This window comes from Janibacter terrae (genome assembly GCF_039636765.1).
Taxonomy (GTDB): domain Bacteria; phylum Actinomycetota; class Actinomycetes; order Actinomycetales; family Dermatophilaceae; genus Janibacter; species Janibacter terrae.
In genome coordinates, this window is sequence record NZ_CP144167.1 from 2,085,892 (window position 1) to 2,977,974 (window position 892,083).

Annotated in this window: 928 protein-coding genes, 13 tRNA genes, 3 rRNA genes, 2 other RNA genes, 5 pseudogenes and 4 riboswitches (2 of these 955 cut by a window edge); of the genes and pseudogenes, 463 read left to right on the forward strand and 488 right to left on the reverse strand. The window is 71.8% G+C overall.

Annotated features, from left to right (window positions below):
* A protein-coding gene (locus V3C34_RS10125; RefSeq protein WP_346006972.1) for a SigB/SigF/SigG family RNA polymerase sigma factor crosses the window boundary here: on the forward strand, positions 1-570 show its 3' portion. The gene continues 222 nt to the left of window position 1, outside the view; only the last 570 of its 792 coding nucleotides appear in the window; the start codon falls outside the window, past its left edge; it ends in the stop codon at positions 568-570.
* A 147-nt stretch (positions 571-717) separates the two neighbouring features.
* Here the strand turns inward: V3C34_RS10125 and V3C34_RS10130 are convergent, their stop codons facing one another.
* From V3C34_RS10130 to V3C34_RS10140, 3 genes are all read right to left on the reverse strand, one after another.
* Complete coding sequence (locus tag V3C34_RS10130) at positions 718-1,224, reverse strand: hypothetical protein (RefSeq protein WP_346006974.1); 507 nt, start codon at positions 1,222-1,224, stop codon at positions 718-720.
* Between the two features lie 336 nt (positions 1,225-1,560).
* A complete protein-coding gene (locus tag V3C34_RS10135) occupies positions 1,561-2,208 on the reverse strand; it encodes a response regulator (protein WP_422388937.1) in 648 nt (215 codons plus the stop codon).
* A 68-nt stretch (positions 2,209-2,276) separates the two neighbouring features.
* The gene (locus V3C34_RS10140) at positions 2,277-3,950 is read right to left on the reverse strand and encodes a GAF domain-containing sensor histidine kinase (protein ID WP_346006976.1); all 1,674 of its coding nucleotides are present in this window, start codon (positions 3,948-3,950) and stop codon (positions 2,277-2,279) included.
* 171 nt (positions 3,951-4,121) lie between these two features.
* On the opposite strand from V3C34_RS10140, the gene V3C34_RS10145 reads away from it, so the two are divergent.
* Complete coding sequence (locus tag V3C34_RS10145; protein ID WP_346006978.1) at positions 4,122-4,721, forward strand: hypothetical protein; 600 nt, start codon at positions 4,122-4,124, stop codon at positions 4,719-4,721.
* 67 nt (positions 4,722-4,788) lie between these two features.
* On the opposite strand, the gene V3C34_RS10150 is transcribed toward V3C34_RS10145, so the two are convergent.
* Positions 4,789-5,640 (reverse strand): helix-turn-helix transcriptional regulator, encoded by an 852-nt coding sequence (locus V3C34_RS10150; protein ID WP_346006980.1) that lies wholly within the window; start codon positions 5,638-5,640, stop codon positions 4,789-4,791.
* 236 nt (positions 5,641-5,876) lie between these two features.
* Between V3C34_RS10150 and V3C34_RS10155 the strand changes: the two genes are divergently transcribed.
* The 5 genes from V3C34_RS10155 to V3C34_RS10175 all read left to right on the forward strand — a co-directional run bounded on the left by V3C34_RS10155 (position 5,877) and on the right by V3C34_RS10175 (position 8,902).
* Positions 5,877-6,269 (forward strand): MmcQ/YjbR family DNA-binding protein, encoded by a 393-nt coding sequence (locus V3C34_RS10155; RefSeq protein ID WP_346006982.1) that lies wholly within the window; start codon positions 5,877-5,879, stop codon positions 6,267-6,269.
* Between the two features lie 16 nt (positions 6,270-6,285).
* Positions 6,286-7,308 (forward strand): chorismate-binding protein, encoded by a 1,023-nt coding sequence (locus V3C34_RS10160; protein WP_345912855.1) that lies wholly within the window; start codon positions 6,286-6,288, stop codon positions 7,306-7,308.
* On the forward strand, positions 7,305-8,153 hold the full coding sequence (locus tag V3C34_RS10165; protein WP_068421740.1) for an aminotransferase class IV: 849 nt from the start codon (positions 7,305-7,307) through the stop codon (positions 8,151-8,153). The genes V3C34_RS10160 and V3C34_RS10165 overlap by 4 nt, the downstream gene beginning before the upstream one ends.
* 26 nt (positions 8,154-8,179) lie before the next feature.
* A complete protein-coding gene (locus tag V3C34_RS10170) occupies positions 8,180-8,725 on the forward strand; it encodes a PGPGW domain-containing protein (protein WP_338538183.1) in 546 nt (181 codons plus the stop codon).
* A 100-nt stretch (positions 8,726-8,825) separates the two neighbouring features.
* Positions 8,826-8,902 (forward strand) — tRNA-Val (locus tag V3C34_RS10175).
* Positions 8,903-8,954: 52 nt separating this feature from the next.
* On the opposite strand, the gene V3C34_RS10180 is transcribed toward V3C34_RS10175, so the two are convergent.
* Positions 8,955-9,134: a hypothetical protein gene (locus V3C34_RS10180; RefSeq protein WP_346006984.1), complete on the reverse strand. Its 180-nt coding sequence runs from the start codon at positions 9,132-9,134 to the stop codon at positions 8,955-8,957.
* A gap of 73 nt (positions 9,135-9,207) precedes the next feature.
* Between V3C34_RS10180 and V3C34_RS10185 the strand changes: the two genes are divergently transcribed.
* Positions 9,208-10,320, forward strand: a complete 1,113-nt coding sequence (locus V3C34_RS10185) for a class I SAM-dependent methyltransferase (protein ID WP_346006985.1) — start codon at positions 9,208-9,210, stop codon at positions 10,318-10,320.
* Here the strand turns inward: V3C34_RS10185 and V3C34_RS10190 are convergent.
* Positions 10,313-11,428, reverse strand: a complete 1,116-nt coding sequence (locus V3C34_RS10190) for a cysteine desulfurase family protein (protein ID WP_346006987.1) — start codon at positions 11,426-11,428, stop codon at positions 10,313-10,315. The two genes, V3C34_RS10185 and V3C34_RS10190, sit on opposite strands and share 8 nt — an antisense overlap.
* A gap of 30 nt (positions 11,429-11,458) precedes the next feature.
* Here V3C34_RS10190 and V3C34_RS10195 point away from each other — a divergent pair, with 30 nt between their 5' ends.
* The 3 genes from V3C34_RS10195 (at position 11,459) to V3C34_RS10205 (ending at position 14,319) form a co-directional block, all read left to right on the forward strand.
* Entirely contained in the window at positions 11,459-12,298 is an 840-nt protein-coding gene (locus V3C34_RS10195; RefSeq protein ID WP_346006989.1) for a PhzF family phenazine biosynthesis protein, read from the forward strand.
* A 30-nt stretch (positions 12,299-12,328) separates the two neighbouring features.
* Positions 12,329-12,562, forward strand: a complete 234-nt coding sequence (locus V3C34_RS10200; RefSeq protein ID WP_345912859.1) for a superinfection immunity protein — start codon at positions 12,329-12,331, stop codon at positions 12,560-12,562.
* 71 nt (positions 12,563-12,633) lie between these two features.
* Complete coding sequence (locus V3C34_RS10205; RefSeq protein WP_346006991.1) at positions 12,634-14,319, forward strand: ABC-F family ATP-binding cassette domain-containing protein; 1,686 nt, start codon at positions 12,634-12,636, stop codon at positions 14,317-14,319.
* Between the two features lie 28 nt (positions 14,320-14,347).
* On the opposite strand, the gene V3C34_RS10210 is transcribed toward V3C34_RS10205, so the two are convergent.
* The 4 genes from V3C34_RS10210 to V3C34_RS10225 form a co-directional block, all read right to left on the reverse strand.
* Positions 14,348-16,282: an acyl-CoA dehydrogenase gene (locus tag V3C34_RS10210; protein ID WP_346006993.1), complete on the reverse strand. Its 1,935-nt coding sequence runs from the start codon at positions 16,280-16,282 to the stop codon at positions 14,348-14,350.
* Between the two features lie 95 nt (positions 16,283-16,377).
* The gene (locus tag V3C34_RS10215; RefSeq protein ID WP_338538163.1) at positions 16,378-17,805 is read right to left on the reverse strand and encodes an MFS transporter; all 1,428 of its coding nucleotides are present in this window, start codon (positions 17,803-17,805) and stop codon (positions 16,378-16,380) included.
* Positions 17,802-19,175 carry a M20/M25/M40 family metallo-hydrolase gene (locus tag V3C34_RS10220; RefSeq protein ID WP_346006995.1) on the reverse strand — a complete coding sequence of 458 codons (1,374 nt, stop codon included), beginning with the start codon at positions 19,173-19,175 and terminating at the stop codon, positions 17,802-17,804. The genes V3C34_RS10215 and V3C34_RS10220 overlap by 4 nt, the downstream gene beginning before the upstream one ends.
* Before the next feature lie 22 nt (positions 19,176-19,197).
* On the reverse strand, positions 19,198-19,872 hold the full coding sequence (locus tag V3C34_RS10225) for a TetR/AcrR family transcriptional regulator (RefSeq protein WP_346006996.1): 675 nt from the start codon (positions 19,870-19,872) through the stop codon (positions 19,198-19,200).
* Positions 19,873-19,954: 82 nt separating this feature from the next.
* Between V3C34_RS10225 and V3C34_RS10230 the strand changes: the two genes are divergently transcribed.
* From V3C34_RS10230 to V3C34_RS10245, 4 genes are all read left to right on the forward strand, one after another.
* Positions 19,955-21,244: an acetyl-CoA C-acetyltransferase gene (locus V3C34_RS10230; RefSeq protein ID WP_428832165.1), complete on the forward strand. Its 1,290-nt coding sequence runs from the start codon at positions 19,955-19,957 to the stop codon at positions 21,242-21,244.
* Positions 21,245-21,276: 32 nt separating this feature from the next.
* The gene (locus V3C34_RS10235; RefSeq protein ID WP_346007000.1) at positions 21,277-22,614 is read left to right on the forward strand and encodes a 3-oxoacyl-ACP reductase; all 1,338 of its coding nucleotides are present in this window, start codon (positions 21,277-21,279) and stop codon (positions 22,612-22,614) included.
* Positions 22,614-23,459 (forward strand): MaoC/PaaZ C-terminal domain-containing protein, encoded by an 846-nt coding sequence (locus tag V3C34_RS10240; RefSeq protein WP_346007001.1) that lies wholly within the window; start codon positions 22,614-22,616, stop codon positions 23,457-23,459. Before V3C34_RS10235 ends, V3C34_RS10240 begins: the two co-directional genes overlap by 1 nt.
* A gap of 139 nt (positions 23,460-23,598) precedes the next feature.
* Complete coding sequence (locus tag V3C34_RS10245; RefSeq protein ID WP_068324474.1) at positions 23,599-23,964, forward strand: VOC family protein; 366 nt, start codon at positions 23,599-23,601, stop codon at positions 23,962-23,964.
* Here V3C34_RS10245 and V3C34_RS10250 read toward each other — a convergent pair.
* Positions 23,937-24,695 carry an MOSC domain-containing protein gene (locus tag V3C34_RS10250; RefSeq protein WP_346007003.1) on the reverse strand — a complete coding sequence of 253 codons (759 nt, stop codon included), beginning with the start codon at positions 24,693-24,695 and terminating at the stop codon, positions 23,937-23,939. The genes V3C34_RS10245 and V3C34_RS10250 overlap by 28 nt on opposite strands.
* Before the next feature lie 33 nt (positions 24,696-24,728).
* Positions 24,729-24,899: a hypothetical protein gene (locus tag V3C34_RS10255; protein ID WP_211596765.1), complete on the reverse strand. Its 171-nt coding sequence runs from the start codon at positions 24,897-24,899 to the stop codon at positions 24,729-24,731.
* 290 nt (positions 24,900-25,189) lie between these two features.
* Here V3C34_RS10255 and V3C34_RS10260 point away from each other — a divergent pair, with 290 nt between their 5' ends.
* Entirely contained in the window at positions 25,190-26,227 is a 1,038-nt protein-coding gene (locus V3C34_RS10260) for an IS481 family transposase (protein ID WP_068321680.1), read from the forward strand.
* 32 nt (positions 26,228-26,259) lie between these two features.
* Here the strand turns inward: V3C34_RS10260 and V3C34_RS10265 are convergent, their stop codons facing one another.
* Positions 26,260-27,366, reverse strand: coding sequence for a sterol desaturase family protein (locus tag V3C34_RS10265; RefSeq protein WP_346007006.1), 1,107 nt, complete (start codon positions 27,364-27,366; stop codon positions 26,260-26,262).
* 149 nt (positions 27,367-27,515) lie between these two features.
* On the opposite strand from V3C34_RS10265, the gene thrS reads away from it, so the two are divergent.
* The 3 genes from thrS to V3C34_RS10280 are packed head-to-tail and all read left to right on the forward strand — an operon-like array spanning position 27,516 to position 30,623.
* Complete coding sequence (gene thrS / locus V3C34_RS10270; protein ID WP_346007007.1) at positions 27,516-29,561, forward strand: threonine--tRNA ligase; 2,046 nt, start codon at positions 27,516-27,518, stop codon at positions 29,559-29,561.
* Between the two features lie 29 nt (positions 29,562-29,590).
* A complete protein-coding gene (locus tag V3C34_RS10275; RefSeq protein WP_346007009.1) occupies positions 29,591-30,052 on the forward strand; it encodes a GNAT family N-acetyltransferase in 462 nt (153 codons plus the stop codon).
* A gap of 13 nt (positions 30,053-30,065) precedes the next feature.
* Entirely contained in the window at positions 30,066-30,623 is a 558-nt protein-coding gene (locus V3C34_RS10280) for an HIT family protein (RefSeq protein ID WP_068324459.1), read from the forward strand.
* Here V3C34_RS10280 and V3C34_RS10285 read toward each other — a convergent pair.
* Together V3C34_RS10285 and V3C34_RS10290 are read right to left on the reverse strand one after the other, a co-directional pair.
* Positions 30,544-31,422: a hypothetical protein gene (locus tag V3C34_RS10285; RefSeq protein WP_174522855.1), complete on the reverse strand. Its 879-nt coding sequence runs from the start codon at positions 31,420-31,422 to the stop codon at positions 30,544-30,546. The two genes, V3C34_RS10280 and V3C34_RS10285, sit on opposite strands and share 80 nt — an antisense overlap.
* Positions 31,419-31,880: a hypothetical protein gene (locus V3C34_RS10290; RefSeq protein ID WP_346007012.1), complete on the reverse strand. Its 462-nt coding sequence runs from the start codon at positions 31,878-31,880 to the stop codon at positions 31,419-31,421. The genes V3C34_RS10285 and V3C34_RS10290 overlap by 4 nt, the downstream gene beginning before the upstream one ends.
* Positions 31,881-31,944: 64 nt before the next feature.
* Here V3C34_RS10290 and pgsA (V3C34_RS10295) point away from each other — a divergent pair, with 64 nt between their 5' ends.
* Genes pgsA (V3C34_RS10295) through V3C34_RS10315 form a run of 5 tightly spaced genes read left to right on the forward strand, consistent with a single transcriptional unit; the run spans position 31,945 to position 35,730 of the window.
* Positions 31,945-32,583, forward strand: a complete 639-nt coding sequence (pgsA, locus tag V3C34_RS10295; RefSeq protein WP_068324453.1) for a phosphatidylinositol phosphate synthase — start codon at positions 31,945-31,947, stop codon at positions 32,581-32,583.
* Positions 32,580-33,515 carry a phosphatidylinositol mannoside acyltransferase gene (locus V3C34_RS10300; RefSeq protein ID WP_068324450.1) on the forward strand — a complete coding sequence of 312 codons (936 nt, stop codon included), beginning with the start codon at positions 32,580-32,582 and terminating at the stop codon, positions 33,513-33,515. The genes pgsA (V3C34_RS10295) and V3C34_RS10300 overlap by 4 nt, the downstream gene beginning before the upstream one ends.
* Positions 33,512-34,687, forward strand: a complete 1,176-nt coding sequence (locus V3C34_RS10305) for a glycosyltransferase family 4 protein (protein ID WP_346007015.1) — start codon at positions 33,512-33,514, stop codon at positions 34,685-34,687. The genes V3C34_RS10300 and V3C34_RS10305 overlap by 4 nt, the downstream gene beginning before the upstream one ends.
* Positions 34,684-35,256, forward strand: a complete 573-nt coding sequence (locus V3C34_RS10310; protein WP_346007017.1) for a hypothetical protein — start codon at positions 34,684-34,686, stop codon at positions 35,254-35,256. Before V3C34_RS10305 ends, V3C34_RS10310 begins: the two co-directional genes overlap by 4 nt.
* 45 nt (positions 35,257-35,301) lie before the next feature.
* On the forward strand, positions 35,302-35,730 hold the full coding sequence (locus tag V3C34_RS10315; RefSeq protein ID WP_068324441.1) for a hypothetical protein: 429 nt from the start codon (positions 35,302-35,304) through the stop codon (positions 35,728-35,730).
* A gap of 4 nt (positions 35,731-35,734) precedes the next feature.
* Here the strand turns inward: V3C34_RS10315 and V3C34_RS10320 are convergent, their stop codons facing one another.
* Complete coding sequence (locus V3C34_RS10320) at positions 35,735-37,066, reverse strand: aminotransferase class I/II-fold pyridoxal phosphate-dependent enzyme (protein WP_068324438.1); 1,332 nt, start codon at positions 37,064-37,066, stop codon at positions 35,735-35,737.
* A 126-nt stretch (positions 37,067-37,192) separates the two neighbouring features.
* On the opposite strand from V3C34_RS10320, the gene pdxS reads away from it, so the two are divergent.
* Complete coding sequence (pdxS, locus tag V3C34_RS10325) at positions 37,193-38,089, forward strand: pyridoxal 5'-phosphate synthase lyase subunit PdxS (protein WP_346007019.1); 897 nt, start codon at positions 37,193-37,195, stop codon at positions 38,087-38,089.
* Between the two features lie 75 nt (positions 38,090-38,164).
* On the opposite strand, the gene V3C34_RS10330 is transcribed toward pdxS, so the two are convergent.
* Entirely contained in the window at positions 38,165-38,497 is a 333-nt protein-coding gene (locus V3C34_RS10330) for a hypothetical protein (protein WP_338538150.1), read from the reverse strand.
* A gap of 83 nt (positions 38,498-38,580) precedes the next feature.
* Here V3C34_RS10330 and pdxT point away from each other — a divergent pair, with 83 nt between their 5' ends.
* The 10 genes from pdxT to V3C34_RS10380 all read left to right on the forward strand — a co-directional run bounded on the left by pdxT (position 38,581) and on the right by V3C34_RS10380 (position 48,670).
* Positions 38,581-39,192 carry a pyridoxal 5'-phosphate synthase glutaminase subunit PdxT gene (gene pdxT, locus V3C34_RS10335; protein ID WP_346007021.1) on the forward strand — a complete coding sequence of 204 codons (612 nt, stop codon included), beginning with the start codon at positions 38,581-38,583 and terminating at the stop codon, positions 39,190-39,192.
* A 44-nt stretch (positions 39,193-39,236) separates the two neighbouring features.
* Positions 39,237-39,998, forward strand: a complete 762-nt coding sequence (locus tag V3C34_RS10340) for a YebC/PmpR family DNA-binding transcriptional regulator (protein WP_068324426.1) — start codon at positions 39,237-39,239, stop codon at positions 39,996-39,998.
* A gap of 86 nt (positions 39,999-40,084) precedes the next feature.
* Positions 40,085-40,621: a crossover junction endodeoxyribonuclease RuvC gene (gene ruvC, locus V3C34_RS10345; RefSeq protein ID WP_068325396.1), complete on the forward strand. Its 537-nt coding sequence runs from the start codon at positions 40,085-40,087 to the stop codon at positions 40,619-40,621.
* Complete coding sequence (gene ruvA / locus V3C34_RS10350; RefSeq protein ID WP_338538148.1) at positions 40,618-41,211, forward strand: Holliday junction branch migration protein RuvA; 594 nt, start codon at positions 40,618-40,620, stop codon at positions 41,209-41,211. The genes ruvC and ruvA overlap by 4 nt, the downstream gene beginning before the upstream one ends.
* Positions 41,208-42,329, forward strand: a complete 1,122-nt coding sequence (gene ruvB / locus V3C34_RS10355; protein ID WP_068421658.1) for a Holliday junction branch migration DNA helicase RuvB — start codon at positions 41,208-41,210, stop codon at positions 42,327-42,329. The genes ruvA and ruvB overlap by 4 nt, the downstream gene beginning before the upstream one ends.
* 141 nt (positions 42,330-42,470) lie before the next feature.
* Entirely contained in the window at positions 42,471-42,788 is a 318-nt protein-coding gene (yajC, locus tag V3C34_RS10360; protein ID WP_068421656.1) for a preprotein translocase subunit YajC, read from the forward strand.
* A 1-nt stretch (position 42,789) separates the two neighbouring features.
* Positions 42,790-44,631: a protein translocase subunit SecD gene (gene secD / locus V3C34_RS10365; RefSeq protein WP_346007025.1), complete on the forward strand. Its 1,842-nt coding sequence runs from the start codon at positions 42,790-42,792 to the stop codon at positions 44,629-44,631.
* Positions 44,628-45,845, forward strand: coding sequence for a protein translocase subunit SecF (secF, locus tag V3C34_RS10370; RefSeq protein WP_245634687.1), 1,218 nt, complete (start codon positions 44,628-44,630; stop codon positions 45,843-45,845). Before secD ends, secF begins: the two co-directional genes overlap by 4 nt.
* 11 nt (positions 45,846-45,856) lie before the next feature.
* Complete coding sequence (locus tag V3C34_RS10375; protein WP_428832223.1) at positions 45,857-46,372, forward strand: adenine phosphoribosyltransferase; 516 nt, start codon at positions 45,857-45,859, stop codon at positions 46,370-46,372.
* Between the two features lie 9 nt (positions 46,373-46,381).
* On the forward strand, positions 46,382-48,670 hold the full coding sequence (locus V3C34_RS10380; RefSeq protein ID WP_346007028.1) for a bifunctional (p)ppGpp synthetase/guanosine-3',5'-bis(diphosphate) 3'-pyrophosphohydrolase: 2,289 nt from the start codon (positions 46,382-46,384) through the stop codon (positions 48,668-48,670).
* An 8-nt stretch (positions 48,671-48,678) separates the two neighbouring features.
* On the opposite strand, the gene V3C34_RS10385 is transcribed toward V3C34_RS10380, so the two are convergent.
* The gene (locus V3C34_RS10385; RefSeq protein WP_346007030.1) at positions 48,679-50,052 is read right to left on the reverse strand and encodes a DUF349 domain-containing protein; all 1,374 of its coding nucleotides are present in this window, start codon (positions 50,050-50,052) and stop codon (positions 48,679-48,681) included.
* Between the two features lie 56 nt (positions 50,053-50,108).
* On the opposite strand from V3C34_RS10385, the gene V3C34_RS10390 reads away from it, so the two are divergent.
* Positions 50,109-50,813 carry an MBL fold metallo-hydrolase gene (locus tag V3C34_RS10390; protein WP_068324399.1) on the forward strand — a complete coding sequence of 235 codons (705 nt, stop codon included), beginning with the start codon at positions 50,109-50,111 and terminating at the stop codon, positions 50,811-50,813.
* Positions 50,810-52,171: a histidine--tRNA ligase gene (gene hisS, locus V3C34_RS10395; protein ID WP_068421632.1), complete on the forward strand. Its 1,362-nt coding sequence runs from the start codon at positions 50,810-50,812 to the stop codon at positions 52,169-52,171. Before V3C34_RS10390 ends, hisS begins: the two co-directional genes overlap by 4 nt.
* Positions 52,172-52,259: 88 nt before the next feature.
* Here hisS and V3C34_RS10400 read toward each other — a convergent pair whose 3' ends face one another.
* The gene (locus V3C34_RS10400) at positions 52,260-52,874 is read right to left on the reverse strand and encodes a hypothetical protein (protein ID WP_346007033.1); all 615 of its coding nucleotides are present in this window, start codon (positions 52,872-52,874) and stop codon (positions 52,260-52,262) included.
* Positions 52,875-53,003: 129 nt separating this feature from the next.
* On the opposite strand from V3C34_RS10400, the gene V3C34_RS10405 reads away from it, so the two are divergent.
* From V3C34_RS10405 to V3C34_RS10445, 9 genes are all read left to right on the forward strand, one after another.
* Positions 53,004-53,915, forward strand: coding sequence for a site-specific tyrosine recombinase XerD (locus tag V3C34_RS10405; protein ID WP_068324390.1), 912 nt, complete (start codon positions 53,004-53,006; stop codon positions 53,913-53,915).
* 73 nt (positions 53,916-53,988) lie between these two features.
* Positions 53,989-54,864 carry a ParA family protein gene (locus tag V3C34_RS10410; protein WP_245634684.1) on the forward strand — a complete coding sequence of 292 codons (876 nt, stop codon included), beginning with the start codon at positions 53,989-53,991 and terminating at the stop codon, positions 54,862-54,864.
* 5 nt (positions 54,865-54,869) lie between these two features.
* Entirely contained in the window at positions 54,870-55,748 is an 879-nt protein-coding gene (locus V3C34_RS10415; protein ID WP_255218262.1) for a segregation and condensation protein A, read from the forward strand.
* Positions 55,741-56,364: an SMC-Scp complex subunit ScpB gene (scpB, locus tag V3C34_RS10420; protein ID WP_346007036.1), complete on the forward strand. Its 624-nt coding sequence runs from the start codon at positions 55,741-55,743 to the stop codon at positions 56,362-56,364. Before V3C34_RS10415 ends, scpB begins: the two co-directional genes overlap by 8 nt.
* Positions 56,361-57,272 carry a pseudouridine synthase gene (locus V3C34_RS10425; RefSeq protein ID WP_068421621.1) on the forward strand — a complete coding sequence of 304 codons (912 nt, stop codon included), beginning with the start codon at positions 56,361-56,363 and terminating at the stop codon, positions 57,270-57,272. The genes scpB and V3C34_RS10425 overlap by 4 nt, the downstream gene beginning before the upstream one ends.
* On the forward strand, positions 57,269-58,396 hold the full coding sequence (locus V3C34_RS10430; RefSeq protein WP_082807494.1) for a prephenate dehydrogenase: 1,128 nt from the start codon (positions 57,269-57,271) through the stop codon (positions 58,394-58,396). The genes V3C34_RS10425 and V3C34_RS10430 overlap by 4 nt, the downstream gene beginning before the upstream one ends.
* A gap of 22 nt (positions 58,397-58,418) precedes the next feature.
* Positions 58,419-59,117, forward strand: coding sequence for a (d)CMP kinase (cmk, locus tag V3C34_RS10435; RefSeq protein WP_068324382.1), 699 nt, complete (start codon positions 58,419-58,421; stop codon positions 59,115-59,117).
* Between the two features lie 36 nt (positions 59,118-59,153).
* Entirely contained in the window at positions 59,154-60,674 is a 1,521-nt protein-coding gene (der, locus tag V3C34_RS10440) for a ribosome biogenesis GTPase Der (RefSeq protein WP_371836281.1), read from the forward strand.
* A 77-nt stretch (positions 60,675-60,751) separates the two neighbouring features.
* Positions 60,752-60,828: transfer RNA gene (locus V3C34_RS10445), tRNA-Pro, on the forward strand.
* Between the two features lie 246 nt (positions 60,829-61,074).
* On the opposite strand, the gene V3C34_RS10450 is transcribed toward V3C34_RS10445, so the two are convergent.
* From V3C34_RS10450 to V3C34_RS10465, 4 genes are all read right to left on the reverse strand, one after another.
* Positions 61,075-61,911, reverse strand: a complete 837-nt coding sequence (locus V3C34_RS10450; protein ID WP_346007039.1) for a hypothetical protein — start codon at positions 61,909-61,911, stop codon at positions 61,075-61,077.
* On the reverse strand, positions 61,908-62,807 hold the full coding sequence (locus V3C34_RS10455) for an ABC transporter ATP-binding protein (protein WP_346007041.1): 900 nt from the start codon (positions 62,805-62,807) through the stop codon (positions 61,908-61,910). Before V3C34_RS10455 ends, V3C34_RS10450 begins: the two co-directional genes overlap by 4 nt.
* 38 nt (positions 62,808-62,845) lie before the next feature.
* Positions 62,846-63,751, reverse strand: a complete 906-nt coding sequence (locus tag V3C34_RS10460; protein WP_346007043.1) for an MMPL family transporter — start codon at positions 63,749-63,751, stop codon at positions 62,846-62,848.
* 219 nt (positions 63,752-63,970) lie between these two features.
* Positions 63,971-65,011 (reverse strand): MMPL family transporter, encoded by a 1,041-nt coding sequence (locus tag V3C34_RS10465; RefSeq protein ID WP_346007045.1) that lies wholly within the window; start codon positions 65,009-65,011, stop codon positions 63,971-63,973.
* 331 nt (positions 65,012-65,342) lie between these two features.
* Between V3C34_RS10465 and V3C34_RS10470 the strand changes: the two genes are divergently transcribed.
* The 3 genes from V3C34_RS10470 to V3C34_RS10480 all read left to right on the forward strand — a co-directional run bounded on the left by V3C34_RS10470 (position 65,343) and on the right by V3C34_RS10480 (position 68,018).
* A complete protein-coding gene (locus tag V3C34_RS10470) occupies positions 65,343-66,092 on the forward strand; it encodes a BldC family transcriptional regulator (RefSeq protein WP_346007046.1) in 750 nt (249 codons plus the stop codon).
* Positions 66,093-66,291: 199 nt separating this feature from the next.
* Entirely contained in the window at positions 66,292-67,011 is a 720-nt protein-coding gene (locus V3C34_RS10475) for a DUF4389 domain-containing protein (protein ID WP_346007048.1), read from the forward strand.
* 32 nt (positions 67,012-67,043) lie between these two features.
* Complete coding sequence (locus V3C34_RS10480) at positions 67,044-68,018, forward strand: NAD(P)-dependent alcohol dehydrogenase (protein WP_346007050.1); 975 nt, start codon at positions 67,044-67,046, stop codon at positions 68,016-68,018.
* 294 nt (positions 68,019-68,312) lie between these two features.
* Here the strand turns inward: V3C34_RS10480 and V3C34_RS17745 are convergent.
* Positions 68,313-68,557, reverse strand: a pseudogene (locus V3C34_RS17745) (DUF5996 family protein); the annotation flags it as partial.
* A gap of 38 nt (positions 68,558-68,595) precedes the next feature.
* Between V3C34_RS17745 and V3C34_RS10485 the strand changes: the two are divergent.
* Entirely contained in the window at positions 68,596-68,946 is a 351-nt protein-coding gene (locus tag V3C34_RS10485; RefSeq protein WP_346007052.1) for a HAMP domain-containing sensor histidine kinase, read from the forward strand.
* A gap of 32 nt (positions 68,947-68,978) precedes the next feature.
* Here V3C34_RS10485 and V3C34_RS10490 read toward each other — a convergent pair whose 3' ends face one another.
* Complete coding sequence (locus V3C34_RS10490) at positions 68,979-69,227, reverse strand: hypothetical protein (protein WP_346007054.1); 249 nt, start codon at positions 69,225-69,227, stop codon at positions 68,979-68,981.
* 125 nt (positions 69,228-69,352) lie between these two features.
* Between V3C34_RS10490 and V3C34_RS10495 the strand changes: the two genes are divergently transcribed.
* Complete coding sequence (locus V3C34_RS10495; protein WP_346007055.1) at positions 69,353-69,706, forward strand: helix-turn-helix transcriptional regulator; 354 nt, start codon at positions 69,353-69,355, stop codon at positions 69,704-69,706.
* 1 nt (position 69,707) lies between these two features.
* Here V3C34_RS10495 and V3C34_RS10500 read toward each other — a convergent pair whose 3' ends face one another.
* A complete protein-coding gene (locus tag V3C34_RS10500; RefSeq protein ID WP_346007056.1) occupies positions 69,708-70,295 on the reverse strand; it encodes a ClpP family protease in 588 nt (195 codons plus the stop codon).
* Positions 70,292-70,921, reverse strand: a complete 630-nt coding sequence (locus V3C34_RS10505; RefSeq protein ID WP_346007058.1) for an ATP-dependent Clp protease proteolytic subunit — start codon at positions 70,919-70,921, stop codon at positions 70,292-70,294. Before V3C34_RS10505 ends, V3C34_RS10500 begins: the two co-directional genes overlap by 4 nt.
* A 90-nt stretch (positions 70,922-71,011) precedes the next feature.
* Between V3C34_RS10505 and V3C34_RS10510 the strand changes: the two genes are divergently transcribed.
* Both V3C34_RS10510 and V3C34_RS10515 read left to right on the forward strand, forming a co-directional pair.
* A complete protein-coding gene (locus tag V3C34_RS10510) occupies positions 71,012-72,412 on the forward strand; it encodes a magnesium chelatase (protein WP_346007059.1) in 1,401 nt (466 codons plus the stop codon).
* On the forward strand, positions 72,402-74,414 hold the full coding sequence (locus V3C34_RS10515; RefSeq protein WP_346007061.1) for a VWA domain-containing protein: 2,013 nt from the start codon (positions 72,402-72,404) through the stop codon (positions 74,412-74,414). The genes V3C34_RS10510 and V3C34_RS10515 overlap by 11 nt, the downstream gene beginning before the upstream one ends.
* A 94-nt stretch (positions 74,415-74,508) precedes the next feature.
* Here the strand turns inward: V3C34_RS10515 and V3C34_RS10520 are convergent, their stop codons facing one another.
* From V3C34_RS10520 to V3C34_RS10535, 4 genes are read right to left on the reverse strand one after another with little or no spacing between them, the layout of a single operon-like run.
* Positions 74,509-74,658 carry a hypothetical protein gene (locus tag V3C34_RS10520; RefSeq protein WP_346007063.1) on the reverse strand — a complete coding sequence of 50 codons (150 nt, stop codon included), beginning with the start codon at positions 74,656-74,658 and terminating at the stop codon, positions 74,509-74,511.
* A 37-nt stretch (positions 74,659-74,695) separates the two neighbouring features.
* The gene (locus V3C34_RS10525; protein ID WP_346007064.1) at positions 74,696-75,580 is read right to left on the reverse strand and encodes a biotin-dependent carboxyltransferase family protein; all 885 of its coding nucleotides are present in this window, start codon (positions 75,578-75,580) and stop codon (positions 74,696-74,698) included.
* Positions 75,577-76,182, reverse strand: a complete 606-nt coding sequence (locus V3C34_RS10530; protein ID WP_346008559.1) for an allophanate hydrolase subunit 1 — start codon at positions 76,180-76,182, stop codon at positions 75,577-75,579. Before V3C34_RS10530 ends, V3C34_RS10525 begins: the two co-directional genes overlap by 4 nt.
* 5 nt (positions 76,183-76,187) lie before the next feature.
* Positions 76,188-76,955, reverse strand: a complete 768-nt coding sequence (locus V3C34_RS10535) for a 5-oxoprolinase subunit PxpA (RefSeq protein ID WP_346007066.1) — start codon at positions 76,953-76,955, stop codon at positions 76,188-76,190.
* Between the two features lie 241 nt (positions 76,956-77,196).
* On the opposite strand from V3C34_RS10535, the gene V3C34_RS10540 reads away from it, so the two are divergent.
* Together V3C34_RS10540 and V3C34_RS10545 are read left to right on the forward strand one after the other, a co-directional pair.
* Entirely contained in the window at positions 77,197-77,886 is a 690-nt protein-coding gene (locus V3C34_RS10540; protein ID WP_346007067.1) for a GntR family transcriptional regulator, read from the forward strand.
* A gap of 55 nt (positions 77,887-77,941) precedes the next feature.
* Entirely contained in the window at positions 77,942-78,844 is a 903-nt protein-coding gene (locus V3C34_RS10545; protein WP_346007069.1) for an SDR family oxidoreductase, read from the forward strand.
* Positions 78,845-78,851: 7 nt separating this feature from the next.
* Here the strand turns inward: V3C34_RS10545 and nhaA are convergent, their stop codons facing one another.
* The 4 genes from nhaA to V3C34_RS10565 all read right to left on the reverse strand — a co-directional run bounded on the left by nhaA (position 78,852) and on the right by V3C34_RS10565 (position 82,475).
* Positions 78,852-80,132: a Na+/H+ antiporter NhaA gene (gene nhaA / locus V3C34_RS10550; RefSeq protein ID WP_346007070.1), complete on the reverse strand. Its 1,281-nt coding sequence runs from the start codon at positions 80,130-80,132 to the stop codon at positions 78,852-78,854.
* 62 nt (positions 80,133-80,194) lie between these two features.
* Positions 80,195-80,365 (reverse strand): hypothetical protein, encoded by a 171-nt coding sequence (locus V3C34_RS10555; RefSeq protein WP_170307468.1) that lies wholly within the window; start codon positions 80,363-80,365, stop codon positions 80,195-80,197.
* Between the two features lie 76 nt (positions 80,366-80,441).
* Positions 80,442-81,860 (reverse strand): MFS transporter, encoded by a 1,419-nt coding sequence (locus V3C34_RS10560; RefSeq protein ID WP_346007073.1) that lies wholly within the window; start codon positions 81,858-81,860, stop codon positions 80,442-80,444.
* 123 nt (positions 81,861-81,983) lie between these two features.
* Positions 81,984-82,475: a DUF6328 family protein gene (locus tag V3C34_RS10565; RefSeq protein WP_346007074.1), complete on the reverse strand. Its 492-nt coding sequence runs from the start codon at positions 82,473-82,475 to the stop codon at positions 81,984-81,986.
* A 90-nt stretch (positions 82,476-82,565) separates the two neighbouring features.
* Between V3C34_RS10565 and V3C34_RS10570 the strand changes: the two genes are divergently transcribed.
* Complete coding sequence (locus V3C34_RS10570) at positions 82,566-83,120, forward strand: type 1 glutamine amidotransferase domain-containing protein (protein WP_346007076.1); 555 nt, start codon at positions 82,566-82,568, stop codon at positions 83,118-83,120.
* Between the two features lie 4 nt (positions 83,121-83,124).
* Here the strand turns inward: V3C34_RS10570 and V3C34_RS10575 are convergent, their stop codons facing one another.
* A complete protein-coding gene (locus V3C34_RS10575) occupies positions 83,125-83,754 on the reverse strand; it encodes an isochorismatase family cysteine hydrolase (RefSeq protein ID WP_346007078.1) in 630 nt (209 codons plus the stop codon).
* Between the two features lie 105 nt (positions 83,755-83,859).
* Between V3C34_RS10575 and V3C34_RS10580 the strand changes: the two genes are divergently transcribed.
* Positions 83,860-84,129, forward strand: coding sequence for a DUF7218 family protein (locus V3C34_RS10580; protein ID WP_068324342.1), 270 nt, complete (start codon positions 83,860-83,862; stop codon positions 84,127-84,129).
* A 73-nt stretch (positions 84,130-84,202) separates the two neighbouring features.
* Here V3C34_RS10580 and V3C34_RS10585 read toward each other — a convergent pair whose 3' ends face one another.
* The 4 genes from V3C34_RS10585 to V3C34_RS10600 form a co-directional block, all read right to left on the reverse strand.
* Complete coding sequence (locus tag V3C34_RS10585; RefSeq protein ID WP_068324338.1) at positions 84,203-84,592, reverse strand: ectoine synthase; 390 nt, start codon at positions 84,590-84,592, stop codon at positions 84,203-84,205.
* A 43-nt stretch (positions 84,593-84,635) separates the two neighbouring features.
* Positions 84,636-85,916 (reverse strand): diaminobutyrate--2-oxoglutarate transaminase, encoded by a 1,281-nt coding sequence (gene ectB / locus V3C34_RS10590; RefSeq protein WP_346007079.1) that lies wholly within the window; start codon positions 85,914-85,916, stop codon positions 84,636-84,638.
* A 53-nt stretch (positions 85,917-85,969) separates the two neighbouring features.
* Entirely contained in the window at positions 85,970-86,476 is a 507-nt protein-coding gene (gene ectA / locus V3C34_RS10595; protein ID WP_346007081.1) for a diaminobutyrate acetyltransferase, read from the reverse strand.
* 105 nt (positions 86,477-86,581) lie between these two features.
* Positions 86,582-87,706, reverse strand: a complete 1,125-nt coding sequence (locus tag V3C34_RS10600) for a MalY/PatB family protein (protein WP_346007083.1) — start codon at positions 87,704-87,706, stop codon at positions 86,582-86,584.
* A 70-nt stretch (positions 87,707-87,776) separates the two neighbouring features.
* Here V3C34_RS10600 and V3C34_RS10605 point away from each other — a divergent pair, with 70 nt between their 5' ends.
* From V3C34_RS10605 to gcvP, 9 genes are all read left to right on the forward strand, one after another.
* Positions 87,777-88,775, forward strand: a complete 999-nt coding sequence (locus V3C34_RS10605; RefSeq protein ID WP_068324333.1) for a DUF881 domain-containing protein — start codon at positions 87,777-87,779, stop codon at positions 88,773-88,775.
* Positions 88,772-89,104, forward strand: a complete 333-nt coding sequence (locus tag V3C34_RS10610; protein ID WP_068324330.1) for a small basic family protein — start codon at positions 88,772-88,774, stop codon at positions 89,102-89,104. Before V3C34_RS10605 ends, V3C34_RS10610 begins: the two co-directional genes overlap by 4 nt.
* A complete protein-coding gene (locus V3C34_RS10615) occupies positions 89,101-89,880 on the forward strand; it encodes a DUF881 domain-containing protein (protein WP_068324327.1) in 780 nt (259 codons plus the stop codon). Before V3C34_RS10610 ends, V3C34_RS10615 begins: the two co-directional genes overlap by 4 nt.
* Positions 89,881-89,902: 22 nt before the next feature.
* The gene (gcvH, locus tag V3C34_RS10620) at positions 89,903-90,292 is read left to right on the forward strand and encodes a glycine cleavage system protein GcvH (RefSeq protein WP_068324324.1); all 390 of its coding nucleotides are present in this window, start codon (positions 89,903-89,905) and stop codon (positions 90,290-90,292) included.
* An 86-nt stretch (positions 90,293-90,378) separates the two neighbouring features.
* A complete protein-coding gene (locus V3C34_RS10625) occupies positions 90,379-90,828 on the forward strand; it encodes an FHA domain-containing protein (RefSeq protein ID WP_068324321.1) in 450 nt (149 codons plus the stop codon).
* 18 nt (positions 90,829-90,846) lie between these two features.
* The gene (locus V3C34_RS10630) at positions 90,847-91,548 is read left to right on the forward strand and encodes a MerR family transcriptional regulator (protein WP_346007085.1); all 702 of its coding nucleotides are present in this window, start codon (positions 90,847-90,849) and stop codon (positions 91,546-91,548) included.
* 32 nt (positions 91,549-91,580) lie between these two features.
* Positions 91,581-92,069: a bifunctional nuclease family protein gene (locus V3C34_RS10635; protein WP_082807490.1), complete on the forward strand. Its 489-nt coding sequence runs from the start codon at positions 91,581-91,583 to the stop codon at positions 92,067-92,069.
* Between the two features lie 143 nt (positions 92,070-92,212).
* Positions 92,213-92,794, forward strand: a complete 582-nt coding sequence (locus tag V3C34_RS10640) for a MerR family transcriptional regulator (protein ID WP_068324315.1) — start codon at positions 92,213-92,215, stop codon at positions 92,792-92,794.
* Positions 92,795-92,837: 43 nt separating this feature from the next.
* A riboswitch (glycine riboswitch) is annotated at positions 92,838-92,930 on the forward strand.
* 72 nt (positions 92,931-93,002) lie between these two features.
* A complete protein-coding gene (gcvP, locus tag V3C34_RS10645; RefSeq protein WP_346007087.1) occupies positions 93,003-95,906 on the forward strand; it encodes an aminomethyl-transferring glycine dehydrogenase in 2,904 nt (967 codons plus the stop codon).
* Positions 95,907-95,973: 67 nt separating this feature from the next.
* Here the strand turns inward: gcvP and V3C34_RS10650 are convergent, their stop codons facing one another.
* Together V3C34_RS10650 and V3C34_RS10655 are read right to left on the reverse strand one after the other, a co-directional pair.
* Positions 95,974-99,084, reverse strand: coding sequence for an SMC family ATPase (locus V3C34_RS10650; RefSeq protein ID WP_346007089.1), 3,111 nt, complete (start codon positions 99,082-99,084; stop codon positions 95,974-95,976).
* A complete protein-coding gene (locus tag V3C34_RS10655; RefSeq protein WP_068421571.1) occupies positions 99,081-100,256 on the reverse strand; it encodes an exonuclease SbcCD subunit D in 1,176 nt (391 codons plus the stop codon). Before V3C34_RS10655 ends, V3C34_RS10650 begins: the two co-directional genes overlap by 4 nt.
* Positions 100,257-100,360: 104 nt before the next feature.
* Here V3C34_RS10655 and V3C34_RS10660 point away from each other — a divergent pair, with 104 nt between their 5' ends.
* Positions 100,361-101,842, forward strand: coding sequence for a glutamate--cysteine ligase (locus V3C34_RS10660; RefSeq protein WP_068324288.1), 1,482 nt, complete (start codon positions 100,361-100,363; stop codon positions 101,840-101,842).
* A gap of 6 nt (positions 101,843-101,848) precedes the next feature.
* Here the strand turns inward: V3C34_RS10660 and V3C34_RS10665 are convergent, their stop codons facing one another.
* Complete coding sequence (locus V3C34_RS10665) at positions 101,849-102,442, reverse strand: histidine phosphatase family protein (RefSeq protein ID WP_068421566.1); 594 nt, start codon at positions 102,440-102,442, stop codon at positions 101,849-101,851.
* A gap of 86 nt (positions 102,443-102,528) precedes the next feature.
* On the opposite strand from V3C34_RS10665, the gene V3C34_RS10670 reads away from it, so the two are divergent.
* The 3 genes from V3C34_RS10670 to V3C34_RS10680 are packed head-to-tail and all read left to right on the forward strand — an operon-like array spanning position 102,529 to position 104,722.
* A complete protein-coding gene (locus tag V3C34_RS10670) occupies positions 102,529-102,984 on the forward strand; it encodes an OsmC family protein (protein WP_345912910.1) in 456 nt (151 codons plus the stop codon).
* A gap of 6 nt (positions 102,985-102,990) precedes the next feature.
* Positions 102,991-104,043, forward strand: coding sequence for an ArsO family NAD(P)H-dependent flavin-containing monooxygenase (locus tag V3C34_RS10675; RefSeq protein WP_068324279.1), 1,053 nt, complete (start codon positions 102,991-102,993; stop codon positions 104,041-104,043).
* Positions 104,044-104,101: 58 nt separating this feature from the next.
* Positions 104,102-104,722, forward strand: a complete 621-nt coding sequence (locus V3C34_RS10680; RefSeq protein WP_345912911.1) for an L-threonylcarbamoyladenylate synthase — start codon at positions 104,102-104,104, stop codon at positions 104,720-104,722.
* Between the two features lie 7 nt (positions 104,723-104,729).
* Here the strand turns inward: V3C34_RS10680 and V3C34_RS10685 are convergent, their stop codons facing one another.
* The 3 genes from V3C34_RS10685 to tdh are packed head-to-tail and all read right to left on the reverse strand — an operon-like array spanning position 104,730 to position 107,675.
* Positions 104,730-105,383, reverse strand: a complete 654-nt coding sequence (locus tag V3C34_RS10685) for an SRPBCC domain-containing protein (RefSeq protein ID WP_345912912.1) — start codon at positions 105,381-105,383, stop codon at positions 104,730-104,732.
* A gap of 1 nt (position 105,384) precedes the next feature.
* Positions 105,385-106,632, reverse strand: coding sequence for a glycine C-acetyltransferase (locus tag V3C34_RS10690; protein WP_345912939.1), 1,248 nt, complete (start codon positions 106,630-106,632; stop codon positions 105,385-105,387).
* Positions 106,608-107,675 carry an L-threonine 3-dehydrogenase gene (gene tdh / locus V3C34_RS10695; protein ID WP_346007092.1) on the reverse strand — a complete coding sequence of 356 codons (1,068 nt, stop codon included), beginning with the start codon at positions 107,673-107,675 and terminating at the stop codon, positions 106,608-106,610. Before tdh ends, V3C34_RS10690 begins: the two co-directional genes overlap by 25 nt.
* 117 nt (positions 107,676-107,792) lie before the next feature.
* Here tdh and V3C34_RS10700 point away from each other — a divergent pair, with 117 nt between their 5' ends.
* The 3 genes from V3C34_RS10700 to V3C34_RS10710 all read left to right on the forward strand — a co-directional run bounded on the left by V3C34_RS10700 (position 107,793) and on the right by V3C34_RS10710 (position 109,862).
* Complete coding sequence (locus V3C34_RS10700; protein ID WP_170307467.1) at positions 107,793-108,125, forward strand: DUF4190 domain-containing protein; 333 nt, start codon at positions 107,793-107,795, stop codon at positions 108,123-108,125.
* Between the two features lie 44 nt (positions 108,126-108,169).
* Positions 108,170-108,988 (forward strand): hypothetical protein, encoded by an 819-nt coding sequence (locus V3C34_RS10705; protein WP_068421550.1) that lies wholly within the window; start codon positions 108,170-108,172, stop codon positions 108,986-108,988.
* 82 nt (positions 108,989-109,070) lie between these two features.
* Positions 109,071-109,862 carry a hypothetical protein gene (locus V3C34_RS10710; protein WP_068324256.1) on the forward strand — a complete coding sequence of 264 codons (792 nt, stop codon included), beginning with the start codon at positions 109,071-109,073 and terminating at the stop codon, positions 109,860-109,862.
* Here the strand turns inward: V3C34_RS10710 and V3C34_RS10715 are convergent.
* Positions 109,834-110,976 (reverse strand): methyltransferase domain-containing protein, encoded by a 1,143-nt coding sequence (locus V3C34_RS10715; RefSeq protein WP_346007093.1) that lies wholly within the window; start codon positions 110,974-110,976, stop codon positions 109,834-109,836. The genes V3C34_RS10710 and V3C34_RS10715 overlap by 29 nt on opposite strands.
* 198 nt (positions 110,977-111,174) lie before the next feature.
* Between V3C34_RS10715 and V3C34_RS10720 the strand changes: the two are divergent.
* Positions 111,175-111,390, forward strand: a pseudogene (locus V3C34_RS10720) (N-acetyltransferase family protein); the annotation flags it as partial.
* A 191-nt stretch (positions 111,391-111,581) separates the two neighbouring features.
* Here the strand turns inward: V3C34_RS10720 and fahA are convergent.
* Positions 111,582-112,775 carry a fumarylacetoacetase gene (gene fahA, locus V3C34_RS10725; RefSeq protein WP_346007095.1) on the reverse strand — a complete coding sequence of 398 codons (1,194 nt, stop codon included), beginning with the start codon at positions 112,773-112,775 and terminating at the stop codon, positions 111,582-111,584.
* Positions 112,776-112,883: 108 nt separating this feature from the next.
* On the opposite strand from fahA, the gene V3C34_RS10730 reads away from it, so the two are divergent.
* Both V3C34_RS10730 and V3C34_RS10735 read left to right on the forward strand, forming a co-directional pair.
* Positions 112,884-113,519: an IclR family transcriptional regulator gene (locus V3C34_RS10730; RefSeq protein WP_346007097.1), complete on the forward strand. Its 636-nt coding sequence runs from the start codon at positions 112,884-112,886 to the stop codon at positions 113,517-113,519.
* 66 nt (positions 113,520-113,585) lie between these two features.
* A complete protein-coding gene (locus V3C34_RS10735) occupies positions 113,586-115,958 on the forward strand; it encodes an excinuclease ABC subunit UvrA (RefSeq protein WP_346007099.1) in 2,373 nt (790 codons plus the stop codon).
* Here the strand turns inward: V3C34_RS10735 and V3C34_RS10740 are convergent.
* Both V3C34_RS10740 and V3C34_RS10745 read right to left on the reverse strand, forming a co-directional pair.
* Entirely contained in the window at positions 115,942-116,775 is an 834-nt protein-coding gene (locus V3C34_RS10740) for an SDR family oxidoreductase (protein ID WP_346007101.1), read from the reverse strand. The two genes, V3C34_RS10735 and V3C34_RS10740, sit on opposite strands and share 17 nt — an antisense overlap.
* Before the next feature lie 150 nt (positions 116,776-116,925).
* Positions 116,926-117,072, reverse strand: a complete 147-nt coding sequence (locus tag V3C34_RS10745; RefSeq protein ID WP_346007102.1) for a hypothetical protein — start codon at positions 117,070-117,072, stop codon at positions 116,926-116,928.
* Positions 117,073-117,152: 80 nt separating this feature from the next.
* Here V3C34_RS10745 and V3C34_RS10750 point away from each other — a divergent pair, with 80 nt between their 5' ends.
* The 6 genes from V3C34_RS10750 to V3C34_RS10775 all read left to right on the forward strand — a co-directional run bounded on the left by V3C34_RS10750 (position 117,153) and on the right by V3C34_RS10775 (position 119,603).
* On the forward strand, positions 117,153-117,458 hold the full coding sequence (locus V3C34_RS10750; protein WP_338538121.1) for a single-stranded DNA-binding protein: 306 nt from the start codon (positions 117,153-117,155) through the stop codon (positions 117,456-117,458).
* A 35-nt stretch (positions 117,459-117,493) separates the two neighbouring features.
* Positions 117,494-118,012, forward strand: coding sequence for a putative immunity protein (locus V3C34_RS10755; protein WP_338538120.1), 519 nt, complete (start codon positions 117,494-117,496; stop codon positions 118,010-118,012).
* 80 nt (positions 118,013-118,092) lie between these two features.
* Complete coding sequence (locus V3C34_RS10760; protein WP_169701860.1) at positions 118,093-118,329, forward strand: FitA-like ribbon-helix-helix domain-containing protein; 237 nt, start codon at positions 118,093-118,095, stop codon at positions 118,327-118,329.
* Between the two features lie 135 nt (positions 118,330-118,464).
* The gene (locus tag V3C34_RS10765) at positions 118,465-118,860 is read left to right on the forward strand and encodes a VOC family protein (protein WP_068324224.1); all 396 of its coding nucleotides are present in this window, start codon (positions 118,465-118,467) and stop codon (positions 118,858-118,860) included.
* A gap of 114 nt (positions 118,861-118,974) precedes the next feature.
* Positions 118,975-119,217, forward strand: coding sequence for an AbrB/MazE/SpoVT family DNA-binding domain-containing protein (locus tag V3C34_RS10770; protein WP_068324221.1), 243 nt, complete (start codon positions 118,975-118,977; stop codon positions 119,215-119,217).
* Positions 119,214-119,603, forward strand: a complete 390-nt coding sequence (locus V3C34_RS10775; RefSeq protein WP_346007105.1) for a type II toxin-antitoxin system VapC family toxin — start codon at positions 119,214-119,216, stop codon at positions 119,601-119,603. Before V3C34_RS10770 ends, V3C34_RS10775 begins: the two co-directional genes overlap by 4 nt.
* A gap of 84 nt (positions 119,604-119,687) precedes the next feature.
* On the opposite strand, the gene V3C34_RS10780 is transcribed toward V3C34_RS10775, so the two are convergent.
* Positions 119,688-120,389: a 4a-hydroxytetrahydrobiopterin dehydratase gene (locus V3C34_RS10780; RefSeq protein ID WP_345912921.1), complete on the reverse strand. Its 702-nt coding sequence runs from the start codon at positions 120,387-120,389 to the stop codon at positions 119,688-119,690.
* 38 nt (positions 120,390-120,427) lie between these two features.
* On the opposite strand from V3C34_RS10780, the gene V3C34_RS10785 reads away from it, so the two are divergent.
* The gene (locus V3C34_RS10785) at positions 120,428-120,727 is read left to right on the forward strand and encodes a thioredoxin family protein (protein WP_346007107.1); all 300 of its coding nucleotides are present in this window, start codon (positions 120,428-120,430) and stop codon (positions 120,725-120,727) included.
* A gap of 7 nt (positions 120,728-120,734) precedes the next feature.
* On the opposite strand, the gene V3C34_RS10790 is transcribed toward V3C34_RS10785, so the two are convergent.
* Entirely contained in the window at positions 120,735-121,775 is a 1,041-nt protein-coding gene (locus V3C34_RS10790) for an FUSC family protein (RefSeq protein WP_346007109.1), read from the reverse strand.
* A gap of 42 nt (positions 121,776-121,817) precedes the next feature.
* Positions 121,818-122,276: an Lrp/AsnC family transcriptional regulator gene (locus V3C34_RS10795; protein WP_346007111.1), complete on the reverse strand. Its 459-nt coding sequence runs from the start codon at positions 122,274-122,276 to the stop codon at positions 121,818-121,820.
* Positions 122,277-122,388: 112 nt separating this feature from the next.
* Between V3C34_RS10795 and V3C34_RS10800 the strand changes: the two genes are divergently transcribed.
* From V3C34_RS10800 to arfB, 3 genes are read left to right on the forward strand one after another with little or no spacing between them, the layout of a single operon-like run.
* Positions 122,389-123,150 (forward strand): hypothetical protein, encoded by a 762-nt coding sequence (locus tag V3C34_RS10800; RefSeq protein WP_346007113.1) that lies wholly within the window; start codon positions 122,389-122,391, stop codon positions 123,148-123,150.
* The gene (locus V3C34_RS10805) at positions 123,147-124,073 is read left to right on the forward strand and encodes a 2-dehydropantoate 2-reductase (RefSeq protein ID WP_346007114.1); all 927 of its coding nucleotides are present in this window, start codon (positions 123,147-123,149) and stop codon (positions 124,071-124,073) included. The genes V3C34_RS10800 and V3C34_RS10805 overlap by 4 nt, the downstream gene beginning before the upstream one ends.
* 12 nt (positions 124,074-124,085) lie before the next feature.
* Positions 124,086-124,532: an alternative ribosome rescue aminoacyl-tRNA hydrolase ArfB gene (arfB, locus tag V3C34_RS10810; RefSeq protein WP_346007116.1), complete on the forward strand. Its 447-nt coding sequence runs from the start codon at positions 124,086-124,088 to the stop codon at positions 124,530-124,532.
* Between the two features lie 143 nt (positions 124,533-124,675).
* Here the strand turns inward: arfB and V3C34_RS10815 are convergent, their stop codons facing one another.
* Positions 124,676-125,257 (reverse strand): hypothetical protein, encoded by a 582-nt coding sequence (locus tag V3C34_RS10815; protein ID WP_068324203.1) that lies wholly within the window; start codon positions 125,255-125,257, stop codon positions 124,676-124,678.
* Positions 125,258-125,318: 61 nt separating this feature from the next.
* Between V3C34_RS10815 and V3C34_RS10820 the strand changes: the two genes are divergently transcribed.
* The 3 genes from V3C34_RS10820 to V3C34_RS10830 all read left to right on the forward strand — a co-directional run bounded on the left by V3C34_RS10820 (position 125,319) and on the right by V3C34_RS10830 (position 128,343).
* Positions 125,319-126,062, forward strand: coding sequence for an SDR family oxidoreductase (locus tag V3C34_RS10820; protein ID WP_346007119.1), 744 nt, complete (start codon positions 125,319-125,321; stop codon positions 126,060-126,062).
* A 19-nt stretch (positions 126,063-126,081) separates the two neighbouring features.
* On the forward strand, positions 126,082-126,912 hold the full coding sequence (locus tag V3C34_RS10825) for an NYN domain-containing protein (RefSeq protein WP_068324196.1): 831 nt from the start codon (positions 126,082-126,084) through the stop codon (positions 126,910-126,912).
* 102 nt (positions 126,913-127,014) lie between these two features.
* Positions 127,015-128,343 (forward strand): M15 family metallopeptidase, encoded by a 1,329-nt coding sequence (locus V3C34_RS10830; RefSeq protein WP_068324193.1) that lies wholly within the window; start codon positions 127,015-127,017, stop codon positions 128,341-128,343.
* Here the strand turns inward: V3C34_RS10830 and V3C34_RS10835 are convergent, their stop codons facing one another.
* Complete coding sequence (locus V3C34_RS10835) at positions 128,344-129,702, reverse strand: MFS transporter (RefSeq protein ID WP_245634680.1); 1,359 nt, start codon at positions 129,700-129,702, stop codon at positions 128,344-128,346. It lies immediately after the preceding gene.
* A 257-nt stretch (positions 129,703-129,959) separates the two neighbouring features.
* On the opposite strand from V3C34_RS10835, the gene V3C34_RS10840 reads away from it, so the two are divergent.
* Positions 129,960-130,316 carry an RNA polymerase-binding protein RbpA gene (locus tag V3C34_RS10840; protein ID WP_068324190.1) on the forward strand — a complete coding sequence of 119 codons (357 nt, stop codon included), beginning with the start codon at positions 129,960-129,962 and terminating at the stop codon, positions 130,314-130,316.
* 169 nt (positions 130,317-130,485) lie between these two features.
* On the opposite strand, the gene V3C34_RS10845 is transcribed toward V3C34_RS10840, so the two are convergent.
* The 4 genes from V3C34_RS10845 to V3C34_RS10860 are packed head-to-tail and all read right to left on the reverse strand — an operon-like array spanning position 130,486 to position 133,745.
* On the reverse strand, positions 130,486-130,995 hold the full coding sequence (locus V3C34_RS10845; protein WP_245634679.1) for an FxsA family protein: 510 nt from the start codon (positions 130,993-130,995) through the stop codon (positions 130,486-130,488).
* Entirely contained in the window at positions 130,980-131,768 is a 789-nt protein-coding gene (locus V3C34_RS10850) for a polyprenol monophosphomannose synthase (RefSeq protein ID WP_346007122.1), read from the reverse strand. Before V3C34_RS10850 ends, V3C34_RS10845 begins: the two co-directional genes overlap by 16 nt.
* The gene (lnt, locus tag V3C34_RS10855) at positions 131,761-133,320 is read right to left on the reverse strand and encodes an apolipoprotein N-acyltransferase (protein WP_346007124.1); all 1,560 of its coding nucleotides are present in this window, start codon (positions 133,318-133,320) and stop codon (positions 131,761-131,763) included. The genes V3C34_RS10850 and lnt overlap by 8 nt, the downstream gene beginning before the upstream one ends.
* 2 nt (positions 133,321-133,322) lie before the next feature.
* A complete protein-coding gene (locus V3C34_RS10860; RefSeq protein WP_346007126.1) occupies positions 133,323-133,745 on the reverse strand; it encodes an Lrp/AsnC family transcriptional regulator in 423 nt (140 codons plus the stop codon).
* Between the two features lie 38 nt (positions 133,746-133,783).
* Here V3C34_RS10860 and V3C34_RS10865 point away from each other — a divergent pair, with 38 nt between their 5' ends.
* Entirely contained in the window at positions 133,784-134,728 is a 945-nt protein-coding gene (locus tag V3C34_RS10865; RefSeq protein WP_346007128.1) for a 5'-3' exonuclease, read from the forward strand.
* 93 nt (positions 134,729-134,821) lie between these two features.
* Here V3C34_RS10865 and V3C34_RS10870 read toward each other — a convergent pair whose 3' ends face one another.
* The 6 genes from V3C34_RS10870 to V3C34_RS10895 all read right to left on the reverse strand — a co-directional run bounded on the left by V3C34_RS10870 (position 134,822) and on the right by V3C34_RS10895 (position 141,692).
* A complete protein-coding gene (locus V3C34_RS10870; RefSeq protein WP_346007131.1) occupies positions 134,822-137,587 on the reverse strand; it encodes a DEAD/DEAH box helicase in 2,766 nt (921 codons plus the stop codon).
* A gap of 22 nt (positions 137,588-137,609) precedes the next feature.
* On the reverse strand, positions 137,610-138,515 hold the full coding sequence (locus V3C34_RS10875) for a YegS/Rv2252/BmrU family lipid kinase (protein WP_346007132.1): 906 nt from the start codon (positions 138,513-138,515) through the stop codon (positions 137,610-137,612).
* 9 nt (positions 138,516-138,524) lie between these two features.
* Positions 138,525-139,340: a twin-arginine translocase subunit TatC gene (gene tatC / locus V3C34_RS10880; protein WP_068421477.1), complete on the reverse strand. Its 816-nt coding sequence runs from the start codon at positions 139,338-139,340 to the stop codon at positions 138,525-138,527.
* A 68-nt stretch (positions 139,341-139,408) separates the two neighbouring features.
* Positions 139,409-139,678 (reverse strand): Sec-independent protein translocase subunit TatA, encoded by a 270-nt coding sequence (gene tatA / locus V3C34_RS10885; protein WP_082807485.1) that lies wholly within the window; start codon positions 139,676-139,678, stop codon positions 139,409-139,411.
* Positions 139,679-139,743: 65 nt separating this feature from the next.
* Entirely contained in the window at positions 139,744-140,706 is a 963-nt protein-coding gene (locus V3C34_RS10890; RefSeq protein ID WP_345912943.1) for a helix-turn-helix transcriptional regulator, read from the reverse strand.
* Entirely contained in the window at positions 140,703-141,692 is a 990-nt protein-coding gene (locus tag V3C34_RS10895; RefSeq protein ID WP_346007134.1) for a WYL domain-containing protein, read from the reverse strand. The genes V3C34_RS10890 and V3C34_RS10895 overlap by 4 nt, the downstream gene beginning before the upstream one ends.
* A 38-nt stretch (positions 141,693-141,730) precedes the next feature.
* Here V3C34_RS10895 and V3C34_RS10900 point away from each other — a divergent pair, with 38 nt between their 5' ends.
* A complete protein-coding gene (locus tag V3C34_RS10900) occupies positions 141,731-142,834 on the forward strand; it encodes a DUF3866 family protein (protein ID WP_346007136.1) in 1,104 nt (367 codons plus the stop codon).
* 102 nt (positions 142,835-142,936) lie between these two features.
* Here the strand turns inward: V3C34_RS10900 and V3C34_RS10905 are convergent, their stop codons facing one another.
* From V3C34_RS10905 to dop, 7 genes are all read right to left on the reverse strand, one after another.
* Complete coding sequence (locus V3C34_RS10905; RefSeq protein WP_068324154.1) at positions 142,937-143,323, reverse strand: FKBP-type peptidyl-prolyl cis-trans isomerase; 387 nt, start codon at positions 143,321-143,323, stop codon at positions 142,937-142,939.
* Positions 143,324-143,363: 40 nt separating this feature from the next.
* The gene (locus tag V3C34_RS10910) at positions 143,364-144,383 is read right to left on the reverse strand and encodes an FKBP-type peptidyl-prolyl cis-trans isomerase (RefSeq protein WP_068324151.1); all 1,020 of its coding nucleotides are present in this window, start codon (positions 144,381-144,383) and stop codon (positions 143,364-143,366) included.
* Positions 144,384-144,470: 87 nt separating this feature from the next.
* Positions 144,471-145,859: a Pup--protein ligase gene (pafA, locus tag V3C34_RS10915; RefSeq protein ID WP_068324148.1), complete on the reverse strand. Its 1,389-nt coding sequence runs from the start codon at positions 145,857-145,859 to the stop codon at positions 144,471-144,473.
* A gap of 9 nt (positions 145,860-145,868) precedes the next feature.
* Positions 145,869-146,555, reverse strand: coding sequence for a proteasome subunit alpha (gene prcA / locus V3C34_RS10920; protein ID WP_346007139.1), 687 nt, complete (start codon positions 146,553-146,555; stop codon positions 145,869-145,871).
* A complete protein-coding gene (gene prcB / locus V3C34_RS10925) occupies positions 146,552-147,364 on the reverse strand; it encodes a proteasome subunit beta (protein WP_346007141.1) in 813 nt (270 codons plus the stop codon). The genes prcA and prcB overlap by 4 nt, the downstream gene beginning before the upstream one ends.
* Positions 147,361-147,558 carry a ubiquitin-like protein Pup gene (locus V3C34_RS10930; protein WP_068324131.1) on the reverse strand — a complete coding sequence of 66 codons (198 nt, stop codon included), beginning with the start codon at positions 147,556-147,558 and terminating at the stop codon, positions 147,361-147,363. Before V3C34_RS10930 ends, prcB begins: the two co-directional genes overlap by 4 nt.
* A 34-nt stretch (positions 147,559-147,592) precedes the next feature.
* A complete protein-coding gene (dop, locus tag V3C34_RS10935) occupies positions 147,593-149,089 on the reverse strand; it encodes a depupylase/deamidase Dop (RefSeq protein ID WP_346007142.1) in 1,497 nt (498 codons plus the stop codon).
* 35 nt (positions 149,090-149,124) lie between these two features.
* On the opposite strand from dop, the gene V3C34_RS10940 reads away from it, so the two are divergent.
* From V3C34_RS10940 to V3C34_RS10950, 3 genes are read left to right on the forward strand one after another with little or no spacing between them, the layout of a single operon-like run.
* Complete coding sequence (locus V3C34_RS10940) at positions 149,125-150,096, forward strand: alpha/beta hydrolase (protein ID WP_346007143.1); 972 nt, start codon at positions 149,125-149,127, stop codon at positions 150,094-150,096.
* Complete coding sequence (locus tag V3C34_RS10945) at positions 150,093-151,097, forward strand: alpha/beta hydrolase (protein WP_346007144.1); 1,005 nt, start codon at positions 150,093-150,095, stop codon at positions 151,095-151,097. Before V3C34_RS10940 ends, V3C34_RS10945 begins: the two co-directional genes overlap by 4 nt.
* Complete coding sequence (locus tag V3C34_RS10950) at positions 151,090-151,689, forward strand: DUF3054 domain-containing protein (RefSeq protein ID WP_346007145.1); 600 nt, start codon at positions 151,090-151,092, stop codon at positions 151,687-151,689. Before V3C34_RS10945 ends, V3C34_RS10950 begins: the two co-directional genes overlap by 8 nt.
* A 38-nt stretch (positions 151,690-151,727) precedes the next feature.
* Here the strand turns inward: V3C34_RS10950 and arc are convergent, their stop codons facing one another.
* From arc to V3C34_RS10965, 3 genes are read right to left on the reverse strand one after another with little or no spacing between them, the layout of a single operon-like run.
* Complete coding sequence (gene arc, locus V3C34_RS10955; protein WP_169701857.1) at positions 151,728-153,389, reverse strand: proteasome ATPase; 1,662 nt, start codon at positions 153,387-153,389, stop codon at positions 151,728-151,730.
* A gap of 44 nt (positions 153,390-153,433) precedes the next feature.
* Positions 153,434-154,456 carry a tRNA (adenine-N1)-methyltransferase gene (locus V3C34_RS10960; RefSeq protein WP_068324081.1) on the reverse strand — a complete coding sequence of 341 codons (1,023 nt, stop codon included), beginning with the start codon at positions 154,454-154,456 and terminating at the stop codon, positions 153,434-153,436.
* Positions 154,457-154,467: 11 nt separating this feature from the next.
* Positions 154,468-155,574 carry a site-2 protease family protein gene (locus tag V3C34_RS10965; RefSeq protein WP_346007146.1) on the reverse strand — a complete coding sequence of 369 codons (1,107 nt, stop codon included), beginning with the start codon at positions 155,572-155,574 and terminating at the stop codon, positions 154,468-154,470.
* Positions 155,575-155,722: 148 nt separating this feature from the next.
* Between V3C34_RS10965 and metH the strand changes: the two genes are divergently transcribed.
* Together metH and V3C34_RS10975 are read left to right on the forward strand one after the other, a co-directional pair.
* Complete coding sequence (metH, locus tag V3C34_RS10970) at positions 155,723-159,373, forward strand: methionine synthase (protein ID WP_346008560.1); 3,651 nt, start codon at positions 155,723-155,725, stop codon at positions 159,371-159,373.
* Positions 159,370-160,191 (forward strand): RecB family exonuclease, encoded by an 822-nt coding sequence (locus tag V3C34_RS10975; RefSeq protein ID WP_068324058.1) that lies wholly within the window; start codon positions 159,370-159,372, stop codon positions 160,189-160,191. The genes metH and V3C34_RS10975 overlap by 4 nt, the downstream gene beginning before the upstream one ends.
* Here V3C34_RS10975 and V3C34_RS10980 read toward each other — a convergent pair.
* The gene (locus V3C34_RS10980) at positions 160,188-160,913 is read right to left on the reverse strand and encodes an HAD family phosphatase (protein ID WP_338538102.1); all 726 of its coding nucleotides are present in this window, start codon (positions 160,911-160,913) and stop codon (positions 160,188-160,190) included. The two genes, V3C34_RS10975 and V3C34_RS10980, sit on opposite strands and share 4 nt — an antisense overlap.
* Before the next feature lie 161 nt (positions 160,914-161,074).
* Here V3C34_RS10980 and V3C34_RS10985 point away from each other — a divergent pair, with 161 nt between their 5' ends.
* Both V3C34_RS10985 and V3C34_RS10990 read left to right on the forward strand, forming a co-directional pair.
* Complete coding sequence (locus V3C34_RS10985) at positions 161,075-161,968, forward strand: SDR family oxidoreductase (protein ID WP_338538101.1); 894 nt, start codon at positions 161,075-161,077, stop codon at positions 161,966-161,968.
* A gap of 61 nt (positions 161,969-162,029) precedes the next feature.
* Entirely contained in the window at positions 162,030-162,887 is an 858-nt protein-coding gene (locus V3C34_RS10990; RefSeq protein ID WP_068324047.1) for a PAC2 family protein, read from the forward strand.
* Between the two features lie 61 nt (positions 162,888-162,948).
* Here V3C34_RS10990 and mshC read toward each other — a convergent pair whose 3' ends face one another.
* Genes mshC through V3C34_RS11010 form a run of 4 tightly spaced genes read right to left on the reverse strand, consistent with a single transcriptional unit; the run spans position 162,949 to position 166,247 of the window.
* Entirely contained in the window at positions 162,949-164,190 is a 1,242-nt protein-coding gene (gene mshC / locus V3C34_RS10995) for a cysteine--1-D-myo-inosityl 2-amino-2-deoxy-alpha-D-glucopyranoside ligase (RefSeq protein WP_068324042.1), read from the reverse strand.
* A 23-nt stretch (positions 164,191-164,213) separates the two neighbouring features.
* The gene (locus tag V3C34_RS11000) at positions 164,214-165,002 is read right to left on the reverse strand and encodes an SCO1664 family protein (RefSeq protein ID WP_346007147.1); all 789 of its coding nucleotides are present in this window, start codon (positions 165,000-165,002) and stop codon (positions 164,214-164,216) included.
* A gap of 4 nt (positions 165,003-165,006) precedes the next feature.
* Positions 165,007-165,534, reverse strand: a complete 528-nt coding sequence (locus V3C34_RS11005; protein WP_345912954.1) for a DUF3090 domain-containing protein — start codon at positions 165,532-165,534, stop codon at positions 165,007-165,009.
* Positions 165,531-166,247, reverse strand: a complete 717-nt coding sequence (locus tag V3C34_RS11010; RefSeq protein WP_346007148.1) for an MSMEG_4193 family putative phosphomutase — start codon at positions 166,245-166,247, stop codon at positions 165,531-165,533. Before V3C34_RS11010 ends, V3C34_RS11005 begins: the two co-directional genes overlap by 4 nt.
* A 37-nt stretch (positions 166,248-166,284) precedes the next feature.
* Here V3C34_RS11010 and V3C34_RS11015 point away from each other — a divergent pair, with 37 nt between their 5' ends.
* A complete protein-coding gene (locus V3C34_RS11015) occupies positions 166,285-167,313 on the forward strand; it encodes a magnesium and cobalt transport protein CorA (RefSeq protein ID WP_068421428.1) in 1,029 nt (342 codons plus the stop codon).
* A 22-nt stretch (positions 167,314-167,335) separates the two neighbouring features.
* On the opposite strand, the gene V3C34_RS11020 is transcribed toward V3C34_RS11015, so the two are convergent.
* The gene (locus V3C34_RS11020; protein WP_371836279.1) at positions 167,336-167,686 is read right to left on the reverse strand and encodes a primosomal protein; all 351 of its coding nucleotides are present in this window, start codon (positions 167,684-167,686) and stop codon (positions 167,336-167,338) included.
* 36 nt (positions 167,687-167,722) lie between these two features.
* Between V3C34_RS11020 and V3C34_RS11025 the strand changes: the two genes are divergently transcribed.
* Positions 167,723-167,923 carry a DUF5703 family protein gene (locus V3C34_RS11025; protein ID WP_346007149.1) on the forward strand — a complete coding sequence of 67 codons (201 nt, stop codon included), beginning with the start codon at positions 167,723-167,725 and terminating at the stop codon, positions 167,921-167,923.
* A gap of 1 nt (position 167,924) precedes the next feature.
* Here the strand turns inward: V3C34_RS11025 and V3C34_RS11030 are convergent, their stop codons facing one another.
* Entirely contained in the window at positions 167,925-169,250 is a 1,326-nt protein-coding gene (locus V3C34_RS11030; protein WP_346007150.1) for a M20/M25/M40 family metallo-hydrolase, read from the reverse strand.
* 114 nt (positions 169,251-169,364) lie between these two features.
* Between V3C34_RS11030 and V3C34_RS11035 the strand changes: the two genes are divergently transcribed.
* The 4 genes from V3C34_RS11035 (at position 169,365) to V3C34_RS11050 (ending at position 172,559) form a co-directional block, all read left to right on the forward strand.
* Positions 169,365-169,586, forward strand: a complete 222-nt coding sequence (locus tag V3C34_RS11035) for a hypothetical protein (RefSeq protein WP_346007151.1) — start codon at positions 169,365-169,367, stop codon at positions 169,584-169,586.
* 81 nt (positions 169,587-169,667) lie between these two features.
* A complete protein-coding gene (locus V3C34_RS11040) occupies positions 169,668-171,029 on the forward strand; it encodes an HNH endonuclease signature motif containing protein (RefSeq protein ID WP_346007152.1) in 1,362 nt (453 codons plus the stop codon).
* 361 nt (positions 171,030-171,390) lie between these two features.
* A complete protein-coding gene (locus V3C34_RS11045) occupies positions 171,391-172,071 on the forward strand; it encodes a hypothetical protein (protein ID WP_346007153.1) in 681 nt (226 codons plus the stop codon).
* Positions 172,068-172,559, forward strand: a complete 492-nt coding sequence (locus tag V3C34_RS11050) for a hypothetical protein (RefSeq protein WP_346007154.1) — start codon at positions 172,068-172,070, stop codon at positions 172,557-172,559. Before V3C34_RS11045 ends, V3C34_RS11050 begins: the two co-directional genes overlap by 4 nt.
* A 505-nt stretch (positions 172,560-173,064) precedes the next feature.
* On the opposite strand, the gene V3C34_RS11055 is transcribed toward V3C34_RS11050, so the two are convergent.
* The 9 genes from V3C34_RS11055 to V3C34_RS11090 form a co-directional block, all read right to left on the reverse strand.
* A complete protein-coding gene (locus V3C34_RS11055) occupies positions 173,065-173,556 on the reverse strand; it encodes a hypothetical protein (RefSeq protein ID WP_346007155.1) in 492 nt (163 codons plus the stop codon).
* 39 nt (positions 173,557-173,595) lie between these two features.
* A complete protein-coding gene (locus tag V3C34_RS11060; protein ID WP_346007156.1) occupies positions 173,596-177,045 on the reverse strand; it encodes a phage tail tape measure protein in 3,450 nt (1,149 codons plus the stop codon).
* A gap of 160 nt (positions 177,046-177,205) precedes the next feature.
* On the reverse strand, positions 177,206-177,388 hold the full coding sequence (locus tag V3C34_RS11065) for a hypothetical protein (protein ID WP_346007157.1): 183 nt from the start codon (positions 177,386-177,388) through the stop codon (positions 177,206-177,208).
* Complete coding sequence (locus tag V3C34_RS11070; RefSeq protein WP_346007158.1) at positions 177,388-178,218, reverse strand: hypothetical protein; 831 nt, start codon at positions 178,216-178,218, stop codon at positions 177,388-177,390. The genes V3C34_RS11065 and V3C34_RS11070 overlap by 1 nt, the downstream gene beginning before the upstream one ends.
* A complete protein-coding gene (locus tag V3C34_RS11075) occupies positions 178,215-178,751 on the reverse strand; it encodes a hypothetical protein (protein WP_346007159.1) in 537 nt (178 codons plus the stop codon). The genes V3C34_RS11070 and V3C34_RS11075 overlap by 4 nt, the downstream gene beginning before the upstream one ends.
* A 10-nt stretch (positions 178,752-178,761) precedes the next feature.
* Positions 178,762-179,052 (reverse strand): hypothetical protein, encoded by a 291-nt coding sequence (locus V3C34_RS11080; RefSeq protein ID WP_346007160.1) that lies wholly within the window; start codon positions 179,050-179,052, stop codon positions 178,762-178,764.
* A 134-nt stretch (positions 179,053-179,186) separates the two neighbouring features.
* Complete coding sequence (locus V3C34_RS17750; RefSeq protein ID WP_428832166.1) at positions 179,187-179,576, reverse strand: helix-turn-helix domain-containing protein; 390 nt, start codon at positions 179,574-179,576, stop codon at positions 179,187-179,189.
* Positions 179,577-179,629: 53 nt separating this feature from the next.
* A complete protein-coding gene (locus V3C34_RS11085) occupies positions 179,630-179,908 on the reverse strand; it encodes a hypothetical protein (RefSeq protein ID WP_346007161.1) in 279 nt (92 codons plus the stop codon).
* Positions 179,905-180,153, reverse strand: coding sequence for a WhiB family transcriptional regulator (locus tag V3C34_RS11090; protein ID WP_346007162.1), 249 nt, complete (start codon positions 180,151-180,153; stop codon positions 179,905-179,907). Before V3C34_RS11090 ends, V3C34_RS11085 begins: the two co-directional genes overlap by 4 nt.
* 29 nt (positions 180,154-180,182) lie before the next feature.
* On the opposite strand from V3C34_RS11090, the gene V3C34_RS11095 reads away from it, so the two are divergent.
* Entirely contained in the window at positions 180,183-180,776 is a 594-nt protein-coding gene (locus tag V3C34_RS11095; RefSeq protein WP_346007163.1) for a hypothetical protein, read from the forward strand.
* Between the two features lie 119 nt (positions 180,777-180,895).
* On the opposite strand, the gene V3C34_RS11100 is transcribed toward V3C34_RS11095, so the two are convergent.
* The 5 genes from V3C34_RS11100 to V3C34_RS11120 all read right to left on the reverse strand — a co-directional run bounded on the left by V3C34_RS11100 (position 180,896) and on the right by V3C34_RS11120 (position 185,292).
* The gene (locus V3C34_RS11100; protein WP_346007164.1) at positions 180,896-181,531 is read right to left on the reverse strand and encodes a hypothetical protein; all 636 of its coding nucleotides are present in this window, start codon (positions 181,529-181,531) and stop codon (positions 180,896-180,898) included.
* Positions 181,532-181,829: 298 nt separating this feature from the next.
* A complete protein-coding gene (locus tag V3C34_RS11105; protein WP_346007165.1) occupies positions 181,830-184,241 on the reverse strand; it encodes an AAA family ATPase in 2,412 nt (803 codons plus the stop codon).
* A complete protein-coding gene (locus V3C34_RS11110; RefSeq protein WP_346007166.1) occupies positions 184,238-184,558 on the reverse strand; it encodes a hypothetical protein in 321 nt (106 codons plus the stop codon). Before V3C34_RS11110 ends, V3C34_RS11105 begins: the two co-directional genes overlap by 4 nt.
* 201 nt (positions 184,559-184,759) lie before the next feature.
* The gene (locus tag V3C34_RS11115; protein WP_346007167.1) at positions 184,760-185,068 is read right to left on the reverse strand and encodes a helix-turn-helix domain-containing protein; all 309 of its coding nucleotides are present in this window, start codon (positions 185,066-185,068) and stop codon (positions 184,760-184,762) included.
* On the reverse strand, positions 185,065-185,292 hold the full coding sequence (locus tag V3C34_RS11120) for a helix-turn-helix transcriptional regulator (protein WP_346007168.1): 228 nt from the start codon (positions 185,290-185,292) through the stop codon (positions 185,065-185,067). Before V3C34_RS11120 ends, V3C34_RS11115 begins: the two co-directional genes overlap by 4 nt.
* A 152-nt stretch (positions 185,293-185,444) precedes the next feature.
* Here V3C34_RS11120 and V3C34_RS11125 point away from each other — a divergent pair, with 152 nt between their 5' ends.
* From V3C34_RS11125 to V3C34_RS11135, 3 genes are read left to right on the forward strand one after another with little or no spacing between them, the layout of a single operon-like run.
* Positions 185,445-186,176: a hypothetical protein gene (locus V3C34_RS11125; protein ID WP_346007169.1), complete on the forward strand. Its 732-nt coding sequence runs from the start codon at positions 185,445-185,447 to the stop codon at positions 186,174-186,176.
* Entirely contained in the window at positions 186,173-187,369 is a 1,197-nt protein-coding gene (locus V3C34_RS11130; protein WP_346007170.1) for a site-specific integrase, read from the forward strand. Before V3C34_RS11125 ends, V3C34_RS11130 begins: the two co-directional genes overlap by 4 nt.
* 2 nt (positions 187,370-187,371) lie before the next feature.
* Positions 187,372-187,896 (forward strand): hypothetical protein, encoded by a 525-nt coding sequence (locus V3C34_RS11135; protein ID WP_346007171.1) that lies wholly within the window; start codon positions 187,372-187,374, stop codon positions 187,894-187,896.
* A gap of 87 nt (positions 187,897-187,983) precedes the next feature.
* On the opposite strand, the gene V3C34_RS11140 is transcribed toward V3C34_RS11135, so the two are convergent.
* Both V3C34_RS11140 and V3C34_RS11145 read right to left on the reverse strand, forming a co-directional pair.
* A tRNA-Leu gene (locus V3C34_RS11140) sits at positions 187,984-188,069 on the reverse strand.
* A gap of 115 nt (positions 188,070-188,184) precedes the next feature.
* Positions 188,185-188,598: a VOC family protein gene (locus V3C34_RS11145; protein ID WP_068421410.1), complete on the reverse strand. Its 414-nt coding sequence runs from the start codon at positions 188,596-188,598 to the stop codon at positions 188,185-188,187.
* Between the two features lie 58 nt (positions 188,599-188,656).
* Between V3C34_RS11145 and V3C34_RS11150 the strand changes: the two genes are divergently transcribed.
* Genes V3C34_RS11150 through V3C34_RS11160 form a run of 3 tightly spaced genes read left to right on the forward strand, consistent with a single transcriptional unit; the run spans position 188,657 to position 190,386 of the window.
* The gene (locus V3C34_RS11150; protein WP_068421407.1) at positions 188,657-189,424 is read left to right on the forward strand and encodes a HipA family kinase; all 768 of its coding nucleotides are present in this window, start codon (positions 188,657-188,659) and stop codon (positions 189,422-189,424) included.
* On the forward strand, positions 189,421-189,801 hold the full coding sequence (locus V3C34_RS11155; protein WP_338538087.1) for a DUF3037 domain-containing protein: 381 nt from the start codon (positions 189,421-189,423) through the stop codon (positions 189,799-189,801). The genes V3C34_RS11150 and V3C34_RS11155 overlap by 4 nt, the downstream gene beginning before the upstream one ends.
* 39 nt (positions 189,802-189,840) lie before the next feature.
* Positions 189,841-190,386: a YbhB/YbcL family Raf kinase inhibitor-like protein gene (locus tag V3C34_RS11160; RefSeq protein ID WP_346007172.1), complete on the forward strand. Its 546-nt coding sequence runs from the start codon at positions 189,841-189,843 to the stop codon at positions 190,384-190,386.
* A 6-nt stretch (positions 190,387-190,392) separates the two neighbouring features.
* Here the strand turns inward: V3C34_RS11160 and V3C34_RS11165 are convergent, their stop codons facing one another.
* From V3C34_RS11165 to V3C34_RS11190, 6 genes are read right to left on the reverse strand one after another with little or no spacing between them, the layout of a single operon-like run.
* Complete coding sequence (locus V3C34_RS11165; protein ID WP_346007173.1) at positions 190,393-191,202, reverse strand: RNA methyltransferase; 810 nt, start codon at positions 191,200-191,202, stop codon at positions 190,393-190,395.
* A 9-nt stretch (positions 191,203-191,211) separates the two neighbouring features.
* Complete coding sequence (locus tag V3C34_RS11170; RefSeq protein ID WP_068421398.1) at positions 191,212-191,937, reverse strand: sulfite exporter TauE/SafE family protein; 726 nt, start codon at positions 191,935-191,937, stop codon at positions 191,212-191,214.
* Complete coding sequence (locus V3C34_RS11175) at positions 191,934-192,707, reverse strand: sulfite exporter TauE/SafE family protein (protein WP_068421396.1); 774 nt, start codon at positions 192,705-192,707, stop codon at positions 191,934-191,936. Before V3C34_RS11175 ends, V3C34_RS11170 begins: the two co-directional genes overlap by 4 nt.
* A gap of 56 nt (positions 192,708-192,763) precedes the next feature.
* Positions 192,764-193,918, reverse strand: coding sequence for an SPFH domain-containing protein (locus V3C34_RS11180; protein ID WP_068421393.1), 1,155 nt, complete (start codon positions 193,916-193,918; stop codon positions 192,764-192,766).
* Positions 193,919-193,955: 37 nt separating this feature from the next.
* Complete coding sequence (locus V3C34_RS11185) at positions 193,956-194,411, reverse strand: NfeD family protein (RefSeq protein WP_245634674.1); 456 nt, start codon at positions 194,409-194,411, stop codon at positions 193,956-193,958.
* 44 nt (positions 194,412-194,455) lie between these two features.
* Positions 194,456-195,244 carry an ABC transporter ATP-binding protein gene (locus tag V3C34_RS11190; RefSeq protein WP_068323968.1) on the reverse strand — a complete coding sequence of 263 codons (789 nt, stop codon included), beginning with the start codon at positions 195,242-195,244 and terminating at the stop codon, positions 194,456-194,458.
* Between the two features lie 37 nt (positions 195,245-195,281).
* On the opposite strand from V3C34_RS11190, the gene V3C34_RS11195 reads away from it, so the two are divergent.
* Both V3C34_RS11195 and V3C34_RS11200 read left to right on the forward strand, forming a co-directional pair.
* Positions 195,282-196,037, forward strand: a complete 756-nt coding sequence (locus tag V3C34_RS11195) for a hypothetical protein (protein ID WP_346007174.1) — start codon at positions 195,282-195,284, stop codon at positions 196,035-196,037.
* Positions 196,019-196,555 (forward strand): GNAT family N-acetyltransferase, encoded by a 537-nt coding sequence (locus V3C34_RS11200; protein ID WP_068323962.1) that lies wholly within the window; start codon positions 196,019-196,021, stop codon positions 196,553-196,555. Before V3C34_RS11195 ends, V3C34_RS11200 begins: the two co-directional genes overlap by 19 nt.
* Here V3C34_RS11200 and glgA read toward each other — a convergent pair.
* Complete coding sequence (gene glgA, locus V3C34_RS11205) at positions 196,528-197,724, reverse strand: glycogen synthase (RefSeq protein ID WP_068421387.1); 1,197 nt, start codon at positions 197,722-197,724, stop codon at positions 196,528-196,530. The genes V3C34_RS11200 and glgA overlap by 28 nt on opposite strands.
* Before the next feature lie 57 nt (positions 197,725-197,781).
* Between glgA and glgC the strand changes: the two genes are divergently transcribed.
* Positions 197,782-199,032 carry a glucose-1-phosphate adenylyltransferase gene (gene glgC, locus V3C34_RS11210; RefSeq protein WP_068323955.1) on the forward strand — a complete coding sequence of 417 codons (1,251 nt, stop codon included), beginning with the start codon at positions 197,782-197,784 and terminating at the stop codon, positions 199,030-199,032.
* 10 nt (positions 199,033-199,042) lie between these two features.
* Positions 199,043-199,741, forward strand: coding sequence for a phosphoserine phosphatase SerB (serB, locus tag V3C34_RS11215; RefSeq protein ID WP_068323952.1), 699 nt, complete (start codon positions 199,043-199,045; stop codon positions 199,739-199,741).
* A gap of 135 nt (positions 199,742-199,876) precedes the next feature.
* Here the strand turns inward: serB and fabI are convergent, their stop codons facing one another.
* Both fabI and fabG (V3C34_RS11225) read right to left on the reverse strand, forming a co-directional pair.
* A complete protein-coding gene (gene fabI / locus V3C34_RS11220; RefSeq protein WP_068323893.1) occupies positions 199,877-200,632 on the reverse strand; it encodes an enoyl-ACP reductase FabI in 756 nt (251 codons plus the stop codon).
* A 48-nt stretch (positions 200,633-200,680) separates the two neighbouring features.
* Positions 200,681-201,391, reverse strand: a complete 711-nt coding sequence (gene fabG / locus V3C34_RS11225) for a 3-oxoacyl-[acyl-carrier-protein] reductase (protein ID WP_068421384.1) — start codon at positions 201,389-201,391, stop codon at positions 200,681-200,683.
* Positions 201,392-201,525: 134 nt separating this feature from the next.
* Here fabG (V3C34_RS11225) and V3C34_RS11230 point away from each other — a divergent pair, with 134 nt between their 5' ends.
* Genes V3C34_RS11230 through V3C34_RS11240 form a run of 3 tightly spaced genes read left to right on the forward strand, consistent with a single transcriptional unit; the run spans position 201,526 to position 202,789 of the window.
* Positions 201,526-201,807 carry a DUF3099 domain-containing protein gene (locus tag V3C34_RS11230; RefSeq protein WP_338538078.1) on the forward strand — a complete coding sequence of 94 codons (282 nt, stop codon included), beginning with the start codon at positions 201,526-201,528 and terminating at the stop codon, positions 201,805-201,807.
* A complete protein-coding gene (locus tag V3C34_RS11235) occupies positions 201,804-202,019 on the forward strand; it encodes a hypothetical protein (RefSeq protein WP_068323887.1) in 216 nt (71 codons plus the stop codon). Before V3C34_RS11230 ends, V3C34_RS11235 begins: the two co-directional genes overlap by 4 nt.
* The gene (locus V3C34_RS11240; RefSeq protein WP_338538076.1) at positions 202,019-202,789 is read left to right on the forward strand and encodes an SURF1 family cytochrome oxidase biogenesis protein; all 771 of its coding nucleotides are present in this window, start codon (positions 202,019-202,021) and stop codon (positions 202,787-202,789) included. Before V3C34_RS11235 ends, V3C34_RS11240 begins: the two co-directional genes overlap by 1 nt.
* 4 nt (positions 202,790-202,793) lie before the next feature.
* Here the strand turns inward: V3C34_RS11240 and V3C34_RS11245 are convergent, their stop codons facing one another.
* From V3C34_RS11245 to V3C34_RS11265, 5 genes are all read right to left on the reverse strand, one after another.
* A complete protein-coding gene (locus V3C34_RS11245) occupies positions 202,794-204,677 on the reverse strand; it encodes an ABC transporter ATP-binding protein (protein WP_338539319.1) in 1,884 nt (627 codons plus the stop codon).
* Positions 204,678-204,757: 80 nt separating this feature from the next.
* The gene (locus V3C34_RS11250) at positions 204,758-205,405 is read right to left on the reverse strand and encodes a sirohydrochlorin chelatase (protein WP_068323880.1); all 648 of its coding nucleotides are present in this window, start codon (positions 205,403-205,405) and stop codon (positions 204,758-204,760) included.
* Between the two features lie 10 nt (positions 205,406-205,415).
* Positions 205,416-206,156 (reverse strand): phosphoadenylyl-sulfate reductase, encoded by a 741-nt coding sequence (locus V3C34_RS11255; protein WP_346007175.1) that lies wholly within the window; start codon positions 206,154-206,156, stop codon positions 205,416-205,418.
* The gene (locus V3C34_RS11260) at positions 206,153-207,802 is read right to left on the reverse strand and encodes a nitrite/sulfite reductase (RefSeq protein ID WP_346008561.1); all 1,650 of its coding nucleotides are present in this window, start codon (positions 207,800-207,802) and stop codon (positions 206,153-206,155) included. The genes V3C34_RS11255 and V3C34_RS11260 overlap by 4 nt, the downstream gene beginning before the upstream one ends.
* A gap of 80 nt (positions 207,803-207,882) precedes the next feature.
* Positions 207,883-209,481, reverse strand: coding sequence for an ABC-F family ATP-binding cassette domain-containing protein (locus V3C34_RS11265; RefSeq protein WP_346007176.1), 1,599 nt, complete (start codon positions 209,479-209,481; stop codon positions 207,883-207,885).
* Positions 209,482-209,595: 114 nt separating this feature from the next.
* Between V3C34_RS11265 and ypfJ the strand changes: the two genes are divergently transcribed.
* Entirely contained in the window at positions 209,596-210,516 is a 921-nt protein-coding gene (ypfJ, locus tag V3C34_RS11270) for a KPN_02809 family neutral zinc metallopeptidase (RefSeq protein ID WP_068323868.1), read from the forward strand.
* A gap of 14 nt (positions 210,517-210,530) precedes the next feature.
* Here ypfJ and V3C34_RS11275 read toward each other — a convergent pair whose 3' ends face one another.
* The 12 genes from V3C34_RS11275 to V3C34_RS11330 form a co-directional block, all read right to left on the reverse strand.
* Positions 210,531-210,887 carry a hypothetical protein gene (locus tag V3C34_RS11275; RefSeq protein WP_346007177.1) on the reverse strand — a complete coding sequence of 119 codons (357 nt, stop codon included), beginning with the start codon at positions 210,885-210,887 and terminating at the stop codon, positions 210,531-210,533.
* Between the two features lie 136 nt (positions 210,888-211,023).
* Complete coding sequence (locus tag V3C34_RS11280; RefSeq protein ID WP_346007178.1) at positions 211,024-211,416, reverse strand: hypothetical protein; 393 nt, start codon at positions 211,414-211,416, stop codon at positions 211,024-211,026.
* Positions 211,417-211,452: 36 nt separating this feature from the next.
* Positions 211,453-212,241 (reverse strand): BNR-4 repeat-containing protein, encoded by a 789-nt coding sequence (locus V3C34_RS11285; RefSeq protein ID WP_346007179.1) that lies wholly within the window; start codon positions 212,239-212,241, stop codon positions 211,453-211,455.
* A gap of 102 nt (positions 212,242-212,343) precedes the next feature.
* Positions 212,344-212,913: an acVLRF1 family peptidyl-tRNA hydrolase gene (locus V3C34_RS11290; RefSeq protein WP_346007180.1), complete on the reverse strand. Its 570-nt coding sequence runs from the start codon at positions 212,911-212,913 to the stop codon at positions 212,344-212,346.
* Between the two features lie 11 nt (positions 212,914-212,924).
* Positions 212,925-213,254, reverse strand: a complete 330-nt coding sequence (locus tag V3C34_RS11295) for a metal-sulfur cluster assembly factor (RefSeq protein WP_068323856.1) — start codon at positions 213,252-213,254, stop codon at positions 212,925-212,927.
* The gene (sufU, locus tag V3C34_RS11300) at positions 213,251-213,721 is read right to left on the reverse strand and encodes a Fe-S cluster assembly sulfur transfer protein SufU (RefSeq protein WP_068323853.1); all 471 of its coding nucleotides are present in this window, start codon (positions 213,719-213,721) and stop codon (positions 213,251-213,253) included. Before sufU ends, V3C34_RS11295 begins: the two co-directional genes overlap by 4 nt.
* The gene (locus V3C34_RS11305; RefSeq protein WP_346008562.1) at positions 213,721-215,001 is read right to left on the reverse strand and encodes a SufS family cysteine desulfurase; all 1,281 of its coding nucleotides are present in this window, start codon (positions 214,999-215,001) and stop codon (positions 213,721-213,723) included. Before V3C34_RS11305 ends, sufU begins: the two co-directional genes overlap by 1 nt.
* Before the next feature lie 2 nt (positions 215,002-215,003).
* Entirely contained in the window at positions 215,004-215,783 is a 780-nt protein-coding gene (sufC, locus tag V3C34_RS11310; RefSeq protein WP_068323850.1) for a Fe-S cluster assembly ATPase SufC, read from the reverse strand.
* Positions 215,784-215,814: 31 nt separating this feature from the next.
* Complete coding sequence (locus tag V3C34_RS11315; protein WP_068421328.1) at positions 215,815-216,150, reverse strand: non-heme iron oxygenase ferredoxin subunit; 336 nt, start codon at positions 216,148-216,150, stop codon at positions 215,815-215,817.
* Positions 216,147-217,316, reverse strand: a complete 1,170-nt coding sequence (gene sufD, locus V3C34_RS11320) for a Fe-S cluster assembly protein SufD (RefSeq protein ID WP_346007181.1) — start codon at positions 217,314-217,316, stop codon at positions 216,147-216,149. Before sufD ends, V3C34_RS11315 begins: the two co-directional genes overlap by 4 nt.
* Entirely contained in the window at positions 217,316-218,737 is a 1,422-nt protein-coding gene (gene sufB, locus V3C34_RS11325) for a Fe-S cluster assembly protein SufB (RefSeq protein WP_068323838.1), read from the reverse strand. Before sufB ends, sufD begins: the two co-directional genes overlap by 1 nt.
* On the reverse strand, positions 218,734-219,384 hold the full coding sequence (locus tag V3C34_RS11330) for a helix-turn-helix transcriptional regulator (RefSeq protein ID WP_245634669.1): 651 nt from the start codon (positions 219,382-219,384) through the stop codon (positions 218,734-218,736). The genes sufB and V3C34_RS11330 overlap by 4 nt, the downstream gene beginning before the upstream one ends.
* A gap of 162 nt (positions 219,385-219,546) precedes the next feature.
* Between V3C34_RS11330 and V3C34_RS11335 the strand changes: the two genes are divergently transcribed.
* The 3 genes from V3C34_RS11335 to V3C34_RS11345 all read left to right on the forward strand — a co-directional run bounded on the left by V3C34_RS11335 (position 219,547) and on the right by V3C34_RS11345 (position 222,035).
* On the forward strand, positions 219,547-220,257 hold the full coding sequence (locus V3C34_RS11335; protein ID WP_068323832.1) for an ABC transporter ATP-binding protein: 711 nt from the start codon (positions 219,547-219,549) through the stop codon (positions 220,255-220,257).
* Complete coding sequence (locus V3C34_RS11340; RefSeq protein ID WP_068323829.1) at positions 220,247-221,017, forward strand: ABC transporter permease; 771 nt, start codon at positions 220,247-220,249, stop codon at positions 221,015-221,017. Before V3C34_RS11335 ends, V3C34_RS11340 begins: the two co-directional genes overlap by 11 nt.
* 76 nt (positions 221,018-221,093) lie before the next feature.
* Positions 221,094-222,035 carry a COX15/CtaA family protein gene (locus V3C34_RS11345; RefSeq protein WP_346007182.1) on the forward strand — a complete coding sequence of 314 codons (942 nt, stop codon included), beginning with the start codon at positions 221,094-221,096 and terminating at the stop codon, positions 222,033-222,035.
* Positions 222,036-222,373: 338 nt separating this feature from the next.
* Here V3C34_RS11345 and V3C34_RS11350 read toward each other — a convergent pair whose 3' ends face one another.
* Positions 222,374-223,324 (reverse strand): heme o synthase, encoded by a 951-nt coding sequence (locus V3C34_RS11350; protein ID WP_346007183.1) that lies wholly within the window; start codon positions 223,322-223,324, stop codon positions 222,374-222,376.
* A gap of 322 nt (positions 223,325-223,646) precedes the next feature.
* Here V3C34_RS11350 and tkt point away from each other — a divergent pair, with 322 nt between their 5' ends.
* From tkt to pgl, 6 genes are read left to right on the forward strand one after another with little or no spacing between them, the layout of a single operon-like run.
* Positions 223,647-225,737 (forward strand): transketolase, encoded by a 2,091-nt coding sequence (gene tkt / locus V3C34_RS11355; protein WP_346008563.1) that lies wholly within the window; start codon positions 223,647-223,649, stop codon positions 225,735-225,737.
* Positions 225,734-226,876 (forward strand): transaldolase, encoded by a 1,143-nt coding sequence (gene tal, locus V3C34_RS11360; protein WP_338538064.1) that lies wholly within the window; start codon positions 225,734-225,736, stop codon positions 226,874-226,876. The genes tkt and tal overlap by 4 nt, the downstream gene beginning before the upstream one ends.
* Complete coding sequence (locus tag V3C34_RS11365) at positions 226,873-228,492, forward strand: glucose-6-phosphate isomerase (RefSeq protein WP_338538063.1); 1,620 nt, start codon at positions 226,873-226,875, stop codon at positions 228,490-228,492. Before tal ends, V3C34_RS11365 begins: the two co-directional genes overlap by 4 nt.
* The gene (gene zwf, locus V3C34_RS11370; RefSeq protein ID WP_068323816.1) at positions 228,489-230,033 is read left to right on the forward strand and encodes a glucose-6-phosphate dehydrogenase; all 1,545 of its coding nucleotides are present in this window, start codon (positions 228,489-228,491) and stop codon (positions 230,031-230,033) included. Before V3C34_RS11365 ends, zwf begins: the two co-directional genes overlap by 4 nt.
* Positions 230,030-231,154, forward strand: coding sequence for a glucose-6-phosphate dehydrogenase assembly protein OpcA (locus tag V3C34_RS11375; RefSeq protein ID WP_068323813.1), 1,125 nt, complete (start codon positions 230,030-230,032; stop codon positions 231,152-231,154). The genes zwf and V3C34_RS11375 overlap by 4 nt, the downstream gene beginning before the upstream one ends.
* Positions 231,151-231,879 (forward strand): 6-phosphogluconolactonase, encoded by a 729-nt coding sequence (pgl, locus tag V3C34_RS11380; RefSeq protein WP_068323812.1) that lies wholly within the window; start codon positions 231,151-231,153, stop codon positions 231,877-231,879. Before V3C34_RS11375 ends, pgl begins: the two co-directional genes overlap by 4 nt.
* Here pgl and V3C34_RS11385 read toward each other — a convergent pair.
* From V3C34_RS11385 to V3C34_RS11430, 10 genes are all read right to left on the reverse strand, one after another.
* Entirely contained in the window at positions 231,869-232,219 is a 351-nt protein-coding gene (locus V3C34_RS11385; RefSeq protein ID WP_082807470.1) for an RNA polymerase-binding protein RbpA, read from the reverse strand. The genes pgl and V3C34_RS11385 overlap by 11 nt on opposite strands.
* Positions 232,220-232,250: 31 nt before the next feature.
* Positions 232,251-232,496, reverse strand: a complete 246-nt coding sequence (secG, locus tag V3C34_RS11390; protein ID WP_068323809.1) for a preprotein translocase subunit SecG — start codon at positions 232,494-232,496, stop codon at positions 232,251-232,253.
* 115 nt (positions 232,497-232,611) lie between these two features.
* Positions 232,612-233,406 carry a triose-phosphate isomerase gene (tpiA, locus tag V3C34_RS11395; RefSeq protein ID WP_068323806.1) on the reverse strand — a complete coding sequence of 265 codons (795 nt, stop codon included), beginning with the start codon at positions 233,404-233,406 and terminating at the stop codon, positions 232,612-232,614.
* A gap of 1 nt (position 233,407) precedes the next feature.
* A complete protein-coding gene (locus tag V3C34_RS11400; RefSeq protein WP_068323803.1) occupies positions 233,408-234,616 on the reverse strand; it encodes a phosphoglycerate kinase in 1,209 nt (402 codons plus the stop codon).
* A 32-nt stretch (positions 234,617-234,648) separates the two neighbouring features.
* Positions 234,649-235,656, reverse strand: coding sequence for a type I glyceraldehyde-3-phosphate dehydrogenase (gene gap, locus V3C34_RS11405; protein ID WP_068323795.1), 1,008 nt, complete (start codon positions 235,654-235,656; stop codon positions 234,649-234,651).
* A gap of 97 nt (positions 235,657-235,753) precedes the next feature.
* Complete coding sequence (gene whiA / locus V3C34_RS11410) at positions 235,754-236,734, reverse strand: DNA-binding protein WhiA (RefSeq protein WP_068323792.1); 981 nt, start codon at positions 236,732-236,734, stop codon at positions 235,754-235,756.
* Between the two features lie 46 nt (positions 236,735-236,780).
* Positions 236,781-237,731, reverse strand: coding sequence for a gluconeogenesis factor YvcK family protein (locus V3C34_RS11415; RefSeq protein ID WP_068323789.1), 951 nt, complete (start codon positions 237,729-237,731; stop codon positions 236,781-236,783).
* Position 237,732: 1 nt separating this feature from the next.
* Positions 237,733-238,647, reverse strand: coding sequence for an RNase adapter RapZ (rapZ, locus tag V3C34_RS11420; protein WP_068323786.1), 915 nt, complete (start codon positions 238,645-238,647; stop codon positions 237,733-237,735).
* Complete coding sequence (gene uvrC, locus V3C34_RS11425) at positions 238,644-240,590, reverse strand: excinuclease ABC subunit UvrC (RefSeq protein ID WP_068323783.1); 1,947 nt, start codon at positions 240,588-240,590, stop codon at positions 238,644-238,646. Before uvrC ends, rapZ begins: the two co-directional genes overlap by 4 nt.
* A gap of 9 nt (positions 240,591-240,599) precedes the next feature.
* Complete coding sequence (locus V3C34_RS11430; RefSeq protein ID WP_338538056.1) at positions 240,600-240,995, reverse strand: Rieske (2Fe-2S) protein; 396 nt, start codon at positions 240,993-240,995, stop codon at positions 240,600-240,602.
* A 253-nt stretch (positions 240,996-241,248) separates the two neighbouring features.
* Here V3C34_RS11430 and V3C34_RS11435 point away from each other — a divergent pair, with 253 nt between their 5' ends.
* From V3C34_RS11435 to V3C34_RS11455, 5 genes are all read left to right on the forward strand, one after another.
* On the forward strand, positions 241,249-242,445 hold the full coding sequence (locus V3C34_RS11435) for a branched-chain amino acid ABC transporter substrate-binding protein (protein ID WP_245634668.1): 1,197 nt from the start codon (positions 241,249-241,251) through the stop codon (positions 242,443-242,445).
* Between the two features lie 150 nt (positions 242,446-242,595).
* A complete protein-coding gene (locus tag V3C34_RS11440) occupies positions 242,596-243,555 on the forward strand; it encodes a branched-chain amino acid ABC transporter permease (protein ID WP_068421295.1) in 960 nt (319 codons plus the stop codon).
* A complete protein-coding gene (locus tag V3C34_RS11445) occupies positions 243,552-245,219 on the forward strand; it encodes a branched-chain amino acid ABC transporter permease (protein ID WP_068421293.1) in 1,668 nt (555 codons plus the stop codon). Before V3C34_RS11440 ends, V3C34_RS11445 begins: the two co-directional genes overlap by 4 nt.
* Positions 245,216-246,100, forward strand: coding sequence for an ABC transporter ATP-binding protein (locus tag V3C34_RS11450; RefSeq protein ID WP_068421290.1), 885 nt, complete (start codon positions 245,216-245,218; stop codon positions 246,098-246,100). The genes V3C34_RS11445 and V3C34_RS11450 overlap by 4 nt, the downstream gene beginning before the upstream one ends.
* 5 nt (positions 246,101-246,105) lie before the next feature.
* Positions 246,106-246,810 carry an ABC transporter ATP-binding protein gene (locus V3C34_RS11455; protein WP_245634671.1) on the forward strand — a complete coding sequence of 235 codons (705 nt, stop codon included), beginning with the start codon at positions 246,106-246,108 and terminating at the stop codon, positions 246,808-246,810.
* A gap of 56 nt (positions 246,811-246,866) precedes the next feature.
* Here the strand turns inward: V3C34_RS11455 and uvrA are convergent, their stop codons facing one another.
* Complete coding sequence (gene uvrA, locus V3C34_RS11460; protein WP_068421286.1) at positions 246,867-249,983, reverse strand: excinuclease ABC subunit UvrA; 3,117 nt, start codon at positions 249,981-249,983, stop codon at positions 246,867-246,869.
* An 80-nt stretch (positions 249,984-250,063) separates the two neighbouring features.
* Between uvrA and V3C34_RS11465 the strand changes: the two genes are divergently transcribed.
* Complete coding sequence (locus V3C34_RS11465) at positions 250,064-251,920, forward strand: glycoside hydrolase family 15 protein (protein WP_068421284.1); 1,857 nt, start codon at positions 250,064-250,066, stop codon at positions 251,918-251,920.
* A complete protein-coding gene (locus V3C34_RS11470) occupies positions 251,917-252,585 on the forward strand; it encodes an MBL fold metallo-hydrolase (RefSeq protein WP_345913809.1) in 669 nt (222 codons plus the stop codon). Before V3C34_RS11465 ends, V3C34_RS11470 begins: the two co-directional genes overlap by 4 nt.
* Before the next feature lie 12 nt (positions 252,586-252,597).
* Here the strand turns inward: V3C34_RS11470 and V3C34_RS11475 are convergent, their stop codons facing one another.
* A complete protein-coding gene (locus tag V3C34_RS11475; RefSeq protein WP_346007184.1) occupies positions 252,598-252,948 on the reverse strand; it encodes a LysE family translocator in 351 nt (116 codons plus the stop codon).
* Positions 252,949-252,989: 41 nt separating this feature from the next.
* A pseudogene (locus V3C34_RS11480) lies at positions 252,990-253,223 on the reverse strand (LysE family transporter); the annotation flags it as partial.
* 24 nt (positions 253,224-253,247) lie between these two features.
* Here V3C34_RS11480 and V3C34_RS11485 point away from each other — a divergent pair.
* Positions 253,248-254,132 carry an EamA family transporter gene (locus V3C34_RS11485; RefSeq protein WP_346007185.1) on the forward strand — a complete coding sequence of 295 codons (885 nt, stop codon included), beginning with the start codon at positions 253,248-253,250 and terminating at the stop codon, positions 254,130-254,132.
* A gap of 57 nt (positions 254,133-254,189) precedes the next feature.
* Here V3C34_RS11485 and V3C34_RS11490 read toward each other — a convergent pair whose 3' ends face one another.
* The 5 genes from V3C34_RS11490 to rpsA form a co-directional block, all read right to left on the reverse strand.
* Positions 254,190-255,179, reverse strand: a complete 990-nt coding sequence (locus V3C34_RS11490) for a TerC family protein (RefSeq protein WP_068323746.1) — start codon at positions 255,177-255,179, stop codon at positions 254,190-254,192.
* A 233-nt stretch (positions 255,180-255,412) separates the two neighbouring features.
* A complete protein-coding gene (gene uvrB / locus V3C34_RS11495; RefSeq protein ID WP_068421356.1) occupies positions 255,413-257,500 on the reverse strand; it encodes an excinuclease ABC subunit UvrB in 2,088 nt (695 codons plus the stop codon).
* Between the two features lie 33 nt (positions 257,501-257,533).
* Positions 257,534-257,887, reverse strand: a complete 354-nt coding sequence (locus tag V3C34_RS11500; protein WP_068323745.1) for a hypothetical protein — start codon at positions 257,885-257,887, stop codon at positions 257,534-257,536.
* Positions 257,888-259,099: a dephospho-CoA kinase gene (gene coaE, locus V3C34_RS11505; RefSeq protein ID WP_346007186.1), complete on the reverse strand. Its 1,212-nt coding sequence runs from the start codon at positions 259,097-259,099 to the stop codon at positions 257,888-257,890.
* A gap of 83 nt (positions 259,100-259,182) precedes the next feature.
* A complete protein-coding gene (gene rpsA, locus V3C34_RS11510) occupies positions 259,183-260,685 on the reverse strand; it encodes a 30S ribosomal protein S1 (protein ID WP_068323743.1) in 1,503 nt (500 codons plus the stop codon).
* Positions 260,686-260,851: 166 nt separating this feature from the next.
* Between rpsA and V3C34_RS11515 the strand changes: the two genes are divergently transcribed.
* On the forward strand, positions 260,852-261,673 hold the full coding sequence (locus V3C34_RS11515) for a class I SAM-dependent methyltransferase (protein WP_346007187.1): 822 nt from the start codon (positions 260,852-260,854) through the stop codon (positions 261,671-261,673).
* 53 nt (positions 261,674-261,726) lie between these two features.
* Here the strand turns inward: V3C34_RS11515 and V3C34_RS11520 are convergent, their stop codons facing one another.
* The 4 genes from V3C34_RS11520 to V3C34_RS11535 form a co-directional block, all read right to left on the reverse strand.
* Positions 261,727-262,770 carry a DUF3068 domain-containing protein gene (locus V3C34_RS11520; RefSeq protein ID WP_338538049.1) on the reverse strand — a complete coding sequence of 348 codons (1,044 nt, stop codon included), beginning with the start codon at positions 262,768-262,770 and terminating at the stop codon, positions 261,727-261,729.
* A gap of 127 nt (positions 262,771-262,897) precedes the next feature.
* Positions 262,898-263,485: an HAD-IIIA family hydrolase gene (locus V3C34_RS11525; RefSeq protein ID WP_346007188.1), complete on the reverse strand. Its 588-nt coding sequence runs from the start codon at positions 263,483-263,485 to the stop codon at positions 262,898-262,900.
* The gene (locus tag V3C34_RS11530; RefSeq protein WP_345913804.1) at positions 263,446-264,054 is read right to left on the reverse strand and encodes a D-sedoheptulose-7-phosphate isomerase; all 609 of its coding nucleotides are present in this window, start codon (positions 264,052-264,054) and stop codon (positions 263,446-263,448) included. Before V3C34_RS11530 ends, V3C34_RS11525 begins: the two co-directional genes overlap by 40 nt.
* A complete protein-coding gene (locus V3C34_RS11535) occupies positions 264,051-265,094 on the reverse strand; it encodes a GHMP kinase (protein WP_068421353.1) in 1,044 nt (347 codons plus the stop codon). The genes V3C34_RS11530 and V3C34_RS11535 overlap by 4 nt, the downstream gene beginning before the upstream one ends.
* 75 nt (positions 265,095-265,169) lie before the next feature.
* Between V3C34_RS11535 and V3C34_RS11540 the strand changes: the two genes are divergently transcribed.
* Positions 265,170-266,354, forward strand: coding sequence for an acyltransferase (locus V3C34_RS11540; protein ID WP_346007189.1), 1,185 nt, complete (start codon positions 265,170-265,172; stop codon positions 266,352-266,354).
* Here the strand turns inward: V3C34_RS11540 and V3C34_RS11545 are convergent.
* The 3 genes from V3C34_RS11545 to V3C34_RS11555 are packed head-to-tail and all read right to left on the reverse strand — an operon-like array spanning position 266,242 to position 271,867.
* Entirely contained in the window at positions 266,242-270,264 is a 4,023-nt protein-coding gene (locus V3C34_RS11545; RefSeq protein ID WP_346007190.1) for an alpha-(1->3)-arabinofuranosyltransferase domain-containing protein, read from the reverse strand. The two genes, V3C34_RS11540 and V3C34_RS11545, sit on opposite strands and share 113 nt — an antisense overlap.
* Positions 270,261-270,980, reverse strand: coding sequence for a class I SAM-dependent methyltransferase (locus tag V3C34_RS11550; RefSeq protein WP_068421350.1), 720 nt, complete (start codon positions 270,978-270,980; stop codon positions 270,261-270,263). The genes V3C34_RS11545 and V3C34_RS11550 overlap by 4 nt, the downstream gene beginning before the upstream one ends.
* A 14-nt stretch (positions 270,981-270,994) precedes the next feature.
* Positions 270,995-271,867, reverse strand: a complete 873-nt coding sequence (locus V3C34_RS11555; protein ID WP_346007191.1) for a class I SAM-dependent methyltransferase — start codon at positions 271,865-271,867, stop codon at positions 270,995-270,997.
* Positions 271,868-271,922: 55 nt separating this feature from the next.
* Here V3C34_RS11555 and V3C34_RS11560 point away from each other — a divergent pair, with 55 nt between their 5' ends.
* Entirely contained in the window at positions 271,923-273,158 is a 1,236-nt protein-coding gene (locus V3C34_RS11560) for a glycosyltransferase family 4 protein (protein WP_068421264.1), read from the forward strand.
* Between the two features lie 79 nt (positions 273,159-273,237).
* On the opposite strand, the gene V3C34_RS11565 is transcribed toward V3C34_RS11560, so the two are convergent.
* Genes V3C34_RS11565 through V3C34_RS11585 form a run of 5 tightly spaced genes read right to left on the reverse strand, consistent with a single transcriptional unit; the run spans position 273,238 to position 281,296 of the window.
* Positions 273,238-273,393 (reverse strand): hypothetical protein, encoded by a 156-nt coding sequence (locus V3C34_RS11565; RefSeq protein WP_169701846.1) that lies wholly within the window; start codon positions 273,391-273,393, stop codon positions 273,238-273,240.
* 49 nt (positions 273,394-273,442) lie between these two features.
* Positions 273,443-275,137, reverse strand: coding sequence for a hypothetical protein (locus V3C34_RS11570; protein WP_068421261.1), 1,695 nt, complete (start codon positions 275,135-275,137; stop codon positions 273,443-273,445).
* A gap of 11 nt (positions 275,138-275,148) precedes the next feature.
* Positions 275,149-276,261, reverse strand: coding sequence for a glycosyltransferase family 4 protein (locus V3C34_RS11575; RefSeq protein ID WP_346007192.1), 1,113 nt, complete (start codon positions 276,259-276,261; stop codon positions 275,149-275,151).
* Positions 276,258-277,100: a glycosyltransferase family A protein gene (locus tag V3C34_RS11580; protein WP_346007193.1), complete on the reverse strand. Its 843-nt coding sequence runs from the start codon at positions 277,098-277,100 to the stop codon at positions 276,258-276,260. The genes V3C34_RS11575 and V3C34_RS11580 overlap by 4 nt, the downstream gene beginning before the upstream one ends.
* A complete protein-coding gene (locus V3C34_RS11585; RefSeq protein ID WP_346007194.1) occupies positions 277,097-281,296 on the reverse strand; it encodes an alpha-(1->3)-arabinofuranosyltransferase domain-containing protein in 4,200 nt (1,399 codons plus the stop codon). The genes V3C34_RS11580 and V3C34_RS11585 overlap by 4 nt, the downstream gene beginning before the upstream one ends.
* A gap of 196 nt (positions 281,297-281,492) precedes the next feature.
* On the opposite strand from V3C34_RS11585, the gene V3C34_RS11590 reads away from it, so the two are divergent.
* Entirely contained in the window at positions 281,493-282,734 is a 1,242-nt protein-coding gene (locus V3C34_RS11590; protein WP_346007195.1) for a hypothetical protein, read from the forward strand.
* Positions 282,735-282,753: 19 nt separating this feature from the next.
* Here V3C34_RS11590 and V3C34_RS11595 read toward each other — a convergent pair whose 3' ends face one another.
* Positions 282,754-283,590, reverse strand: a complete 837-nt coding sequence (locus tag V3C34_RS11595; protein ID WP_068323697.1) for a class I SAM-dependent methyltransferase — start codon at positions 283,588-283,590, stop codon at positions 282,754-282,756.
* Entirely contained in the window at positions 283,590-284,156 is a 567-nt protein-coding gene (locus V3C34_RS11600; RefSeq protein WP_346007196.1) for a hypothetical protein, read from the reverse strand. The genes V3C34_RS11595 and V3C34_RS11600 overlap by 1 nt, the downstream gene beginning before the upstream one ends.
* Before the next feature lie 58 nt (positions 284,157-284,214).
* On the opposite strand from V3C34_RS11600, the gene V3C34_RS11605 reads away from it, so the two are divergent.
* Positions 284,215-286,161 (forward strand): acyltransferase family protein, encoded by a 1,947-nt coding sequence (locus V3C34_RS11605; RefSeq protein WP_346007197.1) that lies wholly within the window; start codon positions 284,215-284,217, stop codon positions 286,159-286,161.
* The gene (locus V3C34_RS11610; protein ID WP_346007198.1) at positions 286,110-287,150 is read left to right on the forward strand and encodes an NDP-sugar synthase; all 1,041 of its coding nucleotides are present in this window, start codon (positions 286,110-286,112) and stop codon (positions 287,148-287,150) included. The genes V3C34_RS11605 and V3C34_RS11610 overlap by 52 nt, the downstream gene beginning before the upstream one ends.
* Before the next feature lie 21 nt (positions 287,151-287,171).
* Here V3C34_RS11610 and polA read toward each other — a convergent pair whose 3' ends face one another.
* Positions 287,172-289,841, reverse strand: coding sequence for a DNA polymerase I (gene polA / locus V3C34_RS11615; RefSeq protein ID WP_346007199.1), 2,670 nt, complete (start codon positions 289,839-289,841; stop codon positions 287,172-287,174).
* Between the two features lie 85 nt (positions 289,842-289,926).
* Between polA and V3C34_RS11620 the strand changes: the two genes are divergently transcribed.
* Complete coding sequence (locus V3C34_RS11620; RefSeq protein WP_068323684.1) at positions 289,927-290,367, forward strand: hotdog fold thioesterase; 441 nt, start codon at positions 289,927-289,929, stop codon at positions 290,365-290,367.
* A 29-nt stretch (positions 290,368-290,396) separates the two neighbouring features.
* Positions 290,397-291,149 carry a DUF554 domain-containing protein gene (locus V3C34_RS11625; RefSeq protein ID WP_082817000.1) on the forward strand — a complete coding sequence of 251 codons (753 nt, stop codon included), beginning with the start codon at positions 290,397-290,399 and terminating at the stop codon, positions 291,147-291,149.
* 21 nt (positions 291,150-291,170) lie between these two features.
* Here V3C34_RS11625 and V3C34_RS11630 read toward each other — a convergent pair whose 3' ends face one another.
* The 14 genes from V3C34_RS11630 to hisI all read right to left on the reverse strand — a co-directional run bounded on the left by V3C34_RS11630 (position 291,171) and on the right by hisI (position 307,145).
* Positions 291,171-291,773, reverse strand: a complete 603-nt coding sequence (locus V3C34_RS11630; RefSeq protein WP_068323674.1) for an ANTAR domain-containing response regulator — start codon at positions 291,771-291,773, stop codon at positions 291,171-291,173.
* A 24-nt stretch (positions 291,774-291,797) separates the two neighbouring features.
* Positions 291,798-291,883 (reverse strand) — tRNA-Leu (locus V3C34_RS11635).
* Positions 291,884-291,925: 42 nt separating this feature from the next.
* Positions 291,926-293,410, reverse strand: a complete 1,485-nt coding sequence (pyk, locus tag V3C34_RS11640) for a pyruvate kinase (RefSeq protein ID WP_068323671.1) — start codon at positions 293,408-293,410, stop codon at positions 291,926-291,928.
* A 75-nt stretch (positions 293,411-293,485) separates the two neighbouring features.
* The gene (locus tag V3C34_RS11645; protein ID WP_068421233.1) at positions 293,486-294,943 is read right to left on the reverse strand and encodes a glutamate synthase subunit beta; all 1,458 of its coding nucleotides are present in this window, start codon (positions 294,941-294,943) and stop codon (positions 293,486-293,488) included.
* Entirely contained in the window at positions 294,936-299,507 is a 4,572-nt protein-coding gene (gene gltB, locus V3C34_RS11650; protein WP_346007200.1) for a glutamate synthase large subunit, read from the reverse strand. The genes V3C34_RS11645 and gltB overlap by 8 nt, the downstream gene beginning before the upstream one ends.
* Before the next feature lie 118 nt (positions 299,508-299,625).
* Positions 299,626-300,498 (reverse strand): prolipoprotein diacylglyceryl transferase, encoded by an 873-nt coding sequence (lgt, locus tag V3C34_RS11655; protein ID WP_346007201.1) that lies wholly within the window; start codon positions 300,496-300,498, stop codon positions 299,626-299,628.
* Positions 300,495-301,286 carry a DsbA family protein gene (locus tag V3C34_RS11660; RefSeq protein ID WP_068421230.1) on the reverse strand — a complete coding sequence of 264 codons (792 nt, stop codon included), beginning with the start codon at positions 301,284-301,286 and terminating at the stop codon, positions 300,495-300,497. The genes lgt and V3C34_RS11660 overlap by 4 nt, the downstream gene beginning before the upstream one ends.
* Complete coding sequence (locus tag V3C34_RS11665; protein ID WP_068421227.1) at positions 301,283-301,762, reverse strand: DoxX family protein; 480 nt, start codon at positions 301,760-301,762, stop codon at positions 301,283-301,285. Before V3C34_RS11665 ends, V3C34_RS11660 begins: the two co-directional genes overlap by 4 nt.
* Entirely contained in the window at positions 301,759-302,556 is a 798-nt protein-coding gene (gene trpA, locus V3C34_RS11670) for a tryptophan synthase subunit alpha (protein WP_338538031.1), read from the reverse strand. Before trpA ends, V3C34_RS11665 begins: the two co-directional genes overlap by 4 nt.
* Positions 302,553-303,809, reverse strand: a complete 1,257-nt coding sequence (gene trpB / locus V3C34_RS11675; RefSeq protein WP_346007202.1) for a tryptophan synthase subunit beta — start codon at positions 303,807-303,809, stop codon at positions 302,553-302,555. Before trpB ends, trpA begins: the two co-directional genes overlap by 4 nt.
* Positions 303,806-304,597, reverse strand: a complete 792-nt coding sequence (gene trpC / locus V3C34_RS11680) for an indole-3-glycerol phosphate synthase TrpC (RefSeq protein ID WP_346007203.1) — start codon at positions 304,595-304,597, stop codon at positions 303,806-303,808. The genes trpB and trpC overlap by 4 nt, the downstream gene beginning before the upstream one ends.
* A gap of 9 nt (positions 304,598-304,606) precedes the next feature.
* A complete protein-coding gene (locus V3C34_RS11685; protein ID WP_346007204.1) occupies positions 304,607-305,197 on the reverse strand; it encodes a Trp biosynthesis-associated membrane protein in 591 nt (196 codons plus the stop codon).
* Positions 305,194-306,765 carry an anthranilate synthase component I gene (locus V3C34_RS11690; protein ID WP_346007205.1) on the reverse strand — a complete coding sequence of 524 codons (1,572 nt, stop codon included), beginning with the start codon at positions 306,763-306,765 and terminating at the stop codon, positions 305,194-305,196. The genes V3C34_RS11685 and V3C34_RS11690 overlap by 4 nt, the downstream gene beginning before the upstream one ends.
* The gene (gene hisI, locus V3C34_RS11695) at positions 306,762-307,145 is read right to left on the reverse strand and encodes a phosphoribosyl-AMP cyclohydrolase (protein WP_345913777.1); all 384 of its coding nucleotides are present in this window, start codon (positions 307,143-307,145) and stop codon (positions 306,762-306,764) included. Before hisI ends, V3C34_RS11690 begins: the two co-directional genes overlap by 4 nt.
* 107 nt (positions 307,146-307,252) lie before the next feature.
* Here hisI and V3C34_RS11700 point away from each other — a divergent pair, with 107 nt between their 5' ends.
* Positions 307,253-307,891 (forward strand): TIGR03085 family metal-binding protein, encoded by a 639-nt coding sequence (locus tag V3C34_RS11700; RefSeq protein ID WP_068323639.1) that lies wholly within the window; start codon positions 307,253-307,255, stop codon positions 307,889-307,891.
* Between the two features lie 95 nt (positions 307,892-307,986).
* On the opposite strand, the gene hisF is transcribed toward V3C34_RS11700, so the two are convergent.
* Complete coding sequence (hisF, locus tag V3C34_RS11705) at positions 307,987-308,775, reverse strand: imidazole glycerol phosphate synthase subunit HisF (RefSeq protein WP_346007206.1); 789 nt, start codon at positions 308,773-308,775, stop codon at positions 307,987-307,989.
* 41 nt (positions 308,776-308,816) lie between these two features.
* Between hisF and V3C34_RS11710 the strand changes: the two genes are divergently transcribed.
* Complete coding sequence (locus V3C34_RS11710; RefSeq protein WP_345913775.1) at positions 308,817-309,377, forward strand: hypothetical protein; 561 nt, start codon at positions 308,817-308,819, stop codon at positions 309,375-309,377.
* Here V3C34_RS11710 and V3C34_RS11715 read toward each other — a convergent pair.
* The 22 genes from V3C34_RS11715 to pyrR all read right to left on the reverse strand — a co-directional run bounded on the left by V3C34_RS11715 (position 309,364) and on the right by pyrR (position 331,371).
* Positions 309,364-309,798, reverse strand: coding sequence for a PH domain-containing protein (locus V3C34_RS11715; protein ID WP_169701842.1), 435 nt, complete (start codon positions 309,796-309,798; stop codon positions 309,364-309,366). The genes V3C34_RS11710 and V3C34_RS11715 overlap by 14 nt on opposite strands.
* A complete protein-coding gene (gene hisG / locus V3C34_RS11720) occupies positions 309,786-310,625 on the reverse strand; it encodes an ATP phosphoribosyltransferase (RefSeq protein ID WP_082807462.1) in 840 nt (279 codons plus the stop codon). Before hisG ends, V3C34_RS11715 begins: the two co-directional genes overlap by 13 nt.
* Before the next feature lie 10 nt (positions 310,626-310,635).
* Positions 310,636-310,899 (reverse strand): phosphoribosyl-ATP diphosphatase, encoded by a 264-nt coding sequence (locus V3C34_RS11725; RefSeq protein WP_346007207.1) that lies wholly within the window; start codon positions 310,897-310,899, stop codon positions 310,636-310,638.
* Positions 310,900-310,910: 11 nt separating this feature from the next.
* The gene (locus V3C34_RS11730; RefSeq protein WP_346007208.1) at positions 310,911-311,624 is read right to left on the reverse strand and encodes a nicotinamide mononucleotide transporter family protein; all 714 of its coding nucleotides are present in this window, start codon (positions 311,622-311,624) and stop codon (positions 310,911-310,913) included.
* A 16-nt stretch (positions 311,625-311,640) separates the two neighbouring features.
* Positions 311,641-311,771: riboswitch (FMN riboswitch) on the reverse strand.
* 136 nt (positions 311,772-311,907) lie between these two features.
* On the reverse strand, positions 311,908-312,564 hold the full coding sequence (gene rpe, locus V3C34_RS11735; protein WP_068421203.1) for a ribulose-phosphate 3-epimerase: 657 nt from the start codon (positions 312,562-312,564) through the stop codon (positions 311,908-311,910).
* Between the two features lie 33 nt (positions 312,565-312,597).
* The gene (locus V3C34_RS11740) at positions 312,598-312,981 is read right to left on the reverse strand and encodes a VOC family protein (RefSeq protein WP_068323623.1); all 384 of its coding nucleotides are present in this window, start codon (positions 312,979-312,981) and stop codon (positions 312,598-312,600) included.
* A 3-nt stretch (positions 312,982-312,984) separates the two neighbouring features.
* Positions 312,985-314,472 carry an RsmB/NOP family class I SAM-dependent RNA methyltransferase gene (locus tag V3C34_RS11745; RefSeq protein WP_068421198.1) on the reverse strand — a complete coding sequence of 496 codons (1,488 nt, stop codon included), beginning with the start codon at positions 314,470-314,472 and terminating at the stop codon, positions 312,985-312,987.
* Positions 314,469-315,401: a methionyl-tRNA formyltransferase gene (gene fmt / locus V3C34_RS11750; protein WP_346007209.1), complete on the reverse strand. Its 933-nt coding sequence runs from the start codon at positions 315,399-315,401 to the stop codon at positions 314,469-314,471. The genes V3C34_RS11745 and fmt overlap by 4 nt, the downstream gene beginning before the upstream one ends.
* Before the next feature lie 27 nt (positions 315,402-315,428).
* Entirely contained in the window at positions 315,429-317,420 is a 1,992-nt protein-coding gene (locus tag V3C34_RS11755) for a primosome assembly protein PriA (RefSeq protein ID WP_346007210.1), read from the reverse strand.
* Between the two features lie 59 nt (positions 317,421-317,479).
* Positions 317,480-318,703 carry a methionine adenosyltransferase gene (gene metK / locus V3C34_RS11760; RefSeq protein WP_068323612.1) on the reverse strand — a complete coding sequence of 408 codons (1,224 nt, stop codon included), beginning with the start codon at positions 318,701-318,703 and terminating at the stop codon, positions 317,480-317,482.
* Positions 318,704-318,777: 74 nt separating this feature from the next.
* The gene (coaBC, locus tag V3C34_RS11765; protein ID WP_068323610.1) at positions 318,778-320,022 is read right to left on the reverse strand and encodes a bifunctional phosphopantothenoylcysteine decarboxylase/phosphopantothenate--cysteine ligase CoaBC; all 1,245 of its coding nucleotides are present in this window, start codon (positions 320,020-320,022) and stop codon (positions 318,778-318,780) included.
* A 14-nt stretch (positions 320,023-320,036) separates the two neighbouring features.
* On the reverse strand, positions 320,037-320,348 hold the full coding sequence (gene rpoZ / locus V3C34_RS11770; protein WP_068323608.1) for a DNA-directed RNA polymerase subunit omega: 312 nt from the start codon (positions 320,346-320,348) through the stop codon (positions 320,037-320,039).
* Between the two features lie 24 nt (positions 320,349-320,372).
* On the reverse strand, positions 320,373-320,930 hold the full coding sequence (gmk, locus tag V3C34_RS11775; RefSeq protein ID WP_068323606.1) for a guanylate kinase: 558 nt from the start codon (positions 320,928-320,930) through the stop codon (positions 320,373-320,375).
* A complete protein-coding gene (gene mihF, locus V3C34_RS11780; protein ID WP_068323604.1) occupies positions 320,927-321,244 on the reverse strand; it encodes an integration host factor, actinobacterial type in 318 nt (105 codons plus the stop codon). The genes gmk and mihF overlap by 4 nt, the downstream gene beginning before the upstream one ends.
* Before the next feature lie 42 nt (positions 321,245-321,286).
* On the reverse strand, positions 321,287-322,162 hold the full coding sequence (gene pyrF / locus V3C34_RS11785) for an orotidine-5'-phosphate decarboxylase (protein WP_068323600.1): 876 nt from the start codon (positions 322,160-322,162) through the stop codon (positions 321,287-321,289).
* Positions 322,159-323,166, reverse strand: a complete 1,008-nt coding sequence (locus tag V3C34_RS11790) for a dihydroorotate dehydrogenase (RefSeq protein WP_346007211.1) — start codon at positions 323,164-323,166, stop codon at positions 322,159-322,161. The genes pyrF and V3C34_RS11790 overlap by 4 nt, the downstream gene beginning before the upstream one ends.
* Positions 323,163-324,062: a dihydroorotate dehydrogenase electron transfer subunit gene (locus V3C34_RS11795; protein ID WP_346007212.1), complete on the reverse strand. Its 900-nt coding sequence runs from the start codon at positions 324,060-324,062 to the stop codon at positions 323,163-323,165. The genes V3C34_RS11790 and V3C34_RS11795 overlap by 4 nt, the downstream gene beginning before the upstream one ends.
* Positions 324,059-327,361, reverse strand: coding sequence for a carbamoyl-phosphate synthase large subunit (gene carB / locus V3C34_RS11800; RefSeq protein WP_338538018.1), 3,303 nt, complete (start codon positions 327,359-327,361; stop codon positions 324,059-324,061). Before carB ends, V3C34_RS11795 begins: the two co-directional genes overlap by 4 nt.
* Positions 327,361-328,524 (reverse strand): glutamine-hydrolyzing carbamoyl-phosphate synthase small subunit, encoded by a 1,164-nt coding sequence (carA, locus tag V3C34_RS11805; RefSeq protein ID WP_068323596.1) that lies wholly within the window; start codon positions 328,522-328,524, stop codon positions 327,361-327,363. The genes carB and carA overlap by 1 nt, the downstream gene beginning before the upstream one ends.
* A complete protein-coding gene (locus V3C34_RS11810; RefSeq protein ID WP_346007213.1) occupies positions 328,521-329,822 on the reverse strand; it encodes a dihydroorotase in 1,302 nt (433 codons plus the stop codon). The genes carA and V3C34_RS11810 overlap by 4 nt, the downstream gene beginning before the upstream one ends.
* A complete protein-coding gene (locus V3C34_RS11815) occupies positions 329,819-330,793 on the reverse strand; it encodes an aspartate carbamoyltransferase catalytic subunit (RefSeq protein WP_068323591.1) in 975 nt (324 codons plus the stop codon). The genes V3C34_RS11810 and V3C34_RS11815 overlap by 4 nt, the downstream gene beginning before the upstream one ends.
* Positions 330,790-331,371: a bifunctional pyr operon transcriptional regulator/uracil phosphoribosyltransferase PyrR gene (gene pyrR, locus V3C34_RS11820; RefSeq protein WP_068323589.1), complete on the reverse strand. Its 582-nt coding sequence runs from the start codon at positions 331,369-331,371 to the stop codon at positions 330,790-330,792. The genes V3C34_RS11815 and pyrR overlap by 4 nt, the downstream gene beginning before the upstream one ends.
* A gap of 181 nt (positions 331,372-331,552) precedes the next feature.
* On the opposite strand from pyrR, the gene V3C34_RS11825 reads away from it, so the two are divergent.
* Genes V3C34_RS11825 through V3C34_RS11835 form a run of 3 tightly spaced genes read left to right on the forward strand, consistent with a single transcriptional unit; the run spans position 331,553 to position 334,158 of the window.
* Positions 331,553-332,563, forward strand: coding sequence for a methionine ABC transporter ATP-binding protein (locus V3C34_RS11825; protein ID WP_346008564.1), 1,011 nt, complete (start codon positions 331,553-331,555; stop codon positions 332,561-332,563).
* Positions 332,560-333,255, forward strand: a complete 696-nt coding sequence (locus V3C34_RS11830; RefSeq protein WP_068323585.1) for a methionine ABC transporter permease — start codon at positions 332,560-332,562, stop codon at positions 333,253-333,255. Before V3C34_RS11825 ends, V3C34_RS11830 begins: the two co-directional genes overlap by 4 nt.
* A 54-nt stretch (positions 333,256-333,309) precedes the next feature.
* The gene (locus V3C34_RS11835) at positions 333,310-334,158 is read left to right on the forward strand and encodes a MetQ/NlpA family ABC transporter substrate-binding protein (RefSeq protein WP_068421175.1); all 849 of its coding nucleotides are present in this window, start codon (positions 333,310-333,312) and stop codon (positions 334,156-334,158) included.
* A 12-nt stretch (positions 334,159-334,170) separates the two neighbouring features.
* Here the strand turns inward: V3C34_RS11835 and V3C34_RS11840 are convergent, their stop codons facing one another.
* The 5 genes from V3C34_RS11840 to V3C34_RS11860 all read right to left on the reverse strand — a co-directional run bounded on the left by V3C34_RS11840 (position 334,171) and on the right by V3C34_RS11860 (position 338,334).
* Positions 334,171-334,833, reverse strand: a complete 663-nt coding sequence (locus tag V3C34_RS11840; protein ID WP_174522854.1) for an NUDIX hydrolase — start codon at positions 334,831-334,833, stop codon at positions 334,171-334,173.
* Complete coding sequence (locus V3C34_RS11845; protein ID WP_068421173.1) at positions 334,830-336,017, reverse strand: AI-2E family transporter; 1,188 nt, start codon at positions 336,015-336,017, stop codon at positions 334,830-334,832. Before V3C34_RS11845 ends, V3C34_RS11840 begins: the two co-directional genes overlap by 4 nt.
* 8 nt (positions 336,018-336,025) lie before the next feature.
* Positions 336,026-336,439 (reverse strand): transcription antitermination factor NusB, encoded by a 414-nt coding sequence (gene nusB / locus V3C34_RS11850; protein WP_068323582.1) that lies wholly within the window; start codon positions 336,437-336,439, stop codon positions 336,026-336,028.
* Entirely contained in the window at positions 336,440-337,000 is a 561-nt protein-coding gene (gene efp, locus V3C34_RS11855) for an elongation factor P (protein WP_068323581.1), read from the reverse strand. It abuts the gene before it with no gap.
* Positions 337,001-337,077: 77 nt separating this feature from the next.
* Entirely contained in the window at positions 337,078-338,334 is a 1,257-nt protein-coding gene (locus tag V3C34_RS11860; RefSeq protein WP_346007214.1) for a lipase family protein, read from the reverse strand.
* A gap of 47 nt (positions 338,335-338,381) precedes the next feature.
* Here V3C34_RS11860 and V3C34_RS11865 point away from each other — a divergent pair, with 47 nt between their 5' ends.
* Complete coding sequence (locus V3C34_RS11865; protein WP_068421168.1) at positions 338,382-339,959, forward strand: FMN-binding glutamate synthase family protein; 1,578 nt, start codon at positions 338,382-338,384, stop codon at positions 339,957-339,959.
* Here the strand turns inward: V3C34_RS11865 and V3C34_RS11870 are convergent.
* Complete coding sequence (locus tag V3C34_RS11870; RefSeq protein ID WP_346007215.1) at positions 339,940-340,725, reverse strand: ABC transporter permease; 786 nt, start codon at positions 340,723-340,725, stop codon at positions 339,940-339,942. The two genes, V3C34_RS11865 and V3C34_RS11870, sit on opposite strands and share 20 nt — an antisense overlap.
* Entirely contained in the window at positions 340,722-341,618 is an 897-nt protein-coding gene (locus V3C34_RS11875; RefSeq protein WP_346007216.1) for an ABC transporter ATP-binding protein, read from the reverse strand. Before V3C34_RS11875 ends, V3C34_RS11870 begins: the two co-directional genes overlap by 4 nt.
* 144 nt (positions 341,619-341,762) lie before the next feature.
* Here V3C34_RS11875 and V3C34_RS11880 point away from each other — a divergent pair, with 144 nt between their 5' ends.
* Positions 341,763-342,965, forward strand: coding sequence for a sensor histidine kinase (locus tag V3C34_RS11880; RefSeq protein ID WP_346007217.1), 1,203 nt, complete (start codon positions 341,763-341,765; stop codon positions 342,963-342,965).
* The gene (locus V3C34_RS11885; protein ID WP_345913760.1) at positions 342,953-343,636 is read left to right on the forward strand and encodes a response regulator transcription factor; all 684 of its coding nucleotides are present in this window, start codon (positions 342,953-342,955) and stop codon (positions 343,634-343,636) included. The genes V3C34_RS11880 and V3C34_RS11885 overlap by 13 nt, the downstream gene beginning before the upstream one ends.
* A gap of 97 nt (positions 343,637-343,733) precedes the next feature.
* Here V3C34_RS11885 and aroB read toward each other — a convergent pair whose 3' ends face one another.
* The 8 genes from aroB to V3C34_RS11925 all read right to left on the reverse strand — a co-directional run bounded on the left by aroB (position 343,734) and on the right by V3C34_RS11925 (position 353,332).
* Positions 343,734-344,804 (reverse strand): 3-dehydroquinate synthase, encoded by a 1,071-nt coding sequence (aroB, locus tag V3C34_RS11890; protein ID WP_346007218.1) that lies wholly within the window; start codon positions 344,802-344,804, stop codon positions 343,734-343,736.
* Entirely contained in the window at positions 344,801-345,316 is a 516-nt protein-coding gene (locus V3C34_RS11895; RefSeq protein ID WP_346007219.1) for a shikimate kinase, read from the reverse strand. The genes aroB and V3C34_RS11895 overlap by 4 nt, the downstream gene beginning before the upstream one ends.
* On the reverse strand, positions 345,313-346,542 hold the full coding sequence (gene aroC, locus V3C34_RS11900; RefSeq protein WP_346007220.1) for a chorismate synthase: 1,230 nt from the start codon (positions 346,540-346,542) through the stop codon (positions 345,313-345,315). Before aroC ends, V3C34_RS11895 begins: the two co-directional genes overlap by 4 nt.
* Positions 346,543-346,577: 35 nt before the next feature.
* Positions 346,578-347,399: a shikimate dehydrogenase gene (locus V3C34_RS11905; RefSeq protein WP_346007221.1), complete on the reverse strand. Its 822-nt coding sequence runs from the start codon at positions 347,397-347,399 to the stop codon at positions 346,578-346,580.
* On the reverse strand, positions 347,396-348,535 hold the full coding sequence (gene mltG, locus V3C34_RS11910) for an endolytic transglycosylase MltG (RefSeq protein WP_346007222.1): 1,140 nt from the start codon (positions 348,533-348,535) through the stop codon (positions 347,396-347,398). Before mltG ends, V3C34_RS11905 begins: the two co-directional genes overlap by 4 nt.
* Positions 348,532-349,041, reverse strand: coding sequence for a Holliday junction resolvase RuvX (gene ruvX / locus V3C34_RS11915; protein WP_346008565.1), 510 nt, complete (start codon positions 349,039-349,041; stop codon positions 348,532-348,534). Before ruvX ends, mltG begins: the two co-directional genes overlap by 4 nt.
* 16 nt (positions 349,042-349,057) lie before the next feature.
* Positions 349,058-351,739: an alanine--tRNA ligase gene (alaS, locus tag V3C34_RS11920; RefSeq protein WP_068323524.1), complete on the reverse strand. Its 2,682-nt coding sequence runs from the start codon at positions 351,737-351,739 to the stop codon at positions 349,058-349,060.
* Between the two features lie 177 nt (positions 351,740-351,916).
* Positions 351,917-353,332 carry a replication-associated recombination protein A gene (locus tag V3C34_RS11925; RefSeq protein ID WP_346007223.1) on the reverse strand — a complete coding sequence of 472 codons (1,416 nt, stop codon included), beginning with the start codon at positions 353,330-353,332 and terminating at the stop codon, positions 351,917-351,919.
* Positions 353,333-353,350: 18 nt separating this feature from the next.
* On the opposite strand from V3C34_RS11925, the gene V3C34_RS11930 reads away from it, so the two are divergent.
* Genes V3C34_RS11930 through V3C34_RS11940 form a run of 3 tightly spaced genes read left to right on the forward strand, consistent with a single transcriptional unit; the run spans position 353,351 to position 356,284 of the window.
* Positions 353,351-354,106 carry a GNAT family N-acetyltransferase gene (locus tag V3C34_RS11930; protein ID WP_346007224.1) on the forward strand — a complete coding sequence of 252 codons (756 nt, stop codon included), beginning with the start codon at positions 353,351-353,353 and terminating at the stop codon, positions 354,104-354,106.
* Positions 354,103-355,812: an FUSC family protein gene (locus V3C34_RS11935; protein WP_068323514.1), complete on the forward strand. Its 1,710-nt coding sequence runs from the start codon at positions 354,103-354,105 to the stop codon at positions 355,810-355,812. The genes V3C34_RS11930 and V3C34_RS11935 overlap by 4 nt, the downstream gene beginning before the upstream one ends.
* Position 355,813: 1 nt before the next feature.
* Positions 355,814-356,284 carry an NUDIX domain-containing protein gene (locus V3C34_RS11940; RefSeq protein WP_346007225.1) on the forward strand — a complete coding sequence of 157 codons (471 nt, stop codon included), beginning with the start codon at positions 355,814-355,816 and terminating at the stop codon, positions 356,282-356,284.
* A gap of 1 nt (position 356,285) precedes the next feature.
* On the opposite strand, the gene V3C34_RS11945 is transcribed toward V3C34_RS11940, so the two are convergent.
* The 20 genes from V3C34_RS11945 to tyrS all read right to left on the reverse strand — a co-directional run bounded on the left by V3C34_RS11945 (position 356,286) and on the right by tyrS (position 380,229).
* Entirely contained in the window at positions 356,286-356,918 is a 633-nt protein-coding gene (locus tag V3C34_RS11945) for an HAD-IA family hydrolase (RefSeq protein ID WP_338537997.1), read from the reverse strand.
* A 3-nt stretch (positions 356,919-356,921) separates the two neighbouring features.
* Complete coding sequence (gene aspS, locus V3C34_RS11950) at positions 356,922-358,727, reverse strand: aspartate--tRNA ligase (protein ID WP_338537996.1); 1,806 nt, start codon at positions 358,725-358,727, stop codon at positions 356,922-356,924.
* 106 nt (positions 358,728-358,833) lie between these two features.
* Positions 358,834-359,469 (reverse strand): NUDIX hydrolase, encoded by a 636-nt coding sequence (locus V3C34_RS11955; RefSeq protein WP_346007226.1) that lies wholly within the window; start codon positions 359,467-359,469, stop codon positions 358,834-358,836.
* Positions 359,469-361,193 carry a CTP synthase gene (locus V3C34_RS11960; RefSeq protein ID WP_345914332.1) on the reverse strand — a complete coding sequence of 575 codons (1,725 nt, stop codon included), beginning with the start codon at positions 361,191-361,193 and terminating at the stop codon, positions 359,469-359,471. The genes V3C34_RS11955 and V3C34_RS11960 overlap by 1 nt, the downstream gene beginning before the upstream one ends.
* 11 nt (positions 361,194-361,204) lie before the next feature.
* Complete coding sequence (locus V3C34_RS11965) at positions 361,205-362,242, reverse strand: glycosyltransferase (protein WP_346007227.1); 1,038 nt, start codon at positions 362,240-362,242, stop codon at positions 361,205-361,207.
* Positions 362,243-362,246: 4 nt separating this feature from the next.
* Positions 362,247-363,845, reverse strand: coding sequence for a murein biosynthesis integral membrane protein MurJ (gene murJ / locus V3C34_RS11970; protein WP_068421114.1), 1,599 nt, complete (start codon positions 363,843-363,845; stop codon positions 362,247-362,249).
* Positions 363,842-364,648: a hypothetical protein gene (locus V3C34_RS11975; protein ID WP_346007228.1), complete on the reverse strand. Its 807-nt coding sequence runs from the start codon at positions 364,646-364,648 to the stop codon at positions 363,842-363,844. The genes murJ and V3C34_RS11975 overlap by 4 nt, the downstream gene beginning before the upstream one ends.
* Positions 364,645-365,628 carry a copper transporter gene (locus V3C34_RS11980; RefSeq protein WP_346007229.1) on the reverse strand — a complete coding sequence of 328 codons (984 nt, stop codon included), beginning with the start codon at positions 365,626-365,628 and terminating at the stop codon, positions 364,645-364,647. The genes V3C34_RS11975 and V3C34_RS11980 overlap by 4 nt, the downstream gene beginning before the upstream one ends.
* The gene (gene steA / locus V3C34_RS11985) at positions 365,625-366,809 is read right to left on the reverse strand and encodes a putative cytokinetic ring protein SteA (protein ID WP_346007230.1); all 1,185 of its coding nucleotides are present in this window, start codon (positions 366,807-366,809) and stop codon (positions 365,625-365,627) included. Before steA ends, V3C34_RS11980 begins: the two co-directional genes overlap by 4 nt.
* 31 nt (positions 366,810-366,840) lie before the next feature.
* Positions 366,841-368,574 carry a DNA repair protein RecN gene (gene recN, locus V3C34_RS11990; protein ID WP_346007231.1) on the reverse strand — a complete coding sequence of 578 codons (1,734 nt, stop codon included), beginning with the start codon at positions 368,572-368,574 and terminating at the stop codon, positions 366,841-366,843.
* 1 nt (position 368,575) lies between these two features.
* Positions 368,576-369,487 carry an NAD kinase gene (locus V3C34_RS11995; protein ID WP_068323389.1) on the reverse strand — a complete coding sequence of 304 codons (912 nt, stop codon included), beginning with the start codon at positions 369,485-369,487 and terminating at the stop codon, positions 368,576-368,578.
* Entirely contained in the window at positions 369,484-370,290 is an 807-nt protein-coding gene (locus V3C34_RS12000) for a TlyA family RNA methyltransferase (RefSeq protein ID WP_346007232.1), read from the reverse strand. The genes V3C34_RS11995 and V3C34_RS12000 overlap by 4 nt, the downstream gene beginning before the upstream one ends.
* Before the next feature lie 3 nt (positions 370,291-370,293).
* Positions 370,294-370,458 (reverse strand): hypothetical protein, encoded by a 165-nt coding sequence (locus V3C34_RS12005; protein ID WP_169701837.1) that lies wholly within the window; start codon positions 370,456-370,458, stop codon positions 370,294-370,296.
* A complete protein-coding gene (locus V3C34_RS12010; RefSeq protein ID WP_068323381.1) occupies positions 370,451-370,942 on the reverse strand; it encodes a hypothetical protein in 492 nt (163 codons plus the stop codon). Before V3C34_RS12010 ends, V3C34_RS12005 begins: the two co-directional genes overlap by 8 nt.
* A gap of 30 nt (positions 370,943-370,972) precedes the next feature.
* Positions 370,973-371,962 (reverse strand): HAD-IIA family hydrolase, encoded by a 990-nt coding sequence (locus tag V3C34_RS12015; RefSeq protein ID WP_068323375.1) that lies wholly within the window; start codon positions 371,960-371,962, stop codon positions 370,973-370,975.
* Complete coding sequence (locus tag V3C34_RS12020; RefSeq protein ID WP_068323372.1) at positions 371,959-372,696, reverse strand: tetratricopeptide repeat protein; 738 nt, start codon at positions 372,694-372,696, stop codon at positions 371,959-371,961. The genes V3C34_RS12015 and V3C34_RS12020 overlap by 4 nt, the downstream gene beginning before the upstream one ends.
* A gap of 401 nt (positions 372,697-373,097) precedes the next feature.
* A 5S ribosomal RNA gene (rrf, locus tag V3C34_RS12025) occupies positions 373,098-373,214 on the reverse strand.
* Positions 373,215-373,309: 95 nt separating this feature from the next.
* Positions 373,310-376,422 (reverse strand): 23S ribosomal RNA (locus tag V3C34_RS12030).
* Positions 376,423-376,796: 374 nt separating this feature from the next.
* A 16S ribosomal RNA gene (locus tag V3C34_RS12035) occupies positions 376,797-378,321 on the reverse strand.
* Together the 16S, 23S and 5S rRNA genes form the textbook arrangement of a ribosomal RNA operon.
* 636 nt (positions 378,322-378,957) lie before the next feature.
* Positions 378,958-380,229 (reverse strand): tyrosine--tRNA ligase, encoded by a 1,272-nt coding sequence (tyrS, locus tag V3C34_RS12040; RefSeq protein WP_068423667.1) that lies wholly within the window; start codon positions 380,227-380,229, stop codon positions 378,958-378,960.
* Between the two features lie 178 nt (positions 380,230-380,407).
* Here tyrS and V3C34_RS12045 point away from each other — a divergent pair, with 178 nt between their 5' ends.
* Positions 380,408-380,629 (forward strand): (2Fe-2S)-binding protein, encoded by a 222-nt coding sequence (locus V3C34_RS12045; RefSeq protein WP_082807447.1) that lies wholly within the window; start codon positions 380,408-380,410, stop codon positions 380,627-380,629.
* The gene (gene bfr / locus V3C34_RS12050; RefSeq protein ID WP_068423629.1) at positions 380,616-381,104 is read left to right on the forward strand and encodes a bacterioferritin; all 489 of its coding nucleotides are present in this window, start codon (positions 380,616-380,618) and stop codon (positions 381,102-381,104) included. The genes V3C34_RS12045 and bfr overlap by 14 nt, the downstream gene beginning before the upstream one ends.
* Here bfr and V3C34_RS12055 read toward each other — a convergent pair.
* The 10 genes from V3C34_RS12055 to pheS all read right to left on the reverse strand — a co-directional run bounded on the left by V3C34_RS12055 (position 381,091) and on the right by pheS (position 392,745).
* Complete coding sequence (locus V3C34_RS12055) at positions 381,091-381,720, reverse strand: DNA-3-methyladenine glycosylase (protein WP_346007233.1); 630 nt, start codon at positions 381,718-381,720, stop codon at positions 381,091-381,093. The genes bfr and V3C34_RS12055 overlap by 14 nt on opposite strands.
* Before the next feature lies 1 nt (position 381,721).
* On the reverse strand, positions 381,722-383,170 hold the full coding sequence (argH, locus tag V3C34_RS12060) for an argininosuccinate lyase (RefSeq protein WP_068423625.1): 1,449 nt from the start codon (positions 383,168-383,170) through the stop codon (positions 381,722-381,724).
* Positions 383,167-383,679 carry an arginine repressor gene (locus V3C34_RS12065; RefSeq protein ID WP_068323357.1) on the reverse strand — a complete coding sequence of 171 codons (513 nt, stop codon included), beginning with the start codon at positions 383,677-383,679 and terminating at the stop codon, positions 383,167-383,169. The genes argH and V3C34_RS12065 overlap by 4 nt, the downstream gene beginning before the upstream one ends.
* On the reverse strand, positions 383,676-384,614 hold the full coding sequence (gene argF / locus V3C34_RS12070; RefSeq protein WP_346007234.1) for an ornithine carbamoyltransferase: 939 nt from the start codon (positions 384,612-384,614) through the stop codon (positions 383,676-383,678). Before argF ends, V3C34_RS12065 begins: the two co-directional genes overlap by 4 nt.
* The gene (locus tag V3C34_RS12075; RefSeq protein ID WP_068323353.1) at positions 384,611-385,819 is read right to left on the reverse strand and encodes an acetylornithine transaminase; all 1,209 of its coding nucleotides are present in this window, start codon (positions 385,817-385,819) and stop codon (positions 384,611-384,613) included. Before V3C34_RS12075 ends, argF begins: the two co-directional genes overlap by 4 nt.
* Positions 385,816-386,781 (reverse strand): acetylglutamate kinase, encoded by a 966-nt coding sequence (gene argB / locus V3C34_RS12080; RefSeq protein ID WP_346007235.1) that lies wholly within the window; start codon positions 386,779-386,781, stop codon positions 385,816-385,818. The genes V3C34_RS12075 and argB overlap by 4 nt, the downstream gene beginning before the upstream one ends.
* A gap of 10 nt (positions 386,782-386,791) precedes the next feature.
* Positions 386,792-387,943, reverse strand: coding sequence for a bifunctional glutamate N-acetyltransferase/amino-acid acetyltransferase ArgJ (argJ, locus tag V3C34_RS12085; protein ID WP_345913841.1), 1,152 nt, complete (start codon positions 387,941-387,943; stop codon positions 386,792-386,794).
* On the reverse strand, positions 387,940-388,983 hold the full coding sequence (gene argC, locus V3C34_RS12090) for an N-acetyl-gamma-glutamyl-phosphate reductase (RefSeq protein WP_346007236.1): 1,044 nt from the start codon (positions 388,981-388,983) through the stop codon (positions 387,940-387,942). The genes argJ and argC overlap by 4 nt, the downstream gene beginning before the upstream one ends.
* 154 nt (positions 388,984-389,137) lie before the next feature.
* On the reverse strand, positions 389,138-391,651 hold the full coding sequence (gene pheT, locus V3C34_RS12095) for a phenylalanine--tRNA ligase subunit beta (protein ID WP_346007237.1): 2,514 nt from the start codon (positions 391,649-391,651) through the stop codon (positions 389,138-389,140).
* On the reverse strand, positions 391,651-392,745 hold the full coding sequence (pheS, locus tag V3C34_RS12100) for a phenylalanine--tRNA ligase subunit alpha (RefSeq protein WP_346007238.1): 1,095 nt from the start codon (positions 392,743-392,745) through the stop codon (positions 391,651-391,653). The genes pheT and pheS overlap by 1 nt, the downstream gene beginning before the upstream one ends.
* A gap of 94 nt (positions 392,746-392,839) precedes the next feature.
* Between pheS and V3C34_RS12105 the strand changes: the two genes are divergently transcribed.
* Both V3C34_RS12105 and V3C34_RS12110 read left to right on the forward strand, forming a co-directional pair.
* Positions 392,840-393,286 (forward strand): Fur family transcriptional regulator, encoded by a 447-nt coding sequence (locus V3C34_RS12105; protein ID WP_346007239.1) that lies wholly within the window; start codon positions 392,840-392,842, stop codon positions 393,284-393,286.
* Positions 393,287-393,327: 41 nt separating this feature from the next.
* Entirely contained in the window at positions 393,328-394,887 is a 1,560-nt protein-coding gene (locus tag V3C34_RS12110; protein ID WP_068323308.1) for a catalase, read from the forward strand.
* A 69-nt stretch (positions 394,888-394,956) separates the two neighbouring features.
* Here the strand turns inward: V3C34_RS12110 and V3C34_RS12115 are convergent, their stop codons facing one another.
* The 15 genes from V3C34_RS12115 to V3C34_RS12185 form a co-directional block, all read right to left on the reverse strand.
* Complete coding sequence (locus V3C34_RS12115; protein WP_082807446.1) at positions 394,957-395,721, reverse strand: TrmH family RNA methyltransferase; 765 nt, start codon at positions 395,719-395,721, stop codon at positions 394,957-394,959.
* 56 nt (positions 395,722-395,777) lie between these two features.
* The gene (gene rplT / locus V3C34_RS12120) at positions 395,778-396,161 is read right to left on the reverse strand and encodes a 50S ribosomal protein L20 (protein WP_068323305.1); all 384 of its coding nucleotides are present in this window, start codon (positions 396,159-396,161) and stop codon (positions 395,778-395,780) included.
* Between the two features lie 41 nt (positions 396,162-396,202).
* Positions 396,203-396,397, reverse strand: a complete 195-nt coding sequence (gene rpmI / locus V3C34_RS12125; RefSeq protein WP_068323302.1) for a 50S ribosomal protein L35 — start codon at positions 396,395-396,397, stop codon at positions 396,203-396,205.
* Between the two features lie 43 nt (positions 396,398-396,440).
* Positions 396,441-397,073, reverse strand: a complete 633-nt coding sequence (gene infC, locus V3C34_RS12130) for a translation initiation factor IF-3 (protein WP_245634755.1) — start codon at positions 397,071-397,073, stop codon at positions 396,441-396,443.
* 315 nt (positions 397,074-397,388) lie between these two features.
* Entirely contained in the window at positions 397,389-398,114 is a 726-nt protein-coding gene (locus tag V3C34_RS12135) for an SseB family protein (protein ID WP_068323290.1), read from the reverse strand.
* Positions 398,111-398,854: a bifunctional 1-(5-phosphoribosyl)-5-((5-phosphoribosylamino)methylideneamino)imidazole-4-carboxamide isomerase/phosphoribosylanthranilate isomerase PriA gene (priA, locus tag V3C34_RS12140; RefSeq protein ID WP_068323287.1), complete on the reverse strand. Its 744-nt coding sequence runs from the start codon at positions 398,852-398,854 to the stop codon at positions 398,111-398,113. The genes V3C34_RS12135 and priA overlap by 4 nt, the downstream gene beginning before the upstream one ends.
* Positions 398,851-399,504 carry an imidazole glycerol phosphate synthase subunit HisH gene (hisH, locus tag V3C34_RS12145; protein WP_068323284.1) on the reverse strand — a complete coding sequence of 218 codons (654 nt, stop codon included), beginning with the start codon at positions 399,502-399,504 and terminating at the stop codon, positions 398,851-398,853. Before hisH ends, priA begins: the two co-directional genes overlap by 4 nt.
* The gene (locus tag V3C34_RS12150) at positions 399,501-400,094 is read right to left on the reverse strand and encodes a hypothetical protein (protein ID WP_346007240.1); all 594 of its coding nucleotides are present in this window, start codon (positions 400,092-400,094) and stop codon (positions 399,501-399,503) included. The genes hisH and V3C34_RS12150 overlap by 4 nt, the downstream gene beginning before the upstream one ends.
* A 7-nt stretch (positions 400,095-400,101) precedes the next feature.
* Entirely contained in the window at positions 400,102-400,713 is a 612-nt protein-coding gene (hisB, locus tag V3C34_RS12155; RefSeq protein WP_068323278.1) for an imidazoleglycerol-phosphate dehydratase HisB, read from the reverse strand.
* Complete coding sequence (locus V3C34_RS12160) at positions 400,710-401,828, reverse strand: histidinol-phosphate transaminase (RefSeq protein ID WP_338537980.1); 1,119 nt, start codon at positions 401,826-401,828, stop codon at positions 400,710-400,712. The genes hisB and V3C34_RS12160 overlap by 4 nt, the downstream gene beginning before the upstream one ends.
* On the reverse strand, positions 401,825-403,159 hold the full coding sequence (gene hisD, locus V3C34_RS12165) for a histidinol dehydrogenase (protein ID WP_346007241.1): 1,335 nt from the start codon (positions 403,157-403,159) through the stop codon (positions 401,825-401,827). Before hisD ends, V3C34_RS12160 begins: the two co-directional genes overlap by 4 nt.
* A gap of 96 nt (positions 403,160-403,255) precedes the next feature.
* A complete protein-coding gene (locus V3C34_RS12170; RefSeq protein WP_346007242.1) occupies positions 403,256-406,225 on the reverse strand; it encodes a bifunctional [glutamine synthetase] adenylyltransferase/[glutamine synthetase]-adenylyl-L-tyrosine phosphorylase in 2,970 nt (989 codons plus the stop codon).
* Between the two features lie 4 nt (positions 406,226-406,229).
* Positions 406,230-407,567: a type I glutamate--ammonia ligase gene (gene glnA / locus V3C34_RS12175; RefSeq protein ID WP_338537977.1), complete on the reverse strand. Its 1,338-nt coding sequence runs from the start codon at positions 407,565-407,567 to the stop codon at positions 406,230-406,232.
* 26 nt (positions 407,568-407,593) lie between these two features.
* Positions 407,594-408,937, reverse strand: a complete 1,344-nt coding sequence (locus V3C34_RS12180) for a methyltransferase domain-containing protein (protein ID WP_346007243.1) — start codon at positions 408,935-408,937, stop codon at positions 407,594-407,596.
* Positions 408,938-409,095: 158 nt separating this feature from the next.
* Positions 409,096-411,417, reverse strand: coding sequence for an immune inhibitor A domain-containing protein (locus tag V3C34_RS12185; RefSeq protein WP_346007244.1), 2,322 nt, complete (start codon positions 411,415-411,417; stop codon positions 409,096-409,098).
* 156 nt (positions 411,418-411,573) lie between these two features.
* Here V3C34_RS12185 and panB point away from each other — a divergent pair, with 156 nt between their 5' ends.
* Together panB and V3C34_RS12195 are read left to right on the forward strand one after the other, a co-directional pair.
* Entirely contained in the window at positions 411,574-412,470 is an 897-nt protein-coding gene (gene panB, locus V3C34_RS12190; RefSeq protein ID WP_338537974.1) for a 3-methyl-2-oxobutanoate hydroxymethyltransferase, read from the forward strand.
* 2 nt (positions 412,471-412,472) lie between these two features.
* Entirely contained in the window at positions 412,473-413,102 is a 630-nt protein-coding gene (locus tag V3C34_RS12195) for a class I SAM-dependent methyltransferase (protein ID WP_346007245.1), read from the forward strand.
* Positions 413,103-413,163: 61 nt separating this feature from the next.
* Here the strand turns inward: V3C34_RS12195 and V3C34_RS12200 are convergent, their stop codons facing one another.
* Positions 413,164-413,361: a methionine aminopeptidase gene (locus V3C34_RS12200; RefSeq protein ID WP_068323250.1), complete on the reverse strand. Its 198-nt coding sequence runs from the start codon at positions 413,359-413,361 to the stop codon at positions 413,164-413,166.
* Between the two features lie 79 nt (positions 413,362-413,440).
* Between V3C34_RS12200 and map the strand changes: the two genes are divergently transcribed.
* The 4 genes from map (at position 413,441) to rnpB (ending at position 416,837) form a co-directional block, all read left to right on the forward strand.
* Complete coding sequence (map, locus tag V3C34_RS12205; protein WP_338537973.1) at positions 413,441-414,304, forward strand: type I methionyl aminopeptidase; 864 nt, start codon at positions 413,441-413,443, stop codon at positions 414,302-414,304.
* A 16-nt stretch (positions 414,305-414,320) separates the two neighbouring features.
* Complete coding sequence (gene ppgK / locus V3C34_RS12210; RefSeq protein WP_068323241.1) at positions 414,321-415,076, forward strand: polyphosphate--glucose phosphotransferase; 756 nt, start codon at positions 414,321-414,323, stop codon at positions 415,074-415,076.
* Between the two features lie 55 nt (positions 415,077-415,131).
* Positions 415,132-416,391: an APC family permease gene (locus tag V3C34_RS12215; protein WP_346007246.1), complete on the forward strand. Its 1,260-nt coding sequence runs from the start codon at positions 415,132-415,134 to the stop codon at positions 416,389-416,391.
* Positions 416,392-416,456: 65 nt separating this feature from the next.
* Positions 416,457-416,837: RNase P RNA component class A (rnpB, locus tag V3C34_RS12220), an RNA gene on the forward strand.
* A gap of 111 nt (positions 416,838-416,948) precedes the next feature.
* Here the strand turns inward: rnpB and V3C34_RS12225 are convergent.
* The 6 genes from V3C34_RS12225 to V3C34_RS12250 form a co-directional block, all read right to left on the reverse strand.
* Positions 416,949-418,085 carry a site-specific integrase gene (locus tag V3C34_RS12225; protein WP_346007247.1) on the reverse strand — a complete coding sequence of 379 codons (1,137 nt, stop codon included), beginning with the start codon at positions 418,083-418,085 and terminating at the stop codon, positions 416,949-416,951.
* A gap of 3 nt (positions 418,086-418,088) precedes the next feature.
* Positions 418,089-418,514, reverse strand: coding sequence for a hypothetical protein (locus tag V3C34_RS12230; RefSeq protein ID WP_346007248.1), 426 nt, complete (start codon positions 418,512-418,514; stop codon positions 418,089-418,091).
* Between the two features lie 20 nt (positions 418,515-418,534).
* Positions 418,535-418,759, reverse strand: a complete 225-nt coding sequence (locus V3C34_RS12235) for a DUF3263 domain-containing protein (protein WP_346007249.1) — start codon at positions 418,757-418,759, stop codon at positions 418,535-418,537.
* On the reverse strand, positions 418,756-419,151 hold the full coding sequence (locus V3C34_RS12240) for an ImmA/IrrE family metallo-endopeptidase (RefSeq protein WP_346007250.1): 396 nt from the start codon (positions 419,149-419,151) through the stop codon (positions 418,756-418,758). Before V3C34_RS12240 ends, V3C34_RS12235 begins: the two co-directional genes overlap by 4 nt.
* A 204-nt stretch (positions 419,152-419,355) precedes the next feature.
* On the reverse strand, positions 419,356-420,069 hold the full coding sequence (locus V3C34_RS12245; RefSeq protein ID WP_346007251.1) for a DUF3800 domain-containing protein: 714 nt from the start codon (positions 420,067-420,069) through the stop codon (positions 419,356-419,358).
* Complete coding sequence (locus V3C34_RS12250) at positions 420,069-420,593, reverse strand: hypothetical protein (protein ID WP_346007252.1); 525 nt, start codon at positions 420,591-420,593, stop codon at positions 420,069-420,071. Before V3C34_RS12250 ends, V3C34_RS12245 begins: the two co-directional genes overlap by 1 nt.
* A gap of 269 nt (positions 420,594-420,862) precedes the next feature.
* On the opposite strand from V3C34_RS12250, the gene V3C34_RS12255 reads away from it, so the two are divergent.
* The 29 genes from V3C34_RS12255 to terL all read left to right on the forward strand — a co-directional run bounded on the left by V3C34_RS12255 (position 420,863) and on the right by terL (position 436,639).
* Positions 420,863-421,120 (forward strand): helix-turn-helix transcriptional regulator, encoded by a 258-nt coding sequence (locus tag V3C34_RS12255; RefSeq protein ID WP_345913862.1) that lies wholly within the window; start codon positions 420,863-420,865, stop codon positions 421,118-421,120.
* A complete protein-coding gene (locus V3C34_RS12260) occupies positions 421,120-421,317 on the forward strand; it encodes a hypothetical protein (protein ID WP_346007253.1) in 198 nt (65 codons plus the stop codon). The genes V3C34_RS12255 and V3C34_RS12260 overlap by 1 nt, the downstream gene beginning before the upstream one ends.
* Before the next feature lie 77 nt (positions 421,318-421,394).
* Positions 421,395-421,604, forward strand: a complete 210-nt coding sequence (locus V3C34_RS12265; RefSeq protein WP_346007254.1) for a hypothetical protein — start codon at positions 421,395-421,397, stop codon at positions 421,602-421,604.
* On the forward strand, positions 421,601-422,278 hold the full coding sequence (locus V3C34_RS12270) for a hypothetical protein (RefSeq protein WP_346007255.1): 678 nt from the start codon (positions 421,601-421,603) through the stop codon (positions 422,276-422,278). Before V3C34_RS12265 ends, V3C34_RS12270 begins: the two co-directional genes overlap by 4 nt.
* A gap of 1 nt (position 422,279) precedes the next feature.
* Complete coding sequence (locus V3C34_RS12275; RefSeq protein ID WP_346007256.1) at positions 422,280-422,699, forward strand: hypothetical protein; 420 nt, start codon at positions 422,280-422,282, stop codon at positions 422,697-422,699.
* Between the two features lies 1 nt (position 422,700).
* Entirely contained in the window at positions 422,701-422,823 is a 123-nt protein-coding gene (locus tag V3C34_RS12280; protein ID WP_346007257.1) for a hypothetical protein, read from the forward strand.
* A 1-nt stretch (position 422,824) separates the two neighbouring features.
* Positions 422,825-422,977, forward strand: coding sequence for a hypothetical protein (locus V3C34_RS12285; RefSeq protein ID WP_346007258.1), 153 nt, complete (start codon positions 422,825-422,827; stop codon positions 422,975-422,977).
* Positions 422,974-423,105, forward strand: coding sequence for a hypothetical protein (locus tag V3C34_RS12290; protein WP_346007259.1), 132 nt, complete (start codon positions 422,974-422,976; stop codon positions 423,103-423,105). The genes V3C34_RS12285 and V3C34_RS12290 overlap by 4 nt, the downstream gene beginning before the upstream one ends.
* A gap of 6 nt (positions 423,106-423,111) precedes the next feature.
* Positions 423,112-423,480 (forward strand): hypothetical protein, encoded by a 369-nt coding sequence (locus V3C34_RS12295; protein ID WP_346007260.1) that lies wholly within the window; start codon positions 423,112-423,114, stop codon positions 423,478-423,480.
* A complete protein-coding gene (locus V3C34_RS12300; RefSeq protein ID WP_346007261.1) occupies positions 423,480-424,208 on the forward strand; it encodes a hypothetical protein in 729 nt (242 codons plus the stop codon). The genes V3C34_RS12295 and V3C34_RS12300 overlap by 1 nt, the downstream gene beginning before the upstream one ends.
* Positions 424,208-424,699 (forward strand): HNH endonuclease, encoded by a 492-nt coding sequence (locus V3C34_RS12305; RefSeq protein ID WP_346007262.1) that lies wholly within the window; start codon positions 424,208-424,210, stop codon positions 424,697-424,699. Before V3C34_RS12300 ends, V3C34_RS12305 begins: the two co-directional genes overlap by 1 nt.
* Positions 424,700-424,722: 23 nt before the next feature.
* Positions 424,723-425,376, forward strand: coding sequence for a hypothetical protein (locus V3C34_RS12310; RefSeq protein ID WP_346007263.1), 654 nt, complete (start codon positions 424,723-424,725; stop codon positions 425,374-425,376).
* Between the two features lie 151 nt (positions 425,377-425,527).
* Positions 425,528-425,686 carry a hypothetical protein gene (locus V3C34_RS12315; protein WP_346007264.1) on the forward strand — a complete coding sequence of 53 codons (159 nt, stop codon included), beginning with the start codon at positions 425,528-425,530 and terminating at the stop codon, positions 425,684-425,686.
* The gene (locus V3C34_RS12320; RefSeq protein ID WP_346007265.1) at positions 425,683-425,907 is read left to right on the forward strand and encodes a hypothetical protein; all 225 of its coding nucleotides are present in this window, start codon (positions 425,683-425,685) and stop codon (positions 425,905-425,907) included. Before V3C34_RS12315 ends, V3C34_RS12320 begins: the two co-directional genes overlap by 4 nt.
* Complete coding sequence (locus V3C34_RS12325; RefSeq protein WP_346007266.1) at positions 425,889-426,098, forward strand: hypothetical protein; 210 nt, start codon at positions 425,889-425,891, stop codon at positions 426,096-426,098. The genes V3C34_RS12320 and V3C34_RS12325 overlap by 19 nt, the downstream gene beginning before the upstream one ends.
* On the forward strand, positions 426,095-426,610 hold the full coding sequence (locus V3C34_RS12330) for a DUF1508 domain-containing protein (protein WP_346007267.1): 516 nt from the start codon (positions 426,095-426,097) through the stop codon (positions 426,608-426,610). The genes V3C34_RS12325 and V3C34_RS12330 overlap by 4 nt, the downstream gene beginning before the upstream one ends.
* Complete coding sequence (locus V3C34_RS12335) at positions 426,607-427,161, forward strand: crossover junction endodeoxyribonuclease RuvC (RefSeq protein WP_346007268.1); 555 nt, start codon at positions 426,607-426,609, stop codon at positions 427,159-427,161. Before V3C34_RS12330 ends, V3C34_RS12335 begins: the two co-directional genes overlap by 4 nt.
* Entirely contained in the window at positions 427,158-427,445 is a 288-nt protein-coding gene (locus V3C34_RS12340; RefSeq protein ID WP_346007269.1) for a hypothetical protein, read from the forward strand. The genes V3C34_RS12335 and V3C34_RS12340 overlap by 4 nt, the downstream gene beginning before the upstream one ends.
* The gene (locus tag V3C34_RS12345; RefSeq protein ID WP_346007270.1) at positions 427,442-427,777 is read left to right on the forward strand and encodes a hypothetical protein; all 336 of its coding nucleotides are present in this window, start codon (positions 427,442-427,444) and stop codon (positions 427,775-427,777) included. Before V3C34_RS12340 ends, V3C34_RS12345 begins: the two co-directional genes overlap by 4 nt.
* On the forward strand, positions 427,774-428,925 hold the full coding sequence (locus V3C34_RS12350; RefSeq protein WP_346007271.1) for a hypothetical protein: 1,152 nt from the start codon (positions 427,774-427,776) through the stop codon (positions 428,923-428,925). Before V3C34_RS12345 ends, V3C34_RS12350 begins: the two co-directional genes overlap by 4 nt.
* A 106-nt stretch (positions 428,926-429,031) precedes the next feature.
* Positions 429,032-431,539 (forward strand): bifunctional DNA primase/polymerase, encoded by a 2,508-nt coding sequence (locus V3C34_RS12355; protein ID WP_346007272.1) that lies wholly within the window; start codon positions 429,032-429,034, stop codon positions 431,537-431,539.
* Positions 431,536-431,931 (forward strand): hypothetical protein, encoded by a 396-nt coding sequence (locus V3C34_RS12360; protein WP_346007273.1) that lies wholly within the window; start codon positions 431,536-431,538, stop codon positions 431,929-431,931. Before V3C34_RS12355 ends, V3C34_RS12360 begins: the two co-directional genes overlap by 4 nt.
* Before the next feature lie 15 nt (positions 431,932-431,946).
* Positions 431,947-432,444 (forward strand): hypothetical protein, encoded by a 498-nt coding sequence (locus tag V3C34_RS12365; protein WP_346007274.1) that lies wholly within the window; start codon positions 431,947-431,949, stop codon positions 432,442-432,444.
* Positions 432,431-432,754: a hypothetical protein gene (locus tag V3C34_RS12370; RefSeq protein ID WP_346007275.1), complete on the forward strand. Its 324-nt coding sequence runs from the start codon at positions 432,431-432,433 to the stop codon at positions 432,752-432,754. The genes V3C34_RS12365 and V3C34_RS12370 overlap by 14 nt, the downstream gene beginning before the upstream one ends.
* Positions 432,755-433,028: 274 nt before the next feature.
* Complete coding sequence (locus V3C34_RS12375) at positions 433,029-433,559, forward strand: hypothetical protein (RefSeq protein ID WP_346007276.1); 531 nt, start codon at positions 433,029-433,031, stop codon at positions 433,557-433,559.
* Positions 433,556-433,954 (forward strand): hypothetical protein, encoded by a 399-nt coding sequence (locus V3C34_RS12380; protein ID WP_346007277.1) that lies wholly within the window; start codon positions 433,556-433,558, stop codon positions 433,952-433,954. Before V3C34_RS12375 ends, V3C34_RS12380 begins: the two co-directional genes overlap by 4 nt.
* A 3-nt stretch (positions 433,955-433,957) precedes the next feature.
* Positions 433,958-434,761, forward strand: a complete 804-nt coding sequence (locus V3C34_RS12385) for a hypothetical protein (protein WP_346007278.1) — start codon at positions 433,958-433,960, stop codon at positions 434,759-434,761.
* Between the two features lie 86 nt (positions 434,762-434,847).
* Positions 434,848-435,108 carry a hypothetical protein gene (locus V3C34_RS12390; protein WP_346007279.1) on the forward strand — a complete coding sequence of 87 codons (261 nt, stop codon included), beginning with the start codon at positions 434,848-434,850 and terminating at the stop codon, positions 435,106-435,108.
* Positions 435,109-435,130: 22 nt separating this feature from the next.
* Complete coding sequence (terL, locus tag V3C34_RS12395) at positions 435,131-436,639, forward strand: phage terminase large subunit (protein ID WP_346007280.1); 1,509 nt, start codon at positions 435,131-435,133, stop codon at positions 436,637-436,639.
* Here terL and V3C34_RS12400 read toward each other — a convergent pair.
* Positions 436,636-436,794, reverse strand: coding sequence for a hypothetical protein (locus tag V3C34_RS12400; protein WP_346007281.1), 159 nt, complete (start codon positions 436,792-436,794; stop codon positions 436,636-436,638). The two genes, terL and V3C34_RS12400, sit on opposite strands and share 4 nt — an antisense overlap.
* A 50-nt stretch (positions 436,795-436,844) precedes the next feature.
* Between V3C34_RS12400 and V3C34_RS12405 the strand changes: the two genes are divergently transcribed.
* Together V3C34_RS12405 and V3C34_RS12410 are read left to right on the forward strand one after the other, a co-directional pair.
* Positions 436,845-438,380, forward strand: a complete 1,536-nt coding sequence (locus V3C34_RS12405) for a hypothetical protein (protein WP_346007282.1) — start codon at positions 436,845-436,847, stop codon at positions 438,378-438,380.
* 5 nt (positions 438,381-438,385) lie between these two features.
* Entirely contained in the window at positions 438,386-439,450 is a 1,065-nt protein-coding gene (locus tag V3C34_RS12410; protein ID WP_346007283.1) for a phage minor head protein, read from the forward strand.
* On the opposite strand, the gene V3C34_RS12415 is transcribed toward V3C34_RS12410, so the two are convergent.
* Positions 439,447-439,617 carry a hypothetical protein gene (locus V3C34_RS12415; RefSeq protein ID WP_346007284.1) on the reverse strand — a complete coding sequence of 57 codons (171 nt, stop codon included), beginning with the start codon at positions 439,615-439,617 and terminating at the stop codon, positions 439,447-439,449. The two genes, V3C34_RS12410 and V3C34_RS12415, sit on opposite strands and share 4 nt — an antisense overlap.
* Positions 439,607-439,798, reverse strand: coding sequence for a hypothetical protein (locus tag V3C34_RS12420; protein ID WP_346007285.1), 192 nt, complete (start codon positions 439,796-439,798; stop codon positions 439,607-439,609). The genes V3C34_RS12415 and V3C34_RS12420 overlap by 11 nt, the downstream gene beginning before the upstream one ends.
* Positions 439,799-439,833: 35 nt before the next feature.
* Between V3C34_RS12420 and V3C34_RS12425 the strand changes: the two genes are divergently transcribed.
* From V3C34_RS12425 to V3C34_RS12540, 24 genes are all read left to right on the forward strand, one after another.
* Entirely contained in the window at positions 439,834-441,096 is a 1,263-nt protein-coding gene (locus V3C34_RS12425; protein WP_346007286.1) for a hypothetical protein, read from the forward strand.
* 3 nt (positions 441,097-441,099) lie between these two features.
* Positions 441,100-441,468 (forward strand): hypothetical protein, encoded by a 369-nt coding sequence (locus V3C34_RS12430; RefSeq protein WP_345913899.1) that lies wholly within the window; start codon positions 441,100-441,102, stop codon positions 441,466-441,468.
* Positions 441,469-441,482: 14 nt separating this feature from the next.
* Complete coding sequence (locus V3C34_RS12435; protein ID WP_346007287.1) at positions 441,483-442,583, forward strand: hypothetical protein; 1,101 nt, start codon at positions 441,483-441,485, stop codon at positions 442,581-442,583.
* Positions 442,584-442,594: 11 nt separating this feature from the next.
* Complete coding sequence (locus tag V3C34_RS12440; RefSeq protein WP_346007288.1) at positions 442,595-442,924, forward strand: hypothetical protein; 330 nt, start codon at positions 442,595-442,597, stop codon at positions 442,922-442,924.
* A 178-nt stretch (positions 442,925-443,102) separates the two neighbouring features.
* A complete protein-coding gene (locus tag V3C34_RS12445) occupies positions 443,103-443,468 on the forward strand; it encodes a hypothetical protein (RefSeq protein WP_346007289.1) in 366 nt (121 codons plus the stop codon).
* Between the two features lie 184 nt (positions 443,469-443,652).
* On the forward strand, positions 443,653-444,132 hold the full coding sequence (locus tag V3C34_RS12450; protein ID WP_346007290.1) for a DUF6093 family protein: 480 nt from the start codon (positions 443,653-443,655) through the stop codon (positions 444,130-444,132).
* Between the two features lie 13 nt (positions 444,133-444,145).
* Positions 444,146-444,505: an HK97-gp10 family putative phage morphogenesis protein gene (locus tag V3C34_RS12455; RefSeq protein WP_346007291.1), complete on the forward strand. Its 360-nt coding sequence runs from the start codon at positions 444,146-444,148 to the stop codon at positions 444,503-444,505.
* Positions 444,502-444,993: a hypothetical protein gene (locus V3C34_RS12460; protein ID WP_346007292.1), complete on the forward strand. Its 492-nt coding sequence runs from the start codon at positions 444,502-444,504 to the stop codon at positions 444,991-444,993. Before V3C34_RS12455 ends, V3C34_RS12460 begins: the two co-directional genes overlap by 4 nt.
* Before the next feature lie 38 nt (positions 444,994-445,031).
* Complete coding sequence (locus V3C34_RS12465; RefSeq protein WP_346007293.1) at positions 445,032-445,361, forward strand: hypothetical protein; 330 nt, start codon at positions 445,032-445,034, stop codon at positions 445,359-445,361.
* 3 nt (positions 445,362-445,364) lie between these two features.
* A complete protein-coding gene (locus V3C34_RS12470) occupies positions 445,365-445,889 on the forward strand; it encodes a hypothetical protein (protein ID WP_346007294.1) in 525 nt (174 codons plus the stop codon).
* 108 nt (positions 445,890-445,997) lie between these two features.
* Complete coding sequence (locus V3C34_RS12475) at positions 445,998-446,633, forward strand: hypothetical protein (protein ID WP_346007295.1); 636 nt, start codon at positions 445,998-446,000, stop codon at positions 446,631-446,633.
* 98 nt (positions 446,634-446,731) lie between these two features.
* The gene (locus V3C34_RS12480) at positions 446,732-446,980 is read left to right on the forward strand and encodes a hypothetical protein (protein WP_346007296.1); all 249 of its coding nucleotides are present in this window, start codon (positions 446,732-446,734) and stop codon (positions 446,978-446,980) included.
* A gap of 27 nt (positions 446,981-447,007) precedes the next feature.
* The gene (locus V3C34_RS12485) at positions 447,008-450,850 is read left to right on the forward strand and encodes a phage tail tape measure protein (RefSeq protein ID WP_346007297.1); all 3,843 of its coding nucleotides are present in this window, start codon (positions 447,008-447,010) and stop codon (positions 450,848-450,850) included.
* A complete protein-coding gene (locus tag V3C34_RS12490) occupies positions 450,847-452,259 on the forward strand; it encodes a hypothetical protein (protein ID WP_346007299.1) in 1,413 nt (470 codons plus the stop codon). Before V3C34_RS12485 ends, V3C34_RS12490 begins: the two co-directional genes overlap by 4 nt.
* A 3-nt stretch (positions 452,260-452,262) precedes the next feature.
* Positions 452,263-453,945: a hypothetical protein gene (locus V3C34_RS12495; protein WP_346007300.1), complete on the forward strand. Its 1,683-nt coding sequence runs from the start codon at positions 452,263-452,265 to the stop codon at positions 453,943-453,945.
* Positions 453,945-454,184, forward strand: coding sequence for a hypothetical protein (locus tag V3C34_RS12500; RefSeq protein ID WP_346007301.1), 240 nt, complete (start codon positions 453,945-453,947; stop codon positions 454,182-454,184). The genes V3C34_RS12495 and V3C34_RS12500 overlap by 1 nt, the downstream gene beginning before the upstream one ends.
* Before the next feature lies 1 nt (position 454,185).
* Entirely contained in the window at positions 454,186-454,590 is a 405-nt protein-coding gene (locus tag V3C34_RS12505; RefSeq protein WP_346007302.1) for a hypothetical protein, read from the forward strand.
* A gap of 1 nt (position 454,591) precedes the next feature.
* Positions 454,592-456,037 (forward strand): hypothetical protein, encoded by a 1,446-nt coding sequence (locus V3C34_RS12510; RefSeq protein WP_346007303.1) that lies wholly within the window; start codon positions 454,592-454,594, stop codon positions 456,035-456,037.
* Between the two features lie 132 nt (positions 456,038-456,169).
* Entirely contained in the window at positions 456,170-456,619 is a 450-nt protein-coding gene (locus V3C34_RS12515; RefSeq protein WP_346007304.1) for a hypothetical protein, read from the forward strand.
* On the forward strand, positions 456,616-456,969 hold the full coding sequence (locus V3C34_RS12520) for a hypothetical protein (RefSeq protein WP_346007306.1): 354 nt from the start codon (positions 456,616-456,618) through the stop codon (positions 456,967-456,969). Before V3C34_RS12515 ends, V3C34_RS12520 begins: the two co-directional genes overlap by 4 nt.
* An 18-nt stretch (positions 456,970-456,987) precedes the next feature.
* Positions 456,988-457,941 (forward strand): hypothetical protein, encoded by a 954-nt coding sequence (locus V3C34_RS12525; protein WP_346007308.1) that lies wholly within the window; start codon positions 456,988-456,990, stop codon positions 457,939-457,941.
* Positions 457,938-458,105, forward strand: a complete 168-nt coding sequence (locus V3C34_RS12530; RefSeq protein WP_346007309.1) for a hypothetical protein — start codon at positions 457,938-457,940, stop codon at positions 458,103-458,105. Before V3C34_RS12525 ends, V3C34_RS12530 begins: the two co-directional genes overlap by 4 nt.
* A gap of 2 nt (positions 458,106-458,107) precedes the next feature.
* Positions 458,108-458,314 carry a hypothetical protein gene (locus V3C34_RS12535; protein ID WP_346007311.1) on the forward strand — a complete coding sequence of 69 codons (207 nt, stop codon included), beginning with the start codon at positions 458,108-458,110 and terminating at the stop codon, positions 458,312-458,314.
* Positions 458,315-458,329: 15 nt separating this feature from the next.
* Positions 458,330-458,641, forward strand: a complete 312-nt coding sequence (locus V3C34_RS12540) for a hypothetical protein (protein ID WP_346007312.1) — start codon at positions 458,330-458,332, stop codon at positions 458,639-458,641.
* 109 nt (positions 458,642-458,750) lie between these two features.
* Here the strand turns inward: V3C34_RS12540 and V3C34_RS12545 are convergent, their stop codons facing one another.
* A complete protein-coding gene (locus V3C34_RS12545) occupies positions 458,751-459,056 on the reverse strand; it encodes a hypothetical protein (RefSeq protein ID WP_346007313.1) in 306 nt (101 codons plus the stop codon).
* Between the two features lie 339 nt (positions 459,057-459,395).
* On the opposite strand from V3C34_RS12545, the gene V3C34_RS12550 reads away from it, so the two are divergent.
* Positions 459,396-459,617: a hypothetical protein gene (locus tag V3C34_RS12550; RefSeq protein WP_346007314.1), complete on the forward strand. Its 222-nt coding sequence runs from the start codon at positions 459,396-459,398 to the stop codon at positions 459,615-459,617.
* A 4-nt stretch (positions 459,618-459,621) separates the two neighbouring features.
* The gene (locus tag V3C34_RS12555) at positions 459,622-460,446 is read left to right on the forward strand and encodes an HNH endonuclease family protein (protein ID WP_346007316.1); all 825 of its coding nucleotides are present in this window, start codon (positions 459,622-459,624) and stop codon (positions 460,444-460,446) included.
* Here the strand turns inward: V3C34_RS12555 and V3C34_RS12560 are convergent.
* A complete protein-coding gene (locus tag V3C34_RS12560) occupies positions 460,443-460,802 on the reverse strand; it encodes a hypothetical protein (RefSeq protein ID WP_346008581.1) in 360 nt (119 codons plus the stop codon). The genes V3C34_RS12555 and V3C34_RS12560 overlap by 4 nt on opposite strands.
* Positions 460,803-460,818: 16 nt before the next feature.
* Here V3C34_RS12560 and V3C34_RS12565 point away from each other — a divergent pair, with 16 nt between their 5' ends.
* From V3C34_RS12565 to V3C34_RS12575, 3 genes are all read left to right on the forward strand, one after another.
* The gene (locus V3C34_RS12565; RefSeq protein ID WP_346008566.1) at positions 460,819-461,010 is read left to right on the forward strand and encodes an excalibur calcium-binding domain-containing protein; all 192 of its coding nucleotides are present in this window, start codon (positions 460,819-460,821) and stop codon (positions 461,008-461,010) included.
* Between the two features lie 221 nt (positions 461,011-461,231).
* Positions 461,232-462,302 carry an IS110 family transposase gene (locus V3C34_RS12570; RefSeq protein WP_245634664.1) on the forward strand — a complete coding sequence of 357 codons (1,071 nt, stop codon included), beginning with the start codon at positions 461,232-461,234 and terminating at the stop codon, positions 462,300-462,302.
* A gap of 14 nt (positions 462,303-462,316) precedes the next feature.
* Positions 462,317-462,685: a hypothetical protein gene (locus V3C34_RS12575; protein WP_346007318.1), complete on the forward strand. Its 369-nt coding sequence runs from the start codon at positions 462,317-462,319 to the stop codon at positions 462,683-462,685.
* Between the two features lie 204 nt (positions 462,686-462,889).
* Here V3C34_RS12575 and V3C34_RS12580 read toward each other — a convergent pair whose 3' ends face one another.
* The 15 genes from V3C34_RS12580 to V3C34_RS12650 all read right to left on the reverse strand — a co-directional run bounded on the left by V3C34_RS12580 (position 462,890) and on the right by V3C34_RS12650 (position 474,950).
* Positions 462,890-463,474, reverse strand: coding sequence for a TMEM165/GDT1 family protein (locus V3C34_RS12580; protein ID WP_068323236.1), 585 nt, complete (start codon positions 463,472-463,474; stop codon positions 462,890-462,892).
* Between the two features lie 215 nt (positions 463,475-463,689).
* Positions 463,690-465,153 carry an RNB domain-containing ribonuclease gene (locus tag V3C34_RS12585; protein WP_346007320.1) on the reverse strand — a complete coding sequence of 488 codons (1,464 nt, stop codon included), beginning with the start codon at positions 465,151-465,153 and terminating at the stop codon, positions 463,690-463,692.
* Positions 465,154-465,192: 39 nt separating this feature from the next.
* On the reverse strand, positions 465,193-465,939 hold the full coding sequence (locus tag V3C34_RS12590) for a YaaA family protein (RefSeq protein WP_068323226.1): 747 nt from the start codon (positions 465,937-465,939) through the stop codon (positions 465,193-465,195).
* A 5-nt stretch (positions 465,940-465,944) separates the two neighbouring features.
* Positions 465,945-467,162 (reverse strand): O-succinylhomoserine sulfhydrylase, encoded by a 1,218-nt coding sequence (locus V3C34_RS12595; RefSeq protein ID WP_169701835.1) that lies wholly within the window; start codon positions 467,160-467,162, stop codon positions 465,945-465,947.
* A complete protein-coding gene (locus V3C34_RS12600) occupies positions 467,159-467,569 on the reverse strand; it encodes a rhodanese-like domain-containing protein (protein WP_068323225.1) in 411 nt (136 codons plus the stop codon). The genes V3C34_RS12595 and V3C34_RS12600 overlap by 4 nt, the downstream gene beginning before the upstream one ends.
* 60 nt (positions 467,570-467,629) lie before the next feature.
* Positions 467,630-468,208 carry a hypothetical protein gene (locus tag V3C34_RS12605; protein ID WP_346007321.1) on the reverse strand — a complete coding sequence of 193 codons (579 nt, stop codon included), beginning with the start codon at positions 468,206-468,208 and terminating at the stop codon, positions 467,630-467,632.
* Entirely contained in the window at positions 468,174-469,295 is a 1,122-nt protein-coding gene (locus tag V3C34_RS12610; RefSeq protein ID WP_068423585.1) for a bifunctional RNase H/acid phosphatase, read from the reverse strand. Before V3C34_RS12610 ends, V3C34_RS12605 begins: the two co-directional genes overlap by 35 nt.
* Entirely contained in the window at positions 469,295-470,032 is a 738-nt protein-coding gene (locus tag V3C34_RS12615) for a zinc ribbon domain-containing protein (RefSeq protein WP_338537964.1), read from the reverse strand. The genes V3C34_RS12610 and V3C34_RS12615 overlap by 1 nt, the downstream gene beginning before the upstream one ends.
* Positions 470,029-470,892, reverse strand: coding sequence for a Nif3-like dinuclear metal center hexameric protein (locus V3C34_RS12620; protein WP_068323217.1), 864 nt, complete (start codon positions 470,890-470,892; stop codon positions 470,029-470,031). The genes V3C34_RS12615 and V3C34_RS12620 overlap by 4 nt, the downstream gene beginning before the upstream one ends.
* Before the next feature lies 1 nt (position 470,893).
* Positions 470,894-470,966: transfer RNA gene (locus V3C34_RS12625), tRNA-Val, on the reverse strand.
* A 64-nt stretch (positions 470,967-471,030) separates the two neighbouring features.
* Positions 471,031-472,005 carry an isopenicillin N synthase family dioxygenase gene (locus V3C34_RS12630; RefSeq protein WP_068323215.1) on the reverse strand — a complete coding sequence of 325 codons (975 nt, stop codon included), beginning with the start codon at positions 472,003-472,005 and terminating at the stop codon, positions 471,031-471,033.
* 20 nt (positions 472,006-472,025) lie between these two features.
* Positions 472,026-472,547 (reverse strand): peroxiredoxin, encoded by a 522-nt coding sequence (locus V3C34_RS12635; protein WP_371836283.1) that lies wholly within the window; start codon positions 472,545-472,547, stop codon positions 472,026-472,028.
* Positions 472,505-472,873 (reverse strand): DUF3052 domain-containing protein, encoded by a 369-nt coding sequence (locus V3C34_RS12640; protein ID WP_068323478.1) that lies wholly within the window; start codon positions 472,871-472,873, stop codon positions 472,505-472,507. The genes V3C34_RS12635 and V3C34_RS12640 overlap by 43 nt, the downstream gene beginning before the upstream one ends.
* Before the next feature lie 95 nt (positions 472,874-472,968).
* Positions 472,969-474,429 (reverse strand): PH domain-containing protein, encoded by a 1,461-nt coding sequence (locus V3C34_RS12645; protein WP_346007323.1) that lies wholly within the window; start codon positions 474,427-474,429, stop codon positions 472,969-472,971.
* Positions 474,426-474,950: a PH domain-containing protein gene (locus V3C34_RS12650; protein ID WP_338537962.1), complete on the reverse strand. Its 525-nt coding sequence runs from the start codon at positions 474,948-474,950 to the stop codon at positions 474,426-474,428. The genes V3C34_RS12645 and V3C34_RS12650 overlap by 4 nt, the downstream gene beginning before the upstream one ends.
* Positions 474,951-475,014: 64 nt before the next feature.
* Here V3C34_RS12650 and fdhD point away from each other — a divergent pair, with 64 nt between their 5' ends.
* From fdhD to V3C34_RS12665, 3 genes are all read left to right on the forward strand, one after another.
* On the forward strand, positions 475,015-475,902 hold the full coding sequence (gene fdhD, locus V3C34_RS12655) for a formate dehydrogenase accessory sulfurtransferase FdhD (protein WP_068323209.1): 888 nt from the start codon (positions 475,015-475,017) through the stop codon (positions 475,900-475,902).
* Between the two features lie 76 nt (positions 475,903-475,978).
* Complete coding sequence (gene aceE, locus V3C34_RS12660) at positions 475,979-478,768, forward strand: pyruvate dehydrogenase (acetyl-transferring), homodimeric type (RefSeq protein ID WP_338537961.1); 2,790 nt, start codon at positions 475,979-475,981, stop codon at positions 478,766-478,768.
* A gap of 87 nt (positions 478,769-478,855) precedes the next feature.
* Entirely contained in the window at positions 478,856-479,398 is a 543-nt protein-coding gene (locus V3C34_RS12665) for an MOSC domain-containing protein (RefSeq protein ID WP_346007325.1), read from the forward strand.
* 19 nt (positions 479,399-479,417) lie between these two features.
* Here V3C34_RS12665 and V3C34_RS12670 read toward each other — a convergent pair whose 3' ends face one another.
* Positions 479,418-480,128: a DUF2470 domain-containing protein gene (locus V3C34_RS12670; RefSeq protein ID WP_346007326.1), complete on the reverse strand. Its 711-nt coding sequence runs from the start codon at positions 480,126-480,128 to the stop codon at positions 479,418-479,420.
* 64 nt (positions 480,129-480,192) lie between these two features.
* Entirely contained in the window at positions 480,193-481,350 is a 1,158-nt protein-coding gene (locus V3C34_RS12675; RefSeq protein ID WP_346007328.1) for a glycerophosphodiester phosphodiesterase, read from the reverse strand.
* 115 nt (positions 481,351-481,465) lie between these two features.
* On the opposite strand from V3C34_RS12675, the gene argG reads away from it, so the two are divergent.
* From argG to V3C34_RS12730, 11 genes are all read left to right on the forward strand, one after another.
* Positions 481,466-482,893 carry an argininosuccinate synthase gene (argG, locus tag V3C34_RS12680; RefSeq protein ID WP_068423659.1) on the forward strand — a complete coding sequence of 476 codons (1,428 nt, stop codon included), beginning with the start codon at positions 481,466-481,468 and terminating at the stop codon, positions 482,891-482,893.
* 100 nt (positions 482,894-482,993) lie between these two features.
* Positions 482,994-484,172, forward strand: coding sequence for a PucR family transcriptional regulator (locus V3C34_RS12685; protein ID WP_068423575.1), 1,179 nt, complete (start codon positions 482,994-482,996; stop codon positions 484,170-484,172).
* 55 nt (positions 484,173-484,227) lie between these two features.
* Positions 484,228-485,409 (forward strand): acyltransferase domain-containing protein, encoded by a 1,182-nt coding sequence (locus tag V3C34_RS12690; protein ID WP_068323191.1) that lies wholly within the window; start codon positions 484,228-484,230, stop codon positions 485,407-485,409.
* Positions 485,406-486,404, forward strand: coding sequence for a beta-ketoacyl-ACP synthase III (locus tag V3C34_RS12695; RefSeq protein WP_068323189.1), 999 nt, complete (start codon positions 485,406-485,408; stop codon positions 486,402-486,404). Before V3C34_RS12690 ends, V3C34_RS12695 begins: the two co-directional genes overlap by 4 nt.
* Before the next feature lie 63 nt (positions 486,405-486,467).
* Entirely contained in the window at positions 486,468-486,719 is a 252-nt protein-coding gene (locus V3C34_RS12700; protein WP_068323185.1) for an acyl carrier protein, read from the forward strand.
* 78 nt (positions 486,720-486,797) lie between these two features.
* A complete protein-coding gene (gene fabF, locus V3C34_RS12705; RefSeq protein WP_068323182.1) occupies positions 486,798-488,048 on the forward strand; it encodes a beta-ketoacyl-ACP synthase II in 1,251 nt (416 codons plus the stop codon).
* On the forward strand, positions 488,045-489,484 hold the full coding sequence (locus V3C34_RS12710; protein ID WP_068323179.1) for a carboxyl transferase domain-containing protein: 1,440 nt from the start codon (positions 488,045-488,047) through the stop codon (positions 489,482-489,484). The genes fabF and V3C34_RS12710 overlap by 4 nt, the downstream gene beginning before the upstream one ends.
* A 104-nt stretch (positions 489,485-489,588) precedes the next feature.
* Entirely contained in the window at positions 489,589-490,347 is a 759-nt protein-coding gene (locus V3C34_RS12715; RefSeq protein WP_068323176.1) for an amino acid ABC transporter ATP-binding protein, read from the forward strand.
* 41 nt (positions 490,348-490,388) lie between these two features.
* Positions 490,389-491,222, forward strand: a complete 834-nt coding sequence (locus V3C34_RS12720) for a glutamate ABC transporter substrate-binding protein (protein ID WP_068323173.1) — start codon at positions 490,389-490,391, stop codon at positions 491,220-491,222.
* 76 nt (positions 491,223-491,298) lie between these two features.
* Positions 491,299-491,979 (forward strand): amino acid ABC transporter permease, encoded by a 681-nt coding sequence (locus tag V3C34_RS12725; RefSeq protein ID WP_338537954.1) that lies wholly within the window; start codon positions 491,299-491,301, stop codon positions 491,977-491,979.
* On the forward strand, positions 491,976-492,845 hold the full coding sequence (locus V3C34_RS12730) for an amino acid ABC transporter permease (protein ID WP_068323167.1): 870 nt from the start codon (positions 491,976-491,978) through the stop codon (positions 492,843-492,845). Before V3C34_RS12725 ends, V3C34_RS12730 begins: the two co-directional genes overlap by 4 nt.
* A 79-nt stretch (positions 492,846-492,924) precedes the next feature.
* Here the strand turns inward: V3C34_RS12730 and V3C34_RS12735 are convergent, their stop codons facing one another.
* Positions 492,925-493,437, reverse strand: a complete 513-nt coding sequence (locus V3C34_RS12735) for a DUF3145 domain-containing protein (RefSeq protein ID WP_346007329.1) — start codon at positions 493,435-493,437, stop codon at positions 492,925-492,927.
* Positions 493,438-493,680: 243 nt separating this feature from the next.
* Here V3C34_RS12735 and V3C34_RS12740 point away from each other — a divergent pair.
* Positions 493,681-493,754: transfer RNA gene (locus V3C34_RS12740), tRNA-Ile, on the forward strand.
* Between the two features lie 16 nt (positions 493,755-493,770).
* On the opposite strand, the gene V3C34_RS12745 is transcribed toward V3C34_RS12740, so the two are convergent.
* Positions 493,771-494,232, reverse strand: coding sequence for a hypothetical protein (locus V3C34_RS12745; RefSeq protein ID WP_338537953.1), 462 nt, complete (start codon positions 494,230-494,232; stop codon positions 493,771-493,773).
* Positions 494,229-494,705: a hypothetical protein gene (locus V3C34_RS12750; protein WP_338537952.1), complete on the reverse strand. Its 477-nt coding sequence runs from the start codon at positions 494,703-494,705 to the stop codon at positions 494,229-494,231. The genes V3C34_RS12745 and V3C34_RS12750 overlap by 4 nt, the downstream gene beginning before the upstream one ends.
* 214 nt (positions 494,706-494,919) lie before the next feature.
* On the opposite strand from V3C34_RS12750, the gene V3C34_RS12755 reads away from it, so the two are divergent.
* Positions 494,920-495,582 carry a hypothetical protein gene (locus V3C34_RS12755; RefSeq protein ID WP_346007330.1) on the forward strand — a complete coding sequence of 221 codons (663 nt, stop codon included), beginning with the start codon at positions 494,920-494,922 and terminating at the stop codon, positions 495,580-495,582.
* Positions 495,583-495,626: 44 nt separating this feature from the next.
* Positions 495,627-496,607: a transporter substrate-binding domain-containing protein gene (locus tag V3C34_RS12760; protein WP_346007331.1), complete on the forward strand. Its 981-nt coding sequence runs from the start codon at positions 495,627-495,629 to the stop codon at positions 496,605-496,607.
* A 127-nt stretch (positions 496,608-496,734) separates the two neighbouring features.
* On the opposite strand, the gene V3C34_RS12765 is transcribed toward V3C34_RS12760, so the two are convergent.
* The 6 genes from V3C34_RS12765 to V3C34_RS12790 form a co-directional block, all read right to left on the reverse strand.
* Positions 496,735-496,807: transfer RNA gene (locus V3C34_RS12765), tRNA-Asn, on the reverse strand.
* Between the two features lie 56 nt (positions 496,808-496,863).
* The gene (locus V3C34_RS12770) at positions 496,864-497,367 is read right to left on the reverse strand and encodes a hypothetical protein (RefSeq protein ID WP_346007332.1); all 504 of its coding nucleotides are present in this window, start codon (positions 497,365-497,367) and stop codon (positions 496,864-496,866) included.
* Positions 497,364-499,286, reverse strand: a complete 1,923-nt coding sequence (gene dnaG / locus V3C34_RS12775) for a DNA primase (RefSeq protein ID WP_068323145.1) — start codon at positions 499,284-499,286, stop codon at positions 497,364-497,366. The genes V3C34_RS12770 and dnaG overlap by 4 nt, the downstream gene beginning before the upstream one ends.
* Before the next feature lie 68 nt (positions 499,287-499,354).
* The gene (locus V3C34_RS12780; RefSeq protein WP_068323142.1) at positions 499,355-499,819 is read right to left on the reverse strand and encodes an SMI1/KNR4 family protein; all 465 of its coding nucleotides are present in this window, start codon (positions 499,817-499,819) and stop codon (positions 499,355-499,357) included.
* A complete protein-coding gene (locus tag V3C34_RS12785) occupies positions 499,819-500,682 on the reverse strand; it encodes an HNH endonuclease (RefSeq protein ID WP_346008567.1) in 864 nt (287 codons plus the stop codon). Before V3C34_RS12785 ends, V3C34_RS12780 begins: the two co-directional genes overlap by 1 nt.
* Positions 500,683-500,793: 111 nt before the next feature.
* Positions 500,794-502,023 (reverse strand): deoxyguanosinetriphosphate triphosphohydrolase, encoded by a 1,230-nt coding sequence (locus V3C34_RS12790; RefSeq protein ID WP_346007333.1) that lies wholly within the window; start codon positions 502,021-502,023, stop codon positions 500,794-500,796.
* 113 nt (positions 502,024-502,136) lie between these two features.
* Between V3C34_RS12790 and V3C34_RS12795 the strand changes: the two genes are divergently transcribed.
* Complete coding sequence (locus V3C34_RS12795; RefSeq protein ID WP_338537947.1) at positions 502,137-505,511, forward strand: pyruvate carboxylase; 3,375 nt, start codon at positions 502,137-502,139, stop codon at positions 505,509-505,511.
* Between the two features lie 3 nt (positions 505,512-505,514).
* Here the strand turns inward: V3C34_RS12795 and dusB are convergent, their stop codons facing one another.
* Positions 505,515-506,750, reverse strand: coding sequence for a tRNA dihydrouridine synthase DusB (dusB, locus tag V3C34_RS12800; protein ID WP_346007334.1), 1,236 nt, complete (start codon positions 506,748-506,750; stop codon positions 505,515-505,517).
* Positions 506,751-506,799: 49 nt separating this feature from the next.
* On the opposite strand from dusB, the gene V3C34_RS12805 reads away from it, so the two are divergent.
* The gene (locus V3C34_RS12805; protein WP_338537945.1) at positions 506,800-507,756 is read left to right on the forward strand and encodes a cation diffusion facilitator family transporter; all 957 of its coding nucleotides are present in this window, start codon (positions 506,800-506,802) and stop codon (positions 507,754-507,756) included.
* Positions 507,753-508,577: a sulfurtransferase gene (locus V3C34_RS12810; RefSeq protein ID WP_068423541.1), complete on the forward strand. Its 825-nt coding sequence runs from the start codon at positions 507,753-507,755 to the stop codon at positions 508,575-508,577. The genes V3C34_RS12805 and V3C34_RS12810 overlap by 4 nt, the downstream gene beginning before the upstream one ends.
* On the opposite strand, the gene V3C34_RS12815 is transcribed toward V3C34_RS12810, so the two are convergent.
* A complete protein-coding gene (locus V3C34_RS12815) occupies positions 508,571-509,320 on the reverse strand; it encodes an alpha/beta fold hydrolase (RefSeq protein WP_068323120.1) in 750 nt (249 codons plus the stop codon). The genes V3C34_RS12810 and V3C34_RS12815 overlap by 7 nt on opposite strands.
* Positions 509,321-509,325: 5 nt before the next feature.
* Positions 509,326-510,732, reverse strand: a complete 1,407-nt coding sequence (locus V3C34_RS12820; RefSeq protein WP_068323117.1) for a glycine--tRNA ligase — start codon at positions 510,730-510,732, stop codon at positions 509,326-509,328.
* 60 nt (positions 510,733-510,792) lie between these two features.
* Between V3C34_RS12820 and V3C34_RS12825 the strand changes: the two genes are divergently transcribed.
* From V3C34_RS12825 to V3C34_RS12845, 5 genes are read left to right on the forward strand one after another with little or no spacing between them, the layout of a single operon-like run.
* A complete protein-coding gene (locus V3C34_RS12825) occupies positions 510,793-511,101 on the forward strand; it encodes a DUF6703 family protein (protein ID WP_346007335.1) in 309 nt (102 codons plus the stop codon).
* Between the two features lie 39 nt (positions 511,102-511,140).
* Positions 511,141-512,094, forward strand: a complete 954-nt coding sequence (locus tag V3C34_RS12830; protein ID WP_338537942.1) for a metal ABC transporter substrate-binding protein — start codon at positions 511,141-511,143, stop codon at positions 512,092-512,094.
* A 17-nt stretch (positions 512,095-512,111) separates the two neighbouring features.
* Positions 512,112-512,891 (forward strand): metal ABC transporter ATP-binding protein, encoded by a 780-nt coding sequence (locus tag V3C34_RS12835; protein ID WP_345913963.1) that lies wholly within the window; start codon positions 512,112-512,114, stop codon positions 512,889-512,891.
* Complete coding sequence (locus V3C34_RS12840) at positions 512,888-513,895, forward strand: metal ABC transporter permease (protein ID WP_345913964.1); 1,008 nt, start codon at positions 512,888-512,890, stop codon at positions 513,893-513,895. Before V3C34_RS12835 ends, V3C34_RS12840 begins: the two co-directional genes overlap by 4 nt.
* Positions 513,892-514,299, forward strand: a complete 408-nt coding sequence (locus V3C34_RS12845) for a Fur family transcriptional regulator (RefSeq protein WP_068423532.1) — start codon at positions 513,892-513,894, stop codon at positions 514,297-514,299. Before V3C34_RS12840 ends, V3C34_RS12845 begins: the two co-directional genes overlap by 4 nt.
* Here V3C34_RS12845 and V3C34_RS12850 read toward each other — a convergent pair.
* From V3C34_RS12850 to recO, 3 genes are all read right to left on the reverse strand, one after another.
* Positions 514,296-515,246, reverse strand: coding sequence for a class II glutamine amidotransferase (locus V3C34_RS12850; protein WP_068423527.1), 951 nt, complete (start codon positions 515,244-515,246; stop codon positions 514,296-514,298). The genes V3C34_RS12845 and V3C34_RS12850 overlap by 4 nt on opposite strands.
* A 154-nt stretch (positions 515,247-515,400) precedes the next feature.
* Positions 515,401-516,183: an isoprenyl transferase gene (locus tag V3C34_RS12855; RefSeq protein ID WP_346007336.1), complete on the reverse strand. Its 783-nt coding sequence runs from the start codon at positions 516,181-516,183 to the stop codon at positions 515,401-515,403.
* Entirely contained in the window at positions 516,180-516,926 is a 747-nt protein-coding gene (gene recO / locus V3C34_RS12860) for a DNA repair protein RecO (protein ID WP_068323098.1), read from the reverse strand. The genes V3C34_RS12855 and recO overlap by 4 nt, the downstream gene beginning before the upstream one ends.
* Before the next feature lie 100 nt (positions 516,927-517,026).
* Between recO and V3C34_RS12865 the strand changes: the two genes are divergently transcribed.
* Together V3C34_RS12865 and V3C34_RS12870 are read left to right on the forward strand one after the other, a co-directional pair.
* Complete coding sequence (locus V3C34_RS12865) at positions 517,027-518,067, forward strand: hypothetical protein (protein WP_346007337.1); 1,041 nt, start codon at positions 517,027-517,029, stop codon at positions 518,065-518,067.
* Between the two features lie 57 nt (positions 518,068-518,124).
* Positions 518,125-518,748 carry an alpha-ketoglutarate-dependent dioxygenase AlkB gene (locus tag V3C34_RS12870; protein WP_338537937.1) on the forward strand — a complete coding sequence of 208 codons (624 nt, stop codon included), beginning with the start codon at positions 518,125-518,127 and terminating at the stop codon, positions 518,746-518,748.
* Positions 518,749-518,790: 42 nt separating this feature from the next.
* On the opposite strand, the gene leuA is transcribed toward V3C34_RS12870, so the two are convergent.
* The 3 genes from leuA to V3C34_RS12885 all read right to left on the reverse strand — a co-directional run bounded on the left by leuA (position 518,791) and on the right by V3C34_RS12885 (position 522,956).
* Entirely contained in the window at positions 518,791-520,527 is a 1,737-nt protein-coding gene (gene leuA / locus V3C34_RS12875) for a 2-isopropylmalate synthase (protein ID WP_068323087.1), read from the reverse strand.
* A 153-nt stretch (positions 520,528-520,680) separates the two neighbouring features.
* A complete protein-coding gene (locus V3C34_RS12880) occupies positions 520,681-521,379 on the reverse strand; it encodes a response regulator (protein WP_346007338.1) in 699 nt (232 codons plus the stop codon).
* Positions 521,376-522,956 carry a sensor histidine kinase gene (locus tag V3C34_RS12885; RefSeq protein WP_211596801.1) on the reverse strand — a complete coding sequence of 527 codons (1,581 nt, stop codon included), beginning with the start codon at positions 522,954-522,956 and terminating at the stop codon, positions 521,376-521,378. The genes V3C34_RS12880 and V3C34_RS12885 overlap by 4 nt, the downstream gene beginning before the upstream one ends.
* 121 nt (positions 522,957-523,077) lie before the next feature.
* Between V3C34_RS12885 and V3C34_RS12890 the strand changes: the two genes are divergently transcribed.
* The 4 genes from V3C34_RS12890 to V3C34_RS12905 are packed head-to-tail and all read left to right on the forward strand — an operon-like array spanning position 523,078 to position 526,494.
* Complete coding sequence (locus tag V3C34_RS12890) at positions 523,078-524,067, forward strand: Bug family tripartite tricarboxylate transporter substrate binding protein (RefSeq protein ID WP_068323076.1); 990 nt, start codon at positions 523,078-523,080, stop codon at positions 524,065-524,067.
* Positions 524,064-524,594, forward strand: a complete 531-nt coding sequence (locus tag V3C34_RS12895; protein WP_345913967.1) for a tripartite tricarboxylate transporter TctB family protein — start codon at positions 524,064-524,066, stop codon at positions 524,592-524,594. Before V3C34_RS12890 ends, V3C34_RS12895 begins: the two co-directional genes overlap by 4 nt.
* Entirely contained in the window at positions 524,594-526,105 is a 1,512-nt protein-coding gene (locus V3C34_RS12900) for a tripartite tricarboxylate transporter permease (protein WP_068323070.1), read from the forward strand. Before V3C34_RS12895 ends, V3C34_RS12900 begins: the two co-directional genes overlap by 1 nt.
* Positions 526,102-526,494: a universal stress protein gene (locus V3C34_RS12905; RefSeq protein ID WP_068323067.1), complete on the forward strand. Its 393-nt coding sequence runs from the start codon at positions 526,102-526,104 to the stop codon at positions 526,492-526,494. Before V3C34_RS12900 ends, V3C34_RS12905 begins: the two co-directional genes overlap by 4 nt.
* 166 nt (positions 526,495-526,660) lie before the next feature.
* Here V3C34_RS12905 and V3C34_RS12910 read toward each other — a convergent pair whose 3' ends face one another.
* The 12 genes from V3C34_RS12910 to hrcA all read right to left on the reverse strand — a co-directional run bounded on the left by V3C34_RS12910 (position 526,661) and on the right by hrcA (position 539,158).
* Positions 526,661-527,698 carry an aspartate-semialdehyde dehydrogenase gene (locus V3C34_RS12910; protein WP_068323064.1) on the reverse strand — a complete coding sequence of 346 codons (1,038 nt, stop codon included), beginning with the start codon at positions 527,696-527,698 and terminating at the stop codon, positions 526,661-526,663.
* 66 nt (positions 527,699-527,764) lie between these two features.
* On the reverse strand, positions 527,765-529,603 hold the full coding sequence (locus V3C34_RS12915; protein ID WP_068423506.1) for a BCCT family transporter: 1,839 nt from the start codon (positions 529,601-529,603) through the stop codon (positions 527,765-527,767).
* Between the two features lie 161 nt (positions 529,604-529,764).
* Positions 529,765-530,697, reverse strand: coding sequence for a GTPase Era (gene era, locus V3C34_RS12920; RefSeq protein WP_346007339.1), 933 nt, complete (start codon positions 530,695-530,697; stop codon positions 529,765-529,767).
* Positions 530,694-531,986 carry a hemolysin family protein gene (locus V3C34_RS12925; protein ID WP_068323055.1) on the reverse strand — a complete coding sequence of 431 codons (1,293 nt, stop codon included), beginning with the start codon at positions 531,984-531,986 and terminating at the stop codon, positions 530,694-530,696. Before V3C34_RS12925 ends, era begins: the two co-directional genes overlap by 4 nt.
* Positions 531,983-532,453, reverse strand: coding sequence for an rRNA maturation RNase YbeY (gene ybeY / locus V3C34_RS12930; protein ID WP_068323052.1), 471 nt, complete (start codon positions 532,451-532,453; stop codon positions 531,983-531,985). The genes V3C34_RS12925 and ybeY overlap by 4 nt, the downstream gene beginning before the upstream one ends.
* A complete protein-coding gene (locus tag V3C34_RS12935) occupies positions 532,450-533,502 on the reverse strand; it encodes a PhoH family protein (protein WP_082807440.1) in 1,053 nt (350 codons plus the stop codon). The genes ybeY and V3C34_RS12935 overlap by 4 nt, the downstream gene beginning before the upstream one ends.
* A gap of 13 nt (positions 533,503-533,515) precedes the next feature.
* Positions 533,516-534,346: a hypothetical protein gene (locus V3C34_RS12940; RefSeq protein WP_346007340.1), complete on the reverse strand. Its 831-nt coding sequence runs from the start codon at positions 534,344-534,346 to the stop codon at positions 533,516-533,518.
* The gene (locus tag V3C34_RS12945; protein WP_068323046.1) at positions 534,328-535,128 is read right to left on the reverse strand and encodes a hypothetical protein; all 801 of its coding nucleotides are present in this window, start codon (positions 535,126-535,128) and stop codon (positions 534,328-534,330) included. The genes V3C34_RS12940 and V3C34_RS12945 overlap by 19 nt, the downstream gene beginning before the upstream one ends.
* A complete protein-coding gene (locus V3C34_RS12950; protein ID WP_346007341.1) occupies positions 535,125-536,114 on the reverse strand; it encodes a hypothetical protein in 990 nt (329 codons plus the stop codon). Before V3C34_RS12950 ends, V3C34_RS12945 begins: the two co-directional genes overlap by 4 nt.
* Positions 536,115-536,200: 86 nt before the next feature.
* On the reverse strand, positions 536,201-536,944 hold the full coding sequence (locus V3C34_RS12955) for a 16S rRNA (uracil(1498)-N(3))-methyltransferase (RefSeq protein ID WP_068423491.1): 744 nt from the start codon (positions 536,942-536,944) through the stop codon (positions 536,201-536,203).
* Positions 536,945-536,948: 4 nt separating this feature from the next.
* Entirely contained in the window at positions 536,949-538,073 is a 1,125-nt protein-coding gene (dnaJ, locus tag V3C34_RS12960; protein ID WP_068323037.1) for a molecular chaperone DnaJ, read from the reverse strand.
* A 50-nt stretch (positions 538,074-538,123) separates the two neighbouring features.
* Complete coding sequence (hrcA, locus tag V3C34_RS12965; protein ID WP_338537928.1) at positions 538,124-539,158, reverse strand: heat-inducible transcriptional repressor HrcA; 1,035 nt, start codon at positions 539,156-539,158, stop codon at positions 538,124-538,126.
* Positions 539,159-539,279: 121 nt separating this feature from the next.
* Here hrcA and V3C34_RS12970 point away from each other — a divergent pair, with 121 nt between their 5' ends.
* The gene (locus V3C34_RS12970) at positions 539,280-540,158 is read left to right on the forward strand and encodes a DUF3097 domain-containing protein (RefSeq protein WP_082807439.1); all 879 of its coding nucleotides are present in this window, start codon (positions 539,280-539,282) and stop codon (positions 540,156-540,158) included.
* A gap of 69 nt (positions 540,159-540,227) precedes the next feature.
* On the opposite strand, the gene fabG (V3C34_RS12975) is transcribed toward V3C34_RS12970, so the two are convergent.
* Genes fabG (V3C34_RS12975) through hemW form a run of 3 tightly spaced genes read right to left on the reverse strand, consistent with a single transcriptional unit; the run spans position 540,228 to position 542,904 of the window.
* On the reverse strand, positions 540,228-540,983 hold the full coding sequence (gene fabG / locus V3C34_RS12975; RefSeq protein ID WP_068323028.1) for a 3-oxoacyl-ACP reductase FabG: 756 nt from the start codon (positions 540,981-540,983) through the stop codon (positions 540,228-540,230).
* Positions 540,984-541,037: 54 nt separating this feature from the next.
* The gene (locus V3C34_RS12980; RefSeq protein ID WP_345913657.1) at positions 541,038-541,688 is read right to left on the reverse strand and encodes a trimeric intracellular cation channel family protein; all 651 of its coding nucleotides are present in this window, start codon (positions 541,686-541,688) and stop codon (positions 541,038-541,040) included.
* Positions 541,681-542,904 (reverse strand): radical SAM family heme chaperone HemW, encoded by a 1,224-nt coding sequence (hemW, locus tag V3C34_RS12985; RefSeq protein WP_428832168.1) that lies wholly within the window; start codon positions 542,902-542,904, stop codon positions 541,681-541,683. The genes V3C34_RS12980 and hemW overlap by 8 nt, the downstream gene beginning before the upstream one ends.
* Between hemW and V3C34_RS12990 the strand changes: the two genes are divergently transcribed.
* Positions 542,903-543,676, forward strand: a complete 774-nt coding sequence (locus tag V3C34_RS12990; protein ID WP_338537926.1) for a tyrosine-protein phosphatase — start codon at positions 542,903-542,905, stop codon at positions 543,674-543,676. The genes hemW and V3C34_RS12990 overlap by 2 nt on opposite strands.
* 3 nt (positions 543,677-543,679) lie before the next feature.
* Here the strand turns inward: V3C34_RS12990 and V3C34_RS12995 are convergent, their stop codons facing one another.
* The 4 genes from V3C34_RS12995 to V3C34_RS13010 form a co-directional block, all read right to left on the reverse strand.
* A complete protein-coding gene (locus V3C34_RS12995; RefSeq protein WP_338537925.1) occupies positions 543,680-544,159 on the reverse strand; it encodes a hotdog fold domain-containing protein in 480 nt (159 codons plus the stop codon).
* A gap of 43 nt (positions 544,160-544,202) precedes the next feature.
* Complete coding sequence (gene lepA, locus V3C34_RS13000) at positions 544,203-546,059, reverse strand: translation elongation factor 4 (RefSeq protein WP_068323013.1); 1,857 nt, start codon at positions 546,057-546,059, stop codon at positions 544,203-544,205.
* 79 nt (positions 546,060-546,138) lie between these two features.
* Positions 546,139-547,410 (reverse strand): alkaline phosphatase family protein, encoded by a 1,272-nt coding sequence (locus tag V3C34_RS13005; protein WP_346007343.1) that lies wholly within the window; start codon positions 547,408-547,410, stop codon positions 546,139-546,141.
* 13 nt (positions 547,411-547,423) lie between these two features.
* The gene (locus V3C34_RS13010; RefSeq protein WP_346007344.1) at positions 547,424-549,115 is read right to left on the reverse strand and encodes an alkaline phosphatase D family protein; all 1,692 of its coding nucleotides are present in this window, start codon (positions 549,113-549,115) and stop codon (positions 547,424-547,426) included.
* Between the two features lie 113 nt (positions 549,116-549,228).
* On the opposite strand from V3C34_RS13010, the gene V3C34_RS13015 reads away from it, so the two are divergent.
* Entirely contained in the window at positions 549,229-549,669 is a 441-nt protein-coding gene (locus tag V3C34_RS13015; RefSeq protein WP_068323007.1) for a type II toxin-antitoxin system PemK/MazF family toxin, read from the forward strand.
* Between the two features lie 102 nt (positions 549,670-549,771).
* Here the strand turns inward: V3C34_RS13015 and rpsT are convergent, their stop codons facing one another.
* The 4 genes from rpsT to V3C34_RS13035 form a co-directional block, all read right to left on the reverse strand.
* A complete protein-coding gene (gene rpsT / locus V3C34_RS13020; protein WP_068423471.1) occupies positions 549,772-550,032 on the reverse strand; it encodes a 30S ribosomal protein S20 in 261 nt (86 codons plus the stop codon).
* Between the two features lie 184 nt (positions 550,033-550,216).
* Complete coding sequence (holA, locus tag V3C34_RS13025; RefSeq protein WP_346007345.1) at positions 550,217-551,173, reverse strand: DNA polymerase III subunit delta; 957 nt, start codon at positions 551,171-551,173, stop codon at positions 550,217-550,219.
* Positions 551,170-552,141 (reverse strand): aldo/keto reductase, encoded by a 972-nt coding sequence (locus V3C34_RS13030; RefSeq protein ID WP_338537923.1) that lies wholly within the window; start codon positions 552,139-552,141, stop codon positions 551,170-551,172. Before V3C34_RS13030 ends, holA begins: the two co-directional genes overlap by 4 nt.
* 10 nt (positions 552,142-552,151) lie before the next feature.
* A complete protein-coding gene (locus tag V3C34_RS13035) occupies positions 552,152-554,374 on the reverse strand; it encodes an ATP-dependent DNA helicase (RefSeq protein WP_068322996.1) in 2,223 nt (740 codons plus the stop codon).
* 137 nt (positions 554,375-554,511) lie between these two features.
* On the opposite strand from V3C34_RS13035, the gene V3C34_RS13040 reads away from it, so the two are divergent.
* The 3 genes from V3C34_RS13040 to V3C34_RS13050 are packed head-to-tail and all read left to right on the forward strand — an operon-like array spanning position 554,512 to position 558,406.
* Positions 554,512-556,581 (forward strand): MMPL family transporter, encoded by a 2,070-nt coding sequence (locus V3C34_RS13040; protein ID WP_346007346.1) that lies wholly within the window; start codon positions 554,512-554,514, stop codon positions 556,579-556,581.
* A complete protein-coding gene (locus V3C34_RS13045; protein ID WP_169701829.1) occupies positions 556,578-557,786 on the forward strand; it encodes a sensor histidine kinase in 1,209 nt (402 codons plus the stop codon). Before V3C34_RS13040 ends, V3C34_RS13045 begins: the two co-directional genes overlap by 4 nt.
* Positions 557,783-558,406, forward strand: a complete 624-nt coding sequence (locus tag V3C34_RS13050; protein WP_068423466.1) for a response regulator — start codon at positions 557,783-557,785, stop codon at positions 558,404-558,406. The genes V3C34_RS13045 and V3C34_RS13050 overlap by 4 nt, the downstream gene beginning before the upstream one ends.
* Here V3C34_RS13050 and V3C34_RS13055 read toward each other — a convergent pair.
* From V3C34_RS13055 to V3C34_RS13080, 6 genes are read right to left on the reverse strand one after another with little or no spacing between them, the layout of a single operon-like run.
* Positions 558,399-559,073, reverse strand: coding sequence for a response regulator transcription factor (locus V3C34_RS13055; RefSeq protein WP_068322990.1), 675 nt, complete (start codon positions 559,071-559,073; stop codon positions 558,399-558,401). The two genes, V3C34_RS13050 and V3C34_RS13055, sit on opposite strands and share 8 nt — an antisense overlap.
* The gene (locus V3C34_RS13060; protein ID WP_068322987.1) at positions 559,070-560,545 is read right to left on the reverse strand and encodes a sensor histidine kinase; all 1,476 of its coding nucleotides are present in this window, start codon (positions 560,543-560,545) and stop codon (positions 559,070-559,072) included. The genes V3C34_RS13055 and V3C34_RS13060 overlap by 4 nt, the downstream gene beginning before the upstream one ends.
* The gene (locus V3C34_RS13065; protein ID WP_346007347.1) at positions 560,545-560,976 is read right to left on the reverse strand and encodes a hypothetical protein; all 432 of its coding nucleotides are present in this window, start codon (positions 560,974-560,976) and stop codon (positions 560,545-560,547) included. The genes V3C34_RS13060 and V3C34_RS13065 overlap by 1 nt, the downstream gene beginning before the upstream one ends.
* Positions 560,977-561,033: 57 nt before the next feature.
* The gene (locus tag V3C34_RS13070) at positions 561,034-562,356 is read right to left on the reverse strand and encodes a uracil-xanthine permease family protein (RefSeq protein ID WP_346007348.1); all 1,323 of its coding nucleotides are present in this window, start codon (positions 562,354-562,356) and stop codon (positions 561,034-561,036) included.
* Positions 562,357-562,371: 15 nt separating this feature from the next.
* Positions 562,372-562,848, reverse strand: a complete 477-nt coding sequence (locus tag V3C34_RS13075) for a hypothetical protein (RefSeq protein ID WP_346007349.1) — start codon at positions 562,846-562,848, stop codon at positions 562,372-562,374.
* Entirely contained in the window at positions 562,845-563,834 is a 990-nt protein-coding gene (locus V3C34_RS13080; protein WP_169701827.1) for a GNAT family N-acetyltransferase, read from the reverse strand. Before V3C34_RS13080 ends, V3C34_RS13075 begins: the two co-directional genes overlap by 4 nt.
* Positions 563,835-563,883: 49 nt before the next feature.
* Between V3C34_RS13080 and V3C34_RS13085 the strand changes: the two genes are divergently transcribed.
* Together V3C34_RS13085 and V3C34_RS13090 are read left to right on the forward strand one after the other, a co-directional pair.
* Positions 563,884-566,484: a DEAD/DEAH box helicase gene (locus V3C34_RS13085; protein WP_346007350.1), complete on the forward strand. Its 2,601-nt coding sequence runs from the start codon at positions 563,884-563,886 to the stop codon at positions 566,482-566,484.
* A gap of 4 nt (positions 566,485-566,488) precedes the next feature.
* Positions 566,489-566,773: a DUF4031 domain-containing protein gene (locus V3C34_RS13090; RefSeq protein WP_338537917.1), complete on the forward strand. Its 285-nt coding sequence runs from the start codon at positions 566,489-566,491 to the stop codon at positions 566,771-566,773.
* Here V3C34_RS13090 and V3C34_RS13095 read toward each other — a convergent pair.
* Positions 566,730-567,389 (reverse strand): hypothetical protein, encoded by a 660-nt coding sequence (locus V3C34_RS13095; RefSeq protein WP_346007351.1) that lies wholly within the window; start codon positions 567,387-567,389, stop codon positions 566,730-566,732. The genes V3C34_RS13090 and V3C34_RS13095 overlap by 44 nt on opposite strands.
* Positions 567,390-567,407: 18 nt before the next feature.
* Between V3C34_RS13095 and V3C34_RS13100 the strand changes: the two genes are divergently transcribed.
* Together V3C34_RS13100 and V3C34_RS13105 are read left to right on the forward strand one after the other, a co-directional pair.
* Positions 567,408-568,910 (forward strand): purine-cytosine permease family protein, encoded by a 1,503-nt coding sequence (locus tag V3C34_RS13100; RefSeq protein ID WP_346007352.1) that lies wholly within the window; start codon positions 567,408-567,410, stop codon positions 568,908-568,910.
* Entirely contained in the window at positions 568,907-569,491 is a 585-nt protein-coding gene (locus V3C34_RS13105; protein WP_346007353.1) for a cysteine hydrolase family protein, read from the forward strand. Before V3C34_RS13100 ends, V3C34_RS13105 begins: the two co-directional genes overlap by 4 nt.
* A 1-nt stretch (position 569,492) precedes the next feature.
* On the opposite strand, the gene V3C34_RS13110 is transcribed toward V3C34_RS13105, so the two are convergent.
* Positions 569,493-569,915, reverse strand: a complete 423-nt coding sequence (locus tag V3C34_RS13110) for a VOC family protein (protein ID WP_346007354.1) — start codon at positions 569,913-569,915, stop codon at positions 569,493-569,495.
* 41 nt (positions 569,916-569,956) lie between these two features.
* On the reverse strand, positions 569,957-570,838 hold the full coding sequence (locus V3C34_RS13115) for a LysR family transcriptional regulator ArgP (protein ID WP_068322959.1): 882 nt from the start codon (positions 570,836-570,838) through the stop codon (positions 569,957-569,959).
* A 71-nt stretch (positions 570,839-570,909) separates the two neighbouring features.
* Between V3C34_RS13115 and V3C34_RS13120 the strand changes: the two genes are divergently transcribed.
* Positions 570,910-571,503: a LysE/ArgO family amino acid transporter gene (locus V3C34_RS13120; protein ID WP_255218242.1), complete on the forward strand. Its 594-nt coding sequence runs from the start codon at positions 570,910-570,912 to the stop codon at positions 571,501-571,503.
* Here V3C34_RS13120 and V3C34_RS13125 read toward each other — a convergent pair.
* Positions 571,493-571,774 carry a hypothetical protein gene (locus V3C34_RS13125; RefSeq protein WP_346007355.1) on the reverse strand — a complete coding sequence of 94 codons (282 nt, stop codon included), beginning with the start codon at positions 571,772-571,774 and terminating at the stop codon, positions 571,493-571,495. The genes V3C34_RS13120 and V3C34_RS13125 overlap by 11 nt on opposite strands.
* 9 nt (positions 571,775-571,783) lie before the next feature.
* Positions 571,784-573,283: a GTPase HflX gene (hflX, locus tag V3C34_RS13130; protein WP_068322953.1), complete on the reverse strand. Its 1,500-nt coding sequence runs from the start codon at positions 573,281-573,283 to the stop codon at positions 571,784-571,786.
* Between the two features lie 81 nt (positions 573,284-573,364).
* Between hflX and V3C34_RS13135 the strand changes: the two genes are divergently transcribed.
* On the forward strand, positions 573,365-574,813 hold the full coding sequence (locus V3C34_RS13135) for an amino acid permease (RefSeq protein WP_068322950.1): 1,449 nt from the start codon (positions 573,365-573,367) through the stop codon (positions 574,811-574,813).
* 3 nt (positions 574,814-574,816) lie between these two features.
* Here V3C34_RS13135 and V3C34_RS13140 read toward each other — a convergent pair whose 3' ends face one another.
* Complete coding sequence (locus V3C34_RS13140; RefSeq protein ID WP_068322947.1) at positions 574,817-576,523, reverse strand: glycerol-3-phosphate dehydrogenase/oxidase; 1,707 nt, start codon at positions 576,521-576,523, stop codon at positions 574,817-574,819.
* A 59-nt stretch (positions 576,524-576,582) separates the two neighbouring features.
* Between V3C34_RS13140 and glpK the strand changes: the two genes are divergently transcribed.
* Positions 576,583-578,115 carry a glycerol kinase GlpK gene (gene glpK, locus V3C34_RS13145; RefSeq protein ID WP_338537910.1) on the forward strand — a complete coding sequence of 511 codons (1,533 nt, stop codon included), beginning with the start codon at positions 576,583-576,585 and terminating at the stop codon, positions 578,113-578,115.
* 23 nt (positions 578,116-578,138) lie between these two features.
* Here the strand turns inward: glpK and V3C34_RS13150 are convergent, their stop codons facing one another.
* Entirely contained in the window at positions 578,139-579,620 is a 1,482-nt protein-coding gene (locus tag V3C34_RS13150) for a DUF222 domain-containing protein (RefSeq protein WP_346007356.1), read from the reverse strand.
* Between the two features lie 79 nt (positions 579,621-579,699).
* Here V3C34_RS13150 and V3C34_RS13155 point away from each other — a divergent pair, with 79 nt between their 5' ends.
* Positions 579,700-580,311, forward strand: coding sequence for a class I SAM-dependent methyltransferase (locus tag V3C34_RS13155; RefSeq protein ID WP_346007357.1), 612 nt, complete (start codon positions 579,700-579,702; stop codon positions 580,309-580,311).
* Here V3C34_RS13155 and V3C34_RS13160 read toward each other — a convergent pair.
* The 5 genes from V3C34_RS13160 to V3C34_RS13180 form a co-directional block, all read right to left on the reverse strand.
* Positions 580,274-581,167, reverse strand: coding sequence for a hypothetical protein (locus tag V3C34_RS13160; protein WP_346007358.1), 894 nt, complete (start codon positions 581,165-581,167; stop codon positions 580,274-580,276). The two genes, V3C34_RS13155 and V3C34_RS13160, sit on opposite strands and share 38 nt — an antisense overlap.
* A gap of 58 nt (positions 581,168-581,225) precedes the next feature.
* The gene (dapF, locus tag V3C34_RS13165; RefSeq protein WP_068322933.1) at positions 581,226-582,095 is read right to left on the reverse strand and encodes a diaminopimelate epimerase; all 870 of its coding nucleotides are present in this window, start codon (positions 582,093-582,095) and stop codon (positions 581,226-581,228) included.
* A complete protein-coding gene (gene miaA, locus V3C34_RS13170; RefSeq protein ID WP_346008568.1) occupies positions 582,092-583,012 on the reverse strand; it encodes a tRNA (adenosine(37)-N6)-dimethylallyltransferase MiaA in 921 nt (306 codons plus the stop codon). The genes dapF and miaA overlap by 4 nt, the downstream gene beginning before the upstream one ends.
* Positions 583,012-583,611, reverse strand: a complete 600-nt coding sequence (def, locus tag V3C34_RS13175; protein ID WP_068322927.1) for a peptide deformylase — start codon at positions 583,609-583,611, stop codon at positions 583,012-583,014. The genes miaA and def overlap by 1 nt, the downstream gene beginning before the upstream one ends.
* A gap of 112 nt (positions 583,612-583,723) precedes the next feature.
* Entirely contained in the window at positions 583,724-584,269 is a 546-nt protein-coding gene (locus V3C34_RS13180) for a YceI family protein (protein WP_346007359.1), read from the reverse strand.
* Between the two features lie 200 nt (positions 584,270-584,469).
* On the opposite strand from V3C34_RS13180, the gene V3C34_RS13185 reads away from it, so the two are divergent.
* Together V3C34_RS13185 and V3C34_RS13190 are read left to right on the forward strand one after the other, a co-directional pair.
* The gene (locus V3C34_RS13185; RefSeq protein ID WP_068322922.1) at positions 584,470-584,649 is read left to right on the forward strand and encodes a hypothetical protein; all 180 of its coding nucleotides are present in this window, start codon (positions 584,470-584,472) and stop codon (positions 584,647-584,649) included.
* A gap of 138 nt (positions 584,650-584,787) precedes the next feature.
* A complete protein-coding gene (locus V3C34_RS13190; protein WP_068322920.1) occupies positions 584,788-585,597 on the forward strand; it encodes a DUF2382 domain-containing protein in 810 nt (269 codons plus the stop codon).
* Positions 585,598-585,681: 84 nt separating this feature from the next.
* Here V3C34_RS13190 and miaB read toward each other — a convergent pair whose 3' ends face one another.
* Genes miaB through V3C34_RS13210 form a run of 4 tightly spaced genes read right to left on the reverse strand, consistent with a single transcriptional unit; the run spans position 585,682 to position 590,590 of the window.
* A complete protein-coding gene (miaB, locus tag V3C34_RS13195) occupies positions 585,682-587,220 on the reverse strand; it encodes a tRNA (N6-isopentenyl adenosine(37)-C2)-methylthiotransferase MiaB (RefSeq protein ID WP_068322917.1) in 1,539 nt (512 codons plus the stop codon).
* A 54-nt stretch (positions 587,221-587,274) separates the two neighbouring features.
* Entirely contained in the window at positions 587,275-588,123 is an 849-nt protein-coding gene (locus V3C34_RS13200) for a transglutaminase family protein (RefSeq protein WP_068322914.1), read from the reverse strand.
* A complete protein-coding gene (locus V3C34_RS13205) occupies positions 588,120-589,040 on the reverse strand; it encodes an alpha-E domain-containing protein (RefSeq protein ID WP_346007360.1) in 921 nt (306 codons plus the stop codon). Before V3C34_RS13205 ends, V3C34_RS13200 begins: the two co-directional genes overlap by 4 nt.
* On the reverse strand, positions 589,040-590,590 hold the full coding sequence (locus V3C34_RS13210) for a circularly permuted type 2 ATP-grasp protein (protein ID WP_082817131.1): 1,551 nt from the start codon (positions 590,588-590,590) through the stop codon (positions 589,040-589,042). Before V3C34_RS13210 ends, V3C34_RS13205 begins: the two co-directional genes overlap by 1 nt.
* Before the next feature lie 120 nt (positions 590,591-590,710).
* On the opposite strand from V3C34_RS13210, the gene V3C34_RS13215 reads away from it, so the two are divergent.
* Positions 590,711-591,406, forward strand: a complete 696-nt coding sequence (locus tag V3C34_RS13215) for an FMN-binding negative transcriptional regulator (RefSeq protein ID WP_068423431.1) — start codon at positions 590,711-590,713, stop codon at positions 591,404-591,406.
* On the opposite strand, the gene V3C34_RS13220 is transcribed toward V3C34_RS13215, so the two are convergent.
* Both V3C34_RS13220 and recA read right to left on the reverse strand, forming a co-directional pair.
* Positions 591,363-591,965: a regulatory protein RecX gene (locus V3C34_RS13220; RefSeq protein ID WP_345913679.1), complete on the reverse strand. Its 603-nt coding sequence runs from the start codon at positions 591,963-591,965 to the stop codon at positions 591,363-591,365. The genes V3C34_RS13215 and V3C34_RS13220 overlap by 44 nt on opposite strands.
* An 8-nt stretch (positions 591,966-591,973) precedes the next feature.
* Positions 591,974-593,044: a recombinase RecA gene (gene recA / locus V3C34_RS13225; protein ID WP_338537902.1), complete on the reverse strand. Its 1,071-nt coding sequence runs from the start codon at positions 593,042-593,044 to the stop codon at positions 591,974-591,976.
* A 236-nt stretch (positions 593,045-593,280) separates the two neighbouring features.
* Between recA and V3C34_RS13230 the strand changes: the two genes are divergently transcribed.
* Positions 593,281-594,510: an acetyl-CoA hydrolase/transferase family protein gene (locus tag V3C34_RS13230; RefSeq protein WP_338537901.1), complete on the forward strand. Its 1,230-nt coding sequence runs from the start codon at positions 593,281-593,283 to the stop codon at positions 594,508-594,510.
* 11 nt (positions 594,511-594,521) lie between these two features.
* Here V3C34_RS13230 and V3C34_RS13235 read toward each other — a convergent pair whose 3' ends face one another.
* The 4 genes from V3C34_RS13235 to V3C34_RS13250 are packed head-to-tail and all read right to left on the reverse strand — an operon-like array spanning position 594,522 to position 597,257.
* Positions 594,522-595,310 (reverse strand): ABC transporter permease, encoded by a 789-nt coding sequence (locus V3C34_RS13235; protein WP_068423427.1) that lies wholly within the window; start codon positions 595,308-595,310, stop codon positions 594,522-594,524.
* The gene (locus tag V3C34_RS13240; protein ID WP_068423425.1) at positions 595,307-596,074 is read right to left on the reverse strand and encodes an ABC transporter permease; all 768 of its coding nucleotides are present in this window, start codon (positions 596,072-596,074) and stop codon (positions 595,307-595,309) included. Before V3C34_RS13240 ends, V3C34_RS13235 begins: the two co-directional genes overlap by 4 nt.
* A complete protein-coding gene (locus V3C34_RS13245) occupies positions 596,074-597,006 on the reverse strand; it encodes an ABC transporter ATP-binding protein (protein WP_346007361.1) in 933 nt (310 codons plus the stop codon). The genes V3C34_RS13240 and V3C34_RS13245 overlap by 1 nt, the downstream gene beginning before the upstream one ends.
* The gene (locus V3C34_RS13250; RefSeq protein WP_082807434.1) at positions 597,003-597,257 is read right to left on the reverse strand and encodes a DUF3046 domain-containing protein; all 255 of its coding nucleotides are present in this window, start codon (positions 597,255-597,257) and stop codon (positions 597,003-597,005) included. Before V3C34_RS13250 ends, V3C34_RS13245 begins: the two co-directional genes overlap by 4 nt.
* A gap of 78 nt (positions 597,258-597,335) precedes the next feature.
* Here V3C34_RS13250 and V3C34_RS13255 point away from each other — a divergent pair, with 78 nt between their 5' ends.
* The 8 genes from V3C34_RS13255 (at position 597,336) to V3C34_RS13290 (ending at position 605,787) form a co-directional block, all read left to right on the forward strand.
* Positions 597,336-598,382 carry an agmatine deiminase family protein gene (locus V3C34_RS13255; RefSeq protein ID WP_068322891.1) on the forward strand — a complete coding sequence of 349 codons (1,047 nt, stop codon included), beginning with the start codon at positions 597,336-597,338 and terminating at the stop codon, positions 598,380-598,382.
* Entirely contained in the window at positions 598,379-599,047 is a 669-nt protein-coding gene (locus V3C34_RS13260; RefSeq protein WP_345913682.1) for a lysoplasmalogenase family protein, read from the forward strand. Before V3C34_RS13255 ends, V3C34_RS13260 begins: the two co-directional genes overlap by 4 nt.
* A gap of 39 nt (positions 599,048-599,086) precedes the next feature.
* A complete protein-coding gene (locus V3C34_RS13265) occupies positions 599,087-599,503 on the forward strand; it encodes a MarR family winged helix-turn-helix transcriptional regulator (RefSeq protein WP_346007362.1) in 417 nt (138 codons plus the stop codon).
* The gene (locus tag V3C34_RS13270) at positions 599,500-599,682 is read left to right on the forward strand and encodes a hypothetical protein (RefSeq protein WP_346007363.1); all 183 of its coding nucleotides are present in this window, start codon (positions 599,500-599,502) and stop codon (positions 599,680-599,682) included. Before V3C34_RS13265 ends, V3C34_RS13270 begins: the two co-directional genes overlap by 4 nt.
* 55 nt (positions 599,683-599,737) lie before the next feature.
* Positions 599,738-599,974, forward strand: a complete 237-nt coding sequence (locus V3C34_RS13275) for a hypothetical protein (RefSeq protein WP_428832169.1) — start codon at positions 599,738-599,740, stop codon at positions 599,972-599,974.
* A 63-nt stretch (positions 599,975-600,037) separates the two neighbouring features.
* A complete protein-coding gene (locus V3C34_RS13280; protein WP_068423421.1) occupies positions 600,038-600,349 on the forward strand; it encodes a hypothetical protein in 312 nt (103 codons plus the stop codon).
* Between the two features lie 33 nt (positions 600,350-600,382).
* Positions 600,383-604,921 (forward strand): Lhr family ATP-dependent helicase, encoded by a 4,539-nt coding sequence (locus V3C34_RS13285; RefSeq protein WP_346007364.1) that lies wholly within the window; start codon positions 600,383-600,385, stop codon positions 604,919-604,921.
* Positions 604,922-604,923: 2 nt separating this feature from the next.
* Positions 604,924-605,787: an Fpg/Nei family DNA glycosylase gene (locus V3C34_RS13290; RefSeq protein WP_068322878.1), complete on the forward strand. Its 864-nt coding sequence runs from the start codon at positions 604,924-604,926 to the stop codon at positions 605,785-605,787.
* Between the two features lie 11 nt (positions 605,788-605,798).
* Here V3C34_RS13290 and V3C34_RS13295 read toward each other — a convergent pair whose 3' ends face one another.
* The 6 genes from V3C34_RS13295 to V3C34_RS13320 all read right to left on the reverse strand — a co-directional run bounded on the left by V3C34_RS13295 (position 605,799) and on the right by V3C34_RS13320 (position 612,327).
* Positions 605,799-606,098 carry a helix-turn-helix domain-containing protein gene (locus V3C34_RS13295; RefSeq protein ID WP_068322875.1) on the reverse strand — a complete coding sequence of 100 codons (300 nt, stop codon included), beginning with the start codon at positions 606,096-606,098 and terminating at the stop codon, positions 605,799-605,801.
* A gap of 61 nt (positions 606,099-606,159) precedes the next feature.
* On the reverse strand, positions 606,160-606,645 hold the full coding sequence (locus tag V3C34_RS13300) for a CinA family protein (RefSeq protein WP_346007365.1): 486 nt from the start codon (positions 606,643-606,645) through the stop codon (positions 606,160-606,162).
* Positions 606,632-607,252 (reverse strand): CDP-diacylglycerol--glycerol-3-phosphate 3-phosphatidyltransferase, encoded by a 621-nt coding sequence (gene pgsA / locus V3C34_RS13305; RefSeq protein ID WP_346008570.1) that lies wholly within the window; start codon positions 607,250-607,252, stop codon positions 606,632-606,634. The genes V3C34_RS13300 and pgsA (V3C34_RS13305) overlap by 14 nt, the downstream gene beginning before the upstream one ends.
* A 41-nt stretch (positions 607,253-607,293) precedes the next feature.
* The gene (gene rimO, locus V3C34_RS13310) at positions 607,294-608,697 is read right to left on the reverse strand and encodes a 30S ribosomal protein S12 methylthiotransferase RimO (protein WP_068322870.1); all 1,404 of its coding nucleotides are present in this window, start codon (positions 608,695-608,697) and stop codon (positions 607,294-607,296) included.
* Between the two features lie 41 nt (positions 608,698-608,738).
* Positions 608,739-609,443, reverse strand: coding sequence for an ion channel (locus tag V3C34_RS13315; RefSeq protein ID WP_068423418.1), 705 nt, complete (start codon positions 609,441-609,443; stop codon positions 608,739-608,741).
* A gap of 67 nt (positions 609,444-609,510) precedes the next feature.
* On the reverse strand, positions 609,511-612,327 hold the full coding sequence (locus V3C34_RS13320; protein WP_346007366.1) for a DNA translocase FtsK: 2,817 nt from the start codon (positions 612,325-612,327) through the stop codon (positions 609,511-609,513).
* A 111-nt stretch (positions 612,328-612,438) separates the two neighbouring features.
* Here V3C34_RS13320 and V3C34_RS13325 point away from each other — a divergent pair, with 111 nt between their 5' ends.
* Entirely contained in the window at positions 612,439-613,083 is a 645-nt protein-coding gene (locus V3C34_RS13325) for an A24 family peptidase (RefSeq protein ID WP_346007367.1), read from the forward strand.
* Positions 613,084-613,156: 73 nt separating this feature from the next.
* Positions 613,157-613,272, forward strand: a riboswitch (SAM riboswitch).
* Positions 613,273-613,315: 43 nt separating this feature from the next.
* The gene (locus tag V3C34_RS13330; protein ID WP_346007368.1) at positions 613,316-614,533 is read left to right on the forward strand and encodes an aminotransferase class V-fold PLP-dependent enzyme; all 1,218 of its coding nucleotides are present in this window, start codon (positions 613,316-613,318) and stop codon (positions 614,531-614,533) included.
* Positions 614,534-614,680: 147 nt separating this feature from the next.
* Here the strand turns inward: V3C34_RS13330 and V3C34_RS13335 are convergent, their stop codons facing one another.
* Together V3C34_RS13335 and dapA are read right to left on the reverse strand one after the other, a co-directional pair.
* On the reverse strand, positions 614,681-616,366 hold the full coding sequence (locus V3C34_RS13335) for a ribonuclease J (RefSeq protein ID WP_345913688.1): 1,686 nt from the start codon (positions 616,364-616,366) through the stop codon (positions 614,681-614,683).
* Positions 616,363-617,256, reverse strand: coding sequence for a 4-hydroxy-tetrahydrodipicolinate synthase (gene dapA / locus V3C34_RS13340; protein ID WP_338537879.1), 894 nt, complete (start codon positions 617,254-617,256; stop codon positions 616,363-616,365). The genes V3C34_RS13335 and dapA overlap by 4 nt, the downstream gene beginning before the upstream one ends.
* Before the next feature lie 43 nt (positions 617,257-617,299).
* On the opposite strand from dapA, the gene V3C34_RS13345 reads away from it, so the two are divergent.
* From V3C34_RS13345 to V3C34_RS13360, 4 genes are read left to right on the forward strand one after another with little or no spacing between them, the layout of a single operon-like run.
* Complete coding sequence (locus V3C34_RS13345) at positions 617,300-618,109, forward strand: thymidylate synthase (protein ID WP_338537878.1); 810 nt, start codon at positions 617,300-617,302, stop codon at positions 618,107-618,109.
* On the forward strand, positions 618,106-619,098 hold the full coding sequence (locus V3C34_RS13350; RefSeq protein ID WP_346007369.1) for a dihydrofolate reductase: 993 nt from the start codon (positions 618,106-618,108) through the stop codon (positions 619,096-619,098). The genes V3C34_RS13345 and V3C34_RS13350 overlap by 4 nt, the downstream gene beginning before the upstream one ends.
* A 37-nt stretch (positions 619,099-619,135) precedes the next feature.
* Entirely contained in the window at positions 619,136-619,765 is a 630-nt protein-coding gene (locus V3C34_RS13355) for a SatD family protein (RefSeq protein ID WP_068423406.1), read from the forward strand.
* Complete coding sequence (locus tag V3C34_RS13360) at positions 619,762-620,523, forward strand: hypothetical protein (protein ID WP_345913694.1); 762 nt, start codon at positions 619,762-619,764, stop codon at positions 620,521-620,523. The genes V3C34_RS13355 and V3C34_RS13360 overlap by 4 nt, the downstream gene beginning before the upstream one ends.
* Before the next feature lie 27 nt (positions 620,524-620,550).
* Here V3C34_RS13360 and V3C34_RS13365 read toward each other — a convergent pair whose 3' ends face one another.
* Positions 620,551-621,540, reverse strand: coding sequence for an SMP-30/gluconolactonase/LRE family protein (locus tag V3C34_RS13365; protein ID WP_346007370.1), 990 nt, complete (start codon positions 621,538-621,540; stop codon positions 620,551-620,553).
* Positions 621,541-621,616: 76 nt separating this feature from the next.
* Between V3C34_RS13365 and V3C34_RS13370 the strand changes: the two genes are divergently transcribed.
* The 4 genes from V3C34_RS13370 to V3C34_RS13385 are packed head-to-tail and all read left to right on the forward strand — an operon-like array spanning position 621,617 to position 623,923.
* On the forward strand, positions 621,617-622,339 hold the full coding sequence (locus V3C34_RS13370; RefSeq protein WP_345913696.1) for an enoyl-CoA hydratase-related protein: 723 nt from the start codon (positions 621,617-621,619) through the stop codon (positions 622,337-622,339).
* On the forward strand, positions 622,339-622,893 hold the full coding sequence (locus V3C34_RS13375) for a GNAT family N-acetyltransferase (protein ID WP_068423399.1): 555 nt from the start codon (positions 622,339-622,341) through the stop codon (positions 622,891-622,893). Before V3C34_RS13370 ends, V3C34_RS13375 begins: the two co-directional genes overlap by 1 nt.
* On the forward strand, positions 622,890-623,606 hold the full coding sequence (locus tag V3C34_RS13380) for an AzlC family ABC transporter permease (RefSeq protein WP_338537876.1): 717 nt from the start codon (positions 622,890-622,892) through the stop codon (positions 623,604-623,606). Before V3C34_RS13375 ends, V3C34_RS13380 begins: the two co-directional genes overlap by 4 nt.
* Positions 623,603-623,923 (forward strand): AzlD domain-containing protein, encoded by a 321-nt coding sequence (locus tag V3C34_RS13385; RefSeq protein ID WP_068322831.1) that lies wholly within the window; start codon positions 623,603-623,605, stop codon positions 623,921-623,923. Before V3C34_RS13380 ends, V3C34_RS13385 begins: the two co-directional genes overlap by 4 nt.
* A gap of 18 nt (positions 623,924-623,941) precedes the next feature.
* Here the strand turns inward: V3C34_RS13385 and dapB are convergent, their stop codons facing one another.
* Positions 623,942-624,682 (reverse strand): 4-hydroxy-tetrahydrodipicolinate reductase, encoded by a 741-nt coding sequence (dapB, locus tag V3C34_RS13390; RefSeq protein WP_345913698.1) that lies wholly within the window; start codon positions 624,680-624,682, stop codon positions 623,942-623,944.
* 114 nt (positions 624,683-624,796) lie between these two features.
* Here dapB and V3C34_RS13395 point away from each other — a divergent pair, with 114 nt between their 5' ends.
* Positions 624,797-624,964 carry a hypothetical protein gene (locus V3C34_RS13395; protein WP_169701824.1) on the forward strand — a complete coding sequence of 56 codons (168 nt, stop codon included), beginning with the start codon at positions 624,797-624,799 and terminating at the stop codon, positions 624,962-624,964.
* A gap of 133 nt (positions 624,965-625,097) precedes the next feature.
* Here V3C34_RS13395 and V3C34_RS13400 read toward each other — a convergent pair whose 3' ends face one another.
* From V3C34_RS13400 to lpdA, 7 genes are all read right to left on the reverse strand, one after another.
* Entirely contained in the window at positions 625,098-627,527 is a 2,430-nt protein-coding gene (locus tag V3C34_RS13400; RefSeq protein WP_338537874.1) for a polyribonucleotide nucleotidyltransferase, read from the reverse strand.
* Positions 627,528-627,703: 176 nt separating this feature from the next.
* A complete protein-coding gene (gene rpsO, locus V3C34_RS13405) occupies positions 627,704-627,973 on the reverse strand; it encodes a 30S ribosomal protein S15 (RefSeq protein ID WP_068322822.1) in 270 nt (89 codons plus the stop codon).
* Between the two features lie 124 nt (positions 627,974-628,097).
* Positions 628,098-628,394 carry a hypothetical protein gene (locus tag V3C34_RS13410; RefSeq protein WP_068322819.1) on the reverse strand — a complete coding sequence of 99 codons (297 nt, stop codon included), beginning with the start codon at positions 628,392-628,394 and terminating at the stop codon, positions 628,098-628,100.
* A gap of 28 nt (positions 628,395-628,422) precedes the next feature.
* A complete protein-coding gene (locus tag V3C34_RS13415; RefSeq protein WP_346008571.1) occupies positions 628,423-628,647 on the reverse strand; it encodes a hypothetical protein in 225 nt (74 codons plus the stop codon).
* A gap of 687 nt (positions 628,648-629,334) precedes the next feature.
* Entirely contained in the window at positions 629,335-630,177 is an 843-nt protein-coding gene (locus tag V3C34_RS13420) for a hypothetical protein (protein WP_346007371.1), read from the reverse strand.
* A 7-nt stretch (positions 630,178-630,184) separates the two neighbouring features.
* Entirely contained in the window at positions 630,185-632,110 is a 1,926-nt protein-coding gene (locus V3C34_RS13425; RefSeq protein WP_346007372.1) for a M6 family metalloprotease domain-containing protein, read from the reverse strand.
* A gap of 206 nt (positions 632,111-632,316) precedes the next feature.
* Positions 632,317-633,714 (reverse strand): dihydrolipoyl dehydrogenase, encoded by a 1,398-nt coding sequence (lpdA, locus tag V3C34_RS13430; RefSeq protein WP_068322810.1) that lies wholly within the window; start codon positions 633,712-633,714, stop codon positions 632,317-632,319.
* Positions 633,715-633,791: 77 nt separating this feature from the next.
* Here lpdA and V3C34_RS13435 point away from each other — a divergent pair, with 77 nt between their 5' ends.
* Positions 633,792-636,089 (forward strand): carbon starvation CstA family protein, encoded by a 2,298-nt coding sequence (locus tag V3C34_RS13435; protein WP_346007373.1) that lies wholly within the window; start codon positions 633,792-633,794, stop codon positions 636,087-636,089.
* On the forward strand, positions 636,086-636,289 hold the full coding sequence (locus tag V3C34_RS13440; RefSeq protein ID WP_068322804.1) for a YbdD/YjiX family protein: 204 nt from the start codon (positions 636,086-636,088) through the stop codon (positions 636,287-636,289). Before V3C34_RS13435 ends, V3C34_RS13440 begins: the two co-directional genes overlap by 4 nt.
* Here V3C34_RS13440 and V3C34_RS13445 read toward each other — a convergent pair whose 3' ends face one another.
* The 9 genes from V3C34_RS13445 to V3C34_RS13485 are packed head-to-tail and all read right to left on the reverse strand — an operon-like array spanning position 636,290 to position 645,360.
* Entirely contained in the window at positions 636,290-638,287 is a 1,998-nt protein-coding gene (locus V3C34_RS13445; RefSeq protein WP_346007374.1) for a penicillin-binding transpeptidase domain-containing protein, read from the reverse strand.
* Positions 638,284-638,772 carry a rod shape-determining protein MreD gene (mreD, locus tag V3C34_RS13450; RefSeq protein WP_346007375.1) on the reverse strand — a complete coding sequence of 163 codons (489 nt, stop codon included), beginning with the start codon at positions 638,770-638,772 and terminating at the stop codon, positions 638,284-638,286. Before mreD ends, V3C34_RS13445 begins: the two co-directional genes overlap by 4 nt.
* The gene (gene mreC / locus V3C34_RS13455) at positions 638,769-639,545 is read right to left on the reverse strand and encodes a rod shape-determining protein MreC (protein WP_346007376.1); all 777 of its coding nucleotides are present in this window, start codon (positions 639,543-639,545) and stop codon (positions 638,769-638,771) included. Before mreC ends, mreD begins: the two co-directional genes overlap by 4 nt.
* Complete coding sequence (locus V3C34_RS13460; RefSeq protein ID WP_303621104.1) at positions 639,545-640,594, reverse strand: rod shape-determining protein; 1,050 nt, start codon at positions 640,592-640,594, stop codon at positions 639,545-639,547. Before V3C34_RS13460 ends, mreC begins: the two co-directional genes overlap by 1 nt.
* 1 nt (position 640,595) lies before the next feature.
* A complete protein-coding gene (ndk, locus tag V3C34_RS13465; RefSeq protein WP_428832224.1) occupies positions 640,596-641,018 on the reverse strand; it encodes a nucleoside-diphosphate kinase in 423 nt (140 codons plus the stop codon).
* Between the two features lie 26 nt (positions 641,019-641,044).
* The gene (locus tag V3C34_RS13470) at positions 641,045-641,872 is read right to left on the reverse strand and encodes an undecaprenyl-diphosphate phosphatase (protein ID WP_346007378.1); all 828 of its coding nucleotides are present in this window, start codon (positions 641,870-641,872) and stop codon (positions 641,045-641,047) included.
* 2 nt (positions 641,873-641,874) lie between these two features.
* Positions 641,875-642,270, reverse strand: a complete 396-nt coding sequence (locus V3C34_RS13475; protein ID WP_169701822.1) for a DUF4233 domain-containing protein — start codon at positions 642,268-642,270, stop codon at positions 641,875-641,877.
* A gap of 20 nt (positions 642,271-642,290) precedes the next feature.
* On the reverse strand, positions 642,291-643,730 hold the full coding sequence (locus V3C34_RS13480) for a folylpolyglutamate synthase/dihydrofolate synthase family protein (protein ID WP_346007379.1): 1,440 nt from the start codon (positions 643,728-643,730) through the stop codon (positions 642,291-642,293).
* A gap of 19 nt (positions 643,731-643,749) precedes the next feature.
* Positions 643,750-645,360, reverse strand: coding sequence for an FAD-dependent oxidoreductase (locus tag V3C34_RS13485; protein WP_346007380.1), 1,611 nt, complete (start codon positions 645,358-645,360; stop codon positions 643,750-643,752).
* A gap of 89 nt (positions 645,361-645,449) precedes the next feature.
* Between V3C34_RS13485 and V3C34_RS13490 the strand changes: the two genes are divergently transcribed.
* The 7 genes from V3C34_RS13490 (at position 645,450) to V3C34_RS13520 (ending at position 650,867) form a co-directional block, all read left to right on the forward strand.
* A complete protein-coding gene (locus V3C34_RS13490; protein ID WP_346007381.1) occupies positions 645,450-646,007 on the forward strand; it encodes an XRE family transcriptional regulator in 558 nt (185 codons plus the stop codon).
* A gap of 69 nt (positions 646,008-646,076) precedes the next feature.
* Complete coding sequence (locus V3C34_RS13495) at positions 646,077-647,108, forward strand: iron-siderophore ABC transporter substrate-binding protein (RefSeq protein ID WP_338537864.1); 1,032 nt, start codon at positions 646,077-646,079, stop codon at positions 647,106-647,108.
* Positions 647,109-647,118: 10 nt separating this feature from the next.
* Positions 647,119-648,138: a FecCD family ABC transporter permease gene (locus V3C34_RS13500; protein ID WP_211596799.1), complete on the forward strand. Its 1,020-nt coding sequence runs from the start codon at positions 647,119-647,121 to the stop codon at positions 648,136-648,138.
* The gene (locus V3C34_RS13505; protein ID WP_346007382.1) at positions 648,135-649,193 is read left to right on the forward strand and encodes a FecCD family ABC transporter permease; all 1,059 of its coding nucleotides are present in this window, start codon (positions 648,135-648,137) and stop codon (positions 649,191-649,193) included. The genes V3C34_RS13500 and V3C34_RS13505 overlap by 4 nt, the downstream gene beginning before the upstream one ends.
* Positions 649,190-649,999, forward strand: coding sequence for an ABC transporter ATP-binding protein (locus tag V3C34_RS13510; RefSeq protein WP_068322769.1), 810 nt, complete (start codon positions 649,190-649,192; stop codon positions 649,997-649,999). Before V3C34_RS13505 ends, V3C34_RS13510 begins: the two co-directional genes overlap by 4 nt.
* Before the next feature lie 26 nt (positions 650,000-650,025).
* The gene (locus V3C34_RS13515; RefSeq protein ID WP_068322765.1) at positions 650,026-650,364 is read left to right on the forward strand and encodes an ArsR/SmtB family transcription factor; all 339 of its coding nucleotides are present in this window, start codon (positions 650,026-650,028) and stop codon (positions 650,362-650,364) included.
* Entirely contained in the window at positions 650,361-650,867 is a 507-nt protein-coding gene (locus V3C34_RS13520; RefSeq protein WP_068322761.1) for an SRPBCC domain-containing protein, read from the forward strand. The genes V3C34_RS13515 and V3C34_RS13520 overlap by 4 nt, the downstream gene beginning before the upstream one ends.
* 123 nt (positions 650,868-650,990) lie before the next feature.
* Here V3C34_RS13520 and V3C34_RS13525 read toward each other — a convergent pair whose 3' ends face one another.
* Genes V3C34_RS13525 through ileS form a run of 3 tightly spaced genes read right to left on the reverse strand, consistent with a single transcriptional unit; the run spans position 650,991 to position 655,372 of the window.
* Positions 650,991-651,695 carry an LrgB family protein gene (locus V3C34_RS13525; protein ID WP_346007383.1) on the reverse strand — a complete coding sequence of 235 codons (705 nt, stop codon included), beginning with the start codon at positions 651,693-651,695 and terminating at the stop codon, positions 650,991-650,993.
* Positions 651,688-652,047 (reverse strand): CidA/LrgA family protein, encoded by a 360-nt coding sequence (locus V3C34_RS13530; protein ID WP_068322755.1) that lies wholly within the window; start codon positions 652,045-652,047, stop codon positions 651,688-651,690. Before V3C34_RS13530 ends, V3C34_RS13525 begins: the two co-directional genes overlap by 8 nt.
* 7 nt (positions 652,048-652,054) lie before the next feature.
* Entirely contained in the window at positions 652,055-655,372 is a 3,318-nt protein-coding gene (ileS, locus tag V3C34_RS13535; RefSeq protein WP_346007384.1) for an isoleucine--tRNA ligase, read from the reverse strand.
* Between the two features lie 311 nt (positions 655,373-655,683).
* Positions 655,684-655,746, forward strand: a riboswitch (cobalamin riboswitch).
* 108 nt (positions 655,747-655,854) lie between these two features.
* Between ileS and V3C34_RS13540 the strand changes: the two genes are divergently transcribed.
* From V3C34_RS13540 to V3C34_RS13580, 9 genes are all read left to right on the forward strand, one after another.
* Entirely contained in the window at positions 655,855-657,207 is a 1,353-nt protein-coding gene (locus tag V3C34_RS13540) for a hypothetical protein (RefSeq protein ID WP_346007385.1), read from the forward strand.
* Entirely contained in the window at positions 657,207-658,139 is a 933-nt protein-coding gene (locus tag V3C34_RS13545; RefSeq protein WP_338537857.1) for a hypothetical protein, read from the forward strand. The genes V3C34_RS13540 and V3C34_RS13545 overlap by 1 nt, the downstream gene beginning before the upstream one ends.
* A gap of 8 nt (positions 658,140-658,147) precedes the next feature.
* Positions 658,148-659,284 (forward strand): energy-coupling factor transporter transmembrane component T, encoded by a 1,137-nt coding sequence (locus V3C34_RS13550; protein ID WP_346007386.1) that lies wholly within the window; start codon positions 658,148-658,150, stop codon positions 659,282-659,284.
* A complete protein-coding gene (locus V3C34_RS13555; RefSeq protein WP_346007387.1) occupies positions 659,281-660,900 on the forward strand; it encodes an ABC transporter ATP-binding protein in 1,620 nt (539 codons plus the stop codon). The genes V3C34_RS13550 and V3C34_RS13555 overlap by 4 nt, the downstream gene beginning before the upstream one ends.
* Positions 660,897-661,673 carry an ECF transporter S component gene (locus V3C34_RS13560; protein ID WP_068322736.1) on the forward strand — a complete coding sequence of 259 codons (777 nt, stop codon included), beginning with the start codon at positions 660,897-660,899 and terminating at the stop codon, positions 661,671-661,673. The genes V3C34_RS13555 and V3C34_RS13560 overlap by 4 nt, the downstream gene beginning before the upstream one ends.
* 89 nt (positions 661,674-661,762) lie before the next feature.
* Positions 661,763-661,972 carry a heavy-metal-associated domain-containing protein gene (locus V3C34_RS13565; RefSeq protein ID WP_346007388.1) on the forward strand — a complete coding sequence of 70 codons (210 nt, stop codon included), beginning with the start codon at positions 661,763-661,765 and terminating at the stop codon, positions 661,970-661,972.
* Positions 661,972-662,877 carry a hypothetical protein gene (locus V3C34_RS13570; RefSeq protein ID WP_346007389.1) on the forward strand — a complete coding sequence of 302 codons (906 nt, stop codon included), beginning with the start codon at positions 661,972-661,974 and terminating at the stop codon, positions 662,875-662,877. The genes V3C34_RS13565 and V3C34_RS13570 overlap by 1 nt, the downstream gene beginning before the upstream one ends.
* Positions 662,874-665,132, forward strand: coding sequence for a heavy metal translocating P-type ATPase (locus V3C34_RS13575; protein WP_346007390.1), 2,259 nt, complete (start codon positions 662,874-662,876; stop codon positions 665,130-665,132). The genes V3C34_RS13570 and V3C34_RS13575 overlap by 4 nt, the downstream gene beginning before the upstream one ends.
* A gap of 32 nt (positions 665,133-665,164) precedes the next feature.
* Positions 665,165-665,704, forward strand: coding sequence for an NUDIX hydrolase family protein (locus V3C34_RS13580; protein ID WP_068322725.1), 540 nt, complete (start codon positions 665,165-665,167; stop codon positions 665,702-665,704).
* 12 nt (positions 665,705-665,716) lie between these two features.
* Here V3C34_RS13580 and V3C34_RS13585 read toward each other — a convergent pair whose 3' ends face one another.
* Complete coding sequence (locus V3C34_RS13585; protein WP_346007391.1) at positions 665,717-666,181, reverse strand: MarR family winged helix-turn-helix transcriptional regulator; 465 nt, start codon at positions 666,179-666,181, stop codon at positions 665,717-665,719.
* Positions 666,182-666,265: 84 nt separating this feature from the next.
* Between V3C34_RS13585 and V3C34_RS13590 the strand changes: the two genes are divergently transcribed.
* On the forward strand, positions 666,266-668,092 hold the full coding sequence (locus tag V3C34_RS13590) for an ABC transporter ATP-binding protein (RefSeq protein ID WP_346007392.1): 1,827 nt from the start codon (positions 666,266-666,268) through the stop codon (positions 668,090-668,092).
* A 3-nt stretch (positions 668,093-668,095) separates the two neighbouring features.
* On the opposite strand, the gene V3C34_RS13595 is transcribed toward V3C34_RS13590, so the two are convergent.
* Positions 668,096-668,860, reverse strand: a complete 765-nt coding sequence (locus V3C34_RS13595; RefSeq protein ID WP_346007393.1) for a lysophospholipid acyltransferase family protein — start codon at positions 668,858-668,860, stop codon at positions 668,096-668,098.
* 85 nt (positions 668,861-668,945) lie between these two features.
* Here V3C34_RS13595 and valS point away from each other — a divergent pair, with 85 nt between their 5' ends.
* The gene (gene valS / locus V3C34_RS13600) at positions 668,946-671,576 is read left to right on the forward strand and encodes a valine--tRNA ligase (RefSeq protein WP_346007394.1); all 2,631 of its coding nucleotides are present in this window, start codon (positions 668,946-668,948) and stop codon (positions 671,574-671,576) included.
* Positions 671,577-671,588: 12 nt separating this feature from the next.
* On the opposite strand, the gene V3C34_RS13605 is transcribed toward valS, so the two are convergent.
* The 12 genes from V3C34_RS13605 to V3C34_RS13660 all read right to left on the reverse strand — a co-directional run bounded on the left by V3C34_RS13605 (position 671,589) and on the right by V3C34_RS13660 (position 682,477).
* Positions 671,589-672,308, reverse strand: coding sequence for a hypothetical protein (locus tag V3C34_RS13605; RefSeq protein WP_068322713.1), 720 nt, complete (start codon positions 672,306-672,308; stop codon positions 671,589-671,591).
* Between the two features lie 13 nt (positions 672,309-672,321).
* Entirely contained in the window at positions 672,322-673,599 is a 1,278-nt protein-coding gene (gene clpX, locus V3C34_RS13610; RefSeq protein WP_068322710.1) for an ATP-dependent Clp protease ATP-binding subunit ClpX, read from the reverse strand.
* Between the two features lie 134 nt (positions 673,600-673,733).
* Complete coding sequence (locus tag V3C34_RS13615; protein WP_338537847.1) at positions 673,734-674,276, reverse strand: hypothetical protein; 543 nt, start codon at positions 674,274-674,276, stop codon at positions 673,734-673,736.
* Positions 674,277-674,297: 21 nt separating this feature from the next.
* Entirely contained in the window at positions 674,298-674,876 is a 579-nt protein-coding gene (locus V3C34_RS13620; protein ID WP_169701819.1) for a hypothetical protein, read from the reverse strand.
* A gap of 105 nt (positions 674,877-674,981) precedes the next feature.
* Entirely contained in the window at positions 674,982-675,656 is a 675-nt protein-coding gene (locus V3C34_RS13625; protein WP_068322703.1) for an ATP-dependent Clp protease proteolytic subunit, read from the reverse strand.
* Positions 675,657-675,686: 30 nt separating this feature from the next.
* Positions 675,687-676,268: an ATP-dependent Clp protease proteolytic subunit gene (locus V3C34_RS13630; protein ID WP_068323429.1), complete on the reverse strand. Its 582-nt coding sequence runs from the start codon at positions 676,266-676,268 to the stop codon at positions 675,687-675,689.
* A 173-nt stretch (positions 676,269-676,441) separates the two neighbouring features.
* Positions 676,442-676,567 (reverse strand): hypothetical protein, encoded by a 126-nt coding sequence (locus tag V3C34_RS13635; protein ID WP_255218237.1) that lies wholly within the window; start codon positions 676,565-676,567, stop codon positions 676,442-676,444.
* Positions 676,564-678,831, reverse strand: a complete 2,268-nt coding sequence (gene treS, locus V3C34_RS13640; protein ID WP_346007395.1) for a maltose alpha-D-glucosyltransferase — start codon at positions 678,829-678,831, stop codon at positions 676,564-676,566. Before treS ends, V3C34_RS13635 begins: the two co-directional genes overlap by 4 nt.
* 10 nt (positions 678,832-678,841) lie before the next feature.
* The gene (locus tag V3C34_RS13645; RefSeq protein ID WP_345913724.1) at positions 678,842-679,558 is read right to left on the reverse strand and encodes a PaaI family thioesterase; all 717 of its coding nucleotides are present in this window, start codon (positions 679,556-679,558) and stop codon (positions 678,842-678,844) included.
* Positions 679,555-680,811 carry an MFS transporter gene (locus V3C34_RS13650; RefSeq protein ID WP_082817114.1) on the reverse strand — a complete coding sequence of 419 codons (1,257 nt, stop codon included), beginning with the start codon at positions 680,809-680,811 and terminating at the stop codon, positions 679,555-679,557. The genes V3C34_RS13645 and V3C34_RS13650 overlap by 4 nt, the downstream gene beginning before the upstream one ends.
* A gap of 83 nt (positions 680,812-680,894) precedes the next feature.
* A complete protein-coding gene (gene tig, locus V3C34_RS13655) occupies positions 680,895-682,250 on the reverse strand; it encodes a trigger factor (protein ID WP_346007396.1) in 1,356 nt (451 codons plus the stop codon).
* A 153-nt stretch (positions 682,251-682,403) separates the two neighbouring features.
* Positions 682,404-682,477: transfer RNA gene (locus V3C34_RS13660), tRNA-Pro, on the reverse strand.
* A gap of 93 nt (positions 682,478-682,570) precedes the next feature.
* Here V3C34_RS13660 and V3C34_RS13665 point away from each other — a divergent pair.
* The 5 genes from V3C34_RS13665 to V3C34_RS13685 all read left to right on the forward strand — a co-directional run bounded on the left by V3C34_RS13665 (position 682,571) and on the right by V3C34_RS13685 (position 686,155).
* Positions 682,571-682,641, forward strand: a tRNA-Gly gene (locus V3C34_RS13665).
* A gap of 78 nt (positions 682,642-682,719) precedes the next feature.
* Entirely contained in the window at positions 682,720-683,010 is a 291-nt protein-coding gene (locus V3C34_RS13670; RefSeq protein WP_346007397.1) for a hypothetical protein, read from the forward strand.
* 37 nt (positions 683,011-683,047) lie between these two features.
* The gene (gene efeO / locus V3C34_RS13675; protein ID WP_346007398.1) at positions 683,048-684,208 is read left to right on the forward strand and encodes an iron uptake system protein EfeO; all 1,161 of its coding nucleotides are present in this window, start codon (positions 683,048-683,050) and stop codon (positions 684,206-684,208) included.
* 2 nt (positions 684,209-684,210) lie between these two features.
* Entirely contained in the window at positions 684,211-685,485 is a 1,275-nt protein-coding gene (efeB, locus tag V3C34_RS13680; protein ID WP_346007399.1) for an iron uptake transporter deferrochelatase/peroxidase subunit, read from the forward strand.
* A 97-nt stretch (positions 685,486-685,582) separates the two neighbouring features.
* On the forward strand, positions 685,583-686,155 hold the full coding sequence (locus tag V3C34_RS13685; RefSeq protein WP_345913730.1) for an AMIN-like domain-containing (lipo)protein: 573 nt from the start codon (positions 685,583-685,585) through the stop codon (positions 686,153-686,155).
* Between the two features lie 36 nt (positions 686,156-686,191).
* Here V3C34_RS13685 and trmB read toward each other — a convergent pair whose 3' ends face one another.
* From trmB to V3C34_RS13705, 4 genes are all read right to left on the reverse strand, one after another.
* A complete protein-coding gene (gene trmB, locus V3C34_RS13690; protein WP_345913731.1) occupies positions 686,192-686,911 on the reverse strand; it encodes a tRNA (guanosine(46)-N7)-methyltransferase TrmB in 720 nt (239 codons plus the stop codon).
* Positions 686,912-686,969: 58 nt separating this feature from the next.
* Positions 686,970-688,049 (reverse strand): PP2C family protein-serine/threonine phosphatase, encoded by a 1,080-nt coding sequence (locus tag V3C34_RS13695; RefSeq protein ID WP_345913732.1) that lies wholly within the window; start codon positions 688,047-688,049, stop codon positions 686,970-686,972.
* 149 nt (positions 688,050-688,198) lie between these two features.
* Complete coding sequence (locus tag V3C34_RS13700) at positions 688,199-688,666, reverse strand: ribose-5-phosphate isomerase (protein WP_068322679.1); 468 nt, start codon at positions 688,664-688,666, stop codon at positions 688,199-688,201.
* Between the two features lie 11 nt (positions 688,667-688,677).
* Positions 688,678-689,283 (reverse strand): DsbA family protein, encoded by a 606-nt coding sequence (locus V3C34_RS13705; RefSeq protein WP_068322676.1) that lies wholly within the window; start codon positions 689,281-689,283, stop codon positions 688,678-688,680.
* 72 nt (positions 689,284-689,355) lie between these two features.
* On the opposite strand from V3C34_RS13705, the gene pepN reads away from it, so the two are divergent.
* Genes pepN through V3C34_RS13735 form a run of 6 tightly spaced genes read left to right on the forward strand, consistent with a single transcriptional unit; the run spans position 689,356 to position 696,329 of the window.
* Positions 689,356-691,908, forward strand: coding sequence for an aminopeptidase N (gene pepN, locus V3C34_RS13710; protein ID WP_346007400.1), 2,553 nt, complete (start codon positions 689,356-689,358; stop codon positions 691,906-691,908).
* A complete protein-coding gene (locus V3C34_RS13715) occupies positions 691,905-692,822 on the forward strand; it encodes a mechanosensitive ion channel family protein (protein WP_338537840.1) in 918 nt (305 codons plus the stop codon). Before pepN ends, V3C34_RS13715 begins: the two co-directional genes overlap by 4 nt.
* A 13-nt stretch (positions 692,823-692,835) precedes the next feature.
* The gene (locus V3C34_RS13720) at positions 692,836-693,240 is read left to right on the forward strand and encodes a globin (protein ID WP_068423285.1); all 405 of its coding nucleotides are present in this window, start codon (positions 692,836-692,838) and stop codon (positions 693,238-693,240) included.
* Complete coding sequence (locus V3C34_RS13725) at positions 693,237-694,952, forward strand: glycoside hydrolase family 13 protein (protein ID WP_428832174.1); 1,716 nt, start codon at positions 693,237-693,239, stop codon at positions 694,950-694,952. Before V3C34_RS13720 ends, V3C34_RS13725 begins: the two co-directional genes overlap by 4 nt.
* 1 nt (position 694,953) lies before the next feature.
* Positions 694,954-695,505 carry a dienelactone hydrolase family protein gene (locus V3C34_RS13730; protein ID WP_338537839.1) on the forward strand — a complete coding sequence of 184 codons (552 nt, stop codon included), beginning with the start codon at positions 694,954-694,956 and terminating at the stop codon, positions 695,503-695,505.
* A gap of 29 nt (positions 695,506-695,534) precedes the next feature.
* Entirely contained in the window at positions 695,535-696,329 is a 795-nt protein-coding gene (locus V3C34_RS13735) for a glycerophosphodiester phosphodiesterase (protein ID WP_338537838.1), read from the forward strand.
* A 7-nt stretch (positions 696,330-696,336) separates the two neighbouring features.
* Here the strand turns inward: V3C34_RS13735 and V3C34_RS13740 are convergent, their stop codons facing one another.
* Positions 696,337-697,002: a response regulator transcription factor gene (locus tag V3C34_RS13740; RefSeq protein WP_346007401.1), complete on the reverse strand. Its 666-nt coding sequence runs from the start codon at positions 697,000-697,002 to the stop codon at positions 696,337-696,339.
* Between the two features lie 116 nt (positions 697,003-697,118).
* On the opposite strand from V3C34_RS13740, the gene V3C34_RS13745 reads away from it, so the two are divergent.
* The 3 genes from V3C34_RS13745 (at position 697,119) to V3C34_RS13755 (ending at position 699,974) form a co-directional block, all read left to right on the forward strand.
* Entirely contained in the window at positions 697,119-697,601 is a 483-nt protein-coding gene (locus tag V3C34_RS13745) for a hypothetical protein (RefSeq protein WP_068322657.1), read from the forward strand.
* A complete protein-coding gene (locus tag V3C34_RS13750) occupies positions 697,598-699,580 on the forward strand; it encodes a sensor histidine kinase (RefSeq protein WP_068322654.1) in 1,983 nt (660 codons plus the stop codon). The genes V3C34_RS13745 and V3C34_RS13750 overlap by 4 nt, the downstream gene beginning before the upstream one ends.
* A 130-nt stretch (positions 699,581-699,710) precedes the next feature.
* Positions 699,711-699,974 carry a hypothetical protein gene (locus tag V3C34_RS13755; protein ID WP_346007402.1) on the forward strand — a complete coding sequence of 88 codons (264 nt, stop codon included), beginning with the start codon at positions 699,711-699,713 and terminating at the stop codon, positions 699,972-699,974.
* Positions 699,975-700,094: 120 nt separating this feature from the next.
* Here V3C34_RS13755 and V3C34_RS13760 read toward each other — a convergent pair whose 3' ends face one another.
* The 3 genes from V3C34_RS13760 to V3C34_RS13770 are packed head-to-tail and all read right to left on the reverse strand — an operon-like array spanning position 700,095 to position 701,993.
* Complete coding sequence (locus V3C34_RS13760) at positions 700,095-700,889, reverse strand: inositol monophosphatase family protein (RefSeq protein ID WP_338537834.1); 795 nt, start codon at positions 700,887-700,889, stop codon at positions 700,095-700,097.
* Between the two features lie 22 nt (positions 700,890-700,911).
* Positions 700,912-701,541: a hypothetical protein gene (locus V3C34_RS13765; RefSeq protein ID WP_346007403.1), complete on the reverse strand. Its 630-nt coding sequence runs from the start codon at positions 701,539-701,541 to the stop codon at positions 700,912-700,914.
* Entirely contained in the window at positions 701,538-701,993 is a 456-nt protein-coding gene (locus tag V3C34_RS13770) for a thioesterase family protein (RefSeq protein WP_338537832.1), read from the reverse strand. Before V3C34_RS13770 ends, V3C34_RS13765 begins: the two co-directional genes overlap by 4 nt.
* Positions 701,994-702,081: 88 nt before the next feature.
* Between V3C34_RS13770 and V3C34_RS13775 the strand changes: the two genes are divergently transcribed.
* The 13 genes from V3C34_RS13775 to V3C34_RS13835 all read left to right on the forward strand — a co-directional run bounded on the left by V3C34_RS13775 (position 702,082) and on the right by V3C34_RS13835 (position 717,118).
* On the forward strand, positions 702,082-704,199 hold the full coding sequence (locus V3C34_RS13775) for a RecQ family ATP-dependent DNA helicase (RefSeq protein WP_346007404.1): 2,118 nt from the start codon (positions 702,082-702,084) through the stop codon (positions 704,197-704,199).
* Positions 704,200-704,259: 60 nt separating this feature from the next.
* The gene (locus tag V3C34_RS13780; protein ID WP_338537830.1) at positions 704,260-705,222 is read left to right on the forward strand and encodes an acyl-CoA thioesterase II; all 963 of its coding nucleotides are present in this window, start codon (positions 704,260-704,262) and stop codon (positions 705,220-705,222) included.
* Between the two features lie 200 nt (positions 705,223-705,422).
* Entirely contained in the window at positions 705,423-706,220 is a 798-nt protein-coding gene (locus V3C34_RS13785) for a helix-turn-helix transcriptional regulator (protein ID WP_346007405.1), read from the forward strand.
* On the forward strand, positions 706,217-709,939 hold the full coding sequence (locus V3C34_RS13790; protein WP_346007406.1) for a nitrate reductase subunit alpha: 3,723 nt from the start codon (positions 706,217-706,219) through the stop codon (positions 709,937-709,939). The genes V3C34_RS13785 and V3C34_RS13790 overlap by 4 nt, the downstream gene beginning before the upstream one ends.
* Positions 709,939-711,606 (forward strand): nitrate reductase subunit beta, encoded by a 1,668-nt coding sequence (gene narH, locus V3C34_RS13795; protein WP_068322631.1) that lies wholly within the window; start codon positions 709,939-709,941, stop codon positions 711,604-711,606. Before V3C34_RS13790 ends, narH begins: the two co-directional genes overlap by 1 nt.
* Positions 711,603-712,349, forward strand: a complete 747-nt coding sequence (gene narJ, locus V3C34_RS13800) for a nitrate reductase molybdenum cofactor assembly chaperone (protein ID WP_068322627.1) — start codon at positions 711,603-711,605, stop codon at positions 712,347-712,349. Before narH ends, narJ begins: the two co-directional genes overlap by 4 nt.
* Positions 712,346-713,098 carry a respiratory nitrate reductase subunit gamma gene (gene narI, locus V3C34_RS13805; protein WP_068322624.1) on the forward strand — a complete coding sequence of 251 codons (753 nt, stop codon included), beginning with the start codon at positions 712,346-712,348 and terminating at the stop codon, positions 713,096-713,098. The genes narJ and narI overlap by 4 nt, the downstream gene beginning before the upstream one ends.
* Positions 713,099-713,117: 19 nt before the next feature.
* A complete protein-coding gene (locus V3C34_RS13810) occupies positions 713,118-714,278 on the forward strand; it encodes a ThiF family adenylyltransferase (RefSeq protein WP_068322621.1) in 1,161 nt (386 codons plus the stop codon).
* Positions 714,275-715,501, forward strand: a complete 1,227-nt coding sequence (locus V3C34_RS13815; protein WP_068322618.1) for a molybdopterin molybdotransferase MoeA — start codon at positions 714,275-714,277, stop codon at positions 715,499-715,501. Before V3C34_RS13810 ends, V3C34_RS13815 begins: the two co-directional genes overlap by 4 nt.
* Positions 715,502-715,981, forward strand: coding sequence for a cyclic pyranopterin monophosphate synthase MoaC (gene moaC, locus V3C34_RS13820; RefSeq protein ID WP_068322615.1), 480 nt, complete (start codon positions 715,502-715,504; stop codon positions 715,979-715,981).
* The gene (mobA, locus tag V3C34_RS13825) at positions 715,978-716,604 is read left to right on the forward strand and encodes a molybdenum cofactor guanylyltransferase (RefSeq protein ID WP_068322612.1); all 627 of its coding nucleotides are present in this window, start codon (positions 715,978-715,980) and stop codon (positions 716,602-716,604) included. Before moaC ends, mobA begins: the two co-directional genes overlap by 4 nt.
* A complete protein-coding gene (locus V3C34_RS13830) occupies positions 716,601-716,882 on the forward strand; it encodes a DUF6457 domain-containing protein (RefSeq protein ID WP_068322609.1) in 282 nt (93 codons plus the stop codon). Before mobA ends, V3C34_RS13830 begins: the two co-directional genes overlap by 4 nt.
* Positions 716,879-717,118: a MoaD/ThiS family protein gene (locus V3C34_RS13835; RefSeq protein WP_068322607.1), complete on the forward strand. Its 240-nt coding sequence runs from the start codon at positions 716,879-716,881 to the stop codon at positions 717,116-717,118. Before V3C34_RS13830 ends, V3C34_RS13835 begins: the two co-directional genes overlap by 4 nt.
* Before the next feature lie 3 nt (positions 717,119-717,121).
* On the opposite strand, the gene moaA is transcribed toward V3C34_RS13835, so the two are convergent.
* The 4 genes from moaA to V3C34_RS13855 form a co-directional block, all read right to left on the reverse strand.
* Positions 717,122-718,120, reverse strand: coding sequence for a GTP 3',8-cyclase MoaA (gene moaA, locus V3C34_RS13840; RefSeq protein WP_346007407.1), 999 nt, complete (start codon positions 718,118-718,120; stop codon positions 717,122-717,124).
* Positions 718,120-718,563 carry a molybdenum cofactor biosynthesis protein MoaE gene (locus tag V3C34_RS13845; protein ID WP_346007408.1) on the reverse strand — a complete coding sequence of 148 codons (444 nt, stop codon included), beginning with the start codon at positions 718,561-718,563 and terminating at the stop codon, positions 718,120-718,122. The genes moaA and V3C34_RS13845 overlap by 1 nt, the downstream gene beginning before the upstream one ends.
* The gene (locus V3C34_RS13850; RefSeq protein ID WP_068322598.1) at positions 718,563-719,054 is read right to left on the reverse strand and encodes a MogA/MoaB family molybdenum cofactor biosynthesis protein; all 492 of its coding nucleotides are present in this window, start codon (positions 719,052-719,054) and stop codon (positions 718,563-718,565) included. The genes V3C34_RS13845 and V3C34_RS13850 overlap by 1 nt, the downstream gene beginning before the upstream one ends.
* Positions 719,055-719,177: 123 nt before the next feature.
* Positions 719,178-720,332: an acyl-CoA dehydrogenase family protein gene (locus V3C34_RS13855; RefSeq protein WP_068323411.1), complete on the reverse strand. Its 1,155-nt coding sequence runs from the start codon at positions 720,330-720,332 to the stop codon at positions 719,178-719,180.
* A gap of 79 nt (positions 720,333-720,411) precedes the next feature.
* On the opposite strand from V3C34_RS13855, the gene V3C34_RS13860 reads away from it, so the two are divergent.
* Entirely contained in the window at positions 720,412-721,023 is a 612-nt protein-coding gene (locus V3C34_RS13860; RefSeq protein ID WP_255218235.1) for a TetR/AcrR family transcriptional regulator, read from the forward strand.
* 29 nt (positions 721,024-721,052) lie between these two features.
* On the opposite strand, the gene V3C34_RS13865 is transcribed toward V3C34_RS13860, so the two are convergent.
* Complete coding sequence (locus tag V3C34_RS13865; RefSeq protein WP_068322595.1) at positions 721,053-721,658, reverse strand: pentapeptide repeat-containing protein; 606 nt, start codon at positions 721,656-721,658, stop codon at positions 721,053-721,055.
* Between the two features lie 140 nt (positions 721,659-721,798).
* Between V3C34_RS13865 and V3C34_RS13870 the strand changes: the two genes are divergently transcribed.
* The 5 genes and pseudogenes from V3C34_RS13870 to V3C34_RS13890 all read left to right on the forward strand — a co-directional run.
* Positions 721,799-723,973 (forward strand): glycosyltransferase, encoded by a 2,175-nt coding sequence (locus V3C34_RS13870; RefSeq protein WP_346007409.1) that lies wholly within the window; start codon positions 721,799-721,801, stop codon positions 723,971-723,973.
* Entirely contained in the window at positions 723,970-724,734 is a 765-nt protein-coding gene (locus V3C34_RS13875; RefSeq protein ID WP_346007410.1) for a hypothetical protein, read from the forward strand. The genes V3C34_RS13870 and V3C34_RS13875 overlap by 4 nt, the downstream gene beginning before the upstream one ends.
* Complete coding sequence (locus V3C34_RS13880) at positions 724,731-726,038, forward strand: lipopolysaccharide biosynthesis protein (protein ID WP_068322589.1); 1,308 nt, start codon at positions 724,731-724,733, stop codon at positions 726,036-726,038. Before V3C34_RS13875 ends, V3C34_RS13880 begins: the two co-directional genes overlap by 4 nt.
* 1 nt (position 726,039) lies before the next feature.
* Positions 726,040-727,299, forward strand: a complete 1,260-nt coding sequence (locus V3C34_RS13885; RefSeq protein ID WP_068322586.1) for a glycosyltransferase — start codon at positions 726,040-726,042, stop codon at positions 727,297-727,299.
* 641 nt (positions 727,300-727,940) lie between these two features.
* A pseudogene (locus V3C34_RS13890) lies at positions 727,941-728,378 on the forward strand (O-antigen ligase family protein); the annotation flags it as partial.
* A 136-nt stretch (positions 728,379-728,514) separates the two neighbouring features.
* On the opposite strand, the gene V3C34_RS13895 reads toward V3C34_RS13890, so the two are convergent.
* The 6 genes from V3C34_RS13895 to V3C34_RS13920 all read right to left on the reverse strand — a co-directional run bounded on the left by V3C34_RS13895 (position 728,515) and on the right by V3C34_RS13920 (position 735,912).
* Entirely contained in the window at positions 728,515-729,816 is a 1,302-nt protein-coding gene (locus V3C34_RS13895; protein WP_082807424.1) for a polysaccharide pyruvyl transferase family protein, read from the reverse strand.
* Positions 729,817-729,929: 113 nt separating this feature from the next.
* Entirely contained in the window at positions 729,930-731,612 is a 1,683-nt protein-coding gene (ettA, locus tag V3C34_RS13900) for an energy-dependent translational throttle protein EttA (RefSeq protein WP_068322575.1), read from the reverse strand.
* Between the two features lie 46 nt (positions 731,613-731,658).
* On the reverse strand, positions 731,659-732,243 hold the full coding sequence (locus V3C34_RS13905; RefSeq protein WP_068322572.1) for a single-stranded DNA-binding protein: 585 nt from the start codon (positions 732,241-732,243) through the stop codon (positions 731,659-731,661).
* A gap of 152 nt (positions 732,244-732,395) precedes the next feature.
* A complete protein-coding gene (locus V3C34_RS13910) occupies positions 732,396-734,054 on the reverse strand; it encodes a GTPase family protein (RefSeq protein ID WP_068322568.1) in 1,659 nt (552 codons plus the stop codon).
* Complete coding sequence (locus tag V3C34_RS13915; protein ID WP_068322564.1) at positions 734,051-735,775, reverse strand: dynamin family protein; 1,725 nt, start codon at positions 735,773-735,775, stop codon at positions 734,051-734,053. Before V3C34_RS13915 ends, V3C34_RS13910 begins: the two co-directional genes overlap by 4 nt.
* 60 nt (positions 735,776-735,835) lie before the next feature.
* A tRNA-Arg gene (locus tag V3C34_RS13920) sits at positions 735,836-735,912 on the reverse strand.
* A 74-nt stretch (positions 735,913-735,986) separates the two neighbouring features.
* Between V3C34_RS13920 and V3C34_RS13925 the strand changes: the two genes are divergently transcribed.
* Positions 735,987-736,664 (forward strand): 4'-phosphopantetheinyl transferase family protein, encoded by a 678-nt coding sequence (locus V3C34_RS13925; protein WP_068322561.1) that lies wholly within the window; start codon positions 735,987-735,989, stop codon positions 736,662-736,664.
* 18 nt (positions 736,665-736,682) lie between these two features.
* Here the strand turns inward: V3C34_RS13925 and V3C34_RS13930 are convergent, their stop codons facing one another.
* Positions 736,683-738,248, reverse strand: coding sequence for a PrsW family intramembrane metalloprotease (locus V3C34_RS13930; protein WP_345913757.1), 1,566 nt, complete (start codon positions 738,246-738,248; stop codon positions 736,683-736,685).
* An 83-nt stretch (positions 738,249-738,331) separates the two neighbouring features.
* Here V3C34_RS13930 and orn point away from each other — a divergent pair, with 83 nt between their 5' ends.
* Positions 738,332-738,958, forward strand: coding sequence for an oligoribonuclease (orn, locus tag V3C34_RS13935; protein ID WP_211596861.1), 627 nt, complete (start codon positions 738,332-738,334; stop codon positions 738,956-738,958).
* Here the strand turns inward: orn and V3C34_RS13940 are convergent.
* Together V3C34_RS13940 and V3C34_RS13945 are read right to left on the reverse strand one after the other, a co-directional pair.
* Positions 738,874-739,959, reverse strand: coding sequence for a phosphatase PAP2 family protein (locus V3C34_RS13940; protein ID WP_082807422.1), 1,086 nt, complete (start codon positions 739,957-739,959; stop codon positions 738,874-738,876). The two genes, orn and V3C34_RS13940, sit on opposite strands and share 85 nt — an antisense overlap.
* A 94-nt stretch (positions 739,960-740,053) precedes the next feature.
* Positions 740,054-740,129: transfer RNA gene (locus V3C34_RS13945), tRNA-His, on the reverse strand.
* Positions 740,130-740,237: 108 nt separating this feature from the next.
* Between V3C34_RS13945 and V3C34_RS13950 the strand changes: the two genes are divergently transcribed.
* Positions 740,238-741,089, forward strand: coding sequence for a copper resistance CopC family protein (locus tag V3C34_RS13950; RefSeq protein ID WP_338537818.1), 852 nt, complete (start codon positions 740,238-740,240; stop codon positions 741,087-741,089).
* A 6-nt stretch (positions 741,090-741,095) separates the two neighbouring features.
* On the opposite strand, the gene V3C34_RS13955 is transcribed toward V3C34_RS13950, so the two are convergent.
* The 6 genes from V3C34_RS13955 to V3C34_RS13980 all read right to left on the reverse strand — a co-directional run bounded on the left by V3C34_RS13955 (position 741,096) and on the right by V3C34_RS13980 (position 744,644).
* A complete protein-coding gene (locus V3C34_RS13955) occupies positions 741,096-742,229 on the reverse strand; it encodes a glucose-1-phosphate adenylyltransferase family protein (RefSeq protein ID WP_345913759.1) in 1,134 nt (377 codons plus the stop codon).
* A gap of 194 nt (positions 742,230-742,423) precedes the next feature.
* The gene (locus tag V3C34_RS13960) at positions 742,424-742,678 is read right to left on the reverse strand and encodes a DUF3263 domain-containing protein (protein ID WP_346007411.1); all 255 of its coding nucleotides are present in this window, start codon (positions 742,676-742,678) and stop codon (positions 742,424-742,426) included.
* Complete coding sequence (locus tag V3C34_RS13965) at positions 742,662-742,925, reverse strand: hypothetical protein (RefSeq protein WP_346007412.1); 264 nt, start codon at positions 742,923-742,925, stop codon at positions 742,662-742,664. The genes V3C34_RS13960 and V3C34_RS13965 overlap by 17 nt, the downstream gene beginning before the upstream one ends.
* Before the next feature lie 181 nt (positions 742,926-743,106).
* On the reverse strand, positions 743,107-743,514 hold the full coding sequence (locus V3C34_RS13970; protein WP_346007413.1) for a hypothetical protein: 408 nt from the start codon (positions 743,512-743,514) through the stop codon (positions 743,107-743,109).
* A complete protein-coding gene (locus tag V3C34_RS13975) occupies positions 743,511-744,125 on the reverse strand; it encodes a DUF433 domain-containing protein (RefSeq protein WP_346007414.1) in 615 nt (204 codons plus the stop codon). Before V3C34_RS13975 ends, V3C34_RS13970 begins: the two co-directional genes overlap by 4 nt.
* A gap of 75 nt (positions 744,126-744,200) precedes the next feature.
* Positions 744,201-744,644: a helix-turn-helix transcriptional regulator gene (locus V3C34_RS13980; protein ID WP_346007415.1), complete on the reverse strand. Its 444-nt coding sequence runs from the start codon at positions 744,642-744,644 to the stop codon at positions 744,201-744,203.
* Positions 744,645-744,920: 276 nt separating this feature from the next.
* On the opposite strand from V3C34_RS13980, the gene V3C34_RS13985 reads away from it, so the two are divergent.
* The 34 genes from V3C34_RS13985 (at position 744,921) to V3C34_RS14150 (ending at position 760,205) form a co-directional block, all read left to right on the forward strand.
* The gene (locus V3C34_RS13985; protein WP_346007416.1) at positions 744,921-745,172 is read left to right on the forward strand and encodes a hypothetical protein; all 252 of its coding nucleotides are present in this window, start codon (positions 744,921-744,923) and stop codon (positions 745,170-745,172) included.
* Positions 745,169-745,396, forward strand: a complete 228-nt coding sequence (locus V3C34_RS13990) for a hypothetical protein (RefSeq protein WP_346007417.1) — start codon at positions 745,169-745,171, stop codon at positions 745,394-745,396. Before V3C34_RS13985 ends, V3C34_RS13990 begins: the two co-directional genes overlap by 4 nt.
* Positions 745,393-745,713 carry a hypothetical protein gene (locus V3C34_RS13995; protein WP_346007418.1) on the forward strand — a complete coding sequence of 107 codons (321 nt, stop codon included), beginning with the start codon at positions 745,393-745,395 and terminating at the stop codon, positions 745,711-745,713. The genes V3C34_RS13990 and V3C34_RS13995 overlap by 4 nt, the downstream gene beginning before the upstream one ends.
* Before the next feature lie 564 nt (positions 745,714-746,277).
* Entirely contained in the window at positions 746,278-746,685 is a 408-nt protein-coding gene (locus V3C34_RS14000) for a hypothetical protein (RefSeq protein ID WP_346007419.1), read from the forward strand.
* A complete protein-coding gene (locus V3C34_RS14005) occupies positions 746,682-747,077 on the forward strand; it encodes a hypothetical protein (protein WP_346007420.1) in 396 nt (131 codons plus the stop codon). The genes V3C34_RS14000 and V3C34_RS14005 overlap by 4 nt, the downstream gene beginning before the upstream one ends.
* A 119-nt stretch (positions 747,078-747,196) precedes the next feature.
* The gene (locus V3C34_RS14010) at positions 747,197-747,475 is read left to right on the forward strand and encodes a hypothetical protein (protein ID WP_346007421.1); all 279 of its coding nucleotides are present in this window, start codon (positions 747,197-747,199) and stop codon (positions 747,473-747,475) included.
* 124 nt (positions 747,476-747,599) lie between these two features.
* On the forward strand, positions 747,600-747,815 hold the full coding sequence (locus V3C34_RS14015) for a hypothetical protein (RefSeq protein WP_346007422.1): 216 nt from the start codon (positions 747,600-747,602) through the stop codon (positions 747,813-747,815).
* Positions 747,812-747,985, forward strand: a complete 174-nt coding sequence (locus V3C34_RS14020; protein WP_346007423.1) for a hypothetical protein — start codon at positions 747,812-747,814, stop codon at positions 747,983-747,985. Before V3C34_RS14015 ends, V3C34_RS14020 begins: the two co-directional genes overlap by 4 nt.
* A complete protein-coding gene (locus tag V3C34_RS14025) occupies positions 747,982-748,254 on the forward strand; it encodes a WhiB family transcriptional regulator (protein ID WP_346007424.1) in 273 nt (90 codons plus the stop codon). The genes V3C34_RS14020 and V3C34_RS14025 overlap by 4 nt, the downstream gene beginning before the upstream one ends.
* The gene (locus V3C34_RS14030) at positions 748,251-748,862 is read left to right on the forward strand and encodes a ParB/RepB/Spo0J family partition protein (protein ID WP_346007425.1); all 612 of its coding nucleotides are present in this window, start codon (positions 748,251-748,253) and stop codon (positions 748,860-748,862) included. The genes V3C34_RS14025 and V3C34_RS14030 overlap by 4 nt, the downstream gene beginning before the upstream one ends.
* On the forward strand, positions 748,859-749,341 hold the full coding sequence (locus V3C34_RS14035; protein ID WP_346007426.1) for a hypothetical protein: 483 nt from the start codon (positions 748,859-748,861) through the stop codon (positions 749,339-749,341). Before V3C34_RS14030 ends, V3C34_RS14035 begins: the two co-directional genes overlap by 4 nt.
* Entirely contained in the window at positions 749,338-749,772 is a 435-nt protein-coding gene (locus V3C34_RS14040; protein WP_346007427.1) for a hypothetical protein, read from the forward strand. The genes V3C34_RS14035 and V3C34_RS14040 overlap by 4 nt, the downstream gene beginning before the upstream one ends.
* Positions 749,769-749,990 carry a hypothetical protein gene (locus tag V3C34_RS14045; RefSeq protein ID WP_346007428.1) on the forward strand — a complete coding sequence of 74 codons (222 nt, stop codon included), beginning with the start codon at positions 749,769-749,771 and terminating at the stop codon, positions 749,988-749,990. Before V3C34_RS14040 ends, V3C34_RS14045 begins: the two co-directional genes overlap by 4 nt.
* A complete protein-coding gene (locus V3C34_RS14050; RefSeq protein ID WP_346007429.1) occupies positions 749,987-750,142 on the forward strand; it encodes a hypothetical protein in 156 nt (51 codons plus the stop codon). Before V3C34_RS14045 ends, V3C34_RS14050 begins: the two co-directional genes overlap by 4 nt.
* Positions 750,139-750,972 (forward strand): PD-(D/E)XK nuclease-like domain-containing protein, encoded by an 834-nt coding sequence (locus V3C34_RS14055; RefSeq protein WP_346007430.1) that lies wholly within the window; start codon positions 750,139-750,141, stop codon positions 750,970-750,972. Before V3C34_RS14050 ends, V3C34_RS14055 begins: the two co-directional genes overlap by 4 nt.
* Positions 750,965-751,807, forward strand: a complete 843-nt coding sequence (locus V3C34_RS14060; protein WP_346007431.1) for a recombinase RecT — start codon at positions 750,965-750,967, stop codon at positions 751,805-751,807. Before V3C34_RS14055 ends, V3C34_RS14060 begins: the two co-directional genes overlap by 8 nt.
* The gene (locus tag V3C34_RS14065; protein ID WP_346007432.1) at positions 751,804-752,346 is read left to right on the forward strand and encodes a 3'-5' exonuclease; all 543 of its coding nucleotides are present in this window, start codon (positions 751,804-751,806) and stop codon (positions 752,344-752,346) included. Before V3C34_RS14060 ends, V3C34_RS14065 begins: the two co-directional genes overlap by 4 nt.
* Positions 752,343-752,474: a hypothetical protein gene (locus tag V3C34_RS14070; protein ID WP_346007433.1), complete on the forward strand. Its 132-nt coding sequence runs from the start codon at positions 752,343-752,345 to the stop codon at positions 752,472-752,474. The genes V3C34_RS14065 and V3C34_RS14070 overlap by 4 nt, the downstream gene beginning before the upstream one ends.
* Positions 752,471-753,028 (forward strand): hypothetical protein, encoded by a 558-nt coding sequence (locus V3C34_RS14075; protein ID WP_346007434.1) that lies wholly within the window; start codon positions 752,471-752,473, stop codon positions 753,026-753,028. Before V3C34_RS14070 ends, V3C34_RS14075 begins: the two co-directional genes overlap by 4 nt.
* Complete coding sequence (locus V3C34_RS14080; protein ID WP_346007435.1) at positions 753,025-753,174, forward strand: hypothetical protein; 150 nt, start codon at positions 753,025-753,027, stop codon at positions 753,172-753,174. Before V3C34_RS14075 ends, V3C34_RS14080 begins: the two co-directional genes overlap by 4 nt.
* A gap of 295 nt (positions 753,175-753,469) precedes the next feature.
* Positions 753,470-754,204: a hypothetical protein gene (locus tag V3C34_RS14085; protein ID WP_346007436.1), complete on the forward strand. Its 735-nt coding sequence runs from the start codon at positions 753,470-753,472 to the stop codon at positions 754,202-754,204.
* On the forward strand, positions 754,204-755,463 hold the full coding sequence (locus V3C34_RS14090; RefSeq protein ID WP_346007437.1) for a replicative DNA helicase: 1,260 nt from the start codon (positions 754,204-754,206) through the stop codon (positions 755,461-755,463). The genes V3C34_RS14085 and V3C34_RS14090 overlap by 1 nt, the downstream gene beginning before the upstream one ends.
* Positions 755,460-755,960, forward strand: a complete 501-nt coding sequence (ssb, locus tag V3C34_RS14095; protein ID WP_346007438.1) for a single-stranded DNA-binding protein — start codon at positions 755,460-755,462, stop codon at positions 755,958-755,960. The genes V3C34_RS14090 and ssb overlap by 4 nt, the downstream gene beginning before the upstream one ends.
* A gap of 1 nt (position 755,961) precedes the next feature.
* Positions 755,962-756,333, forward strand: a complete 372-nt coding sequence (locus V3C34_RS14100; RefSeq protein ID WP_346007439.1) for a hypothetical protein — start codon at positions 755,962-755,964, stop codon at positions 756,331-756,333.
* Positions 756,330-756,491 (forward strand): hypothetical protein, encoded by a 162-nt coding sequence (locus V3C34_RS14105; RefSeq protein ID WP_346007440.1) that lies wholly within the window; start codon positions 756,330-756,332, stop codon positions 756,489-756,491. The genes V3C34_RS14100 and V3C34_RS14105 overlap by 4 nt, the downstream gene beginning before the upstream one ends.
* A complete protein-coding gene (locus tag V3C34_RS14110) occupies positions 756,488-756,628 on the forward strand; it encodes a hypothetical protein (RefSeq protein ID WP_346007441.1) in 141 nt (46 codons plus the stop codon). The genes V3C34_RS14105 and V3C34_RS14110 overlap by 4 nt, the downstream gene beginning before the upstream one ends.
* A complete protein-coding gene (locus V3C34_RS14115) occupies positions 756,625-757,524 on the forward strand; it encodes a hypothetical protein (protein WP_346007442.1) in 900 nt (299 codons plus the stop codon). Before V3C34_RS14110 ends, V3C34_RS14115 begins: the two co-directional genes overlap by 4 nt.
* Positions 757,521-757,754: a hypothetical protein gene (locus V3C34_RS14120; protein ID WP_346007443.1), complete on the forward strand. Its 234-nt coding sequence runs from the start codon at positions 757,521-757,523 to the stop codon at positions 757,752-757,754. The genes V3C34_RS14115 and V3C34_RS14120 overlap by 4 nt, the downstream gene beginning before the upstream one ends.
* Positions 757,747-758,085 (forward strand): hypothetical protein, encoded by a 339-nt coding sequence (locus V3C34_RS14125; protein ID WP_346007444.1) that lies wholly within the window; start codon positions 757,747-757,749, stop codon positions 758,083-758,085. Before V3C34_RS14120 ends, V3C34_RS14125 begins: the two co-directional genes overlap by 8 nt.
* Entirely contained in the window at positions 758,082-758,468 is a 387-nt protein-coding gene (locus V3C34_RS14130) for a hypothetical protein (RefSeq protein WP_346007445.1), read from the forward strand. Before V3C34_RS14125 ends, V3C34_RS14130 begins: the two co-directional genes overlap by 4 nt.
* Positions 758,469-758,637: 169 nt before the next feature.
* Positions 758,638-758,988 carry a hypothetical protein gene (locus tag V3C34_RS14135; RefSeq protein WP_346007446.1) on the forward strand — a complete coding sequence of 117 codons (351 nt, stop codon included), beginning with the start codon at positions 758,638-758,640 and terminating at the stop codon, positions 758,986-758,988.
* Positions 758,981-759,124, forward strand: a complete 144-nt coding sequence (locus tag V3C34_RS14140) for a hypothetical protein (protein ID WP_346007447.1) — start codon at positions 758,981-758,983, stop codon at positions 759,122-759,124. The genes V3C34_RS14135 and V3C34_RS14140 overlap by 8 nt, the downstream gene beginning before the upstream one ends.
* Complete coding sequence (locus tag V3C34_RS14145; RefSeq protein ID WP_346007448.1) at positions 759,121-759,981, forward strand: hypothetical protein; 861 nt, start codon at positions 759,121-759,123, stop codon at positions 759,979-759,981. The genes V3C34_RS14140 and V3C34_RS14145 overlap by 4 nt, the downstream gene beginning before the upstream one ends.
* Positions 759,978-760,205 carry a helix-turn-helix domain-containing protein gene (locus V3C34_RS14150; RefSeq protein ID WP_346007449.1) on the forward strand — a complete coding sequence of 76 codons (228 nt, stop codon included), beginning with the start codon at positions 759,978-759,980 and terminating at the stop codon, positions 760,203-760,205. Before V3C34_RS14145 ends, V3C34_RS14150 begins: the two co-directional genes overlap by 4 nt.
* A gap of 80 nt (positions 760,206-760,285) precedes the next feature.
* On the opposite strand, the gene V3C34_RS14155 is transcribed toward V3C34_RS14150, so the two are convergent.
* Complete coding sequence (locus tag V3C34_RS14155) at positions 760,286-760,747, reverse strand: hypothetical protein (RefSeq protein WP_346007450.1); 462 nt, start codon at positions 760,745-760,747, stop codon at positions 760,286-760,288.
* 82 nt (positions 760,748-760,829) lie between these two features.
* On the opposite strand from V3C34_RS14155, the gene V3C34_RS14160 reads away from it, so the two are divergent.
* The 28 genes from V3C34_RS14160 (at position 760,830) to V3C34_RS14295 (ending at position 784,983) form a co-directional block, all read left to right on the forward strand.
* On the forward strand, positions 760,830-761,081 hold the full coding sequence (locus V3C34_RS14160; protein ID WP_346007451.1) for a hypothetical protein: 252 nt from the start codon (positions 760,830-760,832) through the stop codon (positions 761,079-761,081).
* A gap of 534 nt (positions 761,082-761,615) precedes the next feature.
* Positions 761,616-762,167: a hypothetical protein gene (locus V3C34_RS14165; RefSeq protein ID WP_346007452.1), complete on the forward strand. Its 552-nt coding sequence runs from the start codon at positions 761,616-761,618 to the stop codon at positions 762,165-762,167.
* Between the two features lie 4 nt (positions 762,168-762,171).
* Positions 762,172-763,824, forward strand: coding sequence for a hypothetical protein (locus V3C34_RS14170; protein WP_346007453.1), 1,653 nt, complete (start codon positions 762,172-762,174; stop codon positions 763,822-763,824).
* Positions 763,825-763,835: 11 nt separating this feature from the next.
* Positions 763,836-765,248 (forward strand): hypothetical protein, encoded by a 1,413-nt coding sequence (locus V3C34_RS14175; protein ID WP_346007454.1) that lies wholly within the window; start codon positions 763,836-763,838, stop codon positions 765,246-765,248.
* A complete protein-coding gene (locus V3C34_RS14180; RefSeq protein ID WP_346007455.1) occupies positions 765,232-766,194 on the forward strand; it encodes a hypothetical protein in 963 nt (320 codons plus the stop codon). Before V3C34_RS14175 ends, V3C34_RS14180 begins: the two co-directional genes overlap by 17 nt.
* A gap of 79 nt (positions 766,195-766,273) precedes the next feature.
* On the forward strand, positions 766,274-766,573 hold the full coding sequence (locus V3C34_RS14185) for a hypothetical protein (RefSeq protein ID WP_346007456.1): 300 nt from the start codon (positions 766,274-766,276) through the stop codon (positions 766,571-766,573).
* On the forward strand, positions 766,570-767,247 hold the full coding sequence (locus tag V3C34_RS14190; protein ID WP_346007457.1) for a hypothetical protein: 678 nt from the start codon (positions 766,570-766,572) through the stop codon (positions 767,245-767,247). Before V3C34_RS14185 ends, V3C34_RS14190 begins: the two co-directional genes overlap by 4 nt.
* Before the next feature lie 29 nt (positions 767,248-767,276).
* The gene (locus V3C34_RS14195; RefSeq protein WP_346007458.1) at positions 767,277-767,645 is read left to right on the forward strand and encodes a hypothetical protein; all 369 of its coding nucleotides are present in this window, start codon (positions 767,277-767,279) and stop codon (positions 767,643-767,645) included.
* Positions 767,645-768,667: a major capsid protein gene (locus V3C34_RS14200; protein ID WP_346007459.1), complete on the forward strand. Its 1,023-nt coding sequence runs from the start codon at positions 767,645-767,647 to the stop codon at positions 768,665-768,667. Before V3C34_RS14195 ends, V3C34_RS14200 begins: the two co-directional genes overlap by 1 nt.
* Positions 768,667-768,954: an SAP domain-containing protein gene (locus V3C34_RS14205; RefSeq protein WP_346007460.1), complete on the forward strand. Its 288-nt coding sequence runs from the start codon at positions 768,667-768,669 to the stop codon at positions 768,952-768,954. The genes V3C34_RS14200 and V3C34_RS14205 overlap by 1 nt, the downstream gene beginning before the upstream one ends.
* A gap of 73 nt (positions 768,955-769,027) precedes the next feature.
* Positions 769,028-769,402 carry a hypothetical protein gene (locus V3C34_RS14210; RefSeq protein ID WP_346007461.1) on the forward strand — a complete coding sequence of 125 codons (375 nt, stop codon included), beginning with the start codon at positions 769,028-769,030 and terminating at the stop codon, positions 769,400-769,402.
* The gene (locus tag V3C34_RS14215) at positions 769,402-769,758 is read left to right on the forward strand and encodes a hypothetical protein (protein ID WP_346007462.1); all 357 of its coding nucleotides are present in this window, start codon (positions 769,402-769,404) and stop codon (positions 769,756-769,758) included. The genes V3C34_RS14210 and V3C34_RS14215 overlap by 1 nt, the downstream gene beginning before the upstream one ends.
* A 1-nt stretch (position 769,759) precedes the next feature.
* A complete protein-coding gene (locus tag V3C34_RS14220; RefSeq protein WP_346007463.1) occupies positions 769,760-770,065 on the forward strand; it encodes a DUF5403 family protein in 306 nt (101 codons plus the stop codon).
* 1 nt (position 770,066) lies between these two features.
* A complete protein-coding gene (locus tag V3C34_RS14225) occupies positions 770,067-770,423 on the forward strand; it encodes a hypothetical protein (RefSeq protein WP_346007464.1) in 357 nt (118 codons plus the stop codon).
* Between the two features lie 87 nt (positions 770,424-770,510).
* Positions 770,511-771,101 (forward strand): hypothetical protein, encoded by a 591-nt coding sequence (locus V3C34_RS14230; RefSeq protein WP_346007465.1) that lies wholly within the window; start codon positions 770,511-770,513, stop codon positions 771,099-771,101.
* Between the two features lie 102 nt (positions 771,102-771,203).
* Positions 771,204-771,677, forward strand: coding sequence for a hypothetical protein (locus tag V3C34_RS14235; RefSeq protein WP_346007466.1), 474 nt, complete (start codon positions 771,204-771,206; stop codon positions 771,675-771,677).
* Between the two features lie 98 nt (positions 771,678-771,775).
* Positions 771,776-772,036, forward strand: a complete 261-nt coding sequence (locus V3C34_RS14240; protein WP_346007467.1) for a hypothetical protein — start codon at positions 771,776-771,778, stop codon at positions 772,034-772,036.
* 3 nt (positions 772,037-772,039) lie between these two features.
* Positions 772,040-776,278 (forward strand): hypothetical protein, encoded by a 4,239-nt coding sequence (locus V3C34_RS14245; protein WP_346007468.1) that lies wholly within the window; start codon positions 772,040-772,042, stop codon positions 776,276-776,278.
* Positions 776,275-777,099, forward strand: a complete 825-nt coding sequence (locus V3C34_RS14250) for a hypothetical protein (protein WP_346007469.1) — start codon at positions 776,275-776,277, stop codon at positions 777,097-777,099. The genes V3C34_RS14245 and V3C34_RS14250 overlap by 4 nt, the downstream gene beginning before the upstream one ends.
* Entirely contained in the window at positions 777,099-779,408 is a 2,310-nt protein-coding gene (locus V3C34_RS14255) for a hypothetical protein (RefSeq protein WP_346007470.1), read from the forward strand. The genes V3C34_RS14250 and V3C34_RS14255 overlap by 1 nt, the downstream gene beginning before the upstream one ends.
* Positions 779,409-779,427: 19 nt before the next feature.
* Positions 779,428-782,142 carry a hypothetical protein gene (locus tag V3C34_RS14260; RefSeq protein WP_346007471.1) on the forward strand — a complete coding sequence of 905 codons (2,715 nt, stop codon included), beginning with the start codon at positions 779,428-779,430 and terminating at the stop codon, positions 782,140-782,142.
* Between the two features lie 139 nt (positions 782,143-782,281).
* Entirely contained in the window at positions 782,282-782,752 is a 471-nt protein-coding gene (locus tag V3C34_RS14265) for a hypothetical protein (RefSeq protein WP_346007472.1), read from the forward strand.
* Positions 782,752-783,165, forward strand: a complete 414-nt coding sequence (locus tag V3C34_RS14270) for a hypothetical protein (protein WP_346007473.1) — start codon at positions 782,752-782,754, stop codon at positions 783,163-783,165. Before V3C34_RS14265 ends, V3C34_RS14270 begins: the two co-directional genes overlap by 1 nt.
* Positions 783,166-783,234: 69 nt before the next feature.
* The gene (locus V3C34_RS14275; protein ID WP_346007474.1) at positions 783,235-784,083 is read left to right on the forward strand and encodes a peptidoglycan-binding domain-containing protein; all 849 of its coding nucleotides are present in this window, start codon (positions 783,235-783,237) and stop codon (positions 784,081-784,083) included.
* On the forward strand, positions 784,080-784,226 hold the full coding sequence (locus tag V3C34_RS14280) for a hypothetical protein (RefSeq protein WP_346007475.1): 147 nt from the start codon (positions 784,080-784,082) through the stop codon (positions 784,224-784,226). The genes V3C34_RS14275 and V3C34_RS14280 overlap by 4 nt, the downstream gene beginning before the upstream one ends.
* A gap of 14 nt (positions 784,227-784,240) precedes the next feature.
* Positions 784,241-784,450, forward strand: coding sequence for a hypothetical protein (locus tag V3C34_RS14285; RefSeq protein WP_346007476.1), 210 nt, complete (start codon positions 784,241-784,243; stop codon positions 784,448-784,450).
* A gap of 102 nt (positions 784,451-784,552) precedes the next feature.
* The gene (locus tag V3C34_RS14290) at positions 784,553-784,678 is read left to right on the forward strand and encodes a hypothetical protein (RefSeq protein ID WP_346007477.1); all 126 of its coding nucleotides are present in this window, start codon (positions 784,553-784,555) and stop codon (positions 784,676-784,678) included.
* Positions 784,666-784,983, forward strand: coding sequence for a hypothetical protein (locus V3C34_RS14295; protein WP_346007478.1), 318 nt, complete (start codon positions 784,666-784,668; stop codon positions 784,981-784,983). The genes V3C34_RS14290 and V3C34_RS14295 overlap by 13 nt, the downstream gene beginning before the upstream one ends.
* A 165-nt stretch (positions 784,984-785,148) precedes the next feature.
* Here V3C34_RS14295 and V3C34_RS14300 read toward each other — a convergent pair whose 3' ends face one another.
* Positions 785,149-785,532, reverse strand: coding sequence for a hypothetical protein (locus V3C34_RS14300; protein ID WP_346007479.1), 384 nt, complete (start codon positions 785,530-785,532; stop codon positions 785,149-785,151).
* Positions 785,533-785,607: 75 nt separating this feature from the next.
* A complete protein-coding gene (locus V3C34_RS14305; RefSeq protein WP_346007480.1) occupies positions 785,608-785,859 on the reverse strand; it encodes a hypothetical protein in 252 nt (83 codons plus the stop codon).
* 58 nt (positions 785,860-785,917) lie between these two features.
* Here V3C34_RS14305 and V3C34_RS14310 point away from each other — a divergent pair, with 58 nt between their 5' ends.
* Positions 785,918-786,112, forward strand: coding sequence for a helix-turn-helix domain-containing protein (locus tag V3C34_RS14310; protein ID WP_346007481.1), 195 nt, complete (start codon positions 785,918-785,920; stop codon positions 786,110-786,112).
* 4 nt (positions 786,113-786,116) lie between these two features.
* Here V3C34_RS14310 and V3C34_RS14315 read toward each other — a convergent pair whose 3' ends face one another.
* The 4 genes from V3C34_RS14315 to bcp all read right to left on the reverse strand — a co-directional run bounded on the left by V3C34_RS14315 (position 786,117) and on the right by bcp (position 788,400).
* Positions 786,117-787,301, reverse strand: a complete 1,185-nt coding sequence (locus V3C34_RS14315; protein WP_346007482.1) for a site-specific integrase — start codon at positions 787,299-787,301, stop codon at positions 786,117-786,119.
* Between the two features lie 100 nt (positions 787,302-787,401).
* Positions 787,402-787,477 (reverse strand) — tRNA-Lys (locus V3C34_RS14320).
* Between the two features lie 134 nt (positions 787,478-787,611).
* Positions 787,612-787,914 (reverse strand): DUF3618 domain-containing protein, encoded by a 303-nt coding sequence (locus tag V3C34_RS14325; protein WP_068322385.1) that lies wholly within the window; start codon positions 787,912-787,914, stop codon positions 787,612-787,614.
* 15 nt (positions 787,915-787,929) lie between these two features.
* Entirely contained in the window at positions 787,930-788,400 is a 471-nt protein-coding gene (bcp, locus tag V3C34_RS14330) for a thioredoxin-dependent thiol peroxidase (protein ID WP_068322382.1), read from the reverse strand.
* 44 nt (positions 788,401-788,444) lie between these two features.
* Here bcp and V3C34_RS14335 point away from each other — a divergent pair, with 44 nt between their 5' ends.
* Genes V3C34_RS14335 through V3C34_RS14350 form a run of 4 tightly spaced genes read left to right on the forward strand, consistent with a single transcriptional unit; the run spans position 788,445 to position 791,002 of the window.
* Positions 788,445-789,179 carry an energy-coupling factor ABC transporter permease gene (locus V3C34_RS14335; RefSeq protein WP_245634853.1) on the forward strand — a complete coding sequence of 245 codons (735 nt, stop codon included), beginning with the start codon at positions 788,445-788,447 and terminating at the stop codon, positions 789,177-789,179.
* Complete coding sequence (locus V3C34_RS14340) at positions 789,176-789,481, forward strand: PDGLE domain-containing protein (protein ID WP_338537816.1); 306 nt, start codon at positions 789,176-789,178, stop codon at positions 789,479-789,481. Before V3C34_RS14335 ends, V3C34_RS14340 begins: the two co-directional genes overlap by 4 nt.
* A 1-nt stretch (position 789,482) precedes the next feature.
* On the forward strand, positions 789,483-790,247 hold the full coding sequence (gene cbiQ / locus V3C34_RS14345) for a cobalt ECF transporter T component CbiQ (protein ID WP_068322373.1): 765 nt from the start codon (positions 789,483-789,485) through the stop codon (positions 790,245-790,247).
* The gene (locus tag V3C34_RS14350; protein WP_068322370.1) at positions 790,244-791,002 is read left to right on the forward strand and encodes an energy-coupling factor ABC transporter ATP-binding protein; all 759 of its coding nucleotides are present in this window, start codon (positions 790,244-790,246) and stop codon (positions 791,000-791,002) included. The genes cbiQ and V3C34_RS14350 overlap by 4 nt, the downstream gene beginning before the upstream one ends.
* Positions 791,003-791,081: 79 nt before the next feature.
* Here V3C34_RS14350 and V3C34_RS14355 read toward each other — a convergent pair whose 3' ends face one another.
* Positions 791,082-791,540 (reverse strand): OsmC family protein, encoded by a 459-nt coding sequence (locus V3C34_RS14355; protein WP_068426670.1) that lies wholly within the window; start codon positions 791,538-791,540, stop codon positions 791,082-791,084.
* Between the two features lie 20 nt (positions 791,541-791,560).
* On the opposite strand from V3C34_RS14355, the gene V3C34_RS14360 reads away from it, so the two are divergent.
* Positions 791,561-791,642, forward strand: a tRNA-Leu gene (locus tag V3C34_RS14360).
* A 16-nt stretch (positions 791,643-791,658) separates the two neighbouring features.
* Here V3C34_RS14360 and rdgB read toward each other — a convergent pair.
* From rdgB to clpS, 7 genes are read right to left on the reverse strand one after another with little or no spacing between them, the layout of a single operon-like run.
* Positions 791,659-792,294 (reverse strand): RdgB/HAM1 family non-canonical purine NTP pyrophosphatase, encoded by a 636-nt coding sequence (gene rdgB, locus V3C34_RS14365; RefSeq protein WP_346007483.1) that lies wholly within the window; start codon positions 792,292-792,294, stop codon positions 791,659-791,661.
* Positions 792,291-793,049 carry a ribonuclease PH gene (gene rph, locus V3C34_RS14370; RefSeq protein WP_068322361.1) on the reverse strand — a complete coding sequence of 253 codons (759 nt, stop codon included), beginning with the start codon at positions 793,047-793,049 and terminating at the stop codon, positions 792,291-792,293. Before rph ends, rdgB begins: the two co-directional genes overlap by 4 nt.
* Before the next feature lie 60 nt (positions 793,050-793,109).
* On the reverse strand, positions 793,110-794,141 hold the full coding sequence (locus V3C34_RS14375; RefSeq protein ID WP_338537814.1) for a S66 peptidase family protein: 1,032 nt from the start codon (positions 794,139-794,141) through the stop codon (positions 793,110-793,112).
* Positions 794,142-794,182: 41 nt separating this feature from the next.
* A complete protein-coding gene (locus tag V3C34_RS14380) occupies positions 794,183-794,950 on the reverse strand; it encodes an MBL fold metallo-hydrolase (RefSeq protein WP_068322355.1) in 768 nt (255 codons plus the stop codon).
* Complete coding sequence (gene murI, locus V3C34_RS14385) at positions 794,947-795,777, reverse strand: glutamate racemase (protein ID WP_346007484.1); 831 nt, start codon at positions 795,775-795,777, stop codon at positions 794,947-794,949. The genes V3C34_RS14380 and murI overlap by 4 nt, the downstream gene beginning before the upstream one ends.
* A complete protein-coding gene (locus tag V3C34_RS14390) occupies positions 795,774-796,403 on the reverse strand; it encodes a DUF2017 domain-containing protein (RefSeq protein WP_068322349.1) in 630 nt (209 codons plus the stop codon). The genes murI and V3C34_RS14390 overlap by 4 nt, the downstream gene beginning before the upstream one ends.
* Entirely contained in the window at positions 796,404-796,694 is a 291-nt protein-coding gene (gene clpS, locus V3C34_RS14395; protein ID WP_068322346.1) for an ATP-dependent Clp protease adapter ClpS, read from the reverse strand.
* A gap of 15 nt (positions 796,695-796,709) precedes the next feature.
* On the opposite strand from clpS, the gene V3C34_RS14400 reads away from it, so the two are divergent.
* The 12 genes from V3C34_RS14400 (at position 796,710) to V3C34_RS14455 (ending at position 812,555) form a co-directional block, all read left to right on the forward strand.
* Positions 796,710-798,032: a nicotinate phosphoribosyltransferase gene (locus tag V3C34_RS14400; RefSeq protein WP_068322343.1), complete on the forward strand. Its 1,323-nt coding sequence runs from the start codon at positions 796,710-796,712 to the stop codon at positions 798,030-798,032.
* Positions 798,033-798,129: 97 nt separating this feature from the next.
* A complete protein-coding gene (locus V3C34_RS14405; protein WP_068322340.1) occupies positions 798,130-799,485 on the forward strand; it encodes an MFS transporter in 1,356 nt (451 codons plus the stop codon).
* On the forward strand, positions 799,485-801,674 hold the full coding sequence (locus V3C34_RS14410) for a molybdopterin oxidoreductase family protein (protein WP_068322337.1): 2,190 nt from the start codon (positions 799,485-799,487) through the stop codon (positions 801,672-801,674). The genes V3C34_RS14405 and V3C34_RS14410 overlap by 1 nt, the downstream gene beginning before the upstream one ends.
* Positions 801,671-803,209: an FAD-dependent oxidoreductase gene (locus V3C34_RS14415; protein WP_068322334.1), complete on the forward strand. Its 1,539-nt coding sequence runs from the start codon at positions 801,671-801,673 to the stop codon at positions 803,207-803,209. Before V3C34_RS14410 ends, V3C34_RS14415 begins: the two co-directional genes overlap by 4 nt.
* Positions 803,210-803,219: 10 nt before the next feature.
* A complete protein-coding gene (gene nirB, locus V3C34_RS14420; protein ID WP_068322330.1) occupies positions 803,220-805,811 on the forward strand; it encodes a nitrite reductase large subunit NirB in 2,592 nt (863 codons plus the stop codon).
* Positions 805,808-806,200 (forward strand): nitrite reductase (NAD(P)H) small subunit family protein, encoded by a 393-nt coding sequence (locus tag V3C34_RS14425; RefSeq protein WP_068322328.1) that lies wholly within the window; start codon positions 805,808-805,810, stop codon positions 806,198-806,200. The genes nirB and V3C34_RS14425 overlap by 4 nt, the downstream gene beginning before the upstream one ends.
* Positions 806,197-807,306 carry a uroporphyrinogen-III synthase gene (locus V3C34_RS14430; RefSeq protein WP_068322325.1) on the forward strand — a complete coding sequence of 370 codons (1,110 nt, stop codon included), beginning with the start codon at positions 806,197-806,199 and terminating at the stop codon, positions 807,304-807,306. The genes V3C34_RS14425 and V3C34_RS14430 overlap by 4 nt, the downstream gene beginning before the upstream one ends.
* A gap of 98 nt (positions 807,307-807,404) precedes the next feature.
* Complete coding sequence (locus V3C34_RS14435; RefSeq protein WP_346007485.1) at positions 807,405-809,057, forward strand: HNH endonuclease signature motif containing protein; 1,653 nt, start codon at positions 807,405-807,407, stop codon at positions 809,055-809,057.
* A gap of 60 nt (positions 809,058-809,117) precedes the next feature.
* The gene (locus tag V3C34_RS14440) at positions 809,118-810,236 is read left to right on the forward strand and encodes a serine hydrolase domain-containing protein (RefSeq protein ID WP_345914344.1); all 1,119 of its coding nucleotides are present in this window, start codon (positions 809,118-809,120) and stop codon (positions 810,234-810,236) included.
* Positions 810,237-810,263: 27 nt separating this feature from the next.
* The gene (locus V3C34_RS14445) at positions 810,264-810,860 is read left to right on the forward strand and encodes an isochorismatase family protein (protein ID WP_345914345.1); all 597 of its coding nucleotides are present in this window, start codon (positions 810,264-810,266) and stop codon (positions 810,858-810,860) included.
* A complete protein-coding gene (locus tag V3C34_RS14450; RefSeq protein ID WP_345914346.1) occupies positions 810,857-811,699 on the forward strand; it encodes a uroporphyrinogen-III synthase in 843 nt (280 codons plus the stop codon). The genes V3C34_RS14445 and V3C34_RS14450 overlap by 4 nt, the downstream gene beginning before the upstream one ends.
* A 10-nt stretch (positions 811,700-811,709) precedes the next feature.
* A complete protein-coding gene (locus V3C34_RS14455) occupies positions 811,710-812,555 on the forward strand; it encodes a hypothetical protein (protein ID WP_338537811.1) in 846 nt (281 codons plus the stop codon).
* Between the two features lie 16 nt (positions 812,556-812,571).
* Here the strand turns inward: V3C34_RS14455 and V3C34_RS14460 are convergent, their stop codons facing one another.
* The 3 genes from V3C34_RS14460 to hppD form a co-directional block, all read right to left on the reverse strand.
* The gene (locus V3C34_RS14460; RefSeq protein WP_346007486.1) at positions 812,572-813,411 is read right to left on the reverse strand and encodes an RDD family protein; all 840 of its coding nucleotides are present in this window, start codon (positions 813,409-813,411) and stop codon (positions 812,572-812,574) included.
* Positions 813,412-813,423: 12 nt separating this feature from the next.
* The gene (locus V3C34_RS14465; protein WP_082807408.1) at positions 813,424-813,879 is read right to left on the reverse strand and encodes a DedA family protein; all 456 of its coding nucleotides are present in this window, start codon (positions 813,877-813,879) and stop codon (positions 813,424-813,426) included.
* 93 nt (positions 813,880-813,972) lie between these two features.
* Positions 813,973-815,193 (reverse strand): 4-hydroxyphenylpyruvate dioxygenase, encoded by a 1,221-nt coding sequence (hppD, locus tag V3C34_RS14470; protein WP_346007487.1) that lies wholly within the window; start codon positions 815,191-815,193, stop codon positions 813,973-813,975.
* Between the two features lie 108 nt (positions 815,194-815,301).
* On the opposite strand from hppD, the gene V3C34_RS14475 reads away from it, so the two are divergent.
* Positions 815,302-815,805, forward strand: a complete 504-nt coding sequence (locus tag V3C34_RS14475; RefSeq protein WP_346007488.1) for an Lrp/AsnC family transcriptional regulator — start codon at positions 815,302-815,304, stop codon at positions 815,803-815,805.
* A gap of 10 nt (positions 815,806-815,815) precedes the next feature.
* Here V3C34_RS14475 and V3C34_RS14480 read toward each other — a convergent pair whose 3' ends face one another.
* The 7 genes from V3C34_RS14480 to V3C34_RS14510 form a co-directional block, all read right to left on the reverse strand.
* Positions 815,816-816,133 (reverse strand): hypothetical protein, encoded by a 318-nt coding sequence (locus V3C34_RS14480; RefSeq protein WP_345914120.1) that lies wholly within the window; start codon positions 816,131-816,133, stop codon positions 815,816-815,818.
* Between the two features lie 66 nt (positions 816,134-816,199).
* Positions 816,200-817,960 (reverse strand): DEAD/DEAH box helicase, encoded by a 1,761-nt coding sequence (locus V3C34_RS14485; protein WP_346007489.1) that lies wholly within the window; start codon positions 817,958-817,960, stop codon positions 816,200-816,202.
* Between the two features lie 73 nt (positions 817,961-818,033).
* Positions 818,034-818,828, reverse strand: a complete 795-nt coding sequence (locus V3C34_RS14490) for a thioesterase family protein (protein WP_068322301.1) — start codon at positions 818,826-818,828, stop codon at positions 818,034-818,036.
* An 8-nt stretch (positions 818,829-818,836) separates the two neighbouring features.
* Positions 818,837-819,145, reverse strand: coding sequence for a DUF3039 domain-containing protein (locus V3C34_RS14495; protein ID WP_068322297.1), 309 nt, complete (start codon positions 819,143-819,145; stop codon positions 818,837-818,839).
* A 22-nt stretch (positions 819,146-819,167) separates the two neighbouring features.
* Complete coding sequence (locus V3C34_RS14500) at positions 819,168-819,725, reverse strand: YqgE/AlgH family protein (protein WP_068322293.1); 558 nt, start codon at positions 819,723-819,725, stop codon at positions 819,168-819,170.
* A gap of 9 nt (positions 819,726-819,734) precedes the next feature.
* Positions 819,735-821,654, reverse strand: a complete 1,920-nt coding sequence (locus V3C34_RS14505) for a DEAD/DEAH box helicase (protein WP_346007490.1) — start codon at positions 821,652-821,654, stop codon at positions 819,735-819,737.
* An 88-nt stretch (positions 821,655-821,742) separates the two neighbouring features.
* Positions 821,743-822,114, reverse strand: a complete 372-nt coding sequence (locus V3C34_RS14510; protein ID WP_255218228.1) for a VanZ family protein — start codon at positions 822,112-822,114, stop codon at positions 821,743-821,745.
* A 61-nt stretch (positions 822,115-822,175) separates the two neighbouring features.
* Between V3C34_RS14510 and trxA the strand changes: the two genes are divergently transcribed.
* Positions 822,176-822,550, forward strand: coding sequence for a thioredoxin (gene trxA / locus V3C34_RS14515; protein ID WP_068322290.1), 375 nt, complete (start codon positions 822,176-822,178; stop codon positions 822,548-822,550).
* Positions 822,551-822,648: 98 nt separating this feature from the next.
* Positions 822,649-822,819: a CsbD family protein gene (locus V3C34_RS14520; RefSeq protein ID WP_068322285.1), complete on the forward strand. Its 171-nt coding sequence runs from the start codon at positions 822,649-822,651 to the stop codon at positions 822,817-822,819.
* 84 nt (positions 822,820-822,903) lie between these two features.
* On the opposite strand, the gene ssrA is transcribed toward V3C34_RS14520, so the two are convergent.
* The 13 genes from ssrA to V3C34_RS14585 form a co-directional block, all read right to left on the reverse strand.
* Positions 822,904-823,270, reverse strand: a transfer-messenger RNA (tmRNA) gene (gene ssrA / locus V3C34_RS14525).
* Positions 823,271-823,349: 79 nt separating this feature from the next.
* Positions 823,350-823,826, reverse strand: coding sequence for an SsrA-binding protein SmpB (smpB, locus tag V3C34_RS14530; protein WP_068322283.1), 477 nt, complete (start codon positions 823,824-823,826; stop codon positions 823,350-823,352).
* Positions 823,827-823,914: 88 nt separating this feature from the next.
* Positions 823,915-825,291: a peptidoglycan DD-metalloendopeptidase family protein gene (locus tag V3C34_RS14535; protein ID WP_346007491.1), complete on the reverse strand. Its 1,377-nt coding sequence runs from the start codon at positions 825,289-825,291 to the stop codon at positions 823,915-823,917.
* A 64-nt stretch (positions 825,292-825,355) separates the two neighbouring features.
* A complete protein-coding gene (gene ftsX / locus V3C34_RS14540) occupies positions 825,356-826,264 on the reverse strand; it encodes a permease-like cell division protein FtsX (protein ID WP_068322278.1) in 909 nt (302 codons plus the stop codon).
* Positions 826,261-827,088: a cell division ATP-binding protein FtsE gene (gene ftsE, locus V3C34_RS14545; protein WP_068322273.1), complete on the reverse strand. Its 828-nt coding sequence runs from the start codon at positions 827,086-827,088 to the stop codon at positions 826,261-826,263. The genes ftsX and ftsE overlap by 4 nt, the downstream gene beginning before the upstream one ends.
* Positions 827,089-827,207: 119 nt before the next feature.
* Positions 827,208-828,320 (reverse strand): peptide chain release factor 2, encoded by a 1,113-nt coding sequence (gene prfB / locus V3C34_RS14550; protein WP_068322272.1) that lies wholly within the window; start codon positions 828,318-828,320, stop codon positions 827,208-827,210.
* An 11-nt stretch (positions 828,321-828,331) separates the two neighbouring features.
* Entirely contained in the window at positions 828,332-829,660 is a 1,329-nt protein-coding gene (locus tag V3C34_RS14555; protein WP_346007492.1) for an AI-2E family transporter, read from the reverse strand.
* A gap of 87 nt (positions 829,661-829,747) precedes the next feature.
* Entirely contained in the window at positions 829,748-830,227 is a 480-nt protein-coding gene (locus tag V3C34_RS14560) for a pilus assembly protein TadG-related protein (protein WP_346007493.1), read from the reverse strand.
* Positions 830,224-830,664 carry a pilus assembly protein TadE gene (locus V3C34_RS14565; protein ID WP_068322257.1) on the reverse strand — a complete coding sequence of 147 codons (441 nt, stop codon included), beginning with the start codon at positions 830,662-830,664 and terminating at the stop codon, positions 830,224-830,226. The genes V3C34_RS14560 and V3C34_RS14565 overlap by 4 nt, the downstream gene beginning before the upstream one ends.
* Positions 830,661-831,056, reverse strand: a complete 396-nt coding sequence (locus tag V3C34_RS14570; protein ID WP_338537800.1) for a TadE family protein — start codon at positions 831,054-831,056, stop codon at positions 830,661-830,663. The genes V3C34_RS14565 and V3C34_RS14570 overlap by 4 nt, the downstream gene beginning before the upstream one ends.
* Complete coding sequence (locus V3C34_RS14575) at positions 831,053-831,277, reverse strand: hypothetical protein (protein ID WP_068322244.1); 225 nt, start codon at positions 831,275-831,277, stop codon at positions 831,053-831,055. Before V3C34_RS14575 ends, V3C34_RS14570 begins: the two co-directional genes overlap by 4 nt.
* A gap of 31 nt (positions 831,278-831,308) precedes the next feature.
* The gene (locus tag V3C34_RS14580) at positions 831,309-832,262 is read right to left on the reverse strand and encodes a type II secretion system F family protein (protein WP_345914108.1); all 954 of its coding nucleotides are present in this window, start codon (positions 832,260-832,262) and stop codon (positions 831,309-831,311) included.
* Positions 832,259-833,128, reverse strand: a complete 870-nt coding sequence (locus tag V3C34_RS14585) for a type II secretion system F family protein (RefSeq protein ID WP_068322241.1) — start codon at positions 833,126-833,128, stop codon at positions 832,259-832,261. The genes V3C34_RS14580 and V3C34_RS14585 overlap by 4 nt, the downstream gene beginning before the upstream one ends.
* Before the next feature lie 85 nt (positions 833,129-833,213).
* Here V3C34_RS14585 and V3C34_RS14590 point away from each other — a divergent pair, with 85 nt between their 5' ends.
* Positions 833,214-834,383: a recombinase family protein gene (locus V3C34_RS14590; RefSeq protein WP_346007494.1), complete on the forward strand. Its 1,170-nt coding sequence runs from the start codon at positions 833,214-833,216 to the stop codon at positions 834,381-834,383.
* A gap of 7 nt (positions 834,384-834,390) precedes the next feature.
* Here the strand turns inward: V3C34_RS14590 and V3C34_RS14595 are convergent, their stop codons facing one another.
* Together V3C34_RS14595 and V3C34_RS14600 are read right to left on the reverse strand one after the other, a co-directional pair.
* Complete coding sequence (locus tag V3C34_RS14595; protein WP_346007495.1) at positions 834,391-835,374, reverse strand: hypothetical protein; 984 nt, start codon at positions 835,372-835,374, stop codon at positions 834,391-834,393.
* A gap of 514 nt (positions 835,375-835,888) precedes the next feature.
* Positions 835,889-836,398 carry a hypothetical protein gene (locus tag V3C34_RS14600; RefSeq protein ID WP_346007496.1) on the reverse strand — a complete coding sequence of 170 codons (510 nt, stop codon included), beginning with the start codon at positions 836,396-836,398 and terminating at the stop codon, positions 835,889-835,891.
* A gap of 294 nt (positions 836,399-836,692) precedes the next feature.
* On the opposite strand from V3C34_RS14600, the gene V3C34_RS14605 reads away from it, so the two are divergent.
* The 9 genes from V3C34_RS14605 to V3C34_RS14645 all read left to right on the forward strand — a co-directional run bounded on the left by V3C34_RS14605 (position 836,693) and on the right by V3C34_RS14645 (position 844,805).
* Positions 836,693-837,085 (forward strand): helix-turn-helix domain-containing protein, encoded by a 393-nt coding sequence (locus V3C34_RS14605; RefSeq protein ID WP_346007497.1) that lies wholly within the window; start codon positions 836,693-836,695, stop codon positions 837,083-837,085.
* Positions 837,086-837,455: 370 nt separating this feature from the next.
* Positions 837,456-840,242, forward strand: a complete 2,787-nt coding sequence (locus tag V3C34_RS14610; protein WP_346007498.1) for a DNA-directed DNA polymerase — start codon at positions 837,456-837,458, stop codon at positions 840,240-840,242.
* Between the two features lie 240 nt (positions 840,243-840,482).
* Positions 840,483-840,824, forward strand: coding sequence for a DCL family protein (locus V3C34_RS14615; RefSeq protein ID WP_346007499.1), 342 nt, complete (start codon positions 840,483-840,485; stop codon positions 840,822-840,824).
* 120 nt (positions 840,825-840,944) lie between these two features.
* On the forward strand, positions 840,945-841,253 hold the full coding sequence (locus V3C34_RS14620; protein ID WP_346007500.1) for a hypothetical protein: 309 nt from the start codon (positions 840,945-840,947) through the stop codon (positions 841,251-841,253).
* 272 nt (positions 841,254-841,525) lie between these two features.
* The gene (locus tag V3C34_RS14625) at positions 841,526-842,080 is read left to right on the forward strand and encodes a plasmid mobilization protein (RefSeq protein WP_346007501.1); all 555 of its coding nucleotides are present in this window, start codon (positions 841,526-841,528) and stop codon (positions 842,078-842,080) included.
* Positions 842,081-842,086: 6 nt separating this feature from the next.
* Complete coding sequence (locus V3C34_RS14630) at positions 842,087-843,343, forward strand: relaxase/mobilization nuclease domain-containing protein (RefSeq protein WP_346007502.1); 1,257 nt, start codon at positions 842,087-842,089, stop codon at positions 843,341-843,343.
* Between the two features lie 78 nt (positions 843,344-843,421).
* Positions 843,422-844,108: a hypothetical protein gene (locus V3C34_RS14635; protein WP_346007503.1), complete on the forward strand. Its 687-nt coding sequence runs from the start codon at positions 843,422-843,424 to the stop codon at positions 844,106-844,108.
* Positions 844,109-844,230: 122 nt separating this feature from the next.
* The gene (locus V3C34_RS14640) at positions 844,231-844,425 is read left to right on the forward strand and encodes a recombinase family protein (protein WP_346007504.1); all 195 of its coding nucleotides are present in this window, start codon (positions 844,231-844,233) and stop codon (positions 844,423-844,425) included.
* Positions 844,425-844,805, forward strand: coding sequence for a recombinase family protein (locus V3C34_RS14645; RefSeq protein ID WP_346007505.1), 381 nt, complete (start codon positions 844,425-844,427; stop codon positions 844,803-844,805). The genes V3C34_RS14640 and V3C34_RS14645 overlap by 1 nt, the downstream gene beginning before the upstream one ends.
* A gap of 130 nt (positions 844,806-844,935) precedes the next feature.
* Here V3C34_RS14645 and V3C34_RS14650 read toward each other — a convergent pair whose 3' ends face one another.
* Both V3C34_RS14650 and V3C34_RS14655 read right to left on the reverse strand, forming a co-directional pair.
* The gene (locus V3C34_RS14650; protein WP_346007506.1) at positions 844,936-845,559 is read right to left on the reverse strand and encodes a hypothetical protein; all 624 of its coding nucleotides are present in this window, start codon (positions 845,557-845,559) and stop codon (positions 844,936-844,938) included.
* 435 nt (positions 845,560-845,994) lie between these two features.
* Positions 845,995-846,789, reverse strand: coding sequence for a hypothetical protein (locus V3C34_RS14655; protein ID WP_346007507.1), 795 nt, complete (start codon positions 846,787-846,789; stop codon positions 845,995-845,997).
* 315 nt (positions 846,790-847,104) lie between these two features.
* On the opposite strand from V3C34_RS14655, the gene V3C34_RS14660 reads away from it, so the two are divergent.
* Positions 847,105-847,629, forward strand: coding sequence for a phosphoribosylamine--glycine ligase (locus tag V3C34_RS14660; RefSeq protein ID WP_346007508.1), 525 nt, complete (start codon positions 847,105-847,107; stop codon positions 847,627-847,629).
* 189 nt (positions 847,630-847,818) lie between these two features.
* The gene (locus V3C34_RS14665) at positions 847,819-848,244 is read left to right on the forward strand and encodes a hypothetical protein (RefSeq protein ID WP_346007509.1); all 426 of its coding nucleotides are present in this window, start codon (positions 847,819-847,821) and stop codon (positions 848,242-848,244) included.
* Between the two features lie 295 nt (positions 848,245-848,539).
* On the opposite strand, the gene V3C34_RS14670 is transcribed toward V3C34_RS14665, so the two are convergent.
* The 5 genes from V3C34_RS14670 to V3C34_RS14690 form a co-directional block, all read right to left on the reverse strand.
* Complete coding sequence (locus V3C34_RS14670) at positions 848,540-849,445, reverse strand: protein NO VEIN domain-containing protein (RefSeq protein WP_346007510.1); 906 nt, start codon at positions 849,443-849,445, stop codon at positions 848,540-848,542.
* Between the two features lie 105 nt (positions 849,446-849,550).
* Complete coding sequence (locus V3C34_RS14675; protein WP_346007511.1) at positions 849,551-850,006, reverse strand: hypothetical protein; 456 nt, start codon at positions 850,004-850,006, stop codon at positions 849,551-849,553.
* Between the two features lie 39 nt (positions 850,007-850,045).
* Positions 850,046-850,834 (reverse strand): DUF3883 domain-containing protein, encoded by a 789-nt coding sequence (locus V3C34_RS14680; protein ID WP_346007512.1) that lies wholly within the window; start codon positions 850,832-850,834, stop codon positions 850,046-850,048.
* Positions 850,835-850,862: 28 nt separating this feature from the next.
* On the reverse strand, positions 850,863-852,692 hold the full coding sequence (locus tag V3C34_RS14685; protein ID WP_346007513.1) for a DEAD/DEAH box helicase: 1,830 nt from the start codon (positions 852,690-852,692) through the stop codon (positions 850,863-850,865).
* Positions 852,689-854,098, reverse strand: coding sequence for a hypothetical protein (locus V3C34_RS14690; protein ID WP_346007514.1), 1,410 nt, complete (start codon positions 854,096-854,098; stop codon positions 852,689-852,691). The genes V3C34_RS14685 and V3C34_RS14690 overlap by 4 nt, the downstream gene beginning before the upstream one ends.
* Here V3C34_RS14690 and V3C34_RS14695 point away from each other — a divergent pair.
* Both V3C34_RS14695 and V3C34_RS14700 read left to right on the forward strand, forming a co-directional pair.
* Positions 854,082-854,915, forward strand: coding sequence for a hypothetical protein (locus V3C34_RS14695; protein WP_346007515.1), 834 nt, complete (start codon positions 854,082-854,084; stop codon positions 854,913-854,915). The two genes, V3C34_RS14690 and V3C34_RS14695, sit on opposite strands and share 17 nt — an antisense overlap.
* 54 nt (positions 854,916-854,969) lie before the next feature.
* Positions 854,970-855,767, forward strand: coding sequence for a hypothetical protein (locus V3C34_RS14700; RefSeq protein WP_346007516.1), 798 nt, complete (start codon positions 854,970-854,972; stop codon positions 855,765-855,767).
* Between the two features lie 60 nt (positions 855,768-855,827).
* Here the strand turns inward: V3C34_RS14700 and V3C34_RS14705 are convergent, their stop codons facing one another.
* Entirely contained in the window at positions 855,828-857,138 is a 1,311-nt protein-coding gene (locus V3C34_RS14705) for a DNA (cytosine-5-)-methyltransferase (RefSeq protein ID WP_346007517.1), read from the reverse strand.
* Between the two features lie 73 nt (positions 857,139-857,211).
* Positions 857,212-858,162: a NaeI family type II restriction endonuclease gene (locus tag V3C34_RS14710; protein WP_346007518.1), complete on the reverse strand. Its 951-nt coding sequence runs from the start codon at positions 858,160-858,162 to the stop codon at positions 857,212-857,214.
* Positions 858,163-858,242: 80 nt separating this feature from the next.
* Here V3C34_RS14710 and V3C34_RS14715 point away from each other — a divergent pair, with 80 nt between their 5' ends.
* Together V3C34_RS14715 and V3C34_RS14720 are read left to right on the forward strand one after the other, a co-directional pair.
* Positions 858,243-859,457: a DUF262 domain-containing protein gene (locus tag V3C34_RS14715; RefSeq protein ID WP_346007519.1), complete on the forward strand. Its 1,215-nt coding sequence runs from the start codon at positions 858,243-858,245 to the stop codon at positions 859,455-859,457.
* A 6-nt stretch (positions 859,458-859,463) separates the two neighbouring features.
* On the forward strand, positions 859,464-859,985 hold the full coding sequence (locus tag V3C34_RS14720; RefSeq protein ID WP_346007520.1) for a HEPN domain-containing protein: 522 nt from the start codon (positions 859,464-859,466) through the stop codon (positions 859,983-859,985).
* A gap of 20 nt (positions 859,986-860,005) precedes the next feature.
* Here the strand turns inward: V3C34_RS14720 and V3C34_RS14725 are convergent, their stop codons facing one another.
* A complete protein-coding gene (locus V3C34_RS14725) occupies positions 860,006-860,389 on the reverse strand; it encodes a hypothetical protein (protein ID WP_346007521.1) in 384 nt (127 codons plus the stop codon).
* Positions 860,390-860,746: 357 nt separating this feature from the next.
* Positions 860,747-861,022 (reverse strand): annotated as a pseudogene (locus V3C34_RS14730) (CpaF family protein); the annotation flags it as partial.
* A gap of 191 nt (positions 861,023-861,213) precedes the next feature.
* On the opposite strand from V3C34_RS14730, the gene V3C34_RS14735 reads away from it, so the two are divergent.
* The 6 genes from V3C34_RS14735 (at position 861,214) to V3C34_RS14760 (ending at position 869,439) form a co-directional block, all read left to right on the forward strand.
* Positions 861,214-861,804 (forward strand): biotin transporter BioY, encoded by a 591-nt coding sequence (locus V3C34_RS14735; protein ID WP_346007522.1) that lies wholly within the window; start codon positions 861,214-861,216, stop codon positions 861,802-861,804.
* Positions 861,791-862,780 carry an AMP-binding enzyme gene (locus tag V3C34_RS14740; RefSeq protein WP_346007523.1) on the forward strand — a complete coding sequence of 330 codons (990 nt, stop codon included), beginning with the start codon at positions 861,791-861,793 and terminating at the stop codon, positions 862,778-862,780. Before V3C34_RS14735 ends, V3C34_RS14740 begins: the two co-directional genes overlap by 14 nt.
* The gene (locus tag V3C34_RS14745; RefSeq protein ID WP_346007524.1) at positions 862,777-863,907 is read left to right on the forward strand and encodes a thiolase family protein; all 1,131 of its coding nucleotides are present in this window, start codon (positions 862,777-862,779) and stop codon (positions 863,905-863,907) included. The genes V3C34_RS14740 and V3C34_RS14745 overlap by 4 nt, the downstream gene beginning before the upstream one ends.
* Positions 863,901-864,590: an energy-coupling factor ABC transporter ATP-binding protein gene (locus V3C34_RS14750; RefSeq protein ID WP_346007525.1), complete on the forward strand. Its 690-nt coding sequence runs from the start codon at positions 863,901-863,903 to the stop codon at positions 864,588-864,590. The genes V3C34_RS14745 and V3C34_RS14750 overlap by 7 nt, the downstream gene beginning before the upstream one ends.
* Positions 864,587-865,183 carry an energy-coupling factor transporter transmembrane component T gene (locus V3C34_RS14755; protein ID WP_346007526.1) on the forward strand — a complete coding sequence of 199 codons (597 nt, stop codon included), beginning with the start codon at positions 864,587-864,589 and terminating at the stop codon, positions 865,181-865,183. The genes V3C34_RS14750 and V3C34_RS14755 overlap by 4 nt, the downstream gene beginning before the upstream one ends.
* A 62-nt stretch (positions 865,184-865,245) precedes the next feature.
* Positions 865,246-869,439 (forward strand): FtsK/SpoIIIE domain-containing protein, encoded by a 4,194-nt coding sequence (locus tag V3C34_RS14760; RefSeq protein WP_346007527.1) that lies wholly within the window; start codon positions 865,246-865,248, stop codon positions 869,437-869,439.
* Here the strand turns inward: V3C34_RS14760 and V3C34_RS14765 are convergent.
* The 4 genes from V3C34_RS14765 to V3C34_RS14780 form a co-directional block, all read right to left on the reverse strand.
* On the reverse strand, positions 869,423-869,737 hold the full coding sequence (locus V3C34_RS14765; protein ID WP_169701800.1) for a hypothetical protein: 315 nt from the start codon (positions 869,735-869,737) through the stop codon (positions 869,423-869,425). The genes V3C34_RS14760 and V3C34_RS14765 overlap by 17 nt on opposite strands.
* A 155-nt stretch (positions 869,738-869,892) precedes the next feature.
* The gene (locus V3C34_RS14770; RefSeq protein ID WP_346007528.1) at positions 869,893-871,182 is read right to left on the reverse strand and encodes a trypsin-like serine protease; all 1,290 of its coding nucleotides are present in this window, start codon (positions 871,180-871,182) and stop codon (positions 869,893-869,895) included.
* A gap of 214 nt (positions 871,183-871,396) precedes the next feature.
* Positions 871,397-873,103: an amidase gene (locus V3C34_RS14775; RefSeq protein ID WP_346007529.1), complete on the reverse strand. Its 1,707-nt coding sequence runs from the start codon at positions 873,101-873,103 to the stop codon at positions 871,397-871,399.
* A 1-nt stretch (position 873,104) separates the two neighbouring features.
* A complete protein-coding gene (locus V3C34_RS14780) occupies positions 873,105-873,425 on the reverse strand; it encodes a hypothetical protein (protein ID WP_068322214.1) in 321 nt (106 codons plus the stop codon).
* A gap of 276 nt (positions 873,426-873,701) precedes the next feature.
* Here V3C34_RS14780 and V3C34_RS14785 point away from each other — a divergent pair, with 276 nt between their 5' ends.
* Positions 873,702-873,950 (forward strand): WhiB family transcriptional regulator, encoded by a 249-nt coding sequence (locus V3C34_RS14785; protein WP_007925026.1) that lies wholly within the window; start codon positions 873,702-873,704, stop codon positions 873,948-873,950.
* A 77-nt stretch (positions 873,951-874,027) separates the two neighbouring features.
* Here V3C34_RS14785 and V3C34_RS14790 read toward each other — a convergent pair whose 3' ends face one another.
* Positions 874,028-875,491: a sensor histidine kinase gene (locus V3C34_RS14790; RefSeq protein WP_068322211.1), complete on the reverse strand. Its 1,464-nt coding sequence runs from the start codon at positions 875,489-875,491 to the stop codon at positions 874,028-874,030.
* 47 nt (positions 875,492-875,538) lie between these two features.
* A complete protein-coding gene (locus V3C34_RS14795; RefSeq protein WP_346007530.1) occupies positions 875,539-880,338 on the reverse strand; it encodes an NAD-glutamate dehydrogenase in 4,800 nt (1,599 codons plus the stop codon).
* A 197-nt stretch (positions 880,339-880,535) separates the two neighbouring features.
* Here V3C34_RS14795 and V3C34_RS14800 point away from each other — a divergent pair, with 197 nt between their 5' ends.
* Genes V3C34_RS14800 through V3C34_RS14810 form a run of 3 tightly spaced genes read left to right on the forward strand, consistent with a single transcriptional unit; the run spans position 880,536 to position 881,855 of the window.
* The gene (locus V3C34_RS14800; RefSeq protein WP_068322205.1) at positions 880,536-880,811 is read left to right on the forward strand and encodes a hypothetical protein; all 276 of its coding nucleotides are present in this window, start codon (positions 880,536-880,538) and stop codon (positions 880,809-880,811) included.
* Positions 880,808-881,329, forward strand: a complete 522-nt coding sequence (locus V3C34_RS14805) for a WXG100 family type VII secretion target (protein WP_068322202.1) — start codon at positions 880,808-880,810, stop codon at positions 881,327-881,329. Before V3C34_RS14800 ends, V3C34_RS14805 begins: the two co-directional genes overlap by 4 nt.
* A gap of 40 nt (positions 881,330-881,369) precedes the next feature.
* Complete coding sequence (locus tag V3C34_RS14810; RefSeq protein ID WP_068322199.1) at positions 881,370-881,855, forward strand: DUF2505 domain-containing protein; 486 nt, start codon at positions 881,370-881,372, stop codon at positions 881,853-881,855.
* Between the two features lie 34 nt (positions 881,856-881,889).
* Here V3C34_RS14810 and V3C34_RS14815 read toward each other — a convergent pair whose 3' ends face one another.
* The 4 genes from V3C34_RS14815 to V3C34_RS14830 are packed head-to-tail and all read right to left on the reverse strand — an operon-like array spanning position 881,890 to position 885,746.
* On the reverse strand, positions 881,890-882,270 hold the full coding sequence (locus tag V3C34_RS14815; protein WP_068322197.1) for a DUF6912 family protein: 381 nt from the start codon (positions 882,268-882,270) through the stop codon (positions 881,890-881,892).
* Positions 882,270-883,757 (reverse strand): wax ester/triacylglycerol synthase family O-acyltransferase, encoded by a 1,488-nt coding sequence (locus tag V3C34_RS14820; RefSeq protein WP_346007531.1) that lies wholly within the window; start codon positions 883,755-883,757, stop codon positions 882,270-882,272. Before V3C34_RS14820 ends, V3C34_RS14815 begins: the two co-directional genes overlap by 1 nt.
* Before the next feature lies 1 nt (position 883,758).
* The gene (locus V3C34_RS14825; protein ID WP_338537787.1) at positions 883,759-885,072 is read right to left on the reverse strand and encodes an AAA family ATPase; all 1,314 of its coding nucleotides are present in this window, start codon (positions 885,070-885,072) and stop codon (positions 883,759-883,761) included.
* Entirely contained in the window at positions 885,069-885,746 is a 678-nt protein-coding gene (locus V3C34_RS14830) for a hypothetical protein (RefSeq protein ID WP_338537786.1), read from the reverse strand. Before V3C34_RS14830 ends, V3C34_RS14825 begins: the two co-directional genes overlap by 4 nt.
* A gap of 143 nt (positions 885,747-885,889) precedes the next feature.
* Here V3C34_RS14830 and V3C34_RS14835 point away from each other — a divergent pair, with 143 nt between their 5' ends.
* The gene (locus V3C34_RS14835) at positions 885,890-886,105 is read left to right on the forward strand and encodes a helix-turn-helix domain-containing protein (protein WP_068322183.1); all 216 of its coding nucleotides are present in this window, start codon (positions 885,890-885,892) and stop codon (positions 886,103-886,105) included.
* Positions 886,106-886,115: 10 nt separating this feature from the next.
* On the opposite strand, the gene V3C34_RS14840 is transcribed toward V3C34_RS14835, so the two are convergent.
* Complete coding sequence (locus V3C34_RS14840) at positions 886,116-886,655, reverse strand: hypothetical protein (RefSeq protein WP_338537785.1); 540 nt, start codon at positions 886,653-886,655, stop codon at positions 886,116-886,118.
* A gap of 128 nt (positions 886,656-886,783) precedes the next feature.
* On the opposite strand from V3C34_RS14840, the gene V3C34_RS14845 reads away from it, so the two are divergent.
* Positions 886,784-887,590 (forward strand): LysM domain-containing protein, encoded by an 807-nt coding sequence (locus V3C34_RS14845; RefSeq protein WP_346007532.1) that lies wholly within the window; start codon positions 886,784-886,786, stop codon positions 887,588-887,590.
* The gene (locus V3C34_RS14850; protein WP_068423948.1) at positions 887,587-888,114 is read left to right on the forward strand and encodes an Rv3235 family protein; all 528 of its coding nucleotides are present in this window, start codon (positions 887,587-887,589) and stop codon (positions 888,112-888,114) included. The genes V3C34_RS14845 and V3C34_RS14850 overlap by 4 nt, the downstream gene beginning before the upstream one ends.
* A 1-nt stretch (position 888,115) precedes the next feature.
* Here V3C34_RS14850 and secA read toward each other — a convergent pair whose 3' ends face one another.
* The gene (gene secA, locus V3C34_RS14855; protein ID WP_338537782.1) at positions 888,116-890,887 is read right to left on the reverse strand and encodes a preprotein translocase subunit SecA; all 2,772 of its coding nucleotides are present in this window, start codon (positions 890,885-890,887) and stop codon (positions 888,116-888,118) included.
* A 333-nt stretch (positions 890,888-891,220) separates the two neighbouring features.
* Here secA and V3C34_RS14860 point away from each other — a divergent pair, with 333 nt between their 5' ends.
* Positions 891,221-892,081: a GNAT family N-acetyltransferase gene (locus tag V3C34_RS14860; protein WP_346007533.1), complete on the forward strand. Its 861-nt coding sequence runs from the start codon at positions 891,221-891,223 to the stop codon at positions 892,079-892,081.
* Here V3C34_RS14860 and V3C34_RS14865 read toward each other — a convergent pair whose 3' ends face one another.
* Positions 892,082-892,083 carry a 2-nt sliver of a winged helix-turn-helix domain-containing protein gene (locus V3C34_RS14865; protein WP_346007534.1) on the reverse strand. The gene runs 1,192 nt beyond the window's last position, so just 2 of its 1,194 coding nucleotides fall inside the window; its start codon lies beyond the right edge, outside the window — the gene reads right to left on this strand; the stop codon is cut by the window's right edge — 2 of its three bases fall inside, at positions 892,082-892,083. It abuts the gene before it with no gap.

Here is an 892,083-nt window from a genome sequence, read left to right on the forward strand (position 1 = left end):
GGCCTCGTCCTCGCCGTCCGGCGCTACGACCCCGAGCGCGGGTTCGGCTTCACCGCCTTCGCCGCACCGACGATCACGGGCGAGCTCAAGCGCCACTTCCGGGACCACGGCTGGGCCGTGCGCCCGCCGCGGGGCGTGCAGGAGCTGCACCATCGGGTGCGCGAGACGACGACGCAGCTCCAGCAGGACCTCCAGCGCGAACCGACGATCGAGGAGATCGCGGCCGCGGGCGGCGTCTCCGCGCACGAGGTCCGCTCTGCCCGCGCGGCAGGGGAGCGCTACCGGTCGACGTCGCTCGACCAGCCGGTGCACGACGACGCCGGAGCCTCATTGGGTGATGCCTTGGCGGACGACGGGGAGGACGTCTTCGAACGGTCGGCGACGCTCATCTCCCTTCGCTCGGCGATGGAGGAGGAGCTCGACGAGCGGGAGCGCAAGATCGTCAGCCTGCGCTTCGGGGCAGACCTGACCCAGCGTCAGATCGGCGAACGGTTCGGCATCAGCCAGATGCAGGTCTCGCGGATCCTCTCGGGCGTCTGCCGACGGTTGCGAACGCACCTCGAGGTCTGAGGGTGGGCGATGGCCGCCCAGGAGGCAGGACGGGGCCGTAGGGGCCTCACGATCCTGTCGCCCGAGGAGTGCCTGGAAAGGTCGTCATCCTGCCGGTCAACGGCCCCGGCACCTCTCGACGGCCTGCGGGATCCTTGCCCTTGATCCTCAGCTCGCGGCACGGTCAACAGGAGAGGGCGTGGTCGGTGCCGGTGCTCGCAGCGCGGCCGAGACCATGTGCTGACCGCTGGCGATGGTCTCCTCGAGCGTCGTCGCAGCCGCGTCGAGGTGACCGGACTCCAGGGACCACTTGGCGGCGGCCATGCCTTGGATCAGGGAGTCGGTGACCTCCGCCGCCTGCCGGTGGCGCAGCTGCGAGATCTCCAGCGCCTGTCGCTCCTCCTCGGCGTGGACGAGCCGGTCGGCGGCGTCCCCGATGAGCACCCCGAGGAAGAGCATCGTCCCCACCCGGGACACCCACCCGACCAGCGACGGGTCCACGCCGACGATCCACGTCCACGCGACGACGAGTCCTGCTGCGACGAGGCCGGCGAGCGAGCCGACCCGCGCCCCGAAGGTGAGGGCGAGCATGCTGATCGGGAAGATCAGGAGCATCAGCACCGCGTCACTGGCGTCGCCCAACCACAGGCTGGTCGCGAACACCGCGGAGTACATCGCCGCACTGGTACCGGCCACGGTCGCGGGCCTCGCTCGGAACCACGGGTTCGGTCGGTCCGTCCCTGCGGCTGGAGCCTGTCGCGTGCCCATCCGTTCAGTCTTCCGCGCCGCGGTCCCCACGGGATGGGTCGATGGTCCCGTGACGGCGGTGCGGAGAGCTCCGCACAGGTGTGAGGGGCTGTCTGGCGTCAGACAGCCCCTCGGTCTCCCCGTCTCCCCGCGGGAGAAGCGCCGGTACCGGTGCTGCCTCGTCCCCTGACTGGGCGACACCGGTGCCGGCCTGCTGCAACCATGGCCCCCCTCGGCGACCGTCGACAGGGCCGAAGGTCCCGATCAGCGGGGACCGCCCGAGGCACGGTTCTCCACCGCGTAGATGGCCGCCTGGGTGCGACGCTGGAACCCGAGCTTGGACAGGATCGAGGTGACGTAGTTCTTGACGGTCTTCTCCGCCAGGAACATGACCTCGCCGATCTGGCGGTTGGTGAGGCCCTCGGCGACGTGCTCGAGGATCAGCTGCTCCTGGGGGGTCAAGCGGCTGAGCAGCGCGTCAGGAGGGGTCGGTGGCGACCACTTCCTGCGCAGCTCATCGGCGCGCTCGTCGTCCAGCAGGTTCTCGCCCGCGGCGACCCGACGGATCGCATCGATCAACCCGTTGCCCTTGATGTCCTTCAGCAGGTACCCCGAGGCCCCGGCGAGCACGGCGGCCGCCAGCGCCTGGCCGTCGTCGTACGACGTGAGGATGAGGCCCTTGATGCCCGGGTCCACCGACCGCACCTCCCGGCAGGCGTCGATGCCCGAGCCGTCCGGCAGGCGGGCGTCGAAGATCGCGACGTCGGGCCGCAGGGCGGGGATGCGACGGGTGGCCTCCGACGCGGACGCGGACTCGCCGATGACGCTGATGTCGGACGTCGTCTCGAGCAGCTCGCGCAGCCCGCGTCGCACGACCTCGTGGTCGTCCAGGAGAAACACCGTCGTGGCCACCATCGACTCCTTCGCTCTCTCGAGAAGTATCGCCCCGTCGGACCCCCGACCGCCCGGGCCCAAGGTCCTCAGTCGTCGCGGTCCGCCGGGACCGTCCACGACAAGGCGGTGCCGGTCGGGACCCGCGGGCCCAGCTCGAAGCTGCCGCCCCGGGCTGCGGCCCGCGTCCCGAGGTTGACCAGGCCGCTGCGCGCGCTGGCGGGGTCCATGCCGATGCCGTCGTCGGTCACCACGACCCGGACCTCGTCCTCGCACTGCACGTGCACCCGGACCTCCTGGGCACGGGCGTGCTTGGCGACGTTGGCGAGCGCCTCACGGATTACGGCGACGAGATCGGCCGACAGCCCGTCGGTCAGGCCTGTCAGCCTCCCTTCGATGACCAGGGCGGGCTCGAAGCCGAGGCTCTGCGCCGCATCGTCGATCAGCTCGCCGATCGCGTCACGGATCGTCCCGACCGGCAGACGGTGGAGCGCGTAGATCGTGTGCCGGATGTCCTTGATGGCGCCGTCGAGGTCGTCGACCGCGTCGTCGAGCCGCTCGCGCACGGTGGGGTGCACCGCCAGGCGCGCCGCGGACTGGAGCGAGAGCCCGGTGGCGAAGAGTCGCTGGATGACGTGGTCGTGCATGTCCCGGGCGATCCGGTCGCGGTCCTCGAGGAGCGCGACCAAGGCCTGGTCGCGCTGCGAGCGGGCGGCGAGCAGGGCCACGCCGGCGTGCTGCCCGAAATCGGCGAAGGGCTGGATGACGTCGGCCTCGGAGGGGTCGTCGTCCCGCGTCCACACGACCACCAGGAAGCCGAGTCGGTCATGCTGCGGGCCCAACGGCAGGGCGGCGAAGCTGCCCGCCTCGGCACCCATCAGCTCGGCCACGCGCCGGGCCGCAGCGTCCGCCCCCGGCCCCGCACGTCTGCTCCGGTGCACCGGGCCACTGATCCCGTCCCACCCGTCGGCGTCCACTCTGCTGCCCACCGCGAGAGGTGTCTCGTCAGAGGGGGCGGGTGCACGCCGGTTCGTCGCCCGCACCACCAGGAAGTGCTCCTCCTCGTACAGCAGCACGAACGACACGTCAGCGCCGGTGCGTTCGCGGGCGAGGACGGCCATCTGCTCCAGTGCGGTCTGCTCCCCGGGGCCGGCGAGGAAGGCCTGGGTCAACGCGGCCTGGGCCTCGGACCACGCCCGCAGGTTCTTGCTCGAGGCGTACAACCGAGCATTGTCGATGGCCACGCCCGCGGCTGCCGCGAGCGCCGTGAGCAGGGCCTCGTCGTCCTGCGAGAACTCCGCGGCCCCCTCCTTCTCCGTCAGGTACAGGTTGCCGAAGACCTCGTCGCGGATGCGCACCGGCGCACCGAGGAAGCTGTGCATCGGTGGATGATGTGGTGGGAAGCCGTGGGACCTGGGGTGCTCCGACAGGTCCCTCAGCCGCTGCGGTCGCGGTTCCCGGATGAGCAGACCGAGGATGCCGTGCCCGTGCGGCAGAGCACCGATGTCGGACCGTTGCTCGGTGGTGATGCCATGGGTGACGAACTCGGCGAGGGAGTCGCCGTCCTGCCCGAGCACGCCGAGGGCTCCGTAACGAGCACCCACCAGCGCGCACGCCGAGCGGACGATGTGGGCGAGCACCTCGGACAGCTCGAGGTCGGAGCTGATGACGGCGACGGTCTCCAGCAGGTCGACCGCGCCCTTGGAGGTGCTGCCCGCGCCGCTCGTCCCGGTCGCGTGCTCGTCGTCCCCGGAGCCGCTCATTGGCCGATCCTAGGGCGTGGACCCGCTCCGACGGGGCAGGGAGTGACCCCCGGGACCTTGGTCCCGACCTGTCGAAGGGGGACATTGGTCCCTGCCCCAGAGGGCGCTCCCCGAGCAGGATCAGAAGTGTCCGACAGACGGGCGTACTGCCAGCGAGAGGGAGATCAGGTCATGAGCACCCATGCCAAGCACTTCTGGAGCGCTGCGCCCGCGCAGCCCCGGGTCGGGACGACGTCCGCGACGCTCACCGCGGAGCGCGCCGTGCCCTACGTGATGGCCACGCTGCGCCTCAGCCTCGGCTGGGTGTTCCTGTGGGCCTTCCTCGACAAGCTGTTCGCGCTGGGCTTCGCCACCGGCCGCAACCCCGAGACAGGCGTGGTCGACCGGTTCGGTCCCGACGCGTGGATCAACGGCGGCTCGCCCACCCTCGGCTTCCTGAAGTTCGGTACCGACGGCCCGCTGGCCGGCTTCTACCAGAGCTTCGCCGGGGCCGCATGGGCCGACTGGCTCTTCATGATCGGCCTGGCAGCGATCGGTCTGTCGCTGATGCTGGGTGTGGGGATGCGCATCGCCGCCGCAGCGGGCGCGCTCATGCTCGTGCTGATGTGGAGCGCGGCACTGCCTCCGGCGAACAACCCCTTCATGGACGACCACCTGGTCTACGCGCTGGCGCTCGTCGCGCTGGCCCTCATGGGGGCAGGCAGGACGTGGGGGCTGGGCAGGATGTGGGAGCGCCTCCCCCTCGTGCAGCGTCACAGCATGCTGAAGTAGTCGACCACCGCAGCACGGGGCCGGGGAGCCATGGTCTCCCCGGCCCCGTGCCGCACCTGCGCGGCCGTCACCACCGCCAGGTGAACCCGAAGGCCCCCGGGCCGGCGTCCTCGAGCACGAGCGACGCCCGGTGGTGCTCGTCCAGGGCGACCCCGCCGAGGAACCGGAAGTCCTGGCCCGGGGCGCGCTCCACGCGGATCACCTGCGCGGGCGGCACCTCGAACTCGACCGACACGACGAGGGACCGCGCGGTGTGCAGCGGTCCCCAGACGAAGCCGTCGGCGTCGCCCTCACCCGCGGGGCCCTCGTCGCTGATGTCGTACGCGTAGGCGTGGGTCGCCCCCTTCGCCAGCCGCGTGGTGAGCCCGACCTCGAAGACCGCGACATTGCTCTCGGGGAAGATCCGGCGGCTGATGAGGTCGCAGCCCAGCAGCGGCGTGAACCGCAGGTCTGCGGCGTCGGTGGTCGCGTCACCGTTCTGCACGTTGAAGACGCGCTCCAGACCGTCCGCGACGGCGGCGATGCCGCAGTGGCAGGCGGTGTGGACGAGGCGGCGACCAGCGGAGACCCGGGTCCGCCACATCTGGCTGATGACCCGGTACGACCCCAGGGCCGGCCTCGTGAGCGCATCGATCTGCTCGAGCTCGGGCTCGGAGGGGTCGACGAGCAGCTGGTCGAAGCCGGTCGGCTGGGGCGTGGCCCAGGCGTGCAGGAACTCCGCCTGCTCCTGCGGTCCGAGGTGCAGCGCGACTGCGAGCTGCTGCAGGGTCGCGATCTGGGGCCGGTGGATCTCGCCGCGCTCGAGGCCGCGGATCGTGCGTGTGCTCACGCCGGAGTCGTGTCCCAGGTCGTCCTGGGTGCGGCCCCGCTGACGTCGCAGCGCGCGCAGCATCGGGCCGCCGGCCGGTGCACGCGTCATGGGTCCCACCTTGCCAAAGACACCGGGTTCCCGCTCGGTGTCAACCGACCCCGGGTGGTCCCGGGCGCGGAGAAGGGGCCGCCCCCGGGTGCGAGGGACGGCCCCAGATCCCCCCGGAGCGTTGCAACATCAACGAAGTTAGACGGGCAGCTCGCCACACACCAGCATCTGCGTCGAAGTTGCCGCTGGCTTGCCGTTCCTGCCGTCGTCGGCTCGACCGCGCGTACGCTGGGAGCGTGGCGCACCCCCTGATGTTCGACCCGAGGGACCCGCTGCTCCTGCAGGTCCGGGAGATCGCTCTCGACCTGCCGGGGGCGGACGAGAAGATCAGCCACGGCCATCCCGCGTTCTTCACAAAGAAGGTCTTCGCGTACTTCGCAGGCTCCGTGAAGGTGGACGGGGCGTGGTCGCAGCACGAGCACTCCCTGGTCGTCCTGCCGGACGAGGAGGAGGCCCGGGCGCTGCTCGAGGAGCCGCGCTGCTACCGACCGGCCTACCTCGGTCCGAGTGGCTGGGTCGGCGTCGACCTCGACGAGGGTACCGACTGGCTGGAGGTCGCCGAGCTCGTCGAGTCCTCGTACCGGCGCACCGCGCGCACGCTGGACATCGCCCGGCTGGACGCCCGGTGACGCCTATCCTCGGCGGGTGGAGTTCGCGCGCTTCGGGTCGACGACGTGGTCCGACCCGGTGCAGGTCAGCCACGACCCGGCCGACCTGGAGTCCGGGTGCTGGGCGGTCGTGCTCACCTTCGAGGGCGAGCTCACCGCGGTCCGCTTCGCCCGCAGGGACGAAGGGGGAGGACCGCCCGGTGTCGCAGCGCGCTGGCCCGCGGTGACCGGCTGGACGTCCTCCCTCGACCGCGACGGGTACGTCGCCGGGGTCGAGGAGGTCCGCGCCCGCATCGCGGCGGGCACCGTCTACCAGGTCAACCTCACGACGGTCCTCGAGGCGGCCCTGCCGGACGAGGCGCACCTGCCCGACCTGGCGGCCGTGCTCGCGCGGGGCAACCCCGCCCCCTTCGCCGGGGTGCTGCACGTCCCCTCCGCGGGGGTCGACGTGGTGACCGCCTCGCCCGAGCGCTACCTGACCCGCACCGGCGACCGGTTGCTCTCGACCCCCATCAAGGGGACCGCGCCCACGCTCGGGCAGATGCTGCCCAAGGACGTCGCGGAGAACGTCATGATCGTCGACCTCGTGCGCAACGACCTGCAGCACGTCTGCGCGCCGGGCAGCGTCGTCGTCGAGCGGATCTGCGCGCCGGAGGAGCACCCGGGGCTCGTCCACCTCGTGAGCGATGTCGCCGGGACCCTGCGGCCGGGGACGACGTGGGCGGAGGTGCTCCGGGCAAGCTTCCCGCCCGGCTCGGTGAGCGGTGCACCCAAGTCGAGCGCGCTGACCACGATCCGCGACCTCGAACCGGTGCCGAGGGGTCCGTACTGCGGCGCGATCGGCTGGGTTGACGCCGACCACCCGGACGGTCCGCGCGGGGAACTCGCGGTGGGGATCCGCACGTTCAGCGCTGTGGTGGACCCGGACGGGGTGCGCCGGCTGCGCTTCGGGACCGGGGCGGGCATCACGTGGTCGTCGAGCCCGCAGGGGGAGTGGTCCGAGTGCGAGCTCAAGGCCCGCAACCTCGTGGGACTGGCATCTGGAAGAGTGGGGACATGAGCAGCGAGGTCAGGGTCTGGGTCAACGGATCACTCGTGGGGACGCAGGAGCCGGCGCTCGCCGCCCTCGACCACGGCATCACCGTGGGGGACGGTGCCTTCGAGACCTGCAAGATCGTCGACGGGGAGGTCTTCGCCGCCGACCGGCACTACGCGCGCCTGGACCGCACGCTCGGTGGCCTCGGCCTCCCTGCCGCCGACCGCGACGTCATCGAGGAGGGCGTGCGCGCCGTCCTCGGGGCCGGCGAGACGATCGGCTTCGGCCGGCTGCGCTACACCGTGACCGCCGGGCTCGGCCCGCTCGGCTCCGACCGAGGCGACAGCGGGCTGACCTACATCGTCACCGCGGCGGAGGTCCCCCCCTTCGCCCCGAGCGTCGCGATCGCGACGGTGCCGTGGACGCGCAACGAGCGCGCCGCCACCGCCGGTCTCAAGACGACCTCGTACGCGGACAACGTCATCGCGCTGGCCCACGCCAAGGCGAAGGGGGCGTCCGAGGCGATCTTCGGCAACACCCGTGACGAGCTCTGCGAGGCGACCGGCAGCAACATCTTCGTCGTCGTCGACGGTGTCGTGCGCACTCCGCCGCTGAGCAGCGGACCGCTCGCCGGGATCACCCGTGAGCTGACGATCGAGTGGGCGCGGGCGGCGGGCATCGAGGTCGTCGAGGAGGCCATGCCGCTCACCGTCCTCGAGACCGCCGACGAGGTCTTCCTCACCGGCACCACGCGTGACGTCCACCCGGTCCACGACGTCGACGGCCGCTCGCTCGAGGCGCCCGGTCCGGTCACGGCGCTCGTCCGCAAGGCCTTCGCCGAGGCCGCTGCGGCAGACCTCAACCCGTGAGCACGACGGAGGCCACCATGGGGGACGTGGACACCACCGACGAGCACGTCGGCGAGGGCAAGGACGAAGGCGGCCATCGGCGGCCGTACAGGGACATTCGCCGGGAGCACCACGCGATCGTGCGCCAGGAGCTGCTCGACCGCTTCGGCGAGGACGGGCGGATCGACCCGCACGAGGACCCGGTCCGCTGGCGCCGGGCGATCCGCACGCACCCCGTCTCCGGCCCGCTCTACCGCGTCGTCGTCGCCGTGGTCGGCCTCGCGCTGATCATCGCCGGCATCCCGATGGTCCCGCTCGTCGGGCCGGGCTGGGCGGTGATCTTCGTCGGCCTCTACCTCTGGAGCACCGAGTTCTTGTGGGCCCGCCGGGTCACGCAGTTCGTCAAGGCCGAGGTCAAGGCCTTCGACCAGTACGTGCGGGCGCTGCCGTGGAAGGCCAAGATCCCGATGCTGCTGCTCTCGGCGGCCTTCGGCTGGTTCTGCTTCTACCTCGCGCTGCTCGTGACCGGCGTCCCCGGCTGGACGCCCGACGCCGTGGAGCAGTACCTCGTGCAGGTCCCCGGCCTGGGCTGACGCCGACCGCCCCGCGAAGGGAGCCGATTGGCACCTTCGGGAGCGGTCCGGGTACTCTGCTCAGGTTGCCCGGCCGGGACGCTGGTTCGGGGAGCACCATGGACGTATAGCTCAGTTGGTTAGAGCGTTCGCTTCACACGCGAAAGGTCAGGGGTTCGAGTCCCTTTACGTCCACCAGCAAGCCCCCGCTCCGCTTCGCGGTCGGGGGCTTCCTCGTGTCGCTGTCTGCTCACTCCATCCCGGCGTCACGGGCCTCACGGGCGTCGATCCAGGCCAGGCTCTCGTGACAACCGTTGGGGCAGACCTGCCGCGAGCTGCGGTCGTTGGCCTCGCCCGGGTCGGACCCGCTCCTCACCGGCTCGGTCTCGAGGCCGCTACCGCACACGGGACACTTCTCGAAGTCGCTCATGGTCGCCCCGTACCCGCTGCCGCCTGCGCCATGCCACGCGGGGAGCGCGAGCAGGTGCCATACAGTCACCGGCATGAGCGACATCCACTGGACCGAGGACGGCGAGCAGCGCTCGGCCCGGTGGCACTCCGAGAGCTCGGCGGCGCCCCCTTCGCGCGTCGTGGTCGTCGACGACACGCTCACCGCCGACCGGGCGTACCGGATGGCCAGGGCAGGCACCGCGCTGCTGTGGCGCGGTGACCACCACAACGCCCGCCAGCTGCTCAAGGCGCTGGACCGCCGACTCGACAAGGACGCCGCCCGACGTGGCGACGACGGCAGCGACTTCGCGACGCACCGCGCCGCCCGGGCCCGACGCGCGGAGGTCCTCGGCCGGCTCGTCGTCGAGCTCGAGGACGACCACTCGCTGCGCCTGCGTCGTGCCCCGGACGTCCGTGAGGCCGCGACCGCGGCGTACGGCGCGCCGCACCGCAAGGTCATCGCCCTGCAGGAGCTGCTCGGCGTGATCGGCGCCCACCAGTGGCAGACGAAGGGGGTGCCCGTCCCGGCGCTCGGCGAGAGCGTCCACCCGGGCTACGGGGTCTTCTCACCCGTGCGCGGCGAGTACGTCGACCTCGTGGCCGAGGCGCCGCTCGACCGGGTGCCGGCGACGGCCTTCGACCTCGGGACCGGGACCGGTGTGCTCGCGGTCCTCCTCGCGCGTCGCGGTGTCGGCCGGGTGGTCGCGACCGACCTCAACCCGCGGGCAGTGGCCTCCGCCCGCTCGACGATGGAGCAGTTCGACCTCGCCGACCGCGTCGAGGTGGTCGAGGCCGACCTCTACCCGCCGGGTCGCGCGGAGCTCGTCGTGTGCAACCCGCCGTGGCTGCCCGGCGAGCCCACCTCCGACCTCGAGGCCGGTGTCTACGACCGGGACTCGGCGATGCTCCGCGGCTTCATCAGCGGCCTCGTGGAGCACCTGGAGCCCGGCGGCGAGGGCTGGCTGGTCATCTCCGACCTCGCCGAGCACCTCGGCCTGCGCACGCGCGAGGAGCTGCTCGGGTGGTTCGCCGGCGCCGGGTTGGCGGTCGTCGACCGGCTCGACACCGCGCCGCGCCACGGCCGGGCCTCCGACGCCCGCGACGCGCTGCACGCCGCCCGGCGGGCCGAGGTCACCTCCCTCTGGCGGCTGGCGCCCGTCAGCTGAGGGCCGCGCCGATCGCGTCGGCCGCGGTGGCGACGTCCGCCTCGGTCGTCGACCGGCCGAGCGTCAGGCGCAGCGCCCCGAGCGCGGTGTCGTGGTCGATCCCCATCGCGAGCAGCGCCGCCGGCGGGGAGTGCACCCCCGAGTGGCAGGCGCTGCCCGTGGACGCCGCGACGGCCGTGACTGACCCCAGCACCTCGGCGCCGAGGTGACCGGGCACCGCGACCATGAGCGTGTTGGGCAGGCAGCCGGTGGCAGGGGAGACCCGCACGATGCCGGGGACGTCGCGAGCGAGCCTGTGCCACAGGGCATCTCGCAGACGGGACTGTCGACCCCCTTCGTCCTCGAGGAGGCGGGCGGCGAGCTCGGCGGCGACACCGAGACCGACGATGCCCGCGACGTTCTCCGTCCCGGGCCGCAGACCACCCTCCTGACCGGCGCCGCGCAGGACCGGCGTGATCGTCGTGCCGCGGCGGACGTAGAGGGCACCGACCCCCTTCGGCCCGTAGAGCTTGTGGCCGGCGACGGAGAGCAGGTCCACGTCGAGCTCGTCGACGGAGACGGGGACCTTGCCGACCGCCTGCGCCGCGTCCGCGTGGACCCGCCCCCCGGCGTCGTGGACCCGCTGCGCGAAGTCCGCCACGGGCTGGACCGCCCCCGTCTCGTTGTGCGCGAGGATCAGCGTCCCGAGGCCGAGCGGCGTGACAGGGAACTCGTCGAGCCGCACGCGGCACGCGTCGTCCACGGGCAGCTCCTGGACGCGCCACCCCTGCTCCTGCAGGTGCGCCAACGGTGCGACGGTCGCCGGGTGCTCCACGCCGGAGGTGAGCGCCCGGTGCGTCGACGCCACCGCGGCGGCCCCGCGGATCGCGAGGTTGTTGGACTCGGTGCCTCCCGAGGTGAAGACGATCTCGTCGGCGTGGGCACCGATCACCGCCGCGACCTGCTCCCGGGCCGCGGCGACAGCGGCCGCCGCGCGCCGACCTGACGGCGAGGCGCTCGACGGGTTGCCGAAGTGCTCCGTGAGGTAGGGCCACATCGCCGCGGCGACCTCGGGCGCCACGGGGGTCGTCGCGTTGTGGTCGAGGTGGATCGGGTCCTGACCGGCCATGCACCCATCCTGCCGCGCGATGATGGTCCTGTGCCGACCCACATCCCCTTCGCCCAGGTCGACGTCTTCGCGGCCACTCCCTACCGCGGCAACCCGCTGGCCGTCGTCCTCGACGCGTCGGGGCTCACGGACGAGCAGATGCAGGCCGTGGCGCGCTGGACCAACCTCTCCGAGACCTCCTTCGTCCTGCCGCCGACGTCCGACGAGGCCGACTACCTGGTGCGCATCTGGACCCCGCAGGGCGAGCTCCCCTTCGCCGGGCACCCGACCCTCGGGACGGCGCACGCTTGGCTCGAGCACGGGGGGAGCCCCCGGGACGCGGACGTCGTGCGGCAGGAGTGCGGGCTGGGGATCGTCATGGTCCGAAGGGGGGCCGCCGGGCTCGCCTTCGCCGCACCACCGCTGCGCCGGACCGGGCCCCTGGACGACGCCGACGTCGAGCGCGTCGCGGAGGCACTCGGCATCGGCGCCGAGCAGATCCTCGACCACCAGTGGGTCGACAACGGGCCGAGGTGGTGCGCCGTCCGCCTCGGCTCCGCGCAGCAGGTGCGCGCGGTCGAGCCGGACCTCACGCACGCGGGCGACCTCGAGATCGGTGTCGTCGGCATGCACCCGAAGGGCGGTCCCCACCTCTACGAGGTCCGGGCCTTCGTCCCCGGGCTGGGCGTCGTCGAGGACCCGGTGACCGGCAGCCTCAACGCCGGGATCGCCCAGTGGCTGATCGGGGCCGGCGTCGCACCGCGCCGGTACACCGCGACCCAGGGCTCCTGCGTGCAGCGCGACGGGGTCATCTCGATCGAGGCCGACGACGACGGCCGGGTGTGGGTCGGCGGGGCCACCACCCTCGTCCGGGGGGACATCTCCGTCTGAGCGGGGCGCTGGCGCCCGTAGGCTGGTCACATGCCCACGATCATCACCGACCAGAAGACGCGAGTGGTCAGCGCGCCCCTCGCGATCCTCGTCGCGATCCTGTCCGCCGGCTACATGCTGCCCTGGGCGATCGCCGCCGTGCGGGGCAACCGCAACGCCTGGTCGGTGTTCTGGATCAACCTGCTGCTCGGCTGGACCGTCGTCGGCTGGATCGTCGCGCTCGTCATGTCGATCAAGGAGCACCGCGTCCTCGGGGTGCGCTGAGCCGCGTCCGAGGCTGGGCCCGTGGAGAACTCGCTGGTGCCCTGCTGCGCGATCGGAGAGGATCTCCCCTCGTGGGACATGTCGACGTGGCCGGGGTCCGGTACGAGCTCTCGGACGGGCGCGTGCTGCTCGACGAGGTCTCCTTCCGCGTGGGGGAAGGTGCCAAGGTCGCGCTGGTCGGTGCCAACGGCGCCGGCAAGACGACGCTCATGCGGATCGTCACCGGTGAGCTGACGCCGCACTCCGGCTCGGTGTCGCGCACGGGTGGGCTGGGCGTCATGCGCCAGCACGTGGGCGCCGCCCTCGGGGACCGACCCACGGTCGCCGACCTGCTCCTGTCGGTGTCGCCACCCGCCGTGCGCGACGCTGCGGCCGAGGTCGACCGGCTCGAGCTGGCCCTCATGGAGACGGAGGACGAGCGCACCCAGATGCGCTACGCCACGGCGCTGTCCGACTACGCGGACGCCGGAGGCTACGACCAAGAGGTCGTCTGGGACGTGTGCGCGACCGCGGCGCTGGGCGTCCCCTTCGAGCGGTGCCGGTACCGGGAGCTCAGCACGCTCTCCGGCGGCGAGCAGAAGCGGCTCGTCCTCGAGTACCTGCTGCGCGGCCCCGACGAGGTCCTGCTCCTCGACGAGCCGGACAACTACCTCGACGTGCCCGGCAAGATCTGGATGGAGGAGCAGATCCGCGAGAGCGCCAAGACGATCCTCTACATCAGCCACGACCGCGAGCTGCTCGCCAACACCGCCACGCGCGTCGTCACCGTCGAGCTCGGCAGTGCCGGCAACCGGGTGTGGACGCACCCCGGCGGCTTCGGCAGCTACCACGCGGCGCGGCAGGAGAGGTTCGCGCGCTTCGAGGAGCTGCGCAAGCGCTGGGACGAGGAGCACGCCAAGCTCAAGGCGCTCGTGCTCATGTACAAGCAGAAGTCGAAGTACAACTCCGACATGGCCACGCGGTACCAGTCCGCCCAGACCCGCCTGGCGCGCTTCGTCGCCGAGGGGCCACCGAGCGAGCAGCCGCGCGAGCAGAAGGTCACCATGCGCCTGCACGGCGGACGCACCGGCAAGCGCGCGGTCGTCTGCGAGCGGCTCGAGCTGACCGGCCTCATGCAGCCCTTCGACCTCGAGGTCTGGTATGGCGAGCGGGTCGCGGTCCTCGGGTCCAACGGCTCCGGCAAGTCGCACTTCCTGCGGCTGCTCGCCGCCGGTGGGAGCGACCCCGAGCCGGAGAACCTCCCCGTCGGCGAGGCCGTCATCGCGCCGGTCGAGCACAGCGGGCGGGCGCGTCTCGGTGCCCGCGTGCGGCCGGGCTGGTTCGTCCAGACGCACGAGCACCCCGAGCTCGTCGGCCGCACGCTCCTCGAGATCCTCCACCGCGGCGACGACCACCGCTCCGGCCTGGGGCGTGAGGCGGCCAGTCGCGTCCTCGACCGGTACGAGCTCGCGCACGCAGGTGAGCAGGCCTTCGAGTCGCTGTCGGGAGGGCAGCAGGCGCGGTTCCAGATCCTGCTGCTGGAGCTGTCGGGCGCCACCCTCCTGCTCCTCGACGAGCCGACGGACAACCTCGACGTCGAGTCCGCCGAGGCGCTGGAGGAGGGGCTCGATGCCTTCGAGGGGACCGTCCTCGCCGTCACGCACGACCGCTGGTTCGCCCGGGGCTTCGACCGCTTCCTCGTCTACGGGGCCGACGGCCGCGTGCGCGAGACGGATGGCCCCGTCTGGGACGAAGGGCGGGTCGCGCGCCAGCGCTGACGGCCTTCGCCCCGACCCCGCCCCGGCCTCAGAACTCGGCCAGGTCGTCCATCATCTCGGTGGTCAGCCAGGCCCGCGGGATGGCGAAGGCGTCGACGAGCGTGCCGGCGTGGGGGCGGACCTCGCCGAGCAGCTGGTTGGTCCGGGCGATGACCCCCTTCGCCTGCCTCGAGCTGAGGCGACCGTGCTCGATGTACCAGGCGCGGTGTGCCTCGACGGTGCTGAAGACGTAGAGGTCGCAGACGGTCGCGAGCAGCTCACGGGCCGGACCCTCCGGGGCGGTGTCGATCGCGGTGACGAAGGCCTCGAGCGCGATCCGGTCGACGTGGGCCCGGGCGGTCTCGAGCAGGTGGTCCTGTGCGTCGTTGAAGACCGCGAACTGGTCGGCCCCCTCGTCACCGGCCCGGCGCAGACGCATCGCGAGGGTCTCGGTCAGGTGCCGTTCCCGGTCCTCGAAGAGCGCGAGCTGACCTCCGCGGTCGTCGAGCGCGTCGTCCCCGTCCCTGCCCGGCGCGCCCGAGAGCAGGCGCTGGATGAGCGAGCCGCCGATGGTGTGCTCGATGACGGAGGTCGTCGCCTGCCGCGCACCGAAGAGGATCGCCCCGCGGGTGTCGAGATCGGTGAACTCCGTCCTGTAGCTCGTGAGCATGCCCTTGGCGAGCAACTGCAGCAGGACGGTGTTGTCGCCCTCGAAGGTCGTGAAGACATCCGTGTCGGCCTTGAGGTCGGCGAACCGGTTGAGGCTCATGTACCCCGCGCCGCCGCACGCCTCGCGGCAGGCCTGGATCGTGTCGGTGGCGTGCTCGGTGGTCATCGCCTTCAGGCCCGCCGCCCGCGACTCCAGCTCCCGCTGCTCCTGCTCGGAGTCGATCTCGCCGGAGGCGATGGCCGCCAGCTTCTCCACGAGCGCGTTCTGCGCGAGGGCCAGGGCGTAGGAGCGCGCCAGGCGGGGGAGGAGCTTGCGCTGGTGACCGCGGTAGTCGAGGATCGCGACCTCGCGCTCGCTGCCGGGGTGGTGGAACTGCGTGCGCTCGAGGCCGTACCGGACGGCGAGGGTGAGGGCGCTGCGCGTCGCAGCGCCGGCACCGCCACCGACCGTGACCCGGCCGCGCACGAGGGTGCCCAGCATCGTGAAGAAGCGGCGGTTGACGCTCTCGATCGGCGAGCTGTACGTCCCCTCGTCGTCGATCGCGCCGTACGTGTCGAGCAGGTTGTCGCGGGGGACGCGGACCCGGTCGAACATCAGCCGGCCGTTGTCGACGCCGCGCAGGCCCATCTTGGCGCCGCAGTCGCTGATGGTGACACCCGGCATCGGCTGCCCGTCCTCGTCCCGGATCGGGACGAGGACGCAGTGCACCCCCTGTCCCTCCCCGCCGACGACGAGCTGGGCGAAGACCGCGGCGAGCCGGGCGTCGCGGGCGGCCCCGCCGATGTAGTCCTTGCGGGCCGCGGGCGAAGGGGAGTGGACCACCAGCTCGTCGGTGGCCGGGTCGTACGTCGCCGTGGTGAGGATCGACTGGACGTCCGACCCGTGCCCGGTCTCGGTCATCGCGAAGCAGCCGGGCAGGGACAGGTCGGCGGCGCCGGGCAGGTACCGCTGGTGGTGCCGCTCGGTGCCGAGCGCGGCGATCGCGCCCCCGAAGAGGCCGAACTGCACGCCGGCCTTGACGAAGACCGACAGGTCGCCGTGGCCGATCATCTCCAGCCCCGTGACGGAGGCGCCGACGTCGCCGGCCCCGCCCACGGACTCGGGCAGTCCCGCACGGACGAGGTCGCTGCCGCCCAACCGGGTGCACATCTCGAGCGTGCGCCGACGGTGCTCCTCCAGCCCGAGCTCGAGGGCCGGCACCGCGACGGGGAAGTCGGGGTCCGCTCGGAGCTGCTGCCGGACCCCCGCCCACCGACCGTCGAGGACGGTACGGATCTGGTCGGCGACGGGGTCCAGGGGCTGCTCGGCGCTCATGCTCGGCACTCTTCCAGACCCACCGGGCCCGGGCAGTGGCGTGGCGCACCTTGGCGGAGGGTCATCTCATGCACCACCACCACGGTCTTGCTGCATCACGTGACCCTCTGGGGGGTGGGGAGGGGCGAAGGGGACGTCGCCGGCAGGCGGGAGAGGGCGACCGCGGCCAGCAGCGCGGACACCGAGCAGATCCCCCAGACGACGAGGTAGCCGGCCATGGGCGCGTGGCCGGTGGTGGGGTCGGAGATGCTGCCGGTCGACGCGAGGGCGACCGCGAAGAGGGCCGAGGCCAGGCAACCGCCGACCGTCTTGGTCGCGTTGGTCAGTCCCGCGGCCTCGGCGGTACCCCCGTGCTGTGCGGCCTGGGCCGCCGCAGCGGGCAGCGAGGCGACGAGCGCCCCGGACCCCAGGCCGGCGAGGCCCATCGCCAGCATCGCGTGGACGAGCGCGTCGTGGAGTGGGATGAAGGTCCCGTAGCCGATCGCGACGAGCACCGCGGCGGTGACGAGCATCCACCGCACGCCCAGCCGGCGGGCCGCCAGCGGCGAGAGCAGCGCGCCGATCGCCATGGCGACGACGTAGAGGCCGATGAGGTTGGCGATCGCGCCGGCGTCGACCCCGAGGCCGTAGCCGACCTCGGCCGGGTCGGTGCGGGCGAAGGTCGACAGCGGGATCTGGGCGCCGAGCACGCTCATGCCGAAGAGGGCCGCGGCCAGCTGGACCGGCCACATGCCGGGCGCGGCGAGCGAGCGGACGTCGACCAGCGGCGAGTCGCTCGCGCGCTCGACCCGGACGAAGAGCACCATGACCGCGAGTCCTGCGACGACGAGTGCCCAGGCGAGGAGGCTGGCCAGCCCCTGCAGCCGCACGACGACCAGGCCGCCCAGGACGAGCAGCAGGCCCACGCTGAGCAACCCGGTCCCGGCGAGGTCGAGCCGGCCCGTGGCCGGGGCGGACTCGTCGCGCACCCCGAGGACGATGGCGACGAGGGCAATGGTCGTCGCCGCCGCGGGGATGGACAGGATTGCCGTCATGCCCCAGACCGGTTGCAGCGCACCGGCGCTCAGCGCGCCGACGATGACGCCGACCTCGAGCGCCAGGACGAGCAGGGCGGCGCCCCGGCGGACCAGGGCCGGGCGGTCGGGGGAGTCGCGCGATCGCTCGTGGAGGATCGCGATCTCCATCGGCAGCCAGACCGTGTAGGCGCCCTGCAGCCCCCAGCCGACGAGGAAGGTCCAGAAGCCGGGCGCGAGGGCGACGAGCCACCCGCCCGCGGCGGTGACGAGCGTGGCGATGATGAGCACCCGTCGGTGGCCGTGGAGGTCGCCGAGCCGGGAGAGCACGGGCACCGCGAGTGCCGAGACGATGAGCTGCACCGCCTCGAACCAGTTGACGTCGCCGTCGGCGATCCGCAGGTGGTCGGCGATGTCGCTGTAGATCGGCGTGTAGTAGCCCTGCAGGATGCCCGACGCGATCTCGACGGCGGCGAGGAAGCCGACGAGGCGCCAGATGGTGGGGCTCACCGGCCCGCCGCCACGTCGCCCAGACCCTCGAGGAGCGTGCGGTACCAACGGATCCCGTCGAGGAAGTCCGCCACGCCCAGCCGCTCGTCGTAGCCGTGGATCGCCTCACGCTGGTCGGCGTCCATCCGGAAGGGGGCGAAGCGGTAGACCCGCGGGCAGATCGTCGTGAAGTGTCGTGAGTCGGTCGCCGCGTACATGACGTACGGCACGGGCACGGCCTCCGGGAAGACGGTGGTCACGGTGCGCTCGAGGAGGGCGAAGGCCGGGTCGTCGACGGGGGAGACGGGGCTGGGGTCGTGGGCACCCTCGACGTCGACCTCGATGTCGGACCCGACGATGCGTCGCACCCGGGCGGTCGCAGCCGCCGCCGTCTCACCGACGGCGATGCGCAGGTTGAGCCAGGCGCGCACGGAGGTCGGGCTGACGTTGACCGCCGGCGAGCCCGACAGCATCGTCACCGCCACCGTGGTGCGCGCGAGCGCCGCTGCCTCCGGCCCGGCGGCCACGAGGAGGCGTGCCAGCGCGCTCGGGAAGCGGTCGGCGTGCTCGGCGAGCGGCCGCACCGGCCGGGGCAGGTGCGGGGCCAGGCGCCGCAGCATCTCGAGGGCGGCGGGGGAGAGGCGCGCCGGGAAGGGGTGCCGCTCGAGTCGGGTGATGGCGCCTGCGATGCGGGCGGCGGGACCCCCCTTCGCCGGGCGTGAGGCATGTCCTCCGCGGCCGCTGGCGGTGAGGCGAAGGGAGAGGGTCCCCTTCTCGGAGACGCCCACGACCCCGAGCGGCCGGGTGACCCCGGGGAAGGCGTCGGAGGCGACGGCGCCCCCTTCGTCCAGCACGAACCACGGCGTGACGCCACGCGAGCGCAGGATCTCCACGGCCTGCTGCGCGCAGGAGCCCATGACCTCCTCGTCGCTGCCGAAGGAGAGCCAGACCTCCCGCGCCGGACGAAGGCCGTCCGCCAGGAGCGACTCCACCGCCGCGATGACCGCGACGAGCTGCCCCTTGTCGTCGAGCGTCCCGCGACCCCAGATGACGCCGTCGACGACCTCGGCGGCGAGCGGTGGGTGCGTCCACCGCGACTCGTCGCCCAGGGGCACGACGTCCATGTGCGCCATGAGGACGACCGGGTCGGCGGACGCCGCGGGAGAGGCTGGGTCGGGCGGCACCCGGATCAGCAACCCGTGGGGCGGGACGTCGAGGACCTCGCCGGCGGAGTGGGTGCGCGGGAAGTGCTCGCGCAGCAGCCGGTGCAGCTCGAGGAAGGGGGCCGCGTCGGTCTCGCCACCGCGGGGCGCCGCGACGGTGTGCAGCCTCAGGAGGTCGCGAAGGGCGGTGACGCTCGCGTGCTCGGACGCGGCCATGGGAAGGGACATGCGCAGACACTACGCACGGGGGTCAGTCGGTGGGGCGCTTCCAGGCGATCGCGATGCCGGACCACGCGAGGTCGCTGAGGTGCTCGGTCACCTGCTCCCGGCTGAAGTCGGCGGCGAGGCCGGCGAGCCAGGCATCGGCGCCGGCACGCACGAGCCCGACGAGGGACTGGCCCCACAGGATCGCCGGTGCCGGGTCGTTGCCGCGGTCGACGAGGGCGGAGGAGATCAGCCCGCTGATCTGGCCGGCCATCTTGCCGGTCGCGCTCGCCACCGCCTCGGCGGCGTTGCCGGACGTCGAGGAGCCCACGATCGGCGCCGAGACGATGAAGCGGTAGAGCTCGGGGTCGCGCTCGACGAGGGCGAGGTAGGCATCGATCGCCGCCCGGATCACCGAGCGCGGGTCGAGGTCGAGGGCCCCGAGCCCGGTGCCCCTGGTGTTCTCGCCGAGGACATTGCCGATGTCACGGATGATGAGCTCGTCGACGCGCTCGGCGACCGCCAGGTAGAGACCGCGGCGGTCGGTGAAGTGGCGGTAGAAGACGGTCTTGGAGGTCCCGGCCTCGGAGGCGAGCTCGTCCATGCCGACACCGGCGCCCCGGCTGCGGATGGTGCGCATCGCCGACTCGACGAGCTCCTTGCGTCGCTGCTGGCGATGCATCTCCCAGCGGGCGCTGCGGCCGTCGGTGGTGGTCCTCACAGGAGTGGACGGTAGCAGGTACTCGCGGTACCTGCTACCGTCCGTATCGCATAAGTGCAGACAACGATCCAGGAGACCTGTCGTGCCCAACAACCTGCCGCGTCGCGCCGCCGTCCTCGGTGGCAACCGCATCCCCTTCGCCCGTCAGTTCGGCCCGTACGCCGAGGCCTCCAACCAGGACATGTTCACCGCTGCCCTCGACGGGCTCGTCGCCCGGTACAACCTCAGCGGCAAGCACCTGGACGAGGTCGTCGGCGGGGCGGTCATCAAGCACTCCCGCGACTTCAACCTCACCCGCGAGTCGGTCCTCGGCTCCGCCCTGGCCCCGACCACCTCGGCCTACGACCTGCAGCAGGCCTGCGGCACCGGTCTCGAGGCCGCGATCCTCGTGTCCAACAAGATCAAGCTCGGGCAGATCGAGTCCGGCGCCGCCGGCGGCGTCGACACCGCCTCCGACGCGCCGATCATGGTCACCGAGTCGCTGCGCAAGAAGCTGCTCAAGGTCAACCGCGCGAAGGGGGGCAAGGCCCGGGCCCTCGCCCTGGCCAGGGTCCGCCCGACCGATCTGGGCATCTCCACGCCGGCCAACGTCGAGCCGCGCACCGGCCTGTCCATGGGGGAGCACATGGCCATCACCGCCAAGAAGTGGGGCATCACCCGCGAGGCGCAGGACCAGCTCGCGGTCAACAGCCACAAGAATCTCGCCCGCTCCTACGACGAGGGCTTCCACGACGACCTCGTCACCAGCTTCATGGGCCTGTCCAAGGACCAGAACCTGCGTCCCGACTCCTCCATGGAGAAGTTGGCGAGGCTCAATCCGGTCTTCGGCAAGGGCGACGGCGCGACGATGACCGCCGGCAACTCGACGCCGCTCACCGACGGCGCCTCCGTCGTGCTCCTGGGCTCCGAGGAGTGGGCCGCCGAGCAGGGCCTGACGCCCCTCGCGTGGTTCGTCGACGGCCAGGCCGCCGCGGTCGACTACGTGCACGGCGCCGAGGGCCTGCTCATGGCCCCCGCCTACGCCATCCCGCGCATGCTCGAGCGCAACGGCCTGACCCTGCAGGACTTCGACTACTACGAGATCCACGAGGCCTTCGCGGCCACGGTGCTCTCCACGCTCAAGGCCTGGGAGGACGAGGAGTGGTGCCGCGAGAAGCTGGGCCGCGACTCCGCGCTCGGCCCGATCGACCGCGACAAGCTCAACGTCAACGGCTCCTCGCTGGCGGCCGGTCACCCCTTCGCCGCCACCGGTGGTCGCATCGTGGCCTCCCTCGCCAAGACGCTCCACGCCAAGGGCCCGGGCAGCCGCGGCCTGATCTCCGTCTGCGCCGCCGGGGGACAGGGCGTCGTGGCCATCCTCGAGGGCGCCTGAGCCCTCCTACGCACCTGATCAAGGAGACCCCCATGGGATTCGAGTACGGCAAGTTCGTCAGCTCCGGCCTGGGCAAGCAGATGGCCAACACCCTCGGCCTGCCGCGGCCGACGACCCTGCGTCGCCACAAGGCCGGCGCCCCGCTCATCAACGGTGCGGTGCTCCTCGCCGGGCACGGTGACGCCCCTGTCGCCGGGCTGCTCACCGAGGTCCTCTCGGCCGACGGCGTGCAGATCGCGACCTCCCCGTCGACCTCGGTCGCCGGTGTCGTCGTCGACATGACGCAGGCGAGGACCCCGGCCGACCTGGAGACCCTCCGCGGGATCCTCGCCCCGGCCCTGAAGACACTCGCCCCCACGGGCCGGGTCATCGTCCTCGGCCGTCCGGTCGCGGACACCGACGACGTCGCCGAGGCCGCGGCCCGCCGCGCCCTCGAGGGCATCGTGCGCTCCGTCGGCAAGGAGATGCGCGCGGGTGGCACGGCCAACCTCGTGTACATCGCGGAGGGCGCCGACGCCGACGCCGAGGCCACCATCCGCTTCTTCCTCTCCGGCCGCTCGGCCTACGTCTCGGGGCAGGTGGTGACCGTCGGCACGGCCGTCGGCGAGGTCGTCGAGCCCGCGAGCTGGGACGCCCCGCTCGAGGGCAAGGTCGCGGTCGTCACGGGTGCCGCGCGCGGCATCGGTGCGGCCATCGCCGAGGTCCTCGCCCGCGACGGCGCGACCGTCGTGTGCGTCGACATCCCGGCCGCCGGTGGACCCCTGGCCGACGTCGCCAACAAGCTCGGCGGGTCGGCCCTGCAGGTCGACGTCACCGCGGAGGACGCCGGCGCCAAGATCGTGGACCACGCGACCTCGCTCCACGGGGGCTTCGACATCGTCGTCCACAACGCCGGCATCACCCGCGACAAGCTGCTCGTCAACACCGACGCGGACCGGTGGGGCTCGGTGCTCAACGTCAACCTGCTGTCGATCCTCAGGATGAACGAGGTCCTCGTGCCCGCCATCAACGAGGGCGGCCACATCGTCAACGTCGCCTCGATCGCCGGTATCGCGGGCAACCGCGGCCAGGCCAACTACGGGGCGAGCAAGGCCGGCGTCATCGGCATGACCTCGAGCCTGGCCAAGGACCGACAGGTCCTCGCCAAGGGGATCACGGTCAATGCCGTCGCCCCCGGCTTCATCGAGACCGAGATGACCGCCAGGATCCCGCTCGCCACGCGCGAGATCGGCCGCCTGACCAACTCCCTCTCGCAGGGTGGTCTGCCGATCGACGTCGCCGAGACGATCGGGTGGTTCGCCTGGGACAGCAACCGTGCCGTCACCGGCAACACGGTCCGCGTCTGCGGCCAGATGATGCTGGGCGCCTGATGGCCGTCACGACCGTCACGAGCATCCCGGCGCTCGGTCCGATCTACGCCCGCGCCGCACTCCCGGGCAGGCGCACCGGAACGGAGCTCCCGGACCGTGTGCTGCGCCTCGAGGGCCACGCCGTCGACCGCGGCGACCTGCTCGAGTACCAGCGCACATGCGGGTTCAACAACAGCGACGTGCTGCCGCACACCTACCCGCACGTCGTCGGGTTCCCGCTGCAGATGCGGCTCATGGCCGCGAAGGGGTTCCCGCTGCCGCTCATGGGTCTGGTGCACGTGGAGAACGTCATCACGGTCCACCGGGGGATCCACTTCGAGGAGCCGCTCGACATCACCGTGTCCGCGGACCACCTACGGGCCCACCCCAGGGGCAGGGCCGTCGACCTCGTCACCGAGGTGGACGTCGCCGGTGAGCGGGTGTGGGAGGGTCGCTCGACCTACCTCGCCCGCGGTCGCGGGGACGCCGAGGCCGAGCGCGGCGAGCAGCCGCCGGCGATCCCCACGGGCCAGGCCGTCGCGAGGTGGAGCCTGCCGGGCGACCTCGGTCGCACCTACGGCCTCGCCTCGGGTGACATCAACCCGATCCACATGAGCGCCGTCACGGCCAGGGTGATGGGTTTCCCGCGGGCCATCGCCCACGGCATGTGGACGTACGCCCGCGTGCTGGCGGCGATCGGTCCGGCCACGAGCGGGCCCAGCACGAGCCACGTGTGGTTCAAGAAGCCGGTCCTGCTGCCCGGCAAGGTGGACCTCGTGATCGACAAGGGCGGCGACGAGGTGGTGGCCGGTCTGCGCAGCTCGCGCAGCCCGGACACCGAGCACCTCGTGCTCACCCTGGCCTGACCTCCCCGCGGTCGAAGGCCCGTGCCCCTCCGGTGGGGTGCGGGCCTTCCCGTGCCGTGGTGGCAGCCGGTGTGGGCCACGGGCGACCGTTCGCGTCATGGACGTGGCGGCCGTCACACCCCGGTGCCATGCTCGATCCATGGCACACGGAGACATCACGCACATCGACATCCCGGTCACCGACCTGTCGGCGGCCACGAGCTTCTACAGCGGCCTGTTCGGCTGGCAGATCGCCGAGGTCCCCGGCTACGAGGGGTACCCCATGTGGCAGGCGCCCAACAAGATCAGCGGTGGCGGCCTCGCGCCCCGCGGTGAGGGGTTCGAGCACCCTCGCTCCTACGTCGAGGTCGACTCGATCGACGAGGTCCTGGCCAAGGCCAAGGCCACTGGTGGGACCGTCCTGATGGAGAAGTCGCCGATCAGCGAGACGAGCTGGTTCGCCGTGCTGGGCGACCCCGACGGCAACCCCATCGGGATCTACGAGGGCATGACCGAGACCGGCTGACCGACCGCGACGTCGCCGGCGACGAGCACCTCGGCGTCGACGCCGAAGGGGAGCTCGCCCGTCGGGCGCGGCTGGTCCACGAGCGACGCGAGATGGCGGGTGTCCATGACGCCCGTCGCCGGGTTGATGTCGATGACCCGGCAGCGGGGGATGCGCGCGCGCACCCGCAGCGTGGCGTCCCCGAGCCGCAGCACCGTGCCCGGCGCAGGGTCTTGGTCCGCGCGCAGGGTCAGGGTGGCGCGGAACCTGGCGTCCTCGGTCTCGCCGAGCCGGGCCAGGGCGCCCGTGGTGACGATGCTGACCGGCGCGCCGTAGACGACGGCGCCGGGGTCGACGAGCGCCAGCCGGACCCGGCGACCCAGGTGCGCGCCGAGCTGCGCGGCGTGCGGGCAGTCCAGCAGGCGCAGGGTGGCCTCCCGTCCCCAGTAGTCGGCGACGAGCTCCTCGCCGGTGGCGGCGGGCCGAGCGCTCACCTCGCACCCGCCGGGGGTGCGGGTCGTGAGCGTCGTGCCGTCCCACTGCGCGTCCACGAGCAGCATCCGGGGGTTCTCGACGGTACGCAGCACGCGTGCCTCTGCGTCGTCGACCAGGCACAGCGCGCGATCGCCGACGGGCCCGTCGCGCTCGAGGCGCACCCGCCGCAGGTCGCGGTGGCGGGCGCCCTTGAGCGGGGTCAGGCCGATCCGGGAGACGAGCACCCGGCCAGTCAACCAGTCGGCTGCTCGACGCATTGCCCTAGGGGAATGCAGAGTCAGGGGCTCGGGTCAGGGGGCGACGGAGCGAAGGGCGGTGCCCACCCGGTCGAAGGGTCCGGTGAGGTCGTGCTCGATGGCCATCCGGCTCATCGCGACCGGGTCGACGATGTCCGGCGGCAGGTGCAGGTCGAGGTCCCCGACCGGCACGTCGTGCGCGACCCGGACGACGAGCGGGGCCACGTCGAGGTAGGCGGCCGCCTCCTCGAGGCGGGCGCGGCGTGGCCCGCACTGCCGTCGACAAGGTGATGTGGAGCGTCGTCGCGGCCGACCGGCTGGACTGACCTCCCCTTCGCGTGCCTGGACCCGCATTGCCCTAGGGGAATGCAGATCTGAACCCGCATTGCCCTAGGTGTTGCGGGGCATGAGGTTGGTGACACGAGGAGGGGCGTAACAGGGCGGGCAGGTCCCCGTGGCGACAGGATGAGGGTGTCAAAGCCGTTCATCACGAGCCAGCCAAAGGAACCTGCCCTGTGTCCCACGCTAATGCCCCGATGACCCCTGGTGGTCGCCTACGTCTGATCGAGCGAGTGCTGGGTCAGGCCAATGATGAGGCCGGCCCGCGGCCGATCGCGCACGTCGCAGCCGAGGCCGCGATCTCACGCCAGTGCCTGTCCAAATGGGTAGCCCGCTACCGCGAGCACGGCGAGGAAGGGCTGCACGACCGCTCCAGCCGGCCACAACGCTCCCCGAGCGCGACTGCCGAACCGGTGGTCGAGCGGATCATCGAGCTGCGGCGCCGTAAGTGGTCCGCGCGGCGCATCCATCTGGCGCTGGCCGATGAGGGCACGAATGTGGCGGTGTGCACCATCGCCCGGATCCTGCGCCGCGAGGGCTTGAACCGGCTGCGGGACCTGGACGTCGACGGGCAGCCCCTGCGCCAGCAGCCCGCCGGCAAGATCATCGCGCGCTACCCCGGGCACATGATCCACCTGGACGTGAAGAAGGTCGGACGCATCCCGCCCGGGGGCGGGTGGCGCGTCCACGGCCGCGGCTCGGACGCTGACCGGGCCCGCGGCCTGCGAGGACACCACCGCGGCGCCAAGGTGGGCTACACCTACCTGCACTCGGCCGTGGACGGCTTCACCCGGATGGTCTACACCGAGGCCCACGACGACGAGAGCGCCGCGACCGCGATCGCGTTCCTGGCCCGCGCCCGGGTCTTCTTCGCCGCGCACGGCATCACCCGCATCACCCGCATCGTCACCGACAACGGGTCCTGCTACCGCGCCAAGAACTTCACCCGCTCGGTGCTCTCCTTCGCCTCGAAGCACAAGCGGATCAAGCCCTACACGCCCAAGCACAACGGCAAGGTCGAGCGCTACCAGCAGACCATGGCCCGCGAGGTCCTCTACGCCGACGCCTACCCCTCCGAAGAAGCCCGCCGACGACAGCTACAGATCTGGGTGACCCACTACAACTACCATCGCCCACACAGCGCCATCGGGGACCAACCCCCAGCCAGCCGCGCCAAGACCCGTGTCACCAAGGTCATGCCCAGTTACACCTAGGGGAATGCAGACCTGAACCCGCGCTGCCAGGCTCAGGCGACGAACGAGTCGTACTCCCGGTCCCCGCGGAAGGGCATCAGGTGCTGGGCGAGCACGCCGCGGGGCACCGTCTCGAGCGTGAGCACCCCGTACTCCTGCGGCCAGCTGCCGTCGCGCGGGAGCCTGAAGCTGCCCATCAGCATGTCGACGACTGGCAGGTGGATCGCGTAGTTGCGGTCCCAGTAGTCGACGTGCCGGGCATGGTGCCAGTGGTGATAGCGGGGGAGCACCACGAGGTACTCGAGCCACCCGAGGCGCACCCCGATGTTGGCGTGGGCCACGACCGCCTGGAGCCCGACGATGATCACGTAGGCGTTGACCGCGGGCGTCGAGAAGCCCAGGACCATGAGCGGCAGCAGCACGATGCTGCGGGTGAGGACCGTCTCGGCGAGGTGGACACGTGACCCGGCCAGCCAGTCGAGGTCCCTGCTGGAGTGGTGCACCGCGTGGAACCTCCACAGCGTCCTGGTGCGGTGGTAGGTCCGGTGCAGGACGGCCTGGGCCAGATCGGCGACGAAGACGGCGACCAGGACCTGCACCCACAAGGGGAGGTCGACGACGCGTGACTGGACCTGGTCGATCGCGATGGCCGAGGCCACGGTCGTCGTGGACGCCGTCACGACGATGAGGATGAGCTGCACGAGCACGTGGCTGAGGAAGAAGTAGCAGACGTCCGTCCGCCAGCCGGTGCGCAGCACAGGGTGCCGGCGGTGCGCCAGGTAGTGCTCGAGGGGGATGAACACGAGTGCCGAGAAGACCAGCGAGAGGATGAACCAGTCGACGCCCAGCGAGTACGGGGTCGCCTCGATCGGGTCCATCGGCACGTCCGGGCCGCCGAGCAGGAGCGCCACCCCCGCTGCCACGAGGCCGATGATCGCGAGGCGGCGGTGCTGGCCGGCCAGCACGGCCAACGTGCCGACGACGAAGGTGGAGACGAGACCGAGGAGCAGCAGGCCGCGGGCGAAGTGCGAGGTGTACACGGTCCGGAACTCCTGGCTGGTGAGCAGCTCGGGGAAGTGGAAGCACAGGACGGCGAGCAGGCTGAGCGCGCCGAACCAGCAGGCGGTGTGGGGCAGGAGGCGTCGATCCGTGGCGAGCATGCCCCGACCCTAGGTTCGCGGGACAGCGCGGACCTGAGACGTCGTACTCAACGGATGTGGCGAAACGGCGTTGGGGTGGCCCTCACCGCGGGGATAGAGTTCGACGGGTGCCCGGCCGGGCACCGCGAACCGTCCCCCAGGAGCTCCACGTGTCTGCCCAGATCACCATCAACGTCGCCGGAGACGAGCGATCGGTGGACCCGGGCACCACCACGGCGGACCTCTTCGAGGGGGACCGCGCCGTGCTGGTCGCGCGGGTCAACGGCGAGCTGCGGGACCTCGCGCACGAGGTCGCCGAGGGTGACGTCGTCGAGCCGGTGACGGCCGCGGAGCAGGACGGTCTCGACGTCCTGCGCCACTCCACGGCCCATGTCCTCGCCCAGGCCGTCCAGCAGATCAACCCCACGGCCAAGCTCGGTATCGGCCCGCCGATCCGGGACGGCTTCTACTACGACTTCGACGTCGAGGAGCCCTTCACCCCTGAGGACCTCAAGGCCCTCGACAAGGCGATGCAACGGATCATCAACGAGGGCCAGACCTTCGTGCGCCGGGAGATCAGCGACGACGACGCACTCGTTGAGCTGGCCGACGAGCCGTACAAGTGCGAGCTCATCGGGCTCAAGGGCGGCGCCTCCGAGGAGGCCGCCGAGGGCGCGTCCGTCGAGGTGGGCGGTGCGCAGCTGACGATCTACGACAACGTCCGCCGCGACGGCACCCGGGCCTGGGGGGACCTGTGCCGCGGCCCGCACGTGCCGAGCACCAAGGTCATCGGCAACGCCTACAAGATCATGCGCAGCGCCGCGGCCTACTGGCGCGGCAGCGAGAAGAACCCGCAGCTGCAGCGCGTCTACGGGACGGCGTGGCCGAGCAAAGACGAGCTCAAGGCCTACCTCGACCGTCTCGCCGAGGCCGAGAAGCGGGACCACCGCAAGCTCGGTCGTGAGCTCGACCTGTACTCCTTCCCCGACGAGATCGGCTCCGGTCTGCCCGTCTTCCACCCGAAGGGTGGCGTCATCAAGCGCGAGATGGAGGACTACGTCCGCGCGCGGCACATCGAGGAGGGCTTCGAGTACGTCGGGACGCCGCACATCGCCAAGGAGGGGCTCTTCCACACATCCGGGCACCTGCCCTACTACGGCGAGGGGATGTTCCCCGCCCTCGACGTCGACGGCATGGACTACCGCCTCAAGGCCATGAACTGCCCGATGCACAACCTCATCTACCGCTCCAGGCAGCGCTCCTACCGTGAGCTGCCGTTGCGCCTGTTCGAGTTCGGCCACGTCTACCGACACGAGAAGTCCGGTGTCATCCACGGCCTGACCCGGGTGCGCGGCTTCGCCCAGGACGACAGCCACTCCTATGTCACCAAGGAGCAGGCGCCCGACGAGATCCGCCACCTGCTCGACTTCGTCCTCGGGCTGCTGCGCGACTTCGGGCTCGACGACTTCTACCTCGAGCTGTCCACCCGCGACGAGGAGGGCGACAAGAGCGCCAAGTTCATCGGCTCCGACGAGGACTGGGCGGAGGCGACCAGGGTCCTGGAGGAGGTCTGCACCGAGACCGGTCTCGAGCTCGTGCCGGACCCGGGCGGCGCCGCCTACTACGGTCCCAAGGTCTCCGTGCAGGCCCGGGACGCCATCGGTCGCACCTGGCAGATGAGCACGATCCAGTACGACTTCAACCAGCCCTCGCCCGACCGGTTCGCGCTGGAGTACCAGGCCGCGGACGGCTCGCGCCAGCAGCCGGTGATGATCCACTCGGCGAAGTTCGGCTCGATCGAGCGGTTCATCGGCGTGCTCGTGGAGCACTATGCCGGCGCCTTCCCCGTGTGGCTCAGCCCCGTCCAGGTCCTCGGCGTCCCGGTCGCGGAGGAGTACAACGACTACCTGTGGGACGTGCTCCAGCGGATGCGGGCGAAGGGGATCCGCGTCGAGCTCGACGAGAGCGACGACCGCTTCCCCAAGAAGATCCGCAACGCCAGCAAGTCCAAGGTGCCGTTCACCCTCATCGCCGGCGAGGAGGACCGCAGCAACGGCGCGGTCTCCTTCCGCTACCGCGACGGGTCCCAGGAGAACGGGCTGCCGATCGAGACCGCCATGGAGCGCGTGCTCGAGGCGATCTCGACCAAGGCCCAGGTCATCGGTGCGCCGAGCCTGGTCAACCCGGGACCGTCGGCGGGGACCGACCCGGCCTGACCCCCGCCCGACCCCGGTAGGTTGCGGTCATGGACACGCGGATCCGGCCCGTCGAGCGGGACGACGCCTTCGCCCTCGCGGCGCTGCGGGTGCAGCAGGACCGGGAGCGCGGGCACGCCCCGCGCGACGGGTTCCTGCTGGCCTACGCCGACGCCTTCCTCGCCGACTTCGAGTCGTACCGCGGATGGATCGCCGAGCAGGGCGACGGCCGCCCGGTCGGCTGCGTGCTCGCGCTGCGCGTGCGCAAGCTGCCGACGCTCGGCCTGCCCGGGCGGCCGGAGTGGTGGTACGTCCAGCAGGTCTACGTCTCGGCGGACCTGCGGCGAAGGGGGGTGGCCACCCGTCTCGTGCACGCGGTCCAGGAGGCCGCCGCGGCCGAGCGCGTGCGCTGGGTGCGCCTCAACGCGAGCGACGCGGGCCGTCCGTTCTTCGACGCGATGGGCTTCACGGCGCCGCGGGACCGGCTGCGTGAGTGGCTCCCTTCGTCGTGACAGGATCGGGGACATGACCCACTCCCACGACCGACCGCTCGAGGACGAGCGCTCCTTCGCGGGGGTGCCGGACGGCTTCGACCGTCTGTGGACGCCGCACCGCATGGCCTACGTGACCGGGGAGCGGCCGAGCGACGAGGCCGGTGACGGCTGCCCCTTCTGCGCCGCGCCCGACAAGGACGACGCCGAGGGGCTCGTCGTGCACCGCGGCGAGACCTGCTTCGTCGTGATGAACCTCTTCCCGTACAACGCCGGTCACGTGCTCGTCTGCCCCTACCGCCACGTCTCGCTCTACGTCGACCTCACCGACGAGGAGACGGCGGAGTTCACCGCGCTGACCAAGACCGCGATCCGGGTCCTGCAGACGACGTCCAGCCCGCACGGCTTCAACCTCGGCATGAACCAGGGCGCGGTCGCCGGTGCCGGCGTCGCGGCCCACCTGCACCAGCACGTCATCCCCCGCTGGGGCGGCGACATGAACTTCCTGCCGATCATCGCCCAGACGAAGGCGCTGCCGATCCTGCTCGAGGACGCGCGCGCCGCTCTCGTCGACGCGTGGCCCACGGACTGATCCGCTCCAGCGGCGCGAAGGCGGTCAGGCACACCACGAGCGGCAGGAAGTGGATGTGCAGCAGGTAGAGCGTCATGACGTGGAATCCGACGAAGAGTCCCACGCCGAGCGCGAGGAACCGGCCACGCAGCCACATCAGGAGCGGTGAGGCGAGCTCCAGCCCGAGCAGCGCCCACTGGCTGGCGTGGACGAGCCACGGGTAGCCGGCCATCCACTGCGCCAACCAGTTGCCGCGACGGCTGAAGGCCCACACGAAGGTCGCGCCGTTGGCCCAGCCCCACCCGCCGAAACGGAACTTCGCGAGCGCCGAGAGGAAGTAGACCGAGACCGCGCCCGCCTGGATCATCCGGACCGCCCAGCCGGCTGCCCGGCTCGTCACGTCGACCTCGGCCGTCGACGCGCGCCCCACGGTCGGCAGGACGAAGAGCGCGACCATGAGCGCGAAGTGGTCGTGGTCGACCTTGCTGTAGGAGAAGGCGTTGGACACCCAGTCGAGCATCCCGAAGGCGCAGACCCACCCGGCCAAGCGCGGCGCGCGACCCGTCATCGCCACGAGGGCGGCGACGAGGACCACCACCCTCAGAGCCTCGACGTACAGCGGCGTCGGCGCCGGCAGGTGCAGCAGCTCGCGCACGACGAGCGGCCGGTAGAGGTCGGCCGGCACGTCGCCGTGGGGGATGGGGTCCGTGACGTTGACGAGCACGTCGAAGACGACGAAGGCGTAGACGAACCGACGCAGCCACGCGACCCGGGCGAGCGGGACCTGCGGCATGAGCTGGTCCCACAGCCAGCGGCTCACAACCCCCGCTCCGGGTCCTGCGGGGAGCGGACCCGCCAGCGGGCGAGCAGCTCGTCGGTCTCCGTGCGCTCGGCCCCGAGCACGATGCGCCGGGTGCGCACCTCGACTAGTGCCCAGCGCGGCTCGTCGGGGCGGCGGCGCTGGTGGAGGACGGCGACGGCCTGCAGCTTCGACGGGTCGGCGACGATCGAGCCGAGCTGGCCCTCGATCTCGCTGCGCTCGATGCCGAGGGCCTCGCGGCTCAGCTCGACGCGGACCCGATCACCGTCCGTGGTCTCGGCGACCATGTACGGGGAGTCGATGACACCCCCTTCGTCGTCCACCGAGAAGGCGTACTGCGACATCGGGGCCATCGGCCACCACTGGTCGTCGCCGACGAGCGTCCCCGCGGCCACACCCCCGAGCACGAGGCCCCCGACGACGAGGCGCCACATCCGGGACGCCGGGGTCAGGTGCACCCGTTCACCCAACCGGAGTCGTTCGCCTTGGGCAAGCCCCACGCCGGTTACGCTGTCTCCCGAGATGCTCAATCGATACGCACGCGCCGCCGTCACCCGGATCCTGACCCCGGTGGCGAGACTGCTCATCCGCCTGGGCATCAGCCCCGACGTCGTGACCATCGTGGGCACGATCGGTGTCTGCCTCGGCGCCCTCGTCTTCTTCCCCCGCGGGGAGCTGCTCGTCGGCGTCCTCGTCATCACCGCCTTCGTCTTCTCCGACACCATCGACGGCGTCATGGCCCGCCTGCAGGGCCGCACGAGCAAGTGGGGGGCCTTCCTCGACTCGACGCTCGACCGCATCGGTGACGCGGCGATCTTCTCCGGCCTGGCGATCTGGTTCTTCCAGGGCGGCGACGACCGTGTCATGGCCTGGCTGGCGCTGGCCTGCCTCGTCCTCGGCAGCGTCGTCTCCTACGCCCGGGCACGCGCCGAGGGCCTCGGCATGACCGCCAGCGTCGGGATCGCCGAGCGCGCCGACCGGCTCGTCGCCGCACTCGTGACGACCGGTCTCGTCGGCCTCGGCCTGCCGGAGATCGTGCTCAAGGTCGTGCTCGCGGTGCTCGCCGTCGCCAGCGTCGTCACGATCCTCCAACGGGTGCTCTTCGTCCGCCAGCAGTGCATCGCCGCAGAGTCCGCCGACTCCACACCCGCGTCCTCGTGACCCGGCTGCGTCGACGGGTCACGGTCTGGGCCTTCCTCCTGGCGTGGCGGGTCCTGCGGGTCCTGCCGACGGGCGTGGCCTACCGGGTCTTCGACCTCGCCGCCGACCGCACGTACGCCGGCAACGGCACGTCGGTGCAGCGGCTGCGCGCCAACTACGCACGGGTGCGCCCTGAGCTGACCCCCGAGCAGCTCGAGGAGCTCGTGGCGAAGGGGGTCCGGGCCGCCCTGCGCTACTACGTCGAGGCTTTCCGCCTCCCCGCGGTCCGCGGGGACCGCGTCGACTCGATCGTCAGGTACGAGGGCGCGATGCCCGAGCTGAAGTCGCACCTGCTCGCCGGCCGCCCCGTCCTGTGCTTCCTCGGCCACACCGGCAACTGGGACCTCGCCGGCGTGTGGTGCGCCCGCCACCTCGGGACCGTCGTCACGGTCGCCGAGCGCCTGGAGCCGGAGGAGATGTTCCGCGCCTTCCTCGACTACCGCGAGGGCCTGGGCATGGTGATCCACCCGGCGGAGCGAGGCACCTTCGCCAAGCTGCGCGCCCAGCTCGAGACGGGGGACCCGGTCGTCATGCCGTTGCTGGCCGACCGTGACCTGTCCTCGAGCGGCATCGAGGTCGACCTGTGCGGGCACCGCGCCCGGGTGGCCGCCGGCCCCGCCGCGCTGGCGGTCGAGAGCGGCTACCCGCTCTACCCCGTGACGCTGCGCCACGAGCGCGTCGGCCGCACCTGGGGCATGGTCGTGACGATCCACGAGGCCGTCGACGTCCCTCCGCCCGGCGACCCGGGTGCCGTGGCCCGCGCGACCCAGGCCTGCGCCGACGCCTTCGGGCGGGCGATCACGGAGCACACGCAGGACTGGCACATGATGCAGCGCGTCTTCGTCGAGGATCTCGACCCCGCGCGCCCGGCCGCCCGCGAGGAGGCCGCATGAGGATCGGGCTCGTCAGCCCCTACTCCTTCGATGTGCCGGGTGGGGTGCAGTTCCACATCCGGGACCTCGCCGAGTACCTCATCGCCCACGGCCACCACGCGTCCGTCCTGGCGCCCGCAGACGAGGGGACGGTCCTCCCTTCGTACGTCGTGCCCGCGGGCCGGGCGGTGCCGATCCGCTACAACGGCTCGACCGCCCGGCTGCTCTTCGGCCCGGTGGCGGCCGCCCGCGTCGGCCGGTGGCTCGACGAGGGCGACTTCGACGTCGTGCACATCCACGAGCCGCTCGCCCCGAGCCTGTCGATTCTCGCGCTGTGGGCCGCCACGAGCCCGGTCGTCGCGACCTTCCACACGTCCAACGTCCGCTCGCGCGTCATGCAGGCGGCGTACCCGCTGCTGCGCCCGTCGCTGGAGAAGATCCACGGTCGGATCGCCGTCTCGGAGGACGCCCGCCGGACGGTGACGACCCACATCGGTGGCGACGCGGTCGTCATCCCCAACGGTGTCGACACCCGGGCCTTCGCGCAGGCCACCCGCGACCCGCGGTGGACCGGTGCTCCCGGCCGCCCGACCCTCGTCTTCCTCGGCCGGATCGACGAGCCGCGCAAGGGCCTGCAGGTCCTCGCGGCCGCGATGCCGGCGATCCTCGACGAGGTGCCCGGCGCACGGCTGCTCGTCGTCGGCCCGGGGTCCCTCGACGCGGCCAGGGCGCGGCTGACCGAGCGGGTGCTCGCCGCGACGGAGTTCCTCGGGGCGCTCTCCGACGAGGACAAGGCGGCCGCCCTCGCCTCGGCCGACCTCTACGTCGCGCCGCACACCGGGGGCGAGAGCTTCGGGATCGTCCTCGTCGAGGCGATGGCTGCCGGGGCGCCCGTGCTCGCCAGCGACCTCGCCGCCTTCCAGCGGGTCCTCGACGGTGGCCGCTTGGGGATGGCCGGGGCCACCTTCGCCAACGAGCGCCCCGAGGACCTCGCCGCCCGCGCGGTCGAGCTGCTCCGCGACCCGGCGCGCCTGCGGGCACTGTCCGAGCTCGGGCAGGAGCGGGCGCGGGTCTTCGACTGGCAGGTCGTCGCCAAGGAGATCCTGGCCGTCTACGAGACGGTCCTCGACGCACGTCCCGCGCCGCGAGACGTCACCCGCCTGCGGCCGGGGCTCGGCGGTGACCGCGCATGACCGCGCTCAGCTGGGTCGCCGTCGTCGTCTGCGTGCTCCTCGTGCTCGCCTGGTACCTCTCCTACAGCGCCGCGCGCCTCGACCGGCTGCACGCCAAGGTCGAGGGGGCCCTGTCCGCGCTCGACGCCCACGTGGTGCGTCGCGCCGAGGCGAGCCTCGAGCTGGCCAACAGCGGGGCGCTCGACCCGGCGAGCGGCTTCCTGCTCGCGGCCGCCGCGAGCCAGTCGCTGGAGCTAGTCAACGAGCGCACCTTCGAGTCCGACCTCCTCGAGGGCCAGCACTTCGCGGGCCGCGAGAGCGTCGAGAGCGAGCTGACCGAGATCCTCCACGCGGCCCTCCCGCCGGAGGTCACCCGCGAGATCCGGGCGAAGGGGGATCCCGGCGCGGTCACGCTCGAGCGGGTCCGCGAGGCGAGCCTGCGCGTGCAGCTCGCTCGCCGCTTCCACAACGAGGCGGTCAAGGAGGTCCAACGGGTGCGCACCAAGCGCGTCGTGGGCCTCTTCCGGCTCGCCGGCCACGCCGACCTGCCGCAGACCGTGGAGTTCGACGACACCCTGCCGGGGGAGTGACCCCCACCGCTCCCCAGCCGGCCGGTGACGGGGCATGATCGACCCATGACTCCGGCGGACCTGACCCTCGTCGCCCCCATCAACGAGCTGCTGACGCTCTCCGGACTGCCGCGCATCGGGCTGGGGCACCTCCTGGGTGCCCAGCTCGTCGTGCTGCTCGGGGACCAGGCGCTGAGCGCGGTGCCTGCCGCCAGGCGCCGTCGGCGGCGCCGACGCCGTGGCGGAGGTGGGTTCGGCTTCCTCCTGCTGCTGTGCTGCCTCCTGCCGCTCGCGGCCCTCGCGGTCGTGGCCTACCTCGTCTGGAACCGCCGTCGTGGCGGTGGCGGTGGCGGTGGCGGAGGGACGCCTCCCTTCGGGGGCGGGTCGGGACACCAGCCGCCCCCGTCGACCGGGACGCAGCTGCCGCCGCCCGCGCCGGGTGCGCCGGGGACGCCCCCGCCGCCCCCGAGCGGTCCGGGGCACCCACTGCCGTAGGCGCTCAGCCGCTCTCGTGGACGGCAGCGACGATGTCCGTGGCCAGCGTCGCCGCGTCCTCGTCGTCGAGGTCGTGCACGGTGAGGCGCAGGTGGCGCGAGGGCTCGTCGGTCTCCTCGAGACGGAAGTCGTCACCGGTGCGCACCAGCCAGCCCCGCCGGGTCAGCCGCTCGGCGACCTCGCGAGCGGCGACGGGCAGGCCGACCCACAGGCTCATCCCGTCGCCGGCCGCCGTCGCCAGACCCCGCTCGGTGAGCAGCGCTGCGAAGGCGGCATTGCGCTGCGCGTAGTGCGAGCTCGCGCGGTCGATGAGGGCCAGGGCGGCCTCGTCCGTCATGACCGAGTGGGTGATGCGTTGCAGCAGGTGGCTGACCCACGTGGTGCCGGGGCTGAGGCGCATCTCCAGCCGTGAGGCCGTGTCGGCGTCGCACGCCGTCACGGCGAGGCACATGTCCGGTCCGGCGAACTTCGAGACCGAGCGCACGAGCGCCCAGCGCTGGTGCTCCGGCCCGATGATCGAGTGGAAGGGCCGGCGGGACAGGTAGGAGAAGTAGTCGTCCTGCACGACGAGGACGTAGGGATGCGCGGCCAGCACGGCCCGCAGGGCCTCGGCGCGGCGGGCGCTCAGCGACGCGCCGGTCGGGTTCTGGGCCCGGGGCGTGCACACCACCGCCCGCGCCCCCTGCTCCAGGGCGCGGCGCAGTCCGTCGACGGTCATCCCCTCCGCGTCGACGGGGACGGGAACGGCGCGGTAGCCCCCGAGCTGGGCGAGGTGGATGCTCGCGAGGAAGCAGGGGTCCTCGAGCGCGACCGTGTCGTCGCGCAGGAGTGCCTGGGCGAGGAGCCGCTCGACGGCGTCGACCGCACCGCTGGTGAGCGTGAGGCGCAGCTCGTCGGCGTCCGCCGGCACGTCCGGCGCCATCCACTCGCGGGCCCAGGCCAGCAGGTCGCGGTCGATCGTCGGTTCGCCGTAGAGCACGTGCCGTCCGGCAGCGGCCGCCAGGGCCGGACCGAGGTCGGGGATCAGGCGGGGGTCTGGGTTGCCGGTCCCGACGTCGCGCAGGGAGCCCGCGGCCGCGAAGCCCTCCTGCGGCACCCGGGAGCGCCGGGCGACGCGGGTGCCGGCACGGCCCTGGGAGACGACGACACCCGAGCGGGCGAGCACGCGGTAGGCGGCCACTGCCGTGTTGCGGTTGACGCCGAGCTGCTCGGCCAGGGCACGCACCGGCGGGAGGACCTCGCCGGGGGAGAGGTGGCCGCGCTCGACGAGACCCCGCACGCTGTCGGCGATCTCGGCGGCCGTGCCACCCGTGATCAGTGCTGCCTCGGTACCCACGCCCGCAGTCTAGGTGTGGTTCCCACGCCGCGGACGGTCAGGCCTGGTTTGACCTGTGCCGTGCTAGTTTCTGGCCTAGATCAAACAATCGGCCTGCGTGCCGGGCCACGGACGAGGGAGAAGACCATGGGCGACGAGACGACCGAGACCGGGACCGCGCGGGTCAAGCGCGGCATGGCCGAGATGCTCAAGGGCGGCGTCATCATGGACGTCGTCACCCCGGACCAGGCGAAGATCGCCGAGGACGCGGGCGCGGTCGCCGTGATGGCCCTCGAGCGTGTCCCGGCCGACATCCGTGCCCAGGGTGGGGTCTCGCGGATGAGCGACCCGGACATGATCGACGGGATCATCGAGGCCGTCTCGATCCCGGTCATGGCCAAGGCGCGCATCGGGCACTTCGTCGAGGCGCAGGTCCTGCAGGCCCTCGGCGTCGACTACATCGACGAGTCCGAGGTGCTCACCCCGGCCGACTACGCCAACCACATCGACAAGTGGAACTTCACCGTCCCCTTCGTCTGTGGTGCGACCAACCTCGGGGAGGCGCTGCGGCGTATCACCGAGGGCGCGGCGATGATCCGCTCCAAGGGTGAGGCCGGCACCGGCGACGTCTCCAACGCCACCACGCACATGCGCCAGATCCGCCAGCAGATCCGCCATCTCCAGGGTCTGCCCGAGGACGAGCTCTACGTCGCAGCCAAGGAGCTGCAGGCGCCGTACGAGCTCGTCAAGGAGGTCGCGACCGCGGGCAAGCTGCCGGTCGTGCTCTTCACCGCTGGTGGGATCGCGACCCCGGCCGACGCCGCGATGATGATGCAGCTCGGCGCCGAGGGCGTCTTCGTCGGCTCCGGCATCTTCAAGTCCGGCAACCCGGCGCAGCGCGCCGAGGCGATCGTCAAGGCGACGACCTTCTACGACGACCCCGACACCCTGGCCAAGGTCTCCCGCGGCCTCGGCGAGGCGATGGTCGGCATCAACGTCGACGAGATCCCGCAGCCGCACCGCCTCGCCGAGCGCGGTTGGTGACGACGGGCCGAGCGACGACGCCGGCCGGGACGTGCTGTCCCGGCCGGCGTCGGCGTGCGCCCTGCGTCGCGGGCATCAGGCGAAGGTGCCCCCGCCGGGCGTGTCGCTCCCCGTGGTGGGGCGGTGGACATCGCCCACGCCCATCGTGCCCGTGCCCGGGGTCGGGCTCGTCGTGGTCCCCGAGGAGTCGCCTCCCGTGTGCTCCTTGACCTTCGACGTGACCTTCTCCTCGGCCTTGTGACCCAGACCGACGGCAGCCTCCTGGGCCTGACCGGCCTTGCGCTGCACCTTCGGGTCACGCCAGACGCGCTTGGCCTGCGTGCTCAGCTTGTCGTACTGCTCGCGGCCGGCTCGGGTACCGAGCACATAGCCCACGGCTCCTGCAGCCAGCATCGTGATCTTGCCCATGACGTCCTCCAGAGGGGTTGGTGTGGGGTGGTGCGCCCTGTCGCTACCCGACGTCACCGACCTCAAACGGTTACATTCCGCCCATGACAGACCGCACCCGTCCCGTCATCGGCGTCCTCGCCGTCCAGGGCGACGTCCGGGAGCACTTGGCCGCGCTGGCGGGGGCAGGCGCGCAGACCCTCGCGGTCCGTCGCCGCGAGGAGCTGGCGAGCGTGGACGCGCTCGTCCTGCCCGGCGGCGAGTCGACCACGATCGACAAGCTGACCCGCATCTTCGACCTGCGCGACCCCCTTCGCTCCCGCATCGCGGAGGGGATGCCGGTCTACGGCAGCTGCGCCGGGATGATCCTGCTCGCCGACCGCATCCTGGACGGGCACCGGGACCAGCAGACCCTTGGGGGCATCGACATCACGGTGCGGCGCAATGCCTTCGGGCGTCAGGTGGACTCCTACGAGACCGACCTCGACGTCGTCGGCGTCGACGGCGGTCCGGTGCGTGCGGTGTTCATCCGCGCCCCGTGGGTGGAGGAGGCCGGGCCGGGAGTGGAGGTGCTCGCGTCCGTCGAGGCGAAGGGGGAGACCCACCCCGTCGTCGTCCGGCAGGGCCGTCTGCTCGCCACGAGCTTCCACCCCGAGGTCACCGGTGACCACCGCGTGCACCGTCTCTTCGTCCAGATGGTGCACGGCTCCGCGTAGGATCGATCCTCGGACCACCTGCCAGCCAGTACGAGGAGACCAACGTGTCCGGCCACTCCAAATGGGCAACCACGAAGCACAAGAAGGCGGCGATCGACGCCAAGCGCGGCAAGCTCTTCGCCAAGCTCATCAAGAACATCGAGGTGGCCGCCCGCACGGGCGGTGGTGACCTCTCCGGCAACCCCACGCTCTACGACGCGGTCCAGAAGGCGAAGAAGAGCTCGGTCCCCAACGACAACATCGACCGCGCGGTCAAGCGCGGCTCCGGGGCCGAGGCCGGCGGCGCCGACTGGGAGAACATCACCTACGAGGGATACGCACCGGGCGGGGTCGCGATCCTCATCGAGTGCCTCACCGACAACAAGAACCGCGCGGCGACCGAGGTGCGGACCGCGCTGTCCCGCAACGGCGGCAACCTCGCCGACCCCAACTCCGTCGCCTACCTCTTCAACCGCAAGGGCGTCGTCATGGTGCCCAAGACGGAGAAGAGCGAGGACGACCTGCTCGAGATCGTGCTCGAGGCAGGCGCCGAGGAGATCAACGACTTCGGCGAGTCCTGGCAGATCGTCTCGGAGGCGACCGACTTCGTCGCGGTGCGCACCGCGCTGCAGGAGGCCGGCGTCGACTACGACTCCGCCGAGGCCTCCTTCCTGCCGAGCATGCAGGTGCCCCTCGACAAGGAGGGCGCGAAGAAGATGATGCGCGTCATCGACGCCCTCGAGGACAGCGACGACGTGCAGGACGTGTACACCAACGGTGACGTGTCCGACGAGGTCCTCGCCGAGCTCGAGGCCGAAGCCGAGTGACCCCGGCGTGTCGACGGCGCCGCCTGCGCCGTCGACACGTAGTCTCGAGTAGAACAGGTGTTCTAGTCGACGACAGGAGGGTGCACGTGCGCGTGCTTGCCGTGGACCCCGGCCTCACCCGGTGCGGCCTCGGCGTGGTCGAAGGTGAGGCCCGGGCCCTGCGCATGGTGGCCGTGGGCGTCGTGCGCACCTCCAGCGACCGCGACACCGGGGACCGGCTCGCGTACGTCCAGGACGAGCTCGATGCCTGGCTGGACCGCTTCGACCCGGACGCGATCGCGCTCGAGCGGGTCTACGCCGCCGACCACGTGCCGACCGTCATGACCACCGCCCAGGTGAGCGGGCTCGTGCTCCTCGCCGGTGCCCGCCGCGGCCTGCCGGTGGCGCTGCACACCCCGACCGAGGTCAAGGCCGCCGTCACCGGCTCCGGGCGGGCCGACAAGAGCCAGGTGACCTCGATGGTCACGCGCATCCTGTCGCTGCCCGAGGCCCCCACCCCGGCCGATGCCGCCGACGCGCTCGCCCTGGCGATCTGCCACCAGTGGCGTGGGGCCGGCTCCGCCCGGCGCGAGCTCGCGGCGGCCAGCGAGCGGGCACGGCTGCGGGCGGTGGCCGGCCCGTGATCGCCTCCGTCACCGGCACCGCCCGGCACGTCGGGCTCGACCGGGTCGTCGTCGACGTCCACGGCGTCGGCCTGCTCGTGCACACCCCGCCGTCGGTCGCCGCCGGCTGCCGCACCGGAGCCCCGGTCGAGCTCGCGACGACCATGGTCGTGCGCGAGGACTCGATGACCCTCTACGGCTTCGCGACCGTGGGGGAGAGGGACACCTTCGAGCTGGCGCAGACCGTGAGCGGGGTCGGGCCGCGCGTCGCGCTGGCGATCCTGTCCGTGCTCAGCCCCGACGACCTCGCCGCGGCCGTGGCCGGCGACGACATCGCGACCCTGACCAAGGTGCCCGGCATCGGCAAGAAGGGCGCCGAGCGCATCGCCCTCGAGTTGCGCGACAAGCTCCCGCAGGTGCCCGGCGGCGGGGCCGGCCCCGGGGCGGGCGCCCCCGTCGGCTCCTGGCAGGACCAGGTGGTCGAGGCCCTCGTCGGCCTGGGCTACTCGGTGAAGCAGTCCGCCGACGCCGTGGCCAGGGTGGCGGACGACCACGCCGGAGGCGATGTCTCCAGCGCCCTGCGCGCGGCCCTGCAGGTGCTCGCCCGATGAGCGGCTTCAGCTCCGAGATCAAGGTGGCCGACGAGGACCCGCGGCAGGGCGACGGCTCCTTCGACGCGACCGCCCGCATCGTCGACGCCGGCGGGACCGACGAGGACACGACCGTCGAGGCGGCCCTGCGCCCGAGACGGCTCTCCGAGTTCCCCGGCCAGCCCAAGGTGCGAGACCAGCTCGGCCTCGTCCTCGAGGCCGCCCGCCGGCGGGGGTCCCCGCCGGACCACGTGCTGCTGTCCGGCCCGCCGGGGCTCGGCAAGACGACCCTGGCGATGATCGTCGCCGCCGAGCTCGAGCAGCCGATCAGGGTCACCTCGGGCCCGGCGATCCAGCACGCGGGCGACCTGGCCTCGGTGCTGTCCTCGCTCGCGGAGGGCGAGGTGCTGTTCCTCGACGAGATCCACCGCATGTCCCGGCCGGCCGAGGAGATGCTCTACCTCGCCATGGAGGACTTCCGCGTCGACGTCATCGTCGGCAAGGGGCCCGGGGCGACGGCCATCCCGCTCGAGCTGCCCCCCTTCACCGTGGTCGGCGCCACCACGCGCGCCGGGCTGCTGCCCGCGCCGCTGCGCGACCGCTTCGGCTTCACCGGCCACCTCGACTTCTACGAGGTCGCCGACCTCGAGCGGATCCTCGCCCGCAGCGCGCGCCTGCTCGGCGTCGTCGCCGACGAGGACTCGCTCGCCGAGATCGCCACCCGGTCCCGGGGCACGCCACGCATCGCCAACCGGCTGCTGCGTCGGGTGCGCGACTGGGCGCAGGTCCACGGCAGCGGTCAGGTCGACCTCGACGCGGCCCGGGCTGCCCTCACGCTCTTCGACGTCGACGCCGCCGGGCTCGACCGGCTCGACCGGGCCGTGCTGGACGCGCTCTGCCGACGCTTCGGCGGGGGACCGGTCGGTCTGTCGACGCTCTCGGTCGCGGTCGGCGAGGAGACCGACACCGTCGAGACCGTCGCCGAGCCCTACCTCGTGCGACAGGGGTACATCGTGCGCAGCCCCCGCGGGCGCATCGCGACCGCGACGGCGTGGGAGCACCTGGGCCTCACCGCACCGGCGGGCGAGCAGGTCCCCCTTCGCCTCGATGACGGGCCGGAGACCGGGCGGCTGGGCTGATCCCAACCGGAACCCGACGGGGGCGCGTGTCCGTTGGTGAGGGCAACGGCCCTGACCTAGACTCGGCCACTGGCTCGGGCCTCCCCGAGCCACTGCGACGTCGTGCCGACCGACCAGTCCCGACCCAGGAAGTCCTCACTCATGAACCAAGGCTCGCAGACCGCCAGCCTGCTCCTCCTCGTCCTGCCGCTGGTCCTCATCGGATTCATGCTCTGGTCCGCGCGCAGGCGGCAGAAGACCATGGCGGAGTTCTCCGCCTCGCTGCAGGTGGGGGACGAGATCTTCACGACCTCCGGGATCCTCGGTCGGATCACCGAGCTGGACACGGACCGGGTGCGCCTCGAGGTCGCGCCGGGCACCGTGCTCACGCTCGACCGTCGCGCCGTGGGCATGAAGGCGGAGCCGACCGGGCCCGCCGGGCCGACCGGGCCGGTCGACGACCAGGCCGGGCAGGGCTGACATGGCGGAGCGTCGACGCACGCGGGACGTGGCCCGCAAGGACCACGCCAAGCGCACCCTGATGTGGCTGTTCGCCATGGTCGTCGTCATGACCGGTGCCCTGGGCTACGGCGTCCTGCAGAAGGACGCGAGCTGGGCCCCGCGCCTCGGACTCGACCTCGCAGGGGGCACCCAGATCGTCCTCGAGCCCCGCGTCGGCGGCGGCGGGTCGGTCTCCCAGGAGCAGCTCGCCGAGGCGCGCGACATCATCGTGCAGCGCATCGACTCGCAGGGCACCACCGGCGCCGAGGTCACCACGCAGGGTGACTCCAACATCGTCGTCGCGATGCCCGGCACCCCGACCAAGGAGCAGGAGGACGCCATCGCGGCGTCCTCGCAGATGCAGTTCCGCCCGGTCCTGGCCACCGACATCGGCAGCCCTGAGCTCCTCCAGCCGCAGCCCTCCGCGACCGGCTCCGGCTCTTCGAGCCCGACATCGGGTGCCGCGGAGCCGAGCGGGAGCTCGACCTCCCCGCGGCCCAGCGCCAGCCGCAGCAGCGAGACCTCTGCATCCCGCGACCGTGCCCGCACCGCGGCGACGACGTCCCCGAGCACCAGTCCCAAGAGCACCAGCGCCGCGCCCACCGGGGCGCCCACGCAGAGCTGGACGCCGTCCGGCAAGCCCACCGGCCCATTGGACCCCAACAACATCACCACCGAGGTCTGGAACCAGTTCCAGGAGCTCGACTGCTCCAAGCCGCCGGAGCAGCGTCCCGACACCAAGACCACCGAGCCGATCGTCGCCTGCAAGCAGGACGGCTCGCTGAAGTACGTGCTCGGCCCGGTCGTCGTGGCCGGTACCGAGATCGCCGACGCCGAGGCCGGCTACCGGGTCGGCCCGCAGGGCCAGCAGACCAACGAGCCCGAGATCTCCTTGACCCTCACGAGCAAGGGTCGCGGCGAGTACGGGGACATCTCCACGAAGATGGTCCAGCTGCCCGGGCTGTCCCCGGCCTCCCCGACCAACCCGCCCGGCTCCTACAACGCCCTCGCGGCGGTCCTCGACTCGCAGGTCCTCATCGACCCCGGCTTCAACGAGGCGATCCCCAACGGGCAGGCGAGCATCTCCGGCTTCCCGATCGAGGAGGCGCGCGCCCTCGCCAAGTCGCTGAAGTTCGGCGCGCTGCCGCTCTCCTTCGACGTGCAGACCCGTCAGGAGATCAGCCCGACGCTCGGCTCCGAGCAGCTGCGCTACGGCGTCATCGCCGGCATCATCGGCCTCTTCGTCGTGCTGCTGTACTCGCTGCTGCAGTACCGCGCGCTGTCGGTCGTCGTCATGGGGTCGATGCTCATCGCCTTCGGCATGACGTACCTGTCGATCGCCCTGCTGGCGTGGGGGTACAACTACCGTCTCGACATGGCCGGCGTGACCGGCCTGATCATCGCCATCGGTGTCACCGCCGACAGCTTCATCGTCTACTTCGAACGGGTGAGGGACGAGCTGCGCGAGGGACGCAACCTGCGCGCCGCCGTCGAGGCCGGCTGGGCCCGCGCCAAGGGCACGATCCTCGTGGCCGACGGCGTCAACCTCATCGCAGCCGTCGTCCTCTACGTCCTCGCGAGCTCGGGCGTGCGTGGCTTCGCCTTCACGCTCGGCCTCACGACGCTCATCGACCTCATCGTCTTCTGGCTCTTCACGCACCCGCTGCTGACGATCCTCGCGCGCAACAAGTTCTTCGCGTCCGGTCACGCGTGGTCCGGCTTCGACGTCGACACCCTGCGTGAGGTCAAGCTGCGCTACCGCGGCCGGGGCCAGGTGGACGTCCCGCCCGCAGTGTCCGCCGCCGAGGGGAGCGTGTCATGAGCAGTCGGATGGCCCAGTGGGGCAACGACCTGTACACCGGCGACCGGTCGATCAACTTCGTCGGCAAGTCCAGGACCTGGTACATCATCTCGGCCGTGATCATGGCCGTCGCCGCCCTCGGGTTCCTCGTGCAGGGGCTCAACCTCAGCCTCGAGTTCACCGGTGGCTCGGAGTTCCGCGTCGCCACCTCGGGTGCCCCGGCCGACTACGAGGACGAGGCGACCGCCGCGGTCCGCGAGGTCGCCGGCAACGCCGCCTCTGCCAACGTCTCCACCCTCGGCGGGACGACGATCCGCGTCCAGACCGAGGAGCTCGACGGTGACCAGGCGCGCGAGGTCGCGCAGCAGCTCGCCACGACCTTCGGGGTCGAGAGCAACAAGGTCAGCTCCAGCTTCATCGGCCCCTCGTGGGGTGCCTCGGTGAGCCAGCAGGCCCTGCGCGCGCTCGTCGTCTTCATCATCATCACGACGGCGCTCATGGCGCTGTACTACCGCAACTGGAAGATGGCCCTCGCCTCGATGGTCGCCCTCGCCCACGACATGCTCATCACGGTGGGCATCTACACGTGGACCGGCTTCGAGGTCTCGCCGGCGACGCTCATCGGCTTCCTGACCGTCCTCGGCTACTCGCTCTACGACACGGTGGTCGTCTTCGACCACGTCAAGGAGAACACCCGAGCGGCCTTCCAGAACAAGCGCTCGACCTTCGCGAACGCGGCCAACCTCGCCGTCAACCAGACGCTCGTCCGCTCGGTCAACACCACGGTCATCGCCGTGCTGCCGATCCTCGCGGTCCTGGTCATCGGGTTCGCCAAGCTCGGTCCGGGCACCCTCCTCGACCTCTCGCTCGCGCTGTTCATCGGCATGACCGTGGGCGCCTTCTCCTCGGTCTTCATCGCGACCCCGCTCCTGGTGGACCTGCGGCGCAAGGACCCGGAGGTCCTCGCCCTCGACAAGGCCGCGGCCAAGCAGCCGGTGCGGACCCCCCTTCGCGAGTCCGTGCCCGCCGGCGCCGCGCCCACGACGACGAAGGGGGCGACCCCCGCCGCCTCCACGTCGGCGCCGAGCACGTCGGTCTCGTCGAGAGATGCAGAGCCGGTCGCCGGGGAGACCCCGCAGACCGTCACCGGTCGCGCCGTGCACAAGTACGCCCAGTCGGCCGGTCCGCGCAACCAGCCGAAGAAGACGCCGCGCAACCGACGGGGCAGCCGGTGAGCCGGACCCCGATGGAGCAGCGGATCCTCGTCGCGCTGCGGGACGTGCCCGACTTCCCCGAGCCGGGCGTGACCTTCAAGGACATCACCCCGCTGCTCGCGGACGCGGCGCTCTTCGCGGACGTCGTGCGGGCGCACGCACGGCCTTGGCACGGCCGGGTCGACCTCGTCGCCGGTCTCGAGGCCCGTGGCTTCATCTTCGGGGCCGCGGTGGCCCTCGAGCTGGGCGTCGGGTTCGTGCCGGTGCGCAAGGCGGGGAAGCTGCCGGGGACCACCGTGGGGCTCGACTACGCGCTCGAGTACGGCTCGGCCCGGATCGAGGTCCACGAGGACGCGGTCGCCGCGGGCTCGCGGGTCCTCGTCGTCGACGACGTGCTCGCGACCGGGGGCACCGCGCGCGCGGCGTGCGAGCTCCTCGAGTCCTGCGGGGCGGTCGTGCCGGCGGTGGAGATCCTCGTGGAGATCGCGGTCCTCGACGGGCGGGCAGCCCTCGCGGGGCGTGACGTCCGGGCGCTGGTCACGGTCTAGGCTCACTCCATGAGCGAGCGCAGCACGGGCAGCGGAGGCGGGTTCTCACCCCGCTCGCTGGCGCGCGCCTCGCTCGCACGCATCGGCAGTGGTCGCGCCCCGACACCCGGTGTCCTCGACCCGCTGCTGACGATCGTGCGGCAGTCGCACCCCAAGAGCGACCTGTCGATCATCGAGCGCGCCTACGAGGTCGCGGAGCGCGCCCACCGCGGCCAGGTGCGCAAGAGCGGTGACCCCTACATCACCCACCCGCTCGCGGTGACGACGATCCTCGCCGAGCTCGGCATGACGCCGGTGACCCTGGCCGCTGCCCTCCTGCACGACACGGTCGAGGACACCGACTACAGCCTCGACGACCTCGAGGCCGAGTTCGGCGCCGAGGTGGCCAAGCTCGTCGACGGCGTGACCAAGCTCGACAAGGTCACCTACGGGGAGAGCGCCCAGGCCGAGACCGTGCGCAAGATGATCGTCGCGATGGCCCGCGACATCCGCGTCCTCGTCATCAAGCTCGCCGACCGGCTCCACAACGCCCGGACCTGGCGCTACGTCTCGGCGGCGTCGGCGCAGCGCAAGGCGCAGGAGACCCTCGAGATCTACGCGCCGCTGGCGCACCGCCTCGGCATGAACACCATCAAGTGGGAGCTGGAGGACCTGTCCTTCGCCACCCTGTACCCCAAGGTCTACGAGGAGATCGTCCGCCTCGTGGCCGAGCGTGCCCCGGCCCGCGAGGAGTACCTCGCGACGGTCCGCGCCCAGGTCGTGCTGGACCTGCGGGAGGCGCGGATCAAGGCGACGGTGACCGGTCGCCCCAAGCACTACTACTCCGTGTACCAGAAGATGATCGTCGGGGGTCGGGAGTTCGGGGAGATCTACGACCTCGTCGCGGTCCGGGTGCTCGTCGACACCGTCCGTGACTGCTACGCGGCTCTCGGGGCGCTGCACGCGCGGTGGAACCCGCTGCCCGGGCGCTTCAAGGACTACATCTCCCTGCCGAAGTTCAACATGTACCAGTCCCTGCACACGACCGTGATCGGTCCGCAGGGCAAGCCGGTCGAGATCCAGATCCGCACCCACCAGATGCACCGCCGCGCCGAGTACGGCGTCGCCGCGCACTGGAAGTACAAGGACCAGGCGCGACCCGACGGCGGCAAGGTCGACGACGGCCAGATGGGGGAGATGGCCTGGCTGCGCCAGCTGCTCGACTGGCAGAAGGAGACTTCCGACCCGAGCGAGTTCCTCGACTCGCTGCGCTACGAGATCAAGACCCAAGAGGTCTACGCCTTCACGCCCAAGGGGCAGGTTATCGCCCTGCCTGCGGGCTCGACCGCCGTGGACTTCGCCTACGCGGTGCACACCGAGGTCGGGCACCGGTGCATCGGTGCCCGGATCAACGGCCGCCTCGTGCCCCTGGACTCGCCGCTCGAGAACGGTGACGCCGTCGAGGTCCTGACGTCCAAGGCCGAGGGCGCCGGGCCGTCGCGGGACTGGCTGAACTTCGTGCGCTCGGCGCGCGCCCGCAACAAGATCAAGCAGTGGTTCACCAAGGAACGCCGCGAGGAGATGATCGACTCCGGCAAGGAGGCCATCGCCAAGGTCGTGCGCAAGCAGAACCTCCCGCTCCACCGGCTGGTCACCGTCGAGAGCCTCACGGCGGTCGCGAGCGAGCTGCGCCGCCAGGACGTCGACGGCCTCTACGCCGCGGTCGGCGAGGGGCACGTCTCCGCCCAGCACGTCGTCGAGCGGCTCATCGCCGCGGCCGGCGGCAAGGAGGGGGCGACGGAGGACCTCGCCGAGGCCACGCTGCCGGGACCGGTCGGGCAGCGCCGCAGCCACGGTGACCCGGGCGTCGTCGTCAAGGGCATGGACGACCTGTGGGTCAAGCTGGCGCGCTGCTGCACGCCCGTGCCCGGCGACGAGATCATGGGCTTCATCACCCGCGGCAACGGCGTGTCCGTCCACCGGGTCGACTGCCCCAACGCCGACTCCCTGCAGAAGGAGTCGGAGCGGCTCATCGAGGTCGAGTGGGCGCCGAGCAGCTCGAGCCTCTTCCTCGTGCAGATCCAGGTCGAGGCGCTCGACCGCGCGGGGCTGCTGTCGGACGTGACCCGGGTCCTGTCGGAGTCCGGGGTCAACATCCTCTCGGCGGCCGTGCACACCTCGCGCGACCGGGTGGCCGTGCTGCGGTTCACCTTCGAGATGGGCGAGGTGGCGCACCTCAGCCACGTGATGCAGCAGGTGAAGCGGATCGAGTCGGTCTTCGACACCTTCCGCATCACCGGAGGCAGCTCCAAGGGCTGAGGGGCGCGTCAGCCGCCGAACTCGTCCAGGCCCTTGCGTGCCTGGTCCAACCACGCCTGCTGGGCGTCGATCTGCTCCTGGATCTTCGCGGCGCGGGAGGTATCCCCCTTCGCCTCTGCCGTGGCGAGGTCGTCACGCAGGTCGGTGACCCTGGACTCGAGCTGGGCGACCATCGAGGCGGCGCGGGCGGACAGCTCCGGGTTGGACTGCGACCACTTCTTGTCCTCGGCGTCGCGCACCGTCTGCTCGATGCGTCGCATGCCCTTCTCCATCCGGTCGATGTCGGCACGCGGGACCTTGCCCGCGGCCTCCCACCGCTCCTGGATGTCGCGCAGTGCGGCCTTGGTCTTCTCGAGGTCCTTGACCGGCAGCAGCGCCTCGGCCTCGGCGAGGATCGCCTCCTTGACCTGGAGGTTGCCGCGGTGGGCCTCGTCCTCCTTGGCCGCCTCGGCGTCCTTGGCGTTGAAAAAGGTGTCCTGGGCGCTGCGGAAGCGCTCCCACAGGCGGTCGTCATCGGCACGGCCGGCGCGGCCGGCCCGGCGCCACTCGTCCATCAGGCGCTTGTAGGCACCGGCGGTGGCATTCCAGTCGGTGGAGGTGGAGAGACGCTCGGCCTCGGTGGCCAGCTCCTCCTTCGTCGCCTTGGCGTCGCCACGGGTCTGCTCGACGTGCGCGAAGTGGGAGCGACGCGCCTTGTCGAAGCCGTTGCGGGCCTTGGAGAACCGCTGCCACAGGGCGCCCTCGACGTCCTTGTCCAGACGGACCTTGCCGCGCTGGTGGGCCTTCCACTCGTCGAGGAGAGCGCGCATGCGGGCGGTGGACTGCTTCCACTGGACCTTGTCGACGGGTTGGGCGGCGATCTGCTCTGCCTCGGCGACGAGCGCCTCGCGCTCGACCGCTGCGGCCTTCTTGGCCTCGGCGCGCACAGCGGACTCGGCCTCGCGCTTGGTGGCCAGGCCTCCCTCCAGCTCGGCGATGAGGGCGGCGAGGGCCGGCAGGTCACCGACGACGTTGGGTTCCTGCGCGTGCTCGCGCAGGGACTTCAGGCCGTCGGCCAGCTCCTTGGCGGAGACGTCGGGGGAGTCCAGGCGGTGGCGCAGGAGGGTGGCGGAGGCGAAGAGCTCGTCGTACTTGCGGGCGAAGTACTGCAGCGCCTCGTCCGGCGTCGCACCGGGGTAGGAGCCGACCTCGCGCTCGCCCTCGCCGTCCTTGACGAAGACCCTGCCCTCCTCGTCCGCGCGGCCGAAGGCGGCCGACGCCGAGTGGTCGGTGGTCACCGTGGGGACCTCCGCAGCGGGGGTCGCGGGCGGCCGGGGAGCCATGCGGGCCAGGGCCGCAGGCGAGGGCGCCGAAGGGCGCGGGGCGTTGGTCTCGTCACTCACAGGCTCGAGGTTACCCATTCGCGGGGGAGGAGCGGGGGCGCACGTAGGGTTGGACCGTGCTGACCATCTCGTTCCCGGCGCAGGCGTTCGGGACCAACTGCTATGTCCTGGCGGATGCTCCCGGTGAGGAGTGCCTCATCGTCGACCCCGGGATCGGGATCGAGGAGACGCTGCGCGAGGTGCTCACGGAGCACCGGCTGAAGCCCGCGGCCGTGCTCCTCACCCACGGGCACGTCGACCATGTCTTCTCCGTGACGCCGGTCTGCGGCGGTGAGCTCGCGGCCTACATCCACCGCGACGACCGCTACCGGCTCGTCGACCCGCTCGGTGGTTCGTCGCTCGGCCCGCAGCTGACGGGGATGCTCGAGCAGCAGTTCGGCAAGCGGGTCACCTGGCGCGAGCCCGAGCGTGTCGTGGAGGTCACCGACAGCGAGACCGTGACGGTCGCCGGCCTCGACCTCGAGGTCGTGCACGCGCCAGGCCACACGGAGGGCTCGGTCATGTTCGCGACGGGCCGGGTGCCCGAGGGCATCCCCGCAGAGGCGGAGGTGGACCGCACGCTCATCACGGGCGACGTGCTCTTCGCCGGGTCGATCGGCCGCACCGACCTGCCGGGCGGGTCGCACGAGGCGATGCAGGACTCCCTTCGTCGGGCCGTGCATCCGCGCCCCGACTCCAGCCTCGTCCTGCCCGGACACGGACCCGCGACGACGCTGGGCCGTGAAAAGGCGACCAACCCGTACCTGCAAGGACTGTCATGAGCACCCCCCGCGCCACCAAGGTCACCCCGCTGTCGGGCTTCCCCGAGTACCTGCCCGAGCAGCGGGTCGTCGAGCAGCACTTCATCGACGTCATCCGCAGCACCTTCGAGCTGCACGGCTTCCCGTCGATCGAGACCCGCGCGGTCGAGCCGGTCGAGCGCCTGCTCGGCAAGGGCGGCGACGCGGACAAGGAGATCTACGGGATCCACCGCCTCGCGGACGACGAAGGGGGTGCCCCCGGTCGCGAGTCCGAGCTGGGGCTGCACTTCGACCTCACCGTGCCCTTCGCGCGCTACGTGGTCGAGAACGCCGGCCGCCTGAACTTCCCGTTTCGGCGCCACCAGATCCAGAAGGTCTGGCGCGGCGAGCGCCCGCAGGAGGGCCGCTACCGCGAGTTCACCCAGTGCGACATCGACGTCGTCGACGTGGGGGAGCTGGCGCCGCACTTCGAGGCGGAGATGCCGCTGGTGATGGCGGAGATCTTCGCGAAGCTGCCGATCCCGCCCATGGTCATCCAGGTGAACAACCGCAAGATCCCGGAGGGCTTCTACCGCGGCCTGGGCATCGAGGACGTCGCGGGGACGCTGCGCACCGTCGACAAGCTGGACAAGATCGGCCCGGACAAGGTCGCCGCCCTCCTCGTGGAGGCCGGGCGGACGACAAAGCAGGCGCAGGCCGTGCTGGCGCTGGCCGAGATCCGCACGCAGGACACCTCCTTCGTCGAGCGCGTCCGCGCGCTCGGGGTCGAGCACCCGCTGCTCGACGAGGGTCTGGAGGCCCTCGCCGCCGTGATCGACACGGGGGCGGCCGCCGCGCCCGGCGCGATGGTCGCGGACCTGCGCATCGCCCGCGGTCTCGACTACTACACGGGTACGGTCTACGAGACCCAGCTCGTCGGGTACGAGTCGTGGGGTTCCTTCTGCTCCGGCGGCCGCTACGACGAGCTGGCGAGCGACGGCAAGAACACCTATCCCGGCGTCGGCATCTCCATCGGCCTCTCGCGCCTGCTGGGGCTGCTCCTCGGCAAGGGTCTGGTCGGCGCCAGCCGCAAGTCGCCCTCCGCGGTCCTCGTGGCCGTGACGGACGAAGGGAGCCGCCCCGCCTCCGTCGCGGTCGCCACGGCGCTGCGTGCCCGCGGGATCCCCTGCGAGGTCGCTCCGGCCGCGGCGAAGTTCGGCAAGCAGATCCGCTTCGCCGAGCGGCGCGGGATCCCGTACGTGTGGTTCCCCGGCGCCGGTGAGGGAGACGGCGACCAGGTCAAGGACATCCGCTCGGGCGAGCAGGTCGACGCGGACGCCGCGGCCTGGGAGTGCCCGGCGGCGGACCTGCGCCCCCAGGTCGTCGCGCTGGGGGAGTAGCCGATCGCTCCTCCGCATTCCCCTAGGGGAATGCCGCTCGGGGGCGACCGCTCGTCCGCATTCCCCTAGGGGAATGACGATGAGGGGGTCAGCTGGTGGCGTCCGGGGGACGGAGGCCGCAGGCGGCGAGCTCGAGGCCGGCGAGCTCGCGGATCGTCTCGGTGTCGCCGCGGCGCCAGGCGCCGGCGGGGTCGGGGCTGATCCGCGCGAGGCGTTGGAGCGGCTGGTTGGCCATCGCCCGCAGGGCGAAGAGGTCGAGGTCGTCCACGGAGTCGACGAGCGACTGCGCGGCGGTCGCGCGGCGCACGAAGCGCAGGCGCGCGGCGAGCCAGAACGCACCGATGATGACGACCGGGGTGAGAGCGGTGACCCATCCCAGGGTCGTGGCGAGCCGCTCGACGGCGTCGACGAGGTCGCGCCCGGCGTCCTCGATGCTTGTCCCGGCGCCGGCCGCGTCCCGGAACGGTTCGGCCACCCGGTCGTCGAGGAGCGGCAGGTCGTCCACACCCTCGCCCGCGGTCTTCAGCCGTTCACGGAAGCTGCTGCCCGCATCCTGGAGCCGGTGGCCCGGCTCGGCGAGGGACAAGGCCGAGTCGTGGACGGCGTGACCGACCTTGGCCCACAACAGGATCCACGCGACCATCAGCAGGTCGGCGAGGACCTGGCCACGACGACGGGCCGGGAGATCCGCATAGAGCTTCATGCGGGCCATTACACTTGCCCGCAGTGGCCCAGGCCACCCGTGGGCACAACGGCGTGCCCGCGGTTCAACACCCACCGCGCCACACCACACCGCCCCGATGGAGGCCACGGCCCCGTGAGCACGACGCCGATGGAGCGCGCCGTGCGGACCTGGCTGACCCAGATGGACGTCGAGCGAGGGGTCTCCGCGCACACCCTCTCCGCCTACCGCCGCGACGCCGGACGGTACGTCGAGCACCTCGCGGGGCACGGCATCACCAGTCCCGAGGACGTCACCGAGCTGCACGTGTCCGGCTTCCTGGCGGCGCTGCGCACCGGTGACGACGCCCACCCTCCGCTCGCCGCGAGCTCGGCTGCCCGCACGCTCGTCGCCGTCCGCGGGCTCCACAAGTTCCTCGCCCTCGAGGGTGAGACCACGCACGACCCGGCCGAGGACGTGGCGCCGCCGGCACCCCCTTCGCGCCTGCCCAAGGCCATCGCCCTCGACGAGGTGACCCGGCTGATCGACGCCGCCGGGCTCGGCGACGGGCCCGCACCGCTGCGCGACCGCGCGCTCCTGGAGGTCCTCTACGGCACCGGCGCCCGCATCTCCGAGGCCGTCGGGCTCGACATCGACGACCTCGACCTCGACGTCGGTGCCGCCCGCCTGCTCGGCAAGGGCGGCAAGGAGCGGGTCGTCCCGCTCGGCTCCTACGCGGTGGAGTCCGTGCGCGCGTGGCTCGTGCGCGGCCGGCCGACGCTGTCGGCCAAGGGGAAGGCCGGCCCGGCGGTCTTCCTCAACCAGCGCGGCTCCCGGCTCTCCCGGCAGAGCGCCTGGGGCGTCATCACCACCGCCGCCGGCCGCGCGGGCCTCGAGGGCCACGTCTCGCCGCACACGCTGCGACACTCCTTCGCGACCCACCTGCTCGAGGGCGGCGCGGACGTGCGGGTGGTGCAGGAGCTGCTCGGGCACGCCTCGGTGACGACCACGCAGATCTACACGATGGTCACCGTGCAGCAGCTGCGCGAGGTCTACGCGCAGAGCCACCCCCGTGCCCGCTGATAGGGTCGTCGCTGATCAGCGAGAGGCTGACCGACCGCAGACCCGATGGAGTGATCCGACCTTGGCATCCGAGGTGACGCCACAGCTCGACATCGAGCACGACCAGGCACAGCCCGGTCCCACCGGCCGACCCCTGCCCACCTTCCCGGAGCCGCCGCCGCTGGCGTCGCACGGCCCGGCCCGCATCATCGCGATGTGCAACCAGAAGGGTGGGGTCGGCAAGACGACGACCACGATCAACCTCGGCGCCGCCCTGGCGGAGGCCGGGCGCAAGGTGCTGCTCGTCGACTTTGACCCGCAGGGCGCGCTGTCCGTGGGCCTCGGGGTCCCCACCCACACGCTCGACCTGACGATCTACGACCTGCTCGTCACCCGCGGGCACGAGATCACCGAGATCATCCAGCGCACCGCGGTCCCCGGGCTCCACGTCGCCCCGGCCAACATCGACCTCTCCGCCGCCGAGGTCCAACTCGTCGGCGAGGTCGCGCGCGAGCAGATCCTGGCCCGCGTGCTCCGGCCGGTCCTCGACGACTACGACGTCATCCTCATCGACTGCCAACCCTCCCTCGGCCTGCTGACCGTCAACGCGCTCACCGCGGCGCACGGCGTGGTCATCCCGCTCGAGACCGAGTACTTCGCCATGCGTGGCGTCGCTCTGCTCGTGGAGACGATCGACAAGATCACCGACCGCCTCAACCCGGGCCTCGTCGTCGACGGCATCCTCGCGACGATGTACGACGGCCGCACGCTGCACAGCCGCGAGGTCGTCGGCTCGGTCGTCGAGCACTTCGGCGACAAGGTCTTCCACACGGTCATCTCGCGCACCGTGAAGTTCCCCGACGCGACCCTCGCCGCGGAGCCGATCACGACCTACGCGACCGGCCACTCCGGCGCCAACGCCTACCGACAGCTGGCCCGCGAGCTCATCTCGCGCGGCGGTGCTCCCTGACGACCGTGGAGGGGACTGACACCGCCGTCCCCGGTGGCGTCATCACCAAGCGGGGCGCAGAGCAGGCCTTCACCGTCCACCTGGACAACTTCGAGGGACCCTTCGACCTGCTGCTGGGTCTGATCAGCAAGCACCAGCTGGACATCACCGAGATCGCGCTGGCCAGGGTCACCGACGAGTTCATCGCCCACCTGCGCGCCCTGCAGGCGAGCGACCCGGCGTGGGACCTCGGCCAGACCAGCGAGTTCCTCCTCGTCGCCGCGACGCTGCTCGACATCAAGGCCGCCCGGCTCCTGCCCGACATGCGGGAGACCGACGAGGACGACCTCGAGCTCATCGAGGCGCGGGACCTGCTCTTCGCGCGCCTGCTCCAGTACCGCGCCTTCAAGGACGTCGCGGCGCACTTCGGCGAGACGATGGCGACGACCGGTCGCATGACCCCGCGGCAGGCCGGTCTGGAGCCGCACCTGGCCTCGCTGCTGCCCGAGCTGGTCATCAGCGTCACCCCCGAGCAGCTGGCCATGGTCGCCGCGCGGGCCCTGACCCCCCGGGAGCCCGAGACCGTCGGTCTGGCCCACCTGCACGCGCCCGCGGTGAGCGTGCGCGAGCAGGCCGTCATCGTCGTCGACCGCCTGCGGGAGCAGGGCGCGCTCTCCTTCCGCGAGCTCGTCCGCGACGCGGACTCGACGCTCGTGGTCGTGGCGCGGTTCCTCGCCCTGCTTGAGCTCTTCCGCGACCGGCAGGTCGTCTTCGACCAGCCGGAGGCGCTCGGTGACCTCGAGGTCAGCTGGACCGGCAGCGAGGAGGGCACCGTCGACGTCGGTGCCGAGTTCGACGAAGGGGAGGACCCCCCTTCGTCCGATGAGGAGGATGACGATGAGTGAGGCGCCCCCGGAGCCCGAGGTGGAGGGCGACGACGTCCAGGTCGCCTTCGACGTGGTCGACCTGCCCGGCGGTGCGCGCGGGGCGATCGAGGCCGTGCTGATGATCGTCGAGGAACCGGTCACCGACCACGCCCTCTCCTCCGCGCTCGAGCTGCCCGTGGAGGAGATCCGTGAGCACCTCGCCGCGATCGAGTCCGCCTACGCGGACGGCACGCACGGGTTCACGGTGCGCAACGTCGGTGGGGGATGGCGCTTCTACAGCCACCACGCGTACGCGCCAGTCGTCGAGCGCTTCGTCCTCGACGGCCAGCAGTCCCGCCTGACGACGGCCTCCCTCGAGACGCTCGCCGTGGTCGCCTACCGCCAGCCGATCTCGCGGGCGCGGATCGGCGCCGTCCGCGGCGTCAACGTCGACGGCGTCGTCCGCACGCTCCTCACCCGCGGCCTCATCACCGAGGTCACCAAGGACGAGGAGTCGGGTGCGACCCTGTACGGGACGACGCCCTACTTCCTGGAGCGGATGGGTCTGAACTCGCTCGACGACCTGCCCGCCCTCGCCCCCTATCTCCCCGATGCAGCACTACTCGACGATCTCGTGAATGAGGCCCGGCCATGACCCCTCCCACCAACCGCCGACCCGGAGGCCCCCAGGGCGCACCCCGGGGCAAGGGACCCCGCAAGCCCCCGCGGCCCGGCCGCCGCAACCAGCCGGAGCGGGGCACGACCGGACGCAGCCGCCAGGGCCAGCCCGACCTTGCACCCGAGCCGCCGCAGGCCCCGACGATCGACGTCCACGACCCCGAGGGCACCCGCCTGCAGAAGGTCCTCGCCGCCGCGGGCATCGGCTCCCGCCGGGCCTGCGAGCTGCTCATCCAGGAGGGTCGCGTCGAGGTCGACGGGCAGGTCGTCACCGAGCTCGGCCTGCGCGTGGACCCCCTGCGCCAGACCGTGCACGTCGACGGTGAGCGCGTCCACCTCGACGAGTCGCGCGTCTACCTCGCCTTCAACAAGCCCGTCGGCGTCGTCACGACGATGTCCGACGAGCTGGGCCGGCTGAGCATCGGCGACTACGTCGCCGGGCGCCCCGAGCGGCTCTTCCACGTCGGTCGCCTCGACGCCGACACGGAGGGCCTGCTCATCCTCACCAACGACGGCGACCTCGCGCACCGGCTGCAGCACCCGGCGCACGGCGTGCTCAAGACGTACATCGCCGAGATCCCCGGCCCCGTGCCCAAGGACCTCGGCAAGCGCCTGCGCGAAGGCGTCCAGCTCGAGGACGGCCCCGTCGCCGTCGATTCCTTCCGGGTCGTCGACTCGCGCCCGGGCAAGGCGATCGTCGAGGTGATCCTCCACGAGGGCCGCAAGCACATCGTGCGGCGCATGCTCGAGCACGTCGGCCACCCGGTCCTCTCGCTCGTGCGCACCCAGGTCGGACCCATCACGCTCGGCACGACCAAGTCCGGCCGGTGGCGCGCCCTCAGCCGGGCGGAGATCGCCGACCTCTACAAGGCTGCGGGACTGTGACGGCGACCTCCGAGGCGAAGGGGGCTGCGTCCGCGCTGCCACCCGTGCACGTCATCGGGACGGGCCTCATCGGGACGAGCATCGGGCTGGCCCTGACGTCCGTCGGCGTCGACGTCACCCTCGAGGACCAGTCCGAGACCTCGGCCGCGCTGGCGCGCGACCTCGGGGCGGGGCGCACCACGGGGGAGGTGCGACCGGGCCTCGTCGTCGTCGCCGGGCCGCCGGACGTCTCGCCCCGCCTCGTGCTCGGCGCCCTCGAGCGCTGGCCCGAGGCCGTCGTCACCGACGTCACCTCTGTCAAGCAGGTGGTCCTCCTCGACCTCATCCGGTCCGGGGTGCCGATCGACCGCTACCTCGGCAGCCACCCGATGGCCGGCCGCGAGCGCTCGGGCGCGATCAGTGCCCGGGCCGACCTCTTCACCGGCCGCGCGTGGGTCCTCTGCCCGCACGACGGCAGCGACCCGAGCGCGACGGCGCTCGTCGCCCGGCTCGCGCAGGCCACCGGCGCCGCGGTCACGACGCTCAGCCCGCAGGAGCACGACGAGGCGGTCGCCGCGGTCTCCCACGTGCCCCAGGTGGCGGCCTCGCTCGTCGCCGCCCGGCTGGAGCACCTCAGCGACCACGCCATCGGCCTGGCCGGCCCGGGCGTACGGGACGTGACCCGCATCGCGGCCAGCGACCCCGGCCTGTGGACCCAGATCCTCTCGGGCAACGCACCGGCCGTCGCCGCCGTCCTGCGTGACGTCGCTGCCGACCTGGGCCGCGTCGTCGACGCCCTCGAGGCGCTCGGCGCGGGGGAGGACGACGTCGCCGACGCCCCCGGCGCGCGTGCCGTGCTCGCCCGCAGCATCGCCGACGGCAACGCCGGCCACGCCCGCATCCCCGGCAAGCACGGTGCCCCGCCCGCGACCTACGCGGTCGTCAGCGTGGTCGTCGACGACCGGCCCGGCGAGGTCGCCCGACTGCTCACCGACATCGGCGCGGCGGGGGTCAACATGGAGGACCTGCGCCTCGACCACGGGCTGGGCCTCCCCTTCGGCCTGGCGGAGGTCTCCGTCCTCCCGGCGGCCGCCGGACCGCTCACCGAGGCGCTCACGGCACGTGGGTGGCGGATCCACAGCTGAGCGACGACTAGGCTGACCCCTCGTGACCAGCCAGCCCGCCCCCTTCGTCATCGCCATCGACGGACCCTCGGGATCCGGCAAGTCCAGCGTCTCGCGCGCCGTGGCCACGCAGCTCGGCGCCGGCTACCTCGACACCGGGGCCATGTACCGAGCCCTCACGTGGTGGTGCCGGCACACCGAGGTCGACCTTCAGGACCCCGCGGCGATCGCCCACGCGGCCCGCGAGCTGCCGCTGCACATCGGTGACGATCCGCAGGCCCCGACGGTGCGCGTCGCCGACATCGACGTCGCCGAAGGGATCCGCACGAGCGAGATCTCCGCGCTCGTCTCGACCGTCGCGACCGTCCCGGACGTGCGCACCGAGATGCAGCAGCGCCAGCGCGAGCTCATCGCCGACATCGCGGGCCGCCACGGTGCCTGCGTCGCGGAGGGGCGTGATGTCACGACCGTCGTCGCCCCCGAGGCACCCGTGCGGATCCTGCTCACCGCGAGCGAGGAGGCCCGGCTGCGCCGCCGCTCGCTCGAGGTGCACGGCACGAGCGACGCGGCAGCGATCGACGCGACCCGCGACCAGGTCGTGCGCCGGGACCGGGACGACTCGACGGTCTCCCAGTTCACCGTCGCCGCGGACGGGGTCGTCGTCGTCGACACCTCTGACCTCGACTTCGACGGGTCGGTCGACGCGGTGATGGCCGTCGTCATCGCCGCGCGCACGAGCTGACCCACCACGCGGCCCCGGCCGCTGACGGCTGCGACAATGGCCGTGACCACCCCACAGACCAGGAGCATCGTGGACACCACCCCTGACCCCACCGACCCCACCGGGACGCAGGCCCCGGACGCCGAGGGCGTCGAGCGGGTGCTGCGCGCCGGTCTCGAGGACTTCGAGCTGACGCCGGAGGACCGCGCGATCATCGACGGCTTCCAGGAGGACGCGGACGAGACACCCGCCGGGCCCTTGCCGGTCGTTGCGATCGTGGGCCGCCCCAATGTCGGCAAGTCGACCTTCGTCAACCGCGTGCTGCGGCGCCGCGAGGCCGTCGTCGAGGACACCCCCGGTGTCACGCGAGACCGCGTCGCCTACGACGCCGAGTGGTCCGGTCGCCGGTTCACCCTGCTCGACACCGGTGGCTGGGAGATCGGCGCCGAGGGCATCCACCTGCGCGTCGCCGAGCAGGCGGAGGTCGCGATCGAGATGGCAGACGTCGTCGTCTTCGTCGTCGACGCCATCGTCGGCGCGACCGATGACGACGAGGCCGTGGTCAAGCTGCTGCGCAAGTCGGGCAAGCCCGTCGTGCTCGTCGCCAACAAGGTCGACGACCAGCGCTTCGAGGCCGACGCGTCCGCCCTGTGGAACCTCGGTCTGGGCGAGCCCCTGCCCGTCTCCGCGCTGCACGGGCGGGGGAGCGGCGACGCCCTCGACGCGATCCTCGACGTCATGCCGGATGTCTCCGCGAGCGGCAAGGCACAGCCCGAAGGGGGTCCGCGCCGCGTGGCCCTCATCGGCCGCCCCAACGTCGGCAAGTCGAGCCTGCTCAACAAGCTCGCGGGGGAGGAGCGGGTCGTCGTCGACGACGTGGCGGGGACCACGCGCGACCCCGTCGACGAGATCATCGAGCTGGGCGGGCGTCCCTGGCGCTTCGTCGACACCGCCGGCATCCGACGCCGCGTGCACCAGACGCGCGGAGCCGACTTCTACGCGTCCCTGCGCACGCAGGCGGCCTTGGAGAAGGCCGAGGTCGCAGTCGTCCTCATCGACACCCACGAGCCGATCACCGAGCAGGACCTGCGGATCATCAGCCAGGTCACCGAGGCCGGCCGCGCGCTCGTCATCGGGTACAACAAGTGGGACCTGATCGACGAGGAGCGTCGCTTCTACCTCGAGCGGGAGATCGAGCGCGACCTCGTCCAGGTGACGTGGGCGCCGCGGGTCAACCTCTCGGCCCACACGGGCCGGCACGTCGACCGGCTCACCCCGGCCCTCGACACCGCTCTCGACTCCTGGGACCGCCGCGTGCCGACCTCCCGGCTCAACTCCGTCCTCGGCGAGATCGCCTCGGCGCACCCGCACCCGATCCGGGGCGGCAAGCAGCCCCGGATCCTCTTCGCGACGCAGGCCTCGACGCGCCCGCCGCGCTTCGTCATCTTCGCCTCGGGGTTCATCGAGGCGGGCTACCGACGCTTCCTCGAGCGCCGGCTGCGCGAGGAGTTCGGCTTCGAGGGCACGCCCATCGAGATCAGCGTCCGGGTGCGCGAGAAGCGCGGTCGTCGCTCGTGATCCGGTGTGCCGGGGGCCGATTCGGCACCTGTGGCTGGCGTGGGATAAGGTGACGTTCGCTCCTGAGGGAGCAGCCACGGGCTGTGGCGCAGCTTGGTAGCGCACTTGACTGGGGGTCAAGGGGTCGCAGGTTCAAATCCTGTCAGCCCGACCATTGTCCTGAGTCGCGACATCGTTGACACGGTGTCGCGGCTCAGGACTTTTTTTGTAGGTTCGCGGGCTTCTCGTCGATGTCGCGACTCACCGGGTCGACCATCAACTGGGTTCGGGCCATGGCCCCGGGTGCCGCGGTGCAGGTCGTCGGTGGCCGGACCCATGGACGAACTCGTCGATCAGCAGTCGCTGACATCGGACGGGTTCTTCGAGTGGGACGAGCACGGCGCGCTCCCTCTCGACAAGGTCACGGTCGGTACTGAAGCGTTGCGGGTGGCGTCACTTCACCTCTGAGCGCATGACCAGTCCGAGGCCGACGAGCAGGGGGAGGATCAACCAGGTGACACCGGTGACGGCGATGTGTGCCCACTCGGTGCCGGTCAGCGAGTGCTCGAAGACGAACAGCCCGGCCTGGGCGAACTGGATGTCCACCCAGGGCTGCAGGTCGGAGAACCACTGCTGGCTGCTGGCCAACAGACCGAAGACCGTCGGCAAGAGGAACGTGAGGATGAAGTACGTGACGATGGCCCCCGGTCGAGGAGCGGATGAGCACGCCGAGCATGAAGCCCGTGAGCAGACTCAGGACCATGCCCAGGACGTAGTAGAGGCTCTGGGTGAGCGTCACGTCCCACACCAGTGCCTCACCAGTGACCGCCGCACCCACGAGGTTGCCGACGGCGCCGACCGCGAAGGCGAGCCCCATCGCGGCGATCGCGATGAAGACCGCGGAGATCGCCTTGGCGGTGATGATGCGACCGCGGTGCGGGACCAGGGTGAAGGTGGTCAGCCCGGTGCGCTGACTCCACTCGCTGGTCACCGCGAGTATCGCGATGAGCGAAAGGATGATGACGACGGGGAACCGGATAGCGGTCGCGAAGGTGGAGTAGGTGAGCTCGCCCTCGGGCGCCCAGAGGATGACGCCACCCGCGGCCAGAGCCGAGGTGATCGCGATGCTGGCGATCAACCAGAAGCCGGAACGGGTGTCGAACATCTTGCGCAGCTCTACCGCCGTGATGCGCGTCAGCGGGATCCGCCGGACGGCTGCGTGCGGAGGGCGGACCTGGATTTGGGCGATGGTGCTCATGCCGGGACTCCTTCTCGTTGGGTGGAGGCGGTGAGCTCGAGGAACATCTCCTCCAGACCGGCGCCGGTGGCCGCTCGCAGCTCGGTGAGCGCGATACCAGCATCCAGGGCGACTTGTCCGACCAGGGCTGCGTCCCCGTCGGTGCACAGGCCACCGCCGTCCGCGGGCGTAGTGGTCAGACCGGTCGCAGCGAGAGCGAGCTCCAGAGCGAGCAGGTCGACCGCGCGGACGAGGGTGCCGGCTTCGTGCAGCAGTGCGGTCATGGTGCCCATGGAGACGATCCGACCCAGGCCGATCATGACGATGTCGTCGGCGATGACCTCGATCTCGTGGAGCAGGTGGGAGGACAGCGGGACCGTGCCGCCGCGGTCGGCGTAGCCGCGGAGGAGGTCTCGCATCCACCGGATCCCGGCGGGGTCGAGCCCGTTGGCGGGTTCGTCGAGGATCAGCACCTCGGGGTCGCCGATTAACGCGGTGGCGATGCCGAGTCGTTGCCGCATCCCGAGGGAGTAGTCACCGACGCGCCGGGAGGCCTCGGAGGGAGTGAGACTGACGATCTCCAGCATCTCCTCGACCCGGGACCTGGGAATGCCCATGTACTGCTGGGCGAGGGTGAGGATCTCGCGTCCGGTCCGCCCGGCGTGCTGGGCGGAGGCGTCCAGGAGCACACCGACCTCGAGCCCGGGGTTGGGCAGGTCCACGTAGTGGCGGCCGGAGATCGTCGCGGTCCCGGCGTCGGGGCGGGTCAGTCCGACCATGATGCGCAGCGTGGTCGACTTGCCGGCGCCGTTAGGTCCCAGGAAGCCGGTGACACGTCCGGCCTCGGCGGTGAAGCTGACGTCGTCGACGGCGCGGGTCGTGCCGTACGTCTTGGTGAGTCCTTCGATGAAGATCATGGCGTTCTCCCTGGGGGTGGCCGGAGTGGTCGGGGGTCTCAGCTGGTGCCTGCAGGCATCTGGTCGGGTTCGGGAAGCACCTCGGGAGGTACGACTCGGACGGGGTGCAGCGGCGAGGGCTCGACGAAGAGGACGCGTGCGAGCCAGCTGGGCAACCACCAGTTCCACGTGCCGAAGAGGCTGACCAGGGCCGGGACCAGCAGTGCTCGGACGATGACGGCGTCGATGAGGATGCCGACGCCCAAGGCAGTCCCCAGGACCTTCGCGTCGGTGGCCGGGTCTGTTGCGAGTGCGGCGAAGGAGAAGAACAGGATCAGGGCCGCAGAGGTGACCAGTCGCCCGGTCCGGCCGATGCCGGTGATGACCGCCATGCTGGTGTCGCCCGTGCGGTCGTACTCCTCACGCATCCGGGTGAGGATGAAGACCTCGTAGTCCATGGACAGCCCGAAGAGGAACGCGAAGATCACGACCGGAAGCCAGAAGTTGATCGCTCCGGTGGGTGCGACGTCGAAGACCAGGGCCGATCCGTGGCCAAGCTGCCAGAAGAAGACGACCGCGCCGAACACGGCGGCCAAGGAGAGCAGGTTGATCAGTACGGCTTTGAGCGGAAGCAGCACTGACCGGAAGGTGCGGACCAGCAGGGGGTAGGTGATCAGGCCGACCAGGGCCAGCACCCAAGGGAACTTGTCGTAGACGGCTGTCATGTAGTCCTCGATGGTGGGACCGACACCGGTGATCCCGACGTCGCCGTTCACCGTGGGCTCGACCGCTGCCCGGATCTCGGTGACGATCGCCGAGCTGTCGCTGTCGAGCGTCGCCCGGGAGGGGAACACGTCGATGACGGCGCTGTCGCCATTGGTGCTCCCGACGACGGCCATCTGGACACCGTCGACTCCACGAACTGCTTCAGCAGCCGATTGGGCGTCGCCGGCGGGCACGAGCACCGTGATGGGCGTGAGGACTCCGGCACCCACGCCACCGTCGGTGAGCGAGTGGAGCACCTCGACGCGGGGCCCGCCGTTCGCGAGGGACTCCAAGCTGGAGCCGGGTCCGATCTTGAGGCCGGTCACTGGTGCGATGAGCAAGCCGAGCAGGGCGACGGCCGACATGGTGGCGATGAGGCGGTGCTTGACGATGAGACGTGCCCACGCCGACCAGCCGCGCTAGGCGGTGCCTTCCTTGCGGATGCGGGGGTAGTCGATACGAGGGCCGACGCTGGAGAGCAGAGCGGGGAGCAGGGTCAGCACGACCGCCGCGCTCACCAAGGGGATCAACATGCCAGCGAGGCCCATGCTGCGCAGCGCCGGCACCGGCAGCAGGAGCAGGGCCAGGAGGCTGATCGCCACAGTGACGCCCGAGGCCATCACCGCTCGCCCTGCGGTCCTCATCGCGACCACGACCGCTTCCTCGTTGGTGCGACCGTGTGCACGCTCCTCCCTCCATCGGGATACCAGGATCAACGAGTAGTCGATCGCGACCCCGAGCCCGATGAGTGCGATGAGGAAGAGGACGACCATGCTGACCTCGGTGAACGTCGTCATCACGAGCACGAGCATGAACGTCGTCAGGATCGAGACCGCGGCGATGACGAGCGGCAGTACAGCCAGGAACGAGGCGTACACGAAGAGCAGCACCAGCAGCGCCGCGGCACCCGCGAGCAAGGTCTCGAGCAGCACGCTGGAGCTCTCCTGCTCACCCCCTGCGGACAGGAGGGTGTAGGACGTCAGGCCGCTCTCGAAGCCGGCCGTCCGGGCTGCCTCGGCCAGCGCGGGGTCGAGCTGGGTCTCGATCTGGGGACCGAAGGTCACCGGTACGGGTGCCTGGATCAGGGCGTACGTGGTACGTCCGTCGTCGGTGAGGAAGCCCGGGTCGTTGGTGCTCGCGAAGTCCACGACGCGGACCTCGATGTCGGGGACTGCTGCGACGGCGGTGGTGATGACGCGAGCCACAGCGTCGGCGTTGCCCTCGATGGTCTGGCCGCGCGGCACGGTCACGACGGCGATGTAGGAGTCGTAGGTGCTGACGCCATAGGTGTCGATGAGCTGTTGCTCGGCGATGTCACCGGGCTGTCCGGGCAGCGAGAAGTCGACCGACCAGCGATCGTTCAACGGTCCGGTCGAGAGGATGCCCCCGACGAGCAGCGCAAACCACATCGCGCTGATGACGCGGCGGTGGTGCATGACGAGGCGGGCGAAGCGCTCCATGAGGAACTCCTTGACGGGAGCACACTGGAGCTTGCAGCTTGGGCGGCGAGACAACGTGCCTGTTCTCCGAACGGTACCCACGATCCCGTGGGTGGTTCATGCGCCAACGGGACGTCTTGGTCGGTGAAAGGGACGGCCTTGGTCAGGCACGCCACATGGGTCTCCGTCGCCGCGAAAAGAAGGACAAAAGGGACGACCTCCGTGCACTTCGACGTCGGCGAAGCAGGAAAGGGACGGCACGGGTCTACTGTCGGTGGTAGGACGGCTGGCCGCCCATCGTCTCCGTGAACGGAGTGACGACCGGGTTGCCGCCTCACCAGGGGAGGGTCCGATGACCACAGCCCACGCACTCGATCGGCTTCTGACGCCTGCGGAAGTGGCGGCTCTCGTCTTCGTCGACCCCAAGACCGTGAGCCGCTGGGCGTCGGCTGGCAAGATTCCTGCGACGCGCACTGTGGGGGGTCACCGCCGCTTCCGCCGCTCCGACGTCCAAGCACTCTTGTCCAGGGAACACGAGCGAGCGCAGAACCATGGCGACACCGCCAGACCTTCCCCCGGGCTGGACGCCGCAGGGCTCGCCGGCGCTGCCCCGAGTCGCGAGCTCTGTCGCGCTGCGGCTGACGCCGTGGTGGCCGGGGCGATCGCGCTCGCCCTGGAAGCGCACGCGGAGGCGGCCGCAGAGGCTGTGCTGGAGACCGCGACCTCCGTCTTCGCGGCCGCCCAGACGATGGCCCCCGTAGGGACGAGGGCGCGTCGAGCCGACGCCTGCGCCGCCGCTGACGCGGCGCGGCTGGTTGCTGCAGAAGCGGCCAGGGCCGCGGCGTCGATGCGGTCCCGGGCCACAGTCCAGGCCCGGTGCCTCGCAGAGACGGCAGCGCAGGCGAAGAGACTCGCCCTCGCCGTAGGCGACCGGGACCGGACCACCTCCGAGGCTCTCCTCATGGCTGCGACGGTGATGGCCACTGCGGACGCAGCCTCGAGCGACACCGCCCTGGCCGCAGCACGCGTCGCCCAGGCAGTCACTGACGCTGCCGCCCATGTCGCGGCGATGGTTGCCGCCTTCGAGCTCTCCCAACGGTGAGAGACCTCCACGAGGCGGAGCCGCTCCACCACCTGACGATCGAGACCACTTCACCTGGCGCGCCTCGGCCGCTGACATCGACCAGCCCCGCGACCCGTCGGAACGGCCATTGACCTTTCCGGGCATGTGGAGGACTGTCGAAGGGGAGGGGCCTTGCGCGCCGTTCGCGTTTCGCCGTCTTGGTCTGGAGGCACACCTCATGAGCGTCGCAACCTACCCCGTGCGCGTCGACGCACACCTCGATCCCGGGCTCAGCCGTTGGCTCTGGCTGGTCAAGTGGGTGCTCGTCATCCCGCACTACGCCGTACTGGTCTTCCTGTGGCTGGCCTTCGTCGCCTGCAGCGTGGCCGCCTTCTTCGTCATCCTCGCCACGGGCCGCTACCCGCGCCCGATCTTCGACTTCAACGTCGGCGTGATGCGCTGGACCTGGCGAGTGAGCCACTACGCCTACGGCGCCCTGGGCACCGACCGGTACCCACCCTTCACGCTGGCCGACGTCCCGGACTACCCTGCGCACCTCGAGGTCGACTACCCACAGCACCTCTCCCGGGGGCTGGTCCTGGTGAAGTGGTGGCTGCTGGCGATCCCGCACTACCTCGTCGTCGCCTTCTTCGGCGGAGGCGGGGTCTACCTGGCCAACGAAGCCACGACCAGTGAGCAGAGCACCTGGAGCTGGGGAAGCGGACTCATCGGTCTGCTCGTCCTGCTCGCCGCGGTGGGGCTGCTCGTCACCGGCCGCTATCCGCAGTCCATCTACGACCTCGTGCTCGGCATGAATCGATGGATGTTGCGCGTTGCCGGCTACGCAGGCCTGATGACCGACCAGTACCCGCCCTTCCGCCTGGACCAAGGCGGAGACGACCCCGGGGCCGTCCGGTTGATCGAGCCACCCCCGGGTGGAGAGGCGGGCACACCATGAGTCACCGGGGCGCCACCGCCGAGCCGGCCACCATGCGTGCCATCGTGCAAGAGAGGTACGGCGATGCCGGTGCCTTGCGCCACGAGCGCATCGCGCTGCCAGAGGCAGCACCCGACGACGTGATGGTCCAGGTGCACGCCGCGGGCCTCGACCGTGGCACCTGGCACCTCATGACAGGAAAGCCCTATGTGATGAGGGTCGTCGGCATGGGGTTCCGCGGACCGAAGGACCGAGTGCCCGGACGCGACCTCGCAGGCACGGTCGAAGCGGTCGGAGCGACGGTCACCAAGTTCGCCGTCGGTGACGAGGTGTACGGCGTGGGACGGGGCTCGTTCGCCGAGCATGCGGTGGCCCGAGAGGACAAGCTGGCCCGCAAGCCGACCATGCTCTCCTTTGCGCAGGCGGCTGTGGTGCCGATCTCCGCGGGAACGGCCCTCAGGGCGTTGACCGACCAAGGCCGTCTCGAGGCTGGGCAGAGGGTGCTGGTCCTCGGAGCATCTGGCGGAGTCGGCAGCTACGCAGTCCAGATCGCCAAGGCGCTCGGTGCAGAGGTCACCGGCGTCGCCAGCACCGCGAAGCTCGACCTGGTCCGCTCGCTCGGGGCCGACCATGCGATCGACCACACACAGCAGGACTGGGCAGACGGCACCCAGCGCTACGACCTCATTCTCGACATTGCCGGAAACCCGAGCCTGAGTCGACTGCGACGCGCCCTCGCACCGGCAGGAACGGTCGTCCTGGTCGGCGGCGAGGATGGCGGCAACCTCACCGGCGGAATGAACCGGCAGCTACGGGCACTCCTGCTGTCCCCGTTCGTGGGGCAACGATTCACCATGCTCATCGCCAAGGAGCATGCCAGTGACCTCGAGCGGCTCGCTCAGTTCATCGAGGCCGGCACCGTGACTCCGACCGTCGACCGCACCTACCCCCTCGACCAGGTTCCTGAGGCGATGCGCCACCTCGCGGCCGGCAAGGTCCGGGGCAAGGTCGCCATCATCACCCTCTGAACCGTCCATCCGCGTCCAGCCCGGGCACTCCGACCCGGGCCGGCCGACTGGGCGCACGGGTGTCCTGCGCGACCAGACTGAGGACAGGGTCACGGGTGGGCCGCAAATCGGCGGCCGCCAGCGCCATGGGCCGGGTGACGAGGAGGCCCGCCGTCCGGCCACGGCCCGATGTGCAGCACTCCCACCTCGGCCGTTGGGTCGTGAAGGTCGGGATCGTGGGAGTCCTCCTGTGCGCTCCAGTGCGCAGCGGTCCCAGTCGCCGGCGATCGCTGCGGCCTCGTAGCTGTGTTGCAGGAAGTCCAGCAGCACGGCGTCCAGGTTGGTGGCGGTGCGGACGGCTGTGCAGGGCAGCACGAACTCGCCGAGCGTGTCGTCGAAACGCGCTGCGGCCGAACCTGTGAGCATGGTGCGGTAGCCGGCTGGCTCGGGTAGTCGTAGGGGTAGGAGACTCCTTCGCCCCCGCCACCCGGCCAGTACCCGGCGCTGCTGACCTCGTGCGAGTAGGCCTCGTGCATCACGTGTGGGCCGCAGTTGGGCATGCCACCAGGGTGGGGCGGAGCGTCGGCGCCGGAGAACCGTGGACGACGGTGCGCACGTCGACGTCGCGTGCACGTCCGAGGAGCTGTCCGAAGCACTCGACGCGCTGATCGAGAACGTCATCGCCCACACCCCGGAGGACTCGCCGCTGCACGTCGCCGTCGCGGGGACATCCGACGGATGCCGGGTCGACGTCACGGACCGCGGTCCCGGCATCCCCCTCGGGGCGACGCGCCGGGGCCGGAGCGACCGCGGGTCGAGCGGTCTCGGTCTCGACATCGCGCGGAGCTGCGCCGAGTCCACGGGCGGGCGCATGGAGGTGCTGTCGGATGACGACGGCTCGCACACGGTCCGCCTCGTGCTGCTCGGTGCTGGGCGCCGGCCTCGCTGAGTGGGCGCCACGTCGGCGCGGGCGTTGGTACCTCAGGCGGGGGAGGCCCGGTTCACCGTCGGCGTCCCGACCGACTCGTCCGCCGCGACGGCGTCGATCTCGGTGACCAGGCGGGCGAACTCCTCGTCGTCCACGGTCACACCCGCGGCATCGAGCCCCTCGCGCAGCTTGTCGGCGATCTTCGTCTCGCCCGCGCTGTAGTCCCACGACGTCGCGGTGTCGACAGCCTTCTGCGCGGCCTCGCGGGCGGCGTCCCTCTCCTCGGCCGAGTACTGGGTCATCGGTGGGTCCTTTCCTTCGTCGAGCGGTCGTCACCGGCCTACCCCGGTCGTCCCGTTCCATGCACCGTGGTTCTGCCCTGGGCGGAACCCCCGCCCGGGGGACCCGGCCGGATCTACGCTGGGACATGGCCGACCGAGCGCTGACCCGAGACCGTGAGCCGACCCCCTTCGAGCGCGCCCTGCTGGACCGGCGACGTCCGCGCGAGCCCCTGTGGCGCGTGGTCCTCGGGGAGGAGCTGCGACGGCTGCGCCACGAGCGCAACCTCACCCTGGGGGAGACCGCGGTCCGGGCCGGCATCTCCCTGCAGTACCTGTCCGAGATCGAGCGCGGACGCAAGGAGCCCTCCAGCGAGATGATCGCCGCAGTGGGTGGTGCCCTCGACGTCACGCTCGTCGACCTCACCCTGGCCGTCGCCGGGGCGGTGCGGGCCCCGCAGCGCCCAAGCGCCACGGTGTCCGTCCTCACCCTCGCCGCCTGACTCAGCGGACGTCCATCACCTCGTCGACGAGCCCGTGGTCACGCGCAGCGACGGCGGTGAAGACCCGGTCACGATCGGTGTCCGCGCGCAGCTCGGCGACCGGTCGACCTGTCGCGAACGCGAGGACCTCCTCGATGTCCGCGCGCACCCGCACGAGCTCGTCGGCCTGCAGGATGAGGTCCGGGATCGGCCCCCGTCCCTGCGCCGACGGCTGGTGGAGCACCACCCGCGCGTGGGAGAGCGCCGCCCGCTTGCCCGGGGCGCCCGCTGCCAGGAGCACCGCGCCGACGGACACCGCCTGCCCGACGCAGGTCGTGGCGACGTCCGGTCGGATGTAGCGCATCGTGTCCAGGACGGCGAGCATGGCGCTGGGGTCGCCCCCTTCGCAGTTGATGTAGAGCTGCACGTCACGCTCGGGCTCCACCGACTCGAGGTGGATCAGCTGGGCGATGAGCGTGTTGGCGACGCCCGCGTCGATGCCGGTCCCGAGGTAGATGATGCGCTCGGTGAGCAGGTGCGAGTAGACGTCCATGATCCGCTCGCCCCGGGGGTGCTGGGCGATGACGTTGGGGATCGGGTAGCTGCTCATCGCGCGCTCCCCACGAGGGCGCCGCCGAACCCCGTCCGGGCCCGCGCCTGCGGCGAGACCTCGTCGAAGCTCGCGACGACCGCGTCGACGAAGCCGTAGTCGAGCGCCTCCCGCGCGCTGTACCACCGGTCCCGGAGCGAGTCCTCGAAGACCCGCTCCAGCGGCTGCCCGGTGTCCTGCGCGATCAGTCCCAGGACGGTGTCGCGGGTGTGCCGCAGGTCGTCCGCCTGCAGCTCCACGTCGACTGCCGTCCCGCCGATCCCGGCCGAGCCCTGGTGCATGAGGACGCGCGAGTGGGGCAGGGCGTTGCGCCGCCCTCTCGTCCCGGAGGAGAGCAGGAACTGCCCTGCGCTGCACGCGATCCCGAGCGCGAGCGTGCTCACGTCGTTGGGCACGAGGCGCAGGACGTCGCGGATCGCGAGCATCGCGGGCACGGAGCCTCCGGGGGAGTGGATCCACAGGGCGATGTCCGCGAGGGCGTCGGCGGCGGCCAGCGACATGAGCTGGGTGACGAGGAGGGTGCCGTTGTCGTCGTCGAGGACGCCGTCGAGGACGAGCACCCGCTGGTCGTACAGCTCGCGCCGCGTCCGGTCGTCGAAGAGTCGTGGGATCGGTGTGTCAGCCATGCCTCCACCCTGCGCCGGCGAAGGGGGAGGAGGCCCGCCTTTCTGCCGCGGGCAGATCCGCTGTCAGCAGAGGGGTCTAGCCTCGGTGCGGTGAGCACCTCGACTGCCGACCCGACCATCTCGACCGTCGGTGGGCTGCGTGCCGCCGGCCACGTCGCCAAGCCCCTGCGGGTGGAGCTGCGCGACAACCTCCTCGCGCGCCTGCGCGCCGGCGAGGACCCGTGGCCCGGGCTGCACGGGTACGCGGACACCGTCATCCCGCAGGTCGAGCGGGCCCTGCTGGCCGGGCACGACATCGTCCTCCTCGGCGAGCGCGGCCAGGGCAAGACCCGGTTGCTGCGCACGATCGCCGGGCTGCTCGACGAGTGGACGCCGGTCATCGAGGGCTCCGAGCTCGCGGAGCACCCCTTCGAGCCGATCACCCACGCCTCCCGGCGGCGCGCGGAGGAGCTGGGCGACTCCCTTCCCGTCGTGTGGCGCCACCGCGACGAGCGCTATGTCGAAAAGCTGGCCACCCCCGACACCTCCGTCGCCGACCTCATCGGTGACGTCGACCCGATGAAGGTCGCCGAGGGCCGTGCCCTCGGAGACCCCGAGACGATCCACTTCGGGCTCATCCCGCGCAGCCACCGCGGCATCGTGACGATCAACGAGCTGCCGGACCTCGCCGAGCGCATCCAGGTCGCGATGCTCAACGTCATGGAGGAGCGCGACATCCAGGTCCGCGGGTACGTCCTGCGTCTGCCTCTCGACGTGCTCGTCCTGGCCAGCGCCAACCCCGAGGACTACACCAACCGCGGGCGGATCATCACGCCGCTCAAGGACCGCTTCGGGGCCGAGATCCGCACGCACTACCCGCGCGAGCTCGAGTCGGAGATCGCGGTGACCCGGCAGGAGGCCCACCTCGTCGCGCACGTGCCCGACCACCTCCTCGAGGTCCTCGCCCGGTTCACCCGCAACCTGCGCGAGTCCTCGGCCGTCGACCAGCGCAGCGGGGTGAGCGCGCGGTTCACGATCGCCGGGGCGGAGACCGTCGCCGCGTCCGCCCTGCACCGGGCGGCCCGGCAGGACGAAGGGGAGGCCGTCGCCCGGGTCGTCGACCTGGAGACCGCGGTCGAGGTCCTCGGCGGCAAGATCGAGTTCGAGAGCGGCGAGGAGGGGCGGGAGCACGAGATCCTCACCCACCTGCTCCGGACCGCGGTCGCGGACACCGTTCGACACCTCGTGCGGGGGATCGACTTCGGGCCGCTCGTGCGCGCCGTCGAGGAGGGGGCCGAGATCGCCACCGGTGAGCAGGTGACCGCCCACGACTTCCTCGACGGGCTGCCCGCGCTCGGGGAGTCCGATCTCTACGACGAGGTCTTCGAGCGACTGGGCGCCGACTCCGAGGGGGAGCGTGCAGCGGCCCTCGAGCTGGCCCTCGAGGGGCTGTACCTCGCCCGCAAGATCGGCAAGGACACGGCGGGGGGCGAGACCGTGTATGGCCAGTAGCAGTCGATTCCGCCGCTACGACGGCGGCGACCCGCTCGCCCCGCCCGTCGACATCGCCGAGGCCCTCGACGCCATCGGCGACCGGGTCATGGGCGGCTCCTCGCCCGAGCGCGCCCTGCAGGAGTTCCTGCGCCGTGGCGGGAGTGGCCGGACGGGGCTGGACGACTTGGCGCGACGGGTCAACGAGCGCCGGCGCGAGCTCCTCCAGCAGCACGGCCTCGACGGCACCCTGCGCGAGGTCCGCGAGCTGCTCGACCGCGCGGTCCTCGAGGAGCGCAAGCAGCTGGCCCGCGACGCGCACCTCGACGACCTCGAGCGCGACTTCGCCCAGATGCGCCTGGACAACCTCCCCTCCTCGACGGCCGCAGCAGTGGGCGAGCTGCAGGACTACCCGTGGCAGTCCTCGCAGGCACGAGCCGACTACGAGCGGATCAAGGACCTGGTCGGCCGCGAGGTCCTCGACCAGCGGTTCGCCGGGATGAAGCAGGCGCTCGAGGGCGCCACCGACGAGGACCGGGCAGCGATCGACGCGATGCTGCGCGACCTCAACGAGCTGCTCGAGAAGCACGCCCGCGGCGAGGACACCCCGGAGGACTTCGCGCAGTTCATGGACCGGCACGGGGACTTCTTCCCGGAGGGGCCGCAGGACGTCGAGGAACTCATCGACGCCATGGCGCAGCGGGCCGCCGCAGGCCAGCGCCTGCTCAACTCGATGACGCCTGAGCAGCGCGAGGAACTCATGCAGCTCTCGGCACAGGCCTTCGGGTCGCCGGCACTCATGGAGTCGTTGAGCCGGCTCGACGGCAACCTCCGGGCCCTGCGACCCGGTGAGGACTGGGGTGGCGCCGAGCAGCTGTCCGGCGACGAGGGCCTCGGGCTCGGCGACGGCACGGGTCTCCTCCAAGACATCGCCCGGCTCGACGCGCTGGGAGAGCAGCTCTCCCAGTCCTACGGCGGTGCCCGGCTCGACGACATCGACCTCGACGAGCTCGCCCGGCAGCTCGGCGAGCAGGCGGCCGTCGACGCGCGTGCCCTCCGCGACCTCGAGCAGGCCCTGCGGACGAGCGGCTCCGTGCGCCGGGACTCGCAGGGGCAGCTGCGCCTCACCCCCAAGGCGATGCGCCAGCTCGGCAGGTCCCTCCTGCATGACATCGCCCAGCGCATGTCCGGGCGCCAGGGGCAGCGTGACCTGCGTCAGGCCGGCGCGGCAGGGGAGCGGTCGGGGGCGACCCGTCCGTGGGAGTTCGGCGACACCGAGCCGTGGGACATCCCCCGCACGGTGCTCAACGGGGTCCTGCGCCGGGCTGCCGACGGCGGCACCCGGGCGATCACCACCGACGACATCGAGGTCTCCGAGACCGAGGCCCGCACGCAGGCAGCCGTCGCGCTGCTCGTCGACACCTCCTTCTCCATGGCGATGGACGGGCGCTGGGTCCCGATGAAGCGCACGGCCCTGGCGCTGCACACGCTCATCCGCACCCGGTTCCGCGGGGACCGCCTGCAGCTCATCGGCTTCGGCCGGTACGCCTCGGTCATGGACGTCGAGGAGCTCACGGAGCTCGATGCCTTCTGGGACAAGGGGACCAATCTCCACCACGCGCTGCTGCTCGCCAACCGTCACTTCCGCAAGCACCCGTCGGCGCAGCCGGTCCTGCTCGTCGTCACCGACGGTGAGCCGACCGCGCACCTCGAGCCGGGCGGTGAGACCTTCTTCGACTACCCGCCGCACCCGCTGACGATCGCCGTCACCGTCCGCGAGCTCGACAACGCCGCGCGCCTCGGCGCCCAGACGACCTTCTTCCGCCTCGGTGAGGACCCTGGACTGGCACGGTTCGTCGAGACCCTCGCGCGACGCGCCGGTGGCCGGGTGGTCGCCCCGGAGCTCGACGACCTCGGGGCGGCCGTCGTCGGCTCCTACCTCGGCTCGCGTCGTCCGGGCGGCGCCGACGAGTCGAGGTACGGGGACTGGTTCGGCGGACGCGGGTTCTGGTTCGGGACCTGACGTCGCGTCACGGCACCAGGTAGTCGCTGTCCCGCGCGTCGGTGACCGCCATCATCCTCGGGCGCATGGCCGACCGCGAAGGGGGGACGATGCCTCATGGCGGCCGCGTGCGGGTGGCCCCGCGGGCCCAGGAGACGGGGATCTCGCCCTTGCGGACGGTCAACCGCGTCACATCGAAGATGGAGCTGCGCCCGATGAGGCAGCCCACGTGCTCCTCGCGCCGGACGTCGCGCACGTCGGGCACGAGACCTCACCGGGCTCGGTGACGTCGGTTGTCGGGATCAGCCACGGGGGCCGCCTCCGGTGAGGACGAAGCGCAGGTGCTGGCCGGGCTGCGCCTGGGCGGCCAGACCGATGTCCTCACTGAGGACGACGCCGATGACGGGGTAGCCCCCGGTGACCGGGTGGTCGGCGAGGAAGAGCGTCGGTTGCCCCGTCGGGGGGACCTGCAGTGCGCCGGGCACCATCCCCTCGCTCTTGAGCTCCTCGGTGCGCGCGCGCTCGAGGACCGGCCCGGCGAGCCTCATGCCCACCCGGTTGCTCTCGGCCGTCACCTCGTAGGTGCCGCCGGTGAGCACGTCGAGGGCGCCGGCGACGAACCAGTCGGTCCGGGGTCCCGGAGCCACCCTGAGCCGGACCAGGCCGGTGCTCGGGTACCGCACCGGGGCCAGGTCCACCAGGAGCGGCGTGGTCGGTGCCGGGCCGACCGGCAGCAGGTCGCCGGGGGCGGGCACGGCTGGGCCGAGCACGGCCATCGTGTCGGTGGACCGCGAGCGGAGCACCGGCCCGACCGCGATGCCGCCGCGCACGCCGAGATAGCTGCGTAGGCCCGCCGTCGCCGGTGCCAGACGAAGGGAGGACCCGTCCGGGACCCAGGTCACGCCCGCGTGGCCCACCGGCCGCCCGTCGACGGTCATGGGAGTCGTGGCGCCGGTGACGGTCACCCACATCCCTCCGCGCGCCCGCAGCTCCAAGCCCCCGAAGGTCACCTCGAGTGCGGCCGTCCCCTCGGGGTTGCCGAGGAGCCGGTTGGCCAGACGCAGGGACAGCCTGTCGGCGGCCCCGGAGCGACCGACCCCGAGGCTGGCCAGTCCCTCACGACCGAGGTCCTGCACGGTCGTCTGTGGTCCCGTCGTCACGACCTCGAGGGCGCGCGGCCGGCTCACGACCGGACCTCGACGTACCGCACGACGGTGCCGGGCACGAGCAGCGCCGGCGGTTCCCGGTGGATGTCCCACACCTTGAGGGAGGTGCGGCCGATGAGCTGCCAGCCGCCGGGCGACTCGCGGGGGTAGACGCTGGAGAACTCGCCGGCGAGCGCGACGGAGCCCGGCGGGACCCTGGTGCGGGGGTTGTCGCGCCGGGGTACCTGCAGCCGCGGGTCCCCGCCGACCATGTAGCCGAAACCGGGCGCGAAGCCGCAGAAGGCCACCGTCCACGGGGTCCCGGTGTGGGCCTCGATGACGCCGCGCTCGTCCAGGCCGGTGAGCCGCGCCACCTCGGCGAGGTCCTCCCCGTCGTACCTGACGGGGATCTCGACCTCCCCGGTCATGACCAGCTCGTGGGCCCCCACCGTGATCGTCGAGATCTCGCGCGAGAGCCGCTCGACGTCCGTGCGCGAGCGGTCGATCGTGATGAGCAGGGTCGTCGCCGCCGGGACCATGTCGACGACGCCGTCCGGCGGGTCCTCGTCGAGACGGGCGTAGAGGGCCAGCACCTCGTTCATGCCGGCCATCTCGACGAGGACGCCGGCGTCCGCGCAGGGCATGATCCTCACGTCGCCTTCCCGACGAAGGGGGTGAGCTCCACACCGGCCGCCTCCAGGCCCGCCCGGACCTGTCGGGCGATCTCCACGGCCCCCGGGCTGTCCCCGTGCACGCACAGCGAGCCGGCCGGCGCGGCGACGACCGTCCCGTCCACGGCGACGACCTCGCCCTTCGTCGCGATGCGCACGCAGCGCCTGGCGATCTCGGCAGGGTCGTGGAGGACGGCTCCGGGCTCACGGCGGGACACGAGGGTGCCCTCGGGCGTGTATGCACGATCGGCGAAGGCCTCACCCACGGTCGTCAGGCCGGCCTCCTGCGCGAGACGCAACCAGACCGACCCGGGCAGACCCATGACCGGCAGCGTCCGGTCGTAGGCGAGCACGGCCTCGACGACCGCGGCCGCCTGTGCCTCGTGGTGGACGATCGCGTTGTACAGGGCGCCGTGCGGCTTGACGTACTTCACGCGCGTCCCGGCGACGCGGGCGAATCCCTCGAGCGCCCCGATCTGGTAGATCACGTCGTCCGTGAGCTCGGCCGGCGCGACGTCGACGAAACGGCGACCGAACCCCGGGAGGTCCCGGTACCCGACCTGGGCCCCGACCGCGACACCCCGGGCTGCGGCCTGCTCGCAGCTGTGCCGCAGCACCGAAGGGTCTCCTGCGTGGAAGCCGCAGGCGACGTTGGCGCTCGTCACCACCTCGAGCATCGCGTCGTCATCACCGAGGGTCCATCTGCCGAAGCTCTCGCCGAGGTCGGCATTGAGGTCGATCTGCATCACTGCTCCTGTCGTCGGGGTTGGTGGAGAGGTCTACGTCCAGAGGTCGACGCTGCCGCTGGCACCCACCATCGCGGTGGCGCCGAGCCCGGTCCCGCCGATGACCCGCCAGTCGTTCCGAGGAGAGCGCGCCTGCCCGGGATACCCCATTGTGCGCCTGGCGACCAGGGTAGTGATTGTTCAACAATCCCGCAATCACCATTCGATAGGGTCGGTCCACTGGACACGAAGGGTGGTCGCCGTGGGGCGGGACTGGATCGCGGCGCTCGAGGGCGACCGAGCGACGATGGGGCGGACGAGCGCGAGCGAGAAGGTCGCGGACGCGCTGCGCACCCGCATCATCGAGGGCGACCTGCGGCCGGGGACGCGCCTGTCGGAGGAGCGCATCGGCGCAGCGCTCGGCGTCTCCCGCAACACCCTGCGCGAGGCCTTCCACCTCCTCGGGCACGAGCGTCTCGTCGTCCACGAGTTCAACCGCGGGGTCTTCGTGCGCGCCCTCGGCGCGGACGACGTCCGCGACCTCTACCGCTTCCGGCGCATCCTCGAGACCGCTGGGGTGCGACAGTGCGCGATCGAGTCGCCGGACCTGCGGGGACTGCGGTCCGCGGTGGACGAAGGGAGGGCCGCCGCGGGTGCCGAGGACTGGCTGGCCCTCGGCTCGGCCAACATGCACTTCCACCTGGGGCTGGCCGCCCTGGCCGGCAGCCGACGGGTCGACGAGGCGATGCGTCAGGTCCTCGCGGAGATGCGCCTGGTCTTCGCGATGATGGCCGACCCGCGGACCTTCCACGAGCCGTACCTGGCCGGCAACGCCGAGCTGGTGTCGCTCCTGGCCGCCGGCGACCACGTGGGCGCCGAGGACGCACTGCTCGCCTACCTCGATCGAGCCGAGGCCCAGCTGCTCGACGCGATGAGCGCACCTGTCGTTTGACCACCTGCCTCGGGGGTAGTCCCGCTCCGACCACCCCCGACAGCAGGAGCGTGCCATGAGCGAGTCCGATCTGAGCGTCCGCGCCGCCCGGATGGCCACCGGCCCCGACGGCGGATTCCCGGCGCAGCAGCAGTCCCTCCCGGGCTCGACCGAGCGCATGGACCCGGTACCCGACCACGGCGAGGACACGTGGGTGGGGTCCGGTCGCCTCGAGGGCCTGCGTGCCCTGATCACCGGCGGTGACTCCGGCATCGGTCGGGCCGTCGCCATCGCCTTCGCCCGCGAGGGCGCCGACGTGGCCATCGGGTACCTGCCCGAGGAGCAGCAGGACGCGGAGACGACGGCCGGCTGGGTCCGCGACGCCGGTCGCACGGCCGTGCTGTGCCCGGGCGACCTGAGCGAACGCACCACGTGCACCGACGTCCTCGACGCGGCCGTCCAGGGTCTTGGCGGTCTCGACGTCCTCGTCAACAACGCCGGCGTGCAGATGGCCCGTGACGAGGGCCTGGAGGACATGAGCGACGAACGCATCGAGCGGGTCCTGCGCACCAACCTGCACGCGCTCTTCTGGCTGACCCGCGCGGCCCTGCCGCACCTCGGCAGCGGCTCCAGCATCATCAACGTCAGCTCGATCCAGGCCTACCAACCCTCGACCTCGCTGCTGGACTACGCGTCGACGAAGGCCGCCATCAACAACTTCACGGTGAACCTCGCCGCCGAGCTCGGCCCGCGCGGGGTGCGGGTCAACGCCGTGGCACCCGGCCCGGTCTGGACGCCCCTGCAGCCGGCCACCCAGCACGAGGACAAGATCGAGGCCTTCGGCGCCGACACTCCCCTCGGCAGGGCCGGCCAGCCGGGGGAGTGCGCGGGGGCGTTCGTCTTCCTCGCCTCACCTCGCGAGGCGAGCTACGTCTCGGGCACGGTGCTCGGCGTGACGGGCGGCAAGCCCGTCTTCTGACACCGGGTCAGGCGGCGGTCGCACCCGCCCGCTGGGCCCGTCGGCTGCGCATGGCCAGCAGCGCCCCCCCGACGAGCGCGGAGACGAGCGAGCCGAGGAGGACGCCGATCTTGACGTGCTCGTCGGCGACGCTGGCGGCGCCGTAGGAGAGCTCACCCACGAGGAGCGAGACGGTGAACCCCACACCGGCGACGAAGCCCATGCCGATGATGTCCGGCCAGCGGAGCGACTCGTCGAGCTGGAAGGCCGGCAGCCGGCTGAGGACGTAGGTCGTCGTCGTGATGCCGATCGGCTTGCCGATGAACAGGCCGGCGATGATCCCGAGGGTGATCGGGTCCTGCAGGGCGGCGCGGAACCCGTCGAGGCCCCCGACCGTCACGCCGGCGGAGAAGAAGGCGAAGACCGGCACGGCGATGAGCGTGGTGAAGACGCCCCACTGGTCCGCCAGGTGTGCGGCGATCCCGTCGTAGACCGGTGTCCCGTCCTCGTCGGTCGACGCCAGGACGCGCGCCCGCTCGCTGGCGACGACCGGCACGGTGAACCCCAGGAGGACCCCTGCCACCGTCGCGTGGATCCCGGAGGCATGGACGAGCGCCCAGGTGAGCACGCCGAGGGGGACGAGCAGCCACCAGCTGATGACGCCCCGCTGGACGAGGACGGCGAAGAGCGCGAGCGGGACGAGCGCGAGCAGCAGCCACTGCAGCTGCAGGCCCTCGGTGTAGACGATCGCGATGATCGTGATGGCGATGAAGTCGTCGACGATCGCCAGCGTCAGCAGGAAGACCCGCAGTGCAGGTGGCAGGAAGCGGCCGACGACGGCGAGCACGGCGACGGCGAAGGCGATGTCGGTGGCCGTCGGGATGGCCCAGCCGCGCAGCGCGCCCTCGGAGTCCGAGGCGAGCGCGATCGCCGTGAAGATCAGCGCGGGGACGGCGACGCCGCCGAATGCGGCGGCGATGGGCAGCGCTGCCTGGCGCGGGTTGCGCAGCTTGCCGGCGACGAACTCCTCCTTGAGCTCCAGGCCGACGACGAAGAAGAAGATCGCGAGGAGGCCGTCGGCGGCCCACTCGCCGACGGTGAGGTCGAGGTGGAGCGCGTGCGGGCCGAGGGTGAAGTCGCGGACGGAGGTGTAGAGGTCCGCGAGACCGGAGTTGGCGAGCACGAGCGCCACGACGGTGGCGCCCAGCAGGAGTGCACCGCCGACGGCATCGCTCTGCGCCGTCGCGTGGACACCGCGCCAGATCTCGTGGGGAGCCAGCCGGCTGGGGGTCTGGGAGGACTGGGACATGCGTGACGACCTTGTCTGGGGAGGGGAGGGGCTGCCCGGGAGGCGCCGCCGTCGGCGGGGCCTCAGCCGGTGGGGGGCGGGCAGCCGGCGATCTCCCCGTGGGCATTGGTGCCCCAGGTGCTGATCCAGCCGTTGGTCCCCGGGTGGCGCACGGTGCGCATGTGCACGCGCATGCGTGCGGCCTCCGCCAGCAGGCGGGGGTGCGCAGCGGTGCGCGTCGTGGGACCGGTCACCCGACGAGTGTAGGGACATGGCGAAGGGGGGTGAGCACGGTGTCCGCGCTCGCCCCCCTTCGTCCGCGCCCGCGGATCAGCGGCCGGCCGCGTCCATCGCCGCGGCCTCGTCGGCGATCGCGTCCGAGCCGTAGTCCTCGGGCTCGGACTGCGGGACGTGGGTTCCGTGCAGCGACGCCCCCGCGGTCTCCTTGAGGAAGAGGAGGGCGACCATGCCGATGACGCAGGCGATCATCATGTAGACGGCCGGGAACTCGAGGAAGCCGGTCCGGCCGACCACCGCCTCGTTGACCGGTGCCGCCGTGCCACCGAAGGCCGCCGTGAAGACGTTGTACGTCACCGCGAACCCGGCAAACCGTACGTGGGCCGGGAACATCGCCGGGAAGGTCGCCGAGATCGTCGACAGCTGCGGGATGTAGAGCAGGCCGAGCACGGCGAAGCCGATCAGCGCGCCGACGAAGCTGCGGCCCATGAGCCAGTACATCGGGACCGCGAAGACGAAGAGCCCGATCATCGAGAACCACCACATCCTGCGGCGTCCGATGATGTCGGAGTAGTGCCCGCAGAAGGGCAGCAGGGCCATCATGAACAGCTCGCCGACGAGGATGACGATGAGCGACTTGTTGGCATCCAGGCCGATCTTCGTCTCGAGGTAGGTCGGCATGTACGTCAGCAGGGTGTAGTTCACGACGTTGAGCGGGACGACCAGCCCGGCCATCGTGAGCATGGGCTTCCAGTACTCGACCATGAGGTCACGCAGTCCGTGCGCGGCGGACTGCTCGCTCTGGCCCGACTCCTCGAGGTCGGCGAAGACCGGCGTCTCGTCGAGCTGGGAGCGCAGGTAGAGGCCGATGGCGCCGAGCGGGCCGGCGACGAAGAACGGGATGCGCCAGCCCCAGTCCTCCATGGCGGCCTCGCCGAGGAGGACCTGCAGGACGAGCACGACGGCCGTACCGAGGGCGAAGCCGCCCAGGGTGCCGAACTCGAGGAAGCTGCCGTAGAGGCCGCGACGCTTGTCGGGGGCGTACTCCGCCATGAAGGTCGCGGCGCCGCCGTACTCACCGCCGGTGGAGAAGCCCTGGACGAGGCGCAGGACGACCAGGAGCGCGGGCGCCCAGAGGCCGATGGACTCGTACGTCGGCAGCAAGCCGATGCAGAAAGTCGCCGCCGACATCAGGATGATCGTGAGCGCGAGGACGCCCTTGCGCCCGAGCCGGTCACCGAGCGGGCCCCAGAAGAAGCCGCCGAAGGGTCGGGCGACGAAGGACACCGCCAGGGTCGCGAGGGTCAGCAGCGTCGCGTGCTCACCGGGGAAGAAGTTGCTGCCGATGTACGTCGCGACGACCGCGTACGCGCCGTAGTCGTACCACTCGGTCGCGTTGCCCATGGCCGACGCGGCGACGGCCTGCTTGATCGTCCGGCGTGGCGGCAGGTCCTCGAAGGCCGGGCCGTCAGCGCCTGCTGCGGGCCCGCCCGCAGTGGTGTGCGTGCTCATGGATCTCCTTGGGGTTGATCGTCTGCCGCGTCCGGGCGCGGCTTTGCACGTCAGGCGACGTTACGTAGATCCACAGGCACTCGCCATCCGAAACGCGCGTGCCCGCGTTTTGGGACTCTTGTCTCATTGCTCGGATCGGGGCGGTCGACCACCGACGACGAGGGGGAGGAGCACCAGGGACCCCAGGACGAGCAGCACCATGGCGCCGCCGACGACGAGGGCTGCCTCGCGCCCGACCACCACGTCGAAGACGAAGGTCGCGATGCCGGTGACGAGGAGCGAGACGAGCGCCAGGACGAGCCTGGCGATCGTGTGCCCGGCCGCGACGAGCCGATCCTTGCGCTGCCACCGGAAGACGCGGCGGTGGACGGCGATCGGGGCGACGAGGAGCGTCGTGGTGACGGTCGCGAGCAGGACGAGCCCGAGGTAGAGGTTGCGCTGGAAGGAGTCGAGGTCGGCGAAGGCCGACTGGAAGGGCAGCGTGAGCAGGAAGCCTCCGAGCACCTGGACCCCGGTCTGCAGGACGCGGAACTCCTGCAGCAGGTCGTTCCAGTTGCGGTCGGCTCGCTCGGACGCCGTCTCGTCCCTGTCGGTGGGCTCGTCGTGCTCGCTCATCCGGCCATCCTGCCCGCTGCGGACGGTGCATGGGGGGCGTGCACGCGGGTAGGGCGGCGGGGACAGTCACCCCGACGACAGGAGCAGACCATGGCGTCCAACGACGACCGGACCACTCGCCGCATCGCGGTGCTCGTGGCCATGGAGGGCATCGAGCAGGTCGAGCTGACCAGCCCGTGGAAGGCACTGGAGGAGGCGGGCTGGGAGCCCGTGCTCGTCGCCCCGGAGCAGGGCGAGGTCCAGGCCTTCGAGCACCTCGACAAGGCCGACAGCTTCCCGGTGGACCGCACCGTCGCCGATGCCTCCGCCACGGACTTCGCGGGGCTCGTCCTCCCCGGCGGGGTGGCCAACCCGGATGCGCTGCGCCTGGATGCCGGAGCGGTCGGCCTGGTACGCGACTTCGTGCAGGGCGGCCGCCCCGTTGCGGCGATCTGCCACGCCATCTGGTTGCTCGTGGAGGCGGACGTCGTGCGCGACCGCACGGTGACCTCGTGGCCGAGCCTGCAGACGGACGTGCGCAATGCCGGGGGCACGTGGGTGGACCAGGAGGTCGTCACGGACGGGATGCTCGTGACGAGTCGCAAGCCCGACGACCTGCCGGCCTTCAACACCGCCGTGCTCGACGTCCTGGGCGCCACCCCCTGACCGCTCACCGGGCCTCTTCGGCAACCAGGCTCGTGACCCGGCACAGGGCGTCCGCGGACAGCACCGGGAAGCGGTACTCGTCGCGCAGGGCGTCCAGGGTCAGCTCGTGCAGCTCAGGGCGGTGCGAGGCGATGGCGTCACGCACGAGCACGACCTCGAGGTCGACCGCGAAGGCGTGGGCCGCGGTGAGCAGCACGCACGAGTGCGTCGAGACGCCGATGACGACGAGCGCCTCGACACCGAGCCCGCGCAGGGTCTCCTCGAGGTCGGTGCCGACGAAGGCGTCGTCGCGGGTCTTGACGACCTGCGTGGCCGCCGAGAGGTCGAGCTCACCGAGACACGCCGTGTGGTCGTCGCCCTCGAAGAGGTACCCCTGGTCGTCCTCGAGCATGGTGATCGTCCACGTCGACCGGTCGCGCTGGTGGACGGTGCGCACCGTGACCACCGGCAGCTGCTCGCGCTCGGCCCACCGAAGGACCTGGCGGCACCGGGCGACGAGCGTCTCCCGGCGCGCGGCGAGGGACGGGTCCTCGAAGAAGGCCTCCTGCAGGTCGATGGCGAGCACGGCCGTGCGCTGCACGGGCGCACGCCACGGTGCGCGGTCGCGTTGCGGCTCCGGGGTCGGGGTGTCCATGAGGGCCCATCTACCCCGTGGGGGGAGGAACATGTCTCTCGGCCGGTGCATGCAGCCGATGGGCGGGGGTAGGGCCCAGCCACCTGACGACGAGAGGAGCACGTCATGCCTGAGCGCAAGCCGGGACCGAGCGTCAAGGACGCCGAGCTCTACGAGGAGCTGCGCGACGACGGCGCCAGCAAGGAGAAGGCGGCGCGCATCGCCAACGCCGCTGCCAACACCTCCCGCTCCGAGGTCGGCCGGCGGGGTGGTGAGTCCGGCTCGTACGACGACTGGACCGTCGACGAGCTGCGGGAGCGCGCCAAGGAGCTGGAGATCGAGGGGCGGTCGTCGATGGACAAGGCCGAGCTGATCGACGCGTTGCGCAACCACTGACGTCGCGTACCCGCCCACGCACGACGAAGGGGGGCGGACCAGCCGGTTCGCCCCCCTTCGTCGTGCGTGGTGCTCAGTCCTCGGTGAGGACCGGGTACACGCCGTTCTCGTCGTGCACCTCACGGCCGGTGACCGGCGGGTTGAACACGCACGCGCAGTGGATGTCCTCCTCGACGGTCACGGTGTGCTTGTCCGCGTCGTCGAGCATGTACATGACGCCCGGCTCGAGGACGAACTCCTCGCCGGTGTCGCGGTCGAGGAGCGTGCCCTTGCCCTGGTAGACGTAGACCGCCTCGACGTGGTTGGCGTACCAGAACTCCGAGGACGTCCCGGCCTTGAGGATGGTGATGTGGAAGCTGAAGCCGACCTTGTCCTTGGCGAGGACCATCCGGCGGCTCTGCCAGTTGCCGTGCTGGACGTCGTACTCGGTGCCGTCCAGGTCGTTGACGTTCAGGACCTTCATGTGGGTCTCCTTGTCGTGTCGGGTGCGGTGGAGCGAAGGGGGATCAGGCGCCGGCGCGTGCGGGTGCGCCGAGCACCTCGCGGACCGCGTCCTCGAGCTGGTCGAGACCGGCCGCCAGCTCCTCCTCGGTGATGGTGAGGGGCGGCATGATCTTCACGACCTCGCTGGACGGGCCGGAGGTCTCGACGAGCAGCTTCCTGGCGAAGGCCGCCTTCGCGATCTTCTCGGCCGCCTCCTTGTCCGCGAAGGCGACGCCGGCGAGGAGGCCGCGGCCGCGGACCTCGCTGCCCTCGGCGAGACCGGCGAAGAGCTCGAGGCGCTCGTGGAGCTGGGCGGCCCGGGCCGCGACGTCCTGCTGCAGGGCGTCGTCGGACCAGTAGGTCCGCAGCGCCGTGGTCGCGGTGACGAAGGCCGGGTTGTGGCCGCGGAAGGTGCCGTTGTGCTCGCCCGGCTCCCAGTCGTCCACCTCGGGCTTCATCAGGGTCAGCGCCATCGGCAGGCCGTAGCCGGAGATCGACTTGCTGATCGTGATGATGTCGGGGTCGAGGCCGAAGGGCTCGAAGGAGAAGAAGGTCCCGGTGCGGCCGCAGCCGGCCTGGACGTCGTCGACGATGAGGAGCACGCCGTGCTCGCGGCACAGCTCCTGCAGCTCCTTCAGCCACTCGCCGCGCGCGGCGTTGAGGCCGCCCTCGCCCTGGACGGTCTCGACGATGACCGCGGCAGGCAGGTTGTGGCCGGAGCCGCTGTCGGCCCAGATGCGCTTGAGCCAGGCGAAGTCCGAGGTCTCGCCGACGATGTAGTCGTCGTACGGGGCGGACGTGGCGTGGTAGAGCGGCGTCCCTGCCCCGGCCCGCTTGAAGGCGTTGCCGGTGACGGCGAGCGAGCCGAGGGTCATGCCGTGGAAGGCGTTGGTGAAGGAGACGATCTCCTCACGGCCGGTCACCTTGCGCGCGGTCTTGAGCGCGGTCTCGACTGCGTTGGTCCCGGTCGGGCCGGGGAACTGGATCTTGTGCGTCATGCCGCGCGGCTGGAGGATCAGCTCGGTGAAGGTCTCGAGGAACTCGCGCTTGGCCTTGGTGTGCATGTCCATCGAGTGGGTGACGCCGTCGCGCGAGATGTACTCGACGAGCGCCTCCTTGAGCACGTCGTTGTTGTGCCCGTAGTTGAGCGCACCGGCGCCGGAGAAGAAGTCGGTGTAGCGCTCGCCGTCCTCGGTCGTCTGGTACACGCCCTTCGCGGTGTCGAAGACGACGGGCCAGTTGCGGCAGTAGCTGCGCACCTCGGACTCGCGCTCGGTGAAGATGTCGGTGGCGGGGTTGCTCATGGGGGGTCCTTCCGTGGAGGGATCTACAGGGGTGGTCTCTCGTGGCGGCCGGGTCAGAACGGTCCGATGCGGTGCAGCACCTCCGGCTCGTGCCCCTCGTCGGGGAACTGCTCGAAGAGCGCCAGCTCCTCGTGGTGGGCGTCCTGCGTGCGGGCGAACCGCGCGAACAGCGCCCGGGAGGCGGCGTTGTCCTCGGTGATCGTCGTCTCGAGCATCGTCACGCCGGTCACGGACCGCGCCAGGTGGTCGAGCATGCGAGCGGCGAGGCCGTGCCCACGCTGGTCGGCGTCGACGGCCACCTGCCAGACCATGAGGGTCTCGGGTGCCTGCGGCCGCAGGTACCCGCTGACGAACCCCACGACCCGACCCTCGCGCTCGGCGACGACGCTCGTCGCGGCGAAGTCACGCGCCCACAGCAGGTAGGCGTACGAGGAGTTGAGGTCGAGGGTCTGCGAGTCCCTGGCCACGCGCCACATGTCGCCGCCGTCGGCGACGTCGGGGTGACGGAGCGTGAACGGGGACTGCTGGCTCTGGTCGGGCATCTCTGGGTCGGCGATCACCTGTTTCAACCTAACGTGACCAGCGTGGAGATCAAATCGCCGTCCACGCCGGGTGGCGGATTCCGTTGTGGCGCAAGGGGATTCATCCCAAAGTGAGACATCCCACTAGACGGACCGGGCGATCCTGGTCACCGCCTCGGTGAGGATCTGCGGCGACGTGGCGAAGTTCAACCGTGCGTACCCCGCACCCGCCCCGAAGGGGGGTCCGGGGGAGAGGGCGACCCGCGCGACCTCACGCAGGTGATGGGCCGGGTCGTCGCCCAGACCGAGCTCGCGCAGGTCCAGCCACGCGAGGTAGGTCGCCTCCACGGCCTGCCAGCGCACCCTCGGCAGGTGCTCGGCCAGCAGCCCCGCGAGCAGCGTGCGGTTGGCGTCGAGGTCGAGCACGAGGTCCGCCAGCCAGTCCCGAGCACCGACCAGGGCCGCGGTGTGGAGGCGCACGCCCAGGTGGCTCGTCGTGTACTCCAGACCCGGCGGCAGCGCGCGCATCGCCGCCGCTGCCTCCGACCCGCCCATGAGGACCGCCGACTTCGCCCCGGCGAGGTTCCATCCCTTCGCGGGGGAGAAGACCGCGAGCCCGGACTGGCCCTCCGGCAGGGAGAGCAGAGGGGTGAAGTCCGCGCCGGGCAGCACGAGCGGGGCGTGGATCTCGTCGCTGACGATCCGCACGCCGTGGCGGGCGGCAGCCCTCGCGACGTCGGCGAGCTCCTCGCGCGTCGGGACCGTACCGGTCGGGTTGTGGGGGTTGGACAGCAGCAGCGCGCCGCGGCCGCCCTCGACGAACGCGGCCTCGAGAGCGGCTGCGTCGAGGCGCCCGGCGGGTCCGAGCGGGACCGGCACGAGCCGGCGGCCGACCTCGTGCGCGGCCGCGTGGAAGGGAGGGTAGACGGGCACGGTGATGTACACCGGGTCGTCCGGCCCGGTGAGCACGGCGAGCCCGGCGCGGACCCCCGACATGACGTCGGCCACGGGGCGGGCGCGGGATGGCTCGACCTGCGCACCCCACTCGGCGTACAGGGCCACCACGGCCTCGACGTACGGCTGCGTCACCGGGTACCCGAGGTCCCCGTCACGGGCGATCCGGTGCAGCTCGTCGACCACGGCGGGTGCCGGCACGACGTCCATCTCGGCGATCCACAGCGGCAGCACGTCGGGGTCGTGGAGCCGCCACTTGATGCTCGTGCGCCGCCGCAGGGCGGCTTCGTCCAGGGTGAGGACACGTCGTTGCATGCCTCCACTCTGGCAGGACGCCCAGCGCCTACGCTGGAGATCCACCCCCTCGGCAGGAAGGAGCAGGCCCGTGCGTCCCGACGACGACGAGCACCCCCGGCGCGACCGGCCGGCGAGCCTGCGCGAGGAGGACCTCGGCGAGGACGAGGCGGACTACGCCGACGCCAAGGGCGTGGCGCACCCGCGACGACGGCCCGACGCGTCGATGACCCTGCTCACCTCGATGCTCGAGCGACCGCTCGACCCCGGTTATGCCGCGGCCGCGGAGAAGCGCCTGGCCGCCGGCCAGCCCGCCTCCAGCGGCACCCGGCGCCCGCTCCTCATCGTCTGGCTGCTCATCATCGGCCTCGTCATCGGCGTGAGCACCGCCGAGCTGCGCGGCCGCGACGGCGCACGCAACGAGGCCCGCCGGGACCTCATCACGCAGATCGAGGCGCGCCAGCAGACCGTCGACGAGCGCGACACGCAGGTGCGCTCCCTGCAGCGCGAGATCGACGCCGTCACCGCGCGGCTCGACCCGGAGCTGGTGGGTACACGAGCGGCGGAGCTGGACTCCCTTCGCGTCAGCAGCGGCCTCGCGGCCGTCACCGGGCCCGGTCTGCGGATCACGCTCGACGACGCCGCCGGCACGCGCACGTCCGCCGACGGCGATCCCCGCACGGGCGCCTCCTCGGAGGGGCGTGTGCAGTCCAAGGACATGCAGATCCTCGCCAACGGCCTGTGGGACGCCGGCGCCGAGGCGATCAGCATCAACGGCCAGCGACTCACCTCGCGCACCGCCATCCGCTTCGCCGGCGAGGCGATCCTCGTCAACTTCCGCCCGCTCACCCGGCCGTACACGATCGAGGCGATCGGCGACCCGGCCGCCATGCAGACCCGCTTCGCCGAGGGGACCGCCGGGTCCTACCTCACGGGGCTGCGGAGCAACTACGGCATCGAGACCTCGCTGACGACGCAGGACGAGCTGACGCTCCCCAGCGCCGTCAACGTCAGCACCCGAGAGGCGCAGGTCGTCCCCCCGGGGGCCGCCCTGCCGCGGGTCACCCCGTTGGACAAGGAGAACTCATGATCCCCGCCCTGGGGCTCGTCGTCGGGGTCATCCTCGGCCTCGTGCTGCAACCGGACGTCCCGATCTGGTTGCAGCCCTACCTGCCGATCGCGGTCATCGCCGCCCTCGACGCCGTCTTCGGCGCCGTGCGCGCGACGCTCGACGGGATCTTCGACGACAAGGTCTTCGTCGTCAGCTTCCTGTCGAACGTCGTCGTCGCGGCCTTCATCGTCTTCCTCGGTGACCAGCTCGGCGTCGGCTCGCAGCTGTCGACCGGTGTCGTCGTCGTCCTCGGCGTGCGGATCTTCTCCAACGTGGCCTCGATCCGCCGCCACCTCTTCAAGGCATGAGCGCGCAGGGCGGCGGTCCGGAGCCGCGGGAGAGCCCGGAGGAGACGAGCGCCTGGCGGCGTGTGTACCTCATGGCGCGGCCCCGGGCGACCCGCGCGAACGGGTTCGCCCTGCTGCTCGCCTGCCTCCTCGGCTTCGCCATCGCGACCCAGGTGCGCCAGACGCAGTCCCAGGGGCTGGAGGACCTGCGCCAGGACGAGCTCGTGCGCATCCTCGACGACGTGACGCAGAACGGCACCCGCCTCGACGACGAGATCGCGGAGCTGGAGACCACCCGCGACGGCCTGGCCAACAGCGAGGACAACTCGCCCGAGGCGATCGCCGCCGCGCAGGAACGGGCGGACACGCTCGGTATCCTCGCCGGTACCCAGCGGGCCACCGGCCCGGGCATCCGGCTGACGATCGACGACGCCGACGGCCAGGTCGACGCGGCCGCGCTGCTCGATGCGGTGCAGGAGCTGCGTGACGCCGGCGCCGAGGCGATGCAGGTCGGCGACGTGCGCGTCGTCGCGAGCACCTGGTTCCGCGACGGCGAGCGCGGAGTCGAGGCGGACGGCCAGCAGCTGGAGCAGCCGTACGAGTTCATCGTCATCGGCGACCCCCAGACGATGAGCTCCGCGATGGAGATCCCGGGCGGCGTGTCGGAGTCCGTGCGCAGCAAGGGGGGCGAGGTGACGATCAAGGAGTACGCGTCGATCAACGTGGACGCGTTGCACACCGATTCACCCCCTCGTTACGCTCAGCCCGTCCCGGAGCCGACAGACGGCTCGAAGTGATCCGGGCTCGATGAGGAGAGAGATGAGCGACGCGACCTACCCCGAGGACCTGAGGTACACCACCGACCACGAGTGGGTGCGTGAGATGGACGGCGGCTCGGTGCGCGTGGGCATCACCCACTACGCCCAGGAGGCCCTCGGCGATGTCGTCTACGTCAGCCTCCCGACCGTCGGTGACACGATCGACTCCGGCGACTCGTGCGGGGAGGTCGAGTCGACCAAGTCGGTCAGCGACCTGTACGCGCCCCTCGCCGGCAACGTCACGGCGGTCAACGAGGCCCTCGACGCCACGCCGGAGCTGGTGAACTCCGACCCCTATGGTGAGGGCTGGATGTACGAGCTCGAGCTCGCCGAGGGCACCGACCTCTCCGGGCTGCTGGACGCCGCGGCGTACCAGTCGGAGATCGGCTGACGCACCGCCCAAGGACAGACCGTGACCGGCCCGATGTGGGGCCGGTCACGTAGGCTTGACACGGACACGACAGGAGGGAGCGTCGGATGAACGGCGACGACCAGGAGCGCCCCGGGCGGCAGGACCCCGCCACCCAGCAGTTCACGGGGATCGGGGCCAATGTCCCCGGGGACATCTCGGAATCCGACTACCACCTGACGCGGGACGAGCAGGCGACCGTCGATGCCCTGCACCCGGGCACCGCGCTGCTCATCGTGCTCCGTGGACCCAACACCGGCGCCCGCTTCCTGCTCGACGACGCCGAGGTCACGACCGGCCGCGGCCCGGAGAGCGACATCTTCCTCGACGACGTCACCGTCTCGCGCAAGCACGCCGTCTTCTCCCGGGAGGAGCACGGCTTCGGGGTGCGCGACGTGGGCTCGCTCAACGGCACCTACGTCAACAAGGAGCGCATCGACCAGACGGCGCTGCGGACCGGCGACGAGGTGCAGATCGGCAAGTTCCGCCTCGTGTACTACGCCAGCTCCGCGGCCTGACGGGCCGCGCGAGTCGCCGTGCCTGACGACCGCATCGGGATCGGAGCCCTCATCGCCCGGCTCGAGGGCGAGTTCCCCGAGGTGACGATCAGCAAGGTGAGATTCCTCGAGAGCGAGGGTCTGATCACCCCCGCCCGCACCGCATCCGGGTACCGCCGGTACGCGCCCTCTGACGTGGAGCGGCTGCGGTTCGTCCTCGCGGCCCAGCGCGACCGCTTCTGGCCGCTCAAGGTCATCCGTGAGCGGTTGGACGCGCTCGACCGGGGCCTCGTGGTCGACGGCGACGGTGCAGCGGTCGCCCCCACGCGACCCGAGGCGGAGGAGGGGCGACTGGCGGCGCGGGGGCGGACCCCCCTTCGTCTCACCGCGATCGAGCTGCAGCAGGCCGCGGACATCGACACCACGACCTTCCGCGAGCTCGTGTCGTACGGGCTGCTGCCCAAGGCCCGCGAGCACTTCGACGCCGACGACCTCGAGGTGGCGAGGGCGTGCGGCTCACTGGTCGACGCGGGGATCGACGTGCGCCACCTGCGGCCCTTCAAGAGCGCCGCCGAGCGCGAGGTCGGGCTGGCCGAGCACGTCCTCGGGCAGCGGTCGCTGCGCGGGCGGGCCGAGGCCGCGGAGGGGCTCGACGACGACGCCGTGCAGCGGCGGGTCCTCGAGGACTGCCTGGGGCTGCACGAGGCCCTGCTCCGGCGGGCTCTGGGCGCCACCTCCTGACCGGGGCCCGACCGGCGGGATACGGTAGGAGGGTGAAGCCGCTCGACGTCCTCGGGGTCCGGGTGGAGATGCCCACCTCCCAGCCGATCGTGCTCCTGCGGGAGCGTGATGGTGGCCGGCACGTGCCGATCTGGATCGGTGCCGCCGAGGCCACCGCGATCGCCTACGCGCAGGAGGGGGTCCAGCCGCCCCGGCCGCTGACCCACGACCTCCTCGTCGACGTGCTCGAGGCACTCGGCCGCACCCTGACGACCGTGCGGATCGACGCCGTGCTCGAGGGCGTCTTCCACGCCACGCTCGTCCTCGACGACAGCACCGAGATCTCAGCGCGCACCTCCGACGGCATCGCCCTGGCCCTGCGCACCGACGCCGAGATCCTCGCCACGGACGAGGTGCTCGACGAGGTCGGGATCGAGTCCTCGGACGAGGAGGAGGACGAGGTCGCCAAGTTCAAGGAGTTCCTCGACGAGGTCTCCCCGGAGGACTTCGAGGCGCCCGACGAGGGCCCCTCCGCGACCTGATCGTTACCGACACGCGTCGGGCCACCCCGCACGGGGTGTTTGACGACCCCCCCGGACCGCCGTAGCGTCGAAGACATCACCGGAGCACACCGGTGTCATTCCCATCCGCTCGGGATGGGGCGACAGCGAAGCAGGAGGGCGCAGTGGACGCCACCAACGACGAGGGCCCGGTGACCGGCCGCGCCCAGGGCGTGCTCTTCGACGACGACCTGCCCGAGCTGTCCGAGGACATCGGGTACCGGGGCCCGGCCGCGTGCAGCGCCGCCGGCATCACCTACCGCCAGCTCGACTACTGGGCCCGCACCGGTCTCGTCGAGCCCTCGCTCCGGGGTGCTGCCGGCTCCGGCAGCCAGCGGCTCTACGGCTTCCGCGACATCCTCGTCCTCAAGGTCGTCAAGCGCCTGCTCGACACCGGAGTCTCCCTGCAGCAGATCCGCGTGGCCATCGCCCACCTGCGGGAGCGCGGTGTCGAGGACCTGGCCCAGATCACCCTGATGAGCGACGGAGCCAGCGTCTACGAGTGCACCTCCGCCGACGAGGTCATCGACCTCGTCCAGGGCGGTCAGGGCGTCTTCGGCATCGCCGTGGGCCGGGTCTGGCGCGAGGTCGAGGGTTCTCTGCTCGAGATCCCGAGCGAGCGCCTCGGAGGCGACACCGAGGGCGGTTCGCCCACCGAGCTGCCGGGCGACGAGCTGTCGGCCCGACGCCGCGCCAAGCTGGCCTGAGTCCCTGCCGGGTCGCCCGGCGCTGATAACCTGTGGCCGCTGCTCACCCCATGGGGGAGAGTCCTCGCGCACCGCGCGAGGCGCCGAAGGGGCAAACTCCCCGGAACCTCTCAGGCGCCAGGACCTCGTGGATCAGGCACCTCTGGAGCGCTCCCGCGTGACAGAAGGGGAGGCTGGCTTTGTGTCCACCCACGCCCAAGGGAGCCTCATGAGCGCCTCGTCCCCCCTGTCCGAGTTCGTCGGTCGTCACGTCGGTCCCCGCGAGGACGACGTCGAGCAGATGCTGGCCGCGATCGGCCAGCCCAGCCTCGAGGCCCTCTGCGACGCCGCCGTCCCGGGCGCGATCCGGCAGACCGACGCGCTGCAGATCCCGGCCTCGCCGAGCGAGCTCGCCACCATCGAGGAGCTGCGCGCCCTCGCCTCCCGCAACACCGTGCTGACGTCGATGATCGGCTTGGGCTACTACGGGACCATCACCCCGTCGGTCATCCAGCGCAATGTCCTGGAGAACCCGGCCTGGTACACGGCGTACACGCCCTACCAGCCCGAGATCAGCCAGGGCCGCCTCGAGGCACTGCTCAACTTCCAGACGATGGTCGCCGACCTCACCGGCCTGCAGACCTCCGGCTCCTCGCTCCTCGACGAGGGCACGGCGGCCGCGGAGGCGATGACCGTCATGCGGCGCTCGAGCAAGGTGGCCAAGGACGCCGTCCTCGTCCTCGACACCAACACCTTCCCCCAGACCCAGGCCGTGATCCGCACCCGTGCCGTGCCGCTCGGGCTCGACGTCGTCGTGGCCGACCTCTCCGGCGTGGGCTCCGCGGCCGAGCTGCGGGCCGCTGCCGGCGACCGCGAGGTCTTCGGCGTCCTCGTGCAGTACCCGGGCGCCGACGGCATCATCACCGACTGGCGGGCGCTGACGGAGGCGGCCCACGAGGTCGGGGCCCTGGTGACCGCTGCCGCGGACCTGCTCGCACTCACGCTGCTCACCTCGCCGGGGGAGTGGGGCGCGGACGTCGCCGTCGGCACGACCCAGCGCTTCGGTGTCCCGATGGCCTTCGGTGGCCCCCATGCGGGCTACATGGCCGTGCGCGAGGGCCTCGAGCGCACCCTGCCCGGGCGCCTCGTCGGTGTCTCGGTCGACGCCGCCGGTCGTCCCGCCTACCGCCTCGCTCTGCAGACGCGCGAGCAGCACATCCGCCGTGACAAGGCGACGAGCAACATCTGCACGGCGCAGGTGCTGCTCGCGGTCATGGCATCGATGTACGCCGTCTACCACGGTCCCGACGGGCTCCGGGCGATCGCCGAGCGCGTGCACGGCAGCGCGGTGAGCCTGGCCGACAAGCTGCGTGCGGCCGGCCTCGAGGTCGCCAACGGACCGTGGTTCGACACGCTGCGGGTCACCGTGGCCGGTGGCGCGGACGCCGCCGTCGCCGCGGCACTCGAGGCGGGCGTCAACATCTGGAAGCACGACGAGCAGACCGTCCTGCTGTCCGTCGACGAGACGACGGACCCGGGCGAGGTGGCCGCGGTGGAGCGGGCCCTCGGCGCGACCACCGACTCCGTGGACCCGCTCGAGGTCGACGGCTCCCACGCCCCCCGGGTCACCCCCGACTGGCCCAGCCAGCTGCTGCGCACGAGCGAGTACCTCACCCACCCGGTGTTCCACGCGCACCGCAGCGAGACGGCGATGCTGCGCTACCTGCGTCGCCTGTCCGACCGGGACTTCGCCCTCGACCGCGGCATGATCCCGCTCGGTTCGTGCACGATGAAGCTCAACGCGACGACCGAGATGGTCTCGATCACGTGGCCGGAGTTCGCCGGGCTGCACCCCTTCGCTCCCGACGACCAGACGGTCGGGATCCGTGAGCTCATCGCTCAGCTGAGCGGCTGGCTGAGCGAGGTGACGGGCTACCACTCGGTCTCCCTCCAGCCCAATGCCGGCTCCCAGGGCGAGCTCGCTGGCCTCCTCGCCATCCGGGCGCACCACGCGGCCAACGGGCAGGACCAGCGCACCATCTGCCTCATCCCGGCAAGTGCGCACGGCACCAACGCCGCGTCGGCGGTGATGGCGGGCATGAAGGTCGTCGTCGTCAAGACGGCCGACGGCGGCGACGTCGACATGGACGACCTGCGGGCCAAGATCGACAAGCACCGGGACGCGCTCGCGGCCATCATGGTCACCTACCCGAGCACGCATGGCGTCTTCGAGGACACCATCAGCGAGCTCTGCGCCCTCGTCCACGACGCGGGCGGCCAGGTCTACGTCGACGGTGCCAACCTCAACGCGCTCGTCGGGCTCGCCCAGCCCGGCAAGTTCGGTGCCGACGTCAGCCACCTCAACCTGCACAAGACCTTCTGCATCCCCCACGGCGGCGGCGGTCCGGGCGTGGGTCCGGTGGGGGTGCGCGAGCACCTCGCGCCGTACCTGCCCAACCACCCGCTCGCGCCCGCTGCGGGCCCCGGGACGGGCGTGGGTCCGATCAGCGCCGCGCCGTACGGGTCCGCGGGCATCCTGCCGATCTCGTGGGCGTACGTGCGCCTCATGGGCGGCGCGGGTCTCTCCCGCGCGACGCAGGTGGCCGTGCTCAACGCCAACTACATCGCCCACCGCCTCGGCGACGCCTACCCGGTCCTCTACACCGGTCCGGGCGGCGTCGTCGCGCACGAGTGCATCCTCGACCTGCGCGGCCTCACCAAGGACTCCGGCGTGAGCGTCGACGACGTCGCCAAGCGCCTCATCGACTACGGCTTCCACGCGCCGACGATGAGCTTCCCCGTGGCGGGCACCCTCATGGTCGAGCCGACGGAGTCGGAGGACAAGGGCGAGATCGACCGGTTCTGCGACGCGATGATCGCCATCCGCGGCGAGATCGATGCCGTCGCGGCCTCGGGGGACGTCGAGTCCTCCGTGCTGCGCCACGCACCGCACACCGCCGCCGAGATCGCGGGGGAGTGGACGCACGGGTACGACCGCGCGACCGCGGTCTTCCCCGTCGGTGTCGACGCTGCCGACAAGTACTGGCCGCCGGTGGCCCGCATCGACGGCGCCTACGGCGACCGCAACCTCGTCTGCTCGTGCCCCCCGCCGGAGTCCTTCGAGCAGGACTGACCGGCAGGTCCTGCGGGTCGAGGTATGAGCGTCCGGCTATCCGGTCGTTCACACCTCGACCCGGTCGTCAGGCGACGTCGGCGGCAGGCACGCCCTCGACGCTGATGCTCGAGCCGTGAGCGGTCTTGTCGACCCGTACCCGGGTGGCGATGCGGGAGCGCATCTCACCGACGTGGCTCACGACGCCGACGGCACGACCACCGTCGCGGAGTCGGTCGAGGACGTCGAGGACCTGCTCGAGCGAGTCCTGGTCGAGGCTGCCGAAGCCTTCGTCGACGAAGAGCGTGCCGAACTCCTGCCCGCCCGACTCCTCGCGGATCGCGTCGGCCAGACCGAGGGCGAGGGCGAGCGAGGTCGTGAAGGACTCCCCGCCCGAGAGGGTGCTCGTGGGGCGTTCACGGCCGGTCCACAGGTCCCGGACGAGCAGACCGAGCCCTCCGCGGCGCTGGCCGCGGGCCGAGGCGTCGTCGTGGACGAGCTCGTACCGGCCATCGGCCATGACGGCCAGGCGCTCGTTGGCCAGCTCGGCGATGCGCTCGAGGCGGGCCGCGAGCACGTAGGTCGACAGGCGCATCCGCTTGTCGTTGTCGCTGCTCGTGCCGGTCACGAGGTCGGCCATGCGGCGCACGAGGGCAGCCTCCTCGATGGAGGGGCCGAGCGCGGCGCACTCGTCGCGGATGACCTGGGCCAGCCGGTCGAAGCGACGCGTGGTCGCCTCCCACGTCGCCTGGCGGCGTGCGGCCGCGTCGGCCACCTGGCGGGCGGTACGGGAGGCGACCTCCAGGGACTCCAGGTCGGGCCCGTCGTCGGCGAGTGCGGCGACGACGTCCTCGTCCTCGAGCACCCCGCGCTCCGTGGCCAACCGCTGCTCGTGCTCCGCGACACGATGCTCCAGGGTCGCCAGCTCGTCGCGGGGGAGGGCAGCGGCGAGCGCCGCGTCGATGTCGTCGAACGCCTGCTCCGTGAGCGCGGCCGCGAGCAGCTCGGCCGCCTCGGCCAGGGCGTCCTGGCGGAGCGCGTGGGCCCGGCTCACGTCGGCGAGCCGGTGGACCGACCCCACCACGTCCGCGTGGTGCCTCACCCGGACCCCGATCTCGCGCTCGGTCGTCGGGTCGTCCGTCGCCGGGTCCTCGGCTTCCGGCTCGACGAGGGCACAGGGGCAGCCGTCGGCGTCCGCGGTGAGCAGCTCGCGGATCCGCTCGGAGCCCGCGGCGAGCTGCTCGGCGATGCCGTCCCGGCGGGAGACCAGCGAGCCCCGGGCCTGCTCCGCCGCCGCGACGGCGTGCTCGGCGGCCTTGACCGCGGTCTCGCTCCTGCCAGCGGCGTCATCGACCTCCTCGGCGAGGGCGATGACGCCGTGGAGGGCATCGCGCTCGACGGTCAGCGCGGCCACGAGGTCGGCCAGATCGGTGGCGGCCGGGGTTGACTCGCCGGCCTCCTCTGCGTCGGCGGCGACCGCGTCGGCCAGCTCGACGACCTCTGCCTGCACGATCTCCACCCGGGTCGCGAGCTCGGCCCGGTCGGACTGCACCCTCTCGAGGCGGGCCCGGGACCGCTCGGCCACCTGCTGGGCCACCTCGATCTCCTCGGGCGTGACGAGGCGGGCGGACCGGGCCGGGCGCGGGTGCTCCAGGGATCCGCAGACGGCGCACTCCTCACCCGCCCGGAGTCGTCCGGCCAGCTCGCCGGCCATGTTGTCCAACCGTGCGGTGACGAGGGCCTGCACCTCGTCGCGACGGTCCTGGGCGATCTCGCGCTCGTCCTGGGCCAGGTCGGTCGCGTCCCTGAGCTCGCGGGTCAGGACCGACTCGCGCGCGAGCGCCTGCTGAAGGCGCTGGAGGTGCTGCAGGCGGGGGGCGACCCGGGCCAGCGTGGTGCGGGCACGCTCGACACCCGTGGCGAGCGACTCCACCCGGACGGCCTCGGCGCGAGCACGCGCGAGCTCCTCCGCACGCTGCTCGTCGAGCGCGACGTGGCGCTCCAGCCGGCGGTCGAGGCCGGCGGCCTCGTCGCGCAGGCGGGCGAGCGACTCGGCCTCGTGCACCGCCCGGTCGAGGCACGCGCCGTGGGCCTCGGCCGCATCACGGCAGTCCTGCGCGTCGAGCCCCCGCGCACCGGCGGGCACGGCTGCGGTGGCGGCCGCGACGTCCTGCGCGGCGGCCTCCAGCGCGCGCCGGGCACGGGCTTGCGCCTCGACGTGCGGCATGACGAGCGCGGCGGACCGCGCTGCGGCCAGCAGCTCCCGCCGTGCGAAGTGGTCGGCGGACCCGCCCTCGAGGGCCTCGACGGCCGCTGCGGCCCGACGCCCGCGCCGCCGCAGCGCATCGACGCGCCGCCCCTCGTCGAGAGCCGAGCGCGCTGTCGTGTCGGCGGACCGGGAGGCGTCCACGTCCGCCAGCACCTCGCCCGCGTGGGTCGACAGGGCCGTGGCGACCTCGGTGAGCGCGGGGTCGAGTGCCGAAGGGGTCAGCTCGGACCAGGGGCGATCGACGGCAGCCAGCTCGACGTCGAGGCCGGTGAGGTGGTCCACGAGGTGGCCGACGTGCCCGGCGAGACGCGCTCGGCCCTGGCTCACCGCGGCCTCGGCGCGCTGGCGTCGCTCCACGAGGTGCGACTCCACGCCGGTGTAGGCGGTGATGTCGAAGAGCCGCTCGAGGACCTCCCGGCGCTCCTCGTCGGTCGCCCGGAGGAAGGCGGCGAAGTCGCCCTGGGGGAGCAGGACGACCCGGCGGAACTGGTCGAGCCCCATCCCGAGGAGGTCGTCGAGCACCTGCGCGGACTCGTCGATGCGCGTGCTGACGGTCTCCCAGCGCCCACCCGATCGCTCCTCGAGCTCGACCCTGGCCTGGTCCGTCGTCGTGCCCGAGCCGCGACGCTTGGGACGCTCGTGAGCGGGATGCCGGGTGATCCGCAGGCGTCGCCCACCGAGCGTCAGCTCCAGGCGCACGCGGGTGCGCACGTCGTCGGCCGCATGCTGGCTGCGCAGCGTGGCGGTCATCCGGTCGCCCGGCACGTTGGCGTAGAGGGCGTAGCAGATCGCGTCGAGCAGGCTCGTCTTGCCGGACCCGGTCGGACCGTGGATGAGGAAGAGGCCGGCCGACCCCAGGTGGTCCAGGTCGAGGTCGACGTCGTCGGCGAAGGGACCGAAGGCCGTGGCCGTCAGGCGGTGCAACCTCATGCCGCGCCCCGTCGACGCGTGCGGCCGAGGTCCTCGGCGACGTCCTGCCGGCGCCGGCCGGCCTCGAGAGCCGCGGTGAGGAGGTCGCGCTCCGCCTGCTCGGGCTCGTGGCCGCGGCGCACGTCGGCGACGAAGTCGCAGCAGACGTCGATCGGCGCCCGACGCTCGACCCGCGAGGCGTAGGTCCGCACCGGTGTGGCGGCCCCCACGGGGTCGAAGCGCAGCTGCAGCAGGTGCGGGAAGCGCTCCCGAAGCCGGTCGAGGGCGCCCACGGGACGCACGGGGTCGGTGAGGGTCGCCTGGACCCAGGCGGACTCGGCGGCCTCGTGGGCCCGCGAGCCGAGCAGGTCCGCCAGGTCACCTCGCAGCACCGCGAGCTCGCGGTGGACGGGCGCCATGACCTGCTCCACGTGGACGGAGCCGTCCTCTGCCAGGTCGACGAGCAAGGACCCCTTGCGGTGGCCGGCCTCGCTGAAGGACATCGCGACCGGGGAGCCGCTGTACCGCACCGTCGGCGCGACCTGCTGAGGGCGGTGGAGGTGCCCCAGGGCCGCGTAGGCGACGCCGTCGAACACCTCGGCGGGCACCATCGAGACGCCACCGGTCGTGATGTCGCGCTCGGAGTCGCTCGTGAGACCACCACCGGCGAAGCAGTGCGCCATGACGACGGTGCGCGGGCCCCGCGCTGCGGCGTCGGCACGGACCCGCTCCATCGCGGCGCCGAGGACGGCCTCGTGCGTGCGCCGCTCGACACCCAGCTCGTCGGTCACCGTGGCGGCCGCCGGCTCGAGGTAGGGGAGCGGGTAGACCGCGGCGTCGTCGAGGAGCACGGGTCGTCCGACGGAGGAGACCTCGCAGCGGATGTGCAGTCCGGCCCGGGAGAGCAGGTCGGAGGCGAAGCCGAGCCGGATCGCGGAGTCGTGGTTTCCGCTGGAGAGCACGACCTGCGCCCCGGCGTCGATGACCCGGGTGACCGCGTCGGAGAGCAGCGCCACCGCGTCGGGGGAGGGCAGGGCCCGGTCGTAGACGTCGCCCGAGACCAGCACGGCGGCGACCCCCTCCGACCGCACGACCTCGACGAGGTGGTCCACGTACTCCGCCTGGGCACCGAGGAGCCCCACTCCGTGGAAGGAGCGGCCCAGGTGCCAGTCGGAGGTGTGCAGCAGCTTCATGGCGCCCACGCTACGAGCGGGCACCGACAACGCGGCGGCGCGACACCCCCTTCGCCCGACGCACGGGACTCCCGGATCGTCCGGCGGTCTGACAGGGTGTGCCCATGGGCAAGGAAGTCGCCGCGCAGAGCTACTCCCGCGAAGAACGTCAGCGCTACCGCGAGAAGGTGCGCCAGAACCTCGACGTCTTCGAGCGGATGCTCAAGGAGCGCGCTTTCGACGAGGACGTGCCGCTCACCGGCCTGGAGATCGAGCTCAACCTCATCGACGATGAGCAGCAACCCGCCTTCGTCAACAAGGAGGTGCTCCGGGCGATCGCCGACCCCGAGTACCAGACCGAGCTGGCCCAGTTCAACATCGAGCTCAACGTCGCGCCGCGGCCCCTGCCGGGGGACGCCGCGCTGCAGCTCGAGGAGGACCTGCGGACCTCGCTCAACCGCGCCGAGGGCAAGGCACGCGAGGCCGGGGCCCGGATCATCCCCATCGGCATCCTGCCGACGATCCGCCCGGAGCACTTCGCCGGTGAGTGGATCAGCGCCAACAACCGCTACACGGCGCTCAACGACTCCATCTTCGTCGCCCGGGGCGAGGACATCGTCCTCGACATCGAGGGGCCGACGGGGGAGCAGCTGCACACCTTCGCCGCGTCGATCGCGCCCGAGTCGGCGTGCACCTCGGTCCAGCTGCACCTCCAGGTCGGCCCCGGCCAGTTCGCCGACCACTGGAACGCCGCCCAGGTGATCTCGGCGCCGCAGATCGCGCTCGCGGCCAACTCGCCCTTCTTCTTCGGGCGGCGCCTGCACGCGGAGACGAGGATCGCCCTCTTCTCGCAGGCGACGGACACCCGGCCCATCGAGCTGAAGAACCAAGGGGTGCGCCCGCGGGTCTTCTTCGGCGAACGCTGGATCACCTCGATCTTCGACCTCTTCGAGGAGAACGTGCGCTACTTCCCGGCGCTCCTCGCCGAGACGAGCGAAGAGGACCCGGTCGCGGTCCTCGACGCCGGCGGCACGCCGCAGCTCAGCGAGCTCAACCTCCACAACGGCACGGTCTACCGCTGGAACCGCCCCATCTACGACCCCGGTGACGGCCGCCCCCACGTGCGGGTCGAGAACCGCGTGCTGCCCGCCGGGCCGTCCATCATCGACACGCTCGCCAACGCCGCCTTCTACTACGGCTGCGTGCGCACCCTCGCCGCCGAGGACCGTCCGATCTGGACCCGGATGTCCTTCCCGGCCGCACAGGCCAACTTCGAGGCGGCCGCCCGCGACGGCCTGGGGTCCCGCCTCTACTGGCCGGGCCTCGGCGAGCTCGGCGCCGACGAGCTCGTCCTGCGGCACCTGATCCCGCTGGCGCGGCGCGGTCTCGAGGACTGGGGCGTCTCCGACAGGGTCATCAGCCGCTACCTCGGCGTCATCGAGGGTCGGTGCACCAGCGGCGTCAACGGTGCGGTGTGGCAGACCGAGTGCGTCCGTCGCCTCGAGGAGGGCGGTCTGGACCGGGCGGAGGCGCTCGCCGGGATGACCGGTCTGTACACCGAGCACATGCACCGCAACGACCCGGTGCACACCTGGCCGCTGCCCTGAGCCGGCTCAGGCGTTCCAGCTGAGGATGCACGGGTCCTCGCGGTGGTGGCCGAGGACCGACAGGCGCGCTGCGTCGAGGGTCAGCTGCGCCGCCAGGTGCGGCGAGGCCCGCAGCCACACCGTCGCCAGGATGCGGGAGGTGTGCCCGTGCCCGACGAGCACGACATCCCCCTCGGCCAGCCGCGCCCTCACCCGGGCGACCACCCGGGAGGCGCGCGCCGCCACCTCCTCGACGGTCTCGCCCGGGGTTGCCCCTGGCACCACCCCGTCACGGAAGACGTCCCAGTCGGTCCCGCTCTCCTGACGGATCTCGGCGGTCGACCTCCCTTCGTACCCGCCGTAGTCCCACTCGCGCAGGTCGCGGTCGACCTCGGCGACCAGGCCCGCGAGCCGCGCGGTGTCCTTGGCCCGGGCCAAGTCGGAGGTGAGGGTGAGGACCGGCGCCACCCCGAGCTCCTCGAGGCGTCCGGCCGCCGCGGACGCCTGCTCGCGCCCGACGTCGGTGAGGGGGAGGTCGGTCCACCCGGTGTGGCGCCCGTCGCGGCTCCACTCGGTCTCGCCGTGGCGCAGGAGGACGAGTCGACCGGGAGCGGTTGCCATGGTCGTCAGACTAGCCAAGGCCGCGTCTGCGAGGATCGGTCCGGGACCGCGCGCACCGGACCCGACCGACCCACACGGAGGCAGGCATGACGGACGAAGAGACCACCGGCGGCACCGGACCGGGCCACCGCAGCGCCGAGCTGACGCGGCTGGCGCTCGGGCGCTACGAGATCGGCAACGTCCGCGGTGGGACGATCACCATCGGTGACGGCAGCACCGACGACTTCACGCCGGTCGAGCTGCTCCTCGCGGCCATCGCCGGCTGCAGTGCCGTCGACGTCGACCACATCACCTCGCGTCGCGCCGAGCCCGACTCCTTCGTCGTCGTCGCGGAGGGCGACAAGGTCTCGACGCCTGAGCGCGGCAACCACATGAGCGATCTCGAGGTCACCTTCCGCATCGGGTTCCCCGAGGGCGAAGGGGGCGACGCCGCCCGCGCCGCCTTCCCCCGCTCGGTCGTCCAGTCCCGTGACCGGCTGTGCACCGTCTCCCGCACGGTCCAGCTCGGCACGCCCATCGAGATGTCCGCCGAGGACGCCTGAGCGCTCATGCGTGAGGTCGACGTCGCCGTGGTCGGTGGGGGACAGGCAGGGCTGGCCACGGCCTACCACCTGCGTCGCCTGGGCATCGACCACCTCGTCCTCGACGGGCAGCCCCAACCCGGGGGAGCGTGGCAGTCGACCTGGCCCTCGCTGCGGCTCTTCTCGCCCGCGGCATACTCCTCCCTGCCCGGGTGGCCGATGCCGCCGCACCCGGACACCTTCCCGCCGGTCGACCACGTCATCGACTACCTCCGCCGATACGAGCAGCGCTACGACCTGGCCGTCGAGCGTCCGGTCTCGGTGCGGGAGGTGCGCCCGGACGGGACCGCCCTGCGGCTCCTCACCGACCGGGGCGACCTGAGGGCACGCTTCGTCGTCAACGCGACCGGGACCTGGGCCGCCCCCTTCGTCCCGCTCGTCGAGGGTGCCGAGACCTTCGCCGGACGCCAGCTGCACAGCGCGCACTACCGCGGTCCCGAGGACTTCGCCGGGCAGCGCGTGGCCGTCGTCGGCGGGGGCAACTCAGGGGTGCAGGTGGTCGCCGACCTCGTGGGCTCCGTCGAGCGCGTCTCGCTCGTCTCCATCCGTCGGCTGCGGTTCCTGCCGGACGAGGTCGACGGACGGCACCTCTTCGACCGGGCCACTGCGCGCATCGGGACCGGCACGGCCCGGGAGCGGGAGGACGCCTTCGTCGGGGAGATCGTCGCGCTGCCGCGGGTGCGCGAGGCACGCGCCGAGGGGGCGCTGCGGCTGCGCCCGATGTTCGACCGGCTGCTGCCCGCAGGTGCCGTCATCGGCCGCGAGGTGCTCCCCCTCGACGCGATCATCTGGTGCACCGGGTACCGGCCGGCGCTGCGTCACCTGCGTTCCCTGCGGCTGCGCACCTCCCAGGGCGTCCCCGAGGTCGTCGACCAACGCTCCGTGAAGGACCGCCGGGTGTGCTTCGTCGGCTACGGGGACTGGACCGGGCCGGCCTCGGCGACCCTGATCGGGGTCGGCCGCACCGCCAGGGCGCTCGCGGCCTCCATCGCGGCCGACCTGGGTGCCGGCCCCTCCTGAGCGGACGGACGGGTCACCGCACCTCCCGTGCCGGCACGAGGGATCCTAGGGTGGGGGCATGGCCAGCTTCGTGGAAGTGCACCCCGACAACCCCCAGCCCCGCACCGTCGGGCAGGTCGTCGAGCGCCTCAGGCAGGGCGCGCTCGTCGCCTTCCCGACCGACTCCGGATATGCCCTGGGCGGCCGGTTGGACGACCAGGAGATCAAGGACCGCATCCGGGACATCCGGCGTCTGGACGAGCGGCACCACTACACCCTGCTCTGCGCCGACTTCGCCCAGCTGGGCCAGCTCGTCCACGTCGACAACGCCGTCTTCCGGGCGGTCAAGGCCGCGACGCCCGGTCCGTACACGTTCATCCTGCCGGCGACCAAAGAGGTCCCGCGGCGGCTGCTGCACGCGAAGAAGAAGACCGTCGGCGTGCGCATCCCGGACCACCCGCTCACCCTCGCGCTGCTCGCGGGACTCGGCGACCCGATGCTCACGTCGACGCTGCTCCTGCCGGGTGAGGAGCGCACCCCGACCTTCGGCTGGGACGTCAAGGAGGCGCTCGACCACCAGGTCGACATCGTCATCGACGCGGGTGAGGTCACGACCGAGCCGACGACCGTCGTCGACCTGTCCTCGGGGGAGGCCGAGATCGCGCGCTACGGGGCGGGTGACCCCACCCCCTTCGAGTGACCGGGTCTCATCCCTGCCCGGTGTAGAAGCGGTAGGTCTCGTCCGCCGCGGCCGCAGCGGCCACGGGATCCGCGCCTGCGGCGACCTGCGCGCCGCCCCAGGCATCTGCCGCGCCGCGGTAGAAGGCCCGGCCCTCACCGGTGGCTGCCCAGGCCTCGGCCTCCTCGGGACGGAGCGCGCCCTCGACGGCGCCGAGATGGAGGGACAGCCCGAGGAGACCGCCGTCCCAGCCGACGCCCGTGGCCCCGGGGCCGTAGGTCTCCCACATCCCCTCGGGCACGTCCTCCACACGGGCGACGTGCACGAGGCGCAGGCGGGTCGACTCGCCCTCGGCGACGAGGACCACCTCGAGCCAGGACACCGCGCCCATCATCTCCCAGGTCACGCGGTACCCGGCCGTCCCGTCGGCCGGCGGTCGGCACTCGAGCACCTCGCCGCCGGCGTTGCCCTGCAGCTGGTACCGACCTCCGAGGCGCAGGTCGCCGCTCACCGGCAGGAACCACCGGGCGATCCGCTCGGCGGTCGTCACCGCGTCCCACACGTCGTCGATGGGGGAGGGGTAGGACTGGGTCAGTGACTGCGCACGCGCAGGTGCGCCGTCGACCTCGAGCATCTCGAGAGCGCGGTCCACCGCGCCGATCTGGGTCGTGGTGTCCACCATGTCAGGTCTCCTTGGTCGGGTCGGTCCGGTCGGACCCACGACGGGCACGCCGGCCACGGGCGAGCGCGGTGACCTCGTCCCGCGCCGCGACGAACGCTGCTACGCAGGCGCGCACGTCCGCCTCGGTGTGGGCTGCGGAGAGCTGCACCCGGATGCGTGCCTGCCCCCTCGGCACGACGGGGTACGAGAAGGCGATGACGTAGACGCCGTGCCCGAGCATCGCGTCGGCGATCTGCGCCGCCTGCCGGGCGCCGTCCTCGCCCGGGAACATCACCGGGGTGATGGGGTGCTGCCCCGGCAGCAGGTCGAAGCCCTCCTCCGTCATGAGCTCGCGGAACATCAGGGTGTTGCGCCGCAGGACGGCTCGTCCCTCGTGGGACTCCCTGGCGATCTCGACGGCCCGCAGCGAGCCGGCCGCGACGACGGGGGCGACGGCGTTGGAGAAGAGATACGGCCGGGAGCGCTGCCGCAGCAGGGCGACGACCTCGGCCGGCCCGCTGACGTAGCCGCCGCTCGCCCCGCCGAGCGCCTTGCCGAGCGTCCCGGTGAGCAGGTCGACCCGGTCGGCGACACCGCACGCCTCGGGCGTGCCCCCGCCCCCGTCCCCGATGAACCCCACGGCATGGGAGTCGTCGACGAGGACCATCGCGCCGTACTCCTCGGCGAGGTCGCAGATCTGCTCCAGCGGGGCGAGGTAGCCGTCCATCGAGAAGACGCCGTCCGTGACGACGACGGTGCGCCGGGCCCCCTTCGCCGCCTCGAGCTGGGCCCGCAGGTCGTCCATGTCCGCATTGGCGTACCGGTAGCGGGCGGCCTTGCTGAGCCGGATGCCGTCGATCAGCGAGGCGTGGTTGAGAGCGTCCGAGATGATCGCGTCACCCTCGCCGAAGAGCACCTCGAAGACGCCGCCGTTGGCGTCGAAGCAGCTGGAGTAGAGGATCGTGTCCTCGGTCCCGAACCACTGCGACAGGGCGCCCTCGAGCTGCTTGTGCAGCTCCTGCGTCCCGCAGATGAACCGCACGCTGGCCATCCCGAAGCCCCAGTCGTCGAGCGCGGCGGCGGCCGCGGCCCGCACCTCGGGGTGGTCGGCGAGACCGAGGTAGTTGTTGGCGCAGAAGTTGATCGCCGACGTCTTCGTCGTCGTGATGTGCGCGTCCTGCGCGCTCGTCAGCCGACGCTCGTCCTTCCACAACCCGTCGGCGCGGATCTGCCGCAGGGTGGCGGTCAGCTCGTCCTTGAAGGCGTACATCGTGAGCTCCAATCCATGATGACCTTGCCGCACTCACCCGAGGCGGCGGTCGTGAAGGCGTCCTCCCACCGCTCCGCGGGGAAGCGGTGAGTGATGACGGACGAGATGGCCGCCCGCAGGGTCGGGGAGGTCGAGAGCATCGCGCTCATCGTGTACCAGGTGTCGTACATCTCCCGGCCGTAGATCCCCTTGATGGTGATCATGTGGGTGATCACCTTGCCCCAGTCGACGGGGTAGGGGTCCTTGGGCAGCCCGAGCATGGCGATGCGGCCGCCGTGGTTGAGGTGGTCGAGCATGTCGGACACGGCCGGGGGAGCGCCGGACACCTCGAGGCCGACGTCGAAGCCCTCCTTCATCCCGAGGTCGCGCATCGCGGCGCCGAGGTCGGATCGGGTCGCGTTGACGAGCAGGTCGGCGCCGGCCCCCTTCGCCAGCTCCAGGCGGGTGTCGGACAGGTCGGTGACCGCGATGTACCGGGCGCCGACGTGCCGGGCGATTGCCGTCGCCATGACGCCGATGGGGCCGGCGCCGGTGATGACGACGTCCTCGCCGACGAGAGGGAAGGACAGGGCCGTGTGGACGGCGTTGCCCAGCGGGTCGAAGACGGCGCCGAGGTCCGGGTCGATGTCGTCGGGGTGGACCCAGGCGTTGCCCGACGGGATGACGACGTGGTCGGCGAAGGCGCCGTCCCGGTTGACCCCGATGCCGATCGTGTTGATGCACAGGTGCCTGCGCCCCGCGCGGCAGTTGCGGCAGGTGCCGCAGACGAGGTGCCCCTCGCCGGAGACGCGGTCACCGAGCCGCACGTCGACCACGCCGTCGCCGACCTCGTCGACCTCGCCGTAGAACTCGTGGCCGATGACCTGCGGCGTGCGCGGCACGGCGCCGGCCGCCCAGTCGTCCCAGCCGTGGAGGTGCAGGTCGGTGCCGCACAGACCGGCGCGCAGGACGCGGATGCGCACCTCACCGGGACCGGCGTGGGGCTCGGGGACGTCGATGAGCTCGAGTCCGGGGCCGGGGCGGGGCTTGACGAGGGCGCGCATGGGTCTCCTGTGGGGTGGTCGGCGGGGGTGACCGCGCTCACAACCTAGCGACCTCCCGGACGAAGGGGAGTCCTCCCCGTGTGCTGGCGCGTCGCCCGGTCCTACGCTGGCCGCACCATGACCGATCCGAGCCCGTACCCCACGCCGCTGCCCCCGACACCGCCGTGGGCGGCGACGCGCACGCACGGGGGCGCCACCGCGGCGCTGGTCCTGGGCATCCTCGGTCTGTCGGTGCTCCCCGGTCTGGGCGTCGTCGCGTGGATCCTGGGCTCGACGGCGCTGCGCGAGATCGACGCGGACCCGCAGGGCGGCTGGAGCAACCGGGACCATGCCCACATCGGCAAGATCCTCGGGATCGTCGGAACGGTGCTGTTCGTCGGGTTGATCCTCCTCCTGCTCTGCTACTTCGGGTTCATCGTCGCGTTGGTCGCCGGCAGCGCAACGGCCTGACCGCTGGGGTCACATCCGCGTGGCCGGTGGCTAGGCTCGTAGGTGTGCGCACCCTCGTCGTGGTCGCGGTGTCGTGCCTCCTCCTCGTCGGCGTCGCTCTCGCCGTCGGCACGGGGTCGGGGCCGGGCAACCCCGCGTCCTCGACCGTTGGGCTCACGTCGCAGACCCCCGCCCGGCTGGCCGGGGTCGTCGCCCGGGACGTGTACGGAGCCCACGACGCGACGCCTCGCGGCGTCCCCGTCGGCTACTCGTGGCGAGAGGGCGCGGACACCGATCGGGGCACCGCGAGCACCGGGTTCCGCGACTACCGCGCGCTCAACGTCTGGGGTCAGGTCTTCGCCACCGAGAGCACGACCTCCTATGACGCCCGGCTGGAGGTTCGGGCGCCGAGGGTGTGGTGGTTCACCGGTGGCGCCTGGGTCGAGGCCAGCCTCGTGGCCGACCGGGTGGGGGGCGGCTACTACGCGGGCGACTTCCGCTCCGAGCCCGTGGCGGGCACGGCGCGAGCCGACGCCCCTGGCACGTGGTCGATGCCCCTGTCGGGGCTGGACGGGTCGCCTGACGTCCTGCACTTCTGGTGGGAGGGCGACTTCCCGCGGACGCAGATCCCTGAGGGCACGCGGGGGATCCTCGTGCGGCAGGAGATGCGCCTGACCGGTGACACCGCGGGTGCCGGCGTCATCGGCAGCACGGGCGCTGACCTCTTCGCGACACCACGGACGATCGTCGACCCCCGGGGATGGAACCCCGGGATCCCCAACGCCCGTATGAAGTGGGTCACAGCTACGTGGCAGACCTTTTACGCCACGACTCTGGATCTGCCCACGCTGCAAGCGAATCCGCCTCCTCTCGAAGATTCGTGAGGGACCGACCCCGCTCTTGTAGCAGTTGATGTGCTGAGCCACGATTTGCAGCGCCTCGTGCGAGACCTCAACCTTGTGCCCCGTGCGTACCGCTATCACCTCCTCCCTGATCGTGGCGTTCCTCGCCGGTGGCTCTGCCGCCGCGGGCGCCTCCACCCCGTCGATGACCTCCGGGTCGTCGACGACGACCACCGCCCAGCTCGTCGCCAGCGACGCCTACGGCCGGCACGACGCCATCCCCCGTGGTGTCCCTTACGGCTACTCGTGGCGGACCGCCTCCGACGCGAAGGCCTCCGTCGCCAGCACCTCGTTCCGCAACTACAAGGCCATCAACGTGTGGGGCCAGGTCTTCGCGACCAGCCGCACGACGAACTACAGCGCGCGCCTGGTGGCGCGCAACCCGCGTGTCTACTTCTTCGACGGGAAGAAGTGGACGCGCGCCAAGGCGACGGCCTCGCGGATGGAGGGCGCCTACTACACCGGCGACTTCCAGTCCGGTGCCACGACGGGCACTGCCCGCAAGGACCGGACCGCCACCTACTCGATGCCCCTGTCCGGGCTGAGGGGCAAGGCCGACGCCCTGCACTTCTGGTGGTCGGGCATGTACCCGCGCGTCCCGATCCCGGCCGGGACGAAGGGGATCCTCGTGCGGCAGGAGATGCGCCTGTCCGGAGGCACAGCTGGCGCCAACGTCATCGGCTCCACGGGTGCCGACCTCTTCGCCACCCCGCGGACGATCGTCCACCCCCAGGGGTGGAACCCCGGCATCCCCAACCCGCGCATGAAGCGCGTGACCAGCAGGTGGCAGCCCTTCTACGCCACGACCGTCGACAAGGCGACGCTCTTCAACTACCCGCCGCCCGCCGGCGCCTGAGCAGGACCGCCACCTCGTGGTGCCGGGTCTGCGGGAACATGTCGAACAGGCGTGCCCGCACGACCCGGTACCCGGGGAGGGCTGCGAGGTCGCGGGCCAGGCTCGTGGCATTGCAGCTGGAGTAGATGACGTGCGCGGGTGAGGACACCTCGAGGGCCGCGCACAGAGCGGAGCCGATCCCGCGACGAGGTGGGTTGACGACCACGAGCTCGTGGTCGGGCGCCTCCAGGACCCGCGCGTCGCCGACCTCGAAGCGGGCCTCGACGCCGAGCTCGGCGGCCGACCGGCGAGCACTGGCCACCGCGTCGGGTGCGACCTCGACCCCGTCGACACGACGCGTGCGTGCCCCCTGCGTCGTGGTCGCGGTCAGCGCGAACCCGCCGACCCCGCAGTACAGGTCGAGCACGCTCGCCGGGTCGATCTCGGCAATCCACTCACCCACCTGCCGGTAGAGCCCCGCGGCCACCGTGGTGTTGGTCTGGAAGAAGCTGCGTGGTCGCAGGTGGAAGGTGATGTCGTCCAAGCGCATCGGGAGCGTCTCGACCCGGGTCAGGAGGATCTCCTCCTCGCCCTCGAGCACCGCCTTGTGCTCCGGCTGGAGGTTGACGGACACGACCCGCAGGCCGGGGACCGCGGCCCGCAGGTCGTCGAGGCCGCCGGTGATCCTGGGTAGCTGGCCGGGCGAGCGCAGGACGAACCGCAGCATGAGCTCACCGTCGGGGCTCGAGGTGACGATGAGGTGCTTCAGCTCGCCGGAGCGTGCCCGCACGTCGTAGGGCACCAGACCCAGCGCTGCCACGGCGCCGACGAGCGGGGGCAGGGCGGCGGCCAGGACCGGTTCGTACAGACCGCAGTCCCGCAGGTCCACGCCCCGCATCGCGGCGTCGAGGATGCCGAAGGTCGGCTCCCCCTTCGTCCCACCCACGGCCAGCTTGGCCTTGTTGCGGAAGCCGGACTCGGGACCGACGAAGGGGGAGTCCCACACCTCGGCCGGGACGGACGTCGACAGCAGCCGGCGGACCTCCACGTCCAGGTCGGCGACCTGCTGCCCGTAGGGCACCCCCATGAGGGTGCACGAGCGGCACTCACCAGCGTCGAAGTGGGAGCACTGCACCGCGTCAGGTTACGTCCCCGCCCACGACGCCACGCGGGCGGCTGGGATGCTGACACCGTGACTGCCGACCTCGCCATCCGTCCGGCGACCGACGACGACTGGTCGTCGATCTACCCCTTCTGGTCCCGGATCGTGGCGCAGGGGCACTCGTACACCTACCCGACCGGGCTCGACGAGGACGAGGCCAGGCCGTGGTGGATGGAGGAGGCGCCGGGCCGCACGGTCGTCGCGGTCGACGGGCCGAGCGTCCTCGGCTCGGCGAAGATGGGCCCCAACAAGCCGGGACGGGGCGCGCACATCGCGACGGCCAGCTTCATGGTCGACCCCGATTGCCGGGTGAGGGGCGTCGGTCGCGCGCTCGGCGAGGACATGATCGCGTGGGCACGCACCGAGGGGTACGACGGCATCCAGTTCAACGCCGTCGTCGAGACCAACGAGCGCGCCGTCGGGCTGTGGCGCTCGCTCGGCTTCGACGTCGTCGGGACCGTCCCGGGCGCCTTCATGCACCCCGAGCACGGCCCGGTGGGGCTGCACGTGATGTTCCTCGACCTGCGGGTCGGGACGTCGCGCCCTTCGTCCCCGCGACGAAGGGGAGGAGCGTCGCCTCAGCGGGCGGGACGGATGGTGCCCGAGACCTCCCCGAGGCCGATCCGGGCGCCGCGCGGGCCCGGCGCCCAGCCGGTCATCGTCACGGTGTCGCCGTCCTCGAGGAAGGTGCGCGTGCTGCCGTCCGGGAGCGTGATCGGCTCGGTGCCGCCCCAGGCGAGCTCGAGGAGGGAGCCGCGCTCTCCCTTCGTCGGGCCGCTGATCGTGCCGGACCCGAAGAGGTCGCCGTCGCGCAGGCTCGCGCCGTTGACGGTGAGGTGCGCGAGCATCTGCGCGGGCGACCAGTACATGTCGCTGTTGTGCGGGGTGGCGACGACGTGGCCGTTGAGCCGCACCTCGAGGTGGATGTCGAGCCCCCACGCGTCGCCGCGCAGGTACGGCAGGACCGGTACCGCGTCCTGCCCCGGCAGCCGGGTGCGGGCGAGGTCGAAGGCCTCCAGCGGGGTCACCCAGGCCGAGATCGACGTGGCGAAGGACTTGCCGAGGAAGGGCCCGAGCGGCACGTACTCCCACGCCTGGATGTCGCGGGCGCTCCAGTCGTTGAGGATGACGACGCCGAAGAGGTGGTCGGGCGCCTCGTCGACGGACACGCGCGAGCCGAGCTGCGTGGCACCGCCGACGACATAGCCCAGCTCGGCCTCGATGTCGAGGCGCACGCTCGGGCCGAAGACGGGCGTCGGGTCCTGGGGGCCCTTGCGCTGGCCGGTCGGTCGCACGACGTCGGTGCCGTCGACCACGACCGTGCCCGCCCGGCCGTGGTAGCCGATGGGCAGGTGCTTCCAGCTCGGCGGGAGCGCGGCGTTGTCGGGGCGGAAGATCTGACCGACATTGCTCGCGTGGTGCTCGCTCGCGTAGAAGTCGACGTAGTCGGCGACCTCGACGGGCAGGTGCATGGTCACCCGGGCGAGCGGGACGAGGTGCGGGGTGACCACCTCGCGGTGCGCCTCGTCGGTGAGCAGCTCGACGACGCGGGCACGCGCAGCCGTCCACGCCGGGCGGCCGAGGGTGAGCAGGGGGTTGAGCGATGCTGCGGCCCAGACCCCCTCGTGCTCGGGGTCGACCGCCGCGAGGTCGAGGACGAGGTCGCCGACCCGCACCCCGACGCGCGGGTCCGAGCCGGTGGAGAAGACGCCGTAGGGGAGCGTGTCGATGCCGAAGGGGTGATCGGCCGGGATGTCGAGCCACGTGGTCATGGCGCCACCCTAGGGCGGGGTGACATGCTGCCGGTACACCGACGTCCGATAATCGTACGCAAGGGATACATGGCACATGAGGCACCACGTGGCGCCGGAGCACGCACCGTGAGCACGGAGGGCTCGCAGACCCTCGACCGTGGCCTGCGCATCCTCGAGCTGCTCGCCCGGGACGAGCGCAGCGACGGCGTGACGATGAGCGGCCTCGCCGACGCGTTGGGCGTCGGCCGGCCCGTCGTCTACCGCCTCGTCGCGACCCTCGAGGAGCACCGCCTCGTCACCCGCGACGAGGGACGGGTGCGGCTCGGCCTCGGCGTCCAGCGGCTCACGGGCGCCGTCGTGCCCGCGCTGCGTGAGCGGGCCCGCCCCGTGCTCGCGGCGCTCGCCGACGTCGCCCGGGCCACGGCGCACCTCACGGTGGCCGAGGGCGACGACGCGGTGGCGCTCGTCGTCGTGGAGCCGACCGCCACCGACTTCCACATGGCCTACCGCACCGGTGCCCGGCACGCGTTGACGAAGGGGGCCGCCGGGCGGGCCATCATCGTCGCCCGCGAGCACGGGCCGCGCGCCGTCTCCTCGATCAGCGAGCTGCAGTCGGGCGCGCACGGCCTGGCGCTCGCGCTGGAGCGCTCGCCGGGGGACGTCTTCGAGGCGTCCGTGGGCGTGGTCTCCTTCCGCGCGCTCGACGAGCGCGTCCTGGGGCCGCACCTCAGGGCCGCCGCGCGCCTGCTCGCCGCCGGCTGATCCTCAGCATGTGCCGTTTATCTGCTTGGATCGACGGGTCCCTCCCGACCACCCACTGGAGCGCCGATGCCGCACGACGCCGACAGACACGACCTCATCCGCGTGCAGGGGGCGAGGGAGAACAACCTCAAGGACATCAGCGTCGACCTGCCCAAGCGGCGCCTGACCGTCTTCACCGGCGTCTCCGGGTCGGGCAAGAGCTCGCTCGTCTTCGGCACGATCGCCGCGGAGTCGCGACGGCTCATCGACGAGACGTACAGCGCCTTCCTGCAGGGCTTCATGCCCTCCCTCGCGAGGCCCGACGTCGACCACCTCGAGGGCCTGACGACGGCGATCATCGTCGACCAGGAGCGCATGGGTGCCAACCCGCGCTCCACCGTGGGCACGGCGACGGACGCCAACGCGATGCTGCGCATCCTCTTCTCCCGCCTCGGCGACCCGCACGTCGGACCGCCGACGGCCTTCTCCTTCAACGTCCCCACCCGCCGGGCGAGCGGCTCGATGACGACGGAGAAGTCCGGCCACACCGAGCGCAAGACGGTCAAGCAGGCCGTCTACCTCGGCGGCATGTGCCCGCGCTGCGAGGGCATGGGGCAGGTCAGTGACATCGACCGCACTGCCCTCTACGACGAGAGCAAGACCCTGCGCGAGGGGGCGCTCACCGTCCCCGGGTACTCGATGGACGGCTGGTACGGGCGCCTCTTCGAGGGCATGGGGCTGCCGATGGACACGCCGATCGCGAGGTTCACCCCGAAGCAGCTCGAGACGATGCTCTACAGCGAGCCGACGAAGATCAAGGTCGAAGGGGTCAACCTCACCTTCGAGGGGATGATCCCGAGGATCCAGAAGTCGATGCTGTCCAAGGACCCGGAGGCCATGCAGCCGCACGTGCGGCGCTTCGTCGAGCGGGCGGTGACCTTCCAGACCTGCCCGGAGTGCGAGGGCACGCGCCTGACGGCCGAGGCGCGCTCGTCGAGGATCAGGGGCAAGAGCATCGCGGACCTGTGCGCGATGCAGATCGACGACCTGGCGGCGTGGGTGCGCGAGCTCGACGAGCCCGGCTTCGGGCCGTTGCTCGACGGCCTGCAGCACCTGCTGGACTCCTTCACCGAGATCGGCCTCGGGTACCTCTCCCTCGACCGACCGGCCGGCACCCTGTCCGGCGGCGAGGCGCAGCGGGCCAAGATGATCCGCCACCTCGGTTCCTCGCTCACCGACGTCACCTACGTCTTCGACGAGCCGACGATCGGGCTGCACCCGCACGACATCGACCGGATGAACGACCTGCTCCTGCGTCTGCGCGACAAGGGCAACACCGTCCTGGTCGTCGAGCACAAGCCGGAGACCATCGCCATCGCCGACCACGCGGTCGACCTCGGACCCTTGGCGGGGACGCACGGCGGCGAGATCGTCTTCGAGGGGACCGTCGAGGAGCTGCGGGCCAGCGACACCCTGACCGGGCGGCACCTGGACCACCGGGTAGCGCTCAAGGAGCACGTCCGTCCGGCCACGGGGACCCTGGAGATCCGCGGTGCGGACACCCACAACCTCAAGGACGTCGACGTCGACATCCCCCTCGGCGGGCTCGTCGTGGTGACCGGTGTGGCCGGCTCGGGCAAGAGCTCGCTCGTCCACGGTGCCCTCGACCACCGCGACGACGTCGTCATCGTCGACCAGGCCGCGATCAAGGGCTCACGTCGCAGCAACCCCGCGACGTACACGGGCCTGCTCGAGCCCGTCCGCAAGGCCTTCGCGAAGGCGAACGGCGTCAAGCCCGCCCTCTTCAGCTCCAACTCCGAGGGCGCCTGCCCGACGTGCAACGGCGCTGGCGTCATCTTCACCGAGCTCGGCGTCATGGCGACCGTCGAGTCGCCCTGCGAGGACTGCGAGGGGCGACGCTTCCAGGACGCGGTCCTCGAGTACGAGCTCGCAGGCAAGAACATCGCGGACGTCCTCGAGATGTCGATGAGCGAGGCCCAGACCTTCTTCGCCAAGGAGGGCCCGGCGAGCCTGCCGGCCGCGCACAAGGTCCTCACGCGCCTCGTCGACGTGGGTCTGGGCTACCTCACCCTCGGTCAGCCGCTCACGGCGCTGTCGGGCGGCGAGCGCCAGCGGCTCAAGCTCGCCGTCCACATGGGGGAGCAGGGCGACGTGTATGTCCTGGACGAGCCGACCACCGGCCTGCACCTGGCCGACGTTGACAACCTCCTCGCCCTGCTGGACCGCCTCGTCGAGCAGGGCAGGTCGGTCATCGTCATCGAGCACCACCAGGCCGTCATGGCCCACGCCGACTGGATCATCGACCTCGGTCCCGGCGCCGGCCACGAGGGGGGCGAGGTGGTCTTCGAGGGCACCCCAGCCGACCTCGTGGCGAAGGGGGAGACCCTCACCGCCAAGCACCTGCGGGCCTACGTCGAGGGCGTCAGCGCCGCTTCCTGAGCAGCTTCCGCTGCACCCTGCGGCCCCGGGCGGTCATGACCGGCAGGCCGGCCAGGCCCAACGCCGGGAAGACGTCCCCCACGTGGCACACCGTGCCGCGCCAGCCGGGGACGGCGGTGACGAGCCTCGGCTTGTCGAGGAGCTCGTCGACCGCCTCGACGACCTCCTCCGGCTGCAGGAGCCTGCCGGAGAAGGAGAGCGCGGCCCCCGGGTCGTCGAGCCGGTCGTGCAGCATCGGCGTCCAGATGCCGTCCGGGCAGACGCAGGAGATGTGGATGTCCTTGATCTTCGCGGCGCGCAGGTCGGCCACGGCGCTCAGGCTGAAGCCCATGACGGCATGCTTGGAGGCGGCGTAGACCCCTTCGCCCGGGACGGCGCTCAGACCAGCCAACGAGGCGATGTTGATGACGTGGCCACCCCCGGTAGCACGCATGGCCTCGACGGCGGCCAGCGTGCCGTTGATCGTGCCGAGCGCGTTGACCTCGAGCACCCGACGACGCTGCTGCTCGTCGTGCTCCCAGACCGGACCGGTGACGAGGACCCCGGCGTTGTTGACCCAGACGTCCAGGCGCCCGGCCCACTCCACCACCCTGTCTCGGGCGGCAAGGACCGCGGCCTCGTCCCGGACGTCGACGACCATGGCCTCGGCGCGCTCGCCGAGCTCGACGGCTGCCCCCTTCGCCGCGTCCTCGTCCACATCGGCGACGAGGACCTGGTAGCCGCGCCTCACGAGCAGCGCAGAGATCTGCCGACCCAGGCCGCGACCCGCCCCGGTGACGACGGCGCCCGCGGGCCAGCGGTGCTCGGGCGCGCTCATCGGCCGGCTCGGATCGGCGGGGTGGTGAGGGCAGCGGGGGACTGCGTCACGTCGGGGCTCCTGGGTCAGGTGGGTGACGGTGCACGTCCAGCATGCCCCGGCGAGGCGCTGCGTGACGTGACCCGGCGCGACACGGCGGCTCTGGTGGCTTCAGAGGACGACGCCGTCCGCGTCGCTCACGACCCAGCTGCGGGCCGGGGTGCGGCTCCGGCGCCGAGGATGGTGCTCCGAGACCTCCATGCCGGAGCAGACGCGTCGGGCTCCCGAGAGGTTGGGGTCGACTCTCTGACCCTCCACAGACCCGGGCCTGAGGCGTAGGCCGTCCACAGGGGAGACCACGCCCGCCGGGCTTGCTCGGACGCGACCACGCTGGGTGCATGGACGAGGTCAACCACGTGGAGCTCACCGGCCGGGTCAGCGGCGAACCGACGGTGCGGGAGATGCCGAGCGGTGACGAGCTGGTCACCCTGCGGGTCGTCGTCGCCAGGGGAGAGGGGCACCCGGTCGACACGATCGACTGCGCCTGCTGGTCGGCGGGCGCGCGACGAGCGGCCCTGCGTCTGGCGGACGGCACTCGCGTACGGGTCGAAGGGAGCCTGCGTCGCCGCTTCTTCCGGACCCCGGGTGGGGCGTCGAGTCGGTACGAGGTCGAGGTCGCTCGGTTGGTGCGCGATCGACGCTGAGTCACCACGAGCCGGCACCGGCCTAGTCTGGCGAGATGATCCTGTCCTCGGTGCGCGACCCGCGCCTGGTCACGATCCGGCGCGGCGGGACGCTCACCGGCGCCGACCACCGGCTGCTGGCGCTGTGGGCCGCGGACTGCGCGGAGCACGTCGCGGCCCTCTTCGACTCCGGACGCCCCGACGACCCGCGCCCTCGCGAGGCCATCGCCGCCGCCCGGGCGTGGGCCGCCGGTGAGCTGCGGATGATGGACGCCCGGGCCCTCGGCGGGCACGCCATGGGCGCGGCGCGCGAGCTCGTCGGGGCGCCGCGCTTCGCCGCCTACGCCGCCGGCCAGGCCGCCTGCGTCGGGCACGTGGCCGAGCACGACCTCGGGGCGGCCGCGTACGCGATCAAGGCCGCCGTGGCCTCTGCCCCCCGCGGCATGGGGGAGTCCGCTCGCCGGGTCGAGTCTGCCTGGCAGCGGGACCGGCTCCCGGAGCAGGTGCGCGAGCTGGTGCTCGAGGACCAGGCCCGCCGCAACGACATCTGCTGGTCGGTCTTCGACGTCCCCTGAGCTGGTTGCGACCCGCTGCGGAAGGGGACGACAGGGGCACCGTCACGGAGTAGTTTGTTCGACGAAGGGATGTGATCCAGATGGCATTCGAGATCCGCGACCTCGACTCCCGCGTCGAGTCCAGGCTGACCGAGCTGGCGCAGCGCCACGGACGCACGATGGAGGCCGAGGCGGCAGCCATCCTCACCGCCGTCACACAGGGCCAGGCCCAGGACTCCGGCGCCGTGATGGACCTGTACACGGCCGCGCGACGGGTCGTCTCCAAGGAGGCGCTGGCGCCACCGACACAGGTCGACTTCTGCCCCGACGGGTACTGACGGACGTCCGGGACAGCCAGGCCTTGTGCCCGCGCCGGCGCGGGAGAATGCTTGACCCCAGCCAGTCGTCGCCGGCGTCCGCCTGCCCGACCCCTCGCAGCACGGACCCGACCTGGTGCTCTCGGAGGTCCCGCTATGCCCTTCCCCGCCCTGACCCACGTCGCGATCACCGTGACCGACCTGGACGCCAGCACGCGCTGGTACACGCAGCTCTTCGGCGCCGACCCCGTCCTCGACGAGGACGAGGAGTCCGGTGCCTTCCACCACGCCGTCTTCGCCCTCGGTGGCGGGACGCTCTTCGGCGTCCACACCCACACGGGTTCGTCCGCGGCGGGCGCTTTCGACGAGAGGCAGACGGGGTTGGACCACATCGCCTTCGCGATCGAGCGCAGCGAGCTCGAGCCGTGGGTGAAGAGGCTCGACGAGCTCGGCATCGCCCACGGTGGCATCCGGGACGCGTCCTACGGGTCCGGCATCTCCTTCCGCGATCCCGACAACATCGCGCTGGAGCTCTTCGCCCCGCCGGCCTGAGCTCGTGGCGGGGGAGGAGATGACGATGCCACCCCAGGTGGTCGTCTCTCCACCGCCGACACCACCCCTTGTGCTGTCGCCCACCCGTCCTTACCCTTGCGTAAGGAGGTACGGATGTCGACAGGAACCATGACGAGCAAGGGTCAGATCACCATCCCCAAGGACGTGAGGGAGCAGCTGGGCCTCACGCCCGGCACCAAGGTCACGTTCACCCGCAATGCCGATGGCGACTTCGTGCTCAGCACGACCCAGCCGTCCCTCAAGGGCCTGAGGGGTCGCCTGCGGCACGTCGGGCCCGCGGTGTCGCTCGAGACGATGGACGACGCGATCGCGGCCGGCGCCACGGAGGACTCGTGATCGGGCTCGACACCAACGTGCTCGTCAGGTTCCTCGTCCAGGACGAACCCCGCCAGGCCGCCAGGGCCGACTCGCTCATGGCGCAGCTGTCGCCGTCGAGCCCCGGCTACCTGTCGACGGTCGTGCTCGTGGAGACGTACTGGGTCCTGCGGAGCGCCTACAGGCAGAAGCCTGAGGCCGTCGTCGACGTCCTCGGCGAGCTCGTGGGCAACGCGTGCATCGTCACACAGGACCGCGCCATCGTCCTTCGCGCACTGACGCTGGCAGCCGACGGCGCCGACCTGCCGGACGCGATCCTCGCGGAGGCCGGCCGCGCCGCAGGCTGCGCGTCGGTGGCCAGCTTCGACAAGGGTGCACAGCGGTCCCTGGGATTCACCAGCCCCTGACTGCGCCGCCGCCCGCAACGCCGATAATCCACATTATGTCATCTTGGTGCGACCGCACCACCGCCATGCCCCCCGATCGGCCCCTCAGGCAGTCGCCGAGGTGTCAGCACAGACGACCCCGCGGTTGCCGTCCTGGTCGGCGATGACGACGAGCCCGGGCGCACTGCTGTCGTCGACGAGCGTCCCGCCCGCGGCCAGTGCCGCGGCGACCCGCTGCTCGACGACCTCGGGCGCGACGTACACCTCGACGTGGAAACGCTGGCGAGGCGGCGCATCCTCGTCGAGGTCGTCGAACCAGAGGTTGGGCACCCGTCCCGTGAGGTCCCGGATCTCGTCGCCGGGTGTCCCCCAGCCCTGGGCGCCGGCGTCGCCGGTCAGCAGGGCCGCCCACACGGGCGCGACCTTCCCGGACGCCGTGGTGTCCAGGCCGAGCTCGACCTCGCTGACCGACGCTGGGTCGGGCACCGCTCCCTGCTCGGCAGCGATCTCGCTGACCCGACGGGCGAGGTCGACGTCCAGCCGGGTGACCCACTCGACGACGTGCTCGATGCCGTGGTCGTCCCGGTAGACGGCATCGTCGGTGACGAGCTCGAGGTCGACGCACCCGTGGCTGAGCGAGACGCGCGGATGGTGCCCGACCTCGTCGCCTGCCTGCCCCACCGCCGACACGAGCCGGGCGCCGGCCGCGAAGTCCGCCACCCGGTAGCGGGCGTGCAACCCCTGCGCCAGCTTGCGCCAGTCGCCGAGACCGGCCGCGGCGATCTGCTCCCCCGTCATCATGTCCATGCCAAGCGAGGCTAGTCCTGCCCACTAGCCTGTAGGCGATGGACGTGCGACTGCTCTACTTCGACGACTGCCCCAGCTGGCGACTGGTGGACGAGCGCCTGCGGCTCATCGCCACCGAACGGCCCGACGTCACGCTGTCGTACGCCCGGGTCGAGACCCAGGAGGAGGCGGAGCGCCTCGGCTTCCACGGGTCCCCCAGCATCCTCATCGACGGTCAGGACCCCTTCGCCGGGGCGGGAGATCCCGTCGGGCTCACCTGCCGACTCTTCGCCACGCCGGACGGTCTCGCCGGTGCGCCGACGCTCGAGCAGCTGCGCCGCGCGGTAGACGACGCCTGACCCGCCCTCAGGGCGCCTGGGCCCCGAGCTCGTGGCGGATGCGCCGCAGGTCCTCCATGAGCGAGCCGATGAGGATCCACCTCATCCCGTGGGGCGCGCTGACGTCCAGAGGCTCCGTGAGCGCCGGGGCCGTGTCCTCGAGGTGCTCGGCGCCCGGCACGGGCAGTGCCAGGCGCAGCCGCAGGCGGGTGTCATGAGCGGCACGGAGCAGCTCCTCGGCGATGCCCGCGACGATCGGTTCCTCCCGCACCTCGTCGTCGTAGTGGTCGATGAAGGCCCGGGTCATCCCCCGTACCTGGGTCCCGACCCTCGTCAGGAGCACCAGGCTCTCGCGCATCGCCGCCAGCTCGTCCTCGTACCGGCTCGCACGAGGGTTGAGACGCAAGGAGTCCTCGGCGTCGTCCAGAGCCGTCAGGGCGCCGTCGCGAAGGGGGTGGAGCCGCCGGGCGTCCGCGAGCAGGAGCAGCCGGCCGGGCCGGGTCTTGCGCGAGACCAGCGCGTCCGCCAGTCGTTCGATGGCCTGGGCGGTCTCCTCCCCCAGCTCCTCGAGGGCCGTCCGGGCGGGCGCGAGCGTGACCGGCGGGACGAGGAGGAGGTGGACGACGATGCCGACGACCGCGCCGATGCCCGTCTCGACCACCCGGATCAGGGCGTAGTCGGGCGTGGACGAGCCCAGCGCGAGGACGAGCAGGGCGCTGATGGCGATCTGGTTGGCCGACCCCGTCGTGAGGCGCAGCGCCCAGGACATCACCAGCGCGGCCGTCACGGCGACCAGGACCACCCACGATGCGTCGCCGAAGGCGATGCCGAGGCCGGTGGCGAGCAGGACCCCGGCCAGCACGCCGAGGCTGCGCTCGACCCCCTTCGCCAGGGACTGGTTGAGGCTCGGCTGCACCACGAGCATCGCGGCGATCGCGGCGAAGACCGGCGGCGGCCCGTCCGGGATCAGCAGGGCCGACACGACCCACGCGAGGATCGTGGCCAGCGCGGTCTTGACCATCTGCAGCAGGGGGTCGCGCTTCGGCGCGCGGACGGCGGTCAGACGCATGGGGACACCGTAGGACGCGCGGTCCTCGCTCCGGACGCTGCGTCAGGCGCCGGTGAGTCCACCCGGGTCGACGGCGAGGTCGTGCAGCACCATCCGCGAGCGGATCGCCACGACCCCGTGCTCCTGGCGCAACCGGTCGACGATCTCCTCGAACTCCGCCGCGTCGCGGCAGGCGATCCGCACCTCGTAGTCGTAGTCGCCCGTCAGGCGGGAGCCCGAGACGACCTGCGGGATGGACGCGAGGCTGTCCGCGAACTCCCGTCGGACCGCCGAGTCCGCCAGGCGCATCTCGCTGACCATCGTCAGGGGCCGCCCGAGTGCCCTCGCGTCGATCTCGGCGCGGTACCCGCGGATCACGCCGGTGGACCGGAGCCGACGGACGCGCTCCGCGACCGAGCTGGCCGACAGGCGCACCTCGCGGGAGAGCTCCTGGTAGGTCGCCCGACCGTCCGTGACGAGCAGTCGGAGGAGGTGGCGGTCGAGGTCGTCCAAGGTGGTCACCCGCGACATCCTCGCCGATGTCCGGCTCCTGCCGCGACAATCGTGGCGGTAGCCCGCTCACGGGCCGTAGGTCCGCGACACCCACGGTGGATCCTCGTGAAGTGTCGAGGTCGTGGAAACCCTCGCCCTTCGTCTGCTCCTGCCGCCCCTGATCATCACCCTCGCCAGCCTCGCCCAGAGCCGCGTGGGCGACCGCCGGGGTGGGGTGCTCGTCGGCCTGCCCCTCACCTCCGGCACCTTCCTGGTGCTGCTGCACCTCTCCGACGGGGCGACCGCCGTCGGCGTGGCCGCCGTCGGCATGCTCGGCGGGCAGGTGGCGGTGGTCGTCATGGCCACCGCGTACGCGTGGCTCGCCGCGCGCACGACGATGCCCGTCGCGCTCCCGCTGACGCTCCTCGTCTGGGCGATCGCGGTCAGCGCCCTCGGCACGGTGTCGACGGTGTCGGCACTGTGCGGGCTCTTCGTCGTGGTCGCGGCCCTCGTCCTGCGTCGTTGGCCGGCAGCAGCACCCGGCCCGGACGCCGACGCGGGCGCGCCGCCCGCGCTCCTGCCGCGCGTGGCGCTCACCTCGGGTCTCGTCCTCACCCTCATGGCCACCACTCCCCTGCTCGGCGCCCACCTCGCCGGGCTCCTGGCAGCGGCACCCCTCGTCGCCCTCGTCATCGCCCCGACGACGCACCGCGCCCGCGGCGCCGTCGCCACCCGCGCCCTCCTGCGCGGCGTCGTCACCGGGTCGTCGGGTGCCGCGGCCTTCGCCCTCGTCGTCATCCTGCTCGCGGAGCCCCTGGGTGGCGCGGTCTTCGCGCCGGCGACCCTCGCCGCGCTGGCCCCGGCGGTCCTCGCCGGGCGGACGAGGCCTACCGTGGCCGCGTGACCACCCACCAGATCGAGTCCGTGGCCGTCGTCGGAGCCGGTGCCCTCGGGGGCATGTACGCGGCGCACTTCGTCGAAGGGGGCCTGCGCACCTCGCTCGTCGCCTCCGGTGAGCGCGCAGCACGCCTGCGCGACCAGGGCGTCCGGGTCAACGGTCGCCCGCTGACCGCGGCGGTCGTCACCCCGCTCGACGACGACCCGCCCGCGGTGGACCTCGTCCTCGTCGCCGTCAAGCACCACCAGCTGCGGGACGCGCTCGAGGACGTCGCTCCCTTCGTCGGCCCGCGCACGACCCTCGTCTCCGTCCTCAACGGGCTCGAGAGCGAGCACGTGCTCGCCGAGCGATTCGCTCCCGAGCAGGTCCTCGCATGCATCGCGCTCGGCATGGCCGCTGGTCGTGAGGGCACCGAGGTCACCTACCTCTCCCCCGGCCGCCTCTCCCTCGGCACCACCGACGAGCTCGGGACCGCGGACCGGCTCGAGGCCGTCCAGGGCGCCCTGACCACCGCGGGCCTGGCGTGGGAGGCTCCGGCGGACATGGCCCACGAGATGTGGTGGAAGTTCATGGTCAACACAGCGATCAACCAGTCGTCCGCGGTGCTGCGGGCGCCCTACGCCGACTTCACGCACGACGGGCCCGCGCGCTCGCTCATGCTCGCCCTCGTGGACGAGGTCGTCGCCGTCGCCGCCGCAGAGGGGATCACCCTCGACGAGCACGACCGCGAGCGCTGGGACGAGGTGCTCGCGAGCCTGCCGGGCGAGGGCCACACCTCGATGCTCCAGGACGTGCTCGCCGGGCGACCGACCGAGGTCGCCCTGTTCGCCGACCACGTCCTCGCCCTCGGGGCGCGGCACGGCGTCGAGACCCCCTACAACCAGTCCATGTCGTGGATCCTCACGGGCGGTCGCCCGCCCCGGCCCTGACATCCTGTGGTGGTGAGCGAGCTGCGCGTCCCGCCCGGCCCGGGCCTCCCCGGCGGCCTCGTCGTGGCCGCATCCGAGCTCGCGGAGCAGTTCAGCCGCGCGAGCGGACCCGGCGGCCAGGGCGTCAACACCACGGACTCGCGCGTGCAGCTCTCGCTCGACCTCGCGACGACGACCGCCCTCACCGAGCACCAACGGCGGCGGGCCCTCGACCGGCTCGCCCCACGGCTCGTCGGGACCGTCCTCACCGTCGACGCCTCGGAGCACCGGTCGCAGCACCGCAACCGGACGGCCGCGCGGGAGCGGGTCGCGGCCATCCTGCGCGAGGCACTGGCGCCCCCTCCCCCTTCGCGCCGCGCCACGAAGCGCACCCGGGGCGCCCAGCGTCGTCGGCTCGACGCCAAGACCCGGCGCAGCGAGATCAAGCGGCGGCGCTCACGCCCGGACCGGGACGACTGAGCGGCGAAGGGCGGTCCCGGCACCTGTTCGCGCCTGCGGTTGAGCCCGGTCGGGATCCGTGGTGGCCGCGGCCTCGGCGCCGTGCCCGGTGCTCGTGGTGCGGCCCCTCCCCCGCCAGCGACGACGAGGGAAGGGCTGACCCGCTACTCGCCGAAGGAGACGAGGAGCACCGAGGAGTTCACCGGCTTCTTCCCGCCGAGCAGGCCCGTCGTCCGGCCCGCGTTGTTGCGCACGGTCATGTCGTACCCGAAGGAGTGCTCACCGCTCGGGTTCTGCTGGTAGAAGCGCAGCGTGGACTCGATCTTGCGGTACTTGCCCGAGCGGGAGGTGAGGTTGCCGGTCATCGTGGCCGAGCGCCCCGTGGACGAGACGTAGGCACCCGAGCCGGTGTTGCGCATGGACGTCTTCGTGGCCAGCGGGCAGTCCGCGCCGGCGGCCCCGGCGAGCGGGACGGTCGCGCCGGGAGCGCAGCGGTAGGACTCGACGAGGACGTAGTTCTGCTGGTTCTTGCCGAAGGTCGAGGTGTTCCCACGCTTCATGAGCATGGAGACCCGGTGGGTGTTGCCCGGGAAGCCGGTGAAGGCGCCCTCGTAGATGCCGACGTGGGTGACGGTGGCCAGCTGGGGCGGGGTGCTGCTCGTGGCGGCGGAGACGGCTCCGGCGGCCCCGACGAGGGCGGCGGTGGAGGCGAGGGCGATGACGGCGGTGCGGCGCGAGATGGGCATGGCTGGATCATGGCGCCAAAAGCGCAGCAGCACCAGTTGTCCATCGGCCATGCTGTGGGTCATGAAGATCGCTGTTGCCGGCGGGACCGGCGTCGTGGGTCGTGTCGTGAGCGAGGTGGCCGGCCGGCAGGGTCACGAGGTGGTCGTCCTCGCCCGGTCGAAGGGGGTCGACGTCACCTCCGCCGACGGCCTGGCCGAGCACCTGGAGGGCGTCGACGCGGTGATCGACGTGACCTCGATCCAGACGATGTCCGCGCGGGCCTCGCGCGACTTCTTCCGGCGGGTGACCGGCTCCCTGCTCGTCGCGGGTGCCCGAGCCGGGGTCGGCCACCACGTCGCCCTGTCGATCCTGGGCGCGGCCGCGATCGACGCTGGCTACCACGCGGGCAAGGCGCTGCAGGAGGACCTCGTCGCCAAGCAGCCGACGGGGACCTTCGTCCGGGCCGCGCAGTTCCACGACTTCGGCCGGCAGACGCTCGAGCGGACGACGCTCGGCCCGGTGGCCCTCGTCCCCCGGATCCGCTCGCAACCGGTGTCGACCACTGACGTCGCCGAGCTGCTCCTCGAGGTGGCCGCCGGACCGCCGCTGGGGCATGGCCCCTCGATCGCCGGTCCGCAGGAGATCCGGGTGGCCGAGATGGCTCGGCGCTACCTCGAGGTCCGGGGTGAGGGCACGCGGGTCGTGGAGTGGCCCATGCCGGGTGCGCTGGGCCGCGGGATGCGCAGCGAGCTGCTCCTCGCCGAGCGCGACAGCCGCATCGGCGCGCGCACGTACGACGAGTGGCTGGCCACGCCGCGCGTCTGAGCGCAGGTAGGTTGCGGGCATGGACGACGACCACAGCAGCTCTGCCCGCATCGCGGTCCTCATCGACTGCGACAACGTGTCCGCCAAGCACACCGCGGCCGTGCTCGAGGAGCTGGCGAAGTACGGCACCCCGACGATCAAGCGCGCCTACGGCGACTGGACGACCACCCAGCTCGGTGGCTGGAAGTCGGAGCTGCAGCGCAACGCCATCCAGCCGGTGCAGCAGTTCGCGTACACAGTCGGCAAGAACTCCACCGACTCGGCGCTGATCATCGACGCGATGGACCTGCTGTGGCAGGGCAACGTCGAGGCCTTCGCGCTCGTCTCCTCCGACTCCGACTTCACCCGTCTCGCCACCCGCCTGCGCGAGTCCGGCAAGCGCGTGTACGGGCTCGGCGCGCGCAAGACCCCCGAGTCCCTGCGTCGTGCGGTCGACCAGTTCATCTTCCTCGAGCTGCTCCAGGAGCAGTCGCGTGAGGACGAGCCGGACGAAGGGGGTTCCGCCGCGCCTGCCGAGGACGTCGCCGAGCCGACGATCAACCTCCAGTCGGCCCTCACCAGGGCGATCAACGCGACGTCCGGTGACGACGGGTGGAGCGCCCTCGGGCTCGTCGGCCAGCACCTGAGCCGGGCGCACGCCGACTTCGACCCGCGCACCTTCGGCCACCAGAAGCTCTCGAGCCTCGTCGACGAGCAGCCCTATCTCGAGACCCGCGCGGAGGGCTCCCGCCGCCAGGTGCGGCTGCGCACCAAGCAGCGCACCCCCGCTGCCAAGGCGGTGGGGTCGACCACGACGAAGACCGCGACGACGAAGACCGCGGCGAAGAAGGCGAGCGCCAAGAGGTCCTGAGGCGCTCGCCCTTCGCCGGGCGTCGTCCACACGGGCCATGTAACCCCGGGACGATCGCGACTACGATGACGCCGGTCTGCCTCTTCCCAGGAGTTCCCCTTCATGCTTCGTGGCCCTCGCCGACCGGACGGCACCGTCCGGACCGCTCTCGCGCTCTCGCTGGCCACGGCCGTCGTGCTCGCCCCCTCCGCCGGGGCCGAGCCGACCGACCCGACACCGACGTCTCCGGCGAACTCGACCAGCGCCGTCACGGACCCGAGCACGGCCTGGAGCGCCGACACCACAGCCCCGCCGGCCGGGGACGCACCGCTCGAGGGGGCTGACCTCGACGCGCAGGTCGCGGAGGCCGACCGGCTGACCGCCGACCTCGTCAAGGACGACAAGGACATCGCGGCGGCCGTGCGGTCGCTGAAGTCCTACTCGACCAAGGCCAACTCGCTGCTGCAGAAGAAGGCGAAGGCGCGCGACGAGTACGACGCGGCCAAGGACGAGGCCGACGCCGCGCAGCGCGAGCTCGACACCTACCGCAACCGGCTGGCCAAGGGGCGCAAGGACCTGCGCAGCTGGGCCTTCGACACCTACACGCAGGCCGGCGGCTACAGCGACACGATGTCGATGGTCGGCACCCTCACCGACGAGTCCGGGACCTCAGGCAGCTCCGCCGGGGACCTCAGCTACCTCACCGACGAGCGCATCCGCACCGTCGACCTCGTCCGCAAGGACACGGTCACCAAGGCCTCCCTGACGAAGAAGAAGAGCAGGGCCCTGAAGAAGGCGGCGTCGGCCAAGCGCCGTGCCGACCGGGCCAAGGAACGTGCCGACGCCGTCCTCGAGGAGCGAAAGACCGCCCTGTCCGACCTGCGGCGCAAGCACGCGAAGGAGCTGCGCAGGTCCGGCCCCGTCGTCAACGCGCTCATCGGCATCCCCGACGACGAGGCCCAGGGCGCGAGCGACCGGCTCACCAGCGCGCTCGAGGAGCTCGGCCAGGACGTCAGCCAGTTCGAAGATGCCCGGCCCTGCTCGACCAACACGGGCAGCTACCCCAACGGGCAGATCCCGCCGAGCGCGCTGTGCCCCCTGCTCGGGGCTCCCGGCGAGTCGCTGCGCCCGGACGCCGCGGCCGCCTTCAACTCGATGAGCAAGGCCTACCAGCGCGACACCGGCCACCTGCTGTGCGTCACCGACAGCTACCGCTCGTACGCCGAGCAGGTCGTCACCAAGCAGCAGCGCGGTGGGTGGGCGGCGACACCGGGCCGCAGCAACCACGGGCTCGGCAAGGCGCTCGACCTGTGCGGCGGGGTCAACAGCTTCGGTCACCCGGCCCACCTGTGGATGCAGCAGAACGCCCCGCTCCACGGCTGGTTCCACCCGTCCTGGGCCGCTGCCGGTGGCACGCTCCCCGAGCCGTGGCACTGGGAGTACGCGGGCTGATCAGCCGGCCTGCGTGCCCACCTGCTCCTGCGGGGTCTTGACCGGCAGCAGCACGAGCAGACCCGCGAGCAGCACCACACCGATCCCGAGGATGCCCCAGTACTGGGTGTTGTCGTCGCCGGTGACCGCCGCGCCGATGGCGATCGCGACGCCGAAGGCCGCGGGTGACACGAAGGACACGACGCGTCCGGTCGTGGCGTACAGGCCGAAGATCTCGCCACCCTGCCCCTCGGGGATGACCCGCGCGAGGAAGCTGCGCGAGGCCGCCTGGGCGGGACCGACGAAGGCGGTCATCGCGAGTCCCAGCGTCCAGAAGACCATCGTGCCGCCGTCGTGCAGGAGGAAGATCGCCAGGCCGAGCCCGACCAGGGCGACGAGCGAGATGACGATGACCCGCTTCGGGCCGAGCACGTCGTCGAGAAGCCCGAAGAGCATCGTCGCGATGCCGGCCACGATGTTGGCCACCGCACCGAAGATGATGACCTCCCCCGCCGACATGCCGAAGGTCCCCGCCGCGAGGACGGCGCCGAAGGCGAACACGCCGGCGAGCCCGTCGCGGAAGAGGGCCGAGGCGCCCAGGAAGTAGACCGTGTGACGGGACTGCCCCCACAGCCGGCGAAGGGAGTCACCGACGAGCTTGTATGAGTCGATGATCCCGACGCGCGGTGCCTTGTCCCGGGGCGCGTCCTTGAGCACGAGGAAGGTCGGCACGGTGAAGAGCAGGATCCACAGGCCGCAGACGATCATCGAGACCCGGATGTCGAGCGCGTCCTCGCCCGTGACGCCGAAGAGCCCCACCTCCGGGTCGATGAAGACGAAGAAGAGCAGGAGCAGCACGAGGATGCCGCCGAGGTAGCCCATCCCCCACCCGAAGCCGGACACCCGCCCGATGTTGCTGGGCGAGGCCACCTGCTCGATGGACGCGTTGTAGTTGACGCTCGCGATCTCGGAGACGATCGAGCCGGCGCCCAGCAGGACCAGGCCGAGGACGAGGTAGGCCGGCTCGGGCCGCACGAGGAAGAGCGATGCCGACAGGGCCGCGAGGATCCACGTCAACAGGCGCAGGTTGCGCACGCCGCGCCCGGAGCGGTCGGAGTTCTGCCCGAGGACCGGCGCCAGCAGCGCCACGAGCAGCCCGGAGACGGCCGTCGAGATGGCCAGCGCGGTGGAGGTCGTGTTGGTCGAGCCGAAGCTCTCGCTCGTCAGGTAGACGGCGAAGACGAAGGTGGTGATCACCGTGTTGAACGGCTGGGCCCCCCAGTCCCACATCGCCCACCCGACGATCCGACCGACACCGCCCGCGGGTTCGGCGCGCAGGGCGGTCGTCGGCTCGGCCGGGGGCGTCATCGCGTCGGTCACGAGGCGAGGCTATCTGGCGATCCCCCGCCGATGTGCGCGACACGGCCGACCGCGCTATCCTGTGGGGTCGCCCCACATCCCGCCCCGCGAGGGCGGAGGGAGCTGGCCCTTCGACGGGTGCTGGCCGGCGGGCCCCCTGCTCCGCAACGGAGTGAGCAGCAGGGTCGAGGAACATCCAACGCACGCCGTGCGTTGAAGCACGCAGACGGGACCACGCGCAGGGGCGTGGCACCGACGGACACCAGGAGACTCGCAACATGGCAGAGCGCACGCTGCGCGGAACGCGCATGGTCAGCTTCAGCATGGAGACGACGGACAACGTCGTCCCGAGCGACCGTCAGATCACCACCTACGTGTGTGACGACGGCCACCGCACCGAGCTGCCCTTCTCCGTCGAGGCCGACATCCCGGGCACCTGGGAGTGCCGCTGCGGCAAGCTGGGCAAGCTCCTCGACGGTCCCGAGCCGGAGCTCAAGCCCGTCAAGCACGTCCGCACCCACTGGGACATGCTGCTCGAGCGCCGCTCGATCCCCGAGCTCGAGGAGCTCCTCGAGGAGCGTCTGGCGCTCCTGCGCGCCAAGCGTGGCGAGAAGCCGCGCAAGCGCAGCGCCTGACCCAGCACGTACGAAGGGGGGCGCCCACCGATCCGGTGGGCGCCCCCCTTCGTCATGCCCGCTCCCTGAGCTACGCCCGGTGAGTTCCGCCGGTGAGTTCCGCCCGGGTGAGTTCCGCCCGGGTGAGTTCCGCTCCCTGAGGAGGTTGCGCAGCAACCGTCTCGAAGGGCTACTCGTCGACGATCTCGCCCTCGACGACGTCGCCCTCGACGTCGCGGTCGCGGGTGCGCCGCACCCGGGCCTCGCCGGGCGCGACCGACAGGCCAGCGGCGAGCAGCCGGCGGGCCACGATCGTCTCCAGGCCGATGCGCGCTACCGGTCGGGTGAAGGGCAGGACGAAGACCAGACCGATGACCCCGGAGACGAATCCGGGCAGGGTGAGCAACGCTCCCCCGACCCAGACGAGGATCGTGTCGGCGATCTCGCGGCTGGGCATCTGACCGGTGCGCAGCGCCGAGCGCAGCGCGGTCCACGTGCGCCGACCCTCGCGCCGCAGCAGCCAGGCGCCGAGCGCGGACAGCCCGACGACGGCGAGCACGGTCCACAGGACGCCGACCCAGCGGGCGACGAGGGCGAGCACGACCACCTCGAGGACCAGCCAGAGCACGAGCGCGAGCGGGACCAGCGCGACGCGCCGGCGGCGTCGCGGGGTGCGACCGGGACTCAGAGGCGGTGCCACGTGGGCTCTCGGTCGAGGAGGCGGCGCACCTGGGACCTGCGGTGCGCCAGGCCCCAGCGGCTGATCCGCAGCATCGACTCGCGCACGACGTCACCGTCCATCTTGGACTCGCCGATCTCGCGCTCGACGAAGGTGATCGGCACCTCGACGACCTTCAGCCCGGCGCGCACGGTGCGCACGGTCAGGTCGGTCTGGAAGACGTAGCCGGCGCTCTGCACCTGGTCGAGCCCGATGGTGCGCAGCGTCTCCGCGCGGTAGACCCGGTAGCCCGCGGTCGCGTCGTTGACCGGCATGCCGAGGATGGCCTTGATGTAGAGGTTGCCGGCCATGCTGATCGCCTTGCGGTCCACCGGCCAGTTGACGATCTTGCCGCCGCGCACGTAGCGCGACCCGATGACGAGGTCGGCATCGGCAGCGGCCTCGAGCATCGTGGGCAGGTCCTCCGGCCGGTGCGAGCCGTCGGCGTCCATCTCGACGACGGCGTCGTAACCGTGGGCGAGTGCCCACGAGAACCCGGCGAGGTAGGCGGCGCCGAGACCCTCCTTGCCCTCACGGTGCAGGACCGTGACGTGGTCGTCGTGGGCGGCCAGCTCGTCGGCGACCTGCCCGGTGCCGTCGGGCGAGTTGTCGTCGAGGACGACGACGTCGACGCCCGGGACGCTGGCCCGCACGCGCGCGACGATGGGCGGGAGGTTCTCCCGCTCGTTGTAGGTGGGGATGAGCACGGCGACCCGCTCGATGGGCGGGCGCTGGGCGCTGCTGGTCTCAGGCACCTGTGGTGACTTCCTCGGTCGGGTGGGACGTGGGCTGGCCTCCGACCCTACCCGTCGCCCCTCGGCGGACCCGCCAGCCCACGGCGAGGAGGAGGACGAGCGCGCAGCCGATCTCGACCCACGGCCCGAGACGGTCGGAGAGCGTCAGCCCGCTGCGCAGGACGACGTCCTCGACGGGCTGGGCGGCGGTGAAGAGCCCGGTGACCGGGCTGCTGGAGCCGTCGGGGTTGATGAACCCCGAGACGCCCACGGTCGAGACGTGCGCGATGCTGCGCCCGTGCTCGATGGCCCGGATCCGCGAGATCGCGTACTGCTGCGTCGACTCGGCCGTGTAGCCGAAGGTCGCGTTGTTGGTCTGCACGACGAGCAGGCTGGGGTCCCCCTTCGCCTCCGCGTCCTTGACGGCCGAGCGCATGAGGCCGTCGTAGGCCACCTCGAAGCAGATCGTCGGGACGGCGGAGAAGGTCCCGTCCCGGCCCTCCACGGAGAAGGCGGCATTGCGCTCGCCCTTGGCGAAGCCGACGCGCACGAGGTCGACCTTGTCGCTGAAGAGGCGGTAGAAGTCGCGGTGCGGCACGTACTCGGCGAAGGGCACGGGGTGCTGCTTGACGTAGCGCTCGGGCTCTCCGCCGCCGGGCCGGTAGTACAGCGAGGCGTTGGAGACGGCCGGGGCGGGCTCGTCGAGGATCGCCCCGACGATGATCGGGGTGTCGACGGCGTCGAGGGCGCGCTGCACCTGGCGACGGGCGTCGGTGTTGCGCAGGGGGTCGATGTCGGACGAGTTCTCCGGCCAGACGACCAGGTCGAGGTCGCCCTCGCGGCTCGCCAGGCGCTCGGTCCCCGCGACGTGGTTGTCGAGCACCTGGCGGCGCTCCGCGTTGAAGTCGAGGCCGGCGCGCGGCACGTTGCCCTGCACGAGGCCGACCCGGGCCGTCGATTCACCGCTCGTCGGCACGGGGACGAGCGCGGTGCCGACGACCGCGACCACCGCCAGGGCGAGGGCGACGACGGGGGGGCGCCGCGTCACGACGACCAGCACGAGCGGGACCGCGACGACGGCGACGGCGAGGGTGATGAGTGGCGCCCCACCGACCGCGGCCCAGCGGGCGAAGGGGGTCTCCGCCTGGGTGAAGGCGATGCGGGCCCACGGGAAGCCGCCGTACGGCAGGCTCCCGCGGGTCCACTCCTGCAGGACCCACATGACGGGGATGAGGAGCGCAGCGGCCAACGGGTGACCGGCGCGCAGGAGTGGTCGCTGGAGCGCGACGAGGAGGGCACCCATGACGGCGACGTAGAGCGCCTCGAAGGTCGCGAGCGCGAACCACGGGAACCGACCGACGAAGATCCCCGACCAGCTGAGCGTCGGCACGAAGCAGGCCAGACCGGCGACGAGCCCGAGCAGGAAGCCGACCCGGGGACGCACGTCCCACATCGCGATGCCGACGAGGGCCACGCCGACGATCGCGAGGTGGGCGAGGTCGTGGTCGGGGAAGGCGAGCCAGAGCGCCAGGCCACCGAGGAGCGCCAGCACCAGACGCCCGACGAGCTGCACCGTCACTCCCACGGGGTGGTGAGGACGATCGTCGTGCGCGTGGAGACACCGGCCTGGCTGCGCACCCGGGCAAGCAGCTCCTCGAGGTCCTGCGGGGTCCCGACGCGCACGCGCAGGAGGTAGTTGGTGTCCCCCGCGACCGAGTAGCACGCGTCGATCTCGTCGATGTCGCGCAGACGGTCGGGGATGTCGTCCGGGTCGCGCGGGTCCAGCGGTGCCACCGCGACGAAGGCCGTGAGCGGGGTCCCGAGCGCGGAGGTGTCGACGACGGCGGCGTAGCCGGTGATGACCCCGCGCTCCTCGAGCCGTCGCACCCGCTGGTGCACCGCGGAGGTGGACAGGCCGATGGCCTTGCCCAGGTCCGTGTAGCTCATGCGACCGTCGGCGCGCAGGAGGTCGATGATCCGTCGGTCCGCCGGTTCCATGGGTGAACCATAGGCGAGCGACCCGTAAGGTCGGGCCCATGTCCGACTCAGCGTCCTCCCGGCTCCTGCTGCTCGACAGCGCCTCGCTGTACTTCCGTGCCTTCTACGGGGTGCCGGCCCGTAGCGGCGGTCCATCCGGGCTGCCCACCAATGCCGTCGCGGGCTTCCTCGACATGCTCGCCACGCTCGTCACGCGGTACCGGCCGACCCACCTCGTCGCCTGCTGGGACGACGACTGGCGCCCGCAGTGGCGGGTGGACGCGATCCCGATGTACAAGGCCCACCGCGTCGCCGAGGACGCGACCGAGGGCGAGGACGTGCCCGACGAGCTGCTCCCCCAGGTGCCGCTCATCGTCGAGGCGCTCGCCGCCATCGGCATCCCGCGCATCGGGGCGGCCCACTACGAGGCCGACGACGTCATCGGGACCCTGGCCATGGCGCACCGGGGCGTCATGCCGGTCGACGTCGTCACCGGCGACCGGGACCTCTTCCAGCTCGTCGACGACGCCTCCTCCACCCGGGTCCTGTACACGGCGCGCGGTGGCGTGCGCGACCCCGATGTCGTCGACCAGGCCTTCCTCGCCGCCAGGTACGGGGTCGACAGCGGCGACGCGTACGTCGACATGGCGGCGCTGCGCGGCGACACCAGCGACGGACTGCCGGGCGTCAAGGGCATCGGTGAGAAGACCGCCGCCGCACTCATCGCGGAGTACGGCTCGCTCGCCGGCATCCGCGCCGCGGTCGACTCGGGCCACCCCGGGATCAAGGGCGCCCGCCGCGCCCGCCTCGAGGAGGCGGCCGCCTACCTCGACGTGGCCCCGCTCGTCGTCCGGGTCGCGCACGACGTGCCGGTCGGGGACCTCGACCTGCACCTGCCGCCGGACATCGTCGACCCGGTCGCGATGAGCCGGATGGCCATCGAGCACGACCTCACCGGACCCTTCGACCGGGTGGGCACCGCCCTTCGCTCCGTCGCCCCCTGACCCGAGCCCCTGACTCTGCATTCCCCTAGGGCAATGCGGGTTCAGGTCTGCATTCCCCTAGGGCAATGCGGGTCCAGGCAGGCGAAGGGGAGGTCAGTCCAGCCGGTCGGCCGCGACAACGCCCCGCATCACCTTGTCGACCGCGGTGCGGGCCACGCCGCGCAGGTGCGGCTCGGGGGCGGCGTCACCGACCTGATCGAGCAGGTCGACGACCTGCTTGCACCGGCGCACGAAGTCGCCGGCGGTGAGGTCCGAACCCGAGAGCACCTCGTCGAGGCGCCGACCGCTCGCCCAGCGGTGCACGGCCCAGGCCAGTCCCCCGTCGGGCTCGCCGGTCTGCTGCAGCGCGTTCGCGCCCTCGAGGTCCTCCAGCTCGCTCCACCGGCGGACCATGTCCTGCCATGCGTCCGAGACGTTGTCCGTGGGCATCCGCGGGAACGGGTCGTGCTCGTCGCGCCGGGGCTCGTGGACGAGCATCGAGACGACCGCGGCGAGCTCGGCGGGGTCGAGGCGCTTCCACGCGCCGCCGCGCAGGCACTCGGCGGCGAGCAGGTCCTTCTCCGTGTAGAGGCGCCGCAGCCGGCTGCCGAGCTCGGTCACGCTCTCGCCGTCCTCGCCGAGGTAGCCCAGCTGGACGAGCACCGCGCAGATCCGCTCGAAGGTCTGCGCGACCGAGTTGGTCCGCTGCTCGACCTTGCGCTGCAGGGCGGAGCTCTCCCGCTTGAGCTTCCACCACCGGGCGGCCCAGCGCGCGTGGTCCTCGCGCTCCGGGCACTGGTGGCACGGGTGGGCCTTGAGCTCACGGCGCAGCTCGGTGAGGCGTTCGTCCTCGCTCCGGGCGCTCTCGGCCGCGTGCCGCTGCACGCTCGGCGCGTCCTCGTGCGGCGCCTTGATGCGCAGCGTCGCCGCGAGGTCGGCGCGCTGCTTGGCGGACCTCGGGTTGAAGCTCTTCGGCACCGCCAGACGGCCGAAGGGGGTCACCGCCCGGTCGAGGTCGGCGACGGTGAGCCGCCGCACCTGCTTGTGCTCGGTGAGCACGGTGGGCGCCGACTGCTCCCCCTTGTACGAGCGCGGCGGGGCGATGACGAGCGCGATGCCGGACTTGCGACCGCCGATGCGCACGATGTCACCGACCTGGAGGGCCTCGAGGGAGACGGCGATCTCGGCGCGCCGGTTGGCGCCGCGCGCGCGGGCGCCCTCCTTCTCGAGGTCGGTGATGCGCCGGCGGATCGCCGCGTACTCACGGAAGTCCCCGACGTGGCAGTGCATCGCCTCGGCGTAGGCCTCGAGCGACTCCTGCTGCTCACGCACCTGCGTGGCGAGCCCGACGACCGAGCGGTCGGCCTGGAACTGCGCGAAGGAGGTCTCGAGCACCTCGCGCGCCGTCTGGCGCCCGACCTGGGCGACGAGGTTGACCGCCATGTTGTACGTGGGCCGGAAGCTGGAGCGAAGGGGGTAGGTCCGGGTCTGCGCCAGGCCCGCCACCGCCATCGGGTCCATCCCGCGCGACCACACGACGAGCGCGTGGCCCTCGACGTCGATCCCGCGGCGGCCGGCGCGACCGGTGAGCTGGGTGTACTCCGCGGGGGTGATCTCCACGTGGGACTCGCCGTTGAACTTCACCAGCTTCTCGAGCACGACGGTGCGCGCGGGCATGTTGATGCCCAGCGCGAGCGTCTCCGTCGCGAAGACCGCGCGGATGCGGCCGGTGGTGAACAGCTCCTCCACGATCTCGCGGAAGAGCGGGAGCATGCCCGCGTGGTGGGCCGCGAAGCCGCGGGAGATGCCCTCGACGAACTGGTGGTACCCCAGCACGTCCAGGTCCTCGCCCTCGAGCACCGCGGCGCGCTCCTCGACCGTGCGGCGGTTGCGCTCGCCGTCGCGCTCGGGGATGAGTCGCACCCCGCCGGCGAGCATCTGGCCGACGGCGCCGTCGCACCCCGCGCGGCTGAAGATGAAGGTGATCGCCGGGAGCAGACCGTCCCGGTCGAGCCCCTGGATGACCTCGGTGCGCGAGGCCGCGCCGCCGAAGCGGGATCCCCCGCCGCGTGACCCCTGACCGCCTCCTCCGCGCGGACCGGGTCGGCCACGACCACGGCGGTCCCGGCCCCCTCGACCACCGCCGCGGATGTCCCCTTCGTCCCCGAGGCCGCGGGTGCGCGCACGGATGGCGTCGAGCAGCTGCGGGTTGACCTTGGCCGGTGAGTCGTCGTGCCGACCGTCGTCGACGAAGAGGTCGTGGACGTCGCGGCCGACCTGCATGTGCTGCCACAGCGGCACGGGGCGGACCTCCGAGACGATCACCTCGGTCCCGCCGCGCACCTCGGCCAGCCAGGCACCGAACTCCTCGGCGTTGCTCACCGTCGCCGAGAGCGAGACGACCTGGACCGAGCGCGGCAGGTGGATGATGACCTCCTCCCACACCGCTCCGCGGAACCGGTCCGCGAGGTAGTGCACCTCGTCCATGACGACGAAGGCGAGGGTGTCGAGCGTCGAGGAGCCCGCGTAGATCATGTTGCGCAGGACCTCGGTCGTCATGACGACGACCGGCGCCTCGCCGTTGACCGAGATGTCGCCCGTCAGCAGCCCGACGTCGTCGGCGCCGTGGGTGGCGACGAGCTCGTGGTACTTCTGGTTGCTCAGGGCCTTGATCGGGGTGGTGTAGAAGGCCTTCTGGCCGCGCTGCAGGGCCAGGTGCACGGCGAACTCGCCCACGATCGTCTTGCCGGCACCGGTCGGCGCCGCGACGAGGACCCCGTGCCCGGCCTCGACCGCGGCGCAGGCCTCGATCTGGAAGGGGTCGAGGTCGAAGTCCTGCGAGGCGGTGAAGGCGGTGAGCTCGGGAGCGGGCGTGGACATGTGCCCACGCTATGCCAGCGGCTCAGTGCACGATCGACAGCGCGCCGGGTGCCGCCTCGACGGGGAGCGGCAGCGGCGCCACCCGCTCGCCGTCGGCGTAGGTGACGATGCGGTCGGTGGCGAGCGTCACGCGCGCGCCGCGGATGGTCTCGACCGCGGGGTGGGAGGTGTGGGTCCCCTTGAAGACCTTGGGGAAGACCGACAGGAAGGTGTGCATCGGGAGGTCGTGGACGATGACGACGTCGAGCAGGCCGTCCTCGACGTCGGCACCGGGCGCGACCTTCATGCCGCCCCCGAAGGCCCGGCCGTTGGCGATGCACACGAGCATCCCGTCGATCTCGCGCTCCCGGCCGTCGATCGTCAGCTCGTAGTGGATCGGCCCGAAGACGGGCAGCTCGCGCAGGATCGCCAGGTTGTAGCGCTGCGGTCCCCTGGGCCAGACCATCCGGTTGGCGCGCTCGTTGACCACCGCGTCGAACCCGCAGGAGAGGACGCCGAGGAAGTCGCGCACGTGCTCGCCGCCGGTGGTGGTGACGCGGCCGAGGTCGATCCGTCGGGTCCCGCCGGCGAGGATGCGCTCGACGGAGGCCGCGACGTCGTGGACCGGCAGGCCGAGCTCGCGGGCGTTGTCGTTGCCGGTCCCCACCGCGACCACACCGAGCGGGACGTCGGTGTCGGCGCAGAGGTTGGCCCCGAGGCCCGCGGCCCCGTCGCCGCCGGCGACGACGAGCAGGTCGATGTCGCCGCCCGCGATGGCCGCGCGGGCCTTGGCCTCCGCCCGGGCGGCGTCCAGGCCCGTGAGGTCGATGACCTCGCGACCGGCGGCTTCGAGGAGGTCGGCCACGCGCGTGCCGACCTGCTCGCCCCGGTGCCGTCCCGCCGTGGGGTTGACGAGCAGGCCGATGCGGTCGGCAGTCACGCGGTGCATGCGCCGAGACTAGGTGAGCGGCGAGGCCTGGTCGTCCGGGAGGTCGGACCAGTCGGGCTCCTCGCCCGCCGCGACCCGGCGCCGGTCGATGACCAGGCAGATCGCGAGGGCGATGAAGTACAGCGCGCAGAGCGGGCCGGCGAGCAGGAACATCGTGAACGGGTCGGGTGTCGGCGTGATGACCGCGGACGCGATGAAGATCAGCAGGATCGCCATCCGCCACGACTTCTTCAGGGTCCTGCCCGACAGCACGCCGAGCGCGCACAGCCCGACGAGGAAGACCGGGAGCAGCCACGCCAGGCCGAAGGCGAGGATGAAGCGGGTGATAAAGGTGAAGTAGTCGCTCGCCTGCTGGATGTTGCTCGACTTGTTGTCGTCCGGCGTGAACCCGAAGAGGATGAGCAGCGCCTTGGGCAGCGTCTGGTAGGCGAAGAAGCAGCCCGCGAGGAAGAGCGGCAGCGCCGTGGCGAAGACGCCGATCGACATGCGGCGCTCGCGCCGGGTCAGGCCGGGCAGGATGAAGGCCCAGATCTGCCAGACCCACACGGGGCTCGAGATGAGCACGCCGGTGAAGATCGACAGGCCGAGCTGCGTCGTGAAGGCCGAGGTCGCGTTGCCGAAGTTCAGCGTGACGACGCTGTCGGGGTTCGAGGCCTTGTACTCGTCGAAGGGGTAGGTCAGCTGCTTGTAGATGCCCCCGTACGTCCACGCCCCGATGTGCACCGGGTTGTAGATGATCCAGCCGACGATCGCGCCGACGACGATCGCGGCAGCGGCGATCATCAGCCGGTTGCGGAACTCGAGCAGGTGCTCCTTGAGCGGCATCCGCCCTTCGGGATCCTTGGGCGTGTGGGGGCGACGGGCCATGCGTGAGGGGGCGAAGGGGGTGTGACTCAGGCGACCGGGCCGGACTGGTTGTCCGTCCGCGGCTTGGCCTCGTCGATGACGGCGTTGCCGTCGGCGGTGGGCGTGGTGTCAGCCGGCCGCGACTTCTTGGCCTCTTCGCGCTGCCGGTCCTCTTCCTTCATCTCGTTGACCTCGGCCTTGAAGACGCGGGCGGACTTGCCGACGCTGCGCGCGGCGTCCGGCAGCTTCTTGAACCCGAAGAGCAGGAGGATGACGAGCAGGATGAGGATGATTTCCATGGGACCCAGGCTGGGCATGGCAGTGCCTTTCGTCGCGTGTACGTCGTCAGTGTACGACCCGGTGCTGGGTGCGCCGGTCGTCTTCAGGCAGCACCGTAGGCGGTGAGCGCGGCCGCCGCGGCACCCGCGACATCGGCACGGTGGGCCGCCGGCTCGAGGATCTCGACGTCGGCGCCCTGCCGCAGCACGAGACGGCGCAGGAATCCCTCGTCGCCGGTCGGCAGGGTGACGACCAGGTCTTCGCCGGCCGTTTGCCGAGATGTCACCGGGTAGTACTCCGCGATCCAGTGGGCGGACGGGCGCAGCCGCAGCCTCACCGGGACGTCGTCCTCGCTGCGCTGGTACGCACCCGCGCTGAGGTCACGGGCGGCCACGCCGTCCGGTGGCTCGGCGGCCTCGTCGAGCACGTCGACCGCCTCGATGCGGTCCACGCGGAAGAGGCGCACGTCCTGCGCCCGGTGGCACCAGCCCTCGAGGTACCAGTGGCCCTCGACGTGGGCCAGGCGCATCGGGTCGACATCACGCTCGGTGCGCTCGTCGCGGCTCGGCACGTGGTAGGTCAGGTGCACCCGGCGCCCGGAGGACAGGGCGTCGCGCAGCGCGGCCGTCGTCCGCCCGGTGTCGGTGTCGTCCTCGACGACCACCACGCGCTCGACGCCGGGGATCGTCCCGGTCGCGCCCTCGAGCTTGGCGAGGGCGCGCTCCACGGCGCTGCTCTCCCCCGCCCCGCTCGCGGCGAGCGAGCGCAGGCCGACGGTGAGGGCGATGGCCTCGTCGACGGTCAGCCGCAGGGGGCGCGCGATCGCGTCCGCGTTGGTGACGAAGACCCGGCCGCCCTCGTAGCTGACCTCGATCAGCTCGTCGGGCATCTGCCCGTAGCCGCAGACGAAGAGCAGCTCCAGGTCGGCGACGAGCTGCTGCTCGGTGATCCCGAGCCCGGCAGCGGCCTCGTCGATCTCGATGCCCTGACGGCCCACGAGCCACGGGACCATCGTCAGCAGGCGCTGCACCCGACTCGTCGCGGACTCGACGGTGGGACGACTCATCGGGGACTCCCTTCGTGCGTCTCGAGCACCGACCGCAGCCGGGCGACGACCGCCTCCCGCAGCTCCGCCGGACCCTCGACGACGACGTCGGCGCCGTGGCTGGCGATCTCGCCGGCGAAGGCGCCGGTGCCCCCGTGGTCGACGACCACGCGGTCCCACTGCTCGTCGATCGACTCGACCGACGTGGCCCGTCGCCGCAGCCCGTGGCCGGCATCGACGCGGACGCGGAGCACGGACTCGCTCGGCTGCGGCGCGTCACCGTCGACGGCGGCGATCATGCGGACCGGGTCGACGTCCTCGGGGATCTCACCGGTGACGGCCTCGCGGGTCGTCGTGACCGCCGACGCGATCCGGGAGAGGCGGAAGACGCGCGGCGCCTCGCGGTCCAGGTCGTGGCCGACGAGGTACCAGCGACCGTGCCAGGCCGTGAGGTACCAGGGCTCGACGTGGCGGGTCTGCGCGCCGTCGGCGCCGGGTCGGGCATAGTCGAAGCGCACCCGCACGGAGGCGAGCACGGCGTCCTTCAGCGGCTCGAAGGCGGGCTCGGCGCCGCCCAGGCGTGGTTCCAGACCGGCGAAGGGGTCCTCCCCCACCTCGTCGTCCGCGGCGACCTTGCGCCAGGCGGTCGCGGCGGTGCCGGCCATCGCGGCGTGCGCCCACGCACGGCTGGCTAGCCCGACGACGGCGCGCTCGTCGGCGGCCAGCTCGACGGGCGGCAGCGCGTACTCGCGCTGGTCGATGCGGTAGCCCTGCTCGTCCTCGAAGATCCCGATGTCCTCGGTGACGAGGGGGATGCCCATGGCGCGCAGGTCCTCCTTGTCGCGCTCGAACATCCGGTCGAAGGCCTCGTCCGACTCGACCGGGTGGTAGGCCTCGACCATCGTGCGGATCCGCTGCTTGGGCACGGGGATCCGCGCGGAGAGCAGGCTCATCGTGAGGTTGAGCAACCGCTCGGTCTTCGCGGCGGGGGTGTTGGGTGCTGCCACATCGCTCCCTTCGTCACGCTGAGGCTAACCTGCCGCACATGATCCACTGGCGCAGCGGCACCGTCCGCGAGGTCACCGGCTCCCGCCCCGGGGCGGCCCGTCTGCGCGTGGAGGTCGACGGGAGCGACACCCCCGCGCTCGCCCTCACCGGGCTCGTCGGGACCCCCGAGGTCGGCGATACGGTCCTGCTCAACGTCTCGGCCCTGCGCCGCGGCCTCGGCACCGGCGGTCTCGCCCTCGTCGTCGCCGACGCCACCCGCCCGCCCGCCGATCCCGACGACGCCCCCGGCCACATCGTCAAGGCCCGCTACACGCCGCTGCAGGACATGGTCCTCGCGCTCGAGGAGCAGGAGTCGCCGCACCACGAGGCGATGCGCGACCACCCGGCGATCGCCGACGGCGACCTGCAGGGGATGCCGGTGGTCGTCGCCGAGCTGCACTCCGCGCTCCCCGCGGTGCTCGCCGGGATCCGGGCGGCGGCGCCGGGGGCTCGCGTCGCGTACGTCATGACCGACTCGGCGGCCCTCCCCTTCGCCCTGTCCGACAGCGTCGCCCGGCTCGTCGACGCCGGCTGGCTCGCCACGACGATCTCGGCCGGGCAGGCCTTCGGCGCCGAGCACGAGGCGATCACCGTGCACTCCGCGCTGCTCGCCGCCCGCCACGTGCTCGGCTGCGACGTGGCCGTCGTGGCGCAGGGTCCGGGCAATGCCGGGTCGTCGACGACGTGGGGCTGGTCCGGGCTGTCCTCCGGTGACGTGCTCAACGCCGTCCACGTCCTGCGCGGGCACGGCATCGCGGTACCGCGCGTCTCCGGCAGCGATCCGCGGGCGCGCCACCGGGGGCTGTCGCACCACACGGCGACGGTCCTCTCGCGCGCGCTCCTCGGGGCGGCCGACGTCGTCCTGCCCGAGTCCACCGAGATGCCCTGGCCGCAGGTGCGCGAGCAGGTCGACGCCGCCGTCGCGACGGCCGCGGGTTCCCCGCGTGTCATCACGCTCCCGACCACCGGTGTCGCCGAGGACCTCGTGGTCTCCCCCGTGCCGCTCGTGAGCATGGGCAGGGCCGCGGCGGAGGACGTGACGCCCTTCCTCACCGCGGCCCTGGCCGGCCGCCATGCGGCCCACCTCGCTGCATTGCCCTAGGGCAATGCACACCTGAAGCCGCATTCCCCTAGGGCAATGCACACCTGAAGCCGCATTCCCCTAGGGCAATGCGGCTTCAGGTGCGTGCGGGCGAAGGGGAGGTCAGCCGACCTGGACGAGGTCGACGACGAAGATCAGGGTCTCGCCGCCCTTGATGGCCGCGCCGGCGCCACGGTCGCCGTAGCCGAGGTGCGGCGGGATGGTGATCTTGCGACGACCACCCTCCTTCATGCCGAGCAGGCCCTGGTCCCAGCCCTGGATGACCTGGCCGATGCCGGCGGTGAAGGCGAGCGGGGCGCCACGGTTCCACGAGGCGTCGAACTCCTCGCCGGTGGAGTGGGCGACACCGACGTAGTGGGCCTGGATGGGCGACCCGGCGGTCACCTCGGCGCCGTCACCGACGGTGATGTCCTCGACGACCAGCTCGGTGGGCGCGGCGCCCTCCGGGAAGTCGATCTCGGGCTTGGTGGTGCTGGGGTCGAACGGCATGTGCGTCTCCTTGGGTGGGGGTGGCGTACGGGTCGGTGGATCAGGGGGCGCCGAGGATGTCGACGGTGAAGACCAGGGTGGCGTCGGGCTTGATGGAGCCGTCGGGCGTGCCCTGCTTGCCGTAGCCCTCCTTCGGCGGGACGACGACGAGGAGGCGGTCTCCGACCTTGGCGCCCTCGACGGCCTTGTCCCAGCCGGGGATGACGGCCTGCTGGCCGACCGGGAAGGAGAAGGGCCCGCGGCCGTCCTTCATCGAGCTGTCGAAGACCTTGCCGTCATCCCAGGTGACGCCGGTGTAGCTGACGTAGACGGTGTCGCCCTTCTTCACCGTCTCGCCCGTGCCCTCGACGAGCTTCTCGGTGACGAGCTTGGTCGGCTTCTTCGCGTCCTTCGGGATGCTGATGTCGGCCGGGGCGTCGGCCTTCCACTTCACGGTGGGCAGGCCGGCCTGCGGCTCGACCTCCTTGCCCTCCGCCTTCGTCGGCATCTCGTCGCGCACGTCGTAGACGAGGACGAGGTTGTCCTTGCCGTCGACGCCGTACTGCGGCATCCCCTCGTCGCCGAAGAGGTCCTTGGGCGGCATGACGGAGACACCGTGGGTACCGATCTTCTGGCCCTTGATCGACTTCACGAGACCCGGCAGGGCGCCCTTGTTGCCGAGGTCGAGCACGATCGGGTCGCTCGTGTAGGTCTCCGAGCCCTCGATCATCTTGCCGGTCTTGCCGGAGAACATCGCGAGGTCCACCTCGACGAAGGCGTCGTCGGCGAGCGTGTCGCCGGAGCCCTCCTTGATGACCTTCGACGTCGTCTCGCTGACCGACAGCGGCTTCTTCTCGAGCTCGATCGACGGGCCCTTCTTGCCCTTCGCCGCGGTGACCGCGATGTCGTCGACCTTCTTGAGGTCCTCGGGGCTGGGCGCGGCGGCGGTCTCCGAGGCCGACGCGGACGTCGAGGAGTCGCTCGTCGCGTCCCCGCCGGAGTCCCCACCGCAGGCGCTCAGGGCCAGCAGGGCCGCGGTGGACGTCGCGATGGCAGTGGTCAGGCGGGCGGCCTTCGGCACGGATCAACCTCGATGCTCGGGGAAAACGTTCCCGGGCAGCCTAACCACCGAGTCTGGACGATGCCTGACTCGACCGGCGGGGGTGGCTCAGGGTCCGGTCGGCGTCGGGCGCGAGGAGAGGACCTCGATGAGCTTGTCGACCCGCTCGTCCACCGCGCGGAAGGGGTCCTTGCACAGCACGGTGCGCTGCGCCTCGTCGTTGATCTTCAGGTGCACCCAGTCGACCGTCACGTCCCGCGAGTGGGCCCGGGCCGTGCGCACGAAGTCGCCGCGCAGCTTCGCGCGCGTCGTCTGGGGTGGGGTGTCCACGGCCGCCGCGATGTCCTCGTCGGTGACGACCCGCGCCACCTTGCCGGAGCGCTGCAGCAGGTGGTGGACGCCCCGGTCGGGGTTGATGTCGTGGTAGGCGAGGTCGAGCTGGGCCAGGCGCGGGTCCCCCAGCGACAGCCCGTGCCTGGCCGCGTAGGCGTCGAGCAGGCGGTACTTGATGATCCAGTCGATCTCGGTGCCGACCGAGGCGAGGTCGTCGGTCTCGATCGCGGTGAGCGTGCGCTCCCAGAGGTCGAGCACGCGCGTGCTCACCGCATCGTCGATCCCCTCGCGGTCGGCGTGGGCCACCGCCCGCTCGAGGTACTCGCGCTGGATCTCCAGGCCGCTCATCCGACGGCCGTCGGCGAGCTTGACCAGCGTGCGCCCGGTCATGTCCAGGCTGATGTCGCGGATCGCGCGGATCGGGTTGTCGAGGGCCAGGTCGGGCAGCGCCACGCCGTCCTCGAGCATGCGCAGCACGAGGTGGGCCGCGCCGACCTTGAGCAGCGTCGTCGTCTCCGTCATCGTCGAGTCACCGACGATGACGTGCATCCGCCGGTAGTACTCGGCGTCGGCGTGCGGCTCGTCCCGGGTGTTGATGATCGGCCGGGAGCGGGTCGTCGCGGACGAGACGCCCTCCCAGATGTGGTCCGCGCGCTGGCTGACGGAGAACTGCGCGCCGCGCGTGGAGGCCATGATCTTGCCGGTACCGGCGATGAGCTGCCGGGTGATGAGGAAGGGCAGCAGACCGTCGGTCACCGCGGCGAAGTTCGAGGTCCGCGCCACGAGGAAGTTCTCGTGGCAGCCGTAGGAGTTGCCCGCCGAGTCGACGTTGTTCTTGAAGACGTAGATCTCGCCGGCCACCCCGTCCTCGCGCAGCCGCTCCTGGGCGTCGACGACGAGGTCCTGCACGATCCGCTCCCCCGCCCGGTCGTGCGCGATGAGCGTCAGCAGGTCGTCGCACTCCGCGGTCGCGTACTCCGGGTGGCTCCCGACGTCGAGGTAGAGACGAGAACCGTTGGGCAGGAAGACATTGCTCGAGCGGCCCCAGGTCACGACCTTGCGGAAGAGGTAGCGCGCCACCTCGTCCGGCGTCAGCCGTCGCTGGCCACCGGACACGGCGGTGATGCCGAACTCGGTCTCGATCCCGAAGATGCGTCGCTCCACGGTCCGAGGCTATCCGTCGGGTGCGGTGATCCGCCGGAAGCACCGGCGCGGGCGGGAACGCTCGAGCACGGCGATCTCGAGCGCGTCCGCGTGGACGTCGAAGGGGGTGTCCTCCCCTTCGTCGGCATCGGCCAGGACGTCGACCGCCAGCCGGAAGGCCTCCGGGAGCGCCATCCCCGGCCGCCACCCCGCGTCGAGCCGCCCGTTGAGGCGCTCGCTCGCGCCGCCGATCACGACGTGACCGCGCTCGTCGGTGACGGACCCGTCGTAGGTGAGCCGGTAGATGCGGTCCTCCGTCGCGTCGAGCCCGACCTCGGCGACGACGATCTCGACCTCGTACGGCTTCTGGTCCTGGGTGAAGACCGTGCCGAGCGTCTGCGCGTAGGCGTTGGCCAGAGCCCGGGCGGTCACGTCGGAGCGGTCGTAGGAGTAGCCGCGCAGGTCGGCGTAGCGGATGCCGGCCACCCGGAGGTTCTCGAACTCGTTGTACTTGCCGACCGCGGCGAAGCCGATCCGGTCGTAGACCTCGCCCACCTTGTGCAGCGAGCGGTTGCTCGGGTTGTCCGCGACGAAGAGGATCCCCTCGTCGTAGGCGAGGACGACCACCGAGCGCCCCCGGGCGATGCCCGCGCGGGCGAAGTCGGCCCGGTCGGCCATGACCTGCTCGGGCGAGACGTAGAAGGGCGGTTGGGTCATCGAGCACCTCCACGGTCGGCGAGGATCGCCGCGACGACGCCGGCGCACTCGGCGTCCTCGACGAAGCGGACGCCGTCCTCGTCGACGACGCCGACCATCGGCCAGATGCGCCGGTGCACGTCGGGGCCACCGGTCGCCGAGTCGTCGTCGGCCGCGTCGTACAGCGCCTCGACCGCGACCCGCACGGCCGCCGACCGGTCGAGACCCGGGCTCCAGAGCTTCTTGAGCGCGCCGCGCGCGAAGAGCGAGCCGGAGCCCACGCTGTGGTGCTCCTGCTCCTCGTAGCACCCGCCGGTCACGTCGAAGGAGAAGATCCGGCCGCGGCCGACCGCGAGGTCGTAGCCGGCGAAGGAGGGCACGACGGCCAGGCCCTGCATGGCCAGCCCGAGGTTGCCGCGCAGCATGGCGGCGAGGCGGTTGGCCTTGCCCTCGAGCGACATGACGACGCCCTCGACCTTTTCGTAGTGCTCCAGCTCGACCTGGAAGAGACGGACCATCTCGATGGCCACGCCCGCCGTGCCGGCGATGCCGACGAGCGAGTACTCGTCGGCGGCGAAGACCTTGTGCATGTCACGGTTGGCGATGAGGCTGCCCAGGGTCGCCCGCCGGTCGCCTGCCATGACGAGCCCGCCCGACCAGGTGAGCGTCACGATCGTCGTGGCGTGGGGCGCCTCGACGGCGCCGGGGTGGAGCGGCCGACGACCCGGCAGCAGGTGCGGGTCGTGCTGCGCGACGAAGTCGGTGAAGGACGAGCCGCCCGCGGCCAGGAAGGCCGCGGGCAGCCGCCCGTCGGACGACTCGCGGCTCACTGGCCGCCCTTCTGCACGAAGCCCTTGACGAACTCCTCGGCGTTGGTCTCCAGCACCCCGTCGATCTCGTCGAGCACCGAGTCGATGTCCTCGTCACGCGCGGCGTTGGTCGCGCCCACCTGGCCGAAGCCGTCCTCGGGCTCGGCGCCGTCGCCGCCACCGGTGGACTGGGGTCGGATCTGCTCCTGGGCCATCGTTGCTCCTTCGCTGACGGGTCGTGTCCCGAGCCTATGCCCCGAGGGCGGCCACGAGGTCGTCGATGTCGCCGGCGGAGACGAGCGACTCCGTGTCGCCGCGGCCGTGGGCCAGCGGGTCGAGGAGGGAGATCCGGGCGACCCGCCCGGCCCGCGGCAGGCGCACGACGAGCGAGTCCCACGACGCCGAGACGACCCGGTCGCCGAACTCCTCGACGACCCGGCCGCGCAGCCAGGCCCGCGTGTCGGCCGGCGGCGTGGTCACCGCCGCCGCGACCTCCGCGTCCGTCGTCAGCCGGGTGATGCGGCCGGCGGCCTCGAGCCGGTGGTGCAGGCCCTTGGCCGGGCGCACGTCGGACCACTGGATGTCGATGGCCCGCAGCCGGTGGTCGTCCCACGCGAGCCCGTCGCGGTCCCGGTAGCGCTGCAGCAGAGCGAGCTTCGCGACCCAGTCGATGTCGGCCGCGGCGTCCATCGGGTCGCCGGCGAGCAACCCGAGGAGCCGCTCCCAGTGCGCGAGGACCTCGTCGGTGGCAGGGTCGCTCCCTTCGCGCTCGACAAATCCCTTGGCCCGCTCGAGGTACTCGCCGAGGATCTGCACGGCGGTCAGCTCGCGCCCGTCGCGCAGCCGCACCGTCGCCCGGCAGGTCGGGTCGTGGGAGATCACCTTGAGGGACTCGACGGGGTGGAGGACCTCGAGGTCACCCCCGATCTCGCCGGCCTCGATGAGGCGCAGCACGAGCGAGGTGGACCCGAGCTTGACGAGGCCCGCGACGTCGGCCTGGTTGGCGTCGCCGATGATCACGTGCAGCCGGCGCCACGTGTCGGGGTCGGCGTGCGGCTCGTCGCGGGTGTTGATGATCGGTCGCTTGAAGGTCGTCTCGAGACCCACCGCGGCCTCGAAGAAGTCGCTGCGGGAGGCGATCTGGTAGCCCGACCGCTCGCTCTCCTGGCCGATGCCGACGCGGCCGGCGCCGCACATCACCTGTCGCGCCACGAAGAAGGGGGTGAGCCCCGAGACGATCCGGTCGAAGGGGGTCGCGCGCGCCACGAGGTAGTTCTCGTGGGTGCCGTAGGAGGCGCCCTTGCCGTCGGTGTTGTTCTTGTAGAGGTTGATCCCCGGCTCGCGGTCGGCCAGCCGCTCGACGACCTCGCGCATGACGAGCTCGCCGGCCCGGTCCCACACGAGCGCGTCGCGCGGGGAGGTCACCTCGGGAGAGGAGTACTCCGGGTGGGCGTGGTCGACGTACAGGCGCGCGCCGTTGACGAGGACGACGTTGGCCAGGGTCGGGTCCTCGGCGTCGGTGAGCTGGGAGATGTCGGCGCGGGCGCGCGGCATCTCGAAGCCGCGCGCGTCCACGAGCGGGTGCTCGTCGCTGTAGTCCCACGCCCCGTGCCCGGCGCGCAGGCCGTGCGCCCGCGCGTAGGTCGTCACCACGTCCCCGGATGCCGCCATCGGGTTGGCCCACGGCTGCCCGGTCACCGCGATCCCGTACTCCGTCTCGATACCCATGACCCGCCGCACGCTCATGACCTCACCCTAGGCCGACGTGCTGGAATGGCCTCGTGACGAAGACGTGGATGCCCTGGCGCACGCGGTTCCTCGACCGGCTGACCCGCTCCGCCGTGACCGCCGACCAGATGACACCGGCCCACCTGGCCCGGATGCGCGCCAGCGTGCCGATGCGCGCGCCGTACACGTGGGTGCTCGGCCGGCCCACCCCCGGGGTGACGTCGACGTCCCGCCGGATCACCGCGCGCGACGGGTACGAGCTGGAGATCCGGGTCCACCGGCCCGACGACGCGGACGGCCCGCTGCCGCTGCTCCTGCACTTCCACGGCGGCGGGTTCGTCCTGGGCAACATCGGGGTCTACGACCCGTGGTGCACGGCGGTCGCTGACCGCGCCCGCGTCGTGGTCGTCACGGTGGCCTACCGCATGGCACCCGAGCACCGGGCGCCGCTCGCGATCCACGACTGCCTCGACGCGACCCACTGGGCCCTCGACCACGCGGCCGAGATCGGCGCCCGCCGCGACGCGGTCGGCGTCACCGGGGACTCCGCCGGCGGCAACCTCGCCGCGGCCGTCGCCCAGCAGCTGCGGGACGAGGGCGTCACCGGCCTGCGCCACCAGGCCCTGGTCTACCCCGCACCCGACCTCACCGACCGAGAGGAGGAGGCGCTCCAGGAGCTGGACCGGCGCTACGTCCTGCTGACGCCCGCGATGGCGCGCTCCTTCCGCGGGCTCTACCTCGGCGAGGAGGGCGACGACCGCGACCCGCTCCTCTCCCCCGCCCTCGGCGACCTGGCCGGCCTGCCCCCGGCGCTCGTCCAGACGGCCGAGCACGACCCCCTTCGTCCCGACGGTGCGGCGTACGCGCAGGCGCTCGCCGCCGCAGGCGTCGAGGTGCGCCACACGACCTACCGCGGTGCGCCGCACGGGTTCATCACCTTCCCGGGGTTCGCGCCCGCCGCCCACCCGGCGCTCGAGGAGCTGGTCGCCGAGATCCGCCACCACCTGCACGAGGAGACCCCGTGAAGCGCCCCTACCCCGGCCTCCCGCCGCTCGTCGCGGTCCTGACGACCGTCCTCGACAACGTCGCCCGGGTCTCGATCGTCGACGCCACCCAGGCGGACATCGAGGCGGCCCGCGCCAAGGTGTACCCCACGCGGCCGCCGTTCTCCTGGGTCACCGGTCGCGTCGACCCGTCCGTCGCCGTCGACGAGGGCAGCGCGCCGGTCCGCGACGGCGCGAGCGTCCCCCTTCGCTGGTACACGCCCGCGGGGACGAAGGGGGCCACCCCCGTCCTCGTCTTCCTCCACGGTGGCGGGTGGGTCCAGGGCTCGACGAGGATGTACGACCCGCTGTGCACGCACCTGGCCGCCGAGCTCGAGGTCGTCGTCGTGAGCGTCGACTACCGGATGGCGCCCGAGCACCGCGCGCCGGTCGCCGCGCACGACGCGATCGACGTCGTCCGCTGGCTCCACGAGGTGGGTGATCACGGCATCGACCGCGACCGGATCGGGCTGTGCGGCGACTCCGCCGGGGGCAACCTCAGCGCGGTCGTCGCGCAGGAGCTGCGCGACCTGCGCACCGCCGACGGCGAGCCGGTGATCCGCCACCAGGCACTGATCTACCCGGCCACGGACCTGACGATGGCCTCCCCGTCGATCCGGGAGCACTCGGAGGGCGCGATCCTCACCGAGGCCAAGGTCCTCGCCTTCCGCGCCCACTACATCGGGGACGCGGACGACGCCGTGGGGCACCAGGACCCGGTCGTCTCGCCGCTCTTCGGTGACGTCAGCGGGGTCGCGCCGGCACTCGTGCAGACCGCGGACCTCGACCCGATCCGTGACGACGGGCTGCGCTACGCGCAGGCCCTGCGCGAGGCGGGCGTCCAGGTGCGGCTGACCAACTACCTCGGTCTGCCACACGGCTTCGCGAGCTTCCCCGGGGTGGCCCGGGCGGGCGCCCAGAGCCGGCACGAGCTGGTCACCGAGATCCGTCGGCACCTCGTGGGGGGTGCCTCGGGTGCGTGAGCGCGACGAGCCCCTGAGCGCACCCGGTCGGCGCGCCGCGCTCGCCGTCGGACTCGACCTGCTCGTCGTCGCGGCCTTCACCCTCGTCGGGCGGCGCTCGCACGACGAGCCGCTGGACCCGGCGGGTTGGTGGGACACGGCCTGGCCCTTCCTCGCCGGCCTCGCTATCGGCTGGGTCGTCGTGCTGCTCACGAGCCAGGCGTGGCCGACGCGGCTCTGGCACGGGTTCCCGGTGTGGGTCTCGACGGTCTTCGGGGGCATGGCCCTGCGGGACATGGCGGGTCAGGGCACGGCCCTGCCCTTCGTCGTTGTGGCGACGGCCTTCCTCGGCGTGACCCTGCTCGGCTGGCGGGCGGTCCTGTGGATGCTCGACCGCCGTCGTCCCGACCCCGGTCCCGGGCACACGCGCGGCCCCGGGTGGCGAGGCCGGGTCCCGGTCGAGCACACCCGGGTCGGCGACCCGCTCGACCTGGAGCGGCTGAGCGGCCCGCGCAACGAGACCCAGGGGCGTGGCGTCGTGCCGCAGGCCGAGCGGGACCGTGTCGTCGACGAGCTCGGCATCCGGCAGCCACGCTTCCCCGAGGGCGACTGAGCCACCTCATCGGGTGAGCGACCTGCGGCCCGCTCGGCTCAGAGATACTGGCCGGTCCGCGAGCCCGTGTCGATCGAGCGCCCCGGCTCGGCAGCGCCGGTCTTGCCGCCGATGAGCGTGCGGATGTAGACGATCCGCTCGCCCTTCTTGCCCGAGATCTTCGCCCAGTCGTCCGGGTTGGTCGTGTTGGGCAGGTCCTCGTTCTCCTTGAACTCGGCGATGCATGCGTCGAGGAGATGCCCGACGCGCAGGCCCTCGACCTGCGTGCCGAGGAAGTCCTTGATCGCCGCCTTCTTCGCCCGGTCGACGATGTTCTGGATCATCGCGCCGGAGTTGAAGTCCTTGAAGTAGAGGACCTCCTTGTCGCCACCCTGGTAGGTGACCTCGAGGAACTGGTTCTCCGCCGACTCCGCGTACATCCGCTCGACGACGGCCTCGATCATGCCGTCGACGGTGGCCTGCGCGTCACCGTCGTGCTCCTCGAGGTCCTCGGGGTGCAGCGGCAGGTCGGGGGTCAGGTACTTGCTGAAGATGTCGCGCGCACCCTCGGCGTCGGGGCGCTCGATCTTGATCTTCACGTCGAGGCGTCCGGGGCGCAGGATGGCCGGGTCGATCATGTCCTCACGGTTGGTCGCCCCGATGACGATGACGTTGTCCAGGCCCTCGACGCCGTCGATCTCCGCAAGCAGCTGAGGCACGATCGTCGTCTCCACGTCGGAGGAGACGCCCGAGCCGCGGGTGCGGAAGAGGCTGTCCATCTCGTCGAAGAAGACGACGACGGGCGTGCCGTCGCTCGACTTCTCGCGGGCGCGGTGGAAGATCAGCCGGATGTGCCGCTCGGTCTCGCCGACGTACTTGTTGAGCAGCTCCGGTCCCTTGATGTTGAGGAAGTACGCGGTGGCACTCTCCTGACCGGTGCGCTCGGCGACCTTGCGCGCCAACGACGCCGCGACCGCCTTGGCGATCATCGTCTTGCCGTTGCCGGGAGGGCCGTAGAGCAGGACCCCCTTCGGCGCCTTGAGCTTGTGGCGCTCGTAGAGCTCCGCGTGCAGGTAGGGCAGCTCGACGCTGTCGCGGATCGCCTCGATCTGCGCGCTGAGGCCCCCGATGTCGTCGTAGCCGAGGTCCGGGACCTCCTCGAGCACGAGGTCGGCGACCTCGGCCCGCGGGATCCGCTCGACCGCGATGTTGCTGCGCTGGTCGACGAGCACGGCGTCACCGACGCGCACCTGCTTGCCGGTCACCCGCGAGCCGCGACGCACGACGCGCTCCTCGTCCTGGCGCATGAGCACGAGCAGCCGGTCCTCGTCGAGGACCTCCTTGACGACGACCACCTCGCCGGCGACGTCCTCCGCGTGCACGGACACGACGTTCATCGCCTCGTTGAGGCGCACCTCGCGGCCGACACCGAGCTCGGCCGCCTCGACCGCCGGGGAGACGGCGACGTGCATCTTGCGGCCGCCGGAGAGCACGTCGACCGTGCTGTCCTCCGCGTGGACGTCGACGATCACCGCGTACGACGAAGGGGGCTGGGCCAGGCGCTCGATCTCCTCACGGAGCGTGACGATCTGCTGGCGCGCGTCCTTGAGGGTGCGCACGAGGCGCTCGTTCTGCGAGGCGACGCTCGCCATCTGCGACTTCTGCTGGGTCAGCTTGTTTTGCAGGGCGCGTGCATCCTGGGGGCTGGGTTCGGTGGTCATCGGCAGTGCTCCCTTCGGCTCTCCCCCAGTCTCCCCCTTCCGGCTCAGCGTGGCGAAGGGGGGACCACGCCTCGGGCGAGCTTGCGCATCTTCTTCTCCGACGCGACGCGCTCACCGAGGGCCTCGGGGGTCCACTCGGCGTCCTCCGCGCCGGGCTGCGGCTCGACCTGCGGGGCGTCCGCCTCGCCGCCGTCCTCCTGCGCGGCGTAGCCCTTGCCGGGACGGCGCTTGCGCATCGGAGGGGTGACGCCGGGGGCCAGGCGGCGGGTCGTGATGAGGAACCCGGTGTGGCCGTGCATGCGGTGCTGCGGGCGCACGGCGAGGCCCTCGAGGTGCCATCCGCGCACGAGCGACTCCCACGCCTCCGGCTCGGTGAAGGTCCCGAAGTCACGCATGGCCTCGGCGACCTTGCTCAGCTGGGTGGCCGTGGCGACGTAGCAGATGAGCACGCCGCCGGGCGCGAGCGCCTCGGCGACGACCTCGAGGCACTCCCACGGGGCGAGCATGTCCAGGACGACCCGGTCGACGGTGCCGGGCTCGACCGCGTCGGGCAGCGACTCGACGAGGTCACCGACGGTGACGGTCCAGGCCGGGTGGTCCTCGCCGAAGAAGGCGCGAGCGTTCGCCCTGGCGATCTCCGCGAAGTCCGCGCGGCGCTCGAAGGAGTGGAGCGCGCCGCTCTCCCCCACCGCGCGCAGCAGCGACATCGACAGGGCGCCGGAACCCACTCCGGCTTCGACGACGGTCGCGCCCGGGAAGACGTCGGCCATCGTCACGATCTGGCCGGCGTCCTTGGGGTAGACGACCGCCGCACCACGGGGCATCGACATGACGTAGTCGGACAGCAGCGGCCGCAGGGCCAGGTACTCGGTCCCGGCGGTGTTGGTGATCGTGGAGCCGTCCGGCGAGCCGATGAGGTCGTCGTGCTTGACGTGCCCCCGGTGGGTGTGGAACTGCTTGCCCGGGGTCAGGGTGATCGTGTGCATCCGGCCCTTGGGGTCGGTGAGCTGCACCCGGTCCCCCTCACGGAAGGGGCCGCGGCGGTAGGCGGATCCGGTGGCGGTCATGGTGCGCGAGTCTAGTTGCGCGCGAGGGCCGCGTTGACCCGCTCGACCCTGACGATGCCCCGCAGGACTCCCCCTTCGCTCACCGCGACGACCCGCGAGCGCGACTCCTGGAAGGCCGTGACGAGCTCCATCGCCTCCCGGCCGGGGGTCAGGTCCACCGCCCAGCCGTCGGGGCCCCGGGTGGTGACCGCGGAGACGGGCGTGGAGTCGATCGCACCCGGGGGGACGGCCCGCAGTGCGTCGTGGTCGATGAGGCCGACCGGGGCGCCGTGCGCGTCGACGACGACGGGCAGGGCGCGAAGGGAGGACAGCTCGCCGACCGGGCGCTCGGCCGCGATGGCCGCGACCGGCTCGAGGAGCGCGGGCACGTCGAGCCCGCCGACGACGCCGAGGGCGCGGCCGTGGCCGATCGCCTGGGTCGCTCCCGACCAGAGGAAGGAGGCGACGAGCGCGGTCCACAGGATCGTCGTGAGGTCCGGGGACTGGCCGCGCACCAGGGGGACGCCGACGACCGCCACGACGACGGCGATGACGAGCCCGCGGCCCAGGTAGCCCGCGACGACCCGGGCGCGCCCCTGGTCCTTGGTGACCCCCCACACGACGGCCTCGACGACCTGGCCGCCGTCGAGCGGCAGTCCGGGCAGCATGTTGAGCACCGCGAGCGCGCCGTTGACGAAGGCGATGCCGCCGATGACGCTGGCCGTCAGCCCCGAGCCCAGCGCGGCCGAGACGCCGAAGCAGACGACGGCGACGACCGCGTTGCTCAACGGCCCGACCACGGCGATGGCCGCCGCGGTCAGCGGCGTCGCCCGCGACGCCTCGAAGGCGGTGTGCCCGCCCCAGAGGTCCGCCACCACCCGGTGCACGGTGTGGCCGAAGGAGCGGGCGGTCACCGCGTGGGCCGCCTCGTGGACGAGGACGCTCGCCAGCAGGGCGAGGGCGTAGACGACCGCGACGGAGTACCCGGTCACGGCGCCGTAGGTCCGCGCGGTCGACGGGCCCACGAGGAAGACGACGAGCGCGCCCATGAGCAGCCAGGACCAGCCGAGGTAGACCGGGACCGACGAGATCGTGGCCAGGCGGATGCCCCTGGGGTGGTCCTGCGGTGTCTCGGCCATGCCCAGACCCTAGGCGAGCGGACCGGATGGTGATAATGGCAGTTGTCCACCACGCCCTCTGCGACAGGATCATCTGGTGACCGACACCGCCATCCGCCCCGACGCCACCCCCGTCCTCGAGGAGGCGCTCCGCGAGCGCGTCCTCATCATGGACGGGGCGATGGGGACGATGATCCAGCGGCAGGGGCTGTCGGAGGAGGAGTTCCGCGGGGAGCGCTTCGCCGACTGGGGCAGCGACCTCAGGGGCAACAACGACCTGCTCGTCCTGACCCAGCCCGAGCTGATCACCGGCCTGCACCGCGAGTACCTCGAGGCCGGCGCCGACCTCATCGAGACCAACACCTTCAACGCCCAGCGCATCTCCATGGCCGACTACGGCATGGAGGACCTCGCCCGGGAGATGAACGTCGAGGCCGCGCGCCTCGCCCGCGCGGCCGCCGACGAGTACACCGCCAAGGACCCCTCACGGCCGCGGTGGGTCATGGGCGCGCTCGGCCCGACCAACCGGACCGCGTCCATCTCCCCCGACGTCAACGACCCGGGCAAGCGCAATGTCACCTTCGACGAGCTCGTCGCCGCCTACCTCGAGCAGGCCGAGGGCCTCGTCGAGGGTGGCGTCGACGTGCTCATCATCGAGACGATCTTCGACACGCTGAACGCCAAGGCCGCGATCTTCGCCCTCGAGACGCTCTTCGAGCAGCACGGCCGGCGCTGGCCGGTCATCGTCTCCGGCACGATCACCGACGCCTCCGGACGCACCCTCACCGGGCAGACGACCGAGGCCTTCTGGAACTCCGTGCGCCACGCCCGCCCACTGGCCGTCGGCCTCAACTGCGCGCTCGGCGCGGAGGAGCTGCGGCAGTACGTCGCCGAGATGGGCCGGGTCGCCGACACCTTCATCTCCGCGTACCCCAACGCCGGCCTGCCCAACGCCTTCGGCGAGTACGACCAGGACCCCGAGTACATGGCCTCGCTCGTCGCGGAGTTCGCGACGTCGGGCCTGGTCAACCTGCTCGGTGGGTGCTGCGGCTCCACCCCGGAGCACATCGCGGCGATCGCGAAGGGGGCGGCCGCCGCCTCCCCGCACGTCCCGGTCGAGGTCGAGCCGGCCCTGCGCCTCTCCGGCCTGGAGCCCTTCAATGTCACTGGTGACTCGCTCTTCGTCAACGTCGGCGAGCGGACCAACGTCACGGGCTCGGCGAGGTTCCGCAAGCTCATCGAGGCCGACGACTACCCGGCCGCGCTGGCGGTCGCCGCCCAGCAGGTGGAGAGCGGCGCGCAGGTCATCGACATCAACATGGACGAGGGCATGCTCGACGGCGTCGCCGCCATGGGCACCTTCGTCAACCTCGTCGGCTCCGAGCCGGACATCTCGCGGGTCCCGCTGATGATCGACTCCAGCAAGTGGGAGGTCATCGAGACCGGCCTGAAGCGCACCCAGGGCAAGCCGATCGTCAACTCGATCTCGATGAAGGAGGGCGTCGAGCCCTTCGTCGAGCAGGCCCGCCTGTGCCGCAAGTACGGCGCGGCGATCGTCGTCATGGGCTTCGACGAGGAGGGCCAGGCCGACAACCTCGAGCGCCGCAAGGAGATCGCGCAGCGGGCCTACACGATCCTCACCGAGGAGGTCGGCTACCCGGCCGAGGACATCGTCTTCGACCCCAACATCTTCGCCCTGGCGACGGGGATCGAGGAGCACGCCGCCTACGGCACCGACTTCATCGAGGCGACCCGCTGGATCAAGGACAACCTGCCGCACGTCCTCGTCTCGGGCGGAGTCTCCAACGTCTCCTTCAGCTTCCGCGGCAACAACCCGGTCCGCGAGGCGATCCACTCGGTCTTCCTGTACCACGCCATCAACGCGGGCATGGACATGGGCATCGTCAACGCCGGCGCCCTGGTCCCCTACGACACCCTCGACGCCGACCTGCGCGAGCGGATCGAGGACGTCGTGCTCAACCGGCACCCGGACTCCACCGAACGCCTGCTCGAGATCGCCGAGCAGCACCGCGGCAACGGCGAGAAGGTCGAGGAGGCCACGCAGGAGTGGCGCGGGTTCCCCCTTCGCGAACGCATCACGCACTCCCTCGTCAAGGGGATCGACACCTGGGTCGTCGAGGACACCGAGGCGCTGCGCCAGGAGATCGAGGCCGCGGGTGGCCAGCCGCTGGAGGTCATCGAGGGTCCCCTCATGGACGGGATGGGGGTCGTGGGCGACCTCTTCGGCGAGGGCAAGATGTTCCTCCCGCAGGTCGTGAAGTCCGCACGCGTCATGAAGAAGGCCGTCGCGCACCTCATCCCCTACATCGAGGCGTCGAAGCAGCCCGGCGACCAGTCCCGGTCCAAGGGCCTGATCGTCATGGCCACCGTCAAGGGCGACGTGCACGACATCGGCAAGAACATCGTCGGCGTGGTCCTGCAGTGCAACAACTACGACGTCATCGACCTCGGCGTCATGGTCCCGACGCAGAAGATCCTCGAGACGGCCAAGGAGCACGACGCCGACGTCATCGGCCTGTCCGGGCTCATCACGCCCTCGCTCGACGAGATGGTCGGGGTGGCCTCCGAGATGCAGCGGCAGGGCTTCGACATCCCGCTGCTGCTCGGCGGGGCGACGACCTCGCGCGCGCACACCGCCGTCAAGGTCGACCAGCAGTACGAGGGGCCGGTCATCTGGGTCAAGGACGCGTCGCGCTCCGTGCCGGTCGTCAGCCAGCTGCTGAGCGCCACCGGCAAGACCAAGCTGCTCGACGAGGTCGCCGCCGACTACGAGGCGCTGCGGCGCCGGCACGCCGCCAAGCGCGATGACCGGCCGATGCTCACCTACGAGGAGGCGGCCGCCGCGCGCACCCCGATCGACTGGGGCGCCGAGCAGCCCCACCTCGCCGGGATCACCCCGACGCGGCTCGTCTTCGAGGACTACGACCTCGCCGAGCTGCGCGAGTACTTCGACTGGCAGCCCTTCTTCAACGCCTGGGAGCTCAAGGGCTCCTTCCCCGACATCCTCAACAACCCGGCCACGGGTGAGGTCGCGCGCAAGCTCTACGACGAGGCCCAGGTGATGCTGGACCGGATCATCGAGGAGAAGTGGCTCACGGCGAAGGGCGTCATGGGCCTCTTCCCCGCCAACTCCGTCGGCGACGACATCGAGATCTACACCGACGAGTCGCGCTCCGAGGTCGCCCACACCCTGCACATGCTCCGCCAGCAGGGCAAGCACCGCGCCGGTGTGCCCAACCGCAGCCTCGCCGACTTCGTCGCCCCCAAGGAGACCGGCATCAAGGACTGGATGGGCGCCTTCGCCGTCACCGGTGGCATCGGCGCCCAGGAGAAGATCGCCGAGTTCAAGGCCGACCACGACGACTACAACGCGATCCTGCTCGAGGCGCTGGCCGACCGCTTCGCCGAGGCCTTCGCCGAGCGGCTGCACGAGCGGGTGCGCACCGAGTTCTGGGGGTACGCGCCGGACGAGTCCCTCGACAACAAGGAGCTCATCAAGGAGACCTACGACGGCATCCGCCCGGCACCGGGCTACCCGGCATGCCCCGACCACACCGAGAAGAAGACGCTGTGGTCGCTCCTCGACGTCGACGAGATCGGCATCGAGCTCACCGAGGGCATGGCGATGTGGCCGGGGGCTGCCGTGTCCGGCTGGTACCTCGGCCACCCGGACAGCCAGTACTTCGTCGTGGGTCGCCTCGGCAAGGACCAGGTCGAGGACTACGCCGAGCGCAAGGGCTGGACGATGCGCGAGGCCGAGCGCTGGCTCGGACCCAACCTCGGCTACTCCACCGAGTGAGGGCGGCGCTCTCCCCGTCGCGAGCGGCCGACTTCAAGCAGTGCCCGCTGAAGTTCCGCTTCCGCACGATCGACCGCCTCGACGAGGCTCCCTCGCCCGCAGCAGCACGCGGGACGCTCGTGCACGCCGTGCTCGAGGAGATCTTCGAGCTGCCGGCGGCCGAGCGCACCCCCGAGGCGGCGCGTGCGCTCGTCCCCGGCCGCTGGGCGGCCCTCGTCGACGAGCGGCCGGAGCTCGCCGACATGCTGGCGGACGACGCGACGCTCACCGAGGAGGCGTGGTTCGCCGCGGCCGAGCAGCTCGTCGACCGATGGTTCACCCTCGAGGACCCATCGAGGCTCGAGCCTGCTCAACGTGAGGTCAAGGTCGAGACCGAGGTCGAGGGCCTGGTGCTGCGCGGCATCATCGACCGGGTCGACATCGCGCCCACCGGCCAGGTGCGGGTCGTCGACTACAAAACGGGCCGCACGCCGGGGCCGGGCTTCGAGGGCAAGGCCCTCTTCCAGATGAAGTTCTACGGCCTGGTGCTCTGGCGCCGCACCGGGCGGGTCCCCGACCTGCTGCAGCTGGTCTACCTCAAGGACGGCACGATCATCCGGTACGTCCCGGACGAGGCCGACCTCCTCGCGCTCGAGCGCAACGTCCGTGCCGTGTGGGGCGCGATCGAGCAGGCCGTCGCCGCCCGGGACTTCCGGCCCAACCCGTCCCGGCTGTGCGGGTGGTGCGACTTCAAGCCCCTCTGCCCCGCCTTCGGGGGCACCCCACCCGAGCTGCCCGAGACGATCGAGATCATCACCCCGGAGACTGCATTGCCCTAGGGGAATGCGGGTTCGGCCGGCGTCGCGAGGCGCGCGAGCGGCAGCAGGTCGAAGGGGGTGACCCCGGCCAGTCCCGGCACCGGCACCGCCCCCGTGATCTCGGGGATCTCGACGTGGTGCGGGATGGCGAGCGTGGAGACGCCGGCGGCGACCGCCGAGCGGACGCCGGTCGGCGAGTCCTCGAGGGCCACGCAGCCGGCGGCCTCGACCCCGAGCTCGCGCAGGGCCCTCTCGTAGGGCTCCGGGTGCGGCTTGCCGTGCGTCACCAGGTCGCCCGTCACCACCACCGCGAAGGACCCCGGCTCGGTCGCGTCGACGACGGCTCGCGCGAGGTCGGTCCAGGACATCGTCACCAGGGCGCAGGGCACGCCCTCCGCACGACAGGCGGCGAGCAGCTCTCGGGCGCCGGGACGCCACGGCACCGCCGCCGCGATCTGGTCGACGACGCGCGACTGCAGGCGCAGCACGACCTCCTCGGCCGGCAGGTCGACCGGCGAGTTGTCGAGGATGAACTGCGCGGACACGAGCAGCGGGTTGCCGACGAGCTGCAGCCCCAGCTCGTGGGTCCACGTCCCGCCGAACTCCTCGACGAGCTCGTGCTCGGCGAGCATCCAGTAGGGCTCGGTGTCGACGAGGGTGCCGTCCATGTCCCACAGGACGGCCGTCGGGGTGCGTGGCGGGCCGCCGGCCTGCTGGCCTGACGGGAGTGTCGAATCGGACATGTTCAGGATGTTCTCCTCACAGCGGCTTGCGACCATCCGCACCAAGTATGCGGTGGCCGGTTCGTGCCTGCCTGACCTGCCACCGTTGCCCTCCGGCGGGTGCCCGAGGATGATGGAAGGTCGGGCCTCTACCCGGTGCCCGGCTCGAAGGGAGTTCGGCGATGATCCTCGTGGTTGGTGCGTCAGGAGAGCTGGGGAGCCGCGTCGTCCAGCGGCTGCGTGAGGGTGACCATCCGGTCCGGTGCCTGGTCCGTCCGGGCACCGAGGCGCCGCGACTTCGTGAGTGGGGCGCCGACGTCGTCCGCGGGGACCTCGCCGATCCCGCGAGCCTCGCGGTGGCGTGCGAGGGGGTGCACACCGTGGTGGCGTCGGCCACCGCGATCGCCAGGGTGCTCGCGGGCAGCAAGCATCCCAGCATCCACGAAGCGGACGAGCTCGGGATGGCGTCGCTGGTCGAGGCCGCAGAGAACGCTGGCGTCGAGAGGTTCGTCTACGTCTCGTACGCCGGTGCGGACGCGGACCTGGGCACGCCTCTGGAGCGCGCGAAGACCGCCACCGAGAGGCGGCTCGCCCGCTCCCCGATACGGCGGGTCGTCGTGAGGCCGGATGCATTCCAGGACATCCACCTTGCGCCCATCGGGCGCTTCGACATCCATGACGGCAAGGTGTCCGTGTTCGGGAAGGGTGACACCAAACGCCGGTGGGTCGCCACGGACGACGTCGCAGCCCTCGTGGCGGCCGTCGCCGTGGAGGTGGATCCGCCGGACACCATCACCTTCGGAGGGCCCGAGGCGATCAGCCGCAACGAGGCGATCGCCGTCGCCGAGCAGGCGACCGGGAAGAAGATGAAGGTCCAGCGGATGCCGCGCGCCGTGGCACGCCTCGGCATGCGACTGCTGGACCGTCCCAGCCCCGCGATGGCGACGATCCTCGGCACCGGGTTGATGCAGGACCTCCTGTCGGTGACGTGGGACGACGGCCCGCTCCGCGAGCGGGGCATCACGCCGCGCTCGGCCAGCGACTGGATCCGGGAGCAGGCGAGGACCGCGGGGTGAGGCGCTCCCCTTCGCCTCGGTGCCCACCAGCGCTCGCTGGGGCCGACGTAGGCTGACCGATGTGATCGAGATCGAGGACCTGCCCGAGCTGCACGACCCGGTGATGATCTGTGCCTTCGAGGGCTGGAACGACGCGGGCGAGGCCGCCTCCCGTGTCATCGAGCACCTCGCGGACATCTGGGACGCCGAGACGGTCGCGGCCATCGACCCGGAGGACTACTACGACTTCCAGGTCACGCGCCCGCGCGTGACCAACCAGGGCATGGGCCGAGGCATCCACTGGAACACCACGCGGATCCTGCTCGCCTCCCCCGACAGCCTCGGCCGCGACGTCCTGCTCGTCACCGGCATCGAGCCCTCCTTCCGCTGGCGGGCCTTCACCACCGAGATCCTCGACCTCGCCGCGGCCAACGGCGTGGGCACGGTCATCACGCTCGGTGCCCTCCTCGCGGACGTCGCCCACACCCGCCCCATCCCCATCACGTGCTCGACGGACGACGAGGCCACCGCCTACACCTACGAGCTCGAGCCCTCGCGCTACGAGGGGCCGACCGGCATCACCGGCGTCGTCGCCGACGGCGCGACCCAGGCCGAGATGGTCTCCGTCGCCGTCTGGGCGGCGGTGCCGCACTACGCCGCCCAGGTGCCCTGCCCCAAGGCCTCGCTCGCGCTGCTCATCCAGCTCGAGGACCTGCTCGACACCGTCATCGAGCACGGCGACCTCGAGGAGGAGTCCCGCGCGTGGGAGCGCGGGGTCGACGAGCTGGCGAGCACCGACGAGGAGGTCGCCGAGTACGTCTCCGCGCTCGAGAGCGCCCAGGACACGAGCGAGCTGCCGGAGGCGAGTGGGGACGCGATCGCCAAGGAGTTCGAGCGCTACCTGCGCCGCCGCGGCGACGAGACCAACGGGCCGAGCTGACCCCCTTCGCTCGGGTCGAGGTGGTACCGACCGGCTAGAGGTCGGTACCACCTCGAGCCGGCTACAGGCGGATGCCCAGGAGCGCGTCGACCGCACGCGCGAGCTCGCCGGGGGCCGCGCGCACCGTGCCCTCGGCGGCCAGGGACTCGCGGCACCACGCGTCGACGGCCCGCAGCGCGGTGGGCGCGTCGAGGTCGTCGGCCAGGGCCGCACGCACGGCGGCGATCGTCGCGTCCGCGTCGGGCCCACCGTCGGTGGACATCCCCGAGCGCCACAGGTCGAGCCGCTCCTGGCCGGCCGTCAGCACCTCGTCGGTCCACTCCCACTCGCCGCGGTAGTGGTGGTCGAGCAGGACGAGCCGGATCGCCATCGGGTCGACGCCCTCGGTGCGCAGCGTCGAGACGCGCACGAGGTTGCCCTTGGACTTGCTCATCTTCTCGCCGTCGTAGGCGACCATCGCCTGGTGCGCGGTGTGCCGGGCGAAGGGCCGCTCCCCCGTGAGCGCCTCGGCCTGCACCACGGACATCTCGTGGTGAGGGAAGACGAGGTCAGTGCCCCCACCCTGCACGTCCAAGTGGTCACCGAGGTGCTCCATGGCGATGGCCGTGCACTCGATGTGCCAGCCCGGGCGTCCGCGGCCGAGACCGCCTGCCTCCCAGGCCGGCTCGCCGTCGCGCTCCCCGCGCCACAGCAAGGGGTCGAGGGGGTCGCGCTTGCCGGGCCGCTGGGGGTCGCCCCCGCGCTCGGCCGAGTAGGCGAGCATCGTGTCGCGGTCGAGGTGGCTGAGCTCGCCGAGCCCACCGGCCGCCGCGAGGTCGAGGTAGGTGTCACGCGCCCCGTCCTCGACGACCTCGTAGGTCACGCCGCGCTCCACGAGGGCCTGCACCGAGGCGATGATCGTCGGCATCGACTCCATGACACCCATGAAGTGGTCCGGCGGGATGACCCCGAGCGCGGTCATGTCCTCGAGGAAGAGCGCGATCTGCGCCTGCCCGAGCTCGCGCCAGTCGAGGCCGTCGCGGGCCGCGCGCTCGAAGAGCGGGTCGTCGACGTCCGTGACGTTCTGCACGTAGACCACCTCGCGGCCACCGTCACGCAGCGCGCGCCCGACGAGGTCGAAGGTCACGTAGGTCGCGGCGTGGCCCATGTGCGTCGTGTCGTACGGGGTGACACCGCAGACGTAGACCCGCGCGGGACCCTCGGGCTCGACCGGTGCCACGGCCTCCCTGGCGACGTCGTACAGACGAAGGGCGATGGGCTCACCGGGGACAACGGGCAGGGAAGGGGTCGGCCAGGCTCTCACGCGGACAGCCTACGAGGTGCCCGTCACAGCGGCGGCCACGGGATCGAGGGCCAGCCGTGGGTCGGCCCCGGGTGGGTGCCGGTGGCGAGCAGGTCCTCGACCCGCTCGCGCAGGGCGTCCACCTCGAGCGGGGTGAGCAGCAGGCCGAGCTCGGCCCTCACCTCCGGCTCGTCGAGGGCCTCCGTCAGCCGGTGCAGCCGCTCGACGTCCGCCGCCGGGATGGGCTCGCCGGCCCAGCCCCACAGCACGGTCCGCAGCTTGGGGTCGGCGTGCAGCCCGACGCCGTGGTCGATGCCCCACAGTCGTCCGTCGTGCTCGAGGATGTGGCCGCCCTTGCGGTCGGAGTTGTTGAGCACGGCGTCGAGCACGGCCATGGACCGCAGGCGGGGGTCGTCGGGATGGGAGAGCACGAGGGGGGCACCCCCTGCGTCCTCGCCCTCCAGGACCACGAGGTGCCCGGCGGGGACGTCATCAGGTGGCGTGACCGTGACGGGGCTCGGGCACAGGCTGCTCGCCTCGCCGATCCACCGCTGCACCGATCCCGGGCCGACGGGTCCGTCCCGCCAGACCGTCTCCGGCACGAGCCCGAAGCCACCGAGGTCGTCGATGTGCCAGGCCGCCACCTCGCGAGCCGCGAGTGAGCCGTCGGGGAAGTCCCACAGCTCGCGCTCGCCGTCGACAGGCTTGTAGGCGACGGTGACCGGGACGACGCCGGGGGCACGGACCTCGGCGACGAGCACGACATTGCTGGCCAGCGGGTGCCGACCGAGGACGACGAGCTCCCCGTCACCGAGCGAAGGGGGCGACGTCACCTCGTCAGCGCTTGTAGCCATTGGCTCGGGGGCAGATGTGGCCGTCCGGGTCGAGCGGACCGCCGCAGAAGGGGCAGGAGGGGCGGCCGGCCCGCACGATCGTCTCGCAGCGACGGGCGAAGGCCCGTGCCTGCGCCGGCGGGAGGGAGACGCGCATCGACTTCCGCTCCCCCGTCGGGCCCTCGTCCTCGGGCTCGTCGGGATCGTGGTCGTGCGCCTCGATGACGACGACGTGACGCTCCTCGTCCCAGGACAGCGCCAACGCGCTCACCCGGAAGTCCTCCGAGATCGGGGTGTCCAGGGGGGCGTTGTCCGCGGCCTCCGCGGCGGCCGCGACCGTGGCCTCGAGACCCGCGACCTGGTCGAGCAGCTCTCCGATGCGCTCGGCGAGGATCTGCGCGTGCAGCTTCTCGAGGGAGATCTGCAGACGGCGCGTGCTGTCGCTGGCCTGGAGGAAGAAGGCACGCTGCCCGGGCGGGCCCACGGTGCCCAGCACGAAGCGCTCCGGGGGGTCGAAGTCGACGACGATCATGACGTCGACCCTAGTCCCGCTCCGCCCCCGACCGCCGCGTCCCCGCTCGCCGGGGTGTCCCCCTTCGGCCGCGGCGGGGTCAGCACGGAGCTGCCGGTGTCGTTGCTGCGCAGCAGCATCGGCCGCGTCGACGTGTACCGGACGACCGAGATGGACGCCGGGTCGACGTGCAGGCGCTGGAAGTCGTCGAGGGGAGTCGCGACGGCCTCGGCGAGGATCGCCTTGATGACGTCACCGTGGCTCACCGCGGCCCACACCGCGTGCTCGCCGTGCTCGGCCGTCACCGCCGCGTCGATCTCCCGCACCGCCGCGACCGCGCGTGCGGCCATCGCAGCGATCGACTCGCCGACGTGGGTCTCGCCGTCGGGGAAGGTGGCCTCGCTCGGGCGGTCCTGCACGACCCGCCACAGCGGCTCGTCCACGAGGTCCTTGAGCGCGCGGCCGGTCCACGAGCCGTACCGGCACTCGCCGAGGCCCTCGTGGACCTGCGCGGTGAGTCCGTGGGCGGCGAGCAGCGGGTCCGCGGTCTCGCGGCAGCGTTGCAGTGGGCTGGTCGCCAGGTGGACGACAGCGGTCTCCCCCAGGCGCGTCACCAGCCGCTTGGCCTGCTCCCGCCCGGTCTCGTCGAGGGCGACGCCCTCGGTCCACCCCGCGAGGACCCCCTGGGTGTTGGCGGTCGAGCGCCCGTGCCGGATGAGGATGCAGTACGCCACGGCCCCCACCCTAGGCCTCGCCTGACAAGATGCTGCGGTGATCGTCGACCAGGCCCGGTACCGCGACGGGCAGCGCCTGCCCTGCGAGGACATCAGCGACACCCTCGCCGAGATCCGCTCCCGTCGGGGCGGCCTCGTGGCCGGCGAGGACGAGGACTTCCTGTGGATCGGCATGCGGGACCCCTCGAGCGAGAGCTTCGCGCGGGTCTCCGAGGAGCTCGGCCTCCACCCGCTCGCCATCGAGGACTCGGTGACGGGCGACCAGCGGCCCAAGGTCGAGCGCTACGGCGACGGGCACTTCGTCGTGCTGCGGCCCCTGCGATACATCGAGGAGACCTCCGACGTCGAGTCCGGGGAGATCATGGTCTTCATCGGGCCCGACTACATCGTGACGATCCGGCGCGGCGAGGCCAGCCCGCTCGCCGGGCTGCGCACCCGTCTCGAGCAGCACGACCGGGAGTCCTTGCGGCACGGCCCGTGGGGCGTCTTCCACGCGATCATCGACTTCGTCGTCGACCAGTACCTCGAGATCGAGGACGAGATCCAGACCGACCTCGATGACATCGAGACGGGGGTCTTCTCACCCGACGACGGCCGGGTGTCGACGGAGGAGATCTACGCGCTCAAGCGAGAGGTGCTCGAGTTCAAGCGGGCGGCGCTGCCGCTGGCCCGGCCCCTGTCGCACCTCGTCGGCACCACCACTCCCCTGCCCACCGAGGAGCTGCGCCTGCGCTTCCGTGACGTCAACGACCACCTGTCGCTCGTCATCGACAACACCGAGTCCCAGGACCGGCTGCTCTCGGACGTGCTGAGCGCTCATCTGGCGCAGGTCGGCGTGCAGCAGAACCAGGACATGCGCAAGATCTCCGCGTGGGCCGCGATGCTCGCCTTCCCGACGATGATCGCCGGCGTGTACGGCATGAACTTCGAGGGCATGCCCGAGCTGTCGGCGACCGCGCTCATCGGCGGCCGGGAGATCCACTACGGCTACCCGACCGCCGTGCTGGCCATGGTGCTCGTGTGCGTCGGGCTGTACCGGCTCTTCCGCCGCTCCGGCTGGCTCTGAGCCAGGCTCGGGGCGACGCCGCTCAGCGGCGCGAGTCCTCCGCGTCGTACTCCTCGTCGTCCAGGCCCGAGTAGGACTGCTCGTCCTCGTCGTCGTCGTAGTCGTCATCCGACGAGTCGTTGTCCGAGTCGTCGTCGGACCCGTCATCCTCTTCGTCCTCGTCGACCATGAACTGCTCGTCGACGACCACGAGGGGCGTCATCTCCCCCGTCGCGTCGTGGAGGGCGTCGTCGTAGGCCTCGAAGGCATCGGCGAGGTCCTCGTAGGCGGCGACGACGGTGGGGTCATCCTCGCCACGGCGCTGGGCCGAGGCCTCGAGGTGACGCTCGAAGGCGGCGATCAGCTGGTTCAGTGCGGGGCGCGGGTCGCTCATGGGCATGACGGTATCCCATGGGCCACAATGACATCGATGCCCGAGTACGAGTTCCGCACCATCCACTTCCCGCGGGGTGCCGCGCGTGCCGCGATCCGTCAGGAGCTGACGGACCACGCCGAGTACGGCCACTGGGAGCTGCACCGCACGGTCGTCTACATCGACGGGATGCAGAAGGCCTGGTTGCGCCGCAAGATCATCCGCGTGCCGCGTCCGTCGGCGCTGCCCAGCCGCTGAGTCAGCAGTCCTCGACGAGGCGCCACAGCACCCGGGCGCCGAACTCGAGGGACTCCAGCGGGACCCGCTCGTCGATCCCGTGGAACATCGGTGCGAAGTCGAGGTCGGCGGGCAGGCGCAGGGGCGCGAACCCGTAGCCGGTCACCCCGATCGTCGACAGGGCCTTGTTGTCCGTGCCGCCGGAGAGGCAGTACGGCAGGATCGTCGCCTCCGGGTCCTCGGCGAGGAGGGCGGCGCGCATCCGGTCGACGAGCTCGCCCTCGAAGGGCGCGTCGAGGGAGATGTCCTTGTGGTCGACGACGACCTCGACGTGCTCCCCCGCCAGGTCGCGGATGGTCTGCATGAGGTCGTCCTCGTGGCCCGGCAGGAAGCGGCAGTCGAGAGCGGCGGACGCCGACTGCGGGACGACGTTGTGCTTGTAGCCGGCGTCGAGCATCGTCACGTTGGCCGTGTCCTGGAGCGCGCCGCGGACGAATCCCGCTGCGGGACCGATGCGCTCGAGCAGCGCCTCGGCGTCCTCGTCGCTGTACCCGACGCCGGTGAGCTCGGCGAGGCCGTCGAGCAGGCCGCGCACGGAGACGATGAACTCACGGGGCCACTTGTGCGCGTTGATCCGCGAGATGGCCTCGGCGAGATGGACGATCGGGTTGTCGGACGTGGGGACCGAGCCGTGGCCGGCCGTGCCCCTGGCCTCGAGGTGGAGCCAGGCGATGCCCTTCTCCGCGGTCTGGAGGAGGTAGGCGCGGCGAGGCTCTCCCTTCGCGTCCTCGACGGTGACGCTGTACCCGCCGACCTCGCTGATCGCCTCGGTGACCCCCTCGAAGACCTCCGGGTGCTCCCGCACCATGAACTGGCTGCCGAGGACTCCCCCGGCCTCCTCGTCGGCGAAGAAGACGAACAGGAGGTCGCGCGGCGGGACCGTCCCCGTCCGCGCGAGGTGGCGGACGGTCGCGAGCATCATCGCGACCATGTCCTTCATGTCGACCGCGCCGCGACCCCAGAGGCATCCGTCGCGTTCCAGGCCGTCGAAGGGGGGGACGCTCCAGTCCTCGGCGTTGGCGGGCACGACGTCGAGGTGCCCGTGGATGCACAGGGCGCCCCGGTCGCGGTCGGCGCCGGCGATGCGCACGCTCACGGTGGTGCGACCGGGCTCGGACTCGAAGACCTGCGGCTCCAGCCCCACCTCGCGCAGCTGCGCGACGACGTAGTCGGCCGCCTCGCGCTCCCCCGGACCCTCCTGGCCGGGGCCGTAGTTGCTCGTGTCGATGCGCAGCAGGTCGCGGCAGATCCGCACGACCTCCTGCTCGGGCGCGCTGACTTCGCTCATGCCCGCAGGGTAGTGCTCGTGGCGGTGACCGGTGGCCGTGCATACGCGGAGTCGCTCCCCCCGCGGATGACCACGCTGTTGCGTCATCGACCCCGCGCCGGAAGCATCAGCAGCATGGACATGTCCCAGGTCTGGCCGGGCCTCGCCACCTCGACCCAGACATGGCTCACCGAGCACAACGGCGAACCGCTTCCCGGCGACATCTTGAGCGAGATCTTGACTGTCACTGCAGGACAGCGAGACCCGCGCTGGTGGGCGGGGGAATCCCGTGAGGGGGAGACCCAGCTGACCGACGAGGCCGTCGACTGGATCGACGAGACCGCCAACGGCGACTAGCAGACAGTCCGCGCGTGTTTCTGGGGAAATGACCGCGTGTCGGTCCACTGTGATGCAGGTCATCGAACGTATGATCGAGTCATGTCAGTGGGGGACGTGCAGTACCGCGATCGGGGCCTCGTGACGGGCCTGCGGGACGCGGTGCGCGCGCTGCTGTACACGGATGAGTCCACGGCCTGGCAGGCCGCTGACGGGCAGATCGCGGACGCGTTGTCGGCGATCGGGCAGGCGCGTCAGCTGCTGGAGTCGGCCGAGGTCGCGCTGGTCGCCGAGGGCATCTGCCGGGGCCTGCCGGGCGAGTCGTCGTGGTCGGCGCACGACTGGGTCGGGGTCAGCGAAGGGCGCCGCGCGCCCCGCCCCTCGACCCAGCACGTCGCGCAGGTGGTGCGGGTGGCATCGGCCGGCCCGGCCACGCAGGAGGTGCGGGCCGCGGTCTCCGAGGGCCGTCTGCCGTTGGGCAAGGCCGACCAGCTGATGCGCTTCCACGAGTCGGTGCGCCGGGTCGCCGACCCGGGCCTGCTGCAGGAGGACCTGGGGATCCTGCTGGGGGTCGCCCGTGACGAGGTCGTGACCTCCGGCCCGGGAGGGCGGGTCACCGACCGGGTCGGCGGGTTGGACGAGAAGAAGCTCGCGGCCGCGATCACCCAGACCGGGCGGATGCTGCGCCCGGAGCAGGACCTGGACGACGAGGACGCCGCGGCCAGGGCCTCCCGCTCGTTGACCAAGGCCCCCGGACCCTGCGGGATGACCCGCTACCGCGTCGATCTCGACCCCGAGGGCGCCGCGATCCTCGACGCCGCGCTGGCCGCGCTGTCCGCACCGGTCAAAGGGCCCGACGGATCACCCGACGAGCAGACCCCGGCCCGGCGCCGCGCCGACGCGCTGCTGTCGATCATCAGCCGCGGCGTCGCCGCCCCCGAAGGCGTCCCACGGGCCGACAAGGCCCAGATCCTGGTGACCATCAGCCTCCACGCCCTCTCCTCAGCGCACGGCCGGTGCGTCGCCTGCGGGCAGGACCTGCCCGGCCACGCCCCCGGCGCCACCGGCAGCGCGTTCGACCCTCCCAGCGGGGGCCACGCCGGCGGCCTGACCGCCACCGGGCAGGTCCTCACCCCCACCACCGTGCGCAAGCTGGCCTGCACCGCCGGGATCATCCCCGCGATCCTGGGCACCGACCACGAACCCCTCGAGCTCGGCCGCACCACCCGACTGTTCACCCCCGGCCAACGCAAAGCCCTGTGGCTGCGCGACGGCGGCTGCACCTACCCCAGCTGCACCATGCCCCCGCAATGGACCGACGCCCACCACATCACCCACTGGGCACGAGGCGGCACCACCGACCTGTCCAACGCCGCCCTCCTCTGCGAACGCCACCACACCCACGTCCACCAACACGACCTCACCGCCACCACCACCCCCCGCGGCGTCACCTGGCACACCTAGCTGCCACGCTCCGGACCCGGCCCCCGCAGGCCGGGCCACAGGCACGCCCACACTCCCTGGGACACGCAAGAGGCCCCCCGCTCCGATGGAGCGAGGGGCCGATCTCTGCTGTGTCCGAGGGGGGACTTGAACTCTCGTCCTACGGGTGGCATCAGGCTACCTCTCGCGGCAGGAACCGCACCACCAGCGGGGCAAAGGGACGATCCCCGCCCTCGGAGTGGCATCTAGACGCATCTCGCGGCTGTCCGGCGGTATCAGCGCCGGTATCAACAGCCGCCCCAACGAAAAACGGCCGGGCCCGCGGTGCAACGCGGACCCGACCTCGTCCAGATCGCACACCCCTTGGAAGGACAGCACGATCATGAACAAGAACATCATCCCCCGTGTCAGCGACACAGACCCGAGCAACACTGCTCAGATCCACCGCCCCGCCTGGGCCGACCCGACCCTCGACATCGAGAACGTCGACGAGGAGACGCACCCCGACGACCGCGGCGTGTGGATGAAGTCCCAGCCCGTCGACCAGTGGACCGTCAACGACGAGCAGAACGGGCGCACCTTCACGAGCAAGGACCCCGTCGTCGTGTACGTGGACGGGTTCCGGCACTACAACCGTCCCGACCTCGACTGGCCGGACAACGTCCGCATCCAGGGCGACACCGACCCGGGCGGCGACGGAAGCTCCATGCTGCCCCGCACAGGCCGCCGGCTGGCGGCCGCCCTCGTCCAGGCCGCGGACCTCATCGAACCCCCCATCTCCCGCAGCTGGATCGCGAAGAACGGAGGGCGCTACCGCCTCACGCCCGACGCGCGCATCGAGTCGTACCAGTCTCACGCCGACGAGTGGCGAACCTGCGCCGACCTCAACATCGTGGGCGGGAACGGCACAGCCGTGCTCACCTGGGGAACCGCTGACCGCGACCTCGCCGCGGAGCTCGCCGCCTACCGTGACGAGCTGCTCGACAATGCAGCCCTGGACTACGCCGCGACGCAGGTCGCCGACCGCCTCACCGAGCTCCTGGCGGGGGGTGGGCAGCGATGAGCAGCACGCAGCACGACCTCTACCCCGCGCCCGCCGCGCCCTACCCGGCGAACGACGAGAGCCTCGAGGCGCGCCACATGCCAGGCCACTATCTGGCGTACGGCCACCACCGCCGGTGGTGCGTCGAAGGTGATACGGCCGGCACACCCGCCGACGGAGATCACGGCACCCGGTGCGAGTCCCACCCGCTCGCGTTCCACGGGACTCAGGACGACAACGGCAAGGTGTACGCGGGGACGGTGTCGCTGGCCGCTAGCTACCGGCACGGGTTCTACCCTGCGCCTGACCCGCGCACTGGCCAGAACGAGCACGTCCGGATCGAACTGTGGCGCCTGGTGGACGAGCCCAACGACGTCGAGGAATGCGTCTCGGTCAACATCACCCCCGAGTCTGCGCGCTCCCTCGCGGCGAAGTTGGTCGCGCTCGCCGACAAGGCCGAGGGCCTCGACTTCATCGCATCGACGCACGGGGGCGGTGGCCGGAGATGAGCTCTGCACCCGCGCTCGACGATGTAGCCCGCTGGTCCGACAACCTCGAGGAGTGCCTCTGGCTCCTGCCGACGCCCCGTCAACGGCCCCGTCCTGTCTGCGCTGCGCTCACGGCCAGCGGCCGGCGGTGCAGGGCGTCTGCGATGCACGGCAGCGAGCTGTGTGCCGTGCACAGCGGTCGCCTCTGGCGGGAACGTCCCCGTCGACCGTCCAAGCCGCCAGCGGCGTCCGTCGTGAAGGTCCCGGCCGCTCCTCTCGTGCGGGCGGTCAAGGCCAGGCGGGTGGTGCTGCGGGGCCACGTTGCTGCAGCACGAGCGTTCTACCGGGGCCAGCGCTCTGGGTGCCTCACCGTCGACATGGCAGAGAGGCTCACTCACGAGCTTCTCGGCGAGCATCCGGCCACGATCTGGGGAGACGCCTGGTGGGAGGCCAACGGCTGAGCCCTGTGGGAGGAGGGGGCATCGGTAGGGCCGTCGCCCCCTCCTCGTCGCAGTGACCTGCCCCGCTAGAGCGGGTTGACCGTCACGTTCGTGACGGACTCCCCGCTGATCGTGCACCGGTACCGGAGCGTCTTCTCGCCGCCGAAGTCGTTCTCTGCGGTGACCTCACCCGAGATGCTCGTATCCGTGATGGTCGTGTCGAGGACAGCGAAGTCAGCGGTCGACGGGTTCTTGATCTGGGCCTTCACGGCGTTCCGGCACGCGGTCAGCGCGGCCCCGGACGAAGGGTCATCGTCGTCGGTGAAGGCGCCGCTGCAACACGCGAAGATGACGAGGGCCACGATCGCTACACCGAGGAGGACCCAGGTGCTCGACTTGCCCTGCTTGGGCTCCTCGTCCACCGGCTCGTCGTTGCGGGTGGCTCGGTCTCCGGGCTCTGGTGGCGGCTCGTCGCCGTCGCGGTACCGGTCGGTCCACTTGGTCCCGTCCCAGTAGCGTTCCCGGCCGTCCTTCTGCCGGTACCAGCCTTCTTCGATGTCCCCACTCGACTCACCCATGGACGGGAGTGTAGGGGCGAATCGTGCCGGCACGACTGCTCACAGGAGTCCTCCTCGGGATCGGCCGCGGGACGAGTTCGCGGCGTTCGCGAGCTCGGTCTTGCGTTGCTGCGCGGTACCGGCGTACGCGCCGCGGTAGACGGGGTCCTCGATGTGGCGGGCGACGGCCTTGCCGAGACGGTCGTAGTCGATCGCTGCACCTGCCGTGGAGCCGCCGGTCGTCGAGGCGTAGGTCCGTTGCGGTCGGACGTAGGTGCGGCCGGCGTGTGCGTTGGGGGAGCGCATGAACGCGCCCGAGCTCGTGCCGCCCTTAGCGGTGCGCCCGTTCAGGCCTCCCGAGCTCGTGCCGCCCTTGGCGCCGCTGGCGTGGATCGCGTCCCACTCGGCCTGCTTGCGCAGGTAGTACGCCGAGTGCTGCCCGGTGTACCGGCGAGCCTTGGGCTCGCCCCACCCGGCTGGCGCGTAGATCCGCTCCTGACGGTCTCCCGGACGGCCGCGCCACCCCTGCGCCAAGAGCTCCTCCCAGCGCCGCTCGCTGATCTCATCGAGACGGTAGGAACGGATGCCACCGGCAGCCATCTCCGTGAGCGGCACGACGGCTTTGCCGAAGCGCCGCGCGGTCTCCGCGAGGATCATCTCCGCGCGGCCGCGAAGGTCGGGGCGCTCGGGGATGTACGACTCCCACTTAGAGCGGGTGTCCTCGGCCATGAGGATCCCGCGCGTCGACGTCGGGTAGATCCCGGGTCGCACCGACCCGCCAGGGCGCATCCCGCCGGCCGCCATCGGCTCGATGCCGTCGATGCCGCCCGCCCATCGAGATCGCTGCACGCCCATGGGGATGCCGTGCGTTTCGTAGAACGTGCGGTGCCTGGTGTCGATGTTGATCTCGCGGCCGTTCATCTGCGCGATCATCCGGTTCAACCCGTCGATCGCGGAGGTGGCCTGGGACGTGTCCGCGGTGATGTCCACGTCCTTGCCCTTCAGGACCCAGATCTTCTTCCCGAGCTGCACCACCCGGTCCCCCGAGGGGGTGGAGCCGATCTCCGTGACCTTCACCGTCTTGCCGTCCAAGCCGAGGATCGAGCCGTCGAGCTCGAGGACCTTGCCCTTGGCCTCCATCGCGCCGGCCTGCTTCACCGACACGGTCTTCCCGGACAGCAGCATGATCTGCTGGTCCATCGCCATGATGTTGGCCGTCGACTCGGTGACTCCGACCGCCTCGACCATCGTCTTCGCCTCGGACGGGATCAGGCCGATGCTGTCCGCGTAGTCCTCCATGTACTCACGGGAGTAGTCCGCGTCCACGCCGGCTTGGATGACCGCTTCGCGGGCCTTGCTGATGCCCGCGGCGATAGTCTCCGAACCGCGACCCTGCGCAGCCTGCGCCGACGCCACGGAGAGCGCCTTGCCCGCATAGTCATCCATCGCAGCGGACATCTCGGTCCAGCCGCCGCCGTCCTTGAGGACGTCCCGCATCTCCTTGTAGGCGTCCTTGGATGAGCGGATCGCGGCCTGCTCGGCGCGGAACCCTCCGCCGAGCATCTCGAGCTGGTTCTGCACGTCCTTGAGGGCCTTCTCGTGGGCCTCGATCTCCTCGGTCGTGGTGATCCACCCGTCCTTGTTCGAGTCCAGGCCCTCGTCGACCCCGGACAGCGCCTCTCGGACAGCGCCAGCCGCAGGGCCCGTGTTGTCGAGCGCCTCCTGGAAGAGCACGAACTTGCTCCGGACCTCGTCGACCTTGTCGGGATCGACGTCGGACATGAGCTGCTCGAACGCCTTCTGCGCGGCGGCGCGGTCGCCGGTGTTGACCAGGTTGGCCAGGGACTGGTCGAGGGACTGCACCGACTCGTCGAAGGCGCCCGTGCCTTCCATCCAGCGGGCGACGGTGCCCTCGAGGTCCGTGCGGGTCGCCTCGTTCGCGAGGAACCCGAAGCGTTCCATCGCCTCCCCGGTGGAGACGAACTGCTCCTCGGACCGGAACAGCGCGGACACGCCCTGGTCGTGCTCGCGGAACATGTCAGCCACCCCGCCCGCAGCCTCCTCGCTCCCAGACGCGAGGTCCCGCAGGCCCGTGGTGAGGTCCCGCGTGGTGACGTCGGCGAGCTCTCCCGCCTGCGTGTAGTCCCGCAGCTCGACCACGGCATACGCGAGCATGGGGACGGCGGCGACCTTCGCGAGCTGCGCCATGCGGCCCTTCGTGGTGTCGGCGCTGAACCCGACAGCGCGCAGCGACTCGTCGAAGTCCTTGGCGTAGCCGACGGCCTTGATGGTGGCGCCCCCGGCGAGGAGCGCTGCAGCGGAGAAGGCACCGACGTTGAACACCGCGGACTGCACGGACGGCGGCAGGTCGTTGTACGCGCCGACGACGCCCTCGACGCCCTGCACGAGGGACCGGAGGCCGTCCGTGGCGCCGCTGCCGGTCTTGATGAACGCGGTCTCCAGCGCGCCGCCGAGCTCCTCGACGTCGCCCTTCAGGTTGTCGGTCATCCGGGACGCCATGCGCGCCGCGGCGCCCTGGTCGTCGACCGCCGAGACGTAGTCGGCGATGCCCTCGGCGCCCTCCTTGTAGAGGATGTTCGCTGCCCGCACGGCGTCCGACCCGAACATCGTCGTCAACGCCTGGTTCCGTTGGGCCGGGGTGAGCTTCTCGAGGCTGCCCTTCAGCTGCCCCGCGAGGGTGTCCATGCCGACGAACTGGCCCGCGGTGTCGTAGGCGCTGACACCGAGCTCGTCCATGAGCTTGGCCGCTTCACCGGAGGGCGCCGAGAGTCGCTGCAGCATCGTCTTCAGCGACGTGCCGGCGTCGGAGCCCTTCATGCCGGAGTCAGCGAACGCGGACAGGGTCGCGGCGGTCTCCTCGAGCGTCAGCCCGGTCGCGGCGGCCACGGTGCCGCCCTGGGACAGCGCGAGGCCGAGGTCGTCGACGCCGGCCGCCGACTTGTTCGCGGACGCGGTCAGCACGTCGGCGATGTGCGTGACGTCTTCACCTTCGAGGCCGAAAAGGTTCATGCTCGTCGCCGCGATCTCCGCGGACGACGCGAGGTCCAGCCCGCCTGCCGCGGCGAGGTCCAGGGACCCGGTCAGCGCGCCACCGAGGATGTCCGCGGTTGAGACACCGGCCTTGGCGAGCTCCTCTTGGGCCTGCGCGGCCTCGGTCGCGCTGAAGACGGTGTCCTCGCCGGCCTGGAGGGCCGCGTCCGACAAGGCGGACATCTCCGTGGACGTGGCATCCGCGATGGCGCCGACCCGGTCCATGGCCTGCTCGAAGTCGGCGGCGACCTTGACGGTAGCGCCGAGGCCGATCGCGAGCGCACCGCCAGCCACCAGGGCGTTGTTCGCGAGGTTGTCCCAGTGCTTGCGCTGGTCGAGCTTGTCGAACATCTCGTTGAGCGCCTTCGAGTACCCCTCGACGGCCGTCTCACCCTGCTTGAAGCCGGCCACTGCTGGGCTCGCGTCGACCTGGAGGACGCTCTTGATGTACTGCGTCATGCGGGCACCTCCGTGCCGTAGATGTCGGGCGCGGCGCAGGCGAGGTCACCGCGGGTGGAGGACGCCATGGCTGGGGTCAAGGTCCGCTCGCTCACCTTCGATCCCGCCCGGCCAGCGATGCCCACCGGCCGGGCGGGTGACGTTGACGCCGCGCCCGAAGTCATTCCCCGGCCGCCAGTCGCTCCAGGGCGTAGCGCATCTGCTCGCCCGCGGCCTCGATCGTGGCGTGCGCCGCGGTGGGGTCGAGGCCGAACCCGGCCAGGATCCCCCCGCCCACGGCAGCGGCATCGAGCGCCTGCTCGGCGTCGGCCAGGTCAGCGTCCGGGGCCGTGAAGTCGACCATCACTCGCCCCCAGCGCCGAGGTCCAGGCCGAACTCGACTCGCAGCGCCTGCAGCTCCTCCGCGGAGAACTCAAGGCCCCCGTCCCGGAACGACTTCACGTCGCCGTACAAGCGCCAGATCTCGGTCTCCGTGTCCCTGACGAACTCCGCGACCTCCTCCGTCGGCAGCCCCTGGGCTTGCCGCAACTCGAGGTCCTTGCGCCACTCCTTCAGCTGGGAGAGCTCCTCCCGGTACCCCGCGAGCTTCCGCTCCCAGTCCGCCCGCAGCTGGCGCATGCGCCGGATCTCGGCCGGCTCCCAGTTCGGGTCAGCCGCGACCGCGTCGGCCTGCGAACGCAGCGCCGTCTGCTGCTCCTCGATCTGCTGCAGCTCGCGGAGCAGCATCTCGTCAGGTCGTGCCGGACGCGTGTACGGCCCGACGAGCAGAGCGTCTGGGTCAGGCTTGACGATCCACTCCGCACGCGTGAACTCCTCCAGCTCCTTCAGCAGCTTGTCACGCTTGTCCTGGTACTCCGCGAGCTCCTTGCGGATCCGGGCCACCTTCGGCTCGAACGCGTCCGCCTCCTCCCGCAGGCCCGCCACGCGTGCCTCCCGGGCACGACTACGCGCCTCCACGGCCGCACGGCCCTCGAGGTCAGCGCGGGCCCGCAGCGACGCGACACGCTCCGTCAGCGTCTCCGCGGCGTCCGGGTCGTCGAGCATCATCGCGCCCGCCTGCTCCTCCAGGACCGACAGATCCTGCAGGAGCGTCGCCCGCTTCTGGTCGTGCTCGACCGCTCGGGCCGTGAACTCCTCCGGCGTTACCGGCCTCGTCTCCGTCGCAGCGCTCACCGCTGGTCCCCCCTCGTCGCCCGGCCGAACGCTCGAGCGATCGACTCGTCCACCTCGGCCTGCGTGTACCGGCGCCCATCCGAGGCGAACCGCTCCCCACCGAAGGCCCGGTCGAAGTCCTCCACGCTCACCTCCGGCGACGTCGACGGCCCGGACGCCGACAGCGGCACCTCAGCCCGCAGAGCTTCCACCGTCTCCCGCAGCTGGCGCAGACGGTCGAGGTTGGTCACCCGGCGCACCGAGCGCCGACCCTCCGCGACCGTCTCCGACATCAGCACACGCTCCGTGATGGCCGCGTTGTGCGCCGCCTTCCTGGAGTCACCGCGCCGCGACACCCGCAGCTCCTCGTACTCCCTCACCAGCGCCTCCATCTCCTCCGCCGGCGCGCTCGAGCTCGCCCGCGGAGCCTCCGTGAGCTCCGGCACCGGATGGCCAAACGCTCGAGCCACCGCCTGGTCGGCCTCCGTCACCGGACGCGACGGTCCACGACCAAACGCGGCGTCGAACGCCTCCTTGCTGACTTCATCAGACATCGCGGCCTCCTCAGACCTGGGCGGGACGGACGACGGCGACGCCGGAGGTCCCGGCGCGCTGGCCGGTCTCGCCGACCTTGGGGACGGTGTAGCCCCACGGGACATCGTTCGGCGCTGCCTGAGCAGCAACCGTCAACCGCGGAGCCGTGGCACCGCTCCGCGGCACCAGGTACACCGGCGTGAACGGGCCGCCGATCGCGCCCTCCACCTCGTAGAGGTACGACCGCGCGTCGGTGACCACCGACGCGAGCCCGGTCGCGTTGCCGCCCTCACCGACACCGGTCGCGGCGACACCAGTCACCGCACCGACCCGGACAGGGTCACCAGAGCGGGTGCCAGCAACGACAGGCAGCGACAGCTGCGTCGCGGGAGCCATGTACTCGTTACGCATCCGTCAACGCCCCTTCGAAGTCGAGAGACGGTCCACAGTCGAGGTCATGCTGCGCTCCTTCGCGCGTCGAGCAGATCCCCAACGGACCCGCGATCAATGACCCACGACCGGCCACGCCGGGCAGCGACAAGCCGCCCGTCCCGGCACCACCGGCGCACGATGCCATCGGACACCCCAAGGAGGGCCGCGGCCTGCGTCGTCGTGAGTTCATGCCCCGACCCTGCCCTCGGTTCCGCAGACGGCTGTTCCGCAGTTCCGCTAACGGAACCTGCGTCCTCCCGGGCCAGCTCCTCCCACTGCCGGGCTGCCTCCCGCAGCTCCGCCAACATCATCGCCAGCTCCGTCGCCGCCTGCGCACCCGCCACAGCGGCCAACGCCGCCGGCGCGCCAGGAGCCACGTCCTTCACCCGACGCCACAACCACACCGCCGGCATGCCCCGGACCGTCGCCGCCAGAGCAGGCCGGCGAGGCACCGGCGCCCCCGCTCTCACAAGACCTCCGCGGTCCAGGGCGCCACAATCGACTCCGGATAGCGCAGCGCCAGGAACTCCCACAGGTCGTTATCGACGCTCATCCCCGACGACATGCGCCGGAGGTCAAAGGACCAGCCCGTGATGACACGCCGCCCGTCCGGATGAATCACCAGACGACCGACCCGCAGAACCGTCGGCACGTCACGACGACGGCCCTGGCGAACCCACGCCCACCAGTGCCGAGCACGCCGACCCAGACGAAGCCCCGCCCGCAGCACCGACACCTCGCTCATGACGCGTCCCGCTCGCGGCGACCACGCCACCGGCCAGCCCACACGCCCCACCGCTCCCCCGCCGCCACCGCGTACCGGCCGCACTCGACCGCCACCGGGCACCCCGCGCACAGCTCGGCCGCCTCCGCGAGCGTCTCCAGCGACCACCACAGCTCGGGGTCACGGCTGGCGCGGCACGGCACCGACCGCCCCACCCCGCCCAGGGCCTCCTGCAGCGCCTCCCACTCCTCCGCCCCAACGCTCACCGGACGGCCCCACCTGACACGATGACGCCATGTGCAGCCCCGTGGCCGAAGGCGTCGCCCTCACAGCTCCCGAGGTCCTCATCCCCGCCCTCGCAGGACTGATCGGCGCGATCATCGGAGGCGGCGCGTCCTGGCTCGCGGCGAAGAGCCAGATCAAGGCCGCCGCGGGTCAGGCCAGCGAAGACCGCCGAGCGGCCGCTGCGATCGCCGACGACGACCGCCAGGCAGCGCAGCGCCTGATCCGCGAAGAGCGCGTCATCGACGCCGTCAGTGCCCTCTGGGGACTCACCTGGCCCATCGTGGGGGCACAGCCCAAGCGCGGCCAGGTCGGCAGGAACCTGGTCCCCGACTTCCTCGCCTTCGGGGGCGAGGTCTTCCGCACCGCCGGCCTCGTGGAACCCACGGACCCTGCCCTGTCCCGGATCCTCTTCCAGTACGGCAACAGCCTCCAGGCAGAGGAAACGGCAGCCGACTTCATCCACCGGGCGCGTGTCGTCAGTTCGGCACTGCAGCTGTGGCTGAAGGACCCCGTCGAGTTCAGACGACGCGACTGGCACTTGCAGGACTACGGCGCCGAACTGGACGCTGACATCGAGGCCGTCGAGCGCGAGCAGAACCGTTGAGGGGGGACCGGTCGTCCCCTGCTCGACACCGCTACACCCCGCCACTGCAGCGAGTTCCATAGCGCCCTCGCTGCTACCGATCCCGCCCGCGATACCAAGCGGATGCGATTCGGGGCGCATCACTGGGGCACCTGACCAGAGGTGAGGCGCCGCATCTCCTCCGGCACGACGACCGGCACGAGCTCACCCCACCGGGCGCGGATCGCGTCCTGCGCCGTGGCCGGCAAGCCGTCGACAGCCACGACGCCGTCGAGCATCCGGGACAGGATCACCCGCAGCGCCGCAGCGATCATCGCGCCCTGGCGTTCGGCCAGAACCGTGCGCCGCTCCTCGAACCCGCTCTTGACGAGCAGCTCGAGGAACTTCGCCGACCGATCCATGGCCCGCTCGTAGAGAGCGACCTCGGCACGCAGCTGCTCCGTGCCCGCACCGTGGGCCGTGTACCGCCAGGTCGACATGCCGTCGATGACGTCCGCCAGCCGGTCCTTCATTGCCAAGGCCTCGGCGGCGAGGCTCTCAACCTGGGCGAGCGGGTCGAGGATCCGGTCGATGGGCTCCTCGGCCAGCGCACGACGCATCTCCCGCTCGACCTTCTCAGCTGCCAAGCGTCGCTCGGCGGCCGCACGCACCTGCCCGGCCTTGCCGCCGTGGACGTAGCAGACGGTCCCGCCCTTGATCGGTGCTCGCTCGCAGCGCAGACCGGTGGCCTTGGCCTTCGCGGTGCAGCGTCGTGGCTCATCACCATGAGGTCCCATGGCGGGGTCCGGCCACCGTGGGGTCGGCTCCTCGCGGAGTTCGTCGGGTGTCATGGCTGGTTCCGGGTGATGGTGGTGGCGCCGCATTCGGGGCATCGGGTGATGGTGACGCCGGGGATGGCGTGGTTGGTGGAGGTGGTGGGGGTGGGTTGTGGGCAGTTGGGGCGGTGGGTCGTGTGTGTGGACCTCACCCCCACCCCTTTTAGGGGGGTGTGGGTTCGTGAAGGTCCTGTCGCGTGAAGGTCGTGAAGGTCTGCGTGAGGCTTGTTTTCGGGGTTTTGGTGGGGGTTCGTGGTGGTCATGATGCCTCCGTGATGGTGTCGGGCTGGTCATGGGCCGTGAAGGGGGGCGTGATGGTCTGGAAGCGGTCGACGGCTTGCCATCTGGTGGGTGCGTTCTTGGCCTTGTTGCCGGTGTCGTAGACGAAGAGGTGGCCGCTCTTCTCGAGTGCCTGGAGGCGGCGTCGGGCCTTCTCGATCTGGTTGGCGTCGGGCTTGTCGGTGTCGCTGAGTGCTTTGGCTGCGTCGCGTGCGGTGATGTCGCCGTTGCCGCGGGCGAGGGCGACGAGGTCGGTGGCGTGGAAGATGCTGGAGCGGCCGGTGGTGGAGTCGTGGAGGACCTTCAGGGGGCCGATGGTGTCGGCGGGCTGCTTGAGGTGGCGCAGTTGGACGACGGCGTCTCCGGCGTCGCCGTCGAGGACGATGACGCTGCCGGCTCCGGAGGTGAGCCAGGTGGAGCCGTAGACGTCGCCGAGGGTGACGGGTGGTTTCTTGGTGCCGCTGCTGTTGGTGCTCTTGCGGGTGTGGTGGAGCTCGATGAGTTCGATGCCGGCGGCGATGGCGGTTTGGCGGGCGCGGTTGTATCCGGCGGCGGGTCCGTCTTCGGAGACGCCGAGGAAGGCGTCTTTGAGGGAGTCGACGAAGACGGTGTCTGCTCCGTGCTCGTGGGCGAGTCTGGCGAGGGCGTCGGTGTCTTGGGCGAGGTCTGCGGGTGGTGGCCCGGGCCAGAAGATGAGGCGCTCGTGGAGGGTGTCGCGGTGCTCTTCGTGGCGGAGGAGCCGGGCGAGGGCGCGTTGGATCTGGCGGGGTCGGTCCATGGCGAGGTAGAGCACGCGGGAGCCGGTGGGTTCGACGGGTAGGTCGAGGACGCGTCCGGGGCCGAGGCCGAGGCGGGCTTCGAGGAGCTGCCCGGCGATGGTGGTTTTGCCGACGCCGGGGCTGCCGCAGATCATCAGCGGTTCGCCCTTGGCGCAGAGGATGTCGGTGCCTTCGCCCCAGAGGGCGGGGATTTCGTCGGGGTTGTCGTCGAGGAGGAAGTCGGCGCCGTCGCGGGCGTAGGTGGTGGGGCGGTCGCCGCGCTTGAGGTCGGTGTGGCGCTGTTGCGCGGTCTCGATGACCTGGAGGTACTGGAGGCGGTCTGCGACGGCGCGCTCGAAGGTGTCGGCGGGGTCGGGCTGTGCCCAGGTGTCGCTGTCCTCGCGTGGGGCGGTCGAGTGCTGCTCGTCGTGCTGGTCCTGCTCGCGCCGTGCCTGGGTGGTGGTGACGTCGTGGGCGCCGAGGTCCCCGAGGTTGTACGAGCTGGTCGAGGTCATGGGCTTCCTGGGCAGGGGTAGGGCCGCGGCGGCGCTGGTGGACGGGCGGCCGTTGATGGCGTCGTAGATGTCGAGGGCGGCGGCGCGGGTGTCGCCTCGGTGGTGGAGGTGCGCGAAGAGTCGTCCGCGGGTGAGTCGCTGCTGGCCGCCAGTGGGTAGTCCTGCGCCTTCGCTGAAGACGACGAGGACGTGGGGGTTGGCGGTGAGGACGTGGGCGCTGCAGGGGCTGGTGTGCCCGGGCCGGTTCCAGCACCCTTCGATGCCGTGGTGGCTGCGGGTGCAGCGTTCCCAGCCGTCGCTGGTGAGGATGTCGTCGAACGTGACGTGCTGGTCGAGGAGGTCGAAGGCGCTGTCGCCGTGCCGATCGAGGCCGAGGACGTCCCGCCAGGCCGTTGGCCGCGACGCTGGGGCGGTTGCCTGGGGTGTGGGGTTGGCGGTGATCGCGGTGAGGAGCTCGTCGAGGGTGTAGGCGACGCCGGTGTCTTCGACGATGCGGCAGGGCCGGGGCGTGTCTGTCTTGCGGTTGACGGTGCCGGGGATCCGCAGGACGCGGGCGAGGTCGCCGACGCCGGCGCCGTACTCAAGGCCGAGGCGGGCGGCGGAGCGTTTGAGGATCTGCTGCCAGGCGTCGGAGGCGCTGCCCGCGATCGGTCCGGTGGTGGCGTCGAGGACGAGGGGGGCGTCGAGGAGCCACCACGGGTACAGGCCGCCGCCGGAGTGCACCCACAGGGTGGGTGCGGGCAGCCCGGACTCGGTGACGAGGCGACGGGCGGTGTGCTCGTCGGACGGCAGGGGCAGGCCGCGGCCGGGCTTGTGTCCTTCGGTGCCGTAGTCGACGTCTGCCCAGAACCCGGGCAGGGCGTGGGAGTCGGTGGCGGCGCCGCGTTCGTGGGCGGCGAGGGGGCGGGCGAGGGTGGTGGTGCGCAGGTAGATCCCGCGGGCGCCTGCGGCGTCGAGGTGGGCGATGCGCTCGAGGGCGGTGTCGATGTCGGGGACGTCGCCGCCGGTGCCGCGGAAGGCGCCGCTGGCGTCCATGTGGACGATGGACAGGCGCCCGGGGGTGTCGGTGTAGACCCGCTGGAGCCAGTGGCGGGCGTGGTCGAGGTCGAGGTTGGTCACGCGGCATCACGGGGAGCCCTCGAGGGGCGGCGGGTGCGCCGGTAGACCGCGAGCCGGCGGCCGCGGGCGGGTGGGTGGACGGAGGGGATGCACGCGTGCACGTCGCGGGCGCCGAGGGGCAGCAGGACGGGTTCGACCCAGCCGCCGGCGATGGCGTGGCGGATGGCGGCGCGGATCTCGCCGGGGCGCAGCTGCGCGGCGGTGGTGGCGTCGCGGATGGTGTCCCAGGTGAACATCCCGCCGGGCGCGACGTGGACGGTGAGGGCGTCGAGGAGCACCTGCAGCGCGTGGTCCTGGGCGTGCTCGTCGACGCTCATGCCGCGCCGCCGGGGGTGCCGCCTGCGGGGTTCGAAGCGACCTGCTGTGCCGCCAGCCAGTTCGCGTACTCGGCTTGCTGCCGCGCGGTCGGAGTCGCGGCGGCAGGGGCCGCGGGCGCGGGTCGCTCGGGGCGGGGCTCGCCGTCGCCGTAGCGGATGATGACGGCGGTCAGGCCGTGAGCGAGGGGGACGCGTTCGTGGTCACTCGACGGCTGCGAGGCGGAGCGTGGGTGCGGCATGCTGGTCATAGGTCGGCCCTCCAGTGGCTGACTGGGTGGTGGCGATGCCGGGGGTGAGGGCCCCCGGCTCGTCTTCTGTCGTGGGCACGTCGGTGAGTAGCGGGATGAGTTTCCGCACGGGGATGCGCAGGACGCGGCCGACGCGGACGCTCGGCAGGAGCCCGGCGGCGACGGCGCGGGAGACGGTGCGCTCGTCGACCTCGAGGAGCGAGGCGACCTCGGCTGCGTGGAGCACGGCGCGGTCGGTGGCCAGGAGCTCGTCGAGGGTCACGCCGCGACCTCGGTTCGCAGACTCTGGAGGAGCCGGGCGTACTGGATCCGCTCCTTCCCCCTCGGGCGTCGCTCGCCGGACTCCCACCGGTGCAGGGTGGTGCGGTGCACGCCGAGCTCCCGGGCGAGGCGCACCTGGCTGACACCTGCGCTGAGCCGGATGAGTCGCGCCACGGATGGGTCGGGCAGCGACTGGGCCGCTCTCACTTCGTCGATCAGGCTCATGGGGTCGCCTCCTTCTCACCCCATTGAGCCCCATTCGGCTACCGAAGTGAAGCAGTTCCGGCAACACTGTTGCATCTCGTTCCCGACGGTGGTTTGATACACCTATGACGCAACTGCTGCAGAGTCGGCTACCAACCGGCTACTTTGTTCGCATGACGCTTCCCCCGGATCTCAAGGTCAGCGGCCCATTCGCCTTCGACGCCGGCGCCCTGCGTCCGGCGGACGCCGACGACGACCTGTGGGTCTGGATCGAGGGTGGCGAGCTTCCTGTCCCGGTCCTCGTCCGCGTTGACCGTTCACCCGACGGGCGCTTCATCGCGACGGGACTGCACCTGGGCCTACTGCGCGAGGACGAGCTCGGCTGGGACACGATGCGGCGGATCAAGCCAGCGACCCTTCTGAACTACATCTTCGGCGGGTTCGACCCAGCGGACCCCTTCTCCGAGGCCAGCGACGTTGTCCGTGGACTGGCCCAGCCCAGCCTCGATGCTCTCGCAGCTGGGATGCAGGACGCACTACGCGAGTACGGCGCGGAGGCGCTCACCCAGGAGGACTACGAGCGCTGGCGCGCCGAGGACTTCGGGCACATGCTCGCGACGATGCAGCACGACTCCAAGGCTCAACGAGCCTTGACCGCGTACGCGCTGTGGGAGCGCCTCGCCGAGCGCCCGCCGGTGCCTACCGCCGCCGCCGCGAAGCCTCGCGCATCGGTCGCAACCGACCTCAACCAGTTCGCTCAGGTCTACCTCAAGCACCGAGCCGCCACCCCTCGCCGCGCCACCCAGGCCACTGCCGACGAGCTTCACTGCAGCCGGGCCACGGTGATTCGCCGTCTGGCCGAGGCGCGCAAGCTCGGCCTCATCCCAGAGAAGGACTCGAAGTGACCAAGCCACGGCGCCGGCAGGCCGGCGAAGGCTCCATCTCCCAGTACGACACGAAGGCCGGGCCCCGGTTCCTCGCGAAGTACCGCTACACCGCCGAGGACGGCGCACCGAAGCAAGCGATGAAGCGCGGGTTCACCACCCGCAAGGCCGCCGCCGACTTCCTCCGGGAGCGCGTCACCCAAGTGCAGCGCGGCGAGCACGTCGCCCCCAACAAGGTGACCGTCGCCGAGCACTTCGACCAGTGGCTCGACGGCCTGCGCAAAGAGCCCTCGACGATCGCGTCCTACCGCAAGAACGTGCGCCTCCACGTCACCCCACACATCGGGGCCCTGCGCCTCGAGCAGCTCACCGGCACCCGCCTGACGAAGCTGTACCGCCACCTCGAGCAGAGCGGCCGCGTCGACGGGCAGGGCGGCCTGTCCCCCAGGACCGTGCGGTACGTCCACACGATCGTCCACGCCGGCCTCAAGGCTGCTGTCCGTGACGGGCTCGTGCTCGCCAACGCCGCGGACAAGGCCGACCCGCCGTCAGCGAAGGCTGCTGCCGCACCGGAGATGAAGTTCTGGACCGCGCCGCAGCTCCGCTCGTTCCTCGGTCACGACCCGGAGCACGAGCTCGCGATGGCGTGGCGGCTCGTGGCGAACACGGGCATGCGTCGCGGGGAGGCCCTCGCCCTGCAGTGGCGAGACGTCGACTGGGCTACTGGCCGGCTCTCCGTGCGCCGCTCCGTCACCGCAGTGAAGACGAAGGGCGCCGGCGAGCAGCTCGTCACCGGCAAGCCGAAGTCTGGCCGGGCCCGGGTCGTTGATCTCGACCCCACCACGCTCGCCGCGCTGCGCGCCTACCGTGCCCAGCGGGCCGAGATCAGCCTGGCGCTGGCGAAGGACGACGCGCTGGTCCTGGGGACCGTGGACGGTGCCACGCGCCACCCTGAGCGGTTCACACGAGCCTGGTCGGCCGCCGTCGAGCGAGCGCAGCGGGACCTGCCCGACCTGCCCGCGATCCGGTTGCACGACCTGCGGCACACGCACGCCACGATCCTGCTCGGCGCCGGCACCCCGGTGAAGGTGGTCAGCGAGCGGCTCGGGCACGCGTCCGCGACGATCACCCTCGGCGTGTACGCCCACGTCATGCCGGGCATGCAGGCCGAGGCTGCCGCGACGTTCGCTTCCCTCCTGGCCGAGGAGGCGTGACCGTGACGACACCGCACCGCTCCCCCGCTGACGTCGAGATCGAGGCCGAGCTCGCCAAGCGTCCGTGGATCCTGAAGAGGGCTCTCAATCGTCTTGCGGTGGCCGCGGTCGACAACACGCTCGAGGACCGGCGGAACGTCGTGCTGCACCTGCGCGCGCTGGCCAAGCTCGAGACCATGCCGTGCGAGGTGGCGCACTTCCTGACCATGGCCGCGGGCGTCGCCCGGGCGGTGGAAAGCCACACCGCCAGCCAGGCGGAGGGCGCGGGCAGTGTCGTGGATCGTCAGGACGTCGAGCGCCGGTTCGAGGCCCTCCCTCTCCCGCTGCGCCAGGCCCTCTGCCGGGTCGGTGAGGTCGTGTCCAACGCCTCCGACGGTGAACGGGCGACGATCGGCACCGTCTTCGGTCGGCTGGCCGACGAGCCCGGCGTACCGAGCGCGATCGCCCAGGTGGCCGCGGGCATCAAGGATGCCTCCGCCGCACCGAGCTCCTCGGTCGGCTCCCCAGAGGCCGGTGACCCGAAATGAGCACCCGGGGTATCACCGCGGTATCAGAGGCCGGTTTCGTCGCCCCCAGGAACGACGAAACCCCCGGAGAACCGGGGGTAACGATCGTGTCCGAGGGGGGACTTGAACCCCCATGCCCTAATACGGGCACTAGCACCTCAAGCTAGCGCGTCTGCCAATTCCGCCACCCGGACGAGTGGTGCATTCCGGTGGCTGGGGGCCACCGGGGCAACGACGTGAAACTTTACACGCGGATGACCGGAGTGCGAAATCCGGTTCGACGGCGAGATCGCGCGGCTCGTGCGCCGCTCACCCAGGTGTCTGCGCCGCCTCCTCGGCGGCCCCCACGTAGAGGCAGAAAGGATGGCCGGAGGGGTCGATGATGACGCGCACGCCGAGCTGCGGCTGGTGCTCCGCGACGTGCCCGCCGAGCCGCTGGGCGGCGGCCACAGCGGCATCGAGATCGGAGACCTCGATGTCGAGGTGCATCTGCATCTGCTGCTCCCCCGGCTGGGCCGGCCAGGCCGGCGGGGTGTGCTCGCGCTCGAGCTGGAAGCCGAGGTAGACCTTGCCCTGGTCCGGCGCGATGGTCGCCCAGTCCTCCTCGTCGGAGTGGATGCGCCACCCGAGGACCTCGGCGTAGAACCGTGCCAGTCCCCTCGGGTCGGGAGTGCCGAGCACGGTGCCGAGGTAGTCGTGGGGAGGTCGTCGTCCGGACAGCATGCGCTCCAGACTGCGTGAATCGGCGGCCAGACGCCAGCCGGGCGCCTACTGTGGGCCCGTGCTCGAGACCGTCACCGCGACCCGATTCGCCGTACCGCTGCGCGAAGGGGGCTCCCTCCCAGGGCTCGTCGAGGCCGACGACCTCGGGATGTACGTCGTCAAGTTCCGCGGCGCCGGACAGGGCGTCAAGGTCCTCGTCGCCGAGGTGGTCGTCGGTGAGATCGCCCGCGTGCTGGGCATCCCGGTCCCCCGCCTCGCCGTCGTCGACCTCCCGCGTGACATCGCCCGCTACGAGGCCGACGAAGAGGTCCAGGACCTCCTCACCGCCTCTCTCGGCACCAACCTCGGGCTGGACTACCTGCCCGGGTCCTTCGGCTACGACGGCAGCCGACCGGCGACCCCGGAGCAGGCGGCGCCGATCATCTGGCTCGACGCGTTCACCGCCAACATCGACCGGACGTGGGCCAACCCCAACCTGCTGGTCTGGGGCGGCCGCCCGTGGGTCATCGACCACGGGGCCGCGCTCTACTTCCACCACGCGTGGGCGCGACGGGCACCAGATGCCCAGCGCTTCGCCGAGCAGCGCTTCGACGCCTCGGACCACGTCCTCGGAGACCTCGTCGACGACGTGCGTCCGGCGCACGAGGACCTCGCGGCGCGGCTCGACGACTCGACGCTCGCCGCCGTCCTCGACCTCGTCCCCGACGCGTGGCTCGAGACGTCCGAGCAGCTCGCGACCCCGACCGACACGCGCCGGGCCTACCTCGAGCACCTGGTCGCCCGACGTGACCAGCCGGCTGCCTGGCTCCCCGGAGGTGCCCGATGACCCGCCTGCCCTACCAGTACGTCGTGCTGCGCTGCGTGCCGCGCGCTGAGCGCGAGGAGTTCATCAACGTCGGGATCGTCCTGCACAGCCAGGCCGGCGAGCACCTCGAGGCGGCCTTCGCCGTCGACCGCGACCGCCTGCGGGCCTTCGCCCCGGACCTCGACCTCGACGAGCTGGACGCCGCGCTGCGGACCGTCTGCGACGTCGCCGCAGGGCACGAAGGGGGCGGACGCCCACGTCTCGGGGACGACGGGCGACGGTTCGGCTGGCTGAGTGCCCCGCGCTCGACGGTCGTGCGGGCGGGACCGGTGCACAGCGGCCTCACCGACGACCCGGCGGCCGAGGTGCAGCGGCTCCTCGACCGCCTCGTGCGGTGAGCGGTTGACGCACGACGCGCACGTCCTAGGGTCGGGTTCATGGACCTCACCCGACCCACTGCACCAGCCCCCTACGACCTGCTCCCGGAGACCACCCCCTTCGAGGTGACGAGCGAGAGCTTCACCGACGGCGGCGAGCTCGCCGAGGCCCAGGTCTTCGACGACTGGGGCTTCTCCGGCGGCAACCGCAGCCCCCAGCTCAGCTGGAGCGGCGCGCCCGAGGGCACCAAGTCCTTCGCCGTCTCCTGCTTCGACCCCGACGCCCCGACGCCGGCGGGGTTCTGGCACTGGACGGTCGTCGGCCTCCCCGCCGGCACCACGTCCCTGCCCGAGGGCGCCGGGGCCGAGGGTGGGGCTCAGCTGCCCGCGGGTGCCTTCATGACGGCCACGGACTACGGCACCAAGGCCTTCGGCGGCGCGGCTCCGCCGGAGGGCGACGGTCCCCACCGGTACGTCTTCGCCGTGCACGCGCTCGACACCGAGGACCTCGGCATCGACGACTCGGTCAGCTGCACGGTCGCGGCCTTCACCTACCTCCAGCACACGCTCGGTCGCGCGGTGATCACCGGCCTCTACACGGCCTGACCGATCTCAGCGGACCCGCAGCTCCCATGCCGCGACGGCACCGGCCGCCGCGACGTTCAGCGAGTCCACGCCACCGGCCATCGGGATGGTGACCGTGACGTCCACGCGGCCGAGGGTGCGACGGGTCAGCCCGTCCCCCTCGGTCCCGAGGACGAGGGCGAGCCGCTCGGGGGCGTCGGCGGCGAGCTCGTCGAGCCCCACGGCATCGTCCGCCAGCGCCAGCGCCGCGACCGTGAAGCCGGCGGCACGCAGGTCCTCGATCCCCGCGGGCCACGGCTCGACACGAGTCCACGGCACCTGGAAGACCGTCCCCATCGACACCCGGATCGCCCTGCGGTACAGCGGGTCCGCGCACCGGGGGGTGACGAGGACCGCGTCGGTCCCGAGTGCGGCGGCCGAGCGGAAGATCGCCCCGACGTTGGTGTGGTCGACGACGTCCTCGATGACGAGCACCCGGCGGGCACCGTCGAGGACGTCGGCGAGCGAAGGGAGCTCCGGCCGGTGCATCGAGGCCAGCGCCCCGCGGTGGAGGTTGTACCCGGTGATGCCCTCGATGACCTCGGCCGATCCGGTGTAGACCGGCACGCCGTCCGCCTCGGCCTGCTCGACGACGTCGGCGAGGTCGGTGAGCCAGCGCTCCCCCATGAGCAGCGCCCGCGGCCGGTGGCCGGCCGCCAGCGCCCGACGGATGACCTTCTCGCTCTCGGCGAGGTAGAGCCCGCCCTCCGGCTCGAGGACGCGCCGCAGCTTGACGTCGGTGAGCCCGACGAAGTCCCGCAGGCGCTCGTCGGTCGGGTCGGTGATGAGGATCGGCACAGGCGAAGGCTAGAGCAGGGCCCGGGCGATGACGCTCACGCTTGCGACGACGCAGAAGGCGAGGACCCCCCTTCGCACCGCCTCCGCCGGCATCCGGCGACGCAGCGGTCCCGCGAGGAGGTGGCCGACGACCACGAAGGGGATCCACAGCAGCCCGGTGCGCAGCTGCTCCCACGTCGCCTGCCCGGCCAGGGCCAGCCCGCCGATCCCCATCACCGAGCCCGCGATGAAGAAGACGGCGAGCGTCGAGCGCAGCCGGTCCGGCGGCTCGTGGCGCAGGACGAGCGCGAGGAAGGGCCCACCGATCGAGGCGGCCGTCCCGGAGACGCCGCTGATGGCCCCCGCGGCCATCGCGCTCCCCCGCGTCAGCCGGATTTCGATGGCGACGACGGACGCGATCACCGTGACGAGGATGAGCACGCCGACGGCGAGGGCGATGGCGTCCGGGGAGGTCGACGCCACGACGAGCACGCCGATCGGGGTCGCGACCACGCGGGCGGCGACCGCCCAGCCGAGCGGCCGCCAGGCGATGTCCCGCGGCCCGCTCGCGAGCTGCACGACGGGCAGGACGAAGGAGCACACGAGGAGGGCGACCGGCATGAGCTCCGGTCGCAGGACGACGACGAAGGGGGCCGACACGACGGCGATCCCGAAGCCGATGGAGGACTGGACGAAGGAGCCGCAGAGGACGACCAGCCCCAGGGCCAGGATGGTGGGGTCGAGCCAGTCCGTCACGGGAAGAACACGAACTTCACGAGCCCGGCGACGCCGACGACGACGATGACCGCGCGCAGGGCGTTGGGCGGCAGTCGCCGGCCGTACCGTGCGCCGAGCACGCCACCCACGAGGGCGCCGACGCCGACGAGGGCGGCGATGCGCCAGTCGATGAGCTCGGGCGCGGTGACGATGAAGACGAGCGAACCGACGGCGTTGACGATCATCCCGAGCACGTTCTTCAGGCCGTTGAGCGTCTGGAGGGGCTCGGTCGACAGGGCCGACAGCAGCCCGATGAGGATGACCCCCTGGGCGGCACCGAAGTAGCCGCCGTAGATGCCGGCGACGAGCACGCCGGCCATGAGAGCGACGAGGTGACCCCTCGGCATCCGTCCGCCGTCGTGGTGGTGCCGCTTGGACCAGGCCTGCAGCCTGGGTCCGGCGAGGACGAGGACGATGCCGATCCCGATGAGCACCGGGACGATCGCCTCGAAGGCCTCGGCCGGCAGCCAGAGCAGCAGCACGGCCCCCAGGACCGCGCCGAGGACGGACATCGGCACCAGCTGGGCGACCCGCTTGCCCATCCCCTTCAGCTCGGGGAGGTAGCCGATGGACCCGCTCACGCCGCCGGCGACGAGCCCGACGGAGTTGGAGACGTTGGCCGTCACGGCGGGCGTCCCGAGGGCGAGGAGCACCGGGAAGGTCACGAGCGTGCCCGACCCGACGAGGGTGTTGATGCCACCGGCCCACACTCCCGCGAGGACCACGGCACCCATCTCGACCCACGACACCCGGCCACCCTAGATGGGCGGTACCGGGCGTCGCGCGGTGGGCCTCGGACCGAGGATCACCGCGTGGTGTCGGGGCCCTCGACGGGTGGCGTCGGGTCCTCGGGGGGCGCCGGCGCAGCAGGCGCCTGGGGCAGCCGGACGCCCGGGCCCTGGGCGGGCTGGACCCGTGAGGCCGGGGTCGCGTGCTCGGTCGCCTCGCGGCTGGCCTGGCCGGCCTGGCCGCGTGCCTCGGCGAGCGCCTGCGCAGGGTCCTCGAGCGTGGTCTCCCCGAAGGCATTGCCCTCCTCCGGGCCCGGGTCGACCCAGTCCTCCGCGTCGAGCCCGCCGTCGGGGCCCCCGTCGGACTGGCCCAGCGCTCCCCCGATGCCCCGCAGGGCGTCGGTGAGCTCGCTCGGGATGATCCACATCTTGTTGCTGTCTCCCTGGGCGATCTGCGGGAGGACCTGCAGGTACTGGTAGGCGAGCAGCTTCTGCGTCGGCTTGCCGCGGTGGATGGCGTCGAAGACCTGCTTGATGGCCCGGGACTGGCCCTGCGCCTCCAGGACACGCGCCTGGGCCGAGCCCTCGGCCCGCAGGATCTGCGCCTGCTTCTCCCCCTCCGCGGTGAGGATCTGCGACTGCTTGAAGCCCTCCGCGTTGAGGATGGCCGCGCGCCGGTCCCGCTCGGCCTTCATCTGCTTCTCCATCGACTCCTGGATCGACATCGGCGGGTCGATCGCCTTGAGCTCGACGCGGTTGACGCGGATGCCCCAGCGACCGGTTGCCTCGTCGAGCGCGCCGCGCAGCTGGCCGTTGATCTGGTCGCGGCTGGTGAGCGTCTGCTCGAGGTCGAGCGAGCCGATGACATTGCGCAGCGTGGTGACGGTGAGCTGCTCGATGCCCTGGATGAAGTTGGCGATCTCGTACACGGCGCTCTTGGCGTCGATCACCGTGTAGTAGATGACCGTGTCGATGTTGACGACGAGGTTGTCCGAGGTGATGACCGGCTGCGGCGGGAAGCTCACGACCTGCTCGCGCAGGTCGATGCTTGCGCGCACCTTGTCGACGAAGGGCACGAGGATGTGGATGCCGCCCTCGAGGGTGCGGCTGTAGCGGCCCAGTCGCTCGATGATGAGCGCGGTCTGCTGCGGCACGATGCGCACCGTCTTGAAGAGGATGACGAGCGCGAAGACGAGCAGCGCCGCCAGGAAGATCAGGATGCCGCTGGGCATGTCGGTCCTTTCGTCGGGTGGGACGCTCTGCGTGCCTTCACGCGCTGGGTGCTCGGGTGACGATGGCGGTCGCGCCGTCGATGGACACGACCCGGACCTCCTCGCCGGGCTCGCAGGGCGCCTGCCCGGGGGGCACCCGGGCGCTCCAGGTCTCGCCGGCGAGACGGACGCGTCCGTCGGTGTCGGTCACCGTCTCGAGGACGCGGGCGGTGCGACCCGCGAGCGCGCGGGAGCCGATGTCCTTGGAGGCCGCGGGGTCGGTGAACTGACGTTGGACGATCGGGCGCACGACGGCGATCAGGAGGAGCGCGACGACGACGGCCAGGACGATCTGCACGGCGAGCGGCGCCCCGAGCGCGGCGGCCAGGGCACCGACGAGCGCACCACCGGTGAGCATGACGAAGACGAAGTCGACCGTGGCCGCCTCGATCGCGATGAGGACGAGGGCCAGACCCATCCAGACCAGCCAGAGGTTGTCTCCCAGGAAGTCCACGTCATCCCCCTTCGTCGCGTCGTGCCCTCATCATGCCCTGTCGCTCACTGGGTGCGGGCGCGTGCGGACCACCTGTTGCCGTGCTGCTCCAGGACGAGGTCGACCCCGAAGGTCTGCGACAGGTTGGCCTCCGTCAGGGTGATCTCGATCGGTCCCTGCGCGACGACCTCGCCCTCGCGGAGCAGGAGCACGTCGGTGAAGTGCGGCGGGATCTCCTCGACGTGGTGCGTGACCATGACGAGTGCCGGTGCCTCGAGGTCGCCGGCGATGACGCCCAGCCGGTGCACGAGGTCCTCGCGACCACCGAGGTCGAGACCCGCGGCCGGCTCGTCGAGGAGCATCAGCTCCGGGTCGGTCATGAGCGCGCGGGCGATCTGCACGCGCTTGCGCTCTCCCTCCGAGAGGGTGCCGTAGGTCCGGTCGACGAGGTGCCCGGCGCCGAGGGCGTCGAGCAGCTCACGGGCCCGCTCGTGGTCCAGGCCGTCGTACGACTCCCGCCACCGGCCGACGACCCCCCAGGAGGCGGTCACGACGACGTCCGCGACGCGCTCGTCGCCCGGGATGCGCTCGGCCAGCGAGGCGGACGCCAGGCCGATGCGCGGACGCAGCTCGAAGACGTCGACGGCGCCCAGGACCTCCCCGAGGATCCCGACGACGCCGCGGGTCGGGTGCATGCGGGCCGAGGCCAGCTGGAGCAGCGTCGTCTTGCCGGCACCGTTGGGGCCGAGGACCACCCAGCGCTGGCCCTCCTCGACCTCCCAGTCGATGTCGCTGAGGAGGGTCGTCTCCCCGCGCACGACGGTGGCTCCGGCCAGGGCGAGGACGTCACTCATGCTCCGACCCTAACCGCCGCGAACTACCATCTGACAGATGCCCGAGCTGCCCGCCTCCGTCCGTGTCGCCCTGTGGGTCACGCACGCGTGGTCCGTCGGCTCGAGCCCTGCCCGCGCGGTCGAGCGGGCCCTGCCTGACGTCGACCACACCGAGGGGCTCGTGGAGCAGGTCGGCCTCTGGCACGACCTCGGGGAGGGAGCGCTCCTCGTCGCGCTCCCCGGCCCGGGTGACCTCGCCGGGCTCCCCCGCTGCGGACCGGTGGCCGCCGATGCCGCCACCGTGGCCGGCGAGGCGCTCTACGTCGCCGGCATCGGCGGGATGCTCGTGCCGACGGTCTCGACCTACGGCTCGGCCGGCGCCCGGGGCCTGCGCATCGACTGGATGGCGCACGACGCCGACCCCGTGCCGCCGCACCGCGTCGAGGCCCTCGAGCTGTCCCAGCTGGAGCGCCATCTGCGGCGCCAGCTGCTCGAGTCGGTCACCGAGCTCGACGAGATCGGCGGCACCCCGTGGTCCGACGACCTCTCCCGCGACCTCGTCGACGAACGCCTCGGCACCGACTGGGCCCTGCCGGACGCCCTGCCGGACCGGGCGCGCCGGGTCATCGGCCTCGCCGGGACCGTCGCCGTCGCGACCGATCTGGGGCTGCAGGCGTCGGGGGCCGTCACGGCCGCGCACGACAACGCGCGCTCCGCCGCACTTCGCCGACTGGCCCGGGAGTGCGAGCGGACGCTCGCCGACGCGACCAACGCGGCCTGCGCCCAGCTGGCCGGGTGGGTGCCGAGCCGGTGACCCGCCGGCTGCGGACCGGCCGGATGACGCTCGTGCCGGCGACCGCGGCGCACCTCCCCTTCCTCGTCGAGCTCGACGCCGACCCCGAGGTCATGCGACACCTCACCGGTCGGGCGCGGACCGCCCGGGAGGCCAGGGAGTACTGGGCCCCGCGGCTGCCCGGCCCGATGTGGGTCGGGTACGTCGATGGGCGTCCCGTGGGGTGGTGGGCCCTGTGGCCGCGCGAAGGGGGGACCGCCGAGCTCGGCTACCGGCTCGCCCGGCGCGCGTGGCGGCAGGGCCTGGCCGTGGAGGGCTCCCGGGCCGTGCTGGACGACGGCTTCGCCGACCCCGCGCTGCGACTCGTGCGTGCCGAGACGATGTACGTCAACGCCGGGTCACGGGGCGTGATGCGTCGCCTCGGGATGCGGGAGGTGCGCGTCGAGGTCCGTCACTGGCCGGACCCGCTGCCCGGCGCGGAGCTCGGCGAGGTCGTCGCCGAGATGACCCGTCAGGAGTGGCCGAGCACGGCAGAGTAGACCTCGAGGGTGCGTTCGCCGATGCTGCCCCACGAGAAGTGCTCGACCGCCCGCTGCCGGCCGGCGCGACCCCGCTCGGCGGCACGGGCCGGGTCGGAGAGGGCGTCCGTGAGGGCGGCGGCGAGGTCGCTCTCGAAGCGGTCGGCGTCGACGGGCGCCCCGGTCCCGTCCTGGACCTGCTCGATCGGGACCAGCCACCCGGTCCCCCCGTCGACGACGACCTCCGGGATCCCGCCCGTGGCCGTCGCGACGACGGGCAGCCCGCACGCCATCGCCTCGAGGTTGACGATGCCGAGCGGCTCGTAGACGGACGGGCAGGCGAAGACCGCGCCGGCCGTGAGCAGCGCGATGACCTCGGCCCGGGGGAGCATCTCGCGGATCCACACGACCCCGTCGCGCGACGCGCGCAGGTCGCTCATCAGCGCCTCGACCTCGGCGAGGATCTCGGGGGTGTCCGGCGCACCCGCGCACAGCACGAGCTGGACCTCGGGCGGCAGCTCGCGAGCCGCGCGCAGGAGGTGGGGCAGGCCCTTCTGCCGGGTGATCCGGCCGACGAAGACGACCGACGGACGGTCGGGGTCGACCCCGTGGCGTCGCACGACCTCCTCGTCGGGCTGCGCCCGCCACAGCTGCGCGTCGATCCCGTTGTGCACGACGTGGACCCGCTCGGGGTCGATCGAGGGGTAGCTGCGCAGGATGTCGGCCCGCATGCCGTGGCTGACGGCGATGACCCCGGCTGCCGCCTCGTAGGCGGTGCGCTCCACCCACGACGAGAGGGCATAGCCGCCGCCGAGCTGCTCGGCCTTCCACGGGCGCAGCGGCTCGAGGCTGTGCGCCGAGACGACGTGCGGCACGCCGTGCAGCAGCGAGGCGGTGTGGCCGGCGAAGTTGGCGTACCAGGTGTGGCTGTGCACGAGGTCCGCTCCCCCGCAGTCCGCCGCCATGGCCAGGTCGACGCCCATCGTCGTCAGGGCGGGGTTGGCCCCCACGAGGCCGGGCGGGTCGGGGTAGCCGGTCGTCCCCCCTTCGTCCCTGGGGTCGCCGAAGCAGCGCACGCGCACGTCGATGTCACCACGCTCCCGCAGGGCGCGGCTCAACTCCGCGACGTGGACCCCGGCACCGCCGTAGACCGCCGGGGGGTACTCCTTGGACAAGATGTCGACGCGCACCCGCCCAGCGTAGGCCCGGAGGGACTAGGTTCGGCGGTGGAGCGAAGGGAGCACCGCATGGTCAAGCGTGGTCAGCCCAAGGTCCTGGCGATCGTCCTCGCCGGGGGCGAGGGCAAGCGCCTCATGCCCCTCACCGCGGACCGAGCGAAACCGGCCGTCCCCTTCGGGGGGATCTACCGCCTCGTCGACTTCGCGCTGAGCAATGTCGTCAACTCCGGGTACCCGAGGGTCATCGTCCTGACCCAGTACAAGTCGCACAGCCTCGACCGGCACGTGAGCCAGGCCTGGAACCTCGCCTCGCCGCTCGGTCACTACGTGGCCGCGGTCCCGGCGCAGCAACGTCGCGGCAAGAGCTGGTACACCGGCAGCGCGGACGCGATCTACCAGTCGCTCAACGCCATCACCGACGAGCGGCCCCACCTCGTCGTCGTCGTCGGCGCCGACCACGTGTACCGCATGGACTTCTCCCTCATGGTCGAGCAGCACCTGGACACGGATGCCGCGTGCACCGTCGCGGCGATCCGCCAACCGATCGCCATGTCCGACCAGTTCGGCGTGATGGAGGTCGGCGCCGACGGGCGCCGCATCACCGCCTTCCGCGAGAAGCCGACCGACCCGCAGGGACTGCCGGACGCGCCGCACGAGATCTTCGCGTCGATGGGCAACTACGTCTTCAGCACCGAGGCGCTCATGGACGCCGTGACCTCGGACTCCAACCACGGCGGCAGCAAGCACGACATGGGCGGGGACATCATCCCCTCCTTCGTCGCCCAGGAGCGCGCCTACGCCTACGACTTCGCGGACAACGTCGTCCCCGGGTCCACCGACCGCGACCGGGGGTACTGGCGGGACGTGGGCACGCTCGACAGCTACTTCGATGCCCACCTCGACCTGACCTCGATCCATCCGGTCTTCAACCTCTACAACTACGACTGGCCGATCAACACCCTGCACGGCACCTACCCCCCGGCGAAGTTCGTCCACGGTGACGGCGAGCGGGCGGGTGGGGCCACGAACTCACTCGTCTCCCCGGGGGTGGTCGTCTCCGGTGGGCACGTGGACAACTCCGTCCTCTCCCCCGGGGTCTTCGTGCACAGCTACAGCCAGGTCCTCGACAGCGTCCTGCTCGACGGGGTCGACGTGGGGCGCCACGCCCAGCTGCGGCGCGTCATCATCGACAAGGGCGTGCGCCTGCCCGAGGGGATCCGGATCGGGCACGACCGCGAGGAGGACCGCGCCCGAGGGCTGCTCGTCACCGAGTCCGGGATCACGGTGGTCGGCAAGGGCCACGTCTTCGACCACTCCTAGACTGCGGGGCATGCCACGCACCCTCCCCGGCGACGGTCCGCTCGCCCTGGTCATGGACGTCGACAGCACCCTCATCCGGGACGAGGTGATCGAGCTCCTCGCGGAGCACGCGGGGACACGCGAGGAGGTCGCCGCCGTCACCGAGGCGGCGATGCGGGGCGAGCTGGACTTCGCGCAGAGCCTGCACGCGCGGGTCGCGACCCTCGAGGGCCTGCCCGTGGAGGTGCTCGACCGGGTCCGCAGCGCCGTGCGCCTCACCCCGGGCGCACGCACGCTCGTCACGACCCTCACCGAGGCCGGTCACACGGTCGGGATCGTCTCGGGCGGATTCACCGAGGTCGTCGACGACCTCGCCCGTGAGCTCGGCATCCCGTCGGTCCGTGCGAACCAGCTCGAGGTCGTCGACGGGCACCTCACCGGCCGCGTGCTCGGCGACGTCGTGGACCGCGCGGCCAAGGCCGAGTTCGTCATCCGCCTCGCCGCCAGTGCCGGCATCGACATGGACCGCACCGTGGCCGTCGGGGACGGCGCCAACGACCTGGACATGATGGCGGCCGCGCACCTCGGCATCGCCTTCTGCGCCAAGCCCGCGGTCCGCGAGCAGGCCGACGTCGCGATCGACGAGCCGGACCTACGTCTCGTCCTCGACGTCCTCGGCATCGACCCGCTTCCGCAGGCCGACGACGAAGGGGGCCACCCGCTCGCCTGAGCGCCCTTCGAGACGGTCGCTTCGCGACCTCCTCAGGGAGCGGGGCGCGGAGCGCGGGGGCGCGGAGCGGGGGCGGAGCGGAGCGGAGCGCGTGGAGCGGAGCGCGGGGGCGCGGGGCGGGAAGGCGGTCGAGCCTCAGATGCCCATCGCGTGGACGCCGCCGTCCACGTGCAGGATCTCGCCGGTCGTGGCGGGGAACCAGTCGGACAGCAGCATCGTGCAGGCCTTCGCGGTCGGTACCGGGTCGTTGACGTCCCAGCCCATCGGTGCGCGGCCGTCCCAGGACTCCTCGAACTGCTCGAAGCCGGGGATCGACTTCGCGGCGGTCGTGCGGATCGGGCCGGCGGCGACGAGGTTGCAGCGGACCCCCTTCGGCCCGAGGTCACGCGCGAGGTAGCGGTTGGTCGACTCGAAGGCGGCCTTGGCCACGCCCATCCAGTCGTAGACCGGCCAGGCGAAGCTCGCGTCGAAGGTCAGGCCCACGACGGAGCCACCCTCGGTCATCCGCGGCAGCGCGGCGACGGCCAGGGCCTTGAGCGAGTACGCCGAGACGTGGACCGCGGTCGAGACGTCCTCCCACGACGCGTCGAGGAAGTTGAAGGCCCCCTCGGGCGCGAAGCCGATGGAGTGCAGGACACCGTCGAGGCGCTCGGCGTGCTCACCGATGCGGTCGGCGAGGGCGGCGAGGTCCTCCTCGCTCGTGACGTCGAGCTCGATGACGGGCGCCTCCTGCGGGAGCCGCTTGGCGATGGTCCTGGTGATCTTCATCGTCCGGCCGAAGCTCGTGAGGATGACCTGCGCGCCCTGCTCCTGCGCGAGCTTGGCGACGTGGAAGGCGATCGACGACTCCATGAGGACGCCGGTGATGAGGAAGGTCTTGCCGGTGAGCATCTGCTGGTGCCTTTCGTGCTGCGCGGAGGATGGGCTGTTGGGGCTCACTCAGTGGCCCATGCCGAGGCCACCGTCGACGGGGATGACCGCGCCGGAGATGTAGGACGCCTCGTCGGAGGCGAGGAAGGCGACGGCGGCGGCGACCTCGTCGCCCTGGCCGTAGCGACGTGCGGGGATGGCGCTCTGGTACTCGGCGCGGGTCTTCTCGGGCAGCTCGGCCGTCATGTCGGTCTCGATGAAGCCGGGGGCGACGACGTTGGCGGTGATCCCTCGGGCGCCGAGCTCGCGGGTCATCGAGCGCGCCATGCCGACGAGGCCCGCCTTGGAGGCGGCGTAGTTGGTCTGGCCCGGCGACCCGTAGAGCCCGACGACGCTGGAGATCATGATGACCCGACCGAAGCGGGCCTTGACCATGGCGGTCGCGGCCCGGCGGACGCACCGGAAGGTCCCGTGCAGGTTGGTGTCGACGACCGCGGAGAAGTCGTCGTCGGACATGCGCATGAGCAGCGTGTCCTTGGTGATCCCGGCGTTGGCGACGAGCACCTCGATGTCACCGCCGAGCAGCTCCTTGGCCGCGGCGAAGGCCGCGTCCACCGAGTCGCTGTCGGTGATCTCGCAGGCGACGACGTCGAGTCCGTCGACCGCGTCACCCGACCTCGAGGTCACGACGACCCGGTGGCCGTCCGCCTGCAGCCGGCGGGCGATGGCCTCGCCGATCCCTCGGTTGCCTCCCGTGACGAGCACTCGCCGCGATGTCATCCCACTCCCGTCGTCGCTGGACCGGATGTGCCTCCGGTCACCTCGGCTCCGACGCTAGAGCACTACCGCCCGGTACGCGGAGTCCTGCCCGCCCCGCGGGACCCGCTCACGGGCCCGCGGCGTACCCTGAAGACGTGTCCCACGTCCCCGTCCAGTCCGTCACGACGGCCCCGGTCTCGCTGCACGACGAGCAACGCGGCCGGATGCGTCAGTACCTCATGACGATGGCGCTGCGCACGGTGTGCTTCGTGGGGGCCTACTTCTTCGAGGGCTGGCTGCGCTGGACCTGCGTCCTGCTCGCGGTGGTCCTGCCCTACGTCGCGGTCGTCCTCGTCAACGCGGTCAACCCGCGCGACGTCGACCCGGACGCCAGCCTGCGGACCTCCGACGCGCCCCGCCAGCTCGGGCCGCGATGAGCGAGCCCGACCTCGTGTGCAGCCGCAAGGCGTGCCGCGCCGCGGCGACCCGGGCGGTCCTGTGGCGCAACCCCCGCATCCACGACGAGTCCCGCCGCAAGGTCTGGTTGGCCTGCGACGAGCACGAGAGCGTCCTGCAGGAGCACCTGTCGGTCCGCGGGTTCCCCGTCACCACGTGCGCCCTCGACGAGATCCCGGCCGACGCGGGCTGATGCTGCGCCGTGCCCTCACCCCGAGGTGGCTCGGGTGGTTCTCCCTCGTCCTCCTCGTCTCGCTCGCATGCGTCTGGCTCGGCCAGTGGCAGTGGGGCAAGTACGAGGACCGCTCCGCGCGCGCCGACCGGATCACCGAGCACTACGAGGCCGAGCCGGTCCCGGTGGCCGACGTCCTCACCGCGGCACCGGTCGGGGTCGACGACGAGTGGACGCGGGTGAGCGCCACCGGCGAGTACCTCGCCGACGAGCAGCTCCTCGTGCGCAACCGTCCGCTCGACGGGACGTACGGCTACGAGGTGCTCGTCCCCCTTCGCCTCGGTGACGGGGACGTCCTCGTCGTCGACCGGGGCTGGGTCCCCAACAGCCCGAAGGGGGCCGACGTCGCCCCCGAGGTCCCAGCCGTCCCCTCCGGGGAGGTGACCGTGACCGGGTGGGTGCGCCTCGGCGAGGCGAGCCTGGGCCGGGACCTGCCCGCCGGACAGGTCGCGAGCATCAACCTCGACGAGGTGTCCGAGCAGGTCGACGGGCAGGTGCTCGGCGCCTACCTCGAGCTGCAGCAGGAGTCCCCGGAGGGCGAGCGCCCCGAGCCGCTCGAGGTGCCGGACACCGACACCGGGCCGCACCTGGCCTACGCCATCCAGTGGTGGCTCGTGATCCCGGCACTGTGGGTCTTCGTGGTCGTCGCGCTGCGCCGCGAGGCGGAGGAGGCCGACCCGTCCACCCCCCGCCCCAGGAAGGTGCGCATCTGGGACGAGGAGGACGGCTGAGCCGTCAGCCCACCTCGATCGGCTCGTCGCTCTCCGCGTACTGCGTGGTGTACAGGTCGGCGTAGACGCCGCCCCGGGCGATGAGCTCGGCGTGCCGGCCGCGCTCGACGACGCGTCCGTCGTCGACGACGAGGATCTGGTCCGCCTTGCGGATCGTCGAGAGCCGGTGCGCGATGACGATCGCCGTGCGCCCCTCGAGCGCGGTGTCGAGCGCCCGCTGCACGGCCACCTCCGACTCGCTGTCCAGGTGCGCCGTCGCCTCGTCGAGGATGAGCACGGCGGGTGACTTCAGCAGCAGCCGGGCGATGGCGAAGCGCTGCTTCTCGCCGCCGGACAGGCGGTGGCCCCGGTCCCCCACGACGGTGTCGAGGCCGGCGGGCAGCGAGTGCACGAGGTGGCCGATGCGCGCGGCCTCGAGCGCCGCCCACATCTCCTCCTCGGTCGCGTCCGGCTTGGCGTAGGCGAGGTTGCCGCGCAGGGTGTCGTGGAAGAGGTGTGCCTCCTGGGTGACCATCCCGACCGTGTCGGCGACCGACTCCAGGGTGGCCTCGCGCAGGTCGACGCCGCCGATCCGCACGGCTCCCTGCGTCGGGTCGTAGAAGCGGGTGACGAGCGAGGTGATCGTGCTCTTGCCGGCGCCGCTCGGGCCGACGAGCGCCACGAGCTGGCCGGGCTCGGCGCGGAAGGTCACGCCCTGCAGCACCGGGCCGCCCTCCTCGCGGTCACCGGTCGTCGCGCCCTCGAGGGAGCGCAGCGAGATGGTGTCCGCACCGGGGTAGGTGAAGTGCACGTCGTCCAGCTCGACGGCCAGGGCCTCGCCCTCCGGGAGCCGTCGGGCGTCCTCGGTCTCGACGATGCTCGAGGGCATGTCGAGCAGCTCGAAGAGGCGGGCGAAGGAGACGAGCGCGGTGAGCACGTCGACGTGCACGTTGGAGATCGCGGTGAGCGGTCCGTAGAGCCGCGCGAGCAGGGCCGCGAGGGCGAGGAGCGTGCCGACGGTGAGCCCGCCCTCGACGGCCATGAGGCCACCGACGCCGTAGACCATGGCCGTCGCGAGGGACGCGAGGGCGGTGAGCATGACGAAGAAGAGGGCGCGGTTGACGGCGATCCGCACACCGATGTCCCGCACGCGCGCGGCCCGCAGGTCGTACTGCTCGATCTCCCGGGCCGGCTGGCCGAAGATCTTCACGAGCAGCGCGCCGGCGACGTTGAACCGCTCGGTCATCTGCGTGCCGAGGTCGGCGTTGAGGTTCATCTGCTCCGAGGACAGACCGGCGAGACGCCGGCCCATGAGCTTGGCGGGGACGATGAAGAAGGGCACGAGGGCCAGCGCCGCGAGGGTCAGCTGCCACGAGAGCGTGAGCATCGCGCCGATGATGAGCACGAGCGAGATGACATTGCTGACGACCGAGGACAGCACGGTCGTGAAGGCCTGCTGGGCGCCGATGACGTCGCTGTTGAGCCGGCTGACCAGGGCCCCGGTCTGGGCGCGGGTGAAGAAGGCGATGGGCTGACGGAGCACGTGCGAGAAGACCTCGGTGCGCAGCAGGTGGATCAGCCCCTCACCGATGCGCGCGGAGAACCACCGCTGCGCGAGGGTCGTGACTGCCTCGACGACCGCGATGAGCGCGACGAGCAGCGCCAGCGTCACGACGACGCGGCGGTCCTGCGGTGTCACCCCGTCGTCGATGAGGCGCTGCAGGAGCAGCGGCACGGCGACGACCGTGAGCGAGCCGACCGCGACGAGCGCGAGGAAGGCCGCGATCGTGCGCTTGAAGGGTGTGGCGTAGCCCAGGACCCGTCGGGCCGTGCCGGGCGGGAGGGGTGTCCCCTTCGCGCTCTCGCCGTGGCTCATCGACTGCATGAGTCCCCAGGCGCTGTTCATCATCATCTGCTGCTCCTCGTCGTCCGGGGACGACAACCGCCCGGGCGCCTGCGGGATTCCCCCGCACCCCCAGTGTGCGCGGTTCAGCCCAGGACGCGGCGCAGGACGAGTCGTGCGACGGCGCCGGTGTCCGCGAGCCCGCCGGGGACGAAGGGGGCGCCCGCCGCCCGGGCGAGCGCGGCCACCTTGTCGTGGAGCACGCCCTCGGCGAGGGTCGCGGGCACGACGACCCGACCGCTCGCCGCGCCGGCGCGGGGGGCGGCGAGCGTCATCGTGAGCCACCCCGGGCGAGGGTGGGCGTCCAGGAGCGTGCGGATGCTCTGCCCGGCCTGCCCGGAGCTGGACCCGCCGGCGACGAGCAGCACCGCGGCGTCGGCGTCGTGGCCGGCCGCGCGCAGGCGCTCCTCGACGGCGAGCAGGAGGAGCGGGTCGCCGCCCAGTGCCGGCGCGACGCGCACGGGCGCCCCGCCGGCGCCGAGGGCCCGCGCGGCTGCGGGGACGTCGACGCGGGCGTGGAAGGCGGGGGTGATGAGCATCGGCAGGAGGGTGACCTCGTCGGTCAGCTCCGCACCCAGCTCGTGCGGTTGCGGATGGTCGTGCTCGAGGTAGACCAGTCGGGTCGCGCCCCGACCCATCGCCTCGAGCGGGGCCTCGACGCGTTGCCGCAGTCGCTCGAGGGTGCTGGCGTGCCGCGGGTCCGGGGACCCGTGTGCCAGCAGGACGGTCGTCACGGACCGACCATCACGTGTGCAGCCCGCACTCCACCTTGTCCGTGCCGGACCAGCGTCCGGCGCGCGCGTCCTCGCCCTCGGCGACGGGTCGGGTGCACGGGGCGCAACCGATGGAGGCGTATCCGCTCTGGCGAAGGGGGTTGAGGAAGACCGACTGCTCGGCCGCGTACTGGTCGACGTCGTCCTGGGTCCAGCCCGCGATCGGGTTGAGCTTGACCATGGCGCGCTTGTCGTCCCAGCCGACGACGGTGATGTCCGTGCGCGTCGGGGCGTCCTCGCGCCGCATGCCGGTGACCCACGCGTCGTGCTCCTCGAGGGCACGGTTGAGCGGCTCGACCTTGCGCATCGCGCAGCACAGGTTGGGGTCGCGGTCGTGCAGCCGGGGGCCGTGCTCCGCGTCCTGCTCGGGGACGGTGAGCTTCGGGTAGATGGTGCGCAGCCGGATCGGCAGCATGGCCTCGTAGGCGTCCCGCGTCCCGATCGTCTCCGCGAAGTGGTAGCCGGTGTCGAGGAAGAAGACGTCGGCGTCCTGCAGTGTCGTGCCGACGAGGTGGACGAGGACCTCGTCGCCCATCGAGCTGGCGACGGTCAGGCCGGCGCCGAAGGTCTCGTGGGCCCAGGCCAGCGCCTGACGGCCCAGCTCGACCCTCCCTTCGTGCGTGTCGCCGAGCTCGCGCTCGAGCGCGGCGAAACGCTCCTCGCCGGCTCGGGCGAGCTCCTGCAGACGGTCGGTCGAGATGGTGCTCGTCATCGGATGTCGTCCTCCTCGGCGCGCCGGACCCACAGGCGGAAGGGCTCGCCCTCCTCGCGCTGGGCGAGGTAGGTGCGGGCCAGCCGCTCGATGTAGTCGGGCAGGTCGTCGCCGCGGACCTTCAGCGCGCGGGTCTTGCGCGCCAGTGCGGTGTCCTCGGCGAGGGCACCACCGAGGTGCACCTGGAAGACCTCCTCGTGGGAGCCGTCCTCCTTCTTCTCGAGCATGCCCTTCAGGCCCACGTCGGCGACCTGGCTGCGGGCGCAGCTGTTGGGGCAGCCGTTGAAGTGGATGCTGAAGGGGACGTCGATGTCGAGGCGCTTCTCGAGCTCCTCGACGGTCCAGCGGGCCCGGTTCTTGGTGTCGGTGAGGGCGAGCTTGCAGAACTCCAGGCCGGTGCAGGCCAGGACGTTGCGGCGCCACTCGCTCGGGAAGACCTCGAGGTCGAGGTCCTTGAGGTCGACGGCCAGCTGCTCGGACCGCTCGGGCTCGACGTCGAGCACGAGGACCTTCTGGTGCGGGGTGAAGCGGATGCGCTCGCTGCCCGCGGCCTCGGCGAGCTCGGCCAGCCGGGTGAGCTTGGTGCCCGTCATGCGACCGGCGATGGGGGCCGCGCCGACCCACACCCGGCCGTCCTGCTGCTCGTGGATGCCCACGTGGTCACGGCGGCTGCCGGGGGCCGCGACCGCCTCGGGCCCGTCGGGCAGGGCCCGGCCGAGGTAGTCCTGCTCGAGGACCTGACGGAAATTCTCCGGCCCCCAGTCGGCCATGAGGAACTTCAGCCGCGCCTTGTTGCGCAGCCGGCGGTAGCCGTGGTCGCGGAAGATCGAGGTGACGCCGTGCCAGACCGCCGGGACGTCCTCGAGGGAGACCCAGACGCCGAGCCGCTGGGCGAAGATCGGCTTGACCGACAGGCCACCGCCGACCCACACGTCGAAGCCCGGGCCGAGCTCGGGGTGCACGACGCCGACGAAGGAGATGTCGTTGATCTCGTGAGCGATGTCGAGGTGCGGCGAGCCCGAGATCGCCGTCTTGTACTTGCGCGGGAGGTTGGAGAACTCGGGGCTGCCGATGTACTGGCGCTTGATGATGTCCATCGCCGGCGTGCCGTCGATGATCTCGTCCTTGTCGATGCCGGCGACCGGCGAGCCGAGCATGGTGCGCGGGCAGTCGCCGCAGGCCTCGGTCGTCGACAGTCCCACGGACTCCAGGCGACGCCAGATCTCGGGGACGTCCTCGATGCGCACCCAGTGCAGCTGGATGTTCTGCCGGTCGGAGATGTCGGCGGTGTCCCGGGCGAACTCGGTGCTGATGCCCGCGATGGTGCGCAGCTGCTCGGTGCTCACCCGGCCGCCGTCGCTGCGCACGCGCATCATGAAGTACTCGTCGTCGAGGCCGTCCTCACCCGTGTGGGTGCCGTCGAGCCCCTGCTTGCGCTGCGTGTACAGGCCCCACCAGCGGAAGCGACCGCTGAGGTCGTCCGGGGCGATCGAGGCGAAGCCACCCTCGGCGTAGACGTCCTCGATGCGCGCGCGCACGTTGAGCGCGTCGTCCTCCAGCTTGAACTCCTCGTTGTGGTTCAACGGGGTGCGGTCGCCGTCGGCCCAGGCGCCGTTGGACTTGCTGCGGGTGGGGCGGGTCGTCACAGTCACCCGCTCATCCTACGGCCGGACTTATCGAATCCATAACCTGTCGTTATGCATCTCACCTGCCGGGCAGCCGGGGCTCACGCCAGCGTGACGAGGTCCCGGTAGTCCGCGCTGTAGAAGTCCTCGACGCCGTCGGGCAGCAGGAGGATCCGCTCCGGCTCGAGCGCGTCGACGGCGCCCTCGTCGTGCGTCACGAGGACGACCGCGCCCTTGAAGGTCGACAGCGCCCCGAGGATCTCCTCACGGCTCGCCGGGTCCAGGTTGTTGGTCGGCTCGTCGAGGAGCAGGACGTTGGCGCTGGAGACGACGAGCAGGGCGAGCGACAGGCGCGTCTTCTCGCCGCCAGAGAGCACCCCGGCCGGCTTGTCGACGTCGTCCCCGGTGAAGAGGAAGGAGCCAAGCACCTTGCGCACCTCGGTCTCGCCGAGGTCGGGGGCGGCCGACTTCATGTTGGCCAGCACCGTGCGGTCGACGTCGAGGTTCTCGTGCTCCTGCGCGTAGTAGCCGAGCTTCAGGCCGTGGCCCGGCTCGACCTGGCCGGTGTCGGGGGCATCGACGCCGGCGAGCATCCGCAGCAGCGTCGTCTTGCCGGCACCGTTGAACCCGAGGACGACGACCTTGCTCCCCCGGTCGATCGCGAGGTCGACGTCGGTGAAGATCTCCAGGCTCCCGTAGGACCGGGACAGGCCTGAGGCACGAAGGGGGGTCCGCCCGCAGGGGGCGGGGTCCGGGAAGCGCAGCTTCGCCACGCGGTCCTGCGTTCGCTCTCCCTCGACGCCGGCGAGCATCCGCTCGGCGCGCTTGATCATCTGCTGCGCGGCCGTCGCCTTGGTCGCCTTGGCGCGCATCTTCTCGGCCTGGTCCAGGAGGGCGCCGGCCTTCTTCGTCGCGTTCTGCACCTCGCGCTTGCGGCGCCGCTCGTCGGTCTCGCGCTGCTGGAGGTAGTTCTTCCAGCCCATGTTGTACTGGTCGATCTCGCAGCGGTTGGCATCCAGGTGGAAGACCCGGTTGACCACGACCTCGAGGAGCTCGACGTCGTGGCTGATGATGATCAGCCCGCCCTTGTAGCTCTTCAGGTGGTCGCGCAACCAGCCGATCGAGTCGGCGTCGAGGTGGTTGGTCGGTTCGTCGAGCAGAAGCGTCTCGTTGCCGGAGAAGAGGATGCGGGCCAGCTCCACCCTTCGCCGCTGGCCGCCGGAGAGGGTCTCGAGGCTCTGGTCGAGCCGGCCCTCGTCGATGCCGAGGGCGGAGGCGATGCTCGCCGCCTCCGACTCCGCGGCGTAGCCACCGGCTGCCTCGAACTCCTCCTGGAGCCGGCCGAAGCGCGCCATGGCGCGCTCGAGGGTCTCGGGGTCCGCGCTGGCCATCCGCTGCTCCGCGGTCGCCCGGTCGGTGACGATGCGGTCGAGCCCGCGGGCGGACAGGATGCGCTGGCGCGCGGTGACGGTGAGGTCGCCGGTGCGCGGGTCCTGCGGGAGGTAGCCGATGCCACCGCTGGAGGTGACCGAGCCCGCCGCCGCCTGCCCCTGGCCCGCGAGGACCTTGGTGAGCGTCGTCTTGCCCGCCCCGTTGCGCCCGACGAGGCCGACCCGGTCGCCCGCGGCGACCCGGAAGGAGGCGTCCTCGAGCAGGATGCGGGACCCCGCGCGCAGCTCGATGCCGCTGGCTGTGATCACGGGTGGTTCTCCTGCAGGTACGAAGGTGGGTCGGCGGTTAGTGTAAGTCGCAGATCCCACCGTCACCGCATCCGTGCCGGTCCGACCGGACCGCACCCCCCCTGGAGGACCGCCGTGAGCATCAACGACAACGCCTCGCTCGACACCTCGCGCATGGGTGGCGGAGGTGGCGGACGGGGTCGCGGTCCTGTCGTGGCCGGTGGCGGCATCGTCGGTCTCATCATCGCCGTCATCCTCGTCCTCACCGGCAACGGCGACATGCTGAACGGCGGGGGCGCCCCCCAGGACACCAGCGCCCAGGGTGGCGACAACCGCCTCGCCGAGAAGTGCCGGACCGGTGCCGATGCCAAGAAGGACCGCGAGTGCCTCATGGTCCTCGGCGAGAACAGCCTGCACGACTTCTGGAGCCAGCAGCCCGACCTCGCCAAGGCGCTCGAGGGAGCCAACCAGCAGTTCCGCGGACCGGACAAGGTCGTCGTCTACACCGGGCAGACGCAGTCGCAGTGCGGCACCGCGAGCAACCAGGTCGGCCCCTTCTACTGCCCCGTCGACGAGCGCATCTTCATCGACACCGACTTCTTCGACATCATGGAGCAGCAGCTCGGCGCGCAGGACGGCACGCTGGCCGAGCTGTACGTCCTCGCCCACGAGTACGGGCACCACATCCAGAACGTCTACGGCGTCCTCGACGAGGCCCAGAAGGACCCGCAGGGCGCCAGCTCGGGCGCGGTGCGGGTCGAGCTCATGGCGGACTGCTTCGCCGGCATGTGGATCCAGGACGCCACGCAGACCAAGGACGCCAACGGTCAGGTCCTGCTCACCGACATCAGCGAGGCCGACGTGAAGAACGCCATGGGCGCGGCCAAGTCCGTCGGCGACGACGAGATCCAGAAGAAGTCCGGCGGGGGCGTCAACCCCGAGGGCTGGACCCACGGCTCGGCCAAGGCCCGTCAGGCCTGGTTGCTGCGCGGCATGAAGGCCGAGTCGGTGGGCAGCTGCGACACCTTCGAGGTCGCGGACCCCAACAACATCTGACCGGCCGCCACGGCCTACTTCCGTCTGCCCTGCGACTTGGCGGCACCCCAGTCCCCGGCAGCGGGTGCGAAGACCCAGACCGTCGTGCCCTTGGGGTAGTAGCGGTTGACCGCGAAGCGCACGGTCCCGGTGGCATCGGTCGTGGCCGAGCGCACGAACTGCTGCGGCTTCCCCGGCCGCTTCACGAGCAGCCAGACCGTGACGCCCTCGACATCCGGGCCGCCGATGCCGGCCCGGATCCGGGCGCTCACGCCACCGCCGCTGGCCCAGTTGCTCGGCCAGGTCGCCGTGAGGCTGATCGGCGCGGGGCCCGTGGACTCTCCGACGAGCGAGGTGCGGTAGTCGGTCCAGTCCGTGTACGGGCCGGCCATCCACATGACGGAGTACTGGCCGCCCGTGCCGAAGGGGGTCGTCGGGGTCCGCTGCTCACCGGTCTGGGCGGCGACCGGCCGGGCCCGCCACGTGACCCCACCGTCCGCGGTCCGCAGCTCGGACAGCTGGGTGTCCTCACCCTCCCGGGTGACGGCGTAGGCGGTCGTCGCGTCGCTGCTGTCGAGCGAGATTCCCTCCGGGTTTTCCTCCTGCCGGGCGAGGGTCCGCGTCTGCGCTGCCCCACAGGGTCGCCCACTTGTACGTGTACCCGGGGGTGTCCGGGCTGCGGTCGACGGTCGTGAAGGCGACGGTCGGGCGACTGCCGCGCAGCGCGAGGTCGTAGACGCGCACGCGGCCGTCGAGGCTGCGACCGTCGTAGACGAGCGTCCCCGAGCGCGGGTACGGGGGCCGGGCCACCCAGCTGCCGTCCGACCTGCGCAGCGCCTTGGTCTCCGCGTCGAAGGTCAAGTGGTACAGCGAGTTGTCGGGGTCCTGGACCGGGTGCCCGTCGGAGACCGCGAGGTGCATCTCCTTCCACCCCGCGGAGGCGGCCTCGAGGTAGGGTCAGGTGTTGTCGACGGTGTCGGAGTTCTTGAACAGCTGGAGCGGCTTGGTCCACGTCACGAGGTCCTTGCTCGTCGTCAGCACCCAGTTCTGGTCCGAGTAGCGGCGGGTGAGCAGGTGGTACTGGTTCCTCACCCCGCGCATCCGGAAGGCCTGGACGTACGTCGTCGTGACGTCCTCCATCCCCGAGCCCTTGAGCCTGCGCACGGCCGACATCGAGGAGATCGCGCCCTGAGGACCGCTCACCCGGTACCGCACGGGCGCCCTGCCGTGGCCGCCCCAGAAGGCGACGACCCGGCCGTCCGCCGTCTCGACGAGCGCGGGCACGTTGTGGTCGTCGCGCAGCTGATAGCGACTGAGGGTGGTCGTCTCCATCCGCGCGTCAGCGTTGCTCAGGGACGTGAGCATCACCGAGCCGGCCCGGGTGACGTAGGCGAAGTAAGTCGCCCGTGAGGTCTCCAGGACGCGCGGGTCGGAGTACCAGGTCCAGGCACCGTTGCTCGTGAGCCGCACGGGCCGGGCCTCGCGGACCGATCCCGCCGCGGACGCGGGCCGGATGCTCTGGATCGGCTGCGCCTCCCGCTGGAGCGGGGCGTCGGACAGCTGCTCGGCCCGGCGCAGCTGCTGGGTGGTCGGCCGGTGCTCGATGGCCTCACCCCGGTCGATGGGGACCGGCGGCGCGGGTGCGACGGTGCTGAGCGACCCGCTGCCACGCGCTCGTTCGCCATGCGGCTCGGCACCCGCCGATGACGACCACGCCACCCCGAGCGAGATGACGACTGCGGACACAGGGACGACGGCACGAGGTGCCATGAGTGGTTCTCCCCCGGTTCATGGTGGGGCCCTCCCTGGCCCCCTCCCGGTACGGACGATACTCCACACCTGACGTGATCAGGTCCCGGGCTCGTCCACCGCGAGCCAGACGGCACGCGCGCGGCGGGCGGCGTCGACGAGCACCGCGAACCGGGGGTCGGGCAGGCCCCACAGCTCCCGTCGCGGGAGGTCGCGCAGGTGGGCCAGGCGTGGGTCCTCGAGCACCTGCGCGACGAGGCGTCGGTCACCGCCGACGAGGAGTGCGTCGACCGAGCCCCGCGGGAGGTGCCGCAGCGCCAGGCCCACGACCGCGTCGACGACCGCGTCCGACTGGTTGCCGCGGCGGCGCGCGTAGCGCTGCTGGCTCCAGCCGCCCTTCTTGGTCCGGCCCTGGACATACCCGGTGCCGCACGTGTGCGCGAGGAGGTCACCCCCTTCGTCGCGTCCGACGGCGTGGCCGCCGCGGCGCAGGAGCACCAGGCCGATCCGCTCGTGGTCGAAGCGCTCCGCCACGGCGCTCGCGCCGTCACCGCCCCGGAGCACGACACGACCCGGCTCGTCGGCGCGGGTGACGCCGTCGTGCCGGGCCGCGAAGCCCGCCGCCCAGCGGTCGAGTCGAGCGGGGTCGACCTCGACGGTGCGGGGCACGGGAGTGGTGCTCAGATGTTGAAGCCGAGGGCGCGCAGCTGCTCGCGCCCGTCGTCGGTGATCTTGTCCGGACCCCACGGCGGCATCCAGACCCAGTTGATCCGCGAGTCGGTGACGAGGTCGGTGAGGGCCTGGTCGACCTGGTCCTCGATGACATCGGTCAGCGGGCAGGCAGCGGAGGTGAGGGTCATGTCGATGACCGCGTGGTTCTGCGGGTCGACGGTGATGCCGTAGACGAGGCCGAGGTCGACGACGTTGATGCCGAGCTCGGGGTCGACGACATCGCGCAGCGCCTCTTCGACGTCCGCGACATTGCTCGGGGTGGGTGCCTGGGCGGTCATGCGCTCTCTCCTTGGGAAGTGGTCGAGACGTCGACGCCGGCCTGGGCCAGCGCGTCGGTGAGGGCCATCCAGCCGAGCAACGCGCACTTGACGCGTGCCGGGTACTGCGCGACGCCGGCCAGGGCGACTCCGTCGCCGATGACCTCCTCGTCGCCGGCGTCCTGGCCGCGGCTGGTCAGCATGCGCCGCATCGCCTCGTGGACGTCCATCGCCTCGTCGACGGTCTCACCGGTGACCTCCTCGGCGAGGATCGAGGTGCTCGCCATGGAGATCGAGCAGCCCATCGCCTCGTAGGAGATGTCGGTGATCCGAGCGTCGTGACCGGTGCCGTCGAGGTGCACGCGCAGGGTCACCTCGTCGCCGCAGGTCGGGTTGACGTGGTGCACCTCGGACGCGTGCCCCTCGCGCAGGCCGTGACCGACCTTGCGCTTGGAGTGGTCGAGGATCAGCTCCTGGTAGAGGTCCATCAGGCGGCTCCTGCGTCGACGCCGAAGATCTGCGGCACCCGGTCGAGCGCCGCCACGAGCGTGTCGATCTCGGCCGGGGTGTTGTAGACGGCCAGCGACGCGCGGGTGGTGGCCGCGACGCCGAAGGCCCGGTGCAGAGGCCACGCGCAGTGGTGGCCCACCCGCACGGCGACGCCCTGGTCGTCGAGGACCTGCCCGACGTCGTGCGCGTGCACGCCGTCGACGACGAAGGAGACGGCGGCACCGCGGTGCACGGTGTCGGCGGGGCCCACGAGGCGCACCCACGGACGCTCGGCCAGGGCCGCGAGCAGCTGCGCGGTGAGCGCCTGCTCGTGGGCGGCGATGCGCTCGAGACCGATGTCGCGGATCCAGCGCACGGCCGCGCCCAGCCCGATGGCCTGGCTCGTCATCGGCACGCCGGCCTCGAAGCGCGTGGGCGGCGGCGCGTAGGTGCTGCCCTCCATGCGCACGAGCTCGATCATCGACCCGCCGGTGAGGAAGGCGGGCATCTGCTCGAGGAGGTCGTAGCGGCCCCAGAGCACACCGATCCCGCTCGGGCCGTACATCTTGTGGCCGGAGAAGGCGAGCAGGTCGACGCCGAGCTCACGCACGTCCACCGGCAGGTGCGGCACGGACTGGCAGGCGTCGAGGACCGTGATCGCGCCGACGGACCGGGCCGCCGCGACGAGCCGGGGCACGTCGCTCACGGCGCCCAGGACGTTGGACGCGTGGGTGAAGGCCATGACCTTGGTCCGCTCGGTGACCAGCTCGTCGAGCTGGTCGAGGTCGAGACGGCCCTCCTGGGTCACCCCGATCCAGCGCAGAGTCGCCCCGGTGCGGCGGCACAGCTCCTGCCACGGCACGAGGTTGGCGTGGTGCTCGGCCTCGGTGATGAGGACCTCGTCACCCTCGCCGAGACGAAGGGGGGACCCCGTCTCGGCGTTGGAGAAGGCGTACGCGGCCAGGTTCAGCGCCTCGGTGGCGTTCTTCGTGAAGACCACCTCGCGCTCTTGGGCACCGATGAGCGCGGCGATGTCCGCGCGGGCGCCCTCGTAGGCCTCCGTGGCCTCCTCCGACAGCGCGTGCGCGCCGCGGTGGGGAGCCGAGTTGGAGGTCATGAGGAAGTCACGCTCGGCGTCGAGCACGGCGAGGGGCTTGTGCGAGGTGGCGCCGGAGTCGAGGTAGACGAGCGGCTTGTCCCCGCGCACCGTGCGCTCGAGGATCGGGAACTGACCGCGGATCGCGGCCAGCTCACCGTCGGGGATCAGCTGCGGTGCCATCATCAGGCCCCTGCGGTCGTGGCGGGCTCCCCCGTCGCGAGGAACCGGTCGTAGCCCTCGGCCTCGAGCTGGTCGGCCAGCTCGGGGCCGCCCTGCTCGGCGATCCGTCCGTCGACGAAGACGTGGACGAACTCGGGGGTGATGTAGCGCAGGATCCGCGTGTAGTGCGTGATGAGCAGGACGCCGGCGTCGGTCGTGCCCTTGGCCCGATTGACGCCCTCGGAGACGACGCGCAGGGCGTCGACGTCGAGACCGGAGTCGGTCTCGTCGAGGATGGCGAACTTCGGCTTGAGCAGCTCCATCTGGAGGATCTCGTGGCGCTTCTTCTCGCCGCCCGAGAAGCCCTCGTTGACGTTGCGCTCGGCGAACGCGGGGTCCATGCGCAGCTCGTCCATGGTGCCGCGCACCTCCTTGACCCAGGTGCGCAGCTTGGGCGCCTCGCCGTCGATGGCGGTCTTTGCGGTGCGCAGGAAGTTGCTCACCGTGACGCCGGGGACCTCGACCGGGTACTGCATGGCGAGGAAGAGGCCCGCACGGGCGCGCTCGTCCACGGACATCGAGAGCACGTCCTCGCCGTCGAGGGTGACCTCGCCGGAGGTGACGGTGTACTTCGGGTGGCCGGCGATGGAGTAGGCCAGCGTCGACTTGCCCGAGCCGTTGGGACCCATGATCGCGTGGGTCTCGCCGGAGTTGATGGTGAGGGTGACGCCCTTGAGGATCTCCTTGGGGCCGTCTTCGGTCTCGACGCTGACGTGCAGGTCGGTGATCTGGAGAGTTGCCATGTCGGTGTCTTTCGGTGTGGAGGTCTGTGGGTCAGTCGGCCAGGGCGACGAGGACGTCACCGTCGTCGGTCACCTGGACGGTGTGGACCTTGACGGGGACGGTCGCCGGCAGGCCGGTGGGGCGCCCGGAGATGAGGTCGAAGCGCGAGCCGTGCAGCCAGCACTCGATGGTGCAGCCGTCGACCTCGCCCTCGGAGAGCGAGACCTTGCCGTGCGTGCACTCGTCGTCGATCGCGTGGACGGTGCCGTCCTCGACGCGCACGATGGCGAGGAGCCGACCGGAGACGTCCGCCTTGGCGGCCTGCCCCGGCGTCAGCTCGTCGATCCCGCAGACCCGGATGAACTCGGGCTGCGCGACGGCACTCATGCCCGACCCCCTTCGAGCTCGATGTCGATCGCCCGCATGACGCGCTCGCTGATCTCGGCGTCGCCGATCCGCTGGACGATGGTGTTGAAGAAGCCGCGCACGACGAGACGACGGGCCTCGTCCTCGGGCACACCGCGCGACTGCAGGTAGAACAGCTGCTGGTCGTCGAAGCGACCGGTCGTCGAGGCGTGACCGGCGCCGACGATCTCGCCGGTCTCGATCTCCAGGTTGGGGACCGAGTCGGCGCGCGCGCCGTCGGTGAGCACGAGGTTGCGGTTGAGCTCGTAGGTCTCGGTGCCCTCGGCCGCGGCGCGGATGAGGACGTCGCCGACCCACACCGTGTGCGCGGTCTCGCCCTGCAGGGCGCCCTTGTACTCGACGTTGCTCGTGCAGTGCGGCGCCTCGTGGTCGACGAAGAGCCGGTGCTCGAGGTGCTGGCCGGCGTCGGCGAAATAGACGCCGAAGGCCTCGAAGGAACCGCCGGGCCCGCTGTAGGACGCGTTGGTGTTCAGGCGCACGATGCCGCCACCGATCGTCACGGCGATGTGCCGCACGCTCGCGTCCCGGCCGACGACGACGTCGTGCTGGCCGAGGTGCACGGCCTCGTCGTCCCAGTCCTGGAGGGAGACGATCGTCAGCTGCGAGGAGTCACCGGAGAGCACCGACAGCAGCTCGGTGTAGTCGGCGCTGCCACGGTGCTCGACGACGACCGTGGCCTTCGCGAAGGCCCCGACGCGCACGATGTGGTGGGCACGCACCGGGTCGCCGGGCTCACCGGTGAGGTGGACGCGCACCGGCTCGCCGAGCTCGGCCTCGGCCGGGATGTCGATGACGACGACCGAGTCGCCGCTCGCGGCGACGGCCGCGGCGCGGTCGGCCGGCAGCGGGACGCCCGTGGCCCGGGCCTGCTCCGCCGGGATCTGCGAGCGGGTGACACCCTGCGGCAGGGTGTGCTCGACGCCCAGGGCACCGGTCCCCCCTTCGTCGGAGAAGAGGTCGGTGAGACGCCCGACCGGGGTGAACCGCCAGTCCTCCTCCCGGCCCTGCGGCACGGGGAAGTCGGCGAGGTCCCAGGAGCGGGTCCGCTCGGCGCGGGACTGGTCCGGGACCAGCGTCTCGGCGGAATGGGTGTGGGCCTGCTGGCCCGGGTCAGCCAGAAGGCTCATCAGCCGACGGCTCCTTCCATCTGGAGTTCGATGAGGCGGTTGAGCTCGAGGGCGTACTCCATCGGCAGCTCGCGCGCGATGGGCTCGACGAAGCCACGCACGATCATCGCCATGGCCTCCTCCTCGCTCATGCCGCGCGACATGAGGTAGAAGAGCTGGTCGGCGGAGACCTTGGAGACGGTTGCCTCGTGACCCATCTGCACGTCGTCCTCGCGGACGTCGACGTAGGGGTAGGTGTCGGAGCGGCTGATCGTGTCCACGAGCAGCGCGTCGCAGACGACCGAGGACTTGCTGTTGGTCGCACCCTCGAGCACCTGGACGAGGCCGCGGTAGGAGGTGCGGCCGCCACCGCGGGCCACCGACTTGGAGACGATCGAGCTCGAGGTGTTGGGCGCCGCGTGGACCATCTTGGCGCCGGCGTCCTGGTGCTGGCCCTCACCGGCGAAGGCGATCGACAGCGTCTCGCCCTTGGCGTGCTCACCGAGGAGGAAGCACGCGGGGTACTTCATCGTCACCTTGGAGCCGATGTTGCCGTCGACCCACTCCATCGTCCCGCCCTCGGCGACCGTGGTGCGCTTGGTGACGAGGTTGTAGACGTTGTTGGACCAGTTCTGGATCGTCGTGTAGCGCACGCGGGCGTTCTTCTTCACGACGATCTCGACGACGGCGCTGTGCAGCGAGTCCGTCTTGTAGATCGGGGCGGTGCAGCCCTCGACGTAGTGCACGTAGGAGCCCTCGTCGGCGATGATCAGCGTCCGCTCGAACTGGCCCATGTTCTCGGTGTTGATCCGGAAGTAGGCCTGCAGCGGGATGTCGACGTGGACGCCCGGCGGGACGTAGATGAAGGAGCCGCCGGACCACACCGCAGTGTTCAGCGCGGAGAACTTGTTGTCGCCGGCCGGGATGACGGTGCCGAAGTACTCGCGGAAGAGGTCCTCGTGCTCGCGCAGGCCGGTGTCGGTGTCGACGAAGATGACACCCTTCTCCTCCAGGTCCTCACGGATCTGGTGGTAGACGACCTCCGACTCGTACTGGGCGGCGACGCCCGCGACGAGGCGCTGCTTCTCCGCCTCGGGGATGCCGAGCCGGTCGTACGTGTTCTTGATGTCCTCGGGCAGGTCCTCCCAGGAGGTCGCCTGCTTCTCGGTGGACTTCACGAAGTACTTGATGTTCTGGAAGTCGATGCCGGTGAGGTCGCTGCCCCAGCTGGGCATGGGCTTCTTGTCGAACAGACGCAGGGACTTCAGGCGCAGGTCGCGCATCCACTGCGGCTCGCCCTTGCGGTCGGAGATGTCGGTGACGACGTCCTCGCCCAGGCCGCGTTTGGCGCTGGACCCGGCCGAGTCGGTGTCCGACCAGCCGAACTCGTAGCGGCCGATGTCCTTCAGTCCTGGGTTGAGCTCTTCGATGTTCGTGCTCATCGGGGGGACCTCTCTGTGTGGGGACGCATCCCCGGGGTGGGGACGAAGGTGGTGCAGACGTGATCGCCCTGGGCCAGGGTGGCCAGGCGTTGGACGTGGACGCCGAGGAGCCGGCTGAAGGCATCCGTCTCGGCCTCGCAGAGCTCGGGGAACTCCGCGGCGACGTGCCGGACCGGGCAGTGACCCTGGCACAGCTGGAGGCCGACGACGACATCGTCGCCGACCGTGCGGGCGCTGGCAGCGTAGCCCTCGGCGCGCAGGGCCGTGACCAGCGCCTCGGTGCGGGCCCGGGGGTCCTCCCCCGCGGCCTCGACCTGGTCCGCGCAGCGCTCCTCGAGCGCGCTGATGCGGTGGTCGGCGAAGTCGCGCACCGCCTGCTCGCCGACGGACTCGCGCAGGAACCGCATCGCGTCGGCGGCCAGGTCGTCGTAGTCGGAGGTGAGGTGCTCGTGACCGACGTCGCCGACGACCCACTCGCGCGCGGGACGTCCGCGGCCGCGCTTGCCGGCGTGCGGCGCACGGCTGGTGACGGCACCCTCCTCGGCGAGCTGGTCGAGGTGGCGGCGCACACCGGTGGCGGTCAGACCGAGGTGGGCGGCGAGGTCGGCGGCCGTGATCGGGCCGCGCTCGCTGATGGTGCTCAGCACGCGATCGCGCGTGCGGGCATCACGACTGGAGGCGTCGGTGTCCGACGGCCTCGCTGCTCGCGATGCAATAACCACACATCCATGTTACGTAATTGGCGTCCCAACACAACAAAGGCATGCCTAACCGTGGAGCGGCGCGCGCGCTGCCTAGACTCGCCTCCCGTGACACGTGCCGTCGTCGTGGAGGACCTGCGCCGCGTCTTCGGTGACCGGGTCGCCGTGGACGGGGCCAGCTGGAGTGCCGCCGCCGGCGAGATCACCTGCGTGCTCGGCCCCAACGGTGCCGGCAAGACGACGACGATCGAGTGCCTCGAGGGCCTGCAGCGGCCGGACTCCGGCACGGTGCGCGTGCTCGGCAGCGACCCCTGGCAGGCGGATGCGGACCACCGGGCGCGCGTGGGCGTCATGCTGCAGGACGGCGGGCTGCCGCAGAGTGTCTCCGCCCACCGGCTCCTCACGCACCTCGCCCGGCTCTACCGGACCACCTGCGTCGACGAGCTCGTCGACCGGCTCGACATCGCCCCCTTCGCCACGACGCCCGTGCGGCGACTGAGCGGTGGGCAGCGCCAGCGCGTCGCCCTCGCGGCCGCACTCGTCGGCTCCCCTGCCGTCGCCTTCCTCGACGAGCCGACCGCCGGGCTCGACCCACACGCGCGCCTGGACGTCTGGGACCTCGTGCGCGAGCGACGCGAAGGGGGGATGGCGCTCGTCGTCACGACGCACGGGTTCGACGAGGCAGAGCGCCTCGCCGACCGGATCGTCATCCTCGACCGTGGCCGCGTCGTCGCCGACGGCACGCCGAGCGAGATCGCCGGGGACGGCGGGCTCGAGCACCGGTACTTCGAGCTCACCGGAGGCCGACGTGCCGACTGACCCCTCGCTCCCCACCACGGCGCCCGCCGCGCAGTCGCGGCGCCGACGGGTGATCGCCCAGGCGCGCTTCGAGGCCGCGATCCTCCTGCGCAACGGCGAGCAGCTCCTCGTCGCGCTCGTCCTGCCCGCCATGGCGCTCGTGGCGCTCGTCCTCGCGGGCTACCCGGAGCTGCCCGAGCCGCGCATCGCCACCGTGGCCCCCGGCGTGCTGGCGCTGGCCGTCGTGTCCACGGCCTTCACCGGCCAAGCGATCCAGACGGCCTTCGACCGCCGCTACGGCGTCCTGCGCATGCTGGCGACCACCCCCGTCGGGACCGACGGCCTGCTGCTCGGCAAGGCGGTCGCGATCTGCGCGGTCGCCGCGGTGCAGGTCCTCGTCCTCGGCGTCATCGCCGCCCTCCTCGGGTGGCGTCCCGATCCCCTCGGCCTGGTCGTCACCCCGGTCACCGCAGCCCTCGGTGTGTGGGTCTTCGTCGCCCTCGCGCTCCTGCTCGCCGGGACCCTCCGCGCCGAGGCCGTCCTCGCGGTGGCCAACCTCGTGTGGGTGCTGCTCGCCGGCGTCGGCGGGCTGCTCCTGCCCGGCGACACGATCGGCGGGCTCGACGCGGTCGTGCGCTGGCTCCCCTCCGGCGCCCTGGGCGACGCCTTCCGCGACGCCCTCGCCGAGGGCTCCCTGCCCCTGCTGCCGTGGCTCGTGCTCGTCGTGTGGGGTGCCGCGCTCACGCTGGCCGTGGTGCGCACCTTCCGCTGGCGCGACTGACGGGCCCTCGCCGCCCCTCCTCGCGGACGCCGGGCCCGACGCCGGTGTGGCGCCGGGCACGGCTTACCGTTGCTGGGTGAGCACCGCGCAGACCGCAGCCCCGGCACCGACCGGGGGCACTCCCCCTTCGTCCCACCGGTGGCTGGCGCCGCTGCTGCTCGCCAACCTCGTCGTCGAGGTCGGCATCGTCGTCACCGGCGGGCTCGTCCGGCTCACCGGCTCCGGCCTCGGGTGCCCCACGTGGCCGCAGTGCGTGCCCGGCTCCTACGTGCCCACGGTGGAGCAGGAGGAGGGCATCCACAAGGTCATCGAGTTCGGCAACCGCACCCTCACCGGCCTGCTCGGGTTCGTCGCGCTGGCGCTGCTCATCGCCCTCTACCGCTGGGCGCGGGAGCGCCGCGAGCTCATCACCGGCACCTGGGTCGTCATGGCCGGCATCCTCGCGCAGGCGGTCGTCGGCGGCATCACCGTCCTCACCGGCCTCAACCCGTGGATCGTCGCCTTCCACTTCCTGTGCTCCATGGCGCTGATCGCCGTGTCCGCCTGGCTGTACTGGCGCCACACCCAGCCCGCCGGCAGGACCCGCTCCCTGCTCCACCCCCTGGTCACCCGGCTGCAGCAGGTCCTCGTCGCCGCGGCCGCCGTCGTCCTCGTGCTCGGCACGGTCGTCACCGGCTCGGGCCCGCACTCCGGTGACGCCGACACCCCGGCCCGCACCGGCTTCGACCCGCGGACGATCTCGTGGCTGCACGCCGACGCCGTCATGCTCTTCATCGGCATCTGCGTCGCCGTCTGGCTGGGTGCGAAGCTCACCGAGCGCGCCCCCGGTCCCGCCCGCGCCTGGTGGGTCGTCCTCGTGGTCACCCTCGCCCAGGGCCTCGTCGGCTACGTGCAGTACCTGACCAAGCTCCCCGAGGTCCTCGTCCTCGCCCACATGCTCGGCGCCAGCCTCCTCGTCGTCGCCATCGTCCGCGCCGTCGTCCTCTCCCGCGAGCCCGCGACGGCCGTCCCTGCCTGAGCCTCGCAGCTCGTCATACCTGCGATCGTCCGGCACGCAGGGAGGGGCTTCGCTGGGCCGAAGTCCCTTCGTTCACGAGACATCTCACGTCGGTCCGTCGGACTTCGGCTTGATTCGCTTAGCCCCTCCCCGCGCGCCCTCCTCCCCCCGCCTCACCTCAGCGGATGGCCACGCCGGAGGAGGTGGTTGGAGAGCGCCCACGCACCGGCGGACGAAGGGGTAGGTCGGCGCGAATCAAGCCGAAGTCGAGAACGAGAAGGTCACCACGCGACGACGAAGGACTTCGGCGCAGCGCCGGCCTGCCCCCTCGGGAGCCGGGGCTCAGCCGTCCACGCGGCTCAGGCGAGGCCGGGCAGGGGCAGGTGCACGAGGGGGTCGATCGCGACGCCGAGGAAGAGCAGCGTGACGTAGGTGATCGAGAAGTGGAAGAGGCGCATGGGCTTCAGGACGGCCTGGGAGACGCCCTTGGACGCGGCGGAGAGCAGGCGGTGGGCCTCGGTGACGAAGAGCCCGCCGGAGACGAGCGCGGCGACGAGGTAGACCCAGCCCATGTCGGCGACCGGGACGAGGGCCAAGGAGGTCAGGACCATCGCCCACGAGTAGACGACGATCTGCTTGGCCACGGTCGTCTGCTGCTCGAGCACCGGCAGCATGGGGACGCCGGCGGTGGCGTAGTCGTCGATGAAGCGCATCGAGAGCGGCCAGTAGTGCGGTGGCGTCCAGAAGAAGATCACGAGGAAGAGGATGATCGCCGGCCAGCCGACCTCGTTGGTCACGGCGGACCAGCCGATGAGCGTGGGCATGCACCCGGCGATGCCGCCCCAGACGATGTTCTGCGCGGTCCGGCGCTTGAGGATCATCGTGTAGCCGACCGCGTAGAGCACGATCGCGGCGAGCGAGAGCATCGCCGACAGCGGGTTGACGAGGAGCCACAGCCACGCGGTCGACAGGGCGGTGAGGACGAACCCGAAGATCATCGCGCCCCGCGGGGTGGCCTCGCCGGTGACGAGCGGGCGGTTCTGGGTCCGGCCCATCTTCGCGTCGATGTCACGGTCGTAGACCATGTTGAAGGTGTTGGCCGCGCCGGCGCTGAGGCTGCCTCCGACGAGCGTTAGGACGATGAGCCCGAGCGAGGGGACCCCACGCTCGGCGAGGAACATCACCGGCACGGTCGTGACGAGCAGCAGCTCGATGATCCGCGGCTTCGTCAGGGCGACGTACGCACGCACGGTGCGACGCCACGAGCGGGTCGTCGGCGAGAGCTCGCGCGTCGACTCGAGAGTGGTCACGGACAGCCTTTGACGAAGGGGTGGGACGGGGGGTCGCGCAATGCGCGGACTGCCCTGAGTCTACCCGTGCCGGGGGCGAGGGCGGCCCCCACCCCGTGGATCCGTCGTCCACGGCGCCGCGCACTAGGGTTGGTGGCGAGCACATACGCGCCACCGAAAGAGAGATCCCTCCGTGAGCACGGACACCGGCACCTCCCCCAAGGCCCCCGCGAAGAAGGCGGCCGCCCAGTCGCGCCCCTCGGGCACCACCCGCACGGTCGCCTCGGCCAACCCTGCCGGACCGGCCGGGACCTCCTCCCGCTCCGAGGCACTCCCCCGTCCCCTGGCGAAGAAGGCCGGCTGGAGCGACCTCGACGTCCGCGCCGTCGACACCGGACGCCTCCTCGCCGCCGACGCCGTGCAGGAGTGCGGCAGCGGCCACCCGGGCACCGCGATGAGCCTCTCCCCCGTGGCCTACCTGCTCTACCAGCAGGTCATGACGCACGACCCGTCCGACCCGACGTGGCTCGGACGCGACCGCTTCGTCCTCTCCGTCGGGCACTCCTCGCTCACCCAGTACGTCCAGCTCTTCCTCTCCGGTTACGGCCTCGAGCTCAGCGACCTGAAGTCCCTGCGCACGTGGGACTCGCTGACGCCCGGCCACCCCGAGGTGCACCACACCCCCGGTGTCGAGATCACGACCGGCCCCCTCGGCTCCGGCCTCGCCTCCGCGACCGGCATGGCGATGGCGCAGCGCCGCCAGCGCGGCCTGCTCGACCCGGACGCCGCGCCGGGGACCTCCCCCTTCGACCACACGATCTGGTGCCTCGCCTCCGACGGCGACATGCAGGAGGGCGTCTCCGCGGAGGCCGGCTCGCTCGCCGGCCACCAGGAGCTCGGCACCCTCAACGTCATCTACGACGCCAACCAGATCTCGATCGAGGACGACACCGACATCGCCTTCAGCGAGGACGTGGGCGCGCGCTACCGCGCCTACGGCTGGGAGGTCATCGACGTCGACTGGCGCCGCAGCGGTGACGGCAACGCGTACGTCGAGGACATCGACGCGCTGCTCGCCGCCTGCACGCAGGCGAAGGAGAACACCAAGGCCCCCACGCTGATCGTCCTGCACACGATCATCGCCTGGCCCGCCCCGACCAAGCAGGACACCGGGGCCTCGCACGGCTCGGCCCTCGGCGAGGACGAGGTCGCGGCGACCAAGGAGCTGCTCGGTTTCGACCCGAAGAAGTCCTTCGCCGTCGAGAAGGACGTGCTCGCCCACGCCCGTGAGGTCAAGAAGCGCGGCAAGGCCGCCCACAAGGACTGGGACAAGGGCTTCGCCACGTGGCGCAAGGCCAACCCGGAGCGCGCTGCCCTGCTCGAGCGCCTGCAGGCCGGGGAGCTGCCGGCCGGGCTGGACCAGGCGCTGCCGACCTTCGACGCCTCCGACAAGGGGATGGCGACCCGTGCCGCGTCCGGCAAGGTCCTCACCGCCCTCGCCGACGTCATGCCGGAGCTGTGGGGCGGCTCCGCCGACCTCGCGGGCTCCAACAACACGACGATGGACGGCGAGCCCTCCTTCGTGCCCAAGAGCAAGCAGACCGACACGTGGAAGGGCGACCAGTACGGCCGCACCCTCCACTTCGGCATCCGCGAGCACGGCATGGGCATGGCGATGAACGGCATCGCCCTCGAGGGCCTCACCCGGGTCTACGGCGGCACCTTCCTCGTCTTCTCCGACTACATGCGCCCCGCCGTCCGGCTCGCCGCGCTGCAGCAGCTGCCGGTCACGTACGTGTGGACCCACGACTCCATCGGCCTGGGCGAGGACGGCCCGACGCACCAGCCGATCGAGCACCTCGCCGCGCTGCGCGCGATCCCGGGTCTGGACGTCGTGCGCCCGGGCGACGCCAACGAGGTGAGCGTCTGCTGGGGTGAGGTCCTGAGGAACCGCACCACCGCGGCCCTCGCCCTCTCCCGCCAGGGCACCCCGATCGTCGACCGCGGCGAGTACGCGGCGGCGAAGGGAGCGGCCAAGGGCGCCTACGTCCTCGCCGAGTCGAGCACGGACACGCCCGACGTCGTCCTCGTCGCCACCGGCACCGAGGTCGCCGTCGCGCTGGCTGCACGCGCGACGCTCGAGAAGGCCGGGACCGGCACCCGCGTCGTCTCCATGCCGTGCCGCGAGTGGTTCGACCGCCAGTCCACCTCGTACAAGAACAAGGTCCTGCCGCCCGCCGTCCGGGCCCGCGTGTCCGTCGAGGCCGCGACCACCTTCGGCTGGCGCGAGGTCGTCGGCGACGCCGGTGAGTGCGTCGGCATCGACCACTTCGGTGCCTCCGCCGACGCGGCCACCCTGTACGAGAAGTTCGGCATCACGCCGGCGGCCGTCGTCAAGGCCGCCAAGGCATCCATCAAGAACGCGAAGGGATGATCGACATGGCAGAGCAGCTCCCCGCCGCACCCGCCCCCGTCGCCGCGCTGCGCGCGGCCGGTGTCTCCGTCTGGCTCGACGACCTCAGCCGGGAGCGGCTGCGCTCGGGCAACCTCCAGGAGCTCATCGACACCAAGGGCATCGTCGGTGTCACGACCAACCCCTCGATCTTCCAGGCCGCCCTCGCCGAGGGCGAGGCCTACACCGAGCAGCTCTCGGACCTCGCCGCGCAGGGCAAGGACGTCGACGAGGTCGTCTTCGCACTGACCACCGACGACGTGCGCGAGGCGTGCGACCTCTTCGCGCCGATCTTCGAGGCGACCGACGGCGTCGACGGTCGCGTCTCCATCGAGGTCGACCCGCGGCTGGCGCAGGACGCGGAGCAGACCGCGGTCGTCGCCCGTCAGCTGTCCGACGCCGTCGACCGCCCGCAGGTCTACATCAAGATCCCGGCGACCGAGGCCGGCCTGCCGGCGATCACGCAGACGCTCGCCGCGGGCATCAGCGTCAACGTCACCCTGATCTTCAGCCTCGAGCGCTACCGCGCGGTGATGAACGCCTTCGTCGAGGGGATCGAGCAGGCGCTCGCCGCCGGCAAGGACATCTCGAGGATCCACTCGGTCGCCTCCTTCTTCGTCTCCCGCGTCGACACCGAGGTCGACGCCCGGCTCGAGGCGATCGGTAGCGACGAGGCGCTCGCCCTGCGCGGCAAGGCCGGCGTCGCCAACGCCCGCCTCGCGTACCAGGCCTACGAGGAGGTCTTCTCGACGCCCCGCTGGCAGCGCCTGCAGGGCGAAGGGGGGCGCCCCCAGCGTCCGCTGTGGGCCTCCACGGGCGTCAAGAACCCCGACTACCCCGACACGCTCTACGTCACCGAGCTCGTCGCGGCCAACACGGTCAACACGATGCCGGAGAAGACGCTCGACGCGACGATCGACCACGGTGAGATCACCGGTGACCAGGTCACCGACCGGTACGCCGAGGCCGCCGAGGTGCTCGACGCGCTCGACCGCCTCGGGATCAGCTACACCGCGGTCACCGACCAGCTCGAGACCGAGGGCGTCGACAAGTTCGAGAAGGCGTGGGGCGAGCTGCTCGACGGTGTCCGCGCAGAGCTGGACAAGGTGGCCTCGAGGTGACCAGCCTCTCCGTGGCCGCGTCCGGCGCGGCGGCGGAGGCCGTCGCCGCGCACGTCCCGACCCTCGTCGATGACCGCGTCGCGAGCCGGATCTTCGCGCAGGACCCCACCCTGTGGGGCCCGACCGCCGAGGAGGAGGCCGCCAAGCGGCTGTCCTGGGTCGGGCTCGGTCGCACCTCGCGCCACCTGGTGGGCGAGATCGCGGCCCTGCGCGACGACCTGCGCGAGCAGGGTGTCGACCGCGTCGTCCTGTGCGGCATGGGCGGCAGCTCGCTCGCCCCGGAGGTCATCTGCGCCACCGCCGGCGTGCCGCTCGTCGTCCTCGACTCCAGCCACCCGGACGTCGTGCGGGCCGCCGTGAGCGACCTCGAGCGGACGGTCGTCGTCGTCTCGAGCAAGTCCGGCTCCACCGTCGAGACCGACAGCCAGCGCCGGGTCTTCGAGCAGGCCTTCGCCGACGCCGGCATCGATGCCGCCCGCCGGATCATCGTGGTCACCGACCCCGGGAGCCCGCTCGAGGAGGACGCGCGCGCCAAGGGCCAGCGCGTCGTCACCGCCGACCCCGCCGTCGGCGGGCGCTACTCGGCGCTCACCGCCTTCGGCCTCGTGCCCTCCGGCCTGGCCGGCGCCGACGTCGAGGCCCTCCTCGACGACGCCGAGTCGGTCGCCGACCTGCTCGCCGACGACGACGAGGCCAACCCCGCGCTCCGTCTCGGCGCCGCGATGGGCGGGACCTCCCCCCTTCGCGACAAGCTCTACCTCGTCGACCACGGCACTGCCGCCAAGGGACTCGGTGACTGGGCCGAGCAGCTCATCGCCGAGTCCACCGGCAAGGAGGGCAAGGGGCTGCTGCCCGTCGTCCTCGACGCGCCCGGCCGGTCCTCCGCGCCCGACGACGCGACGGTCGTGCGACTGGTGCCCGAGGACGGCGACGAGAGCGCTCCCGGCGCCGTCTCGAGCGTCGACGTCGGCGGCTCGCTGGGTGCACAGTTCCTCCTGTGGGAGACCGCCACGGCGGTCGCCGGGCGACTGCTCGGGATCAACCCCTTCGACCAGCCCGACGTCGAGAGTGCCAAGCAGGCCGCCCGCGACCTGATGGCCGGTGACGGTGCGACCGCGTCCACCCCGGACGCCGTCGATGGCAACGTGACGATCAGCCACCACGGCGGGGACTGGCTCGGGGACGCCGCGACGCTCGAGGACGCGGTCAGCGCGCTCCTCGCGCAGCTCGACCCCGAGCACGGCTACGTGGCCGTCATGGCCTATCTCGACCGCGACCGCAGGGCACCCTTCGCCGGGGTGACCGATGCCCTGGCCGAGCGGGTCCAGCGACCGGTGACCTTCGGGTGGGGACCACGGTTCCTGCACTCCACCGGCCAGTACCACAAGGGTGGACCCGCCACCGGTGTCTACATCCAGGTCACCGACGAGCCGCGCGCGGACCTGGCGGTACCTGGACGCGACTTCACCCTCGGCGAGTTCATCGCGGCGCAGGCGGGCGGCGATGCGCAGGTGCTCGGCGAGCACGGACGGCCGGTCCTCGTGCTGCACGTCGACGACCCGGCGTCGGACCGTCTGACCCGGATCGGTGCCGCCCTGATGGGCGGCCGGGCATGAGCCCCGCGCGCGTCACCGCCGACTCCAACCCCCTGCGGGACCCTCGGGACAAGCGGCTGCCGCGCATCGCCGGTCCGTGCAGCCTCGTCCTCTTCGGGGTCACCGGGGACCTCGCCCGCAAGAAGCTCATGCCGGCGATCTACGACCTCGCCAACCGGGGGCTGCTGCCGCCGGGCTTCTCGCTCGTGGGCTTCGCCCGACGTGACTGGGCCGACCAGGACTTCGGCAAGGTCGTCTACGACGCGGTGCGCGAGCACGCGCGCACCCCCTTCCGCGAGGAGGTCTGGCGCAGCCTGTCCGAGGGCTTCCGCTTCGTGCCGGGCACCTTCGACGACGACGCGGCCTTCGACCTGCTGGCCCAGACCGTGCGCGAGCTCGACGAGCAGCGCGGCACGGGTGGCAACCACGCGTTCTACCTGTCGATCCCTCCGGGTTTCTTCTCCACGGTCTGCGAGCAGCTCCAGCGGTCCGGGCTGGCGGCGCAGACCGAGGACTCGTGGCGTCGGGTCGTCATCGAGAAGCCCTTCGGGCACGACCTGGAGAGCGCGCAGGAGCTCAACAGGATCGTCGAGGCGGTCTTCCCGCCGGACTCGATCTTCCGGATCGACCACTACCTCGGCAAGGAGACGGTCCAGAACCTCCTGGCGCTGCGCTTCGCCAACCAGATGTTCGAGCCGGTGTGGAACAGCCACTACGTCGACCACGTGCAGATCACCATGGCCGAGGACATCGGCATCGGTGGCCGCGCCGGGTACTACGACGGGATCGGCGCCGCCCGCGACGTCATCCAGAACCACCTGCTGCAGCTCCTCGCGCTCACCGCCATGGAGGAGCCGACGAGCTTCAAGGCTGGGGCCCTGCGCACCGAGAAGGAGAAGATCCTCGAGGCCGTCCGCGTCCCCGAGGACCTCGCCGGCGGCACGGTCCGCGGCCAGTACGCCGCCGGGTGGCAGGGCGGGACGAAGGTCATCGGCTACCTCGAGGAGGACGGGGTCGCCGCCGGCTCCGCGACCGAGACCTACGCCGCCATGCGCCTCGACGTCGACACGCGGCGCTGGGCGGGCGTGCCCTTCTACCTGCGCACCGGCAAGCGGCTCGGGCGCCGGGTCACGGAGATCGCGGTCGTCTTCAAGCGCGCGCCGCACCTGCCCTTCACCGACACGGAGACCGAGGAGCTCGGGCAGAACGCCGTCGTGATCCGGGTGCAGCCCGACGAAGGGGTGACGATGCGCTTCGGCGCCAAGGTCCCGGGCAACCAGATGGAGGTGCGCGACGTGACGATGGACTTCGGCTACGGCCGGGCCTTCACCGAGTCCAGCCCCGAGGCCTACGAGCGGCTCATCCTCGACGTCCTGCTCGGCGACCCGCCGCTCTTCCCCCGGCACGAGGAGGTCGAGCTCTCGTGGCGGATCCTCGACCCGATCGAGCGCTTCTGGAGCTCGCAGGAGGGCGGCGTCGAGCAGTATGCGGCCGGCACCTGGGGCCCGGCCGCCGCCGACGAGATGATGCAGCGTGACGGACGCACCTGGAGGATGCCGTGATCGTCGACCTGCCCAACGCCAGCACGTCCCAGATCAGCCACCGGCTCGTCGAGATCCGTGAGGACGTCGGGGCGATGGCCCTCAGCCGCGTCCTCACCCTCGTCATCGTCGTCGGCGAGGACGAGGCCGAGGACGCTCTGGCGGTCGCCAACGCCGCGAGCCACCAGCACCCGGCCCGCATCGTCTGCGTCATCCTCGCCAACGCCCGCGGCAAGGCGCGCCTCGACGCGCAGATCCGCGTCGGCGGCGATGCCGGTGCCTCCGAGGTCGTCGTCCTGCGGCTGTACGGGGAGCTCATCGGCCATGCCCGCAGCGTCGTGACGCCCTTGCTCCTGCCCGACTCCCCCGTCGTCGCGTGGTGGCCCCACGACGCGCCCAAGGACCCCGGTGGCGACCCCGTGGGTGCGATGGCCCAGCGACGGATCACGGACTGCGCCGTCGCTGACAACCCCGGTGCGATGCTGCGGCGGCTGGGCAAGGCCTACCGCCCCGGCGACACCGACCTGGCGTGGAGCCGGATCACCCTCTGGCGCGGGCTGCTGGCCACGGCCCTGGACCGAGCACCCTTCGAGTCGGTCACCGCGGCCACCGTCGTCGGCGGCGCGGACTCCCCCTCGGCCGACCTGCTGGCGGCATGGCTGCGCCACAGCCTGCGGTGCCCGGTCAGCCTGGTCCGCTCCCGCGAGGGCTCGGGCATCGTCAGCGTGCGCCTCGAGCGCGCCTCCGGCCCGACCGACCTGGTGCGGCCGCAGCTCGGGGACACCGCGACGCTCGACCAGCCCGACCAGCCGCAGCGGGCGATCGCCCTGGCCCCGCGCTCCGATGCCGAGTGCCTCGCCGACGAGCTGAGCCGCCTCGACCCCGACGACGTCTACGCGGACGCGCTCATCTCGGGGCTGCCGAAGATCACCCGGCGGCGCACCACCATGACCGACGCGGTCCGGGCCGGCGAGGTCCCCTCGCCGAGCGAGGCCCGTCAGGAGGTCGAGCGACTCACCAAGGAGTCGAGCAAGATCATCCGCAACGCGATGGTCGAGGCCGCCCCCGAGGACGCCAGCAGCTCGACCGAGGCCGTGCGGACCGCTGTACGCGACCGGTTGCGCACCGAGGACGAGGCGTGACCGGGGCGGCCCCCTTCGTCCTCGTCCACCCGGGCGCGCAGGACCTCGCCGCGATGACCGCGAGCCGTCTGCTCGTGGCCCTGCAGGACGCCATCACGGCACGCGGGCGGGCGGACATCGCCCTCACCGGCGGGTCCATGGGGTCGGCGGTCGTCGCCGCGCTCGCCGAGCACCCGGCCCGCCACGCCGTCGACTGGGACGCGGTCCACGTCTGGTGGGGCGACGAGCGCTACCTGCCCGCCGGTGACGCCGAGCGCAACGACACCCAGAACGACGCCGCCGGGCTGACCGGCCTGGGGCTGCGGGCGGAGCACGTCCACCGCCTCGCCGGCCCCGAGGCCTCCGGCTCGCCGGAGGAAGCGGCCGCGGCCTACGAGCGGACGCTGCGCGAGGACGGCAGCGGCAGCTGGGACATCGTCCTGCTCGGCGTCGGTCCGGACGGGCACGTGGCCTCCCTCTTCCCCGGCCACCCGGCCCAGCTGCTCTCCGACACGCTCGTCGTCGCGGTCCACGACTCCCCCAAGCCGCCGCCGACGCGGGTGTCGATCACGCTCGAGTGCCTCGGCAACTCACGTGAGGTGTGGTTCGTCGTCGCCGGTGCGGACAAGGCCGAGGCGGTGGCGAAGGGGGTCGGCGGCGCCCCGGCGCAGGAGAGCACCGCCGCCCGGCTGCGCGGCCTGGAGCGGACCCTGTGGTTGGTGGACGAGGCCGCAGTCAGCGGATGAGGCCGCGGTCGCGCAGCTCGCCGAGGCGCTCCTCGAGGATCGCCTCGCCCTCGCTGTCGGAGCGGCGCTCCTTCACGTAGGCCAGGTGGGTCTTGTAGACCTCGGCCGTGGGCGGGGCGGGCGGGTTGTCCTTGTCCCGGCCGGCAGGCAGCCCGCAGCGCGTGCACTCCCACTGCTCCGGGATCTCGACGCTCTCGTCGAGGGAGAAGGACGGGGTCACCTCGTGCCCCCTGGAGCACCAGTACGTGACGAACGCGCGCGGTGCCGCGTCACCCCGCTCGGCCTCTCCCATGGGTCCGGCGCCGATGCGGCTGCCACGGATAGCGTTTCCACCTGCCATGTCGAAGCTCCTAGGGGTGTGCGGGACGCGGTCAGGCGTCGAAGCGGTCGATGAGTCCGATCCCGACGACGGCCGTGAACCAGATGAGCCCGACGATGACCGTGAACCTCGAGAGGTTGCGCTCGGCGACCGATGAGCTGCCCAGGGAGGCGGACATGCCGCCACCGAACATGTCGGACATGCCGCCGCCCTTCCCCTTGTGCATGAGGATGAGCAGGGTGAGGATCAGGCCGGTGATCACGAGGATCACCTGCAGTCCGATGCGGACGGCGTTCACGCGATCAGGTCCTTGTCGGTCGGGTCAGTCGGTGGGGAGCCGCCGCGGCGGCAGCGCCCGCGTCAGGATACCCCGGTTGCCCGGTCCACCCGCGCTCCGGGCGCCGCCGACACGCTCAGGCGGTGAGGTGCTGCTGGTAGCGGCAGATGGCCGCGAACTCCTCGGGCTGGAGGGAGGCGCCGCCGACGAGCGCCCCGTCGACGTCGCCGCCGGCCATGATCGAGGCGATGTTGCCGGACTTGACCGAGCCGCCGTAGAGGACGCGGACGCCGTCGGCGACCTCCGGCGAGTAGAGCTCGCCGAGCTTGCCGCGGATGGCCTCGCAGACCTCCTGGGCGTCCTCGGGCGTCGCGACCTCGCCGGTGCCGATGGCCCAGACCGGCTCGTAGGCGACGACGACGCTCGCGGCCTGCTCCGGCGTGATCCCGGCGAGGCTGCCCTCGACCTGGGCGAGGACGTGGGCGACGTGCTCGCCGGCCTGCCGCACCTCGAGCCCCTCGCCGACGCAGACGATCGGGACGAGACCGTGGCGGAAGGCCGCGGCGGCCTTGCTCGCGACGACGGTGTCGTCCTCGTCGTGCCCGTCGCGCCGCTCGCTGTGGCCCACGACGACGTAGCTGCACCCGAGCCTGGCGAGGAAGGCACCGGAGATGTCGCCGGTGAAGGCGCCGGAGTCGTGCGGGCTGAGGTCCTGGGCGCCGTAGCGCAGGGCGAGACGGTCGCCCTCGACGAGCGTCTGGACCGAGCGCAGGTCCGTGAAGGGGGGCAGGACGACGACCTCGACCTGCGAGACGTCGTGCTTGGCGTCGCGCAGGGTCCAGTCGAGCTTCTGCACGAGGTGGGTGCCCTGCAGGTGGTCGAGGTTCATCTTCCAGTTGCCCGCCATGAGCGGGGTGCGCGCGCCGGCCATGTCAGGCCCCCTGCCCGTCGAAGACCGCGAGACCGGGCAGCTCCTTGCCCTCGAGGTACTCGAGGCTGGCACCGCCACCGGTGCTGATGTGACCGAAGTCGCTGTCGGCGAAGCCGAGCTGGCGCACGGCGGCCGCGGAATCGCCGCCACCGACGACGGTGAGAGCGCCCCCCTTCGTCGCCTCGACGAGCGCGGCCGCGACCGCGCGGGTGCCGGCCGCGTACGGGGCCATCTCGAAGGCGCCCATCGGGCCGTTCCAGAAGACCGTCCGGCAGTCGGCCAACCGGTCCGCGAAGACCTCGGCGGAGTCGGGGCCGATGTCCAGACCCATCCGGTCGGCCGGGATCGCGTCGGCGGCGACGACCTCGTGGTCGGCGTCCGCGGAGAACGCGGTGGCCGCGACCACGTCGGTGGGCAGGACGATCTCGACCCCGTCGCGCTCGGCGCGCTCGAGGTACTCCCTGACCGTGCCGAGCTGGTCCTCCTCGAGCAGGCTCGTGCCGACCTCGTGGCCCTGCGCCTTGAGGAAGGTGAAGACCATGCCGCCCCCGATGAGGAGGCGGTCGGCGGTGCCCAGGAGGTTGTCGATGACGCCGAGCTTGTCGCTCACCTTGGCACCACCCAGCACGACGGCATAGGGCCGCTCGGGCTCGCTCGTGAGCCGTCGCAGGACGTCGACCTCGGTCTGGACGAGGCCCCCCATGGCCGCCGGCAGACGGGTCGCGATGTCGTACACCGAGGCCTGCGCGCGGTGCACCACGCCGAAGCCGTCGGAGACGTACGCGTCGGCCAGCTCGGCGAGGCGGTCGGCGAAGGCGCCCCGCTCGGCCGCGTCCTTGCTCGTCTCGCCCGGGTTGAAGCGCAGGTTCTCCAGGAGGGCGACCTGCCCGTCCTCCAGGCCGGCGACGACCGACCGCGCCGACTCCCCCACCGTGTCCGTGGCGAAGGCGACGTCCGCACCGAGCAGCTCGCCCAGGCGGGTGGCCACGGGGGCCAACGAGTACTGCGCGTCCGGGGCACCCTTGGGCCGGCCCAGGTGGGCGGTGACGACGACCCGGGCGCCGGCCTCGACGAGCCGGGTGATCGTGGGGAGCGAGGCCCGGATCCGGCCGTCGTCGGTGATCGACGTCCCGTCGATCGGGACGTTGAGGTCGGAGCGGACGAGGACGCGCTTGCCGCGCAGGTCCCCGAGGTCGGCGAGGGTCTTCACAGGTGCCTTTCGGTGGGGGTCCGTCAGTGCGGTCAGAGGGAGGCGCCGACGTGGACCACGAGGTCGACGAGGCGGTTGGAGTAGCCCCACTCGTTGTCGTACCAGCCGACGACCTTGACCTGGTTGCCGATGACCTTGGTCAGGCCGGAGTCGAAGATACAGCTCGCCGGGTCCGTCTCGATGTCCTTGGAGACGATCGGGTCCTCCGTGTAGACGAGCTTGCCGACGAGCGGGCCCTCGGTGGCCGCCGCGCGCATGATCGCGTTGACCTCCTCGACAGTGGTCTCGCGGCCCGCCTCGAAGGTCAGGTCGGTGGCGGAGCCGGTCGGGACGGGGACGCGAAGGGCGTACCCGTCGAGCCTGCCCTTCAGCTCGGGCAGCACGAGCGCGACCGCCTTGGCCGCGCCGGTGGACGTCGGCACGATGTTGAGCCCCGCGGCACGGGCCCGACGCAGGTCCTTGTGCGGGCCGTCCTGGAGGTTCTGGTCGGCCGTGTAGGCGTGGATCGTCGTCATCAGGCCCTTGGTGATACCGAGCGAGTCGTGCAGCACCTTGGCCATGGGCGCGAGGCAGTTGGTCGTGCAGGAGGCGTTGGAGATGATCGTGTGCTTCGCCCCGTCGTACAGGTCGTCGTTGACGCCCATGACGACGGTGATGTCCTCGTTCTTCGCGGGAGCCGAGATGATCACCTTCTTCGCGCCGGCGTCGACGTGGGCCCGGGCCGCGGTCGCGTCGGTGAAGAATCCCGTGGACTCGATGACGACGTCGACCCCGAGGTCGCCCCAGGGCAGCTTGGCCGGGTCGCGCTCGGCGAGCGAGGTGATCAGGCGACCGTCGACCTCGATACCGCCCTCGACGACCTGCACGTCACCGTCGAAGCGTCCGAGGATGGAGTCGTAGCGCAGCAGGTGGGCCTGGGTGGCGTCGTCCCCCAGGTCGTTGAACGCGACGACCTCGACGTCGGCCCCCGAGGCCCTGACGGCGCGGAAGAAGTTGCGGCCGATGCGGCCGAAGCCGTTGATGCCAACTCGAACAGTCACAGTGGGTGCCTCCAGAGAGAGATTCCACGAGCGCCGCGGACGCGGCTCCTGGTCCCTCACACCCTATGGCCTGCGTCACCCCCGGCGTCGAGCCGGGTCACCCGTCGAGCATGTCCGAGGTGAGCGTCGCCTCGGTGCCGGGGATGCCCTCGTCGTCTGCCCGCTTGTCGGCCATCGCGAGGAGACGCCGGATGCGTCCGGCCACGGCGTCCTTGGTCATCGGGGGCTCGGCCCGCTGGCCCAGCTCCTCGAGCGAGGCCTCCTTGTGCTCGAGGCGCAGCTGGCCGGCCTCGCGCAGGTGGTCCGGGATGTCGTCCCCGAGGATCTCCAGGGCACGCTGCACCCTGGCCCCGGCGGCGACCGCGGCGCGGGCCGAACGACGCAGGTTGGCGTCGTCGAAGTTGGCCAGTCGGTTGGCGGTGGCCCGCACCTCGCGGCGCATGCGGCGCTCCTCCCACGCCATCATCGCGTCGTGGGCACCCAGACGGGTCAGCATGGCCGAGATGGCGTCGCCGTCGCGGATGACGACGCGGTCGACCCCGCGGACCTCGCGGGCCTTGGACTGGATGCCGAGGCGTCGGGCGGCACCGACGAGGGCCAGGGCCGCCTCCGGCCCCGGGCAGGTGATCTCCATCGAGGAGCTGCGGCCCGGCTCGGTGAGGGAGCCGTGGGCGAGGAAGGCACCGCGCCACGCCGACTCGGCGTCGCAGACCGACCCGCCGACGACCCGGGGCGGCAGACCGCGGACGGGACGGCCGTCGGCGTCCACGAGCCCGGTCTGGCGCGCGAGGGCCGGGCCGTCCGCCCCGACCTTGACGACGTAGCGGCTGCCCTTGCGCAGCCCGCCGGCGGCGATCACGGTCAGCTCGGAGGGGTAGCCGTAGAGCTCGGCGATGTTCTTGCGCAGACGTCGCGCCGTCTGGGCGGTGTCGACCTCGGCCTCGACGACGATCTGGCGGCTGACGATGTGCAGCCCCCCGGCGAATCGGAGCAGGCTGGCCACCTCTGCCTTGCGGCAGCAGGTCTTGGTCACCTCGAAACGGCTCAGCTCGTCCTTGACCTTGTCGGTCATCGCCATGTGTGGGTTCCTTCCCGGTTGTCGGCCGTGCGGGTCGCGCGCGCGCTCACGAGAGGATGTCACGATAGGCGGCCGCGAGACGCAGCGCATCGTGCTGCCCCGGACGATCCTGCTGGGCGAGCGGCATGGCGACCAGCTCCGCGCCCAACATGCCGCAGGCCCACTCGAGGCGACTGCGGTCCTCGATCGTCCAGGGGTCGGCGAGCACGACGTCGAAGCGCAGGTCCGGCGCCATCGCGTGGAGCGTTCGGATGTGCTGCGTCGCGGAGAACCCCCGCGTCTCGGCGGTGTGCATCTCGAGGTTGAGCGTCAGGATCTTGGTCGCGGTCGTGCGGGTCAGCGCGTCCCGCAGGTCCGGCACGAGCAGGTGGGTCAGCACCGAGGTGTACCAGGAACCCGGCCCGAGGACGATGTGGTCGGCCGCGTCGACGGCCTCCACCGACTCGGGGCGGGCCGGTGGGTTGTCCGGCACGAGGGAGATCGACTCGACGAGACCGCGGGTGCGCGCGATCTCGACCTGTCCGCGCACCTCCTTCGTGGCCGTCGGCGCCGCCGGGTCCAGACCGCTGACGCGGGCGACGAGATCGAGCGGCACGGCGGCCATCGGCAGCACGCGTCCGCGCGAGGACAGCAGCCGCCCCACGAGGTCGAGCCCGGTCACCGGGTCCTCGTGCAGCTGCCAAAGCGCCACGATGAGCAGGTTGCCCAGGGCGTGCCCGGCGAGATCCCCCTCACCGGTGAACCGGTGCTGGAGCACGTCGCTCCACGTCTGGCCCCACTCGCTGTCGTCGCACAGCGCGGTGAGCGCCATCCGCAGGTCGCCCGGCGGCAGCACGTCGAAGTCCGTACGCAGGCGACCCGACGAGCCGCCGTTGTCGGCAACCGTGACGATGGCCGTCACCTGCTCGCACACGAGGCGAAGGGCGGACAGGCTGGCGGCGAGCCCGTGGCCACCGCCGAGGGCGACCACCTTGGCCGAGCGGAGGGCGTCGACCACGTCACTCCTGCCCGAGGTCACGGTGGACGACGAAGGTGGCGACGTCGTTCGACGAGAGCCGCGAGGCCAGCGCCTCGGCGAGGGCCACCGACCGGTGCTTGCCCCCCGTGCAGCCCACGGCGAGGGTGACGTAGCGCCGGTTCTCGCGCAGGTACCCCGCGATGACCGGACGCAGCATGGTGTCGACGCCGTCGATGAACTCGCGCGCACCGGGCTGGCTGAGCACGAACTCGGCGACCTGGGCCTCCCGCCCGGTGTGCTGGCGCAGCTCGGGCACCCAGTGCGGGTTGGGCAGGAAGCGCATGTCGAGGACGAAGTCGGCGTCGAGCGGGACCCCGTACTTGAACCCGAAGGACAGCACCGCCATGCGCAACCGCTCCGAGGAGTCCTCGACGAAGAGCGGGCTGATCTTGCGGCTCAGCTGGTGGACGTTCAGGCCCGAGGTGTCGATGACCGTCTCGGCACTCGCCCGCACGCCCGCGAGGACCTCCCGCTCGCGGATGATCGCGTCGAGCAGCCGGCCCTTGCCCTGCAGCGGGTGCGGTCGGCGCACGCTCTCGAAGCGCCGCACGAGCGACTCGTTGGTCGCCTCGAGGAAGACGAGGTGGGTGGTCCACCCCCGCTCCCGCAGCATCGTGAGGGCCTGGGTCAGGGTGTCGAAACCCTGGGCGCGCACGTCGAGGACGATGCCGATGCGCACCGGGGGCTCGCTCGCGGCGATGTCCTCGCCCCGGCTCACCCCGAGACGCAGCAGCTCCGGGAGCAGGCTGACCGGCAGGTTGTCGATGACGTACCAGCCGTGGTCCTCCATGACGTTGCCGACCGTCGAGCGGCCGGCTCCGCTCATCCCGGTGACGACGACGACCTCCGGGACCCAGTCGCTCTCGGCCGCCGCGGCGGTGTCGGTCTCGTTCACTGGGTTCCTCCTGCGTCGTCGAGCACCTCACCGGTGGTGAGGTTCACGGCCGGCGTGGTCGTCGTCCCGGCCAACTCTGCCGCAATCCGCTCCGCGAGGGCAGGTCCGATCCCGGATGTGGTCGCCAGCTCCTCCGCCGACGCCGCCCGGATCCGCTTGACGGAGCCGAATCTGGCGAGCAGGGCGGCCCGGCGGGCCTCGCCGAGACCGGGGATGCCGTCGAGCGCGCTGCGTGTCATCGACTTGCTGCGCCGCTCACGGTGGAAGGTGTTGGCGAAGCGGTGCGCCTCGTCGCGCAGGCGTTGCAGGAGGTAGAGGGCCTCGCTCGTGCGGGCGAGGATCACGGGATGCTCGTCCCCGGGGACCCAGACCTCCTCGAGCCGCTTGGCCAGGCCGACGACGGCGACGTCGTCGACGCCGAGCTCGTCGAGCACCTGCTGGGCGGCCGCGACCTGCGGGGCCCCGCCGTCGACGACGACGAGGTTGGGCGGGTAGGCGAAGCGGCGCACCTCACCGGTCTCGGGATCGGTCGCGTCGCGCTCGCGGTCCTTGAGGTGGCGGGCGAAGCGGCGCGAGAGGACCTCGTGCATGGCCGCGGTGTCATCGGTGCGTCCGTCGACGTCACCCCGGACGATGAAGCGCCGGTACTCCCCCTTGCGCACCAACCCGTCCTCGAAGACGACCATCGAGCCCACGACGTCGCTGCCCTGCACGTGGCTGATGTCGTACCCCTCGATGCGCAGGGGCGCGTCGTCGAGGCCGAGCGCCTCCTGCAGCTCCTGCAGGGCCTGGCTGCGCGCCGTGAGGTCACCGGCCCGGGCCACCTTGTGCCGGGCGAGGGACTGCTCGGCGTTGCGGGCCACGGTCTCCATGAGTGCGCGCTTGTCGCCGCGCTGCGGGACACGCAGGTCCACGGAGCTGCCACGACGCTCGGTCAGCCAGGCCGCCACCTGCGCGGCGTCCGGGGGCACGACGGGGACGAGCACCTCACGGGGCACGGCCTCTCCCCCTTCGCCGCCGTAGACCTGCTGGAGGAGGTGCTCGACGACCTCCGGGAGGTCCTCGGCCGCCTTCTCCGCGACCCAGCCCCGCTGGCCCCGGATGCGGCCGCCACGGACGTGGAAGACCTGGATGGCGACCTCGAGCTCGTCGTCGGCCAGGGCGAAGACGTCGGCGTCGGTGCCGTCCGGCAGGACGACCGCGGACTTCTCGAGGGCCTTGGTGAGCGCCGCGACGTCGTCACGAAGGCGGGCGGCCTGCTCGAAGTCGAGCTCGGCGGCCGCCTCCTTCATCCGCCGCTCGAGCCGCCGCACGAACCGGGCGGTGTCCCCGGCGAGGAAGTCGCACAGCTCCAGCGCGAGCGCGCGGTGCTCCTCAGGGGTGACGCGGCCGACGCACGGCGCCGAGCACTTGTCGATGTACCCGAGGAGGCAGGGGCGGCCGGACTGCTCGGCCCGCTTGAAGACGCCCTTGCTGCACGTGCGCACGGGGAAGACCCGCAGAAGCAGGTCGAGCGTCTCGCGGATCGCCCAGGCGTGGGTGTACGGGCCGAAGTAGCGCGTGCCCTTGCGCTTGGCGCCGCGCAGCACCTGCGCGCGGGGGAACTCCTCGCCGAGGGTCACCGCGAGGTAGGGGTAGGACTTGTCGTCGCGGTACTTGACGTTGAAGCGGGGGTCGAACTCCTTGATCCACGCGTACTCGAGCTGGAGCGCCTCGACCTCGGTCGCGACGACGGTCCACTCGACCCGGGCGCCGGTGCGCACCATCCGCGAGGTGCGCGGGTGCAGCGCGGAGATGTCCTGGAAGTACGAGGAGAGCCGCGAGCGCAGGGACTTGGCCTTGCCGACGTAGATGACCCGCCCGTGCTCGTCGAGGAAGCGGTACACGCCCGGATCGGTCGGGATGGACCCCGGGGCGGGTCGGTAGGTCGCCGGATCTGCCACCCCCCGAGCCTATGAGACGGTCACGTCAGCGCCCTCGACGGTCGCCGTCCTCGCCGTGAGGCCGGTCGTCGCGGGGCCCTGCGTCACCGCCCCGGTCGCCGGGTCGAAGCGGCTGCCGTGGCACGGGCACTCGATGGCCTCGGCGGTCACGGCGGCCACCGCGCAACCCTGGTGCGGGCACCTGGCGTCGAAGGCCCTGAACTCGCCGGCGCTCGGCTGGGTGACGACGACGTCGTCACGCACGACGCCTCCCCCTTCGGGCACGTCGGCGACCGGGATGCTCACGCGACCCGTGCCCCCTCCGCCGGTCTCGCCGGCCGCGGAGCCGTCACCCCCGCAGGCGGCGAGCAGACCGGCACCACCGGTCGCGGCGAGGGACATGGCGGCGCGTCGCGTCGTGCTCATCTCAGAGCCCTTCCGAAGGGGGATCGGTCCGGCCCCCGATCCTGCCACCGGGGTCCGTGGGTCACCACGGTGATGACCACTTGGTAACGAGCGAGTCACGGTCTTGCGATGTGGGACACATCACGGCCTCCGCAGGCCTACATTCCCTGCACAGCCCGCAGCACCAGAGTTGCGCGCCGAGGCCGCACGGCCGCACATCCCAGCACCAGGAGGACACGTGATCAGGCGTTCCGTCATCTCAACGGGAGCGACGATGCTCGTCGCGACCATGGCCCTGTCGGCTTGCGGCACCCGCGGCGACAGCGGCGGCTCCGACGGCTCCGGCGACTCGGGCGGTGACAAGAAGGTCGTGAAGATCGGTGTCGTCGCGCCGTTGTCCGGCGACCTCTCCGCCCTGGGCCTCGGCATCCAGCACTCGGTCGAGCTCGCGGCCGACCAGGCGAACCAGTCCGGCGACCTCGGCGACTGGCAGATCGAGGTCGTCCCCGAGGACGACGAGGGCAAGCCCGAGGTCGGCAAGAACGCTGCCTCCAAGCTGGCCTCGGACAACGAGGTCATCGGCGTCGTCGGCACGCTGAACTCGTCCGTCGCCGGCCCGGTGCAGCCGATCCTCGACAAGGCGAAGATCACGATGGTCTCGCCCGCCAACACCAACCCGACGCTCACCCGCGGGGCCAAGCCGGAGGACTCCCCGGAGCGGGTCTACGCCAGCTACTTCCGCGTCTGCACCACCGACAGCATCCAGGGGCCCTTCGCCGCCCGGTACCTCTACGAGAAGGCCGGCATCAAGGAGATCGCGACCGTCCACGACAAGAAGACCTACGGCCAGGGTCTCGTCGAGGCCTTCACCAAGGAGTACGAGAAGCTCGGCGGCAAGGTCGTCGCCTCCGAGACGATCAACCCCGACGAGGACAAGTACGACGCCGTCGTCTCCTCCCTCAAGGCCAAGAAGCCCAAGGCCGTCTACTACGGCGGGGAGTACCCCCAGGGCGCACCCCTGAGCCAGCAGCTCAAGGCCGGCGGTCTCGACATCCCGCTCATGGGCGGTGACGGCATCTTCTCGCCGGAGTTCATCAAGCTCGCCGGCAAGGGCTCCGACGGCGACCTCGCCACCTCGGTCGGCGCCCCGACCGAGAGCCTGGACGCCGGCAAGAAGTTCCTGGAGGACTACGAGGCCGCCGGCTACAGCGACCCGGCCGAGGCCTACGGCGCCTACGCCTACGACGCGGGCCAGTCGATCATCGAGGCGATGAAGGTCTCGCTCAAGGACGCCTCCAGCGTGGAGGAGGCCCGCCAGGCCACCATCGACGCGATGAAGGACGTCTCCTTCGACGGGGTGACCGGCAAGGTCGCCTTCGACGAGTACGGCGACAACACCACGCGGGTCCTCACCGTCTACGAGGTCAAGGGCGGCAAGTGGACGGACGTGAACACCGAGGAGTTCAAGTGATCGACCTGATCTGACCGTCCCCGGTCAGGTCATCCGGTGGGGTGGGGAAGCGGCTTCGCATCCTCACCCCACCGCTGAGATCCCCCTTCGTCACATCCCCTCGACGCACGTGGTGGACGCACGACCTGCGTCCACGCCCCAGGAGGACACGTGGAACAAGTCGCCCAGCAGATCGTCAACGGTCTGACCATCGGGTCCCTGTACGCCCTGATCGCCGTCGGCTACACCGTCGTCTACGGCATCATCCAGCTCATCAACTTCGCGCACGGCGAGATCTTCATGATCGGCGCCTTCGGCGCGCTCTCGACCTCGCTGGTCCTCTTCCCCGGGCAGACGGCCCTGTGGACCCTGCCGCTCATCCTCCTCGGCGCCGTCGCGGCCTCGGTCCTCGTGGCGGTGCTCATGGAGCGCGTGGCCTACCGGCCGCTGCGCAACGCGCCCCGTCTGGCACCGCTCATCACGGCCATCGGCATCTCGGTCTTCCTGCAGGAGCTCGTCCGCGTCGGGTACAACGACCCGACGCTCTTCATCTCCTCGGTCAACCCCTTCGACTTCCCCTCTGCGAAGCAGAAGGTCGTCTTCCCCCAGGTCGACGGCATCTCCGGTGAGGCCTTCACCCTCGGCAACGTCACGCTGCAGCGGCCGGCGCTGTTCACGATCGCCTGCCTCGTCATCAGCGCCGTCGGGCTCTGGTACTACATCAACCGCACGCGCACGGGCCGCGCGATGCAGGCCGTCTCGCAGGACCCCGACACCGCGCGCCTCATGGGCATCAACGTCGACCGGATGATCGTCACGGCCTTCGCCGTCGGCGCCGCGCTCGCCGCCGTCGCCGGAGTCGCGTACGGCCTGCAGACGACCAACATCAACTTCAAGATGGGCTTCATCTACGGCCTTAAGGCCTTCACCGCCGCCGTGCTCGGGGGCATCGGCAACATCCAGGGCGCGGTCGTCGGTGGCCTCGTCCTGGGTGTCCTCGAGTCGATGGCCATCCAGTACCTGCCCGGCGGATCGCCGTGGAAGGACATCTGGGCCTTCTCGATCCTCATCCTCGTCCTCGTCTTCCGACCCCAAGGCATCATGGGTGCAAAGGTGGTGGACCGCGCATGAAGTCGCCGTCCCAGAACCCCCGTCTCGCAGCGCCGCTCGCGGTCGCCGGCTCCGTCCTGCTCATCGTCTCCGGTTTCCTGTCGTGGAGCTTCGAGCCCCTCTTCGGTGACATCTCCGTCCGCTTCTGGCCGGTCACCCTGCAGGTCTACGCGATCGTCATCGGTCTCGTCTCGCTCGTGCTGGCGCTCGTCGTGCTGGGTCCCCTGCGTCGGTGGGCCGAGCACATCGACGCCGGCCGCGGGCTGCGCACCATCGGCGTCACCGGCGCGATCTTCTCCGTGGTCTCGCTGGGAGCCATCTCCTTCGAGTCCGGTGGCCTGATCAACGCCAACGAAGGGGTGTGGGTCGCCGTCGTCGGCGGGCTGCTCGTCGCAGTCGCCGGCTTCATGACGCCCGAGCGCAAGGTCCTCGACCCGGCCGCGCTCGCGCTGCCCGCCTGGGTGGAGATCCTGACCATCGCGGCCCTGCTCGGCATCGCGCTCTACACGGCGCAGTACGCCCTGAAGCAGCAGGAACCGTGGGTGCTCGTCCTGCTCGTCGGCATGCTCATCGGCGTGACGCTCACCTTCACGCGCTCCAACATGGCGGCGTGGATCGGTGGCGTGACCCTGCGCCACCGGCGCGTCTTCACGCTCGCGACCTTCGCGGTGGCGCTCGCCTTCCCCTTCACCCAGGGCGGCTCCGAGGGCAACCTGACGATCGCCGGCAATGTGCTGATCTTCGCGGCGACCGCGCTCGGCCTCAACATCGTCGTCGGCCTCGCCGGCCTCCTCGACCTCGGCTACATCGCCTTCCTCGGCGCCGGTGCCTACGTCGGGGCCACGATGTCGTACTCCGCCTTCGCGACGATCGGGTGGAAGCCCCCCTTCCTCGTCGTGATGCTCATCGGCGGTCTCGTCTCGAGCATCCTGGGTCTGATCATCGGCTCGCCGACCCTGCGCGTCTCCGGCGACTACCTCGCCATCGTCACGCTCGCCTTCGGTGAGATCTTCCGTCTGGCGATGTTCAACCTCGACGGCACCTCCGGCCCGCTCATCACGCGGGGGTCCAACGGCATCAACGCCATCCCGGACCTGGACTTCTTCGGGTTCAACTTCGGCGACACGCACACCATCCTCGGTATCGAGATCCCGCGTGCGGGCAACTACTACTTCGTGCTCATCGCGCTCATCGTCTTCGTGATCGTCGTCTTCACCCACCTGAACAACTCCCGCATCGGGCGCGGGTGGGTCGCGATCCGTGAGGACGAGCGCGCTGCCGAGGCCATGGGCGTCAACGTCTTCGGGCTCAAGCTGCTCGCCTTCGCCGGGGGCGCCTCGCTGGCCGGCATGGCCGGCACGGTCAAGGCCCACATGGACCAGGCGGTCTCCCCGGACAGCTACATCTTCCTCGAGTCCGCCTTCCTGCTCGCTGCCGTCGTCCTCGGCGGCATGGGCACGGTCGGCGGTGTGCTCATCGGCGCCGCGATCCTGAAGTTCCTCCCGGAGAAGCTGCGCTTCCTCGAGGACTACCGCCTCCTGATGTTCGGGCTCGTGCTCGTCGTCATGATGCGCGTGCGTCCCGAGGGCCTCGTCGCCAGCAAGCGTCGCCAGCTGGAGTTCCACGAGGACGACGAGGACCTGGCCGAGACAGTGGTCATCGACGAGCTGGAGGCAGCCAAGTGAGCACCGCAACCACCACTCCCCCGACCGCGGAGTCGCAGGCAGCGCCGGGGGTCATCCTCGACGCCCGCAACGTCACGATGCGCTTCGGTGGTCTCGTCGCCGTCGACGACGTCTCGATGGACGTTCGCGAGGGTGAGATCGTCGGGCTCATCGGCCCCAACGGCGCCGGGAAGACGACCTTCTTCAACTGCCTCACCGGCATGTACAAGCCGACCGAGGGCGAGGTGGCGCTCTTCGGCACGCAGATCCCTCCGAAGCCGCGCGCCGTCGTCCGCGCAGGCATGGCACGCACCTTCCAGAACATCCGGCTCTTCGGCAACATGACCGCGCTGGAGAACGTCATGGTGGGTCGCTTCTGCCGGACCTCCTCGGGAGCCTTCACCTCGATCATCCGGGGCCCGAAGTTCCGTCGCGAGGAGCGCGAGACGACCGACCGTGCCCAGGAGCTGCTCGACTACGTCGGCCTCGGGCGCAGCGCGCACCTGCTCGCGCGCAACATGCCCTACGGCGACCAGCGTCGCCTCGAGATCGCGCGTGCCCTGGCAACCGATCCCAAGGTCCTGCTGCTCGACGAGCCGACGGCCGGCATGAACCCCAAGGAGACCGAGCAGGCCATGGAGCTGATCTTCAAGATCCGCGACTCGGGCCTGGCCGTCGTCGTCATCGAGCACGACATGCGGTTCATCTTCAACCTCTGCGACCGGGTGCTCTGCCTCGTGCGGGGCCAGGTGCTCGTCGAGGGCACGCCCGGGGAGGTCCAGTCCGATCCCCGCGTCATCGAGGCCTACATCGGCGTCGCGGACGACGAGGACGATGAGGTGGCCGCACTCGACGTCGACACGACCTTCAGCGCGACCACGGACGAGGAGGAGGGCCGATGAGCGCGATGCTCGAGGTCGATGACCTGGAGGTCTCCTACGGCAAGATCGTCGCCGTGAAGGGGATCTCCTTCACCGTCGACGAGGGGGAGGTCGTCACCCTCATCGGTACCAACGGTGCGGGCAAGACGACCACCCTCCGCACCATCTCCGGCCTGCTGCGGCCGAGCAGCGGCGAGGTGCGCTTCAAGGGCCAGCGCATCGACCAGCTGCCCGCGCACCAGATCGTCACGCTGGGGCTGGCCCACTCGCCCGAGGGGCGGCGGATCTTCCCGAAGATGACCGTCGAGGAGAACCTGCGCCTGGGCGCCTTCGCCCGCCGCGACAGGGGCGTCGACAAGGACATCCAGGCCGCCTTCGAGCTCTTCCCGATCCTCGGGGAGCGCCGCTCGCAACCCGCCGGCACCTTCTCCGGCGGGGAGCAGCAGATGCTCGCCATGGGGCGCGCGATGCTCTCCCGGCCGAAGCTGCTCATGCTCGACGAGCCCTCGATGGGGCTCTCGCCGATCATGATGAAGCGGATCATGTCGACCGTGAAGACGCTCCAGGCGCAGGGCACGACGATCCTCCTCGTCGAGCAGAACGCGCGGGCGGCGCTCAAGCTGGCCAACCAGGGCTATGTCCTCGAGGTCGGCAAGATCGTCACCCAGGGCACCGGTGCGGAGCTGCTGACGAGCGACGAGGTCCGCAAGGCCTACCTCGGCGAGGACTGACCCCGGCACGTCCGGACGGCGAGGGATGGGGCGGCCCCCACCCCTCGCCGTTCGCGTCAGCCCGCCTTCTTCGCACGGCGGGCCGCCGCGCTCGCCGCACTCGAGACGGACTTCTTGGCCGGCGCGGCCTTCTTCGCCGCGGTGACCTTCGTCCCCTTCGTGGCCGCGGTCCTGCGGGCCGCGGTCTTCTTCGCGGAGGCCGACTTCTTCGTGGCCGCTCCCTTCGCCGCGGGGGCCGGGTCGGCCTCGTCGACGACGAGCTCGCCGACGACCGGCGAGACCGACGAGGAGGCGAGCACCGGGGCGAGGAACTGCCCCGTGAAGGAGCGTGGCACGGCTGCGACCTGCTCCGGGCTGCCGCTCGCGACCACCTGGCCACCGCCCGACCCGCCCTCGGGGCCCATGTCGACGACGTAGTCGGCGCACTTGATCACGTCGAGGTTGTGCTCGATGACCAGGACCGAGTTGCCCTTGTCGACCAGGCCCTGGAGCACGAGCAGCAGCTTGCGGATGTCCTCGAAGTGCAGGCCGGTCGTCGGCTCGTCGAGCACGTAGATCGTGCGCCCGTTGGACCGTTTCTGCAGCTCGGCCGCGAGCTTGACCCGCTGCGCCTCGCCGCCCGAGAGGGTCGTCGCCGGCTGCCCGAGGCGCACGTAGCCCAGGCCGACAGCGTTGAGGGTCTTCATGTGGCGGGCGATCGCCGGGACGGCCGCGAAGAAGTCCTCGGCCTCCTCGATCGGCATGTCGAGGACCTCGGCGATGTTCTTGCCCTTGAAGTGCACCTCGAGGGTCTCCCGGTTGTACCGGGCGCCGTGGCAGACCTCGCACGGGACGTAGACGTCCGGCAGGAAGTTCATCTCGATCTTCAGCGTGCCGTCACCGGAGCACGCGTCGCAGCGCCCGCCCTTGACGTTGAAGGAGAACCGGCCCGGCTGGTACCCGCGCACCTTGGCCTCGCTCGTCTGGGCGAAGAGCTTGCGGACGTGGTCGAAGACCCCGGTGTACGTCGCCGGGTTGGACCGCGGCGTGCGACCGATGGGGCTCTGGTCGACGTGCACGACCTTGTCGAGGTGCTCGAGGCCGGTCACCGTCTTGTGCCGACCCGGCACCCGGCGGGCGCCGTTGAGCTTGTTGGCCATGACGTTGTAGAGGATGTCGTTGACGAGGGTCGACTTGCCGGACCCGGACACGCCCGTCACCGCGACGAAGTTGCCCAGCGGGAAGCTGACGTCGATGCCGGCGAGGTTGTGCTCCTTGGCTCCCTTGACCGTGACCTCGCGCGCGGGGTCCTGCGGTCGGCGCACGGCCGGGACCGGGATCTCAAGGTCGCCGGAGAGGTAGCGGCCGGTCACCGAGCGCTCGCTCGTCAGCAGGTCGGCGAGCGGCCCGGAGTGGACGACGTGACCGCCGTGCTCCCCCGCTCCCGGGCCGATGTCGACGACCCAGTCCGAGGCGGCGATGGTGTCCTCGTCGTGCTCGACGACGATCAGTGTGTTGCCGAGGTCGCGCAGCCGGGTCAGCGTCTCGATGAGCCGGTGGTTGTCGCGCTGGTGCAGACCGATGCTCGGCTCGTCGAGCACGTAGAGCACGCCCACCAGGCCCGAGCCGATCTGCGTGGCCAGCCGGATGCGTTGCGCCTCGCCACCGGAGAGCGTGCCCGCGGCCCGCGAGAGGGAGAGGTACTCCAGGCCCACGTCGAGGAGGAAGCCCAGCCGTGCGTTGATCTCCTTGATGACCTGCTCGGCGATCTGCCGCTCACGCTCGCTGAAGTCGACGGTGTCGAGGAACCCGGCCGCCTCGCGGATCGAGAGCGAGGAGACGTCGGCGATGCTCTGCCCACCGACAAGGACGGCGAGGGACTCCGGCTTCAGGCGGGTCCCCCGGCACGTCGGGCACGGGATCTCGCGCATGTACCCCTCGTACTTCTCCCGGCTCCAGTCCGACTCGGTCTCGGTGTGCCGGCGCTTGATGAAGGGGATGACCCCCTCGAAGCCGGTGCTGTAGGAGCGCTCCCGCCCGAAGCGGTTGCGGTACTTGACGTGCACCTTGTGGTTGCGTCCGTGCAGGAGCGCCTCGCGGGCGCGGCTCGGCAGCGCCCGCCACGGCGTGTCCATGTCGAAGCCGAGGTCGTCGCCGAGCGCCGACATCGTGCGCTGGAAGTACTGGGCCGACTGGGTCCCCTGCGCCCAGGGCGCGATGGCCCCCTCCGCGAGCGTCAGGTCGTCGTCGGGGACGACGAGCTCCGCGTCGACCTCGAGCTCCGTCCCCAGGCCCGTGCAGACCGGGCAGGCGCCGAAGGGGGAGTTGAAGGAGAAGGACCGCGGCTCGATCTCGTCGATGTTGAGCGGGTGGTCGTTGGGGCAGGCCATCGTCTCGGAGTAGCGGCGCTGACGCTGCGGGTCGTCCTCGTCGAGGTCGACGAAGTCGATGACGAGCACGCCCCCGGCGAGCCCGAGGGCGGTCTCCACGGAGTCGGTGACCCGCTGCTTCGCGGCCCGGTCCTCCTCCCCCTTCGCCACGAGGCGGTCGACGACGACGTCGATGGTGTGCTTGACCTGCTTCTCCAGCGTCGGCGGCTCCGCCAGCGAGACGACCTCCCCGTCCACGCGGGCCCGGCTGTAGCCCTTGGTCCGCAGCTCGGAGAAGAGGTCGACGAACTCGCCCTTGCGGGCGCGCACGACCGGCGCCAGGACCTGGAAGCGGGTGCGCTCGGGCAGCTCGAGGAGCCGGTCGACGATCTGCTGCGGGCTCTGACGGGTGATCGCCTCGCCGCAGACCGGGCAGTGCGGCCGACCGACGCGGGCGAAGAGCAGACGCAGGTAGTCGTGGACCTCGGTGATCGTGCCGACGGTCGATCGGGGGTTGCGGTTCGTCGACTTCTGGTCGATGGACACCGCGGGCGACAGCCCCTCGATGAAGTCGACGTCCGGCTTGTCCATCTGCCCGAGGAACTGCCGCGCGTAGGCCGACAGGGACTCGACGTACCGGCGCTGCCCTTCGGCGAAGATCGTGTCGAAGGCCAGCGACGACTTGCCCGACCCCGACAGCCCGGTGAAGACCACCAGGGAGTCGCGTGGGATGTCGACATGGATGTTCTTGAGGTTGTGCTCGCGGGCCCCCTGGACGACGATCCGGTCGTGCAGGCGGGAGCCGGCGGCCTTGGCAACAGTCACGCACCCAACCTTAGGCGGGACCACCGACAGCGCTCTCCCCCCTTCGCCGGACGGGCCGAAGCAGGGCCTAGCCTGAGCGGATGACGACACCGATCGAGGACTATGCCGCCATCGGCGACACCGAGACCGCCGCCCTGGTGTCCAAGGGGGGCTCGGTCGACTGGCTCTGCCTGCCGCGCTTCGACTCCTCGTCGTGCTTCACCGCGCTGCTCGGCACCCCCGAGCACGGCCGGTGGCTCATCGGCCCGGTCGGCGAGGCGACGACGACCCGCGCCTACCGCGGCGACTCCTTCATCCTCGAGACCACGCACCGCACCGCCACCGGGGCGGTCAAGGTGACCGATCTCATGCCCCTCGGCGACGGGCGCGCGGACCTCGTCCGCGTCGTCGAGGGCCTCGAGGGCGAGGTCGAGATGCGCCAGGAGTGGGTCGTGCGCTTCGGCTACGGCCGGATCCGCCCGTGGGTGGCGCACTCCCCCGGCCACGAGCAGGACCGCGAGGTCATCACCGCCATCGCCGGCAACGACATGCTCGTCCTGCGCGGCTCCCGGCTGCCCGTGCCCGAGGGCGACCACCACCGCGACCGGTGGACCGTGCGCGCGGGCGAGCACTACAACTTCTCCACGACGTGGTTCGCCTCCTACAAGCCGATCCCCCCGCCGCTCGACATCCGCTCACGCATCGAGGCGACGTACCAGCGCTCGGCGCAGTGGGGTGCCCGCTGCACCTACGAGGGGCCGTACCAGGACGAGGTCGTGCGCTCGCTGCTCACCCTGCGCCTGCTCACCGACACGCGCCGGGGCGGCATCGTCGCAGCGGTCACCACGAGCCTGCCCGAGGACTTCGGCGGCGAGCGCAACTGGGACTACCGCTACTGCTGGCTGCGCGACGCCTCGCTCACCCTCGAGGCGCTGCTCAAGTCGGGCTACGTCGGCGCGGTCAAGCTGTGGCGGGACTGGCTCGTGCGCGCGATCGCCGGCGACCCGGAGGACATGCAGATCATGTACGCGGTCGACGGCGGGCGGGAGCTGCCCGAGCGCGAGCTCGACCACCTCCCCGGGTACGCGGGCAGCCGTCCCGTGCGCATCGGCAACGGTGCCGTCGACCAGAAGCAGACCGATGTCCTCGGCGAGGTGATGATCGCGCTCGAGGACGCCCGCGCCCAGGGCCTGACCGAGTCGCCCCAGTCGTGGGCCGTCCAGCGCGCCCTCGTCAACAACCTCGCCACGCACTGGCAGGACGCGGACAACGGCCTGTGGGAGATCCGCGGACCGCTGCGCCACTTCACCCACTCGCGGGTGATGGTGTGGGCCGCCTTCGACCGCGCCATCCGGGCGGTCGAGCTCCACGGGTACGAAGGGGAGGTCGAGACCTGGCGCGACCTGCGCGAGCGGGTGCGCGCGGACGTGCTCGAGCACGGGTGGGACGAGGACCGGCAGAGCTTCACCCAGCACTACGACACCACCGAGGTCGACGCCTCGCTGCTGCTCATCCCCATGGTCGGGTTCCTGCCCCCGGACGACCCTCGGGTCCTCGGGACGATCGCCGCCGTCGAGCGCGACCTCCTGCGCGACGGGTACCTCCTGCGCTACCGCACGGAGTCGGGCGTCGACGGCCTCGCCGGTGACGAGCACCCCTTCCTCGCCTGCTCCTGGTGGCTGGTGAGCGCCTACGCCCTCACCGGGCAGCTCGACAAGGGGCACGCCCTCATGGCCCGTCTGTGCGGGCTGCTCAACGACGTCGGCCTCGTCGCCGAGGAGTACGACGTCGGGGGCCGTCGGCAGGCGGGCAACTTCCCGCAGGCCTTCAGCCACCTCGCCCTGATCGGCGCCGCCTACGCGCTGCGTGATGCCGACGCCGCCGCGGCCCGTGGCGAGCACCCCAGGACGGACGACACAGCGACCCCCGTTCACCCCGTTGAAGGAGCGATCTCATGACCGACACCTACGACCCCGACGTCACCCCGGGCGGCCCCTGGTCCACCCGGGAGCTGGCCCACCTGACGATCCGCAAGCTCTCCGTGTCCGAGATGCACAACAACGTCTACCTGCTCACCTGCCGGGCGAGCGGTGCCCAGCTGCTCATCGACGCCGCCGACGAGGCCGACCGCATCCGCGAGCTCGTCGCCGCGGGCGGGACGGACCTCGGCCACCTCGTGACGACGCACCAGCACTGGGACCACGTCCGCGCCCTGGCGGAGATCACTGCGGAGTACTCCCCCGAGACGTACGCCGGCGAGGACGACGCCGACGCGCTGCCCCTGGCGCCGGACCACCGTCTGGCGCACGGGGACACGATCATCTTCGGCGAGGCCACGCTGGCCGTGACGCACCTTCGGGGGCACACCCCGGGGTCGGTGGCACTCGCGTACGACGACCCCGAGGGCCATGTCCACCTCTTCACCGGGGACAGCCTCTTCCCCGGCGGGGTGGGCAACACCAAGATGGAGGGCCAGAGCTTCGAGTCGCTGTACGCCGACGTCACCCAGCGGGTCTTCGACGTGTACGACGACGACACGTGGGTCTACCCCGGCCACGGCTCGGACACGACGCTCGGAAGGGAGCGGCCCCACCTCCAGGAGTGGCGCGAGCGGGGCTGGTGAGCGCCCGCCCGGTCAGTGCGTCGTCGCGACCTTGATGCCGAACCCGACCATCGCCGCACCCATGCCTGCCTCGATCCGGCGACGGGCCCTCGGTGCGGACAGGGCCACCCGGGCCCGCTCGGCGAGGACGACGAGACCGGTGAGCCAGAGCCCACCCAGGGCCACCAGGCTCAGCGCGTAGAGGGCGAGCACCGGCACCCCTGCCCCGTCGCCGACGAACTGGGGCAGCACCGCGAGGTTGAAGGCGAGCACCTTGGGGTTGGTGAAGTTGCACAGGAAGCCCAGGGCGAAGGACCTGCCCCGTCCACCGCGCCCCCGTCCGACACCGTCCCCGGGGTCTCCGGGGCGAAGTCGCCCCGCCACGCCGTCCACAGCGCGTGCCCGCCCAGCCACAGCAGGTAGGCCGCCCCAACCCACTTGACCGTGAGGAAGAGCGGCTCGCTCGCCACGACGAGCGCACCGAGCCCGCCGGCGGCCAGCAGACCCTGCAAGGCTCCCGCGGCGCTCACCCCGGCCACGGTCACCAGGCCCGTGCCACGACCCCGCACGAGGGCGGCCCGCAGGGTGAGGGCGGAGTCCGGACCGGGCGCGACGGTGATGACGAGCACCAGCGCGAGGAAGGACAGGTAGGTGGCCATGGGACCGAAGACTAGGGTGACGCCGTGAGTCGTGTCGATGCCGTCCCAGCGCCCTTCCTCGTCCTCGCGGGAGTGCTCTCGGTGCAGTTCGGCGGGGCGCTCGCGGCCACCCTCGTCCCGGAGATCGGCGCGGCCGGCTCGGTCATCCTGCGGCTCGGCTTCGCGACGGCGATCCTCCTGCTCGTCGCCCGGCCGCGCTGGCGCGGCCACACCCGCCGGGACTGGGCGACGGTCACGTGCTTCGGTGCCGCGCTCGGGATGATGAACTTCGCCTTCTACGGCTCGCTCGGTCACCTGCCGATCGGCGTCGCCGTGACCATCGAGTTCGTCGGGCCCCTGGCGCTCGCTGCCGTCCTCTCGCGCCGCCCGCGCGACCTCCTCGCGGTCGGCGCCGCGGGGGTCGGGGTCGTCCTGATCTCCCGGGCCCTGAGCATCCCCCTCGACGAGCTCGAGGGCACGGGCATCGCGCTCGCCCTCGCGGCGGGTGCCTGCTGGGCCGGGTACATCGTCTTCTCCGGACGGACCGGAGCGGCGTTCCCCAAGCTGGAGGGGCTCGCCCTCGCCATGGTCGTCGCGACGCTCCTGGTCCTCCCCTTCGGCCTCCTCGACGTCGCCCGGCACGGGACCGGCGCCTGGGACGCCGAGGTGCTGCTCAAGGGGCTGGGCATCGCCGTCCTCTCCTCCGTCCTGCCCTACTCCCTCGAGCTCTTCGCCCTCCGGCGGCTCGCGCCCGCGGTCTTCGGCATCCTGCTCAGCCTCGAGCCCGCCGTGGCGGCGCTCGCCGGGTTGCTCGTGCTCGGCCAGCGCCTCGACCCCGTGCAGCTCGGCGGGATGGCGCTCGTGGTCCTGGCGAGCATCCTCGTCCTCGGCCTGGGTCAGCGCACCCCCGCCACCGAGCTGCCCGTCTGAGGAGATGAAGAAGGGGGTCGGTCACCGCGGCGTGACCGACCCCCTTCGTCTGCCGGCTCAGTGGTCGGAGCCGATGCCCTCCTTGGCGTCCTTGTTGGACTTCCAGAGGCTGGCGACCGTCGTGACACCGAGGATGAGGACGATGGCGCCGAGGGAGAAGAGCGTCGAGATCTCCGGGACGCTCACGTGCTCGCCGCCGTTGATGAAGGGCAGCGTGTTCTCGTGGAGCGCGTGGAGGATGAGCTTGACGCCGATGAAGGCGAGCAGGACCGACAGGCCCAGGCTCATGTAGACGAGCTTCTTCAGCAGACCACCGATGAGGAAGTACAGCTGGCGCAGACCCATGAGCGCGAAGAGGTTCGCCGTGAGGACGATGTACGGCTCCTTGGTGAGGCCGTAGATCGCCGGGATCGAGTCCAGGGCGAAGAGCAGGTCGGTCATGCCGAGGGCGATGACGACGATGAAGAGAGGAGTCGCGACGCGCTTGCCGTTCTCCTTGGTGAAGAGCTTGGGGGCCCACTCGGTCGTGCTCGGCACGGTCCGCTGGAACCACTTGATGACCGCGTTGGGCTCCCACTCGTCCTCCTCGTCGTGGCTCTCCGTGGCGAGGTTGAACGCGGTGTAGATGAGGAAGGCGCCGAAGATGTAGAAGACCCAGGCGAACTGGTTGATCGCGGCGGCGCCGACGAAGATGAAGATCGTCCGCAGGACGATCGCGATGATGATGCCCCACAGGAGCGCGGTCTGCTGGAAACGGGCCGGCACGCCGAACTTCGCCATGATGATGATGAAGATGAAGAGGTTGTCGACCGAGAGCGAGTACTCGGTCAACCACCCGGCGAAGAACTCGGTCCCGCGGTCACCCCCTTCCATCAACCACAGGCCGATGCCGAAGAGCACTGCCGCCGAGACGTAGATGCTGAGGATCGTCGCGACCTCGCGCGTGGAGGGGACGTGCGGGTTGCGGGCCACCCAGATGACGTCGAAGAGCAGCACCGCGGCGGCGACACCGAGCGTGAGGAGCCACGCCCAGGTCGGCACGTCCATGGTGCCGCCGCTCATGATCGACGGCTGGAGCGATGAGATGGTGGACAACGGGAACCTTCCGGACAGGGAACACAACGTCCGGAGGTCTCTCCCACCCCCGAGGGGGCCGATGACCCGGGTCGGCGGACCGACCGTGCTGACGAGCCAACGCTTGGGGGTACTCCCCTCCGCTCCCTCGAGTCTCTCACGACCCACCCCGGTCCGGCTGCAGGACTCTGCCCGGGCGCCCCCGGCTACCGGGTCGCGGCGGTCATCTGCCGCAGCTCCTTCTTCAGGTCCCCGATCTCGTCGCGCAGGCGCGCCGCGAGCTCGAAGTGCAGGTCGGTGGCCGCCTGGTGCATCTGGTCGGTGAGCTCCTGGATGAGTCGGGCCAGCTCGGTCGCCGGCAGGTCGCGGCCCCGCTCCGTGGTCTCGGCGCCCGCCTTGCCACCGCGACCCTTGCCGCGGGACTGGCTGCGACCGGAGCCGAGCAGCTCGTCGGTGTCCGCGTCCTCGCGGCGCAGCATGTCGGTGATGTCGGCGATCTTCTTGCGCAGCGGCTGGGGGTCCAGGCCGCGCTCACGGTTGTAGGCGATCTGCTTGACCCTGCGGCGGTGGGTCTCGTCGAGGGCCTCCTGCATCGAGGGGGTCACCTTGTCGGCGTACATGTGCACCTCGCCCGAGACATTGCGGGCGGCGCGACCGATCGTCTGGATGAGCGAGCGGGCGCTGCGCAGGAAGCCCTCCTTGTCGGCATCGAGGATGCTCACGAGGGAGACCTCGGGCAGGTCCAGGCCCTCCCGCAGCAGGTTGATGCCGACGAGGACGTCGAACTCGCCGAGCCGCAGCTCGCGCAGCAGCTCGACCCGTCGCAGGGTGTCGATGTCGGAGTGGAGGTAGCGCACCCGCACCCCCTTGTCGAGGAGGTAGTCGGTGAGGTCCTCGGCCATCTTCTTCGTCAGGGTCGTCACGAGGACCCGCTCGTCGCGGTCGGCGCGCTGACGGATCTCGTGCAGGAGGTCGTCGATCTGGCCCTTGGTCGGCTTCAGGACGACCTCGGGGTCGATGAGGCCGGTGGGGCGGATGACCTGCTCGACGTACCCGTCGGACTTGGCCAGCTCGTAGTCGCCGGGGGTCGCGGAGAGGTAGACCGTCTGCCCGATCCGCTCGAGGAACTCCTCCCACTTCAGCGGGCGGTTGTCCATCGCGCTCGGGAGCCGGAAGCCGTGCTCGACGAGGGTGCGCTTGCGGGAGGCGTCGCCCTCGTACATGGCCCCGATCTGGGGCACGGTCTGGTGCGACTCGTCGATGACGAGGAGGAAGTCCTCGGGGAAGTAGTCGAGCAGGCAGTTGGGCGCGGTGCCCGGCAGGCGGCCGTCGATGTGCATCGAGTAGTTCTCGATCCCGGCGCAGCTGCCGACCTGGCGCATCATCTCGATGTCGTAGGTCGTGCGCATCCGCAGTCGCTGGGCCTCGAGCATCTTGCCCTGGCGCTCCATGTCCGCCAGGGTCTGCTCGAGCTCGGTCTCGATGCCCGCGATGGCCCGCTCCATGCGCTCCGGCCCGGCGACGTAGTGGGTCGCTGGGAAGATGTGCATCTGCTGCTCCTCGCGCACCACCTCACCGGTGAGCGGGTGGAGGGTGTGGACGCGCTCGATCTCGTCGCCGAAGAACTCGATGCGCACGGCCAGCTCCTCGTACACCGGGATGATCTCGACCGTGTCGCCGCGCACGCGGAAGGTGCCGCGGGTGAAGGCCAGGTCGTTGCGGGTGTACTGCATCGTGACGAACTTGCGCAGCAGCTCGTCCCGGTCGATCTGGGTGCCGACCTCGAGGGTGACCATCCGGTCGACGTACTCCTGCGGCGTGCCGAGGCCGTAGATGCACGAGACCGAGGCGACGACGATGACGTCCCGGCGGGTGAGCAGGCTGTTGGTCGCGCTGTGGCGCAGACGTTCGACCTCCTCGTTGACCGAGGAGTCCTTCTCGATGTACGTGTCCGTCTGGGGCACGTAGGCCTCGGGCTGGAAGTAGTCGTAGTAGCTGACGAAGTACTCGACGGCGTTGTTGGGCAGCAGCTCGCGGAACTCGTTGGCCAGCTGCGCGGCGAGCGTCTTGTTGGGCGCCATGACGAGGGTCGGGCGCTGGACCTCCTCGATGAGCCAGGCGGTCGTCGCCGACTTGCCGGTGCCGGTGGCGCCGAGGAGGACGATGTCCTGCTCACCGGCCCGCACGCGCGTCGCGAGGTCGGCGATCGCGGTCGGCTGGTCACCGGCCGGCTCGAACTCCGAGATGACCTCGAAGGGAGCCACCGTACGTTGCAGATCGGTCACCGGGCGCATGACCACCACGGTATGTCACCCCACCGACAACCCTCAGAAGTCGACCGGGTGCTCGGGCAGGTCCGCCCGGGAGTGGCCGCTGCGGATGACCTTCCAGTGGCCACCCGGACCGCGACGCAGGGTCCACCGCCCGAGGCGCGCGATGGGCGCCAGCGCCATCACCATGCCGCGGACCGCGTCCTGCGCCTCGTCGTCCTCGGCGGCGTCGTGCCCTCCCGTCACGAGGAAGCGCAGGTGGATCTGGGGCTGCCCCCGCACGATCTCGACGGACCGGTCCTCGACGCGGTGCCCGAGCGCGAGCAGCTCCTCGGCACGCGGCAGGAGGCTCTGCGGCGGCACGCCCGGCGAGACTCCGTGCACGTCGACGGCGACGCGGTAGGACGGCACTCAGGCCCCCCGGGCCCCGGGCGACCACCCGGTCTCGCGGGCCCAGGCCTCGACCCGTCCGTGGGCGGCGGCGAACCACGGCTCCTTGGCGTCGGCGTACTCCCTGCGGGTCAGCCCCTCGGCCGCGAGGCGTTCCTTCTCCGCGCGGTAGTCCGCGCGCGCGGAGGGGTCCTCCCGCAACCAGTCGCGGAATAGCAGCGCCCAGCGCCACCCCGACGAGCCCACCTCGCGCACGTGTACGTGGACCGGCACGGCCGGGTCGCTCCCCAGGTGGTACCGCTTCGGCCAGGTGGCGGAGTCCCGCGAGGTGTCCAGCGGGGTGTCCTCGACGACGCCCTCGATCCGGGGCCATCCCCCTTCGACCGTCGCCGCGAGGAAGGCGGCGGAGTCCGCGACGTCGAGCGAGGCCACCCCGACCTGCAGGTCGATGATCGGCTTGGCGTGCATCGGGACGGCCGTGGACCCGATGTGGTCGAGCGTCACCGCGAGGTCGCCGAGCCGGTGCCGCAGACGAGCGATCTCGCGCGCGGCCCGCCCCGCCCACGCCGGGTCGGGCTCCACGAGGACGAGCTCCTGCGGCGCGCGCACCGGGGTGAGCTCGGCGAGGTTGTCGGCGAAGGGGGCCAGCCGCGCCTCCCACAGCCGGTCCACCGCGGCGACGAGCTCCTCCGGGGACCCGTTGTTGTCGAGGAGGACGTCGGCGACCGCGCGCCGCTCCTCGTCGGTGGCCTGGGCGGCGATCCGCGAACGGGCCTCGTCCTCGGGCATGCCCCGCGACCCGACGAGCCGCTGCACACGCACCTCCTCGTCGGTGTCGACCACGAGGACGAGGTGGTACTCCCCCGCCATCCCCTTCTCGACGAGCAGCGGCATGTCGTGCACGCCGATCGCCGTCCCGGCCGCCTCGGCGGCCGCGAAGCGCTCCGCGGTGCGCGCCCAGATCGCGGGGTGGGTGATGCCCTCGAGCGCGGCGAGGGCCTGCGGGTCACCGAAGACGACCCGCCCGAGCGCCGGACGGTCGAGCGCCCCCTCCACGTCGAAGACGCCGTCACCGAAGCGTTCCCGGACCCGCTCCAGCGCCGCCTCCCCCGGCTCGACGACCTCGCGGGCGATCCGGTCCGCGTCGACGACCACCGCACCGAGCTCGGCGAGCCGGGAGGAGACCGTCGACTTCCCGGAGCCGATCCCACCTGTGAGTCCGATGCGCAGCATGGGCCCGATCCTAGGCAAGACGAAGGGGGGCGCCGCACCGGATCGGTGCGACGCCCCCCTTCGTCGTCAGGAAGCGACCCGGGTCAGTTGCCCGTGAGCTTCTCGCGGAGCGCGGCCAGGGCCTCGTCCGAGGCGAGCGTGCCCTCGGACGTCGGCGCCGGGGCACCAGCGCTCGGCGCGCCCGAGCTGCTGCTGCTGCTGTCCGAGCTGTACGAGGTGGTGCTGACGGAGTCGGCACCACCCTCGGCAGCGGCGGCGTCGTCCGCAGCGGCCTTCTCCATCTGGGCGCGGTGGGCCTCCCAGCGGGCGTGGGCGTCGGCGTACTGCTTCTCCCATGCCTCGCGCTGGGTGTCGTAGCCCTCGAGCCACTCGTTGGTCTCAGCGTCGAAGCCCTCGGGGTACTTGTAGTTGCCCTGCTCGTCGTACTCCGCGGCCATGCCGTAGAGGGTCGGGTCGAACTCGGTGAGGTTGGCGCCGTCCTCGTTGGCCTGCTTGAGGCTCAGCGAGATGCGGCGACGCTCCAGGTCGATGTCGATGACCTTGACGAAGATCTCCTGGCCGACGTTGACGACCTGCTCCGGCAGCTCCACGTGGCGCTCGGCCAGCTCGGAGATGTGGACCAGGCCCTCGATGCCGTCCTCGACGCGCACGAAGGCACCGAAGGGGACGAGCTTGGTGACCTTGCCCGGGACGACCTGACCGATCGCGTGGGTCCGGGCGAAGTGCTGCCACGGGTCCTCCTGCGTCGCCTTGAGCGACAGGGAGACGCGCTCGCGGTCCATGTCGACGTCCAGGACCTCGACCGTGACCTCGTCGCCGACCTCGACGACCTCGGAGGGGTGGTCGATGTGCTTCCAGGACAGCTCGGAGACGTGGACGAGACCGTCGACGCCACCCAGGTCCACGAAGGCACCGAAGTTGACGATCGAGGAGACGACGCCGGAGCGGACCTGCCCCTTCTGGAGCTCCTTGAGGAAGGTCGTGCGGACCTCGGACTGGGTCTGCTCGAGCCAGGCACGGCGGGACAGGACCACGTTGTTGCGGTTCTTGTCCAGCTCGATGATCTTGGCCTCGATCTCCTTGCCGACGTACGGCTGGAGGTCGCGGACGCGACGCATCTCCACGAGGGAGGCGGGGAGGAAGCCGCGCAGGCCGATGTCGAGGATGAGACCACCCTTGACGACCTCGATGACGGTGCCGGTGACGACGCCGTCCTCTTCCTTGATCTTCTCGATGGTGCCCCAGGCGCGCTCGTACTGCGCGCGCTTCTTGGACAGGATGAGTCGGCCTTCCTTGTCCTCCTTCTGGAGGACGAGGGCCTCGACGAGGTCGCCGACGGCGACGATCTCCGAGGGGTCGACGTCGTGCTTGATGGACAGCTCGCGCGAGGGGATGACACCCTCGGTCTTGTAGCCGATGTCGAGAAGCACCTCGTCGCGGTCGACCTTGACGATGTGGCCCTCGACGATGTCGCCATCGTTGAAGTCCTTGATCGTGGCGTCGATGGCGGCGAGAAGATCTTCCTCAGAGCCGATGTCGTTGATGGCGATCTGAGGGGCGGTCGTGTCGACCGTGCTGGCAGTCATGTAGTAGGAACTCCGATTGTGGACAGTTGATCGTATGGAACGGGTGCGGTGCAGGCATTGCACCCGGGTGTCCTGGTGGACACATCTGGGCACACAAGAGTGCCCTCCCATCGTAGTGCTCAGGCACGAGGGGGGCAAAACCCCTGCGTCGGCTAGCGTCCACCCCATGGACGAGGGCCCCGACGAGCACCCGGACGCCGTCAGCCGGCGCGAGAGCGACCAGGGCGAGACGGTCCGCGCCAACCGTGGGTGGTGGGACCGCGAGGCCACGGACTACCTCGCCGAGCACGGCGGCTTCCTCGGTGACGCCGACCTGGTCTGGGGCCCCGAGGGCTGGACCGAGGAGGACCTGCACGTCCTCGGACCGCGCGACCAGCTCGCCGGCCGGCGGGTCCTCGAGTTCGGCGGGGGCGCCGCCCAGGGGGCGCGCTGGTGCGCCGCGCAGGGCGCGCACGTCGTCTCCACCGACCTGTCCGCCGGCATGCTGGCCACCGCCCGCCTGCTCGACGCCCGGCACGACGGCCCCGCTCCCCTCCTCGCCCAGGCGGACGCGAGCCGGCTCCCCTTCGCCGACGCGAGCTTCGACATCGTCTTCTCCGCGTACGGGGCCACCCCCTTCGTCGCGGACTCCGCCGGGCTCATGCGCGAGCTCGCGCGCGTGCTGCGACCGGGCGGCACGCTCGCCTTCTCCACCTCGCACCCGATCCGGTGGGCCTTCCCCGATGTGCCGGGACCGGACGGCCTGACCGCGACCGGGACGTACTTCGACGAGACCCCGTACGTCGAGACCACCGCCGGACGGGCCAGCTACGTCGAGCACCACCGCACGCTGGGGCACCGCATCGCCGAGCTCGTCGAGGCGGGTCTCCTCCTGCGCGCGCTCCTCGAGCCCGAGTGGCCACCGGACAACACCGAGACCTGGGGCGGCTGGTCGCCGCTGCGCGGCGAGCGCCTGCCCGGGACCGCGATCTTCGTCGCCACAACGTGAGCCCGGTCGCCCGCCGGGGTGGCGGAGGACCGGGCTCACTGCGCAGCGCGGCCTCAGCCGCCGTGCAGGTCGCTGCGCCGCGTCGTCGGGGCGTCGGGGTCGGCCATGCCGAAGACCGGGTCCGGCCGGTCGTCCACGTAGGCCGGCTGCGCGTCCAGGTGGTGGCGTCGCCCGATGAGCACCGACAGCAGCACACCGGTCAGCAGGAGCAGGACACCGAGGATCGTGAGGACCAGCGGCAGGGTCGAGTGGACCATCTTGAGCAGGCTCGAGGCACTCTTGTACTCCTCGACGTTCTTGTCGACGGTCTCCTTGGTGAAGCGCGACTCGGTCTCGAGCGCCTTGAGCGACTCGCCCTCGTAGCGGAACTCCTGGTTCTGCAGCTCCAGGCGGTCGAGGACGACGCCCGTCACCGGGTCGACCCAGAAGGTGCGCTTGTTGCTGTAGAAGCGCTCGGCCTCGACGGCACCGTTCTCCTTCGCCTTCGGGAAGAGGCTGCCCGGCAGCTCACGGGTGCCGGTCTTGGTCTCCGGGACCTCCATCGTGAACCGGTAGACGTTCATGCCCTGCAGGTCCTCCTCGCCCTCGTACTTCACGGGGAAGGACTGGCCGGCCGAGCTGTCCCACCACCGGTAGGTGTCGACGGGCTTGGTGTCGAAGGGGAACTTGACCAGCAGACCGTCGCGCTTGACCTCCTGGCCGTCGCGGGCCTCGCCGCAGCAGTTGACGGCCTCACCGGTGTGACGGTCGAAGACGTAGACCTCGGTGGATCCGTCCATCGGCATGTTGTCGCCGTTGTTGTCGCTCACCTGGCCGCTGTTCCAGATCGCCAGGTCGCGGCCGGAGTCCTCGGATGCCTGCTCGGACGCCTCCGGGTCACCGATGATGCGGCTCGTGGTGGTCAGCTCGCCCGAGCCCGGCTTGACGTTGTCGGCGTCGAAGAAGGAGGCGTTGGGGTCCTGCACCACCTGCGTCGTGTTCTGGTCCAGGGGGACGACCGCGAGCTTGGGGTAGGCATAGAACCGCAAGAGCAGCCCCATGGTGAGGATGAAGGCGCCGACGCCCATGATGATCGCCGGCAGCAAGAACTTGCGCACGAAAAGCCTCCTTGGCCCTGAAGAACTTACCGGACGGTAGCACCATTCGGCACACCGCGCCCGGCTGGACGACAGCGTAGGGGACGTGACCTCGGACTCGCCCGATCCGCGGCCTGCGCGAGGCCCCTCATGTCGCGAGGATCCGGGCCACGACGGCCCCGGCGTCGGGTCCCGGAGGGCCGACCCGCTCCGCCCGCATCCCGAGCCCGATGGCCGGCTCGAGGTCGCTCGGCATGTCCCCGACCACGACGCACCGGGCGGGGTCCGCCCACGGTGCCCGGCGCAGTGCCTCGACGAGGAGACCGTCCAGCGGCTTGCGGCAGCGGCAGGCCCCCCGCTCGTGGGGGCACACCGCGATCGCGTCGATGCGTCCACCGTCGGCCGCGAGCAGCTCCCGCAGGCGGGCGTGGACCGCCAGCAGGTCCGTCCGGTCCATGAGGCCCCGGGCGATGCCCCGCTGGTTGGTGACGACGACCGTGCGGCAGCCCGCGGCCGTGAGCGCCGCGACCGCCTCGGACGCCCCGGGCAGGAGCTGGAGCTCGTCCGGCCGGGTGACGTAGCCGTCGGGCACCCGGACGTTGAGCGTCCCGTCCCGGTCGAGCAGGACGAGGTCGAAGGGGGTCCCCTCGCCGGGCGCGGTCAGCGTCCCGGGGCCGAACCACCAGGGCGCCGCGGTCAGGGGTGGTCCTGCAGGGCGTGGTCGACGGCCTCGCACCAGGCGTGGGCCCAGAGCATGTGGACCTCCTGGATGCGCGGCGTCTCCCCGGAGGGCACGACGAGCAGGTGGTCGGCGAGGTGGTCCTGGCCGGCTCCCTTCGCACCCGTCATGAGGATCGTGGTGAGCCCGCGCGCGCGGGCCTCGCCGAGCGCCGCGACGACGTTGGGGCTCGTGCCGGACGTCGACATCGCGAGCAGGACGTCCCCGGGTCGCCCGAAGGCCCGGACACCGCGGAGGAAGACCTGGTCGAAGCCGTAGTCGTTGCCGATGGCGGTGAGCGACGAGTGCGACTCGGCGAGGCTGATCGCCGGGAGCGGGTGCCGGTCGCGGACGCACTTGCCGAGGAACTCGGCGGCGACGTGGCTGGCGATCGCCGCCGAGCCGCCGTTGCCGGCGACGAGCAGGGTCCGCCCGGCGAGCAGGGCGTCCAGGACCGCCCGGCCCGCGGCGTCCGCCGCGGAGCGCAGCAGCGGCTCGGCCACCTGCTCGGCGAGCCGGGCCCAGGCGGCGATGCCCGCGTCCAGCTGCTGCGTCACGAGGGCGTGCCGCTCCTCGGTCGATGTCATGGCTGGCCCTTCCAGGTCGTCACGCCGTGCTTGGTGAAGGTGAACTCGGAGACGGTGAGGCCGAGTCGGATGAGCTCGTCGGCCACGAGGTGGCGCCGCTCGAACTCGCAGATGAAGATCAGGTGCCCGCCGCCGCCGGCGCCGGTCACCTTGCCACCGAGGGCGCCCGTCGCGAGGGCCGCCTCGACCGCGTCCTGGATGAGCGGCGTCGAGATGCGCGAGGACATCCGCTGCTTCTCCTGCCAGGCGATCCCGAGGAGCCGACCGATCTCGTCGACGTCCCCCCGCAGGAGGGCCACGCGCATCGCGTCGGCGAGGTCGCGCTGCGCCCGCAGGCCGGCGACTGCCTCCTCGTTGCCCGTCTCGTAGCGGGAGACCTGGTCCTCGATGATGTGGTCGCTCACCCGCGTGCGTCCGGTGTAGGCGAGCAGCATGTTGTGCTCGAGCTCGTGCACGGTGTCGGGGCGCACCCGCAGGGGGTTGACGACGACCTCGCCGTCGCGACGGAACTCCATGTAGTTGAACCCGCCGAAGGCGGCCGCGTACTGGTCCTGGTAGCCGCCGGGGATGTGCAGGTCGTCCCGCTCGAGCCGGTAGGCCAGCCGGGCGATCTCGTGCGGGCCGAGGTCGAGCCCGCAGTGCCGGGCCACCAGGTCGATGACCGCGACCATGACGGCGCTCGAGCTGCCGAGCCCGGAGCCGGGCGGCGCGTTGGTGTGCAGGAAGAGGTCGAAGCCCTCGGACCGGATCGCCCCGTCGAGGGTCATGATCTGCGCGATCGCCGCCCTGGGCAGGTCGAGCTCCCCGTCGAGGACGAAGGGGGTGCCGACGTCGTAGCCGATCGAGGTCCCGTAGTCGTGGGACTCGACGGTGATGTGACCGTCCGTGCGCGGCCGCAGGGTGGCCCAGGCGTAGCTGCCGATGGTCGCGCTGAGCACCGCGCCGCCCTCGCGCTGCGGGAAGGGGGCGACGTCCGTGCCACCGCCGGCGAAGCTGACCCGCAGGGGCGCGCGGGCACGCAGGACCGGACGCGACGTCATGGGTGGCCTCTCGATACGACGGTGAGCGATGATGACGGAATGGTAAGTGACCCGCAGGTAGGACGGGTGGCGGATGTGGCGGGTCGCATGCTCGGGCTCGACCTGCTGCGTGCAGTGGCGGCCTGGCTCGTCCTGCTCTCGCACGTGGCCTTCTGGACCGGGGCCGGCGCCTCCGGGGTCGTGGGCGGGCTCGCGGTCCGGGGCGAGCTCGGCGTCGCGATCTTCTTCGCCCTGTCCGCCTTCCTGCTGTCCTCCCCCTTCGTGCGTCGTGCCCTCGGTGGCACCGCGGACTGGTCGACCAGGCGCTACCTCGTGCGGCGTGCGGCACGCATCCTGCCCGCCTACCTTCTCGCGCTCGCGGCGGTCGTCGCCGTCGCCGCTCGCCTCGGCGGTGCCGCGGCGAGCGTGCTCGACGTGCCGACCGTGCTCGTCCACCTCGTCATCGGCCAGGGCTGGACGGGGCGCACCTTCCAGTCCTTCACCCAGACGTGGAGCCTCACGACCGAGGTGACCTTCTACCTGCTCCTGCCGCTCGTCGCGTGGCTCCTCGCCCCGCTCGTGCGCGGCGCCTCCCCCACCGCCGCGACCCGTCGCCTGCTGTGGCTCTGCCTCCTCGTCGGGGTGCTCGGGCTCGGCACCCAGACCTTCGCGGCGCTGCTCGAGGGGACCCCGGGCGGGGTGCTCGCCACGAGCGCGGCCGGGCACGCTGCGTGGTTCGCGCTCGGCGTGGCCGTGCGCGTGCTCGTCGAGGCGGAGCGGGTGGACGCCCTGCCGGCCGACCGTCCGTGGCTCGAGGTCCTGCGCACGAGCCCGGGGACCCTCGTCGTCCTCGCCGCCGTCCTGTGGCTGCTCGCCTCGACCCCGGTCGCCGGCCCGCGCGGCATCGAGGCCTCGTCGCCACCGGAGGCGCTCGCCGCCGAGGTGCTCTACGGGCTCGTCGCGGGGTGCCTGCTCCTCGCGGCGACGACGCGCGGCCTGTCCTCGACCCTCGCCGACTCCCCCGTCGCCGGCGCCCTGCGGTGGCTCGGCGACATCTCGTACGGGGTCTTCCTGTGGCACGTGCTCGTGCTGCAGGTCGCCTTCGCGGCCCTCGACCTGCGGCTCTTCGCTGCGCCCTTCGCGCTGACGCTCGCCCTCGTGACGCTCGTCAGCGTGGGTCTGGCGCACCTGTCGTGGATGCTGCTGGAGCGTCCGGTGCTGGCACTGGCCCACCGTCGGCCCGCGGACGCACCAGAGCCGCTGCCAGCACCCCGAGGCTGAGCGCGCCGAGCACCTGGGAGACCATCGCGCCGGCCGACTGGCGCTCGGCGACCCCGAGCACCGCCAGCGCGACCCCCGCTGCCCCGAGGACGAGCACGACCGCGGCCGCCCGCCGCCGCACCGGCACGAGCGCGCCCACCGCACCCGCGAGCAGCCCGGCCCAGCCCGCGACGAGCAGGCCGACGAGTGCCGCGAGCAGGACGCCCACGACGAAGGGGGCCACTCCCCCGGCGGGGACGTCCGTCGGCTCAGGGCCGGCCGGCTCCACGACCCGGTCGTCGACGGCCGACGAGCGCGCAGGACGGCGCGCCCGGACCAGCTCGACGAGCCCCCACAGGAGCAGGAGCCCCGCGAGGACGGCCCCGACGAGCAGGGCGAGCCGGTGCTGCCCGTTGGGCACGAAGTCGATCGTGATCCGCTCGCTCGCTCCCCCGGGCACCACGAACCCCTGGCGCCACCCGTCCACGGTGACCGGCTCGAGCCGCACGCCCTCCTCGTCGACGGCCCGCCAGCCCGCGTTGGCCCCCTGCGACAGGGCCAGGACCGAGGGCCCACCGGCCCCGACGTCCGCGAGCCACCGGCCGGTGTGCTCGCGCTGCGTCGTCACCGTGCGGGTCGGCGCCACCTCGGACCGCACCCAGCCGACGGGCACGAGGGCGACCGACTCGGGGACCAGACCCGGGACGCCGGCCGCCGTCACCGTGCCGCCACCGGCGGGCAGCTCGCCGCAGGCCGTCGCGGCGACCGGTCGGCCGCCGACGAGGTCGGCGCGCGGTGCGGTGAGGGACAGACCGATGCGGCCCTCGTCCCGGCCGACGGCACCTGCGGCGCTGCAGCCCAGCGTCACGGTCGTGGGCGGGGCGCCCGCCTCGGGCAGGGTGACCTCCGGCCCGGACCATGCGGCGCGGCCGGGGGGCCGGGTGAAGACGAGGGAGACCTGGCGTGTCTCCTGCGCCGGGATGCGCAGCTCGGTGCCCGCGGGCAGCACGTGGCGCTGCGTGTCGGTCGCGACGGTCACCGAGCCCACGGACCGGTCGAGCCTGATGGTGCCGACCCGCCGCTCCCGGCCGAGGTCGATCCGCAGCGTGGGCCGCGCGGCACCGACCGCGGGCCGCCACCGTGTCGTGGGGTCGCCGTCGAGGGCGGCGACCGGCCAGTCGGCCAGCCCGGACGCGGCGGGGTCGGTGTCGGGTGCGGTGCTGCCGGTGAGGCTCCACGGTGCGGTCACGAGGTCCTGCGCGGCCTCCCCCGGGCGCACCCGCACGGACGCCTCCACCCGGGTCGTCGGCAGGTGGCCCACCCGACGGACGAGGTCGCCGGGGTCCTCGCCCGCCCCGACGTCGACGCCGCCGCGCGGGTCGCGCGTCAGCAGGGCCGGGCCCCGGCCCGGCGGCAGGGCCAGCCCCGTCCCGAGACGGGGGCCGTCCTCGAGCTGCACCTCGCGCACGCCGACCGGCGCCCCGCGGCGCGTCGGGTCCCCGCCCGCACGCTCGAGGTCGACGGTGACCTCGGTGCGTCCGCGACCGTCGAGGGGGACGCGCCAGGTCTTGGTCCCCTCGAGCAGCTCGCCGTCGCTGCCGGCGACGCGGACGCCCGACAGCGGGGCGAGGGTGCCGCCCCACGCCTCGTGGACGAGCACGGCCGTCGGCCGGTGGGTGTCGGGGAGGCGCAGCGTGAAGGACTGCCGGCCCAGCCCGTCGCCGCTCACCCAGGCGGTCGTGGGGTCGCCGTCGACCATGGCCGCCGGGCCGGTCCCCGCGCCCCCGGGGTCTCGGGCGAAGGGGTCGGCAGCGGTCGAGCTCACGGCGAGCCCGGAGAGCCCGCGCCAGAACCGGGTGGTGCGGGCGACCGCCGAGCCGCCCGGGTCCAGGTCCTTGGTGCCGACGATCTCGGGCCAGAGGTTGGTGGCGGGCAGGGTGGGGCTGCGGCTGTCCGACGGCGGTCGTCCGGAGTTGCGCGCCTGCCACCGCAGCGTGTCGGTGCGCACGTCGGCGTCCTCGCCGCGGGCGGCCGTGGTGAGGGCGTCGGGGTCGACCAGTCCCGAGGCGAGCAGCGCGAACCAGCCCTCGGGCGCGGCGGCGACAGGGACCACCCCGTCCCGGGGCACGAGGACCATGGGCTCGGCCGGGACGTCCAGCCGCCAGATGCTCACCCGGTCCTGGCCGTCGCCCTCGGCCCAGACCCGGGTGATGCCGGGGGTGGCCTGCAGGGTGTCCGCCACCCGCCGGGGGTCCATCGCGCCGACGGCCTGCTGCAGGCCGCCGCGGACGACGACGCGGGAGACGCCGAGCCGCCGCAGCCCGGGGACGATCTCCGGCCGGCTGCGCCCCGTCGCGGTCATCTCGTCGAGGTGGTCGAGGATCCTCGTGGCACCCGGGTGCCCGAGCGGCGCGGCGGCCCGGGTGAGCACCGGTGAGGCCGCGAGCGCCCCGAGGGGCTCGTCGGTGACGCGTCCCCACGTGAAGTCCGCGGTGCGCGCCCCGGGGAGCACCAGCGTCGTCCCGCCGTCGCGGGACGCGAGCTCGTCGACCTCCCGGGCCGCCTCGGTCCACGTCCCCGGCAGGTCCTCCGGTGCCCAGGCATCACCGACGCGACCGACCCACAGCGGCGCGAGCGAGCCGACGAGGGCGAGCACGGTCGCGACGACGACGCCCTGCCGCACCACGGGACCGGCGCCGCCCTCCAAGCGGGTGGCCCAGTGGGCGAGCAGGCCCACGCCGAGGGCGACCGGCAGCCGGATGAGCAGGTCGGCCTTGTGGACGTTGCGGAAGGGGGCGAGCGGCCCGTCGAGCAGGTCCTGCACGACGGACGCGAGCGGCCCGGAGGCCGAGCCGGAGCGCCCGACCGTCATCGCGAGCACGCCGAGCAGCACCAGGACGAGCGCCCAGCGCGTCAGCTGCGCCGCGGGCCGCCCGGACGAAGGGGGCGGGTCGCCCCCTTCGCCCCGGTCCCGGGTACGCACGAGACCGGCGAGGCCGAGCCCGGCGAGCAGGGTCGTCGCGAGGATCGCCGAGAAGGACTGGGCGAGGACCCACCCGCTCTGCCACGTCGGCTGGTCGCTGCCGGTGAGGATGTAGGCGATCCAGTGGTTGGCGCCCCGCAGCACGTTGGTGACGGACGCGACCGCCGTCGTCGTCGACGCCAGCTCGATGTGGTCGAGGAAGGGGTAGGAGTAGCGGCCGAGGACGAGCAGCGGACCCAGCCACCAGGCCGCCCCGGCGACCGCACCGAGGAGCCACCACGCGAGGGCCCGCCAACGGTGCCGGCCCGCCGGCGCGAGGAGCAGCCAGGCGGCCGCGGGGACGAGGGCCACGAGCGAGACGGTCGCGTTGACCCCACCCAGGCATGCGGTGAGGAGTCCGGTGAGCACCGCCGTGCGCCGCCGGTCCGCGGCGAGCGCGCCGGGGGCGACGGCGCGCGCGGCGACGAGGACGAGCCAGGGGGCGAGCGCCTGCGGCCACACCTCGACGGAGATCTCCGAGAGCACGGTGAGCACCCGCGGCGACAGGGCGAAGACCCCGCCGACGAGCAGCGCCGGGACCGGCGCCAGGCCGGCGACCCGTCGGGCCAGGCGCTCGGCGCCGACGAAGGCCACGACGAGCAGGAGCGTCCACCACAGCCGCTGGACCGCCCAGGCCGGCGCGCCCACCGCGTCGCCCACGAGGAAGAAGGTCCCCATCGGCCAGAGGTAGCCGTAGGCCTGGTTCTGCAGCTCGCCGATGCCGGTGTGGTCGTTCCACGCCCACAGCGCCCGGCCGAGGTAGCGCGCCGGTGACAGGACGAGGTCGGTCTTGGTGTCCGGCTGGATCGTGCCCGGCGCGATGAGCCAGGGGATGACCGCGACGAGCAGGGTCGCGGCGAGGCGCTGGAGGCGCTCGCGCAGGACGTCGACCCGGCCGTCAGCCGTCATCGGCGACGCAGGACGAGCAGGAGGTTCCACGTCACGACCTCGCGCAGGCCGGGGACGCGCAGCACGGCCCGCGCCGCGTCCGGCAGGTATCGGGGCCGGGCGACGAGGACGTCCGCGTCGGCCCGGCGCGCCCACTCCAGGCCCTGGCGCACGCTCACGCGGTGCAGGGTCTCGCCGACGCGGTTCTTCGGCGGGTGGCCGTGGCGACGCTCGTACCGACGGACCGCGCGGTCGCCGCCGAGCCAGTGCCACGGTGAGGTCTCGTGCCCGCCCCACGGCGAGAGCCAGTTGGTGTACGAGAGGAGGACGATCCCGCCCGGCCGGGTGACGCGGAGCATCTCGTCGGCGACGGCCTCGGGGTCGGGCACGTGCTCCCACATGTTGCTCGAGAAGACGACGTCGACGCTCCCGTCCGCGAGCGGCAGCCGCAGGGCGTCGCCGACGACCCCGCCGTCCCGCACCGAGGGGACCGCCGGGTCGTGGTCGAGCGGCACGTAGCGCGCGCCCTCCGCGCGGAAGGCGCGGGCGAACTCGCTCGGGCCGGCGCCCACGTCGAGGACGGTCCGGCCGTCGAGGGGGGTGTGCTCGCGCACCAGCCCGATGGAGTCGCGCGCCAGCTCCGAGTAGAAGCGCTCCGGCTCGGTCTGCTCGACGAGGAAGGCCGAGAAGAGGCGCACCGACCGGCGCACCCCGCGACGCATGGGCTGGGAGGTCATCGGCACGACACCCATCATGGACGACGCGCGAGCAGCTGCAGGGTGGGGCGGCTGCGCGGGGAGACGAGGCGCTGGGCCAGGACGAAGGGGAGGCTGGCCACGGCCGCGGCGAGCACCGGTCGCGAGCCGAGGACCCCCTGCGGCCGCTCGCCCGGACGGACCGCCCGGGCCAGGCTCGCGGCGTCGACGCTCAGGCTGTCGAGGAGCAGCCGCCGCACCTCGACGTCGACGAAGCCGGCTGTCCGCGCGGCCCGCGCCAGGGAGTCTGCGGTGAAGAAGCGGATGTGCGTCGGGTCCTCGAGCATCCACCAGGCGGCGCCGTACCGGGTGAGGCCGGTGCTGTCCCCCGCCGGCGTGAGGAAGCTCGCGCGACCACCCGGCCGCAGCAGGTCGAAGGAGGAGCGGAGCGCGGCGTGCGGGTCGACGACGTGCTCGAGGACGTGGATGCCGTACACGAGGTCCTGCTCCCCCGGCAGGTCCGTGGCCTCCTCGATGCCACCGGTGCGCAGGTCCCCCTTCGCGCGCACGACCTCGTCGACGCCGACCTGCAGCTGGTCGGGGTCGACCCCGGCCACCTGCGCGCCGTCGTCGAGGAAACGGCGCAGCATCGTCCCCGCGCCGAACCCGACCTCGAGGACCCGCTCCGGGACACCGTCACGGACGAGCTCGCGGTAGGTGAGGTCGAGGCGGATGCGGTCGAGCGTCGGCTCGCCGCCGTACGCGAGGTCACGGTGGTTCGCCGGGCAGCGGTCGAGGTCCCGCACCAGGTGCCCGCAGCGCTCGCACCGCTCGAGCACGCAGCCCCCGCGCACGGCCTGCCCGCGGACCGGGCCGTCGCACACCTCGCAGCGCGGATCCGCGGCTTCACCTACCCTTGGGTAACTCACGGCGCTAGCCTAACCGTCGGCGTTGCACCCCTGGCAGCGCGACAAGGAGAGACGAATGACCTGGAGCACGACGACCCCGAAGCGGCGGCTGAGGGTGCTCTACCTGTCCTGGCGCGACCGCGAGAACCCCGAGGCGGGCGGCGCAGAGACCTTCACCGAGCGGACCTCCGAGGTGCTCACCCAGCAGGGCCACGAGGTGACGATCTTCACCGCCACCTTCCCCGGCTCCGCCCCGCGCACCCGGCACGGGGACGTCGACGTCATCCGTCGCGGCTCCAAGTTCAGCGTCTACCTCCACGGCATGTGGCACCTGCTGCGCCACGGCCACGACTACGACGTCGTCCTCGACGTGCAGAACGGCGTGCCCTTCTGGTCGCCCCTCGTGACGCAGGTGCCCGTCGTCAACATCGTCCACCACGTGCACCGCGAGCAGTGGACCGCCGTCTTCGGTCGCAAGGTCGCCCGGCTCGGGTGGCTCCTGGAGTCCCGCGTCGCCCCCTGGGTCTACCGCCGCAGCCGCTACGTCACCGTGTCGAAGTCGACCCGCACCGAGCTCGAGGAGCTCGGCGTCGACCCCGGCCGCGTCGACCTCGTCTACTCCGGCAACGACCGGCCCGCCGACCTCGACCGGTTCGCCCGGCTCGAGCGGACGCAGGCCCCGACGATGCTCTTCCTCGGCCGCCTCGTGCCGCACAAGCACGTCGAGCAGGCCGTCGACATCCTCGCCTCCCGGGCCATGTCCCACCCCGACCTCGAGCTGCACGTCGTCGGGGGCGGCTACTGGGAGGACTCGATCGCCGAGCACGCCCGGGCGCGGGGCGTCGCCGACCGCGTCCACCTCCACGGATTCGTCCCCGAGGAGCGCAAGCACGAGCTGCTCGCCCGCGCCTGGGTCGTCGTCATGCCCTCGCACAAGGAGGGCTGGGGCCTGACGATCGTCGAGGCCGGCCTGCACGGCACCCCTGCCGTCGCCTACGGCTTCGCCGGCGGCCCGAGCGAGTCGATCGTCCACGGCCGCACCGGCCTGCTCGCCGACTCGGTCGGGGAGTTCGAGGACCACGTCATCCGGCTCGTCGACGACGCCGTGATGCGTCGCGACCTCGGCCGGACCGCGCGCCTGTACGCGAGCTCCTTCGACTGGGGCCGCGCCGGACGGCGCCTCGAGTCGGTCATCGAGTCCGTCCTGGGTCTGCGCGAGCGCTACCGCGACGACGTCATCGACCTCGACGCGCTCATCGCCACCCGCCCCGTGGAGGACCACGCGCCGGACTTGCAGGCCGTCGCGTCCTGATCGACGGCCCTGCCCGGCCATGACGAAGGGGGCGTCCGCTCGAGCGAGCGGACGCCCCCTTCGTGGGGTCTGGGGCAGATCAGCTGTTGTAGTTGATGATCTGCTGGTTCTCCTGAGGGACGGACTTGTTGCCCTCGTACTGCACGATGCCGAAGATCAGCAGCGCCGCCATCGCCGCGCCGAGCACGGTGCCGACGACGTTGTAGGCCAGCTTCTTGGAGCCGTCGTTGTTCACAGGTGTCCTCCGTCAACGGATGTCGTTCCGGCCATCCTATACCGGCCGGTCACTTCGCGGCGAGTCGTGCGGACGTGTCCCCGGTCCCACCCCGGCGCGTGCGCCAGAGCCCGCCGACGGACCCGATGAGCGCCGCCGCGGTCCCGGCGAGGCCGAGCCCGCGCAGTGCGTCCGCGTCGTCCGAGACGGGGTCAGGGCGTCCGAGGTCGACGACCCGCAGGTCGCCGACCGTGCGCGTCGCGAGCCCGTCGAGGGCCGGCACGGTGCCCTCCGGGGCGGGCTGGTCGGTCTGCACGACCACCCAGCGGACCCCGAGCGACCTGAGCACCCCGGGGACGTCCCCTCCCGACGCGAGCGCCTCCGCGACCCGCGCCGACGCGGGGTCCTCTCCGGCCACCGTGCCATCACGTAGCGGCAGCCGGTCGTCGGAGACGACCTGCTGCGGGAGCAGCCTGTTCCACGGGTCCAGGACGACGCGGTCCCCGTCCCACGCGTAGCGGCGGTAGGTCGACCACGGGAAGACGGCTGCCGGCTCACCGCTGCGGCCCACCTCGCGCGCGACGGCGAGCACGTCGTCGGGGTAGTCGACGCTCCCCCAGGCACCCGCGTGCCCCGCGGCGAGGGTGGGCAGGGTGGCGACCGGCCACAGCACGGCCACGGCCACGAGGACCCGCGGCAGGTCGCGCTCGACGAGTCGGTCGACGACGACGGCCGTGGCCACCGCGAGGAGCAGGACCCACAGCGCGACGAACTTCTGCCCGTCGCGCAGCAGACCGCCGCCGGGGACGGTCGTGACGACGGCTTCGAGCAGGGTTCGCCCGCCCGGCAGGGCCGCGAGGCCCGCGAGGAGCAGCCCGAGCACGCCGCTGGCCGTGGCGGCCCGGGTCACCGGCGCGCGCCACCAGGCGGGGCTGCGCAGCGCGAGCGCGAGGACGAGCAGGACCGCGAGCAGCGCGCCGAGGGCCACCGGCCACGTCGTGCGCTCGACGAACCACGTGCGGTCGTTCCACAGCCCCCCACCGAGCAGCAACGAGCCCAGCACGCCGAAGGGGGTGTCCGCCCCGGCCGCGAACGCCGCGGCGCCTCCCGCGTCGGCTGCGTGCGAGGACGCGCGGAGGAAGGGCCACCACCAGGCGGCGTTGGCGAGCAGCGAGATCCCGGCCACGAGCGCGAGGTCCCGTGACCGGAGGCGGATGCTCCCGTCGAGGGAGAGCACGGTCACCGCGGCGACCAGGGTGGCGAGCACGCCGGGCGTCGACCCGCCGAGGGCCGCCGCCGTGAGGGTCGCGGCGAGGAGCGCGAGGCCACGCGAGGTGCGCACCCTGGTGGCCGCGACGAGGACCCACGGCAGGAGGGCGAAACCGAGGAGGTAGCCCCAGTGGCCGATGCCGAGGCGCTCGCCGACCCACGGGTTCCACGACCACAGCATCGCGGTCGCGACGGCGCCGGGCGCGGTGCGGGCCAGCCGTCCGGCTCCGGCTCCCCCGAGCACGAAGCACCCGAGGAGGACGAGCTTCTGCACGAGCCACCCGGGCAGCACCGTGCCGAGCAGCGCGACGACGAGGTCGTTGGGGACGGCACGCGGCACGCTCCCGTCCGTGCCCAGCGTGCGGGCCGACAGCGGCAGGTCGGGGACGAAGACGAGGTCGTAGTGCAGCGTGTACCCGGGGGCGAGCGCAGGACCGAGGACGACGACGCCGACGAGTGCCCCGACCACCGCGCCCAGGACGCCGGGGCGGGTCACCCCCTTCGTCCTCATCGCGACCGGTGGAGCGCTTCGATCTCGGCGAAGGCGTCGCCCATGGCGACGCACTGCGCCGTGAGGTCGTGGTGCGTCACGACGTGGGCGCGGTTGGCGCGCCCCACCTCGGCACGCCGGTCGGGGTCCTCGAGGAACCCGACGAGGGCGTCCGCGAGGGCCTCGACGTCGTCGTCGACGAGCAGGTTGGGCGGCTGGACGGCCTCGTCGTTGGTGCCGCACCGCGTGGTGACCACCGGCAGGCCGCAGGCCAGGGCCTCCAGGTAGGCCAGGCCCAGCTGCTCGGTCCACTTCCACGTCGGTCGCGGTGCGGTGGCGAAGACCGCGGCGGAGCGCATGAGATCGGCGACGCCGGCGGTGTCGAGGGAGCCCACGAGCTCGACGCCCGTGCGCGGGTCGTCGGCGGCGGTCCGCACGAGGTGCTCGAGCGGACCGCGTCCGGCGACCTTGAGCCGTGCCTCGGGCACCCGTCGGCGCACGAGCGCCATGGCGTCGAGGATGCGGTCGATCCCCTTGTTGGCGGCGAGGGGCGAGGCGAAGACCACGACCGGCTCGGCCACCGGCTCGGCGGCGGGGTGGAAGAGCCCGATGTCGACGCCGGGCTTGACGACGCGGATGAGCTCGTCGTCGAAGTCGTTGGCCAGGAGGTGGTCGCGGGCGGCGTCGACCATGCACAGCAGCAGGTCGGCGTCCCGGCAGGAGTTCAGCGCCTGACGGTACGGCGGGACCTTGTACAGAGGCTGGTCGGGCAGGTTCTCCCACGTGATGACCGCCTGGAGCGGACGGGTGGCGCCGGCGGACCGCGCCCGACGCCGCCAGCCCGAGGCCTGGCCGGTGACGAGCGAGCACAGCTCGAGCGAGGCCACCCAGTCGTACTCGGAGGGGTCCTGCTCCCGCAGCCCGCGCACCCGGGCGAGGGCGCCGGCCTCGACGAACCGCTTGATCGGCCGCACGTAGGTGCTCGGGATCCAGTCGATCCCGCCGACCGGCTCCTGCTGAGCCATCGCGCGCACGTGGGTGCCCGGCATCCGGGACATCCAGTACAGCTCGCGGCGGGGTCGCTGGTCCGGCAGCGACACCCAGAGCATCCGACGAAGGGCGTCGCTCACGTCGCTGCCCGGTCCTTGCGGCCGCGTCGTGCCCCGAGCGCGTAGCCGCCCGCCTCCAGCGCGCGCAGGAGCACCATGCCGGCCGCGTGCGCCGGGTCCCTGAGGAGCCGACGGTGGTTGCGGGCGTAGGAGCGCAGCACGGCCCGGCCCTGGGCACCGACGGCACCCTCGTGCTCCTGCGCGAAGGCCGGGATGCTCCGGCCGTAGTAGTACCGCTTGCTGAGGACCTCGCGGACGGTGAGGCGGCCCTCGTCGTGGTCGATGATGATCGGTGCGAGCTCGATGCCGGCGCCCGAGGCGCGCATCTTCAGCCGCAGGTCGGCGTCCTCCGGGCCGGACATGTCCGTGTGGAAGGCGCCCTCCCCGAGCAGGTACTCACGACGGACGAGGCGCGGGTTGTGCAGCCACGGGTCGTCGAGGTAGCACTCGCGCTCGAGGGCGCGGCAGGCGGTCCAGAAGCCCTCGCCGATCGTCCGCTCCGGCAGGGCGATGCCGCTCGCGCCGGTCGCGCAGGCGGTCTCGAGCGCCATCGCGACGGTGCGTCGCGGCAGCACCATGTCGCTGTCGAGCCAGAGGACCCACTCGGAGCTCGCGGCCTCGATGCCGGTGTTGCGCTGGGCGGAGCGCTCGGGGCCGGCGGTGATGACCCGGTCGGCGTAGCGCTCGGCGACCTCCCGGGTCCCGTCGGTGCTGTGGTTGTCCACGACGACGAGTTCGAGGGGCCGGTGCGTCTGCTCGGTCACCGAGCGCAGGCAGGCCTCGATGGTCCGGATGTTGTCGCGGGTCGGGACCACGACGGTCACCGACCCCGGGATCGGGTGCTGGTCGGGCGCGCTCACGTGGTGCTCTCCTTGGGAGGGTCGGGTCGCATGAAGGTACCGAGGACGGCGAGGACCACGCCGGCCCCGGCCAGGTGGTGCGGGACGAGGGAGGCCTTGATGGTGTCGGCGTCCACGGAGCCGAGGGTGCCCTCGACGAGACCGGCCTGGACGAGGTAGGCGGCCGCCGAGAGGACGACCAGCGCCGCGCCCGCCGCGATGAGGCGACCGGGTCGGGGCCCCTGGCGCCGCACGAGCAGCATCGCAGCCAGCGCCCCGAGGGATCCACCGATGCCCGTGAGGACGAAGGCGCCGAGGACGATGCCCACCTCGACGAGGACCCGCGAGCGGCCGGAGCGGTCGGCGAGGACACGGCCGAGGCCGACGAAGGGGAGCGGGTCGCGTGCGACGACCGGCTCGGGCACGGCGGCCTGCTCGGCCGGGGCAGCGGTCTCGGCTGCAGCTGGGTCGACGAGCGGCTCCTCGGGCCACTCGGTCTCCCGCTCGGTGCGCACCGCGGCGACGCGCCGCCGCACCAGCGGGGTCAGGAGGAGCACGAGCGCGACGAGCAGGCTGAGCCCGCTCACGAGCAGCGCGACGTCCGCGCGGCGCTGCGGACCGTAGCCGATGCTCACCTCGTGGGCCGCGAGGTCGTCGACGTACCACCCGGCGGCGTAGCCGTCGACGACGACGGGCGGGCCGAGGTCGGTGCCGTCCTCGAGCGTCGCGCGCCAGCGCGGGTCGTGCCCCTCGCCGATGGTGAGGAAGTACGGCGTGCGGGCGGCGCCGACGGAGACGGTCATGGACGCGGAGAGCGTCGTGCGGTCGACCTCGACGACGGGCGGTGGGACGGTCTCGGTCGGCTTGGTCCCCTGCCGGTCGCGCAGGGTGAGCCCGTCGAGCTGGATGTCGTCGACCGGACGGAGCCGGTGCTCCCCCCAGGTGATCGACTGTGCGGCGCACCCCTGCCAGGTCGTGGCGGGCCCGTCGCGGCCGGCGATCGCCTCGGGGTCGCTCGGGCGCATGCGGACCGGGTCGCCGTCGATGGTCGCGACGGGGATGCACGGGCGGCTCTGCTCGCCCTGCTCGAGCTCGACCCCGGTGTCGATGCTCGTGAACCGGGGCGGCCGGTTGCCGTCCGAGTCGTCGACCTCGTCGACGGCCACCCGCAGGGTGCGGCCGCTCGTCCTCGGGGGGAGCGTGATCGTGGTGGTGCTCCCACGCCCGATCCGGGCGTCGGCGACCTCCTCGCCGTCGACGAGCACCCGGGCACGCGTGGCCCACATGGTGTCGCCCTCGTCGTCGGGGCCCGGGGCCTGGGTGATCGCCACCCTGTCGAGGTCGCGCTGCGGTCCGGTGACCTCCCACCACGCGTCGGCCAGGTCGCCGCCGGGGACCCACGCGGTCCGCGGGTCGCCGTCGGCGGCCTTGGAGGCGCGCACGTCGAGGGCGTCGAAGTAGGTGCGGTTGGAACGCATCCGGTAGGTGTCGGCCGCGCCGGAGAGCTCGTCGGCGAGGTGCTCGAGGTCGCCGGTGGCGCGCACCCGCGCCTCCATCCGGACCTCGCGGTCGTCGGGCAGGGTGAAGTCGCGTCGCAACCCCTGCTCCGAGTCGTCGGTCGGCGCATCGGTGTTGACCACGCGGGTGAAGCTCACGTCGAGAGGCGTCTGCCCGAACTCGGAGCGCTCACGGGCGTCGAGGCCGGAGTAGAGACGGGACAGGGTGTCCGGCGTCCGCACGGTCCGCTCGGCGACCAGGCCCTCGGCACCGAGGTCGACCTCGGACAGGCCCACGAGGCTGAAGCCCTCCCCCCGCAGCCCGGCGACGGTGATCCTCACCCGGTCGGTCGTGATGCCGCCGAGCTGGACCTCGGCCGTGCCGTCCTCCTCGACCTTCGCGGTGCGGGTGGACTCACCCGCGTCCACGCGCAGGCTGTCGATCTCGACGCCGCCGAGCGCTGTCGTGTCGATGCGGACCCGGCCCAGCTGGCGCTCCCGGGGCAGACGCAGGGTGATCGACTCCCCCTTCGCCCGCTGGAAGTCACCGAAGAGCCACGACGTCCGCCGGTCGCCGTCGATGGCGTGCTCCGCGACGCCGTGCGGCAGGTCGAAGAAGGCCCCGCCGGAGCTCGTCGCGGTGGCGCGCACCCCGTCACGCACGAGGGTGCTCTGGTCCTGGGCGTCGCCGAGCGCGCGGGTGAGCGCAGGGGTCTCGTCGGCGGCGAGGACGGCGCCCTGGTTGGCCGTGAGGCGGTTGGTGATCGCGGCGCGACGCTGGTTGGTGTCGGTGAGCACCATCCGCCCGCCGTCGCGCAGGACCTCGCGCAGCTGCTCGTCGGTGACGTCGTGCGCGTACCGGAGCGCGGGCGTGTCGTCGAGGAGGCCCTGCTCGGCCAGTGGTGGGATCGCCCAGGCATCGCCGGCGACGACGACCGTGCCGGGGGTGGGCGTGGCACGCACGACGCCACGGTGCCCCCGGACGCCGTAGAGCTGCAGGGGCGAGAGCACGGCCTCGTCCTGGGAGACCGGCGGCACCGCGTAGGTGAACATGTTCTGACCCGGGGCGCCGAAGTTGGCCAGCCCCCGCAGGCCGGGGTCGCCGCCGAGCGCACGAGCCGTCTCGCCGGGGCGGGCACCCCCGGTGTCCTCCCAGTTGACGTCGTGGCGCAGCAGCACACGGTCGGCCCCGAGGTAGCGGGCGAAGGGGGAGACCTCGTGGCTGCCCGCGGTGCCCTGCTGCAGGGTGGCGTCGAGGGCCGCGAGGAAGTTGCCACCGGTCGCGGAGGTGTTGGGGATCGTCTCCGGGATGACGGCATCGCGCTGCATGAGCGAGTTGGGCAGGTCGTCCGGCCGCTCGAGGCTCCAGCGGTAGGAGGAGCGCGTCTGGCCGGGCAGGAGCAGCACCCGGCCGTTGGCGTCCCCCTCGTCGGCCGCGGCCGCGGCCCTCTTCCAGTAGTCGGGGACGTCCAGCGGCGAGACGTAGAGGTTGCCCGTGACCGCGGGGGCGACCAGCGCGACGACGACGCCGGTGGCGAGGGTGGCCACGAGCGGGACACCGCCGTTGCGCCGCAGCACCCGTGGGAGCAGCCGGACGAGACCGAGACCGATGACGAGCGCGAAGACGAGGGCGAGGCCGGCCCCGACCTTGTTGGTCGTGCGGAAGGCGACGAGGGGCGTCAGGTGCTCGAAGAGCCACCGCAGGACGATGCTGAAGGCCGAGCTGCCGTTGCCGCCCGGGTAGAGGCCGACCATGATCACGGCGACGATCGCGGTGCCCAGGGCGCTGAAGCGGGCCAGCCGGGCCGGGACGACCCGCAGGGAGGCGAGCGCGGCAGCAGGCCAGAGCATCGTCAGCAGGACGATCACGGCGCTCGTCAGGTACATCGCGTACTGCGGGATCCACGGGCCGGCGTCGGAGGAGCCGTAGTAGGACCACAGACCGAGCCCGCGCAGGACCTCGACGAAGGAGCTGACCCGAGCGATGCCGTCGAGGGACTCCGAGCCCTGGACGATCTGCGAGCCGGTGTCGCTCGCCGCGGCCCCGGGGACGAGCCAGTAGGCGGAGACGAGGACGACGAAGAGGGCGCTCCTGGCCAGCGCGGTCAGGACCTCGGCCCACGTCAACCCCTGCTCGGAGCGCACGTGGAGCACGAGCGGGATGACGAGGAGCAGCTGGTAGACGGGCACGACGCCGACGTTCATCCCGCTCATGCAGAAGAAGACGAGTCCCACGGCGGCCGGCCAGGCCCAGCTGGTCGGCTCACGCAGGGCCTTGGTCATCGCGATGAGCAGCCACGGCAGCAGGGCCATCGGCAGGGCGATGGCGAGGGTGCCTCCCGCGGCCACCGCGTACGGGTTGGCGATGTAGGCGACGCCGGCGAGCAGGCCGGCCCAGGCCCCGGCGCCCGGCACGAGGGTGCGGAGCAACCGGTTGGTCCCCCAGGCGGCGAGCGCCCAGAGCAGCAGGTGGTAGACCTTGAAGGCCATCTCCGGGTCCAGCCCCCCGGCGCGCAGGGCGGCAGTGACGACGAGGACCGGGACGAGCCCCACGTTGAAGTTCGGCGAGCCCAGGTAGGGCGAGGAGGTCCACGCCGACAGGTAGCGCGGCAGCATCTCCTGCGGGGCGAGGTAGACCTCGGGCTTGATGTCGGTCTGGAAGACGCCCCACGAGTTGCCGAAGACGACGACGGCGAGCAGGAGGAGCAGGAGTGCGGACACCAGCCGCACGGAGCCCGCGCGGTCAAGCCGGAACCGGCTGCGCACACTCACCTCTTCCTCTCGGGACGCGTCGTCCGACGGTCTCGCCCCAGTGGAACCTGCAGCACGCCGGACGGCCGATCCTAACCGACCGGGGCATTTCTGCTACCGGGGCGTAACATCGTGTGGTCATCCCCACCGACCGCCGAGGACCCCCATGACGTCACGTGCGCGCCGGGCGCTGCCCGTCGCCGGTCTCGTCCTCGGGGCCTCCATGGGACTGGCCAATGTCATGGGCTACGTCTTCGTGGCCCTCGTCTCGTCCACGCTCGGCCCGGCCGACTTCGGCGGCTTCTCAGCACTCAACACCTACGGCGTCCTGCTCGCCCTGCCCGCCGGCGCGTACCAGCTCGTCGTCGCCCGACGGCAGGGCGCTCGGTACCGCGTGACCGACCGCCACGTCACGGGGCTGCGCTCCGCGCTGGCGGTCGGCAGCGTGCTGGCGCTCGTCACCATCGCCCTCTCCCCCGTGCTCGCCCACCAGCTGCGCCTCGACACCGCGTGGTCGGTCGTGTGGCTGGCCCTCATGCTGCCCCCGATGACGCTGACCGGGGCCCTGCAGGGAGTCCTCCTCGGACGGGGCCTGCTCGGCCGGCTCTCGGTCGTCTACCTCGTGACCGCAGGATCACGACTCGTGGCCGCGGTGGTCGCGACGCTCGCCGGTTTCGACGTCGTCGAGGTCTTCGCGGCCACGCTGCTCGCCTCGGTCGCGACCCTCGGCTGCGCGCTCCTGCTCACCCGGCACGAGCTCGCCGGTGGCAGGTCGGCACGGGGCCTGCTGCGCGACCTCGTGCGCAGCAACCTCGCGCTCGCCGGCCTCATGGCGCTCTCGTCGGTCGACGTCATGCTCGCCCGCAGCGTGCTCACCGACCACGACAGCGGCTCCTACGCCCTGGCCGCGCTCTTCGGCAAGGTCGTCTTCTGGGGCACGCAGTTCGTCGCCCTGGCGATCGTGCCGAGGCTCGCGGAGGGGTCGCCCGGCGCGGTGCGCGCCACGGTCTACCGCTCCGCCGCCGGGGTCCTGGCCATCGGGACCGTCGTCGCGCTGGGCTGCGCGCTGCTCCCGGGCCGGCTCGTCGCCCTGTCGGGAGGCGCCGCCTTCACCGACGCGGAGCCGCTGCTCGTCTGGAGCGCGATCATCGGCACCCTGTGGGCGGTCGTCCAGGTGTGGCTCTTCACCGGGATGACGCGCGGTCACCACGTCCTGACCGTCGTCGTGTGGGTGGCGGCCGGGGTGCAGAGCCTGCTGGTCCTCGTGTGGTTCAACGACTCGCCCTACGAGGTCCTCGCCGCCGTGGGCGGGACCGCCGCCGTCGTCGCGGGGGTGGGGCTGCTCACCACGCCGAAGGGGGATGCCCCCCTCCCCCGTGCGGACCCGGCCGAGGCCCTGGTCGCCTGACCGAGCCCGAGCCCCACGGTCAGTCGATCGAGCTGGCCTTCTTCGAGGGGTAGAGCTTCTTCGCGAGCGGGATCAGCTCGGGGAAGCGGTGGATGGCCGTCCATGCGGCCTTCTGCCCGGGACCCAGCGAGGAGAGGTAGGCCAGCCGGCGCCACCGCACGTCCCACGGCTCGTCGGTGCCCCGCGCCGTCGCCGCGTCGCGGCGGAAGCTCAGCGCATGCAGCCCGTTGGCCCAGCGCGGGTCACCGTTGACCTCGGCGTCCCAGCGGCGCTCGACCCGCCACTGCGGGTGCCGTCGGATGTACTCCTCGTGGGCGCCGCGCACCATCGGGTAGGAGGCGTCGTCGACGAGGATGACTGCCTCGTCGGCGAGCCAGGGCTCGATGATGCCCAGGGCCAGGTAGTGCGACAGGCCGGTGTGCTCACCGTCGTAGAAGTAGACACCCACCGGACGGTCCAGGAGGCCCGGCCGTCGCAGCAGCGAGAAGCAGTTGCCCTCGATGAGGCGCACGTCCGCGTGGGCGGCGTGGGTGCGCAGGTTGTGCTCCAGCTCGGCGCGGGCCTCCCGGCCCTGCATGCCGAACTCGAGGTAGTTCTCCACGACGTAGAAGGCCTTGCCCTCCACGCCCTGGACCGCGGCGCACATCGAGCGCCCCTTGTAGCTGCCGACCTCGAGGTAGCACTCGTCGGCGGGCATGACCCGCGCTGCGGCGTTGAGGACGGCCAGCTCGTTGGCCGAGGTGTAGCCGTTGACCCTGTCTGCCAGCTCGGCGAAGACCGGGTCGGTCGGAGCGCTCGTCCGCGGGTCCCCCTCGAAGGCCTGGTCGACCGCGGCGAGGAAGTCCTCGACCCGCATCAGCGCCAGCCGTCCGAGGACCAGTCGTCGTCGCCGCGTCGGCGCGGCTCGGGGTCGGCGAAGTCGTCGTCGCGCAGGACGGACCGACGGCTGGTGCGGCGTGCGGACCGGTTGTCGTCGCCGACCTCGTCGTCGGTCTCGTCGCGGCGGGGGCGGCGCTCGGCCACGCCGGAGCGCAGCTCACGACGAGCGCGGGGTCCGTCGCCGCGCAGGTCGATGTCGTCGTCGCCACCGCGGCGCGGACCGTCGTCGTCCCACTCCTCCTCGTCGCGCGAGGCCCCCCGGACCATCCACACGACGCCGAGGCCCAGCAGGGTCGCGCCGGAGAGCCCGCTGTAGATCGCCTGGTTGCGCTGGATGCCCTCCGGGTCGTCACAGACGTTCTTGGCGTCGGTGTTGGGCGAGTTCGGGGACCCGCACTTGAAGATCCCCTGGTCCCCGCCGGTGAGGAGCGTGACCGGGGAGGTGTAGAAGTAGATCGCCGCGAAGATCAGGGGGATACCGAGGATGATCGCCAGAGGGGCGAACTGCCGGGAGGGAGTGATCGCCGCGGTGTGATCTGTCATGCGGCGCATATTACCCACGGGTTGGGCATAATGGGCGCGCCCCCTCCGGAATCAGGACATGACCTCGACCTCGCACCCGCACACCTCCCTGCCCTACCGACCGGCCATCGACGGCCTGCGGGCCTTCGCCGTCCTCTCGGTCGTCGTGTACCACATGGTGCCGGCAGCGCTGCCCGGAGGCTGGTTCGGCGTCGACGTCTTCTTCGTCATCTCCGGGTTCCTCATCACGGCGCTCCTGCTCGCCGAGTACCGCAGGCGACGGGGCCGGATCGACCTCCTCGGCTTCTGGATGGCGCGGGCCAGACGCCTCCTCCCCGCCCTCTTCGTCGTGCTCGCGGCGGTCCTCTTCGCCGCGGCCTTCCTGACCCTGCCGGGACGCACCGGCAATGTCGCCGGTGACGTCCTCGCCACGCTCGGCTACGTCGCCAACTGGCGCTTCGTGCTCGGCGACGAGGCCTACTTCGGTCAGGTCGCCTCCCCTTCGCCCGTCCGGCACGCCTGGTCCCTCGCCGTGGAGGAGCAGTTCTACCTCGTCTACCCCCTCCTGCTCATCGGACTGCTCGCGCTCGTGCGCCGCCGCGCGACCCTGGTGACCATCCTCGCGCTCGGCGCCGCCGCCTCTGCGCTGCTCATGTCGCTCCTGCACCACCCGGGGCTCGACCCGAGCCGCGTGTACTACGGCACGGACACCCGCGCCCACCAGCTCCTCGTCGGCGCCGCCGTCGCCGCCTTCACCAGCGGCGGGCCGGGCGCCGTGGACCGCGAGCGGGTGCGCGTGCTCGACCGCTGGTGCCGCCGCCTCGCCCTGCCCGCCCTCGCGGTCGTCCTCTCCGCCTCCTGGTGGGCCGGGCGTGCCCAGAGCGCCCTCTTCGAGGGCTGGGCCGTCGTCCTGTCCCTGCTCATCTGCATCGTGCTGGTCGCCGCGACGAGCCCCTCGAGCTCCCTCGCCCAGCGCGTCCTGTCCTGGGAGCCGCTGCGCCGCATCGGCCTGGTGTCCTACGGCCTCTACCTGTGGCACTGGCCGATCGTCATCTTCCTCAACGACCAGGTCCTCCCCTGGCCCACGCCCGCTCGGGTGGCCCTCCAGGCCTCGCTCACCGCGCTCCTCTCGTGGCTGAGCTACCGGTTCGTCGAGAGGCCCATCCGCAAGCAGGGCATCCGGGCGCTCGTCCCCCGGGTGCCGCGCCTCGGCGCCGTGACCTGCTGGGTCACCGCGCCCCTGCTCGTCATCGGCGCGCTGGCGCTGCCGGCCGCTGCCCGCACCGTCGCCCCCGTGAGCCCGCTGGGGTCGGACGAGATCTCCATCGCGCAGCCGGTCTACCGACCCGACGGGCGGATGACGACCGTGACCTTCATCGGCAACTCGGTCCCCAAGAGCCTCATCGAGAACTTCCGTGCCTCCAACCACCCGGACCTGCGCCTCGTCGACCACACCAACGTCGGCTGCGACCCCCTGGACGCCCCGCGCTACTTCGACGGCTCGCGCCAGCCGGACCAGGCAGGCTGCCAGGAGTGGCGCGACGGCTGGACGAAGGATGTCCCGACCGGCGAGCCCGATGTCGTCGTCTTCTTCGTGGCCCAGACGATGGTCAGCGACCGGCTCGTCGGCGGCAAGGTCGTCGAGTTCGGCTCCGACGCGTGGGTCGAGCTCGTCGAGCGCGCGCTCGATCGCGCCAGGAGGTCCGCGGGCAGCGGCCAGTTCGCGCTGATGAACCTCGCCTGCCACGACATGCCGACCTTCGGCAGCGAGGAGATCAGCCGGGTCAACGACGACGAGTACGTCGAGCGGCTCAACGACACCGTCGCGGGATGGGCCGAGCGCGAGGACGTCCCGGTCCTCGACCAGCACTCCCTCCTCTGCCCGGGCGGCACGGTGCACGACGTGGTCAACGGTGTGCCCCTGTACGACGACTCGATCCACTTCACGTCCGAGTCGGCGCCGATCTTCTGGCGGTGGCTGGCTCCCCGGCTGCAGCAGATCTCCCGCGGGGAGGACCCGTCGTAGCCCGTCTCGACGCAGTCGTCCTCGCCGGTGGCCTCGGCCGGCGGATGGATCCGCTGACCCGCGACCTGCCCAAGCCGCTGCTGCCCGTCGGTCTCCACCCGCTCGTCGAGCACCAGGTCGCGTGCCTGTCCGCGGTCGGGGTGGACCGCGTGGTCCTCGCGACGTCGTACCGCGCGGACGACTTCACCGACCTGACCCGTGCCCTCCGGGCGAAGGGGGTGCACCTCACCACCGTCGTCGAGGAGACCGCCCGGGGCACGGGCGGCGGCCTGCGCGGGGCGCTGCGGGCGCTGCCGGGGGCCGACGAGGTCGTCGTCCTCAACGGGGACCTGCTCACCGGGCACGACCTGGCGGCGCAGATCGCCTCCCTGCGCACAGCCCCCTCGGAGGTCCTCGGCTCGGTCCACGTCCGCGAGGTGCCCGATGCCCGTCGGTACGGCAGCGTGCTCACCGAGGGCCGTCGCGTCCGCGCCTTCGTCGAGAAGTCCCCCGACCCGCCGTCACGGATCGTCAACGCCGGCACCTACGTCGTGCGCGCCGCCCTGCTCGAGGTGCTCGCGGCGGGTGTGCTCTCGCTCGAGCACGAGGTCTTCCCGGCGCTGGCGGCCCGTGACGCCCTGCACGCGTACCGGGAGGAGGCCTACTTCCTCGACGTCGGCACGCCGGCCGCCCTCGTGCGGGCCAACCGCGACCTCGTGCTGGGGGACGGCCCCTCGTGGCTGCTGCGCGACGGATCGGACACCCACGGGGCCCTCGTCGCCGCAGACGCCGACGTCGACCCGAGCTCCACCGTCGCCGGCGGGTCGGTCGTGCACCCGCGGGCCTCGATCGGGCCCGGGGCCAGCCTCGAGGCGGCCGTCGTGCTGCCCGGGGCGACCGTCGCAGCCGGGGCGGTCGTGATCCGCAGCGTCATCGGCCGGGACGCACGGGTCGGACCCGGGGCGCAGGTCGTCGACGCAGCGCTCGGGACCGGGGGGTCCGCCGACTGAGCCGCCCCCCGGACCGTCGTCCTAGTGCGCGGCCTCGTGCCAGCTGCGGCCCAGCCCGACGGAGACGTCGAGCGGGACGTCCATGTCGACGGCGGCGCCCATCTGCTCGCGGACGAGTGCCTCCACCGCGTCGGCCTCGCCGGGGACGATCTCGATGACCAGCTCGTCGTGCACCTGCAGGAGCACGCGGGAGGACAGGCCCCCGTCCGTGAGCGCCCGGTCGACGCGCAGCATCGCCATCTTCATGATGTCGGCGGCGGAGCCCTGGATCGGCGCATTGAGCGCCATGCGCTCGGCCATCTGGCGCCGCTGCCGGTTGTCGCTCGTGAGGTCGGGCAGGTAGCGACGCCGCCCGAGCATGGTCTCGGTGTAACCGGTCGCCCGGGCCCGGTCGACGACCTCCTCGAGGTAGTCCCGCACCCCACCGAACCGCTCGAAGTACTCCTCCATGAGGCCGGTGGCCTCCCCCGTGGAGATCCCCAGCTGCTTGGACAGGCCGAAGGCGCTCAGGCCGTAGGCGAGCCCGTAGGACATCGCCTTGACCTTGCTGCGCATCTCGGGGGTGACGTCCTGCGGCTCGACCCCGAAGACGCGCGCGCCCACGAAGCGGTGCAGGTCCTCTCCGGTACGGAAGGCCTCGATGAGGCCCTCGTCGCCCGAGAGGTGGGCCATGACCCGCATCTCGATCTGGCTGTAGTCGGCGGACATCAGCGACTCGTGGCCGGCGCCGACGACGAAGACCTCGCGGATCCGCCGCCCCTCCTCGGTGCGGATCGGGATGTTCTGCAGGTTGGGGTCGGTCGAGGACAGCCGCCCTGTGGCCGCGATCGTCTGCTGATAGGTCGTGTGGATGCGACCGTCGTCCGCCACGGACTTGAGCAGTCCCTCGACGGTCACCCGCAGCCGGGTCGCATCACGGTGCCGCAGGAGGGCCTCGAGGAAGGGGTGCTCCGTCTTGGCGTACAGGTCGGCCAGGGCGTCGGCGTCCGTCGTGTACCCGGTCTTGGTCTTGCGGGTCTTGGGCAGCGCCAGCGTCTCGAAGAGCACGGTCTGCAGCTGCTTGGGCGAGCCGAGGTTGATCTGCTCGTCACCGATGGCCGCCCACGCGTCGGCCTGGGCGGTCGCGACCTTGTCCGCGAAGTCCGACTCCAGCGCCCGGAGGGCCTCGACGTCCACGGCGATGCCGGCGCGCTCCATCTGGGCGAGCACGTCGACGACCGGCAGCTCGACCTCACGCATGAGGCGCGTGCCCCCGGTCTCCTCGACCTTGCCCTCGAGGACGGTGGCCAGCTCGACGGCGGCGACGGCGCGGGTCATGGCCCCGCGGCCGACCTCCGAGTCGTCGGCGGAGAAGTCGAGCATCCCCTGGTCCCCGGACTCCCCCTCCGCAGCCGTGAGGTCACGACCGAGGTGGCGGACGGTGAGGTCGGCGAGGTCGTAGGAGCGCTGGTCGGGCCGCACCAGGTAGGCGGCGATCGCGGTGTCGACGACCAGGCCCTCGAGCGGCAGCCCGGAGGCGGCGAGGGCCAGCATCGGTCCCTTGGCGTCGTGCAGCACCTTGGGCCGGTCGGTGTCGGCGAGCCACGCGCGCAGCGCGCTCTCGTCCTCGGGGCCGAGCCCGGAGACGTCGACGTACGCCCCGACCCCGTCGGCCGTGCCCAGGCCGAGCCCGGTGACCTCGCCGGTGCCGCGCCCCCACTCACCGACGACGTCGAGGCCGAGACGCTCCGTGCCGTGCTCGGCGAGCCACCCGGCCACCTGGCCCTCGGCGAGGATGGTGCCCTCGACCTCGAGGCCGCCGGTGACCTCGGTCTGCGCCGTGTCGAAGGTCGCGAACAGCCGATCGCGCAGGACGCGGAACTCGAGGCTGTCGAAGAGGGTGTGGACCTGCTCCCGGTCCCACTCCCGGCGCTCGACGTCGGCGACCCCGAGGGGCAGCGCGACGTCCCGCACGAGGGCGTTGAGCCGCCGGTTGCGCAGCACCTGGTCGAGGTGGTCGCGCAGCGACTGCCCGGCCTTGCCGGGGATCTCGTCGACGTGGGCGACGATCCCCTGCAGGTCACCGTGGGCGGTGATCCACTTGGCCGCCGTCTTGGGCCCGACGCCGGGGACGCCCGGCAGGTTGTCGCTCGCCTCGCCGACGAGGGCGGCGAGGTCGCTGTAGCGCTCGGGTCCCACGCCGTACTTGTCGGCCACCGCCTCCGGCGTCATGCGCGCCAGGTCGGAGACGCCCTTGCGCGGGTAGAGGACGGTCGTGCGCTCGTCGACGAGCTGGAGGGTGTCGCGGTCCCCAGAGCAGATGAGCACGTCCATGCCGGCCTCGCGGCCCTGCGTGGCGAGGGTGGCGATGATGTCGTCGGCCTCGAACCCCTCGAGCTGCACGTGGGCGATGTTGAGCGCGTCGAGGACCTCCTGCAGGAGCGGGATCTGCCCCGAGAAGGCGTCGGGCGTCGCGTTGCGACCGGCCTTGTACTCGGCGTACTCCTCGCTGCGGAAGGTCGCCCGCGAGACGTCGAAGGCCACGGCGACGTGCGTGGGCTCCTCGTCGCGCAGCACGTTGATCAGCATGGCGACGAAGCCGTAGACGCCGTTGGTGTGCTGTCCCGTGCTCGTCGAGAAGTTCTCCGCGGGGAGGGCGAAGAAGGCCCGGTAGGCCAGGGAGTGTCCATCCAGCAGCAGTAGTCGACTCACGCCCCACACCCTAGGCGCTTGGGGGGACAGCCCTCACTCGTGGCAGGCTGCTCCGCAGACGTCGTCGACCCACCAGGAGAACTCCATGACCACCGACTCCCTCCCCCAGCCGGGACAGCTCGATGCCGAGGACTTCAGGGGCATCCGCGGCCCCCTCGCCGAGCGGATGGGGATCGAGGTCCTCGAGGCCTCGGCCGACCGGGTCGTGGCCCGCATGCCCGTCGAGGGCAACACCCAGCCCTACGGGATCCTCCACGGGGGCGCGAGCGTCGTGCTCGCCGAGACCCTCGGATCGATCGGGTCGGCGATCCACGCCGCCGGGCTGGGCAAGATCTGCGTCGGCCTCGACATCAACGCCACCCACCACCGTGCGGTCGCCAGCGGCTGGGTCACGGGCACGGCCGTGCCCGTGAGCCTGGGTCGGACCGCCACCTGCTACGAGATCACCATCACCGACGAGGAGGGTCGTCGCACCTGCACCTGCCGGATCACCTGCCTGCTGCGCGACCAGCCCCCGGGCGTCTGAGGCTCCACGGACCGACGAAGGGGGATCCCGTGGACTTCATCGGCGCGGGGACGGTGCTCAACGTCCTGACGGTCGTCGTCGGCGCCGGGCTCGGCATGCTCGTCGGCGGCCGCCTCCCGGAGCACACCCGGTCCGTCGTCACCGACTGCCTCGGTCTGGTGACCTTGCTCATGGCCGCCCTGTCGGTGATGGACGTGCTCTCCCCCGACCTGGCCGCGGCGGTGGGGTCCAGCGCCCCCGTGCTCGTCGTGCTCGGGTCGCTGCTCATCGGGTCGGTCATCGGGTCCCTGCTCGGCGTCGAGCGCTGGCTGGGCTCGCTCGCCGGCCGGGTGCAGGGCTGGGTCGGCCACTCCCCGACCGACGGCGCCGAGAGGGAGCGGTTCATCGAGGGCTGGCTCACGGCCAGCCTGCTCTTCTGCGTGGGACCGCTCACGATCCTCGGCAGCCTCGACGACGGGCTGGGCCGCGGGATCGACAAGCTGGCCCTCAAGTCCGTCCTCGACGGCTTCGCCGCCCTCGCCTTCGCCTCCACCTTCGGCGTGGGCGTGCTGCTGTCCGCCGTGAGCGTGGCCGTCGTCCAGGGCTCGCTCACCGTGCTCGGCGTGGTCCTCGGCGCCCTGCTGCCGGAGGCGCACATCGCGGCCCTCACGGCCACCGGTGGCCTCGTGCTCGTCGGCATCGCCCTGCGGCTGCTGCAGATCCGTCAGATCCCCGTCGGGGACATGCTGCCGGCGCTGGTCGTGGCACCGCTGCTCACGCAGCTCGTCGTCGCGCTCGGCTGAAGGGGCGGGCGCCCCGTCGGGTCAGGACTTGTCCATGCCGGCGACGACGGCGTCGGCGACCTCGCGCATGCCGAGGCGGCGGTCCATCGCCGTCTTCTGGATCCACCGGAAGGCCTCGGCCTCGGTGATCTTCAGCTTCTTCATCAGCACGCCCTTGGCCTTCTCGACCGACTTGCGCGTCTCGAGGCGCTCGCCGAGGTCGGCGACCTCGGACTCGAGGGCCTTCAGCTCGGACCAGCGGGAGGTCGCGACCTCGATCGCGGGGGTGACGTCCGAGACCGTGAAGGGCTTGACGATGTAGGCCATGACTCCGGCGTCGCGGGCCCGCTCGACGAGCTCCTTCTGCGAAAAGGCGGTGAGCATGATGACCGGGCAGATCCGCCGCTCCCCGATGGTCTCGGCGGCGGTGAGGCCGTCCATCACGGGCATCTTGACGTCCATGATGATCAGGTCCGGCTGCAGGGACTCGGCGAGCTCGACGGCCTCCTGGCCGTTGCTGGCCTGACCGACCACCTCGTAGCCGGCGTCGGTGAGCATCTCCGCGAGGTCGAGTCGGATGAGCGCCTCGTCCTCCGCGAGCAGCACCCGCTGGCCCTGCTGTCCGTCGGTGTCCGCCATGTCCATCCTTCGTGATCGATCGGTCGTGTCTGGTGCCGAGGGCGGGACTTGAACCCGCACGCCCTTGCGGGCAGAGCATTTTGAGTGCTCCGTGTCTGCCATTCCACCACCCCGGCCGGAGTGCGCGGCAAGCATACCGAGCGCTCGGGGGTGTCGCGTCAGCCCATCCCGCCGGGTAGTGCGCCCTTCGTCGTCTCGGCGTCGTCGCGGTAGGCGGCCGCCGTCTTGTTGCGGGCGTCGCCGATGCGGTGCACCCGCAGCGCGTTGGTGGAGCCGGGGACGCCGGGCGGGGACCCGGCGACGATGACCACGTGGTCGCCCTCCTGGCACCAGCCGAGGTCGAGCAGCTGCTCGTCGACCATGAGGGCGTACTGGTCGGTGTGCGTCACCGGCGGCGTGAGGAAGGTCTGCATCCCCCACACGAGCGAGAGCTGCGAGCGGGTGTCCTGCACGGGTGAGAAGGCGAGCATCGGCAGGCCCGAGCGGACCTGGGCGAGGCGACGGGCCGAGCCACCGAGCTGGGTGAAGGCGATGAGGTACTTCACCCCCAGGGCCTCGCCGACCTCGGCGGCCGCGGCCGTGACGACACCCCCCTGGCTCGTCGGCGGGGCCATGAGGTCGCGCATCCGGCTCAGCCCCTCCTCCTCGGTCGTCTCGATGATCTTGGACATCGTCTTGACGACCTCGATGGGGAACTTGCCCACCGCGGTCTCGCCGGAGAGCATCAGCGCGTCGGCACCGTCGAGCACCGCGTTGGCGGCGTCCGAGGCCTCCGCCCGGGTGGGGCGCGAGTTCTCGATCATCGACTCGAGCACCTGGGTCGCGACGATGACCGGCTTGGCCTTCTGCCGGCACAGCTCCACCGCACGCTTCTGCACGATCGGGACCTGCTCCAGGGGCAGCTCGACGCCGAGGTCGCCGCGCGCGACCATGATGCCGTCGAAGGCGTCGATGATCTCCTCGAGCGCGTCGACCGCCTGCGGCTTCTCGATCTTGGCGATCACGGGCAGTCGCTCGCCGACCTCGTCCATGATCTCGTGCACCCGGTTGATGTCGTCGGCGGAGCGCACGAAGCTCAGCGCGATGTAGTCGGCCCGCAGCCCGAGCGCCCACCGCAGGTCCTGCTCGTCCTTGTCCGACAGCGCCGGGGCGCTCACCGCGGCGCCCGGCAGGTTGATGCCCTTGTTGTCCGACAGCGGGCCACCGTAGACGACGACGCAGTGGACGTCGGTCTCGTCGACGTCGTGGACGGCCAGGGTGATCTTGCCGTCGTCGACGAGGATCGTGTCCCCCGCGCCCACGTCCCCGGCCAGACCAGGGTAGGTCGTCCCGACGACCCGGTGGTCGCCCGGTACGTCACGGGTGGTGATCGTGAAGTGGTCGCCGGCCGCCAGGTGGATCGGTCCGTCGGCGAAGCGGCCGGTGCGGATCTTCGGCCCCTGCAGGTCGACGAGGACGCCGACGGCGTGGCCGGTCGCGTCGCTCGCGTCGCGGACGCTGCGGTAGTTGGCCTCGTGCACCGCGTACTCGCCGTGGGAGAGGTTGAGCCGGGCGACGTCCATGCCGGCGGTGACGAGCTCACGGATGCGTTCGGGGCTGGAGGTCGACGGGCCGAGGGTGGAGACGATCTTCGCGCGACGCATGTCTCCACCCTATGCCGACGACGAAGGGGGTGTGACCACCGTCGCGGTCACACCCCCTTCGCCCTCGGCCGGGGCTCAGACGACGACCGGACGGTCCGTCGGGTCGACCGGGCGCGGCAGCTGCGACTCGCCCATGAGGTAGCGGTCGACCCCGTGGGCCGCGGCGCGGCCCTCGGCGATCGCCCACACGATGAGCGACTGGCCACGCCCGGCGTCACCGGCGACGAAGACGCCCGGGACAGCGGTCTGGTAGTCCTTGCCGCGCACGATGTTCGACCGCTCGTCGGTCTCGAGGCCGAGCTGGGCGACGACGCCGTCCGGCTCCGGACCGAGGAAGCCCATGGCGAGCAGGACGAGCTGGGCCGGCAGCACCCGCTCGGTGCCCTCGACCGGCTCGAAGCCCCGGTCGCCGCGGCGGACCTCGGTGAGGCGCAGGCCGGAGACCCGGCCCTCGTCGTCACCGATGATCTCGGTCGTCGACACCGCGTAGACGCGGTCACCGCCCTCCTCGTGCGCGGAGGCGACGCGGAAGAGCATCGGGTAGGTCGGCCAGGGCTGGTCCTGCGGTCGGTCCTCGCCCGGCCGGGGCATGATCTCGAGGCTCGTGACGGACCTGGCGCCCTGGCGGATGGACGTGCCGAGGCAGTCGGCCCCGGTGTCACCGCCACCGATGATGATGACGTCCTTGCCCTCGGCGCTCACCTGGTCCTCGACCTCCTCGCCGAGCGCGACGCGGTTGGCCGGCGGCAGGAAGTCCATGGCCTGCACGACGCCCTCGAGCTCGCGGCCCGGGACGGGCAGGTCGCGCGGCACGGTGGCCCCGACGGCGAGCACGACCGCGTCGTAGCGGTCCCGCAGCTGCTGCCCGGTGATCTCGGTGCCGATGTCGACGCCGGAGCGGAAGCGGGTGCCCTCGGACCTCATCTGCTGGAGGCGCCGGTCGAGGATGCGCTTTTCCATCTTGAACTCCGGGATGCCGTACCGCAGCAGGCCGCCCGGTGCGTCGGCGCGCTCGTAGACAGCGACGGTGTGGCCCGCCCGCGTCAGCTGCTGCGCGGCGGCCAGACCGGCCGGGCCGGAGCCGACGACGGCGATGGTCTTGCCGGTGAGGCGATCGGGGATCTGCGGCGGGACGTCACCGCGGCCGAAGGCCTCCTCGATCGTCGTCACCTCGATCTGCTTGATCGTCACGGCCGGCTGGTTGATGCCGAGCACGCACGCGGTCTCGCAGGGCGCCGGGCAGAGACGACCGGTGAACTCCGGGAAGTTGTTGGTCGCGTGCAGGCGTTCGATCGCATCGTGCCAGTCCCCGCGCCAGGCGAGGTCGTTCCACTCCGGGATGAGGTTGCCGAGGGGGCAGCCCGAGTGGCAGAACGGGATGCCGCAGTCCATGCACCGGCCGGCCTGGCGCTGCAGCTGTCCGGTCTGCTGCTCCTCGTAGACCTCCTTCCAGTCACGGATGCGCACGTCGACGGGGCGACGGGCGGGCAGCTCACGCTCTCGGGTGGTCAGGAATCCGTGCGGGTCAGCCACGGGAGGCCTCCATGATCCGGTCCCAGACCTCCGGGCCGTCGACGTCGAGGCCCTCGGCCTCGGCGTCGGCCCGCACATCGAGGACGCGCTGGTAGTCGCGGGGCAGGACGAGCGAGAAGCGGTCGAGACCGGCCTCGCCCTCGTCCAGCAGGCGCCGGGCCACCGCGGAGTCGGTGTGCTCGAGGTGCTGGGTCAGCAGCTCGCGCACGACCTCGCGGTCACCGGTGCGAAGGGGGGTGACGTCGACGAGCTCGCGGTTGACGAGGGACTCGTCGAGGTCGAGCACGAAGGCGTTGCCACCGGACATGCCGGCAGCGAAGTTGCGGCCCGTCGGGCCGAGGACGAGGACGGTGCCACCGGTCATGTACTCGCAGCCGTGGTCACCGACGCCCTCGACGACCGCGGTCGCGCCGGAGTTGCGGACGCAGAATCGCTCGCCGACGATCCCGCGCAGGAAGAGCTGGCCCGACGTGGCGCCGTACCCGATGACGTTGCCGGCGATGACGTTGTCCTCGGCGACGTAGCGGGCGTCCTGCGGCGGGCGCACGATGACGCGACCACCCGAGAGGCCCTTGCCGACGTAGTCGTTGGCGTCGCCGACCATGTCGAGCGTGATGCCCCGGGGCAGGAAGGCGCCCAGGCTCTGGCCGGCCGAGCCGGTGAGGGTCAGCTCGATCGTCCCCTCGGGCAGGCCCTCGGGGTGGCGCTTGGTCACCTCGTGACCGAGCATCGTGCCGACCGTGCGGTTGACGTTGCGGACGGCGAACTCGCCGGTGACCGCCTCGCCGCCCTCGAGCGCCGGGGCCGCCAGCTCGATGAGCTGGTGGTCGAGCGCGGCCTCGAGACCGTGCTCCTGGGCGCGGGAGTGCCGCACCCCGGACCCGTCGAAGGAGCTCACCCTGGCGAAGATCGGGCCGAGGTCGAGCCCGGAGGCCTTCCAGTGGTCGATCGCCTTGCGGGTGTCGAGCAGGTCGACCCGGCCGACGGCCTCGTCGAGCGTGCGGAAGCCGAGCTCGGCGAGCAGCTCGCGCACCTCCTGCGCGATGTACTCGAAGAAGGTCTCGACGAACTCGGGCTGGCCCGAGTAGCGCGAGCGCAGCTCGGGGTTCTGCGTGGCGATGCCGACCGGGCAGGTGTCGAGGTGGCAGACCCGCATGAGGATGCACCCGCTCACGACGAGCGGGGCCGTCGCGAAGCCGAACTCCTCGGCACCGAGCAGCGCGCCGATGATGACGTCGCGACCGGTCTTGATCTGCCCGTCGACCTGGACGACGATGCGGTCGCGCAGGCCGTTGAGCACGAGCGTCTGCTGGGTCGCGGCGAGGCCGAGCTCCCAGGGACCACCCGCGTGCTTGAGCGAGGTGAGCGGCGAGGCGCCGGTGCCCCCGTCGTGACCGGAGATCAGGACGACGTCCGCGTGAGCCTTGCTGACGCCCGCCGCCACGGTGCCGACCCCGATCTCGCTGACCAGCTTCACGTGGACCCGCGCCTGCGGGTTCGCGTTCTTCAGGTCGTGGATCAGCTGGGCGAGGTCCTCGATCGAGTAGATGTCGTGGTGCGGTGGCGGGCTGATCAGGCCCACGCCCGGGGTCGAGTGGCGGGTGCCCGCCACCCACGGGTACACCTTGGGGCCCGGGAGCTGCCCCCCTTCGCCCGGCTTGGCGCCCTGCGCCATCTTGATCTGGATGTCGTCGCTGTTGGTCAGGTAGGCCGACGTGACGCCGAAGCGCCCCGAGGCGACCTGCTTGATCGAGCTGCGACGCTCCGGGTCCATGAGGCGGTCGAGGTCCTCGCCGCCCTCACCGGTGTTGGAGCGCGCGCCGAGACGGTTCATGGCGATCGCCAGGGTCTCGTGAGCCTCCTGGCTGATCGAGCCGTAGCTCATCGCGCCCGTGGAGAACCGCTTGACGATCTCGCTGATCGGCTCCACCTCGTCGATCGGGATGGAGGGACGCTCCTGCCCGTCGGCGAGGGCGAAGAGGCCGCGCAGCGTCATGAGGCGCTCGGACTGCTCGTCCACCCGCTGCGTGTACTGCTTGAAGATGTCGTAGCGCCGCGCCCGGGTGGAGTGCTGGAGGCGGAAGACCGTCTCGGGGTCGAAGAGGTGCGGCTCGCCCTCGCGACGCCACTTGTACTCGCCACCGACCTCGAGCTTGCGGTGCGGCGGACGCATCCCGGCGGGCGGGTAGGCCGTCGCGTGGCGCGCGGCCGTCTCCGCCGCGATGACGTCGAGGCCGACGCCCCCGAGCTGGGAGACGGTGCCGGTGAAGTACTCGTCGACGAGCTCCTGGCTCAGGCCGAGGGCCTCGAACACCTGCGCACCGCGGTAGGAGGCGACCGTGGAGATGCCCATCTTGGACATCACCTTGAGCACGCCCTTGCCGAGGGCCTTGATGAGGTTGCGGACCGCGGTCGTCTCGTCGACTCCGGTGATGACCTCGCGCCGGACCATGTCCTCGACGGACTCCATGGCGAGGTAGGGGTTGACAGCGGCGGCGCCGTAGCCGATGAGCAGCGCGACGTGGTGCACCTCGCGCACGTCACCGGTCTCGACGATGAGGCCGACCTGCGTGCGGGTCTTCTCCCGGATGAGGTGGTGGTGGACCGCGGACGTGAGCAGCAGCGACGGGATCGGCGCGAGGTCACGGCCGGAGTCCCGGTCGGACAGGACGATGAAGCGGGCGCCGTCGGCGATCGCCTCGGAGACCTCGGCGCAGATGCGGGTGAGGGCGGCGCGCAGCGCCTCCTCTCCCCCGGTGACGTCGTACAGGCCGCGCACGACATAGCTCGCCTTGCCCGGCAGCTCCCGTTCGGCGTCGATGTGGACGATCTTGGCCAGCTCGTCGTTGTCGATGACCGGGAAGGGCAGGACGACCTGGCGGGCGTGGTCCGGGTCGGGGGCCAGCACATTGCCCTCGGGGCCGATCGCGGTGCCGAGCGCCGTGACGAGCTCCTCGCGGATCGCGTCGAGGGGCGGGTTGGTCACCTGCGCGAACATCTGGGTGAAGTAGTCGAAGATCAGCCGCGGCTTCTCCGACAGGACCGCCACGGGGGTGTCGGTCCCCATCGACCCGAGCGCCTCGATGGCCTTCTCAGCCATCGGGGTGAGCAGGATCTTCAGCTCCTCCTGCGTGTAGCCGAAGGTCTGCTGGCGCCGCGCGACGGAGGATGGCGTGTGCATGACGTGCTCGCGCGGGGGGAGGTCACCGAGCATGATGCGGCCCTCGTCGAGCCACTCCCCGTAGGGGTGCTCCGCCGCGAGCCGGCCCTTGATCTCCTCGTCCTCGACGATCCGGCCCTCACCGGTGTCGACGAGGAACATCCGGCCCGGCGTGAGCCGGCCCTTCTGCACGACGTGCTCCGGCTCGAGGTCGAGGACCCCGGACTCGGAGGCCAGGACGACGAGGCCGTCGTCGGTGACCCAGTAGCGGCCCGGGCGCAGGCCGTTGCGGTCGAGGACCGCCCCGACGAGGCGGCCGTCGGTGAAGGTCACGCAGGCCGGCCCGTCCCAGGGCTCCATGAACATGGAGTGGAACTCGTAGAAGTCCTTGAGCTCCTGCGGCATCGTCGCGTGGTTCTCCCACGCCTCGGGGATCATCATCAGCACCGAGTGCGGCAGGGAGCGGCCACCGAGGTGGAGCAGCTCGAGCACCTCGTCGAAGGAGGCGGAGTCCGACGCCTCGGGCGCGCAGATCGGCATGATCCGCTGCAGGTCGCCGGGGATGATGTCGCTCGACAGCAGCGACTCGCGGGCGCGCATCCAGTTGCGGTTGCCCTTGACGGTGTTGATCTCGCCGTTGTGCGCGATGAACCGGAAGGGGTGGCTGAGCGGCCAGCTCGGGAAGGTGTTGGTCGAGAAGCGCGAGTGCACGAGCGCGAGCTCGGTCTCGAAGCGCTCGTCCGAGAGGTCCGGGTAGAAGGGCTCGAGCTGCGCGGTGGTGAGCATGCCCTTGTAGGCGATCGTGCGGGCCGACATCGACGCGAAGTACACGCCCGTCTCGCGCTCGGCGCGCTTGCGCGTCACGAAGGCCAGTCGCTCGAGCGTGAGCCCGGAGACCTCGCCGCCGGGTGCGGCGACGAAGAGCTGGTGGAAGTCGGGCATGCAGTCGCGGGCCATCTGGCCGACGATGTCGCGGCGCACCGGCACCTCGCGCCAGCCGAGGACCCGCAGGCCCTCCTCGGCGACGATGGCCTCGATGCGCTGGACCATCTGGTCGCGCTCGGACGGGTCGGTCGGGACGTACGCCGCGCCGACGGCGTAGTGGCCGGCCTCCGGCAGGTCGAAGTCGACGACCTCGCGGAAGAAGCGGTCCGGGACCTGGCACAGGATGCCGGCGCCGTCACCGACGAGCGGGTCGGCGCCGGTGGCGCCGCGGTGCTCGAGGTTGGTGAGCGCCAGGAGTGCGTGGTCGACGATGTCGTGGCCGGCGTGGCCGCGCATCGTGGCGACCATGGCGACACCGCAGGCGTCCTTTTCGGCGTCCCGGCGGTAGAGGCCGGTGTCAGCCGGAAGTGCCGACCAGCGCTCATAGGGGGAGAGGGACACGTCAGTCACGTCGGTCACCGTCCTCGGGGTCTCGATTCGAAAGTACCTGCCGCGTCAGGGACACGACAGGTACGGGGTCAGAGGGCGTGGACGGCGTCGGCCACGGCAAGACGGAGTGTAGCAGCGCCTGTCTTACCTAGTGAGAGACCGCATCTCGGGATGTGAGATATTCGTCTCTTTCGCCCGCGGCGCGTCGACGCCCGCAGACGGTGTAGATGACCACACCGAGCACGAAGACGACCAGGCTCGTCCAGATGTTGACCCGCAGGCCGAGGATGGTGTTGGCGGCGTCGGTGCGCATCGTCTCGATGACGACGCGGCCGAGCGGGTAGCCGGCGACGTACAGGCCCATCACCTGGCCCGGCGCGAGCCGGCGCCGTCGGTCGAGCGCGAGGATGGCGATCGCGAGCACGAGCAGGAAGAGCGACTCGTAGAGGAAGGTCGGGTGGTACGTGCCCAGGACGACCGGGTCACCCGCGGAGTCCACGACCGCCTGCCCGGCGCCGGCATCCCAGTCGTGGATGCGGACGGCCCAGGGCAGGTCGGTCGGCTCGCCGTAGATCTCGTTGTTGAACCAGTTGCCCCAGCGCCCGATCGCCTGGGCGACGAGCACGCCGGGTGCGACGGCGTCGGCGAAGGAGAGGAAGGAGACCCCCTCCCGCCGGGTGCCGATCCATGCCCCGAGGGCGCCGAGGGCGACGGCGCCCCAGATGCCCAGGCCCCCCTGCCAGATCTTCAGCGCGTCGACGGGGCTCCCGCCCTCGCCGAAGTAGGGCTGCGGGGTGGTGATGACGTGGTAGAGCCGGCCACCGACGATGCCGAAGGGCACTGCCCACATCGCGACGTCGAGGACGAGGCCCTCCTCGCCGCCGCGATCGCGCATGCGACGGTCGCCCATCCAGATGGCCACGCCGATGCCGGCGAGGATGCACAGCGCGTACGCGTGGATCGTCAGCGGTCCGAGCGCGAGGACCCCGACGGTGGGCGAAGGGAGCGTGGCCGGGATCACCGCTGCTGCACCAGGTCCTGCGGCACCTCGCCGCTCGTGAGGACCTCGGTCAGGCGCGTGGTGTCCGCCCGGCCCGTCTGCTGGTCCATCAGGGCCCCCCAGCTGAGCTGGGTCCCGCCGACCGCGATGACCGGCGTCCCGGTGATGCCGTCCTTGACGGTCGCGTCGTCGACGCTCCTGACGTAGTCGACGTAGGTGCCCTCGTCCGTGCACTTCTGCCAGGCGTCGAGGGCGTCGCCGGAGAGACCGGCCTCCTTCGCCGCGCGGGTGTAGTCGCCCTCGGCGAATCCCTGCTGCGTCTCCGTCGCGGGCTGCAGGGCGAAGAGCGCCTTGTGGTACTCCTCCCACCTGCCCTGGTCGGCGGCGCAGACGGCGCTCGACCCGGCGACGGCCGAGGAGTCACCGCCGGTGTTGGTGTCGATGACGGTCTTGAGGTGCACGCGCAGCCTGATCCTGCCGTCCTTGGCCAGGTCGTTGATCGTGTCGCCCATCGCCTGCTCGAAGACCTGGCAGATCGGGCACCGGAAGTCCTCGTAGACGTCGACGACCGGCGCGTCGGCCGCGGGTTTCGCGTCCTTGAAGGGTTCGATCGGCTGCCCCTGCTCGACACCGACGGGCTGCTTGCTCGCCGCCGTGTCGCCGCCGCGCGTCGAGGCCCAGATGGCCCCGCCGACGACGAGGGCGATGACGAGGACGACCACCACGCCGGCGACGACGAGGACGTTGGCGCCCCCCTTCGCTCCCCCGGTGGCGGCCTGCGCCTTGGCCTTGCGGTCGGTGGTGCTCACTGCAACTCCTTCGTGGTCCCGAAGAGGACCCGGTCGAGACTCCACGTCGACGCCGGACGGACGACGAGCCACAGCCCGCACAGGGCCAGCGCGAGGTCCCGGGCGATCTCGCTGCCGTACCTGGTCTCGGAGGCGGCCACCTGGCCACCGCCGCCGAAGCAGCCGCAGTCGATGGTCAGCCCGCGGGCCCAGGCCTGCGCGATGCCGACGACGAACGCCGCCATGAGCAGGGTTCCCACGAGCGCGTTGGCGCGGGTGAGGAGGCCGATGACGAGCAGCGCGCCGACCGCGACCTCGAGCCACGGGAGGCCGTAGCCGAGGTACTTCGCGACCTCGAAGGGGAGGACGTCGTAGGCCTGCACCGCCCGGGCCGAGCCGAGCGGGTTGCCGAGCTTGAGCGCACCGGCCCACACGAGGACACCGCCGAGGGCCACGCGGGCGAGGAGGCCGACGTGGTCGCGCCAGCGGGTGGTCACACCCGACCCCGCACGCCCTCGGCGAGCTCGGTGGTGAGCGCGCGGAGCGCGGCCAGCCCCTCGTCGCGGCCGCGGTCCATGAGGGTGGCCACGAGCGCGGAGCCGACGATGACGCCGTCGGCGAAGGAGGCCACCTCGGCCGCCTGCGCACCGTTGCTCACGCCGAGCCCGACGCACAGCGGCAGGTCGGTCGCCCCGCGCAGCCGGGCGACGAGCTCGGGCGCGCTGCTGCCGACGCTGCCCCGGGTGCCTGTGACACCCATCGTCGACGCGGTGTAGACGAAGCCGCTGCTCGCGGCGGTGACGGTCGCGATGCGCTCGGGGGTGGAGCTCGGGGCGACGAGGAAGATGCGGTCGAGTCCGTGCCGCTCGCTGGCCTCGTGCCACTCCCCCGCCTCCTCGGGGATGAGGTCCGGCGTGATCATGCCGGCTCCGCCCGAGGCGGCCAGGTCCGCGGCGTAGCGGTCGACGCCCCGACGGAGCACGAGGTTCCAGTAGGACATGACGACCGGGACGGCGCCCGCCGCGCGGGCGGCGGCCGTCGCCCGGAAGACGTCGTCGACGTGGACCCCCTTCGCCAGTGCCTCGGTCGCCGCGCGCTGGATGACCGGACCGTCCATGACGGGGTCGCTGTAGGGCATGCCGACCTCGATGATGTCGGCGCCGGACTCGGCGAGCGCGGTGATCGCGGCCAGCGAGCCCTCGACGTCGGGGTAGCCGACCGGCAGGTACCCGATGAGGGCGGCCCGGTCCTCGGCACGGCAGTGCTCGAAGACCTTGCTCAGCGCGCTCATGCCCCGCCCTCGGACCCGTCGACGTAGCCGAAGTACTCGGCCGCGGTGTGCATGTCCTTGTCACCGCGACCGGAGAGGTTCACCAGGAGCAGTGCCTCGGGGCCGAGCTCCGTGCCGACATCGAGCGCCGCGGCGAGGGCGTGCGCCGACTCGAGCGCCGGGATGATGCCCTCGGTGCGGGACAGCAGCCGGAAGGCGTCCATGACCTGCTCGTCGGTGGCGTAGCGGTACTCGGCCCGCCCGCTGTCGCGCAGGTAGGAGTGCTCCGGGCCGACGCTCGGGTAGTCCAGGCCGGCGGAGATCGAGTGCGTCTCGAGGGTCTGGCCCTCGTCGTCCTGCATGAGGTAGCTCATTGCGCCGTGCAGGACCCCGGGCTCCGCGGTCGCGAAGCGCGCGGCGTGCCGACCGGTCTCGACGCCCGCACCACCGGCCTCCACGCCGATGAGGCGCACGCCCTCGTCGCCGATGAAGCGGTGGAAGATGCCCATGGCGTTGGACCCGCCGCCGACGCACGCGATGACCGCGTCGGGGAGGCGACCGGTCAGCTCGAGGACCTGGGTGCGGGCCTCCTCGCCGATGATCTTGTGGAAGTCACGGACCATCTCCGGGAAGGGGTGGGGTCCGGTGACCGTCCCGAGGACGTAGTGGGTGTGCTCGACATTGGTCACCCAGTCGCGCATCGCCTCGTTGATCGCGTCCTTGAGGGTGGCGCTGCCGTGCTCGACGGCGACGACCTCGGCCCCGAGGATCCGCATGCGGGCGACGTTGAGCGCCTGCCGCTCGGTGTCGACCTTGCCCATGTAGACCCGGCACTCCAGGCCCATGAGGGCCGCGGCGGTGGCCGTGGCGACCCCGTGCTGTCCGGCGCCCGTCTCGGCGATGACGCGGCGCTTGCCCATGCGCTTGGTGAGCAGGGCCTGCGCGAGCACGTTGTTGATCTTGTGGCTGCCCGTGTGGTTGAGGTCCTCGCGCTTGAGGATGATCCGCGCGCCGCCGGCGTGCGCCGCGAAGCGGGGCACCTCGGTGATGATGCTCGGCCGGCCGGTGTACGTGCGGTGCAGCCGGGCGAGCTCGTCGACGAACTCGGGGTCGACGAGCGCCTTCTGGCGGGCCTCGTCGAGCTCCTCGAGCGCGGGGACGAGCGCCTCGGGGACGTAGCGGCCGCCGAAGGCGCCGAAGCGCCCCGGGACGTGCACCTCGGCGGGGACGTCGGCCTGCTCGGTCTGCTGCTCGGTCTCTCGGGACTCGCTCATGCCTGCTTTCCTGCCGCGATCATCGAGCGCACCCCGGCCTCGGGGTCGCCGCCGACGACGAGGGCCTCGCCGACGAGGATGGCATCGGCACCGGCCCGCGCGAAGACCGCGGCCTCCTCGGGCCCGCGGACACCGGACTCCGCGACGCGCACGCACGACGCCGGGATGAGTGGGGCGATCCGGGCGAAGGTCTCGATGTCGACGTCGAGTGTCTTGAGGTTGCGGTTGTTGACGCCGATGACGCTCGCACCGGCGTCGACCGCGCGGGTGGCCTCGGCCTCGTCGTGAACCTCGACGAGGCAGGTCAGGCCGAGCGACCCGGCGAGGGCCATGAGGTCGGACAGCCGGCGGTCGTCGAGGGCGGCGACGATGAGCAGGACGATGTCCGCCCCGTGGGCCCGCGCCTCCCAGACCTGGTACTCGGTGACGATGAAGTCCTTCCGCAGGACCGGCACGTCGACCGCCGCGCGGACGGCCTCGAGGTCGGCGAGGCTGCCGCCGAACCGGCGCTGCTCGGTGAGCACCGAGATGGCGGTGGCTCCGCCCGCGGCGTACGCGGAGGCGAGGGCTGCCGGGTCGGGGATGTCGGAGAGCGCCCCCTTGCTCGGGCTGGAGCGCTTGACCTCTGCGACGACGGACAGGCCGGGGCGCCTCAGCAGCGCCTCGGCGTCGCGGGGCGCGGGCAGCCCTTCGCACTCGCGCCGCAGGCGCTCGAGCGGGGTCCGGGCCTCGCGCCCGGCGAGGTCCTCACGGACACCATCGATGATCTGGTCGAGGACGCTGGGCATGGCCACAGGCTAGTCGACGCTCGGGTCGTCGCCGAGGGTGACCCGGTCCCAGTCGGAGTCGACCCGCTCCCCCCGGGCGCCGCCCACCTGGCCCCCGTCCCCGTCGCCGACGGGCCGCTCGTACCTGCGACCCAGACCTCCCCAGCGGCGGCCGCCGAGGATGCCGCCGACGCAGGCGAGCAGCAGCAGCCCCGCGGCCACGACCGCGATCCACGGCCAGGCCGTCGCCGACCCGGTCGCCTCGAGGGTCCCGGTCGCGCCGGAGTGGGTCGCCGCGACGCTGCCGAGGACGTCGGGGGCGTCGAGCACGGCACGCAGGGCGAGGGCGATGACGCCCGCCCCGACGGCGCCGAGCACGGCCAGGCTGATCCAGCGCGCGACCCGACCGGAGGTGGTGGCGGCGACGGAGGCGGCCATCGCGACGAGGGCCAGGCCGGCGAGGCCGGGCGCCGCCTCGGTGCCGACCGCGGCTGCGCGCACCGGTCCGGCGACCCCGTCGACGGTCCCGGTGACCCAGTCGGCACGCCCCGCGGCGAGGAGCACGATCCCGGCGGCGAACGCCAGCAGCACGACAACCGGCTTGCGGGCGAGCAGCCTCATCGGCCACCGCCGATGGGGCGAGTCGCCCGGGCCGCCGCGACGGCCGCGAGCGCGGCACTCGCCTTGTGCACCGTCTCCTCCTGCTCGAGGCTCGGCACCGAGTCGGCGACGATGCCCGCCCCCGCCTGCACGTGCGCGACCCCGTCCTTGACGAGCGCGGTCCGGATGGCGATGGCGACGTCCATGTCCCCGTGGAAGTCGAGGTAGCCGACCACCCCGCCGTAGATCCCTCGTCTGCTGCGCTCGTAGCGCTCGATGAGCTCGAGGGCCCGGGGTTTGGGAGCGCCCGAGAGCGTCCCCGCGGGGAAGGTGGAGACGAGGACGTCGAAGGCCCCGACCCCCTTCGCCATCTCGCCGACGACGGTCGACTCCAAGTGGATGACGTGGCTGTAGCGACGCAGGTTCATGAACTCGACGCAGTCGACGCTGCCGGCCGTGCACACGCGCTGCAGGTCGTTGCGCCCCAGGTCGACGAGCATGAGGTGCTCGGCGCGCTCCTTGGGGTCGCCGATGAGGTCCTCCTCGTGCTGGAGGTCCTGCTCTGGGGACGTGCCGCGGGGGCGGGTGCCCGCGATCGGGTGGGTGATCGCCCGGCGCCCGGTGACCTTGACGAGGGCCTCGGGCGAGGAACCGACGACCTCGTAGACCGAGCCGTCGGGGTGCGGCAGGCGCACGAAGTACATGTACGGGCTCGGGTTGCTGCGTCGCAGGGCCCGGTAGACCTCGAGCGCGTCGACCGGGCACGGCATCGAGAAGCGCTGCGACAGGACGACCTGGAAGACCTCGCCGTCGCGGATGTCCTCCTTGGCGCGGTCGACGATCTCCTCGAAGCCCTCGACGCTGATGTCGCTCTCGACCTCCGCCCGCGCGCTCACCACCACCTCGGGGTCGACCGAGGCCACGGTCGACGCGGCGGGCGCGGCGAGGCGCTCGGTCATCGCGTCGAGGCGCGCGACCGCGTCCTGGTGGGCCCACTCGACGCGCTCGTCGGTGTCGTCGTAGTTGATCGCGTTGGCGACGAGCAGCAACGAGCCGTCGCTGTGGTCGAGCACCGCGACGTCGGTCGCGAGGACCATGCCGAGCTCGGGGACGCCGAGGACGTCCGGCAGCTCGCTCGGCACGCGCTCCCAGCGGCGCACGGCGTCGTAGGAGATCGCCCCGACCATGCCGCCGGTGAGCGGCGGCAGGCCCTCGATCGGGTCGGTCCGCAGCGCCTCGAGCGTCGCCCGGAGAGCCACGGTCGGGTCGCCCTCGGTGGGCACACCGGCCGGCGGCTCACCGATCCAGTGCGCCTGGCCGTCGCGCTCGGTGAGGGTGGCTCGGCTCTGCGCGCCGATCATCGACCAGCGCGACCAGACCCCGCCGTGCTCGGCGGACTCGAGCAGGAAGGTGCCGGGCGCGTCCCCGGCGAGCTTGCGGTAGACCCCGACCGGGGTCTCGCCGTCGGCGACGAGCCGCCGGACGACGGGCACGACGCGCCGGTCGCGGGCCAGGTCGGTGAAGGTGTCGAGGTCCGGCCAGGTCTGCCCGTGGTCGAGGGCGGGCAGCTGGGTGCGCGGCGCGCTCATCCGTCCGCCCCCACGACCGCCCCGAGGTCGTCGGCGTCGAAGCAGGTGCGGTCACCGGTGTGGCAGGCGGCGCCGACCTGGTCGACCTGCACGAGCAGCGCGTCGCCGTCGCAGTCGAGGGCCACAGAGCGCACGTGCTGCACGTGGCCCGAGGTGTCGCCCTTGCGCCAGTACTCCTGACGGCTGCGCGACCAGAAGGTCACGCGGCCGCTCGTGAGGGTGCGGTGCAGGGCCTCGTCGTCCATCCAGCCGAGCATGAGCACCTCGCCGGTGTCGTGCTGCTGGACGATGGCGGCGACGAGGCCGGCCGGGTCGCGGCGCAGGCGTGCCGCGAGCTGCTCGGGCAGGGGCGAGGACGAAGGCGTGGACACCCTTGCCATTGTGCACGCCGGGCCCGATCGCCCCCGCGTCGCATCGCATCGTGGTCGGGGCGGGGTTACCCTGCGACGTCAGCACGACCACGTGTCCCAGACCCTCCGGAGGCCCCATGACCCGCCACGCCCGCGCCGAGCGCGAAGCACTGTGCGACACCCTCCTCGACCTCGGCCCCGACGCGCCGACGCTCTGCGGCGACTGGACGAGCGCGGAGCTGCTCGCGCACCTCGTGGTCCGCGAGGGCCGCCCCGACCAGGCCGCCGGCATCCTCGCCGCGCCGCTCGCCGGTCGCACCGAGAAGGCCATGGCCCGGTTGCTCGAGCGCCACTCCTTCGAGGACCTCGTCGCCCGCCTGCGGTCCGGCCCGCCCCGCTGGCACCCGACGAGCGTCGGCGCGGTGGACGAGAAGGTCAACCTCGTCGAGATGTTCGTCCACCACGAGGACCTGCTGCGCGCCCGCCTCGGCGCCCCCCGCCGCACCCTCTCGCCCGAGCTCGTCTCGGCGCTCGGGGACCGGCTCGCCACCATGGGTCGGCTGCTCTTCGGCCGGACGAAGGGGGTGGACGTCGAGCTCGTCACCGCCCGCCGCCGCGACCGCATCGGCTCCGGTGATGGCCCGGTCGTCGAGATCCACGGGCGTCCGGGCGAGATCATCCTCTTCGGCTTCGGCCGCAAGGGCGTCGCCGAGGTCGAGCTCACCGGCCCGCCGGAGGCGGTCGAGACCGTCCGCACGGCCTCCTACGGCATCTGAGCGACCGTTCGTCTGCATTCCCCTAGGGCAATGCAGACCCGGGCCCGCATTCCCCTAGGGCAATGCGGGTTCAGGTACGGGCGAAGGGGGGAGCCTCAGTCCGCGCGACCGCGACGGACCGGCAGCCCGGCGGAGGCGAGGGCGTCCTTGACCTCACCGATCGTCACCTCGCCGAAGTGGAAGATGCTGGCGGCCAGCACGGCGTCGGCGCCGGCCTCGACGGCCGGGGGGAAGTGCGCCGCGGCCCCGGCACCACCGCTGGCGATGACGGGGATGCTCACCTCGGCGCGGACGGCGCGGATGAGCTCCAGGTCGAAGCCGGCCTTGGTCCCGTCGGCGTCCATCGAGTTGAGCAGGATCTCCCCCGCGCCGAGCTGCGCGGCCCGCGCGCACCACTCGACGGCGTCGATCCCGGTGCGGGTGCGACCACCGTGGGTCGTCACCTCGAACCCGCCTGCGGGAGAACCGTCCTCGGCGGTCCGACGGCGCACGTCGGCCGACAGGACGAGCACCTGCGCGCCGAAGCGGTCGGCGACCTCGCTGATCAGCTCCGGCCGCGCGATCGCCGCGGTGTTGACCCCGACCTTGTCGGCGCCGCAGCGCAGCAGCCGGTCGACGTCCTCGACCGTGCGCACTCCCCCGCCGACGGTGAGCGGGATGAAGACCTCTTCGGCCGTGCGGGTCACGACGTCGTAGGTCGTCGCCCGGTCCGAGCTGCTGGCGGTGACGTCGAGGAAGGTCAGCTCGTCGGCTCCCTGCTGGCCGTAGCGCCGGGCGAGCTCGACCGGGTCGCCGGCGTCGCGCAGGTTCTCGAAGTTGACGCCCTTGACGACCCGTCCGGCGTCGACGTCGAGGCAGGGGATGACACGCACGGCGAGGGACACGCGGGGCAGCCTACCGAGCGCCCCGGCTACGCTTCGCCCCGATGTCGCCCCTCGAGCAGCTCCTCGCCCACGCCGCCGGCGCGCCGCCCTCGTGCGGTCCGGTGCACGTCATCGGCATCGACGGGCGGAGCGGGTCGGGCAAGACCTCGCTGGCCCGGCGGCTGGCCCGCCGGTGGGAGGCACCCGTGCTGTCGATGGACTCCCTCTACCCCGGCTGGTCCGGGCTGGCCGCAGCGACCCCGCTGCTCGTCGAGCACGTCCTGCTCCCGCTCTCGCGCGGTGACGAGCCGCTCGTGCCGACGTGGGACTGGCTCGCCGAGCGCCCGGGTCCGCGGCTGCCGCTGCCCGTCTCCGACCGCCTGGTCGTCGAGGGGTGCGGGGCGACGGTGGGCCCGGCGGCGCCCTTCGTCGGGACGCGCGCGTGGCTCGAGGGGCCGGCCGGGCTGCGGCGGGAGCGGGCCATCGCGCGCGACGGCGCGGTCTTCGCCTCCCACTGGGAGATGTGGGCGCGGCAGGAGGAGGCCGTCTTCACCGCGGACCGCACCCGCGAGCGGGCGCACGTGGTCCTGACGATGGCGCAGCTGGACGCTAGCGCCCGATGAGGTCGGCGAGGCGCTGGGCCTCCTCGACCGAGCGCTCGCCGTCCGAGCGCTGGATCGCCATGACGGCGACGTCGGTGCCGTCCGCCAGGTCGATGCGCGGCCAGGGCATCCCCTGGGAGAAGCGGATCGCGAGCATGTCCTCCCACGGCACGACCTCGCCGGGCCCGAGGTTGCGGATGAGGAGACCCTCGGCCCGCGGCCGGGCGTGCAGCGTCGCGAAGCGGGAGAGGAAGGCCGCGACGGCGACCCCGATGCCCGCGCAGGTGAGCCGGTCCATGACCCCGAAGCGCTCGGGGAGGGTCGCCGCCAGCACGACCGACCCGAGGAGGATGACGACAGCGATGACCGCCGAGACCCACCGCCCTCGCACGGGACGGAAGGGGGCGGCGCTCGCGCGGTCGGGGACGGTCACAGCCGGCACGCCGTGATCTCGGTGACGAGGATGGCGCGCGCACCGAGGTCGTACAGCTCGTCCATGATCCGGTTGGTCCGGCCGCGCGGGACCATCGAGCGCACGGCGCACCAGCGCTCGTCGTGCAGGGTGCTCACGGTCGGCGACTCGAGGCCGGGCGTCAGCTGCACGGCCTGCTCGACGAGCTCGGCCGGGCAGTCGTAGTCGAGCAGCACGTACTCGCGGGCGGTGACGACACCGGTGAGCCGCCGGTGCAGCACGTCGATGCCTCCCTCGCTCGCGTCGGCACGGCGGATGAGCACGGCCTCGCTGCGCAGGATGGGCTCGCCGAAGACCTCCAGCCCCTGCTGGCGCAGGGTGGTCCCGGTCTCGACGACGTCGGCGATGGCGTCGGCGACGCCGAGGGTGATGGCGGTCTCCACGGCGCCGTCCAGGCGGACGACGTCGGCGGTGACCCCCTTCGCCGCGAGGTGGTCGCGCACGAGACCGGCGTACGAGGTCGCGACCCGGCGACCGTCGAGGTCGGCGGCGCTGCTCGCCTCACCGGGCCGGCCGGCGAAGCGGAAGGTCGACCCGCCGAAGCCCAGGCCCATGACCTCGGTCGCGGCCGAGCCGGAGTCCAGGAGCAGGTCCCGGCCGGTGATGCCCGCGTCGACCTGGCCCTTGCCGACGTACAGGGCCACGTCACGCGGACGCAGGTAGAAGAACTCGACGTCGTTGTCGGCGTCGGCGACGATCAGCTCCTTGCTGTCGCGGCGGACCCGGTACCCGGACTCGCGCAGCATCTCGACGGCGGGTTCGGACAGGGAGCCCTTGTTGGGCACGGCGATGCGCACGGCGGTCCTCTCAGAGGTGGGTGTAGACGTCTTCGACGGTGAGGCCACCGTCGATCATCAGCACCTGCAGGTGGTAGAGCAGCTGGCTGATCTCGTCGGCCAGCTCCTCCTTGCTCTCGTACTCGGCGGCCATCCACACCTCGGCGGCCTCCTCGACGATCTTCTTCCCGATCGCATGGGTCCCGGCGTCGAGCTGCGCCACGGTGCCCGATCCCTCGGGCCGCTCGGCGGCCTTGCGGGAGAGCTCGTCGAAGAGGGTCTCGAAGGTCTTCACGAGCGCCCAGCCTAGTTCGCCACGAGCGACCGCTCGCCCGCGGGTTCACCGTCCGGACTCTCGACCCGCGAGGCGCGCCGCCAGACGACGAAGCCGTAGACGACGAAGATCGCGTACACGGCGTAGAGGAAGGCGGTCGGCAGGTAGCCGCTGTGCCACAGCAGCGGCACCCCCACGAGGTCCACGCCGATCCAGATGAGCCAGAACTCGTTCCAGCCGCGCGCCATGGCGTAGGTCGCGAGCAGCGAGCCCATGAAGATCCACGCGTCGGCCCAGAAGTACCAGCGCGGCGCCGGCCACCCCGCACCGAGCACGGCGAAGACCTGCTGGACGATCACGATGCCGATGACTGCGGTGACGAGCAGACCGAGGCGCTCGGCCCCCTTCGCCCACCGCGGGGTGATCGCGTGCCCGTCGCCACCTGTCCGCGCCGACCTCACCTGCCGCCAGCGCCACCAGCCGTAGAGCGAGGTGACGATGAAGAAGATCTGCCGGGCGGACTGGCCGAAGAGCGGCGCCTTGTCGTCCACGCCGACGGTGATCCCGATGTAGACGAGGAAGAGGATGGCGTTGCCGACGATGCCGATCGGCCACGCCCACACCCTGCGCAGCATCCCCCCGACGGCGGAGGCGAGACCGAAGCCGATCCCGATGACCTCCATGAGCGAGAGGCGGTAGCCGGCGATGTCGACGCCGGCCGAGTAAATCCATTCGATGATGGACATGCGTCGTCCTTGTCCGCGCGTGCCGCTCTCGTCCGGACTCTCACCGTCGGCCCCGGGGTTCTTGACCGGAGTTCACCGTCCGCGCAGGCGGTCGGGTCGCGGGCTCTCACCGCCGGTGCGGATTTTCACCGCGTCACGTGGCACGTGCAGGGACATTGTGCGAAGGGTTGGCCCGCTCGGCAATTCGGGCGTGCACAACAGGTCGTCCTGACGCAGTCGGTGGCGATATCCGCCACGAGATGCACCAGGACGACTCTTCGTGCACGGCGGGGTGACCAGTCGGTCAGTGGGCGTGCCCCTGCGCCAGCGCGCGCAGCTCCTCGACGGCCGCGGCGGCCGACTCGGCACCGTAGACCGCGGACCCGGCGACGAAGACGTCGGCGCCCGCCTCGGCGCACTGCTCGATGGTCCTGGCCGAGACTCCCCCGTCGACCTGGACCCAGATGTCACCGCCGTGGCGCTTCACGGCCTCGCGGACCTGCGCGACCTTGGGCATCTGGTCGGCCATGAAGGACTGCCCGCCGAATCCCGGCTCCACGGTCATGACGAGCACCATGTCGAGCTCGGGCAGCAGCTCCTCGTACGGGGCGAAGGGGGTCCCCGGCTTGATCGCCATGCTCGCCCGCGCACCCTGGGCGCGGATGTCGCGGGCGAGGGTCACCGGGTCCTTGGCGGCCTCGATGTGGAAGGTGACGCTCTGCGCCCCGGCCTCGGCGTACGGCGGCGCCCACCGGTCGGGGTCCTCGATCATCAGGTGGCAGTCGATCGGAATCGGGCTCACCCGCAGCAGCGACTCGACGATCGGCAGACCGAGGGTGAGGTTGGGCACGAAGTGGGCGTCCATGACGTCGACGTGCGCCCAGTCGGCGGTGGCGATCGCCTGCAGCTCGGACTGCAGGTTGGCGAAGTCGGCGGACAGGATGCTCGGAGAGATCTGCACGGGGTCCTCTGCTGGTGGGGGTCGGGTGGTGGGTCAGTCCTCGTGGATCGAGAGGATGTTGCCGCACCCGTCCTCGATCTGGAAGTGCAGGCCGATGACGTCGCGGGTCAGCTCCTCGCGGAAGACGATGCCCCCGAGGTCCTTGAGCCGGCGGTACTCCATCTCTGCGTCGTCGACCGCGAGCATGATCGCGGCGAGGCCCTCGCGGTACCGGTGCTGGGAGAAGGCCCGGGTCACCTCGTCCTCGACGGGCTCGAGGTTGAGCTGGCAGCCCCGCTCCCAGCCGCTGCCGGGGCCGAGGATGCACAGCTCCTCGTCCGGCACGACGAGCACGTCGCGCCAGCCGAGCACCCGGGTGTAGAACTCGTGGGCGCGGCGGACGTCGGTGACGAAGAGACCGGTGACGAGGGCGCGCACGTTTCAGCCCTTCTTCCGCAGGAGTGCGAGGAACATGCCGTCCGTGCCGTGCAGGTGGGGCCACAGCTGGGCGTGCGGCCCGTCGCCGAGCCCGGTCAGCTCGGCGGTCGCCGCGTCGGCGAGGAAGGTCCGGGCGTCGAGCACCTCGACGTCGTCACGCTTCTTGAGGACGTCGCGCACGACGAAGGTCGTCTCGGACAGGTGCGGGCTGCACGTCGCGTAGGCGATGACGCCACCGGGGCGCGTCGCGTCGATGCCGGCGGCGAGCAGCTCGCGCTGCAGCGGGCCCAGTCCCGCGAGGTCCGTGGGCTGGCGGCGCCAGCGCGCCTCGGGCCGGCGGCGCAGGGCGCCCAGCCCCGTGCACGGGGCGTCGACGAGCACCCGGTCGTAGACCTCCGGCTCGTCCCGGCCGACCTCGCGGCCGTCGCCGGTGCGCACGACGAGCTCGCGACCGTGGTCCCTGGCCTTGGTCAGCGCGGGGCGCAGGCTCTGGCGGACCAGCTCCGTGCGGTGCTCGCTCACCTCGTTGGCGACGAGGTCGGCCCCCTGCCGCAGCGCGAGCGCCGCGAGCAGGCCTGCCTTGCCACCGGGTCCGGCGCACAGGTCGAGCCACCGCTCGGGTGCACCGACGCTGCGCGGGGTGACCGGCACGGCGGCGAGCGCGAGGGCGAGCAGCTGGCTCCCTTCGTCCTGGACCGCGGCGCGGCCCTCGCGGACGGCGTCGAGCGCACCGGGGTCACCGCTCTCGAGCTCGGCGGCGAAGGGGGACCACCGCCCGGGCTGCGCGCCGGCGGCGAGCAGCTCGTCGACGTCGGCCAGCCCGGGACGGGCGACGAGGGAGACGTCGGCGGGCACGTTGTGCGCGGCGAGGAGCTCCTCGAGCTCCGCGTCCGCGTCGTCGGGCGTCGCGGCGCCGTGGCCGATGAGCGCCTGCCGCAGCGCCTTGACGACCCAGACCGGGTGCGACTGCGACACGGCCAACCGTTCGGCGACGGGCTCGGTCGGTGTGACGAGCTCGAGCCACTCCTCGCGGCTGCGCTCGCCGATGCGGCGCATGACGGCGTTGACGAGGCCCGCGGCACCCTGACCGGCCGCGGCGCGGGCGAGGGCGACGGACTGGTCGGCGGCGGCGTGCTCGGGCACGCGCATGCCGAGGACCTGGTGGGCGCCCATGCGCAGCACGTCGAGCACCCCGCCGTCGAGCTTGCTCACGGGACGCTGGGACGCCTCGGCGATGACCGCGTCGTAGAGACCCTGCATCCGCAGGGTCCCGTACGTCAGCTCGGTGGCGAAGGCCGCGTCCCGTCCGGACAGGCGCGCCCGGCGCAGGGCCCTGGGCAGCTCGAGGTTGGCGTAGGCGCCGTCCTGCGAGACGGCACGCAGCACCTGCTGGGCGGTCGAGCGGGGGACGTCGGCGCGACGGGCCCGGGCGGAGGGTGCGGTGCGCGACTTCTGCCGCGGCCCCCGGTGGTGCGGACGGTCCTGGCTCATGCGCTCTCCTCTCCGAGCCGTTCCCCGGCCCCGATGCGGACCCCGCGAGCCCAGTCGGCGGCGGGCATCGGCTTCTTGCCCAGGGGGGTCACCTCGCCCAGGCGCACGGCGCGGTCGGCGGTGCCGACGAGCACCTCGCGCCTGCGGGCGTCGATGGTCCCGGCGGGCAGCTGCTCGTCGGTGATCGTCACGGGTGCGAGCTTCAGGCGCTCCCCCCGGAAGGTCGTCCAGGCGCCGGGTGCGGGCGTGCAGCCGCGCACGAGGCGGTCGACGGCCATCGCCGGGTGGCGAAGGTCGACCCGGGCGTCCTCGACGGTGATCTTCGCGGCGTGGCTCACGCCCTCCTCCGGCTGGGGCCGCGGCTGCAGGTCTCCCGAGGCGATCCCGTCCATCGTCGCGACGAGCAGCGGCGCGCCGGCGCCCGCGAGCCGCTCCAGGAGCGCGCCGGAGGTGTCGTCCGGCCGGATCCGCTCGGTCATCGTGCCGAAGACCGGCCCGGTGTCGAGCCCGGCCTCGATCCGGAAGGTGCTCGCCCCGGTGATCTCGTCGCCGGCCATGAGCGCCCGCTGGACGGGTGCGGCGCCGCGCCAGGCGGGCAGCAGCGAGAAGTGCAGGTTGACCCACCCGTGCGTCGGGATGTCGAGCACCCGGACCGGCAGCAGGGCGCCGTAGGCGACGACCGGGCAGCAGTCGGGGGCGAGCTCGGTGAGGCGGGCGACGAAGTCCTCGTCCTTCGGGCTGGTCGGCGTGAGCACCTCGAGCCCGGCCTCCTGGGCGAGGACCTTGACCGGTGAGGACCCGAGGCGTCGGCCGCGCCCGACCCGTGCATCGGGTCGGGTGACGACGGCGACCACCTCGTGGTCGGAGTCGAGCAGGGCACGCAGGGAGGGGACGGCGACCTCGGGGGTCCCGGCAAAGATCAGTCGCACCTGCGCGAGTCTAGTTGGCCGCCACGCTCACCCGATGCTCAGATGCCCCACCCGGACCGAGGTCAGGTCAGGCGCCTTGCGGGCGCTCTCCCCCGCGCGCACGTCCTTGAGCGCCACGGCGACGAGCGGCCCGTCGGCGAAGGGGGCGGTGACGACGAGTCGTCGTCGTTGGTCCGCGCCGGGTACCGGCAGCGGCCCGAGCACCGCGGCGTCGGGCGCCGCGGCGCGCACGGCCTGCTCGATCGGTTCGACGCGCTTGCGGTCCGTGACCACCTCGGCGGTCCACGTCGTCGGCGGCAGCGACAGCTCGGCCCGCTCGGCCAGCTCGCGCGCCGCGAACCACTGCGGGTCCCACCGCACGAGGGCCTCGACCGGGGGGATCGTCACGTGGCCCGGCGCACCGCAGAGCACCACCGTGCCGCCGTCGGCCCAGGAGCGGGCCAGCCCCGCCGCGGCGAACCACCGCCGCACCGCCTCCTCCCCCGCGCGCAGGTCGGGCCGGTCCAGGCTCGCCCACGCGTCGAGCAGGAGCACGGCGGCGTACCCCCCTTCGGCCACGGGCTCGGCACCGGGGGTGGCCACCACGATCGTCGGCTCCGCGCCGACGCCCTCGCGGACCTCTCCTGCACCCGAGGTGATGACGCGGGTCCCCGGGAAGGACCGCCCGATCTCCTCCGCGGTCCGTCGCGCGCCGATGATCCCGGCGCGCAGCCGGTCGCCGTCGCAGTGCGGGCAGACGAAGCCGCGGGGCACCTTGCCGCACCACCCGCACTCCGGCGACCGGTCGGGCGAGGGCAGCGCGAGCGGACCTCGGCACTCGGGGCACCGCGCCGGCGCTCGGCAGCTCGCGCAGGACATCGCGGGGAGGTATCCGCGGCGCGGCACCTGCAGCAGCACGGGACCGTGCTCGAGGGCGGCGGAGGCGGCGCGGTGCGCGGACGAGGGGATGTGCGCCCGGGCGCCCGGCCCGTCCCGCTCCTCGTCGGTCCCCTCACCGGCGACGAGCACCTGCGGGGCCTCGCGGCGGGAGGTGATGCCGCCGACGAGGTGCACCCGGCCGACGTCGACGAGCGCGGCGAGGTCGGTCGAGAGGGCGAGCCCGCCGGCGAGGAGCGCGGCGTCCTCGATGTCGGCGCGCGTGGTGAGCACCTCGCGGACGTGGGCGTAGGGCGAGCGGGGCTCGAGGTGCAGGTCATCCCCGTCGTCCCACCAGGCGACGAGCCCGAGGTCGCGCACGGGCGCGTAGGCGGCGGCGCGGGTGCCGACGACGACGCGCACGTGACCGCGCAGCACCTTCAGCCACGCGGTGTAGCGCGCCTGCGGTCCCTGGCCGGCGGTGAGGCGCACGTGCTGCCCCGTCCCGAGCACCTCGGTCAGGGCCGCGTCGACGCGGGCGACGTCCCGCTGGTCGGGCACGACGACGACGCTCCCCCGGCCGGAGCGGAGGGCGGCCCCGGCGGCCTCGGCGAGGGCCCGCGGCCAGTCCTGATCCACAGGCCGCCCGGGGGCGGCGAGCCAGGCGGCGCGAGGGGACTCGCCCGCCGCGACCCGTGACCACCACGCGGCCCCCGCCCGGTAGCCCGCCCAGACCTGCGGGACCCCCGCCGTCGTCTCCGGCGAAGGGGGACCCGCCTCCCCTGCCTCGGTGGCCGGGTCGCAGGTGGGCGGGTCGAGCGGCAACGCCTTCTCCGCACGTGCGTGCCGGGGCGGGACCGCGAGGCGCAGGACGTCCATGACCGTGCCGGCCTGGTGCCGGGAGAGGCGTCGGGCGAGCTCGAGGACCTCCGGGGTCAGCACCGGCTCCGGCGAGACGACGGTGCGGACCTCGGCGAGGCGACCGGTGTGCTCGGCGACCTCGGTCCGCTCGAGGACGTAGCCGGGCAGGTCACGCCCGGCGAAGCGCACCTTGACCCGGACACCGGGCTGCGCCGCCTCGTCGAGGGCCTCGGGCACGAGGTACTCGAAGGGCCGGTCGAGATGGACCAGCCCCGAGTCGACGAGGACCTGGGCGACGCGCACGGGGACCAAGGTAACCGGGCGGGGTGTCAGCGACACCCCGCCCGGTCGACCGCTGTGGCTCAGCCCCTGACTGCTGCCTGGAGCGCCTCGACCTTGGTCGTCTGCTCCCACGGGAAGGAGTTGTCGTAGCCGGCGGCCTCGGTCCGGCCGAAGTGGCCGTAGGCGGCGGTCGGGGCGTAGATCGGGCGGAGCAGGTCCAGCTCCTCGACGATCGCGAGCGGGCGCAGGTCGAAGACCGTGTTGACGGCCACCTGGATCCGGTCGACGGGGACGGTCTCGGTGCCGAAGGTCTCGATGTAGAGGCCGACCGGCTGCGCGGCGCCGATGGCGTACGCGACCTGGACCTCGCAGCGGCCGGCGAGGCCGGCGGCGACGACGTTCTTGGCGACCCACCGCATGGCATAGGCCGCGGAGCGGTCGACCTTGGACGGGTCCTTGCCGGAGAAGGCGCCACCACCGTGGCGGGCCATGCCGCCATAGGTGTCGACGATGATCTTGCGGCCGGTGAGGCCCGCGTCGCCCATGGGGCCGCCGATGACGAACTTGCCGGTGGGGTTGATCAGGGTCCGGTAGTCGGAGGTGTCGAGCTCGACGCCCGAGTCCTTGAGCGCGGCCATGACCGGCTCGAAGACGTGCGCCTTGATGTCCGCCGGCAGCTGGGTCTCGTGGTCGACCTCGGCCGAGTGCTGGGTCGACAGGACGACGGTGTCGAGGCGCACGGCGCGGTCGCCGTCGTAGTCGATGGTGACCTGGGTCTTGCCGTCCGGGCGCAGGTAGTCCAGCTCGCCGCTCTTGCGGACCTCGGTGAGGCGCTGCGCGAGGCGGTGCGCGAGGAAGATCGGCAGCGGCATGAGCTCCGGGGTGTCCTGGCAGGCATAGCCGAACATCAGGCCCTGGTCACCCGCGCCCTGCTTGTCCTTGGGGTCCACGCCGCCGGTGCGGTTCTCGTAGGCGGTGTCCACGCCCTGCGCGATGTCCGGGCTCTGCTGGCCGATGGAGATCGAGACGCCGCACGAGCGGCCGTCGAACCCCTTGTCGGAGGAGTCGTAGCCGACGCCGTCGGCGATCACCGTGCGGACGAGCTGCGGGATCTCGACGTAGGCCTCGGTGGAGACCTCACCGGCGATGTGCACGAGCCCGGTGGTCACCATGGTCTCGACGGCCACGCGGCTGCGCGGGTCCGCCTCGAGCATGGCGTCGAGGATCGAGTCCGAGATCTGATCGCAGATCTTGTCGGGGTGACCCTCGGTCACCGACTCTGAGGTGAAGAGACGTCCGGACACGCAGTACTCCCATGATCGTGGAAGGGCGGCCCAGGACCGCCCGGTACGGGCCCGGCCAGTCTAAGCACGCGCGCTCAGCGCGCAGCCGACACGCCCACGACGACGTCCCAGATGCCGTGCGAGACCTCGAGCTTGCTGGCGGGGCCGATCTCCACGACCGCCTCGCTGTCCCGGGTGAGCACCTGGACGCTCGTGTCGTCGGCGCCGAAGGTCTTGTCCGTCCCCACCTCGTTGACGACGAGGAGGTCGCAGCCCTTGCGGGCCAGCTTCTGCCGCCCGAGCTCGAGGACCGAGCCGGTCGCGTCCCCCGTCTCCGCGGCGAAGCCGACGAGGAGCGGTGCTGCCGACGACCCGCGCGCGGCGACGAGACCGGCGAGGACGTCGGGGTTGCGCACGAGCCGGATCGTCGGCGCCGCATCGGGGTCCGCCGGGTCGTGGGTCTTCTTGATCTTGCTCTCGGCGTAGTCCGCGGGCCGGAAGTCGGCCACCGCCGCGACCATGACGACGACGTCGTGGCTCGCGGCCCGGGCGGTCATCTCGGCCTGCAGATCCAGCGCGGTCTGGACCGGCACGACGGTGATCCCGTCGGGGACGGGCAGGGCGAGGTTGGCGGCGACGAGGGTCACCCGCGCGCCCCGGGCGGCGGCGGCCTCGGCCAGGGCCAGGCCCTGCTTGCCGGAGGACCGGTTGCCGAGGTAGCGCACCGGGTCCAGGGGCTCGCGGGTGCCGCCCGTGCTGATGAGCACGGTGCGTCCGGCGAGGTCGGGCCCGCGGGCCGGGTCGGCGGACGGCGAGCCGCCCAGGGCCTCGAGGGCGGCGGCGTGGATCGCCTCCGGCTCGGGGAGCCGGCCGGGGCCGGTGTCGGCACCGGTGAGCCGCCCGGAGGCGGGCTCGACGACGGTCACGCCGCGCTCGCGCAGCGTCGCGACATTGGCCCGCGTCGCCGCGTGCTCCCACATCTCGGTGTGCATCGCCGGGGCGAGCACCACCGGGCAGCGGGCGGTGAGCAGGACATTGGTCAGCAGGTCACCGGCCAGCCCGTGGGCGGCCTTGGCGAGCAGGTCCGCGGTCGTCGGCGCGACGACGACGAGGTCGGCCTCCTGGCCCAGCCGCACGTGGGGCACGTCGGTGATGTTGCTCCAGACGTCGGTCTGGACGGGACGGCCCGAGAGGGCCTCCCACGTGGGGGCCCCGACGAAGCGCAGCGCGGCGTCCGTCGGGACCACGGTCACCTCGTGGCCCTCCTCGGTGAACAGGCGCAGCAGGAGGGCTGCCTTGTAGGCGGCGATGCCGCCTCCGACACCGAGGACGATGCGCACGAAGGGGGGTCCGCTCAGGCCTCGTCGGCGACGGGCGCGTCGGTGGCCGGGAGGTCCTCGCCCTCGGGGGCGCTGGCCTCCTTGGTGAGCAGGCCCTCGTTGATCTCGCGAAGGGCGATCGAGAGCGGCTTGTCGTGGACCTGGGCGTCGACGAGGGGGCCGATGTACTCGAGCAGGCCCTCCTGCAGCTGGGAGTAGTACGCGTTGATCTGGCGGGCCCGCTTGGCGCCGTAGATGACGAGCGCGTACTTGCTGTCAGCCTTGGTCAGCAGGTCGTCGATCGGCGGGTTGGTGATACCGATGGGGTTGGCCGTGGTGCCGGACACGTCGGGGTGGTCCTGTCGTCGGGGTCAGTGGGATCTCATCAATGATACGAGTTCCTCGGCGGCACGACGAATGTCGTCGTTGACGATGACCCGGTCGAACTCGTTCTGGGCCGCCAGCTCGACCTTGGCGGTCTCCAGCCGGACCGCCCGCTCGTCCGCCGTCTCGGTGCCGCGGCCCTCGAGCCGACCGACGAGCTCCTCCCACGTCGGCGGGGCGAGGAAGACGAAGCAGGCGTCGGGCATCGAGGCCCGCACCTGCCGGGCTCCCTGCAGGTCGATCTCCAGCAGGGGGAGCTTGCCCGCGGCCAGGGCCTCCTCGACCGGTCGGCGCGGGGTGCCGTAGGAGGCCCGTCCGTGGACGACCGCCCACTCGAGCATCTGCCCGGAGGCGACCTGCTCGGCGAACTCGTCGCCGGACATGAAGCGGTAGTGCACCCCGTCGACCTCGCCGGGTCGTGGCGGCCGGGTCGTCGCGGACACGGAGAGCCACACCTCGGGGTGGTGCTCGCGGATCCAGGCGGCGACGGTGCCCTTGCCCACGGCGGTGGGTCCGGCGAGGACGGTCAGACGGGGGGTGCTCATGCCCGGGGGAACCTCTCCTGGAGTGCGGTGCGCTGGTGACGGCCGAGTCCGCGGACCCGGCGTGAGGCCGCGATCCCCAGCTCGTCCATGATCCGGGATGCGGTGACGGGCCCGACACCCGGGAGGGACTCGATGAGCGTGCGGACCCGCATCCGGGCCAGCGCGTCGTCGCTCCCGGCGTCCTCGAGGACCTGGGCGACCCCGGTACGACCGGCCTTGAGGTGCTCGCGCACCTCCGCCCGCCGGAGCCGGGCCGAGGCGGCCTGCTCCAGGGCCCGGGCACGCTGCTGCGGGCTGAGGGGCGGGATGCTCACGGCGTGCCTCCGGGGCGTCGGGTCGGCGATCCGGTCACCCTCTCACGCCGCGGTGATGTCGGCGACCTGCGTCGCCACCTCCCGGGCCCGGGCGCGGAGGGAGGACACGTCCGGCCCCGCCCGGAGCACGTCGCGGCTGCTGCTCGCGAGCACCTGGCCGAGCGCCCCGGCGAAGACCGAGCGCACGTCCGCGGCGGTGGCGCCCTGCGCCCCGAGACCGGGTGCGAGGATCGGTCCGCCCATGGCCGGCAGGTCGACGCCGAGGTCCGCGACGGCGGACCCCACGGTCGCGCCGACGACGAGGCCGACGCTGCCGAGCTCGCCACGGGAGCGGGCCCCGGCGTTGTCCGCCGCGGCGTCGTCGGCGATGGCGCCGGCGACGGAGCGGCCGTCGGCGAGCCGGGCGTGCTGCACCTGGGCGCCCTCCGGGTTGGAGGTCAGGGCGAGGACGAAGACCCCGCGACCGGTCTGGTGCGCGAGGTCGATGGCCGGGCGCAGGGAGCCGTACCCCAGGTAGGGGCTGAGCGTGATCGCGTCGGCGGCCGCGGGCGCGTCCGTGCCGAGGAAGGCCTCGCCGTAGGCGTCGACGGTCGTGCCGATGTCGCCGCGCTTGACGTCGAGCACCGTGAGGGTGCCGGCGTCCCGCAGATCGGTGAGGGCCCGCTCGAGGAGGGCCACCCCCTTCGCCCCGAAGACCTCGAAGAAGGCGGACTGCGGCTTGACCGCGGCCACCGCTCCCCCGAAGGCCTCGACGCAGGTCATCGTGAAGCGCTCGAGGCCGGCGAGGTCGTAGGTCAGGCCCCACGACTCGACGAGGCCCCGGTGCGGGTCGATGCCGGCGCACAGCGGTCCGTACTCGGCCATCGCGGCCTGCAGCCGAGCGCCGAAGGGCAGGGGGGGCAGCGGGTCGGCGCTCATGGCGTGAACCTCTCGTGGGCGATCCCGACGACGTCGGACAGGCGGTCGAAGCCGCGCTCGGCGAGCAGCTGCTCGAGCTCGCGCCCGACGCGCTCGGGGGCGGTCGGGTCGTTGAAGGCGGCCGTCCCGACCTGGATCGCGCTCGCGCCCGCCGCGACGAGCTCGAGGGCGTCGCGGCCGTGCCGCACCCCCCCGACCCCGACGATGGGTGCGGTCCTGATCCGGCCGGCGCGCATGGCCCCGGCGACCTGCCAGACCGCCCGGACCGCCATCGGGCGGATCGCCGGCCCGGAGAGCCCACCAGTCGCCGCGATGAGGTGGGGCCGCAGGCGGTCGACGTCGATCGCGACGCCGAGCGTGGTGTTGATCATCGTCAGGCCGTGGGCGCCGGCCCGCAGCACCGTGTCGGCGATCTCGACGATGTCGGTGACGTCGGGGCTGAGCTTGGCGAGCATGGGCAACCCGCGCGGGACCTCCTCGCGCACGAGCGTCATCACCTTGTGCGAGCTCGCGGGGTCGCACGCGAAGACGAGCCCGCGGTTGGCGACGTTGGGGCAGGAGATGTTGACCTCGATGGCGGCGACGGCGCTCGCGTACCGGCTGCGCACGACCGCGCGCGCGACACCCGCGAACTCCGAGGCCGTGCTCCCGGCGATGGAGACGACGACGCGGGCGCCGATCGAGTGCAGCCAGGCGAGGTCCTCCTCGACGAAGGCCTGGACGCCCGGCCCCTGCAGGCCGATGGAGTTGAGCATCCCCGAGGGGGTCTCCGCCATGCGCGGTGTGCCGCGCCCGGAGACGGGCTGGGCCTTGACCGACTTGGTGACGAAGGCGCCCAGCTGCGCCACGTCGATGAACCGGTGCATCTCCCGGCCGTTGGCGGCGCAGCCGCTCGCGGTCATCATCGGGTTGGGCAGGCGCACCCCGGCCAGGTCCACCGACATGTCGACGGACGCCGCGGACGCCGCGGACGTGGACGTGGACGTGGACGAAGGGGGTGTCATCGGGCCTCCTTCGGCGCGCCGACCGCGTCGTCGGGCACGCGGCACAGGCCGTCCGCGAAGGCCTCCCAGCGCACGCGGTCGCCTCGGAAGACCGGGCCCTCGAGGCAGCTGCGGACCATCTTGGTCCTGCCCTGCGCGTCGCTGACGGGCATGACGCACGTCATGCAGATGCCGACGCCGCAGGCCATGGCCTCCTCGACGGCGACCTGCGCGACGATCCCGTGTGCCTCGGCGATCTCGCTCATCGAGCGCAGCATGCCCATGGGCCCGCAGCCGTAGAGCACGCCGGCGCCCGTGCGGGTGATGAGGTCGGGCAGCACGTCCGAGACCCAGCCCTGCGTGCCGGCCGACCCGTCGTCGGTCGTCACGGTGACGCTGTCGGCGGCCCTGCGGGCCTCGACGACGCCGAAGAGCCGGTCGGCCGAGGCCGCACCGAGGACGATCTCGACGGCGCAACCGCGCTCGCGCAGCTGCTCGGCCAGCCAGAAGAGCGGCGCGGAGCCGTAGCCACCGCCGACGAGGATGCACGGCACCGGCTGCGAGGGCAGCGGGAACCCGCGCCCGAGCGGACCGATGACGCTCACGCTCTCCCCCGCCTCGAGCGCGGTGAGCGCCTGCGTGCCGGGCCCGTGCGCCGCCACGACCACCTCGGTCGTGCCGCCGTAGGTGCCGGCCGGGCTCACCCGGTGGATGGAGAAGCTGCGGCGCAGCAGCATCGAGCTCGTCCCGTCACCGACGGACAGCGCCACGAACTGCCCCGGCCGCGCGATCTCGGCCAGACCCGGCGTGACGAGCGTCAGGTGCCGGTAGGCGCCCACGGCGGCATTGCCCAGGACCTCGGCGTCGACCTGGACGACACCGGCCCCCTCGCGGGCCGCGATCGTGCGAGCCGTCACCGCCCCACCCCGTAGAGGTCGAGGTCGCGGGCGTGCTCCTGCAGGGGCTTGACCCGCAGCTCGCCGTGGATGCGCGACTCGATCGACTGCACGGCCGCGCCGAGCTGCTGGACCGTGGTGACGATCGGCTTGTCCATGGCGGTCGTCGCGGCGCGGATCGCGTAGCCGTCGGCGCGGGCGTGCTGCCCGGACGGCGTGTTGAAGACGACGTCGATCTCGCCGGCGAGGATCCGGTCGACGACGCTGACCTCCCCTTCGCGACGCTCGGAGTGCTTGGTGACGACCTCGCACTCGATCGCGTTGCGGCGCAGGACGTCCGCGGTGCCCTGGGTCGCGAGGATCGTGAAACCGAGGTCGGCGAGGCGCTTGATCGGGAAGATCATCGCGCGCTTGTCGCGGTTGGCCACGGAGACGAAGACCGTGCCGGTCGTCGGCAGCCCGCTCGAGAGCGACGCGAGCTGGCTCTTGGCGAAGGCGGCACCGAAGTCGTCGTCGATCCCCATGACCTCGCCCGTCGAGCGCATCTCGGGACCGAGCAGCGAGTCGACGACGTCGCCCTCCTTGGTCCGGAAGCGCTTGAAGGGCAGCACGGCCTCCTTGACCGACATCGGCGCGTGGGCCGGCATCGAGCCACCGTCGGCGTGGCGGGGCAGCATGCCCTCGTCCTTGAGCTCGGCGATGCTCGTGCCGAGCATGACGCGGGCCGCGGCCTTGGCCAGGGGCACGCCCGTGGCCTTGGCGACGAAGGGGACGGTGCGCGAGGCCCGCGGGTTGGCCTCCAGGACGTAGAGCACGTCCTGCGCGAGGGCGAACTGGACGTTCATCAGGCCGCGCACGCCGATGCCTTCGGCGAGGGCGAGGGTCGCCTCTCGCACCCGCTGCAGCTCGGAGGTGCCGAGGGTCGCCGGCGGGAGGGTGCAGCTGGAGTCACCGGAGTGGATGCCGGCCTCCTCGATGTGCTCCATGATCCCGCCGAGGTACATCTCGGTGCCGTCGTACAGGGCGTCGACGTCGATCTCGATCGCGTCGTCGAGGAAGCGGTCGACGAGGATCGGGTGCTCGGGGCTGGCGATCGCCGCCCGGGTGACGTACTCGGAGAGCGTGGCGTCGTCGTAGACGATCTCCATGCCGCGTCCGCCCAGGACGTAGGACGGGCGCACCAGGACCGGGTAGCCGATCTCGCCGGCGATCTCCACGGCCTCCTCCGCGCTGAAGGCGGTGCCGTGCTTGGGCGCGTTGAGCCCGGCCTCGTGGAGCACCCGGCCGAAGTGGCCCCGGTCCTCGGCGAGGTCGATCGCCTCGGGCGAGGTCCCGACGATGGGCACGCCGGCGGCCTTCAGCTGACCGGCGAGGCCGAGCGGCGTCTGCCCGCCGAGCTGGACGATGACGCCCGCGACGGGGCCGGCCTGGGTCTCGGCGTGGATGACCTCGAGGGCGTCCTCGAGGGTCAGCGGCTCGAAGTACAGGCGGCTGCTCGTGTCGTAGTCGGTCGAGACCGTCTCGGGGTTGCAGTTGACCATCACGGTGTCGTAGCCGGCGTCGCGCAGGGCGAAGCTGGCGTGCACGCACGAGTAGTCGAACTCGACGCCCTGGCCGATGCGGTTGGGCCCCGACCCGAGGATGATCACAGCCGGGCGCTCGCGCGGCTCGACCTCCGTCTCCTCGTCGTAGGAGCTGTAGTGGTAGGGGGTGCGGGCCGCGAACTCCGCCGCGCAGGTGTCGACCGTCTTGTAGACCGGCCGCACCCGGAGGGCGTGGCGCACGCCGCGCACGACGGCCTCGTCCATCCGGCGCAGCCGGGCGATCTGGGCGTCGGAGAACCCGTGCCGCTTGGCCAGGCGCAGCACCTGCGGGTTGAGCTCCTCCGCGGCGTGCACCTCCTCGGCGACGGAGTTGATGAGCGCCATCTGGTCGAGGTACCAGGGGTCGATCTTGGTCGCCTCGTAGACCTCCTCCACCGACACGCCGGCGCGCATCGCCTGCTGCACCTGCACGATCCGGCCGTCGGTGGGCGTGCGCGCCGCCTCGAGGAGCTCGCGGCCGTGCTCGAGCGTGGGCTGGTCGCCGTCCCAGTGGAAGGCGGCACCCTTGCGCTCCGCGGAGCGCAGCGCCTTCTGCAGCGCCTCGGTGAAGTTGCGCCCGATGGCCATCGCCTCACCGACGGACTTCATCGTCGTCGTGAGGGTCGGGTCGGCCGCCGGGAACTTCTCGAAGGCGAAGCGGGGCACCTTGACGACGACGTAGTCCAGGCTCGGCTCGAAGGCCGCCGGCGTCTCCTGCGTGATGTCGTTGGGCACCTCGTCGAGCGTGTAGCCGATGGCCATCTTGGCCGCGATCTTGGCGATCGGGAAGCCGGTCGCCTTCGACGCCAGGGCCGAGGAGCGCGAGACGCGGGGGTTCATCTCGATGACGATCATCCGGCCGTCGGCGGGGTTGATCGCGAACTGGATGTTGCAGCCACCGGTCTCGACGCCGACCTCGCGGATGACCGCGATGCCCACATCGCGCATCTTCTGGTACTCGCGGTCGGTGAGGGTGAGCGCGGGCGCCACGGTGATGGAGTCACCCGTGTGCACACCGACGGGGTCGAAGTTCTCGATCGAGCAGACGACGACGACGTTGTCGACGTTGTCCCTCATCACCTCGAGCTCGTACTCCTTCCAGCCGAGGATCGACTCCTCGAGGAGCACCTCGGTCGTCGGGCTGTACTGCAGGCCCTGGCCGGCGATGCGGCGCAGGTCCGTCTCGTCGTAGGCGAAGCCGGAGCCGAGGCCGCCCATGGTGAAGGAGGGCCGCACGACGACCGGGTAGGTGAGGTCCTCCGCCGCCGCCAGGCACTCCTCCATCGTGTGGCAGATGATCGAGCGGGCCGACTCGGCGCCGCAGCGCTCCACGACGCCCTTGAAGCGCTCGCGGTCCTCGCCGAGCTCGATGGCCTCGACGCTGGCGCCGATGAGCGGGCAACCGTACTTCTCGAGCACGCCGGCCTCGTGGAGCGAGATCGCCGTGTTGAGCGCGGTCTGGCCGCCGAGGGTGGCGAGCACCGCGTCGGGACGCTCGCGCTCGATGATCTTCTCGACCACCTCGGGGGTGATCGGCTCGATGTAGGTCGCGTCCGCGAACTCCGGGTCGGTCATGATCGTCGCCGGGTTGGAGTTGACGAGGATGACCCGCACGCCCTCCTCCCGCAGCACGCGGCAGGCCTGGGTGCCGGAGTAGTCGAACTCGCAGGCCTGTCCGATGACGATCGGCCCGGAGCCGATGACGAGGACGCTCGTGATGTCGTCGCGCTTGGGCATCAGGCCTGGGTCTCCTTGGTGGTGGCGGTGGTGGTCTCGAGGAGGTCGACGAAGCGGTCGAAGAGGTACGCGGCGTCGTGCGGGCCGGCCGCCGCCTCCGGGTGGTACTGCACGGAGAAGGCCAAGAGCTGCCCCGCAGCACTCCGTAGTTCCAAGCCCTCGACGACGTCGTCGTTGAGGCACACGTGGCTCACGGCCGCGGCGCCGAAGGGGGTCTGCGTCACCTCGTCGAGGGGCGCGTCCACAGCGAAGCCGTGGTTGTGGGCGGTGACCTCGACCTTGTTGGTCGTCCGGTCGAAGACCGGCTGATTGATGCCGCGGTGGCCGTACTTGAGCTTGTAGGTGCCGAAGCCCAGGGCCCGCCCGAAGAGCTGGTTGCCGAAGCAGATGCCGAAGTAGGGCAGGCCGGCGCGCAGTGCCTCCTGGAGCAGGGCCACCTGGTCGCCCGCGGTCGCCGGGTCGCCGGGGCCGTTGGAGAAGAACAGGCCGTCGGGGCCGACCGCCATGACCTGCTCGAAGGTGGAGGTCGCGGGCAGCACGTGGACCTCGATGCCGCGCTCGGCGAGCCGCTTCGGGGTCATGGTCTTGATCCCGAGGTCGATCGCGGCGACGGTGAAGCGCTTGTCCCCCTTCGCCTCCACGACGTAGGGCTCGGTGGTGCTCACCTGGGTCGCGAGCGCGGAGCCGGCCATCTCCGGGGCGGCCTGCACCCGCTCCAGCAGGGTCGCCTCGTCGGCGAGGGCCTCGCCGGAGAAGATCCCGACGCGCATGGCGCCCCGCTCGCGCAGGTGGCGGGTGAGCGCCCGGGTGTCGATCCCGGCGATGCTGACGATGCCTTGCGCGGCGAGCTCCTCCTCGAGCGAGCGGCGCGAGCGCCAGCTGCTCGGGCGGATCGCGGGGTCGCGCAGGACGTAGCCGGCGACGTGGATGCGGGAGGACTCGTCGTCCTCGTCGTTCCAGCCGGTGTTGCCCACGTGCGGCGAGGTCATGACGACGACCTGGCCGCGGTAGCTGGGGTCGGTGAGGGTCTCCTGGTAGCCGGTCATGCCGGTGGAGAAGACCGCCTCACCGACGGTGGCACCGACGGCGCCGTAAGCCGTGCCGGCGAAGGTCCGACCGTCCTCGAGGACGAGGACCGCGGGGGTGGTGGTGTGGTGACTCAACTGATGACCTCTCCATCGGTGGCCGTGACGCGGCCGCGCAGGATCGTCGTGCGGACCCGCCCGGTGAGGGTGTGCCCGGCGAAGGGGGTGTTGCGGGACAGGGAGAGCGAGGTGGCCGGGTCGACGGTGACCCGCTCGCTCGGGTCGACGAGGACGAGGTTGGCCGGGGAGCCGACCTCGATCGCCCGTCCGTGGTCGGTGAGCCCGGCGATGCGGGCCGGGGCGTGGGACATCCGCTCGGCGAGGGTCGCGAGGTCGGTGCGACCGGAGCCGACCATCACGTCGTGCACGACGGAGAAGGCCGTCTCGAGCCCGAGCATGCCGAAGGCGGCGTCCGGGAAGGCGTGCTCCTTGTCGTGGCGGGCGTGCGGGGCGTGGTCGGTCGCGACGGCGTCGATCGTGCCGTCGGCCAGGGCCTCGCGCAGCGCCTCGACGTCCTCGGCGGGGCGCAGCGGCGGGTTGACCTTGTACACCGGGTCGTAGCCGCTCAGCAGGTCGGTCGTGAGCACGAGGTGGTGCGGGGTCACCTCCGCGGTCACGCGGGCCCCGCGACGCTTGGCCCAGCGCACGGCCTCGACGCCCTCGGCGGTCGAGACGTGAGCGACGTGCACGCGTGAGCCGGTGTGCAGCGCCAGCTCGGCGTCGCGGGCGATGATGCTCGACTCGGCGACGGCCGGCCAGCCGGTGAGGCCCAGGCGGCCGCTCAGCTCGCCCTCGTGGCAGCACGCGGCCGGGCCGGCGAGGGCCGGGTCCTGGGCGTGCTGGGAGATGACGCCGTCGAAGGCCCGCACGTACTCGAGCGCCCGGCGCATGACCCGCGCGTCGTGGACGCAGCGGCCGTCGTCGGAGAAGACCCTGACCTGGGCCCGGGAGCGGTGCATGAGACCGAGCTCGGCCAGCTCGGCGCCCTCGAGGCCCTTGGTCACGGCACCGATCGGCCGGACGTCGCAGTGCCCGGCGGCGACCCCGAGGTCGAGGACACGCTCGGCGGCCTCGGCGGTGTCGGTGACCGGGCTGGTGTTGGCCATCGCGAGGACCGCCGTGAAGCCACCGGCGGCGGCGGCGGCCGACCCGGTGCGGACGGTCTCGGCGTCCTCCCGGCCGGGCTCGCGCAGGTGGGTGTGCAGGTCGACGAACCCGGGCAGCAGGACCAGCCCGTCGGCGTCGAGGCGCTCGGCCTGCCGGGTCGCGTCGGCGGAGGCGTCGGCCCCGAGCGCGACGACGGCGCCGTCGCGCACGAGCACGTCGGTGGCCGCAGCGCCCAGCGGGGAGGCCCCGGTGATCAGCAGGTCGCTCATGCGGCGCCCCCTTCGTCGGTCAGGCCGGAGGCCAGCAGGTGGTAGAGGACGCTCATCCGCACGGCGACACCGGCGCTGACCTGGTCGAGGACCAGGCTGCTCGCGGCGTCCGCCGCGTCGGCGGCGATCTCGAGGCCGCGGTTCATCGGGCCGGGGTGGCAGATGACCGCCTCGGGGTTGGCGGCGGTGAGCGCGGCGAGGCGGTCGCGGGTCAGGCCGTAGCCGACCGTGTACTCGCGGGCCGTGGGGAAGAACCCGCCCGACATCCGCTCGCGCTGGACCCGCAGCATCATCAGGGCGTCGACCCCGGAGTCGATGACCTCGTCGAGGTCGTCGCTCAGGGTGAAGCCGTCGGCCTGCGCCCAGCGCGCGGCCCCGCTCGGCATGAGCGTCGGCGGCGCGACGACCGTGACCTGCGCACCGAGGCGCGGCAGGGACAGGACGTTGGAGCGGAAGACCCGGCTGTGCGTGACGTCCCCGACGATCGCGACCCGCTTGCCCTCGAGCGTGCCGAGGCGCCGACGGATCGTGTAGGCGTCGAGCAGCGCCTGGGTCGGATGCTCATGGGTGCCGTCGCCGGCGTTGACGACCGAGGTGCGCACGTCGGCCTCGTCGAACCAGCGGGCCACCTGGTGGGCGGCACCGGAGGCCTGGTGCCGCATGACGATCGCGTCCACCCCCATGGCGGCGATGGTGCGCACGGTGTCGCGGAGGGACTCCCCCTTCGACGTCGAGGACCCCTTGCCGGTGATGTTGATCGTGTCGGCGCTCATCCACTTGCCGGCGATCTCGAAGGAGCTGCGCGTGCGGGTGGAGTCCTCGAAGAAGAGGTTGATGATCGTGCGTCCCCGCAGGGTCGGGATCTTCTTGACCTGGCGGTGCTGCACCTCGTGCATCTCGGCCGCGGTGTCGAGGACCTCACGCAGGGCGTCGTCGCCGAGGTCGGCGACGGAGAGCAGGTGGCGGGTCATCGGGGGTCACCGCCCGAGATCGTCACGGAGTCCTCGACGCCGTCGTGCCCGGTGAGGCGCACGGTGACGCGCTCGGCCTGGGACGTGGGGAGGTTCTTGCCGACGTGGTCGGCGCGGATCGGCAGCTCGCGGTGCCCGCGGTCGACGAGGACGGCCAGGCGCACCGCCCGCGGGCGGCCGTAGTCGGACAGCGCGTCCAGGGCGGCGCGCACGGTCCGGCCGGAGTAGAGGACGTCGTCGACGAGGACGACGATGCGGTCGTCGACGCCGGCAGCGGGGAAGGTGGTCTGCTGCGGCGCGCGGGTCGGGCGGCCCCGCAGGTCGTCGCGGTACATCGTCACGTCGAGCGAGCCGACGGGTACCGAGGCGCCCTCGATCTCCGTCATGAGCGCTGCGAGGCGCTGGGCGAGCTCGACGCCGCGACTGGGGATGCCGAGCAGGACGACGTCCTGGGCCCCCTTGTTGCGCTCGACGACCTCGTGGGCGATGCGACGCAGCGCTCGGGCGACGTCGGAGGTGCTGAGCACCTCGCGGGCTGGCGGCTCGGGGCCGACCTCAGGGGGCGTGTCCGGACACATGGGTGTCTCGAGACCTCCTTCTCTGCCTCACGGGACAGTGGTTAAAGGATGTCGATCGGCCCCGACTCTACCGCCCGCGGCGGGACCGCCCGACATCCGTCCACGTCCGCCCGGCACCGCCACCCCGCGGGCGAAGGGGGCTCATCATGCGTTTTGCTTATGCCAGGCATAACTTCCTATTATCTTCGACGTGACCGAGACCCCCCTCCTGCAGCTGTCCGGCCTGCGCAAGGAGTTCCCCTCCGCGCGCGGGCCGGTCGTCGCGCTCGACGACATCACCCTGTCGATCGCGCGCGGCTCGATCCACGGCATCGTCGGTCGCTCCGGCGCCGGCAAGTCCACGCTCATCCGCTGCCTCACCGGGCTCGAGCGGCCGACCTCCGGGACGGTGGACCTCGACGGCACCGACATCCCGGCCCTCGCCGGCGAGCAGCTGCGTGCGGTGCGTCGCCGCTTCGGCATGGTCTTCCAGCACGCCAACCTGCTCGACTCGCGCACGGCCGCCGACAACATCGCCCTCCCCCTGGAGATCGCCGGCTGGTCCGCCGACGAGCGCCGGGCGCGCGTCGCCGAGCTGCTCGAGCTCGTCGGGCTCACCGACCGCGCCGACAACCACCCCGGCCAGCTCTCCGGTGGCCAGCAGCAGCGCGTCGGCATCGCCCGCGCCCTGGCGACCCGTCCCGACATCCTGCTGTGCGACGAGCCGACCTCGGCCCTGGACGCCGCGACCACCCGGCAGATCCTGGGGCTGTTGCGCGACCTGCGCGAGCGCCTCGGGATCACCGTCGTCATCATCACGCACGAGCCCTCCGTCGTCCGCGAGGTGTGCGACACGGTGACCCTCCTGGCCGACGGCCGCGTCGTCGAGACCGGCCCCATCGGTGAGGTCGTGGCCGACCCGCGCCGCCAGCTCCACCGCGACCTCGTCCCCCTGCCCCCGCTGCCGCTCGGGCACGAGGGTGGCTACGTCGAGGTCGCGCTCGGCGACAGCCGCTCCGGCACCACGAGCGTCGACGCCGTCCTGGCGCTGCTGCGCGAGGCCGGCATCCCCGCCGAGGTCGCCGCGGCGACGCTCGAGACCATCGCCGGCCGCCGCGTCGGCCGCATCCAGCTCGAGGTCGAGCCGGCGCGCACCGGTGACGCCGTCCGCGTCCTCGAGGCCGCCCACCTGTCCCCGGAGGTGGCCGCATGACCGCCCTGACCACCGTCGCCGCCGAGGGCCGCTGGCTCGACAACGACGTCATCCGCCAGCTCGTCCCCACCGCCGTCTGGGAGACGCTGGCGATGACCGGCCTCGCGGGCGTGCTCACCGCGCTGCTCGGCATCCCCGTCGGTGTGCTGCTCTACACGAGCTCGCCCGGCGGCACCTCGCCCCACCCCACCGTCCACCGTGCGCTCGGGGCGGTCGTCAACGTCGGACGCTCGCTGCCCTTCCTCATCCTGATGATCGCGATCATCCCGTTCACGCGCTTCGTCGTCGGGACCTCGATCGGCTGGCAGGCGGCGGTCGTCCCGCTCACCGTCGGCGCCATCCCCTTCTACGCCCGGCTCGTCGAGACCTCGCTGCGCGAGGTGCCTGCGGGCAAGGTCGAGGCCGTCGCGATGATGGGCGCCACGCGTCGCGAGATCACCCGCAAGGTGCTGCTCCCGGAGGCGCGCTCCGGTCTCGTGGCCGGACTGACGACGACGGTCATCGCGCTCATCGGCTACACCGCGATGGCCGGTGCCATCGGCGGCGGCGGCCTCGGCGCCGTCGCGATGTCCTACGGGTACAACCGCTTCGAGTCCGACGTGATGATCGTCTGCGTCGCCCTCCTCGTCGTCATCGTGACGATCGTCCAGGTCGTCGGCGACCTCGTCGCCCGCCGCCTCGACCACCGCTGATCTCCCCCCCTTCGTACCACCGGCCCGACCGGCCACCCATCGAGAGGAACCACCATGCCCACCACCTGCTCCGCGACCCGCGCTGCTGCGGTCATCACCGTCTCCGCCCTTGCCCTCGCGGCCTGCGGCGCGGTCGAGGACGATGCCGAGGGCCCCGCGGCCGGCGACGGCGGCGTCACCACGATCTCCGTCGGCGCGTCCCCCACCCCGCACGCCAAGATCCTCGAGTTCGTCGACAAGGAGCTCGCGCCCGACGCGAAGCTCGACCTGGAGATCAAGACCTTCGACGACTACGTCCAGCCCAACGTCCAGCTCTCCGAGGGCACGCTCGACGCGAACTACTACCAGCACCTCCCCTACTACGAGGCGCAGGTCAAGGACCGCGGGTACGAGTTCGCGCACTACACGGGCATCCACATCGAGCCCTTCGCCCTGTACTCCGACAAGGTCAAGGACGTCAAGGACCTGCCGGACGGCGCCCAGATCGGCATCAACAACGACCCGTCCAACCAGGGTCGCGCGCTGCAGCTGCTCGCCGACAATGACGTCATCACCCTCAAGGACGGCAAGGACGCGACCAACGCGACCATCCTCGACGTCGCCGACAACCCGAAGGACCTCACCTTCAAGGAGACCGACGCGGCCCAGCTCGCGCGCTCGCTCCAGGACCTCGACGCCGCCGTCATCAACGGCAACTACGCCATCGAGGCCGACCTGTCGGTCGATGACGCGCTGCTCGTCGAGGAGGGCAAGGACAGCCCGTACGCCAACTTCCTCGCGGTGCAGAAGGCCAACGAGGACAACGCGTCGCTGAAGAAGCTCGACGAGCTCCTCCACTCCCCCGAGGTCAAGAAGTACATCGAGGAGACCTGGCCGAACGGTGAGGTCCTGCCCGCCTTCTGATCGACGCGCGGCTCAGGAGGGGTCGGTCGCCCGTGGGCGGCTGCCGGGCCGGTCGTCCCGCACGCCGGTGATGACCGGCCTCAGGGCGAGCACCGACGCGACGTCGCCCAGGTCGGCGAGCTCGCGCAGCAGCACCCTCGTCGGGGTCATCAGCCGCAGCCGCTGCTCCGTCGCCGCGGTGAGGAGGGCGTCGACGCCCTCCCACACGGAGTGCGTGGCCTCGGTCGTGAGGTGCGTCGGCTGGTCGGGAGCGTGCCCGGGCACGGGGAGGACGAAGAAGGCGACGTCGAAGCGCTTGGGCGAGGCCTCGGGGGTCACCCAGCGGTCCCACGGCAGCAGCGCCTCGGGGTCGGCGAGGAGCCCGGTCTCCTCGGCGAGCTCCCGCAGCCCGGTGGCGAGCAGGGTGCGCGCGGACACGCTCGGGTCGACGTGGACGGGGGCGTCGACGGGGACCTGACGCCACCGGCGCACGTGCTCGGCGAGGGTCGCGGCGGACAGGGCGAGGTCCGCTCCCCTCGCCTCGTCGGCCGGGTCGCACCGGCCGCCGGGGAAGACGACGACACCGGCCGCGAAGTCCATCGTCGTCGCGCGGTGCTGGACGAAGACCTCGAGGCCGTCCGGCCCGTCACGCAGCGGGATGACGCTCACGGCCGGGCGGGCGACGACGGGCGTCACGATCTGACCGGGGCCTCGTCCTCGACCTCGTCGGCGACCTCCCCGCCCTCGGCCGACTCGGTGACGACCTCGTCCGCGCTGACGATGCCGGCGCGCAGGTCGACCTGCTCGCTGATGTACCGCAGGACGACCGCCGCGACGGCGGCCACCGGCACGGCGAGGAAGGCACCGACGATGCCGAAGAGCGTGCTGCCCACCGCGACCGCCAGGAGGATCACGCCGGCGTGCAGCTGCATCGAGCGGCCCTGGAGGAAGGGCTGGAGGACATTGCCCTCGATCTGCTGCACCGCGATGATCAGCGCGAGCACGAGCAGCGCCGTCGTGGGGCCCTGGGCGACGAGGGCGACGAGGACGGACAGGACGCCGACGGCGAAGGCACCGACGATCGGCACGAAGCCACCGAAGAAGGTGAGGATCGCCAGGGCGAAGGCGAGCGGCACGCCGAGCAGCGCCAGACCGGTGCCGATGAGGACCGCGTCGACGGCGGAGACGAGCGCCTGGGTGCGGATGAAGCCACCCAGGGTGTTCCACGACCGCGTCGCCACCTCGGTGAGGTGACCACCGGCGCGCTCACCGGCGACCCGACGGACGAAGGGGAGGAACGCCGGTCCGTCCTTGATGAAGAAGAAGACGAGCACGAGGACGAGGACGAGGGTGACGAGGCCGGAGCCGACGGCCGAGGCACCGGCCAGGGCACCGCTCGCGATCTGGCCGCTCCGCTCCTGCAGCCAGGTCGTCGCCTTGCCGACCGCGTCGTCGATCGTCGCGCTGTCGACGTTGAAGGGCGGCTTGGCCGCGAGCTCCTGCAGGTCGCCCAGGCCCTTGGCCGCCTGGTCGGCGAGGTCACCGGACTGCGAGACGAGCGAGGGCGCGATCGCGCCGAGGACCCCGAAGAAGACGAGGAGCGAGCCGACGATGACCAGCGCCGCGGCGAGCGCGGAGGGCACCCCCTTCGCCCGCAGCCAGCGGGTCGGCGGCCACAGGACCGTGGCGACGATGAGCGCGAGGAGCACGGGGAAGACCCCGACCCAGAGCTTGCCGAGGACCCACCAGACCACGACCGCTCCGGCCGCCAGGAGGACCAGGCGCCACGACCACCGGGCGAGCGCGGTCAGCCCCCGTCCGATGACGACGCCGCGGTCCACGGGCTCGGGGCGGTGCTCGACGGTGGTCTCGCTGCTCATGTGTCTCCTCAGACGAGGGTGGGCTTGACCTCGACGATGCGCGCCAGCAGCCCGTTGATGAACTTCGGCGACTCGTCCGTGCTGAGCTCGGTCGCCAGGACGACGGCCTCGCTCACGGCGACCTGGTCGGGGACGTCCTCGCTGAAGAGGATCTCCCAGGCGCCGAGCCGCAGGATGGCGCGGTCGACGTCGGGCATGCGGTCGAGGGTCCAGCCCTGGCTGTACGTGGTCAGGGCGTCGTTGATGTCGTTCCAGTGCGCCACGACGCCCTGGACAGCGGTGATCGTGTACGGGTTGAGCGGCGCCGGCGTGACCGGCTTCGACGCCCGCTCGCTCGCGAGGTCACTCGCGTTCAGGCCCCGGGACTCGGCCTCGAAGAGCAGGTCGACGGCACGCCGACGCGCCTTGGTGCGTGCCCCCACTCAGCTCACTCGACCGAGGTAGGAGCCGTCGCGGGTGTCGACCTTGACCTTGGTGCCCTGCTCGAGGAAGAGCGGGACGGCGATCTCGGCGCCGGTCTCGAGGGTGGCCGGCTTGGTGCCACCGGTCGAGCGGTCGCCCTGGAGGCCCGGCTCGGTGTAGGTGATCTCGAGGACGACCGAGGCGGGCAGCTCGACGTACAGGACGCTGCCGTCGTGGCGGGCGATGACCGCCTCCTGGTTCTCCAGCATGTACTTGGCGGCGTCACCGACGACCTCCGGCGCGACCGGGATCTGGTCGTAGGTGTCGGGGTCCATGAAGACGAAGTCGGTGCCGTCGTTGTACAGGTACTGCATCGTGCGCTTGTCGACGTTGGACGTCTCGACCTTGGTGCCGGCGTTGAAGGTCTTGTCGACGGTCTTGCCGCTCGTGACGTTCTTCAGCTTGGTGCGCACGAAGGCCGGGCCCTTGCCGGGCTTGACGTGCTGGAACTCCACGACGCTCCAGAGCTGGCCGTCGATGTTGAGGACCATGCCGTTCTTGAGGTCATTCGTCGTTGCCACGGGTGTGCTCGCCTTCGCGTCGTCTCGGTCTGGTCTCCCACCGCTGCGCCGAGGGCGCGCGCGGGCCGCCCAGCATCCTAACCGTCGAACGCCTCGGACACCCACGCGCTCACGTCGGCGGCGGCCTCCTCGAGCACCGAGATGTGGTCGGCCCCCCGCACGCGCTCGTACGTCAGGTCCGCGCCCTGCGCCTCGTACTGCTCCGCCAGGCGGTCGCTGAGCAGCGGCGGCACCGTGGTGTCCTTCGTGCCGTGGACGACGAGGACCGGCACCTGCGGGTGCAGCTCCGCCGCGTCGTTGGCGCCGACGACCCGGCGGATGCGGGAGAGGTCGGCGTCGTCCCGCAGGAAGGTCGGCAGGTCCATGCCGCCGAAGGAGTCCTGCCGGAAGAGCTCGGCGATGCAGCGCTCCTCCAGCTGCGGCAGCAGCCTGCGGCCCGCGGGGCTCACCACGTCCTCCTCCGGCACGCCGGCGACGCGGGCGGCGGAGACGATGAGCGGACCGAGGAACCCCGAGCCCGCATCTGCCGCGGCGGCCCGCTCCTGCGCCGTCGTCCCCGCGGGCCGACCGCCGTCGGCCATCTCGACGACGACGCCGAGCTGGCTCGGCGGCGCCAGGGCGACGATCCCGGCCAGGTCGAGCCCGGGTGAGTACCCGGTGGTGAAGCGGCTCGTGAAGAGTGCCGCCTGGGCGCCCTGCGAGTGCCCCATGGCGACCCAGTGCGGGGAGAGGTCCGGGGAGAGCTCGTGCGCGGCCAGGACGATGTCGGTCATGGCCGCCCCGGCCGACTGCCCCATGAGGTACGGGTGCGGCCCCGGCGTGCCCAGCCCCTCGTAGTCGGTGCGCGCGACGGCGTAGCCGTCCCCGACGAGGTCCGCGGTGGCCCGGTCCATGGCCGCGGTGTAGACGCCCGTCTGCTGGTCCACCAGGGAGCGGGAGGGGGCGCACTCGTCGGCCATGCCGGTGGTGCCGTGGCCCCAGCTGATGACCGGCCAGCCGCCCTGCGGGGGCTTCCCGGCCGGCACGGACACCACCCCGGACACGGCGACGGGCTCCCCCTGCGCGTCCGTCGAGCGGTACATGACCAGGTGCGTCGTCCCGCCGATCGTCGGGCCGTCGACGACCCGGCGGGACCAGATGAGGCTGCCGTGGCGCCCTGCGGACAGCTGCTCCGCGCTCGTCGAGTAGAACGCCGCCCCCGCCGGGCCCTGCGGCGCCCCCGGCACGTCGTCGTCGCCGGCGCGCCACAGGACGAGGGCTGCGAGGAGGACCACGACGACGGCCGCTGCCACCAGCAGCCATCGACGCCGGCCGGCGCCGAACGAGGTCGTCATGCGGGGCATCCTCGCATCCACCCCCCGGGAGAGGCAGGATGGCGAGCATGAAGTCGAAGGTCGCCCTCGCCACCGTGCTCGCCGGCACCGCCGGGCTCGCTGCCCGGGACCTGCTGCAGAAGCAGCACTCCCTGAAGCGCAACTTCCCGGTCGTCGCCAACGCCCGCTACCTGCTCGAGCGCATCGGACCCGAGCTGCGGCAGTACATCGTCACGAGCAACGACGAGGAGCGGCCCTTCAGCCGGGACCAGCGGGCCTGGGTCTACGCCTCGTCCAAGATGGAGAACAACTACGTCGGCTTCGGCACGGACAACGACGTGGAGACGGTGGAGGGCTACCCGATCCTCAAGCACCGCACCTTCTCCGACGTCGCCGCGCCCACGGCGGTGCACTCCGCGGACTCCGTGGTCCTGCCGAGCGCCAAGGTCCTCGGGGGACCGCGTGGCCGCCGGCACGCGTTCCGGCCCAACTCGGTCGTCAACATCTCCGGCATGAGCTTCGGCTCGCTGTCCGGTCCGGCCGTCCAGGCCCTCAACGAGGGCGCCCGCCTCGCCGGCGCGCTGCACTGCACCGGCGAGGGGTCGCTCTCGCCGCACCACCGGCAGGGCGGGGACCTGATCTTCCAGATCGGCACGGCCTACTTCGGGTGCCGGGACGAGGAGGGCCGCTTCGACCTCGAGCGGCTCAAGGAGGTCGTGGCGTCCGCGCCGGTCAAGGCCATCGAGGTCAAGCTGAGCCAGGGGGCCAAGCCGGGGCTGGGTGGCATGCTGCCCGCGGCGAAGATCTCCGACGAGATCGCGCAGACCCGCGGCATCGCGCAGGGGCACGACTGCGCCAGCCCCTCCCGGCACACCGAGTTCGACGACGTCGACTCCCTCCTCGACTTCGTCGAGCGCGTCGCCGACGAGACCGGGCTGCCCGTGGGCATCAAGTCCGCGGTGGGCGACATGGGGTTCTGGCAGGAGCTGGTGGACACGATGGCCGCGGACCACTCCCGCGGCGTCGACTTCGTCGTCATCGACGGCGGCGAAGGGGGGACCGGCGCTGCCCCGCTCGTCTTCAGCGACGCGGTGGCGCTGCCCTTCCGGCTGGCCTTCACCCGGGTGTACTCGGTCTTCGCCCGCGCGGGCATCACCGACCGGGTCACCTTCGTCGGGTCCGGCAAGCTCGGCCTGCCCGAGAACGCGCTCGTCGCCTTCGCCCTCGGCTGCGACATGGTGCACGTGGCCCGTGAGCCGATGCTCGCGCTGGGCTGCATCCAGGCACAGCGGTGTCACACGGACCACTGCCCCACCGGTGTCGCCACGCAGAACCCGTGGCTCGTCCGGGGGTTGGACCCGACGCTCAAGGCGCAGCGCGTCAACAACTACCTGCGCACCCTGCGCCGCGACCTGCTCAAGGTCTCGGAGGCGTGCGGCGTCTGGCACCCCGGGCTGCTCACGGTCGACGACGTGGAGCTGCTCCTCGGCAACCGCGCGGCCACCCCGCTCGGCGAGGTCTACGGCTACGAGCCCGGGTGGGGCGCCATCAGCGACGAGGACGCGGCCGCGATCATCGAGATCATGTCGCGGACCGCGCCCCGTGGTGGGACGAGCAGGGAGCGGACTACTTCACCTCGCGCATGAGGACCCGGTGGGTCCCGATCGCCAGCGGGATCCCGACCCAGACGGCGGTGGCGGTCGCCAGCTGCGCCCAGCTCTCGCCGGTCATGCTGCCCTCGGTGAGAGGCGCGGCGACGAGGTTGAGGTCGAGCCAGCGGGCGACATCGCCCATCCAGCCGATCGTCGCGGTGAGGACCGTCCACACCGTCGGCAGCACGAGGCTGGTGACGATGGCGACCGGGGTGTTGAGGAAGGCTGCGCCGAAGGCGACGCCCTGGAGGGTGTAGACGAGGCCGGCGAGGACGATGCCGACCAGCGAGATGCCGGTCAGGGTGAGCTCCCCGCCCGCGAGGAGCGTGCCGAGGACGGCCGCGGCGCCGGCGGCGGCGAGCAGCACGAGGCAGAGCACCAGCGCCCCGGCGACCTTCGCAGCGAGCACCCGACCGCGCCGTGGCACGAGGGCGAAGGTCACCAGCCCGGTGCGGTGGGCCCACTCCTGGGTCGCCGACATGATGCCCACGATCGGCAGCAGGAGCATCGTCGGCATGACGATCAGGCCCAAGAAGGTCGGGAAGGCCGCGCCGCTCCCCTCGCCCCAGACGACGAGGCCGGCAGCGACGAGGAAGCTCATCCCCGCCATGACGACGAGCATCCACGTGCCGGCGCGGGTGTCGACCATCTTGCGCAGCTCGAGGCCGACGAGCCGGGCGAAGGGGATCCGGTCGCCGGAGACGTCGACCGGCGCGGACTCGGACGTGGTGGGTGCGGTGGGTGCGGTGGCGGCGCTCATGCGGCCATCCCCTCTCGGGACTGTGCGGCGGTCAGGGCGAGGAAGAGCTCCTCGAGGCCACCGGCGGAGCCGCTGGCGAGGTCGGTGAGGACGATGCGGGCGTCGAGCGCGATGCGACCGACCGCCTCGCTGCTCGTCGCCGCCAGCAGGCCGGCGGGGCTGGCGGTGACCTCGATGCCCGCGGTGGTCAGCGCTGCGGCCAGGGCCGCGTCGTCGGTGGAGCGCACGCGCGTGCCCTGCTGCTGCAGGAGCTGCTCGACGCTGCCCTGGGCGACGATGCGCCCGTGGCCGATGATGACGAGCTCGTCGGCGACGACCTGCACCTCGGAGAGCAGGTGCGAGGAGAGCAGCACGGTGCCGCCGCGGTCGGCGAAGCCGCGCAGCAGCCCCCGCATCCAGTGGATGCCCTGGGGGTCGAGCCCGTTGGCCGGCTCGTCGAGGACGAGCACCTCGGGGTCGCCGATGAGCGCAGCGGCCAGGCCGAGGCGCTGGCGCATGCCGAGCGAGTAGTTGCGCACCCGTCGACCGGCCTCCTGGTCGGTGAGACCGACGGTGGCGAGCCCGTGCTCGACGGCGGTCGGCCCGACGCCGATCGAGCGGGCGGCCAGGGTGAGCACCTCTCGTCCAGTGCGGCCGGGGTGCTGGGCCGAGGCGTCGAGCATGACGCCGACGTGGCGGCCGGGGTTGGGCAGGTCGGCGTAGCGCCGGCCGAGGACGAGCGCCTCGCCGGAGGTCGGCGGCGTGAGGCCGGTGACCATCCGCATCGCGGTGGACTTGCCCGCGCCGTTGGGGCCGAGGAACCCGGTGACGCTACCGGGGCGGGCGGTGAAGGAGATGTCGTCGACGGCGGCGAAACCGCCGTAGCGCTTGGTGAGGTGGGTGAGCGTGATCATGGCTCCCACGATGCGACGGCGGGGGCGAAGGGGACATCGCCCGCAGGTCTCGACGGCTCCCCCTCCTCAGGTAGGGGCCGCCGGCGTGCGGCCCCCTCCCTGGGGCTGATGTCGTCGCGGTCGGGCTGCGCCTACGGTGGGCCCGTGACAGCCACAGCCCAGCGCGAGGAGCGCGTCCCGGACCGGCTCACGTGGTGGGACACCACGTGGCGGGTCGTCGTCGCGCTGCTCCTGGGCGGGCTGCTGTGGCTCATCACGTCGGCGATGATCTTCTCGGACAGCGGTCTTGAGCCGAGCGTGCTGAGGGGCCTGTGGTTCGTCGTCGTCGACCCGCTCCTCGGTCTCCTCGCCGCGGCTCTGCTCCTGCTGCGCCGTCGGTGGCCGGTCCCGGTGACCACCGCGACGACGGTGTTCGCCGGCGTGTCGATGGTCGCCGCGGGAGCGCAGACCGTCGTGCTCGTCTCGCTCGCGACCCGCCGGCGCTGGCGCGAGATCCTCCCGCTCGCCGGGTTCACCGTGCTCGCGAGCCTCCTCGCGACCCGGGTCGTCTACCCCGACCCCAAGGCGCTGCCGCTCTGGGTGGAGGCCCTCGTCACCCTGCTCGTCATCGTCGTCACCGTGGCGGTCGGGTACGCCATCGGGTCGCGCCGGGCACTCGTGGCCTCGTGGGTCGAGCGGGCCCGCTCCGCGGAGTCGGAGCAGAGCGCGCGCGTCTCCCGGGCGCAGACGGCAGAGCGCTCGCGCATCGCCCGCGAGATGCACGACGTCCTCACCCACCGCATCTCCCTCATCACGATGCACTCCGGGCTGCTCACCTACCGCGAGGACCTGCCCGAGGCGGAGCGGCGCGAGGCGATCGCCGCGATCGACACCAACGCCCGCGCCGCGCTGACCGACCTGCGCGAGGTCCTCGGGGTCCTGCGCGACGAGGACGTGTCCCTCCCCCTTCGCCCGCAGAGCACCCTCGCCGACGTGCCGGAGCTGCTCGAGGAGGCCTGTGCCGGGGGAACCCGGGCGGCGTTCGACGACGGCGGCATCGACCCGACGGCCGTGCCCGAGACGACCGGACGCACGGTCTACCGGGTCGTGCAGGAGGGCCTGACCAATGCCCGCAAGCACGCGCCCGGGGCGGCCGTGGCGGTCACGCTCGGCGGCCGCGCCGGCGGCACGCTGCGGGTCGAGGTCGCCAACCCCCGCGCCGTCGGCCACCAGGCGCCGGCACCAGCCTCCGGGCTGGGTCTCCTCGGGCTCGCCGAGCGCGTCGAGCTGGCCGGCGGTGAGCTGGCGCACGGCTGGCACCCCGACGGGATGCACCGACTCGTGGCCTCGCTACCGTGGCCGGCGTGAGCCCGCCCATCTCCGTCGTCCTCGTCGACGACGACGCCATGGTCCGCACCGCGCTGTCGATGATCCTCGGCGGGGCGCCGGAGATCACCGTCGTCGCCCAGGCCGGGGACGGCCGGCAGGGGCTGTCGGTCATCGCCGAGCACGCGCCCGACGTCGTGCTCATGGACATCCGCATGCCGCGCCTGGACGGGTTGTCGGCCACCGAGGAGCTCGTCCGCAGCGGGGCGCCGAGCAAGGTCATCGTCCTCACGACCTTCGACGCCGACGACGACGTCATGCGCGCGCTGCAGCACGGGGCGGACGGATTCCTGCTCAAGGACACCCCGCCGGACCGGATCGTCGAAGCCGTGCGGCTCGTCGCGGCCGGGCAGTCGATCCTCTCCCCGAGCGTCACGTCCCGAGTCCTGGAGTCCGTGCGCGGGGCCTCCCGACGCGGGGCCGACGCGTCGCGTGACACGGCCCGGTCCCGCCTGGCGCTGCTCACCGAGCGGGAGCTCGACGTCGCCCGCGCCGTCGGCGCGGGCCTGTCCAACGCGGAGATCTCGGCGCAGCTCTACCTGAGCGTCGCGACGGTCAAGGCCCACGTCGGCCGCATCCTCGACAAGCTCGACGCCGACAACCGGGTCCAGGTCGCGATCACCGTGCACGAGGCCGACCTCGACGCCCCCTGACCCTGCATTCCCCTAGGGCAATGCGCGCTCAGGTCTGCATTGCCCTAGGGGAATGCAGGTTCGGGGGGGGGGGGGGGGCGGTCGCGCGCGGGATCGGTCAGGCGAGGGCGGCGTAGGCCGCGCGCAGCAGGGCCTCGTCCGGGCCCTCGAGCCGGGCCGGCTCGGCCAGGCCGTCGAGCACGACGAAGCGCAGGGTGGACCCGCGCGTCTTCTTGTCACGGCGAAGGGCGGCGAGCAGCTCGTCGAAGTCCGCTCCCGAGTACCGGGTCGGCAGACCGAGGAGACCCAGCACGTACCGGTGCCGCTCGAGCAGGGCCGCGTCGATCCGACCCGTGCGATGGGCGATCTCGGCCGCGAAGACCATGCCGATGGCCACGGCCTCGCCGTGACGCATGCGGTACTGCTCGTGGTGCTCGATCGCGTGACCGAGGGTGTGGCCGTAGTTGAGGATCTCGCGCAGGTGCGACTCGCGCAGGTCGGCGGCGACGACGCCCGCCTTGACCGCGATCTTGCGCTCGATGACCTCGCGCAGGGCGGGCGAGGTGGGGTCCTGCACCCCGGACTCGTCGGCCTCGACGATCTCGAGGATGCGCGGGTCCGCGATGAAGCCGCCCTTGACGACCTCGGCGAGCCCCGCGGACAGGTCCGCCGGGGGCAGCGTCGCGAGGTGGTCGAGGTCGCAGAGCACGGCGGCCGGCGTGTGGAAGGCCCCGACGAGGTTCTTGCCCTCGGCCGTGTTGATGCCGGTCTTGCCACCCACGGCCGCGTCGACCATGCCGAGCACGGTCGTCGGCACGTGCACGACCGCCACGCCGCGCAGCCAGGCCGCGGCGGCCCAGCCGCCGAGGTCGGTGACGCTGCCGCCGCCGACGGCGACGACCGCATCGCTCCGGGTGAACCCGGCCTGCCCCATCGTCGCCCACAGACCGGCCGCGACGGTGACCGTCTTGGCCGCCTCGGCGTCCGGCACGGGGGCGACGTGGACCTCGAGACCGGCATCCCGCAGGGCCGTGACGACGGGCTCCGCGAGCCGGGCGAGGGGCGCGCCGTGGACGACGAGGACCCGGGCGACCCCCTTCGGCAGGACCTCGGTGACGCGGCTCGAGACGCCGGGCCCGACGAGAACGTCGTAGTCGTCGCCGACGGGGATGGTGCTCACGTCACTCACGCGCTCTCCTCCAGCAGACGCAGGGCGGCGGTCACGACCTCGTCGACCTGCCGTCCCGCGGTGTCCACGCGGTGCGTCGCCAGCGCCTCGTACGTGGGGCGGCGCGCCTCCATCGTCCGGATCCAGCTCTGCCGCGGGTTGACCGCCAGCAGCGGCCGGCTCGTGTCGAAGCCGATCCGCTTGGCCGCGTCGGCGATGCCGACGTCGAGGAAGAGGACCGTGTGCCCGGCCAGCGCCTCGGTGACCGCGGGGATCATCGGTGCCCCGCCGCCGAGCGCCAGGACGATGCCGTCCTCGGTGAGCGACTCGAGCACGGCACGCTCCTCGGCGGCCCGGAAGTACTCCTCCCCCTCGATGACGAAGAGGTCGGAGATGCTGCGTCCCTCGCGCTGCTCGACGAGGGAGTCGGTGTCGACGAGGGTCCGGCCGAGGCGGTCGGCGAGCTCGCGGGCGACCGTCGACTTGCCGACCCCGGGAGGTCCGATGACGACGACGAAGGGGGCCCCGCTCACGCCTCCCACGTCCGCATGAGCTCGGGGATCGCGTCGAGGTAGGCGCGGTGGTTGCGGGCGGTCTCGGCGACGGAGTCGCCGCCGAACTTCTCGACGCAGGCCTCGGCGAGCACGAGGGCGACCATCGCCTGGGCGACGACGCCGGCGGCGGGCACGGCGCACACGTCGGAGCGCTGGTGGATGGCCGTCGCCGGGTCGGTCCCGGCGACGTCGACGGTCTCGAGGGCGCGCGGGACGGTGCTGATGGGCTTCATCGCGGCGCGGACGCGCAGGACGTCACCGGTGCTCATCCCCCCTTCGGTCCCCCCCGCCCGGCCGGTGCGCCGGTGGATCACGCCGTCGGCGTCACGCTCCATCTCGTCGTGCGCGGCCGAGCCGCGACGGCGGGCGGTCGTGAAGCCGTCGCCGACCTCGACGCCCTTCATCGCCTGGATGCTCATGAGCGCACCCGCGAGGCGCGCGTCGAGGCGACGGTCCCAGTGGACGTGGCTGCCCAGGCCCGGGGGCAGGTCGTAGGCGAGGACCTCGACGACGCCGCCGAGGGTGTCGCCGTCCTTCTTGGCCGCCTCGATCTCGGCGACCATGGCGTCGGTGCCCTCGCGAGTCATCGCGCGGACCGGGTTGGCGTCGAGGGCCGGGGTGTCCTCGGGGGTCGGCAGCGGGCCGTCCGCGGGGGCGGAGCCCTCGCCGATGGCGACCGTGTGCGCGACGAGGCGGATGCCGTACGCCTGCTCGAGGAAGCGCTCGGCGATCTCGCCGAGGGCGACGCGGGCCGCGGTCTCGCGGGCCGAGGCGCGCTCGAGGACCGGGCGGGCCTCGTCGAATCCGTACTTCTGCATGCCGACGAGGTCGGCGTGGCCGGGACGCGGGCGGGTGAGCGGCCGGTTGCGGGCGATCTCCTTCTCCGCGTTGACGTCGTCGGCCGCGGCGAGCGCCTCGCTCTCGACGGGGTCGGCGCTCATCACCGTCTCCCACTTGGGCCACTCGGTGTTGCCGATCATCACGGCCAGCGGCGAGCCGAGGGTCCTCCCGTGGCGGACACCACCGAGGAAGGTCACCTGGTCCTGCTCGAACTTCATCCGGGCCCCGCGCCCGTAGCCGAGACGGCGACGGGCGAGGGCCCCGGCGACGTCCGAGGTCGTGACCTCGACGCCCGCGGGCAGCCCCTCGAGGGTCGCCACGAGGGCCTGGCCGTGCGACTCACCAGCGGTCAACCAACGCAACATGGGCGCAATCCTCGCACTTCGGTCAGCGGGCGCCGTCAGGCGTCCGGGGTGTGGCCGAGCGCCTCCCGGCCGGCGGCCTGCATCGCCTCGACGGGCGCAGTGGCCCCGGTGAAGAGCTCGAACTGCCGGGCCGCCTGGTGGACGAGCATCTCCAGCCCGGAGACGACCGTCGCACCGTGCGCGGCGGCGGCCCGGGCCAGCGGCGTCGGCCAGTCGGCGTAGACGACGTCGAGGAGGGTGACGCCGGAGAGGTCGCCGCGGGTGTGCCCGGCGGCGACGGCGTTGGCCGGTCCCCCCGGGAGGGTGGAGACCACGGCCCGGTCACCCGTGCTCGCCCACTCCCGGAGCGGGACGACCTGCAGATCGACGTCGCACACGTCCCGCAGGGCCTCGGCCCGGGACGGGGTCCGGGCAGCGACGGTGACCCGTCGCGCCCCGAGCCCGACGAGCCCGAGCAGCGCCGAGCGGGCCGTCGCCCCGGACCCGACGATCGTCGCGGAGGAGACGTGCGCGGCACCCGCCTCGGCGAGGGCCGCGACAATCCCGTGGACGTCGGTGTTGTGCGCCGACCAGCCCGCCTGCGTGCGCACGAGCGTGTTGATGGCGCCGGCCGCGCGGGCGAGCGCGCTCACCTCGTCGGCGACGTCGAAGGCCGCGACCTTGAGCGGCATGGTGAGGCTCAGGCCGCGCCAGGAGGCGTCGAGACCGGCGACGAAGGGGGTGAGACCCCCTTCGTCGACCTCGTGGGCGGTGTACTCCCAGTCCGACAACCCGGCCGCCGCGTACCCCGCCCGGTGGAGCGTGGGCGAGAGCGAGTGCCGGATCGGGCTGCCGAGGACGCCCGCGTGCAGCGTCACTTCTCGCAGCTGCCGGTGTTGCGGCAGAACTCCTGGACGTTGCGCTGGTGCTGGGCCTCGTCCGCGGTGAACTTCGTCTCCCCCGACTCCGGGTCGACGGTGACGAAGAAGAGCCAGTCGCCCTCGTCGGGGTTGCCGGCGGCCTCGATGGCGTCGGCGCCCGGGTTGTTGATCGGGCCGGGGGGCAGCCCCTTGTTCTTGTACGTGTTGTACGGGCTGTCGGTGTTGCGCTCCTTGTCGGAGGTCGTCACCGTCCCCCGCTTCTGGAGCATGTAGTGGATCGTCGAGTCCATCTGGAGCATCCCGACCGTCGGTCCGTTGACGTCCTCCAGGCGGTTCTCGATGACCCGGGCGACCTTGCCGCGGTCGGCGGCCCCGGCCTCGCCCTCGACGATCGAGGCGACGGTGAGGGTGCGCTCCCAGTCGCGGCGCGCGACCTTGGCCTCGGTGAGCTGGTCGGTCGTCATCCTGATCATCTGGTTGAGCTGCTCGACCGCGCTCGTGCCCTTCTCGAACTCGTAGGTCGAGGGGAAGAGCCAGCCCTCGACGTCGCCGCCTGCCTCGGCGGGGAGCTCGAGCTGGGCGGACTTCTCCGCCTTCTCGTAGTCGGCGACGGGCACGCCGGTGGCCTTGGAGAGCTTGGGGTAGATCTCCGACCGCCACAGGCCCTCGCTCAGCGTGACGCCCTTGGCGATCCGCGCCTTGGGGTCGAGCAGACGGTCGAAGGCGCTGGCCGCCGACATCTCCTGACGCATCGAGTAGGTGCCCGGCTGGATCGCCGCCGCCTTGTCCGGCTGGGTCGCCGCCACGGAGGTGAAGCTGCTCGTCGACTTCACGACGCCGGCCTCGACGAGGGACTCGCCGATCTCGGAGCCGGACTGCCCGGAGGTGATCTCCACCTCGACGGTGCCGTGGCCGGCGCCCTCGTAGTCGCTTGGCTCGCTGGCGCCGGGGAGGAGCGAGCGCAGGGAGCCGAAGGCGAAGAAGGCCGCCGCGAGCAGGACCGCACCGGCGAGCAGGACCGCCAGGCAGCTCGCCCCGGTGCGGCGCGAGCGGTCGCGGTTGGCCCGACGACGCGACCGGGTGTGCCGGTGCTCGTGCTGGCTCTCGAAGATGTCGTCGTCGAGCTGGTTCATGCCTTCTTGCCCTTCGGTGTGCGTCGGCGCGGCCGACCGACCCGTTCGCCGGGGGGTCCACCGGTTGCGCGTTCCGTGTCCAGCGCAGTCTGCAGGATCAGCACGGCCGCCGCCTGGTCGACCACGCTGCGATGGCGCCGTCCGGCGACGCCGCTCTCCCGCAGACCCCGATGAGCATCCACGGTCGTGAGCCGTTCGTCCACGAGGCGGATCGGTGTGTTGCCGAGCGGTGACGCGTGCAACGCGGTCCCCAGCTGCTTGACCCAGGTCCGGATCCCCGCTGCCGCCGTTCCCTCGCTCCCGTCGAGGGAACGGGGCAGGCCGACGACGAGCTCCATCGCGCCGAGCTCGCCGGCGAGGGTGATGACGCGGTCGATGTCGCTGCCGTGCTGCAGGTCGCGTGCCACGGTCTCGACGGGCGTCGCGAGCAGCCCGCCGGGGTCGCACGCGGCGACCCCGACGCGGGCCTCGCCCACGTCGATGCCGAGCCGCACGCCCGGGCGCATCGCGCCGGGCACCTCGTCAGGCACCGAGCTCCCGCTCGATGGCCGCCAGGGCGTCCTCGACCTTGGTGGCGTCCTGGCCACCGCCCTGGGCGAGGTCGTCCTTGCCGCCACCGCCGCCGCCGAGGACCTGGGCCGCGACCCGCACGAGCGCGCCGGCCTTGACCCCCTTCGCCCGGGCGGACTCGTTGGTGGCGACGACGACGACCGGCTTGCCGGGGCCGTCACCGGTGAGGGCCACGACCGAGGGTCGCTCCTCGCCGAGCTTGGCCCGGGTGTCCGTGACCATCCGGCGCAGGTCGTCCGGCATGCCCCCGGCGACGTGCTGGCCGATGTACGTGGTGCCGCCGACCTCGCTCGCTGCGTCCGTGAGCGCGCCCGCGTTCGCGGCCACCTGCTCGCGACGGACCTTGTCCAGCTCCTTCTCCACCTCGCGCAGGCGGGTGACGAGCTCGCTGACGCGCTCGGGCAGCTCTGCCGAGGGCGCCTTGACGATGCTCGAGAGCTCGGCGACGAGCGCCCGCTCGGTCGCGAGGTGCTGCAGCGCGTTCATCCCGACGTAGGCCTCGAGGCGGCGCACGCCGGAGCCGACGCTGGACTCGCCGGTGAGGGTGAGGGCGCCGATCTGGCTGGAGTGGCGCACGTGGGTGCCGCCGCACAGCTCGCGCGACCACTCGCCACCGATCTCGATGACGCGGACCTGCTCGTCGTAGGTCTCGCCGAAGAGCGCCAGCGCGCCCCGCTCACGGGCCTCGGGCAGGGTCATCCAGTCCGCGGAGACCGGCAGGTCGTCGCGGACCGCGAGGTTGGCCACGTGCTCGATCTCGGCGCGGGCGTCGGCGGACAGGCCCTGGTTCCACGCGAAGTCGAGCCGCAGGTACCCGGGCTTGTTGTACGACCCGGACTGCAGCGCGGAGGGACCGAGCACCTGCCGCAGCGCCGCGTGCACGACGTGCGTGCCGGAGTGCGCCTGGCAGGCGTCCACGCGCCACTGCGGGTCGACCTCGGCCGAGGCCTCGGTGCCCACGCGCACCGGGCCGTCGGCGACCTCGACGGTGTGCACGACGAGGCCCTTCACGGGACGCTGGACGTCGCGCACGAGCAGGCGCGCGCCGTCGACGACGATGACGCCGGAGTCGGCGACCTGACCGCCGGACTCGGCGTAGAAGCTCGTGCGGTCGAGCACGACCTGGCCGGTCTGCCCGGGCTCGAGCTCCTCGACACGGGCGCCGTCGCGGACGAGACCGACGACCGAGCCGGTCGTCGTCAGCTCCTCGTACGCGCGCCAGTCGGTGGCGCCCAGCGCACGCAGGTCCCTCCACACCTCGGTGTGGGCGATGCCGCCCTTCTTGGCCCTGGCGTCGGCCTTGGCCCGCTGCCGCTGCTCGTCCATGAGGCGGACGAAACCGTCGCGGTCGACCTTCAGCCCCTGCTCGGCCGCCATCTCGAGGGTGAGGTCGATCGGGAAGCCGTAGGTGTCGTGCAGGGCGAAGGCCTGGTCACCGCCGAGGGTGTCCCCCCCGCCCTGCTTGGTCCTCGCCACCGCGGTGTCGAGGATCGTCGTGCCCTGCGCGAGCGTGCGCCTGAAGGCCTGCTCCTCGGCGTAGGCGATCTGCGCGATCCGGTCGAAGCCGGTGCGCAGCTCCGGGTACGAGGCGCTCATCCGCTCCATCGAGACCGGCATCAGGTGCGGCAGCGCCGGCTCGTCGTAGCCCAGCAGGCGCATCGCGCGCACCGCACGCCGCAGCATGCGGCGCAGCACGTAGCCACGTCCCTCGTTGCCGGGGGTGACACCGTCCCCGATGAGCATGAGAGAGGAGCGCACGTGGTCGGCCACGACGCGCAGGTGGACGTCGTCGGGGTGCGAGTCACCAGCGGTGTGGCCCGACCGGGTGCCGTAGCTGCGACCGGTCATCTCGGCAGCCTTCTCCAGGACCGGGTAGACCTCGTCGATCTCGTACATGTTGTCGACGCCCTGCAGGATGCTCGCGATCCGCTCCAGGCCCATGCCCGTGTCGACGCTCTGCGCGGGCAGCGGGCCGGCCACGTCGAAGTCGGACTTCGAGCGCACCGCCGACAGCTCGTACTGCATGAAGACGAGGTTCCAGATCTCCATGAACCGGTCCTCGTCGACCGCCGGCCCGCCGTCCCGGCCGTACTCCTCGCCGCGGTCGTAGAAGATCTCGCTGCACGGGCCGCCCGGGCCGGGCACGCCCATCGACCAGTAGTTGTCCGCCTCGCCGCGGCGCACGATGCGCTCGGCGGGGATCGAGGTGAGCTCCAGCCACAGCTGCTCGGCCTCGTCGTCGTCGCGGTAGACCGTCGCCCAGAGACGCTCCGGGTCGAGGCCGTACCCCCCGGCGTCCTGGCTCGTCGTGAGCAGCTCCCACGCGAAGCTGATCGCCTCGCGCTTGAAGTAGTCGCCGAAGGAGAAGTTGCCGTTCATCTGGAAGAAGGTGCCGTGCCGCGAGGTCTTGCCGACCTCGTCGATGTCACCGGTGCGCACGCACTTCTGCACGCTCGTGGCGCGGTCCCAGGGCGCCGTCTCCTGACCGGAGAAGTAGGGCTTGAAGGGGACCATGCCCGCGTTGACGAAGAGGAGCGTCGGGTCCTCGTGGATCAGCGGGGCGGAGGGGACGACCGTGTGCCCCTTCGCCTCGAAGAAGGTCAGCCAGCGGCGCCGGATCTCGGCAGTTTCCATGGGTGTTCGCGTCCAATCTGGTGGTGCAGGTCTGTGCTGCAGGATCTCGGGCAGGAGCGAAGGGGGCGACCGGCGCGTCAGGCGCGGGCCGACCCCGAGGTAGCTCGCCGGGCGATGGTCCGCCGCGGCCGTCCGAGAGGCACGGTCATGGCCCCCACCCTACCCGGGCCCGCCGTCCTACCCCTTGCCGCGCAGACGTCCCCGCAGCCAGGCCCACCGCTCCTGCAGCCGCGCCTCGAAGCCGCGGTCCGTCGGCCGGTAGTACGACCGCTCGGCCATCTCGGCCTGGAGGTCGTCGGGCAGGTACTGCTGTGCCGCCACCGCGTCCGGCTGGTCGTGCGCGTAGACGTAGCCCTCCACCTTCGCTCCCCCGCTGGCACCGGCCGCACGGTCGGAGGCCTGGGTGTACCCGCTGCCGCGCAGGTGCGGCGGCACCGCCTGGACCTTGCCGGCCCGCACGTCGGCGACCGCCTCGTTGATCCCCGTGTAGGCGGCGTTGGACTTGGGGGCCAACGTGTTGTGCACGACCGCCTGGGCGAGGATGATCCTCGCCTCCGGCATGCCGATCTGGGCGACGGCGTGCATGGCCGCGACAGCGGTCTGCAGCGCGGTCGGGTCGCCGAGGCCGACGTCCTCGGACGCGGAGATGACGATGCGCCGGGCGATGAACCTCGGGTCCTCGCCCGCCTCGAGCTGTCGGGCGAGGTAGTGCAGCGCCGCGTCCACGTCGGACCCGCGCATCGACTTGATGAAGGCGGAGGCGACGTCGTAGTGCTGGTCGCCCGTGCGGTCGTAGCGCACCGCGGCACGGGCCACCGCCTGCTCGACGTGGGCCAGGGTGAGCGGCACCGTCTCCGGTGTGCCCGGCCCGAAGGGGACGTCGCCGGCGGCCACGCCGGCAGCGGCCTCGAGGGAGGTGAGCGCGCGACGGGCGTCACCGCCGGCGATCGCGACGAGGTGGTCGCGGGCGTCGTCGGCGAGGTCGTACCCGCCGGCGAGGCCGCGCTCGTCGGTGAGGGCCGCGTCGATGACCTCCGCGACCTCCTCCCGGGTGAGGGAGTCGAGGGTGACGAGGATCGAGCGGGAGAGCAGCGGCGCGATGACCGAGAAGCTCGGGTTCTCCGTCGTCGCCGCGACGAGGACGACCTCGCGGTTCTCGACGCCGGGCAGCAGCGCGTCTTGCTGCGCCTTGGAGAACCGGTGGATCTCGTCGAGGAAGAGCACCGTCTGCCGCCCGTACATCGACCGGTTGGTCGCGGCGCGCTCCATCACCGCGCGCACGTCCTTGACGCCGGCGGTCACCGCCGACAGCTGGACGAAGTCACGGTCGGCGGCCGTCGCGACGAGGTGCGCGAGCGTCGTCTTGCCGGTCCCCGGCGGCCCCCAGATGATCGCCGACATCGGTCCGGCGACGGCATTGGCGCTGCCCTCCACGAGGCGTCGCAGCGGCGAGCCGGGACGCAGCACCTCCCCCTGGCCGCGCACCTCGTCGAGGTTGCGGGGGCGCATCCGCACCGCGAGCGGCGCGTTGAGGTCCGCCCCGGGCGACGCCGCGTCGTCGGAGGCAGAGGCGAAGAGATCGTCGGGCACCACAGGTGGCACGCTATCCCGGTGAGCCAGACCGTCCCCATGTCGCACCTGCTGGAGTGGAGCGGCGGCGACCCGGTCGTGCGGGCCGAGGCCTCGTCCGACGTCGAGGTCCCCGCCCTCGCGATCCGCGCCGGGGCGGCGTGGGCGCTCGCCTTCGTCCGCCCGACCCACACCCACGGCGTCGCGATCATGCTCCGGGGCGACCACGCGGCCCTGCGCGAGCTGGCGGGGTCCGCACCCTTCGCCTCGTGGGTGGACCGGGCGAGGGCGAAGGGGGCCACCTCGGTCACCCTGCCCCGCGGTCTGGAGGACCTCGGCGGGCTGCTCGGGGCGGTCGGTGGCCGCTGGGAGTTCATGAGCACGCGGACCGCGCCGGCCACCGAGCCCGTCGAGGGCCTCGTCGAGCTGGGGCCGTCGGAGCGCGACGAGGTCCAGGCCCTGCTCGACGCGCACAACCCGGGGACCGACGGGCAGCCCTTCGCCCGCGCGGGGCAGCGCTGGCTCGGTGCCCGCGACGCGGCCGGCGCCCTGCTCGCCGTCGGCTGCTGCGAGCGCGAGCGCTCGGGCGCACCGGTGCTCGCCGGCATCACGACGGTGCCCGCCGCCCGCGGCCGTGGGCTCGCGCGGGCGGTCACGACCGAGCTGACCCGGGCCGCCGTCGCCGAGCACGGGTGGTGCACGCTGGGGATGTACTCGCACAACGACCGGGCACGACGGATCTATCTCTCGCTCGGCTACGAGGTGCACGCGGAGTGGACCAGCGGGAGGTTGGCATGAGCGCGGTCGGCGAGCTCCTGCGACCCCTCGTCCGCTGGAACCCCGGCCCCGTGCGGCGCTGGATCGCCCTCAGGGCGGCGACGGCCGCGGCGGTCCCGATGGTCCTCATCTCCCTCCTCGACAACCACCATGATGCCTTCATGGCCGGGTTGGGGGTCTTCGCCGTCCTCTACGGGGCCGGTGGACCGGTCCGGCGCCGGTTCCGGACCATCCCGCTCGCCGGTCTGGGGCTGCTCCTCGCGATCGGCATCGGCATCCTCACCGCGGGCCACGCACTCCTCGGCATCCTCGCGATGGCGGTGGTCGCGACCGTCGCCGCCCTGCTGACCTACACCCTCGGCATCGGGCCGCCGGCCGCGTTCTTCTTCGCCCTCGATCTCGGCATCGCCCACCTCGCGGCGACCGGCGGAGCCGATCCCGGCAAGGTGCTCGGTCTCGCCGCCATCGGCGTCCTGTCGGCGATCGTCGTCGGGACCTCGGATGCGTGGTTCCGCGTCACCGGCATCGAGGAGGCCGCGGTCAGCGCCGCCGAGGGGGCCGTCGACGCCTACGTCCGGGAGACGGACCCGGCGGCCGTCCCCGCGGCCCGCCGGACCGCCGCCGGGGCCCTCAGCCGGGCCTGGACCGCCGTGACCGACGGTGGCACCGAGGAGGCCTTCGCGGGGCGGCTCCAGCGTGTCAACAACCGCTACGCGAGCACGGTCGCCAAGGCGGTCGGCGGGACCGACACCGAGGTGACCGCGGAGATGGCCCTGCACCAGGCCGCGAGCGTGCGGCAGGTCTCCCTCGGGCGCCCCCGCGCCTCGTGGTCCCTGCGCCAGGCCCTGCGCTGGCCGAGCGAGGACCTGCTCGTCGCCGCCCGCGTCGCGGCGGCGACCCTCCTCGCGGGCGGCTTCGCCCTCCTGCTCGACAACGCCCACGCCTACTGGGCGGCCGGGTTCGCCGTCCTCGTCGTGCAGACGGGCGGCACCCGGGTCTCGCAGCACCACCGGGCCCTGCAGCGCACCGTGGGCACCGCCACCGGGCTCGTCCTCTTCGCCGCAGTCCTCTCGCTCGACCTCAGCCACTGGTGGCTCGTGGCGGTCGTCATCGTCTTCCAAGGCATCGTCGAGCTGCTCGTGACACGCAACTACGCGATGGCGGTCACCTTCATCACCCCGCTCGCGCTGGTGATCTCCTCACGGCTGACGGCGATGGACACCGAGACGATCGTGCTCGACCGCGCCCTCGACACGCTCATCGGCGTGGGGTCGGCGGTGCTCGTCCTCTTCGTCAGCGGTCGCCTCGGCCGGCCGGAGCTGCTCCTGCGGGCCCACGGGCGTCGGGTCGTCCTCGCCCTCGACGACGTGCTCGCGGACCTCGCCGAGCGCCGGACCCGCACGGACGCCGGGATGGCCGCCCACCTCGACCACTGCCGCCAGCTGTACGTCGAGCTCATCGGCTCCGACGTCGTGGCCACGCGGGCCGTCGCCGACGCCCCCCGGGCGGTCGCCCCGTACCGCGAGATGGAGCAGCTGCTCGCCGCCATCGGCTACCAGGTCCTCGGTGCGGCGTGGAACCCGCGCGTGCGCGGGCAGCGCGAGCTCATGGCGCAGGCGCGCGAGGCCCTCACGGGCCTCACCGACCACCCGGTGACCCGGCACCGGCCGGCGGAGGCGATCACCGCCGACCTGCGTCGGGTCCACGCGATCCTCGCCGGGGCCTGACGTGACCCGCACGAGTGCGGGACTGCTCCCCTTCGTCCGGGGCGAAGGGGGGAGCGCGCACGTCTTCCTCGGGCACATGGGCGGCCCCCTGTGGACCACGCGGCCGCGCGGCTGGACGATCGTCAAGGGCGAGCACGGGCCGGACGAGCAGCCGCTCGCCGCGGCCGAGCGCGAGTGGCTGGAGGAGACCGGGGCTCCGGCACCGGCTGGTGACCGTGTGCCCCTCGGCGAGATCCGCCAGTCCGGCGGCAAACGGGTCACGGCGTGGGCGATCGAGGTCGGCGCGGCAGCTGACGTCGTCTTCGTCGAGAGCGGCGTGTTCGAGATGGAGTGGCCTCCGCGATCCGGCCGGCGGCAGAGCTTCCCCGAGCTCGACCGCGCGGGGTGGCACGACCTCGACAGCGCCCGGGAGCTCGTGGTGGCCGCGCAGACGGCCTTCCTCGACCGGCTCGTGGAGCTGCTCGGCGACTGACTCAGATCGAGTGGGCGGCGAGCCCCGGCACGAGCGGGGTGAGGCCGTGGACGAGGCCGGCGGCGCCCGAGGCGGGGTCGTGCAGCACCGCCCGGATCCCGACGCCGCGGGCGGCCGTGACGTTGACCGGCACGTCGTCGACGAACCCGACCCGCTCCCCCGGCAGGTCGAGGTCCTGCAGGATGTGCTCGAAGAAGGCGGGGTCGGGCTTCATCGCGCCGAGCTCGCTCGAGTAGTACGAGCCGTCGACGAGGTCGTCGTAGCCGCGCACCTCACGCATGTGCCGCACCCGGTGGTCCTGCTGGTTGGTCGCGAGCATGCACGGCACGCCGAGCTCTCGGACCGCGGTGAGCACCGCCACCGCCTCCGGGTCGAGGTCGAACTGCTCCCAGATCGCCAGCAGGTCCTCGACCGTCAACGGCAGGTGTGTGCGCCGCCGGCCCTCGTGCCGCAGCAGCTCCTCGAGGACCTCGCGCAGCGAACGCTCACCGCGCAGGGCGGGCAGCTCGGCCTCGAAGACCTGCTCGGCGAAGCCGGGGCCGACCGCCCCGTCGAGACGGGCGCGCCAGTCGAAGCGTCCGTGCTGCAGGACGCCGTCGCAGTCCCACAGCAGCGCCTCGACCGGCTCGCCCATCGCTCAGGCGCCTGCCTGCTCCGCGTCCTCGTCGCGGCGCGGCGTGGCGTCGATGCCCGCCTCCTTGCGCTGCTCCGGGGTGATCGGCGCGGGCGCGTCGGTCAGCGGGTCGTAGCCGCCACCGGACTTGGGGAAGGCGATGACGTCGCGGATGGAGTCGGCACCCAGGAGCAGCATGCAGATGCGGTCCCAGCCGAAGGCGATGCCGCCGTGCGGCGGGGCGCCGAACTTGAAGGCCTCGAGGAGGAACCCGAACTTCTCCTGCGCGGACTCCTCGTCCAGGCCCATGACCTTGAAGACCCGCTCCTGCACGTCCTTGCGGTGGATACGGATGGACCCGCCGCCGATCTCGTTGCCGTTGCAGACCAGGTCGTACGCGTAGGCGAGAGCCGGCCCCGGGTCGGAGTCGAAGGTGTCGAGGAACTCCTCCTTGGGGCTGGTGAAGGCGTGGTGGACCGCGGTCCACGCGCCGGCACCCACCGCGACGTCGCCCGCGGCCACGGCGTCGCCGGCCGGCTCGAAGAGCGGGGCGTCGACGACCCACAGGAAGGACCAGGCGCTGTCGTCGATGAGCCCGCACCGCTGGGCGATCTCCTGGCGGGCGGCACCCAGGAGCGCGCGGGCGGCCCGGGGGGTGTCCGCGGCGAAGAAGATGCAGTCGCCGGGCTCGGCACCGACGTGGGCGGCCAGACCGGCCTTCTCGCTGTCGGAGATGTTCTTGGCGACGGGGCCACCGAGCTGGCCGTCCTCGCCGACGGTGACATAGGCCAGGCCCTTGGCCCCGCGCTGCTTCGCCCACTCCTGCCAGGCGTCGAACTGCCGACGCGGCTGGCTCGCGCCGCCCGGCATGACGACGGCGCCGACGTGGTCGGCCCTGAAGACCCGGAAGGGGGTCTCGGCGAAGTACTCGGTGCAGTCGACGAGCTCGACGCCGAAGCGCAGGTCGGGCTTGTCGGAGCCGTAGCGCTCCATGGCCTCCGCGTAGGTCATCCTCGGGAAGGGGGTGGGCAGGTCGACGCCGATCGTCGCCCAGACCGCCCTGGCGATCGCCTCGCCGAGCTCGATGACGTCGTCCTGCTCGACGAAGGACATCTCGATGTCGAGCTGGGTGAACTCCGGCTGCCGGTCGGCGCGGAAGTCCTCGTCGCGGTAACAGCGCGCGATCTGGTAGTAGCGCTCCATGCCGGCGACCATGAGCAGCTGCTTGAACAGCTGCGGGCTCTGCGGCAGCGCGTACCACTCGCCCGGCGCGAGGCGCGCGGGGACGAGGAAGTCCCGGGCGCCCTCGGGCGTGGACCGCGTGAGGGTCGGTGTCTCGATCTCGACGAAGTCGCGCTCGGCGAGCACCGAGCGGGCAGCAGCGTTGACCTTGCTCCGCAGACGCAGGCCGGCGCCGGCGCTCGAGGCACCCGGGCGGCGCAGGTCGAGGTAGCGGTGCTTCAGGCGCGCCTCCTCGCCGACGCTCACGCGCTCGTCGATCTGGAAGGGCAGCGGCGCGGCCTCGGAGAGGACCTCGATCGTCGTGGCGACGACGTCGACCTCGCCGGTCGGCAGGTTGGGGTTGACGTCCTTGGGGTCGCGCGGGGTGACCTCGCCGACGACCTTGATGACGTACTCGTTGCGCAGGTCGTGCGCCGCACCGGTGAGGACCTCGTCACGGGCGACGACCTGGGCGACGCCCGAGGCGTCCCGCAGGTCGAGGAAGGCCACGCCGCCGTGATCGCGCCGGCGACCCACCCATCCGGTGAGCGTGACGGTCTGGCCGGAGTGCTCGGCACGCAGTGTGCCGGCTTCGTGGGTGCGGAGCATGACGTCCTATCGCGAGGGGTGGTTCTCGGCCCGGCGGGCGCCCGGCCACCGCTCATCCTACGAAGGAGCGAGGTGCCTCGGCGAACCCGTGGCCCGCACGGACGGGTCAGCGGTGGGCGGGGTGCTCCGGCCACGGGCTGTTGGCCGGACGAAGGGAGACCCACCCGCCCTCCCGCGCGACCCGGGCGGCCAGGGCCGCGACGATCAGGGTCGAGTTGTGCACCCGTCCCGCGAGCACGGCCTCGGCCACCTCGTCGAGCGGGACCCGGCGGTACTCGAGGTGGGCCTCCTCGCCGTCGCGCGCGTGGCGCTCGCCCTCGGGCACCTCGTGCAGGCCGCGGGCCAGGTAGACCCGGATCGCCTCGTTCATCCCGCCGGGCGAGGGGAAGTAGTCGACGAGGACCCACCACTCGTCGGCGGTGACGTCCGCCTCCTCGAGCAGCTCGCGCTGCGCCCCGACGAGTGGGTCCTCGCCCGCGACGTCGAGCAGTCCGGCGGGGACCTCCCACTCGTGGGCGGCCACGGGGTGGCGGTACTGCCGGATGAGCAGCGCCCGGTCGTCCTCGTCGAGGGCGAGGACGGCGACGGCGCCCGGGTGGTCGACGACCTCGCGCACGAGGGTCTGTCCCTCGAGCTCGAAGGTGTCACGGCGCACGTCCCACACCGCACCGTCGAAGACGACCTCGCTGGCCGTCACCGACAGGCTGACCAGCTCGTCCCGCAGCCTCCCGTCCTCGACCATCAGCCGGCGGAGTCGCTGGTGGCCGCTGCCGGCGCCGTCTCGTGGCTCGGCTCGACCTCGACGAGTCGCGCGTCCTTCTGCGCCTGGACGGCCGCGCCGATGAGCCCGGCGAAGAGCGGGTGCGCCTTGTCCGGGCGGGACTTGAACTCGGGGTGCGCCTGCGTCGAGACGTAGTACGGGTGCACCTCGCGCGGGAGCTCGACGAACTCGACGAGACCGAGCTGAGGATGCGTGCCGCTCACGACGAGACCGGCCTGCTCGAGCTGGTCGAGGTAGGTGTTGTTGACCTCGTAGCGGTGGCGGTGGCGCTCGGTGACCTTGGTCGTGCCATAGGCCTGCGCGGTGACCGAGCCCTCGCGCAGGTCTGCGGGGTAGGAGCCCAGACGCATCGTGCCACCGAGGTCTCCCGCGCCGTCGACGAAGGACTTCTGCTCCTCCATCGTCGCGATGACCGGCGCCGAGGAGTCGGAGTCGAACTCCGTGGAGCTCGCGCCCTGGATCCCCGCGACGTTGCGGGCGTACTCGATGACCATGCACTGCAGGCCGAGGCAGATGCCGAGCGTCGGCACGTGGTTCTCCCGGGACCAGCGCAGGGCACCGAGCTTGCCCTCGATGCCGCGCACGCCGAAGCCTCCGGGCACGAGGACGGCGTCGACGCCACCGAGCGCCCGCGCGGCACCGGCCGGCGTCTGGCAGTCGTCCGAGGGGACCCAGCGGATGCGGACCTTGGCGTCGTTGTGGAAGCCACCGGCACGCAGGGCCTCGGTCACCGACAGGTAGGCGTCGGGCAGGTCGATGTACTTGCCGACGAGGGCGACCTCGATCTCGTGGCGCGGGTGGTGGACCCGGCGCAGCAGGGTGTCCCAGCTGTCCCAGTCCACGTCGGTGAAGTTCAGGCCCAGGCGCCGGATGACGAAGGTGTCGAGGTGCTCCCGGTGCAGGACCTTGGGGATGTCGTAGATGCTCGGGGCGTCGACGCAGGCGGCGACGCCGTCCTGCTCGACGTCGCAGGACATCGAGATCTTGCGCTTGATGTCGGCGCTGATCTCGCGGTCGGCGCGCAGGACGAGCGCGTCGGGCTGGATGCCGACCTGGCGCAGCGCGGCCACGGAGTGCTGGGTCGGCTTGGTCTTCATCTCGCCGCTCGGCGCGATGTACGGCACGAGCGAGACGTGGAGGAAGAAGCAGTTGTCGCGGCCGAGCTCGTGGCGCACCTGGCGGGCCGCCTCGAGGAAGGGCAGCGACTCGATGTCGCCGACGGTGCCGCCGATCTCGGTGATGATGATGTCGGGAGCGCTGGAGGCCTCGACGCCGGGGCTGCCGGCCGCGGGCGCACGCATCCGCGAGGTGATCTCGTTGGTGATGTGCGGGATGACCTGGACGGTGTCGCCGAGGTACTCGCCCTTGCGCTCGCGGGCGATGACCCGGCTGTAGACCTGACCGGTCGTCACGTTGGCGGAGCCGTCGTGGTTGGTGTCGAGGAAGCGCTCGTAGTGGCCGATGTCGAGGTCCGTCTCGGCACCGTCCTCGGTGACGAAGACCTCACCGTGCTGGAAGGGGTTCATCGTCCCCGGGTCCACGTTGAGGTAGGGGTCCAGCTTCTGCATCGTGACCCGCAGGCCACGCGCTCGAAGCAGGTGCCCGAGGCTCGAGGCCGTCAGTCCCTTGCCGAGTGAGGAGACGACTCCTCCGGTCACGAAGATGTGTTTCGTCAGTGCCACCACGGGGTTCCAATCTACGTCACATCGGGCAGTGCTCGGTACCTGGCCACCCACCGTGCCACGCTCTCCTCGAGCCCGTCCCACGTCGCGGCTCGCGTGCGGGCGCGTCCGGCGGCCGCCGCCGCGCGCTCCGGGTGGTCCAGGACTGCGGCGACGGCGCGCGCGATGGGCGCCGCGGCCTGGTCCTGCGGGCCCTCGACGAGCAGCCCGGCCCCGTCGAGCAGGTCCGGCAGGCCGCCGACCCTGCGGGCCACGACGGGCGTCCCGGCTGCCATGGCCTCCTGGACGACGAGGGCCCGGGCCTCCCACTCGCTCGGCACGACGAGGACGTCGGCGGCCAGCAGCCACGGCGTGACGTCGCGGGCCGCGCCGAGCAGGCGCACCGGTCCCGGGTCGGTCAGTGCCTCCTGGCCGGGCCCGACGAGCCCCCATGTGCCGGTTCCGAGCCCCGCCGCCGTCCGCAGCACGTCGATGCCCTTCTGCGGGGCGACCCGGGCGATCGTCAGGACGAAGGGGGTCTCCCCCGCCATCCCGTGCCCCGCCAGGAGCAGGTCACGGTGCGCGGCCCGCCAGGCGGCTCGGTCGGTGGCGAGCAGCCCGGGCACCCGTGGCGAGGGCACCTCCGCCGGCTCCGCCCGCCGGGCGCCGAGCGCTCTCGCGTCGGCGACGAGGTCGCTGCTCGCCCCGGTGACGAGGTCGGCTCGCCGCACGACGAGCCGGGCGGCCGCCTCCCCCGCGAGCCGGCGCGGCGAGGTCCCCGAGCCGCGGACGGGGTTGTGCAGGCTGATGACGAAGGGGGTCCCCCGCGCCGCGGCCGAGGCGACCAGCCCCGCCCGGAACCCGTGGGCGTGGACGACGTCGGCCCCCCGGGCCAGGGCGCGCACGGCGCGTGGGGTGAGGGGCGCCTCCCCCGGCAGGTCGAACCGCTCGCGGGTCCCCGGGTCGGTGGCGACGACGACGTCGTGGTCGGCTGCGCGCAGCCCGGCGGCGAGGTCGGCGACGTGCGTCCCGATCCCTCCGGAGGCGCTCGCGAGGCAGAGCAGGATCCTCATGGGCTCATCCTCCCTTCGTCCGCCGTGCTCCGGGCAGTCGGGCACGCAGGCCGGGGTCGAGTGCGGCCCCCACGAGCAGCACACCCGCGGCGACGGCGGCGGCGGCGAGGCCCCCGGCGACGACGACGAAGGGGGTCTGCTCGGGCCAGTGGTCCCGGCCGAGCAGGTGGACGAGCAGCCCCGCGCCGAGGGCGAGCCCGGCGAGGACGAGGGCGCGCGTCAGCCCGGCGACGGCCTCGACGCCCCAGTCGTGGCGCACCCGCAGGAGCAGGCCCAGGCCCGCGAGCGCCATGCCGAGCGAGGACGCGAGCCCGAGGACCACGAGGGTGCGACGGGCCCCGTCCTGGGGGCCGAGGACGAGCAGCGGCACGACGGCCGCGACGAGCCAGCCCCCGGCCATCGTCAGCCCGGCGAGCAGGGCTCGGCCGCGCGCGTAGAGCGCCCGCAGGGCCACGGCGCACAGCGCGAAGGCGATGAGTCCCGGCACCATGGCGATGAGCGCCTCGGGCATGGCCGCCAGGGCCCGGGAGCCCTCGCCGCGCCGGTCGATGGCGGTGAAGACCCGGCCGATCGGTGCGGCGGCCGCGACGAGCCCGGCAGCCGCCGCTGCCGAGAGCACGACGACGGCGCGCAGGGAGGCCGCGAGGGTGCGGGCGGCCGAGCGCTCGGCCGCGGCGCCGCCGGCCGCCGCGAGCACGGGGAAGACCGCCGTCGCGACGGGGACGGCGAGGACCGCGTAGGGCAGCAGGTAGAGGGCCTGGACGTAGTTCTGCACGACGAGCGCCCCGTCACCGCCGGAGCGGTTGGCCACCCGCAGGGTGACGACGACCGTGACCTGCTGGGCGAGCAGTGCCACCACCCCGGCCCCGGCGAGGGTCCGGGCACGCGCAGCGGTCTCGGGCGCGAGCGCCCAGCGCGGCCGCAGCCGGATCCCGTGCCGGGCAGCCGCCGCGAGCAGGGGCACGGACAGGGCGACGACACCGAGCGTGGTGCCGCCGCCGAGGAGCAGCAGCTCGCGGACCGTCACCTCGTCGGGCGCGGTACCGGCCGGCACCGTGAGGGCCCAGAGCACGTAGGTGACGATGACGACGAGGCTCGACAGCAGGGGGGCGAGGGCCGCGGCGAGGAACCACCGGTGAGCCTGGAGCACACCGCTGACGACGATCCCGAGACCGTAGAGGACGATCTGCGGGCTGAAGAGGACGAGCAGTCGCGTGCCGAGCCCGACGGCACCCTCGACCGCCCCCTCGAGCCCGCCGAGGAGCGCCCGGCTGATCAGCGGGGAGGCCAGCGCGACGAGGGCCGCCAGGGGCAGCAGGACGACGACGGCCCGGGTGAGCAGCGCCGAGGCGACGTCGTCCGCACCCTCTGTCGAGCCGTCCCCGATCCGCGAAGCCACGAGCGGCACGACGACAGCGGCGAGGATGCCGCCCGCGGCGATCTCGTAGACGACGTTGGGCACGGTGTTGACCGTCTGGTAGACCGTCCCGACCCCGGCCGCACCGACGGCCCAGGCGAAGACGACCCACCGCAGGAAGCCCACGACCCGCGCCGCCGCGGTGACGAGCGCGACGGTGCCGGCGTCCCGGGCGACCCGGCTCACCGAGGTCGGCCCCAGGCGTCGAGCTCCCGCAGCACGGGTGTCGACTCGATGACGCGGGTGAAGCTCACCCGTTCGGAGAGCAGGGTGAGCCCGGTGACCGTGGCTGCGGTGGCGAGCCGGCCGCGCGGTCCGAGCCCGCGCACGAGCGCCAGGCCGAGCAGTGCGCCGAGCGCGTTGGCCCCGCAGTCGCCGAGCATGGACTCCCCGGCGAGGTCCTCGGGCAGCAGGCCGGCGCCGGTCCCGACGAGGGCACCGGCCAGGGGGCGCGACCCGGTGGGCAGGAGCAGCAGCGCGCCGGCCGCGGTCGTCACCTTGAGGGCGCGGCCCGGACGCAGGTCGAGCAGGTTGACGAGGTTGCCGGTCCCGGCGATGACGACGGTGTCCACGGCGGTCTGGCCGAGGCGGGACGAAGGGGGTCCCCCCGCCCGCTGCTCCGTCGCGGCGGTGACGAGCGCGACGGCCCCGAGGCCGAGGACCTTGAGCGCGCCGGTGGTGACGCGTCCCGCGCGCAGGGCAGCGAGGTGCCCCCGCAGTCCCTTGGTCGCGGTGTCACCGACGAGGTCGTCGAGTGCTCCGAGCAGTCCGGGGACGAGGACGACGGCGCCGGCGGGGCCGCGGTGGTGCGGTGTCGCGGCCACCCCGGCGAGCGCGCCGAGGACCGCGGCCGGACCCTCGAGCAGGGTCACCGCTCGGCCGGCGTGGTTGGTGCGCTCCCAGGGTCGTCCCCAACCGGGGGGCAGACCCCGGCGGGAGGTGACGAGCGCACGGGCGCCCGCCGCGGCGACGAGCGTCGGCGTGGTCACTGGAAGGTGGGGACCGGGCGGGCGGCACCGGCGCCGGTCCCGTAGTGGCCCGAGTCGCCGGTGAGCTGCTCGACGAGGGCGAGCACGATCGCGGCGCGCCCCATGGGGACGGCCGGGTCGTCCACGGTGGAGACGCCCTCGGCGAGGCTCCCCTGCAGGCGGGCCATGGTCACCGGTGAGGAGTCGCTCGTGCCGTCGGCGGCCTCGTCGGCGGCGAGGACCGTTCCCTGGGCGTGGGTCTCGATGAGGTGGGTCAGCGCGACCCACACGCCGGAGGTGCCCTCGGCCTGGCGGTCGACGGTGTCCGTGTCGGAGGAGTCCTCGGCGGGGACCGGGCCACCCACGACGACGACGAGGTCGGCCGCGTCCGGGGTCTCGTCGGGGCCGTCGACCAGCCCGGCGTCCTTCAGCCGCGTCCACGCCTGCTGCCGCTGCTCGCGCGAGACGCGGTCGCCGCCGTCCTGCGGCGACCGGGTACCGGTGAGCACGACGGCGAGGGCCTGGTCGATGCGCTGGCCGCCGTCCGGGACGGCGGCGCTCACACCGAGGTCGCGCAAGGCGGCCTCGCCGGTCGCGCTGCGGCTGCTCACGGTCTTGTCGGCCGTCGAGGCCCAGGTGGCGCTCACCTCGACGGGCTCCTCGACCGTCGCGCCGGCGTCCTCGAGGGTCTCGCGCAGCGCCTGGACGTCGTCGTCGGCGCCCTCGGGCAGGCGCACGACGGCGACGGTGCGATCGCTCAGGCGTCCCTGGACGACGAGGGGGAGGGTCTGCTCGTCGTAGGTGTCCCGGGCCTCGATCGCGGCGCGCTGCTCGTTGCCGTCCTTGCGCAGGGCCTCCTTCTCCTGGCGGAGCTTGGTCACCTCGCCGGAGAGCGTGCTGCCGATGTTGTCGTTGAGCGGGCCCGCCCCGAGCACGATCCCGATGGACAGGGCGATGAGCACCGCGGCCAGGGAGACGAGGTGGTACCTGAAGTCGATCACGTGATGAGTCCTTCGACGAGGGCCCACAGGTCGTCCCAGCGGGCCCCCAGCAGTTGCAGGGTGGCCTGTCCGGTCGGGGTCGCCCAGAGGGCGACGAAGAGCGAGATGAGGCAGACGATCCCCAGACCGATCAGGGACCACGACGATATCCGGGTCCGGTAGAGGCGGCTGACCCCCTTGGCGTCGATGAGCTTGCTGCCGACGCGCAGGCGGGTGAGGAAGGTGCTCGACATGCCGGCCCGGCCCTTGTCGAGGAACTCGACGAGGGTGGCGTGCGTGCCCACGGCGACGATCAGCGAGGCACCCTTGTCGTCGGCGAGCAGCATCGCGATGTCCTCGCTGGTGCCGGTCGCCGGGAAGACGACCGGGGTCACCCCGAGCGCCTCGACGCGGGCCTCGCCGGGGGCCCGGCCGCTCCGGTAGGCGTGGACGACGACCTCGGCGCCGCTGGTCAGGACGGCGTCCGAGACGGAGTCCATGTCGCCGACGATGAGGTCGGGCCGGTGCCCGGCCTCGACGAGCGCGTCGGCGCCCCCGTCGACGCCGATGAGGACCGGCTTGTACTCGCGGATGTAGTGGCGCAGGGCCGCGAGGTCCTCCTTGTAGTGGTAGCCGCGCACGACGATGAGGACGTGCCGGTCCTGCATGCTCGTCGAGATCTCCGGGACGCCGACGCCGTCGAAGAGGAGGTCACGCTCCTGGGTGATGTACTCCATCGTGTTGTTGGCGAAGTCCTCGAGCTGCTGGCTCAGCCCGGCCCGCGCGGCCTCCATCGCGAGCGCGAGCGCCTCGTCGTCCCAGAGGCGGCCGATGATCGTGTCGTCCGCCGACACGTGGAGCGTGTCGCCGTCCACGCCGACGGTCGTGCCCTCCTTGAGACGGCCGAGCAGCTCCTCGTCGTCGACGTCCAGGAGCGGGATCCCGGCGTCGAGGATGATCCGGGGTCCGACGTTGGGGTAGCGCCCGCTCGTCGAGGGACTGGCGTTGACGACCGCCGCGGGGCGTCGGGCGACGAGGGCCTCGCCGCTCACCCGGTCGATGTCGACGTGGTCGATGACCGCGATGTCGCCGGGCCGCAGCCGCTTGGTGAGGTCCTTGGTGCGTCGGTCGACCCGCACGGGTCCGTTGGTGCCGGGCAGGGCCGGCTCACGGGTCGTGTCGCGGGTCAGTCGGATGGCCATCCGGTGCATCGTCCCATGAAGCCGCGGGGATTCAGCGACGGCACTGCTCCAGCAGCTCGCGGGCGTGGCTCAGGCCGACGCTCGTGTCGTCGCCCCCCATCATCCGTGAGAGCTCCCCCAGCCGGTCGTCGCCGTCCACGGCCCGCACCCCGCTCGAGGTGATCTGGTCGCCGTGCGCCTTGTGCACGACGAGGTGCCGGTCGGCGTGCGCGGCCACCTGGGCGAGGTGGGTGACGACGATGACCTGGCTCGTGCGGGCCAGGGCGGCGAGGCGCGCGCCGACGTCGAGGGCCGCGCGGCCACCGATGCCGGCGTCGACCTCGTCGAAGACGTACGTCGGCACCCGGTCCTGCGCGGACCCGGCGGTCGCGACCTCGATCGCCAGCATGATCCGGCTGAGCTCACCGCCCGACGCGGCCTTGGCCACCGACCGGGGCTCGGTCCCCCGGTTGGCGGCGACCCGGATCTCCACGACATCGGCTCCGTCGGCGCCGACGCGGATGGCCTCGGCCCCCTCGACGTCGACCTCGACCGCGCCCTCGTCGCTGCGCGGGTCGACGGCCACCTGCACGCGTGCCCTGGCCATGCCCAGGTGGGAGAGCTCCTCCTCGACGGTGGTGGCCAATCGGCCGGCTGCCTCGGTCCGGGCAGCGGTGAGCGCGGCGGCGCGCACGGTCAGCCGCGTGGCGGCCTCGGCCACGCGGCGGGTCAGCTCCTCGGTGCGCTCGTCGGCGCCGTGGAGGCCGAGGAGTCGCTCCCGGGCCTGGTCGCGGTGGCGAAGCACCGCATCGATGTCCTCGCCGTAGCGCCGCGTGAGCTCGTGCAAGGCGGCACGCCGCTCCTGCACCGCGCCCATCCGGGCAGGGTCGGACTCGATGTCGGCGGTGTAGGCGGAGAGGTCGGCCGCCACCTCACTGGCCAGCACCCCGATCTCGGTGAGGCGTCGGCGCAGGTCCGCCAGGGAGGCGTCGTGCGCGACCAGTCGCTCGAGCTCCTCTCCGGCTCGGGCGACCCGGCCGACCACGTCGTCCCCGTCGAAGCTGTCGGGATCGGACAGCAGGCGGTGCGCGGTCCCGGCGCCGGAGCGCAGGTCCTCGGCGTGCCCGAGGCGCTCGGACTCCTGGGCCAGCTCGCGGTCCTCCCCCGGCCGCGGGTCGACGGTATCGATCTGCTCGAGCTGGTGGGTGAGCAGCTCGATCTCCTGCAACCGGGTGCGTTCGCCCTCGACGAGCCGGGCCAGCTCCCTCTTCGCCTCCTGCCAGGCGCGGTGCGCGGACCCGACCTCGCGAACGAGGCCGGTCACCGGCTCCCCGCCGAAGGCGTCGAGGAGGGCGCGGTGCTGGGCCGGCCGCCGCAGCCGCCACTGGTCGGCCTGCCCGTGGACGGCGACGAGCCCCTCACCGAGGTCGGACAGGACACCGACGGGTGCCCGGCGGCCGCCGACGTGGGCGCGGCTGCGCCCCGCGGCGGAGAGGGTGCGGCTGAGGATCAGGTCGGGCTCGTCGGCGATGCCACCGACGTCGGCGACGACCTCGCGGGCGGGATGGTCCGGGTCGAGCTCGAGCTCGGCCTCCACGACGGCCTCGTCGCGACCGGTGCGCACGAGGCCGGTGTCGGCCCGCCCGCCGAGCACGAGGCCGAGCCCGGTGACGACCATCGTCTTGCCGGCCCCGGTCTCGCCCGTGACGACGGTCAGGCCGGGGTCGAGGGTGAGGGTCGCATCCTCGATGACGCCGAGGTCGCGGATGCGCAGCTCGCGGAGCACGTCAGGCCGAACCTCTCCGGCCGCGCCACCCGTGGACCGACAGGTCGAACTTCGCGACCAGCCGGTCGGCGAAGGGCGAGCGGCTGAGGCGGGCGAGGCGCACCGACTCCTTCGAGCGACTCACCTCGACGCGGGTGCCGGGCGGCAGGTCGACGGCGCGGCGGCCGTCGCACCACAGGACGCCGTGGCCCTCGGTGCCGGGGACGAGCTCGACCGCGAGGTCGGAGGTCGGGGCGACGACGAGCGGACGCGCGAAGAGCGCGTGGGCACTGATCGGCACGACGAGCATCGCCTCGACACCCGGCCACACCACGGGGCCGCCGGCGCTGAACGCGTACGCGGTGGAACCGGTCGGTGTGGCCATGACGACTCCGTCGCAGCCCCACGTCGACAGCGGTCGACCGTCGATCTCGACGGTGAGCACGAGCATCCGCTCGCGCGAGGCCTTCTCGACGGTCACCTCGTTGAGGGCCCAGCTGCGGGCGATCTCCTGACCGTCCCGGGTCGCGACCACGTCCAGCGCCATGCGCTCCTCGACGATGTACGCGCGGCGCACGATGTGGTCGACGGTCGCGTCGACGTCCTCGCGCTCGGCCTCGGCGAGGAAGCCGACGTGACCGAGGTTGACCCCCAGCAGCGGCGCCCCGCTGCCCCGGGCGACCTCGGCGCCGCGCAGGATCGTGCCGTCACCGCCGAGGACGACGACGAGCTCGACCCCCGCTGCAGGGTCCTCGCCGTCGTGGACGACGACCTCCGGGTGCTGGCCGAGCACGGTGTCGGCGAGCTCGCCCGCCGGCAGACGCACCTGGATGCCCTCCGCGGACAGCCGCTCGGCGACGCCGATGGCGACCTCGAGGGCCTCGGGGCGAGCAGGGTGCGCGAGCAGCAGCACCTGCCTCGGCTCCGCGGTCATCTCTCCTCCTCGCGGGACAGGTCGTGGGCGATCACCTGCAGAGCCTGCCACGTCGGGCCGACACCCGGTCGGGCGGTGAGGTGCACGAGGTACTCGTGGTTGCCCTCACCCCCGCGCAGCGGGCTGCGCGCCAGTCCCAGCGCGGACAGGCCGACCTCGCGGGCGCGCTCGAGCACACCGATGATCGCAGTCTCCCGAGCAGCCGGGTCGGTGACGACCCCCTTGCGACCGAGCCGGTCCCGCCCCACCTCGAACTGCGGCTTGATGAGCAGCACCGCCTCGCCGGTGTCGGTGAGCAGACCGGCCACCTCCGCGAGCACCAGACGAAGGGAGATGAAGCTCAGGTCCCCCACGGCCAGGTCCACGGGGCCACCGATGTCGTCCGCGACCAGCCCGCGGATGGTCGTGCCGCTGCGGTCGATGACGCGCGGGTCCGCGAGGAGCTCCGGCGCCAGCTGGTCATGACCGACGTCGAGGGCGATGACGTGCTCGGCTCCGTGCTCGAGGAGCACCTGGGTGAAGCCCCCCGTGCAGGCGCCGATGTCCAGGCAGCGCTGCCCCCTGACCTGCGGCGTGAAGGCCGTCAAGGCGCCCAGGAGCTTGCCGGCCGCGCGCCCGACCCAGTGATCACCGTCGGAGACGACCGTCAGCCGGGCGTCCGGCCCGACCTGCAGCGAGGTCTTCGTCACCGTCGCGTCGTCGACCCGCACGTCACCGGCGACGACGAGCTCCCGGGCACGCGTCCGACTGCGCGCCAGGCCCCGCTCGACGAGGGCGACGTCGAGGCGAGTGGTCTGCGCCACGGGTCAGGACCCGAGGTCGGACAGGCGCGAGGTCAAGGTGGCGTGCACCGACTCCCCGGCCGCGAGGACGGCGTCCAGGTCTGCGGCATCGACGCCCGCCAGATCGGACAGGGCCGCATCGACGACGAGGTCACCGGTCTGGACGAGCTGACCGGGCTCGTCAGGCATCCGGGAGCACCACGGGGGTCGGGGTCGGCTCCGTCGCCTTCGCCGTGGTCACCTTCGCGCTAGTGACCTTCTTCGGCGTGGCCTTCTTCGTGGCGGCCTTCTTGGTGGCCGTCTTGGTGGCCGTCTTCGCGGCGGCCTTCTTGGCCGGCGTCTTCTTCGCCGGTGCCTTCCTCGCGGCGCTCGAGCTCTTGCGGACCGGCGCCTTCGTCGCCGGGCGAGCGGGAGCGGTGCGACGGGTGGGCGGGGTCGTGGAGACGACCTCCTCCTCGGGCGCGTCGTCGCGGGCCCGCAGCGCCTCGCTCAGCGCGTCGAGGTCCGCCTGCTCCTCGTCGGGCCACGCGCGCTCCGGCGCGTCACCCCGGGCCGGTGGCACCGCACTGGCGACGAGCAGCGTGTCGACGAGCCGCACGACACCGAGGGTGCGGTCGAGGGCGGCCTCGGTGGTCCTGAGGCCCAGGTGGATCAGTCCGCGTACAGGGTCCACGTCGCTCCTTGGGTCGGGGTGGATCCCACGCTACCCGTTCGGGACGAGCCGACCCGCGTCCTGCGCCGTGATCAGACCCGCATCGCGAGCGGTCCACAGTGCGTCGAGCGCGGCGCGCAACAGGTCGGCGCCCGCGCCGACCACCTCGAGCCGGCCACCGCGCGCGAGGCGGGCACGAGCGGATCCGCGCACGTGCCACCCGTCGTCGACGCCTGCCTCGGGGTAGTCCTCGGCGAGGTCGCGCAGGTCGGTCAGGACGTACTGAGGACGATGGTCGAAGGGGGCCGCCGCCAGCTCCGGGGGTCCGTGGACACCGGTGAGCACCAGGGCCCCTGAGGTACCGGCAGCCTGGGCGCCGGCCATGTCCGTCTCCAGACGGTCGCCGATCGCGAGCACTCGAGCCGGTGGCACCCCCAGGACGTCGGCCGCGAGCTCGTACATCGGCGGGTGCGGCTTGCCGATGACCTCTGGATCACGGTCCACCGCGTTGCGCACGGCGCCCACGAGGGAGCCGTTGCCCGGCGCCGGGCCTCGTTCGGTGGGCAGGGTCAGGTCGTCGTTCGTCACCACCCAGCGCGCTCCGGCGCGGATGGCGTGCGCGGCCTCACCGAGGTCGGCGGCGGTCACCTGCGGGCCGTAACCCTGCAGCACCGCAGCGACCTCCCCTTCGTCCCCGGGCGCCAGTGGCCGCAGACCGGCGTCGCGCAGCGCGACGCCCACCCCGGGGCCCCCGACCGCCAGGACCGCGGTCCCGGCGGGCAGGTCCGTGGCCAGCTCTCGCGCGGCGGCAACCGACGAGGTGAGGACGCGCGCCGCCTCGACCCGTACGCCGAGGCGCCGCAGATGGTCCGCGACGTCCGAAGGGGGTCGCGACGCGTTGTTCGTGGCGTAGACCACGGGCACGGCGAGACGGTTGAGCGCGTCGACCGCGTGCTCCACCGCAACCGCACCGGCGTAGACCACGCCGTCGAGGTCACAGATGATCCCCTCGAAGCCCGCGGAGAGGGGGCCTCCCCTCACGGCTGCGGCGTCTCCCCGCCGTCGCCCACGTCATCGAGCTCCTCGACGTGCACGCCGTCGAGCTCCTCGACGCGCTCGACCGCGTCCGTCTCTCCGTCCTGGTCGGCCACCGCCGCCTTGGCGAACCAGGCCCGGGCGTCGTCGCGCCGCCCGACCTCCAGCAGCGCGTCGGCGTAGGCGTACCAGACGCGCGGTGCCCACGGCTTGTTCTTCACCTTGTCCACCTGCCCCTGGAGGGCGAGGACAGCAGCCTGGGGCTGGCCCATGTCACGACGAATGCCGGACCCGACGATGAGCAGCTCGATCTGCTCCTCCTGGCCGAGCTGACGCGCCTCCGGCGAGCCGAGCAGCTCGAGAGCGCGCGCCGGACGGCCGAGCCCACGTTCGCAGTCGACCATGAGCGGCAGTAGGTGCGAGGACCCGCTCAGCCGGCGAACGGTGCGGAACTCCGTGAGCGCACGCGCGTAGTCGCCCATGCGGTAGGCCACGAAGCCAAGCGCCTCACGTGCGGCCGGGACCCGTCCGGCACGCCGCACGGCGGTCTCGGCGTGCGCCAGGGCGCCGTCCAGGTCCTCTGCCTCGAGGAGTGCCGCGACCATCACGAGGTGCTGGGCGACGCCCTCGGCATTCTCCTTGCTCAGGGTGCGCAGCTGCTGCTTGACGCTGCGGTCGATCTCGGCGCCGGTGACATCGGGCGCGATGGCCGGCTCGGGCTTGCGGCCCTCCTTGGGCACCAGACGGGATCCGCCGCGCTCCTGGTCCTCACGACCGGTGCCTCCACGCTCGGGGCGCGAGTCACGCCGGTCCCCGGGTCCACGCTCACCGGCGCGGCGGTCGCGATCGTCTCGTCGGTCCTCACGGAAGGGACGGCCTTGGCCGCCGTCGCGACGCGGCCGTTCCCCGCTGCCGCCGGGACGGCCTCCGCCGGATCGCTCGGAGCGTCCACCGCCCGGCCGCCCTCCACCGGGTCGGCCACGTCCACCTTGGGGTCGGTTCGACCTCTCGTCCACGTCTGATACCTCTCTAGACCTTGTCCCTGCGAGAGCCACACTCCCGTGGATCGGGGCTCAAATGCAAGAAACGCCCTGACAACTCGTCTGTGACGAGCCGACCAGGGCGTTTCTGCTCAATGTTTGTCCGGCTGCGTCCTACTCTCCCACACCGTCACCAGTGCAGTACCATCGGCGCTGAAGGGCTTAGCTTCCGGGTTCGGAATGGGACCGGGCGTTTCCCCCTCGCTATGACAGCCGAAACTCTATGGAAATACGTGGACAGTGTCCCGACCGTATCTCGGGAACTGCACAGTGGACGCGAGTCAATCTTTTGTTACGCAACAGATGTTGTGTGTGTATCAAGTTATCGGCTTATTAGTACCAGTCAGCTCCATGCATTGCTGCACTTCCACATCTGGCCTATCAACCCAGTAGTCTACTGGGAGCCTCTCGGAGCAAGCTCCATGGAAACCTCATCTTGAGACATGCTTCCCGCTTAGATGCTTTCAGCGGTTATCACTCCCGAACGTAGCTAATGAGCGGTGCCCTTGGCAGAACAACTCACACACCAGAGGTTCGTCCAACCCGGTCCTCTCGTACTAGGGTCAGCCTCTCTCAAGTTTCCTACGCGCACAGCGGATAGGGACCGAACTGTCTCACGACGTTCTAAACCCAGCTCGCGTGCCGCTTTAATGGGCGAACAGCCCAACCCTTGGGAGATACTCCACCCCCAGGATGCGACGAGCCGACATCGAGGTGCCAAACCATCCCGTCGATATGGACTCTTGGGGAAGATCAGCCTGTTATCCCCGGGGTACCTTTTATCCGTTGAGCGACGGCGCTTCCACAAGCCACCGTCGGGTCACTAGTTCCGACTTTCGTCCCTGCTCGACATGTCTGTCTCGCAGTCAAGCTCCCTTGTACACTTGCACTCGCCACCTGATTGCCAACCAGGCTGAGGGAACCTTTGAGCGCCTCCGTTACATTTTAGGAGGCAACCGCCCCAGTTAAACTACCCACCAGGCAATGTCCCTGATCCGGATCACGGACCGAGGTTAGATAACCAGAACGACCAGAGTGGTATTTCAACGATGACTCCACACACACTGGCGTGCATGCTTCACAGTCTCCCACCTATCCTACACAAGCCGTCCCGATCACCAATACCAAGCTATAGTGAAGGTCCCGGGGTCTTTCCGTCCTGCTGCGCGTAACGAGCATCTTTACTCGTAATGCAATTTCGCCGAGTTCGCGGTTGAGACAGTGGAGAAGTCGTTACGCCATTCGTGCAGGTCGGAACTTACCCGACAAGGAATTTCGCTACCTTAGGATGGTTATAGTTACCACCGCCGTTTACTGGGGCTTAAATTCTCAGCTTCGCCCACAAGGGGCTAACCGGTCCTCTTAACCTTCCAGCACCGGGCAGGCGTCAGTCCGTATACATCGTCTTGCGACTTCGCACGGACCTGTGTTTTTAGTAAACAGTCGCTTCTCCCTGGTCTCTGCGGCCCATCTTCCTAGCCCGCAAGGGGCTTCAGAATCCGGGCCCCCCTTCTCCCGAAGTTACGGGGGCATTTTGCCGAATTCCTTAACCACGATTCACTCGATCGCCTTAGTATTCTCTACTTATCCACCTGAGTCGGTTTGGGGTACGGGCGGCTAGAACCTCGCTAGAGGATTTTCTCGGCAGCATAGGATCACCCTGCTTCCCGCCAGAGGCGGTCACTATCAGGTCTCAGGATATGTGCCAGGCGGATTTGCCTACCTGACTCCCTACACCCTTGGACGTGGACAACCATCGCCACGCGGAGGCTACCTTCCTGCGTCTCCCCATTGCTTGACTACTACCAGATAGGGTCACACGTTCCACCCACCAACGACACCCCGAAGGGCATCTACGGTGAGCTTCAGGCGTTTAGCATCACTGGATTCATCATGGGCGGTTCTTCGCCGGTTCCGGAATATCAACCGGATGTCCATCGACTACGCCTGTCGGCCTCGCCTTAGGTCCCGACTTACCCAGGGCAGATTAGCTTGACCCTGGAACCCTTGGATATTCGGCGGACGGGTTTCTCACCCGTCTTTCGCTACTCATGCCTGCATTCTCACTCGTGTGGCATCCACGGCTGGATCACTCCGCCGCTTCGCTCGCCACACGACGCTCCCCTACCCATCAACACGCCTGGACACCAAAGGTGCCGAGCAGTGTGTCAATGCCACAGCTTCGGTGGTGTGCTTGAGCCCCGCTACATTGTCGGCGCGGAATCACTTGACCAGTGAGCTATTACGCACTCTTTAAAGGGTGGCTGCTTCTAAGCCAACCTCCTGGTTGTCACGGCAACTCCACATCCTTTTCCACTTAGCACACGCTTAGGGACCTTAGCTGGTGATCTGGGCTGTTTCCCTCTCGACTACGGAGCTTATCCCCCGCAGTCTCACTGCCACGCTCTCACTTACCGGCATTCGGAGTTTGGCTAACGTCAGTAACCTGGTGAGGCCCATTAGCTATCCAGTAGCTCTACCTCCGGTAAGAAACACGTGACGCTGCACCTAAATGCATTTCGGGGAGAACCAGCTATCACGGAGTTTGATTGGCCTTTCACCCCTACCCACAGCTCATCCCCTCAGTTTTCAACCTAAGTGGGTTCGGTCCTCCACGACGTCTTACCGTCGCTTCAACCTGGCCATGGGTAGATCACTCCGCTTCGGGTCTAGACCCAGCGACTAAAACGCCCTGTTCGGACTCGCTTTCGCTACGGCTTCCCCACACGGGTTAACCTCGCCACTGAGCACTAACTCGCAGGCTCATTCTTCAAAAGGCACGCCGTCACCCCACAAGGAGGCTCCGACGGATTGTAAGCGCACGGTTTCAGGATCTATTTCACTCCCCTCCCGGGGTACTTTTCACCTTTCCCTCACGGTACTTGTCCGCTATCGGTCACCAGGGAATATTTAGGCTTAGCGGGTGGTCCCGCCAGATTCACACGGGATTTCTCGGGCCCCGTGCTACTTGGGAAATCTCTCCATGGAGTCCACGACATTTCGTCTACGGGGGTCGCACCCTCTGTGCCGGGCCATTCAAGACCCTTCGACTATGACATGGATTTCTTACTCCACCCCGAAGTGTCAGCTCCGAGCAAAAGCTCCCACAACCCCGGACATGCAACGCCTGACAGCTATCACACATGACCGGTTTGGCCTCATCCGCTTTCGCTCGCCACTACTCACGGAATCACTGTTGTTTTCTCTTCCTGCGGGTACTGAGATGTTTCACTTCCCCGCGTTCCCTCTACCCGGCCTATATATTCAGCCGGGAGTGACTGGACTTGCCTCCAGCCGGGTTTCCCCATTCGGAAATCCTCGGATCAAAGTCTGGTTATCGACTCCCCGAGGCTTATCGCAGATTCCTACGTCCTTCTTCGGTTCCTGGTACCAAGGCATCCACCGTGCGCCCTTAAAAACTTGAGCCACAAAGATGCTCGCGTCCACTGTGTAGTTCTCAACATACGGGCGGCACCCCACCAAACCGTGACGCCAACACCACGCAAACGCGATGCGGTACGCCACCAGGCGAGGCCCACAACCAACCCCCCTCAGAAGGAGAGCCGGCCCGAAGCTTCACTCGCGTGAACCCTCAGGACCCAACAACGTGCCAGACACCCGCCACCCAGCACCAGCTTTCCACCACACCCCCCAAAGGAGCGCAGGTACTCACCAGCACGAGCCACGAGCGTCAAATAATCGATGTTCCACCCAGAGCACTCGGTGCCGGACATACGCCGACAAACCAAGCTCTACATGAACCCAGCCCATCACAGATGGACCAGGCCAGTGCTCCTTAGAAAGGAGGTGATCCAGCCGCACCTTCCGGTACGGCTACCTTGTTACGACTTAGTCCCAATCGCCAGTCCCACCTTCGACGGCTCCCCCCACAAGGGTTGGGCCACCGGCTTCGGGTGTTACCGACTTTCGTGACTTGACGGGCGGTGTGTACAAGGCCCGGGAACGTATTCACCGCAGCGTTGCTGATCTGCGATTACTAGCGACTCCGACTTCATGGGGTCGAGTTGCAGACCCCAATCCGAACTGAGACCGGTTTTTTGGGATTCGCTCCACCTTGCGGTATCGCAGCCCTTTGTACCGGCCATTGTAGCATGCGTGAAGCCCAAGACATAAGGGGCATGATGATTTGACGTCATCCCCACCTTCCTCCGAGTTGACCCCGGCAGTCTTCCATGAGTCCCCACCATTACGTGCTGGCAACATAGAACGAGGGTTGCGCTCGTTGCGGGACTTAACCCAACATCTCACGACACGAGCTGACGACAACCATGCACCACCTGTATACCGACCCAAAGGGGGCAACCATCTCTGGAAGTTTCCGGTATATGTCAAGCCTTGGTAAGGTTCTTCGCGTTGCATCGAATTAATCCGCATGCTCCGCCGCTTGTGCGGGCCCCCGTCAATTCCTTTGAGTTTTAGCCTTGCGGCCGTACTCCCCAGGCGGGGCGCTTAATGCGTTAGCTGCGGCACGGAACTCGTGGAATGAGTCCCACACCTAGCGCCCAACGTTTACGGCATGGACTACCAGGGTATCTAATCCTGTTCGCTCCCCATGCTTTCGCTTCTCAGCGTCAGTAGTGGCCCAGAGACCTGCCTTCGCCATCGGTGTTCCTCCTGATATCTGCGCATTTCACCGCTACACCAGGAATTCCAGTCTCCCCTACCACACTCTAGTCTGCCCGTACCCACTGCAAGTCCGGGGTTGAGCCCCGGATTTTCACAGCAGACGCGACAAACCGCCTACAAGCTCTTTACGCCCAATAATTCCGGACAACGCTCGCACCCTACGTATTACCGCGGCTGCTGGCACGTAGTTAGCCGGTGCTTCTTCTGCAGGTACCGTCACTTTCGCTTCTTCCCTGCTGAAAGAGGTTTACAACCCGAAGGCCGTCATCCCTCACGCGGCGTCGCTGCATCAGGCTTTCGCCCATTGTGCAATATTCCCCACTGCTGCCTCCCGTAGGAGTCTGGGCCGTGTCTCAGTCCCAGTGTGGCCGGTCGCCCTCTCAGGCCGGCTACCCGTCGTCGCCTTGGTGAGCCATTACCTCACCAACAAGCTGATAGGCCGCGAGCCCATCCCAAACCGAAAAACTTTCCAGACGGTACCCATGCAGGTCCGTCACATATCCAGTATTAGACGCCGTTTCCAGCGCTTATTCCAGAGTCTGGGGCAGGTTGCTCACGTGTTACTCACCCGTTCGCCACTGATCCACTCGAAGCAAGCTCCAAGCTTCACCGTTCGACTTGCATGTGTTAAGCACGCCGCCAGCGTTCGTCCTGAGCCAGGATCAAACTCTCCGTTGATGATCAACACCCCCCGAACCCAAAAGGGCTCAAAGGGAGCAATCCATAACCCAACAAAGGGCTGAACCATGACTGAGCAAGAACAACCAGCGCAATCGCTGTTTGAATCTCTTGTCAACCAAAGGAAAAAATTTCACTCCAACCAACCAGGCCCAACCCCACAATAGAGTCGAACCACAATCAGCCAGAACGAGGTATTGGCATCGATTTTTGACACGCTGTTGAGTTCTCAAGATTCACACGCACACCCCACACACACCACCCAAACCAGGCGGCCCGCACAAGGGGCAACTTCTCAAACTTACTTCTTGTGATCGTCGCGGGTCAAACTCGCTCGTCCTCGTGGAGGTCGTTGTGCGGGTCTGGCGCCTGCGGCGGTCTCCCACTCTAGCAGCCGTGCTGCTGAGCTTCCAAGTCCGTCCCACCGGCACCGAAGTGCTGTGGCGACTCGCTCGGAGTGGGTGTCTGCTCGGTGGGACCGGCCTGCTTGGTGCGACCCTGCAAGGGCCACCGCGTGGAGTCCGTTCCTCCCTCTCGGGCTGACATCGAGAACAGTAGATCAAGGATCTGGCAGAAACCAAATCGGCCCCGGATCCCCCGGATTTCCGGGGATTCGGCGCCGTGCCCCGGCGACGGTCAGGGGTGGCGGGCCGCGGCGAGGTTCTTGCGGCCACGCCGCAGGACGGCTACGCGCCCGTGGAGGTAGTCCTCCGGGGCCATCGCGTGTGCCTCGTCGGTGACCTTGGCCCCGTTGATCGAGACGGCTCCGTCGCCGATCGCGCGACGGGCGGCCTTCTTGGAGTCGACGAGGCCGGTCGCGACGAGGGCGTCGAGGACCCCCGTCCCTGTCGATACGTCGGCGCCGGGGAGCTCCGCTGTCGCGTCCAGCAGCGTCGGCTCGTCCAGGGCCGCCAGGTCGCCCTTGCCGAAGAGTGCCTCCGAGGCCGCCTGCACGGCCGAGGTGGCCTGCGCGCCGTGCACCAGCGTGGTCATGTCCGAGGCCAGCGCCTTCTGCGCCGCCCTGCGGTAGGGCTCGTCGGCCACGAGTCGCTCGAGCTCGGCGATCTCGTCACGTCCCCGGTCGGTGAAGACCTTGAGCAGCGTGACCACGGAGGCGTCCTCGACGTTGAGGAAGTACTGGTAGAAGGCGTACGGGCTCGTCAGGTCGGCAGAGAGCCAGATGGCATTCCCCTCGGACTTGCCGTACTTGACCCCGTGCGAGTCGGTGAGGAGCGGCGAGGTCAGGGCATGCACCGAGGCCCCCTCGGCGCGGTGGATCAGGTCGACCCCCGCGGTGAGGTTGCCCCACTGGTCCGAGCCGCCCACCTGAAGGCTGCAGCCGTGGGTCCGGTAGAGCTCGAGGTAGTCGAGCGCCTGGAGCAGCTGGTAGCTGAACTCCGTGTACGAGATCCCCTCCTGGCTCTCGAGTCGCGCCGCGATCGCGTCCTTGCGGATCATCTGGTTGACCCGGAAGTGCTTGCCCACGTCCCGCAGGAAGTCCAGGGCGGACATCGGAGCGGTCCAGTCGAGGTTGTCGACGAGGATCGCCGGGTGCTCGGCTCCCTGGCTGCCGTCGAAGTCGAGGAAGGGCTGGACGAGCTCCTTGATCCGCGCGACGTTCTGCGCCGTGTGCTCCTTGGTCCTCAGCTGGCGCTCGCTCGTCGGCTTGGGATCCCCGATGAGGCCCGTCGAGCCGCCCACCAGGCAGATGACCTTGTGGCCCGCTCGCTGCAGGCGGCGCAGGGCGACGAGCTGGACGAAGTTGCCGAAGTGGAGCGACGGGGCCGTCGGGTCGAAGCCGCAGTACACCGTGACCGGTCCGTCGGCGAGGGCCTGTCGCAGGGCGTCCTCGTCGGTGGTCTGCGCCACCGCTCCGCGCCACTGCAGCTCGTCGAGGATGTCGGTCACGGTGGCCATGGGTCCTTCCGGGAGGTCGCGGGGCGCGCGGTCGCGCCCCTCCCCAGCCTGCCATGCCGCACCGCGTCGTCCCGGAGGCGCACCGGTCCGGCATGTGGAACACCCCGTGACAGGAGACTTCCCCGCTGGGCTAAGGTATGCCTCACCTCAGCAACGAAGGGAGAGTCTCGTGATCGTGTGTCACTGCGCCGTCGTCGGCGACCGGGCGATCGCCGAGGCGGCCGCCCAGGGCGCGACGACACTCTCCCGCGTGTGCGCGAGCACCGGCGCCGGTCGCGACTGCGGGGCCTGTGTCTTCTCCGTGCGGCAGATCCTCTGCGAACATGTGGGGAGCGAGGCCGATCACGGTCTCTTCACCACTTCCGCGGAGGTCCACCGTGCAGCCAGCTGACCCTCGAGTCGTCACCCTCCTCAACGAGGCACTCACCCTCGAGCTCACCGTCGTCAACGCCTACTTCCTCCACGCGCGCATGCTCGACAACTGGGGCCTGCCACGCCTGGGCAAGGTCTTCTACGACCTGTCGATCGGCGAGATGAAGGACGCCGACGAGCTCATCGAGCGCATCCTCATGTTCGACGGCCACCCCAACGTGCAGAAGCTCAACAACATCCAGATCGGCGAGGACGCCAAGGAGATGCTCGAGCTGGCCCTCGCCGGCGAGATCGTCGCGATCAACCAGTTCAACGCCGGCGCCAAGGAGTGCCACGAGCTCGGCGACCACGCCACCGCCTCGATCTTCGAGGAGATGGCCCGCGACGAGGAGCGTCACGGGGACTGGTTCGAGGCACAGCTCGACGCGATCGCCCGCGTGGGCCTGGAGAACTACCTCGCCCAGCAGGTCGACGTCGGGGTCAACCCCGCCTGACGCGGGGCCCGCCGGGCCGGTACGCGGAGACGGTCGGGTCCCCGTCGATCCAGTACCGCCACGGGAAGGCCTCCGCGTCGCCGCCGGGACCCGAGACCCCCACGCGCGGACCCGTGCGGATGCGTTCGGCGGGCACCGGCTCGGCCGGGGCCCGCAGGACGAGGCGCGCGCCCCTCCCCACGACCGCGGCGCCGTCGTCGTCACCGTCGAGTCCCAGGGCCTTGGTGAGCCGCCCCGGTCCACGGGCGAGGTCGCGCACCGCGGCGCCGGGACGTCGCTCCATGGCCAGCCGCTGCCCGACCACGACCTCACCGGCACGCAGCAGGACTGCGGCGCACTCCCCCTTCGTCCCGCAGACGATGTTGGCGCACCAGTGGATGCCGTACGACCGGTAGACGTAGAGGCGTCCGGGCGGCCCGAACATCACCTCGGTGCGCGGCGTCATGCCGCGGTAGCCGTGCGATCCGGGGTCGACGCTCCCCCAGTACGCCTCGACCTCGGTGAGACGCAGCGTCACGTCGCCGACGACGAGGTGGCTCCCGAGCAGGACGGAGGCGACGGTCAGGGGGTCGGCGGACAGGTCCTGCGCGACCAGCCGGCGCCCCGACGGGCCCACGTCAGCGTGCCTCGATGCGGGAGGCGGCGAAGGCCGACAGGTCGCCCATGAGGGACCGGACCGCGGCCAGCTGTTCCCGCACGCGTGCCGGAGCGGTGCCCCCCTTCGCGTCGCGCGAGGCGAGGGAGCCCTCGACGGACAGGACCTCGCGCACGCCCGGGGTGAGGTGCTCGCTGATGCCGACCAGGTCTTCGTCGGTGAGGTCCCAGAGCTCGATCTCGCGCTCCTCGCAGACGCGCACGCACGAGCCGGCGACCTCGTGGGCGACCCGGAAGGGGACGCCTTCGCGCACGAGCCACTCGGCGATGTCGGTCGCGAGCGAGAAGCCCTGCGGCGCCAGGGAGGCCATGCGCTCGCCGTGGTAGGTCATCGTCGCCATCATCCCCGCGAAGGCGGGCAGCAGGACCTCGAGGGTGTCGACCGCGTCGAAGACCGGCTCCTTGTCCTCCTGCAGGTCGCGGTTGTAGGCGAGCGGCAGCGCCTTGAGCGTCGTCAGCAGCCCGGCGAGGTCACCGACGAGCCGGCCGGCCTTGCCGCGGGCCAGCTCGGCGACGTCGGGGTTCTTCTTCTGCGGCATGATGCTCGACCCGGTCGAGAAGGCGTCGTCGAGGGTGATGAAGGAGAACTCCTTGGTCGCCCAGAGGATGACCTCCTCCGCGAGCCGGGAGATGTCGACGGCGGTCATCGCCGCGACGAAGCAGAACTCCGCGACGAAGTCGCGCGAGGCCGTGCCGTCGATCGAGTTGTCGATGGACCCGGCGAAGCCGAGGTCCGCCGCGACGGCCTCCGGGTCGAGTCCGAGGGAGGAGCCGGCGAGGGCACCGGAGCCGTAGGGGCTGAGCGAGGTGCGCGCGTCCCAGTCGACCAGGCGCTGGACGTCACGCAGCAGCGCCCAGGCGTGCGCGAGCAGGTGGTGGCTGAGCAGGACCGGCTGCGCGTGCTGCAGGTGGGTGCGCCCGGGCATCGGCACGTCGATGTGGGTGGTGGCCTGGTCGACCAGTGCCTGGACGACCTCGAGCACCAGCCCCGAGACGATCCGTGCGTGGTCGCGCAGGTACATGCGGAAGAGCGTGGCGACCTGGTCGTTGCGTGAGCGGCCGGCCCGCAGGCGCCCGCCCACGTCAGGTCCGGCGCGCTCGATCAGCCCGCGCTCCAGCGCCGTGTGGACGTCCTCGTCGTCCTGGGCCGGGACGAAGGCGCCCGACTCCACGTCGTCCGCCAGCTGCCTCAGGGCCTCCAGCATGGCGTCCCGGGTCGCGTCGTCGAGCAGCCCGGCGCCGTGCAGCACGCGGGTGTGCGCGCGGGACCCGGCGATGTCGTAGGGAGCGAGCCGCCAGTCGAAGTGCGTCGACTTGCTCAGGGCCGCCAAGGCATCGCTCGGCCCCCCAGCGAAACGGCCGCCCCAGAGGCTGACTCGCTCGCTCGGCTGGGCGGTCTGGTCCTGGCTCACGGTGCCTCCTGGCTGTCGGTGCCCTGGGCGTGCCCCAGCAGCGAAGTGGTGAGGGCCGCGCCCTCGTCGGGGCCGGCGGTGATGATCATGATCGTGTCATCCCCCGCGATGGTGCCCAGCACCTCGGGGAGCCGGGCGTGGTCGATGGCCGACGCGAGGTAGCTGGCCGCGCCCGGCGGGGTGCGCACGACGACGAGCTGGGCGCTGGCCCGGGCCGTGACGAGCAGCTCCTCGCACTGCCGGCGGAGGCGGTCGTCGACCTCGGCGTGGGCGACGGCTGCGCGGGGCGTGCGGTCCCCCCCTTCGCCCGGGACGGCGTAGACCAGGTCACGTCCGACCCGCACCTTCTCGGCGCGCAGCTCGAGGAGGTCGCGCGACAGCGTCGCCTGGGTGACCTCGATGCCGTCCGCGGCGAGGAGCGCGAGCAGGTCGGTCTGGCTGCGCACGGCGTGCTCGCGCAGGAGCTCGGTGATCCGCGCCTGCCGCCCGGACCTCGTCGCGGCGATCACGACGAGGCGCGCAGGAGGAAGGTGAGGAGCGCCTTCTGCGCGTGGAGCCTGTTCTCGGCCTCGTCCCAGACGACCGACTGCTCGCCGTCGATGACCTCGGCCTCGATCTCGAGACCGCGGTAGGCGGGCAGGCAGTGCAGCACGATCGCCTCGGCGGCCGCGTGGGCCATGAGGCCACGGGTCACGGCGAAGGGGGCGAAGGGCGACGCCTGGCCGGTGCGATCGCCCTTCTCGCCCTCCATGCCCATGGAGACCCAGGTGTCGGTCGCCACGACGTCGGCGCCGTCCACGGCGGCCACCGGGTCGTCCGTGACGAGCACCGAGCCGCCCTGCTCGGCGGCGATCCGCTGGGCCCGGACGAGCACGTCCGCTGAGGGCTGGTGGGTCGCCGGGGTGCCGATGCGCACGTGCATCCCGGCGAGGGCGCAGGCGAGGAGGTAGCTGTGCGCCATGTTGTTGGCGCCGTCGCCGAGGTAGGCGATCGTGCGTCCGGCGGTGCTCCCCTTGTGCTCACGGATCGTCAGCAGGTCGGCGAGCAGCTGGCACGGGTGGTAGTCGTCGGTGAGGGCGTTGACGACCGGCACGGCGACGTGGTCGGCCATCTCCTGCAGCCGGTCCTGGCCGTGGGTGCGCCACACGATGGCGCTCACCTGGCGCCCGACGACCCGCGCCACGTCCGCGATCGACTCGCGGGTGCCGATTTGGGCGAGGTTGCCGTCGACCGTCATCGGGTAGCCACCGAGCTCGGCGACACCGGTGGCGAAGGAGAGCTGGGTGCGCAGCGTCGGCTTGTCGAAGATGAGCGCGACGGCCTGCGGGCCGGCGAGCGGCTGCTCCGCGTGGCGGTCGGCCTTGAGCGCGGCGGCGAGGTCGAGCACCTCGGCCTGCTCGGCGGCCGTCAGGTCGTCGTCGGCGAGGAGGTGGCGGACGGTCATGCGGACTCCTTGGCGGCCTGGTCGAGGAGCGCGGGCAGCGCCTCGACGAAGGTTGCGAGCTGGTCGGTGGTGATGGTGAGCGGCGGCGCCAGGCGCAGGGCGTCCGGCGCCACGGGGTTGACGATGAAGCCGCGGGCGCGGGCGGCCAGGGCCACGGCGGGCGCGATCTCCCGGGTCAGGACGACGGCGCGGAGCAGCCCCGCCCCACGGACCCCGGCGACCAACGGGTGGTCGAGCGCGGCGACCTGCGCGACGAGGGCCTCGCCGACGGCCACGGCGTGCGCCATGAGGTCCTGGGACTCGATGGTGGCGATGACCGCCAGGGCCGCGCTGCAGGCGAGCGGGTTGCCGCCGAAGGTGGACCCGTGCTGGCCGGCCGTCAGCAGGCCGGTCACCTCGGGACCGAAGGTGACGAGGCCGCCGATCGGCACTCCCCCGCCGAGCCCCTTGGCGACGGTGATCGCGTCCGGTACGACGCCCTCGAGCTGGTGGGCGAACCACGCCCCGGTGCGGCCGATACCGGTCTGGATCTCGTCCAGGACGAGGAGGGCGCCCACCTCGCGGGTGATCTCGCGGGCGGCGGCGAGGTAGCCGGGTGGGGTGGGGACGACGCCCGCCTCCCCCTGGATCGGCTCGAGGAGGACCATCGCGGTGTCAGGGCCGACGGCGGCGCGCAGGGCGTCGACGTCGCCGGGCGTCACGTGCGTCACCCCGGGGAGCAGTGGCTCGAAGGGGGTCCGGTAGGCCGCCTTGTGGGTGAGGCTCAGCGCGCCGGTGGTCCGCCCGTGGAAGGCACCTCCGGCGGCGACGATCCCCGTGCGACCGGTGCGGCGCGAGAGCTTGATCGCGGTCTCGACGGCCTCCGACCCGCTGTTGCAGAAGAAGATGCCGGACCCCTCCGGGGCCTGCGCGATGCGCAGGACCGCCTCGGCCGCCTCGATCTGCGCCTGGGTCGTGAAGAAGTTGCTGACGTGCACGGCGGTGCCGGCCTGCTTGGAGATCGCGGCGACGAGCTCCGGGTGGCCGTGGCCGAGGGCGTTGACGGCGATGCCGCCGAGCAGGTCGAGGTAGCGGGTGCCGTCGACGTCCCAGACGTAGGGGCCCTCGCCGTGCGAGAGGACGAGCCCGGGGAGGCCGAAGACCCCGATGTGGCTGGCGCGGTAGCGCTCGAGCAGCTGCTGGTGTGCGGGCGAGACGGTGCTCACGAGGGGCTCCCCTCCCCTTCGTCGTCGGGGGCGGTGGTCGGGTCGTCGGGCAGGATCATCGTCCCGAAGCCCTCCGAGGTGAACAGCTCGAGGAGCATCGAGTGCGGCTGGCGGCCGTCGACGACGTGCGCCTGGGGGACGCCGTGGGTGACCGCGCGGATGCACGCCTCGAGCTTGGGGATCATGCCGGAGTCGACCCGGGCCAGGAGGTCGCGGGCACCGGACGCGCTCAGGTGGGACAGCAACGAGTCGCGGTCCGGCCAGTCGGCGTACACGCCGTCGACGTCGGTGAGGACGACGAGCTTGTGCGCCCGCAGCGCCACGGCCAGGGCCGCGGCGGCGGTGTCGGCGTTGACGTTGAGCACCTGCCCGTCCTCGTCCAGGTCGGGCGCGATCGTCGAGACGACGGGGATCCGTCCGGCGTCGAGGATGTCCAGGACGGCAGCGGGGTCGACCGACTCGACGTCACCGACGAGACCGATGTCGACCATCTCGCCGTCGATCTCGACGCCCCTGCGGCGTCCGCCGAAGAGCCCGGCGTCCTCGCCGGAGAGCCCGACCGCGACGGGGCCGTGCTGGTTGAGCAGCCCGACGAGCTCGCGCCCGACCTGGCCGGTGAGGACCATGCGCACGACCTCCATGACCTCGGGGGTCGTGACGCGCAGCCCCCCCTTGAACTCGCTCTCCAGGCCGAGCCGGTCGAGCATGGCCTGGATCTGCGGGCCTCCGCCGTGCACGACGACGGGGCGCAGCCCGGCGAAGCGCAGGAAGACGATGTCCTCGGCGAAGGCCGCCTTGAGGGCGTCGTCGGTCATGGCGTTGCCGCCGTACTTGATGACGACGAGCGCGCCGCGGAACCGCTCGAGCCAGGGCAGCGCCTCGACGAGGGTGGTGGCCTTGCTCTGGGCGACCCGCAGGGCCGCGGCGTCGATGGCGCCGCGCAGGGTGGATTCAGCAGACATGCCGGTCCGATCAGGTGGAGTAGGCGGAGTTCTCGTGGACGTAGTCGTGCGTGAGGTCGTTGGTCCAGACCGTCACCTCGTCGGTACCGGCGTGCAGGTCCACGAGGACGCGCACGTCCCGGGCCTCCAGGTCGACGAGCGTGCGGTCCTCCCCGACCCCGCCGGCGCGGCAGACCTGGACGCCGTTGATCGAGACGTCGAGCTGCGACGGCTCGAAGGCGGCCGCGGTGGTGCCCACGGCAGCAAGCACCCGGCCCCAGTTGGGGTCCTTGCCGAAGATCGCGCACTTGAAGAGGTTGTTGCGGGCGATGCTGCGCGCGACCTCGAGACCGTCGGCCTCGCTGGCCGCACTGCGCACGACGATCTCGATGTCGTGGGCGGCGCCCTCGGCATCACCGATGAGCTGCCGGGCGAGGTCGGCACAGACCTCGCGGATCGCCTCGGTGAGCTCCTCGCGGGTGGCACCGGCGCCGGAGGCACCGGAGGCCATGGCGAGGACCGTGTCGTTGGTCGACATGCACCCGTCGGAGTCGATGCGGTCGAAGGTCGTGCGCGTCGCCTCGCGCAGCGCGGCGTCGAGGTCGCCGGGGCTCGTCACCGCGTCGGTCGTGACGACGACGAGCATCGTCGCGAGGGCGGGGGCGAGCATGCCCGCGCCCTTGGCCATGCCGCCGACGGACCAGCCGTCGCGGGTGGCGGTCGCGGTCTTCGGGACCGTGTCGGTGGTCATGATGGCCTCGGCCGCGGCGGCTCCCCCTTCGTCCGTGAGGGCGGCGGCCGCCGCGGTGACGCCGGCGGTCAGCCTCTCCATGGGCAGGAGCTCACCGATGAGCCCGGTGCTGCACACGACGACGTCGCCGGCGGCGACGCCGAGGGCCGCCGCGGTGTGCTCGGCGGTGGCGTGGGTGTCCTGGAACCCCTGCGCGCCGGTGCACGCGTTGGCGCCGCCGGAGTTGAGGACGACGGCGTCGGCACGACCGTCGACGACGACCTGCCGCGACCACGTGACGGGTGCCGCCTCGACGCGGTTGGTCGTGAAGACCGCTGCGGCGTGGTGGTCCGGGCCGTCGTTGACGACGACCGCGACGTCGGGTCGTCCGCTCGCCTTGAGGCCGGCGGTCACGCCGGAGGCGCGGAATCCTGCAGGGGTCGTCGTGCTCACGGAGCCACTCCCGTCATCGGCAGCCCGGTGGTCTCGGGGAGACCGAGGGCGAGGTTCATGGACTGCACGGCGGCGCCGGCCGTCCCCTTCGTCAGGTTGTCCTCGGCGGCGATCGCGACGACGCGACCGCTGCGCTCGTCGAGGACCACCTGGACGTGCACGAGGTTGGAGCCGACGACGCTGCCGGTGTGGGGCCACTGCCCCTCCGGCAGCAGGTGGACGAAGGGCTCGTCGGCGTACGCGCTCTCCCACGCGGCGCGGACGATCGCGGCGTCGACGCCGGGCACCGCCCGGGCGGTCGTCGTGGCGAGGATGCCGCGGGGCATCGGGGCGAGCGTCGGGGTGAAGGAGACGGTGGCGTCCGCGCCCGCCGCGAGGGCGAGGTTGCGCCGGATCTCCGGGGTGTGGCGGTGCCCGCCGCCGACCCCGTACGGGCTCATCGCGCCCATGACCTCGGCGCCGATGAGATGCGGCTTGCTCGAGCGGCCGGCCCCGGAGGTGCCCGAGGCGGCGACGACGACGACGTCGGTGGGCTCGATGACGCCCGCGGCCAGGCCGGGCGCGAGGGCGAGGCTGACCGCCGTCGGGTAGCACCCGGGGACGGCGATGCGGCGGGCCCCGACGAGGTCGTCGCGGTGCTTGCCACCACCGGCTCGGACCAGCTCCGGCAGTCCGTAGGGCCAGGTGCCGGCGAAGGGGGTGTCGTAGTAGTCGGTCCAGTCCTGCTCGTCGTCGAGCCGGAAGTCGGCGCCGCAGTCGAGGACGGTCACGTCCTCGGGCAGCTGCTGCGCGATCGCGGCCGAGTGGCCGTGGGGCAGGGCCAGGAAGACGACGTCGTGCCCGGCGAGGGTCTCGGCGCTCGTGGGCTCCAGCACCCGGTCGGCGAGCGGCTGCAGGTGGGGCGCGAGGTCACCCATGCGCACCCCCGCGTTGCCCGAGGCGGTGAGCGCCCCGATCTCGACCTCTGGGTGCGCGAGCAGGAGCCGGGCGATCTCAGCTCCTGCGTAGCCGCTGGCTCCGGCGATGGCTGCGGTGATCACAGTGCATGAATATACGTTGTGGGTCGATTCCATGCAAGCTGGGGGGCGTCCCAGGATTATCGGGTCACCCGAGAAACCCCCGCTGAGCAAGAGTTTAAAACTCCTGCTCAGCCGATGATTCTCGGGTGACCCGATAATCCTGAGGTCAGCGCGCTCAGCGCTGCTGGGCCCCCGTGGCGCTCGCCGCGGCCGCGACGGCCCTGTCGCGAAGGGAGGAGACCTCCCCGGTCTTGAGCGTGCGGCCCGCGCGGAAGGTCAACCGGTAGGCCAGGGACTTGCGCCCCTCCCCCACCTGGTCGCCGCGGTAGACGTCGAAGAGCGTGAGCGACTCGAGGTCGTCGCCGGCACCCGAGCGCAGGGCCGAGGCGACGGCGGCTGCCGGGACCCCGTCGTCGACGACGAGCGCGACGTCGGTGTTGGCGACGGGCTGGGTCGAGAGCTGCTCGGGCCGGACCGGCTCTCCGGCGGCCGCGGTGATCGCGTCGAGGTCGAGCTCGGCGGCGACGGTGCGCTCCGGGAGCTCCAGGGCCGAGCAGACCTTGGGGTGCAGCTCGCCCGCGTGGCCGACGACGGTGCCGTCCGGCAGCGAGACAGCGACGCAGCGGCCCGGGTGGAAGGGCGCTTGGTGGGCGGCCTCGACCGTGAGCTCGAGACCGAGGGACGAGCCGACCGCCCGCGACCACCCGACGACATCGGTGGCGTCGGCGGCCCGCGCCGGACCGTGCGGCCCGGCGGGCAGGGTCGCACCCGCCGCGACGATGCCCACGTGCCGCGGCTGCGGCGGGACTCCTTCGGTGAGCCGCGTCAGGGTCGCCGCGTCGGGCTTGACGCCCCCCGGGGGCAGCGGCAGCGGCGTGATGCCGCCGGCCGTGACGAGACCGATCTCGTAGAGCGCCACGTCCCGGTGGCCGCGGGAGACATTGCGCCGCAGGGTGTCGAGCAGCGTGTCGAGGATCGAGGTGCGCATGAGCGGCGCCTCGTCCTGCAGCGGGTTGGCCAGTCGCACCGTCTCACGGCGGGCGTCGTCGGCCGAGTAACCGAGGGCATCGTGCCGCTCCGACGAGGTGAAGGGGTACGACAGCACCTCCACCAGACCGGTCGCCGCGAGCGTGCGCGCGACGACGCGACGGGCGCGCTGGCCGGGCGTCAGGCCACGACCGGCGCTCGCGCGCGGCACGACGGAGGGGATCTGGTCGTAGCCGCGCACCCGCGCGACCTCCTCGACCAGGTCCGGTCCGTCGACGAGGTCGGGGCGCCAGGTGGGGGGCGTGACGAGGAGGGACTCCCCTTCGTCCGTCACGGCGCAGCCGATCGCGGTGAGGGTCGCGAGGACCTCCTCCCGCGGGTACTCGAGGCCGATGTACCGGCTCGGCAGCTGCGGGTCGAAGGTGATCGCCTGCGCCGGCGCGGGCGCGCCCACGTCGGTGGCGGTGGTGTCGGCGACGCCGCCGCCGTGCTCGACGAGCAGGTCGACGGCCAGCTGCGCCGCCGCGGCGGTCACGCCCGGGTCGACGCCGCGCTCGAAGCGCTTGGAGGCCTCGGTCGACAGCCGGTGGCGCCGCGCGGAGCGGGCGACGGAGACCGGGTCGAAGTGCGCGGCCTCGACGAGCACATCGGTGGTCGCGTCGTCGACCTCGCTCGAGGCCCCGCCCATCACGCCGGCGATCGCCAGCGGCGTCGTCCCGCCGTCGGTGATCAGCAGGTCCTCGGGCGCGAGCGCGCGCTCGACGTCGTCGAGGGTCGTGAGCACCTCGCCGGCACGGGCACGGCGGACCTCGATGGCCCCGGAGAGCTTGCCGAGGTCGTAGGCGTGCAGCGGCTGGCCGAGCAGCATCATCACGTAGTTGGTGACGTCGACCGCGAGCGAGATCGGGCGCATCCCGACCTCGGTCAGCCGGCGCTGCATCCACTCGGGCGAGGCGGCCGTGGCGTCGATGCCCCGCACGGTCCGCGCGACGAACCGGTCGCACCCGGGCACGCCGTCGACCGGGGCGCCGTCGGCGAGACGCACCTCGTAGCCGGGGCCGGTGGCCTCGGCGACGGGCAGCTGTGCCGGGTCGACGAAGGGGGTCCCCTCGGAGAGCGCGTACTCCCGCGCGATCCCGCGGATGGAGAAGCAGTAACCGCGGTCCGGGGTGACGTTGACCTCCACCGTCTCGGCGTCGAGGCCGAGGACGGGGATGAGGTCGTCACCCGGTGACAGACCCGCGACCACGTCGGCGGGCAGCTGCTCGGTGAGCACGATGATGCCGTCGTGGTCCTCGCCCAGACCCAGCTCCAGGGCGGAGCAGATCATGCCGGCGCTCACGTGCCCGTAGGTCTTGCGCGCGGAGATCTCGAAGTTCCCGGGGAGCACACCGCCGGGCAGGATGACCGCGACGAGGTCGCCCGCGTCGAAGTTGTGCGCGCCGCAGACGATGCCCTGGGGCTCGCCGGAGCCGTTGGCGGACCCGACGTCCACCTGGCACCAGTTGATCGTCTTGCCGTTCTTCTGCTCCTCGGGCGTGCGCTCGAGGACCCGGCCGACGACGAGGGGGCCGGTGACCTCGCCGCCGGAGATCTCCTCCTCCTCGAGGCCGACGCGCACGAGGGACGCGGCGACGTCCGCCCCCTTCGCCTGCGGGTCGACCTCGGTCAGCTCACGGAGCCACTCCACGGGTGCCCGCATCAGATCTCCATCCCGAACGCCGCCGAGAAGCGGACGTCCCCCTCGATGATGTCGCGCATGTCGGCGACGCCGTGGCGCAGCATGAGCGAGCGCTCGATGCCCAGGCCGAAGGCGAAACCGGTGTACTCGTCCGGGTCGATGCCGCTCGCCGCGAGCACTCGACGGTTGACCATGCCGGAGCCGCCGAGCTCGATCCAGCCGGTGCCGCCGCACGTGCGGCAGCCGGAGTCCTCACCGCGGCAGACCCAGCACTGGCAGTCGATCTCGGCGCTGGGCTCGGTGAAGGGGAAGTAGTTGGGGCGCAGGCGGGTGACGATGCCCTCGCCGAAGAGGCCCTGGACGAAGGCGTCGAGCGCCCCGCGCAGGTGCGACATCGTGATGCCCTTGTCGACGACGAGGCCCTCGAACTGGTGGAAGACCGGGGTGTGGGTCGCGTCGAGGTCGTCGGTGCGGAAGACCTTGCCCGGGCACAGGACGTAGATCGGCGGCTCGCGGTCGAGCATCGTGCGGATCTGCACCGGCGAGGTGTGGGTGCGCAGGACGACCCCGGCGTCGGCCGGCTCGACGAAGAAGGTGTCCTGCTCGCCGCGCGCCGGGTGGTCAGGACCGATGTTGAGGGCGTCGAAGGTCAGCCACTCGGACTCGATCTCCGGGCCCTCGGCCACCTCCCAGCCCATGCCGACGAAGATGTCCTCGACCCGCTCGGTCACGAGGCTGATCGGGTGGCGGGCCCCGAGGCGCTGGTGCGGGCTCGGCACGGTGAGGTCGAGGGTCTCCTCGACGAGGATCCGCTCGTCGCGCTCGGCCTCGAGCTCGACCTGGCGGGCCGAGAAGGCCGCTCCCACGCGGCCCCTCGCCTGCCCGACGCGCTTGCCGGCCTCGGCCTTGGCGCTCGGCGGCAGGGCGCCGATCTCGCGGTTGGCCAGCGCCAGCGGGCTCTTGTCGCCCTGGTGCTGCCCGCGGATCCGCTTGAGCTCGTCGAGGGTCGTGGCACCCGCTGCTGCGGCGAGGGCGGCCGCGACGGCCTCCTCGATCGCCTGCGGGTCGAGCGCGGCGACCTCGACCGGGTCGTAGTTGGTGTTTGGTCCTGACACGAGGCCCGAGTCTACGGGGGGGCGAAGGGGGTCGCGCGACCCCCTTCCGCCCTTTTCTTGACTGGTTCAAGTATCGGTGCGAGTCTTAGAGACGATGAGCACCATGATCGACACCGACGCCGCGGCAGATCTCCTGCGTGGCCGGTCGCTGCGGGTGACCGGCCCGCGCGTGGCCGTGCTGCGCGAGCTCTCCGCGCGCCCCCACGCCGACGTCGACACGATCGCGCGCAGCACGCGCGAGCGCCTCGGCTCGGTGAGCACCCAGGCCGTCTACGACATCCTCGCGGTGTTGTCCGCCCACGGGCTCGTGCGCAAGTTCGAGCCCGCCGGCCACCCCGCCCGCTTCGAGCTCGAGCTCGGCGACAACCACCACCACCTCGTGTGCCGTTCGTGCAGCACGATGGTCGATGTCGACTGCGCCCCCGGCAAGGCACCCTGCCTCGACGCCGCCGACGACCACGGTTTCGCCATCGACGAGGCCGAGGTCATCTACTGGGGCATCTGCCCCGACTGCGCGACCGCGACGGCCGCCACCCCCTGACCAGCACTGCGCCCCACCCCACAGAGAAAGAGGAGCAGCACATGTCCACCACCCCCTCCACCCCGCAGAGCCGCGCGGACGCGCGCGGGACGCTCGACGTCTCCGGGCCCTCGACGCAGCTCAACGGCTCCCCGACGGTCAGCGACCGCAACAGTCTCTCCGTGGGGAGCAACGGCCCCCTCCTGCTCCACGACACCCACCTGGTCGACATGCTCGCGCACTTCAACCGGGAGAACATCCCCGAGCGCAAGCCGCACGCCAAGGGCGCGGGCGCCTTCGGTCACTTCGAGACCACGGCCGACGTCTCGCGGTACACCAAGGCCGCCCTCTTCCAGCCGGGCACGACGACCCGCATGCTCGCGCGCTTCTCGACGGTGGCCGGGGAGCTCGGTTCCCCCGACACGTGGCGTGACGTGCGCGGCTTCGCGCTGCGCTTCTACACCTCCGAGGGCAACTTCGACCTCGTGGGCAACAACACCCCGATCTTCTTCCTGCGCGACCCGCTGAAGTTCCCCAACTTCATCCGCAGCCAGAAGCGCCTGCCCGACAACGGGCTGCGCGACAACACGATGCAGTGGGACTTCTGGACCAACAACCCCGAGTCGGCGCACCAGGTCACCTACCTCATGGGTGACCGTGGCCTGCCGCGCTCGTGGCGCCACATGAACGGCTACGGCAGCCACACCTACATGTGGGTCAACGCCTCGGGCGAGAAGTTCTGGGTCAAGTACCACTTCCACACCCAGCAGGGCGTGCGCGGCATCACGGGCGAGGCGGCCGACCGGATCGCCGGGCAGGACGCGGACTTCCACCGTCGCGACCTCTTCGACGCGATCGCCCGCGGCGAGTCCCCGCAGTGGAAGCTGTCCGTCCAGGTCATGCCCTACGAGGACGCGAAGACCTACCGCTTCAACCCCTTCGACCTGACGAAGACCTGGCCGCACGAGGACTACCCGCTCATCGAGGTCGGCACGATGACCCTCGACGAGAACCCGGTGAACTTCTTCGCGCAGATCGACCAGGCGGCGTTCGCGCCGAGCAACACGGTCCCGGGCATCGGGTACTCCCCCGACAAGATGCTGCTCAGCCGGGTCTTCGCCTACGCGGACGCGCACCGGGCCCGGATCGGCCCGAACTTCCACCAGCTGCCGGTCAACCGCCCCGCGGTCCAGCAGGAGAACCACTACTCCTTCGACGGCCCGATGCGCTACGAGCACTCGGGTGCCGCGCCGACCTACCACCCCAACAGCTTCGGCCGGCCGGTCGCGGACTTCGAGGGACCGGTCGACGACGGGTGGGAGGTCGACGGCGCGATCGTGCGCTCGGCCTACCAGCTGCACCCGGAGGACGACGACTTCGGTCAGCCGGGCACGCTCGTGCGCGAGGTCTTCGACGACGCCCAGCGGGACCGTCTCGTCGACACGGTCGTCGGCTCGCTCGCCGGCGTCGAGGACCCGGTCCTCTCGCGGGTCTTCGAGTACTGGACCAACATCGACGCCACGATCGGTCAGCGGGTCCGGGACGGCAAGGCCGCCGCGGACGAGGCGCCGGTCGACCCGGGCGAGGTCCTCGGTGGTCAGGAGACGCACGCGGTCTCCTGATGCCATGGCACGGCGAAGGGGGTGGACCGGCCGGTCCACCCCCTTCGTCGTCGCGTGCCGGGGTCGTGCTCAGGCGCGCTGCTGGCGCGCCGAGGCGTAGAGGCAGATCGTGCTCGCCATGGCGAGGTTGAGCGACTCGGCATGGCCGTGGATCGGGACCCGGACCACCTCGTCGCACGCGGCGAGGGTGGCGTCCTCGAGGCCCCAGGCCTCGTTGCCCATGACCCACACGTGGGGACCGGTGAGGTCGCAGTCGTCCATGGTCCGCTCGCCCGCGCCGTCGGCGGCGAGGCGGGTGATCCCGGCGTCGCCGAGGGCGGTGAGGGTCTCCGAGATGTCGAGGCCCGTGACCACCGGCAGGTGGAAGAGCGAACCCGCCGTCGAGCGCACCACCTTGGGCGAGGTGACGTCGACCGAGGCATCGCTGACGAGGACGGCGTCGGCGCCGGCCGCGTCGGCGCCGCGGATGACGGTGCCGAGGTTGCCGGGGTCGCGCACGTGGGCGAGCAGCACGAGGAGGCGGGGCGAGCTCGCGAGGACCGAGGCGAGGTCGCTCGGGGCCCACTCGACGACGGCCGCCGTGCCCTGCGGGGTGTCGGCGTCGCACATCGCGGCGAGGACCTCCTCGCTCGTCTCGTGGACGAAGACCCCCTGCTCGCGGGCCGGCTCGACGAACTCGGCGTACCGCTGCGCCGCCTCGGTCGTGGCGTACAGGTCGACGATCCGCTCGGGGGCGAAGCTCACGGCCTCGCGGACACCCTGCGGTCCCTCGACGAGGATCCGGCCGGTCCGCCGACGCACAGGACGCCGGGAGAGTCCGCGCACCGACGCCACCCGCTCCGAGGAGGGATTGGTCAGGGGCGGACGCTCCCGGCGTCCGGTGTGGTCGCTCAGGCCGAGGCCTTGGCGTCGCTCGTCGCCGGCACGTTCGCCTTGGCGACCTCGACGAGCGCGGCGAACGCGGCCTCGTCGTTGACGGCGAGCTCGGCGAGCATGCGGCGGTCGACCTCGACCTCCGCGGCGCGCAGACCCTGGATGAACCGGTTGTAGGTCATGCCGTTGGCGCGGGCGCCGGCGTTGATGCGCTGGATCCACAGGCGACGGAAGTCACCCTTCTTGGCCCGGCGGTCCCGGTAGCTGTAACCGAGACTGTGGGTGACCTGCTCCTTCGCCTTGCGGTAGAGGCGGGACCGCTGGCCCCGGTAACCGCTGGCGCGCTCGAGGACGACCCGACGCTTCTTGTGGGCGTTGACCGCCCGCTTCACGCGTGCCACGTGAGTACTCCTTCAGTCAGTGTGTGTGCAAGGTGCTCAGGTCAGCGACCGAGCAGCTTCTTGATCTTCTTCACGTCGGCCTTGGAGACCTCGACGTCGCTCGCGAGACGACGCGCGTGCTGCGGGCTCTTCTCGTGGAACTTGTGGACGTGGTTGGCGCGCTCACGCATGATCTTGCCCGAGCCGGTGACCCGGAAGCGCTTCTTGGCACCGGAGTGCGTCTTGTTCTTCGGCATGGCGCCGATCTCCTTGTCGTTGCTGTGCTGGTCTGGTGCCGGATCAGGACTCGGCCGGGGCCTCGGTGCTGCCCTCGACCGCGGCCGGGGCCGCGGTGGGCTCCTCCGCCGGTGCCGGGGACTCGGAGGTCCGCTGCTCCGGGGCGTTGGCCTCGGCGGCCACCTTCTCCTCGTCCTTCTTGCGCCGCGCCTCGGCGCGGGCCTCGGACTTCTTGCGCGTCGGGGCAAGCACCATGATCATGTTGCGCCCGTCCTGCTTGGGCGCCGACTCGACCGTGCCGAGCTCGATGACGTCCTCGGCCAGGCGCTGCAGGAGCCGGAAGCCCAGCTCGGGACGCGACTGCTCACGCCCGCGGAACATGATCGTCACCTTGACCTTGTCGCCGGCGCCCAGGAAGCGCTCGACGTGGCCCTTCTTGGTGCCGTAGTCGTGGCTGTCGATCTTCGGTCGGAGCTTGATCTCCTTGATGACCGTGTTGACCTGGTTCTTGCGCGCGTCGCGCGCCTTCATCGCGGCTTCGTACTTGTACTTGCCGAAGTCCATGAGCTTGGCGACCGGGGGCTTGGCCATCGGAGCGACCTCGACGAGGTCGAGGTCTGCCTCGGCAGCGAGACGCAGGGCGTCCTCCACGCGGACGATGCCGACCTGCTCCCCGTTGGGGCCGACCAACCGCACCTCCGGGACGCGGATACGGTCATTGATGCGAGGTTCGCTGATGTGCTGCTCCTTAGCTCGGTGTCCTGCGTACCGACGAAGAAAGGCTCCTCGCCGATCGCGAGGAGCCTCACCAGAGCACGACGACGATGCCGGACGGAGGGTGCCTGGGCACCCGGCGGATCCGGACCGCGTCGAGACCTGAGACCCGGCAACCAGCTGGTTGTCGCGGGTGGGAAGCGAGGCTCCTCTTGCGTCACCACCACGAAGATGGTGACCGGTCGGAGACAACAGTAGCAGCGACCCCCGCGCGAGCCGAAATCGCCGCCCGTCGACTCAGGAGACGGTGAAGGAGAGCCCGTCGACGCGCGCCCGGAGCTCACCGTCGGTGGCCAGCTCCTCGGCGATCGCCGTCACGAGCTCCTCGACCGCGGCCGCGTCGAGGCCGGGGACGAGCGTGAGACCGATCTGCAGGATCCCCTGCCCGTCGGGCACCCCCTCGGCGAGCGTGTGGCCGATGACCTGCTCGACCCCGGCGCAGACCCGCTCCACCGACCGCGCGACGAAGGGGTCCTCGTGCGCTGGCAGCCACGGCCGCTGCTGGGCGAGCGCCCAGACCATGGACGCCCGGACCTCGAAGGCGTGCTCGCTCGCGCAGTCGAGCACGATGAGGTCGGCCTGCTCGCTCACCGCGGCCTGCGCGGCGCGAGCGGCCTTGACCGGCACGGGACGCACGGACGCGTCGAAGGCCGCGAGAGCGGCCATCGAGGAGAAGACGGGCAGCGCGGTGCGTCCGTCGGGGTGCTCGAGGAGGACGACAGCCATGTCGGCCTCCTTGTCAGCGGTGTGGCCGGCCTCGGTCTGCGTGGTCTCCGCCGCGACCGCAGCCACCGGCACGAGCAGCCGCGCGCGCGCGAGGTGCTCGAGCACGTCGGTCTCCGCGCCGGTGGTGAGGGCGCGCAGCAGCGCCGGGTCGGCCTCGCCGGAGTCACCGGCGAAGCCGCCGGCGGGCAGCTCGCGCCCCTGCCAGGGCACACCGGCGGAGTCGGTGGGCCCGCTCACGGCCGCCCGGCCGCGTCGAGGGCCTCAGTCAGGGTGACGCTGCCCTTGTAGAGAGCCGAGCCGATGATCGCGCCCTCGACGCCCTCGGGGACGAGGTCGCGCAGGGCGACGACGTCGTCCACGGTCGTGACGCCGCCGCTCGCGACGACCTTGGCGTCGGTGGCGGCGGCGACCTCGCGCAGCAGCTGCACGTTGGGACCGGCGAGCATGCCGTCCTTGGCGACGTCGGTGACGACGTAGCGGACGCAGCCCTCGGCGTCCAGGCGCGCGAGGGTCTCCCACAGGTCGCCGCCCTCCTGGGTCCACCCGCGGGCGGCGAGCGTCGCGCCCCGCACGTCGAGGCCGACGGCGATGCGCTCGCCGTGCTCGGCGATGGCCCGGGCGGTCCACTCGGGGTTCTCCAGGGCGGCGGTGCCGACGTTGACCCGGGCGCAGCCCGAGGCGAGCGCGGCGGCCAGCGACTCCTCGTCGCGGATGCCTCCGCTCAGCTCGACCTTGAGGTCGAGGCGGCCGACGATGTCGGCGAGGAGCTCACGGTTGCTCCCTTCGCCGAAGGCCGCGTCGAGGTCGACCAGGTGGATCCACTCGGCGCCCTGCTCCTGCCAGGCCTGCGCGGCCTCGAGCGGGTCACCGAAGTCCCACCCCGACCCGGCGACGCCTTGCTGGAGCTGGACGGCGCGGCCGCCCCGTACGTCGACGGCGGGAAGGAGCTCCAGCCGGGGCCGGTCGGTCGTGGTCACAGTGACATCACCCAGTTCTTGAGGAGGTGCAGTCCCGCATCCCCGGACTTCTCGGGGTGGAACTGCGTGGCGGACAACGGACCGTTCTCGACGGCCGCGACGAAGGGGGACCCGTGCTCGCTCCACGTGACGAGCGGCGTGGCGGCGACGAGCGCCCCCGGCGCGGTCGGCAGGTCCCAGGTGGCCACCCCGTAGGAGTGGACGAAGTAGAAGCGCTCGTCCTCGACGCCCGCGAGCAGGCGCGTGCCCTCGGGCGCGGTGACTGTCGACCAGCCCATGTGGGGCACGACGGGGGCGGACAGCCGGGAGACGGTGCCGGGCCACTGGTGCAGGCCCTCCTGCTCGGGCTGGGCCGCGCTCGGCTCGCCGGACCCCTCGAACATCACCTGCATGCCGACGCAGACCCCGAGGACGGGGCGGCCGCCGGCGAGACGGGTGTCGACGAGCGAGGGACCGTCGACGGCCCGCAGCCCGGCCATGCAGGCGTGGAAGTTGCCGACGCCAGGCACGAGCAGCCCGTCGGCGGCGAGCACTGCGGACCGGTCGGCGGTCAGCTCGACGTCCGCGCCCACGTGGGTGAGCGCCCGGACGGCGGAGTGGATGTTGCCGGAGCCGTAGTCGAGGACCACGACACGGGGTTGGCTGCTCATTGGTGCACGTCCTTGACGACGGACTCGAAGGTGGACACGGCGCGCTCGTCGGGCGCGATGACGGGACCGAGCGCCGTGTCGGAGCCGTCGAGGAGACGGACCCCCGGCAGACCGAGGACGGTCATCGCCTCGTCGAGCCACTCCAGGTGGGTGAGGTCGGTACGCCGCCAGAGGGCGCGGATCTCGCGGATCGGCACCAGGCGTGCGCCGGAGCCGGCCGAGAGCGCGCGGTGCAGGTCCTCGGGGGCGAGCGGCGGCAGCTGCGGTCCGCGGACGATCTCGCGGTCCGGGGCACGCAACGCCCACCGGATCGGCGAGCGGCCGGGGGCACGGGCCGTGACGACGGCCGTGTCACCGATCCTGAAGAAGCCGATGGCCGGTGCGAGCCGGGCGCCGGTGTGCCGGGCGGCGAGCACGGTGAGTGCGTCGTCGTAGGGAGCGGCGGTCACCGTCGCCGAGGTCGCGGGCACGACGATCGACCACGTGGGGTGCTCGACGACGTGGCAGGGCACGACGCCGCCCCGCACCCAGTCCACGGCGGCCGCGGACGACGCGGACAGGAGGACCACTCCCCTGTCGGGCTCGGTCATCTCATCCCTACAGCGCGCCCTTGGCGCTCGGGATGCCGCTCACCCGGGGGTCGGGGGCGACCGCCGCGCGCAGGGCGCGGGCGAGCGCCTTGAACTGCGCCTCGACGATGTGGTGCGGGTCGCGCCCGGCGAGCACCCGCACGTGCAGGGCGATGCCGGCGTTGTAGGCGAAGGACTCCAGCACGTGGCGGGTGAGCGAGCCGACGAAGTTGCCGCCGATGACGACGTGCTCCTGGCCGGCGGGCTCACCGGTGTGGACGACGTACGGCCGCCCGGCCACGTCGACGACCGCGTGGACGAGCGCCTCGTCGAGCGGGACGGTCGCGTCGCCGAAGCGGCTGATGCCGCTCTTGTCGCCGAGTGCCTGGCGGACCGCCTGGCCGAGGACGATCGCGACGTCCTCGACGGTGTGGTGGGCGTCGACGTCGACATCGCCCTCGGCGGCGATCGTCAGGTCGATGAGGCTGTGCTTGGCCAGCGACAGGAGCATGTGGTCGTAGAAGCGCACACCCGTCGACACCTGGCCCGCGCCGGTGCCGTCGAGGTCGACGCTCACCTCGACCCGGCTCTCGGAGGTGCCGCGGGTCACCGTCGCGGTACGGGGAGCGGTGCTGCTCACGGGGTCTCCTTGGTGGTGGCGTGCGTGGGGACGAGCTCGGCGAGCGCGGTCAGGAACCGGGTCGTCTCCTCCGGCGTGCCGGCGGTGACGCGCAGGTGGTGCGGGATCCCGACGTCCCGGACGAGCACGCCCCGGTCCAGCAGAGCCTGCCACGTCGCCGCGGCGTCGGCGAGGCCGCCGAAGAGGACGAAGTTGGCATCGCTCGGCACGGGCCGCAGGCCGAGGGCCGTGAGCTCGGTGACGAGCCGGTCACGCTGGTCCTTGATGGCCTCGACCGTCTCCAGGAGCCGGTCCGCGTGCTCGAGCGCGACGCGGGCGATCGTCTGCGTCGGCGCCGAGAGGTGGTACGGCAGTCGCACGAGGCGCAGGGCGTCGATGACCTCGGGGTCGGCGGCGAGGTAGCCCAGCCGTCCACCTGCGAGGGCGAAGGCCTTGCTCATCGTGCGCGTCACGACGAGGCGCGGGTGCCGCTCGAGGAGCGAGAGCGCGGTGGGCGTCCCGGGACGGGCGAACTCCGCGTACGCCTCGTCGACGACGACGATCGCCCGCGGCGCGGCCTCGAGCATCGCCTCGACCACGTCGAAGGGCAGGGCGGTGCCGGTTGGGTTGTTGGGCGAGCAGAGGAAGACGAGGTGCGGGTCGACACCCTTCGCCTGCTCGATCGCGGACTCGACGGTGAGGTCGAAGCTGGCCCGGTCACGCTGCCCGTCGACCCACGTCGTGCCGAGCGTCTCGGCGATGATCGGGTGCATCGAGTACGCGGGGGTGAAGCCGAGCGCGGTCCGCTCCGGCCCGCCGAAGGCCTGGACGAGGTGCGAGAGGACCTCGTTGGACCCGTTGCCGGCCCACAGCTGCTCGGGGCGGAGGGAGACCCCGCTGCGGTCGTGCAGGTAGTCACCGAGCGCCTTGCGCAGAGCGGTGAACTCGCGGTCCGGGTACCGGTTGAGCGTCCCGAGCTCGTCCGCGAGCTCCGCGAGGATGGCCTCGACGACCTCGGGGGGCACCGGGTAGGAGGACTCGTTGGTGTTGAGCTGCACGTCGACGTCGAGCTGCGGCGCACCGTAGGGGGTGCGGCCGCGCAGCCCGGGGCGCAGCAGCTCGGTGATCTCGCTCATCGCCGGACCTCGCCCGTGCGCGCGGTGACGGCCTCGCCGTGGGCGGGCAGGTCCTCGGCCTCGGCCAGGGCCACGACGTGCGGGGCGACCTCGGCGAGGGCCTGCGCCGAGTACTCGACGACGTGGATGCCCCGGAGGAAGGACTGCACGGACAGGCCGCTGCTGTGGGCGGCGCTGCCGCCGGTGGGCAGGACGTGGTTGGACCCGGCGACGTAGTCCCCGAGGCTCACCGGCGAGTTCGGACCGACGAAGATCGCCCCTGCGTTGCGCACGCGCGCCGCGACCTGCGGCGCGTCCGCCGTGATGACCTCGAGGTGCTCGGCGGCGTAGGCGTCGACGACCCGCAGGCCGGCATCGACGTCGTCGACGAGGACGATCGCGGACTGGCGCCCGGTGAGGGCCTCGCCGACGCGCTCGCTGTGCTTGGTCGCGGCCGCGCGCCGCTCGACGGCAGCGGTGACGGCGTCGGCGAGCTCGGTGGAGTCGGTGACCAGGACGGAACCGGCGAGCGGGTCGTGCTCGGCCTGGCTGATGAGGTCGGCCGCGACGTGCTCGGGGTCGGCGCTCGCGTCGGCGAGCACGGCGATCTCGGTCGGCCCGGCCTCGGCGTCGATGCCGATGAGGCCCTTGAGCAGCCGCTTGGCCGCGGCGACGTAGATGTTGCCGGGGCCGGTGACGAGGCTGACGGGGGCGCACTCGTCGGCACCGTCGGTGAACCCGTGGGCGAAGCCGGCGACCGCCTGCGCCCCACCCATCGCCCATACCTCGTCGACGCCGAGCAGCGCGCACGCCGCGAGGATCGTCGGGTGCGGGTAGCCGGCGAAGACGCCGGTGTTCTCGCGCTGGGGGGGGCTGGCGACGGCGAGCGACCCGACTCCGGCGATCTGGGCGGGCACGACGTTCATGACGACGGACGAGGGGTAGACCGCCCGGCCACCGGGCACGTACAGGCCGACCCGCTCGACCGGGACCCAGCGCTCGGTGACGGTCCCCCCGGGCGCGAGCGTGGTCGTGGTGTCGGTGCGACGCTGGTCGGCGTGGACCGCACGGGCGCGCTCGATGGCCAGCTCCAGGGCGGCCCGCACGTCGGCGTCGAGGACCTCCACGGCGGCCTCGAGGACCTGCGCCGGCACGCGGAGGGCGGTCGGCCGCACCCCGTCGAAGCGCTCGGCGAGGTCGTAGAGCGCCTCGGCGCCCCGGTCATGGACGTCGTCGCAGATCGGTCGCACCGCGTCGAGCGCGGCCTCGACGTCGTACTCGGCGCGGGGCAGGGCTGCGCGCAGCTGCCGGGCCCCGAGGGGCTGGGAACGCAGGTCGATCGTGGCGAGCATGGGACAAGTCTAGGTTCGTCCACCGGACGGCCCGTCCGGTGTCCATCGCTCGGGGTCAGGCGACCCCCACCGCACCACCCCGAGAGCAGCAGGCGCTCACTCCTCGCCGTAGAAGATCCGGTCGACGACCTGGCGCGCGTGGCGGGCGGTGCGGCGGTAGGACTCGGCGAGCGCCAGCCCCGACTGCGGCTCCATCCCGACGATGCGCCCCACGCCGTCCGCCTCGCGCAGGTTGGACGGGACGGAGTCGACCGCGCGGCCGCGGAAGAGCATGCCGGCGTTGCGCAGCAGGGAGGCCATGCACCACGCCTGGCGCAGCACCTCGGCGTCCTCGGCGGTGACCAGCCCCGCCTCGACCGCCGCCGTGAGTGCGGGCAGGGTCCGGGTCGTGCGCAGGCCCTCGTGCTCGTGGGCGTGCTCCATCTGCAGCAGCTGCACGGTCCACTCGACGTCGGAGAGACCACCCATCCCGAGCTTGAAGTGCGCCTTGCGGTCGGCGCCGCGGGGCAGCCGCTCGGCCTCCATCCGGGCCTTGAGCCGGCGGACCTCGCGGATCTGTGTGGCGTCGAGGCCGTCGTCGGACCAGCGCAGCGGGTCGATGAGGGCGATGAACCGCTCCCCCAGCCCCGGGTCCCCGGCGACCGGTCGGGCCCGCAGGAGCGCCTGCGCCTCCCAGGTCTGGGACCACCGCGCGTAGTAGGTCGCGTACGACGCCAGGGTGCGCACCATCGGCCCGCTCTTGCCCTCGGGCCGCAGGTCCGCGTCGAGGCCGAGCGGCGGGTCGGAGCCCGGCGCCCCGAGCAGCCGACGCATCTCCCCCACGACCGCGAGCGCGGCCTCCTGGGCGTCCTGGTCGGCGACCCCGTCGTGCGGGTCGTGCACGTAGAGCACGTCGGCGTCCGAGGAGTAGCCGATCTCCCTGCCCCCGAGGCGCCCCATCCCGATGATCAGCAGGTCCGTGCCCAGCGGCCGGCCCAGGTCGGCCTCGACGGAGCGGACGACGACCTCGAGGGATGCCTCGATCGTCGCCTCGCTGAGGTCGGTGAGGGCCTGCCCGACCTGCTCCAGGCTCACCGTGTCCTGCAGGTCCGCGACGGCGACGCGGAAGATCTCGGCGCGGCGGATGGCACGGATCGCAGAGACCGCCGCGTCGGCGTCGTCGCGGCGGCCGGCCGCCGCCCGCATGCGGCGCAGGATCTCGTCCCTGCCGCGGGGGCGCAGCCCGTCCCCGTCGCCGAGCATCTGGACGGCCTCGGGGCTCGCCAGCAGCAGGTCGCCGGCGAACCGGCTGGCCCCGAGGGTGTGGGCGAGGACCTGGGCGGCCTCCCCTTCGTCCCGCAGCAGCCGGAGGTACCAGTGCGTGGAGCCGAGCGCCTCGCTCACCTTGCGGAAGGCGAGGAGCCCGGCATCGGGGTCGGCCATCTCCGCGAACCACTCGAGCATGACCGGCAGGAGCTGGCGCTGGATCGCGGCCGTGCGGTTGACCCCGTCGGTGAGCACCTCGAGGTGACGCAGCGCCCCGGCAGGGTCGCGGTAGCCGAGGGCGCCGAGCCGCGCGCGGGCCGCGTCGGGCGTGAGCCGGGCCTCGTCCGGGCTGAGCCGGGCGACCGCGGACAGCAGCGGCCGGTAGAAGAGCTGCTGGTGGAGGCGGCGCACCTCCCGGGAGCGCTCGGTGCGCAGGGCGACCACCTGCTTGTCCGGCTGGTCGAAGAGGCGCATGGCGCGGCCGAGACGCCGCAGGTCCTGCTCGGACGTCGGCATGAGGTGCGTGCGGCGCAGCCGGTGCAGCTGGATCCGGTGCTCCAGGGTGCGCAGCACCCGGTAGGCGTCGCCGAGGACCCGCGCGTCGCGGCGACCGATGTAGCCGCCGGTGGACAGCGCCGCGAGGGCGTCGAGGGTCGTGCCCGAGTGCAGCGTCTCGTCGGTGCGTCCGTGGACGAGCTGGAGCAGCTGCACGGAGAACTCGACGTCGCGCAGCCCGCCGGGGCCGAGCTTGAGCTGGCGCGCGGCCTCGGCGGCGGGGATGTGCTCCTCGACGCGGCGGCGCATGGCCTGCACGTCGTCGACGAAGTCCTCCCGGGAGGCGGCCTCCCAGACGAGCGGCCGCACGGCACCGAGGTACTCGGCGCCGAGGCCGGCGTCGCCCGCCAGGTGGCGCGCCTTGAGCAGGGCCTGGAACTCCCAGGTCTTGGCCCAGCGCTCGTAGTACGTGCGGTGGCTGGCGACGGTGCGCACGAGCGGGCCCTGCTTGCCCTCGGGTCGCAGGGCCGCGTCGACGGGCCACAGGCTGCCGTGGGCGGTGGCGTCGGCGCAGGCGTGCATCGTGCGCGTCGCGATCCTGGTCGCCGTCTCGAGGGCAGCGGCCTCGTCGGCGCCCTCGACGGGCTCGGCGACGAAGATGACGTCGACGTCGGAGATGTAGTTGAGCTCGCGCCCCCCGGCCTTGCCCATGCCGATGACGGCGAACCGGCAGGTCTGGCCGGCCTCCCCGAGCTCGTCGATCGCGATCCGCACCGCGCCCTCGAGCGCCGACCCGGCGAGGTCGGCCAGGGCAGCGGCGGTCGTCGGCAGGTGCGTCAGCGGGTCCTCGGAGGTCACGTCGCAGGCCGCGATGCCGAGCAGCTGCCTCCGGTAGCCGACGCGCAGGGCGTCCTGGGGTTCGAGGTCCCCGTGCTCGGCGATCTCGCCGAGCAACGCCTCGGTCCGCTCCTCGGGGGTCATCTCGTCGGCGTCGACGGCGTCGCGCCACTGCTCGGGGTGGGCCACGAGGTGGTCCACGAGGGCGCTCGAGATCCCGAGGGCACCGATGACGCGGTGCCGCGCGGCCTCGTCGGAGCGAAGGGCGGCGGCCAGGGGGTCGGTCTCGTCGCCGGCGGCCTCGAGGAGCCGGACGAGACCCAGGAGGGCGGCGTCGGGGTCGGCGGCGCGACCGAGCGCGGCGAGCAGCGGCTCCCGGGCGTCGACGAGCGGCTCGAGCGCCGGGTCGGACAGCAGCGTCTCCGCGCGCGCCGTGTCGTTGAAGCCCCGTCGGGCGAGCCCCGGGACCGCGCGGCGTGGTGGCGTCACGAGGTCACAGCCTGGGCAGCAGGCGCTCGAGCTCGAAGGGGGTGACCTGGTTGCGGTAGTCGTCCCACTCCTGGCGCTTGTTGCGCAGGAAGAAGTCGAAGACGTGCTCGCCGAGGGTCTCGGCGACCAGCTCGCTCTCCTCCATGGCCTCGATCGCCTCGGCCAGGCTCGCCGGCAGCGGCTTGATCCCCATGGCGCGACGTTCGCGGTCGGTGAGGCCCCAGACGTCGTCCTCGGCCTCGGGCGGGAGCTCGTAGCCCTCCTCGATGCCCTTGAGGCCGGCCGAGAGCATCACGGCGAAGGCGAGGTAGGGATTGCACGCGGAGTCGAGGCTGCGGACCTCGACCCGGCTGCTGTTGCCCTTGTTGGGCTTGTACATCGGCACCCGGACCATCGCGGAGCGGTTGTTGTGGCCCCAGGTGAGGTGCGCGGGGGCCTCACCACCGCCCCACAGCCGCTTGTAGCTGTTGACCCACTGGTTGGTGATGGCGGTGTACTCGCGGCCGTGGTGCAGCAGCCCGGCGATGAACTGTCGGCCGACCTTGCTCAGCTGGTACGGCGCTCCGGGCTCGTAGAAGGCGTTGGTGTCGCCCTCGAAGAGCGACATGTGCGTGTGCATGCCGCTGCCGGGGTGCTCGGCGAAGACCTTGGGCATGAAGGTCGCGTAGACGCCCTGCTCGAGCGCGACCTCCTTGACCACCGTGCGGAAGGTCATGATGTTGTCCGCGGTGGACAGCGCGTCGGCGTAGCGCAGGTCGATCTCGTTCTGCCCCGGTGCGCCCTCGTGGTGGCTGAACTCGACGGAGATGCCGACCGACTCGAGCATCGTGATCGCCGCCCGGCGGAAGTCGTGCGTCTCGCCCTTGGGCACGTGGTCGAAGTAGCCGCCGTCGTCGACCGGCTCCGGCCGCCCTCCCTTGGGGGTGCCCTGGCGCAGCAGGAAGAACTCGATCTCGGGGTGGGTGTAGAAGCTGAAGCCCATGTCGGCGGCCTTGTCGAGCGCCCGGCGCAGGACGTAGCGGGCGTCGGCGAGCGCGGCCGAGCCGTCGGGCAGCTGGATGTCGCAGAACATCCGGGCAGTGCCCGGGTGCTCACCACGCCACGGGAGCACCTGGAAGGTCGAGGGGTCGGGGCGCGCGAGCATGTCGGCCTCGTAGACCCTGGTGAAGCCCTCGATGGCCGACCCGTCGAACCCGATCCCCTCGGCGAAGGCACCCTCGAGCTCGGCCGGCGCGATCGCGACCGACTTCAGCGTGCCGAGCACGTCCGTGAACCAGAGCCGGACGAACCGGATGTCGCGTTCCTCGATGGTGCGGAGGACGAACTCCTGCTGACGATCCATGGGCCCATCCTGCCCCACGGGCGGCGTCAGCTCACCCAGGCCCAGCGCAGGACACGGAAGTCGATGTCGGCGGTGCCCTCGGCCTCGACGAAGACCTCGACGGCGTCGGCGCCCTCGACCCGCGACCCCGGGACCCGTCGCAGGTACGTCCCGCCGCGTCCGGGGGCGATGAGGAAGGTGGGCGAGTCCATCCTCGGCCGGGCCTCGCCGGGACGCCACACCCACTTGCCGACCGCCTCCCCCTCGCGCGACCACACGACCCGCAGGGCCCGGACCGCCTCCGGATCCTCGAGGTGGACCTCCAGGCGCGCCCCCTTCGTCCCCTCGGGCACGGCGAAGGCGACCCCGGCGTACGCCGCCCAGCCCTTGCCCGGTCCGCGGGTCGGGCTCTCGTTGCCGGCCCTGACCCGCAGGCCCCGCAGCGGCAGGTCGGGGTCGTCACCGGTACCCGGGCACGGCTCCACCGTGGGGTCGGCGACGCGCTTGATCCACTGCGCCTCGACGCGCTCGAGGTCCTTGACGACGACATTGGCCATCGACCTGAACGGCGGCTCGAGGAAGCGCTCGGGCTCCACCGGCGCGGTCGCCTCGAGCACGCGGGCGGCCCGCGGCGAGGGCGCCGTGCTCGTGGAGGCCAGGACGACCGCCCACGTGTCGTGGAGGACCTCGACGTGGTGCGCCACCAGGCCGGCGGGCGCGAGCATGTCGTGGATGCGCGCGGCGCCGAAGACCTGCGTGTGCCCCCAGACCCCTTCGAGGCGACCGACGAGCGGGATGGAGAACAGCAGGTCGGTGCCCTCCGGCAGGGCCCGGGCGAGCGTCGCGAGCGCCTCCTCCGGCTCGGGCACGTGCTCGATCACCTCGCAGCACACGAGGAGGGTCGCGTCGACGGCCTCGAGGTCCTGCCGGGTCACCGTGTAGAGGTCCTGCTCGGCGACCTCGGCGACGTCCGCGAAGCCGTTGGCCTCGAGCGTCTGGGTCGTCTTGCGCACGCTGTACCGCGAGAGGTCGACGCCCCGGTACCGCTCGATCCCCCCGTCGCGCAGCATCATCGTCGCGAGGAAGCCGTGACCGATGCCGACCTCGAAGACCCGCTCGCCGGCACCGATGAAGTCCAGGACTCGGCGGTAGCGCGTCACGTTGGCCTCGGACTCGTACATCTGGACGATGCCCGGCGGGATCGTGCCCGGCTCCGGTGAGCGGAACCACTCCCGCGCGCGGTCGACGTCGGCGCCCAGCGTCGCGGAGCGGAACCGTCGGGTGCGCGCCGGGCCGAGCCGCTCCACGAGGTCGATGTCGGCCCACCCCCTCGCGACGAGCGTGCGCTCCACGGGAGAGTCGGGCAGGAGGTGGTCAGCGGTCTGCGTCACGTCGAAGGTCCTCTCCCAGCGGTCCCGGCTCCCGTCCGGCGGGGGCCTTCGCCCACAGTATCCGGCGGAGTGGGGGCCCTGTCCGGGCACGAGCCGCGGGCCCGCCCGCCCCCGGTGAAAGGGGGACGGACGGGCCCGTGTGCGTCAGGCCGACGGCCTCACTCGCCGGCGCGGACGTCGAGCTTCATCTCGTCGCCGTGCTGCGCCTTGACCGTGATCCTCGTGCCGGACCCGGCGACCTTGGTCGAGCTCCACGGGTTGTCCGCGGACCAGTAGCGGTCCGGGTCGGAGTCGTCGAAGGTCGCGATGCCCTTGCTCGACGGCACCGTCTCGGCGATGCCGTTGTTGTGGAAGGTCACCGCGTCGGTGCGCTGCTTGCCGAAGGTGGCGTCGAAGGGCTGACGGCGGTTGCCGAGCAGCCGGCCGTTCTCGAAGGTGACCGGCGAGGGGCGGGCGTCGACCGGGAGGGCCAGGCCACCCCCGGGGTGGGAGCTGGTGTTGTTGTCCTTGTACTCGCCGTTGGCGAACCAGACGAGCAGACCGTCCTGGTAGGGGAACCGCTCGACCCAGTCCGGCCGACTGGAGGCCCAGCCGAAGTTGTACGGACCGGTCTTGAGGTTCTCGTCGTAGCCGGAGTACACGCGGTTCTCCGCCAGGTAGTAGTCCTGGACGGCCTCGGTGGTCGACCCCGTCATCCGGGTGAACCCGTCGGCGGTCCAGCCGTTGTCACCCGACTCGACGTCGTCGGTGAGGACGGCCCGGCCGTCGACGGTGATGGTGATGTCGTCGATGAAGGCGCCGGTCTTGGCGAGTCCACCGTCGGTCTGGTAGCGCCAGCGGAAGAGGACCTTGTCGCCCGCGTAGGCAGTGAGGTCCGTGGTCTCCGCGTGCCAGGTCATGTTTTCGGTGTCGTCGGCCGCGAGCTCGGTCCACGTCGAGCCGCCGTCGGTGCTCACCTCGGTGTAGAGGAAGTCGTAGCCGGTCTCGATGTCGGTGGCCATCTGGGCCGTGACCGAGGCCGACGAGGCGCCGGTCAGGTCGATCTCGCGGGTGAGCGAGTTGTTGAGGTCGTCACCGGACCCGGACCACCACTCGTAGCTGCCGGAGTGCGGCGTGTTGTAGTCCGTGGTGACATCGCGCTCGGGGAGCACGACACCGAGGGCCTGCGGCAGCTTGGCGCTGTCCCGGTCGGCCGGGCCGAGGTCGACCTTGGCCCGCTCGCCGGGCTGCATGGCCTTGACGTCCAGCCAGCCGAGCTGCAACTTCTCCCACGCGCCCATGTAGCCGGGGCTGGAGCCGATGTCCTCGGTGCCGTCACCCAGCCACGAGCCGCCCGACATCAGGGTCCAGAAGCCGGTGCCGTTGTCACCACCGGCCGTGTCGTACAGGTCCGGCAGGCCGAGGTCGTGGCCGAACTCGTGGGTGAAGACGCCGAGGCCGCCGTTCTCGGGCTCGGTGGTGTAGTCGCCGATCCAGATGCCGGAGTCGCCGAGGGGCACGCCGCCGAGCTTGTTCTGCTCCGGTCCGGCCTTGCCGAGGTTGTTGGAGAAGGCGTACCAGCGGTGGCTCCAGATGGCGTCCTCGCCCTCCGCGCCGCCCCCGGCCTCCTCCCCTTCGCCGGCGTGGATCGCCTGGAAGTGGTCGATGTACCCGTCGGGCTCGTTGAAGTCGCCGTCACCGTCGAAGTCGTACCGGTCCCAGACGTCGAACTGGGCCAGGTACTCCTTGATCTCGGCGTCGCTCTTGCCCTGGGCCTTCTGGTCGTCGTACCAGGCCTGGGCGGTGTCCTTGATGTAGTTCCAGTAGCCGTCGGCCTCGCTCGTGCCGTCGCCGGCGACGGGGTTGTGGCCGTAGCGGGCCTCGTTGTACGGGACCCTCACCCAGTCGGAGACGTCGCCCTTGGTGAGGAAGCGGCCGTTGGACTGCTTGAGGTAGAAGTCCTTGAAGGACTCCTTGCCCTCGGCGAACATCAGGTCGGTGTAGTGCTCGCGGCCGAAGTCCTCGTCCCAGATCGTCGTGTTGTTCTCGGTGCGGTCGGGCTCGGGGATCGAGTTGTTGACCGGCCCCGGCGCGCCACCTGTCGCGGGCAGGGTCTGGTCGCCGAAATCGGTGAGGATCGTGAAGATCGAGGCCTCACGGTTGACGTCGTACTGCACGTACTTGGTGCGCGGGGGCTTCTTCGCCGTGCCCTTGGCGTGGCGCTCGGGGGCGTCCTCGCTCTTGACCTCGATGACCTTGGTGCCGTTCTTGGTCACGACCTTGGCCTCGCCGCGCATGAGCTGGTCGACCGCGGCCCGGCGCAGCTCCCGCTGCGCGTCGCCGAGCGGGTTCGGCAGGTCGTCGGGCCGGGCCGTCGATGCGGCCCTGTCGTCGGGTGCCACGCCGGCCGTCGTCCCAGCGCTCGCCGACAGCGGGGCGAGGGTGAGGGCGAGGGCGCCAGCGGCGAGTCCGGACACGACATGGGTGTGGCGTCTCTTCACGGATCCTCCTGAGATGTTGTGGCGTCTGCCACAAGCGGTGAGCGCACTCAATCAAGATCTGACGGCACATGGGGGGGTTCGCAGGACTTCCTGAAGGAATCCTTACCCTCGCCGGGACGTCTCCGTGCCCGGGGCGCCGCGGCCTAGCATGTGGCCATGAGCTCGCCCTCCACGCCCGACACCCCCACCCTCGCGGCCGAGACGGCCGCCCCGTACGGCTCGGGGTCCGCCGCCGCCGCACCCGCCGCCCCGCGCCGGCGGGTGCGCATCCCCCACCTGCAGGCCATGAAGGAGAAGGGCGAGCGCTGGGCGATGCTCACCGCCTACGACATGTACGCGGCACAGGTCTTCGACGAGGCCGGCATCCCCGTGCTGCTCGTCGGCGACTCCGCCGGCAACAACGTCTACGGGTACGAGACGACCGTCCCGGTCACGCTCGAGGAGATGATCCCGCTCACCCGGGCCGTCGCCGGCGCGGCCTCCAGCGCGCTCGTCGTGGCGGACCTCCCCTTCGGGACCTACCAGGCCTCCCCCGAGCAGGGCTACCTCTCCGCGGCCCGCCTCATGAAGGAGGGCCTGGCGCACGCGGTCAAGCTCGAGGGCGGCGTCGAGATGGCGCCGACGATCGAGCGGATGGCGAAGGGGGGCATCCCCGTCATGGCGCACATCGGCTTCACTCCGCAGAGCGAGCACACGCTCGGCGGGTACCGCGTCCAGGGTCGCGGCGACGCCGCCGACCGCCTCCTCGAGGACGCTCGCGCCGTGCAGGAGGCCGGCGCCTTCGCCGTCGTCATGGAGATGGTGCCGGCACCGTCCGCGGCCGCCGTCACCCGTGAGCTGCGCATCCCGACCATCGGCATCGGCGCCGGTCCCGACTGCGACGCCCAGGTCCTCGTCTGGCAGGACATGGCCGGGCTGCGCTCGGGCCGGGCCCCCCGCTTCGTCAAGCGCTACGCCGACCTGTCCACCGTGCTGGGCGACGCGGCCCGCGCCTACGCCGCCGACGTCGCGGCCGGCAGCTTCCCCGCGACCGAGCACTCCTTCGAGAGCTGACGATGGCCACCGGCGAGCTGCCCGAGATCCGCACCCGGTGGTCGGAGGTGTCGGGAGGGATCGACGCGGCCTACGCCTACCAGCGGCGCTTCGACGAGCTGGCCGCCCAGGGCGTCGACCTGGACGGTGAGGCGCGTTTCGTCCACGCCCTCCACGCGCCCCCCGCCCGCATCCTCGACGCCGGGTGCGGGACGGGTCGCATCGCCTCCGCCCTCACCGCCCTCGGCCACGACGTCGTGGGTGTCGACGCCGACGGGGCGATGATCGAGGTGGCCCGTGAGCGCGACGACGTGACCCGCTTCGTGCACGCGGACCTCGCGACGCTGTGGCTCACCGCGCAGACCTTCGACGTCGTCGTCCTCGCGGGCAATGTCGTGCCCTTCCTCGCCGACGGGACCCTCGTCGACGTCCTGCGCCGCATGCGCGCGCACCTGGCCCCGGACGGCCGGCTGGTCTGCGGCTGGGCGCTGCCCGGCCACCAGCCGCCGGGTGCCGCCGCGGTGAGCGCCGAGGACTTCGAGCGCGCGGCCTTCGCCGCCGACCTCTCGCTCGTCGCCCGCTACGCGTCGTGGGACGCGCAGCCGTGGCCCGGCGACGGGTCCTGGGCGCTGACGCTCCACCGTCCCCGCTGAGCTGAGCGCGCGAAGGGAGCCGCCCCGGTCACCGGGGCGGCTCCCTTCGTCATGGTGCGGGTCAGGCGCCGGCGTCGCCGGTCTCCCACTCGCGGTCCTTGCGGTCCTGCTCGTCCCAGGCCTCCGTCTTGGCGCGGGCCGTGGCCAGCGCCGCCGCCGCCTCGGCCTCGGTCTCGTAGGGGCCCATGACGTCCTCGCCCTGGGAGCGGTTCTCGTCGGACTCGACCTGACCGGTCTCGATGTTGAACCAGTACGCCATCGTCTGCCGTCCTTCCTCGCGGGTCGCACCCGCAGACCGGAGCGCATCGGCCACGCTCTCGTTGCCTAGACTTCACCGCATGCACGCCCCCGTCGCAACCGTGACCCCCGGCGCCGTGTCCCCGCGCCGCCCCGTGCCGGCGGCGATCACGCGCCCCGAGTACGTCGACCGACCGGCTCCCGAGCCGTGGTCCGGCAGCGAGATCAAGGACCCGGAGACGATCGAGCGGATGCGCCACGCCTCGCGGATCGCCGCGCAGGCCCTCGCCGCTGCCGGCGCCGCCGTCGCTCCCGGCGTCACGACGGAGGAGGTCGACCGGGTCGGCCACGAGTTCCTCCTCGACCACGGCGCCTACCCCTCGACGCTCGGCTACCGCGGCTTCCCCAAGTCGCTGTGCACGTCCGTCAACGAGGTCGTCTGCCACGGCATCCCCGACAGCCGGCCCCTCGAGGACGGCGATCTGGTCAACATCGACATCACCGCCTACGTCGGCGGCGTCCACGGCGACACCAACGCGACCTTCTTCGCCGGCGAGCCGGACGAGGAGTCCCGGCTGCTCGTCGAGCGGACCCATGAGGCGATGATGCGCGGGATCAGGGCCGCGCTGCCCGGACGGCAGGTCAACGTCATCGGTCGGGTCATCGAGAAGTACGCCGAGCGCTTCGGCTACGGGGTCGTGCGCGACTACACCGGCCACGGCATCGGCAGCGCCTTCCACTCCGGGCTCGTCATCCCCCACTACGACGCGGCGCCGCAGTACGACACGGTCATCGAGCCGGGCATGACCTTCACGATCGAGCCCATGCTCAACCTCGGCACCCCGGACTGGGAGCTGTGGGACGACGGGTGGACGGTCGTGACGCGGGACCGTCGGCGGTCCGCGCAGTTCGAGCACACGATCCTGGTCACCGACTCCGGCAACGAGATCCTCACCCTCCCCTGAGCTGGAAGGCACGACGATGAGCAAGAAGTTCGACGCACTCGGCATCGACATCGGGGGGTCGGGCATCAAGGGCGCCCCCGTCGACCTCGACAAGGGCGTCTTCACCGACGACCGGCTGAGGGTGGCCACCCCGGAGGAGTCCACCCCCGAGGCGGTGTGCGACGTCGTGGAGCAGATCGCCGAGCACTTCTCGGTCAAGACGTCGGTGCCCCTCGGCATCACCCTGCCGGCCGTCGTCACCCACGGGGTCGTGCGGACGGCTGCCAACATCGACAAGTCGTGGATCGACACGGATGCGCGCGCGCTCTTCGCCGACCGGCTCGGGCGTGAGGTGCACATCGTCAACGACGCGGACGCCGCGGGCGTCGCCGAGCTGCACCACGGTGCGGCGAAGGGGGTCGACGGCGTCGTGCTCGTGACGACCCTCGGCACCGGCATCGGCAGCGCCCTCCTCGTCGACGGCCACCTCGTGCCCAACACCGAGCTCGGGCACCTGGAGATCGAGGGGCACGACGCGGAGTCCCGCGCGGCGGAGTCGGTGCGCGAGCGCGACGCGCTCACCATGGAGCAGTGGGCCGAGCGGCTGCAGACGTACTACTCCCACCTCGAGTCGCTCTTCTGGCCCGACCTCATCGTCGTCGGCGGTGGCGTCAGCAAGCAGGCGGCGAGCTTCCTCCCGCTGCTGGACCTGCGCACCGAGATCGTCCCGGCCAGGTTGAAGAACAAGGCCGGCATCATCGGCGCCGCCCGCCTCGCGGCGCGGGGGAACTGAAGCCGCCGCGGGGCGCCACGTGCGGCGGCCACCGAGGGTGGGGCAGTCTGGTGCCATGACGAGCGCACCGGGTGGGAGCACGGGCACGCTGCGGCGCGGCTTGGGGCTGCTCGATGCCGTGGGGGTCGGGGTCGCCGCGATGGTCGGTGCGGGGCTCTTCGTCGTCTTCGCCCCGGCTGCTGCTGCGGCCGGTGACGGCCTCCCCTTCGCCATCCTGCTGGCCGCGGCCATCGCCGTCGCCAACGCCGTCTCCTCCGCGCGTCTGGCCGCGGTCCACCCGCAGTCCGGGGGGACCTACGTCTACGGGCGCGAGCAGCTCGGGGTGCCGTGGGGGCACCTCGCGGGCTGGGCCTTCATCACCGGCAAGACCGCCTCGTGCGCCGCCATGGCGATGACGATCGGGGTCCATCTCTTCCCCGACGCGTCGAGGGTCGTGGCCGTCGTGACGGTGCTCGCCGTCCTCGCGCTCAACCTGCAGGGCGTGCAGCGCTCGGCCCGCGTCGCCCTGGCCATCGCGGTCGGCGTCCTCGCGCTCGTCGTGACCTTCGCCGTCGTGCTCCTCGTCAGCCCTCCTGCGCTGGCCGAGGCGCCGCTGGTCGACCCGGTGGTGCCCGGCGGCCCGGTCGGCATCGCCCAGGGCGCCGGGTTCCTGTTCTTCGCCTTCGCCGGGTACGCCCGCATGGCCACGCTCGGCGAGGAGGTCGCCGACCCGCGCCGGACGATCCCGCGGGCCATCGCCATCGCCCTGGGCATCGTGCTGACCGTCTACGTCCTCGTCGCCGTCGCCCTGACCCAGGGCTTCGGTGTCGGGTGGCTCGCGGCCCGGCAGGCGCCGCTGGCCGAGGCCGCGGAGATCTCGGCGTGGCCCTGGCTCGGCCCGGCGCTGCGCATCGCCGCGGTCGTGGCCGCCGGCGGGGCGCTCCTCGCCCTCACCCTGGGGGTCTCGCGCACCGTCCTGGCCATGGCGCGGGACAGGCACCTGCCGCCCGTCCTCGCCCTGGTCGACGGTCCGCACGCGGTGCCGCGCCGGGCGGAGGCGGTGGTCACCGCCGTGGTCATCGTCCTCATCGTGCTCGGGGACCTCGACGGGGCGATCGGCTTCTCGAGCTTCTGCGTCCTCGTCTACTACGCGATCGCCAACGCCAGCGCGTGGACGCTCGAGGGGGGCTGGGGCCACCGGGTCATCCCGACGCTCGGCCTGCTGGGCTGCCTCGGCGTCGCCGTCCTCCTGCCGCCCCCCTCGGTCATCGCCGGCGTCGTCGTGCTGCTCGTCGGGGCGACGACCGGGTGGGTGCGGCACACGACCCGGGAGTGACGCCCGTCTTGCCTCGACCCACCCGGCGCGAAGCGTGCCGACGCACCCGTAGACTGCTCGGCGGATGAGTCGGCCGGACGGCTGCGTCACCACCTCGGTGGTGTCGAGGAAAGTCCGGGCTCCACAGGGCAGGGTGGTGGCCAACAGCCACCCGGGGTGACCCGCGGGACAGTGCCACAGAAAGCAGACCGCCACGACCGCCTCGGCGGTCGCGGTAAGGGTGAAACGGTGGTGCAAGAGACCACCAGCGATCCGGGTGACCGGATCGGCTCGGTAAACCCCACCCGGAGCAAGTCCAGACAGTGTGCGTCCGAGGGCGGCCCGCCCGAGCACACGGGTAGGACGCTGGAGGTCGTCGGCAACGGCGACCCGAGATGGATGGCCGTCACCCCGGCACCGGCGACGGTGCCGGGGGACAGAACCCGGCTTACAGGCCGACTCATCCCCCGCCACCCGCCGATTGGCGGGGTTTCCCCCGGCATACCGGGCGAAACTGGGTAGTCACGGGACGTCACCGGGAGTCGCTAGAAGCCGCGAGATGCGGACCAGGCACGGACCTAGGCGGCCTCGGACGGACCTGAGGCGGACCCAGAAACCGCCCCGTGCGCACCCTCGATTGCCGCCAAGATCGATGACTGATCCGACGGCCACAGATGGGCATACGTGCGCAGGGTCTCCGACGGGTCCGCGTGCCCCAGCCGGTCCGCCACTGCCCGCGGCGACAGGCCCGCCGAGATCAGCAGGCTGGCGTGATGGTGCCGCAGCTCGTGCCACCCCTCCCCCTTCGGCCGGCCCGCCGCCTCACGCCACGCGTACTGCAGATGCGACCGCGATAACGGCCCACCCGACCGGGCCGTGAACACCAGACCCGACGGTCCAGGCGGACGCGCCTCCAGATGCTCCTGGAGGATCCGCGCCGTCGACTCCGCGAGCGGCACCCTGCGCCGCGACCCGGGTCGCTTCAACGGTCCCCACACCAGCCCCTCCCGCGTGGACCCAGCGGCGAGCTGCCGGTCCACGACCAGCACCCCGCCGGCCACGCGGTCCACCGTGAGCGCCCGCAACTCCCCCGGTCGCAGCCCCGACCCCGCACCGAGCCACACCATCGCCCGCAGTGGGCCCGGGACCGCTGCGGCGACCTGCGCGACCTCTTCCACGCTCATCGGCGTGACCGCCTCGGTCTCCGCGCGGGGCATCGTGATCCGTCGGCACGGCGTCACCGCGATCAACCGGTCCTCGACCGCGCTGTCGAAGACCGCGGACACGTAGGTGTAGAGGACCCGCACCGTCGACGGCGCGAGCCCGGACCCCGCGACGAGGTCCTGCACCATCGCCCGGGTGACCTTGGCCAGCTGCACGTCACCGAGCGCCGGGTACGCGTGGTTCTGCAGCCTCGAGCGGACCTGGTCGGCCGTGCTGGGAGCGTGATGCACCTGCCGCCGCCGCCACGCCTCCGCGTACTCGCGGAAGGTGACCGTGGATGGGGTGACGTAGGTGCCGGCGCGCTTGTCGGTGTCGACCTTCGCGAGCACTGCCAGCGCTTCGTCCTTCGACGCGCAGGCCTGGGAGCGTTCGCGGCCGTCGGGCTCGACCCACCGCGCGAGCCACCGCTTGCCTCGGCCGTGGCGCGGGCCCTTGAGCCGGCGTCCACCGTCAGGGTTGGGGACGGTCCACCGATCTACGACGTGCCCCACGGGTCACGCCCTGTCGATGAACGTGATCTGCAGGCCGTCGTCCGGGTGGTAGGTCCAGCGCGCCTCGATGTCGTCCCACTCGTCGGTCTGTTGCCCATCGAGGGCTCGGGTGCTGTTGATGTGCTGGGCGATGTACTCCGGCGCGTCGAGCTCCGTCAACATGCATGAGACATCTTCGATCTCGTCGTGCACCTTGCCGTTTCCTTCGTCGTTCCCCTTGGTGTCGAGGGTCAGGGAGGTCCCTTCGTCTGTAGTGATGTGCCCGCGCATGCACGCGTTGGCCGCGAGCTGCACCCGCTGCATGGCCGCTTGCGTCGTGGTGCTGCTCGTCGAGGTGCTGCTCGTCGAGGTGCTCGTCTCCGTCGGCGTGCTCGGCGCGATGCCGCACCCGCCCAACCCCAGCGCGGCCCCCACCAATGCCGCAGTCACGGCCACTCCCCTGACACGCTTCATGCTGCCCGCCTCACCCTCGAGTCCCTGAGCCGCCGCAGCCTTGCGACGGTCACCGGATCGTACTGATAGGCCGCCGGCTCCGACAGGAGACGGTTCACGACCTGCACCGCCCGCGTCTCCGACAAGCCCACCTCCCGGTAGGCGTTCACCCGCCAATCCCGCTCGTGATCGTGCGGCCACCGCCGCCACACCTCGAGCAGCTGCTCCTCGAGCTCGCTCATGCGCCTACCTCCAGCTCGTTGATCCGGCGCACGATGATGGCCCGCTCTGCCGGGTGTAGATGCCGAGCATCCAGTCGGTGCCGCAGCACCCGCGGAGTGACGAAGAGCTCGTCCGCTGCAGCCTCGATATCGCCGCGGGCCCAGACAAGGGCGTCCGCCAAACCGTGAGGGTCGGGCAGGAGCCACCGCGCGGCCGCGGCGCGCACCGCGGCCTCGACCGGCTCCGGCTGACATCCTTCGTGGCCGCGGTCGTGATGCTCGAGCTCGTGCGCGAGGACGCACCGGCGCTCGACCTGCAGGAGGTCGGCCCGGATCCAGATGCGGTCGCCCTCACTCGCACCGAGCATCGGCTCGGGCAGGTCGTCACGCCAAGAGACGACGACGTGCGTCAAGTCCCGGAGGCGACGCCACGGATGTGGGAAGTGCATGAGCGGGATGCTGGCACCCAGCGGTGACAGCGCCCTGGAAGGTGACACGCCGAAGGTTGCCGAGTGTCGGTGATCGCTCCTATAGTCGTCAACACGTGAGGGTGCCCACTCCCGATCGTCCAGCCTCACCCCCGGAAGCCTTCTTGGCTACCGGGGGTGCTGTGCGTCTCAGGGGAGCCAAACTGGTTTCGCAGCAAGGTGGCGGTGAGCGATGACCGACCAGAGGTCTGCGGTGGCCGCCGCAGATTGGGGCGTGCTGACGTGATCGTGATGGCGCAGGTAGATGAAGGCGACGAGGTCCACAGCTTGGATCAGTCGGGAGTCCTTCGACGCCGCGAAGTGGACGGTGTCGACGATGCTCGTGATCTTGCGACTCCTCCAGCCCCAGGTCCCTGTCGTCCTGAACTTCCGAAGATCGGCCCGCACCGCCGCCTCGCGGCCACACTCGTCTGCGATGCAGAGCATCTTCTCCCCGCGCGACAGGCAGTGCTCGTCCAGCTCTTCGAAGAGGAACGCCATGACCGCCGTGTGCTCGTCGAACCCGCGGCCCTCGTAGCGCGCCTCGAAGCGTTCACGGTTGAGCCCACGGACGTAGAAGCCTTCGATGTGCTCCGCTATGGCCGCGAGCGCCTCCCTGTAGACCTCGATCCTCGCCCGCACTTCGGTCCGCAGCGACTTCCAGTCGCCCTTTCCCTGCATGAGCTCATGGCCGTGGAGCTCGGCCCGGGGGGACAGCTCGATGTGCTTCCAGGACTTGGCGATCATCAGCGCGTCCAGGGCGTCTGATAGCTGGGTCGCCCCGTCATCACCGACGATCATCCCGACGACGTAGTAGTTGCCCCCTGACTTCGGGGCGGTCTCGTCGATGTAGGCGAGCAGCACTACGCGTCGTCGTCTCGCTCAGCGGCCTGCTGCGTGATGTGCTCGACGGACTCCCCGTCGGCGTCCTCCTGCCGGCGCCGCAGCTCTGCGAGTTGGTCCTTCGTTGGGGCCCCGCTCCCCGGGGCCTGTGTGGTGGCGGCGGAACGGTCATCGTTCCCCACGTCCTCTCGAGCATCGACGATCGACCGCACCATCGCGGCGACTGCCCTCTGAACGCCCTCATCGAGATGACGAGTCCCGGCCGGCAACATCAGTCCGAGCGTCGACTCATCACGCTGGACGTCCAGACCGAACGAGCACGCGAACGCGAGAACCACGAGCCGCTCGGGGACGTCGAGTCCCTCCGCGAGCGCTTGGATCGTCTCGGCCCTCTTCGGCCACTCCTTGGGCGGGGTGGTCGCGAGGTTCGCGATGGTCTGGAACTTGATGTGCAGGCCAGCACGCGCCGCGCGCTCGGCCATCTCCCGGTAGGAGAGGCCGGAGTCGCGGCGTTGTCGCTCGATGAGCTCGCTGATTGTGGGCACGCCAGAACTGTCCGTCCTGGACTGCCGATCCTCAACCACGCCCGCCAACCTTCCGTCTACCACCACATGACACGCCGACAGTAGTCCCGCGTCTACTAGTTCGTCGGCACAAATCCCGCGTGTTTACAGGCCCTAAGGAACCACATCGCTGTCATTTGCTTGACAACCGTCTAGCAGTAGACGCATGATCGTCCCGTACTACTTGACAGATAACCGTCTAGCAAGGGACAGTGATGACACGCAGAAACCGATGGCCGAAGGGGGCCTACATGAAGCTCAAGAGCGCGGACACCCTCCGCGCACTCATGGAGCAGGACCAGTTCAGCCTGGCGCGACTGGCCCGCTACGCCGGCTGCTCCAAGGGATTCATCTCCCACCTCCTCTCCGGCCGACGCTCCTCCTGCACCACGGAGCTCGGCGACAAGATCGCGGAGGCCCTCGGGGTCCCCACGACGGTCCTTTTCGAGGTCCGCGTGTCCCCCAGCAGCGGGTCGATCGACAACCAGCAGATGCGGAGGGCGTCCTGATGAGCGCCCGGAAGCCACTGGCGACCGCGGACGAGCTCGCGGAGGTCCTGGCTGAGTCCCTCACCACGGTCCGCAGGAACACCCGCCGCGGTGAGTACAAGGCCTTCGCCGTGAACCTCGGCACCGACCAGCGCCCGAAGTGGCGCTACGACCTCCAACGCCTCGAGCGGTGGCTCGACCTCCGCCGCTCCGCCTGACCCACCCAGAACAGCCGGAGACCCGGCCCAACCGCCAAGTCAGAACCGGGTCTCACGAACCAAAGGAAGTGTCTCAGATGAGCACCACCATCACCACGAACTCGGCATTCGCCAAGGACCCGATCGGCGGCGAGCCCACGGAACGCGTCTCGTCCGTCGAGGGCTTCTGCATCCTCCACGGGGTCCCCCACGTGGACGTGATCTTCCCGCCGGACCGCTTCAACACGCGGCCGCGCACCGCCCGGGTGCCCCTGTCCAGCCTCGCCGTCGTGGCGGTGGCCCGATGAAGGCCCAGGGCGCCGACACCACCGAGTGCTTGCTCGTCGACGAGCGCGCCAACCGTGTCCACGACCTGACCAACTGCCACGACATCCGCCACAACGGACTCGACTGCCCCACCTGCGACGGCGTGAAGATCGCCTGCCGCACCCACCAGACCTCCTCCACGGCAGCTACCGCTCCCCCGCTGGCCACCGTGGAGGCCGGGACGACGAGCGGGGGTAGCAGCCGGACTTCCCCCCACGGCTCCCCCCGCTCGGACGTCAACCCCGAAGACCGCGTCACCCTCAACGCGCCCTTCACCATCGAGCAGACCATCACCCGCGACGACATCCACCTCGTCACCGTCCGCCTCACCGACGACGCCGCACGGCAACTCGCCCGCGACCTCACCCGCCGCCACATGGCCGACCTCGTCCTCCTCGCCCGCCTGCAGACGATGATCCGCCGCCCCCACGCGAGCGCCGAGACCGTCGAGACCCACCACCGCGTCATGGACCGCATCGCGGGCGCCCTGGCCGCGCACGCCACCACCGCGTGGGAACTCACCCTCCCCCAGGCCGAGCAGCTCCTCGAAGACCTCGAGTCCGCCGCCAGCGAACCGGAGATCTGCATCGTCGGGACCTGCACGAGCTACGCCGACGCCGGGTCATACTGCGGCCCCCACGCGGACGGGGTCTGACATGCGACCCGCCAACCGCACCCGCGCCACCCTCACCCTCGCGGTCGCCGCGCTCCTCGCCTGCTCACCCGCTGCAGCCCACGCCCCCACCGCCGCCGTGACGCACGGCCCGGACCGGCCCGACACGTGGGTCAACGAGGGCGCCGTCCTCGACACCACCCGGGTAACGCTCCTGGCCGACGAGGACCGGGACCCGTCCCCCATGGACCTCGCCCGCGCCTACGCCGACCAGCGCGACTGGACCTGCGTGGCCCCCAGCGCCGCGGAGCTCGACGACACGTTCCTCGTCGTGCCCGTCCACCCCCTCGACGGCCTGCCCTACGGCGCGGCCGTCCGGGAGGCCGGCCTCAACGACGCCCTCGACGGGCGGGGCCGGTTCATCGTCCTCCTCGGCTGCGACGCCCCGAAGGGCGGGAAGTGACATGGCCGCGCTCGTCGTCGTCGTCGCCTACGCGTTCATGGGCGCCGTCGCTCTCGCCTTCCACCACACCCACCCCGCCGGCCAGACGTGCGGCTGGTCCGGGTGCCAGGCCAAGGAGGCGTGACGTGGACGCGTACTTCGACCCCGAGACCTACGACCCCGAGATCCCGTGCCGCTCCTGCGGCCGACACCAGGGCGAGTGCGACGGCCCCCCGGCCCGCTGCTGCGAGGCGTGCGAGCACTGGACCCCGCTCCCGCTGCCCGGAGAGGCCGCGTGATGGACCCCGTGCAGATCTGGGCGGCCCTCGCCGCGGCGCTCCTCGTGGCCTACGCCGTGATCGCTGAACGCCACGGCTGGCTCAACGACCCCACCACCTCCGACGACACCGACGACGACAAGGACTGAGAACCGATGACCACCACCGACCACACCGCAACCCCCGCCACCCTCGAGGAGCTCCTCGCGCCCCTGGCCGAGGACCTCGCCAACGCCCAGGCCGACGAGAAGAAGGCCAAGCAGCGCGCCGACGAGATCAAGGCCGAGATGCGGGCCCTGCTCGCCAACGAGGGGCCGGGCACCTACGCCGCCGGCCGCGAGACCGTGCGCGTGTCCATCGCCCACACCCTCGACGCCAAGGCCGTCGCGCGGGACTACCCCTCCGAGGCGTTCCCGTTCCTGTACAAGCTCGCGCCGGACACCAAGCTCGTGCGGGCGCACCTCGACGAGGCGCAGATCGAGCGGTACCTCGTCGCCGGCGAGCCCCGGATCGGGCTGGCGTGATGGACACCCACGCCGACCTGCGGGCCGTCGTCGAGCACGCCGTGAACCACGACCCCCGCACCCTGCAGACCGACCTCGGCCCCTCCGAGCTCGGCGTCGGCTGCGACCGGTGCCTCGCGCACATGCTCGCCGGGCACCTGCGCCGAGAGAACGGCCTGCCGTGGCTCCCCACGATCGGGAACGCCGTCCACGACTGGCTCGAGACGACCGTGCTGCAGCACCTCATGCGCACCGGCACCGACCGGTACCTGCCCGAAGCGACAGTCACCGTCGGGCAGCTGCGCGGGCGGCCCGTCACCGGCCACACCGACCTGTTCGACACCCACACCGGGACCGTCGTCGACTACAAGATCGTCGGCGCCACCACGTTGAAGAAGGTCAAGACCGGCCCGACCGTCACGTACCGCAACCAGGTCCACATGTACGGCCGCGGGCTGGCCGCCGCTGGGTTCCCCGTCGCACACGTAGCGATCTGGTTCCTCCCGCGCAACGCGCTGACGATCGACGCCGGCCGGTACTGGACCGAGCCCTACGACGAGCAGATCGCCCTGGCCGCACTGGCCCGCGCCAACGCAATCGCTGCCGGCGTGGACGCCCTCGGCGTCGACGCGGTCCTCGCCCAGATGCCGCCGCACACCGGCACGGAGTTCACGTGCACAAGCTGGTCGGGCGAGCAGCTCACCCCCAGCACGCCACCCTCAGCGGCCGACTTCCTGGGGGTGCCGTGATGGCACGCCCAAAAGGCTCGGGGGTCACCCCGCCGGTGCAGCGCTTCTGGACCAAGGTCACCGGCCGTGACATCGACACGTGCTGGATGTGGCAAGGCGCCAAGAACGGCGGCGGCTACGGACGGTTCTTCCTGCGCGTCGGGGTGTACGTCGCCGCCCACCGCTTTGCCTACGAGCACCTCCGCTGCGAGATCCCCGCTGGGCTCGAACTCGACCACTTGTGCCGCACGCCTGCGTGCGTGAATCCGTGGCACCTCGAGCCCGTGACCAGCCTCGTCAACCTCCGTCGAGCCGGAGCGGCCATCACCCACTGCGCCCATGGCCACGAGTTCACAGCCGACAACACCGTCCTTCGCCCTGACGGTCGGCGGCGCTGCCGCACCTGCCGCAGCCGAACCGGACGAGCAACCCCACGCCCCACCGCGTGGCCCAACGACTCCTCGACTGCACCCGCGGCCGAGGTCACAGCCGCCGACTTCCTCGGCGTCTAACCAACCAGTTCAGGAGTTCCATCATGACCGCAGCACCTCAGTCCGCAGACGCCTTCCTCCTCGGTGGCGGCGGCAAGTCCGCGTCGTTCGAGAACATCGGCGACTCCATCACCGGGACCGTCGTGTCCACCGAGGTCCGCCAGCAGACGGACCTCGCCGGCAACCCGCGCACGTGGGACGACGGCAACCCGATCATGCAGCTCGTCGTGAAGTTGCAGACTTCACACCGCGAGGACCAGGACGACGACGGCATCCGCGCCGTCTACGTCAAGGGCAGCAAGAAGACCGGGTCCCGGTCCCTGCACGACGCCGTCGCCACGGCCGTGCGGTCCTCCGGCGCGAAGAGCCTCGAGCAGGGCGGCACGCTGACCGTCACCCACGACGGCACGGAGCCGTCGGCGACCCGGGGCTTCAGCGACCGGAAGCTCTACACGGCCACCTACGTGGCGCCGGACCACGCCGCCCAGGCGGGCGACTTCCTCGGAACGGCCCCGGCCCCCGTGGCTGCGGCTGCGCCGGTCGCACAGCCGGTCCAGCAGCCGGCGCCCGCCGCCGTGCCGGCCCCCGTCGCCCAGCCCACCCCGGCGCCCGCACCCGCGGGCACGGCCAACCCCACCCCCGAACAGCTCGCCGCCTTCCAGCAATACATGGCCAGCCAGCAGCAGCCGGGGGCCTGACCGGACCGTCCCCCATCACCACGCGTGGTGGGGGCGCGGCCCAGCCAGGAACACCCCCTCGAGCACCCGGACCCCACGACGGTGCAGGACACGACACCCGCCCCGGGTCCGGGGCACACCACCCATCCACCTACCGAAGGAGACGACCGAGATGCACCACCCCACACCGCCCAGCGTCGAAGCCGAGCCGAAGAGCACCACGCGCACGCTCGTCGCTGGCGCGGTCGCCACGGCCGCGGGGATGGCAGCAGCCACGACCTTCCTCGCGATCGTCGGCGTCGCGGCGCGCGCCCTCGGGATCCTCCAGTGAGCGCCAAACGCATGGTCAACGCGCTGCACGACATCGCCCGCTCCGTCGGCAAGACCCGCACCGACCGTCCCTGCGCGTGCTGGTCCGGGCCCACCACCCTCCACGAGGGCCACTGCTGCATCGCCGACGCCCCCGACGACGTCGTCACCTTCGAAGGCCTGCCGTGCGGCCACGGCGCCGAAGCGAAGGCGATGCACGACGCGTGGAAGGCATCCCAGTGACCCGCCACGAGATCCCCGCCACCGGCCTGCAGCCCGGCGACATCGTCCGCTCTCCCGCCGGGCGCCTCTGGCGCGTCGCCACCGTCACCCGCGGCATCGTCCACGCCGTCGAGCTCGAGACGGGCGTCAAGGCCCACCACGACGCCGACACCCTCACCATCCACGAACGCCACCCCGGAGGACCCCGATGAGCACCCCGACCAGCCACGTCAGCTACTACCACAACCCCGAGGCGGGGGGCGTCCCCGTGCTGACCATCGACGGCGTCGATGTCACCCACGCGATGGAGGCCGGCTTCTCGATCCACGTGCCCGACCCAGGCGCCCCCGCCAGCCTCCGCGTCCGCATCGCCGCCGACGAGTTCACCTTCGACGGCGACGCAACGGTCACCGTGAACGTGCCGGAGGCCGTGCGCGCTGCACTCGTCGCCGCCGGGTGGAACCCTCCCGGGGGCGGCGACCGGCACGGGCTGCGCCTCGAGCTCGCGCCAAGTGCGGCCCGGGAGGTCGACAACGGCGACGGCACCGTCACCGTCCAGCCCTCCACCTGCGCCTTCCATCCTCACTTCCTGCGCCTGGTCGGCCGCAACGGCGAGACCGTCATGCACTCCGAGAACTACGCATCGCGCTCCAACGCCCGCCGCGCCGCCAAGTCCCTCGCCGCGAAGCTCGGGATCGCCGTCGTCCGCGAGATGACGGCATGACCATGATCATCGGCATCGACCCGTCCCTGACCGGCACTGGCCTCGCGCTGCTCGACACCGACGACCACCTCGTCATCCCCACCGAGACCCTGACCAGCACCGGGAAGGTCACCGCCAGCACCGACGAGCGCCTCGAGCGGATCCTCACCATCGTCGAGACCGTCATCTACAAGGCCGTCGAGCACAAGAGCGACCTTGCCGTCATCGAAGCGCCCGCCTTCTCTCGCAACAACGCCGGCACCTGGGACCGCGCCGGGCTCTGGTGGCTCCTCGTCAGCCGCCTCGCCGAAGCGCGCATCGAAACCACCACCATCCCCCCGACGACCCGCGCGAAGTACGCCACCGGCCGCGGCAACGCCGGCAAGGACGAAGTCCTCCTCGCCGTCGCCAAGCGCTACCCACACGTCGACGTCCGCGACAACAACCAAGCGGACGCGCTCGTGCTCGCCGCGATCGGCGCCCACCTCGCCGGGCACCCCATCGACGACCTGCCCAAGACCCACCTCGACGCCCTCGCCAAGGTGGCCCGACCAGCCGGGGTGGCGGCATGACCCTCGCGCTGTTCACCCCCACCCCACACGAGGGCGACACCCTCGCCCTCCCCGGCGGCGCGACCGTCCCCGCCCGCATGGTCGACGCCGTCCCCTCCACCGGCGAAACCATCGTCGTGCTCGGTATCGCTCCCGCACCCGCCGGTGCACCCGCAGGCACCACCGGCGGGTCGCTGTACGGCGTCGTCACCATCGACGAACTCGGCATCATCACCGGCCACACCCTCGACGAGCTCCTGCCCTGCCCCTACCAGGCAGGCGACCGGATCGAGGTCGTGGCATGAGCCCCCACGCCTGCGCCCTCCCCGAGAAGTGCGGCCGCCCCCAGGACGGCCCCGGCCACCCCCGCAAGGGCTGGCTCAACGTCAAAGTCGCCGGCATCGCCGGCTCCACCTGGTGGTGCTCCCCCACATGCCTCGCCGCGAACCTCACCCACGGCGACACACTCCGCGTCGACGTCGCCACCTGCCCGACCTGCATCAACCGCCACGACCGCGCACACCGCTGCCCCGCCTGCGGCACCACCCCCCACATCACCGCACCCGTCGTCCCCGCGCGCCGCCTATACCAGCGCGCCCACGACGCCATCACCGCCGGAGAGGACGCCCGAGCATGAGCACCCGACACCGCGCCGAATGCGACTGCGGGTGGACCGGCACCTACACCAGCCCCGCCAAGGCCGCCTACGCCCTCCGCCGCCACTCCTGCGACGCCCACCGCGCACGCCAAGACCGCGCCGCACGCGTCGCAGCACGCAAGGCAGCATCCGGCCCCGCCCGCGACTGCACCCACCTCGACGAGCACGGACAGCCCCGCCACCAGCACGGCGACCGCAACGCCTACGTCATCGACCGCTGCAGGTGCCGCTCCTGCCGCGACGCCGCCAGCACCTACGAACGACGCCGCGCCAAGGACCGCGCCTACGGCCGCGACGCCTACATCGACGCCGCCCCCGTGCGCGCCCACGTCCAGCAGCTGCAGGCCCAAGGCATGGGCTGGAAGCGCGTCGCCGACGCCGCCGGCCTCGAACGCTCCGTCGTGTGGAAGCTCATCTACGGCGACCCCACCCGTGGCCTCGCCCCCACCAAACGCGTCATGCCCAAGACCCGCGACGCGATCCTCGCCGTCACCCTCGACCTCGCGCCCGGACGCATCATCGACGGCACCGGCACCCGACGCCGCCTCCAAGCACTCGTCGCCATCGGCTGGTCCATGGGCGAGCTCGCCCGGCGCCTGGACATCCGCCCGTCGAACATCGGCGCCACCATCCACGGCCACCGCGAAGTCACCGTCGCCACCGCCACCCGCGCCCGCGACCTGTACGACGCTCTGTGGGACACCCCCGCGCCCCCGTCGGGTCGGCACGGATCCGTGCCCACGCGGGCACGCGCCTACGCGGACCGGATGGGATGGGTCCCGCCGCTGGCGTGGGACGACGAGACCATCGACGACCCCACCGCGACCCCCTTCCGCGACGACCGCGACGCACGCGACCGCATGTCCGGCCGCGGCACCGGCGCCACCAACGCCGACGCCCTCCGCGACTGCGCCATCGACTGGGGCCTGACCATCCAGCAGACCGCCGACAGGCTCCGCGTCAACCGCGCCAACGTCGACACAGCCCTCAAACGCCTCGACACCAACCTCGCCGGCCAGCTGCGCGCCGCGTTCCACCGCAACGCCATCGCCCAAGGCCACGACCAGCCCACCCGCGACGGACTACCGCCCCGCGTGCGTGATCGAGGCCGCAGGAGCGCTGCATGAGACACGCGCTGCAGTGCCTCCCCGACTGCGACGGCTGGCCCTGCACCTGCCCCTGCCACGACGACCCGCCCATCCCCGAGCACGACAAGGACCAGGAGTGACCAGCGTGACCACCCCCCAGCGCGACCCGCAGCCCGGCCCCTACGCCGCGGCGGCGCTGCGCTACCACGCCGCCGGCTGGTCCCCCCTGCCCCTGCCCGCCCACGCCAAGGGCCCCGTCCCGAAGGGCTGGACCGGCCGCGACGGCGCGTGGCCGTCCGGCGCCGACGTGTGGGCGTGGACCGAAGACCACCCCGACGGCAACGTCGCCCTGCGCCTGCCCCCGGACGTGCTCGGCGTCGACGTCGACGCCTACGACCCCAAGCCCGGCGGCCTCATGCTCGCCCAGCTCGAGGCGCAGCTCGGGCCCCTCCCCGCGACGTGGCGCTCCACCTCCCGCGACGACGGCACCTCCGGCATCCGCCTCTACCGCATCCCCACCGGGCTGCTGTGGCCCGGCGTGCTCGGGCCCGGCATCGAAACCATCCGCCACGCCCACCGCTACACCGTCGCCTGGCCGTCCATTCACCCCGACACCGGCGGCACCTACCGGTGGATCACCCCCGACGGCGCCACCAGCCTCGACGGCATCCCCAACCCCAACGACCTGCCCGACCTCCCCGACGCATGGATCGAGCACTTCACCCGCGGCGAAGCGACCGAACAGGCCCGCGCCGGCCTCGACCAGCACACCTCCAGCGCGTGGCTGACCGCCCGCGGCGCCGGCCCCACCTGCCGGCGCGTCCAAGACGCCCTCGCCCGCGCCATGAGCGACCTGACGACCGGCGCCAGCCGCCACGACGCGGCCCTCGCCGCGACCAACCGCCTCGTGTGGCTCGCCGGCGACGGGCACCCCGGCGTCACCCTCGCGCTGCAGCAGCTCGGCGCCACGTTCGTCGCGGCCACCGCGGGCGATCGCGGGCCGGGCGTCGCGGAGGAGGAATGGGACCGGATGATCCTCGGCGCGGTGGACCTGGCCGCCGCCGCGCACCCGCAGGCCCAGCCCGACCCGTGCACCGACCCCTTCGCCGGACTCATCCCGCCCGGCACCCGACCAGACCAGGAGCGACCATGCCCACCGCCCGGCCCTACGGCGACCACCCCGCCTCCTGCCCCAACGACGAGCACGTCCTCAACACCTGCGCCTACTGCGTCGGCTCCGGCATCGTCGTCGACTACGACGGCGAGCGGCCCTGCAGCAGCTGTGACGGCCGTGGGCACGTCCACCGACCCTGCCCCCACCCCGGCGCCGACAGACGCTGCCAGCACTGACGACCTCGAGGCGGAGCGGACCACCTGGTGGCCCCGCACCCTCGCCACCGCCCTCGGCGACACCGACCCCGAACCGCCCCCCACCCACCTGCACCGCAGCGACGGGCACGCCGCGTTCTACGCCGGCCGCGTCAACGGCCTCATCGGCCCCTCCGAGTCCGGCAAGACCTGGGTCGCGCTCCACGCCGTCCACCAAGCCCTCACTGCCGGGCAGCACGTCACCTACCTCGACTTCGAGGACTCCGAGCGGGGCATCGTCGGCCGACTCCTCGCCCTCGGCGTCACCCCCGAGCAGCTCCTCGCCGGCCTCGCGTACATCGGCCCCGACGAGCCCTTCCACCCGCTCCTGCCCACCGGGCAAGACCTGCGCGAGCACCTCCAGCAGCACGCCCCCCACCTCGTCGTCCTCGACGGGTTCAACGCCGCCATGACCATCCAGGGCTGGGACCTCAACTCCAACAAGGACGCCACGGCGTTCATGCAGCAGATCGTCAAGCCCCTGGCCCGCGACGACGCGACCGTCGTCTACGTCGACCACGTCGCCAAGGACACGGAATCCACCGCCAAAGGCGGAATCGGCGCCCAGGCAAAGCGAGCAATGACCACCGGCTGCACCCTGCGCGTGGACGCGATCAAACCCTTCGGCAAAGGCCAAGACGGCAAACTCCGCATTCACGTGGATAAGGACCGCCAAGGTGACGTACGCGGCATTAGCGCACCCGGGAAGACCACCCATTGGTTCGGTGACTTCACCCTCACCCACGCCGGTGACGGGGCCGTGCTGGCCAAGCTCGACGCTCCCGACGGGTTCGACCCGCAGAACCCCGCCACCCCCGCCGCGTTCCGCCCCACCGTCTACATGAGCCGAGTCAGTGCATGGCTGCAGGATCACCCCGACTCGGGACGCAACGAGATCCTCGAGGCCGTCACCGGCAAGGCCATGCACGTCAAGACCGCGCTGCGGCTCCTCGTCGAAGAGGGCTGGATCGACGTCACCAAGGGACCCAACAACAAGTCCCTCCACAGCGTCGCTACCCCCTTCAACGAGCTCCTTCCACCCCCCACCGACAAGTGGGGTCCCGGTGGGGTCCAAGTGGGGTCCGGGACCCCGGTGGAATCGGGTGGGGTCCCTGGGGTCCCCGACCGGGACGTAGTCCCGTCGTCCCAGGACCTCACCGACCAGTCCGACGAGCCAGCCGAGAACAGTAAGGTCCCGGGCCCCCACTCACCGCTTACCGCCGAGCGGGTCGTCGCCGGCCAACGCGTCCGCGTCAACCTCCACACCGGGGAGGTCGACCCGTGACCGCCCCCTGGCAGCGGGTGCGCGAGCACCTCATCAACGACGGCGTGATGACCGAGCAGAACGTCACCCGCACCCCCAAGCCCCGCCACTGCCTTCACTGCGGGCGCGCCGTCATCGCCGCGATCACCGACCTCGGCTTCGAGGTCGCCGTCGAACCCACACCCACCACACCCCTCGGCGAGCTGCACGTCCTCCTAGCCGGCGGCGCGACCTACACCCTCCTGCCCTGGGGAGAAATGGTCCACCGCGACAAGCGCCGCATCACCCACCGCGACGCAAACAACGAGCGCGTCCACGCACAACACCAATGCGGTAATGCCCCACCCGAAATCAATCCGCTATTCCCCGCCAAAAGAATCCACATCGAATTCCCCGACCAGCCGCCATTCTGAGAAAGCGAGAGCGAAATGCCGAAACGCCCCACCGACCCCTTCCACGACCCCACCATCTGCCCTTGGTGCCCCGACGCGGCCGCCGCCACGACCCCGGCGGCACCCATCGACACCAGCCAGGACGACCCACCCATGAACCACACCGACCGCGCCGCCGAGGCCTTCACCTTCGAGGAGAAGCCCACCGAGGCGACGGAACACTCGCACGCGGGCCGAAGCGTCAAGGCCTCGTGCACCCGGTGCGACTACTGGGTCATGACGTGGCTGCCCGATGGCTACCCGAGCGACCTCATCGTCCGCGACCACGCCGCGCAGCACGAGCCCGGCCGAGCCCTCGACATCGACGTCGACTGGGTCCCGCGCGCCAACTGCTCCGTCTGCGAGGACGGCATCGGGCTCATCGAGGTCGATGCCGATGGAGACCTCGCGTGCGCCGCGTGCCGGACGTACTGGTCGATTGAGGGCAAGGGCGGCACCCTCCGCGAAGGGGGCGTGTCCGATGCAGACGTCTGAGGAGTTCGCCGCCCTCATTACCGACTTCAGCGTGCACTCCCCCGAGCGAGCCAGCGACCTCATCCGCGCCCGGGACGCCGAGGTGCGGGCCGAGACGCTGGCAGGGTTCACCGAGGAGCGCGGGTTCCGCGACGACCGTGGCCGGGACCACGCACTGCCTCCCGGCCACGAGCCGGAGGACGTGCCCCAAGTCTTCACGCGCACCCGCCGCCTCGTCGGCCCGTGGGAGCCCGACCCCCGCACCCCCGAGCAGCGCTCCGACGACGCCGTCGACACCCTGCGGGAACGCCTCAGCGGTGAGCGGTCGTGAAGCGCCCCGCCTGCGATCGCCTCGACCGCGAGCTCGCCGTCCTCAACGCCATGCCCCACATCACCAAAGCCGACCGGCGCCAACGGATCCGCGACCACGCCAGGTGGCACCGCACCTGCCCACACGACTACGACCCCGGCCACCTCCCCCGCGAACCAGAGAGGCCAACCCCATGACCACCCCCACCCCATGCGCCCGCTGCGGCCAAGAACACCCCGCCTGCACCGCCCACACCAGCGCCGGCCGGCCCTGCAAGAAACGCGCAGTCACCGGCATGACCGTGTGCGGCACCCACGGTGGCCGCGCACCCCAAGCCATCAAGAAGCGCGACGAGCGCCAGCAGGAAGCACAGGCCCGCGCCGACGCGCAACGGTTCGCCGCCCGCACGGACATCCACCCCGCGGACGCGCTCCTCGAGCTCGTCCACTACCAGGCCGGGATCGTCACGTACTGGCGCGCCCGGGTCGAAGACGTCACCGACGACGACCTCGTGTGGGGCGTCACGAAGCACGAGGACGGGTTCGGCGCCGAGGGCCCCATCGACAAGAAGACCCGCGAGGCCGGCCCGCACGTCGCGTACCGGCTCCTCACCGAAGCCCAGGACAAGCTCGCCGCCTACGCTGCCGCCGCGTTGAAGGCCGGCATCGACGAGCGGCGCGTGCGCATCGCGGAGTCCCAGGGCGCCGCGATCGCCGGCGCGATCCGCGCGATCCTCGACGCCCTGAACCTCACGCCCGAGCAGGCCGAGCTCGTGCCGCAGGTCGTGCCTGCGCAGCTGCGGCTCCTCGCAGGAGACGCGTCATGACCGGCCGCCCGCCGCTCACGCCCCGCCGTTGGCTCGCCGGGCTCATCGAGATCACCGCCAGCACCCTCGAGCACGTCGGCTACCTGTTCGCGTGGGTCGGCGACGGCGCCCAGGCGATCGCGGACCACCTCGACCCCACACCCACCATCGAGACCGAGCCCGAGGTGGCCCAGACCTTCGACGTCAACAACCCCGACCGAGCGTCGACGGCGGGGTGGGCGCGCGTCGTCGACGGCGACCACGTCCACTACGTCCCCCTCGACGACACCATCGATCACGACCGATCCGACGACTGCCCCTGCGGGCCCGCCCTGCGCTGCCAGCAGACCGGCCGCGGCGACATCTGGCACATCGCCCACCACCGCCTCACCCCCACCCCGACCGAAGGAGCCTGACCCGTGACCTCCACCCGCCCACCCATGCTCGCCGCCGACCACATCCGCGAACTGATCCGCACCCACACCACCACCAGCGTCGTCACCCGACCGGTCATGCGACCCATCCCCTCAACCGGCAACCCCCGCCTCTACCCACGTTGGGAGCCGACCGGCGCCACCCGCCAGGAACTGCACCATGTCACCGAGCCCCCGCTCCTCGAGCAGCTCGCCGGCGTCACCGGCACCACCCGCCTCTCCGACACCGACGCCGCCAAGGGAGGATTCGCGTCCAAGCCCGCCGCCCACCTCGGCGCCACCGACGCCCTCACCCGCATCGACCGCCAAGCACGCGCCCTCGCCGACGACCACGGCGTCGACAACACCGGCCCCCTCCCCGGCGTCCTGTCCCGTCTGTCCGGCGCTCTCGGCCACGAACCTCACCGCCGCGTCCGCTCCTGGTGGGCCACCGCGCGCCTCCTCACCCAGCACGACACCCCCGCCTACCGCCCCCACGGCGTGCCGTGCCCCCAGTGCTGGGACACCGACACCCTCCGCATCCGCATCGACGACGAGCTCGCCACCTGCACCGGCTGCGGCGAGACGTGGGACCGCACCGGCGAACCTGACCACGGCAGCCTGGACGTGCTGGGGCAGCACGTGGCGTGGTGCGCTGAGCACGAGGTCACGAAGGCCCGCCACTGGGACATCGACGAGCAGGGCTACCCGACGGAGTGCGTCGAGTGTCTGGCGTTCCGGGTGGCGTGGGCGGAGTGGCGACTCGCCCACGCGGCCGGTGTGGACGTGGCCGCGCGGGCGAGTGCATAATGGGCTCAGCGATTCGTCATGCCCTCGTGCAGGCCGGGTCGCTTTCGTCATGCCCGAGTATCGGTGGCGCGCTCTACGATCAAGGCATGGCCATCCACGTGCACATCCTTTGCGGCGGCAAGATCGCTGTCGGCGAGCAGGCTCTCACCATCGAACAAGCGCAGGCGCTCCCGATGGGCGATCTGGACGCATGGCCGGATGTCGTCCCCTACGACATTGACGGGCCTGCCAAGGCGCGCACCTCGCCGTGGATTGTCATCACTCAGAAGGTGGGCGGCGCGATCACGCTGCGGCGGGACTCCATCGATGCCTTCTGGGTCGCTGAGCCGAGGAAGCCCCGGCCCTGACCTTCTCGAAGGTGGTGGCCCCATGACCACCACCGACAGCGCGTTCGAGTTCGCGGCCCGCTACTTCGAGCCACCCACCCGCGCCTGGGCCACCCCCGGCGACCTCGCCCAACACCTCGACCCCCGCACCGTCCAAACACCCGCGCTCGACCTCATCGACACCGAGCTCGCGCGGCTCCTCGACACCCCCGACGGCCGACTCATCATCACCATGCCCCCACAGGAGGGCAAGAGCACCCGCGCCGCCGGCGACTTCCCCGTCTGGGCCCTCACCCAGAACCCCGACCTGCGGATCGTCACCGCCTCCTACGCGCAGTCCCTCGCCAACCGCAACGGCCGCGCCATCCGCCGCCGCATCACCGAACACCCCGACCTCGGCCTCACCATCGCGCCCGACAACGGCGCCGTCAGCGACTGGACCCTCGACGGCCACACCGGCGGCGTCCTCTCGGTAGGCATCGGCTCCGGCCTCACCGGCCGGCCCGCTGACCTCATGGTCATCGACGATCCCATCAGCAACCGCGAGCAGGCTGACTCGAAGGTCTACCGCGACCGGGCCTGGGACTGGTGGACTGACGTCGCGTCCACTCGCCTCGCGCCCGGGGCGCCCGTCGTCCTCATCCTGACCCGCTGGCATCATGACGACCTCGCTGGCCGGCTCCTCGCCGCCGAAGACGGACACCTGTGGCGCGTGGTGAACATTCCCGCGCAGTGCGTCGACCCTGCGACCGACCCCCTCGATCGTGAGCTCGACGAGTTCATGGCCTCAGCCCGTGGCCGCACCCTCGCGCAGTGGGCCGCGGTCAAGGTCCGCGTCGGCTCCCGCACCTGGGCGTCGCTGTACCAAGGCAACCCGACGCCCGACGAGGGCAACCTCTTCCCCGTCGACGCGTGGGCCCGCTACGAGCTGCCGCTGTGGGTCGAACGCGAGGACGGGTCCCGGATCGTGCCCGAGGTCGGTCGCGACCCGAACCTCGAGCTCGTGCAGTCGTGGGACTTCACGTTCAAGGACACCAAGGCCAGCGACTACGTCGTCGGTCAGGTCTGGCTCCGCCGCGGCGTCCACGCGTACCTCCTTGACCAGGTCCGTCGCCGGGCTGGCTTCACCGAGTCCGTGCAGATGATGCTCGACCTGTCCGCGCGGTGGCCGCAGGCGATCGCGAAGCTCGTGGAGGACAAGGCCAACGGGCCCGCCATCTTGAACGCGCTCCGCTCGCGGGTCGGTGGCCTCATCCCCGTCGAGCCCGAAGGGTCCAAGTACGCCCGCGCCGCCGCGGTCACCCCGTTCGTGGAGTCGAAGAACGTGGTCCTGCCCGACCCGCTCAAGGTCGAGGGCACCGCGTGGGTCACCACCCTGACGGAGGAAGCGCGGGAGTTTCCGGCCGGCGCGAACGACGACACGGTGGACGGGATGTCGCAGGCCGTGCACCGGCTGCTCCTCGTCCCCCTCCTGGGTGACGGTGACGTGCACGACTGGACGGAGCTCCTCGACGACGAGGACGACGCCCTGCCTTGGGCGGCTTCGTACTAGTTGCGGCGCTGGCGGGGCTGTCCGAACAGGGCGCCCACCACACCGAGCAGGCACACGACGAACCCGACGCTCTGCTCGGGACCGTCGAGCATGCGGCCGCCGATCCACAACACGACGCCGATGAGCACGACCAACAGCCAGTGAGTGCGCGTCATGTCATTCATGCGCCCCATCCAACCAGCACCACCCAGGCGAAGGGGGCGACGTGACCGACACCGTGACCCTCCCCCGCCACGAGCTCGCCCAACTCGAGCACCTCGTCGAGTCCCTCGAAGAGGCCGCCCTCGACGCGCAACGCCTCCTGTCCGCCGAGGACCGCGGCTGGGCGAAGCTCACCGCCGGCGACGGCACAGACGTCATCGACCGCGCGTCGATCATGCAGGTCGCCGCCGTCGCCCGCATCAACGTGGCCGCCGACCCCCTCATCAAGCGCGGCGTGAACCTGCGCATCGCGTACCTCGGATCCCCATCCGTGTCCGCGCCCAGCTCAGATGACGGGCAGGACCTCAACGCCGTCGTCCAGGCCTTCTGGGACGACCCGGAGAACGCGGAAACCTTCACCAGCGTGCAGGCCTGCGCCGAACGTGAGCGCGCCCGCAACACCGACGGCAACACGTTCCACGCGCTGCCGACCGACCCCCGCACCGGACGCGTGCGGGTGCGGGTCATCCCCCCGTCGCAGGTCACCGACATCATCACCGACCCGGAGGACGCGGCCACGCCGTGGCTGTACAAGCGGCAGTACACGGCCAAGCGCGTCACGCAGAACGCGCTCGGCACCACGAGCACCGTGACGGAGTCGCGGACCGTGTACTACCCCGACGTGAACTTCCGCCCAGCCACCCGCGCCCGGACGATCGACGGGCACCCCGTCGAATGGGACAAGCCCGTCGTCCACACCGCCGTCAACCGCCCGAGCGAGTCCCGGTGGGGCATCCCCGACGTCCTCGCCGCGCTGCCCTGGGCCGCCGGGTACAAGGACTTCCTGCAGGACTGGGCGAAGCTCCACAAGGCCCTCGCGACCGTCGCGTTCCGTGCGACCGCGAAGATACGCCGTGGGGCCGCGCAGGTCCGCGAGAAGTTCGCGAGCGTCCCCACCGACGGGCAAGGTGTCGGCCAGGTCGCAGTCACCGGCGAGGGCCAGACGTTCGAGGCCGTGTCCAAGTCCGGCGCGACCATCGACGCCGGCTCGAGCAAGCCCCTGGCCGGGATGGTCGCCGCCGCTCTCGACCTGCCCGTCACCATGCTCCTGTCCGACCCGGGCGTCACCGGTGCCCGCGCCACCGCGGAGACCCTCGACCGGCCCCTCGAACTGGAGCGGCAGCTGCGCCGCGCCGTCGACTCCGACCTGATCCGCACCGTCCTCGGGCACGTCATCCGCGAAGCCGTCCGCGCACCCGGCGGCCCCCTTCGCGGCACGATCCTGCGTGACCCCGGCTCCCAGCGAGAGGTCATCGACCTGGCGGGCGACCAGCAGCACGACATCACCGTGGACTGGCCGTCATTGGAGAAGGTCGACGTCAAGACCGTCATGGAGTCCCTGGAGATCGCCGACGGCCTCGACGTTGTCGACCCCCTGACGATCGCGCGGCTCGTGCTCGTCGCGCTCGGCGTCGACGACATCGACGGGGAGCTCGACGCGGTCAAGGACGACAACGGGAACTTCGTGCCTCCGTCCTCCCGTACCGCCGTGGCCGCGCAGGACCCGGGCTATGACGGCGCCGGCAACCCCCAGGGTTGATCTTCGTGGCAATCAACGAGGAGACCCTCGTCCTGCTCGACGGGATGCGCACCGGTGTCGGCACGCACGTCGACCAGGTCACCCAAGACCTCACCCTCGCGTGGTCGAGGGCGTGGAACGAGGTCGCCGCTGAGTGGGAGGCCGCCATCGCGGACCTCGTCGCCGCCAGCAAGGATGGGAAGTGGCCGCCCGCATCGAAGGTGCGCCGTGCTCGTCGGGCGCTGCGTGCTCGCGACGCGACACGTGAGCTCCTCAAGGACCTGCAGGGCCTCGTGCCGGTGCGGGTGGTGCAGGACGTGGACGCGCTCCTCGAGGACGTCACGGAGTGGCAGCGCCGCCTGACCGCAAGCCAGTTCCCGCCGCAGGCTGGCGGGACCGCGGTGGTGGCGTCGGGGTTCGACCTGGTCGACAAGGACGCGATCCGCGCGATCGTGGACCGCACCTCGAAGGATGTCGTCGCGCGGTCGCGGCCGCTGTCCGCACAGGCCGACGCCGCGATGCGCTCCTCCCTCGTCAAGGGCGTCGCCGTCGGTGACCACCCCGAGACCGCGGCCCGGGAGATGGTGGCCCGCGTGCAGGGCGCGTTCGACGGCGGGCTGCAGCGGGCGAAGGTCATCGCTCGTACCGAGCTGCTCGACGCGCACCGTGCAGCGTCCCGCGCCCAGCAGGACCGCCTCGCCGGTCAGGGCGTTGTCACCGGCTGGCAGTGGATCGCGACCCTCGACCAGCGCACGTGCCCGTCCTGCCTGTCGATGCACGGCACGCAGCACCCACCGACCGTGGCCGGCCCCCTGGACCACCAGCAAGGCAGGTGCGACCGGCTCCCGGTCGCAGCGTCGTGGAAGGACTTGGGCTTCCCGGACCTCGAGGAGCCCGAGCCGATCCTGCCGGACGCGCGGGTGTGGTTCGACGGGCTCCCGCAGTCGCAGCGCGTGCAGATCATGGGCGCGCAGCGTCTGGCGCTCCTGGACTCTGGGCAGGTCGGGTGGGCGGATCTGGCGAAGCGCCGCGACACCGACGGGTGGCGGCCGAGCATCGTGCCGACCCCGGTGCGGGACCTCGCGTCCTAGACCCACCCGCCGAGCTCGCGCGGGCCGAGCACGACCAGCGCTCCGCAGCGGGCACACTCCTGCTCGACATAGCCACCGTCGCGGGCGGCGACACCTTGGACGGTCCTCCAGGCGTGCTCGATGCACTCACCCGGGCCAGCCCCTTCGTTGCGGTCGTCAGCGCCCACGCAGCAGCCGCCACACCAGGCCCGCTGCGCACGCGATCGCAAGCAGCAGGAACGCGGCGCCGACGTTGTCCTGGCCTGCAGCTACTGCGACGGCACGCAGCACCCAGAACCCGAGGATCAGCAGCAGCCAGGTCCGCGCCGACCAACCATCCCGCTGGGCGGGTTCCTCTTCGACAGTCATGCCCAACACGATCCCACGCCGAGGAGGCGACCGCCATGCCCAAGCGCATCACCGAGGCGTCCACCCTGACCGTCACCGAGTCCCCCACCCCCGGACGCATCAGCCTGCAACTGATCGACGCAGGCTGGGGCTCCTCGGGCTACTACTCCCCCCAGGTCCTCGAGAACGCCGCCAACGAGCAGGTCTTCCCCGCCGGCACCCACATCTTCTTCGACCACCCCTCCGAGTCCGAGCGCCACGACCGCCCCGAGCGGTCCGTGCGCGACCTCGCCGCGGTCCTCGACGAGGACGCCACCTACGCCGACGGCGCGCTCGTCGCCGAAGCCAAGGTCATCGGCCCCTACCGCGACCTCATCACCGACCCGGTGTTCATGGAGTCCGTCGGCATGAGCATCCGCGCCGCCGCCGACACGACCGTCGGTGAGGCTGAGGGCCGCAAGGGCACGATCGTCACGCAGCTCATCGAGGGCGTGTCCGTGGACCTCGTGACCCGCGCCGGCCGCGGCGGGCGGATCCTCGCCGCTGTCGAGTCCGCTCGCGCGCAGGTCCGCGAGGCCCGCGCCAACGACACCCGCGACGCGCTGCACGGCGCCGTCAAGGTCGCCCACGGCGGCGACGAAACGTGGACGTGGGTCCGCGACTTCGACCCCGACGCCGGCCTCGTCTACTTCGAGGTCGAGGACGACGAGCAGATGCACACCTACCAGCAGCCCTACGAGCTCACCGACGACGGCACCGCGTCCCTGACCGGTCAGCCCGTCGAGGTGCGCGTCTCCACCAGCTACGTGCCCGTGGGCGCCGACAACGGCGCCCCCACAGATGTCCCGGCACCCGCCGGACAGTCCACAGCCACCGAATCTGAGGAGATGAACATGGCTACCACCCAGATCGAGGAGTCGCAGCTCGCGGCCCTCCGTCAGGACGCCGAGCGGGTGCCCACGCTCGAGTCCGAGCGCGACACCGCCACCGCCCGCGCCCAGGCCGCCGAGGCCCGCGTCGCCGCGTTCGAGCGCCGCGAGGCCATCGACCGCGTCGTCAACAGCGTCGAGGGACACGACACCCTCAACGCGCTCGAGCGTCGCGGCATCACCGCCGACGCACTCCAGGCCGACGAGCTCGACGAGGACGCCCTGCGTACCGCCGTCGAGTCCGCCGTCGCCGACCGCGCCGCCGCCCAGGGCGCCGGCCGCATCACCGGCTTCGGCGCCACCGTCATCGACACCGACACCAGCAAGGTCGTGGAGTCCGCGGACGACGCCGTCGCCGCAGCCTTCGGCCGCACCATCAAGGAGGCCTGAGCCATGCGCAACGAGTACATGCGCCCCGCGACCGAGCTGTCCCTCCCGGTCGTCGCCGGCACCAAGTCCGGCGACCCGGTCCGTGTCGGCGCCGTCAACGGCGTCGCTGCCACCAACATCGGCGAGGGCGGCAACGCCGCTGGCAACGCGTCCGTCGTCACCGACGCCCGCTCCTACACGTACGAGGTCGGCGGCGCCATCGCCGGCCCGTTCACCCCGGTCTACCTGACCGCACGCGCCGGCGCGACCGCCCCGGTGCTGTCCACCACCGGAACCGGCGCACCGTGGGGCTACACCGTCCCCAAGGTCGGCGAGACCGGCCAGCGCGCCGGGACCTCCGGCGTCGCCGTCGTTCGTCCGGCTCAGGTCTGAGGAGGCCACCCACCATGAGCAGCAACAGCCAGATCCTCGCCCTCGCCGGCTCCCTCGGCGTCACCGAGCGCGACCTCACCAACGGGATCCGCCGCGGCGTCGTCTCCGAGGCCGAGATCGCCAACACCGCCCGCCTGCTCGCCGCCGCGTGGCAGGGCAACGACCGCGTGCGCTTCGCCGTCAACGAGGCCATCACCAGCAGCGACCTCTTCCGGTCCGCCGCCGGGGACGTCCTCGACCGCGAGATGCTCGCGCAGTACACGCAGATGCCGCGCCAGTGGGACAAGTTCTCCACGCGCACCACGGTCAACGACTTCCGCCCCAAGAAGCTCATCGACCTGGCCGGCGCCCGCACCGTCCTGCCCCGCGTCCCCGAGCACAGCAACTACCCCGAGGCCGGCTACAGCCTGTCCGAGCGGGAGATCAGCGTGCACAAGACCGGCGAGCAGTTCGGGTACTCCTTCGAGGCCCGCGTCAACGACCAGCTGAACGAGCTGCGCAAGGTCCCCGAGTCGTGGGCCGGCAAGGCCGTCGCCACCGAGGACTTCGCGTCCCTCGAGGCGCTCGCCAACCCGCTCACTGGCGTCCCGAACACCGCCATGTTCAACGCCGGCAACGGCAACCTCGGATCGGTCGCCCTGTCCGAGAGCGCGCTCGAGGCCGCGATCGTCCACGTGACGACGCAGACCGACGCCGAGGGCAACCTGCTCTACCCGGGTGCCCTGCAGCTCGTCGTCGGTCCGGCGCTGCAGTTCACGGCGCGGCGCATCCTCAACGCGGTCGAGGTGCGCCACACCACCGGCGACACCACCACGGTCGGGCCCAACCCGTACTCGGGCATCACCCTCACCGTGCTGGACAACCTGCCCGGGACGGCGTGGTTCGTCCTGCCGCTCACGACCACCCCGCGGCCGGCCTTCTACACGGCGTTCCTCGTCGGGTACGAGCAGCCGGACGTGCGGGTGAAGAGCGACCAGGGCAAGTCCGTCGGCGGCGGCGACCTGGGCATCGACTCCGGCTCCTTCGACGACGACACCTGCTACTGGCGGGTCCGTCACATCGTCGGTGCCGCGGGCGGAGACCCCCGCTTCGCCTACGCCAGCCAGCCCGCGTGAGAGGGGATGCCATGAGCAACGGCAAGGTCATCCTGTCCGAGTCCGACTTCGTCGACGTGGTCGACGCGGCGGGCAACATCTCGTCCGTCCCGGAGGTGTGGCTCAAGAACGAGCGACTCCTCCCCAAGGGCACGAAGAAGGCGACCGCCGCGAACGTCCGCGCGGCGAAGGCCAAGACGGCTGCCGCGGCCGGCGAGCAGGTCGACGTCGAGCAGGTCCGTGCCGACGTCGAGGCGTCCCTGCGTGAGGAGCACGAGGCCACCCTGGTCTCGCGTGACAAGCGGATCGCGGAGCTCGAGCAGCAGCTCAAGGACGCCACGAAGGGCACCGACCCGAAGTGACCCGCTTCTCTCGCCCCTCGGCCTGACCGGTCGGGGGGCGGGGGTGGCGCGTCAACACGGGACCCCGCCCGACTGGACATCACCGACTCGTGAAGGTCCGTTCGGGGCGCTTCCTTTCCGCCCTGCCATGAACGTGTCCTGCGCGCCAACCCCTTCCACCACGAGAGGAGCCCTCGCCGTGGCTGACATCGCCGACGTCCGCTTCCTGATCGCCGACCTCGACCCGACCGACCAGCTCCTGCCCGACTCGCAGCTGCAGGCCGCGCTGGCCGCGGAGGGCGGGTCGGTGCTGCTCGCCGCGGCCCGCTGCCTCGACGCCATCGCCGTGTCCGAGGTGCTCGTCGGGAAGAAGATCCGCACGCAGGACCTGCAGACCGACGGCGTGGCCGTCGCGCGGGAGCTGCGCGAGCAGGCCGCCGCGCTGCGCGCCCGGGCCCGCGACGAGGACCCCGACCTGGGGGCCTTCGACGGGTTCGACCTGGTGCCCATCGCGGGCGACGGGCGCCGGCCCGAGCACACGAACGACACCGTGTGGGGCCTGTGATGCGCCGGCGCGGCCAGTGCTCGGCGCGTGGTCCCCGCGGTGAGCAGTGCACCGATCTCGCTGGCCACGACTACGCCCACTACGACACGTCGGTTGACGTGTCGTGGACCGACCACCTCGAGGACCACCCCGATGAGTGCCGATGCGACGGGCACCGCCCCGACGTCTACGAGGGAGTCACGCGGTGAGCCCTTTCCCCGGTACGCGTGTCGTGCCCACCGGCTGGTCCCGCCACCACCAGCCCGTCGCCTCCGGCGGCATGAACGCCGCATGCGTCATCACCGACCCCGCCCGCGCCACCCCCGGCGCGTGGGACGACGACGCCGGCCAGTACGCCCCGTCCACCCCCTTCGTGCTCCTGCCGCCCCCCGCCGCCCCCGACGAAGACGGGTGGCCCTGCCGCGTGCAACGCATCCTCGGCGACCAGGGCGCCGAGCAGGCCGGCCAAGAGTCCACCACCCGCCGCTACCTCGTCCAGCTCCACGACCCCGACCTGGCGACGCTCCCCGACCTCGAGCAGGGCCACGTCGTCACGATCGTCACCGCGACCAACGACCCACACCTGACGGGCCTGGACCTCGTCGTGGAGGACGTCCAGCACGGCAGCGAGCGGTTCACCCGCGACCTCGTCTGCACGCACAACCAGCAGCCACCCACCAGCTGAGGAGGGGTCCACTGTGGCGACCACGACCGGCGTCCTCGAGTACCAGGCCGCGATGCGTCTGGCGTCCGCGACCGTCGGAGCCCGCGCTGCCGCAGCCACCAGACGGACCGCCGCAGCGATCGAGCGGGACGCGAAGACCCTCGCACCCGTCGACACCGGCAACCTGCGCGCCAGCGGCGGCACCGAGTACGCCGGCGACGGCCGCAACGGCGTCATGACCGCCTCCGTGGGATTCACCGCCAGCTACGCGATGTACGTCGAGCAGGGCACCTCCCGCATGGCCGCGCAGCCGTTCCTCGCGCCCGCCACCGACCGGCACGTGCCCGGATGGACCGCCGCCCTCGAACGCATCGCCGGAGGAGGCATCACGTGACCTCGAGCCGCGACCTCCACGAGGCACTCGTCCGCGCCCTCGCGCCCGTCACCCGGTGGCGCCACCCCGCTCCCGGCGACGGACCCCCAGTGCGCGTCAACGACAACGGGCTCGACCTGTGGGAGAACCACGTCGGCGACGCCCGCATCGACCCCGACGGCACCGCCCACGCCTATCTGTTCCTCCAGACGTCCCCTGGCGGGCGCAACCACACCCGAGCCGTCGCCGCCACCACCCTCACCCGGTGGCGGCCCATCCTCACCGTCGCCGGCGGCACCCCCGCCAAGACCCGATGGGGCATCGACCGCGCACGCCCACTCCTCGACGGACTCACCCTCACCACCGTCGACGGCCGCGAACTCACCGCGCCCCTCCACGAGGGCTTCACCGCCTTCGACGACTACGACCCCGGCCCGCTGCGGCTGGACCAAGACCCCAGCCCTCCGCGCTGGTACGTGCCCATCCAGTACGCCACCCAGGCGTCCTGACCCACCCATCCGAATCTCGCCCTGAGGAGGGCCCACGCATGAGCGACACCAAGCACCCGCTCGAGGTGGTGCGCGTCAAGGACCCCAGCACCGGGGCCGAGTACAACGCCACCCGCGCGCACGCCAGCAACATCAACGCCAAGGTGCTCGAGGGGGAGCCGGTCGTCGACAAGCACGGCCGCCCCCGCGCCTCCCACCCCGCGCCGGGCAAGGCCCGCACCGACCTCGCCGGCCAGCCGGTCATCAGCGAGAAGTCCACGCACGACGAGCTCGACGCCTACGCGGCCGAGCGCGGCGTGGACCTGACCGGCGCGACGACCAAGGCCGACAAGGTCGCGGCCATCACCTCCACCACGAAGGAGAGCTGACCCATGCTCAACGTCCCCTCCGGCATCACCGCCGCCGGCAAGCTGTCCCTGACCGTCGTGCCCCGCGCGGGCATCGCCAACCTCGACGCGATCACCGCGACCGAGGTCAACGCGGTCGGCGCCGTCAACGTCTCCTGCGTCCTGCAGGGCGACGGGTACGGCCGCTCCACCAGCGAAAGCACCGGCACCGGCCGCCGCGCCTGCGAGGAGTACGAGTACGACATCCCCGGCACGAAGAAGACCGAGTTCGACCAGACCCGGTTCGTGTACGACCCGCAGGACCCCATCGCCGCCGTGTCCATCGCCTACGCCGCGCTCACCGAGGGCGAGGAGTACGTCCTGATCGAGCGGTTCGGCATCTCCGGCAAGCAGGAGCTCGTCACCGGCGACATCTACTCCGCGTACCCGGTGCGCCTGTCCATCAAGGAGGGCCTGGTGCCCGGCGGTGAGGGCGAGCTCGAGTTCTACGCCCAGTTCCGCTCCACCGGTTCCCCCGCCCGGGACAAGGCCATCGTCGCGGCGGTCTGATCCCCCTCATACGCCGGTGGCTGCCGTTGGGCACGGCGGCAGCCACCGGTCCAAGCATCGCCCCCTTCGTGCCCGCCCCGTGCCCCACCCTCACCAAGGAGATCCGTCGTGCCCGACACCACCACCCCCGAGGCCGTCAAGCCCAAGCCCGCCGACCTCGACCAGTTCGACTTCGACGCGTTCATCGCGGGCGTCGTCAACCCCACCAAGACCGTTGCCGTCGCCCAGAACCGTGCCCTGGGGCAGCAGATCCAGGAGCAGCTCCGCGAGATCCTCATCCTCGAGCGCGCGGAGAGCGACGCCAAGGCCGAGGGCCGTCCCGCGAAGCGTCGCGCCGCCACGACGGCCTCCCCCGAGCTGGAGGAGGCCCGCGCCCGCCTGGCCGACCTGGAGGAGCAGGCCAAGTCCACGTTCGTCTACGTGCGCGTGGAGGGCCTGACCCGCGCGACCCGCCGGCAGGCCGCCGCCGACGCGAAGGCCGGCAGCGGCGAGCTGGACGAGTACAACCAGTCCGCGATCGCGCACTGCGCGCAGGTCTACAAGCTCGACCCCCGCGTGCACCCGGACGCCTCCGGGCGGGTGCTGACCCTGGAGCAGTGGGGCGTCATGGCCGAGAAGATCGGCGCCCTGCAGTGGGAGGCGATCATCGACGCCCTCAACGAGGCGACCGCCGCCGGGGTGGAGCCGGATTTCTCGCAGCCGCCCTCTGCCTCCCCCGCTGGAGACACCTCCTCCAAGAGCTGAGAGCAGCCCGCTCCATCGGGCAGCCGCTGTCCGTCCTGCGCGGGCAGCGGCGCCCGGGAGCGAAGTGGCGGCGCCGTGACCGGCTGCTGCTCCTCGCGTTGCAGGCGTACGAGGACGACCTGTGCCCCTCCTGCGGCACGCCCCGCACCTACGCGATGGACCCGGACGCGGCCGGCCACCTGCACGTCCATGGCGCCACCTGCCAAGGGTGCGCGGCCCTGGAGCGGGAGGACAAGCGCCGCGGTGACCGGGCGGCACCTCCTGGGCACCGCCAGTACGTCACGCCAGACGCCGTCCTCGAGCACGCGATGACGTACCCGATCCACGTACCGCCCTTCCACGCCTGACCGAACCACCCCCGGAAGGGAGGGCCCGTGACGCAGGTCATCCGCACCCGCCTCGAGGTCGACGCGAGCAAGGCCGTCGCCGGATTCAAGCAGGGCGAGCAAGCCGTCCACGGGTACGAGAAGGCCGTCAAGGGCGTCACCGCCGCCGAGCGGGGCATGTCCGGGTCCGGCGGTGGCCTGGACCGGCTGACGACGTCCATCCACGCCAACCGGGCCGCGTGGGACGACCTCTCGTCCAAGGCCATGCTCGGCGGGGCCGTCGTCGCCGGCGGGCTCGGGCTCGCGACGAAGGCCGCGATCGGGTGGGAGTCCGCGTGGGCGGGCGTCACCAAGACCACCGACGGCACCCCCGAGCAGATGGCCCAGCTCGAGGAAGGCCTGCGCGGGCTGGCCAAGGAGCTGCCCGCCACCCACGAGGAGCTCGCCGCCGTCGCCGAGGCCGCCGGTCAGCTCGGCGTCGCCCGCGAAGACATTCTCGGGTTCACCGAGACCGCGGTCGCGCTCGGCGAGTCCACGAACCTGACCGCCGACGAAGCCGCCACGTCCCTCGCGAAGTTCTCCAACGTCATGGGCACCGCGGCCCGCGAAGGCGTGCAGGGCTACGAGCGCATGGGCGCGGCCCTGGTCGCGCTCGGCAACGACGGCGCCAGCACCGAGGCCGACATCATGGCGATGGCGCTGCGGCTGTCCGGCGCAGGCAAGCAGATCGGCGCGACCGAAGCGGACATCCTCGCTCTGTCCAACGCCCTGTCGTCCGTCGGCATCGAGGCCGAGCTCGGCGGCGGCGCCATGTCCCGCGCGCTGCTCGAGATGAACTCCGCCGTCATCTCCGGCGGCGAGGAGCTGGACGCCTTCGCGGAGATCGCGGGCGTGTCCGCGTCCGAGTTCGCCACCGCGTGGCGCAAGGACCCCATCGAGGCCACCAACCTGTTCGTGACGGGCCTGGGCCGCATCGGAGAGTCCGGTGGCGACGCGGCAGCGGCACTCGACGAGGTCGGCCTCGGCGGCACGCAGAACGCCCAAGTTCTCCTGCGCGCGGCCGGCGCGTCCGACCTGGTCACCGAGTCCCTCAAGCTCGGCGCGACCGCGTGGGAGGAGAACGCCGCCCTGGCCGAGGAGGCCGGCAAGCGGTACGCCACCACCGAGTCGCGGCTGCAGATCGCCAAGAACACGATGCGGGACGCAGCGATCGACGCCGGCTCCGTGATCGGGCCGATGTTCGCGGCCGGCGCCGAGAAGGTCGCCGGTCTCGCCAACGCCTTCGTGAGCCTGCCCGAGCCCGTCCAGTCCACCATCACCGGCGTCGCAGGCGTGACCGCCGGCGTGGCGCTGCTCGGTGGCGCGGCCGTCAAGGCCGTCGGCGCCACCCACGACTTCCGCAACCGCCTCGACGAGATCGGGATGCTCACCCCCAAGGTCGAGCGGGGCCTGGACGGCGCAGCGAAGGCCGCCCGCGGGTTCGCTGCCACGCTCGCGATCTCCGCGGCCGTCGGCACCGTCGGGTCGCTCCTGCAGGACAAGGGCAGCGCCGTCGGCGTCGAGGAGCTGACGAAGAACGTCCTGGACGCCGACGACGCGGTGGCCGTCTTCAACAGCTCCATCGCGGCGAACGCTGCCGAGATGGGTTACATGCAGGACAACGTCTCGTCCTTCGACGACGCCCTGCGGGTGGCCTTCAACCCCGACTGGATGGACTCCACGTCCAGCGGGTTCGACGGCGTCTTCAAGGCCATTTCGTTCGGCGCCGCTGACATGCAGACGACCGTCGATGAGTCGAACAAGACCCTGACGCAGCTCGACACGGTCCTCTCCGGGTTGGTGTCTCAGGGCCGCGGTGACGTCGCGGAGGAGCTGTTCGGGCAGTTCGCGGCGAAGGCGAACGCTGCCGGCGTGTCGACGGACGAGCTTCGGTCGAAGCTGCCGCTGCTCACGGAGGCGCAGGCCGCCGCCGGTAACCAGGCGAAGCTGACCGGCGACGAGACAGCCGGACTCGGCGACGACGTGGACGCCCTGGGCGCCGACATGGACCAGGCCGCGGAGGACGCCGAGGAGCTCACGAAGGCCATCAAGGGCCTCGGCGACGCGACCCTCGGAGAGCGCGGGTCCGCGCGTGAGTACCAGGCGGCCCTGGACGCCGTGGGCAAGTCCATCGAGGAGAACGGGCACACCCTCGACATCTCCACGGAGGCCGGCCGCGCAAACGAGGCGGCGCTGGACGACCTGGCCAACTCCACACAGGAGTGGGCCGCGGCCGTCTTCACCGCGACGGGCGACGTCGACAAGGCGCAGGGCATCCTCTCGCAGGGCCGCAAGCGGTGGATGGAGTACGCGACCGCGCTCGGCATCCCGAAGAAGGAAGCCAAGGCCCTCGCCGACGAGCTGTTCAAGCTCGAGGGCATCGACGTCGCCGCGAAGGTCAAGGTCGACACGACGAAGGCCTCCGCGGACATGCAAGAGATCCAGCGCAAGATCAAGGACATCGACGGGCAAGTCGCGCGGGCACAGGTCAAGGAGACCGGCTCGACCGAGGCCCGGAACAAGGTCCTGGACTTCGCCGGCACCCTGTTCGGCCTGCCCAAGGGCAAAGACGTCGGCGTCACGGAGCACGGCGCGACGCCCGCGAAGGCGCGCGTCATGGCCTTCAACGAGATGATCCGCGACACCACCGGCAAGACGGTGACCGTCACGGAGGCCGGGTCCTCGTGGGCGGCGAAGGGCCGCGTCGACCAGTTCCGCTCGTCCATCGCCGAGGTGGACGGCAAGTGGGTCACCGTCACCGAGCTCGGGTCGACCGCTGCCGGTGGCCGGGTCGTCCAGTTCAAGAACAAGATCTACGAGGTGCCGCCGTCACGGACGGTCACGATCGAGGCGAACACGGGCGCGGCGCTGATGGCGCTGGCGGGTGTGCAGGCCGCGATGAACGCGATCCAGCCGAAGACGGTCACGGTCACCACGCAGCACCGCAACGTCGGCCTCAAGGCCGCGGGCGGCATCGACGGCATAGAGCCGATGGCGGCCGGCGGGATGCGCCCCGGCGGGTCCGTGCGACCCGGGATCTACCCGACGTCCACGCGCGGCATCCTCATGGCCGAGGACACCCGCTCTAAGTGGGAGTCGTACATCCCCGAGCGCCCCGACCTTCGCGGCCGCGCGGAGATGATCCTCGCGGAGACCGCGCGGCGCTTCGGCAAGGCCGTCGTGCCGCTCGACCAGATCACCGAGATGGCCGCCGGCGGCGTGTACTCCCGCTGGCAGTCGCAACTCCGCAACGTGCGTGGCCTGGCGGGCAGGTACCGGTGGGAGGACGGCTCGAGCATGGTCCGCCTTTCCGAGGACGGGACCGCGCGGTGGGTTGGGTACGGCTCCCCTCCCGCTGCTGTGGCGCGGGCGATCGCGTCGCTCAACGCGGCGCAGGACGTCTACGAGGATGCTCTCAACGCGCCGAAGCGGACCGGTCAGCGCCGGTACACGGGCCAGCACTCGGCGTACTACCTGCTCAAGCAGGCCGAGTGGGACGCGATCCACGCCAGCGGCGCCAAGGGCGGCACGAGCTCGGGAGGCCTGAACGGGCGCACCGCCGAGGGCGGCACCAGCTCCGGGGCGCTCAACGGCCGCAGCGCGTTCATCCGCACCCCCAACGCGCACGCCAGCCGCACCTACGTCCGCCCGCAACGGACCTACGCCTCCACGCCCGGCGGCTCCACGGCAGGTGCAGCGATCGACTACGACCGTCTCGGCAAGGCCGTCGCCCGCCACATCGAGGGCCCCGTCTACCGCGGCGCGTACGCCGGTACCGCGCAGCAACGCAAGAGCGAGCTCGCGAACGCCGCGAACTCGTCCCGCGGCCGATCCCGAGGAGGACTCCTGTGAGCGTGCACCGCCTGCAGATCACCGCCGCACCCATCGACGGGGCCGCGGTGCACGCCGACCTGGCCACCAACGTTGTCGAGGTCCAGGCCGACGGACTGGACTTCGGCGATCCAGACGTCACGTTCGACGAGGCCGGGTACCCGATCGAGCAGGGCCGACAGATCACGATCCCGCTCCTGATCCGCGGGGCCGACTCCACCGTCGGCCAGGCCATGCAGCAGGTCGCACGCGCCATCTCCGTGCCCGACCGGTGGCTCCTGGCGCAGCGCACCCCGAGCACGGACCCGGTGTGGTTCCGCATCCACCCGCGCTCCCCCGGCTCGTTCTCCATGTCGGACGCCTACGTCGACGGCGGCGGGCACTGGCGCTGGACCCTCACCCTGACCGCGGACTCCACCGCAGTCGGCGCTCGGCGCGCGGTCCCGATGGTCGGCACGGACTCGGTCACGGCGGCGATCACCAACCAGGGCACCGACCGTGGCATCGTCATCGACGCGCCGGGCGAGGCTCCGTGCCCGCTGCAGGTGGACGTGCGCCCGTCGGTGAACATCAACGGCCGCCGGGTCATGGTGAGCAGCTTCTCGGTGCCGTGGGACTCGCCACTCATCAACGGGGGCCGGCCCGCGATCATCCGCGAGGACACCGACTTCGACTCGGGCGGCACTGCGACGCGCACCACCGGCCACGCCTCGATGTCCGGCGGCACGGCGCTGACCCTGCCCCTGACCTCGACGGGCAACTTCAACATCGCCGTCACGAAGGGCTCAACGACCTGGCGCCCCGAGCCCGGCCGGTACCTCGTCATGGCCAGGCTCTTCCGCGAGGGCGGCACCGGTGAGGTCAAGATCCGCATGGGCCAGACCTGGGGCAGCCAGGTCGGCTTCCAGGACTGGCGATCCTGGCGGCCCCTGTCCGGTGGCTCGCGCGCGTCGTGGGTGCCGATCGGCTACCTCCAGCACCCCCTCGGCGACACCGGCGAGGGCCTAGACCCCGCCGTGCTCATGCCGCCGAGCATCCGCATCGACGTCACGCCGACCGTCACCTCGTCCACGAGCCTGCTCCACCTCGACCAAGTCGCGTTCGTGCCCGTCGACCTGGCTCGCGGCGCGAACGCCTCCGCGTGCTTCGCGGACTTCGCGGACGGCATCGGCTTCGGTGACATCTTCACCCTCCGCATGGACGGTGAGCGTCGCCGCGTGGCGATCGTCGACTACGTCGGCCAGCACCACTTCGTGCCGCAGCCCCTACGGCAGGGTGGCTGGCCTGTCGCCACCCCCGGCATGGCGACGTGCGTGTCCGTCTTCCTCGACACGACCGACGCGCCCGTGGGCATCGACACCGTCGCCATCACCTCCACCTTCCGCGTGGACACCTCCCCGCGGCTGCTGCACCTCGGTCAGGAGCGGTGAGGCATGGCTGAACCGGTCGTCACCATCGCCGTCCCCCAGCGCGGCTCCGGCTTCATCCGGCACCTGACACCCCGCGTGGAGGGCACAACGTGGACCGACGAGGTCCGCGGCTGCGGCCCCGCATCCTTCACCGTGCTCGACCCCATGCTGTCATCGCACCTCACCCAGGACTGCAAGGTCGTCATCTCCGACCCCGCGTCCGGCGAAGTGCTGTGGACAGGCCAGATCTCCAACGCCCCCGACGCCGTGCAACGCTCCCCGCTGGGCGCGTCCGCGACCGTCCAGTGTGTCGGCAACTCCAACGACACGATGTCCACCTACTGGTCCCTGCCGTACATCGTGCGGGATTACCGGGAGTGGCAGCGGGAGACGCTCAACTACCGCTCCCACCGGAACTGGGACACGTCCACGGGTGCGCGGCCGATGGACCCGCCGTGGGACTCCGTCGTCATGCAGATCGACCAGGGCAAGGGCATCTACCCGGGTTTCGGTGGGCGCATGGCCTACCTCGGGCACATGGGCTCGGACATGTGGATCGGGTCTTTCCGGTGCCTCCTGGACAGCGGCACCGCGCAGCACCCGCAGGTCAGCTTGGGCGCGCCGTCCTACCTGCGCACAGTGCTCGAGTACGGCAACCGCTTCTACCACGGGACGGCCTTCCAGGTGTCGTGGTCGACGACGGCGGCGACGATCCGCCGGCAGGCTGGCGGCACCGGATGGCCCGACCCTCCAGACCCGGCCGTGTCCCCCTCGGCGGGCGTCGCCGACTCCAACTACTTGATCCTCGCGACGGAGTTCACGGACTCCGCGGGGTACGAGGTCACCAACGAGAACGTGTGGGTGGCTGCGTCGCAGGTCGTCGTGTGCGGGGCCCGCGTGGACCGCCACGGCGCTGCCGTCGGATCGCTCACCGAGGAGGAGATGGACGGCCGCATCCGCGCCGGTGACATCTTCGAGGACCTCGTCGGCCGGTGCCTGCGCGGGATCGTCGACCCCCGCGAGGTTGAGATCCAAATGGATACGTGGCGCCTGACGCAGGCCGACTACCGGGAGCAGACGGCGCCGGGCGAGATCGGTGACGACATGATGCTCGTCCACCCCGACCACCTGTGGCGCATCGGCCGGCGTTCCCCCACCACGGGACTCGCGCCGTTCTGGTGGCGCCTCTGGGAGGACAAGCCGCGGTTCGTCATCGACACCGCCCGCGCGGAGGTCGACATCGACCGGTCCCCCGACACCCTCTTCAACCGGGTAAACGTTGGGTGGGTCGACTGGAAGAACCGGCCCCGCTCCGCGACGTTCGTCGCGGACCCGGTCGCCTACCCGGACATCGCGGACCTCCAGGGGGTCCACTCTGCGCCACCGGTCGAGCTGGACGCCACCCTCGGCGAGTGGGAGACGGTGCAGCGGATCGGCGCGATGATGCTCGACCAGGTCGCCCGCCGCGTCCCCGCGGGCACCATCACGGTGACCGAGCCGGTGCTGGACACGGTGACGCAGCAGATGGTCCCGCCGTCGCAGCTCCTCGCGGCCACGACGTGCGCGTTGACCGCGGACGAGCCGCTCATCACGCACCGCATCCGCGAGGCGACCCACGAGGGCACGGACGTCGTGACCCTCTCCGTTGGGCGGCCCCGCCTGACGCTGGATCAGATCGTCGCCACGCGCGGCAGAAGGAGACGATGATGCCCACGATCATCACTGTCGGCGAACTGTGCGCCACCCACCTCGGGCAGACGCTCACGATCACCGCCCCCGTCGGCCTCAACGGCGCCACGGAGACCTTCACGGACACCCTCGCCAGGGTGCAGCACGACGGCCCGCATGACCCGCCCGAGGGCGACCGCACGCCTGCGCGGACCCTCGTGGCGGTCGGCTCGTGGTCCGGTCCGCTCGACCCGACGCACCCGGTGGAGGTGGGCTGAGATGGCGGACTGGACGGAGCTGCAGGCCGACGGGAGCGAGTCCGGTGGTCTGATCTTCTGGGAGGTTGAGATCCCCGAGGGCCGTGACGTGCTGCTCGAGTTGGGCGCGGTCGTCACGGATTCTGCGGGTGCGGTCTACGACTGGACGGCCTGCACGGAGCCGGTCGCGAACATCTACGACGTGGCGAGCGAGACGGTAGTCGCCGCCCTGACGTGGGTGCCGCGTGCTGACGGGACCTTCGCTTTCACTGCGTCGCGCACCGTCCTCGCCGACAAGGCCGGGTCGCGCGCAGCCTTCCCTGCAGGCCGGTCGCTGGCGTGGTCGGCGAAGGTCACCGTGCCGGGCGGGCTCCACGTCCAGCTCGTGGCCGAGTCGCCCGTGACCATCCGACACAAGGGAGTCTGACGTGGCCCGCTTCGAGCGCAAGACCCGCCCGCCCCGCTTCGTCGTCAAGCCCAACGGCGCGGTCTTCGAGTCGCGCGGGTGGCCGGGGATGCGGGCCGCGGAGGTGCAGGCCATCGCCGACGAGGCTGCCGCGTCTCGCGTGGCCGCCGAGTCCGCCGAGGCCTCGTCCGCGCAGTCCGCCGCCGACGCGCAGACCGCGCTCCAGGCGCAGTTCATGACGCAGGACGAGGGCGTGGCCGCGCTCATCAACACCGGCGCCGGCCCCCTGACCGACGCCGCGCTCGACGCCACGACCGCACGCGGCACCACCCGCGCAGGCGCCGGGTCATACACGCAGGGCGACGTCATCACCCTCGGCCAGTTCGCCCACGTCACCCGCGCAGACACCGGCACGAACCTCGTCCTCGGCGGCGGCTCCGGCGGCCAGGAGAACGTCATCGGCGGCAACCTCGCCAACGTCGACACCGCCACCAGCAACCTCACCGGCGCCCCCACTCTGACCGACACCAACGGCAACTGGAACTTCCTCCTCGGCGGCTACGACACCGTCGTCAACGGGTGGGCCAACATCGTCCACGGCTACCACGCCAAGGTTGGTGTCGACGCCAACCACAACACCATGTCGGGCGGGTCCCGGCACGATTTCGCTGCCGGGTCGTCCTACGGCAGCATCGGCGGCGGCACACAGAACAAGGTCGCCGGCACCAACGCGACCATCGCAGGCGGCAACAGCAACCAGGCCACCGGCAACCAGGCCACCGTCGGCGGCGGCAGCGGCAATGAGGCCACCGGCAACGGGGCACTCGTCTCCGGCGGCGTCTCCAACAAGGCCACCAACTCCCAGGCCACCGTCGCCGGCGGGTCGTCCAACACCGCCTCCGGCAACTCCGCCACCGTCGTCGGTGGCCTGACCAACGCTGCCACCGCGACCGGCGCCACCAGCATCGGAGGCCGCGACAACACCGCCTCCGGCGCCTACTCCGTGACCACCGGGTACGGGGCCGTCGCCACCGAGCACGGCCAGGGCGTCCACGCCGCGCAGCCCTTCGCCACCCCCGGCGACGCACAGACCTCCCGGTGGGTCCTCAAGCGCCAGACCACCGACGCCACCGCGGGCAGCCTCGACACCACCCCCGGCACGCCACCCACCATCCCCGAGAACACGACGTGGGCGTTCACCGCGCTCGTTGTCGCACGCCGCGCCGACGTGGACGGAGAGAACGCCGCATGGGAGGTCAGGGGGTGCTTCAAGCGCGACGCCGGCAACACCGCCGCCTACGTCGGGACACCCACCGTCACCCAGCTCGGCGCATCCGCAGGCGCGACCGCATGGACCCTCACCGCCGCATCGTTCTCTGCCGGCACGTTCCGCCTGCTCGCCACAGGTGAGGCCGGCAAGACCATCCGGTGGGTTGCCGACGTGCGCGCCGCGCACGTCTCTGGCTGACCGGACCGCTCCCCGAGTCGTGCAGGACTCGGGGAGCGGCCGAGCACCACCCTCCCACCCAACCCAGGCCGCCGCACGGGCAAAAGTGCTCAGGCGCCTGCTGCACCAGGAGCGCCGACGATGAGGAGCGACATGCCCAACCGCATCTACCGGGGCTCACACCCCCCGTCCGTGCTGGATCACATGCTCGCCCACCCGTGGGAACTGCTGATCGCGCTGCTGTCCGTGGCCCTCGGCGCGTCGTCCCTCGCCGCGACCGTCGCAGGCTCCCGCACGTCACCGAGCGTCGACCGTCTCCCCGACCCCCTCGTCGTCGCGCTCGCCATCATGCTCATCGTCGGCGGCGCGTGGACAGCCCGAGGCCTCTTCGACAACTCCACCGACCTCATGGTCGGGTACGCGCACGAGCGGTTCGGCCTCGTGCTCATCGGCACCGCGTGGTCGATCTACGCCGTGACCGTCTTCGTCGCCTTCCCCGGGTCCGTCAACTCGTGGGCGCTCGGCGCGGCGCTCGGCATCGGGTCCGCGCTCAGACTCGCCGCGACCGAGCGTGAACTGCGCAAGATGCGGGGCCACACATGAGCGCCGCCGAGCTGACCGCCCTCGCCACCCTCCTCGGCATCGTCGGCAGCGGGGCCGCGTGGTGGCTCAGACGCCGCGACGCGAAGGCCGACCCCCTTCCCCGGCACGCCGCTGAGGTCGCCCTGTCCAAGGAAGCGCTTGGCATCGTGCAGGCGTCCGCGGCGATGCTCGAGGCCGACGTGCAGCGACTGCGCGCAGACCGCGAGGCCGACCGCCTGCGCATCGACGCGCTGGAGACGTCCGTGCGGTCCATGCGCCAGACGTGGGGCGCCTGGTACCGCGACCTCGTCGACCGCTGGCACGTCCACCGGGAGCAGCCCGCACCCCCCACCCCCCCGCCGCTCGACTGACCGCTAGGAGACCCGCCCGTGAGCATCTACCACCTCGCCAACACCAGCGCGCAATGGTTCGCCAAGGCGTACCCCGGTGCCAAGATCACCCCCAACTGCGGCGTCCTCCACACCACCGAGGGCGCGACGTGGCCGGGCTACGGTGGCGGCGCGTCGGCGCCGAGCTACACCGCCCTGCCTGACATCAAGCGGCAGGAGCTCGTCTGGCGCGCGCACTTCCCCGACGAGATGAGCGCGCGTGCGCTCGTCAACTCCCCCGGCGGCGTGGAGACCAACACGGCCAACGTCGTCCAGGTTGAGCTGGTGGGCACCTGCGACGACAAGCACGCTGTCTCGTGGCCCGGCGTCGGCAAGGCGGGCGTGGACTACATCTACTGGCCGGACGCGCCCGAGTGGTGCCTGCAGGGCGTCGCCGACTTCCTCGCGGACATGCACCGACGCCACGGCATCCCCCTCGAGGGCCCCGACGTCTGGCTGCGCTACGGCAAGGACATCCGCCGCCCCGGCGTCTGGCCCGCGTCCTACGGCGCGTCGCCGGCGCGCTTCACCTTCGCCCAGTGGCGCTCCTTCGAGGGCTGGTGCGGCCACCAGCACGTCCCCGAGAACAGCCACGGTGACCCCGGCGCGCTGCCCTTCGCCCGGATCGTCGCCCTCGCCAAGGGCGGCACGACCACCATCACCCCACAGGAAGACGACACTGACATGGCCTCCATCTCCGACATCACCAAGGCTGTCCGCGACGGCATCGGCGCCCACTGGTCCGAGTCCGTCAGCATCCCCGGCGAGACCAAGCCGCGCACCCGCAACCAGATCCTGATCTGGGGCTACACCCGCGCTGGCGCAGCGGCCCGCGACGCGCAGAAGGCGCTCGCCATCGCTCGTGCTGTCGCCCGCCAGCAGGGCCTCACCGACGACCAGCTCGACGAGATCGAGGACAAGGTCGACCGACTCATCGACAAGGCCGACTCGTGACCCCCCGGCCGCTCGTCCTGCGCTGGGCCGACGCCCGCGTGGACCGGCTCCACTGCCGAGCCAACGACGGGCCGACCGCCCGCGCGCTCGGGGTCGTCGCGGGTGCCGCCATGCTCCTGCTCGCCCTCGCCCACCGCATGACCTCACCGAAGATCGGAGCCTGACCATGCGCACCTTCACCCTCGAGCGAGACACCGACGTGTCCGGCGTCTCCGGCACCGGGACCGTCGCCGACGGCGTCGTCTTCCCCGACGGCGTGACCGTCATCCGCTGGCGCGGCGACCGCCAGTCCACCGTCGTCTGGCCGTCCATCGAGGACGTCGAGGCGATCCACGGCCACAACGGGGCCACCCGCGTCGTCTTCCACCACTGAGATCGGAGCTTGACCATGACCACCCCCACCACCCGCGCCTCCCGGCACGCCCTCAAGACCGACGCCCGCAACCGCGCCGCCCGGACCCTCCTGCAGGGCCTCGGCTTCTCCGTCGCGGCCGCGCTCGTAGTCACGCTCTTCACCGCGGTCACAACGGCCGCGTCGTGGAGCGAGTTCGGCGCCACCCTCGTCGGGTTCTCGTTCTTCCAGTCCATCGCAGTGGCCGGCCTGTCCTGGCTCATGCGGACCTACCTCGACCGATCGAGCCTGCCCACACCGCTGCCCCTTGCCGACCCGGGCGAGCCCGACGACGACACCGCCGGCTAACGATCCACACCCACCGGTTCGCTTGCGGCGTGACCTCACGCTGCAGGTGAGAGCACAGGAGCCCCCTTAGCCAAAGTGGCGAAGGGGGCTCTACGTTCGTGTCGGGTAATCAGCAGGGGACGAGTTCGGCGGTTACCTCGCGCTGCTGCATGGCGCCGTCGATCTCGACGACGGCGGAGACGGCCGCGCGGATGCGGGCCACTGCCGCGTGGACAGCATCCTGCTCGTCCACGCCGTCTGAGACGACCTCAACCTCGACGATGCCGTGCTCGGCGTCCGCGCTCACGGCAGCGTCACGGACAGTCCCGTCGGTGTCCTCGCGGCGGACGAGCTCGGCCATGATGCGATCGCACTCGTCGAAGACGGAAGCGGACGTCGTGCTGAAGAAGTGAGTCAGGTGAACCGTCGCAGTCATTACTTGCTCCCCTCGTAGCACGGCTGGCGGTACAGCCATTTCAGTGCGTTCATCGCGTATTTCGGATCGGATGGAGTCAGGTGAATCCACCGCATGTGCGAGCCGCAGGGACAGAGCACACGATAGTACGTCGGCGGGTCCTCGATGCGCCATCCCGCTTCGTGATATTCGCCCAGGACTGCCTCAAGATCCTTTCTGCCGTGCTTCTTCCAATGTCCCACCCAAAGCCTCCCCCTGTCGATGGGCAGTGAGGCTACCCCAGCGCCCCTTCGCCGTATTGGCGAAGGGGCGCTCTTCGTCGTGCCCGCTTGTCACACCTGCGTGCCACGGTTCCGCCTCATGTGGCGCTACACCCTCGCGGACCTCCACCCCGGCGACGACCCCGAAGCCTGGGCCCGAGAGCTCGCCGACGAAGGATGGCGCCTGTGGATCCCCGGCAACACCGGCGCCGACACGGTCATCAACGGCCGCGCGGTGCGCCGCTACAGCCTCCGCAAGTGGACCGGATCCGGTGAGCCGCCACCCAACGACTGGGACTGTCACCGCCCGGTGGCATCCTGACCGCATGACCAAGGGGATCGTGGGGGCAGCGGTGGCCATGCTCGCACTCAGCGCGTGCGCTGCCCCAGCCGGGAGCGAGCCCGAGACGATCACGACCACGGTCACCGCCACGCACGAAGAAGTCGTGGTCGTCGTCGAAGAGCCACCCGTCACCAAGACTGAGACCGTCACGGCCACAGCGGCGCCCAAGCCCACCCGGCCCAGCGCCCCGAAGCCCACGAGCCCACCCGCGGGCACCTCGTCGGCCATGGACGCGCTCTCGCGGCTGCCGGTGAAGGGCCGCGCCCCGAAGACCGGGTACGACCGCGCCATGTTCGGGCAGGCCTGGTCCGACGACGTCACAGAGCAGTACGGCCACAACGGGTGCGACACCCGCAACGACATCCTCCGCCGCGACCTCACCGACGTCACCATCAAGCCCGGCACCAACAACTGCGTGGCCCTCTCCGGCACCCTGCACGACCCGTACACGGGACGCAGCATCCCCTTCGTCCGCGGCCAAGCCACCTCGAGCGCGGTGCAGATCGACCACGTCGTCGCGCTGTCCAACGCCTGGCAGACCGGCGGCCAGCAACTCATGCCCGAGCAGCGCCAGAACTTCGCGAACGACCCCTTGAACCTGCTCGCGGTCGACGGTCCGACGAACGCGCAGAAGCGCGACGGGGACGCCGCGACCTGGCTCCCACCCCGCAAGCCGTACCGGTGTGACTACGCAGCCCGCCAGGTGGCCGTGAAGAAGAAGCACAACTTGTGGGTCACCCCGCCCGAAAAGGACGCTCTGAACCGGATACTCTCCGGCTGCGGGGGCACGCCACTGCCAACCCGCTAGGCATCTTCGGGGAGGAAGATCATGGCTCGCTTCACCACGACCCAGCGTCGTCGCAACAGGGCCCAGAACAAGCTCTTGGCGATCGGCGGCGGCATCGTCGGGTTCGTCATCCTGCTCTGCTGCTGCTTCGGCGCCATCGGCAGTGTCTTCGGTGAAGAGGAGGACACGGACCAGCGCCGGCCGCTGGTGTCGACGAGCACGACCACGACGACGCGCACCTCGAGCACGACGACCAGGTCGACGACGACGAGCACGACCACCACGACGAAGAGCTCGAGCTCGTCCAAGTCGTCGTCGCCGCGCAGCCGCACGTCGTCGAGCTCACCGAAGCCGAAGCCGAGCTCGTCGTCGACCACGCGGGCGCCGCAGCCGCTGACGACTCAGCGGCCCAGCACCACCACCCAGGCACCTCCGCCGCCGCCTCCGCCGGCGGCACCGCCGGCCGCGTACTACGACAACTGCAGCGATGCGAAGGCGGCAGGCGCCGCGCCCGTCTACCGTGGCCAGCCCGGCTACGGCGACCACCTGGACCGTGACGGCGACGGCGTGGGCTGCGAGTCCTAGAGTCACGGTCAGTGTCAGGGTGATTGCACCGCTCACGCGGTGGTTGGATCCTGAGCGCCGGGTGTCTGGCTCATAGAGTCGCTGTCGCCTTCGGGCTGATCAGCATGCGTTATGCCGACGCCTGGTGTGAAGGACCGGCCGGCGTGACTTGATAGGAGCGTGGCATCGCCCCCACTGAGATGTGTCCGCCGACCGGCCCCAACCGTCCAGTCACTGATCAGGTGAAGGAGGCAACCACCATGGTTGTTGTTGGAGCCGATGTCCACAAGCGCACGCACACATTCGTCGCGGTCGATCAGGTCGGCAAGCAGGTCGGGCAGATCACGGTCGAGGCGGTCACGGCCGGGCACCGCAAGGCCTTGGCGTGGGCTCGGGAGCGCTTCGGCGACGAGCTCGTGTGGGCCATCGAGGACTGCCGCCACCTGTCCGCCCGCCTGGAGCGAGACCTGCTCACCAGTGGGCAGCAGGTGGTCCGGGTTCCGCCGAAGATGATGGCCGAGCAGCGCCGGGTCGCGCGTACCCGTGGCAAGTCCGACCCGATCGACGCGTTGGCCGTGGCTCGCGCGTACCTACGCGAACCGTCGCTGCCGGTGGCCTCGCACGACGAGACGTCCCGGGAGCTGAAGTTGCTGGTCGATCGCCGCGAAACCCTTGTCGCGCAACGCACAGCGACGATCAACTCGCTGCTGTGGCGGGTGCACGAGCTCGACCCGGCCCGGGCCCCCAAAGCTCGCTCGTTGGACCTGGCCAAGCACCAGCAGCAGCTGCGTGCGTGGCTGGTAACCCTCGAAGGAATCGTGGCCGAGCTGGCGTTGGAGGAGCTCGACGACATCGTTGCGCTGACCGCGCGAGCCAAGACGTACGAGAAGCGCATCGCGCTCCTGGCCGAGGAGGCGGCACCGACGCTGCTGGCGATGCCCGGGGTCGGGGCGTTGACCGCGGCCAAGCTGATTGGTGAGTCCGCGGGCGCGTCACGGTTCCACAGCGAGGCCGCGTTCGCCCGCCATGCCGGGGTCGCGCCGATCCCGGTCTGGTCGGGCAACACCGCCGGCCGAGTGCGGATGACCCGCTCCGGCAACCGACAGCTCAACGCCGCACTGCACCGCATCGCCATCACCCAAGTACGTCTGCAGGGCTCTTTGGGCAAGGCCTACTACGAGAAGAAGAAGGCCGAAGGCATGTCCAACCGCGAAGCCCTGCGCTGCCTCAAACGACGCCTCGCTCGCGTCGTCTTCCACCACCTGACCACCGACCAAGCAACGACCGCGACTGGACTCGCGGCCGCCGCTTGACATAGGAGTAACTCATGGCGCGCTACCCCTCCGGCATCACACCCCTGCTCGGCGAGCACGTGGACGACGTCCGAGTCCGGGCCGCGCGGATGGCTCTCGAGATGGACGCTCATCCCGTCGGGGCGACCGCGCCGTGCATGAACCCGGAGTGCGCCGGCCCCGTCGACTACGTCGGCACCGGCCATCTCACGCTCTACTGCTCCACCACCTGCCGCAACCGCACCTCCTACCTGCGGACCCTCATCACCGAGGAGCTCGAGCTCCTCGAGGGAACCCTGTCCGAGACCAAGCACAAGCAGGGCATTCCTCGTGAGGAGTACCTGCGACGGGCCCGGATGCTCCGCTGGTGGGCCGCGCGCCTCGGCCCGATCGACGACAGCTGACCCGCCCGGATCGGAAGCCGGGACGGACCACAGACGGACCAGCGCGCCCACAGCCCGCTCACAGAGCGGGCTGCACGGGTACCCGGCTTACAGGCCGGCTCATCCCCCGCACGGCTGTGCACACGAGGTCGTGCTGATGCATCCGGTGGCGTCACGAGCCACGAGATGCACCAGCACGACCTTTCGTGCACACGGGGGCGCCGGTCAGCCGAACCAGCCGAGCCCCTCGGCGATGAGCACCAGCCCGAAGATCGCGAAGGCCGCCGCGGCGCCGTACGTGATGACCTTCTCCGGGAGCTTGCGTCCGAGGATCGCGCCGGCCGCGATGGCCAGGGCGTCCGCGGCGACCATGCCGATCGTCGAGCCGATCCACGTGCCGAACCAGTCCTCCCGCACCGCGAGGGTGATGGTGGCCAGCATCGTCTTGTCACCGAGCTCGGCGAGGAAGAAGGCGACACCCACGGCCAGGAGCGCGGACCCCTTCGCCTTGCGGGCCTTCTGCGCCTCCTCGTCCGTGAGTTCGTCACCGCGCAGGGTCCAGGCGGCGAAGGCCAGGAAGGCCAGGCCGGCCACGATCGCGATGGCTCCTTGGTACTTCTCGAAGCTCGCGCCGATGAAGTACCCGATGCCGACGGACGCCAGGTGGACCACGGCGGTGGCGGCGGTGATGCCGATGATGACATCGCGGGCCCGGTAGCGGGTCGCGAAGGTCATCGCCATGAGCTGGCTCTTGTCGCCGAGCTCGGCGACGAAGATCACCACGGTGCTGAGCACCAGTGCAGAGAACATGAAAAAACTCCTCGTCCGCCCGGACGAGGAGTCGTGGTGCGACGAGCCCCGACCGGGATCGTCGCAAACAAAACCGGTCGAAAGTCTCGTCCGCCAGGTGACTGGCCCGATGTGCCGGAGCCGGGGCCGAGGCCGAGGCTCAGTGTGTCGACACACCTGTTGGGGACTACTCCCTTTCGCTGCCGGTGAGTCTAGACCATGGCGAAGAGGGTCCCTCACGCCACCTCGAAGTCCACCGTCCCGGTGGCCAGGTCGACCTGCGTCAGGCGCACGGTGACCTCGGCGCCGAGCCCGGCCGCCCCCTTCGCGCGGGCGAGGACGGGTGGGTCGAGCAGCTGGACGTCGAGCGCGCCGGCGTCGTCCCTGCCCTCGGGCACGTCGACGACGACCGCGACGAAGTCCTGCCCGACGCGGTCGGCGAGGGTCGCGGCCTCGACCGCGTCGGTCGTCGCGCGCTCGACCCCGCCGGCCCGACGGTCCGAGGCCTCCATGAGCTCGGGCAGCTGCGGCAGCGCCTCCCGCACCCACGAGGGGACCTCTCCTCCGGCGCTGAGGGCCGCGCACAGCGCAAGGCCGAACCGGTCGACGAGCCGACGCAGCGGCGCGGTGACGTGGGCGTACGGGGCGCCGATCGCGGCCTGCTCGACGAGCTCGGGCAGCCCGCCGTCGAAGGCGGTGTAGCCCGCCCCGCGGAAGAGGACGGTCGACTCGTGGATGAGCGCGAGGTGCCTGGGATCGCGGCCGTCGAGGGAGCGCAGGAAGGCCCCGTGGTCGGTCCCCTCCGGCCAGTCGACGCCGAGCGCCCTCGCGACCCGGCGCAGCTGGTTGATCGCACGCTCCTGCGGCGGGGGCATCGTGCGCAGGATGCCGACCCCGGCCGCCAGCATCATGTCCGCGGCGACCATGCCGGTGAGCAGGGAGATCTGCGCGTTCCAGTCCTCCGCGGGCACGAGCGGGCGCAGGTGCAGCCGGAAGCCACCCTCGACCTCCTCGACCTGCTGGTCGGGCATGGGCAGGGAGGCACCGCCACGCTCCTGCTCGAGCGCGATGCGCTTCTCCCCGATCTCCTTGAGCAGGACGAGCCGCTCGTCGTCGGTGCCGGCGTCGATGCTCTCCTGCACGGCCGTGTACTCGAGCCGGTCGACGCTGCGCACGAGCGCGGGGCGGACCTCGGCGGCCGTGTGCTCACCGCGGGCGTCGAGCCGGATGTCCCAGACGTACGCCGGCCGGGTCTCCCCGGGCAGCAGGCTGGCGGCCCCCTCGCTGAGGACGGGTGGGTGCAGCGGGGTGCGCTGGTCGGGGGCGTAGATGGTCTGCCCACGGCGGCGGGCCTCGGCGTCGATGGCTCCCCCGGGCTCGACGAAGGACTCCAGGTGCGCGATGGCGTACCGCACCCGGTACCCGTCTCCGTCGCGCTCGAGGTGCATCGCCTGGTCGAGGTCCATGGACCCGGGTGGGTCGATGGTGAGGAAGGGGACGTCGCTCTCGTCGCGCTCCGGCGTGGACAGCGGCGTCGCCGCGACCCGCTCGGCCTCGGCCACGACCTCGGCCGGGAACTCCCCCGGTACCTCGAGCTCGGCGCGGATCGCGTCGAAGCGCCCGCTGAGACCCGCGGCGGCGACGACGTCGCCCGACTCGGGGTTGGTCGGGCGGAGGGTGACGGGGTGCTTCGCGGCCATGCTCGCCACCCTAGATGGCGAACCCGCCGACGGCCCGGGTCACCGAGCCGTCGTGTCGAGCACCCAGGGTCGTCCGGGTCCGGCGGGTTCGTGCAGCTCCACGTCGAAAGCCGGTGCCAGCGCCGCGGCCAGCGCCCGGGGCGTGCGCGGCTCGCGGTCGACCCCGAGCAGGTGCCGGGCGACGAGACCTCGGGTGTGCTTGGCCATGTGGGTCGCGCCGGGCACCCGGATCTGCACCCACCGCTCGGCGGTCGCGCCGCTCGGTACCCACGCCGCGACGTAGGTGCTGGAGCGGCAGTCGACGACGAGCCCGGTGCCCGCCGCGGCGGTCAGCTCGGCGGCGAGGGCCTCGCGCCAGTGCCCCGCGAGCGGGCCGATCCCGGGCAGGTTGACCGCCATCGACAGCCGGTACGGCGGGATGCGGTCGTCGGGGTGGACCGCGCCGAAGAGCGCCGAGACGACCACCAACCACCGGTTGGCGCGGCGCCGCTGGCCGGGGGTCAGGTCGCCGAGGTCGAGCGCGTCGTAGAGCACGCCGGTGTAGACCTCCGCCGCCGGCGGCGCCGGGGCAGTGGTGAGGGCCGTGTTGCGCGCCACCTCCTCGACGAGGTTGGGGCTGACCCCGAGGACCTCGTGGGCGTCCTCCCTGGCGCTCACCGCGGCCACGGCGTCGAGCACCTGTCGACGATGCCCCGCGAGGTCCGGGTAGGAGAGCGAAGGGAGGTCCAGCGCCTTGCCGCGGGAACGGCCAGCCTTGGACTCCGACGGGGGCAGCAGCACGAGCACGGTCGTCAGCCCAGGGCGCGACGGAGGTCGGCGACGAGGTCGTCGGCGGACTCGAGGCCGATGGAGATGCGCAGGGTCGCGTCGGTGATGCCGATCGCTGCTCGCGCCTCCTCGCCCATCCGGCGGTGCGTCGTCGTCGCCGGGTGGGTGATGAGCGACTTCGAGTCCCCGAGGTTGTTGGAGATGTCGACGGTGCGCAGGGCGTTCATCACCGCGAAGGCCTCCGCCTTGGCCCCGACGACGTCGAAGGTCACGACGGTGCCGCCACCGCTCATCTGCCGCTGGGCGAGCTCGTGCTGCGGGTGCCCGGGCAGCCACGGGTGGACCACGCGCCGGATCCGGGGGTGCTCCTGCAGGGCACGCGCCACGGTGAGCGAGGACTCGGCCATGCGCCGCACGCGCAGGTCCATCGTCTCCAGCCCCTTGAGGAGCACCCAGGCGTTGAAGGGCGACAGCGACGGCCCGGTGTGCCGGATGAGGTTCTTGACCGGCCCGTCGATGTAGTCCTGCGGCCCGAGGATCGCGCCGCCGAGCACCCGTCCCTGGCCGTCGATGTGCTTGGTCGCGGAGTACACGACGATGTCGGCGCCGTGCTCGAGGGGTCGGGAGAAGACCGGGGTGCCGAAGACGTTGTCGACGACGACCTGGGCGCCGGCGGCGTGCGCCAGCTCGCTGACCGCGGCGATGTCGACGAGCTCCTGCATCGGGTTGCTCGGCGTCTCGAAGAAGACCGCGGTCGTCGGCTCGGAGAGCGCCTCGCGCCACTGGTCGAGGTCGGGGCCGTCGACGAGGACGGTCTCGACACCCCAGCGCGGGAGGATCTCGTCGACGATGACGAAGCAGCTGCCGAAGAGCCCGCGCGAGGAGACCAGGCGGTCCCCCTTCCCCAGCAGCGCCGCCAGGGCGGTGAAGACCGCGGACATGCCGGAGGCGGTCGCGTAGGCGGCCTCGGCGCCCTCGAGCAGCCGCAGCCGCTCCTCGAGCATGGCGACGGTCGGGTTGCCGTAGCGCGAGTAGACGAACTTCTCGACCTCGTCGGTGAAGGCCGCCTCGGCCTCCTCGGCGCTGCCGTAGACGAAGCCGGAGGTCAGGAAGAGCGCCTCGGAGGTCTCGTCGAAGGTCGTGCGGGCCTGCCCGCCGCGCACGGCGAGGGTCTGCGGGGACAACCCCTCCGGGTCGAGGTAGGGCCGCGGGTTGCCCGGGCCGAAGGGGGCCGCGCTCACCCCTGCCTCCACGGCAGACCGGCCTGCTTCCAGCCGTTGACCGCGCGGTGGCCGCGCGCGTCCAGCTCACCCTCGAAGCCCTCGCGCACGTTGATCGCCTCGGCGTAGCCGGCAGCGGCGGCGGCGACCTGGGCGGCCGCCGAACGGGCACCCGAGCGGCAGAGGAAGAGGACCGGCGCCTCGGTCGGCACGCTCGCCCGGAGCTCGTCGAGGAAGGCGTGGTTGGGCGCGCCCTCGGGGAAGGTCGTCCACTCGATGGGGATGACCTGCTTGCCGAGAGCGGTGAGGTCGGGGAGTCCGACGAAGGACCACTCGGCGCGGGTGCGCACGTCGACGAGGACCGCGTGCGGGTCGCTGCCGAGTCGCTCCCACGCCTGCTGGGGGGTGAGGTCTGCGGGCGGGGTCATGACGGACAGGTTAGGTTCCGGGACCACCGTCGACGCACACGGGGTCAGGACCCGAGACGCTCAGTGGCCGAGGTCGATGCCGCGGCTGACGAGCCACGACGTCGCCAGGAACCGCAGGAGGCACCCGGCCGTCGTGACGACGAGGAAGACCACGATGTTGAGCCGCTTGATGCCGGCCGCGACGGTGACCACGGCGAGCGGCGGGAAGCCGATGCCCGAGCTGGCGAGCAGGACGAGCGGGCCCAGCCGCGGACGGTCGAGGACGTCGATCATCGCCTTGCTCCACCGGGTGAGGCGCGCGCGGACCGGGCCGGGAGGCGTGCGCTCCACCTGTGCCTCCCGGGCCTCCTTCTCCTCCCGACGACGGGTGTACGCCTCCGCTCCCTTCGCCGCCGCCACGAAGTGGGTCATCTTGCCCGCGACGAGCCCGATCGTCATGACGGTGACGTGCAGCAGCCATGAGTCGGGGAAGATCACCGGCGCGGCGAGGGCGTAGATCTCGGCGTTGAGCGGTGGGAAGAAGGCGGACAGCAGGCCGAAGAGCGCGGCACCGATGAGGCCGGACGCGGTCAGCCAGGTGGGCAGGTCGGTGATGTCCCGCTCCTCACGTGCGGTTGGTGAAGGCCACGACGGCCTCACCACCGGGCCAGGCCTCGACGGCCGTCAGCGAGCCCGGGCTGCCGGCGATGCGCCAGAGCCGCTCGTGCGGCAGGCCGAGGACGTGGGCGAGGACGACGAGGATGGGTTTGCGGTGCGAGGCGATGACGACCGTGCCGCCTCCGGCGACGACCGCCTCCCAGGCCGCGAGGACGCGTTCGGCCATCTGCGTGTGCGACTCCCCGCCCGGTCGGGCGTAGCCGGGGTCCTCGCGCAGCGCGCGGAAGTCCTCGCGGTGGGCGGCGAGGAGGTCGGTGACGGCCTGCCCGTCCCAGTCGCCGAAGGACTGCTCGTCCCAGGCCGGGTCCGCCTGCGGGGTCACGCCGAGACGGTCGGCGATGACACCACCGGTCTGCCGGGCCCGGGCCAGATCGGAGGTGATGACGCGGACCTCGGCGTCACCGACCAGCTCGGCGACGAGCTCGCCCGCCCGGACCGCCTGCGCCCGGCCGGCGTCGGTGAGGCCCGGGTCGAGGCCGCCGCGACCGTCGATGCGGGACTGCTCGGTGAGCTCGGTGACGCCGTGGCGCACGAGGACGACCCGGGTCGCCTCACCGCGTCCGGCGCGCGGGCGCACCGGCTCCTGCTCCCCGTCGCGGGACGGGGAGAGGTCGTCACCCGCCTGCTCGCTGCCGTGGTGGTCCTCGACGTGCTCGCCGTCCATGCCGCGGTTGGACAGCGCGTCGGCATCGGCGTTGTCGGCCCGCGGGACCCAGGTGAACTCGACCGACCCCCCGGCCCGGGTGATCTGCTGGACGAGGTCCCGCCCCTGCAGCGCCAGCTCGCGCATGTCGGGGTGCTTGATCTTCCACCGGCCCGACATCTGCTCGACGACGAGCTTGGAGTCCATCGCCACGACGACGTCCGCGTCGGGGCAGATCCGGTGCGCCGCAGCGAGTCCCGCGAGCATGCCGCGGTACTCGGCGACGTTGTTGCTGGCCGTGCCCAGGGGCGCCGCCAGCTCCACGAGCACGGTGCCGCCCTCGTCCCGCACGAGTGCGCCGTAGCCGGCGACACCGGGGTTGCCCCGGGACCCGCCGTCGGCCTCGACGCGGAGGGCGCGCCCCATCAGTCGTCGGAGTGCGTGCGCACGAGGATGCGGCCGCACTCCTCGCAACGGACGACCTCGTTGGACGCCGCCTTCTCGATCGCGGCCCGGTCGACCGGGTTCAGCTCGAGCCGGCACCCGCCGCAGCGGCCCTGCTGGAACTCGGCAGCGCCCAGGCCGCCCGAGGATGCACGGATCCGGTCGTACAGGGCGAGCAGCGGGTCGTCGATGCTGCCGGTCAGCTCCGCGCGGGGCGCGGACACGCTCGCGCGCTCGGCGTCGAGCTCGGCCACCGCGGCGTCGCGCTCGGCGGTCAGCCGGTCGACCTCGGCCTGGGCCTCCTCGCGGGCGCTCGTCAGCTCGGCGAGACGGGCCTCGGCGCCCTCCTGGCGCTCCATGACCTCGATCTCGACGTCCTCCAGCTCGGCCTGGCGCCGAGCGAGGGACTCGAGCTCGTGCTGCATCGCCGTGAGGTCCTTGGGCGTGCCCTGGCCGGCGTCGAGCCGAGCCTGGTTGCGGGCGGTGCGGTCGCGCACCTGCTGCACGTCGGACTCGGCGCGCTCGACCTCACGGCGGATGTCGGACAGGCCCGTCTCGACGCGCACGACGTCGTCGGAGACGGTCTGCAGCCGGGCGCTCGCCTCCTTGAGGGCGGCGATCTGGGGCACGCGGCCCCGGGCGTGGTCGATCTGCTGCAGGCGCGTGTCGAGCGCCTGCAGCTTCAGCAGCCGGGCCTGGACGAAGGGGTCTGCCTTCACTGCGGGTCTCCTTGGTCGGGTCGTGCGCCGACGGTGAAGCTCCACGGGTCGGTGCAGATGGTGCTCACGTGGGTCTCCAACCCAACCACGTCGCCCCCGGCGGCCGCGAGCGACTCCCCGAGCCGGGTGAGCATCTCCCCCAACCACAGCGACTCGGTCGCCCAGTGGCCGGCGTCGACGAGGAAGGGGGTGCCGCCCCGCGTCGTCGCGTCCTCCCGGGCCTCGAGGGCCGGGTGGTGGCGGAGGTCGGAGGTCACGTAGACGTCGGCCCCGGCCGCCGCGGCCGCGTCGACGAGCCCGTCGCCGGCACCGCCGAGCAGGGCCACGCGGCGGACCCGTCCGTCGGCCGGCCCGGAGACCCGGATCCCCGCCGGTGCGGGCGGGAGCGCCGCCGCCAGGGACCGGGCGAACTGGGCGAGGGAGACCTCCGCGGGCAGGTCGCCGACCCGCCCCATGGCCCGCCCCTCCTCGAGCGTGAGCGGCTCGGTGGCGGTCAGGCCGCACGCCGCCGCGAGGGCGGTGTTGACGCCGGGCTCGGCGACGTCGGCGTTGGTGTGGGCCACGTAGAGCGCGACGTCGCCGACGACGAGGGAGGTGACGGCCGCTCCCTTCGCGCTCGTCGTGGCGACGGAGTGCACGCCGCGCAGCAGCAGGGGGTGGTGCGTGACGAGCAGGTCGGCCCCGGCCTCGCGGGCCTCCTCGATGACCTCGAGGGTGGGGTCGACGGCGGCGTGGATCCGCCGGACGGGCTGCTCGGGGTCACCGGTGACGAGGCCGACCCTGTCCCACGACTGGGCGGTGTCGACCGGGTACATCTCCTCGAGCGCCGTGAGGACGTGCCGCAACCGGATGGTCTCCATGTGGGCCCGGCCGGGCTCGAACCGACGACACCCGCGGTGTAAACGCGGTGCTCTACCACCTGAGCTACAGGCCCCCGGCGCCTCACTGCGCCGGCCGTCATTGTGTCAGGCCGACGCCGCCCTCGAGGACGTCGTGCGTCAGAGCCGCCGCGCGTCCTCGATGAGGTTGATCTCGTAGAGGACGAGGTCGAGGGCGTCGGCCGCGCTGATCGGCGAGAACAGCTGCGGCGTCTGGTCCGTCACGGTCGACACGAGCGGGCTGAGGACGGTCCACGGCGTCGGGTGGGTGAACTGGACCACGGAGTACCGGTCGCCGTCCTGGCCGGGGGAGGCGACGACGCGGTGGATGCCCGGCTCGATGGCGCCGTTGGTGACGACCTCGAGCATGAGCCCGGTGTTGATGATCGCGCCGCCCTCGGGGGCGATGGCGTCGACCCACTCCCCGCTGTCCTTCAGGCGCACCTGCAGCCCGGCCGCGGTGGCGCGGGGCAACGCGGTGATGAGGTTGATGTCGGCGTGCTCGGCGGCCCAGACGTGCGGCGCGTCCGGGGCGGACTCCATCGCCGGGTAGTGGATCGCGCGGGAGAGCGTGGGCCCGTCGACGAGCATCTTCTCGAAGTAGTCCGGGTGCGCGCCCACGCCGGTGGCGATGATCCGCAGGACGCGGCGCTGGAGGTCAGCCACCGACCGGTGGAAGGCCGTCAGCGTCTCGGTGATGCCCGGGACGGCCGACTCCGGGAGCACGGGGTCGTGGTAGCGGTGCGGGTAGCGCGTGCGCAGCGGGTGCCCGGCCGGGATCGAGGGACCCCAGTTGAGCATCTCCTTCCAGTCCGCGACGTCGGCGGTGGCCGCGGTCTCGACGAGCAGGCCCGTGTAGCCGGTCTGGCCGTGCGTGCCGGGGGCGACGAACTGCTCCTTGACCTCGCGCTCGGCGGAGAAGAACTCCTCGAGCATCCCGTAGGCGGAGTCGATGAGGTCCTCGGACAGGTCGTGCCTGACGTAGACGAAGCCGGTCTCCAGCGACGTCATCAGGCCGTCGACGACGGCCCGGGCGCGCTCACCGTCCCCGGACTCGAAGGCCAGCAGGTCCACCTCGAGGATGTCGTCGCTCATGGTGGCGGACGATACCTGCCTCAGGCCGGCTGATCGTCCTGGCCGAGTGCCGCGAGCGCCTCGTGGTAGCCGCTGAGATCCCGGGCCTGGCCGGTGGGGTTGACGAGGGACCAGGCGATCCGAGCGTCGGGGCCGACGAGGAAGGTCCCGCGCAGCGCCATCCCCCGCTCCTCGTCGAGGACGCCGTAGCTGTCGGCCACCGCCCCGTGTGGCCAGAAGTCGGACAGCAGCGGGAAGAAGTAGCCCTCCCGGTCGGCCCAGGCCCGCAGGCTGAACATCGGGTCGCACGAGATCGCCCAGGTGGTCACCCGGTCGGACTCGAAGCGCCCCAGGTCGTCACGGATCTCACCGAGCTCGCCGGTGCAGATGCCCGAGAAGGCGAAGGGGTAGAAGACGAGCAGCACGGCCCGCTCGCCGAGATGCTCGGAGAGGGTGACGTCGCGGCCGTTCTGGTCGCGCAGGGTGAAGTCGGGCGCGTGGGCGCCGACGGCGAGGGCGCTCAGCGTGCACCCTTGCGTGCCGCGAGGCGGGTCGCGACCCACTCCTCGGAGCACATGACGGACCCGGAGGTGTGCAGCCCCGCGGTCTTGGCGGCCTCGTCGACCTCGCTGGGGTCGACCTCGTCCTGCTGGCCGGGTCGCGGCGTCACGAGGACGATCGAGGACCCCTCCGCGAGCGTGCCGAGGGTGTCCACGAGCGCGTCGGTGAGGTCACCGTCCCCGTCGCGCCACCACAGGATCACCGCGTCGACGACACCGGTGTAGTCCTCGTCCTCGAGCTCTTCGCCGATGACGTCCTGCACGGCCGAGCGCAGCTCGTCGTCCACGTCGTCGTCCCAGCCGTACTCCTGGACGACCTGCCCGGTCATGAAGCCCAGCTTCTCGACGGCGGTCGTGGCGAGCTCACCTCCTGAGGTCGACTCCCCGGTCTCCACGCTGGTCCTCTCTGCTGTTCGCTGATCATTCATCGGTCACAGTCCATCGTGTCCGGCGCGGGATCGCAACCACCGGTCCCCTCGTCGTCGTGGCGCGCACCCCGCGCACGCTCCGCCGTGAGCGCCCTCAGGCCCTCCGCCCGTGCCCGGTCCAGTCCCGCGACGCTCGGTCTGACCGGCCCCACCGTGCTCACCACGTCGACCCTGGCGAGGTCCAGCCGGCGGGCGATCGGACCCTGCGCGACGGTCAGGGACTGGACCCGACCCCAAGGCGCGATCGCGAGCCGGCGCTCCAGCCACCCGGACCGGGTGACCAGGGCACGGCCGCCGACGAGGTACCCGATCCGCCGGTGCGCGAAGGGGAAGAGCCACCGGGCGCGCGCCGGCTGGCCGACGAAGCCCGCAGGCGTGCCGTCCAGGAGCGCGGCCACCTCCGCCGTCGTGCCGCGGTCGCGCGTGACGACCTCGAGGAGGGCGAGCACCTCGGGCGTCGTCGCGACCGGCACGAGGACGGTGTCGGCGGCCGACTCGCTCGCCGAGCCGATCCGGGCCCCGGCGACGTTGACCTCGAGGGACCACCACCCCGCCCTCCGCCAGAAGAGCGGCTGCTTGATGGCGACGGCCTGGACGCGCTGCAGCGGCACCGTCGAGGTGCGGGTGTCGGTGAGCCCCCGCTGGCTGCTCAGGGTGTCGCCGCTGCGCGTGACGGTGAGGCCGTACCAGCGCGCGAGCCGACCCAGGGAGCGCAGCCCGCCGAGGATGACGAAGGGGATGAAGCCGGTGACGACCGGCGCGAGGTCGAGCAGCGTGAGCACCAGACCCACGACGGCCGCGACGACCACGAGGACGGCGTCGCCGCTCAGGACGATCGAGGCGAGCAGCCGCGAGACGGGCATCGCGAGGACGAGCTCGCCGACGGCCCGCTGGGCCGGCGGGACGCTGCCCGGCTCGCTCGCCGCGGCCTCGGGGACGGCCCGGACGACGGCCGGCGCGCTGGCCGCGTCGGCGAGCCCGAGCAGCCGCTCGCGCACCTGCTCGGCGTCCCGCAGCGACAGGTAGGCGATCGAGACGTGCGAGTCCCCGCCGCCCGCCGACTCGACGCGCACCTCCGACAACCCCGTGAGGCGGGCGAGCAGCGGCCGCACGAGGTCGACGGCCTGGATGCGGTCGTAGCGCACCTGCCGGTGCTGGCGGAAGACGGCGCCGGTGTGCATCTCCAGGCTCTCCTCGCCGAGGCGGTACCGCGTGAACCACCACGAGACGAGGCCGAGGGCGACGGCGCCGAGCACGACGACGGCCACGCCCGCCAGCTGCAGCAGGCCGAAGCCGATGCTCCCCGCGTCCCCCGGGGCGTCGGTGAGCAGCCCCGCGACCCGGTCCACCTGCTGGGAGACGACGTAGCCGAGGACCGCGAGCACGACGAGTCCGCCACGCACGTACGGCGAGAGCGGGTGCACCCGGACGAAGCCGTCCGCGTCGGGCTCGCTCACAGCCCGGCCCGTTGCGCCTCGCCGCGTGCGGCGAGGCGTACGCGCAGCTCCTCGGCGACCTCGACGGGTAGCCCGGGGATGTCGCCGCTGCTCTGCGGCGAGGCCGTGTTGACGGTGAGGTCGGCGATCCCCTTCGCCCGCTTGAAGGGCCCGGAGACGATGTCGACGTACTGGATCCGCCCGTACGGGATCGTCACCATGTGCCGCCAGAAGCGTCCCTTGCGGATCGCCAGCTCCTCGGGCAGCTCGGCCCAGCTGACGGCGGTGACCTGCCGCGGGATGAGCCACATGAGCCACAGCCACAGCAGCACGAGGACGACGGCGGGGATCGCGCACCACCGCGTGAGCAGCACCGCGCAGACGACCAGGGCGATGACGAAGGGGGCGATCACCACGGTCGTCGAGACGCGGCGCACGTGCGTCAGCGCGGGCGAGACCGGGCGCCAGCGGGCCCCGTGGTCACCGGTCAGCGGGAGCACGGTCGGTCCGGGCGGAGGGGGCGGGGTCGCGGGGTCGTCCACCGCTCCATCTCACCAGACCCTCTCCGTAGGGTGGAGGGAGGTGGCCACCGAAGGAGGCAGGCGGATGGGACGCATGACGCAGCGGCTGCGCGTGGAGCGGCTGGGCGAGCGCCCGGCTCGACGGATCGAGTCCGTCGCCGTCGAGGAACCGCTGGAGATCCGGGTCGCGGCGCTGCCGGACCGGGGCGTGCCGGCCGGGGGCAACCCCCTTCGCCCCGAGTCGACGACCGTGACGACGACGATGCGACTGCCGGGTGACGACTTCGACCTCGCGCTGGGCCACCTCGTCGCCGAGGGCCTGATCGCCGACGGTGACGCGGTCGCGACGATGATGCACTGCACGGACACCGGCCCGGACGGGTCACCGACGTTCAACGTCGTCGAGGTGACGCTCGCCGCGGGCGTCTCCCTGCGGCGACCGATCACCGAGCGCACCGAGATCGCGACGAGCGCGTGCGGCGTCTGCGGGTCGACCTCCGTCGACGACCTGCTGGCCGCGCTCCCCCACAGCCCGTCCACCGACGAGACCCGCGTCGAGCTCGACGCGATCCACGCCGGGATGGACGCGATGCGCACTCGGCAGAAGGTCTTCGAGGCCACCGGCGGCGTCCACGCGGCCGCCCTGCTGGCACCCGACGGCGAGCTGCTCGTCGTCCGCGAGGACATCGGCCGGCACAACGCGGTGGACAAGGTCATCGGGTGGGCGGCCCGCGAAGGGGGTCTCCCCCTGCGTGGGCACACCCTCCTCGTCTCCTCCCGGGCGGGCTTCGAGATCGCGCAGAAGGCGGCCGTCGCCGGCGTCCCCGTGCTCGCCTGCGTCTCGGCCGCGACGACGCTCGCGATCGAGGTCGCGGAGCGGTCCGGGCTGACCCTCCTCGGCTTCGTCCGGGGGGACCGCGCGACCGCCTACGCCCACGCGCGGCGCATCTCGCAGATCGACCCCGGTTTGTGAGCCGCCACACCGCGCGAGAGGATGGCTGTGTCCGCCGTCACCTCGGGCGGATCGGTCTTTTGAAAGGACGACACCCGTGCCCGGCTCAGATCATCTCAGCGACGGCCCCATCCTCAACGGCATCCCCACCCACCTGCCGGACATCGACGCCGAGGAGACGGCCGAGTGGCTGGCCTCCATCGACAGCCTCATCGACGAGTCGGGACGTGATCGTGCCCGCTACGTGATGCTGCGCCTGCTCGAGCGCGCGCGGATGAAGAACGTCGGCGTGCCGTCGCTGACGACGACGGACTACGTCAACACGATCTCCCCCGTCGACGAGCCCTGGTACCCGGGCGACGAGGAGGTCGAGCGGCGCTACCGCGCGTGGATCCGCTGGAACGCCGCCGTCCAGGTGCACCGCGCCCAGCGTCCCGGCGTGGGCGTCGGCGGGCACATCTCCTCCTACGCGTCCGCCGCGACGCTCTACGAGGTCGGCTTCAACCACTTCTGGCGTGGCAAGGACCACCCCGGCGGTGGCGACCAGATCTTCTTCCAGGGCCACGCCTCCCCCGGCATGTACGCCCGCGCCTTCCTCGAGGGTCGGCTCACCGAGCAGGAGATGGACGGGTTCCGGCAGGAGGCCGCTCACCTCGCCGGCGGCACCGACCTCGGCCTCCCGTCGTACCCGCACCCGCGCCTGATGTCCGACTTCTGGGAGTTCCCCACGGTCTCCATGGGCATCGGCCCGATGAACGCGATCTACCAGGCGCAGTTCAACAAGTACCTGCACAACCGCGGCATCAAGGACACCTCGCAGCAGCGCGTGTGGGCCTTCCTCGGCGACGGCGAGATGGACGAGCCGGAGAGCCGCGGCCTGCTCCAGACGGCGGCCTTCGAGGAGCTCGACAACCTCACCTTCGTCGTCAACTGCAACCTGCAGCGCCTGGACGGCCCGGTCCGTGGCAACGGCAAGATCATCCAGGAGCTCGAGGCCTACTTCCGTGGCGCCGGCTGGAACGTCATCAAGGTCGTGTGGGGCCGCGGCTGGGACCCGCTGCTCGCCGCCGACCGCGACGGCGCCCTGGTCAACCTCATGAACCAGACGCCCGACGGCGACTACCAGACCTTCCGGGCCAACGACGGCGCCTACGTGCGCGAGCACTTCTTCAACCGCGACCCGCGCACCCGCAAGCTCGTCGAGGACTGGAGCGACGCCGACGTCTGGTGGAAGCTCAAGCGCGGTGGCCACGACTACAACAAGGTCTACGCGGCCTACCGGGCGGCCATGGAGCACACCGGCCAGCCGACGGTCATCCTCGCCAAGACGATCAAGGGCTACGGCCTCGGCACCCACTTCGCGGGTCGCAACGCGACCCACCAGATGAAGAAGCTGACGCTCGAGGACCTCAAGGGTCTGCGGGACGGGCTGAAGATCCCGATCACCGACGAGCAGCTCGAGGCCGACCCGTACCTGCCGCCGTACTACCACCCCGGCGAGCAGGACGAGGCGATCGCCTATATGCGCGAGCGACGCGACAAGCTCGGCGGCGGGCTGCCCTCGCGCCGCGTCGAGTACAAGACCCCGCAGCTGCCCGGCGACGACAAGTACGCGCAGATGGCCAAGGGCTCGGGCAAGCAGGAGATCGCCACGACGATGGCGTGGGTCCGCCTGCTGAAGGACCTCATGCGGGAGAAGGGGTTCGGCGATCGGATCGTGCCGATCATCCCGGACGAGGCACGCACCTTCGGCATGGACTCCTTCTTCCCGACGAAGAAGATCTACAACCCCCACGGCCAGAACTACACCTCGGTCGACGCCGACCTCATGCTCGCCTACCGCGAGTCGGAGCAAGGGCAGATCGTCCACACCGGCATCAACGAGGCCGGCTCGGTCGCGGCCTTCACCGCGGCGGCGACGAGCTACGCGACGCACGGCGAGCCGATGATCCCCGTCTACATCTTCTACTCGATGTTCGGCTTCCAGCGCACCGGTGACGGGATCTGGGCGGCCGCCGACCAGATGTCGCGCGGCTTCATGCTGGGCGCCACGGCCGGTCGCACGACGCTCACCGGCGAGGGTCTGCAGCACGCCGACGGCCACTCCCCGCTGCTCGCGGCGACCAACCCGGCCGTCGTGGCGTGGGACCCGGCCTACGGCTTCGAGATCGCGCACATCATGCGCAAGGGCCTGGAGACGATGTACGGCGGCGACGCCCCGCAGTCCGACCCGAGCCGCAACGCGATCTACTACCTGACCCTGTACAACGAGCCGATCGTCCAGCCGGCCGAGCCCGAGGGCCTGGACGTGGACGCGCTGCTCAAGGGCCTGTACCGCTACGCCGCCGGCGACGCCTCCGGCCTGGGCGACACCCCGCCGCGCTGCCAGCTCCTCGCGAGCGGCGTCGGCATGGCATGGGCCCTCGAGGCCCAGCAGCTGCTGCGCGACGACTGGGGCGTCGTCGCCGACGTCTGGTCGGTGACGAGCTGGAGCGAGCTGCGGCGCGAGGCGATGGCCTGCGACGAGGAGCGCTTCCTCCACCCGGAGCGCGAGCGCCGCACGCCGTACATCACGCAGGCGCTCGACGGCGCGGTCGGCCCGGTCGTCGCGGTCTCGGACTACATGAAGCAGGTCCAGGACCAGATCCGCCCCTGGGTGCCCGAGGAGTTCTCGGCGCTCGGGACCGACGGCTTCGGGTTCTCCGACACCCGCGCCGCCGCTCGCCGGTACTTCCACGTCGACGGTCCGTCGATGGCGGTGCGCGCCCTGCAGATGCTCGCCGACCGCGGCTGGGTCGCCGAGGACGTCCCGAAGAAGGCGGCCGACACGTACCGCCTCCTCGACGTCACCGCCGGCACCTCCGGCAACGCCGGAGGCGACGCCTGACGCCACAGCGCCGTCGGCACGGTCCCTGAGGAGGCGCGCCAGCGCCGTCTCGAAGGGGGTGCCCACACCCGTGACAGGATCACGGGTGTGGGCACCCCCTTCGTCGTCGCGGTGAGCCGGGACGAGCTGCACCGGTTCAGCAAGGCCCCGTGCGAGGAGATCGAGCTCGTGGCCGGGCTCGGGGTCCGGGGGGACGCCCACGCCGGCACCCTCGTGCAGCACCGCTCGCGCGTGCGGCGGGAACCCAACCAGCCCAACCTGCGCCAGGTGCACCTCATCCAGGCCGCGCTCCTCGACGAGGCGGGCGCGGCGGGTCACGACCTCGGTCCGGGCTCGCTCGGCGAGAACGTCCTGACCGGCGACCTCGACCTGCTCGCACTGCCCGAGGGCACCCGGCTGCGGATGGGTGAGGCGGTCGTGCGGGTCACCGGGCTGCGCAACCCGTGCCGCCAGATCGAGGAGCACTCCCCCGGCCTGCTCCGGCTCGTCGTGCGCCGTGGCGACGGCGTCGGTATCGCGCGTCGCGCCGGCGTCATGGGGGTCGTCGAGGTGAGCGGGACGGTGCGCGCCGGCGACACGATCGGCGTCGACCTCCCGTCCGGGCCGCACACGCCGCTCGCCCCGGTCTGACGGCGGTCGACGGCGTCCGTCAGCCGAGCGTGCCCACGGAGATGAGCACGCGCAGCGCCTGGATCGCCTCGCACCCGCACCGCACGGCCCGCGGGAAGGGCACCCGGATGTCCCGGCGGCTCACCCCCACGTGCTCACGCAGGACGATGCCGTCGGCGTCGGCGTGGACCGGTCGGACGACGGCGACCGGCTGGACCGCGTCGGCGACGAGCTCGCGCAGGGAGTCCCGGTGCGCGGAGTCGAGGTGGACGAGCCACCCGTCCGCCCATCCTGCGAGCGGGTCGGGCTCCGCGGCCGCGTAGTCCCCCGGGTCGACGTCCACCGCGGGCCGGGCGGTCCTGCCGCTCTCGACGGACCACTCGAGGGTGACCTCGGTCGGCTCGAGCCGGGCCACGAGGGATCGCTCCGCCAGACCGAGGTGGGCGCGCAGTCCCACGTCGACGGGCTCGGCCAGCACCTCGGCCCGGCCGGACAGGGTCACCCGGCCGCGGACCCGCCCGGCGTGCGCGACGCCCGAGACGTCGGTCGCCACGGCGTGCACGACCGGACCGGACGTGCCGGGCCGGACCAGGTGGGTGCACTCGGGTGCGGCCTCCCCGAGGGAGAACAGGAGGGCGCCCCCCTCGTCCACGGCATGCGCGGCCAGCGGGGCTCTGTGCCCCATGATCCCGACCTCGACGTGGCTCGCGGATGCGACGACCGTGCGGGCCAGACCCGGTGGATGGTTCACGTGCTCCTCCTCGACGGTTGAGTCGAGGTAAGCCTAGCCTTACCTAGTCGTCGGCGGGGCCGAGTCAGCTGCCGGCGAGGAAGTCCGTGCGGGCCTCGACGCAGATGTCGGGCTGGTCGCAGAAGACCCCGTCGACACCGATCTCGTAGAACCTGGTGACCTCGTCGGCCATCCGGCCGTGGGCCGCCGGGTCCGCGCCGCTGCGGTAGTCGGTCGGGAGGAAGGTGTTCTCCGCGCGGAAGGTCCAGGGGGTGACCTTGAGCCCGGCGGCGTGGGCGTCGCGGACGAACGAGGTCGGCTCGCCGAGGGTGCCGTCGGCGTTGCGGGCGATGACCGCGTTCTTCTCCGGGCCGAAGCCGTCGATCCACAGCGAGAGGTCCTCCATGGACGCGGCGGTGGTCAGCTCGGCGTAGGTCGTGCCCTCCTCGCGCAGGTCGTACGGACCGCCCTTGACCGTGGTGAGGAAGGTGCTCCTGCCCCTGTACCCGTGGGCGACGCGCAGGTCCTTGAGCGCGGTGAGCTCGAAGGACTGCACCCAAATCGGGGCCATGGGGTGGTTGAGGTGGTACTTCTTCGCCAGGCGCACGACCTCTGCCTCGGGGTCGAAGCCCTCCGCGTGCAGGTAGGTCGAGTGCTTGATCTCCGGGATGATCCCGACGACGCGTCCGGTCGAGCGGGAGAGCTCCTCACGCTGGGCGAGGACCTCCTCGAAGGTCGGCACCTCGAACCGCCCGTCGTAGGAGGCAGACCCGGGCCGCATGGCGCCGAGGCGCTCCTTGGCGCGCAGCGTCTTCAGCTCGGCGAGGGTGAAGTCGTCGACGAACCAGCCGGTGACCTGGGTGCCGTCGAGGTTCTTCGTCGTCCGGCGGTCGGCGAACTCGGGGTGCTCGGCGACGTCGGTCGTGCCGCCGATCTCCGGCTCGTGCCGGTCGACGAGGACGCCGTCCTTGGTCATGACGAGGTCGGGCTCGATGTAGTCCGCGCCCTGCCGCACGGCGAGGTCGTAGGCGGCGAGGGTGTGCTCGGGACGGTAGCCGGAGGCACCGCGGTGGGCGAACACCAGCGGGTCGGCCATGCCCTTCTCGCGGTACCCCGGGTTGTCGGAGGCGCTCGTGGCCCCGGGGGCCTTCGCGGGAGCGAGGGTCGGCGCGGCGGACGCGGCGGTGGGGACGAGGAGTGCGGCGGCGCAGGCGACGCCGGTGGCGAGTCGAAGTGGGCTCATGGGCGCGACGCTAGGGACGCTCGTCGTGCCTGCGGCGACCTCGCCGTGTCTGCGACGTGACCAGTCGGTGAAGCCCGGTGGTCGCCCCTGCCGCGCACGTCCTAGGGTGGGGGCCGTGTCCAAGGTACTGAACTCCCTCCCTGTTGGTGAACGTGTCGGCATCGCCTTTTCCGGCGGGCTCGACACCTCCGTGGCCGTCGCGTGGATGCGCGAGAAGGGGGCGGTGCCCTGCACGTACACCGCCGACCTCGGTCAGTACGACGAGGACGACATCGAGTCGATCCCGGGTCGCGCCGGCCAGTACGGCTCGGAGCTCTCCCGGCTCGTCGACTGCAAGACCCCGCTCGTGGAGGAGGGCCTGGCCGCCCTCGCCTGCGGCGCCTTCCACATCCGCTCGGGTGGTCGCACGTACTTCAACACCACGCCGCTCGGCCGCGCCGTCACCGGCACCCTGCTCGTGCGGGCGATGAAGGAGGACGGCGTCTCGATCTGGGGCGACGGCTCGACCTTCAAGGGCAACGACATCGAGCGCTTCTACCGCTACGGCCTCATGGCCAACCCGGGTCTGCGCATCTACAAGCCGTGGCTCGACGCCGACTTCGTCACCGAGCTCGGCGGGCGCCAGGAGATGTCCGAGTGGCTCACCGAGCGCGGGCTCCCCTACCGGGACAGCGCGGAGAAGGCCTACTCGACCGACGCCAACATCTGGGGCGCCACCCACGAGGCCAAGACCCTCGAGCACCTCGACCAGTCGCTCGAGATCGTCGACCCGATCATGGGCGTGCGGTTCTGGGACCCCGAGGTCGCCATCGAGACCGAGGACGTCACCGTGCGCTTCGAGCGCGGGCGTCCGGTCGCCATCAACGGTGACGACTTCGGCGGCGACGCCGTGGCGCTCGTCATGGCCGCCAACGACATCGGTGGCCGCCACGGCCTGGGCATGTCGGACCAGATCGAGAACCGCATCATCGAGGCCAAGTCGCGCGGCATCTACGAGGGTCCGGCCATGGCCCTGCTGCACCTCACCTACGAGCGCCTGCTCAACGCGATCCACAACGAGGACACCATCGCCAGCTACCACGCCGAGGGCCGCCGCCTCGGCAGGCTGCTCTACGAGGGCCGCTGGTTCGACCCGCAGTCACTCATGCTGCGCGAGTCGATCCAGCGCTGGGTCGCCTCGGTCGTCACGGGTGAGGTCACCGTGCGCCTGCGCCGCGGCGAGGACTGGACAATCGTCAACACGGTCGGCGAGCACTTCAGCTACCACCCGGACAAGCTGTCGATGGAGCGCACGGAGAACGCCGCCTTCGGCCCCGTCGACCGCATCGGGCAGCTGACGATGCGCAACCTCGACATCGCCGACAGCCGCGGCAAGCTCGAGGTCTACGCCGCACAGGACCAGCTCTCGGGCGGCTACCTCGAGATCATGGGTCAGCTCGAGGCCGGTGGGGCCGACCAGATCGCCTCCAACCCGGCCGCTCAGGACGTCGACGAGCTCGACGACGCCCTCGACCGGGCGGCCATGGAGTTCGGCACCGACTGACGGGCCGTCCCGCAGCCACGCGAACGCACTCGGGACCCTGCATTGCCCTAGGGCAATGCAGGGTTCCGTGCGTTGTGTGGTTCGCACATAGGATCGGGGCATGCCGCGCCGTGGACTCGTCTCGCTGACCACTCGCCGCCAGGTGCGGCGTTCCGGCGGCGAGCTCGCCACGGCGGCCACGCAGCGCCTGGAGGCCACGCACGAGTGGTACACGCGCCTGTCCGCCCAGGAGCGCTCGTGGGTGGCCCTGGTCGCCCAGGCGGGCATCTCCAACTTCATCGACTGGCTCGACGGGATCGAGCCGGCCGACACCCGCGCGACCTTCGGCGCCGCCCCCCGCGAGCTGACCCGCACCATCAACCTCGCGCAGACCCTCGAGCTGGCCCGCACGGTTGTCGACGTCGTCGAGGAGCAGGTCGAGTCCCTCGCCCGCCCCAAGGACGTCACCGACCTGCGCATCGCCGTGCTGCGGTACGCCCGCGAGATCGCCTTCGGTGCGGCCGAGGTGTACGCCCAGGCCGCCGAGCAGCGCGGCGCGTGGGACGCCCGGCTCGAGTCCCTCGTCATCGACGCCGTCATGCGGGGCGAGGTCGACGAGTCCATCCGGAGCCGCGCCGCTGCGCTCGGGTGGGGCGAGGTCGCGGATGTCGTTGTGCTGGTGGGCAACTCGCCGCACCCAGCGGGCGGGGAAGACCCCGCTGCGGCCATCATCGACGTCCACCGGGCCGGGAACCGGCTCGGCCTGCCGGTCTTGGCCGGGGTGCAGGGCAACCGGCTCGTCGCCGTCCTCGGCGGGGTCACCGAGCCGGCCGCGGCCGCCGCCGGCCTCGCCGGGTGCTTCGCGGACGGGGACCTCGTGCACGGGCCGCGCGTCGCCGATCTCGGCGAGGGTGCCCTGTCGGCCCACGCGGCGGTCGCCGGCCACCTCGCCGCGCCCGGCTGGCCCGCCCGACCGCGCCCGGTCGCCGCGGACGACCTGCTCGGCGAGCGGGCCGTCGCCGGGGACGACCTCGCGAGGGCAACCCTCGTCGAGAACGTCCAGGAACCGCTCGAGGAGCACCCCAGCCTGCTCGAGACCGCCCGCACCCACCTCGACTCGACCGGCCTCGAGGCGACGGCCCGCGCGCTCATCGTCCACGTCAACACCGTGCGGTACCGCCTGGGCCGGATCACCGAGCTCATCGGGTACGACCTGACCGACCCGCACGAGGCCTTCACCGTGCGCGTCGGTCTGACGATCGGAGCCATCTTGGAGGATGCCTCCAAGAGCGCGCGGTGATTCTCTGGAGGCGTCGACCTCGCAGGCTCCCCCCTTCGGCGGCGACTCTTGAGAGGTGCTCGCCATCACCTGTCCCGGCCAGGGCTCACAGACGCCCGGCTTCCTCGCCCCGTGGCTCGAGCTGCCCGGCGTCGCCGACCGCCTCCACTGGCTGTCGACCGTCGCCGGCATCGACCTCGCCACGCACGGCACGACCTCCGACGAGGAGACCATCAAGGACACCGCGGTCGCTCAGCCGCTGATCGTCGCGGCCGGCCTGCTCTCGCTGCTCGCGCTCTTCGAGCACCCCGCCGACGGGTTCCGCGTGGTCGGCGCGGGCGCCGGCCACAGCGTCGGCGAGATCACCGCCGCCTCCGCCGCCGGCGTCATCAGCGCCGAGCAGGCCATGGTCCTCGTGCGTGAGCGCGGACGATCCATGGCCCGCGCCGCCGAGGTCACCCCGACCGGCATGAGCGCCGTCCTCGGTGGGGACGAAGGGGAGGTCCTCGCCGCGATCGAGGCCCACGGCCTCACCCCCGCCAACGTCAACGGCGCCGGCCAGGTCGTCGCCGCCGGCACGCTCGAGCAGCTCGCCGCCTTCGCCGAGGCGCCTCCCGCCAAGGCCCGGGTCATCCCCCTCAAGGTCGCCGGGGCCTTCCACACCCAGCACATGGCCCCCGCGGTCGACGACCTCGCCCGCCTCTCCCGCGCGGTGTCCACCCATGACGCCCGCGTCCCGCTCGTGTCCAACGTCGACGGCAGCGTCGTCCACTCCGGCACGGAGGTGCTGCGCCGCATCGTCACCCAGGTGAGCAACCCGGTGCGCTGGGACCTGTGCATGGAGACGATGCGCGACCTCGGCGTCACGGGCATCATCGAGGTCCCGCCGGCGGGCGCGCTCACCGGCCTGGCCAAGCGCGGGCTCAAGGGCGTCGAGGTCCTCGCGCTCAAGTCCCCCGATGACCTCGAGGCGGCCCACCGCATGGTCCGCGAGCACGGCTCGGCCCGTGACGCGAGCCAGCCGACGTGGCGCCTGGTCACCGCGCCGGTCAAGGGCACCGTGGCGATCGGCGCCGAGGCGGCCGGCACCGCGGTCACCGCCGGCGACGTGGTCGCCCGCATCTCCTCCCTGCGCGACGAGCTCGAGGTCCGCGCCGGGCACCCCGGCACGGTCGTCGAGTGGCTCGTCGAGGACGGCGACCCGGTCTCCCCCGGCCAGCCCATCCTGCGCCTGCACCCCGAAGGGTCGATCGCATGAGCACCCTCGGCGTCCCGGACGTCCTCCACCACGCCCGCATCACCGGCATCGGCGGGTACCGCCCCGCGCAGGTCGTCCCCAACAGCGAGATCGTCGGCCCGATCGACTCCTCCGACGAGTGGATCCGGGAGCGCTCCGGCATCGCGTCGCGGCACAAGGCCGCGCCCGACGAGACCGTCGTCGACATGGCCGAGCACGCGTCGCGGGGTGCGCTCGAGTACGCCGGCCTGGACGCCGCCCAGCTCGACGCCGTCCTCGTCGCGACCGTCACCCACCCGTACCAGACCCCCGCCGCCGCGCCGGAGCTCGCCTCCCGGTTCGGCTCGCGCGCAGCGGCCTTCGACATCTCCGCGGCGTGCGCCGGCTACTGCCACGCGATCTCCGTCGCCAACGACATGGTCCGCGTCGGCACCGCCGAGCACGTCCTCGTCGTGGGGGTCGAGAAGCTGCTCGACTTCACCGACCCGCTGGACCGCGGCTCGGCGTTCATCTTCGGCGACGGCGCCGGCGCCGCGATCGTCTCGCGCAGCGACGTCCCGGGCATCTCCCCGACCGTCTGGGGCAGCGACGGCGAGCAGAAGCACCTCATCGCCCAGCGCGACTCGTGGAACGAGGTCCGCACCGACCGCGACCTGCGCTGGCCCGCGATCGTCATGGAGGGCCCGAGCGTCTTTCGCTGGGCAGTGTGGTCGATGGCCAAGGAGGCGCAGCGCGCCCTCGACGTCGCCGGCGTGCGCGCCGACGAGCTCGCCGCCTTCATCCCCCACCAGGCCAACGTGCGGATCATCGACCAGATGGTCAAGACGCTCGGCCTGCCGGCCGACCTCCCGGTCGCCCGCGACATCGTCACCACGGCCAACACCTCCGCGGCCTCGGTGCCCCTCGCGATGGAGCGCATGCTCCGCGAGGGCGAGGTCGAGCCCGGCGGGCTGGCCCTGCAGATCGGCTTCGGCGCCGGCCTCGTGTGGGCCGCGCAGGTCGTGACGCTCCCCTGAAGTTCAACCCGTCGGTCCGACGGGCTCTCGGACCACCCCACCGATGCACAAGGAGAACGACCCATGGCTTACAGCGACCAGGAGATCCTCGCCGGCCTCGCCGAGATCGTCTCGGAGGAGACGGGTGTCGACGCGTCCGAGGTGACCGCCGACAAGACCTTCACCGACGACCTCGACGTCGACTCGCTGTCGATGATGACGATCGCCGTCACCGCCGAGGAGAAGTTCGGGGCCAAGATCCCCGACGAAGAGGTCAAGAACCTCAAGACCGTCGGTGACGCCGTCAACTTCATCCAGGCCAACCAGGCCGCCTGAGACCGGTGAGCATCCCCCCTTCGCCCTGAGCGAAGGGGGGAACCACCCTCTCTCCCACCCCACCCGACAGGAGCCCCCATGACCTCTCCCCGGCCCACCGTCGTCGTCACCGGACTCGGCGCAACGACCCCGCTCGGCGGTACCGCCGAGGAGACCTGGCAGGCGGCCCTCGCCGGCCGCCCCGGCGCCGCCCCCCTCGAGGCCGACTGGGTGCAGGAGTTCGAGCTGCCGGTGACCTTCGCCGCCCAGCTCGCCGTGCCCGCCGCCGAGGTGCTCAAGAAGGTCGAGACCAAGCGTCTGGACCCCTTCGCCCAGTACGCGCTCGTCGCCGCCCGCGAGGCGTGGGAGAACGCCGGCTCGCCCGAGGTCGAGCCGGAGCGCCTGGCCAGCTCCGTCGGCACCGGCATCGGCGGCGTGCAGACGCTGCTCACCGCGTGGGAGACCCTGCGCACCAAGGGCCCTCGTCGGGTCTACCCGCTGTCGATCCCGATGCTCATGCCCAACAGCGCGGCCGGCACGGTCTCGCTCGAGTTCGGCGCACGGGCCGGGGCGCACACGCTCGTCTCCGCCTGCTCCTCCGGCGCGGAGTCGATCGGCTACGGCGCCCACCTGATCCGCGAGGGGCTCGCCGACGTCGTCATCGCCGGTGGCTCCGAGGCCTCGATCCACCCGCTGCCCATCTCCGGCTTCGCCGCGATGCAGGCGCTGTCGACCCGCAACGACGCCCCCCAGTCCGCCTCGCGCCCCTACGACACCGACCGCGACGGCTTCGTCCTCGGTGAGGGCGCGGCGATCCTCGTGCTCGAGTCCGAGGAGCACGCGAAGGCACGCGGGGCCAACATCATCTGCGAGCTCGCCGGCTTCGGCGTGAGCGCCGACTCGCACCACATCGCCGCCCCCGAGCCGGAGGGGGCGGGCGCCTCCCGCGCCATGGCCGACGCGGTCCGCGACGCGGGCGCCACGCCCGCCGACGTGTGCCACATCAACGCCCACGCGACGTCCACCCCGGTGGGCGACGTGGCCGAGGTCGCCGCGATCCGACGCGCCTTCGGCAAGGACGCCGACCACATGGCCATCAGCGGGACCAAGTCCATGACGGGGCACCTCCTCGGCGCCGCCGGCGCCCTCGAGGCCGTCTTCGCGATCCAGGCGGTCCGCGACCGGGTGGCTCCCCCGACGATCAACATCGACAACCTCGATCCCGCCGTCGACCTCGACATCATCCGGGACACGCCGCGCCAGCTCGGTGACGGAGAGCTGCTCGTCCTGGACAACTCCTTCGGGTTCGGTGGCCACAACGTCGCCCTCGCCTTCAGGACCGTCCGGTGACCCGCCAGCCCAACGCGGCGTCCGCGGCCGTCGGCAAGCGCCCGAAGGTCCCCCGCGAGGAGGACCCCCGCAACCCCAACCACCGGCTCGCGGCCTTCCTCGACGACGGCTCGCTCGAGCTGATCACCCCGGACGACGACTCGGGGATGCTCGCGGCGACGGGCACCGTCGCCGGTCAGCCGGTCGTCGTCTTCGTCTCCGACGCGACGATCATGGGCGGCGCCATGGGCGTCGCCGGCTGCAAGGTCGTCGTGGCCGCGTACGAGCGGGCCCTGGCCGACGGCGTCCCCGTCGTCGGCCTGTGGCACTCGGGCGGAGCCCGCCTGCCCGAGGGCGTCGTCTCGCTGCACGCGGTCGGCGAGGTCTTCGCGATCATGACCCGGGCCTCCGGCAGGATCCCGCAGATCTCCGTCGTCATCGGCGCGGCCGCCGGGGGTGCCGCCTACGGTCCCGCGCTCACCGACATCGTCATCCTCGCCCCGGAGGGGCGGATCTTCGTCACCGGGCCCGACGTCGTCCGTTCGGTCACGGGTGAGGACGTCGACGCCCTTCGCCTGGGTGGTCCCGAGCCCCACGGTCGCCGCTCCGGCGTCGTCCACGTGCTGGCCGAGTCCATCGACGACGCCTTCGCCCGGGCCGGCACGCTCTGCCGGCTCCTCGGCGACCAGGGCGAGTTCGACCTCGGCGCCGTCAACGACGTCGACCTGGCCGAGCAGCTGCCGGAGTCCGCCAAGCGGGCGTACGACGTGCACCCGCTCGTCGAGCAGCTCCTCGACGACGGCCCGCTGCAGGAGCTGCACGGCCGGTGGGCGCCCAACATCGTCACCACCCTCGGGCGCATGGGCGGCCGCACGGTCGGCGTCGTCGCCAACAACCCGATGCGCCTCGGCGGCTGCCTGGACTCCTCGTCCGCGGAGAAGGCAGCGCGCTTCGTGCGCATGTGCGACGCCTTCGGCGTGCCGCTCGTCGTCCTCGTGGACGTCCCCGGGTACCTGCCCGGCGTCGGCCAGGAGTGGGACGGCGTCGTGCGAAGGGGGGCCAAGCTCCTCCACGCCTTCGCCGAGGCAGTCGTGCCGCGGGTGACGGTCGTGACCCGCAAGACCTACGGCGGCGCGTACATCGCGATGAACTCGCGCTCGCTCGGCGCGACGAAGGTCTTCGCCTGGCCCGACGCGCACGTCGCCGTCATGGGCTCGGTCGCCGCGATCCGGATCCTGCACCGCCGCCGGCTCGCGGAGGTCGAGGAGTCCGAGCTCGCCGAGGTCGAGCAGCAGCTGGCCGACGAGCACGACCGCCTCTCGGGCGGCCTGGCGCGGGCCGTCGAGATCGGCGTCGTCGACGAGATCGTCGAGCCGACGCGCACCCGCTCTGCGGTGGCCGCTGCCCTGGCGGAGGCCCCGGCACGACGTGGGGAGCACGGCAACATCCCGCTCTGACCCCAGGGAACGACGCGGCGCCGGCGTGATCGGAGTGTCTCACTCCGATCACGCCGGCGCTGCCGTGTGACGCGGCACACGCTCAGGGCGATAGGTTCGTCGCCATGCCGACCGCGCACGCCACCCATGAACCCCTCGTCGTGCTCACCGACGTCAACAAGCACTTCGGGCAGCTGCACGTCCTCAAGGACATCAACCTGACGATCGGCAAGGGTGAGGTCGTCGTCGTCATCGGCCCCTCCGGGTCGGGCAAGTCGACCCTGTGCCGGACGATCAACCGCCTGGAGACCTTCGAGTCCGGGAGCATCACCATCGACGGCCAGCCGCTGCCCGAGGAGGGCAAGGAGCTGGCCCGCCTGCGCGCCGACGTCGGCATGGTCTTCCAGTCCTTCAACCTCTTCGCCCACAAGACGATCCTCGACAACGTCACCCTGGGGCCGATGAAGGTGCGCAAGAAGTCCAAGGCCGAGGCGCAGCAGCGCGCCCAGGAGCTGCTCACCCGTGTCGGGGTCGAGGCCCAGGCCGCGAAGTTCCCCGCGCAGCTCTCCGGCGGCCAGCAGCAGCGCGTGGCGATCGCGCGCTCCCTCGCCATGGAACCCAAGGTCATGCTCTTCGACGAGCCGACCTCGGCCCTCGACCCGGAGATGATCAACGAGGTCCTCGACGTCATGATCCAGCTCGCCCAGTCCGGCATGACGATGGTCGTCGTGACCCACGAGATGGGCTTCGCCCGACGCGCGGCCGACCGCGTCGTCTTCATGGCCGACGGGCAGATCGTCGAGACGGCCACCCCCGAGGAGTTCTTCACCAACCCGCAGAGCGAGCGGGCCAAGGACTTCCTCGGCAAGATCCTCAGCCACTAGAGCCGCACCGACCCGACAGCACCACCAACCAGGAGGACACCATGACCATGCGACGCATCGGCGCTGCAGGCGCCACCCTCGCCCTCGCAGCCGCCCTCGCCGCCTGTGGCAGCGACGACGGTGGAGGGACCGACGGCGGTGGCGGCGGCGACAGCTCGATCAAGATCGGCATCAAGTTCGACCAGCCCGGACTCGGCCTCAAGGAGGGCAACACCTACTCCGGCTTCGACGTCGACGTGGCCAACTACGTCGCCAAGGAGCTGGGCAAGACCGACGTCCAATTCGTCCAGGCCCCGAGCAAGCAGCGCGAGGACCTCATCGCGACCGGCCAGGTCGACCTGATCTTCGCGACGTACTCGATCACCGACGAGCGCAAGCAGAAGGTCTCCTTCGCCGGCCCGTACTTCGTCGCCGGTCAGGACCTGCTCGTCGCGTCCGACGCCAAGATCACCGGGCCCAAGGACCTCGACGGCAAGAAGCTGTGCTCGGTCACCGGCTCCACGTCGGCCGACAACGTCAAGAAGGAGGTGCCGGGCGTCAACCTGCAGGAGTTCGACACCTACTCCAAGTGCGCGGAGGCCGTGTCCAAGGGCCAGCTCGACGCCCTGACCACCGACAACACGATCCTCGCCGGCTACGCGGCACAGGACCAGTACAAGGGCAAGCTCAAGGTCGTCGGCGCCCCCTTCTCGGAGGAGCGCTACGGCGTCGGCCTCAAGAAGGGCGACACGGCCCTGTGCGAGGACGTCAACAAGGCCCTGACCAAGATGGTCGACGACGGCGCCTGGGACAAGGCGGTCGAGGACAACTTCGGCCCGGCCGGCTTCGAGGTCGACACCAAGACCAACCCGCCGAAGCTCGACGCCTGCTCCTGACGGCGACCGGTCGGGGTGGGCCGCTCGGCCCACCCCGACCGCGGGGACGACGACGCACGCGCACAAGGAGTAGTGGATGAACGAGCTCTTCCAGCAGTTCGACGTGTGGGGGGCCTTCTGGCTCACCATCAGGCTGGCCCTGTTCTCCCTCGTCGGGGCACTGGTCATCGGCACGGTCGTGGCGATCATGCGCGTGAGCCCGGTGGGCATCTTCCGCTTCGTGGGGGCGGCATACGTCAACATCGTCCGCAACACCCCGCTGACGCTGATCCTCACCTTCACGATCCTCGTCATGCTCTACGACCTCGGCATCAACCTCGCGGACGAGTCGAGCCCCACGTCGATCACGGACAACGGGGTGCGCTGGGCCATCGTCGGTCTGGCCGTCTACCACGCGGCCTTCGTGTGCGAGGCGCTGCGCAGCGGCATCAACACCGTCCCACCTGGCCAGGCCGAGGCCGCGCGCTCGCTGGGCCTGGGCTTCGCGCAGAACCTGCGCCACGTGGTCCTCCCCCAGGCCGTGCGCGGTGCCATCGCCCCGCTCGCCTCGGTGATCATCGCGCTCATCAAGAACACGACGGTCGCCGCCGCCATCGGCGTCGCCGAGACCGCCGCGCTGATGAGCTCGGCCATCGAGCTGCGCGCCGACCTCAACTACCTGACCTTCGCCCTCGTGGCCGGGTTCTTCCTGCTCCTCACCCTGCCGATCGGCATCGGGATGACGAGCCTCTCGCGGCGTCTGGCGGTCAAGCGATGAGCACGAGCACCGTCCTCTTCGACAACCCCGGGCCCCGGGCGCGGGTCCGCTACCGCATCGTCGCCCTCCTCGGCCTGCTCGTCGCCGCCGGCATCCTCTGGGTCGTCGTCGGCAAGCTCAACGAGTACGACGAGTTCTCCGGGGCCAAGTGGTCGCCGATGCTCGAGTGGTCCACGTGGCGCTACTACCTGCTCCTGGGCCTGTGGAACACGCTCAAGGCAGCCGGCCTCTCGGTCGTCGGAGCCACGCTCTTCGGGCTGGTCTTCGGCACCGGCCGGCTCTCCGGCAACCGCGTCATCCGCTGGGTCAGCGGGGCGGTGGTCGAGTTCTTCCGGGCCATCCCCGTGCTGATCATGATGATCTTCTTCTTCGGCATCTACGCCTACAACGGCGTCTTCTCCGCCGACCTCAACCCGCTCGCCGCCGTCGTGACCGCGCTGACCCTCTACAACGGCTCGGTCATGGCCGAGCTGCTCCGCTCCGGCGTCCACTCGCTGCCGTCCGGGCAGAGCGAGGCCGGACTGTCCGTCGGTCTCTCGCGTGGCCAGGTCCTGCGCTCGATCCAGATCCCGCAGGCCGTCACGGCCATGCTCCCGGCCCTCGTCAGCCAGCTCGTCGTCATCCTCAAGGACACGGCGCTCGGCACGGTCATCACCTACCCCGAGCTGCTGCAGCAGGGGCAGAACCTCTCCTCGTTGCACTCCAACATCTTCGCCGCGCTCGTCGTCGTGGCGATCATGTTCATCGTCGTCAACTGGGCGCTCACCTCCCTCGCCGGTCTCCTCGAGCGGCGCATCAACCGTCGCGGGCGCACCGCCGGTGACGCGATCGCGGCCGCGCCGACGGTCCCGGGAGCGGAGGACTGACCCGGATCCGGGCATGACGAAGGGGGCCGCGCCAAGGAGGGAGCGCGGCCCCCTTCGTCATGCGGGTGGGCGGGTCTGCTCAGCCGACCTTGTGCAGCCAGCGGACCGGCGCGCCGTCGCCGGCGTGACGGAAGGGCTCGAGCTCTGCATCCCAGGGATCGCCGAGCAGCTCGCTGAGCATGTCCTCGACGGCCTCGCCGGCGCCCTGGGCGAGGGTCATGACCTCACGCAGACGGTTCTCGTGGAGGACGACGTCGCCGGACGCGGAGATCGTCGCGTGGTGGATGCCGAGGGTGGGGGTGTGGCTCCACCGGGACCCGTCGAGGCCCGGCGTGGACTCCTCGGTCACCTCGTAGCGCACGCCCTCCCAGCCGCGGAGGGCAGAGGCGAGCTTGGCGCCGGTGCCGGGCTCTCCCGTCCAGGAGAACTCGGCACGCTTGAGAGACCGGCCGATCGTCTGATCGGTCCAGTCCAGTGACACAGCCTGACCCAGCACGGCCTCGAGCGCCCACGTGATGTGGGGGCACAGGGCCGTAGGGGTGCTGTGGATGAACACCACCCCGCGGGTGCTGACGCGCTTTCCTGCAGACATCCTGATCCTCCTTGAGTGCGATGGACGTCTTCCCCAACGCCAGGCACTCACCCGGAGGACCGAACGGCTGCGCGCTACTGCTTGTCGCGGTGTGCTGCTCGAGCGATATGTGCACGCGGACGTGCTTGTGACGGCCATTGTGCCCCATGGATCACAGGAGCACCAGCCCTCACCTGCGCCTCACCCTCACCACGGGTTGCCGTGCCGCGCGCGGTACTCTCACGCCGACGCCTCAGGGCGCACGGGGCGGTAGCTCAGTCGGTCAGAGCATCGGACTCATAATCCGCCGGTCCTGGGTTCAAGCCCCAGTCGCCCCACCCGTTCGCCCCTCGCTCAGCGCGCGTCATGGGTGATGACGAGCCACCAGCCCGAGCTGCTGCCCAGACGCGATGCGTCCGAGCGCGACGACAGGTCCAAGGCGCGTCGGACGCGCGAGTCGTGGACGGTCAGCTTCGTCGTGTTGCCGCCCCCGGAGGGGCCGGCCGAGATGCCCCGGGCGACGGCGGCCTCGTCGGGCGTCACCTCGATCGAGATGACGGGGTCGGAGGCGTGGTCGACGACGACGCGACCCCGGGCGTCCACGTGCGTGCCCCAGACGCCGCTGCAACCACTGCCGCTCCCACGGTCCAACCGAGGGGCGCGCGCCTGCGCGTCCCACTCGATGTGGCAGGTGATGACCTCGACCTGCGCGGGCGCGATGGCCGCAGGTCGGTTCGTCGACATCGCGTGCGACCCGGCTGCCCCACCGACGAGGCCGACGGCAACCAAGGCCGCGGCACCGGCGAGGCGCCTCACGACAGCACCCGTGTCGAGCTGAACCAGATGTTCGACGAGGCACCGGCCGCCCTGCTGTAGTCGGTGCTGCGGCCCAGGTGCAGGCGCCGCTTCAGGCGCGTGTCGTAGAGGCTCACCGTGGCGTACCGCGACGTGCCGTCGATGCCCGCCGCGATCCCGCGACCGGTGAGCGTCTCGTCCGACCCGGCGGACAAGCCAACCGTGCGCCCCGGTTCGCTGAAGTGGATCTGCAGCCGTCCCATGCCCGTGATGTTGACGCTCTTCACCCCGACGCACGTGTGCGTGTGGTTGGCGTGCACCCGCGGCCCGTACGAGTACAGCCGGATCACGCACCCACCCACGTCGATCGACGACTGCACGCGCGTGACGTTCGCCGCCTCGGCAGGCGCACTCTGCACGACAGCGGCACCGCCGGTGACCCCGATCGCCAAGCCCACGGCCAGCACCGCGGTGCCCACACTCCTGGAACCCATGTCCATCCTCCCCGTCCTGGGCCAGCTCCTTGCCGGCACCGCCATCCCATCGGCCCGCTGTGAAACGATCATGAGATCCGGGTGAGAACTCCTTCATGGGGCCGGCCCCGGGCGCGCCTGCGCAGGGGTTGTCACCGCTCGGTCCTAGGCTGTGGATCGCCGGGGGGAGACGGTTTCCCAGCGGCGCTCCCTTCGTCACTCCCAGAGGACCCTCATGCTCAAGCGCGTCGCGGCTGCTGCCGCTCTCTCCCTCGTCCCGACCGTCATGGTCGCCGCCCCCTCGCAGGCCGCGTACTCCTGCTCGATCAGCGTGCCGAGCAAGGTCTCGGTCACGAGCACCTACCGGGCGATCACCGCGAAGTTCAGTGCCGGCTGCCTGGGGTACACCGAGTCCGCGTGGTGGGACATCATGCACCCGACCCAGGGCTGGGAAGGTTCCTTCAACTTCGACGGCGCCAGCAGCGACGTCGAGGACTGGTACGACTGGTCCCCGCTCGGGACCTACACGATCCGTCCCGACTTCGCGTACGACGACAACTACAACGACGTCAACCAGAACACCCGCACGATGACCGTCCGCCTCGGGTCCCGGACCGCGGCCAGCAGCTCGCGCAGCGGTCGCTACGTCACGGTCAGGGCGACCGCGACCCGCTACTCCCCCAGCGCCGGGACCTACCGCGCCTGGTCGGGCGCCAAGGTCTCCCTGCGGCAGAAGTCCTGCTCGTCGTGCTCGTGGAAGTGGGTCAGGTCCGGCACCACCGACCGCTACGGCCGGGTCTCCCTCAAGGCCTACGCCTCCACCACCCGCTACTGGCAGATCGCGACCGTCGACACCTCCAACACCTGGGGCAAGGCCTCGACGACGCTCAAGCGCTGACGCGCGACGGACTCCCCCTTCGTCATGGCCGTGGGCCTGAGAGGATGGACCGGTCGACGAAGGGGGATGACGTGCGCCGCGCCCGGGTAATGACCGCAGCCGCGCTCGGCGCTGCCCTGCTGAGCGCGTGCGTGCGCCCGGTCGACGTCGAGCCGACCGGGCCGACGAGCCCCGTGGTCTCGACGCAGGCGCCCGCGAGCACCTCGTCCCCGAGCGGCACCTCGTCACCCTCCCTGCACGAGACCGACCTGCCGAGCACGCTGCGCGTGGCGATCTCCTTCGACCAACCGGGGGTCGGGCTGCGCGAGGGGGACACGTACTCGGGTCTGGACGTCGATGTCGCGCGCTACATCGCCCGCCACCTGGGTATCGACCGGATCAGCTTCGTCGAGGGTATGACCGACCAGCGCGAGACGCTGCTCGCGACCCGCCAGGCCGACCTCGTGCTCTCCTCGTACTCGATCACGCCCGAGCGCAAGGACGAGGTGACCTTCGCCGGGCCCTACCTCACGACCGGGCAGGACCTGCTCGTCTCCTCCCGCAGCACGATCCGCTCCCCCGGACAGCTGCGCGGCTTCACCGTCTGCAGCGTGCAGGGGTCCACGTCGACGAGCGAGCTCGTCGACGATCACCCCGGTCTGCACCTGACCGTCCAGCCGCGCGTGTCCGACTGCGTCAAGCTGCTCGAGGAGGGCAAGGTCAAGGCCGTGACCTCCGACGCGGCGATCCTCGCGGGTTTCGCCAGGCGCTCGCGTGCCCCCGACAAGCTGCGCCTCAGCCGGCACAGCTTCGCCCGTGAGCGGTGGGGCGTCGCGATGCGCCCGGCCGACAGCGCGCTGTGCGAGGACGTGAGCGCGGCGCTGGAGGACATGGTCGACTCCGGCGCCTGGAAGAAGGCCGTGCGCAGCAACCTCGCGACGTCGATGCTGCCGACGTCCACGCTCCGGCCACCGAAGCTGCAGGACTGCCCTCCCCCGCCGGCGAGCGAGAGCTCCTCGTCGAGCGTGACCTCCGGGACGAGTTAGCTGACTCACACCACGTCGGGACCGGCCGCCAGGTCGGCGACGTCCAGGCCGGGGAGCTCACGCGAGGTCCGAGCACATGAAAAGGGCCCCGGGCCAGGCACACAGCCTGTCCGGGGCCCTCATCGGGCTCCCCCACTTGGACTCGAACCAAGAACCCTCCGATTAACAGTCGAATGCTCTGCCAATTGAGCTATGGGGGACCGCGCCGAAGCGCTGCGCCACCATAGCAAGAACTCAGCGCGGGACGTAATCGGGATCAGGGCTCGCGACCGACCTGCTCGGCGAGCCGCGCGGCGGCCGCCTCGGTGGCCGCGACGAGCTCCGGGTCGTCGGGGTCGCAGCGGGGGCCGACGATCGTCTGGGCGAGGATCCGGTCGGTCGCGAGGTCCTTGCGCAGCACCACGCGGGCCCGGCGCGTGCGGTCCAGGACGACCTCCTCGACGAGCACGATGCTGGCCTGCACCCGCTCGTGGAAGGCGTCCGGGACGCCCCCCGCCTCGGTGAGCACCCACCGCCCCCCGGGCGCGTGGTCGACCCACGTCACCGACAGGGTGTCGGTCCCGGGGTCCCACCGCCCGCGGTCGACGAGGTGCCAGGCACGCCCTTCGTCCGTCACGCCGGGGACGAGGAGCCGGTGCGACGTGAGCACGAGCGTCGACTCCCCGGCCCGGGCGGTCGCGAGCACCCGCTCGCCGCGCGCGAGCGCCACGTCGTCGGGCACGGGGACGGCGCGCTCGCGCCGCCAGCGGAACCGGCTCACTGGACCGCCTCCCTCAGGGCGGCGCGCTGCCGCTCGAGCGTCTGCAGGGCCAGGGACAGCTCGCGCAGTGCGCCCTGATCCGCGGACGGGTCGGCGGCGAGGCGTCGCATCTGCGACATCGCGTCGGAGATGCGGCGACTGATCGAGACCTCGCGCACGCGCACGAGCAGCGATCGGGTGTAGCTCGGTGGGGGCATGCCGGTCGACTGGTCGTGGACGACGGGAAGAGGGGCGACCGACAGCTCGGCGACGAGCGAGGTCACGGCGAGCGGCGTCGCCTCGTCGATCCGGGCGTGCCACGACGAGAGCGTCACGCCCTGCTCGAGCGGCCCGACCTCGCGGATCGCGTCGAAGACCGACCGGTGGGCCGGCGCGGTGAAGCTCTCCGGCTCGATGGCGTCGAGGTCCTCGGGGCTGAACATCTGCGGGTGCTGGAGCAGCGACTGGAGCAGCTGCCGCTCGGCCATGACGATCGGGTCGCGCAGGTTGGGGGCCGGGATGCCGGAGGAGGCCTCGCCCCGGGTCGGCTCGGGGGTCTCCGGGTTGGCGCGGGAGTCCCCCTTCGCGTCCTCGCGTGCCTGCAGGCGACCGGCCCGGTCGACCGCGCTGCGCATCTGGTCCACCTCGACGCCGACCCAGCCGGCGACCGTGCGCACGTACTCGGGGCGGAGGGAGGTGTCGCGGATGCTGTTGATGACGGGCGCGACGGCGCGCATCCCCTGCACCCGCCCCTCGGCGGTCGAGAGGTCGAAGCGCGCGAGGAGCGTCCGCACGGCGAACTCGAACATCGGCACCGCGTCCTCGACGAGCTCGCGGACGGCGGTGTCGCCCTCGCGCAGGCGCAGGTCGCACGGGTCCATGCCGTCCTTGGCCACCGCGACGAAGCTCTGGCTGGCCCACTTGTCGTCCTGGGCGTAGGCGGCCATCGCGGCCTTCTGCCCGGCCGCGTCACCGTCGAAGGTGAAGATGACCTTGGCGGGTGCGAGGTCCTCCTCGTCCCGCACGATGCGCCGGATGACCTTGATGTGGTCCGCCCCGAAGGAGGTGCCGCAGGTCGCGACGGCGCCCTCGACCCCGGACAGGTGCGCGGCCATGACGTCGCTGTACCCCTCGACGACGACGACGCGACGCTCGTCCCGGATGGCCTTCTTCGCCAGGTCGAGGCCGTAGAGGACGTTGGACTTCTTGTAGATCGGCGTCTCGGTGGTGTTGAGGTACTTCGCGCCGATGCGGTCGTTGTCCCACAGCCGCCGCGCGCCGAACCCGATGGTGTCGCCGGTGATGTCGCGGATCGGCCAGACGAGCCGGCCGCGGAAGCGGTCGTAGAGCCCGCGCGAGCCGCGCCCGCACAGGCCACCGATCGTGAGCTCCTCGTCGCTGAAGCCCTTGCCGCGCAGGTGGCGGGCGAGCTCCTCGCCGGAGCGGGGCGCGTAGCCGATGCCGAAGAGCTTGGCCTCGGGCGAGGCGAACCCCCGCTCCCGCAGGAAGTCCCGGCCGATGCGCGCCTCGGGCGTCTCGAGCAGCCGGGAGTGGTAGAACTCTGCCGCAGCGCGGTGCGCCTCGATGAGCCGCGAGCGCTTGCCGAGCCCCACCCCGTCGCGGGGGCCGCCGCCCTCCTCGTAGCGCAGCTCCATCCCGAGCTTGCCGGCGAGCCGCTCGACGGCCTCGGCGAAGGTCAGGTGGTCGAGCTTCTGCACGAAGGAGATGACGTCACCGCCCTCGCCGCAGCCGAAGCAGTGGTACGCGCCGACGGTCTCGCGGACGGTGAAGCTCGGCGTCTTCTCGTCGTGGAAGGGGCACAGGCCCTTCATCGAGCCGATGCCGGCGGCGCGCAGGTTGACGTGCTCACGGACGACGTCGGTGATCGAGGAGCGCTCCTTGACCGCCTGCACGTCCTCGGCACGGATCCGTCCCGCCACGGCCACCTCCTGGTCTCGCCCTCGTGGCCTCCGAGTCTAGGTGCCGGCGGCGGCCGGGCCGGGCCCGGTCACCAGGGGACGGCGCGCAGCCCGTCGACGAAGGGGGTGAACCCGTCCGTCACGCGGGTCAGGCCGGCCCACGACGGCCCGTCGGCGGACTCCTCCTCGTGCGCCCAGGACCACACGGACCCGGCGTGCTCGCCCGCCACAGCGAGGCAGACGAGGTCGCCGGCGTCGTTGGTCGCGATCGGGGTGACCTCGGGCGGCAGCCGCCGGTCGTACACACCGCGGGCCCCGCCGAGGTCGAGCTCGCGGTCCGCCACCCCGAGCCCGAAGAAGATCGTGACCACGGGGTGGGTGCGCTCCTCGACCGAGAGGTCGTCGGTGCCGTACTTGAGGTCGTCCTCGGTGACGCCACCACCGTTGCCCTGCAACCACGCCCGGTAGTCGGCAGGCAACGGCACGCCGAGGGCGGCCTCGAGGGCGCGCAGGCTCGACTCGTCGGGTGCTGGGTAGCTGGTGCGGAAGTCCATCAGTCGCTCGTCTCGGCTCCGTCGTGCTTGTGCAGTGACCGGCCCCCAGCATGCTTGACCGCGGCGTGGAGGTCACGCGGGACGAGGACGAGCTCACCGCGCCCGCTCTCGGGGTCGTAGGCGTGCGTGTGGTGCCAGACCCAGTCCTCCTGGAGCGCCTTGGCCTCGTCCTTGTCGATGCCGGCCGCCTCGTAGGCGAGCCGGATGTCCTTGCTCGAGGTCTCGGTGAGCTCGATGAGCACCGGCCCGTGCTCCGCGTTGACGTAGGGGTAGAAGTCCGGGAAGCCGAACTCGTCGATCTCCACCCCGTCGGGGTAGCGCTCCTGCAGCTCCTCGCTCCACTGGGGGCCGTCGTACGTCCGCCCCGCGAAGTCGTTGTTCGGCACGGCCCGCCCGCTGACGATCGCCGTCCCCTCCTCCGGGTCGATGTCCCATGCCGGGTTGACGCCGTCGGTGTGCTCCGCCCGCCACCGCTCCGCCTCCCCCTCGGTCATCTGGCCGGTCCCGGGGTCCGGCGCCCCCGCCATGACGGTCCGCGGGGCGGGGTTGGTGTCTGCCGCGGACGTCTTGGTCGACGAAGGGGGTGCCCCGCCCCCTTCGCCCGACGTCGCGTCCTGCGACGCGGCACCCCGGTGCAACGCGGCGACGACCTCGTGCAGGGTCCGGGCCGCATCCGTCAGCCGCGGGCTGAGGTCGTCCCACTCCGAGAGCAGCGCCTCGGTGTCGCCCCCCTGCCAGGCCCCGCGCAGGACCAGGGAGCTCGCCTGCCCGGAGGTCCGCAGGTCCTCGACCGTGCGGGCCTGCGCGCGCAGGGTCGCCGCGACCTCCCGGACCCGCGCGGGGTCCATCGCGTGGGTGAGCATCACGTGCTTCTCCTGCCGGTGGCCTCTCGGTCGCACCGACCCTGTCAGCAGCCCCCGAGGAGCGGGAATGGGGAGGACTCCCCTGTCACCCGGGGTTCACCCGGCGGCTGCTCAGCAGTGCGCGGCGTGCAGCGCGAGCGCGCGCACGTCGGTCAGGCCGGCCACCTGGTCGACGACGACACGCAGCCGGGCGGCGTCGTCGGGGGCGGCCTCGAGGTCGGGGCGCAGGTCGGCGTCCAAGCGCGCCTCGGGGTCGGCCGTGAACCACTGGACGAGGTCGGCCACGACACGGCGCTGGTGGGCGTACTCGTCGTCCCGCTCCCCCGAGAACATGACGAAGTGGGCGGCGACCGCCTTGAGCACGGCCACCTCGGCGCGCGACTCGTCCGGCACGACGAGGCGGGCATCGTAGCGGCCGAGGTCGCCCGGGCCGTGGACCGCGCGCGTCGCCGCCTCGGCGGCGTGGACGAAGCGCCCGATGACCCGTGAGGTCATGTCCTTCAGCCCCGCGAGGGCGACCCGGGACCCGTCGTAGTCCGTGGGGACCGCGCCCGTGGCGAGCAGGCGTTCGAGGCCCGCGCCCACGGCGTCCCGGCCCAGGTCCGGGGCGAAGTGGGTCGCGGCGACCGAGAGCACGGCCTCGGCGTCGCTGCCGTCGCGCAGCCGCCGCAGGTCGAGCCGGCCCGAGGCGACCGCGTCCTCGACGTCGTGGACGGAGTACGCCACGTCGTCCGACCAGTCCATGACGTCGGCCTCGAGGCAGCGCACGACACCGCCGGCCCCCCCTTCGCGCATCCACTCGAAGACCGCCACGTCGTCCTCGTACACGCCGAACTTGGGTGTGGGAGCAGGCCCGTGACCGCGCCGCCACGGGTACTTGGTCGCCGCGTCGAGGCTCGCGCGGGTGAGGTTGAGGCCGGCCGGGCGACCGTCGGGGTGGACCCGCTTGGGCTCGAGCCGGGTGAGGATCCGCAGGGTCTGCGCATTGCCCTCGAACCCGCCGATCCCGGCCGCGACCTCGTCCAGCGCCGTCTCCCCGTTGTGCCCGAAGGGGGGATGCCCGAGGTCGTGCGCGAGGCAGGCGACCTCGACGACGTCGGCCCGGCAGCCGAGGGCCCCCCCGAACTCGCGGCCGATCTGCGCGACCTCGAGGCTGTGCGTGAGCCGGTTGCGGACGAAGTCGTCGCTGCCGGGCCCGAGCACCTGCGTCTTGGCGGAGAGACGGCGCAGGGCGGCCGAGTGGATGAGACGACCCCGGTCGCGCGCGAAGTCGTCACGGTCGGCCCGCTTGTGCACCGGGTCCTCGGAGACCCACCGCTCCCGGTCGCTGCTCTCGCTCACGCTGGCGAGCCTACGACGGGCGACGCGCACTCCACCCTGCGGAACGCCGCCTTCGTCATCGCACCGGTGGGGCTAGCGTCGCGGGGACACTGCCGACACACCCCGGAGGCTCCATGTTCCGCAAGATCCTCGTCGCCAACCGAGGCGAGATCGCCATCCGTGCCTTCCGCGCGGCCACCGAGCTCGACGCGACCACCGTCGCCGTCTACCCGGTCGAGGACCGCATGTCGGAGCACCGGATGAAGGCCGACGAGGCCTACGTCATCGGCGAGGCCGGTCACCCCGTCCGCGCCTACCTCGACCCGCAGGAGATCGTGCGGGTCGCCCGCGAGGCCGGCGCCGACGCCGTCTACCCGGGCTACGGGTTTCTCTCCGAGAACCCCCAGCTCGCCGAGGAGTGCGCCCGCCACGGCATCACCTTCATCGGCCCGCCGGCGGAGGTCCTCGAGCTCACCGGCAACAAGGCCCGCGCGATCGCCGCGGCGAAGGCCGCCGGCCTGCCGACCCTCGTCGGCGCCGACGCGACGACCGACCTCGACGCCCTCGAGGCCGCGGCCGAGGAGATCGGCTTCCCCGTCTTCGTCAAGGCCGTGAGCGGTGGCGGCGGGCGCGGCATGCGCCGGGTGGGACGACGGGAGGACCTGCGCGCCGCGCTCGAGGCGGCCCAGCGCGAGGCCGAGTCCGCCTTCGGCGACCCCACGCTCTACCTCGAGGAGGCCGTGGTCAACCCGCGCCACATCGAGGTCCAGGTCGTCGGTGACGCCTCCGGCGAGGTGCTGCACTTCTTCGAGCGCGACTGCTCGGTGCAGCGCCGCCACCAGAAGGTCGTCGAGATCGCCCCGGCCCCCAACCTCGACCCGGACCTGCGCGCGCGGATGTGCGCCGACGCGGTGGCCTTCGCCCGGTCGATCGGCTACGTCAACGCCGGCACCGTGGAGTTCCTCCTCGGCGAGGACGGCCGCTACGTCTTCATCGAGATGAACCCCCGCATCCAGGTCGAGCACACGGTCACCGAGGAGGTCACCGAGGTCGACCTCGTCGTCATGCAGATGCAGATCGCCGCGGGCGCCACGCTCGCCGGGCTCGGGCACCGGCAGGAGGACATCGGCACGCACGGCTTCGCGCTGCAGTGCCGCATCACCACCGAGGACCCGGCCAACGGCTTCCGCCCCGACTCCGGCACCATCTCGGCCTACCGCTCCGCCGGCGGGTCCGGCGTCCGGCTCGACGGCGGCACGACCTTCGTCGGTGCCGAGGTGAGCGCCCACTTCGACTCGATGCTCGTCAAGCTCACCTGCCGCGCCGCGACCTTCCCGCTCGCGGTCCGTCGCGCCCGCCGGGCGCTCGCCGAGTTCCGCGTGCGCGGCGTGGCGACCAACCTCCCCTTCCTCGAGGCCGTGCTCGCCGACCCGGCCTTCCAGGAGGGGCGCGTCACGACGAGCTTCATCGACGAGCGCCCCCACCTCGTCGACGCGCCCGTCGGCAAGGACCGGGCCACCAAGCTGCTCACCTACCTGGCCGACGTCACCGTCAACCGCCCGCACGGCCCCCGGACGAGCGACCTGCGCCCACGCACCAAGCTGCCCGAGCTGCCGACCGGCGACCGGCCCGAAGGCAGCCGCGACCGCCTCCTGCGCCTCGGCCCGGCCGGCTTCGCCACCGACCTGCGCGAGCGCACCGACGTCCAGGTCACCGACACGACCTTCCGCGACGCCCACCAGTCGCTCCTCGCGACCCGCGTGCGCACCCGCGACCTGCTCCACGTCGCCGAGCACGTCTCCCGCCTCACCCCGCAGCTGCTCTCGGTCGAGGCCTGGGGCGGGGCGACCTACGACGTCGCCCTGCGCTTCCTCCACGAGGACCCGTGGGAGCGGCTCGCGGCCCTGCACGAGGCCATGCCCAACATCGCGCTGCAGATGCTCCTGCGCGGTCGCAACACCGTCGGCTACACGCCCTACCCCACGACGGTCACCGATGCCTTCGTCGCCGAGGCGGCGCGCAGCGGCCTGTCGGTCTTCCGCATCTTCGACTCGCTCAACGACGTCAGCCAGATGCGCCCGGCGGTCGAGTCGGTCCTCGCCACCGACACGGCCGTGGCCGAGGTCGCCCTGTGCTACACCGGCAACCTGCTCGACCCGGGCGAGCGGCTCTACACACTCGACTACTACCTGCGCCTCGCGGAGCAGATCGTCGACACCGGCGCGCACGTCCTCGCGATCAAGGACATGGCCGGGCTCCTGCGGGCGCCCGCCGCCGCCACCCTCGTGCGGGCGCTGCGGGAGCGCTTCGACCTGCCCGTCCACCTGCACACGCACGACACCGCGGGCGGCCAGATCGGCACCCTCCTCGCGGCGATCGACGCGGGCGTCGACGCGGTCGACGCCGCGAGCGCGACGATGGCCGGCACGACCTCGCAGCCCTCGCTCTCCGCCCTCGTCGGCGCGACCGACGGCACCGGCCGGCCGACCGGCCTGGACATCGAGCAGGTCTTCGCCCTCGAGCCGTACTGGGAGGGGGTGCGCCGCCTCTACGCCCCCTTCGAGTCCGGCCTGGCCTCCCCCACCGGGCGGGTCTACCGCCACGAGATCCCGGGTGGCCAGCTGTCCAACCTGCGCCAGCAGGCGATCGCCCTCGGCCTCGGCGACCGGTTCGAGGAGGTCGAGGACATGTACGCCGCGGCCAACGCCATGCTCGGCAACATCGTCAAAGTGACGCCGAGCAGCAAGGTCGTCGGTGACCTCGCGCTCGCCCTCGTCGGCCTCGGCGCCGACCCGGCCGAGTTCGAGGCCGACCCGGCCCGCTTCGACATCCCGGACTCGGTCATCGGCTTCCTCCGCGGCGACCTCGGCGACCCGCCCGGCGGCTGGCCCGAGCCCTTCCGCAGCAAGGCGCTCGAGGGCCGCCGTGAGCAGCCCCCGACCGCTGAGCTGACCCCGGAGCAGGAGCAGGCCCTGCGGGAGCACCCGCGCGAGACCCTCAACGAGCTGCTCTTCCCCGGACCGACCGACGAGATGCGCACGGCGCGAGCCACCTTCGGCGACACCTCGGTCCTCGACACGGGCCTCTTCCTCCACGGCCTGGAGCAGGGCGAGGAGCACGACGTGGAGATCGAGCCGGGCAAGACGCTGACCTTCGGCCTGTCCTCGGTCAGCGAGCCCGACGAGCAGGGCATGCGCACCGTCATGGGCACGGTCAACGGTCAGCTGCGCCCGGTCCAGGTCCGCGACCGCACGGTCGAGGCGGACGTCGTCGCCGCGGAGAAGGCCGACCCGAGCGCCGCCGGTCACGTCGCGGCCCCCTTCGCCGGGGTCGTGACGCTCCAGGTCGCCGAGGGCGACGAGGTCGCGGCGGGGGCCACGGTCGCGACGATCGAGGCGATGAAGATGGAGGCCGCGATCACCACCCCGCAGGCCGGCACCGTCACGCGCCTGGCGATCGGTGGTCGCCAGCAGGTCGAAGGGGGCGACCTACTCGTCGTCGTGGGGTGAGGGTCAGCCGCCGTCGGCGACCGACTGCTCGGCGGCGGCGACCTGCGCCCGCTGGGCCTCGTCGAGCTCCTGCGAGGCGAGCCAGTTGTCCGGCAGGGCGACGACGCGGGCGGAGCCGGCGCGGCCGCGCTGGCCCTCCGCGGCCTCGCCCGGCCAGGGACTGGTGGGGTCCATCGTCGCGATGAGCCGGTCGAGGGCGGCGAGCGAGTCGACGAGCGCGAGCTGGTTGCGCACGGTCGAGCCGGCCGGGAAGCCCTTGAGGTACCAGGCGATGTGCTTGCGGATGTCGCGGCAGGCGCGCAGCTCGTCGCCGTCGTAGAAGTCGGTGAGCAGCTCGGCGTGCCGGCGCAGGGTCGCGGTGACCTCCCCGAGGGTCGGGCGCACCCGCACCTGCGTGCCGGCGAAGGCGGCCGAGAGGTCGGCGAAGAGCCAGGGCCGGCCGAGGCACCCCCGCCCGACGACGACCCCGTCGCAGCCGGTCTCCTCGACCATGCGCAGCGCGTCCTCGGCCGACCAGATGTCGCCGTTGCCGAGAACCGGGACGGAGGTCACGGTCTCCTTCAGGAGCCGGATGTGTCCCCAGTCCGCCTGCCCGGAGTAGGCCTGGCTCGCGGTGCGCGCGTGCAACGACACGGCCGCGACGCCCTCCTCGACGGCGGCGGTCGCGGCCTCGAGGTAGGTGTGGTGCTCGGCGTCGATCCCGACGCGCATCTTCACGGTGACGGGGATCTCCCCCTTCGCCCCCTCGGTGACCGCGGCGGCGACGATCGCGCGGAAGAGGTCGCGCTTCCACGGCAGCGCCGCGCCGCCACCCTTGCGGGTGACCTTGGGGACCGGGCAGCCGAAGTTGAGGTCGATGTGGTCGGCGCGCTCCTCCGTGACGAGCATCCGCACGGCCGCGGCGGTCGTCGCCGGGTCGACGCTGTAGAGCTGCACGCTCCGGGGTCGCTCGTCCCCGTCGTGCTCGATGAGGCGCAGCGACTCGGGCGTGCGCTCGACGAGGGCGCGCGAGGTGACCATCTCGTTGACGTAGAGGCTGCTCGCGCCCGTCAGGCCGCTCGCGGCGAGCCCCGCGTCGCCCGCCTCGCGGCAGAGCCGACGGAAGGCGCGGTTGGTGATGCCGGCCATGGGGGCGAGGACGACCGGTGAGTCGATGACGTGGCGGCCGATGCGAAGGGGAGGCAGCACGCGCTCCCCCGTGGTCGCCGGGGTGGTGGGATCAAGGGTCTGGGTGCTCATCGCGCCTCCCAGTGTCGCACCGCGAGCACGAGCAGGGACAATCGCACACATGGACTCCCCGGCCACCTCCCGACCCAACCTCGAGAAGTTCGCCTGGCTCTCCATCGCCGCGGCCGTGGCGACCATCGCCCTGAAGACGGGCGCCTGGTACATCACCGACTCCGTCGGCCTGCTCGCCGACGCCGCCGAGTCCATCGTCAACCTCGTCGCGGCGATCGCCGTGCTGATCGCGCTGCGCGTGGCCGCGCGGGCCGCCGACGACAACCACCACTACGGTCACAGCAAGGCCGAGTACTTCTCCGCCGCGATCGAGGGCGGGATGATCTTCGTCGCCGCGACCTTCATCATCTGGCAGTCGATCGCGCGCCTGCTCGACCCGCAGCCGATCAGCCAGGCCGGCATCGGCCTGACCATCTCGGTGGTCGCCTCGGTCATCAACGGCGCCGTCGCCTTCGTGCTCCTGCGCGCGGGGCGCGAGCACCGGTCGATCACCCTGCGGGCGGACGGGCAGCACCTGCTCACCGACGTGTGGACCTCCGTCGGCGTGCTCGTCGGCGTGCTCCTCGTCGTGGTCACCGGGATCGAGCAGCTCGACCCGATCGTCGCGCTGCTCGTCGGTGCCAACATCATCTGGACCGGGTGGAAGCTCCTCGACGAGTCCGGACGCGGCCTGATGGACGAGGCGCTCGACCCCGAGGTCAACGCCGCCCTCGCCGCCGTGCTGGAGTCCCAGCGCACCGCTGAGATCGACTTCCACGGCCTGCGCACCCGCGGCGCCGGCCACCTGTCCTTCGCGGAGGTGCACGTCCTCGTCCCCGGCGCGTGGTCGGTGCGCCGCGCCCACGACGTGGTGGAGGACCTCGAGCAGGTCCTCCACCGGGACTTCCCCGACCTCGAGGTCACCACCCACATCGAGCCGCGCGAGGACCCGCGCGCCTACCACGACTTCGGCGACTACGAGATCCCCATCGCCCCCCTGCACCCCCACCCCGAGGAGACCCCATGAGCGCCCTGATCACCGCCGCCGACCTGCAGCACGAGCTGGGTGACGACGACCTCGTCGTGCTCGACGTGCAGTACACGCTCGACGGGCAGGGTCCGGCGCTGTACGCCCAGGGCCACGTGCCGGGCGCTCCCTTCGTCGACCTCGACGCGGTCCTCGCCGGACCGCCCGGGGACGGCGGGCGCCACCCCCTCCCCGACGTCGCGGTCCTGCAGGAGGGCCTGCGCGCCGCCGGGATCGGCGACGAGACGCGGGTCGTCGTCTACGACCAGGCGACCTCCCTCGGCGCAGCCCGCGCGTGGTGGGTCCTGCGGTGGGCGGGGATCGAGGACGTCCGGGTCCTCGACGGCGGCCTCGCTGCCTGGCGCGCCGCCGGCGGTGCCGTGAGCACCGAGCCGGTCACGCCGGAGCCCGGCGAGGTCCACCTCGAGGGCGACGAGCTCGTCGCCCTCGACGCCGAGGACGCGGCCGCGACCGCCAAGCTCGGCGTGCTCGTCGACGCCCGCTCCCCCGAGCGGTTCCGAGGGGAGAGCGAGCCGATCGACCCCGTCGCCGGCCACATCCCCGGAGCGGTCAACGTGCCGATGTCCGAGCTCGTCACCGACGACGGACGACTGCGCCCGGCGGCGCAGCTGCGGGAGCGCTTCGCCCGGGAGGGCATCGACGAGGTGACGGTCGTCGGCACCTACTGCGGCTCCGGCGTCACCGCGGCGCACACCGCCCTGGCGCTGCACGAGGCGGGCGTCGAGGCCGACGTCTACGTCGGCAGCTGGAGCGAGTGGATCACCGACCCGTCCCGCGAGATCGCGACCGGCGCTCAGTAGTCGGGCAGGGCGGCCACGAAGTCGCAGATCGCCTGCGCCACCGGCGCCGGGTGCGTCATCGGGGCGAAGTGCGTCGCGCCGTGCACGTGGACGACCTGCAGGTCCCGCCGCAGGCGACGGGCCGCGGCCTCGCCGACGCGGAACTGGTCGTACTCGCCGTTGATCGCGAGCACCGGCACGTCGACGTCCCGCAGCGAGGCGAGGTCGACCTCGTTGATGACCGCGTCCCAGGCGTCGGGGATCGCGGCGAGCCCCCGTCCCCGCTGGAGGACGGCCTGCGCGGTGCGCGGGCCGATGATCCGGCGCAGGGACGCCGCGTCGGTCTCCTCGATGCGCCCGACGCGCCGCTCGTCCCCGAGGCCGGCGCGCAAGGCGCTGCCGAAGGCGCGGTAGATGCCCGCGAGCCGCGAGGACGGCTGCGCGGTCGAGCCCAGGAGCACCAGCCCCGAGAGGACGTGGTGGTGGCGCGCCGCCCACTCCATCGAGACGTACCCGCCGAGGCTGTGCCCGGCGAGGACGACCCGGTGCGCCTGCGGGTCGAGCGCGGCGACGGCGTCGGTGACCGCGTCGAGCGCCGCCCCCATCGTGAAGGCGTCCGCCCGCCGCAGCCCGTGCCCGGGCAGGTCGAGGTGGTCGCAGACGACCCGGCCGAGGAGGGCCTCCTCCAGCGGGATCCACGCGGCGGCGTTGAGCCGGCTGCCGTGGACGAGCAGGAGGCGAAGGGGGGCTCCCCGCCCGGTCATCCCCGTCAGGCTCCGAGGAGTCTGGGCGCGAGGAAGGACTCGACCTGGTCGATGGAGATGCGCTGCTGCTCCATCGAGTCCCGCTCGCGGATGGTCACCGCGTCGTCCTCGAGGGTGTCGAAGTCGACCGTGATGCAGAAGGGCGTCCCGATCTCGTCCTGGCGGCGGTAGCGCTTGCCGATGGCCTGCGCGTCGTCGAAGTCGACGTTCCAGCTCTTGCGCAGCTGCGCGGCGAGGTCGCGCGCCTTGGGCGAGAGGTCCGCGTTGCGCGACAGCGGGAGGACGGCCGCCTTGACGGGAGCCAGCCGGTGGTCGAGGCGCAGGACGGTGCGCTTGTCCACGCCCCCCTTCGCGTTGGGGGCCTCGTCCTCGGCGTACGCGTCGACGAGGAAGGTCATGATCGAGCGCGACAGCCCCGCCGCCGGCTCGATGACGTACGGCGTGTACCGCTCGTTGTTGGCCTGGTCGAAGAAGACGAGGTCCGTGCCGGAGTGCTTGCTGTGGCTCGTCAGGTCGAAGTCCGTGCGGTTGGCGATGCCCTCGAGCTCGCCCCACTCGCTGCCGGCGAAGTTGAAGCGGTACTCGATGTCGACGGTCCGCTTGGAGTAGTGGGACAGCTTCTCCTGCGCGTGCTCGTAGTGGCGCAGGTTCTCCGGCTTGATGCCGAGGTCGGTGTACCAGCGGGTGCGCTCGTCGATCCAGTACTGGTGCCACTCCTCGTCCTCGCCCGGCTTGACGAAGAACTCCATCTCCATCTGCTCGAACTCGCGGGTGCGGAAGATGAAGTTGCCCGGCGTGATCTCGTTGCGGAAGGACTTGCCGGTCTGCGCGATGCCGAAGGGAGGCTTCTTGCGCGAGGTCTGCAGGACGTTGTTGAAGTTGATGAAGATGCCCTGGGCGGTCTCGGGGCGCAGGTAGTGCAGCCCGGACTCGTCCTCGATGACCCCGAGGTGGGTCTTGAGCATCATGTTGAACTCGCGGGCCTCGGTCCACCGGCCGCGGGTGCCGCAGTCCGGGCAGACGATCTCGCTCGTGGGGATGGAGTCGGGGTCGACCTCCTGACCCTTCTTCGCCGCCTTGTCCGCGATCGCCTCCTGCAGGTGGTCCAGGCGGTGGCGCTTGTGGCAGTTGAGGCACTCGGTGAGCGGGTCGGTGAAGGTCCCGACGTGTCCGGAGGCCACCCAGGTCTCGCGCGGCAGGATGATCGAGGAGTCGAGGCCGACGACGTCGTCGCGGCCGGTGACCATCGACCTCCACCACTGGCGCTTGATGTTCTCCTTGAGCTCGACCCCGAGCGGTCCGTAGTCCCACGCGGAGCGCGTGCCTCCGTAGATCTCGCCACAGGGGAAGACGAAACCCCTGCGCTTGCAGAGGTTGACGACGGTGTCGACGGTGGAGGTCTGCTTGGCCATGGGACAGAGGCTATCCGGGCCGCGGACCGACCCCTGCATCGGCCCGCCTACCCTGTGGGGGTGTCCAGCAGCCCCACGCCCCGTCCCGAGCCCGTCGCGACCAACGCCTTCGAGCGCGCGAGCCTGCCTCTCACCTGGGCGCTGTCCCAGCTGCCGCCGCTCGTGCCGATCGTCGTCGTCTTCGCGCTCGTGCTGCTCGGCAGCTTCCTCGGTCCGTGGGGCGCGATCCCCCTCGGCCTGGTCGTGCTCTTCCTGCTGTGGATGCTCGGGCTGTCCTGGCCGCGCCTCACCGCGAGCGAGCGCCTGATGCGCATCGCCGTCATCGTCCTGCTCGTCGGCCTGACGGTGATCAAGGTCGTACCCCGCTGAAGTTGACAACGATTCTCACGTGCGGTGAGAATCGTTCTCATGAAGTCCCGACACCGTCTCGTCCTCAGCGTCTCCGCCCTCCTGCTCGCCCTCACGGGCTGCGGCTCCGGCGAGGACGCCACGGACGGTGCGGGCGACGCGAGCCTGTCGGTGGCGACGAGCTTCTACCCCCTGCAGGAGGCGGCGGAGCAGGTCGGCGGTGACCACGTCGAGGTCACCAACCTCACCAAGCCCGGCGCCGAGCCGCACGACCTCGAGCTCACGCCCAACCAGGTCCTCGACGTCAGCCGGGCCGACGCCCTGGTCTACCTCAAGGGCTTCCAGCCCTCCGTCGACGACGCGGCGAAGGAGGCGGGCGACTCCGCCTTCGACGTCTCGTCGGCCGCTCGTCTGGACCTCGAGGCACCTCAGGAGGAGGGGCACGAGGGCGAGAGCGCCGAGGAGCACGCGGCCCACGAGGAGGGCCACGGGGCCGTCGACCCCCACTTCTGGCTCGACCCGACGCGCTACGCGGACGTCGTCGACGCCGTCGCCGAGCGCTTCGCCGAGGCCGACCCGGACCACGCCGCGGACTACCGGGCGAACGCCAAGGAGTTCACGGGTGAGCTGACCGCGCTCGACAAGGACCTCAGGGCCGGGCTCGCCGACTGCCGCAGCCAGGACCTCGTGACGGGCCACACCGCCTTCGCCTACTTCGCGGACCGCTACGGCTTCCACCAGGAGTCGGTGAGCGGCCTGAGCCCGGACAGCGAGCCGAGCCCCAGCGCGCTGGCCGACCTCATCAAGCACGTCAAGCAGGAGCGGGTCGACACCGTGTACGCGGAGACCCTCGTGCCCGCCGATGTCGCCCGGACCATCGCCCGCGACTCCGGGGCGAAGGTCGCCGTCCTCGACCCCCTCGAGGGACTGACGGACGAGTCCGCCGGATCGGACTACCTTGAGGTCATGCGCAGCAACCTGGCCACCGTCCGCAAGGGACAGGGGTGCAGTTGACCTCGTCCGCCCCTCCCGTGATCGAGCTGACCGGCGCCGCCTTCGGCTACGGCGACCGCGTCGTGGTCCACGACGTCGACCTCACCGTCCGCCGCGGTGAGGTCGTCGCCGTGCTCGGACCCAACGGGGCCGGCAAGTCGACCCTGGTCAAGGGGTTGCTCGGGATCGCCGAGCAGCACGCCGGCACCGCCCGAGTCCTCGGCCACGAGGTCGGCAGCGCGGACGCGCGGGCCGGTATCGGGTACGTCCCGCAGCGCCACACCCTCGCCTCGGCCGTCAGGGCGACCGCCTCCGAGATCGTGACGACGGGACGCACGGTGCGCACGCCCTGGTGGGCGCCGTGGCGGATCCGCTCCTCGGCCGACCGCGCGCTCGTCGCCGAGTCCCTCGCGGTCGTCGGCCTGGGCGACCTCGCCGACCACGACGTCGCGACGCTCTCCGGCGGCCAGCAGCGCCGGGTGCTCATCGCGCGCGCGCTCGCGAGCCGTCCCGACGTCTTCGTCATGGACGAGCCGACCGCCGGGGTCGACCGCGGCCACCAGCAGGTGCTCGTCGCCGTGATGCGACGTCTCGTCGCCCGTGGGGCGACCCTCGTCATCGTCACCCACGAGGTCGACGCGCTGGCCGACATCGTCACCCGGGCCGTGGTCGTGCGCGGCGGCACGATCGAGCAGGACTGCGCCCCGGACGAGCTCACCGCCGACGCACAGGCCCACACCCACCACGAGGGTGAGGACGAGCCGGCACCCTCGGCCCTCCCTTCGACCATCATCACGACGAAGGGGGGACCCCGGTGATCGACATCCTCGGTCTCGAGTTCATGCGCAACGCACTCCTCGCCGCGCTGCTGGTCGGGGCGTCCGCGCCGCTCGTCGGCGTCTTCCTCGTCCAGCGCGGCATGTCGCTCATCGGTGACGGGATGGGCCACGTCGCGCTCGCCGGCGTCGGCATCGGCCTGCTGACGAGCACCTCGCCCGTGCTCACGGCCCTGGCCGTCGTCGTCGTCGCGGCCGTGGCGATCGAGCTGCTGCGCCACCTCGGGCGGACCGGTGGCGACCTCGCGCTCGCGGTGATGTTCTACGGCGGTCTGGCGGCGGGTGTGGTCATCATCGCCAAGGCGCCGTCCGGCTCGGCGACCAACCTGCAGGGATACCTCTTCGGTGCCCTCACCACGGTCACCCGCAGCGACCTCGTCCAGTTCGCGGTCCTCGCCGCAGTCGTCCTCGTCACCGTGCTCGTGCTGCGCGAGCGCCTCTTCGCCGTCGCCCAGGACGACGAGTACGCCCGCGCCTCGGGACTGCCCGTGCTGGGCACCAACATCCTGCTCGCCGTCCTCACCGGCGTCACGGTCGTCATCTCGATGCGCGTCATCGGCCTGCTGCTCATCAGCGCGCTGATGATCCTGCCCAACGCGACCGGCCAGTACCTCGGGCGGTCCTTCCGCGGGAGCCTGCGGTGGGCAGTCGTCGTCGGCACGCTGACGAGCGTCGGCGGGGTCTTCACGAGCTTCTACGCCGACACCCCGTCCGGCGCGACCATCGTGCTGCTCGCCATCGCGGTCTTCGTCGTCTCGGCCACCGCCGTCACCGCGCTGCGCGCCCTGCGCCGTCGTGGCCACCGCACGGCAGAGGTCCACGAGCACGTCCACTGGGAGGACTGCGGCCACGACGTCGTCCTGCACGGCGACCACGTCGACTACCTGCACGACGGGCACCGGCACGCCCGGCACGGCGACCACTGGGACGAGCACGACCCGGAGCACACGCCCGCCGACACGACCCTCGAGGGGAGCCCCCGATGACCGACACCCGTACCCGCCGACCGACTCGGCAGAGGAACGCGATCGAGGCCGACGTCGATCGCTACGACGAGTTCAGGTCAGCGCAGGAGATCCATGCCAGCCTCGTCTCCGGTGGGGACAAGATCGGCCTGGCAACGGTCTACCGGACCCTGCAGGCGATGGTCGACGAGGAGGCCCTGGACGCCCTGCGCACCGACGACGGCGAGATCGTCTACCGACGCTGCAGCACCGGGCACCACCACCACCTCGTCTGCCGTGACTGCGGCCGCACGGTCGAGGTCGAGGGCCCGGCCGTGGAGCGATGGGCTGACCGGGTGAGCGCGGAGCACGGCTTCAGCGACGTGGCGCACACCCTCGAGCTCTTCGGACGCTGCGAGGAGTGCGCCTCCCGGCCGACGACCTAGAGCTGGAGCTGCCTGACGGACTTGGTGATGTGCTCGCCGTCCTTGGCGAGGAAGACGATCGATCCGTACTCCAGGGGCAACCAGCCATCGCCCTCCTCGCTCAACGGCTCGGAGGCGAAGATGGCCGCCGTGGCCTTCTCCTCGGTGCACTCCTGGAAGCCGTAGTTCGCCTCGTCGTGCTGGAAGTTGCGACCCAGCAACAGGTACATCGGCTCCAGGAGCATGGAGAGGGCGCGGTCGTCGGTGCCGGCGTCAGCCGTGCGCAGCTCCCGCCAGTCCCCCTCCGGGTCGACCTCGCCCTGGTGCCCGAGCCCCCAGTTGATCCCGATGACCCGGTCCTGGGAGACCAGGCCCATCTTCAGCTTGGTCAGCCCCGGCAGCTCGAGGTCCTTCATCGCCTTGGCGATCAGGCGCAGCAGCTCCTCGACCGCGCGCTGGACATCCTCGTCACCGTCACCCTCCAGCAGGGAGAGGAAGAGGGCGTAGATGAACTCCGTGTCGGTCGTGCCGAGCATCTGCGTCAGGTACTCGTCCTTGCAGTGCTGCAGCAGCTCCCGCTGCAGGACCTGCCAGCCCGGCAGGTAGCCGTTCTGCGCCACGATCCACCGGGTCCCCTCGAAGCAGAAGGGGTGGCAGTTCTCGTCGGCCATGACGACCTTGGCCTCGTAGGCGGCAGCGCGGACGTGCGCCAACATGGTGCTGGCCTGCAGGCTGGGGAGCATGCGCGTGGCGTTGTCGTCGTAGAAGGCGGCCGTCGGCCGGCGGTAGATGAAGGGTTCCTCCGGCTTGAGCAGGTGCTCGCTCCACGCTCCGAAACCCCATCCCACGAGCTGGAGCTCGGGATGGGTCTCTGGGTCGAGGGACTGGTTGATCAGGCTGTTCGTCGGCTTGAGCAAGAGATTCTCCAGCGAGATCTCCGGACCGATGTAGGCAAGGACTCGACACATACGTTCTCCTCATGTGACAGATCGATGAACGCAGGTCGCGCGGGCCTCGACAGCGTATGCCACGACGTCGTCTCGGCCCGTGTCGGCGTCGGGTGCACGATCGAGCGCGGCTGGTCCTGAACGCCCTTCGCCGGGTTGATGCACTCGGGGCGACTCAGGAGCCCGATGGTGCGTCGACCGCGCCGCCGTAGCGCCGCTCGCGCTGGGCGTAGGTCTCGATGGCCTCCCACAGGTGGCGCCGGTCGTAGTCCGGCCACAGCGTGTCCTGGAAGACCATCTCGGCGTAGGCCGACTGCCAGAGCAGGAAGTTGCTCGTGCGCTGCTCCCCCGAGCTGCGCAGGAAGAGGTCGACGTCCGGCATGGTCGGCTCGGTGAGGTAGCGCGAGATCGTCCGCTCGTCGATGCCCGAGCCCTTGAGCCGGCCGGCCTTGACGTCGTCGGCGATCCGCCGGACGCCGTCGACGATCTCGGCCCGACCGCCGTAGTTGACGCAGAAGTACAACGTTATCGCGTCGTTGTCGCGGGTCATCTCCTGGGCGATCTCGAGCTCCTTGATGACCGAGCTCCACAACCTCGGGCGACGTCCCACCCAGCGCATGCGCACGCCCCACGCGTCGAGCTGGTCGCGCCGCCGGCGGATGACGTCCCGGTTGAAGCCCATGAGGAAACGCACCTCCTCCGGCGAGCGGCGCCAGTTCTCGGTGGAGAAGGCGTAGGTCGACAGGTGCTTGACGCCGATGTCCAGGGCCCCGGCGACGACGTCGAGGAGCGCGCCCTCCCCCGCCTCGTGGCCCTTGGTCCGGGCGAGGCCCCGCTGGTTGGCCCAGCGGCCGTTGCCGTCCATGACGATCGCGACGTGACCGGGCACGAGATCGGCCGGCACGGGCGGCGGGGTGGCCCCGCTCGGGTGGGCGAAGGGGGTCTCGTAGCGGCTCATCCGGTCCTCTGCGGTTGGGTGCGGTCGACGTGACGAAGGGAGAGCACCCCGCGCTCGAGGTGCCACTGGAGGAAGGCGGCGGTCAGGCCGGACCCCTCCCGTCGGTGCCGGTCGAGGGAGGCATCCGCGACCACCCAGTCACCGGCGAGGAGCGCGGCGAGCAGGGTGAGGGTCTCGGGGGCGGGGGCGTTGGCCCCGGGGACGCGGCAGCTGCGGCACACGACGCCACCGGAGGCGACGTGGAAGGCGCGGTGCGGGCCCTCGTCGCCGCACCGGGCGCAGTCGTGGAAGCTCGGTGCCCAGCCAGCGACCGCCAGCGCCCGCAGGAGGTACGCGTCCAGGACGAGCTCGGCGGCGTGGTCACCCTGGGCGAGCGAGCGCAGCGCACCCGCGAGCAGGTGGTACTGCTGCAGCGCTGGCTCGTGCTCCTCGGTCAGCCGGTCGGCCGTCTCGAGGATCGCGGTGGCCGCCGTCCAGCGCGCGTAGTCGCGGGCGATGACGTCGCCCCACGCGTCGATCGACTCGGTCTGGGTCACGGTGTCGAGGTTGCGGCCCTCGTAGCACTGCAGGTCGACGTGCATGCCCGGCTCGAGGCGGGCGCCGAACTTCGACTTCGTGCGGCGGACCCCCTTCGCCACCGTGCGGATCTTGCCGCGCCCGCGGGTGAGCACGGTGATGATCCGGTCGGCCTCGCCCAGCTTGTGGGTGCGCAGCACGACTCCGGAGTCGCGGTAGAGGGGCATGCACCCCATTGTCCTACGCACGACGGGTCTTCCCACGGCGGGCACGCCGGGCGGACAATGGGAGTGACGCCACGGCGGTGTCGTCCTCAGGAGGCTCACCATGGGCAGGCGCGCGTACGAGGCCCCACTCCCCCTTCGCTCCCGGCAGATCGCCGACGACCTCGTCCGGGCGGGTGTCGTCGCCGAGGGCGACCGGGACCGGGCGGGCGCCGTGCTGGCCCGCCAGGTGGACGTCGGGCCGGAGCCAGCCACTGCGCGCCCGCCTGCGGGCCGGATCGCCGCGGAGATCGCCGGCTACCTCGGCGGCATCCTCGTCATCGCGGCAGCCGCGGTCTTCCTCGCCTCGCAGTGGTCGCGCATGGGCCCGGGCACCCGCGTCGCGGCACTGCTCGTCAGCGCCCTCGTCCTGGCCGCCGGCGCCCTCGCCGTCCGGCTCACGGCACGCTCCGCCGCGACCCTCCCCGAGCTGGCGCGGCAGGCCCGGCTGCTCCTGGCGGGCACGCTGGCCGTGGCGGCCGCCGCTGTCGCGGGAGGCGCGGCGGGGGTGTGGGCGACCCACGTCCTCGACCTGCGCGAGCCCTACACGGTGAGCATCGGCTTCGGCACGGCGTGCGCGCTCATGGTCCTCGGCTACCGCTTCGTGCCGACCGGGCTCGGCCAGCTCGGCGCCGCATTCACCGCGGCCATCACGACGATGACGCTGGCCCTCGGGCCGGACGCCTCGGACAACGCCCCGCTCGTGGCCGCGGCCTCGCTCCTCGGGCTCGCCGCCGCATGGATCGCCCTGACCGAGACCGGGCTGTGGCGCGAGACCCATCTCGGGCGCGCCGTCGGAGGAGTCCTGGCGATCCTCGGCGCCCAGGTCGCCATGGGCTGGGAGCACGCGTGGGTCTCCTACGCGCTGCTGGCGGTCGTCGGCGTCCTCGGCTTCCTCGCCTACGTCCGGACGCAGTCGTGGCCCTACCTCGGCGTCGGAGTCGTCGCGCTGACGATGGCCGCCACCGAGGCCGCGGTGGACTACTCGGACGGTGCGCTCGGCGCCGCCGGGGCCCTGCTCGTCGCCGGGGCCGTGCTGCTCGTGGCCAGCGCCGCCGGCCTGCGCCTGCGCGCGAAGGGCGACCACCCGGTGGCCGCAGGCTGAGCGACACGCCGGTGGCGCTCATCGAACGTGTGTTCGAGGGGCTGCTAGGGTCGTGGGATGCAGGCGCTCCAGTCCTCGCTCTTCGACACGGCCGACTCCCCCACGCTCGGTGACCTCGAGCGGCGTCACCGGCGATTCCTCGACGGCACCGCCTGGCTGGACCTCGTGCCGGGATGGGCGTGCGGCACCGACGAGGTGCTCGACACGCTCCTGCACGAGGTCCCGTGGCGGGCGGAGCGGCGCAAGATGTACGACTCCGTCGTCGACGTGCCGCGCCTGACCTGCTTCTACCGCGCAGGGGAGCCCCTGCCCCACCCGTTCGTCGCCGACATGCGCGAGCGCCTCTCCCAGCACTACGCCAGCGAGCTCGGCGAGCCCTTCGTCACCGCCGGCATGTGCCTGTACCGCCACGGCGAGGACTCGGTCGCCTGGCACGGCGACCGCATCGGGCGCAGCCGCGAGCAGGACACGATGGTCGCGATCGTCTCCCTCGGCTCAGCCCGCCATCTCGCGCTGCGCCCGCGCGACGGCGGCCCGTCGCAGCGGGTCGCGCTCGGCCACGGCGACCTCGTCGTCATGGGCGGCGCCTGCCAGCGCACCTGGGACCACGCGGTGCCCAAGACCTCGGCGGCGGTGGGGCCCCGGGTGTCGATCCAGTTCCGCGTGGCCGGCGTGCGCTGAGACGCACGAAGGGGGAGGCTCGCGCCTCCCCCTTCGCCAGGCTCAGGCCTGGGCGTCGCGCTCGGCGCGGTTGACCGCCGAGAGGATCGCGCGCAGCGAGGCCTTGACGATCGAGTCGTGCAGGCCGACGCCCCACAGCACCCGCTCGCCGACGGCGCACTCGACGTAGGCCGCGGCGCGGGCGTCGCCACCGGCGGACAGCGCGTGCTCGGCGTAGTCGAGGACCCGTACGTCGACGCCCAGCGGGGCGAGCGCGTCGAGGAAGGCGGCGATCGGGCCGTTGCCGCTGCCGGAGATCGCGATCTCCTGGCCGCGGTCGAGGATGTGCCCCTCGATGCGGTCGAGGCCGTTGTCCTCACCGGTCAGCGTGGTGCGCACCGGCTGGAACCGGCCCCACCCGTCCCTGTCCTCGCTGTGCAGGTACTCGTCGTTGAAGACCTCCCACAGCGCGAGGCCGCTCATCTCGCCACCGTCGGTGTCGGTCTTGCGCTGGACGACCGCGGAGAACTCCATCTGCAGGCGACGCGGCAGGTCCAGGCCCTGCTCGGACTTCAGCAGGTAGGCGACGCCGCCCTTGCCGGACTGGCTGTTGACGCGCACGACCGCCTCGTACGAGCGGCCGATGTCGTGCGGGTCGATCGGCAGGTAGGGCACGCCCCAGTCGATGCCGTCGATGTCGGTGCCGGCCTCCTTGGCCCGCAGCTCCATGTCCTCGAAGCCCTTCTTGATCGCGTCCTGGTGCGACCCGGAGAAGGCGGTGTAGACGAGGTCGCCACCCCACGGGTGACGCGGGTGCACGGGCAGCTGGGTGCAGTGCTCGACGGTGCGGCGGATCTCGTCCATCTGGGAGAAGTCGATCTGCGGGTCGATGCCCTGGCTGAAGAGGTTCATGCCCAGCGTCACCAGGTCGACGTTGCCGGTGCGCTCACCGTTGCCGAAGAGGCACCCCTCGATCCGGTCGGCGCCGGCGAGGTAGCCGAGCTCGGCGGCAGCCACCCCTTCGCCGCGGTCGTTGTGGGGGTGCAGCGAGAGCACGATCGACTCGCGCCGCTCGAGACGGCGGCTCATCCACTCGATGGAGTCGGCGTAGACGTTGGGGGTGGCCATCTCGACCGTCGCCGGCAGGTTGATGATCATCTTGTGGTCCGGCGTCGGGTCGATGACGTCGATGACCTCGTTGCAGATCCGCGCGGCGAAGTCGAGCTCGGTGCCCGTGTACGACTCCGGCGAGTACTGGTAGTAGACGTCGGTGTCCGGGATCGTCTCCTCGAGCTTCTTGCACAGCCGCGCACCCTGCAGCGCGATGTCGACGATGCCGTCCTGGCCGGTGTTGAAGACGACACGTCGCTGCAGGACGGAGGTCGAGTTGTAGAAGTGGACGATCGCCTGCTTGCTGCCGGCGATGGCGTCGAAGGTCTTCTCGATGAGGTGGTCACGGCACTGCGTGAGCACCTGGATCGTCACGTCGTCGGGGATGTGGCCGCCGTCGATGAGCTCGCGGCAGAAGTTGTAGTCGGTCTCGCTCGCGCTCGGGAAACCGACCTCGATCTCCTTGTAGCCCATCTTGACGAGCAGCTGGAACATCGCGAGCTTGCGCTCGGCGTCCATCGGGTCGATGAGCGCCTGGTTGCCGTCACGCAGGTCGACGGCGCACCAGCGCGGTGCCTGCGTCATGACCTGGTCGGGCCACGTGCGGTCGGGCAGCTCGACGGCGATCTGGTCCTGGAAGGGGACGTACTTGCGCACCGGCATCGCGGTGGCCTGCTGGGGGTGGATCATGCTCTGTCCTTCGTCGCGTGGGTCTCGTGTGGGCCGGCACCACGAACTCCGCGACGAGGTGGCCGTCTGTCAGGCCTCGCCGCGGCAGAGAAGGAGGAGGTCCGTCCGCATGCCCAGCATGATACTCCTCGCCCCGGCGCGGCATGCCGCGGGTCACGATGCGGACGAAGGGGAGCGGTACCGCCGCTCGGGTCGACCCACCCGTCCGTACTGCTGACGGCCCTCGAGCCGACCCGTCCCGACGTAGTGCTCCAGGTAGCGCCGGGCCGTGACCCGGGAGAGCCCGACCGCCTCCGCGCACTCGCTGGCGGAGAGGTCCCCCGCCCCGCGGACCGCAGCGAGGACGAGCTCGCCGGTCTCCCCGCTCAGCCCCTTGGGCAGGACATCTGTCGGCGTCCCTGCCCCCGGGGTCCCGCCGAAGATCGCGTCGATGTCCTCCTGCGCAGCGGTGTCGGCGTCGACCCGCTGGAGTCGCTGCAGCTCGGCCCTGAAGTCCTGCAGGCGGGCGGCCAGATCGGCCTGGCCGAAGGGCTTGACCAGGTAGCCCACGGCGCCCCCGGTCCGGGCCGCCCGCACCTGCTCGACCTCACGTGCGGCGGTGACCATGAGGACACCGACCTCGTTGCCCTCGGCACGCAGCCGACGCAGCACCTCGATCCCCGTCATGTCGGGCAGGTGGACGTCGAGCAGCACGAGGTCGGGTCCGTGCTCACGGACGGCCTCGAGGGCGGCGGCGCCGGTGGGCGCGGTCGCGACGACCCGGAAGCCCGGGACGCTCTCGACGAAGCGCGTGTGCACCCTGACGACGAGGAAGTCGTCGTCCACGACCACGACGTCGACACTCTCGCTCATGGGTCCTCCTCGCTCCCGGTACCGCCCAGTGATGCGGTGAAGACGGCCCCGAAGTCACCTTGCACGACCGTCACCCGGCCACCGCCCCGGGAGCATACGGCCTGCACCAGGGCGAGCCCGATGCCGCGGCCAGCCGCCCCCGAGGGCTTGGTCGACCACCCGCGCTCGAAGACCCGGTCGACGTCCTCGGGTGCGATGCCCGCACCCGTGTCGGCGACCCGCACGAGCGGGCCGTCGTCCGTCATGAGCAGACGCACCGACGACTCCCGCCCCCCGTTGGCCCGCGTCGCGTCGAGGGCGTTGTCGATGAGGTTGCCGACGACGGTGATGACGTCCGCCGCGACGGCCGGGTCCAGGCGCGGCAGGTGGGACTCCGGCTCGATGGACAGCTCGATGCCGACCTCGGACGCGGCGGTGACCTTGGCGATGAGCAGCGCCGCGACGCGGGGGTCCTCGACGTAGCGGGTCACGGCATCGCTGATCTCACCACGTCGTCGGTTGACGTCGGCGATGAGGGCGACCACCTCGTCGTACTCCTGCAGCTGGACCAGCCCGGAGATCGTGTGCAGCCGGTTGTCGAACTCGTGGGTCTGCGCCCGCAGGGCGTCGGTGATGCTCGCCTGCGCCGACACCTGGCTCTGCAGGGCCAGCAGGTCGCTGCGATCGACCATCGTCGTCACGGTCCCGACCTGCCGCCCGTCGAAGTAGGTGCGACGCCGGGTGAGCACGAGCGTCCGGTCCCCGACGACGATGAGCGTCGGGTCGCTGTCCTCCGCCGAGGCGAGGAACTCGGCGACCCCGCCGTGGACCGGCACCTCGCCCACCGGACGGCCCACGTCCCGTTCGGACAGCCCGAGGAGCTCCTGGGCCGAGGTGTTGACGAGCGTGATGACGCCGGCACCGTTGACCCCCACGACCCCTTCGTGGATCCCGGTGAGCAGTGCTTCCTGGTGGTCGGCCAGCCGCGCGATGTCGGCCGGCTCGAGGCCGCGGGTCTGGCGCCGGATGAGCCGCGAGAGCCCCCACGCACCGGCCACACCCAGCGCCGCGGCGGCCCCGAGGAAGAGCAGCAGGTCGGGGGCCGCCTGCGACAGCCGCTGGGTGAGCGGCGGGTACTCCTCGACGACGAGTGCCGCGCCCAGGACCCGACCGTCGTCGGCGAGCACGGGCGCCTGGCCGCCGACGGCGCGGGCGCCGTCGATCTCCAGGTCCCCCGACCACGACCGACCGTCACTGGCCGCCAGGCCGAGTGCCGGCCGCTTCCCGAGGTCCGTCGCGTCGGTCGACGCGGCCACGGTCCCGTCCGCGTCGAGCAGCTGCACCGTGCGCGCCCCGGACAGGCTCGCCGCCCGCCCGATCTGCCCGTCGAGGGCGCGACGGTTCCCCCCTTCGACCAGCTCGGACCGGACCACCGGTGTGGCCGCCAGCGACTCCGCGACCGCGAGCAGCCGCTGCTCCCGGGACGCCCGGAAGTCCTGCGTCGACTGCTGCACGGTGATCACCGCGACGACGAGGAGGACGAGGAGGAGGGCGGCGAGCTGCCAGACGAGGAACTGGGCGGCAAGGCTCCACCGCACGCGCCGGGACCGCAATGACCACAACCTCCTTTGTGACCGCAATGGTGACGTGGGGCGCGCGCGCCCTCCACCATCGTCAACGACCATCATCGACCACCCACCCCACGAAAGGCGTGCCGACATGTCCCCAGGCCCCACGCGGCGAACCCTGCTGCTGGCCTCGCTCGGAGCGCTCACCGTCCCCACGCTCGCCGCCTGCGGCGTGACGCGCGGCGACGACGCCGGCTCCACCCGGCTGCGCATGATGATCCCCAACTCTCCCGGCGGCGGGTACGACCTCACCGGTCGCGCCGCCGTGCGCGTCATGGAGGACGCCGAGATCACCAGCCGCTTCGAGGTCTTCAACGTCATCGGTGCCGGCGGCACCGTCGCCATGGCGCGCCTGGCCAACGAGCGCGGCAACGAGGACCTCATGATGGCCATGGGCCTCGGGGTCGTCGGCGCGACATTCACCAACAAGTCGCAGGCCCGTGTCTCCGGCATGACGCCCCTCGCCCGGCTCATCCAGGAGTCCGAGGGCGTCATCGTGCCCGCCGACTCCCCCTACAAGGACATCGCCGACCTGATCACGGCATGGCAGCAGGACCCCAAGGCCGTGAGCATCGGCGGAGGCTCCTCCCCCGGCGGCCCCGACCACCTCTTCCCGATGGAGTTCGCCAAGGCGGTCGACATCGACCCACGCAAGGTCAACTACGTGACCTACGACGGTGGCGGTGACCTGCTCCCCGCACTGCTCGGCTCGAAGATCAAGGCCGGCATGAGCGGTCTCGGCGAGTACGCCGAGCAGATCGAGAAGGGCCAGGTCAAGGTCCTCGCCGTCTCGGGCGAGGAGCGGGTGCCCGGCATCGACGCGCCGACGCTCAAGGAGTCGGACGTCGACCTGACCTTCATCAACTGGCGCGGGATCCTCGCCCCTCCCGGCATCTCGACCGCTCGTCGGGAGCAGCTCATCGACCTGCTCCAGCAGATGCATGACAGCACCGGCTGGCAGGAGGCGCTGAAGCTGAACAACTGGACCGATGCGTGGATGACCGGAGACGAGTTCGGCGAGTTCCTCACCTCCCAGGACGAACGCGTCGAGACGACCCTGAAGGAGCTGGGACTGCTGTGAACGACACGATCCTGACCACCACCACGACCCCCGCGCCCGAGCGTCGGCGCGACCTCGCGCAGTTCGTCGTCGTGGGATTCCTCGTCCTCGTCGCGACCGTCCTCGTCGTCGACGCGGCCGGGCTGCGCAACGACTTCGCCGAGACCGACCCGGTCGGACCGAAGTTCTTCCCCTGGCTCGTCGCCGGCTTCCTCTACCTCACCGCCGCCCTGCTGAGCGTCGCCATCCTGCGCGGCTCTCTCCCCGAGGAGGAAGGGGGTGAGGACGTCGACCTCGACCAAGGGGCCGACTGGGTCACCGTGGCCAAGCTCGTCGCCGTCTTCGTCTTCCTCATCGCCACCGTCGACCTGCTCGGGTGGGCGATCTCCGGGGCGCTCTTCTTCGCCGGGTGCTCCCTGACGCTCGGCAGCCGCACCTGGCTGCGTGACCTCGTCATCGGCGCCGTGCTGTCGGTCGCCACCTTCTACGCCTTCTACGTCGCCCTCGGCGTCCCGCTCCCCGCGGGCATCCTGGACGGGATCCTCTGATGGACAACCTCAACCACCTGATCGACGGCTTCGGCTCGGCGATCACCCCTGCCAACCTGCTCTTCGCCTGCGTCGGCGTCCTCCTCGGCACCGCGGTCGGCGTCCTGCCCGGCATCGGCCCGGCCATGACCGTGGCCCTGCTCCTGCCGATCACCTACAACGTCGAGCCCGCCAGCGCGTTCATCATGTTCGCCGGCATCTACTACGGCGGCATGTACGGCGGGTCGACGACCTCCATCCTGCTCAACACGCCCGGCGAGTCCTCGTCGGTCATCACCGCCATCGAGGGCAACAAGATGGCCAAGGCGGGCAAGGCGGCACAGGCCCTGGCCACCGCGGCGATCGGCTCCTTCATCGCCGGTGCGATCGGCACCACCCTGCTGACCTTCTTCGCGCCGTGGATCGCCGTGCAGGCGGTCAAGCTCGGCAACCCCTCGTACCTCGCGATCATGGTCCTGGCGCTCATCGCGGTGACGGCCGTCCTCGGCAGCTCCAAGCTGCGCGGCTTCATCGGGCTCTTCCTCGGCCTCGCCGTGGGCATCGTCGGCATCGACAGCCTCACCGGGCAGAGCCGGGCCACCTTCGGCATCCCGCTCCTCGGCGACGGCATCGACATCGTCGTCGTCGCCGTCGCGATCTTCGCCATCGGCGAGGCCCTGTGGGTCGCCGCCTTCCTCCGCCGACGCCCGCAGGAGATCATCCCCGTGGGTCGCCCGTGGATGGGCAGGGACGACCTCAAGCGCTCGTGGAAACCGTGGCTGCGCGGCACCGCCTTCGGCTTCCCCTTCGGAGCGGTCCCGGCCGGCGGCGCCGAGCTGCCGACCTTCCTGTCGTACATCACCGAGCGCAAGCTCTCGAAACACCCCGAGGAGTTCGGCCACGGCGCCATCGAGGGCGTGGCCGGGCCGGAGGCCGCCAACAACGCCTCGGCCGCCGGCACCCTCGTGCCCATGCTGGCCCTCGGCCTGCCGACCAACGCCACGGCGGCGATCATGCTCGCGGCGATGATGGGCTACGGCATCCAGCCCGGCCCGGCGCTCTTCGAGTCCGAGAGCACGCTCGTCTGGACCCTCATCGCGAGCCTCTTCATCGGCAACCTCCTGCTGCTCGTGCTCAACCTGCCGCTCGCGCCCCTGTGGGCCAAGCTGCTGCGCACGCCGCGGCCGTACCTCTACGCGGGCATCCTCTTCTTCGCCTCGCTCGGCGCCCTCGCGGTCAACCTGCAGTGGTTCGACCTGGCCCTGCTGCTCTTCTTCGGGCTCGTCGGGCTGGGCATGCGGCGCTTCGGTGTCCCCGTGCTGCCGCTGATCATCGGCGTCATCCTCGGCCCGCGCGTCGAGGAGGAGCTGCGCAAGACGCTGCTGCTGTCGAGCGGCGACTGGAGCGGGCTCGTCAGCGAGCCTGCCGCCGTCATCGTCTACGCGATCATCGCCCTCGGTCTCATCGGCATGGCGGTCACCGGACTCCTCCGCGGCCGCAAGGACACCACGACCTCGGAGGTCTCGGCATGACCGTCGTCATCGGCTTCACCCCGGAACCCGCCAGCACCCACGCCCTCGAGCGCGGCCTCTCGGAGGCCAGGCTGCGTGGCGAACGGGTCCTCGTCGTCAACGCCACGAAGGGCGACGCCTTCGTCGACCCGCGCTACGGCGGCGAGGGCGACATCGACGAGCTCCAGCAGCAGCTCGACGCCTCGGGCCTCGAGCACGAGGTCTCCCGCCCGATGGGCCCGGACATCGCCGACCTCGTGCTCGACGAGGCCGCGCGGGTCGACGCCTCGCTCATCGTCATCGGGCTGCGCCACCGCACGCCCGTGGGCAAGCTGCTGCTCGGGTCGACCGCGCAGCGCATCCTGCTCGACGCCACCTGCCCGGTCCTGGCGGTCAAGCCGCCGCGGTGACCGCAGTCGTTCTGTGTCGAACCGGTAGCCCCCGGTGCCGGCAGCGCCCGTGGCGAGGTCCCCGACTCGCCGGGCTACCGGTTCGACACACGAGCACGACGAAGGGAGTGCCCCAGCGGTGGGGCACTCCCTTCGTCGTCGGACGCGTACGGCTGCAGCGCGGGTATCAGCCCTGTCGGGCGACGATCGCCTCGGCGATCTGCACGGCGTTGAGGGCCGCGCCCTTGCGCAGGTTGTCCCCGACGACGAAGAGCGTCAGCCCCTTGCCGTCGACGACCGACTGGTCGGCGCGGATCCGGCCGACGTAGACGTCGTCCTTGCCGGCGGCCTCGAGCGGGTTGGGCACGGCCGTCACGACGACACCTTCGGCGGCCTCGAGGAGCTCGGTGGCGCGCTCGGGCGTGATCTCGCGCTCGAACTCCGCGTGGACCGCCAGCGCGTGACCGGTGAAGACCGGCACGCGCACGCAGGTGCCCGAGACGCGCAGGTCGGGGACGTGCAGGATCTTGCGCGACTCGTTGCGCAGCTTCTGCTCCTCGTCCGTCTCGAGGCTGCCGTCGTCCTGGACGGAGCCGGCGACCGGGACGACGTTGAAGCCGACCGGCACCTCGTAGACCTGCGGCGCGGGCAGGGTGAGGGCCGACCCGTCGAGCGCGAGGTCCTTGGGGTCACCCGAGGCGTACCCGGCGCGCAGCTGGCTGTCGAGCTCGTCGAGCCCCTTGCCGCCCGAGCCGGAGACCGCCTGGTAGGTGGCGACGCGCAGGGCGACGAGGCCCGCCTCGTCGTGCAGCGGCTTGAGCACGGGCATGGCGGCCATGGTCGTGCAGTTGGGGTTGGCGATGATGCCCTTGGGCAGGTCGACGGTGTCCTCGGCGTTGACCTCGGACACGACGAGTGGGACGTCGGGGTCCTTGCGCCACGCGCTGGAGTTGTCGATGACGGTGGCGCCGGCAGCGGCGACCTTGGGGGCCCACTCCTTGCTCGTGGCTCCGCCGTTGGAGAAGAGCGCGATGTCCAGGCCGGAGAAGTCCGCGGTGGCGGTGTCCTCGACCGTCACCTCCTGGTCCTTCCACGGCAGGGTCGTGCCGGCGGACCGCGCCGAGGCGAAGTAGCGGATCGAGGTGACGGGGAAGTCCCGCTCCTCGAGCAGTGCTCGCATGACGTGTCCGACCTGGCCGGTGGCTCCGAAGACTCCGATGTGCATGCGCCCAAGGATAGAGGTCGGGGCCTGAACGCCCACATCGCGTTCAGGCCCCGGACAGGGAGTCGCTCAGCTCGAGGCCGGCGTGCTGCCGTGCTCTTCGCGTCGCTCCGGGTGCTCCTCGTCGGCCTGGGCATCCGGCGCCTCGTCCGTGGCCGAGGCCGGGACGACCTTGTCGCGGTCGATGCCCTCGCCGGGCGCGGTCTGGTCGATGGACAGGACGAAGTCGTCCCCGTGCTCGGTGACACCGGCCACGACGGCCTGCCTGAGCGCCTCGCGGGCGTACGCCCGACGGATGGCCATCGGGTCCGACTGCAGGTCCCGCACGAGCGCGACGGCCATGCCGATCATGATGAGCACGAAGGGCAGCGCCGCGACGATGGTGACCTGCTGCAGACCCGTCAGCGAGTCCTCACCACCGATGACGAGCATGATCGCTGCGGCGGCGCCCGTGGCGACACCCCAGAAGACGACCATGAACCGGTTGGGCTCGAGGGTCCCGCGCTGGCTGAGCGAACCCATGACGATCGAGGCCGCATCGGCGCCGGAGACGAAGAAGATCGCGACGAGCACCATGACGAGGACCGACGTGACCGCGGCCCACGGCATCGAGTCGAGCAGCGCGAAGAGCGTGCTCTCCTCGCCGTCGCCGAACTTGTCGAGCCTCGCTCCCATCTCCTGCGCCTTGATGGCGGCGCCACCGAAGATCGCGAACCAGATCAGGCTCACGGTGCTCGGCACGAGGAGGACGCCGGTGACGAACTCACGGATGGTGCGACCGCGGGAGATGCGGGCGATGAACATGCCGACGAAGGGGGTCCAGCTGACCCACCACGCCCAGTAGAAGATCGTCCAGCCGGACAGCCACGACTTGATGCCGTGCTCGCCCTGCGCGTTGGTGCGGGCGGCCATCTCCATCAGGTGCTGCATGTACGTGCCGAGGGAGGTCGGCACGAGGTTGAGGATGAAGATCGTCGGGCCGGCGATGAAGACGAAGGCGGCCAGGAGGAAGGCCAGCACCATGTTGGTGTTGGAGAGCCACTGGATGCCCTTCTCGACACCGGAGACGGCCGAGAAGATGAAGCAGATCGTCAGCACGACGATGATCACGACGAGCACCGTGTTGGTGATGTCGTTGGCCCAGCCGACGATCTTCGCGCCGGAGGCGATCTGCAGGGCACCGAGGCCGAGCGAGGTCGCAGAGCCGAAGAGCGTGGCGAAGATGGCGAAGATGTCGATGACCTTGCCGACCGGCCCGTGCACCTGGCGCTTGCCGATGAGCGGCTCGAAGACCGCGCTGATCGTCAGGCCGCGGCCCTTGCGGAAGACCCCGTAGCCGATCGCCAGACCGGCGACCGTGTAGATGGCCCACGGGTGCAGCGTCCAGTGGAAGAGCGTCGTCGCCATCGCGGTGCGCGTCACGTGGTCGTTGCCCTCCGCACCCGTCCCCGGCGGTGGGGCGAGGTAGTGCGCCAACGGCTCCGCGGCGCCCCAGAACATCAGGCCGATGCCCATGCCCGCGGAGAACATCATCGCGATCCACGAGATGGTCCGGAACTCCGGCTGCTCGCCATCGGCGCCCAGCGGGATGTTGCCGTACTTGCTGGCCGCGAGCCAGACGACGAAGAAGACGAAGCCGGTCGAGGCGAGGGCGAAGAGCCAACCGGTGTTCGTCACGACCCAGTCGACACCCGATGTCGATGCATCGGAGAGGGAGGCCGTGCTGATGACGCCCCAGAGGACGAAGGCGATCGCGAGGACGGCAGTGATGCCGAAGACGATCCAGTCGATGCCGAGGCGGTCGGTCTTGGCGATGAGCCGCGGCTCGAGGGCCGGGTGGTCGACGCGACGGGTGTCGCGCGGTGCGGCGTCACGTCCGGAGGTCGGCGGTTGCGTAGGTTCGGTCACGTTGTGTACATGGCCCGGTCGGCAGGGGTTCGGCCGGGGCCACTCCTCCTGTTGTCGAGTTGGGTGGCGTCGGGCAGCGCACTGCCCAACCATTCACTCTGACCCACCCACCGGCCTGCGCCCAAATGCTCGTGACCGGCTCGTGACCTCGGGCCGCGGTCTCAGAACCCCAGGCGCTGGAGCTGCTTGGGGTCGCGCTGCCAGTCCTTGGCGACCTTGACGTGCAGGTCGAGGAAGACCTTCTGACCGAGCAGCTTCTCGATCCCTACCCGGGCCGTGGTGCCGACCTCGCGCAGGCGAGACCCGCCCCGGCCGATGATGATCGCCTTCTGGCTGTCGCGCTCGACGAAGACGTTGACCCGCACATCGAGCATCGGGTCGTGCCCGGGCCGGCCCTCCCGCGGGACGATCTCCTCGACGACGACCGCGAGGCTGTGCGGGAGCTCGTCGCGCACGCCCTCGAGGGCGGCCTCGCGGACGAGCTCGGCGATCATCGTCTCGTCGTCCTCGTCCGTCAGCTGGTCCGTGGGGTACAGCGGCGCGGGCGAAGGGGGCAGGTGCTCGCCGAGCACGGCGAGCACGTCCTCGATCTGGTCGCCGCGCACCGCCGAGCAGGGCACGATCGCGGCCCAGTCCCCCAGCTGGTCGATGGCGATGAGGTGCTCCGCGAGGCGCTCCCGGTCGACCTTGTCGGCCTTGGTGGCGATGGCGACGACGGGCACCCGCTTGGCGCGCTGCAGCTCGGCCAGGTCGGCCGCGATGTAGCTGTCCCCCGGCCCGATCTTCTGGTCGGCCGGCAGGCAGAAGCCGATGACGTCGACCTCGAGCAGCGTCTCGCGCACGAGGTCGTTGAGCCGCTCCCCGAGCAGGGTGCGCGGCTTGTGCAGCCCCGGTGTGTCGACGAGGACGACCTGCTGGTGGTCGCGCGTCACGATGCCGCGGATCGTGTGCCGCGTGGTCTGCGGCTTGCTCGAGGTGATCGCGACCTTGTCGCCGACGAGGGCGTTGGTCAGCGTCGACTTGCCGGCATTGGGTCGCCCGACGAGGCAGGCGAACCCCGCCCGCCAGGTGGCCTCGTCCTGGTCCTGCGTCATGCCCCGATCTCCTCCTGCTCGTGGCCGCCGGTGGCGTCGGCCGCGAGGGGCTCGACGATGACGGTGGCGATGCGGTGCTGTCGTCCGGACATCTTCTCAGCAGTGAGCGACAGACCGGCCACCTCGGCGCGGGCCCCGATGATCGGGACCCGGCCCGTGACCTTGCCGATGAGCCCGCCGACCGTGTCGACCTCCTCGTCGTCGAGGTCGACGCCGTACAGCTCGCCGAGGTCGTCGACGTGCATGCCGGCGGGGACGCGGTGGCGCCCGTCACCGAGGTCCTCGATGCCGGGCCCCTCGCGGTCGTACTCGTCGGTGATCTCACCGACGATCTCCTCGAGGATGTCCTCGATCGTCACGAGCCCGGCCGTGCCGCCGTACTCGTCGACGACGATCGCGGCGTGGATCTGGTCGCGCTGCATCTCGCGCAGCAGCTCGTCGACCGGCTTGCTCTCGGGGACGAAGGGGGCCGGCCGCATGAAGTCCTCGACCGCCCGCCCGGAGCTCCTCTCGTCCGCGAGCACCTGTCGCACGACGTCCTTGAGGTAGAGCAGCCCGACGATGTCGTCGGTGTCGTCCCCCACGACGGGCACCCGGGAGAAGCCGGAGCGGATGAAGAGGTTGAGCGCCTTGCGCGCCGGCTTGTCGGACTCGATGGTGATCATGTCGGTGCGCGGCACCATGACCTCGCCCGCGAGCGTGTCCCCGAGCTCGAAGACGGAGTGGAGCATGTCGCGCTCCTCGTCCTCGATGATCGCCGACTCCCCGGCGAGGTCGAGCAGGTCGCGCAGCTCGGCCTCGGAGCGGAAGGGTCCGTCGCGGTACCCGCGCCCGGGGGTCACGGCATTGCCGAAGGTGACGAGCAGGCGGGCGACCGGCCCGAGCAACCGCCGCATCCAGATGACGAAGGGAGCCGTCGCCAGCGCGATCGCGGTGCTGTGCTGGCGACCGAGGGTGCGCGGCGAGACGCCGACGAGCACGAAGGTCACGACGACCATGATCGCGGCGGAGACGAGCAGCGCCAACCACGTCCGCTCGACTTGGTCGACGACGACGAGGGTGATGAGCACCGCGGCCACGGCCTCGGCGACGGCGCGCAGGAAGGCGATCACCGAGATCGGCCCGGCGCTGTCGGCGAGGATCTCGCGGAGGGCGGGGGCCCCCCTTCGTCCCTCGCTGTCCGCCTCCTCGGCGGCGACGCGCGAGGCGGAACCGATCGCGGCGTCGATGAGGGTGAGGCCGAACGCGGCGACGATCGAGACGATCGCGCCGACGATGAGGCTCGTCACCCCGTGTCCCCCCGGCCACGGGTCGCGAGGAAGGTCAGGAGCAGCTGGCGCTGCAGCTCGAACATCTCCTTCTCCTCGTCCGGCTCCGCGTGGTCGTAGCCGAGCAGGTGGAGGATGCCGTGGGTCGTGAGCAGCAGCATCTCCTCGATCGTGGCGTGCCCGGCGGCGACCGCCTGGGCCTCGGCGACCGAGGGGCACAGGACGATGTCGCCGAGGACACCCTCGAGCGGGCTCTCCCCCTCGCGGCCGGGCCGCAGCTCGTCCATGGGGAAGCTCATGACGTCGGTCGGCCCGGCGAGGTCCATCCACTGCTCGTGCAGGACGGTCATCGTCGGCTCGTCGACGAGGCGGATGCACAGCTCGGCCTGCGGGTGCACACGCATCTGCTCGAGCACGTAGCGGCTGAGGTCGACGAACTCGGTCTCGTCGACGGTGTGGTCGGTCTCGTTGAGGATGTCGACGCTCATCGGCGCTGCCCCTTCGTCGCGTCGTAGCGGTCGTAGGCGCCGACGATCTCGCCGACGAGCCGGTGCCGGACGACGTCGGAGGCGTCGAGGTGGACGAACTCGACGCCCTCGATGTCGGTGAGGATGCGCTGGACGACCTTCAGGCCCGACTCGGTGCCGCCGGGCAGGTCGACCTGGCTGGTGTCACCCGTGACGACCATCTTGGAGCCGAACCCGAGGCGGGTGAGGAACATCTTCATCTGCTCGGGCGAGGTGTTCTGCGCCTCGTCGAGGATGATGAAGGAGTCGTTGAGGGTGCGGCCGCGCATGAACGCCAGCGGGGCGACCTCGATGGTGCCCGCGGCCATGAGGCGCGGGATCGACTCGGGGTCGATCATGTCGTGCAGCGCGTCGTAGAGCGGTCGCAGGTACGGGTCGATCTTGTCGCCGAGCGTGCCGGGCAGGAAGCCGAGCTTCTCCCCCGCCTCGACGGCCGGTCGGGTGAGGATGATCCGCGCGACCTGCTTGGCCTGCAGGGCCGCCACGGCCTTGGCCATCGCGAGGTAGGTCTTGCCGGTGCCCGCCGGCCCGATGCCGAAGATCACCGTGTTGTCGCCGATCGCGTCGACGTAGTGCTTCTGGCCCAGCGTCTTGGGGCGGATCGTGCGGCCGCGGTTGGAGACGATGTTCATCGTCAGCACGTCGGCCGGCCGCTCCCGGGTCTGGCCGCGCAGCATGGTGATCGCGCGCTCGACCGCGTCCTTGTTGAGCGGGTGGCCGGCCTCGACGATCTCCATGATCTCGTCGAGGAGCCGGTCGATGACCTCGAGGTCATCGGCGGGACCGCGCAGACGGAACTCGTTGCCGCGCACGAGGATCTCGGTCTTGGGGAAGGCCCGCTCCATGGTGCGCAGCAGCTCGTCGGTCGGACCGAGGACGCTGACCATGGGCATGTTGTCGGGCAGGACGATGGTCTGCTGGACGCTCGGGGCGCCGTCGGGGGCAGCCGCTCGGGGGTCGTCGGAGATCGCGTCGAGCGCGCGCAGGTCGGGATGGTCGGATTGAGGCATCGTGCTCCTGATTCTACGGGCCCGCGGGTCCCGCGGGCGACGGCCGTGCGGCGGTCGGGAGCCCGATCACCGGGTCGGTGAGCTGCCGCTCCCGCTGGATCGTCGGGTCGCGGCGCAGATCACCGGCCGAGTACCGACGCGAGAGGGCGAAGGGGGTGAGCCCGGCGGCCGCGTAGCCGTCGGCGACCATGGCGTGCTCGATCGCGCCGAGCAGCGCTGCCGGGTCGGTGACGCCCAGCTGCCACCAGCCGAACGGGGTCTCGCCCGCCGTCGGCTGGTACCGGTAACCGCCGGAGAAGGCCTCGACGACCTCGTGGGTCCCGGTGGGGCTGTTGGTCCACCCGTTGAGGACCACGCCGGGCGGGAAGGCCGCCCGCTGGCGGTGGAGGGCGATGGGCATGCGGGTCATCGCGCGGACGCTGCGCGCGATGAAGACGCGTCCGGGGTCGAGGCTCGCCCACGGGAGGACGTCGTACCCCCCGCGCAGGCCGCGCAGCACCAGGCCGTGGGCGTGCACGTCGTAGCGGTACCGCCGCGCCGCGAGCAGTGCGCCCGTCGCTGCCAGGACCGCGACGACGACCGTGACGGCGCAGGCGGCGACGGCCGCCACCAGCGCGGCGCCCGGGGCGAGGAGCAGGACGAGGACACCGAGGACGACGCCGACGCCGAGACCGACGCCGACGATCCGCACCCACGCACCGACGCCGATCCCACCACGGAACCGGGCGACGAGCGGACCCATGCGGCCCGGGGTGGCCGACGAGAACCACGCCAGGGCCTCGTGGTCCGCGGGCGTCCCCCCGGACCACCGGTAGAAGGCCCGGCTCACTGGGCGGCGACCCACGATCGCCAGGTGTCGACGACGACCTGACCGGGCGCCCCGCGGAAGGCCATGTGCTCGCCCATGCGGCGCCCGAGGAAGACCGCGGCGTCCTGCCCCACGTGGATGTTGAGCACGTCCGGGGTGGCCTGGCCGGGGCTGATCGCCATGAGCGAGGTCGAGTGCGTGCAGTCGGCGAGGAAGGAGTTGTCCTCGGTCTGCGTCTCGAGCTGCGCAGGCGTCAGGTCGGCCTCGACCGCGGCCGCCGGGGCCCCCGCGGTGACACCGACGACCGTGAGGAAGAGCTCCTCCTCGTCCTCGACCCGCACGATGTGGAAGCTGTGCATCCCGGCGGGCGTGACGACCTCGCGCAGCCACAGCCCACCCTCGAGCGGACGCAGGAGGTACCACCAGGGGCCGTCGTCACGCGCGGTCTGCGCGGACAGGCGCGGCTCGGTGTCGCGCAGGCGCAGCGTCGCCAGCACCGGCTCGGCGAGCCGGTAGGCCTCCTGGCCGCTCTCGTCGACGAGCTGGAGGAACTGACCGCGCGCCGTGAGCGCCCGGAGCGTGGCGAACTGGGTCAGCTGCTTGGCCTCGACGACGAGGGAGGAGTACCAGACGCCCATGGGTCCGGCCGCGTCCTCGGACCCGAGGTAGGCGACGAGCTCCTCGTCGGTGAGGGTGCCGATCTCGAGCGGCAGCTGCGAGGTGCGGGCGGTGTCGAGCAGCTCGGCGCACACGCGCTGGGCCTCGTCGCTCGCCACGAGGTCGAGCAGCGGCGCCTCGGCGGCGGTGGTGTCGGTCACGAGAACAGCCCTCCGATGGTGTTGAGGCCGGACGAGAGGACACTACCGGCGTCCTCGACGAAGCTCTGCGCGCTGTCACCGATGTCGGACAGCCGGTCTCCCGTCCAGTCCCACGCCTGCTGCGCGCCCGCGGCGATGTCGTCACCCCACTGGCTGACGACGAAGGAGCCGATGGCCAGGCCGCCGGCGACGGCCCAGCCGACGGGCCCGGAGGCGATGAGGAGGGGCGCCGCGACCGAGGCGATGCCCAGGCCGCCGGAGATCGCCTGGGACCAGTCGCCCTCCCGGACCCCCCGGACGAGGTCGTAGGCCCCGACACCGACGGACAGCGGACCCAGGAGGCGACCGAACCCACGGGTGAGGGCGGCCAGCCGGCTGGAGTTGAACAGCGGCGCCAGGCGCGAGCTGCCGAAGAGTGCCGCTGCCCCCCTGCCGAAGAGTGGGTGGGTCAGCTCCGCCTGCAGGTAGAGCCCGAGCCGGGCGGCCGGCGAGAGGATCGGACGGGTCAGCGCCGGGATCCCGCTCAGCAGGGCACCGAGGCCGCGACCGGCGTTGAGCGCCCTGATGATGTCGTTGACGCCGTCGAGGGCCCCGACGCGTCCGACCCACGTGGAGAGGTTCTCCAGCCACGGGACCCCCTCGGGACCGGACGGCCCGCCGGGACCGCCCGGGCCGGGGCCGGTGGGCAGACCGCCTCCGCCGAGGACGCTCCCCGTGGAGGACGACGTGTCGTCCTGCTCCCCCGCCTCGGCGCGCAACCGCGTGCTCAGCATCGACAGGGTCTGGCCGGCGGCCTGGAGCGACCTCTCGGCAGCGCCCCACTCGCGTCCGAAGTCCTCCAGGTCGGGACCCGCCCACGCGCCGTGGAGCACCGAGAGCTGCCCGCGCCCCCGCGTCCCGAGCTCCCCCAGCTGCTCGCTGCTGCGCTGCAGCCGACCCGCGATCAGGTGGATGCGAGCCGCATCCATGCCCTCGGTGACGCTCATGTCTGCTCCCCTGCTCCTCGGCCTCGGTCCTGCTGAACACTAGGGGCGCCGCAGCGGCCGCGCGAGGGGGAGGACTCCCCCTTCGCTCAGTGCCAGCGGCCGCGAGAGCTCACCACGGCGATCGCGGCGGGTCCGGCCGTGGAGGCCCGCAGGACCTGCGCGCCGAGACGCACCGGGGTCGCGCCGGCAGCGACCAGGCGCTCGACCTCCTGCGGGGAGATGCCACCCTCGGGACCGACGACGAGGAGGACCTCGCCGGCCTCGGGCAGCTCGACGGTGGCGAGCGGGGTGCTCGCGTCCTCGTGCAGGACGAAGGGGGTCACCCCCGCCCCGCAGAGGTCGGCGAGCCCCGCGGTGGTCACGAGGTCGCCGAGGCGCGGCCACCGGCCGCGCCGGGACTGCTTGGCCGCGCGCTCGACGACGTTGGCCCACTTGCGGCGGCCCTTGTCGACCTTCGGGCCCTTCCACCGGACGATCGAGCGGTCCGCCTGCCAGGGCACGACGGCGTCGACGCCGAGCTCGGTCGCGGCCTCGACCGCGTCCTCGTCCCGGCCGTCCTTGGACAGCGCCTGCACGAGCGTCAGGCGCACGGACGGCTCCGGCTCGTCGGCGCGGGCCGTGACCCGCAGGCGCACGAGGTCGCCGGCCACGGCCTCGGCCGTCGTGAGCACCCGGGCGCCGCCCCGGTCGGCGACGAGCACCTCCTCCCCCACGGCGAGGCGCACGACCGTCGCCGCGTGGTGCGCCTCGGGACCGGTGAGGTCGACGACGCCGTCGACCCCGAGGCCGTCGAGGGCCCCGGGGTCGACGAGGAAGAGCGGTGCGGTCACGCGGTCAGCGTCCCTTGAAGGCGTGGCGCAGGCGCCCGACGAAGCCGGAGTCGACGTCGTCGAGCTCGCCGTCGGGCTGCTCCTCGTCGCGGACCTGCGCGAGCTGGCGCAGCAGCTGCTCCTGCTCCGCGTCGAGCCTGGTGGGCGTGCGCACGTCCATGTGGATGACGAGGTCGCCGCGGCCCTCGACCCGCAGGTGGGTCACGCCCAGACCGGGCAGGACGATCGTGTCGCCCGGCTGGGTGCCGCGCTTGACGGCGATCTCCTGCTCCCCGTCGAGGGTCGCGAAGCTCATCGTCACGCCGAGTGCCGCCGCGGTCATCGGCACCGAGACCGAGGCGTGCAGGTCGTCACCGCGGCGGGTGAAGGTCGCGTGGTCACGCACGCGCAGCTCCACGTAGAGGTCGCCGGCCGGACCGCCACCGGGACCGACCTCCCCTTCGCCCGCGAGGTGGATGCGGGTGCCGGAGTCGACGCCGGCGGGGATGCGCACCTTCATCGTGCGGCGGCTGCGGACCCGGCCCTGGCCGGAGCACTCGTGGCAGGGGTTGGGGATGACCTCGCCGTAGCCCTGGCAGGTCGGGCACGGACGGGTCGTCATGACCTGCCCGAGGAAGGAACGCTGCACCTGCTGGACCTCACCGCGGCCACCACAGGTGTCGCAGGTGCGTCGGCCGGTGCCGGGCTGGGCACCGTCGCCGGAGCACGAGCCGCAGACCGCCGCGGTGTCGATCGTCAGGTCCTCCTGGCCGCCGAAGACGGCGGTCGCGAGGTCGATCTCCAGCCCGACGAGGCCGTCCTGGCCGCGCGAGGAGCGCGAGCGGGGGCCGCGGCCGCCGCCGCCGCCCGCCTGGCCGAAGAACTGCTCCATGATGTCGCTGAAGCTGAAGCCGGCACCGAAGCCCTCGTGCGCACCGCCGTACGGGTCGGCGCCCATGTCGTACTGGCGCCGCTTGGTCTCGTCGGAGAGCACGTCGTAGGCCTGGGAGACGGCCTTGAACCTCTCCTCCGCCTCCGGGCCCGGGTTGACGTCCGGGTGGAGGGTGCGGGCGAGCTTGCGGTAGGCCCGCTTGATCTCCTCGGGCGTGGCCTGCCGGCTGACGCCGAGGTCCTCGTAGTAGTCGTTCACGCGTGACGTCCTCGTGGGTCGTGGTGGTGGTCGGTGCGGGTGGACGCCGGTCAGGCGTCCATGATCCGCGAGAGGTAGGTGGCGACGGCACGCACCTGCGCCATCGTCGCCGGGTAGTCCATCCGGGTCGGGCCGAGCACGCCGACGGCGCCGACCTGCTCGTCGCCCGAGCCGTAGCCCGAGGTGATGAGCGAGGTGCTCTGCAGCCCGGTGACGGGGTTCTCGGAGCCGATGCGCACCGAGACGCCCGTGGCGTCGTGGCCCGCCTCGGCACTGAGCAGCCGCAGCAGCACGACGTGCTGCTCGAGCGCGTCGAGCACCGGCTCGAGCGTCATCGGGAAGTCGCTCGAGCTGCGGGCGAGGTTGGCCGTGCCGGCCAGCGTCACCTTGGTCGCGCGCTCCTCGGCGAGCGCCTCCTCGAGCGCCGCGAGCACCCCCGCCGTCAGGGCGTCCTCGGTCTGGCTGTCCTCCTCGTGGAGGGTCGCCAGCGAGGTGAGGGCGTCGGCGAGACGACGCTCCCGGGTCGCGGCGTTGATCCGGGCCCGGGCGCTCGCCAGGGCGTCGGCCCCCGCCGTCGTCAGGTAGTCGACGCCGATCGGCACGATGCGCTGCTCGACCCGACCGGTACCCATGATGACGACGACCATGAGCCGGGTCTGCGCCATCGGCACCAGCTCGATGTGCTTGACGGTGCTGCGGGTGAGCGAGGGGTACTGCACGACGGCGACCTGGCGGGTGAGCGTCGAGAGCAGCCGCACCGTGCGGTCGAGGACGACGTCGAGGTCGTCGGCGCCCTCGAGGTAGTCGGTGATCGCGGCGCGCTCCCCCTTCGACATCGGTCGGATGGCGGCCAGCCGGTCGACGAAGAGCCGGTACCCGGCATCGGTCGGGATCCGACCGGCCGAGGTGTGCGGCGCGACGATGAGGCCCTCGTCCTCGAGCACCGCCATGTCGTTGCGGACGGTCGCCGCGGAGACGTTGAGCTGGTGCCGGTCGAGCAACGCCTTGGAGCCGACGGGCTCCGAGGTCTGCACGTAGTCCTCGACGATGGCGCTGAGCACGGCCATCCGGCGTTCCTGACTCATGCTGCCTCCTTCGCTGGCACTCGGTCCGACTGAGTGCCAAGTCTACGACCGCGCGCCGCATTCCCCGAAGTCCGGCGTGCCGTCGCCCGGGTGTCCCCCCTTCGTCCTAACGTCGATGCCCGTGAACGATCGATACGGCAAGGATGTCCTCTCCGGCGACTGGAAGTCCAAGGGGAGGCTGTCGCGCCCGACCTCCCGCGCCCTGGAGGCGACCCGCGGCACGGTCGTCGAGGACGTCGAGACCGGCTGGGTCGGCGCCGTCGTCGCGGTCGAGAAGGCCGGTGGCGTCCACGTCGTGCACCTCGAGGACCGCCGCGGCCGGGTCAAGGCCTTCCCGCTCGGCCCCGGGTTCCACGTCGACGGTGCGCCCGTCACCCTGACGGCGCCGAAGGGGGCGCAGCGCGCGGCCCTCGCCGCCGCCCACCAGGCCGCCTCGCGCACCGCGAGCGGGTCGGTGGCGGTGCACGACAAGAGTGCGAAGGTCGCGCGGGCCTCGCGCATCTTCGTCGAGGGGCGGCACGACGCCGAGCTCGTCGAGAAGGTGTGGGGGCACGACCTGCGGGTCGAGGGCGTCGTCGTCGAGCCGCTCGACGGCGTCGACGACCTCGCGGCGGCGATCCGGGACTTCGGGCCCGGCCGGGGCCGGCGGATGGGCGTGCTCGTCGACCACCTCGTGCCCGGCAGCAAGGAGTCGCGGATCGTCGCCGAGGCCAACCGGGTGGCACCCGACCACGTGCTCGTGGTCGGGCACCCCTTCGTCGACGTGTGGCAGTCGGTCCGGCCGCAACGCCTCGGCATGGAGGCCTGGCCGACGATCCCGCGGTCGACGGAGTGGAAGCGCGGGATCTGCGCCCATCTCGGCTGGCCGCACGAGACGCAGGCGGACATCGCCCGGGCGTGGAAGCAGATCCTCGGCACCGTGCGCTCCTACGCCGACCTCGAGCCCTCCCTGCTCGGGCGGGTCGAGGAGCTCATCGACTTCGTCACCGCCCTCGAATGACCTGAACCCGCATTCCCCTAGGGCAATGCGGGTTCACTCTGCATTGCCCTAGGGCAATGCAGGCCGGGGTCAGTCCCTCGGGCCACCGGCCACGTAGATGACCTGGCCCGAGACGAACCCGGCCTCCTCGGACAGGAGGAAGGACGCGGTCGCGGCGATGTCCTCGGGCTGACCGACGCGGCCGACCGGGGTCTCCTTCGCGGCGTGCGCGAGGAAGTCCTCGAAGGGCACGCCGATGCGCTCGGCGGTCGCGGCCGTCATGTCGGTCTGGATGAAGCCCGGGGCGATGGCGTTGGCGGTCACGCCGAACTTGCCCAGCTCGATGGCCAGGGTCTTGGTGAACCCCTGCATGCCGGCCTTGGCGGCCGAGTAGTTCGTCTGACCGCGGTTGCCGAGGGCGGAGGTGGAGGAGAGGTTGACGATGCGCCCGTACTTCTCGGCCGTCATGTGGGCCTGGGTGGCCTTGGTCATGAGGAAGGCGCCGCGCAGGTGGACCGCCATGACGGAGTCCCAGTCGTCGACGGTCATCTTGAAGAGCATGTTGTCGCGGATGATGCCGGCGTTGTTGACCAGGAGGGTCGGGGCGCCGAGCTCCTCGGCGACGCGGGCGACGCCCGCCTCGACCTGGTCGGGGTCGGAGACGTCCACGCCCACGGCGAGGGCGGTGCCGCCCCCTTCGGTGATCTCGTCGACGACCACCTGGCAGGCGGACTCGTCGAGGTCGAGGACGGCGACGTGGTGGCCGTCGGTGGCGAGTCGCAGGGCGATGGCCCGGCCGATCCCGCGGGCGGCTCCGGTGACGATGGCGGTACGCGTGGTGGTCATGGGTCCATCGTGCGCCACGCGTACCGGTCGGTCACAGCGCGGTCCGCAGACCGGTCACCGTCGGTGGACGCGGGGCGGCTTCCACGGCGGCTCGGTCGGCAACATCCAGCCGCGCTTGCGGGCGAGCATGCAGACCCCGCCACCGACCACCAGTGCGCCGAGCGAGGCGACCGGCCCGGACGTCAGGAGGTGGAGCAGGACGAGCGCCGACCCCCCGGCGAAGGCCGCCGTCGCGTAGAGCTCGGAGCGCTGCAGGATCACCGGCACGTTGCCGAGCATCATGTCGCGCACGACACCGCCGCCGCACGCGGTGAGGACACCGAGCAGGACCGCCGGGAGCCAGTGGATGTCGTGGAGCAGCGCCTTCTGCGTGCCGACGACCGCCCACGTGCCGAGCGCGACGGCGTCGACCCACGGGAAGATCTGGCGCCAGCGCCGTCCCTCGAGCGGGACGAGGTAGGCGATGGCCGCGGCCACGAGGGCGACGGTGAGGTAGCGCAGGTCGGTCAGGGCCACCGGCTGCACGTCGAGCAGCACGTCGCGGATCGCCCCGCCGCCGAGCGCGGAGATGATGGCCATCACGGTGAAGCCGACGGGGTCGAGCTGGTAGCGCCGGGCCACCGCTCCCCCGAGCAGGCCGTTGGCGAGGACGCCGAGCAGGTCGAAGAAGCCGATGAGGTCGGGGATCTCCGGGACGTCAGGCACTGGTCACCCGCACGGGGTCGGGGGCACCGGCCACGAGGTGGTGCACGACGGTGTCGGCGAGCAGCCGTCCGCGCCGGGTCAGCACGACCTGCCCGCGCAGGGCGGCCGGCCCCTCGACGAGGCCGTCGGCGACGAGGCCGGCGACCGCCCTCCGTCCGTCGGCCGTGAGGACTGCCGTCGGCAGTCCCTCGCGCAGGCGAACCCCGAGCAGGATCTGCTCGTCGGCCCGCTGCTCCGCGGTCAGCTCCTCGCGCTCGGCCGCGGGGTCGCCGCCGGCGAGGTGCGCCGCCCAGGTGGCGGGGTGCTTGCGGTTCCACCAGCGCACGCCGTCGACGTGGCTGTGGGCACCCGGCCCGACGCCCCACCAGTCGTGGCTGCGCCAGTAGGCCTCGTTGTGCCGGCACCGGTCGGCGTCGGTGCGTGCCCAGTTGCTGATCTCGTACCACTCGTACCCGGCGGCCGCGAGGAGCTCGTCGGCCAGCTCGTACTTGTCGGCCTCGTCGTCACCGGTCGGCATCGGCAGCTCGCCACGCCGGACGCGCACCGCCATCCGGGTGCCCTCCTCGACGGTCAGCGCGTAGGCCGAGAGGTGGTCCGGCCCCAGCGCGATCGCGGTCTCCAGCGAGGTGCGCCACTGCTCCAGGCTCTCCCCCGGCGTGCCGTAGATGAGGTCGAGGCTCACGGAGAGCCCGGCGGCGCGGGCCGCGGCGAGGGCGCGCGAGACGTTGGCCGGGTCGTGGGTGCGGTCGAGGGTCGCGAGGACCTCGGGCACCGCCGACTGCATGCCGATGCTCACCCGCGTGAACCCGCCGTCGGCCAGGACCCGCAGGGACTCCTCGGTGACGCTGTCGGGGTTGGCCTCGGTCGTCACCTCGACGTCGTCGGCCAGCCCCCAGCGCCTCCGGACCGCGTCGAGGAAGCGCACGAGGTCCTGCGGCGGAAGGAGCGTCGGCGTCCCTCCGCCGACGAAGACCGTCGAGACCGGCGGCGCGTCGGGGACCGCGGCGGCGGCGAGGTCGAGCTCACCGATCGCGGCGTCGACGAAGGTGGCGAGGCTCGCCCCCTTCGCTCCTCCGACGGGGCCGAGCTCGGTCGCCGTGTAGGTGTTGAAGTCGCAGTAGCCGCAGCGGACGGTGCAGAAGGGCACGTGCAGGTAGATGCCGAAGGGGGGACGCACCCGCCCATCCTCCCACCCGGTGGCTAGCGTGGCTCCCATGACCAGGTGGATCGAGCTCGATGGCGTCGTCAACATGCGTGACCTCGGTGGCCTGCCCACCCGCGACGGTCGCGGCACCCGGGAGGGCCGGCTCATCCGCAGCGACAACCTCCAGGACCTGAGCGAAGGGGACGTGCGTCACCTCGTCGAGGAGCTCGGCGTCACCGACGTCGTCGACCTGCGCAGCAACGTCGAGTACGAGGTCACGGGTGAGGGTCCGCTGCGCGCGACCCCCCTGACGCACCACCACTTCAGCCTGCTGCGCGAGGACGTCGACGCGCAGACCACGGTCGAGGAGGCGCTCGCGCTGCGCTGGCAGCGCGACGAGCCGGTCGTGCGCGACGGCGAGTTCTGGGGTCGGCACTACACGGGCTACCTCAGCACGCGTCCCGACTCGGTCGCCGCTGCCCTGGCCGCGGTGCGCGACAGCGCTGGCGGCGCCGTGGTGCACTGCGCGGCCGGCAAGGACCGCACGGGCACGGTCGTGGGGATGGCGCTGGCCGTCGCCGGCGTCCCCGAGGAGGAGATCATCGCCGACTACGTGCGCACAGCCGAGCGGATCCACCGGATCATGGAGCGGCTCGTCGAGGTCGAGCCCTACCGCCGCTCGATCCCCCACCACAGCATCGATGACCAGACGCCGCGTGCCGAGGCGATGGAGGCCGTCCTGACCCATCTGCACGAGGGCTTCGGTGGGACCGTCGGCTGGCTGACGGCCACGGGGTGGGAGGAGGCGGAGGTCGAGCGCCTCCGCGCCCGCCTGACGACCTGACGCTCAGGCGGCCTGCTGCGGCTTCGCGGTCACGTAGACGGGGATGACGCCCTCGACGACCACGACGCCGTCGGTGCGCACCGCCCTGACGCGGATGTCGACGTCGTACGGCGCCTCGCCCGCCCACTGCTCGGGGTCGGTCTCGGCGACGCACAGCAGGTCGGTCGTGGACTTCGCGAGGTAGCTCACCTGCAGGCCGCGGGGCAGCCAGCGCTGGTCGGACGGGCAGGTCGCCTCCGCGAGCAGCCCCATCGCGGCCTCGAGCCCGTTGCACACCGCGATCGCGTGCAGGGTGCCGATGTGGTTGTGCACGCGCCTGCGGTTGCTGATCGACAGCTCGGCGTGGTGGGCGCGCACCTCACGCACCTGCGGGCGGACCGTCGCGAAGTACGGCGCCTTGACGCTGTAGAGGAGGGAGAAGATGCGCTTGCCCGCGGGGAGCCGGGTGAGGCGCTGGTACAGGTCGAAGGTCTGCTGGGCCATGCGCACCAGACTAAGCCAGCGCTTACCTGTCCCGACGGATGTGCTACTTCTTGGCCTTGTCCACCGCGTTGTCGTCGGACGAGAGGGCGGCGATGAAGGCCTCCTGCGGGACCTCGACGGTGCCGATGTTCTTCATGCGCTTCTTGCCCTCCTTCTGCTTCTCGAGGAGCTTGCGCTTGCGGGAGATGTCACCGCCGTAGCACTTGGCGAGCACGTCCTTGCGGATCGCCCGGATGTTCTCCCGGGCGATGATCCGCGCGCCGATGGCGGCCTGGATCGGCACCTCGAACTGCTGCCTGGGGATGAGCTCCTTGAGCTTGCCGGCCATCATCGTGCCGTAGGCGTAGGCCTTGTCCTTGTGGACCACGGCGCTGAAGGCGTCGACGGTCTCGCCCTGCAGCAGGATGTCGACCTTGACGAGGTCGGCGACCTGGTCGCCGGACTCCTGGTAGTCGAGGGAGGCGTAGCCGCGGGTCTTCGACTTCAGCTGGTCGAAGAAGTCGAAGACGATCTCGGCCAGCGGCAGCGTGTAGCGCATCTCGACGCGGTCCTCGGAGAGGTAGTCCATGCCGCCGAGCTGGCCGCGCTTGGACTGGCACAGCTCCATGATCGCGCCGATGAACTCGCTCGGGGCGAGGATGGTCGCCTTGACGACCGGCTCGCGCACCTCGGAGACCTTGCCGTGCGGGAACTCGCTCGGGTTGGTCACGGTGATCGTGGAGCCGTCGTCCATCGTCACCTCGTAGACGACGTTGGGCTGGGTCGAGATGAGGTCGAGGTCGAACTCCCGCTCGAGGCGCTCGCGGACGATCTCCAGGTGCAGCAGACCGAGGAACCCGCAGCGGAAGCCGAAGCCGAGCGCCGCGGAGGTCTCCGGCTCGTACACGAGCGCCGCGTCGTTGAGCTTGAGCTTGTCGAGGGCGTCGCGCAGCGTCGGGTAGTCGCTGCCGTCGATCGGGTACAGCCCCGAGAAGACCATCGGGTTGGGGTCCTTGTAGCCGCCGATCGCCCGGTCGGCCGGCGTGCCCGCGTTGGTGACGGTGTCGCCGACCTTGGACTGGCGCACGTCCTTGACGCCGGTGATGAGGTAGCCCACCTCGCCGACGCCCAGGCCCTTGCTCGGGATCATCTCGGGCGAGATGACGCCGATCTCGAGCAGCTCGTGCGTCGCCCGGGTCGACATCATGACGATCTTCTCGCGCGGGTTGAGGTCACCGTCGACGACCCGCACGTACGTGACGACCCCGCGGTAGTTGTCGTAGACGGAGTCGAAGATCATCGCGCGGGCGGGAGCGTCTGCGTCGCCCACTGGGGCGGGGAGCTTGGCGACGATCTGCTCGAGGAGCTCCTCCACCCCTTCGCCCGTCTTGCCGCTCACCCGGAGCACGTCCTCGGGCTCGCAGCCGATGAGGCCGGCGATCTCCTCCGCGTACTTCTCCGGCTGGGCCGCGGGCAGGTCGATCTTGTTGAGCACCGGGATGATCGTGAGGTCGTTCTCCATCGCCAGGTAGAGGTTGGCGAGGGTCTGCGCCTCGATGCCCTGCGCGGCGTCGACGAGGAGGACCGCCCCCTCGCACGCGGCGAGCGAGCGGGAGACCTCGTAGGTGAAGTCCACGTGTCCCGGGGTGTCGATCATGTTGAGGCAGAAGGTCTCCCCGTCCTGCTCCCACGGCATGCGCACGGCCTGCGACTTGATGGTGATGCCGCGCTCACGCTCGATGTCCATCCGGTCGAGGTACTGGGCGCGCATCTGCCGCGCCTCGACGACGCCGGTGATCTGGAGCATCCGGTCGGCGAGCGTGGACTTGCCGTGGTCGATGTGCGCGATGATGCAGAAGTTGCGGATCTGCGCCGGCGGGGTCGCGTTGGGCGGGAGGGCCTCACGGGCCTGCGGTGACACGGGTGGTGGACCTCGGGGTTCGTCGGGACAGGGGTCGGCCTCCATCCTCCCACGGACGGGGAGCCGCTCCGGCAACCCGTCAGAGACGGGAGACGCCGTCGTACCCGCCCGGCAGCCGACCGAGTCCGAAGATCTCCCCGATCGTCGGTGCCACGTCCATCGTGTGCGCGACCGCCGTGCGCGTGCCCGGTCGCACCAGCGGCGAGCCGCCGGCGATGACGAAGGGGATCGGCTCGGTCACCGGGTGGCCGTGGTTGCCCGGGATCGGGTTGTCGAGGACCGTGGGGTCGGAGAAGCGCCAGCCCGCCTTGCAGTAGGCGACGAGGTCACCCGCGACGTCGCTCAGCCGCAACTGCGCCGGGGTGTGGACGGACAGGACGCCGGGTTGCGCGAGCACGAGCCGGCGCAACCGCTCCAGGCCCTGGCTCCGCTCAGCCGCGGGTCCGGTCCAGTACAGGCAGTCCGCGCCGCCGTTCTGCGCGATCTCGACCTTGTCCCGCAAGGACGGGTCGGCCGAGATGGGGGTGCCCAAGGAGATGACGCGGTGCGCGAAGGACCAGTCCATGGAGTGATCCGCGAGGACGATGACGACCGACTGCTCCCATGTCCCCTTCGTCCTCAGGTGGTCGACGAACTGCCCGATCAGACGGTCGGTGCTGAGCAGGGCCGCCGAGCGCAGCGCCGGCAGGTCGACCGCCCCGCCGAGGTCGGCGTGCCCGACCCGGTCGATGTCACCGAAGTTGGCGAGGACGAGGTGCGGGTCGGCCTCGTCGACCATCTCCACGAGCGCGTCGTAGGTGTAGGCGTCGGGCGCGTGGTCGGTGATCGGCATGAGCGGCTCGGGCTCCCACCGGTAGGTCGCCCGGTCGCCGAAGACCCCGAAGAGGTAGTCCTTGGACAGGACGGTGCCGGTGGTCAGCCCCTTGTCCCGCAGTCGCTCCAGGACGGTGCGCACCTTGATGTCGGTGGGCTGGTCCATGTCCCGGACCGTGCCCAGACCACGGTCGTAGATCTTGTTGGCCGGCACGCCGGTGCGGTCCGGTCGCACGCCGCTCATCATCATCACGTGGTTGGGGATGGTCTCCATGATCGGCAGCGACCGGGCGTTCGGGTACCAGGTGCCGTCGCGGCGAAGGGCGTCGATGTTGGGGGTGCTGAGGCCGTTGATCTCGTCGGGGCGGAGCCCGTCGGTGACGAGCACGTAGACGCGACGGGTGTCGACCACGGGCGCGGCAGCGGCCCACGGGGCCCCGGCCCCTCCCGAGATCGCGATGGTCGCGCCCGTGGCCAGGCCCGCCGCGAGGACGGTGCGTCGGGTGGGCGTGCGGGCGTGCTGTTTGGTGTCGGTCATCGTGTCTCCGTCGTCAGCTCGCCGGGTACCAGACACGGCGGGTGCGGTTGGTGGCGGGCAGGGTCTCGAAGCCGGCGCTCCAGCGTACGGCGGAGTCGCGATCGGTACGGTCGGCCAGTGCGTACCAGTCCATCTGGGCGCGCGAGGGCGTCAGGGTGAGCACCGAGTAGCCGTGCCGGTCGAAGTCGAGGTATCGCACGTGCGGGTTGTCGGTGCGGATGGCGGCCTCGACGCCGAGCGAGACGGTGCGCGGCTCGACGCCGAGGATGTCGTCGAGGTTGTCGGAGGTGACCGACGTCCCGACCCACTCGACCGCGACCGACCTGCTGAGCGGGTAGGTGCCGACGTCCTTGGGGATGTCGCAGGCCCACGCGGAGTGGATGTCACCCGTGAGGAAGACGGTGTTGTCGATCGCGTGGTCGGCGAGGTGGTCGATGAGCTCGCGGCGGTCGGCGGTGTAGCCGTCCCACTGGTCGACGTTGTACGGCAGGCCGTCCGGCGGGAGGAGGCCACCCATCTCGTGGAGCGCGTTCCCGACCTCCGCGTCGACCGCCGCGAAGGTCACGGGCGTGATCATCACCGGGTTGCCGACGAGCTTCCAGGTGGCGGTGGACTCGCTGAGCGAGGACTTCAGCCACGTCATCTGTGCGTCACCGGTGATCGTGCGATCCGCGTCGCCGACGGCGCCGGGCGCCGCCGGGGAGGCCTGCTTGCTGCGGTAGCTGCGCAGGTCCAACATCCGCAGGTCGGCGAGCGTGCCGAACCCGAGGTGTCGGTAGATCTGGCTCCCGTCGCCCAGCGCGGTGCTCCCGGACAGACGGATCGGCATCCACTCGTCGTAGGCACGGCGAGACGCGGCCGCGCGGTCCTGCCACGAGCCCTCCGTCCCGGGCTGGTGGTTCTCCGCTCCCCCGCTCCACGCGTCGTTGGCGCTCTCGTGGTCGTCCCACGTGGTGATGCACGGGGCGGCCCCGTGCAAGCGCTGCAGATCCGGGTCGGTCTTGTAGTGACCGTGGCGCACCCGGTAGTCGGTGAGGGTGACGATCTCGCGGGCGGGCTCGCTCGCACGCACCGCGCCGCCCCTGGCGCCGTACTCGCCTGTCGGGTACTCGTAGAGGTAGTCGCCCAGGTGGAGTACCGCGTCGAGCGCGCCGTGGTCGGCCAGGTGGCGGTAGGCCGCGAAGTACCCGGCCTCCCAGTTGGAGCAGGAGACGATCCCCAGGCGCAGCTTGGGGGGCGTCGACGTGGGTGCCGGTGCGGTCGCGGTCCAGCCCGTGCGCGAGATCTGGCCCCCGCTGCGGAAGCGGTAGGCGTAGCGCGTGCCCGGCGACAGGCCGGTGGCGTCGACCTTGACCGTGTGGTCGCGCTCGGTGCCGGTGGAGACCCGGCCCCTGCGGACGATGCGGGTGAAGGACTCGTCCGTGGCGACCTCCCAGTCGACCTGGACGCGCGCACCCCTGCCGGAGCCCGGGGTCGCGTCGGCGCTCGGGGTCACGCGGGTCCACAGCACGACGGCCGTGGGGAGCGGGTCGCCCGAGGCGACACCGTGGAGGAAGCCGGTGGCGGCGGTGGCGGCCTGCGCCGTGGAGGAGCGGGTGAAGGGCGTGGCGCTCGCGGTGACGACGGCGGCGACCGTGGCGCCGCGCACGACGTCACGACGGGCGGGACCGGGCCCGGGGACAGGGGAACTGACGTCGGTGGGCATGCGGGCAAAGTTGGTGCCCCCGGGTGACGCGCAGGTGACGGCCCGATGGCGTGCAGGTCCGCCGACCCGTGAGCCTTTTCACCCCGTGACCACGACCACTACCGTGGGGGGACATGAGCGGCTACCCGGGCGACTTCGTCGGCATCCCCGAGATGCGGTGGGCCCCGACCCCGGACGACCCCACCCCGTCCCCCGGCGAGGTCGTGTGGACGTGGGTGCCCTTCGAGGAGGACCACGCGCAGGGCAAGGACCGGCCCGTGCTGCTCGTCGGCCGGGACGGCGAGTGGCTGCTCGGCCTGCAGCTGACGAGCGCCGACCACGACCTCGATGCCGAGCAGGAGGCCGCCGAGGGGCGCCGGTGGGTCGACGTCGGCGCGGGCGCCTGGGACGGACGGGGTCGTCCGAGCGAGGCCCGCATCAACCGCGTCCTGCGGGTGGACCCGGAGCAGGTCCGCCGCGACGGCGCGGTCCTCGACGAACGCGTCTTCGCCGCCGTGGTCGAGGGCGTGCGCGCGGTCGCCGCCGGCCGCGACTACGACGACGACCCGGCCTGACCCCCTTCCCTGCATTGCCCTAGGGGAATGCAGCTTCACGGGCATGACGCAGGGGGCCGGTCACCTCGCGGTGACCGGCCCCCTGCGTCTGGGGTCAACAGATCAGATCTTGTTGACGGCCTTCGCCAGCGCCGACTTCTTGTTGGCGGCCTGGTTGGCGTGGATGACGCCCTTGCTCACGGCCTTGTCGAGCTTCTTGCCGGCCGTGACCAGCGCGGTCTTGGCGGTCTCGGCGTCGCCGGCCTCGACGGCCGTGCGGACCTTGCGGATCCACGTGCGCAGCTCGGACTTGTGCGCGCGGTTGCGCTCGGTCCGGGCCGCGTTGGTCTTGACGCGCTTGATCTGGGACTTGATGTTTGCCACAAGAATCTTTCTGACTGGGTTGGTCGAGCTTCTGCCGTTAGAGGGCGGCAAGGCATCTCGGGACCGGCGTGGGGACACCGTGGGAGAGACGCCCTGGGTGGTGCTGCGATGCGCGCACGACCATGCGCGCACGCGATGGACAAATCTAGCAGCGGCGAGCAGGCGCGGACAAACCCGGGGTGGTTCAGCCGCCGTTGCGCTCACGCGTGATGGTGAGCACGGCCTTCTCCACGGCGTAGACGGGGTCGCGCCCGCCGCCCTTGACCTCGAAGTCGGCCGCGGCGACGGCCTGGATCGAGCGACCGAGCGCGTCGCCACCCCAGCCCTGCAGCGCGCGGCGGGCCTTGTCGACCTGCCAGGGGGCCATCCCGAGCTCTCGGGCGAGGTCGGCGCTGCGACCGCGCCCGGCTCCCCCGACCCTGGCCAGCTGCCGCAGCTGCTGGGCGATGACCGCGACGATCGGGACGGGGTCGACCCCGACGTTGACCGCGTGGCGCAGCAGGCGCAGCGCCTCACCCGTCTGGCCGGCCACCGCCGCGTCGGCCACCTTGAACCCGGTGGCCTCGACGCGACCACCGTGGTACCGCTCGACGATGTCGGCGTCGATGACACCGGTCGTGTCGTCGACGAGCTGCTGGCAGGCGGAGGCCAGCTCGCGCACGTCCTTGCCCACGGCCTCGACGAGCGCCTGGACGGCCCCCGCATCGGCCTTGCGCCGAGCACGCCGGAACTCGTTGGTGACGAACTCGGCCTTGTCCCGGTCGCTCTTGATGGCGGGCGCCTCGAGGACGAGCGCCCTGGCCTTCTTGAGGGTGTCGAGCACCTTCTTGCCCTTGTTGCCCGAGGCGTGGGTGACGACGAGGGTCACGCCGTCCTCGGGGTCGGCGAGGTAGGCGAGCAGGTCGAGCTGCAGGACGTCGGGGGCCAGGTGCAGGTCCCGCACGACGATGACCTTGTCCTCGCCGAAGAGCGAGGGGCCGGCGTGGATGGAGAGCTCACCCTCCTCGTAGCCCTCGGCGCGCAGGGTCACGACCTCGAGGTCGGGCGCACCGACGCGCACGTCGGCGACGACCTGGTCGACGGCACGGTCGGCGAGGACGGTCTCGGGCCCCTGGACGAGGACGAAGGGGGGCGTGCTCAAAAGAGCGCCACCTTGGGCACCCGCGGGAAGATCTCGTCGAGCTCCGCCTCGTCCTGCGGCGTCGGGACCCACCCCGCGGCCCCGGCGTTCTCGGCCACCTGCTCGGGGCGGGTCGCGCCGGCGATGACGCTCGCGACGCTCGGGCGGGAGGCGAGCCACGAGAAGGCGACCTGCACCTCGGTGAGGCCGCGCTCCCGGGCGAAGTCGCCGAAGGCCCGCAGCTGGTCGAGGTCGGCCCCCTCGATGATCTCGGGGCGGGATGCCAGACGGCTGCCCTCGGGCGCCGTGCCCGAGGAGTACTTGCCGGTGAGCAGCCCCCGGGCGAGCGGGAAGTACGGCAGCACCCCCAGCCCGTACGCCTCGGCTGCGGGCGTGACCTCGAGCTCCGCGCGGCGGTCGAGCAGGTTGTAGTGGCTCTGGCTCGAGATGAAGCGTGGACCGCCGCGCTCGCGGGCGACGTGCTCCGCCTCGGCGATCTGCCACCCGGCGCGGTTGGAGTGCCCGATGTAGCGCACCTTGCCGGAGCGCACGAGGTCGTCGAGCGCGTCGAGGGTCTCATCGATGGGCGTGAGGGGGTCAGGGGAGTGGAACTGGTAGAGATCGATGTGGTCGGTGCCCAGGCGCCGCAGGGACGCCTCGACGGCGCGGACGATGTAGCGGCGCGAGCCGCGCGCGCCGAAGTCCTCGCCGTTGGTCCCGCCCATGTCCATGCCGAACTTCGTCGCCAGGACGGCCTCGTCGCGGCGCGAGCCGAGCGCCCGACCCAGCATGGTCTCGGAGAGCCCCGGCTCCGCGCCGTACACGTCGGCCACGTCGAAGAGGGTGATCCCGCAGTCGAGCGCGGCGTGCACGACGGCGTCCGTACCCTCCTGCGTCTCGCTGGCGGTGCCGCGGCGACCGAGGTTGTTGCACCCCAGACCGACGGCGGAGACGGCGAGACCAGAGCGACCGAGGCGGCGGATGTCCATGGCGCTCAGGCTAGTCGCGGGTGCGGACGACGAGCCCGAGGGTGTCGGCCCGCGCGGTGACCGCGGCCTCGTCGCGGTCGAGCGAGGCGGCCAGCTCGGTGAGCGGCAGACCGAGGTCGATGCCGTCGCGCAGCTCGTCGTCGTCCTGGACGGACCACCCGTCGCCCTGCACCACCGCGGTGCGCACGCTGCCGGCCGGGCCGGGGTCGGCGACCTGGCCGGTCAGGCCGCGCTTGACCGGGTCGGCGACCGGCAGGACGTCGGGGGCGGTCTCGTCGAGGCGAGCGAGGGCCCCGAGCACGAGCTGGCGGTCGGTCGTCGGCCAGAACGGGGGAAGGGAGCGCTGCAGGAACCCGGCGTAGCGGGCCTTGATCATCCGGTGGTCGAGGAAGGCGACGACACCCCGGTCGTCGGACCGTCGGATGAGCCGGCCGGCACCCTGGGCCAGCCGCAGCGCGGCGTGCGTGGCCGAGACCGCCATGAAGCCGTTGCCGCCGCGCCGGGCGATCTCCTGGGTGCGCGCGGATGCCAGGGGGTCATCGGGTCGTGGGAAGGGGATGCGGTCGATGAGCACGAGCTGGCAGCTGCTGCCCGGCACGTCGACGCCCTGCCAGAGCGTGAGCGTGCCGAAGAGGATGGTCCGGGGGTCGCGCGCGAAGTCGCGCACCAGCGTGCCGATCATGTCCTCGCCCTGGCAGAGCACGGTGAAGTCAGGCCCCAGCCGCTCGCGCATCGCCTCGCTGGCCTCCTTGGCCGCGCGCATCGACGAGAAGAGCCCGAGCGTGCGACCGCCGGCCGCCCGCACGAGCGCCTCGATCTCGTCGAGCGTCTGCGGCGCGAGCCCGTCCCGCCCGGGCGCCGGGAGGTGCTCGGCGACGTAGGCGATGCCCTGCTGCTGGTAGTCGAAGGGGGACCCGACGTCGAGGCCGGTCCACTCCGGGGCGCCCGGGCCGCGCAGGCCGAGGGTGCCGGCGACGGCGTCGAAGGTGCCGCCCAGCTCGAGCGTCGCTGAGGTGAGGACGACGGTGCGGTCGCGCACCCCTTCGTCGTCGTCGGTCGCCCCAGTACCGAAGATCCGCTCCCGCATCCGCATCGCCACGCTCATCGGGGCGACCCTCAGCAGCGGTCCGCGACGCAGGTCGCGGCTGACCCAGATGACGTCCAGCTCGTGCTCCTGCAGCATGCGCGCGGCCGTGTCGTGGACCTCCTCGACCGTGACGAGCGCGACCTGCCGGGTGCCGTCGACCTGCTCGCCCTTGGGCGGCTTCATCTCCGTGAGCAGCGCGCGGGCCACGTCACGGCAGCGCCCGAGGACCATCGCGAGCGCGTCGGGGATGCCGGTGGCCAGGCGCCCCTCGGGGGCCTCCTCGAGCACCGCCTCGAGGTCGGTGGCGAGGTCGTCGAGCGCGTCCGAGGTCTCCGCGAACTTGCGCGCCCGCTTGGCCGCCGCGCGCACGCCGCCCGGCGCCAGCTCGTCGGTGACCGTGGACGTGACCCGATCGACGAGCTCGTGCGCCTCGTCGATGACGAGCACGTCGTGGTCGGGCAGCATCGGGCGCCCCTCGAAGGCGTCGATGGCCATGAAGGAGTGGTTGGTGACGATGACGTCGACGTCCTTGGCCGCCTCGCGGGAGCGCTCGACGAAGCACTCACCGACCATCGGGCACTTGGAGCCCAGGCACTCCTGCGCGGAGACCGACACCTGGCGCCAGGCCTTCTCCGAGACGCCGGGGACGAGCTCGTCGCGGTCGCCCGACTCGGTCTCGGCGGCCCACTCGCGGACCCGGACGACCTCCTTGCCGAGCCAGCCGGCGCGGGCGTCCGCCTCGCCGACGTCGAAGAGCCCGTCCTCGTCGTCGGGGAAGCCGCCCTCGACCTTGTGCTTGCACACGTAGTTGCGACGGCCCTTGACGATCGCGTAGGTCGGGCGACGCCGCAGGTGGGGGGTCAGCGCGTCGGCGAGGCGCGGCATGTCACGGTCGACGATCTGGCCCTGAAGCGCGAGGGTCGCGGTCGCGACGACCGCGGGCTTGCCGACGCGCTGGGCGTGCTCGACGGCGGGGACGAGGTAGGCGAGGGACTTGCCGGTGCCGGTGCCGGCCTGGACGAGCAGGTGCTCCTCGGTGTCGATGGCGCGCGCCACCGCGACGGCCATCTCGACCTGTCCCGGGCGGGTCGATCCGCCCACTCCCCCGACGGCGGCGGCGAGCAGGGACTCAACAGTCGAGGACACCGCTCCACCCTAGATGGCCCGGCCGACATCCCGGGTCACCGATCCACAGCCGTCGAGATGGTCCACCAAAAGGTTGACCGCAGGACCAACCTCCCGCGCGATGCGGGCGAGCCCCCTTCGCCGCTGGACTGGGTGCCATGACGACGACCCTGCGACCTCACCGCCCCTACACCCCTCCACGTGGGTCCCGCGAGACCCTCGCGCAGCGCCTGACCGGCCGCCGCGGGGCCGCCCTCGTGCTCGTCCTGACCCTCCTGCTCGTCGGGCTGGCCACCCCCCTGCTCGGCACCGCGCAGGCACCGCCCCGGGGCGACGGCTACCCGGCCACCGCCGAGTCCGCCATCGTGGCCGGGCAGCTGCGGCACTTCCCCGGGAGCGGCGATGCCCCGGTCGTCCTCGTCGCGACGAAGGGAGGAGCCGCCCTCTCCCCCGCCGACACCTCCGCCCTGGCCGACCTCGCCGACGACCTCGGCGCCACCGACGCCCACGCCCGCGTCAGCGAGGACGGCCGGGCCGCGACGGTCACCGTGCCGGTGCCCGTGACCGAGGACAGCGCCGCGGCGGTGCAGACCATCGAGGACCTGCGTGCCGACGTCGCCGAGCACGCGCCGGCGGACCTGACCGTCGAGGTCACCGGTGGGCCCGCCTTCGGTGCGGACATCGCCTCGTCCTTCGACGGCGCGGACCTCACCCTGCTCGCCGTGACCATCGGCGTGGTCGCGCTCCTGCTGCTCCTCACCTACCGCTCACCGGTCCTCTGGCTCGTCCCGCTCGTGGTCGTCGGGACCGCCGACCGGCTCGCCGGCAGGGTCACGGCTGCCGTCGGCGAGGCGAGCGGTCTCCCCTTCGACGCCGGGATCGTCTCGGTCCTCGTCTTCGGCGCCGGCACCAACTACGCCCTCCTGCTGATCTCCCGCTACCGCGAGGAGCTGCACGAGCACGCGGACCACCGCGCCGCCCTCGCGGTCGCCTGGCGCGCCACGGTCCCCGCGATCCTCGCGAGCAACGCCACCGTCGTCCTCGCGCTGGGCACCCTGCTCCTCGCGAGCGTCCCCGGCACCCGTGGGCTCGGGCTGGCCTCCGCCGTCGGCCTCGCCATCGCCCTGGTCGCCGTCCTCGTCGCGCTGCCCGCCGCCCTCGCCCTGGTCGGCCGGCGGGTCTTCTGGCCCTTCGTCCCCCGCCCCGGTGACCGGCCCGGCCACGACGGCGTCTGGGCGAAGGTCGCCCGCCGCGTCGTCGCCCGCCCCGGGGCGCACCTCGTCGGTGGTCTCGCCGTGCTGGCCGTCCTCGCCTCGGGCCTCTCCGGCGCGAGCGTCGGCCTGGCCCAGGCCGACTCCTTCCGCACCGCCTCCGAGTCCGCCGACGGCCTCGTCACGGTCGGCGAGCACTTCCCCGCCGGGTCGCTCGCCCCCTTCGCCGTGACGACGCGCGAGGGGAGCACCGCGGCGACCGTCTCCGCGCTCGAGTCCGTCGACGGCGTCACCACGGTCGTCCCGGCGGGCACCGACGGCGCCGGCCTGGCCCGGCTCACGGTCATCGGCGAGCCCTCCCCCGGCACGCCTGCGAGCCTCGACCTCGCCCGCGACCTGCGCACGAGCGCCCACGCCGTCCCGGGTGCCGACGCCCTGGTCGGCGGTGGCTCCGCCGAGCTGCTCGACGCCCGCCCCGCCGCCGAGAGCGACCTCACGACCGTCGCCCCCCTCGTCCTGCTCGTGAGCCTCGTCGTCCTCGTCCTGATCCTGGGCGCGCTCGTCGGTCCGCTCGTGCTCCTGCTGCTCAACGCGGCGAGCGCGCTCGCGGCGATCGGCCTCGGGGCGTGGCTCGACGAGCACCTGCTCGGACACGCGGCGCTGGACGTGCAGGTCCCGCTCCTCGCCTTCCTTTTCCTCGTCGCGCTGGGGATCGACTACACGATCTTCCTCATGCACCGGGCGCGCGCCGAGACCGGTGGGCACGGCACCCGCGAGGGGGTCGCCCGGGCGGTCGCCCGGACGGGAGCGGTCATCACGAGCGCCGGGGTCGTCCTGGCCGCGGTCTTCGCCGCCCTCGGGGTCCTCCCTCTCGTCGTGCTCGGCCAGCTCGGGCTCGTCGTCGGGCTCGGTGTCCTCCTCGACACCCTCCTCGTGCGCACCGTCGTCGTGCCCGCCGCGACGGCCCTCGTCGGCGACCGCTTCTGGTGGCCCGGGCGGGTAGCGTCACGCCGGTGAGCGCGCCCCTCGACCAGACGGTCACCAGCCGGTGGCTGCGGCTGGGCCGGCACGCCCTCCTCGGCGTGCTGGCCCTGGTCTGCGGACTCCGGGCGATCGTGGACGGGGCCCACCCGCTCGCCGAGATCGCCGCGCTCGCCGCGTTCATCGGTTGGTACTCCGTCGGCCCACGCCTCGCCCGGGCAGGCACCCGCTGGTTCCTCGTGCTGGTCCTGCTGTGGACCCTCCTCGTCCTCGTCTCCCCCGAGAACGTCTGGCTCGCCTTCCCCCTGTGGCTGCTGGCCGGCCACGTCCTGCCGCTGCTGCCGGCCGTGCTCATCTCGCTCGGCGTCTTCGTGGTCGTCGCCCTCGAGCCGGTCCGACAGACCGGCGCGGCCTCCTTCGCCGCGATCATCGGCCCCCTCATCGGCATGGTCGTCGCGCTCGGCGTCGCCTGGGCCCAGCAGGCACTCGTGCGGGACGGCATCGAGCGGCAGCGGCTCATCGCCTCGCTCTACGCGGCGCAGGAGGAGACCGCGGCCCTCACCGACGAGCTCGCCCGCGTGCAGCGTGCCGAAGGGGCGACGAGCGAGCGCACCCGGCTCTCCCGGGACATCCACGACGGCATCGCCCAGGGCTTCAGCTCGATCGTCCTGCTCGCCCGCGCGGCCGGCGCCGAGGAGGACCCCGCCCGGGTCCGCGAACTGCTCGGCCACCTCGAGGACGGCGCCACCCGCGGCCTCGAGGAGTCGCGCCGGGTGGTAGCGGCCCTCGCCCCCGCTGACCTCGACGAAGGGAGCCTCGCCGCGGCCGTGCGCCGGGTCACCGAGCGCTTCGCGCAGGAGTCGGGGGTCGAGGCAGAGGTCGTCGTCGCCGGGACGCTCCCGCCGCTGCCGACGACCGCCGAGGTCACGCTCCTGCGGTGCGTCCAGGGGGCACTCGCCAACATCCGCACCCACGCCGCCGCCAGCCGGGTCGTCGTCACCCTCGACGCGAGCGAGGAGACCGTCCGGGTCGACGTCGTCGACGACGGGCGTGGCTTCGACGCGGACGCGTGGTGGTCGTCCGGACCGAGCACCACCGGCGAAGGGGGCTACGGCCTGCGGGCGACACGAGCCCGCCTGCGCGAGGTCGGCGGCGGCCTGGCCGTCGAGTCCACCCCCGACGAGGGGACGGCCGTCTCGGCCTGGGTCCCCTCGCCCCGCACCGTGAAGGAGACACCGTGAGCGTGCGTGTCGTCGTCGTCGAGGACCACCCGGTGACGCGGCTGGGCATCGTCGCCCTGCTCGGTCAGGACGAGCGGATCGCGGTCGTCGGCGAGGCGGGCACCGGCGAGGAGGCCCTGGTGGTCGCGGAGCGAGAGCGTCCCGACGTCGTCGTCACCGACCTGCGCCTCGGCGACGGGATGGACGGGGTGGGGGTGACGGCCTCCCTCCGCTCCGGGCGGGAGGCGCCGGCGGTGCTCGTCCTCACGACGTACGACACCGACCGTGACATCGTGCGCGCCGTCGAGGCCGGGGCGGCCGGGTACCTGCTCAAGGACGCGGACCCGGCCGACATCGTCGGCGCCGTCGTCCGGGCCGCAGCGGGCGGGACGGTCCTCTCGGCCGAGCTCGCCCAGCGGGTCGTCGCCCGGCTGGGCCGGCCGCGTGCGCAGCTGTCGGCGCGCGAGGTCGAGATCCTCACCGCGGTCGCCCGGGGCCTGGGCAACAAGGAGATCGCCCGCACGCTCTTCATCTCCGAGGCGACGGTCAAGACCCACCTCGTGCACGTCTTCACCAAGCTCGACGTCGACTCGCGCACGGCCGCGGTCGCGCGCGCCCGTGAGGAGGGCCTGATCAGCTGACGACCGCGGTGAGCCGGTAGCCCACGCCGCGCACGGTGACGATCCGCTCGGCGCCGATCTTCGAGCGCAGCGAGCGGACGAAGACGTCGACGACGTTGGACCCCGGGTCGAAGTCCATGTCCCACACCATGCCGAGCAGCTGCTCCCGGGAGAGCACCTGCTCCGGGTGCTCGACGAACGCCTCGAGCAGCGCGAACTCCCGCGCGGTGAGCTCCACCTCGCGCTCGGCCACGCGCGCGGTCCGGCGACGCACGTCGAGGCTGAGGTCGCCGAGGGTGAGGGCGGTGTCCGTGGCGGGTGCGGCGCCCCCTTCGCGCAGCCGCAGGCGCACCCGCGCGAGCAGCTCCGCGAACTGGAAGGGCTTGGTCATGTAATCGTTGGCCCCGCCCTCGAGGCCCGCGACCGTGTCGTCCACACCGTCGCGGGCGGTGAGGATGATGACCGGGATGTCGACGCCGTCGCCGCGCAGCCGCCGCAGCACCTCGAAGCCGTCGAGGCCGGGCAACCCGACGTCGAGCACGAGCAGGTCGAAGGCACCCGTACCGGCGAGCGCCCAGGCCTGACGGCCGTCGGCGGTGATCGTCGTGCGGTGGCCGTTGGCCCGCAGCCCCTTGTCGATGAAGCTCGAGATCTCCTCGTGGTCCTCGGCGATGAGGATGCTGCTCATGGTGCCTCCTGGTCGTCCTGCTCGTGGCGTCCGGTGTCCTCGTCGACGGGGATGACGATCGTGAACACGGCGCCCCCACCCGGTCCGGCTCCCACGTCGACCCGACCGTCGTGCCCCTCGGCGATGGCGCGCACGATCGCCAGGCCCAGGCCGGCCCCGCTGTGGCGGCGACCGTCCGGCGGCTCGCCGTGCGAGAAGCGCTCGAAGATCCGCTCCCGGTCCGCCTGCGGCACCCCCGGCCCCGTGTCCGTGATGGAGATGCTCAGCGCCCGGCCCAGGGCCGGGTCGTCGACCACATCGGACCCGAGCGTGATCGCGTCGCCGTCGTGGGTGTGCTGGACAGCGTTCTGCGCGAGCTGCAGGACGGCCTGGGTGATCCGCTCGGCGTCGAGCCGGGCGGTCCCCTCGGCGACCTGGCTGACCCGCCAGCTGCGCTCGGCCAGGGCGGAGATCTTCGCGTCGAGCGAGACCGTGAGGGCGGACAGGTCGACCCCGTCGACCGGGCGGAGGAAGTCCGGACGGTCGGCCTTGGCCAGCGCGAGCAGGTCGGTGACGATCCGGCTCATCCGGTCCAGCTCCTGGGTGACGATGCGCATCGTGGCCGCCCGCGACCGCGGGTCGTCGTCCATGAGCTCGAGGTGGCCACGGATGACGGTGATGGGGGTGCGCAGCTCGTGGCCGGCGTCGTCGACGAAGCGCTGCTCCGCGAGGAAGGCCTCCTCGAGGCGGTCCAGCATCCGGTTGAAGGTCGCGGCCAGCCCGGACACGTCGTCGTCACCGACGTCGATGCGCCGGGTGAGGTCCTGCTCGGTGATCTCCTCGGCCGCCTCGTGGACGAGGCGCACCGGGCGCAGCAGCCGACCGGCGACGAGCCAGGAGACGACGCCCGCGAAGAGGAGCGCGACCAGCGAGACGAGGGTCAAGGTGCGCACGGTGCGGTCGGCCTCGGCCCGCGCGCCCTCGGTGAAGACGGCGACGAGCATCATCGCGTCGTCGCCGCCGCGTACGTCGACGACGGTGCGGGCCCACCGCATCTCGCCCGCCGGGGTGTCGGTGGTGCCCGAGGTCCGGCGCTCGGCGTCGCGGACGAGCGAGGTGTCCCGGGTGAGGTCGTACTCCTGCGGGTCGGGAGCGCCGGGACCGTACGAGGTCGTGACGACCCCCGACTGGCCGACGTAGCCGACGATGGCCTCGCCCGCCCCGGGCCGCTGGCGGGTGAGGTAGACGGTCAGGAGCCGCTCGGCGGAGGTGAAGGGCTTCGAGGTCTCGGGGTCGACGCCTTCCTCGGTGAAGGTGCGGAACTCCTCGATCTCCTGCGAGACGTCGGCGTTGGCGGCGTCGGTCACGGACCGGTGCAGGCTCTCGCGCACGACGATGATGACGCTCAGCAGGCTGACGAGGAGCATCAGCAGCATCCAGCCGACGATGGTGTCCCTGGCCAGCCTGGGCCGCGGGCGGCGCTCAGCCGCCATCAGTCATCGTCGTACTCGTCATCATCCGCGTCGTCCCCGTCGTCGTCCCCATCATCGTCGTCGTACATCGGCACCGGGGCATCGGAGCGGGTGGTGACGCTGGGCGGGGGCGTCCACGTGGGGCGCGACGACGTGGACGACGAGACGGGCTGCGTCGTCTTGGGGCTGGAGGTCTTGGGGCTCGACGTCTTGGGGCTCGAGGTCTTGGGGCTCGACGTCTTGGGGCTCGACGTCCTGGGGCTGGAGGAGGTCGAGCTCGACGTCGGGCTGGAGGGGCGCGTCTCGCTCGTCAGCTGCAGGGGGCGCTCCTGCACCGGCGGCGGGTCCGAGGGCGCGGCCGCCACGCGGAACCCGAGCAGCACCAGCAGGGGCACGCAGAGCAGTGCCGCCAGCAGCAAGCCGTCTCGTCCGATGCGTCGTCCTGTCCTCATGCCGATGACCCTAGGCAGTCCGGATGATCCGATGATGAGGACGAGATGAGGAGGTCTTCATCGATCGAGCGGGGTCAGCGGGTCGGGCACCGCGCGGGTGACGAGGTTGAGGGCCCGCATGCCGTGGAAGACGAGCAGCGCGGCGGCGGTCCCGAGCGCGATCCCGGCGAACTGCAGGTCACCGATCTGCCAGGTGAAGTCGGCGATGCCGATGATCAGCGCGACTGCGCCGGTCATGAGGTTGATCGGGTTGCCGAGGTCGACCCGTGACTCGATCCAGATCTTCGCGCCGAGCAGGCCGATCATCCCGTAGAGGACGACGCCCGCTCCGCCGAGGACGCCCGCGGGCACGGTCGCGATGGCCTCGCCGAACTTCGGCGAGAAGGACAGGAGCAGGGCGACGACCGCGGCCACCCAGTAGGCCGCGGTGGAGTAGACCCGGGTGGCCGCCATGACCCCGATGTTCTCGGCGTAGGTCGTCGTGCCGGACCCGCCGCCGGCCCCGGCGAGGGTGGTCGCGAGCCCGTCGGCGATGAGCGCGCGCCCGGTGATCGGGTCGAGGTCCTCACCGGTCATCGAGGCGACGGAGCGGATGTGCCCGACGTTCTCGGCGACGAGGACGAGGACGACGGGGACGAAGAGACCTGCCACGGCGAGGTCGAGGTGGGGCGCCTGGAAGTCCGGCATCCCCCACCAGGACGCCTCCTCGACCTTGGCGAAGATGACCTGTCCCTGCAGCAGCGCGGCGACATAGCCGGCCGCGACGCCCACGAGGATCGCTATGCGGGAGAACAGCGTCCGGGTGGCGACGGTGACCACGAGGATGACGGCGATGGTGACCAGGGCGGTCACCGGCCCCTGCTCGACGTTGGCCTTGGCGCTCGGCGCCAGGTTGAGCCCGATGAGGGCGACGATCGCACCGGTCACCGTGGCGGGCATCAGGGCGCGCAGCCACCGGTCGCCGGCGAGCTGCACGGCCAGGCCGAGCAGGGCGAGGGCCACGCCCGCCATGACGACGCCGCCGAAGGCGGTCGCCTGGTCGTGACTCGCCGTCGCGGCGGTGAACGGGGCGATGAAGGCGAAGGAGCTGCCGAGATAGCTCGGCACCCGCCCGGCGGTGAGGACGAGGAAGAGCATCGTGCCGATGCCGCTGAAGAAGAGGGTCGTCGCGGGCGAGATGTCGACGAGCAGCGGGAGGAGGAAGGTCGCGCCGAACATCGCGACCACGTGCTGTGCGCCGAGACCGATCGTCCGCGGCCACGACAGCCGCTCGCCGGGCCGCACGACCTCGCCGGGCCGGACCTCCCGCCCGTCGCCGTGGAGCTGCCACCCGAGGCCGAAGGGGGGTCTGCTCGCGGTGTCCTGATCGGTCTCGGTCATGGGCCGAATGCTAGGTCAGGGACGGCCACCCCTGAGGACGGACCACAGCCACGGGGTGCGCGAGGGCGTGGACAGCCGCTCGCCCGGCGGTGGACCCTCGTCGACGTCGTCGTAGTACACCGCGTTGCCGGGGACCTGGCCGGCGAGGGTCCTGGGGTCGATGCTCTCGGCGGCGGCCCGCGCGAGCACCTCCTCCGGTGCGGCGTCACGGGTCGTGTCGTAGAGGTGCACCCGGGTCCCGAGCAGCGCGGTGAGCGCGCCGAGCCGTCGGGGGGAGATGCCGGACATGCGGTGGCTGATGGCGAGCGTCCAGCGACTGTCCACGCCCGGGACCGGCGGGAGGATGCCCGTGCCCGAGACGGCGCCCACGGCCTCGGCCCCGTCGACCCCGCGCCCGTCCGTCAGGCCCAGCGCCTCGGCGACCTCGGCCTGCGACCGGTCGAGGACGGCGAGCCACGCGGTCCCGTGGCCGAAGGGCTCGAGGTGGGTCACAGCGAGCGCGCCATGATCACGCCGTCCCGGTCGTCACCGGGCGCGACCCGGACCGCCCCCGGCACCCGACCGACCTCCGCGTAGCCGTACCGGGTGTAGAACTCGCCGAGCCCGGTCCCGCCCCGGTAGTCGAGGGTGACGAGCTCGAAGCCGCGGTCGCGGGCCGTGCGGTGCAGGCCCGCCATGAGGAGGGCGCCGTGGTTGGTGCCACGGCGGCCGGGGTCGGTCATGACCCGCTCGAGGGTGGCGCCGTGCGCCATGAGTGCCCCGGTCGACCCGACGACGAAGCCGAAGCCCAGCAGGTCGCCCAGCGGCGAGTTGAGGGCGACGCACACCGTGTCCCCCCGCTCGAGCCTCGCCTCGTAGCCGTCGAGCACGGCCGAGACGTCCTCGCGGGAGGCGCCGGGCAGGAACCCGACCGCACCGCCGGCGTCGTTGACCGCGACCCACATGTCGAGCATCGCCTCGCGCGCCCGGGCCGGGATGCGCTCGGCGACCCGCAGGTACGGCAGCTCGAGGACCTGCCACTCCTCCCCGTCCACGGTGTGGTCCAGCTCGGCGACGTGCATCATCCCGGCGGACTCGGCGACGAGCCTGGTCGCGAGGTCGTCCGGGGCCACCCGCATGCGCAGCGGCAAGTCCGGCAACCACTCGAGGGCGTGCGCGACCGCCGCCCGCAGCGAGCGCGCGGCCAGGTCCTCGCCCCCTTCGCGCTCGAGGACGCGGATCGTCACGCGGATGAACTCGGCGTGCGCCCGGAGCCCGACGAAGCCGGCGCGGGCCCCGGCTCCGTCCTCGACGACCCAGGCGCCGTAGCCGTGCTGGTCCCAGTGCGCGCGCCAGCCCCGGACGATCTCGGCGGCACGCTCGACGGCCTCGGGATCACCCATGAGGTCGGCCACGAGGCGGGCGTCGCCCACGACGGGGGCACGGAGGCCGAACCCGGCCGTGGTGATCGATCGCGGTGGAGGCAGCACTGCAGTCACGTGGGCCATGGTGCACCACCACCCCGGTCACTGGGACGATGGAGCCACGATGACCTCGACGACCACCGCCTCCGCCCCCTTCGCCGTCCCCGTCGGCACCGAGCCCGACGCGCTCTTCGAGCTCTTCGCGACGTGGGCCGCCGACCGCGGCACGCCGCTGTACCCGCACCAGGAGGAGGCGCTGCTCGCCCTCCTCGGCGACGACCACGTGGTCCTCGCGACCCCGACCGGGTCCGGCAAGTCCCTCGTCGCCACCGGCGCGATCGCCCACGCGCTGGCCAGGGACGAGGTCGCCTTCTACACCGCACCGATCAAGGCCCTGGTGTCCGAGAAGTTCTTCGACCTGTGCGCGACCTTCGGCCCCGACAACGTCGGCATGCTCACCGGCGACGCCTCGGTCAACGCCGACGCCCCGATCATCGTGTGCACCGCCGAGGTCCTGGCCAACCTCGCGCTCCGCGAGGGCAGCAGCGCCGACGTCGGCCTGGTCGTCATGGACGAGTTCCACTACTACTCCGAGCCCGAGCGCGGCTGGGCCTGGCAGGTGCCGCTGCTGGAGCTGCCGCAGGCGCAGATGCTCCTCATGTCGGCCACGCTCGGCGACACCCGCGCGATCGCGGCCGACCTGCGCGAGCGGACGGGGCGCGACGTCGCCGTCGTGGCGGACGCCGAGCGGCCGGTGCCGCTGACCTTCTCCTGGGCGCTCACCCCGATCCAGGAGACGATCGAGGAGATCCTCGAGTGGCGTCGCGCCCCGGTGTACGTCGTCCACCAGACCCAGGCCAACGCCGCCGAGCACGCCCGCCTGCTGCAGACGCTCAAGCTGCTCGACAAGGACGAGAAGCAGGCGATCGCCGACCGGCTCGCCGGCTTCCGCTTCTCCGCGGGCTTCGGCCGCACGCTCGGCGGGATGCTGCGCCGCGGCGTCGGCGTGCACCACGCCGGCATGCTCCCCCGCTACCGGCGTCTCGTCGAGCAGCTCGCCCAAGCCGGCCTGCTCAAGGTCATCTGCGGCACCGACACGCTCGGCGTCGGCATCAACGTGCCCATCCGCACCGTGCTCTTCACCTCGCTGACGAAGTTCGACGGGTCCCGCCACCGCGTGCTGCGGGTGCGCGAGTTCCTCCAGATCGCCGGCCGCGCGGGCCGCGCCGGGTACGACACCGAGGGCTACGTCGTCGTCCAGGCGCCGGAGCACGTCATCGACAACCACCGCGCGCTGCTCAAGGCGGGCGACGACGACAAGAAGCGCAAGAAGGTCCAGCGCAAGAAGGCCCCCGAGGGCTTCATCGTCTGGACCGAGGAGACCTTCGCCAAGCTGACGTCCGCCGAGCCGGAGGTCCTGCGCTCGCGGATGAAGGTCGACAACTCGCTCATCCTCAACCTCGTCGCCCGCCCCGGTGACCCGGTCGCCTCGCTCTCGCGGCTCACCAGGGACAACCACGAGGACGCGAAGGGGAGGTCCCGCCTCGCCCGTCGAGCCGTCCGCCTGGGGCGCAGTCTGCTCGACTCCGGTGTGCTGGAGCGTCTCCCCGAGCCGGACGAGACCGGGCGGACCGTCGCGCTGACCCTGGACCTGCCCGCCGACTTCGCGCTCAACCAGCCGCTCGCCCCCTTCGCCCTGGCCGCGCTCGACCTGCTCGACCCGGACTCCCCCACCCACGCCCTCGAGGTCGTCTCGACGATCGAGGCGGTGCTCGAGGCGCCGATGGCGGTGCTCGTCGCGCAGCAGCACGCCGCCCGAGGCGAGGCGATCGCGGAGATGAAGGCCGACGGCATCGAGTACGAGGAGCGGATGCGGCTGCTCGAGGAGATCACCTGGCCGCGGCCCCTCGCGGAGGAGCTCGAGGCCGCCTTCGAGACCTACCGGCAGAGCCACCCGTGGCTGCCCGAGGAGGCACTCGTCCCCAAGTCCGTCGTCCGGTTGATGTGGGAGGAGGGCATGTCCTTCGCGGACTTCGTCCGCCGCTTCCAGCTCGCGCCGCGCGAGGGCCTCGTCCTGCGCTATCTCACCGACGCCTACCGGACCCTGACCCGGACGGTGCCCGAGGCCCACTCCTCGCCGGCGCTCGAGGAGATCATCGACTGGCTCGGCGAGACCGTGCGCCAGACCGACTCCTCGCTGCTGGACGAGTGGGAGGCCCTGTCCGACCCCGACGCGGCCGTCCGGCTCGCGCAGGGCCGCGAGGCCGCCACACCGCCGCGCCCGCTGAGTGCGCGCACCGGTCCCTTCCGCACGATGGTCCGGGGCGCCCTGTGGCAGCGCGTGGAACGCGCCGCGCGCGACGACCTGTCCGGGCTGAGCGCCATCGAGACCGCCGCCGCCGAGCTCGCCGACGACGGTCGGACCCCGGTCATGGGGTATGACGCGTGGGACGGCGCGCTCGGCGACTACTGGGAGGAGCACGACCGGATCGCCACCGACCAGGACGCCCGCGGCCCGCACCACCTGCACGTGGAGGAGGCGAGCGGACCCGCCCCCGGGGTCGACGACGAGGACGCGCCGGACGTGCGGCTGTGGCGGGTGCGCCAGACCCTCGCGGACCCCGAGGGCGACCACGACTGGGTCATCGAGGCCGAGGTCGACCTCGCTGCGTCCGACCGGGTCGGCGAGGCGGTCGTCCTGGCGACCGCGCTGAGACGGTTGTGAGCCGATGATCCTCGTCGACCCGCCCACCTGGCCCGGATGGGGCCGCACCTGGAGCCACCTCGTGTCCGACTCCTCGCTGGAGGAGCTGCACGCCTTCGCGGAGGCGGTCGGGCTGCAGCGTCGGCTCTTCGACGAGGACCACTACGACGTGCCGGTCGAGCGATACGGCGAGGTCGTCGCCGCCGGGGCCCACGAGGTCGCCGGGTCCGAGCTGATCCGCCGACTCATCCGCAGCGGCCTGAGGGTCACGCAGGCGGAGCGAGCCGGGCGAGCTCCCGAGCAAGGTTGACTCGGGCCCGCGCGCTCCAGTGCTCGTGCGCGTGGTCCGTGAGGTAGAGGCGCTCCCGCTCGGCGAAGGGGGTGAGCACCGCGGTCCTCCCCCGCGCGAAGTCCCTCGCCCGCACGTGCCCGTACTCGGCGCGCACCTGGGTGCAGTAGGAGTCGAAGCGCTCGGTCGGCGACGCCAGGATCCACAGGTCCGCGTCGTGGAAGGCCCGGGAGACCGCGTCGTCGACGGCCATCTCGTGCGTGGCGCTGTCGCGGACCAGGCGCGCCACGCGGGTGACCTCCGCCGCCCGGAGCCCGAGGAGGGGCAGGCGCTGCTCCGCGAGCACCGCCGAGGCCTCCTCGGTCGCACCCGATGCGGCGGTGGTCTCGTACACCGCGTCGTGGAACCACGCGACCAGCTCGGCGAGGTGCCGGTCCTCGGCGGGGAGGTCACCTCCTTCGGCCAGCTCGTCGAGGGCCGCGAGGACCTCCGCCAGGTGCACCGGGCCGTGATACGCGCGGTGCGGCTCGCGCCACCGCACGAGCAGCTCGTCGCCGAGCTCGTCCACTGCGGCGGGGTCCGCGCCCGGCACCAGGGCGGTCACATCGGCGTGCCATCGCTCACGCAGGGTCATCACGTGTGGGATTCTGCCCGAATGAGCGCTCCCTCCCCCTCGGGTGACACCCTCGAGTCCGTCCGGCGCGCCGGGGTCGAGACCACGGGCATCGAGATCATCGACGAGGCCGACCGGACCGCGAAGCCCTCCGACCTCTTCTGGCCGTGGTTCGCCGCGAACGTCTCCGTCTTCGGCATCTCGTACGGCAGCTTCGTGCTCGACTTCGGCATCTCCTTCTGGCAGGCGATCCTCGTGTCGATCCTCGGGATCGTCATCTCCTTCCTGCTGTGCGGGCTCGTCGCCGTCGCCGGCAAGCGGGGCTCGGCCCCGACGATGGTCATCTCCCGGGCGGCCTTCGGCGTCCAGGGGCAGAAGCTGCCGGGCGTCGTCTCGTGGATCGTCTCGATCGGCTGGGAGACCTTCCTCGCGATCATGGCCACGCTCGCCACCGCGACAGTCATGCGCGAGCTCGGCTGGGGCGGAGGGACGCCCACCAAGATCATCGCGATGCTCGTCGTCGCCGGGCTCATCGTCGTCGCCTCGGTCGCCGGCTACCACCTGATCATGCGGCTGCAGTCGTGGCTCACCTGGGTGACCGGCCTCGCGACGGTCGTCTACGTGCTGCTGACCGTGGCGCACATCGAATGGTCCGCGCTCACGGCGGTCGAAGGGGGGTCCCCCCAGCAGGTCCTCGGCGCGCTGATCATGGTCATGACCGGGTTCGGCCTCGGGTGGATCAACATCGCCGCCGACTGGTCGCGCTACCAGAGCCGCGAGGCCTCCTCCGGCGCGATCGTCGCGTGGAACACCTTCGGTGGCGCGCTCGCGCCGGCCCTGCTCGTCGCGTACGGCATCGGCCTGGCGGGGTCCGACGCGGACCTGCGGGCAGGCATCGTCGCCGACCCCGTCGGCACCCTCGCGACGATCCTGCCGACGTGGTACCTCGTGGTCTTCGGCGTGGCCGCCGTGCTCGCGCTCGTCTCCGGCGCGGTGCTCGGCATCTACTCCTCGGGCCTGACCCTGCTGAGCCTCGGGGTGCGGATCCCGCGCCCCGCCGCCGCCGGCATCGACGGGCTGCTGCTCACCCTCGGCACGATCTACGTGGTCTTCTTCGCCGAGAACTTCCTCGGCCCCTTCCAGTCCTTCCTCATCACCCTCGGGGTGCCGCTCGCGGCCTGGGCCGGGATCTTCCTGTCCGACCTCGCGCTGCGGCGCCGGGACTACGACGAGGTCGCGCTCTTCGACTCCCGCGGGCGCTACGGGTCGGTCGACTGGATCTCCGTCGCGACGATGGTCCTCACCTCGGCCATCGGGTGGGGTCTGGTCACCAACGCGATGCCGGACTCGACGTGGAACAACTGGCAGGGCTACCTGCTCAAGGCCTTCATGGGCACCGAGCTCGTCGAGGACCCGGCCGGGAGCTACTGGGCCGGGGACTGGTCCTACGCCAACCTCGGCGTGGTCATGGCGCTCGTGCTCGCCTTCGTCATCACCTGGGTGGCGCGACGCGGTGTGGTGCGGCGGCAGGAGGAGCGGCTGTGACGGGCGCCGAGCGGCCCTCGCTGCCCGACCTCGACGACGCCTGGCTCGTCGTCGTCGACCCCCAGCGCATCTTCGCCGACCCTGCCTCCGAGTGGGGCTCGCCGATGTTCGACGCGGCCCTCGGCCCGATCAAGAGCCTGCGCTCCGGATTCGGTGCCGAGCGCACGCTCGTCACGCGCTGGCTCCCGGGGACCTCACGGGAGGGCTCCTGGGGGCCGTACTTCGAGCACTGGGCCTTCGCCGACCGGCCCGACACCGATCCGCTCTTCGACCTCGTCTCCCCCGCCAACGGGTGGAGCAGCCGGGGCACGGTCGACGTCACGACCTTCGGCAAGTGGGGCACGGCGCTGAGGCGCGTCACCGGCGAGACGCCCACGCTCGTGCTCGCGGGGGTCTCGACGGACTGCTGCGTCATCTCCACCGCGCTGCCCGCAGCGGACGCCGGCGCGACGCTCGTCGTCGCCGCCGACGCCTGCGCGGGGTCGAGCGAGGAGGACCACGCGGCCGCACTGCAGGTCATGGGCCTGTACGCGCCGCAGATCGTCGTGTCGACCTCGGCCGAGGTCCTCGCCGAGCGGTAGCTCAGCCGCCGCTCACCGAGCTCCCCGCGACTTTGACCATCCACGGGACGCCGTAGCGGTCGGTGAAGGAGCCGAACTCGTCCCCCCACATCTGCATCTCGAGGGGCACCTCGACGGTGCCGCCGTCGGTGAGCCCCGACCAGTAGCCGCGCAGCCGCTCCGCCTCATCGCCGCTGATGCTGATGGTGATGGCGCTGCCGGGCGTGGCCGTCATGCCGGGTGGCGTGTCGCTGGCGAAGATCGTGTAGCCCGCGTCGGTCTGCAGGCTCGCGTGCATCACCTGGTCGGCGATGTCGCCGGCGTCGGGCATGGATTCGCCGAAGGTGTGCACGACCAGCTCGCCGCCGAGCACGGACTGGTAGAACTCCATCGCCTCACGGGCACTGCCGTCGAAGCTCAGGTACGGGTTGAGTGTCGATGCCATGCCACCCATGGTGGCCCCGGCGCACCGACCGGCGGTAGGCCTCAGCGGGTGCGGACCGGACGCAGTCGCCGAGCGGCGTCGTGAACCGCCTCCGTGAGGCGGGTGAGGCGTGGGGTGCCGAGGGTCCAGACCTGCCAGTACAGCGGCACGTCACGGCGCTCACGGCTGCGCAGGAGCACGAGCTCGCCGGTGTCGAGGTCGTCGCCGAGCTGTGCCTCGGGGACCATCGCCCAGCCGAGGCCGGCGCGCACGGCCGCGACGAAGCCCTCCGACGACGGCACCTGCGACGTCGGCGGTTCGGTCATGACGCCCAGGTCCCGCAGCACCTCGGCCTGCAGGTCGTCCTTGGAGTTGAAGCGCAGCACGGGCATGGCAGCCCAGTCGTGGCCCCGCCCTCGGATGAAGCGCTCGGCCAGGGCCGGCGAGGCCACCGGGAGGTAGCGCATCGCCCCGAGCGGCTCCGTGCGGCAACCGGCGACCGGCGTCGGGTCGGCCGTGACCGCACCGACCACTCCCCCGCGCCGCAGGTGGTCGGCACTGTACTCCTCGTCCTCGACCTCGAGCTGCAGCCGCGTGTCCGGCCAGCCGGCGGCGACCTCGAGCACGGGCGCGAACCACGTCGCGAGGGAGTCGGCGTTGACGGCGACCGGCAGCGCGACGTGCGTGGATCCCCCTTCGCCCAACGCGGCACGCGCCTCGTCCTCGAGCAGGACCATCTGCCGAGCCGTGCGGACCAGCGACTGCCCTGCCTCGGTCGCCCGGCACGGGATCGCGCGCTCGACGAGTACCCGACCCGTGTCGCGCTCGAGCGCCTTGATCCGTTGGCTCACCGCGGAGGGAGTGACGTGGAGGGAGCGGGCCGCGGCGTCGAAGGTACCGGCGTCGATGACGGCGAGCAGGGCTCGCAACTGCTCGAGCTGCATGAAGCCATGCTAATGATCCTGAAGGATCCTTCACTGGCCTGCACGGTGGCGAGCGTCTAGCGTCGTGCCCTGTGCCCGTCTCCGCCCTCGCCGGTCTGCTCACCGGACTCACCCTCATCGTCGCCATCGGCGCGCAGAACGCCTTCGTCCTGCGCCAGGGCATCCGTCGCGAGCACCTGGCACCGGTCGTGCTCATCTGCATCGCCGCCGACGCCCTGCTCATCGGTCTGGGCACTGCCGGCGTCGGCGCGCTGGTGGGTGCCCACCCCGAGCTGGTGCGCGTCGTCACGTGGCTGGGGGCGGCCTACCTGCTCGGGTACGGTCTCGTCGCCCTGCGGCGTGCCGCCCGACCGGAGACGCTGACCGCCGATGCGCCCACCTCGCGCGGGTCGGTCGTGATGACGACGCTGGCCATCACCTTCCTCAACCCGCACGTCTACCTCGACACCGTGCTCATGCTCGGGTCGATCGCCAACGGTCACGGCGAGCAGCGCTGGGCCTTCGCGGGCGGGGCCGCGCTCGGCAGCACCCTGTGGTTCTCGGCGCTGGGCCTGGGCGCACGGGCCCTGGCCGGGCCGCTCGGCCGGCCGGGCACCTGGCGGGTGCTCGACGGCGTCATCGGCGTGACGATGATCGGGCTGGCGGTGCTGCTCGTCACCAGATGAGGCGAGCCACCGCCAGCACGGTGCTCGCGGTGACGCCCACGCAGCAGACCCACCGGACCCAGAGTCCCGTCCAGGAGCGCTGGCCGTGCCCGGGCGCCCGCAACGAGCTGAGGTACCCACCGCCCGGGGCGAGGGCACCACGGTGCCCGCGCGAACGCTCGAAGGGCGCCCACGCATCGCGTGCCCGGACCGCCTGGGCGATCCCGCGCGCCGTCGGGACGACGAAGAGCGCTCCGACGAGGGCGGCGGCCAGGACCGCCAGTGGTTCCACCGGAACGGGTCAGGCGACCGCGACGAAGGGGGCGAGCTCGGCCGCGAGGTCCGGGTGCACCCTGGCACTGACCCGGGTGCCGTCGGCGACGTGGTCCTCCGAGAGGATGTCGGCCTCGTCGTGCAACCGGCTGACGAGGTCGCCGCGCGCGTACGGGACGAGGACCTCGACGTCGATGTCCGGACGGGGCAGCTCGTCCGCGACGAGCGCGAGCAGCTCCGGGATGCCCTCCCCCGTCCGCGCCGAGACGGCGATCGAGTGCTTCTCGTTGCGCAGGATGCGGTCGACGACCTCGGGGTCGGCGGCATCGGCCTTGTTGATGACGATGACCTCCTTGACATCGGTCGCGTCGACGTCGGCGAGCACAGAACGGACCGCGGAGATCTGCCCCTCCGGGTCGGGGTGCGAGCCGTCGACGACGTGCAGCAGCAGGTCGGCCTCGCCCACCTCCTCGAGCGTGGAGCGGAAGGCCTCCACGAGCTGCGGGGGGAGCTCGCGCACGAACCCGACGGTGTCGGCGAGGGTGAACTCGCGCCCGTCGGCCGTCTCGGAGCGCCGCACGGTGGTGTCGAGGGTCGCGAAGAGCTGGTTGTCGACGAGCACCCCGGCGTGGGTGAGTCGGTTGAGCAATGTCGACTTGCCGGCATTGGTGTAGCCGGCGATGGCGACGGACGGCGTGCCGTTGCTGCGGCGCGAGGAGCGCTTGGTGTCACGGTGGGTCTTCATCCCCGCGATGTCGCGCTTGAGCTTGGAGATGCGCGAGTTGATGCGGCGGCGGTCGAGCTCGATCTTGGTCTCACCGGGACCGCGCGACCCCATGCCCTGGCCGCCGGCCGCCTGGCCACCGGCCTGCCGAGACATCGACTCACCCCAGCCGCGCAGGCGCGGGAGCAGGTAGGTCAGCTGGGCCAGCTCGACCTGCGCGCGGCCTTCGCGGGAGGTGGCGTGCTGGGCGAAGATGTCGAGGATCAGAGCCGTGCGGTCGATGACCTTGACCTTGACGACGTCCTCGAGGGCGCGCCGCTGGCTCGGGCTGAGCTCGGTGTCGCACACGACGGTGTCGGCTCCTTCGGCCTCGACGATGTCGCGCAGCTCGAGTGCCTTGCCGGAGCCGAGGTAGGTGCCGGGGTCGGGGTTCTGGCGGCGCTGCAGGACGCCGGCGAGGACCTCGGAGCCGGCCGTCTCGGCGAGGGCGGCGAGCTCGCGCAGCGAGTTCTCCGCGTCCTCGATCGTGCCGTCGTTCCACACCGCGGCGAGCACGACGCGCTCGAGCCGCAGCTGGCGGTACTCGACCTCGGTGATGTCCTCGAGCTCGGTGGACAGCCCTTGGACACGGCGAAGGGCGGAGCGCTCCTCGCGGTCCAGCTGGTCGCCGTCGTAGTCGCTGCGGTCGAGGAAGCCCTCGTCGTCGGCGAGCGCCTGTGCGCGTCGGGAGAGGACCCGGTCGATCGTGGCGTCGAGGCGGATGTCGTCGGCGGACGCGTCGTGGTCGTGAAGTGGTTCTGTCATGTTCTCCTCAGGATCTCACCTTCCAACGCCCACGATCCACCCATTAGTCCTGCGTGGGAGCCGGACGTAGGCTCGGACCTCGTGTCCGCCACCCACGACGTCGTCCCCACGCCCACCGAGGACCACCTGGATCGGGGTCTGAACCCCCGCCACGTGCAGTTCATCGCCCTCGGCACCGCCATCGGCACGGGCTTGTTCTTCGGCTCCTCCGAGACCATCCAGGCCGCTGGCCCGGCCGTGCTGCTGGCCTACCTCGTCGCCGGTGCCATGGTCTTCATCGTCATGCGCGCGCTGGGCGAGATGGCCGTGCGCCACCCCGTCGCCGGGTCCTTCGCCCAGTACACCGGGTCCTTCCTCGGCCCCTTCGCCGGGTTCATCACGGGGTGGGTCTTCTGGCTCGAGCTGGCCGTCGTCGCCATCGCCGACATGACCGCCGTGGCGACGTACATGGGGTTGTGGTTCCCCGGCGTGCCCGGCTGGGTGTGGATGGTCGCCGCGCTCGTGCTCATCGGCTGCCTCAACCTCATGGCCGTGCGGGTCTTCGGTGAGATGGAGTTCTGGTTCTCCCTCATCAAGGTCCTCGCGATCCTCGCCCTGGTCGTCGGTGGCCTCGTCCTGATCTTCTGGGGCAAGGACGTCGGTGGCACCACCCCCGACTTCGCCAACCTGTGGAGCAACGACGGGTTCGCCCCCTTCGGCCTGTGGGGCATCGTCATGAGCCTGAGCGTCGTCGTCTTCTCCTTCGGCGGGATCGAGACGCTCGGCATGACGGCCGGCGAGGCGGACGACCCGGACCGCTCCATCGCGCGAGCGGTCAACACCGTGCCCGTGCGCATCCTGCTCTTCTACGTCGCCGCGCTCGCGGTGATCATGTCGATCATCCCGTGGGACGAGGTGACCGGCGAGACCTCTCCCTTCGTCGAGGTCTTCGCCGCCCTGGACATCCCCGCGGCCGAGCACATCATGAACTTCGTCGTCATCACGGCGGCCCTGTCGGCGATGAACGCGATCTTCTACGCCTGCTCCCGCACGATGTACGGCCTCGCGGAGCAGGGCCACGCGCCACGCGTCTTCCACCACGTCTCGCGCCGGGCGCACATCCCGGTCGTCCCCGTGCTCATCATGTTCGTCACCGGCGCCGTCGGCATCGCGCTCTTCCTGACGATCGAGGACCGGCTCTTCTTCTACGTCGCGGCCATCGCCACCTTCGCCACGGTCTTCACGTGGCTGATGATCCTGCTCGCCCACTGGCGGATGCGGGCGCGGATGATCCGCGAGGGCGCGCCCGACACGCCCTACCGGATGCCCTTCTTCCCGGTGCTCAACAGCATCGCGATCGTCTTCATGCTGGGCGTCATCGTGCTGCTCGCGACCACCGACTCCGGACGCAACGCCTTCTACGTGGGGGCCGGCGCGCTGGTCCTGCTCACGCTGGCGTACTTCACGCTGGTCCGCGGGGAGGGTCGGGCTCCGGTCGACCTGCCCGCGCACACCATCGAGCAGCGCCCGGACGTCGGCTCCAGGGCGTAGGCCTCAGCCCTTGGCCAGGGTGCGGATGTCGGTCGCCTCGGTGCGCTCGGCATCGGCCCGCTCGTCCTCGGTCATCTGCTGGCTCTCGATCTCGGCCTGCACCCGCCGCAGGTAGTGCTGGACCTCCGACTCGGTGCGCTCCGCGTCCCAGCCCAGCTCGGCCGCGAGGACCCGCGCCGCCGGTGCGGCCGCCTGGACGCCGCGGTCGGTCGTCTCGATCGAGATGCGCGTGCGACGGGTCAGGAGGTCGTTGAGGTGGAGCATCGCCTCGTGGCGGGCGGCGTAGACGACCTCGACGACGAGGTACTCCTCCGCTCCCTCGAGCGGCTCGGCGAGGGCGCGGTCCTCGTCGATCATCCGGAAGAGGTCGACGGCGAGGGACCCGTAGCGGTCGAGCAGGTGGGTCAGGCGCCAGACCGGCAGGTCGTGACGGCGACTCAGGGTGTCGAGCTGGTTGACCAGCGCTTGGTAGCCCTCGGCCCCGACGAGCGGGATGTGCTCGGTGACGCTGTCCGGGACCCCGGGCGACAGGTCCACACGGGCCGCGTCGACCGCGTCCTGCGCCATGATCCGGTAGGTCGTGTACTTGCCGCCCGCGATGGAGACCAGACCCGGCTGGGGACGGGCCACCGCGTGCTCGCGGCTGAGCTGCGAGGACTCCTCGGACTCACCGGCCAGCAGGGGGCGCAGCCCGGCGTAGACCCCCTGGATGTCGTCGCGGGTCAGCGGGGTGACGAGCACGCCGTTGATCTGCTCGAGGATGTAGTCGATGTCCGTGGAGGTCGCCGCCGGGTGCGCCCGAGAGAGGTTCCAGTCCGTGTCGGTCGTACCGATGATCCAGTGGGTGCCCCACGGGATGCAGAAGAGGACCGACTTCTCCGTGCGCAGGATCAGGCCCGTCTCGGAGTTGACCCGGTCGCGGGCGACGACGATGTGCACGCCCTTGCTCGCCCGGACGTGGAACCGGCCGCGGCCACCGGCCATCCGCTGGATGTCATCGGTCCACACGCCCGTGCAGTTGATGACGACCGACGCGCTGACCTCCACCTCGTCGCCGGTCTCGACGTCGAGCACCCGCGCGCCGACGACCCGCTCGCCCGCGTGGAGCAGACCGGTGACCTTCGCCGAGTTGAGGACGGTCGCGCCGTAGGACGCCGCCGTGCGCACGACCGTGAGCGTGTGGCGGGCGTCGTCGCACTGGGCGTCGTGGTAGAGCAGCCCGCCGTGGTGGGCGGACGGCTTGAGCGCGGGGACGAGGCGACGGACTCCCCCCTTCGTCAGCTGCTTGGTGCGCGGCACGGACCGGCCGCCGCCCATCGAGTCGTAGAGGGTCAACCCGGCGGTCACGTACGGCCGCTCCCAGACCGGGTGCGCCAGCGGGTAGAGGAAGGAGACCGGCTTGACGAGGTGCGGCGCGATGCGGGTGAGCATGAGCTCGCGCTCCTTGAGCGCCTCGCGGACCAGGCCGAAGTTGAGCTGCTCGAGGTACCGCACGCCGCCGTGGAAGAGCTTGCTCGAGCGGGAGGAGGTCCCCGAGGCGAAGTCGCGCTGCTCGACGAGGGCCACCTTGAGGCCACGGGTCGCCGCATCGAGGGCGACGCCGGCGCCGGTCACCCCACCGCCGATGACCAGGACGTCAAGGTCCTCCTCCGCGATGCGGCGCCAGGCCGCGACGCGCTGCTGGGGGTCGAGGGGCGTGGGATTCGGCATGGCACAACGGTAGTCGCGGTCGGCACCACAGGCGAAAGGGACCTGACAGGATGCCGCACATGAGCGCTGCCAAGACCTACGTGCTGGCCATCGACCAGGGGACGACCAGCACCCGGGCGATGATCTTCGACCGGGACGGCTCGGTCGTGGCGACCGACCAGATCGAGCACGAGCAGATCTTCCCGCGTGCCGGTTGGGTCGAGCACGACGCCATGGAGATCTGGGACAACACCCGGCGGGTCATCGGCGGGGCGCTCGGCAAGGCCAACCTCAACAGCGGGCACATCTCGGCGGTCGGCATCACCAACCAGCGCGAGACCACCGTCGTGTGGGACAGGAGCAACGGCCAGCCGATCCACCACGCCATCGTCTGGCAGGACACGCGTACCCAGGGGATCGTCGACGAGCTGGCCCAGGACGGCGGCCTGGACCGCTTCAAGGAGGTCTGCGGCCTGCCGCTCGCGACGTACTTCGCCGGACCGAAGATCGCGTGGATCCTCGACCACGTCGAGGGGGCGCGCGAGCGCGCCGAGGCCGGCGAGCTGCTCGCGGGGACGATGGACACGTGGGTCCTGTGGAACCTCACCGGCGGCGGCGAGAACGCCGGGGTCCACGTGACCGACGTCACCAACGCCTCCCGCACGATGCTCATGGACCTGCGGACCCTCGCGTGGGACGAGGCGACCTGCGAGGCGATCGGGGTGCCGATGCAGGTGCTCCCCGAGATCCGCTCCTCCTCGGAGGTGTACGGCGAGTGCAAGCCGGGAGTGCTCAAGGGGACGCCGATCGCAGGGGTCCTCGGCGACCAGCAGTCGGCCACCTTCGGCCAGGCGTGCCTGACGCCGGGGACGGCGAAGAACACCTACGGCACGGGCAACTTCATGCTGCTCAACACCGGGACCGAGATCGTCAGGAGCGACAACGGCCTGCTGACGACCGTCTGCTACCAGCTCGGCGAGGAGCCGGCCGTGTACGCGCTCGAGGGTTCGATCGCCGTGACCGGCTCGCTCATCCAGTGGCTGCGCGACAACCTGGGCTTCATCAAGGAGGCCCCCGAGGTCGAGCAGCTCGCCGGGAGCGTCGAGGACAACGGCGGGGTCTACTTCGTCCCGGCCTTCTCGGGGCTCTTCGCACCGCACTGGCGGCCCGATGCCCGCGGCGCGATCCTCGGGCTCACCCGGTTCGCCAACAAGGGCCACATCGCCCGGGCAGCCCTGGAGTCCACCGCGTACCAGACCAAGGACGTGCTCGACGCGATGCAGGCGGACGCCGAGCGCGCCGGCGGCCGTCTCACCGAGCTCAAGGTCGACGGCGGCATGGTGGCCAACGAGACCCTCATGCAGTTCCAGGCGGATGTCCTCGGCGTCGACGTCGTGCGGCCCAGGATCGCCGAGACCACCGCGCTCGGCGCCGCCTACGCCGCCGGCCTCGCCGTCGGGTACTGGGAGTCGACCGACGAGATCGTCGACAACTGGGCCGAGGACCGCCGGTGGTCGCCGGCCATGGACGAGACCGAGGTGGGGCGGCTGCACCGCAACTGGACCAAGGCGATCGGCAAGACCCTGGACTGGGTGGACGAGGACGTCGTCTGAGGTCGGGGTCCGAGGTCGGCGTCCTAGGCCGCGTCGACGAGCCCGTCGAGGTGAACCTCAAGCGGTGACCAGGCCCGGTCGGGCACCGGCTCCGGTCGGCGCCTCACCCTGGCCGCCGAGGTGCCGGGGCGCGTGGGTCTCCCGTGGCCCAGCAGCGGTGGCGCCACGCACGAGTAGTCGTTGCCCGTCGGTGTCGTCAGCCTGACCTGATGTGGGCCACCGCCGGGGTCGAGCCCGTCCGCGACGAGCTCGGCCGACCAGCCCGGCGACTCCTTGGCCAGGTTGTGCCGCTGACAGGTCCCCATCGCGTTGGCCGCGGAGGTCTCGCCCCCGCCCGCGTGGGCGTTGACGTGGTCGATGTCCCTGATCGGGGCACCGCACCACGGCACCCGGCACGACGCGTCCCGCAGCTCGATCAGCCGACGCAGCACCCCGGAGAAGAGGCGCCGCTGCGAGTCCATGGCCACGAGGTCTCGTCGTCCCGGAGCGGTCCACAGGCGGCGCAGCCAGGTCCGGGTGTCGCTGTCACACAGCCGCAGGAGGTGCTCACGAGCCATCGGTCCCGGCATCGCCCCGAAACCCGGGACCTCGACCTCGTCGCTCTCGCCGTCCGTACGCACGATCGCCTCCTCGCGCATCACCAGGGCGACCTCGACGGGCTGCACCTGCCCCGCGTGGCGCCCCGACAGCAGCTCCAACGCCGTGTCAGCCATCCACGCGCCGCGGCCTCGCTCGTCCGCCACGCGCGCGGCGTCGACGACCGGGTCGCCCGTCAGGGTGTGCCGCGCGTGCTCCGCGGCCTTCAGTGCTGCGAACGCGCCGACGACATCCGTCAACGGACCCAGGATGCTCAACCAGGCCATGCCGTCCGGGGCCGGGCGCACCGATACGTTGCGGGAGGCGGCCGCCCGGCGACGACGCCTCACCAATGACTCCTGATCCAGGTCGACCGCCGCCCGGTGCGCCGCAGCGGACAGCTCTCGGTCCCCCGCCGTCGTCAGGCACCCGGCGATCCGCCTGTCGGCCTCCACGCGGTCCTCGTGGGAGAGGCACGCCGTCTCGCGAGCCACGATCGTCGCCCGCCACTCACTGAGCTCACCCGCGGTCAGGGCCGCCATCGTGTGCGGCAGGTCGTGGACCAGACCCTGGACCAGACCGACGTGCCGATCGGCCTGGCTCGGCGAGACCCGCCGTGCCAGGGCCAGCTCCGCCCGCGCCGCGGCACGACGGCACCGGGCCTCACGGGCTGAGATCTCGTCGCTCGCCAGCTGCTCGGCCACCCGCGCGTCGCGGTCATCGACGAACCGAGCGGTCGCGCGGGCCTGCAGAGCCGCAGCCGCCCCCTTCGTCGCCTCCAGCAGGCTGACCACGCGGAGCAGCTCCGCCTGCGACAACCCCTCCGGGCGGGCCGCCGACAAGGCCTCCAGCGAGGCGGCCAACCGGTCCGGCAGGGCGACCGGCGGCATCGACTCGCTCCCCGTGCTGTCGGTCCCTGGATCCGTCATCGCGCCTCCCCTCGCCCTGCATGTCCATCGCTGGCGCCAGCATCCCACCGGGCACCGACAACCGACCTAGGGTTGCTGCGTGACCGACCACTACTTCACCGACTCCCCCGCCGCGACCGACCGCGAGCGCCGTCCGCTCACGCTCGAGCTCGCCGGCCGCGAGGTCACGGTGGAGACGGCCGGCGGCATCTTCTCGCCCGGCGGCCTCGACCGGGCGACGGCGATCCTCCTCGCCGAGGTGCCCGATCCCCCCGCCGCCGGAGACCTGCTCGACATCGGCTGCGGGTGGGGTCCCATCGCCCTGACGCTCGCGATGCGCTCCCCCGAGGCCACCGTCTGGGCGGTCGACGTCACCGAGCGCGCCCTCGACCTGACCCGGCGCAATGCCGCCGGACTCGGTCTGGCCAACGTCCGCACGGCCCGGCCCGACGAGGTGCCGGCAGACGTCGCCTTCGCGGCCATCTGGTCCAACCCGCCGATCCGCATCGGCAAGCCTGCCGTCCAGGACCTGCTGGGCACGTGGCTCCCCCGCCTGGCGAAGGGAGCAGACGCCCACCTCGTCATCGGCAAGAACCTCGGCGCCGACGGTTACGCCCGCTGGATCACCGACGAGCTCGGGCTGCCCACCGAGCGGGTCACGACGAGCAAGGGCTTCAGGGTGCTGCGGTCCACCCGCCCCGCGGCGGGTTGACCGTGTCGCCCTCGTAGCTCAGGTCCGCGTCCGCATCGACCTCGAAGGCCTCGAACCTCTCGTCCGCTAGGACTGCATCGACGAGAGAGCGCGGTCCGGCGACGATCGTGCTGTCCCAGTCGATCTCGCTCGCCACGACCCACGCCCGGTCGGCCGGCCAGAGCAGCTGCGGGCTGATCTCCCACATCCCGTCGTCCGCCCCCAGCCCGGCCCGCTGCGGCCATGTCCGGTCCGCCAGCTCGCTCGTCGACGTGGCGAGGAGGAGCATCTCCCGTCCCGGCCACTGCAGGCACGGCCCGTGATTCACCGCGCGGCGCACCTCGGGTGCGACACCAGCCTGTTGCGCGATGTCGGCCTCGCGCTGCGCCCGCCTGCGTGCCAGCCACCCGCTGCGCTCCTCGAGGTACCGGGCGACCCCACGCTCACCGAGCTGGCCCCACCCCGCCCAGATCCCGGTGACGAGGTCGTCCGGCGTCGTCGTCGCGACCGCCAGGTGCTCGGTCAGCCCGGCGAGCAGGTCGAGGTCGAAGAACCCCTCCTGCGTCTGACCGACCCTCCACCCATCGGCGAGCTCCACGCCCTCGTGAACGTCGGCCAAGCGGTTGAACTGGACGAGCGGGTGCGTCGTCAGGCCCTGTCGGGCTGCGACCTCGGACCACGGCCACCGGGTCTCCTCGAGCAGACGCGGCATGCCCCACTCGTCGACCACGGACCGGTCCCAGCGCGTGACCGGGACCGGGTGCAGGATCCGCGCGTACGAGTCGAAGCCGATCCCCGCGACGCCCCCGACCAGACCCCAGTCACCCACCCGGTCGATCAGCCAGCCACCCGCGGTGACGTCCCTCATCAGCTCCACAGCGGGAGTCTAGGGGCGCCATCCACCCGCGACGGGCTGAGCCGAGAAGGGGAGCGCCTCAGACGAGCGTCGTCGTCCCGTCGGCGACGAGCACGGCAGGACCGGCGAGCTCCACCTCACGGCCGGGCAGCAGGCGCACCCGCAGCGTCCCGCCGGGCACCTCGACCTGCACCTGCCCCGGGGCGTCGACGTCGCCGGACCAGAAGGCGAGCCCGATCGCGGCGGCGCACACGCCGGTGCCGCAGGAGCGGGTCTCCCCGACGCCGCGCTCGTGGACGCGCATCGAGACGTGGCCCGGGCCGAGGACCCGGACGAACTCGACGTTGCTGCCCTCGGGCGGGACCGGGTTGACCTTCGGCGGCTGGCGCAGGCGGAGGCCGTTGAGGTTGACGTTCTCCGGCAGCGCCACGACGGTGTGCGGGTTGCCGAGGTCGAGCGAGAGCGCGGAGTACGGCTCGGTGATGTCCTCGGCCTCCTCGACGTGGACGAGGGAGTCGAACCCCTGCGCCTGCGCCTTGGCCTCGTCGACGAAGCGCCAGGTCCCCATGTGGGTGACGACCTCGTCGCCCTCGAAACGGATCCGGCGGATGCCTGCTCGGGTGGCGATCGTCAGCTCCTCGCCGACCAGTCCCTCGCGGCGCAGCCAGGTCGCGAAGACCCGCGTGCCGTTGCCGCACATCTGGGCCAGCGACCCGTCGGCGTTGCGGTAGTCCATGAACCACTCGGCCCGGTCGGCCAGCGCGCGGACGTCCTCCTCCGCGGCCGCCGCCGTGCGCACGATGCGGATGACGCCGTCACCGCCGATCCCGGCCTGGCGGTCGGCGAGCAGCGCGACCTGCGTCGGGGTGAGCTCGAGCTCGCCGTCGAGGTCGGGGACGAGCACGAAGTCGTTCTCGGTGCCGTGGCCCTTGGTGAAAGGCAGGTTCATGGGACCCATTGTGTCGGACGGCGGGTGAGCTCCAGCGCCGCGTCCGCGAGGTCCGGCGCGGCGGCGTCCAACCACACGGGGCGCGGGTCGGGCCGCCACCACGACTCCTGCCGTCGGGCGTACCGCCGGGTGGCCTGCGCGGTGTCCCTGATCGCCTGCTCCGCGCCCCAGCGCCCGTCGAGCTGACCGAGTGCCTGCGCGTAGCCGATCGCCCGCGAGGCGGTCCGGCCGCCGCGCAGCCCGGCAGCGTCCAGCCGGCGCACCTCGTCGAGCAACCCGCCCTCCCACATCGCGCGGGCGCGCCGCTCGATCCGGCGGGTCAGCGCGTCCCGGTCGTCACGCAGACCGATGACGAGCGAAGGGCGTCGGTACCGCTTCGTGGGCGCCGTCGCCGAGAAGGGACGGCCGGTGATCTCGACGACCTCGAGTGCTCGGACGATCCGGCGGATGTTGTTGGGCTCGATGGCAGCCGCGGCCGCGGGGTCGAGCTCGCGCAGGCGTCGACGCAGGGCGTCGCTCCCCCCTTCGTCCTGCGCCTGCGCCTCGAGCCGCGCGCGCACGACCGGGTCCGTCGGCGGGATGTCGAGGTGATCCAGGGCCGCGCGCACGTACAGGCCGGAGCCGCCGGCGAGCACCGGCACCCGACCGCGCGCGAGCACATCGCCGGTCGCTGCCTCGGCACGGGACTGGAAGTCTGCGAGGGTCGCCTCGTCGGTGACCTCGAGGACGTCGAGGAGGTGGTGCGGGATCCCACGGCGCTCAGCGGGAGGCAACTTGTTGGTGCCGATGTCCATGCCGCGGTAGAGCTGCATCGCGTCGGCGTTGACAACCTCGCCACCCAGCCGCTCGGCGAGGTCGAGCGCCAGGTCCGACTTGCCGGTCGCGGTGGCGCCGACGACGGCGATGACCTGCGGGATCACTCCTGCTCGTCGTCCTGCTCGTCGTCGTGACCGAAGGGGTCCGGGACCTCGCCCGGCATCCACGTGTGGCCGGGGACGCCCCAGCCCTCGGCCCTGACGGCCTTGCGGGCCTTCTTCTTCCACTTCTCGCCCAGCCGGTCGACGTAGAGGAAGCCGTTGAGGTGGTCGTACTCGTGCTGCATGCAGCGGGCGAACCATCCGGTGGCGGTGAAGGCGATCTCGTTACCGTCCCAGTCGTAGCCGCTCACCTCGGCGCTCTCACCGCGGCGCAGCGGGAAGGAGTAGCCGGGCACGGAGAGGCAGCCCTCGGACTCGTTGTCGCGGTCGGGCTCGCCGACGGCGGGCTTGGCTGCCTTGACATAGGGGTTGATGACGTGACCGAGGGTCGGCACGCCGTCGTCGTTGGCCATGCTCCAGGTGAAGACCCGCAGCCCGACCCCGATCTGCGGCGCTGCCAGACCGACGCCGTGCGCGGCCTCCTGGGTCTCGTACATGTCCTCGACGAGGGTGCGCAGCTCGGCGTCGAACTCGGTGACCGGCTGGGCGCGCGTGTGCAGGACCGGTTCACCCGTGATGGTGATGGGGCGGATCGTCATGGGCGGCATCCTATTTGGCCCGCGGGACGGGCATGACGGAGCCGGGACCGGTCAGGGGGTACCGGTCCCGGCTCCGCGGGGGTGGCGGGCGCTACGAGCCCGGGGTCGAGGCTCAGACCTGCTTGATGGCCGAGACCTCGAGGTTGAGGGTGATCTTCTTGGAGACGAGCACGCCGCCGGTCTCGAGCGCGGCGTTCCAGGTGAGGCCCCAGTCCTCGCGCTCGACGACCGTCTGGGCGGTGAAGCCGACACGGACGTTGCCGAAGGGGTCCTGGGCGGTGCCGTCGTACTCGGCCTTCAGGGTGACCGGCTTGGTGACGCCCTTGATCGTCAGGTCGCCGACGAGGTCGAAGCTGTTGCCCGAGGCGTTCTGCACGCCGGTGGAGACGAAGGTGATCTCCGGGTTGGTCTCGACGTCGAAGAAGTCGGCCGACTTCAGGTGGCCATCACGGTCGGCGCTGCCGGTGTCGACGGAAGCGGTCTTCATCGTGGCCGTCGCGCTGGAGGCGCCCAGGTCCTCGGCGACGGTGATGGTGCCCTCCAGGTCGCGGAAGTAGCCGCGGACCTTGGTGACCATCGCGTGGCGGGCGACGAAGCTCACCTCGGTGTGGCTCGGGTCGATGGCGTAGGTACCGGCGGGGATGTTCAGGTCGGTCATGTGGATCTCCTTGGTGGTGGTGCCGTGGTCCGGGAGGCGGTTGGAACACGACATACGTTAGGACCTTTTGCTTGTTGTGTCAACTATTCGTTTTTCAACCACTCACGACCGTACGCCCGTTCCCGTTGAAGCGCCAGAGATGTCGTGCTTGTGTGGTGCCACGGCCCGTACCGGGCATGCCGACACAGAAGGAGAACGCCATGGGGTTCGACGATCTGAAGGGCCAGGCCACCGACGCGCTCGGTGAGCACAGCGACAAGGTCGAGGAGCACAGCGACCAGGGCCTCGACAAGGCCGGCGAGTTCGCCGAGGGCAAGGGCGTTGACGCCGACAAGAGCGACCAGGGCAGGGAGTTCCTCGACGGCAAGATCGGCGAGTGAGACCGCTCTGACGCGAAGGGGGTCGATCACCACGGCGATCGACCCCCTTCGTCGTGTTTTGGCTCCCTCGGCAGGGGTAAGCCAGTGGTGCCTCCGGCCGAACCCCGGCCGTCGACACGACCACGAGAGGAACGGAACATGAGCATCGACCACAACGCCATCGACCAAATCAGCGGGCGGGACGTCCACGGCTCCGACGGGGAGAAGATCGGGAGCGTCGGGCAGGTGTACCTGGACGACCAGACCGGGCGCCCGGACTGGATCACCGTCAGGACCGGGCTCTTCGGGACCCGCTCGAGCTTCGTGCCGCTGACCGACGCGCAGCAGACGGACGAGGGACTGCGGGTGCCGTACACGAAGGACCAGGTCAAGGACGCACCCAACGTCGAGGACGACGGGCACCTCGAGCCCGAGGAGGAGGAGCGTCTCTTCGCGCACTACGGCAGGACGGGCACCACCGGCGCACCCGTCGCCGGTGTGGCCGAGGGCCGTGGCGGCCGGGACCTGGACGACGAGACCGGTGAGCGCGTCGTCGGCCACGACACCTCCGGACCCACGACCGACGACGCGATGACCCGTTCCGAGGAGCGGCTCGACGTGGGGACCGAGCGCCGCGAGACCGGCCGTGCCCGTCTGCGCAAGTACGTCGTCACCGAGGAGCAGCAGGTCACCGTCCCCGTCACCCGCGAGGAGGTCCGCGTCGAGCGCGAGCCGATCACCGACGCCAATCGCGGCGACGCCCTCGACGGCCCCGGTATCTCCGAGGAGGAGCACGAGGTCACCCTCCACGAGGAGCGCCCCGTGGTCGAGAAGGAGACCGTCCCCGTCGAGCGCGTCCGCCTCGAGAAGGAGACCGTCACGGACGAGGAGCAGGTGAGCGGCACGGTGCGCAAGGAGCGCATCGAGACCGAGGGCGTCGACGACGTCCCGGACGACCGTCGCGTCTGACCCGTCCCAGCCCGAAGGGGGTCGGTCACCGTGACGGTGACCGACCCCCTTCGTCGTGCTCGGTCGTGGTCCTGCTCGGGCGGATCAGGCGCTGCAGGCGGGCCCGTTGGCCTCCACGGGCTCCGGAGCCCCGATGCGCGGCATGCCGAGCGAGACGCCGGGCTTGGCGACGGCACCCTCGACGCCCTTGTCCTGGAGGGCGGCCCATGCGTCGCCCCCCTTCGTGCGGCGGACGCTGAAGGTGCCGCCGGACAGGGCGGAGTCGGCGACGAGGTGGTGCGGGGCGCCGTAGGTGACGCCCACCGTGACCATGTCGCCGGGGCGCGGGCGCCCGACCTCGGGCAGGTCCTCGGGGACCGCGAAGTGCACCAGGCGGTTGTCGGGGGCGCGACCGCTCAGACGGGCGGTCTCGCGGTCCTTGCGTCCCTCCCCCGTCGCGACGAGCACCTCGAGCTCGCGCCCCTCCTGCTCGCGGTTGCCCGCCCAGGAGATCTCCTCCTGGAGCGCGACGAGCCGCTCGTAGCGCTCCTGGACGACCTCCTTGGGCACCTGGTCGGCCATCGTCGCGGCCGGTGTCCCGGGGCGGATCGAGTACTGGAAGGTGAAGGCGGAGCTGAAGCGCGACTCGCGCACGACCCGCAGGGTCTCCTCGAAGTCCGACTCCGTCTCCCCCGGGAAGCCGACGATGATGTCGGTCGTGATCGCCGCGTCGGGGATCCGGTCGCGGACCCGCTCGATGATCCCGAGGAAGCGCTCGGAGCGGTAGCTGCGCCGCATCGCCCTCAGCACGCGGTCGGAGCCGGACTGCAGCGGCATGTGCAGGCTCGGCATGACATTGGGCGTCTCGGCCATCGCCTCGATGACGTCATCGGTGAACGCGGCCGGGTGCGGGCTGGTGAAGCGCACCCGCTCCAGGCCCTCGATGTCGCCGCAGGCGCGCAGCAGCTTGCCGAAGGCGAGCTTGTCACCGAACTCGACGCCGTAGCTGTTGACGTTCTGCCCGAGCAGGGTCACCTCGAGGACGCCCTGGGCGACGAGCGCCTCGACCTCGGCGAGGACCTCGCCGGGACGGCGGTCCTTCTCCTTGCCGCGCAGCGCGGGTACGATGCAGAAGGTGCAGGTGTTGTTGCAGCCGACCGAGATCGACGTCCACCCCGAGTAGGCGGAGTCGCGCCGCGTCGGCAGCGTCGAGGGGAAGGTCTCCAGCGACTCGAGGATCTCGACCTGCGCCTGCGCGTTGTGGCGGGCGCGGTCGAGCAGGGCGGGCAGCGAGCCGATGTTGTGGGTGCCGAACACGACGTCGACCCAGGGCGCCCGCTCGACGATGGTCGTGCGGTCCTTCTGCGCCATGCAGCCGCCGACGGCGATCTGCAGGTCGGGGTTGCGCTGCTTGAACGGGCGGAGCTGGCCGAGGTTGCCGTAGAGCTTGTTGTCGGCGTTCTCCCGCACCGCGCAGGTGTTGAACACGACGACGTCGGCGACCTCGCCGCGCTCGTGGCGCGGCAGGCTCGCGATGTCGACATAGCCGGCCGTCTCGAGGAGGCCGGCCAGGCGCTCGGAGTCGTGCACGTTCATCTGGCACCCGTGGGTGCGCACGTCATAGGTCTTGGGCGTCGCAGTCATGGCCCGTCAAGGGTACGTCGGACGAAGGGGGTGCCCTCCCCCTGCGTCCGCGCCTCACCCCAGCCGGGTGTAGGTGATCTCGATGTCGAGGTCGCTGACCGGGGGGCCGACGAAGATGCCGCGGAAGGGCGAGACGTCGTCGTAGTCGCGGCCGCGGCCGATGACGACGTGGTCCAGCCCGACCGGCCCGGTGTTGGTCGGGTCGAGCGCGTGCCAGCCGCCGTCCCACAGCTCGATCCACGCGTGGTTGCGCGCGGGCACCGTCGTGCCGCGCTGGACGTCCGTGTCCTCGGCCGTCAGGTACCCGCTCACGTAGCGGGCGGGGATCCCGGCCGACCGCAGGGCGCCGAGGGTCACGTGGGCGAAGTCCTGGCACACGCCCTTGCCGCCGGCCCAGACGTCGGCGGCCGTCGACTGCCAGCCGGTGATGCCGCTCTCGTAGGTGAGGCGCTCGCGCAGCCGCTCGACGATGGCGAGCCCGGCGGCTCGCGGGGTCGGGTCCTCCACGCGCTCCTGTGCGAGGGCGACGACCTCCTCGGGCGGCGCGGTCCGGCCGGTCTGCGCGAGGAACTCGCTCAACCGGTCGCAGGTCGTCGCGTCCCTGACCGCGGCCCAGCCGACGGCGTCGGCCTGGACGGGCAGCTCGGAGCGCTCGACGGTGCTCGTGGCCTCGATCTCGAGCACCTCGTGGCCGGTCTGGGACTCCATCGCCATGACCTGGGTACCCCAGTGGTCCTCGTAGACGTGGCTCCAGGTGAGGGGCTTGACGCGCACGCGCGCCTCGAGCGTCGCCTGGCCCGGCTCGCTCACCGGGATCATGCGCAGCTCGTTGTGCGCGGCGGTGACCTCGCCCTCGTAGCGCATCGTCGTGCGGTGGACGATGCGGTGGCGCCTGCTGCTCATACGACCTCTCCCATCCACTCCTGGACCGGCGCGGACAAGAAGTAGCGCGCCCTGATCGCGTCCGAGGCGGCCATGACGGCCTCCTGCACCAGTTGCATCCGCTCCGGCAGGTCGTGCAGCACCGTGTCCGGGTTGCTGAACTCCAGCGAGGTGCGGATCTGCCCGAGGATGCGGCGGCCCTCGTCGGAGAAGCCGACCCGGTCCTTGTCGGGCGAGAGGTTGATCAGCCGCTCCTCCGCCTCCTTGAGCGCCGCGATGACCGAGCGCGGGAAGCGCCGGTCGAGCGTCAGGAAGGCGGCCGCGGTGCGGTCGGTGACGACGCCACGCATCGTGCGCAGCATCGCCTGCTGCGCGCCGCAGCTGGCGAGGACCTGCCCCCAGCCGGGGCCCAGGTCGCTGGCGCCCGTCGCGACGAGACGGGCGGTCATGTCGGCACGCTCGAGCGCCCGGCCGAGGACGAGGAAGTCCCAGGCGTCGTCGTGGCTCATCGTCGTGTCGGTGAGGCCGTCGAGCAGCGCGGAGCGCTCGCGCACCCACCCGAGGTGGTACTGCGTCGCGGGTCCCGGGGTGAAGGAGTTCCACCGGTGGTAGGTCGTGTTGATCGCCTCCCACATCTCGGTGGAGACGGTTTCGCGGGCACGCCGGGCGTTTTCGCGCGCGGCGTGCCACGAGCCCGAGACGGCGTTGGGGTTGCCCGCGTCGAAGACGAGCATGCGGCTGGTGTCGGCGTAGTCGACCTCGCCGACGTCGTCGTAGCCCATGATCCCGCGCAGCACCATCGTGCACGCGGTCTGCTCGTCCGCCGCGGGGTCCTCGAGGAGCTGCAGGCGCAGCACGTCGACGATGCGCGCGGTCCCGTCGGCGCGCTCGATGTAGCGACCGATCCAGAAGAGGGAGTCAGCGATCCGGCTCAGCATCAGACGTCCTCCTCGCTCGGGTCCTGCGACTGGCCCTGGTACTGGGACTGGGACTGCGACTGCGGGACAGGGCCGTCGTCGCGCTCGTGCGTGCCCGTCCCGGTACCGAGGAAGATGACCTCGCGCTCGTCGACGTCGTGCGGCAGCCGGTTGTAGCGTCCGGCGAGCACCCAGGTGTCCTTGGAGCCACCCCCCTGGCTGGAGTTGACGACGAGCTGGCCCTCGGGCAGGGCGACGCGGGTCAGGCCACCGGGGAGGACCTGCACGTCGGTGCCGTCGTTGACGGCGAAGGGGCGCAGGTCGACGTGGCGCGGGCGCAGCTGCCCGTCGATGAGCGTCGGCACGGTCGACAGCTGGACCACCGGCTGGGCGATCCACCCGCGCGGGTCCTCGAGCAGCTTGGCCCGCAGCTCGTCGAGCTCGGCGCCGCTGGCCGCGGGTCCGATGACGAGGCCCTTGCCACCGGATCCGTCCACCGGCTTGGTCACCATCTCGTCGAGCCGGCCGAGCACCTCCCGCAGGGCCTCGGGCTCCTGGAGCCGGTAGGTGTCGACATTGGGCAGGATCGGGTCCTCGTCGAGGTAGTACCGCGTGAGCTCCGGGACGTAGGAGTAGACGAGCTTGTCGTCGGCGACGCCGTTGCCGATCGCGTTGGCCAGCGTCACGCGCCCCGCGCGGACGGCGGAGACCAGTCCTGTCACGCCGAGCATCGAGTCGCGCCGGAAGTGCACCGGGTCGAGGAAGTCGTCGTCGATGCGCCGGTAGATGACGTCGACGCGCTCCTCCCCGTGCGTCGTGCGCATGCGCACCTCGCCGCCGCGCACGACGAGGTCACGCCCCTCGACGAGCTCCACGCCCATCATCCGGGCGAGCAGCGTGTGCTCGAAGTACGCGCTGTTGTAGACGCCGGGGGTGAGCACGACGACGGTCGGGTCGACCCTCCCTTCGGGCGCCGAGGCGCGCAGCGCGTGCAGGAGCATGCGCGGGTAGTCGTGCACGGGCCGGATCCGCATCGTCGCGAAGGCCTCGGGGAAGACGTTGGTCATCGCGCGGCGGTTGGCGATGACGTAGGAGACGCCGGAGGGGACGCGGACGTTGTCCTCGAGGACGCGGAAGGTCCCCTCCTCGTCGCGGATGAGGTCGATGCCGCTCACGTGCGCGCGCACCCCACCCGGCGGTCGCAGACCGGTCACCGCACGGTGGTAGTGGCTCGACGTGGCGATGAGCTTCCACGGGACGATGCCGTCCTCGACCGCCCGGGGCAGCCCGCCGGTGCGGCTGTAGATGTCGTCGAGGAAGGCCTCGAGGACCTTGACGCGCTGCGCGACGCCCTGCTCGACCGCCTGCCAGGCGTCCGCGTCGATGACCCGAGGGACGGCGTCGAGGGGGAAGGGGCGTTCCTCGCCGGCGTGGTCGAACGTGACCCCCTGGTCGAAGAACATCCGGGCGAGGGCGTCCGCACGGTCCTTCAGCTCCTGCGGCTCCATCGAGCGCAGCGTGTGGTGGATCGGCTTGTACGGCGGGCGGGGCTCGCCCCCTTCGCCGAGCATCTCGTCCCATGCCGCACTGGGTGCGTAGGTCCCGAAGAGAGAGTCGTTGACGGTCACGCGCCCACCCTACGCACGAGCGGGTGGTGCCACGCGGTCGTAGCGCGGTGCCAGACTCGCGCCATGCCCTACCTCCCCGACCACGACCGGGTCAACGACGAGGACCTGGTGCTCGACGTCATCGCCCAGCACCCGCTCGCCTCGCTCGTCACCCACGACGGCACCTCCCCGGAGGTCGACCTCATCCCCCTGCTCGCGCAGCGGACCGCGTCCGGCATCGAGCTCATCGGGCACGTGGCGCGCGCCAACCCGGTGTGGCAGGTCGGACGGCACGAAGGGGAGTCCCTCGCCGTCTTCCGCGCCACGGACCACTACATCTCCCCCACCTGGTACCCGAGCAAGGCCGAGCACCACCGCACGGTGCCGACGTGGAACTACGTCGCCGTCCACGCCTGGGGTCCGCTGGAGGTGCACGACGACCCGCGGTGGGTGCGGACGGCGGTCGCGAGGCTGACGTCCCACATGGAGGCGGGACGCGAGGAGCCGTGGCGGATGGGCATGGCACCGCCCGGGTACGTGGACGAGCAGCTGGCCCATGTCGTCGGGATCCGCATCCCCGTGCGCCGGGTGACCGGGAAGTTCAAGGTCTCGGCGCACAAGAGCGACCCCGACCGCCTCGGGGCCCGCGACGGCGTCGCGGCCGACGGCCCCGGCCCGGGCGCCGGGTCGAACCCGGACCTGCTCGTCGAGTGGATGAGCCGGCCGCCCGGCGGAACTAGTCGCGCTGGTGCTCCGGCTGCGCGTCGAGCGCCTCGTTGATGACCAGGCGCGCGACCTCGCTGCCGTAGCCCTTGCGGGCGAGCATCCCGGCGAGGCGCCGAGCCTGCACGGTGCGGTCCAGGCCGTGCATGGAGCGCAGCTTCTTCGCGACGAGCTCATGGGCGCGGGCCCGCTCGTCCTCCGGGTCGACCTCGTCGAGCACCGCCTGGGCGAGCTCGTCGTCGACCCCCTTCCTGCGCAGCTCGTGGGAGAGCGCGCGCTTCGCCAGACCGCGACCGGCCTGCTTGGAGCGCACGAAGGCCTGGGCGTAGGCCTCGTCGTCGACGAGGCCCACCTGCTCGAAGCGATCGAGCACATCCGCCGCGACGTCGTCGGGGCAGCCCTTGCGGCGCAAGGCCTTCTCCAGCTCGGCGCGCGACTTGGGCGAACCGGTCAGCAGGCGCAGGACGACGGCGCGGGCCACCGCGTACGGGTCGGCGTCGGAGTCGCTCTCCCGGCCCGCGGGGTCCGGCGGCGGGGCGGCACCGCGCTCGACGGCGGAGACCGCCGCACGCAGGCCCTCGAGCGTGCGCGCGGCGGCTCCCTCGTCAGTGCTCATGTCGCGGCTCAGAAGTCGACCGGGACCTCGGCCGGCTCGTCGGCCTCCTCGACGGGAACGACCCCGATGCCGAGCTTGGTCTTGATCTTGGCCTCGATCTCCTCGCCGAGCTGCGGGTTGTCCTTGAGGAACTTGCGGGCATTTTCCTTGCCCTGACCCAGCTGGTCGCCCTCGTACGTGTACCAGGCTCCGGCCTTGCGGACGAAGCCGTGCTCGACGCCCATGTCGATCAGGCCGCCCTCGCGGGAGATGCCCTGGCCGTAGAGGATGTCGAACTCCGCCTGCTTGAAGGGCGGGGAGACCTTGTTCTTCACGACCTTGACCCGGGTGCGGTTGCCGACCGGGTCGGTGCCGTCCTTGAGGGTCTCGATGCGGCGCACGTCCAGGCGGACGGAGGCGTAGAACTTCAGCGCCTTGCCACCCGTGGTGGTCTCGGGCGAGCCGAACATGACGCCGATCTTCTCGCGGAGCTGGTTGATGAAGATCGCGGTCGTGCCGGAGGTGTTGAGCGCGCCGGTGATCTTGCGCAGCGCCTGGCTCATGAGACGGGCCTGCAGACCGACGTGGCTGTCACCCATCTCGCCCTCGATCTCGGCGCGGGGCACGAGCGCCGCGACGGAGTCGATGACGATGACGTCGAGCGCGCCGGAGCGGATGAGCATGTCGGCGATCTCGAGCGCCTGCTCACCGGTGTCCGGCTGGCTGACGAGGAGGGCGTCGGTGTCGACACCCAGCTTCTTGGCGTACTCGGGGTCGAGGGCGTGCTCGGCGTCGATGAACGCCGCGATGCCCCCACCTCGCTGGGCGTTGGCGACCGCGTGCAGGGCGACCGTCGTCTTTCCGGAGGACTCCGGGCCGTAGATCTCGACGACTCGGCCACGGGGCAGGCCGCCGATGCCGAGGGCGACGTCCAGGGCGATCGCGCCGGTCGGGATGACCGCGATCGGGGGGCGCACGTCGTCGCCCAGGCGCATCACCGCGCCCTTGCCGTGGGCCTTCTCGATCTGCCCCATGACGTTGTCGAGGGACTTGAGCTTCTGCTCGTGGAGCTTGCTGTCGATGGCGGTGACCTCAGCCATGCCACACCTTCCTTGTCATCGTGTCGGGCGCGTCCACCGGCGACCAGTTCCCACACAGTCGGACGTCTCGTGCTGTCTGGTCAGACGCTAGGAGCCACCACCGACAACCGTCCGCAGCTGCCGTGGGGCTGTGGACACCGCGGCTGCCGGATGGGCACCTGTGGACGACGTTACCCGTACAGGTGTTCGAGGGTGGGAGGTGGCGCGCCGACACGCCGTCACGACAGGATGAGGACGTGCAGACCGTCACCCCCGAGGCCCTCGCCCGCGCCCTGACCGCCCTGCCCGACGACCCGCGGGTCGTCGTCTCCGGCAACCACAGCGTCCCGTGGGCGCTCGTGCACCTGCTCGACGCGACCCTCGAGACCTACACGCTCAACATGCTCAACGGCCCGGCCGGCCTCCCCGACCGCGCGGGCGTGACGCTCGAGACGAGCTTCGTCGGGCCCGGGCAGCGGCGCCGCGCCGGGCTGCGGTACGTGCCGAGCCGCCTCTCGCTCGTCCCGGTCCTCTACCGCGACCGGCTCCCCGTCGACTGCGTCCTCGTGCACTGCGCTCCTCCGCGCGAGGGGCACCTCTCCCTCGGCCTCGAGGTCAACCTCCTGCCCGGCGCCATCGAGGCCTGCCGCGAGCGCGGCGGGCTCGTCGTCGCGATGGTCAACGACCGGATGCCCTACACCCACGGTGACGCGCGGGTCCCGCTCGACCACGTCGACCTCGCGGTCGAGGTGAGCGAGCCGCTCCCTTCGCCCACCGCCGGTGCGCCCCTCGGGGAGGAGACGAGCGCCATCGGCCGCCGCGTCGCCGCGATGGTCCCCGACGGCGCCACCCTGCAGATGGGCATCGGGGCCGTCCCCGACGCGGCGCTCGCCGCGCTCACCGAGCACCGCGAGCTGCGGCTGTGGACGGAGATGTTCTCCGACGGCGTGCTGGCCCTCGACGCGGCCGGCGCACTCGACCCGGACCACCCCCTCACCACGTCCTTCATCTTCGGCTCCCCCGAGCTCTACGCCTGGGTCGACGGCAACCCACGGGTGCAGATGGCCCGCACCGAGCGCACCAACGACCCCGGGCTCATCGCGCGGCAGCGCTCGATGACCTCGATCAACACGGCGCTCCAGGTCGACCTCTTCGGGCAGGCCAACGCCTCCCGGCTCGGCGCCCGCATCCACAGCGGCTTCGGCGGGCAGACCGACTTCATCGTCGGCGCGCTGCACTCCCCCGGCGGGCAGGCCTTCCTCGCGCTGCGCTCGTGGCACCCGCGCGCCGACGTCAGCACGATCGTGCCGCTCGTCGACGAGCCGGTGACCTCCTTCCAGGCCACCGCGATCGTCACCGAGCAGGGCACCGCCCCGCTCTTCGGCCACTCCGAGCGGGACCAGGCCCGGGCGCTCATCGAGCAGGCCGCCCACCCCCGCGTGCGCGAGGAGCTGTGGGAGGAGGCCGCGGAGCTCGGTCTGGCGTGACCCCTTCGCTCCTAGGCGCGCAGGAGGGTCTCGATGCGGCGGGAGGTGGCCCAGATGCCGACCACGCCCAGCACGAGCAGGTAGGCGACGTGCCAGAGCAGGCCCCACCCCACCTCGCCGAGCATGAGGCCGCGCTCGAGCGCGACGCCGTGGTAGAGCGGGGTAGCCATGACGACCGGCTGCGCCCAGCCCGGGTAGGTCGCGAGCGGGAAGAAGGTCGCCGAGAGCAGGAAGAGCGGCTGGATGACGAGCATGACCCAGTCGAAGTCGACCCAGGAACGCATGAAGGTCGTCGCGTACATGCCGACCGCGGAGAACGCGAGGCCGATGAAGACCGCCGCCGGCACCGCGAGCACCGACCACCAGGACTCGACGACGCCCACCGCGAGCGCCACGAGGTAGAAGACGAGTGCGTAGACCCCGCCGCGGACGAGGCTCCAGACGACCTCCCCGACGGCGATGTCCCGCGGCCCGAGAGGGGTCGCGAGCATCGCGTCGTAGATCCGCGCGTACCTGAGCTTGAAGAAGACGTTGAAGGTCGAGTCCATGACCGCGCCGTTCATCGCCGAGCTGGCGAGCATCGCCGGGGCGACGAAGGCCGCGTAGGAGACCTGTGTCCCGCCGTCGGTCATGACGAAGGGGACGAGCGACCCGACGCCGATGCCGAGCGAGAAGAGGTAGAAGACCGGCTCGGCGAAGCCGGTGACGAAGGCGATCCACTGCCGTCGGAAGGTCACGACGTTGCGCTCCACGACGGCGCGCCACATGGCCAGGCCGGGCGTGAGGACACCGGTCGTCATGTCACCAACCGCCGGGTCATGCCGGACCGGGCGTAGACCCACCCGAGGGCGACGAAGGCGAGCAGCACGAGCAGGTGCACGAGGTCGAAGGGGGCGAAGCTCCCGTGGGCGGACGAGCGCACCAGCTCGACCCCGTGCCACAGCGGGGTAGCCCAGGCCAGGATCTCGAGGACGAAGGGGAGGCGGTCGACCGGGAAGAAGACGCCCGAGAAGAGCATGAGCGGGGTGATGACGAGGCGGTAGACGATGTTGAAGGAGGAGTCCCCCTTCGCCCGGGCGGTGAAGCCGAAGAGCGGGACGGCGAAGGCGAGGGTCACGAGGACCCCGATGGGCACCGCGAGCAGGACCCACCAGGACGCGAAGCTGCCGAAGAACGAGGCGACGAGGACGAAGGCCGCCGCAGCGAGGCCACCCTGCACGGCGATGACCGTCAGGTGCCCGAGGAGCAGGTCGCTCACCGTGAGGGGCGTGGCGAGCATCGAGTGGTACATGCGGTTCCACGTGAAGAGCCCGTAGACGGGGTAGGTCGACTCACCGACCGCCGTCATCATCGCCTGCACCGCGACCATGCCCGGCGCGACGAAGAGCAGGTAGGAGACGCCGTCCACTCCCCCGGACGACGCGTCCACGAGGGATCCGAGGCCGAGCCCGATCGCGAGCAGGAAGAGCAGCGGCGAGACGAAGCGCGAGAAGAGCGAGCCCATCCAGGTGCGCCGGTAGACGACGAGGAAGTACCCCGCGACGGCGCCGACGCGGCCGAGCATCAGTCGACGAGGGTGCGGCCGGTGAGGTGGAGGAAGACGTCCTCGAGCGTGGAGCGGCGCACGATCGCGCTGAGCGGCTGCAGGCCGCGGTCGTGGACGGCCTCGAGGGCCGCGTCACCGTGGTCGGTGTAGACGAGGAGGCGGTCCGGCAGTGCCTCGACGCGCTCGCCGACGCCCTCGACGAGGTGCGCCGCGTCGGCGTGGTCCGCCTGCTCGTCCAGCGGCAGGCGCAGCTCGAGCACCTCGCGCGTCGAGTAGGACCCGATGAGCGAGCGCGGAGAGCCCTCGGCGACGATGCGACCGCGGTCCATGACGACGAGCCGGTCGCACAGCTGCTCGGCCTCGTCCATGTAGTGCGTCGTGATGATGAGCGTGACGCCCTGGCGCTTGAGCCGGAAGAGCTTGTCCCACAGGACGTGCCGCGCCTGGGGGTCCAGACCGGTCGTCGGCTCGTCGAGGAGCAGGATCTCCGGCTCGTTGATGAGCGAGCGGGCGATGGTCAGGCGTCGCTTCATGCCACCCGACAGGGGCTCGACCTTGTCCTTGCGCCGCTCGGTGAGCTGGGCGAAGTCGAGCAGCTCGTCGATCCGCTCGCGGATCACCCGGCGCGGCAACCCGAAGTAGCGCCCGTAGACGTAGAGGTTCTCCTCGACGGTGATCTCCTCGTCGAGGTTGTCCTGCTGCGGGCAGTTGCCCAGGCGGGCCCGGATCGCGGCGCCGTTGGTCACCGGGTCGAGGCCGAGGATGCGCAGCTCGCCGGCGCTCGGCGGAGAGGTGGCGGCGACCATCTTCATCGTCGAGGACTTGCCGGCGCCGTTGGGACCGAGGAACCCGAAGGACTCCCCCCGCCGCACCTCGATGTCGATGCCGTCGACGGCCGTGAAGTCACCGAAGGTCTTGGTCAGGCCGCGCGCGCTCAGCAGCACGCTCACTCCGGCCTCTCGTTCGCGATCTCCGGCGGGACCTCCATCGGCTCCCGGTCGAGCCCGAGGCGGCGGTGGGGCGGGATAGACAGGTCCTCGCACAGGCTCTCCCACACCCGGCGGGGCGGCTCACCGTCGGCGAGCGCGCGCTCGACCGTGCGGTCACCGAGCGCCTGGACGACGTGCCCGCGGGCGAGGGTGTGGGCATACCCCTCCCCGAACTCGTCCTCCATGAGGGTCCAGAAGTGACTCAGGCGCACCCGGCGAGTGTAGGTGTGTCCGGCGGCCGTCGGTGCGGCGCGGCATACTGCAGCCACGACGACCAAGGAGGTCGCCCGATGGGCGAGACGATCCCGTGGCGGATGCCCGCCGAGTGGACCGAGCACGAGCGCACGTGGATGGCGTGGCCGAGCAACGGCTACACCCTGGGCGACACCCCCGACGAGGTGGAGCGCGCCCGGCGGACGTGGGCCGCGGTCGCGCGGGCGGTGGCCGGCTTCGAGCCGGTGACGATGGTCGTGTCGCCGAGCGACATCCACCTGTGCCGCGAGTACCTGCGCAACGACACCGCGCACCCCATCGACATCGTCATCGCCGACCTCGACGACGCGTGGATGCGCGACATCGGGCCGAGCTTCGTCCTCTCCCCCGACGGCGAGCTCGGTGGCGTGGACTGGGTCTTCAACGGGTGGGGCGGGCAGGACTGGGCGACGTGGGACCTCGACGCCCGGATCGCCGCGCAGGTGGCCGACGCCGCGGGCGCGCACCACCTCCCTTCGTCGATCGTGAACGAAGGGGGCGGGCTGCACGTGGACGGGGAGGGCACCGTCCTGCTCACCGAGACCGTGCAGCTCGACCCGGGTCGCAACCCGGGGGCGACGAAGGGGGACATCGAGGCCGAGGTCGGCCGGCTGCTCGGCGTGGACACCTTCATCTGGCTGTCGCGGGGCCTGACGCGCGACTACGACGAGCTCGGGACGCGCGGGCACGTCGACATCGTCGCGACCTTCACCGAACCGGGGCACGTGCTGCTGCACTGGCAGGAGGACGAGTCGCACCCGGACCACGCGGTGAGCCGCGAGATCGAGCAGGCGCTGCTCGCGGCGACCGACTCCGCCGGACGCCGGCTGGAGGTCACGCGCATCCCTGCGCCCCGGACGCTCACGGACGACGAGGGACCGGTCGACTGGTCCTACGTCAACCACCTGGTGTGCAACGGCGGGGTCGTGGCCTGCGTCTTCGACGACCCGCACGACGAGCGGGCGCTCGAGATCCTGCGCGAGGTCTACCCGGGCCGCGAGGTCGTCGGCGTCGATGCCCGCCCGCTCTTCGACCGCGGTGGCGGCATCCACTGCATCACCCAGCAGCAGCCGGAGTCCTCGTGAGGCCCGACCTGCTCGGCTACCTCCCGCTCGCCGTGGCGACGACCGCGGCCGACGTGCTCGGTCGCGACCGCGCCCACCTCGTGAGCAAGCTGGCGCTCGCCCCGACGCTCGCAGCCGGGGTGCTCTCGACCCGGTCCGGGCGCAGCCCCCGCCGCACCGGCACCCTGCTCATCGCGCTCGTCGGCTCCACCGTCGGGGACTGGTACATGTACCGCTCGAGCCGGACCGAGGGCGAGCTGTCACGGGCGATGATGCGGCGGGGCGCGAGCGCCTTCGCCGTGCAGCAGGCCGGCCTCGTCGCCCTGCTCGTGCGGGACGGCGCACGGCCCCGACGGGTGCCGGTGGGCGTCGCGGCGACCACCCTGGCTGGGCTCGCCGTCCTCGACTCCGACGGAGGGGCTCCCGACGCGGTGCTCACGGGCTACGGTCTCCTGCTCGGCTCGATGTCGGCGCTGGCCTTGGGCGACGGTGGCCGCGCACGCACCGGGCGGGCCGTGGCCCTCGGCGGGGCGCTCTTCCTCGTCTCCGACGCCGCGATCATCGTCGGGCAGCGGTTCGCGACGTCCCCTCGGGCACAGGCGATCTCATCCGGCGTGATCCTCTCGACCTACACGGCGGCGCTGGCGCTGCTCGTCCACGGGCTGCGCGACGAGGTCACCCCCTGATACTTGCGGGCGTAACTTACTGCTGCAAGTATGTAGGTCATGAGCACGCTCGCCCATGACCTCCACCTCCTCGTCAAGGCCCTCGACCGGTCCGCGGAGGTGCGTCTGGCCCCCTTCGGACTGACGTACGCGCGCTACCTCGCCCTGCTCGTGGTCGGCGACGCCCCGGGGCTGACCCAGCGTGACCTCGCCGCGAGGCTCGGGCTGAGCGAGGCTTCCGCCAGCCGCACGACCACCGGGCTGGGCGAGCACGGCTGGATCGACATCGCCCGGATGCCCGGATCCGGCAACCGCCGCACCCTGGCGCTCACCGAGGCTGGTCGCGCGCTGCTGGACCGCGCCGGCACGAGCCTCGGCCGGGACTTCGACGACGCCGTCCGCGCCATCGGACGCAGCCCCGAGGCCCTGGCCCGCGACGTGCGCCGGCTCACCGCCCTCCTCGAGGAGTCACCATGACCCCGCTGCTCGTCGCCCACCTGCTCGCCGCGCTCGTGGCCCTGCCGCTCGGCGGCTACCAGCTCTTCCGGCCGACGAAGGGGGACGCCCGTCACGTCCTCCTCGGCCGGGTCTGGGCGGGGCTGATGATCTGGGTCGCGCTCAGCTCGTACTGGATCCGCGACATCCGCCACGGGTGAGCTGTCCCTGCTGCACATCCTCTCGACCGTCACCCTCGTCACCGTCACCCTCGGGGTGGTCCAGGCGCGACGGGGCAACATCGCCGCGCACAGGGGCAACATGCGCGGCAGCTGGCTCGGGCTGTGCGCCGCCTTCGTCGGCGCGGTGGCCGTGCCGGACCGCGCGATCCCGACCTTCGTCGTGACCCGACCGATCGAGGCACTCGTCGTGGTGGTGCTGGTCGTCGGACTGACCGTCGGGTGGGTCAGGGTCGGGGCGATGCTGGCGCGGGAGCGGGTGACGACCAGCTGACGGTTGTCCACAGATGTGCGACGGGCCCTCGGCGTGTCGCGCCGGGACGCCTATCGTGGAGGGATGACGGCGGCGGACATCGAGCGCAAGGTGCGGCAGCACGAGAACGACATCTCGGCGATCTACACGATGATCGCTGACATCCACAACACCCAGGGACGACACACCAACCGGTTCAACGAGCTGACCGAGGACGTCGGGGCACTGGGCGAGCGCATGTCATCGATCGAGACGCGGATGACCTCGCTCGAGGGCAAGGTCGACTCGCTCGAGGGCAAGGTCGACTCGCTCGAGGGCAAGGTCGACTCGCTCGGGGGCAAGGTCGACTCGCTCGGGGGCAAGGTCGACCAGGTGCTGGAGCTGCTCCAGCGCTGAGCTGTCGGTGGTCGGTGGCAGGCTGTCCCTGCGATGACCAACGACATCCTCGAGAGCTTCTCCCCCGCGACCGCGGCATGGTTCCGCGACAGCTTCGCCGCGCCCACGGAGGCCCAGACCGGGGCGTGGAGCGCGATCAGCGGTGGCAGCCACGCTCTCGTCGTCGCCCCGACCGGGTCGGGCAAGACACTGTCGGCCTTCCTCTCGGCGCTCGACCGGCTCGCCTCCACGCCGCGACCGGAGGACCCGCAGGCGCGCTGCCGGGTGCTCTACATCTCCCCGCTCAAGGCCCTGGCGGTCGACGTCGAGCGCAACCTGCGCGCCCCGCTCGTCGGCATCGGCCACGCCGCCGACCGGCTGGGACTGCCGGCGCCGCAGGTCTCCGTGTCCGTCCGCTCGGGTGACACCCCGGCGAACGAGCGCCGCGCCTTCGCCAAGGCGCCGACCGACGTGCTCATCACGACGCCCGAGTCGCTCTTCCTCATGCTCACCTCGGGGGTCCGCGACGCCCTGCGCGGGGTCGACACGATCATCATCGACGAGATCCACGCGCTCGCCGGGACCAAGCGCGGCGCCCACCTCGCCCTCTCGCTCGAGCGCCTCGACGCCCTCCTCGAGTCCCCCGCCCAGCGCATCGGCCTGTCCGCGACCGTGCGCCCGGTCGACGAGGTCGCCCGCTTCCTCGCCGGCGGCCGTCCCGTCGAGATCGTCCAGCCCGAGTCGACGAAGCAGTGGCAGCTCGACGTCGTCGTCCCCGTCGCCGACCTCACCGACCTCGGGGAGCCGACGGGCGACCTCTCCGGTGCTGCGGCCGGCGAGGAGCGCCGGGCGTCGATCTGGCCGCACGTCGAGGAGCGGGTCGTCGACCTCGTCGAGCAGCACCGCTCGACCCTCGTCTTCGTCAACAGCCGCAGACTCGGTGAGCGGCTCACCGGGCGGCTCAACGAGATCCACTCCGAGCGGGTGGGGCAGGAGACCATCCTGGCCCGCGCCCACCACGGCTCGGTGAGCAAGGAGCAGCGCTCGCTCATCGAGGAGGACCTCAAGGCCGGCCGCCTGCCCTGCGTCGTCGCCACGAGCAGCCTCGAGCTCGGCATCGACATGGGCGCGATCGACCTCGTCGTCCAGATCGAGTCCCCGCCCTCGGTCGCCTCCGGCCTCCAGCGCGTCGGCCGCGCCGGCCACCAGGTCGGCGCCGTGAGCCACGGTGTCGTCCTGCCGAAGTTCCGCGGGGACCTCGTCCAGTCCGCCGTCGTCGTCGAGCGCATGCGCGCCGGCGAGATCGAGGCCCTGCACGTCCCCGCCAACCCGCTCGACGTCCTCGCCCAGCAGGTCGTCGCGATGTGCGCGCTCGACGACTGGCAGGTCACCGAGGTGGAGGCGCTCGTGCGGCGGGCGGCCCCCTTCGCCTCCTTGCCGGCGACGCTGCTGCACGCGACGCTCGACATGCTCGCCGGGCGCTACCCGTCCGAGGACTTCGCCGAGCTGCGGCCACGGATCACGTGGGACCGGGTCGCCGGCACCATCGTCGGGCGGCGCGGGGCGCAGCGACTGGCGGTGACGAGTGGGGGCACGATCCCCGACCGCGGCCTCTACGGCGTCTTCCTCGCGTCCGGCGACGGCCCCGGCCGACGGGTCGGCGAGCTCGACGAGGAGATGGTCTACGAGTCGCGCGTCGGCGACGTCTTCACCCTCGGCACGAGCAGCTGGCGCATCGAGGACATCACCCACGACCAGGTCCTCGTCACGCCCGCTCCCGGGCAGCCGGGCAAGCTGCCCTTCTGGCACGGCGACCAGCTCGGGCGCCCGGCGGAGCTCGGCGCCGCCGTCGGTGGCTTCCTCCGGGAGGTCGGCGGGCTCGACGCGAAGGGGGCGCACGCCCGCCTCGCGCAGGCCGGCCTCGACGAGTGGGCCCGCGACAACCTGCTCGCCTACCTCGACGAGCAGCGCACCGCCACCGGTCACCTGCCCGACGACCGCACGATCGTCGTCGAGCGCTTCCGCGACGAGATCGGCGACTGGCGGGTGGCGCTGCACTCCCCCTTCGGCGCGCAGGTTCACGCGCCGTGGGCGCTCGCGATCTCCGGGCGCATGCGGGAGCGCTTCGGCATCGACGTGCAGGCGATGCACGGGGACGACGGGATCGTCCTGCGTCTCCCGGACATCGAGCTCGACGCAGCGCCGGACTCCGGCGCCGTGAGCACCCAGGTCCTCGACCTCATCACCCTCGACCCGGCCGACGTCGAGCGGGCGGTCACCGAGGAGATCGGTGGCTCGGCGCTCTTCGCCGCGCGCTTCCGCGAGTGCGCCGCCCGGGCTCTGCTGCTCCCCCGGCGCCGGCCCGACCGACGTCAGCCGCTGTGGCAGCAGCGGCAGCGGGCCGCGGCGCTGCTCGAGGTCGCGAGCGGTCACTCCGACTTCCCGATCGTGCTCGAGGCCGTGCGCGAGTGCCTCCAGGACGTCTTCGACGTGCCGGCGCTGACGGAGCTCATGACGCACATCGCCGGGCGCCGGGTGACGCTCGTCGACGTCGAGAGCCCACGGCCCTCCCCCTTCGCCGCGTCACTGATGTTCGGCTACGTCGCCCAGTTCCTCTACGAAGGGGACTCCCCCCTCGCCGAGCGGCGCGCCGCGGCCCTGACGCTCGACCCCAGCCTGCTCGCCGACCTCCTCGGGCGCGGCGAGCAGCTCGCACTGTCCGACCTCCTCGACCCGGCCGCGGTGGAGCGCACCGCCGCCGAGCTGCAGAGCCTCACCCCGGAGCGCGCGGCCCGCGACGGCGAGGACCTGCTGGACCTGCTGCGGGTGCTCGGCCCGCTCTCCGTGGCCGAGCTCGACCGACGCAGCCGGCTCGACGAGGAGGACGTCCGCGCCGCCCTCGCCGAGCTCGAGCGCGGCCGCCAGGTCATCCCCGTGCGCGTCGCCGGCGAGGACCGCTGGGCGAGCACCGAGGACGCCGCCCGCCTGCGCGACGCCCTGGGCGTCAGCCTGCCGCCGGGGCTCGCCGACTCGATGCTCCAGCCGACGAGCGACCCGCTCGGTGACCTCGTCGCACGATATGCCCGCACCCACGTCCCCTTCGCGGCGGCCGACCTCGCGACCCACTACGGCATCGGCCGCGCGGTCGCCACCGACGCCCTGCGGCGCCTCGTCCAGACCGGCCGGCTCGTCGAGGGCGACCTGCTGCCCGTCGAGTGCGGCGGCCGGGGCGGCGAGTTCTGCGACGCCGAGGTGCTGCGGACCCTGCGGCGCCGATCGCTGGCCGCCCTGAGGCACGAGGTCGAACCGGTCGAGCCGCGGCAGTACGCACGCTTCCTGCCGGCGTGGCAGGGCGTCGGGCGTCGCATGCGCGGACGTGACGGCGTGCTGCGGGTCGTCGAGCAGCTGAGCGGGGTCCCGGTCCCGGCCAGCGCGCTCGAGTCGCTCGTCCTGCCCGCGCGCGTCGACGACACGGTCGGGCCGATCCTCGACGACCTCATGGCGACCGGTCAGGTGCTCTGGGCCGGCCACGGCAGCCTCCCCGGTGACGACGCGTGGATCAGCCTGCACCTCGCCGACGGCGCCGACACGACGCTCCCGGTCCCCGACGCGTCCGGTCTGGGCGATGTCGAGGAGCGGGTCCACGCGGCGCTGGCCGGCGGAGGCGCCTACTTCTTCCGCGACCTCTCCGACGCCCTCGCCCGCAGCCGGGCGGAGGACGAGGAGCGGATCGACGACGAGGAGCTCGCCGACACGCTGTGGTCGCTCGCCCACCGCGGGCTGGTCACCGGCGACACGCTTGCCCCGGTCCGGGGTCTGCTCGCCGGTGGACGCACCGCGCACAAGGCGCAGCGCCGGCCGACCCCTCGGGGCCGGTACGGCGGTCGGCCGCGGCTGGGCCGTGCCGCCCTGCCTCAGCGCAGCGGGCCCTCGCGCGCCGCCGGCCGGTGGTCTGCGTTGCCGATCGCCGAGAGCGACCCGACGACGCGCATCCACGCGGCCGCCGAGGGCTTGCTCGACCGGCACGGCGTCGTCACGCGCGGCGCCGTCGTCGCCGAGGAGGTCACCGGCGGCTTCGCGGCGATCCACCGCGTGCTCGGGGCCGCCGAGGAGGCCGGCCAGGTGCGGCGCGGCTACTTCATCGAGGGGCTGGGGGCCTCGCAGTTCGCGGTGCCGGGCGCCGTGGACGAGGTGCGCTCGACCCGCGCTCCCGAGGGGCCGGTCGTGCTCGCGGCGACCGACCCTGCCAACCCGTGGGGAGCGGCGCTGCGCTGGCCCGAGCGGGACTCCGGGCACCAGCCCGGCCGCAAGGCGGGGGCACTCGTCGTCGCGGTGGACGGGCAGCTCGTCCTCTACGTCGAGCGCGGCGGGCGCACGCTGCTGTCCTGGGAGAGCGACGAGGAGTCCCTCGCCCTGGCCGCGCGCGGGCTCGCCGACGCGGTGCACCGGGGCGCGCTCGGCCGCCTCACGGTGCAGCGGGCCGACGGCGCTCCCGTGCTCGGGTCGCAGGACCCGCTCGCGCGGGCCCTCACCGACGCCGGGTTCACGATGACGCCGCGGGGCCTGCGGCTGCGGCCGAGCGGGCGGGGCTGACCGTGCCCGAGGGCGACACCGTCTGGCGGACGGCACAGCGGCTGCACGCTGCCCTCGCGGGCCGGCGCGCGCTGCTCGTCGACATCCGGTGGGGTGAGGTCGACGAGGCGCCCTTGCGCGGGGCGGTCGTCGACGAGGTCGTGCCCCGGGGCAAGCACCTGCTCCACCGCTTCGACTCGGGCTGGACCCTGCACACGCACCTGCGGATGGAGGGATCCTGGCGGGTCGAGGCGGCGGGGTCCGAGGCGGCGAGGCGCTCCCTTCGCCGCCCTGACCTGCGCGCGGCCATCGGCAACGACGACTGGACGACGCTCGGGCTGCGGCTCGGTGAGCTCGACGTCGTGCGGCGTGACGAGGAGCACCGGCTCGTCGGGCACCTCGGACCCGACATCCTCGGGGACGACTGGGACCCCGACCTGGTCGCCCGACGGATCAGCGAGCAGCCGGAGCAGGTCTCGGTCGCCGCGGCGCTGCTCGACCAGCGCGTCCTCGCCGGCGTGGGGACCTTCTGGGCGAGCGAGGGGCTCTTCGTCCAGCGGCTGCACCCGTGGCGTCCGGCGGCGGACCTGGGCGACGACGAGGTCACCGCCCTGCTCGCCCGCCTGCACGAGCTCATGCTGCGCGGCCGGGAGCACGCGGTCCAGTCGGCCACCGGCATCCTGCGCGCCGACCAGCGGGCGTGGGTGCACGGACGGTCGGGTCGCCCCTGTCGACGCTGCGGCCAGACCGTGCGGGTCGCCCCTCTCGGGCGCCAGGGGCCGGACCGGGTCTTCTTCTCCTGCCCGGGGTGCCAGGGAGGGGTGGGGCCGACGGACGACGGCCGACCGCAGGGGCCGCTCGGCTCCCGCCGACGGCCACGGCCCTGAGGCCGAGCCGATCAGGCCGCGGAGACGACGTCCTCGGACCGGTTGGCGACCGGCAGGGTCACCGGAGCCGAGGCGCGCTCGGCGCGGTCGGCCCGCTGGGCGATCTCGGTGAAGACGAGCGACATCGGCATCTCGAGGGCGGTGCAGATCGAGGCGAGCAGCTCCGAGCTCGCCTCCTTCTCCCCGCGCTCGATCTCGCTGAGGTAGCCGAGGGAGACGGAGGCCTTGGCGGAGATGTCGCGCAGGGTCCGGCCCTGGGCACGGCGCGCATCGCGCAGCACGTCCCCGAGCTCCTCACGCAGCAGCACCATCGCGCTCACCTCCTACCTCGCATCTACTGGTTCCAACCGTACCCCGCCACCCCGACAACGGTCAGGGTGAGTCCCGCACGGCGAGGTCCAGTGCCGCCTCCACCGCCCCGGACCGCACGGCGTCCCGATCCCCCGTCAACGCCAGGCGTCGCGTCCGTAATCCGTCGGGGGTCAGGCACGCCAGCCAGACCGTCCCGGCGGGGTGTCCCTCGCTCGGCCCGGGGCCGGCGACCCCGGTCGTCGCGATGGCGACGTCGACGCCGAGGACGCGGGCGGCCCCCTTCGCCATCTGCGTCGCGACCTCCTCGTCGACCGTCCCGACCCGGGCGACCAGCTCGCGGTCGACGCCGAGGACCTCGATCTTGACCGCTGGGTCGTAGGCGACGACGGATCCGCGGAAGACCGCGGAGGCCCCGGGGACGTCGACGATCGTCGCCGCGAGCCGACCACCCGTCAGGGACTCGGCGGTGCCGAGGGACCACCCGACGGCGCGAAGGGAGGCCAGCAGCCCGGCGGCACCCGCCGGCGAGCCGTCAGCGGCCGCCACTGGCCCGACGGGCGCGCTTCATCCGGGCGCGATCGCTCGTGGTCCGCAGGGTCAGGGCCTTCATGACGTAGTCGATCGCAGTCGCGATCGTCACGACGAGCGCGGCGACGAGGATGAGCCAGGCGATCCCCCGCCACAGCCACTCGACGGGCAGGCTGCTCAGCGGGATGACGAAGAGCCCGATCGCCAGTGCCTGGAGGAAGGTCTTGACCTTGCCGCCACGGCTGGCCGGCATGACCCCGTGCCGGATGACCCAGAAGCGCAGGAGCGTGATGCCGAGCTCGCGGGCGATGATGACGACCGTGATCCACCAGGGGATCTCGCCGATCATCGACAGCGTGATGAGGCCGGCGCCCGTCAGTGCCTTGTCGGCGATCGGGTCGGCGACCTTGCCGAAGGTCGTCACCAGCCCCTTGGCCCGGGCCAGGTCACCGTCGACGCGGTCGGTGATGATCGCGACGGCGAAGACGCCCCAGGCCCACCAGCGCGTCGCCGGGTCGTCGCCGCCGTCACGCAGCACGAGCCAGACGAAGACGGGGACGAGCAGGATCCGCAGGACGGTCAGCGCATTGGGGAGGTTCCACGGGCTCGGCTCCGGGATCGGCATCGAGATGCCCTCCGGTGCCTCCGGGGTGGGATGGTCCTGGCTCACGCCAGGACCTCCGCGACGAGGTCGATGCCCTCGGTGCCGACCACCTCGGCAGCGACGAAGGCGCCGATCTCGACACCCTCGAGCGCACCGGTCAGCAGCGTGACGCCGTCGACGTCGGGGCCCTGGTGCGCGGCGCGGCCGCTCACCTCACCGCTCTCCTCGTCGACGTCCTCGACGAGCACCTCGACGACCTGGCCGATGCGCTCCTCGGCACGCTGCGCGGTGAGCTCCTCCACGAGCCGGGTGAGGCGGTCGACCCGCGTGGCGATGACATCGGGGTCGATCTTGTCTGTGAGCAGCTCGCCCTCGGTGCCGTCCTCGTCGGAGTACCCGAAGACCCCGACCACGTCGAGCCGCGCCCCGACGAGGAAGCGCTCGAGCTCGGCGACGTCCTCCTCGGTCTCCCCGGGGAACCCGACGATGACGTTGGAGCGGATGCCGGCCTCGGGCTGGCGCTCACGGATGCCCTCGATGAGGCCGAGGAAGGAGTCGGTGTCACCGAAGCGGCGCATCCGCCGCAGCAGCGGACCGGAGGCGTGCTGGAAGGAGATGTCGTACCACGGCACCACACCCTCGGTGCTCGCCATCGCCCGCAGCAGGCCGGGGCGGATCTCGGCGGGCTGCAGGTAGGACACCCGGACGCGCTCGATGCCCTCGATCGTGGTCAGCTCGGGCAGGACCTGCTCGAGGAGGTCGAGGTCGCCGAGGTCCTTGCCGTAGGACGTGGAGTTCTCGCTCACGAGGAAGAGCTCACGCACGCCCTGGGTGGCGAGCCACCTCCCTTCGGCCACGACGTCGCTCGGGCGGCGCGAGACGAAGGCGCCGCGGAAGGCCGGGATGGCGCAGAAGGCGCAGCGCCGGTCGCAGCCAGAGGCGATCTTCAGCGGCGCCCACGGCTTGTCGTCGAGACGGGCGCGCGGGAGGTCACCAGCGCCGTGACCCGGCACGGAGAGCTCGCTCGCGTCCCGCTCGACCGGGGAGATCGGCAGCAGCCTGCGGCGGTCGCCCGGGGTATGGGCCTCGGGGGCGTGCCCGTCGAGGACCGCTCGCAGGTGGCTGGACATGTCGGCATACGAGTCGAAGCCGAGGACCGCGTCGGCCTCGGGCAGCTCGTCCGCCAGCTCCTTGCCGTAGCGCTCGGCGAGGCAGCCGACCGCCACGACCTTCTGCGTGCGTCCGTGCTCACGCAGGTCGTTCGCCTCGAGGATCGCGTCGATCGAGTCCTTCTTGGCCTGCTCGATGAACCCGCACGTGTTGACGACGGCGACGTCGGCCTCGGCCGCGTCGTCGACGAGGGTCCAGCCCTCCGCCGACAGGCGCCCGGCGAGCTCCTCGGAGTCCACGTCGTTACGGGTACACCCCAGGGTGACGAGGGCGACGCTACGGGTGGGGACGGACATGCCCCCCACTCTAGGTGGTCGGTGCGGGGCGACGGACACCGTCAGCTGCGAGCCCGCATCACGGTGAGAGCGACCAGACGCGAGATGACCATCGCGACGTAGAGCACGCCGCTCAGCTGCTCGATGATCGTGGCCGCGCGGGCGTGGGGCCGCACGGCGGTGATGTCGGACAGCCCGACGCTCGTGAGGTTGGCTCCCGAGTAGTACAAGAGCTCGAGGAAGGTCAGCTGCGGCTCGTTCGAATGCCCGATGAAGGACCCCGGCGCGAGGGTCTGGATCGCGACGAAGAGGTAGGCGAAGCCGAAGAGGAGCACGGTGAAGGCCGCACCGACGGCGAACAGCTCGTCCTTGGTCACCCAGGTGTCGGCGAACATGTACGCGACGAGGCCGTAGGCGACATAGAAGTAGAAGACCGCCAGGAGCAGGTGCGCGGTGAAGCCGACGACGTGGTCGGCAGGTTCGAGGACGGACCAGACCTCGAGGACGAAGGCGGGAAAGCCGATCAGCAGCGCGAGCCACGTCAGGGCCGGGGTGGAGCGCACGACCCAGATGCCGAAGGTCACCGCGAACAGCGACAACGACGTGATGACCACGCGTCCCCAGGGTTCGGACTCGACCCACGGCAGCAGGATGATCGCGAACAGCTGGATCGCGACGAGGACAGCGGATGGCTGCTTGCGCACCACCGCGGCCCAGTACCGGGCACCTGTCGGTCGGCTGTCGAGCTCGTACCAGGCCTTCGTCATGCGGCAACCCTAGACTCGCCCGTCGCCGACGGCCCGCTGATCCTGCCCCCGCTCCTGCGCCGGCCGGTCAGTGACGGTCGGTGATGGACCAGGCGTCCTCGTCGTCGTCCTCGGTCCACTCCTCGACGACCTCGGTACCGATGGGGTCCGTCGGGTAGCGGTTGTGCGGCGCAGCCGGTGATCCCTCGCGCACGTCGATGACCGCGGTGTCCCCGGCGGCGGCCTCGGCCTCGGTGACGACGACGGCCTCGTCCTCGTCGTCGTGGGGGTCGCCCTCGTCCCCGGTGGACGCCGGCGGCTCCTCGCCGCGCATCAGGGCGAGGGTGGTCGGCAGGTCCTCGGGCGTGATGAGCACGTCGCGGGCCTTGGAGCCCTCGGACGGACCGACGACGCCGCGCGACTCGAGCAGGTCCATGAGGCGACCGGCCTTGGCGAAGCCGACGCGCAGCTTGCGCTGGAGCATGGAGGTCGAGCCGAACTGGCTCGTGACGACGAGCTCGGTCGCCTGGAGCAGCACGTCGAGGTCGTCGCCGATGTCCTCGTCGATCTGCTTCTTGGGCGTCTCGGGGGCGACGTCCTCGCGGTAGGTCGGCTTGAGCTGACCGGTCACGTGGCTGACGACGGCCTCGATCTCCGACTCGGTGACCCAGGCGCCCTGGACACGCATCGGCTTGGACTTGCCCATCGGCAGGAAGAGCGCGTCACCCTGGCCGAGCAGCTTCTCCGCGCCCGGCTGGTCGAGCACGACGCGCGAGTCGGCGAGCGACGAGGTGGCGAAGGCCATCCGTGAGGGGACGTTGGCCTTGATGAGGCCGGTGACGACGTCGACCGAGGGTCGCTGGGTCGCGAGCACGAGGTGGATGCCGGCCGCGCGCGCGAGCTGGGTGATGCGCACGATCGAGTCCTCGACGTCTCGCGGGGCGACCATCATCAGGTCGGCGAGCTCGTCGACGATGACCAGCAGGTAGGGGTAGGGCTGGATGACCCGCTCGCTGCCGGGGATCGGCTCGACCTTGCCGGCCCTGACGGCCTTGTTGTAGTCGTCGAGGTGCTTGTAGCCGAAGGTCGCGAGGTCGTCGTAGCGCATGTCCATCTCGCGCACGACCCACTGCAGGGCCTCCGCCGCCTTCTTGGCGTTGGTGATGATCGGCGTGATGAGGTGCGGGATGCCCTCGTAAGCCGTCAGCTCCACGCGCTTGGGGTCGACGAGCACCATCCGCACCTCGTCGGGCGTGGCCCGCATGAGGATCGAGGTGATCATCGAGTTGACGAAGGAGCTCTTGCCGGAGCCGGTGGCGCCGGCGACGAGGAGGTGCGGCATCTTCGCGAGGTTGGCGATGACGTAGCCGCCCTCCACGTCCTTGCCGACGCCCATGACCATCGGGTGCTCGTTGTTGCGGGCGACGTCGGACCGCAGCACGTCGCCGAGGCAGACCATCTCCTTGTCGGCATTGGGGATCTCAATGCCGATGGCGGACTTGCCCGGGATGGGGCTGAGGATGCGCACGTCGGCCGAGGCGACCGCGTACGCGATGTTCTTCGACAGCGCGGTGACCCGCTCGACCTTCACGCCCGGGCCGAGCTCGACGACGTACCGGGTGACGGTCGGGCCGCGGTGGAACCCGGTGACCTGCGCGTCGATGCCGAACTCGTCGAGGACGCTCGTCAGGGACTCGACGACCTTGTCGTTGGCCGCCGAGCGCTCCTTGTGGGGTGCGCCGGGCTTGAGGTGCTGGCTGTCAGGGAGCGTGTAGGTGACGTCGCCGGCCAGGGCCAGCTGCTCGACCCGCTGCGGCAGCTGGGTCGTGGGCGGCGGCTCCAGGGCCGGCTTGTCCGCACTCCTGATCGGCGCGACGACCGGGTTCTTGGTCGGCCGCTTCTCCCCCGGGCGGGGACCGTCGGTGGCCGCGGCATCCGCGGCCGGCTCGTCGACCGCGTCGACGGGCGCGGCGGCGCCCTTGCGCTTGCGTCCCTTCCCCGCGGGCTGGACCACCGCGGCCTGGTCGAAGGCGGTGTCGCCGTCGCGCTCGCCCAGGTTCTCGTCGTCGTCGAAGGTGCGCCGACGCCGGGCCCGCGCGACCGCGGCCTGGGGAGCGTCCCCCTTCGCCGCGACGTCGGCGCTGGTGACGTGCGAGGGGACCTCCCCGGTGAAGGCGGCCCGGACGTAGGCCAGGCGCTGCGGCACCTCGTGCAGGGGGGTGCCGGTGAGCAGGAGGAGGCTGAAGAGGCCGAGGAGGACCAGCAGGACGATGGCCGGCCACTCCGTGACCGCCGTGGTCAGGGGGTCCGCGGCGAGGAAGCCGACGATGCCGCCCGCGTCCCGCATGGGCCCGGCGCCGTCCGGCGGCTGCGGGATGTCCTTGGAGATGTGCGTCAGGCCGGAGACGGCGAAGAGCAGCCCCGCCGTGCCGAAGCCCAGGCGAGCGTCGGCCGCGGACTCGCCGGCCGAGCGCAGCAGGCGGACCCCGAGGAGCAGCAGGACGATCGGCAGCGCGTACGCCACCCGGCCGAAGGTGCCCGCGAAGACCGCGTGCACGACGTCACCGAAGGCGCCCGACAGGCCCCACCACTCGCGGACCGCGACGACCAGGGCCAGCGCGAGGGCCAGGAAGCCCCACCCGTCGCGCCGGTGCTCGGGCTCGATCTCGCCGGCACTCGTGCCGATCCGGCGCACGCCGGCGCCGGTGGCGTGGGCGACGCCCACCCACGTCCTGTGGACCGCGGCCAGCGGCAGCGGGAGACCACCGCCGGACGCGGCCTTCTTGCGCGGGGCGGCGGTCTTCCCCTTCGCAGCGGACGTGCGACCCGACGGACGGGTGCTGCCCTTGGGGCGCGACGAGGCGCCCTTGGTGCTGCGCGAGGAGGTCGACGGACGAGTGGCCATGTTCCGCAGGTTAGGCGAAAGCCCCGCCCGACACACGCGTCACACGCGCAACAACGGCAACCTGTGGAGATCGGGGAGCGGCCCCGGCACCCGCCGAGTAGCGTCGCCGCCGTGGACGCACGCACCCTCATCGTCGCCCTCCTGGCGCTCGTCGGCGGCGTGGTCGGGTACCTCTGGCTGCGCACCGGGACCTACCGGCGGGAGGACGAAGGGGGTCCCCTCCCCCGACACCTGTGGGTCCTGCCGGTCGCCCCCTCCGTCGGGTGGGCGATCGCACGCGGGCTCTCCGACCTGCCGTGGCCGGTGCTCGCGGCACCGCTCTCGCTGGCCCTCGCCGGCCTCGTCCTCGCCGCGGTGGACGCCGACGTCCACCGCCTGCCCAACGCGATCACCCTGCCCCTGGTCCCCGTGCAGGCCGCGCTGCTCACCCTCGCCTCCGCCGCGACCGGCGAGTGGGAGGCGTTGCAGCGGGCTGGGCTCGCGGCCCTGCTCGTCGGGGGCGGGACGCTCGCGCTCGCCTTCCTCCTCTTCGGCCGCTCGATCGGGATGGGCGACGCCAAGCTCATGGTCTCGATCGCGCCGACGCTCGCCTGGCTCGGCTGGACGCACCTCGTCGTGGGGGTCTGGGTGGGCTTCGTCATCGGTGGACTCGCCGCTCTCGCACTGCTGCTCGCGCGCCGGGCCGACCGGGGGACGCACCTCGCCTTCGGTCCCTACCTCGTCGCCGGAGCGGTCATCGCCGTCGCCCTCGGCTGACGTCCCAGGTGGCGAGACGCGCCTCGCCTCCTCTCGACACGGACCCACCGGTGTCCGATATGGTCATCCGCAAGGTCACGAGTACCAGCGACAAGCCCCGGCTAGCTGGTCGGCAACCCTCCTCCGCGGTGGGGTGCTCCGGGTGACGACCTGGCCGGCGACGCCATTGTCGCCCGGCAAGCGCGGACTCGTGGTCGACACCCGGGTCCCTGACGGACCAGGAGCATCCCCAATGACCGTGTCCCACGTGCAGCAGACCTCGACCGACCTCCCCCGCCTCGTCTCGGAGGGCCTGACCTACCGCGACCGCGACGGCTCGACCGTCGAGTACGCGCACCTCGACCACGGGGCGACGACCCCGGCCTTCGAGGCCGTCGCGCAGGAGGTCGCCACCGCCGCGGTGACCTACTCGTCCGTTCACCGCGGTGCCGGCTTCGCCTCCCGGGTGACCAGCTCGCGCTACGAGCAGGCTCGCGAGAGCGTCGCCGACTTCGTCGGGGCGCGTGAGGACGACCAGGTCGTCTTCACCCGCAACACGACCGACTCCTTCAACCTGCTGGCCCGGGCGCTGCCGGCGGGCACGAAGGTCTTCGTCTTCGCCTCCGAGCACCACGCGGCCCTCCTCCCGTGGGGCGACACGCTGCGGCTGCCCGTGCCGCACAGCCGCGACGAGGCCGTCGAGCTCCTCGAGCAGGCCCTGCGCAACCACCCCGCAGAGCACCGCCTCGTCGTCGCCACGGGCGCGTCCAACGTCACGGGCGAGCACTGGCCGATCGAGCGCCTGGCCGCGGTCGCCCGCGAGCACGACGCCCGCTTCGCCCTCGACGCCGCCCAGGTCGCGCCGCACCGTCGGGTCGACATCGCTGCCCTCGGGATCGACTGGGTCGCCTTCTCCGGCCACAAGATCTACGCCCCCTTCGGCGCCGGGGTGCTCGTCGGCCGCAGCGACTGGCTCGACGCCGCCGACCCCTACCTCGCCGGTGGCGGCGCCACCGCCCGCGTCGGTCTCGACACGACAGAGTGGACCTGCGGTCCGGCCCGGCACGAGGCCGGCTCCCCCAACGTCCTCGGCGCGATCGCCCTGGCGAGGGCCTGCGAGATCATCGCCGAGCGCGAGCGGGCGATCATCGACCACGAGCAGGCCCTGCGCATCCGACTGCTGAGCGGTCTGGCCGGGATCGAGGGTGTGCGCGTCCACACGCTCTTCGGCGGTGGAGAGGGCGCCCCCGTCGCGGCGATCACGGTCGACGGCCACGACAGCAGCGAGGTCGCGCGCATCCTCGGCGACGACCACGGCATCGGTGTGCGCGACGGCAAGTTCTGCGCGCACCTGCTCGTCGACGACCTGCTCTCCGAGCACGAGCAGGACACCGCGGTGCGGATCAGCGCGGGCCTCGGCACCACCCCGGCGCACATCGACCGGCTCCTCGGCGCCCTTCGCGCCCTCTGACCCTCCTCGGGTGAGGTCGAAGGGGGGACCCGGCAGTCCCCCTTCGCTCAGCAAGAGAAACCTCGCCTTCGCAAGAGTCTCAAACTCTTGCGAAGGCGAGGTTTATCGGGTCACCCGAGAATCCTGGGACGCCCGGGGCACCGTCTCCTAGGCCGCCACGACCACCGGGATGATCATCGGGCGGCGACGGATCTTGCCGCCGACCCAGCCACCGACGGCGCGGCGCACGACCTGCTGCAGCTGGTGGGTGTCGGTCGTGCCCTTCCTGGTCGCCTCGTCGAGCGCGGCGATGATCTTGGGCTTGACCTGGGTGAAGATCTCGTCGTCCTCGGCGAAGCCGCGGGCGGTGATCTCGGGGCCGGCGATGACCTTGCCGGTCGAGGAGTCGACGACGACCATGACCGAGATGAACCCCTCGTCGCGCAGGATGCGGCGGTCCTTGAGCAGCTCCTCGGTGGTGCCGCCGACGCTCGAGCCGTCGACGTAGACGTACCCACAGGGCACGGCGCCGGCGATGCGGGCGCGGCCGTCGACGAGGTCGATGACGACACCGTCCTCGGCGAGCACGACGTGGTCGGGGTCGACCCCGGTCTGGATCGCCAGCTCGGCGTTGGCCACGAGGTGGCGCCACTCGCCGTGGACCGGCATGACATTGCGCGGCTTGACGATGTTGTAGCAGTAGAGCAGCTCACCGGCGCTCGCGTGACCGGACACGTGCACCTTGGCGTTGCCCTTGTGCACGACGTCGGCACCCAGGCGCATGAGGCCGTTGATGACGCGGTACACGGCGTTCTCGTTGCCGGGGATGAGGCTCGAGGCGAGCAGCACGGTGTCCCCGTCGCCCACGTCGATGCGGTGGTCGCGGTTGGCCATGCGCGACAGGGCCGCCATCGGCTCGCCCTGGCTGCCCGTGCAGATCAGGACGACCTCGTTGTCCGGGTAGTTGTCGAGCTTCTTGACGTCGACGAGCACGCGGTCGGGCACGTGCAGGTACCCCAGGTCCGCAGCGATGCCCATGTTGCGCACCATCGAGCGACCGACCATGGCGACCTTGCGGCCGTTGCGCTCGGCGGCGTCGAGCACCTGCTGGACGCGGTGCACGTGGCTGGAGAAGCAGGCGACGATGATCCGGCGCTGCGCCTTGTGGAAGACGGTGTCGATCGCGGGACCGATCTCGCGCTCGGGCGTGGTGAAGCCCGGCACCTCGGCGTTGGTCGAGTCGGTCATGAAGAGGTCGACGCCCTCCTCACCGACGCGGGCGAAGGCCCGCAGGTCCGTGAGGCGACGGTCCAGCGGCAGCTGGTCCATCTTGAAGTCACCGGTGTGCAGGACCGTGCCGCCCCCGGTGCGCACGAAGACCGCGAGCGCGTCGGGGATCGAGTGGTTGACGGCGATGAACTCGCAGTCGAAGACGCCGAAGGACTCGCGCCCGCCCTCCTTGACCCCGAGGGTCCAGGGCTTGATCCGGTGCTCCTTGAGCTTGGCCTCGACGAGGGCCAGCGTGAGCGTCGAGCCGACGAGCGGGATGTCGGGCTTGTGCTTGAGCAGGTAGGGCACAGCGCCGATGTGGTCCTCGTGGCCGTGCGTGAGGACGATGGCCTGCACGTCGTCGAGCCGGTCGAGGATGTACTCGAAGTCCGGGAGGATCAGGTCGACGCCGGGCTGGTGGTCCTCGGGGAAGAGGACGCCGCAGTCGATGACGAGCAGCTGGCCCTCGTGCTCGATGACCGCCATGTTGCGTCCGACCTCACCGAGGCCGCCGAGCGGGATGATGCGCAGCGCGCCCGGGGCGAGGGCGGGCGGCAGCAGCAGGTCGGGGTGCGGGTGGCTCATGCTGCCCCGATCCCGGAGGCGGCCAGACCCTTGCGCAGGATGTCGAGGTGCTCGTCCGGCCCCTCGACGTAGGGCAGGCGCACGCTCGCGTGCTCGATGACGCCGAGCTCGACGAGGGCGGCCTTGGCCATGATCGCGCCCTGCGAGGTGGACATGATCGCGTTGGTCACGGGGATGAGGCGGTGGTGGATCGCGCGGGCGGCGGCGAGGTCACCGGCGTCGACGGCCTCGACCATCGCCCGGTACTCGCGCCCGGCGACGTGGCCGACGACGGAGACGACGCCGTGGGCGCCCTGGGCGAGGTGCGCGAGGTTGACCTCGTCGGCACCGGAGAACCACAGCAGGTCGGTCGCGGCCATGACCTCGGAGGAGGCCCAGAGGTCGCCCTTGGCGTCCTTGACGGCAAGGATCCGCTCGTGGTCGGCGAGCGCGATGAGCGTGTCCACGGCGAAGGGGGTCGCGGTGCGCCCCGGGATGTCGTACAGCATGATCGGCAGCTGCGCCGCGTCGGCGATCGCGCGGGTGTGGGCGAGCAGGCCCGCCTGCGTCGGCTTGTTGTAGTACGGCGAGACGACCAGCAGGGCGTCGGCGCCGGCGCGGGTCGCGGCCTGCGACATCTCGATGGCGTGCGCCGTGTTGTTGGAGCCGACACCGGCGGTCACGGCCAACCGGTCACCGGCGGCCTCCTTGACGGTCTCGACCATCGCGATGCTCTCGGCGGAGCTGAGGGTCGGCGACTCGCCGGTCGTGCCGTTGACGACGACACCGTCGTGTCCGGTGGCGACGAGGTGCTCGACGAGGTCGGTGACACCCTTCGTGTCCACCGCGCCGTCTGGGGTCATCGGGGTCACCATCGCGGTGATCACCCGGCCGAAGGGGGAAGTCGTCATGCGTCTCAGGGTAGCCGTCGGTGGGGACGTCTATCGTGGCGCCATGCGCCAGTACCTCGACCTCCTCGAGCACGTCCGCGACCACGGGGTCGACAAGTCCGACCGCACCGGCACGGGGACCCGCAGCGTCTTCGGCCACCAGATGCGCTTCGACCTGGCCGCGGGCTTCCCGGTGCTCACGACCAAGAAGCTGCACCTGCGCTCGATCATCGGCGAGCTGCTGTGGTTCCTGCGGGGCGACACCAACGTGCGCTGGCTGCAGGAGCGCGGCATCAGCATCTGGGACGAGTGGGCCGACGAGCAGGGCGACCTCGGTCCCGTCTACGGGCACCAGTGGCGCTCGTGGCCCGCACCCGACGGTTCGAGCATCGACCAGATCGCCGGGGTCATCGAGGGCCTGCGCACCAACCCCGACAGCCGGCGGCACATCGTGTCCGCGTGGAACGTCGCCGAGGTCGGGGACATGGCGCTGCCGCCCTGCCACACGATGTTCCAGTTCTACGTCACGCCGGCGAGCGAAGGGGGCAGGCCCACCTTGTCCTGCCAGCTCTACCAGCGCAGCGCCGACGTCTTCCTCGGTGTCCCGTTCAACATCGCCTCGTACGCGCTGCTGACGATGATGGTCGCCCAGCAGGTCGACATGGAGCCGGGTGAGCTCGTGCACACCCTCGGTGACGCGCACCTCTACCTCAACCACCTCGAGCAGGCCGACCTGCAGCTGACCCGCTCCCCCGGCCCGCTGCCGAGGATGGAGATCGCCCACCGCGACTCGATCGACGCCTACGAGATCGAGGATTTCACGCTCGTCGGCTACGAGGCCGCCCCGAGCATCAAGGCGCCGATCGCCGTATGAGCCGGCCCCGCCCCGTCCCCGAGGACCTGCGTGGCCGCGTGCCGCTCGTCGCCGCCTCGTACGCGGTGATGACCCGCGAGGGCGCCTCCGGCACCGAGGTGCTGCTGCAGCTGCGCCGGGGCACCGGCTTCATGGACGGCTGGTGGGCGTGCGGCGCCGCCGGCCACGTCGAGGACGTCGCACCGCCCAGCGAGGCGCTCACCCGCGAGGTCGACGAGGAGCTCGGCGTGCGGGTCGTCACGGCGTCGCCGCTCACCACCGTGCAGCGCTCGACGCTGGCGGGACGTCTCGAGCAGCGCGCCGACTTCTTCTTCCACGTCACCGACTGGGTCGGCGAGCCGACGTTGCGGGAGCCGGACAAGGCGGCGGACCTGCGGTGGTGGCCCCTGGCCGGGCTGCCGGCGCGGGTCGTGCCGCACGAGCGGGTCGTGCTGGAGGGGCTGCGTGACGGGGGGCTGCCCCCCTTCGTCGAGCTGGGCCACGACCAACGGCTCGTCCTCGTCGCCGCGCTCGGCGCCAACCGTGCCATCGGCGTCGACGGCGGCATGCCGTGGCACCTGCCCGAGGACCTCGCGCACTTCAAGGCCCTGACCATGGGCGGGGTGATGATCATGGGCCGGCGCACCTGGGACTCCATCGGGCGCGCGCTGCCCGGGCGCACGACGATCGTCGTCACCTCCGACCCCGCTTGGTCGGCCCCCGGCGCCGTCGTCGTCCACTCGCTCGCCGAGGCCCTCGTCGCGGGCGGCCCCGGAGAGGTCTTCGTCGTCGGGGGCGGCGAGATCTACCGCCAGACCATCGCCCTGGCCTCGCGGCTGGAGCTGACCGAGATCGACGCCGCGCCCGACGCCGAGGTCTTCTTCCCCGAGGTCGACCCCACGGCGTGGCACGAGACGCGGCGCGAGGCGCGAGAGGGCTTCGACTTCGTGACCTACGAACGGAACCCCTTATCAACCGCAGAGGTTGATTTTTGTTTAGATCAACGTTAGCGGTTGATTTATCGATGAATTCACCTATGGTGTTGACATGAGCACCGTGGCCACCCTCATCGGGGACGTCGTCGGATCCCGGACCACCCCCGACCGTCACGCCCTGCACGACGCCCTCGAGACCGCCCTCGAGACCGTCAACACGATGACCTCGCCCGTCCAGCCGCTGCGGATCACCGTCGGCGACGAGTTCCAGGGTGCCTGGACGCGCCGCGGCGAGGCGGTCCACGCGGCCCTGCTGCTGCGCCTGGCGCTCCTGCCCGCCGTCGACACCCGCTACGGCCTGGGGTTCGGCGAGGTGACAGCACTCAGCGACGACGGCGCCGTCCAGGACGGTCCCGGCTGGTGGCTGGCGCGCGAGGCGATCACCCGCGCCAAGGACGACGAGGAGCGCACCCGCGCCGACGGCCGGGTCGTGCGCACGCGCTGGTGCGAGGACTCCCCCACGGGCCTGGCCATCGACGCCGCCGTGCGCCACCGAGACCTGCTCATCGCCGCGCTCGACGACCGCTCGGTCCGCCTGCTGCGCGGGCTGCTCGCCGGCCGCACCCAGCGCCAGCTCGCGGCCGACGAGGACATCTCCGCGGCTGCCGTCAGCAAGCGCGTCCACGTCGACGCCCTCGACCAGCTCATCCGCCTCGACGCCGACCTGGAGGTCCTCCCGTGAGCGTGCTCGCCGCCCTGCTCGTCGCCGTCGGCGCCGCTGACCTGCTGCGCAGCCTCGGCCCCCAGCCCTCCGACGCCGGCCGCGAGACGCGTGGCGTCCCGGCCGCCGGCCTGCTCGTCCTCGTCGTCGTCGCGGCCGCCGCCGGCCTGCTCACGACCTGGGGCGGGGTCGTCCTCACCGCCCTGGCCGTCGTGGGCCTCGTCGCCTGGCTCGTCTGCGCGGAGCGGGCCGACCGCGGGAGCGGTCACGCCCGGGCCCTCGCGGTCTTCGCCCTCGCCGTGCTCGCGCAGCTCCTCGGGTCGGGGTGGGCGCCGCCGGTCGGCGGGTGGTTCGCCGACTGGCTCGCGTGGAGCCACCTGCCCTGGCAGCCCGATCCCGACCGGGCGCTCCTGCTCGCCGGCCTGGCCCTCGTCCAGCTCGCCACGGGCAACCGCCTGGTGCGCCTCGTGCTCGTCACCACGGGCGCCCTGCCGGCCCGACCGCTCCCGGGACGCAGCGACGGCGAGCTGCGCGGCGGGCGGCTGCTCGGCCCGCTCGAGCGGCTCTTCATCCTCGGCCTCGGCCTCGCCGGCGAGCTGACCGCGGCCGGGCTGGTCATCGCCGCCAAGGGCCTCATCCGCTGGCCCGAGCTGCGCTCGCACGCCGACGACGACACCTCGCCCGGAGCCATCGGGATCGACAAGGTGACGGAGTACTTCCTCGTCGGCAGCTTCGTCAGCTGGCTGGTCGCGATGACCGCCCTCGTGCTCGCCTCCTGACGACCGCGGCCGAGAGGGTGCCTCGCTTCAGCGCGGCACGTCGATCCACGCGAGCGCCGGCTCGACGAGACTGCCCAGCCAGACGCGCCCGTCCTGCTCCCGCACGCCGGTGGCCATGTGCCAGTCGGTGGCGTCCGCCGAGAGGTCGTGCACGAGCACGCCGGAGTCGTCGTGGGCGGTGACCCGGACGGTGCGGCGCGGGCTCGGCTTGAGCGCGTCCGGCAGCCGCAGCGCCAGGTCGCGCACCCGCTGCGGGCCGCGCTGGAGCAGGCCGAGGACCGGGTCCGGCGGGGAGGCGATCGCCGACCAGACGAGGCCGTCGGAGCCACGGGAGATGTTGTCGGGATACCCCGGCAGCCCGTCGACGAAGACCTGCTCCGCGGGAGGCGCGGCGGCACTCCCTTCGTCCCCCACGACGTGACCCGCCGCCGGCCGGCCAGCGTCCAGCCCGACCCGACGGATCCGCCCGAGCGCGCACTCGGCGACGAGGACGGCGCTCTCGTCCGCGAGCAGCGCGACGCCGTTGGCGAAGGCCAGCCCGTCGAGGACGGTCTCGACGCTGCCGTCGACGTCGCGGCGCAGCAGGCGACCGCTGCGGGTGTGGTCGACGAGGTCGGACTTCCACTCGTCGATGCCCCACCGACGCGAGGAGTCGCTGAACCAGACCGTGCCGTCCGCGGCGACCGCCGCGTTGTTGGTGAAGGCCAGACGCGTCCCGTCGACGTGCGTCACGAGCTCGTCGATCCCCAGGTCGCCGTCGACGTCGACGGCGAGCAGGCCGCGGCGTGCGTCGCACACGAGGAGGCGGCCGTCCGGCAGCCACTCCAGTCCGAGCGGTCGGCCGCCGGTCTCGACGACCCGCTCGTTGCGACGGCCGTCCGGGGTGATGACGATCACCGCCCCGTCGGCGGTGCCCGTCCACACCCGCCCGTCCGGCCCGAGGAGGACGTCCTCGGCTCCGGCGCCGGGCACCGGCACCGTGGTGATCTCGACGGTCGTGGGCTCATGGTGGTCCATGACCCCACCCTAGGGACGACGGGCGGAGGAAGGGAGGGCCCGCGGGCCTCCCTTCGCCGCTTCGTATGCTGGCGACGTGCCCATCACCAGCGAGACCACCGATGCCGTCACGGTCCTGACGATCGACCGCACCCATCGCCGCAACGCCCTCGACCTGACGACGCTCGAGGAGCTCCACGCAGCAGTCGTCGCAGCCGTCGGGTCCGGTTGTCGCGCGCTCGTGCTCACCGGTGCCGAGGGGCACTTCTGCGCGGGCGCCGATCTCACCGAGCTCGAGGACGTGTCCTTCACCGAGCGGCTCGCCGAGGTCCTCCAGCACCTCGCCGGCGTCCCGATCACGACCGTCGCCGCGATCTCCGGCTCGTGCATGGGCCTGGGCATGCAGCTGGCCGTCGCCTGCGACCTGCGTGTCGTCGACGCACCAGCCCGTTTCGCGGTACCGGTCGCCAAGCTCGGCCTCATGGTGGACAAGTGGACACTCGACCGGGTCGCGCGCTGCTGGGGCGAGGGCGCCGCCCGCCACATGGTGCTCACCGCCGCCGTCCTCACCGAGGACGACGCGTGGCGCCTCGGCTTCGCCCAGGTCCGCGGCGGCCTCGACACCGCGATCGACCTCGCCCGCTCCGCCGTGCCGCTCGCACCCCTGTCACAGGCCGGGTCCAAGCTCGGGATGGGCGCCGCCCCCGGCCCCGACGGCGACTACTCCGCCGCCTTCGCCCGCGCCTGGGCGAGCGAGGACCTCGTCGAGGGCCAGCGTGCCTTCGGCGAGCGCCGCACCCCCACGTTCGTCGGCCGCTGATGACCACCGCCGACGCCAGCGTCCGCAGCGCCACGGTCAACGACGCACCTGCCGTCGGGCAGACCCAGGCGCTCGTGTGGCAGGAGGCCTACGACGGCATCGTGCCGCCGCAGGTGCACGCCGCCTTCGACCCCCAGTCCTTCGCCACCGCCTGGCGCGACTCCCTGCGCACGCCGCCCCAGGGGGTGCACCGTCTCCTCGTCGCCTGCGCCGGCGAGCAGGTCGTCGGCTTCGTCGCGATCGGTCCGAGCCAGGACCCCGACGCCGGGCAGGCGACCGGTGAGGTCACGGCCCTCGGCGTGCACCCGATGCACCGCCGGCAGGGCCACGGGTCACGACTCGTCAACGCCGCCGTCGACATCCTGCGCGAGGCCGGTGCCGAGCACGTCGCCGCCTGGTGCCTCGTCGAGCACGAAGGGCTGCGCGCCTTCCTCACCGGCTCCGGGCTCGAGCCGGACGGCGCCTACCGCGACCGGGTCGTCTCCCCCGACGGTGCCACCGCACGCGAGGTGCGCCTCACCGCGGCGGTGGCGGACCCCCCTTCGCCCTCGTGAGCGAAGCCGTGCGTGAGGTCGCCGAGGCCCGCAAGCAGGGGCTCTCGATCGGCATCGCGAGCGGGACGTACGGCATCAGCTTCGGCGCCCTGTCGATCGCTGCCGGGCTCGACCTGTGGCAGACGATGGCGTTGTCGCTGCTGCTCTTCACCGGGGGCTCGCAGTTCGCCCTCGTCGGGATCATCGGCTCCGGCGGCAACCCCGTGACGGCCGTCGCGACCTCGACCCTGCTCGGGATCCGCAACGGCCTCTACGGCCTGCAGCTCGCCCGGATCCTGCGACTGACCGGGTGGCGCCGGGTCACCGCCGCGCAGCTGACGATCGACGAGTCGACGGCGATCTCGCTGGCACAGAGCACACCCGAGGGGCGCCGGGCCGGGTTCTGGGCCGGCGGCACCGGGGTCTTCGTCTTCTGGAACCTCTCGACGCTGCTCGGCGCGCTCCTCGGCAACGCCCTCGGCGACCCCCGGGTGTGGGGTCTCGACGCGGCGGCGGCAGCGGCCTTCGTCGCCCTCATCTGGCCCCGGCTGCAGGACCGCACCGGTCGGGTGACCGCGGCGCTCGCCGCCGCGATCGCCCTCGTCATGCTCGTGCCCACGCCTGCCGGCGTACCGGTCCTGCTCGCCGCGATCGCCGCCGTCGTCGTGGGCCTCCTCGACCGCACGCCGAGCACGGCGCGCGACATCGAGCAGCCCGAGGGGGACCTGCTGTGAGCACGACCGCCCTGTGGGTCACCGTCCTCGCCGCGTGCGCGCTCGGCTTCGCGGCGAAGTACGCCGGCTACCTGGTGCCGGAGTCCCTCGTCGACGGACCGAGGCGCTCGCGGATCATCGGCCTGCTGCCGGTCGCGCTGCTCGCCGGGCTGCTCGTCACCCAGAGCGTCGGCGGTGGCGACGGGATCGTCCTCGACGCCCGGCTGGCCGCCGTCGCGCTGGCCGTCGTGCTGATGTGGCTGCGGGCGAACTTCGTCGTCGTCATCTTCGGCGCGGCCGCCCTGGCCGCAGGCCTGCGCGCACTCGGCTGGGGCTGACGGACCCGACCTCGGGTCTCACAGGCCCAGGACGTGCTCCAGGCCGACCGTGACGCCGGGGTGCTTCGCGACCTCACGCACACCGGTGAGGACACCGGGCATGAAGGAGACCCGGTCGAAGGAGTCGTGGCGGATCGTCAGCATCTCGCCCTCGTTGCCGAGGAGGACCTCTTGGTGGGCGACGAGGCCGCGCAGGCGGACCGCATGCACCGGGACGCCCTCGACGCGCGCACCGCGGGCGCCGTCCGGGTCCTCCGTCGTCGCATCCGGGACCTCGCCGAGCCCCGCCTCGGTGCGTGCCTGCGCGATGAGCTCGGCGGTACGGGTGGCGGTGCCGCTCGGGGCGTCGACCTTGCGCGGGTGGTGCAGCTCGACGACCTCGACGGACTCGTAGAAGCGCGCGGCCTGCTTGGCGAACTGCATCATCAGGACGGCACCGATCGCGAAGTTGGGGGCGATGAGCACGCCCACTCCCCCCTTCGCCTCGACCTCGGTCCGCAGGGCGGCGGCGCGCTCGTCGGTCCACCCGGAGGTCCCGACGACGACGTGGACGCCGCGCTCGACGCAGTGGCGGACATTGCGCTCGCTCGCGGACAGGACGGTGAAGTCGATGGCGACGTCGGCGCCGCCGAGGTCACCCAGGTCGTCCCCGTCGTCGAAGCGGGCGACGAGCTCGAGGTCGTCCGCCCCCTCGACCGCCTCGCACGCCGTCCCACCCATGCGCCCCGCGGCGCCGATCACTGCCACCTTCGTCGTCATGGGCACAGCCTACGAAGGGGATCAGCACGCGACGCCACCGGCGGGTTGTTCACCTTCTGTTCATGTCGGTGCTATGGTCCGACATGAACACAAAGTGAACAGGAGGTGTCCGTCATGACCGTTACCCATCTCGAGCAGGCCGATCCGAAGAAGGCCGAGACCACTCGCCCCACCCCGAGGCTGACCTGCACCTGGGTCGCCGTGCGCGGAGAGGACGGCGAGACCCGCATGGAGATGCGCTGGCTCGACGAGACCCGTCGCACCGCACGTCACGCTGCCTGAACGAGCCACCGCTCCCCCAGCCAGGAAGCCCCGCCACCACGTCGCTGGTCGCGGGGCTTCCTCTTGTCCCCACGCACGACGAAGGGGGCCGACCCTCCCGTGGGAGAGCCGGCCCCCTTCAGGGACCCTGGGGTCAGTCGTCCTGAGCAGCACCGGACTCGTCGGAGCCCGACCCGGACACGGACGCGGGGCCCGACTCGCTGGCCTCGTCGTCACCGCGGCGGCGACGACGGCGACCGCCGTCGCGGCCACCCTCACGACCGCCGTCGCGGCCACCCTCACGACCACCGTCGCGACCACCCTCACGGCGACCGCCACGACCACCCTCGTCGTCACCGCCGGAGGCCATCTCGGCCTCCTGCTCGGGGGTGAGGACGGCGGCGAGGCTGAGCTTGCCGCGCGGGTCGATCTCCTTGAGCTCGACCTGGACCTTCTGGCCGATGCCGAGGATGTCCTCGACCGCGTCGATCCGCTTGCCGCCGACGAGCTTGCGCACCTCGGAGATGTGCAGCAGGCCGTCCTTGCCCGGCAGGAGCGAGACGAAGGCACCGAAGGTCGTCGTCTTGACGACGGTGCCGAGGAAGCGCTCACCGACCTCGGGCATCTGCGGGTTGGCGATCGCGTTGATCGCGTTGCGCGCGGCGTCCGCGGACGGGCCGTCGACCGCACCGATGAAGACGGTGCCGTCGTCCTCGATGCTGATGTCGGCGCCGGTGTCGTCCTGGATCTGGTTGATCATCTTGCCCTTCGGGCCGATGACCTCACCGATCTTGTCGACGGGGACCTGGACGGTGATGATGCGCGGCGCGGTCGGCGCCATCTCGTCCGGGGTGTCGATGGCCTCGTTCATGACGTCGAGGATGTGCAGACGCGCGTCGCGGGCCTGGGTGAGCGCGCCACCGAGCACGGAGGCGGGGATGCCGTCGAGCTTGGTGTCGAGCTGGATGGCCGTGACGAACTCACGGGTACCGGCGACCTTGAAGTCCATGTCGCCGAAGGCGTCCTCGGCGCCGAGGATGTCGGTCAGCGCCGCGTACTGCGTCTGGCCGTCGACCTCGTCGGAGACCAGGCCCATGGCGATGCCGGCGACCGGCGCGCGCAGCGGCACACCGGCGTTGAGCAGCGACAGGGTGGAGGCGCAGACGGAGCCCATCGAGGTCGAGCCGTTGGAGCTCAGCGCCTCGGAGACCTGACGGATCGCGTAGGGGAACTCCTCGCGGGGCGGCAGCACCGGCATGAGCGCACGCTCGGCGAGCGCTCCGTGGCCGATCTCGCGGCGCTTCGGGCTGCCGACCCGGCCGGTCTCACCGGTCGAGTAGGGCGGGAAGTTGTAGTTGTGCATGTAGCGCTTCTTGGTGACCGGGCTCAGTGAGTCGATCTGCTGCTCCATCTTGAGCATGTTGAGCGTGGTGACACCCATGATCTGGGTCTCGCCGCGCTCGAAGAGCGCCGAGCCGTGGACGCGCGGCAGCACCTCGACCTCCGCGCCGAGGGCGCGGATGTCGGCGAGGCCACGGCCGTCGATGCGGACCTTGTCGCGCAGGATGCGCTGGCGGACCTGCGCCTTCTGCACGGAGCGGTAGGCGGCGGACAGCTCCTTGTCCCGACCGAAGAACTCGCCGGGAGCCTCCTCGGTGCCCGCGAGGGAGGCCTTCATGGCGTCCTTGATCTCGTCGAGCCGGTCCTCGCGCTCGACCTTGCCGGCGATCGTCAGCGCGGTCGCGAGATCCGCGGAGGTCGCAGCCTCGACGGCGGCGTAGGCGTCGTCCTGGTAGTCGAGGAAGATCGGGAAGTCCTCGACCGGCTTCGCGGCCTTGGCAGCGAGGTCGGCCTGGGCGTCGCACAGGACCTTGATGAACTGCTTGGAGGCCTCGAGGCCCTCGGCCACGACCTCCTCGGTCGGGGCGGTCTTGCCCTCGTTCTTCACGAGGTTCCACGTGGACTCGGTGGACTCGGCCTCGACCATCATGATCGCGACGTCGTCACCCGCGATGCGGCCTGCGACGACCATGTCGAAGGTCGAGCGCTCGATGTCGCTGAAGTTCGGGAAGGCGACCCACTGGCCGTCGATGAGCGAGACGCGCACCGCACCGATCGGGCCCGAGAAGGGCAGACCGGAGATCTGGGTGGACGCGGATGCCGCGTTGATCGCGAGCACGTCGTACTGGTGGTCCGGGTGGACGGACAGGACGGAGATGACGACCTGGACCTCGTTGCGCAGACCCTTCTTGAAGGTGGGGCGCAGCGGGCGGTCGATCAGACGGCAGGTGAGGATGGCGTCCGTGCCGGGACGACCCTCACGGCGGAAGAAGCTGCCCGGGATGCGACCCGCGGCGTACATGCGCTCCTCGACGTCCACCGTCAGGGGGAAGAAGTCGAAGTGGTCCTTCGGGGTCTTGCCGGCCGTCGTGGTCGACAGGAGCATGGTCTCGCCGTCGAGGTAGGCGACGACGGCGCCGCCGGCCTGCTTGGCGAGGCGCCCGGTCTCGAACCGGACCGTGCGGGTGCCGAACTGGCCGTTGTCGATCGTGGCCTCGGCGAACTGGATCTCAGGACCCTCCATCGGGTCCTCCTTTTCTCTCTGCTACCGGGTGCATCGTCGTTGTGCCCCGGTCATGTCTTCGGTGGTGACGGTCTTCAGTTGTCGCATCTTCAGTTGTGGTTCCTCCGGGGTTCACACTGTCCCCGGATACGCGAAGAAGCGGCCCCCAGTCTCGGGAACCGCTCTCCACGACATACTTATCGGCGCAGGCCGAGGCGCTTGATCAGCGCGCGGTAGCGCTCGATGTCGGTGCTCTCCAGGTAACGCAGGAGGCGGCGACGCTTGCCCACGAGGAGCAGCAGACCACGACGGCTGTGGTGGTCGTGCTTGTGCTCGCGGGAGTGCTCGGTGAGGTCCTTGATGCGCTGCGTGAGCATCGCGACCTGGACCTCGGGGGAACCGGTGTCACCTTCGACGGTGGCGTACTCGGTCATGATCTGCTTCTTGACTTCAGCGGTCAGCGGCATGCGGTGACACTGCTCCATTCCTGGGTTGTTGCGCGGCGCGCCCGGGCTGGTTCACCGGGGCTCTTGGATCCGCGGCCGATCTAACGGCAACCCGTGCAGATTACCAGTGCGTCGCCCACGCCCCCTAATCCGCGGGGGGCCCCTCGTCCGCGACGGAGCGGACCGTGATGCGGCGGGGGCCGGTCACCTCGACCTCGACCACCCAGGACGGCTCGCCCGACAGCCTCTCGACGAGCTCCGGGGGGACGAGCGCGGTGTACTCGTCGCCCGCGGCGTCGGTCATGAGGTGGGCCACCTCCCCGACCGGCTCGGTGCGCTCGACGCTCACGGGCACGGTGCACCACCCCGGCGCGGGCCCCTCCTCGGGACGCGAGCCCGGGGCGCACCACACGAGCGAGCGGTTCTCCATCGCCTGCACCATCTCGACTCCTTGCTCCCGGGCCGCGGTCTCAGGCCGCGTCGCGTCCAGCCAACCATGTCGCGAGCGAGTGCGCGATGGGCATCCCGGTCGGCTCCTCGAAGCAGCTGTACGCGGGCGACGGGTTGACCTCGAAGCACCACCACCTCCCGTCCTCGTCGTGCAGCAGGTCGACCCCCGCGAAGGGCAGCTCGAGCTCCTCGGCGAGCCGCACGCAGCGTCGCGCCAGGTCGTCGGGCAGCTCCACGGGCGTCATCACGGTCCCCCCCGCCCCCCTCCGGGTAGCGGTAGTCGAGCGTCTCCGAGTCGACGGCACAGGCATGCACGGTGTCACCGACGACGTGCACCCGCACGTTGGTCCCGGTGAGCAGCCGCTGGAACTGGGTCGGTAGGTGCCGGACCCGCTCGAGGTCGTCCAGGCGCTCCCCCGCCAGCTCGTGCACGACGGACCGCACGCCGCTCACCGACTTGTAGACCACCCGCCCGTGTCGTCGCAGGAAGCGCCGCGCCTCCTCCGGGTCGCTCGTGACCAGCGTCTCCGGCACGTCGAACCCCAGCGCGCGGATCAGCGCAGCCTGGTACGGCTTCGAGGTGTTGCTCGACATCGCACGCGGGCGGTTGGCGACACGCAGCGGAGCGACATCCGCCCACGCGGTCATCGCCGCGAGGGCCGCCTCCTGCCGACGGTCGCGAAGGGGGTCGGGGACCAGACCGGCGACGTCCGGCCCGCTGAGCCGGAGGTAGAGGCCGGTGGCGCGCGAGAGGTCCACGCGCGCGCCGTGCCGACCGCACCAGGCACCGACGACCCCGCCGCGCACCTCGACCTCGAGCTGCCAGGCGTGCGCCTCCTCCTCGGCGAGCAGGAGCACCTCCATCCCCTCCCGGGAGGCCCGGTCGAGCAGGAGGCTCACGGGTGGCTCGCTGGGGCTGCCGACGACGATGATCATGCGACGCGCCTGCCCGCGTGCTCCGCGGCGCGCCCCTCGAGGTGTCGGGCCAGCATCTGCAGACCGGCCGGTGCCGTCGTCGCGGGCACCGGGTCCACCCCGAGGACCTCCGGCCCCCCGGGGCGCGGCCCGGGCACCGACAGCAGCACGCTCGCGACCTCGAGGTCGAGGGAGCGCACGAGGGCGCGAAGGGGACCGACCAGGCCGGCGGGCGCGTCGACGACGTCCCCGCAGACGAGGACCTGCCGGCGCCCGGGCGGGATCTCGGAGCTGCCGACCATCGGCTCGGCGAGCACCGGCCGCCCTGGCCCGCGGCCGGGGGCGTCCACGTGGCGCGGGATCCCCCCTTCGACCCAGGGGCGGCGCTGCCCGCCCGGCCAGCGTTCCCCGGGGACCCGGGCCGCGTCGGCGGCGAGGAGGAGGTCCGGGGTCGCCAGCCCGACCGCGGCACAGGCGGGCGCCAGCCGCAGGAGGTCCGGCGCCGTGCCGCACAGGGCCCCCGGGCTCGGCCGGTTGACGACGACCTCACGACGGCTCCACAACCAGGACAGCCCGGCGGCGTGCATCTCCGCCGCCGCGTACTCCGCGTCGGCCGACCGGGCGAAGGGGCGGGCCCGGAAGGTGACCGCGCGACACCAGATGACGTCGTACCCGGGCGGTTCGGGCTCGAGGTCGCTCGCGCACGGGCCCGACGCCGGGGTGTGGGTCGTGCTCGCCCGCGCGAGGTGCAGGTCGTCGGCGAGCTCGACCCACCCCACCCCCCGGCGGCGCAGCACGGCGGCCACGGCCATCGCGGTGACGTCCCGGGGTGGCGCGATGATCAGGATCGACGGGACCATCGCGGGCTCAGCCGGGCGGCAGGGTGTCGAACTCGGCCTTGGCCCCGGTCGACCCCTCCTCGACCGCCGACCGCAGCGCGTCCGGGTCCGGGCCACCGCTGCTGCGACCGAGGTCCGGCCGCTCCGCCTCGGGGATGAAGGGCTCGGCACCCTCGCTCCAGCCCTCGTCGGGCCCGCTGCCGCCCAGCGCCTCGAGGAGACCGTGGACCGCCGTCTCGAGCGCATCGAGCCGGCCCTCGAGGTCGCCTACCGACTCCGCGGCCGGGTCGGGCGCGGACGACCACCACTGCCCTCGGCCGAAGGGACGTTCGGCGAACTTCTCCCCGAACTTGTTGTCGGGGAACTTCTCCTCACGCAGCCCCTTGCCGTCACGGACGTCCTTGAGCCCCTTGCCGCGGTCGTCGCGCAGGTCCTTGATCGGCTTGCCGTCGCGCAGGTCCTTCATCGGCTTGACGTCGACGTCGGGCCACCGCTTCCACCCGTCCCGGATGTCCTTGATGTCCTTGGCCTCCCGCAGCTTGGGTGCGGTGAAGCAGCGCACCTTCAGCTGGACGGTCATCGCGGCGGACGAGGCCGGGATGGCGGAGATCTCCACGCAGGTGGACGCCCCGGCGAAGGACGTGCTGCTCGGCGTCGACGAGTCGTTGAAGGTGGTGTTGCCGGACGAGCCGGGGAAGGGGTCGCCGGCATCCCCGCGGTTGGTGTTGAGCTCGAGGTGCCGACTGCCGTCGGCCTGGAGGAGCCCGACCTTGTAGTGCGACTCGTTGGTGTTGCCGGTGACCGCCTCGTCGATGTGCCACACGAGCAGACCGGCCCCCGGCAGCGACTGGTCGTAGCCCGTGCGCTGCCGGTTCTCGACGAGGAAGTACTCGTTGCCACCCAGCCCGTCCTTCCACAACCGGTAGGCGGTGCGGCCCGTCTTGATGTCGTTGATCGTGACCGTCGCGTTGGTCGACTGCACGACGACGCTCGCCCACCCCTGGGTGAGCTTGCACCAGGCGGACGGGTGGGTCGGGCGGTCACCGCCGCCGCCCCACGAGCCTCCTCCCATGAGGCACCAGTTGCCCACGCCCTCGGACGTGCCGTCGGTGTCGTACAGGTCGGGCCAGCCGAAGATCAGGTGCCCGATCTCGTGCGCGCTGACGCCGATCTTCGCGTCCTCGGGGATGGTGAGGTAGGCGAAGACCTTGGTGCCGTCGACGGTGCGCTCGGCGGGCAGGACCCACTTGTGCGACCAGATGTCGGTGGCCTGCCCGGTCTGCTCGGCACCGCGGCCGGCGTGCACCACGATGAAGGCGTCGACGAACCCGTTGCCGTCGTTGTCGTAGGGCCCGAAGTCGACGTCGGCGTTGGCCGCGGACAGCGCGTCGTTCGCCATCGTCCGCGCGTTGGGCGTGGTGGCCTGCGTGCCGTTGGCGCTCCCCGCGTAGCTGGCCAGGGTGCCGGGCATCCGGTACGGGCCCACGACCTCCCCGGTGATCGTCACGAGGCCGCCCGACACGTCGGAGAAGTACTCCGTCACGCTCCCGTCGGGGAGCTCACCGTGCGAGAAGAAGAGCCGGCTGAAGCGGTCGTCGGCGTCCGCTGCCATCGTCTTGTCGGAGAAGTCCACGAGGACGACGACGACCCGCACGTCCCCGCGGAGGGGGGCCCGGTCCAGCGCCGCGCGCTGGGCCACGGCGGCCGTCGTCCCGGTCGGGAAGTACGTGCCGGGGAAGATGAGCCCGTCGTCGAAGCCGACGTGGTCGGGCGCCTTGAGGGTCAGGTGGTCGGCGAGGGTCCCGAGCTCCTGGTCGCGGACCTGCTCGCGCAACCGTTGGAACTGCTCCTTGAGCTGTTCGTTGAGCTCGGGGTCCGGCGCGACGACGCACAGGTCGTCGACGCGGTGTGGTCGGATCGTCCGAGGCCGTGCTGCATCGCTGTGACTGTCCATGATGACTCTCCGTCAAAACCATCGACCCCGGGTCCTGTCCGGGGGAACAGCAGCTGCGCCATCTCATCCTGACAGCGCCACCACCGGGCGACAAGGTCCCGGCCAGCCCTGTCGCCCAGCGGTAGTCGGCGCCCTCGGCGGCACCTGGGGAGGACGAGCGAAGGGGGGCGCGGCCGATGTGGCCGCGCCCCCCCTTCGTCAGTGCGTCAGAGGTTGATCATGTGCCCCGCGATGCCCTCGACGGCCTCCTTGACCGCCTCGGACAGCGTCGGGTGCGCGAAGACGTTGCGGGCGACCTCGTCGGCGGTGAGGTCCCACTTCTGCGCCAGGGTGAGGACCGGGAGCAGCTCGGTGACGTCGGGGCCGATCATGTGGGCGCCGAGGATCTCGTTGTGCTCGGCGTCCGCGACGACCTTGACGAAGCCGACCGCGTCGCCCAGGCCCATGGCCTTGCCGTTGGCGGTGAAGGGGAAGGTCGCCGTCTTGACGTCGTACCCCTTCTCCTTCGCCTGCTCCTCGCTGTAGCCGAAGGAGCCGATCTGCGGGTGGCAGTAGGTCGCGCGCGGGATGAAGTCGTACTCGACCGGCATGGTCTCGGCGCCGTTCATGTGCTCCGCGGCGACGACGCCCTGGGCCTCGGCGACGTGGGCGAGCATGAGCTTGGCGGTGCAGTCACCGATGGCGTAGACGTTCTCGACGTTGGTGCGGCAGTACTCGTCGATCTCGATGGCGCCGCGCTCGGTGAGCTGGACGCCGATGGACTCGAGGCCGTAGCCCTGAGTGCGCGGGGCGAAGCCGATGGCGGACAGGAGGCGGTCGGCCTCGAGCACCTGGGAGTCGCCCCCCTTCGCCGGGGTGACGGTGACCTTGACGCCCGAGCCGGTGTCCTCGACGGACTCGACCTTCGTGCCGAGCATGACCTTGACGCCGAGCTTCTTGTAGTGCTTGGCCAGCTCCTTGGACACGTCGGCGTCCTCGGTGGGGACCATGCGGTCGAGGAACTCGACGATCGTCACGTCGACGCCGAAGTTCTTCATGACGTAGGCGAACTCGACGCCGATGGCACCGGAGCCGGCGATGATGATCGAGCCGGGGAGGTTCTCGTCGAGGATCTGCTCCTCGTAGGTGACGACGTTCTTGCTCACCTCGACGCCGGGGAGCATGCGGGTGGTCGCGCCCGCGGCGACGATCAGCTTGTCGAAGGAGACGGTCTTGGTCTCTCCGTCGTTCAGGGCCACGTCGACCGTGTTGGCGGAGGTGATCGTGCCCCAGCCGTCGATCTCGGTGATCTTGTTCTTCTTCATGAGGAAGTGGACGCCCTTGACGATGCCGGCGCTCACCTGGCGGGAGCGGGCGTGCGTCGGCCCGAAGGACATCGTGACGTCGCCCTCGATGCCGAACTTCTTCTTGTCGTGGGTCAGCGTGTGCGCGAGCTCCGCGTTCTTGATGAGCGCCTTGCTGGGGATGCAGCCGACGTTGAGGCAGACACCGCCCCAGTACTTCTTCTCGATCACCGCGACCGTGTTGCCGAGCTGCGCGGCGCGGATCGCCGCCACGTAGCCACCGGGTCCGGCACCGAGCACAACAACGTCGAAATCAGCCATGGCCGACAGCCTAGCCACAGGTGGACTACGTTCAGACACGAGTCCGCATCACACCGCCGTGAGCAGCAGGAGTGACCATGAGCCAGCAGGCCGGGTCGAGTCCCCTCGTCGAGGAGAGGGACGGCGTCGAGCGGGTCCGTACCGACAGCGACCGCCCTCCTGTCGCGGTGCGCGCACCGCACCTCGTGACGGGAAGGGAGAAACTCGTCTTCGTCCTCATCGGCCTGCTCGGGGCGGTCGGCTGGGCGATGATCGCGGTGGTCCGCGGCGAGCACGTCAACGCGGTCTGGTTCGTCTTCGCGGCGGTGTGCACGTACATCATCGGGTACCGCTTCTACGCCCGCCTCATCGAGTACAAGGTCCTCAAGCCGCGTGACGAGCGCGCCACCCCCGCAGAGGAGTTCGAGAACGGCAAGGACTTCATGCCAACCGACCGGCGGGTGCTCTTCGGGCACCACTTCGCCGCGATCGCCGGCGCCGGTCCGCTCGTCGGTCCTGTCCTCGCGGCGCAGATGGGGTACCTGCCCGGCACGCTGTGGATCGTCTTCGGTGTCGTCTTCGCCGGCGCGGTGCAGGACTACATGGTCCTGCACCTGTCGATCCGCCGTGGCGGTCGCAGCCTCGGCCAGATGGCCCGGGACGAGCTCGGCCGGGTCGGTGGCACGGCCGCGATCGTCGGCGTGCTCGCCATCATGCTCATCCTCATCGCCGTCCTCGGCATCGTCGTCATCGGCGCGCTCGCCAACTCCCCCTGGGGCGTCTTCTCCATCGCGATGACGATCCCGATCGCCCTCTTCATGGGGCTCTACCTGCGCTTCCTGCGGCCCGGTGCCGTCGGCGAGGTCTCGCTCATCGGCGTCGTCCTGCTCGTCGTCGCGATCATCGGTGGCGGCTGGGTGTCGGACCACCCGACGCTCTCGGGCACCTTCACCCTCGAGCCGATCACGCTGGCCTGGCTGCTCATCGCCTACGGCTTCGCTGCCTCGGTGCTGCCGGTCTGGCTGCTCCTCGCCCCGCGCGACTACCTGTCGACGTACATGAAGGTCGGCACCATCGCGCTGCTGGCCATCGGCATCCTCGTGGCACGCCCCGAGGTCAGGATGCCGGCGGTCACCGAGTTCGCCTCGACCGGGACGGGGCCGGCCTTCGCCGGCTCGCTCTTCCCCTTCCTCTTCATCACCATCGCCTGCGGAGCGCTGTCCGGGTTCCACGCGCTGATCGCCTCGGGCACGACGCCGAAGCTCATCGAGAAGGAGAGCCAGGCCCGCTTCATCGGCTACGGCTCGATGCTCACCGAGTCCTTCGTCGCCGTCATGGCGATGGTCGCGGCCGTGAGCATCGACCAGCACATCTACTTCGCGATGAACGCCCCGGCGGCCCTCACCGGCGGCGAGCCGGGCAGCGCCGCCGACTACGTCAACGGCCTGCCGCTCCTCACCCCCGGCGGCGGCCCGGTCCCGCCGGTCGACGCGGCGACGCTGCAGCAGGCCGCGGACAGCGTCGGCGAGGAGACGATCATCTCCCGCACCGGTGGGGCCCCGACGCTGGCCTTCGGCATGAGCGAGGTCATGAGCGTCTTCGGCGGCGACTCGCTCAAGAGCTTCTGGTACCACTTCGCGGTGATGTTCGAGGCGCTCTTCATCCTCACGACGGTCGACGCCGGCACCCGCGTAGCGCGCTTCATGACCTCCGACGCGCTCGGCAACCTGCCCGGCCTGGGCCGCTTCAAGGACCCGTCGTGGCGGCCGGGCGCGTGGCTGTGCAGCTTCCTCGTCGTGGCCGGTTGGGGCTCGATCCTCGTCATGGGCATCCTCGACCCGCTCGGCGGGATCTACACGCTCTTCCCGCTCTTCGGCATCGCCAACCAGCTGCTCGCGGCGATCGCGCTGGCGGTGGTGACGACGATCATCGTCAAGCAGGGCAACCTGCGCTGGGCCTGGATCCCGGGAGTCGCCCTCGTGTGGGACCTGGTCATCACGCTGTGGGCCTCCGCGCTGAAGATCTTCAGCAGCAACCCCAAGATCGGCTACTTCGCCCAGCGCGACGCCTTCGTCGAGGCCCGGGACAAGGGTGAGCTGCTCACCGGGGCCAAGAGCGCCGCGGACATGGACAAGATCATCTTCAACTCCGGCGTCCAGGGCGCGCTGTCGATCATCTTCGCGGTGCTCGTCATCATCGTCGTCGTCGCCGCGGTGGCCGTGATGGTCCGCGCGGCCCGCGCCGGTGGCCTGCCGACGAGCGAGACGAAGGGGGTCCCCTCCCGGATCTTCGCGCCGTCCGGCCCGATGGCGACCCCGGAGGAGAAGGCCGTCCTCGCCGAGTGGCGAGAGGCGGGCCTCGAGCCCTCCCCCGCGGCCAGGCGCGGCCACCGATGAACGCGGTGACGGGCTCCCCCTTCGACGTGCTGCGGCGGATCGGCCGCTTCGTGTCGGGGGTGACCGGCGCCGACCGCTACGAGCGGTACGTCGAGCACCTGCAGCGGGTCCACCCGGGCGCTCCCGTGCCGACGCGAGCGGAGTTCTGGCGGGCGCACTACGAGGAGCAGGAGCGCCACCCGGGCACCCGCTGCTGCTGATCAGTCCCGGACGCCCGCGAGCGTCTCGTGGATCTCCCTCGCGATCGGCGCAGCGGACGCACCACCGGTGCCGCCCTGCGACACGACGACCGCGACGACGTAGCGCGGCCTGGTCGTCGGCGCGTAGGAGACGAACCACGCCGTGTCCTCCTTGCCGTAGACCTCGGCGGTGCCGGTCTTGCCGGCAACCGGCCAGCGGCGCAACGGGAAGCCCTCGAAGGCCGAGCGGGCGGTGCCGCCGGGCTCCGAGACGACGTCACCGAGCGCGACCCGCAGCAGCGCGCCCGACTCCCCCGGCAGGTCGACCTCGCGGGCGGTCGGTGCGTCGATCGCGGTCCGGGTGCCGTCGGGGGCGATGCCCGCGCGGGCGAGGTGCGGAGTCGGCGCGCGCCCGTCAGCGGCGATGGTGCCGTAGACGCGGGCCATCTGGAGCAGGGTCGCCGTGACGTCGCCCTGCCCGATCGACAGGTTGGCCTCGTCGCCGGGACGGAACTGGTAGCCGTTGTCGCAGTTCTCCCGGGCGATCGCGGTGAGGTAGGCGCGGCGGGTGGGGTCGGCGATCTCCGGGTGGCCGCGCTCGGCCTCGCGGCAGGAGGCGTCCTTGGTCGTGTCCCACCACTCCTGCTTCCAGGCGCGGTCCGGGATGCGTCCCGCGGACTCGGCGGGCAGGTCGATCCCGGTCGGCTCGCCGAGCCCGAGGTCGCGCGCGGTGTCGATGAGGGGGTCACCGTCGTCGTCGGCGGACAGGCCGCCCTGCTCGCGCCACACGTCCTCGGCGACGCGGTAGAAGACCGTGTCGCAGGAGACCTTGATCGCCTCGCGCCAGGTGATCCACCCGTAGGCCCGCGACTCGAAGTTGTTGAAGGTCCGGTCCCCGATCCGGTGCGAGGCGGAGCAGTTGACCTCGTCGTCGAGGTCGGTACCCGCCGCGACGGCGCCGGGCAGGGTGACCGCCTTGAAGGTCGAGGCCGGGGGCTGCGCCACCCCCGCCACGCGGTCGATGAGCGGGCTGCCATCACCCTCGGTGAGCCGCTCGTACTGCTCCTGGGTCACGCCGCGCGACCAGACCGAGGGGTCGTAGGTCGGCACGCTCGCGGAGGCGACGACCCCGCCGTCGCGCAGGTCGAGGACGACCGCGGCCGCGCTGTCGGCGGCGTTGCCGCGCGCCCTCGCGTCCCGGATCCCCTGGGCGAGAGCGGACTCCGTGCGGCGCTGGATCGGCAGGTCGAGCGTGGTCACCAGGTCCGACCCGGGGACGGGCTCGCTCCGGCCCACCTCCTCGACGGCGACCCCGCGGGCGTCGACGCGCACGTCGCGGTACCCGGGGCGCCCGCGCAGCAGCTCGTCGTACTGCCGCTCCAGGCCGGAGGCGCCGACGAGGTCGTCGGCCGAGATCGCGCCCCCCGAGGCCTCGACGGTCGCGGCATCGGGTCGCGCGAGGTACCCGGTGGTCTGCGGGGCGCCGCCCCCCTTCGCCCGTGGGTAGCCGCGGACCGGCTGCCGGGTGACGGCCACGCCCGGGTAGAGCTCGGGACGCTCGGTGATCGCCGCGGCATCGGCCGGGTCGACGTCGACGGCGACCGGCACCGGGACCAGGGCGGAGCCGGGCCAGCAGGCCGGCGGGTCGGCCGCCCCGGGTGCACCGCAGAGGGTGGTCCTCCCCCACAGCCGCGCGAAGGGGAGGTCCAGCGCCTCGCTGAGTCGGCGGACCGTCGCGCGCCCGCCGTCCGGGGCATCGGCGAGCGAGGCGCGGTCGATCGTCAGGTCGGTGCGCACCGCGTTGTCGACGAGCGGTCGGCCGTCGCGGTCCAGGATCCGGCCGCGCAGGGCGGGCAGCGCCACGCGGGTCGTGCCCGGGCCCTGCACCCCGGGGTCCGCGGCCGGGTGGTCCGTGAGCTGCAGCTGACCGAGACGCCCGAGGAGCACCCCGGCCATGAGCGCGAGGACGGCGAGCGAGGCGAGCATGCGGGCCTGCATGCGGGGCGCGCGAGGCCTCATGCCAGTCCCCTCGTCACGAGGGTGGCCTCGAGGCGCTCGACGAGGCCGACGACGACGAGACCGAGGGTCGCCGTGGCGAGCACCTGCCAGCCGAGCGCTCCCCATGCCACCGGCCGCGCGCTGGCGAGATCGATGAGCACAGGCGCCGCGCGGGTGACGACCACGGCGAGCACGACGACCGGCACCGGCCACCACCACGGGTGGCCGGAGCGCCGTCGGGCGGTGCCGGCGACCCACCCGGCCGCCGCGTAGGCCAGGCCCGAGAGACCGAGCGGCGCACCGACGGGCGGGGCGAGGTCGACGAGCCAACCGCCGACGAGCCCGATGAGCGCCCCGGAGGGCGAGCCCGCGGCGAGGGCGACGCCGACGACGACGAGCAGGACGAGGTCGGGCGGGGCGAGCACCCCTCGGGCGCCGAGCGCGAGCACGGCGACGAGGGCGAGGGCGAGGAGGAGCAGGCGCACCGGCCAGCGCAGGCCGCTCACGGGGTGCGCCGGCTCGTGCGGCCGGGACCGACGACGACCGCGACGACGTCGACGGTCGCGAGGTCGACCGCGGGATCGACGACGGCGGTGTCGGTGAGGGCGCCAGCGGCGTGCTCGACGCGCGTCACCGTGCCGACGTGGATGCCGGGCGGGTACGGCCGTTGCCCGGGGCTGCCGAGCGTCGTGACGTCGTCCCCCTTCGTCGTCCGGGCGCGGGTGAGCTGGGTGATGACGAGCTCGTCCGCGGCGTGCGTCGTCGTGGGGTCCGACCCCGACAGGGTGCCGATGACTCCTCGCGGCCCGGTGCGGACCCCGACGCCCGCATCGGGCGCTCCGACGACGGCGACGTCGGCGCTCCAGTCGGCGACGGAGACGACCCGGCCCACGAGACCGTCCGGGGCGATGACCGCGCTGTCGACGCGCACGCCGTCGCGACGGCCGACGTCGATCGTCACCCGCTCCGGGCCGGACGCCCCGGCGCGGTCGAGCGCGACCACGCGCGCGCTGACCGTGCGCAGCTCGCCCGCGTCGAGCTCGTCGAGAGCCCGTGCCGCACGGCCCTGCTGGCGCAGGGTCCGGACCTCCTCGGCGAGGCGGATGTTGTCCCGCTCGAGCCGGTCGGTCTCGTCGTCACCGGGCGAGACGAGTCGCTCGACGGGCCCCAGGACCGCGTCGCCGGCCCCACGCAGGGGGCCGAGCGGCGCACCGGCGAGGTCCGCCAGCAGCACGAGCAGCGTGAGCGCGAGCAGCACGGGCAGGACGCGGCGACGCATCAGAACCGGTGGCCGTCGACGAGGACGGGTTGCAGTGCGGCGAAGTCGTCGACGCACCGGCCGGCGCCGCGCACCACGGCGCGCAGCGGCGCGTCGGCGACGGTGACGGGGACGCCGAGCTCGTGGCGCAGCCGCGCGTCGAGCCCGCGCAGCAGCGCGCCACCGCCGGTGAGGGTGATGCCGCGCTGGAGCACGTCGCCGGCGAGCTCGGGCGGGCAGCGGTCGAGGACGTCACGGACCAGGCCGACGACCTCACCGACGGGCCCGGCGATGGCCCGCCGGATCTCGGCCGAGCCGACGTCGACGGTCTTGGGCAGGCCCGTGACGAGGTCGCGGCCGCGCACGCGCGTGGACACCTCGGTGGCGAGCGGGAACGCGGAGCCGACCTCGACCTTGATGTGCTCGGCGCTCCGCTCCCCGAGCAGCAGCGAGAGGTGGCGGCGCACGTGGTCGACGATGGCGTCGTCGATGGCGTCGCCGGCGGTGCGGGTGCTGCGCGAGGCGACGATCCCGCCGAGCGCGATGACGGCGACGTCGGTCGAGCCGCCGCCGATGTCGACGACCATCGAGGCCTGGGTGTCGGTCACCGGGAGGCCGGCGCCGATGGCGGCGACCATCGGCTCCTCGACGAGGTAGACGCGCCGGGCTCCGACGCGCAGGACGGCCTCCTCGACCGCCCGACGCTCGACACCCGTGATGTCGCTCGGGATGCACACGACGACGCGCGGGCGGAAGACGCGGGACATGCCGACGCGGTCGGTGAACCACCGCAGCATCTGCTCGGTGGCATCGGGCTCGCTGATGACCCCGGCGCGCATCGGACGCACCGCCCGGACGGCCCCGGGCGTGCGCCCGAGCATCTCCTTGGCCCGGGTGCCCGCGGCGACGAGCTCCCCCGTCTCGGCACTCACCGCGACGACGCTCGGCTCGTCGAGGACGACGCCGCGATCCTGGTGGTGGATCAGGGTGTTGGCGGTCCCGAGGTCGATGGCGAGGTCACGGGCCAGGCGTGGGAGCCCTCGGCGTCCTCCTCGTGCTCCCTCCGCCACGTCAGAGCTTCGGGAACCAGATGCCGATCTCATGGTCGGCGGACTCCGGCGAGTCGGAGCCGTGGACGATGTTCTCGTCCACCGCGCCGGCCCACTTGCGGCCGAGGTCGCCACGGATCGTGCCGGGGGCCGCCTCGGTCGGCTTGGTCGCGCCGGCGAGCGAACGGAAGCCCTTGATGCACTCCTGGCCCTCGATGACGACCGCGGCCACGGGGCCGGAGGACATGAAGTCCAGGAGCGGCTCGTAGAAGGGCTTGCCCTCGTGCTCGGCGTAGTGCGCGGCGAGCTGCTCCCGGGTCGGGGTGACCACGGAGAGCGCGACGAGGGTGTACCCCTTCGCCTCGATCCGGCGGATCACCTCACCGGTGAGGCCACGGCGGAAGCCGTCGGGCTTGACGAGGATCAGGGAGCGTTCGGTCTGCACGGTCTCGGTCACGGGCCCCAGCGTAGTCACGCGCTGATCGTGCCCGTACCCAGCAGGGCGAAGAGGCCGAGCGCCAGGAGGATCCGGTAGACCATGAAGGGGGTGAAGGTGTGGGTGGTGATGTAGCGCATGAACCACGCAATGACGGCGTAGCCGACGACGAAGGCGATGAGGGTGGCCACGATGATCGGCGTCCAGCCGGTCTCCCCGGTCCCTTCTCCCCCGGCGATCTTGACGACCTGCAGGCCGCCCGAGGCGATGACCGCGGGGATCGCGAGGAGGAAGCTGTATCGGGCCGCGGCCTCACGGGTGTAGCCCATGAAGAGACCGCCGGCGATCGTGCCGCCGCTGCGGGAGACCCCCGGCACGAGGGCCAGGGCCTGCCAGAGGCCGTAGAAGATGCCGTGCTTCCACGACAGCTCGGTCAGCTCGCGGCGCTGGGTGCCGAGCCGCTCGGCGGCCATGATGACGAGGGCGAAGACGAGCAGCATCGTCGCGGTGATCCACAGGCTCCGCAGCGAGGTCTCGATCTGGTCCTGGAAGAGGATGCCGAGGAGGCCGATGGGGATGGTGCCGATGATGACGAGCCAGCCCATGCGCACGTCCGGGTCGTCCTTGGCGACCTTGCCGGCGAGTGAGAGGCACCACTTGCGGATGATCGTCGTGATGTCGCGCCAGAAGTAGATGACGACCGCGGCCTCGGTGCCCAGCTGGGTGATCGCGGTGAACGCCGCGCCCGGGTCCTCCTGCCCGAGCAGCTGCCCGACGATCGAGACGTGGGCGCTGGAGCTGACCGGGAGGAACTCGGTGAGCCCCTGGACGAGCCCGAGGATGATGGCGGTGATGAGGTCCAAGGTCAGCTCTCCTGCTGGGTCGTGGCGCGGGCGGCCTGTTCACGATCGACGCGTCGGCCCACGCGCTGGCAGTAGCCGTACAGGAGCGCGAACATCGCACCGACGACGAACATCATCGGCACGAAGAGTCCCGACAGGATGGACAGAACCTGGACGACCCATCCCAGGGCCGGGCCGAAGGGCCGCTTCATGACACCCGCGGAGACGAGCGCGAGGACGGCCAGGCCGCAGAGCAGGACGAAGGGGGTCAGCCCCGCGATCACCGCGTCCTGGTCCGGGTCGAGGCCCCGGCTCGTCAGGGCGCCGAAGAAGATGACGAGCGCCTGGCCGCCCACGACGGTGGCGAGCATCCGCCACATGAACTTGCCCTGGGGGCGCGGCTGCTGGTCGGGAGTCACGGTGGTCAAGGGTAAGCGGCTCACTCGTCGTCGAGATCCACCGGCACCTCGACCGGCGGGGCGACGGGATCCTCGACGTCGGTCACGCCGAGGAGCAGGCGCACCTCACCGACGGTGACGATGGACCCGGTCGCGACGACACCGCCGGCGACTCCCCCTTCGTCCGCCAGCTCGGCCGCGCGGTCGAGCGCGTCGGGCAGCTCGTCGACGACCGTGACGCGGTGGTCACCGAAGACCTCCCCGGCGATCTCGCCCAGGCGGTCGGGACGCATCGCGCGCGGGGAGGTCGAGCGGGTGACGACGACCTCGTCGAGCGCCGGCTCGAGGGCCTCGAGGATCCCGACGACGTCCTTGTCCTTGAAGATCGAGACGACGCCGACGAGGTGGCTGAAGGTGAAGGAGTCCTTGAGCGCCTCGGCGAGGACCGCCGCGCCGTGCGGGTTGTGGGCCGCGTCGACGATGACGGTGGGGCTGCGGCGCACGATCTCGAGACGACCGGGCGAGGTGGCGGTCGCCAGCCCGGCGGCGAGGACCTCCTCCCCGAGCGGCTGCTCTCCCCCGCCGAGGAAGGCCTCGACGGCCGCGACGGCGAGCGCCGCGTTGCCCGCCTGGTGCGCGCCGTGGAGCTTGAGCAGCAGGTCGGGGTGGTCCCCGGCGAGGCCGCGCAGGGAGATGACCTGGCCGCCGACCGCGACCTCGCGCTCGAGGACCCCGAAGTCGGCTCCCTCGACCTTCAGCTGCGCGCCGACCTCCTCGGCCCGCTCGCGCAGGATGTCCAGGACCTCGGGCTCCTGGGGGGCGGTCACGGCGATGGCGCCGGGGTGGATGATCCCCGCCTTCTCCGAGGCGATGTCCTCGATGGAGTCACCCAGGAAGTGCTGGTGGTCGAGCCCGACGGGGGTGATGACCGCGACGTCGGCCTCGAGCACGTTGGTCGCGTCCCACGACCCGCCCATGCCGACCTCGATGATCGCGATGTCGATCGGCGCGTCGGCGAAGGCCGCGTAGGCGAGCGCGACGAGCACCTCGAAGTAGGTCATCCGCGGTCCACCCTCGGCGACCGAGCGGGTGTCGACCGCGTCGACGAAGGGGGCGATGTCCGCCCACGCGTCGAGGAAGGCCTCGCGCGTGATCAGCTCCCCGCCGATGGTGATCCGCTCCCGGATGTCCTGCAGGTGCGGCGAGGTGAACCGTCCCGTCTTCAGGCCCGACTCGCGCAGCACCGACTCGATGATCCGCGCGGTCGAGGTCTTGCCGTTGGTGCCCGTGACGTGGATCGCCGGAAAGGTGCGCTGCGGCTCGCCGAGCAGGTCCATGACCGCCCGGATGCGGTCGAGGCTGGGCTGCAGGTCGTGCTCGGGCGCACGCTCGAGGATGCTCTCCTCCACCTGGCGCATGCGCTTGCGCAGCTCGAGGTCGGCGGCGGCCTGCCGCTGGGCGGCGTCGGGGGCGGGGCTCATGCCGCAGATTGTCCCATCGTCAGGCCCCACGGCGTGCACGCAGCACGACGTCGTGCACGTGGTGCGCGGAGACCGCGCCGGCCGGGCGCTCCCGGCGCTCGTGGACCTCGACGACCCATCCGGGTCGCTCGACGATCGCGGCGACGAGGTCATCGGTGTCGACGAAGGCGTGGTGGTCGAAGGGCCGGGTCCGGTCCGCGTCGCCGTGCGTCGCGGTCTCGTCCATGTCGTGCGTGTCGTGGTTGACGACGACGAGGTGGCCGCCCGGCGCGACGGCGTCGAGCACGTGGGCGACGCCGCGGCCGTCGGGCGTCCGCGGGATGGATGCGTAGGCGGCTGTCACGAGGTCGTGCTGCGCGGAGCCGAAGGGGGCAGCAGCGTTGACGTCGGCCTGCACCAGGACGATGTCGAGGCCGCGGTCGCGGGCGGCGGCACCGACGCGCTCGAGCGCGAGGGTCGAGATGTCGTTCGCCGTCACCCGCCAGCCCTGCTCGGCGAGCCAGAGGGCGTCGCCCCCTTCGCCGGCGCCCACGTCGAGCGCGCTGCCGGGAGTGAGGCCCGTGGCCTCCGCGACGAGCGAGCCGTTGGGGTTGCCGCTCCACTGCAGGTCGCGGGAGGAGTAGCGCCCGTCCCAGTCCGCAACGTGGGCGAGGGGCCGGGCCGCGGCCTCCATGTCCTCGCGGGCCAGGTCGAAGCCGACCATGCTGCCCACGCGGCTGCCCGCCGCGGCTGTCGGCAGGACCTGGAGCATCGGCTCGGCGAGCGTGCCGGCGGCGTAGACGCCGGGGACCGCGGTCTCACCCGTCATGCCGTCGGCCTCGACGTACGTGGCGACGCCGCTCGGGTGCTCGCAGGCCATGAGGCCCACCCCGGCGAAGGGGGCGACGCGGGCGTGCAGCCGCGTCATGACGTGGACGGTGTCGGCGTCGACGACGGTGCCGTCCACGAGGCGGATCCCGCTGAGCGCTCCCGAGTCGTCGCTGATCACGCGCTCCGCCCGGGCCACGACGACGCGCACCCCGGCCTCCCGCAGCTGCTGCAGCTCGAGCGCGTCGGCGACCACGCCATCGTGGACGAGCACGGTGAGGTCGGCGGTGAGCTGCCGGAGCAGCGGCAGCGGGTGCAGACCCGTCGCCGACGTCACCATCGAGACGATCCGCCGGTCCCGGGACTCGTACCCGTGGCAGAACGGGCAGTGGATGACCGCGCCGCCCCAGTGCTCGGCGAGACCCGTCACGTCCGGCAGCTCGTCGGTGAGGCCGGTCGCGGCGACCACCCGGCGGGCGTGCACGACGTGCCCCCCGGAGAGCTCGATGCGGAAGCCGCCCTCCTCGCGGGTCACGGCGGTGGCCCGGCCGGTGAGCACCTCGGCGCCGTAGGAGCGCACCTCCTCGCGGGCGATCCGCAGGAAGTCGGCCGGGGAGCGTCCCTCGTGCCCGAGGTAGCTGTGCATGTGGTCGGCCGGGGCGTTGCGGGGCTCGCCGGAGTCGACGACGATGACCGACCGGCGCTGGCGGGAGAGCTGCAGGGCCGCGGCGAGGCCGGCGGCGGACCCGCCGACGACGGCGACGTCGACCTGCCTCGCGATGACGGGGGCGGAGCGACTGCTGGCGTGACCCTGGGTGCTCATGACGTCCACCGTAGGCTGGTCTGGCGTATGCTGCATACACCCTTGCAGTATTCGCAAGACCGCCGTGGCGCACCCGAGCAGGAGGACCCGTGAGCGAGATCGAGCAGACCGTCCGCACCCGGCTCCGCGGCCTGCGCACGGCCCAGTCGCTCTCGCTCGACGACCTGGCCGAGCGCTCCCACCTCAGCCCCTCGACGATCAGCCGCATCGAGACCGGCAAGCGAGCGATCAGCCTCGACGTCCTCCTGCCCCTCGCCCGGGCCCTGCGCACCGACGTCGAGTCCCTGCTCGCCGAGGACGTCGACGAGGACGTCGTCATCCGCCCGGCGCCGACCCGGGAGGGCGGGCGCACGACCTGGATGCTCACGAAGGCCACGGGCTCGACGGCAGCGATGAAGGTGCGCCTCGAGGCGAGCGCCCGCGCACCGGAGCAGCGCGTCCACCCCGGCCACGACTGGTTCTTCGTGCTCGAGGGCCAGGTCCAGCTCCTCCTCGGCGATCGCACGATCGTCGTCGAAGCCGGTGAGGCGGCGGAGTTCGAGACGATGACGCCCCACTCCTTCGGGGCGCTGGACGGGCCCGCCGAGGTCATCATGATCTTCGACCGGGACGGGCACCGGGTGCACCGCCACGACGGACGGGACTGACACCTCCGTTCACTCGCGCGATTGAGTAGGTTAGCCTCTCCTAACCATCCATCGACCTGAGGTTCTGCCATGCCCCTGCCCCGCCTGCGCACCACCGGTGTCGCCCTCCTCGTCGCCGCACCCGTCGCCCTGAGCGCCTGCGGCTCGGACCCCGCCACCGACGCCGCCGCGACGTCCGGCTCCGACGACTCCGCATTCCCCGTGAGCATCGAGTCCGCCCTCGGCACCGCCGAGATCACCGAGAAGCCGAAGAAGGTCGTCACCCTCGGCCAGGGCTCCACCGAGACCTCGATCGCCCTCGGCACCGTGCCGGTGGGCATGGAGGAGTACGCGTGGGCCGCCGACGAGTCCGGCTACACGCCGTGGGTCCACGAGGCCGTCAAGGACGAAGGGGGCACGCTCCCGGAGTTCGTCGGGGCCGGCGAGGAGCTGGACCTGGAGAAGATCGTCGAGCTCGAGCCCGACGTCATCCTCGCCCCCTGGTCCGGCATCACCCAGGAGCAGTACGACTCGCTGAGCGAGATCGCCCCGACCGTCGCCTACCCGGACAAGGCGTGGAGCACCGACTGGGACGAGCAGATCGAGATCATCGGCGAGGCGCTCGGCGAGGAGGAGCAGGCCCGGGGTGTCGTCGAGGACCTCGAGCAGCAGCTCGCCGACGAGGCGAAGAAGCACCCCGAGTGGGCCGAGCACACCTTCTCGTACGTCTACACGACACCCGACACCCTCGGTGTCTTCCTGCCGACGGAGCAGCGCGCCGCGATCGTGCAGAAGCTCGGGCTGAAGCCCGACCCGGTCGTCAAGACCCTCGAGGAGACCGAGGGAACCGACTCCGCGGTCATCGGCTACGAGAACGCCGACAAGCTGAACGACAGCGACCTGATCTTCACCTTCTACAGCGATCCGAAGGCCAAGAAGCAGGCGATGGACAACAAGCTCTACGCCTCGATCCCGGCGATCAAGCAGGGCGCGGTCGTCGCCGGCGAGGACAACGCCTTCGTCACCGCCTCGTCGATGATCAACCCGCTCACCGTGCCGTACACGCTCGAGCGCTACCCGAAGATGATCGACAAGGCCGTCGCCAAGGCCGACGGCAAGTGATCCTCGGCTGGTGACGAGCACGCCCTCCGCACGACGCACCCCACGGACCGCCTTGGTCCTCGTGGGGTGCGTCGTCATGCTCGCCCTCATCTGCTTGGCCTCCCTCGCCGTCGGATCCAAGTCCACGTCACTGCCCGAGGTGATCGGCGCTCTCACCGGGCGGCCGGACACCTACCTGGCGACCGTTCTCGACTCACGCATCGAGCGCACCCTGCTCGCGCTTGCGGTGGGGGTCGCGCTGGCCCTGTCGGGGGCGCTGATGCAGGGCGTGACCGCCAACCCGCTCGCCGACCCGGGGCTACTCGGCATCAATGCCGGTGCGGCTGCCGCGATGGTGACCGCGAGCGCCTTCTTCGGCGTGGCGACGGGGTCGACGGCCTCGGCATGGGTCGCACTGCTCGGCGGTGGGATCGCGGCGCTCGTCGTCCACACGATCGGCACGGTGGGTGGCGGCGGCGCCAGCCTGGTGCGCCTCGTCCTCGCTGGTGCGGTCGTCGCGGCGGTGCTCAGCGCCTACGTCCAGGGGCTCGCACTGTCGATGCCCCAGCACTTCGACAGCTACCGCTTCTGGGTCGTCGGATCGCTGGGTGACGGTGGGCTCGACCAGCTGCGGTCGGTCGCCCCCTTCCTCATCGTCGGGCTGGTCCTCGCTCTGCTCTCGGCGAGCGGCCTCAACGCCCTCGCCCTGGGCTCGGAGACCGCGACCGGCCTGGGGGTCAACACCACCCTGCTGCGCACTGCTGCTCTCGGCGCGGCAACCCTGCTCTGCGCGGCGGCAACCGCAGCCGTCGGACCGATCGCCTTCGTCGGTCTGGCCGTCCCCCACATCGTGCGGACCCTCGTCGGCCTGGACATGCGCCGACAGCTCATCACCTGCCTGCTCGTCGGCCCGATCGTGCTGCTCGGGGCGGACATCATCGGTCGGGTCGTGCTGCGACCGCAGGAGCTCATGGTGGGGGTGGTGACGGCCTTCGTGGGGGCACCGGTCCTCCTTCTCGCGGTCCGGCGCCTCGGGAAGCGGGCGGCATGAGCACCCCGTGGACCACCTCGGAGCCCGTCATCGGTCTGGGTCGCCGTGTCCGACTGCCGGTGCGCCGAAGGGTGGCACTCCTAGGCCTCGTCCTCGTCGCCCTGGTCGTCGGCGCGGCTGTGGCGACGTTGTCGATGGGGCGGCTCGGCATCCCGGTCATGGAGCTGCCGGCAGGCATCGCCGATGTCCTGGGCGGGGACGCGCAGGGCAAGGCCAACTTCGTCCTCGGCAACCTGCGCGGGCCGCGGCTGGTCGTCGCGCTCGGTGCCGGTGCAGCGCTCGGTGCCTCCGGCGCGCTCTTCCAGTCGGTGACCCGCAACCCCCTGGGCAGTCCCGATGTCATCGGGGTCAGCGCGGGTGCAGGCGCCGGTGCTGCCTTCATCGGGCTGCTCGTGCCCAGCGCCACCTCGATCGTGACCGGCTCCGTGGCCGGCGCCGCGATCGCCGTGGGGCTGGTGGCCGTGAGTACCGGCACCGGCCTGTCCAACCCGACGCGCATGGTGCTCGCCGGCATCGGTGTCTCGGCGATGGCCTACGCCTTCACCCAGTACGTCGTCTACGTCATGGCCCGGGACAAGTCGTCGGTGCTGGCGGCCTACATCAACGGCAGCCTCAACGCCCGCGGCTGGGACCAGGCGGCGACGATCTGGATCGTCCTCGCCGTGACCGCCGTTCCCCTGGCGATGCTGTCGGTGCCGCTCGGGATGACCGAGATGGGCGACGAGGTCGCCGCCTCGCTCGGCGTGCACTCCGGCGCGGTCCGGCGAAGGGCGGTGCTCCTGTCCGTCCTGCTGGCCGGCGGTGCCGTCGCGGTCGCCGGGCCGATCTCCTTCGTCGCCCTGACCGCACCGCACATCACCCGCCGGTTGGCCCGCAGCGCCCGGCCACTGCTCGGGCTGTCCGCGGTGACCGGCGCCCTCCTGCTGTCCCTGGCGGACCTCGCCACCCAGCAGGTCCCCCTCCTCGACGGGCTGCCCGTCGGCATCCTCACCCTGGCGATCGGTGGCGTCTACCTCGGCCTCCTGCTCGTCGGCGAATGGAAGAAGGCCACATGACGCTCCTCGCTGCCCACCAGGTCACCGTCGGCTACGGGGGCGAGCCGGTCATCCCTTCGCTCGACCTGGCGATCGAGCAGGGTGACTTCATGGTCGTCGTCGGACCCAACGGCTGCGGCAAGTCGACCTTGCTCAAGGCGCTGTGCCGGGTCAACCGGCCCTCGGCCGGCCGCGTCGAGATCGACGGCGAGGACGTGCACCGGATGCGTGGACGCGCTGTCGCGCAACGGATCTCGCTGCTGCCCCAGAGCGCGGTTGCCCCCGAGGGCATCACCGTCGCCGAGCTCGTCGCCCGCGGTCGGCACCCGCACCACACCCTGCTGCGGCAGTGGTCCCCCGACGACGACCGGGCCATCGCGGCCGCGCTGCAGCGGACCCACCTGGGCGACCTCGCCGACACCCCGGTCGCCACTCTCTCGGGCGGTCAGCGCCAGCGCGCGTGGGTCGCCATGGTGCTCGCGCAGGACACCGAGGTCATCCTGCTCGACGAGCCGACGACCTTCCTCGACATCGCCCACCAGTACGAGCTGCTCGAGCTCTTCGCCGAGCTCAACCGCGAGGGCCGCACGGTCGTCGCCGTGCTGCACGACCTCAACCAGGCGGCTCGCTTCGCCTCCCGTCTCGTGGTGATGAGCGAAGGGAGGATCCGCGGCGACGGCCACCCCACCTCGGTCCTCACCGCGGAGCTCGTGCGTGAGGTCTTCGGCCTGGCCGCCGACGTCGTCGACGACCCCCGGTCGGGCACCCCGCTCGTCGTCCCGCACGTCCGGTCCGCCGCACTCCCAGCCTCGACCATTGACAGGTGACTAAATAGTCACCTATCCTCGGTGGGGTGACCGACGACCTCGTCTTCAAGGCCCTGGCGGACCCCGTCCGCCGGGCCCTGCTGGACGCGCTCCACGAGCAGGACGGGCGCACCCAGTCCGAGCTCGAGGAGGTCGTGCGGGAGCGCTGGGAGATGACGAGGTTCGGGGTGGCCAAGCACCTGCGGCTGCTCGAGGAAGCGGATCTCGTCGTCACCCGCAAGCAGGGGCGGAGCAAGCTGCACTTCCTCAACGCCGTACCGATCCGGGCGATCCACGACCGCTGGATCGACAAGTACACGGCCGCGCGGGCCTCCGCGCTGCTCGACCTCAAACGTGTCTTGGAAAAGGACAGGGACCAGTCATGAGCGACATCCAGATCCACCGCATCTTCATCAACGCCACCCCGGAGCGCGTGTGGGAGGCGATCACCACCCCCGAGTTCAGCCGTCTCTACGGGTACACCGGCGACGTCTCCTACGACCTGACCCCCGGCGGCCACTACGAGCACCGGGCGAGCGAGGAGATGAGGTCCATGGGCATGCCCGAGGTCGTCGTCACCGGCGAGGTCCTCGAGGCCGACCCGCCGCGTCGCCTCGTGCAGACCTGGGCACCGACCTGGATCCAGGACGAGGAGCCGGGCACCGTCACGTGGGACATCGAGGCCACCGCCGACGGCGCCACCCGCCTCACCCTGACCCACGACCTCACCGGTCGACCGCAGACGGCGAGCCAGGTCGCCGGCAACCCCGACCCGTCGGGCGCCGGCGGTGGCGGCTGGCCGTGGGTCCTCTCCGGCATCAAGTCGGTGCTCGAGACCGGCCGGCCGATGGAGGAGCAGGTCTGGCAGCGGCAGGCCGAGGCCCTCTGACCCGGGCGGACGAAGGGGGGGAGGTCGCCCGCGCGGGCGACCTCCCCCCTTCGTCTGCATTGCCCTAGGGGAATGCAACCCCCGGCGACCGCTCGTCTGCATTGCCCTATGGGAATGCAGGGGTCAGAGCAGCGCGACGACGACCGGCACGAGGATGCTCGTCAGCAGCGCGGTCAGACCCATCGCGAGCCCGGCGAAGGCGCCCTCGACGAGGCTGTCGTGCAGCGAGCGAGAGGTGCCGACTCCGTGCGACACGGCTCCCATCGCCAGGCCGCGGACCCGCCGGTCCTGCACGCCCATCCGGTCGAGCGCCCACGGCCCGAGGACGGCCCCGAGCATCCCGGCGAACATCGTGAAGACCGCGACGAGCGCCGGCACACCACCGATGCTGTCGGCGATCGCGATGGCTACGGGTGTGGTCGCTGCCTTGGGGGCGATGGTGTTGGCCAGCGCCTCCCCGCCCCCGAGGGCGCGCACGGTGAGGACCGCGGAGCCGATGGAGACCAGCGCGCCGGCGGGCAGGGCGACCGCGAGCGGCACGGCCATCTCGCGCAGGTGGTGGGCCTGCCGGTGCAGCGGCACCGCGAGGGCGACGGTGGCGGGACCGAGCACGAGGTGCACCAGCGACCCCCCGTTCATGTACGTGTCGTAGTCGATGCCCAGCAGCGCGAGCAGGGCGATGACGAGCCCGGCGGCGACGAGCACGGGCTGGGCGAGCGGGTGCCCGTGCGTGCGGGCACGCAGCCACAGACCCGCCCGGTAGGCCAGCAGGGTGACGAAGACCCACGTGACCGGGGAGTCACGCAGGAAGTCCAGAGCGTCACCCATGGACGTCCTCCCCGCGACGACGCGTGAGCCACGAGGCGAGCAGCGCCACGGTGACCAGGCCGGCGGCCCACGAGACCACGAGACCGCCGCCGATCGGCAGCCACTGCCGGGCGATCTCGGAGGCGTGGACCATGATCCCGACCGTCACCGGGACGAAGAAGAGCTGGAGGTGGCGCAGCAGCCCGTCGGCGAAGCGCAGGGTGCCCGAGGTCTCCCCCGGCCGGCGCAGGGAGAGGACCCCGAAGAGGAGCACCATCCCCACGACCGGGCCGGGGATCGAGATGCCGAGCGCACGGACGAGGACCTCGCCCACCAGCTGGCACCCGAGCACCCAGAGGATGCCGTTGATCATCGGGGCCTCACAGGCGGGTGACCTTGACCCGCACCCTCTCGTTGCCCGAGAGCTCGGTCTCGACGACGCCGTCGCCCAGCGGCAGTGCCTCGAGGTTCGGCGCCGAGCCGAACTGGCCCGCCAGGGTCTCGTCGACGATGAGCCCCTGGTGGGCGACCGTCGCCTCCCACACCGGCTGCGAGCCGGTGATCGTCAGGCTGATCCGGTCCGAGACCTCCAGACCGGCCTGCTTGCGGGCGTCCTGCACGGCCCGGACGACGTCGCGGGCCAGGCCCTCGGCGGCGAGCTCGTCGGTGACCTCGGTGTCGAGGACGATGAACCCGCCCACGGACCCGGGGAGCATGGCGGTGGCGCGCTGGCTCCCTTCGTCATCGGCGGCGACGGTCTCGAGCGTGTACTCGCCCTCGACGAGCTCGATCCCGCCGGCGGTGACGGTGCCGTCCTCGGCGACCGACCAGTCCCCGGTCTTGGAACCCTTGATCGCGACCTGCACCTGCTTGCCCAGGCGCGGTCCGGCGGCGCGGGCGTTGACCGCGAGTCGCTGGCTCACGCCGAACTCCTGCGCGGCCGGGTCGGTGATGTCGAGCAGGCTCACCTGGCGCACGTTGACCTCGTCGGCGACGATCGCGCCGAAGGCCGTGAGCCGCGCGGCCTCGGGCACGACGACCGTGAGGTCGCGCAGCGGCAGCCGGTTGCGCAGCTTGTTGGCCTTGCGCAGGCCGCTCGCCGAGCTGCAGACCGCGCGCGCGGTGTCCATCGCGACGACGAGCTCGTGGTCGGCCGGCAGGTCCTGCGCCTGTGGCCAGTCGGCGAGGTGCACCGAGCGCTCCCCGGTCAGACCGCGCCAGATCTCCTCGGTCGTGAGCGGGAGAAGGGGGGCGGCGACACGGCAGAGCACCTCGAGCGCCGTGTAGAGCGTGTCGCAGGCGGCCTCGGCGTCCGTCCGGTCTGCACCGGTCGCCCAGAACCGCTCGCGGCTGCGCCGGATGTACCAGTTGGTCAGCACGTCGGTGAAGGTCCGCGTGCTGTCGCAGGCACCCGCGATGTCGTAGACGTCCATCCGGGCGGTCGCGTCCTCGACGAACTCGCGCAGCTTGGCCAGCAGGTAGCGGTCGAGCGGGTCCGACGACGCCGTCGACCACTTCGCCTCGTAGCCGGAGCCGTCGGCCCCGCCCAGCGCGTTGGCGTAGAGCGTGAAGAACGAGTAGCTGTTCCACAGCGGGATGAGCACCTGGCGCACGCCCTCGCGGATGCCCTGCTCGGTGACGACGAGGTTGCCGCCGCGCAGGATCGGGCTGCTCATGAGGAACCAGCGCATCGCGTCGGCGCCGTCGCGGTCGAAGACCTCGGAGACGTCCGGGTAGTTGCGCAGGGACTTGCTCATCTTGTGCCCGTCGTTGCCCAGGACGATGCCGTGGCTGATGACGGAGGAGAAGGCCGGCCGGTCGAAGAGCGCGGTGGCCAGGATGTGCAGCGTGTAGAACCAGCCGCGGGTCTGGCCGATGTACTCGACGATGAAGTCGCCCGGGAAGTGGTGCTCGAACCACTCCGCGTTCTCGAAGGGGTAGTGCACCTGCGCGTAGCTCATCGACCCGGAGTCGAACCACACGTCGAGGACGTCCTCGACGCGGCGCATCGTGCTCCGGCCGGTCGGGTCGTCCGGGTTGGGGCGGGTCAGCTCGTCGACGAAGGGACGGTGCAGGTCCGGCACGTCCGGGTTCTCCGGATCCCTCGGCAGCCGCCCGAAGTCGCGCTCGATCTCCTCGAAGGAGCCGTAGACGTCGATGCGCGGGTACGCGGGGTCGTCGGACTTCCACACCGGCACCGGGCTGCCCCAGAAGCGGTTGCGGGTGATCGACCAGTCGCGCGCGTTCTCCAGCCACTTGCCGAACTGCCCGTGCTTGACGTGCCCGGGCACCCAGGTGATCTGCTCGTTGTTGGCGAGCATCCGGTCCTTGATCGCCGTGACCTCGACGAACCAGGACTCGACGCCCTTGTAGATCAACGGCTGGCGGCAACGCCAGCAGTGCGGGTAGGAGTGCTCGTAGGACTCCCGACGCAGCAGGATCGTGCCGGGCGTGACCGCGTCGGTGGGCTCGCCGCGGGTGGTCGCCTTGAGCGCGTCGATGATCGGGCCGTTGGCGTCGAAGACGAGCAGGCCGGCGTAGTGGCTCACGGGCGCGGTGAAGGTGCCGTCCTTGGCGACGGGCATGACCGCCTCGATGCCCTCGCGGTCGGTCACCTCCTTGTCGACCTCACCGAAGGCGCCGGCGGTGTGGACCAGGCCGGAACCGTCGGTCGTCGTCACCGCGTCGTCCGCAGCGACGACGCGGAAGGCGTTGGCGTGCCCGGAGTAGTACGAGAACGGCGGCTCGTAGGTGCGGCCGAGCAGCTGGCCGCCGGTGTACCGACCGAGCACGACCGGCTCCTCGCCGAGCTCACGGGCGTAGTGGCCCAGACGCGCCTCGGCGAGGAGGTACTTGGCGACCTCCCCCTCGACGCCGGGGACCGGCGCCTCGACGACGACGTAGTCGATCTCGGTGCCCACCATGACGGCGAGGTGGCTCGGCAGGGTCCACGGCGTCGTCGTCCACACGAGCAGGTGGGCACCGTCGAGCACCGGGTCCTCGCCGGTCGTGTGCATCCGCAGACCGACGGTGACGGCGGGGTCCTGGCGCTGCTGGTAGACGTCGTCGTCCATGCGCAGCTCGTGGTTGGACAGCGGCGTCTCGTCCTGCCAGCAGTACGGCAGCACGCGGAAGCCCTCGTAGACCAGGCCCTTGTCGTACATCGACTTGAAGGCCCAGATGACCGACTCCATGAAGCCGGGGTTGAAGGTCTTGTAGTCGTTGTCGAAGTCGACCCAGCGCGCCTGCCGGGTCACGTAGTCGCGCCACTCGCCGGTGTACTTCAGGACCGACTCGCGGCAGGCGGCGTTGAACTTCTCGATGCCGAGCTCGCGGATCTCGTCGGTCGTCTTCAGCCCGAGCTGCCGCATCGCCTCGAGCTCGGCGGGCAGGCCGTGCGTGTCCCAGCCGAAGCGGCGCTCGACGCGCTTGCCGCGCATCGTCTGGTAGCGCGGGACGACGTCCTTGACGTAGCCGGTGAGCAGGTGCCCGTAGTGCGGCAGGCCGTTGGCGAAGGGGGGTCCGTCGTAGAAGACGAACTCGTTGGCCCCGTCCTCGCCCGGGTCGCGCGCGTCGATCGAGGCCTGAAAGGTCTGGTCCTCGTCCCAGTAGCGCAGGACGTGCTTCTCGATCTCGGGGAAGCTCGGGGAGGCGGCGACGGTGGTCGCGTCGGTGGTGGAGACCTTGGGGTAGGTCATCGCGGCAGCTCCGGGGTGCTCGGGGTGGTCGTCTCGGCTGTGCCACGAGGACGACGGCCTGGGTCTGATGCGACTGCGGCCACCGCGGTACCACCCCGCTTGTCCACCCCCTTCGCACGCGTCGGGAGCAGACCGCTCTTGGTCCTTCGGTCGTGACGTGACCACCCGCCCGGGTCTAGTGAGGAGCACGGCCCGCGTGGGTCGTGGTCCCGTTCTTCCGGAAGGCTCGCCGGTGATGACGGCTCAGGCGCCTGCAGGGACCAGTGTAAGGGCTTGCGGCGCGCGGGTAGACTCACCCCAGCGTCCCTCGGGGGAAGCCGGTGCGAGTCCGGCGCTGTCCCGCAACCGTGAGCCTCGTGGCGAGCCGGAGCACCTGAGACGACGTGTGGCTCCGCCATCACCCGCCGTGGACAGCGGGTCGAGCCCGACGCATCGCGCCCGGGTCAACGGCATACCGTCCCAAGCCCGAAAGGCACGCTCCCATGCGTCTCCTGCGCACCCTCGCCACCACGGCCTCCGTCGGCGCCCTCGGCCTCGCCCTCGCCCCCACCGCGAGCGCGGCCGCACCCGCGGACTCCGTCGCCTACCTCGCCGACCGTCTGGCGGACGGCGGTGACCGGCTGACCGTCGAGTCCGGCGGGCAGACCTTCGACGACCTCGGCCTGACGATCGACGGGGTGCTCGGCATGAGCGCCGCGGGCTCCGGCGGGGACGCCTCCGCCGCCGCGACCGACTACGTCGTCGCCAACGCAGGCACGTACTACGGGTACGGCGACGAGGTCTACTCGGCCGCGACCGCCAAGCTGCTCACGTTCGCCAGCGCCCGTGGGCTCGACCCGCGGTCCCTCGGTGGCGTCGACCTCGTGGCCCAGCTGCAGTCCCTCGAGGACGCCGACGGCCGCTTCTCCGACCAGTCCCAGTGGGGCGACTACTCCAACACGCTCGGCCAGGCCTTCGGGGTCATCGGCCTGACGCGCGCGGGCGCCACCCCCTCCACGGCCTCGGTCGAGACCCTCCTGTCGCAGCAGTGCGACGACGGCGGCTTCAGCCTCGAGTTCGCCGACGGCTGCGTCTCCGACCCCGACGCCACCTCCCTCACCGTCCAGGCCCTCGACGTCGTCGGGGGGCAGGAGGCCGTCGTGCAGGAGGCCGCGGACTACCTCGAGTCCCGGCAGGGCTCCGACGGCGGTGTCGGCGGCGGCGCCACGACCGAGGGCGCCAACTCCAACAGCACCGGCCTCGCGGCCGTCGCCTTCCGGCTCGCCGGTCGTGACGACGCCCGGGCGAGCGCGCTCGGGTACGTCGACGCGCTGACCTTCGACTGCGCCACCCCGGCCCTCGCCGGCGGCATCGCGTACAACCGCGCCGACTTCGACGCCGCCGTGGCGAAGGGGGCCTCCGCCGCCCCCGACGGGACCATCACCCGCTCGACCGCCCAGGCCCTGCTCGGCCTGACCGACCAGTCGTACGCGACCGTGACCTCGGCCGGGCAGGCCGCCGCCACCCCGGACACCGGCTGCGACACCCCCGCTCCCGGTGGCGACGACACCGACGGTTCCGGTGACGACGGCACCGACGGCACTGGCACCGACGGCACCGGCACCGACGACACCGACACCGACACCGACGGCAGCGACGGCAGCGACGGCACCGGTACGGGCACCGACACCGGCGCCGCCCCGCAGCAGCCGGAGATCCCCGCGGTCGTCCAGACCGACGGCGTGACCGCCCCCTCGGCCGGCTGGCCGGCGTGGGCCCTCGGCCTCGGCGCTGCGGCCACGGCCGCCGGCGCGACCCTCGTGACCCGTCGTCGGGTCGGAGAGCGGGTGCGCTGATGCGGCGGCTGCTCGCCGCCCTCGGCACCTCCTTGGTCGTCGGCGGGGCCGGCCTCACGCTGGCCGCCCCCGCCCAGGCGGCGCCCTGCTCGGGCGGCAGCGGGGTGACCGTCGTCGTGGACTACGGGTCCTCGACCGACGTGCGGTGCGCCTCGGGTGACCCCGCCTCTGCGGGTGCGGCGCTGACCGCCGCGGGCTTCAGCGTGCAGCAGGTCCAGACCCAGCCGGGGGCCGTGTGCCAGATCAACGGCGTGCCCAGCACCTCGTGCGTGCGCATGCCTCCCGCGAGCCAGTACTGGGCCTTCTTCCACGCGCCGGCGGGGGGCTCCTGGCAGTACTCGCAGAGGGGGATCTACGAGTACGACCCGGCGCCGGGTACCTCGGTCGGCTTCCGCCTGGGCTCCAGCCAGTCGCCGAGCGTCGCGCCACCCGCGCCCGCACCCGCGGCCCCGACGACCACCTCGCAGCCGACCGCTCGTGCGACGGCCGACGCGCCCCGCACGACGGCCGCGCCCCGACCCACGTCCGGGGGCGGTGGCGGGGGCTCGTCGACCGCCACGGACCCGACGAGCACCAGCACCCCGGACCCGGGCGGCACGGCGGCACCGACCCCGGGCCGGACGACCAGCAGCACCGCCCTCTCGACCTCGTCGACCACCACCCGTGACAGCGGTTCGTCGGCGACGTCCTCCTCACGGACGTCGAAGCCCTCGCGGACGTCGAAGGGCACGACGTCGTCGACCACGTCGACGTCCTCCACCCAGACCCCGACGCCCGCCTCGTCCACGACCTCCTCGGACGCGACGGTGGCGGCCGGCGCGGACACCTCCGGCGGGGGCGGCGCCCTGCTGCCGACCGCCATCGGCGGCGGCCTGCTCCTCGCCCTCGGCGGGGGCGCCGCTGCGGTGGCCGCACGACGACGCGCGGGCTGACCCCCTTCGTGACCCCACCGACCGCACGCGCCCTCCACCCGGGAGCCTGGTGGCTCTGGGCCATCGGGCTGGCCGTGGCGGTCTCGCAGACGACCAACCCGCTCGTGCTGCTGCTCGCCGCGGCCGCCGTGACCCTCGTCGTCGTCGCGCGCCGCACCGACTCACCGTGGGGCCGGGCCTTCCGGCTCTACGCGGTCCTCGGCGGGTTCATCATCGGGCTGCGGCTCGTGCTGCACGTGCTCGTCGGGCTCAAGTACGGCGAGATCGTCGTCCTGCCGCTGCCGACGATCGGCCTGCCGGGCTGGGCCGCGGGGATCGACCTGCTCGGTGACGTGCGGCTCGAGGGCCTGCTCGGGGCGCTCTTCGAGGGGCTGCGGCTCGCGGTGATGATCCTGTGCATCGGCGCCGCCAACGCGCTCGCCGACCCCAAGCGGCTGCTCGCCGCGCTCCCCGGCGCCCTGCAGGAGATCGGGACGGCGATCGTCGTCGCGATCAGCGTGGCGCCCCAGCTGGCCGAGTCCGCGCGACGGGTCCACCGGGCCCGGCTGCTGCGCGGCGACGCGGCCCGGGGGCTGCGCGCCTTCCGCCGGGTCGCGATGCCGGTCCTCGAGGACACGCTCGAGCGCTCCCTCTCGCTCGCCGCGTCGATGGACTCGCGCGGCTACGGGCGCCGCGGCGCGGTCTCCCCCGCCCGCCACCGCACGACCGGTCTGCTCACGCTCGGCGGCCTGCTGTGCACGGCCGTCGGCAGCTACGGGGTCCTCGACGCGACGAGCCCCGAGTGGGTCGGGACCCCGATGCTGCTCGTCGGCGTCGCGCTCGGCGCCCTCGGCCTGCGCAGCGGGTCGCTCGCCGTCTCCCGCACGACCTACCGCCCCTCCCCCTGGCGGACCCCCGAGACGCTCACCACGGCCTGCGGCGTGCTGGCCGCGGTCGCCGCGCTGGCCAGCGTCCGCTGGGAACCGGCCGCGCTCACCATGCCGCTCGCCCCCCTCGGGCCGCCGCAGCTGCCCTGGCTCCTCACCCTCGGCCTGCTCGTCGCGACGCTGCCCGCCGCGCTCACCCCGCCCCCGCCCGTGCACCGCACCCGCGCCGCCCGCGCGACCGGCACGGCCACGACCACGACCGGGAGGAGCCACGCATGAGCTGGTCACCCGAGCCCGCCGTCGTCCTCGACGGCGTGACGATCACCTACGACGGCGCCGACGCCCCCGCGCTGCGCGACGTCGACCTGACGATCGACGAGGGCGAGCTGGCGCTCGTCGTCGGCCGCACCGGCTCCGGCAAGTCGACCCTGCTCGGCGCGATCAACGGGCTCGTGCCGCACTTCACCGGTGGCCACCTCGAGGGCCGGGTCCTCGTCGCCGGACGCGACACGGCCACGCACCGTCCCCGCGACCTCGCCGACATCGTGGGCGTCGTCGGGCAGGACCCGCTCGCCGGGTTCGTCACCGAGACCGTCGAGGCCGAGCTCGCCTACGGCATGGAGCAGCTCGGCCTGCCCCCGGAGACGATGCGGCGCCGCGTCGAGGAGGCCCTCGACGTCATGGACATCGCCGACCTGCGCGATGCCCCGCTGCGCGACCTCTCCGGCGGACAGCAGCAGCGGGTCGCGATCGGTGCCGTCCTCACCCTCCACCCGCGCGTCATCGTCCTCGACGAGCCGACCTCGGCGCTCGACCCCACTGCGGCGGAGGACGTGCTCGCTGCGATCTCCCGCCTCGTGCACGACCTGTCGACGACGGTCGTCGTCGCGGAGCACCGCATCGAGCGCGTCATCCACCACGCCGACTCGGTCGTGCACGTCGTCGACGGCCGCGTCGAGCACGGCGACCCGGCACGGATCATGGTCGGCTCGACCGTCGCTCCTCCCGTCGTCGAGCTGGGGCGCTGGGCCGGGTGGACCCCGCTGCCGCTGTCCGTGCGTGACGCGCGACGCGCGGCGGGCCCCCTTCGTCGCGAGCTGGGCGGGTGGCCGGCCCCCGCGCCCGCCCCCAGCCTCCCGGCCGGCATCACGGCGAAGGGGGTGACCGTGCGCCACGGCGCCCTGGTCGCCGTCGACACCGTCGACCTGACGCTGCCCGTCGGGGCGATCACGGCCCTCACGGGGCGCAACGGTGCCGGCAAGTCCTCGCTGATGTGGGCACTGCAGGGGTCGGGCGCGCGCGCCGCCGGCACAGTGGCGGTCGACGGGGAGGACCCGGCGACGCTCGCCCCCGCGGCCCGGCGCGGCGTCGTCGGCCTCGTCCCGCAGACGCCCGGCGACCTGCTCTACCTCGAGACCGTCGGCGGGGAGTGCGAGCGCGCCGACCTCGACGCGGACGCCCCCGTGGGGACCTGCGCCGCCCTGCTCGAGACCATCGCGCCGGGCATCCCGCCGCAGCGGCACCCGCGCGACCTGTCCGAGGGGCAGCGCCTGGCCCTCGTCCTCGCTGTGCAGCTGACCGCCGACCCCACCGTCGTCCTGCTCGACGAGCCGACGCGCGGTCTCGACTACACGGCCAAGGCCGCCCTGACGCGCGCGCTGCGCGCCGTCGCGGACCGGGGCCGCACGGTCCTGCTGTCGACGCACGACGTGGAGTTCGTCGCCGAGACCGCCGACCGGGTCGTCGTCATGGCCGACGGCGAGGTCATCGCGCAGGGCCCCACCGCCGAGGTGGTCGTCTCCTCCCCCGCCTTCGCCCCGCAGGTGGCCAAGGTGCTCGCGCCGGCCCCGCTCCTCACGGTCGCGCAGGTGCGCGCCGCGGTGGGTCGACCGTGAGCTCGACCGCGGTCGTGCTGCGACCACGCGCCGTCGCGGCGATCGGGTTGACGAGCGTCGTCGGGCTCTTCGCCTTCCTCTGGCCGCTCGTCATCACGCCCGAGAGCGGGTTGTCGCACGGCGGGGACGCCCCGCTCGTCTTCGCCGCGGTCCTGATCGGGGTGCTCGCGGTCGTCCTCGCCGAGGTCGGCGACGGCGGTCTCGACACCAAGGCGATCGCGATGCTCGGCGTGCTCTCGGCGGTGGGGGCCGCCCTTCGTCCGCTCGGGGGCGGGACCGCGGGGCTCGAGACGGTCTTCTTCCTGCTCATCCTCTCCGGCCGGGTCTTCGGCCCCGGCTTCGGCTTCGTCCTCGGCTCGACGACGCTCGCGGCGAGCGCGCTCATCACCGCCGGGGTGGGTCCGTGGCTGCCCTTCCAGATGCTCGCCGCCTCGTGGGTCGGGATGGGCGCCGGCCTGCTGCCCCGGGCGAAGGGCGCCGCCGAGATCGTGCTGCTCTGCGCGTACGGCGTGGTCACCGGGCTTCTCTACGGGGCGGCGCTCAACTTCTCCTTCTGGCCCTTCACCGTCCAGGGTGAGGCGGCGCTGGCCTTCGTCGCGGGCGACCCGGTCGCGGACAACCTGCGGCGCTTCCTCGCCTTCACCCTCGCGACCTCGTTGGCCTGGGACCTCGGGCGGGCGGGCACCAATGTCGTGCTCATCGCCCTCACCGGCAGACCGGTCCTCGGTGCCCTGCGCCGGGCCGCGCGGCGGGCATCCTTCTCCCGGCCTTGAGGCGGTGGCGGAAATACCCCCACGAGGTATACGGTTGGTCTCATCAGATACCCCCTCGGGGTAGTTCGACCGAGCCAGGAGAGACGACGATGAGCGCCATCGAGTACACCGTGACCGGGATGACCTGCGGCCACTGCGAGATGTCCGTCCGCGAAGAGGTCGGCCAGATCCCCGGCGTCCAGGGCATCGAGGTCAGCCACGAGAGCGGCCGCCTGCTCGTCACCGCCGACGACTCCGTCGACGACGCCGCGGTCCTCGCCGCCGTCGAGGAGGCCGGCTACACGGCGGTGCGGGCCTGATGGAGGCGGGCGCCCGCCTCGCCGCCTACGGCGCGGGCCTGGTGGTGGCCTTCGGCGCGTCCTACGGGATCGCCGCCGCCGCCGTGCCCGACGAGGTCGTCGCCCGCTGGTCCGAGCCCGAGCCGAGCCACGTCGACACCCACGCCGACGCCCCGCCCCACGAGGCAGCCGACCACGCGCCGACCGGCGTCTCGCTGGAGGCCGACGGCTACCGCCTCTCCCCCGTGAGGGCGCCCACCCGCACCGGCTCGGCGGGCACGCTGTCCTTCCGCGTGCTCGACGCGCACGGCGAGCCCCTGACGCAGTACACGCGGTCGCACGAGCAGGACCTCCACCTCGTCGTCGTGCGCAGCGACGGCTCCGGCTACCGCCACGAGCACCCCCGACTCGACCGGGAGAGCGGCACGTGGTCCCTCCCGTGGACCTGGGACGAGGGCGGCACCCACCGCGTCTACGCCGACTTCACCCCCGGCGGCACGCCGGCGAAGGGGGTCACCCTGAGCCGGACGGTCGACGTCACCGGCGCGTACACGCCCGTCGCGCAACGCCCTTCGCGCACCGACGAGGTCGACGGGTACACCGTGACCATCGACGGGGAGCTCGAGGCCGGCACAGCCACCGACCTCAGCGTCTCGATCGAGCGGGACGGACACCCCGTCACCGACGTGCAGCCCTACCTCGGCGCCTTCGGCCACCTCGTCGCGCTGCGCGAGGGCGACCTCGCCTACCTCCACGTCCACGCCCGGGGTGAGGAGCCTGCAGCGGGTGAGACCGCCGGCCCCGGCATCGACTTCACCGCCGAGACCCCGACCGCCGGACGCTACCTGTTGTACCTCGACTTCCGGGTCGACGACGAGGTCCGCACGGCCACCTTCGTGATCGATGCCGAGGAGGGCACCCGATGAGCACCGAAGCCCCCACCGCGACCGGCCCCGACCACGAGCTCCTGATCGGCGGGATGACCTGCGCCTCGTGCGCAAACCGCATCGAGCGCAAGCTCAACAAGCTCGACGGGGTCTCCGCGACCGTCAACTACGCCACGGAGAAGGCACGGGTCAGCGCACCCGAGGGGTACGACCCCGCGCTCCTCGTCGCCGAGGTGGAGAAGGCCGGCTACACCGCCGCCCTGCCGGCGGTACAGCGGCCCTCGGGCGAGGACACCGGCGCCGACGACGACCCCGAGCTGACCTCCCTTCGTCATCGTCTGGTCGGGACCGCGGTCCTGTCCGCGCCGGTCATCGCGATGGCGATGGTCCCGGCACTGCAGGTCGAGCACTGGCAGTGGGCCTCGCTCGCCCTGGCCGCCCCGGTCGTCGTCTGGGGGGCCTGGCCCTTCCACCGGGCCGCCTGGGCCAACCTGCGCCACGGCGCCGCCACGATGGACACGCTCATCTCGATGGGCACGCTCGCGGCCTTCCTCTGGTCGCTCTACGCGCTCTTCCTCGGGACCGCCGGCGAGCCGGGCATGACGCACCCCTTCGAGCTGACCGTGGAGCGCTCCGACGGCGCCGGCAACATCTACCTCGAGGTCGCGGCAGGGGTCACCCTCTTCATCCTCGCCGGGCGGTACTTCGAGAAGCGCTCGAAGCGCCGGGCAGGCGCCGCGCTGCGCGCCCTGCTCGAGCTCGGTGCCAAGGAGGTCGCCGTGCTGCGCGGCGGCACCGAGGTGATGGTCCCGGTCGACGAGCTGCGCGTCGGCGACGACTTCGTCGTGCGCCCCGGGGAGAAGATCGCCACCGACGGCGTCGTCACGAGCGGGACCTCCGCCGTCGACGCGTCGATGCTCACCGGTGAGTCCGTGCCCGTCGAGGTCACCGAGGGCGATGCCGTGACCGGCGCGACCGTCAACGCCGGCGGACGGATCATCGTGCGCGCGACCCGCGTCGGGTCGGACACGCAGCTGGCCCAGATGGCCCGGCTCGTCGAGGACGCGCAGACCGGCAAGGCCGAGGTGCAGCGCCTCGCCGACCGGATCTCCGGGGTCTTCGTGCCGGTCGTCATCGCGATCGCCGTCGTGACCCTCGGCGCCTGGCTGGGTGCCGGCCTCCCCGCCAGCGCCGCCTTCACCGCGGCCGTCGCCGTCCTCGTCGTCGCCTGCCCGTGCGCGCTCGGCCTGGCCACCCCGACGGCCCTGCTCGTCGGCACCGGCCGCGGCGCGCAGATGGGCGTGCTCATCAAGGGCCCGGAGGTCCTGGAGTCCACGCGCCGGGTCGACACGATCGTCCTCGACAAGACGGGCACCGTGACCACCGGTCGGATGGCCCTCGTCGACGTCGTCACCGCGCCGGGCGTCGAGCGCGCCGAGCTGCTGCGCCTGACCGGCGCCCTCGAGCACGCCTCCGAGCACCCCATCGCGCGGGCGATCGCCGCGGGGGCGAGCGAGGAGGTCGGTCCGCTGCCGGCGCCCGAGGACTTCACCAACCTCGAGGGCACGGGTGTCCAGGGCGTCGTCGACGGGCGCGCGGTCGTCGTGGGCCGCGCGAGCCTGCTCGCCGATCGGTCGCAGCCGTTGACGCAGGCGCTCGCGGCGACCAAGGCGGAGCAGGAGGGTGCGGGCCGCACCGTCGTCGCCGTCGGCTGGGACGGGGCCGCCCGCGGCCTGCTCGTGGTCGCCGACACGGTCCGGGCCACGAGCACGGGAGCCGTCACCGCCCTGCGCGGGCTCGGCCTGACGCCGGTGCTGCTCACCGGCGACAACGAGGCGGTCGCCCGGCGCATCGCCGCGGAGGTGGGCATCGACGAGGTCATCGCCGAGGTCCTCCCGAGCGGCAAGGTCGACGTCGTCACCCGCCTGCAGGGCGAAGGGAGGACCGTCGCGATGGTCGGTGACGGCGTCAACGACGCGCCGGCGCTCGCGCAGGCGGACCTCGGCCTGGCGATGGGCACGGGCACCGATGTCGCCATCGAGGCCTCCGACATCACGCTCGTGCGCGGGGACCTGCTCGGGGCGGTCGACGCCATCCGCCTCTCGCGCAGGACGCTCGACACGATCAAGGGCAACCTCTTCTGGGCCTTCGCCTACAACGTCGCCGCGGTGCCGGTCGCCGCCCTCGGCCTGCTCAACCCGATGCTCGCCGGGGCGGCGATGGCCTTCTCCAGCGTCTTCGTCGTCGGCAACAGCCTGCGGCTGAGGGGGTTCCGCAGCATCGCCCGGCCCTGAGGACCTCGGGGGGTTCTGCGAGGATGGCGAGCATGCCGACCGACGTGGAGCGACAGGAAGCGTGGCTGAGCCGCGAGGAGCTGGACAACGTGCGCGGGCGCGTGCCGATCCTCTACGTGGCCGCCGTCCCGGTGCGGGTCTCCGACAACGGTGACGTCACCCGCGTCGGGCTGCTCCTGCGGGCCTCCGAGACGGGCACGATGGAGCGCGAGCTCGTCGCCGGTCGGGTCAACTACCACGAGCGGGTGCGCGACGCCCTGGTCCGCCACCTGGAGAAGGACCTCGGCCCGATGGCGCTCCCCTCGGTCCCCGCCTCGCCCGTGCCGTTCACCGTCGCCGAGTTCTTCCCGACGCCGGGCGTCACCCCCTTCCACGACCCGCGGCAGCACGCCGTGGCGCTGTGCTTCATCGTCCCGGTCCGCGGTGACTGCGCCCCCCAGCACGACTCGCTCGACCTCGCCTGGCTCACGCCGCAGGAGGCCGGGGAGACCGGTCAGCTCGCCGAGATGGCCGGCGGCCACGGCGCGCTGCTGCGCCAGGCGCTCGTCCATGTGGGCCACTCCGCCTTCTGAGGCTGCATTCCCCTAGGGCAATGCACGCGAAGGGGGGTCCTCCAGGCCCTCCTCGAGCGTCGTCAGGGCATCGGTCAGGGCCGCGCGCTGCTGCGCGCTGAGCGCGCCCATCTGCCCGGCGACGCTGCGCCGACGAGCCTCGTGGACGGCGGCCTGGGTGCGGCTGCCCCGGTCCGTCACGACGACGACGCTCGCCCGACGGTCCGCCGGGTCGGGGCGTCGCTCGACCAGTCCCTTCGCCTCGAGGGCGTCGACGACGTCGGTCACCGAGCGCGGGGCGATGCGCAGGGTATCGGCCAGGTCGCGCAGGCGCGGCGCCTCGTCGCGGTCCGCGGCCACCCGCAGGGCGCGCAGCTCGTGCGGCGACAGGTCGTGCGCGGACAGGTCGACCAGCCAGGCGCGGCGCAGGCGGCGGGCGACGCGCAGCAGCTGCTCGCCGAGGTCGTCGCCGTCCGGGGTGGGGGTGCGCGGGCTCATGCCCCAAGGGTAGCGATCTTGACCGCTCACCTCATAGTGAGGTAACCTCAGCATCACGAACCGACCGTGACGAAAGGGGCCCGCATGGACACCCCCGTGAGCTCCCCCAAGACCGGCCGCGGACCGCACCGCGTCGACCCGCGAGACCGCGCCCAGCTCGCCGAGAACCCCGTGAGCGCCCGCCGGGTCATCTCCTGCTTCCGCCCCTACCGCTGGCAGGTCGCCGCGGTCGTGGGCCTCATCGTCGCGAGCTCGCTGATCTCGATGGCCTCCCCCTTCCTCCTGCGCGTGGTCATCGACGACGCGCTCCCCCGCCAGGACGTCCGGCTCCTCCTCCTCACCGTGGGCGGCATGCTCCTCGTGACGATCGCGACCGCCCTCATCGGCGTGCAGCAGACCTGGATCTCCACGCGCGTGGGCCAGGCGGTCATGCACCGGTTGCGCACCGACGTCTTCACCCACCTGCAGCGACAGGCGATGAGCTTCTTCACCCGCACCCGCTCCGGCGAGATCCAGTCCCGCATCACGCAGGACGTCGCCGGCATGCAGTCGATCGTCACGAGCACCGCGGTCTCGATCGCCTCCAACCTCACGACGGCGGTCGCGACCGCCGTCGCCATGGTCGCCCTGAGCTGGCGGCTCTCGCTCTTCTCCCTCCTCGTGCTGCCCCCGGCCATCTGGACCACGCGCAAGGTGGCCTTCGCACGAAGGGAGATCACCGCCCGGCGCCAGCGCCGGCTCGCCGACCTGCAGGCGCAGGTCACCGAGGAGCTGTCGGTGAGCGGTGCGCTGCTGTCGAAGACCCTGGGCGCCTCCGAGCGCGGCGCCCGGCTCTTCGCCGAGACCTCGACCGACCTCGTCGGCCTCGAGGTGCGCTCCGAGCTCGCCGGCCGTTGGCGGATGGCGACGATGTCGATCGTCTTCGCCGCGATCCCCGCGCTGATCTACCTGGCCGCGGGCCTGCCCGCCACGAGCGGCGGCATGACGATCGGCACGATCATCGCCTTCACGACGCTGCAGGCAGGCATCTTCCGCCCGATCATGGGGCTGCTCAACGTCGGCGCCTCGTGGATCGCCTCGATGGCCCTCTTCAGCCGGGTCTTCGGCTATCTCGACCTCGATCCGGAGGTGGCCGCGCCCAGCGACCCGGTGGACATCGACCCCCTTCGCCTCCGCGGGGACCTGCGGATCGAGGGCGTCTCGTACGCCTACCCCGGTGGCCACGGGTGCGCCCTCGACGACGTGTCCGCCACGGTCCCGGCCGGTGGCCACCTGGCCCTCGTCGGCGCGACCGGCAGCGGCAAGTCGACGCTCGCGTCGCTGCTCGTGCGGCTCGCCGACCCGGACACCGGGCGGATCACGATCGACGGGTACGACCTGCGCGACATCGACCCGCAGACGCTGACGCACGTCGTCGGCATCGTCACCCAGGAGACCTACCTGGCCCACGACACGATCCGGGCCAACCTCCTGCTCGCCGACCCCGACGCCACCGAGGCGCAGCTGTGGCAGGCCCTCGCGACCGCCCAGGCCGCGGACCTCGTCGCCGGCCTGCCCGACGGCCTCGACACCGTGGTGGGGGCGCGCGGTCACCGGTTCTCCGGTGGTGAGAAGCAGCGCATCGCCATCGCCCGCACGCTCCTGCGCGACCCGGCGGTCCTCGTCCTGGACGAGGCGACGAGCGCCCTCGACAACGACACCGAGCGCGAGCTGCAGGTGGCCCTGGACGCCCTGGCCCGTGGCCGCACGACGATCACCATCGCCCACCGCCTGAGCACCATCGCGTCCGCGGACGAGATCCTCGTGCTCTCCGGTGGTCGGGTGCTCGAGCGCGGCGGGCACGGCGAGCTGCTGCGCCGCGGCGGCGCCTACGCCCGGCTCGCCGGCAGCGACCTGGCTCTCACCGCCTGAAGGTCAGTCCTTGGTGAACTGGTCCTTGACGCGCGTCATGTCGCGGTGGTCCTTGGCGTACGCGTCCTCGTACGAGGGTGCGGTGCCGCCGAGGCGAGCGGGCAGGAAGCGCAGGTCCTCCCCCGTGAGCGGCGGGTAGGCGGCGATCGTCTCGTCGAGCAGCTGCTTCATGACCTCGCGCAGCCGCTCGGTGACCTCGGTGACGTCCTCGTCCGGACCGACGTGGATCGGCTCGCCGATGGTGATGTGGATCGGGAACCGCGTGCGGCCCAGGCGCTTGGGCACGTCCTTGGTCCAGATGCGGTGCGCCCCCCAGACGATGGTCGGCAGGATCGGCGTGCCGGACAGTTGGGCCATCCGCGCCGTGCCGTTCTTGAGCTCCTTGATCTCGAAGGAGCGCGACATCGTCGCCTCGGGGTAGACGCCGACGACCTCCCCGTCCTTGAGCTTCTGCACGGCCTCCTTGAAGGCCGCGCCGCCCGCGTGGCGGTCGACGGGGATGTGCTTGAGCCCACGCATGAACCACCCGGCCACCTTGTGCTGCCAGATGGACTTCTTGGCCATGAAGCGCACCCACCGGCGGCTCTTGCGGGCGCCGAGACCGGCGAGGACGAAGTCGATGTAGCCGGTGTGGTTGATCGCCATGACCGCGCCCCCCTCCCTCGGGACATTGCGCTCCCCCTTGATGGTGAAGCGGTAGCCGTTCACGAGGAAGATGATCCGGGCGACGATGATGATCGCGCGGTAGAGAGGCTCAGGGCGGCGCATGCCTGCAGCCTACGGTCTCGTAGGTTGCCGCGGTGGACCTTGGCCGATTGGTCCGGTCACACCCGGCAATGGGAAGATCTGGCCCATGACCGAGCTCTCCCCTGCCCCCGACGCCGCCCGCATCCCGGACCGTCCCTCGCTGGACGGCCTCGAGGACACCTGGGGCGCCGCATGGCGCGAGCAGGGCACCTACGCGTTCGACCCCGAGGGGCCCCGCGACCAGGTCTTCTCCATCGACACGCCGCCGCCCACGGCGAGCGGCAGCCTCCACATGGGGCACGTCTTCAGCTACACGCACACCGACTGCATGGCGCGCTACAAGCGCATGCAGGGCTTCAACGTCTTCTACCCGATCGGCTGGGACGACAACGGCCTGCCGACCGAGAAGCGGGTCCAGAACTACTACGGCGTGCGCGGCGACTCCTCGCTGCCCTACGACCCGGACTTCACGCCCCCCTTCGAGGGCACGACGAAGACGATCAAGGCGGCCGACCAGGTCCCGGTCAGCCGGCAGAACTTCATCGAGCTGTGCGACGAGCTGACGGTCAAGGACGAGGAGGCCTTCGAGTCCCTCTTCCGGCGCCTGGGCTTCAGCCTCGACTGGGAGATCCAGTACCGCACGATCGACGACCGCTCCCGCGCGACCGCGCAGACCGCCTTCCTGCGCAACCTCGCCCGCGGCGAGGCGTACACGGCCGAGGCGCCGGGCCTGTGGGACGTCACCTTCCAGACCGCTGTCGCGCAGGCCGAGCTCGAGGCGCGCGACTACCCCGGCGCCTACCACCGCGTCGCCTTCCACGGCGCCGACGGGCCGGTCCACATCGAGACCACCCGCCCCGAGCTGCTCCCCGCCTGCGTCGCCCTCATCGCGCACCCCGACGACGAGCGCTACCAGGGCCTCTTCGGCTCGAGCGTGACGTCCCCCATCTTCGGCGTGGAGGTGCCCGTCGTGGCCCACCCGGCCGCCGAGATGGACAAGGGAGCGGGCATCGCGATGTGCTGCACCTTCGGTGACCTCACCGACGTCATCTGGTGGCGCGAGCTGCAGCTGCCGACCCGCTCGATCATCACCCGCGCCGGTCGCGTCCTCGGCGAGACCCCGCAGTGGGTCGCCGCTGCCGGGAGCGCGAAGGGGGCGGAGGTCTTCGCGCAGATGTCCGGCAAGACCGTGCACTCCGCCCGCGAGGTCGTCGTCGAGGCGCTGCGCGCCTCCGGTGACCTCGAGGGCGAGCCGCAGAAGACCCAGCGCAAGGCCAACTTCTACGAGCGCGGCGAGAAGCCGCTCGAGATCGTCACCTCGCGCCAGTGGTACATCCGCAACGGTGGCCGCGACGCCGAGCTGAACCTGGCGCTGCAGGCGCGCGGCGACGAGATCGACTTCCACCCCGAGTTCATGAGGTCGCGCTACAAGAACTGGGTCGCCGGCCTCAACGGCGACTGGCTCATCTCGCGCCAGCGCTTCTTCGGCATCCCGATCCCCGTCTGGTACGCCCTGGACGGCGACGGCCAGCCGCGGTACGACACCCCGATCGTCCCCACCGAGGACCAGCTGCCGATCGACCCGATGGCCCAGGTCCCCACCGGGTACACCGAGGACCAGCGCGACCAGCCGGGCGGGTTCACCGGCGACCCGGACGTCATGGACACCTGGGCCACGTCGTCGCTCTCGCCGCAGATCGCCGGCGACTGGCTCGCCTCCGAGCGGGGCGAGTCCGACCTCTTCGACAAGGTCTTCCCCATGGACGTGCGCCCGCAGGCCCACGACATCATCCGGACCTGGCTCTTCGCGACCGTCGTGCGCGCCCACCTCGAGCACGGCACCGCGCCGTGGAAGAACGCCGCGATCTCCGGGTGGATCCTCGACCCCGACCGCAAGAAGATGAGCAAGTCCAAGGGCAATGTCGTCACGCCCGAGGACGTCGTCGTCGAGCACAGCGCCGATGCGGTGCGGTACTGGGCGGCCTCCGGGCGCCTGGGCACCGACGCGGCGTACGACACCGGCCAGATGAAGATCGGCCGTCGCCTCGCGATCAAGCTGCTCAACGCGAGCAAGTTCGCGCTCGGCTTCGGCGAGGCCGACGGCGACCTCGCCGCAGCCGTCACCCACCCGCTCGACCAGTCGATGCTCGCCGGGCTGCGGCAGGTCGTCACCGAGGCGACCGCCGGCTTCGAGGCCTGGGACTACACCCGCAGCCTGTCGGTGACCGAGACCTTCTTCTGGACCTTCTGCGACGACTACATCGAGCTCGTCAAGGACCGCGCCCACGGCGGCGAGGGCCAGGACCCGGCCGGTACCGCCTCGGCGCGTGCCGCCCTGCGCCTCGCGCTCGACGCGCTGCTGCGTCTCCTCGCCCCCGTCCTGCCGTACGCCACCGAAGAGGTCTGGTCGTGGTGGAAGGAGGGCTCCGTGCACCGCGCCGCCTGGCCGACCGTCGACGAGCTGCCCGCCGGCGGAGACGCCGCCGTCCTCGGCGCCGTCGGCGAGGCCCTCAGCCAGGTCCGCAAGGCGAAGTCCGACGCCAAGGTCGGCATGCGCAGCGAGATCACCGCGGCGACGCTCGTCGCCCCGGCCGCGAGGGCCGAGCTCGTGCGGGCGGGCGAGAGCGACCTGCGCAGCGCCGGTCGCCTCACGGGGGCCTTCGACTACGCCGAGGGCGAGGAGGTCAGCCTCCGCGACGTCGAGCTCATCCCCTTCGTCAAGCCGCCGAAGGTCTGACGCCGAGGTCCCTCACCCCGTGGCTTCCGTCGGGGCTGCGGGACCCAGGGCCGGGATCCGCCACGCGGCGGTGACCGGCTCACGCACCGGCAGGCGCCGGTGGCCGGTCGGCTGGACGAGCACCCAGGGCACCTTCCAGCCACCGAGCGAGAGTCGCTTGGCGACGAAGGCCTCCTCGTCGAGGACCGACACCCGGCCGCTCGCCGGGTCGTACACCTCGACGTACCTGTTGCGGTCCCCCGGCAGGACGAGCGTCACGTGGCGTGGGGTGAGCCGGTTGCCGACGTAGAGCGCGGCCGGCTCGCCGTCGACCACGAGGTCGACCAGACGCCGGTACCGGGCGCGCAGCCCCTCCTCGTTGTGGCCGCGCACGGGCACCATCGTGTAGCGGGTCCCCGCGCGCGAGGCACCGTGCTCGAGCTCGTGCCGCAGGCCCCACGGCGGCGTCCCGAGCGCCTTGGGCCAGGGCAGCAGCAGGCCACCGGCCGGCGCCCGCCACCCGTTGGTCCGGGCCTGGACCGTCCGCTCCCAGGCGGCGAACCGCTCGGTCTGGTCCCCCCCTTCGGCGCCGGGGACCGGATGACCGTCACCGGCCATGATCCAGCGGGCGAAGGGGGCGTCGACGAGCATCCGCGCCACCGTCGCGCACGCCGCGCCGCACGTCGTCGGACTCTGCTGGCGGGGCCCGGACGCACCCTGCACGAGGTGGAAGGGGGGACTCACCCCACCCATCCTGTCAGGTGCGTCAGGCGGAGCGCTTGTGCTTGCGCTTGGGCGTCTCCTCGTGGCGCACGATCGTCGGCAGGACGTTGTCCCGCACGACCTCGGCGCTCACCACGATCTGCTTGATGCCCTCGTCGCTCGGGGTGTCGAACATGACGGGCAGGAGGACCTCCTCCATGATCGCGCGCAGACCACGGGCCCCCGTGCCGCGGGCCATCGCGGAGTCGGCGATGGCCTCGAGGGCGTCCTCGGTGAACTGGAGCTCGACGCCGTCGATCTCGAACATCTTGCGGTACTGCTTGACGAGGGCGTTCTTCGGCTCGCTGAGGATCTGGACCAGGGCTTCGCGGTCGAGCGGCGTGACCGTCGTGATGATCGGCAGGCGACCGATGAACTCCGGGATGAGGCCGAACTTCATCAGGTCCTCGGGCATGACGTCGGTGATCGCCTCGGCGAGGTCGCTCGCCTTGTGCAGCTCCGAGCCGAAGCCCAGACCCTTCTTGCCGACGCGCGACTCGATGATCTTCTCCAGCCCGGCGAAGGCGCCGCCGACGATGAAGAGGACATTGGTCGTGTCGATCTGGATGAACTCCTGGTGCGGGTGCTTGCGCCCGCCCTGCGGCGGCACCGAGGCCGTCGTGCCCTCGAGGATCTTCAGCAGCGCCTGCTGCACGCCCTCTCCGGACACGTCACGGGTGATCGAGGGGTTCTCGGACTTGCGGGCGACCTTGTCGATCTCGTCGATGTAGATGATCCCCTGCTCGGCCTTCTTCGTGTCGTAGTCGGCCGCCTGGATGAGCTTGAGCAGGATGTTCTCGACGTCCTCGCCGACGTAGCCGGCCTCGGTCAGCGCCGTCGCGTCGGCGATGGCGAAGGGGACGTTGAGCATCCGCGCGAGGGTCTGGGCGAGGTAGGTCTTGCCGCAGCCGGTCGGGCCGATGAGCAGGATGTTGGACTTGGCGATGTCGACGTGGTCCTCGTCGCGCTTGGCGGCGGCACCGTCGTCGGCCTGGATCCGCTTGTAGTGGTTGTACACGGCGACGGCGAGCGCCTTCTTCGCCTTGTCCTGGCCGATGATGTACGTCTCGAGGAAGTCGTAGATCTCGCGCGGCTTGGGCAGCTCGTCGAGGCCGAGGTCACCGGAGTCGGTGAGCTCCTCCTCGATGATCTCGTTGCACAGGTCGATGCACTCGTCGCAGATGTAGACGCCGGGACCGGCGATGAGCTTCTTCACCTGCTTCTGGGACTTGCCGCAGAAGGAGCACTTCAGCAGGTCGCCGCTCTCTCCGACTCGTGCCACGTCAGGTGTCCTCTCCGTACCTCACCGACCGATCTGGTCGTGGGGACGACGCTACCCAAAGGCCCGTCGCTCCACCCCCAATTGGACACGATCAGGCGCGGCGCGTCGCCCCGTTTCGCTGACAGCGGAACACCTCAGCCCCTCCGCCCGCGCAGCAGCCACCAGCACCCACCGAGCAGCGCGAGCACCCCCGTGGCGAGACCTACGAGGAGCAGCCACGGCACCGGCCCCCCGCCACGGTGGCTCTCGACGTGGTCCGACGCGGGCACCGTCCCGGTGCCGTGGCGCTCCTCGATGTCGGCCCGGGTCACGACCACGTCCTTCGCCCCGACCCCGGAGGTGGCGGTGCACCAGCTCGACTGCCACCCGCCGCCGTCACGCTCGTGGGCGAAGAGGAGGTAGCGCTCCCCCTCGACGAGCCGCAGGCCGCAGGCCGTGACGTCGGCGCCAGTTGTCAGCCGGACGGACGCGGCGCCCGACCCGTGCCACTGGCGCACGACGCGCAGGTCGTAGACGCGGTCGTGCCCGACCCGCTCCTCGCCCTCCACGAGGACCTCGGCGATGACCTCGCTCTCCAGGGCGCTCGCGCGCTCCGGACGATCGCACGAGCACGCGTGCGCGGCCGGCGCGGTGAGCACCGCGACGGGCAGCGCCAGCAGGCACGCGAGGAGCGTCATCAGCAACCGTCGCACGGGGCGTCAGCGCTCCCCACGGCGTCGGCCCAGGACGGAGCGGCCCACGACGAGCAGCACGAGGAGGGCTGCACCCACGGCGATCCCGGGCCACGGCGACGGGTCGCCGACGCTGACCGCGTCGTCTCCCGCCGGCTCGGTGACGTCATCACCAGAGCGGGTCCCCCGACCGAGCTCCTCCTCCACCTGTGCAGCCGTCACGTCCCGGATCTGCGTCCCGCCGTCGAAGACCTTGCCGCGGCACAGGTCGGTCCGCCAGGTGCCGTCGGAGCCCACGGCCAGGACCACCTGCGGCCTCCCCCCGGCGTAGGTGCGCCCGCACTCCGCGCCGTCCACGCGCGTGCGGACGGTCACGACATCGCGCCGCGGCCCCTTCCACGAGCGCTGGACGTCGAAGGTGTACGCGCGCTCCCGACCCGTGGTCCGCACCGAGGTCACGGTGCCCTCGACGACGAGGTCCGAGTCGGCGAGGTGCTGCTCGAGCGAGCCCTGCGCGCACGAGCACGCCTGTGCTGCGGGTGCGGTGAGCACGAGGACCGGCACGGTCAGCAGCACCGTGAGCAGGGTGGTCAGCAGACGTCTCATGCTCATCCGACGTCGGCGCCCACCCATCGGTTCCACCTCATCGCGGGATCCGCCCCCGGGCACGACGAAGGGCCCCGGAGGTCCGGGACCCTTCGTCACTGTGGATCAGTCCTCGAGCGAGGCCTTGCGCGGGGTGAGCACCTCATCGATGAGGCCGTACTCCTTGGCCTCCTGCGCCGAGAGGATCTTGTCGCGCTCGATGTCCTCGCGGACCTCCTCGACCGTCTTGCCGGAGTGCTTGGCCCAGGTCTCCTCGAGCCAGGTGCGCATCCGCAGCACCTCGTTGGCCTGGATCTCGATGTCCGAGGCCTGGCCGTACTCGCCACCGGCCAGCGCGGGCTGGTGGATGAGGATGCGGCTGTTGGGCAGGGCGAAGCGCTTGCCCTGGGCGCCGGCGGCGAGGAGCACCGCTGCGGCGGAGGCCGCCTGGCCGATGACGAAGGTCTGGATGTCCGGGCGGATGTACTGCATCGTGTCGTAGATCGCCGTCATGGCGGTGAAGCTGCCACCCGGGCTGTTGATGTACATCAGGATGTCGCGCTCGGGCTCCTGCGACTCCAGCACGAGCAGCTGGGCGATGATGTCGTCCGCGGAGGCGTCGTCGACCTGCACGCCGAGGAAGATGATGCGGTCCTCGAAGAGCTTGGTGTACGGGTCCATCCGCTTCATGCCGTACGAGGTGCGCTCCTCGAAGTTGGGCAGGATGTAGCGGCTGGACGGCCCGGGGCGAAGGGGGGCCGAGCCCGGCTGGTGGGTGCGCAGCTGTGCGTCGAAGTTCATGGGTTCTCCTGGGAAGGCTCGGGTCGGGGCTCAGTCGCTGATGGGGTTGTCGTCCCCGCGGCCGGCCTGGTCGGAGCGCTCGAAGACGTGGTCGACGAAGCCGTACTCCTTGGCCTCCGCCGCACCGAACCAGCGGTCGCGGTCGGAGTCCCGGTGGATCTGCTCGACGGACTGCCCGGTGTGCTCGGCGATGAGCTCGGCCATCTGCGTCTTGACGAAGAGCATCTGCTCGGCCTGGATCTTGATGTCCGAGGCCGTGCCGCCGATGCCGCCGGAGGGCTGGTGCATCATCACCCGGGCGTGCGGCGTGGCGTAGCGCTTGCCGTGCGTGCCCGCGGAGAGCAGGAACTGGCCCATCGAGGCGGCCAGGCCCATGGCCACGGTGGCGACGTCGTTGGGGATCCACTTCATCGTGTCGTAGATCGCCATGCCGGCGGAGATCGACCCGCCCGGGCTGTTGATGTACAGCCAGATGTCCTTGCCGGGGTCCTCCGCGGCGAGGAGCAGCATCTGGGCGCAGATGGCGTTGGCGTTGTCGTCACGCACGTCCGAGCCCAGGAAGATGATGCGCTCCTTGAGGAGGCGCTGGTAGATGTGGTCGTCGAGACCCATCCCGCCCTGCGGGCCGGCCGCGACGATCTCGCTGCTGTTGCTCACGCTCACTCGCTTCTCCGCCGTCCGGCGGTTGCTCTCGTGGTTCACGACTTTCACTGACCCTAACGTCCGCTCCCTGCGCATGTTTCCCGGCTCCCGCACGTGTTCGCCGTGAGCGCAACGCGATCCGCTCACCGCAGGAGCAGGTTGAGCACGACGGTGAGGACCACCGAGGCGATCACCGAGAAGAGGATCATGCCGAGGCAGCCCACGGCGCCGCCGAGGGGTCGGACGCGCACCCGGGGCCGCTCGCTCACGACTGCTCCTTGGGCGGGGTGACGAGCAGCGAGAGCCCGGCGTGGCCCTCGAGCTCGACGTGGAAGCCGTGGAGCTGGTCCACCTCGCCGAAGGTCGAGCCGTCGCCCATGTCCATCAGGCACGACCCCGGCGGCAGGTGCTCGCTGATGACGGTGCCGCTCACCGGCTCCGCGGAGAAGTTGAGGACCGTGACCTGCCCCTGACCCGGCACGAGCTCGTAGTCGTGGACCATCACCAGCATCGCCGGGTGCGCGACGTCGGGGACGTCGACCTGACGCGTCGTCGCGAGACCGAAGTAGCCCCTCAGGTGCAGCATGTCCTTGAGTCGGCTGACGAAGGAGGTCGGGTCCTCCAGCTGCGCCTCGATCGAGCCGTAGAGGGTCCGGGCGCGCGGCATCCCGGAGGCCGAGCCGGTCGCGCCGGGGTCGACGTCGAGCAGGTCGTAGGCGGGACGGTGGATCCAGCGCGTGTCCCCCCTTCGCAGCAGCGGCTCGATCTCGTCCGCGGGGACGGGCAGCGCCCCGACGAGGTCCCACCCCGACAGGGCGAAGACCCCGGGCTGGAGCGCGTTGAACATCGCAAGGAGCAGGTGGGCGCGTCGCACCCGCTCGACGTCCTCCTCGGTGAGTGCGTCGAGGTCGCGCAGCCCGAGGGCCGCGGCCGCCACCGATGCGGTCGTGGAGGCGATCCCGTTGGTCGTGAAGACGAGGTTGTAGGGGGCGGCCTCGCCGGTCAGGGCGTCGGTGAGCTCCTGCCGGATCGTCGCGGCGAGCTCCTCACCCGTCGTCGCCTCCCCGCGGAAGGTGAACTCGTCCTCGCGGTGGCGGCTGGCGAAGTGGACCAGCTCGTAGGTCATCTCGTCGTGGTTCTGCAGGGCGTGGACCAGCCCCGCCGCGTCGACGCCGAGCTCCATCGCCTGGCGCAGCGTCAGGCGCAGGAACTCGGTGTCCCCGGTCGCGAGCGCGTGGTGGTACGCGGGCCGGTTGACGAAGTCGTACGACAGGTCGGCACCCCCGGCCGCGGTGTCGCGGATGTCCTCGATCGAGAGGTTGAGCTCCTGGAAGGTGAACCCGCCGACCTTGCGCACCATCGACCCGATGAGCTGGTTGGCGGCCTCCGAGAGCGGGTGGCCCTCGGACCAGGCCGGGCCGACGTCGAGGGTGCGCTCGACCCCGAGGAAGCCGTTGGCGTCCAGCCGCAAACCCCCTGACCCGAGGTCGCCGAGGCTGTGCAGGGCGTCACCGATGACCAGCCGCATCCCGGCGAAGGTGGGGTCGAGCCAGTTGATCGAGGGCTGCCCCTCCTTGAAGTAGTGCAGGTAGACCCAGCGCCGCGTCACCCCGTCGGGACCGGTCACCGGGGCGGTCGCCGACCAGTTGGTGTCCTTCAGACCGGGCACGTGGAAGATCACCCGCTGCAGCTCGCCGATGATGTGGCCGGCCTCGGCGAGTGCCGCCTCGGCCGCCTCGTCGAGGTTGACCGAGTCGCGGCCCTCGGGCACGTCCGGCAGCAGGTGCCACTCCTCCTGCGGGATCGCGACCATGTGGTAGATCCCGGGGTAGTCGTCGACGCCGAGCTCGGCCAGGCGGAAGTCGGCTCCCTTCCCGGTGTGCCCCGGGACGATGTCGTCGATGACGGTCCCCTCGTGCTGGGCCGCGACCTCGCACATGCGCCGGTAGTCGTCCTCGCTGCCGAAGAGCTCGTCGATGTGCGTGCCGACGCGGTCGAAGTGCCCGTCGACGCTCGGCGTGGGGTTCCACCCCGACAGGCCGCCGGCCCGCTTGACCGGTCCGGTGTGCAGCGCCTGGATCCCGATGCGCTGGAAGGTCTCCCACAGCCGCGGGTCGGCCAGCGAGGCGAGGAAGGACCGACCGGGCCGGGTGATCATCGAGATCGGGTAGGCGGTGAACCACACCGAGGCCGTCTGCACCGCGGCGCGCGGGTCGGGGTGGGCGAAGGGGTTCTGCCACATCGCCCCGATACCGGTGAACTGACCGGCGATCTCCTTGGCGTCCTGGAGCATCGACTGGCCCCGCAGCCACTCCACGTAGACGGGGTTGGAGCCGACCGGCTCGCCCGAGCGCACCTGCGCCGCCGAGGGTGCACCCTGCGGTCGGAGCCGGGCCCTGGGCCGCAGTGCCCTGGGACGGGCGGGGTAGAAGATGTCCGCGAAGTTGGGCGCACCCGGCACCTCGACCTCGAGCGCCTCGGGCTGGTCCACGCCCGGCACGGGGTCGGGCAGGACGTCGTCGGAGTCAGTCATGACGACCACGCTACGGCGTGGTGTCCCCCTTCGCCGCGTCGACCGTGGAGGGGACGTCGATCGCGTCGCCGGTCGGGGGCGCGAGGTGCTCCCGGGCCCAGCGCGGCACGACGAAGAGCGCCTCGACCTCGGCGGTCACCCGGTCCTGGCCGTCGCGGATCTCGCCGCGGACGAAGGTCTTCCACCCGTCGACGCGATCGACCCGTGCCCGGCAGACGTGCTCGTGACCGAGGAGGGTGGGGCGCCGGTAGATCGTGCTCAGGTAGGCGGTGAGACCCGGCCTGCCCAGCCGGGCGGGCACCGAGCCGGCGACCTGGTCGAGGACGGCGGCGACGATGCCCCCGTGGACGCACCCCGGCGGCCCCTCGTAGGCCGCACCGAGGGTGAACGTGCAGGTCGTCGTGCCCTCGTCGTCACCGGTCACGAGCAGCGGCGGGGCGAGCGGGTTGCGCAGGCCGACCATGGGGTTGGCATGGTCACGCAGCCGACCGTCGCTCGAGGTCTCGATGCCGAGCGGCCCGTCCTGGGCGACCTCGAGGAGGCGCGCGGTCAGTGCGTCGACCGCCTCGGCGGTCGTGCCGAGCGTCGCGTCGTCGACGCGGGTGCGCACGCAGGCGTCGACGAGCCGGGCGATGCTGCGGGCGAGACCACCCTGGGCGCGCTCGGTCGCGGCGAGGGCCTGTGGGTCCTCGACGGCGAAGGGGGAGACGAAGGCTCCGTCGGTCATGCGTCCTCCTCGGGGGGCCGGGTTGAACACTCGTTCAACCGCATTGCCCTAGGGTAATGCGGATTCAGGTCGGCGTGCCCGGCGTCCCGGGGGGCCCGCTCGCGCACGGCCGGGACGGCGAGCAGCGCGGGCACGGCGAGGACGCCGACGAGCAGCAGCGAGCGCAGCACGCCGACGTGGTCCCCGAGCAGGCCGAGCAGCGGCGGCCCGACGATGAAGGCGAGGTAGCCGATCGTCGAGACGACGGACAGCCGGGCGGCCGCGCGGGCGGGGTCGTCGGCGGCCGCGCTCATCCCCGTCGGGAAGCCGAGGCTGGCGCCGACGCCCCACAGCACGACCCCGACGAAGGCCGTCACCGTGCCGCCGAGCACGACGAGCAGCGAGCCGACGACGGCGAGCCCGAAGAGCACCCGCAGGACCGGGACGCGGCCGAAGCGGTCGAGCACCCGGACGCCGAGGAGCCGGCCGGCCGTCATGGCCGCGAGGAAGGTCGCGAATGCGAGGACCCCGACCTCCTCCGGCTGGTCGTGCCCCTCGGTCACCGCGAGCGCGATCCAGTCGTTGGCGGTGCCCTCGGTGAGGGCCGCGACGAGGACGACGACACCGATGACCAGGGTGCGCGGCTCGAGCCACGCGCTGCCGGGCCGCTCGGTGACGCCCGCGCCGCCCCCGACCTCGAGGTCGCGCGCGAGGAAGCCGCGCGGCACCCACAGGCCGACGACGAGGGCGACGGCGGCCGCGGCCGCGAGGTGACCCACGACGGGCAGCCCGACGCGGATCACCCCCGCCGCGACGAGGGCGCCGAGCACCGTGCCACCGGAGAAGCAGGCGTGGAAGACCGGCATCATCGTGCGCCCGAGCCGCTGCTCGACGGCGGCGCCCTCGTGGTTCATCGCGACGTCCCACAACGAGATGCCGACGGCGACGACGAAGATCGCCGCAGCGGTCAGGGCGAGGTGCCCGAGGACGTCGACCGCGGCACCGAGCGCGAGCAGGCCGACCGCCACGGTGACCACGCCGATCATCACCGTGCGTGCGGCGCCCACCCGGGTGATGACGCGCCCGGCGAAGGGCAGCGAGACCACCGACCCGAGCGCGCCCACGAGCAGGGTGCGACCGAGCTCGCCCGGCGTGAGGTCGAGCTGCCCGCGGATCGTCGGGATGCGCGCCGCCCACGAGGCGAACGCGAACCCGCTCACGGCGAAGGTCGCCAGCACGGCGTTGCGGGCCGTCGTCGCGGAGGCGGAGGTCATCGGGTGGGCTCCTGGGGGACGGACGAAGGGGGGCCACCACCGGTGATCCGGTGGTGGCCCCCCTTCGTCAGGGGTGCTGGGGCTCAGGCCTGCTCGTCGGCGCGCTCCGGCTCGGCCGCCTCGGTCTCGTCCTCGTCACCGGCGAGGTCCTCGACGTCGGAGACGCGCTCGGACTCGGGGACGATGTCGTCGAGGTTGATCTCGTTGCCGTCGGCGTCGACGATCTTGGCCTTGTCCAGGGCCGCGGCGAGCGCCTTGCGGCGGGCCACCTCGGACACCATCGACTCGACCTGACCCTGCTGGTCGAGCAGCTGGGCGAACTGGTTGGGGTCCATGCCGTACTGCTGCGACTGCATGATGAGGTACTCGATGAGCTCGGGCTGGCCGACCTCGATCTCCTCGGCCTCGGCGAGGGCGTCCAGGAGGAACTGGGTCGTGAGCGTCTTGCGCGTCGACTCGTCGACCTCGGCGCGGTGGGTGTCGTCCTCGAGACGACCCTCCTGCTCGAGGTGCTGGTGGATCTCGGCCTCCACGATGCCCTCGGGCAGCGGGATCTCGGTGTTGTCGAGGAGGTGGTCGAGGACCTTGTCGCGGGCCTGGATGCCCTGCTCGAACTTCTTGGCCTGCTCGGCCTGCTGGGCGAGGTCCGCGCGCAGCTCCTCGGCGGTGTCGAACTCGCTGGCCATCTGGGCGAAGTCGTCGTCGACCTCGGGCAGCTCGCGGACCTTGACCGACTGGACGGTCACGGTGCAGCTGGCCTCACGGCCGGCCTGGTCGCCACCGGCGAGGGGCGCGGTGAAGTCCTTGGTCTCGCCCTTGGCCATGCCGACGAGCGCGTCGTCGAGGCCCTCGAGCATGTTGCCGGAGCCGATCTCGTAGGAGACGCCCTCGACGGAGTCGATCTCCTCGCCGTCGATGTCGGCCTTGAGGTCGATGGAGACGAAGTCGCCGGTCTCGGCGGCCCGCTCGACGCCCACGAGGGTGCCGAAGCGCTCACGCAGCTCGGTGATCTTGGCCTCGACGTCGGCGTCGGTCACCTCGAGGTTGTCGACCTGGATCTCGATGCCGTCGTAGTCGGGCAGCGTGATCTCGGGCCGGACGTCGACCTCGACGGTGAACTCGAGCTGCTCGCCGTCGGCCATCGGCACCTGGGTGATGTCGACCTCGGGCTGACCGATCGGGCTGACGCCGGTCTCGTCGACGGCCTTGCCGAAGAACTCGGGGAGGGCCTCGTTGACGGCCTCCTGGAGGACGGCGCCCTTGCCGACGCGCTGCTCGATGATGCGAGCAGGCACCTTGCCCGCGCGGAACCCGGGGACCTGGATCTGGCTCCCGATCGACTTCAGGGCCGCGTCGACGTGCGGCTGGAGCTCCTCGCTCGGGACCTCGACGGTCAGCTTGACCCGGGTCGGGCTGAGGTTCTCGACGGCACTCTTCACTGCAGGCACTCCACACGTTCTGGACGACGACGGGGGTTGGGCGCAGGCCCTCGGGCCGGTCGGACCGGCCCTGCGGCGCGCACGCACCGTCCCGGTGACCCGGGACACGAGGACCCACTGTATCCGGTGCCCGGCCCCACGCCGAATGCGCGGTCGGGGTAGCCGGATTCGAACCGACGACCTTCCGCTCCCAAAGCGGACGCGCTACCAACCTGCGCCATACCCCGTGCGCGTGCCGATTGGGATCGGGACGCGAGCGGGCACTAGGCTAACCCCTGCTCATCCACCCTTGCGGCGCAGGCCGGCTGGTGGCCGAGCGCGCGGGCGTAGCTCAATGGTAGAGCCCCAGTCTTCCAAACTGGCTACGCGGGTTCGATTCCCGTCGCCCGCTCCGAGTGCCTTCCCACGTCGCCAGACGATCGACGAGAAGTAAGGCTAGGCTCACCAAACCAGCAGTACAGTGCTCCTCGTGCTCGCCAGCCACCTCGTCAGGACCGACCGCCACCTCCTCCCCCACGTCTGGGCAGGCGGGCTGAGCACGCCCGCCTTCGACGTCTTCGACGTCTCCGACGTCATCGACGCCAGCACCTGGTACCCCACGCCACTCAGGGGCGTCCCCAGCTTCGCGCCGCGCACGACGGTGCTGCAGGCGCTCGCCCGGGTCGCCTTCGTGGTCCCCGTCCTCGCCCCCTTCCTGCGCGGCGCCCGCCGCCGCACGGCCGCCGGGCCCGCCCCGCGGGCGAGCCTCCCCGCAGCCTGACCCACCCGCCACCACCCCCTTCGTGAGGATCCCACCGATGACCCGTCGTCCCGTCGCCGCTGCACTCCTGCTCACCGCCGGCCTCGCCGCGTGCACTGCCGGCCCACCCTCCACCGATGGCGCGAAGGGGGACGAGCGCACGATCTCGGTGACCTCCACCGACAACGCGTGCGAGGTCTCCACGGCCGACGTACCCGAGGGACCGTTGACCTTCACCGTCAAGAACGCCGGGACCAGGGCCACCGAGTTCTACCTGCTCGGGGAGGACGGCCTGCGCGTCGTCGGCGAGGTGGAGAACATCGGGCCCAATCTCTCCCGCGACCTCGTCGTCACCGTGCCGGCGGGCACCTACACGACGGCCTGCAAGCCGGGGATGGTCGGCGAGGGCATCCGCGCCGACTTCACCGTCGCGAGGTCCACGGACGGTCCGGTGGCGGCCGGAGACCGGGCGAGCATCGCGCAGGCCGAGAAGAACTACACCGCGTACGTCAAGGACCAGTCCGACCAGCTGCTCACGAAGACGAAGCAGTTCGTCGCCCTCTACCGGGCCGGCAAGGACGAGGAGGCACGCGACCTGTACGCGCGCGCCCGGGTCCACTGGGAGCGCATCGAGACCGTCGCCGAGTCCTTCGGTGACCTCGACCCCAAGATGGACGCCCGCGAGGCCGACCTCGAGCCCGGCCAGCGGTGGACCGGCTGGCACCGCATCGAGAAGGACCTGTGGCCGCAGGAGGCGAAGGGCTACACCCCCCTCACGGACGCCGAGCGGACCACCTACGGCGACGACCTGCTGGAGAACACGAGGACCCTCGACGCGCGGATCCAGAAGATGTCGTTCACCATCGACCAGATCGCCAACGGCTCCCGCGGACTGCTCGAGGAGGTCGCGACGGGCAAGGTCACCGGTGAGGAGGAGGCCTGGTCGCACACCGACCTGTGGGACTTCCAGGCCAACGTCGACGGCGCCAGGGTCGGCTACGACGGCGTCCGCCCGGTCCTCGTCGCGAACGGCGACACCGAGCTGGCCACCCAGCTCGACAGCCGTTTCGAGGAGCTGCAGCAGCTGCTCGACCAGCACGCGGAGGGCGACGGCTTCGTCCTCTACACCGACCTGAGCACGGCCGAGGTCAAGGAGCTCTCCGACGCGGTCAACGCCCTGTCCGAGCCCCTCTCCAAGCTCACTGCGGCGGTCGTCTGAGGATGGGCGAGGAGCAGCAGCACCGCCCGCCCTCCCGCCGCGCGATGCTCGGCACCGGCGCGGTCGCGGCCGCCGCGGGTGTCGTCGGGGGCTTCGGCGCGGGCCGGGCCACGGCCGCGGAGCCGACGAAGGGGGCGAGCGAGTCCCCCTTCGCCCTGCGGGGGAGGCACCAGCCCGGCATCACGACACCGGTGCAGGACCGTCTGCACTTCGCCGCCTTCGACATCACGACGACCTCGCGCGCACGCCTGGTCTCGCTCCTCAAGGAGTGGACCGAGGCCGCCGAGCGGATGATGGCCGGTGGCCCCGCGGGATCGGTCGGGCCCGTCGAGGGTGACTACCGGCTCCCGCCGGACGACACGGGCGAGGCGATCGGGCTGCCGCCCGCACGCCTGAGCATCACCTTCGGGTTCGGGCCGGGGCTCTTCGTCGACGAGGACGGCGCGGACCGCTTCGGCCTGGCCGACCGGCGACCCGCGTCGCTCGAGCCCCTGCCCCACTTCCCCGGCGACGTCCTCGACCCGGCGCGCAGCAACGGCGACCTGTGCATCCAGGCCTGCGCCGACGACCCGCAGGTCGCGGTCCACGCGATCCGCAACCTGGCCCGCGTCGGGTTCGGCACGGTGGCAGTCCGTTGGTCGCAGCTGGGCTTCGGCCGCACGTCGAGCACGACGAGCGGGCAGGAGACCCCGCGCAACCTCTTCGGCTTCAAGGACGGGACCAAGAACGTCCTCGCCGACGAGGGCGCCGCCCTCCAGGAGCACGTGTGGGTCCAGCCCGAGGACGACGGCGGGGACTGGCTCGCCGGTGGCTCCTACCTCGTCGTGCGTCGGATCAACATGACGATCGAGACGTGGGACCGTCAGGGCCTCGGCGACCAGGAGGGGATCATCGGGCGCACCAAGGCCAGCGGGGCGCCGCTCTCCGGCGGCACCGAGCACGACGACCCCGACTTCACCCTGCCCGGTCGCGGCGGGCCGCTCGTGCCGAAGGACTCCCACGTCGCCGTCGTCCACCCGAGCCACAACGACGGGGCTCGCCTGCTGCGGCGCGGTTACAACTTCGTCGACGGGTCCACCGACCTCGGCTCGCTCGACGCCGGGCTGTTCTTCCTCGCCTACGTGCGTGACCCCGCGACGCAGTTCGTCCCCATGCAGACCGCCATGGCCAAGCACGACGCGATGATGGAGTACCTGAGGTTCACCGGCTCCGCGCTCTTCGCCGTCCCGCCCGGCGCCGGCCCCGGCCAGTACGTCGGACAAGATCTCCTCGACTGAGCGCAACCGCACGCCCCCTCCGCGCGTCTGGCCCCACGTGAGGTGATCCACGTCACATCGAGCGGGTGCGAGCCCGCCTATCGGAGGAGAAGGCGTCATGCACGTGCGCAAGATCATCGGACGGGCCGGCATCGGGTCCGTCGCCGCGGCGGGAGCCCTCTTGCTCGCGGCCCCCGCCGCGACCCCCGCGGCCAGTTCCCCCTACTGCGGCATCCGGTGGGGATCCACGGCGAAGGTCAGCGGCTGGGGCCACAGCCTCGGCACGCTCGACGACGTGCGCTCCGGTCGGCACACCTGCTACGACCGGCTCGTCATCGACATCGACCGCCCGCGGCACGACCTGGCCTACGACGTGCGCTACGTCAGCGCCGTCCGCGAGGACGGCAGCGGCCGGCTCGTCCCGCTCCGCGGCGGCGCGGACCTGCAGATCGTCGTGCGGACCCCCGCCTACGACGAGGACGGCCGGAGCACCTACCGCCCGGCCAACCGCCGGGAGCTGGTCGACACCTCGGGGTACCGGACCTTCCGCCAGGTGGCCTGGGCCGGCAGCTTCGAGGGTCAGTCGACGATCGGTCTGGGGACCCGGGCCAGGCTGCCCGTACGCGCCTTCGCGCTCGACGGGCCGGGCGCCGACGCCCGTCTGGTGATCGACGTCGCGCACCGGTGGTGACGCGGAGCGCCGGTCGGGAGGTGGGCGGGCTGCGGGTCAGGCGCTCGCCGTGACCCGGAACTCGTGGATCTCCCGGCCGGCCGCCGTGCCCTTGTCCTCGAAGCCGGCGGTCGGGCGCCAGGCCGGGCGCTCCCCTTCGACCACCGAGACGCCCGGGTGCCGCGCGAGCTGGTCGCGCACGTGCTCGGCGTAGCCGGCGTGGTCGGTCGCGACGAGCAGGTGGCCGCCGGGTCGCAGCCGCTCCAGGACCATGTCGATCGTGTCCTGCTGCACGAAGCGCCGCTTCGCGTGGCGGGCCTTCGGCCAGGGGTCGGGGAAGAAGAGGTGCACGGCCTCGAGCTGGTCGGGGCCGACGCACTGCAGGAGGTACTCGATCGCGTCCCCGCGGAAGGTGCGCAGGTTGCCCAGGCCCTCGCGCTCGGCCTTGTCCATCATCGCTGCGACGCCGGGCACGTGGACCTCGGCCGCGATGACCCCGTGCTCGGGGTGCTCCCGCGCGTACGCGACGGCGGACTCGCCGTAGCCGGAGCCGATCTCGAGGACGACCGGGACGTCACGGCCGAAGACCGCCACCGGGTCGAGCGGCATCGTGGGGACGGCGTAGCGCGGCAGGAGCCGCTCCATCAGCCCTTCGACGCGCGGCGACATCCGCCACCGGGGGGTGAAGGTGCGCACCGTCGCCCGGTGACGGCCGTCCGCGGCGAGCGGGGTGTCGGTCAGGGGCTGCTTGTGCGGGTCGGGCTCGGAGGAGGTCACGGCCGCAAGGATACGAGCCGTCGGGCCACGCCCAGGTGGCGCAGGCCCGCCCCGGCAGTCAGTCCCGCCAGATGAGCACGGCCGCGCGGTCGTCCTCGAGACCCGCCCGGCCCTGCTTGACGAGTCGCTGCGCCAGGCCGGAGAAGCCCTGCGAGAGATGGGCCTCGGCCTGGCCGAGCATCCAGTCGATGCCGTCGTCGAGGTCGCGGGCACGGGACTCGATGATCCCGTCGGTGTACACGAGCAAGGCGTCGCCGCGCTGGAGGACCGTGCGCGAGGACGGGTACTCGGCGCCGGGCTGGAGGCCGAGGGCCGGGCCGCGCGCCTCGTCGAGGGGGCGCCAGCGACCGCACCCGGCGTCGTAGTGCATGGCTGGCGGGTGGCCGGCGGACGCGACGTTCGCTTCGCCGGTGACCATGTCGAGGTGGACGTGCACCGCGGTGGCGAAGCCCTCGTCCCAGTCCTCGCGCTCGAGGAAGTCGTTGGCCATGGGCAGCACCCGCTGGGGCGCGGCCGAGCCGAGCACGCCGCCGAGGGCGCCGGCGAGCACGAGCGCCCGGGTACCCGCGCCCTGCCCCTTGCCGCTGACGTCGACGAGGACCATCTCGAGGCTCTCGCCGCAACGGCTGACCGAGGAGACGTTGAAGTCGCCCGCGAAGGCGTGGTCGTGCGCCGTCGCGAAGGAGCGCTCGGCGTGCCAGCCGCAGGGCAGCTCACGGATCTCCCCCATGCCGTGCAGGCGGCTGCGCAGGTCGCCGAGCATGCGGTCACCAGCGAAGGTCGCCGCCCCGTGGTGGGACCGGGAGGCGGCGAGCACGTACATCAGGGCGAGCGAGACGAGGAAGGGCAGCTGCCGGGCCAGGCCCTCGCCCGCGATCACGGTCGCCCACAGGGCGTACGCCAGGACGACGACGAAGACGAGCTGGACCTCGCGGATCGTGCACAGGGCCGTCGCGAGGAGCACGGGTGGCAGCAGGGTGACGAGCGGGATCGCCCACAGCTCGTGCGCCACGACGATCGCGAAGACGCTGCACAGGATGACGGTGAGCAGGTGCGCACGGTCGAGGGAGGGCGCGACCCGCGGCAACCAGTGACGCTCGGTCCACGCGGGGAACCGGTTGGGCAGGATGGCTGACAAGCTGTGCTTCTCCCCCGGTCGGGCTGCACGGCCACCTCATGAGGCCGTGTCCGCACCATAAGCACCAAGTTACCCGCGTGTGAAGTGTTGTGACCGATCGGATACCAACCACGCGCCCCGCGAGGAGCGTTGTGGTGCTAGGTGATCGGTCACGGCAGGGGCGGCAGGGTCCCGTCGGCCTCGAAGGCGCTCACCATGTCGATGCGGCGCTGGTGGCGCTCCTCACCGGTGAACTCGGTGGCCAGGAAGACGCGCACCATCTCCTTGGACTCCTCGACGGACTGCATGCGCCCGCCCATCGAGATGACCTGGGCGTCGTTGTGCTCGCGGGCGAGCCGGGCCAGCTCCGCGTCGTAGCACAGGGCCGCCCGGATGCCGGCGACCTTGTTGGCCGCCATCTGCTCCCCGTTGCCGGAGCCGCCGAGGACGATCCCGCGGCTGCCCGGGTCGGCCGCCACGGCCTGCGCGGTGCGGATGACGAAGACCGGGTAGTCGTCGACGGCGTCGTACTCGAAGGGCCCGTGGTCGGTGACCTCGTGGCCCTCGTCCGCGAGGAAGGTCAGCAGCTCCTGGTGGAGCTCGAAGGCGGCATGGTCACCGCCGATGTGGACGCGCACGTCAGTGCCTCTCAGTCGAAGATGGGGTCGCGGGTACGGGAACGCTTGAGCTCGAAGAAGCCGTCCGTGCCGGCGACGAGCACGCAGCCGTCGAAGAGGCGGCCGGCGGCCTCGCCCTTCGGGGCCGGGGAGACGACGGGGCCGAAGAAGGCGACGCCCTCGACCGAGATCACCGGGGTACCCACGTCGTCGCCGACGAGGTCGATGGCGCGGTCGTGGCTCTCACGAAGGAAGGCGTCGTGCTCGTCGGTGTCGGCGGCCTCGATGAGCTCGGCGGGCAGCCCGACCTCGGCGAGACCGGCGGCGGTGGCGACGCGGTAGTCCTGCTCACCACCGAGGTGGATCGCGGTGCCGATCGCGTCGTAGAGCGGCTTGGTCACCTCGTCACCGTGCGCCTTGCGCGCCGCGGCGATGACCCGGACCGGCGCCCAGCCCCGGTCCATCATCTCCCGGTACTCCTCGGGCAGGTCACGGCCCTCGTTGAGGACCGACAGGCTCATCTGCGACCAGGTGACCTCGATGTCGCGCACCTGCTCGACCTCCATGAGCCACCGGCTCGTCATCCAGGCCCAGGGGCACAGCGGGTCGAACCACATCTCAACGGGCGTCGTCGTCATGCGCCCATCGTCTCAGACCCGTCCGGGTGCTGTGACAGCATGAGGAAAACGTCCGATGCGAAGGAGCCACACGTGCCCGGCAAGAACCTCACCCGTGAGGAGGCCGCCGAGAGGGCGGCCGTCGTCACCGTCGACAGCCACGAGATCACGCTGGACCTGACGACGTCGGAGACGACCTTCGCCACGACGAGCACCATCCGCTTCAGCGCGAAGGGGGGCGCCTCCACCTTCGTCGACTTCATCGGTGAGTCGGTGGAGTCCGTGGAGCTCAACGGCGTGCAGCTGGACGCCACCGACCTCTTCGCGGACCACCGCATCCGCCTCGACGACCTCGCCGAGGACAACGTCGTGACGATCCGTGCGACGGGTCGGTACATGCACACCGGCGAGGGCCTGCACCGCTTCGTCGACCCGGTCGACGGCGAGGTCTATCTGTACACGCAGTTCGAGGTCCCGGACAGCCGCCGGATGTACCCCGTCTTCGAGCAGCCCGACCTCAAGGCGAGCTTCACCCTGACCGTCACCGCCCCCGCGCACTGGCAGGTCATCGGCAACTCCCCCACCCCCGAGCCGACGCCGGTCCGTGACGGCGTGGCGACGTGGGCCTTCGCCCCGACCGAGCGGATGAGCAGCTACATCACCGCCCTCGTCGCCGGCCCCTACGACGTCGTGCGGGACTCCCTGACGTCGCGGGACAAGGAGGTGCCGCTGGGCATCTTCTGCCGCAAGTCCCTCACGCAGTACCTCGACGCCGACAACCTCTTCGCGCTGACCAAGGCGGGCTTCGCCTTCTTCGAGGAGGAGTTCGACCACGCGTACCCCTTCACCAAGTACGACCAGGTCTTCACGCCGGAGTACAACATGGGCGCGATGGAGAACGCGGGCTGCGTGACCTTCCACGAGATGTACGTCTTCCGCTCCAAGGTGCCCGACGCGCTCGTCGAGCGCCGCGCCCTCACCGTCCTCCACGAGCTGGCCCACATGTGGTTCGGCAACCTCGTGACGATGAAGTGGTGGAACGACCTGTGGCTCAACGAGTCCTTCGCCGAGTGGGCCTCGACGACCTGCCAGGCCGAGGCCACCGGGTGGACCGACGCGTGGACGACCTTCTGCACCCACGAGAAGGCCTGGGCCTACCGCCAGGACCAGCTGAGCTCGACCCACCCGATCGTCGCGCCGATCCGCGACCTCGCCGACGTCGAGGTCAACTTCGACGGCATCACGTACGCGAAGGGGGCCTCCGTCCTCAAGCAGCTCGTCGCCTACGTCGGCCGCGAGCCCTTCCGCGACGGCCTGCGCGCGTACTTCGCCAAGCACGCGTGGGGCAACACGACGCTCGACGACCTGCTCGACGAGCTCGAGGCGACGTCCGGCCGTGACCTGCGTGCCTGGTCGAGGCTGTGGCTGGAGACCGCCGGGGTCAACACCCTGCGGCCGCTCGTCGAGGTCGACGACCGCGGGCACTACGTCGACGCCGTCATCGAGCAGACCTTCGCCGAGGGCTTCGAGACCCTGCGCCCGCACCGTCTCGCCGTGGGTGTCTACGACCTCGTCGACGGCACGCTGCAGCGCCGCGAGCGCATCGAGGTCGACGTCGAGGGCGAGCGCACCCCGCTGCCCCAGCTCGTCGGCCAGCGCCAGCCCGACCTGCTGCTCGTCAACGACGACGACCTGGCCTACGCCAAGCTGCGCCTCGACGAGCGTTCCCTCGCCACGCTGCTCGCGCACCCGACGGCCTTCACCGAGTCGCTCCCGGCGTCGCTGGCCCTGGCCTCGGCATGGGACATGACCCGCGACGGCGAGATGGCGGCGCGCTCCTACGTCGAGCTCGTCCTGCCGGTCCTCGACGGGCTCACCGACTCGGTCCTGCTGCGGGCGCTCATCGGCCAGGTCACGACGGCGGTCCTCACGTACAGCGCACCGGAGCACCGCGAGCAGGTGCGCGCGCAGGTCGTCGCCCACCTCGCCGAGCTGGCGCGCCGGGCCGCGCCCGGCAGCGACGCCCAGCTGCAGCTCGTCACGGGGCACTGCGGCCTGCTCGCACCCGGTGACGACACCGCCTTCGTCGCCGGGCTGCTCGACGGCAGCACGACCCTCGAGGGTCTGGCCGTCGACACGGACATGCGGTGGACCCTGCTCACCGGCCTCGCCGCGGCCGGTGCGGCGGACGCCGACGCGATCGCCATGGAGGCGAAGGGGGACAACACGGCCACCGGTCGTGAGCGCGCCGCCCGCGCCGCCGCGAGCATCCCCACGGCGCAGGCCAAGGAGGCCGCGTGGCAGGCGGGCGTCGTCGCGACCGACACCCCCAACTCGGTCGTCGACGCGCACGCGCTCGGGTTCGGCCGGACCACCGACCCGGCGCTGCTCACCCCCTTCGTCCAGCGCTACCACGACGTCCTCGAGGACGTGTGGTCCACGCGCACGCACGCCATCGCCGAGGGCATCGTCATCGGCTTCTACCCGATGGCGCTGGCCGGGCCGGAGTTGCTCGCGACGACCCAGGCCTGGCTCGACGAGCACGCGTCGGCACCGGCGGGCCTGCGGCGCACCGTCGCCGAGAGCCGCGACGCCGTGGCGCGTGCAGTCGCTGCCCAGGAGCGTGACGCAGACTCGGCCCGATGATCGACCTCACCCAGTTCCTCGCGCTCGACCTGACGTGGGAGTCCACGCTGGACTGGCTCCTCGGCGCCCCGCTGAAGATCGTCGTCACCCTCGTGGTGGCCGTCCTCGCGCGCTGGCTCGCCCACCGGGCCATCACCCGGGCCGTCGCCGCCTCGATCGCGCGCAGCGAGGCGACCCGCGCCAGGCGCGAGCGGCGCGGCACCGGCCGCGAGGCGACGACCGCCCGCGAGCGCTACCGCCAGCGGACGCTGACGATGGGCTCGCTGCTGAGGTCCATCGCGACCTTCGCCATCGGCGTCATCACGGTGCTCACGGTCCTGTCGCTGTGCGGGATCCCGCTCGCCCCGCTGCTCGCCTCCGCCGGCGTCGGCGGGGTCGCGCTCGGGTTCGGCGCGCAGGCCCTCGTCAAGGACTTCCTCTCCGGCATCTTCATGATCCTCGAGGACCAGTACGGCGTCGGCGACCTCATCGACACCGGTGAGGCCGTCGGCACCGTCGAGGAAGTCACGCTGCGGGTCACCCGGCTGCGCGACCACGACGGGGTCGTCTGGTACGTGCGCAACGGCGAGATCATCCGGATCGGCAACCGCAGCCAGGGCTGGTCGACGGTGCTCGTCGACATCCCCTTCAGCTACCGGGAGGACGTCGAGCGCGTCATCGGGATCATCCGCGACGAGGTCGGCCGCATCGACGACGAGCCGCACTGGCGCGAGGTGCTGCGCGAGGAGCTGCAGGTGCTCGGGGTCGAGTCGATCACCGGCGGCACCGTGACCGTCCGCATCCTCGCCCGCTGCGCGCCCGACGAGAACTGGGGCATCCAGCGCGAGATCCGCCGCAGGGTCAAGGAGGCCTTCGACCGCGAGGGCATCGCCGGGCCGCCGATCCCCACCGTGGGTGGGCAGCACCAGATCTGAGAGGCTGGACCCCATGTTCGCCCAGCCCGGAGACAGCTTCTACGAGCAGGTCGGGGGGCACGAGACCTTCGTGCGCCTCGTGCACGCCTTCTACCAGGGGGTGGCCGGGGACGAGACGCTCCGCGCCCTCTACCCCGAGGAGGACCTCGGTCCGGCGGAGGTGCGGCTGCGGATGTTCCTCGAGCAGTACTTCGGCGGCCCGGGCACCTACAGCCAGGAGCGCGGCCACCCGCGTCTGCGGATGCGTCACGTCAACTACGCGGTGACCCCGGACCAGCGCGAGCGGTGGATGCGCCACATGATGGCGGCCATGGACACCCTCGACCTGCCCGAGGCCCACGACGCCGCGATGCGTGACTACTTCGTGCGTGCGGCGGACATGCTCGTCAACGCCGACGACGACGGGAACCGCCTGTGAACGACCCCTCCACGAAGGCCGGGGGCACCCCCTTCGCCCTGCACGAGATCCACGCCGCCGACCCCGCGGGCTCCCCGTGGTGGCGCGACGCCGTGATCTACCAGATCTACCCGCGGTCCTGGGCCGACGGCGACGGGGACGGCGTCGGCGACCTGCCCGGCATCGCCTCGCGCCTGGAGCACCTGCGCGACCTCGGCGTCGACGCGGTGTGGCTCTCCCCCTTCTACCGCTCCCCGCAGCGCGACGCCGGCTACGACGTCGCCGACCACCGGGACGTCGACCCGCTCTTCGGCACCCTCGACGACGCGGACGCGATGATCGCGCGCGCCCACGAGCTCGGGCTGCGCGTCGTCGTCGACCTCGTGCCCAACCACACCTCCAGCGACCACGCGTGGTTCCGGGAGGCGCTGGCCGCCGGCCCGGGCAGCCCCGAGCGCGCACGCTACGTCTTCCGTGACGGGCTCGGCGAGGACGGGTCGCTCCCGCCGACGAATTGGCTGGCCAACTTCGGCGGTGGGGCCTGGACGCGGGTGCTCGAGGCCGACGGGACCCCCGGCCAGTGGTACCTGCACCTCTTCGACCCGAGCCAGCCGGACCTGGACTGGACCAACCCGCAGGTGCGCGCCGACTTCGAGACCACCCTGCGCTTCTGGCTCGACCGCGGCGTCGACGGGTTCCGCGTCGACGTCGCCCACGGGCTCGTCAAGGACCCGGCCTTCCCGCCCTTCGGCAAGCACCCGGGCGGGCTCATGGAGGTCACCCACGAGGCGCCGTACTGGGACCAGGACGGCGTCCACGAGATCTACCGCTCCTGGCGCGCGCTCCTCGACTCCTACGGCGCACCCGAGCGGATCCTGTGCGCCGAGGCGTGGGTCGCGCCCGCCGACCGGCTGGCGCGGTACGTGCGCCCCGACGAGATGCACCAGGCCTTCAACTTCGACTTCCTCGAGACGCAGTGGCATGCGGGGGCGCTGCGTGAGGCGGTGCGGCGCTCGCTCGCGGCCAACGACTCGGTCGGCGCGCCGTCGACGTGGGTCCTCAGCAACCACGACGTGCTGCGGCACGCGAGCCGGTTCGGCCTGCCGGTCGGGCAGCCGCGGCCCAACGGCATCGGCGCCGCCGACCCGCAGCCCGACGCCGAGCTGGGCGTGCGCCGCGCCCGGGCCGCGACGGCCCTCATGCTCGCGCTGCCCGGGGGCGCCTACGTCTACCAGGGCGAGGAGCTCGGCCTGCCGGAGCACACGAGCCTGCCCGACGAGGTCCGCCAGGACCCGACCTTCGCCCGCACGGGCGGGGTCGAGCTCGGACGGGACGGCTGCCGCGTCCCGATGCCGTGGACGAAGGGGGCCCCGGCCCTCGGGTTCAACGACACCGGCGCGTCGTGGCTGCCCCAGCCCGCCTCGTACTCCGAGCTCGCCGTGGACGCCCAGACCGGGGTCGCCGGGTCCACCCTCGAGCTCTACCGCACCCTGCTGGCGCTGCGCCGCGACCGCCGCCTCGGGCTCGGCGGGCTGGCCGAGGTCGAGGGCCTGCCAGAGGAGGTCCTCGGCTACGTCTCGACCGCGCCCGACGGGACCCGCACGCTCGTGCTCGTGAACCTCTCGGGTGCGCCCGTGGACCTGCCCGACGGCGCGGAGGTGCTGGTCTCCTCCGCCGACCTGGGCGACACCCGGGTGCCGGGTGACGTCACGGTGTGGGCCTCCCTTCGCTGAGATGGCCACGATCCTGCTGATGCACTCGGCGCTCGGGCTGCGCCCGGGGGTCCACGCCTTCGCCGACCTGCTGCGCGAGCGGGGTCACGAGGTCGAGGTGCCGGACTACTACGAGGGTCACGTCTTCGACGGCGAGCGCGAGGGCATCGCGCACCGCGACGCCCATCCCGAGTACTTCGAGACGGTGCGCGAGCTCGTCGCGTCCCTGCCGCCCGAGACGGTGCTCGCCGGGTTCTCGCTCGGTGCGTGGTACGCGCAGCGGCTGGCCGCGCGACGACCGCTGGCCCGCGCGGCGGTGCTGCTCCACTCCGTCGCCGCCCCGCGGCACGCGTGGTCGGGCGTGCCCGTCCAGGTGCACCGGTACGCCGACGACCCGTGGATCGCGCCGACCGACGTGACCGCCCTCGGCGCGGCGGTCGAGGCGAGCGGGGCCCCCTTCGAGGACCACGTGGCACCCGGCCGCGGCCACCTCTTCACCGACCCGGACCTGCCGGGGTACGACGCGGCGCTCACCGCGGCGACGGTCGAGAGGGTCGACGGCTTCATCCGCTGAACGCCGGGTGACGGCGCTAGCGTGGTCGGGTGAGACCCGCCTCGGACTTCGCCTACTTCGGCGACGCGCCCCCCATCGCCCTCGCCCACCGCGGCGGGTCGACCTACGGCCCCAACGTCGGTCGGGAGAACACGGTCGCCGCCTTCCGTCACGCCGTCGACATCGGGTACCGCTACCTCGAGACCGACGTGCACGCGACGTCCGACGGCCAGCTCGTGGCCTTCCACGACGACGTGCTCGACCGGGTGACCGATGCGCAGGGCCCCATCGCGCAGCTGCCGTGGTCGGAGGTCTCGACGGCGCGCATCCGCGGTGTCGACGCCGTCCCGACGATGGACGAGCTCTTCGAGACCTTCCCGGGCACGCGCTTCAACATCGACATCAAGTCCCACGACGCCGTCGAGCCCCTCGTCGAGGTGATCCGTCGGCACGACGCGATCGAGCGGGTGTGCATCGGCTCCTTCAGCGACGAGCGGCTGCGGGCGGTGCGCCGGGCGCTCGGCCCGGACCTCGCGACGTCGGCCGGGCCCCGTGACGTGGCCGCCACCCGGCTCCTCCCCCGCGTGCTGCGGCGCCTGCTGCGCTCGCCCTCCCAGGCCCTGCAGATCCCGCTCAGCCAGCGGGTCGGGCCGGTGCCCGTCGCCCTGGCCACCCGACGGCTCGTCGCCGCTGCCCACTCCCTCGGCAAGCACGTGCACGTGTGGACCATCGACGACGCCGACGAGATGCACCGCCTGCTCGACCTCGGCGTCGACGGCATCGTCACCGACCGGATCGACACCCTGCGGGACGTGCTCGCGGAGCGGGGACACCCCCTGCTGTGAGGCGCCGTCAGTCGACGAGCCCCGTCTCGCGGGCCAGCAGGGCGAGCTGCAGCCGGTCGGCGGCCCCGGTCCTGGACAGGACGGACGAGACCTGGTTGCGCACCGTCTTGTCCGCCAACGACATCCGCCGCGCGATCTCGGCGTTGGAGCGGCCGGCGGCGACGAGCCGGACGAGCTGCAGCTCCCGCGGGGACAACCGGGCGAAGGGGGCGGGCACTCCCCCCTTCGTCCCCTCGCCGAGCAGCTCGCCGCTCCCGACGTCCGGCCCCAGGACGAGTCCGCCGTCGGCCACGGTCCGCAGGGCGCCGAGAAGGACGTCGGGCGCGGTCTCCTTGAGTACATAGCCGGACGCACCGGCACCCAGTGCGGCGCGGGCGCTGTCCCCCGAGGAGGTCATCGTCAGGACGAGGACCCGCAGGTCGGGCAGGAGCGCACGCAGGCGTCGCGTCAGGTCGATGCCGTCGCCGTCGGGGAGGCCGAGGTCGACGACGGCGAGGCTGGGAGCGTGCTGGCCGGCGACGTCGAGCGCCGAGACGACGCTCTCGGCCTCGACCGTGCGCGCCACCCAGGGCAGCCCGGCGAGGAGCGCGGTCAAGCCGTTGCGGACGACCGGGTGGTCGTCGACGACGAGCACGACGTGCCCCGCCGTCGTCCCCTCGCCCGGACTGGTCATGGAGGCAGCCTAGGACCCGGGAGCTCTACCCAGCAGCGGGATTCGGGGCCATACTGACCAGACTGGGGGGACCATTCTTCGTCCACCCCATCGCTTCCCAGCCGGAGACGATCACGATGGCCGTTCACGCGCTTGCCCCGGACTCGCTGGTCCTCGCGATCTCCACCGACGACAGCTGGCTGTACGTCGGCACGGTGACCGAGGTCATCGACCACGGGGGGAGGCACCGCACGACCGGTCACGCGCTCGGCGACGCGCCCCGCGACGACCCTCGGGCCCTCGACTTCTACGACGCAGCCGGCCACCAGCTCCAGCCGCTCCTCGACGAGACGCTCGAGGTCCACGGGTTCGCCACCGCCGACGGACAGGCCTCGCCCGTGGAGGTGCGGCACCGCATCGACCGGGTCCTCGCGTCGGCCAGCGCCCACCTGGCCGCGCACCCCCCGAGCAGCAGCACCCACTACCCGGTCGGCACCGTCGTCCCCGAGGTCGGCGGCGAGCTGCCAGAGGTCCTGGCCCAGCTGCACCGGCTGGAGCACCCGCCCGCCAACGCTCACAGCCGGGGGTGGTTCCACAACCTCCTGCACGCGATGGGATGACGCCCGGGGCCGGCACGGTGACCGTCCGCCGGCGCGCCGGTGAGGCTGCGCTCGGCGGGACCGTGGCGGCCGTCCTCGTCCTGCTCGCTCTCGCGGGGCTGCTCACCTCGGACGGGGCCGACACACCGTCGTCGGTGGCCACGCTCACCCTGGCGGCCGGCTTCCTCCCCCTCGGCATCTTCGTCCTCGGTGCCCGGCCCGGCCACCTCGTCGGCCGGGTCGTCCTGGCCATCGGCCTCGTCGCACTCGCCGCCGTCGCGGCCGCGGGGTGGGCCCACCACGTGGTCGCGGCCTGGGCCACCCAGTGGCTGTGGTGGCCACCTCTGGCGCTCATCCCGCTCGCCCTCCTGGCCTTCCCCGGAGGACACCTCCCCACCGGGTCGCGACGGTGGGTGGCGTGGCTGCTGGTGCTCACCACGGCCGTGAGCACGACGACGCTCGCGACGGCCGCCCTCGGCGCCCCTCGCACGCTCCTCACCTCGGCCCAGGCCGCCCCCGTGGCGGCCCGCCCCTGGGTGGTCGCCACCGTCGCCGGCGCCGTGGTCGTCATCCTGCTGACGGTGCTCGTCGTCATCGACATGGTCGCTCGCGCCCGGGCTGACGACGCCGAAGGGTCCGTGCGCAGCCAGATCCTGTGCCTGCTACCTGCCGGGCTGCTGCTCGTCGCCGGCACCGCCCTCGACGCCGGCGGCATGAGCTACTCGCTCGTGCCGGCTGCCCTGGCACTGCCCCTCGGCATGGGTCTGGCGATCCTGCGGTACGGGGTCGACGACCTCGACCTCGTGGTCAACCGCACCCTCGTCTGGCTGGTCATGAGCGGTGCGGTCCTCGTGGCCTTCGCGCTCACGATCGCGGTGACGAGCAGCACCGTCCTGGGTGAGCGGCCCTTCCTCGCCTCCGCGATCGGCACCGGCATCATCGCCGCCGGGTTCGACCCGTTGCGACGCGTGGTGCAGCGGGCTCTGGACCGCTTGCTCTTCGGCGACCGCGACCGACCGCACCAGGTCGTGGGCAACCTGGGCCGGCGGATGCACCAGGCCAGCGACCCGGGAGGCATGCTCACGGAGTTCGTCGAGACCCTGACCGACGCGCTGCGCGTCCCGTACGCGCGCATCCTCGTCACGACCCGCGGTGCCGAGCCGCTCGTCGTGGCGGAGTCCGGCCGTCCGCAGCCCGGGACGCAGGCCTTCCCGCTGGTCGCCCACGGTGACCACGTCGGCACGCTCGAGGTCGCGCCCCGCCGCGCGGGCGGGGCCTTCACCCCGGCCGAGGAGGCCCTGCTGACGCAGGTCGCCACCCAGGCCGCCATCGCTGCCGAGGCGCACCGTCTGACGCTGCAGCTCCAGCGGGCCCGGACCGTCCTCGTGCGCGCCAGGGAAGAGGAGCGGCTGCGGCTGCGTCACGACCTGCACGACGGTCTCGGGCCCGCGCTCGCGGGGACCCGCATGCAGCTGACGGCCGCCCGGGGACGACTCGCGGGCAGCGCCGCACCGGAGGACCCTGCCGTCGGCCTGCTGCTCGCGAACGCCCTCGAGGTCCTCGCCGACTGCACGGCAGAGGTGCGTCGCGTCGTCGACGGCCTGCGACCGCCCGCGCTCGACCGGGGCCTGGGGACGGCCCTCGCGCAACGCGTCGACGTCCTGCTCCCGGATCACCGCACGACGGTGCAGGTCCCCACGGACCTGCCGGACCTGCCACCGGCCGTCGAGGTGGCCGCGTACCGGATCGCCACCGAGGCGATGACCAACGTCGTCCGGCACGCCCACGCCCGCAGCTGCCGCGTGGACGTGTGCGCGCAGGACGACTGGTTGCACGTCACCGTGACCGACGACGGGGTCGGCGGCGTGCGTCCCAGGGACGGTGGGGTCGGGCTCCAGTCGATGGCCAACCGGGCCGAGGAGCTCGGAGGTACCTGCCGAGTGCTCGACGCGGACCCGGGGACGCGGGTCGAGGTGCGGATCCCACTCGCACCGAGCTGACCCCCTTCGCGCGTCCCGGGACATCGTCCCGTCGGCGGCAGGCGCCTGTCCCTTACCGGCGGGACGCCCGCGGACCCACTCTCGTCATGCAGGCCCCGCCACCCAGAGGGCCACGACGAAGGAGATCACGATGACCACCACGACCCGCACCTCGACCACCCCCCGCCTCGGCACGCGCATGGTCGCCGCTCTCGGCACCGCCGCCAGCGTCGTCGCGCTCGGCGCCGCCACCGCCGCCCCGGTCTCGGCCCGACCGGCCGGGACCAGCTCCGCCGGCTCGTCCGCGTCCACGACGAGCGACTGGTGCAACCGCGACCTCGGGGCCGGCAGCGTGTCCTTCAGCAAGCGCAGCTGGCCGCTCTTCGAACCGGCCTGCATCCTCCCCCGCCTCTGACGACCAGGACCAGGCCGCCCGAGGGCGCGTGACAGGTCACGTCGTGCAGCACGATCGCGATCTTGCTGCACGACGTGACCTGCTGCGCGTGTCGAGGCCGGTCGTGCGGCTCGACCCTGATCAGACCCGGCTGCGCAGCGCCGCGAGGACCTGCTCGACGGCCGTGGGGCGCCCGGCGACGCTCCACACGTGGCCGCGCACCTCGACCTGCTCCGCGCGGCCGCCCGCCGCGGTGACGAGGGCGGCACCGGGCAGCCAGTCCCACTCCGGCACCGACTGCTGGGCCCACACGCCGATGCGGCCCGCGGCGACGGCGGCGAGGTCGCACGAGCCGGAGCCGAACATCCGCACCGTCGCCGCGCCAGCGATGGCCGCCAGCCACGGCTCGCGCAGGTCGTCGACGTGCAGGACGGCAGGGTGCAGGTAGGTCGCCATGGCCACCTCGGCGAGCGGCAGGTCCGCGAGCGCCCCCACGGCCGTGCCGTTGAGCGAGGTCGGCAGGTCGCGCCCGCCGAGCCAGGCCTCGTCGACCGCGGGCTGGTGCACGGCGCCCAGGACCAGCCCGTCGGTGTCGCGCAGGGCCAGCGCGCTGCACCACGTCCCGAGCCCGGCGAGGAAGTTGTACGTCCCGTCGACCGGGTCGACGACCCAGGTGCGGCCGGACCGCGACTCGGCCTCGGCGCCCTCCTCGCCGAGGATGCCGTCGTCGGGCCGCAGGCGACGCAGAGCGCCCTCCACGAGCTCCTCGGCCGCGTGGTCGGCGGCCGTCACCACGTCGGAGATCGAGGTCTTGGCCTGCCCCACGAGCCCGTCGGCGCGCATGCGGGCGGCCAGCTGGGCGGCCCGTCGGGTCAGCGCGGCGGCGAGGGCCGCGTCCTCGATGTCGGCGGGCAGGTCGGCGAGGTGGTCGTCCACGCGCCCCACACTATGGCCGTCCTCAGCGGGCGATGACGAAGCCCCGGTCGGTCGCCACCCGGGTCCACGGCCCGGCCGCGTGCACCTGCGCGACGGCACCGGCGGTGGGCCGCAGGAAGCCGAGCGCGTGCAGCCCGAAGGCCGTCCCCACCGGCACCGGCGGCGTCGTCCGGGTGGGCCGTCCCCACACCCGGGCGCGCAGGTCGGCAACGGCCGCGGCGCCCGAGCCGTCGGGAGCCCCCTCGGCGACCTCGGCGACCCCCTCGCGGGCATGGGCGAGCAGCAGCTCGTCCGGCACGCGCCCGACGGGCTCCCAGCCGGAGCGCGGCGGGCTGATCGCGGCCCACGTGGGCGCGGAGGTCATCGGCGGGTCGGGCACCTCGGTGCCGCCGCGCGCGAGCCGGTCGGTCACGGCCGCGATCGGCACGGTGAGGTCGCGCTCGACCGGCTCGGCCAGGGCGAAGGTCCGCAGGCCCAGCACGAGCCCACCGTTGCCCAGGCCGCGGCCGGGCAGCACGCAGGTCCAGGCCGCGAGGACCGGACCGACCGCCTGGAGGCGCACGTCGCCCCCTTCGTCGACCCGCTTGGCCCGGTTGAGGTAGGTCGTGAGGTCGGCCGCGGACTCCTCGTCGGCGAGACGAAGGGGGGTCATCGCCGGCGGCGCATCGCGACGGGCTCGCCGAGCAGCGAGCCGAGAGCGGCCCGCTCGTCCGCAGTCAGCCGTCGAGGGCCCTGCGCGGCGAGGTCGAAGGCGACGAGCGTGGACTCTGCCCGGGCGTACAGCATGTCGCGGTCGCGGATCTCGTAGCCCATGTCCCAGGTGGCGCCGCCGACCTGGGTCACCCACATCTCGATGGCGATCGGCTCGGGCCGGTAGACCATCTGCTCGAGGTACTCGATCTCCTGCCGCGCGAGGAGCACGCCGGAGCGGAGCATCGTGTCGCCGCCGCTGGAGTGGAACCACTCGCCGAAGGCCCTGATGCGTGCCTCCTCGAGGAGCCGGTGGTACTGCACGTTGTTGACGTGGCCGAAGGCGTCCATGTCGCCCCAGCGCAGGACCACCTCCGCCGTGAACCTGGGGTGGGCAGGGCTCTGGCTGGTCATGTCCACAGTCTCCCACCGGCTCGGTCGCCCGTCCCCAGGGTGTCCGCAGCCCACGGCGACGTCGGTGGGCTCGCCTACGGTGGACGTCATGAGCACCTCCCCCACCACGACCCTGGCCGACGACGCGACCGCGGTCCTGCGCCGGCTCGTCGGACGCGACGACGTCACCTTCCGCGACGGCCAGCTCGAGGCGATCGAGGCGCTGGTCGGCGGCGGCCGTCGCGTCCTCGTCGTGCAGCGCACCGGCTGGGGCAAGTCGGCCGTGTACTTCGTCGCCTCGCGGCTGCAGCGGGCGAAGGGAGCCGGCCCCGCCCTCATCGTCTCCCCCCTCCTCGCCCTCATGCGTGACCAGATCGCGGCGGCCGAGCGCGCCGGGGTGCGTGCCGTGTCGATGAACTCCGCCAACGCCCAGGAGTGGGACGAGGTGCGAGACCGCCTCGCGCGCGACGAGGTCGACGTGCTGCTCGTGAGCCCGGAGCGGCTCAACAACCCGCGCTTCCGCGCGGAGCAGCTGCCCGACCTCACCCGACGGTGCGGCCTGCTCGTCGTCGACGAGGCGCACTGCGTGAGCGACTGGGGGCACGACTTCCGGCCCGACTACCGCCGGATCAAGGACCTGCTCGGGGAGCTCCCGCAGGGCACGCCGGTGCTCGCGACGACGGCGACGGCCAACGAGCGGGTCGTGCACGACGTCGAGGAGCAGCTCGCGGCGGGGACGCAGGACGAGGTGCTCACCGTGCGCGGACAGCTCGCGCGAGACAGCCTGCGGCTGGCGGTGCTGCCCCGCGCCGGGATGGACCAGCACCTCGCGTGGCTCGCCACCCACCTCGGGCAGCTCGAGGGCAGCGGCATCGTCTACACGCTGACCGTGAGCGCCGCCGAGGACGTGGCCGCCGCCCTGCAGGCAGCCGGGCACACGGTGGCCGCGTACACCGGGCGCTCCGACGCCGAGGAGCGCGCGTCGATGGAGGAGGCCCTGCGGCGCAACGAGGTCAAGGCGCTGGTGGCGACGAGCGCGCTCGGCATGGGCTTCGACAAGCCCGACCTGGGCTTCGTCGTCCACCTCGGGGCCCCGTCCTCGCCGGTGGCGTACTACCAGCAGGTCGGTCGCGCCGGTCGCGCCACCGAGCGGGCGGACGTCGTCCTCCTGCCCGGGCACGACGACGTGTCGATCTGGAAGCACTTCGCCTCGGCGTCCATGCCGCGCGAGGACCAGGCCGCGGCGGTGCTCACGGCCCTGGCCGAGGCCGGGCGCGCGCTGTCGACCGCGGCCCTGGAGACCATCGTCGACATCCGGCGCACCCGGCTGGAGCTGCTGCTCAAGGTGCTCGACGTCGACGGCGCCGTCCAGCGCGTGAGCGGCGGCTGGATCGGCACCGGCCAGCCGTGGGTCTACGACGCCGAGCGCTACGAGCGCGTCGCCGCAGCCCGCCAGGCCGAGCAGCAGCACATGCTCGACTACATCGCGACGGACGGGTGCCGCATGGCCTTCCTCCAGCGCACCCTGGACGACCCGAGCGCGCAGGACTGCGGCCGCTGCGACCGCTGCGCGGGAGCGTGGATCGACGCGGACGTCGCGGCCGAGGCCCTCGGGTCCGCCCGCTCGACCCTGGACCGCGCCGGTGTCGACCTCGACCCGCGCGCGCAGTGGCCCACCGGCATGGACCGGCTCGGCGTGCCGGTCAGGGGCAAGATCCCGCCGACCGAGGGGATGTCACCCGGCCGCGCCCTGGCCCGCGTCACCGACCTCGGCTGGGGACCGCGGGTGCGCGACCTCCTGGCGCAGGACCAGCCGGTGCCCGACCAGGTGGTCCGCGCCGTCGTCCGCGTCCTCGCCGAGTGGGGCTGGCAGACCCGGCCCGCCGGCATCGTCGTGGTCCCGTCCCGCAGCCGGCCCACCCTCGTCACCTCCCTCGCCGAGCAGCTCGGCCAGATCGGCCGTCTGCCTGTCCTCGGGACGCTCGACCTCGTCGACGGCGGACCGGTCGGCGACCCCGGCGGCAACTCCGCCTACCGGCTCTCGGGCGTGTGGGAGCGGCTCGCGGTCGGCCCGGAGCTCAACGCCGCCCTGCCCGGTCTCAGCGGGCCGGTGCTGCTCGTCGACGACATCGCCCACTCGCGGTGGACCCTCACCGTCGCCGCGCGCGCCCTGCGGCGTGCCGGGGCGCAGGAGGTCCTCCCCTTCGTCCTCGGCCTGGACGGCTGACGACACGTCCCCCACGTCGTCGCCTAGAGTCACGTCGTTGACCACCAGTCGAGGAGCCCCATGACCGCAGAGTCGATCGAGCAGGCACAGCGCATCGCGCTGAGCACGGCCCTGGCGGCCCTGGACCTCGAGGAGGTCGGGCACGCGACGATCCGGGTCGAGGGTCCCGAAGGGGTGGGCGAGCTCGGCGCGAGCGCCGCCGACGTCTTCGAGGGCGAGAGCATCGCGATGCCCCACGGCCGGGTCTTCGGCGGCCAGGTCCTCGCGCAGGCGCTCGTCGCGGCCGGACGCACGGTCCTGCCCGAGATGCCGCACCGCATGCCGCACTCCCTTCACGCGTACTTCATGCGGCCGGGCGACTCCAGCCTGCCGATCCGCTTCGCCGTCGAGCGCATGCGGGACGGCCGGTCCTTCTCGACCCGGCGGGTCCACGCCCTGCAGCACGGACGACCCATCCTGTCGATGACCGCCTCCTTCCAGGACCCCTCCGACGGGTTGGACCACCACCTGTCGATGCCCGAGGTGCCCTACCCCGAGGACCTCGAGTCGGTCGCGGACGCGTTCGCGCAGGTCGACCACCCCCGTGCGGAGTACATCGCCAGCCGGCCCGTCGACCACCGCTACGTCGACGGCGACGTGACGGTCGTCCCCGCACCCGACCACGAGGGCCGTCAGCGGGTGTGGTTCCGCACCGTCGCCCAGCTGCCCCACGACCAGCTGACCCGCTGCGCCGTGCTCGCCTTCGCCTCCGACTACACCCCCATCGACACCATGCTGCGTGCCCACGGGCTGACCTGGGCGGAGCCCGGGCTGACCGCCGCGACGATCGACCACACCATCTGGTTCCACCGACCGGTCGACCCGGGTGCCTGGTTGCTGTACGACCAGGAGTCCCCGTCGACCCGCTCCGGCCGCGGTCTCATGGTCGGCAAGGTCTTCAACGAGGACGGGGCGCTCGTCGCGACCATCGCCCAGGAGGCGATGGTGCGGATCAAGCCGCCCCGGGCCGACGGCACTGCCTGAGCCCTTCCTCTAAATTCGCGTCCCCGGCCCGCCCCGCGCGGCCCGGGTGGGGCTGCCAGTCTGCGGACGACCGGCCGCCCCGCTGCCGAGATCCGCGATGATCCAATGTTCTACGACATCATCCTGTTGCCCAATTCACAGCCGATGCCGCGCCCGCGTCCACCTCGTGCCAATCATTTTTATCTGGCAGACTCCGGACTGTGACGAGCACACCGGCCCAGCCCGGACGCCGTAGCACTGTGGCCCCGCAGGAGGCCGGCGGCAGGAGCGACCTGCTGGACTCGGCCGTGCGTCGTGACCTCGTCGAGACCCTGGCCGCCCTGCCCGCGGGGCGGCGGGAAGAGGGCCTGACCGCACAGGAGCTGGGCGAGCTCGCCGGGCTCCACGTGACCACCGTCCGCTTCCACCTGGAGCGGCTCGTGGCGGGCGGACTGCTGACCACCCACTCCGTGCGCACCCGCGGCGTCGGACGCCCGCGCAAGAAGTACGCCATCGCCCGCGAGAGCCTGCCGGCGCCGCAGCGCGACGAGGCCTTCGTCCGGCTCGCGGAGCTCCTCGCGGAGACCTTCACGGCGCGGACCGAGGACGGCAGCCCGCTCACCCCGGAGCAGGCCGGCGCGGCCTGGGCCCACGAGCACGCCGCCCGGCTGCTCGGCGACCGTCCGCCCTCCGGGCCGGCCACCTCCCCCGGCGCCTGGCTGGCCACGGTCGGCCGGATGATCGACGTCCTGCGCGACTGGGGCTACACCCCGGACCTGCGCACGAGCGCCGAGGGCCACACCGCCGACATCGACATCATCGGCTGCCCCTTCATCGAGCTCGCCCGCAGCCGGCCCGAGGTCGTGTGCGCCGTCCACCGCGGGCTCATGCGCGGCACGCTCGAGGTCCTCGGCGAGCCCGGTGCCGAGCTCGAGCTCACCCCCTTCGCCACCCCCACCCGCTGCACCGCCCACGTGACCACCCGGACCCCGTTCGCCCCTCGAGGAGGCACCGCATGACCCCTTCGCCCACCGGTGGACCCACCACCGACCTCCCCCGCTCCGCCGGGCTCGACGGGCCGCTGTCCGAGGCGCTCGTCGGCACCCGGCGCTTCTTCACCCGGGCGGGGATCTCGCAGGACCACCGGGCGATGTTCGTCGAGGGCGGACGCAGCGGCGACGCCTTCTACCGCGACCGCTGGAGCCACGACAAGGTCGTGCGCTCGACGCACGGCGTCAACTGCACCGGGTCGTGCTCGTGGAAGATCTACGTCAAGGACGGGATCATCACGTGGGAGGCGCAGCAGACCGACTACCCGAGCACCGGCGGCGACCGTCCCGAGTACGAGCCGCGAGGCTGCCCCCGAGGTGCCGCCTTCTCCTGGTACACCTACTCACCCACCCGCGTGCGCTACCCCTACGTCCGCGGCACCCTGCTCCAGATGTTCCGCGAGGCCAAGGAGCGCTACGGCGACCCCGTCGTCGCCTGGGGCTCGATCGTGCAGGACCCCGAGCTGACCCGCACCTACAAGAGCGGCCGTGGCAAGGGCGGGCTCGTCCGCGCCACGTGGGAGGAGGTGGTCGACATGGTCTCGGCCGCCTATGTCTACACGATCAAGCGGTGGGGCCCGGACCGCATCGCCGGCTTCTCCCCGATCCCCGCGATGTCGCAGGTCAGCTACGTCTCCGGCGCCCGCTTCAACGAGCTCATCGGCGCACCGATGCTCTCCTTCTACGACTGGTACGCCGACCTGCCCAATGCCTCGCCGCAGATGTTCGGAGACCAGACCGATGTCCCCGAGTCGGGCGACTGGTGGGACGCGGCCTACCTCATCATGTGGGGCTCCAACGTCCCGCTCACCCGCACCCCCGACGCCCACTGGATGACCGAGGCCCGCTACCGGGGACAGAAGGTCATCGCCGTCGCCCCCGACTACGCGGAGAACGTGAAGTTCGCCGACGAGTGGGTCGCCGCGGCGCCCGGCACGGACGGGGCGCTGGCCATGGCGATGGGCCACGTGCTGCTCAAGGAGTACTTCGTCGACCGGCAGGTCGACTTCTTCACCGACTACAACCGGCAGTACACCGACCTGCCCTACCTCGTCACCCTCGAGCCCACGAGCGAAGGGGGGTACGCCCCCTCGAAGTTCCTCGTCGCCGGCGACTTCGACAACCCGGAGCAGACCTCGCAGAACGCGATGTGGAAGACCGCGGTCATCGACGAGGTGAGCGACGAGGTCGTGATCCCCAACGGCTCCATCGGCCACCGCTTCGGTGACGAGGGCCTGGGCCGCTGGAACCTCGAGCTCGGCGACGTGCGCCCGCGCCTGAGCCTCTACGGCGAGGCGCAGTCGGTGGAGGTCGAGCTGCCGCGCTTCGACAACCTCGACGGCGAGATGGGCACCGAGCGACGCGGCGTCCCGGTGCGCCGCGTCGGCGACCACCTCGTGACGACCGTCCTCGACCTGATGCTGGCCCACTACGGCGTCGCCCGCGAGGGTCTGCCCGGCGCCTGGCCCACGGGCTACGAGGACCCGAGCGTCCCCGCCACCCCGGCGTGGGGCGCCGAGATCACCGGTGTGCCCGTCGAGCAGATCGTGCGCCTGTCGCGCGAGTGGGCGGACAACGCCATCGACACGACCGGCCGCGGGATGATCCTCATGGGCGCCGGCACCAACCACTGGTACCACTCCGACCAGATCTACCGGGCGATGCTCGTCCTGACGACGATCACCGGCTGCCAGGGACGCAACGGCGGCGGCTGGGCCCACTACGTCGGCCAGGAGAAGGTGCGCCCGCTCATGGGCTTCCAGCACATGGCCTTCGCGCTGGACTGGGTCCGCCCGCCACGGCACATGAACCAGACGGCGTACTGGTACGTCAACACGAGCCAGTACCGCTACGACACCTTCGACGCCGACGAGGTCAACGGCAGCACCGGCACCTTCGCCGGACGCACGACGATGGACCTGCTCGCCCAGTCGGTGCGGCTGGGGTGGACCCCGAGCTACCCGCAGTTCGACCGCAGCTCGCTCGTCGTCGCCGACGAGGCCAAGGAGGCCGGCCTGCCGGTCGGCGAGTACGTCGCGCGCTCCCTCACCGAGGGCAGCCTGCGCTTCGCGATCGAGGACCCCGAGGCGGAGGACAACCACCCGCGGATCCTGTCGCTGTGGCGGGCCAACCTCTTCGGCAGCTCGGCCAAGGGCAACGAGTACTTCCTGCGGCACCTGCTCGGCACGGACAACGCCGTCAAGGCGCGTGAGGCCGACGAGGCGCACCGCCCGCAGGACGTCGTCTGGGCCGACGAGGCCCCGGAGGGCAAGCTCGACCTGCTCGTCACCCTCGACTTCCGCATGACGAGCTCGACCCTGCTGTCGGACGTCGTCCTGCCGGCGGCCACCTGGTACGAGAAGCACGACATCAACACCACCGACATGCACCCCTTCATCCACTCCTTCAACCCGGCGATCGCGCCCCCGTGGCAGTCCAAGAACGACTGGGACACGTGGAAGGTCATCGCCAAGCGCTTCTCCGAGCTCGCGGCCGACCATCTCGGCACCCGCACCGACGTCGTCGCCAAGCCCCTGTGGCACGACACCCCCGAGGCCATGGCGACCGTCCACGGGCGCGTCCTGGACTGGGCGAAGGGAGAGTGCGAGGCGGTCCCCGGCAAGACCCTGCCGGTCCTGGCCGAGGTGACCCGCGACTACACCGCGGTGTACGACAAGATGACCTCGATCGGCCCGCTCCTCGACACCGTCGGCATGGTCACGAAGGGGGTGCCCTACGACCCCTCGCGCGAGATCGACCTGCTGCGCCAGCGCAACGGCACGGTCCACGGCGGCGCCGGCGACGGCCGCCCCCGACTCGAGACCGACATCCACGTCGCCGAGGCGATCATGCACCTGTCGGGCACGACCAACGGCCACCTGTCGACCCAGGGTTTCAAGGCGCTCGAGAAGCGCACCGGCACCCGGCTGCACGACCTGGCCGCCGAGCACGAGGGCAAGCTGATCACCTTCGCCGACACCCAGGCGGCGCCCGTGCCGGTCATCACCTCCCCCGAGTGGTCGGGCAGCGAGTCCGGCGGTCGGCGCTATGCCCCCTTCACCATCAACATCGAGCGGCACAAGCCCTTCCACACCCTCACCGGACGCCAGCAGTTCTTCGTCGACCACGACTGGATGCTCGGCATGGGCGAGGGGCTGCCCACCTACCGACCACCGCTCAACATGACCCGCCTGTTCGGGGAGACACCGATCGGCGAGCAGACCGAGCTCGGGGTGAGCGTGCGGTACCTGACCCCGCACAACAAGTGGTCCATCCACTCGGAGTACCAGGACAACCTCTTCATGCTCAGCCTCAGCCGCGGCGGGCAGACCGTGTGGATGTCCGACGTCGACGCCGCCAAGATCGGCGTCAAGGACAACGACTGGATCGAGGCGGTCAACCGCAACGGCGTCGTCGCGGCACGGGCGGTGGTGAGCCACCGCATGCCGGAGGGCACCGTCTTCATGCACCACGCGCAGGACCGGCTGATCGACGTGCCGCTCACCGAGACCGACCAGCGACGGGGCGGCATCCACAACAGCCTGACCCGGATCCTGCTCAAGCCGAGCCACATCATCGGCGGCTACGCCCAGCTGTCCTACTTCTTCAACTACATCGGGCCCACGGGCAACAACCGCGACGAGGTCACGATGATCCGTCGTCGCACCAACCAGGAGGTCCAGTACTGATGCGCGTCATGGCACAGATGGCGATGGTCATGAACCTCGACAAGTGCATCGGGTGCCACACCTGCTCGGTCACCTGCAAGCAGGCGTGGACCAACCGCTCGGGCACCGAGTACGTGTGGTTCAACAACGTCGAGACCCGCCCGGGTCTGGGCTACCCGCGCGGCTACGAGGACCAGGAGGAGTGGAAGGGGGGCTGGGAGCGCGCCGCCAACGGTCGCCTCAAACTGCGGGCGGGGGGACGGATCAACAAGCTGCTCAACATCTTCTCCAACCCGAAGATGCCGAGCATCCACGACTACTACGAGCCGTGGACCTACGACTACGAGACCCTGCTCAACGCCCCGGCCCAGAAGCACTTCCCCGTCGCGCGTCCCTACTCGCTGATCTCCGGCAAGAAGATGAACGTGTCGTGGTCGGCCAACTGGGACGACGACCTGGGCGGCAGCCTCGAGCACGCCGTCAAGGACCCGATGCTCAAGGGCATCGAGGACAAGGTGAAGTTCGAGTTCGACCAGACCTTCATGTTCTACCTGCCGCGGATCTGCGAGCACTGCCTCAACCCCAGCTGCGCGGCCTCCTGCCCCTCCGGCGCGATCTACAAGCGCGAGGAGGACGGCATCGTCCTCGTCGACCAGGACCAGTGCCGCGGCTGGCGCATGTGCGTCACCGGGTGCCCCTACAAGAAGGTCTACTTCAACCACAAGACCGGCAAGGCGGAGAAGTGCACCTTCTGCTACCCGCGGGTCGAGGTGGGCATCCCGACGGTCTGCGCCGAGACCTGCGTGGGACGCCTGCGCTACATCGGGATCATGCTCTACGACGCCGACCGGGTCCTCGACGCGGCCTCGGTGGAGGACGACCACGACCTCTACGAGGCCCAGCGCTCGGTCTTCCTCGACCCCTTCGACCCGCAGGTGCAGCGGGCCGCAGAGCAGGCCGGCATCCCCGGTGACTGGGTCGAGGCCGCCAAGGCCTCGCCGGTGCGCCGGTTGATCATGGACTACAAGGTGGCGCTCCCCCTGCACCCGGAGTACCGCACCATGCCGATGGTCTGGTACATCCCGCCGCTGTCGCCGGTCGTCGACGTCATCAAGGACACCGGGTACGACGGCGAGGACAAGGACAACCTCTTCGCGGCCATCGACACCCTGCGCATCCCGGTCGAGTACCTCGCCAACCTCTTCACCGCCGGCGACGTCCGGCCGGTCGACGAGGTGCTCAAGAAGCTCGCCGCCATGCGCAGCTACATGCGCGACATCAACCTCGGCCGCGACCCCCGGGCGGAGATCCCGGAGGCCGTCGGCATGGAGGAGGAGGCGATGTACGACATGTACCGCCTGCTCGCCCTGGCCAAGTACGACGAGCGCTACGTGATCCCCACCGCCCACGGCGAGCAGGCCCACGGGCTCGAGGAGCTCGCCACGGACTGCGCCGTCTCCGGCTACGACGAGGAGATCGACCTGTCCGGCCCCTTCGGCGAGGGGTCCGGCCGTGGTGCCCTCACCCCGGTGGCGGTGGAGAACTTCCAGATGCTGCAGGAGCGGCAGACCTCCGACCAGCTCGTCGCGGGTGGCACGAAGACCGGCCGGGTCAACCTGCTCAACTGGGACGGCAAGGGCACCCCAGAGGGGCTCTTCCCGGACCAGTCGCGCGGTGACCGGCCATGATGCCCTGGCGACGCCACCGCAGGAGCGAGCCCGCCGTGCAGGGACGGGCCCTCGCCGACGCCTGGCAGGTGATCTCGCTGCTCCTCGACTACCCCGACGAGCGTCTCGTCGCGCTCGTCCCCGTCCTGCGCCAGAGCGCGCAGGGGCTGCCGGCCACGGTCGGCGAGCCCCTCGTCGACCTCCTCGACCACATCGAGCGCACCGACCTGACCGACCTGCAGGCGCAGTACGTCGACACCTTCGACGTGACCCGTCGGTGCGCGCTGCACCTGACCTACTTCCTGCACGGTGACACCCGGAAGCGGGGGGTCGCGCTCGTGCAGTTCAAGCAGGCCTACCGGGCCGCCGGGGTGCAGCTGGACGACGAGGACGCCGAGCTGCCCGACCACCTGTGCGTCCTGCTCGAGTTCGGTGCCACCTGCGACCCGGACACGGCGTGGCGGCTGCTCAACGACCACCGCGTCGGGATCGAGCTGCTGCACACCGCCCTCACCGGCAAGCAGTCCCCGTGGCTGCCCGCCGTCCGGGCGCTGCGCGCCACCCTCCCCCGGCTGCGGGGCGACGACGAGGAGGCGCTCGGCCGCCTCATCGCCGAGGGCCCGCCGCAGGAGGACGTCGGCATCGACACCGCCCCCTACGCGCAGGACCCGGCGCTCGACGAGCACCTGGCCGGCCCCCTTCGTCCCTCGCCTCCCGCCGCGTCCCACCTCGGCGCGACCATCCCCGTAGGAGCCCCCCGATGAGCACCTTCCTCTGGGTCATCGTCCCCTACCTCACCCTGGCGACCTTCGTCGTCGGGCACGTCTGGCGCTACCGGTACGACAAGTTCGGCTGGACGACGCGCTCCTCCCAGCTCTACGAGGACCGGCTGCTGCGCATCGGCAGCCCGCTCTTCCACTTCGGCATGCTCGGCGTCATCGCCGGTCACGTCATCGGCCTGGTCATCCCGCAGGTGTGGACCGACGCGCTCGGCCTGAGCCGGCACGCCTACCACGTCATCGCGCTGGCCGGCGGCATCCCGGCCGGCATCGCGACCCTCGTGGGCCTGGCCATCCTCGTCTACCGCCGGCGCACGACCGGCCCCGTCTTCTCCGCCACCACGACGAACGACAAGGTGATGTACGTCTTCCTCGCCGCCGTCATCGTCCTGGGCATGTGGAACACCGTCGCCGGCTCGCTCCTGCAGTTCGGCGGCGAGTACAACTACCGTGACGGGGTCTCGCCGTGGTGGCGCGGGGTCTTCACCTTCCGTCCGGACGCCCAGCTGATGCAGGACGCGCCGATCGGCTTCAAGCTGCACGCCCTCGTCGCCATGGGGCTCTTCGCGATGTGGCCGTTCACCCGGCTCGTCCACGTCTTCAGCGCACCCGTCGGGTACCTCACCCGGCCCTACCTGGTCTACCGCTCCCGGGACGCCCGCAGCGGGTACGGCACGGGCACCTCGGCGCCGCGCCGCGGCTGGGACAAGCCCGACCTGCCCAGCCGGAGGTGACCGGGCTACCGTCGGCACCATGACCCTCTCCCCGCTCGTGGCTCCCGGTCCGGCGCTCACCGGGGACCAGGTGAGCCGGTACTCGCGCCACCTCCTCATGCCCACGATCGGCGAAAGGGGACAACGTCGCCTCCTCGCCGCCCGGGTCGCCGTCATCGGTGCGGGAGGGCTCGGCTCCCCCTCGCTGCTGTACCTCGCGGGCGCGGGCGTCGGGCGCCTCACGGTGGTCGACGACGACCGCGTCGACGAGACCAACCTGCAGCGACAGGTCATCCACGCGACGGGCGACGTCGGCCGCCCCAAGGTCGACAGCGCTCTGGAGCGGGTGCGGGCGCTCAACCCCGACATCGAGGTCGTCGGCGTGCGCGAGCACCTCGACGCGGACAACGCCCGTCAGCTGCTCGCCGACCACGACCTCGTGCTCGACGGCAGCGACAACTTCGAGACGCGCTACGCCGTCGCCGACGCCTGCGACGAGCTCGGGATCCCGCTCGTGTGGGCGGCGGTGTACCGCACCGAGGCCCACCTGACCGTCTTCTGGCCGGGGGCACCCGAGGGACTGCCGGCGCCCGGTCTGCGGGACCTCTTCCCCGAGCCGCCGGCCCCCGGCAGCGTGCCGGCCTGCGGCGACGCCGGGGTCGTCGGGCCGCTCGTCGGGCAGGTCGGCTCGATGATGGCGACCGAGGCCATCAAGCTCATCACCGGTGTCGGAGCGCCCCTGCTCGGGCGGCTGCTCTTCATCGACGTGCTCGCCGCGACCCAGCGCGAGATCCCCCTCGTCGCGCGGCACCCGCGGGCGGCGGGGACGCCCCGCCCGGCCCGCACGGTACCAGCACCCCCGGAGGAGCCGGGCGTCCCGACGCTCTCCGCCGCGGAGCTGGCCGCTCGTCTGGCTGGGGCGGACGCCCCCTTCGTCCTGGACGTGCGCGAGGATCACGAGCTGGCCGCGGGGGTCGTCCCCGGCGCCGTGCACATCCCCGTCGCTCGGCTGACCTCCGACCCCACCGCGGCGGCGGAGGTCCCGACCGACCGGGACGTCGTCCTCGTCTGCCGCGCTGGGCCACGGGCCCGGCTCGCCGCGAGCGCCCTGCTGGCGCGCGGGCACGACCGGCTGCTCGTCCTCGACGGTGGGATGCTCGCCTGGCCCGACCCCGTCCCGCACACCCCGGAGACCCCATGACCACCGACCGCGTGCTGCTCACGGTCGAGGAGTACCTCGACGAGCTGCTGACCCACCTGCTCGACGGGTCCGGGCCCCTCGACGAGACCGAGGAGGTCCCGCTCCCCGACGCGCTCGGGCGCGTGCTCGCGCAGCCGGTGACGGCGGTCGGCGACGTCCCGGCCTTCGCCAACTCGGCCATGGACGGCTACGCGGTGCGGCGGGAGGACCTGGGCACGCTGCCCACCATCCTCCACGTCGTCGGCGCCGTGCCCGCCGGCTCGGGCGAGGACCCGGCACTCGCACCGGGGCAGTGCGTGCGCATCATGACCGGCGCGCCCGTCCCGACCGGCGCCGACACGATCGTCCCCGTCGAGGCCACCGACGGCGGGACTGCGGAGGTGACGATCGCCCGGGTCGGCGAGCGCGGGCAGCACGTCCGCGGCGCGGGCGAGGACGTGCGCGGGGGCGACGTCGTCGCGGCCGCCGGGACCACCGTCACCGCGCGGGTGCTCGGGTCGCTCGCCGCGGCCGGGACCGCGACCGTCACGGTCCGCCGCCGCCCCGTCGTCGCGATCGCCGCGACCGGCGACGAGCTCGTCGCCCCCGGCACCCCGCTCGCGCGGGGGCAGATCTTCGAGTCCAACGGCACCCACCTCGCCGCCACCCTGCGCGAGCTGGGCGCCGAGGTCCGGGCCACGGTCGTGCTCACGGACGACACCGAGGCCTTCGCCGCGGGACTCGACGAGCTGACCTCCGGCGCGGACCTCGTCCTGCTCACCGGCGGGGTGAGCGTCGGCGACTTCGACGTCTCGCGGATCGTGCTGGAGCGCTCGGGCGCGACCTTCCGCCACGTGCGCATGCAGCCGGGCAAGCCGCAGGGATGGGCCCGCTGGCGCGAGGTGCCGGTGCTCGCCCTGCCGGGCAACCCGGTCTCGACGGCGATCTCCTTCGAGGTCTTCGGCCGTCCGCTGCTCGACCGGCTCCTCGGCCGCGCGCCCCTGCCCGGGCCGACCCGGGCCGTGGCCGGGTCGGCGTGGCGCTCCCCCGCGGGACGCCGCCAGTACGTCCCGGTCGTCCTGTCCAGCGACGACGTCGGACGGCTCGTCGCGACCCCCAGCCACGCGCGCGGCTCGGCCTCGCACATGGTCACCTCGCTCGCCGGCGCGCAGGCGCTGGCGGTCGTCGCCGAGGAGACCGATGCCGTCGAGCCCGGCGACCTCGTGCAGATCAGGAGCCTGTAGATGAATCACCCCCTCACCCACCTCGACCACCGCGGGCACGCCCGCATGGTCGACGTCACCGACAAGACCCCGACCGTGCGATCCGCGACCGCGGCCGGACGGGTGGCCACCTCCCCCGAGACGGTCGCGCTCCTGCGGGACGGCACCGTGCCGAAGGGGGACGTGCTCGCCGTCGCGCGCATCGCCGGGATCCAGGCGGCCAAGAAGACCCCCGAGCTGCTACCGCTCGCCCACGTCATCGGGGTCCACGGGGCGGTCGTCGACCTGGAGATCACCGACGCGGGCGTGGAGATCACCGCGACCGTGCGCACGGCCGACCGCACCGGCGTCGAGATGGAGGCGCTCACGAGCGTCACCGTCGCGGCGCTCGCCGTCATCGACATGGTCAAGGGACGTGACCGCGGCGCCCACATCACCGACGTGCGGCTGCTGGAGAAGACCGGCGGTCGCAGTGGCACCTGGACCCGGGAGGACGCATGAGCGAGCCCATCCCCTTCGACGCCGTCGTCCTCGCCGGGGGTGCCGCCGAGCGGCTCGGCGGGGCGAGCAAGCCCGATGTCGAGCTCGGCGGCGCACGCCTCGTCGACCGCGTGCTCGTCGCCGTCTCCGATGCCCGCGAGATCGTCGTCGTCGGCGACGTCGACGTCCCCCCCGGGGTGCACCGCACCCTCGAGGACCCGCCGCTCGGCGGCCCCGTCGCGGGGGTGGCCGCCGGCCTCGACGCGCTGGCTGCCGACGGTGCCGCCGACTGGACCGTGCTGCTCGCCTGCGACCTCGCCGACCCCCTCCCCGCCCTCGGCCGGCTGCTCGCCGCCTGGTCGTACGCACAGCGCAGCGCGGACGTGGACACGGCAGAGCACGACGGCTGGTGCCTGGAGGACTCCACGGGGCATCCCCAGTGGCTGCTCGGGATCCACCGCACGGCGTCCCTGCGGCGAGCGCTGGAACGGCTGGGCCCGCCCAGGGACCGGTCGATGAAGAGCCTGCTCGGGCAGTCGGTGCTCGTCACCGTGCCGGCGAGCGACGACGACGTGGCCGACATCGACACCTGGACCGACCACGCCCGCTGGGTGGAGCGACTGCGCGACGAGGAGGCACCGTGACCGATCTCGAGACGACCCGCGCGCTGTGGGCGGACTGGATCGAGGACGCCTGCGCCGCGGTCGGCATCGACCCCGAGTGCGTCGACGTGGTGACCATCCACGCGATGACCAAGACGATCGCCCACGGCTTCGAGCGCCCGATGGCGCCGGTCGGCGCCTACATCCTCGGGGTCGCCGTCGGGCACCTGCAGGAGCAGGGCCGGCCGGTCGACGTGGACTCCCTGAGCCAGGCGCTCGAGGCGACGATCACCGACCGTGAGCAGGAGGAGCAGGCATGACGACGATCAGGTACTTCGCGGCAGCGGCCGAGGCCGCCGGCACCGACGAGGAACGCCTGGACGGGAGGACCGTGGGCGAGGTCCTCGCGCAGGCCGAGGCGGCCCACGGTGCCCGGCTGACGGAGGTCCTGCAGCGGTGCTCGGTGCTGCACGCCGGGCGCTACGTCGACGACGGCGACACCCCGGTCACCGCCGGCGCGACGATCGACGTGCTGCCCCCCTTCGCCGGGGGCTGATGCTCAGCCGCCGATCGCGCTCATCGGCCGCGGCGGCTGGAGGAACCCGGGCTCGTTGATCCCGTGCCCGGGACGCTTGGTGGCCAGGCAGGCGTGGACGAGCTCGTGGACCTCGGCCTCGCTCGCCCCGGAGCGCAGCGGTCCACGCAGATCGGTCTCCCCGCGCGCGAAGAGGCAGTTGCGCAGCTGGCCGTCCGCGGTGAGGCGCAACCGGTCGCACGAGCCGCAGAAGGGCATCGTCACCGAGGCGATGACGCCCACGGTCGCCGGCCCACCGTCGACGTGGAAGCGCTCGGCCGGGGCGGCTCCTCGACCGGGCACCTCTGTGAGCTCGAAGGCCGTGCGCAGCTGCTCGAGGATCTCCGCGCCCGTGACCATCTCGGTGCGCTGCCACGTGTGCTGCGCGTCCAGCGGCATCTGCTCGATGAACCGCAGCTCGTACCCGCGCTCGACCGCCCAGCGCGTGAGGTCGACGGCCTCGTCGTCGTTGATCCCCCGTTGCAGCACGGAGTTGACCTTGACCGGCCGCAGGCCGGCGTCGTGGGCCGCCGCCATGCCGGCGACGACCTCGTCGAAGCGGTCGCGGCGGGTGATCTCGTGGAAACGCTCGGGCCGCAGGGTGTCGAGGCTGACGTTGACCCGGGCGAGCCCGGCCTCGGCGAGGGCTGCGGCCACCTTGGTCAGCCCCAGGCCGTTGGTCGTCATCGACACCTCGGGCGCGCCCTCGGGGCCCTCCATCGTCGAGATCGCCGCGACGATCTCGACGACGTCGGGGCGCACGAGCGGCTCGCCGCCGGTGAGCCGCACCTCGCTGATGCCGGCCGTCACGGCCGCCTCGACGAGGGTCAGCAGCTCCGGTGTCGTGAGCAGCTCGTCCTTGGGCAGCCACGGCAGGCCCTCGGCGGGCATGCAGTACGTGCACCGCAGGTTGCACTTGTCGGTGAGCGAGACGCGCAGGTCGCGGTGGAGGCGGCCGTGGGGGTCGACCAGCGGGCGGGTCATCAGCAGCTCAACCCCGACCACGCGTGCGTGCCGTCCGCCTCGAACTGCTGCTTCCACACCGGCAGCTCGTGCTTGACCGCCTCCACGATCGCCCGGCAGATCGTGAAGGCGAGGTCCCGGTGCGCGGTCCCCACGGCCACGACGAGCGCGAGGTCGCCGACCTCGAGGTCCCCGACGCGGTGCACGGCGTGCACGCTCGCCTCGCCCTGCGGGTCGAGGTCGCGCAGGACGCGCTCGACGATCTCGACGACCAGGCGCGGCGCGTCGGGATGACAGGTGTAGCGCAGCGCGACGACCCGGCCGCCGGCCTCGGGGTCGTGGTCGCGCACCTGCCCGACGAAGCTCGCCACCGCCCCGTGGCCGGGGTCGTCGACGCTCGCGAGCACCCCAGCCAGGTCGACCTCGTCGGTCGCGATGCGGGCGATGCGGGTCAGGTCGGCCATCAGTGGTCGCCTCCGGAGATCTGGTCGAGGACGTGGCCGACGAGGGGCAGCAGGACCTGCAGGCCCTGCGTCACCCCCTTCGTGCTGCCGGGGAGGTTGACGACGAGCGCGCCGGGACGCTCGTCGCTCGCGTCGACGATGCCGACGAGACCGCGCGAGATGGCGGCGAAGGGGGTCTGCCGCGCGCCCTCGGCACGGAGCAGCTCCGCCAGCCCGGGCACCTCGCGGTCGAGCACGGGCGCGGTCCCCTCGGGGGTGCGATCGCGCGGGGAGAGACCGGTGCCCCCCGTGGTGACGACGAGTCGGGCACCGTCGGCGAGCGCGGCACGCAGCGCTGCCTCGACGGCGTCCGCGCCGTCGGGCACGAGGCTCGTGGTGACCGTGTGGCCCTCCGCCTGCAGGAGCTCGACTGCGGCGTCGCCGGAGACGTCCTCGCGCGCGCCGGAGCTCACCCGGTCGGAGACCGTGATGACGTGGACGGTGTCGCTCACCGGACCCCCTTCGCTCGTGGTCTCCCCCAGTCTCTCAAACTCGGGTGCGCGCACGGGGGCCGGCGGCTCCGTGTCTCACGGAGCGGCCGGCCGCCGGTGCAGCGTCGGGGGTGCGGACCCGGGTCAGAGCCCGAGGTCGCGCCCGATGAGCTCCTTCATGATCTCGTTGGTGCCGGCCCAGATCTTGTTGATCCGGGCGTCACGCCAGGCGCGGGCCACGCGGTACTCGTTCATGTAGCCGTAGCCGCCGTGCAGCTGGACGCACTCGTCGAGGACCTTGCTCTGGGTCTCGGCGGCCCACCACTTCGCCTTGGCGGCGTCGACGGCGCTGAGCTTGCCCTCGGCGTGCGCGACGACGCACTCGTCGACGTAGGCCCGGGCGACCTCGATGCTCGTGACGAGCTCGGCGATCTTGAACTTGTTGTGCTGGAAGGAGCCGATCGGCTGACCGAAGGCCTTGCGCTCCTTGGTGTACTCGATCGTCTCCTGGAGGATCTGACCGGCGTGGGCGACGCAGCCGATCGCGTTGCCGAGGCGCTCCTGCGGGAGCTTCTGCATCATCGTGATGAAGCCCATGCCTTCGGGACCGAGGAGCCGGTCCGCGGGGAGGCGGACGTTCTCGAAGAAGAGCTCGGAGGTGTCGGACTCGGGCTGACCGACCTTGTCCAGCGGCTGGCCCTTGGTGAAGCCCTCGTCGCTCGCCTCGAGGACGAAGAGCGAGATGCCCTTGGCGCCCTTGGCCGGGTCGGTCCGGGCCGCGACCACCGCGAGGTCGCACTGGTGGCCGTTGGTGATGAAGGTCTTGGAGCCGTTGAGCACCCAGTCGCCGCTGCCGTCGTCGGCCTTGACGGCGGTCGACTTCAGCGCGGCCAGGTCGGAGCCGCCGGAGGGCTCGGTCATGCCGATCGACATGATCGCCTCGCCGGTGACGACCTTCGGCAGCCAGCGCTGCTTCTGCTCCTGCGTCCCCATGGCCACGAGGTAGGGCGCGGTGATGTCGGCGTGGATGCCGAAGCAGGAGGAGACCGCCACGTTGAACTTGGACAGCTCCTCGGCGAGGACGGCGTTGAAGCGGTAGTCCTCGATGCCCGCGCCGCCGAACTCCTCGGGGATCGTCAGGCCGAAGAATCCCTGCTTGCCGGCCTCGAGCCAGACCTCGCGGGGGATGGTGTGCTCGACGATCATCGAGTCCGCCCGGGGCACGAGCGTGCGCTCGACGAACTCCTTGACGGAGGAGCGGAAGGACTCGTGGTCCTCGTCGTAGATGTTGCGGGGCATGGTCACCTCTCTGGAACGTGGTGTGCGTCATCGCACTAAGCGCTTGCTTAGTCTCGCCCCCGGCGGGCATGCTGTCAACGTGACGACGCCGACGCCCTCTCTCCCCGAGCACGACAACCCGACCGTCGTGAGGCTCTTCGTGGCGGCCGCGGACGCCTTCGCGGACAAGGGGTTCCATGCCACGACGACGCGTGACATCGCCTCCCGTGCCGGCCTCTCGCCGGCTGGCGTCTACGTCCACTTCGCGAGCAAGGAGGACCTGCTCTTCCAGCTCAGCCGCGTCGGGCACGAGGGCGCCCGCGACGCGCTGGCCTCGGCCGCGGCCCAGGCGGGCTCGCCCACGGACGCCCTCCAGGAGGTCATCTCCACCTTCGCCCGGTGGCACGCCGAGCAGCACCAGGTCGCCCGCATCGTCCAGTACGAGTTCCGCCACCTCGCTCCCGAGCACCAGCGCGAGGTCCTCACCCTGCGTCGTGAGATCGACGCGGTCGTCGAGGGGATCATCACGGCCGGTGTCGAGTCCGGCGAGTTCGTCGTCGACGACGTGCGCGCCACCGCGCTCGCCGCGCTCTCGCTCGTCGTCGACGTCGCTCGCTGGTACCACCCGGGCATCAAGCGCACCACCCCGGCCGCCATCGGCGAGACCTACGGGGCGCTCGCCCTGCGGCTGGTCGGGGCGCGCACTCCCTGACGTGACATCGGTCCCCGGCCGGCGCCGCCCTACCCCACGACGATGCCGAAGGGGGTGAGGAGCCCGAGCGCACCGGTCAGGTCCGCCCGGAGCCCCTCGACCCTGGCATCGCGCACGTCGACGACGAAGTCGCGCGCAGTGCGCAGGTCGGCGCGCCGCAGGTCCGCCCGGACGAAGCGGGCCCCACCCAGGGAGCACTCGTCGAAGACGACCTCGACCAGGGTGGCCCCGTCGAAGTCGGCGTCCGTCAGCACGCACCGCTCGAAGCGGGTGCCCGTGAGGTCGAGCCCGGCGAAGCTGCCCATCGACAGCTGACAGTCCACCCAGACGCTCGGGTCGGGCACGAGCACCGGGGCGCGCAGCATCGCCCACGACGTCGCGAGTGCCTTGCACCCGACGAACCTGCAGCCATCGACGACCGAGTCGGGCAGGCGGGCACGCGAGAGGTCGACCCGCTCCACGGCACAGCCCTCGAGCCGCACCCCCGACAGCGTCGCTCCCGCGACGGACGCGTCGCGCAGCGTGCACCCGACCATCTCCACGCCGGAGAGGACCTCCCCTTCGCCCAGGGAGCCGGTGAGCACCTCGTCGACGATGCTCGTGCGACCGGCGACCTGCTCCAGGAGTGAGGGCATGACGGCACCCTAGGTGTGGGCACCAGCGGGACCTGGGACGCGAGGGCTGCTTTCGCTATGTCCCTGCTCCCGTGCTGGCGCTATCGTGGCGACATCGTGCTGAATGGGGAGGCCCACACAGAGCTGAACGGGGAGCGGGTATGCGCATCGTGATGCTGGGGACACGAGGTGTACCGGCGCACTACGGGGGCTTCGAGACCGCGGTCGAGGAGATCGGCAGTCGCCTCGCCGACGCGGGGCACGAGGTCACGGTCTACTGCCGCCGCCCGGCGGACGACTCGGCTGCACCGCGGACGACCCATGCCGGGATGCAGCTCGTGCACCTGCCGTGCATCCGCCGCAAGACCCTCGAGACGCTCTCGCACACCGCCTTGTCCGCGTTGCACGTCGCGGCGTCGGGCACCCGCCACGACGTCGCCCTCGTCTTCAACGCCGCCAACACCTTCGCCCTGCCCCTGCTGCACCTACGGGGTCTGCCCGTGGCCGTCCACGTCGACGGCCTCGAGTGGCGGCGGGCGAAGTGGGGGCCCGCCGGGCAGACCTTCTACCGCCTGTCCGAGGCTGCCGCCGTGCGGTGGGCCGACGCGCTCATCGCCGACTCCCCCGGCATCCAGCAGTACTACCGCGACGAGTTCGACGCCGGTACCGCGCTGCTCGAGTACGGCACCGCGGTCATCGCGGATGCTCCCACCGCCCGGCTGGCGGAGGTGGGCCTCGAGCGTCGTCGCTACCACCTCGTCGTCGCGCGGATCGAGCCCGAGAACCACGTGCTGGAGATGATCCGGGCCTACGGGGCGAGCGGCGCCCACCTGCCCCTCGCCGTCGTCGGCAGCATCCCCTACGCCTCCGAGTACGAGGCTGCCGTCAGGTCCGCCGCCGAGCAGACGCCGGGCGTGCGGATGCTCGGGGGCGTCTGGGACCCTGAGCTGCTCGACGAGCTGTACGCGGGCTCGGCGAGCTACCTGCACGGGCACTCCGTCGGCGGGACCAACCCGTCGCTGCTCCGCGCGATGGGCGCCGGTGCCACGACGATCGCCCACGACAACCCCTTCAACCGTGAGGTCCTCGGCGACGACGGGTTCTTCGGCGACACCGTCGAGACGCTGGCGTCGGCGATCGCCCGGATCGACGCCGCACCGGACGCCGACACGGAGCGGCGACGACGTCTCGTCGAGCGTTGCACCCGGCGCTACGACTGGGACAAGGTGGCGGCGGGCTACGCCGACCTGTGCGCCGACCTGGCCCAGGGCGTCTCCCAGCGAGGCAGGCACTCCGGCCGACGCGACCCCTCGTCGCCGTGGCGCCGCGCCTCCGGGCTGCCCGGGACCCGACCGTGGGCGGCCGCTGACGTGCGAGCGGCGGGACCCGCGGTGACGATCGTCGTGCCGACCTACCGTCGGCCCGAGATGCTGCGCTCCTGTCTCGAGGCGCTGCGCACCCAGACCTTCGCCGACTTCACCGTCGTGGTCTGCGACAACGCCGCCCAGCCGGAGGTGGGCAGGGTCGTCGACGAGCTCGCCGATGCGCGCTTCCGCTGGGTACCGCGGGAGTCCAACCTCGGGATCCTCGGCAACGTCTGGCAGGGCTTCATCGACTCGACGACGGACCTCGTCATGGAGGTCGACGACGACGACGTCCTCCGCCCGGACGCGCTCGAGCAGCTCGTGCGACCCATGCTGGAGGACCCGTCCCTCGCCGTCTGCTTCGCTGACGCCGACCTCGTCGACGCAGACGGTCTGCCGCTGCCTCGCACGCACCCGATGCACGCGATGGTCGACCGGCGCCGGGTGCCGGAAGGGAGGCTGCCCGCCTTCGACGACGTGGCGGCGCGCGGAGACATCCTCATGGTGGCCGCGGTCCTGCGTCGTCGCGCCGTCGACTGGAGCGAACACCCCGACTGGGCCGCGACGGCCTACGACCGCTACCTGGCTCTCGCGCTCTCCCGGTCGGGAGGGGCCGCGCTGCACGTCGAGCGCCCCGTCATCGCCTACCGCATCCACGACGCCGCCGACAGCGTCGGCGACTTCACCCGGCAGCTCGACGGGGCCGTGGCGGTCCTCGAGAGGGAACTGCAGTCGAGCGACGATCCACGGCACCTGCGGGCCGTGCGCGACGAGCTCGTCCGCACGAGGATCCTGCGGATCCGCAGCCTCTTCGCCGACGGGCGACGCCGCGAGGCCGCCGGCACCGCCCGCGACGTCCTGCGCAGTCCCCGGGGCCTGCGGGGGAGCGCACGCTTCACCGCCCACTACCTCGAGCGGGTGCTCGCCCGTCCCGCCCGTCGACGCTTCCGCCCGGCCAGCGGGTCGGCATGACCGGACCGTCCCGCGGTGTCAGACGACCTTCCGTCAGCTCCGCCGCCATCCTCGTCGTCACCGCCGGCGTGGCGGCAGCCGTCACGTGGTCCGGGACCGCGGGGTGGTCACCGGCCACCGTCCGTGCGACGGCGGACGTCAACATCGCCCCGCTCATCGGCACCTTCTCCAACTACGAGGTGGCGACGCACGCGGCCGACTTCACCTCGGCCTACGGCGACGACGTGGGTACGGGCGACGTGGCCGGCGACCCCGACGCACCGGGGGCCTTCGTCGACTCCTCTCGTGTCGGCAACGGCACGATCATCCGGGTCACGTACGTGGCCAGCACGGCGGACGCGGCCGAGAGCGGTCTGCGCCGACAGGTGCGCCATGCCCTCGACGAGGTCTCCGACGGCATCGAGCAGCAGCTCGATGCCGATGTCGCCGGTGCCGAGCTCGCCCGGAAGTCGCTCGAGTCGGAGGGGGGCAGGGGCCCTGCGTCCCCGGCGGACACGGCCGCCCTCAACCGCGTCGGGGAGATCGTCGCCGACGCCACCTCATCGCTCAAGAGCATCCAGGTGGCCCAACGACGCAACGCGGACCGGGCCTCGTCGCTCCAGGTGGACACCAGCCGGATGAGCACGACCTCGACCCGGGCCCGCGCCAGCGTCGCCGGCGGACTCGCGGCCCTGGTCCTCACTGGGGGTGCCCTCGCGCTGCTCACCGTCCGCAGGCGCCGGCGTCACGAAGAGCGTGGCGACACCCGGTCGTCGGCGTGACCACCGACCAGAGCCGCCCGTCCACCGGACGGGCCTTCGCCACGACACTGGCCACCAGTGGCACGACGATCCTCCTGGGGCTCGTCTCGGGTGTACTCACCGCCCGTTTCCTCGGCGCCGACGGACGCGGGGTCGTCGCCGCGGTGAGCACGTGGACGCTGACGCTGACCTGGGCGTCCAACCTCAAATTCGCCGACGGCATGATCTTCCTGCAGGGCCGGGGCGCCGACCAGCGCCGGGTGCTCGGCACGACCCTCACCATGGCGCCCGTCCTCGGGGTGCTCGGTGTCGGCATCGCACAGTTCCTGGTCCCCGTGGGCTTCGCCGCGCAGGACGACGAGACGCAGCTGATCGCGCGGATCTTTCTCTGCGCGATCCCCGTCGTCCTCACCACCGAGGCGATGTGGGCCATGCTCATGGCCCGCCACCGCTTCCGCTTCCTCGGAGTCGTGCGCATCACCCAGCCCGCGACCTACGTGCTCACGCTCCTCACCCTGCTCGGTCTCGACCGATTCACCCCGGTGACCGTCCTGTCGGCCCAGGTGGCCAGCTACGGGGTGGCACTCACCGTGGCGGTCGTCGGCCTCGTGGCGGAGGGCATCACCCGTGGCGATCGTCGGCTGGCGCGCGCGTCCCTCGGCTACGGGTTCCGCATGCAGGGGATCAGCCTGAGTGCGCTCCGACTGGACTCACTCGTCCTGCCGGCCTTCGTCAGCGCCTCCCAGATCGGCTACTACTCCATCGCGGTCAACGTCTCCTCCATGGTCGTCTCCCTCTTCGGGAGCGTGGCCATGGTGATCTTCCCGCTGACGGCTGCCGGTCATGGGCCCGCGGCCCGGGGCGCGCTCGAGCGCGGGCTGAGGATCAACCTCGTCGGCGGTGGCCTCGCCATCCTCGCCATCGCTGCCACGGCACCGTGGGTCATCCCCTTCGTCTACGGCGACGAGTTCTCCGCCGCTGTCCCCGCTCTGTGGCTCATGCTGCCGGGTATCGTGCTCTTCTCCGCGAGCATGGCCCTCATGGCGACGCTTCAGGGCCTCGGGGCACCCGGGTGGGCCAGCGTGGCCCACGTGGGCGGCACGATCGTGCTGCTCGTCGGGCTGGTCCTCCTCGTGCCCCGGCACGGGATACTGGGCGCGGCGATCATGAGCACGGTCGGCTACACCACCGTCTTCGTCCTCGGCGAGCGGCTCGTGGCGCGCCACATCGGCCTGTCCGTCCGGGCCGTCCTGTCGCCGGGCGAGCTGCGCCGGGACATGGACTGGTTGCGCAGCCGACTCCTGCGGGCCCGGAGCGGGGCCTGACGTGCGCATCCTCCAGGTCAGCAAGTTCGCGCACCACGTCGGCGGCGTGGAGACCTACGTGGGCTGGCTCGTGCGCTCCCTCGTCGCCGACGGCCACGACGTCGGGGTGGTGGCGATGACGCCGCCACCGGGGCGGTCCCCGATGGACCTGTCGGGGGCGCCCACGTGGTTCACCCGACGTCGGTCCTTCGAGCCCGGCTCCCCCGACCGCTGGCGCAGCGCGGCCGTGTCGGTGTGGTCGCCGGAGGCCGGGGTCACGATGCGACGAGCGATCCGCGAGCACCGTCCCGACATCGTGCACTTCCACGGGACCTGCTACCAGCTGACGTCATCGGTCGTACGAGCCGTCCGCGAGGCGGGTCTCCCCGCCGTCCTCACCGCCCACGAGTACAAGCTGGTGTGCGCCAACCAGACCCTCTTCAGCGATCCGGACGGCACCATCTGCACCGACTGCGTCGGCCGCTCATCGCTGCACCGCGCCCTCGCCCCCGTGCGGCGCCGGTGCATGAAGGGCAGCCTCGCGGTCAGCGCCCTCGGTGCCGCCGAACAGCTCGTCTCCGCCCCGCAGTGGCGACGGTCCGGCCCGCACATCCTCGCGCCGTCGGACTTCATGAGGGGCGTCATCGCCGACGAGGGGTGGCCGGCCGCAGCGGTCGAGTACCTCGACCTGCCGTGGCGCTCGCAGGGCGAGGACGTGCTCCCTTCGGACGGTCCGCGGGACGCGATCGTCTTCGCCAGCCGGCTCGTCCCGCTCAAGGGGCCACACGTGCTGCTGCAGGCGTGGCGGCGGATCGCACACCTCCACCCGGAGGTGCGGGTCGAGCTCATCGGCGAAGGGAGCCAGGCCGGCGAGCTGAGATCGATGATCGCGGCGGACGGCATCCCCCGGGTCGACCTGCCCGGGGTGACCGACGCCGCGGGCGTGCGCCGGGCACTCGACCGCGCGATCGTCACCGCACACCCGTCGCAGTGCCACGAGAACTCCCCCTTCGCCCTCCGCGAGAGCCTCATGGCCGGCGTGCCGGCCGTCGTGTCGCGGGTCGGCGGCATGCCGGAGATGGTCGGTCCGGCGAGCGGCTGGACGGTGCGGCACGACGACGTCCACGGGTGGGCTGCCACCCTCGACACCGCACTTCGCTCCCGGCTGGCCGGGAGCGCCGCGCTCGTCGACGAGGTGCGTCGACGCAGCACGACGACGCAGGAGCACCTCGCCCGCCTCACGACGGTGTACGGCGAGGCGACCCACGGGGTGCGGTCGTGACCCGACGGACCGGGTACGCCGCCGTCATCGGCCTGGGTGCGGGCATCGCCGGCATCGCCTCCGTATGGGTCGGTGTCGACCTCTTCTCCGTCGTGGTCCTCGTCGTCGCGGCGCTCGTCGTCGTCATTGCGGGGGTGCTCGCGGTGCGTCAGTTCGCTGCCCTGGCGCTGCTCCTGCTCGTCGTGCGACCCGAGCTCGACGCGGTGGGCCACGGGACGGCGATTGCCATCGGGCTGATCTTCATCGCTGCCTCCGTGTGGTGGCTGTGGTCGCAGTGGCGCACGGACCAGCTGCGGCGTCCCTCCGTCGCCGTGTGGGCGCTCCTCGGCTTCGTCGGGGCCGCAGCCCTGAGCACGCTCAGCTCGCACGTGCCGGCCCTGTCCGCGGCCAGCGCGGCACGGCTGACCGCAGGCGTGCTGATGTTCGTCGTCATCGAGCAGCTCGTGCGCAGCCGGCAGCTGACCTCGTCCACGGTCCACGCAGCGCTTGCCGCCTCGGCCGTCATCGTGTGCGGCCACGTCATCGTCCAGGTCATCACGGGGACCTCTCCCGTCGACAGCGACACCGGCCTCTCCCGGGTCACCGGGCCCTTCGTGCACCCCAGCGTGCTGGGCAAGTACGCGGCGGTGCTCTGCGTCCTCATGCTGGCACGTCTCGTGTGGTCCCGGTCCGGCCAGCGGCTCCTCTGGGGGTGCGGCACGCTGGCGACGGGCGTCGTCGTCCTGCTCACCTACACACGGGCCGCATGGATCGCCGTGGCCCTCGGTGCCTTCGTCATCGCCTATCGCAGGGACCGGCGCTGGCTGCCCGTCGTCATCGCCGTGTGTGTCGTCGTCGTGGCCCTGACACCCAGTCTCAACCAGCGAGTGGTCGACATCTGGGATCCGCCGCCCCCGCCCCCCGGGGCGCCTGAGAGCTCCCTCGCCTGGCGATGGGGCTACTGGCAGGCGCTCGCCCCCCTGGGCTGGCTCAACCCCCTGACGGGGATCGGGTTCGGCGTGGTACCGACGATGCGCAGCGAGGGCCTGCTCCCGCACAACGTGTGGGTCCAGACCTGGGTCGAGCTCGGCGCGGTCGGGATGGTGGCGCTCGTGACCGTCACCATCGGGGTCACCGTCACGCTCCGCGAGGCCGGCCGGGCACTCCGGCAGCGCGAGGGCGAGGCACGCGCCTCCTTCGAGGCGGCGGCGGCCGTCGCGCTCGGACTCGTCACGGTCACGCTGACCGAGAACCTCCTCGACGAGACCACCACGCTCTGGGTCGCCGGAGCCGTGATCGCCACCGGCTGGTCGGTGTCACCCGACCCACCACACGCCGCTGCCGACTGGTGGCTCGGTCGATCCGGATGGCGAGCCCGTCGATCTCGTCACGCACGAGGCGTGCCCAGCCCGCGATGATCTGCCGGTCGGCACGCCACGGAGCCCTGCCCTCCGCGACGGCGTCCACCTCGCCGAGGATCCAGGCCGCGTCGATCTCGTCCACGGGCCGGTCGGCGTGGTCCAGGCCCACCCGCTCGAGGACGGCGCGGTTCTTGGGTGCGTAGCCCGCCGACACGATCGCGCGGTCGGCCGCGAGGGCGGCGACGACGGTGTGGAACCGGGTCGCGACGACGAGATCGACGCCCTGCACCACCTCGACCAGCTCGTCGAAGTTGCCGACGTCGGCGAGGGGCAGCCGGCCCTGCGGACGTTGCCGCAGGACCTGCCGGCGCACCTCTCGCGCGGGTTCGACGTCGACCGGCTGTCCGACCGTCAGCACCACCCGGCAGCCACGGTCGAGGAGCCCGACGACGACCTCCGCGAGGATGTCCAGGTACTGCTCCGTGCCCCGACCTGAACCAGACCAGCCCCTCCAGTCCATGATGCCGACGGCGACCCGCATCCCCGGTCCGGGCTGCGCGGGCGCCGTCGAGCCGACCGCGCGGCCGAAGGCGAGGTCGCAGGTCACCCGCGCGTCGGGACGGGCCGCGCCCAGGTCGGCCATGGTGCGCATCGAGTCCGCGTCGCGGTAGGTGACCTCGGACGCCAGCCTCACGGTCGCTCGGAATAGCAGCGCACTGGCCCGGCTCCCTATGGGCCCGGCCCCGACGGCCAGCAGCACGAAGGGGCGTCGCCGCGCCCGCGCGGCGGCCGCCCAGAGGAAGAGCGACCACGGCATCCCCCACGGCGGCTCCTCGAGGTCGTCGAGGACCCCGGTGCCGCAGACGACGACGGCCTCCAGCGAGCCCATCCACCCCAGGACCGAACCCACGTGACGCAGCTCGGCGACGACCCTTCGCCCGAGCCGAACGGCCCGTGCACCGCCGCGCGTGCGGTCGGCTCGGAAGGACAGCACGGGCTCGTCGCCGTGGACCACCCCGCGGGCCCGGGCACCGTCGGGCATCGGCGTGACGACCGCGAACCGCAGGTCGGGCCGTGCGGCAGCCAGCTGGTCGTGGACCACGGCGAGACTGACCTCGTTGCCGGTGTTTCCGCCACCGACCCCGCCGACGAGCCCGACCTGCCGCACGTGCGTCATGGCCGTGTGTGCTCAGTCCCGAGCCGGCGGTATGACCATGGCCACACCCTACCCAGGGGGCGGCGACGACGGCAGGGTCGGACGAGCTGCGCTGCCCCTGCCTCGCGGCGCCCTCAGTCGCGGGTCAGGCGGCGGTGCGTCACGCGGTGCGGACGCGCGGCGTCCGCCCCGAGGCGCTCGACCTTGTTGGCCTCGTAGCCCTCGAAGTTGCCCTCGAACCAGTACCAGGAGGCCGGGTTCTCGTCGGTCCCCTCGTAGGCGAGGATGTGCGTCGCGACGCGGTCGAGGAACCACCGGTCGTGGGAGATGACCACGGCGCAGCCGGGGAACTCCAGGAGCGCGTTCTCCAAGGAGCCCAGGGTTTCGACATCCAGGTCGTTGGTCGGCTCGTCGAGGAGCAGCACGTTGCCGCCCTGCTTGAGGGTGAGCGCGAGGTTGAGGCGGTTGCGCTCACCGCCGGAGAGGACACCGGCCTTCTTCTGCTGGTCCGGGCCCTTGAACCCGAACTGGCTGACGTAGGCGCGCGAGGGGATCTCGACCTGGCCGACCTGGATGTGGTCGAGCCCGTCGGAGACGACCTCCCAGACGTTCTTCTCCGGGTCGATGCCGCCACGGTTCTGGTCGACGTAGGACAGCTTGACCGTGTCACCGATGTCGACCACGCCGGCGTCCGGCTGCTCGAAGCCGACGATCGTCTTGAAGAGGGTCGTCTTGCCGACGCCGTTCGGGCCGATGATGCCGACGATGCCGTTGCGCGGCAGGGAGAAGGACAGGTCCTCGATGAGCACCCGGTCGCCGAAGCCCTTCGTCAGGTCCCGGACCTCGATGACCTTGCTGCCGAGGCGCGGGCCCGGCGGGATCGCGATCTCCTCGAAGTCGAGCTTGCGGGTCCGGTCGGCCTCCGCCGCCATCTCCTCGTAGCGCTCCAGACGGGCCTTGTTCTTGGTCTGGCGGGCCTTGGGGTTCGAGCGCACCCACTCGAGCTCGTTCTTCAGCCGCTTGGCGAGCTTCTGGTCCTTCTTGCCCTGGATCTGCAGCCGCTCCTGCTTCTTCTCCAGGTAGGTCGAGTAGTTGCCCTCGTACGGGTAGAGACGGCCGCGGTCGACCTCGGCGATCCACTGCGCGACGTTGTCCATGAAGTACCGGTCGTGCGTCACGGCGACGACGGCACCCGCGTAGGCCGCGAGGTGCTGCTCCAGCCAGAGGACGGACTCGGCGTCGAGGTGGTTGGTCGGCTCGTCGAGGAGCAGCAGGTCCGGCTTCTGCAGGAGCAGCTTGCACAACGCGACGCGGCGACGCTCACCACCGGAGAGGTTGGTGACCGGGCTGTCCGGCGGCGGGCAGCGCAGGGCGTCCATCGCCTGCTCGAGCTGGGAGTCGAGGTCCCACGCGTCGGCGTGGTCGATCTCCTCCTGGAGCTTGCCCATCTCCTCCATGAGCGCGTCGAAGTCCGCGTCGGGCTCACCCATCTCCTCGGAGATGGCGTTGAACCGGTCGAGCTTGGCCTTGATCTCGCCGGCGCCCTCCTCGACGTTGCCGAGGACGGTCTTGTCCTCGTTGAGCGGCGGCTCCTGGAGGAGGATGCCCACGGTCGCGCCCGGCTTGAGGCTCGCCTCGCCGTTGCTCGGCTGGTCGAGCCCGGCCATGATCTTCAGGATGGTCGACTTGCCGGCCCCGTTGGGGCCGACCATCCCGATCTTGGCACCGGGGAAGAAGGACATCGAGACGTCGTCGAGGATGACCTTCTCGTTGTGCGCCTTGCGCGCGCGGACCATGGTGTAGATGTAGTCGGCCATGGGGGCAGGCTATCCACTCCCGCCCCCACGCCCGAATCCACCGTCGTCAGGCCGGCACGGCGACCTCCTCCGCCTCGTCGGCGCCCTGCCCATCCGGCTCCGTCGGGTCGAGCACCTCGCCGGTGCTCTCGTCCACGACCTCGCCCGCCGGGCCCTGAGCCGGCGCCGGGTGCACCGTGCCCCACCCGGGTCCGTCGGACTCCTCCATGCGGGTGCGCATCCGGTCGAAGCCCGCCTCGCTGGCGGCCAGGGCCTCGGCGTCGCCGGCGCCTCGCTGCGCCTTGGAGTACTCGGTCGTGCCGAAGGTCAGGTCGTGCCCGACGCTCATCGCCTCGATGTCGGCAGAGGAGCCCCACGAGCCGTCGGTGCGCTGCCAGTCGTTGATCGTCAGTCTCCCGTGGACGACGACGGGGTCACCCTTGCCGAGGGACTGGTGGGCGTTCACCCCCAGCGCGCGGTAGGTCGCGACGTTGTAGAAGCTCGTCGGCCCGTCGACCCAGACGCCCTCGCGGCTGCGCCGCCGTACCGTGCTCGCGATCCGGAAGATCGTGAACTGGATGCCGTTGCGCGTGGTGCGGTGCTCGGGGTCGGCGACGACCCGGCCGCCCACGGTGATCTCGGTCTCGTTCATCTCGTGTCCCATCCCTGTGCGCCCACCTGCGATCGGGTGGGTCCGTGGGACCAGCGTCGCGCCGGACCAACGGGCGCGACGGGCCGAGTCACCCCCTGTGGACGACCGGGCGGGTCACCCTCCCCCTGTGCACGACGACGGCGGAGCCGTGGTCAACCGTGGGCGCGCTCGATGCCCGCGCGAGCTCGGGCGTGCTCGCCGAGCACGGTCTCGACGGGCTCGATGACCCGGGCGTCCGCGACCTCGCCGATGGAGCGGCGCAGCCGCTTGTCGACGACCCCGGCTCGCTTGCGACCACCGATCCTCGCCAGCCAGCGGGCGATCGCGGCGAGCAGCAGCCCACCCAGCAGCCCGCCGACGAGCAGCAGGAAGGGGGTCGCGAAGGGCCCGACGTCGAAGGTCGGGATCTCCGGCAGCTGCAGCCAGCCGGCGAGCGCGATGACGACGAGCCACACGAGGCCGACGACGGCGGTGATCGCCAGGAGGACCTGCAGCAGCCCGAAGACCGTCCACCACATCGGCTTGCGGCTGCGCAGGGGGGTGCGCATGACGGCCTGGTCGAGCTCGTCGGCGAGGTCGTGGTCGGCAGGTCTCGCGGCATCGGCGACCGCGTCGGCCCAGCGGGTCGGCAGACCCTCGCCGGCGGCGGTGCCGATGCGACGGGCCGCGAGGTCGACGCTCGCGCGGGCCGCGGGCGCCGGTGGCGGGATGGAGGAGCGGCCGAGCACCGCGCGCACGTCCTGCTCGGTGATGTCCGGGGTCCCGTCGCTCGTGCGGTCGAGCCGTAGCCGCTTGAGCGGCGCCGGCCGGAAGGCCCGCACCCAGCGGGTGAAGGGCCAGCCGGTGCGCGCCCAGGCCTCCATGCGGAAGTCCCGGGCCACGGCCTCGACGACGGTCGGGACGCCCGCACTGCGGGCCAGGGCGTCGACGAGCTCCCCGCGGGCGCGGTCGGGGATCGCTGCCTCCCGATCGGCCACGGACGCACGCAGGCCCTCTGCGGCCGTGCGCAGGTCCGCGCCGAGCCGGTGGCGGGCGGCATCGGAGTGCTGGACGGCATCGGCGAGGCGGGCGCGCAGGGTCTCGAGCCCCTCCCCCGTCCGCGTGGAGGTCCCGATGACCTCGTGGGTCTGCAGGCCATCGCGCTCGAGCAGCCGGGAAAGGTCGGCGGCCACCTGGGCCTGGCCCTCCCCACGCAGCCGGTCGACCTGGTTGAGCACGACGATCGTCACGGCGCCGTACTCGCGCAGCACCGCGACGTAGTCGTCGTGGAGCACGGCGTCGGCGTACTTCTGGGGGTCGGTGACCCAGACGAAGACGTCGACGAGCTCGAGGACCCGCCGGGCCTCCTCGCGGTGGGCGGCCTCGCGCGAGTCGAAGTCGGGCAGGTCGACCAGGACGAGCCCGTCGAGGTCGGAGGCACCCTCCTGCACCTGGTGCCGGGTGCCCACGGAGAGCCAGTCGAGCAGCTCGCCGGCGGGCTCACCGCCCCAGACGGCGGCGGTCGGCGTGGACGTCGTCGGGCGCCGCTGGCCCACCCGGGCCACGTCGGCGCCGACGAGGGCGTTGAAGAGCGAGGACTTGCCGGAGCCGGTCGCCCCGGCGAGCGCGACGACCGTGTGCCCGCCGACGAGCGCGGTCCGCTCGGAGACCTTGGCGACGACCTCGCGGGCCCGGCCGGCCGGCTGCGGCTCGAGTCGGCTGCCCCCGGCCTCGAGGGCCTCGGAGAGTGCGTCGGCCCGGGCGGTCAGCTCCTCGACGGACAGCGCGGAGGCGTCCCCACCGCCACGACGAAGGGGGTTGCGCGGGCTCATCGGGTGCCCTCACCGACCGCGGCAGCGGCCTGCTGCAGCCGGCGCAGCTGCGCCTCGCTCACGGCGAGGTCACCGGTGACGTCGGTGTAGCGCGACCGCTCCGCGGTGTAGAGGTCCTCGACCCGCTCGAGGAGCAGCTGGCGGGCCTTCTTGGCCATGTCGCGCACCGCCTGGTCGCCGAAGATCGCCTCGAGCACCTTCTGCGCCAGCGCGGTGGTCCCACCCGCGATGGCGACCTCGGGCGCGACGAGCACGCCCCCGGTGTGCGCGAAGGACACGAGCATGAGGAAGAGGCCGATGCCGTTGACGCCGTAGGCGGCGATCCGGGCGTTGGTGCGCCGGTTGCCGCCCTCGGCCCGGACGATGTCGAGGACATCGCCCTGCCAGTCGCGCACGAGCCGCTCGACCTCGCCCTCGAGCCCTCGCGAGGAGTGCGCCAGCTCGGGGTGCTGGTCGAGGACGACCGGGCCGGCCTCGGTCGAGCGCCACGTCCGGGCGACGGTGCTCGCGGCGGCGTCGGCCTCGGCGATGAGCAGCGCGCTGACGCCAGTGTGCAGGGCCTGGTCGAGCTCCGCGGACGGCGGGGGGCCTCCGCCCACTGCGGCCGTGACGCGGTCGCGGAGGCGCGAGACCCCCTTCTCCACCTTGCGGAAGAACTCACCGGTCCCGACGAACTCCTGCCACCGGGCGAGGACCTCTCCGCGCAGGAGCTGCCCGTCCTTCATGCCCTCGGTGACGCCCTCCTCCGCTTTGTCGTAGGCGTCGTAGGCGGCCTGGGCGAGGGTGTCCGTCTGGTCGCGGTGGCTCTGGGCGGCGTCGACGAGCGCGCGGGTGCGGCCGTCGAGCGAGCGCAGCGCGCCCCGGAGGGTCTGCCGGATGATGATCGAGCGGGCCCGCTGGTCGCCGGCGAGCGCCGTGAGCCAGGCGCGCACCCGCTCGATGTCCTGCTCCGGGATCAGGCCGTCGTCGTCGAGGTCGGTCTCGGGGACGGTGAAGACCGGCGCGGTCTCGAGGCCGTGGTCGCGCAGCATGTCGACGAGGTGCGTGCGCACGTCGGCCATCGCGGGCCGGTCGACCCGGTCGAGCACGATCGCGACCGCGGTCCCCCGCTCGGAGGCCTGCTGCAGCAGGCGCCACGGGATGGCGTCGGCGTAGCGGGCGGCCGTCGTCACGAAGAGCCAGAGGTCGGCGGCCGCGAGCAGCTGGGCGGCGAGCTCGCGGTTGGCCGAGACGACCGAGTCGATGTCGGGTGCGTCGAGGATCGCCATGCCTGGGGGCAGCGTCGGCGACGGCGTCAGGCGGACGGTCCCGGGCTGGGGGTCGGCGCCGGCGCCACCGGTGACGCGGGCGAGGGAAGGGAGGACCCGCGCGTCGCGGAACCACCGCTCGTCGTCGGGGTGGTGGATGAGCACGGGGCTGGTCGTCGTCGGGCGCAGCACCCCGGACCGGCTCACCTCCCGGCGCAGGATCGAGTTGACCAGCGTCGACTTGCCGGAGCCGGTCGAGCCACCGACGACGGCGAGCAGCGGCGCGTCCATCGAGGACAGGCGCGGGATCACGTAGTCGTCGAGCTGGTCGAGGAGCGCCTGCCGCTCCGTCCGCGCCGCGCGGGTGCTCGGCAGGTCCAGCGTGAGCCGGCTGCGAGCCACCTCGTCGCGCAGGCTCGTCACCCGCTGCAGCAGGCCGGCGTCCGCCCCGTTCGCGCTCGAGATCTCAGCCATGCGCCCACCCTATATACGTGCGCCCGGCTGTCCTGCCCGAACGCTCGGCGTGACGGCGCGTGGCGCCCCCGGCAGGACTCGAACCTGCGACCTAGGGATTAGAAGGCCCTTGCTCTGTCCAGCTGAGCTACGGAGGCACGCCCGGCGTGGCGGTGTCCACGCACGGGCGGAGCCCAGTGTAGTGAGCGTCGCGACCTGACATGATCGGGACATGTCCGTCCGCGTCCTGGTCCGTGAGGCGGGGGTGGGCCACTCCCCCGCCGATCTGGCGCTCCTCGACCCCGGCGAGATGTCCCGGGCGCACCGCAAGCGACAGCCGGCCCCCTTCGTCACGGGCCACGCGCTCGTGCGACGGGTCCTCGGCGAGCTGGTCGAGCGCGACCCCGCCGGGCTCGTCCTCGAGCGCCGGTGCACGACCTGCCGCAGCGACCTCCACGGCAAACCGGTCCTCGTCGAGGGCGACGGCTGGCACTTCTCCCTCTCGTACACCCCCGAGGTCGCCGTCGTGGCGGTGGCGAAGGGGGTCGAGGTCGGGGTCGACACCGAGGACCTGACGGATGCCGACTTCGACAGCTTCGCCCGGGCCACGCTGGCGCGCGAGGAGGTCGCCGGCTTCGACGGCCTCGAGGGCCACGAGCTGCTCGTCGCCCGCGCCCGGGTGTGGGCCCGCAAGGAGGCGGTCCTCAAGGCGACCGGTCACGGCCTGGTCGTCGACCCCGCCGAGGTCCTGGTCTCCGGGCCGCTGGAGGCCGCGCTCCTCGTCGACTGGCGGGCCACCGAGCCGCGACCGGCGCGGATCTCGCTCGCCGACGTGACGCTCGACGCCGCGAGCCACCGCGCCGCGGTCGCAGCCCTCACGGACGAGCCCCTCGAGGTCGTCACGACCTGAGGATCGCGTCGACCGCAGTCAGACCGCGCCGGCGAACTCCCGCCGTCGGGCGGTCATCGAGTCCAGCAGGACCCGTTCACGCTCGAGCGAGCGCGGGTCGGCCTCGTGGCTGAGCATCCGGAAGCGCAGCAGCGCCAGCTCCGAGGCGCAGTCCTGGAAGCTGCGCATCGAGCTCAACCCACCCGGCCCCCGGTGGTACTTGGCCCACTGGCGCGCCTGGCGGCGGGCCTTCATGTCCGCGAGCATCCCGACCTCATCGCCCGAGATCCAGCCCGTGTCGACGTAGGCCATGAGGTGCTGGCCGATGACCCGCCCCTCGCGCTTGCGGGTCCACACGACGAAGCAGACGAAGCTGACGAAGGCACCGAAGCCGACGACCAGGCCAATGCCCAGGCCGACCAGCCCGGTGGAGGCGCTGAGGTTCCACAGGCCGTGGAGGAGCACCGCCGCGCACCACCCGAGGACCGGGGCGATGATCTTGACCGGCATCGACCGGGAGACCGCTGCCACGCCGATGCCGATGCCCGTCATCGACGTGAACATCGGGTGGAGGAAGGGGGTGACGAGACCGCGCAGGACGAAGGTCCAGCCGAAGCCCGCGGCGCCGGCCTCGGTGGCCGCCCCCGCGAAGTACTGGATGTTCTCCGTGAAGGCGAAGCCGGCCGCGACGATGCCCGCGTAGACGACGCCGTCGGTGAGCCCGTTGAACTCACGCCGCATGAACCACCACATGACGAGGATGAAGACCCCCTTCGTCGTCTCCTCGACCGGCGGGGCGACGAGCACCGCGGTGAGGGTGCTGACGTCCTGCGGCGACGAGGCGAACGAGCTGATGACCGCCCCGCCGAGGGTGTTGGCGAAGATCGCGAGGAAGGTCGAGACGAGCGCGCCGTAGAGGAAGGCCGTGACGAGGTAGCGCAGCGGCTCCGCCTCGAAGCGGTCCAGCCACAGGAAGATCGGCAGGACGAGACACAGCGGGATGAGCGCGGCGACCAGCGACACGAGCGTGAGGATGACCCCGAAGGCGAACCCGTAGTACAGCGCGAAGAGCAGGACGAGCACGAGCGAGCCGATGAGCACCGTGCCGCCGAGCAGCCAGGTCCGCAGCGTCGGGCGCGGCGTGGGGTTGGCCTGCGCCTGGGCGGTCACGTAGTGGGCGGTGTACTGCTGCTGCTGCAGCCACGCCTGGTGCTGCTGGTACTGCGCGGCGGCGGCCTGCTGCTGGGCAGCCAGGCGCGCAGCCCGCTGCTGCTCCTCGTAGGCCTGCTGCTGGGCGAGGACCTTCGCGCGCGAGTCGGTCCTGGCCTCCTGTTCGGCGAGGGCGATCGAGCGCGAGGCGGTGCGGAACCACTCCGGCTCGTCCGGCGCGGAGCGACGCAGCACGCGTCGGGAGAGGGTGTCCTCCGCCGGGCGGCTCGACGACGGCGGGGCCGGCGGCTGTCCGGGCGGCGGCGGGGGCGTCGGGGTCACGGACGGCGGCGGCGGGGTCGCGGACGCGCCGGCGGTCCGTCCCGGGGGCGGCGGCGGGGGGCCCGCTGGGGCCGGCGGCCGGCCGGGCGGGGGCGGAGGGGGCGTCGCGCTCATGGGCGACACGCTAACCCGGCCGGGGGGCCCTGTCGGCGGGTAGGACTCCCCGTGACGGGGACGACGCCCGGCGGGTCGCTAGGGTGATCGCCGTGACTTCTTCGACCCAGGCCTCGTCCGACCGCATCGTGTGGATCGACTGCGAGATGACGGGACTCTCCCTCGAGCGCGACGCGCTCATCGAGGTCGCCGCCGTCATCACCGACTACGAGCTCAACCAGCTCGACGAAGGCATCGACATCGTCATCCGTCCGCCGGAGGCGGCGCTGGCGCAGATGAACGACTTCGTGCGCGACATGCACACGAGCTCCGGCCTGCTCGACGTCCTCGCCGAGGGCACGACGATGGCCGACGCGGAGGAGGCCGTGCTCGCACACATCAAGGAGTACGTGCCCGACGCCGCCAAGGCGCCGCTCGGCGGCAACAGCGTGGCGACCGACCGCGCCTTCCTCGTGCGGGACATGCCGACCCTCGAGGCCCACCTCCACTACCGGATGATCGACGTCTCCTCGATCAAGGAGCTCTCCCGCCGCTGGTACCCGCGGGCCTACTTCGCCTCGCCGGACAAGAACGGCGGCCACCGCGCGCTCGCCGACATCGTCGAGTCGATCGCCGAGCTGCGCTACTACCGCGAGGCGGTCTTCCGGCCGCAGCCCGGGCTGGAGAGCGCCGAGCTGAAGGAGATCGCCGCGCGCCACCAGGTGCGCTGAGACCTCCGCGCCCGGCGGTGCTGGCCGGTGGCCCGGGCACCGATCACCACGGCGAGGTAACCGACGAGCACCCCGGCGAGGTTGTCGAGCACGTAGTGCCAACCGAAGTAGAGGGTCGCGACGAAGGTCAGGCCGAAGAAGGTCCACGCGGCCAGGCGCAGGTAGCGGGCCGGGCTGGTGCGGTGGAGGAAGAGCGCCAGGGCGAAGGTCACCGACACGTGCAACGACGCGAAGGCCGCGACCCCCTGGATGGCGTCGCTCGTGAGCGGGTCGGCGAGGAACTCCACCCGGTTGCTCAGCAGGGCCTGCTGCAGGTCGGCCACCTCGGTGCGCGGCAGCCCCGCGTACAGGCTGGGCCTGGCGTAGACCGGGCCGAGCGCCGGAAGGACGTAGTAGCTGAGCGTGCCGAGGACCCAGTTGAGGCTCAGCGCCGTCGCGTACCACGCCCCCACCGCCACGTCACGGCTCAGGACGAGGACCGCCATGAGGCTCACCGGGACCAACGGCAGGTAGAGCAGGTAGACGAAGGAGAGCAGACCTGCCGTCCAGTCCACCCCGAGGACCGAGTGGAGGACCACGGCCGGGTCGCTGCCGCCGAGGAACCACTGGTCGACGGCGTGCAGCTGGTGGTCGTAGAGGACTCCCTCCCGGTGGACGGGCAGCACGCTCTTGAGGTTGCGGTAGGCGACGTAGCAGACGTAGAAGGTGACCAGACCGGTGCCGACGTAGGCCAGGCGACGCAGGCTCCACTCGTGGCGCACGACCTCGCCCATGCCGAGCCACAGCTGTCGCACCCCGCGGCGCCGGAGCCCGGCGAAGACCAGGCCGATGCCGAAGAGGACGAGTGCCAGCAGGGGCAGGCGCACGTAGGCGGGGCCCAGGAAGCCCTCCGGGTCCTTCAGGGGGATCCCGAGCGAGGAGGTGCCGGCCACCGCGGCCGCCCCGACGAGGACCGAGACGACCACGGCGACGGAGTAGGGCCACGAGCGCACGGTCTGCATCACGACCACTATGGCCTGAAATGGACGACAAGGTTAAATCCAGGCGTCGAGAGGACGACGAAGGGCCCCCGGCGCACCGGGGGCCCTTCGCCCTTGGGGTGAGTAACGGGACTTGAACCCGCGACCCTCGCGACCACAACGCGATGCTCTACCAGCTGAGCTATACCCACCAAGTTCTGCCTGTCTCAGGCAGCGCGGACCATCGTACCTGTTCCCGAAGGGTGCTCGTGACCACCCACCTCCCGGACGCACGCAGGCCGATCAGGCACGATGGGCCGGTGACCACACCGCACCGCTCCGCTCCCCCCTTCGTCCCCGTCATCACCGCGATCATCGCTCTCGCAGCGATGCTCGCCGCACTGGTCGCCACGGCCGGGCCGGCCTCAGCGCACGCGCGCCTGGACAACTCCAGCCCGCGCGACGGCTCGACCCTCACCGCTACCCCACCCGAGGTGATGCTGCGGTTCAACGAGCCGATCAAGAGCGGTCTCAACCAGGTGACGGTCACGTCCGGGTCGACGGACGCGACGGAAGGGGAGCTCGAGGTCGACGGTGCGACGGTCTACCAGCCGTTGAAGTCCTCGCTGCCCGCCGGCACCTACAAGGTCTCCTACAAGGTCGTGAGCGCCGACGGGCACCCGATCAGCGGGTCGCTGTCCTTCCGCTACGCCCCGCCCGGCGGTGACGAAGGACCGGTCGAGGAGCCGGGCGGCGAGGGCACCCCACCCGCGACGAGCACCACCACCACCACCAGCAGCTCGTCCTCGACGAGCGCGCCCACGGCCAGCACGTCCGCGCCGAGCACGACCTCCGCCACCGCGCCGTCCTCGTCGACCAGCGAGCCGACGTCGTCGAGCACCTCGGAGCCGAGCTCGACGACGAGCTCCAGCTCCTCCTCCACCACCGGTGACGGCGAGACCGAGCCCTCGCAGCGCCCCACCTCGTCCTCGACGACGGCCGCCGTCCCCGCCCAGGACGACACGAGCGACGACGGTGGCGTCCCCACGTGGGTGTGGGCCGCGATCATCGGCGGCCTGCTCGTCGTGGGCGCCGTCGTCGGGCTGCTCGCCCGTCGGCGCGGCGACGACGGCGACGACGAGGACATCCACCTCGAGGAGTGGCGCGGCTGACGCCCGTCAGGGGCGGTCCTCGACCGCCCCCACCGAGGCGTCGGCGTCGACGAGCGTGACGCTCGACGCGTCACCCAGGTCGGCCCCCTCGAGCCGGGCACCGACGTCGACGACGCAGCCCGTCAGGCGCACGCCGCTCGTGACGTGCACGCGGTCGAGCAGGACGCAGTCGAGCACCTCGGCGCCCTCCTCGACCACCACCTCGGGACCGATGACGCTGTGCCGGACCGTGCCGGCGACCCGGCACCCCGGCGACAGGAGGCTCTCGACGGCCTGACCGGTGGCGGCCACCCGGGCGGGCACGAGCTGCGGCTGGGCCGAGTGGATCGGTCGGTCGGGGTCGTCCAGCTCCACCCCCGTGCCGTCGACCAGCTCCATGTGCGCGCGCCAGTACGACGCCAAGGTACCCATGTCGGTCCAGTAGCCCTCGAACGCGACCGCGCGCGTGGAGCGGTGCTCGACGAACCACGGGACGAGGTCCTCGCCGTAGTCGCCGAGCCCGCCGAGCTCGTCATGCAGGCGCTCGAGAGCCCCCGTGAGCTCGTCCGTCGTGAAGCAGAAGATCTCGGTGGCCACGACGTCGGTGCTCGGCTCGTCGGGCTTGTAGTCGAAGCCGGTCACCTCCCCGTCGTCGTCGGACTCGACGACGGCGTGCTGGCTCGCGTCCCCCGCGGTGCGTGTGGTGACGACCGTCAGGTCGGCGCCCGTCGCGACGTGCTCGTCGACGACCGCCCTGAGGTCGGCCGTGTAGAGGTGGTCGGCGCTCAGGACGAGGACGACGTCGGCTCCGCTCGCGGCGATGCGCCTGCGGTGGCGCCACAGCGAGTCGCTGTTGCCCTCGGCGAAGCCCTCGCCCGTCGCGCCGCTGAAGGGCGCCAGGATCTGCAGGCCACCCCGGTTGCGGTCGAGGTCCCAGGGCCGACCGTTGGCCAGGTGCTCGTTGAGCGAGTGCGGCAGGTACTGCTCGACGATCCACACGTCGGTGATGCCGCTGTTGGCCAGGTTGGACAGCGCGACGTCGATGAGCCGGTAGGTGCCCGCGAAGCGCAGCGCGGGCTTGACCCGGTGCTCGGTGAGCGCGCCCAGCCGGGACCCCTTGCCCCCGGCCAGGATGACGGCCAGCACCCTCGGACCTTGCATGTCGTCTCCCTCTGCTCGACTGCCAGCGAAGGTAGCACCGCTGCTGCGACCCGGGACGAAGAAGGACCCCACCGGATCAACCGGTGAGGTCCTTCGTGGGTGGTGCGCCAACAGGGACTCGAAGAGTGATTGTGTCTCGGGGACTCCCGACTTTCCGGGCCTCCCGAGAACAGTCTAGGACCGAATCGGCAGGTTCAGGTGGAAAATCTGTTCCCCGGGGAACAGCCTCGATGCTTCTTCCGAGCATCACGCAGACGCGCCAGCCGACCCACGGTGACCGGGTCCGCCTCCCATGCATCGCGTCGGTCGAGCAGTCGGTTGACGGCCTGGTTCGCCGTGATCTCCGACAGCCCGAGGTCGATGAATGCCATCATCCGCTCGCCCCTCTGGCCGTCGAGTGGCCAGCGCTTCCAGACCGCGAGCAAGGCCCGGTCAGTGTCCGTGAGCATCGGCGATCACCCTCCCCAGGTAGTGACGCTCGCTCGGGTGCAGGTGCACCCACCGCGTGCGCAAGACATCCGACGTGACCCAGCAGGCGTCCGCGACCTCATGCACGTCCTGCGACCAGCGGACCGCGTCGGCCAGAGCCTCGAGCGTGATGAGGCGACGCGCGACCTCCTGCTCGACGGCGGCCTCCTCTCGCGGGTCCTCACCGTGCGGGATGCCACGCTCCTCGTGCAGGAGCTCGTGGAGCACGACGCAGCGTCGCTCCGCCTGCAGCAAGCCTGTGGTCAGGGTGATCGTGTGACCGTCAGTGCAGCCGAGCGGGCCGTCGTCGCCAAGGTCCTCGACGCGCAGGCGCAAGTGCGGCCTCGAGCGGAGGAGTCGCCAAGGGTGGAACATGCCGTGACCACATCACGACGCACCGACATCCTCGTCAGATCGTCTCTGGCTCCAGCATGGACGGTCGATCGGGCGAGGCGCACCTGTAGGCCGTCGGGAGACCCCGCCAGTCCCTGAGCACGTAGGCCACCCCCGGTGCCGCCATCGCTAGGTGGCCAGCGATCTTCTCCGCGCCCTTGCCGTCGGCGCCATTGGAGATGCCCAGCCAGTGCAACCCTGCGGTGCGCAGGCCGTTCCGCTCGTCCGGGTCCTCCAGCTGCCTCTTGTCGAGTGTGATGAGGCAGTCCACATCCCTTGCGGACAGGTCGCCGAAGAGGGGCACATCATCTGTGCTGAGCAGCCCCGTCATCTGAGGAGTGAGGAACTTGTGCTGGAGGAAGACCTTGCTTAGGGAGTGGGCCAACATTGGAGACAGGTTCTCGTCGACGTAAAAGACGGTCACGCAGACACCGCCTCGACCGCGCGGTCGAAGTCGACCGCCTGCAGGGCTTGCTCAGCACTGACCTGCGGGTAGTAGTGCGGCACATCCTCGGGTCGGACGGTCTCGAAGTCCACCAGATCCGCGATGGTGTCGTAGGGGATCCTCGTGCCCTCGATCGTTGGCCAACCTGCCATGCGCTGCAAGCGAACAGAGATCCCCTCGGCGGGCGTGTCGAGAGGGCGCACCTCGCGGTCCCGAAAGTTCCGGAACAGCCCGAGTGCCTCCGCGAAGGGGAACACCTCGATCTTGCCCGGGGCGTCGACCAGGTCCATGGCTCGACCGTCATCCGTCTCTACGAGGATCGTCTTGCCATCCGTGCCGAATCGGTACCGGGAGGGGTGTTCGGTCAGGTCGAACAGGTCGAGCGCCTGGAACGCCCGGCTCACCCGCTGCGCTGATGTCTCTGCGCGCAGGAAGGCGATCGTCCTGATCGCCAGGATGTCCCTGAACGAATAGAGCGGCGGCCGGTAGGGCCTGACCTCGGGGACCACCAGCCCGGATCGTCGCCAACGATGCAGCTGTGAAGGGGTGGCCCCAGTTAGCTTCGATGTCAGTTTCAGCGGGTACGCCAAGTCGTCACCCCCTTCGGGCGTTCGGGTGGTCCTGCACCTGCAGTATGGCAGCGGCCACCCACACGCAGTCGGAGATCACAGGCGCTCACCGGGGTCTTGGCTCTCTTCGCCGACCTCGTCCATGGCCCGGCGACGCCGGCGGCCATCTGACTCTCGTCCCTTCTTCGGGTGCGCGGCCCACGGCAGCTCGGTCACGTTGCTGTCACTAGCACTTTCGCCCGGGCTCTCCCCGGTGCGGGTAATGGAGGCGGCACGTACATCGGGCCCCACGTCCTCTCGCTCATCGGTGACGTATCCCAGATCGCGCAGGAGCGCGTCTGTGAGGTCGGGGTAGGAGATGTGTGTGACCTCAGACAGTCGCCGAAGGTTCTCCGGGGACGGCCTGGTCTCGCCCCGCTTCCACTGGGTGATCGTCTGCCGACCGACGCCGATCGCGTCGGCCAGCTGAGACTGGTTGACCCTGATGACTTGGCCGTCCATCCATCGCTGGATCAACTGCCAGATGCGCGGTTCGCTCATCTCTACCTCCTTCCGGGCACTGATGTTCCGAGAATGCCGACACGGTGGCAACCACCGTGGGCACTAGCAAAATCTACCGCGCGGGCACCACGTAGACCTCATTACATCCTTGTGATTCCGGGGTATACGGCCACTTTCCGCCAGTCGCGGGCACCTGGAGTGTTGACACGGGTGGGCACTACACCCCAAACTGATGTCCAGAGATACTGGACACCACGACAAGGGATGTGTTTGAGTATGGACAAGCGAAGTTGGACATCGACGAAGGAGGTCTGGATGGAACTCGCAGACCGCAAGAAGCTCGCCAAGCTCATGGTCATCCAAGAGGTCTCGCAGCGGGAGCTGGCTCTTGCCGCCGGGTGGCGCTCGCACTCCTACCTCGGTCGCCTCCTGAGAGGCGAGGTCAAGACACTCGACACCAAGCCTGCGCTGCTGATCGCGAAGCGACTTGGCTGCGGCGTGGACGACCTCTTTTTGGTCCGAGTGTCCAGTGATCCCCGACGGCACGACAAGGGAAATGCGGCATGAGCGATGACCTTCGCACCCCCGAGCAACTCGCCGCGCGCTACGGCAAGACCCGCCGTTGGGTCCTCGACAAGGCCCGCACGTCGTGGCCGCACATCGAGGTCGGGCGCACCGTCCGCTTCACCGCCGAGCAGGTCGCGGCCATCGACCAGATGCAGACCGTCACCCCGGAGCCGAGCGTGAAGCACGCGGAGGCATGGGGCCGGCGCACGAGGCAGGCGTCATGACCACCTATCCCAGCACCCCCATCGACCAGCCCACCGCGGACACCCTCGCCCTGATCGATATGGACCTCGTGCACCGAACGGACCGCCAGATCGTCATCGACGCGATCGAGACCGTCGCGGCCCGTCACGGCGGGGACGTCGACCCCAACGAGCTGCGCGGCGAACTGCACGGGCTCGTGCAGCCGCAGGTCATCGGCGCCACGATCCAGGGCCTCGTCAAGCGTGGCCGCCTCGTCGTCACCGGATGGACCGTCACGACCCACTCGACCAGCGGCAACACGGGACGCCCCTGCCGCACGTACCGACTCGTCCCGTAGGCCCTCGCGGGGTCAAGCCCGCCCGGGTCACCAAGGCAAGGCAGCACAGGAACACCGATCGCCGGACGTGAAAGACCCTCCTCTGCCGGAGGGGCGCCGGCCGCCAGGGATTGCCGCCCTGGATACCTCCATAGCGGAATTGAGCGCACCTCCCACGGGTGCCGCAGAGCGCGGTCATAGAGCCCCGCCATGACGCGGCAGCCCATTCCACCCCGGCAGGGAGACAAGGGGTGCGCCACCTACTACTTCCACCGGCTCGCCACCGCGAGCCGGCCCACACCGGACCGCCGGGCACCGAGGTTGAAGCCCCTCGGGTGGGCACTGGACGCCACCCCCCCCTGTGGCGTCCTCGGATCGGGGGCGGCGAGTCCCGCTGACCCTCCCCCGGCGAGCGGACCCCGCCCCCGATCCACCCCCCAGCGGACGTCCTGAGTGGCGTCCTCCCCCCGCCCCAAGCCGGTGCCCTGTCCCGGTCCGGGCGGGGGTCCAAGCCACTGCACGCAGCAGCGCCCGCCCCGTCGCCTGGCAGCACTCGGGCGGGCGCCTACCACCTAGGAGCATCCCATGAGCGACAGCACCACGGACTTCGTCCCCGACCACGTCAAGGCCAAGCAGCACGCGGAGGCCGTCCGCGCCCGCCGCGAGCCCATCCCGCAGCGCATCGAGGTCCACCTGCCCGTCGGTCGGGTCGCCACGGCGACCAACTACAAGGGGGAGACCTTCCAGCCCGACGAGGTCGAGTGGCAGGCCATCCTCGACGACGTCGGCGTGCTCGTCACCGCCGCGGCCGTGAGGTCCAAGCCCTTCGCGTGCCAGACCTTCTACCCCAGCGTCGGCGGTGACGTCCCGGACTGGTTCCCGGCCGCCCCGGCCTGGTTCGTCGCCGAGCTCGCCCGTATGGAACGCGTCGCCGAGCACGACCGGCGCACCGCCAAGCGCGAGGACCACCTCGCGGAGGGCGAGGACCAGTGAGCGCCCCAGCCAGCACCTACGGGTGCACCGCCTGCGGGCGGACGACGGACCGACCTGACAAGTGGGTTCTTCGCGGCCCCGACGTCGTCGTCCAAGGGGTCCACCTCGGCACCTGCGGCTCGTGCTTCGGACGCGCCCCGTCCGAGGTGTGCGACGGCAACTGCGACGGCAACTACGAGTCCGCCGCCGGCACGTACTACCTCGTTGAGCTCCGCGAGGACGGAAGTGGCCGCTGGGAGCACGGGTGGTCCTGCCGCAGTCGCTCGTGCGCCGAAGCCTTCAACCCGGACGACGACGGCAGCGTGTGCGACTGCCCCCACTGCACTGGGGGGCACTACGACATCCGCCTCATCACCGTGATCGACGGAGTCCGACAGAAGGCCCGGCGATGACCGCCCTCCTCATCGCGGTCTCCGCCTGGCCTCGGCTACGTGGCCGCGCTCACCTTCCGCCACACCCACCCCGCCGGACAGTCCTGTGGCTGGTCCGGCTGCCAAGCCAAGGAGACCCCGTGACCAACACCCACGACGCCACGTTCTACGTCCAGATCGAGCCCGAGTTCCGCACCCCGTATGGCGGCGTCGACCCGCAGGTCCGGTCCATCAAGGCCGTCCGGATCACTCAGCAGAAGCCCGAGAGCCCCAAGCCCGGGACCGTCACCACCAAGCTGACCGTCCGCGTGCCGGACGCCGCCTTCCTCCCCCTTCGCCCCGAGGCCGTGATCGTCGTCCCCGACGACATGGTCGCGGCCAACGACCCCATCGAGGTCGAGGCCGGTGACCCGTCGTGAGCCCCCTCGCCTCCGCTGCCCTCTTCGTCGCGCTGCTGCTCATCGCCGTCACGACCGTCATGGACGTCATCGAGGACGCCGCGAACCGGTGGGCCGACCGATGACCGACCCCAAGAAGCCCCGCGTGACGGCAGGCAAGCCCCCGTCCGCGTGCCCCGCGTGCGGCCGGAAGACCGCACTGAACTTCACCCGCCCCGAGCGCGCCGGCCTCCACTGCCACGACGAGAACACCGAGACGTGGGCGAAGTTCTGCGGGGTCGTCCTCTGCACCTGCGGGATCGGCTACCACGCCCGCGGCCACTCCAACGGCCCCATGACCAAGCTCGGGCCCCGGAGATGAGCAGCCCGGAGCCCGGCGACATCGTGCAGACGACCGCTGGCCGGTACTGGCGCGTGGAACACGTCACCCACACCGTGGTCCGTGCCCGCGAGGTCGAGACCGGCGTCGTGTCCCACCACGACATCGAGTCCGTGCACATCGTCGAGCGCCACCCAGGCGGCCGGCGATGATCCGGGACGTCTCGTGGATGGACCACGCCAGCTGCGCCGACCTCGGCGCGGCAGAGGCCTTCTTCCCCGAGAAGGGGGACCCGGCCCTCATCGTCCGCAAGGTCTGCGCCGCCTGCCCGGTCGTCACCGAGTGCGGCGAGTACGCCGCCGCGGAGCTCGACTACGCCGCGGCCGGCATCTGGGGCGGCAAGACCCACCTCGATCGCCGCAAGGAGCGGGCAGGGCGCGCCGCGTCGTCCGACACCACCCTCAAGGAGATGACCCCGTGACCACCACCGACACGCAGGTCGCCCGGATCCGGGTCGACCAGATCCGCGCCCACGGCACCAACGTCCGCAAGGACCTCGGAGACCTCCGCGACCTGTGCGATTCCGTCCAGCGCTTCGGGATCATGCAGCCCATCACCGTCGAGAAGCGCGCCGACCACTGGCTCCTGCGCGACGGCCACCGCCGCGTCGCCGTCGCCACCATGCTCGGCCTCGACCGGATCCCCGCCGTCATCCACGGCGAGCACCTCGACGACGACGAGTGGCTCACCCACGCGGTCCACCACAACCAGCGCCGCCGCCAGATGGACAAGGCCGACCGTGCCCACGCCGTGCACAAGATGCGCGAGGCCGGCATGTCCTGGGACGGCATCGCCCGCGAGTTCGGGGTGAGCGCCTCCGCGGTGCAGAAGTGGATCAGCCCCCGCGAGCGCGACCGCTCCCGCGACAAGGCCGTCCGTCTCACGGCACTCACCTCGTGGCTGGCAGCGTGGACCGACGCAGTCGAGCAAGGGCAAGCGGCGCCGGGCGACGTCATCGACGCGCTGCGTGGCCTCGTCGCGACCGGGACCGTCACCGAGCACCTCCCCATGCGGGACGCGGCGCCATGACGCCTTTCGAGCAGGCCGCGATGCGCGAGTACGGCCACGCCGCCGTGTGCCTCGTCGCCCACGACCGCAAGGCCCTGTCGCTCATCGTCTCCGGGATGCACGGCCGGTCCCACTTCCCCGTCCACGGCACCACTTACTGGATGGACACCAAGCGCGACGGGCTGCACCTGCGGCCGCGCGGCGACGGGGTCCCAGCGCTCGTCCGCTGGACCTCTGTCGTCGAGCACGTCAAGGCCCTGCCCCCGGCCGTGCGCGCCCACGCCCGGGACGTCGACCACGACGCGCACCGGCCGCCCGCGTCCACCCTCGAGTGGCACGACCCGTACCACCCCGTCCCCCGCACCGACGCGCAGCGCCTGGCGTACTCCCTGTGGGCCGACCACGTCAGCGCCCGCGAGGCCGACGTGCTCGAGCGGGCCTTCCCCGACGTGCTCGTCGGCGCCGAAGAGCTGGACCTGTTCTCGGCGGTCGGGCTGTGAACGGCACCGACCCGGCCATGGTCGGCGTCGACTGGACCGGCTGCACCGTCGTCATCCACGCAGACACCGCGGCCTCCCCCCGGCCGAGGTTCGCGCTACTCCAGACCCTCTACCGGGCGCAGTGCCCGTGCGGGTGGACCTTCATCACCCACCAAGACGCCTCGCCAACCGCCCGCCACCACGCAGCCACCCACGCCGGCGACGTCTACCACCTGCAGTGGCGAGGCCCCGAGATCCTCGGCGAGTGGCAAGACGGCGACCCCACCAAGGGCCACGTCCGAGGCCGACTCGACGACTGCCCCGCCTGTCTGGCCGGGGGCGTCCACAGCCAGAACGCACACATCGACCTCATGGCCGACGGCGCACTGCAGGCATCGACCCCAGACGTCGAGCCACTCGACCTCTTCACAGCTACAGGAGTGACCACATGACCCTCGCACCCGAGCTCGACACCCGCACCGTCATGCGGATCGGGCGCAAGCGCACCCAGCACCTGCCCCGGGTCCTCATCGAAGACGGCCACGTCGTCCTCCGCACCCGCTGCGGCATCGACCCCCTCGGCGATGGCTGGACCGAGACCCACGGCATCGCCACCTGCGACGCGTGCATCGACGACGAGACCGCTGCGACCGAGAGGCCCAAGCCGTGACCGATCCCCATCCAGTCCTCGAGCGCATCACCCGGCCCGGGCCCATCGACGACGACCCCATCGACCACGAACCCGACGGCTACACCACGCGCCAGCTCGAGCGGATGGCCGACGAACGGGCCGACCTCGAGCACGCCAGGAGGATGCAGTGACCGACCCAGGCATCTACGACGACGTCGACGAGCTCGTCTACCACGCGGGCACCGACGAGCCGTCCCTGTCCGTGTCCGGCGCGAAGAAGCTGCTCGACTCCCCCGCCCGGTTCAAGTGGGAGCAGGACAACCCGCCCCGCAAGAAGGTCTTCGACTTCGGGCACGCCGCCCACGCCAAGGTGCTCGGCGTCGGCCTCGAGGTCGTCACCGTCCCGCCCGACCTGTGCGCGAAGAACGGTGCCTGGTCGACCGCCGAGGCCAAGGCCTTCGTCGCCGAGGCCGAGGCCGCCGGGGGCGTCGTCCTCAAGCCCTCCGAGATCGAGGTCGTGGACGCCATGGCCCTCGCGCTCGAGTCCAACCGCGACGCCATGAGGCTGCTCAAGGACGGCACCCCCGAGCAGTCCATCTACTGGCGCGACGACGAGACGAAGGTGCTCCTGCGTAGCCGCGCCGACTGGGTCACCGCCCTCGGCGACCAGCCCGTCATCGTCGACTACAAGACCTGCAGCAGCGCCAACCCCGACGAGTTCCGTTGGGAGGCCGGGAAGTACGGCTACCCCCAGCAGGACGACTGGTACCGCGAGGGCTACGAGATCCTCACCGGCACCCCGCACGGCTTTGTCTTCATCGCCCAGGAGAAGACGGCCCCCTACCTGTCCTCGGTCGTCGAGCTCGACGACGAGGCCCGCGAGATCGGCAGGCAGCGCAACGGCGTGGCCCGCCGCCTGTTCCTCGACTGCATGACCCGAGACGAGTGGCCGGCCTACCCGGGCGTCCACCGCGTCTCCGTCCCCAACATCCGACCCGCCAAGGAGTACGTCCATGTCTGAGTCCACCACCGTCACGATCGCCGGGGACCGCCCCGTCACGCTGCGCCAGCAGGTCACGCAGATGGAGCACCAGTTCGCGCTCGCCGCGCCGAAGGGGGTCGAGGCACGGCAGATCGTCCGCGACGTCCTGACCGCCATCTCGCAGAACCCGGACCTGCTCAAGTGCGACCCGCAGTCCGTGCTCGGCGGCGCGATGACCATGGCCCAGCTCGGGCTGCGCGTCGGCGTCCTCGGCCACGGGTGGCTGCTCCCCTTCCACGACTGGAAGACGAAGACCCACAAGGCCCAGCTGGTCATCGGCTACCAGGGCCTCATCGCGCTCGCCCACCGCTCCGGGCAGATCAAGTCCCTGTCCGCGCGGAAGGTCCACGCCAACGACCACTTCGACATCGAGTACGGCGTCAACGAGAACCTCGTGCACCGGCCCGCGGCCGGCGACCGCGGCGAGGTCGTCGGCTACTACGCCGTCGTGAAGTTCCTCCCGGACGGGCACTCGTTCTACTACCTCACCAAGGCCGAGGCCGAGGCCTACCGCGACCGGTACGCCATGGCCAAGAAGCGCGACGGGTCCGTCGTCGGCCCGTGGAAGAGCGAGTTCGACGCCATGGCCATGAAGACCTGCATCCGCCAGCTGTCGAAGATGATGCCGAAGGGCACGGACCTCGCGACGGCCCTCGCGGCGGACGACACGGTCCGGGTCGACGTCAGCCCGACCGCGCTGCCCGAGCACGTGTCCGAGCACCCCGAGCGGTCCGAGGCCGAGCAGACCGTCCACGTCGGCGAGGTCGTCGAGGACTACCCCACCGAGGAGCCGCCGGCGGGTGAGCAGGCATGAGCACCACCGTCTTCCTCGACACCGAGACCGATGGTCTCGGCCCGGCCTGCCGCCCCTGGGAGGTGGCGCTCATCAGGCGCACCGACGAGGGCCAGACCGAGCACCACTGGTTCGTCCCGCTCAACCTCAAGTACGCCGACCCGTTCGCCCTCGAGGTGGGCGGCTTCTGGGACCGGCACCCGATGGGCCGCAAGGTGTCCGGCAAGCCCGAGATCCCCTGCCAGCCCGTCACCCAGGCGCACGACGTGGCCCGGGACGTCATGCGCCTGACCTTCGGCGCGACGCTCGTCGGCTCCAACCCGGCCTTCGACGCTGACGTTCTCGGGCGGCTCCTGCGGGCCGAGGGCTACCTGCCGTCGTGGGACCACCGCCTGCGGGACGTCGCGACCCTCGCGAGCGGTCACCTGCGCCGCGACGTGGGCGGGCTCGACGGGGCCCTCGACGCGGTCGGGCTGGTCATGCCCAAGGAGGAGCGGCACACCGCCATGGCCGACGCCCGCGCCGCGATGTGGGTCTACGACGAGGTGATGAGCCCGTGAGGCCCACCACGGCCCGCATCGAGTCCACGTGCGACCGCTGCCACGGCCCCATCCGCGTCGGCGACCCCATCGTCGAGCGGCGCGGGACGTGGATCCACCGGGCGTGCTGGGAGAGGGACCACGAATGAGGACCGAACCGTTCGCCGACCTCGAACCCGAGGTGATCACCCGCATGACAGAGCGGCAGGTCCTCGACCTCCTCCACAGGCGGTACTCGCAGATCAGCCAGGGCGACAGCATCCGCTACGCCTGCGCCGAGCACGTCGCGGCGCACACCGGGTGGAAGAACCCGCAGGGCGAATGGGCGGACCCGCGACGTGCGGACTTCCTCGCGCAGGACTGCTGGAACGCACAGGGCCTCCTCCTGCACGGCCACGAGGTCAAGGTCTCCCGCTCCGACTGGCTGTGCGAGCTCCGCGACCCGTCCAAGGCCGAGGCGGTCAAGCGCTACTGCGACCGCTGGTGGCTCGTCGTCTCGGACAAGGCCATCGTGCGCGACGACCTACCCGACGGGTGGGGGCTCATGGCCCCCGGGGCGGACGGTCGCCTGCGCGTCTTCAAGCGAGCGCCCGCGCTCACCCCCGAGCCTCACCCTGCCGCGTTCCGTGCGGCACTCATGCGCGCGGTCGCCAAGACGGGGCTGCGCCGAGGCGCCGAGATCGCGAACGGCAACGCCCCGTGACCCGCTCCGCGACCCTGCGCGCCGCGGCCTCCATCGTCGAGGCCGCGGCCGCGCGGGAAGGGCACCCCCACTGGCAGCGGATCGCCGTCGACCTCCACGAGATCGCCGACGAGCTCGCGCCACCGACAGAAGAGGAGGCCACGTGAGTTATCCACACCAGATATCCACAAGCGATCGTGTGGCCGTCCTGGCGGCGATGCATAGTGCGCCTACAACTACATGAGAGGAGGAGCAGGTGTCCCTCGATGACCTGACCCGAGACCTGTTCCGTATGCCCGACGAGCCACCCGCTGGCGTCACCGAGACGTGCCCCGACTGCATGGCCCGAGGACAGCAGCCCGTCGCCTGGCACCGGCCAGACGCCCAGACGCTCGCCTGTGCCTACACCTGCACCAACTGCCGGCGTGAGTGGCAGTGCTCGTGGCGGCAGGAGGTGGCGTAGTGGCGAAGATGCGCGGCTTCAAGCCGGAGATCTGGACCGACGACAAGTTCGTCCACCTCACCCCCCTCGCCCGACTGCTCTTCATGGGCATGTGGAACTACGCCTGTGACAACGGGCACCTCGACGACAAGCCCGTCCAGCTGAAGATGCGGATCCTCCCCGCGGACGACTGCAACGTCGCCGCGCTCGTCGAGGAGATCGTCGGGCAGGGCATGGCGACCCGCAAGAAGGGCGTCCTCACGATCCCCAACCTGCCTGTCCACCAGCGCCTCGACAAGCGGTACTTCACGACGTGCGAACACTGCGCACCCGCCGAGGGCACGTCGGGTGCCCCACGGGGACACGGCGTGGACCCTGCGTGTCCCCCGGATGAAGGAAGGAAGGAAGGAGAGGAAGGTGATAGACCATCCCGCGAGCGGGACGGAATGAGCACGATCGACCGCTTCGACGAGTTCTGGGACGCCTACGACAAGAAGGTCGGGCGCAAGAAGGCCGAGCAGAAGTGGAGGCTCGCGCTCAAGAAGCCCGGCGTCACCGCCGACATGCTCATCGAGCGCGCCTCTGCCTACGTCGCCCGCCAGCGATCCGTCGGCAAGCACCCAGAGTTCACCAAGGATCCGACGACCTGGCTCAACGGTGAGCACTGGTCCGACGAGGTGCCCGACTCCACCACCCCCGAGCCCCTCGCCCACATCAAGTCCGTTGCCGAGATCCGGGCGGAGCGTGGCTTCTGATGGGCCACGAGCAGCAAGTCCTCGCGGCCATGCTCACCACCAGGGCCGCCATCGAGGACGCAGCGGACGTCCTGGCCGGCACCGACTTCGCCGATCCGCGGCACGAGGCCATCTTCGATGCCATCGTCGGCCTCGACAGCGACGGCAAGCCGGTCGACCCACTCAGCGTCAACGACCACCTCGCGGCCAGCGGGGTCCGCGCTGACCTGGCCTACCTGCACGAGCTGCAGTTCAGCCTCGTCACCGCCTCGTCGGCCGGGTACCACGCCGAGCAGGTGAAGGCCGCGTCCACCCGCAACGCCGTCCGCAGGGCCGGCGAGCAACTGGTTGCGATGAAGGACGTCGAGGACCCCCTCGACGCTGTCAACGCGGCCCGGCAGATCCTCGACGACGTCGTCGAGGAGAGGCCGTCCGGCGTGCCCAACGAGCAGGCGGTCTACGAGGCCATCGACTCGCTGGACGCGCCGCTCGGCATCCCCACCCCATGGACGGACCTGTCCGGCCTCATCAACGGGTGGTCGCCGGGGATGCTCTACGTCGTCGGCGCACGACCCGGGGTCGGTAAGACCGTCCTCGGGATCGGCGCGCTCATCGACGTGGCACGACGCAGCAAGGGCGGCGCCGCGGTCATGGTCAGCCTGGAGATGCCCCGCAACGAGCTCTATCTGCGGATGCTCTCCAACACCGGTGGAGTCAACGGTGACCGGCTCGTCCATCGCAAGACCACGCAGGACGACGACCGCCGGCTCAGCGAGGCCGCGGCGAAGATCGCGGCGCTACCTCTCGTGGTCGACGACCGCTCGGCCATGTCGCTCGCCCAGATCCGGGCGCTCGTGCGGGGAGTGCAGCGCACCCGCGCAGTGTCGGTGCTCGTCGTCGACTACCTCGGGCTGGTCAAGCCGCCGGCCGATGCCCCCAAGCACGACCGGCGGGTGCAGGTCGACGCCATCGCGCAGGGCCTGAAGAACCTCGCGCGCGACCTGCGCATCCCGGTCATCGCCCTGGCTCAGCTGAACCGGGGCATCGAAGGGCGGGCGGAGAAGACGCCGACGCTCTCCGACCTGCGCGAGTCCGGCGGCATCGAGGCCGCGGCCGACTTCGTGCTTCTGATGCACCGCACGCAGGAGCAGCCCAACGACCTGCTCGTGACGATCGCCAAGAACCGCCACGGCCCGCAGGGCCACCTCACCCTCAACTTCCGCGGGGAGTTCTCGCGGATCGAGGACCTCTACCCCAACCGCCTAGGAGCAGCATCATGAACGAACCGACCATCATCCTCATCGGCAACGCAACCGGAGACGCCGAGCTGCGCTTCACGCCCAGCGGCCACGCCGTCGCCAACATCAACGTCGCCGTCAACCCCCGGGACAAGCAGGGCGACCAGTGGGTCGACGGCGAGCCGAACTTCTACCGCGTCGCCGCATGGAAGGACCTGGCTGAGAACGTCGCCGAGTCCGTCAAGCGCGGCGACCGCGTCACGGTCGTCGGCCGACTGCGCATCCGCGAGTACGAGCACAACGGCGAGAAGCGCACCAGCCTCGACGTCACGGCTGACAGCGTCGCGCTCGACCTGCGCTTCGCAACGGCGGCCGCGACGAAGGCGCAGCGCAACGGTGGCGGCCAGGGCCAGCAGCCCGCGCAGTCCGGCGCGTGGGGCGGCGGGCAGACGCAGGCCGACCCGTGGGGCCAGCAGCCCGCTCAGCAGCCGCAGACGGGAGGCGCGGGCAATGCTGCCTACGACGAGCCGCCCTTCTGAGGTGTACACCCTCACGATCCCCGCCCCAGACCAGTGGATCAACGCCAACGACCGCACCCACCGCATGGCCGTCGCCCGCCTGACGAAGGCGTGGCGCAACGCCGCGTACTGGGCCGCGAAAGACGCCCGCCTGCCCGTCATCCGCGAGCACGTCCGAGTGACCGCGTCCGTCCACAAGCTCCACGGCCGGCAGTACGACGCCACCAACTGGGCACCGACCGCGAAGGCGTGCGTCGACGGCCTGCGGGACGCCGGCGTGCTGCTCGACGACTCCAACAAGTACGTCACCGGCCCGGACATGCGCCCCGGTGAGCGCGCGACGGGCCGGGCCTACCTGGTCCTGAACCTCGAGCCGACGGGAGTCGCGCTGTGACCCCGCACTTCACGATCGTCCGCCGCCCCGACGGGCGCGCCGTCGTGGTCTGCACGTCCTGCGACCACCCGTCCCAGCTGCTGTCGTCCGACGCGCTGATCGCCGCGCACAAGCGCGACCACCGCTGCACCCCCACCCCGAGCAAGGAGAAGCCATGAGCGCCCCGTCCTGCCCCACCGACTGCGGCCGCTGCGAGACCTGCCAGCGCGGCGACGTGTACGTGGACCTCACGCCCACCTTCCGAGCACCCATGAGCCTGCCGCGTGACGGCGGCGAGAGCGAGACGAGCCGATGACGACCACCGACGCACGCAAGCGCCTGGCCGAGTCCGTCGACCGGCTGGAGCGCACCCGCACCCACAGCATCGACCCCCAGACGGGCCAGTTCACCCGCCTAGACCAGGAGGACACCATGACCGAGCCGCAGACCAAGACCGAATGGCTGGCAGACATCGCAGTCGAGGCGCACCGCGCGAACGAGCTGCTCACCGAGATCCGCGACCGCCTGCCCGAGCGACCCACCTTGCACGCCCTCGTCACCGAGGAGCCGCCCGTTGGCTCGCAGGTGACGAACTCAAAGGGCCGGGTCGCCGAGCGGCGGGATTCTGGGTGGTCGATCTGGATGTCAAGCCGCGGGTACTGGACCGACCTGATGTTCACATGGGAGAGCATCAGCGAAAGCGCCCCCCTTCACCTCACCACCGACGCTGACCGTGAGCGCGTGGGAATCAAGCCCGTGCCCGTGCCCGTGCCGCACCCGGACGAGGCGCATGAGGCGGATGAAGAGCTGGCAAACACGCTCGCTCGTGTCGCCAGAGAGGCGGGGGCCCGGTGGGACTACATCCCATGGGCCGACGTCGCCCGTGACGCCCGCGAGCACATCGAGGCCGAGATGGGTCGGCGAGAGCGGACCGCCGTGGACGAGTGGGACGACATGCTGACCCGCGCCGAGAAGGCGGAGGCCGACCTCGCCCGCGTGACCAAGGAGCGCGACGAGTGGGAGCGGCTGGCGCACGAGCAGGACGACAACGCCAAGCGCCACTGTGCCCGCGCTGACCGCGCCGAGGGGCTGCACAAGGCGCTGCGGGCGGACGTGGAGGAGTTCCGAAGCGACCACCGTGACTGGACGGTCATGCGAGGTCTCGCTGACGCCCTCGCCCGCGACGACGCCCGAGCGGAGGGCCGGTCGTGAGCGGCATGAGCCCGGAGAGGCTGGCGGAGATCGAGGCCGACCGCGCCAAGCACGGCGCGGTCGGCGCTGAGCGCGGCCTGCTCGCCGAGGTCAAGCGGCTGCGGGCGGGCATCGAGGCCGCCGCCGCCGCGTCTGTAGACAGCGCGGATTACGCAGAACTGACGCTGGAGACCCTCCAGACGGACCTGCATGACCTGCTCAACCCGACCGAAGGAGAGACCGATGAGTGACGCAAAGACGCGGCAGCGCTGGGAGGCGCGACGCAAGGAGATCGCGGATGACTTCTTCGCGGGGGATGAAGCGAACGCCGAGACGGTGCTCGACTGCCTCCCTTACAGCGCCATCCCCGACTGGGGTGATGTCGCGCTGCTCATGCAGAGCATGGATGCCGCTGGCCTGCTCGCCACCCCCGAGCACGACGCGGCGGTCTCTGCCCGCGCGTGGGACGAGGGCGTCCTCGTCGGGTACGAGGACCGGATCAGGGACGAGGAAGACCCGCTGCCCGCTGGCGAACTTCACGACACCCCCAACCCCTACGAGCGCGAAGGGGGCGCGTCGTGAGGTCGCCCGAGGAGGTGGCGCGGGAGTGGGAAGCGTGCAGCCGGGAGGAGCACGAGGACGGCCCGGCGTGCCGTGAGCACGACCTGCCGTGGCCCTGCGAGGACCAGGCCGTGCTGAACTTCGCCGACCTCATCCGCGCCCGTGACGCCGAGGTCCGGGCCGAGACGCTGGCGGGGTTCACCGAGGAGCGGAAAGACCTCCGCGACTGTGGGTGTCGGACACCTGTTGGAGCCCTCTGGTCGTGCTGCATCCGCTCCTGGCCCGTCGTCGCCACGGAGCGCCGTCTCGTCGGCCCGTGGAAGCCCGACCCCCGCACCCCCGAGCAGCGCTCCGACGACGCCGTCGACACCCTGCGGGAACGCCTCAGCGGTGAGCGGTCGTGAAGCGCCCCGACTGCGCTCGCCTCGACCGCGAGCTCGCCGTCCTCAACGCCATGCCCCACACCACCAAAGCCGACCGGCGCCAACGAATCCGCGACCACGCCAGGTGGCACCGCACCTGCCCACACGACTACGAGCCCGGCCACCTGGGCCGCGACCCAGAGAGGAAGCCATGACCTGCGAGCACCCGAGCACTGACAAGCCAGTCAGCGACTGGACCAGAGAGGACTACGCCGTGGCCGCCTTCAAGGCCGAGGTGCAGGCGAGCCGTGAACTGACGGCCGAACTGCAGGACGCCCGGTGGTCCGCCGCCTACTGGGAGTACATGGCTCTCCGCAAGAAGCGCGTCTGGTGGCTCGGCTGGGACTGGCGCATCCACCTCGGCGGCGACGAGTACGACCGCCGAACCATCGTCGTCGGCCCCGTGTGCATCGCCCTGTGGCACGACAGCGAGGCCCGGGAGCGCATCGCCGACTGTGAGCGCGTCATGGACGACATCGACGGCGAGGTGGCCCATGGCTGACACCTGCGAGCACGCCGCCACCTACACCGCGCCAGCCATCACCGTCCACGGCCCCTACGTCATCCCATCCACCGAGCCCCTCACACGCTGCTGCACCTGCAAGCAGCTCGTGACCCTGCCCGAGGAGAGCCCGTGACCACCGAGACCCCCCTCACCCCGTGCGTGCGCGGCTGCACCCAGGCCCGGCAGCACGTCACCGACTGCGAGGACCGCGACACCTGTGACGGGTGCCTCCCCCGTCCCGCCGAGCACGGGCACCTGTGCCACAGCTGCCACCGCCGTCTCGTGCAGTGGCTGGCTGACGTGCCGGCGCAGGTGCACCTCCTGCGCCTCGTGACCGGCAAGGCGTCACCCAACTCCCTGCCGGACATCGTCGAGACCAATGCCAAGATCGTCACGACGTGGCGCACCGACAGCGGGCAGGGCTACCCCAGCGGCCTCTACGCCAAGGGCACCCCGCACGCCGTCGCCGAGGGCGAGCCGGTGCGCTTGGCCGCCATCGACGTCGCGCAGGAGCTCGAGGACTGGATCAGCATCCAGATCGAGGAGCTGGTCGAGCGTTACGACGCAGCCGGCCCGGAGAGGGCGCTCACGACCCACGAGCGCCTCAACGGTCGGCACGGACGCATGCGCCTCGGGATGCGCAACACGGAGCGGCCCGAGTACGTGTGGACGCCGCCACCGCCCCGGTACGTCCTCGCACCGGGCGCACGGTGGCTGCTGGCTCAGGTTGGGCGCTTCGAGTACGACCCCGGCATCGGCGATCTGTACGGCGAGCTCGGGGAGATGATGAGCCGGGCGCACGCACTGGCCCCGTGGCGCCAGGAGACCGCGGTGCTCGACGGGATCGAGTGCCCCGAGTGCCACAGGATGGGGCTGGTTAGGTACGGCGGCGACGACTTCGTCTCGTGCACGATGTGCCCGGCCCACATCGAGGAGGACCGCTACTGGGCCTGGGTCCGCATCCTCAACGAGGAGAGGCGGGCCGGGTGATCCTCACGACCGAAGAGGCAGCGCGACGGGTGGGCGTCGAGCCGCGCCTGATCCTGTCGTGGCGAGAGCGTGGGCTGCTGGAGCCAGTGATGCCCGGGTCCAAGCCGCTCAGGTTCCGCGAGGCTGACGTGATCGAGGCCAAGCACCGCGTGACGAGCAAGCGCCGACACGCCGAACTGGACAGGTTGGCCGCACGGCTCGAGATATGTGAAGATAGCCCCTGACGAGGTATGCCCTCACGAAGACGCCCCCACTCCTCACCGAGTCGGGGCGTCTTCGCACGTCCGGGGGCGGTCGCCAGCCATCAGGAACCGCCCGCGCAACCGCCCGACGCCTTCGCGTCAGCGATCATCTGCTCCGCGCTCTTCCCGATGTCCTGGCGGCCCACCTCAGACGGCTTCAGGAGCCAAGTCCCAGCCTCGTAAACCATCGAGCGCGACTGCTTGATCCCCGCCACCTCGAGCCGCACCACAGCCTCGTCGCCCTCGAGCCGCACCCCCGTCGCCGTGATCTCCGGCCCCGACAACGTGCACTCCTGCGAGTACGCCACGAAGTCGTCCCGCTTCACGCCCACCCGGTACTCCCGCGCCATCAGATCCCACGCCCCCGCGTAGTCCTCCGACTGGATGCGATCGGCCCACTCCTGAGCGGAAGCCTGAGCGGCATCGAGCGTCTTCGGCGCAGAGCTCGCCGACGACTGCTCGCCCGCGCCACCCGAGTCGCCGCTACACGCGGCCAGCAGCGGCAACGACAGCGCGACGAGCACAGCGACTGACCTGGACATGGCTCCCCCTCGAGACGACAGTGCCCGGAGCCTAGCGCCCCACCCCACCCGACGAGAGGCGACCATGGCGGACCCGAACCCCACGGGCGACGACGGCGCCCGGCTCAAGGCCTACTGGCTCGTCGGCCCCGGCGCTGCGAAGTGGGACACCTTCACCGACCTGCTCAAGCACCTCGCCAAGTACATGCCCATCGAGAAGGCCAAGCGCACCGCCGCGACATGGTTCCACCTCCGCTACGGCTTCTGGCCCGGCGACGACCGCAACCGCGTCCGCAAGGGCAAGCCACCCCGCGGCAAGCGCATCGGCCCAGGCTGATGCCGCGAGCGCCCAAGCAGTGCGGCCACATCGACTGCACCGAACGCGTCCGAGGTGGCATCGCTTACTGCCCCACCCACGAACGCGACTACCAAAAGCGCATGGCCAACCGCCGCGGAAGCACCACCACTCGCGGCTACGGCGCCAAGCACCAACGGCTCCGCGCCGCGTGGGCCCCGAAGGTCGCGGCCGGCACCGTCCTGTGCTGGCGATGCAAGGAGCCCATCCAGCCACACGAACCATGGGACCTCGGGCACGACGACGAGGACCGTTCGATCACCCGCGGACCCGAGCACGCGAACCGCTGCAACCGAGCGTTCGCGAACTGGAAGGGCCCTCCACCACCCCCTCCCCCGGCCTCTTTCAGTTGACCGGCAAGTTCTGTGGATTCCCACGGCTACGGGATCGGGAGTTCCCCTCTGGTGGTCATTCCCAGCCCGCCACGGGCGCCATTTTCCCGACACGGGAGGTACCGACATGCCTGGTCCTGCACCCAAGCACTCGAGCCGGAGGGCTCGCACCAACTCGGCGAGCTTGACGACACTGCCGTCTGCTGGCCGCAAGGGGAAGGCGCCCGCGTGGCCGCTGCTGCCGGACACGGAGCGGACGGCGCGCAAGGAGCTTGCGGACGACAAGATCTCCTCTCTGGTCGCTGAGATCGAGGAGGCGGAGGACGGTCGCACGAAGGGCCGACTGCGTCGCCAACTGGCGCAGGCTGAGCAGGTGTCGGCGATCCTGTCGCTGCAGATCGAGCAGCAGACGGACTTCGAGATCGACCTGTGGACACTGCTGTGGTCGACGCCGCAGGCCACGATGTGGGACGCGAGCGACGCCTTCGCGCGGATGCTGTCGCAGTTCGTCCGGTGGAACGTCAAGGGCGAGCAGGGCGACCTGGACGCGGCCAAGGAGGCGCGCATCCGAGCCAAGGAGTTCGGCCTGACGCCACTGACGCTGCTGAGCCTCAAGGCCGAGGTGGAGCGTGTCGAGGAGGTCGAGGACAAGGGTCGTCGTCGCCGGGAGCGGTCGACGAAGCCCAAGGGCCCCAGCGAGGGTGACCCTCGCTCGGGCCTGTCTGCTGTGAGCTGACCCCGTGGGCCTGCTGGCCGTCCCTCCGATGGACGAGGAGCCGTGGCCCACCCTTGGCGGAGAGGTGTGCGACTTCATCGAGGACGTCGCGATCTACGGTCCAGGGTCGCTGCAGGGCGAGTCATACGTCATCGACCCTGAGTTCCGGGCCTTCCTCTACCGCGCCTTCGAGGTGTACCCGAAGGGTCACCCCTGGGAGGGCCGGCGACGGTTCAAGCGCGTCGGGCTGAGCGTCCGCAAGGGCCTGGCTAAGACGGAGAAGCAAGCCGTCATCGCGCTGGTCGAACTCCACCCGGATGGGCCGAGTCGATTCGACGGGTGGGACGCCAACGGCGACCCGGTCGGGCGTCCGGTGCGCTCGCCGTACATCCCGATGCTGGCGGTCACGGCAGAACAGGTCGAAGAGCTGGCCTTCGGCGCGCTGAAGTACATGATCGACAACGGTCCCGACGCGGGTCTGTTCGACAGCCAGAAGGATCAGATCTTCCGGCTCGACGAGAACGGTCGCGCCGACGGTCAGGCCGCAGCGCTCGCCAACTCTCCCGGCGCTCGAGACGGCGCGCGGACGACGCTGAATTGCTTCGATGAGCCGCACCGCCTGTACCTGCCGCGCCAAAAGGACGCGCACACGGCGATGGACGCGAACCTACCGAAGCGGCCGCTGGACGACCCGTGGTCGCTGTACGTGGGCACCGCGGGCGAACTGGGGCAGGGGTCCGTGGCCGAGGATCTCCACGAGGAGGCCCTGGCGATCCGGGACGGCCTGGTGGAGCGGCCAGACCTGTTCTACCTCTACCGCACCGACGACGACCCGAAGCGAGACCTGACGGACAAGGCCGAACGGATCAAGGCCGTCGCTGAGGCGACCGGCCCCGCCGGCGAGTGGGGCCCCGGCCAGTTCGACGAGATCGCGTCGAAGTGGGACCGGCCCGGCGCTGACGCGGCCTACCTCGAGCGTGTGTGGCTGAACCGGTGGGTGAAGTCCGGCGCGCAGGCCTTCGACGTGAAGCGCTGGCGGGAGCTGGGCAGCGACGTGCTGATCCCTGACGGTGCGAAGGTCGTCGCTGGCTTCGACGGCGCGCGTTTCCGGGACTCGACGGGCATCGTCTTGACCGAGCTCGCGACGGGCAAGCAGTGCCTGTGGGCAGGGTGGGAGCGTCCGCGGGATCTCACGGTCGACTCCGAGTGGGAGATCGACGAGATCGAGGTCACCGCGGCCGTGGAAGCCATGCACGATCGGTTCAAGGTCATGAAGGTCTACGCCGACCCTCCCCACTGGACCGAGACCGTCGGCGCCTACGCCGGCCGGTACGGCGCGTGGGAAGAGTGGTGGACCAACAACGTCAAGCGCATGGCCTACGCAGTGCGCGCCTACCGGGACGCGATGGCGACCGGGGCCGTGTCGTGGGAGCAGGGCCGCGACGAGGCGAAAGAGACCACGTTCGGGCTGCACATCGGCAACGCGGGCCGCAAGGACACGCAGCTGCACGACGACGAAGGCCAGCGGCTCTTCGTGCTGCAGAAGCTCCACCCAGATCGAAAGTTCGACTTCGCTATGGCCGGGTGCCTCTCTTGGCGCGCCTACCTGGACGCGCTCGCCAAGGGTGCCGGCCGTGAGCGGGAGACCAAGACTTACAGGGCCAAGCGCCTGCGCTGAGAGGAGGCCAGATGTCGACCATCGCCCTCCCCGGCTCTGATGTTGTGGACTCCGACGAGTGGTGGGTGCGTCGTCTGTCGAAGGCGATCCACGATCGCAACCGTGGCGCTGGCTGGAATCGGGCGTCACTGTCGAACAAGGCGGGCACGCGCCCCGGGTTGGCCCTTCTGGACGGGTGGCTCCGGTCTGAGCCACCGCTGCCGATAGGCGCGGACGAGGGGTATGTCGCGGCGTGGCAGCACTTCCTGCGCACGTCGCGCACGAACTACGCCGAGCTGGTCGTCAGCAGCCGCACGGAGCGCATCGTGGCACTCGGGTGGCGCACGGGGGCCGCCGAGGGCGAGGACACGGACGGCGATCAGGTCGCGGAGGAGCTCGCGGTCCACACGGACCTGCGCAACCGCGTCTCAGAGGCCGTGCAGGACATGTGCGGCCTGTCGGTGGGCTACCTCATGGTGGGCCCGGACCTGCAGGAGGAGGGCAAGGCGATTGTGACGCGGGAGTCCCCGCTGTCGACGATCGTCGCGTCTGACTACGCGGGTCGCCCGCGTGCCGGCCTGCGGCTGGTCGTGGACGACTGGACGGGCGAGCACGAGCTGTGGCTGTACCGGCCCCGGGCCAACGGCCGGCCCGGCTACCAGCGCGTGGCGCGCAAGAGCCGCACCGGGTGGTCGTGGAGCGAGCCGGAGAACCTGCCGAGGTTCCCGATCGTCGAGATCCCCAACTATCTCGGCGTCGGCGAGTTCGAGCGGCACCTCGATGTCCTGACGCGCATCAACGACACGATGTTCACGCGGATGGTCCTGACGAAGCTGCAGGCCCACCGCCAGCGCGCCATCGAGCAGGCCATGCCGAAGGACGGCGACGCGCACGAGGTCGACGTCGAGGTCGATCCCGGCGACTTCACCTCTGGCCCGGACGCGCTGTGGCTCATGCCTCCCGGGACGAAGCTGTGGGAGTCGGCGCAGGCGGACCTGACGTCCGTGCGTTCGATGACCGAGGATGACGTGAAGGCTTTGTCGGCGACGACGAAGACGCCGATCTGGCAGCTGCTCCCGGGCTCGCAGAACCAGTCCGCGACGGGATCCGAGCGGGCCAACGAGGGCTTTCTGGCCCTGATCGAGGACCGCCGGCACCGGGTGGACGTCGCACTGTCGAAGGTGATGTCGATGTGCTTCGAGATCATGGACGACTCGCAGCGGTCGAACGCAGCGAAGATCCGCACGATCTGGGCCCCGGTGGAGCGGTACAGCATCACGGAGAAGTCGCAGGCGTTCTCGTCGCTGTACGGCAAGGTCCCGTTCGACGAGCTCGTGCTGGACGTGCTGCAGAAGCGCCCGTCGGACCTCCCTCGCTTGAACGCGGCCCGCGGGCGCGACATCTTCTTCCAGGCCCCGGGCGGATCCGGTGTCAGCGGAGCGTGACCTGTACCTGGTCGACCGTCACACGGTCGGTCGGGATCGCCTCCGCGAGCAGCTGCTCGCGCTCGTGGAGCGCTACCTGCGGTCGCTGTCCAACGACGACTTCTACGGCGACGCGGCGCCCCTCGTGGCCGAGTCCCTGGCGGCGTCGGTGCGCGCGGCGCAGCAGGCGACGGCGGACCTGACGTGGGCGTATCTGGATGCGGCCCTGCAGGAGTCGGGCGAGCGCCCGTCGCCCGGGAGGATGCGCTTGGCGGACCACCCTCGCGGCGTTGACCCGGCGCGCGTGTGGGACCGCCCCCTCAAGGCATACCGGCTGGCGATCGCCAGCGGCGAGACGGCGGAGTACGCCCTCGCGCAGGCGGTCGAGCGCGCCGTGTCGATCGCGGAAGACGACCTGACGCTCGCGGTACGGCAGGCGGCGGCTCAGCACAGCGTGAAGACGCCCTGGGTGACGGGCCAGCGTCGAGTGATCCATCCCGAACTCTCGGCCGGTGGGACGTGCGGGCTGTGCATCGCGGCGTCGGACCGCATCTACCGGCCGGGGAAGCTGCTGCCGGTGCACGACCGCTGCAAGTGCACAGTCGCCGAGGTCACGAAGAGCGTCGACCCCGGCAACTCCCTCAACAACCTGTCCCTCGGCGACCTGTACGAGGCCGCCGGGTCGACTGCGGCCGCCGACCTGAAGGCGACGCGCTGGAAGGTCACGGAGCACGGCGAGCTGGGCCCGGTCCTGTCGCCTCGGGGAGCTGACGTGCGCACCCCCGCGGAGGTCGCGAAGGACACCGGCACCCGCATGGACCCACGCGAGATGGCGCGGCGCCAGGCAGTGGCCGTAGAGCGCGCGATCGCGCGCCTCGAGGAGCGTGCGGCTCGAGGCGAGGACGTGGCGATGGCGCTCAAGCACGAGCGCCGTCTGCTGGAGCGCCTGCGCAAGCGCGCGGCCTGATTCACCTGACTTCCGCCCGCGTGGGCGGCAAGCGCCCGTCACGGGCGACCACCCCCTTCCGACACGGAGGAACACCCCCATGCCCGAGATGACCCAGGCGCGCATCGACGCGCTCGCGCAGTCCGCCAGGGAGCGCGACCCGAACCCCGAGCCGCTGGACGCGCCCGAGCCTGCCCGCGCCGACCGGCGCATCGAGGTGGACTGGACGAAGGGCGACGGCACGCAGTTGCAGACCCACTACACCGGGCCTCTCACCTACGAGGTAAGCCAAGAGGGCGACCTCCACATCTTCTGCCACGACGACGGAGACGACTCGGTCTGCTTCGCGCGCGGGACGTGGCAGCGAGCCGCCAACACTGCAGTGGAGGAGGCCCGATGAGTGCCCCCACCTTCCCGACCGACCTGTCCACCCCCGGAGCGATCGACCGCCTGCTCGCCGCCCACCGCAGCATCTTCGGCGACCTGCGCATGGTCGAAGAGCCCAGCGACGGCGGGTCGCAGGAGACGCCACCCGAAGAGCAGCCGACGCCGCCGGCGGACAAGGGCTTCCCCGCGGACACCCCCCTGTCCGAGATGAGCGTCGAGCAGCGCGAGGCGTACTGGAAGGACAAGGCGCGCAAGCACGAGCAGCGCGCCAACGAGCGCAGCGACTACGACGCGATCAAGGCCAAGGCGGAGCGCCTCGACGAGATCGAGCGCGCCAACGAGTCCGAGAAGGACAGGGCCGTCCGTGAAGCCGCCGAGCAGGCCCGGGCCGCGACCCGCGCCGAGGTGCAGCAGGAGACCACTGCCGCGATGGCGCGCATGGCCCTGCGAGCTCGCGGCGTGAAGGACGAAGAGATCGCCTCCTTCGTCGCAGAGACCAACCTGTCCGTCTTCGTCAACGACGAAGGGCAGGTCGATGACGAGCGCCTCCTGGCGCGAGTCGACCGCTACGCCGGCACGGCGAGCACCACCAAGTGGCCCGGCACGGGCCAGGACCGCCGCGGAGGCGGATCGCAGAAGCCGTCTGGTGACGACCTCTACGAGAAGCACTACGGCACCAAGAAGTAACCACCCAACCTCACAGAACGGAGTCATCCATGCGCGTCAAGGATGAGACTTTCGGTGCGGGCAACCAGTCCTGGCTCGGGTCCAACCACGGCACGGACAACGCTCGCACCTCCACCTTCGTGACGGCCAACTTCACGGCCGGCACGCACTACCCCGACGGGCACGTCCCGTCCGGCCTGGCGGTCAACTGCGCCGACGAGGCCAACCTCAAGCCGTGGACCGACGCCGCCGGAGAGGTGCTTGGCTTCGTGCTGTTCAACCAGCCGGTCGACGGTCAGGCCAAGTTCGCCGTGCCGGTCATCCGCCACGGCCTCATCCGCCGAGCCAACCTCCCCGTCGCGATCACCACCGCCACGGGCAGCACCGGCTCCTTCACCTTCGTTGGGAGTGACGCCTGATGGCACGCCTCTGGACTGACGTCATCGACCCGGAGACCCTCTCCGGGTTCGCCCGCCGCTCGCTGCAGGAGTACGAGGCCAACAAGGGCTCCCTCGCTCGCTGGCTGCCCAACCGTGAGGTCGCCGACACCGTCGTGCGGTTCATGGTCGGGCAGAACGGTCTCGTGGAGGAGGCGCGCTACCGCGCCTTCGACGCCGAGCCCGAGTTCGGTGAGGGCCCCACGGGCAAGCGCCGCACGGTGGACCTGCCGGCGCTCAGCCAGCAGGGCATGATCTCCGAGCGCGACCAGCTGCGCCTGCGCAGCGCCGACGACGAGGTGCGCCAGCGCATCCTGCTCGACAGCACCCGCAACGCGGTCTTCGCGATCGCTGACCGGGTGGAGCGCCAGCGCGGCTCCGTGCTCGTCACTGGCAAGGCGGTCATCGCCCAGGACAACTACGCCGACGAGGCCGACTTCGGGCGCAACCCGTCTCTCGGCATCACGGCGTCGACCCTGTGGGGCACCACGGCCGCCGCCCGCCTCTCGCAGCTCGAGACCTGGGTGGATCACTACACCCAGACGAACGGTGTCGCTCCGGCCACCATGCTCATCTCGACGCGCGTCCTGCGGGCCCTCGCGAGCGGCGACGAGTTCGCCACCGTCTTCGACGGCGGCACCATCCGCCGGCGTGCGACCCGCGGTGACGTGGAGGGCATCCTCGCGGGCGCCGGCCTCCCGTCGCTCGAGGTCTACGACCGCAGCACCAAGGGGGGCAAGGTCATCCCCGACGACCGAGTCCTCTTCCTGCCGGAGGCCGTCGACCCCAACGGCGGCGACTCGGAGCTCGGTGCGACGTTCTGGGGTCAGACCCTCGCGTCGTCCGAGCCGGAGTGGGAGATCGCAGAGAGCGAGCAGCCCGGCATCGTCGCGGCGGCCTTCACCCACGAGGGCATCCCGCCGATCCGGCACACCTACGCGGACAGCATCTCGCTGCCGGTGGGCGCCAACATGAACCTCGCGATGGCCGTGAAGGTTCTCTGATGGCGACGGTCAGCCAGAACACGCTGGTCCGCAAGTCCGACACGGGCGAGGTCGTCGTGCTCAACGCCGGCGAGGAGGTCCCCGAGTGGGCCGTCTCGCAGGTGGGCGACCACCTCGTCGACGCCGACGACCAGGGCGAGGAGGGTGGCTACGAGTCGATGACCGTGGCTGACCTGCGCGCCGAGATCGAGTCCCGCAACGAGGGCCGAGAGGAGGCCGACCTGGTCCCGTCCGACGGGAGGAAGGCGGACCTCGTCGCGGCCCTCAACGCCGACGACGACAACTGAATAGCGAGCAGGGCGCGCCACCTACGGGTGGCCGCCCTGCTCGCACCCCCAACACCTCAGGGAGGGCGGCGCGGTGCAGAGAATCACACAGACCGAGTTCCAGGCCGACGCTGGCCTCACCCTCACCCCCGAGCAGTGGTCACGCGTGCAGGGCCTCCTGCGCCGCGCTGAGCGCGAGCTGACCCTGCTCGTCGGCGACCTCGCAGGCCACGACGGCGAGCTCATCAAGGACACCTTGGTCGACGCCGTCCGCGAGGACGCGATCAACCCCGACCGGTACCAGTCCGAGACGGACGACGCCTACTCCTACCGACGCTACGACCTGCCCGACGGGACGCCCGGCCGCTTCTGGTGGCCCGCGAACGTCCTCGAGCTCTTCGGGATCAAGCGCCCAGGTGGGCGCCTGAGCGTGGTCCGTCTACACCCCTCACCTCGAGGCTGGGCCTGATGCTGCTGGACTCCGGCCCGGACGCGGTCGACTACCTGCCCCAGGTCGTCGTCGAGGGCGAGTACGGCGAGGACGTCGTCGGCTTCGGCGACCCGATCCCCCTGCGCGTGGAGCTACAGCGCCTCTCGTCCGACGAGGCCGCGGCGATCACGTCCCGCGCGGGCGTCACTGCCGGCGGCCCGGTCCGCGTCATGTACCGCTTCACCACGCGCCGCGACCTGCCGACGGGCGCCGGCGCGCACGTCGTGGCCCTCGGCCGACGCTGGGAGGTCGTCGGGGAGCCGACCGTGCAGGGCCGCTCCCTTCGCACCCGACACAACCGCGTGGTCATCCGCGCGCTCTCCCAGGGGGCCTGACGTGGTCAGCGACAAGCGCATGCACAAGACGCTGGCGATGATGCCGGGCGTCCAGGCCGCGGTAAAGGAGAACGCGGACACGGTCGAGGAGCGCGCCAAGACGCTCTTCGCGCAGCATGACCGCCCGGGCGGTCACCGCATCCGCTCGCGCAAGCGTGGCCCGGACCGCCTCGTGTACCTGACGGGCCCGGCTCCGCTGTCGCTCGAGCTCGGCCACTTCACGCGGGCGCCCGCGAGCCCGTCTGGCGACTGGACGCCGACCCGCGTGGAGGGCCTGCACATCATGGGTCGCGCGGCGAGGGTCTGACGTGGACGCCGACAAGAACATGCTGGGCGTCCTGCGCGACGCGGGCATCACGGCCCTCGTCGACATCGAGAAGTTCCCCTTCTCGTCCGTCCCATTCGTGCTGCTCGAGCCACTGCCCGGCACTCGCGCTGCCGGCGACTTCGAGAACGCCGCGTACTCGATGTCGTCGTGGGCGCCTACTCGCGGCGCAGCTCGTCGGCTGTGGCTCGAGGCTGGGGACGCGATCCGCTCGGCGTGGCTCGGCGGCGACCCGCGCATCAACTTCGCGGACACGTCGGCGCTGCCCGTCGTGGTCCCTTCCGGCGTTGACGGCGTGTGGCGCTTCGAGGGCCCGGTCCGCGCGTCGATCCGCCAGTAGCACCCCACCCACAGTCTCCGGCCCGCTTCGGGTCGGGTGGCCCGCTCGCCACTCCCATCACCCCAATGCCCGAGGAGGCATACCACCATGCCCGGAACTCTGAACACCCAGCACGCGCTGGTCGCAGGGCGCGGCGTCGTCCTGCTCGGCGCCGTCAACGCACCTGCCCCGACCCTGGCGGCCCTGACGGCCTTCGTCGCCGACCCCGCCACGTTCCCGACCGGCTTCGCGCCCTTCGGCGACACGTCCGCCGAGAACCTGCCCGAGACGGAGTTCGAGGGCGGCGACGTCACCTTCCTGAGCACCTGGTGGGTCCCCAACGCCGACAGCATCGCCGAGTCCGTGTCGCAGTCGTACACGGTCAACGCGCTGCAGTTCGACAACGACACCATGTCGCTCTACAGCGGTGGCGGCGACGCGACCGAGGCGGACATCTTCTGGACGCCGAAGTCCCCCGTGCCGACCAAGTCCAGTGCGCTGACGATCTTCGTCGACAAGCGCGACGGGCAGGTGCGCGGCATGTACAACCCGCAGGTCGCGATCCGCGCCGCGGACGGCATCAGCCACGCCACGGACAACTACAGCGAGATCCCGCTGCGGTTCTCCGAAGAGCAGCACCCGTCCGCCAAGGGTCCTCGCGCGTGGATCGGCGCCGGGTTCGGCACCCCCACGCCCTGACCCCAAACTCCCCTCCCGGCCCTCACCTGAGCGGGCCAGGGCCGGGAGGGGGTTCGACCTTCGGCCCGCTCACCGATCACGTCACGAAAGGTCCGCTCACCTATGTCCGAGAACATCACCACCCCGCCCCCGCCCACCTACGCCGCGAAGGCCGCCCCCGCGACGGCCGAGCCCGACGAGGCGCCCGGCATGGCCGCCGCACTCCTCGCCGAGGACGTGCGCGAGAAGACGGAGAAGCCGGAGGGCTCCCCGTCCTTCATCCCTGCCGCCGGCCTGCCCCGGCGTACCCGCGCCGACTTCTTCCAGGCGATCCGCTCCATCAACCTCGCGCAGGCCGAGCAGATGCAGGCCAAGGCCGAGGGCGACGGCCCTGGCGTGAGCATGGCCGACGCGGCCGACGCCTACGAGATGCTCGCGTGCATGGAGGAGGCGATGGCCATCGTCGTCGTCCCCGGCGCCGGCGCCGCCTACCGGCGGTGGTGCTCGCAGGCCACGGACGGTGACATCGGCCAGCTCTTCGGCTGGTACATGAACGAGATGAACCCGGGGGAAGCGCAGCCCTCGCCGACCTCGTAGACCGCTACGGCGAGGGCCTGCGGGCCGACTTCGTCCGCTTCTACGGCCGCGATCTCGTCGACTACCTCGCAGGTCGACGCGACCCCGGCGAGGCGCTGGTGCTCATCAACGCTCTGCCGCTGTCGTCGGCGACCAAGGCCATGATGCGCGCCGACCCGGTGATCGGCGGAGACGACGAACGCAAGCCCCCGGCGTGGGTCGGCTTCTACGAGGACGACCCGGCCACGGCCAACGCGATCCGGGACCTGTGGGACCTGGAGGCCGCGAAGAGCACCCCCAAGGGCAAGAAGGCACCGAAGGCGCCTCGCCCGAAGCCAGAGCGCCCCAAGGGCGCGTCCCGCATCGCGCACAGGAGGTGACCCGTGGCCGGTCCTGATGCCCACATCGTCGACCGCGTCGGCGTGCTCGTCATCCCCGACACGAGCAAGTTCCTGCCGAGCCTGCGCAAGTTCCTCGCGCGGGTGGAGCACCAGCTCGAGGCGAGCATCCGGGTCGTCGCGGACACGAAGGGCCTCGTCCAAGAGGTCCGTCAGTCCGCGGCTCAGGCCACGGCGGGCGTCAAGGCAGAGATCCCGGCGACGGTGGACGCAGACCGTCTGCGGCAGCAGGTGTCGACGGCGGCGAAGGCCGCGCAGTCCGCGGCCAACATCAACGTCCCGCTGAACGCTGGCGACCAGGCGGGCCTGTTGCAGTCGGTGCGCTCTGCGGCAGCAGCGGCGGAGAAGGCGACCAACGTCAAGGTCCCGGTCTCCTCCGGCGCCGCCGCGGGGCTGCTGCGAGGCGTGTCGGCTGCGGCGCGTCAGGCTGAGCAGGCGACCAAGGTCAAGGTCCCGATGGAGCCTGAGTCGCTCGGGTTCGCGTCGCGGCTGAAGGCTGACGTCGACCGGGCCGCTCGCGCCATCGAGGCGAAGATCCCGGCCACGGTCGACGGCGAGCGTGCGCGGCGCGAGCTCGCGGCGACAGTGCAGCGGCTGAAGTCCCAGGCCGACGCGATGGACGTCAACGTCCCCGTCGACCTCGGCGAGGCCGCTGCGATGCGCGCGGAGCTGCGCGGCGAGCTCGCGCGCCTGCAGGCGCAGGCGCGGATGCACCCGGTCGAGATCCCAGTGCGCGTCGACACCAACAGCCTGTCGAACGCGCTGCGGGTGGACACGTCGGGCCTGTCCCGGATCGGGTCCGACTCGTCCGGTGCCCGGTCCGCGGTCACTGGCCTCGTGGGCGCTCTCGTGTCGGTCGTGCCGGCGCTGGTGCCGATCGCGGGCGCCGCGGCCGGGGCGTTCGGCGGCATCGCCTTCGGGGCGCTTTCTGCGGTCGCTGGCGCCGGTGCGGTCGCCTTTGCTCTCGGTGGCGTCGTGGACGCCGTCAAGAGCACGATCGCCGCGGAGGATCAGGCGGCGACGGCGGCGACGTCGTCGGCCAACTCGCGCGCGGCGGCGGCCGACGCGATCGTCAACGCACAGGCCGGACTCGCGGACGCGGAAGCATCCGCTGCTGCCGCATCGGTCCGTGCTGCTCGCGCGGTCTCGGATGCGCAGCGTGGCGTCGTGGACGCTCGCCGTGCCGCTGCCCTCGCGACGGAGCAGGCGGCCGAGGCGGTCCGCAACGCGGAAGAGGGTCTCGCGGACGCCCGTCGCGGCGCCGCTCGTGCCGCCGAGCAGTCCGCTCGCGCGATCGAGTCGGCCGAGCGCGGCGTCGTCGAGGCTCAGCGCGCCGCGGCCGACGCTGTCCGGGCCCTGGCCGACGCGCGCCGCGCCGCTGCGGACTCGATGCAGGCCGCTCAGGAGCGGGTCACGGCCGCGATCGACCGCTACAACGGCGCCCAGGAGCGCGAGCGGCGAGCCGCGGAGTCGGCGAAGGCCGCGCAGGAGGCCCTCACCGACGCCCGCGAGGACGCGCGCCGCTCGCTGGAGGATCTCGAGGACCGCGCGCGTGACGGGGCGCTGTCTGAGCGGCAGGCGATCCTGCAGCTGCAGCGGGCCCGGCAGGCGCTGTCGAAGGGCGGCATGTCCGGCCTCGACCGCGCGCAGGCGTGGCTGGACGTGGACCGGGCGCAGGCTCAGCTGGATGAGATTCGGCAAGAGAACGCGCGTCTGGCGAAGGACAAGGCGAAGGCCGACAAGGTCGGCGTCAACGGGTCCGACGAGGTCCGCGACGCGCAGTCCCGCCTCACGGACGCGATCCGCGCGCAGAACGAGGCGTCGAAGGACACGGCCAAGGCTCGCCGCGAGGTCGCCGACGCCGAGCGGGACGTGGCCAAGGCCGCCCGGGACGGCGCGCAGCAGATCGCCGACGCTGAGCGGCGCGTAGCCGACGCGCAGCGCGCCGTGACCGACTCCCAGCGCGACCTGAACGACGCGCGCCGCGACGGTGCGCGGCAGGCGCAGGACTCTGCCCGCGACGTCGCGAAGGCGCAGCGGGCGTTGACCAAGGCGCAGCGCGACCAGGCGCGCGTCGCGCAGGACAACGCCCGCGACATCGACGACGCCCAAAGGCGCGTCAGCGAGGCGCTGGAGGCGCAGAAGGAGACAGCGCGCCAGTCCGCCTCGTCGGTGGCCTCCGCGCAGCGCGCGCTCGCCGCCGCGTACCGGCAGCAGTCCGAGGCCGCTGGGGGCGCCTCGAGCGCCGCCAACAAGGCCGCGGAGGCCATGGCCGGGCTCTCCCCCGAGGCCCGCCGCTTCGTGAAGTACCTGCTGTCCCTGCGTCCGGCGCTGAAGGCCCTGCGCGACGAGGCCGCGAAGGGCTTTCTGCCCGGGCTGCAGAAGGGCATGGAGGAGGCCGGGAAGAACCTGAAGCCACTGCGCGACGCGCTCCCCGAGATCGCGAAGGCGATGGGTGACGTCGTCGAGTCCGCCGGCCGCGCCCTGGGCGACAAGGTGTGGCAGGACTTCTTCAAGCTCTTCGGCAAGAAGGCGCCCGACGACATTCGCACCTTCGGCCGGATCATGGGCGACGTCACTGGCGGGTTCGCGGGCCTCTACGTCGCGTTCCGCCCGATCGTCGACATGATCATCGACGGCACCGAGGACATGGCGCAGTCCTTCCGCGACTGGGCCACGGACAAGGACGGGTCCCTGTCGAAGTTCGTGCGCTGGTTCAAGAAGAACGGGCCGTCGATCTCCTCCTCCCTCGGGTCGATCATCCGCGGCGTAGGGAATCTCATCAAGGCCTTCGCGCCCATCGGCGAGAAGGTGCTCCCGATCATCGCGGACGTCGCGGACTGGTTCTCGGACCTCGACCCGAAGGCTCAGACCGCGATTGCCGCGGCGATGGCCCTCATCGGCCCTCTCGTCGCGGTCTCGTCGGTCGCGAGCATCCTCGGTGGCGCGATCTCCGCGATCGGCGGGGCGCTGTCGCTCCTTGGCTGGCCGGTCCTGCTGGCCATCGGCGCAGTTGCGCTCCTCGCGGGCGGCTTCGCGCTGCTCTACGCCAAGAGCGAGTCCGTCCGCACTGCCGTCTCCGCCATCGGCGGGGCCCTGAGCGAGGCGTGGGCAACGATCTCACCCATCCTGACCGAGCTGTGGGACCAGGTGAAGGCCGACCCTGCCATCGCCGAGACCTGGCAGCACGTACAGGACACCGCGGTGCGGGTCCTGGGCCTCATCCAGCAGGCCATCGAGGGCTTCATCATCGTAGTGAAGTACGTGTGGAATCGCTGGGGCGAGGACATCAAGACGTACAGCCGCAACGCATTCACGGGCGTGCTGAACATCATCCAGGGCCTGCTGACGCTGATCGACGGCGCCATCGACTCCTTCGTCGCGCTGACCAAGGGCGACTTCTCGGGCCTGATGAGCGGGCTGGCCACCATCGTGCGCGGCTCGACGCAGGTCGTCGTCGGGCTCTTCCAGAACCTCGGCTCCCTGTCGCACCTCGCCGGCAAGGTGGGCCTCGATCTGCTCGTCGACCTCTTCTTCGCGGTGCACCGCAAGGCGGTGGAGGCCTTCACGGGGCTGGGGTCGAAGATCGCCGGCCTGATCAAGGGCGCCTTCACAGGCCACGCTCACCTGGCCGTCGAGGCCGGAGCGGCGATCGGCGCCAACTTCAAGAGCGCTGTGACCGCGCCGCTGTCCCTCCTCGGGTCCGCGGTGACCACGCTGATCTCCAGTGGCCTGGCAGTCGCGAAGATGGTCCTGTCCGCATCCCTGAGCGACCTCGGGAAGTACATCGTCGAGGGCATCGTCTGGGGCCTGCTGTGGTCCGGCGGCAAGGTCGGCAGCGTCATCGTCGACATGTGCAGCCGCGCGATCCAGGCGGCCAAGCGCACGCTGGGCATCGCATCCCCGTCGAAGGTCTTCAAGGAGCTCGGTGTCTTCACGGGCGAGGGCCTCATCTTGGGCATCGAATCCATGGCGGGAGCTACGGAGCGCGCCATGTCGCGGATGCTCGCCGTCCCTGACGCGACGCTCTTCGCGGGCGCGTCGATCCCTGTGAGCGTGCAGCCCACCGCTCTGCCGACGCAGCGCATCGAGGCGCCGGAGGGTCGCACCCTGACCGACTTCGACGTCGAGGCGCTGGCGGACGCGATGGCCGCGCGACCCATGTACCCGTCCTCTCGCGCGATGACGCAGGACCTGGCCACAGCAGCAAGGAGGGCACGGTGAGCGTCAACCTCGACGGCTTCTGGATCGGCAAGCCCGGGTCGCTGATCCGCCTGCCCGGGTGGGTCGGCAAGATCGGGGTTGCGCATGAGTCCGGGGTGACGTTCCGGCAGTCCGCGGCAGGGCGCCGGTTCGCGTTCGTGTCGGGCACGCGCCCGGCGCGGAAGTGGTCGGTGGAGATCCCGTACCTGACGCCGGAGCAGGTCGGCGACCTGCAGGCCCTCATGTACGAGCCTGTGCCCGAGTACCTGTGGCTGTCGGTGGAAGCTGCGACGTCCAACGCGCTGACGCCCGAGGCGAGCCTCGGCGGGTCACAGCACCTGCAGCGCATCGGTGCGATGAAGCGCGACGACGGGCGCGTGGCCCCGGTGGCGATCGCCAACCCGGGCGCCGCGACCGGCGACTCGCCCCAAATCGTCGGCATGGCCCCCGTCGTCTCGGGGTCCAAGGTCTCGGCGTCGGTGTGGATGTCTGGCCGACTGGGGCCGTACCTGCTCGTGCAGTGGCTCAACGCCGACGGCGTGTCATTCGCACAGACGCAGACCGCGCGCCTGTCCACGAGCCTGGACGCGCTGCACCGCGCGACGCTCACGCTCGACGTGCCGACGGGCGCGGTCGCTGCCAACGTCGCGCCGATGGCGGCCGAGTACTACGCGCAGACCGCGCTGTCGTGGACACCGCAGCCTGTCGAGTGGGGCCTGGGTGGGCTGTGCCAGCGCGGCATCGTCGATGGGCTCACCGAGTCGATCCGCCGCTCCCGTCCTGACGCCGACCCGATGGGCCGGCTACGCGACATTTCCTTCACGGTCACGGAGGTGGGCTGATGCAGCCCGGTCGCTGGAACGAGGACGCGACGCAGGTCGTCAAGACGCGCATCGTCGTGAACGGCTTCGAGCGCACGGGCCGGGCCCGGATCGACGCGCAGTGCTACGACGGTCACCCGTCGAAGGCTGCACGCTCCCCCGCGGCGACGTGCACCCTGACGCTGGACCCGCCGTGGTCCACGTCGCGCGTGTCGCCGAGCCCCACTCTGGCTCTGGTCGGCATGGTGGACCCGACCTACGCGACCCAGGTGGCGTGGCCCCCGCTCGTCGGGCAGTCCGTGACGGTCGACGTCGGCGACGGTGTGCGCTGGTGGAGGTGCTTCACCGGCCGCGTGGACGAGACGGGCGGCAGCCTGCTCGGCGGTAGCGTGCAGGTCGAATGCGTGGACGAGTCCGTCCTGCTGGACCAGCGTCTGCGCGCCCCCCGCGCTGCGCAGCACCGCTCCGTCGCGTTCTTCGAGACCCCCGGCTTCCTGCCCGGCAAGTACGGCCCGTTCGACCTGACCGCGGCCACCTTGGTCGACTACGCGGCCCGCTCCTGCGGGTGGAGCCCCTCCATCGGGCAGGCGTGGGACACCAACCTCCTCGTCCCGATGGCCGGCAGCGCGCACCCCTACGCCGGGGACGTCTACGCGGCACGTAGCGGCGCGGGCACGGCAGGAGACCGTGCGCAGTGGTCCGCTGACAGCGTCTTCCAGCCCGGGAACAAGCACATCACCTACCAGCTGCGCGGGACCCTCGCGTCGCCCGTCGAGGTGACGATGGACCTCCCGATGCGCGTCAGCGGAACTGGCTGGACGACCGCGTCCCTCCGTGGCTCCGCTGACACGATCAGCGGGCGTGGCCCGTTCATCGCCTACGACCACAACGCGGACGTGATCCGGTTCGGGCTCCGCGACTCCGCGGTCGGCGCGACCGCTGCCACCCCGACGGTGGTCGTGCAGGGCGCCACCATCCCCCGAGGCGCCGCGACCCGCGTCGTCATGCGCTTCACGCCGCGGACCCCCACCGCTACCCAGCACCGCTTCGAGGTCCGCACCAACGCGGGCGCGACCGTTGACGTGAGCCTGACCGACGCCTCCGCGACCATCCCCGCCGGCTGGGTGCCGAAGTTCCTCGAGTACATGTCCGGCGGGCCGATGGGCGCCCTCCAGGCCGTGTGCAACCCGACCGCGCCGTGGGGCCACCTCAACCTGACGCCGAACGTCCGCATCCGTCACCGGCAGCCGCCGTGGCTGGACGCCACCCGTGACCTGGGCACCATGACCGGACGTGACGTGCTGACGAAGCTCGCGGACGCCGAGTGCGGCGCGTTCTGGGTCGACCGCCACGGGAGCCTGCAGTACGCCGGCCCGCGAGTGCGGGAGTCCCAGGAGCCGGTGGCGACCCTGACGACCGACCTCGACGTCATCGACTGGGCGTGGGTGCACACCTTCGAGCAGCGCGCCAAGCGGTACCGCATCGACCGGCTCGAGTGCGCCACGCAGCCGACCAAGCACAACTCGCTGCTGTGGGACAACCCGTCCGGGGGCGAGTCCATCGGCCAGGGCGAGCTCTGGGAGAAAATCGTCGCCGCGGACGACGACGAGGACTGGCTGTGGGTCGACACGACTTCCATCCAGATGTACTCCGACCGCACCCGAAGTGACCTCGTCGGCTCGACCACGCACGGCGGGACGCTCGTCGACAGCGCGGGCGGCGAGGCGTGGGAGGCGTTTCAGGTCACGTGGGCACTGCAGCAGCTGGGCAACCGAGCGGTGAAGTGGTCCGCGCACGCGTCGAACACGCTCGGCCTGGACCGTGCGATCGACCTGCGGATCCCGACGAACGCGGACAACCTGCCGGCCTGGTGGCGCGGGAAGTCGCTCCCGAGACTCCTCGGGTCGCGCATCACGTGGATCAGCAAGTCCGAGGTGAACGACCTGTCGAACCCGCTCGGCAACGAGGAGTACGTCCACGACGCCGGCTGGTACGTGCAGCACCCGGACCGGCTCGCGGACCTGCGGGACTTCGTCTCGGGCGCGCTGTCGTCGTCGCCCATGCCGGTGTTCGAGGACGTGCCCGTGCGCGCCGACCCGCGCATCGACATCGGCGACAAGGTCGCGCTCGAGGACAAGCACTACTCCTTCATCAAGTACTTCTGCGTGGTGCTCGGGTACGTGCTCGACGTGGAGGACGGCGCCGCGTCGATGCGCTTGAAGGTGCGCCCGGACGCGGCCGTCATTACCGACTCTGCCGCGCTCACCGCCGCGCTACACCGCGAGCCGCACTGGCTGCAGAACCAGCCCTCTTTCACGAGGTCGACATGACGAGCGAAGGGAGCGCGACGTGAGCGTGCCAACCGAGGGCCCGTGGGACCACGGCCTGTACTTCCTGCGCAACGGCAGTGCGGAGGCCACCTACGCCAACAACGGGATGCTGCGCCCGACGTCTGTCAAGGCGGCACTGGACCTGATCAAGGGCGCCGCGGACTCAGCCCAGGAGACGGTCGCCAACCTGTCCGGCTCGGCGCAGACGCTCCCCTACGGCACGAACCCGACCGTGTCCGTGACCGGCGAGGGCACGTCGAAGGTCATCAACATCGGCATCCCCCTCGGCATGCCGGAGGACGTCGGCGGGACGCTCGTCGCCCGCGCCGAGTCCGCCGAGGCCTCGTCCGCGCAGTCCGCAGCCGACGCGCAGACCGCGCTCCAGGCGCAGTTCATGACGCAGGACGAGGGTGTCGCCGCGCTCATCGGCACCAACGCCGGACTGGAGACGCAGGTCGCCCTCGACGACCGCGACCGCGGCCCCAAGCCCCCCACGGGCGTCCCCGTCTCCATCCGGGACAGCGCCACCGACGCCCCCTTCTGGATGGGCAAGGACCGCCGCACCCTGTACCGGGGCGGCGGCACCATCCTCAAGACGTCGACCAATAACGGGGCCACCTGGCAGCAGGCCGGCTCGTTCGTCTTCCCCACCTACACGGTCGGCATCCGCGAGCTCGACAACGGCGAGCTCCTTGTCGCCACGTCGGCCAGCGGCGGCAACCCCGGAGCCCTATACCTGTCCAGCGGTGGCCCGGCCGGCACGTGGACGAAGGTGCTGACCGCCGGATACTCCGAGGCCGGCGTGAAGGTCGGCCCGTCCTCGTTCTTCAACGGCGAATGGGGCATGTCTGTCCACGAGAACATCGCCGTCGTCTCCGAGTACGGCATCCAGAACCTCGGCGTCGATCAGGCCCGCTACGTCTACCTCTCGCAGGATTACGGCCAGACGTGGACGCGCATCTACGACATCGGCGACTTCCAGCAGGCGCACGTCCACTCCGCGTTCTACGACCCGTGGTGGAAGGCGATCTGGGTCTCCCAGGGCGACGCCACCAACCGCGCCGTGAAGTACAGCCTCGACATGGGCGCGACGTGGATCACTGTCGCCAACCCGCTGAACTCCCAGATGGTCGGCGGCATCGCGCTGCCGGGCTGCATCCTCTTCCTGTCCGACTTCCAGCCGGACGGGGTCTACCGGGTCGAGCGCACCACCAACCGGATGGGCACGACGCTGGAGTTCGCCTACGGGATCTACAACAACCAGACGGATCTTCGCCGCTACATCGGAGAGATGCCCTACTGGACGGGTCGCAAGGGCGACCCGGTCCTGCTCCCGTTCATCAGCGACGTGTCGTGGACGGGACCGGCCAAGTTGGTCACCACGAACGACGGGTACACCTTCAACACGGTCTGGACGGATACGCAGTCCTACCAGCAGGCGGGGCTCTACAGGGTGCTCGGGCCGACCGTGAGCGGCGCGCTCGTCGGCGAGTTGGACGACAATCGACAGGCCGCAAAGTCGCTCATCTCGTTCTCGTATTTGCCGGACACGAAGCTGGACCCCAACGCCTTCGCCAGCAGCGACTACTACAAGGGCCGTCCGGGTGCGGGTTCGTACACGCAGGGCGACGTGCTCACTCTCGGTTCGTTCGCGTTCAACACTCGCGCCGACACAGGTACGAGTGTCGTGGCGGGCGGCGCGAACGCTGGACAGGAAAACGTGGTTGGCGGCAACACCGCGAACGTGGACACGGCCACATCGAACCTGTCCGGCGCGCCGACGTTGACGGGGACGAACGGCAACTGGAACTTCCTCCTCGCCGGGTATGACACGGTCATCAACGGGTGGGCGAACGTCGTCCACGGCTTCCATTCGAAGATGGAGGTTGACGCGAACCACAACACGTTCGGCGGCGGGTCGAGGCAGTCGGCGACGGCTGGCACGTCTTACGGCACGATCGGTGGCGGCACGCAGAACACGATCAGCGGCGTCAACGCGACCGTGGCGGGCGGCAACGGCAACCAGGCCACGGGCAACGGGTCGACAGTCGGCGGCGGCCAGACCAACACCGCCAGCGCGTCCGGTTCGCTCGTCGCGGGCGGCGTCGCCAACTCTGCGACGGACGCCAACGCGACCGTTGCGGGCGGGTCGACGAACACCGCGTCGGGCAACTCATCCACCGTCCTTGGTGGTCTGACGAACACGGCCAGCGCCACAGGATCGGCCGTGTTCGCTGGCCGGGACAACACAGCCTCCGGCCCGTACTCTGTGGCGTCCGGTCGCGGTGCCGTCGCCCCCGAGGCGCACATGCAGGCCCACGGGTCACAACCCTTCGCGGCGCCCGGTGATGCGCAGATCAACAGGTGGGTGCTCAAGCAGGCGACCACAAATGCGACCGCCGCGAACCTCGACGCCAACACTGGCGCACCGCCCGTCATCCCCGAGAACACGACGTGGGCGTTCACCGCGCTCGTGGCGGGCCGGCGCACTGACGTGGACGGCGAAAACGCGGCGTGGGAAGTGAAGGGCTGCTTCAAGCGTGACGTGGGCAACACGGCCGCGCTGGTGGGCACGCCCACCGTCACACTCCTCGGCGCGTCAACGGGGGCCGCCGCGTGGACCGTGACCGTCGCCTCGTACTCCGTCGGCACACTGCGCCTCGTCGTCACTGGCGAGGCCGGCAAGACGATCCGCTGGGTGGCCGAACTCCACGGCGCTCAGGTGCAGGGATGACGCCACCGACCTAAGGACGACCCCCGCCCGGCATGTGGGTGCCAAGCGGGGGCCGCCGATCACCACCCTTTCGCATGTGACCGGAGACCGCCATGAGCACAAGTGCCCAGCCCACACAGGCCACGCCATGAGGAGCGACATGCCGAACCGCATCTACCGGGGCTCATACCCACCCCGCCGGATCGACCACGTCCTCGCGCACCCCTACGAGGTGCTCATGGCCGCCGCCGGCCTCCTCGCGTGCGCGGCGCTCCTCGCGGCCGAGCTGGGGGCGCCCATCACGATCTCCCCCACCATGCGGGACCTGCCCTCGACCGTCGCGTGGCTCGTCGGCGCGTCAGGCGTCGTCGGCAACGCGCTCGTGATCGCCGGCGTCTTCGATGACGGCGAAGACCTGATGCGCGGCTGGATGATCGAGCGCGTCGGGCTCGTCGCCGCCATCACCTCGTGGGGCGCCTACTCGCTCGCCGTGGCCACCACCCACCCCGGCGCCGCGATCTCCTATGCGGTCACGCTCTTCGTCGCCGGCGCGCACGCCGTGAGACTCGTCGCGACCCTGCGCGAGGAGTCCACGACCCGCACCGCCATCCGCACCCACGGAGACCTCTGATGGACGGCGGCCAGATCACCGCCCTGACCGGACTCCTCGTCACCCTCGGATCCGGCGCGTCATGGCTGATCCTGCGCTGGGACAAGCGCCGCTCCGCTGTGCCCCGCAGCCAGGCCGCGACCGCTCAGGCCGCGCAGTCCATGACCGACGCCCTCGACGTTGTGCAGCGCTCTCTCGGCGAGGACCTGACCAGAGTTCGACGCGAGGCCGACGAGGACCGCAGGAAGCACCGGGCCGACCGCGACGCCGACCGGGCGCGCCTCGACGCACTCGACACGGAGGTGCAGGCCCTGCGACGCGAGGTCCGCACCATCCGCACCGCGTGGGCCGACTGGTACCAGAGCCTCGTCGACCGCTGGCACATCCACCGGGAGCAGCCCGCGCCGCCCATGCCCCCAACGCTCGACGCCTGACCCCCGCTCGCCCTTCGCCCCCGCGCCATCCCGGTCCGGGGGTTTCGTCTTGCCCGAAGGAGTCTGACCATGCTCATGCCCATCCCCCGCTCCGTGTGGGGCGCCCGGTACCCGGACGGGTTCGGCGACCGCCCCATGCCCATCGCCGAGTTCTGGCTCCACCACTCCGTGACCATCGCCCCCGACCTCCTGCCGCCCTTCACCGACGACGACGCGGCCGTGCGCCTGCTCGAGCAGATCGGCCAGTCCCGCTTCGGCGGCGGCATCTCGTACACCCGGCCCGTCACTCCCGTCGGGCGCCTCTACGAGGGCCACTCCCTGCACCGTCGTGGCGCCCACACGAAGGGCCACAACACCGTCGGCGCCGCGTACTGCCTGATCGGCAACTACGACCTCATGGACCCCACCGACGCGCAGTGCCTCGCCATCGCGCAGGACATGGTCGACCTGCACCGCTCCGGCAAGGCCACCCGCCACACCCTCAACGGCGGGCACCGCGACACCTTCGGCACCGCCTGCCCGGGCGCGAAGGGCTACGCCGCCATCCCTAAGATCAACCGCCTGGCCGAGCAGCTGTGGCGCGGCGAGATCGTCCCGGCCGCGGGCACGTACACCCGCGACGACGTCAAGCGACTGCAGCGGGTCCTCGGTCTGGAGGACGACGGCGTGTGGGGTCCCGAGACGGAGCGGCAGGCCCAGGCGATCCGCCGCGCCCTCAAGGCCGGGTCCAAGCCCGGCGTGTGGGACCGCGTCCGGTACTGGCGTCTGCGCCGCTCCCGCCCCAAGAGCAAGCAGTCCAGCGACTCGATGCGCCGCGCGATCCAGTGGGCGCTCAAGGTCGACGTGGACGGCATCTGGGGACCGGGCACGGATGCCGCGTGGCTCGCCATGCGCGCTCAGCACCGGGTGACGAAGTGACCGGCCGCCGCGGTCTCTTCGACCACGTCGCCGACTACCTCGCGGTCCCGGCCCACGACGCCGTGATCGCCAAGTCCCTCGGGCTCGTCGCGGGTGCCGCCCTGTGGCTGCTCTACATCGGCCACCGAATCAGCAACCACTAAGGAGCAACCCCCCCATGAGCATCCTCACGGTCATCCCCGCCAAGCACCGCAAGTACGTTTACGCGGTCCTCGCGCTCGCCGCTCTCGTCCTCGCCGCCTACCAGGCTTCCGATGGTGACTGGCTCCTGATGAGCACGTACATCCTCGGCGCGCTCGGTTTCGGCACCGCGACAGCGAACACGCACCCCGTCGAGCCCGAGCATGACGACACCCTCCGCGTCTGATGGAGGGAGCAAGCGAAGGTGCCGTCCGTGACGCCATAACCGCTGTCGGACTGGCCCATCTCTTGGCCGCCGACGCACCCCGACTGAACGAGGAGTAGCAAAATGCTCACGATCTGGCACACCCTCTACTGCCGCTGGTACGACCACGACCGCGCGGGGCACCCTCGCCGCGCTGCCGCCTACGGGTGGCTCGCCGACAAGTGGTGCCACATCGCATGGCCCGCCTAGCCGACGACCGCCGCCCGCACCCACTCTGGCGCGCGTTCTGGTTCGCCCTCGGTGTGCTGCTCGCCGTCGCCGAGACCGGGGCCCTACGCCGCGCCCTGATCGGCGACACCCTCAGTGAAACCGTGTGGTGGCTGTACGGCGACCCGTTCGGCCTGCGCTGGTGGCTGCTCGGCTGCACGGTCGGCGCGCTCCTGACGTGGGCGGGCCTGCACTTCATGTGGGCACCCGTCGCGGCCCGTGCGCTGATCGGCTTCGAGGTCGTCGCGCTCGGTGTCGCCGCCGCTGGATGGCTGCTCACGCGCTGACCCGCCCGCTAGACAGACTCGCCCCCCTTCGCCTCTCACGAGGACGGAGGGGGGCGATTCGCTGTGCCCGGACGCACGACACCCCACGCTCTATTCGAACGTGGGGCGAAGGCGGGACGATCCCCGATTCCTAGGACGGTTCACGTATGACGAGTGTACCGCGCGTCACCCCCTCTCGCACGCCAGGATCACGACGCGCTTCCCCGCCGAGTCCAGCGCCGTGTCGAGGTCCACGGGGATGATCCTCTCGTTGTACGGCTGCCCGTCCACAGGGTGCACCGGCCGCGTCAGGAAGACGTCGTCCAGCTCGGCGTCCGCGGGCAGGGCGCACGACGTCAGGCCGTGCTCGGTGGCGTAGGCGCGGGCCAGGTCCATCGACGACGCGCCCCGCTCGCCCACGACGATCACGCGGGACGTGTCGAGCCGCGCGGCCTCGTTGACGTGGGTGGTGAGGTCGTCCACACCTACAGCGGTCGGGGCGTGCGCTGCGGCCGGGGAAGCGGACAAGGCGAGGGCGGCGAACAGGACGGGCAGGGTACGGTTGAGCATCGGACTTCCTCCAGTGAAGTTCGGTCACGCCCCCGGCCGGTTGCACCCGGCGCGGGGGTCCTTCTGTGTTGGTGGTCAGGCGTTGGCGTGGTGGTCGACCGCGAGCTTGGCCCAGGTGAGCGAGTGCCCGCCGACCTTGGAGCCGTAGTCGGTGAGGAGGTGCTCGCCGTCCGGGCCGTATGCCCACCACCACTGGCGGTCGGGCGTCTTGCGGATGGTCACGCCGTCGAAGTTGCGGTACTCGCTGCGGCCGGACTTGACCCAGATCCCGAGGGCGTCCTCGTCGCGGTGGGCCTTGTTCTGCTGGGGCTGGGTTCCGTTCGTCATGGAACTAGTATGTAGCGGGTACCCGCTAAATGTCAACCCTACCCGCTACACTTCCTGCATGGACCCCATCGAGCAGGCCAAGGACGCCGCCGCCAAGATCGAGACTGCCCGCGAGGCCATGACCCAAGCGCGCGCCGAGCGCCGCGCCGCACTCACCACGGCCCGCGAGACCATGAGCGCCGCCGAGATCGCCGACGCGCTCGGCATCTCCACCGCGCGCGTGTACCGGATTCTGTCTGGGAAGGAGACGTGAGGGGCTAGGCCTCGAGCGCCGCGACATCGCCCCGAGCGGGCAGCCACGCCGACGTCTTCGCTCCGAGCGCATCGAAGTCGGCCCTGGCGAGATGCCCGTAGGTGTCGATCGTCGTCTGGATGGACTCGTGCCCCATCTGCCGCTGGATGACCGGCAGGGGCGTGCCGGCCTGGATGTGCCAGCTCGCCCACGAGTGGCGAAGATCGTGCACGCGAGGGTGCTTCCCGTCCCCGAGGCTGTGGACGATGATCTTGCGGCCCTTCTCGATCTCGAACTCGTCGCCGGCGAACTCCGCGACAGCCGGCCGCCACGCCTGCTGCCAGAACGTCGGCCCCGTGACGCGGCGGCCACGCCGGTTGACGATGATGAGGTCCCCCGGCGCCTTCCCGCGCAGGAGCGGCTCGAGCACCTCACACGTCCGCTCAGGGACTGCGATCGTCCGTGTCGAGCGCAGCGTCTTCGTCGGGCCGAGCCGACGCTGCCCACCCTCCCCGGTCGGCTTCCACGCCCGCCGGATCCGCGCCTCGCGCGCACCGAGGTCAAGGTCGTGCACCTGCAGCGCGGTCGCCTCCCCGAAGCGGATGCCCGTGCCGGCGAGCAGCATCGACAGCGGCTGGTAGTGGCGCGGGATGAGCGCGTGGATCGTCGCGAACTCGTCGTGCGTCAGGTAGCAGTGCTCGCGCTCGGTGTGGGTCGTGCGCGGCAGGCGCATCCCCCGGCACGGGTTGTCCAGGCGCACGCCGTCGCGGGTGGCCGTGGTGAAGGCGGCCGACATCAACCCGTGGAGGTTCGCGATCGTCTTCCCGGAGAGCCCGCGCTCCTCCTGCAGCCACGTCACCCACGCGCCGACGTCGGCACGGGTCGCGCCCGCCGCCAGCCTGCCGGCGAGCGGGTGCGGCTCGACATGCCGGAGCGCCATGCCCCGATAGTTCGCTCGGGTGCCGGCCTCAACGCCCGTCAGCTGGTCGATGTGAGCGGTCACCATGTCGAGCACGGTGGGCGGCAGCGCGGCGTCGGTGGGCGTCTCGAGCGCGGCGAGGGCCTGCTCGGGGTTGATCTCGACCAGGCGCATCCACGCCTCGGCCGCCTTGCGGGTGTCGAAGGCGAGGCTGCGGTTGCGCTTCTGGTGCCGGAACCGCACGCGGTAACTCGTGCCTGCCCGCGTCTCTCGGGTCTCGATAGATGCCATTTCAGGCTCCCTCGGGTCGCTTGGGAACCGTTACGGTTCCCTCGGTGTTCCCCGAGTCTTCCTGAGAGGTGTGACAGGCCCGGTATCCCGGGCCTGTCAGTGGTGCGCCAACAGGGACTCGAACCCCGAACCCGCTGATTAAGAGTCAGCTGCTCTGCCAATTGAGCTATTGGCGCGCGAGGAGAAACATTAGCACCACGATGCGGCGAGATGAAATCGACTCCGCGACAGGGCTGCCGGGACGTGTCCGGCACATGACGAAGGGCGGGACCCCCGCTGGAGCACCGCCCTTCGCCGTCGTGGTGAGGGGTCACCAAGAGCGCTTGGCGCGCTGCTTCTCCCACTTCCTGTGCTTGCGGCTGGCCGCGATCGCCCGGAGGACGACGAGGCCCACGACCGCGGCCGCCGCGATGGCGACGCGGTCCATGCGCAGCTCACCGGACTCCGTCCGCGTGGCGTGGGCGAAGGAGGCCTTGGCCTGCGCCTTCTGCCGCTCGATGACGTTCTTCGGGGCCGCCCGCACCGACAGCTCGTCGATCGTCTGCGCGAGCCGGTCACGGGTCGTGATGATGTCGTTCTCGAGCCTGGTCGTGCTCGGGTTGTCATTGCTCACGTGAGGATTCCGTCCTTACTCGATGCCGAGGTCGCGGCGGATGCGGGCCACGTGGCCCGTCGCCTTGACGTTGTACTGGGCGTGGGTGACCACGCCGTCTGCTCCGACGACGACCGTCGAGCGGATCACTCCCTCGACGACCTTGCCGTACAACTTCTTCTCACCATAGGCGCCCCAGGCGGTCATGACCGCCTTGTCGGCGTCGGAGAGCAGTGTGATCGTCAGCCCATCGCGCTCGCGGAACCTCGCGAGCTTGTCCGGGGCGTCCGGCGAGATGCCGACCACCTCGGTGTCCGCCGCGCGCAGGGCCTCGAGCGAGTCGCTGAAGTCGCACGCCTGCGTGGTGCAGCCCGGGGTCATCGCCGCCGGGTAGAAGTAGACGATGACGCGCTTGCCGCGGAAGTCGCTCAACGAGACCTCTGCGCCGGTGTCGTCGGTGAGGGTGAAGTCGGGTGCCCGGTCGCCCGGTGTGAGTCGCTCGCCCACGAGTACCTCGCAATCCAGTTGCACATGAGATGCAATAAGGTCGGATGTCTGCACCAACCTATCCCAGCGACCTGCCCCCCGAGGAGCACCAGATGCACGTGCCCGATGGCTTCCTCGACGCCCCGACCTCCGTGGCGACCGCCGCGGTCGCGGTCGGTGGCGTCGCACTGGCGCTGCGTCGCAGCCGTGGTGACCTCGACGACCGGGTCGCCCCGCTCGCCGGGCTCGTCGCGACCTTCGTCTTCGCCGCCCAGATGATCAACTTCCCCGTGGCAGGCGGCACCTCCGGCCACCTGCTCGGCGGTGCCCTCGCCGCGGTCCTCGTCGGGCCGTGGACGGCGACCCTCTGCGTCACCGTCGTCCTGCTCGTGCAGGCCCTCGTGTTCGCCGACGGCGGGCTCACGGCCCTCGGCACCAACGTCACGCTCATGGCGATCGTCGGCGTGTGGGTCGGCTGGGTCCTCTTCGCCCTCGCGCGACGGGTCCTGCCCTCGCGCCCGGCGAGCGTGCCCGCGGCCGCCGCCGTGGGGGCCTTCGTCTCGGTGCCGGCCGTCGCCGCGGTCTTCGCCGGGCTCTTCGTCGTCGGCGGCACCGCCCCGGTCGACGCGGGTGCACTGCTCACCGCGATGCTCTCCTGGCACCTGCTCATCGGCATCGGCGAGACGGTCATCACCTTCCTCGTCGTCTCCGCGGTCGTCTCCGTCCGCCCCGACCTCGTCCACGGGGCGCGGGGCCTGTCGCCGGCCCCCGCCGCCGCCCCGCAGGAGGTCGCCCCGTGAGGTCCCGCATCTCCACACGCACGCTCGTCGTGACCGGGCTCGTCCTCTGCCTGCTCCTCGCGGGCGTCGCGAGCTACTACGCCTCCGCGCACCCCGACGGGCTCGAGCACGTCGCCGGGACCCTCGGATTCTCGGGGTCGGCCGACGAGCACGGGTCCGCGGACTCCCCCTTCGCCGACTACGGGACGAAGGGGGTCGACGACGGCTTCCTCTCCGGTGGGCTGGCCGGGGTCGTCGGCGTCGTCCTCACGGGCGCGGTGATGTGGCTCGTGCTGCGCTTCCTCGCCCGCCGGCGCGACTGAGGTGGGCGGTCCGCACGGTCATGCGCTGAGCCACCACGGCCACTCCCCCGCGCACCGGGCGCCGGCGCACCTGAAGATCCTCGCGACCTTCCTCTTCGTCGTGCTCGTCGTGGCGACGCCGCGGGAGGCCTTCTGGGCCTTCGGCGCCCACGCGCTCGTGCTGCTCACGGTGCTCGTCGTGACGCGGGTGCCCGTGCGGCACCTGGCCCCACGGCTGCTCGTCGAGGTGCCCTTCCTCCTCTTCGCCGCGCTCATGCCCTTCGTCGCCACCGGCCCACGGGTCGAGGTCGGACCGCTCACGCTCTCGGAGGCGGGCCTGTGGGGCGCCTGGACGCTGCTCGCCAAGGCCACGCTCGGGGTCGGCGCATCGCTCCTGCTCGCCGCGACCACGGAGCCGGCCGACATCGTCTCGGGGCTCGCCCGGCTGCGGCTGCCGAGCCAGCTGGTGATGATCCTGGGGTTCATGGTCCGCTACACCGAGGTCGTCACCGCACAGCTGCGCTCGATGCGGGTGGCCCGGGAGTCCCGGGGGTTCCGCGGTGGCGGGCTGCGCTCGTGGCCGGTCCTCGCCGGCACGGCCGGGGCCCTGTTCATCCGCTCCTACGAGCGCGGCGAGCGGGTCCACCTGGCCATGCTCGCCCGCGGGCACGACGGCCGGGTGCACGCCGGGCCCACCGCCCCCGTCGCGCCGCGCGTGCTCACCGCGACGATGTCCGTCCCCCTGGCGGCGGCCGTCATCGCCCTGTCGGCGAGGATGCTCGGATGAGCACACCGGTCATCCAGCTGCGCGGGGTGCGGCACACCTACCCGGACGGGCACTCCGCCCTCGACGGCGTCGACCTGCACATCCACCCCGGCGAGCGGGTGGCCCTGCTCGGCCCCAACGGCGCCGGCAAGACGACGCTCGTGCTGCACCTCAACGGGATCCTCGTCCCGACGAGCGGGGACGTCACGGTCTCCGGGCTCCCGGTGACGCGTGAGCACCTGCTCGACGTGCGCCGCCGGGTCGGCATCGTCTTCCAGGACCCCGACGACCAGCTCTTCATGACGACGGTCGCGCAGGACGTGGCCTTCGGGCCACGCAACCTCGGGCTGCCCGCGGACGAGGTCGACCGGCGGGTCGCCGAGGCCCTCGGTGCCGTCGGCATGAGCGAGGTCGCGGACCGGCCGCCGCACCACCTGAGCTTCGGGCAGAAGCGCCGCGTCGCCGTCGCCACCGTCCTCGCGATGCGACCGGAGATCCTCGTGCTCGACGAGCCGAGCAGCAACCTCGACCCCGCCTCGCGCCGCGAGCTCGCCGAGATCGTCGACGGGCTGGACATCACAGTGCTCATGGTGACCCACGACCTGCCGTACGCCCTCCAGCTGTGCGAGCGGTCGGTGGTCCTCTCCGGCGGGCGGGTCGTCGCGGACGGCGCGACACCGGAGGTCCTGGCGGACGAGGAGCTCATGCACACCCACCGCCTCGAGCTCCCCTACGGGTTCGACCCGCGGTCGGTGCCGGCCCGCACGCGCCGCTGACGTCTGCATTCCCCTAGGGCAATGCAGCCCGAAGTCTGCATTGCCCTAGGGCAATGCAGACGAACGGTCGTGCCCGGGGTCAGCTCGCGACGCCGACGAGGGTCGGCTCGAGCACGATCTCGCTGCGCAGGCTCGCCGCGATGAAGCACTCGCGGTGCGCGACCTCGACGAGTCGCTCGACCTTGGCCCGCGGTGGGTCGCCCGCGAGCGTGATGCGCGGCCGCAGGACGATGCGCGTCACCCACATCGGGTGGTTGCCCTCGGGCATCTCACCGCTCGCCTCGTCCGAGTAGTCGGTGACGTCGAGCCGGGCCCGCGCGGCGACCGCGAGGAAGGACAGCAGCTGGCAGCTGCTCGCCGCCGCGACGAGGAGCTGCTCCGGGTTGGCCAGCGAGGGGTCGCCGAGGAAGGCCCCGGCGCTGCTCGCCCGCAGTCCGCGACCGGCCACCGTCAGCTCGTGCTCACGGTCGTAGGCGTCGTACCCGAGGGCGGTCGACCCGCTCCAGCCCAGGGAGGTCGTGAAGGTGTGCGCGCTCACCCGCCTAGACTGCCAGCCGAGCCGAAGTGGCGGAATTGGCAGACGCGCGTGGTTTAGGTCCACGTGCCCACGGGCGTGCGGGTTCAAGTCCCGCCTTCGGCACCCCCACCCTCGCCGGTCAGGCGAGGTGCGCGCGCAGGAGCGGCGCCATGGCGCGGAAGGCGCGGCCACGGTGGCTGATGGCGTTCTTCTCGACGTCCGTGTACTGCGCCATCGTGCGGGTGCCGCCGTCCGGGACGAAGATCGGGTCGTAGCCGAAGCCGTTGTCCCCCAAGGGTTCCCGGGCGATGACGCCGGGGACCTCCCCTTCGACCTCGACCGTCGCGCCCCCGGGCACGGCGAGGACCGCGGCGCACCGGAAGGCCGCCTGCCGGTGCTCGTCCGGGATGTCCGCGAGCTGGTCGAGGAGGAGCTGCAGGTTGCGGCGGTCCCGGTCCACGCGGGACAGGTCCTCGCCCGCGTGCAGTCCCGACCAGCGCGCGGAGAAGATCCCGGGGCTGCCCCCGAGGACCTCGACGGCCAGACCGGAGTCGTCGGCGAGCGCCGGCAGGGCGGTGCGCCGGGCGACGTGCTCGGCCTTGAGCCGAGCGTTGCCGACGAAGGTCACTGACGTCTCGGGGATCTCCCCGACCTCGGGGAAGGCGGCCATCGAGACGATCTCGAGGTCGTCGGCGACGCCGACCTCGCCGAGGATCTGCTGCAGCTCGTGCACCTTGTGCTCGTTGTGCGTCGCGAGCACGACCCGGCGGGTCACAGCACGCGCTCCCGCGGCGTCTCGGCGAGCGCCGCCTGCTGCCTGGTGGTCAGCTCGTGGCAGCCCGTGGTCGCGAGGTCGAGCAGCTCCCCCAGGAGCGCGCGGTCGAAGGGGGCACCCTCGGCCGTGCCCTGCACCTCGACGAAGTCGCCCGCGCCGGTCATGACGACATTCATGTCCGTCTCGGCGGTCGAGTCCTCGGGGTAGTCCAGGTCGCAGACCGCCCGACCGCCGACGACGCCGACGGAGACGGCCGCGATCGACCCGGTGAGCGGCTGGGCACTCGCGGCGATGAGCCCGCGCGCGCGGGCGTCGTCGATGGCGTCGGCGAGCGCGACGTACGCGCCGGTGATCGCGGCCGTGCGGGTGCCGCCGTCGGCCTGGAGCACGTCGCAGTCGAGCACGATCGTGTTCTCCCCCAGCGCCTTGGTGTCGATGATGGCGCGCAGGCTGCGGCCGATCAGGCGCGAGATCTCGTGGGTGCGACCGCCGACCTTGCCCTTGCGGGACTCGCGGCCGCTGCGGGTGTTGGTGCTGCGCGGGAGCATCTCGTACTCGGCGGTGACCCAGCCGGTGCCCTGGCCCTTGAGCCAGCGCGGGACCCCGGCCTCGAAGGACGCGGCGACGAGGACCCGCGTGCGGCCGAACTCCACGAGGACCGAGCCCTCGGCGTGGTCGAGCCAGTTGCGGGTGATGCGCACCTCGCGCAGCTGCTCGGGGGTACGGCCGTCGTGGCGGGGGGTGGTGTCAGTCATGGGGCTCAGGCTAACGAGGCGACCGCGCCGTCGGCGCACCGCCGTGGGGACGGCTCCGGGTCAGGGACGCCGCAGGTCCTGCGTGATCCGCTGGCCCTGCGGCCCGACCTCCACCCTGGCCTCGGCCCCGAGCACGAGCGGCATCATCGGCTGCTGGTGACCGAAGTCGACGTCGAGCACGACCGGTACGTCGAGGTCGCCGAGGGCGTCTCGGACGGCCTCGTGCTGGGTGAGCGAGGGCGCGTCGGGTGCGGGCGTGCGCCCGACGAGCACGCCGGCGCACCGGTCGAACCACCCCGACAGGCGTAGCCCGTGCAGGACCCGAGCGGTCTCGAACGCGTTGCCCTCGGCCGCCTCGAGCAGCAGCACCGGCGGCCGGTCCTGCTGCCGGGCCCACCCCGGTACGTCCCCGTACGGGCTCCCGGACAGCGGCGAGACGACCTCGAGGCAACCGCCGATCAGCGGACCGGCGAAGGACGCCGTCCCCCCGTCGAGCAAGGACCACCGGGTCGGCTCGGCGAGGGTCAGCTCGTCCACGCCCGGGTCGGCGACGTAGTCGTCCCAGCCGCCCGCACGCCGGTGGGTCGCGGCGGTCTGGGTGAGCTCGCCCCCTTCGCTCGTCGCGACGTCCAGCCAGTGGAGCAGGCCGGGCGCCGGTGCGTACGGCGAGTCCATGAGGTTGAGCCCGTGGAGCGTCGCCCACCCGGAGCGCAGCGTGAGCGGCAGCATCGTCGTGGTCGTGTCGGAGAAGCCCACGTACCAGCACGGGTCGCACTCGGCGAGCAGGTCGAGGTCGAGGTGGCGCAGGACGTCGATGCCCGTCTCGCCGCCCCACGGCGGGATGACCGCGGCGACGTCCGGGTCGACGAGCAGCGCCATGAGCTCGTCGGCGCGCGCCTCCCGGGAGGCGCTCACGTGGTGGTCGCGGTCGTCGCGCAGGCAGACGCCCTCGAGGACCTCGTACCCACGGCGCCGCAGGTCGGCGATCGCGACGTCGAGGCGTGGCTGGAGCGCCGGGGAGACCCCGGAGCTCGGTGCGGTGACGGCGATCGTGTCACCGGGGCGAAGGGGGGCGGGCAGGCGCGCGGGCATGCCCCCACCCCATCAGGTCCGGGCCCCCACGTCGACCTTGCTCAGATGTCGTAGGTGGCGTCCGGCCGGGCCAGCTCGACCTCGCCCGGCCATACCTCCGCTGCCTCCCGCTGGCACACGAGTGGGTCATTCCATGCCGGGATGTGCGTGAGCATGAGCCGCTGGACACCGCCCGCGGCGACGGCCGCCTCGGCCGCACGGCGACCGGTCAGGTGGATGCCGCGCACCTCGTCCCGCCCCTCGACGAAGGCCGAGTCGACGAGGACGAGGTCGGCGTCGGCGAAGAGCGGGCCGAGCGCGTCGCAGGAGTCGGTGTCGCCGCTGTACGCGAGGACCTTGCCGTCCGCCTCGACGCGGAACCCGTAGGCCTCCACGGGGTGCTCCACGAGGTGGGGCCGCACCACGAAGGGCCCGATGTGCGTGGGCACGCTCGTGGAGATCCGACGGAAGTCCAGGACCCCGGTCATCCCCCCTTCGTCGATCCCCTCGTAGGCCGCCGCGAGCCGCTCGGCGGCGCCGACCGGACCGTAGACGGGCAGGCGCTCGGCGAGCGCGCCCTGCGGACGGTAGGTGCGGGTGACGTAGAGACCCGTGAGGTCGATGCAGTGGTCCGGGTGCAGGTGCGAGATCGCGACCGCGTCGAGGTCCGCGAGGTCGGTGTGCCGCTGCAGGGCGCCGAGCGCGCCGTTGCCCAGGTCGAGGACGAGGCGCCAGGTGCGCCCCTCGTGCTCCGCGGTGAGCAGGTAGCACGAGGCCGGCGAGTCGGGTCCCGCGAAGGAACCGGAGCAGCCGACGACGGTGAGCCTCATCTCCCTTCCCCCATGTTGCCGAAGACATCCGCGACCTCGGGTCCGAGGAAGCGGCGGGCCAGCGACCGGAACTGCTCCGGGTCACCGGTCGTGGTGAACCCGTGGGTCGGGGCCGGGAGCGACTCCGGGCGCAGCAGGTCGGGGTCCGCAAGGACACGGTAGACGTCTTTGGCGGTCTCCTCCGCCGATGAGACGAGGGTGACACCCTCGCCCATGACGTACGACAGCGCGCCGGTGAGCAGCGGGTAGTGGGTGCACCCGAGGACGAGGGTGTCCACCTCGGCAGCGCGAAGGGGGTCGAGGTACCGGTGGGCGACCTCGAGCACCTCCGGCCCGGACGTCGTCCCGGCCTCCACGAGCTCGACGAAGCGCGGGCAGGGCTGGGAGATCACGTGCGTGGTCGGCGCGGCCGCGAAGGCGTCGAGGTAGGCGCGGGAGCGGTGCGTGCCCTCGGTCGAGATGACCCCGACGCGGTGGTTGCGGGTGGCGAGCACCGCGCGCCGCACCGCGGGCCGGATGACCTCGATGACCGGCACGTCGTAGCGCTCCCGGGCGTCGTGGAGCACGGCCGCGGAGGCGGTGTTGCACGCGATGACGAGCACCTTGACGCCGTGGTCCACGAGCCGGTCGAGGCACTGCAGCGCGAACTCGCGCGTCTGGGCGATCGGCCTGGGGCCGTAGGGCGCTCGCGCCGTGTCGCCGAGGTAGGCCACCGACTCGTGGGGCAGCTGGTCGAGGACGGCGCGGGCCACGGTCAGCCCGCCGAACCCCGAGTCGAAGATGCCGATCGGCTGGGCCTCGACGGCCCGGGTGTCGCCGTCGGTCACTCCTCGTCCTCCCCCACGAGCGCCCGGGTGAGCGACTCCTGCAGCCAGGTGAGGAAGTCGTAGAGGCTCAGCGCGAAGATCGCCGGGTCGTCCGGGTCGAGGCTCGCGACGAGCTCCTCGAGGCGGTCGGCGTCCTCGTCGGTGCGCAGGCCGAGCCGCTCCCCCATGACGAGGCGCACGTCCGTCAGGGCGACGAGCACCTGCGGCGCCTGGGCCCGGGTCACGACCCAGCGGTCGTCCTGCGCGGACTCGAGCGTGGCGACCGTGGTCCGCAGGCCCGCGTGCTTGCGCTGCCGCAGCCCCTGCTCGGTGAGGCGACGGAACTCCGCCGCCTCCTGCTCGTCCTCGCGGTGGCCGGTCGGGAAGAGCCGGTCGAGCGCGGGGTCGCGGTCGTGGTCGAGGCCGAAGGCCCGGTCGGGGACCTCGCCCCCCGGGTCGACGTCCGTCGCGAGGTCGCCGAGCCCCGCGACGATGGCCTCGAAGGGGTCGGCGGTCTCCCCCTTCGTCCTCGCGGCGGGGGCGACGAGCTCCATGACCTGCAGGCACAACCCGGCCACGACGGCCCGCTCGTGCTCGTCGAGGACGGCGACGAGCACCTCGCCGTCGGGCGCGAAGGCGGTGGCCATCTACACGTCCTTCTGGAAGGTCGCCCACAGGCCGTAGCCCTGCAGCGCCTCGGTGTCGGTCTCCATCTGCTCCTTGGGCCCGGTCGAGACGACCGCCCGGCCCTTGAGGTGCACGTCCATCATGAGCTTCTCCGCCTGCTCCTTCGGGTAGCCGAAGTGCGTCTGGAAGACCCAGGTCACGTACGACATGAGGTTGACGGGGTCGTTCCACACCAGCGTGATCCACGGGGTGTCGACGGCCTCGACGACGTCGGGCTCGCTCGTCTGCTGCTCGGCTGGGGCGATGGACACGCCCTCCACCCTAGAGTGGCGGGCGTGACGACCCGACCCAGCACCGCGCTGCTCACCGATCACTACGAGCTGACCATGCTCCAGGCCGCGCTCCGCAGCGGCGCCGCCTCGCGTGGGTGCGTCTTCGAGACCTTCGCCCGGCGGCTGCCGTCCGGGCGCCGCTACGGCGTCCTCGCCGGGGTCGGCCGCGTGCTCGACGCCATCGAGGACTTCCGCTTCGGGGACGCCGAGCTCGAGGACCTGCGCTCGCGGGAGGTCGTCGACGCGACGACGCTCGACTTCCTCGCGGACTACCGCTTCGACGGCGACGTGTGGGGCTACGCGGAGGGAGAGACCTACTTCCCGTACTCGCCCCTGCTCGTCGTCGAGTCCGACTTCGCGCACGGCGTGATCCTCGAGACCGTCGTGCTGTCGATCCTCAACCACGACTCCGCAGTCGCCTCCGCCGCGTCGCGGATGACCGGCGCCGCCGGGACGCGTCCCGTCATCGAGATGGGCAGCCGGCGCACCCACGAGGAGGCCGCCGTCGCGGCGGCGCGGGCGGCGTACATCGCCGGCTTCGCGTCGACATCCAACCTCGAGGCCGGGCGGCGCCACGGCGTGCCCACGGGCGGGACGGCCGCGCACGCCTTCACCCTGCTGCACGAGAGCGAGCGGGAGGCCTTCGAGGCGCAGGTCGCCGCGCTCGGCACCGGCACCACGCTCCTCGTCGACACCTACGACGTGACCGAAGGGGTGAGGACGGCCATCGAGGTCGCCGGCACCTCGCTCGGTGGCGTGCGTCTCGACTCGGGCGACCTGGTCGTCCAGGCGAGCGAGGTCCGCGAGCAGCTCGACGCGCTCGGCGCGACGGAGACCCGGATCGTCGTCACCTCCGACCTCGACGAGCACGCGATCGCCGCGCTGGCGGCCGCGCCGGTCGACACGTACGGGGTCGGCACCCGGGTCGTCACGGGGTCGGGTCACCCGACCGCGTCCATGGTCTACAAGCTCGTCGCCCGCGAGGACGACCAGGGCCGGATGATCGGCGTCGCGAAGAAGAGCAAGGACAAGCAGTCGATCGGCGGACGCAAGTACGCCCTGCGCCGCCGCAACCAGCACGGCGTCGCGGAGGCCGAGGTGCTCGGCATCGGCGAGCAGCCCGTCGGTGACGGCGACGACCGTGACCTCATGGTCCTGCTCGTCGAGGGCGGCGAGGTGGTCGGCCGCGAGCACTGCACGCTCGAGGCGGCGCGCGCCCGGCACGAGGCGTCGGTCGCCGAGCTGCCGCGGTCGGCGCACCAGCTGAGCGGGGGCCCACCTGCGGTGGAGACGGTCTTCCTCACCGAGACGCCGTAGCCCCTCACACCTCACCCGGCGGCCCTGTGCGGGGCAGGTAACGAAGCCTTTACACCAACCGTGGCACGGCGAAACACGGTCTTGCGAGCCTCCTCGCATGACCTCGACGACCGCCCCTCCCGTCCCCCTCGACGCGACCTCGGTCGGCCCGATCCGCCGGGCCGGACGGTGGATCGACCACTGGGACCCGGAGGACGCCGGCTTCTGGGCCGCCGGAGGGCGGGCCGCCGCGGCCCGCAACCTGCGCTGGTCGGTGCTCGCCGAGCTCCTCGGCTTCTGCGTGTGGGCGCTGTGGTCGGTCGTCGTGCCGCAGCTGCCCGCAGCCGGCTTCACGCTGACCCTCGACCAGCAGTTCTGGCTCATCGCGGTGCCGAGCCTCGTCGGCGCCTGCCTCCGGGTGCCGTACACCTTCATGGTCCCGCTCGTCGGCGGCCGCAACTGGACGATCGTCTCGGCGCTCCTCCTCCTGCTGCCCACGCTCTCGCTGGCGTGGGTCGTGGGGAGGCCGGAGACCCCCTTCGCCGTACTCCTCGGCATCGCCGCACTCGCTGGACTCGGCGGCGGCAACTTCGCGTCGTCGATGACCAACATCTCCTTCTTCTTCCCGGAGTCGGAGAAGGGCAAGGCGCTGGGGCTCAACGCCGCTGGCGGCAACCTCGGCACCGGGCTCGTCCAGCTCGTCATCCCGGCGGTCGTGGCGATGGGTGCCGGGATCCACCTCGAACGGGCCGGCCTGGTCTTCGCGCCGCTCGTGATCCTGGCGGCCGTGGGCGCCTGGCGCGGGATGGACAACCTGAGCACGGCCCGCTCGGACCACCGCAGCTGGGCCCGGGCCGCGTCCCACCCGCACACGTGGATCATCTCGACCCTCTACATCGGCACCTTCGGGTCCTTCATCGGCTACTCGGTGGCCTTCCCGACGCTCCTTCAGACCCAGTTCCCCGAGGCGCCGACCACGCTCGCCTTCCTCGGCGCCGTCCTCGGCGCGGCGAGTCGCCCGCTCGGCGGGGTGGTCGCCGACCGGCTCGGCGGCGCGCGGGTGACCATCGCGGCCTTCGTCGTCATGGGGCTCGCCGCGGGGCTGGCGATCCTCGCCCTCTCCGCGCACTCCTTCGTCCTCTTCCTGCTCGCGTTCCTCGTGCTCTTCACCGGGGCCGGCATCGGCAACGGCGCGACCTATCGGATGATTCCGGCCGTCTTCCGGGCCGGGGTGCGTGACGGGGCCGAGCTCGCGATCGCCCGCCGCAGTGCCGCCGGCTGCATCGGGATCGCCGGTGCGGTCGGTGCCGTCGGCGGCTTCCTCGTGCCGCGTGGCTTCGCCATGTCGACGACGGGCTTCGGCTCGCTCGTGCCGGCGATCGGGGTCTTCATCGCGGCCTACGTCCTCATGGCGACGCTCACGTGGGCGGTCTACGTCCGCCGCGGCGCGCGCCTGGCCGGCGAGGGCATCTGATGGTCGACAGCCACTGCCCCTACTGCGCGCTGCAGTGCGCGATGACGATGGAGCCGGTGGGTCTCGGGACGGCAGGTCTCGAGGGTCGGCCGCGGACGGCCTCCCACCTCGACCAGCGAATTGAGGTGGAGGGCCGCGACTTCCCGACCAACCGGGGCGGCATGTGCCGCAAGGGGTGGACGTCGGCCGAGGTGCTGCGCGCACCCGACCGGCTCACCACTCCCCTGGTGCGCGGCTCCGACGGCGAGCTGCACCCAATGGGCTGGGACGAGGTGCTCGACCTCCTCGCCGACCGGCTGCGGTCGATCGCGGCCGAGCACGGGCCGGACGCGGTGGCCGTCTTCGGCGGTGGCGGGCTGACGAACGAGAAGGCCTACCAGCTCGGCAAGTTTGCCCGGGTCGCGTTGCGCACCAAGCACATCGACTACAACGGCCGCTTCTGCATGGCCTCTGCCGCGGCCGCCGCCAACCGTTCGCTGGGTATGGACCGGGGCATGCCCTTCCCCATCACCGACCTGGACACCTCCGGCGCGATCCTGCTCCTCGGCAGCAATGTCGCCGAGACGATGCCTCCCTTCGTCGGGCACCTCGCGGGAGCTCGCGCGGCCGGTGGGCTCGTCGTCGTCGACCCGCGCCGCTCGGCCACGGCCGACCTCACCGACGACGGGCAGGGCGTCCACCTGCAGCCCGTCCCCGGGACCGACCTCGTCGTGCTCCAGGCGCTGCTGCACGTCGTCCTCGCCGAGTCGCTCGCCGACGAGGCCTACCTCGCCGAGCGGACGAGCGGGCTCGACAACGTCGCCCGCTCCGTCGCCGCGTGGTGGCCCGAGCGGGCCGAGCAGGTCTGCGGGGTGCCCGCTGACGACCTGCGGGCGACCGCTCGGCTGCTCGCGGCGGCCAGCCCCGCACGGGGAGGCGCGGGCGTCCACGTCCTCACCGGGCGCGGCGTCGAGCAGTCCACCCAGGGCACCGCGACGGTCACCGCCGCGATCAACCTCGCCCTCGCGCTCGGCCTCGTCGGACGCGAAGGGAGCGGCTACGGCGCCCTCACGGGTCAGGGCAACGGCCAGGGTGGGCGCGAGCACGGGCAGAAGGCGGACCAGCTGCCCGGCTACCGGATGATCGCCGACCCGGCCGCCCGCGAACACGTCGCCGCGGTCTGGGGCGTCGACGCCGACGACCTGCCCGGCCCGGGCCTGCCGGCCGTCGAGCTGCTGCGCTCCCTCGGCACCCCCGGCGGACCCCGGGCACTTCTCGTCCACGGGGCCAACCCCGTCGTCAGCGCGCCGCGTGCCGACGCGGTCGCCGAGCGGCTGCGTGCCCTCGACCTGCTCGTCGTCTGCGACGTCGTCCCCTCCGAGACCGTCGCCCTCGCCGACGTCGTCCTGCCCGTCACGCAGTGGGCCGAGGAGGAGGGCACGATGACCAACCTCGAGGGCCGAATCATCCGCCGCCGCAAGGCGATCGACCCGCCCGAGGGAGTCGTCTCGGAGCTGTGGGTGTGGTCGCAGCTCGCCGCTCGCCTCGATGCCCCGGGCACGTGGTCGACGGTCCCGTCGGAGGTCTTCGACGAGCTGGCCAGGGCGAGCGTCGGCGGCCGCGCCGACTACTCCGGGCTGAGCCACGCCCGCCTCGACCGCGAGAGCGACCTGCACTGGCCCTGCCCCGCCAGCGGCGAAGGGGAGGCACCTCACCCGGGCACACCGCGCGCCTTCCTCGACGACTTCCCCACGCCCGACGGCCGTGCCCGGCTCGTGCCCGTCGACCACGTCGGCCCGGCCGAGGACCTGCGGCGCGATGCCCCGCTCTTCCTCATCACCGGGCGCGTCCTCGAGCACTACCAGTCGGGGGCACAGACCCGCCGGGTGGCAGCGCTCCTCGCGGCGCAACCGACCCCCTTCGTCGAGGTGCACCCACTCCTCGCCCACCGCCTGGGCATCGAGGAGGGCGACCAGCTCGACCTGCGCACCGCGCGGGCCACGGTCAGCGCGCCCGCGCGGATCACCGACCGGGTCCGGCCGGACACGGTCTTCATGCCCTTCCACTTCGCCGGTGCCGGGAGCGTCAACCGGGCGACCAACGACGCGGTCGACCCGATCTCGTCGATGCCGGAGTTCAAGGTGTGCGCCGTCGACGTCGCCGCCAGCACCACCGATCTCGTCCCCGAGCCGCTGGAGGTCAGCGCATGAGCCACATCGTCGTCATCGGCTACGGGATGGTCGGGTCCCGATTCGTCGAGGACCTCACGGCCGCCGACCACGCCGGCGAACACCTCGTCACGGTGCTCGGCGACGAGGCCTGCGAGCCCTACAACCGGGTGCTGCTCAGCGACGTCGTCGCGGGCACGCGCGGGCTCTCGGCGATCGCCCTCCCCGCGCCCGACCACCCGCGCGTCACGGTGCAGCGCGGCGTCGCGGTGCGGGCGATCGACCGCGAGCGCCGCGACGTCCTGCTCGCCGACGACACCCTGGTCCCCTACGACGAGCTCGTCATCGCCACCGGGGCGGCCGCCCGGGTCCCGACGGTCCCGGGTCTCGGTGACGATCCAGCCGGCGGTGACCTGCCGAGCGGCGTCCACGTGCTGCGCTCCATCGACGACGCCCGCGAGATCATCGCGGCGACGCTCAACGCCCGACGCGCCATCGTCCTCGGGGGCGGCGTGCTCGGTCTCGAGGCCGCGAGCGGGCTCGCCCGACGCGACCTCGCCGTCACCGTCGTCCACCCCTCCCCCGCCCTCATGGAGCGTCAGCTCGACGAGGCCGCCAGCCGCGTCGTCGAGTCGACGCTGCGCCGCACCGGTGTCGACCAGCGCGTCGGCGTCGGGGCGCAGGAGGTCGTCATCGAGGAGGGCCGGCTGCGACGGGTGCACCTGACGAACGGCGAGGTGCTCGCCGCCGACCTGCTCGTGCTGTCGACCGGCACCGTGCCCAACACCCAGCTGGCCGAGGCGGCCGGGATCGACGTCGACCGCGGCATCCTCGTCGACGCCGACATGACGACGAGCGACCCGCACGTGCACGCCATCGGTGACTGCGCCCAACCTCCCGGCGGCGCCACCGGACTCGTCGCCCAGGGGTGGGAGCAGGCCCGTCGTCTCGCCGACCTGCTCACCGGCCGCGACCCCGGGGCCGTGACCACCGGCGTCGGCGACGTCGTCAAGCCCAAGACCCACGGTGTCGACATCGTGACGATGGGTGTGTGCGGCAGCGGGCGGGTCGACGACCCCGGCCTGCGCGTCGTGCAGCTCAGCGACCCCGCCGCCGGACGGCACCTCGAGGTCGTCGTGCGCGACGGCCTGCTCGTGGGCGCCACGACCGTCGGCGCGGGTCGCGTCGGCACCGACCTGATCACCACCTACACCCGTCGCACTCCCCTGCCCGCAGACCCGGCGCACCTGCTGCTGCCGGCCATCGCGCCTGCCGTCACGACGACGCGACGGGACTCCCCTTCGCTCATCCCGGACCGGGCGACGATCTGCCGCTGCAACGGCGTGACGAAGGGGGACATCCGCACCGAGTTCGCCTCCGGCGCAACGACGCTGGAGCAGGTGGCCGCCAGCACCCGGGCGACGACCGGCTGCGGTGGGTGCACCGACGCGGTGTGCGGGATCCTCGACTGGCTCGGCGCCGACGCAGGCCCCTCACAGCGCGCGACCACGCCCGGTGAGGGCGGGTTCACACCGGGGAAACACGACCAAGACCGAGCCGAAACGAGGGCTGTCTAAGTTGAGCGCCATGTCAGAGACCACCACCCCCACCACCGAGCCGCAGCAGCTCGTCGTCGTCGGCGGCGGCATGGTCGCGCGCCGACTCGTCGACGCGCTGCGTGCCCGCGACGACGCCGGCCGGTGGGCCGTCACGCTGCTGTGCGAGGAGCCGCGCGCACCCTACGACCGCGTCGCCCTCACCTCCTACTTCACCGGACGGCACCCCGAAGACCTGGCCCTCGGCGGGCAGGAGCTGTGGGACGACCCGCTCGTCACGCTCCGCCGCGGCGTCCGGGCGGAGAGCATCGACCGCGAGGCCCGGACCGTGACGACGAGCACCGGCCAGGTCCTGCCCTACGACTCCCTCGTCCTCGCGACCGGCTCCTACGCCGCCGTGCCGCCCGTGCCCGGGAAGGACCTGCGCGGGGCCTTCGTCTACCGCACGATCGACGACGTCGCCGACCTGCGCGAGTTCGTCGAGACCCGCCGCGAGGAGCTCGACCGGCCGGTCCGCGGCGCGGTCGTCGGCGGCGGCCTGCTCGGCCTCGAGGCGGCCGGGGCCCTGCGAGCGCTCGAGGTCGAGACGACGGTCGTGGAGTTCGCGCCGCGCCTCATGCCGCTGCAGGTCGACGAGGGGGGCGGCGAGGGCCTCAAGCGGCTCATCGAGGGCCTCGGCGTCTCGGTGCGCACCTCGACCGCGACGTCGAAGATCGTCGGCGAGCGCGGAGCCGTCTCCCGGATGAGGTTCAGCGAGGGCCCCTCGCTCGACGTCGACGTCGTCGTCTTCGCCGTGGGTGTCCGCCCGCGCGACGAGCTCGCCCGCGAGGCCGGTCTGGAGATCGGCGAGCGCGGCGGAGTCGTCGTCGACGACGCTTGTGCCACAGCCGATCCCGCGATCCACGCGATCGGTGAGGTCGCCTGCATCGGCGGTCGCTGCCTCGGCCTGGTCGCTCCCGGCTACACGATGGCAGAGATCGTCGCCGACCGGCTGCTCGGCGGCGCGGGGACCTTCCCCGGGGCCGACCTGTCGACCAAGCTCAAGCTCCTCGGTGTCGACGTCGCGAGCTTCGGCGATGCCTTCGCGCAGGAGCCCGGCTCGCTCGAGGTCGTTATCTCCGACCCGGTGGCCGGCGTCTACAAGAAGCTCGTCATGAGCGACGACGCCCGCACCCTGCGCGGCGGCATCCTCGTCGGCGACGCCAGCGCCTACTCCTCCCTTCGCCCGATGGTCGGCCGTGAGCTCGGCGGCGACCCCGCGGCCTACCTCCTGCCCGAGGGGGCCGCCGCGGCACCCGCCGGGGACCTGCCGGACGAGGCCGCGGTCTGCTCCTGCAACAACGTCACCGCAGGTGAGATCCGCTGTGCCGTCGGCGAAGGGGGCTGCACCGACCTCGCCGGGGTCAAGGCGTGCACCAGGGCGGGCACGAGCTGCGGCTCCTGCCTGCCGCTGGTCAAGAAGCTCGTGACGAGCGAGCTCGCCGCCTCCGGCGTCGAGGTGAGTAGTGCCCTGTGCGAGCACTTCGAGCAGTCGCGGGCCCAGCTCTTCGACATCGTGCGGGTCCAGGGCCTGCGGACCTTCAGCGAGATCATCGAGCGCCACGGGACCGGCCGAGGGTGCGACATCTGCAAGCCGGTCATCGGCTCGATCCTCGCCTCGCTCGGGACCGGCCACATCCTCGACGGCGAGCAGGCGGCGCTGCAGGACACCAACGACCACGTCATGGCCAACCTGCAGAAGGACGGCTCCTACTCGGTCGTCCCGCGCATCCCCGGTGGCGAGGTCACGCCCGAAGGACTCATCGCGATCGGTGAGGTCGCCAAGGACTACGGCCTCTACACCAAGATCACCGGCGGCCAGCGGATCGACCTCTTCGGCGCCCGGATGGACCAGCTGCCCGGCATCTGGCGGCGGCTGGTCGACGCGGGCTTCGAGTCGGGGCACGCCTACGGCAAGTCGCTGCGCACCGTGAAGTCGTGCGTCGGCTCGACCTGGTGCCGCTTCGGCGTTCAGGACTCCGTGGGACTCGCGATCGACCTGGAGCTGCGCTACCGCGGGCTCCGCTCGCCGCACAAGATCAAGCTCGGCGTCTCCGGGTGCGCCCGCGAGTGCGCCGAGGCCCGCGGCAAGGACGTCGGGGTCATCGCCACCGACCACGGGTGGAATGTCTACGTCGGCGGCAACGGCGGATTCACCCCCAAGCACGCACGCCTGCTCGCCGAGGACCTCGACACCGAGACGCTCGTGCGCACCATCGACCGCTTCCTCATGTACTACGTGCGCACCGCCGACCGCCTGCAGCGCACCGCGCCCTGGGTCGAGGAGCACGAAGGGGGTCTGGAGGCGATCCGCGCCGTCGTCATGGACGACAGCCTCGGCATCGCCGACGACCTCGACGCGGCCATGGCCGCGCACGTCGGCAACTACCGCGACGAGTGGGCAGCCACGCTCGCCGACCCCGACAAGCTGGCCCGCTTCGCGTCCTTCGTCAATGCCCCGGACGCCGTCGACGACTCGCTCGCCTACGTCGGCGAGCGCGGCCAGGCCCGCCCGGCCACCCCGCAGGAGCGCTCGGACGAGTCCGTCCTCATCGCCGGCACGACACTGGAGGTCCGCTCATGACCACTGCTCCCCCGCAGACCCGGGTGCATCTGTGCGCCCTCACCGATCTCGTCCCCGAGCGTGGCGCCGTCGCCCTCGTCGACGGGTTGCAGGTCGCGCTCGTCCGCACGCACGACGATCTCGTCCACGGCATCGCCAACCTCGACCCCTACAGCGGCGCCCACGTCATCGCCCGTGGGCTCGTCGGCACGCGGGGCGGGGTCCCGACGGTCATCTCGCCGATGTACAAGCAGGTGTGGGACCTGCGCACGGGCGCCTGCCTCGACGGCGCCGGCAGCGACCCGGTCGACCTGCGGACCTGGCCCGTGGCGGTCGTCGACGGCGAGGTCTGGATCGAGCCGTCCGGCGACGAGGTGACGGGCTCCCCCTTCGACCGCAGCGTCACGTGAGCCTGCCGCAGCTGCTCGCCGGGTGCGTCGTCCTCGTCACCGGGGACCGGCGTGCCGGTGACCTGCGCGCCGCCCTCGAGCGGCGCGGTGCCCGGGTCGTGCACACCCCGGCGCTGACGATCGTGCCGCACACCGCCGACGCGGAGCTCGTGGAGCGGACCCGGGCACTGCTCGCCGCGCCACCCGACATCGTCGTCGTGACGACGGCGATCGGGTTCCGCGGGTGGGTCGAGGCGGCCGACGCCGCCGGGCTCGGCGAGGAGCTGCACGACGTGCTCGACGCCACCCGGATCATCGCCCGCGGGCCCAAGGCCCGGGGGGCGATCCAGGCCGCCGGGCACGACGCCGACTGGGTCGCCGAGTCGGAGACCTCGGTCGAGATCCGCGACTTCCTCATCACCGAAGGCGTTGCCGGACAACGCATCGCGGTCCAGCACCATGGCGCTGGGTGCGAAGAGCTCGACGTCGACCTCGCCGCCGCCGGCGCCTCGGTGACTCCCCTCGTCGTCTACCGGTGGGGCCCACCGCCGGACACCGCCGCGGTGACCTGCGGCGTGGAGCAGGCGGCGGTCGGCGACGTCGACGTCGTCGTCTTCACCTCCGCCCCCGCCGCCGCGGCCTGGCTCGACGCCGCGCAGGACGCCGGCGTCCTGCCGTCGATCATCGGCCGGGCCCGCACCGGGCGCCTCGTCGTCGCCGCCGTCGGGCCGGTCACCGCACGTCCGCTCGAGCACGTCGGCATCGCCCCGCTGCTCCCGGAGCGGGCGCGGCTGGGGTCGCTCGTGCGCGCCGTCGTCGGTCACTACGAGGCGATGGTGTCCACGGCCGTCGAGACCGTCGCCGGACCGCTGCAGCTGCGCAGCACCGCCGCCGTCCTGGGTGATCGCGTGCTCGCCGTCTCCCCGAGCGGCATGTCCGTGCTCCACCTGCTCGTCGCCGCGAAGGGGGACGTCGTCACCCGCGCCGACGTCCTCGAGGTGCTGCCGGGCGACTCCGCCAGCGGTCACGCCGTCGAGGTGGCCGTCGCCCGGCTGCGCGAGGCCATCGGTGACCGTCGCGTCGTCGAGACCGTCGTCAAGCGCGGCTACAGGCTGGCCCTGGCCTGAACCCTTCGGGCTGCGACACCGGCTGGGCGGAGGGCTGAGCCGGCGGCTCTTCAGAGTTGTCCGGGGCGTTGTCGGTGGTCGCACCTAGAGTCGTGGTCATGGACACGAAGGGCGTCTCCACCACCTCGGCAGTCGGTGCCGTCGGGGTGGATGTCGCTGCCGTGCTCGAGGCCGAGCCCTTCTCCCTCGCAGCGCCGTTGGGTGCTCTGACGCGTGAGGACCTGGTCGCGATGACTGCCGCCGAGGCCGAGGTGGTCGTGGCCGCGACGCAGCGGCTCACCAACGCGCTCGCTGCGGTGCAGACCGCAGCCGTGACGACCTTCGCCGACGAGACTGACCGCGATCTCGACCGCTACCGCGAGGAGCGCCGACGGGACTTCGAGGCGCGGCGTGCCGAGGCGCAGGCCAGGGGCGTCGGGTTCAGCGAGCGATGGTTCCCGATCCCGGGCGAGGAGCAGTTCGCGGCGGCGGCGCTGGCTCCGCTGCTGCACGTGTCCCCGCGGACGATGTCCTCACGCATCCACCGGGCGCGCCGGGTCGACCACGAGATGACCGGCACGTGGGAGAGCGCGCGCCGCGGCGACCTCGAGCCGTACCGGACCGACGCGATCGTGCGGGCGAGCGAACCGCTGGACGACCACCAGCTCGAGGAGTTCGAGGCTCGCCTCTTCGCGGACGACGTCCTCGGCCTACCGGTCGCCGACCTCACCCGCCGGGCTCGTCGGGCCGCTGTGGCCACGGACCGCACGTGCGTCGACGAGGCCGCGGCCCGCGCCCGGCGCAAGCGCTCGGTGACCTGCTCCCCGGACCGTGACCTGCCGGGACTCACCACCTGGCGCCTGCGGCTGCCCACCGAGCCCTCGCGGCAGGTGTGGGCCGCCGTCGACGAGCTGGCGCGGGAGTACCACCGCGCCCGGCGCGATGCCGGCGAGCCGGTGACGATGGACCAGGCGCGGGCCGACGCCTTCGTCGACCTCGTGCTGGCCCGCGCCACCGTGGAGACGACCGTCGAGCTCGTCGTCCCCGTGGCCGCGCTCGTCGACGACGAGAGCGACGTGGAGCCGGGTGGCCTCGGGACCTACCGGAGGGGCGAGCGCCGCTCGCCCGCCGACGTGCTGCGCGGGGGCAGCGGCCGCGACGACATCATCCTGCGGTGGGTCAGCGGCGTCGACCTGCACCGCGCCTCCCAGCTCGAGGCCGAGCTCACCCTGCAGCTGACGCGTGACCTGACCGTCCGTGGCAACCCCCACCTGGATCATGCCCCTCCTCCCGGCCGGCCACCCGACGGAGCCGCCGCACAGGTCGGAGCCTGGTTCGTGCCCGGTCACGTCGACGCCCGCCGCGTGGGAGCCCTCCTGCCCGACGACCTCACCGCGCTGCTCGCCGACCCGGCGACCCGCATCCGGGTCGTCGGGGCCGACCCCCTCACGGGCACCGTCGTCACCGACAGCACGCACGCCTACCGACCGGGCCGCACAGTCGCGAGCCGCGTCCGGCGGCGGGACGGCACCTGTCGCTTCCCCGGGTGCGGCACACCCGCCGAGTGCGCCCAGCTCGACCACGTGACCCCCTACCCGGCCGGCGCGACCGAGGTGGGCAACCTCGTCTGCCTGTGCACCACGCACCACGGGTTCAAGCACCATGCGGGCTGGCGCCTGACGATGACGCCCGACGGGACCTGCACGTGGACCGCACCGACCGGTCGGACCCACGTCACCCGCCCGGACGCCGCGCACTCGCTCTCGGTCTGACACCACCCGTCCCACCGTCGGCCCCTCGACGCGGGAGCACCGACCTGTCAGGTTGGGGGGATGACCTCGCTGGAGGACCTCGCCACCGACCTCGACCGCCTCGTCGCCGAGGGCCTGCTCGCCGGCTGGGTGGCCGGTCTGGCCGACGCCGACGACCAGACCGTCCTCACCGGTGGGCACCGGTCGCTCGGTGGTCCGCCGATGAGCGAGGACACGCAGTTCGCGCTGAGCTCCAGCACCAAGCCCTTCGCCGGGGTGCTCACGCTCCGGCTCGCGGAGATCGGGGTGCTCTCCCTAGACGACCCGGTCGCGCGCTGGCTGCCGGAGCTCGCGACACCGCGGGTGCTGTCCTCACCGGGAGCCGACCTGGACGACACCCGACCGGCGGACCGCGCCATCACCGTCGCGGACCTGCTCGGCATGGTCCCCGGCTTCGGCTGGGTCGCCGAGCCCGGCCCCCTCGCCGACGCCATCGCCGCCCAGCCGGAGATCGCCCCCGGCCCTTGGGGCCCGCCGCTGCCGCCCGACGAGTTCGTCGCCCGGATCGCCGCCCTGCCCCTCGCCGACCAGCCCGGGACCGCCTGGCGCTACCACACGAGCAGCGACGTCCTCTCCGTCCTGCTCGCGCGCGCGACCGACGAAAGCGTCGGGCACCTGCTGACCGAGCACGTCCTTGGGCCGCTCGGCCTCACCGACACCGCCTTCCACGGGGACGCGGACCGGATGGCCACGGCCTACGGGGCCCCCGGCCCGGACGAGCCCGGGCTCGCTCCCTTCCCCGTCCCGGCCGGTACCTACGTCGACGTCCCCGTCTTCGAGTCGCTCGCGGCCGGGCTCGTCTCGACCGTGCCCGACCAGCTGACCTTCCTCTCCTCCCTCGTCGGTTCCTCCCCCGCGGTCCTCTCCCCCGCGTCGCTCGGCGACCTGCGCACCGACCACCTCACGACGGAGCAGCGACGCACCGCGACCGGGTTCCTCCAGCCGGGCTGCGGCTGGGGCCGGCACGTCGAGATCCGCCCCGAGGGGTGGATCGGGTGGGCCGGCGGGCTGGGCACGATCGGCTACGCGGACCCGGCGACGGGCCGGGCCGCCTTCCTCGCCACGCAGGTCAGCTTCGACGCGGGCGGGACCTCTCGCGCCTTCGACCGGTTCTGGGGCCTCCTCGCCAGTGCCGGGTGACAACCGTCCGTGGCATCCTCTGTGGGCATGGGGAGAGCACTCGTCCTGGTCGACATCCAGCAAGACTTCTGCGAAGGCGGGAGCCTCGCCGTCGTCGGCGGCGCAGCCGTCGCCGCCCGCGCTGCCGAGCGCGTCCTGACCGATCCCGCGGCCCACGACCTCGGCCACCGCGAGTACGTCGCCGTCGTGGCCACCGCGGACTGGCACCTCGACCCCGGCGGGCACTGGGCGACGCAGGCCGAGCCCGACTTCGCGACGAGCTGGCCGGTGCACTGCGCGGCGGGGACCCCGGGAGCGGAGTTCCACCCGGCCCTCCAGCCCGCGCTGGAGCACGTCGCCGAGGTCTTCCGCAAGGGCCTGACCGAGGCCGCCTACAGCGGGTTCGAAGGCGTCGCTGCCGGGGACGGCCGCACCGACCTGACCACCTGGCTGCGACGGCGCGGCGTCACCGACCTCGACGTCGGCGGCATCGCGACCGACCACTGTGTGCGTGCGACGGTGCTCGACGCCCTCCGCGAGGGCTTCGGCGTCCGGCTGCTCACCGACACCATCGCGGGCGTCGCACCCGACACCACCGAGGCCGCGCTCGCCGAGATGACGGCCGCCGGGGCGACCCTCTCGTGAGCACCCCGCTGCCCGCGGTCATGGCCGGCCGCACCGTGCTCATCACCGCCGACCGGCGCAGCGAGGACCTCGCCGACGCCTTCATCCGCCGCGGGGCCACGATCCGCCACGCCGCGGCGATCTCGATCGTCCCGCACGCCGACGACGAGCGGCTCCTCGACGACACGCGCGCGCTCCTCGCCGACCCGCCCGAGGTCGTCGTCATCACCACCGGGCAGGGGTTGCGGGGGTGGATCGAGGCAGCCGAGGTCGCCGGCCTCGACGCGGACCTCCTCCGGGTGCTCGGCGGTGCCCGGATCCTCGCCCGCGGACCCAAGGCCAAGGGCGCGCTCATCGCGCAGGGGCTGGCCCCCGCATGGGTCGCCGAGTCGGAGACCGCCGCCGAGATCATCGAGCACCTCGCGGGCGAGGACCTCACCGGCACCCACGTGGCGGTCCAGCACCACGGCAACGGCTCGGACGGCATCGACGCCGCGCTCGCCGCGTCCGGGGCGCGGGTCTCCCCCTTCGTCGTCTACCGCTGGGGACCGGCGCCCGACCCCGCCGCCGTCACCGCCTCGGCACAGGCCGTCGCCGCCGGCGAGATCGACACGGTCGTCTTCACCTCCGCGGGGGCCGTCGAGGCGTGGTTCGCGGCCGCGGACGCCGTCGGCGCCACGGCGGAGATCGTGCGCCGCGCGGCGGACTCGGTGCTCTTCGCCGCGGTCGGCCCGGTGACCGCGGCACCGCTGCGGGCGAAGGGGGTCGAGCCGCTCGTCCCCGAGCGCAGCCGGATGGGGGCGCTCGTGCGCGCCGTCCTGCAGCACCGCTCGCCGGGGGCGGGGGCCGACGGCCGGTAGCGTGCCGACCATGCCGAGCAGCCCCGCGCACCGTGCGCTCTTCATCTCACTGGTCAACGACGCCGCGCTCTTCCCGCCGGCGGCGCTGCCGATGGCCGACGCCCTGCACCGCCACGCCACCCACCGCGCGGGCCGCGACGCCGACCTCGTCGGCCCCTTCCTCGTCGGCGTGCCCGCCGTGACCGACCTGCTGTCCGCCCTCGACGCCGGGGCCCCGGTCCCGCCGGGCATCGGCCTGGTCGCCCGCCCCGGCATCCCCGTCGAGGAGACGAAGGGAGCCATCCGCGCCCTGCGCGCGGACCCGCGCGTCCGGCTCGTCTCCCTGGACGCCGGCTGGTACCCGGGCTGGCGCGAGCTCGACCCCGGCGAGCTCCCGCTGCACCTCGAGGTCGGGCGTCGGGACCGCGACGCCGCGCTCGACGACATCGCCGCGGCCCACGACATCGCCGACGTCCGCGCCAAGTTCCGTACCGGGGCCACCACCACGTGGGCCTGGCCGGACGCCAAGGAGCTCACGGACGTCCTGCTCGGGACCGCCCGGCGGTACCTCCCCTTCGTCCTCACGGGCGGCCTGCACCACGTGGTGCGCGGTGAGCACACCGTCGACGGCACCAGCGAGCAGCAGCACGGGCTGCTCAACGTCCTGGTGGCGGTGCACGCCACGGCGGGTGGCGCCGATGCGCGGACGGTGCGCGACCTGCTCGAGGTGCGCGAGGCCGAGGCGCTCGCCGGGATCGTCGCGGGGTGGTCGAGCCCCGACGTGGCGGCGGTGCGCTCGGCCTTCGCCGGCTACGGGTGCTGCGACGTCACGGACCCGATCGGGGAGCTGACCGACCTCGGGCTGCTCGCCGGGTGACCGGCGCCGGCCGTCGTCAGCGCGGTGAGCGCTTGCCCACGACGACCTGGGTACCGGCGATCCTGTCGTGGAGCGCCTGACGGTTGCGGTCCCGCAGTGGCCACACGAGGTCGACCACGCCGATGAGCCCGAGCAGGTAGCCGAGCAGTGGCACGGTCTGGAAGACGCCGACCGTGAGGGGCAGCAGCACCCGCATGAAGGCGACACCCACGCCCATCGGGCCCGGCCGGTCCAGACGCCGCACGGAGATGCCGAGCACCATCTTGCCCGGGGTCGCGCCGCGGGCGGCGAGGAACCCGACGTGGTACAGCATCTGCACGAGCAGCATCAGCCCGAGCGCGATGTAGAAGTACTGCCAGTCGAACAGGCCCCACAGCTCGTCCGGGGACAGGTCGCGGACGGCGTCCTGGTTGCCGGAGACGGCCGCGTCCCACGCGAAGCCCCAGTAGTCGGCGACCCACAGCCACAGGGCCCAGCCGGCGACGACCAGGTTGATGATGGCGAGGATGAACCCGTCGAGGATGTACGCCGCGACCCGGACGCCGTAGCCGGCGAGCGGCTGGCCGTCGGTGGTCGTGGCCTCGGGGGTCGCAGCCGCCGCGTGGCCGTAGCGCGCCTGATCGTGGGGTGCCTGACCGTACGGCGGCTGGGCGCCGCCGGGCGGCGTCGGTCGACCGAAGACGTCGGTCCCCGGCTGTGCCGGTCCGGTCCCCGGCTGTGCCGGGTCCGTCACCGGCTGCGCCCAGCGGGTCTGCTTCGGGACCGTGCGATCGCTCCAGATGATCCCGTCGAAGTACCGCAACCGGGACTCGTCCTCCGGGTCGTCGTACCAGCCGGCGCGCTCGGGGGTGCTCATGCGCTCACGATCTCACGACGCCCGGACGCGCCGGTGCACCACCACCGCGAGCACGGCGGCGACGAGCACCACGGTCACGGTCGTCGCCCCGACGGGCGAGCGTGCGGCGGCCGCCAGCCACGCCTGCGCGGCCGCCAGGCCGACGCTCGCGTAGATCGCCGCCCACAGGAGCGCCCCAACGGTCACCGCCGGCAGGTAGCGGCGCAGCGGCATCCGCGTGACGCCCGCCGTCGCGTTGACCGCCGTCTGGATCCCGATCGTCAGGAAGCACAGCACGACCGCGACCGGGCCCCACCGGTTGACGAGGTCCTGCGCCCTCGTGACGCTCCGGGACGGCGGTGACGCTGATCCGCGCCAGCGCCGCGTGCCCGCCGCCGCGCCACGCCCGATCCAGTAGGTCGCGTTGGCCCGCAGCATCACGATGACGAAGAGCCCCCCGAAGGTGGGCAGGAAGTGCGACCAGGTCACGAGGCTCCTTGGTGAGGGTCACCTGAGTCTATCGACGCCCATGACGAAGGGGGGCGCCCCACCACCGGTGGACCGCCCCCCTTCGGCATCGACTCAGAGGTTGCCGCGCTTGTCCTGCTCCCGCTCGATCGACTCGAAGAGCGCCTTGAAGTTGCCCTTGCCGAACCCGAGCGACCCGTGCCGCTCGATGATCTCGAAGAAGACCGTCGGGCGGTCCCCGAGGGGCTTGGTGAAGATCTGCAGGAGGTAGCCGTCCTCGTCGCGGTCGACGAGGATCCCGCGCGCCTTGAGCTCCTCGATCGGGACGCGGACCTCGCCGATGCGGGCGCGCATCTCCGGGTCGTCGTAGTACGCGTCCGGGGTGTCGAGGAACTCGACGCCCTCCGTGCGCAGCTCGTCGACGGTCCGCAGGATGTCGTTCGTCGCCAGCGCGAGGTGCTGCGCGCCGGGACCGCGGTAGAAGTCGAGGTACTCGTCGATCTGGCTGCGCTTCTTGGCGATGGCCGGCTCGTTGAGGGGGAACTTCACCCGGTGGTTGCCGTTGGCCACGACCTTGGACATGAGCGCCGAGTACTCGGTCGCGATGTCGTCACCGATGAACTCCGCCATGTTCACGAAGCCCATGACCCGGTTGTAGAAGGCGACCCACTCGTCCATCTTGCCCAGCTCCACGTTGCCGACGATGTGGTCGAGCGCCTGGAAGAGCCGCTTGGGCGCACCGTCGCGCTTGACGAAGGTGGACTCCTTGGCGACGTACCCCGGCAGGTAGACGCCGCCGTAGGTCCGGCCGTCGACGGTCCGCTGCACGAGGGAGTGGATCGTCTCGCCGTAGGTCGCGATCTCGGCGATGCGGACGGTGCCGTGCTCGTCGGAGACGTCCTCCGGCTCGCGGACCACCCTGGCCCCGGCGGCCTTGGCCTGCGCGACGCACTTGTCGACGTCGGGGACCTCGAGCGAGATGTCGACGACCCCGTCGCCGTGGGCGGTGTGGTGCGCGACGAGGGGACTGTCGGGGCTGACGGCGCCCTTGACGACGAAGCGGATCGAGCCGGACCTCAGGACGAAGGCCTTGTGGTCCCGGTTGCCGTGCTCCGGCCCCGAGTAGCCGACCAGCTCCATGCCCCACGCGGACTGGTAGTAGTGCGCGGTCTGCGTCGCGTTGCCGACGACGAAGACGATCGCGTCCCACCCCGTCACCGGGAAGGGGTCGGTGCTCTCGTCGTACTCGACGAGCCCGACGAGCTGCTTGAGCTGGGCGAGGTCGAGCTGGGCCTCGCGCTCCTGCCTGGTGAGTTCAACAACGGTGTCGGACATGCGCCCAGCGTGGCGGGGGCTCACGGGCGTGGGCAAGAGGACCAACGGCCCCTGCGCACCCTGCACAATCTGTTGCCGGGCCACCGGGTCGAGGGCGACAATGTGCCCATGACGACGCTACGGTCCCGACGCCCGGTCATCGACGACCTCGACGCCCGCCTCATCGCGCTCTTCTCCGAGCGTCCGTCGATCGGTGTCCTCGGCGCCTCCCGGGAGCTCGGCGTGGCCCGGGGGACGGTGCAGGCGCGCCTCGACCGGCTGCAGACGAAGGGGGTCATCCGCAGCTTCGCGCCGACGGTCGACCCGGCGGCGCTCGGGTACCCGGTCACGGCGCTGTGCACCCTCGAGATCCGTCAGCGCCTCGGCCACCAGGCCGTCGTCGACCACCTGACCGCGATCCCCGAGGTGCTCGAGATCCACAGCACGACCGGCGTCGGCGACCTCATCATCCGCATCGTCGCCACCGACAACGCCGACCTCGGCCGGGTCATCGACGACATCATCGACGACGTCCACGTCGTGCGCGCGAGCACCTCGATCTGCCTGGTGACCCACCTGGAGATGCGTACCGACGCGCTCGTGCAGGCCGCCGCCGGGCCGCGCACCCCCTGAGGCCGCAGGGTCAGAAGGAGAGCAGGCTCAGCAGGACGCCGCCGACCATGAGGACGGCTGGAGCGACGAGCGGCACGGTCGGCGTCAGGTCGACGCTGGCCCCGGGTGGCGAGCGGCGCACCTGTCGGATCATGACCACCCACGCCAGGACCCACCCGACACCCGTGATGACCGCACCCGCCAGCATCGGCCAGATCACCCGGGGCCCCATGACGGCCATCGCCCCGAACATCAGGGGGCCGAGCCAGAAGATGCACATGCCGATGACGAAGGCGAACCCCCTGTGGTCATCGGACCAGGCACTGCGCCCGACGTCTTTGATCCTCATCAGGTCACGCAGACAGTGCGTTGTTGGTCAGAGGGCCACCCGGATGGACCGGGAGCGAGTTGTCCATCACTTCCGCCCGACGAACCAGCGCCGGATCCGCTCGATCCGCTCGGTGACCTGCTCGCTCGTGGCCTGCGCGAGCTCCGGTCCGCCGCACGCGCGGCGCAGGTCCATGTGGATGTTGGCGTGCGGGGAGCCGGTCTTCGTCGCGTACGCCGCGACGAGCTTGTTGAGCTCCTTGCGCTGGGCGGCCAGTGCCCGGTGGGCGGCCATGGGCGCGTCGTCGTCCTGGCGGGTGCGGCCGGTCCGCCTGGACTGCTTCGTCTGCCGCTCGCTGAGCAGGGCGTGCACCTGGTCGGGCTCGAGCAGCCCCGGCAGGCCGAGGTAGTCCTGCTCGTCCTCCGAGCCGACCTCGGCGTGCAGCCCGAACTGCTGCTTGTCGTAGAGCACGTGGTCGAAGTGGGCGTCGGACTCGAGCGCCTCGAAGGACCCGAGCAGGTCATCACTCGTCCCCTCCTCGCGGTTGGCCGCCGCGAGCATGCCCTCCTCCTCGGACCACAGGGGCGCCTCGTCCTCGCTGGCGTCGGGCCGGTCGAGGGCGTGGTCGCGCTGCTCCTCCAGGGCACCGGCGTGGGCGAGGACCACCGGCACGCTGGGCAGGAAGACGCACGCGGTCTCGCCGCGGCCGCGGGCGCGCACGAAGCGCCCGACGGCCTGCGCGAAGAACAGCGGGGTCGACGTCGACGTCGCGTAGACGCCGACGCAGAGTCGGGGCACGTCCACCCCTTCGCTCACCATGCGCACGGCGACGAGCCAGCGCGAGGTGCTCGCGGAGAAGTCCTCGATTCGCTGCGATGCACCGTTGTCGTCGGACAGGACGACCGTCGGCTTCTCCCCCGTCAGCTCGGTGAGGATGCGCGCGTAGGCGCGGGCCTGCGTCTGGTTGGTGGCGATGACCATCGCCCCCGCGTCCGGCACCCCGCGACGGACCTCGGTGAGTCGCTTGTCCGCGGCCGCGAGGACCGAGGGGATCCACTCCCCCTTCGGGTCGAGCGCGGTGCGCCAGGCCTGGGCGACGAGGTCCTTGGTCATCGGCTCGCCGAGCCGCGCGGCCACCTCGTCACCGGCGCGGGTGCGCCAGCGCATCGCGCCGCCGTAGGCCATGAAGAGCACCGGCCGCACGACCCCGTCGCGCAGCGCCTCGGCGTACCCGTAGGTGTAGTCGCTGCTCGAGCGCAGGATCCCGTCGTCGCCGTACTCGTACCCGACGAAGGGGATGGGGTTGGTGTCGGAGCGGAAGGGCGTGCCCGTGAGGGAGAGTCGACGGGTCGCCGGCTCGAAGGCCTGGCGGATGCCGTCGCCCCAGGACTTGTTGTCCCCGCCGTGGTGGATCTCGTCGAGGATGACGAGGGTGCGCTCGGCCCGGGTGCGCTGCTCGTGGACCGAGGGGCGCGAGGCCACCTGCGCGTAGGTGACCGCCACCCCGTCGTAGTCGCTCGAGGTGACGGCCGTGGTGTTGGAGAACCTCGGGTCGAGGTGGATCCCGACGCGGGCCGCCGCGTCGGCCCACTGCGTCTTGAGGTGCTCGGTCGGCGCCACGACGGTGATGTTGGTGACCTCACCCGTGGACAGCAGCTCGGCGGCGACCCGCAGGGCGAAGGTCGTCTTGCCGGCGCCGGGGGTGGCGACCGCGAGGAAGTCGGTGCGGCCCGAGTCGAGGTAGAGCTGCAGCGCCTCGGCCTGCCAGGCGCGCAGGGCGCCGGCGGTGCCCCACGCGGCCCGTCTCGGGAAGGCGGGTGACAGGTGGGAAGCAGCAGACTGACTCATCGCGGGACCACTGTAGATCGCCGCGCCGACAGGACCGAAAACCGGTGGCGCATGGGACCGGCGAGGGGCCTGTTCACGCCCTCGCGTCCATCGCGACCATGGTCTGCACGCCCGTGCCGAGGTCGCCGAGCCGGTCGGACAGGGTCGTGTGCACCGTGCCGCCGTGACCGGGGGTCGCGAGCGCCTGGGAGCTCAGACGCACCCACTCCCCCTCGGGGTCCCGGTCGAGCGCCACGTGCAGGTCGCAGTTGATGTACGTGTGCCGGCGCGGGTCGAGCGTCATCGTGATGCCACCACCGGAGTCCGCGAGGACGAGCGCACGCTCCCACGGTGTCGGCTCCTCGTCGGGCAGCAGCGGGATGAGCTGGCGCCCCCACGCGACGGCCGTGCCGCCGGTGCCGACTCCCCCTTCGACGGTGCGCCACTCGATCGCGCTGACGTAGCCGTCCAGGTGCATGCCCGGGATCTCGAGCCGCCCGTCCCCCGCACCCTCCGGCACCGGGTCGGGACCGCCGGTGCGCCGGCCCTGCAGCCGAGGGAAGTCCTCGGGGGCGCGCACGATGCGCCAGGCCCTGGCGACCGCCACCGGGCGGCCGGCGACACCGGCGCTCGCCTCGAGCAGCTGCATCGACCGCCCGCTTCGCAGGACCCGGACGTCGATGGCCAGCGGAGCCACGGGGATCGGCCCGAGGATGTCCAGGCGCACGTCGGCCAGGCGCGTGCCGGGCTGCGGATCGTGCCGCTCCATCGCCCTCGCGAGCAGGGCCGCCGGCGGACCGGCGTGCTGGGCATGCGGGGTCCATGGGCCGGCCGTGGCGGGAAGGGAGTCGAAGGTCGCGTCGTCGAGCTGCCGGTAGAAGGCCTCCACCGTGGGGATCAGTCCTCCCCGTCCTGCGGGTCGCGCAGACCGTCGTAGATCTCCTTGCAGATCGGGCAGACGGGGAACTTCTCCGGGTCGCGCCCGGGCACCCAGGTCTTGCCGCAGAGGGCCTTGACCGGCTCGCCGGACAGCGCGCTCTCGAGGATCTTCTCCTTGCGCACGTAGTGGCTGAAGCGCTCGTGGTCGCCGGGCTCGGCCAGCTGCGGGGTCGGCTCGGTGCGCTCGAGCAGCGAGGTCGACGTCGACGGGCCACCGGGTTCGGTGACCGGGGAGCCGGGCTGGGTGGGGTCGGCAGGCGTGCTCATGCCACCCATCCTAGATCGGGCCCTAGTTCAGGTCCGGGTCCACCGGGTAGGTCGAGACGAAGGCGAGCGACCCGGCCTGCCGACGCAGGACGCGTCGCCAGAGGGTGCCCGGGTCGCCGTCGAAGACGTCACCGATCTCGGCGTCGACGACGTACCAGCCGCCACGCGCCCGCTCGTCGGCCAGCTGGTCGGCGCTCCACCCGGAGTACCCGGCGAAGATGCGCAGCGCGCTCACCTGCGGCCAGATGATCTCCTGCGGGGAGTCCAGGTCGACGAGCGAGATCGCCCCGAAGAGGCGCTTGAGCCCCGGCGGCGGCTCGACGTCGCCGGGCAGCCCGGCCAGGCCGATGGCCGAGTCGAGCTGGACAGGCCCACCCTGGAAGACGCGCTGCGGCTGGCTGGAGCCGGCCTGCCAGCCGGGCAGCACGTGGTCCACGGGGGTGTCGAGCGGTCGGTTGAGGATGAGGCCCTCGGCGGTCTGCTCGTCGTGCTGGAGCACGAGGATGACGCTGCGGGCGAAGAGATCGTCCGTCAGGTCGGGGGTCGCCACGAGCAGGCGGCCGGCGAGCGAGGTCTCCATGCGCTCAGGTTAGTCCCGGGGGCGTCCGCGGTACCCGCCCTGACGACCGCCGCGGCCACCATCACGGTGGTCCCGCGCGCCGCGCGGCCCGCGGGTGCCGGAGTGACGACGCGCCGGGCGCGGGTCGACGAGCTTGCGGAAGTCCGCGTCGGAGATCGGCACCCCGCTCGGCTCGACGGCACCGACGTCGGAGAGGACCTCGTGGTCGAGCTCGGTCCTCACCGGGCGCGCCTCGAGACCAGCCTCCGCGGCCATGCGCGTGACCTCCTTGCGCTGGTGCGGGAGGACGAGCGTCACGACGCTGCCCTTCTCGCCCGCGCGGGCGGTACGACCGGCGCGGTGGAGGTAGTCCTTGTGGTCACCCGGGGGGTCCACCTGCATGACGAGCGAGACGTCGTCGACGTGGATGCCGCGGGCGGCGACGTCAGTGGCGACGAGGACCGGCAGCGAGCCGGTGCGGAAGGCACCGATCGTCTTGTTGCGCTGCGACTGGCTGAGGCCACCGTGCAGCGGGGCCGCGGCGACGCCGGCCTCCCGCAGCTCGCCGGCGATCCGCTCGCAGCCGAGCTTGGTCCGCGCGAAGACGACGGTACGACCGGGACGCGAGGCGATCCGCGCGGTGATCTGCTTCTTGATGTTGGGCTCGATGAGCATGAGGTGGTGCTCCATCGTCGAGACGCTCGCGGAGGCCTCGTCGGTGCTGTGCGTCACCGGGTCGCTCATGTAGGCCGCGACGAGGTCGCCGACGCCGCGGTCGAGCGTCGCGGAGAAGAGCAACCGCTGGCCACCGGGACGGCAGTCGTCGAGGATCCGCGTGACCGAGGGCAGGAAGCCCATGTCGGCCATGTGGTCGGCCTCGTCGAGGACGGCCACCTCGACCTCGTCGAGCGTCAGCGCGCCGCGGTCGAGCAGGTCGACGAGGCGACCCGGGGTCGCGACGAGCACGTCGACGCCCTTGTCGAGCGCCGCGGTCTGGCCGGTGTAGGACAGGCCGCCGGCGACGAGCTTGATCCGCAGGCCGCTGACGTGGACGAGCGGCTCGAGGGAGTCGCTCACCTGCATGGCCAGCTCACGGGTCGGGACGAGGACGAGACCGCGGGGCTTGCGGCTGCGGGCGCGGCCGCCGGCCAGACGGGCGAGCATCGGCAGGCCGAAGGCCAGCGTCTTGCCGGAGCCGGTCTGGCCGCGGCCGAGCACGTCCTTGCCCGCGAGGGCGTCCGGGATCGCGGCGGCCTGGATGGCGAAGGGGGTGGTGATGGCGTCGCGCGCGAGTCGCTCCACGAGCACCTCGGGCACGCCGAGCGCGGCGAAGCCGTTGTCCTCGGCCACGTCGACGGGTCCGCTCAGCGAGGTGCGGGCGGAGGAGGTCCAGGTGTCGGCCTCCTGGCGCAGGGCCTCGGGGTCCTCGGTGCGCTCGAAGCGGTCCGCTCGGTCGGGACGCTCGAAGCGGGGGGCGGCGCCGCGGCGGTTGTGCTCGCGCTCGAAGCGGGGTGCGGGACCGCGCCGACGGTCGTCGTTGTCGCGGTGGCCGCGCGACGGGCGGCCACCCGTCTGCTCGCGGTCGAAACGCGGGGCGGGGCCGCGCCGGCGGTCCTCGCGGCGCTCGAAGCCGCGGTCGTCCCGGTCGTCGCGGCGCTGGAAACCGCCACCACGACGGTCGTCCCGGTCGTCACGGCGCTGGAAACCGCCGCGGTCCTCGCGACGCTCCCACGTCCGCTGGCCGCGGTCCTCGGTGCCGTCGCGGCGCACGCGCTTGGGCCGGTCGCCGGAGGAGGACTCGTCGCGGTCGCGCCAGCGCTCCTTGGCGCGGGGCGCGTCGGCCGGCGCCTGGCCGCGGTGGTGGGGCTTCTTGGGTCCCTTGACGGGAGCGTTCTTCTTCGCCGAGCTCTTCTGCGCGGTGGTCCAGCGGGGCTTCTTCTTCGGGGGCACGTCAGTGCTCTCAATCTCTTGGTGAATGGGCAAACCCGCACACGTGGGGCGCGGGCGACACCAGAGTCGAAAGCGATCGTGCGAGTTACTAGGAGCGGCGACGACGCGGTCGCCGAATCACCAATGGTACCGCTATTGCTGCGAGGCCGACACCGACGAGGTCGGCGAGGACGTCCCACGGGTCACCGGAGCGGTGCGCGAGGACCGCGTGCTGCATGACCTCGCTCACAGGTGCGTGCACGGCGCACAGCAGGGCCGCGGCGGGCCACCGTCTGCGGCGGGCCAGACCGGCGACGAGCACGGGCAGCCCGAAGACGAAGGCGTGGACCACCTTGTCCCCGTGGGGAACCGGCGACGGCGGCCCCGGCACCTGCGGCGCGTAGAGGACCACGAGCTGGAGGAGGACGACGAGCGCGAACGCCACCCGGAGGAGCCGACGGCGGGTCTGCGGTACGGGCACCGGGCCAGCACAGCACACCACCCCGAAGCACCCGCGCCCAGGTCGGCCTACAGTTGATGTCATGAGCAAGATCACCGACCTCGATCTCGAGACCTTCCGCTCCACCGTCACCGGCGACGGCACGGTCGTCGTGGACTTCTGGGCGTCGTGGTGCGGCCCGTGCCGTCAGTTCGCCCCGGTCTTCGAGGCCGCCGCGGACGACCGCGAGGACATCACCTTCGCCAAGGTCGACATCGACGACAACCCGGAGCTGGCCTCCCTCGCCAATGTCTCCTCGGTCCCGACCCTGATGGCCTTCCGCGACGGCATCCTGCTGCACCAGAGCGCCGGCGCCCTGCCCAAGGCCCAGTTCGAGCAGCTGCTCGACGCCGTCCAGGACGTCGACATGGACGAGGTCAAGGCCCAGGTCGCGGCCCGTGAGGGCTCCGCGGGCTGACCCTCCCCACCGCGTCGACCCGTCCTCCGCGAGGAGCACTGGCGCGTCGGCGCGACCTGTGGTGAGGTGGAGAGACCAACCACGACCAGGAGGACTCCATGGGTATCGACGACAAGATCGAGAACACCAAGGACCAGCTCGCGGGCAAGGCCAAGGGCGCCGCTGGCGACGCCACCGACGACGAGGACCTGCAGGCCGAGGGCCAGGCCCAGGAGACCAAGGGCGACCTCAAGGCCGCCGGCGAGAAGGTCAAGGACGCCTTCAAGTGAGGCGCTGAACCCCACGCACATGACGAAGGGCGGGACCGCGATGGTCCCGCCCTTCGTCGTGCGTGCTGCGTGACGTGCCCCAGGTGGTGGAGGTGGCGGGAATCGAACCCGCGTCCACTGGCAGACAATCAGGACTTCTCCGGGTGCAGTGCGCTATGGATTTTCTCGGCCCCGGGGCTCGCGCGCACACGTTCCCCGACAGGCCCAGTCACGTAAGAGTCCCGCAGTACCCCGTGACATGGCACTGCAGCAAGATCTCTAGCTGACGCTGGGATCTAGGCCGAGATCAAGCCTAGGCCAACGGACTTCGGGCTCGCTCAGGCAGCGAGGGCGAAGTCGGTGCGCTTGGAGTTGGCACCTATGGGTTTTGCACGGGGCGTTGACGAGATGACCGTGCATCCTCGACCCGCTTCTCCTGAAGGACCGGCCAATGTCGAAACCGATCACCCCCATGGGAGGGACACGTCACGCTGTTCAGTTGTGCTCTCTCAGTATCCCCTCAACGACGCGAGAGGCCAAACGCATTCCCGTCAGTCGCGTCCGCGACCGAAGACGGCCCGGTCGGTCTCCCGCCGGTCCTGCCGCTCGCGCAGCGCGTGCCGCTTGTCGTAGGCCTTCTTGCCGGTGGCGGTCGCGATCTCGACCTTGACCCGGCCGTTCTTGAAGTACAGGGACAGTGGGACGATCGTGCGCCCGCTCCCCTGCACCTTCGCGGCGATCTTGTCGAGCTCGGCGCGGTGGAGCAGCAGCTTGCGCCGGCGGCGCGGGGTGTGGTTGGTCCAGGTGCCCTGCACGTACTCCGGGATGTGCACGCCCTCGAGGTAGAGCTCGTCCCCGTAGAAGATGGCGTACCCGTCGACCAGGCTGGCGCGGCCCATGCGCAGCGCCTTGACCTCCGTGCCCATGAGCGCGAGGCCGGCCTCGTACGTGTCCTCGATGAGGTAGTCGTGGCGGGCCTTGCGGTTGCGCGCGACGACGAGCTCGCCCTGGGCGGTCTTCTTGGCCATGGTGGTCCCCCCTTCGCAGGTCCGGTTGGTGACGGGCCACCGTACCCCGTCGGGCGCGCGGAGTCCCGTCAGTTGTGCCGAAGGGAGGTCAGAGCCAGCCGCGCGGGTCGACGGGCGTGCCGTTGGCGCGGGTCTCGAAGTGCAGGTGGCACCCGGTCGACGTCCCGGTGGTCCCGACGTAGCCGATGACCTGGCCGCGGCTGACGTGGCCGCTGCGCACCGCGAAGGACTGCAGGTGGTTGTACGTCGTGGCGAGCGAGGAACCCCGCTTGATGCCGTGGTCGATGACGATCTGGTTGCCGTAGCCGCCGGTCGCGCCGGGTGGGTTCGCGGCGATGATCGTGCCGTCGGTCGCGGCGAAGACCGGGGAGCCGCAGGCGCCGGCGTAGTCGCGGCCGGCGTGCAGCCGCCAGGTCTGGTGGATCGGGTGGAAGCGCAGACCGAACTCCGAGCTGGCGGGAGCACTGCTCGGCGCCTGCAGCACGCCGCTGCTCGTCGGGGCCGGCGGGTTGGGGTCGGCCGGCGCGGCGGCCGCGCTCGGGGTCGAGGCCGCGGCCCGACGGCGAGCCTCTGCCTCGCGGGCGGCCTGGGCCTCGCGGGCCCGGCGGATCTCGGCCTCGCGGATGCGCGCCTTGCGGGCCCGCTCCTCGAGGATCTTGGTCAGCTTGTCCGACTGCGCCTGGAGGCTGTCGACCTGGCGCTTGTCCTTGGCCTTCTCCCGGCGCAACGTCGCGGCCTGGCTCGTCTGGTCGCTCTCGAGGCCCTCGAGCTTGCGCTGCGTGGAGTCGGCCTTGTCGCTGGCGGCCTTCGCCGTGGAGAGCTTGCTCTCCTTGTCGGTCTTGGCGTCCTTGGTCTTCTGCCGCAGCGCCTGCAGCCGGTCCCCGGTCGAGACGAGGTTGGCGCGGGAGGTGCTCAGCTCCTGCAGCGCCGAGCTCTGGGAGTCACCGACGGACTCGGCCATGATCATCTTGTCGACGAAGGTCCCGGGGTCCTCGTTGCCGACGGCGACGGACATCGTCCCGATGCCCTGCTGCTGGTAGACCTGCCCGGCGAAGCCGGCCACCGCGCGCCGCGAGGTGGTGATCTTGGAGCTGGTCGACTTCAGCTGCTTCTCGGCCTTGCGCTCGTTGGCCCGAGCGAGATCGTACGCGGCGACGGCGTCGTCGTACTCCCCCTTCGCCGTCGTCTCGGCCCGCTCGGCGGCGGCCGCGGCGCTGCGCGCCCCGGGCAGCTTGTTGCGGGTGGCCTTGAGCTTCTCGTACGCGCTGACGAGCTCCTTCGACGACTCGTGGAGGTCACCGCGGGCGTCGGAGAGCTGGCTGTCGACCCGGTTTTTCTTCTCCTGCGGGTCCGGGTCGGCCGCGTGGGCGTAGCCGACGACGCCGCCGAGCAGGCAGACCGAGAGCGCTGCGCCGGTGAGGGCACGGGCGCGCGCGGAGACCTGGGGACGTGAGGGGCGGGACATCGAGGTCAACGGTAACGACGAACCCGACCGGTGCACAGCACCCTCGCGCCCTCGGCGCGCCCCGTCACACCCGCAGGTAGCGCCACAGGGTCACCGTCGACGTCCCCACGGCCAGCACGACCACCCCGACGAGCATGAAGGGGGCGATGAGCCAGACATCGCTCGCGGAGATGAAGGCGGTACCGGCGTTCTCCTGCAACAGGTATCGGTCGAAGAGCGCCCACGCCGACAACCAGAGCAGGCCCACCGCCATCACCGCCCCGATGAGGCCGGACGCGACGGTCTCGATGATGAAGGGGGTACGGATCGTCCGGTTGGACGCACCGACGAGCTTCATGATGGCGATCTCACGACGGCGGGTGAAGGCCGCCTGCCGGATCGTCGTCGCCATGAGGAGCACGGCCGAGATGAGGGTGAGCGCCGCCAGGCCGACCATCACGACGGTCATGATGTTGATCGCCCGGAAGAGCGGGGCGAAGACCTCGCGCAGGTTGGGCACGCTCGCCACGCCGGGCGCCCCCTCGAAGGCGGAGGCGACCGTCTCGTACTCCTCCGGGTCGGAGAGCTGGACGCGGTAGCTCGGCGGGATGTCGCCGACGCGGATGTGCCCGGCGAGCGGGGAGTTCTTGTAGTCCTGCTTGAAGCGCTTGTACGCCTCCTCCTCGGACTCGTAGTAGACGTCCTTGACGAGGGGCTTCATCTCCTCCAGCTGCGCGTCCACCGAGTCCTTCTGGTCCTGGGTGGCCGCCCCGGTCGAGCAGTTGGGCTGCGCGGAGGTCTCGGTGCACATGTAGATCGAGACCTGGACGCGGTCGTACCAGTAGCCCTTCATCTGGTCGACCTGCCGCTGGGCGAGCAGGCCCACGCCGAGCAGGTACAGCGAGATCATCGTCACGAGGATCACCGAGACGGCGATCGACTTGTTGCGCCGCAGGCCCTCCCAGGCATCGGCGAGTACCGAGGTCGGCCTCATCGCAGCAGGTCCTCCGCGTCGTCGTCCCAGTCGTCGAGGGCGTGCACCTCACCCAGGGGGCGGTCCGCCGGGTCCTCGCGGGGCTCCACGCCCCCTTCGTGCTCGGCGGCGCGGTCCTCGCGGTCACGCGAGTCCACGATGCGCGGCACGTAGCTCCCGCCCTCCTCGTCGCGGACGATCACGCCGCCCTCGAGCTCGACGACCCGCTTGCGCATCTCGTCGACGATGACGTTGTCGTGGGTGGCCATGACGATCGTCGTGCCGGAGTCGTGGATGCGGCGCAGCAGGCCCACGATGTCGAGGCTGGTCGCGGGGTCGAGGTTGCCCGTGGGCTCGTCCGCCAGGAGCACCGGCGGCTTGTTGACGACCGCGCGGGCGATGGCCACCCGCTGCTGCTCACCACCGGAGAGCTCGTGGGGCATGCGCTTCTCCATGCCCGCGAGGCCGACGAGCTCGAGGGTCTCGGGCACGAGCGCCCGGATCGCGCGGCGCGGGCGGCCGATGACCTGCAGCGCGTACGCCACGTTGTGCTCCACGGTCTTGTTCGGCAGCAGCCGGAAGTCCTGGAAGATCGTCCCCACCTGGCGCCGCAGCTGCGGCACCTTGCGCTGCGGCAGCTTGCGCAGGTCGTGGCCCCCGACGAGCAGCCGCCCGGAGGTGACGATCTCCTCACGGATCGTCAGCCGCACGAGGGTCGACTTGCCCGAGCCCGAGGCGCCGACGATGAAGACGAACTCCCCGCGGTCGATGTTCAGGTCGATCCCGTCGAGCGCGGGGTGGCTCTGGTTGGGGTATCTCTTGGTGACGTTCTCGAAGCGGATCATCAGCTGCAGCAGGCCTCAGGGACGAAGGGGACACGGCCGCCTGCAGGATAAGCCGCACGGGTGGACGGTCCGTGACAATCTCGTGACCTCGGCGCGTTAGGTCCGAGGTCGCGGTCGGCTCAGGCCTCGGCCTTGGCCTGCTCGATGCGCCAGCGGATGCCGGCCTCGATGAAGGAGTCGATCTCACCGTCGAAGACGGCGCTCGGGTTGCCGGTCTCCTGCTCGGTGCGCAGGTCCTTGACCATCTGGTACGGGTTGAGCACGTAGGAGCGCATCTGGTCGCCCCAGGTGGCCTTGACGTCGCCGGCGAGCTCCTTGCGCTCGGCGGCCTCCTCGGCCCGCTTGGCCAGGAGCAGGCGCGACTGCATGACGCGCAGCGCGGCGGCACGGTTCTGGATCTGCGACTTCTCGTTCTGCATCGACACGACGATCCCCGTCGGGATGTGCGTCATGCGCACCGCGGAGTCGGTGGTGTTGACCGACTGGCCGCCCGGGCCGGAGGAGCGGAAGACGTCGATCTTGAGCTCGTTCTCCGGGATCTCGATGGAGTCGGTGCCCTCGATGAGCGGGATGACCTCGACCGCGGCGAAGGAGGTCTGGCGACGACCCTGGTTGTCGAAGGGCGAGATGCGCACGAGGCGGTGGGTCCCCCCTTCGACCGAGAGGTTGCCGTAGGCGTACGGGACGTTGACCTCGAAGGTCGCCGACTTCAGGCCCGCCTCCTCGGCGTAGGAGGTGTCCATGACCTTCGTCGGGTAGCCGTGGCGCTCGGCCCAGCGCAGGTACATGCGCATGAGCATCTCGGCGAAGTCGGCGGCGTCGACGCCCCCGGCGCCGGCGCGGATCGTCACGACCGCCGCGCGCTCGTCGTACTCACCGGAGAGCAGGGTGCGGACCTCGAGCTGGCCGACGGCCTTGCGGATCTTGGCCAGCTCGGCCTCGGCCTCGGTGAGCGTGTCCGCGTCGCGCTCCTCCGTCCCGAGCTCCACGAGCGCCTCGAGGTCGTCGATCCGCGCGTCCATGCTCTGGATCCGCTCGAGCTCGGAGTTGGCGCGGGAGAGGGCGGAGGTCACGCCCTGCGCCTTGTCGGGGTCGTCCCACAGGTCGGGGGCCGCGGCCTGCTGCTCGAGCTCGGCGATCTGCGCCTCGAGGGCGGGCACGTCGGTCACATCGCGCACCGACCCCATGGTCGTGCGCAGGTGCTTGATCTCGGTCTCGAAGTCGACAGCCACAGCAGGCCACCTTACGGCAGGCGCGCCGACGCGTCGGGCGTGCTCGAGATGAACTGGTCGACCCAGCGCACCTTGGGGTCGCGGTCGATGAGCATCGACTTGACGAGCAGGGTGAAGGGGATGGCGAGCAGCGCCCCGAGCGCGCCGAAGACGTACGCCCAGAAGACGAGCGACAGGAAGGCCGTCGAGGCGTTGATGCCGACGGCGTCGCCGGTGAACTTCGGCTGCAGGATCGTCTGGACGACGAAGTTGACGACCGAGTAGACGACGACCACCCACACCATCGTCGAGACCCCTCCCGCCAGCAGCCCGATGAGGGCCGGCGGGACGAGACCGAGGACGAAGCCGATGTTGGGGATGTAGTTGGTGACGAAGGCCAGCAGGGCGAAGGTCATCGCCAGCGGGACGCCGAGCCAGGCCAGGGCGAGGTAGTCGATGACCGCGACGATGATGCCGAAGACCGTGGAGACGATCCAGTACCGGCGCACGCGGTAGCCGAAGTCGACGAGGGCGTCGGCGACGTCCGGTTTTTGCCGGTGGATCGCGTCGAGCCTCCGGCCGAAGCCGCCGGCGTCCATGACGAGGAAGATCATCACCGTCAGCAGGAAGAGCATCGTCGTCGTCAGGCCGGTCACGGTGTTGGCGAGCGAGCTGGCGACCCCCGCGAGGTTGCGCAGGTCGAAGTTGTTGATCGCGTCGTTGATCTCCTCCGTCTCGACCCCTCGCTCGGCGAGCAGCTGCTGGATGTCGGTGACGAACCCGGTGAAGGTGCTCGTGTACGCCGGCTTGGTCAGCTCGTTGGCGAAGCGGGTCGCGGCGATGGCGATCGAGGCTCCGAGCGCGGCGAGGATCCCGTAGAGGATGACGATGAGCAGCAGCCCGGCGACGGCGCTCGGCAGGACCCGCCGCATGCCCTTGTACACGGGGTAGACGGCGATGATCAGCGTGACGGCGAGGAAGGTGGGCGCGACGATCCCGGCGACCTGCTTGAGGCCGGCGATGGCGATGATCCCGGCGGCCAGCCCGAGCAGCAGGGTGAGCGTCGGCGGCAGCGAGATCCGGTGGACCGGCCGCAGCTCCTCGTGGTCGTGGTCGCGCTCGGCGTCGTGCAGCTCGGCGGCGGGGACGGTCGGTGCCTCGGGGCGCTCGTCGGGGTCGAGGACCGTGCCCTGGGTCGTCTGGACCACCTCGGGCTCGTGCTGGTGCTCATCGGGAGCGGTGTCCGGCGCGGCGTCGGGTGCGGCGTCGGGCGCGGCGTCGGGCGCGGTCTCGGCCACCTCGGCCGGGGGCGCGTCCTCCCCCTTCGTCCCGGTCGTGCCGTCCCGCTGCTCGTCCGCCACGTGCATCCCTCCTGCAGGTGCGGGCACGGTCGTGCACCGCTGCCGTCATCGTGTCACCTCGGACCGACGGGCGAGCCGCAACGCGGCTCAGGGTTGGCCGGTGACGACGCCGGCCCGGGCACGCGACTCGACGGTCACCGTCACCGAGCCACCCATCGACTCGAGCAGGCCGCCGATGAGGGGCAGGTCCGCCTGTCCGGTCAGGCGGACGACGGCCGTCTGACCGTCGGGGCTGCCCGTGCCGTCCGCGACGCCCCAGCTCTCGAGGCCGTGCGGCAGCGCACGCGACGCGAGGTGCTCGGAGGCCGCAGCGCGGACCGAGTCGTCGGTGACGGGCAGGGCGGTGCCGAGCCCGCCCTCGTAGATCTGCTCGGCGCTCTCGTCGGTCGCCTCGAGCGCCGCGGAGTCCGCGGCGTCGAGCAGTCGCATCCGGGAGATGTGGACCGAGGTCACGGCGATGCCGCCGATGATCAGCGTCATCGCGATGACGGTGAGCCCGAGGACGAGGATGCTGAGCTGGCCCCGGTCGTCGCGGGCCCGCGCCACGAGGGGACGAAGGGAGGTCATCGCGCCTCGTACTCGGGCACGGGCGAGACCTGCGTGGCCGAGACCGGGATGTCCAGCGGCACGACGTCGCGGAGGAACCCCGGGACGAGCGGCATGGGCACCGAGGTCACCGCCCGGGTGGTCACCGACTCTCCGGGCGACAGGCAGGGCGAAGCGGTGCACTCGAGCGTGAGGCGGCTGCCCTCCCCGAAGCCCTGGTCCTCGAAGGCGATGTCCGCCGCGGCCTGCGAGCGCGCCTGCGCCGACGACTCGTCGCTCGCGGTGACGAAGGCACGACCTGCCTCTCGGGCGGCCTGGGTGACGGCGTAGGACCCGGCCTGGAGGCGGGCGAGGCACAGGACGAGGTAGATGAGGGGGACGAGGAGCAGGATCGCCAGCCAGACGAACTCGATGACGGCGGTCCCCCCGTCGTCGGCCAGCCGTGCGCGCGCCCTCACTGCTCCTCCAGGAAGGCGCGGCCACGGACGTCGAGCGCGTCCCCCGGGCCGACCGGACCGACCACCGGCAGCGGTGCCGTCACGTCGACGACGACGACCTGCACCCCTTCGGCCGTCGTGTCGGTCCTCGCCACGACACCGCCGGAGTAGCGCGGCGAGAGGGAGCGGTCGATGAGGTCACGTGCGCGGGCCGCGCCCTGCTCGGGGCTCGAGCCGGCCCTCGCCCCGTAGCGAGCCCCCTCGGAGGCGCAGGAGACGAGTGTGTTGCGCACGTGGAGGGCCAGTCCCAGCTGGAAGACGGCGAGGAAGACGAAGAGCAGGAGGATCGAGGTCAGGGCGAAGTCGACGACCGCGGATCCGCGGTCGTCCCCCAGACGCTCGATCCGCGTCAACCGTGGACCTGGTCGGGCCCGGTGACGCCCTTGAGGGCGTTCTCGAACATCGACTTCAGCTGCTCGCCCGCGATGGCCCAGATGCCGGTGACGAGGGCCGCGGTCATCAGGGTGATGAGCACCCAGCCGGGCACGTCGCCCGTCTCGTCCTCGAGGCGGGCCATGGCCCGGTGGACGCTGTCGGTGAGGCGCACGTGCGCCTTGATGAGCTGGTCGGTCATGTCATCTCTCCTTGGTGGCGGTGCTGTCGGGTCACATCTGGAACTGGAAGAAGCCGAGGCCGGGGAACAACGCGAAGAGGATGGTGATGGGCAGCACGCCGAAGACGACGGGGACCATCATCGCGATCTCCTTCTTGCCGCCGGCCTCCATGATCAGCCTGCGCCCCTCCTCGCGGACGTCCTGTGCCTGCGCCCTCAGGACGTCGGCGAGGGGCGTGCCGCGCTCGACAGCGACGACGATGCCGTCCACGAACCGGGCGAGGGAGGTCAGCCCGGTGCGGTCGGCCAGGCCCTCCAGGGCGGACGGGAGGCTGGCGCCCGCGCGGGCATCGGCGAGGCAGCGTCCGAGCTCGTCGGACAGCTCACCGTCGGACAGGCGCACGACCCGCTCGAGGGCCCCTGCGGCGCCCTCACCCGCGCCGACTGCGAGTGCGAGCAGCTCGGCGACGGTGGGGAACTCGGCGAGCATGCGCGCCTCGCGACGCTCTGCCTCGCGGGTGAGCAGGGTGTCACGGACGACGACGCCGATGGCGAACCCGAGCACGATGAGCACGAGCAGGAAGAACGGCGAGCGGCCCTGCCCCGTCACGTAGAAGACCCCGAGGGCGCCACCGATGACGGCACCGCCGAAACCGTGCAGGACCTGCTCGGCCCGGAACCGGTCCGTGTCGGGCGCGCGACCGGCCCGCAGCAGACGCCGGCGGACCGAGGAGGTGCCGCCGAGCACCGACTCGACCCGCCGGGCCAGGTCGGTGATGACCGGACGCAGCACGGTCGGGATCACAGCGAGCAGGGCGACCTCGTCGTCGGCGAGCAGGCGCGAGGGCCTCGGGGTGTCGCGCAGGTACGGGGCCAACCGGTCGTCGAGCGTGGGCCGCCGGTGGCGCGGCAGGCCCTGGTGGACCAGGACGGCACCGAGGGCCAGGAGCAACCCGAGGAGGGCGCCGCTGCGCCCCAGGCCGATGGAGTGCAGGACGTCCGTCATCGCAGCACCCGCTCCTCGTCCGGGAGCCGGCCGATGCGCACCATGACGCGATAGGCGATGACGGTCGCGGCGGCGCCGACCGCCAGGACGAGGACACCGGTCGAGGTGTTGTACGCCTGCACCGACTCGGGTCGGGTCGACAGGAGCGCCAGCACGATCCACGGCGCGGCCACGGCCAGCCGGGCCGCGTTGACCGTCCACGACTGGCGCGTCTCCAGCTCGCTGCGGGTGCGGGCGTCCTCGCGCAGGAAGGTCGAGAGGGTGCGCAGCAGGGACCCGAGGTCGGAGCCGCCGACCTCGCGGGCGATCCGCAGCGACTCCACGAGGCGGTCGCCGACGGGGTCGGCGAGCCGGTCCTTGAGCCGGTCGAGGCAGTCGTTGAAGCGGCCGGTCGTGCGGTAGTCGCTCGCGAAGTCGGCGAAGGCCGGGCGCAGCTCCTCGGGGCCGCGCAGCGCGAGCTGGGAGAGCGCCTCGGGCAGCGCCATGCCGGCGCGCACCGCGGAGGTGATGTTGTCGACCGCGTCCGGCCACAGGTCCCTCAGGTGGGCCCGGCGTGCACGCGCCCGCATGCGCACGACGAGCACGGGCACGCCGCCGGCCATCACCGCGAAGCACAACGCGATGGCCGGCACCGCGGTGAGCGCGGTGACGGCGACGAAGATGAGGAGGAAGGCGATGACGCACGCCGCGACGAGGCCCGTGGGACCGATCCCGCGGTAGCCGGCCTGGGCGAGGTCGTCGGAGAGGCGTCGGATGACCCGGTGCTCGCGCGGAGCGCGGACCCGCGTCTCGTCGCTCGGCCACCAGGACCACCAGATGAGGAACAGCCCGAGGCCGAGGACTGCGCCGATGAGGACACCTGTCATCCGCGATCCCCTCCGAGCAGGGCGGTGACGTCGTAGCCGGACGGTCGTCTCCGGCTCCGACGACCTGAGCACCGCCGATGGTCGGATGGTCGCCCGGTACAAGGCGACGGCGGACGCAGCCGAGGCCGAACGCACCGCCGAGCGAGGCGCGCGAGCACAGCTGCAGCGGGCTCAGCAGGGCAGGTACAACGGCCCCCGCCCGTATGGGTACGACTTCGCCGCGGACGACCGCGGGCGGGTGCTGATGGGCCGCGACAAGACACTGGTGATCAACGAGCCCGAGGCACAGGTCATCCGTGAGGTCGTGGCTCGGGTGCTCGAGGGCGAGGCGTTCTGGTCCATCACGAAGGACCTGAACGGCCGCGGCATCGCGACCACAAAGGGTGGCCCCTGGCACACGCAGACACTGCGGCGGATGCTGATGCGGTGGACCCACGCCGGGTACCGCAAGCACCAGAAGTGGGACGGCAAGTACGTCGGCAAAGAGCAGCTCTATGAAGCCACCTGGCAGCCGATCATCGACCGCGACACGCACGAGCGAGTCATCGCCGTGCTCACCGACCCGAGCCGGCGCAAGAGCAGGTCAACCGAGGCGAAGTACCTGCTCACGTCCATCGCCCTGTGCGGTGCGTGCGGCGGCTATCTGGTCGGCACGACGAGCTACGAGTACACGATCAAGGGCACCTACGTTCGCAAGGACGGCACCCGCTCCCCCGACAAGGTGCGTGTGTACCCCGAGACGTACAAGTGCCCGCACGCGGGCTGTCACGCCGTCACTCGTCGGATGGACGCGGTCGACGAGCTGGTGGAGCGTGTGGTTGTCGAGCTGCTGGAGCGCGAGGGGGTCCGGGCCTTTGGTGGCGACCCGGCGGTAGTGGTCGCGGCGCAGGCGCGGGTCGAGGCTCTGCAGGCCAAGTTGGCGCTGCTGACTGATCAGTGGACCGAGGACAAGATCACCGACGAGCAGCTCGAGCGCGGCACGGCTCGGCTCCGGCCACAACTCGAGTCGGAGCAGGCGCGGCTGCGCGCAGCACAGCCGGCCGACGACAGCCTGCGGCGGTTCACCGGCACGGGTGCCGGCGCGGCCTGGGGCAGTGCCGACGTCGCGACGAAGAAGCACGTGCTGCGGGCACTGGGCGACATGATCGGGCTGACGATCACCATCGACCGGATCGGTGCCGGCGCGTCCTCGAGGGCCGACGCGGGTCGGTACGAGGGGATCAGGATCGAGGCAGCTACCGCGCGCGACTTGTGATGGACAGCTAGTCCCCGGCCTCGCCGCTACCCGGCGGCCGGAACCCTTCAAGGCTCGAGAACCACGCCGAGATCCGGGGCCCGTCACCAGGTGGCCCGAAAGCTCGCTCCGCGAGCCGATGGACCTGATCAGGCCACGGACCTGTGGCGAGCTCACCGCCCTCGACCGATGCCAGCACCGTGTCGCCGATCCGCCGAACGCAGGCACTCACGACCGTAGCGTCGCCTTCCTGCCGAGCGATGTCGGTGACATCGCGCCAGCCTGTGTCTCCGAACGTCCGGGTTTCGCCCGTGTGCGAGATGATTTCGGCGTACCACCGAGCGGGGTCGATGACGGCGATGAACTCGTCCTCCTTGAGGCTGGAGTCGTCCACGTCCACGATCTCGCGACGGACACCATGGATGCGGACCCGCAGCAGCGCGCGGCTCGCAACGGCATCCTGGATCGGGCCCATCAAGTCTCGCTCGACAGCGTGCCCGGCGATCATCAACTCGTGCACCGCCTGACGAGCCTTCTCCCAGCGGTCGGTTTCGGCATCGCCCTCGACTATTCGGTGGAGCACGTCGACCAGAGTTCTAAGGGCCTCGATGCAGTCATCGAACGCATCGATAACTGCGTCGAGATCCTCCGTGGTGACAGTGACGAGCTTCGGATCACGACTCCTGAATCGCCGCACTGAGTCGCCGTCATGCTCTTCGTAGTAGGAGTGAACTACCCGGTCACGCTCTGCAGTCCACTTCTCGACATCGCCGAGGCATGCCCGGATCGTGCGCCCCGGTGCGAACTCGAACTCCTTCGTCAGGCCGCTCTCGGTCGCGAGTTCGCGGATGAGCTTGGCCTTCTGGGCCAGGGAACTGCCGCCGACCACCACCTGGACGCGGGAGGGCGGCAGCGGGTGGAGAAGCGCGACAAGCACCTGTACGAGCCACTCGTCGACCTCGGCCTGGCGTAGGGCAACCAGACCGACCTTCGACAGAAACGCTTCATTCATGGGCAACCGCGGACGGTTTGGCCACACTTGTCGGGGGCTCCAAGCGCAGGGCTGCGCTGCCCATCACTCCCGGGAGACTTCGGTAGGGGTCAGAGCTCAAAGCCGCTAGGACCTCAGTCACGCAGGGCCTTCTCCAACTCGTCCTCGGAGTATCCGAAGGCGTGGGCCTCGTCCTTGCCGTTGGACGCCCAAATGTTCGCGGCTTCATGCACACTCAAGGTTTCGTCGGCGTCACCCCCGTCATCTGACTCGAGCCCGTAATGACAACTGCCGCAGTACATCTCCGAGTAGGTGTACTTCTTGGTAAGCGGTGTCCCGCACTGCGGACACGGAGGCGTGTCACCGTCGTATGCGTCCTCCTCTTCCCAACTCTTCGGGCGGAAGGCATCAAAAAGGCCCATAGGTACTCCGATCTCTGGCCCCCCTCGGACTCAGCGGGGTGGGTGGAGCATATTGCGTCGCCGGTCTGGGACGCTCCACCTTCAGGCCCCGAATCGGGCAAGCGAGCAGACCTTCACCGAGGCCCGAGCCTGTCCTCGAGCAGGTCATCGAGCAGCTGGGCGAGCATGCACCACTGGGGCCCTATGGGCTTTAGCGCGACGTGGTGCAGGTGCTCCTGCTCGAAGTCCTGCCACGCCAGCACGAGCTCGGGGTCGCGTAGGCGGTGTGCGTCCTCGACCCGCGCACGCATCTCGACGTAGATGCTCTCGTCGGCCGCGGGCACGAGTGTCACGGCGATGCCATCGTCGGCGACGGTGACTGTCCGAGCCAGGATCCGGCGCGCCTGGGCCGTGGTGATCTCACCGTGGTGCACGTCGATCACGGGAGTGCCGGCCGTCTTGGTCTCCCAGGTGTCCAGCTCGGCGATGACCCGAGCGCAGATCGCCGAGATGTCGCGCAAGTCGGACGGCCGAGGCGGCCAGTGCTCGGGGCGCAGCTCGGTCAGGACACGGGCGAAGTCCTGCGGCGGGCGGGGATGAGCAGGCGCAGCGTCTCGATCGTGGTCGCGGTCGGGCTGGGGCATGGGAGGCCTCCGGGAACGTCTTCGTGAGGTGACGCCGACGCTACGCGGCCGGTGCGACAGCCCGGTATCGACTCACTACTCCACTCTGCGCAGAGTGGGACTCGAGTAGTCATTGCACTGGGACGCACTCGTAAGTACAGTGATATTGGCGAGAGGCCTTGGGTCTCGAGTCGTCCATCGCACTAGCGGTGGGCAGGGGCTGCCGTCCACATCTGACACACCTAGGGCAGTCCCGAGACGAGCACAGTCCCCGACGCCGGACGCACGGGATCTCCACGAGAGGTCCCGTTTTCTATGTCCGCGTACGTCAGGAGCGTCAGCTCGGTCGACGGCCAGATGGCCATCGACCTCGACCGCGACGCCGATCTGCTCATCGAGCCCGCCGACGTCGCCCGCCTCGGCTACGGCACCGCCAACACCGTGCGCCTTCGCATCCGGTCTGGCGAGCTGCCGGCCGTGAAGGTTGGCGGCCGGTGGAAGGTCCGCGTCGGAGACCTGCCGCGCCCCGCAGAGACCGCGACCGACACCGCACCTCCGACCCCCGACGGCCACCAGGACCTCGACGCCCTGGCCAAGGCGCTCGTTGCCACCTTCCCGCCTCTGGGGGCCGAGCAGATCGCCGAGCTCGGCCGCATCCTCAGCGCGGCCGCCGCGAGCAGCGCCTCGGTCGACAGCACCGCGGCATGAGAAGAGCCCCGGCTCTGTGCCGGGGCTCTTCCAGTCTCAGATCTCTCAGTCGCGAGTTCGCAGCTCGTGCATCGACCAAAAGGACACCTACATGGTACCTGAGCACATCCGCGTGACGCCACCCGTCGAGACCGTCGGCGACAGCTCCTGCAGCGCCCGATCGACCGTGGCGATTGACCCCGCAGGACCGGGCGACAGCGTGACGATTGACATCAATCGCCACGATGCGCCTCCGCAGAATCCCCGGAATACCAGGCGAAACGGCCAACGGCGGCACCGCCGTATTGGGCAGGCCCAGTTGCCGCCGTCGCCGCCGTCGCCCGCGACGACCCGATCCGAGTGGTCGTCCACGATCGTGAAGGACACCAAGTTGAACAAGCAGAAGCCTCCGCAGTACGAGGTCCTCACCCGGGTCATCGACCGGGTGCCGAAGAAGACCAGCCCCACCGGAGCGAAGTTCGGTGACTACGCCTCCGTCCGCGCGATGGTCGAGGAGGCCGGGTCGATCGTGATCGGCTTCGACACCGAGTTCACCGACCGGCCCGCCTTCGTCGGCCGCCCCGGTGTCCAGTCTCGAACCATCGACTCCTACCAGGCCGCCGCGATCGACTCGAGCGACCCGACGAAGATCCGCCTGGTCACGATCCTGCCGCTCTACGACCGCCCCGACGAGGCGCTGCCCAACATGAGGATCTCCTTCGAGCTGTTCCTCGAGCTGGTCATCGAGGCCCTCGACCTGCATGAGCACCCGCTCGCGCCGGCCGACTGGACGGCCAAGGGCGTGTCGTGGAAGCACGCCACCGACGCGGACGGCAACAAGCGCGCCGCCGACCTGTTCCGCTCGAACAAGAAGGCCGGCGTCGTCAGCAGGGCGCTGCCGATCACCCTGCTCGCCCACTTCCAGCACGCCGACCTGACGACGTTCGCCGACCACCGGCTCCTGCGGAAGGTCGCGCCCGGCATCGTCGACAAGGACGGCAAGGGTGTCTACCGGAAGGGCGGCGACCCGCACACGTCCGTCCGTGCCGGCTACGCGGGTCGGCAGAGCGTGTGGCTGGACCGGTCCATCCCGGACATCCTGCGCACGGTGATCAGCGCCAGTGGTGGCATGGTCTCGCCCAAGCCGGTGCGGCTCGTGCTGGGCGGTGCCTCGTGGCGCTTCTGCCGGCCGGTGGAGCTGTCGGTGCGCGACACCCTCCCCCACGCACCGCCGAACCTGCGCAAGCTGGCCGACCTCGGTCTGGCCGTCGGCCACCCCAAGCTCGACGTCCCCGACGGGTGGATCGAGCGGATGAGCGACTACCGCCGCGAGCACCGCGAGGAGTTCCTCGAGTACGGGTCCAACGACGCCGTCATCGCCCTCGAGTACGTCAGCGCCATGTACGGCGACCACCGGGCCATCCCCCTGACGCTGCCCACGGCTGCTGCGCGGTCGGTGCGCGAGTCTATCAAGACCGCCGAGGAGATGACGACCACGCGCGCGTTCAACCTCGAGTTCGGGGGGCTCGTGTCCGCGACCGACGCCACCGCCAACATCGTGGGTGTCGAGGACCAGTTGGACTACTACCGCCAGAAGGACCTCGTGCCCGTCGACGGTGCTGCGGCCACCTGGCAGCACGCCTGCGCCAACGCGTTCCGGGGTGGCTTCAACTCGTGCAGCGAGGTGGGCTACTTCGGCCGCCTGACCAACGACCTCGACCTGATCTCGTGCTACCCGACCAGCGAGTCGGCCCTCTTCGACGTGGACTTCACCCACCCCGACGGAGTGATCGTCGAGACCGTCAACAACGTCCCGTTGACGCTGGCCCACATCCCCGACCCGCGCACGCCCTTCGTCGGGTTCGTGCGATTCCGCCACCCCGAGCAGGTGGCCTACCCGGCGATCCCCGTCCAGGTGGACTCCTCGATGGTCTACCCCCGCTCCTCCGGTGAGGGCCGTGGCGTCTGGGTCTCGGGTCCCGAGATCTGGCTGGCGCTGACGCTCGGTGCCGAGGCGTGGTGTCAGATCGGCCACTTCGGCCGGGTTCGTCGCGACGAGCACGGCCGCCCCTCGCGCATGCTGCGCGGTGCCAACCGGCAGCTGGTGCAGGACCGCGCCCGCGCGAAGCGCGACTTCGGCTCTGACTCCCTCGAGCAGGGGACGCTGAAGATCATGGCCAACTCCTCCTACGGCAAGCTCGCCCAAGGGGTCATGGGGCAGAGGGGCTGGGACGCCTGGGCGCAGCAGCGCGACGCCATCGGCGGCTCGGCGATCACCTCCCCGTACCACGCGATGATGACCACCGGGCTCGTGCGAGCGACGCTCCTGGCGGTCCTCAACCAGCTCGCCGACCTCGGCTACTCCACCCCCAGCTGCACCACGGACGGCTTCATCACCGACGCCGACCTGGGCGTGGTCGACGGGCTGGATCTCTACGGCCTGTCCGACATCTGGCGGGAGGCTCGTGCGTCCCTCACCGGGAGCCGCGAGATGTGGGAGCGCAAGCACCACCAGACCGACCTGCTCAACATCACCACCCGAGCCAACTTCTCGCGGCAGTCCACGGGCGTCCTCGCCCACGGCGGCTACAAGCTGCCCGCTGGCATCGTGGAGGACTCCCAGCAGGACCGCGACCTGATGTACCGACTGGTCGCCGGGCGCGAGACCGCCATCCCCTGCTCCCACCGCGCGTTCCCCTCGATGCAGGAGCTGACCCGCATCGACAAGCGCTGGGACTTCGGCGGTGCCATCGTGGAGAAGCAGTTGCAGATGGAGTACGACCGCAAGCGCCGTCCCGTCCCCGACGGCATGACCGTCGACGACGTCGACGTCGACGGCGAGGTCTTCCAAGTCGCGCACGTGCACACCGTGCCGTGGGACACCCCGGAACAGGCCGTCGCCGGTCGCTCCGTCGACGCGGGTCTGAAGGTCTGGGACGACGAGCTCGGTGAGGAGGTCTGGACCCGCTGCCCCGTGCGACGGACCGAGGCCCAGTGGATGGACTACTTCGAGCGCCTCGACGAACTGCTCGACCAGGACGGCTCGATCTCGCACGCGGAGCAGCTCGACCGGATCGCCAAGTCCATCGTCATCGCCCAGCGCCAGGGGCTCATCGACATCCGTGGCTGCGCCACGAGCCCGGCAACGGCGAGGTTGCCTGGCGTCTGCAGAAGCTGACCTGGTTCGGCCTGCCTCTGGTCAAGGAGCGGTTCTGGCACCACGCCAAGAGCGACCAAGAGCGGCAGATCGACGTGGCCCTCGACCTGATCGGGCCGTACGTCGAGCGGATGCAGTCCTCGCACGCAGCCCGGTACCTGGACCTCGATCACTGGGAGCTCGTCGAGGCCGACCAGTTCGACGACGGGGGCATCGAAACTGGCTCACCCTCGAGGTCGCCGGCTGGGAAGGGGTGGCCGCATGAGCATCACCCTGGGCAGCGAGTCGTTCCGCTCGCAGGCTGCTGCCCGCGAGCGGGCCAGCGAGATCCTGCACCAGCACGTCCTGCATGTGCCGATCACCGGTGCGGACGCCGACTTCGCCGCGGCGCTGCTGAACCAGCACCCTCGTGCGCTCGACAAGCGCGGCGTCGGCGTCGACCACTTCGAGGTCCGGCCCAGTCCCGACGGGCGCACGCGCAACCTCTGGGTCGTGCGTCTCGACGGCACCTCCGACAACTACTCCATCAAGGAGTGCGTCGCAGGAGCCGCCCGACGGACGGCAGACGTCTGCAGCACCAGGCGTCCGGGAGGTGGTGCCTGACACCGCCGAGCCCACCTCACCCCCTGACCGAGACCGAGCGGGCGCAGCCCGCGAGCTAAGACAGACCAAGACCGCCCGCACCAGCGGGCGCACGACACACACCACAGACAGGAGATCCTGATGTCCTCCATCGATGACGAGATCAAGAAGGCCGAGGCCGCGCACGCCAAGCGCATCGCCTCGCTGCGCGCCAAGGCCGCGAAGCAGGAAGCCCGCATCCGCGAGGTCATGCTCGACCTCCTCGCCGAGAGTGACACCGAGCACTTCGACCGGCTGCGCGAGGACGCCGTCGCCCGGATCGAGGAGCAGCGACAGCAGCGCAGCGCCTCGGCCAAGGCGGCGACCCAGCGGGTCACTGAGCCGACGCCGGTGAGCACTGATGACGACGACGACGCGTTCCAGGAGCCGCACGCCCTGCGCAGCGCGTAAAGCCACGACGCGGCAGCGGCCATGCGACAGCCCCGGCACCCATGGTGCCGGGGCTGTCGCGTGCTCTGGGCTCGACCCATGGCGCGCGCAGCGCGGTCCTCACCCACTCGGCCCGCAGCGCAGCGAGGACCGAGCAAGCGGCAAGTGCGCGAAGCGCGGCGGGCGAAGCCCGGTATTACTTATTGCCTGCTTGCGTCTCGCACGGATGATAGACTTGATGGTGACAGCGACGATGCTCTCGGACGGAGTCCGAGGGGTGAGGAGGTGACACCGTGTCCGATGTCTACGGCCTGGGATCCGACGGCGCAGCCGACGGGGGCTCCCCTTCTGCCACCGACGGCGCAGCCGGTGGTGACGCCTCTAACGCCACAGCCGGCTCCCGCGGTCTGCCGGGTGTGGGTCGGCGCTCCGACGCTCTTCGCGACAAGCGCGAGATCGTCCTGACGCTGCGGGTCAGTGCCGCGGAGCGGCGACAGATCGAGCGGCAGGCGCAGCGCCGAGGCATCGGCATCAGCGCCCTGCTGCGTGGTGCCGTGCTGGACCTCGACGACGACCAGCGGCTGTCCTCGGTCCAGGCAGTGCAGGAGCCGACTGTCGAGTCGACCGACGTCACCGAGTTGCGGGACGCGCTGCGGGAGCTGCGGGTGCAGTACAAGGGGGTCCACAGCAACCTGAACCAGCTCACACGCCGGGCCAACGCGCAAGGCTCGGTCGCTACCCATGTCACGGTCGACGGCGAGCAGGTGCAGCTGAGTGACGTGCTCCTCGAGACGCGGGCCATCGCGGGACAGGTGCTGACCAACCTCGGCGCGAGAGGGCACGGGTGATGTGCTGTGTCCTCCGTCGACGTGCGTCCCGTGCACAACCTGCGGGACAGGGCTGACTACCTCGAGTACGGAGTCGGTCTCAAGAAGAAGCTTCACTGCGCTGCGGGCACCGATCGACTGGCAGTGATGTACTGCTCGCTCGGGTCCATCGACGAGTTCGTCGAGCGCGGCGAGGCCTTGGCCGAGGCGCACGGTCGGTCAGTGCAGGCGCAGTCGTACCTGCAGAACTTCGAGGTCGTCGAGTTCAAGGTCACCGACCCCGAGGACCTCGCGCGGGTCAACGACCTGGGGTACGAGCTGGCGCGCCGGATGGACGAGATCGAGGGCATCGACACCGACCACCTGGTCGTCACCCACGCCGACGCCGACGGTGGACATGCCCACAACCACATCGTGCGGCTGAACCACGACAACTTGACCGGCCGGGGCATCCGGATGTTCCGTACGCACGCCTCGGTAAAGAAGGCCAACGACCAGCTCATGCGTGAGCAGGGGCTGCGCACGGTGACCGACCGTCAGCAGGAGATCGCGCTGGGCCTCGCGCCCGGTGCCCTGACTCCTGCGCACAAGGAGCAGGTCGCCACGCTCGGACTCCAGCAGCGGCTGGTTTCCAGCATCCGCACGACGCAGGCGGACTACTGGGCGCGCAAGCGCGGAACTCTGAACGAGGGCGAGCAGTCCTTCGACATGCGTCTGGCCGATGCCGTGACCGCGGCCATGCTCGACCCGGACGTCACCGACGACGACGAGCTGGTGGCATCGCTGCGCAGGGTCAAGGTCGCCGGTGCCCCGGACGCCAAGCGGGATGGCATCACGATGACCGTCGACCCGAAGACCCAGGGCACGAAGTTCCGCATGTGGAACGATGCCACGAAGCGCTACAACTACCGCTCGGCATCCAAGCTCTCGCCGATGCTGACCACCGCGGGGCGCGCGCCGCTCTATGCCGAGAAGGCGCTCGAGGTGCAGGCTGCTGTCAAGCCCGCCCGAGTCCCCACGGCAGCCGAGCTGTACGCCGAGCGGGTCGCGCCGGCGATGGCTGACGTGGCATGGATGGAGCCCGAGGTGGACATCGACACGATCCATCCGCGCACCTCGCCGAGCAGCCCGGTGGTCAAGTCGCAGCCCTGCGAGTCGGGGGAAGAGCAGGTCGACGAGGATCTCGCGCAGGAGCAGCGACTCGAGCGGGAGCGCCAGGAGGCGGAGAAGCGTGCGCGCTGGGCACGAGATGCTCAGCACGAGCAGGAGCAGGTCGACGCCTAGGATCGGGGCGAGCTGTCGTACGGGGATCTGGACCACCGGGCCCAGCGGTCGGTGGCTGCCGTCCTCGCGGGGCGGGACGTGGATCCGGCACTCTGGGACCGGCTCAGCGATACCGAGATCACCCGTCGTGTCGATGCTGTCCAAGCCCGCCTGCTCGAGGCGGAGCAGCAGGCGGCGCAGCCGGAGACGGACCAGCCTCCGGAGCCGCCCCGGGCAGTGGCTGTGCGATCGGACGGTGCCGACAGGCGCGGGGAGTTCGCGGTGCACTTCCCGCGGGGTGAGTACCCGCGCGGCGTGGAGATGCTCGCAGTCGTCCGCGAGCACGCCGACGGCGAGGCCTACGTGGACTACCAGGTGGCTGCCGGTGACCCGATGGCCCGCGGCCAGATCGGCCTCCACCTGCAGGCCCGCAGGGCGGCGGGGTCTCCCCCGCGGACGGATGTCAAGCTGACCGCCGAGCAGTACGCGAGGCTGCAGGCGGCGGCCGGGAGCAACCGCGTCGAGGTGCGGGGTGTCTCGGTCCTCGCCGTGCGTGGCGACCTCACGGTGACACGGTCAGGGGGCTACACGCTCAGCCTGCGGTCGGTCGGACCGTCGCGCCGAGGCACCATCAGCACGGACGTGCTTGACCGCCAGCGTGCGGTTGAGGACAAGGCCCGGGCATCGCGGCAGGAGCACGTCCGGCAGCAGAGTGCGATCGCCGCGGAGACCGTCGAGCACGAGTGCGATCGGGATCAGCCCGACGAGGGTGACAAGGGCAGGTGAGCACCGTGTCGATCAGGGTCAACCCGATGGACACCCGGGTGAGCACCGCTGATCGGACGCAGATCACCGTCCAATGAACACAGAACCGACCTGCGTTGACAGGTCCGTAGCGAGGTCTAGAGATGGATGGACATACGAAGGGGCAGGTCGTGGGCTACGCGCGCGTCAGCGCCGCCGACCAGAACATCGACCGGCAGACGAAGGCGCTCACCGGCTGCGACCGGATCTTCTCGGACAAGCTGAGCGGTAAGAACACCGAGCGACCGGCGCTGCAGGAGATGCTGCGATACGTCCGCGAGGGCGACACCCTCGGGTGATGTCGCCGGACCGGCTCTCGCGCTCGACCACCGACCTGCTGGCGCTGGTCAGCCAGCTGAAGGAGCGCGGGGTCGCGGTCGAGTTCGTCGACCAGCCAACGCTCAACACGGACACCCCGCAGGGCGAGTTCATGCTCACCATCCTCGCGGCGGTGGCGCAGCTGGAGCGCTCGGTGATCCGCGAGCGGCAGGCCGAGGGCATCGCCATCGCCAAAGCCCGCGGCGTCTACGAGCGCGCGCCGCGGTTGACCAGCGAGCAGATCGAGCACGCGAGAGATCGCATCGCCGCCGACGTACCCAAGGCCGTCGTCGCCCGCGAGCTCGGGGTCAGCCGACAGACGCTGTACACGGCTCTGGCCGGGCAGGGCAGCTACGGCTGAGGGCCAGACCGTCTCCAGCCGTGCTGGTTCCTTGACGGTGAGGTCGATCTCGAACGCCCGGCCGTCGATTCGAAGGCGACAGGGATCCTGGGCTCGTCGCCGGAGGACCGCAGTGGGATCACGCCACCCATCAGATCTCCGCCAGGGCCCGGCCCAGCTCGCGCAGCCGGGCGTAATGGTCATCCTTGAGACTCTCGTCGTGCGGTCTCTCGGCCTGTCGCCCAGCCGCCGTCGCACACACCTGGCACCACTCGCGCAGGATTACCTGGTCGGCCAGGAGCGGCCGACCATAGACCAGGCCGCCGACGATAGGGGGCCTCTCGAGACCCGTCACCGGCCCGTGCAGCCGGGCTCGCTTGACCTGGGTGCAGCCAGCAGGACCCCCGACATGCTTCTTCACCCCTCCACCTCCGACGATGTCGGTCGCCGGCAGCTGCACGCACAGCACCTCGGGCTCGCCGAGGACGTCGAGCGCCACGTAGTGGGTTTGTGCCAGCGGCACAGCATCGCACCTGGGGCACTGCTCGCGCTCCAGGAAGCGATCGACGGTCAGGAGCGCAGCTGCGTACTCGTCGGCGTCGACCTCGTCTCCGTCCACGGGCGCGGCCTCCCAGCCGAGCCAGTCACCCTCCTGCCTGCGACGCAGCCAAGCCTGGTTCTGCGGCGACCATCGCAACAGCCCCGCGTGGACGTGATTGAGCACGACGCCGTAGAAGTCGTCGAAGATCTCGGTGCGACCGGGGTCGTCTTCCATGGAGCCACGGTGCCACGCCTCGGTGACATCGGCGAAGGCCTGCAGTGCTGCCCGGGCGACCCGGGACTCCGGGCCCTGCTAAACCTGATCGTGTCGAGGTCTGGTGGTTCGGCCCTGGGCGCACGCCCCGTGTCGTGACGGCATCATCGCGATGCAGTCAGGCCAGTACCCTGGGTACCAGCCGTCCAGCACGTCCCCCCAGCAGGCCCCGCCCACCTGCACGACCGAACCCCAGCGCATGTCGCGTCGACGTGCAACCGGAAGGCATGGTCGGAGTTCAGCGCTCGCGCTGCAGAGTCTCCCGGATCGTCCTACGCTCCTCTGGCATGGGAGGGAATCATGGAGGTGGCGTGCCCGTATGGGTGCTCGTCCTCGCGCTGTTGATCACGATCTGTGCCGTGGTGATCGGCGGTCCGCTGCTGAGCTAGCCGCAGGTCATCGCCCCTGCCCGCGGTGCACACGGGTGGTGTGCTCCTTGAGACCGACCTGGGCGATGAAGGCGTGGCGGCAGGTGCGGCACCAGTGCAGGACTCGTCCGTCCTCCCAGTCGTCGATGGTCATCTGCCACCACCATTGGCGCAGGCCGTCTCGCCCGTCCGGAGGCGGCAGGACTCCCTTGCGCCGGTAGAGCGACGCAGCCGACGGGGTCCATCCGAAGCGATCGCGCAGGTCTGCGCTCGTGAGGCGGCGTGGCACCAGGACGGTCTCGCCCGTACGTAATTGGGCGGTCAGCTTCTGCTCCGACAGACCCAGTGCCTCGGCCACGTTGTCGCGCGCTGCTCCGGCCAGCCAGCGTCGGTGCGCCTCGGCGACCTGGGCGTCGCTGGCGGCCTGTCTGCGCCGCTGTGGCCAGCCGTCCAGCGCGAGGTCGACGACCTCGGGGTAGGTGGCCGAGAGACTCGCGACGGACCCCGAGCCCAGACCCGCGGCCCGGGCCCGGTGCCAGCGCGGGATGTCCTCGAGATGAGGCGCGATCAGTTGCAGGACCGTGTCGGTCAGAAGATGCTGCACGCGCGAGTGGGCCACGCCGAGCTCACGACCGAGATCGACGATGCGGGCCTCTCCCCTGGCCCACCGGCGCATCATCTCGACCCGCTCGAGGGCTGGCGGCACGGTGTGATCATCACGCCACAGCGCGAGCTCGGCACTGGTGGAGACACCTTGCCGGCGGAGCTCGTCGACCCACGTGGGGGCCAGGAGCTGCAGCTCGGGCAGGTCGGTCTCAGGCACGGGTCCGACGGTAGCGGCATGGTGGTGCTTCCCCTGTCGGCCCTCGCCAGATCTCCGCTGTCAGGGCCCCGCGCACAGTGCGACGACGGCAGCCCGAATGTCGCCCGACAGGTTCCTGCAGTTGATGTTGTGGCTGTCCCACGTGTACGGGCACCAGCCGTCTGCTGCAGCACTCGTCATACCCACATGACGCAGGTGGTGTGCATTGAAGGACTGATCGAGCGCCGACTGCCCGCGTGCTCCTCGCACCTCAGCCAGTCTCCGCGAGCGGCACGACACAGTCGGCCTGTCAGTGGGTCCGCCCAATGTGACGACGTGGATACTGGAGATGTCGCCCTGCTGATCTCGACCCTGTCGCTGGTCATTGCCGGAGCGTCGCTGGGGTGGCAGGTGGCGCAGTGGCTCCTGTCCGCAGGGCGCGCAAGAGCCGTTCTGATGCACGGCATGCTCCACGGTGCCGGTGCGTTCGTCGGCCCGGTCCGAAAGGACGGATCCGGCTACCACCTGAAGATCCTTCATCGCCAAGGGTTCGAGGGAATCGCCGTCGTCGGTATCCAGGTCACGAACCACGGCCGGGCACCACTCTTCGTCGAGGGGGTCAGCCTCGCCCCGCGAGGCGGTGTCATGAGGTTCGTCCCCATGGCCGAGCTCCACGGTCCAGACCTTCCGCACAGCCTCGAGGCTGGGACGAACGCCAGCTGGTACACCTCTACCGATCACGCTGTGACGCTCGCCGCCAGTTCGCGGGATGTGTTGCGGGAGAAGGTCTCCAGCGTCTACATGACGGCCCAGCTCGGAACAGGGAACACCGTCGAGACCAAGCGAACCTTGCGGGTGTAGCGCATGGGTCGTCGGCGGCGTCGGTCAGCTCGGATGGAGTGACCAGACGGCGGGGGCGAGCTGAGCGTGGGTCAAGTCCCGGGCGTGGCCTGGCCGAGCGTGTTCCTTCGCGATGGTTCAGGCGGTTCTAGCGGCTCATGTCATCACGGACTCTGGACCCTCATTGTCGATGCTGAAACACTCACGACCATGACCGAGGACCTGATCTCTCTTCCATCCGTCGACGACTACGCGTCCGCCTTCACCGAGGTCAAGGACAAGATCACCCCGAAGCAGTTGGATTTGCTCAGGTTCCACCATGCTCAACCCGGTCGTGCCGCCTCGGCCAGCACCATGGCGAGGGCCGTCGGCTTTGAGTCCTTCAGCGCGGTCAACGTCCAGTACGGGACACTCGCGCGGTTGGTCACCGAAGCGGCGGGTCTCGAACTGGAGGATCACGTCAAGGTCGGGGCACTGGTCCAGTTCGTGTATCCGGATCAAGCAGCCAACGAACACTTCCTGTGGTTGCTGCGCGAGAACGTCGCCATCGCGTTGGAGAACCTGGGCTGGGTCCCACGCGTGTCGCAGTACCTCTTCCCCGACCTGGCCCTGAAGCGACTCTCGGCGATCGAGTAGGCCAACACCCGCCGGTCCACCGCGAGGGAGAACGGTCGTCTACTCGGGCTCGTCTGACATCCTCTGACGCCGCGACTGGTACTGGTAGGCACGATGAGCCGGATGAGCTCGTCAGCCCTCGTTCTCGCCCGTGAGCTTGCGCGACGAGTGGATCGTTCGCTTGGCGAACGCCAAGCCCGCAGCACCAGTGGACCGTGCGCCCGCGCCGCCTGACGACCCGAGCTCTGGACCTGCATGTGAGCGCCGGGACTGAGCCCTAGATGCCGCCTCGGGTGACTGAGCGTCCTCCTCCCCGTCAGAGGTCCTCGAGCGCTGCTTCGGCCGGCGGATAGAAGTCGTAGTCAAGGGGATTCAGGTCAGCTTCTTCCGGTTCCCACCTGTAGAGCCGCATCGTGCCGCTGTTGGGATCGACCGAGCCGTCCGCTTGCAGGGTTATTCCGGCAAGGACGCCCATCACGCACTCTCCGGCATGCTTTCGCGCCCAATCGACCTCGCCTCGCGTGACGACCACCCGGTCGCCGCGCGTGACAGTGCCTTTGGCCTCGAGGTAGATCACCTCGCCGGCCCTGGTCGCCTTCGCATCGAACGGGTTGCCGTGGCGGAGGTCCTCCACGGTCCAGCAGTCGTCCTCGTAGATCTTAGTCAGGCGCGCCTGCGCCAGGTCTTCGATCTCCTTGCGCAGCTTGGCGTCGACGCGTCGTCCCTGCCCCTCACCCGTCGCAGCGGAGGGCGTAGCTCTGACCGCCGCGACGTGCTCAGCCCAGAGCTCTTCCAACCGCTCGGTCAATGCAGGCTCAACCTGCGTACCGCTGGCTTGTGGTTCCCACTGTCCCTCTGGAAGCTCACGGAACAGGGTCTCGATCGGGAGGACGTCTTCAGGGTCGAGCACCGTGTCCCACAGGACGTCGGCGTAGTTGGCCATGCGCGGACTGCCGTCAAAGTGTCCGGCTGGGAAGACGTTCGATTCGAGTGTTCCGCTCGCGAAGATGCCCCGGTGCTTGACACCTTGGCGGAGTAGGAACGCGCGGTCACCGGGCGAGATCTTCTTGGTCGTGGCACCCGTAGACCACCTGCCCTCAACGCGATGCCCTGCAGCTGTCGCGACCACCCACTCGGCCAGCTCGTCCGCATCGAGTTCCCATTTCGCTGGGTTGTTGGTGAGCAGGTAGGTGCCTTGGGTCGATGCCGGGTCAGGACTCACGCGTACCACTGTGCCGTGCTTTGCCCCGAGCGCGGCTCTGGACGCATGCGTGTCGGCAACCCCTTCGACTGACGAGCACGCGGCTTCACATCGACTTTGCGCGGTTCATTGCCACGGCTGCGGCCACTCGGTCTGCGGCCTCCGCAGCCGGTGTGTGCTCCCAGACGCGGACGACTGTCCAGCCGGCCTCGGCGAGCCTGGCATCCGTGTCGGCGTCCCGTGCGCGGTTCCGCTCGATCTTGGCCGCCCAGAAGTCGGCGTTGGCCCTCGCTTGGTCCCGTGCTCGGGGCACCCGTGCCAGAAGCAGCCGTCGACGAAGACGGCCACCCTCGCAGGGCCGAATACGATGTCCGCCCTGCGCCGCAAGCCGGGCAGCGGCGCGCGGTCGACTCGGTAGCGGAGGCCCATCGAGTGCAGGCTGCTGCGCAACGCCATCTCGGGTGCCGTGTCCCGGGTGCGCTGCACCTGCATCCGGCTGCGTACACCGGGTGTCGACGCGAACGAGGTGAACTCCGTTTCCGCCCGCCTGATGCGCTTGCTGGACCGTGGCCGCCCGGTCATTCCTCAAGTGTCCCGCAAAGACTCAGTCGTGGAAGCCCATCACCAGCCAGGGAACGGCCCGGTCAGGTGCTCGGCCAGCGCGGGTACTCCGCTCACGACAACGTCGGCAGGGAGCTCGAGCTTTACCGCAGCCCAACTGCCGAACTGACCGCTGTCGCGAGGCACGTTTGCGGCAACCCATTCGCGCGGGATCGACCCGACGCCGACGACCTCGAGTTCGGTCGACAGACGGACGGCAACGAGTTGCCATTGGCGATCACGCAGCATCACTTCGTACTCGTGCCGTGACAGGTAGACAGTGAGTCGGCCTGCACGAGTCGTGCTCTTCACCTCGAGGTGAAGCCTCGTGGTCCCGGCGGTGAAGACAAGGTCATAGCCGTACCCGTCGGACCACGTCGAGACGTGATCGACTCTCCCGTCCGTCGCGGATCGCAGCAGTTCAACCAGCCCGGCCTCGCCAGCCGCCCCCACCAGCTCCCTGGCAGCGGTGTCGACTTTGCCCCAGCTGACCACCAGCTGGTCGAACACTTCGGCCGCGTCGAGGCCGAGGGCTTCCCCGACCTCGACAATGTCCGACGGCAGCTCGTCGGGCGACCGGACGAGTTCGTCGGCATCCTGCACCCAGGGCAGAGTCCCTCCCTCGAAGACGGCGCTGAGCACTCTGGAGGCCGGCGGGAGGGTGGCCCCGAGACCGTCGAGCAGGCCAAGCTCCCGCATCCACGTGAGCGCGGACTCGTACTGGGTCGGCGTCAGGTCGTCGTACTGCGGATGGGTTGTCAGCAGTGCCCGGGCCCGCGCGATCCCCCCGCTGGTCTCGAGCGTCTCCAACCACCGCACTACAGCGATGAGGATCGGCTTAGGAGGGAGTGCCACGCAGGTGACCCATCAGCGCGAGCAGATCACCGCGGTCGAGGCCCCCGCCGACGGCCGGCTCCTCGTCCAGGTCAGCGAGCTGCTGCACCGCGGGGTCGTCCAGGATCCCGCCCATGAAGTCGAGCTTCGCGGCCAGGCGCGCCGCGACAACCTCGTCGATGGTCCCCTCTGACGCAAGCACAGTGACCCTGGTCCGAACGTCCGGCGCGAGCCCCAGCCGGTGGATCCGGTCCAGGCTCTGCAGGAACCGTCCCGCTGCGAAGTCGCGGTCGACGTACACCGCGTCGTGGCAGTCGTGGTGAAGGCTGATTCCCTCGCCGAGCGTGGCCGGGTTCGACAGGAGGACCATGCAGTCGGGGTCGCTCTTGAACCGTTGGATCCGGTCTTCGCGGTCCGGGGTCCCCCCGTGCACCAGCGCGGGGCGGAACTCCCCGAGCAGCCGCTCGAGGGTGTTCAGGCTCCGGATGAACGTCGACCACACGAGGGTCTTGCGACCCTGCGCGGCGTTGGCGCTGACGATGGCGAGGACCTCTTGGTACTTGGGCGACAGCTCGTAGGCAGGCAGGTCCTGCATCAGCTGGTAGAGCGAGGATCCCTCCGGGACCTGCAGCGGCGGCACCTGGTACGCGAGGGGTTCGTACTTGGTGGTCCCGACCGCCAGCAAGGCCGGACTCGTTGCCGCCATCAGCATGTACACGATGATCCGGCCGAGCGCCTGGAAGTCGTCCTCTCCCCCGGCGGCACGGGCGGAGAACTGGCCCACCAGGGCGTCGTAGATCTCGGCGTGCAGCGGCGGCAGCTTCAGCAGCCGGATGCTGCGGTCGACGGGCGGGAGCTCGAGGTCGTGCTTGGTGGTGCGGCTGAACAGGGGCTGTAGGACCCGGCTGGCCGCCGCGAGGTCCCCGCCGTCCACGGCCCGGATGACGCTCTGCCGGCCGGTGCCCGGCCAGACGAACCCGAAGAGGTTCTCCAGGTCCTTGACGCCGTTCGGAGCCGGTGTGCCGGTCAGGATCAGACGCCGCCGGGCCCGCGGGCCGAGCGCGAGGCAGGCTGCGCCGTACGTGCCGTCGGCCCCCAGCTTCATTCTGTGTGCCTCGTCGAGGATGATCATCGAAGGACGTTCGGTCAGCCACCGACCCAGGACGCCGACCATGTTCGCGAGTCGCTCGTAGTTGACGATGAGCACGTCCGCCGTGGCCGACGGGGAGCCGTTCACAACTTCCATGGACAGCGGCGGCTCGAGGCACTCGGCGTTCTCCTCCTGCCAGGCGCTGTAGCTCGACTTCGGCCCGACGACCAGCAGACGCTCGACTCCCTGCTGTCGCCGCAGGGCCTGGAAGACAGCCAGGCCGACCCTCGTCTTGCCCGCGCCCGGCACAGAGAAGTTCGCACCGTGACGCAGGGACAGGAGCTTGGCGATGTCCCGTCGCTGGAAGGACGTCAGGTTGCCCACCCATTCCGGCCCGAGCAGTTCCGGGACCTGTTCCGGGACGACCGGGGCAGGCGCGTCCGGGGACTCAAGTCGCGTCGAGACGGCCCTCGCGTCCTCCAGCGAGTCGACGACCAGCGCCTGGAGGTGCGGGTCCCACACCACCTCCCCGTCGCCGAGGTGCGGCCAGTTGTTGAGTGCCGCCAGGTGAGTGAGGAGGTCGTCGATCTCGACCTCCACGATGCCTACCGAGCGCTGGGCGCTAGTCCTGAAGCTGACCGCCAGCCGACGCAGGTCGTCCTCGAGACCGGGTCGCGCGGTCAGGCGGACACGAGTCACCTCGGGTGCCAGCCCGATGGTCAGGCTGGGGTCAGGCCTGCTCATCCCCTGGTCCGCACGGCATCGAGGAGCCAGGTAACGCCGTCTCCCGGTGCAGTGAAGGTGCGGCCCGCCTGCCGGGCGAGCCGGTCGAGGCTATCCCGCAGAACGATGAGTGCGTCGTCGAAGGCTTCCTCGTCCAGGGCGCGCTTCGCCTTGGCCTCGGCGAACTCGTTCGCGCACTGGGTCACGTAATCCGCAGCGTCGGTCAGCCGCTCGGGGACGGCGGTCTGCCGCTTGACCAACTCGGCATTCTGACCGGCGAGCTTGACGGCCTTGTCGAAGGATCCCTTGGCCTCCTTCATCACCTCCGCAGCTTCAGCGATCTCCTCCGCCGATCCCGAGCCAGCGCCGTTCGACAGCGCCTTGGCACGGAGCAGTCGGTCGGTGAGCGCCTCCACTGCCGCCGAGTCGGCGCTCTGCGTGGGCAGCGTCGCGCCCGGGATGCCGGGAACCGACACCGGCGCGGCCGCCGCGGGCTGCGGCTTCAAGTCTTCCGAGAGCCGGCTCTCGAGGTACCGGCGGTAGAAGTCCTCCTCCGCAAGCCGCAGGGAGGTCTTCGGGTAGTCGAGCAGCAGCATGGACAACCTGGCTTGCAGCAGCCGTTCCGCGGCGTCAGCGTCCGTCGCGGCGAGCTTGGAGTAGTCGCGGTGAAGCTCGCGCAGCTTCTCCTGGTGCTGCTCGAAGTCGATAAGGCGCAGTGACGCCCCGCTCTCGGACGTGCTTCGGTCGATGGCCTTGAGGATCAGGCCGTAGACCCACCGGTCACGCACCAGGGTGTCGCGCTTGATGTTGAAGTCCTTGGCGACGTCCTCCTCGGAGCGCCCGCGGCGAAGCTCCTCCTCGATGGCAATGAGGCGGTTCACGTAGGTGTAGTCGCGGCGACGGTCCTTGCGCAGCTGCAGCGAGAGCTCGACGTCGTTGATGTCGCGCCGTGAGGTGTCGTCCGGAAGCACGCCGACTTTGATGTTCTTCACGCCGAGGTCCCTCAACGCGGCAGCCCGGGTGTTGCCGTCGACGAGGATGCCCTCCGGGCTCACGATCCCGGGCTCTCGCTGGCCGACATCGTCAAGCTCGTCCAGCAGCGCCGTGAAGTCCGGGTCGACCTGGTCGGGGTTCGACGGCCGCTGCTTCAGGAGGTCGTGCAGGTAGGCCTGCGCCTCCTCGCCCCACGGGTCGTCCTCGAGGGACTTGTTCCGGGCCGGGTCCAGGTCGCGCTGGGCCCTGATGCGGTGGGTGTCAGGGTTGAAGTAGAGCATGTCGACCGGCATCGAGATCACATACAGGTGGCGCTGCTCGCCCCGCCAGTCGACGGAGACCTTCGCCCCGGACTCACTCATCGCCTGCTGCAGCCGCTGGTGGATGATCTGCTTGATCTCAGCGCCCTTCGGGGGGATGCCGAAGCCGGACATACAGTGCTCCTGTTCGCTCGTATACGAGGAGATCCTCGATACGGGCATCATGGCAAAGAGCACCGACAGCCTGTCGATCAAGCCAATCGACGGGGGCATTGCCGTCGACCGAAAGAGACTGCACGTGGAACAGCCGACATGGGACGACCCCGCCGCGGGCGGCACGATGATCCGCGGTGCCCTGTGGCTCGTTCAAGTGGTCGGCGAAGGAAACACGTTCACCAAGAACGACCTTCGCGAGGCCTTTCCCGGCGTCGCCCAGGCGGACCGACGCATTCGCGACCTGCGGGACTACGGCTGGATCGTCCACTCGAACACCGAGGACGCCTCCCTCTCCCGGGAGTACCAGCGCTTCGTCAAGGCAGGCGTCGAGGTGTGGGACCCACGGGCGAAACGGGCTGCTGCCCCGCAGAAGGAGCTCTCCGCCAAGGAACGGCAGGCCGTTCTCGCGCGGGACGGATACATGTGCACGCTCTGCGGGATAGCGGGCGGCGAAACGTACCCCGACGACTCAGTCATGACCGCGGTGCTGGCCGTCTCCAGGCGACCGGTAACCGGGGCAGACGGCAACGAGGAGACGACCCTCGTGACTGAGTGCAAGCGCTGCCGCGCGGGCGGGGCTCCGGCACCGCTGACCGTCGATGACGTCCTCGCGTCGGCACGAGATCTCGAACCCGGCGAGCGGCGTCGACTGCTTCGGTGGATGGAGCGCGGCCGTCGGGGAGCGACCGAGCTCGACCGCGCCTGGGCGGCCTACCTCCGTGTCCCGACCGATCAGCGCAAGGGCGTTGCCGACCGGCTCCGCGGCTCGCCGTAGGCGCAGATTCTCAGGTCACGAGCAAACCATCGTCCATCGACAGTCAGGAGAAGCGTGCCCTTCGCCGCGACAACGCCTGACGATGTTCTCGCCCAGTTGTGCGTCACCGACGCAGCCAGGGAGAAGTTCGCGGAGTGGTCCGACACTCGCGCCGAGGTCGCCGAGCACGTGCTGGCCCACACCACGAGGCGGCCGTACACCCTGACGATCGCCGACCTCCGAGAGGTCGCCGCCGGCACCGAACACGCTCTCGGGTCGGCCAGTCGAGCAGTTGGCGAGGGCGTGACCGCGATCCGCAACTGGAACCCGCGGTTCGCCCTGACTCACGTCTTTCACCATGCGCTGGAGTCCCTCGACGAGGCCCCGACCTATCAGGCATTCAGATCGTTCTGCCGCGACGACGCCACTGCCCGGGCGATGCTCTGGCAGCCGGCAATCGACACCATCGAGTCCGTGGGCCGGGAAGTCGGCCGGGACCGAGCCAGAGAGGCCATGCGCTGGCGCGTGGGCAACGCCTACTACTCGTTCCTGCGCGAACTCACAGTCCTGGCCGAGCTGCGCGACCGCGAGGTACACCTCCAAGTGCATCCGCTTGCCGACGCACTCTTCAGGGTCGACGGGTGGGCCGGGAAGGTTGCGGTCAGCCTGTATGTGAAGAACCAGCATTACCGTGACGGTGCGGCGGGCCGAAAGATCCAACCGTCGCGCCTGCTTGGCCCGACGTTCACGTATCTGGAGATCGGCATGAGGAACCAGCACGTGTTCGGCCGTCTTCACGTCCCGGACGCACCCGCGCTTGACCAAGCCGCGACGAGGATCAAGGCGGCCGCGGCGGCGCAACAGCCGCGCTGATCCCGGCCGGACGCGGGTTCCCCAGCGGTGCCCCGGGTCAGGTTTGCCGTGCCTAGCGGGTCAACTGATCTTCGAACGCAACTTGTTCGTCGCGAAGGCCTCGTGACGTGCGTGGCTTTCCTGGCCGCGGAACGCTCGCCACTCGCCCAGGCGGTAGGTCGTCGTAGACCCTCGCCGGCGCTCCTCGAGATCGAAGTCCCGCGTGATGAATGCCAGTCTCCGCTCGATCTCCGCGTCGGTGAGCGTGCCGCCCAACGCCTTGCGCAGGGCAGCCAGCGACATGTAGCCGTCGGCCTCGCGCAGCGCCCGGTACACCTCGTCGTGGAACTCGCCGGACCCGTGCTCGCTCGCGGCGCTGCCCTCCTTGCGGAGCGCGGCAGCGATCGCGACACCGACCGCCCGGGCCACCGGCGGCGGGAACGCGTTGCCGATCTGCCGGTAGGTGGCGGTCTTGCGGCCCTTGGGGTCCCCGAAGTCCCACTCGTAGCCGCGCCCGGACCAGCCCTGCAAGCGCGCGACCATCTCGTTCGTCAGCTTGGGGACAAAGTCGCGTGGCGTCTCGGGACCCGGTGCGGCGTCGGCGACGCCGAGCCCGTCCACACCCATCGAACGCCACTCGCGCTTGGCCCTGGTGGGACCGAGGTCGGGTCCGCCGTGCTTCTTCGAACCGCCCACGATGGTGGGCGCGACGCGGTCGGCTCCGTTGGCCCAGTCCTCCGCGCCCTCCCAGCCGTTCGCGGCCATCAGGTCGTAGAGAGCACCCCCGACGGTCTGAACAGCCGGGGTCGGCTCCGGCCAGTGGAAGTAGGGCGCGAACTCCTCCCGCAGCGCGACAAGGATGAAGCGCGGCCGGAGCTGGGGAACACCGAAGTCCTTGGCCTCCAGCAACCGCCAGTCGGCGCGGTAGCCCAGTTCCGCGAAGCGGTCGAGCACGGCCTGCCGGTAGCCGGCGAAGCGAGGCATGGACAGACCCCGCACGTTCTCCAGCAGCACCGCGTCCGGGAGCATCTCGGCTGCGGCCTCGACGGCCCACGCGAACAGGTCGCGCTCGTCCGAGGACCCGAGCTGCTTGCCCGCGATCGAGAACGGCGGGCAGGGAACGCCGCCGGCGAGGAGCGAGACGCCCTGGTGGTCGGCGGGCTTCCACACGGACTCGTCAGCGACGTCGCCTACGGCGATAACCGGCTCCGGGGCCCCCTCCTCCGTCGCCAGCCGGGACAGGTTGCGCCTGAGCGTGGCGGCCGCGTCCTTGTCCAGTTCCACCGCGAGGGTGTGCCGAAACCCCGCGAGGTGGAGGCCGAGGCTCTGTCCCCCTGCCCCGGCGCAGATCTCGACCGTCGTCAGTTCTCGGGCGTTCGTCTTGCTGTCCATGATGGCGACATTCTCGCAGGGCGCACCGACAGGCACGGGACGCGCGCCGAGGCCCGCGCTGCACCGCCGAAGGTCACTGGCCCGCACCCCGCTCGCCGTACCAGCCGGTGCTGAACGACTCCCCCGTCTCCGGGGTCGCAGGTCTCAGCGCCAGACCGGACGGGCCGAGCGCCACCGGCCCCGACCAGTCGGGCGCTGCGGGGGCCACGTGAGCGGCTACGTACTCGGTGCGGCGCGGGACCGGCAGGCCGAGTTCGCGCGCTGCGGCCCGCTGCCAGTCGTACGCGCCGCCGAGGATCACGATCCACTCCGCTGCCAGCGGGTCCCGGGAACCGCTCTGGCCGCCGCGGATCCGCCTGGTGACGTCGAGCTGCGCGGCGACCGTGGCCACTGCGGCCCGGCCGACGACCTGTCCTGCAGTCCGCCTGAAGAGTTCTGACACCCGGGCCGTGCCTGCACCGGCACCGAAGACGGCAGCGACATCCTCCTCGGGCATGTGCAGCAGCGTGTTGGGCGGCAGGTCGGCGTCCTTCTGCAGCCACGCGATGGTCCCCCGGCCTGCGGCCGACAGGGTCGCCTTGGCGTCCCGGTTGCGGCCGACGTTGAGGAGGTCTTCGCTCGCACGCACGACACCGACAGAGAACCTCGACTCCTGGTCGCTGGCAGTGATGACCATGCAGAGCTCGCCGACGGCCTCGGGCGGGAGCATCCAGCCGCCGGGCGACTGGCTGTACTTGGCGTCGACCTCGTGGCCTGCAATGGAGTAGTCCAGCTTCGCACCGTCGGCGTACTTGAACTCCCGCTGAAGGTTGATCTCCACCAGCGTCCCGAAGTGGGTCTTCTCGGTCTTGAACAACTGATCCCACCGGTAGCGCTGAGTGCGTACCCCGTCGTAGAGCTGGTCGAACGTGTCGCGCAGGACCTGACCGGTGATCAGGCCGCCGGGATCGAGGCGCGTCAGTTCCCCGACGACTTCGTTGCGAGCGGGATCATCGGGGTGCCGTAGGGGCAGCAGGAACGTCACGAATCAGACGGTACTGGCCACGACCTCCGTATGACCGCAGTCTCGAACCAGCGAGCGGCTGGACTGACTATCATCTGGGCATGATTGAAGAGGACGCTCCGAAGGACATCGCCGTCGACGATGCCGCTGACGATACGGCGGGTGCAACGCCTCCGGCCGAGGAGTCTCTGCGGCACTTCACTGCCGACTTCGACGTCGCCGGAATCGTCCGCCGGATGAACGACGGCAACTTCACTGTGCCGAACTTCGACCCACCGCCGGTGTCCGGTACGGGGTACGCAGGGTTCCAGCGAAACTACATCTGGACCAAGAAGCAAAAGGACCGGTTCATCGAGTCCCTGCTCCTTGGGTATCCGGTGCCTGGCATCTTCCTCGTCGAAGAGCCCGGTCGGAAGTATCTGGTTCTCGACGGTCAGCAACGCCTGAAGACCCTGCAGGACTTCATCAATGGCACGGACTCACAGACCGAGCGGGTCTTCCGCCTCCAGTTCGTCGGCGACGAAACGCCATACAGCAAGCGCTCCTTCGCTGAGCTGACAGAGTTCGAGCAGAACCTCCTGCAGAACACGTTCATCCAGGTGACTGTCGTCGTGCCGAAGGTCAGCGGGAATCTGCAGGGCGTCTACCAGCTCTTTGAACGCATCAACAGCGGCGGCACCAATCTCCAGCCCCAAGAGATCCGGATCGCGCTGTATGCAGGGACACGGGTCGACGCCCTGCGCCAATTGAACGCCGACAAGAACTGGCGCTCGATCTTCGGTCCGCCGCACTCACGGCTGAAGGACACCGAGCTCATCCTCCGGTACCTCGCCTTCCGTGAGGTCGCAATCGGGTATGGCACAGCGGGTTGGGAGCGTGACGCGCCCAAGGAAGCCTTGGACGCGAAGACGGGTGCAGTGGAGTCCCAGCAGGTATACCGGGCACCGGTCAATCAGTTCCTCAACTCCTATCTGGAGTCCCTCGGCCCCGAGGGATGCCCGACGGATGAGGCGATGCAGGCGTTCCCCCACGTCTGCGCGGTGCTGGCACCGCTGGGCAAGATGGCACTGCGGCTCGACGATTCCGCCCAGATCAACGCGGCTCACACCGATGCCATCCTTGCGACTCTCAGCCTTCACCCCAAGGTCGCCAACGGGATGCGGGATCCTCAAGCAGTTTCGCGACGTGTCGCTGAGCTGCTCGCCGTACTGGAAGCGGATGCCGCATACACGACGGCAGTCCGGGAGAGCACCTCGCACCTGGCGTCGGTGCACCGCCGCCTCCAACTCGCACACCAGGCATTTCAGGCGCTCTGAGGCAGAGTGGCACGCTCATTCTCCCGGGCCGAAGCGATCCAGGCCATTGACGAGATGCGGGACAACCTGAACTCGGTACTCGACGACATCGACAACCAGAGGCGGAGCGGCGAGCTCTCGCCCGAGCAGCAGACCTATCTGAACGACTACGCCGTTGTGCGGATGGCCGGCTACTTGGAGCAGTTGTGCTTCCATGCGATTTCCGGACGGATCGGAGAGTTGGCCCAGGGGCACCCACAGGCCTTCATCAACAGCTGGTTCTACAAGTCACCCAACCTGACCGCGAGGCAATTCCGGGAGCTCTTCAAGCGATTCGGCCCAGATGTGGATGGTCAGGTGAAGGTGTTCTTGGACTCGGGGTTCAACCGCGAGCTCCTCGATAATCTCCTCGAGATTCGAAACTCTGTTGCACACGGCAAGGAGTACAGCCGCGCCAACCGCGAGAGCCTGGAGACGTTCAGGCAACTTGTCGGCGAAGTAGAGACCCTTGTCGACGTCCTATTGCTGAAGCCATCGGCTGTGGTGTGAGCGGGACGTGACCTCTGACGTCACGCTCCGTCGTGAAGGAGGCCGACGGCCTCGCCGTCGACAACGGTCGCCGGGTCCAGACCGCACTCCGAGCAAGAGGTCGAGCCAGTGAACGCGTTGTGGATCGTCTTGTGCATGTAGTGCGCGGTCCGCTCGACCACGTGCCCGCAGTACAGCCGGAGCCTCCACCGCATGAGCTGCTCCGGTGGAGTGCGGTGGCTGAACAGGCGCGCGATTTCGTCGCGCTGCGAGCGTGACATCGGCGGCGGCGGGCAGCACCTGCCGCAGTGAAAGGTCAGCGAACCCGAGACCGAGTGACGCATCGCGTGACAGTCTGGGTGGCACAGGGCGAAGGCTGCATCCTCGGACTCGCGGCGAGCACGCTCCTCGTCGGTGATGTGCATCGCCCCCCTTGAACTCCCAACGCTCGTCGTCCCGGTACGGCAGGCCACAGCCCGGGCACGGCGCGCCGGCCTCGTACTCCTTCCATGTGAGCATCGGAACGTCGCAGGTCACGGCCGCCCTGATGCGTTCCGCCTCGCGTTGCCTTCGCTCGGCCTTCTTGGAGATCACGAAGGGTGCACTCAAGCCACCCAGGACCTCGTATTCGGCAATGTCGACCATGACGTCGACGCTATGCGGAGGCAGTGACAGGAGACCGCTGGCGAGCCCGAAACGCAGATCCCCGCCAGCGGCTGCGAGGTGCGACTACCCTTGTGCAGCAGCGGCACTCACCCTCGAAGATCGAGGAGACAGTAGCCGACCCGGCTCGGGCTGTTGATCCAGATCTCCTCGACGAGCGGGTCGTCGAAGTAGCGCTGCAGCGGGCCGAAGCCGGCGACGGTGTCCATGACGGACTTGACCGCGGCCTCGAAGTTGCCGAGCAGGGGCAGCCCGCCGTGGGTGCTGCGCTCGTCGTAGTCGGTGACCGCGGCGTGCACGAGGTCGGCGACCTCGCCGGTCTCGCGCACCGGGTCCAGGCCGGAGCGCCGGATGAGCTCGCGGACCTCGCCCTCGACCGTCTTGACGGCGTCCATGCGGACCCCCCTTCGTGCTCGTGATCTGACCGACGGCACTCCCCGATCCGTCGATGTCAGACGCTAGCGACTTCCCGGGCGCTCGCATCTCGAGAATCCACAGACTGTGGGCGGAGGCGCTCGTGAACAGTGTTCACATGTGGTCGCTTCGCGTGCCATGATCGGGCGTCCCCGAACCGAGAGGCCCCACCGTGTCCCACCCCCGATCCACCGGCCGCGAGCTCGCCCAGATCGCCGTCTTCGCCGGCATCATCGCCGTGCTCGGCCTCGTCCCGGCGATCGCCCCCTTCGGCAACGCGGTGCCCATCACCGCCCAGTCGCTCGGGATCATGCTCTGCGGCGCGATCCTCGGCGCCCGGCGGGGCGCCCTCGCGGTCCTCGTCTTCCTCGCGCTCGTCGCCCTGGGCCTCCCCCTGCTCGCCGGCGGGCGCGGCGGCCTCGGCGTCTTCGCCGGCCCGAGCGTGGGCTACCTCATCGGCTACCCGATCGCCGCGTACCTCGTCGGGGTCATGACGGAGGCGGCCGGCCGCCCCTACCGCCTGGTGCCCGGCATCGGCATCAACATCCTGGGCGGCGTCCTCGCGCTCAACGTCCTGGGCATCATCGGGATGATCCTGCGCGCCGACCTCAGCCCCGTCGCAGCCCTCGTGGCGGCAGCCCCCTTCGTCCCCGGTGACCTCGTCAAGGCCGTCATCTGCGCCGTCGTCGCGCGGGGGGTGCACGCCGCCTACCCCGGTCTCATCCGCTCGCGCACGCGGGAGCGTGAGGATGCCCTCGTCTGAGATCGTCCACGTGCTGGCGGCCGAGGACCCCGTGGCCGCCTTCGGGGAGGCCGCGCGAGCCGGCCGGCTCATCGCCCTCGCCACCTCCGGCACCTCCGGGCACGCACGCACGATCGTGCGCACGACCGGCTCGTGGGTCGGGTCCTTCCCGGCCGTCAGCGCGCTGACGGGCACCACCGCGGGCAGCCGGGTGCACGCCCCCGGACCGATCACCTCGTCGATGAACCTCTTCGCCGCCGTCCACGCCGGCTGGGCCCGCGCGACGATGGTCGACGAGCTCGCCGACGCGACGCACGCCCACCTCACCCCCAGCGCGCTCCGGCGGGTCCTCGCGACCCGCCCGCAGGAGCTCGCCGGCACGCACGTCGTCGTCGCCGGCGACCGGGTCGACGCGGCGACCCGGGAGCAGGTCCTCGCCGCGGGCGGCGGCCTGAGCCACTACTACGGTGCGGCCGAGCTCTCCCTCGTCACCTGGGGCGAGCACGCGGACGCGCTGCGTCCCTTCCCCGGCGTCGAGGTCCGCGCGCGCGACGGCGAGCTATGGGTCCGCTCCCCCTACGTCAGCCGCGGGTACCTCGAGCCGGGGCAAGAGCTGCGCACCCGGCCGGGCGGCTGGGTCACCGTCGGTGACCGCGGCGAGGTCGGCGGCGGCGTCGTGCGGGTCCACGGGCGCGAAGGGGGGATCACCACCGCCGGCGCGACCGTCACCGTCGCCGACGTCGAGCGGGTCCTACGACCCCACGCCGAGGGCGAGGTCGTCGTCGTCGGCCTCCCCCACACCGAGCTCGGCGAGGTCGTCGCCTGCGCGGTCACCGTCGCCTCCGACGCCGACCGGCTGCGCCGCGTCGCCCGCGCCGAGCTGACGACGCCCCAGCGCCCGCGACGCTGGGTCCACCTCGAGACGCTGCCGGTCACGCCCAACGACAAGGTCGACCGCGGCGCGGTGCGCGCGAGGCTCGTGGCGGCCGGGTCATGACCACGACCCCCGTGATCGTCGCGGCCGCCCGCACCGCCATCGGGACAGCCGGCCGCTCCCTGTCCACGGTCACCGCCGAGCGGCTCGCCGGACCGGTGCTCGCCGAGGTGACCCGTCGCGCCGGGCTCGACCCCGCCGAGGTCGGCGACGTCGTGCTCGGCAACTGCATGGGTCCCGGTGGCGACGTCGCCCGGTCTGCGGCCCTGCGCGCCGGGCTGCCCGAGCACGTGCCCGCCCTCACCGTCGACCGGCAGTGCGCGAGCGGGCTCGCGGCCGTCGACGTGGCGGTCCGCATGGTCGCCACGGGCTCCCCCGCCGTCCTGGCGGGCGGGGTGGAGTCCGCGAGCACCGCTCCGTGGCGGCACTGGCCGCCCGTCGAGGGCGCCGACCCCGTGCGGTACGAGCGGGCTCCCTTCGCCCCCGCCGGGTGGGACGACCCCGACATGGGGGTCGCCAACGACCTGCTCGCGCAGGAGGCCGGCGTCTCCCGCGAGCGCCAGGACGAGTACGCCGCGCGCTCGCACGCGCGGGCCGTGGCCGCGCAGGAGGCGGGGGTCTTCGACGACGAGATCGTGGCCGTCGGCAGGGTCGTGCGCGACGACCGACCGCGGGCGACGCTCACGGTCGACAAGCTGGCGCGTCTGCGACCGGCCTTCCGGGACGGCGGGTCGGTGACCGCGGGCAACTCCTGCGGCATCAGCGACGGTGCCGCCGCCGTGGCCGTCGTCGACGCAGCGACCCACGCGCGCCTGGGCGGCCCGGGGCTGCGCGTCCTGGCCACCGCCACCGCCGGCGTGGCGCCCCACCGACCCGGCCGGGGCCTCGTGCCGGCGACGCGGACCGTCCTGCAGCGCGCGGGGATCGGGCTCGACGACCTCGACGCGATCGAGGTCAACGAGGCCTTCGCCGGGCAGGTGCTGGCCTGCTGCGACGAGCTGGGGCTGGACCCCCTTCGCGTGTGTGCCGACGGTGGCGCGCTCGCCCTGGGCCACCCGTGGGGCGCCTCCGGGGCCGTGCTGCTCGTACGGCTCTTCCACCAGCTGGTGCCGCGCCCCGGGTCGCTCGGTCTCGCCGCGATCGCCGCCGGCGGCGGGCAGGGAGTGGCGATGGTGGTGCAGGCATGCTGATCGACGTCACCGGCGTGACGCACGGGTTCGACGGCGGCGCACCGGTGCTGCGCGATGTCACCGTGCGTCTCGAGGAGCCCCGGATCGGGGTCATCGGGGCCAACGGGTCCGGCAAGTCGACCTTCGTCCGGATGCTCAACGGCCTCGTCGTCCCCGAGCGCGGCACCGTGACCCTCGACGGTCTCGACACGACGCGGCAGGGGAAGCAGGTGCGCCGGCGCGTCGGCTTCTGCTTCACCGACCCCGACGCGCAGATCGTCATGCCGACGGTCGCGGAGGACGTCGCCTTCTCCCTGCGCCGCCGCGGGCTGACGAAGGGGGAGATCGCCGCCCGTGTCGAGGGGGCCCTGGCGGCCCACGGCCTCGCCGGTCGCGGTGACCACCCGGCGCACCTCCTCAGCGGCGGGCAGAAGCAGCTGCTCGCCCTCGCCGCCGTGCTCGTCACCGAGCCCGACCTGCTCGTCATGGACGAGCCGACGACGCTGCTCGACATCCGCAACGCGCGCCGGGTCGCCGACGCGGTGCGCGCCCTGCCCCAGCAGGTCGTCCTCGTGACCCACCACCTCGACCTGCTCGTCGACTTCGACCGGGTGCTCGTCTTCGACGACAGCCGGCTCGTGCACGACGGGTCGCCCGCGGACTCCATCGCCCACTACCTCGAGCTCATGGACCGCGTCCGGTGATCGGGCTCTACCGCGAGGGTGGCTCGGTGCTGCACCGCCTGCCCGCCGGGGCGAAGCTCGCCGGGCTGCTGCTCGCGGGCCTGCTCTCCCCCTTCGTCCGCTCGCCGGTGGTGACCGCGGTCGCCCTGGCCGTGGTGCTCGCGGGCTACGCGACCGCGCGGATGCCGGCGGCGGTGCTGCTGCAGATGCTGCGCCCGCTGCTGCTCGTCATGGTGCCGCTCGGGGTCTTCCAGACGGTGGTCGCGGGCTGGGAGCGGGCCTTCGTCATCGTCGGGGTCCTCATCGCGCTCGTGCTGCTCGCCAACCTCGTGACGCTCACGACCCGTACGAGCGACCTCATCGACGTCGTCGTGCGGGTGTGCGGGCCGCTGCGACGGGTCGGCGTCGACCCCGAGCGCGTCGGCCTGATGCTGCAGCTGGCCATCCGCGCCGTGCCGCTCGTCATCGACCTGGGCGGCCGCGTGCGCGAGGCGCAGCACGCGCGCGGCCTCGGGGCGAGCCCACGCGCCTTCGCCGTGCCGCTCGTCGTCGGCGCCCTGAGGCGGGCCGACGCCATGGGCGACGCCCTCGCCGCGCGGGGGCTGGACGACTGAGCCCGGCCGGGCCTGTGGACAACTCCCGCGGTCGATGAGGGCGATCGACCTACCGTGCCCTCATGCAGCTGCGGATGACGATCATCGACGCCGGCGGCGGGGGGACCGAGACGATCGACGTCCTCGCCGAGGAGCACCACACCCTCGGTGACCTGCTCGCCGCGGCCGGGCGCCCGGGCGCGACCGTCCGGGTCGGGCCGCAGCGCCTCACTCCCGACGCGCCCGTCGGGCTCCCACCCCTGCTCGACGGCGCCGCGCTCGTCCTCGACGCCATGCGCCCTGCCCGGGAGCCCACCACGCGAGCAGCCCGGCGGTCCCCCCTTCGCCTCGTCACGCTCAGCGGGCCCGACGCCGGTCGCACCCACGAGCTCACCTCCGGTCGTCACACCATCGGCCGCGGCGACGCCGCGACGCTGCGGGTCGCCGACGACGCGCTCTCCCGCGAGCACCTCGAGCTGACCGTCGACCGCGACGGGGTGCATCTGCGCGACCTCGGCACGACCAACGGCACCCGCGTGGACGACGCGACCGTCCCCACCGACGGGGTGCGGGTGCGTGCCGGGAGCCAGCTGCGGGCGGGGCACACGACCTTCGCCGTCGAGGCCCACCGGCCGCGGCCGACCCGACGGGTGGCGACCGGCGACGGCACCCTGGGCGTCAACCCGACGCCGCACCTGCCCCGCACCGGCAAGCCCACGACGATCCGGGTCCCCGAGGAGCCCAGGCCGCCGGCACGCCGCCGCATCCCCTGGGTCATGGTGCTGCTGCCGCTGCCCTTCGCGGGGGTGCTGGCCTACTTCTTCGGGCCGCGGATGCTGCTCTTCGGCCTGCTCTCCCCGCTGCTCGTCCTCGGCTCGACGCTCTCCGACCGCACGAGCTCGCGCCGCGAGCACCGGGAGGCCCACGCGTCGTGGGTCCGCGAGCGTGCCCGCGCCGGGGAGCGGCTCACCGCGGCCCTGGCCGACGAGCGGCGCGAACGCCTGCGCGCCGCACCCGACGCCTCAGCCCTCCAGGACGCGGCTCGCGGCGAGTCGGCACGCCTGTGGGAGAGGCGCGCCCAGCACGAGGAGCACCTGTGTCTGCGGCTCGGCCTCGGGGCGCTGCCCGCCCGGCTCGAGGTCGAGCACCGCGCCGGCGTGCGCGAGCACCCGGTGCTCGAGGACGTCCCCCTGACGGTCGACCTGGCGGACATCGCGGTGCTCGGCATCGCGGGTCCACGCGCCTCCCGTGACCGGCTCGCGCGCCATCTGCTCGGGCAGCTCGTGGTCCTGCACTCCCACCACGACGTGCGGGTGGGCGTGGTCGCGGACGAGGACGGGTGGTGGTCCCCCTTCGCCGGCCTGGTGCACCTGCGCGCGCACGACGACCTGCCCGAGTCCGCGCGGATCGCGACCGACCCCGAGGCGGGCGCGGCGCTGCTCGCCGGGCTCGCTCGCCTGACCACCGAACGCGCCGCGAGCGGGCACGAGCGGCGCCGCGAGAGCGATCCGCTGCCCGTCGCCCAGGTGGTCGTCGTCGACGGGGCCGGTGCGTGGCGGACCGACCCCGGGCTGCGCACGATCATGAGCGAAGGGGGTCCCCAGCGCGTCCTCGTCATCGCCCTCGCCGACACCCCCGCCGACCTGCCGCACGAGGCCCGCGCGGTCGCCGTCCTCGCCGGCGACGACCTGCGGCTGCTGCTCGCCGGCGAGCAGGCGGCACGCGGGATCGTCGACGGGGCGGGTGCGACCTGGGCACGACGCGTCGCCACCGCGCTCACCCCGCTGCGGGACGCCACGCCGGACGCGCAGGGAGGGTCCCTCCCCCTCGCCGCCCGCCTGGTCGACCTGCTCGACCTCTCCCCCGACGACGCGGAGTCGGTCCGTCGGCGGTGGCGGGAGGCCGGCAGGCACCGGCCCACCGACCTCGAGGTCGTGGTCGGCGCGGCCGGCGAAGGAGCCTTCGGCATCGACCTGCGACGCGACGGACCGCACACCCTCGTCGCCGGGACGACGGGGTCCGGCAAGTCGGAGTTCCTCCAGAGCTGGGTCGCCTCGCTCGCCGCGCAGCTGTCGCCGCAGGAGATCACCTTCGTCCTCGTCGACTACAAGGGTGGCGCCGCCTTCGCCGAGTGCGCCCGGCTGCCGCACACCGTCGGCATGCTCACCGACCTCGACCCGGCCGCGGCAGAGCGGGCCCTGACGAGCCTCGACGCCGAGCTGACCCGCCGCGAGCACGTCCTCGCTGCCTCGGGGGCCAAGGACATCGACGACCACCGCGGCGACCCGCTGCCCCGGCTGATGATCGTCATCGACGAGTTCCGCATGCTCGCCGAGGAGCAGCCCGACGTCATGGCCCACCTCATGCGCATCGCCGCCGTGGGCCGCTCGCTCGGCGTGCACCTCGTGCTCGCGACCCAGCGCCCCGGCGGCATCGTCTCGGCGGACATCAAGGCCAACGTCAACCTGCGCATCGCGCTGCGCGTGCGCGACCGCGCCGACAGCGACGACGTCATCGGCTGCCCCGACGCGGCCGAGATCCCCGAGACGTCCCCCGGCCGGGCCCTGGCGAGCACCGGTGGTGGCCCGCCGCGCGCCTTCCAGACGGGCCGGGTCGCCGGGCACGCCGCCGGTGTCGGCGGGGCGCTGCTCGTGCGCCGCCCCGGCGAGGCCTGGCCCGCGCCGCCCGTCGTCGACGACCTCGGGCCGACCGACCTGCAGCGTCTCGCCCGCACCATGACCCGGGTGGCGCAGTCGCTGGCCATCCCGGCACCCCACCGCCCGTGGCTGCCGCCGCTGCCGGAGACCATCGAGGCGGCGCGGCTGCCCGACGACGAGGTGACGGGGGCTCCCTTCGGCCTCGTGGACCTGCCGGCGCAGCAACGCCAGTCACCGCTGGAGTGGGCGACCACCGACGGTCACTGGATGCTCGTCGGCGGCCCCGGCTCCGGTCGGACCACGGCCCTCGCCTCGCTCGTCACCGCCGCCGCGCACCGGTGGTCGGCGGATCGGCTGCAGGTGCAGGTCGTCGGTGACGGGTCCGCGCGGTTGGCCGGGCTGTCCGCCCTGCCGCACGTCGGGAGCATCGTCGACGGGGAGGCAGCGACGGTCGTGGGGCGCTTCCTCGAGCGTCTGGAGTCCGACCTCTCGGCGCGGCGGGCAGCGCTGCGGGCCAGTGGTCACCCGACCCTCGACGCGTGGTGGGCCACCCACGAGAGCGAAGGGGGTCCGCCTCCCCCGCCGCACCTGCTCCTGGCGATCGACGGCTGGGGCCGGGTGACGCGACCGCGGGGCTCGCTCGACCTCGGCGAGACGGCCGAGACCCTCGAGACGCTCATGCGCGACGGCGTCGCCCTCGGGCTGCGCGTCGTCGTCGCCGGTGGCCGCGAGCTGCTGTCCGGCCGGGTCTCCTCCCTCGTCGGCACCCGCCTCGTCCTGCATCTGAGCGACCGGGGCGATGCCGCCCTGGCCGGCCTCACCCGCACCGAGGTCTCGGACCGGCTCGTCCCCGGGCGGGCTCGGATCCAGCCGGGCGGCGACCTGGTGCAGGTGGCGCTGCCGTCACTTGCCCCCACTGGAGGGGGCGAAGCGGCCGCACTCCCGTGGGTCGTCGAGGAGCTGCCCGGGTCGGTGCCGATCGACGTGCTGCCCGCAGCGGCGCGGGAGCGGATCCCGCTCGGGCTCGGCGGCTCCGGTCGCGACCCGGTGGTGTGGCGCACCGACGGCGCGCGGCGGTTCCTCGTCTGCGGCCCGCCGCGCAGCGGTCGATCGACGGCGCTGTCACTGCTCGCCCGCCAGGTGGTCGCCTCCGGGCAGCCACTCGTCGTCATCGGCTCGGGGGCGATCGCCGACGGGCTCGACTGCCCGGTCCTCGGTGCGGATGACCGGGACGAGCTGATCGCCCTGCGCCAGCAGCACCCCGACCTCGCGGTCATCGCCGACGACCTCGACCGGCTCGAGGGCGCACCCGTCGCCGACGTGCTCAAGGAGATCCTGCGTCGTCTCGACGCCGACCGCGGGCTGGTCATCGGCGCGACGGCCACCCAGACAGCCGTCGGCCAGGTGCGCGGGCTGGTCTCCGACCTCGCGCGCAGCCGCACCGGCCTGCTCCTCCAGCCGTCGGCTCGGTCAGACGGCGACGCGCTCGGCCTGCGGGTCCCGCCCCTGCCGCGCGTGGCCGGTCGGGGATACCTCGTCGTCGACGGGCCAGCGGATGAGGTGCAGGTCGCGCTTCCATGGGTCGAGATGCGAGCCACGCACCTCACTCCACAGCGATAACCGAGTCTTCACCGCACGTCTCGTGCACAGCGTCCATCACCGCTGTCTCAGATTCCGAGTTGTCGCCCCTCGACAATGCATAACCGCTCCCCGTGAAGGTGGCGCCCTTCCGCGCGACCTTTCCCTTCGCGAAGGTGATGGTGAAGTTGCCCCGATCTCCGGTCACCTTCGTCCCCTCGTTGCCGACGAACACCCCCTTGAACGGCTTGCCCGAAGGACCATCCACGTGACCGATGACGCAGCCACGATCATTGAGCCCCTTGACGTGGTAGGTCTTGGCAACGTCGGAATGTCCCATGAGCGGGACGATGGGAACCACGACGCCGGACGACGAGACAGCCCGTGGGCTCGAATCCGCCGGGGAAGTTCTCGACCTCGGCGACGTATCAGACGCTTGGCAAGCAGCCAGCACTATGGCGGCTGCAGCGAGCCCTGCCGCACGGGCGCGCCAAGTCACAGCGTCCACACCCTGAATCCATACTGATGAAATGCGCTGACAGGCGTGAATTGGTCGCACAGAACGGTGATCGTCCAGCAGCCATTGCTACCCGAGTGGATACCTGCCGCCGCCGAATTCTGGGACGGTGAATACCACGGCCCCCCACTGTCACCACCTTCGCCTCGGTCGTAGTTCATCGACACGAGATTGTGCGCGGTCTTGCCAGCGTCACGCTCATCGCTGCGAGCCTTCCTGCTAGAGAAGATGCCTCGCGAGGTGCTGCACTTGTTTCCTGAAGTCCGCCCAAACCTGCAGAACGACTTACCCTCATGGAAGTCATTCGTGACCCCGCGAACAGCACGGATCTCACTCACTCCAGCATAGAAACTTGGATAGGGATCGAAAGCGCCCGTACTCGTGTAGGCGATATCACCGTTGGACCCCCAGTGACGCCACATGTACTCGACAGTAGTGAAAGCGGATTGATTCCTATTTTGATACTTAACGCGATCTTGCCGGTAGCCGCAGTGCGCCGCGGTCGCCAATCGTTTGGTGCCGCTGTAATCGCTGCGCAGCACAAATCCAGATGTGCACGACCCCAAGTACCCACCTCCCCGCAACAGCGCGTCCAGCCCCTCTCCAGGCACATCCTTGGACGGCAGGACGGTCACCTGTAGCCCATCAGCAGGATCCGCCAGGTCCACGGACTTCGACGAACTGGCCACCTTGCTCGGCTGATCAGTTCTGATGACGACGGTGGACTCCTTCGGATTGAGTTCCGATGAGAGTCGCTCGATGTCTGGTGCGTCTACTCCCTCGACGATCTCTCGATGCTTCTCGAGCAGCTCACTCTCGGAGTACTGATACCCAGCTACGAAATTCACAGCCACCGACGAGGCGCGCTCGGTCGATGCGAAGTCTCCGGCGTCCCCCGTCACGTAGATGGTCGCGGTCGTGGAGGAAAAGCTCGCGGCCACGTATCGGTTAGGTGCGTCCCGCCGCACCTTTTCGACAAGTTCGTTGAAAACCTGCTCGCGCTGCATCTTTGCCACCGCGTTCGCCGCCGAATCCCCAACAGGTTGAGACATCGTGTGCATGTCGAGGATCTCTGCAGGCGAGAACCCTCCGATATCGCCCCGCCACGTTCCGTCGGGCCCCTGTCGGTCCACGCCATCGAAAGCCTCGTCGAGCGCTGCCGCCCTGTCCGCAGGCTGGGCGTCCAGAATTGTGAAGGCCCGGTCAACCTCCGGATCCAGTGCGTTCGTCGCTACATTCGTGACAGGAGCACCCGCGGTGCGCCCCAACGCTGAGCCCCCTCCGGAGGACGTGACTGCAACAGCGAGAGCTAGCGCCACGCCCCCCCCCTAAGTACCTGATGTCGCACGGCTCCCCCTCCGGATCGCGAACCCACGTCACTGTGGGGCACGTCATACCGTGGCGTCAGACAGTCGGCCCGTCAACGCCTGCCCGCGGCAACCGGGCGATCGAGACCCAACCGGGACCAAGACCCACGCAGACTCACTCCAGCCGCGGCGTGCGCGGCGGCTCGGTGCGCCGCTGACCCGTCGCCTCGAAGGCCGCGGCGATCGTCAGCAGGCGGTTGTCTTCCCAGCCGCGCCCGGCGAAGGTCAACCCGATCGGCATGCCGATGTCGCTCATCGTGCCCATCGGCACCGTGACCGTCGGGATGCCGAGGTGGCGGGGCACGAGGTTGCCGTTGGCCACCCACACGCCGTTGCGCCACGCGAGGTCGGCCGACTCCTCACGCACGTCCGCATCGGCCGGCCCGACATCGGCCACCGCCGGAAAGATCACCGCGTCGAGCCCCAGGTCGTCCATCCACTCCTCGAGGTCGACGCGGCGGGTCTCCTCGAGGCCGCGCAGACCCCCTTCGAGCAGGCGCAGCGTCGTGACGTCCTCGACGACGCCGATCTCGCGCGCCCGGGTGACGTAGTCGGCGAGGTCGAAGTCGAGCTCCCCGTACCGGTACGGCAGCGAGCCTTCCGGGTGGGGGAAGATCTTCGGCCCGTCGACGTCCGCCAGACGGTGCAACGCGGGGTCGCCGTTGGCGCGCAGGAAGGTCTCCCAGCCCCACATCGACTGGTCCCAGATCTCCTCGTCGAGGTACCCCTCGGGCAGCAGCCCCCGGGTGCGCACGGTGGGGGCCCCCACCCGGTCGCCGTCGTAGTTGCTCACCACCGGGAAGTCGGTCTCGACGACCTCGGCTCCCGCGGCCTCGAGGTCCGCCCGGGCCGCTGCGAAGAGCTCCAGCGAGCTCGGGCGCGGCACGATCCGGTCCCCGATCGGGCCGCCGAAGCCGACCCCGGTCCCGGCCTCCTCGTCGGTCCCGAGATACATCCGTGGCACGCCGAGCCGCAGCCCGCGCAGCGGCGCCGCGCCGTCCTGCGCGAGTGCCGGGTAGGACTCCGGCCGCACCTGCGAGGCCGCGGGCACCTCGATCCACGGCTGGGTGCGCCACAGGTCACCCGTGGTGTCCGGATCGTCGGCGACGACGACGTCGAGCACCTCGAGCAGGTCGGCCATCGTCCGCGCGTGCGGCACGACGACGTCCATCGACGGCACGAGCGGCCAGTTGCCCCGCACCGAGATCACGCCCCGCGAGGGCGTGTAGGCGCACAGCGCGTTGTTGCTCGCCGGCGCCCGCCCGGAGGACCAGGTTTCCTCCCCCAGGCCGAAGGCCGCGAAGCTCGCCGCCGTCGCCGTCCCCGAGCCGTTGGAGCTGCCGGAGCCGAAGGCCGCGGTGAGGTAGTCGCCGTTGTAGGGGCTCTCGGCCCGGCCGTAGACCCCGCGCTGCATGCCGCCGTTGGCCATCGGCGGCATGTTGGTCAGGCCGATGAGCACCGCGCCGACGCCGCGCAGCCGCTCGATGGTGAAGGCATCGCGCTGCGCGACGAGGTCGGCGAAGGCCGGCGACCCGCTGGCACAGGTGAGCCCGGTGGCCAGGTAGGAGTCCTTGGCCGTGTACGGGATGCCGTCGAGCGGGCCGAGGGTCTCCCCCTTCGCCCGGCGGGCATCGGATGCGCGCGCCTCCTCGAGCGCGTCCGGGTTCATGACGACGAGCGCGTTGAGCCGGGGCCCGGCCGCGTCGTAGGCGGCGATCCGCGCGAGGTAGGCGGTGACGAGCTCCTCGCTCGTCGTCGCCCCACTCTCCAGCGCAGCCCGGAGGGAGGCGATGTCCGCCTCGACGACGTCGAAGGGAGCCATCTCAGAGGGCCCGGTCCGGCAGCTCGGGCACGGGCGTGAGGAGGGCGGCGGCGATCCCGACGAGCGCGAGGACGGCCAGGCCGAGGCCGAACCAGAGCCCGCTGCTCGTCGCGAGTGTCCACGCGGCGGGCAGGAGCAGGACATTCCACACGATGGTCGGCGTGCGCGGCCACGAGGCGCCCTTGAACCAGGCCGAGGCGAGCACCGCGAGCAGGATCGCGAAGATGATGCACACGACCATCGTCATCGAGGCGGTGCTCGGGTCCTCACCGTCCCCACGCGTCAGCTCCAGGGCGTACAGACCGGCCGTGACGAGCAGCATGAGGACCTGCAGGAGGCATACCCCGGCGGCGGCGAGGACGGCGGGGCGAGGGTGCGAAGGGGGTTGGCTGGGGGTCACGACGAGCAGCGTAGGTGACCGAACACACGCCGCGCGGGAACAATGAGGACGTCCCACACCGTTGGCATCCCGAGCGGTATCTTGGACAATGGTGTGTGTATTGGCCTGTGGACACGCCACGGGCTGTGTGCGCACCATGGTCGTCAGGCCAGTCCCCGGCCGCACACGACCCTCCCGACGACAAGGAGCACCACCCCCATGGATTGGCGCGACCGCGCAGCCTGTCTGGACGAAGATCCGGAACTGTTCTTTCCCATCGGCAACACCGGCCCGGCGATCGCCCAGATCGAGGAGGCCAAGAAGGTGTGCCGTCGCTGCGAGGTCGTCGACACCTGCCTCAAGTGGGCCATCGAGTCCGGCCAGGACGCCGGTGTCTGGGGTGGCCTCTCCGAGGACGAGCGTCGTGCCCTGAAGCGCCGCAAGGCCCGCGCCCGGCGCGCCGGCTGAGCGCACCCGCACCCTGACCGCCGTCTCCGAGCACCTGCTCGGGGGCGGTTTCGTCGTGCTCGGCCCGGTCCCGCGGCTCAGGAGTCCACGCTCCGCAGCCGCACGCTGAACCTCACCCGGGTGCCGCGCGGCTCGGCGTCGTCCCACCGGATCTGGCCCCCGAGGTCGTGGATCATCGAGGTGACGATGCGCGTGCCGAGCCCCGCCCGGCTCGGTCGGAACCCGGTCGGCAGCCCCCGGCCGTCGTCGACGACGCTCACGCGCAGGATGTCCTCGCCCTCCTCCTCGGTCGTGCGCTGGGCGTCGACGTGGACATTGCCCCCGTCGGGGACGCCGTGCTCGACGGCGTTCTGCACGAGCTCGGAGAGGATGAGCCCGACCGCCGTGGCCTCCTCGGCGCGCACCTGGCCGAAGGAGCCGGTGAAGTGGGAGTCGATCGCCCCGGACGTGCGGGCCACCTCGACGATCGCCCGCAGACCGCGCACCGCGACGTCGTCGAAGTCGACGGCCTCGGCGAAGCCGGTGCTGAGGGCCTCGTAGACCATGGCGATCACCCCGACCCGGCGCACGGCCTCGTCCAGGGCCACCTTGGCGGAGGTGTCGGGCACGCGGCGCGACTGCATCCGCAGGAGCGCGGCGACCGTCTGCAGGTTGTTCTTCACCCGGTGGTGGATCTCGCGGATCGTCTGGTCCTTGGTCATCAGCTCCTCGCCGCGACGACGCAGCTCGGAGACGTCACGCGCCAGGACGATGGCGCCGTGGCGCCGGCGACCGCTCATCAGCGGCACGGCCCGCAGGGCGAGCGCCGCCCCCTTGGCGCTCACGTCCGCTCGCCAGGCGGCGCGGCCCATGGCGACGAGCGCGAGGCCCTCGTCCACGTGCCCCTCGAGGTGCGGCAGGCCGCTCAGGACCTGGAGGAGCACCTGCCCCTCGATCGGGCCCTGGTGCCCGAGCTGCCGGACGGCGCTCAGGGCGTTGGGCGAGGCGTACTCGACGACACCGGACTCGCTGAGCCGCATGACGCCGTCCCCGACGCGCGGTGCGCCACGACGCGCCCCGCTCGGCGCCACCTGCGTGGGCCAGCTGCCCTGCGTGACCATGGCGAAGAGCTCGTCGCCCATGCCGGCGTAGTTCTCCTCGAGGCGGGTCTGCGGACGGCCGCTGTCGAGCTGGTCGTGGATGCTCAGGACCCCGATCGTGCGGCCGGCACGCACCACCGTGCGCGCCCGCTCGTGGAGCAGGTCCTGGCCGCGCTCCCGCACGTGCTCGCTCTGCCCCTCGCGCGCCGCCTGGTCGATGAGGTCGCCGAAGACCACGGTCGCGTCCTGCCCGACGACCTCCTCCACGAAGACCATCGGCCCGGTCATCGGCCGGGCGTGCGCGACGGCCACCCAGCTGTTGTCGTTCGGCAACCACAGCACGAGGTCGCTGAAGAGCAGGTCGGCGAGCAGCTGCCAGTCCTCGACGAGCAGGTGGAGCCACTCGGTGTCGGCCGCATCCAGGCCGGGGGTGGTCCTCAGGAAGTCCGCCAGTGTCCGCACGCCGTGATCCTAGTGACGTGCGGGCACCGCCGGCCCGGGCGCCTCGGTCACCGGGTGACGGACCGCAGGGTGCGCAGCGCGACGGACAGCGCGGCGACGCCGGGGCGGTTGAGCTGACGGATGCCCGCGAGCTGGCCCTGCACCCGCTCGAGCGCCTCGTCGTGCTCCTCCGACCACTGGGCGAAACGGGCCGCCGGGTCGTCGCCGGCGTGCCCGAGCACCGACCCGGTGAGCGTGTGCAGCGTCGCGTAGAGGTCGTCGCGCAGCGCGGCACGGGCCATGGCGTCCCACTGCTCCTCCCGGGGCAGCTGGGTGACCATGATGAGCAGCTCGTCGATGCCGAAGGCCTCCGAGACGAGGTAGTACGTCTCCGCCACCTCGCGGGTCGTGCGCCCGCCGTCGCGCGCCATGTCGACCATGTCGAGGACGGGGTAGAGGTCGAGCAGGCCGGCGCTGCGCCGGGCCAGGTCGGTGGGCACCCCGGCGTCGACGAGGTCCTGGGTCTTGCGGGCCAGGCGGTCGGCCTGCTCCCCCCGCAGCAGCTGGGGGATGTGCGGCGCGATCTCGGCGACCGGCTCGCGGAAGCGCTCGATCTCCGCCGTCACGTCCAGGCGCCCGGACCGGTTGGCGAGGAACCACCGCACCGACCGGTCCATGAGTCGCCGCAGCTCCAGGTAGAGGCGCGTCTGCACGCGGGTCGGCACGACGTTGTCGAGCGCTTCGACGGCGGCGACGTACTCGTCGAGGCCGAAGACCTCCCGGCACACGAGGTAGGCGCGCGCCACCTGTACCGACGTCGCACTCGTCTCCTCCGTCGCACGCTGGACGAAGGTGATCCCGCCGCGGTTGACGAGGTCGTTGGCGACGACGGTCGTCACGATCTCCCGACGAAGGGGGTGTGCCCGCAGCTCCTCGCGGAAGCGCTCGCGCAGCGGCGTCGGGAAGTAGTCGACGAGCCGGCGCTCCGTCGCCGGGTCGTCCGGCAGGTCGGAGTCGAGCAGGTCGGTCTTGAGCGCCAGCTTCGAGTACGCGAGGAGCACCGACAGCTCCGGCGAGGAGAGCCCCTCCCCCGCCGCCATGCGGTCGTGGACCTGTGCGCGGGTCGGCAGGAACTCGATCTCGCGGTCGAGCTCGCCGCGTGCCGTGAGCGTCTCCATGAGCCGCTCGTGGACGACGAGCATGGTCCCGTCCTGGGCCCGGGCATTGCCCAGCAGGACGTTCTGCTCGTAGTTGTCGCGCAGGACCTGCTCGGCCACCTCGTCGGTCATCGACGCGAGCAGCTCGACGCGGGCGTCCTCGTCGAGGGTGCCGCGGCGGATCGCCTCTCCGAGGAGGATCTTGATGTTGACCTCGTGGTCGGAGGTGTCGACGCCGGCGGAGTTGTCGACGGCGTCGGTGTTGATGCGCACCCCGGCCACGGCGGCCTCGATCCGACCGCGCTGGGTGGCGCCGAGGTTGCCGCCCTCGCCGACGACGCGGGCGCGCAGCTGGGTGCCGTCGACGCGGATCGCGTCGTTGGCGCGGTCACCGACCTCGGCGTGGCTCTCGTCGGTGGCCTTGACGTAGGTCCCGATGCCGCCGTTCCACAGCAGGTCGACGGGGGCCTTGAGCACGTGGTTGATCAGCTCGTTGGGCGTCAGCGACGTGATCCCTTCGAGGCCGAGCGCACGAGCGGCCTGCTCGCTCACCGGGACCGACTTGGCGCTGCGCGGCCAGACGCCGCCCCCCTCGCTGATGAGCGAGCGGTCGTAGTCGTCCCAGGTGCTGCGCGGCAGGTCGAAGAGGCGGCGGCGCTCGGCGAAGGACGTGGCCGCGTCGGGCTCGGGGTCGATGAAGACGTGGAGGTGGTTGAACGCCGCGACGAGGCGGATGTGCTCGGAGAGCAGCATGCCGTTGCCGAAGACGTCGCCGCTCATGTCACCGATGCCGACGACCGTGAAGTCCTCGGTCTGGGTGTCGTGACCCAGCTCCCGGAAGTGCCGCTTGACCGACTCCCACGCGCCTCGGGCGGTGATGCCCATGCCCTTGTGGTCGTAGCCGACCGAGCCGCCGGAGGCGAAGGCGTCGTCGAGCCAGAAGCCGTACTCGCGGGCGATGGAGTTCGCGAGGTCGGAGAAGGTCGCGGTGCCCTTGTCGGCCGCGACGACGAGGTAGGAGTCGTCCCCGTCGTGGCGCACGACGCGCTCCGGCGGCACGATCGCGCCGTCCACCCGGTTGTCGGTGACGTCGAGCAGCCCGCAGATGAAGGCGCGGTAGGCCGAGCGACCGGCCTCGAGCCAGGCCTCGCGGTCGGCGGCGGGGTCGGGCAGCAGCTTGCCGACGAAGCCGCCCTTGCTGCCGGTCGGGACGATGACGGCGTTCTTGACCATCTGGGCCTTGACGAGACCGAGCACCTCGGTGCGGAAGTCGTCGCGTCGGTCGCTCCACCGCAGGCCACCCCGGGCGACCGCGCCGAACCGCAGGTGGACACCCTCGACCTGGGGGCTGTGCACCCAGATCTCGAAGGCAGGGTGCGGCTTGGGCAGGTCCGGCACCCTGGCCGGCTCGAGCTTGAAGGACATCCGCGGCAGCGGTCGGCCGTCGGCGTCACGCACGAAGTAGCTCGTGCGCAGGGTCGCGCCGACCACCCCGACGAAGGCACGGATGATCCGGTCGTGCTCGAGCGAGGAGACGTGCTCGAGCGCGTCGTCGATGCGCTGGGTGATCTCCTGCTCGGCGGCGGCGCGCGCGTCGTCGGCAAGGCCGGCGTAGCGCTCCGGGTCGAAGCGGGTCTCGAAGAGGTCGACGATGTCGCGGGCGATCTCGTGGTGCTCCACCAGTGCAGCCTCGAGGCTGCGCTGGCTCCGGCTGCCGCCGCCCTGGCGCAGGTAGCGGGCGAGCGCGCGCAGCAGCCCGACCTGGCGCCAGGTGAGGCCGGCCCGGATGACGAGGGCGTTGAACCCGTCGGACTCGGTCCGCCCGGCGCGCACGGCGAGCACGGTCGACTCGACGAGGGCCCGCAGGTCCTCGTGGCTGTACGCCTCCCACAGCGCGGGGTCGGAGACGCGCAGCGCGAAGTCGTAGACGCCGGCGCTCACCCCGTCCGTGCGGGTCAGCGTGTAGGGCTCCTCCTCGATGACCTGCACCCCGAGGTCGCGGAACATCGGCATGAGGTCGTCGAGGATCAGCTCCGCGATGCTGAAGAGCTTGAAGCGGCGCACGGACGGGTCCTCACCCCCTCCGTGGCCACGTCGCGGGTCGTAGAGCGCGCAGGCGAAGGGGGTCCCCTCGTCGAGGGTGACGAGGTTCTTCAGGTCCGCGACGGCCTGGGCGGGCGCGAAGTCCTCCTGGTAGTCGAGCGGGAAGCCGTCGATCCACGACTCCAGCAGGTGCTCGGAGCGGTCACCGACGAGCTCGCGGGCGGTGGTGACGAGGCGCTCCTCCCACGTGAGCACGGCCTGGCCCACGGAGTACTCGAGCTCGGCCCGCACCTCTCCGCGGGGCAGCCGGACCCCCGTCGACCCCCTGAGGATGTAGTACAGCCGCGCCATCGGCTCCTCGGAGACGTGCGCGGTGAAGGAGACCTCGTCGGCCCCCGTCGCCTCGCAGAGCTCCTGCTCGATGCGGTGCCGCACCTTGGTCGTGTAGCGGTCGCGCGGCAGGTAGATGATCGCGGTGACGAACTGCCGACCCGAGTCGAGGCGCAGGAAGGTCGCGGTGCGCATGCGGTGGACCATCTGCTGGATCCGGGTGACGACCCGCAGCAGGTGGTCGACGGGCGCCTGGAAGAGCTCGTCGCGCGGGAAGGTCTCGAACAGGCGCATCGCGAAGCCGCCCGAGTGGCTCTGGCGCGCCCAGCCCGACTCGGCGAGGACCTGCTCGACCTTGTCCTTGATGAGCGGGATCGTCAGGACCGAGCTGGTGTAGGCCGTCGAGGCAAAGAGCCCGGCGAAGCGGCGCTCGACGAGGCGGCCCTCGGCGTCGTGGAACCGCACGGCGATGAGGTCCGGGTGGGTCGCGCGGCGGACCGGCAGCACCGCGTGGGACTTGCCCACGGTGACGCAGCCGAGCTCCTCCGGGTCGACGGGGCTCTCGCCGAGGGGCGTGATCGCCTCGGCCGTCGAGTCCGAGCGCAGGATGCCGATGCCGGTGCCCGGGATGGCCCGCACCCCGTCCGCCTCGACGAGGTGGTCGCGGGCACCGATGAAGGTGAAGTGGTCGTCGACGAGCCAGCGCAGGAAGTCGGCCGCCGCACGCTGCGAGGGCGCGTCCCCCGTGCCGTGCCCGGCGTCCAGCGCGTCGGCCAGCTCGAGGGCCGCAGCGCGCATCGGCTCCCAGTCGTCGACCGCCAGGGCCACGGCGTCGACGACCTCGCTGATGCGCTCCTGGACGACCATCGTGTCGCAGCGCCCGTCGAGCTCCACACGGATCCACGACTCGTCGACCAGCCCGTCCTCTTGCGGGGTGCGCGGGTCGAGGTCGACGACCTCGGTGAGGACCCCGTCCTCGTCGCGACGCACGACGAAGAGCGGGTGGATGAGCATGGAGACACCCAGGCCCTCGCTCGCGAGCTCGCCGAGCACGGAGTCGACGAGGAAGGGCCGGTCCGCGGTCACGATGTGCACGACCCCGCGGACGACCTCGACGACGGACGTGCCCTCGGGTCGGCGGGCGGCGGCTTCCCGGTGGGCTGTCGCGAGTGCGACGAGCTCGGTCGCGCTGCGCTCCCGCAGGACCTCGACGTCGACGTCCCGGAGGTATCGATCGACGAAGGCAGGGTCGGCACCTGCCGCGCGGGCGGCGGCGGCGATGTCCTCGGCCGTGACGGGCGCGGGGTCGATGGCAGGGTGGACAGGCGGCTGGGCCATGGATGAGCGTCCTCGAGATGCATGTCTTCGGTTCCTGCGGGACGTCGTCGTCCCGCCCGACTCCGAGCGTAGTACCCATGGCGCAGATCACATCCACCGGGAGGGACGCGCCTGCGCGAGGCCCGCGGAGGAACTGCGTGGACGCTGTGGACGAGGCCCCCGGCAGGAGCGGGGTGCGCGGATAGGCTGGCCGGACCATGCCCCCTTCGCACCCCCGACCCGAGGACCTGACAGCGCTCGGCGCCGCGCTGTCGAGCCTGGCGGGGCACGCCGTCTCGGCCGACGAGGAGCTGCTCGACCACATGGTGACGGTCGGTGACCGCACCGCCCAGGCGGCCGTCGACGGGCTGGTCGACGACGCGGTCGACGTGCTGCGCGAGCTGTCCTCCGGCTGCCGCGAGGTCGCACTCTCCCTCGGGTCCCACGCGCGCGCCGCGGCCCCGCTGGCCGAGGGCGCGCGGGAGCACCGATGACCCATCCCCTGCTCGGCGACCCGGCCTCGATGAGCGCCCTCGCCTCCACCCTGCGCCGCACCGCGGTGCGGCTGCGCGCCGACGTCGAGGACCTCGAACGGGCCGCGGCGGATGCCGCCCCGGGGTGGACCGGCCCCATGGCCGTCGCGACGCGACGCCGGGTCGACGTCCTCGCCGGTGCGAGCGCCGAGGTCGCCACGGCCCTCGAGGACTCCGGCTCGCGCCTGCAGCTGGCCGCGACCGAGCTCGCGGCGTCGATCGCCCGCCTGCGCACGCTCGAGGAGGAGGCGCGAGAGGCCGGCCTGGAAGTCCGGGACGGCACCGTCGGCCGCCCGTGGGGCATCACCGGTCTGGCCGACCGACGGGCCGAGGAGGACGGGGACCGCATGCGCCAGAGCCTCCAGGAGCGGGTGCACCAGACCGTCACGACGATGTCGCGGCACCGCACGCGCCTCAGCGCCGAGTGCGAGCAGGCGCGCCACGCCCTGACCGCCGCCGGCGACGCGCTGCGCGCCTGACGCGTGCGCGCCGAGGGGCGGGCGGCGCTAGCGTGACCCCATGAGGATCAGCCACACCGCACCCCTGCCCGCTGGCGTCGAGGACGTCTTCGCGATCATCTCGACGACGGAGTACCAGCAGGCCAAGATCGGCGCCGGGCCCGAGGGGCGCGCCTCGGTCACGGAGCAGGTGGGGGGGCTCACGGCCGTGCACACCGAGAGGGTGCTGCCGACACGGGGCATGCCCGGCCCCGTGACCTCGATGGTGGGCGACACGCTGCAGATCACCGAGCAGCAGACCTGGCGACCGCCCGCCGCGGACGGTTCCCGCACCGCGGACCTGGAGATCACCGTCGGTGGCGTCCCGGTGACCCTGCGGGGGCACATCGTGCTCGCTGCCGCGGCCGTCGGCTCGACGATGACCGTCGACGGGGACCTGCGCTGCTCCATCCCCCTCCTGGGTCGCAAGGTCGAGGAGGCCGCGATGACGCCGGTCCAGCAGTCGATGGACACCGAGGTGCGGCTGCTCACCGAGCGTCTGAGCTGACCGGCGCGCCTCGCCCCGAGGGCCGGTGCGTGCCTCAGGTGAGGTCGGACAGCTCCGTCACGTCGTACCAGAGGAGGTCGTCGTAGCCGGCGCCGACCTCCCCCGCCTCCTCCTCGACGTGGAAGGAGACGACGTCCCCGAGCGGGACGACGACGGGCCGGTCGAGCCCGGCACCCCTGCCGGTCGCCGGCGCGTCCGCGATGTCGGCCGCGGCGACGACACGCCGCCCCGGGCCCAGTCCCCGAGCGGCGTCGAGCGCCTGGCACATGGCCTCGAACTCGAGGTCCTCCTCGTCGGCCTCGGTGTCAGCGGCGCGCAGGGCGTCCGAGACGATGTAACCGGATCGCTCCGGCAGGCGCGCGTCGGCGGCGACGGCGCCCAGCTCGGCGAGCAGGAGCGGGAGGTAGACGCGCATCAGTCGCGCGCCGACCGGGCGGCCGAGCTCAGCTCGGCGAGGGCCTCGTGGATCGAGTCCGCGAGCATGTCGACGTCGGGCATCGAGTCCCGGTCGGCCGTGAGCCCGTAGTAGACCTTGCCGTCGTAGGACGTCAGCCCGATGGCCAGCCCCTGGCTGCGCCCGAGCGGCATGACGGGGTAGGTCTCGATGAGCCGGCAGCCCTCGACGTACAGCGCCTGCTGGGGGCCAGGGACGTTGGTGATGACGAGGTTGAACAAGCGCCTGGTCATCGCGCTGCCGAGGCGGGCACCCAGCGAGTGCAGCGTGGGCGGGGCGAAGCCGCCCATGGAGGCCAGGGACGAGGCATCGACCCCTTCGGCGGCCGCGGACTCGATCTGCTGGCGCATCGCGAAGGAGATCTGGTGCAGCCGCATCGACGGGGTGTTCTCCCCGATCGGCAGGTCGATGAAGCACGCCGTCAGCGAGCTGTCGGTGAGCTGGTCACCGGTGCCGTCGACGACGCTCACCGGCACCATGACCCGCAGGCTCGAGGACCCCGTGACCGGCAGGCCGCGGTTCTGCATCCACGCGCGCAGGGCGCCGGTCACGGTTGCGAGGATGACGTCGTTGATCGTCACGTCGGCGACATAGCGCCCGCGCGTCAGCCGGCTGCGGATGCGGCGGTAGTCGTCGAGCTCCGTCTCGACCATGACGTAGCGCCGGGAGGCGCCCACGTGGGCCCGCAGCGGTGAGGGGGGCGCGGGGCGCACGCCGACCCTGGTGAGGGTCACCGCGAGCGCGCCGGCGGTCTCGGTGAGGCGCCGCCCCGTGCGGGAGACGTCACGCACCCCGCGCCCCACCCCGCGGACCACCTTGGCGGGGTTGAGGACGGAGCCGAGCAGGGCGTCGGCCACGAGGCGCAGGTCGGAAGGGGCGGGGACGGACGCCTGGCCACGCTCGTCGACCGGCATGGCATCCGGGTCGACGAGCAGGTGGGCGAGGTCCACCGCGTGGATGCCGTCGATCATCGCCTGGTGCGCCTTGGTGACGACCGCGAACCGACCGCCCTGCAGGCCCTCGACGAAGTAGGCCTCCCACAGGGGGCGGTCCCGGTCGAGCGGTCGGGCCATGATCCGGGCCACGAAGTCCTCGAGCTCGCGCCGGCCACCCGGTGCCGGCGTCCCGGCACGTCGCACGTGGTAGGTCAGGTCGAAGTGCTCGTCGTCGACCCAGACCGGGTTGTCCAGCCCGGCGGGCACCTGACGGATGCGCTGACGGTACCGGCCGTGACCGGCGATCCGGTCCCCCACGACCTCGACGAAGCCGTCGTGGTCGACGACGCCCTCCGCGGGTGGCTCGAAGAGCATGACGGAGCCGACGTGCATCGGCACGGTCGGTTCCTCCACGTGGAGGAACGCGGCATCGACGGGACTGAGTCTGCTCACCACGGACGACATCGTGGCACGGACGGGGCCGCCGGGCACCCCTCGTCCCGCGCCGCCCATGTCAGGCCCTGCGCAGGAGTCCCCTCCGGGCACGGGCGCGGGCCGGCGCCGCGACCCCGGTGAACCCCGCGGCGAGCTCGGCGATCGCGTGGCGCAGCGGCGACTCGGGGGCGCACTCGACGAGGGTGCGCCCGGCGAGCAGGGCGGCATCGGTCGCCATCGGGTCGTCGGGCAGGAAGGCGATGTCCTCCAGACCGGCGAAGCGCGCGAGCGACTCCGCCACGCGGCGTCGCGGGTCGGGCCCGACCGAGGACGCGCGCAACCGGTTGACGACCGGTCGCGGTGGCGGGGAGGCGACCTGCCCGACGGCCTGGACGGCGCGGACCATGCGCTGCAGACCGACCGGGTCGCCCGCCCCGACGAGGAGCAGGTCGTCGGCCTCGGCGAGCGCCGTGAGGGTCGTGGCGTTGCGACGCGGGGCGACGGTGTCGTAGCTGAGCTCCTCGTCGTCCTCGAGGCAGAACGCCAGGTCCAGGACGACGAAGGGGGCGAGCGCCCGGGAGAGCGAGATGACGTGCTCGACCGCCGAGGCCCGTACCTCGGTCCAGCGGGTGGGCGTGGGGATGCCGGTGAGGACGCGGAAGGCCGGCGAGACCTCGACGGCCAGGCGGGCGAGCGAGGGCAGGTCGAGCGTGCCGAGCTCGGAGGCGCGGGCGGCCGCGGCGAGGCCGGGTGCCTCGTCGAGCACGCTGAGCAGCTGGGCCACCGCGGCGCCATAGGTGTCGAGGTCGAGCAGGACGACCGGGTGCCCCGATGCGGCGATCTCGCTGGCGAGGTTGACCGCGAGGGTGCTGCGCCCCGGGGCCCCGGTGGGCCCCCAGACCGCGACGACGCGACCGCGGACGGGCGGTGCCTCCTGCGGGTCGGGGCCGTCGGGGACCGACCTGCGGGGTGCGGTCGGGGGGTCCTCGCCCGGCCACGGCTCGGCCGGGTCCGTGACGAGGGGCAGCCCTCCCCCCGGCGTCGTCGGGCCGGACGTCAGGACCTCGACCAGGTCCTCACCGGGCGTGCCCGTGTGGACGTGTCGCTCGACGCCGAGACGACGGAGATGGCGCTCCTGTGCCTCGTCGCCGTCCCGGCTGGCGCCCACGACGTCGACCCCGTGGGTGCGCAGGTGGCCGAGGGCGTCGCGGTCGAGACCCCGCAGGTCCGCGGAGACCAGGGCGACGTCGCCGAGACCCGCCGAGGCGGCGGCGAGCAGGTCGGCGAGGTCGACGCACCGTCGACCGACGGAGACCCCGGGGAGCCGGTCGACGATCTCGACCATGCGTCCCTCCCAGTCGTGCGCGAGGGCGGTGAGGACGGTGACGCTCATCCGTCCTTCTTCTCCGGGCTGCCCGACTCGAGGACGAGCTTGATGGGCGTCTCGCGGGTGTCGAGCGAGAGCAGCTCGTTCACAACCCCGTCCGGCACGACGATGATGGCCGTCGACCCCGAGGCCGAGGTCATGACGCCACCGCCGCTCGTGGGCAGCGCATGGACCGTCGCCCGCTCGACGATCTCCTCGTAGCGAGGACGGTCGTCGGCCGCCTGCTCGTCGGTGCCCGATGCGGTCGTCGTGCGCGGGTCGACCGCGTGCACCGAGACCCGCGACCCCTTGACGAGGTTGCTCAGGTACGCGGGCTCGACGTGCACGGCGACCTGGCTCACCCGCAGGTCGACCGGGTCGACGACGGCGGCGCGCGGCAGCAGCTCGCCGTCGTGCAGCTCCCGGCCCATGACCGCGCCGTTGGGCAGGCGCTCGTTGGCGAGCACGTACTCCGGTGCGGCGTCGCCGAGCTGGACGTCGACGCGCACGAGATCGCTCTCCTCGATCTGCTGCCCGGGGGTGATCTCCCCCTTCGCCGCCCAGACACCGACGCGGTCGTCGGCCGCGCTCATGGCCACGGCGCCGAGGACGACGGAGAGCAGGACGAGCAGGATCCCGACGAGCAGGCGGGCGTCCTTCCACGACGGCGCCGTCAGGCGGCGTGCGGTGGGGGTGGGCAACGGGCTCACGATGGTCCTCGGGGTCGCGGGTGCTGGCGTCGCTCAGCATCATGCCCAAACCCGGCGCTCCACGCCCGACGACCATCCACAGGCAGCCGCGCCGTCGCCCGGAACCGTCCGGGGGCGATGGCAGACTTGGCCCCATGCCGCGCAAGTTCGTCCCGCTCACCGAGGTCTCCGAGGTCCTCGGCGTCTCCGCCGCCCAGGCCTACGCGCTGGTGCGCAGCGGGGAGCTCCCGGCGATCAAGGTCGGCGGTCGCGGCCAGTGGCGGGTCGAGGTCGACGAGCTCGACGCCTACATCGAGCGGATGTACGCGCAGACCCGCGAGTTCGTCGCCCGCGGCGGCCCGGAGGGCTGATCGCCCCACCTCACGACGAGGCGATCATCGCCACGGCGGCGAAGGGGATGACCCGCTCGCCGCGCAGGTGCTCGGCCCGACGCGGCGCGTCCAGAGGATGCTCGGAGACGTCGAAGGCGTCAGCCCCCACGGCGTCGATCGTCCCGTGCACGGTGCCCCCGTCGACGTCGACGACGACCACGGCCCGGCGGTCCCTGCTGATGCCCCGCACCGCGGACCCGATGCCGAAGCGGCGTGCACGGGTGTCGTCGCGCGGCCGACGCAGCCCCGAGACCCCGAGCACCGCCGCGGTGGCGACGAGGACCTGACGACCGGTGCCCTCGACGAGGAGCAGCCATCCCTCCCCCGTGTCCTCGAGGACGCCGCGCGCGAGCGCCCCGCCGCGTAGGCGCACGACCAGCGGCGCGCCGACGGCTCCGGCGAAGCGTTCGCCGAGGGTGACCCGCGCCCGCTCGGTGCGGGTGCGCTCGGCGACCTCGGCGTCGAGCTCGAGCCGGGCCTGGGCAGCCAGCTGCGCCTCGAGGTCGTCGAAGAGCCGGTCCCAGCGCACGGCCCCAATGTAGGCGCGGTTCGCTGCGCCCACCCGTTGCGCGACGTCGGATGCCATGGTTTGCTATCAATCAACAGCAAACGACATCAAACAGCATCGTTTGCTACCCGGGACACGAAGGGGCGGCGATGCGACGCACGACGACGGTGGCGCTGGCCGGGGCGGGGCTCCTCGGGGGCGCGGCCCTCACGACGGCGACCGCGGCCGGGACCGCGCGGCTGCTCGACGGCGTCGCCGCCACGGGCAGCGACCCGGCCGCGGCGGTCGCCGGACTGGCGTCGCTGCTCGCGACCCTCGTCGCCGGATGGCTCACGTCCTGCCTCGGCCTGAGCATCGCGACCACCCTGCCGGGCGGCCTGGGACGACTGGCCCGCCGGGTCCGCGACCGCGTGACGCCGGCCATCGTGCGCCGGTGGGCGGCCGTCGCCCTCGGGGCATCGGTCACCGCCACGGTCCTGCCCGGCACCGCCGTCGCCGCGGTCCGGCTCGAGCACGGCGACCCGCCGTCACCGGGGTGGGGAGCCACGTCCCGGACCACGCCCACGCCCACGACGGCGGACGCGACGTCACTCCCCTCGCCCGGATGGAGCGCACCAGGCCCCCGGGTCACGGTGACCGCGCCAGCCGCCGGCTGGACACCGCACCGGCCGGTCCGCCGGCAACGCACCGACCCCACCCTGCTCACCGGCAGGCAGCGCGACGCGTCCGGCCCGGAGGTCGTCGTCCGACGTGGCGACACCTTGTGGTCCATCGCCGCGGCCCACCTCGGTCCGGGTGCCTCCGACGCCGAGGTCGCCGAGGCGTGGCCCCGCTGGCACCTCGCCAACGCCGAGCTCATCGGCCCCGACCCGCACATCCTCCTGCCGGGCACCCAGCTGCAAGCACCGAGCGACACGACCCGGGCGACCGTCCCGGCCACGAAGGGGAGACCATGACCACCACCGCACCCATCCAGGTCCTGCCCGCACCGCGGCACAGCCCACCCGGGATCCCGCTGCCGACGCACCGGCAGGGACGGGAGGAGCGCGCCCGCGGGCAGGCCCCCTACGTGCAGGACGCGCTGGCCGTGGACTTCGCGGCGGCCAGCGACGAGCAGGTCTTCGGTCGGCAGCCCACGCGAGCCTGCGACCTGCCGGACCCGCGGGAGTGGGCCGCGCACATCGCCCAGGGCCTCGTCGAGGTCATGCACGGGGTGCGCCCGCCCGGCCAGGTCATGCGCTGGACGAGCCCCGAGGTGTACGCCGTCGTCGCCCGCCGCGGGTCACGCGCCGCGCGACGCGCCACGACGACCGGCCGCAGCCACCGCACGCGGGTCGTGCGTGTGCACACCTGCGAGCCCGCACCCGACGTCGTCGAGGCGGCCGTCGTGCTCGTCGACGGGGGCCGGGTCCGCGCCCTCGCGCTTCGCCTGGTCGGCCGCGACCGCCGGTGGGTGGTCGAGGCGCTGCAGGTGGGCTAGCTCAGCCCCGGCGACCGGCCTTCTTCGCCTTGCGGGCCGCCGCACGACGCTCGGCGCGGGTCCCGCTGGCGGAGCCCCCTTCGTCGTGCTCCTCGACGCCGCCGTCCTCCGACGGGGCCGAGTAGTGCAGGTTGCGCTGGCGCGAGCCGTCCTCCAGGCCCTTGGCCGAGACCTTGGGGCGCTCCGCGCGCCCGCCGAGGAGCGCGTCGACGCTCTTGGGCTGGGTGCTCGACTCCGGCACCTCTGGCACCTGGACCTCGGAGTTGAAGAGGTAGCCGACCGACTCCTCCTTGATCGCCTCGTTCATCGCCTCGAAGAGCTGGAACCCCTCGCGCTGGTACTCCACGAGCGGGTCGCGCTGGGCCATCGCGCGCAGGCCGATGCCCTCCTTGAGGTAGTCCATCTCGTAGAGGTGCTCGCGCCACTTGCGGTCGAGGACGGACAGCACGACCCGGCGCTCGAGCTCGCGGGCCACCGGCTCGCCGAGCTCGGCCTCTCGGCGGTCGTACGCCTCGTGGATGTCGGTGACGATCGCCTCGCGCAGGCTCTGCGCGTTGAGGGCGGCCAGGCTGCCTGCACCCTCGATGAGCTGGGCCGGGGTGAGCGAGGCGGGGTAGATCGCCTTGAGCGCGGTGAAGAGTCGCTCGAGGTCCCAGTCCTCGGAGAACCCACCGACGGTCTCGGCGTCGACGTAGCCCCCGACGACGTCGGTCATGAAGTGGCGGACCTGCTCCTCGAGGTCCTCGCCCCTGAGCACGCGGCGGCGCTCGTCGTAGACGACCGTGCGCTGGCGGTTCAGCACGTCGTCGTACTTGAGGACGTTCTTGCGGGTCTCGTAGTTCTGCCCCTCGAGCTGGCTCTGCGCGCCCTCGATGGACTTCGTGAGCATCTTGCCCGCGATCGGCGTCTCGTCGTCGATCTTGGCGGTCTGCATGACGCGGTCGACGAAGCCGGCGTTGAAGAGGCGCATCAGGCTGTCTTCGAGCGAGAGGTAGAAGCGCGACTCGCCCGGGTCACCCTGGCGGCCGGAGCGACCCCGCAGCTGGTTGTCGATGCGGCGGGACTCGTGCCGCTCGGTGCCCAGCACGTACAGGCCGCCCAGCTCGGTGACCTCCTCGTGCTCGGCCGCGACCGCGGCCTCCGCGGCGGCGAGCGCGTCGTCCCACGCCGCCTCGTACTCCTCCGGCGTCTCCTCGGGGTCGAGACCGCGCTTCTTCAGCTCCGCGACCGCCCGGAACTCCGGGTTGCCGCCGAGCATGATGTCGGTGCCTCGACCGGCCATGTTGGTCGCGACTGTGACGGCGCCCTTGCGGCCGGCGTCGGCGACGATGCTCGCCTCGCGCTCGTGGTGCTTGGCGTTGAGGACGGCGTGCTTGATCCTGCGCCTGGTCAGCTCGGCGGAGAGGTACTCGCTCTTCTCGACGCTCGTGGTGCCCACGAGGACGGGCTGGCCGTTCGCGTGACGCTCGGCGATGTCGTCGACAACGGCGTTGAACTTCGCCTGCTCGGTCCGGTAGACGAGGTCCGCCTGGTCCTTGCGGATCATCGGGCGGTTGGTGCGGATCGGCACGACGCCGAGGCCGTAGATCGAGTTGAGCTCGCCCGCCTCGGTCTGGGCCGTACCGGTCATGCCGGAGAGGGTGTCGTACATGCGGAAGTAGTTCTGCAGGGTGATCGTCGCGAGGGTCTGGTTCTCGTTCTTGATCTCCACACCCTCCTTGGCCTCGATCGCCTGGTGCATGCCCTCGTTGTACCGGCGCCCGGCCAGCATGCGGCCGGTGTGCTCGTCGACGATGAGGACCTCGCCGTCCATGACGACGTAGTCCTTGTCGCGGGTGAACAGCTCCTTGGCCTTGATGGCGTTGTTGAGGTAGCCGATGAGCGGGGTGTTGACGCTCTCGTAGAGGTTGTCGATGCCGAGGAGGTCCTCGATCTTCTCGATGCCCGGCTCGAGGATGCCGACGGTGCGCTTCTTCTCGTCGACCTCGTAGTCGCCCTCGGCCTCGATGCCCCGCATGGGGTCGGCGCCGTGGCCGCGCTCGAGCTTGCGGACCATCTTGGCGAACTCGCTGTACCACTTGGTCGGCTGGTCGGCGGGCCCGGAGATGATCAGCGGGGTGCGGGCCTCGTCGATGAGGATCGAGTCCACCTCGTCGACGATCGCGAAGTTGTGGCCGCGCTGGACGAGCTCCTCGGTGTTCCACGCCATGTTGTCGCGCAGGTAGTCGAAGCCGAACTCGTTGTTGGTGCCGTAGGTGATGTCCTTGAGGTACTCGGCGCGCCGCTGCTCGGGGTTCATCGAGGAGAGGATGACGCCGGTCTCGAGCCCGAGCGCGCGGTGCACGCGGCCCATGAGCTCGGCCTGGTACTCGGCGAGGTAGTCGTTGACCGTGACGACGTGCACGCCCTTGCCCTCGATGGCGTTGAGGTACGAAGGGAGGGTCGCGACGAGGGTCTTGCCCTCACCGGTCTTCATCTCGGCGACATTGCCCTGGTGCAGCGCCGCGCCACCCATGATCTGCACGTCGAAGTGCCGCTTGCCGATGGTCCGACGGCTGGCCTCGCGGACGGCCGCGAAGGCCTCCGGGAGGATGTCGTCGAGCGTCTCGCCGTCCGCCAGCCGGGCGCGGAAGACGTCCGTCTCCCCCCGCAGCTCGGCGTCGGTCATCTTCTCGAAGTCCTCTTCGATGGCGTTGACCTGCACCGCGATGGCCTCGAGCCGCTTGACGGTGCGGCCCTCTCCGGCGCGGAGGATGCGCTCGACGATCTTCACGAAACAAAGCTCCTGACGTCTCTACGACCCGGGCACGGCACGAACGCCGCTGCGCGGAACAGTCTGCCCACAGGCTAATCGGTTGCGGGAGCGGCCACGGACCGGACACCCTGACCCGAGTGAACGACCACCGCAGCCCCGGCGTTCCGACCGGGGCGTTCCCCGACGTCGTGCCCGTGCTGACGCGCGGGGCGGTGCGGCTGCGCCCGATGGCCGAGGCGGACCTGCCCGCACTCGTGGAGCAGAGCAACGACGCCGAGTGCGTGCGCTGGACCACCGTGGCGCAGCCCTACGGCCCGGATCAGGCGCGCGAGTTCCTCCAGCGGCAGGCGCATGAGTGGGGCGAACCCGCCGGCCGCCGCTCCTGGGCCGTGGGAGGTGGGTTTCGCCCTCCACCCGGCGGCCCGTGGGCGCTCGACGATGTCGACCGCGCTGCGGACGGCGGCCGGCTGGGCCTTCGACCACGGGGCGCCGAGCCTGTACTGGTTCTGCGCGCGGGGCAACTTCGCGTCCTGGCGCGTCGCGCACGCCTGCGGGTTCACCCACCACGGGACCCTGCCGGCTCGCGTGGCGCTGCGCGGGGTCGGGGCCGTCGACGCCTGGGTGGCGTCGCTCCTGCCGGACCAGCCGATGGCCCCGCGGCACGTCTGGGTCGATCCGCCGGTCGTCGAGGCCGACGGACTGCGGCTGCGCCCCATCCGCGACGACGACCGGGCCGTCGCGGAGCCGCACGACCACCCGGCGCACCACCTGCCCGCGCGGGGGATCCCGAGCCCGCAGACCTTCGACGACTGGCTGCTGCGGCGTCGCGAGGGCATGTCGCTCGGCCGCGGGGTCACCTGGTGCATCGCGGACGCGGCCAGCGACGACCCGCTCGGCGAGGTCCTCGTCTTCGTCCGCGAGGGGACGCTCGTCGAGGGCGGCACCGCCGAGCTCGGCTACGCGCTGCGGCCGAGTGCCCGCGGACGAGGGGTGGCCGGCAGGGCCGCCCGCGCCGCGGCCGCGCTCGCCCTGCGGCCGGTCGCCGACGGCGGACTGGGACTGCGGCGACTCGTCGCCGAGACCGCCGCGGACAACGAGGCGAGCAACCGGGTGCTCACGGGTGCGGGGTTCACGCAGTGGGGACGCGAGGAGGCCGCCGACGCGCCCGACGGCAGCCAGCGCCCGGTGCTCCACTGGGAGCGCCTCGCCTGATC

Excerpts from the sequence above, each read along its gene's own strand:
- rimO (WP_068322870.1), bottom strand. The coding sequence starts at position 608,697 with ATGTCCGTCCCCACCCGTAGCGTCGCCCTCGTCACCCTGGGGTGTACC.
- V3C34_RS11095 (WP_346007163.1), top strand. The coding sequence starts at position 180,183 with ATGTGCAGCCCCGTGGCCGAAGGCGTCGCCCTCACAGCTCCCGAGGTC.
- V3C34_RS13150 (WP_346007356.1), bottom strand. The coding sequence starts at position 579,620 with ATGACGGATCCAGGGACCGACAGCACGGGGAGCGAGTCGATGCCGCCG.
- V3C34_RS14380 (WP_068322355.1), bottom strand. The coding sequence starts at position 794,950 with ATGAGGCTCACCGTCGTCGGCTGCTCCGGTTCCTTCGCGGGACCCGAC.
- V3C34_RS12255 (WP_345913862.1), top strand. The coding sequence starts at position 420,863 with ATGAAGCTCAAGAGCGCGGACACCCTCCGCGCACTCATGGAGCAGGAC.
- V3C34_RS14585 (WP_068322241.1), bottom strand. The coding sequence starts at position 833,128 with ATGACAGGTGTCCTCATCGGCGCAGTCCTCGGCCTCGGGCTGTTCCTC.
- trpB (WP_346007202.1), bottom strand. The coding sequence starts at position 303,809 with ATGAGCGAGTCCCGAGAGACCGAGCAGCAGACCGAGCAGGCCGACGTC.
- V3C34_RS11700 (WP_068323639.1), top strand. The coding sequence starts at position 307,253 with ATGACCCGCCACGCCCGCGCCGAGCGCGAAGCACTGTGCGACACCCTC.
- V3C34_RS12700 (WP_068323185.1), top strand. The coding sequence starts at position 486,468 with ATGGCTTACAGCGACCAGGAGATCCTCGCCGGCCTCGCCGAGATCGTC.
- V3C34_RS13215 (WP_068423431.1), top strand. The coding sequence starts at position 590,711 with ATGCCCTACCTCCCCGACCACGACCGGGTCAACGACGAGGACCTGGTG.
- V3C34_RS14035 (WP_346007426.1), top strand. The coding sequence starts at position 748,859 with ATGACGCCTTTCGAGCAGGCCGCGATGCGCGAGTACGGCCACGCCGCC.
- V3C34_RS13740 (WP_346007401.1), bottom strand. The coding sequence starts at position 697,002 with ATGACCAGTCCGGGCGAGGGGACGACGGCGGGGCACGTCGTGCTCGTC.
- V3C34_RS12265 (WP_346007254.1), top strand. The coding sequence starts at position 421,395 with ATGAGCACCACCATCACCACGAACTCGGCATTCGCCAAGGACCCGATC.
- gcvH (WP_068324324.1), top strand. The coding sequence starts at position 89,903 with ATGAGCGACGCGACCTACCCCGAGGACCTGAGGTACACCACCGACCAC.
- V3C34_RS12555 (WP_346007316.1), top strand. The coding sequence starts at position 459,622 with ATGACCAAGGGGATCGTGGGGGCAGCGGTGGCCATGCTCGCACTCAGC.
- V3C34_RS11790 (WP_346007211.1), bottom strand. The coding sequence starts at position 323,166 with ATGACACCCCCTTCGTCCACGTCCACGTCCACGTCCGCGGCGTCCGCG.
- V3C34_RS13295 (WP_068322875.1), bottom strand. The coding sequence starts at position 606,098 with ATGGTGCTGCTGCGTGAGGAGCTCGGGGACGTGCTGCGCGATGCGCGC.
- V3C34_RS13895 (WP_082807424.1), bottom strand. The coding sequence starts at position 729,816 with ATGACGCACGTGCGGCAGGTCGGGCTCGTCGGCGGGGTCGGTGGCGGA.
- V3C34_RS10780 (WP_345912921.1), bottom strand. The coding sequence starts at position 120,389 with ATGGACATGATGACGGGGGAGCAGATCGCCGCGGCCGGTCTCGGCGAC.
- V3C34_RS14265 (WP_346007472.1), top strand. The coding sequence starts at position 782,282 with ATGCCGAACCGCATCTACCGGGGCTCATACCCACCCCGCCGGATCGAC.
- V3C34_RS10515 (WP_346007061.1), top strand. The coding sequence starts at position 72,402 with ATGGCCAGTAGCAGTCGATTCCGCCGCTACGACGGCGGCGACCCGCTC.
- V3C34_RS14270 (WP_346007473.1), top strand. The coding sequence starts at position 782,752 with ATGGACGGCGGCCAGATCACCGCCCTGACCGGACTCCTCGTCACCCTC.
- V3C34_RS14315 (WP_346007482.1), bottom strand. The coding sequence starts at position 787,301 with ATGGCATCTATCGAGACCCGAGAGACGCGGGCAGGCACGAGTTACCGC.
- V3C34_RS10865 (WP_346007128.1), top strand. The coding sequence starts at position 133,784 with ATGTCCGACTCAGCGTCCTCCCGGCTCCTGCTGCTCGACAGCGCCTCG.
- V3C34_RS12430 (WP_345913899.1), top strand. The coding sequence starts at position 441,100 with ATGCGCAACGAGTACATGCGCCCCGCGACCGAGCTGTCCCTCCCGGTC.
- ftsE (WP_068322273.1), bottom strand. The coding sequence starts at position 827,088 with ATGATCCGCTTCGAGAACGTCACCAAGAGATACCCCAACCAGAGCCAC.
- V3C34_RS10615 (WP_068324327.1), top strand. The coding sequence starts at position 89,101 with ATGAGCGCGCAGGGCGGCGGTCCGGAGCCGCGGGAGAGCCCGGAGGAG.
- V3C34_RS12995 (WP_338537925.1), bottom strand. The coding sequence starts at position 544,159 with ATGGCCCAGCAGACCTTCGACCTGTACCAGCGCCTCACCCGGCTCCCC.
- V3C34_RS14575 (WP_068322244.1), bottom strand. The coding sequence starts at position 831,277 with ATGACCGACCAGCTCATCAAGGCGCACGTGCGCCTCACCGACAGCGTC.
- V3C34_RS10330 (WP_338538150.1), bottom strand. The coding sequence starts at position 38,497 with ATGGGCAAGATCACGATGCTGGCTGCAGGAGCCGTGGGCTATGTGCTC.
- fahA (WP_346007095.1), bottom strand. The coding sequence starts at position 112,775 with ATGACCACGTGGCTCGACATCCCGGCCGATCACCCCTTCGGCATCGAC.
- V3C34_RS10890 (WP_345912943.1), bottom strand. The coding sequence starts at position 140,706 with ATGAGTCGTCCCACCGTCGAGTCCGCGACGAGTCGGGTGCAGCGCCTG.
- V3C34_RS10315 (WP_068324441.1), top strand. The coding sequence starts at position 35,302 with ATGACTCCGGCGGACCTGACCCTCGTCGCCCCCATCAACGAGCTGCTG.
- V3C34_RS10585 (WP_068324338.1), bottom strand. The coding sequence starts at position 84,592 with ATGAAGGTCCTGAACGTCAACGACCTGGACGGCACCGAGTACGACGTC.
- narJ (WP_068322627.1), top strand. The coding sequence starts at position 711,603 with ATGATGCCCTGGCGACGCCACCGCAGGAGCGAGCCCGCCGTGCAGGGA.
- hppD (WP_346007487.1), bottom strand. The coding sequence starts at position 815,193 with ATGTCCGACACCGTTGTTGAACTCACCAGGCAGGAGCGCGAGGCCCAG.
- V3C34_RS12350 (WP_346007271.1), top strand. The coding sequence starts at position 427,774 with ATGAGCACCCGACACCGCGCCGAATGCGACTGCGGGTGGACCGGCACC.
- V3C34_RS14140 (WP_346007447.1), top strand. The coding sequence starts at position 758,981 with ATGGCTGACACCTGCGAGCACGCCGCCACCTACACCGCGCCAGCCATC.
- V3C34_RS13620 (WP_169701819.1), bottom strand. The coding sequence starts at position 674,876 with ATGAGACGTCTGCTGACCACCCTGCTCACGGTGCTGCTGACCGTGCCG.
- leuA (WP_068323087.1), bottom strand. The coding sequence starts at position 520,527 with ATGATCCACCCCCAGCAGGCCACCGCGATGCCGGTGCGCAAGTACGTC.
- V3C34_RS13770 (WP_338537832.1), bottom strand. The coding sequence starts at position 701,993 with ATGACCAGCCAGAGCCCTGCCCACCCCAGGTTCACGGCGGAGGTGGTC.
- V3C34_RS14065 (WP_346007432.1), top strand. The coding sequence starts at position 751,804 with ATGAGCACCACCGTCTTCCTCGACACCGAGACCGATGGTCTCGGCCCG.
- V3C34_RS14785 (WP_007925026.1), top strand. The coding sequence starts at position 873,702 with ATGGATTGGCGCGACCGCGCAGCCTGTCTGGACGAAGATCCGGAACTG.
- carB (WP_338538018.1), bottom strand. The coding sequence starts at position 327,361 with ATGCCCAAGCGCGACGACATCACGAGCGTCCTCGTCATCGGCTCCGGG.
- V3C34_RS12365 (WP_346007274.1), top strand. The coding sequence starts at position 431,947 with ATGCCGAAACGCCCCACCGACCCCTTCCACGACCCCACCATCTGCCCT.
- V3C34_RS13495 (WP_338537864.1), top strand. The coding sequence starts at position 646,077 with ATGCCCCTGCCCCGCCTGCGCACCACCGGTGTCGCCCTCCTCGTCGCC.
- V3C34_RS13545 (WP_338537857.1), top strand. The coding sequence starts at position 657,207 with ATGCGGCGGCTGCTCGCCGCCCTCGGCACCTCCTTGGTCGTCGGCGGG.
- V3C34_RS13835 (WP_068322607.1), top strand. The coding sequence starts at position 716,879 with ATGACGACGATCAGGTACTTCGCGGCAGCGGCCGAGGCCGCCGGCACC.
- V3C34_RS13745 (WP_068322657.1), top strand. The coding sequence starts at position 697,119 with ATGGCCGTTCACGCGCTTGCCCCGGACTCGCTGGTCCTCGCGATCTCC.
- V3C34_RS10475 (WP_346007048.1), top strand. The coding sequence starts at position 66,292 with ATGAGCGTCGCAACCTACCCCGTGCGCGTCGACGCACACCTCGATCCC.
- hflX (WP_068322953.1), bottom strand. The coding sequence starts at position 573,283 with ATGACAGAACCACTTCACGACCACGACGCGTCCGCCGACGACATCCGC.
- V3C34_RS13580 (WP_068322725.1), top strand. The coding sequence starts at position 665,165 with ATGCCGACCGACGTGGAGCGACAGGAAGCGTGGCTGAGCCGCGAGGAG.
- V3C34_RS12640 (WP_068323478.1), bottom strand. The coding sequence starts at position 472,873 with ATGACCGGGCAGGTCGTCCAGGAGTACGGCTGGGACGACGACGTGGAC.
- V3C34_RS12160 (WP_338537980.1), bottom strand. The coding sequence starts at position 401,828 with ATGAGCGAGATCACCGAGCTGCTGCGCCCCGGGCTGCGCGGCCGCACC.
- V3C34_RS14715 (WP_346007519.1), top strand. The coding sequence starts at position 858,243 with ATGATTGAAGAGGACGCTCCGAAGGACATCGCCGTCGACGATGCCGCT.
- V3C34_RS13915 (WP_068322564.1), bottom strand. The coding sequence starts at position 735,775 with ATGGCTGAGATCTCGAGCGCGAACGGGGCGGACGCCGGCCTGCTGCAG.
- rph (WP_068322361.1), bottom strand. The coding sequence starts at position 793,049 with ATGACTGACACCACCCCCCGCCACGACGGCCGTACCCCCGAGCAGCTG.
- mreC (WP_346007376.1), bottom strand. The coding sequence starts at position 639,545 with ATGCGTCGCCGCGTCCTGCCCGTGCTGCTCGCGCTCACGCTGCTCGTG.
- V3C34_RS12310 (WP_346007263.1), top strand. The coding sequence starts at position 424,723 with ATGACCGCAGCACCTCAGTCCGCAGACGCCTTCCTCCTCGGTGGCGGC.
- V3C34_RS11870 (WP_346007215.1), bottom strand. The coding sequence starts at position 340,725 with ATGAGCGCCGCCACCGCACCCACCGCACCCACCACGTCCGAGTCCGCG.
- V3C34_RS11445 (WP_068421293.1), top strand. The coding sequence starts at position 243,552 with ATGAAGTCGCCGTCCCAGAACCCCCGTCTCGCAGCGCCGCTCGCGGTC.
- V3C34_RS13085 (WP_346007350.1), top strand. The coding sequence starts at position 563,884 with ATGACCTCGACGACCACCGCCTCCGCCCCCTTCGCCGTCCCCGTCGGC.
- V3C34_RS12505 (WP_346007302.1), top strand. The coding sequence starts at position 454,186 with ATGGCGGACTGGACGGAGCTGCAGGCCGACGGGAGCGAGTCCGGTGGT.
- V3C34_RS13940 (WP_082807422.1), bottom strand. The coding sequence starts at position 739,959 with ATGCAGACCGTGCGCTCGTGGCCCTACTCCGTCGCCGTGGTCGTCTCG.
- V3C34_RS12440 (WP_346007288.1), top strand. The coding sequence starts at position 442,595 with ATGAGCAACGGCAAGGTCATCCTGTCCGAGTCCGACTTCGTCGACGTG.
- def (WP_068322927.1), bottom strand. The coding sequence starts at position 583,611 with ATGACGATCCGCCCCATCACCATCACGGGTGAACCGGTCCTGCACACG.
- V3C34_RS10380 (WP_346007028.1), top strand. The coding sequence starts at position 46,382 with ATGAGCGAGCGCAGCACGGGCAGCGGAGGCGGGTTCTCACCCCGCTCG.
- sufD (WP_346007181.1), bottom strand. The coding sequence starts at position 217,316 with ATGAGCCTTCTGGCTGACCCGGGCCAGCAGGCCCACACCCATTCCGCC.
- V3C34_RS10165 (WP_068421740.1), top strand. The coding sequence starts at position 7,305 with ATGAGCAGCGAGGTCAGGGTCTGGGTCAACGGATCACTCGTGGGGACG.
- V3C34_RS14480 (WP_345914120.1), bottom strand. The coding sequence starts at position 816,133 with ATGAGGATCAAAGACGTCGGGCGCAGTGCCTGGTCCGATGACCACAGG.
- V3C34_RS14475 (WP_346007488.1), top strand. The coding sequence starts at position 815,302 with ATGACGACGCTACGGTCCCGACGCCCGGTCATCGACGACCTCGACGCC.
- V3C34_RS11710 (WP_345913775.1), top strand. The coding sequence starts at position 308,817 with ATGTCGCCCCTCGAGCAGCTCCTCGCCCACGCCGCCGGCGCGCCGCCC.
- V3C34_RS12005 (WP_169701837.1), bottom strand. The coding sequence starts at position 370,458 with ATGCCTGACGAGCCCGGTCAGCTCGTCCAGACCGGTGACCTCGTCGTC.
- narH (WP_068322631.1), top strand. The coding sequence starts at position 709,939 with ATGCGCGTCATGGCACAGATGGCGATGGTCATGAACCTCGACAAGTGC.
- V3C34_RS10500 (WP_346007056.1), bottom strand. The coding sequence starts at position 70,295 with ATGAGCAGCTACCCGATCCCCAACGTCATCGCCCAGCACCCCCGGGGC.
- V3C34_RS13520 (WP_068322761.1), top strand. The coding sequence starts at position 650,361 with ATGAGCGACATCCAGATCCACCGCATCTTCATCAACGCCACCCCGGAG.
- fabG (WP_068421384.1), bottom strand. The coding sequence starts at position 201,391 with ATGACATCGCGGCGAGTGCTCGTCACGGGAGGCAACCGAGGGATCGGC.
- V3C34_RS13650 (WP_082817114.1), bottom strand. The coding sequence starts at position 680,811 with ATGACCTCCGCCTCCGCGACGACGGCCCGCAACGCCGTGCTGGCGACC.
- V3C34_RS13185 (WP_068322922.1), top strand. The coding sequence starts at position 584,470 with ATGGGGTTCGACGATCTGAAGGGCCAGGCCACCGACGCGCTCGGTGAG.
- V3C34_RS13555 (WP_346007387.1), top strand. The coding sequence starts at position 659,281 with ATGAGCTGGTCACCCGAGCCCGCCGTCGTCCTCGACGGCGTGACGATC.
- V3C34_RS11860 (WP_346007214.1), bottom strand. The coding sequence starts at position 338,334 with ATGACGACCTCGTTCGGCGCCGGCCGGCGTCGATGGCTGCTGGTGGCA.
- V3C34_RS11845 (WP_068421173.1), bottom strand. The coding sequence starts at position 336,017 with ATGAGCAGCGAGACCACCGTCGAGCACCGCCCCGAGCCCGTGGACCGC.
- V3C34_RS13645 (WP_345913724.1), bottom strand. The coding sequence starts at position 679,558 with ATGACCGACGGAGCCTTCGTCTCCCCCTTCGCCGTCGAGGACCCACAG.
- V3C34_RS12275 (WP_346007256.1), top strand. The coding sequence starts at position 422,280 with ATGCGACCCGCCAACCGCACCCGCGCCACCCTCACCCTCGCGGTCGCC.
- map (WP_338537973.1), top strand. The coding sequence starts at position 413,441 with ATGCACGCCCCCGTCGCAACCGTGACCCCCGGCGCCGTGTCCCCGCGC.
- V3C34_RS10240 (WP_346007001.1), top strand. The coding sequence starts at position 22,614 with ATGGCCGTCACGACCGTCACGAGCATCCCGGCGCTCGGTCCGATCTAC.
- pyrR (WP_068323589.1), bottom strand. The coding sequence starts at position 331,371 with ATGTGTCCGGACACGCCCCCTGAGGTCGGCCCCGAGCCGCCAGCCCGC.
- V3C34_RS12720 (WP_068323173.1), top strand. The coding sequence starts at position 490,389 with ATGACCATGCGACGCATCGGCGCTGCAGGCGCCACCCTCGCCCTCGCA.
- V3C34_RS14590 (WP_346007494.1), top strand. The coding sequence starts at position 833,214 with ATGGTCGCCCGGTACAAGGCGACGGCGGACGCAGCCGAGGCCGAACGC.
- alaS (WP_068323524.1), bottom strand. The coding sequence starts at position 351,739 with ATGGAAACTGCCGAGATCCGGCGCCGCTGGCTGACCTTCTTCGAGGCG.
- V3C34_RS11435 (WP_245634668.1), top strand. The coding sequence starts at position 241,249 with ATGCTCGTCGCGACCATGGCCCTGTCGGCTTGCGGCACCCGCGGCGAC.
- V3C34_RS10690 (WP_345912939.1), bottom strand. The coding sequence starts at position 106,632 with ATGTACGCCTTCAAGGACGAGCTGACCGCCACCCTGCGGCAGATCCGC.
- fabI (WP_068323893.1), bottom strand. The coding sequence starts at position 200,632 with ATGCTCACCGGCAAGACCTTCCTCATCACCGGCGTCCTCATGGAGTCG.
- V3C34_RS14125 (WP_346007444.1), top strand. The coding sequence starts at position 757,747 with ATGAGTGACGCAAAGACGCGGCAGCGCTGGGAGGCGCGACGCAAGGAG.
- V3C34_RS12905 (WP_068323067.1), top strand. The coding sequence starts at position 526,102 with ATGACCGTCGTCATCGGCTTCACCCCGGAACCCGCCAGCACCCACGCC.
- V3C34_RS14405 (WP_068322340.1), top strand. The coding sequence starts at position 798,130 with ATGACCTCGACGACCGCCCCTCCCGTCCCCCTCGACGCGACCTCGGTC.
- V3C34_RS11055 (WP_346007155.1), bottom strand. The coding sequence starts at position 173,556 with ATGGGTGAGTCGAGTGGGGACATCGAAGAAGGCTGGTACCGGCAGAAG.
- V3C34_RS12890 (WP_068323076.1), top strand. The coding sequence starts at position 523,078 with ATGTCCCCAGGCCCCACGCGGCGAACCCTGCTGCTGGCCTCGCTCGGA.
- V3C34_RS11875 (WP_346007216.1), bottom strand. The coding sequence starts at position 341,618 with ATGATCACGCTCACCCACCTCACCAAGCGCTACGGCGGTTTCGCCGCC.
- V3C34_RS10275 (WP_346007009.1), top strand. The coding sequence starts at position 29,591 with ATGGACACGCGGATCCGGCCCGTCGAGCGGGACGACGCCTTCGCCCTC.
- V3C34_RS13330 (WP_346007368.1), top strand. The coding sequence starts at position 613,316 with ATGACCGTGTCCCACGTGCAGCAGACCTCGACCGACCTCCCCCGCCTC.
- rpmI (WP_068323302.1), bottom strand. The coding sequence starts at position 396,397 with ATGCCGAAGAACAAGACGCACTCCGGTGCCAAGAAGCGCTTCCGGGTC.
- V3C34_RS10785 (WP_346007107.1), top strand. The coding sequence starts at position 120,428 with ATGGACGTGCGACTGCTCTACTTCGACGACTGCCCCAGCTGGCGACTG.
- tatC (WP_068421477.1), bottom strand. The coding sequence starts at position 139,340 with ATGCCGCTCAAGGAGCACCTGCTCGAGTTCCGCAACCGGCTGATGATC.
- ettA (WP_068322575.1), bottom strand. The coding sequence starts at position 731,612 with ATGGCCGACTACATCTACACCATGGTCCGCGCGCGCAAGGCGCACAAC.
- V3C34_RS10245 (WP_068324474.1), top strand. The coding sequence starts at position 23,599 with ATGGCACACGGAGACATCACGCACATCGACATCCCGGTCACCGACCTG.
- V3C34_RS12820 (WP_068323117.1), bottom strand. The coding sequence starts at position 510,732 with ATGGCCAAGCAGACCTCCACCGTCGACACCGTCGTCAACCTCTGCAAG.
- V3C34_RS11605 (WP_346007197.1), top strand. The coding sequence starts at position 284,215 with ATGACCTCGACCTCGCACCCGCACACCTCCCTGCCCTACCGACCGGCC.
- V3C34_RS10530 (WP_346008559.1), bottom strand. The coding sequence starts at position 76,182 with ATGCCCTGCGCGGACGCCGGCGTCCTCGTCGAGATGGCCGGCATGAAC.
- V3C34_RS10665 (WP_068421566.1), bottom strand. The coding sequence starts at position 102,442 with ATGGCAACCGCTCCCGGTCGACTCGTCCTCCTGCGCCACGGCGAGACC.
- V3C34_RS14295 (WP_346007478.1), top strand. The coding sequence starts at position 784,666 with ATGGCCCGCCTAGCCGACGACCGCCGCCCGCACCCACTCTGGCGCGCG.
- V3C34_RS14775 (WP_346007529.1), bottom strand. The coding sequence starts at position 873,103 with ATGGCTCCCTTCGACGTCGTCGAGGCGGACATCGCCTCCCTCCGGGCT.
- V3C34_RS12280 (WP_346007257.1), top strand. The coding sequence starts at position 422,701 with ATGGCCGCGCTCGTCGTCGTCGTCGCCTACGCGTTCATGGGCGCCGTC.
- tal (WP_338538064.1), top strand. The coding sequence starts at position 225,734 with ATGATCGACATGGCAGAGCAGCTCCCCGCCGCACCCGCCCCCGTCGCC.
- V3C34_RS14235 (WP_346007466.1), top strand. The coding sequence starts at position 771,204 with ATGTCCGAGAACATCACCACCCCGCCCCCGCCCACCTACGCCGCGAAG.
- V3C34_RS10265 (WP_346007006.1), bottom strand. The coding sequence starts at position 27,366 with ATGCTCGCCACGGATCGACGCCTCCTGCCCCACACCGCCTGCTGGTTC.
- V3C34_RS10670 (WP_345912910.1), top strand. The coding sequence starts at position 102,529 with ATGACGGACGAAGAGACCACCGGCGGCACCGGACCGGGCCACCGCAGC.
- V3C34_RS11535 (WP_068421353.1), bottom strand. The coding sequence starts at position 265,094 with ATGACGTCGCGTCCGGTCCTGCGTGCCCGCGCGCCCCTGCGGGTCAGC.
- V3C34_RS11465 (WP_068421284.1), top strand. The coding sequence starts at position 250,064 with ATGACGACACCGATCGAGGACTATGCCGCCATCGGCGACACCGAGACC.
- V3C34_RS13140 (WP_068322947.1), bottom strand. The coding sequence starts at position 576,523 with ATGCCGAATCCCACGCCCCTCGACCCCCAGCAGCGCGTCGCGGCCTGG.
- V3C34_RS13605 (WP_068322713.1), bottom strand. The coding sequence starts at position 672,308 with ATGGGTGGGGTGAGTCCCCCCTTCCACCTCGTGCAGGGTGCGTCCGGG.
- V3C34_RS12695 (WP_068323189.1), top strand. The coding sequence starts at position 485,406 with ATGAGCACCCTCGGCGTCCCGGACGTCCTCCACCACGCCCGCATCACC.
- ectB (WP_346007079.1), bottom strand. The coding sequence starts at position 85,916 with ATGAGCAACCCCGCCACCGACATCTTCACCGAGCGCGAGTCCGAGGTG.
- secF (WP_245634687.1), top strand. The coding sequence starts at position 44,628 with ATGAGCAGTCGGATGGCCCAGTGGGGCAACGACCTGTACACCGGCGAC.
- V3C34_RS12870 (WP_338537937.1), top strand. The coding sequence starts at position 518,125 with ATGCAGGCGCTCCAGTCCTCGCTCTTCGACACGGCCGACTCCCCCACG.
- era (WP_346007339.1), bottom strand. The coding sequence starts at position 530,697 with ATGACGCAGGACCAGGACGAGGCCACCTGGCGGGCGGGGTTCGCCTGC.
- V3C34_RS11195 (WP_346007174.1), top strand. The coding sequence starts at position 195,282 with ATGCCCGAGCTGCCCGCCTCCGTCCGTGTCGCCCTGTGGGTCACGCAC.
- V3C34_RS14810 (WP_068322199.1), top strand. The coding sequence starts at position 881,370 with ATGAGGATCAGCCACACCGCACCCCTGCCCGCTGGCGTCGAGGACGTC.
- V3C34_RS11050 (WP_346007154.1), top strand. The coding sequence starts at position 172,068 with ATGAGCAGCACGCAGCACGACCTCTACCCCGCGCCCGCCGCGCCCTAC.
- V3C34_RS11470 (WP_345913809.1), top strand. The coding sequence starts at position 251,917 with ATGACCGACACCTACGACCCCGACGTCACCCCGGGCGGCCCCTGGTCC.
- V3C34_RS11060 (WP_346007156.1), bottom strand. The coding sequence starts at position 177,045 with ATGACGCAGTACATCAAGAGCGTCCTCCAGGTCGACGCGAGCCCAGCA.
- recA (WP_338537902.1), bottom strand. The coding sequence starts at position 593,044 with ATGGCTGAGGTCACCGCCATCGACAGCAAGCTCCACGAGCAGAAGCTC.
- V3C34_RS13280 (WP_068423421.1), top strand. The coding sequence starts at position 600,038 with ATGACGGCGGCGGACATCGAGCGCAAGGTGCGGCAGCACGAGAACGAC.
- trxA (WP_068322290.1), top strand. The coding sequence starts at position 822,176 with ATGAGCAAGATCACCGACCTCGATCTCGAGACCTTCCGCTCCACCGTC.
- V3C34_RS14850 (WP_068423948.1), top strand. The coding sequence starts at position 887,587 with ATGACCACCACCGCACCCATCCAGGTCCTGCCCGCACCGCGGCACAGC.
- V3C34_RS14445 (WP_345914345.1), top strand. The coding sequence starts at position 810,264 with ATGGGGAGAGCACTCGTCCTGGTCGACATCCAGCAAGACTTCTGCGAA.
- V3C34_RS14045 (WP_346007428.1), top strand. The coding sequence starts at position 749,769 with ATGACCCTCGCACCCGAGCTCGACACCCGCACCGTCATGCGGATCGGG.
- V3C34_RS12755 (WP_346007330.1), top strand. The coding sequence starts at position 494,920 with ATGCTCAAGCGCGTCGCGGCTGCTGCCGCTCTCTCCCTCGTCCCGACC.
- V3C34_RS14535 (WP_346007491.1), bottom strand. The coding sequence starts at position 825,291 with ATGTCCCGCCCCTCACGTCCCCAGGTCTCCGCGCGCGCCCGTGCCCTC.
- V3C34_RS10495 (WP_346007055.1), top strand. The coding sequence starts at position 69,353 with ATGGCCGACCGAGCGCTGACCCGAGACCGTGAGCCGACCCCCTTCGAG.
- V3C34_RS13335 (WP_345913688.1), bottom strand. The coding sequence starts at position 616,366 with ATGAGCCACCCGCACCCCGACCTGCTGCTGCCGCCCGCCCTCGCCCCG.
- V3C34_RS10900 (WP_346007136.1), top strand. The coding sequence starts at position 141,731 with ATGATCCACTGGCGCAGCGGCACCGTCCGCGAGGTCACCGGCTCCCGC.
- V3C34_RS14310 (WP_346007481.1), top strand. The coding sequence starts at position 785,918 with ATGGACCCCATCGAGCAGGCCAAGGACGCCGCCGCCAAGATCGAGACT.
- V3C34_RS13440 (WP_068322804.1), top strand. The coding sequence starts at position 636,086 with ATGAACGCGGTGACGGGCTCCCCCTTCGACGTGCTGCGGCGGATCGGC.
- V3C34_RS10675 (WP_068324279.1), top strand. The coding sequence starts at position 102,991 with ATGCGTGAGGTCGACGTCGCCGTGGTCGGTGGGGGACAGGCAGGGCTG.
- V3C34_RS14075 (WP_346007434.1), top strand. The coding sequence starts at position 752,471 with ATGAGGACCGAACCGTTCGCCGACCTCGAACCCGAGGTGATCACCCGC.
- V3C34_RS12420 (WP_346007285.1), bottom strand. The coding sequence starts at position 439,798 with ATGACTGTCGAAGAGGAACCCGCCCAGCGGGATGGTTGGTCGGCGCGG.
- hemW (WP_428832168.1), bottom strand. The coding sequence starts at position 542,904 with ATGGGAGCCACGCTAGCCACCGGGTGGGAGGATGGGCGGGTGCGTCCC.
- V3C34_RS13590 (WP_346007392.1), top strand. The coding sequence starts at position 666,266 with ATGGACACCCCCGTGAGCTCCCCCAAGACCGGCCGCGGACCGCACCGC.
- V3C34_RS12725 (WP_338537954.1), top strand. The coding sequence starts at position 491,299 with ATGAACGAGCTCTTCCAGCAGTTCGACGTGTGGGGGGCCTTCTGGCTC.
- V3C34_RS14350 (WP_068322370.1), top strand. The coding sequence starts at position 790,244 with ATGAGCACACCGGTCATCCAGCTGCGCGGGGTGCGGCACACCTACCCG.
- V3C34_RS10220 (WP_346006995.1), bottom strand. The coding sequence starts at position 19,175 with ATGTCCCTTCCCATGGCCGCGTCCGAGCACGCGAGCGTCACCGCCCTT.
- V3C34_RS12575 (WP_346007318.1), top strand. The coding sequence starts at position 462,317 with ATGGCGCGCTACCCCTCCGGCATCACACCCCTGCTCGGCGAGCACGTG.
- V3C34_RS10235 (WP_346007000.1), top strand. The coding sequence starts at position 21,277 with ATGGGATTCGAGTACGGCAAGTTCGTCAGCTCCGGCCTGGGCAAGCAG.
- V3C34_RS13485 (WP_346007380.1), bottom strand. The coding sequence starts at position 645,360 with ATGAGCACCCAGGGTCACGCCAGCAGTCGCTCCGCCCCCGTCATCGCG.
- V3C34_RS12760 (WP_346007331.1), top strand. The coding sequence starts at position 495,627 with ATGGACCGGTCGACGAAGGGGGATGACGTGCGCCGCGCCCGGGTAATG.
- hisI (WP_345913777.1), bottom strand. The coding sequence starts at position 307,145 with ATGGCAAGGGTGTCCACGCCTTCGTCCTCGCCCCTGCCCGAGCAGCTC.
- V3C34_RS12545 (WP_346007313.1), bottom strand. The coding sequence starts at position 459,056 with ATGACTGCGACGGTTCACCTGACTCACTTCTTCAGCACGACGTCCGCT.
- V3C34_RS13705 (WP_068322676.1), bottom strand. The coding sequence starts at position 689,283 with ATGACGACGACGCCCGTTGAGATGTGGTTCGACCCGCTGTGCCCCTGG.
- V3C34_RS14615 (WP_346007499.1), top strand. The coding sequence starts at position 840,483 with ATGAGCATCACCCTGGGCAGCGAGTCGTTCCGCTCGCAGGCTGCTGCC.
- V3C34_RS10735 (WP_346007099.1), top strand. The coding sequence starts at position 113,586 with ATGCCGCACGACGCCGACAGACACGACCTCATCCGCGTGCAGGGGGCG.
- V3C34_RS13265 (WP_346007362.1), top strand. The coding sequence starts at position 599,087 with ATGAGCACGCTCGCCCATGACCTCCACCTCCTCGTCAAGGCCCTCGAC.
- V3C34_RS14595 (WP_346007495.1), bottom strand. The coding sequence starts at position 835,374 with ATGAATGAAGCGTTTCTGTCGAAGGTCGGTCTGGTTGCCCTACGCCAG.
- gcvP (WP_346007087.1), top strand. The coding sequence starts at position 93,003 with ATGAGCGCCTCGTCCCCCCTGTCCGAGTTCGTCGGTCGTCACGTCGGT.
- V3C34_RS14230 (WP_346007465.1), top strand. The coding sequence starts at position 770,511 with ATGCCCGGAACTCTGAACACCCAGCACGCGCTGGTCGCAGGGCGCGGC.
- V3C34_RS17750 (WP_428832166.1), bottom strand. The coding sequence starts at position 179,576 with ATGCCGGCGGTGTGGTTGTGGCGTCGGGTGAAGGACGTGGCTCCTGGC.
- V3C34_RS14645 (WP_346007505.1), top strand. The coding sequence starts at position 844,425 with ATGTCGCCGGACCGGCTCTCGCGCTCGACCACCGACCTGCTGGCGCTG.
- V3C34_RS12750 (WP_338537952.1), bottom strand. The coding sequence starts at position 494,705 with ATGGGTTCCAGGAGTGTGGGCACCGCGGTGCTGGCCGTGGGCTTGGCG.
- V3C34_RS14305 (WP_346007480.1), bottom strand. The coding sequence starts at position 785,859 with ATGACGAACGGAACCCAGCCCCAGCAGAACAAGGCCCACCGCGACGAG.
- V3C34_RS14820 (WP_346007531.1), bottom strand. The coding sequence starts at position 883,757 with ATGGGCGGCGCGGGACGAGGGGTGCCCGGCGGCCCCGTCCGTGCCACG.
- pheT (WP_346007237.1), bottom strand. The coding sequence starts at position 391,651 with ATGCGGGCACCCGTGGAGTGGCTCCGTGAGCTGACCGAGGTCGACCCG.
- glnA (WP_338537977.1), bottom strand. The coding sequence starts at position 407,567 with ATGGATCGTCAGCAGGAGTTCGTCCTCCGCACCATCGAGGAACGCGAC.
- secD (WP_346007025.1), top strand. The coding sequence starts at position 42,790 with ATGGCGGAGCGTCGACGCACGCGGGACGTGGCCCGCAAGGACCACGCC.
- V3C34_RS14825 (WP_338537787.1), bottom strand. The coding sequence starts at position 885,072 with ATGAGCGTCACCGTCCTCACCGCCCTCGCGCACGACTGGGAGGGACGC.
- smpB (WP_068322283.1), bottom strand. The coding sequence starts at position 823,826 with ATGGCCAAGAAGACCGCCCAGGGCGAGCTCGTCGTCGCGCGCAACCGC.
- V3C34_RS13720 (WP_068423285.1), top strand. The coding sequence starts at position 692,836 with ATGTTCGCCCAGCCCGGAGACAGCTTCTACGAGCAGGTCGGGGGGCAC.
- V3C34_RS10490 (WP_346007054.1), bottom strand. The coding sequence starts at position 69,227 with ATGACCCAGTACTCGGCCGAGGAGAGGGACGCCGCCCGCGAGGCCGCG.
- moaC (WP_068322615.1), top strand. The coding sequence starts at position 715,502 with ATGAATCACCCCCTCACCCACCTCGACCACCGCGGGCACGCCCGCATG.
- prcA (WP_346007139.1), bottom strand. The coding sequence starts at position 146,555 with ATGACCCAACCGCCCTTCTACGTCTCGCCCGAGCAGGTCATGGCCGAC.
- V3C34_RS11025 (WP_346007149.1), top strand. The coding sequence starts at position 167,723 with ATGCCCGAGTACGAGTTCCGCACCATCCACTTCCCGCGGGGTGCCGCG.
- arc (WP_169701857.1), bottom strand. The coding sequence starts at position 153,389 with ATGACCACCGAACCCAGCCCCCAGGATGCACGCGCCCTGCAAAACAAG.
- V3C34_RS13190 (WP_068322920.1), top strand. The coding sequence starts at position 584,788 with ATGAGCATCGACCACAACGCCATCGACCAAATCAGCGGGCGGGACGTC.
- V3C34_RS14435 (WP_346007485.1), top strand. The coding sequence starts at position 807,405 with ATGGACACGAAGGGCGTCTCCACCACCTCGGCAGTCGGTGCCGTCGGG.
- V3C34_RS12805 (WP_338537945.1), top strand. The coding sequence starts at position 506,800 with ATGGACTCCCCGGCCACCTCCCGACCCAACCTCGAGAAGTTCGCCTGG.
- V3C34_RS11600 (WP_346007196.1), bottom strand. The coding sequence starts at position 284,156 with ATGACAGATCACACCGCGGCGATCACTCCCTCCCGGCAGTTCGCCCCT.
- V3C34_RS12715 (WP_068323176.1), top strand. The coding sequence starts at position 489,589 with ATGCCGACCGCGCACGCCACCCATGAACCCCTCGTCGTGCTCACCGAC.
- V3C34_RS13270 (WP_346007363.1), top strand. The coding sequence starts at position 599,500 with ATGACCCCGCTGCTCGTCGCCCACCTGCTCGCCGCGCTCGTGGCCCTG.
- V3C34_RS12515 (WP_346007304.1), top strand. The coding sequence starts at position 456,170 with ATGCCCAACCGCATCTACCGGGGCTCACACCCCCCGTCCGTGCTGGAT.
- V3C34_RS12495 (WP_346007300.1), top strand. The coding sequence starts at position 452,263 with ATGGCTGAACCGGTCGTCACCATCGCCGTCCCCCAGCGCGGCTCCGGC.
- V3C34_RS11430 (WP_338538056.1), bottom strand. The coding sequence starts at position 240,995 with ATGAGCACGACGCGACGCGCCGCCATGTCCCTCGCCGCGACCGGTGGT.
- ruvX (WP_346008565.1), bottom strand. The coding sequence starts at position 349,041 with ATGCGCCCGGGCGTGCGGCTCGGCATCGACGTGGGCGAGGCCCGCGTC.
- V3C34_RS11030 (WP_346007150.1), bottom strand. The coding sequence starts at position 169,250 with ATGAGCGAAGTCAGCGCGCCCGAGCAGGAGGTCGTGCGGATCTGCCGC.
- V3C34_RS10600 (WP_346007083.1), bottom strand. The coding sequence starts at position 87,706 with ATGCAACGACGTGTCCTCACCCTGGACGAAGCCGCCCTGCGGCGGCGC.
- V3C34_RS12580 (WP_068323236.1), bottom strand. The coding sequence starts at position 463,474 with ATGTTCTCTGCACTGGTGCTCAGCACCGTGGTGATCTTCGTCGCCGAG.
- V3C34_RS13100 (WP_346007352.1), top strand. The coding sequence starts at position 567,408 with ATGAGCGCTCCCTCCCCCTCGGGTGACACCCTCGAGTCCGTCCGGCGC.
- sufU (WP_068323853.1), bottom strand. The coding sequence starts at position 213,721 with ATGGACCTCTACCAGGAGCTGATCCTCGACCACTCCAAGCGCAAGGTC.
- V3C34_RS10505 (WP_346007058.1), bottom strand. The coding sequence starts at position 70,921 with ATGGCTGACACACCGATCCCACGACTCTTCGACGACCGGACGCGGCGC.
- V3C34_RS13255 (WP_068322891.1), top strand. The coding sequence starts at position 597,336 with ATGGGCGAGACGATCCCGTGGCGGATGCCCGCCGAGTGGACCGAGCAC.
- V3C34_RS12345 (WP_346007270.1), top strand. The coding sequence starts at position 427,442 with ATGAGCCCCCACGCCTGCGCCCTCCCCGAGAAGTGCGGCCGCCCCCAG.
- V3C34_RS13115 (WP_068322959.1), bottom strand. The coding sequence starts at position 570,838 with ATGCAGCTCGAGCAGTTGCGAGCCCTGCTCGCCGTCATCGACGCCGGT.
- V3C34_RS13525 (WP_346007383.1), bottom strand. The coding sequence starts at position 651,695 with ATGGGTGACGCTCTGGACTTCCTGCGTGACTCCCCGGTCACGTGGGTC.
- V3C34_RS13615 (WP_338537847.1), bottom strand. The coding sequence starts at position 674,276 with ATGACGCTCCTCGCGTGCCTGCTGGCGCTGCCCGTCGCGGTGCTCACC.
- V3C34_RS13780 (WP_338537830.1), top strand. The coding sequence starts at position 704,260 with ATGACCGCAGAGTCGATCGAGCAGGCACAGCGCATCGCGCTGAGCACG.
- V3C34_RS13750 (WP_068322654.1), top strand. The coding sequence starts at position 697,598 with ATGACGCCCGGGGCCGGCACGGTGACCGTCCGCCGGCGCGCCGGTGAG.
- V3C34_RS13055 (WP_068322990.1), bottom strand. The coding sequence starts at position 559,073 with ATGAGCAGCATCCTCATCGCCGAGGACCACGAGGAGATCTCGAGCTTC.
- V3C34_RS14290 (WP_346007477.1), top strand. The coding sequence starts at position 784,553 with ATGCTCACGATCTGGCACACCCTCTACTGCCGCTGGTACGACCACGAC.
- moaA (WP_346007407.1), bottom strand. The coding sequence starts at position 718,120 with ATGACCCGCCCGCTGGTCGACCCCCACGGCCGCCTCCACCGCGACCTG.
- V3C34_RS14205 (WP_346007460.1), top strand. The coding sequence starts at position 768,667 with ATGGCGACGGTCAGCCAGAACACGCTGGTCCGCAAGTCCGACACGGGC.
- V3C34_RS14300 (WP_346007479.1), bottom strand. The coding sequence starts at position 785,532 with ATGCTCAACCGTACCCTGCCCGTCCTGTTCGCCGCCCTCGCCTTGTCC.
- V3C34_RS11945 (WP_338537997.1), bottom strand. The coding sequence starts at position 356,918 with ATGGGCGAGCCGGTCGAGGCGCTGCTGTGGGACTGCGACGGCGTCCTG.
- V3C34_RS12470 (WP_346007294.1), top strand. The coding sequence starts at position 445,365 with ATGCTCAACGTCCCCTCCGGCATCACCGCCGCCGGCAAGCTGTCCCTG.
- V3C34_RS11235 (WP_068323887.1), top strand. The coding sequence starts at position 201,804 with ATGAGCGAGCCCGACCTCGTGTGCAGCCGCAAGGCGTGCCGCGCCGCG.
- narI (WP_068322624.1), top strand. The coding sequence starts at position 712,346 with ATGAGCACCTTCCTCTGGGTCATCGTCCCCTACCTCACCCTGGCGACC.
- fabG (WP_068323028.1), bottom strand. The coding sequence starts at position 540,983 with ATGACCACCACGCGTACCGCCATCGTCACCGGAGCCGCCCGCGGGATC.
- V3C34_RS12795 (WP_338537947.1), top strand. The coding sequence starts at position 502,137 with ATGTTCCGCAAGATCCTCGTCGCCAACCGAGGCGAGATCGCCATCCGT.
- V3C34_RS11110 (WP_346007166.1), bottom strand. The coding sequence starts at position 184,558 with ATGAGCGTCGACGAGCACGCCCAGGACCACGCGCTGCAGGTGCTCCTC.
- V3C34_RS13540 (WP_346007385.1), top strand. The coding sequence starts at position 655,855 with ATGCGTCTCCTGCGCACCCTCGCCACCACGGCCTCCGTCGGCGCCCTC.
- V3C34_RS14195 (WP_346007458.1), top strand. The coding sequence starts at position 767,277 with ATGCGCGTCAAGGATGAGACTTTCGGTGCGGGCAACCAGTCCTGGCTC.
- V3C34_RS11275 (WP_346007177.1), bottom strand. The coding sequence starts at position 210,887 with ATGGCCGGCCCGTACACGGACTGGACCGACTACCGCACCTCGCTCGTC.
- V3C34_RS13755 (WP_346007402.1), top strand. The coding sequence starts at position 699,711 with ATGACCACCACGACCCGCACCTCGACCACCCCCCGCCTCGGCACGCGC.
- V3C34_RS11100 (WP_346007164.1), bottom strand. The coding sequence starts at position 181,531 with ATGGGACCTCATGGTGATGAGCCACGACGCTGCACCGCGAAGGCCAAG.
- V3C34_RS10930 (WP_068324131.1), bottom strand. The coding sequence starts at position 147,558 with ATGGCCCAGGAGCAGATCCGACCCCAGTCCACCGGTGGCGGCGACGGC.
- pgsA (WP_346008570.1), bottom strand. The coding sequence starts at position 607,252 with ATGCCGATCCCGGAGCCGAGCCCGTGGAACCTCCCCAATGCGCTGACC.
- V3C34_RS13070 (WP_346007348.1), bottom strand. The coding sequence starts at position 562,356 with ATGACCGAGACCGATCAGGACACCGCGAGCAGACCCCCCTTCGGCCTC.
- V3C34_RS13315 (WP_068423418.1), bottom strand. The coding sequence starts at position 609,443 with ATGACGAAGGCCTGGTACGAGCTCGACAGCCGACCGACAGGTGCCCGG.
- panB (WP_338537974.1), top strand. The coding sequence starts at position 411,574 with ATGAGCTCGCCCTCCACGCCCGACACCCCCACCCTCGCGGCCGAGACG.
- V3C34_RS13235 (WP_068423427.1), bottom strand. The coding sequence starts at position 595,310 with ATGACGACCGGTGTCCTCACGCCCGGCCTGGCCATGTGGCGCGCCGTC.
- V3C34_RS10185 (WP_346006985.1), top strand. The coding sequence starts at position 9,208 with ATGAGCGACATCCACTGGACCGAGGACGGCGAGCAGCGCTCGGCCCGG.
- V3C34_RS13790 (WP_346007406.1), top strand. The coding sequence starts at position 706,217 with ATGACCCCTTCGCCCACCGGTGGACCCACCACCGACCTCCCCCGCTCC.
- V3C34_RS12465 (WP_346007293.1), top strand. The coding sequence starts at position 445,032 with ATGAGCGACACCAAGCACCCGCTCGAGGTGGTGCGCGTCAAGGACCCC.
- V3C34_RS10570 (WP_346007076.1), top strand. The coding sequence starts at position 82,566 with ATGGCGTCCAACGACGACCGGACCACTCGCCGCATCGCGGTGCTCGTG.
- trpC (WP_346007203.1), bottom strand. The coding sequence starts at position 304,597 with ATGCCCAGCGTCCTCGACCAGATCATCGATGGTGTCCGTGAGGACCTC.
- V3C34_RS13905 (WP_068322572.1), bottom strand. The coding sequence starts at position 732,243 with ATGAACGAGACCGAGATCACCGTGGGCGGCCGGGTCGTCGCCGACCCC.
- V3C34_RS10870 (WP_346007131.1), bottom strand. The coding sequence starts at position 137,587 with ATGTCCACGCCCGCTCCCGAGCTCACCGCCTTCACCGCCTCGCAGGAC.
- V3C34_RS11455 (WP_245634671.1), top strand. The coding sequence starts at position 246,106 with ATGCTCGAGGTCGATGACCTGGAGGTCTCCTACGGCAAGATCGTCGCC.
- glpK (WP_338537910.1), top strand. The coding sequence starts at position 576,583 with ATGAGCGCTGCCAAGACCTACGTGCTGGCCATCGACCAGGGGACGACC.
- V3C34_RS10965 (WP_346007146.1), bottom strand. The coding sequence starts at position 155,574 with ATGGCCGAGACACCGCAGGACCACCCCAGGGGCATCCGCCTGGCCACG.
- V3C34_RS14750 (WP_346007525.1), top strand. The coding sequence starts at position 863,901 with ATGCTGATCGACGTCACCGGCGTGACGCACGGGTTCGACGGCGGCGCA.
- V3C34_RS10760 (WP_169701860.1), top strand. The coding sequence starts at position 118,093 with ATGGCATTCGAGATCCGCGACCTCGACTCCCGCGTCGAGTCCAGGCTG.
- V3C34_RS10210 (WP_346006993.1), bottom strand. The coding sequence starts at position 16,282 with ATGAGCGCCGAGCAGCCCCTGGACCCCGTCGCCGACCAGATCCGTACC.
- V3C34_RS13625 (WP_068322703.1), bottom strand. The coding sequence starts at position 675,656 with ATGAACTTCGACGCACAGCTGCGCACCCACCAGCCGGGCTCGGCCCCC.
- V3C34_RS12850 (WP_068423527.1), bottom strand. The coding sequence starts at position 515,246 with ATGTGTCGAGTCCTTGCCTACATCGGTCCGGAGATCTCGCTGGAGAAT.
- V3C34_RS14135 (WP_346007446.1), top strand. The coding sequence starts at position 758,638 with ATGACCTGCGAGCACCCGAGCACTGACAAGCCAGTCAGCGACTGGACC.
- V3C34_RS13420 (WP_346007371.1), bottom strand. The coding sequence starts at position 630,177 with ATGGTCCCGTCGATCCTGATCATCGCGCCACCCCGGGACGTCACCGCG.
- V3C34_RS13875 (WP_346007410.1), top strand. The coding sequence starts at position 723,970 with ATGACCGGACCGTCCCGCGGTGTCAGACGACCTTCCGTCAGCTCCGCC.
- fabF (WP_068323182.1), top strand. The coding sequence starts at position 486,798 with ATGACCTCTCCCCGGCCCACCGTCGTCGTCACCGGACTCGGCGCAACG.
- V3C34_RS10655 (WP_068421571.1), bottom strand. The coding sequence starts at position 100,256 with ATGAAGCTGCTGCACACCTCCGACTGGCACCTGGGCCGCTCCTTCCAC.
- V3C34_RS13065 (WP_346007347.1), bottom strand. The coding sequence starts at position 560,976 with ATGAGGACAGGACGACGCATCGGACGAGACGGCTTGCTGCTGGCGGCA.
- V3C34_RS13090 (WP_338537917.1), top strand. The coding sequence starts at position 566,489 with ATGATCCTCGTCGACCCGCCCACCTGGCCCGGATGGGGCCGCACCTGG.
- V3C34_RS13845 (WP_346007408.1), bottom strand. The coding sequence starts at position 718,563 with ATGGCCGACCTGACCCGCATCGCCCGCATCGCGACCGACGAGGTCGAC.
- V3C34_RS11530 (WP_345913804.1), bottom strand. The coding sequence starts at position 264,054 with ATGACATCGACCGAGGAGCGGCACGCCCTCGTGACGCAGCAGCTGGAC.
- V3C34_RS10545 (WP_346007069.1), top strand. The coding sequence starts at position 77,942 with ATGAGCGAGTCCGATCTGAGCGTCCGCGCCGCCCGGATGGCCACCGGC.
- V3C34_RS10770 (WP_068324221.1), top strand. The coding sequence starts at position 118,975 with ATGTCGACAGGAACCATGACGAGCAAGGGTCAGATCACCATCCCCAAG.
- ileS (WP_346007384.1), bottom strand. The coding sequence starts at position 655,372 with ATGACCTACCCCAAGGTCTCCACCACCGACGCGACCACCGTCGCCGCC.
- zwf (WP_068323816.1), top strand. The coding sequence starts at position 228,489 with ATGAGCCCCGCGCGCGTCACCGCCGACTCCAACCCCCTGCGGGACCCT.
- V3C34_RS13865 (WP_068322595.1), bottom strand. The coding sequence starts at position 721,658 with ATGCCCTCACTCCTGGAGCAGGTCGCCGGTCGCACGAGCATCGTCGAC.
- V3C34_RS13365 (WP_346007370.1), bottom strand. The coding sequence starts at position 621,540 with ATGGACCACCATGAGCCCACGACCGTCGAGATCACCACGGTGCCGGTG.
- V3C34_RS11830 (WP_068323585.1), top strand. The coding sequence starts at position 332,560 with ATGACCGCCCTGACCACCGTCGCCGCCGAGGGCCGCTGGCTCGACAAC.
- valS (WP_346007394.1), top strand. The coding sequence starts at position 668,946 with ATGACCGAGCTCTCCCCTGCCCCCGACGCCGCCCGCATCCCGGACCGT.
- V3C34_RS11595 (WP_068323697.1), bottom strand. The coding sequence starts at position 283,590 with ATGCGGGTCGAGGACTTCCTCGCCGCGGTCGACCAGGCCTTCGAGGGG.
- dapB (WP_345913698.1), bottom strand. The coding sequence starts at position 624,682 with ATGACGACGAAGGTGGCAGTGATCGGCGCCGCGGGGCGCATGGGTGGG.
- V3C34_RS10575 (WP_346007078.1), bottom strand. The coding sequence starts at position 83,754 with ATGGACACCCCGACCCCGGAGCCGCAACGCGACCGCGCACCGTGGCGT.
- steA (WP_346007230.1), bottom strand. The coding sequence starts at position 366,809 with ATGGCCATCCGACTGACCCGCGACACGACCCGTGAGCCGGCCCTGCCC.
- V3C34_RS10465 (WP_346007045.1), bottom strand. The coding sequence starts at position 65,011 with ATGGAGCGCTTCGCCCGCCTCGTCATGCACCACCGCCGCGTCATCAGC.
- V3C34_RS11815 (WP_068323591.1), bottom strand. The coding sequence starts at position 330,793 with ATGACCCGCCACCTGCTCTCCGTCGCCGACCTCGGCGACGACGCCCTG.
- V3C34_RS14605 (WP_346007497.1), top strand. The coding sequence starts at position 836,693 with ATGTCCGCGTACGTCAGGAGCGTCAGCTCGGTCGACGGCCAGATGGCC.
- V3C34_RS11865 (WP_068421168.1), top strand. The coding sequence starts at position 338,382 with ATGAAGTCGAAGGTCGCCCTCGCCACCGTGCTCGCCGGCACCGCCGGG.
- V3C34_RS10750 (WP_338538121.1), top strand. The coding sequence starts at position 117,153 with ATGGACGAGGTCAACCACGTGGAGCTCACCGGCCGGGTCAGCGGCGAA.
- V3C34_RS13510 (WP_068322769.1), top strand. The coding sequence starts at position 649,190 with ATGACGCTCCTCGCTGCCCACCAGGTCACCGTCGGCTACGGGGGCGAG.
- V3C34_RS11745 (WP_068421198.1), bottom strand. The coding sequence starts at position 314,472 with ATGAGCCAGGACCGTCCGCACCACCGGGGGCCGCGGCAGAAGTCGCGC.
- V3C34_RS13570 (WP_346007389.1), top strand. The coding sequence starts at position 661,972 with ATGGAGGCGGGCGCCCGCCTCGCCGCCTACGGCGCGGGCCTGGTGGTG.
- rpsO (WP_068322822.1), bottom strand. The coding sequence starts at position 627,973 with ATGCCGCTGACCGCTGAAGTCAAGAAGCAGATCATGACCGAGTACGCC.
- V3C34_RS13855 (WP_068323411.1), bottom strand. The coding sequence starts at position 720,332 with ATGCCCCGCAACATCTACGACGAGGACCACGAGTCCTTCCGCTCCTCC.
- V3C34_RS13355 (WP_068423406.1), top strand. The coding sequence starts at position 619,136 with ATGAGCACCGTGGCCACCCTCATCGGGGACGTCGTCGGATCCCGGACC.
- V3C34_RS10535 (WP_346007066.1), bottom strand. The coding sequence starts at position 76,955 with ATGCAGATCGACCTCAATGCCGACCTCGGCGAGAGCTTCGGCAGATGG.
- V3C34_RS10830 (WP_068324193.1), top strand. The coding sequence starts at position 127,015 with ATGCTTCGTGGCCCTCGCCGACCGGACGGCACCGTCCGGACCGCTCTC.
- V3C34_RS10130 (WP_346006974.1), bottom strand. The coding sequence starts at position 1,224 with ATGTACTCCGCGGTGTTCGCGACCAGCCTGTGGTTGGGCGACGCCAGT.
- V3C34_RS14335 (WP_245634853.1), top strand. The coding sequence starts at position 788,445 with ATGTCTGCACCAACCTATCCCAGCGACCTGCCCCCCGAGGAGCACCAG.
- V3C34_RS11590 (WP_346007195.1), top strand. The coding sequence starts at position 281,493 with ATGACGTCACGTGCGCGCCGGGCGCTGCCCGTCGCCGGTCTCGTCCTC.
- V3C34_RS11550 (WP_068421350.1), bottom strand. The coding sequence starts at position 270,980 with ATGACCTCCCAGCCCATGCGTCGCGGGGTGCGCCGGTCGGTGCGCCTC.
- V3C34_RS14455 (WP_338537811.1), top strand. The coding sequence starts at position 811,710 with ATGCCGAGCAGCCCCGCGCACCGTGCGCTCTTCATCTCACTGGTCAAC.
- treS (WP_346007395.1), bottom strand. The coding sequence starts at position 678,831 with ATGACTGACTCCGACGACGTCCTGCCCGACCCCGTGCCGGGCGTGGAC.
- V3C34_RS12150 (WP_346007240.1), bottom strand. The coding sequence starts at position 400,094 with ATGACCGAGCCCGACAGGGGAGTGGTCCTCCTGTCCGCGTCGTCCGCG.
- V3C34_RS14410 (WP_068322337.1), top strand. The coding sequence starts at position 799,485 with ATGGTCGACAGCCACTGCCCCTACTGCGCGCTGCAGTGCGCGATGACG.
- V3C34_RS14780 (WP_068322214.1), bottom strand. The coding sequence starts at position 873,425 with ATGCTGCTCGTCACGGCCGGTCTGTACGCCCTGGAGCTGACGCGTGGG.
- V3C34_RS14200 (WP_346007459.1), top strand. The coding sequence starts at position 767,645 with ATGGCACGCCTCTGGACTGACGTCATCGACCCGGAGACCCTCTCCGGG.
- V3C34_RS12630 (WP_068323215.1), bottom strand. The coding sequence starts at position 472,005 with ATGAGCGACGACATCCTCGAGGTGGACCTGCTGGCCTTCGAGTCCGGG.
- V3C34_RS13410 (WP_068322819.1), bottom strand. The coding sequence starts at position 628,394 with ATGGTGCAGGCGATGGAGAACCGCTCGCTCGTGTGGTGCGCCCCGGGC.
- terL (WP_346007280.1), top strand. The coding sequence starts at position 435,131 with ATGACCACCACCGACAGCGCGTTCGAGTTCGCGGCCCGCTACTTCGAG.
- V3C34_RS13015 (WP_068323007.1), top strand. The coding sequence starts at position 549,229 with ATGAGCGGCTACCCGGGCGACTTCGTCGGCATCCCCGAGATGCGGTGG.
- V3C34_RS12195 (WP_346007245.1), top strand. The coding sequence starts at position 412,473 with ATGGCCACCGGCGAGCTGCCCGAGATCCGCACCCGGTGGTCGGAGGTG.
- V3C34_RS10565 (WP_346007074.1), bottom strand. The coding sequence starts at position 82,475 with ATGAGCGAGCACGACGAGCCCACCGACAGGGACGAGACGGCGTCCGAG.
- V3C34_RS14000 (WP_346007419.1), top strand. The coding sequence starts at position 746,278 with ATGAGCGACAGCACCACGGACTTCGTCCCCGACCACGTCAAGGCCAAG.
- V3C34_RS13815 (WP_068322618.1), top strand. The coding sequence starts at position 714,275 with ATGACCACCGACCGCGTGCTGCTCACGGTCGAGGAGTACCTCGACGAG.
- V3C34_RS11560 (WP_068421264.1), top strand. The coding sequence starts at position 271,923 with ATGACCTGGAGCACGACGACCCCGAAGCGGCGGCTGAGGGTGCTCTAC.
- V3C34_RS12785 (WP_346008567.1), bottom strand. The coding sequence starts at position 500,682 with ATGCTCACCCACGCGATGGACCCCGCGCGGGTCCGGGAGGTCGCGGCG.
- tdh (WP_346007092.1), bottom strand. The coding sequence starts at position 107,675 with ATGCGCGCCCTCGTCAAGCCCCGCCCCGGCCCCGGACTCGAGCTCATC.
- mltG (WP_346007222.1), bottom strand. The coding sequence starts at position 348,535 with ATGAACCAGCTCGACGACGACATCTTCGAGAGCCAGCACGAGCACCGG.
- V3C34_RS10425 (WP_068421621.1), top strand. The coding sequence starts at position 56,361 with ATGACCCCTCCCACCAACCGCCGACCCGGAGGCCCCCAGGGCGCACCC.
- V3C34_RS12305 (WP_346007262.1), top strand. The coding sequence starts at position 424,208 with ATGGCACGCCCAAAAGGCTCGGGGGTCACCCCGCCGGTGCAGCGCTTC.
- V3C34_RS11190 (WP_068323968.1), bottom strand. The coding sequence starts at position 195,244 with ATGAGTGACGTCCTCGCCCTGGCCGGAGCCACCGTCGTGCGCGGGGAG.
- V3C34_RS13505 (WP_346007382.1), top strand. The coding sequence starts at position 648,135 with ATGAGCACCCCGTGGACCACCTCGGAGCCCGTCATCGGTCTGGGTCGC.
- V3C34_RS12295 (WP_346007260.1), top strand. The coding sequence starts at position 423,112 with ATGACCACCACCGACCACACCGCAACCCCCGCCACCCTCGAGGAGCTC.
- V3C34_RS13240 (WP_068423425.1), bottom strand. The coding sequence starts at position 596,074 with ATGCTCGGCCGCGTCGGCGCCGTCGCGGGGTACTTCCTCGTCGTCTAC.
- V3C34_RS10700 (WP_170307467.1), top strand. The coding sequence starts at position 107,793 with ATGACCGATCCGAGCCCGTACCCCACGCCGCTGCCCCCGACACCGCCG.
- V3C34_RS13990 (WP_346007417.1), top strand. The coding sequence starts at position 745,169 with ATGAGCGATGACCTTCGCACCCCCGAGCAACTCGCCGCGCGCTACGGC.
- V3C34_RS13480 (WP_346007379.1), bottom strand. The coding sequence starts at position 643,730 with ATGAGCCCCGCCCCCGACGCCGCCCAGCGGCAGGCCGCCGCCGACCTC.
- V3C34_RS11545 (WP_346007190.1), bottom strand. The coding sequence starts at position 270,264 with ATGACGGCTGACGGCCGGGTCGACGTCCTGCGCGAGCGCCTCCAGCGC.
- V3C34_RS11305 (WP_346008562.1), bottom strand. The coding sequence starts at position 215,001 with ATGGCACCGCAGCTGATCCCCGACGGTGAGCTGGCCGCGATCCGCGGT.
- argB (WP_346007235.1), bottom strand. The coding sequence starts at position 386,781 with ATGTCTGCTGAATCCACCCTGCGCGGCGCCATCGACGCCGCGGCCCTG.
- V3C34_RS10470 (WP_346007046.1), top strand. The coding sequence starts at position 65,343 with ATGACCACAGCCCACGCACTCGATCGGCTTCTGACGCCTGCGGAAGTG.
- V3C34_RS11835 (WP_068421175.1), top strand. The coding sequence starts at position 333,310 with ATGCCCACCACCTGCTCCGCGACCCGCGCTGCTGCGGTCATCACCGTC.
- V3C34_RS10875 (WP_346007132.1), bottom strand. The coding sequence starts at position 138,515 with ATGCACCGCGTGACTGCCGACCGCATCGGCCTGCTCGTCAACCCCACG.
- V3C34_RS12585 (WP_346007320.1), bottom strand. The coding sequence starts at position 465,153 with ATGGCCGCGAAGCACCCCGTCACCCTCCGCCCGACCAACCCCGAGTCG.
- V3C34_RS13985 (WP_346007416.1), top strand. The coding sequence starts at position 744,921 with ATGGAACTCGCAGACCGCAAGAAGCTCGCCAAGCTCATGGTCATCCAA.
- V3C34_RS14760 (WP_346007527.1), top strand. The coding sequence starts at position 865,246 with ATGCAGCTGCGGATGACGATCATCGACGCCGGCGGCGGGGGGACCGAG.
- pdxT (WP_346007021.1), top strand. The coding sequence starts at position 38,581 with ATGACAGACCGCACCCGTCCCGTCATCGGCGTCCTCGCCGTCCAGGGC.
- glgC (WP_068323955.1), top strand. The coding sequence starts at position 197,782 with ATGGTCAAGCGTGGTCAGCCCAAGGTCCTGGCGATCGTCCTCGCCGGG.
- V3C34_RS13715 (WP_338537840.1), top strand. The coding sequence starts at position 691,905 with ATGATCGACCTCACCCAGTTCCTCGCGCTCGACCTGACGTGGGAGTCC.
- hrcA (WP_338537928.1), bottom strand. The coding sequence starts at position 539,158 with ATGAGTCAGGAACGCCGGATGGCCGTGCTCAGCGCCATCGTCGAGGAC.
- V3C34_RS13930 (WP_345913757.1), bottom strand. The coding sequence starts at position 738,248 with ATGAGCGCGACGCCCCCTCCGCCCCCGCCCGGCCGGCCGCCGGCCCCA.
- V3C34_RS14800 (WP_068322205.1), top strand. The coding sequence starts at position 880,536 with ATGCCCCCTTCGCACCCCCGACCCGAGGACCTGACAGCGCTCGGCGCC.
- V3C34_RS13030 (WP_338537923.1), bottom strand. The coding sequence starts at position 552,141 with ATGGACATCCGCCGCCTCGGTCGCTCTGGTCTCGCCGTCTCCGCCGTC.
- V3C34_RS13110 (WP_346007354.1), bottom strand. The coding sequence starts at position 569,915 with ATGGCATCGACACTCAACCCGTACCTGAGCTTCGACGGCAGTGCCCGT.
- V3C34_RS12200 (WP_068323250.1), bottom strand. The coding sequence starts at position 413,361 with ATGGCGTACTGGTTCAACATCGAGACCGGTCAGGTCGAGTCCGACGAG.
- V3C34_RS11125 (WP_346007169.1), top strand. The coding sequence starts at position 185,445 with ATGACGCTTCCCCCGGATCTCAAGGTCAGCGGCCCATTCGCCTTCGAC.
- whiA (WP_068323792.1), bottom strand. The coding sequence starts at position 236,734 with ATGGCGATGACCGACAAGGTCAAGGACGAGCTGAGCCGTTTCGAGGTG.
- V3C34_RS13685 (WP_345913730.1), top strand. The coding sequence starts at position 685,583 with ATGCACGTGCGCAAGATCATCGGACGGGCCGGCATCGGGTCCGTCGCC.
- V3C34_RS11180 (WP_068421393.1), bottom strand. The coding sequence starts at position 193,918 with ATGCCCAGCGGCATCCTGATCTTCCTGGCGGCGCTGCTCGTCTTCGCG.
- V3C34_RS13910 (WP_068322568.1), bottom strand. The coding sequence starts at position 734,054 with ATGAGCCCGCGCAACCCCCTTCGTCGTGGCGGTGGGGACGCCTCCGCG.
- V3C34_RS12730 (WP_068323167.1), top strand. The coding sequence starts at position 491,976 with ATGAGCACGAGCACCGTCCTCTTCGACAACCCCGGGCCCCGGGCGCGG.
- V3C34_RS12435 (WP_346007287.1), top strand. The coding sequence starts at position 441,483 with ATGAGCAGCAACAGCCAGATCCTCGCCCTCGCCGGCTCCCTCGGCGTC.
- V3C34_RS12390 (WP_346007279.1), top strand. The coding sequence starts at position 434,848 with ATGGCCATCCACGTGCACATCCTTTGCGGCGGCAAGATCGCTGTCGGC.
- V3C34_RS12880 (WP_346007338.1), bottom strand. The coding sequence starts at position 521,379 with ATGAGCGAGAGTGTCGACGTCGTGGTCGTGGACGACGACTTCCTCGTC.
- V3C34_RS13005 (WP_346007343.1), bottom strand. The coding sequence starts at position 547,410 with ATGACCGACACCAAACAGCACGCCCGCACGCCCACCCGACGCACCGTC.
- dapF (WP_068322933.1), bottom strand. The coding sequence starts at position 582,095 with ATGAACCTGCCTTTCACCAAGGGCCACGGCACCGAGAACGACTTCGTG.
- V3C34_RS14705 (WP_346007517.1), bottom strand. The coding sequence starts at position 857,138 with ATGGACAGCAAGACGAACGCCCGAGAACTGACGACGGTCGAGATCTGC.
- V3C34_RS14460 (WP_346007486.1), bottom strand. The coding sequence starts at position 813,411 with ATGAGCACCCCCGAGCGCGCCGGCTGGTACGACGACCCGGAGGACGAG.
- V3C34_RS14390 (WP_068322349.1), bottom strand. The coding sequence starts at position 796,403 with ATGGCCACCGCCTTCGCGCCCGACGGCGAGGTGCTCGTCGCCGTCCTC.
- hisH (WP_068323284.1), bottom strand. The coding sequence starts at position 399,504 with ATGAGCAGCCAACCCCGTGTCGTGGTCCTCGACTACGGCTCCGGCAAC.
- V3C34_RS10660 (WP_068324288.1), top strand. The coding sequence starts at position 100,361 with ATGGGCAAGGAAGTCGCCGCGCAGAGCTACTCCCGCGAAGAACGTCAG.
- V3C34_RS13200 (WP_068322914.1), bottom strand. The coding sequence starts at position 588,123 with ATGAGCAGCAGGCGCCACCGCATCGTCCACCGCACGACGATGCGCTAC.
- V3C34_RS11955 (WP_346007226.1), bottom strand. The coding sequence starts at position 359,469 with ATGGTCGAGGACGGGAGGCTGCGGGACGAGCTGGTCAGCCTGTCGGTG.
- V3C34_RS13955 (WP_345913759.1), bottom strand. The coding sequence starts at position 742,229 with ATGCAAGGTCCGAGGGTGCTGGCCGTCATCCTGGCCGGGGGCAAGGGG.
- V3C34_RS10820 (WP_346007119.1), top strand. The coding sequence starts at position 125,319 with ATGAAGATCGCTGTTGCCGGCGGGACCGGCGTCGTGGGTCGTGTCGTG.
- V3C34_RS13630 (WP_068323429.1), bottom strand. The coding sequence starts at position 676,268 with ATGGGTCTCGACGACCACATCTACCAGCGCCTCCTCAAGGAGCGCATC.
- V3C34_RS10825 (WP_068324196.1), top strand. The coding sequence starts at position 126,082 with ATGGACGACGACCACAGCAGCTCTGCCCGCATCGCGGTCCTCATCGAC.
- V3C34_RS13320 (WP_346007366.1), bottom strand. The coding sequence starts at position 612,327 with ATGGCCACTCGTCCGTCGACCTCCTCGCGCAGCACCAAGGGCGCCTCG.
- V3C34_RS14285 (WP_346007476.1), top strand. The coding sequence starts at position 784,241 with ATGAGCATCCTCACGGTCATCCCCGCCAAGCACCGCAAGTACGTTTAC.
- V3C34_RS13775 (WP_346007404.1), top strand. The coding sequence starts at position 702,082 with ATGAGCACCTCCCCCACCACGACCCTGGCCGACGACGCGACCGCGGTC.
- V3C34_RS12550 (WP_346007314.1), top strand. The coding sequence starts at position 459,396 with ATGTGGCGCTACACCCTCGCGGACCTCCACCCCGGCGACGACCCCGAA.
- V3C34_RS12780 (WP_068323142.1), bottom strand. The coding sequence starts at position 499,819 with ATGGACTTCCGCACCAGCTACCCAGCACCCGACGAGTCGAGCCTGCGC.
- V3C34_RS13415 (WP_346008571.1), bottom strand. The coding sequence starts at position 628,647 with ATGACGCCCGTGGAGCTGCCCGACGACCTGGCGCGACGCTGCGTGCGG.
- V3C34_RS11935 (WP_068323514.1), top strand. The coding sequence starts at position 354,103 with ATGAGCGCGGTCGGCGAGCTCCTGCGACCCCTCGTCCGCTGGAACCCC.
- V3C34_RS14500 (WP_068322293.1), bottom strand. The coding sequence starts at position 819,725 with ATGGAGACCTCGCTCGCCGGCCGCCTGCTCGTGGCGACCCCCGACCTG.
- V3C34_RS14580 (WP_345914108.1), bottom strand. The coding sequence starts at position 832,262 with ATGACGGACGTCCTGCACTCCATCGGCCTGGGGCGCAGCGGCGCCCTC.
- V3C34_RS12540 (WP_346007312.1), top strand. The coding sequence starts at position 458,330 with ATGACCACCCCCACCACCCGCGCCTCCCGGCACGCCCTCAAGACCGAC.
- V3C34_RS13585 (WP_346007391.1), bottom strand. The coding sequence starts at position 666,181 with ATGAGCCCGCGCACCCCCACCCCGGACGGCGACGACCTCGGCGAGCAG.
- V3C34_RS13210 (WP_082817131.1), bottom strand. The coding sequence starts at position 590,590 with ATGCTCGGCGAAGGGGGCGAGCCCCGCCCGCCGTACAAGCCGATCCAC.
- V3C34_RS14440 (WP_345914344.1), top strand. The coding sequence starts at position 809,118 with ATGACCTCGCTGGAGGACCTCGCCACCGACCTCGACCGCCTCGTCGCC.
- V3C34_RS11155 (WP_338538087.1), top strand. The coding sequence starts at position 189,421 with ATGACCCGCCTGCCCTACCAGTACGTCGTGCTGCGCTGCGTGCCGCGC.
- V3C34_RS10560 (WP_346007073.1), bottom strand. The coding sequence starts at position 81,860 with ATGAGCACGCACACCACTGCGGGCGGGCCCGCAGCAGGCGCTGACGGC.
- V3C34_RS14725 (WP_346007521.1), bottom strand. The coding sequence starts at position 860,389 with ATGCACATCACCGACGAGGAGCGTGCTCGCCGCGAGTCCGAGGATGCA.
- V3C34_RS12235 (WP_346007249.1), bottom strand. The coding sequence starts at position 418,759 with ATGAGCGAGCTCGAGGAGCAGCTGCTCGAGGTGTGGCGGCGGTGGCCG.
- V3C34_RS10765 (WP_068324224.1), top strand. The coding sequence starts at position 118,465 with ATGCCCTTCCCCGCCCTGACCCACGTCGCGATCACCGTGACCGACCTG.
- V3C34_RS11995 (WP_068323389.1), bottom strand. The coding sequence starts at position 369,487 with ATGACCGCGGAGCCGAGGCAGGTGCTGCTGCTCGCGCACCCTGCTCGC.
- V3C34_RS10180 (WP_346006984.1), bottom strand. The coding sequence starts at position 9,134 with ATGAGCGACTTCGAGAAGTGTCCCGTGTGCGGTAGCGGCCTCGAGACC.
- aspS (WP_338537996.1), bottom strand. The coding sequence starts at position 358,727 with ATGCTCCGCACCCACGAAGCCGGCACACTGCGTGCCGAGCACTCCGGC.
- trpA (WP_338538031.1), bottom strand. The coding sequence starts at position 302,556 with ATGAGCGCGCTGAGCAAGGTCTTCGAGCACTGCCGTGCCGAGGACCGG.
- V3C34_RS10140 (WP_346006976.1), bottom strand. The coding sequence starts at position 3,950 with ATGAGCGGCTCCGGGGACGACGAGCACGCGACCGGGACGAGCGGCGCG.
- V3C34_RS10680 (WP_345912911.1), top strand. The coding sequence starts at position 104,102 with ATGGCCAGCTTCGTGGAAGTGCACCCCGACAACCCCCAGCCCCGCACC.
- V3C34_RS12425 (WP_346007286.1), top strand. The coding sequence starts at position 439,834 with ATGCCCAAGCGCATCACCGAGGCGTCCACCCTGACCGTCACCGAGTCC.
- V3C34_RS14275 (WP_346007474.1), top strand. The coding sequence starts at position 783,235 with ATGCTCATGCCCATCCCCCGCTCCGTGTGGGGCGCCCGGTACCCGGAC.
- V3C34_RS11020 (WP_371836279.1), bottom strand. The coding sequence starts at position 167,686 with ATGAGCGACCCGCGCCCCGCACTGAACCAGCTGATCGCCGCCTTCGAG.
- V3C34_RS12300 (WP_346007261.1), top strand. The coding sequence starts at position 423,480 with ATGGACACCCACGCCGACCTGCGGGCCGTCGTCGAGCACGCCGTGAAC.
- V3C34_RS10610 (WP_068324330.1), top strand. The coding sequence starts at position 88,772 with ATGATCCCCGCCCTGGGGCTCGTCGTCGGGGTCATCCTCGGCCTCGTG.
- V3C34_RS11690 (WP_346007205.1), bottom strand. The coding sequence starts at position 306,765 with ATGAGCGCGCCGCGCACCCAGCTGCCCGCCCTCGACCACGGGCAGACC.
- V3C34_RS14110 (WP_346007441.1), top strand. The coding sequence starts at position 756,488 with ATGAGCGCCCCGTCCTGCCCCACCGACTGCGGCCGCTGCGAGACCTGC.
- V3C34_RS12400 (WP_346007281.1), bottom strand. The coding sequence starts at position 436,794 with ATGACGCGCACTCACTGGCTGTTGGTCGTGCTCATCGGCGTCGTGTTG.
- V3C34_RS14185 (WP_346007456.1), top strand. The coding sequence starts at position 766,274 with ATGCCCGAGATGACCCAGGCGCGCATCGACGCGCTCGCGCAGTCCGCC.
- V3C34_RS12950 (WP_346007341.1), bottom strand. The coding sequence starts at position 536,114 with ATGAGCGTCACCGAGGGCATGGATGCGGCTCGCATCCACCTGATCGCG.
- V3C34_RS10985 (WP_338538101.1), top strand. The coding sequence starts at position 161,075 with ATGATCCTCGTGGTTGGTGCGTCAGGAGAGCTGGGGAGCCGCGTCGTC.
- V3C34_RS12340 (WP_346007269.1), top strand. The coding sequence starts at position 427,158 with ATGACCCTCGCGCTGTTCACCCCCACCCCACACGAGGGCGACACCCTC.
- V3C34_RS13925 (WP_068322561.1), top strand. The coding sequence starts at position 735,987 with ATGTCCGTCCGCGTCCTGGTCCGTGAGGCGGGGGTGGGCCACTCCCCC.
- ppgK (WP_068323241.1), top strand. The coding sequence starts at position 414,321 with ATGAGCAAGAAGTTCGACGCACTCGGCATCGACATCGGGGGGTCGGGC.
- V3C34_RS13375 (WP_068423399.1), top strand. The coding sequence starts at position 622,339 with ATGACCACCGCCGACGCCAGCGTCCGCAGCGCCACGGTCAACGACGCA.
- V3C34_RS13810 (WP_068322621.1), top strand. The coding sequence starts at position 713,118 with ATGACCCTCTCCCCGCTCGTGGCTCCCGGTCCGGCGCTCACCGGGGAC.
- V3C34_RS12830 (WP_338537942.1), top strand. The coding sequence starts at position 511,141 with ATGAAGTCCCGACACCGTCTCGTCCTCAGCGTCTCCGCCCTCCTGCTC.
- V3C34_RS14745 (WP_346007524.1), top strand. The coding sequence starts at position 862,777 with ATGACCACGACCCCCGTGATCGTCGCGGCCGCCCGCACCGCCATCGGG.
- V3C34_RS14665 (WP_346007509.1), top strand. The coding sequence starts at position 847,819 with ATGACCGAGGACCTGATCTCTCTTCCATCCGTCGACGACTACGCGTCC.
- V3C34_RS13530 (WP_068322755.1), bottom strand. The coding sequence starts at position 652,047 with ATGATCAACGGCATCCTCTGGGTGCTCGGGTGCCAGCTGGTGGGCGAG.
- V3C34_RS14020 (WP_346007423.1), top strand. The coding sequence starts at position 747,812 with ATGAGCAGCCCGGAGCCCGGCGACATCGTGCAGACGACCGCTGGCCGG.
- V3C34_RS14805 (WP_068322202.1), top strand. The coding sequence starts at position 880,808 with ATGACCCATCCCCTGCTCGGCGACCCGGCCTCGATGAGCGCCCTCGCC.
- V3C34_RS11045 (WP_346007153.1), top strand. The coding sequence starts at position 171,391 with ATGAACAAGAACATCATCCCCCGTGTCAGCGACACAGACCCGAGCAAC.
- V3C34_RS11145 (WP_068421410.1), bottom strand. The coding sequence starts at position 188,598 with ATGCTGTCCGGACGACGACCTCCCCACGACTACCTCGGCACCGTGCTC.
- V3C34_RS12845 (WP_068423532.1), top strand. The coding sequence starts at position 513,892 with ATGACCGACACCCGTACCCGCCGACCGACTCGGCAGAGGAACGCGATC.
- V3C34_RS14215 (WP_346007462.1), top strand. The coding sequence starts at position 769,402 with ATGCTGCTGGACTCCGGCCCGGACGCGGTCGACTACCTGCCCCAGGTC.
- V3C34_RS12500 (WP_346007301.1), top strand. The coding sequence starts at position 453,945 with ATGCCCACGATCATCACTGTCGGCGAACTGTGCGCCACCCACCTCGGG.
- V3C34_RS11630 (WP_068323674.1), bottom strand. The coding sequence starts at position 291,773 with ATGGACATGGCGGACACCGACGGACAGCAGGGCCAGCGGGTGCTGCTC.
- V3C34_RS13350 (WP_346007369.1), top strand. The coding sequence starts at position 618,106 with ATGAGCCGGCCCCGCCCCGTCCCCGAGGACCTGCGTGGCCGCGTGCCG.
- mobA (WP_068322612.1), top strand. The coding sequence starts at position 715,978 with ATGAGCGAGCCCATCCCCTTCGACGCCGTCGTCCTCGCCGGGGGTGCC.
- V3C34_RS13400 (WP_338537874.1), bottom strand. The coding sequence starts at position 627,527 with ATGGAGGGTCCTGAGATCCAGTTCGCCGAGGCCACGATCGACAACGGC.
- fdhD (WP_068323209.1), top strand. The coding sequence starts at position 475,015 with ATGGGACGCATGACGCAGCGGCTGCGCGTGGAGCGGCTGGGCGAGCGC.
- V3C34_RS10815 (WP_068324203.1), bottom strand. The coding sequence starts at position 125,257 with ATGCCCATCTCGCGCCGCACCGCCGTCATCGCCCTCGCCTCCACCGCC.
- V3C34_RS14690 (WP_346007514.1), bottom strand. The coding sequence starts at position 854,098 with ATGTCCGGCTTCGGCATCCCCCCGAAGGGCGCTGAGATCAAGCAGATC.
- V3C34_RS13435 (WP_346007373.1), top strand. The coding sequence starts at position 633,792 with ATGAGCCAGCAGGCCGGGTCGAGTCCCCTCGTCGAGGAGAGGGACGGC.
- V3C34_RS10145 (WP_346006978.1), top strand. The coding sequence starts at position 4,122 with ATGAGCACCCATGCCAAGCACTTCTGGAGCGCTGCGCCCGCGCAGCCC.
- nirB (WP_068322330.1), top strand. The coding sequence starts at position 803,220 with ATGTCAGAGACCACCACCCCCACCACCGAGCCGCAGCAGCTCGTCGTC.
- V3C34_RS14115 (WP_346007442.1), top strand. The coding sequence starts at position 756,625 with ATGACGACCACCGACGCACGCAAGCGCCTGGCCGAGTCCGTCGACCGG.
- V3C34_RS14415 (WP_068322334.1), top strand. The coding sequence starts at position 801,671 with ATGAGCCACATCGTCGTCATCGGCTACGGGATGGTCGGGTCCCGATTC.
- V3C34_RS13220 (WP_345913679.1), bottom strand. The coding sequence starts at position 591,965 with ATGAGCACTGACGAGGGAGCCGCCGCGCGCACGCTCGAGGGCCTGCGT.
- V3C34_RS11065 (WP_346007157.1), bottom strand. The coding sequence starts at position 177,388 with ATGGTCGACTTCACGGCCCCGGACGCTGACCTGGCCGACGCCGAGCAG.
- dop (WP_346007142.1), bottom strand. The coding sequence starts at position 149,089 with ATGAGCGTGCGGCGGGTCATGGGTATCGAGACGGAGTACGGGATCGCG.
- V3C34_RS11515 (WP_346007187.1), top strand. The coding sequence starts at position 260,852 with ATGGACGAGGGCCCCGACGAGCACCCGGACGCCGTCAGCCGGCGCGAG.
- yajC (WP_068421656.1), top strand. The coding sequence starts at position 42,471 with ATGAACCAAGGCTCGCAGACCGCCAGCCTGCTCCTCCTCGTCCTGCCG.
- metH (WP_346008560.1), top strand. The coding sequence starts at position 155,723 with ATGGACGGGGCGATGGGGACGATGATCCAGCGGCAGGGGCTGTCGGAG.
- V3C34_RS11040 (WP_346007152.1), top strand. The coding sequence starts at position 169,668 with ATGTCAGTGGGGGACGTGCAGTACCGCGATCGGGGCCTCGTGACGGGC.
- V3C34_RS11160 (WP_346007172.1), top strand. The coding sequence starts at position 189,841 with ATGGACCTCACCCGACCCACTGCACCAGCCCCCTACGACCTGCTCCCG.
- V3C34_RS14695 (WP_346007515.1), top strand. The coding sequence starts at position 854,082 with ATGCCGAAGCCGGACATACAGTGCTCCTGTTCGCTCGTATACGAGGAG.
- coaE (WP_346007186.1), bottom strand. The coding sequence starts at position 259,099 with ATGCTGCGCATCGGACTCACAGGTGGGATCGGCTCCGGGAAGTCGACG.
- miaB (WP_068322917.1), bottom strand. The coding sequence starts at position 587,220 with ATGACTGCGACGCCCAAGACCTATGACGTGCGCACCCACGGGTGCCAG.
- V3C34_RS14765 (WP_169701800.1), bottom strand. The coding sequence starts at position 869,737 with ATGGGACATTCCGACGTTGCCAAGACCTACCACGTCAAGGGGCTCAAT.
- V3C34_RS11120 (WP_346007168.1), bottom strand. The coding sequence starts at position 185,292 with ATGAGCCTGATCGACGAAGTGAGAGCGGCCCAGTCGCTGCCCGACCCA.
- V3C34_RS13040 (WP_346007346.1), top strand. The coding sequence starts at position 554,512 with ATGACGACGACCCTGCGACCTCACCGCCCCTACACCCCTCCACGTGGG.
- V3C34_RS14375 (WP_338537814.1), bottom strand. The coding sequence starts at position 794,141 with ATGCCCGCGCGCCTGCCCGCCCCCCTTCGCCCCGGTGACACGATCGCC.
- V3C34_RS13425 (WP_346007372.1), bottom strand. The coding sequence starts at position 632,110 with ATGGACAGTCACAGCGATGCAGCACGGCCTCGGACGATCCGACCACAC.
- V3C34_RS12380 (WP_346007277.1), top strand. The coding sequence starts at position 433,556 with ATGACCGGCCGCCCGCCGCTCACGCCCCGCCGTTGGCTCGCCGGGCTC.
- V3C34_RS10840 (WP_068324190.1), top strand. The coding sequence starts at position 129,960 with ATGGCAGAGCGCACGCTGCGCGGAACGCGCATGGTCAGCTTCAGCATG.
- V3C34_RS12600 (WP_068323225.1), bottom strand. The coding sequence starts at position 467,569 with ATGACCCCGCCCGCAGACCTCACCCCCCAGCAGGCGTGGGAGCGACTC.
- V3C34_RS10455 (WP_346007041.1), bottom strand. The coding sequence starts at position 62,807 with ATGATCTTCATCGAAGGACTCACCAAGACGTACGGCACGACCCGCGCC.
- efeO (WP_346007398.1), top strand. The coding sequence starts at position 683,048 with ATGACCCGTCGTCCCGTCGCCGCTGCACTCCTGCTCACCGCCGGCCTC.
- V3C34_RS12110 (WP_068323308.1), top strand. The coding sequence starts at position 393,328 with ATGTCCACCACCCCCTCCACCCCGCAGAGCCGCGCGGACGCGCGCGGG.
- V3C34_RS12685 (WP_068423575.1), top strand. The coding sequence starts at position 482,994 with ATGCCGCGCCGTGGACTCGTCTCGCTGACCACTCGCCGCCAGGTGCGG.
- V3C34_RS14685 (WP_346007513.1), bottom strand. The coding sequence starts at position 852,692 with ATGAGCAGGCCTGACCCCAGCCTGACCATCGGGCTGGCACCCGAGGTG.
- V3C34_RS13575 (WP_346007390.1), top strand. The coding sequence starts at position 662,874 with ATGAGCACCGAAGCCCCCACCGCGACCGGCCCCGACCACGAGCTCCTG.
- V3C34_RS10150 (WP_346006980.1), bottom strand. The coding sequence starts at position 5,640 with ATGACGCGTGCACCGGCCGGCGGCCCGATGCTGCGCGCGCTGCGACGT.
- V3C34_RS12215 (WP_346007246.1), top strand. The coding sequence starts at position 415,132 with ATGACGAGCGCACCGGGTGGGAGCACGGGCACGCTGCGGCGCGGCTTG.
- V3C34_RS11490 (WP_068323746.1), bottom strand. The coding sequence starts at position 255,179 with ATGGACGTGCCGACCTGGGCGTGGCTCCTCACGCTCGGTGTCGCCGCC.
- V3C34_RS14845 (WP_346007532.1), top strand. The coding sequence starts at position 886,784 with ATGCGACGCACGACGACGGTGGCGCTGGCCGGGGCGGGGCTCCTCGGG.
- V3C34_RS10200 (WP_345912859.1), top strand. The coding sequence starts at position 12,329 with ATGCCCACGATCATCACCGACCAGAAGACGCGAGTGGTCAGCGCGCCC.
- V3C34_RS11315 (WP_068421328.1), bottom strand. The coding sequence starts at position 216,150 with ATGAGTGCCGTCGCGCAGCCCGAGTTCATCCGGGTCTGCGGGATCGAC.
- V3C34_RS10250 (WP_346007003.1), bottom strand. The coding sequence starts at position 24,695 with ATGCGTCGAGCAGCCGACTGGTTGACTGGCCGGGTGCTCGTCTCCCGG.
- V3C34_RS12935 (WP_082807440.1), bottom strand. The coding sequence starts at position 533,502 with ATGCCTCAATCCGACCATCCCGACCTGCGCGCGCTCGACGCGATCTCC.
- serB (WP_068323952.1), top strand. The coding sequence starts at position 199,043 with ATGCCACGCACCCTCCCCGGCGACGGTCCGCTCGCCCTGGTCATGGAC.
- V3C34_RS11085 (WP_346007161.1), bottom strand. The coding sequence starts at position 179,908 with ATGAGCGAGGTGTCGGTGCTGCGGGCGGGGCTTCGTCTGGGTCGGCGT.
- V3C34_RS12810 (WP_068423541.1), top strand. The coding sequence starts at position 507,753 with ATGAGCGCCCTGATCACCGCCGCCGACCTGCAGCACGAGCTGGGTGAC.
- V3C34_RS11295 (WP_068323856.1), bottom strand. The coding sequence starts at position 213,254 with ATGACCGCCCAGGCACCCACCCCGAGCAATGTCGCGGACGTCGAAGAG.
- V3C34_RS12910 (WP_068323064.1), bottom strand. The coding sequence starts at position 527,698 with ATGCACATCGGAGTCTTCGGAGCCACCGGCCAGGTCGGACACGTCATG.
- V3C34_RS12815 (WP_068323120.1), bottom strand. The coding sequence starts at position 509,320 with ATGACCGGGCGGGGAGCCCCCCTTCGCCTCCTGCTCGTCCACGGCAGC.
- V3C34_RS14815 (WP_068322197.1), bottom strand. The coding sequence starts at position 882,270 with ATGCGCGTCTACCTCCCGCTCCTGCTCGCCGAGCTGGGCGCCGTCGCC.
- V3C34_RS13395 (WP_169701824.1), top strand. The coding sequence starts at position 624,797 with ATGACCGTTACCCATCTCGAGCAGGCCGATCCGAAGAAGGCCGAGACC.
- V3C34_RS11280 (WP_346007178.1), bottom strand. The coding sequence starts at position 211,416 with ATGCACCTCGCGGTCTCCGACGGGCACCCGGTCCAGGACCCCGACAAC.
- V3C34_RS14860 (WP_346007533.1), top strand. The coding sequence starts at position 891,221 with ATGAGTGGGGCGAACCCGCCGGCCGCCGCTCCTGGGCCGTGGGAGGTG.
- hisD (WP_346007241.1), bottom strand. The coding sequence starts at position 403,159 with ATGCTCGCCACGATCGACCTGCGTTCCCAGCCCCTCGGGGCCCGGCAG.
- V3C34_RS10960 (WP_068324081.1), bottom strand. The coding sequence starts at position 154,456 with ATGACCGCCACCGGATCCGCCTACCGCCGCGGCCCCTTCCGTGAGGGG.
- V3C34_RS14640 (WP_346007504.1), top strand. The coding sequence starts at position 844,231 with ATGGATGGACATACGAAGGGGCAGGTCGTGGGCTACGCGCGCGTCAGC.
- V3C34_RS12855 (WP_346007336.1), bottom strand. The coding sequence starts at position 516,183 with ATGAGCCGCTACGAGACCCCCTTCGCCCACCCGAGCGGGGCCACCCCG.
- scpB (WP_346007036.1), top strand. The coding sequence starts at position 55,741 with ATGAGTGAGGCGCCCCCGGAGCCCGAGGTGGAGGGCGACGACGTCCAG.
- V3C34_RS13765 (WP_346007403.1), bottom strand. The coding sequence starts at position 701,541 with ATGACCCCCCTTCGTCTCGCCGACGAGGAGTCCGCGGCCGACCTCACG.
- hisS (WP_068421632.1), top strand. The coding sequence starts at position 50,810 with ATGAGCACCCCCCGCGCCACCAAGGTCACCCCGCTGTCGGGCTTCCCC.
- dusB (WP_346007334.1), bottom strand. The coding sequence starts at position 506,750 with ATGAGCACCCAGACCCTTGATCCCACCACCCCGGCGACCACGGGGGAG.
- aroC (WP_346007220.1), bottom strand. The coding sequence starts at position 346,542 with ATGTTGCGTTGGTTGACCGCTGGTGAGTCGCACGGCCAGGCCCTCGTG.
- V3C34_RS12735 (WP_346007329.1), bottom strand. The coding sequence starts at position 493,437 with ATGTCTGCAGGAAAGCGCGTCAGCACCCGCGGGGTGGTGTTCATCCAC.
- ruvB (WP_068421658.1), top strand. The coding sequence starts at position 41,208 with ATGAGCGGCTTCAGCTCCGAGATCAAGGTGGCCGACGAGGACCCGCGG.
- V3C34_RS14600 (WP_346007496.1), bottom strand. The coding sequence starts at position 836,398 with ATGCCCCAGCCCGACCGCGACCACGATCGAGACGCTGCGCCTGCTCAT.
- V3C34_RS12675 (WP_346007328.1), bottom strand. The coding sequence starts at position 481,350 with ATGAGCCCACTTCGACTCGCCACCGGCGTCGCCTGCGCCGCCGCACTC.
- V3C34_RS11385 (WP_082807470.1), bottom strand. The coding sequence starts at position 232,219 with ATGGCAGGTGGAAACGCTATCCGTGGCAGCCGCATCGGCGCCGGACCC.
- V3C34_RS14175 (WP_346007454.1), top strand. The coding sequence starts at position 763,836 with ATGTCGACCATCGCCCTCCCCGGCTCTGATGTTGTGGACTCCGACGAG.
- V3C34_RS12315 (WP_346007264.1), top strand. The coding sequence starts at position 425,528 with ATGCACCACCCCACACCGCCCAGCGTCGAAGCCGAGCCGAAGAGCACC.
- V3C34_RS12270 (WP_346007255.1), top strand. The coding sequence starts at position 421,601 with ATGAAGGCCCAGGGCGCCGACACCACCGAGTGCTTGCTCGTCGACGAG.
- V3C34_RS14425 (WP_068322328.1), top strand. The coding sequence starts at position 805,808 with ATGACCACTGCTCCCCCGCAGACCCGGGTGCATCTGTGCGCCCTCACC.
- V3C34_RS10755 (WP_338538120.1), top strand. The coding sequence starts at position 117,494 with ATGATCCTGTCCTCGGTGCGCGACCCGCGCCTGGTCACGATCCGGCGC.
- pyk (WP_068323671.1), bottom strand. The coding sequence starts at position 293,410 with ATGCGTCGCGCGAAGATCGTCTCCACCCTCGGCCCGTCGACCTCCAGC.
- V3C34_RS10305 (WP_346007015.1), top strand. The coding sequence starts at position 33,512 with ATGAGGATCGGGCTCGTCAGCCCCTACTCCTTCGATGTGCCGGGTGGG.
- V3C34_RS10860 (WP_346007126.1), bottom strand. The coding sequence starts at position 133,745 with ATGGAACCGGCGGACCGACGGATCATCGACCTCCTGCGCGCCGACGGT.
- V3C34_RS10905 (WP_068324154.1), bottom strand. The coding sequence starts at position 143,323 with ATGCCGTTCGACCCCAGCACCACCAAGCCCGAGATCGACTTCCCGGAG.
- V3C34_RS14485 (WP_346007489.1), bottom strand. The coding sequence starts at position 817,960 with ATGAGTCAGTCTGCTGCTTCCCACCTGTCACCCGCCTTCCCGAGACGG.
- V3C34_RS13730 (WP_338537839.1), top strand. The coding sequence starts at position 694,954 with ATGGCCACGATCCTGCTGATGCACTCGGCGCTCGGGCTGCGCCCGGGG.
- sufC (WP_068323850.1), bottom strand. The coding sequence starts at position 215,783 with ATGGCAACTCTCCAGATCACCGACCTGCACGTCAGCGTCGAGACCGAA.
- pyrF (WP_068323600.1), bottom strand. The coding sequence starts at position 322,162 with ATGAGCGCCGACCCGCTGCCCCCCCTGCCCTTCGGCGCTCGGCTGCAG.
- V3C34_RS11075 (WP_346007159.1), bottom strand. The coding sequence starts at position 178,751 with ATGTCTGATGAAGTCAGCAAGGAGGCGTTCGACGCCGCGTTTGGTCGT.
- V3C34_RS11005 (WP_345912954.1), bottom strand. The coding sequence starts at position 165,534 with ATGATCGTCGTCGACTTCGACCCCCCGGAGCGCTTCGTGCTGGGCACC.
- pgsA (WP_068324453.1), top strand. The coding sequence starts at position 31,945 with ATGCTCAATCGATACGCACGCGCCGCCGTCACCCGGATCCTGACCCCG.
- V3C34_RS12520 (WP_346007306.1), top strand. The coding sequence starts at position 456,616 with ATGAGCGCCGCCGAGCTGACCGCCCTCGCCACCCTCCTCGGCATCGTC.
- V3C34_RS12370 (WP_346007275.1), top strand. The coding sequence starts at position 432,431 with ATGCAGACGTCTGAGGAGTTCGCCGCCCTCATTACCGACTTCAGCGTG.
- recO (WP_068323098.1), bottom strand. The coding sequence starts at position 516,926 with ATGCCCCTCTACCGCGACTCCGGAGTCGTGCTGCGCACCCACAAGCTG.
- V3C34_RS10190 (WP_346006987.1), bottom strand. The coding sequence starts at position 11,428 with ATGGCCGGTCAGGACCCGATCCACCTCGACCACAACGCGACGACCCCC.
- V3C34_RS14795 (WP_346007530.1), bottom strand. The coding sequence starts at position 880,338 with ATGGCCCAGCCGCCTGTCCACCCTGCCATCGACCCCGCGCCCGTCACG.
- V3C34_RS14025 (WP_346007424.1), top strand. The coding sequence starts at position 747,982 with ATGATCCGGGACGTCTCGTGGATGGACCACGCCAGCTGCGCCGACCTC.
- V3C34_RS13995 (WP_346007418.1), top strand. The coding sequence starts at position 745,393 with ATGACCACCTATCCCAGCACCCCCATCGACCAGCCCACCGCGGACACC.
- V3C34_RS11245 (WP_338539319.1), bottom strand. The coding sequence starts at position 204,677 with ATGATGAACAGCGCCTGGGGACTCATGCAGTCGATGAGCCACGGCGAG.
- V3C34_RS14060 (WP_346007431.1), top strand. The coding sequence starts at position 750,965 with ATGTCTGAGTCCACCACCGTCACGATCGCCGGGGACCGCCCCGTCACG.
- V3C34_RS13565 (WP_346007388.1), top strand. The coding sequence starts at position 661,763 with ATGAGCGCCATCGAGTACACCGTGACCGGGATGACCTGCGGCCACTGC.
- V3C34_RS11035 (WP_346007151.1), top strand. The coding sequence starts at position 169,365 with ATGGACATGTCCCAGGTCTGGCCGGGCCTCGCCACCTCGACCCAGACA.
- V3C34_RS12610 (WP_068423585.1), bottom strand. The coding sequence starts at position 469,295 with ATGGGGCGCGCCCTCCGCGTCGAGGCCGACGGCGGGTCCCGGGGCAAC.
- tatA (WP_082807485.1), bottom strand. The coding sequence starts at position 139,678 with ATGCCCAGCCTGGGTCCCATGGAAATCATCCTCATCCTGCTCGTCATC.
- V3C34_RS14520 (WP_068322285.1), top strand. The coding sequence starts at position 822,649 with ATGGGTATCGACGACAAGATCGAGAACACCAAGGACCAGCTCGCGGGC.
- V3C34_RS12990 (WP_338537926.1), top strand. The coding sequence starts at position 542,903 with ATGACCAGGTGGATCGAGCTCGATGGCGTCGTCAACATGCGTGACCTC.
- V3C34_RS11620 (WP_068323684.1), top strand. The coding sequence starts at position 289,927 with ATGACCACCGACTCCCTCCCCCAGCCGGGACAGCTCGATGCCGAGGAC.
- rpsA (WP_068323743.1), bottom strand. The coding sequence starts at position 260,685 with ATGACTGCCAGCACGGTCGACACGACCGCCCCTCAGATCGCCATCAAC.
- efeB (WP_346007399.1), top strand. The coding sequence starts at position 684,211 with ATGGGCGAGGAGCAGCAGCACCGCCCGCCCTCCCGCCGCGCGATGCTC.
- V3C34_RS10280 (WP_068324459.1), top strand. The coding sequence starts at position 30,066 with ATGACCCACTCCCACGACCGACCGCTCGAGGACGAGCGCTCCTTCGCG.
- V3C34_RS12865 (WP_346007337.1), top strand. The coding sequence starts at position 517,027 with ATGGGCAGGCGCGCGTACGAGGCCCCACTCCCCCTTCGCTCCCGGCAG.
- V3C34_RS14190 (WP_346007457.1), top strand. The coding sequence starts at position 766,570 with ATGAGTGCCCCCACCTTCCCGACCGACCTGTCCACCCCCGGAGCGATC.
- V3C34_RS10405 (WP_068324390.1), top strand. The coding sequence starts at position 53,004 with ATGGAGCGCGCCGTGCGGACCTGGCTGACCCAGATGGACGTCGAGCGA.
- V3C34_RS12330 (WP_346007267.1), top strand. The coding sequence starts at position 426,095 with ATGAGCACCCCGACCAGCCACGTCAGCTACTACCACAACCCCGAGGCG.
- V3C34_RS12375 (WP_346007276.1), top strand. The coding sequence starts at position 433,029 with ATGACCGTGTGCGGCACCCACGGTGGCCGCGCACCCCAAGCCATCAAG.
- V3C34_RS10580 (WP_068324342.1), top strand. The coding sequence starts at position 83,860 with ATGCCTGAGCGCAAGCCGGGACCGAGCGTCAAGGACGCCGAGCTCTAC.
- V3C34_RS10650 (WP_346007089.1), bottom strand. The coding sequence starts at position 99,084 with ATGAGGTTGCACCGCCTGACGGCCACGGCCTTCGGTCCCTTCGCCGAC.
- V3C34_RS10790 (WP_346007109.1), bottom strand. The coding sequence starts at position 121,775 with ATGCGTCTGACCGCCGTCCGCGCGCCGAAGCGCGACCCCCTGCTGCAG.
- V3C34_RS11730 (WP_346007208.1), bottom strand. The coding sequence starts at position 311,624 with ATGTCCATCATCGAATGGATTTACTCGGCCGGCGTCGACATCGCCGGC.
- gmk (WP_068323606.1), bottom strand. The coding sequence starts at position 320,930 with ATGAGCACCCCCCGTCTGACCGTCCTCGCCGGACCCACCGCCGTGGGC.
- V3C34_RS14560 (WP_346007493.1), bottom strand. The coding sequence starts at position 830,227 with ATGACCTCCCTTCGTCCCCTCGTGGCGCGGGCCCGCGACGACCGGGGC.
- V3C34_RS14090 (WP_346007437.1), top strand. The coding sequence starts at position 754,204 with ATGGGCCACGAGCAGCAAGTCCTCGCGGCCATGCTCACCACCAGGGCC.
- ybeY (WP_068323052.1), bottom strand. The coding sequence starts at position 532,453 with ATGAGCGTCGACATCCTCAACGAGACCGACCACACCGTCGACGAGACC.
- V3C34_RS13060 (WP_068322987.1), bottom strand. The coding sequence starts at position 560,545 with ATGGCGGCTGAGCGCCGCCCGCGGCCCAGGCTGGCCAGGGACACCATC.
- V3C34_RS11240 (WP_338538076.1), top strand. The coding sequence starts at position 202,019 with ATGCTGCGCCGTGCCCTCACCCCGAGGTGGCTCGGGTGGTTCTCCCTC.
- V3C34_RS13180 (WP_346007359.1), bottom strand. The coding sequence starts at position 584,269 with ATGACCGACCTGAACATCCCCGCCGGTACCTACGCCATCGACCCGAGC.
- ftsX (WP_068322278.1), bottom strand. The coding sequence starts at position 826,264 with ATGAGGCCGACCTCGGTACTCGCCGATGCCTGGGAGGGCCTGCGGCGC.
- V3C34_RS13010 (WP_346007344.1), bottom strand. The coding sequence starts at position 549,115 with ATGCCCACCGACGTCAGTTCCCCTGTCCCCGGGCCCGGTCCCGCCCGT.
- V3C34_RS14740 (WP_346007523.1), top strand. The coding sequence starts at position 861,791 with ATGCCCTCGTCTGAGATCGTCCACGTGCTGGCGGCCGAGGACCCCGTG.
- V3C34_RS13445 (WP_346007374.1), bottom strand. The coding sequence starts at position 638,287 with ATGAGGCCTCGCGCGCCCCGCATGCAGGCCCGCATGCTCGCCTCGCTC.
- V3C34_RS14650 (WP_346007506.1), bottom strand. The coding sequence starts at position 845,559 with ATGGAAGACGACCCCGGTCGCACCGAGATCTTCGACGACTTCTACGGC.
- V3C34_RS10685 (WP_345912912.1), bottom strand. The coding sequence starts at position 105,383 with ATGGTGGACACCACGACCCAGATCGGCGCGGTGGACCGCGCTCTCGAG.
- V3C34_RS14620 (WP_346007500.1), top strand. The coding sequence starts at position 840,945 with ATGTCCTCCATCGATGACGAGATCAAGAAGGCCGAGGCCGCGCACGCC.
- nhaA (WP_346007070.1), bottom strand. The coding sequence starts at position 80,132 with ATGTCCCAGTCCTCCCAGACCCCCAGCCGGCTGGCTCCCCACGAGATC.
- V3C34_RS14675 (WP_346007511.1), bottom strand. The coding sequence starts at position 850,006 with ATGACCGGGCGGCCACGGTCCAGCAAGCGCATCAGGCGGGCGGAAACG.
- V3C34_RS13960 (WP_346007411.1), bottom strand. The coding sequence starts at position 742,678 with ATGCTCACGGACACTGACCGGGCCTTGCTCGCGGTCTGGAAGCGCTGG.
- V3C34_RS14255 (WP_346007470.1), top strand. The coding sequence starts at position 777,099 with ATGCAGCCCGGTCGCTGGAACGAGGACGCGACGCAGGTCGTCAAGACG.
- V3C34_RS10450 (WP_346007039.1), bottom strand. The coding sequence starts at position 61,911 with ATGAGCACCATCGCCCAAATCCAGGTCCGCCCTCCGCACGCAGCCGTC.
- V3C34_RS12620 (WP_068323217.1), bottom strand. The coding sequence starts at position 470,892 with ATGGAGACCATCCGGTTGCGGCACGTCCTCACGGCGCTCGAGGAGATG.
- V3C34_RS13345 (WP_338537878.1), top strand. The coding sequence starts at position 617,300 with ATGCGCCAGTACCTCGACCTCCTCGAGCACGTCCGCGACCACGGGGTC.
- V3C34_RS12105 (WP_346007239.1), top strand. The coding sequence starts at position 392,840 with ATGAGCACCATGATCGACACCGACGCCGCGGCAGATCTCCTGCGTGGC.
- V3C34_RS10980 (WP_338538102.1), bottom strand. The coding sequence starts at position 160,913 with ATGTCCGATTCGACACTCCCGTCAGGCCAGCAGGCCGGCGGCCCGCCA.
- pdxS (WP_346007019.1), top strand. The coding sequence starts at position 37,193 with ATGGGCGACGAGACGACCGAGACCGGGACCGCGCGGGTCAAGCGCGGC.
- V3C34_RS11965 (WP_346007227.1), bottom strand. The coding sequence starts at position 362,242 with ATGAGGATCCTGCTCTGCCTCGCGAGCGCCTCCGGAGGGATCGGGACG.
- V3C34_RS13205 (WP_346007360.1), bottom strand. The coding sequence starts at position 589,040 with ATGCTGAGCCGGATCGCTGACTCCCTCTTCTGGATCGGTCGCTACATC.
- V3C34_RS13595 (WP_346007393.1), bottom strand. The coding sequence starts at position 668,860 with ATGCGCCGCCCTGAGCCTCTCTACCGCGCGATCATCATCGTCGCCCGG.
- uvrB (WP_068421356.1), bottom strand. The coding sequence starts at position 257,500 with ATGCGCCCGGTGACCGATCTGCAACGTACGGTGGCTCCCTTCGAGGTC.
- V3C34_RS13980 (WP_346007415.1), bottom strand. The coding sequence starts at position 744,644 with ATGAGCGAACCGCGCATCTGGCAGTTGATCCAGCGATGGATGGACGGC.
- V3C34_RS11810 (WP_346007213.1), bottom strand. The coding sequence starts at position 329,822 with ATGAGCGACCTGCTGATCACCGGGGCCTCCCCGCTGGGCGCTGCGGCC.
- V3C34_RS10375 (WP_428832223.1), top strand. The coding sequence starts at position 45,857 with ATGGAGCAGCGGATCCTCGTCGCGCTGCGGGACGTGCCCGACTTCCCC.
- sufB (WP_068323838.1), bottom strand. The coding sequence starts at position 218,737 with ATGAGCACGAACATCGAAGAGCTCAACCCAGGACTGAAGGACATCGGC.
- V3C34_RS10310 (WP_346007017.1), top strand. The coding sequence starts at position 34,684 with ATGACCGCGCTCAGCTGGGTCGCCGTCGTCGTCTGCGTGCTCCTCGTG.
- lpdA (WP_068322810.1), bottom strand. The coding sequence starts at position 633,714 with ATGGCTGATTTCGACGTTGTTGTGCTCGGTGCCGGACCCGGTGGCTAC.
- V3C34_RS11685 (WP_346007204.1), bottom strand. The coding sequence starts at position 305,197 with ATGAGGCTGCTCGCCCGCAAGCCGGTTGTCGTGCTGCTGGCGTTCGCC.
- tpiA (WP_068323806.1), bottom strand. The coding sequence starts at position 233,406 with ATGGCCGGCGCGCGCACCCCGCTCATGGCGGGCAACTGGAAGATGAAC.
- der (WP_371836281.1), top strand. The coding sequence starts at position 59,154 with ATGGCCGTGACCACCCCACAGACCAGGAGCATCGTGGACACCACCCCT.
- ssb (WP_346007438.1), top strand. The coding sequence starts at position 755,460 with ATGAACGAACCGACCATCATCCTCATCGGCAACGCAACCGGAGACGCC.
- V3C34_RS14160 (WP_346007451.1), top strand. The coding sequence starts at position 760,830 with ATGGCGGACCCGAACCCCACGGGCGACGACGGCGCCCGGCTCAAGGCC.
- V3C34_RS10480 (WP_346007050.1), top strand. The coding sequence starts at position 67,044 with ATGCGTGCCATCGTGCAAGAGAGGTACGGCGATGCCGGTGCCTTGCGC.
- V3C34_RS12535 (WP_346007311.1), top strand. The coding sequence starts at position 458,108 with ATGCGCACCTTCACCCTCGAGCGAGACACCGACGTGTCCGGCGTCTCC.
- V3C34_RS14835 (WP_068322183.1), top strand. The coding sequence starts at position 885,890 with ATGCCGCGCAAGTTCGTCCCGCTCACCGAGGTCTCCGAGGTCCTCGGC.
- V3C34_RS10740 (WP_346007101.1), bottom strand. The coding sequence starts at position 116,775 with ATGAGCGCGCCCGAGCACCGCTGGCCCGCGGGCGCCGTCGTCACCGGG.
- V3C34_RS13870 (WP_346007409.1), top strand. The coding sequence starts at position 721,799 with ATGCGCATCGTGATGCTGGGGACACGAGGTGTACCGGCGCACTACGGG.
- V3C34_RS12900 (WP_068323070.1), top strand. The coding sequence starts at position 524,594 with ATGGACAACCTCAACCACCTGATCGACGGCTTCGGCTCGGCGATCACC.
- V3C34_RS14495 (WP_068322297.1), bottom strand. The coding sequence starts at position 819,145 with ATGAGCACGCCTGCCGACCCCACCCAGCCCGGCTCCCCGGTCACCGAA.
- V3C34_RS10625 (WP_068324321.1), top strand. The coding sequence starts at position 90,379 with ATGAACGGCGACGACCAGGAGCGCCCCGGGCGGCAGGACCCCGCCACC.
- V3C34_RS13285 (WP_346007364.1), top strand. The coding sequence starts at position 600,383 with ATGACCAACGACATCCTCGAGAGCTTCTCCCCCGCGACCGCGGCATGG.
- dapA (WP_338537879.1), bottom strand. The coding sequence starts at position 617,256 with ATGACGACTTCCCCCTTCGGCCGGGTGATCACCGCGATGGTGACCCCG.
- V3C34_RS11255 (WP_346007175.1), bottom strand. The coding sequence starts at position 206,156 with ATGACGAGCACCATCTCGACCGACCGTCTGCAGGAGCTCGCCCGAGCC.
- V3C34_RS12260 (WP_346007253.1), top strand. The coding sequence starts at position 421,120 with ATGAGCGCCCGGAAGCCACTGGCGACCGCGGACGAGCTCGCGGAGGTC.
- argF (WP_346007234.1), bottom strand. The coding sequence starts at position 384,614 with ATGACCGTCCGCCACCTCCTCGCCGACGACGACCTGACGGCCGCCGAG.
- V3C34_RS12335 (WP_346007268.1), top strand. The coding sequence starts at position 426,607 with ATGACCATGATCATCGGCATCGACCCGTCCCTGACCGGCACTGGCCTC.
- V3C34_RS10400 (WP_346007033.1), bottom strand. The coding sequence starts at position 52,874 with ATGAAGCTCTATGCGGATCTCCCGGCCCGTCGTCGTGGCCAGGTCCTC.